Origin of the sequence: Xanthomonas sp. WCS2018Noco2-27 (assembly GCF_031843525.1) — a bacterium.
Lineage (GTDB): Bacteria > Pseudomonadota > Gammaproteobacteria > Xanthomonadales > Xanthomonadaceae > Xanthomonas.
In genome coordinates this window covers 1-922,746 of sequence record NZ_JAVTIK010000001.1, presented here as the reverse complement: position 1 = coordinate 922,746, position 922,746 = coordinate 1, and the positions used below count along the sequence as shown (strand labels likewise).

765 protein-coding genes, 17 tRNA genes, 23 other RNA genes and 15 pseudogenes (1 of these 820 only partly in view) are annotated in these 922,746 nt (G+C 63.9%); 372 read left to right on the top strand and 448 right to left on the bottom strand.

The window, feature by feature from the left end; all coding sequences use genetic code 11:
- The 10 genes from RQH86_RS04100 to RQH86_RS04055 all read right to left on the bottom strand — a co-directional run.
- On the bottom strand, window positions 1–805 hold the 5' portion of the coding sequence (locus tag RQH86_RS04100; protein ID WP_311238275.1) for a tyrosine-type recombinase/integrase. Its footprint begins 143 nt before the window's first position; the window shows 805 of its 948 coding nt (coding positions 1–805); it begins with the start codon at window positions 803–805; its stop codon lies beyond the left edge, outside the window.
- Window positions 798–1,421, bottom strand: coding sequence for a hypothetical protein (locus RQH86_RS04095; RefSeq protein WP_238151807.1), 624 nt, complete (start codon window positions 1,419–1,421; stop codon window positions 798–800). Before RQH86_RS04095 ends, RQH86_RS04100 begins: the two co-directional genes overlap by 8 nt.
- 60 nt (window positions 1,422–1,481) lie before the next feature.
- Window positions 1,482–2,456 (bottom strand): recombination-associated protein RdgC, encoded by a 975-nt coding sequence (locus RQH86_RS04090; RefSeq protein ID WP_311238274.1) that lies wholly within the window; start codon window positions 2,454–2,456, stop codon window positions 1,482–1,484.
- 3 nt (window positions 2,457–2,459) lie between these two features.
- Window positions 2,460–2,687, bottom strand: coding sequence for a hypothetical protein (locus RQH86_RS04085; RefSeq protein WP_115513021.1), 228 nt, complete (start codon window positions 2,685–2,687; stop codon window positions 2,460–2,462).
- A 3-nt stretch (window positions 2,688–2,690) separates the two neighbouring features.
- Window positions 2,691–2,957 carry a hypothetical protein gene (locus RQH86_RS04080; protein ID WP_311238273.1) on the bottom strand — a complete coding sequence of 89 codons (267 nt, stop codon included), beginning with the start codon at window positions 2,955–2,957 and terminating at the stop codon, window positions 2,691–2,693.
- Between the two features lie 128 nt (window positions 2,958–3,085).
- A complete protein-coding gene (locus RQH86_RS04075; protein WP_115513023.1) occupies window positions 3,086–3,304 on the bottom strand; it encodes a hypothetical protein in 219 nt (72 codons plus the stop codon).
- Complete coding sequence (locus tag RQH86_RS04070) at window positions 3,301–3,906, bottom strand: hypothetical protein (protein WP_311238272.1); 606 nt, start codon at window positions 3,904–3,906, stop codon at window positions 3,301–3,303. Before RQH86_RS04070 ends, RQH86_RS04075 begins: the two co-directional genes overlap by 4 nt.
- On the bottom strand, window positions 3,903–4,139 hold the full coding sequence (locus RQH86_RS04065) for a hypothetical protein (protein ID WP_311238271.1): 237 nt from the start codon (window positions 4,137–4,139) through the stop codon (window positions 3,903–3,905). The genes RQH86_RS04070 and RQH86_RS04065 overlap by 4 nt, the downstream gene beginning before the upstream one ends.
- Window positions 4,136–4,957 carry a recombinase family protein gene (locus tag RQH86_RS04060; protein WP_311238270.1) on the bottom strand — a complete coding sequence of 274 codons (822 nt, stop codon included), beginning with the start codon at window positions 4,955–4,957 and terminating at the stop codon, window positions 4,136–4,138. Before RQH86_RS04060 ends, RQH86_RS04065 begins: the two co-directional genes overlap by 4 nt.
- Entirely contained in the window at window positions 4,954–5,190 is a 237-nt protein-coding gene (locus tag RQH86_RS04055; RefSeq protein WP_115513028.1) for a helix-turn-helix transcriptional regulator, read from the bottom strand. The genes RQH86_RS04060 and RQH86_RS04055 overlap by 4 nt, the downstream gene beginning before the upstream one ends.
- Window positions 5,191–5,242: 52 nt before the next feature.
- Between RQH86_RS04055 and RQH86_RS04050 the strand changes: the two genes are divergently transcribed.
- The 3 genes from RQH86_RS04050 to RQH86_RS04040 are packed head-to-tail and all read left to right on the top strand — an operon-like array spanning window position 5,243 to window position 6,534.
- A complete protein-coding gene (locus RQH86_RS04050; protein ID WP_311238269.1) occupies window positions 5,243–5,590 on the top strand; it encodes a helix-turn-helix domain-containing protein in 348 nt (115 codons plus the stop codon).
- Window positions 5,591–5,617: 27 nt separating this feature from the next.
- Window positions 5,618–5,806 (top strand): hypothetical protein, encoded by a 189-nt coding sequence (locus tag RQH86_RS04045; RefSeq protein ID WP_311238268.1) that lies wholly within the window; start codon window positions 5,618–5,620, stop codon window positions 5,804–5,806.
- 38 nt (window positions 5,807–5,844) lie between these two features.
- Window positions 5,845–6,534 (top strand): DUF4145 domain-containing protein, encoded by a 690-nt coding sequence (locus tag RQH86_RS04040; protein WP_311238267.1) that lies wholly within the window; start codon window positions 5,845–5,847, stop codon window positions 6,532–6,534.
- Window positions 6,535–6,602: 68 nt separating this feature from the next.
- Here RQH86_RS04040 and RQH86_RS04035 read toward each other — a convergent pair whose 3' ends face one another.
- The 25 genes from RQH86_RS04035 to RQH86_RS03915 form a co-directional block, all read right to left on the bottom strand.
- Window positions 6,603–7,001 carry a hypothetical protein gene (locus RQH86_RS04035; RefSeq protein WP_311238266.1) on the bottom strand — a complete coding sequence of 133 codons (399 nt, stop codon included), beginning with the start codon at window positions 6,999–7,001 and terminating at the stop codon, window positions 6,603–6,605.
- Window positions 6,998–7,495, bottom strand: a complete 498-nt coding sequence (locus RQH86_RS04030; protein WP_115513032.1) for a hypothetical protein — start codon at window positions 7,493–7,495, stop codon at window positions 6,998–7,000. Before RQH86_RS04030 ends, RQH86_RS04035 begins: the two co-directional genes overlap by 4 nt.
- Entirely contained in the window at window positions 7,486–7,710 is a 225-nt protein-coding gene (locus RQH86_RS04025; RefSeq protein WP_153066035.1) for a hypothetical protein, read from the bottom strand. Before RQH86_RS04025 ends, RQH86_RS04030 begins: the two co-directional genes overlap by 10 nt.
- The gene (locus RQH86_RS04020; RefSeq protein WP_311238265.1) at window positions 7,707–8,126 is read right to left on the bottom strand and encodes a hypothetical protein; all 420 of its coding nucleotides are present in this window, start codon (window positions 8,124–8,126) and stop codon (window positions 7,707–7,709) included. Before RQH86_RS04020 ends, RQH86_RS04025 begins: the two co-directional genes overlap by 4 nt.
- Window positions 8,123–8,671, bottom strand: coding sequence for a hypothetical protein (locus RQH86_RS04015; protein WP_311238264.1), 549 nt, complete (start codon window positions 8,669–8,671; stop codon window positions 8,123–8,125). The genes RQH86_RS04020 and RQH86_RS04015 overlap by 4 nt, the downstream gene beginning before the upstream one ends.
- Before the next feature lie 689 nt (window positions 8,672–9,360).
- Window positions 9,361–9,900 (bottom strand): hypothetical protein, encoded by a 540-nt coding sequence (locus RQH86_RS04010; protein WP_311238263.1) that lies wholly within the window; start codon window positions 9,898–9,900, stop codon window positions 9,361–9,363.
- Between the two features lie 3 nt (window positions 9,901–9,903).
- On the bottom strand, window positions 9,904–10,500 hold the full coding sequence (locus tag RQH86_RS04005) for a type II toxin-antitoxin system MqsA family antitoxin (RefSeq protein ID WP_311238262.1): 597 nt from the start codon (window positions 10,498–10,500) through the stop codon (window positions 9,904–9,906).
- 666 nt (window positions 10,501–11,166) lie between these two features.
- A complete protein-coding gene (locus RQH86_RS04000; RefSeq protein WP_311238261.1) occupies window positions 11,167–11,820 on the bottom strand; it encodes a hypothetical protein in 654 nt (217 codons plus the stop codon).
- 13 nt (window positions 11,821–11,833) lie between these two features.
- Window positions 11,834–12,505 carry a hypothetical protein gene (locus RQH86_RS03995; protein ID WP_311238260.1) on the bottom strand — a complete coding sequence of 224 codons (672 nt, stop codon included), beginning with the start codon at window positions 12,503–12,505 and terminating at the stop codon, window positions 11,834–11,836.
- Window positions 12,505–12,792 (bottom strand): hypothetical protein, encoded by a 288-nt coding sequence (locus tag RQH86_RS03990; protein ID WP_311238259.1) that lies wholly within the window; start codon window positions 12,790–12,792, stop codon window positions 12,505–12,507. The genes RQH86_RS03995 and RQH86_RS03990 overlap by 1 nt, the downstream gene beginning before the upstream one ends.
- Window positions 12,789–17,255: a host specificity factor TipJ family phage tail protein gene (locus tag RQH86_RS03985; protein WP_311238258.1), complete on the bottom strand. Its 4,467-nt coding sequence runs from the start codon at window positions 17,253–17,255 to the stop codon at window positions 12,789–12,791. The genes RQH86_RS03990 and RQH86_RS03985 overlap by 4 nt, the downstream gene beginning before the upstream one ends.
- A complete protein-coding gene (locus RQH86_RS03980; protein WP_311238257.1) occupies window positions 17,246–17,638 on the bottom strand; it encodes a peptidoglycan endopeptidase in 393 nt (130 codons plus the stop codon). The genes RQH86_RS03985 and RQH86_RS03980 overlap by 10 nt, the downstream gene beginning before the upstream one ends.
- A complete protein-coding gene (locus RQH86_RS03975; RefSeq protein WP_311238256.1) occupies window positions 17,638–18,099 on the bottom strand; it encodes a DUF1833 family protein in 462 nt (153 codons plus the stop codon). Before RQH86_RS03975 ends, RQH86_RS03980 begins: the two co-directional genes overlap by 1 nt.
- Window positions 18,096–18,452, bottom strand: coding sequence for a hypothetical protein (locus RQH86_RS03970; RefSeq protein ID WP_311238255.1), 357 nt, complete (start codon window positions 18,450–18,452; stop codon window positions 18,096–18,098). Before RQH86_RS03970 ends, RQH86_RS03975 begins: the two co-directional genes overlap by 4 nt.
- On the bottom strand, window positions 18,452–20,905 hold the full coding sequence (locus RQH86_RS03965; RefSeq protein WP_311238254.1) for a phage tail length tape measure family protein: 2,454 nt from the start codon (window positions 20,903–20,905) through the stop codon (window positions 18,452–18,454). The genes RQH86_RS03970 and RQH86_RS03965 overlap by 1 nt, the downstream gene beginning before the upstream one ends.
- A 390-nt stretch (window positions 20,906–21,295) precedes the next feature.
- Window positions 21,296–21,718 (bottom strand): hypothetical protein, encoded by a 423-nt coding sequence (locus tag RQH86_RS03960; protein ID WP_311238253.1) that lies wholly within the window; start codon window positions 21,716–21,718, stop codon window positions 21,296–21,298.
- Window positions 21,719–21,734: 16 nt separating this feature from the next.
- Window positions 21,735–22,715, bottom strand: a complete 981-nt coding sequence (locus tag RQH86_RS03955) for a phage tail tube protein (protein WP_115513047.1) — start codon at window positions 22,713–22,715, stop codon at window positions 21,735–21,737.
- Between the two features lie 3 nt (window positions 22,716–22,718).
- On the bottom strand, window positions 22,719–23,021 hold the full coding sequence (locus RQH86_RS03950; protein ID WP_115513048.1) for a hypothetical protein: 303 nt from the start codon (window positions 23,019–23,021) through the stop codon (window positions 22,719–22,721).
- 1 nt (window position 23,022) lies between these two features.
- A complete protein-coding gene (locus RQH86_RS03945) occupies window positions 23,023–23,523 on the bottom strand; it encodes a hypothetical protein (protein WP_153066038.1) in 501 nt (166 codons plus the stop codon).
- Window positions 23,520–23,921 carry a hypothetical protein gene (locus RQH86_RS03940; protein ID WP_311238252.1) on the bottom strand — a complete coding sequence of 134 codons (402 nt, stop codon included), beginning with the start codon at window positions 23,919–23,921 and terminating at the stop codon, window positions 23,520–23,522. Before RQH86_RS03940 ends, RQH86_RS03945 begins: the two co-directional genes overlap by 4 nt.
- Window positions 23,912–24,379, bottom strand: coding sequence for a hypothetical protein (locus RQH86_RS03935; protein WP_115513051.1), 468 nt, complete (start codon window positions 24,377–24,379; stop codon window positions 23,912–23,914). Before RQH86_RS03935 ends, RQH86_RS03940 begins: the two co-directional genes overlap by 10 nt.
- A 35-nt stretch (window positions 24,380–24,414) precedes the next feature.
- Window positions 24,415–25,503 (bottom strand): hypothetical protein, encoded by a 1,089-nt coding sequence (locus RQH86_RS03930; protein WP_115558993.1) that lies wholly within the window; start codon window positions 25,501–25,503, stop codon window positions 24,415–24,417.
- A gap of 31 nt (window positions 25,504–25,534) precedes the next feature.
- A complete protein-coding gene (locus tag RQH86_RS03925) occupies window positions 25,535–25,888 on the bottom strand; it encodes a DUF2190 family protein (protein ID WP_115513053.1) in 354 nt (117 codons plus the stop codon).
- A 32-nt stretch (window positions 25,889–25,920) separates the two neighbouring features.
- Entirely contained in the window at window positions 25,921–27,000 is a 1,080-nt protein-coding gene (locus RQH86_RS03920; protein WP_115513054.1) for a hypothetical protein, read from the bottom strand.
- Window positions 26,997–27,464 carry a hypothetical protein gene (locus RQH86_RS03915; RefSeq protein ID WP_153066040.1) on the bottom strand — a complete coding sequence of 156 codons (468 nt, stop codon included), beginning with the start codon at window positions 27,462–27,464 and terminating at the stop codon, window positions 26,997–26,999. Before RQH86_RS03915 ends, RQH86_RS03920 begins: the two co-directional genes overlap by 4 nt.
- Window positions 27,465–27,590: 126 nt before the next feature.
- Between RQH86_RS03915 and RQH86_RS03910 the strand changes: the two genes are divergently transcribed.
- Window positions 27,591–27,953 carry a hypothetical protein gene (locus tag RQH86_RS03910; RefSeq protein ID WP_311238251.1) on the top strand — a complete coding sequence of 121 codons (363 nt, stop codon included), beginning with the start codon at window positions 27,591–27,593 and terminating at the stop codon, window positions 27,951–27,953.
- Here the strand turns inward: RQH86_RS03910 and RQH86_RS03905 are convergent.
- From RQH86_RS03905 to RQH86_RS03865, 9 genes are all read right to left on the bottom strand, one after another.
- Window positions 27,950–30,067, bottom strand: a complete 2,118-nt coding sequence (locus RQH86_RS03905; protein WP_311238250.1) for a hypothetical protein — start codon at window positions 30,065–30,067, stop codon at window positions 27,950–27,952. The genes RQH86_RS03910 and RQH86_RS03905 overlap by 4 nt on opposite strands.
- Window positions 30,064–31,944 carry a hypothetical protein gene (locus RQH86_RS03900; RefSeq protein WP_311238249.1) on the bottom strand — a complete coding sequence of 627 codons (1,881 nt, stop codon included), beginning with the start codon at window positions 31,942–31,944 and terminating at the stop codon, window positions 30,064–30,066. Before RQH86_RS03900 ends, RQH86_RS03905 begins: the two co-directional genes overlap by 4 nt.
- A complete protein-coding gene (locus RQH86_RS03895; protein ID WP_311238248.1) occupies window positions 31,941–32,657 on the bottom strand; it encodes a hypothetical protein in 717 nt (238 codons plus the stop codon). Before RQH86_RS03895 ends, RQH86_RS03900 begins: the two co-directional genes overlap by 4 nt.
- Window positions 32,654–33,052, bottom strand: a complete 399-nt coding sequence (locus RQH86_RS03890; protein WP_311238247.1) for an AsnC family protein — start codon at window positions 33,050–33,052, stop codon at window positions 32,654–32,656. The genes RQH86_RS03895 and RQH86_RS03890 overlap by 4 nt, the downstream gene beginning before the upstream one ends.
- Window positions 33,045–34,175, bottom strand: a complete 1,131-nt coding sequence (locus RQH86_RS03885; RefSeq protein ID WP_311238246.1) for a tyrosine-type recombinase/integrase — start codon at window positions 34,173–34,175, stop codon at window positions 33,045–33,047. The genes RQH86_RS03890 and RQH86_RS03885 overlap by 8 nt, the downstream gene beginning before the upstream one ends.
- A 349-nt stretch (window positions 34,176–34,524) precedes the next feature.
- Window positions 34,525–35,604, bottom strand: a complete 1,080-nt coding sequence (locus RQH86_RS03880; RefSeq protein ID WP_311238245.1) for a DUF1376 domain-containing protein — start codon at window positions 35,602–35,604, stop codon at window positions 34,525–34,527.
- 351 nt (window positions 35,605–35,955) lie between these two features.
- A complete protein-coding gene (locus tag RQH86_RS03875) occupies window positions 35,956–36,606 on the bottom strand; it encodes a TraX family protein (RefSeq protein WP_311238244.1) in 651 nt (216 codons plus the stop codon).
- A gap of 139 nt (window positions 36,607–36,745) precedes the next feature.
- Entirely contained in the window at window positions 36,746–38,590 is a 1,845-nt protein-coding gene (locus RQH86_RS03870) for a transmembrane repetitive protein (protein ID WP_311238243.1), read from the bottom strand.
- Window positions 38,591–38,603: 13 nt separating this feature from the next.
- The gene (locus tag RQH86_RS03865; RefSeq protein ID WP_055854241.1) at window positions 38,604–39,203 is read right to left on the bottom strand and encodes an NfuA family Fe-S biogenesis protein; all 600 of its coding nucleotides are present in this window, start codon (window positions 39,201–39,203) and stop codon (window positions 38,604–38,606) included.
- 87 nt (window positions 39,204–39,290) lie between these two features.
- Here RQH86_RS03865 and RQH86_RS03860 point away from each other — a divergent pair, with 87 nt between their 5' ends.
- From RQH86_RS03860 to RQH86_RS03845, 4 genes are all read left to right on the top strand, one after another.
- Complete coding sequence (locus tag RQH86_RS03860; RefSeq protein ID WP_055854238.1) at window positions 39,291–39,647, top strand: 4a-hydroxytetrahydrobiopterin dehydratase; 357 nt, start codon at window positions 39,291–39,293, stop codon at window positions 39,645–39,647.
- Window positions 39,644–40,066, top strand: coding sequence for an energy transducer TonB (locus RQH86_RS03855; protein WP_311238242.1), 423 nt, complete (start codon window positions 39,644–39,646; stop codon window positions 40,064–40,066). The genes RQH86_RS03860 and RQH86_RS03855 overlap by 4 nt, the downstream gene beginning before the upstream one ends.
- A 240-nt stretch (window positions 40,067–40,306) precedes the next feature.
- Window positions 40,307–41,125, top strand: a complete 819-nt coding sequence (zupT, locus tag RQH86_RS03850; RefSeq protein WP_311238241.1) for a zinc transporter ZupT — start codon at window positions 40,307–40,309, stop codon at window positions 41,123–41,125.
- A gap of 308 nt (window positions 41,126–41,433) precedes the next feature.
- The gene (locus tag RQH86_RS03845; RefSeq protein WP_311238240.1) at window positions 41,434–43,239 is read left to right on the top strand and encodes a DUF3300 domain-containing protein; all 1,806 of its coding nucleotides are present in this window, start codon (window positions 41,434–41,436) and stop codon (window positions 43,237–43,239) included.
- Window positions 43,240–43,404: 165 nt separating this feature from the next.
- On the opposite strand, the gene RQH86_RS03840 is transcribed toward RQH86_RS03845, so the two are convergent.
- Window positions 43,405–44,391: an RluA family pseudouridine synthase gene (locus RQH86_RS03840; RefSeq protein ID WP_115553841.1), complete on the bottom strand. Its 987-nt coding sequence runs from the start codon at window positions 44,389–44,391 to the stop codon at window positions 43,405–43,407.
- A 411-nt stretch (window positions 44,392–44,802) separates the two neighbouring features.
- On the opposite strand from RQH86_RS03840, the gene RQH86_RS03835 reads away from it, so the two are divergent.
- Window positions 44,803–48,576, top strand: coding sequence for an Rne/Rng family ribonuclease (locus RQH86_RS03835; protein WP_311238304.1), 3,774 nt, complete (start codon window positions 44,803–44,805; stop codon window positions 48,574–48,576).
- A 766-nt stretch (window positions 48,577–49,342) separates the two neighbouring features.
- Here the strand turns inward: RQH86_RS03835 and RQH86_RS03830 are convergent.
- The 3 genes from RQH86_RS03830 to RQH86_RS03820 all read right to left on the bottom strand — a co-directional run bounded on the left by RQH86_RS03830 (window position 49,343) and on the right by RQH86_RS03820 (window position 51,493).
- Entirely contained in the window at window positions 49,343–49,990 is a 648-nt protein-coding gene (locus RQH86_RS03830; protein ID WP_055854221.1) for a response regulator, read from the bottom strand.
- A 209-nt stretch (window positions 49,991–50,199) separates the two neighbouring features.
- Window positions 50,200–50,961 (bottom strand): sulfurtransferase, encoded by a 762-nt coding sequence (locus tag RQH86_RS03825; protein ID WP_311238239.1) that lies wholly within the window; start codon window positions 50,959–50,961, stop codon window positions 50,200–50,202.
- Between the two features lie 166 nt (window positions 50,962–51,127).
- Complete coding sequence (locus RQH86_RS03820) at window positions 51,128–51,493, bottom strand: DUF6164 family protein (RefSeq protein WP_311238238.1); 366 nt, start codon at window positions 51,491–51,493, stop codon at window positions 51,128–51,130.
- Window positions 51,494–51,552: 59 nt separating this feature from the next.
- Here RQH86_RS03820 and RQH86_RS03815 point away from each other — a divergent pair, with 59 nt between their 5' ends.
- Both RQH86_RS03815 and RQH86_RS03810 read left to right on the top strand, forming a co-directional pair.
- Window positions 51,553–51,984 (top strand): FKBP-type peptidyl-prolyl cis-trans isomerase, encoded by a 432-nt coding sequence (locus RQH86_RS03815; protein ID WP_161963053.1) that lies wholly within the window; start codon window positions 51,553–51,555, stop codon window positions 51,982–51,984.
- 11 nt (window positions 51,985–51,995) lie between these two features.
- Window positions 51,996–53,285: a TIGR03862 family flavoprotein gene (locus tag RQH86_RS03810; protein ID WP_311238237.1), complete on the top strand. Its 1,290-nt coding sequence runs from the start codon at window positions 51,996–51,998 to the stop codon at window positions 53,283–53,285.
- Here the strand turns inward: RQH86_RS03810 and RQH86_RS03805 are convergent.
- Window positions 53,242–54,534, bottom strand: a complete 1,293-nt coding sequence (locus tag RQH86_RS03805) for a nucleotide sugar dehydrogenase (RefSeq protein ID WP_311238236.1) — start codon at window positions 54,532–54,534, stop codon at window positions 53,242–53,244. The two genes, RQH86_RS03810 and RQH86_RS03805, sit on opposite strands and share 44 nt — an antisense overlap.
- A gap of 141 nt (window positions 54,535–54,675) precedes the next feature.
- On the opposite strand from RQH86_RS03805, the gene RQH86_RS03800 reads away from it, so the two are divergent.
- Window positions 54,676–54,759 (top strand) — tRNA-Leu (locus RQH86_RS03800).
- Window positions 54,760–55,434: 675 nt separating this feature from the next.
- Here the strand turns inward: RQH86_RS03800 and RQH86_RS03795 are convergent.
- From RQH86_RS03795 to kdsB, 8 genes are all read right to left on the bottom strand, one after another.
- Window positions 55,435–55,510, bottom strand: a tRNA-Gly gene (locus tag RQH86_RS03795).
- A gap of 80 nt (window positions 55,511–55,590) precedes the next feature.
- Window positions 55,591–55,664, bottom strand: a tRNA-Cys gene (locus RQH86_RS03790).
- Between the two features lie 68 nt (window positions 55,665–55,732).
- Window positions 55,733–55,808, bottom strand: a tRNA-Gly gene (locus RQH86_RS03785).
- Between the two features lie 36 nt (window positions 55,809–55,844).
- A complete protein-coding gene (gene pgsA, locus RQH86_RS03780) occupies window positions 55,845–56,477 on the bottom strand; it encodes a CDP-diacylglycerol--glycerol-3-phosphate 3-phosphatidyltransferase (protein WP_055854204.1) in 633 nt (210 codons plus the stop codon).
- Entirely contained in the window at window positions 56,477–58,333 is a 1,857-nt protein-coding gene (gene uvrC, locus RQH86_RS03775) for an excinuclease ABC subunit UvrC (RefSeq protein WP_311238235.1), read from the bottom strand. The genes pgsA and uvrC overlap by 1 nt, the downstream gene beginning before the upstream one ends.
- Window positions 58,330–59,748 (bottom strand): hypothetical protein, encoded by a 1,419-nt coding sequence (locus RQH86_RS03770; RefSeq protein WP_311238234.1) that lies wholly within the window; start codon window positions 59,746–59,748, stop codon window positions 58,330–58,332. Before RQH86_RS03770 ends, uvrC begins: the two co-directional genes overlap by 4 nt.
- A 23-nt stretch (window positions 59,749–59,771) precedes the next feature.
- Window positions 59,772–60,236 (bottom strand): low molecular weight protein-tyrosine-phosphatase, encoded by a 465-nt coding sequence (locus tag RQH86_RS03765; protein ID WP_311238233.1) that lies wholly within the window; start codon window positions 60,234–60,236, stop codon window positions 59,772–59,774.
- The gene (gene kdsB / locus RQH86_RS03760; protein WP_311238232.1) at window positions 60,233–61,012 is read right to left on the bottom strand and encodes a 3-deoxy-manno-octulosonate cytidylyltransferase; all 780 of its coding nucleotides are present in this window, start codon (window positions 61,010–61,012) and stop codon (window positions 60,233–60,235) included. The genes RQH86_RS03765 and kdsB overlap by 4 nt, the downstream gene beginning before the upstream one ends.
- Window positions 61,013–61,280: 268 nt before the next feature.
- On the opposite strand from kdsB, the gene RQH86_RS03755 reads away from it, so the two are divergent.
- Window positions 61,281–61,357, top strand: a non-coding RNA gene (locus tag RQH86_RS03755) — sX9 sRNA.
- A gap of 147 nt (window positions 61,358–61,504) precedes the next feature.
- Here the strand turns inward: RQH86_RS03755 and lpxK are convergent.
- From lpxK to RQH86_RS03730, 5 genes are read right to left on the bottom strand one after another with little or no spacing between them, the layout of a single operon-like run.
- Window positions 61,505–62,542 (bottom strand): tetraacyldisaccharide 4'-kinase, encoded by a 1,038-nt coding sequence (gene lpxK / locus RQH86_RS03750; protein ID WP_311238231.1) that lies wholly within the window; start codon window positions 62,540–62,542, stop codon window positions 61,505–61,507.
- Complete coding sequence (gene msbA, locus RQH86_RS03745) at window positions 62,539–64,308, bottom strand: lipid A export permease/ATP-binding protein MsbA (protein ID WP_115527847.1); 1,770 nt, start codon at window positions 64,306–64,308, stop codon at window positions 62,539–62,541. Before msbA ends, lpxK begins: the two co-directional genes overlap by 4 nt.
- Window positions 64,305–64,760 (bottom strand): biopolymer transporter ExbD, encoded by a 456-nt coding sequence (locus RQH86_RS03740; RefSeq protein WP_055854186.1) that lies wholly within the window; start codon window positions 64,758–64,760, stop codon window positions 64,305–64,307. The genes msbA and RQH86_RS03740 overlap by 4 nt, the downstream gene beginning before the upstream one ends.
- A gap of 3 nt (window positions 64,761–64,763) precedes the next feature.
- The gene (locus tag RQH86_RS03735; RefSeq protein WP_311238303.1) at window positions 64,764–65,393 is read right to left on the bottom strand and encodes a MotA/TolQ/ExbB proton channel family protein; all 630 of its coding nucleotides are present in this window, start codon (window positions 65,391–65,393) and stop codon (window positions 64,764–64,766) included.
- On the bottom strand, window positions 65,281–67,869 hold the full coding sequence (locus RQH86_RS03730; protein WP_311238230.1) for a DNA internalization-related competence protein ComEC/Rec2: 2,589 nt from the start codon (window positions 67,867–67,869) through the stop codon (window positions 65,281–65,283). The genes RQH86_RS03735 and RQH86_RS03730 overlap by 113 nt, the downstream gene beginning before the upstream one ends.
- A 386-nt stretch (window positions 67,870–68,255) precedes the next feature.
- On the opposite strand from RQH86_RS03730, the gene RQH86_RS03725 reads away from it, so the two are divergent.
- Together RQH86_RS03725 and RQH86_RS03720 are read left to right on the top strand one after the other, a co-directional pair.
- Window positions 68,256–69,320 carry an SDR family oxidoreductase gene (locus RQH86_RS03725; protein WP_115527850.1) on the top strand — a complete coding sequence of 355 codons (1,065 nt, stop codon included), beginning with the start codon at window positions 68,256–68,258 and terminating at the stop codon, window positions 69,318–69,320.
- Window positions 69,321–69,467: 147 nt separating this feature from the next.
- Window positions 69,468–69,542, top strand: a non-coding RNA gene (locus RQH86_RS03720) — sX9 sRNA.
- A gap of 147 nt (window positions 69,543–69,689) precedes the next feature.
- Here RQH86_RS03720 and lolD read toward each other — a convergent pair.
- From lolD to RQH86_RS03670, 10 genes are all read right to left on the bottom strand, one after another.
- On the bottom strand, window positions 69,690–70,424 hold the full coding sequence (gene lolD, locus RQH86_RS03715; protein ID WP_161961624.1) for a lipoprotein-releasing ABC transporter ATP-binding protein LolD: 735 nt from the start codon (window positions 70,422–70,424) through the stop codon (window positions 69,690–69,692).
- Window positions 70,417–71,658 (bottom strand): lipoprotein-releasing ABC transporter permease subunit, encoded by a 1,242-nt coding sequence (locus RQH86_RS03710; protein WP_055854177.1) that lies wholly within the window; start codon window positions 71,656–71,658, stop codon window positions 70,417–70,419. Before RQH86_RS03710 ends, lolD begins: the two co-directional genes overlap by 8 nt.
- A gap of 23 nt (window positions 71,659–71,681) precedes the next feature.
- Window positions 71,682–72,134: a hypothetical protein gene (locus tag RQH86_RS03705; RefSeq protein WP_311238229.1), complete on the bottom strand. Its 453-nt coding sequence runs from the start codon at window positions 72,132–72,134 to the stop codon at window positions 71,682–71,684.
- Window positions 72,085–72,333, bottom strand: coding sequence for a succinate dehydrogenase assembly factor 2 (locus RQH86_RS03700; RefSeq protein WP_055854170.1), 249 nt, complete (start codon window positions 72,331–72,333; stop codon window positions 72,085–72,087). Before RQH86_RS03700 ends, RQH86_RS03705 begins: the two co-directional genes overlap by 50 nt.
- A 113-nt stretch (window positions 72,334–72,446) precedes the next feature.
- The gene (locus RQH86_RS03695; protein WP_055854167.1) at window positions 72,447–73,229 is read right to left on the bottom strand and encodes a succinate dehydrogenase iron-sulfur subunit; all 783 of its coding nucleotides are present in this window, start codon (window positions 73,227–73,229) and stop codon (window positions 72,447–72,449) included.
- Window positions 73,230–73,245: 16 nt separating this feature from the next.
- Entirely contained in the window at window positions 73,246–73,449 is a 204-nt protein-coding gene (locus tag RQH86_RS03690) for a hypothetical protein (protein ID WP_311238228.1), read from the bottom strand.
- A gap of 9 nt (window positions 73,450–73,458) precedes the next feature.
- Window positions 73,459–75,249, bottom strand: coding sequence for a succinate dehydrogenase flavoprotein subunit (sdhA, locus tag RQH86_RS03685; RefSeq protein ID WP_055854164.1), 1,791 nt, complete (start codon window positions 75,247–75,249; stop codon window positions 73,459–73,461).
- A gap of 34 nt (window positions 75,250–75,283) precedes the next feature.
- Complete coding sequence (gene sdhD / locus RQH86_RS03680; protein ID WP_311238227.1) at window positions 75,284–75,670, bottom strand: succinate dehydrogenase, hydrophobic membrane anchor protein; 387 nt, start codon at window positions 75,668–75,670, stop codon at window positions 75,284–75,286.
- Window positions 75,667–76,059: a succinate dehydrogenase, cytochrome b556 subunit gene (sdhC, locus tag RQH86_RS03675; protein WP_055854159.1), complete on the bottom strand. Its 393-nt coding sequence runs from the start codon at window positions 76,057–76,059 to the stop codon at window positions 75,667–75,669. The genes sdhD and sdhC overlap by 4 nt, the downstream gene beginning before the upstream one ends.
- A 56-nt stretch (window positions 76,060–76,115) precedes the next feature.
- A complete protein-coding gene (locus RQH86_RS03670; RefSeq protein ID WP_311238226.1) occupies window positions 76,116–76,424 on the bottom strand; it encodes a DUF1674 domain-containing protein in 309 nt (102 codons plus the stop codon).
- On the opposite strand from RQH86_RS03670, the gene RQH86_RS03665 reads away from it, so the two are divergent.
- The gene (locus RQH86_RS03665; RefSeq protein ID WP_311238225.1) at window positions 76,326–77,198 is read left to right on the top strand and encodes a folate-binding protein; all 873 of its coding nucleotides are present in this window, start codon (window positions 76,326–76,328) and stop codon (window positions 77,196–77,198) included. The two genes, RQH86_RS03670 and RQH86_RS03665, sit on opposite strands and share 99 nt — an antisense overlap.
- Here the strand turns inward: RQH86_RS03665 and ugpC are convergent.
- Window positions 77,195–78,283, bottom strand: coding sequence for a sn-glycerol-3-phosphate ABC transporter ATP-binding protein UgpC (gene ugpC, locus RQH86_RS03660; protein WP_115527856.1), 1,089 nt, complete (start codon window positions 78,281–78,283; stop codon window positions 77,195–77,197). The two genes, RQH86_RS03665 and ugpC, sit on opposite strands and share 4 nt — an antisense overlap.
- A 421-nt stretch (window positions 78,284–78,704) precedes the next feature.
- On the opposite strand from ugpC, the gene zwf reads away from it, so the two are divergent.
- From zwf to RQH86_RS03635, 5 genes are all read left to right on the top strand, one after another.
- Entirely contained in the window at window positions 78,705–80,135 is a 1,431-nt protein-coding gene (gene zwf, locus RQH86_RS03655; RefSeq protein ID WP_115513087.1) for a glucose-6-phosphate dehydrogenase, read from the top strand.
- The gene (gene glk, locus RQH86_RS03650; protein WP_055854145.1) at window positions 80,132–81,139 is read left to right on the top strand and encodes a glucokinase; all 1,008 of its coding nucleotides are present in this window, start codon (window positions 80,132–80,134) and stop codon (window positions 81,137–81,139) included. The genes zwf and glk overlap by 4 nt, the downstream gene beginning before the upstream one ends.
- Window positions 81,136–81,855 carry a 6-phosphogluconolactonase gene (gene pgl / locus RQH86_RS03645; RefSeq protein WP_115513088.1) on the top strand — a complete coding sequence of 240 codons (720 nt, stop codon included), beginning with the start codon at window positions 81,136–81,138 and terminating at the stop codon, window positions 81,853–81,855. The genes glk and pgl overlap by 4 nt, the downstream gene beginning before the upstream one ends.
- Window positions 81,856–82,049: 194 nt before the next feature.
- A complete protein-coding gene (gene edd, locus RQH86_RS03640) occupies window positions 82,050–83,966 on the top strand; it encodes a phosphogluconate dehydratase (protein WP_311238224.1) in 1,917 nt (638 codons plus the stop codon).
- A gap of 52 nt (window positions 83,967–84,018) precedes the next feature.
- Window positions 84,019–84,678, top strand: a complete 660-nt coding sequence (locus RQH86_RS03635; RefSeq protein WP_039815810.1) for a bifunctional 4-hydroxy-2-oxoglutarate aldolase/2-dehydro-3-deoxy-phosphogluconate aldolase — start codon at window positions 84,019–84,021, stop codon at window positions 84,676–84,678.
- Between the two features lie 1,012 nt (window positions 84,679–85,690).
- Here the strand turns inward: RQH86_RS03635 and RQH86_RS03630 are convergent.
- The 3 genes from RQH86_RS03630 to RQH86_RS03620 are packed head-to-tail and all read right to left on the bottom strand — an operon-like array spanning window position 85,691 to window position 93,407.
- Entirely contained in the window at window positions 85,691–88,777 is a 3,087-nt protein-coding gene (locus RQH86_RS03630; RefSeq protein WP_311238223.1) for an efflux RND transporter permease subunit, read from the bottom strand.
- Window positions 88,774–92,280: an efflux RND transporter permease subunit gene (locus RQH86_RS03625; protein ID WP_311238222.1), complete on the bottom strand. Its 3,507-nt coding sequence runs from the start codon at window positions 92,278–92,280 to the stop codon at window positions 88,774–88,776. The genes RQH86_RS03630 and RQH86_RS03625 overlap by 4 nt, the downstream gene beginning before the upstream one ends.
- Entirely contained in the window at window positions 92,277–93,407 is a 1,131-nt protein-coding gene (locus RQH86_RS03620; protein WP_055854128.1) for an efflux RND transporter periplasmic adaptor subunit, read from the bottom strand. Before RQH86_RS03620 ends, RQH86_RS03625 begins: the two co-directional genes overlap by 4 nt.
- 205 nt (window positions 93,408–93,612) lie before the next feature.
- On the opposite strand from RQH86_RS03620, the gene RQH86_RS03615 reads away from it, so the two are divergent.
- From RQH86_RS03615 to RQH86_RS03585, 7 genes are all read left to right on the top strand, one after another.
- A complete protein-coding gene (locus tag RQH86_RS03615) occupies window positions 93,613–94,014 on the top strand; it encodes a c-type cytochrome (RefSeq protein WP_055854124.1) in 402 nt (133 codons plus the stop codon).
- An 8-nt stretch (window positions 94,015–94,022) separates the two neighbouring features.
- Window positions 94,023–94,484, top strand: a complete 462-nt coding sequence (locus RQH86_RS03610; protein WP_055854122.1) for a cytochrome c — start codon at window positions 94,023–94,025, stop codon at window positions 94,482–94,484.
- A gap of 101 nt (window positions 94,485–94,585) precedes the next feature.
- Window positions 94,586–94,661 (top strand) — tRNA-Ala (locus RQH86_RS03605).
- 47 nt (window positions 94,662–94,708) lie between these two features.
- Window positions 94,709–94,784: transfer RNA gene (locus RQH86_RS03600), tRNA-Glu, on the top strand.
- 148 nt (window positions 94,785–94,932) lie between these two features.
- A complete protein-coding gene (locus RQH86_RS03595; protein WP_311238221.1) occupies window positions 94,933–95,235 on the top strand; it encodes a hypothetical protein in 303 nt (100 codons plus the stop codon).
- Between the two features lie 246 nt (window positions 95,236–95,481).
- Window positions 95,482–95,557, top strand: a tRNA-Ala gene (locus tag RQH86_RS03590).
- 47 nt (window positions 95,558–95,604) lie between these two features.
- Window positions 95,605–95,680: transfer RNA gene (locus RQH86_RS03585), tRNA-Glu, on the top strand.
- A 225-nt stretch (window positions 95,681–95,905) separates the two neighbouring features.
- On the opposite strand, the gene RQH86_RS03580 is transcribed toward RQH86_RS03585, so the two are convergent.
- A complete protein-coding gene (locus RQH86_RS03580; protein ID WP_311238305.1) occupies window positions 95,906–96,112 on the bottom strand; it encodes a hypothetical protein in 207 nt (68 codons plus the stop codon).
- 302 nt (window positions 96,113–96,414) lie between these two features.
- A tRNA-Leu gene (locus RQH86_RS03575) sits at window positions 96,415–96,501 on the bottom strand.
- Window positions 96,502–96,640: 139 nt separating this feature from the next.
- On the opposite strand from RQH86_RS03575, the gene RQH86_RS03570 reads away from it, so the two are divergent.
- From RQH86_RS03570 to RQH86_RS03560, 3 genes and pseudogenes are all read left to right on the top strand, one after another.
- Window positions 96,641–97,021: a response regulator gene (locus RQH86_RS03570; RefSeq protein ID WP_161963056.1), complete on the top strand. Its 381-nt coding sequence runs from the start codon at window positions 96,641–96,643 to the stop codon at window positions 97,019–97,021.
- A 98-nt stretch (window positions 97,022–97,119) separates the two neighbouring features.
- Window positions 97,120–97,545 (top strand): annotated as a pseudogene (locus RQH86_RS03565) (histidine kinase); the annotation flags it as partial.
- Window positions 97,546–100,890, top strand: coding sequence for a PAS domain S-box protein (locus RQH86_RS03560; protein ID WP_311238302.1), 3,345 nt, complete (start codon window positions 97,546–97,548; stop codon window positions 100,888–100,890). It begins immediately after the preceding pseudogene.
- A gap of 578 nt (window positions 100,891–101,468) precedes the next feature.
- On the opposite strand, the gene RQH86_RS03555 is transcribed toward RQH86_RS03560, so the two are convergent.
- Window positions 101,469–103,832 carry a Tex family protein gene (locus RQH86_RS03555; RefSeq protein WP_311238220.1) on the bottom strand — a complete coding sequence of 788 codons (2,364 nt, stop codon included), beginning with the start codon at window positions 103,830–103,832 and terminating at the stop codon, window positions 101,469–101,471.
- A 104-nt stretch (window positions 103,833–103,936) separates the two neighbouring features.
- Complete coding sequence (locus RQH86_RS03550; RefSeq protein ID WP_055854106.1) at window positions 103,937–104,164, bottom strand: hypothetical protein; 228 nt, start codon at window positions 104,162–104,164, stop codon at window positions 103,937–103,939.
- A 190-nt stretch (window positions 104,165–104,354) separates the two neighbouring features.
- Between RQH86_RS03550 and RQH86_RS03545 the strand changes: the two genes are divergently transcribed.
- A complete protein-coding gene (locus tag RQH86_RS03545) occupies window positions 104,355–105,566 on the top strand; it encodes an FAD-dependent oxidoreductase (RefSeq protein WP_311238219.1) in 1,212 nt (403 codons plus the stop codon).
- Window positions 105,567–105,740: 174 nt separating this feature from the next.
- Here the strand turns inward: RQH86_RS03545 and RQH86_RS03540 are convergent, their stop codons facing one another.
- From RQH86_RS03540 to RQH86_RS03520, 5 genes are all read right to left on the bottom strand, one after another.
- On the bottom strand, window positions 105,741–106,196 hold the full coding sequence (locus tag RQH86_RS03540; protein WP_193552594.1) for a hypothetical protein: 456 nt from the start codon (window positions 106,194–106,196) through the stop codon (window positions 105,741–105,743).
- A 5-nt stretch (window positions 106,197–106,201) separates the two neighbouring features.
- Window positions 106,202–106,399 (bottom strand): PspC domain-containing protein, encoded by a 198-nt coding sequence (locus tag RQH86_RS03535; protein ID WP_055854095.1) that lies wholly within the window; start codon window positions 106,397–106,399, stop codon window positions 106,202–106,204.
- Between the two features lie 110 nt (window positions 106,400–106,509).
- Window positions 106,510–107,586 (bottom strand): class III poly(R)-hydroxyalkanoic acid synthase subunit PhaC, encoded by a 1,077-nt coding sequence (locus RQH86_RS03530; protein WP_055854090.1) that lies wholly within the window; start codon window positions 107,584–107,586, stop codon window positions 106,510–106,512.
- Window positions 107,583–108,788: a class III poly(R)-hydroxyalkanoic acid synthase subunit PhaE gene (gene phaE / locus RQH86_RS03525; RefSeq protein ID WP_311238218.1), complete on the bottom strand. Its 1,206-nt coding sequence runs from the start codon at window positions 108,786–108,788 to the stop codon at window positions 107,583–107,585. The genes RQH86_RS03530 and phaE overlap by 4 nt, the downstream gene beginning before the upstream one ends.
- Window positions 108,789–108,843: 55 nt before the next feature.
- Window positions 108,844–109,458: a CDP-alcohol phosphatidyltransferase family protein gene (locus RQH86_RS03520; RefSeq protein WP_161963057.1), complete on the bottom strand. Its 615-nt coding sequence runs from the start codon at window positions 109,456–109,458 to the stop codon at window positions 108,844–108,846.
- 131 nt (window positions 109,459–109,589) lie between these two features.
- Here RQH86_RS03520 and RQH86_RS03515 point away from each other — a divergent pair, with 131 nt between their 5' ends.
- The gene (locus RQH86_RS03515; protein ID WP_311238217.1) at window positions 109,590–110,348 is read left to right on the top strand and encodes a 3-hydroxybutyrate dehydrogenase; all 759 of its coding nucleotides are present in this window, start codon (window positions 109,590–109,592) and stop codon (window positions 110,346–110,348) included.
- A 232-nt stretch (window positions 110,349–110,580) separates the two neighbouring features.
- Here the strand turns inward: RQH86_RS03515 and RQH86_RS03510 are convergent, their stop codons facing one another.
- From RQH86_RS03510 to RQH86_RS03500, 3 genes are all read right to left on the bottom strand, one after another.
- Complete coding sequence (locus RQH86_RS03510) at window positions 110,581–111,069, bottom strand: 8-oxo-dGTP diphosphatase (protein ID WP_115513102.1); 489 nt, start codon at window positions 111,067–111,069, stop codon at window positions 110,581–110,583.
- Window positions 111,070–111,286: 217 nt separating this feature from the next.
- On the bottom strand, window positions 111,287–111,796 hold the full coding sequence (locus RQH86_RS03505; RefSeq protein ID WP_115513103.1) for a DUF1249 domain-containing protein: 510 nt from the start codon (window positions 111,794–111,796) through the stop codon (window positions 111,287–111,289).
- Window positions 111,797–111,999: 203 nt separating this feature from the next.
- Entirely contained in the window at window positions 112,000–112,821 is an 822-nt protein-coding gene (locus tag RQH86_RS03500; protein WP_055854069.1) for a pyruvate, water dikinase regulatory protein, read from the bottom strand.
- 142 nt (window positions 112,822–112,963) lie between these two features.
- On the opposite strand from RQH86_RS03500, the gene ppsA reads away from it, so the two are divergent.
- Complete coding sequence (gene ppsA, locus RQH86_RS03495; RefSeq protein WP_311238216.1) at window positions 112,964–115,342, top strand: phosphoenolpyruvate synthase; 2,379 nt, start codon at window positions 112,964–112,966, stop codon at window positions 115,340–115,342.
- Window positions 115,342–116,307 carry a mechanosensitive ion channel domain-containing protein gene (locus RQH86_RS03490; protein ID WP_104615617.1) on the top strand — a complete coding sequence of 322 codons (966 nt, stop codon included), beginning with the start codon at window positions 115,342–115,344 and terminating at the stop codon, window positions 116,305–116,307. The genes ppsA and RQH86_RS03490 overlap by 1 nt, the downstream gene beginning before the upstream one ends.
- Window positions 116,308–116,469: 162 nt before the next feature.
- Here the strand turns inward: RQH86_RS03490 and orn are convergent, their stop codons facing one another.
- The 3 genes from orn to mntR all read right to left on the bottom strand — a co-directional run bounded on the left by orn (window position 116,470) and on the right by mntR (window position 118,105).
- Window positions 116,470–117,054, bottom strand: coding sequence for an oligoribonuclease (orn, locus tag RQH86_RS03485; protein ID WP_311238215.1), 585 nt, complete (start codon window positions 117,052–117,054; stop codon window positions 116,470–116,472).
- Window positions 117,055–117,125: 71 nt separating this feature from the next.
- Window positions 117,126–117,623 (bottom strand): tRNA adenosine(34) deaminase TadA, encoded by a 498-nt coding sequence (gene tadA, locus RQH86_RS03480; RefSeq protein WP_115559319.1) that lies wholly within the window; start codon window positions 117,621–117,623, stop codon window positions 117,126–117,128.
- A gap of 14 nt (window positions 117,624–117,637) precedes the next feature.
- The gene (gene mntR, locus RQH86_RS03475) at window positions 117,638–118,105 is read right to left on the bottom strand and encodes a manganese-binding transcriptional regulator MntR (RefSeq protein WP_055854570.1); all 468 of its coding nucleotides are present in this window, start codon (window positions 118,103–118,105) and stop codon (window positions 117,638–117,640) included.
- A gap of 146 nt (window positions 118,106–118,251) precedes the next feature.
- On the opposite strand from mntR, the gene RQH86_RS03470 reads away from it, so the two are divergent.
- Window positions 118,252–119,586, top strand: a complete 1,335-nt coding sequence (locus RQH86_RS03470; protein ID WP_311238214.1) for an Nramp family divalent metal transporter — start codon at window positions 118,252–118,254, stop codon at window positions 119,584–119,586.
- 568 nt (window positions 119,587–120,154) lie between these two features.
- Complete coding sequence (locus RQH86_RS03465; protein ID WP_311238301.1) at window positions 120,155–120,979, top strand: alpha/beta hydrolase; 825 nt, start codon at window positions 120,155–120,157, stop codon at window positions 120,977–120,979.
- A gap of 688 nt (window positions 120,980–121,667) precedes the next feature.
- On the opposite strand, the gene RQH86_RS03460 is transcribed toward RQH86_RS03465, so the two are convergent.
- The 5 genes and pseudogenes from RQH86_RS03460 to RQH86_RS03440 all read right to left on the bottom strand — a co-directional run.
- A complete protein-coding gene (locus RQH86_RS03460; protein ID WP_311238213.1) occupies window positions 121,668–123,296 on the bottom strand; it encodes an MFS transporter in 1,629 nt (542 codons plus the stop codon).
- An 85-nt stretch (window positions 123,297–123,381) separates the two neighbouring features.
- Window positions 123,382–125,229 carry an amidohydrolase gene (locus RQH86_RS03455; RefSeq protein WP_311238212.1) on the bottom strand — a complete coding sequence of 616 codons (1,848 nt, stop codon included), beginning with the start codon at window positions 125,227–125,229 and terminating at the stop codon, window positions 123,382–123,384.
- A gap of 113 nt (window positions 125,230–125,342) precedes the next feature.
- Complete coding sequence (locus RQH86_RS03450; protein ID WP_115553875.1) at window positions 125,343–125,780, bottom strand: DoxX family protein; 438 nt, start codon at window positions 125,778–125,780, stop codon at window positions 125,343–125,345.
- Window positions 125,777–126,433: a hydrolase gene (locus RQH86_RS03445; RefSeq protein WP_055854039.1), complete on the bottom strand. Its 657-nt coding sequence runs from the start codon at window positions 126,431–126,433 to the stop codon at window positions 125,777–125,779. Before RQH86_RS03445 ends, RQH86_RS03450 begins: the two co-directional genes overlap by 4 nt.
- Window positions 126,434–126,516: 83 nt before the next feature.
- Window positions 126,517–126,903, bottom strand: a pseudogene (locus RQH86_RS03440) (AraC family transcriptional regulator); the annotation flags it as partial.
- A gap of 481 nt (window positions 126,904–127,384) precedes the next feature.
- Here RQH86_RS03440 and RQH86_RS03435 point away from each other — a divergent pair.
- From RQH86_RS03435 to RQH86_RS03420, 4 genes are all read left to right on the top strand, one after another.
- Window positions 127,385–130,477 (top strand): triple tyrosine motif-containing protein, encoded by a 3,093-nt coding sequence (locus tag RQH86_RS03435; protein ID WP_311238300.1) that lies wholly within the window; start codon window positions 127,385–127,387, stop codon window positions 130,475–130,477.
- On the top strand, window positions 130,470–131,111 hold the full coding sequence (locus RQH86_RS03430; protein ID WP_055854030.1) for a response regulator transcription factor: 642 nt from the start codon (window positions 130,470–130,472) through the stop codon (window positions 131,109–131,111). Before RQH86_RS03435 ends, RQH86_RS03430 begins: the two co-directional genes overlap by 8 nt.
- Window positions 131,112–131,521: 410 nt before the next feature.
- A complete protein-coding gene (locus RQH86_RS03425) occupies window positions 131,522–132,649 on the top strand; it encodes a Cache 3/Cache 2 fusion domain-containing protein (RefSeq protein WP_311238211.1) in 1,128 nt (375 codons plus the stop codon).
- A 44-nt stretch (window positions 132,650–132,693) separates the two neighbouring features.
- A complete protein-coding gene (locus RQH86_RS03420; protein ID WP_311238210.1) occupies window positions 132,694–133,320 on the top strand; it encodes a hypothetical protein in 627 nt (208 codons plus the stop codon).
- A gap of 364 nt (window positions 133,321–133,684) precedes the next feature.
- On the opposite strand, the gene RQH86_RS03415 is transcribed toward RQH86_RS03420, so the two are convergent.
- Together RQH86_RS03415 and RQH86_RS03410 are read right to left on the bottom strand one after the other, a co-directional pair.
- Complete coding sequence (locus RQH86_RS03415; protein ID WP_311238299.1) at window positions 133,685–134,248, bottom strand: thioesterase family protein; 564 nt, start codon at window positions 134,246–134,248, stop codon at window positions 133,685–133,687.
- Window positions 134,249–134,744: 496 nt separating this feature from the next.
- Window positions 134,745–135,554, bottom strand: a complete 810-nt coding sequence (locus RQH86_RS03410) for a glutathione S-transferase family protein (RefSeq protein WP_311238209.1) — start codon at window positions 135,552–135,554, stop codon at window positions 134,745–134,747.
- A 144-nt stretch (window positions 135,555–135,698) separates the two neighbouring features.
- Here RQH86_RS03410 and RQH86_RS03405 point away from each other — a divergent pair, with 144 nt between their 5' ends.
- Together RQH86_RS03405 and RQH86_RS03400 are read left to right on the top strand one after the other, a co-directional pair.
- Window positions 135,699–136,340, top strand: coding sequence for a TetR/AcrR family transcriptional regulator (locus RQH86_RS03405; protein WP_311238208.1), 642 nt, complete (start codon window positions 135,699–135,701; stop codon window positions 136,338–136,340).
- An 8-nt stretch (window positions 136,341–136,348) separates the two neighbouring features.
- A complete protein-coding gene (locus RQH86_RS03400; RefSeq protein WP_311238207.1) occupies window positions 136,349–137,314 on the top strand; it encodes a zinc-binding dehydrogenase in 966 nt (321 codons plus the stop codon).
- Window positions 137,315–137,539: 225 nt separating this feature from the next.
- On the opposite strand, the gene guaA is transcribed toward RQH86_RS03400, so the two are convergent.
- The 4 genes from guaA to folD form a co-directional block, all read right to left on the bottom strand.
- On the bottom strand, window positions 137,540–139,105 hold the full coding sequence (gene guaA / locus RQH86_RS03395; RefSeq protein ID WP_311238206.1) for a glutamine-hydrolyzing GMP synthase: 1,566 nt from the start codon (window positions 139,103–139,105) through the stop codon (window positions 137,540–137,542).
- The gene (locus RQH86_RS03390) at window positions 139,089–139,448 is read right to left on the bottom strand and encodes a hypothetical protein (protein WP_311238205.1); all 360 of its coding nucleotides are present in this window, start codon (window positions 139,446–139,448) and stop codon (window positions 139,089–139,091) included. Before RQH86_RS03390 ends, guaA begins: the two co-directional genes overlap by 17 nt.
- Window positions 139,449–139,453: 5 nt before the next feature.
- The gene (gene guaB / locus RQH86_RS03385) at window positions 139,454–140,911 is read right to left on the bottom strand and encodes an IMP dehydrogenase (RefSeq protein WP_311238204.1); all 1,458 of its coding nucleotides are present in this window, start codon (window positions 140,909–140,911) and stop codon (window positions 139,454–139,456) included.
- A gap of 92 nt (window positions 140,912–141,003) precedes the next feature.
- Window positions 141,004–141,888, bottom strand: a complete 885-nt coding sequence (gene folD, locus RQH86_RS03380) for a bifunctional methylenetetrahydrofolate dehydrogenase/methenyltetrahydrofolate cyclohydrolase FolD (protein ID WP_055852245.1) — start codon at window positions 141,886–141,888, stop codon at window positions 141,004–141,006.
- 49 nt (window positions 141,889–141,937) lie between these two features.
- On the opposite strand from folD, the gene RQH86_RS03375 reads away from it, so the two are divergent.
- Entirely contained in the window at window positions 141,938–142,258 is a 321-nt protein-coding gene (locus RQH86_RS03375) for a DUF1244 domain-containing protein (protein WP_115553879.1), read from the top strand.
- 452 nt (window positions 142,259–142,710) lie between these two features.
- A pseudogene (locus RQH86_RS03370) lies at window positions 142,711–142,827 on the top strand (gamma-glutamyltransferase); the annotation flags it as partial.
- 565 nt (window positions 142,828–143,392) lie between these two features.
- On the opposite strand, the gene RQH86_RS03365 reads toward RQH86_RS03370, so the two are convergent.
- The 10 genes from RQH86_RS03365 to cmk all read right to left on the bottom strand — a co-directional run bounded on the left by RQH86_RS03365 (window position 143,393) and on the right by cmk (window position 154,136).
- Window positions 143,393–145,249 carry a monovalent cation:proton antiporter-2 (CPA2) family protein gene (locus RQH86_RS03365; protein ID WP_311238203.1) on the bottom strand — a complete coding sequence of 619 codons (1,857 nt, stop codon included), beginning with the start codon at window positions 145,247–145,249 and terminating at the stop codon, window positions 143,393–143,395.
- A gap of 168 nt (window positions 145,250–145,417) precedes the next feature.
- Entirely contained in the window at window positions 145,418–146,311 is an 894-nt protein-coding gene (gene galU / locus RQH86_RS03360; RefSeq protein ID WP_115527879.1) for a UTP--glucose-1-phosphate uridylyltransferase GalU, read from the bottom strand.
- Complete coding sequence (locus tag RQH86_RS03355) at window positions 146,311–148,218, bottom strand: nucleoside-diphosphate sugar epimerase/dehydratase (protein WP_161963058.1); 1,908 nt, start codon at window positions 148,216–148,218, stop codon at window positions 146,311–146,313. Before RQH86_RS03355 ends, galU begins: the two co-directional genes overlap by 1 nt.
- Window positions 148,219–148,231: 13 nt before the next feature.
- Window positions 148,232–149,206 (bottom strand): glycosyltransferase family 4 protein, encoded by a 975-nt coding sequence (locus RQH86_RS03350; protein WP_311238201.1) that lies wholly within the window; start codon window positions 149,204–149,206, stop codon window positions 148,232–148,234.
- A 251-nt stretch (window positions 149,207–149,457) separates the two neighbouring features.
- Window positions 149,458–149,533, bottom strand: a non-coding RNA gene (locus RQH86_RS03345) — sX9 sRNA.
- A 95-nt stretch (window positions 149,534–149,628) separates the two neighbouring features.
- Complete coding sequence (gene lapB / locus RQH86_RS03340) at window positions 149,629–150,807, bottom strand: lipopolysaccharide assembly protein LapB (protein WP_055852219.1); 1,179 nt, start codon at window positions 150,805–150,807, stop codon at window positions 149,629–149,631.
- Between the two features lie 6 nt (window positions 150,808–150,813).
- Window positions 150,814–151,119: a LapA family protein gene (locus RQH86_RS03335; RefSeq protein ID WP_311238200.1), complete on the bottom strand. Its 306-nt coding sequence runs from the start codon at window positions 151,117–151,119 to the stop codon at window positions 150,814–150,816.
- A 66-nt stretch (window positions 151,120–151,185) separates the two neighbouring features.
- Window positions 151,186–151,497, bottom strand: coding sequence for an integration host factor subunit beta (locus RQH86_RS03330; RefSeq protein ID WP_055852212.1), 312 nt, complete (start codon window positions 151,495–151,497; stop codon window positions 151,186–151,188).
- 86 nt (window positions 151,498–151,583) lie between these two features.
- Window positions 151,584–153,269, bottom strand: coding sequence for a 30S ribosomal protein S1 (gene rpsA, locus RQH86_RS03325; protein WP_055852209.1), 1,686 nt, complete (start codon window positions 153,267–153,269; stop codon window positions 151,584–151,586).
- A 183-nt stretch (window positions 153,270–153,452) separates the two neighbouring features.
- A complete protein-coding gene (gene cmk / locus RQH86_RS03320) occupies window positions 153,453–154,136 on the bottom strand; it encodes a (d)CMP kinase (RefSeq protein ID WP_115513122.1) in 684 nt (227 codons plus the stop codon).
- A gap of 172 nt (window positions 154,137–154,308) precedes the next feature.
- Between cmk and ykgO the strand changes: the two genes are divergently transcribed.
- The 6 genes from ykgO to RQH86_RS03290 all read left to right on the top strand — a co-directional run bounded on the left by ykgO (window position 154,309) and on the right by RQH86_RS03290 (window position 159,009).
- On the top strand, window positions 154,309–154,434 hold the full coding sequence (gene ykgO / locus RQH86_RS03315; RefSeq protein ID WP_005913193.1) for a type B 50S ribosomal protein L36: 126 nt from the start codon (window positions 154,309–154,311) through the stop codon (window positions 154,432–154,434).
- Between the two features lie 212 nt (window positions 154,435–154,646).
- Window positions 154,647–154,988 (top strand): hypothetical protein, encoded by a 342-nt coding sequence (locus RQH86_RS03310; RefSeq protein ID WP_311238199.1) that lies wholly within the window; start codon window positions 154,647–154,649, stop codon window positions 154,986–154,988.
- 230 nt (window positions 154,989–155,218) lie between these two features.
- On the top strand, window positions 155,219–156,253 hold the full coding sequence (locus RQH86_RS03305) for an agmatine deiminase family protein (protein WP_311238198.1): 1,035 nt from the start codon (window positions 155,219–155,221) through the stop codon (window positions 156,251–156,253).
- 114 nt (window positions 156,254–156,367) lie between these two features.
- Complete coding sequence (locus RQH86_RS03300) at window positions 156,368–157,252, top strand: carbon-nitrogen hydrolase (protein ID WP_311238197.1); 885 nt, start codon at window positions 156,368–156,370, stop codon at window positions 157,250–157,252.
- Between the two features lie 4 nt (window positions 157,253–157,256).
- The gene (locus RQH86_RS03295; RefSeq protein WP_311238196.1) at window positions 157,257–157,784 is read left to right on the top strand and encodes an N-acetyltransferase family protein; all 528 of its coding nucleotides are present in this window, start codon (window positions 157,257–157,259) and stop codon (window positions 157,782–157,784) included.
- A gap of 4 nt (window positions 157,785–157,788) precedes the next feature.
- A complete protein-coding gene (locus RQH86_RS03290) occupies window positions 157,789–159,009 on the top strand; it encodes a TraB/GumN family protein (RefSeq protein ID WP_311238195.1) in 1,221 nt (406 codons plus the stop codon).
- Window positions 159,010–159,126: 117 nt separating this feature from the next.
- Here RQH86_RS03290 and RQH86_RS03285 read toward each other — a convergent pair whose 3' ends face one another.
- The 10 genes from RQH86_RS03285 to RQH86_RS03240 form a co-directional block, all read right to left on the bottom strand.
- Complete coding sequence (locus RQH86_RS03285) at window positions 159,127–160,098, bottom strand: endonuclease/exonuclease/phosphatase family protein (protein WP_311238298.1); 972 nt, start codon at window positions 160,096–160,098, stop codon at window positions 159,127–159,129.
- Between the two features lie 5 nt (window positions 160,099–160,103).
- The gene (locus RQH86_RS03280; protein WP_311238194.1) at window positions 160,104–163,241 is read right to left on the bottom strand and encodes a discoidin domain-containing protein; all 3,138 of its coding nucleotides are present in this window, start codon (window positions 163,239–163,241) and stop codon (window positions 160,104–160,106) included.
- A gap of 26 nt (window positions 163,242–163,267) precedes the next feature.
- Window positions 163,268–164,104, bottom strand: a complete 837-nt coding sequence (locus RQH86_RS03275; RefSeq protein ID WP_005992271.1) for a carbohydrate ABC transporter permease — start codon at window positions 164,102–164,104, stop codon at window positions 163,268–163,270.
- The gene (locus RQH86_RS03270) at window positions 164,101–164,985 is read right to left on the bottom strand and encodes a sugar ABC transporter permease (RefSeq protein WP_115513129.1); all 885 of its coding nucleotides are present in this window, start codon (window positions 164,983–164,985) and stop codon (window positions 164,101–164,103) included. The genes RQH86_RS03275 and RQH86_RS03270 overlap by 4 nt, the downstream gene beginning before the upstream one ends.
- The gene (locus RQH86_RS03265; RefSeq protein ID WP_311238193.1) at window positions 164,982–166,346 is read right to left on the bottom strand and encodes a sugar ABC transporter substrate-binding protein; all 1,365 of its coding nucleotides are present in this window, start codon (window positions 166,344–166,346) and stop codon (window positions 164,982–164,984) included. The genes RQH86_RS03270 and RQH86_RS03265 overlap by 4 nt, the downstream gene beginning before the upstream one ends.
- Before the next feature lie 3 nt (window positions 166,347–166,349).
- Window positions 166,350–167,969 carry a glucoamylase family protein gene (locus RQH86_RS03260; RefSeq protein WP_311238192.1) on the bottom strand — a complete coding sequence of 540 codons (1,620 nt, stop codon included), beginning with the start codon at window positions 167,967–167,969 and terminating at the stop codon, window positions 166,350–166,352.
- Window positions 167,970–168,071: 102 nt separating this feature from the next.
- The gene (locus RQH86_RS03255) at window positions 168,072–171,050 is read right to left on the bottom strand and encodes a TonB-dependent receptor (RefSeq protein WP_115553890.1); all 2,979 of its coding nucleotides are present in this window, start codon (window positions 171,048–171,050) and stop codon (window positions 168,072–168,074) included.
- Window positions 171,051–171,153: 103 nt separating this feature from the next.
- Window positions 171,154–172,176, bottom strand: coding sequence for a LacI family DNA-binding transcriptional regulator (locus tag RQH86_RS03250; RefSeq protein WP_311238191.1), 1,023 nt, complete (start codon window positions 172,174–172,176; stop codon window positions 171,154–171,156).
- 344 nt (window positions 172,177–172,520) lie between these two features.
- Entirely contained in the window at window positions 172,521–172,802 is a 282-nt protein-coding gene (locus tag RQH86_RS03245; RefSeq protein ID WP_115562201.1) for a BolA family protein, read from the bottom strand.
- Window positions 172,799–173,098, bottom strand: a complete 300-nt coding sequence (locus tag RQH86_RS03240) for a YciI family protein (RefSeq protein WP_055852159.1) — start codon at window positions 173,096–173,098, stop codon at window positions 172,799–172,801. Before RQH86_RS03240 ends, RQH86_RS03245 begins: the two co-directional genes overlap by 4 nt.
- 367 nt (window positions 173,099–173,465) lie before the next feature.
- Between RQH86_RS03240 and RQH86_RS03235 the strand changes: the two genes are divergently transcribed.
- The 3 genes from RQH86_RS03235 to RQH86_RS03225 are packed head-to-tail and all read left to right on the top strand — an operon-like array spanning window position 173,466 to window position 177,232.
- Complete coding sequence (locus RQH86_RS03235) at window positions 173,466–174,371, top strand: ScpA family protein (RefSeq protein ID WP_055852158.1); 906 nt, start codon at window positions 173,466–173,468, stop codon at window positions 174,369–174,371.
- Window positions 174,310–175,590, top strand: a complete 1,281-nt coding sequence (scpB, locus tag RQH86_RS03230; protein ID WP_311238190.1) for an SMC-Scp complex subunit ScpB — start codon at window positions 174,310–174,312, stop codon at window positions 175,588–175,590. The genes RQH86_RS03235 and scpB overlap by 62 nt, the downstream gene beginning before the upstream one ends.
- Window positions 175,583–177,232 (top strand): pseudouridine synthase, encoded by a 1,650-nt coding sequence (locus RQH86_RS03225; protein ID WP_311238189.1) that lies wholly within the window; start codon window positions 175,583–175,585, stop codon window positions 177,230–177,232. Before scpB ends, RQH86_RS03225 begins: the two co-directional genes overlap by 8 nt.
- 201 nt (window positions 177,233–177,433) lie before the next feature.
- Here the strand turns inward: RQH86_RS03225 and RQH86_RS03220 are convergent, their stop codons facing one another.
- Window positions 177,434–177,871, bottom strand: coding sequence for a hypothetical protein (locus RQH86_RS03220; protein ID WP_055852149.1), 438 nt, complete (start codon window positions 177,869–177,871; stop codon window positions 177,434–177,436).
- 163 nt (window positions 177,872–178,034) lie between these two features.
- Here RQH86_RS03220 and RQH86_RS03215 point away from each other — a divergent pair, with 163 nt between their 5' ends.
- Window positions 178,035–178,805, top strand: coding sequence for a glutaminyl-peptide cyclotransferase (locus tag RQH86_RS03215; RefSeq protein WP_311238188.1), 771 nt, complete (start codon window positions 178,035–178,037; stop codon window positions 178,803–178,805).
- A gap of 72 nt (window positions 178,806–178,877) precedes the next feature.
- On the opposite strand, the gene RQH86_RS03210 is transcribed toward RQH86_RS03215, so the two are convergent.
- Window positions 178,878–179,678 (bottom strand): amidohydrolase, encoded by an 801-nt coding sequence (locus RQH86_RS03210; RefSeq protein WP_311238187.1) that lies wholly within the window; start codon window positions 179,676–179,678, stop codon window positions 178,878–178,880.
- 199 nt (window positions 179,679–179,877) lie between these two features.
- On the bottom strand, window positions 179,878–181,026 hold the full coding sequence (locus RQH86_RS03205) for a pyridoxal phosphate-dependent aminotransferase (RefSeq protein WP_055852138.1): 1,149 nt from the start codon (window positions 181,024–181,026) through the stop codon (window positions 179,878–179,880).
- 199 nt (window positions 181,027–181,225) lie between these two features.
- Between RQH86_RS03205 and ccmA the strand changes: the two genes are divergently transcribed.
- The 18 genes from ccmA to RQH86_RS03115 all read left to right on the top strand — a co-directional run bounded on the left by ccmA (window position 181,226) and on the right by RQH86_RS03115 (window position 199,036).
- On the top strand, window positions 181,226–181,870 hold the full coding sequence (gene ccmA / locus RQH86_RS03200; protein ID WP_055852134.1) for a heme ABC exporter ATP-binding protein CcmA: 645 nt from the start codon (window positions 181,226–181,228) through the stop codon (window positions 181,868–181,870).
- Complete coding sequence (gene ccmB / locus RQH86_RS03195; RefSeq protein ID WP_039420296.1) at window positions 181,867–182,562, top strand: heme exporter protein CcmB; 696 nt, start codon at window positions 181,867–181,869, stop codon at window positions 182,560–182,562. The genes ccmA and ccmB overlap by 4 nt, the downstream gene beginning before the upstream one ends.
- A 112-nt stretch (window positions 182,563–182,674) precedes the next feature.
- Complete coding sequence (gene ccmC / locus RQH86_RS03190; RefSeq protein WP_311238186.1) at window positions 182,675–183,424, top strand: heme ABC transporter permease CcmC; 750 nt, start codon at window positions 182,675–182,677, stop codon at window positions 183,422–183,424.
- A complete protein-coding gene (locus RQH86_RS03185) occupies window positions 183,421–183,591 on the top strand; it encodes a heme exporter protein CcmD (protein WP_055852123.1) in 171 nt (56 codons plus the stop codon). Before ccmC (RQH86_RS03190) ends, RQH86_RS03185 begins: the two co-directional genes overlap by 4 nt.
- The gene (gene ccmE, locus RQH86_RS03180) at window positions 183,588–184,046 is read left to right on the top strand and encodes a cytochrome c maturation protein CcmE (protein ID WP_311238185.1); all 459 of its coding nucleotides are present in this window, start codon (window positions 183,588–183,590) and stop codon (window positions 184,044–184,046) included. Before RQH86_RS03185 ends, ccmE (RQH86_RS03180) begins: the two co-directional genes overlap by 4 nt.
- Window positions 184,047–184,370: 324 nt before the next feature.
- The gene (locus tag RQH86_RS03175; protein WP_311238184.1) at window positions 184,371–186,308 is read left to right on the top strand and encodes a heme lyase CcmF/NrfE family subunit; all 1,938 of its coding nucleotides are present in this window, start codon (window positions 184,371–184,373) and stop codon (window positions 186,306–186,308) included.
- Entirely contained in the window at window positions 186,301–186,903 is a 603-nt protein-coding gene (locus RQH86_RS03170; RefSeq protein ID WP_055852116.1) for a DsbE family thiol:disulfide interchange protein, read from the top strand. Before RQH86_RS03175 ends, RQH86_RS03170 begins: the two co-directional genes overlap by 8 nt.
- Window positions 186,900–187,334 carry a cytochrome c-type biogenesis protein gene (locus RQH86_RS03165; protein ID WP_055852113.1) on the top strand — a complete coding sequence of 145 codons (435 nt, stop codon included), beginning with the start codon at window positions 186,900–186,902 and terminating at the stop codon, window positions 187,332–187,334. The genes RQH86_RS03170 and RQH86_RS03165 overlap by 4 nt, the downstream gene beginning before the upstream one ends.
- On the top strand, window positions 187,334–188,341 hold the full coding sequence (locus RQH86_RS03160; protein ID WP_311238183.1) for a tetratricopeptide repeat protein: 1,008 nt from the start codon (window positions 187,334–187,336) through the stop codon (window positions 188,339–188,341). The genes RQH86_RS03165 and RQH86_RS03160 overlap by 1 nt, the downstream gene beginning before the upstream one ends.
- 890 nt (window positions 188,342–189,231) lie before the next feature.
- A complete protein-coding gene (locus RQH86_RS03155; RefSeq protein ID WP_055846540.1) occupies window positions 189,232–190,020 on the top strand; it encodes a flagellar brake protein in 789 nt (262 codons plus the stop codon).
- A 121-nt stretch (window positions 190,021–190,141) separates the two neighbouring features.
- The gene (locus tag RQH86_RS03150; protein WP_011037040.1) at window positions 190,142–190,627 is read left to right on the top strand and encodes a chemotaxis protein CheW; all 486 of its coding nucleotides are present in this window, start codon (window positions 190,142–190,144) and stop codon (window positions 190,625–190,627) included.
- A 313-nt stretch (window positions 190,628–190,940) separates the two neighbouring features.
- Window positions 190,941–191,324, top strand: a complete 384-nt coding sequence (locus tag RQH86_RS03145) for a hypothetical protein (RefSeq protein WP_005993867.1) — start codon at window positions 190,941–190,943, stop codon at window positions 191,322–191,324.
- An 82-nt stretch (window positions 191,325–191,406) separates the two neighbouring features.
- On the top strand, window positions 191,407–193,785 hold the full coding sequence (locus RQH86_RS03140) for a methyl-accepting chemotaxis protein (protein ID WP_311239797.1): 2,379 nt from the start codon (window positions 191,407–191,409) through the stop codon (window positions 193,783–193,785).
- Between the two features lie 53 nt (window positions 193,786–193,838).
- Window positions 193,839–193,914, top strand: a non-coding RNA gene (locus RQH86_RS03135) — sX9 sRNA.
- A gap of 219 nt (window positions 193,915–194,133) precedes the next feature.
- Window positions 194,134–195,000: a CheR family methyltransferase gene (locus RQH86_RS03130; RefSeq protein WP_055846534.1), complete on the top strand. Its 867-nt coding sequence runs from the start codon at window positions 194,134–194,136 to the stop codon at window positions 194,998–195,000.
- Window positions 194,997–195,593, top strand: coding sequence for a chemoreceptor glutamine deamidase CheD (cheD, locus tag RQH86_RS03125; protein ID WP_005993860.1), 597 nt, complete (start codon window positions 194,997–194,999; stop codon window positions 195,591–195,593). The genes RQH86_RS03130 and cheD overlap by 4 nt, the downstream gene beginning before the upstream one ends.
- Complete coding sequence (locus RQH86_RS03120; protein WP_115553662.1) at window positions 195,590–196,666, top strand: chemotaxis response regulator protein-glutamate methylesterase; 1,077 nt, start codon at window positions 195,590–195,592, stop codon at window positions 196,664–196,666. The genes cheD and RQH86_RS03120 overlap by 4 nt, the downstream gene beginning before the upstream one ends.
- A gap of 6 nt (window positions 196,667–196,672) precedes the next feature.
- Window positions 196,673–199,036, top strand: a complete 2,364-nt coding sequence (locus tag RQH86_RS03115; protein WP_311239798.1) for an EAL domain-containing protein — start codon at window positions 196,673–196,675, stop codon at window positions 199,034–199,036.
- Window positions 199,037–199,560: 524 nt separating this feature from the next.
- Here the strand turns inward: RQH86_RS03115 and RQH86_RS03110 are convergent.
- The 4 genes from RQH86_RS03110 to RQH86_RS03095 all read right to left on the bottom strand — a co-directional run bounded on the left by RQH86_RS03110 (window position 199,561) and on the right by RQH86_RS03095 (window position 203,882).
- Window positions 199,561–200,376 carry an alpha/beta fold hydrolase gene (locus tag RQH86_RS03110; protein WP_311239799.1) on the bottom strand — a complete coding sequence of 272 codons (816 nt, stop codon included), beginning with the start codon at window positions 200,374–200,376 and terminating at the stop codon, window positions 199,561–199,563.
- Window positions 200,377–200,569: 193 nt separating this feature from the next.
- A complete protein-coding gene (gene acnB / locus RQH86_RS03105) occupies window positions 200,570–203,161 on the bottom strand; it encodes a bifunctional aconitate hydratase 2/2-methylisocitrate dehydratase (RefSeq protein ID WP_311239800.1) in 2,592 nt (863 codons plus the stop codon).
- A 65-nt stretch (window positions 203,162–203,226) separates the two neighbouring features.
- Window positions 203,227–203,637, bottom strand: coding sequence for a type II toxin-antitoxin system VapC family toxin (locus tag RQH86_RS03100; protein WP_011259444.1), 411 nt, complete (start codon window positions 203,635–203,637; stop codon window positions 203,227–203,229).
- Window positions 203,634–203,882, bottom strand: coding sequence for an AbrB/MazE/SpoVT family DNA-binding domain-containing protein (locus tag RQH86_RS03095; protein WP_016903180.1), 249 nt, complete (start codon window positions 203,880–203,882; stop codon window positions 203,634–203,636). The genes RQH86_RS03100 and RQH86_RS03095 overlap by 4 nt, the downstream gene beginning before the upstream one ends.
- Window positions 203,883–204,029: 147 nt before the next feature.
- Here RQH86_RS03095 and acnA point away from each other — a divergent pair, with 147 nt between their 5' ends.
- A complete protein-coding gene (acnA, locus tag RQH86_RS03090) occupies window positions 204,030–206,798 on the top strand; it encodes an aconitate hydratase AcnA (protein WP_115558962.1) in 2,769 nt (922 codons plus the stop codon).
- A gap of 227 nt (window positions 206,799–207,025) precedes the next feature.
- Here acnA and RQH86_RS03085 read toward each other — a convergent pair whose 3' ends face one another.
- Window positions 207,026–207,475, bottom strand: a complete 450-nt coding sequence (locus RQH86_RS03085) for a nuclear transport factor 2 family protein (protein ID WP_311239801.1) — start codon at window positions 207,473–207,475, stop codon at window positions 207,026–207,028.
- Window positions 207,476–207,572: 97 nt separating this feature from the next.
- On the opposite strand from RQH86_RS03085, the gene RQH86_RS03080 reads away from it, so the two are divergent.
- The 3 genes from RQH86_RS03080 to RQH86_RS03070 all read left to right on the top strand — a co-directional run bounded on the left by RQH86_RS03080 (window position 207,573) and on the right by RQH86_RS03070 (window position 211,211).
- Window positions 207,573–209,255: a long-chain fatty acid--CoA ligase gene (locus RQH86_RS03080; RefSeq protein WP_311239802.1), complete on the top strand. Its 1,683-nt coding sequence runs from the start codon at window positions 207,573–207,575 to the stop codon at window positions 209,253–209,255.
- Between the two features lie 184 nt (window positions 209,256–209,439).
- A complete protein-coding gene (locus RQH86_RS03075) occupies window positions 209,440–209,718 on the top strand; it encodes a hypothetical protein (protein ID WP_311239803.1) in 279 nt (92 codons plus the stop codon).
- 623 nt (window positions 209,719–210,341) lie between these two features.
- Window positions 210,342–211,211, top strand: coding sequence for a crotonase/enoyl-CoA hydratase family protein (locus RQH86_RS03070; RefSeq protein WP_311239804.1), 870 nt, complete (start codon window positions 210,342–210,344; stop codon window positions 211,209–211,211).
- 50 nt (window positions 211,212–211,261) lie between these two features.
- Here RQH86_RS03070 and RQH86_RS03065 read toward each other — a convergent pair whose 3' ends face one another.
- The 5 genes from RQH86_RS03065 to RQH86_RS03045 form a co-directional block, all read right to left on the bottom strand.
- Window positions 211,262–213,448, bottom strand: coding sequence for an ATP-binding protein (locus RQH86_RS03065; protein WP_311239805.1), 2,187 nt, complete (start codon window positions 213,446–213,448; stop codon window positions 211,262–211,264).
- A 3-nt stretch (window positions 213,449–213,451) separates the two neighbouring features.
- On the bottom strand, window positions 213,452–214,588 hold the full coding sequence (locus tag RQH86_RS03060; RefSeq protein ID WP_055846510.1) for a two-component system response regulator: 1,137 nt from the start codon (window positions 214,586–214,588) through the stop codon (window positions 213,452–213,454).
- Between the two features lie 139 nt (window positions 214,589–214,727).
- Window positions 214,728–216,245 carry a lysine--tRNA ligase gene (lysS, locus tag RQH86_RS03055; RefSeq protein WP_311239806.1) on the bottom strand — a complete coding sequence of 506 codons (1,518 nt, stop codon included), beginning with the start codon at window positions 216,243–216,245 and terminating at the stop codon, window positions 214,728–214,730.
- A gap of 195 nt (window positions 216,246–216,440) precedes the next feature.
- Window positions 216,441–217,566, bottom strand: a protein-coding gene (prfB, locus tag RQH86_RS03050; RefSeq protein ID WP_311239807.1) for a peptide chain release factor 2 whose coding sequence is annotated in 2 segments (ribosomal slippage) — window positions 216,441–217,490 and window positions 217,492–217,566 — 1,125 coding nt in all. Because the reading frame shifts where the segments join, the coding sequence is not laid out codon by codon here.
- 264 nt (window positions 217,567–217,830) lie between these two features.
- Window positions 217,831–218,778 carry a LytTR family DNA-binding domain-containing protein gene (locus RQH86_RS03045; RefSeq protein ID WP_311239817.1) on the bottom strand — a complete coding sequence of 316 codons (948 nt, stop codon included), beginning with the start codon at window positions 218,776–218,778 and terminating at the stop codon, window positions 217,831–217,833.
- A gap of 160 nt (window positions 218,779–218,938) precedes the next feature.
- Between RQH86_RS03045 and RQH86_RS03040 the strand changes: the two genes are divergently transcribed.
- The 3 genes from RQH86_RS03040 to RQH86_RS03030 all read left to right on the top strand — a co-directional run bounded on the left by RQH86_RS03040 (window position 218,939) and on the right by RQH86_RS03030 (window position 222,782).
- Window positions 218,939–220,150 (top strand): acyltransferase family protein, encoded by a 1,212-nt coding sequence (locus RQH86_RS03040; protein ID WP_311239808.1) that lies wholly within the window; start codon window positions 218,939–218,941, stop codon window positions 220,148–220,150.
- Between the two features lie 264 nt (window positions 220,151–220,414).
- Window positions 220,415–221,452, top strand: a complete 1,038-nt coding sequence (locus RQH86_RS03035; RefSeq protein WP_311239809.1) for a DUF1176 domain-containing protein — start codon at window positions 220,415–220,417, stop codon at window positions 221,450–221,452.
- A 298-nt stretch (window positions 221,453–221,750) separates the two neighbouring features.
- Window positions 221,751–222,782 carry a DUF1176 domain-containing protein gene (locus tag RQH86_RS03030; protein WP_311239810.1) on the top strand — a complete coding sequence of 344 codons (1,032 nt, stop codon included), beginning with the start codon at window positions 221,751–221,753 and terminating at the stop codon, window positions 222,780–222,782.
- A gap of 99 nt (window positions 222,783–222,881) precedes the next feature.
- On the opposite strand, the gene recJ is transcribed toward RQH86_RS03030, so the two are convergent.
- The 15 genes from recJ to RQH86_RS02955 form a co-directional block, all read right to left on the bottom strand.
- Window positions 222,882–224,621, bottom strand: coding sequence for a single-stranded-DNA-specific exonuclease RecJ (recJ, locus tag RQH86_RS03025; RefSeq protein ID WP_311239811.1), 1,740 nt, complete (start codon window positions 224,619–224,621; stop codon window positions 222,882–222,884).
- Complete coding sequence (locus tag RQH86_RS03020; protein WP_311239812.1) at window positions 224,618–225,538, bottom strand: phosphoglycerate mutase; 921 nt, start codon at window positions 225,536–225,538, stop codon at window positions 224,618–224,620. Before RQH86_RS03020 ends, recJ begins: the two co-directional genes overlap by 4 nt.
- Before the next feature lie 18 nt (window positions 225,539–225,556).
- The gene (gene greA, locus RQH86_RS03015) at window positions 225,557–226,021 is read right to left on the bottom strand and encodes a transcription elongation factor GreA (RefSeq protein ID WP_193552439.1); all 465 of its coding nucleotides are present in this window, start codon (window positions 226,019–226,021) and stop codon (window positions 225,557–225,559) included.
- Window positions 226,022–226,029: 8 nt separating this feature from the next.
- Window positions 226,030–229,272, bottom strand: a complete 3,243-nt coding sequence (gene carB / locus RQH86_RS03010) for a carbamoyl-phosphate synthase large subunit (protein WP_115584436.1) — start codon at window positions 229,270–229,272, stop codon at window positions 226,030–226,032.
- A gap of 8 nt (window positions 229,273–229,280) precedes the next feature.
- Entirely contained in the window at window positions 229,281–229,724 is a 444-nt protein-coding gene (locus tag RQH86_RS03005) for a hypothetical protein (protein WP_311239813.1), read from the bottom strand.
- Window positions 229,724–230,899: a glutamine-hydrolyzing carbamoyl-phosphate synthase small subunit gene (gene carA / locus RQH86_RS03000; RefSeq protein WP_055846483.1), complete on the bottom strand. Its 1,176-nt coding sequence runs from the start codon at window positions 230,897–230,899 to the stop codon at window positions 229,724–229,726. Before carA ends, RQH86_RS03005 begins: the two co-directional genes overlap by 1 nt.
- Before the next feature lie 240 nt (window positions 230,900–231,139).
- Window positions 231,140–231,856: a 4-hydroxy-tetrahydrodipicolinate reductase gene (gene dapB, locus RQH86_RS02995; RefSeq protein ID WP_055846480.1), complete on the bottom strand. Its 717-nt coding sequence runs from the start codon at window positions 231,854–231,856 to the stop codon at window positions 231,140–231,142.
- A 325-nt stretch (window positions 231,857–232,181) separates the two neighbouring features.
- A non-coding RNA gene (locus tag RQH86_RS02990) (sX9 sRNA) lies at window positions 232,182–232,257 on the bottom strand.
- 65 nt (window positions 232,258–232,322) lie between these two features.
- Window positions 232,323–233,042 carry an MOSC domain-containing protein gene (locus RQH86_RS02985; protein WP_055846477.1) on the bottom strand — a complete coding sequence of 240 codons (720 nt, stop codon included), beginning with the start codon at window positions 233,040–233,042 and terminating at the stop codon, window positions 232,323–232,325.
- Complete coding sequence (locus RQH86_RS02980) at window positions 233,039–234,241, bottom strand: PLP-dependent aminotransferase family protein (protein WP_055846475.1); 1,203 nt, start codon at window positions 234,239–234,241, stop codon at window positions 233,039–233,041. Before RQH86_RS02980 ends, RQH86_RS02985 begins: the two co-directional genes overlap by 4 nt.
- Before the next feature lie 68 nt (window positions 234,242–234,309).
- A non-coding RNA gene (locus RQH86_RS02975) (sX9 sRNA) lies at window positions 234,310–234,387 on the bottom strand.
- Window positions 234,388–234,480: 93 nt separating this feature from the next.
- Complete coding sequence (locus RQH86_RS02970; protein ID WP_311239814.1) at window positions 234,481–234,981, bottom strand: nuclear transport factor 2 family protein; 501 nt, start codon at window positions 234,979–234,981, stop codon at window positions 234,481–234,483.
- A 60-nt stretch (window positions 234,982–235,041) separates the two neighbouring features.
- Window positions 235,042–235,296 carry a DUF6587 family protein gene (locus tag RQH86_RS02965; RefSeq protein ID WP_055846469.1) on the bottom strand — a complete coding sequence of 85 codons (255 nt, stop codon included), beginning with the start codon at window positions 235,294–235,296 and terminating at the stop codon, window positions 235,042–235,044.
- A 1-nt stretch (window position 235,297) separates the two neighbouring features.
- On the bottom strand, window positions 235,298–237,157 hold the full coding sequence (locus RQH86_RS02960; RefSeq protein ID WP_055846466.1) for a ferrous iron transporter B: 1,860 nt from the start codon (window positions 237,155–237,157) through the stop codon (window positions 235,298–235,300).
- Entirely contained in the window at window positions 237,154–237,402 is a 249-nt protein-coding gene (locus RQH86_RS02955; RefSeq protein WP_055846464.1) for a FeoA family protein, read from the bottom strand. The genes RQH86_RS02960 and RQH86_RS02955 overlap by 4 nt, the downstream gene beginning before the upstream one ends.
- 116 nt (window positions 237,403–237,518) lie before the next feature.
- Here RQH86_RS02955 and RQH86_RS02950 point away from each other — a divergent pair, with 116 nt between their 5' ends.
- The 6 genes from RQH86_RS02950 (at window position 237,519) to RQH86_RS02925 (ending at window position 241,663) form a co-directional block, all read left to right on the top strand.
- On the top strand, window positions 237,519–238,316 hold the full coding sequence (locus tag RQH86_RS02950) for an enoyl-CoA hydratase-related protein (RefSeq protein ID WP_055846461.1): 798 nt from the start codon (window positions 237,519–237,521) through the stop codon (window positions 238,314–238,316).
- The gene (locus tag RQH86_RS02945; RefSeq protein ID WP_311239815.1) at window positions 238,313–238,702 is read left to right on the top strand and encodes a VOC family protein; all 390 of its coding nucleotides are present in this window, start codon (window positions 238,313–238,315) and stop codon (window positions 238,700–238,702) included. Before RQH86_RS02950 ends, RQH86_RS02945 begins: the two co-directional genes overlap by 4 nt.
- 106 nt (window positions 238,703–238,808) lie before the next feature.
- The gene (locus RQH86_RS02940) at window positions 238,809–239,705 is read left to right on the top strand and encodes a hydroxymethylglutaryl-CoA lyase (protein ID WP_055846456.1); all 897 of its coding nucleotides are present in this window, start codon (window positions 238,809–238,811) and stop codon (window positions 239,703–239,705) included.
- Window positions 239,706–239,844: 139 nt separating this feature from the next.
- Window positions 239,845–240,615 (top strand): SDR family oxidoreductase, encoded by a 771-nt coding sequence (locus RQH86_RS02935; protein ID WP_115527678.1) that lies wholly within the window; start codon window positions 239,845–239,847, stop codon window positions 240,613–240,615.
- Window positions 240,616–240,716: 101 nt separating this feature from the next.
- Window positions 240,717–241,283 carry an elongation factor P-like protein YeiP gene (gene yeiP / locus RQH86_RS02930; protein WP_104615458.1) on the top strand — a complete coding sequence of 189 codons (567 nt, stop codon included), beginning with the start codon at window positions 240,717–240,719 and terminating at the stop codon, window positions 241,281–241,283.
- On the top strand, window positions 241,283–241,663 hold the full coding sequence (locus RQH86_RS02925) for a hypothetical protein (protein ID WP_311239816.1): 381 nt from the start codon (window positions 241,283–241,285) through the stop codon (window positions 241,661–241,663). The genes yeiP and RQH86_RS02925 overlap by 1 nt, the downstream gene beginning before the upstream one ends.
- Window positions 241,664–241,912: 249 nt before the next feature.
- Here RQH86_RS02925 and RQH86_RS02920 read toward each other — a convergent pair whose 3' ends face one another.
- From RQH86_RS02920 to RQH86_RS02910, 3 genes are read right to left on the bottom strand one after another with little or no spacing between them, the layout of a single operon-like run.
- The gene (locus tag RQH86_RS02920; protein WP_311260616.1) at window positions 241,913–243,799 is read right to left on the bottom strand and encodes a DUF4105 domain-containing protein; all 1,887 of its coding nucleotides are present in this window, start codon (window positions 243,797–243,799) and stop codon (window positions 241,913–241,915) included.
- Window positions 243,796–244,089, bottom strand: a complete 294-nt coding sequence (locus RQH86_RS02915) for a DUF2388 domain-containing protein (RefSeq protein WP_011036997.1) — start codon at window positions 244,087–244,089, stop codon at window positions 243,796–243,798. Before RQH86_RS02915 ends, RQH86_RS02920 begins: the two co-directional genes overlap by 4 nt.
- A gap of 34 nt (window positions 244,090–244,123) precedes the next feature.
- On the bottom strand, window positions 244,124–245,542 hold the full coding sequence (locus RQH86_RS02910) for an FAD-binding oxidoreductase (protein WP_311239557.1): 1,419 nt from the start codon (window positions 245,540–245,542) through the stop codon (window positions 244,124–244,126).
- A gap of 207 nt (window positions 245,543–245,749) precedes the next feature.
- Here RQH86_RS02910 and serA point away from each other — a divergent pair, with 207 nt between their 5' ends.
- Window positions 245,750–246,991, top strand: a complete 1,242-nt coding sequence (gene serA, locus RQH86_RS02905) for a phosphoglycerate dehydrogenase (protein WP_311239558.1) — start codon at window positions 245,750–245,752, stop codon at window positions 246,989–246,991.
- A gap of 186 nt (window positions 246,992–247,177) precedes the next feature.
- Here serA and RQH86_RS02900 read toward each other — a convergent pair whose 3' ends face one another.
- Complete coding sequence (locus tag RQH86_RS02900) at window positions 247,178–247,726, bottom strand: NUDIX hydrolase (protein WP_311239584.1); 549 nt, start codon at window positions 247,724–247,726, stop codon at window positions 247,178–247,180.
- A gap of 176 nt (window positions 247,727–247,902) precedes the next feature.
- Between RQH86_RS02900 and RQH86_RS02895 the strand changes: the two genes are divergently transcribed.
- From RQH86_RS02895 to RQH86_RS02870, 6 genes are all read left to right on the top strand, one after another.
- Window positions 247,903–249,375, top strand: coding sequence for an amino acid permease (locus RQH86_RS02895; protein WP_055846433.1), 1,473 nt, complete (start codon window positions 247,903–247,905; stop codon window positions 249,373–249,375).
- A 72-nt stretch (window positions 249,376–249,447) separates the two neighbouring features.
- Window positions 249,448–250,878 carry an amino acid permease gene (locus tag RQH86_RS02890; protein WP_055846430.1) on the top strand — a complete coding sequence of 477 codons (1,431 nt, stop codon included), beginning with the start codon at window positions 249,448–249,450 and terminating at the stop codon, window positions 250,876–250,878.
- 91 nt (window positions 250,879–250,969) lie between these two features.
- Window positions 250,970–251,623, top strand: a complete 654-nt coding sequence (locus RQH86_RS02885; RefSeq protein ID WP_055846428.1) for a methylthioribulose 1-phosphate dehydratase — start codon at window positions 250,970–250,972, stop codon at window positions 251,621–251,623.
- 35 nt (window positions 251,624–251,658) lie between these two features.
- Window positions 251,659–252,225, top strand: coding sequence for an acireductone dioxygenase (locus tag RQH86_RS02880; protein WP_115512852.1), 567 nt, complete (start codon window positions 251,659–251,661; stop codon window positions 252,223–252,225).
- Between the two features lie 2 nt (window positions 252,226–252,227).
- Window positions 252,228–252,926 (top strand): acireductone synthase, encoded by a 699-nt coding sequence (mtnC, locus tag RQH86_RS02875; protein ID WP_055846422.1) that lies wholly within the window; start codon window positions 252,228–252,230, stop codon window positions 252,924–252,926.
- A gap of 508 nt (window positions 252,927–253,434) precedes the next feature.
- Window positions 253,435–254,487: a C13 family peptidase gene (locus RQH86_RS02870; RefSeq protein WP_311239559.1), complete on the top strand. Its 1,053-nt coding sequence runs from the start codon at window positions 253,435–253,437 to the stop codon at window positions 254,485–254,487.
- Window positions 254,488–254,753: 266 nt separating this feature from the next.
- Here the strand turns inward: RQH86_RS02870 and RQH86_RS02865 are convergent, their stop codons facing one another.
- The 11 genes from RQH86_RS02865 to hisS all read right to left on the bottom strand — a co-directional run bounded on the left by RQH86_RS02865 (window position 254,754) and on the right by hisS (window position 265,743).
- Window positions 254,754–256,340, bottom strand: a complete 1,587-nt coding sequence (locus RQH86_RS02865) for a calcineurin-like phosphoesterase family protein (RefSeq protein WP_311239560.1) — start codon at window positions 256,338–256,340, stop codon at window positions 254,754–254,756.
- A 303-nt stretch (window positions 256,341–256,643) separates the two neighbouring features.
- On the bottom strand, window positions 256,644–257,264 hold the full coding sequence (hisIE, locus tag RQH86_RS02860) for a bifunctional phosphoribosyl-AMP cyclohydrolase/phosphoribosyl-ATP diphosphatase HisIE (protein ID WP_311239561.1): 621 nt from the start codon (window positions 257,262–257,264) through the stop codon (window positions 256,644–256,646).
- Window positions 257,254–258,030: an imidazole glycerol phosphate synthase subunit HisF gene (hisF, locus tag RQH86_RS02855; RefSeq protein WP_055846413.1), complete on the bottom strand. Its 777-nt coding sequence runs from the start codon at window positions 258,028–258,030 to the stop codon at window positions 257,254–257,256. Before hisF ends, hisIE begins: the two co-directional genes overlap by 11 nt.
- Window positions 258,024–258,758 carry a 1-(5-phosphoribosyl)-5-[(5-phosphoribosylamino)methylideneamino]imidazole-4-carboxamide isomerase gene (hisA, locus tag RQH86_RS02850; protein ID WP_311239562.1) on the bottom strand — a complete coding sequence of 245 codons (735 nt, stop codon included), beginning with the start codon at window positions 258,756–258,758 and terminating at the stop codon, window positions 258,024–258,026. The genes hisF and hisA overlap by 7 nt, the downstream gene beginning before the upstream one ends.
- On the bottom strand, window positions 258,755–259,357 hold the full coding sequence (gene hisH, locus RQH86_RS02845; protein WP_311239563.1) for an imidazole glycerol phosphate synthase subunit HisH: 603 nt from the start codon (window positions 259,355–259,357) through the stop codon (window positions 258,755–258,757). The genes hisA and hisH overlap by 4 nt, the downstream gene beginning before the upstream one ends.
- Window positions 259,354–260,481, bottom strand: coding sequence for a bifunctional histidinol-phosphatase/imidazoleglycerol-phosphate dehydratase HisB (gene hisB / locus RQH86_RS02840; RefSeq protein ID WP_311239564.1), 1,128 nt, complete (start codon window positions 260,479–260,481; stop codon window positions 259,354–259,356). The genes hisH and hisB overlap by 4 nt, the downstream gene beginning before the upstream one ends.
- Complete coding sequence (gene hisC, locus RQH86_RS02835) at window positions 260,478–261,566, bottom strand: histidinol-phosphate transaminase (RefSeq protein WP_311239565.1); 1,089 nt, start codon at window positions 261,564–261,566, stop codon at window positions 260,478–260,480. The genes hisB and hisC overlap by 4 nt, the downstream gene beginning before the upstream one ends.
- Window positions 261,563–262,858, bottom strand: coding sequence for a histidinol dehydrogenase (gene hisD, locus RQH86_RS02830; RefSeq protein ID WP_311239566.1), 1,296 nt, complete (start codon window positions 262,856–262,858; stop codon window positions 261,563–261,565). The genes hisC and hisD overlap by 4 nt, the downstream gene beginning before the upstream one ends.
- Window positions 262,855–263,769, bottom strand: coding sequence for an ATP phosphoribosyltransferase (gene hisG / locus RQH86_RS02825; protein WP_055846396.1), 915 nt, complete (start codon window positions 263,767–263,769; stop codon window positions 262,855–262,857). The genes hisD and hisG overlap by 4 nt, the downstream gene beginning before the upstream one ends.
- A 9-nt stretch (window positions 263,770–263,778) precedes the next feature.
- Window positions 263,779–264,105: a YerC/YecD family TrpR-related protein gene (locus tag RQH86_RS02820; RefSeq protein WP_055846394.1), complete on the bottom strand. Its 327-nt coding sequence runs from the start codon at window positions 264,103–264,105 to the stop codon at window positions 263,779–263,781.
- A 201-nt stretch (window positions 264,106–264,306) separates the two neighbouring features.
- The gene (hisS, locus tag RQH86_RS02815) at window positions 264,307–265,743 is read right to left on the bottom strand and encodes a histidine--tRNA ligase (RefSeq protein WP_311239567.1); all 1,437 of its coding nucleotides are present in this window, start codon (window positions 265,741–265,743) and stop codon (window positions 264,307–264,309) included.
- Between the two features lie 248 nt (window positions 265,744–265,991).
- On the opposite strand from hisS, the gene RQH86_RS02810 reads away from it, so the two are divergent.
- Window positions 265,992–266,615, top strand: a complete 624-nt coding sequence (locus tag RQH86_RS02810) for a helix-turn-helix domain-containing protein (RefSeq protein WP_311239585.1) — start codon at window positions 265,992–265,994, stop codon at window positions 266,613–266,615.
- A gap of 209 nt (window positions 266,616–266,824) precedes the next feature.
- Here the strand turns inward: RQH86_RS02810 and RQH86_RS02805 are convergent, their stop codons facing one another.
- Both RQH86_RS02805 and thrC read right to left on the bottom strand, forming a co-directional pair.
- Complete coding sequence (locus RQH86_RS02805) at window positions 266,825–267,565, bottom strand: murein L,D-transpeptidase catalytic domain family protein (protein ID WP_311239568.1); 741 nt, start codon at window positions 267,563–267,565, stop codon at window positions 266,825–266,827.
- A 103-nt stretch (window positions 267,566–267,668) separates the two neighbouring features.
- The gene (gene thrC, locus RQH86_RS02800) at window positions 267,669–268,973 is read right to left on the bottom strand and encodes a threonine synthase (protein WP_311239569.1); all 1,305 of its coding nucleotides are present in this window, start codon (window positions 268,971–268,973) and stop codon (window positions 267,669–267,671) included.
- Between the two features lie 158 nt (window positions 268,974–269,131).
- Here thrC and RQH86_RS02795 point away from each other — a divergent pair, with 158 nt between their 5' ends.
- Window positions 269,132–269,446, top strand: coding sequence for an EthD family reductase (locus tag RQH86_RS02795; RefSeq protein WP_311239570.1), 315 nt, complete (start codon window positions 269,132–269,134; stop codon window positions 269,444–269,446).
- 74 nt (window positions 269,447–269,520) lie between these two features.
- On the opposite strand, the gene RQH86_RS02790 is transcribed toward RQH86_RS02795, so the two are convergent.
- From RQH86_RS02790 to RQH86_RS02780, 3 genes are all read right to left on the bottom strand, one after another.
- Window positions 269,521–270,450: a homoserine kinase gene (locus tag RQH86_RS02790; protein ID WP_311239571.1), complete on the bottom strand. Its 930-nt coding sequence runs from the start codon at window positions 270,448–270,450 to the stop codon at window positions 269,521–269,523.
- 62 nt (window positions 270,451–270,512) lie between these two features.
- Window positions 270,513–273,020, bottom strand: a complete 2,508-nt coding sequence (gene thrA / locus RQH86_RS02785; protein ID WP_311239572.1) for a bifunctional aspartate kinase/homoserine dehydrogenase I — start codon at window positions 273,018–273,020, stop codon at window positions 270,513–270,515.
- A gap of 514 nt (window positions 273,021–273,534) precedes the next feature.
- A complete protein-coding gene (locus RQH86_RS02780) occupies window positions 273,535–274,020 on the bottom strand; it encodes a TspO/MBR family protein (RefSeq protein WP_115514497.1) in 486 nt (161 codons plus the stop codon).
- Between the two features lie 103 nt (window positions 274,021–274,123).
- Between RQH86_RS02780 and RQH86_RS02775 the strand changes: the two are divergent.
- Window positions 274,124–274,335 (top strand): annotated as a pseudogene (locus RQH86_RS02775) (integrase core domain-containing protein); the annotation flags it as partial.
- Between the two features lie 230 nt (window positions 274,336–274,565).
- Here RQH86_RS02775 and RQH86_RS02770 read toward each other — a convergent pair.
- The 3 genes from RQH86_RS02770 to RQH86_RS02760 form a co-directional block, all read right to left on the bottom strand.
- On the bottom strand, window positions 274,566–274,976 hold the full coding sequence (locus tag RQH86_RS02770) for a hypothetical protein (protein WP_311239573.1): 411 nt from the start codon (window positions 274,974–274,976) through the stop codon (window positions 274,566–274,568).
- Window positions 274,976–288,442, bottom strand: coding sequence for a hemagglutinin repeat-containing protein (locus tag RQH86_RS02765; RefSeq protein ID WP_311239574.1), 13,467 nt, complete (start codon window positions 288,440–288,442; stop codon window positions 274,976–274,978). The genes RQH86_RS02770 and RQH86_RS02765 overlap by 1 nt, the downstream gene beginning before the upstream one ends.
- Window positions 288,443–288,512: 70 nt before the next feature.
- Window positions 288,513–290,213, bottom strand: a complete 1,701-nt coding sequence (locus RQH86_RS02760) for a ShlB/FhaC/HecB family hemolysin secretion/activation protein (protein WP_311239575.1) — start codon at window positions 290,211–290,213, stop codon at window positions 288,513–288,515.
- An 816-nt stretch (window positions 290,214–291,029) separates the two neighbouring features.
- Between RQH86_RS02760 and pgaA the strand changes: the two genes are divergently transcribed.
- The 4 genes from pgaA to pgaD are packed head-to-tail and all read left to right on the top strand — an operon-like array spanning window position 291,030 to window position 296,568.
- On the top strand, window positions 291,030–292,988 hold the full coding sequence (pgaA, locus tag RQH86_RS02755; protein WP_311239586.1) for a poly-beta-1,6 N-acetyl-D-glucosamine export porin PgaA: 1,959 nt from the start codon (window positions 291,030–291,032) through the stop codon (window positions 292,986–292,988).
- Complete coding sequence (gene pgaB, locus RQH86_RS02750) at window positions 292,970–294,868, top strand: poly-beta-1,6-N-acetyl-D-glucosamine N-deacetylase PgaB (RefSeq protein WP_311239576.1); 1,899 nt, start codon at window positions 292,970–292,972, stop codon at window positions 294,866–294,868. Before pgaA ends, pgaB begins: the two co-directional genes overlap by 19 nt.
- 3 nt (window positions 294,869–294,871) lie before the next feature.
- Complete coding sequence (gene pgaC / locus RQH86_RS02745) at window positions 294,872–296,125, top strand: poly-beta-1,6-N-acetyl-D-glucosamine synthase (RefSeq protein WP_228325365.1); 1,254 nt, start codon at window positions 294,872–294,874, stop codon at window positions 296,123–296,125.
- Complete coding sequence (gene pgaD / locus RQH86_RS02740) at window positions 296,122–296,568, top strand: poly-beta-1,6-N-acetyl-D-glucosamine biosynthesis protein PgaD (RefSeq protein WP_115561893.1); 447 nt, start codon at window positions 296,122–296,124, stop codon at window positions 296,566–296,568. Before pgaC ends, pgaD begins: the two co-directional genes overlap by 4 nt.
- 1,289 nt (window positions 296,569–297,857) lie before the next feature.
- Here the strand turns inward: pgaD and RQH86_RS02735 are convergent.
- From RQH86_RS02735 to RQH86_RS02725, 3 genes are all read right to left on the bottom strand, one after another.
- Window positions 297,858–298,601, bottom strand: a complete 744-nt coding sequence (locus RQH86_RS02735) for a DUF4435 domain-containing protein (RefSeq protein WP_311239577.1) — start codon at window positions 298,599–298,601, stop codon at window positions 297,858–297,860.
- Window positions 298,594–299,451, bottom strand: coding sequence for an AAA family ATPase (locus tag RQH86_RS02730; RefSeq protein WP_311239578.1), 858 nt, complete (start codon window positions 299,449–299,451; stop codon window positions 298,594–298,596). Before RQH86_RS02730 ends, RQH86_RS02735 begins: the two co-directional genes overlap by 8 nt.
- A 395-nt stretch (window positions 299,452–299,846) precedes the next feature.
- A tRNA-Arg gene (locus RQH86_RS02725) sits at window positions 299,847–299,923 on the bottom strand.
- A gap of 135 nt (window positions 299,924–300,058) precedes the next feature.
- Between RQH86_RS02725 and RQH86_RS02720 the strand changes: the two genes are divergently transcribed.
- The 8 genes from RQH86_RS02720 to RQH86_RS02685 all read left to right on the top strand — a co-directional run bounded on the left by RQH86_RS02720 (window position 300,059) and on the right by RQH86_RS02685 (window position 308,349).
- The gene (locus RQH86_RS02720) at window positions 300,059–301,591 is read left to right on the top strand and encodes an aldehyde dehydrogenase family protein (RefSeq protein WP_311239579.1); all 1,533 of its coding nucleotides are present in this window, start codon (window positions 300,059–300,061) and stop codon (window positions 301,589–301,591) included.
- A 330-nt stretch (window positions 301,592–301,921) separates the two neighbouring features.
- Complete coding sequence (locus RQH86_RS02715) at window positions 301,922–302,206, top strand: DUF4190 domain-containing protein (RefSeq protein WP_055854845.1); 285 nt, start codon at window positions 301,922–301,924, stop codon at window positions 302,204–302,206.
- Window positions 302,207–302,208: 2 nt separating this feature from the next.
- Window positions 302,209–302,976, top strand: coding sequence for a class I SAM-dependent methyltransferase (locus RQH86_RS02710; RefSeq protein WP_055854842.1), 768 nt, complete (start codon window positions 302,209–302,211; stop codon window positions 302,974–302,976).
- 4 nt (window positions 302,977–302,980) lie between these two features.
- Window positions 302,981–304,036, top strand: a complete 1,056-nt coding sequence (locus RQH86_RS02705; protein ID WP_115527649.1) for a quinone-dependent dihydroorotate dehydrogenase — start codon at window positions 302,981–302,983, stop codon at window positions 304,034–304,036.
- Window positions 304,033–305,085, top strand: coding sequence for a UDP-N-acetylmuramate dehydrogenase (gene murB, locus RQH86_RS02700; protein WP_311239580.1), 1,053 nt, complete (start codon window positions 304,033–304,035; stop codon window positions 305,083–305,085). Before RQH86_RS02705 ends, murB begins: the two co-directional genes overlap by 4 nt.
- The gene (locus RQH86_RS02695; protein WP_055854833.1) at window positions 305,079–305,990 is read left to right on the top strand and encodes a DMT family transporter; all 912 of its coding nucleotides are present in this window, start codon (window positions 305,079–305,081) and stop codon (window positions 305,988–305,990) included. Before murB ends, RQH86_RS02695 begins: the two co-directional genes overlap by 7 nt.
- Before the next feature lie 149 nt (window positions 305,991–306,139).
- Window positions 306,140–306,868 carry an aspartate/glutamate racemase family protein gene (locus RQH86_RS02690; RefSeq protein WP_311239581.1) on the top strand — a complete coding sequence of 243 codons (729 nt, stop codon included), beginning with the start codon at window positions 306,140–306,142 and terminating at the stop codon, window positions 306,866–306,868.
- A 188-nt stretch (window positions 306,869–307,056) separates the two neighbouring features.
- On the top strand, window positions 307,057–308,349 hold the full coding sequence (locus tag RQH86_RS02685; RefSeq protein WP_311239587.1) for an MFS transporter: 1,293 nt from the start codon (window positions 307,057–307,059) through the stop codon (window positions 308,347–308,349).
- Between the two features lie 121 nt (window positions 308,350–308,470).
- On the opposite strand, the gene RQH86_RS02680 is transcribed toward RQH86_RS02685, so the two are convergent.
- The gene (locus tag RQH86_RS02680; protein WP_115527645.1) at window positions 308,471–309,169 is read right to left on the bottom strand and encodes a phosphatase PAP2 family protein; all 699 of its coding nucleotides are present in this window, start codon (window positions 309,167–309,169) and stop codon (window positions 308,471–308,473) included.
- The gene (ispG, locus tag RQH86_RS02675) at window positions 309,150–310,415 is read right to left on the bottom strand and encodes a flavodoxin-dependent (E)-4-hydroxy-3-methylbut-2-enyl-diphosphate synthase (RefSeq protein ID WP_311239582.1); all 1,266 of its coding nucleotides are present in this window, start codon (window positions 310,413–310,415) and stop codon (window positions 309,150–309,152) included. The genes RQH86_RS02680 and ispG overlap by 20 nt, the downstream gene beginning before the upstream one ends.
- A gap of 120 nt (window positions 310,416–310,535) precedes the next feature.
- On the opposite strand from ispG, the gene RQH86_RS02670 reads away from it, so the two are divergent.
- Window positions 310,536–311,762 (top strand): ATP-binding protein, encoded by a 1,227-nt coding sequence (locus RQH86_RS02670; protein ID WP_115511910.1) that lies wholly within the window; start codon window positions 310,536–310,538, stop codon window positions 311,760–311,762.
- Window positions 311,759–312,325, top strand: coding sequence for a response regulator transcription factor (locus RQH86_RS02665; protein WP_055854817.1), 567 nt, complete (start codon window positions 311,759–311,761; stop codon window positions 312,323–312,325). The genes RQH86_RS02670 and RQH86_RS02665 overlap by 4 nt, the downstream gene beginning before the upstream one ends.
- A 51-nt stretch (window positions 312,326–312,376) precedes the next feature.
- Here RQH86_RS02665 and RQH86_RS02660 read toward each other — a convergent pair whose 3' ends face one another.
- Window positions 312,377–313,369: a glycoside hydrolase family 5 protein gene (locus RQH86_RS02660; protein WP_055854873.1), complete on the bottom strand. Its 993-nt coding sequence runs from the start codon at window positions 313,367–313,369 to the stop codon at window positions 312,377–312,379.
- Between the two features lie 426 nt (window positions 313,370–313,795).
- On the opposite strand from RQH86_RS02660, the gene RQH86_RS02655 reads away from it, so the two are divergent.
- A complete protein-coding gene (locus RQH86_RS02655) occupies window positions 313,796–315,649 on the top strand; it encodes an EAL domain-containing protein (protein WP_311239583.1) in 1,854 nt (617 codons plus the stop codon).
- A 205-nt stretch (window positions 315,650–315,854) separates the two neighbouring features.
- Here RQH86_RS02655 and RQH86_RS02650 read toward each other — a convergent pair whose 3' ends face one another.
- On the bottom strand, window positions 315,855–317,417 hold the full coding sequence (locus RQH86_RS02650) for a sodium/sugar symporter (protein WP_055854870.1): 1,563 nt from the start codon (window positions 317,415–317,417) through the stop codon (window positions 315,855–315,857).
- A 259-nt stretch (window positions 317,418–317,676) separates the two neighbouring features.
- On the bottom strand, window positions 317,677–320,289 hold the full coding sequence (locus tag RQH86_RS02645) for an exo 1,3/1,4-beta-D-glucan glucohydrolase (RefSeq protein WP_311240484.1): 2,613 nt from the start codon (window positions 320,287–320,289) through the stop codon (window positions 317,677–317,679).
- Window positions 320,290–320,724: 435 nt separating this feature from the next.
- On the opposite strand from RQH86_RS02645, the gene RQH86_RS02640 reads away from it, so the two are divergent.
- Window positions 320,725–322,680, top strand: coding sequence for an alkaline phosphatase PhoX (locus tag RQH86_RS02640; RefSeq protein ID WP_311240483.1), 1,956 nt, complete (start codon window positions 320,725–320,727; stop codon window positions 322,678–322,680).
- Between the two features lie 893 nt (window positions 322,681–323,573).
- Here RQH86_RS02640 and RQH86_RS02635 read toward each other — a convergent pair.
- The 8 genes from RQH86_RS02635 to pcnB form a co-directional block, all read right to left on the bottom strand.
- Window positions 323,574–324,200, bottom strand: coding sequence for an AAA family ATPase (locus RQH86_RS02635; protein WP_311240482.1), 627 nt, complete (start codon window positions 324,198–324,200; stop codon window positions 323,574–323,576).
- 3 nt (window positions 324,201–324,203) lie between these two features.
- Window positions 324,204–324,548, bottom strand: a complete 345-nt coding sequence (locus RQH86_RS02630) for a type II toxin-antitoxin system prevent-host-death family antitoxin (protein ID WP_055854802.1) — start codon at window positions 324,546–324,548, stop codon at window positions 324,204–324,206.
- Between the two features lie 290 nt (window positions 324,549–324,838).
- Window positions 324,839–326,353 carry a glucose-6-phosphate isomerase gene (pgi, locus tag RQH86_RS02625; protein WP_311240481.1) on the bottom strand — a complete coding sequence of 505 codons (1,515 nt, stop codon included), beginning with the start codon at window positions 326,351–326,353 and terminating at the stop codon, window positions 324,839–324,841.
- Entirely contained in the window at window positions 326,350–326,730 is a 381-nt protein-coding gene (gene panD / locus RQH86_RS02620) for an aspartate 1-decarboxylase (protein ID WP_055854797.1), read from the bottom strand. The genes pgi and panD overlap by 4 nt, the downstream gene beginning before the upstream one ends.
- Before the next feature lie 190 nt (window positions 326,731–326,920).
- A complete protein-coding gene (gene panC, locus RQH86_RS02615; protein WP_311240480.1) occupies window positions 326,921–327,763 on the bottom strand; it encodes a pantoate--beta-alanine ligase in 843 nt (280 codons plus the stop codon).
- Entirely contained in the window at window positions 327,760–328,575 is an 816-nt protein-coding gene (gene panB / locus RQH86_RS02610) for a 3-methyl-2-oxobutanoate hydroxymethyltransferase (RefSeq protein ID WP_311240479.1), read from the bottom strand. Before panB ends, panC begins: the two co-directional genes overlap by 4 nt.
- Window positions 328,576–328,610: 35 nt before the next feature.
- Entirely contained in the window at window positions 328,611–329,096 is a 486-nt protein-coding gene (gene folK / locus RQH86_RS02605) for a 2-amino-4-hydroxy-6-hydroxymethyldihydropteridine diphosphokinase (protein WP_311240478.1), read from the bottom strand.
- Between the two features lie 3 nt (window positions 329,097–329,099).
- The gene (gene pcnB, locus RQH86_RS02600) at window positions 329,100–330,467 is read right to left on the bottom strand and encodes a polynucleotide adenylyltransferase PcnB (protein WP_115511921.1); all 1,368 of its coding nucleotides are present in this window, start codon (window positions 330,465–330,467) and stop codon (window positions 329,100–329,102) included.
- A gap of 49 nt (window positions 330,468–330,516) precedes the next feature.
- On the opposite strand from pcnB, the gene RQH86_RS02595 reads away from it, so the two are divergent.
- Window positions 330,517–330,591: transfer RNA gene (locus RQH86_RS02595), tRNA-Glu, on the top strand.
- Between the two features lie 441 nt (window positions 330,592–331,032).
- On the opposite strand, the gene folE2 is transcribed toward RQH86_RS02595, so the two are convergent.
- Together folE2 and RQH86_RS02585 are read right to left on the bottom strand one after the other, a co-directional pair.
- On the bottom strand, window positions 331,033–331,956 hold the full coding sequence (folE2, locus tag RQH86_RS02590; protein ID WP_311240477.1) for a GTP cyclohydrolase FolE2: 924 nt from the start codon (window positions 331,954–331,956) through the stop codon (window positions 331,033–331,035).
- 36 nt (window positions 331,957–331,992) lie between these two features.
- Window positions 331,993–333,144 (bottom strand): N-acetylmuramoyl-L-alanine amidase, encoded by a 1,152-nt coding sequence (locus RQH86_RS02585; protein WP_311240476.1) that lies wholly within the window; start codon window positions 333,142–333,144, stop codon window positions 331,993–331,995.
- 230 nt (window positions 333,145–333,374) lie between these two features.
- On the opposite strand from RQH86_RS02585, the gene RQH86_RS02580 reads away from it, so the two are divergent.
- On the top strand, window positions 333,375–333,596 hold the full coding sequence (locus tag RQH86_RS02580; RefSeq protein ID WP_311240475.1) for a hypothetical protein: 222 nt from the start codon (window positions 333,375–333,377) through the stop codon (window positions 333,594–333,596).
- 608 nt (window positions 333,597–334,204) lie between these two features.
- On the opposite strand, the gene RQH86_RS02575 is transcribed toward RQH86_RS02580, so the two are convergent.
- The 12 genes from RQH86_RS02575 to RQH86_RS02520 form a co-directional block, all read right to left on the bottom strand.
- Complete coding sequence (locus tag RQH86_RS02575; RefSeq protein WP_055854776.1) at window positions 334,205–335,755, bottom strand: MASE1 domain-containing protein; 1,551 nt, start codon at window positions 335,753–335,755, stop codon at window positions 334,205–334,207.
- A gap of 350 nt (window positions 335,756–336,105) precedes the next feature.
- Window positions 336,106–337,533: a sugar porter family MFS transporter gene (locus RQH86_RS02570; RefSeq protein WP_055854773.1), complete on the bottom strand. Its 1,428-nt coding sequence runs from the start codon at window positions 337,531–337,533 to the stop codon at window positions 336,106–336,108.
- A gap of 85 nt (window positions 337,534–337,618) precedes the next feature.
- Window positions 337,619–338,956, bottom strand: coding sequence for a xylose isomerase (xylA, locus tag RQH86_RS02565; RefSeq protein WP_311260724.1), 1,338 nt, complete (start codon window positions 338,954–338,956; stop codon window positions 337,619–337,621).
- A 36-nt stretch (window positions 338,957–338,992) separates the two neighbouring features.
- Window positions 338,993–340,486, bottom strand: a complete 1,494-nt coding sequence (xylB, locus tag RQH86_RS02560; RefSeq protein ID WP_311238417.1) for a xylulokinase — start codon at window positions 340,484–340,486, stop codon at window positions 338,993–338,995.
- The gene (locus RQH86_RS02555; protein WP_311238496.1) at window positions 340,483–342,813 is read right to left on the bottom strand and encodes a glycoside hydrolase family 95 protein; all 2,331 of its coding nucleotides are present in this window, start codon (window positions 342,811–342,813) and stop codon (window positions 340,483–340,485) included. The genes xylB and RQH86_RS02555 overlap by 4 nt, the downstream gene beginning before the upstream one ends.
- Window positions 342,814–342,946: 133 nt before the next feature.
- Window positions 342,947–345,850, bottom strand: a complete 2,904-nt coding sequence (locus tag RQH86_RS02550; RefSeq protein ID WP_311238418.1) for a TIM-barrel domain-containing protein — start codon at window positions 345,848–345,850, stop codon at window positions 342,947–342,949.
- A 59-nt stretch (window positions 345,851–345,909) separates the two neighbouring features.
- Entirely contained in the window at window positions 345,910–347,652 is a 1,743-nt protein-coding gene (galD, locus tag RQH86_RS02545; protein WP_311238419.1) for a GH35 family beta-galactosidase GalD, read from the bottom strand.
- An 11-nt stretch (window positions 347,653–347,663) separates the two neighbouring features.
- On the bottom strand, window positions 347,664–349,580 hold the full coding sequence (locus RQH86_RS02540; RefSeq protein WP_311238420.1) for a sialate O-acetylesterase: 1,917 nt from the start codon (window positions 349,578–349,580) through the stop codon (window positions 347,664–347,666).
- Between the two features lie 106 nt (window positions 349,581–349,686).
- On the bottom strand, window positions 349,687–351,945 hold the full coding sequence (locus RQH86_RS02535; RefSeq protein WP_311238421.1) for a sialidase family protein: 2,259 nt from the start codon (window positions 351,943–351,945) through the stop codon (window positions 349,687–349,689).
- A gap of 111 nt (window positions 351,946–352,056) precedes the next feature.
- Window positions 352,057–354,777, bottom strand: a complete 2,721-nt coding sequence (locus RQH86_RS02530; protein ID WP_115511932.1) for a TonB-dependent receptor — start codon at window positions 354,775–354,777, stop codon at window positions 352,057–352,059.
- Between the two features lie 333 nt (window positions 354,778–355,110).
- Entirely contained in the window at window positions 355,111–358,044 is a 2,934-nt protein-coding gene (locus tag RQH86_RS02525; RefSeq protein ID WP_311238422.1) for a TonB-dependent receptor, read from the bottom strand.
- A gap of 259 nt (window positions 358,045–358,303) precedes the next feature.
- Window positions 358,304–359,275 (bottom strand): LysR family transcriptional regulator, encoded by a 972-nt coding sequence (locus RQH86_RS02520; RefSeq protein WP_055844203.1) that lies wholly within the window; start codon window positions 359,273–359,275, stop codon window positions 358,304–358,306.
- A 414-nt stretch (window positions 359,276–359,689) separates the two neighbouring features.
- Between RQH86_RS02520 and RQH86_RS02515 the strand changes: the two genes are divergently transcribed.
- The 5 genes from RQH86_RS02515 to fdxA all read left to right on the top strand — a co-directional run bounded on the left by RQH86_RS02515 (window position 359,690) and on the right by fdxA (window position 363,857).
- Complete coding sequence (locus tag RQH86_RS02515) at window positions 359,690–360,322, top strand: 2-dehydro-3-deoxy-6-phosphogalactonate aldolase (protein ID WP_055844207.1); 633 nt, start codon at window positions 359,690–359,692, stop codon at window positions 360,320–360,322.
- Window positions 360,319–361,467, top strand: coding sequence for a galactonate dehydratase (gene dgoD / locus RQH86_RS02510; protein WP_055844210.1), 1,149 nt, complete (start codon window positions 360,319–360,321; stop codon window positions 361,465–361,467). Before RQH86_RS02515 ends, dgoD begins: the two co-directional genes overlap by 4 nt.
- Window positions 361,461–362,372 carry an SMP-30/gluconolactonase/LRE family protein gene (locus RQH86_RS02505; protein WP_311238423.1) on the top strand — a complete coding sequence of 304 codons (912 nt, stop codon included), beginning with the start codon at window positions 361,461–361,463 and terminating at the stop codon, window positions 362,370–362,372. The genes dgoD and RQH86_RS02505 overlap by 7 nt, the downstream gene beginning before the upstream one ends.
- Window positions 362,369–363,247 carry a 2-dehydro-3-deoxygalactonokinase gene (locus RQH86_RS02500; protein ID WP_311238424.1) on the top strand — a complete coding sequence of 293 codons (879 nt, stop codon included), beginning with the start codon at window positions 362,369–362,371 and terminating at the stop codon, window positions 363,245–363,247. Before RQH86_RS02505 ends, RQH86_RS02500 begins: the two co-directional genes overlap by 4 nt.
- Before the next feature lie 286 nt (window positions 363,248–363,533).
- A complete protein-coding gene (fdxA, locus tag RQH86_RS02495) occupies window positions 363,534–363,857 on the top strand; it encodes a ferredoxin FdxA (protein WP_005994928.1) in 324 nt (107 codons plus the stop codon).
- 107 nt (window positions 363,858–363,964) lie between these two features.
- Here the strand turns inward: fdxA and RQH86_RS02490 are convergent, their stop codons facing one another.
- Both RQH86_RS02490 and dapA read right to left on the bottom strand, forming a co-directional pair.
- Window positions 363,965–364,480, bottom strand: coding sequence for a hypothetical protein (locus RQH86_RS02490; RefSeq protein WP_055844218.1), 516 nt, complete (start codon window positions 364,478–364,480; stop codon window positions 363,965–363,967).
- Between the two features lie 16 nt (window positions 364,481–364,496).
- Entirely contained in the window at window positions 364,497–365,405 is a 909-nt protein-coding gene (gene dapA / locus RQH86_RS02485; protein WP_115553586.1) for a 4-hydroxy-tetrahydrodipicolinate synthase, read from the bottom strand.
- A gap of 93 nt (window positions 365,406–365,498) precedes the next feature.
- On the opposite strand from dapA, the gene RQH86_RS02480 reads away from it, so the two are divergent.
- The 9 genes from RQH86_RS02480 to RQH86_RS02440 all read left to right on the top strand — a co-directional run bounded on the left by RQH86_RS02480 (window position 365,499) and on the right by RQH86_RS02440 (window position 371,056).
- Window positions 365,499–366,125, top strand: a complete 627-nt coding sequence (locus RQH86_RS02480) for a glycine cleavage system protein R (protein WP_115511939.1) — start codon at window positions 365,499–365,501, stop codon at window positions 366,123–366,125.
- A 13-nt stretch (window positions 366,126–366,138) separates the two neighbouring features.
- Window positions 366,139–366,489, top strand: coding sequence for a ribonuclease E inhibitor RraB (locus RQH86_RS02475; protein ID WP_055844224.1), 351 nt, complete (start codon window positions 366,139–366,141; stop codon window positions 366,487–366,489).
- A 39-nt stretch (window positions 366,490–366,528) separates the two neighbouring features.
- Window positions 366,529–367,011 carry a peroxiredoxin gene (locus RQH86_RS02470; RefSeq protein WP_115511940.1) on the top strand — a complete coding sequence of 161 codons (483 nt, stop codon included), beginning with the start codon at window positions 366,529–366,531 and terminating at the stop codon, window positions 367,009–367,011.
- Window positions 367,012–367,093: 82 nt separating this feature from the next.
- The gene (locus RQH86_RS02465; RefSeq protein WP_055844239.1) at window positions 367,094–368,491 is read left to right on the top strand and encodes a PhoH family protein; all 1,398 of its coding nucleotides are present in this window, start codon (window positions 367,094–367,096) and stop codon (window positions 368,489–368,491) included.
- Window positions 368,491–368,973 carry a hypothetical protein gene (locus tag RQH86_RS02460; RefSeq protein ID WP_055844240.1) on the top strand — a complete coding sequence of 161 codons (483 nt, stop codon included), beginning with the start codon at window positions 368,491–368,493 and terminating at the stop codon, window positions 368,971–368,973. Before RQH86_RS02465 ends, RQH86_RS02460 begins: the two co-directional genes overlap by 1 nt.
- 69 nt (window positions 368,974–369,042) lie before the next feature.
- Entirely contained in the window at window positions 369,043–369,852 is an 810-nt protein-coding gene (thiD, locus tag RQH86_RS02455) for a bifunctional hydroxymethylpyrimidine kinase/phosphomethylpyrimidine kinase (RefSeq protein WP_311238425.1), read from the top strand.
- Entirely contained in the window at window positions 369,849–370,769 is a 921-nt protein-coding gene (locus RQH86_RS02450) for an alpha/beta fold hydrolase (RefSeq protein ID WP_311238426.1), read from the top strand. Before thiD ends, RQH86_RS02450 begins: the two co-directional genes overlap by 4 nt.
- Window positions 370,770–370,809: 40 nt before the next feature.
- Window positions 370,810–370,886: transfer RNA gene (locus RQH86_RS02445), tRNA-Arg, on the top strand.
- 93 nt (window positions 370,887–370,979) lie between these two features.
- Window positions 370,980–371,056: transfer RNA gene (locus RQH86_RS02440), tRNA-Arg, on the top strand.
- 290 nt (window positions 371,057–371,346) lie between these two features.
- On the opposite strand, the gene RQH86_RS02435 is transcribed toward RQH86_RS02440, so the two are convergent.
- Entirely contained in the window at window positions 371,347–372,339 is a 993-nt protein-coding gene (locus RQH86_RS02435) for a DedA family protein/thiosulfate sulfurtransferase GlpE (protein WP_115511944.1), read from the bottom strand.
- Window positions 372,340–372,383: 44 nt separating this feature from the next.
- Window positions 372,384–373,328 carry a LysR substrate-binding domain-containing protein gene (locus RQH86_RS02430; protein ID WP_115553580.1) on the bottom strand — a complete coding sequence of 315 codons (945 nt, stop codon included), beginning with the start codon at window positions 373,326–373,328 and terminating at the stop codon, window positions 372,384–372,386.
- Window positions 373,329–373,463: 135 nt separating this feature from the next.
- Between RQH86_RS02430 and RQH86_RS02425 the strand changes: the two genes are divergently transcribed.
- Window positions 373,464–374,165, top strand: coding sequence for a pirin family protein (locus tag RQH86_RS02425; RefSeq protein ID WP_055844255.1), 702 nt, complete (start codon window positions 373,464–373,466; stop codon window positions 374,163–374,165).
- Between the two features lie 270 nt (window positions 374,166–374,435).
- Here the strand turns inward: RQH86_RS02425 and RQH86_RS02420 are convergent, their stop codons facing one another.
- The 16 genes from RQH86_RS02420 to rlmE form a co-directional block, all read right to left on the bottom strand.
- On the bottom strand, window positions 374,436–376,367 hold the full coding sequence (locus RQH86_RS02420) for a PAS domain-containing methyl-accepting chemotaxis protein (protein WP_311238497.1): 1,932 nt from the start codon (window positions 376,365–376,367) through the stop codon (window positions 374,436–374,438).
- Between the two features lie 2,002 nt (window positions 376,368–378,369).
- Window positions 378,370–378,462, bottom strand: a tRNA-Ser gene (locus tag RQH86_RS02415).
- A gap of 83 nt (window positions 378,463–378,545) precedes the next feature.
- Window positions 378,546–378,758: a carbon storage regulator CsrA gene (csrA, locus tag RQH86_RS02410; RefSeq protein WP_003481884.1), complete on the bottom strand. Its 213-nt coding sequence runs from the start codon at window positions 378,756–378,758 to the stop codon at window positions 378,546–378,548.
- A 139-nt stretch (window positions 378,759–378,897) separates the two neighbouring features.
- Window positions 378,898–381,546 (bottom strand): alanine--tRNA ligase, encoded by a 2,649-nt coding sequence (gene alaS / locus RQH86_RS02405; RefSeq protein WP_311238427.1) that lies wholly within the window; start codon window positions 381,544–381,546, stop codon window positions 378,898–378,900.
- Between the two features lie 101 nt (window positions 381,547–381,647).
- On the bottom strand, window positions 381,648–382,136 hold the full coding sequence (gene recX / locus RQH86_RS02400; protein ID WP_055844260.1) for a recombination regulator RecX: 489 nt from the start codon (window positions 382,134–382,136) through the stop codon (window positions 381,648–381,650).
- Window positions 382,137–382,384: 248 nt separating this feature from the next.
- Window positions 382,385–383,419: a recombinase RecA gene (gene recA, locus RQH86_RS02395; RefSeq protein WP_055844262.1), complete on the bottom strand. Its 1,035-nt coding sequence runs from the start codon at window positions 383,417–383,419 to the stop codon at window positions 382,385–382,387.
- Between the two features lie 172 nt (window positions 383,420–383,591).
- Window positions 383,592–384,233, bottom strand: coding sequence for a transcriptional repressor LexA (lexA, locus tag RQH86_RS02390; RefSeq protein ID WP_055844265.1), 642 nt, complete (start codon window positions 384,231–384,233; stop codon window positions 383,592–383,594).
- A gap of 80 nt (window positions 384,234–384,313) precedes the next feature.
- The gene (ubiB, locus tag RQH86_RS02385) at window positions 384,314–385,990 is read right to left on the bottom strand and encodes a 2-polyprenylphenol 6-hydroxylase (protein ID WP_055844268.1); all 1,677 of its coding nucleotides are present in this window, start codon (window positions 385,988–385,990) and stop codon (window positions 384,314–384,316) included.
- Between the two features lie 437 nt (window positions 385,991–386,427).
- Window positions 386,428–388,962, bottom strand: a complete 2,535-nt coding sequence (locus tag RQH86_RS02380; RefSeq protein ID WP_311238428.1) for a TonB-dependent receptor — start codon at window positions 388,960–388,962, stop codon at window positions 386,428–386,430.
- Between the two features lie 244 nt (window positions 388,963–389,206).
- The gene (locus RQH86_RS02375; RefSeq protein ID WP_005992383.1) at window positions 389,207–389,701 is read right to left on the bottom strand and encodes a CinA family protein; all 495 of its coding nucleotides are present in this window, start codon (window positions 389,699–389,701) and stop codon (window positions 389,207–389,209) included.
- Window positions 389,702–390,074: 373 nt separating this feature from the next.
- Window positions 390,075–391,394 (bottom strand): ribosome rescue GTPase HflX, encoded by a 1,320-nt coding sequence (gene hflX / locus RQH86_RS02370; protein ID WP_115511951.1) that lies wholly within the window; start codon window positions 391,392–391,394, stop codon window positions 390,075–390,077.
- A gap of 11 nt (window positions 391,395–391,405) precedes the next feature.
- Window positions 391,406–391,684, bottom strand: coding sequence for an RNA chaperone Hfq (gene hfq, locus RQH86_RS02365; RefSeq protein WP_005915027.1), 279 nt, complete (start codon window positions 391,682–391,684; stop codon window positions 391,406–391,408).
- A gap of 77 nt (window positions 391,685–391,761) precedes the next feature.
- Window positions 391,762–392,745 (bottom strand): tRNA (adenosine(37)-N6)-dimethylallyltransferase MiaA, encoded by a 984-nt coding sequence (miaA, locus tag RQH86_RS02360; RefSeq protein WP_311238429.1) that lies wholly within the window; start codon window positions 392,743–392,745, stop codon window positions 391,762–391,764.
- Window positions 392,745–393,647, bottom strand: coding sequence for a dihydropteroate synthase (gene folP / locus RQH86_RS02355; protein WP_311238430.1), 903 nt, complete (start codon window positions 393,645–393,647; stop codon window positions 392,745–392,747). Before folP ends, miaA begins: the two co-directional genes overlap by 1 nt.
- 412 nt (window positions 393,648–394,059) lie before the next feature.
- Complete coding sequence (gene ftsH, locus RQH86_RS02350; RefSeq protein WP_055844285.1) at window positions 394,060–396,000, bottom strand: ATP-dependent zinc metalloprotease FtsH; 1,941 nt, start codon at window positions 395,998–396,000, stop codon at window positions 394,060–394,062.
- A 60-nt stretch (window positions 396,001–396,060) separates the two neighbouring features.
- Window positions 396,061–396,693: a 23S rRNA (uridine(2552)-2'-O)-methyltransferase RlmE gene (gene rlmE / locus RQH86_RS02345; protein WP_055844288.1), complete on the bottom strand. Its 633-nt coding sequence runs from the start codon at window positions 396,691–396,693 to the stop codon at window positions 396,061–396,063.
- A 66-nt stretch (window positions 396,694–396,759) separates the two neighbouring features.
- On the opposite strand from rlmE, the gene yhbY reads away from it, so the two are divergent.
- The gene (gene yhbY / locus RQH86_RS02340) at window positions 396,760–397,065 is read left to right on the top strand and encodes a ribosome assembly RNA-binding protein YhbY (RefSeq protein WP_055844291.1); all 306 of its coding nucleotides are present in this window, start codon (window positions 396,760–396,762) and stop codon (window positions 397,063–397,065) included.
- A 15-nt stretch (window positions 397,066–397,080) separates the two neighbouring features.
- Window positions 397,081–397,455: an Mth938-like domain-containing protein gene (locus tag RQH86_RS02335; protein WP_311238431.1), complete on the top strand. Its 375-nt coding sequence runs from the start codon at window positions 397,081–397,083 to the stop codon at window positions 397,453–397,455.
- Between the two features lie 188 nt (window positions 397,456–397,643).
- Here RQH86_RS02335 and RQH86_RS02330 read toward each other — a convergent pair whose 3' ends face one another.
- Genes RQH86_RS02330 through surE form a run of 4 tightly spaced genes read right to left on the bottom strand, consistent with a single transcriptional unit; the run spans window position 397,644 to window position 400,506 of the window.
- A complete protein-coding gene (locus RQH86_RS02330; RefSeq protein ID WP_161963036.1) occupies window positions 397,644–398,420 on the bottom strand; it encodes a peptidoglycan DD-metalloendopeptidase family protein in 777 nt (258 codons plus the stop codon).
- The gene (locus tag RQH86_RS02325) at window positions 398,417–399,031 is read right to left on the bottom strand and encodes a YqaA family protein (RefSeq protein ID WP_055844306.1); all 615 of its coding nucleotides are present in this window, start codon (window positions 399,029–399,031) and stop codon (window positions 398,417–398,419) included. The genes RQH86_RS02330 and RQH86_RS02325 overlap by 4 nt, the downstream gene beginning before the upstream one ends.
- An 18-nt stretch (window positions 399,032–399,049) precedes the next feature.
- Complete coding sequence (locus tag RQH86_RS02320; protein WP_055844310.1) at window positions 399,050–399,730, bottom strand: protein-L-isoaspartate(D-aspartate) O-methyltransferase; 681 nt, start codon at window positions 399,728–399,730, stop codon at window positions 399,050–399,052.
- Complete coding sequence (gene surE, locus RQH86_RS02315; RefSeq protein WP_055844314.1) at window positions 399,727–400,506, bottom strand: 5'/3'-nucleotidase SurE; 780 nt, start codon at window positions 400,504–400,506, stop codon at window positions 399,727–399,729. The genes RQH86_RS02320 and surE overlap by 4 nt, the downstream gene beginning before the upstream one ends.
- Window positions 400,507–400,605: 99 nt before the next feature.
- On the opposite strand from surE, the gene RQH86_RS02310 reads away from it, so the two are divergent.
- Window positions 400,606–401,145, top strand: a complete 540-nt coding sequence (locus RQH86_RS02310; protein ID WP_311238432.1) for a Smr/MutS family protein — start codon at window positions 400,606–400,608, stop codon at window positions 401,143–401,145.
- 665 nt (window positions 401,146–401,810) lie between these two features.
- Here the strand turns inward: RQH86_RS02310 and truD are convergent.
- Window positions 401,811–402,914, bottom strand: coding sequence for a tRNA pseudouridine(13) synthase TruD (gene truD / locus RQH86_RS02305; protein ID WP_311238433.1), 1,104 nt, complete (start codon window positions 402,912–402,914; stop codon window positions 401,811–401,813).
- Between the two features lie 166 nt (window positions 402,915–403,080).
- Here truD and RQH86_RS02300 point away from each other — a divergent pair.
- Window positions 403,081–403,156, top strand: a non-coding RNA gene (locus tag RQH86_RS02300) — sX9 sRNA.
- 4 nt (window positions 403,157–403,160) lie between these two features.
- Here RQH86_RS02300 and ispF read toward each other — a convergent pair.
- From ispF to RQH86_RS02260, 8 genes are all read right to left on the bottom strand, one after another.
- Window positions 403,161–403,652, bottom strand: coding sequence for a 2-C-methyl-D-erythritol 2,4-cyclodiphosphate synthase (ispF, locus tag RQH86_RS02295; protein WP_311238434.1), 492 nt, complete (start codon window positions 403,650–403,652; stop codon window positions 403,161–403,163).
- 16 nt (window positions 403,653–403,668) lie between these two features.
- A complete protein-coding gene (gene ispD, locus RQH86_RS02290; protein ID WP_311238435.1) occupies window positions 403,669–404,469 on the bottom strand; it encodes a 2-C-methyl-D-erythritol 4-phosphate cytidylyltransferase in 801 nt (266 codons plus the stop codon).
- Window positions 404,466–404,831, bottom strand: a complete 366-nt coding sequence (gene ftsB, locus RQH86_RS02285; RefSeq protein WP_115511963.1) for a cell division protein FtsB — start codon at window positions 404,829–404,831, stop codon at window positions 404,466–404,468. Before ftsB ends, ispD begins: the two co-directional genes overlap by 4 nt.
- 3 nt (window positions 404,832–404,834) lie before the next feature.
- Entirely contained in the window at window positions 404,835–406,127 is a 1,293-nt protein-coding gene (gene eno / locus RQH86_RS02280; RefSeq protein ID WP_311238436.1) for a phosphopyruvate hydratase, read from the bottom strand.
- Between the two features lie 124 nt (window positions 406,128–406,251).
- Window positions 406,252–406,614 (bottom strand): hypothetical protein, encoded by a 363-nt coding sequence (locus RQH86_RS02275; RefSeq protein ID WP_311238437.1) that lies wholly within the window; start codon window positions 406,612–406,614, stop codon window positions 406,252–406,254.
- A 13-nt stretch (window positions 406,615–406,627) separates the two neighbouring features.
- On the bottom strand, window positions 406,628–407,458 hold the full coding sequence (kdsA, locus tag RQH86_RS02270; RefSeq protein WP_005992423.1) for a 3-deoxy-8-phosphooctulonate synthase: 831 nt from the start codon (window positions 407,456–407,458) through the stop codon (window positions 406,628–406,630).
- Window positions 407,459–407,657: 199 nt separating this feature from the next.
- Window positions 407,658–409,322 carry a CTP synthase gene (locus RQH86_RS02265; protein ID WP_055844331.1) on the bottom strand — a complete coding sequence of 555 codons (1,665 nt, stop codon included), beginning with the start codon at window positions 409,320–409,322 and terminating at the stop codon, window positions 407,658–407,660.
- Window positions 409,323–409,493: 171 nt separating this feature from the next.
- Window positions 409,494–409,736, bottom strand: a complete 243-nt coding sequence (locus RQH86_RS02260) for a hypothetical protein (RefSeq protein WP_311238438.1) — start codon at window positions 409,734–409,736, stop codon at window positions 409,494–409,496.
- Window positions 409,737–409,900: 164 nt separating this feature from the next.
- On the opposite strand from RQH86_RS02260, the gene parE reads away from it, so the two are divergent.
- Window positions 409,901–411,790, top strand: a complete 1,890-nt coding sequence (gene parE / locus RQH86_RS02255; protein ID WP_055844337.1) for a DNA topoisomerase IV subunit B — start codon at window positions 409,901–409,903, stop codon at window positions 411,788–411,790.
- 307 nt (window positions 411,791–412,097) lie between these two features.
- On the opposite strand, the gene RQH86_RS02250 is transcribed toward parE, so the two are convergent.
- Entirely contained in the window at window positions 412,098–412,892 is a 795-nt protein-coding gene (locus RQH86_RS02250; protein WP_311238439.1) for a CDP-diacylglycerol diphosphatase, read from the bottom strand.
- Between the two features lie 139 nt (window positions 412,893–413,031).
- Here RQH86_RS02250 and RQH86_RS02245 point away from each other — a divergent pair, with 139 nt between their 5' ends.
- A complete protein-coding gene (locus RQH86_RS02245; RefSeq protein WP_311238440.1) occupies window positions 413,032–414,534 on the top strand; it encodes a S10 family peptidase in 1,503 nt (500 codons plus the stop codon).
- A 61-nt stretch (window positions 414,535–414,595) separates the two neighbouring features.
- On the opposite strand, the gene RQH86_RS02240 is transcribed toward RQH86_RS02245, so the two are convergent.
- The 3 genes from RQH86_RS02240 to RQH86_RS02230 form a co-directional block, all read right to left on the bottom strand.
- Window positions 414,596–415,357 (bottom strand): YdcF family protein, encoded by a 762-nt coding sequence (locus tag RQH86_RS02240; RefSeq protein WP_311238441.1) that lies wholly within the window; start codon window positions 415,355–415,357, stop codon window positions 414,596–414,598.
- 108 nt (window positions 415,358–415,465) lie between these two features.
- Window positions 415,466–416,593, bottom strand: a complete 1,128-nt coding sequence (locus tag RQH86_RS02235) for an inorganic phosphate transporter (RefSeq protein ID WP_055844347.1) — start codon at window positions 416,591–416,593, stop codon at window positions 415,466–415,468.
- A 9-nt stretch (window positions 416,594–416,602) separates the two neighbouring features.
- The gene (locus RQH86_RS02230) at window positions 416,603–417,229 is read right to left on the bottom strand and encodes a DUF47 family protein (RefSeq protein WP_055844350.1); all 627 of its coding nucleotides are present in this window, start codon (window positions 417,227–417,229) and stop codon (window positions 416,603–416,605) included.
- Between the two features lie 274 nt (window positions 417,230–417,503).
- Between RQH86_RS02230 and RQH86_RS02225 the strand changes: the two genes are divergently transcribed.
- Together RQH86_RS02225 and RQH86_RS02220 are read left to right on the top strand one after the other, a co-directional pair.
- Window positions 417,504–418,844, top strand: a complete 1,341-nt coding sequence (locus RQH86_RS02225) for a hemolysin family protein (protein WP_055844353.1) — start codon at window positions 417,504–417,506, stop codon at window positions 418,842–418,844.
- Window positions 418,828–419,499, top strand: coding sequence for an exopolysaccharide biosynthesis protein (locus tag RQH86_RS02220; protein ID WP_161963636.1), 672 nt, complete (start codon window positions 418,828–418,830; stop codon window positions 419,497–419,499). The genes RQH86_RS02225 and RQH86_RS02220 overlap by 17 nt, the downstream gene beginning before the upstream one ends.
- Window positions 419,500–419,922: 423 nt before the next feature.
- On the opposite strand, the gene RQH86_RS02215 is transcribed toward RQH86_RS02220, so the two are convergent.
- The 3 genes from RQH86_RS02215 to RQH86_RS02205 form a co-directional block, all read right to left on the bottom strand.
- Window positions 419,923–420,423, bottom strand: coding sequence for a pyridoxamine 5'-phosphate oxidase family protein (locus tag RQH86_RS02215; RefSeq protein ID WP_311238442.1), 501 nt, complete (start codon window positions 420,421–420,423; stop codon window positions 419,923–419,925).
- Window positions 420,424–420,483: 60 nt separating this feature from the next.
- Window positions 420,484–421,485 carry an LLM class flavin-dependent oxidoreductase gene (locus tag RQH86_RS02210; protein WP_115511972.1) on the bottom strand — a complete coding sequence of 334 codons (1,002 nt, stop codon included), beginning with the start codon at window positions 421,483–421,485 and terminating at the stop codon, window positions 420,484–420,486.
- A 142-nt stretch (window positions 421,486–421,627) separates the two neighbouring features.
- A non-coding RNA gene (locus tag RQH86_RS02205) (sX9 sRNA) lies at window positions 421,628–421,703 on the bottom strand.
- A 208-nt stretch (window positions 421,704–421,911) separates the two neighbouring features.
- Here RQH86_RS02205 and RQH86_RS02200 point away from each other — a divergent pair.
- Entirely contained in the window at window positions 421,912–423,309 is a 1,398-nt protein-coding gene (locus RQH86_RS02200) for an MFS transporter (RefSeq protein ID WP_311238443.1), read from the top strand.
- Window positions 423,310–423,354: 45 nt separating this feature from the next.
- On the opposite strand, the gene RQH86_RS02195 is transcribed toward RQH86_RS02200, so the two are convergent.
- Both RQH86_RS02195 and RQH86_RS02190 read right to left on the bottom strand, forming a co-directional pair.
- Window positions 423,355–425,082, bottom strand: a complete 1,728-nt coding sequence (locus RQH86_RS02195) for an ABC transporter ATP-binding protein (RefSeq protein ID WP_055846148.1) — start codon at window positions 425,080–425,082, stop codon at window positions 423,355–423,357.
- A 78-nt stretch (window positions 425,083–425,160) separates the two neighbouring features.
- Window positions 425,161–426,231 (bottom strand): hypothetical protein, encoded by a 1,071-nt coding sequence (locus RQH86_RS02190; protein WP_055844364.1) that lies wholly within the window; start codon window positions 426,229–426,231, stop codon window positions 425,161–425,163.
- A 156-nt stretch (window positions 426,232–426,387) separates the two neighbouring features.
- Here RQH86_RS02190 and RQH86_RS02185 point away from each other — a divergent pair.
- Window positions 426,388–427,942: pseudogene (locus RQH86_RS02185) on the top strand (radical SAM protein).
- A 161-nt stretch (window positions 427,943–428,103) separates the two neighbouring features.
- The gene (locus RQH86_RS02180) at window positions 428,104–429,318 is read left to right on the top strand and encodes a nucleotidyltransferase family protein (protein WP_311238444.1); all 1,215 of its coding nucleotides are present in this window, start codon (window positions 428,104–428,106) and stop codon (window positions 429,316–429,318) included.
- A gap of 365 nt (window positions 429,319–429,683) precedes the next feature.
- Here RQH86_RS02180 and RQH86_RS02175 read toward each other — a convergent pair whose 3' ends face one another.
- The 11 genes from RQH86_RS02175 to RQH86_RS02125 form a co-directional block, all read right to left on the bottom strand.
- Window positions 429,684–430,805 (bottom strand): glycosyltransferase family 4 protein, encoded by a 1,122-nt coding sequence (locus RQH86_RS02175; protein ID WP_311238445.1) that lies wholly within the window; start codon window positions 430,803–430,805, stop codon window positions 429,684–429,686.
- Window positions 430,802–431,932 carry a glycosyltransferase family 4 protein gene (locus RQH86_RS02170; RefSeq protein ID WP_055844372.1) on the bottom strand — a complete coding sequence of 377 codons (1,131 nt, stop codon included), beginning with the start codon at window positions 431,930–431,932 and terminating at the stop codon, window positions 430,802–430,804. The genes RQH86_RS02175 and RQH86_RS02170 overlap by 4 nt, the downstream gene beginning before the upstream one ends.
- Window positions 431,933–432,059: 127 nt before the next feature.
- Window positions 432,060–432,758, bottom strand: coding sequence for a methyltransferase domain-containing protein (locus RQH86_RS02165; protein WP_055844375.1), 699 nt, complete (start codon window positions 432,756–432,758; stop codon window positions 432,060–432,062).
- Window positions 432,755–433,972: an amidohydrolase family protein gene (locus RQH86_RS02160; protein WP_311238446.1), complete on the bottom strand. Its 1,218-nt coding sequence runs from the start codon at window positions 433,970–433,972 to the stop codon at window positions 432,755–432,757. The genes RQH86_RS02165 and RQH86_RS02160 overlap by 4 nt, the downstream gene beginning before the upstream one ends.
- A 12-nt stretch (window positions 433,973–433,984) precedes the next feature.
- On the bottom strand, window positions 433,985–434,827 hold the full coding sequence (locus RQH86_RS02155) for a class I SAM-dependent methyltransferase (protein ID WP_311238447.1): 843 nt from the start codon (window positions 434,825–434,827) through the stop codon (window positions 433,985–433,987).
- A gap of 432 nt (window positions 434,828–435,259) precedes the next feature.
- Window positions 435,260–436,102, bottom strand: coding sequence for a Wzz/FepE/Etk N-terminal domain-containing protein (locus RQH86_RS02150; protein WP_311238448.1), 843 nt, complete (start codon window positions 436,100–436,102; stop codon window positions 435,260–435,262).
- 39 nt (window positions 436,103–436,141) lie between these two features.
- Window positions 436,142–437,263, bottom strand: a complete 1,122-nt coding sequence (locus RQH86_RS02145; RefSeq protein WP_311238498.1) for a hypothetical protein — start codon at window positions 437,261–437,263, stop codon at window positions 436,142–436,144.
- 20 nt (window positions 437,264–437,283) lie between these two features.
- A complete protein-coding gene (locus tag RQH86_RS02140; RefSeq protein WP_311238449.1) occupies window positions 437,284–438,222 on the bottom strand; it encodes a glycosyltransferase in 939 nt (312 codons plus the stop codon).
- On the bottom strand, window positions 438,219–439,472 hold the full coding sequence (locus RQH86_RS02135; RefSeq protein WP_311238450.1) for an O-antigen translocase: 1,254 nt from the start codon (window positions 439,470–439,472) through the stop codon (window positions 438,219–438,221). Before RQH86_RS02135 ends, RQH86_RS02140 begins: the two co-directional genes overlap by 4 nt.
- Window positions 439,469–440,581: a DegT/DnrJ/EryC1/StrS family aminotransferase gene (locus RQH86_RS02130; RefSeq protein WP_311238499.1), complete on the bottom strand. Its 1,113-nt coding sequence runs from the start codon at window positions 440,579–440,581 to the stop codon at window positions 439,469–439,471. The genes RQH86_RS02135 and RQH86_RS02130 overlap by 4 nt, the downstream gene beginning before the upstream one ends.
- A 12-nt stretch (window positions 440,582–440,593) precedes the next feature.
- The gene (locus RQH86_RS02125; protein WP_115528259.1) at window positions 440,594–441,067 is read right to left on the bottom strand and encodes an FdtA/QdtA family cupin domain-containing protein; all 474 of its coding nucleotides are present in this window, start codon (window positions 441,065–441,067) and stop codon (window positions 440,594–440,596) included.
- A 300-nt stretch (window positions 441,068–441,367) separates the two neighbouring features.
- Between RQH86_RS02125 and RQH86_RS02120 the strand changes: the two genes are divergently transcribed.
- From RQH86_RS02120 to RQH86_RS02055, 14 genes are all read left to right on the top strand, one after another.
- Window positions 441,368–441,988: a cytochrome b/b6 domain-containing protein gene (locus tag RQH86_RS02120; RefSeq protein WP_115528260.1), complete on the top strand. Its 621-nt coding sequence runs from the start codon at window positions 441,368–441,370 to the stop codon at window positions 441,986–441,988.
- Between the two features lie 71 nt (window positions 441,989–442,059).
- Complete coding sequence (locus RQH86_RS02115; RefSeq protein WP_115527578.1) at window positions 442,060–443,406, top strand: cytochrome C; 1,347 nt, start codon at window positions 442,060–442,062, stop codon at window positions 443,404–443,406.
- Between the two features lie 23 nt (window positions 443,407–443,429).
- Window positions 443,430–443,819, top strand: a complete 390-nt coding sequence (locus tag RQH86_RS02110; RefSeq protein ID WP_055844416.1) for a c-type cytochrome — start codon at window positions 443,430–443,432, stop codon at window positions 443,817–443,819.
- 460 nt (window positions 443,820–444,279) lie between these two features.
- Entirely contained in the window at window positions 444,280–445,008 is a 729-nt protein-coding gene (locus RQH86_RS02105; RefSeq protein ID WP_311238451.1) for a hypothetical protein, read from the top strand.
- A 51-nt stretch (window positions 445,009–445,059) separates the two neighbouring features.
- Window positions 445,060–445,653, top strand: coding sequence for a sigma-70 family RNA polymerase sigma factor (locus RQH86_RS02100; RefSeq protein WP_193552531.1), 594 nt, complete (start codon window positions 445,060–445,062; stop codon window positions 445,651–445,653).
- On the top strand, window positions 445,650–446,300 hold the full coding sequence (locus RQH86_RS02095; RefSeq protein WP_311238452.1) for a zf-HC2 domain-containing protein: 651 nt from the start codon (window positions 445,650–445,652) through the stop codon (window positions 446,298–446,300). Before RQH86_RS02100 ends, RQH86_RS02095 begins: the two co-directional genes overlap by 4 nt.
- Window positions 446,297–447,616, top strand: a complete 1,320-nt coding sequence (locus tag RQH86_RS02090; RefSeq protein WP_311238453.1) for a S8 family serine peptidase — start codon at window positions 446,297–446,299, stop codon at window positions 447,614–447,616. The genes RQH86_RS02095 and RQH86_RS02090 overlap by 4 nt, the downstream gene beginning before the upstream one ends.
- 10 nt (window positions 447,617–447,626) lie before the next feature.
- Window positions 447,627–448,385 (top strand): heme ABC transporter permease CcmC, encoded by a 759-nt coding sequence (ccmC, locus tag RQH86_RS02085; RefSeq protein ID WP_311238454.1) that lies wholly within the window; start codon window positions 447,627–447,629, stop codon window positions 448,383–448,385.
- Window positions 448,382–448,588 (top strand): heme exporter protein CcmD, encoded by a 207-nt coding sequence (ccmD, locus tag RQH86_RS02080; protein WP_115527573.1) that lies wholly within the window; start codon window positions 448,382–448,384, stop codon window positions 448,586–448,588. The genes ccmC (RQH86_RS02085) and ccmD overlap by 4 nt, the downstream gene beginning before the upstream one ends.
- A complete protein-coding gene (gene ccmE, locus RQH86_RS02075) occupies window positions 448,585–449,055 on the top strand; it encodes a cytochrome c maturation protein CcmE (protein ID WP_115527572.1) in 471 nt (156 codons plus the stop codon). Before ccmD ends, ccmE (RQH86_RS02075) begins: the two co-directional genes overlap by 4 nt.
- Before the next feature lie 63 nt (window positions 449,056–449,118).
- A complete protein-coding gene (locus RQH86_RS02070; RefSeq protein WP_311238455.1) occupies window positions 449,119–451,107 on the top strand; it encodes a heme lyase CcmF/NrfE family subunit in 1,989 nt (662 codons plus the stop codon).
- Window positions 451,104–451,646: a DsbE family thiol:disulfide interchange protein gene (locus RQH86_RS02065; protein ID WP_115511991.1), complete on the top strand. Its 543-nt coding sequence runs from the start codon at window positions 451,104–451,106 to the stop codon at window positions 451,644–451,646. Before RQH86_RS02070 ends, RQH86_RS02065 begins: the two co-directional genes overlap by 4 nt.
- Window positions 451,646–452,128, top strand: coding sequence for a cytochrome c-type biogenesis protein (locus RQH86_RS02060; RefSeq protein WP_311238456.1), 483 nt, complete (start codon window positions 451,646–451,648; stop codon window positions 452,126–452,128). Before RQH86_RS02065 ends, RQH86_RS02060 begins: the two co-directional genes overlap by 1 nt.
- Window positions 452,128–452,829 carry a tetratricopeptide repeat protein gene (locus RQH86_RS02055; RefSeq protein WP_311238457.1) on the top strand — a complete coding sequence of 234 codons (702 nt, stop codon included), beginning with the start codon at window positions 452,128–452,130 and terminating at the stop codon, window positions 452,827–452,829. Before RQH86_RS02060 ends, RQH86_RS02055 begins: the two co-directional genes overlap by 1 nt.
- A gap of 228 nt (window positions 452,830–453,057) precedes the next feature.
- On the opposite strand, the gene RQH86_RS02050 is transcribed toward RQH86_RS02055, so the two are convergent.
- Both RQH86_RS02050 and RQH86_RS02045 read right to left on the bottom strand, forming a co-directional pair.
- The gene (locus tag RQH86_RS02050; RefSeq protein WP_311238458.1) at window positions 453,058–455,130 is read right to left on the bottom strand and encodes a PAS domain-containing protein; all 2,073 of its coding nucleotides are present in this window, start codon (window positions 455,128–455,130) and stop codon (window positions 453,058–453,060) included.
- Window positions 455,117–456,631: an ATPase domain-containing protein gene (locus RQH86_RS02045; RefSeq protein WP_311238459.1), complete on the bottom strand. Its 1,515-nt coding sequence runs from the start codon at window positions 456,629–456,631 to the stop codon at window positions 455,117–455,119. The genes RQH86_RS02050 and RQH86_RS02045 overlap by 14 nt, the downstream gene beginning before the upstream one ends.
- A gap of 303 nt (window positions 456,632–456,934) precedes the next feature.
- Here RQH86_RS02045 and RQH86_RS02040 point away from each other — a divergent pair, with 303 nt between their 5' ends.
- The gene (locus RQH86_RS02040) at window positions 456,935–457,279 is read left to right on the top strand and encodes a response regulator (protein WP_311238500.1); all 345 of its coding nucleotides are present in this window, start codon (window positions 456,935–456,937) and stop codon (window positions 457,277–457,279) included.
- A 165-nt stretch (window positions 457,280–457,444) separates the two neighbouring features.
- On the opposite strand, the gene RQH86_RS02035 is transcribed toward RQH86_RS02040, so the two are convergent.
- Both RQH86_RS02035 and RQH86_RS02030 read right to left on the bottom strand, forming a co-directional pair.
- Entirely contained in the window at window positions 457,445–460,300 is a 2,856-nt protein-coding gene (locus RQH86_RS02035; protein ID WP_311238460.1) for a PAS domain-containing protein, read from the bottom strand.
- An 885-nt stretch (window positions 460,301–461,185) separates the two neighbouring features.
- Window positions 461,186–461,959: an SDR family oxidoreductase gene (locus RQH86_RS02030; protein WP_104617689.1), complete on the bottom strand. Its 774-nt coding sequence runs from the start codon at window positions 461,957–461,959 to the stop codon at window positions 461,186–461,188.
- 199 nt (window positions 461,960–462,158) lie between these two features.
- Between RQH86_RS02030 and gcvA the strand changes: the two genes are divergently transcribed.
- The 7 genes from gcvA (at window position 462,159) to RQH86_RS01995 (ending at window position 471,744) form a co-directional block, all read left to right on the top strand.
- Window positions 462,159–463,088, top strand: coding sequence for a transcriptional regulator GcvA (gcvA, locus tag RQH86_RS02025; RefSeq protein WP_311238461.1), 930 nt, complete (start codon window positions 462,159–462,161; stop codon window positions 463,086–463,088).
- A 429-nt stretch (window positions 463,089–463,517) separates the two neighbouring features.
- Window positions 463,518–465,656, top strand: coding sequence for a methyl-accepting chemotaxis protein (locus RQH86_RS02020; RefSeq protein ID WP_311238462.1), 2,139 nt, complete (start codon window positions 463,518–463,520; stop codon window positions 465,654–465,656).
- Between the two features lie 424 nt (window positions 465,657–466,080).
- Window positions 466,081–467,181, top strand: coding sequence for a hypothetical protein (locus RQH86_RS02015; RefSeq protein WP_311238463.1), 1,101 nt, complete (start codon window positions 466,081–466,083; stop codon window positions 467,179–467,181).
- A 46-nt stretch (window positions 467,182–467,227) separates the two neighbouring features.
- Window positions 467,228–469,204 (top strand): choline BCCT transporter BetT, encoded by a 1,977-nt coding sequence (gene betT / locus RQH86_RS02010; RefSeq protein WP_311238464.1) that lies wholly within the window; start codon window positions 467,228–467,230, stop codon window positions 469,202–469,204.
- A gap of 518 nt (window positions 469,205–469,722) precedes the next feature.
- On the top strand, window positions 469,723–469,920 hold the full coding sequence (locus tag RQH86_RS02005; protein ID WP_311238465.1) for a hypothetical protein: 198 nt from the start codon (window positions 469,723–469,725) through the stop codon (window positions 469,918–469,920).
- A gap of 449 nt (window positions 469,921–470,369) precedes the next feature.
- Complete coding sequence (locus tag RQH86_RS02000) at window positions 470,370–471,167, top strand: NYN domain-containing protein (protein ID WP_074057915.1); 798 nt, start codon at window positions 470,370–470,372, stop codon at window positions 471,165–471,167.
- Between the two features lie 208 nt (window positions 471,168–471,375).
- A complete protein-coding gene (locus RQH86_RS01995; protein WP_055828819.1) occupies window positions 471,376–471,744 on the top strand; it encodes a hypothetical protein in 369 nt (122 codons plus the stop codon).
- A gap of 45 nt (window positions 471,745–471,789) precedes the next feature.
- Here the strand turns inward: RQH86_RS01995 and RQH86_RS01990 are convergent, their stop codons facing one another.
- Window positions 471,790–473,382 (bottom strand): MobA/MobL family protein, encoded by a 1,593-nt coding sequence (locus RQH86_RS01990; RefSeq protein WP_055828822.1) that lies wholly within the window; start codon window positions 473,380–473,382, stop codon window positions 471,790–471,792.
- A gap of 100 nt (window positions 473,383–473,482) precedes the next feature.
- Here RQH86_RS01990 and RQH86_RS01985 point away from each other — a divergent pair, with 100 nt between their 5' ends.
- Window positions 473,483–473,947 (top strand): hypothetical protein, encoded by a 465-nt coding sequence (locus RQH86_RS01985; protein WP_235452845.1) that lies wholly within the window; start codon window positions 473,483–473,485, stop codon window positions 473,945–473,947.
- Window positions 473,948–474,042: 95 nt separating this feature from the next.
- On the opposite strand, the gene RQH86_RS01980 is transcribed toward RQH86_RS01985, so the two are convergent.
- On the bottom strand, window positions 474,043–475,035 hold the full coding sequence (locus RQH86_RS01980; RefSeq protein ID WP_055828826.1) for a beta-propeller fold lactonase family protein: 993 nt from the start codon (window positions 475,033–475,035) through the stop codon (window positions 474,043–474,045).
- A 121-nt stretch (window positions 475,036–475,156) separates the two neighbouring features.
- The gene (locus RQH86_RS01975) at window positions 475,157–476,074 is read right to left on the bottom strand and encodes a LysR family transcriptional regulator (protein ID WP_055828830.1); all 918 of its coding nucleotides are present in this window, start codon (window positions 476,072–476,074) and stop codon (window positions 475,157–475,159) included.
- A 107-nt stretch (window positions 476,075–476,181) separates the two neighbouring features.
- Between RQH86_RS01975 and RQH86_RS01970 the strand changes: the two genes are divergently transcribed.
- Window positions 476,182–477,345, top strand: a complete 1,164-nt coding sequence (locus RQH86_RS01970) for a TDT family transporter (protein ID WP_075287973.1) — start codon at window positions 476,182–476,184, stop codon at window positions 477,343–477,345.
- Between the two features lies 1 nt (window position 477,346).
- Here the strand turns inward: RQH86_RS01970 and RQH86_RS01965 are convergent, their stop codons facing one another.
- The 3 genes from RQH86_RS01965 to RQH86_RS01955 form a co-directional block, all read right to left on the bottom strand.
- A complete protein-coding gene (locus RQH86_RS01965; protein ID WP_055828832.1) occupies window positions 477,347–477,949 on the bottom strand; it encodes a uracil-DNA glycosylase in 603 nt (200 codons plus the stop codon).
- 95 nt (window positions 477,950–478,044) lie between these two features.
- Entirely contained in the window at window positions 478,045–480,639 is a 2,595-nt protein-coding gene (locus RQH86_RS01960) for an XVIPCD domain-containing protein (protein ID WP_055828835.1), read from the bottom strand.
- A gap of 35 nt (window positions 480,640–480,674) precedes the next feature.
- Window positions 480,675–481,331, bottom strand: coding sequence for a DUF1629 domain-containing protein (locus tag RQH86_RS01955; RefSeq protein ID WP_055828839.1), 657 nt, complete (start codon window positions 481,329–481,331; stop codon window positions 480,675–480,677).
- 129 nt (window positions 481,332–481,460) lie between these two features.
- Between RQH86_RS01955 and RQH86_RS01950 the strand changes: the two genes are divergently transcribed.
- Entirely contained in the window at window positions 481,461–481,877 is a 417-nt protein-coding gene (locus RQH86_RS01950; RefSeq protein WP_311238466.1) for a hypothetical protein, read from the top strand.
- 101 nt (window positions 481,878–481,978) lie between these two features.
- Here RQH86_RS01950 and radC read toward each other — a convergent pair whose 3' ends face one another.
- Complete coding sequence (radC, locus tag RQH86_RS01945) at window positions 481,979–482,458, bottom strand: DNA repair protein RadC (protein WP_311238467.1); 480 nt, start codon at window positions 482,456–482,458, stop codon at window positions 481,979–481,981.
- A 421-nt stretch (window positions 482,459–482,879) separates the two neighbouring features.
- Here radC and RQH86_RS01940 point away from each other — a divergent pair, with 421 nt between their 5' ends.
- The 4 genes from RQH86_RS01940 (at window position 482,880) to RQH86_RS01925 (ending at window position 485,379) form a co-directional block, all read left to right on the top strand.
- Window positions 482,880–483,296: a GNAT family N-acetyltransferase gene (locus tag RQH86_RS01940; protein WP_311238468.1), complete on the top strand. Its 417-nt coding sequence runs from the start codon at window positions 482,880–482,882 to the stop codon at window positions 483,294–483,296.
- A 201-nt stretch (window positions 483,297–483,497) separates the two neighbouring features.
- Window positions 483,498–483,968: a hypothetical protein gene (locus RQH86_RS01935; protein WP_176342014.1), complete on the top strand. Its 471-nt coding sequence runs from the start codon at window positions 483,498–483,500 to the stop codon at window positions 483,966–483,968.
- Between the two features lie 35 nt (window positions 483,969–484,003).
- A complete protein-coding gene (locus RQH86_RS01930) occupies window positions 484,004–484,957 on the top strand; it encodes a hypothetical protein (RefSeq protein WP_311238469.1) in 954 nt (317 codons plus the stop codon).
- On the top strand, window positions 484,957–485,379 hold the full coding sequence (locus RQH86_RS01925) for a hypothetical protein (protein ID WP_311238470.1): 423 nt from the start codon (window positions 484,957–484,959) through the stop codon (window positions 485,377–485,379). Before RQH86_RS01930 ends, RQH86_RS01925 begins: the two co-directional genes overlap by 1 nt.
- Before the next feature lie 41 nt (window positions 485,380–485,420).
- Here RQH86_RS01925 and RQH86_RS01920 read toward each other — a convergent pair whose 3' ends face one another.
- Entirely contained in the window at window positions 485,421–485,645 is a 225-nt protein-coding gene (locus RQH86_RS01920) for a hypothetical protein (RefSeq protein ID WP_055844507.1), read from the bottom strand.
- 517 nt (window positions 485,646–486,162) lie between these two features.
- On the bottom strand, window positions 486,163–486,906 hold the full coding sequence (locus RQH86_RS01915; RefSeq protein ID WP_311238471.1) for a hypothetical protein: 744 nt from the start codon (window positions 486,904–486,906) through the stop codon (window positions 486,163–486,165).
- Between the two features lie 647 nt (window positions 486,907–487,553).
- On the opposite strand from RQH86_RS01915, the gene RQH86_RS01910 reads away from it, so the two are divergent.
- From RQH86_RS01910 to RQH86_RS01885, 6 genes are all read left to right on the top strand, one after another.
- Entirely contained in the window at window positions 487,554–488,951 is a 1,398-nt protein-coding gene (locus RQH86_RS01910) for a site-specific integrase (protein WP_311238472.1), read from the top strand.
- A 181-nt stretch (window positions 488,952–489,132) separates the two neighbouring features.
- A complete protein-coding gene (locus RQH86_RS01905) occupies window positions 489,133–489,972 on the top strand; it encodes a site-specific integrase (RefSeq protein ID WP_311238473.1) in 840 nt (279 codons plus the stop codon).
- Window positions 489,973–490,098: 126 nt separating this feature from the next.
- Entirely contained in the window at window positions 490,099–490,707 is a 609-nt protein-coding gene (locus RQH86_RS01900; RefSeq protein WP_311238474.1) for a hypothetical protein, read from the top strand.
- Window positions 490,708–490,830: 123 nt separating this feature from the next.
- The gene (gene tcmP / locus RQH86_RS01895; RefSeq protein WP_311238475.1) at window positions 490,831–491,661 is read left to right on the top strand and encodes a three-Cys-motif partner protein TcmP; all 831 of its coding nucleotides are present in this window, start codon (window positions 490,831–490,833) and stop codon (window positions 491,659–491,661) included.
- Between the two features lie 277 nt (window positions 491,662–491,938).
- Entirely contained in the window at window positions 491,939–492,682 is a 744-nt protein-coding gene (locus RQH86_RS01890) for a phage Gp37/Gp68 family protein (protein ID WP_311238476.1), read from the top strand.
- A gap of 13 nt (window positions 492,683–492,695) precedes the next feature.
- Window positions 492,696–493,964, top strand: a complete 1,269-nt coding sequence (locus tag RQH86_RS01885; protein WP_311238477.1) for a three-Cys-motif partner protein TcmP — start codon at window positions 492,696–492,698, stop codon at window positions 493,962–493,964.
- A 63-nt stretch (window positions 493,965–494,027) separates the two neighbouring features.
- On the opposite strand, the gene RQH86_RS01880 is transcribed toward RQH86_RS01885, so the two are convergent.
- The gene (locus RQH86_RS01880) at window positions 494,028–494,897 is read right to left on the bottom strand and encodes a DUF2971 domain-containing protein (protein ID WP_311238478.1); all 870 of its coding nucleotides are present in this window, start codon (window positions 494,895–494,897) and stop codon (window positions 494,028–494,030) included.
- A complete protein-coding gene (locus RQH86_RS01875) occupies window positions 494,894–495,241 on the bottom strand; it encodes a helix-turn-helix domain-containing protein (RefSeq protein ID WP_176341067.1) in 348 nt (115 codons plus the stop codon). The genes RQH86_RS01880 and RQH86_RS01875 overlap by 4 nt, the downstream gene beginning before the upstream one ends.
- A gap of 104 nt (window positions 495,242–495,345) precedes the next feature.
- On the opposite strand from RQH86_RS01875, the gene RQH86_RS01870 reads away from it, so the two are divergent.
- Genes RQH86_RS01870 through RQH86_RS01860 form a run of 3 tightly spaced genes read left to right on the top strand, consistent with a single transcriptional unit; the run spans window position 495,346 to window position 496,835 of the window.
- A complete protein-coding gene (locus tag RQH86_RS01870; RefSeq protein ID WP_311238479.1) occupies window positions 495,346–496,098 on the top strand; it encodes a hypothetical protein in 753 nt (250 codons plus the stop codon).
- A 45-nt stretch (window positions 496,099–496,143) separates the two neighbouring features.
- Window positions 496,144–496,458, top strand: coding sequence for a hypothetical protein (locus RQH86_RS01865; RefSeq protein ID WP_011036783.1), 315 nt, complete (start codon window positions 496,144–496,146; stop codon window positions 496,456–496,458).
- Window positions 496,455–496,835 (top strand): hypothetical protein, encoded by a 381-nt coding sequence (locus RQH86_RS01860; protein WP_311238480.1) that lies wholly within the window; start codon window positions 496,455–496,457, stop codon window positions 496,833–496,835. Before RQH86_RS01865 ends, RQH86_RS01860 begins: the two co-directional genes overlap by 4 nt.
- 682 nt (window positions 496,836–497,517) lie before the next feature.
- On the opposite strand, the gene RQH86_RS01855 is transcribed toward RQH86_RS01860, so the two are convergent.
- Window positions 497,518–501,411: an RHS repeat-associated core domain-containing protein gene (locus RQH86_RS01855; RefSeq protein ID WP_311238501.1), complete on the bottom strand. Its 3,894-nt coding sequence runs from the start codon at window positions 501,409–501,411 to the stop codon at window positions 497,518–497,520.
- Window positions 501,412–501,500: 89 nt separating this feature from the next.
- A complete protein-coding gene (locus tag RQH86_RS01850) occupies window positions 501,501–504,296 on the bottom strand; it encodes a type IV secretion protein Rhs (protein WP_311238481.1) in 2,796 nt (931 codons plus the stop codon).
- A gap of 697 nt (window positions 504,297–504,993) precedes the next feature.
- On the opposite strand from RQH86_RS01850, the gene RQH86_RS01845 reads away from it, so the two are divergent.
- Complete coding sequence (locus RQH86_RS01845) at window positions 504,994–505,731, top strand: DNA/RNA non-specific endonuclease (RefSeq protein WP_311238482.1); 738 nt, start codon at window positions 504,994–504,996, stop codon at window positions 505,729–505,731.
- Window positions 505,732–505,823: 92 nt separating this feature from the next.
- Here RQH86_RS01845 and RQH86_RS01840 read toward each other — a convergent pair whose 3' ends face one another.
- Entirely contained in the window at window positions 505,824–506,294 is a 471-nt protein-coding gene (locus RQH86_RS01840; RefSeq protein WP_311238483.1) for a hypothetical protein, read from the bottom strand.
- A gap of 394 nt (window positions 506,295–506,688) precedes the next feature.
- On the opposite strand from RQH86_RS01840, the gene RQH86_RS01835 reads away from it, so the two are divergent.
- The 3 genes and pseudogenes from RQH86_RS01835 to RQH86_RS01825 all read left to right on the top strand — a co-directional run bounded on the left by RQH86_RS01835 (window position 506,689) and on the right by RQH86_RS01825 (window position 508,142).
- Window positions 506,689–506,919 carry a hypothetical protein gene (locus RQH86_RS01835; RefSeq protein WP_311238484.1) on the top strand — a complete coding sequence of 77 codons (231 nt, stop codon included), beginning with the start codon at window positions 506,689–506,691 and terminating at the stop codon, window positions 506,917–506,919.
- A gap of 89 nt (window positions 506,920–507,008) precedes the next feature.
- Window positions 507,009–507,155: pseudogene (locus RQH86_RS01830) on the top strand (DUF4236 domain-containing protein); the annotation flags it as partial.
- 144 nt (window positions 507,156–507,299) lie between these two features.
- Window positions 507,300–508,142 carry a hypothetical protein gene (locus RQH86_RS01825; protein ID WP_311238502.1) on the top strand — a complete coding sequence of 281 codons (843 nt, stop codon included), beginning with the start codon at window positions 507,300–507,302 and terminating at the stop codon, window positions 508,140–508,142.
- Window positions 508,143–508,167: 25 nt separating this feature from the next.
- On the opposite strand, the gene RQH86_RS01820 is transcribed toward RQH86_RS01825, so the two are convergent.
- Genes RQH86_RS01820 through RQH86_RS01810 form a run of 3 tightly spaced genes read right to left on the bottom strand, consistent with a single transcriptional unit; the run spans window position 508,168 to window position 511,586 of the window.
- The gene (locus RQH86_RS01820) at window positions 508,168–510,048 is read right to left on the bottom strand and encodes a hypothetical protein (RefSeq protein ID WP_311238485.1); all 1,881 of its coding nucleotides are present in this window, start codon (window positions 510,046–510,048) and stop codon (window positions 508,168–508,170) included.
- Between the two features lie 54 nt (window positions 510,049–510,102).
- Window positions 510,103–510,912: a PP2C family serine/threonine-protein phosphatase gene (locus RQH86_RS01815; protein ID WP_311238486.1), complete on the bottom strand. Its 810-nt coding sequence runs from the start codon at window positions 510,910–510,912 to the stop codon at window positions 510,103–510,105.
- Window positions 510,912–511,586 (bottom strand): VWA domain-containing protein, encoded by a 675-nt coding sequence (locus RQH86_RS01810; RefSeq protein WP_311238487.1) that lies wholly within the window; start codon window positions 511,584–511,586, stop codon window positions 510,912–510,914. The genes RQH86_RS01815 and RQH86_RS01810 overlap by 1 nt, the downstream gene beginning before the upstream one ends.
- Window positions 511,587–511,744: 158 nt before the next feature.
- Between RQH86_RS01810 and RQH86_RS01805 the strand changes: the two genes are divergently transcribed.
- The 4 genes and pseudogenes from RQH86_RS01805 to RQH86_RS01790 all read left to right on the top strand — a co-directional run.
- Complete coding sequence (locus tag RQH86_RS01805; protein ID WP_311238488.1) at window positions 511,745–512,329, top strand: hypothetical protein; 585 nt, start codon at window positions 511,745–511,747, stop codon at window positions 512,327–512,329.
- Window positions 512,330–512,725: 396 nt separating this feature from the next.
- The gene (locus RQH86_RS01800) at window positions 512,726–513,214 is read left to right on the top strand and encodes a hypothetical protein (RefSeq protein WP_311238489.1); all 489 of its coding nucleotides are present in this window, start codon (window positions 512,726–512,728) and stop codon (window positions 513,212–513,214) included.
- A 271-nt stretch (window positions 513,215–513,485) separates the two neighbouring features.
- Window positions 513,486–514,976: a hypothetical protein gene (locus RQH86_RS01795; protein WP_311238490.1), complete on the top strand. Its 1,491-nt coding sequence runs from the start codon at window positions 513,486–513,488 to the stop codon at window positions 514,974–514,976.
- A gap of 185 nt (window positions 514,977–515,161) precedes the next feature.
- Window positions 515,162–515,368 (top strand): annotated as a pseudogene (locus RQH86_RS01790) (hypothetical protein); the annotation flags it as partial.
- 770 nt (window positions 515,369–516,138) lie between these two features.
- On the opposite strand, the gene RQH86_RS01785 reads toward RQH86_RS01790, so the two are convergent.
- From RQH86_RS01785 to RQH86_RS01770, 4 genes are all read right to left on the bottom strand, one after another.
- Window positions 516,139–516,834, bottom strand: a complete 696-nt coding sequence (locus RQH86_RS01785; protein WP_311238492.1) for a hypothetical protein — start codon at window positions 516,832–516,834, stop codon at window positions 516,139–516,141.
- Window positions 516,835–516,895: 61 nt separating this feature from the next.
- Window positions 516,896–518,368 (bottom strand): site-specific integrase, encoded by a 1,473-nt coding sequence (locus tag RQH86_RS01780; protein WP_311238493.1) that lies wholly within the window; start codon window positions 518,366–518,368, stop codon window positions 516,896–516,898.
- An 83-nt stretch (window positions 518,369–518,451) separates the two neighbouring features.
- A tRNA-Ser gene (locus RQH86_RS01775) sits at window positions 518,452–518,541 on the bottom strand.
- 285 nt (window positions 518,542–518,826) lie between these two features.
- Window positions 518,827–519,846 carry a LysR family transcriptional regulator gene (locus RQH86_RS01770; RefSeq protein ID WP_115512009.1) on the bottom strand — a complete coding sequence of 340 codons (1,020 nt, stop codon included), beginning with the start codon at window positions 519,844–519,846 and terminating at the stop codon, window positions 518,827–518,829.
- A gap of 100 nt (window positions 519,847–519,946) precedes the next feature.
- On the opposite strand from RQH86_RS01770, the gene RQH86_RS01765 reads away from it, so the two are divergent.
- Window positions 519,947–520,525 carry an NAD(P)H-dependent oxidoreductase gene (locus RQH86_RS01765; protein WP_311238494.1) on the top strand — a complete coding sequence of 193 codons (579 nt, stop codon included), beginning with the start codon at window positions 519,947–519,949 and terminating at the stop codon, window positions 520,523–520,525.
- Between the two features lie 443 nt (window positions 520,526–520,968).
- On the opposite strand, the gene serS is transcribed toward RQH86_RS01765, so the two are convergent.
- Window positions 520,969–522,249: a serine--tRNA ligase gene (serS, locus tag RQH86_RS01760; protein WP_311238495.1), complete on the bottom strand. Its 1,281-nt coding sequence runs from the start codon at window positions 522,247–522,249 to the stop codon at window positions 520,969–520,971.
- Between the two features lie 111 nt (window positions 522,250–522,360).
- Between serS and RQH86_RS01755 the strand changes: the two genes are divergently transcribed.
- The 3 genes from RQH86_RS01755 to RQH86_RS01745 all read left to right on the top strand — a co-directional run bounded on the left by RQH86_RS01755 (window position 522,361) and on the right by RQH86_RS01745 (window position 523,987).
- Window positions 522,361–523,026 (top strand): energy transducer TonB, encoded by a 666-nt coding sequence (locus tag RQH86_RS01755; RefSeq protein WP_055844576.1) that lies wholly within the window; start codon window positions 522,361–522,363, stop codon window positions 523,024–523,026.
- Between the two features lie 356 nt (window positions 523,027–523,382).
- The gene (locus RQH86_RS01750; protein WP_311238777.1) at window positions 523,383–523,850 is read left to right on the top strand and encodes an energy transducer TonB; all 468 of its coding nucleotides are present in this window, start codon (window positions 523,383–523,385) and stop codon (window positions 523,848–523,850) included.
- Between the two features lie 61 nt (window positions 523,851–523,911).
- Window positions 523,912–523,987: non-coding RNA, sX9 sRNA (locus tag RQH86_RS01745), on the top strand.
- 23 nt (window positions 523,988–524,010) lie between these two features.
- On the opposite strand, the pseudogene aroA reads toward RQH86_RS01745, so the two are convergent.
- The 3 genes and pseudogenes from aroA to serC form a co-directional block, all read right to left on the bottom strand.
- Window positions 524,011–525,294 (bottom strand): annotated as a pseudogene (gene aroA, locus RQH86_RS01740) (3-phosphoshikimate 1-carboxyvinyltransferase); the annotation flags it as partial.
- 113 nt (window positions 525,295–525,407) lie between these two features.
- The gene (gene pheA / locus RQH86_RS01735) at window positions 525,408–526,631 is read right to left on the bottom strand and encodes a prephenate dehydratase (RefSeq protein ID WP_311238772.1); all 1,224 of its coding nucleotides are present in this window, start codon (window positions 526,629–526,631) and stop codon (window positions 525,408–525,410) included.
- Window positions 526,632–526,697: 66 nt separating this feature from the next.
- Window positions 526,698–527,783 carry a 3-phosphoserine/phosphohydroxythreonine transaminase gene (gene serC, locus RQH86_RS01730; RefSeq protein WP_115553497.1) on the bottom strand — a complete coding sequence of 362 codons (1,086 nt, stop codon included), beginning with the start codon at window positions 527,781–527,783 and terminating at the stop codon, window positions 526,698–526,700.
- 176 nt (window positions 527,784–527,959) lie between these two features.
- Here serC and msrP point away from each other — a divergent pair, with 176 nt between their 5' ends.
- Together msrP and msrQ are read left to right on the top strand one after the other, a co-directional pair.
- Window positions 527,960–528,928, top strand: coding sequence for a protein-methionine-sulfoxide reductase catalytic subunit MsrP (gene msrP / locus RQH86_RS01725; protein ID WP_055844587.1), 969 nt, complete (start codon window positions 527,960–527,962; stop codon window positions 528,926–528,928).
- 131 nt (window positions 528,929–529,059) lie between these two features.
- Complete coding sequence (gene msrQ, locus RQH86_RS01720; RefSeq protein ID WP_311238770.1) at window positions 529,060–529,716, top strand: protein-methionine-sulfoxide reductase heme-binding subunit MsrQ; 657 nt, start codon at window positions 529,060–529,062, stop codon at window positions 529,714–529,716.
- On the opposite strand, the gene RQH86_RS01715 is transcribed toward msrQ, so the two are convergent.
- Window positions 529,658–530,467, bottom strand: coding sequence for an FHA domain-containing protein (locus tag RQH86_RS01715; RefSeq protein WP_115560481.1), 810 nt, complete (start codon window positions 530,465–530,467; stop codon window positions 529,658–529,660). The two genes, msrQ and RQH86_RS01715, sit on opposite strands and share 59 nt — an antisense overlap.
- A 263-nt stretch (window positions 530,468–530,730) precedes the next feature.
- Here RQH86_RS01715 and RQH86_RS01710 point away from each other — a divergent pair, with 263 nt between their 5' ends.
- The 3 genes from RQH86_RS01710 (at window position 530,731) to RQH86_RS01700 (ending at window position 533,239) form a co-directional block, all read left to right on the top strand.
- Complete coding sequence (locus tag RQH86_RS01710; protein ID WP_055844595.1) at window positions 530,731–531,006, top strand: polyhydroxyalkanoic acid system family protein; 276 nt, start codon at window positions 530,731–530,733, stop codon at window positions 531,004–531,006.
- Between the two features lie 161 nt (window positions 531,007–531,167).
- Window positions 531,168–531,728: a phasin family protein gene (locus tag RQH86_RS01705; RefSeq protein ID WP_311238769.1), complete on the top strand. Its 561-nt coding sequence runs from the start codon at window positions 531,168–531,170 to the stop codon at window positions 531,726–531,728.
- Between the two features lie 503 nt (window positions 531,729–532,231).
- Window positions 532,232–533,239 carry a restriction endonuclease gene (locus tag RQH86_RS01700; protein ID WP_311238768.1) on the top strand — a complete coding sequence of 336 codons (1,008 nt, stop codon included), beginning with the start codon at window positions 532,232–532,234 and terminating at the stop codon, window positions 533,237–533,239.
- Window positions 533,240–533,754: 515 nt separating this feature from the next.
- Here RQH86_RS01700 and hutC read toward each other — a convergent pair.
- Complete coding sequence (gene hutC, locus RQH86_RS01695) at window positions 533,755–534,492, bottom strand: histidine utilization repressor (protein WP_055844604.1); 738 nt, start codon at window positions 534,490–534,492, stop codon at window positions 533,755–533,757.
- Between the two features lie 42 nt (window positions 534,493–534,534).
- The gene (locus tag RQH86_RS01690) at window positions 534,535–535,905 is read right to left on the bottom strand and encodes a formimidoylglutamate deiminase (RefSeq protein ID WP_311238767.1); all 1,371 of its coding nucleotides are present in this window, start codon (window positions 535,903–535,905) and stop codon (window positions 534,535–534,537) included.
- Between the two features lie 60 nt (window positions 535,906–535,965).
- On the opposite strand from RQH86_RS01690, the gene hutI reads away from it, so the two are divergent.
- From hutI to hutU, 4 genes are all read left to right on the top strand, one after another.
- Window positions 535,966–537,171 carry an imidazolonepropionase gene (gene hutI / locus RQH86_RS01685; protein WP_311238766.1) on the top strand — a complete coding sequence of 402 codons (1,206 nt, stop codon included), beginning with the start codon at window positions 535,966–535,968 and terminating at the stop codon, window positions 537,169–537,171.
- 17 nt (window positions 537,172–537,188) lie between these two features.
- A complete protein-coding gene (gene hutH, locus RQH86_RS01680) occupies window positions 537,189–538,730 on the top strand; it encodes a histidine ammonia-lyase (RefSeq protein WP_055844614.1) in 1,542 nt (513 codons plus the stop codon).
- A gap of 166 nt (window positions 538,731–538,896) precedes the next feature.
- Window positions 538,897–539,754, top strand: coding sequence for an N-formylglutamate deformylase (gene hutG, locus RQH86_RS01675; protein ID WP_311238765.1), 858 nt, complete (start codon window positions 538,897–538,899; stop codon window positions 539,752–539,754).
- A gap of 16 nt (window positions 539,755–539,770) precedes the next feature.
- The gene (gene hutU, locus RQH86_RS01670; RefSeq protein WP_311238764.1) at window positions 539,771–541,438 is read left to right on the top strand and encodes a urocanate hydratase; all 1,668 of its coding nucleotides are present in this window, start codon (window positions 539,771–539,773) and stop codon (window positions 541,436–541,438) included.
- 183 nt (window positions 541,439–541,621) lie between these two features.
- Here the strand turns inward: hutU and RQH86_RS01665 are convergent, their stop codons facing one another.
- Entirely contained in the window at window positions 541,622–542,770 is a 1,149-nt protein-coding gene (locus RQH86_RS01665; protein ID WP_311238763.1) for a hypothetical protein, read from the bottom strand.
- 227 nt (window positions 542,771–542,997) lie between these two features.
- On the opposite strand from RQH86_RS01665, the gene RQH86_RS01660 reads away from it, so the two are divergent.
- Window positions 542,998–543,738 (top strand): hypothetical protein, encoded by a 741-nt coding sequence (locus RQH86_RS01660; protein WP_311238762.1) that lies wholly within the window; start codon window positions 542,998–543,000, stop codon window positions 543,736–543,738.
- A gap of 158 nt (window positions 543,739–543,896) precedes the next feature.
- Here RQH86_RS01660 and RQH86_RS01655 read toward each other — a convergent pair whose 3' ends face one another.
- From RQH86_RS01655 to ligA, 7 genes are all read right to left on the bottom strand, one after another.
- Complete coding sequence (locus RQH86_RS01655; protein ID WP_311238761.1) at window positions 543,897–546,368, bottom strand: membrane-bound PQQ-dependent dehydrogenase, glucose/quinate/shikimate family; 2,472 nt, start codon at window positions 546,366–546,368, stop codon at window positions 543,897–543,899.
- 223 nt (window positions 546,369–546,591) lie between these two features.
- A complete protein-coding gene (gene gyrA / locus RQH86_RS01650) occupies window positions 546,592–549,300 on the bottom strand; it encodes a DNA gyrase subunit A (protein WP_311238760.1) in 2,709 nt (902 codons plus the stop codon).
- A 210-nt stretch (window positions 549,301–549,510) separates the two neighbouring features.
- Window positions 549,511–550,575: an S-methyl-5-thioribose-1-phosphate isomerase gene (gene mtnA / locus RQH86_RS01645; RefSeq protein ID WP_311238759.1), complete on the bottom strand. Its 1,065-nt coding sequence runs from the start codon at window positions 550,573–550,575 to the stop codon at window positions 549,511–549,513.
- A 597-nt stretch (window positions 550,576–551,172) separates the two neighbouring features.
- Window positions 551,173–551,856, bottom strand: coding sequence for a DUF3011 domain-containing protein (locus tag RQH86_RS01640; RefSeq protein WP_311238758.1), 684 nt, complete (start codon window positions 551,854–551,856; stop codon window positions 551,173–551,175).
- Between the two features lie 263 nt (window positions 551,857–552,119).
- Window positions 552,120–552,196, bottom strand: a non-coding RNA gene (locus tag RQH86_RS01635) — sX9 sRNA.
- 100 nt (window positions 552,197–552,296) lie between these two features.
- Window positions 552,297–553,259 carry an EF-P lysine aminoacylase EpmA gene (epmA, locus tag RQH86_RS01630; protein WP_311238757.1) on the bottom strand — a complete coding sequence of 321 codons (963 nt, stop codon included), beginning with the start codon at window positions 553,257–553,259 and terminating at the stop codon, window positions 552,297–552,299.
- Entirely contained in the window at window positions 553,256–555,757 is a 2,502-nt protein-coding gene (gene ligA / locus RQH86_RS01625; RefSeq protein ID WP_311238756.1) for an NAD-dependent DNA ligase LigA, read from the bottom strand. The genes epmA and ligA overlap by 4 nt, the downstream gene beginning before the upstream one ends.
- Before the next feature lie 345 nt (window positions 555,758–556,102).
- Here ligA and RQH86_RS01620 point away from each other — a divergent pair, with 345 nt between their 5' ends.
- Window positions 556,103–557,227 (top strand): pyridoxal phosphate-dependent aminotransferase, encoded by a 1,125-nt coding sequence (locus RQH86_RS01620; protein ID WP_055844647.1) that lies wholly within the window; start codon window positions 556,103–556,105, stop codon window positions 557,225–557,227.
- Window positions 557,228–557,266: 39 nt separating this feature from the next.
- On the opposite strand, the gene RQH86_RS01615 is transcribed toward RQH86_RS01620, so the two are convergent.
- From RQH86_RS01615 to RQH86_RS01585, 7 genes are all read right to left on the bottom strand, one after another.
- Window positions 557,267–557,650 carry a hypothetical protein gene (locus RQH86_RS01615; protein ID WP_115512030.1) on the bottom strand — a complete coding sequence of 128 codons (384 nt, stop codon included), beginning with the start codon at window positions 557,648–557,650 and terminating at the stop codon, window positions 557,267–557,269.
- 8 nt (window positions 557,651–557,658) lie between these two features.
- Entirely contained in the window at window positions 557,659–558,393 is a 735-nt protein-coding gene (gene zipA / locus RQH86_RS01610) for a cell division protein ZipA (protein WP_311238755.1), read from the bottom strand.
- Window positions 558,394–558,449: 56 nt separating this feature from the next.
- Window positions 558,450–561,953: a chromosome segregation protein SMC gene (gene smc, locus RQH86_RS01605; protein ID WP_311238754.1), complete on the bottom strand. Its 3,504-nt coding sequence runs from the start codon at window positions 561,951–561,953 to the stop codon at window positions 558,450–558,452.
- Between the two features lie 210 nt (window positions 561,954–562,163).
- Window positions 562,164–562,613: a 50S ribosomal protein L9 gene (gene rplI / locus RQH86_RS01600; protein ID WP_055844660.1), complete on the bottom strand. Its 450-nt coding sequence runs from the start codon at window positions 562,611–562,613 to the stop codon at window positions 562,164–562,166.
- 188 nt (window positions 562,614–562,801) lie between these two features.
- Window positions 562,802–563,032 (bottom strand): 30S ribosomal protein S18, encoded by a 231-nt coding sequence (gene rpsR / locus RQH86_RS01595; protein WP_005991243.1) that lies wholly within the window; start codon window positions 563,030–563,032, stop codon window positions 562,802–562,804.
- A gap of 11 nt (window positions 563,033–563,043) precedes the next feature.
- Window positions 563,044–563,478 (bottom strand): 30S ribosomal protein S6, encoded by a 435-nt coding sequence (gene rpsF, locus RQH86_RS01590; RefSeq protein WP_055844662.1) that lies wholly within the window; start codon window positions 563,476–563,478, stop codon window positions 563,044–563,046.
- A 329-nt stretch (window positions 563,479–563,807) separates the two neighbouring features.
- Entirely contained in the window at window positions 563,808–564,146 is a 339-nt protein-coding gene (locus tag RQH86_RS01585; RefSeq protein WP_055844665.1) for an iron-sulfur cluster assembly accessory protein, read from the bottom strand.
- 187 nt (window positions 564,147–564,333) lie between these two features.
- Here RQH86_RS01585 and asnS point away from each other — a divergent pair, with 187 nt between their 5' ends.
- From asnS to RQH86_RS01510, 15 genes are all read left to right on the top strand, one after another.
- Entirely contained in the window at window positions 564,334–565,728 is a 1,395-nt protein-coding gene (gene asnS, locus RQH86_RS01580; RefSeq protein ID WP_055844668.1) for an asparagine--tRNA ligase, read from the top strand.
- A 27-nt stretch (window positions 565,729–565,755) separates the two neighbouring features.
- Window positions 565,756–566,106 (top strand): hypothetical protein, encoded by a 351-nt coding sequence (locus RQH86_RS01575; protein ID WP_115514387.1) that lies wholly within the window; start codon window positions 565,756–565,758, stop codon window positions 566,104–566,106.
- Window positions 566,103–566,408, top strand: a complete 306-nt coding sequence (locus RQH86_RS01570; RefSeq protein WP_115527530.1) for a hypothetical protein — start codon at window positions 566,103–566,105, stop codon at window positions 566,406–566,408. The genes RQH86_RS01575 and RQH86_RS01570 overlap by 4 nt, the downstream gene beginning before the upstream one ends.
- Window positions 566,405–566,740 carry a hypothetical protein gene (locus RQH86_RS01565; protein ID WP_115512033.1) on the top strand — a complete coding sequence of 112 codons (336 nt, stop codon included), beginning with the start codon at window positions 566,405–566,407 and terminating at the stop codon, window positions 566,738–566,740. The genes RQH86_RS01570 and RQH86_RS01565 overlap by 4 nt, the downstream gene beginning before the upstream one ends.
- Before the next feature lies 1 nt (window position 566,741).
- Complete coding sequence (locus RQH86_RS01560; protein WP_311238753.1) at window positions 566,742–567,374, top strand: FMN-binding negative transcriptional regulator; 633 nt, start codon at window positions 566,742–566,744, stop codon at window positions 567,372–567,374.
- Between the two features lie 93 nt (window positions 567,375–567,467).
- On the top strand, window positions 567,468–568,130 hold the full coding sequence (gene can, locus RQH86_RS01555; RefSeq protein WP_055844683.1) for a carbonate dehydratase: 663 nt from the start codon (window positions 567,468–567,470) through the stop codon (window positions 568,128–568,130).
- Window positions 568,131–568,215: 85 nt separating this feature from the next.
- Window positions 568,216–568,746, top strand: coding sequence for a 3-hydroxyanthranilate 3,4-dioxygenase (locus tag RQH86_RS01550; protein WP_115528254.1), 531 nt, complete (start codon window positions 568,216–568,218; stop codon window positions 568,744–568,746).
- A 60-nt stretch (window positions 568,747–568,806) separates the two neighbouring features.
- On the top strand, window positions 568,807–570,936 hold the full coding sequence (locus RQH86_RS01545; RefSeq protein ID WP_311238752.1) for an FUSC family protein: 2,130 nt from the start codon (window positions 568,807–568,809) through the stop codon (window positions 570,934–570,936).
- 32 nt (window positions 570,937–570,968) lie between these two features.
- Entirely contained in the window at window positions 570,969–572,243 is a 1,275-nt protein-coding gene (kynU, locus tag RQH86_RS01540) for a kynureninase (protein ID WP_311238751.1), read from the top strand.
- Window positions 572,244–572,412: 169 nt separating this feature from the next.
- Window positions 572,413–573,780: an NAD(P)/FAD-dependent oxidoreductase gene (locus RQH86_RS01535; protein WP_311238750.1), complete on the top strand. Its 1,368-nt coding sequence runs from the start codon at window positions 572,413–572,415 to the stop codon at window positions 573,778–573,780.
- Window positions 573,781–573,845: 65 nt separating this feature from the next.
- A non-coding RNA gene (locus tag RQH86_RS01530) (sX9 sRNA) lies at window positions 573,846–573,918 on the top strand.
- A 201-nt stretch (window positions 573,919–574,119) separates the two neighbouring features.
- Window positions 574,120–575,565, top strand: coding sequence for an exodeoxyribonuclease I (sbcB, locus tag RQH86_RS01525; protein WP_055844692.1), 1,446 nt, complete (start codon window positions 574,120–574,122; stop codon window positions 575,563–575,565).
- Window positions 575,562–576,248, top strand: coding sequence for a DUF2461 domain-containing protein (locus tag RQH86_RS01520; protein WP_055844695.1), 687 nt, complete (start codon window positions 575,562–575,564; stop codon window positions 576,246–576,248). The genes sbcB and RQH86_RS01520 overlap by 4 nt, the downstream gene beginning before the upstream one ends.
- A gap of 121 nt (window positions 576,249–576,369) precedes the next feature.
- Window positions 576,370–576,936 (top strand): DUF2939 domain-containing protein, encoded by a 567-nt coding sequence (locus tag RQH86_RS01515; RefSeq protein ID WP_311238749.1) that lies wholly within the window; start codon window positions 576,370–576,372, stop codon window positions 576,934–576,936.
- A gap of 110 nt (window positions 576,937–577,046) precedes the next feature.
- A non-coding RNA gene (locus RQH86_RS01510) (sX9 sRNA) lies at window positions 577,047–577,123 on the top strand.
- Between the two features lie 31 nt (window positions 577,124–577,154).
- Here RQH86_RS01510 and RQH86_RS01505 read toward each other — a convergent pair.
- The 10 genes from RQH86_RS01505 to RQH86_RS01460 form a co-directional block, all read right to left on the bottom strand.
- A complete protein-coding gene (locus tag RQH86_RS01505) occupies window positions 577,155–577,898 on the bottom strand; it encodes a transferase (RefSeq protein WP_311238748.1) in 744 nt (247 codons plus the stop codon).
- Complete coding sequence (locus RQH86_RS01500) at window positions 577,895–578,860, bottom strand: 5'-nucleotidase (RefSeq protein ID WP_311238747.1); 966 nt, start codon at window positions 578,858–578,860, stop codon at window positions 577,895–577,897. Before RQH86_RS01500 ends, RQH86_RS01505 begins: the two co-directional genes overlap by 4 nt.
- Before the next feature lie 156 nt (window positions 578,861–579,016).
- Entirely contained in the window at window positions 579,017–579,793 is a 777-nt protein-coding gene (locus RQH86_RS01495; RefSeq protein WP_115527524.1) for an NAD kinase, read from the bottom strand.
- A 159-nt stretch (window positions 579,794–579,952) separates the two neighbouring features.
- Window positions 579,953–582,088 (bottom strand): bifunctional 23S rRNA (guanine(2069)-N(7))-methyltransferase RlmK/23S rRNA (guanine(2445)-N(2))-methyltransferase RlmL, encoded by a 2,136-nt coding sequence (rlmKL, locus tag RQH86_RS01490; protein ID WP_104613844.1) that lies wholly within the window; start codon window positions 582,086–582,088, stop codon window positions 579,953–579,955.
- 165 nt (window positions 582,089–582,253) lie between these two features.
- Window positions 582,254–583,867, bottom strand: coding sequence for an ABC-F family ATP-binding cassette domain-containing protein (locus RQH86_RS01485; RefSeq protein WP_311238776.1), 1,614 nt, complete (start codon window positions 583,865–583,867; stop codon window positions 582,254–582,256).
- A gap of 255 nt (window positions 583,868–584,122) precedes the next feature.
- Window positions 584,123–584,199, bottom strand: a non-coding RNA gene (locus RQH86_RS01480) — sX9 sRNA.
- Window positions 584,200–584,380: 181 nt separating this feature from the next.
- Window positions 584,381–585,340 (bottom strand): class I SAM-dependent methyltransferase, encoded by a 960-nt coding sequence (locus tag RQH86_RS01475; protein ID WP_311238746.1) that lies wholly within the window; start codon window positions 585,338–585,340, stop codon window positions 584,381–584,383.
- Between the two features lie 167 nt (window positions 585,341–585,507).
- On the bottom strand, window positions 585,508–586,059 hold the full coding sequence (locus RQH86_RS01470) for an N-acetyltransferase (protein WP_311238745.1): 552 nt from the start codon (window positions 586,057–586,059) through the stop codon (window positions 585,508–585,510).
- Window positions 586,059–586,586, bottom strand: a complete 528-nt coding sequence (locus RQH86_RS01465; RefSeq protein ID WP_055844717.1) for an alpha/beta fold hydrolase — start codon at window positions 586,584–586,586, stop codon at window positions 586,059–586,061. The genes RQH86_RS01470 and RQH86_RS01465 overlap by 1 nt, the downstream gene beginning before the upstream one ends.
- Entirely contained in the window at window positions 586,583–587,074 is a 492-nt protein-coding gene (locus tag RQH86_RS01460; protein WP_055844720.1) for an MOSC domain-containing protein, read from the bottom strand. Before RQH86_RS01460 ends, RQH86_RS01465 begins: the two co-directional genes overlap by 4 nt.
- Window positions 587,075–587,097: 23 nt before the next feature.
- On the opposite strand from RQH86_RS01460, the gene RQH86_RS01455 reads away from it, so the two are divergent.
- Window positions 587,098–587,673, top strand: a complete 576-nt coding sequence (locus RQH86_RS01455; RefSeq protein ID WP_055844723.1) for an N-acetylmuramoyl-L-alanine amidase — start codon at window positions 587,098–587,100, stop codon at window positions 587,671–587,673.
- Between the two features lie 43 nt (window positions 587,674–587,716).
- Here the strand turns inward: RQH86_RS01455 and RQH86_RS01450 are convergent, their stop codons facing one another.
- The 4 genes from RQH86_RS01450 to RQH86_RS01435 all read right to left on the bottom strand — a co-directional run bounded on the left by RQH86_RS01450 (window position 587,717) and on the right by RQH86_RS01435 (window position 591,237).
- The gene (locus tag RQH86_RS01450; RefSeq protein WP_311238744.1) at window positions 587,717–588,667 is read right to left on the bottom strand and encodes a DUF1684 domain-containing protein; all 951 of its coding nucleotides are present in this window, start codon (window positions 588,665–588,667) and stop codon (window positions 587,717–587,719) included.
- A gap of 88 nt (window positions 588,668–588,755) precedes the next feature.
- The gene (locus RQH86_RS01445; protein WP_311238743.1) at window positions 588,756–589,628 is read right to left on the bottom strand and encodes a sulfurtransferase; all 873 of its coding nucleotides are present in this window, start codon (window positions 589,626–589,628) and stop codon (window positions 588,756–588,758) included.
- Window positions 589,625–590,422: a CoA pyrophosphatase gene (locus tag RQH86_RS01440; RefSeq protein ID WP_311238742.1), complete on the bottom strand. Its 798-nt coding sequence runs from the start codon at window positions 590,420–590,422 to the stop codon at window positions 589,625–589,627. The genes RQH86_RS01445 and RQH86_RS01440 overlap by 4 nt, the downstream gene beginning before the upstream one ends.
- 116 nt (window positions 590,423–590,538) lie before the next feature.
- Entirely contained in the window at window positions 590,539–591,237 is a 699-nt protein-coding gene (locus RQH86_RS01435) for an FKBP-type peptidyl-prolyl cis-trans isomerase (protein ID WP_311238741.1), read from the bottom strand.
- Window positions 591,238–591,401: 164 nt separating this feature from the next.
- On the opposite strand from RQH86_RS01435, the gene RQH86_RS01430 reads away from it, so the two are divergent.
- From RQH86_RS01430 to RQH86_RS01415, 4 genes are all read left to right on the top strand, one after another.
- On the top strand, window positions 591,402–592,184 hold the full coding sequence (locus tag RQH86_RS01430) for an enoyl-CoA hydratase-related protein (RefSeq protein ID WP_311238740.1): 783 nt from the start codon (window positions 591,402–591,404) through the stop codon (window positions 592,182–592,184).
- An 8-nt stretch (window positions 592,185–592,192) separates the two neighbouring features.
- Window positions 592,193–592,564, top strand: coding sequence for a hypothetical protein (locus tag RQH86_RS01425; protein ID WP_115527519.1), 372 nt, complete (start codon window positions 592,193–592,195; stop codon window positions 592,562–592,564).
- Between the two features lie 41 nt (window positions 592,565–592,605).
- The gene (gene nth, locus RQH86_RS01420) at window positions 592,606–593,271 is read left to right on the top strand and encodes an endonuclease III (RefSeq protein ID WP_311238739.1); all 666 of its coding nucleotides are present in this window, start codon (window positions 592,606–592,608) and stop codon (window positions 593,269–593,271) included.
- 71 nt (window positions 593,272–593,342) lie between these two features.
- Window positions 593,343–593,419, top strand: a non-coding RNA gene (locus tag RQH86_RS01415) — sX9 sRNA.
- A gap of 303 nt (window positions 593,420–593,722) precedes the next feature.
- On the opposite strand, the gene RQH86_RS01410 is transcribed toward RQH86_RS01415, so the two are convergent.
- The 3 genes from RQH86_RS01410 to RQH86_RS01400 all read right to left on the bottom strand — a co-directional run bounded on the left by RQH86_RS01410 (window position 593,723) and on the right by RQH86_RS01400 (window position 596,410).
- Window positions 593,723–595,282, bottom strand: coding sequence for a SulP family inorganic anion transporter (locus RQH86_RS01410; protein ID WP_055844740.1), 1,560 nt, complete (start codon window positions 595,280–595,282; stop codon window positions 593,723–593,725).
- A gap of 11 nt (window positions 595,283–595,293) precedes the next feature.
- Window positions 595,294–595,974: a carbonic anhydrase gene (locus RQH86_RS01405; protein ID WP_055844743.1), complete on the bottom strand. Its 681-nt coding sequence runs from the start codon at window positions 595,972–595,974 to the stop codon at window positions 595,294–595,296.
- Window positions 595,975–596,089: 115 nt separating this feature from the next.
- Window positions 596,090–596,410 (bottom strand): hypothetical protein, encoded by a 321-nt coding sequence (locus tag RQH86_RS01400; protein ID WP_193552544.1) that lies wholly within the window; start codon window positions 596,408–596,410, stop codon window positions 596,090–596,092.
- A gap of 337 nt (window positions 596,411–596,747) precedes the next feature.
- Here RQH86_RS01400 and RQH86_RS01395 point away from each other — a divergent pair, with 337 nt between their 5' ends.
- The 9 genes from RQH86_RS01395 (at window position 596,748) to rnt (ending at window position 606,004) form a co-directional block, all read left to right on the top strand.
- A complete protein-coding gene (locus RQH86_RS01395; protein ID WP_311238738.1) occupies window positions 596,748–597,998 on the top strand; it encodes an OprO/OprP family phosphate-selective porin in 1,251 nt (416 codons plus the stop codon).
- A gap of 203 nt (window positions 597,999–598,201) precedes the next feature.
- On the top strand, window positions 598,202–599,221 hold the full coding sequence (gene pstS / locus RQH86_RS01390; protein WP_311238737.1) for a phosphate ABC transporter substrate-binding protein PstS: 1,020 nt from the start codon (window positions 598,202–598,204) through the stop codon (window positions 599,219–599,221).
- A gap of 337 nt (window positions 599,222–599,558) precedes the next feature.
- Window positions 599,559–600,650 (top strand): phosphate ABC transporter substrate-binding protein PstS, encoded by a 1,092-nt coding sequence (gene pstS, locus RQH86_RS01385; protein WP_311238736.1) that lies wholly within the window; start codon window positions 599,559–599,561, stop codon window positions 600,648–600,650.
- Window positions 600,651–600,762: 112 nt separating this feature from the next.
- Window positions 600,763–601,737, top strand: coding sequence for a phosphate ABC transporter permease subunit PstC (gene pstC / locus RQH86_RS01380; protein WP_039420811.1), 975 nt, complete (start codon window positions 600,763–600,765; stop codon window positions 601,735–601,737).
- Entirely contained in the window at window positions 601,737–602,606 is an 870-nt protein-coding gene (gene pstA / locus RQH86_RS01375; RefSeq protein WP_115512051.1) for a phosphate ABC transporter permease PstA, read from the top strand. Before pstC ends, pstA begins: the two co-directional genes overlap by 1 nt.
- Window positions 602,607–602,628: 22 nt before the next feature.
- Complete coding sequence (pstB, locus tag RQH86_RS01370) at window positions 602,629–603,459, top strand: phosphate ABC transporter ATP-binding protein PstB (protein WP_039420807.1); 831 nt, start codon at window positions 602,629–602,631, stop codon at window positions 603,457–603,459.
- A gap of 110 nt (window positions 603,460–603,569) precedes the next feature.
- Window positions 603,570–604,280, top strand: coding sequence for a phosphate signaling complex protein PhoU (phoU, locus tag RQH86_RS01365; RefSeq protein WP_055844762.1), 711 nt, complete (start codon window positions 603,570–603,572; stop codon window positions 604,278–604,280).
- Between the two features lie 125 nt (window positions 604,281–604,405).
- A complete protein-coding gene (locus tag RQH86_RS01360; RefSeq protein ID WP_311238735.1) occupies window positions 604,406–604,795 on the top strand; it encodes an RcnB family protein in 390 nt (129 codons plus the stop codon).
- 567 nt (window positions 604,796–605,362) lie between these two features.
- Complete coding sequence (rnt, locus tag RQH86_RS01355) at window positions 605,363–606,004, top strand: ribonuclease T (RefSeq protein ID WP_115512053.1); 642 nt, start codon at window positions 605,363–605,365, stop codon at window positions 606,002–606,004.
- Between the two features lie 228 nt (window positions 606,005–606,232).
- Here the strand turns inward: rnt and RQH86_RS01350 are convergent, their stop codons facing one another.
- From RQH86_RS01350 to rnr, 4 genes are all read right to left on the bottom strand, one after another.
- On the bottom strand, window positions 606,233–609,265 hold the full coding sequence (locus tag RQH86_RS01350) for a diguanylate cyclase (RefSeq protein ID WP_311238775.1): 3,033 nt from the start codon (window positions 609,263–609,265) through the stop codon (window positions 606,233–606,235).
- 238 nt (window positions 609,266–609,503) lie between these two features.
- Window positions 609,504–610,253: a 23S rRNA (guanosine(2251)-2'-O)-methyltransferase RlmB gene (rlmB, locus tag RQH86_RS01345; protein ID WP_104613862.1), complete on the bottom strand. Its 750-nt coding sequence runs from the start codon at window positions 610,251–610,253 to the stop codon at window positions 609,504–609,506.
- A 315-nt stretch (window positions 610,254–610,568) separates the two neighbouring features.
- A complete protein-coding gene (locus RQH86_RS01340; protein ID WP_311238734.1) occupies window positions 610,569–611,042 on the bottom strand; it encodes a GFA family protein in 474 nt (157 codons plus the stop codon).
- A gap of 134 nt (window positions 611,043–611,176) precedes the next feature.
- Window positions 611,177–613,720 carry a ribonuclease R gene (gene rnr / locus RQH86_RS01335; protein ID WP_311238733.1) on the bottom strand — a complete coding sequence of 848 codons (2,544 nt, stop codon included), beginning with the start codon at window positions 613,718–613,720 and terminating at the stop codon, window positions 611,177–611,179.
- Between the two features lie 121 nt (window positions 613,721–613,841).
- Between rnr and RQH86_RS01330 the strand changes: the two genes are divergently transcribed.
- Window positions 613,842–613,928 (top strand) — tRNA-Leu (locus tag RQH86_RS01330).
- Window positions 613,929–614,392: 464 nt separating this feature from the next.
- Here the strand turns inward: RQH86_RS01330 and RQH86_RS01325 are convergent.
- Both RQH86_RS01325 and RQH86_RS01320 read right to left on the bottom strand, forming a co-directional pair.
- Window positions 614,393–615,847 (bottom strand): platelet-activating factor acetylhydrolase IB subunit, encoded by a 1,455-nt coding sequence (locus RQH86_RS01325; RefSeq protein WP_311238732.1) that lies wholly within the window; start codon window positions 615,845–615,847, stop codon window positions 614,393–614,395.
- Window positions 615,848–616,258: 411 nt separating this feature from the next.
- Window positions 616,259–617,377 (bottom strand): acyl-CoA dehydrogenase family protein, encoded by a 1,119-nt coding sequence (locus RQH86_RS01320; RefSeq protein ID WP_311238774.1) that lies wholly within the window; start codon window positions 617,375–617,377, stop codon window positions 616,259–616,261.
- Between the two features lie 153 nt (window positions 617,378–617,530).
- Between RQH86_RS01320 and RQH86_RS01315 the strand changes: the two genes are divergently transcribed.
- The 4 genes from RQH86_RS01315 to metH are packed head-to-tail and all read left to right on the top strand — an operon-like array spanning window position 617,531 to window position 622,810.
- Entirely contained in the window at window positions 617,531–618,523 is a 993-nt protein-coding gene (locus RQH86_RS01315) for a metalloregulator ArsR/SmtB family transcription factor (protein ID WP_311238731.1), read from the top strand.
- On the top strand, window positions 618,523–619,662 hold the full coding sequence (locus RQH86_RS01310) for a homocysteine S-methyltransferase family protein (RefSeq protein ID WP_055844791.1): 1,140 nt from the start codon (window positions 618,523–618,525) through the stop codon (window positions 619,660–619,662). The genes RQH86_RS01315 and RQH86_RS01310 overlap by 1 nt, the downstream gene beginning before the upstream one ends.
- Window positions 619,659–620,060 (top strand): hypothetical protein, encoded by a 402-nt coding sequence (locus RQH86_RS01305; RefSeq protein ID WP_311238730.1) that lies wholly within the window; start codon window positions 619,659–619,661, stop codon window positions 620,058–620,060. The genes RQH86_RS01310 and RQH86_RS01305 overlap by 4 nt, the downstream gene beginning before the upstream one ends.
- Window positions 620,057–622,810 carry a methionine synthase gene (gene metH, locus RQH86_RS01300; protein ID WP_115584413.1) on the top strand — a complete coding sequence of 918 codons (2,754 nt, stop codon included), beginning with the start codon at window positions 620,057–620,059 and terminating at the stop codon, window positions 622,808–622,810. The genes RQH86_RS01305 and metH overlap by 4 nt, the downstream gene beginning before the upstream one ends.
- Window positions 622,811–623,183: 373 nt before the next feature.
- Here the strand turns inward: metH and RQH86_RS01295 are convergent, their stop codons facing one another.
- From RQH86_RS01295 to RQH86_RS01245, 11 genes and pseudogenes are all read right to left on the bottom strand, one after another.
- The gene (locus tag RQH86_RS01295; protein WP_115584412.1) at window positions 623,184–624,389 is read right to left on the bottom strand and encodes an AGE family epimerase/isomerase; all 1,206 of its coding nucleotides are present in this window, start codon (window positions 624,387–624,389) and stop codon (window positions 623,184–623,186) included.
- Window positions 624,386–625,372 carry a carbohydrate kinase gene (locus tag RQH86_RS01290; RefSeq protein ID WP_161963032.1) on the bottom strand — a complete coding sequence of 329 codons (987 nt, stop codon included), beginning with the start codon at window positions 625,370–625,372 and terminating at the stop codon, window positions 624,386–624,388. Before RQH86_RS01290 ends, RQH86_RS01295 begins: the two co-directional genes overlap by 4 nt.
- Complete coding sequence (gene fucP, locus RQH86_RS01285; RefSeq protein ID WP_115527505.1) at window positions 625,369–626,679, bottom strand: L-fucose:H+ symporter permease; 1,311 nt, start codon at window positions 626,677–626,679, stop codon at window positions 625,369–625,371. Before fucP ends, RQH86_RS01290 begins: the two co-directional genes overlap by 4 nt.
- 13 nt (window positions 626,680–626,692) lie before the next feature.
- Window positions 626,693–627,778, bottom strand: a pseudogene (locus tag RQH86_RS01280) (LacI family DNA-binding transcriptional regulator); the annotation flags it as partial.
- Window positions 627,779–628,275: 497 nt separating this feature from the next.
- On the bottom strand, window positions 628,276–629,118 hold the full coding sequence (locus RQH86_RS01275; RefSeq protein WP_311238729.1) for a transporter: 843 nt from the start codon (window positions 629,116–629,118) through the stop codon (window positions 628,276–628,278).
- A 126-nt stretch (window positions 629,119–629,244) separates the two neighbouring features.
- Complete coding sequence (locus tag RQH86_RS01270; protein WP_193552849.1) at window positions 629,245–631,335, bottom strand: acyltransferase family protein; 2,091 nt, start codon at window positions 631,333–631,335, stop codon at window positions 629,245–629,247.
- 240 nt (window positions 631,336–631,575) lie between these two features.
- A complete protein-coding gene (locus RQH86_RS01265; protein WP_332798095.1) occupies window positions 631,576–632,313 on the bottom strand; it encodes a DUF2058 family protein in 738 nt (245 codons plus the stop codon).
- 18 nt (window positions 632,314–632,331) lie between these two features.
- A complete protein-coding gene (locus RQH86_RS01260; protein WP_024939344.1) occupies window positions 632,332–632,568 on the bottom strand; it encodes a SlyX family protein in 237 nt (78 codons plus the stop codon).
- Entirely contained in the window at window positions 632,561–633,907 is a 1,347-nt protein-coding gene (locus RQH86_RS01255) for a UDP-glucose/GDP-mannose dehydrogenase family protein (protein WP_115512067.1), read from the bottom strand. The genes RQH86_RS01260 and RQH86_RS01255 overlap by 8 nt, the downstream gene beginning before the upstream one ends.
- A gap of 24 nt (window positions 633,908–633,931) precedes the next feature.
- Window positions 633,932–634,903: an FKBP-type peptidyl-prolyl cis-trans isomerase gene (locus RQH86_RS01250; protein WP_311238727.1), complete on the bottom strand. Its 972-nt coding sequence runs from the start codon at window positions 634,901–634,903 to the stop codon at window positions 633,932–633,934.
- 90 nt (window positions 634,904–634,993) lie between these two features.
- On the bottom strand, window positions 634,994–635,551 hold the full coding sequence (locus RQH86_RS01245) for a glutathione peroxidase (protein WP_115512068.1): 558 nt from the start codon (window positions 635,549–635,551) through the stop codon (window positions 634,994–634,996).
- 134 nt (window positions 635,552–635,685) lie between these two features.
- Between RQH86_RS01245 and RQH86_RS01240 the strand changes: the two genes are divergently transcribed.
- The 7 genes from RQH86_RS01240 to RQH86_RS01210 all read left to right on the top strand — a co-directional run bounded on the left by RQH86_RS01240 (window position 635,686) and on the right by RQH86_RS01210 (window position 640,182).
- Window positions 635,686–635,934 carry a hypothetical protein gene (locus RQH86_RS01240; RefSeq protein WP_311238726.1) on the top strand — a complete coding sequence of 83 codons (249 nt, stop codon included), beginning with the start codon at window positions 635,686–635,688 and terminating at the stop codon, window positions 635,932–635,934.
- 2 nt (window positions 635,935–635,936) lie between these two features.
- Window positions 635,937–636,299, top strand: a complete 363-nt coding sequence (locus tag RQH86_RS01235; RefSeq protein WP_005988451.1) for a GntR family transcriptional regulator — start codon at window positions 635,937–635,939, stop codon at window positions 636,297–636,299.
- The gene (locus RQH86_RS01230; RefSeq protein WP_115527501.1) at window positions 636,296–637,171 is read left to right on the top strand and encodes an ABC transporter ATP-binding protein; all 876 of its coding nucleotides are present in this window, start codon (window positions 636,296–636,298) and stop codon (window positions 637,169–637,171) included. The genes RQH86_RS01235 and RQH86_RS01230 overlap by 4 nt, the downstream gene beginning before the upstream one ends.
- Window positions 637,168–638,154, top strand: a complete 987-nt coding sequence (locus tag RQH86_RS01225; protein WP_311238725.1) for an ABC transporter permease — start codon at window positions 637,168–637,170, stop codon at window positions 638,152–638,154. The genes RQH86_RS01230 and RQH86_RS01225 overlap by 4 nt, the downstream gene beginning before the upstream one ends.
- 9 nt (window positions 638,155–638,163) lie before the next feature.
- Window positions 638,164–638,988, top strand: coding sequence for a DUF4097 family beta strand repeat-containing protein (locus tag RQH86_RS01220; protein ID WP_311238724.1), 825 nt, complete (start codon window positions 638,164–638,166; stop codon window positions 638,986–638,988).
- Between the two features lie 32 nt (window positions 638,989–639,020).
- Window positions 639,021–639,554: a DUF2884 family protein gene (locus RQH86_RS01215; RefSeq protein WP_115553444.1), complete on the top strand. Its 534-nt coding sequence runs from the start codon at window positions 639,021–639,023 to the stop codon at window positions 639,552–639,554.
- Window positions 639,555–639,759: 205 nt separating this feature from the next.
- A complete protein-coding gene (locus RQH86_RS01210) occupies window positions 639,760–640,182 on the top strand; it encodes a hypothetical protein (protein WP_055844838.1) in 423 nt (140 codons plus the stop codon).
- Between the two features lie 148 nt (window positions 640,183–640,330).
- On the opposite strand, the gene RQH86_RS01205 is transcribed toward RQH86_RS01210, so the two are convergent.
- Window positions 640,331–641,737: a class II fumarate hydratase gene (locus RQH86_RS01205; protein ID WP_311238723.1), complete on the bottom strand. Its 1,407-nt coding sequence runs from the start codon at window positions 641,735–641,737 to the stop codon at window positions 640,331–640,333.
- A gap of 287 nt (window positions 641,738–642,024) precedes the next feature.
- Here RQH86_RS01205 and RQH86_RS01200 point away from each other — a divergent pair, with 287 nt between their 5' ends.
- From RQH86_RS01200 to RQH86_RS01125, 16 genes and pseudogenes are all read left to right on the top strand, one after another.
- The gene (locus RQH86_RS01200; protein ID WP_311238722.1) at window positions 642,025–643,347 is read left to right on the top strand and encodes a hemolysin family protein; all 1,323 of its coding nucleotides are present in this window, start codon (window positions 642,025–642,027) and stop codon (window positions 643,345–643,347) included.
- A 35-nt stretch (window positions 643,348–643,382) separates the two neighbouring features.
- Entirely contained in the window at window positions 643,383–644,750 is a 1,368-nt protein-coding gene (gene purB / locus RQH86_RS01195; RefSeq protein ID WP_115527496.1) for an adenylosuccinate lyase, read from the top strand.
- Window positions 644,751–645,121: 371 nt separating this feature from the next.
- Entirely contained in the window at window positions 645,122–645,622 is a 501-nt protein-coding gene (locus tag RQH86_RS01190; RefSeq protein ID WP_311238721.1) for a DUF3060 domain-containing protein, read from the top strand.
- A gap of 725 nt (window positions 645,623–646,347) precedes the next feature.
- Window positions 646,348–647,715 (top strand): annotated as a pseudogene (locus RQH86_RS01185) (cupin domain-containing protein); the annotation flags it as partial.
- A gap of 98 nt (window positions 647,716–647,813) precedes the next feature.
- Window positions 647,814–648,746: a GNAT family N-acetyltransferase gene (locus RQH86_RS01180; protein ID WP_311238720.1), complete on the top strand. Its 933-nt coding sequence runs from the start codon at window positions 647,814–647,816 to the stop codon at window positions 648,744–648,746.
- Window positions 648,747–648,851: 105 nt separating this feature from the next.
- Complete coding sequence (locus tag RQH86_RS01175; RefSeq protein ID WP_193552568.1) at window positions 648,852–651,755, top strand: 2-oxoglutarate dehydrogenase E1 component; 2,904 nt, start codon at window positions 648,852–648,854, stop codon at window positions 651,753–651,755.
- 42 nt (window positions 651,756–651,797) lie between these two features.
- Complete coding sequence (gene sucB / locus RQH86_RS01170) at window positions 651,798–653,009, top strand: dihydrolipoyllysine-residue succinyltransferase (RefSeq protein ID WP_055844863.1); 1,212 nt, start codon at window positions 651,798–651,800, stop codon at window positions 653,007–653,009.
- A gap of 146 nt (window positions 653,010–653,155) precedes the next feature.
- Window positions 653,156–654,592, top strand: a complete 1,437-nt coding sequence (gene lpdA / locus RQH86_RS01165) for a dihydrolipoyl dehydrogenase (RefSeq protein WP_115512077.1) — start codon at window positions 653,156–653,158, stop codon at window positions 654,590–654,592.
- A gap of 143 nt (window positions 654,593–654,735) precedes the next feature.
- Window positions 654,736–655,329 (top strand): TIGR00730 family Rossman fold protein, encoded by a 594-nt coding sequence (locus RQH86_RS01160; RefSeq protein WP_115559460.1) that lies wholly within the window; start codon window positions 654,736–654,738, stop codon window positions 655,327–655,329.
- A gap of 275 nt (window positions 655,330–655,604) precedes the next feature.
- Window positions 655,605–656,207, top strand: a complete 603-nt coding sequence (locus RQH86_RS01155; protein WP_311240071.1) for a YigZ family protein — start codon at window positions 655,605–655,607, stop codon at window positions 656,205–656,207.
- Window positions 656,204–657,973: an ABC transporter transmembrane domain-containing protein gene (locus tag RQH86_RS01150; RefSeq protein WP_311240072.1), complete on the top strand. Its 1,770-nt coding sequence runs from the start codon at window positions 656,204–656,206 to the stop codon at window positions 657,971–657,973. Before RQH86_RS01155 ends, RQH86_RS01150 begins: the two co-directional genes overlap by 4 nt.
- Window positions 657,974–658,063: 90 nt before the next feature.
- Window positions 658,064–658,963 carry a hydrogen peroxide-inducible genes activator gene (locus tag RQH86_RS01145; RefSeq protein WP_311240073.1) on the top strand — a complete coding sequence of 300 codons (900 nt, stop codon included), beginning with the start codon at window positions 658,064–658,066 and terminating at the stop codon, window positions 658,961–658,963.
- 88 nt (window positions 658,964–659,051) lie between these two features.
- Window positions 659,052–660,740: an ABC transporter ATP-binding protein gene (locus RQH86_RS01140; protein WP_115512079.1), complete on the top strand. Its 1,689-nt coding sequence runs from the start codon at window positions 659,052–659,054 to the stop codon at window positions 660,738–660,740.
- Window positions 660,724–661,809 carry an HlyD family efflux transporter periplasmic adaptor subunit gene (locus RQH86_RS01135; protein ID WP_311240074.1) on the top strand — a complete coding sequence of 362 codons (1,086 nt, stop codon included), beginning with the start codon at window positions 660,724–660,726 and terminating at the stop codon, window positions 661,807–661,809. Before RQH86_RS01140 ends, RQH86_RS01135 begins: the two co-directional genes overlap by 17 nt.
- Complete coding sequence (locus RQH86_RS01130) at window positions 661,806–663,209, top strand: TolC family protein (RefSeq protein ID WP_311240075.1); 1,404 nt, start codon at window positions 661,806–661,808, stop codon at window positions 663,207–663,209. Before RQH86_RS01135 ends, RQH86_RS01130 begins: the two co-directional genes overlap by 4 nt.
- A 459-nt stretch (window positions 663,210–663,668) precedes the next feature.
- The gene (locus RQH86_RS01125) at window positions 663,669–663,863 is read left to right on the top strand and encodes a hypothetical protein (RefSeq protein WP_055844888.1); all 195 of its coding nucleotides are present in this window, start codon (window positions 663,669–663,671) and stop codon (window positions 663,861–663,863) included.
- Window positions 663,864–664,120: 257 nt separating this feature from the next.
- On the opposite strand, the gene RQH86_RS01120 is transcribed toward RQH86_RS01125, so the two are convergent.
- The 6 genes from RQH86_RS01120 to hrcA all read right to left on the bottom strand — a co-directional run bounded on the left by RQH86_RS01120 (window position 664,121) and on the right by hrcA (window position 671,994).
- A complete protein-coding gene (locus RQH86_RS01120) occupies window positions 664,121–665,251 on the bottom strand; it encodes a prephenate dehydrogenase (protein ID WP_311240076.1) in 1,131 nt (376 codons plus the stop codon).
- Complete coding sequence (pdxY, locus tag RQH86_RS01115; protein ID WP_311240077.1) at window positions 665,248–666,156, bottom strand: pyridoxal kinase; 909 nt, start codon at window positions 666,154–666,156, stop codon at window positions 665,248–665,250. The genes RQH86_RS01120 and pdxY overlap by 4 nt, the downstream gene beginning before the upstream one ends.
- Window positions 666,157–666,973: 817 nt before the next feature.
- Window positions 666,974–668,107 carry a molecular chaperone DnaJ gene (dnaJ, locus tag RQH86_RS01110; protein ID WP_055844906.1) on the bottom strand — a complete coding sequence of 378 codons (1,134 nt, stop codon included), beginning with the start codon at window positions 668,105–668,107 and terminating at the stop codon, window positions 666,974–666,976.
- Between the two features lie 169 nt (window positions 668,108–668,276).
- The gene (dnaK, locus tag RQH86_RS01105; protein ID WP_055844909.1) at window positions 668,277–670,202 is read right to left on the bottom strand and encodes a molecular chaperone DnaK; all 1,926 of its coding nucleotides are present in this window, start codon (window positions 670,200–670,202) and stop codon (window positions 668,277–668,279) included.
- A 142-nt stretch (window positions 670,203–670,344) separates the two neighbouring features.
- Window positions 670,345–670,863 carry a nucleotide exchange factor GrpE gene (grpE, locus tag RQH86_RS01100; RefSeq protein WP_055844911.1) on the bottom strand — a complete coding sequence of 173 codons (519 nt, stop codon included), beginning with the start codon at window positions 670,861–670,863 and terminating at the stop codon, window positions 670,345–670,347.
- 99 nt (window positions 670,864–670,962) lie between these two features.
- Complete coding sequence (hrcA, locus tag RQH86_RS01095) at window positions 670,963–671,994, bottom strand: heat-inducible transcriptional repressor HrcA (RefSeq protein ID WP_161961808.1); 1,032 nt, start codon at window positions 671,992–671,994, stop codon at window positions 670,963–670,965.
- A 139-nt stretch (window positions 671,995–672,133) separates the two neighbouring features.
- On the opposite strand from hrcA, the gene recN reads away from it, so the two are divergent.
- Together recN and RQH86_RS01085 are read left to right on the top strand one after the other, a co-directional pair.
- A complete protein-coding gene (recN, locus tag RQH86_RS01090) occupies window positions 672,134–673,798 on the top strand; it encodes a DNA repair protein RecN (protein ID WP_311240078.1) in 1,665 nt (554 codons plus the stop codon).
- A 228-nt stretch (window positions 673,799–674,026) separates the two neighbouring features.
- Window positions 674,027–674,094, top strand: a non-coding RNA gene (locus RQH86_RS01085) — sX9 sRNA.
- 196 nt (window positions 674,095–674,290) lie between these two features.
- Here RQH86_RS01085 and fur read toward each other — a convergent pair.
- Window positions 674,291–674,701: a ferric iron uptake transcriptional regulator gene (fur, locus tag RQH86_RS01080; protein ID WP_055844918.1), complete on the bottom strand. Its 411-nt coding sequence runs from the start codon at window positions 674,699–674,701 to the stop codon at window positions 674,291–674,293.
- A 104-nt stretch (window positions 674,702–674,805) separates the two neighbouring features.
- Here fur and bamE point away from each other — a divergent pair, with 104 nt between their 5' ends.
- Window positions 674,806–675,201, top strand: a complete 396-nt coding sequence (gene bamE, locus RQH86_RS01075) for an outer membrane protein assembly factor BamE (RefSeq protein ID WP_055844921.1) — start codon at window positions 674,806–674,808, stop codon at window positions 675,199–675,201.
- A gap of 413 nt (window positions 675,202–675,614) precedes the next feature.
- On the opposite strand, the gene RQH86_RS01070 is transcribed toward bamE, so the two are convergent.
- Both RQH86_RS01070 and RQH86_RS01065 read right to left on the bottom strand, forming a co-directional pair.
- On the bottom strand, window positions 675,615–675,890 hold the full coding sequence (locus RQH86_RS01070; RefSeq protein WP_311240084.1) for an RnfH family protein: 276 nt from the start codon (window positions 675,888–675,890) through the stop codon (window positions 675,615–675,617).
- Window positions 675,891–675,892: 2 nt separating this feature from the next.
- A complete protein-coding gene (locus RQH86_RS01065; protein WP_311240079.1) occupies window positions 675,893–676,324 on the bottom strand; it encodes a type II toxin-antitoxin system RatA family toxin in 432 nt (143 codons plus the stop codon).
- A gap of 60 nt (window positions 676,325–676,384) precedes the next feature.
- Between RQH86_RS01065 and smpB the strand changes: the two genes are divergently transcribed.
- A complete protein-coding gene (gene smpB, locus RQH86_RS01060) occupies window positions 676,385–676,888 on the top strand; it encodes an SsrA-binding protein SmpB (RefSeq protein ID WP_055844930.1) in 504 nt (167 codons plus the stop codon).
- Window positions 676,889–677,037: 149 nt separating this feature from the next.
- Here the strand turns inward: smpB and RQH86_RS01055 are convergent, their stop codons facing one another.
- Window positions 677,038–679,485, bottom strand: a complete 2,448-nt coding sequence (locus RQH86_RS01055) for a S8 family serine peptidase (protein ID WP_311240080.1) — start codon at window positions 679,483–679,485, stop codon at window positions 677,038–677,040.
- 132 nt (window positions 679,486–679,617) lie between these two features.
- Here RQH86_RS01055 and ssrA point away from each other — a divergent pair.
- Window positions 679,618–680,014, top strand: a transfer-messenger RNA (tmRNA) gene (gene ssrA / locus RQH86_RS01050).
- A gap of 119 nt (window positions 680,015–680,133) precedes the next feature.
- Here ssrA and RQH86_RS01045 read toward each other — a convergent pair.
- Window positions 680,134–680,304 carry a hypothetical protein gene (locus RQH86_RS01045; RefSeq protein ID WP_162847462.1) on the bottom strand — a complete coding sequence of 57 codons (171 nt, stop codon included), beginning with the start codon at window positions 680,302–680,304 and terminating at the stop codon, window positions 680,134–680,136.
- Between the two features lie 657 nt (window positions 680,305–680,961).
- Here RQH86_RS01045 and RQH86_RS01040 point away from each other — a divergent pair.
- Window positions 680,962–682,677: a diguanylate cyclase gene (locus RQH86_RS01040; RefSeq protein ID WP_311240081.1), complete on the top strand. Its 1,716-nt coding sequence runs from the start codon at window positions 680,962–680,964 to the stop codon at window positions 682,675–682,677.
- A 299-nt stretch (window positions 682,678–682,976) separates the two neighbouring features.
- On the opposite strand, the pseudogene RQH86_RS01035 reads toward RQH86_RS01040, so the two are convergent.
- Window positions 682,977–683,280, bottom strand: a pseudogene (locus tag RQH86_RS01035) (hypothetical protein).
- 94 nt (window positions 683,281–683,374) lie between these two features.
- On the opposite strand from RQH86_RS01035, the gene RQH86_RS01030 reads away from it, so the two are divergent.
- Entirely contained in the window at window positions 683,375–684,349 is a 975-nt protein-coding gene (locus RQH86_RS01030; RefSeq protein WP_115562068.1) for a GGDEF domain-containing protein, read from the top strand.
- A 95-nt stretch (window positions 684,350–684,444) separates the two neighbouring features.
- Here RQH86_RS01030 and RQH86_RS01025 read toward each other — a convergent pair whose 3' ends face one another.
- From RQH86_RS01025 to RQH86_RS01000, 6 genes are all read right to left on the bottom strand, one after another.
- Window positions 684,445–685,869 carry an efflux transporter outer membrane subunit gene (locus RQH86_RS01025; RefSeq protein ID WP_055844938.1) on the bottom strand — a complete coding sequence of 475 codons (1,425 nt, stop codon included), beginning with the start codon at window positions 685,867–685,869 and terminating at the stop codon, window positions 684,445–684,447.
- Complete coding sequence (locus RQH86_RS01020; protein WP_311240082.1) at window positions 685,863–686,594, bottom strand: SDR family oxidoreductase; 732 nt, start codon at window positions 686,592–686,594, stop codon at window positions 685,863–685,865. Before RQH86_RS01020 ends, RQH86_RS01025 begins: the two co-directional genes overlap by 7 nt.
- A 36-nt stretch (window positions 686,595–686,630) precedes the next feature.
- Window positions 686,631–689,801, bottom strand: a complete 3,171-nt coding sequence (locus RQH86_RS01015) for an efflux RND transporter permease subunit (RefSeq protein WP_055844944.1) — start codon at window positions 689,799–689,801, stop codon at window positions 686,631–686,633.
- Window positions 689,802–689,905: 104 nt separating this feature from the next.
- Window positions 689,906–691,096 (bottom strand): efflux RND transporter periplasmic adaptor subunit, encoded by a 1,191-nt coding sequence (locus RQH86_RS01010; protein WP_055844946.1) that lies wholly within the window; start codon window positions 691,094–691,096, stop codon window positions 689,906–689,908.
- Window positions 691,093–691,866 (bottom strand): SDR family NAD(P)-dependent oxidoreductase, encoded by a 774-nt coding sequence (locus RQH86_RS01005; protein ID WP_311240455.1) that lies wholly within the window; start codon window positions 691,864–691,866, stop codon window positions 691,093–691,095. The genes RQH86_RS01010 and RQH86_RS01005 overlap by 4 nt, the downstream gene beginning before the upstream one ends.
- On the bottom strand, window positions 691,863–692,090 hold the full coding sequence (locus RQH86_RS01000) for a hypothetical protein (RefSeq protein ID WP_115512094.1): 228 nt from the start codon (window positions 692,088–692,090) through the stop codon (window positions 691,863–691,865). Before RQH86_RS01000 ends, RQH86_RS01005 begins: the two co-directional genes overlap by 4 nt.
- Window positions 692,091–692,219: 129 nt before the next feature.
- Here RQH86_RS01000 and RQH86_RS00995 point away from each other — a divergent pair, with 129 nt between their 5' ends.
- Window positions 692,220–693,251, top strand: coding sequence for a LysR family transcriptional regulator (locus tag RQH86_RS00995; RefSeq protein WP_055844956.1), 1,032 nt, complete (start codon window positions 692,220–692,222; stop codon window positions 693,249–693,251).
- Window positions 693,252–693,507: 256 nt separating this feature from the next.
- On the opposite strand, the gene RQH86_RS00990 is transcribed toward RQH86_RS00995, so the two are convergent.
- The 9 genes from RQH86_RS00990 to RQH86_RS00950 form a co-directional block, all read right to left on the bottom strand.
- Window positions 693,508–694,233 (bottom strand): OmpA family protein, encoded by a 726-nt coding sequence (locus RQH86_RS00990; protein WP_055844961.1) that lies wholly within the window; start codon window positions 694,231–694,233, stop codon window positions 693,508–693,510.
- Window positions 694,234–694,500: 267 nt separating this feature from the next.
- Complete coding sequence (locus RQH86_RS00985; protein ID WP_311240454.1) at window positions 694,501–695,919, bottom strand: deoxyribodipyrimidine photo-lyase; 1,419 nt, start codon at window positions 695,917–695,919, stop codon at window positions 694,501–694,503.
- Between the two features lie 246 nt (window positions 695,920–696,165).
- A complete protein-coding gene (locus RQH86_RS00980) occupies window positions 696,166–697,596 on the bottom strand; it encodes a replicative DNA helicase (protein WP_055844967.1) in 1,431 nt (476 codons plus the stop codon).
- 221 nt (window positions 697,597–697,817) lie between these two features.
- Window positions 697,818–698,372 (bottom strand): NADPH-dependent FMN reductase, encoded by a 555-nt coding sequence (locus RQH86_RS00975; RefSeq protein ID WP_311240453.1) that lies wholly within the window; start codon window positions 698,370–698,372, stop codon window positions 697,818–697,820.
- A 259-nt stretch (window positions 698,373–698,631) separates the two neighbouring features.
- A complete protein-coding gene (asnB, locus tag RQH86_RS00970) occupies window positions 698,632–700,572 on the bottom strand; it encodes an asparagine synthase (glutamine-hydrolyzing) (protein ID WP_311240452.1) in 1,941 nt (646 codons plus the stop codon).
- 19 nt (window positions 700,573–700,591) lie between these two features.
- On the bottom strand, window positions 700,592–701,230 hold the full coding sequence (locus tag RQH86_RS00965; RefSeq protein ID WP_311240451.1) for a glutathione S-transferase family protein: 639 nt from the start codon (window positions 701,228–701,230) through the stop codon (window positions 700,592–700,594).
- Window positions 701,231–701,379: 149 nt separating this feature from the next.
- Window positions 701,380–703,923 carry a DUF3857 domain-containing protein gene (locus RQH86_RS00960; RefSeq protein ID WP_311240456.1) on the bottom strand — a complete coding sequence of 848 codons (2,544 nt, stop codon included), beginning with the start codon at window positions 703,921–703,923 and terminating at the stop codon, window positions 701,380–701,382.
- A gap of 88 nt (window positions 703,924–704,011) precedes the next feature.
- Window positions 704,012–705,187 (bottom strand): acyl-CoA dehydrogenase family protein, encoded by a 1,176-nt coding sequence (locus RQH86_RS00955; protein WP_311240450.1) that lies wholly within the window; start codon window positions 705,185–705,187, stop codon window positions 704,012–704,014.
- A 132-nt stretch (window positions 705,188–705,319) separates the two neighbouring features.
- The gene (locus tag RQH86_RS00950; protein ID WP_115553418.1) at window positions 705,320–706,111 is read right to left on the bottom strand and encodes a glycine zipper 2TM domain-containing protein; all 792 of its coding nucleotides are present in this window, start codon (window positions 706,109–706,111) and stop codon (window positions 705,320–705,322) included.
- Window positions 706,112–706,255: 144 nt separating this feature from the next.
- On the opposite strand from RQH86_RS00950, the gene RQH86_RS00945 reads away from it, so the two are divergent.
- Window positions 706,256–706,471, top strand: a complete 216-nt coding sequence (locus RQH86_RS00945; protein ID WP_055844980.1) for a DUF6116 family protein — start codon at window positions 706,256–706,258, stop codon at window positions 706,469–706,471.
- The gene (locus RQH86_RS00940) at window positions 706,471–707,238 is read left to right on the top strand and encodes a TatD family hydrolase (protein WP_311240449.1); all 768 of its coding nucleotides are present in this window, start codon (window positions 706,471–706,473) and stop codon (window positions 707,236–707,238) included. The genes RQH86_RS00945 and RQH86_RS00940 overlap by 1 nt, the downstream gene beginning before the upstream one ends.
- A gap of 33 nt (window positions 707,239–707,271) precedes the next feature.
- Here the strand turns inward: RQH86_RS00940 and RQH86_RS00935 are convergent, their stop codons facing one another.
- Window positions 707,272–708,105 carry a tRNA threonylcarbamoyladenosine dehydratase gene (locus RQH86_RS00935; protein ID WP_104613948.1) on the bottom strand — a complete coding sequence of 278 codons (834 nt, stop codon included), beginning with the start codon at window positions 708,103–708,105 and terminating at the stop codon, window positions 707,272–707,274.
- Window positions 708,106–708,176: 71 nt separating this feature from the next.
- On the opposite strand from RQH86_RS00935, the gene RQH86_RS00930 reads away from it, so the two are divergent.
- Window positions 708,177–708,605, top strand: a complete 429-nt coding sequence (locus tag RQH86_RS00930) for a hypothetical protein (RefSeq protein WP_311240448.1) — start codon at window positions 708,177–708,179, stop codon at window positions 708,603–708,605.
- Window positions 708,606–708,735: 130 nt separating this feature from the next.
- Window positions 708,736–709,218 carry a glycine zipper 2TM domain-containing protein gene (locus tag RQH86_RS00925; RefSeq protein ID WP_055844992.1) on the top strand — a complete coding sequence of 161 codons (483 nt, stop codon included), beginning with the start codon at window positions 708,736–708,738 and terminating at the stop codon, window positions 709,216–709,218.
- A 92-nt stretch (window positions 709,219–709,310) separates the two neighbouring features.
- Here RQH86_RS00925 and RQH86_RS00920 read toward each other — a convergent pair whose 3' ends face one another.
- Entirely contained in the window at window positions 709,311–709,526 is a 216-nt protein-coding gene (locus RQH86_RS00920) for a cold-shock protein (protein WP_055844995.1), read from the bottom strand.
- Window positions 709,527–709,754: 228 nt separating this feature from the next.
- Between RQH86_RS00920 and RQH86_RS00915 the strand changes: the two genes are divergently transcribed.
- Window positions 709,755–710,240, top strand: a complete 486-nt coding sequence (locus RQH86_RS00915) for a DUF456 domain-containing protein (protein ID WP_115512103.1) — start codon at window positions 709,755–709,757, stop codon at window positions 710,238–710,240.
- A 211-nt stretch (window positions 710,241–710,451) separates the two neighbouring features.
- Window positions 710,452–711,582 (top strand): phospholipase A, encoded by a 1,131-nt coding sequence (locus tag RQH86_RS00910; protein ID WP_311240447.1) that lies wholly within the window; start codon window positions 710,452–710,454, stop codon window positions 711,580–711,582.
- 201 nt (window positions 711,583–711,783) lie between these two features.
- On the opposite strand, the gene RQH86_RS00905 is transcribed toward RQH86_RS00910, so the two are convergent.
- From RQH86_RS00905 to RQH86_RS00890, 4 genes are all read right to left on the bottom strand, one after another.
- A complete protein-coding gene (locus RQH86_RS00905) occupies window positions 711,784–712,422 on the bottom strand; it encodes a carbonic anhydrase (RefSeq protein WP_193552589.1) in 639 nt (212 codons plus the stop codon).
- Between the two features lie 189 nt (window positions 712,423–712,611).
- Entirely contained in the window at window positions 712,612–713,247 is a 636-nt protein-coding gene (locus RQH86_RS00900) for a glutathione S-transferase family protein (protein ID WP_311240446.1), read from the bottom strand.
- 775 nt (window positions 713,248–714,022) lie between these two features.
- Window positions 714,023–714,099, bottom strand: a non-coding RNA gene (locus RQH86_RS00895) — sX9 sRNA.
- Window positions 714,100–714,168: 69 nt separating this feature from the next.
- Window positions 714,169–715,686 (bottom strand): fumarate hydratase, encoded by a 1,518-nt coding sequence (locus tag RQH86_RS00890; RefSeq protein WP_055845008.1) that lies wholly within the window; start codon window positions 715,684–715,686, stop codon window positions 714,169–714,171.
- A 475-nt stretch (window positions 715,687–716,161) separates the two neighbouring features.
- On the opposite strand from RQH86_RS00890, the gene RQH86_RS00885 reads away from it, so the two are divergent.
- Together RQH86_RS00885 and RQH86_RS00880 are read left to right on the top strand one after the other, a co-directional pair.
- A complete protein-coding gene (locus tag RQH86_RS00885; protein ID WP_311240167.1) occupies window positions 716,162–718,042 on the top strand; it encodes an ABC transporter ATP-binding protein in 1,881 nt (626 codons plus the stop codon).
- A gap of 223 nt (window positions 718,043–718,265) precedes the next feature.
- Window positions 718,266–719,045 carry a ferredoxin--NADP reductase gene (locus tag RQH86_RS00880; protein WP_005988314.1) on the top strand — a complete coding sequence of 260 codons (780 nt, stop codon included), beginning with the start codon at window positions 718,266–718,268 and terminating at the stop codon, window positions 719,043–719,045.
- A 449-nt stretch (window positions 719,046–719,494) separates the two neighbouring features.
- On the opposite strand, the gene RQH86_RS00875 is transcribed toward RQH86_RS00880, so the two are convergent.
- Window positions 719,495–719,980: a glutathione peroxidase gene (locus RQH86_RS00875; protein ID WP_311240166.1), complete on the bottom strand. Its 486-nt coding sequence runs from the start codon at window positions 719,978–719,980 to the stop codon at window positions 719,495–719,497.
- A gap of 369 nt (window positions 719,981–720,349) precedes the next feature.
- Between RQH86_RS00875 and RQH86_RS00870 the strand changes: the two genes are divergently transcribed.
- Complete coding sequence (locus tag RQH86_RS00870) at window positions 720,350–722,548, top strand: M3 family metallopeptidase (RefSeq protein ID WP_311240165.1); 2,199 nt, start codon at window positions 720,350–720,352, stop codon at window positions 722,546–722,548.
- Window positions 722,549–722,638: 90 nt separating this feature from the next.
- Here RQH86_RS00870 and RQH86_RS00865 read toward each other — a convergent pair whose 3' ends face one another.
- The 3 genes from RQH86_RS00865 to RQH86_RS00855 all read right to left on the bottom strand — a co-directional run bounded on the left by RQH86_RS00865 (window position 722,639) and on the right by RQH86_RS00855 (window position 724,376).
- Window positions 722,639–723,139, bottom strand: a complete 501-nt coding sequence (locus RQH86_RS00865) for a MarR family transcriptional regulator (protein WP_055845019.1) — start codon at window positions 723,137–723,139, stop codon at window positions 722,639–722,641.
- Window positions 723,140–723,205: 66 nt separating this feature from the next.
- Complete coding sequence (locus RQH86_RS00860) at window positions 723,206–724,051, bottom strand: hypothetical protein (protein WP_311240164.1); 846 nt, start codon at window positions 724,049–724,051, stop codon at window positions 723,206–723,208.
- 40 nt (window positions 724,052–724,091) lie between these two features.
- A complete protein-coding gene (locus tag RQH86_RS00855; protein WP_311240163.1) occupies window positions 724,092–724,376 on the bottom strand; it encodes a GNAT family N-acetyltransferase in 285 nt (94 codons plus the stop codon).
- 212 nt (window positions 724,377–724,588) lie between these two features.
- Here RQH86_RS00855 and RQH86_RS00850 point away from each other — a divergent pair, with 212 nt between their 5' ends.
- A complete protein-coding gene (locus RQH86_RS00850; RefSeq protein ID WP_055845030.1) occupies window positions 724,589–724,789 on the top strand; it encodes a hypothetical protein in 201 nt (66 codons plus the stop codon).
- A 131-nt stretch (window positions 724,790–724,920) separates the two neighbouring features.
- Here the strand turns inward: RQH86_RS00850 and RQH86_RS00845 are convergent, their stop codons facing one another.
- Both RQH86_RS00845 and RQH86_RS00840 read right to left on the bottom strand, forming a co-directional pair.
- Window positions 724,921–725,529 (bottom strand): rhomboid family intramembrane serine protease, encoded by a 609-nt coding sequence (locus RQH86_RS00845; RefSeq protein ID WP_055845033.1) that lies wholly within the window; start codon window positions 725,527–725,529, stop codon window positions 724,921–724,923.
- Between the two features lie 7 nt (window positions 725,530–725,536).
- Window positions 725,537–727,102: an oligopeptide:H+ symporter gene (locus RQH86_RS00840; protein ID WP_311240162.1), complete on the bottom strand. Its 1,566-nt coding sequence runs from the start codon at window positions 727,100–727,102 to the stop codon at window positions 725,537–725,539.
- A gap of 284 nt (window positions 727,103–727,386) precedes the next feature.
- Between RQH86_RS00840 and RQH86_RS00835 the strand changes: the two genes are divergently transcribed.
- From RQH86_RS00835 to RQH86_RS00825, 3 genes are all read left to right on the top strand, one after another.
- Entirely contained in the window at window positions 727,387–729,156 is a 1,770-nt protein-coding gene (locus RQH86_RS00835) for a M14 family metallopeptidase (protein WP_311240161.1), read from the top strand.
- A gap of 123 nt (window positions 729,157–729,279) precedes the next feature.
- Window positions 729,280–731,526, top strand: coding sequence for a beta-glucosidase (locus tag RQH86_RS00830; RefSeq protein WP_311240160.1), 2,247 nt, complete (start codon window positions 729,280–729,282; stop codon window positions 731,524–731,526).
- A gap of 131 nt (window positions 731,527–731,657) precedes the next feature.
- Window positions 731,658–731,744, top strand: a tRNA-Leu gene (locus tag RQH86_RS00825).
- Window positions 731,745–732,307: 563 nt separating this feature from the next.
- On the opposite strand, the gene RQH86_RS00820 is transcribed toward RQH86_RS00825, so the two are convergent.
- The 5 genes from RQH86_RS00820 to RQH86_RS00800 form a co-directional block, all read right to left on the bottom strand.
- Window positions 732,308–733,642, bottom strand: coding sequence for a serine hydrolase domain-containing protein (locus RQH86_RS00820; RefSeq protein ID WP_311240159.1), 1,335 nt, complete (start codon window positions 733,640–733,642; stop codon window positions 732,308–732,310).
- 251 nt (window positions 733,643–733,893) lie between these two features.
- Window positions 733,894–735,474: a DHA2 family efflux MFS transporter permease subunit gene (locus RQH86_RS00815; RefSeq protein ID WP_115512116.1), complete on the bottom strand. Its 1,581-nt coding sequence runs from the start codon at window positions 735,472–735,474 to the stop codon at window positions 733,894–733,896.
- Window positions 735,475–735,480: 6 nt separating this feature from the next.
- On the bottom strand, window positions 735,481–736,674 hold the full coding sequence (locus RQH86_RS00810; RefSeq protein ID WP_055845048.1) for an efflux RND transporter periplasmic adaptor subunit: 1,194 nt from the start codon (window positions 736,672–736,674) through the stop codon (window positions 735,481–735,483).
- 10 nt (window positions 736,675–736,684) lie between these two features.
- On the bottom strand, window positions 736,685–738,199 hold the full coding sequence (locus RQH86_RS00805; protein ID WP_311240158.1) for an efflux transporter outer membrane subunit: 1,515 nt from the start codon (window positions 738,197–738,199) through the stop codon (window positions 736,685–736,687).
- Complete coding sequence (locus RQH86_RS00800) at window positions 738,196–738,636, bottom strand: MarR family transcriptional regulator (protein WP_055845053.1); 441 nt, start codon at window positions 738,634–738,636, stop codon at window positions 738,196–738,198. Before RQH86_RS00800 ends, RQH86_RS00805 begins: the two co-directional genes overlap by 4 nt.
- Window positions 738,637–738,758: 122 nt before the next feature.
- Between RQH86_RS00800 and RQH86_RS00795 the strand changes: the two genes are divergently transcribed.
- From RQH86_RS00795 to RQH86_RS00785, 3 genes are all read left to right on the top strand, one after another.
- Window positions 738,759–739,610 (top strand): helix-turn-helix transcriptional regulator, encoded by an 852-nt coding sequence (locus tag RQH86_RS00795; RefSeq protein ID WP_311240157.1) that lies wholly within the window; start codon window positions 738,759–738,761, stop codon window positions 739,608–739,610.
- A gap of 60 nt (window positions 739,611–739,670) precedes the next feature.
- Entirely contained in the window at window positions 739,671–741,914 is a 2,244-nt protein-coding gene (parC, locus tag RQH86_RS00790; RefSeq protein ID WP_055845059.1) for a DNA topoisomerase IV subunit A, read from the top strand.
- 781 nt (window positions 741,915–742,695) lie between these two features.
- Window positions 742,696–743,352 (top strand): thiopurine S-methyltransferase, encoded by a 657-nt coding sequence (locus RQH86_RS00785; protein ID WP_115553395.1) that lies wholly within the window; start codon window positions 742,696–742,698, stop codon window positions 743,350–743,352.
- Window positions 743,353–743,636: 284 nt separating this feature from the next.
- On the opposite strand, the gene bfr is transcribed toward RQH86_RS00785, so the two are convergent.
- Window positions 743,637–744,122, bottom strand: coding sequence for a bacterioferritin (gene bfr, locus RQH86_RS00780; RefSeq protein ID WP_074059611.1), 486 nt, complete (start codon window positions 744,120–744,122; stop codon window positions 743,637–743,639).
- Window positions 744,123–744,387: 265 nt separating this feature from the next.
- Between bfr and RQH86_RS00775 the strand changes: the two genes are divergently transcribed.
- The 4 genes from RQH86_RS00775 to hpaM all read left to right on the top strand — a co-directional run bounded on the left by RQH86_RS00775 (window position 744,388) and on the right by hpaM (window position 751,017).
- Window positions 744,388–746,793 (top strand): penicillin acylase family protein, encoded by a 2,406-nt coding sequence (locus RQH86_RS00775; RefSeq protein WP_311240156.1) that lies wholly within the window; start codon window positions 744,388–744,390, stop codon window positions 746,791–746,793.
- 470 nt (window positions 746,794–747,263) lie between these two features.
- Window positions 747,264–747,331: non-coding RNA, sX9 sRNA (locus RQH86_RS00770), on the top strand.
- A 192-nt stretch (window positions 747,332–747,523) separates the two neighbouring features.
- On the top strand, window positions 747,524–749,665 hold the full coding sequence (locus RQH86_RS00765) for a TonB-dependent receptor (protein WP_311240155.1): 2,142 nt from the start codon (window positions 747,524–747,526) through the stop codon (window positions 749,663–749,665).
- A gap of 299 nt (window positions 749,666–749,964) precedes the next feature.
- Complete coding sequence (hpaM, locus tag RQH86_RS00760) at window positions 749,965–751,017, top strand: type III secretion-associated outer membrane-bound protein HpaM (protein WP_055845076.1); 1,053 nt, start codon at window positions 749,965–749,967, stop codon at window positions 751,015–751,017.
- A 66-nt stretch (window positions 751,018–751,083) separates the two neighbouring features.
- Here the strand turns inward: hpaM and asnB (RQH86_RS00755) are convergent, their stop codons facing one another.
- From asnB (RQH86_RS00755) to map, 7 genes are all read right to left on the bottom strand, one after another.
- Entirely contained in the window at window positions 751,084–752,778 is a 1,695-nt protein-coding gene (gene asnB / locus RQH86_RS00755; protein WP_311260555.1) for an asparagine synthase B, read from the bottom strand.
- Window positions 752,779–753,073: 295 nt separating this feature from the next.
- On the bottom strand, window positions 753,074–754,204 hold the full coding sequence (dapE, locus tag RQH86_RS00750; protein ID WP_311240315.1) for a succinyl-diaminopimelate desuccinylase: 1,131 nt from the start codon (window positions 754,202–754,204) through the stop codon (window positions 753,074–753,076).
- Window positions 754,205–754,429: 225 nt separating this feature from the next.
- On the bottom strand, window positions 754,430–754,786 hold the full coding sequence (locus RQH86_RS00745) for an arsenate reductase (protein ID WP_311240314.1): 357 nt from the start codon (window positions 754,784–754,786) through the stop codon (window positions 754,430–754,432).
- Window positions 754,783–755,256, bottom strand: coding sequence for a hypothetical protein (locus RQH86_RS00740; protein ID WP_311240313.1), 474 nt, complete (start codon window positions 755,254–755,256; stop codon window positions 754,783–754,785). The genes RQH86_RS00745 and RQH86_RS00740 overlap by 4 nt, the downstream gene beginning before the upstream one ends.
- On the bottom strand, window positions 755,253–756,440 hold the full coding sequence (dapD, locus tag RQH86_RS00735) for a 2,3,4,5-tetrahydropyridine-2,6-dicarboxylate N-succinyltransferase (RefSeq protein ID WP_311240312.1): 1,188 nt from the start codon (window positions 756,438–756,440) through the stop codon (window positions 755,253–755,255). The genes RQH86_RS00740 and dapD overlap by 4 nt, the downstream gene beginning before the upstream one ends.
- A 17-nt stretch (window positions 756,441–756,457) precedes the next feature.
- Window positions 756,458–759,067 (bottom strand): [protein-PII] uridylyltransferase, encoded by a 2,610-nt coding sequence (locus RQH86_RS00730; RefSeq protein ID WP_311240311.1) that lies wholly within the window; start codon window positions 759,065–759,067, stop codon window positions 756,458–756,460.
- Window positions 759,064–759,840 (bottom strand): type I methionyl aminopeptidase, encoded by a 777-nt coding sequence (gene map / locus RQH86_RS00725; protein WP_055845099.1) that lies wholly within the window; start codon window positions 759,838–759,840, stop codon window positions 759,064–759,066. Before map ends, RQH86_RS00730 begins: the two co-directional genes overlap by 4 nt.
- A 318-nt stretch (window positions 759,841–760,158) precedes the next feature.
- Here map and RQH86_RS00720 point away from each other — a divergent pair, with 318 nt between their 5' ends.
- From RQH86_RS00720 to bamA, 16 genes are all read left to right on the top strand, one after another.
- A complete protein-coding gene (locus RQH86_RS00720; RefSeq protein WP_161556490.1) occupies window positions 760,159–760,683 on the top strand; it encodes a spore coat U domain-containing protein in 525 nt (174 codons plus the stop codon).
- An 8-nt stretch (window positions 760,684–760,691) separates the two neighbouring features.
- Entirely contained in the window at window positions 760,692–761,459 is a 768-nt protein-coding gene (locus RQH86_RS00715; protein ID WP_311240310.1) for a molecular chaperone, read from the top strand.
- A gap of 16 nt (window positions 761,460–761,475) precedes the next feature.
- Window positions 761,476–763,824, top strand: a complete 2,349-nt coding sequence (locus RQH86_RS00710) for a fimbria/pilus outer membrane usher protein (RefSeq protein WP_311240309.1) — start codon at window positions 761,476–761,478, stop codon at window positions 763,822–763,824.
- Window positions 763,821–764,855 carry a spore coat U domain-containing protein gene (locus tag RQH86_RS00705; RefSeq protein ID WP_311240308.1) on the top strand — a complete coding sequence of 345 codons (1,035 nt, stop codon included), beginning with the start codon at window positions 763,821–763,823 and terminating at the stop codon, window positions 764,853–764,855. Before RQH86_RS00710 ends, RQH86_RS00705 begins: the two co-directional genes overlap by 4 nt.
- Window positions 764,856–764,903: 48 nt before the next feature.
- Entirely contained in the window at window positions 764,904–765,230 is a 327-nt protein-coding gene (locus tag RQH86_RS00700) for a hypothetical protein (protein ID WP_055845111.1), read from the top strand.
- 2 nt (window positions 765,231–765,232) lie between these two features.
- On the top strand, window positions 765,233–765,940 hold the full coding sequence (locus RQH86_RS00695; protein ID WP_311240307.1) for a fimbria/pilus periplasmic chaperone: 708 nt from the start codon (window positions 765,233–765,235) through the stop codon (window positions 765,938–765,940).
- 314 nt (window positions 765,941–766,254) lie between these two features.
- The gene (gene rpsB / locus RQH86_RS00690) at window positions 766,255–767,106 is read left to right on the top strand and encodes a 30S ribosomal protein S2 (protein WP_115512133.1); all 852 of its coding nucleotides are present in this window, start codon (window positions 766,255–766,257) and stop codon (window positions 767,104–767,106) included.
- 170 nt (window positions 767,107–767,276) lie between these two features.
- The gene (tsf, locus tag RQH86_RS00685) at window positions 767,277–768,155 is read left to right on the top strand and encodes a translation elongation factor Ts (RefSeq protein ID WP_055845120.1); all 879 of its coding nucleotides are present in this window, start codon (window positions 767,277–767,279) and stop codon (window positions 768,153–768,155) included.
- A 280-nt stretch (window positions 768,156–768,435) separates the two neighbouring features.
- Window positions 768,436–769,959, top strand: a complete 1,524-nt coding sequence (locus tag RQH86_RS00680; RefSeq protein WP_115553379.1) for a GGDEF domain-containing protein — start codon at window positions 768,436–768,438, stop codon at window positions 769,957–769,959.
- A 106-nt stretch (window positions 769,960–770,065) separates the two neighbouring features.
- The gene (gene pyrH, locus RQH86_RS00675; RefSeq protein ID WP_046963035.1) at window positions 770,066–770,788 is read left to right on the top strand and encodes a UMP kinase; all 723 of its coding nucleotides are present in this window, start codon (window positions 770,066–770,068) and stop codon (window positions 770,786–770,788) included.
- A 199-nt stretch (window positions 770,789–770,987) separates the two neighbouring features.
- Window positions 770,988–771,545: a ribosome recycling factor gene (frr, locus tag RQH86_RS00670; protein WP_055845126.1), complete on the top strand. Its 558-nt coding sequence runs from the start codon at window positions 770,988–770,990 to the stop codon at window positions 771,543–771,545.
- 17 nt (window positions 771,546–771,562) lie between these two features.
- Window positions 771,563–772,324: a polyprenyl diphosphate synthase gene (gene uppS, locus RQH86_RS00665; protein WP_055845128.1), complete on the top strand. Its 762-nt coding sequence runs from the start codon at window positions 771,563–771,565 to the stop codon at window positions 772,322–772,324.
- Window positions 772,321–773,148 carry a phosphatidate cytidylyltransferase gene (locus tag RQH86_RS00660; RefSeq protein WP_311240306.1) on the top strand — a complete coding sequence of 276 codons (828 nt, stop codon included), beginning with the start codon at window positions 772,321–772,323 and terminating at the stop codon, window positions 773,146–773,148. The genes uppS and RQH86_RS00660 overlap by 4 nt, the downstream gene beginning before the upstream one ends.
- A gap of 2 nt (window positions 773,149–773,150) precedes the next feature.
- Window positions 773,151–774,341, top strand: a complete 1,191-nt coding sequence (locus RQH86_RS00655) for a 1-deoxy-D-xylulose-5-phosphate reductoisomerase (RefSeq protein ID WP_115527441.1) — start codon at window positions 773,151–773,153, stop codon at window positions 774,339–774,341.
- A gap of 26 nt (window positions 774,342–774,367) precedes the next feature.
- Window positions 774,368–775,714, top strand: coding sequence for an RIP metalloprotease RseP (gene rseP / locus RQH86_RS00650; protein ID WP_115512139.1), 1,347 nt, complete (start codon window positions 774,368–774,370; stop codon window positions 775,712–775,714).
- 83 nt (window positions 775,715–775,797) lie between these two features.
- Entirely contained in the window at window positions 775,798–778,164 is a 2,367-nt protein-coding gene (gene bamA, locus RQH86_RS00645) for an outer membrane protein assembly factor BamA (protein ID WP_055845140.1), read from the top strand.
- Window positions 778,165–778,239: 75 nt separating this feature from the next.
- On the opposite strand, the gene RQH86_RS00640 is transcribed toward bamA, so the two are convergent.
- Window positions 778,240–778,431 carry a hypothetical protein gene (locus RQH86_RS00640; RefSeq protein WP_115527438.1) on the bottom strand — a complete coding sequence of 64 codons (192 nt, stop codon included), beginning with the start codon at window positions 778,429–778,431 and terminating at the stop codon, window positions 778,240–778,242.
- 127 nt (window positions 778,432–778,558) lie between these two features.
- Between RQH86_RS00640 and lpxD the strand changes: the two genes are divergently transcribed.
- The 9 genes and pseudogenes from lpxD to RQH86_RS00595 all read left to right on the top strand — a co-directional run bounded on the left by lpxD (window position 778,559) and on the right by RQH86_RS00595 (window position 789,128).
- The gene (gene lpxD / locus RQH86_RS00635) at window positions 778,559–779,572 is read left to right on the top strand and encodes a UDP-3-O-(3-hydroxymyristoyl)glucosamine N-acyltransferase (protein WP_311240305.1); all 1,014 of its coding nucleotides are present in this window, start codon (window positions 778,559–778,561) and stop codon (window positions 779,570–779,572) included.
- Window positions 779,569–780,027, top strand: a complete 459-nt coding sequence (fabZ, locus tag RQH86_RS00630; RefSeq protein WP_115512143.1) for a 3-hydroxyacyl-ACP dehydratase FabZ — start codon at window positions 779,569–779,571, stop codon at window positions 780,025–780,027. Before lpxD ends, fabZ begins: the two co-directional genes overlap by 4 nt.
- Window positions 780,028–780,052: 25 nt before the next feature.
- Complete coding sequence (lpxA, locus tag RQH86_RS00625; RefSeq protein ID WP_055845151.1) at window positions 780,053–780,844, top strand: acyl-ACP--UDP-N-acetylglucosamine O-acyltransferase; 792 nt, start codon at window positions 780,053–780,055, stop codon at window positions 780,842–780,844.
- A 29-nt stretch (window positions 780,845–780,873) separates the two neighbouring features.
- Window positions 780,874–782,154: a lipid-A-disaccharide synthase gene (gene lpxB, locus RQH86_RS00620; protein ID WP_311260557.1), complete on the top strand. Its 1,281-nt coding sequence runs from the start codon at window positions 780,874–780,876 to the stop codon at window positions 782,152–782,154.
- Window positions 782,155–782,204: 50 nt separating this feature from the next.
- Window positions 782,205–782,858, top strand: a pseudogene (locus RQH86_RS00615) (ribonuclease HII); the annotation flags it as partial.
- A 283-nt stretch (window positions 782,859–783,141) separates the two neighbouring features.
- Window positions 783,142–786,732 carry a DNA polymerase III subunit alpha gene (dnaE, locus tag RQH86_RS00610; protein WP_115527433.1) on the top strand — a complete coding sequence of 1,197 codons (3,591 nt, stop codon included), beginning with the start codon at window positions 783,142–783,144 and terminating at the stop codon, window positions 786,730–786,732.
- A gap of 185 nt (window positions 786,733–786,917) precedes the next feature.
- Window positions 786,918–787,877, top strand: a complete 960-nt coding sequence (locus RQH86_RS00605) for an acetyl-CoA carboxylase carboxyltransferase subunit alpha (RefSeq protein WP_055845163.1) — start codon at window positions 786,918–786,920, stop codon at window positions 787,875–787,877.
- Between the two features lie 64 nt (window positions 787,878–787,941).
- Window positions 787,942–788,697 (top strand): tetratricopeptide repeat protein, encoded by a 756-nt coding sequence (locus tag RQH86_RS00600; protein WP_055845166.1) that lies wholly within the window; start codon window positions 787,942–787,944, stop codon window positions 788,695–788,697.
- 354 nt (window positions 788,698–789,051) lie between these two features.
- Window positions 789,052–789,128, top strand: a non-coding RNA gene (locus tag RQH86_RS00595) — sX9 sRNA.
- Window positions 789,129–789,157: 29 nt separating this feature from the next.
- Here RQH86_RS00595 and RQH86_RS00590 read toward each other — a convergent pair.
- Complete coding sequence (locus tag RQH86_RS00590) at window positions 789,158–789,604, bottom strand: CopD family protein (RefSeq protein ID WP_055845169.1); 447 nt, start codon at window positions 789,602–789,604, stop codon at window positions 789,158–789,160.
- Window positions 789,605–789,678: 74 nt separating this feature from the next.
- Between RQH86_RS00590 and RQH86_RS00585 the strand changes: the two genes are divergently transcribed.
- A complete protein-coding gene (locus tag RQH86_RS00585) occupies window positions 789,679–790,281 on the top strand; it encodes a class I SAM-dependent methyltransferase (RefSeq protein ID WP_082473401.1) in 603 nt (200 codons plus the stop codon).
- 421 nt (window positions 790,282–790,702) lie between these two features.
- Window positions 790,703–792,046 (top strand): polyhydroxyalkanoate depolymerase, encoded by a 1,344-nt coding sequence (locus RQH86_RS00580; RefSeq protein WP_005993627.1) that lies wholly within the window; start codon window positions 790,703–790,705, stop codon window positions 792,044–792,046.
- A gap of 133 nt (window positions 792,047–792,179) precedes the next feature.
- Here RQH86_RS00580 and RQH86_RS00575 read toward each other — a convergent pair whose 3' ends face one another.
- Complete coding sequence (locus tag RQH86_RS00575; protein WP_311239385.1) at window positions 792,180–793,094, bottom strand: sensor domain-containing protein; 915 nt, start codon at window positions 793,092–793,094, stop codon at window positions 792,180–792,182.
- Complete coding sequence (locus RQH86_RS00570) at window positions 793,094–793,456, bottom strand: PadR family transcriptional regulator (RefSeq protein WP_055845177.1); 363 nt, start codon at window positions 793,454–793,456, stop codon at window positions 793,094–793,096. Before RQH86_RS00570 ends, RQH86_RS00575 begins: the two co-directional genes overlap by 1 nt.
- 378 nt (window positions 793,457–793,834) lie before the next feature.
- Here RQH86_RS00570 and RQH86_RS00565 point away from each other — a divergent pair, with 378 nt between their 5' ends.
- Entirely contained in the window at window positions 793,835–795,385 is a 1,551-nt protein-coding gene (locus RQH86_RS00565) for an alginate export family protein (protein ID WP_311239381.1), read from the top strand.
- A 339-nt stretch (window positions 795,386–795,724) separates the two neighbouring features.
- Here RQH86_RS00565 and RQH86_RS00560 read toward each other — a convergent pair whose 3' ends face one another.
- The gene (locus RQH86_RS00560; RefSeq protein WP_311239380.1) at window positions 795,725–797,086 is read right to left on the bottom strand and encodes a hypothetical protein; all 1,362 of its coding nucleotides are present in this window, start codon (window positions 797,084–797,086) and stop codon (window positions 795,725–795,727) included.
- 447 nt (window positions 797,087–797,533) lie between these two features.
- Between RQH86_RS00560 and RQH86_RS00555 the strand changes: the two genes are divergently transcribed.
- The 4 genes from RQH86_RS00555 (at window position 797,534) to RQH86_RS00540 (ending at window position 801,295) form a co-directional block, all read left to right on the top strand.
- On the top strand, window positions 797,534–798,208 hold the full coding sequence (locus tag RQH86_RS00555; protein ID WP_055845184.1) for a DUF502 domain-containing protein: 675 nt from the start codon (window positions 797,534–797,536) through the stop codon (window positions 798,206–798,208).
- A gap of 4 nt (window positions 798,209–798,212) precedes the next feature.
- Window positions 798,213–798,989, top strand: coding sequence for a queuosine precursor transporter (locus RQH86_RS00550; RefSeq protein WP_115561693.1), 777 nt, complete (start codon window positions 798,213–798,215; stop codon window positions 798,987–798,989).
- A gap of 61 nt (window positions 798,990–799,050) precedes the next feature.
- Window positions 799,051–799,127: non-coding RNA, sX9 sRNA (locus RQH86_RS00545), on the top strand.
- A gap of 218 nt (window positions 799,128–799,345) precedes the next feature.
- Entirely contained in the window at window positions 799,346–801,295 is a 1,950-nt protein-coding gene (locus tag RQH86_RS00540) for a DUF885 family protein (RefSeq protein WP_115559471.1), read from the top strand.
- A gap of 54 nt (window positions 801,296–801,349) precedes the next feature.
- On the opposite strand, the gene RQH86_RS00535 is transcribed toward RQH86_RS00540, so the two are convergent.
- Genes RQH86_RS00535 through mmuP form a run of 3 tightly spaced genes read right to left on the bottom strand, consistent with a single transcriptional unit; the run spans window position 801,350 to window position 803,874 of the window.
- The gene (locus RQH86_RS00535; RefSeq protein ID WP_311239379.1) at window positions 801,350–801,487 is read right to left on the bottom strand and encodes a hypothetical protein; all 138 of its coding nucleotides are present in this window, start codon (window positions 801,485–801,487) and stop codon (window positions 801,350–801,352) included.
- Window positions 801,488–801,517: 30 nt separating this feature from the next.
- Window positions 801,518–802,480, bottom strand: a complete 963-nt coding sequence (mmuM, locus tag RQH86_RS00530; RefSeq protein WP_311239378.1) for a homocysteine S-methyltransferase — start codon at window positions 802,478–802,480, stop codon at window positions 801,518–801,520.
- A complete protein-coding gene (mmuP, locus tag RQH86_RS00525; protein ID WP_311239377.1) occupies window positions 802,477–803,874 on the bottom strand; it encodes an S-methylmethionine permease in 1,398 nt (465 codons plus the stop codon). Before mmuP ends, mmuM begins: the two co-directional genes overlap by 4 nt.
- 306 nt (window positions 803,875–804,180) lie before the next feature.
- Between mmuP and RQH86_RS00520 the strand changes: the two genes are divergently transcribed.
- The 18 genes from RQH86_RS00520 to RQH86_RS00435 all read left to right on the top strand — a co-directional run bounded on the left by RQH86_RS00520 (window position 804,181) and on the right by RQH86_RS00435 (window position 824,247).
- Window positions 804,181–804,570 carry a VOC family protein gene (locus RQH86_RS00520; RefSeq protein WP_311239376.1) on the top strand — a complete coding sequence of 130 codons (390 nt, stop codon included), beginning with the start codon at window positions 804,181–804,183 and terminating at the stop codon, window positions 804,568–804,570.
- 151 nt (window positions 804,571–804,721) lie between these two features.
- The gene (locus RQH86_RS00515; RefSeq protein ID WP_311239375.1) at window positions 804,722–805,615 is read left to right on the top strand and encodes an ABC transporter ATP-binding protein; all 894 of its coding nucleotides are present in this window, start codon (window positions 804,722–804,724) and stop codon (window positions 805,613–805,615) included.
- A gap of 12 nt (window positions 805,616–805,627) precedes the next feature.
- Window positions 805,628–809,212, top strand: a complete 3,585-nt coding sequence (locus tag RQH86_RS00510) for an ABC transporter permease subunit (protein ID WP_311239374.1) — start codon at window positions 805,628–805,630, stop codon at window positions 809,210–809,212.
- Between the two features lie 395 nt (window positions 809,213–809,607).
- The gene (locus tag RQH86_RS00505; RefSeq protein ID WP_311239373.1) at window positions 809,608–810,057 is read left to right on the top strand and encodes a DUF2147 domain-containing protein; all 450 of its coding nucleotides are present in this window, start codon (window positions 809,608–809,610) and stop codon (window positions 810,055–810,057) included.
- A 272-nt stretch (window positions 810,058–810,329) separates the two neighbouring features.
- Entirely contained in the window at window positions 810,330–812,420 is a 2,091-nt protein-coding gene (metG, locus tag RQH86_RS00500; protein WP_311239372.1) for a methionine--tRNA ligase, read from the top strand.
- Between the two features lie 616 nt (window positions 812,421–813,036).
- The gene (locus RQH86_RS00495; RefSeq protein WP_311239371.1) at window positions 813,037–813,621 is read left to right on the top strand and encodes an HAD family hydrolase; all 585 of its coding nucleotides are present in this window, start codon (window positions 813,037–813,039) and stop codon (window positions 813,619–813,621) included.
- Between the two features lie 6 nt (window positions 813,622–813,627).
- Entirely contained in the window at window positions 813,628–814,047 is a 420-nt protein-coding gene (gene rnfB / locus RQH86_RS00490; protein ID WP_115553356.1) for an Rnf electron transport complex subunit RnfB, read from the top strand.
- Between the two features lie 340 nt (window positions 814,048–814,387).
- Entirely contained in the window at window positions 814,388–815,176 is a 789-nt protein-coding gene (locus tag RQH86_RS00485; protein ID WP_311239370.1) for a hypothetical protein, read from the top strand.
- Window positions 815,177–815,261: 85 nt separating this feature from the next.
- Window positions 815,262–815,627: a hypothetical protein gene (locus RQH86_RS00480; RefSeq protein WP_055845219.1), complete on the top strand. Its 366-nt coding sequence runs from the start codon at window positions 815,262–815,264 to the stop codon at window positions 815,625–815,627.
- 58 nt (window positions 815,628–815,685) lie between these two features.
- Entirely contained in the window at window positions 815,686–816,249 is a 564-nt protein-coding gene (locus RQH86_RS00475; protein WP_055845222.1) for a sigma-70 family RNA polymerase sigma factor, read from the top strand.
- On the top strand, window positions 816,246–817,082 hold the full coding sequence (locus RQH86_RS00470; RefSeq protein WP_311239369.1) for an anti-sigma factor: 837 nt from the start codon (window positions 816,246–816,248) through the stop codon (window positions 817,080–817,082). The genes RQH86_RS00475 and RQH86_RS00470 overlap by 4 nt, the downstream gene beginning before the upstream one ends.
- A gap of 339 nt (window positions 817,083–817,421) precedes the next feature.
- Window positions 817,422–818,417: an acyl-CoA desaturase gene (locus RQH86_RS00465; RefSeq protein WP_082473372.1), complete on the top strand. Its 996-nt coding sequence runs from the start codon at window positions 817,422–817,424 to the stop codon at window positions 818,415–818,417.
- On the top strand, window positions 818,414–819,664 hold the full coding sequence (locus tag RQH86_RS00460; protein ID WP_115512162.1) for an FAD-dependent oxidoreductase: 1,251 nt from the start codon (window positions 818,414–818,416) through the stop codon (window positions 819,662–819,664). The genes RQH86_RS00465 and RQH86_RS00460 overlap by 4 nt, the downstream gene beginning before the upstream one ends.
- The gene (locus RQH86_RS00455) at window positions 819,664–820,548 is read left to right on the top strand and encodes a DUF1365 domain-containing protein (RefSeq protein ID WP_311239384.1); all 885 of its coding nucleotides are present in this window, start codon (window positions 819,664–819,666) and stop codon (window positions 820,546–820,548) included. The genes RQH86_RS00460 and RQH86_RS00455 overlap by 1 nt, the downstream gene beginning before the upstream one ends.
- Window positions 820,545–821,831, top strand: a complete 1,287-nt coding sequence (locus RQH86_RS00450; RefSeq protein ID WP_311239368.1) for a cyclopropane-fatty-acyl-phospholipid synthase family protein — start codon at window positions 820,545–820,547, stop codon at window positions 821,829–821,831. Before RQH86_RS00455 ends, RQH86_RS00450 begins: the two co-directional genes overlap by 4 nt.
- A gap of 3 nt (window positions 821,832–821,834) precedes the next feature.
- Complete coding sequence (locus RQH86_RS00445; protein ID WP_311239367.1) at window positions 821,835–822,380, top strand: DUF2878 domain-containing protein; 546 nt, start codon at window positions 821,835–821,837, stop codon at window positions 822,378–822,380.
- The gene (locus RQH86_RS00440; protein WP_055845235.1) at window positions 822,377–823,159 is read left to right on the top strand and encodes a DUF1295 domain-containing protein; all 783 of its coding nucleotides are present in this window, start codon (window positions 822,377–822,379) and stop codon (window positions 823,157–823,159) included. Before RQH86_RS00445 ends, RQH86_RS00440 begins: the two co-directional genes overlap by 4 nt.
- Before the next feature lie 17 nt (window positions 823,160–823,176).
- A complete protein-coding gene (locus RQH86_RS00435; RefSeq protein ID WP_115553347.1) occupies window positions 823,177–824,247 on the top strand; it encodes a cyclopropane-fatty-acyl-phospholipid synthase family protein in 1,071 nt (356 codons plus the stop codon).
- A 375-nt stretch (window positions 824,248–824,622) separates the two neighbouring features.
- Here the strand turns inward: RQH86_RS00435 and RQH86_RS00430 are convergent, their stop codons facing one another.
- Window positions 824,623–824,970, bottom strand: a complete 348-nt coding sequence (locus RQH86_RS00430; RefSeq protein ID WP_311239383.1) for a RidA family protein — start codon at window positions 824,968–824,970, stop codon at window positions 824,623–824,625.
- A 24-nt stretch (window positions 824,971–824,994) separates the two neighbouring features.
- A pseudogene (locus RQH86_RS00425) lies at window positions 824,995–825,687 on the bottom strand (DUF998 domain-containing protein); the annotation flags it as partial.
- Between the two features lie 261 nt (window positions 825,688–825,948).
- On the opposite strand from RQH86_RS00425, the gene mprF reads away from it, so the two are divergent.
- Window positions 825,949–828,513, top strand: coding sequence for a bifunctional lysylphosphatidylglycerol flippase/synthetase MprF (gene mprF, locus RQH86_RS00420; RefSeq protein ID WP_311239366.1), 2,565 nt, complete (start codon window positions 825,949–825,951; stop codon window positions 828,511–828,513).
- A 265-nt stretch (window positions 828,514–828,778) separates the two neighbouring features.
- On the opposite strand, the gene RQH86_RS00415 is transcribed toward mprF, so the two are convergent.
- The 7 genes from RQH86_RS00415 to RQH86_RS00385 form a co-directional block, all read right to left on the bottom strand.
- Window positions 828,779–830,152, bottom strand: coding sequence for an AcvB/VirJ family lysyl-phosphatidylglycerol hydrolase (locus RQH86_RS00415; RefSeq protein ID WP_115561676.1), 1,374 nt, complete (start codon window positions 830,150–830,152; stop codon window positions 828,779–828,781).
- A gap of 69 nt (window positions 830,153–830,221) precedes the next feature.
- A complete protein-coding gene (locus tag RQH86_RS00410) occupies window positions 830,222–830,404 on the bottom strand; it encodes an oxidoreductase-like domain-containing protein (protein ID WP_115512170.1) in 183 nt (60 codons plus the stop codon).
- Window positions 830,405–830,468: 64 nt separating this feature from the next.
- Window positions 830,469–831,074 carry a hypothetical protein gene (locus RQH86_RS00405; RefSeq protein WP_115553343.1) on the bottom strand — a complete coding sequence of 202 codons (606 nt, stop codon included), beginning with the start codon at window positions 831,072–831,074 and terminating at the stop codon, window positions 830,469–830,471.
- Between the two features lie 47 nt (window positions 831,075–831,121).
- Window positions 831,122–831,724, bottom strand: a complete 603-nt coding sequence (locus RQH86_RS00400) for a 2'-5' RNA ligase family protein (RefSeq protein ID WP_311239365.1) — start codon at window positions 831,722–831,724, stop codon at window positions 831,122–831,124.
- A 278-nt stretch (window positions 831,725–832,002) separates the two neighbouring features.
- Complete coding sequence (locus tag RQH86_RS00395) at window positions 832,003–832,458, bottom strand: PA2169 family four-helix-bundle protein (RefSeq protein ID WP_055845257.1); 456 nt, start codon at window positions 832,456–832,458, stop codon at window positions 832,003–832,005.
- A gap of 213 nt (window positions 832,459–832,671) precedes the next feature.
- Complete coding sequence (locus RQH86_RS00390) at window positions 832,672–832,848, bottom strand: hypothetical protein (protein WP_115514409.1); 177 nt, start codon at window positions 832,846–832,848, stop codon at window positions 832,672–832,674.
- Window positions 832,849–833,117: 269 nt separating this feature from the next.
- Window positions 833,118–834,326 carry an MFS transporter gene (locus RQH86_RS00385; protein WP_115553341.1) on the bottom strand — a complete coding sequence of 403 codons (1,209 nt, stop codon included), beginning with the start codon at window positions 834,324–834,326 and terminating at the stop codon, window positions 833,118–833,120.
- A 244-nt stretch (window positions 834,327–834,570) separates the two neighbouring features.
- Here RQH86_RS00385 and RQH86_RS00380 point away from each other — a divergent pair, with 244 nt between their 5' ends.
- The 3 genes from RQH86_RS00380 to RQH86_RS00370 all read left to right on the top strand — a co-directional run bounded on the left by RQH86_RS00380 (window position 834,571) and on the right by RQH86_RS00370 (window position 837,913).
- A complete protein-coding gene (locus tag RQH86_RS00380) occupies window positions 834,571–835,665 on the top strand; it encodes an alkene reductase (protein WP_311239364.1) in 1,095 nt (364 codons plus the stop codon).
- A gap of 223 nt (window positions 835,666–835,888) precedes the next feature.
- Complete coding sequence (locus tag RQH86_RS00375; protein WP_115527403.1) at window positions 835,889–836,938, top strand: L,D-transpeptidase; 1,050 nt, start codon at window positions 835,889–835,891, stop codon at window positions 836,936–836,938.
- A gap of 174 nt (window positions 836,939–837,112) precedes the next feature.
- On the top strand, window positions 837,113–837,913 hold the full coding sequence (locus RQH86_RS00370) for a hypothetical protein (RefSeq protein WP_311239363.1): 801 nt from the start codon (window positions 837,113–837,115) through the stop codon (window positions 837,911–837,913).
- Window positions 837,914–838,024: 111 nt separating this feature from the next.
- Here RQH86_RS00370 and RQH86_RS00365 read toward each other — a convergent pair whose 3' ends face one another.
- Window positions 838,025–838,360, bottom strand: coding sequence for a zinc ribbon domain-containing protein YjdM (locus RQH86_RS00365; protein WP_311239362.1), 336 nt, complete (start codon window positions 838,358–838,360; stop codon window positions 838,025–838,027).
- 114 nt (window positions 838,361–838,474) lie between these two features.
- On the opposite strand from RQH86_RS00365, the gene RQH86_RS00360 reads away from it, so the two are divergent.
- The 4 genes from RQH86_RS00360 (at window position 838,475) to RQH86_RS00345 (ending at window position 842,209) form a co-directional block, all read left to right on the top strand.
- Window positions 838,475–839,521 (top strand): cation diffusion facilitator family transporter, encoded by a 1,047-nt coding sequence (locus tag RQH86_RS00360; RefSeq protein ID WP_311239361.1) that lies wholly within the window; start codon window positions 838,475–838,477, stop codon window positions 839,519–839,521.
- A 340-nt stretch (window positions 839,522–839,861) separates the two neighbouring features.
- Window positions 839,862–840,335, top strand: a complete 474-nt coding sequence (locus RQH86_RS00355) for a peptidylprolyl isomerase (RefSeq protein WP_311239360.1) — start codon at window positions 839,862–839,864, stop codon at window positions 840,333–840,335.
- 123 nt (window positions 840,336–840,458) lie between these two features.
- The gene (locus RQH86_RS00350; protein WP_311239359.1) at window positions 840,459–841,835 is read left to right on the top strand and encodes an Hsp70 family protein; all 1,377 of its coding nucleotides are present in this window, start codon (window positions 840,459–840,461) and stop codon (window positions 841,833–841,835) included.
- 188 nt (window positions 841,836–842,023) lie between these two features.
- A complete protein-coding gene (locus RQH86_RS00345) occupies window positions 842,024–842,209 on the top strand; it encodes a hypothetical protein (protein WP_010366034.1) in 186 nt (61 codons plus the stop codon).
- 120 nt (window positions 842,210–842,329) lie between these two features.
- Here RQH86_RS00345 and RQH86_RS00340 read toward each other — a convergent pair whose 3' ends face one another.
- Genes RQH86_RS00340 through RQH86_RS00330 form a run of 3 tightly spaced genes read right to left on the bottom strand, consistent with a single transcriptional unit; the run spans window position 842,330 to window position 844,361 of the window.
- Entirely contained in the window at window positions 842,330–843,214 is an 885-nt protein-coding gene (locus tag RQH86_RS00340) for a DUF4097 family beta strand repeat-containing protein (protein ID WP_055846246.1), read from the bottom strand.
- A gap of 11 nt (window positions 843,215–843,225) precedes the next feature.
- Window positions 843,226–843,780 (bottom strand): hypothetical protein, encoded by a 555-nt coding sequence (locus RQH86_RS00335; RefSeq protein ID WP_311239358.1) that lies wholly within the window; start codon window positions 843,778–843,780, stop codon window positions 843,226–843,228.
- Window positions 843,777–844,361 carry a sigma-70 family RNA polymerase sigma factor gene (locus tag RQH86_RS00330; RefSeq protein ID WP_311239357.1) on the bottom strand — a complete coding sequence of 195 codons (585 nt, stop codon included), beginning with the start codon at window positions 844,359–844,361 and terminating at the stop codon, window positions 843,777–843,779. Before RQH86_RS00330 ends, RQH86_RS00335 begins: the two co-directional genes overlap by 4 nt.
- A gap of 1,077 nt (window positions 844,362–845,438) precedes the next feature.
- Here RQH86_RS00330 and RQH86_RS00325 point away from each other — a divergent pair.
- Window positions 845,439–846,032 carry a mechanosensitive ion channel family protein gene (locus RQH86_RS00325; RefSeq protein ID WP_311239356.1) on the top strand — a complete coding sequence of 198 codons (594 nt, stop codon included), beginning with the start codon at window positions 845,439–845,441 and terminating at the stop codon, window positions 846,030–846,032.
- A 148-nt stretch (window positions 846,033–846,180) separates the two neighbouring features.
- On the opposite strand, the gene RQH86_RS00320 is transcribed toward RQH86_RS00325, so the two are convergent.
- The gene (locus tag RQH86_RS00320; protein WP_055845280.1) at window positions 846,181–846,447 is read right to left on the bottom strand and encodes a DksA/TraR family C4-type zinc finger protein; all 267 of its coding nucleotides are present in this window, start codon (window positions 846,445–846,447) and stop codon (window positions 846,181–846,183) included.
- 131 nt (window positions 846,448–846,578) lie between these two features.
- Between RQH86_RS00320 and RQH86_RS00315 the strand changes: the two genes are divergently transcribed.
- Complete coding sequence (locus RQH86_RS00315) at window positions 846,579–846,833, top strand: DUF2789 domain-containing protein (protein WP_115512183.1); 255 nt, start codon at window positions 846,579–846,581, stop codon at window positions 846,831–846,833.
- Window positions 846,834–846,978: 145 nt separating this feature from the next.
- Here RQH86_RS00315 and RQH86_RS00310 read toward each other — a convergent pair whose 3' ends face one another.
- Window positions 846,979–847,152 carry a DUF1328 domain-containing protein gene (locus RQH86_RS00310; protein ID WP_003489471.1) on the bottom strand — a complete coding sequence of 58 codons (174 nt, stop codon included), beginning with the start codon at window positions 847,150–847,152 and terminating at the stop codon, window positions 846,979–846,981.
- Window positions 847,153–847,547: 395 nt separating this feature from the next.
- Between RQH86_RS00310 and RQH86_RS00305 the strand changes: the two genes are divergently transcribed.
- From RQH86_RS00305 to RQH86_RS00295, 3 genes are all read left to right on the top strand, one after another.
- Complete coding sequence (locus tag RQH86_RS00305; protein ID WP_311239355.1) at window positions 847,548–848,075, top strand: M48 family metallopeptidase; 528 nt, start codon at window positions 847,548–847,550, stop codon at window positions 848,073–848,075.
- Between the two features lie 35 nt (window positions 848,076–848,110).
- Complete coding sequence (locus tag RQH86_RS00300; protein ID WP_311239354.1) at window positions 848,111–849,367, top strand: 2OG-Fe(II) oxygenase; 1,257 nt, start codon at window positions 848,111–848,113, stop codon at window positions 849,365–849,367.
- 156 nt (window positions 849,368–849,523) lie between these two features.
- Window positions 849,524–850,624: a Glu/Leu/Phe/Val dehydrogenase dimerization domain-containing protein gene (locus tag RQH86_RS00295; RefSeq protein ID WP_055845291.1), complete on the top strand. Its 1,101-nt coding sequence runs from the start codon at window positions 849,524–849,526 to the stop codon at window positions 850,622–850,624.
- 101 nt (window positions 850,625–850,725) lie between these two features.
- Here RQH86_RS00295 and RQH86_RS00290 read toward each other — a convergent pair whose 3' ends face one another.
- Window positions 850,726–853,566, bottom strand: a complete 2,841-nt coding sequence (locus RQH86_RS00290) for a S8 family serine peptidase (protein WP_311239353.1) — start codon at window positions 853,564–853,566, stop codon at window positions 850,726–850,728.
- A gap of 159 nt (window positions 853,567–853,725) precedes the next feature.
- Between RQH86_RS00290 and RQH86_RS00285 the strand changes: the two genes are divergently transcribed.
- The 6 genes from RQH86_RS00285 to RQH86_RS00260 all read left to right on the top strand — a co-directional run bounded on the left by RQH86_RS00285 (window position 853,726) and on the right by RQH86_RS00260 (window position 858,893).
- A complete protein-coding gene (locus tag RQH86_RS00285; RefSeq protein ID WP_115527394.1) occupies window positions 853,726–854,901 on the top strand; it encodes a thiolase family protein in 1,176 nt (391 codons plus the stop codon).
- 123 nt (window positions 854,902–855,024) lie between these two features.
- Entirely contained in the window at window positions 855,025–855,366 is a 342-nt protein-coding gene (locus RQH86_RS00280) for a hypothetical protein (RefSeq protein WP_104614059.1), read from the top strand.
- A 231-nt stretch (window positions 855,367–855,597) separates the two neighbouring features.
- Window positions 855,598–855,924, top strand: a complete 327-nt coding sequence (locus RQH86_RS00275) for a hypothetical protein (protein ID WP_039406588.1) — start codon at window positions 855,598–855,600, stop codon at window positions 855,922–855,924.
- A gap of 227 nt (window positions 855,925–856,151) precedes the next feature.
- A complete protein-coding gene (locus RQH86_RS00270) occupies window positions 856,152–857,873 on the top strand; it encodes a diguanylate cyclase (protein ID WP_311239352.1) in 1,722 nt (573 codons plus the stop codon).
- Between the two features lie 97 nt (window positions 857,874–857,970).
- Window positions 857,971–858,531 (top strand): polymer-forming cytoskeletal protein, encoded by a 561-nt coding sequence (locus tag RQH86_RS00265; RefSeq protein ID WP_311239351.1) that lies wholly within the window; start codon window positions 857,971–857,973, stop codon window positions 858,529–858,531.
- Window positions 858,528–858,893, top strand: a complete 366-nt coding sequence (locus tag RQH86_RS00260; protein WP_055845308.1) for a hypothetical protein — start codon at window positions 858,528–858,530, stop codon at window positions 858,891–858,893. Before RQH86_RS00265 ends, RQH86_RS00260 begins: the two co-directional genes overlap by 4 nt.
- Window positions 858,894–859,064: 171 nt before the next feature.
- Here RQH86_RS00260 and RQH86_RS00255 read toward each other — a convergent pair.
- Window positions 859,065–859,141, bottom strand: a non-coding RNA gene (locus RQH86_RS00255) — sX9 sRNA.
- A gap of 96 nt (window positions 859,142–859,237) precedes the next feature.
- Here RQH86_RS00255 and RQH86_RS00250 point away from each other — a divergent pair.
- From RQH86_RS00250 to pdeM, 5 genes are read left to right on the top strand one after another with little or no spacing between them, the layout of a single operon-like run.
- The gene (locus tag RQH86_RS00250) at window positions 859,238–860,254 is read left to right on the top strand and encodes a ligase-associated DNA damage response exonuclease (protein ID WP_055845311.1); all 1,017 of its coding nucleotides are present in this window, start codon (window positions 859,238–859,240) and stop codon (window positions 860,252–860,254) included.
- On the top strand, window positions 860,251–860,484 hold the full coding sequence (locus tag RQH86_RS00245) for a hypothetical protein (protein WP_311239655.1): 234 nt from the start codon (window positions 860,251–860,253) through the stop codon (window positions 860,482–860,484). The genes RQH86_RS00250 and RQH86_RS00245 overlap by 4 nt, the downstream gene beginning before the upstream one ends.
- A complete protein-coding gene (locus RQH86_RS00240; protein WP_311239654.1) occupies window positions 860,481–862,085 on the top strand; it encodes an ATP-dependent DNA ligase in 1,605 nt (534 codons plus the stop codon). Before RQH86_RS00245 ends, RQH86_RS00240 begins: the two co-directional genes overlap by 4 nt.
- Complete coding sequence (locus RQH86_RS00235; RefSeq protein WP_311239653.1) at window positions 862,082–864,583, top strand: ligase-associated DNA damage response DEXH box helicase; 2,502 nt, start codon at window positions 862,082–862,084, stop codon at window positions 864,581–864,583. The genes RQH86_RS00240 and RQH86_RS00235 overlap by 4 nt, the downstream gene beginning before the upstream one ends.
- Window positions 864,573–865,217, top strand: a complete 645-nt coding sequence (gene pdeM / locus RQH86_RS00230; protein ID WP_115512194.1) for a ligase-associated DNA damage response endonuclease PdeM — start codon at window positions 864,573–864,575, stop codon at window positions 865,215–865,217. The genes RQH86_RS00235 and pdeM overlap by 11 nt, the downstream gene beginning before the upstream one ends.
- A gap of 342 nt (window positions 865,218–865,559) precedes the next feature.
- Here pdeM and RQH86_RS00225 read toward each other — a convergent pair whose 3' ends face one another.
- The 10 genes from RQH86_RS00225 to rlmD all read right to left on the bottom strand — a co-directional run bounded on the left by RQH86_RS00225 (window position 865,560) and on the right by rlmD (window position 875,673).
- Window positions 865,560–866,831: an NAD(P)/FAD-dependent oxidoreductase gene (locus RQH86_RS00225; protein ID WP_115561656.1), complete on the bottom strand. Its 1,272-nt coding sequence runs from the start codon at window positions 866,829–866,831 to the stop codon at window positions 865,560–865,562.
- Window positions 866,832–866,926: 95 nt separating this feature from the next.
- On the bottom strand, window positions 866,927–867,133 hold the full coding sequence (locus tag RQH86_RS00220; protein ID WP_003488188.1) for a cold-shock protein: 207 nt from the start codon (window positions 867,131–867,133) through the stop codon (window positions 866,927–866,929).
- Between the two features lie 87 nt (window positions 867,134–867,220).
- Window positions 867,221–867,973, bottom strand: coding sequence for an S-methyl-5'-thioinosine phosphorylase (locus tag RQH86_RS00215; protein ID WP_311239652.1), 753 nt, complete (start codon window positions 867,971–867,973; stop codon window positions 867,221–867,223).
- 230 nt (window positions 867,974–868,203) lie between these two features.
- Window positions 868,204–868,758 carry a hypoxanthine-guanine phosphoribosyltransferase gene (locus RQH86_RS00210; RefSeq protein ID WP_055845328.1) on the bottom strand — a complete coding sequence of 185 codons (555 nt, stop codon included), beginning with the start codon at window positions 868,756–868,758 and terminating at the stop codon, window positions 868,204–868,206.
- Window positions 868,758–869,759 (bottom strand): beta-N-acetylhexosaminidase, encoded by a 1,002-nt coding sequence (gene nagZ, locus RQH86_RS00205; RefSeq protein WP_115527386.1) that lies wholly within the window; start codon window positions 869,757–869,759, stop codon window positions 868,758–868,760. The genes RQH86_RS00210 and nagZ overlap by 1 nt, the downstream gene beginning before the upstream one ends.
- 374 nt (window positions 869,760–870,133) lie before the next feature.
- Entirely contained in the window at window positions 870,134–871,705 is a 1,572-nt protein-coding gene (locus RQH86_RS00200; protein WP_311239651.1) for a cryptochrome/photolyase family protein, read from the bottom strand.
- Window positions 871,706–871,874: 169 nt separating this feature from the next.
- Window positions 871,875–872,882, bottom strand: coding sequence for an FAD-dependent oxidoreductase (locus RQH86_RS00195; RefSeq protein WP_311239650.1), 1,008 nt, complete (start codon window positions 872,880–872,882; stop codon window positions 871,875–871,877).
- A 42-nt stretch (window positions 872,883–872,924) separates the two neighbouring features.
- Entirely contained in the window at window positions 872,925–873,608 is a 684-nt protein-coding gene (locus RQH86_RS00190) for a DsbA family oxidoreductase (protein WP_115512200.1), read from the bottom strand.
- A 125-nt stretch (window positions 873,609–873,733) separates the two neighbouring features.
- Window positions 873,734–874,258, bottom strand: a complete 525-nt coding sequence (locus tag RQH86_RS00185) for a CYTH domain-containing protein (protein WP_311239649.1) — start codon at window positions 874,256–874,258, stop codon at window positions 873,734–873,736.
- A gap of 80 nt (window positions 874,259–874,338) precedes the next feature.
- Window positions 874,339–875,673, bottom strand: coding sequence for a 23S rRNA (uracil(1939)-C(5))-methyltransferase RlmD (gene rlmD, locus RQH86_RS00180; protein WP_311239648.1), 1,335 nt, complete (start codon window positions 875,671–875,673; stop codon window positions 874,339–874,341).
- A gap of 158 nt (window positions 875,674–875,831) precedes the next feature.
- Here rlmD and RQH86_RS00175 point away from each other — a divergent pair, with 158 nt between their 5' ends.
- Window positions 875,832–876,554 (top strand): response regulator, encoded by a 723-nt coding sequence (locus RQH86_RS00175; RefSeq protein WP_115512204.1) that lies wholly within the window; start codon window positions 875,832–875,834, stop codon window positions 876,552–876,554.
- Window positions 876,555–876,671: 117 nt separating this feature from the next.
- Here RQH86_RS00175 and recO read toward each other — a convergent pair whose 3' ends face one another.
- From recO to rpoE, 9 genes are all read right to left on the bottom strand, one after another.
- Window positions 876,672–877,394 (bottom strand): DNA repair protein RecO, encoded by a 723-nt coding sequence (recO, locus tag RQH86_RS00170; RefSeq protein WP_311239647.1) that lies wholly within the window; start codon window positions 877,392–877,394, stop codon window positions 876,672–876,674.
- Between the two features lie 322 nt (window positions 877,395–877,716).
- Window positions 877,717–878,613, bottom strand: a complete 897-nt coding sequence (era, locus tag RQH86_RS00165; RefSeq protein ID WP_055845351.1) for a GTPase Era — start codon at window positions 878,611–878,613, stop codon at window positions 877,717–877,719.
- Window positions 878,610–879,290 (bottom strand): ribonuclease III, encoded by a 681-nt coding sequence (gene rnc, locus RQH86_RS00160; protein ID WP_055845353.1) that lies wholly within the window; start codon window positions 879,288–879,290, stop codon window positions 878,610–878,612. Before rnc ends, era begins: the two co-directional genes overlap by 4 nt.
- Window positions 879,280–879,687 (bottom strand): DUF4845 domain-containing protein, encoded by a 408-nt coding sequence (locus RQH86_RS00155; protein ID WP_115512207.1) that lies wholly within the window; start codon window positions 879,685–879,687, stop codon window positions 879,280–879,282. Before RQH86_RS00155 ends, rnc begins: the two co-directional genes overlap by 11 nt.
- Window positions 879,688–880,488: a signal peptidase I gene (lepB, locus tag RQH86_RS00150; protein ID WP_055845359.1), complete on the bottom strand. Its 801-nt coding sequence runs from the start codon at window positions 880,486–880,488 to the stop codon at window positions 879,688–879,690.
- Between the two features lie 104 nt (window positions 880,489–880,592).
- A complete protein-coding gene (gene lepA / locus RQH86_RS00145) occupies window positions 880,593–882,383 on the bottom strand; it encodes a translation elongation factor 4 (protein ID WP_055845361.1) in 1,791 nt (596 codons plus the stop codon).
- Between the two features lie 190 nt (window positions 882,384–882,573).
- Entirely contained in the window at window positions 882,574–884,175 is a 1,602-nt protein-coding gene (locus RQH86_RS00140) for a DegQ family serine endoprotease (protein WP_311239646.1), read from the bottom strand.
- A gap of 109 nt (window positions 884,176–884,284) precedes the next feature.
- A complete protein-coding gene (locus RQH86_RS00135) occupies window positions 884,285–885,163 on the bottom strand; it encodes a sigma-E factor negative regulatory protein (RefSeq protein ID WP_311239645.1) in 879 nt (292 codons plus the stop codon).
- On the bottom strand, window positions 885,160–885,780 hold the full coding sequence (gene rpoE / locus RQH86_RS00130; protein ID WP_005991949.1) for an RNA polymerase sigma factor RpoE: 621 nt from the start codon (window positions 885,778–885,780) through the stop codon (window positions 885,160–885,162). Before rpoE ends, RQH86_RS00135 begins: the two co-directional genes overlap by 4 nt.
- Before the next feature lie 235 nt (window positions 885,781–886,015).
- Here rpoE and RQH86_RS00125 point away from each other — a divergent pair, with 235 nt between their 5' ends.
- Complete coding sequence (locus tag RQH86_RS00125; protein WP_311239644.1) at window positions 886,016–888,097, top strand: 3-hydroxyacyl-CoA dehydrogenase NAD-binding domain-containing protein; 2,082 nt, start codon at window positions 886,016–886,018, stop codon at window positions 888,095–888,097.
- 165 nt (window positions 888,098–888,262) lie between these two features.
- Here RQH86_RS00125 and RQH86_RS00120 read toward each other — a convergent pair whose 3' ends face one another.
- The 3 genes from RQH86_RS00120 to RQH86_RS00110 form a co-directional block, all read right to left on the bottom strand.
- Complete coding sequence (locus RQH86_RS00120) at window positions 888,263–891,115, bottom strand: TonB-dependent receptor (protein WP_311239643.1); 2,853 nt, start codon at window positions 891,113–891,115, stop codon at window positions 888,263–888,265.
- Between the two features lie 316 nt (window positions 891,116–891,431).
- Window positions 891,432–893,012, bottom strand: a complete 1,581-nt coding sequence (locus RQH86_RS00115; RefSeq protein ID WP_311239642.1) for a sulfotransferase — start codon at window positions 893,010–893,012, stop codon at window positions 891,432–891,434.
- Between the two features lie 39 nt (window positions 893,013–893,051).
- The gene (locus tag RQH86_RS00110; protein ID WP_311239641.1) at window positions 893,052–893,504 is read right to left on the bottom strand and encodes a hypothetical protein; all 453 of its coding nucleotides are present in this window, start codon (window positions 893,502–893,504) and stop codon (window positions 893,052–893,054) included.
- A gap of 160 nt (window positions 893,505–893,664) precedes the next feature.
- Between RQH86_RS00110 and RQH86_RS00105 the strand changes: the two genes are divergently transcribed.
- Complete coding sequence (locus tag RQH86_RS00105) at window positions 893,665–895,167, top strand: sulfotransferase (protein ID WP_311239640.1); 1,503 nt, start codon at window positions 893,665–893,667, stop codon at window positions 895,165–895,167.
- Between the two features lie 18 nt (window positions 895,168–895,185).
- Here the strand turns inward: RQH86_RS00105 and RQH86_RS00100 are convergent, their stop codons facing one another.
- The 7 genes from RQH86_RS00100 to RQH86_RS00070 form a co-directional block, all read right to left on the bottom strand.
- Complete coding sequence (locus RQH86_RS00100) at window positions 895,186–896,469, bottom strand: aspartyl/asparaginyl beta-hydroxylase domain-containing protein (protein ID WP_311239639.1); 1,284 nt, start codon at window positions 896,467–896,469, stop codon at window positions 895,186–895,188.
- 153 nt (window positions 896,470–896,622) lie between these two features.
- Window positions 896,623–897,588: a cation diffusion facilitator family transporter gene (locus RQH86_RS00095; RefSeq protein WP_311239638.1), complete on the bottom strand. Its 966-nt coding sequence runs from the start codon at window positions 897,586–897,588 to the stop codon at window positions 896,623–896,625.
- Between the two features lie 603 nt (window positions 897,589–898,191).
- On the bottom strand, window positions 898,192–899,094 hold the full coding sequence (gene mmsB / locus RQH86_RS00090; protein ID WP_311239656.1) for a 3-hydroxyisobutyrate dehydrogenase: 903 nt from the start codon (window positions 899,092–899,094) through the stop codon (window positions 898,192–898,194).
- A 119-nt stretch (window positions 899,095–899,213) separates the two neighbouring features.
- Window positions 899,214–900,407, bottom strand: a complete 1,194-nt coding sequence (locus tag RQH86_RS00085) for an enoyl-CoA hydratase/isomerase family protein (RefSeq protein WP_311239637.1) — start codon at window positions 900,405–900,407, stop codon at window positions 899,214–899,216.
- Window positions 900,392–901,189 carry an enoyl-CoA hydratase gene (locus tag RQH86_RS00080; protein ID WP_311239636.1) on the bottom strand — a complete coding sequence of 266 codons (798 nt, stop codon included), beginning with the start codon at window positions 901,187–901,189 and terminating at the stop codon, window positions 900,392–900,394. Before RQH86_RS00080 ends, RQH86_RS00085 begins: the two co-directional genes overlap by 16 nt.
- Window positions 901,186–902,367 (bottom strand): acyl-CoA dehydrogenase family protein, encoded by a 1,182-nt coding sequence (locus tag RQH86_RS00075; protein WP_115512215.1) that lies wholly within the window; start codon window positions 902,365–902,367, stop codon window positions 901,186–901,188. The genes RQH86_RS00080 and RQH86_RS00075 overlap by 4 nt, the downstream gene beginning before the upstream one ends.
- A 10-nt stretch (window positions 902,368–902,377) precedes the next feature.
- A complete protein-coding gene (locus RQH86_RS00070) occupies window positions 902,378–903,883 on the bottom strand; it encodes a CoA-acylating methylmalonate-semialdehyde dehydrogenase (protein WP_311239635.1) in 1,506 nt (501 codons plus the stop codon).
- 134 nt (window positions 903,884–904,017) lie between these two features.
- Here RQH86_RS00070 and RQH86_RS00065 point away from each other — a divergent pair, with 134 nt between their 5' ends.
- The 5 genes from RQH86_RS00065 to galA all read left to right on the top strand — a co-directional run bounded on the left by RQH86_RS00065 (window position 904,018) and on the right by galA (window position 912,685).
- Complete coding sequence (locus RQH86_RS00065; RefSeq protein WP_311239634.1) at window positions 904,018–905,406, top strand: short-chain fatty acyl-CoA regulator family protein; 1,389 nt, start codon at window positions 904,018–904,020, stop codon at window positions 905,404–905,406.
- Window positions 905,407–905,774: 368 nt separating this feature from the next.
- Complete coding sequence (locus RQH86_RS00060) at window positions 905,775–908,468, top strand: TonB-dependent receptor (RefSeq protein WP_311239633.1); 2,694 nt, start codon at window positions 905,775–905,777, stop codon at window positions 908,466–908,468.
- Window positions 908,469–908,529: 61 nt separating this feature from the next.
- A non-coding RNA gene (locus RQH86_RS00055) (sX9 sRNA) lies at window positions 908,530–908,606 on the top strand.
- A gap of 312 nt (window positions 908,607–908,918) precedes the next feature.
- Complete coding sequence (locus RQH86_RS00050; protein WP_311239632.1) at window positions 908,919–910,121, top strand: arabinogalactan endo-1,4-beta-galactosidase; 1,203 nt, start codon at window positions 908,919–908,921, stop codon at window positions 910,119–910,121.
- Window positions 910,118–912,685: a beta-galactosidase GalA gene (gene galA / locus RQH86_RS00045; RefSeq protein WP_311239631.1), complete on the top strand. Its 2,568-nt coding sequence runs from the start codon at window positions 910,118–910,120 to the stop codon at window positions 912,683–912,685. Before RQH86_RS00050 ends, galA begins: the two co-directional genes overlap by 4 nt.
- Before the next feature lie 4 nt (window positions 912,686–912,689).
- Here galA and RQH86_RS00040 read toward each other — a convergent pair.
- A non-coding RNA gene (locus RQH86_RS00040) (sX9 sRNA) lies at window positions 912,690–912,765 on the bottom strand.
- 1,321 nt (window positions 912,766–914,086) lie between these two features.
- Between RQH86_RS00040 and RQH86_RS00035 the strand changes: the two genes are divergently transcribed.
- Window positions 914,087–915,109, top strand: a complete 1,023-nt coding sequence (locus RQH86_RS00035; protein WP_311239630.1) for a hypothetical protein — start codon at window positions 914,087–914,089, stop codon at window positions 915,107–915,109.
- A gap of 412 nt (window positions 915,110–915,521) precedes the next feature.
- The gene (locus tag RQH86_RS00030) at window positions 915,522–916,019 is read left to right on the top strand and encodes a hypothetical protein (protein WP_153066121.1); all 498 of its coding nucleotides are present in this window, start codon (window positions 915,522–915,524) and stop codon (window positions 916,017–916,019) included.
- Window positions 916,020–916,853: 834 nt separating this feature from the next.
- Here RQH86_RS00030 and RQH86_RS00025 read toward each other — a convergent pair.
- Window positions 916,854–917,113, bottom strand: a pseudogene (locus RQH86_RS00025) (hypothetical protein).
- Window positions 917,114–917,244: 131 nt separating this feature from the next.
- The gene (locus tag RQH86_RS00020; RefSeq protein WP_311239629.1) at window positions 917,245–919,173 is read right to left on the bottom strand and encodes an alpha-L-fucosidase; all 1,929 of its coding nucleotides are present in this window, start codon (window positions 919,171–919,173) and stop codon (window positions 917,245–917,247) included.
- A 391-nt stretch (window positions 919,174–919,564) separates the two neighbouring features.
- Here RQH86_RS00020 and RQH86_RS00015 point away from each other — a divergent pair.
- A pseudogene (locus RQH86_RS00015) lies at window positions 919,565–919,720 on the top strand (IS5/IS1182 family transposase); the annotation flags it as partial.
- Window positions 919,721–919,906: 186 nt separating this feature from the next.
- Here RQH86_RS00015 and RQH86_RS00010 read toward each other — a convergent pair.
- Entirely contained in the window at window positions 919,907–920,200 is a 294-nt protein-coding gene (locus RQH86_RS00010) for a hypothetical protein (RefSeq protein WP_055845404.1), read from the bottom strand.
- A gap of 296 nt (window positions 920,201–920,496) precedes the next feature.
- Here RQH86_RS00010 and RQH86_RS00005 point away from each other — a divergent pair.
- Window positions 920,497–922,746, top strand: a 2,250-nt coding sequence (locus RQH86_RS00005; RefSeq protein WP_311260723.1) for a methyl-accepting chemotaxis protein, incomplete at its 3' end; no start/stop codon positions are given.

Sequence of the window (922,746 nt, the reverse complement as noted above, 5' to 3'; positions counted from 1 at the left end):
CACGCTCCACCACTTCGCCCAGGCGGCGATGCCGCAGCATGTGCGGGTGCAACCCGGGCATGCCGGCTACCCTGCCCCGCTCACGCACCATCAGGTACACGGACTGCCGCGACAGGCGCCGGCCTGTGGCATTGACGAACAATGCAGCCTCACCGGGCAGTGCCATCTTGTCGCGTGTGCGTCGCCACGCCTGCACGGCGCGCACGGTGACGGGTTCGATACCGACCACTTCGAAGTCGTCATCCTCGCCACCCTTCGGGCGTACATACACGCGCTGGCTCTCTTCCAGCACGGTGAAGCCGTTGCGCGACACCGGGGCATCGTCCAGCAGCGCCACTTCGCTGGCGCGCAGTGCGCCGTCGAGCATCAGCAACAGCATGGCGCGGTCGCGGATATCTGCAGGTGCCCGCTCGCCGATGCCGGCAATCATTGCCTTGAGTGGTTCCAGCTCCGGCGCCACCACCGTGCGCTGGCGGAATTTGATGCGCACGTCGCGGGTGGCATCGTGCTGCATCAGGCCCTGCATGCGGCACCAGGACATAAAGGCGCGCACCGCAGCCAGCCGCCGCGCAGCAGTGCGGCGCGCCCACTTCATGTGGCGCATGCCCTCGTCGAGCCACAGGTTCACCAAGCGCTCGCTGACAAGCTGCACCAGCGTCACGTCGAAGCGGCCGAGAAAAGCCGTCAGCATGGTTAGATCGGCGCGGTACGCGGCGATGGTGTTGATGCTGGTGCCGCGCAGGCGACGGTGGTCAAGGAAGTCCGGGACGAGGGTGGCGAGGTCGCCGGGGATGGTGTCAGCCATGAGTCACCTCCGCGGTGGCGGCGGCGCGGTCGTAGATCTGCACGGCATAGGCAATGGCGTACAGACGCCACATGAAGTGAAATCTGAAATCCTCTAACGAAGAGCCGTACTCCCATGGATCGCTGAAGCCGAAGTGCTTATAGCTCTCTCCATCAGGCTTAAAGTTATCCATGTTCCCGATGGCGCGGCCAGTAGCTTCGACATCCTCGTCGTCAAACAAGACGGAGGTTTCCAGCTCGTCCCAAAGCTGATTGGCCCACTCGGGTACGGGACCGTCATCCTCGGTGTTTTCGGCTACGAACTCATCAAATTTTTCCTTTACGATCTGATGGAATAGCTCGCTACTGAACTCCTTCTTAGGGCCATCGTTTGCCACGCATTTCTCGGCCCAGTACTCCGGATTGATCGGTAGCCCGCCCGCCGTTGCTGCGATTCTCTCTTCGCTTTCGCGGAAGAACTCCAGCATGTCTTCCAAGCGGGTAAACAAGGCGTGACCCATGTCGCCGGAAATGGCCAGGTAGCCGGGCCAAGTCACGATGTCGAAGCCGTAGCAGGACGTGCCCGGCTTTCGGAATCGCAAGTGTCGGTAGGTGCCGTGATCGTGCAGCACGGTCATGGTGTGCGCAGCAGTGTCGCGGCAGAAACTTGTCAGAACATATTCTCGGGTACGCATGGATCAGCCCCCCGCCTTGCTGATGTGTAGCGCCTGCTCAAGCAAAAGAAACAGTCGGCGCACTTCGCAGGCCATGAGGTTGAAGCGCGCATCCAGCTCCGCGCTTACGCCCTCGGCATCGTTGCCGTCCAGCTTGTCGATGGCGCCATCGAGAAAACGCAGGCGGCGGATCACCAGGTCGTCGCCGAGAACAAAGGCGACGTGGTCGTCCAGCACAAGTTCCAGGCGCGTGACTTGCTTGCCGGCTTCAAGGTGCTTGCTCACCTCATCGCTGCGCAGCTCCTGGTGATTGCAACGCACGCGTGCGCCGCCTTCGATAGGGTCACGCAGCTCGCAGTCTTCACCCAGGCTCAAGCCTGCCGGCAGCTGCTCGCCGGCCAGCCAGGCGGTGAGCACAGAGCGCGGGGCTACTTCGGCATTGAGCGGCAGCGCCGGGAACGAGCCGAGGGCGCCGCGCAGTTCGCTACACACCGCATCGGAGGTCTTGCGGCTGCTGCTATCCACGGCGATGAAGCCGTGCTGCATGTCAAGGAACGCATCGGTGCGCTGCTCGCGCACGAAAGCCTTGGGGAGCAGCTCGTGGATGACGTCATCCTTGATGCGCTTACGCGCGCGGCCACCGGGGCGCTGACCTTCGCGTTTCTCGATCTCGGTTACCTTGGCCTCGACCGTGTTGTTTACCACTGATCCCGGCAGGAGCTTGTCTTGCCCGCCAACGGTGATCCAACCAAACTCACCGTGGATGATGGTAAGCGCGTCGGTCTGGTCGCTGTCGCGGCCATAAGGCGAGACGAAGCCGCGTGATGACATCTCAAGCGGGCCGACGGGCTTGAGGCGCTGAAGATCCAGCAACGTATTGAGCGCTTCATCGGCTGCCTTTTCGTCGCTCTGGTGGTTTGGCTCGCTTGCGAAGGCGCGGTAAAGCAGAGAGTCCGGGGCCCAGGGAAAACGGTAGAGCGTGAGATTGCGAAAGAACATGGCTCAGGCCTCCTCTTGGATGATCTTCTGGGCCTGCAGCAGCCGTGGCACGGTCTGGCCATCGTCATCTGCACGATTGATCGCCTCCGCCAGGGTGTAGCCCTTGGCTTTCAGCCAGCTGGGCTTGTTGAGGACAATGGCTGCGGCCAGGGATTCACCGGTGGACAGCGGTCCCGTTCCCCGTAGTCGCTTAGCGAAGCGCGCGACGCTCACGATGTGGTCAAGGTCCATTGCTCAGCCCCTCCCGCACTGCAGATCAACGGTGACGAACGCGGCGCGGCGTGCTGCGAAGCGGTTGCCCCGCGTGGCGAGATATTCGGCGTCGGCGGCATCCATGGCAGGTGCTGGATTGACGCCATGGCGACTGGCGTCATGCGCGGCATTGCGCCGCACGAGCAGCCGGTAGCTGACGATGGGGTATGCCGCAGCTTGCGGCGACGTTGCAGGTGTGGTGCACTTGTCCACGATCTTTCCTCCTACGGGTTTGATCACTGAAGCCATCGGCGTTCGTGCGCCGGTGGCTTCCTCGTTTGGGGCGGACCATGCCGCTGCCGAGTGCAGCAAGGTCCTGTGTTCGCCCGGTACGTCCTCGGCTCCGGGCTTCCTGGGGTGTTCTGAGTGCCGTCTGGTCACAGACCGTCGACCGCGTTGAGTTCGCGCGCGGCATAGATGGCGCGTTGCTCTGAGGGGAACCGTCGCGGATTCAAAGTGGGGGTGACGGCTTCGATGGGCTTGCCGACCGGCTTGCCTTCGGCGTCGACCGACTCGAAACGAATCAGGCGCCAGCCACTGCCGGCCGGCACCGCCGCAGGGAACCAACGCTTCCAATTGATGGCGGTGGTACTCATCCCTGCACCGCCTTCAGCACACGCGCCCGCTCGGTTTGCGGCATGGCGTTGGCGATCTGCGCAGTGAGCGTGATGCAGGCGCTCTGCACGTCGTTGATCGCGTGCAGCGCGTTGGCGAAGTGCTGCTGATCTTCCGGCCCGATACGGTGGTTGTCTTCGAGCATCGGCACGATGGCTTGCACAGCATCTGCGGCGCAGCGCATCAACTCGCACGGCGTGCCTACCTGCCCTACTACGTCCTCCGCATGCGGAGGACGGCGCGCGTACATCAACCCGATGCGCGCCAGCAGGTTTGCCAGCACATCCACACGCTGTTCCCGGGGAAGCGCCATCACCAGCGCTTCCTCGAGGTCCACCGGCATGCGGATCTCGCCCGAGAGCAGCCGGCGCACGGTCTGTGTGTTCAGACGCGCAGCCTTCTCGTGTTGGGCGGCGGTGCTGGCCACATGGAAATCGACCACACGGTCGGCAACATCGACGCTACGGTGGTAGTGCGCGACCACCGCGTCGGCGTACTCCTGCCACTGCATGCGCGAAGTCACCACGGCTTGCATGATGAGTGCGCTTAGTGCTTGGCTACGGGGGGCGTTGGAAGTGTTCATGCTCGCGCCTCATCTAATTGGCGGGTCTGTTGCAGGTGCTCGGCGAAGGCCGCGTACAACGCGGCTTGCGCGTTGAGCATCTGGTCGTGCACACGGGCATAGCTCGCAAGTACGTCACCGGTGATGGCGTCGCGCGCTTGGCGCGCGGCCGTGAAGCGGGCTTCGAGCACGCGTAGCTCGGGCGTTGGCATCACCAGCGGCTCGCTGATAGACACGTGATCTGCGTTGCTCATGGCTTTGCGGCCTCCGAAACCGCAGGTTCGTGTTCGGTTGGCAACGGCTGGATATGTTTCAACCCGCCATGCGTATTGATGACTCGGGAAACGGAATGCTTCTGCCAGCGACGGCCACCGGCAGGCGCAGGGATGCCGCGCGCTTCCAGCTCGGTAGAAATCCCTTGCAAGGAGAGTTGTTCCGCGCCGTCGTGCGGCCCGCGCAACTGCACGATCAACTCGCGGTGCGGCCAGGTCTTGGGGTCGCGATACAAGTGCTGGCCGACTACGCGGCCCAGGGACTCATCCCAACGACCGCCCACGGCCACGCAGCCGTACGGCGTGGTGCCGTACACCCTGCCCTGCTGCCGCAGGCCTTCCATCGTGGAGCGGGTGCGCTCGCGGATGGTGTCGCGTTCGTACTCGGCCACGGCCCAGAGCATGGTGAGCATCAGACGCCCCGTAGGCGTGGTGGTGTCCACCAGCTCGGTGATGCTGTGCAGGTTGATGCCACGGCCATCGAGCTCGTCGCGCACGAAGTTGAGGCCGTGCTGCGCATTGCGAAACAGGCGATCGAGCCGGAACACCACCACCACGTCTGCCTCGCCAGTGCGCAGGCGGTGCATCAGTTCCTTGCCGCCTGGACGCTTGTGCAGTTGGACGCCGGCGCTGATCCCTTCATCGAACACGATGTCGACCAGCTGCAGTTCGCGCAGTGCGCACCATTGCCGGATGCGCTCAGGTTGCAGCGCAAGGCTGTGGCCCTGCGCTGCCTGTTCGTCAGTGCTGACGCGCACGTAGCCGATTGCACGGCGCACGGTGACAGGCATGTCGATCATGCTGCCCTCCCCGGCCTACGGTAGAGGTCGTCCAAGGTGATCTCCTTCTGGAACAGATCCACCAGCTGCACCGCAAGGTCCGGCACCGGTCTGGTGGTGTCGGACTCCCATTGCGCGACTGCGGCTTTTCCGACGGGCGGATTGAGGCGGCTGCCCAGTTCCTGCTGCGACCACTTGCGGCGCTGCCGGGCAAGGCGGATCGGGTGAAGCTGAGGGGGATGGGTCGTTTTCATCTTGACGCGAAGTCTAGACCATCTATACCCAATGTCAAGACCACCTGAACCCATGAAAGTTCAGCCCGTCTATACTCCGCAGGTGAGCACCATCGGCGCCCGGATGCGCGCGGCCCGCGAAGCAGCGAAGCTTTCGCAGTTGGATGTAGCAGCGGAACTTGGCGTGACGAAGGGGTCGTTATCCGCCTGGGAGAACGACAAGAACTTCCCGCAGCTGCAGACCTTCATCCAGCTGTGTCAGCTCTATGGCACGTCGGCCGACGCGTTACTCTTCTCCGCAACCGCGGTGGCGGAGCCGCGCGCGCAATACAAGGTCGGCGAAGCCGCGGTGTTGCAGCGCCTGGTGGATGCGCTCAGCGACGAGCAGCAGCGCGCACTTGTGGTGCTGCTGGCGAAGTAAGGGATCTACAACTGACGGGGGGAATAGATGGGTAGCTATCTGACCGGCGGCTTCGGGCTGCTGATGATGTTCGTAATGGTTGTGCTGGTGCTGCTGTGGATCGCGTTGCCGATCGCGGTGTTTCGTATGAAGGACCGGATGGACAAGATGCAGACTCAGCTTGAGGAAGCGAATGGATACCTTGCTGCCATTGCGAAAAGTTTGGAGCGACAATGAGCGCTACGCATGTTTGCCCATGGTGTAATCACTCTAGCGTGATTACTGACAACAGCACCGGCGACCATTTCATTTTTTTTAACGGTAATAAGCATGGTCGAATGCGATTTATGACAATTGCCACAACTTGCCTAAATCAATCGTGTAAAGAATTTACGCTGCACGCCTATCTACACAGCCTGTCCCCCGGGACGCCTGGACGGTCAGAAAAGGTAACACTAGTTGAGGACTGGAGGCTGAGGCCAACAAGTGCAGAAAAACCAATGCCGGATTATATTCCGAGCCCAATCCTTGAGGACTATAGAGAAGCATGTGCGATTGTTTCCCTCAGTCCGAAAGCATCGGCCACACTGTCTAGGCGTTGCTTACAGGGGATGATCCGGGATTTTTGGAATATTTCTGGGCGCACGCTACACGAGGAAATAAATAAGCTAGAAGATAAAATCAATCCAGCTACTTTTGATGCAATTAATGCGATAAAGAAGATTGGGAACATCGGGGCACATATGGAGCGCGACATCAATGTCGTAGTTGATGTTGATCCGCAGGAAGCATCTCTATTGATTGATATGATCGAGATGCTGATCAAGGACTGGTATGTCGAGAGGCATGACCGTGAGCAGCGCATCGCTAGACTTCTAGAAATGTCCAAAATAAAGCAAGAGGCTCGAAAAACTACCGAAAGCCCAAGCTCTCCCGCCTTGCCGCCGCCCGACACGGCTGGCTAAACCTCCATTTATCCACCTCGTCCTCGTAAAGACCCAGCAGCGCCTGCACCCAGGCGCTGCGTTCTGGCTCAGTGCTCGGCTGGGGCGCGATCGATGCTGGTGGTTCCTGGTCGCAGACCGCCTCGGATCTTGGCGTTAACCCGGTCGACGGCCTCGCCAGCCTCCCGCAGGACGACAGGATCAACATCATGGCAAGGGCCAGGCACCACGACAGTGCGGATGCGTTCGATCGCGGCATGTGTGCTGCTCCGGTTTTCGTTGAGTGCGCCCGACACGGCGGCGCGCGTGCTTGCACCCGTGGCATCGATGGCGTTGTTGGCCTTGTTCTGGTCGGCAACCTGCTCAGCGAGCGCACTGCCGGCTTTCGCCTGCTGGCCCAGTCGCCCGTAGTGCTTGCCGAAAAAGAACGAGCCGACGTTGGTGACTACGAACAGCAGCACCGCTGCGAGGATGGCGTAGACCCTCACAGTAGCGGCCCGCGTGCGAGGTCCATGATGATCTGCATCACTGCACGGCGCTTCTCCGTGCTCTCGCCGTAATAGCGATCCCAGTGGCAGGTCATCAGCTCCACGCCCACCGCGTTCCAGTCGCCGCGACGCATGGCACTCCACAGGGGCGACCATTCGCGCATGCGCTCAGGCTCCAGGATATCGGCCAGGGCATAGATGTATGGCAGGCGCGGCACCGCTTCGGGGTGCACCACGATCAGCTCAAAGATCCGCGCACGCAGGCAGGCTTGCGCTGCTTGCACGTCATTGCTTAGCGCGAACTCGGCCACCTCTTCAGTCATGGCGCGCCGCTCGATTGGCCGGCCGTGGCCGTGCCGCACAATTCCCATTGAATCCTTCTTCGGGAATCTGTCGAACGTGAATAGCGATTTGAGCAGCACCATCGTGCGTGCCATCGCTTCCGTTTCAACCGCTGCCAGTCGCTCGTCATCCAGATCTGGCATCACCTGCATCCCCGCTCCATGGCAGCCATGCGTCGCTCAAGGCTGTCCACCTCGCGATTGCGCTGGCTGAGCATCTGGTCGCGATGACCCGCCGACTCCCGCAGGCTGCGCACCTCCCCGCTCTGGTTGACGTTCCACACGCCGAAGGCCACCAGCAGCCCGACCACGTACGTGTGATCAACGCGCATCGAGAAGAAACGACGCTCTTCTGCGGGCTGACTCACGGTGTGGATGCCTTTCGCAGGAACAACGCCCAGGCTGCGGCGGCTGCACGGTAGAAGAACGGCGCCGCGAAGCCGGCCAGTATGCCTAGCAACATGCCCGGCATGGTGCCGGTCAATGCCCACATCACTCCGAATCCCACCACAAGCGCCACAAGCTCCACCAGGAAGGTGCGCGCGTGCTTGGTGTGGTTGGCGCGGCTGTGCGGTAGCCAGCGGCGTAGCATCGGTTGGGAGATTGTGGCCATCGCTAGTGCCAGCAAGAATGAACCTGTTCCCAGTGGGACATCCTGCGTGATCTTGACCAAGAACAGCCAAAGCGCTTGCGCGCCTTCAGCGAACGCACTGCCGTGCAAGGCGATGAAAGTCGCAAGCCCGGCCAGCGAGATGCCCAATCCGCTTTTGATTTCCGCGTTCACTGCAGGGCCTGCACAGCGCTGAGTGCATAGCGGTAGTTATCCGGCCACGTGTCGGGCTTTGGTTTTCCCGGTCGCCAGGTGCGTTTGTACAGCGCCCAGGCTGCCTGCTGCTCGCCCAACGCCGGCAATCGCACCGGATCGGTAAACAGCAGCAGGCGCGCAAGAGCAGCCGCCAGGATGTCGCTGTGTTCCAGCGCGCTCCAAATGGCCTGCGGCTGGAACGGAATGCCCAGTGCCTCGCACACCTGCGCCAGCCAGTAGCGACTGGCGTCGTGCAGGTACACGCCCCACACCCCGCCGCGGCTGGCCTTGGTGCCCTGCTCGAACTGCGCCAGGCCGCGTGCAGGTCCCTTGCGTTCGGGACGCCTGACGTCGATCACCTGCCAGCGATGCGCCAATGCGCTCTCCTGCAGCATGATCGCAAGAATCATCACTAGCGCTTCCGGGCTGGTCATTCGCGGCGGCAACAGGTGCAGCGCCGGCACGATGATCTTGCGCAGGGCGTCAGCGGTCGAGATGGGCAATGGAAGCAATGGCGCGTTCATAACGCGATTGCAGCCGTTGCCTGCGTTGCCTGTCTGCTAGAACGGGAAACGTAGGCGTGCGCAAGGTGGCGGCCGTCGGTGCCTGAGACGGCAATACAGCGATGCCCAGACTTATCTCGACGACCCGATCGCGAACTTTGCTGCCACCTCGAAGGCCTGAGCGATCGGGTATGTCATCGGCTCAGGTACCAACGGGCTGCCTGGGGCTGGTAGGTACACATCGGCCTCTCCGGATTGGTTACGCCGAACCCTTGCGAGGACTTCCGCGCCACCCAAGCCTACACGCAACAACTCCCATTGGCCTCGATCAGTTGCGTTGCCGATTACAGGATTGTGCCAGCTCATACTGGCAGGCAAGTCCGGCAGCGTTACGCCGTTAGGTGCGATAACGTGCGGCTCTTTGGTTCGCTCCAGAGCAGTGCGGTGGGCAGATCGTGATGGCATCGCTCGCAAACCTTTGTGCGCTTGGGCACGTGTGAGATGCAGGCAATCCTACTGCCGGCTTTCTCAAGGGTTGCGACAATAGATGCCGGCCTGGCGCTGCTCAGGCGCCCCGCGGGTGAGCGGCCATCTTGGCACCGCGACCGGCAGATATAGGATGCTAGCGAGACCGACATTTACATATCAGTTTTAGCCCCTTTGAGCTGTCAGACTTTTACCCGCGAGCTCATCCAGGTTACAAGCGATAATCACCCTTCAGCTTGCGCTTCGACGCTCCGACGAACAGGCGTCGAAGATTGGATCTTTTTTTTCTTTACGGGCTTTTTACCCGGAAAAAAAGGAATCGGCAAAAGCGGCAACGACGCACTTCGCAACGTGTCATACACGTGCTGCCGCCAAAATGGCCAAGCATTATGTACGCAATTGTATTTAACGAACTGCGAGAACATTTCTTTCGTTGGCGTCCTAATCACAAAATATTCGACACTGAAAGTAGCTTCGATCGAATATAAAACTTCGATTTCAGACTCTGCCGTTTCCTGATAAACAGATCTAATGCCAAATTTAGCCAAAACCCGGAGAAGAAACTGATCTTCATCCTCACCCTCTATGGAGACCTTCATCATCTCTGGGTCGACCGACATAAACGTCTGAATTGAGCACTTTCCGTCGTGCTGCTCGGGCAAATAATCGCCTTCTCGGCTCAGAGAAGCCGTCCATAACGCAATATCCTGAATAGCGAAAAACTGCGTTACGTCATCGGCGCCGCTATCTTTCTTACGAGCCATAAATTAGGCGCTCTCTCGATAGCGAGGCTCATCGCTAGACCAGCTTTCGTTAGCTGGAGACCAACCATCTCTCCCCTCTCTAGCACTAACAAAATCAGCAAGATCAAATACCACACAAGCCGATACTGAGGAGCGATGAGGCCGTTCGGGTTCTAAAACTGCAATCGTCTCCCACTCATCCTTGAGTTTAATACCGGCCCTATCTGCCAAAAAGGTTCTTGCGCTGCCAACCTCATCAAATACACGCATTAGCAAATCCATAGACTTGCTATGAATTATCTCTCCGTGCTCGTATTTATAGAATGCATTTTTTCCACCTCCAAAGATAGCCGACGCCTCGTGTTGCGTCAGACTCCATTTTTCACGGAAAGAGCTAATGGCAGAGCAGGGAAGCAAATCATCAACACCCTTCTTAGCATCGGCATACAGCAGCGAGTTGTGCTTTTCATGAGCGGGCAGGACAACCTCCTCACCGCACTCAGGGCATTCAGCAAATTGAATGCCTTTGACAAGCAACAGGGACTCACCATACTGAATGGATTGATCTCCCGTGCGATTTTCCAACCTGCCTTTTTCACAAGCTGGACAAATGTGCGCCATGACGGACGTCCTATTAAGGATGAAAAGAAGTTACGTAGACCTGATCAACCACGCTGGGGCTAGGTATGCGAAACTTTATATATAGCTGCTTGTAAACAGCATGTCTGCCACTGATCCGATTGGCTGAATACGCATCGAACGGTTGTTGACCCTCGTATCTAAGCGACTTGCGGTATTCCCCCTCCGTGAGGGAGGCCACGCACTCAATCGCAGACTGCTTTGAGAAACCCTCTGCTTCGAAGCCGGCCTGGGCCCTCTTAGAGAACGTAACTTTGCCAGCGGCGCAGCGAGATCTGACATCGTCGAGCGTGTAAAGGGGTCCCGCAACTTGCTCACCATCACTGCCACCCTGATCACCATTGCGGCATGTTGGGGTCGACGGCGCCATTAATCAACCACCATGGTTGAATTTCGGCAGTTTTTCACAAATCTTGAGCACTTCCCTTGCGCCCGAGCCTTCATTCTCCAGGCCTGGTGAGAATCAAGTGACATGGCAGCCCTGCCTTTACAGTTAGAAGCGATTGTTACAAGTCCGCTGACATAGCGCCAGCGGTATGCCCCTACGCTTTTGTGAACAGCACCGCGAAAGGAACAGGGGAATAGCTGCAGACCACTTTCGGAGTACTAAACGCTAACCCTGCTGATGCAGAAGAGTGCTGCTTACCGTCAAGCTGTCGCCGGCTCGGCACTCGCCAAGTTGGCGACGATCGCACCATCAGTTGCCGCCTTGATCAGCGCCTGAAGCTTCCAGCCGGCAAGCTCCTGCGTCGCCTCCGCGTCGGGATATCGGATGGCGTAGGTCGGCGCGATGAGGTCGGCAATCGGCGCTGCTAGCACGCCGAGGGCGGCGCCGCGGTCCTCGACCTGGAACGTGACGGTGCCGGTGTCGTTGATCGGGTTCCAGATGATCGTGATCTGGCGGGCGAGCGGGTCCGCTTCCGGATCGGGCGCCACTATGTTTGCATCGTAGGCCACACGCGTTGCTGCCTTGATGCCGAGCAGCAGGTGCACGCCGGGTTCGGTGACCGTCTCCCCTGGCACCTGTGCCGCCTGGCCCGTTGCTGGGTCTACCTCATTGGTCGATGGCGCGGTGATGTCGTAGCTGCGGCCGATCAGGTCGCTGATCTGCACGGTGAGCACGCGCAGGAAGAAGCGCTCCAGCGTCTGCATCCAGCCGTCCGGGTGCGGCTTTGTTGTGATCTGCTCAAGATGGAACTCGACAGGCCCATCGTTTGTGGCCGGGTCCCATCGGATTTCGATGCGGGGCGACACGATCTTGGTCTGTGTGCCGAAGATAGGGTTCTCGCTGATGATGGTCATCTGGTTCTCTGTGTCAGTAGCCGGTGACGTCGCACACAAGCACATTCGAAGGGCGACGCTGTTCGAACGAAGTGCCGCTTTGGCCGACGATTTGAAAGGGGGAAATGGTCACTTGCTCGTTGGTGACCTTGGCGCCTGGCAAGCGCACCACATAACCAGCTTGGCCGCCGCCGCTGGTCAAGCTCGATACCCACACACCGCCCGAATGCGCGACGGCATACTTGCGTCCGCCGGGGTACCCGCGTGTGGTGCCCTGCTCTCCTGGAAGCGTGAAGCTATCCACGACACGCTGCGGCTTGCGCAACGCATCGAAGATCAGCTGGTTCTGCAGGTTTCGAATCTGTTGGCCATACGAGGAAGCGTCGCTATCGCGCAACGTGTCGAACGCATACCACTCGAACGACAAACCCGTAGCGCCTTGCAGCGTGAAGGTCGCGCGCCAAGTCGTTGCATCCACTTGTGCAAGCGCCCCAACGCACCCAACCCCATTGGGGCTATGGACGGCAACGATAGGCATCACGACACAATTGCTGATGATGAAGGCACCGGCCGACACACCGTACTGCGAAGACACGACGGTGTCAGTTTGCCCGACGCCTCGTTGACGGAGGAACAGCCCTCTGTAGTCGCCGTCGATCATCAACAAGTTGCTACCGTCCATGCTGCGGACACTGAAAAATCCCATCAGCGCACCCCGTAGGCCAGGCGGACATCGACTGCGCCGCCTGGATAAGTGTTGTTCGGCTGCCAAGAAATCGTGCCGTTCGGATCGACGGTGATAAACGGTGCGTAGCCACCGTAGGCCATCGGCTGCGGATACGCCCAGGGCTGGCCGTAGCTGGTGTCTACCCGGACTGAACCGGCTGCTCCTGCTGGGATGACGATAAATTCGGCCATGCGGCTCAAGCGGGAGGTGTACTCGACAACCACTTCCCCCGTGCTCGGATCGGAGATGCGTAGACCCTCGCTCATATGCTCCACCCCATCGCGATCACACGCACGCCGTTGGGCGCGTAGACGAAGTAGTTGCCGTTGATGAGCTCAGCACGTGCACCGCCTGCACTCGGGCTGATGAATCGCACCTTGTCGAACGCGAAATCCAGCGTTGCGCTCTGGCCGTTGTTCACCGAGCGCCAACCAGCCACGCGTCCATTAACGTCAAGCGCCAGAGTCGCCGCCGCCTCATAGCTGGCCACCCCGTTCTCAGTGCTAGTGATCCGCGTCGAAATCGACTGCGTTACCTGCGCGAACTTCGCCTCAATGCCACGACTAGCCGGGCTGTAGGCTGAAGGTGTGTTGCGCCCGGCCGGAACTTGTTCCAGCATAAGCTGCGAATACCAGGCGTACGGCCTTGCTGAGCCGTTGAAGAGCACATGCAATCCGACGCGCACGTAGGCAGCACTTGCTGGCATGTCGGCAACCACGAATTTGCGCGGCAACTCGGCCAAAGTTGGGTTCGTGACTGCTGGCGGCACAGTAGTTTCGACATAGCCTTGCGCAATGAAGTTTCGATTGCGGTCGTACCAGGCTAGAACGAACTGAGCGTTACAGCGAAACGCATTTAGCGTCGTGCTAGCAATGTATCGCTTGCCTGGTTCAACCGCGACGAATGTACCCAGCGTCTGACTAACTGTCCCCGAACTTGGCGTACCGGCGTATGTGACCATCATCCCTGACACTCCGACTGGGAGATAGCGACTCCCGTCACCGATGGTGCCGTCGTTGCCGGTTACCAAAATTGGCAGGCCTGTCGTGTTAATCGTAATGGTCCACCCTGTCGCGTCGTTGGCAGATTCAAAGGTCGCGTTCGGCAAGAGGTTGGCACCGCCGCCAGTCTGGCTCCGCACAGACGTCAGCGCCGTCCCCTGGCTGGTGACCTCATTACCAATCTGTGTAACTTGCGTCTGCAGGGCCTGCAGCGCCGTCGAATCGGCCTTGCCAGCGATCTGACTCCGCACCGTACTAAGCTGCTGCGACAGCGACGTCAGGCTGTTCTCGGCCTGTGTAAGACGCGTGTTCATTGCCTGCACCGCCGATGCATCAGCCTTTCCGCTCAGCGAGGACTGCACACCGCTGACGTCCTGGGCGATCACCAGCAACTCATCCTTGACCTGCTGCACATCGGTGGTGATCTGGTTGGTGGCCACACCGATTGCACCCACGGCCTCAGCCAGACTGTCGTACTGCCCGATGTAGGACCAGAACGCGGTATCGGTGATGGCCGTGCCAATCGGTACGTCCTGCTTGGCGACGTACAGGCCGCCGGCGTGCTTGACGATTGAACCAGACGGCCACGCCTGATCCACCCATTCCGGTGCCTCCACAAGCGCCTGCAGGTTGGCGAGGTCTTGCGCCTGCTCTAGCAGTTGCTGAGCAAGCTCCTGATCGCGCGCGACGGCTTCGAGGAAGCCCTGGCGGATCTCCTCGGTGGTCTGGTCGATGGCCTGCTGCATTTCCTCCTGCAGCTCGCCGAGGTTCTTGCCCAGCGTCTTTGTGACGTACTTGGCAGCCACCGACAGCGTGCCGTTGGTGTTGCGCGCGCGGATGGCGAACGTCCACTTGCCCGACGATGGAATGGGCGAGTCGAACGCACCGGTGTGATAGCCGCTGTCGCCGACGGGCGTCATTGCACCCCACAACGGCTGCGGGATCTCCGGGTCCGCCACCGTGTAGCGGATCTCGGCGCCGGCCAGGTTGGCCGACTGGATGGTGTCAGTCCAGAAGCCCCAGGTGTAGCGCCGGATGCCGCCAGAGACTTCCTCCACATCGAACAGGTCGTAGTTGACCGGCGGTGCGTCGGCGCCGATGGTCGTGTAGATCAGCGACGCGCCGACGCCCATCTGCCCTTCGGGGCCGAACGGACGCACGTTGATGGTGTAGGTGCCGGCGCGCGGGATGCGCCACCGTGCGGTGCGGGTGCGCGTCTGCGCCACTTCCTGCAGCTCGCCATTGCCATCGGATGCCGACGCGTACACCACTGCATGATCGAAAGGGCCGGAGATGTCGAAGGTGGCCACAAGATCGGTGGCCGTAACATCGCCGGTGGTGATCTGGTCCTCGCTGATCGCCAGGTTGCTGACGATCGGGCGCGTGGCCAGTGACGAGCCGCTTTCCGGCGGGATGTACCGGCCGGTCTTGACGAAGGTCCAGAACTCCGGCCCTTCCGGCACCACGCTGATGCTGGCGCCTTTCAAATCGCTCTCTGGCTCGATCGCCACCACGCGCACGCGCAGACCCGGCGTGGCTTTGAAGTCGTAGATCCACACGGTGTCGTGCGCTGGGTTGTCCTGCCAGCCGCCCTGCACCATCGAGTCTGCATAGCCCTCGCCCGGCAGCGGCGCGTCGTCCGGCCATCCCTCGACCAGCTGGATGGTGTCGGTCGGTTCCGTGAAGTTGCGCACGCGAAACGTGCGGTAGACCGCCTCGCCCGGGATGCGCAGGCCGATGAAGGCACTGCGCGCATCGGGCGGCGGTACCAGCTCGTCCAGGGTCAGGGTGATGGTGCCCAGCAGCGGGCTACGCTCTGCCGCGACGATGCGCCCGCCGAACCCCCACTGCGTGAGGTCGTGCGAGATCGACAACATCGACATACGTCGGTACGTCAGATACTGCAGGTCTTGGGCAAAGCCGATGTCCTTGTACTGGAACAGGCTTTGGGCCAGGTGGTAGCGCGCCATCTCGGCCGCATGCGCCTCGCGGCCGATACCTTCACCGGTGAGCCGCGCCGGGTTGAGCATCGTTTCCACGCCCGGCGCTGGCACGCGCAGGGTCTCGACCTTCTTTGTCGTGCTGTCGAAATAGCTGTACTCGATGCCATCGGCAGCGCTGGCCAGCGTGTAGTCCACGCTGAAGCTGCCCTTCTTCATCTCGGCCATGTTAACCACGCCCGACAGCGGCTGCTCGTCGGCCGCCCACACCACCGACAACCGGCCACCTGCCCACGTGGTCTGGCCCATGCCCGCCAACGCTATGGACTGCAGCACCTCATCGTGACTACGTTCTTCGGTCAGCCAGTAATCGTAGGTGTAGCCGTTCGCTTCGCAGTGGGCCATGAAGCCCTGCAGCGACTCGATGTCGATCTCCTCATCGCTCTTGCCCATGCCGGCGATGAGCTTGCCGCTCTTGTCGTAGTAGCCGCGGACGTACTTGAGGATGTGGGCGCCGTTGTTGCTGGTCTCCTCCGTCACCCAGCTGCCATTGCGCCACACTGGGATCGGCGCAGCGATGTGCTCGGCACGCAGCTCGTCGGGTTGGCCGTTGAGCTGACCGGTGGCCTTCATCAGGATGCCGGTGCGCGCCAGGCCGGCGTAGGTCGCGGTATCGGCCTGCACGCTGCCCATCGTCGACCACTGGAAGTCGTTGCGCTGGGTATTTGAGCCGTTGTAATTGCCTTGACCGAGGATGCGCACGCGCACGTCGTACTGGCCCTTGGCTACATCCGCAGACACCGTGGCGCGTTTGCTGACGTCGAGCTTGTCGCCGGTGAACGTCTGGGTGGCCAACGCGGCCCAGATGCCGGTGCCCGCCGGCGCGTATTGCACCTGCACCGTCTCGGACACGTTGTACTTCTTGCCGGAGGTGCCGACGCCTCCGAGCACGTATTCCAGGTTGATCTGGATGCGCACGGTGTCCGCGCTGGTGGTGCGCGTCACGAAGTCTGCGGTGTCCGGCAACTCGCCACCGTCGATCGTGTCGACGTTGCTGTAGAGCGGGATGGTCTGCTCCGCCATCTGGCTGTAGCCAGAGTGGTAGACGCTAACCCCCTCGTAGCTGGACAGCGGCGTGTCGCCGTTGCTGTATGCCTCCACGCGGCCGACGCCGATGCCCGGCGTGAGCACCATGGCGAGGTACTGATCGTCGCCCTCGTAAAAGGTGTACGGCTTACTGGCAATGTCTGCCGCGATGGGCGTGCGGCCGAACAGAAGGCCGAACGGCTCGTAGGGACGCATGCGGTTGCGCGGCGCACCCAAGCTGTAGACGGTGCCGGCCGTGCTCGGGCCGGCGGGGCTCTCGACCTTCGGACCAAGCGTTTTATTGATCAGGACCGAGCCGGCGACAAATGCTGCCGTGTATGCGACCGCCGCACCGGTGGTGCCCAGCCCTGCCGCCCACGTCGCGCCCGCGCCACCGGTGAAGTAGATCAGCGCGGCCATCGCGACGATGTACAGCGCACTCCTGCCGACGGCGCCGCGCACCTCAATGACCTGGCCATCCTTCGGATAGACGTAGGCCCACAGGTGGCGCGGCACGACGCGGCCGCCGATCGATACCGTCCAGTCGCCCTGATCCAGATCGAGGACATGGCGATGCAGAAACTCGCACAGGCGCTCGCCCGGCTGCAGGTCCATCGCGATGTGGCGCTGCCCTTCCAACGTAACGGGATGCGGCGTCAGCACGAGCTGGCCGTCGGTGGCAGGCGTGGTCATCAGACCCATGTGTAATACCCCTCAATCCGTGCGCCGTAGTCCGGCAGCTCACGCACCCGGTGCAGCCAGCTGCTGGCGAGCGCGCTGGTTGTGTGTAGCACCCAGCCCTCATGGGCCAAGTGGAAGAACATGCCGACGTGTCCGGGGCGGCTCTGGCCCTTGTCGAACATCAGCACCAGGTCGCCATCGACCGGCGCAGTGGTCGGCACTGCGTAGGCGCGCGACAGCTGACCCAGCGCCGCCTGGCCTGCTGCACCACGCGGCCGCCGCGCTGGCATCTGCACAGCGCGGCCGAACAACTCGCGCTGCACCTGCACGACCAGATCGGCGCAGTCGTATGTGTCGGCGTCGTACGGGATGTTGAGGAACCGCTCAACTTCGCTGGCCCGCATCAGAAGATCCCCGGCAGCGTGAACGGGTTCGCGCGCAACTTCACCGCCTGCTGGCGCATGAAAAAGTCCACGCCGATCTGTGCGGTGATCAGCGGGCCGGCCGCGTGCACCTGCGTCAACGGCAGGTAGAACCGTCGAGCGATCAAATCAGGCTGGGTACGATCGGTGATCAGGACACGGCACATCACCGTCTCGTTCGGCTGCATGCGCTCCAAATCATCAGTGACTCCGCGACCAACGTTATCTATCTCGAGCTGCGCGCGTGGCGTCTGCCCGGTCTGGTCGGCTGGCGGCGTGAAGCGAAACGGATACCCGATGTACGTGTTGCCGTTGCTTACCCAGTCCTGCGTATCGTTGGCGATGCGCAGGACGGCACCGAACGACGGCGCCGTCATCTCCAACAGCTCCAGCGGTCCGTCCACGTCGGTAACGCGCTGGCGGCGTTCCTGGAACGAGCTCACCGCAGGTACTCGATTACGGTCTGCCGGGTTGCAGACGTGAACATAGGGTTGCGCGGCTGCAATCGCCCGATCGCCCCACCCTTGATGCGCGCGGTGATCTGCGCGCCGGTGCGCGGGTGCTGCATCGCAAACTCCCCGATTTTCTTGATCTCATCGAAGTACCAAGCATCGAATGCGGCAATGTCGGCTTTCGACCGAAACAGCAGCGTGCACGACAGCTCCACCATGTCACGGGTATTCAAGAGGCGCTGCTTCGGAAGCCCGCGTTCCATCTCCGTGCGCGACACCGATGCCTGCGGTTCTTCCCCAAAGTCGTTGGCCATGATTCCTACATAGGCCGGGAACTCAGCCATCAGCGTCGATCCTTGACGTTCAAGCGAGACTTGGTCGCGGCAAACAGCGGGCCGGTGCCTGCCGCCATGTTGCCGGCCAAGCGTCCTTCCATCTGCTTGAACAACACTTCGACATCGGTACCGCCGACACCATTGCTCCGTGTGGTGACTTGCGGCTGGCTGGGTGCACCAATGATGTTCACGTTGACCTGCGAGCCACTGCCACTGCTACCGCCTGCAGCCGCCGCGCTGGCTGGGATGACGACGCCATCGGACCCGGGCATGAGGTAGGTGCGATTACCCTGACGCAGCAATTCAGGCCGTCCGCCTTCGGTCACTTCGTACATGCGATCGCGGCTGACGCCGCCACCAGCAGACCGCCCGCCGCCGAAACCAAAGAGATTACGACCGGTAAAGCTCTCCATGTTGTTGCCAAAACCACTGGTGCTTCCCGCACCGGTGCCGTTACCCGTGTAACCACCCTTGCCGCCACCGATCAGGCTCATACCAGCGCTGAACAACCATTGGATAGCACGGTCGGCAAGAAGGTCCGCAGCCATGCGCTTCATTCGATCAATCCACCGCTCTGCTGCGTCGCCAGCCTCACCGAAAGAGACGATGGCATCCGATGCAAAGTCATGCGTAGCAGACCGGATGTCACCCAGAACCGCCGCACTCTCACGTTGACGCTGTAGCTGCTCCGTGGCCTGGACAATCGATTGGCCGTACGCGCTGTTCGCATCCACTCCGGCTTGCTTGAGGCGGTTGTACACCTCAAGTTGCTGGCTGTTGAGCTGCAATGCCTGCTGTTCTTCGCCGATGTCCTGCAGCACCTGGATAGCACCGGCGTTCATCTGGTCACGCAGTGCCTGCTGCCGCGCCGCGTATTGGTCTGTGGAGATAACCCCAGCATCCAGCAGCTCCTGCACCTTGGTCAGCGCATTCGCGTATTCCAATGCAGCAGAAGCACCGCCACCACGCAGCTGCGCGGCCATCTCTGCGGTGTCCTCAGTGAACTCGCGCTGGAACTCGGCGATATCACGGTCGCGGATTTGCTGCGCCAACGCCCGCATGGATGCAGTGAACGCATCGATCTGAGCCGTTGGCACTTTGGCCTTTGCTGCCGTTTCACTGCGTTCGGCCACTTCAACCAGGCGCTTGTTGTATTCGTCGATGATGGGGCTACCGATCTGTTCGAGTTCGGTGTGCCAAGTCCGTAGAGAGTCCGACATCTCGGCGGTGGCGCGCTTGATCCGCTCGGCCTGACGGCTCGCTTCCTTCTCATCGATCAATGCCGGCACTGGGCGTCGCTGTTCGGTCTTGACGGGCGAGGATTCCGGCGCAGCTTGCTGTTTGTAGCGCGAGGTGAGCTCGCGCTGGATGGCGACACGCTCGGCCTCCAGGCTTGCTAGTTGCTGCTCGCGAAAATCCGACTGGTTGTCGGTCAGCGGTAGACCAAAGACGTTGGACTTCCAGCGCTGCAAGTCGCTACGTTCTGCCTGCACTTTTCCCATGCGGGCGTTCAACGCATCAGTACTGGACTGCTTTGGATCACTACCACCCGCAAGTCCCTGCGCCTCACGCACTTTGGTATACCAAGCAGTCAGTTGCGTGATGCTGCCGACCAGCTCGCTGGTCACTTGCGATACGAGGGTAATCACCTGGCCGAATGCAGCTTTTGTTTGCTCGCTCTGCAACTCGCCCGTCAGGCGGTTTACGGCGGAGGCTGCGCCATCGAGGCTGCCCCCCTCACCGGTCGTTAGGTCATCCAAACTGTTACGCAACGCTGCAAGCGAACCGCCAAAAGTATTACGGGCTGCCTGTGCAGCGCCTTCGTAAGACTCATTCAGGATGTCAAGAATGATTCCCTGCGCCTCTGCGGTGCGGCCGGACTGCTCCAGTGCCTTGATGCTGTCGCGCACGCTTTTGGTGAACGCGGCTCCGAAGCCTTGCTGCGCCAACGCACCGGCTGCCTTGGTGGGTGACTCAAGGGCACGGCCAACGATCTCGGCAGACGACTCCACGCTGATGCCCAGGCGTGCAGCCTGGTCGATAGCCACCTGCAGCGCAGGTACAAAGTTTCCTGTGACGACACCGCTGTAGGAAAGCAGGCGGGTTTGCGCGTTGGTGATGTCCCCGCCACTGAATGTGCTGGCTCGCGAGATACTGTCAGCCATCGCAGCCAATTGTTCGGCGCTGAAATTCGCATCCTGCCCCGTCGACTTGAGCACGGCATTGAGCTGAGCCAGCTCACGCTCGGCGTTCATGGTGTTCCTGATCACCAGCGCCATACCAGCAGCAACGATTCCGCTGGCGCCTGCCAGCGCACCGCCCATGATACTGAGTCGATCGCCCAGCGAACGCACAGCCGGCTCCGCATCCCGGGCTTGCTGTCTGATGCCGGCGATATGGGCGCTGACTTTTCCGTCGTCGCTCACCTCGAATCGCACGTTGAAGGTGTTACCGCCCGCCATGTTTATCGTGCTCCCTCTGCCAACGCTCCACATTCGCCTGCACGTACGCCTGCTCGGCTATCTGCAACTGCGCCAGCAGCCGCGGCAAGTCCGCGCGCGCAAGACCAAGCTCGCTCACACGAGCGCGCAACAGCACCATGCAGTCGGCGTAACGCAATCCAGTCGGCAGACCGCTGGGCGCGTATTGCCACTGCGATCGACACCAAAGAAAGGCCAGTGCTGCAGGTTCCGCAGCACGCAACAAGCGCGGCTGCGAGCAGTCCGAACACACCACAGGACAGCTCCGGCAGGCTTCGCTGGTGAAGCTGTCCCCATACTCGTTGCCGACATCCCATAGCCGTTCTTCCTCATACCCGGGCGCGGCGCCGGCGCGCCACCGCACCCAGGCGATCAGTTTTTTCTTACGCCCTCGCGACTCGTATCGAAGAGCGCACGGCGGATCGGCTGGAACAGATAGGCCATCGTCAGCAATGCTTCGAGACGCTCCTGCGAGAAGGGCAACGGCTCACCCTGTTCGTCCGCAAAGCCGCGCCAGTCGTGGGTGCGCCGGAGCAGGTCTGCACGGTCGTCAAGGCGCACGCGCTGCATGTCGTCGAAAGCGCCCTGCAGCTCGGTCGGGTCGGTGCTGGTAGCGGCCTTCTCCAGGAAGGACGCCGACGTACGCGTCATGACCTCGCGGTCGCGCGCAGCCAGCTCGTCATCGGTGTACAGGGTCATCAACAGGTGCACGCGCACCAGCTCCGGCGTCTCACCGTCACCGCCAGGCAGATCCACCGGTACCCACACGCGCCCCAGGTTTGCGAAACGAAACATCCGGCCCTGCTCCTTGTTAGATGGTGGCGCGCTGGTTCTTCAGCACAGCCGTTACAGCCAGCTCACCGGTCTCGCGGTGCGCGACAAAATTGAACGGCATCTTCAAGCCGCGCGGCCCGCTGATTTCCGGGGCGGTCTGGTCGATGGTGGACAGCGGGATCGTGAGCACCAGCGACTCGTTGCCTGCGGTACCTGCGCCGGTGCCGCGTGTCAGCGATACCTGGATAGATAGGTCCTGATCGGTAAGCGCTTTTGTCAGTAGCACCGGGGTGTCGAACTGCGCCACTCCATCACCGGTGACGATGGCGAAACCTTCCGGCAGCCCGTGCCGCTGCCCGCCGTTGTTGATGCACCACAGGTCTGCATCCAGGTCGTTGGACCACGTGACATTGAGCGACTCCAGGCACACCTCGGTGGCACCGCCATCCAGCACCAGTGCAAGGTTGCTCACACCCCACGCAGCGTGGCCGGGGTCGGTGGGCGTCGCGTCCAGAGGAGCGACCGCTGTTCCGTTCGAGCTGGAGCCTACGATGTCGATCGTGGCCGATGGCGTGCCCTGGGTCTGGAACTGGAACTGCGCCTGATTGATGCGGCAGCCGCTGTAGCGCATGTAGCGCCCCGGCGCGGGGATCGCTGCGCCGTAGTCCACCTCGAAGGTAATCCCTGGCGGAATCGGATTGGCCAGGCTAAACGTGTGCGTGTACGGCGACACGGCTCCGCTCGTGGCGGGGGCGCCGATCAGGTGTTTCAGCCAGAAGCCGATGCTGCCCGGCGCGAGGCTTACCGTAGCCTGCCCGCTGACTTCGCTGCGCCCGAGCGTGCCACGGGCCTGTCCACGAAACCCACTTAGCGTAGGGTCTTGCTCGCGTGCGGCGCTTGGCTTCAGGGTGAAGGTCTGGATGTAGATCAACTCCGCGTCAGGCGTCGCCGGCACTTCGTTGTAGGTGCTCTCGGTAACAGCGGTGACGCGGCTCTTTGCACCAGTGGCCTGTGCCATGGGTTACTCCTGCTCGGCGATGATGGCGGCGTTGCGCTGCCCGGGTGCGCCGGCAGCCGGCTCCGTGGAGCCAGCCAAGGCGTCGGCATTGATCTGCTCCAGATGCTCAGCCGCCGCGATGGCATCGGCCTCACTTGCGTACTGGAAGCGCTTGGCGCTCACCAGACGCACAGCCTCTGACGCGGATACCCGCGCAACTGCGCCAGGCTTGTAGGTGCCGATATGGCGAATGCCAGGGTGGCTTTCTGCGGTGAACAACACGCCGACCAGGCCGTCGGCGTTGGCGGGCACGGGCTTGGTGCTCATGTCAGGCATCCCGGTAGATGGTGTGGTGCACTCGGACGACGAACGCGATCCAGTGCGTGGGCGCGCGGAATGCGCGGTCATTGATCTCGTTCGCGACAAAGGCAAGCGAACACATGTCGTTGAGTGATGGGTGATGCAGCAGCAGCTGCACAAGCGCCGCCGTGATGCCATCGCGCTGATCCACTGCGCGGGAGAAGTCCTGCTGGTGCCAGACCAGCGAGATCTCGATATCGGTCAGCCAATCCTGCTGCGTGCTGTTGACGATCAACCCGGCAGGGTCGCCGCCTCCGTTGCTGCCATCGGCACCGCGGGCATCGCCTTTTTCGCTGATCCAACATGGAAAGTTCTCCTGCCCGATCTGCTCGAAGCGCCGATTCCCCTTGATGACTCTGGGCACCACCGCGCTGCCATTCGAGCCAAGCCCAAGCGCGGAAAGTGCCGCGCCGACATCGGCGTCTTCCAGCAGTAGACGATGCAACTCCTGTCGTGCGGCAGCGATCATGCAGTCACCGCCTGCCGCCACGCGTCCTGGGCACGCGCAAAGTCGATGGCCTTTGCCGCATCTTCAAAATAGGGGCGCGCAGGAATGGGCCGCGCGTCGTCGTTGCCGTACGGCTGGAAACCGTCATGCAATGCACGTGCGTACACGCGGTCATTGGCAATGGCCACACTGGTGTCGCCAATCTGCACCGTGAAGCCGCGCAGAAAAGCGCCGGTACGCGCCGGGATGGGATACGAACCAGCCGCTGCGCCCGCCGCCCCACGGGCACGGTCGGTGACCCCCGTCTCCATCTGGACCGCGATGTTCCGTAGCAAGGCCTGGCGCGCCGCATGCAGCGTAGAGGCAACGATGTTGGGGCTGGCGAAGCCACTCATGTCCAGCCGGAACATCACGGCCATGAAGAACCCCCGAACCAGGGGCCGCGCTCTGCGGCGGCGATACCGATGGCAATGCCAACCGGCTCCGTAGGGTCGATCACTTGCTGCATAAAACTCTCGGCGCAAGCCGCTGCGCGCTCGGCCTGTGCCTCATATTCGCGGCGGTTGAGGTAGGCCATGTTGTCCAGGCTCGTGGCGGCGTTGCTGTCAACGAAGCCGGCACGGCGATTCCACAGCTGCGCCTTTGCCCAGCACAGTTCTGCCGATCGCAACGCCTCGCCTTGCGGCGTGATCACTTCGATGGCGTCGTACTGCACACCAAGGCGACCACGCGCCCAGCGCTCGACACGCGTCAATAGACGATCGACATAGCCGTCCGCCTGGTTCCAGCTGGCAGCCTCGTCACCCAGCGGAGTGCCGAACTGCTCGGCACGGAAGCCGGCATCGATGATGTCCTGGATCGTGACCTTGGCCGTCATCGCAACGGGCGGCGCTTGCGCACCGCCCTACCCCGTCAGCCTGGGAACAACACGCGGCGCACCTGCGAGGTGTCCGCGATGATGGCGTTGTACTGCATGGTGCCCACCCAGTCCTCGGCACGCTTGTAGATGTCGCGGTTCTTCTCGATCTGTAGGTCCATCCACACACCGCGCGCGTTGCGGCGCTGCGGCAACACCAGGTAATAACCGGCGTCGTTGGCCGGGACATAGGTGGTGGCGATGACGCCGGCCACTGTCACCGCCAACGGGATGCCGTTCTGGTAGCCGATGATCAGGCTGCCCTGCGTGGCCTCGAGCATGCGCAAGATGTAGCCGCGTTTCTCGGGGCTGGTGACGATCCACAACGGCGTGCTGGCGCTGACCGCAGTACCCTTCAGCTGCTGCTGACGGTAGATGAAAGCCGCCGCAGCGTTGAGGGTTTCGGTACCGATGTCATCGCCTGCGATGTGGGCGAAGTTAATGCCTGCGCCCAACGCGGTGAACAGCCCATAGTGCTGCTCGGCTTGATTCATCCAGGCCTTGGCGCGGAACTCCGTGATGATGTTCTCGACCGCCCACCACTTGTTGTAGCGCAGCCAGTCATCCAACACACCGGCGCCAGCGCTGTAGGTGACGTACTTCACCGACATCTCGGTTTCGCTCGGCAGGCGCCAGATCTCGGTCTTTTCGCCAGGTGCGCGCTGCTTGAAGCTGATGCCGAACTCGCCGGTGGCAACCTCGAATGCGTCCTGGTTGCCGTTGCGCATATCGACCAGCCGATAGAGGTTGGTCCAGCCGGTGTCGATCTCCTGCATGCCGGTGTGGAACCACTGATCGATGCGCGCCGGCACATCGCTGCTGACCAGCGTATCGGCGGCGGTCGGGTATTTCACCCGCAGCGCCGCCTTCACTGCATCCAGCGAGAGCTTCGGGCCATCGGCGCGCTGCGCGCTCTTTCCCACCAGGGTCACGGTGGAGTCGTTGGCGGCTTTGCCGCCGATCAGATCCAGGCACAGACCGGGCAGCGACAGCTCCAGGTCAATGGCCTGCACCAACGCCATGCGCTGCTGCTCGCTCTGCGCTGGCAGGCGGGCCAGGTTGTTGAATTTCGCTACTGCGGTCATGTGTCTGTTCCTTGGATGGCTATGCCGCCGGTCAGGCGACGGTGTAGGCGTCGAACGCCACCAGGCCGCTCACCGCCACGGCTGCGGCCTTGGGCTGTAGGGCGTGGCCGAATAGCGTGTTGCCGGCGGCGGTCTTGGTCAGGCGCGCATTGGCGGCGTCCCAGTACAGGGCATCGTTCACCGCCCAGGCCGTGCCGGTGTCGGTCGGCGCGTTGTCCACCTCCGACTCGTACACGTAGGCGTTGCGCTCGTTGGCGGGCTTGGTATTGAGCGGGATCAGCGGCTTGCCGCCGATCACCAGCGGTACACGGGCCGTGGTAGCGGCGGTGTGCGCGAAGCCGACGTTCTTGACCAGCTCGCTGGGGCTGGCGATGTTCAGTGCCATGGGCGTTCTCCGAAAAAATGGCTGGCGCGCGCTTACGCGAACGCCGGGTTGATATCGCCGTTGCCCGGATTGGCCGGGTCAGGGGTGCCGCTGCGGCTGCTCGTTTCCGGCACCGGCATGCGGCCACCCTTGGCAACACGCTCGCCGTAGCGCTTGTGCAGCGATTCCAGGCGCTCGACGGAATCGCCGGCATACATGCCCTTGGCGAAGGTCACCGCCTCTTCGTCGTCACCGAGCAGGCCCAGTTGGCGCTCCGCAGCCACCACGTCGTCGATCAGTTGCTTGCGATAGGCGTCTGCCGCTTTCACCGCGGTACTCAGCAACTCGGGCTTGTCGATCAGGTGCGCGTGGTCACCGAGCGCTTTGCGCAGTGCCAGCACCAGATCGTGCGATGCCTTGCTGGTGGCGACGTCACGCTCCAACTCCTTGATGCGGCCATCGGCGGTTTCCAGCTTCTTGGTGATATCCACGTCGTCTTCCTCTGTTCGTTGTGCGCCCTTGATGGCGCGTGCGCCCGGCTGCGCGCCGAGCCAGACCAGCGACGCTTCCAGAGCCTCACCAGGCCCCACCAGACGCCACGCATTGAGTTCGTTGCCCTGCTCATCCAGCAGACGCTCGTAGTCCTTGACGGTGCACCCGATGGACACATCGCCCACCACGCCGCCGTCGATCTCTTCGAGCAGATCGGCATTGCCGGGCGTGCGGATCAGATAGGCGTCTGCCATGAGCAGCACGGCGGTTTCCACGCCTGGCGGAAACTTCAGCTCAGGCTCGCGCAGCAGCGTGCGCGCTTCGTCCAGCGACATGCGCTCAAGCTTCGCCGCAAACCAGCGCCCCTTGCCCGGGCCACTGTCGCCATCCCACCCGCTGGGGTGCTTGATGAAGAGGCCCTTGCCCGGCAGCGTGCGGGCGAAGTCAGCCAGCAGTGCTTCGTCGAAGCATTCGCGGTCCCGGTCGATAGCGTTGTGCGCGATGGCGAACGTGCGCACGTACAGTTTCTCGGCAGGCAAATCCGCAAGTGCGTACTGACGGATCGCGGTCAGCTGCTCGGCGCTGGCATCGCCGGCCGACTTGATCGCAAGGTGCAGCCGCTTGTGCTTCTGCGCGCTCACTTCTCGCGCACCGCCCGCACGGGCTTGATGTTGTGGCGGCGCCAATCGGCCTGCGGGATGTTCAGCGGGCCGGAGTAGGCTTCATGCTGCCAATCAGGGGTTTCGGTGGCGGGTAGCATGTCACGCGGCGCCATGCCGATGACACGCCCATTTTCGTCAAGAGCTAAAGTATTGCCGGCCTCGAACGAACTTGCTTCTGCGTGACCGGTCGTCGTGGCTGCCGGATTGCCGGCGGCGGGCTGAACCTCGCCGATAGCGGCTTGGTCCAACGCTGTTTTATCCGAGGCATCCTTGATGGCGCTATCGATATGGGCCAGAGCGCCTTTGCGACCGCCGTCCTTTTGAGCAACCTCAATCGCGCGCAGCGCAGTCAGCTCGTCGAGCGTAAGACCCTGCAGAAGATCGGCCAGCTCGGCTGCAGGAAGGTTTTGAATCTCGGACAGTTTGGTGTTCGGCTCGCTCACGGCATCCTCCATCGCGCCCCCAAGGGGACATGCGGCGCCAGGTCTTAGCGCTCAATGGGTGAAGGATTCCGTGCTGTCGCGTTGCCTGTCTGCTAGATTGGGCAACAACAATTCGGAGAACAGTGCATGGAATCTTTACGGCGTGCAGTCAACGCGGTCAACGGAATGATCAGTCCACCGACGGAGTATAGGAACGGCGCGTTCTTGGTGAGGCCGAACGATGGGGATCAGTCCATCGGGGCGGCGCCGCAGAGGTATATCTACGATGCGGCCTTTGCCTTGGCCAATGTCGGAGCGGACGCTTTGCTGGGCAAGCGCCCAGCGAAAACCGATTACCTTGATGAGGCGGCCGGAGATCGGCTCCATGATGAAATCGGTGGCACGGTCGAGGAACGCAATTGGTCAGAGCTGCTTGCCCACGCTCTAGTTATCCAGACCGCACTGCAGTCGCCAGAGGCTGCGCGCTACTGTGGCTGGCCCGAAGCTTAGCTCGAAGCTCTTATCGAACATCTGCAGTTTGGATGACTGCTACGCATCGGCAACGGAGCCTGCGGATCATCCAGTTGGTAAGGTCCGTTGGCGGCTAGCGTCTCGCATATGATGCAGCCGCCGGCGGTGATCCAGTCGTACTGCTGAAAGCCCGCCTGCAGATACATCTCGCGTTTGCCCTGCACCTGGGCGTCGGCAACCTCAGAGCGCGCCAGGCGCTCCCAGTTGCTATTGCCATCTTCGAACATGTCTTCCAGTGCTGCAGCAACTTGCACGGGATTCTCGCCATCGAACTGACCCGACGACAGCGCACCAACGATGCGAGTGGTGTACTCACGCGTCACGCCATCAGTGACGCGCGACAGGCCATCGCGGCGCACGCTGTCATTGATGCGCTCGCGCGAGGCCTGGATAGCCTGTTGCACGGCTGGCTCGGTCCAATCGAATTCGATCTCCGCGCGCGCATTGATCGTGCCGCGCTCGTAAGCATCCATTGCACCGGCCACCAGATCATCAATGATGCCGCTCGTCGATGACTGGCCCAGCGATACCATCTGCACCATAAGTGACAGGTCGAAGTTCCACACCGTTGCAGCCTTCATCGCGCTCAGACCAAGCAGCGCCATAGCGTCTGCTTGGAGGCGCTTCCACCGTGCCAGCAGTTGCGCGATGGTGCGTTGCTCGATATCGGGCAGCGCGTCGTCAGGTTCGGCCCACGGCTCCGCGTCTTCGCTACTGGCTTTGGTGTGCATGCAGCCGTGGCCATGCTTGTGCGGCTGGCGCCCGGCCGAGCGCAGTGTGTTGTCTAGCCCCTGCCCCGTACCTTGCGAGGTGTTTCCTAGCACCATGGCCGCCTGCGCTCGCAGGAACTCTGCCTGCGCACGCTTCAACTCGTCGGTGAGTGAAGGCAAATGCTGAACCAGCTTCCAGTCGCCCTTCTTCCAGGTGCGTCCACGCGCACGCAGCATTGCTTCGATCGGTTTGCGCAAGGATGCTTCGCGTCGCGCAAACCGGGTCTTGGCATCCTGCAGAACCAACTCGGATTGCGGCTCTGCGATACCGGCCGCCTGTGCCCAGGAAACGCCCAGCATCCACGCCGGAATGCCGAATGACGCCACGATCTGTTCGATCATGTGCCGCGCCGGCAATTCGATCTGCAGTGCCTCGTTTACCGCACCGATTACGTCGATGCTGATCTCGTCGTTCATGCCGACGCCGGTGGCCACATCGACACTATTGCCGCGCGCCTTGGCGGCAAGCGCTGTAGCCAGGCTGGATGCAATGGCTTCGGCACGCTTCTGCGCAGCAGCGCTGTCGATTTTGTTGCTCTTGGTAGAGAACGCCACGTGGAAACTTGGGTCGCCAAATCGACCCCACACCTGACGCGTGCTGTTCTGCATCTGCAACAGGATCTGCGACACAAACGGCACCGCACGCAGCATTGAGGTCCCGTAGGGGTTGTCCGCCTCCGGTCGGTTGATGGCGATGGAGAGCTGTGCAGGGTCGAGTTCGACATAGCCAACTTCCAACAGAAGGCCCGCAGTGAGCGTACCGCGCACGCGGCCTTGCAAGATGGCTTCCACATTGCCCAGGCCATCGGGCCGGCGGTCACTGTAAGCGTTGGGGTTGCGATAGAACACGCGCATGCGGTCGGTGTCTCGCACGAACGCCGTGCCTTTGCTGTCCGCCACCCGCAGGCCCACCACATCGCGACCGGTCGGCGAGTAAACGAACTCGGCAATACCATGCCCCTGCTCGAACATTTCCTCACCCTGGCTGGCATACATGGCCTGGTAACCGTTCTCCAGGTCGTTGACCGGCACGCTCGCCATCCACTCCTCGATCTCGGCGACCAGCGTGTCGTTGTCGCCCTGCACACCCAGCACGCCGTCCAGCGTGACCATGCGCCCTAGCCCACCGTCGAGCATCGGCACGGCCTCCTTCAGCGCCTCGTAAAGCCAGGGCGATACCGTACGCGGCTGCCAGCCCCCAATGCTCGCCTGCCACACACCTAGGTTCTGCGTATCACGGATGGATGCGGCGATGCCGCCACCCTGGTTGCGTGTCGGTTCCGTGCTCTTGCCACGGAACCAACTGGCTGGATTGAGATTCACGCGGCGGTCCTTTCGATGATGCTGCAGGAAAACACGTCGACGCCGTAGCCCTCGTCTTGCAGGCTGCGCAGACGACGCAACATCTGTTGGCGTCGCGCATCGGGGATGTGGTCGTCTTGCTTGCTGTAGATCGGCCACTTAGCACCCTCACGGGCGGTCTGAGTGGACATGGAGTTGAGCGCGTCCTGGTCGTAGGGCATGGCGTAGCCACCGGCCTGCAGGCGCGCAGTGATGCACTGCGTGGCCCAATGCTTGGCCGGCGCTGTGAGCGTGACCATTTCGCCGGTGCGCTTGTCCTCTTCCTGCAGCGGCTCGCCGTCTTCGCCCATGCATTCGACGGATTGCTGGAAATGGAACCCCACCAATCGATCCTCGAAATTGCATTGCACAAAACGGTCAACACTGATCAGGTCTTTCACCACTGTCGTGCCGGCGCTGCCAAGGTCGGCGCCCCAGAACGGCAGGTGTCGGAACAAGCTATCCAGCGCGGCAATCAGTTCTTCTTGTAGGTGGTACGGGAAGCCGATTGCACGGATGCGCACCAGGTCGCGCAGCTCGGTACCGACTTCTTCGCTCAACAGGATCTCCGTTGGGTCATTGCGCTCGCCAAGGTCGGCGCCGGCCCAGAACACGCCCTGTGATGCACCGGTGACATAGGGACGCAGGATGTTGAGCATGGCTGCGCGGCGGTCGGCGTCGCGCCCCTTGAGCAGCGGGCGCAGTGGGCACGCGTCGTCGTACAGGGTGACGTAACTGCCGATCTTGCGCCCCTGCTGCATGCTCAGCTCCACACGCGCGACCTCGACTGAAAGCATGTCGGCCTCGTGATCCGCATGCAGCTTGATGACCCGATAGTCCGGCCGGTCCACCACATTGGGCAGCAAGATTCCCCATGGCCACACGGGGTTCTCTGCTTGGCCGTGCTCACCAAGTACGTTGCGCTGGTAGCCAGGCGTATTGCGCCCATTGAAACGGCGGAGCATGTCTGCCTCGCGCTCTGGACCCCAAAACGGGTAGGGCTTCATCGTCTGCTGCCAACGGAACAGCCGATTGCCGGGCTTGCCCACCGGAAGATTCTCGACGGCTTGCTGCGTCAGGCGGAAATACTCGCTGCCGCGATCGCCGTCTGGCACGGAATACACGCGCGAGCGGCAGCCCGGTTTTAAGGCGCGCCAGAACTCACTGAAAATTGTCTTGTTCTTGACCTTGGCAGCTTCGTCGAACAACGCAAGCGCGCTGACATGCACGCCACGGAACGCTTCGCCGTCGTGACCGCCTGGACGGTAATACGTGCGGGCAATACTCGGGCGATCTGGTCGCACCGGGTTCGGCGCGTAGAAGCGATGCATGGTGTGCGGGGTCTTCTTCGGCTTCAGCCAAAAGTGCTGGATCAGCGTTTTTTGGCCGGCCCCATCTGCAACGCCGAATTGTTCCTCCAGCGCCAGGATGATTTCATCCAAATGCGTTTGTTGCGGCGCGGCGACCAGCGACGACGGGTTGGCGACGCGGCCACCCACAGCCGTGCAGCCCGCCCATGCCACCAACGCAATGATCTCGCGCGTCTTGCCGCACTCGGCACCGTCCTGGTGGACAACGTCCTGCATCCACGCTTGCACGCTGGGCCGCTGGTAATCCCAAAAGCGATACGGGTCCCCGCTGTCCGGCTCGAACAGAAATGTTTCGGCCCAGCGCAACGGGTCTTCGAACGTATAGAGCACAAGCGCCTCGTCAAGGGTGACGCCATAATCACCCCGCTCCAATTGGCGCCACGCCCATCCGCGATCGGCCAGCCACGCCTCGAACTCGTCGACGTTGTAAACGCCCCGATCGAGCATCTGCCCTTGCAGAATTCCGACGCTGGATTTTTGGCGCGTCACTCCCCGCTGGCCGGCAACGCCGGACGCTTGCCGGCAGTACCGCGCTGGAAGATGCCGCCAAGGATGGTCTGCATTGCGTCTGCTCGTTCGTCGTCGACCTTGGCCGCTGCCTTCGACTTCGGTGTCGCCAGCATCTCCGGCAGGCTGATGCCCATGCGCTCCAGCGACTTGAAGAACATTTCGTAGGCAGGGTTCGGGATCATCTTGCCGATCACCTCGCTGCCGTCGTCGCGCGTGATCACTCGGCCTTCGTCGTTGATCATCGGTACTTTCACCACCAAACCGTCCGCGCTGATGGTGGTGCGCAGCTCGTGCATCAACTGCAGAGCTGCAGATGCCTCAGCAGCCATGATGCCGTGCACACCCTCCATCGCGCCGCTCTGCATCGCATCGATCAGCGCGGTGAATGCCTGGACGTAAACCTGCTTGTCCATGCAGCTGCCGCCGGGGCTGGTGGTGCCGTCTTCCACCAATGGGCATGGGTACTTTGCGCAGGTGCTCAAGCACGGGCGACCAACGGCGCCGAGCAGCGACTGGATACCGCTGTCGAAACTCGCGATATGGATCTTGCTGGTCAGCCCATGTTTCCAACCGTTTCGGCTGCTACGGGCCTTGCCCTCCTGCGTGCGGGGGCCGGTGGATTTCTGCGCGGCCTCGCGGCGCTGCTTCAACTCCGCAGGGCTCAATTTGCGACGGGGACGGATGGCGGTCATGCCTGAGTCTTGCCCGCCGGGCCGTTGCCTGTCCCCTTAACCGGGAGACGCTTCATGCGCTTGTGCACCGCGGTGCGGTTCATTCCGAACACGCGCCCGATCTCGCTGCAGGAGTCACCATTGGCGGCCATCTGCGCGATCAGCTGATCGCGCTCTTGCCTCCAAAAACCGGCAAAAAAATGCTTGCGGCGGGCGACGTAGATGTATTCCGACCCAAGCTCATCCAGCACTGCCGCCATCGCCTGCGTGCCGTGGCGCGGCCCGAACTCAGCCAACAACCGCCGCGCCAATGCACCAAGCACACTTTGGTCCTGTGCCTGGTACTGCTGCAGCAGCGTAACTTCAAAGTCAGTCACCTGCTCGCCTTGCTCGCTGAAACTCACGCCCTCAATCACGCACCACCTCCCCTGTTGCGATACGCGCCCAGAGCGGCGTGCCCGTAGGTTTCGTCCCCAGCACGCGGTGCTGGCGGTCTGCGCTCAGCCGTGTTCGGCGAGCACGCTCGGATACAGCCAGATAGCGCCGCGTGGTTTCGATGCTCTCGTGGCCCATGAGCGCGCGGATGGTCTCGATGTCGGCACCCTCGTCGTACAGCTGGGTGGCAAACGTGACGCGAAACCGATGGATTCCCCACTCGCGCAACTTCGCCCGCTTGGCGTGATGCGCCACCATCGTTTCGAAGCTGCGCAGGGACAGTGCCTGACCGCGCGTGCCGGTGCTCAGCGAAACGAACAACGCGGTGCTATCAAGCTGGAACGGCAGCGCTTCACGCTGCTCCAGCCACGCATGCACAGAGGCGGCAACCGGTCCCTCAAAGGGGACATCGCGCTCCTTGGCCCCCTTGCCGGTGATGCGTACGACACCGGTACGCGCGGTCAATTCCAGCTGTTCAAGCCGGAGTGTGCAGAGCTCCTCGCGCCGCATGCCGGTGGCAAGCAGCAGCAACAGTGCACAACGGTCGCGCACCTGCCGCACCTGCGGCATCTGCTCGATCGAGCGGAACAAGGCGCGCAGGTGGTCATCGGTGTACTTGCGTGCAGGCTTCGGCTTCACGCGCGGGCCTGTGATGTCCGCTGCAAGGTTCGTGGCTGCAATCCCGCGCGAGCGACGCCAGTCGTAGAAGCCGCGCAGCGCATGCACCTGCCGGCGACGCCACACGGCGCCGTTGCGGCATTCGATCGCTAACCAACGCTGCCAGCGGTCGAACTCGGTCACGGTCACCACGGCATGGTCCACGCCGTTAGCCGCACACCACTGTAGCCATCGACCTACAGTGCGGGCATAGGATTCGCCGGTCGTCGATGCACGCGAGCCGCAATCGATCACCAGATGCGCCAGCCACAGCCACAGCTCGGCCATTGCTGTTGGCGCGATCACCTGCGCCTCGATGCGGCGCATCGCCTCAGCGAGCCGCTGCGAGTCGGCCATCAGCCATGCACGATGCGCTGGAAGTTGCAGTCCGTTCGGCAGCAACGCCAACGCCTCCAGCACCGGCGCCGGCAGTGGGATGCCCGTCATTGCGCACCCGCCCGGGCAAAACGGCCCCTGGACCCCATCCCATTTTTCGGGAGGGCAATAGTTGGACCGGGGGGGATGTTCCACGGCTGATCGGAAGGGGGGGTGCCCGTGGAACATTCACGCCGTACCGTCCCGATCCACACGACACGGCACAGACCCAATGGAATCAATGGTTTAGCGATGCCATGAGCACTGCCACGCCGGTTCGCTTTTTTGCCCCCGTGGAACCTTGGCAACGGCCGGGCCCAGCGGTTGCCCTTGCCCTGTAAGGCTTCGCGGGCGTGCTGAGGGCCAGGTGCGTGGAGCGGCACAACTGTGGTTGCGCGCAATTCAATGGGAGAACGGATCACTAGCGAGCCTCCTTCGCGGTGCCGGCCATGGTGTCCAGCGCTGCGATCGCTTCGCGTATGTCGGCTATGCGTTGGTCACGGGTCCTGTCGTCGATCAGCTCAAGGCGGTGATCGTTCTGCACCTGCAGGATCTTGTCGTCGAGTGCACGCCGCAGTTGCTTGGCCTCGTCGGCCTGCTGTTGCTCGGCTGTCTTGATGTGCACGACGTTGCCAGGCTGGCCGGCTGACTCGGCTGCATCGTCGCGCATTCCGCGCGCTCGATTGACCACGTACCGAATTGGCTTGCCAGCCTTGCCTGCGGCTGCAGCCCGAATGTCGTTGGCTGTAATGCCCTCGGCCTTGGCCTGCATCAGGTCTGGATGCCCGTCGGCGCATTCGTTCCAGCCCATATCACGCAGCACGCGCGCCAGCTCAGCCGCGTCCTCTAGTGGTTTCTCAGCGCTCGTATTGTTTGGAGAAGAGGCTTTTAAAGCTCCCTTCCCTCTCCCTTCCCTCTCCCTTTCACTTCCCTTTCCCTTATTAGCCGTGACATGTGCGTGCCCCGTCACAGTGACTTCCCCGTGACTGTCGGCAGGCGCTTCCAGATCTGCTAGGTGCTCTCGCAATTTGCCGGTCGGCGTGTTGTATGGAAGGACAACGCCATAAGCTCGGAGTTTGCCGAAGATATCTACACGGTCCTGCCGCTCGCGCTCCTTACGTAGACGGTCGTTTTCACGCATGCCTTGAAATTCAAGGCGCTCAGTCCACGCTTGCGCAGCCTTGTCGGCGATCAGTGGGTGGTAGTAGCGGCCATCTTTGCAGAGGACAAAGCCTCGCATTGCACCGACTTTCAAGCGCTTCCACGCCCGCAAATTGCGTGCATACCCGGCGTAGCTGGCCAAGATTTCGTCGTCGTCAGGCAGGCTCGCGGCCGGCACCTCATGCCAGCACGCACACCAAAGCAGGATCGCCGCTCGGAACTCATCGCCAGTTGCCTTGATCGCCATCCCGCTATCGCGCAGACGGTTCACATCCAGCGGCATGTACGGCATTCCGCGCAGATCGACGTCGGGCGGCACCATCGGTTCGCGGGCCGTCATGAACGCCTCCGCGAAACTCGCGTTTCGTGTACCGAGCCATGAGGGTCGATACGCTTCGGGTGCTCAACTGGGGATATCGTGCCCTGGCCGGGCAACGTGGCTTTTTCTCGGATCACCGTGCGTTCCTTGCCGGCGTCCAGACTTCAACTTTTCGAGCACGGGGTTATGGCCCCGCGTGATAGATCAAAGGCTTAGCGTGTAAGCCAATGTATATTATGTCAGAACACCTCGGTTTCAGGACTAACATTCCTTTACCGGGCTCGGCGCGCTGACAGCCTTGCCATCACTGTTGACGCCCCGCATGAACTTCGGCGCCCTCGTGCCCCACATGCTCCTGACCGACTTTCCACGTCACACGTTTGCGTAAAATAGCCCCATCAGAAAAACAAGATGTCCCACGTAATAGAAATAAAACGCACTGCGGGTGCGCGGAATGGGAATGTTTATGCGTGCAAGCAACAGCAGAGGCAACGCCAATAGCGCCCAGAACGTATCGCTAAAGAAGCAAACTAGCGACACCGGCAGTACAAGCAACACCAGCGCAGAGATTCCTTTCGATAATCTCCATTGCCAAGGATTGCGCCAGAACACCCAGCCGCCCAGCACGACGGCCACGCCAGCCCATCGATAATCGACCGCTGCCGGTACAAGCAATACGCACACTGCCAAAAACGTCCATTGACGTCGTTCGATTGCCAGAATGCACGCAGCCGCTAACGCAAACGACAACAGCACATTCAGCGGGAATACGTTTTGAAATGCGATCGCCACCACAGGCGTTGCGATGATGCCCCACAGAAACAAGCGCTTGACCGATTTTTCGATATCGGCGTTAGGTTGAGCAAGGTTGTAGGCCAAAACCAGCGCAAACAACGGAAAGGCCACGCGCCCCAATTCGGCGATGCCTGGGACGTAGCCCAGCCCCAGAATCTTCAGGGCGTGATCGCCCGTCATAAAGACGGCAGCCAGCCATTTCAAAAACTCACGGCCGCCGCTGGTCATTGAGACCTTTCGCCTTGGTCGCCGCAAACGCCGTGGCACCCACCCACCAGCTGGAGGCGCATTGACGCACGCCGCTGATGTAAGCGAGTGCCCCGCTTCGCTCCATCGAGCTGTGCTGGACGCTCATCGTGCAGCACCCTCATTCGCCCTCACGGCGCACCGCCTCCTTGTCCTCCTGCAGCTCCCGCTTGAACGGTATATCCGGCGGCGGTCGCGCGGTGGCGGGCTGATCGTTGAGGTTGGGGTCGCTCAGGCCGCAGCCACCGCCGAATTGCAGCAACGACACGACGCAGCTGATCTTGGTGGTGGTGCCCGGAATCGGGATCTCGATCTTCTTCAAGCCACGGCGCACCCATTCCTGCAGCAGCGACTGGTTGGGCATCCAGTACTTATCCAGCGAGGTCGGCGTGTAGCCGTACGGCGGGCGCTTGAGCCAGGTGCCGCCTTGGGCGATCTGGTCGCGGGTCCAGGTGTCGGTGTCGCTGCCGGGCGGTCCGCGGTCGCCGGCTCCCTTGCCGGCATCGCCTGCCCCCGCCACGCGCACGCTGCCGTCACTATTGAACATGCCATCGCGCTGGCCGTTGGCGCCGGTGGTTTCGCCACGGCGGTTGCGGTCGGATTTGCTCCAGTCGTCGGCATTGGCAGCGACGTCCCAGCCGCCGCTGCGGTCCGCCGCTGCTGGCCCGGCAGCGGTATTGGTCGCGGGCTTGGTTGACGAAGACGCTGCGGCAGCGCTGTTACTGGACTGCTCTGATTTGGCCGATGACGCTGTTGCCTGCGGTGCGGATGTAGCGGGTGCCGGCTGCGGAACGGAGGCGGTCGCTGTCGATGTAGGCGGTGCCGACGTCGGTGCGGCAGTTGCCGGTGCGGTTGGCGGCACAGGCGCCGGCATAAGTGCCGGCTCCGGCACGTTGGGCAGTTCCGTGGTGCGCACCGCCACCTCGGGCATGCGTACGGTTGGAGTGACTTCCCTGGGACGCATCGTCGGTGCTGCAACCTGCGGCCGGTCCGGCACTACGACTTCGCGTTCGCGCACGGCAGGTGCATCGGCAGATCGCACGGCCACGGCTGCGGCCGGGCGCTGCAATTCGCGCAGCTGCGGCCGGTCGGTCACGGTCTGGATCTCGCGCTGACGCACCTCCACTTGCGGCGCGGTCGGCGTCATCGCTCGCGGCGCCACGGCGATGCTGGGCGGTGGAGGAACCACAAACTCGTTGGTGGCGACCGCAGTTTCGGTCACCTGCAGCGGTGATTCGATCGTCACTTCCGGCACCTGCACCGTCACTTGCGGCACCTCCGGTGTCACCGGCTCGCTGGCAGCGGCGGCAACCGGCTCCGGCGCGCTTTCCTGCGCCTGCGCAGCGCTGGTTGCATCGACAGGCTCGGCGGCAGCCTGCGGCGGTACCGATGCGGGCGTCGTCGGTTGTGCAGACTCACCAGGGGCCGCACCCGCACTGGCCTGCTGCGCGGCGGCAGCGTCGGCAGCGTCGGCAGACGCCGCCTGTGCCGCCTGTGCCGCCGCCGAAGGTTCTGCTTGCCCTCCCCCCTGCTCCGCTGCACCGTCACCGATGAAGGTCATGCGCACACGCGACTCTTCGCCCGGTTTGGTTTCGTCCGGCGCCCAGCGCACGGTGACCACCCAGATCAGCAGCGCGATGAAGCCGATGTGGATCAACAGACTACCCAGCAGCGCGAGCCAGTGTTGCCGGCGCTGATCGGTCGGGCGTGGCTCCCAGTGCTGCCACCACAGGCTGCGAAATGCCTGGAACGGCGTCAGCGTCGCGGCAGTGCCTGCGCCATGCGCAACTGACGGACGTGCCAACAGCACATCCATCACCTGATCGTCGTTGAACGGCGCCGCCGCGTCGTCGCGGTTGCGCATCCAGATCGCCCAACCGTAGGGCAGGCCGGTGCGCCGATCCAGAATGAGCTTGGCCGGCATGCGCGCGCGCAGCGCATGCAGCAGATCGGCAGCCGTTGTCACCGGTGACGCGGAATCAGGCCGCGCTGTCGCGCGGAATGTACGGTGCGTCGCCGGTGGCGTGGTCGGTGGCATCGCGCACCGCAATCACGCCGGGTACGCGTCCCATCAAGGTCTTTTCGATGCCCTGCTTCAGCGTGACATCGGCCATGCCGCAGCCGTGGCAACCGCCGCCGAAGCGCAGCAGCACCACGCCGTCGGCCGAGACTTCCTGTACGGCCACACGTCCGCCGTGCGATGCCAGCTGCGGGTTGATCTCGTTTTCCACCACCCAGCGCACGCGCTCCACCATCGAGGCAGAATCCGCCGGTGCTTCGCCCTTGATCTTGGGCGCCTTGATGGTCAACTGCTGGTTGCCGGTGGACTGGGTGACGTAGTCGACCTCGGCACCATCCACCCACGGCACGCTGGCGGCGGCCACATATAACGTGAAGCCATCGCAGTCGATGGCCCACTCGTCGCCGCTCAGGTCCGCAGGCTCTGCGAACTCAAGCCTGGCATCTGCGCGAGGGGTGCCAGGGTCCACCGCGCTCAGGCGAACGCCCATGCCGGGCACGCCTTCGCGTTCGATGAGCTTGCGGAAATAGGTTTGGGCTTTGTCGGATATCTGGATCATGCGGGTTATTCTACCGCTCAAAGCGCCCTCGCTCATGGAACACCGTGATCCTGGTGGGTGCGCCGTCCGCCATCCTGCGAGACCGTCATGACCGATCTGATTCCCCTGGAGCAGGCCCATTGCCTTCCGCGCAAGGGTAGCGACCACAAGCTTGGCGAGGCCCGCCTGGCCGAGTTGCTGCCGCAGATACCCGGCTGGGAGCTGGCCGAGGCCGGCATGGCCATCACGCGCACCTTCCGCTTTGCGGACTATTACCGCACCCTCGCCTTCGTGAATGCGCTGGCCTGGATTGCCCATCGCGAAGACCACCACCCCGATCTGGGTGTGCATTACGACCGGGTGGTGGTGCGTTATTCCACCCACGATGTGGGCGGGCTGAGCGAAAACGACTTCATCTGCGCGGCCAAGACCGCGCAACTCTACGATCAGGGAGTCACTGCATGACCATTTCTCGCGCTGCCCTCGCCGGCCTGTGTCTGGCGGCCGGCCTCAGCGGCTGCGGCAAGTCACCGCAACAGGCTGCCGCGCCTGCGGTGGCCCCCACAGAGCTTGCTGCGCTGAAGACGCCGCCGCCTGAGTACGCACCGGAGCTGGCCTGCGCCGGGGTCGGTGGCACCACCGTGCTCAGGGTCGTCGTCGGTACCGAAGGCACACCGACCGAGGTGGCGGTGACCCAGAGCAGCGGCCAGCCGGTGCTGGATGACGCTGCACAAAAGCGTGTGCGCGAATGGAAGTTCAAGGCGGCCACCCGCAATGGCCAGGCCGTGCCGCAGACCATCCAGGTGCCGGTCGCCTTCAAGCCGCCGGTGCCGCGTCCGGACGAATGCTTCGCCATCGAAGAACGCGCGCGCCGCGGCGGTTGAGCGCAGCCGTCAGCGTGCTGCAACGGCTCTGACTCAGCGACGACGGGCAAGACGCTCTACGCCGCGATGCATCGCTCATCGACACCGCTCGCCTTGGCCGGTGGTTGCACATGAACGTGCGGCTGTCTTCGACACCACGCCTTCGTCATCCATGCCTGACCATCCTGCTGCCGCCAGTGGTCGCGTGATTGCGCTGAGCACACCAGGATCGCTTCCCACTCCACGAGGTCGTCGCGTCGCATGCTTGAGGTGTCATCACAAAACGTCTGGACCGCGCTGGCGGTCACCTTGGCCGCGGGACTTGCCACCGGCCTCGGCAGTCTCATGGTGGTGTTCGCCAAAAAGCCCAATCCGCGCCTGTTGGCGTTCGGGTTGGCATTTGCCGGTGGCGCGATGGTGTACGTGTCGTTGTCGGAGATCCTCAACAAGTCGATCGCTGCATTTTCCAACGCCTACAACGACAAGCTGGGCTTTACCTTCGGCACGCTGACCTTTCTGGGCGGCATGCTGCTGATCATGGTGATCGACCGCCTGGTGCCCAACCCGCACCAGAGCCTGTCCACCGACGACCCGCAATTTCGCGACGACAACCGCGCCTACATTCGTCGTGTCGGCCTGATGACCGCCATCGCGATCACCGCGCATAACTTTCCGGAAGGGCTGGCGACGTTCTTCGCCACGCTGGAAAGCCCGGCAGTGGGCATGCCGTTGGCATTCGCCATCGCCATCCACAATGTTCCCGAAGGCATCGCGATCGCGGTGCCGGTGTATTTCGCCACGCGCAACAAGTTCTATGCCTTCGGCGCCAGCCTGCTGAGCGGCCTGGCCGAACCGATCGGCGCCGGCATCGGCTATCTGGCGCTGTCCAACGTGTTATCCGAAGCGGTGTTCGGCACGGTGTTCGGGTTGATCTCCGGGGTGATGGTGTTCCTGGCGCTGGACGAACTGTTGCCGGCGGCAAAACGCTACGCACAAGGCCATGAAACGGTCTACGGCTTGGTATCGGGTATGGCCACGCTGGCGATCAGTCTGGTGTTGTTCCGCTTCGCAGCGCCGTGAGGCGTGGCGCGCCGGTCGCGAGCAACAACCTGTGCTGCTTGTTGTGAGAGCTGAGGTTTTCCGCATGCAAGCATGGTCCGGGCCGACGCCGCTGCTAGGCAACGTGCGCGCGTGCCACCAAATACTGCCCTGACGTTGTAACGCACAGGCGGCCTTGCGCACGCTCTGCGGCGCTGCGATTCGTCAACGCGCAGTCCTGCTGAACGCTGCCGTGCCAGGCCATTACCGGCACCACGTCAGCAAGCTTCCAGACATCGAATGCGGCGCATCGTACGCGCGTCATCAACGCGCACACAGCGAGGTGCCGTATGCAACCATGGTCACAGGGGCGCATTGGCTTGGCGCTGGCAATCGCATCCAGCGGCGCCTTGGCACTGGTCGGCTGCCAACGCACCGTACCTTCGGCAACCGCAGCGGTTCCAGTCGAACTACCCGCCTCCACAGCCCCCGCCTACACGCCGCCGACGGCCGATCAGCTGTATCGGTTGGTCGCTCCGATCGCCCTTTTTCCGGACAAGCTGTTGGCCCAGACCCTGGCGGCCTCGGTCTACCCGGATCAGGTGCTCACCGCGCAGGACTGGCTGCACAGCAATCGCAACTTGGCGGCCACTGACCGCGCGCAGGCCACGGTGTCGCAGCCGTGGGATCCCAGCGTCAAGGCATTGACCGCCTTCCCCGATGTGGTGGACCAGCTGGCCGGCAATCTCGATTGGACCCGCGCGCTCGGCGATGCGTACGCGCATGACCCCAACGATGTCCTCAACGCGGTGCAGATCATGCGCCAGCGCGCTCAAGCCAGCGGCCACCTGCGCAGCACGCCGCAACAGCAGGTCCAGGTGGCGCGGCATGTGGTGGTCACGCCGATCCTGGATGGCGAACGTGTTCCGCCGCCGTCGCAAGTCATCACCATCGAACCCGCGCAGCCAGAGGTGGTGTACGTGCCGCGCTACGACCCGGGTGTGGTCTACGGCACGCCGGTCGATGTCTATCGCGACTATCGCTATCGCCCGGTGCGCTGGTACGACCAGGGCGACGTGGTAACCACCGGGGTGGTGTCGTTTGGCATCGGTGTGTTGGTCGGCAGGGCGCTGGAACACCACCACGGCTGGTTCGGCTGGGCCGCACCGGCACCGGCGTGGCACCACTGGGGTTGGAACAGCTGGGGCGTGGACTGGAACGCACCGCCGGCCGCACCGCATTACGTGGTGTACCAGAACCACGTCTATGCACCGCGCACCACCATCATCAACAACCGCAGCACTTATATCGACGCGCGCTCGTACGTGCGGCAGAACCAGCGGTATGGGCCCAACAGCACTGCGGCATCTACGCCGGTTCCCGGACTGACGCCGACAGGGCTGCCGGTCAACCGCGCGGCCTTGCCGGTCGCCGCGGCAGCAGATGCGCAGTCGCTCAGAAACCTGCAGCGCCCCAATCGCATAGCGCCCTCGCCCGCCAACGCTCCACGTCCGCCCGACTATGCGCACTTGTCAGCGCCGCATTTTGACCGGCAGATGCTGCAGCCTGGCCGCCCAGTGGCAACGCGTGCTGCAGCGACGATGCCGGCAAATATGCCGTCGCAGGCGCAGACAACGTTACGCGCAACGAATATCCCCGCACCGATGCTCGCCTCTGGCGCGCATTCGGCGGTCCGCATATCCGCGGCACCGGTTGCACAACAGCGCATGGCGCAATTACAGCCGCTGCATCAGGCGAGCACTGCGGCCCGCCTGCCGGCGTTCGAGCAGCCCCGTTCGGCACCTCCAGCACTCACTGCGCACGCTGCGCTTGCCAACCGCGACCCACACGATGTCAATCATCGTGCGCCAACAGCGGCGCAATTCCAGTTTCCACAGATGCACGAGCAGCAGCGGACTGCGCCACCTCAGCAAGCTGCCTTGGCGCCACCGCAACGGGTGGAACGTGCGCAGTCACTGCCGCCGCGCCAGGAGCCGCGGCCGATCCCCCAGGCCCAGCCGCAACAGCACCCGCAGCGCATGGTTTCCTTCGCACCTCCGCGCCCTACTCCTGCCCACCCGGCAGAAATGCATGCGCAACGTCCGCCCGCTCGTGCACAGGCACCACAGCATCGCGACCATCATCACGACAGCTAAGCGTGGCTGACAGAGCTTCGACGCAGTGGCCGGCTGTGACGGCCGCTGCCCTGGAGCGGCTCACCAAGCCGAAACAGCAGCAGCACCGCCGATGTCCTGTTGAACGACGGTCATCACGTGCCAGGTACGCGAAACGAGAGGCGCGCGCAGCCTGAAATAGCTATGTCAGCGCCCCAGCCGATCCAGCGCCTCGGCCAGCTCCGGGGCCAGCGGCGCGCTCAGCACGTAAGGAGTCTTGCCCGCATCCAAGGCGAACTCCAGCGAGGCCGCATGCAGGAATAGCCGCTTCAGACCCAGCTGATCGCGCAGGCGCTTGTTGACCTCGGCCTCGCCATATTTATCGTCGCCGGCGACCGGGTGGCCAAGGTGCTGGGCATGTACGCGGATCTGATGAGTGCGGCCAGTTTCGATGCGCACTTCGCAATACGAGTGCCCGCCGCGCCGTTCCAGCAGCTTGAAGTGGCTCAGCGACGGCTTGCCGATCGCATTGACCTGCACATGCCGCTCGCCGCCCTGACGCAGGCCGATATGCAACGGTGCGTCGACGGTCATGACGCCGTCCGGCATCCGCCCCACCAGCAAGGTCAGGTAGCGCTTGGTGATGCCGCGCCCTTCGACGCGATCGTCCTCACGCATCAGCGCCTGCAATTCGGTCAGCGCGGAGCGTTTCTTGGCCACGATCAATAGGCCGGATGTATCGCGATCGAGCCGGTGCACCAGCTCCAGGGTCTGGTTCGGGCGGAGCGCGCGCAAGGTCTCGATCGCGCCAAAGCTGATGCCGCTACCGCCATGGCTGGCGACGCCGGTGGGCTTGTTGAGCGCCAGCAGGCGCGCGTCCTCGAACACGATCGACGCCTCCAGCCGCGCCATAAACGAAGACGGCGGCGCTGCCTTGTCGCCCTCCTCGTTGACGCGCACCGGTGGAATGCGCACTTCCTCGCCGCCTTCGAGCTTGCGCTCGGCCTTGGCACGCCCGCCATTCACCCGCACCTGGCCACTGCGGACCAGCTTGTAGATCAGGCTGCGCGGCGCACCCTTGAGCTGGCCGAGCAGAAAATTATCCAGCCGCTGCCCAGCGCGGTCTTCCGGAACTTTGAGAATACGCACGCCCACACGGTCGGCGGGCGGCTTGGGGGGCTGGGGGTCGGTCATCCGGCTCTTTATTCTGTTACACTCGGCGAGCGAGATAAGGGTTTGATTTCGTTGGAAGTTGATAGGCCAGAAGCCTGACTTCCGATGATTCCGGCACAGTGCGCGACCACCGCCCCAGGGGCGGCCATGTTAGCGGCTCACCGGCCTACCCGGCCATCGCCGGCGGTTTTTGACCGTTGCGCTGAACATGTCCCGTGCGCTGCCCCGGTCCATCCGGACGCGGCTGCCGGCCCTGAAACACCTATAAAACTTAAAGACAAGCGCTCCCGCGGCCTGCCGTGGTGTTGCAGCGCTGGAAACCCTGGTCAGGCCTGTCCGCGCGTTGCGCGAAGGGCCGACAAGCTGTTCCAGAGGCGAAACGTCACGGCGTTCCGCGCGGTAGAGCGCGTGAGGAACGCAACAATGAAGCGAATGCTGATCAACGCAACGCAGGCAGAAGAACTGCGCGTGGCGATTGTGGACGGCCAGACCCTGTACGACATCGACATCGAACAGCCGTCCAAGGAACAAAAAAAGTCCAACATCTACAAGGGCCGTATCACCCGGCTTGAGCCCTCTCTGGAGGCGGCGTTCGTGGACTATGGCGCCGAGCGCCATGGCTTCCTGCCGTTGAAGGAAATCTCCCGCGATTACTTCCAGGCCGGCGTCGACCACAACAAGTCGACCATTCGCGAGCTGTTGCGCGAAGGCCAGGAAATCGTGGTGCAGGTCGACAAGGAAGAGCGTGGCAACAAGGGCGCCGCCCTGACCACGTTCATTTCGCTGGCCGGCCGCTACATGGTGCTGATGCCCAATTCGCCGAGCGCCGGTGGCGTGTCGCGTCGGATCGAAGGCGAAGACCGTGCCGCGCTGAAGGAAGCGCTGGACAAGCTCGATATCCCCGACGACATGGGCGTGATCATCCGCACCGCCGGTGTCGGCCGTGACGCCGAAGAACTGCAGTGGGATCTGGATTACCTGCTGCAGACCTGGAAGGCGATCGCCGAGGCTGCGCTGAGCAAGCCGGCCGCGTTTCTGATCTACCAGGAATCGCGCCTGATCATCCGCGCACTGCGCGACTACCTGCGCGCCGACGTCGGCGAAATCCTGGTCGATACGCCGGAGCTGTATGCCGACGCCCAGGAATTCATGAAGCAGGTGATGCCGCAGAGCCTGCGCAAGCTCAAGCACTACACCGACGACATTCCGCTGTTCAACCGCTTCCAGATCGAATCGCAGATCGAAGGCGCCTACGAGCGCAACGTGCGGCTGCCGTCGGGCGGCTCGATCGTGGTCGACCAGACCGAAGCGCTCACCGCTGTCGACGTGAACTCCTCGCGCGCCACCAAGGGCAGCGATATCGAAGAGACCGCGTTCCAGACCAACCTGGAAGCGGCCGAAGAAGTCGCACGCCAGCTGCGCCTGCGCGACCTCGGCGGCCTGGTGGTGATCGACTTCATCGACATGGCGTCGACCAAGCACCAGCGCGAAGTCGAAAACAAGCTGCAGAACGCGCTCAAGTACGACCGTGCACGCGTGCAGCTGGGCCGCATCTCGCGCTTCGGCCTGATGGAAATGAGCCGTCAGCGCCTGCGTCCGAGCCTGGGCGAGTCCAGTCAGATCGTCTGCCCGCTATGCGATGGCCATGGCCGCATGCGTAGCGTGGAATCGCTGTCGCTGTCGATCATCCGCGTGGCCGAAGAACACGCCATGAAGGAAAACACTGGACAGGTGCTGGTCCAGGCCCCGGTGGAGATCGCCAATTACCTGCTCAACGAGAAGCGCAGCGCGCTGCGTGAGATCGAGCAGCGTCACGATTCGCCGATCATCATCGTCGCCGACGAGCAGTTGCGCACGCCGCACTACGAAGTCACACGCCTGCGCGAAAACGAGTTGGGCGAAGACAGCGGCAAGCCCAGCTACCAGCGCGGCACGCCGCGCAAGTTGCCGGTGCATGCGCTGACCAAGGCACAGCTGAACATTCCGGCAGCGCCTGCGGTGACCTCGATCAAGCCGAGCCAGCCGGCTCCGGTGCGTGAAGAGGCCCCTGCCCCGGTCGCACCGACTCCCGCACCGGCCCCGGTCGTGACTGTGCCGATTCCGGCACCGGTCACCGGTGTGGTTGGCTGGCTGAAGCGCATCTTCGGTGGTGTCGAGCCGGTTGCTCCTGCAGCCGAGTCGAACCAGCGTCCGCGCCAGAACGATGCAGGCCGCAATAATCGAAACGAGCGCGGCGAGCGTGGCGGTCAACGTCGCGACGGTCGCGATGCCCGCAACGGCAACGGTGGCAATCAGCAGCGCGGCAACGGCAACGGTGCCAACAAGGAGCGTCGCGACGAGCGCCGTCAGCCGGCCAATGGCCAGAACGGCCAGGCCGCACAAGCTGGCGCCCAGGCCCAGCAGCAGGTGCAGGTACCCAAGCCGCCGCGCAACGAAGCGCAGGCACCGAAGCAGCAGCAACAGCAACCACAGCAGCAGAAGCCCAAGCAGCAGAACCAGACGCCGCGTCCGCCACGTGCACCTGCACAGCAGGACGGCGTGCCGTCCGAACGGCAGCCGCGCCCGGCGCGTCAGGATGAGGAAGGCACAGCTTCGGCACAGACGCTGACGTCGACCGCAGCAACGGCAACCACCTCGACTGTCGTTGCGGCCATTGCCGACACCGCTGCACCTGCCAACACACAAACCACCGCGAACGAAGCCAATCAGGCCCATCCGGTCGACGTTGTGGTGAGCGAGTCCACCGCCGATCACGGCGTCGACGCGAGTGCGGATGGCCAGACCCAGGACGCGTCGGGCGACGATGCGGCCAATGGCGAAGGTGGAAGCCGTCGTCGTCGCGGCCGTCGTGGCGGTCGTCGTCGTCGTCGTGGCGCCGGTGCAAATGGTGAAGGCGGCAGCAACGCCGATGGTCTGGAAACGGACGATCTGGACGGTGATTCAGACGGCGATCTCGATGGTGACAACGAGGGCGACGAAGCCGGTACGCAGAACTCGGCATCCGCCGCTCCGCGTGCAGGCCAGCCGGAGTTCGACTTCGACGATGACGCACCGGCCCCGGCCGCCCGTACCAGGCCCGAGACCACTGCAGCGGCAGCGCCGAAACCGCGTCCGGTTCCCAAAGAACGTGCGGAAACGCAATCGGACAGCGACATGACGTCGACCACCGCGCCGGTCTCGAACGCTGCATCGTCGTTCGCACAGCAGGCATCGGCACCGGTTGCCGATGCAGCGGACCGAGCACGCGATGGAGCAACAGTGGCGGCTGCGCCGGCGGCACAGCCGACCGTTGCGGCTCCGGCAATTGCACCGTCCCCGGTTGTCCCGACAGCTGCGGCTTCGGCACCTGCCCCGGTCGTCACGCACGCTCAGGTTGCTGACGCGACCTCGGGTGACGCTCCGGCTGCGGTTGCATCGACCGCTGCCGCCCACACGGCAGCGGCTGCGATACCTGCAACTGCAACGCCCAACGCTGAGGCAGCCCACGCTGCACCGGTTGCGGTTACCAAGCCTGTCGAGCCCTCTGCCCCAACCGCGTCGGTGGTCGAAGCGACGGTGGTCACGCCGGCCAAGCCGGTGCCCAATGCATCGGCTGACACTGCGACTGCGGCACCGTCGGCCGATGCGCAGGCACGTGCTGTTCCAGCGGTCGCTGCAACGCCTGCGGTGCAATCGGAGTCCGTCACGCGTGCGGTGCAATCCGAGCCCGTGAAGTCGGCACCAGCAACGCCTGTTACCGAGCAACAGACGCCTGCAGCAACGGCAACATCTGCGGCACCGGCCGCCGTGGTCACAGCCGAGGCGCCGCATGCCGAGCCGACCAATGCGGTCAAGCCCTCGGTCGATGTCGCTGTGACATCCACCGCCACGGTCCCGCAGGCCGCCGCAGCATCGGACGATGCGCAGGCAGCTCCGGTGCGCAAGCCGTATGCCCCGGTGCAGACGACCATGCTGGACGCGCTGGCTCCCAAGGCCGACGCAACACCTGCGTCGTCGGCGGCTGCAACGTCGGTACCGCACAAGGCGCCAGTGCAGTCGACGCCAATAGCACCGCAGGCAGCTGTACAGGTGCAGGAACAGGCGGCCGACAAGCCGAAGCCGGCCGTGGTCGTCTCCGAAGCCGCAAAGCCTGCAGCGCCTTCAGCTGACGCCGGCACTGGGTCGGCACAGGAAGACGACACCAACAAGCCGCGCGACGATCACTGATCGTTGCAACGCCTGGTCGATCTGGCCCGAATTGCTCAGGCCAGGTCTGCGTCAAACACGGCGGCCTTCGGGCCGCTTTGTTTTTGTACGCAATTCGCCACGACAACACCGATGCAACGCGTCGAACTGGATGCATTCCCGGTTCAGGCAAATGTTCAACGCAGCGTCGATTGCCTGGTGCTCGCAAGGACATGTTGTCCCCTCGCCCTGAGGACTTGACCAGTCTGCCCCCTAATCAAGTGGGCAAAGACCGGGCCCAACGGGAACGGCCTCGGCTTTATCCAGCGGTTTCAACGCTGCCTCGCATCAACGCGATCAAGAAATCCGGCAACCGGCAGTGCAGATGACGACTGCACATGGAGCGTCAATACAGCACCTGCGCAGCAGCAAGACACGCGCGGTTCCTGGTCAGCATCGGACGTGCACTGCGCAGCGGACAGGTCGGTGCGCCGCATGTCGATCAAGCGACGCTTGCAACCGCGCAGTTCGGCTGGCTGCAGTAGAGCAGTCGGTCCAGTTAGTTTCAGTCGCCTACGCCGGCCACAGGCTCGTCACACTGGCCCGCGGTGAGGCGGCGCTCACCGTTCTCACGCTATCCGCCCAGTCGGGGTCCTGCCTCACTTACCTGACGATTGCTCGCTACGGCTCGTTAGTCACATGGACTGCCATGCATAAACAGCGAACAGGCGCATAGACACTCAGGTCCACCGAATCACTCAACTACGCTCAACCAACGCGCAGAGGCGACTGCAGAGGGTGAAAATCGCTACATCGTGCGAGCAGGATCGGTCAGGCCGTATTGATTCGCCAGGCGTGCGAGAGCGATGTTGTCCTGGATACCGACTTTTTCGAACAAGCGCGCCTTGTGCGTATTGATGGTCTTGGCGCTGAGATTCAGCCGCTTGGCGATGTCTTCCTGCCGCAGACCTTGCGTCAGCAATAAGGCGACTTCCAGCTCGCGCGGCGACAAGGCGTCGAATGGCGAACTGCCACCCTCCAGATTGGACAGCGCAAGATTCTGCGCAATCGTGTTGCCCAGATAACGACGCCCCAATGCGACTTCGCGTACCGCGCGTAACAACTCATGCGCGTCGCCGCCCTTACCCACATAGCCGGACGCGCCAGCTTCTAGCAGACGCTTCGGCAACGGGCCATCTTCCAGCACCGAGACGATGATCACACGCGTGCCGTAATCGCCCTTGACGATGCGCTCGGTGATTTCCAGGCCACTGACACCGGGCAAATGCAGATCACACAGCACGATATCCGGCTTGAGCTGACGAACCTGCGGCAATGCCGCCTCGCCGCTCTCTGCCTCACCCACGACATCGACGTCCACTTCCTTGGACAGGATCATCTTCATGCCGGTACGCACGAGTGCATGATCGTCGATCAGAAAAACTCTGATGGTCATCCTTGTTGTCCTCGCTGTGCGGCTGGCTGGTGCAGACTAGCTCCGTGAATAATTCAGGGCAAGCACGATGCGACGTATTACATTCAAGTTAGAGCGAAAAGTTCGCTCTTTTGCGTGTAACCACACGTGCCTGGTGTGACATTGCAATGTGTTCGCATGATGCAAGCGCCCGCAGGACCGGCTGCATCGGGCAATACAGCCGCGTCCGGTCAGACTTTTCCCGGTTCTGTGGTCCGCGCATCGTCCACCAGCGGGCGCAATGCGGGATCGAGTGCGACGCGCTCGTCGAACACGAAACAGCGGCCGTCATAGCCTTCGCCACCGACTTCTTCGAAATAGCCAAGAATTCCGCCTTCCAGCTGCAGCACGTTATCCATGCCGTCGGCCTGCATCCATAGCGCAGCCTTCTCGCAACGGATGCCGCCGGTGCAGAAGCTCACCACCGTCGCATCGGCCAATGCGGCACGATGCGACGCGAGTGCTGCGGGCAACTCGGTGAACTTGTCGATCGGCAAGGTCAACGCGCCCTGGAACGTGCCATAGGCCACTTCCTGCGCATTGCGCGTATCCAACAGCACCAACGGGCGCCCCCGGTCATCTCGTCCGTTGCGCATCCACTCGCGCAGCACAGCAGGCGTCACCGTCGGCGCACGGCCTTGCAGCGGCGATGCATCGTCGCGACGGAAGCTGATGATCTCCGGCTTGACCCTGACCTTGAGCCGCGCAAATGGCTGCTGCGTGCTCTGGCTGTACTTGATGCGCATCTGCGCAAACCGTAGGTCGGTCTGCAGCCAGCGATAAAACGCACCGATCCGCTCGGCGTCGCCCGCCAGAAACAGATTGATGCCCTCTTCGGCCACCAGCACAGAGCCCTTCAGCAGTTGCTGCTCGGCGTGTAGCAGCACGCTGTCTGCCAGCTGCTGGGGGTCCTGGACGGTGACGAATTGATACGCCGCGGTATTGGTGATCATCCGGGTATTTTAGGGTGCCCGATCCCGGGTAGCGAGCGCTTGTCGAACGATCCATCGCCCTGCAGGCAGCGAGCGCAGACCGCGCTGACTCAATGCGCGTCAGGACAACAGGTGTTCGGATGTGCCCCGCTCCCACCACCATAGCCGGTCACGGCGCTGAACGCCGTCAGCCGCGCAGCAACAGAAATGGCAGCAACACCAACGATGCGACGATCAGCATCCCCAACAGCGTGACGATCACGAAGACAGGGCGCTTGCGCAGCAATGCCCCGAACGTTTCTGCGGTGCCCGCAGCAATGGCTTCCTGGTGTTGTGCCCGCGCAAGCGCCCCACGCTGGGCTTGATACGCATCCAGTACCGCCTTGGCGCGCGGGTACTCGGCATCGTCGCTGAGCCAGAGACCGCCAGCGGAAATGCCCCAGTTGCTGGGCCGGGTCTCGTAGATCTGCACCAGGTGTTCGCGCAGCAATGCCCGCACCTCATCGGCCTCGTCGTCGGGAACATTGCGCAGATTGAGCAGCAGCTTGGCCATGGCGCGATGATAACGGGAGCCAGGTGCGATAATGGCGGCCTTCCTTCATGGACCACCCCATGCGCCTTCTGTTGACGCTTTGTGCCGCCTTGCTGCTCGCCAGCTGTGCACCTGCCCTGCCGCCGTCCGGTGGCACGATCGCCAGCTTCGAGCGGATCGACCGCACTGTCGGCACCGGCGCGGAAGCCACTCCGGGCGTGATGGTCACCGTGCACTACACCGGCTGGCTGTACGACGAAAAAGCTGCCGACAAGCATGGCAAGAAATTCGATAGCTCGCTCGATCGCGCAGAACCGTTCCAGTTCGTGCTGGGCGGTCGCCAGGTGATCCGCGGTTGGGACGAGGGCGTTGCCGGCATGCGCGTGGGCGGCAAGCGCAGCTTGATGATTCCGCCTGAGTACGGTTACGGCGACAACGGCGCGGGCGGTGTGATCCCGCCGGGCGCATCGCTGGTGTTCGATGTGGAGCTGCTCGGCGTACAGCCGCGCTGAGTGCCTGAGCAATGATGGACGCACACAAACCGCGGCTGGCGGTCATTGGTGGCGGGCCTGCGGGGCTGATGGCGGCAGAAGTCGCGTGCGCTGCCGGGATCGCGGTCGATCTCTACGAAGCCAAGGGTTCGGTAGGACGCAAGTTTCTGATTGCCGGCAAGGGCGGGCTGAATCTCACCCACTCCGACCCGATGCCGCTGTTTGCGCAGCGCTACCGCGAGCGCACGCAGGAAGTGGCATCGTGGCTGCAGGACTTCGATGCGGACGCCTTGCGTACCTGGGCGCGCGATCTGGGTGTGGAAACCTATGTCGGCAGCTCGGGGCGCGTGTTCCCGATCGATCGCAAAGCTGCGCCGCTGCTGCGTGGCTGGGTGCGCCGACTCAAGGACCAGGGCGTCAACTTCCACGTGCAACATCGCTGGCTGGGATGGAGCGACGACGGCGCGCTGCAGTTCGCAACAGCTGCAGGCGACATCGCATGTCATAGCGATGCAGTGGTGCTTGCACTGGGCGGCGGCAGTTGGCCGCAACTTGGCTCGGATGGGCGATGGCAGGCACCGCTGCAGCAGCGCGGCATCGACGTTGCGCCGCTGGTGCCCGCCAACTGCGGTTTCAATATCGATTGGAGCACGCACTTTGTGCAACGGCATGCTGGCGCGCCGCTCAAGCCGGTCGTCGCGCACTGGCGCGATGGCGCCGGCGTGCAGCACGCATTGCAGGGCGAATGCGTTGCGACCGAAAGCGGAATCGAAGGCAGTTTGATCTACGCAATCGCCGCAGAGTTACGCAACCAGATCAATGTACATGGCGAGGCCGAGCTCGGCCTGGATCTCGTGCCCGGACGGACGTTGGAACGGGTAAGCGCCGAGTTGGCTCTGCCGCGCAAAGGGCGCAGTTTCAGCGAGCATTTGCGTCGCCAGGTTGGCATCGAAGGCGTCAAGGCCGCACTACTGTACGAGCACCTGGGCAAACAGGCCGGCGACGATCTTGCGCGGGTTGCACGGACGCTCAAGCACCTGCCACTGCGGCTGCTGAGGACGCGCCCGCTGGCCGAGGCAATCAGTTCAGCCGGTGGCGTGCGATTGGAAGCGCTGGACGCGCAGCTGATGGCGCGCGCACAACCGGGCGTGTTCTGTGCCGGCGAAATGCTCGATTGGGAAGCCCCGACTGGCGGCTATCTGCTTACCGCATGTTTTGCCAGCGGACGACGCGCCGCGCTCGGCGCCGTCGACTGGTTGCAACAGCGGCACGAGCGCACTACAGGCGGTCGCTTACGGCCGTACGCGGCCACACCGACTTGACGTCGTACACCACCGCGCCTGGCTTGCCGAGCGCTGCGATGCGCTCAACGTCGTAGTCGCGATACTGCGCATGCGCGACTGCCAGCACGACGGCATCGTAGGTCCCCTCGTCCGGCGACTCGCAGAGCTGCACGCCACCATGCTGCAGGGCTTCGGCCGGGTCTGCCCACGGGTCGCAGGTATCGACGTGCACGCCGGCCGCCTGCAGCAACTGCACCAACTCCAGCGCACGGCTATTGCGCAAGTCCGGGCAGTTTTCCTTGAAGGTGGCGCCCAGCACCAACACCCGCGCTTGCGCCAGCGTTACGCCGCGCAGCGCCAACATGCCGCAGACGCGCTCGGCGACATGCCGGCCGACACGGTTATTGACCTGACGCGCGGTGTGGATCAGGTCTGGGTGGTACCCCACGCTTTCGGATTTGTGCATCAGGTAATACGGATCCACCCCGATGCAGTGGCCGCCGACCAGACCGGGCCGGAACGGCAGAAAATTCCACTTGGTTCCGGCCGCTTCGAGCACGTCGAGCGTGTCGATTCCGAGTTTGTCGAAGATCAGCGCCAGCTCGTTGACCAGCGCGATATTGACGTCGCGCTGGATGTTTTCCACCACCTTGGCCGCTTCTGCCACGCGCATCGACGACGCGCGCCAGGTGCCTGCGGTGATGATGCTGGCGTACAGCGCATCGACTGTGTCGGCAGCCTGCGGCGTTGAGCCGGAGGTGATCTTGCGAATATCGCGCAGACGCCGCTGACGGTCGCCCGGATTGACGCGCTCGGGGCTATAGCCGCAGAAAAAGTCTTGGTTGAAGCGCAAACCGGAGCTAGCTTCGAGCAGCGGTACGCAGACTTCTTCGGTGGTGCCCGGATATACGGTGGATTCGTAGATCACCAGATCGCCGGGCTTGAGCGCGGCGGCGATCAGTGCCGTGGCGCTGCGCAACGGCTCCAGGTCCGGCTGCTCGAAGCTGTCGATCGGGGTCGGCACAGTGACGATGAAGATGCTGCAGCTCGCCAGGTCAGTGGCGGTTGCGCTGTAGCGCAACTGCGTTGCCGCGGCCAACTCGGCGGCGTCCAACTCCAGCGTGGCATCGTGACCGTCGTGCAGTTGCGCGACCCGCTGCGTATCGATGTCGAAGCCCAGAGTGTCGCGGTGCTCGCCGAACGCAACGGCCAACGGCAAGCCCACATAGCCGAGCCCGATGACGGCAATGCGTGCCTGCTGCAGGGGGAGAAGCGTGTTGCCGGACATGCAGTTCCTTGGGATCGTGCGCGGTCGGTTGCCGCGCGGTATTGCGGCGGCAGCATAGCGCACGCGGCATGTCTCGGGCCGTCGGCAGGATTGTCGTTTGGAGATTCACAATCGCCGCGCAATCAGGCACGCTATCGCAATGCCCGGGTGGCGAAATTGGTAGACGCAAGGGACTTAAAATCCCTCAGCTGCAAGGCTATGCGGGTTCGACCCCCGCCCCGGGCACACTCTGACAAGTAAATCTGCGACCAGACGCGATGATATGTCGTCGTCCGATAGGCTCTGCCACGCCACGCCACGCCACGCCGCGATGAGCTGATTGCTGTGCAGTCAGCCTGTTCGGAGCAAGGTCAGCGTCCGCAAGCACAGCTCCGCGCACAGGTTTTTCGGGTGCGCGAGCATGCGGTGAGGTCTGCTTCATGCACTGAAACGTGTCCGCGGCTCCCATCGCGGCGCTTGCCCGCCAAACGCTCTTGCAGGCGCGTCGCACTGCCAGCAGTCGGCGTATACGCTCCGAACTTGGCCAGGCAGCTTTTCGCGCTTCCAGGGGTTCGCAGCCTGCGAGACGTTGGCTGTGTGGCGATCAGCTCCCGAGAAGTTGCCGCTGAATGAGACGGTGGCACATCTCCGATCATCTCGATTCGCCAGTTCTTGCCAGATAGCGATCGCACAAGCCTCAGCCTGGCACGGGCCTAAGTGTGTGTCTGATCGCCTGCCTACCGCCACCGAATGCCGCACCTACGCGTGCGCCCACCACGCAAACGCACAGGTGCTCTGCCGTCCTGCAGACATTTTCTTGTCCGCCAATTCACATGAATGGCAGTCTGATCATTCGAGAACGTTCTTGATGATGCGGCAAATAAAAACCCCGGATATCGTGAGATATCCGGGGTTTGAATTTGGAGCGGGAAACGAGACTCGAACTCGCGACCTCAACCTTGGCAAGGTTGCGCTCTACCAACTGAGCTATTCCCGCATGAAACTAAATTGTACAGCTTGTCACTTCGTTGCGCTAGCCCCATCAATGCCGCCGATAAGAAACATACGCATGCGATGTGGAGGCCTGGGCCGGAATTGAACCGGCGTACGCGGATTTGCAGTCCGCTGCATAACCACTCTACCACCAGGCCGAAACATCAAACTCAAGGCATCCTGCCTTGAAACAACTAGACCTCGGACATGGGGCCTTGTCTAAATCTGGAGCGGGAAACGAGACTCGAACTCGCGACCTCAACCTTGGCAAGGTTGCGCTCTACCAACTGAGCTATTCCCGCTTGGGAGGCGAAATTCTACAGCGAACAGGATAGCTGTCAACTGTTGCTTTCGATTTTTTTCGGCTTGTTGCTGATCGCCGCTTTTTCGTCGGCGCGCAGACTCGGCCATGCCGCCTGCAGATACTGAAAACCGGACCACAATGTCAGCAGTGCAGCGATCGCCAGTGTCCAATAGCCGGCACGGAAGATCAGATTGCCCAGCCAGATTTCATGCGTGGGCATCTGGCCGGGAGTGACCGAATACAGCAGGCAAAGCAGCGCCACCATCTGCGCCGTGGTCTTGACCTTGCCGATCATCGCCACACGCACCTTGGCGCGCTGGCCGATCTCGGCCATCCACTCACGCAATGCGGAGACTGCGATCTCGCGGCCCACGATGACAGCTGCCCAGAACGCCATCCACGGCGTCGGATGTCCCTGCACGATGAGGAACAATGCCACTGCAACCATCAACTTGTCGGCGACCGGATCGAGGAACGCGCCGAACGCGGAATATTGGTGATAGCGCCGCGCGACCCAGCCATCCAGCCAGTCGGTGATGGCGGCCAGCGCGAACACACCGGCGGAAGCGAAGTTTGTCCAGGTGTATGGCAGGTAGAACACCACGACCAACACCGGGATCATCAGGATCCTCAGCAGTGTCAGCCACGTGGGGATGGTCAACTTCATTACGGACTCGACTCGCCTGCCGCATCGGGAAGCGCCAGCCCGTGCAGGTTAGCGTAGATTCGCGCAGCAAGTGCGGCATTGACCCCGTCCACCCGCGCAATCTCGGCTTCGCCGGCCGCCTTGAGACCGACCAGGCCACCGAAATGCTTGAGCAGGCTCGCGCGGCGGCGTGGGCCGATGCCGGGGATATCCTCGAGCTTGCTGGTCATTCGCGCTTTCTGGCGGCGCCCGCGATGGCCGGTGATCGCAAAGCGGTGCGCTTCGTCACGGACCTGCTGGATAAATTGCAGTGCCGGCGATGCTGCGCCCGGTCGCAGTTCGCGGCCGTCGGCCATGATGAGCGCCTCGTGCCCTGCCCTGCGTTCCTCGCCCTTGGCCACGCCGACCAGCATGACGTTTTCCACGCCAAGGTCGGCCAAGGCGGCCTGCGCCTGCGCCAGCTGGCCGGCACCGCCGTCGATCAGCAGCACATCGGGGAGCACGCCATTTTCTTCCACTGCACGCCGAAACCGCCGTTCGATCGCCTGGCGCATCGCCGCGTAATCGTCGCCCGGCGTGATGCCGGAAATATTGAAGCGGCGATACTGGCCACGTACCGGGCCGCTGGCGTCGAACACCACGCACGAGGCCACCGTTGCTTCGCCCATGGTGTGACTGATATCGAAGCATTCCACGCGCTTGACCTGCTCCGGCAGCCCCAGCATCTCGCGCAAGGCTTCGCTGCGCGCGTGCTGCGCACTCTGGCTGGTGAGTTCGGTCACCAGGGTCAGCTGCGCGTTGCGGGTCGCCAGCAGCAGGTAGCCGGCACGCTCGCCGCGCACGTTCCACCGCAGCGCCACCTTGTGCTCGGCGGCAGTGCTGAGCGCGGCCTCGATCAGTTCGGCCTCGGGAATTTCGCGATCCAGCAATATCTCGCGCGGCGGCGAATGTTCGGCGTAGTACTGCGACACGAACGCCGCCAGGATTTCGTCGGCGCTGTCTTCGCCGTTGGTCTTGGGAAAGAACGAGCGCGTGCCCAGATTGCGGCCGTCGCGGAAGCTCAGTAGCAACACGCAGGCCTGACTGGACTGGGTGGCGCAGGCCAGCACATCCAGATCGGCGGCGCGGCCGTCGACGTACTGGCGGTTCTGCATACCGCGCAGCGACGACAGCAGGTCGCGCAGACGCGCGGCACGCTCAAATTCGAGCGCTTCGCTGGCTTGCTGCATCGACTGCATGATCTCTTCGCCGAGCTGATCGCTCTTGCCTTCGAGAAACATGGTGGCGCGGCGTACCGATTCGGCGTAATCGGGCGCGGCCACCAGATCCACACACGGGCCGCTGCAACGGCCGATCTGATACTGCAGGCACGGCCGCGAGCGGTTGCGAAACACGCTGTCTTCGCAACTGCGTAGCTTGAACAGCTTGTGCATCAGGCTCAGCGTTTCGCGCACGCCGGTTACGCCGGTGTAGGGGCCGAAATAGCGCCCCTGCACCGCACGCGGGCCGCGGTGCAACGCGATACGCGGCCAGTCTTCGCGCGTCAGCAGGACGTATGGATAACTCTTGTCGTCGCGCAACGACACGTTGTAGCGCGGCGACAAGGATTTGATCAGCTGGTTTTCCAGCAGCAGCGCTTCGGCCTCGCTGCGGGTCACGGTGACGTCCATCCGCGCGACCTGCGACAGCATCGAGGTCAGCCGCGCATTCTTTGGCGTGCCGTTGAAATAGCTGCCCACACGCTTACGCAACGCGCCGGCCTTGCCGACGTACAGCAAGGTGTCGTCGCTCGCATACATGCGGTAAACGCCGGGCGCGGTGCTCAGTTGCGCAGCAAACGCTTTTCCATCGAAGTCGGCTTGGGGCCTTGCGCTCATTCTTCTATCGCAACATCACTCAGTGCGCCGCTTGCAAGGTCGTAACGCAAAACGGCGTGGGCATCGGTTTCGGCAATCCAGACTGCGCCGGAGGCGACAGCCAGCCCGGCCGGGCCGTGCAGACGTCGCGGCAGCTCGACCGTGGTGAGTTCGCCGCCGCCCAGACGCAGGCTGCGCAGCCGTCCGTTACCGGTGTCGGCAATCCACAGCATCGGCGAATCGGCGCCCAGTGCGATGGCTTGCGGAAATTGCAGGCGCGCGGTGCCGCGGGGGCCGTCTTCATCACCGAACTGCCAGATGCCCTGCCCGCCCACCAAGGTCTGCACCAGATCGCCGCGCAGCTGCATGGTGCGGATCGAGGAGCCCAACCCATCGCACACGTAGGCAACCTGCTGCACCGCCGCCAGCCCTGCCGGTTGAGCGAAGGCCGCCAGATGACCGCTGCCGTCGCGAATTTCAAGGGAGCCGGTGCCGGCACGCGCGCTCAGTGCAGCGCGTCCCAGGTCGTAACTCCAGATGCGGTTGTCGCCGGCCATGGCGATCAACACCTGGTTGTCGGCAATCGCCAGACCTTGCGGATAGTTCAGCGCAGACGCACCGGCAAAGGCCAACGGCCCTTCCACCGGCTCGCCTGAGCGACCGGTGCCGCACAAGGTGTCCACCTGCCCGCTGCGCAGGTTGATGCGACGCAATGCGTGATTGCCGGTGTCGGCGACGTACAGCTGATCGCGCTCCAGCGCCAGACCCTGCGGCCGACGAAAGGCCGCTTCGCCGGTACCGCCATCGATAAGATCGGCATTGCCGTGGCCGAATTGCCGCAGCACCCGGCCGCCATGCGTGCATTCCAGCACGCGGTGGTGCCCGGTATCGGCGATATACAGACGGTCTTCGGTGGCAGCCAGGCCGGTCGGAAAGCGCAGCGCCAGCCGCTGTTCGGGGTCGCGTTCTGCAATGCCTTGCAGGTCCGCATCCGACGGAGGCTGCTGGCCTTCGCACAATGCGGCCAACGCCTTGTCCAGATCAGCGGTGACACCCACCAGGCGCTGGCGTTCGCGACCATAGGCATCCAGCAATACCAGCGTGGGCCAGGATTCGATACCGAAGCGGCGCCAGGTTTCCCAGTCCTTGTCGAGCAGGATCGGCGCGCTGACGCCGTGCCCGCGCAGTTGCTTGAGCGAGCGTTGTGGCAGGCGTTCGCTATCGAAGCGCGGCACCTGCACCACGATCACCTGCAGCCGCCCGGGGCTACGCGCCTGCCATTGCGCAAGCTCGGCAAGACGCTCGGCGCACCACACCGAGCTGGCGTTGACGAACGCCAGCACGAGCGCGCGGCCGCGATGCTCCTGCAAGGTGGATGGCCTGGCATTGAGCCAGGTGGGAAATTCCGGCAGTTCCTGGGTGAGCTGGGCAGTCATGCGGTAATTATGCCCAAGCGCGATTAGCCGCGGGTGAGTCTGGCGACCGTCTGTCGCGCCGCGGTATCGACCAGTTGCCAGACCTCCTCGAAATCCTTGCTGCCGCCGGTATACGGGTCCGGGATTTCGTCGCGCGCGTCCACGCCGGCCCACGGTAACCACAGCGCGACCTTGTCGCGTTGCGCGGAGGGCGCCAGACGCTGCAGATCGCGCAGATTGTTGCCGTCTGCGCACAGCAGCCAATCGAAGTGGTCGAAATCCTCGTCGCGCACCTGACGTGCGCGCAGACCGGAGATGTCCACGTCGTGTCCGCGTGCGCAACGGATGGCGCGCGGGTCGGGCGGATCGCCGGCATGCCAATCGCCGGTGCCGGCCGAGTCGACCTCGATGCGGCGCGACACGCGTGCCTCGTCCAGCCGCGCGCGCAAGGCGCCCTCGCCCATCGGCGAACGACAGATATTGCCCAGGCACACGATCAAGACCTTCATGCCGATGCCACCCGCGCTTGCGCACGTGCCAGATCGTCCGGCGTATCGATGCCCGGCGGAAATTGCTCGGGCGTCAGCGCAACGGCGATGCGATGACCGGCTTCCATCGCGCGCAGCTGTTCCAGCGATTCGATGCGTTCCAGCAGGCCGGGCGGCATCGCCGCGAACTGCTGCAGAAACCCGGCGCGATAGGCGTAGATGCCGATATGACGCAGCCATTGCCCATCCTCCGGCAAGCGGTCGCGCTGACTGGCGAAGCTGTCACGGTGCCAGGGAATCGGCGCACGGCTGAAATACAGTGCATCCCCGCTCGCGCTGCGCACCAGCTTGACCACATTGGGATCGAACAGATCGTGCGCGCTCTCCACCTGCGCGGCCAGCGTGGCCATCTCCGCGCCGGAACGCAACAGCAGCTCGGCGACCGCGCGAATGCCGGCAGCCGGCGCAAACGGTTCGTCGCCTTGCAGATTCACCACGCAGGTGTCCGCGTCCCAGCCGGCGATGCGCGCGCATTCGGCCAGGCGATCGGTGCCGGAGACATGGTCGCTGCCGGTCATCGCCACGTGCACGCCGGGCACGCCCTCGATCGCGTCTGAAATCCGCACGTCATCGGTCGCGACCCATACCTCGCGTGCGCCTGCCAACAATGCCCGCTCGGCCACGTGCTGAATCATTGGACGATCGCCGATCAACTGCAGCGGCTTGCCCGGCAGGCGTGTGGACGCGTAGCGCGCCGGAATGGCGACGACGAAATCGGCAGACAGGGTGTTGGTCATGTGGTTGCGCTCTCGGCAGCAAGGATTGTTGGAACGGCGGGACGGTCTAGCATGTATCGCACTCTTGCATCAGCAGCGCCGGCGAAAACTGCCGCGCTGCGACGGGTAGCTACCTACGGTTGCATTAGCACAGCATGGCGCCAGCAATCGTGTAGCCACTGTCGCTGGTGTGGCCACGCAAGGATGCAGCCCTCGTGCTGGAACAGGAGCCGCGAACACCACTCCCGCGCTCAGCGCCAGGCCGGCGCGTGCCGGTGCCCGGTGTGGCTTGTCCCACGCGTAGATTGCGGTTCTGAGCGCGCGGCCCACCCCCACCTGACAGCTGCTCGCTATGTATTGTCAGCCGCTCCACGCGCGGCGCATGCCTGCGTAGTGTCTCAGCAAGCCCATCGCTGCCCGGTCTGAAGCGGCATTGGCGATCGGGCGAACCCCAAGGGCGACGCGCAACCGCTCCTGCATCCGCAGCGCGCGCCGCACGACACACCGCCAAGATCAAACGCCCTGCCGGCTGGCCAACTTGTCCAGCCGATCCAGCAGACTCACCCAGAACGCAGCCGGCAACTCCGCCTTGAGCGGCACGCTATACAGCCACTCGTCGGCGAACGGCCGGCACTTCACCGCATCCTTTTCGGTCATCAACACTGGCAGGCGGCTACCGAAACTGAAATCTGCGGCGCGATACACATGATGATCGGGAAAGGCATGTGGGACGACGCCAATACCGCGGGCGCGCAACATGGCAAAAAAGCGCTCCGGGTGCGCGATACCGGCCACGGCGTGCACGCGCTGGCCGGCCAGCATGCTCAGCGGTTGCGCCCGTTTGCCGTCCATTGGCTGCACGCTATCGATGCTCAGACGCATCTGCCATTCGCCGAAACCGGCGTCGTCCATTGTCTGTGGCGCTGTGGTGGTGCTGGCCTGGCCCAGATTAACCACGCGGAAGTCGCAATCGTGTGCGCGCGCGGCCGGTTCGCGTAGCGGTCCGGCCGGTAGCAGGCGGCCATTGCCATAGCGGCGCTGTCCGTCGACCACTTCGATTTCCACGTCACGTGCCAGCCGGTAATGCTGTAACCCGTCATCGCAGACGATGATGTCGCACCCCGCCTCGACCAGTGCGCGCGCGGCGGCGACACGGTCGCTATCCACGCGCACGCGTGCGCCGGTCTTCCAGGCGATCAACACAGGCTCGTCGCCGCCAAGTGCGACTGCCGTGTCCGCATCAACCCACCGGGCAGTGCCGGAATCATCGCGGCCATAGCCGCGGCTGGCGACCCCGGGGGTCCAGCCGGCTTCTTGCAGCTTGGACACCAGCGCGATGGTCAGCGGGGTCTTGCCGGTGCCACCGGCAGTGACGTTGCCGACCACGATCACCGGCACCGGCACGCCATGCCGCTTGCGCCAGCCGCGGCGATACAGGCCGCGCCGCAATGCGATAGCGGCGCCGTAGATGGGTGCCAATAGACGCGCCGGTAGCGGTATCGGCGCATTGTCGTACCAATACCCCGGCGTGCGGGTGCCGCGCTTGCTCATGCCTGACGTTCGCGAAACTGCATGCCGTGCAGATGCGAATACAGCCCGCCCTGCGCCAGCAATTCGTTGTGTGTGCCGCGCTCGACGATGCGGCCCTGGTCCATCACCAGCACCTGATCGGCATGCTCGATGGTGGACAGCCGGTGCGCGATCACCAACGTGGTGCGGTCCGGCATCAACTTGTGCAAGGCATCCTGCACCAGTCGCTCGGACTCGTTGTCCAGCGCCGCAGTGGCTTCGTCCAGGATCAGGATCGGCGCATCCTTGAGCATCGCGCGTGCGATCGCCAGCCGCTGGCGCTGCCCTCCGGACAGCCGCCCGCCCTTGGTGCCGACATGCGACTGCAGGCCCTCGGGCAGTTGCGCCACGAACTCCATCGCATTGGCGCCAAGGATCGCGCGCTCCAGTTGGCCGGCATCTGCTGTGCGCATTTCGCCATAGGCCACGTTATCGGCGATGCTGCCGTCGAACAGCATGACCTGCTGGCCGACCAGCGCGATCTGGCGACGCAGGTCGGCCAACGAATACGCCTGCACCGGGTGCCCGTCGAGCAGGATCTGCCCGGCCTCGGCCTCGTAAAAACGCGGGATCAGTTTGATCAGGCTGGATTTGCCGCTCCCGGAGCGGCCGACGATCGCCGTCACCGTGCCGGGCTGCGCGACGAAGCTGACCTCGGCCAGTGCCGGATTCACCTGCCCCGGATAACGCGCGGTCACATCGCGAAATTCAATCAAGCCCTTCGCACGCGTCAGCGGCACCGCGCCCTGATCGGGCTCGTCCGGGCTGTCGAGCACCGAGAACAGCCGCTCGGCCGAGGCCAGGCCACGCTGCACCATGTTCTGCACATTGGTGAGCTGCTTGAGGCCCGGGATGATCGTCAGCATCGAGGTCATCAGCACCACGAAGTCGCCAGCGGTCAGACGCCCGGCCAAGGCCTGGGCACCGGCCACGAACAACAGCGCCGACAACCCGATCGCGCCGATCATCTGCACGGTGGCAGTGGAAATGCCGCGAGTGGATTCGACCTTCATCGCCAGACGCAAATTGCGATCGGCCAGCGCGCCATACCGCTCCATCTCGGTTTGCTGGGCGCCGTAAATCTTGACCTCCTGGTGGCTGGACAAGGTCTGGTCGGCGGCCTGCAACAGATGCGCGCCACTCTCCTGGATGCTGTGGCTGATGCGCCGATACCGACGCGCCACCTTGTCCATCACCCACGCCAGTACCGGTGCGAGCACCAGAATGGTCAGCGTGACCTGCCAGCTGTGCCACAGCATCAGCGCCAATGCGCCGATCACCTGCAGCGACTGCTGGATCATCACTTTGACCGCATCCACCGCAGCCTGTGCAACCTGATCCGAGTCCGAGCCCAGGCGGATCAGCATCGACGGGACCGGTTCGGAATCGAAACGCGAGCCTGGCAGGCGCAGATACTTGGCCATCACCTTGATGCGCAGATCGCGCGCAATGCTGCGTGCGGATTTACCCATCGCCATGTCGGTGATGTAGCCGGCAATGCCACGTACCACAAACAGCAGAATGATCTGCACCGGCAGCCAACGGCTGACGTCGGCGTTCTTGTAGATGAACGTTTCGTCGGTGATCGGCTTCATCAACGCCAGAAAGCCGGTGGTGCCGGCGGCTTCGACCAACGCGGCAATCAGCGCAGCGATCAGCAAAAGCCGGTACGGCTTGGCGAAGGCCAACAGGCGACGGTACGTGCGCCAGGACGACACTGGCGCCGGGCGGTCGTTGGAGGTGGTCACTGGCGGGTTCCGTTATTGCGTGTTTTGCCGGCAGTGCCGGTCTGAGGTGCAGTCGCAATGGCGATACGCCGGAAGCCGAGTTGTCCCAACGCATCCTGCGCAGTGACCACGGCCTGATACGGGGTACGCGCATCGGCGCGCATCAGCACCGTCTGCTCGCGGTCGTCGCCAGCGATCTGAGCGATGGTCTGCTTCAGCGAGTCCACATCCGAGCGCAACACTTCCTGGTCGTTGATGAAGTAATGCCCGTCGGCATTGACCAGCACGCTGAGCGAACGCGGCGGCGCGCTGGTGTTCTGGTCACTGGCGGTCGGTAGCTGCAGCTGCAGCGTCGAGCGTGCGTCGAAAGTCGTGGTCACCACGAAGAAGATGATGAGGACGAGAATGACGTCAATCAATGGCACCAGGTCGATCTGCGGCTCGTCCTGGCTTCGGTCGCTGCCGATGCGCATCCGTCAGCCCTTTGCCATAACAGGCTTGCTGCCCGCCGCTGCCGGTGCTGCGGACGCAGGCGCTCCGCGGCCTTCCATGGTATCCAGCAACAGCGTGGCTTCCTGCTCCATCTCGATGATGTAGCCGGCAATGCGCCCCTTGAAGAAACGATGCGCCATCAGCGCAGGCACCGCGATGATCATGCCGGTGGCGGTACACACCAGCGCTTTGCCGATACCACCGGCCAGCTGGTTCACATCGCCCACGCCGTGATCGAGGATGCCCAGGAACATCTGGATCATGCCGACCACCGTGCCGAGCAAACCCAATAGCGGGCCGGCCGACGCGATGGTGCCCAGCGCGTTCAGATAGCGCTCCATGCGATGCACCACGTGGCGACCGGTGTCTTCAATGCGTTCACGGACCAGATCGCGCGGACGGCCGCGGACATCCAGTGCAGCAGCCAGTAGCGCACCCAGTGGCGAATTGCGCCGTAGCGACTCGATATGGGTGGGATCCAGCTGGCCGCGCGCAGCCCAGTTACGGACCTCTTCGCCCAGCCCGGGCGGCGTCACCTCGTTGCGGCGCAACGTCCACAGACGCTCCAGCACGATTGCCAGGGCGATCACGCCCAGCAACAGCAACGGCACCATCGGCCAACCGCCCGCCTTGACCAGCTCCAACACGATTCGATTCCTCCGGCAACGCGGCCGCCTGTTCGCTGGCCGATAGGATAGCAGTCGACCGCCGCCGTTCCGCAGCATCCCACAGACGTGGTTGCCAACGCCGTCGCTCGCGCACCTGCAGGCCGTCCGTGCCCAGCCAGACCCTGATCGCACCGGAGTGGGCAGTGTCGAGCAATTCCGCGCCACTGCCCTGCCAGCGCCGAACCACTTGTGTGCGGGGATGGCCGAAACGGTTGCCATGCCCGGAGGACACCAGCGCCAGCCGCGCGCCCGTGGCGGCAATGAAGCCGGCATGCGAGCCATCTGCGCTGCCATGGTGCGGCACCACGACCATGTCGGCACGCAGCCCCGCAACCTGCTCGCGCATCAAGCGATGCTCGATGAGTTCGTCGATATCGCCCGGCAACAGCGCACTGGCATGCCGCGTCTCGACCCGCAGCACGCAGCTGGACTGATTGCGCAGGTACGGAAAATCCGCACCTGGATGCAGAAAGCGAAAACGCACGCCATCCCACTCCCACTGCTGGCCGGCTTGGCAGCGCGCACTGACGTCCAGCGGCGCGCCCGGCGGCGCAGACGTCATCGCGACCGGTAGCCCTGCACGCACTGCTGCGTAGCCACCGGCATGATCGGCATCGGCATGACTGAGCACGAGTGCGTCCAGTTGGCGTACCCCGAGCGCACGCAGGGCGGGCAGCACCACGCGCTCACCGGCGTCGAAACCATCGCGCACTGCGGGGCCGGTATCGAACAGCAGCGCGTGCCGTTGCGTGCGCACCAACACTGCAAGACCCTGCCCCACATCCAGCACCTGCAGATCGGCTTCGCCAGCACCGGGCAAGGCGCGATCCGGCCATAACAGCGGTAGCCACAGCAGCACCGCCATGGCCTTGCCCGGCGTGCCTCGCGGCAGCAATAGCCAGAACGCCCCCAATAGCGCTGCGATCAGCGCAATGGCATCGGATTCGGGCACCCACCACAACGCCAGCGTGGTCTGCCCAAGCCAGACAAACCCCGGCCAGGTGAGTTCAAAGCACCAGCCCGCCAAGTGCCACGCCCAAACGCCCGCACCGGCATGCAGTGCCTCGAGCGCCGTTCCCAGCAGACACAGCGGCACCACCACAAAGGTCCACCAGGGAATGGCGACAAGATTGGCCAACGGCCCCACCAGCGATGCCTGTCCAAACAAACTGACCGTCAGCGGCAGCAAGCCGACGGTGGCGACGGTCTGTGCGGACAGGAAGCCGCGCAGAATGCTCCGGTCATCTGCGGGCAGGCACCACACCAGCCAGGCGACGCCGGCGAAACTGAGCCAGAAGCCAGCTACCAGCACGCTCAGCGGGTCCCATACCAGCACTGCAAGCAAGGCCAGCGCGAGAATCTGCGCGGTTGTGGCGCGTCGCCGCGCGACCCGCGCCAGTGCGACGACGGCGATCATCAGCACGGTGCGGACCGTGGGCAGCGCCAGCCCTGCCAACACCGCGTACGCAGCCGCGCCGAGCAGTGCCGCGATAGCTGCGGCGTGGACGCGCGGCATCAGCAGGCTCAAACCCGGCCGCAATCGCCACACGCCGGCCACCGCCAATGCAAAGAACGCGGCAACCAGGCCGACATGAAATCCCGAGATGGCGATCAGATGGCTGAGCCCGGTCGCGCGCAGAGTCGCCCATGCCGCGTCGTCCAGACCGCGCGTGTCGCCCAACGCAAGTGCACGCAGGTAAGGCGCGGAAGGCCCGGAGACCTGTTCGGCAATTCGCAGCGACATCCGGTCGCGCCAGGCATCCACGCCACGCGGGGCGGCAACCTCGCGCGCAGCGCCGAGGTCGCGCACATACCCGGTGGCTGCAAGGCGCTGCGCCAACGCCTGACGCTCCGCATCGAACCCACCCGGATTACGCAGACCGCGCGGTGCGCGAAGCTTGAGCTGCAGTTGCCAGCCCGCCCCGGCACGCAAGGCAGCACGCGGCCCGATCTGTTCGGCGCCGAAGGGGTCGTACCAGGCCAGTTGCAAGAGTTTGCCGCGCAGGGCCGCCGGCTGCGTTCGATGGTGATCGACACGCAACTGGAAGCGCGTACGCCGCTGTTCGGCCACCGGCAGCCCGACAATGCGGCCACGCACGGTAATCTCGCGCGCTTCGTCACGCGGTAGCAGTTGCGACTGCACTACATCGGCGGCTTGCCAGCCGGTCAACCCGAAGCCCACCGCAGCCGTTGCAAGCACCAGCATCCACACAGGTCGCTGCGGGTGCAGCCACAGGGTCAGCGCGATGCCCAGCACACCCGCGAACAGGCTGGCGGCATACAGCGCCTGCGGCAGTAGCGCTGGCGACCATGCACAAATGACCACACCCAGCAGCAACGCGACTGCGACCGGCACTGCCGATGCAAGACGCGGCAGCGGCGCCGCATGTGCCGACACATCCACATCCATAGGGGCGCCCATGCTCCTGATCGTCCTGATCCAGGAAACAACGCTAAGCCAACCCATCGACTGACGGCAGCGGTGATGTGCGCGTAAGACCGTAGGAAGACACCGGATCTGCTGTAGCGCATTGCCGGCATGCCGTTGTTCGGCGCGAATGCCCACCGGTAATGTTCGTGTGTCGCCAATGCCGGGCACTGCTGCAGGATATGGATCGGATCGATCGAGTACGTACCGGGGCCTGGGCATCCGTTGGTCGAGGCGAACCTGTCGAACCGGGTAGATCGATCAGGTGCAGCTGACGCAGCCAACGTCCGATGAGACCCGCCGGCCACCTAGCGCTGCATTCGCCTCGATTTCATGACCGAAGCGCTATGTTCGACACTGTCTTTGAGGAGTTCCCCCACATGCGTAAAGGCATTGCATTGATTGTCGGCGTGACCGGCATCTCCGGCTATAACCTCGCCAACGTGCTGGTAGCCGACGGTTGGACCGTTTACGGCCTGGCGCGGCGCCCGCTGCCGCATGACGGCGTCATTCCTGTCGCCGCCGATCTACTGGACGCCGACAGCACCAACAACGCGCTACGCGGGCTGCCGATCACCCACGTCTTTTTCTGTACCTGGACACGTCGCGATACCGAACGCGAGAACGTCGAGGCCAACGGCGCAATGATGCGACACCTGTGCGATGCGTTGAGCGACGCGCCGCTGCAGCACATGGCGCTGGTCACCGGTACCAAGCACTATCTGGGCGCGTTCGAAAATTACGGCAGTGGCAAGGCCGAAACGCCGTTCCGCGAAAGCGAGCCGCGTCAGCCGGGCGAAAACTTCTACTACACGCTCGAAGACCTGCTGTTCGCGCATGCCGAGCGTCACGGTTTTGGATGGAGCGTGCATCGCTCGCACACCATGATCGGCATGGCCAATGGCAGCAATGCGATGAACATGGGCGTGACGTTGGCGGTCTACGCATCGCTGTGCAAGCACACCGGCCAGCCATTCGTGTTCCCAGGCTCGCAGGCGCAGTGGAACAGCCTCACCGATCTGACCGACGCCGGCCTGCTCGGCCGTCAGCTGGCCTGGGCAGGTCTCAGCCCGGCGGCACGCAACCAGGCCTTCAATACCGTCAATGGCGATGTGTTCCGCTGGCGCTGGATGTGGGGCGAGATCGCCGCGTTCTTCGACCTCGACGCCGCACCCTGCCCCGACACGCCGCAGCCGTTGGAAGCGCGCCTGACCGAAACCGCACCGGCGCTGTGGGCCGAATTGGCTGCGCAGCACAATCTGGTCGAGTCGGACGTCAATCGTCTAGCCTCGTGGTGGCATACCGATGCCGACCTGGGTCGCGAGATCGAGTGCGTCAACGATATGACCAAGAGCCGCGAACTGGGCTTTGTTGACTTCTACGACAGCCGCGCCTCGTTCTTCGAGCTATTCACCCGATTGCGGGCACTGCGCATCATTCCTTGAGTAATGCCACCGCATCGCTGCAGGTCGCAATGGCCTGCAGCGATGTGGATAGAGGTGGAGTTCAGGGGTTTGGAGTCCAGGGGTTTAGAGCAGCTGACAAAAAGACTGTGCAGCGGCGAGGCTGGCGTGGCCGCTGCTCCGTGCAACATGTGCACTCTTACATTCCGGTACCTGCGCGCCGTCCATAACCAACTAACGACTGCTCGCTAGGCTTTGTTAGCCGCTCCTAAAGCTGCGCTCTGGACATCACACCAAGTGAGCGACGCATCCAACGAAAGCACTGCGCATCCTGCACGCAGCGACATATCGTGAGAAGTACGCCCACTTTACTGCGCGACACGACCGGCAACCCGGTCGCATCGCAAGCACTCACACTGCCGAGGGTGCCAGCTCGCGCAGCTTGCCTTGATGCAGTTCCAGCACGCGATCCAGACGACGCGCCAGGCTGCGGTCGTGGGTGACCAACACCAGGCTGGTGCGCTGCGCGCGGTTGAGTTCCAACATCAGCTCGAACACGGTGCCGGCAGTCTTGTCGTCGAGGTTGCCGGTGGGCTCGTCGCCCAGCACGCATCCCGGCTTGTTCACCAGCGCACGCGCCACCGCACAGCGCTGCCGCTCGCCGCCGGACAGCTCGCTGGGCTTGTGCTCGATGCGATGGCCGAGCCCGACCGATTCCAGGAGCTGCAGAGCCTGCCCACGCGCCACCGCCACCTCCTTGCCTGACAGCAGCACCGGCATCATCACGTTTTCCAGCGCGGTGAATTCCGGCAGCAGATGATGGAACTGGTACACGAAGCCCAGCGCCTGGTTACGCAGCCTGCCGCGCTCACCATCGGACAGCGCCGACATGCGCCTGCCAGCGACATACACCTCGCCCGACGTCGGAATATCCAGCCCGCCGAGCAGATGCAGCAACGTACTCTTGCCCGCGCCGGACGCGCCGACGATCGCCACCGTCTCACCGGTCGCCACCGACAGGTCCAGACCATCGAACACCGGCGTGCGCATCTTGCCTTCGGCGTAGGTCTTGGCCAGCGCCTCGGCGCGGATCACCACATCTGCTGGAGTTGACTTCTGCACGCGCGATTCCAGGATCTCATTCATAACGCAACGCCTCCGCCGGCTGGGTACGCGAGGCGCGCCACGCCGGGTACAAGGTCGCCAGGAAACTCATCACCAAGGCCACCAAGGTGATCACCACCACATCCTGGGTTTGCATGTCGGTGGGCAGGCCGGTGATGTAGTACACATCTTCGGGCAGCAATTTGACGCTGAAGATCGCCTCGATCAGGCCGAGGATGCGCTCCAGATTGAGCGTCAGCACGATGCCGCCGATCACCCCCATGATCGTGCCCATAAAGCCGATCAACGAGCCCTGCACCATGAACACCTGCATTACTCCGCCAGGCGACAAGCCCAGCGTCCGCAGGATCGCGATGTCGGCCTGCTTGTCGGTGACCAGCATCACTTGCGACGACACCAGATTGAACGCGCCCATCGCCACGATCAGCGACAGCAGGATGCCCATCACGGTCTTTTCCATCTTCAACGAGTGATAGAGATTGGCGTTTTCCTGGGTCCAATCGCTCACCCGGTACGGGCCGTGCAACTTCAGCGCCAGATCGCGCGCGACGTTCCAGGCCTGATCCATGTCATGCAGGCGCAGCCGCACGCCGGTGACGCCATCCATGCGCAAGACCCGCCCCAGATCCTGCATGTTGACCACGGCAAGGCCGCGATCGATCTCGTTGTAGCCGGCTTCGAAAATCCCGCTGACGGTGAAGCGTTTGAGCCGCGGCATCGCGCCGAGCGGCGTGGCCTGCGTGTCGCTGAGCAAGACAACGATGCTGTCGCCCACATCCACGCCCAACCACAGCGCCAGCTCCTTGCCGATGACGATGTTGTAGGAACCCGGGGTCAGGCTATCGACCGAACCCTGCTGCATCTTCTTGGCCAGCACCGACACCTTGTTCTCTTCGGCCGGAACGATGCCACGCACGATGGCCGGCTGCTTGCGCGGGCCCTGCAGCAGCGATTCGGTTTCGATATACGGTGCGGCGCCAGCAACACGCGGGTCGGCCATGGCGACCTCGACCGCATGCTGCCAGTCGCGCATCGGCGCACCTTCGGCGCTGACGGTGGCATGCGCGGCCATCTGCAATAGGCGGTCGCGGATTTCCTTCTGAAAACCGCTCATCACTGCCAACGTGGTGATCAGCACGGTGACGCCCAGGGCGATGCCCAGGATCGATGCCATCGAGATAAACGAGATGAAGCCATTGCGCCGCTTGGCACGCAGGTAGCGCAAGCCGATGGCAACCGGGATAGGTTTGAACATGCGGTTCAACCAGAAAAGGGACGCTATGGTGACACTTGCGGACGCCCGGACGAAATCGCGTGTGCCTGGGCGGCCAGACGCAGTTCACGTCGTTGCGGCGCCGGCAAGGTATCCGGCCAGAAATGCAGGCGCTCGCGGCGCGCATCCAGCCGGGTCCATGACACCACCGCAATCGGCCCGCGCCAGGCAACCTGCAGGTTCTGCACCTGGGTGCCGTCAATGCTGGCGGGGCTCTCGCCCCACGGCACCACCAACTGCCGCAGTGGCGAACGCAACAGCAGCCACAGCGATCTTCCGACCGATACCGGTACAACGATGGACGAGATGACAGCCAACCAAGCCGGCACACCGCTACGCCAGACGGCGCACAGTGCCAGCACGGCGAGCAGGCTCAGTGCGCAAACAAGCCCGCGCGAGGGCCGCCATTCAAGCCGGCAAGGCGCGAATATCGGCGATGAGTGCGGCGTTGGCGACATCCGGGCAAGCCTCGTAACCCATGAACCAGCGCCACAACTTATCGTCTTCGCAATCCAGCAGCTGTAGGAAAACCGCGCGTTCCGACTCGGAAGCCTGCGCCCAGCGTTGATCCAGATAGCGCCCGAACAGCTGATCCAGCTCGCGCATGCCACGCCGGCAACGCCACCGCAGCTTTTTCAACAAGGTTTCTTCGTCCATCCCTCTCTCCTCCCTGCCCTGCGGCGGGGACGAAAACAACAGCGGCACCTGACCATCAGGCCGGTGCCGCTGAGAACCACATCCCGCAAACGCGAGACCTCTGTGCCTTGCGATCAGGCGCGACGCGCCATCATCAACTTCTTGATCTCGGCGATCGCCAGCGCAGGATTCAGGCCCTTCGGGCAGGTCCGTGCGCAGTTCATGATGGTATGGCAACGATACAACTTGAACGGGTCTTCCAGATCGTCCAGACGTGCGCCGGTGTCTTCATCGCGCGAGTCGACGATCCAGCGGTACGCCTGCAGCAAGATCGCCGGGCCCAGGTACCGCTCGCCATTCCACCAGTAGCTCGGGCAGCTGGTCGAGCAGCATGCGCACAGGATGCACTCGTACAAGCCGTCGAGCTTCTTGCGGTCTTCCGGCGATTGCAGGCGTTCGCGATCCGGCGGCGCTGGCGTCTGGGTGCGGATCCACGGCTTGATCGACGCGTACTGCGCGTAGAAATGTGTCAGGTCAGGGACCAGATCCTTGATCACATCCATGTGCGGCAGCGGGTAGATCGGCACTTCGGCCTTGCCGCAGGCATCGATCGCCTTGGTGCAGGCCAGCGTATTGGTGCCGTCGATATTCATCGCGCACGAGCCGCAGATGCCCTCGCGGCACGAACGACGGAAAGTGAGGGTCGGGTCGATCTCGTTCTTGATCTTGATCAGTGCGTCCAACACCATCGGGCCGCACTTGTCGAGATCGATCTCGTAGCTGTCGGTGCGCGGGTTGGCGTCGCCATCCGGATCCCAGCGGTAGACCTTGAAGGTGCGCGTGTTCTTGGCGCCCTGCGCAGGGTAATGCTTACCCTTGCCGATCTTTGAATTCTTGGGGAGGGTGAACTCTGCCATAGCTGCTCTCGTTGGCTCAGGCGATGCGCGGTGCGAGCGACAGCCGCACCGTGCGCATGAAGGTAAAAACGATGGATGCCGCCACCGAAGCGGCGGTGCAACGACCGGCGTATTGCCGGCGCTGCCCCTGCGTGATGAAACGCCCCGACCGCTGCAAGTAATTACCGCCACGCCAGGACAACCCGGCGGTTGGCTTCAATGCAGCGAAGGCGCGTTGCATGCGCATCGATCAGTAAACGCGCGGCTTCGGCGGGACGACATCCACGTCCTGACTCAGCGTGTACATGTGCACCGGGCGATATTCGAACTCGCACTTGCCCTTGTCGTCGACGGTGACCAGCGTGTGCTTCTGCCAGTTGACGTCGTCGCGGTCCGGGAAGTCTTCATGAGAATGCGCGCCGCGGCTTTCCTTGCGCTGCTCGGCCGAATTGATCGTCGCCACTGCATTGAGCAGCAGGTTGTTCAATTCGTAGGTCTCGATCAGATCCGAGTTCCACACCAGCGAACGGTCGGACACCTTGACGTCTTCGAAGGTGGCGAAAATCTCGGCCATCTTGTCCACGCCTTCTTTCAACGTTTTGCTGGTGCGGAACACCGCAGCGTCGGACTGCATGGTGCGCTGCATGTTGTCGCGGATCACCGAGGTCGGCGTGGAGCCGTTGGCATAGCGCAACTTGTCCAGCAGGCCCAGCGCCTTGTCGCAAGCATCGGACGGCAACGTCTTATGTGGCTGGTTGGGCTTGACCGTCTCGGCGCAGCGGTTTGCCACCGCACGGCCGAACACCACCAGATCCAGCAACGAGTTGGAACCCAGACGGTTGGCACCGTGCACCGACACGCAGGCGGCTTCGCCGATCGCGTACAGACCAGGCACCACCGCATCCGGGTCGTCGCCCTGCTTGCGCACGACTTCGCCGTAGAAATTGGTCGGAATGCCGCCCATGTTGTAGTGCACGGTCGGCAGCACCGGGATCGGCTGCTTGGTCACGTCCACACCGGCAAAGATGTGGGCGCTTTCGGCGATGCCGGGGAGCTTTTCGTTGATGACTTCCGGGCCGAGGTGGGTCAGGTCGAGCAGGATGTGATCTTTGTGCTCGCCGACGCCGCGGCCTTCGCGGATTTCCACGGTCATCGAGCGCGACACCACGTCGCGCGAGGCCAGATCCTTGTAATGCGGTGCGTAGCGCTCCATGAAGCGCTCGCCGTTGCTGTTGCGCAGAATGCCGCCTTCGCCGCGCACGCCTTCGGTGATCAGGCAGCCCGCACCGTAAATGCCGGTGGGATGGAACTGCACGAACTCCATGTCCTGCACCGGCAGGCCGGCACGCATCACCAGGCCGCCGCCGTCACCGGTACAGGTGTGAGCGGAGGTGGCACTGAAGTAGGCACGGCCATAGCCGCCGGTGGCCAGCACCACGCCGTGGGCGCGGAACAGATGCAACGAACCTTCGGCCATGTCGAGCGCCAGCACGCCGCGGCAGACACCCTCTTCGTCGAAGATCAGGTCAAGCGCGAAGTACTCGATCATGAAACGCGCGTTGTGGGCGAGCGACTGCTGATACAGGGTATGCAGCATGGCGTGGCCGGTACGGTCGGCTGCCGCGCAGGTGCGCTGCGCCGACGGGCCTTCACCGTACTTGGTAGTCATGCCACCGAACGGGCGCTGATAGATCTTGCCCTCTTCGGTACGCGAGAACGGCACGCCGTAGTGTTCCAGCTCGATGATGGCCGGAATCGCTTCGCGACACATGTACTCGATTGCGTCCTGGTCGCCCAGCCAATCGGAGCCCTTGATGGTGTCGTAGAAGTGGTAGCGCCAATCGTCTTCGCCCATGTTGCCGAGCGCGGCGGAAATACCGCCCTGCGCCGCCACGGTGTGCGACCGGGTCGGGAAGACCTTGGTCAGGCAGACCGTCTGCAGGCCTTTCTGGGCCAAGCCGAACGTGGCACGCAGGCCGGCGCCGCCGGCACCCACCACGACCATGTCGTACTTGTGTTCAGTGATCTTGTAAGCGGACATCTAATCTGGATTCCTGTTCTGTGTGCCCGATGACTCAGGCACCGCCCAGCGCGATGCGCGCCACTGCGAAAATGCTGACGATCGCGCCAAGCACGGCGATGAACTTCACCGTCGTCTGCAACGCCAGCGCCAGCAACGAGTTGTGGATGTAGTCCTCGAGCACGACCTGCAGGCCAAGCTGCGCGTGCCAGAACATCGCCACCAGGAACCCGACTAGCAACACCGCGTTCCACGGCTTGGACACCGCAGCGACTGCAGCCGTGTAGTCGGAACCGAGCAGGCTCAGCACGAATGCCACGAACCAGATCGCCAGCACGACCAGCGCTGTCGCGGTCAGACGCTGCATCACGAAATGTTCGGTACCGGTCTTGGCCGCGCCCAGACCACGCACATTTTTCAACGGGGTGCGATAGCGGCTCATGCGGAAGCTCCAGTCAGGACATACGCCCAGATCGCAGCGGTCAGCACCAGGCTAGCGATCACCGAGGTCCAGCTGCTGCGGATAAAGGCGGGAATGCTGAAGCCGCGGCCGAAGTCCTGGACGATGTGGCGGATACCGTTGGCCAGGTGATAGGTAAAAGCCCATGACCAGGCGAACAGGAACAACTGGCCATACCAGGCGCCCAGATGCTGGGTCAGGCAATTCCAGTGGTCCTCACCTAGCATCAGCAAGAGCAGCGAGACTGCGATGACCAGCGCGCCTCCGGAAAGGATGACGCCGGTAGCTCGATGCAGGATCGAGGTCGCCATCTGGATCTGCCAGCGGTAGACCTGCAGATGTGGAGAAGTGGGACGTTCGCGGATCGCCATTCGCTGGGCTCGTTTTCTCGGCTGGGCGGCACTAGGCCGCTGTGGCTAAAAGCTGCTCAAAAATCGATGCAGCGTCCATTTTTTTCCCAGTCGCCGTAGCGCGTTGGCTCGGGGCCGTCGCGTCCACCAATCTCCTTCGGCAGTGGCTTCTTCTCGGGAATCTGCTCCTGAGGGGAAGGCTGCGTCTCGGAATCCAGCGCTGGGGTGGGGGTTGGATGGCCTATCATAGTGGTCTCACAACGTTGCGATTTTAGTCCTCCCCCTCCATGGCTGACAACCTGAATCTTATTCCACAGGGTTTTGGCTCCCTGCACGACATGCAATACGTCCGACTGGTCGGGACGGATGCAGTGTCGTTCGCGCATGCCCAATTCGCCAATGACGTCCAGGCGCTGGCGATCGGGCAGTGGCAATGGAATGCGTGGTTGACGGCGAAGGGGCGCGTGATCGCCATCTTCGCACTTCTGCGTGAGGACGACGCGCAGTTGCTGATGGTGTTGCCGGACGGCAACGCGGCCGAAATCGCCGCGCAACTCGGCCGTTTCGTGTTCCGGCGCAAGCTGAAAATCAACGCGGCCGCGCTGCTTGCGTATGGCGGTTTCGCGGCGCCAGAGCATGCGCAAGGCGCACATGCCGAGATCGGAACGCTGCGTATCGCACTGGATATGGGCGTCGCTGCCCTGACACGCACGCTCTTGCTTTTCAGCGACGACGCATTGGCCGCGCCTATCGAATTGCCCAGCATCGACGCGCAATGGCGCCGCGCGGATCTGCAACTAGGTCTGGTTCGCCTGCCGGATGCGCAGCGCGAACAATGGACGCCGCAGCAACTGGCACTGGACCGCCTGCAGGCTTTCAGCGTCAAGAAGGGCTGCTACCCGGGTCAGGAGATCGTTGCGCGCACGCATTTTCTGGGCAAGGCCAAGCGTGCGTTGCAACTGTTGGAGACTGAAGGCGCTGCCCAGGCGGGCGATAGCGTCGAACTGGACGGTGCAGCCATCGGCACGGTGGTCAGCGTTGCCGGCGATCTGGCGCTGGCGGTGTTGCCACTGGAATTGACCGTGGACGCCAGCACCACCCTGCAAGCCGGCGCGCACCCGGCGCGCCCGCTTGCCATCTTGTCCGGGCTGGAGCGTTAAGCCGGCTCCAGCCGCTGCCCGGTTGCCGGGTCGAAGAAATGCAGGGCATCGCTGCGCAATGCCAGGCGGAGAGGCTGCCCGACCACTGGCAGCGCCTGCGGCGCGACGCGGATCACCAGCGGCTGCCCGCCGCGATCGAGGTTGAGGAAGATCTCGTTGCCGACCGGCTCGATGACCTCTACCTGCGCATCGAAGCCCAACTGCGCATCGCTGGACGGCTGCAGATGCTCGGGGCGCACGCCGACGATCACGTCCTGACCGAACCAGCGGCGATCGACCTGCGCGGCGCCCAGCGGCACCCGCCAGCCGTCGGCCATGACGAGATGCAGGCCATCCTGCTCATCCAGCCGTCCCTGCAGCATATTCATCGCCGGGCTGCCCAGGAAACCGGCAACAAACAGGTTGGCCGGACGGTCGTACAGCGCCATCGGGCTGTCGATCTGCTGAATCACGCCGTCCTTGAGCACCACGATGCGCTGACCGAGGGTCATCGCTTCGACCTGATCGTGGGTGACGTAGATCATGGTGGTGCCGAGCTTGCGATGCAGCTGCGCGATCTCGGTGCGCACGCTGTGGCGCAACTTGGCGTCCAGATTGGACAGCGGTTCGTCGAGCAGGAACACCGACGATTCGCGCACCATCGCCCGCCCGAGCGCCACACGCTGACGCTGGCCGCCGGACATCGCCTTGGGCAACTTGTCGAGCATCGGGGTCAGGCCCAGCAGTTCGGCGGCGTTATTGACGCGCTCGGCGATGACCTGTTTCGGGTGACCACGCAGCTTGAGCCCGAAGGCCAGATTTTCCGCCACGGTCATGTGCGGGTAGAGCGCATAGCTCTGGAACACCATGGCGATGTCGCGGTCCTTCGGCGCCACGTCGTTGACGACGCGTTCGCCGATCTTGAGCGTGCCCGCGCTGATGTCCTCGAGCCCGGCGATCATGCGCAACAGCGTCGACTTGCCGCAGCCGGACGGCCCGACCAGCACCATCAGCTCGCCGTCGGCCACCTCGAAGCTTGCGCCCTGCACCGCCACCTGGCCGTTCTCATAGACCTTGCGGACACCTTCCAACTGCACTTTCGCCATCGTTCGGCCTCAACGTTTGTATGCGCCCTGCCCTCGGCCCTCCCGATGGCAATGACGACCGACCCGTTTGCGAGGAAATCTCCTGCAAACGAATGCATTGGTTTATTCTGACATGTAATCGTTTTCACATGGCAACATCGATCTCGGGAGGGACCATGCCGCTACCGACCCACGCCGCCGTTTCCGGCGACGTTACCTGCATTGCGCGAGCGGGCATTCCGCCACGCAGGTGCAGGTATGCCGCCCAGGCGCTAACCGCTGGCCACCAGTTGCTGCAACAATCGGGGATTGGGCGTCGCCGTCCATCCCCCGCTGCGCGCACGCAAGTGTCGCTCAGGAACAGACGTACCGACCGCCGGCTGTCCGGCGCCTTTTCGCGAAACTGCTGATAACGATGTCTCCAGAATCTGAAACTCGGTCCATGCACAACACCCTGATCCTGTTCGGCGCTACCGGCGATCTCGCCCAGCGCTATCTCTTTCCGTCCCTGCTGCGCCTGTTCGTCGACGGCCTGCTGCCGGAGGACTTCCGTATCCGTGCGCTGGCATTGTCGCCGCACGATACCGAGGCTTTCCGTGAAGTGTTACGGCCACGCCTGACCGAAGCGCTGCCGATTGCCACCCCGGAGCAGATCCAGACGCTGCTGCAGCGCGTGGATTACCGCTCGGTGGACCTGCGCAATGCCGAATCGGTGGCCGATGCAGTCCGCGAGCTGGCCAGCCGCCAGATCGTGAGCTACCTGGCGATCCCGCCGGGGCTGTATATCAGCACCTGCCAGGGCCTGGCCCTGGGCGGTGCGCTGGCAGCGCCGCACCGGCTGATGCTGGAAAAGCCGATCGGCCATGACTCCGATAGCGCTCGCGAGATCCTGCAGTCGATCGGCGCGCTGATCGACGAAGATCGCGTGTTCCGCCTGGACCATTACCTGGGCAAGGCGGCGGTGCAGAACCTGATCGCGCTGCGCTTCGGCAATACGCTGCTCGAAGCAGTCTGGAACCGGACCTACATCGAGTCGGTACAGATCCTGGTCGCCGAAAGCGAGGGCGTGGACGGACGCGATGCGTATTACGCGCGCTCCGGCGCGCTGCGCGACATGGTGCAGAGCCATATCCTGCAGCTGCTGTGTCTGGTGGCGATGGAGCCGCCGGCGTCGCTGGAAGCCGACCGCATCCGCGACGAGAAGGTCAAGGTGCTGCGTGCGCTGCGCCCGATGACCGCCGAACACGCCGCGCACGACAGCGTGCGCGGTCGCTACACCGCCGGCACCATCAACGGCCAGCCGGCGCAGGCCTATCACCCGCCGGAAGGCAGCGACGTGGAAACCTTCGTCGCGGTGACCGCGCATATCGACAACTGGCGCTGGGCCGGCGTGCCGTTCCATCTGTGCACCGGCAAGCGGCTGGCCGAGCGTTCCACCCGCATCGTGGTCACGCTCAAGCCGGTGACGCATTGGTTGTTCGAGCGCCCGGATCGCCAGAACGCGGTGCCCAACCGCCTGACCTTCCAGCTGCAGCCGCAGGAAAACATCGAGCTCGGCCTGATGAGCAGCCTGGCCGGCCCGGAATGGGGCGCGATCGAACTGCAACCGCTGGAACTGGAATTGTCGGTGCCGACCGGCCTGCACCGTCGCATCGCTTACGAGCGGCTGTTCGTGGATGCCTTCAACGGCAACCCGGCACTGTTCGTGCGCGACGACGAGGTCAAGGCTGCCTGGTCCTGGATCGACAGCGTCAGCGATGCCTGGAAAGACGCAGCCTTGCCGCTGCAGCCCTACCCCGCCGGTAGCTGGGGCCCGGACACTGCCGCACCGTTCCTGCCTCCTGCCACCGACGCACAGGGAAACACCGCATGACCGCTCCTTCCAAACCGGTGCTGGTTGCCGATATCGGCGGAACCAACGCGCGGTTCGCGCTGGCCGATGTCGATGCATCGGTCCCTTTGCTGGATGACACCTCGCGCGAGTTCGCGGTGGTGGAGTTCGCTTCGCTCGGCGAAGCCGCGCGGTACTACCTCGACCAGATCGGCGTGCAGGCCACCCAGGGCGTGTTCGCCGTGGCCGGCCGCGTCGATGGCGACGAAGCGCGCATCACCAATCATCCGTGGGTGATCTCGCGGTCGCGCACCGCTGCCATGCTGGGCTTCAGCACCCTGCACCTGATCAACGACTTTGCAGCGCAAGCCATGGCAATCAGCCTGCTGCGTCCGCAGGATGTGGTGCAGGTGGGCGGTGCCAGCTGGCGGCCGGCGCCGATCGATCAACCGCGCAACTACGGCGTGATCGGTCCCGGCACCGGCCTCGGCGTGGGTGGGCTGATCATCCGCAACGGGCGCTGTTTTCCACTGGAAACCGAAGGCGGCCACGTCAGCTTTCCGCCCGGCACGCCGGAAGAAATCCGTGTGCTGGAAATCCTCTCCGAGCAGTTCGGCCGGGTCTCCAATGAGCGGCTGATCTGCGGCCCCGGCCTGGTCAACATCCATCGCGCATTGAGCGAGATTGCCGGCATCGACCCGGGCCCGCTGGAACCCAAGGACATCACCGCACGTGCGGCGGCCGGCGACCCGCGCTCTGCGCGCACCATCGACCTGTTCTGCGCCATCTTCGGTGCGATCGCTGGCGACATGGTGCTGATGCAGGGTGCATGGGATGGCGTGTTCCTCACCGGCGGGCTGGTGCCCAAGGTGCTGGAGTCGCTGCAGCACTCCGGCTTCCGCCAGCGCTTCGAACACAAGGGCCGGTTCTCCGCGATCATGTCGCGCGTGCCTTCGCTGGCAGTCATGCATCCGCATGCCGGCCTCTTGGGCGCCGCAGCGTATGCGGTGGATGCACAGCGTCAGCATCCGGGGGAGCAGCGATGAACCTGCAGGACAACCCGCGCATCACCCTGGTGCGCTACGAAGATCCCGCCGAGTGGACCGAAGCGGTCGCCGGCGAAATGGCCGATCTGCTGGAACAGGAGATTTCGCGCCGCGGGCAGGCGCGCATGCTGCTCTCCGGCGGCACCACACCGGCGCCGGTCTACGAATCGCTGGCGCACCGTCCGCTGGACTGGTCGCGGGTGGAGGTGGGCCTGGTCGATGAGCGTTGGCTCTCGCCGCAGGATCAGGACAGCAACGCGTGGCTGGTCAATCACAGCTTCCTGACCCATGCGCCGGCTGCGACCTTCATCCCGTTGGTGCGTCCCGGCAAGCAATTGCCCGAGTGCGTGCACACCGCCAACCTGCAGGCCACCCATGCCGAACCGGCTTGTCTGGCGGTGCTGGGAATGGGCGGCGACGGACATACCGCATCGTTGTTCCCCGGTTCGACCGATCTGCCCAAGGCGCTGGCCAGCCCGCAGCCGTACGCATCGCTGGACGCGACCGGTTGCCCGGGCGCGAACCAGTGGCCGCTGCGGATCACGCTGACGCCGACCGGCCTCGCCGCGATTCCCACCCGCCTGCTGCTGTTGCGCGGCAAGCAAAAGCTCGATGTGCTGCAAGCCGCACTGGCTGGCGAGGACATCAGCGAGTACCCGATTCGTGTCGCGCTCCAGCAGCCCGGTCCGCGTTTGCGGGTGCATTGGTGCGGTTGAGTGCGGGCGGATGCCGCGAGCCCTTCGCGAAAGCGGATGCGCTGTGAGTACTTCGCAACAGCCAATGCAACATGCGTCGCTCGCAACCGCCGCTTCAATGCGAGTGCCTCGCACCAGCCCGCACATCCAGGTGCGGGTATTTAAACTACACAACAGCGTGCTTTCTTCCCCCCGTTTCTCATAGCCGGTAGCCAATGAGCCTGCATCCGAACATCCAAGCTGTCACCGACCGTATCCGCAAGCGCAGCGCGCCGTCGCGCGCGGCGTATCTGGCCGGCCTCGATGCCGCCCTGCGTGAGGGGCCGTTCCGTAGCCGTCTGAGCTGCGGCAATCTTGCGCACGGCTTTGCGGCGTCCGAACCGACCGACAAATCGCGTCTGCGCGGTGCGGCCACGCCTAACCTGGGCATCATCACCGCCTATAACGACATGCTGTCGGCGCACCAGCCGTTCGAGCATTACCCGCAGCTGATTCGCGATGCCGCGCGTGCGCTCGGCGCCACCGCGCAGGTGGCCGGTGGCGTGCCGGCGATGTGCGACGGCGTGACCCAGGGCCGCGCCGGCATGGAGCTGTCGCTGTTTTCGCGCGACAACATCGCGCAAGCCGCAGCGATCGGCCTCAGCCACGACATGTTCGACAGCGTGGTGTACCTGGGTGTGTGCGACAAGATCGTGCCGGGTCTGTTGATCGGCGCGCTGGCCTTCGGCCATCTGCCTGCGCTATTCATGCCGGCCGGCCCGATGACGCCGGGCATCCCGAACAAGCAAAAAGCCGAAGTGCGCGAGCGCTATGCCGCCGGCGAAGCCAACCGCGCCGAGCTGCTGGAAGCCGAGGCGTCGTCGTATCACTCGCCCGGCACCTGCACCTTTTACGGCACCGCCAATTCCAACCAGGTGCTGCTCGAAGCGATGGGCGTGCAATTGCCCGGCGCCTCGTTCGTCAATCCGGAACTGCCGCTGCGCGATGCACTGACCCGTGAGGGCACCGCACGCGCCTTGGCGATCTCCGCACTGGGCGATGACTTCCGTCCGTTCGGTCGCTTGATCGACGAACGCGCCATCGTCAATGCGGTGGTTACGTTGATGGCCACCGGCGGCTCGACCAACCACACCATCCACTGGATCGCCGTGGCGCGTGCGGCCGGCATCGTGTTGACCTGGGACGACATGGACCTGATTTCGCAGACCGTGCCGTTGCTGACACGCATCTATCCAAACGGCGAAGCCGACGTAAATCGCTTCCAGGCCGCAGGCGGCACCGCGTTCGTCTTTCGCGAGCTGATGGACGCCGGCTACATGCACGACGATCTGCCTACCGTGGTCGAAGGCGGTATGCGTGCCTACGCCAACGAGCCGCGGTTGCAGGACGGCAAGGTCACCTATGTGCCCGGCACCGCGACCACCGCCGATGACAGCGTGGCGCGCCCGGTCAGCGATGCGTTCGAAGCGCAGGGCGGCCTGCGCCTGCTGCGCGGCAACCTGGGCCGCTCGCTGATCAAGCTGTCGGCGGTCAAGCCGCAGCACCGCAAGATCGAAGCGCCTGCGGTGGTGATCGACACGCCGCAGGTGCTGAACAAGCTGCATGCCGCCGGCGTGCTGCCGCACGACTTCGTGGTGGTGCTGCGTTACCAGGGCCCGCGTGCCAACGGCATGCCGGAACTGCATTCGATGGCACCGCTGCTCGGCCTGCTGCAGAACCAGGGCCGCCGCGTGGCGTTGGTCACTGACGGCCGTTTGTCGGGTGCCTCGGGCAAGTTCCCCGCCGCGATCCACATGACGCCGGAAGCCGCGCGTGGCGGCCCGATCGGGCGCGTCCGCGAAGGCGACATGGTGCGTCTGGACGGCGAAGCCGGCACGCTGGAAGTGCTGGTCTCGGCCGAAGAATGGGCATCGCGCGAAGTGGCGCCCAATACCGCCGTGGCCGGCAACGACCTGGGCCGCAACCTGTTTGCGATCAACCGCCAGGTCGTCGGCCCGGCCGACCAGGGCGCGATCTCGATTTCCTGCGGCCCGACGCATCCGGACGGTGCACTGTGGAGCTACGACGCCGAGTACGAACTCGGCGCAGATGCTGCCGCAGCCGCCGCGCCGCACGAGTCCAAGGACGCCTGATCCCCTTCCCTCTCAGCGACCGCCCCGGCGGTCGCCGTCTAATGGAGTTGCAATGACGATTGCCCAGACCCAGAACACCGCCGAACAACTGCTGCGCGACGCCGGCATCCTGCCGGTGGTCACTGTCGATACGCTGGACCAGGCGCGCCGCGTGGCCGACGCGCTGCTCGAAGGCGGGTTGCCCGCGATCGAGCTTACTCTGCGCACACCGATCGCGATCGAAGCGCTGGCCATGCTCAAGCGCGAACTGCCCAATATCGTGATCGGCGCTGGCACCGTGCTGAGCGAACTGCAGTTGCGTCAGTCGGTGGATGCCGGTGCGGATTTCCTGGTGACGCCCGGCACGCCTGCCCCGCTCGCGCGCTTGCTGGCCGATGCGCCGATCCCGGCCGTTCCCGGCGCAGCCACCCCGACCGAATTGCTGACCCTGATGGGCCTGGGCTTTCGCGTGTGCAAGCTGTTCCCGGCCACTGCCGTCGGCGGCCTGCAAATGCTCAAGGGCCTCGCCGGCCCGCTGTCCGAGCTCAAGCTCTGTCCCACCGGCGGCATCAGCGAAGCTAACGCAGCAGAGTTTCTGTCGCAGCCGAACGTGCTGTGCATCGGCGGCTCGTGGATGGTGCCCAAGGACTGGTTGGCTCAGGGCCAATGGGACAAGGTCAAGGAAAGCTCGGCCAAGGCCGCGGCGATCGTTCGGCAGGTGCGTGCGGGTTAATTTCTGGGCGCCGCATCCAGAGCGTTGAAAAGCCGGGCTGCGGTGGAAAGCTGATTGGCTGACAAAAACTGGTTGGCTGAGGAAAGCCTGGTTGGCTAGCGCTTTCAAATGATTGAGGAAAGCGCAGTTTGTTGACGCTTTAGGTTTGGCTGAGGAAAGCCTGATTCGCTCGCGCATTTCTCTTGTGCGTGGAGCGGCCCGCGGGCACCGGGGCAGGACACGCCGTGAACCCATCCATGGGGGCTCTTACACGACATTCTTGTCGTGTAAGGTCCTGCCCCGGCGCCCGCAGACCACTCATCGAATGTTCCTGTGTTGGCGGAACGTGGAGCAGCGATTACTGTCGGGCACGCTCCCCCGCCAAGCTTTGAAGAATTGCTTTACCTGATCAAGATCGTGATGGCGACTCGCCGAGGCGGCAGCGTGGCCTGGGATGGCGGAGAGCGGCACAGGGATGTGCCGCGGCGGAGAGTCAGACAGGATGTCTGACCGAGCCGAGTAGCCGATTCCCGGACGCGCTGCTGCCGCTTACCGAAGCCATCGACTCGCAGGCGAGGGTTAGGTCGTACTTTGAGAAACCGTACCCTCACCCCCAACCCCTCTCCCGACGGGAGAGGGGCTTCAGGCGGCTCATGACGTTCAAGGCTATAGCGCTACGTAGCGGTGGCGTTTTCCGCGCACCACGACACCCCAGCAGATCCCTGATCTGCTGCTGTCATCGAAAATCGCGCAGGTCATGGAAAACGGGAAGGAGAATTCGCTTGGCGATGCAGTGACTCGCCGAGGCGGCAGCGTGGCCGGGGATTGGCGGAGAGCGGCATAAGGATGTGTCGCGGCGGCGAGTCAGACAGGATGTCTGACCGAGCCGAAGAGCCGATCCCCGGCCGCGCTGACGCCGCTTACCGAAGCCATAGACTCGCAGGCGAGGGCCTGGTTGCACTCTGAGAAACCGTGCCCTCACCCCAACCCCTCTCCCGGCGGGAGAGGGGCTTTGAGACGGATCGTTGGTCGTTCAAGTCTCCAGCGAGGCTCTCGCCTGCGTCGTCTTCGTTACGCCACGCGCACGTCGTACCAGCGCTGCTGCGCCGTTGCTCATGTCGTCGAGAATCGCGTAAATCGTCGGCAGGAACAGCAGGCTCACCACGGTGGAAAACGCCAGGCCGCCGGCGATGGCGCGGGCCATCGGGAAGTACGGCGGGCCGTCGCTGAACATCGTGGTGCTGGTCAGCGAGATCGGCACCATCGCCAGGATCGCAGTGCCCATCGTCATCATGATCGGCCGCAACCGCTCGCGTGAGCCCTCGACCAGCGCCTGCGTCCGGCCCATGCCGCGCCGGCGCAAATTGTTGATGTGCTCGATCATCACGATGCCGTTGTTCACCACCACACCCATCAGCACCAGGATGCCGATGAAGGACATGATGCCGAACGAGGTGCCGGTGATCCAGAACAGCCAGAACACACCGAAGATCGAAAACAGCACGCCGCTCATGATCGCCGCCGGGAACAGCAGCGATTCGAACACTGCCGCCATCACCACATAAATCATCACCAACGCGATCACCAGGTTGAACAGCATCTGGCCCATCGCTTCGCCGTCGTTCTGATAGTTGCCGCCATCGAAGGTGTAGCTGTAACCGGCAGGAAAATTCATTGCCTTGAGCGGCTTTTCCATCGCCGCGCGTGCTTCCGGCACGGTGATTTTTTCGGCCAGATTGGCCCTGATGGTCAACGTGGTCTGGCGATTGGTGCGCCCGATCTGGGTGGCCGCCGGGCGGATCTGCACATCGACCAGACTCAGCAGCGGCACGCTGCGGCCATCCTTGGTGCGTACGCTGAAGCCGGCCAGATCTTCCGGCTTGCTTTGCTCGGCGCCAGCAAAACGCACCCACACCGGCACTTCATTGTCGCCACGACGGAACTCGCGCAGCGGCGTACCGCGCAGTGCCAACCCCACGAAACTGGCCACCTGCTCCGCACTGAAACCGAACGCGGCAGCACGCTCGCGATCGACGCGGATCGCCAGCTCGCTGGTGCGATCGCCGGTATCCACATGCACGTCGCGCAACTCCTTGCGTTGCGCCAGCAGCGGGACCACCTCATCGGCCAGCGACTTGAGCGCCTCGGTGGAGTCGCCAACCAATTGCACCTGCACGCCCTGGTTGCCGCTATCACCATCGCCCTGATTGCCGATGCTGTAGTCGGCACGCGCAGAACGCGGCAACGCCTTACGGATCTGCTCCAGCAATGGCGGCAGGTCTTTGACCTTGCTCGCATCGAAGGTCACCGTCGTGCTGCTGCCTTCCACCTCGCTGAACCACGAATAGACCTGGGTGATGTGGTACTTCTCGCGATTGGCTTCCAGGTAATTCTCGACTCGCCCAACCTCTTCGCCCAGCTGCTCATGCGTGTACGAGCCCTTCCACTGATATTGGATGAAGGCCTCGTTGCCGCCATCGCCGCCGAACATGTCGACCTTGGTCAGTTTCATCGGCACCAGGCTGATGGCGCTCACCAGGATGATCCCTGCCACGCTCCAGCCGCGATGGGCCAGCGTCCATGCAAGCACCCGCGCGTAGCGCTGTTGCAGCCTGGCGATCACGCCATGATCGGAGGTCACCATCGGCGGCGTCTTCATGCGCGCCGACAGCATCGGGATCAGGCTGATCGCCACCAGCCACGACGCCAACAACGACACCGAAATGGTGATCGCGATCTGTGCCATGAAGATGGAGATGTTGTTGGTTTCGCCGAACAGATTCGGTACGAACACGATGCAATGGCACAACGTACCTGCGCTCAGCGCAATCGCCACGCTGCGGGTGCCCAGCAATGCCGCCAGCTGCGGTTGCCCGGGCATGCGCTCGCGCTCCTGGTAGATGCTTTCCACCACCACCACGGCGTTGTCCACCAGCATGCCCACCGCGAGCAGCAAGCCCATCATCGTCAGGATGTTGAGCGTGACGCCGACGAAGTACATGAAGCCCAACGTGATCGCAAAGCAGATCGGGATCGCCAGCGTCACCATCAAGGTCGATGGCCAATGCCGCAGAAAAAAGAACAGCACGGTGATCGACAACAACAGGCCCACCGCCCCGGCTTCGGCGAGTTCGGCCAGCGACGAGGTCACGGCCTTGCCCTGGTTGTCGATGACCTTGATCTGCACATCGCGCATCGCGGGCTCGGCGCGAATGTCTTCCACCTCTTTCAGCGCGGCCTTGGACACTTCCACCAGATTGGCGCTGCGCTCCTTGAAGACATCCAGACCGATCGCCGGGCGCCCATCCAGCCGCCGCCCGTAGTTCATGCGCGTGGGCTTGAGGCGTACCTCGGCGATATCGCCCAGACGCAACCCCTTGGCATTGAGGACCAGATCACGCAGTTCCTGCAGGTCGCGCAACTCGCCGATGGGCTGCACCCGAATGCGCTGCCCGTTGTCGTCGATCTGCCCGGCAGAGACCGAGAAATTGAGCTTGCCCAGCCGCTCGCTCAGGTCGTTGAGGCTGAGGTCGTGCGCGGTGAGGCGATCCGGCGCGATGGCGATCTCCACCTCGTTGGGTGGGGCGCCGGAAATTTCGACCTTCGCCACGCCGGGAATGCGTTCGATGCGCCGCTTGAACTCGCGGTCGAGCATGTCGTACGCGCCGGTCAGATCGGTCTGGCTGGCCAGGCGCACCTTGAGCACCGGCTCGTCGCTGCTGGACCATTTGAAGATATGGAAGCGCTGCAGATCATCGGGAAATTCGTCGCGAATCGCATCCAGCCGCTCGCGCGCATCGGATGCCGCGATGGCGATATCGCGGTCCCAATCGGAGAACTCGATAAAGATGTTGGCGCCATCGGCAGTGGCGGTGGAGCGCATGCGCTTGATGCCGGTCATCGTGGCCAAGGCTTCTTCGGCCGGCCGCACCAGATTGCGCTCCACCTCGTCGGGCGTGGAGCCGGTGTACGGCAATTGCACGAACAAAAACGGCGCCGAGATGTCCGGCAATGCCTCCAACGGCAATCGGAAGGCGGCGATCAAGCCCACCACCACCAACGACACAAAGCACATGATGGTGGTGACGGGGCGACGAATGCTGAAGGCCGCAACGCTCATAGCGCCTCCAGTCCGTCGGTGTTTTCACGCGTCTGCGCCTGCTGCCGCGCCATGCGCCGGCCGCGCTCCAGGTAGTACGCGTCTGCACGGCGATCCAGCAAGTCGTACACCACCGGAATCACCAGCAGGGTCAACAGCGTGGACACCAGCAAACCGCCAATCACGGTAATCGCCATCGGTGCGCGCACTTCCGCGCCCTCGCCCATCGCCACCGCCAGCGGCAAGAAGCCGAACAAGGTGCACAGCGTGGTCATGACGATCGGCCGCAGACGCGAGCGTGCGCCTTCGATCAAGGCCTCACGCTTGGGCACGCCTTCTTCGCGCAACTGATTGACCTTGTCGATCAGGATGATCGCGTTCTTGGTCACCAGGCCCACCAGCAGGATCAAGCCGATGAACACCACCACCGAGACGGGCTTGCCGGTCATCAGCAGCGCCAGCACCGCGCCCACCATCGCCAGCGGGATGGTGAACAGGATGACGAACGGGTGCAGCAGCGATTCGAACTGCGACGCCATCACCAGATAGACCAGAAAGATCGCCAGCCCGAACGCAAACAACAACGACTTGACCGACTGCGCCAGCTCCTCGCCCTGCCCGCCGATATGCATGCCGACGCCGGCAGCCAACGGATCCTTGCGCACCAGCGTTTCCACTTCGCGCACCGCACCGCCCAGATCGATGTCCTTCAGGCTGGCCGACACGATCGCCACGCGGGTCTGATCGGCGCGATGGATCTCGCTCGGGCCGGTCGTCGCCAGCACCTCGGCCACGGCGGCCAGGCGCACGGGGCGACTGCTGCCCGGATTGACGATCAGCTGGCGGATCGCATCCACGCTGGCACGGTCGCTGTGTTGCGCACGCACCAGCACATCGATCTTGCGGTCGCGAAAGCTGTAGCGCGTGGCCACATCGCCACGCACCTTCTTGACGATGACGTCGGCGATCTGCCGCGTGGTCAAGCCCAGTGCACCGGCACGCTCTTGATCGAAGCGGATCTGGATCTCCGGAAAGCCCTCTTCCACCGTCGATTTGACGTCGGCATAGTGGCCGTTGGCGCGCAGCATCGCGGCCAGTTTTTGCCCGGCCCGCTCCAGCTCGCCCAGATCCTGACCGCGCAATTCCACTTCCAGCGGAGTCGAGAAACTAAACAGCGCCGGCCGCGCGAAATCCACCTGCGCACCGGGGTGCCCGACCATGCTGCTGCGCAGACGCTGCGTCGCCGCCGCTTCCACTTCGGGGCTGCCGCCGCCGGCCATTACCACGGTGAGCTTGCCGATGTTCTCCCCGCTTTCGGTGGGGTTGGCATCAAGCCGCGTGCCGCTGCCGCTCACGCCATACAACGATGCAATGCCGGGGTCTTTGTCGTGCGCGAGTTGCAGCTCGCGCACCAGTGCATCGGTCTGCGCAAGCGGCGTGCCGGACGGCAGTTTCACGGTCATCTCGAAGCGATCCTGCGCCAGCTGCGGAATCAGGTCCGCCCCCAGCATTGGCACCAACAACACGGTGCCGACAAACGCGGCCGCGGCCAATCCCAGTACCAGACCGGGCCGACGCAACGCTGCCGGCAACATCGCCAGATAGCCACGCTCGGCACGGCCGTACGGCGCCATCGCAATGTCGCTGGCCTTGCGCATCACCGGCGACACCACCCGTGCGATGCCGCGCCACAATTTGACCACCGCCCACGCCCCGCCGAAGAACGCATAGCGCACGCTGGCCCCCGCCCCGCGACGGCCGGCAGCCACTGGCTTGAGCCAACGCTGTTCGGGCGTCCAATCCGGGTGGTCCGGCTCATCCGGAAACGCCATCGGTGGCGCACCCTTCAGTGAGCTCAGCATCGGAATCAGCGTCATCGAGACGACCAACGAGATCGCAATGGCGATCGCCACCGTCAGCGCCTGATCGCGAAACAACTGCCCGGCAATGCCTTCCACGAACACCAGCGGCAGGAACACCGCAATGGTGGTCAACGTGGACGCCATCACCGCCATGCTCACTTCGCGGGTACCGGCGATGGCCGCATCCAGCACGCTCAAGCCACGTTCGCGCGCCTTGGCGATGCTCTCCAGCACCACGATCGAATCGTCCACCACCAGGCCGGTGGCCAGTGCCAGGCCGCCCAGCGACATCACGTTGAGGCTCAAGCCAAGCTGGCCCATGAAGAAGAACGTGGTGATGATCGACACCGGCAACGACAGGCTGATCACGAACGTGCTCCAGCCGTCGCGCAGGAACAGGAAGATGATCAGGATCGCCAGCACACCGCCGATCACCGCATCTTTTTTGACATCGCTGATCGCGTGTTCGATGAAGTGCGACTGGTCTTCGATGGTGGTGATCTGCACATCGCCCGGCACGGTTGCCTTGAGCTGCTCCAGTCGCGCGCGCAGCGCGGCCGCCGTGGACACGGTGTTGGCATCGCCTTCCTTGTAGATCGCCAGCTCCACCGCTTCCTTGCCGCCCAGACGGATGATCGCCTCGCGCTCCTTGTAGCCTTGGCGCACGTCGGCCACATCTTTCAGCCGCACCGGCATGCCGCCGGCGATGCTGCTGCTGGACGCCGACGACGTGCTCTGCACTTCCGCCGCTGCCGCCAGCGCCGCCTGCGAGCCGGTGGACGCGGCAATCGCATACATCTGCTGCATCGCTGCATCAGCGGCGCTGCTACTGCTGCTCTGCGTGGTGACCAGCATGTTGCGGATCTCGTCCAGATCCACAAACTGGTTCACCGTGCGCACCAGATACCGCTGCGAGCCTTCTTCCAGCCGGCCGCCGGAGATGTTGACGTTCTCCTCCTTGAGCCGGGTGATCACGTTGTCGATGGGCAGATTGAGCTGCGCCAGTTTCTGCTGATCGATATCGACCTGGATCTCGTCTTCCAGCCCGCCGCCGACCTTGACCGCAGCCACACCGGCCACCGGTTCGAGTTTCTTTTTCAGGTCTTCGTCGGCATACCGGCGAAGACCGGTGAGCTGACGAATCGCATCTGCGTCCGACGCCGGGGCCTGCTTGGGCGACAACGCCAGCCGCATGATCGGTTCGGTGGATGGATTGAAGCGCAGCAGCACCGGCGGCTTGGTTTCCAGAGGCAGCGACAGCGCTTCCATCTTGTCGCGCACTTCAAGGCCGGCCTGGTCCATGTTGGTGCCCCAGGCGAATTCCAGCACCACATCGCTCTGCCCGGTGCGCGAGATCGACTTGAGCTTGCGCAGGTTCTTGACCACGCCGACGGCTTCTTCCACCGGTTCGGTCACCAGCGTCTCGATTTCCGCCGGCGCCGCGCCGGTGTATTCGGTGCGCACGGTGAGCGTGGGGTAGCTCAGGTCGGGCAGCAGATTGACCTTGAGGCTACGCAGCGCGATCAGGCCGAACAACAGCATGGTCACGGTGATCATGGCGATGGTCACGCGCCGCCGTGTTGCGAAGGCCACCAGCCCGCCGCCAGGCGTTGGCAGCTGCGGATCGTGCAAGGAGCCGTGCACGTTGCCGTGGTCGCTCATGAGTGCGTCTCATCGCGTGCAGCAGCCGGAGCTACCGCGACCGGCTTGCGATCGGGCTGACCAATCACCTGCACGGCAGTGCCATCGCGCAGTGCCACCTTGCCGGCGGTCACCACCTGATCGCCTTCCTTCAAACCCTGCCGCACTTCCAGCCACGGGCCTTCGGCGTAACCAAGTTTCACCGGGACGCGGCTGGCCTTGCCGTTGCGCACCACGAACACCGCAGGTTCACCATCATCGAGCAGCGCCAGGCGCGGAATCACCAATGCATCCTTGCGCTGGTCGTAATCGATACGGATGCGCCCGAACATGCCCGGCTGCAGCGACTCGGCGCCCTTGCCGAAGGCGCACACCACACGGAACGTGCCGCTGCCCGAATCCACCACCGGCGCGATCCGATCTACCTTGCCCACGAACTGCTGGCCCGGCAGCGCATCGGCCAGCAAGGTCACCGGCTGGCCCGACTTCAACGTCGCCAGTTCGCGCTCGGGCACGTTGAGCGTGGCTTCCAGCTGCGAGTCGTCGACGATGCGGAAGATCGGCGTGTTGATCTGCACGAAGTTGCCGGTCTTGATCGAACGCGAGGCGATCACGCCGGAAATCGGCGCCTGCACCGTGGTGTAGGACAGCTCCAGCGATGCCAGCCGGTGCTGCGCGCGGCTGTTTTCCACATCGAACTTGAGCTGATCCACATCGGCTGCGCTCACCAGCTGCTGACCGACCAATTGCGTGGCGCGGCGGTAGCTGTTTTCCAGCTTGCGTAGTTGCGCTTCGCTTTGCGCAACGGCCAGATGCGCGCGATCCGGATCCAGTCGCACCAGCGCTTGGCCGGCCGACACTTTCTGACCCTCTTCCACCATCACCGCCAATGCCACGCCGGAGGTCTTGGCGACCACCTGCGCTTCCGCACGCGGCTCCAGTGCTGCGGTACCGGTATAGCTGGCAGCCACCGCGCGACGCGCCGCCTTGGCGATTTCCACCGGCACGGTATCAACGGCCTTTTTTTCTTCAGTGGCCTTGGCTTCCCCATCGCCGGTCTTGCAGCCGCCCAACAACAGACTGGTGGAGATCAATACTGCGGCGGCGCAAATTCCGCTGCGGCCGGGCAAGAAGGAGAGTGGCGACATCGTCGTGTCCTAGTGGATGCGTGAACAGGTGTTGTAGGCAAGTAAACCACCCGAACATGCATGTCGCCAATGCGCCAAAGGTCATGGTCTGTTCAACTTCGCGTATTCACCCCGTTTGCTCCACGCCAATTCGCAGGCATACTCGGTCCGGTTCCGTCACGCCCCCACCGTGCGGACGCTCAATCAGTCTTCCGGATACGAAACCATGCGCCCGCAGCCGCTCGCCGCTTGTCTCGCTCTGGTCGTCTTCCTGCCGTTTGGGGGCGCATCAGCGACACCGTCAGTCACGCCAGCAGTACCGGCCACGCCGGCGCCTGCCGCCGCAGCACCTGCTGCCGCCGCGCCCGCAGCGCCGACCGGCAATCCCTCCAATGGCCGCCTGCTGGCGTATACCTGCCAGGGCTGCCACGGCTTGACCGGCTACAAGAACGCCTACCCCAGTTACCGCGTGCCCAAGATCGGCGGCCAGTCCAGTCAGTATCTGACTCAGGCGCTGACCGAATACCGCCAGGGCAAGCGCAAACACCCGACCATGCAGGCGCAGGCGCAGAGTTTCTCCGAGCAGGACATCGCCGACATCTCCGCCTTCCTGTCCACCCTCAAATAAGCGCCCACATGCCGAACGCCCTGCACGCTCCGCGTCTAGCCATCGTCCTGGTCGCTGCCCTGATGATGGCGGCCTGCTCTCAATCCCAGGTCGAATCCACCGATCACTCCGCCGGCGACGCCGGCCATGCCAGCGGCGAGCACGGCTCTGGCTCCTCTGCCGGCTTGCCCACCGGTCGCGCCGAGGCTGGCGACAAACTTGCGCATACCAAAGGCAAGGCCACCGGCCAGAGCTGCGTGGATTGCCACGGTGCCGATGGCAATGCGCCGATCGACCCCAGCTATCCCAAGCTCGGCGGCCAGTACGGCGACTATCTTGCGCACGCGCTGCAGGCCTATCGCAGTGGCGACCGCCAGCACCCGCTGATGACCGCGCAAGCCACTGCATTGAGCGATCAGGACATCGCCGACCTCGCCGCATATTTCGGTGCCCGGCCGACGCAGCTGCGCGATCTGCACGGCGTCAAGTGAGTTTCAGGCAGCGCTGCCGAGCGCACGCGCTGTCTCAATCGGAATGAAAAAGCGCTTGCGCGAACATTAACGGGTCGCTATCATTTCGTTCTCAGTTTCGTGGGGCCATAGCTCAGCTGGGAGAGCGCCTGCATGGCATGCAGGAGGTCGGCGGTTCGATCCCGCCTGGCTCCACCATCTCAGACATTAGGCCGTCTGAAATGACAACTCAGGTTTTGATCTGCGTCCCCATCGTCTAGAGGCCTAGGACACCACCCTTTCACGGTGGACACCGGGGTTCGAATCCCCGTGGGGACGCCAATCATCCAAAAGCCCTGGCTCTGCCGGGGCTTTTTTTTGCCTGTTTTTTTGCAGTGATGGGCGCTCGCGCTGCGTCTCGGTAGCAGCCTCGCTGCCGCCCTGGATGTGTCAAAAAATTCGAGCGTCTCTGCGTTGCGCACGATCTCGAATGTGCATCGACACCATCGGCGACCTGCCGAACGAGGGCTCACTGGAACCGGCCTGCGCGAGCGTGGTGCAGACGTCATGCGCAAGCAGTCGCGTCGATCACGCGCTCGCATCGTCAGCGTCGACCCAAACGCAGATCGAGTGCCACGTGCGGTCGCGCAATGAATGCCTCGCACAACATGGACGTGGAGCATTGGTCGCTAACGTCGGCTGCACCGTCGGTTGCGAATGCGGGCGCTCGATGCTGCTGATCACGATGTTGATGATTGAAGGCAGCGCGTCGATGCTGCGGTCCATGCGCTAATGCGAGACGACGTCCGCAACACTTACGCACTCTCCGCACCACCACCGCCACCGACGACGAACCATCCAGTCCATCGGATTGATCGCAAGAACCCTCGCAAGAAGAGACGTACTGATTGGCTGCATGCGCACCTTCGTGCTGATCACGCAATCCAGATCGACGCGCCGAAGCACCGGAGATCTTTTTTGCACAGACCGCTTCCCAAAGCCGTCTTCAGTCGCTATGATTGCCGGCTCGCAGCAACGCGGGGCCATAGCTCAGCTGGGAGAGCGCCTGCATGGCATGCAGGAGGTCGGCGGTTCGATCCCGCCTGGCTCCACCACTTCAGACATTAGGCCGTCTGAAATGGACAACGAGGTTTTGATACGCGTCCCCATCGTCTAGAGGCCTAGGACACCACCCTTTCACGGTGGACACCGGGGTTCGAATCCCCGTGGGGACGCCAATCATCCAAAAGCCCCGGCTCTGCCGGGGCTTTTTTTATGCATGTTTGCAGTGCTCAGCAGTGATGCCGAAGACCGCCCGGTTGAAGCGAAGTATTCGATCTCTGCAAGCGTTGGATTACCACGCAAATGCAACCCGCGTGTGGCGCGCCCGGCCATCAGGTTGCGATGTCGATCGAGCTGTCACAGTCACACACGCATCGCCACACAACACTTGCATGACAAGATCAGACCTGCCCGTCGTCCAGCGCCTTGCGACCCTCGTGGGTCAGATCGATATCGCCGTCTTCGGCTTGCGCGGCATAGCCCGCACGCACCGCCCAATTTGCTTCTTCGTCGGACACCGGCTTGGTGTCGCGGATGTCGCGAAGAATGCGCAACTGCTGCGAAGCATCGAAATCCATGGTGGCTACCTGTTTGAAGGAGATCTCCACGGTACCGACCGGGCGTGATGGTTGCGTGCCTGCAACGCTACCGGAGACCGCAGCTGCATAGCGAACAAACGCATCTTTTAGCCACGCATGGCCACGGCGAATCCCACGATGCGCCTAAACCGACGACATGCAGTGCGATGACCTGCGAACAAGCGCACGCCTGCTGCGCGCAGACGCCTCGCGATCACGCGCATCGGGCTTCGTGCTGGCGCCAATCCGCAGCACTGCCGTGGCACAACAGCACATAGCAAAAAGCCCCACCGGATTGCGCCGGAAGGGCTTTCGCTGTTACTGCAACATCTTGGTGCCGAAGGTGGGACTCGAACCCACACGCTTTTAAGGGCGGCGGATTTTGAGTCCGCTGCGTCTACCGATTCCGCCACTTCGGCGTGGCCGCGTAGTATAGCGGCTTGCGAATGAAACGAACAGTGTCAGGATGCTCCTGACGAATTCAGCTGCAAGCGGTGTCGGCAACACCGTGGTCGACCAGCCTCGATATACTGGCCGACTTAAGTGAAGGAGTAAGCAATGTCGGTGCTGCGTGGAGTTCGGGTACTCGTGGTCGAAAACGATGACATGAATGCCATGCTGCTCGAGTTGCAGCTCGTCCACGCGGGTGCGGCTGTGGTCGGCCCTGTCGGCGAGGTGCAGGATGCCCTGCAGTTGATCCAGGCCGATGCGCCGGATATCGCCGTGCTGGACTATCGCCTGGGCAATGGTCAGACCAGCGAGCCGGTTGCCCGTCTGCTCTCGCAGCGCGGCATTCCCTTTGTGCTGGCCACCGGCGTTGCCAGCGGCAGCATTCCCACCGGCTTCGAACGCGGCGTCATTCTGACCAAGCCTTATCTCTCCGAAGAACTGGTCGGCGCCTTGTCGCGTGCCCGGCAGATGAGCGGTGCCAGCAGCTGATGCCATGGCTCGCCACCTGACCGGTTGTCGGCGGTTTGGTTGCCACCTGAGCGCTTGTCACTAGAATCAAGCATCCAAGATCTGCAGGTGGTTGCTGGATGGAAAGTGCCGTGTCGCCGTTTGCCGGCCTGTTGCCGGAGACGAGCGAAACTGCAGCATTGGTACTGGCGTCCGCATGCGTCGCCGACCCGCTGCTCTGCGCCAGTCAGGCGCTGCGTACCGCGCTGTCGGTGTGCCTGCACGCACAACACCCGATGCTAGTGGTTTGGGGCGAGCACGCATGCTGCATCTACAACGACGCCTGCATCGCGTCATTGGGTGAAAGACACCCTGCTGCGTTCGGCCAGCCGCTTGCCGAGCTGACGCGCACCGACCTGGCTGGCGATCTGCCGGGCGATGCGAACACTGCAATCGATCTGGCGACCTGGTCGTGCAGTCCGATCCTGGACGCCGGCAGGCAGGTGGGCGCGTTGTATGTGGCTGCTGCGCCCGCACGTGGTGCGCGCGAACAGCGTAGCGATGCCATGTCGCTTGCGGCGCCGCCCGCGCTTGACCAGTCGCCGGCCTTCATGGCCGTGCTGCGTGGGCCCGACTACATCATCGAGAGCGTCAACCAACGCTTCCACGATCTTGTCGGCGAGCGTCCCTTGCTGGGCCGTCCCTTGCTGGAGGCGATGCCGGAGATCGCCGATCAAGGCTATCTCGGCCTGCTCGACGAGGTCCGTCGTAGCGGCCAGCCGTTCATCGGCGAATCGATGACGGCTTATCTGCAGCGCACACCCGGCAGCACGCTGGACGAAACCTTCGTCGACTTTCTGTACCAGCCGATGCGCGACAGCGATGGTCGCGTCGATGCGATTCTGGTGCACGGGTTCGATGTCACTGCGCAGCGACGCGTCGAGACTCGCGACAGTTTTCTGCTGATGCTCGAAGACGCCTTGCAGCATGTCTCCGATCCACGGCACGTCATCGACACCAGCGTGCGCTTGCTCGGCGAACACCTGCAGGCCAATCGCTGTGCGTTCGGACTCGCGGCCGAAGATGGCAGCATCATGCATGTGATCAGCGACCATGTGCAGGACATGCCGAGCCTGCAAGGCGACTTCCCGATGGAAGTGGCCCAAGGCCTGCGCGATGCACTGCTGGCCAACCGGCCCTGGTTCACCACCGATGCGATGGCGCCGGGTGCGCCGGACTATGTGGCCGAGCAGTATCGCCACTCCGGCCTGCGTGCGTCGTTGGCGATACCGCTGCATAAACATGGCCGGCTGGTCGCGGCAATCGGCGTGCACCAACGTGCACCGCGACGCTGGTTGTCGACCGAGATCGAGCTGGTGCGGCTGGTGGCGGCGCGCTGCTGGGAGTCGATGCAGCGGGCCAAGGCGCAGCAACAACTCGCCGCCAGCGAAGCGCGTCTGCGCCGGCTTGCCGACACCTTGCCGCAGATCATCTTCATCGCCGGTCCCGATGGCCAGCTGCACTATTTCAATCAACGCTGGTACGAATACACCGGGCTGGATCCGGGCAACAACGAAGGCGCCGCGTGGCATCGGGCCCATACCGCCGATGGCCTGCAGCTGTCCGTGCAGGCATGGCAGGACGCATTGCTCGACGAGCGCGCTTACGAGATCGAATGCGAATTGCTGCGCCACGACGGCCAGGCGCGTTGGCATCTGGCACGCGCCCTGCCCGTCCGCGGTGACGACGGCTGCATCAGCGAGTGGATCGGCACATATACCGACATCCATGATCGCCGCACCTTCGAGCACCGCTTGCGTGAGAGCGAAATCCGTTTCCGTGCGCTGTGCGAGACGGTCCCTGCGATGATCTGGATGTCCGACGCGCAAGGCGATTGCGTGTACTGGAACCCGCGCTGGTACGACTTCACCGGACAAGCCGAAGATCAGGCGCTGGATCAGGGCTGGTGGGATGTGATGCATCCGGACGATGCCGGCCGCGTGCGGTTGGCCTTCGAACAGGCGCTGGAACGGCGCGGCGAATTTTTAGCCGAATACCGGGTGCGTCGCCATGACGGCCAGTACCGTTGGTGTATCGATAACGCCTCGCCGCATTTCGCCAGCGATGGTCGTTTTCTCGGGCATATCGGCTCGCTCACCGATATCTCCGAACGCAAGCACATCGAAGATGCCACCGCGTCCGACCGCGCGATCCTGAGCCTGATCACCACCGGCGCACCGTTGCCGGTGGTGCTGGATGCGATCGCATTGAGCGTGGAGGCGCGCGGTGAGATTGGGCTGTATTGCTCGGTGATGGTGCTGGACGAGGTGCGGCATACCCTGAGCTTCGGCTCGGCGCCGCACTTCCCGCTTGCGTATCACGGCAACTTCGAGCCGGCCCCGATCGGTCCGGATGGGCCGCCTTGTTCGCGCGCCGCACATCTTGGCCGGCAAGTCATCTGTGCCGATCTCCAGGCCGATCCAAGCTTCGGCCCTCATCATGCCGTTTCGGCGCTGCTCGGAATCGCGGCGTGCTGTGTAACGCCGATCTTGTCCAGCGACGGCCAGGTGCTGGGCACGCTCAACATCTACTACGACCGCCCATATCTACCCTCGCTGCGCGAACAAGCGATGGCGCGCTCTGCATCCCACCTGGCCGGTATCGTGATCGAGCGGACGCGCGTGGATGCCAAGCTCACGTTGTCGCTGCAGGCAGAAACCACTGCGCGCGGTCAGGCCGAACACGCCAGCCGGGTCAAGGACGAATTTTTGGCCACGCTCAGCCACGAATTGCGCACGCCGCTCAACGCGATCCTGGGCTGGTCGCGACTGATGCAAGCGCAGACCTTCGCGCCGGAGAATCTGGGTAAAGGCCTGGTCATCATCGAGCGCAGTGCGCGTGCGCAGACGCAGATCATCGACGACCTGCTGGATATGAGCGCGATCCTGTCCGGCAAGATCCGTCTGCAGGCCGAACATTTCGACATTGCCGGGCTGGCGCGCAGCACGCTGGAGCTGATGCAGCCGGCCGCGCTGGCGCGCGAGATCATTCTGGAACTGGACGCGCCGGCCGGCAGCGAATTGTGGTTTTTCGGCGATGCCGGGCGCTTGCAGCAAGTGCTCACCAACCTGCTCAGCAACGCGCTCAAGTTCAGCGCACCGGGCGGCAGCGTACGGGTGGGATTGGACGTTGAGGAAGGACGTCTGCGGCTGTGCGTGCAGGACAGCGGGATCGGCATCGCGCCGGAGTTTCTGCCGCACGTCTTCGATCGGTTTCGGCAGGCAGATGCCGGCACCACGCGGCGTGTTGGCGGGCTGGGGCTGGGCTTGTCGATCTCGCGTCAGCTGGTGGATCTGCATGGCGGCAGCCTTGGGGCCTCCAGCGCCGGCGAAGGCCAGGGTGCGGTGTTTACCATCGTGCTGCCGTTCCAGCACGGGGTCAGTGGTCTGCGCCCGTCATCGGAGGATTCGAGCCAACCTGTGCGACTTCCGGCCGATTGCAATGGGCGGCTGGACGGCGTGCGTGTGCTGTTGGTCGACGACGATCAGGATTCGCGCGAAGCGGTGATGCAGTTCCTGATGCTTGCCGGCGCGCAGGTGCAGGCGGCCGGTTCGGTGGATGCAGCCGAACACTATCTGGCGGCTTCGGCATTCGATGTACTGGTCAGCGATATCGCGATGCCGCTGCGCGATGGCTACGATCTGATCCGCACCGTGCGCACCGGTCGCGTCGATCTGCCACGGCATATCCCGGCAATCGCGCTCACTGCCTACGTACACGAAGAGGACCGCGATCGTGCCGTGGCGGCCGGCTTCGATGCGTATATGGGCAAGCCGGTGGAGCCGCCCGGACTGGTGGATCTGATCGAACGCTTGGTGGTGCCGATGCGCGCGGTGCCGGGAGCGGCGTGAGATCGCCCGACAGCGGCCGATAAAAGCAATGCAGGCGAGGAGCAGGAAGAATGCCAACGCCCCGATCGCGAATGCAGACTTCTTGCAGGCGCGCACCGTCTGACACCCCGGCACGTTTCAATTGCCGCCCGACTGCATTCCAGACTGCATCCGCACAACGGGATTCGAGTCGTCGCGTCGCTTGTGAGATGCAGTCAAAAGCTCAGGTCGTCGAGGGCGCGGTGCCCTCGCCGATTGCGGGACACGCGGTGAATCCATCCACGGAGGCCCTGTGGCGGCATCCATGCCGCCGCAGGGTCCAGCAATCGGCCAGGACACCACACCAACCTGTGAGTCGGATGCGTTGTTGAAAACATGCACACCGACCATTTCGACTGGTCATTGCACGCCCACAGTCGCGGGCTCTTATGCGGCATGGATGCCGCATAAGGGCCTACAAAGGACGTACCTGCGGCGTGTCCCGCGGTGGCGGGCGGGCAACGGCCGTGCTGTAACGTTGCAAAGCAGTCGCTCTACAACTGATCTGCAACGTTGCTGCCGAATCACTCAAAGTCAGTCGCCGCGCCAGGCAGCATGACTCAGCTGCGCTTGGCGCGCGCGAACGCCGCGGCCAGTGCGTTATCGGCCGGTGGCGCAGTGGTCCGCGGCTTGCTGTTGCCGGGTGCCGGCCCGCGTCCGCCGCCGTCGCGACGGCCCTGCCCCGGCCCGCCACTGCCGCGTGCATCGCGCGACTGCGCCGTGCCATCTGCCGCCGGCGGCGTGTCGGACAGGCGGCAGGTCAGTGCGATGCGCTTACGCGGCACGTCCACTTCCAGCACCTTGACCTTGACGATATCGCCAGCCTTGACCACATCGCGCGGATCCTTGACGAAGGTGTCCGACAACGCAGAGATGTGCACCAACCCATCCTGATGCACGCCGATATCGACGAAGGCGCCGAACGCGGCCACATTGCTGACCACGCCTTCCAGCACCATGCCCGGCTTGAGGTGCTTGATGTCCTCGATGCCGTCGGCAAATTGCGCAGCCTTGAACTCCGGACGCGGGTCGCGGCCGGGTTTTTCCATTTCTTTCAGGATGTCGCGCACGGTCGGCACACCGAACTGCGCATCGGTGAACAGCTCCGGCTTCAAGCCGCGCAGGAAACTGCCATCGCCCAGCAACGCCTTGATCGGCTTGCCGGTGTTGGCGACGATGCGCTCGACCACCGGATAGGCTTCCGGATGCACGGCCGACACATCCAGCGGCTCGTCGCCATCGGCAATGCGCAAAAACCCGGCGCATTGTTCGAAGGTCTTGTCGCCCAGGCGCGGCACCTTGAGCAGATCCTTGCGGCGCTTGAACGGGCCGTTGTCGTCGCGATGGCGCACGATGTTTTCCGCCACCGTGCCGGACAGGCCGGATACGCGCGACAGCAGCGCGGCCGAGGCGGTGTTGACGTAGACGCCAACGGCGTTAACGCAGTCCTCCACGCGCGCCTCCAGCGCTTTGGCCAGGCGGTACTGGTCGACGTCGTGCTGGTACTGGCCCACGCCGATTGCCTTGGGCTCGATCTTGACCAACTCGGCCAGCGGGTCCTGCAACCGCCGTGCGATCGACACTGCGCCGCGTAGCGAGACATCCAGCTCCGGGAATTCCTTGGCGGCAAACTCGGACGCCGAATACACCGACGCCCCCGCTTCGCTGACCACGACCTTCTGCAACTTGGTCGCCCCGCACAGCGCGATCGCCTCACCGGCCAGCTTGTCGGTTTCGCGGCTGGCGGTGCCGTTGCCGATCGCGATCAGCTCCACGTTGTGCTGCATGCACAATTTTTTGATCGTCTGCAGCGACTGGTCCCATTGCCGCTTGGGTTCGTGCGGGTAAATGGTCTCGGTCGCCACCAGCTTGCCGGTGGCATCGACCACGGCGATCTTGCAACCGGTGCGGATGCCCGGGTCCAGCCCCAGCACCACGCGCGGGCCGGCTGGCGCGGCCAGCATCAGGTCTTTGAGATTGTCGCCGAACACCGCAATCGCTTCGGCCTCGGCCTTCTCGCGAGCCTGGTTGAACAGGTCCAGCAGCAGGTGCATGTGCAACTTGGCGCGCCAGGTCAGCCGGCACGCGTCCAGCAACCAGCGGTCGGCCGGGCGGCCCTGGTTGGAAATACCGGCACTGCGCGCCACGCGGCCTTCGGCGTACTGATGCCCGGCTTCGGCATCGCTGCCAGGGTCCAGGTCCAGATACAGAAATTCTTCACGGCGCGCGCGGAACAGCGCCAGCAAGCGGTGCGACGGAATTTTCGCCAGCGCTTCGGCATGGTCGAAGTAATCGCGGTATTTGGCACCGGCCTCTTCCTTGCCCTCGGCGACGCGTGCGCGGATCACGCCGTTATCGTTGAGCCAGCTACGCAATTCGCCCACCAGCGCGGCATCTTCGCCCCAGCGCTCCATCAGGATGGCGCGGGCGCCTTCCAGCGCGGCCTTGATGTCGGCAACACCCTTCTCGGCGTCGATGAAGGCGGCGGCAGCCACCTCCGGCGCCTGCGTCGGGTCGGCCAGCAAGCCCTCGGCCAATGGCTCCAGCCCGGCTTCGCGTGCGATCTGCGCACGCGTGCGGCGCTTGGGCTTGTAAGGCAGATACAGATCTTCGAGCCGCGACTTGGTGTCGGCAGCGGCAATCTCGTTGCGCAGTTCGTCGCTGAGTTTGCCCTGCTCGCCAATGCTGGACAGGATCGCCGCGCGGCGGTCTTCCAACTCGCGCAGATAGGTCAGACGCGTTTCAAGGTTACGCAGCTGCGTATCGTCCAGGCCGCCGGTCACCTCTTTTCGGTAGCGGGCGATGAACGGCACGCTGGCGCCTTCGTCGAGAAGCGCGATGGCGGCGCGCGCCTGGGCGGGTTGGGCACCGATCTCGTCGGCGATGGTGCGAGCGATCTGCTGGGCAAGCTGGCTATCGTGCATGGCGGCGCGGAATAAACCGCTTCACTGAAAAAAAATCATTTTCGCAGTGTGGGCCCGCGACGGAAACCCGTTGACAGCGCAGTCGTAAACCTATGCCGCCGCGCTCAGCTGGCGCGGTGCGCGTAATGGGTGGCGGCGCGCTCGACCAGAATGCTTTCGTGCATGGATTCCAGGGCCATGACACGGATCTTGCCGACGTTCTTCAGCGGCACCATGCGTTCCACATAGATCTCCGGGCCGGCGTCAGTCATTGCCCGCGACTTGCTGAACCCGTAAGGCACAACACCCTTGTCGCCATCTTTGCTGCCACCGACGTACAGGACAATCGACATGCCACACCCTTTTGCTGCTGTTGTTGCGTTGGAGGCGCGAGCATAACGAGCGCGTCGTGAGGAGCTTTCCACGCACGTTAACGCCGGCTGTTTGCGGTTTGGTGACGGCCTCAAGACCTGACGCACCTCACGAGTGCTTCACCCTGCTTGGTCGTCCAATCTCGGTCCACCCGCTTTCTCACGACATCGCATGGACCTCAAAAGTGGCTACCCGTTCTGGTCGATCCGTAATGGATTGATGCGCGCCTATCCACGCCTGGAGCAAGACACCCAGGCCGAGGTCGTCATCGTGGGCGGCGGCGTGACTGCCGCGCTGATCGCGCACGAATTGCTGCGCAATGGCCATGAGGTGGTGGTGGTCGAACAACGCGAGATCGGCTGGGGCAGTACCTCGGCCAGCACTGCACTGCTGCAATACGAAATCGATACGCCAATGGTCGATCTGGCCAAACAACACGGCATGCCGGCAGCCGCGCTCGCTTACGGCGCCTGTGCGCAGGCCATCGTCGACCTGCAGGACCTGTGCGACAGCCTGGGTGGCTGCGACTTCACCCGCCAGGACAGCCTCTACTACGCCAGCCGTGCGCGCGATCTGAAAGACCTGCGGCGCGAGCTCGAGGCACGCCAAACGCATCAGCTGCCGGTGGAATGGATCGACCGCGAGCCGCTCTGGCACGACTACGGCGTGCGCTCCGACGGCGCCATCCTCAGCCGCCTGGCCGCCAGCGTCGACCCGTATCGGCTGTGCTATCGCCTATTCGCCGAATGCGAGCAGTACGGCGGACGCATCTTCGATCGCACTACGATCGCGACCATTGTCCCGCACGATCAGCACGTGGAATTACGTACTCACGAAGGCGTCGTCGCGCGCGCCAAGCACGTGATCATGGCCGCAGGCTATGGCAACCAGCAATGGCTGTCGCAGCGCGTGGCACGTAACCGCAGCAGCTATGCGTTCGTGACCGACCCGCTGCACGACAGCGAGATCGGTGCGCTCAAGCACACCATGATGTGGGAGACCGCACGCCCGTATCTGTACCTACGCAGCACACCCGATGGCCGTGTGGTGGCAGGCGGTGAGGACGACAACGTGGACATCCCGGCGCGCCGCGATGCGCGCGTGGAAAGCAAATTGAAGACGCTGCTGAAGAAGATCGGCAAGACCATGCCGGACGTACATCTGCGCCCGGTGTTTTCGTGGGGCGGCACGTTTGCCGAAACCGCCGACGGCCTGCCGTTCTTCGGCACGCATGCCGAGCAAGGCCCGCGCGTCTTGTTTGCCATGGCCTACGGCGGCAACGGCATCACCTATAGCGCGATCGGTGCCGGGCTGCTGCGTGCGCAACTGGAAGGTAAGCCGCACCCGCTGTCGGACCTGTTCGGGTTCTCGCGCCTGGATTGAGGGCGATTGCGTCTTGCGATGCAGCCGCCGAGCCGGCGCTGCTGCCACGAAGCGCGGCTGACAAAGCTACAAAGAGCGGTCTTCAGGCCGGCGTGGACTGCGCCATCACAAACGGGGTGTACGCGTACACCGAGCACCGGATGCGTCAGCCCCGCAGTGAGCGCAGGAACGTGGTTAGCCGCTCCAGGTCGATGGCCACCACGGCCACCAGCCATGGCCATGCATCGCATACGCATCGGCCGCCCGCTCCAGCGGGTTGCGCACATGGATGCCGCCGCACATCAGATACACCGGCAGGAACAGCGGCCCGAGCAACATGTATTGATACACATGTGCGCGCTCGTGATCGCCCAGACGCACCGGCGGATGCTCGCAACGGCCGGCCGCGTGTGCATAGGTGCTGCATTGCAGATCCAGCGATGCGCCCTTGAGCAGGATCACATTACCCAAGGTCATCGCCCCGCCCGGCCCCCAGGGCCAGGCATGAAAGACAAACGCGAGCTCATGACGGGACCAGCGCGGGCGGGCGCCAAAACAACTGCCAATGGCGCCGATCAACAGGCCAAGCGCGGTGTTGGGCAGCGTCCACAACGCGCCAAGCGCCAACACAGCCGATGGCGCGCGCCGCAACGGCCTCAATCGGCCTGCGCGGGGATCAGCAGCCACAGGATCAGATAGACCAGGATGCCGGGAAACGCGGCCGAGGCGATCGAGACGATCACGAACAGAACGCGCAGCAAGGTGGAGCTCCATCCGAAGCGGCGCGCAATCCCGCCGACAACACCGGCGATCATGCGGTCATTGAGAGAACGGGACAGTGCAGTGGTGGCCATGAAAACGCTCCTTCAAACGTAGCAAGCAGTCTAAAAAGCCGGGCAGCAGCGGGCCGTGATGGGTGGCGGCATGCGGTCGCACGCAGGCCTGCGCGGTTGCATGCGGCGCATCAGGCGATGCGGTCGCGCTCCTGCAGCCAGCGATGGATCGCCACCGGCACCTCGCGCTGGGCACGTCCGGACACGTAGATCCCGATATGTCCGCCGCGAAAACTCAGTTCGCTGTAATCCTTGCTGCCCACCAGCCCACGCAAGGCGCGCGAGGCATCCGGTGGCACCAGATGATCGTGTTCGGCATAGATATTGAGCACCGGCATATCGACGTCCTGCAGATCCACCGCCTGCCCGCCGATGCTCACTTGGCCGGTGACCAGCCCATTGCGTTGGTAGAACAAGGTCACGAACTCGCGGAACGCCTCGCCCGCCAGATCCGGCGAATCAAAGATCCACTTTTCCATGCGCAAGAAGTCTTCCAGCGCCTGCTTGTCGTCGAGGATGTCCAGCAAGCCGACGTACTTCTGCAAATTAAGCCGGAACGGCTTGAGCATCAGGTAACTGGCGTTCATCAGATCCGCCGGCACGTTGCCCATGGTGTCCACGAACAGATCCACATCGACCATGCGCGCCCAGTTGGACAGCATGTTGTCGGGAGTGTGGAAATCCACCGGCGTGACCATGGTGATGAGGTTGCGCACCTTGTGCCGTTGCAGCGCGGCGTAGCACAACGAAAAGGTGCCGCCCTGGCAGATGCCGAGCACGTCCACCGCCTCCAGCCCCGATTGCGCACGCAGGTGATCCACCGCGCCATCGATGTAGCGCAGCAGATAGTCTTCGAGCGTGAGATAGCGTTCGGAGCGGTCCGGGTAGCCCCAGTCCAGCACGTAGACATCCTGGCCGTGACTCAACAGGCCCTTGACCAGTGATCGATCGGCCTGCAGGTCCACCATGTACGGACGATTGACCAACGCATACACGATCAGCAGCGGCGTCTTGGCCACCGGCGCCTGCTCGCCGACAAAGCGATACAGCACCACCTTGCCGTCGCGCCAGATTTCTTCGCGTTCGGTGACGCCATAGTCGACGTCTTCCACACCTGGCAGCAGTTTCAGGCCTTCGCGCAGCTTGCGTTGCAGCGACAGGGTTTCCTGCATCAGGTCTTCGGCACTGAATCCCAACGGCCCTTTCATGCCTTGGCTCCACGTGGGGTGCGTGCGACCGGCTTACTGCCGGACGCCTTGCCGGACGACGGTTTCGATGCGGCTTTCGCTGTGGCGGTCTTTTTCACCGCAGGTGTTGCAGGTGCGGTCTTCTTGGGCGCAGATTTTTTGGCCGCGGTCTTTTTTACTGCACCGGTGGCCGCGGCCGGCTTGCGCGCAGCGGCGGCGTTGGGCGGCGCTGCACGTTTGGGCGGAGACGAGGCCTGCGGATCAGCGGTGGTGTCTTCGGCCGGCTTGCCAGACGCCTTGGTGCTGGTGCCGGCAGCGGTGCGCAGCATCCGGCGCACCGCGCGCTCCAGTTCTGCGATACGGCGATGCGCGGCATCCATCTCCGAACGCGTCGGCATCCCGAAACGTTCGCTGAGCTGTTCGACCTCCTCCTGCAACGCCGCGCGCAAGCGCATGTGCGCGTTGGCGAACCCGCCGCACACGTCGCGAAACCGATCCGACAACGCCACATCGGCATAGGACTCTTCGGCCGCCTCGATCCACAGATCGAACAAGGCGCGCGCGCTGGTCAGCTGGCTGCCGCTGCTTTCGTGCTCGCTCAGCTTGGTGGTGAAACGGGTGAAGGCCTGCTCGATCGCTGCCTTGAGTTGCTCGCCGTAGGCCTGCGATTGCGCCTGATAATCCTGTTGCGCGCGCGCCAGTTTCTGCAGGCGCGCCTGATGATTGCGGTTCAATCCGAAGGCCGGCATGTCCAACCACGGCGCGTTTTCTTCGCGCCATTTGCCCAGCGCCTGCGCCGCCTGCTGCAGCCACGGGTCGAAGCCGCCGGGGCTGCCGCCGCGCAGCGAGCCGAGCGTCCACTGCATCAGTTGCTCGCCCTGCCCCTGCACGGCGCGGCGCCAGGCATCGGAGACTTCGTTGGCGGAGGTGTCGCGGCCGGCGAACTGCCCGGCCACCTGCTGCATGGTGCCGAACCAGCCGCCAGCCTGGGTGCGGAAGCGGTCGATGGCTTCCTGCGCCTGCGGCGCGGCCTGGGTAGGCAGCAGCTGCGACCACCAGTCCACTGCCTTTCTCCAGTCCTGCGGGGCATCGCCGCCGGACGCCGGCGGTGGCTGCGCGGCGGAGCCAGACTGGCCGTGGCGCATGGCGTCTCCCCAGGCAGCCCAATACTGGCGTGCCTTGTCCTCGACGTTGCCGTTGTCCGAACCGCTGCTTGCCATCATTCCCTCCTGTGACGATCCACCGAGCCATCCTACCGCGTGTAACCAGGCGTGCCGCTCAGGGCTTGGGGATCCGCAACGTCTTGCTGATCATCAGCGAGCCGGAGACGGCAAACAGCAGCACCAGCGGGTGGAACTGCCACGGCCCGAGCTGCCACTGGCCCCACCACAGGGTGTCGCCGATATGCCCGCTGCTGGCGGCGACCGCGAGCAGGATCACCAGCACCAGGCTGGTCGGAATCGGGGTGCCTTCGAAGTACGGCACCTTGTCGGCCTCGCCGGCGATCTCTTCGGCCGTCACGTTGTACCGCGCCAGCCGGCTCACGCCGCAGCAGACGAAATAGCTCAGCACCAGCCAGTCCCAGCCGCCACGCATGCCGCAGGCATAACCCAACGCCGCCGGCGCCACGCCGAACGAGATTACGTCGGCCAGCGAATCCAGCTCGCGGCCCAGGGTGGAAGACGCCTTGCGCCAACGCGCGACGTGCCCGTCCAGCGCATCGAACACGAACGCCAACGGGATCAGCGCCATACCCAGCAACAGGTCGCCACTGTGGCCTTCCTGCAGGAACCGCATCGCTGCGAATACTGCCCCGGTGCCGCAGAAGGCATTGGCCAGCGTGAACCAGTCCGCAAGTTGGAAATCGCGCAGCATCGAAAAATGGCGTTTCATGCGGAACCTGATCAGAGCGAGGCGCAAAGGGTAACGCGCGCGCGCGATGCAGGCGACCGTTTGCCCGTCCTCCGCTAGGCTGGCGATCAGCGTGGCCGCTCCCGGCCGCGCAGCACAGTGAAGGACACCCGATGCGCAGCATCCTGATCACCGGCGCGGGCAGCGGCATTGGCGCCGGCATCGCCACCCATCTGGCAACCGACGGCCACCATCTGCTGGTCAGCGACATGGACCAGGCCGCCGCCGAGCACACGGCCCAGCGCGTGCGCGACGCTGGCGGCTCGGCCGAAGCACTGGTGCTGGATGTCACCGACGACGACAGCATTGCGCACGCGCTAGCCGGGGCCTCACAGCCGCCGCAGGTGCTGGTGAACAATGCCGGCCTGCAGCAGGTCGCCGCGCTGGAAGATTTCCCGATGCAGCGCTGGGCCCTGCTGGTCGACGTCATGCTGACCGGCGCAGCACGGCTCAGCCGTGCCGTGCTGCCGGGCATGCGCGCGGCAGGCTATGGACGCATCGTCAATATCGGCAGTATCCATTCGTTGGTCGCCAGCCCCTACAAGAGCGCGTATGTGGCCGCCAAACATGGCCTGGTCGGCCTGGCCAAGGTGATCGCACTGGAAACTGCCGACTGCGACATCACCGTCAACACGCTGTGCCCCAGCTATGTGCGCACGCCATTGGTAGAGCGCCAGATCGCCGACCAGGCGCGCACGCGCGGCATTGCCGAAGAAGCGGTGGTCCGCGATGTGATGCTCAAGCCGATGCCCAAGGGTGCCTTCATTGAGTACGACGAGCTGGCCGGCACGGTGGCGTTCCTGATGTCGCATGCGGCACGCAACATCACCGGGCAATCCATCGCCATCGATGGTGGCTGGACCGCCCAATAATTGCACTGGCGAAATTTTAACCAGCCTGCGTGAGCGCGTTGCGCCGCAGGCGGCTTGCGGACTTGTCCACAGACTTGCGCAGCGTCCATCCACAGGGGATGGGGAAAACTGTGCGGGCAATCTCGCTTGACTGATTGCGGAGATGGCCGACGGCACGAGTGAGCCGGATAAGTGCAACTTGGCATGCCAGCGGCCCGGAGCGCGGAGCCGGCGCGACCCGCACGCCAGCCGATCAGACCCGCGAATAGCTCCACGATTGCATGCGCCCGTCGCGATACGGCATCACCCCATGGAAGGGGCGCGGGTCGCCATCGAACACCAACGGCAGGAAGTTGCGGTCGCCCTCCCACATCGGCACCTGGTCCATCTGCGCGAGAGGCACCCATTCCAGCGTGCCTTCGGGGTTGGAGGTGTGCGGTGTGCCATCGAAGCTGCGGATCAGGAACACGAAGCCCAACCAGTCCTCGCCCTGCTTGCCGAACCCGGGCCAGCTGATGGTGCCGCGCAATTGCATGTCGCCGCACGCGACGCCGGCTTCTTCGCGAATCTCGCGGCGCATGCAGGCCAGCACGTCTTCGTCCGGCTCCACCTTGCCACCGAGCCCGTTGTACTTGCCCAGGTGTTGATCGCCGGGACGGGCATTGCGGTGGATCATCAGCACCTGGGTGCCGTCGGGCGACAACAGATAGCCTAGCGTGGCGACAATCGGGGTATAGGGCATGGCGCGCGATCTGCAACGAAGCGCATCAGTATGACCGATGACATGCGTCTAGCGTGGTGGCGAGCGGTGATTGGGCGCTATGCGGTCGTGCCTTGAACGACTCCGGTGAACGGTGCGCCAAGCCATCGGCAAGTTTCACCTGCATGCCGGTCACTGACCATTTCCGGCCAACAGTAGCGCTCGCTAACGATACGCACGCGCCATCTACCTACTGCTCTTAACCGACAACCACCTGCGAGCTGGGCCGCGGCGGCGCAACGTAGTCGGTGTCCAGCCGCAAGGTGGCAACCCCATGGCCGCGTTCGGCCAGGTACTCCAGCCACTTGCCCAGGAAGGTGTTCATGCGCATGCGGTGACTGATCAGCTCGGCCGGCGGCGGGAACATCCCCATCACGTCCTGCCAGCGACGGCCCACATAGCAATGCGTGGTCTCGGCCTGGCGCGCATCGCGGTACAGACGCACATACGCAGACGGATCCGGCTCACCGGTCACCGGGTCGCACAGGTCGTAGGTCAGGCGCAGTTCGACGGTGTAGCGATGGCATTCGATCACATCCAGCCGCAGGTTCAGCCCATCGCCGATCGACGACACATACGAGCCAGGCGCCAGATCGGCCGGCGCGAACAACCGGGTGAGATGCTGGAAGTTTTCTGCGTACAACCCCATCAGCCAACCGAACCGGCTCAGACGGGGGATGATCTCGAGTTTGCTCAATGCTTGGGCCATGCACCGATCCTACACGCTGCGCTGCCGCACGGGCAGCATTGACGAGGGCCCAATGGCAGGCCTACCTTGGCGGAGCCCTGCCCCGCCCGCTTGATTTTTCTTGGGCTGCTGGCACGTCGCCAGCCGCGTCGCGGCAGCCCCCGAATTGTGGAGGCGCCGCTTGCTTGCCCGATCCCGCATCTCGCGCCCCACCAATCCCGGCCTCAAAACATCTCGCGCTGCAGTCCCAGGGTCGACAACACCTTGCTGGAGATTTCTTCGATCGAGGTGTTGGTGGTGCTCAGCGTGGGAATGCGCTCCAACTGGAACATGCGCTCGGCGGTTGCGACTTCGCGTCGGCAGGTTTCTGCCGCGCTGTAGCGCGAGTTGGCGCGACGCTCCTGACGGATCTGCTGCAACCGTTCCGGGTCGATGGTCAGGCCGAACAACTTGTTGCGGTAGTTGCGCAACCGCGGCGGCAGTCGTTCGCTTTCCAGATCTTCTTCGGTCAACGGATAGTTGGCGGCGCGGATGCCGTAATGCAAGGCCAGGTAGATGCAGGTAGGCGTCTTGCCCGCGCGCGATACCGCCACCAGGATCACGTCGGCCTCGTCATAGTTGAGCGCAATGCCGTCGTCGTGACTCAGCGCGAAGTTCATCGCATTGATGCGGCGGTGATAGGTCTCGAAATCGACCATGCCGTGCGCGCGGCCCACGCGCGAGTGGCGCGGCGCATTGAGCTCGCGCTCCAGCGGTTCAATGAAGGGCGCGAACACATCCAGCATCAAGGCACCGCTTTCGGCCAGGATCATGCTCAGCTGTGGATCGACGCACGAATTGACCACCACCGGGCGCACCTGGTAACGCTCGCCGGCAGCGCGCACCCGCATCGCGGCATCGCGCGCTTTTTCTGCATCATCAATGAACGACATGCGGTCGGTGACGAAGTTGAACCCGCTGAACTGGGTGAGCAGGCTATGCCCAATCGTTTCAGCGGTGATACCGGTTCCATCGGAGACGTAAAACACCGGCCGGATTGTTGACATCAAGACCACCTCTTTGAACTGGTGTCCAAAACTTACGGGTTCATGCTTGTGCAGGTTCCGCTGTGCACTGCATCATAGCGGCTTCTTCCTACGGTCGCGGCCATTCAGCCCGCTCGGGCGATGGCCTTACGGAGCATCGCGCTTGAAAGAGAATATCCTGTGGTTGCATGAGCTACGCCTGGTCGATCTGGCCCGCGTAGGCGGTAAAAATTCCTCGCTCGGCGAGATGATCGGCAACTTGGCCGGGTTGGGCGTTTCGGTTCCGGGTGGATATGCGACCACTTCAGAAGCGTTCAAGGACTTCATCGCACACAACGATCTGTCCAAGCGGATTTTTGACAAGCTTGCAACGCTGGACGTCGAAGACGTTACCGCGCTCACTGTGGCCGGCAAGGAAATTCGCGGCTGGGTGATCGATGCGCCGCTGCAGCCGGAACTGGACCGCGACATCCGCACCGCCTACGAACAGCTGTGCGCAGAAAACGGCGGCGGCGAAGTGGCCGTGGCGGTGCGTTCTTCTGCGACTGCGGAAGACCTGCCGGACGCCTCCTTCGCAGGCCAGCAGGAAACCTTCCTCAACGTGACCGGCGCCGACGATGTCGTGCACAAGGTCAAGGAAGTGTTCGCCAGCCTCTACAACGACCGCGCGATTGCGTATCGCGTGCACCATGGCTTCAAGCACGAAGACGTGTTCCTGTCGGCTGGCGTGCAGCTGATGGTGCGCTCGGGCGTCGGCGCGGCCGGCGTGTTGTTCACGCTGGACACCGAGTCCGGCTTCCGCGATGTGGTGTTCGTCACTTCCAGCTTCGGCCTGGGCGAAATGGTCGTGCAGGGCGCGGTCAATCCCGACGAGTTCTACGTCTACAAGCCCACGCTCACGGCAGGCAAGCCGGCGATCCTGCGTCGCTCGCTCGGCAGCAAGGCGATCCGCATGGTGTATTCGGATGTGCCCGGCGAGCGCGTGCGCACCGAAGACACCCCGGTGGAACTGCGCAACACCTTCTCGATCAGCGACGAAGATGTGCAGGAGCTTTCCAAGCAGGCGCTGGTGATCGAAAAGCATTACGGCCGCCCGATGGACATCGAGTGGGCGAAGGACGGCGTAAGCGGCAAGCTGTTCATCGTGCAGGCGCGCCCGGAAACGGTGAAATCGCGCAGCCACGCCACCCAGATCGAGCGGTTCTCGCTGGACGCCAAGGGCGCCAAGATCCTGGTCGAAGGTCGCGCGGTCGGCGCCAAGATCGGTAGCGGCGTCGCGCGCGTGGTGCGCTCGCTGGAGGACATGAACCGCGTGCAGGCGGGCGACGTGTTGATCGCTGACATGACCGACCCCGATTGGGAGCCGGTGATGAAGCGTGCATCGGCGATCGTCACCAACCGTGGCGGACGTACCTGCCACGCAGCGATCATCGCGCGCGAACTCGGCGTGCCGGCCGTGGTCGGCTCGGGCAACGCCACCGATATGATCAGCGACGGTCAGGAAGTGACGGTCAGCTGCGCCGAAGGCGATACCGGCTTCATCTACGACGGCCTGCTGCCGTTCGAGCGCACCACCACCGACCTGGGCAACATGCCGCCTGCCCCGCTCAAGATCATGATGAACGTGGCCAACCCGGAGCGTGCCTTCGACTTCGGCCAGCTGCCCAATGCCGGTATCGGCCTGGCGCGCCTGGAGATGATCATCGCCGCGCACATCGGCATCCATCCGAACGCGCTACTGGAATACGACAAGCAGGACGCCGACGTCCGCAAGAAGATCGACGCCAAGATTGCCGGCTACGGCGACCCGGTGAGCTTCTACATCAACCGTCTGGCCGAAGGCATCGCCACCTTGACTGCCTCGGTGGCGCCGCACACGGTGATCGTGCGGTTGTCGGACTTCAAGTCCAACGAGTACGCCAACCTGATCGGCGGCTCGCGTTACGAGCCGCACGAAGAGAACCCGATGATCGGCTTCCGCGGCGCCAGCCGATATGTCGACCCGTCCTTCACCAAGGCGTTCTCGCTGGAGTGCAAGGCGGTGTTGAAGGTGCGCAACGAGATGGGCCTGGACAATCTCTGGGTGATGATCCCGTTCGTGCGGACGCTGGAAGAAGGCCGCAAGGTGATCGAAGTGCTGGAGCAGAACGGACTCAAGCAGGGCGAGAACGGGCTGAAGATCATCATGATGTGCGAGCTGCCGTCCAACGCGCTGCTGGCGGATGAATTCCTGGAGATCTTCGACGGCTTCTCGATCGGCTCCAACGACCTGACCCAGCTGACCTTGGGCCTGGACCGCGATTCGTCGATCGTGGCGCATCTGTTCGACGAGCGGAACCCGGCGGTCAAGAAGCTGCTGTCGATGGCGATCAAGTCGGCGCGCGCCAAGGGCAAGTACGTGGGCATCTGCGGCCAGGGGCCGTCGGATCACCCGGAACTGGCCGAGTGGTTGATGCAGGAAGGCATCGAGTCGGTGTCGTTGAATCCTGACACCGTGGTCGATACCTGGCTGCGTCTGGCCAAGCTCAAGAGCGAGAGCTGATGGGACTGTTGGGTGCAGTGATGGCGGCAGCTGCGGGAGCAGCTGCTGCCAAACCGGCGGCGACGGCAACTGCAGAGCCGGCGTTCAACTGGGCAAAGATCCCGTGGGCACAATACGCGTTGAACTGGGGGGTGGCGCTGCTGATCGTGGTGGTCGGCATGTGGCTGGCCAAGCAACTCAGCCAGTGGCTGCATCGCGCATTGACCCGTGCGCGTATCGAAATCACGTTGACCAACTTCCTGCGCAATGTGATGTATGCATTGCTGTTGGTGTTGGTGTTCGTCAGCGCGTTGAGCCAGATCGGCGTACCGCCGACCTCGTTGATTGCGGTGCTCGGTGCCGCGGGCCTGGCAGTCGGTCTGGCGTTGAAGGACTCGCTGTCCAACATCGCCGCCGGCGTCATGCTGATCGTGCTGCGGCCGATGCGCGATGGCGACCATGTGGCGATCGCGGGCCAGGAAGGCATTGTCGATGAGATCCGGATCTTTCAGACCCGTCTGCGGACCTTCGACGAGCGCATGATCACCCTGCCCAACAGCACCATCACCACGGCGCCCATCATCAACTACAGCACCCTGCCCAACCGGCGCCTGGAAGTGACAGTGGGCGTGGGTTACCAGGATGATTTGAAAAAAGCGCAGCAGTTGTTGCTGCAGATCGCCAAGGACAATCCGAACGTCCTGGATTCACCCGCACCGTTCGTGCAGGTGACCAACCTGGGCGAAAGCACGGTCGATCTGATGCTGTTCGCTTACGCCACCAATGGAAATTTTGGTGCGGCCAAGAGCAGCACGCTGGAGCAGATCCGCAACCAGCTGCTGGAAAACGGGCTCAACATTCCGTACCCGCAGCGCGACCTGCATGTGTATCACCACGATGCCGATGGCAAGCCGATCTCGGATCTGTTGCGCAAAGGCATTGCCGACGATGGCGACCTGACCAAGGGGCCGCCGTTGGCGCGCTGAACATCTGCGTCATCTTTCAAAAGCAAAAGGCCGCATCGAAAGATGCGGCCTTTTATATTTTGTCACTGCCTGCTGCGATTTTACTGCGATTGCGACCGGTTGCCCTGACGTTGGCGCGCTCGACGCGCAGCGCGCCAAAACGCATGCCGCCCATCGGCCAGATCAGCCCTGCGTGCCAGCCTCGGTATCACCGCCGAGCGCCCCCATGAACCGGCGATAGTGGCGCAGTTCGTCGATGGAATCGCGCACATCGCTCAGCGCGGTGTGTGCCGAGTTCTTGGCAAATCCGTTGGCCACCGTCGGTGCCCAGCGGCGCGCCAGTTCCTTGATGGTGGACACGTCGAGATTGCGGTAGTGGAAATAGCGCTCCAGGCGCGACATCTGGCGGTGCAGGAAGCGGCGATCCTGGCAGATCGAGTTGCCGCACATCGGCGAGGCGCCGGCACGGATCCATTCGCCCAAAAACGCTACCGTCTGCGCTTCGGCCTGTGCATGGGTGACCTGGCTGTCGAGCACACGCTGCCACAGGCCCGAACGACGGTGCTGGTTGCGGTTCCACTCGTCCATCGCTTCCAGCGTTGCCAGCGGATGGGCGATGGCCAGTTCCGGTCCTTCGGCCAGCACGTTCAACTGCGCATCGGTCACGATGGTGGCGATCTCGATGATCGAATCGCGATCGGTATCCAGGCCGGTCATTTCCAGATCGATCCAGATCAGTCGGTCGTTGCCCGCAACGTTGTCTGCCATATCACCGTCCTGTGGAGGCCGTTGCCGGCCGGGGTACTGAAAGGGCGCGCATCATACCGCGGCCATGCCGCTCAGGGTACGAGCGGCGGCTTGCCACGCTTGGCGCGAAAGTAATTGGTCAGCCGCAGGCTTGACTCTGCCGCCAGCACGCCGCCTGCCACCTGCACGCGATGGTTGTGACGCGGGTCGGCCAACAGGTCGAAGACACTGCCACAGGCGCCAGTCTTGGGGTCGCTGGCGGCGAACACCACGCGTGCGATGCGCGCGTGGATCATGGCCATGGCGCACATCGCGCACGGCTCCAGGGTGACGTACAAGGTGCAACCAATCAGGCGGTGATTGGCCAGACGGCGTCCGCCTTCGCGCATGGCCATGATCTCGGCATGCGCGCTGGGATCGTGACTGGCGATGTTGTAGTTCCAGCCCTCGCCCAGCACGTTGCCGTCGGCATCGATCAACACCGCACCAACCGGAATTTCGTCATAGTCGCGCTCGGCACGCTCGGCCAGACGCAGCGCATGCTGCATCCACTGCGTATCGATGACCGCCTGCGGTGAATCGATCGACATCGCGGCCGGCACACTCACTTCGCCTTGCCGCCCTGGCGGTCGAGAAACGCGGCGAATGCGGCAACGGTCGCCTCGCTGACATGGTGTTCGATGCCTTCCGCATCGCGACGCGCGGTGGCTTCGTCGATGCCGAGTGCGAGCAGGAAGCGCTCGACAATCTGATGCCGCTGCCGGCTGGAAGCCGCCAACGCCTCCCCGGCCGGGGTCAGGAACACACCGCGGTACGGGCGCTGCACGACCCAGCCGTCGCGGACCAGGCGCTTGAGCATCTTGGCCACGGTGGGCTGAGCCACGCCCAGGCGCGCGGCGATATCGACCTGCCGCGCTTCGCCGCCGTCGACCAATAGATCGGAGATCAGCTCCACATAGTCCTCGACCAGCTCGGCACGGCGCGCTTCGCGCACCTGGCGGAAGCTCTCCATATGCACCTGCGCATCGATCAGGGACGGCGTGGCCGCCTCCAGCTTTTCGCTCTTGCCCACCCGCATCCTCTTCGTCGCATCCGGCATAGGTGCCGGGATGCGTAGTGTGAAGCACGCAGCCGATCAATACGATTGAGTTTGCCAATGCTCAATAGCATAGCACTTGCTATATCATCCATCCGACGCCCCCCAACCCGCCGCCCTGCATGTCCGTCGACACCGTTGCCTCCGCGCGATCGCCCGCCTCCACCAATGGTGGGCTGGGCGATCATCACGCCAGCGTTGCCGTGCCCAAGAACGGCCATTGGTGGTTCCGGCTGCTGGCCTTTCTGGGCCCGGGCTACATGGTGTCGGTGGGCTACATGGACCCGGGCAACTGGGCCACCGATCTGGCCGGCGGCTCGCAGTTCGGCTACCTGCTGCTGTCGGTGATCCTGCTGTCCAACGTCATGGCGATCGTGTTGCAGAGCCTGTCGGCGCGTCTGGGTATCGCCACCGGGCTGGATCTGGCACAGGCCTGCCGTGCACGCTACCCACGTGGCGTGAACCTGGCGCTGTGGGGACTGTGCGAGCTGGCGATCATCGCCTGCGATCTTGCCGAAGTGATCGGCACCGCGATCGCATTGAAGTTGTTGTTCGGCATTCCGCTGACCGTGGGCGCGATCATTACCGCGATCGACGTGGTGCTGGTGCTGTTGCTGATGAATCGCGGCTTCCGTGCGCTGGAAGCATTTGTGATGGCGTTGCTGCTGATCATCTTCGCGTGCTTCGGTATCCAGATCGCCTTGGCGGCACCGCCGATCGCCGCAGTGCTGGGCGGGTTCATTCCGCGTGCGCAAGTGGTCACCGACCCGCAGGCGCTGTACCTGGCCATCGGCATCATCGGCGCCACCGTGATGCCGCATAACCTGTATCTGCATTCCTCGATTGTGCAGACGCGCGCCTACCCGCGCGATGACGCGGGACGCCGCTCGGCGTTGCGCTGGGCCGTCACCGACAGCACGGTGGCGCTGATGTTCGCGTTGTTTATCAACGCCTCGATCCTGATCCTGGCTGCTGCGGTGTTTCATGCGCAGGGCCGCACCGATGTACAGGAAATCGAACAGGCGCATGCCTTACTCGCGCCGATGCTGGGCGTGGGGTTAGCCTCGACCTTGTTTGCGGTCGCCCTGCTTGCTTCGGGCGTCAACTCGACGGTCACCGCGACGTTGGCCGGGCAGATCGTGATGGAAGGCTTTCTGCAATTGCGCTTGCCACCGTGGCTGCGCCGCTTGCTCACCCGCGGCATCGCCATCGTTCCGGTGGTCGTGGTGACCTGGTTGTACGGCGAGGCCGGCACCGCGCGGCTGTTGGTGCTGAGCCAGGTGGTGCTGTCAATGCAATTGCCGTTTGCGGTGATCCCGTTGGTGCGCTTTGTCTCGGACCGAACATTGATGGGCGCGCTGGTGGCACCGGCCTGGCTGGTGCGCACGGCCTGGGTGCTTGCGGCGGTGATCGTTGTATTGAACGGCAAGCTGCTGTGGGACACCGCGCTGCATTGAGCGTAGGGCGCAGCATGCCCGCTCGATGGGATGCCGGCCTGTCGCACGTTGCAGAGCCGGGCGTCGATGCATTGCCGCGTCATCGCGCGTTGCAGAGCCCGATATCGATGCACGCGGACGCGTCGCGCAGCGCCGCGATTCGCCAAAATTGCGCTTGTAGTGCGGGCAGATCCACAACGTTGGATCGGCTACAACAAACAACCTGATCCGCAGCGTTGCCGATAACTTTTATAGAGCGCACGCAGATGCAATCTGCACTGCGACGCAGGCGGTCTACTGCTCGCATGCACCGGCACGCCCGTGGCCTGCCTCGCGCTGCGCGGCGCGGTCGCGCGCCAGCATGATGCGCACCGCATCGTGCGACCGCCGGGCTGCATGCCCCTCGCCCACAGGAGGTTCCATGGATCCGTTCGAGGCGCATCCGGCCGACGCCGGACGCCGCAGCTTTCTCATCACCGGCACGGTCGCCGTGGCAGCGTTGTCGTTGCCCGCGTTCGCCACCGCCGCAGCTCCCGCACGCGCCCCCGCTGCCACCCCGCCCCACTCGTCCACTCACGGAGTCAACTCGATGTCCAATTTCGTCAAACGCCCCGACGGCGCCAACATTTTCTACAAGGATTGGGGCAAGGGCCAGCCGGTCGTCTTCGCACATGGCTGGCCGCTCAGCGCCGATGCGTGGGACCCGCAGATGCTGTTCATGGGTCAGCACGGGTATCGCGTGATCGCGCACGACCGCCGCAGCCATGGCCGCTCTTCGCAGACCTGGGACGGTAACGATATGGACACCTACGCCGACGATCTGGCCGCCGTGATCGACGCGCTGGATCTGAAAGACGCGATCCTGGTTGGCCATTCCACCGGCGGTGGCGAAGTGGCGCATTACGTTGGCCGCCATGGCAGCAAGCGCGTGGCCAAGGTGGTGTTGGTGGGCGCGGTGCCGCCGCAGATGGTCAATAGCCCGACCAATCCCGGTGGCCTGCCGATGAGCGTGTTCGACGGTATCCGCGACGGCGTAGCCAAGGACCGCTCGCAGTTCTATCAGGACCTGACCACGCCGTTCTTCGGTGCCAACCGTGATGGCAACAAGGTCACCCAAGGTATGCGCGATTCGTTCTGGCTGCAGGGCATGCTGGGCGGCCACAAGGGCCAGTACGACTGCATCAAGGAATTCTCCGAGGTCGATTACACCGCCGACCTGAAGAAGATCGATGTGCCGGCGCTGGTGGTGCATGGCGACGACGACCAGATCGTGCCGATCGATGCGTCGGGCAAATTGTCGGCCAAGATCATCAAGAATGCCGAGCTGAAGATCTACGCTGGCGCGCCGCACGGGTTGACCATCACCCACGCCGATCAGTTCAACAAGGATCTGCTGGCCTTCGCCAAGAGCTGATTCTCGCTTCAATACTTAAGACAAAGGCCGGCTCGTGAGAGTCGGCCTTTTGTTTTGGTACGCATGGATGCGTGGTGATGAGGGTAGCAGCGTTTGTGTCGATAGGCCTGTTGCCATTCGCGCGGAAGTGCATGGCATCACCGCGCGTCGTGGATGGATCGCAGGCGAGCCGAGGACCTGTGCTGCGCTCGAAAAGATACCGAGCCAGCAAGCGAGGTGGCAACGCGTCACCTTCCCAGCGTGAGCACAACAAAGGTCAACCGACCACGCTCATGCGTGGACGCGCAAGTCACGATCTGGCGCAACACCCAGCTGGGCAGAATGAAACCGCCAATCATCGCAACCACCAGCACCGCGCCGGTCGGCGTTGCAGTGCCGGCAGCTCCGGGTCAAGCAATCTGCATCCAATGCTGATCAGCAACGCAAACGATACGTCGACCAATGCAAGACTTTTGCATCGCTCTGCCCTACCCGACCTTGCTGCAAATCTGGCCGTTGCAAGGAATGAGATTGCGCGCAGCCCGCTTAGCCAGAAAATGCTCCAGCAATGCGTAATCCCGGTTCATTGCCAGCACCAGCAATGCACCCACAAACGCGATGGCTGCGGGCGACGGAATTCCCGCCGCTCGCAGCCCAAATCACTGGCCATGTCAGTGCCAGGCCGATTATGCGTGTCGCGTGGAAGTACTCAGATATCCGAATGCGCATGCGGCGGTAACGCGACACCGCCGCCGCCGACGAAGTGACGGACCACGGGTGCGCGTTCGCCTTGATGCAGTGCGCGGATCTGCTCCTGCAACTGGCGGTCGTCGCCGGTGACGCGCTCGTGCTGGCGCAGATGTTCCAGCCACGAGGCGACGATGAAGTATTCCAGTTGCACGCCGGGCGTGGCGGCGTCTTCGGCAATGCCCCAGACCACCGCGCCATCACGACGCCGTGCGTTGCCCAGCTGCGTCATCAACTGCAAAAAGGTGACGCGTGCTTCGGCAGCGATGCGGTATTCGACCGTCACCAGCACCGGACCGCGATCGTGCTCGACCGCATCCGATTGCGCCGGTGCAGGCCAATGCCCGCCGGGGGCAAGGTCCAGCTGCTCGGTGCCAGCAATGCGCGCACGCTTGACCAGCACCGCAGCGATCACCGCACCAACGGCAGCGATCTGCAAGGCGGTCGCGATTGAGGTGCGCTGCGCCAGCGCGCCCCAGACCAGCGAACCCGACGCCATGCCCGCGGAAAACACCACGATGTACAGCGACAACGCACGTGCGCGTACCCAGGCAGGCACCGCCGTTTGCGCGGCGATCTGCAAGGACGACAGCACCGTGATCCACGCCAGGCCGTTGACCACCATCACCACGCACAGCACACCGATCTGACGCGACAACGCCAGCCCCAGTAACGACGCCGCACACACGAGGGTGGCCACAAACACCAGCAGGTCACGGTCGTAGCGCGCACGCAGGCGTGGCAGCAGCAAGGCGCCACTGATCGCACCGATGCCGATGCAGCCCAACAACACGCCATAACTGCCGGCACCCAGCTGCATGTCGCGACGGACCACTAACGGCAGCAATGCGGTCAACGCGCTGGCGAACAGGAAGAACCCGGCGGCCTTGATCAGTACCGCCTGCAGGCGCCCGGCGCGCGCGGCATAGCGCAGGCCGGCACGCAGGCCTGCGCCGAAGCTCTCTGGCGGCAATGCAGACGCATGCGCATCGCGGCGCCAACGCCACAACACCACCAGCATCAATCCGAAGGTCACGCCATTGAGCAGAAATGCCCACGGCGGCCCGAATTGCGCCACGATCAGGCCGCCCACCGCCGGGCCGATCGAGCGGGCGATGTTCATGCCGATCGAATTGAGCGCCACCGCCGAGGCCAGCATCGGCCGCGGCACCAGCTCCGACACGATCGCCGCCTGCGCGGGCATTGCCATCGCTGCGCCCATGCCCATCGCAAAGGTCAATGCCACTAACACCCACGGGGTGAGCAACTGCAGATGCGACAGCAAGGCCAAAACGCCGGCCACCAGCAACATCCAGCCCTGGGTGAACATCAGGTAGCGACGGCGGTCGACGATGTCGGCCAACGTGCCGGCCACCAGCGCGAACAACACCACCGGCAGAGTGGTGGCCGATTGCACGGCCGCCACCATCAATGGCGAGCCGGTCTGTTCGGCCATCACCCAGGACGCGGCGACATCATTGATCCAGGTGCCGATGTTGCTGCCTAAAATGGCCAGCCATAACGCACGAAAGATCGGCTCGCGCAGCGGCGCCCAGGCACCGCCATCGGCGGGTGCGGCAGAAGAAGTCATCGCGGCAAAGCTCCAGTTGACGGGGTGAAACAAACAAGGTGACGGTATGAGATGCGCCGGCAGGCGCATCGAGACAGTGCCGATCTCAGAACGCGAAACACGCGCAACCCAATGCGCCCCAGAAGCCGCGCAAATCATCGCTGGGCGCAGCATGCTGCGCTGCATGTCCATGCGGCCCGTGCGCGCGACACCCGTGGCCGTGCGTGTGCACATGCGCGGCACTGGCAAGGCCGCTGACCGCACCGCCCACGTGATAGCCGCCGAACCGATTGACCGGCGACCAGTCCGGCATGGCCGGCGGCAAGGTCGGTGCCAGCGCGGCAAAGTCGCCATCGCCATGCACCACGCGCCCACCCAACACGGTCAGTACGCTGGTGATGTCGGCAATGGCGGCATCATCGACACGGAAGTAGTCGTCCGATAGCACGATGAAATCGGCCAGTTGCCCCGCCGCCAGCGTGCCCTTGTTGCTCTCGTCGCCAGAGAACCATGCGCTGCCCTGCGTCCACAGCCGCAACGCTTGCTCACGGTCGAGCAGATTCTCTTCGCCGTACAGGGCCAGGCCGCCCACCGTGCGTCCGGTGACCAGCCACGACAACGCCACCCACGGGTTGTAACTGGCAACACGCGTCGCATCGGTGCCGGCGCCCACCGGCACGCCGGCGGCCAGCATGCGACGTACCGGCGGTGTGTGCCGCGCAGCCTGCACGCCGTAGCGTTCGACAAACGCTTCGCCCTGATACGCCATGCGATGTTGCACGGCGATGCCGCCGTTCAATGCACGAATGCGATCGATATTGCGTGGTGTGATGGTTTCGGCGTGGTCGATAAACCAATGCAGGCCATCGAACGGAATGTCGGCGTTGACCTTTTCGTAGACATCGAGAATGCGTTCGATGCTTTCGTCATAGGTGGCATGGATACGGAACGGCCAGCGTTTTTCGACCAGCAGCCGCACCACCTGCTCCAGTTCGGGCTCCAGCTCCGGCGGCAGCTCCGGGCGCGGCTCGCTGAACTGCTCGAAATCCGCCGCGGAAAACACCAGCATTTCGCCGGCGCCGTTGTGCCGCAGCAGATCGTCACCCTTGCGCACCGGCAGCATCTCGGTCCAGCCGCGGAAGTCGTCGACTTCCTTGCCCTTGTTCTGAGTGAACAGGTTATAGGCAATACGTACGCTCAATTGGTCGGCCGCATGTAGCTGCTCGATGACCTGGTAGTCCTCCGGATAATTCTGGAAACCACCGCCGGCATCGATCACCGAAGTGATGCCCAGCCGGTTGAGTTCGCGCATGAAATGACGCGTGGAATTGGCCTGGTACTCCAGCGGCAGGCGCGGGCCCTTGGCCAGGCTGGCGTAGAGAATCAGGGCATTGGGTTTGGCCAGCAACAAGCCGGTGGGATTGCCTAACTTGTCGCGCTCGATGCGCCCGCCGGGCGGATCTGGAGTGGCCTTGTCGTAGCCACAGGCGCGCAAGGCCGCGCGGTTGAGCAAGGCGCGGTCGTAGAGATGCAGCAGAAATACCGGCGTATCCGGTGCGATGGCGTTGATTTCGTCCAGGGTGGGCAGGCGCTTTTCGACAAACTGATGCGCGCTGAAGCCACCGACCACGCGCACCCATTGCGGCGCTGGCGTGCGGTCGACCTGCGCCTTCAACATCGCCATGGCATCGGCAAGCGAACGGACGCCATCCCAGCGCAGTTCCAGGTTGTAGTTGAGTCCGCCGCGGATCAGATGGGTGTGGCTGTCATTGAGTCCGGGCAGCAGGCGTCGGCCTTGTGCATCGATGCTGCGGGCACCGTTTGCCAGCGCCATGATCTGCGCGTCGTCGCCCACCGCCACGATGCGCCCATCGGCCATTGCAATGGCAGTGGCGCTGGGCTGACGAGGATCCAGCGTGGTGATGCGCGCATTGCGAACGACAAGATCGACCATCGGAGATTTCCTTGAAGCAGACGAAGTGCCGGGCAAGGCGCCCAACGCAAGACCGGCCGCAGCGCCCTGCATCCACAGGCGCCGCCCGGCATCGTGATCATTTGGTGCGCCGCTCATGCGGCACCACGCTTGCGCAGCCCATCCAGCGACCACGCGCCACCGCCGGCAGCGACCAGGGCCAGCAACACCAGCAACCACATCAGCGGGTACTCCATGCCACCGTGCATCCAGAACCAGCCCTTCGGCACGGCCACCACCACAGTGGTAGCGATGAACACCGCTGCCAGCGCGGCACTGGCACGCGTCCATAGACCCAGCAATACCGCCAGCCCGGAGAGCGTCTGCACCAAGGCCAGCAGCAACGGCAACGGTGCTGCAGACGGAAAGCCGAATTGCTGCAATTCAGCAGCGAATCCAGGCAGCCCCGGACCACCGAACCATCCCAGCAACTTGCCCAGGCCATGCGGCAGCAGGAAGCCGCCGCCGGCAATGCGCAGCATCAACAACGCCGACGCAAGGCCGGCGTTGCCGCGTGGTGCCGATGCGTTCAATGCCCGCCTTCCTGCGCGCCGAACATGGTCTTGGCGTATTGAATGCCGATGCCGTAGCCGCCTGCATGCGCACGTGCGATGCCGGTGGTGAGGTCGTAGGTGTCGCTACGCGCCCAATCGCGCTGCAATTCCAGCAGGTACTGCACGCTGGTGATGGGCGCAGCGCCGGCCTGCACCATGCGCGTCACTGCACGCTCATGCGCTTCGTCGCTGACATCGCCGCAGGCGTCGGTGATGACGTACACCTCAAACCCCTGCTCGATCGCCGACAGCGTCGGGCCGACGATGCACACGCTGGTCCACAGCCCGGCAATCACCAGCCGCTGCTTGCCGATGGCGTTGACGCGATCGATCACGCCCTGGTCTTCCCAGGCATTCATGCTGGTGCGGTCGAACACCGGCTCGCCGGCAAAGATCTCCGGCAACTCGGGAAACAGCGGACCGGAGAACGACTTTTCTGCAACCGTGGTCAAAATCACCGGCACTTTGAAGCCTTTGGCGCCCTTGGCAATCAACGACACGTTGTTGCGCAGCGCCGAGATGTCGATGGTGTGCGTGGCGAAGGCCATCTGCGATTGATGGTCGATCAGGATCAGCGCGTGATCGGCGGGCGACAACAGGGATTTACCGGGGACGGCAGTGGCAGTGGTCATGCGTGATGCTCCATGGGTGTTGAGAAGGAATGAGCGTTGTGCCGATGTGCACGCGGTGCGGGTGTCGCGGTGCAGGTAACGTTCGCCACTTGCGCGGCAAAGCGTGCCGGCGTGCACCCTGTGGCGTTGCGGAAGCTGCGCACGAAATGGCTTTGATCGAAGAAGCACAGATCGGTGGCAATCTGGCTGATGGTGTGGCGGCCTTCGCGCAGCATCGCCTGTGCGCGTTCGAGCCGACGCCGCCGCAGATACTCCATCGGGCTGGCGCCAATCGCGTCGCGAAACACGCGTGCGAAATGGAAACGGCTCATGCAGGCGGCGCCGGCCAGTTGGGTCACGCCGATGGGCTCGTACAGATGTGTGTCGATGTACTGCAGTGCTCTTGCAACAGCACGTACGCGTGGGGCATGCAGTGCGCGCACGTTGCCTGCCTGCAGATCGGGGCGACCAGCGGCAATCAGACTTGCCATGTGGCGTCTCCGGCGGGGAATGTCGCCATGGTGCGGCGAACATCCGTATCGCCCCACCCCTGATGGTGAGGCGGATCGCTCACTCTTTAGGGTGAGTCACATGCCGCTGCGACAACCTGGCACCGGACCTCACGCCTGCATCGATGCGACATGCACCACGCGTGCATGCCGGCACACCGGCGATAGCGCGCATCCCTGATGCTGTATGCGTTGCAGCGTCCAGGTCGGCATCGACACACCGCAGGGGGCCAAGCGAACCCCACCGCACAACACCACGCCGTACACAAGCAACGTTCCTGCGCCGATCGAATGCTGCCACCAACATTAGGGACGCCACGCAGCGCACACTGCGTCGCGACGGCGCGCGCCCGACGCGATGCGCCAGTCCTTGCGTACTCCAGCCTTACCCGATTTGCTGTCCCACGTCCCTCCCCCGAAAGAGGTGGTGGTGCTTCCCCCGATCTCGCCCGACAATGCTGCGATGCCGCATGAGCCCGTCATCCGATCCCCCCTGCTGTTTCGCCTGTGCGCGGCGGTGATCGTTGTGATGTGCAGTTGCTGGTGGGCATGCCCGCCCGTGCGCGCCGAAGGCATCGCCGCCACCCGTGCGGGACTGCTGCAATTCCACCACACCGCCTGGAGCACCGAACGCGGCGCACCGGCCGACATCTGGGATATCCAGCAAGCCGACGCCGGGCCGTTGTGGTTGGCAACCGGCTTCGGTCTGTTTCAGTTCGATGGCGACCACTTCGCGCGGCAGGCGCCGCCGGATGGCGAGGCCTACGCGTCGCACAACATGACCGTGCTGGCGCTGGCGCCGGACGACACCGCCTGGATCGGCTACTTCAACGCCGGCATCGATCGCCTCGCGGACGGCCACCTCACGCACTTCCGCCCGGGCAAGGACGTGCCCGACGGCATGGTGTTCCGCATCGAGCACGATGGCAGTGGACGCTGGTGGGCGGCCATCGATGGCGGTTTGTGCTGGTTCGATGGCCAGCGCTGGCAGCGTGCCGGTGCCGACTGGGGGTACACCGCCGAACGCGCGCATTGGTTGCTGCGCGATGTGCGCGGCACGCTATGGGTCAGCGACGGTACGCAGATTCTGTCGTTGCGGTCTGGCGCCAAGCGGTTCGAACCCAGCGGTCAGCAGGTGGGTGTATACGTCACCATGGCCGAGAGCCCGGACGGTGCGATCTGGGTCGCAGACCCGTACCGCGGCGTGTTTGCGTTGACCGATGCGCAAGGCAACGTGCTGCCCGCAGCGGCGCGTGCCCGGCCGCAATTTCCCGGGTTATTCGCGCGGCGCATCCGCTTCATGCGCGACGGCGCGCTGTGGGGCAGCGACTACGCGGCGCATGGCCTGTTCCGGATTGCCTTGCCCACTTCGCCCACGCCGGTGCTGGAGCGCTTCGGACCGGTGCAGGGGCTGACCTCGGCCACCGCCGGCCCGTTGCTCGAAGACCGCGAAGGCAATTTGTGGGCCGGCACCAATCTGGGCCTCAACCGGTTCCGGCATCGCGCGTTGCTGCCGCTGGCGCCGTTGCTGCCGGGCCAGGCAATGGCCGTGGCGACTTTCAATCCCGCACCTGGCACGTCTGCACGCCCGCTCCTGACCAGCCTGCGCGATGGCCGGCTGCTGGCGTTGAGCCGCGATCGCGTCGCAGGCCTGCAGCATGGTGCGTCCACCCACATCCTGGATGTGCCAGCGACCACCAACGGCTGGGTACTTGGCGAGCACGCCCTGCTGCGCCTGCAGGCCGGCCGCGCGCAGCCCGTGACGCTGCCGCTCGGCCTGACGACCGGCGCCATCCGCGCCTTCGTGGTGGACAGCCGCAACCATCCCTGGGTCTGCCCGGATGCGAGCGGCCCCTACGCATTCGATGGCAGCGCCTGGCAGCCACTGGCCAATCTGCAGGACACCCCGTGCACGGTGCTCGCCAATACGCAGAATGGCGGCATGTGGGTGGGCACCATCAAAGGCGATGTGCGCTTGCTGCGGAGCAGGCAGTTGACGCACTACAGCGCCGAAGATGGCCTGTCGGTGGGGCCGATCACCGCCATCTGGCAACGCCCGTCGCTCACCCTGGTCGCCGGCGAAACCGGGCTGGCAGCGCTGGGCACCGATGGCCGTTTCCGACAGGTGCCCGATCAAACCAATCCGCTCCTGCAAGGCATCACCGGCGTCGTGCAGGACCGCCACGGCACCTTGTGGTTGAACGGCAACCGCGGCGTGGTGCAGATCAGTCAACGCGCGCTGCTGAGCAGCGTGCAATCGGGCGTGGCCAGCCCGGTCCTGCGCCTGTACGACATCATGGACGGGCTACCCGGTGTCGCCCAGCAGGCCACGCCGGTCCCCACGGCCATCGCTGCCGACGACGGCCTGCTGTGGTTCACCACCAACCAGGGCCTGGCCTGGCTGGATCCCGAACAGACCTACCGCAACCCCACCGCGCCGGAGGTCTTCATCACCGAAGTGGTTGCCAACGACCGCCCCTACCCGCGCACGGCTGGACTGCGCCTGCCTCAATGGACCCACCGCCTGCGCATCGGCTACGACGCGGTCAGCCTCACCCGCCCCGAGCGCGTGCGCTTTCGCTACCGGCTGGAAGGCGTGGACGCGCAATGGCAGGACGCCGGCAATCGTAACGAGGCGTTCTATACCAACCTCACGCCCGGCCGTTACCGCTTCCGCATTGCCGCCGCCAACAACGATGGCGTGTGGAACGAGCGCGGCGACACGCTGGACTTCGTGATCGAGGCGGCCTTCGTGCAGACCTGGCAATTCAAGGTGTGCGTCGCGCTGGCCTTGCTGCTGACGCTTGCGATCAGCTGGCGCATGCGCACCCGGCACGTTGCCGGACGCCTGCGCGCGCGGCTGGAAGAGCGTTACCGCGAACGCGAACGCATCGCCCGCGAGTTGCACGACACCTTGTTACAGGGCACCCAGGGGCTGATCCTGCGGCTGCATGCCGCCAGTCGCTCGTTGCCCGGCAACGACCCGCGCCGGCTGGAACTGGAGCAGGCGGTCGATCTGGCCGAAAACGCACTGGTCGAAGGCCGCGACCGCGTCAACGGCCTGCGCGACAGTTACTCGCTGCGCCAGGATCTGGCCGCCGCATTGCAGCGCTCGCGCGATGCCACCATGCCCCCGCCTGCGGCCGAGCTGCAGGTCTCGGTGGAGGGTCGCCCGGTGGCGCTGCGCCCGATGGTGGCCGACGAACTGTTCCAGCTTGGCCGCGAAGCGTTGGCCAATGCCGATCGCCACGCCGACGCCGCGCAGATCACGCTGGAACTGCGTTACGGTTCACGTGACTTCGTGCTGCGCATCCGCGACGATGGCTGCGGCCTGGACCCGGACGTGCTGCATGGCCAAGCGCGCACCGGGCACTGGGGGCTGACCGGCATGCAGGAACGCGCGCAACGCATCGGCGCCAAGATGCAGTTGTGGTCGCGTCCGGGCAGCGGCACCGAAATCCAGATCATGCTTCCCGCCCGTACCGCCTATGCAACGCCACCGCGCTGGTGGTGGCCATTTCGACCTGCACAATCCACGGAGAGCTCCAATGGCTGAGATGGTCAAACCGACCGACGTACTGGTGGTAGACGATCATCCGCTGCTGCGCGACGGTCTCAGCGCCATGCTGACCGCCGAACACGACATGCGCGTGGTCGGCGAAGCCGAAGATGGCGAACAGGCAGTGGCTTGCTACGCCAGCCTGCGCCCGGATGTGGTGCTGATGGATCTGCAGATGCCGCGCGTGGATGGCGTCGAAGCCATCCAGCGTATCCGCCGCGTCGATCCCACCGCCAAGGTCATCGTGCTGACCACCTATACCGGCGATGTGCGTGCGGTGCGCGCACTGCAGGCCGGCGCCTGCGGCTACCTTCTCAAGAGCGCATTGCGCCGCGAGCTGGTCGACACCATCCGCGACGTGCGGCGTGGCCAGCGCCGGCATGTTCCGGCATCGGTGGCCGAAAACATCGCCGCCCACGTGCTCGACGACGCGCTGTCCGCCCGCGAGACCGAAGTGCTGAGTCTGGTCGCGACCGGGTGTTCCAACAAACAGATCGGCAACGCCTTGAGCATTTCCGAAGAGACGGTCAAGGCACACATGAAGAACATCCTGGCCAAGCTCGGCGTGCGCGATCGCACCCATGCGGTCACCGTTGCCTTGCGCCGCGGGATCCTGTCGCTGGAAACCTGAGTGGCTGGCCGCTGACCGCTGGCCATGCCCATGGCCAGGCGGATGGCGCATCCGGGTGGTCGCCCCCCAAACTGCGCGTCCTCCGGCTGCCGCGGCTCGGTAACAGCGGCCACCGGGCCCTGCAAAGACGCGTCGGTGTTCGATTGCCCCAAGGACAGCCACCTCAAACCGCCCACCGCACCCACCATCAGCCACATTGCAACCCAGTCCACCATTCTTGAACGCAAGGCGCACGACGCGATCGACACGCACTCTCAAATCGATCGGCTTGAGCTATCTTATGCACCGCCAAGCGGCATGGGGGCCGCTTCAGCATCTTGTCTGGCAGCCGATAACGGCTAGGTCCGACCGCTGCACTGCGCTGCGGCGGCACTCGATTCAATCATTTAAACGCGTTCAGGGGAATTGCGATGCTTCGTCACTCTTTGCGGGTGCGCCTGCTGTTGCCGGTGCTGGCCTTGGTGCTGGTTGTGGTGGTGGCACTCACGGTCATTCTGGCCATTACCGAAGCGAACCGGGTCAAGTTCGAAACCGGCGACGCGATCGAGCGCCAGTCGGTGTCCTTGCAGACCTTGTTCGCGGTCACCCGCTCGATGATGCTCGACCGCGTCAATTCCTCGATGCGCCAGCTGCGCAAGGAAGCCAATGCACAGGGCGCCCCGAGCATGGGCAGCGACATCCGCGTCGCCGACCGCAGCGCCAGCGACCTGCTGCTGGGCCAGCGCCCGCAGGCGAATTCCTTCACCATGCTGGACGACGTCACCGCGATCCACGAAGGCACCGCGACGCTGTTCTCGCGCACCGGCGATGAGTTCGTGCGTATCTCCACCAACGTCAAGAAGGAAGACGGCAGCCGCGCCATCGGCACCGTGCTCGATCCCAACGGCCAGGCCGCGGCCAAGCTGCGTAACGGCGAAAGCTTCTACGGCGTGGTCGACATCCTCGGCAACCCGTACGTCACCGGCTACGAGCCGATCTTTGCCGGCAACGACAAGCGCGTCATCGGCGCCTGGTACGTCGGCTACAAGGCCGACACCCAGGCCCTGGAAAACGTGGTCAGCAGCCGTCGCGTGCTCGATTCCGGCTTCATCGCCGTGTTCGACAGCAAGAACAAACTGCGCTTTCAGTCCACCACCGGTGCCACCACCGACACCGCCACCATCGAGCGCATCGTCAAGGAAAGCCCGGACGACTGGGTCGTGACCAAGCAGGAAGTGCCGGATTGGGGCTTCACCCTGGTCTCGGCGTATCCCAAGAGCGACGTCAATGGCGTGATCGTGCGTCAGTCGCTGTGGATCGCCGGCATCGGCCTGTTGGTTTGCGCACTGTTGCTTGGCCTGCAGTGGGCGCTGATCTGGAGCCGCGTGTTGCGCCCCATCCAGCATCTGACCACCGTGGCCGAAGAACTGAGCCTGGGCAAGTGGAACCACACCATCGAAGAGGTCAACCTCAAGGATGAAATTGGTACCCTGGCGCGCGCCATCTCCCGCCTGTCCAACAGTGTCCGGTTGGCCATGGAGCGCCTCAGCAAACGCTGAGCCGCTTCACCCGATTTCGTACCAGATGATGCAAGGAAGACGCCATGTCCAATGAATTCCGTCCGCTGATCGATGTCCTGCGCGAGCTCAGGGCGTTGGCATTGAAGAAGGCGTCCGGCTTTCTGTTTGTCGTCACCGAAGAAAACCATTCCTGCATCGTCCGCCTCAACGCCGGACAGATCGAAGAAGTGGTCTTTCGCATGCTGCGCAATGATGAGGCGGTGCAACGCCTCACCATGGTCGGTGCCGCGAAGGCCCGCTTCCAGGTGGACCCCGGTGCCGGCATGGGCAAGCCGTCGTTGCTGAGCGAAGACTCGCGCCAGTGGTTGATGGGCGGCTTCGAACAGGATCTGGGCGGCGCCCCTGCCCCGGCGCGCGCACCCGTGGCACCCGCGCCGGTGGCGGCTTCACCGGTCGCAGCCGCCGCGCCAGCACCCGCGCCGTCAGGCAACGCCAGTGCCGGCGCGCCGGACGATCGCGTACGCGATGCATTGGAAAAAGTCGCGCTGAACTATCTCGGCCCCATCGCCGGCATGCTCTGCGACGAAGCCTGGGACGCGTCCAGCGATATCGAGCAGGTGCTCAGCCAGCTCGGCGCCAACCTGGCCACACCGCAGGAAGCGCAGAAGTTCATGGCCGACGCACGTACGGCGTTAGCCAGGGTGCGTTGAGCAGGATCGATGGCGAGCTGATCGTTTCAGCTCGCTGTTGCTGCATGCGACGCCACGGGCTGCGCATGCTTCATCTCATTTAAGCGGCCTTCGACGCATTGCCCCAAATGATTCCGATCGACACCGACGAGCGCCTGGCGCTCTTTTTTTTGTGTGCTCGCGACGCTGGCGAACAGCAACGCTGCAGGCGCAGTCTGCGTTTATTGACTCTCGATGCAACTGGGCTGTGCGCCGTGGCCTACCATCGGCTGCGCTACGCGCAATGGCGGTGGAATTCCAGCTGGTCTAAGCCCATTGTCATGCGATGCCTCGCGATTGCGTTGTCTCGCCCGCACCGCGTCTTTGTTCTCCCCATCAAGCTCGGTCAGCGTCGCTCTGTCCAGTCGTCGATCTCCGATTTGAGGGCAGCGTCGGCGGCTAGCAATGCATTGGCCGCATCGCCCAGCGGCGGTGATGTTGTATCCACCACGCCGATCGACTGCAGCACGGTTTCTGCCTTCACGAATGCTCGGTTACCGCGGTCATAGAAACCGATCAGCAGCAGCCCTCTGGCAGCCAGGGTTCTGTCCGATCCGGTAAGTATCCGCTGCTCGACGATCAGGCGGGTTCCGCTCCAGCCGATGAGCCGTGTTTCAAGATCGAATGCGTGGAAGGGCTTGAGTTCCCTTCGAAACTGGATGGCTCCCGAACCAACAATCGGCGCCCACTTCGCTCGCACCGCTACCTTGGCTAGGCCGGTACGCAGCACCATGTCCAACCGCCCGAGATCGAAGATCGTCCAGTAGCGCCCATTGGTCATATGCAGGTTGGCATCGATGTCGTTCGGGAGCACGCGCAATCTGAGACGCGACACGTCTGAGCGCACCTGCATCCGCGGCCGGAACAGACTTGTCACGAACAAGACCATCAGGCGAAACCAAAGATTCATTCCAATGCCTGCGATGGGTAAAGAGTGATGAAATTTGATGATCGAGCCCGGCGCTTGTTGATAGGGGTCGCCAAACCCATGCTCGACCATCATGGGGGCCGCACCCGCTGCCGAAGAAAACGCCGTCAGACTCGATGCAGCACTGCAGCAGCAACGTATTCGCGATCATCCGCGCACAGTCGACGATACAGGTGACGGGAGCCGTGGCGACATCGGCCTGCCCTACTCCTCTGCAGACGGCACTGGGTGATCGGACTAGCCACTGCAGGTGCCAACAGCATGCGCGTCATCCAACACGGCGCATGCCCGCTTGCCACACCACATCAACGCGCCTCAAAAGCGATTGCTCATGGCGCAGCTCCTGATTCAAGATGGGAGTGTGTCATCGGTAGCGTAATGGGCGGGGATGCCGCCCATCGATGCGACTGCGCGACTGCGCGCCATCGTCTTCCTGATGGACGCAGAGCATGCTGCGCCCACGAGGCAAGCGATGTGGTTAGCTGGGCTGGAAGGCCAGCTTCAGCTCTGGGTACCACTGCGCCGTGACGGTGGCGATGAAGCGCCCCAGGTTCGGAAGCGTGCGGGCGTAATCGGTGATCTCAGGGTGCAGACCGTGCGCCTGGAAGAACGCTTGGGTGAAACCAAAGACCACCGCGTCATAGGAACTGGCGCGATCGCTGCCGAGCAGGAAGCGCTTGTCGCCGATCAGCACGTCGATCGCACTCAGGTCCTTCTTTGCCTTGTCGATGATCTCCGCTTCGGTGAAGCGCGCAATGCCTTGATCGAAGCAGCGCTTGCGGAAGTCTTCGCGACGCGTCTTGAGCGCTTCCTGGATCTCTTCCGGCAGTGCCGTCGGATCGCCAACCATGGTCTTCAGCAAGAAGTCCCAGCCGCCTTGGTCGAAGAACTCGTAATAGATGATGATCCAGTAGAGATGGTCTTCGAGCGTGCCCTGCACTACTTGGCCGAGCGCTTTCTGCTCTGCGCTCAGGTGTGCATCGGGGTCGCCGAGCGTGCCCTTGAGATAGTCGATGATGAGGCTGCTGTCGGCGATCCGGGTGTCGCCGACGCTGATGAAGGGCACTTTGCCGCGTGGGCCAACGTCCGGGACCGGCACCGAAACGAGCTCATGCTTGATACCGAACATCCGAAAATACGCCTGCAACTTGGCGGCATAGGGGGAAAGACTTGCAACGTAAGCCGACAGACTGTTCTCGCCGAGCGTGACCGCATGCAGGTTCAGGACTATCTCGGCATCGATATGGAGGGCGTCGTACGGGTTCTCATAAACAGGGTATTGCTGCATTTCAATTCCTTGAGCACTGGGTCGGTGGATGCGGATTGCCGGGGAACCGGCAGCTGGATACGACGGGCCGGATGGCGATGACAGCGCGTCCGTGTTTTTGTACTATATCGAACATAAATCGTGCCGACAAGGATTTTTTGCGAAATGGTACATAAAAAAACCGAAGGTCCCGTGCGGCCCCGCGGGCGCCCACGGAAATTCGACGAGGCCACCGTGCTGGAACGTGCGCGCGATGTGTTCTGGAACCATGGCTACGCCGCGACTTCGCTAGACGAGCTCGCTGCCGCAACGGGGCTCAACCGCCCTAGCCTCTACGCGACGTTTGGCGACAAGCACGCGCTCTACCTGCGCGCACTTGAGGAAAACAAAGCGTGGTCCGTAGACGGGGTTCGCCAGCACATGGGCAGCGATGGCCCACTGCACGAGGTGCTGCGCAGCTTTTTTCTTGCTGCGGCAGAGAGCACGCTAGCCGGCGAGATGGGAGCGCGCGGTTGCTTCGTCGTCTGCACGGCGGTCACCGAGTCGCTTCGCGACCCCGAGACGCGCACCGTGGCGGCAAGCTATGTCGAAGGTGTCGATCTCGCCTTCCGTGAGCGCTTCGAACGCTCGCAAGAGGAGTTGAACAGAGGCGTCGATCCCGCATCTGCCGCCGCCGTCGCATCCGCCATGCTGCAGACCTTGGCGGTGCGGGCGCGTACCGGCAGTGGGCGCGAGGAATTGACCGGCATCGTGCATGCTGCGGTCATCGCGATTTGCGGTCGCCCGCCTGCGGGAGTTGAGGCATGAGAGCCGCGGTGTTCGATGCGGGCGGCGCACCCGAATCCTTTCGCATTGCCGAACTGCCGGACCCACGTCCGGGCGATGCGGACGTGCTGATCCGCGTGGCGGCGATCAGCATCGAAGGCGGCGATCTTGCGGATCGGCGGACGGGCCGAACGCGGTATCCCGGCATTCCCGGCTACGCAGCCGCTGGAGTGATTGTTGCCCTGGGCCGCGCCGTCAGCGGGTTACGTGTCGGGCAGCGGGTGACTAGCTTTGCCTTCGACGGCTCGCACGCCGAACTGCGCGTTGCGCCAGCCGCAACCACCTTTGCGATTCCCGACGGCCTCGACATGGGAGTTGCCGCGGCGATTCCCTGTGGGCCAGGCACGGCGGCGCTGGCGCTTCAACTAGGCAACGTGAGTTCCGGCGACACCGTCCTGATCACCGGTGCGACAGGCGGCGTCGGCAACGCCGCAGTGCAGATTGCAGCAGCCAAGGGCGCGCGCGTGATCGGCACCTCACGCAGCCGCGAACGTCTGGAAAAGCTCAGGCCGATGGGCCTATCCGATGCCATCGTCATCGGCGATCGACCAACCAGCCAGCAGCTGCGTGAAATGACCGATGGGCGTGGCGCAGATTTGCTGATCGACACGATCGGAGGCGATGCGCTGACGGACGGGCTGCTGGCACTGGCAGACGGAGGCCGCGCCGTGATGGTCGGGGTGATTGGTGGCTTCAATACGCCGATCGATGCCGGCGTTCTTCTCGTGCATCGGCTGACGCTCACCGGCTGCTTCTTGGGCCCGGTCATGGGTGAGCCGGCCACACGCGCATTGATCGAAGATCTGCTCTTCGCGAGCGCGCAAGGACGCTTCACCGTGCCGGTCGATGCCAGATTCGCATTCGCCGACATCGCTGCCGCGCACCGCCACGCGGAGACGGCTGGCAGAGTGGGACGCGTGATTGTTTCCGTGCTGCCGGAGGACTTCCGAGCCTGACTGCGGCAGCACGTGTGCTGGCGGCTGCGCTTGTCCGATAAGGCGGGTAATGACCTACACGCGCTTGCACGACCGGATGCAGTTCCACGATCCGGCCGCCGGTTTTTATCGGCGCCTTCTCCACCAATCTGTCAGCGCCCGTCAACCAGAGCTGCCGCGACGCATGGTGTTGCAATCAATACGTCGCGCAATGCATTGCTAGCCAAAAGTCCCGAAGGACCTCACTCACTCCCACTCGATCGTCGCCGGCGGCTTGCCGGAGATGTCGTAGACCACCCGCGAGACGCCGCGCAGTTCGTTGATGATGCGGTTGCTCACCGTACCGAGGAAGTCGTACGGCAGGTGCGCCCAATGCGCGGTCATGAAGTCGATGGTCTCCACCGCACGCAGTGCGATCACCCATTCGTACGCACGCGCATCGCCGACCACGCCGACGGATTTCACCGGCAAAAACACTGCAAATGCCTGGCTGGTCTTGTCGTACAGATCGGCCTTGCGCAGCTCGTCGATGAAGATCGCATCGGCCTTGGCCAACAGTTCGGCGTATTCGCGCTTCACTTCGCCCAGGATGCGCACGCCCAGGCCCGGGCCCGGGAACGGATGGCGATAGACCATGGTGCGCGGCAGGCCGAGTTCGACGCCGAGGCGACGCACTTCGTCCTTGAACAGTTCGCGCAGCGGCTCGACCAGGCCAAGCTTCATGTGTTCCGGCAGGCCGCCCACATTGTGGTGGCTCTTGATCACGTGCGCCTTGCCGGTCTTGCTGCCGGCCGACTCGATCACGTCCGGATAGATCGTGCCCTGCGCCAGCCACTTGGCATTGGCCAGCTTGTTGGATTCTTCGTCGAAGATATCCACGAACAGGTTGCCGATGATCTTGCGCTTGGCTTCCGGATCGCTCACGCCTTCGAGCTTGGCGAAATAGCGGTCCGCCGCATTGACGCGGATCACCTTCACGCCCATGTGCTCGGCGAACATCGCCATCACCTGGTCGCCTTCCTGCCAGCGCAGCAGGCCGGTGTCGACGAACACGCAGGTCAGCTTGTCGCCGATCGCCTTATGCAACAGCGCCGCGACCACCGACGAATCCACACCGCCGGACAATCCGAGAATCACTTCGTCATCGCCCACCTGTTCGCGCACGCGCGCGATCTGGTCGTCGATGATGTTGGCCGCCGTCCACAGGGTCTGGCAGCCGCAGACATCGACCACAAAGCGGCGCAGCAAGGTCTGGCCCTGCAGCGTGTGCGTCACTTCCGGATGGAACTGCACGCCGTACCAGCGCTTGTCCTCGTTGGACATCGCCGCCACCGGAATGCGGTCGGTCACGGCAGTAATCGTGAAGCCGGGCGGCACCTGCGACACGTGATCGCCGTGGCTCATCCACACGTTCAAACGCGAGGCGCCGGCATGGTCGGTCAAGCCGGAAAACAGTGCATCGGCCGCGACGACATCCACCTCGGCATGGCCGAATTCGCGTTGGTCGGCCGCTTCGGTGGCGCCGCCCAGCTGCGCAGCTAACGTCTGCATGCCGTAGCAGATACCGAAGACCGGCAAGCCGCTGTCGAACACTTGCTGCGGCGCGACCGGCGCCCCCGGCAAGGTGGTCGATTCCGGGCCACCGGACAGAATGATGCCCTTGGCCCCGAACCCGGCAATCTCGGACGGATCATGATCCCAGGCCCAGATCTCGCAGTACACGCCGATTTCGCGGATGCGCCGCGCGATCAACTGCGTGTACTGCGCGCCGAAATCGAGGATGAGGATCTTGTCGTTATGCAGGCTGGACATCGTTACTCGCAGGGCGAAGGCGGCGCGCTCGGCGCCACTCCAGGAAAAGAACAAGCAGCGGAGCGCAGAGCACTCCCGGCCACAACAAAAGCGTTCCCATCATCAGGTAGAGCAAGCCGTAGAGCGCACTGGCCAGCAGTGTTGCCGACGCGACGCGCACCACCACGCGCTGCAGGTGTACGGTGGCGCCAAATGCCAACAGCACCGGGGCCGATGCCACCAACAGATACATCAACGCGAAGAACGTCCAGCGATACAACACTGAAGACACCGCCAGCAATCCCAGCGCCACCACGGTCATTGCCGAGATGACCGCAAGATAGGCGAGCGATGCCTTCCACATTCGAATTACCCCGCCCGATAGTTCGGCGGTTCCTTGGTGATCTGCACGTCGTGGACGTGGCTCTCACGCTGGCCGGCGCCGGTGATCTTGACGAACTTCGGCTTGGTGCGCATCTCTTCGATAGTAGCGCAGCCCACATAGCCCATGGTGGCGCGCAGGCCACCGATGAGCTGATGAATGATGCCGCCGACCGAGCCGCGATACGGCACACGGCCTTCGATACCTTCCGGCACCAGCTTGTCGGCGTCGCTGGAATCCTGGAAATAGCGGTCCTTGGACCCCTTCTCCATCGCGCCCAGGCTGCCCATGCCGCGGTAGCTCTTGTAGCTGCGGCCCTGGAACAACTCGACTTCGCCAGGCGCTTCTTCGGTGCCGGCCAGCAGACCGCCGACCATCACCGTGGACGCACCCGCCACCAGCGCCTTGCCGATGTCGCCGGAGTAGCGGATGCCGCCGTCGGCGATCAACGGAATGCGGTCCTGCAGCGCTTCGGCCACCATGTCTACCGCGGTGATCTGCGGCACGCCCACACCTGCAACCACGCGCGTGGTGCAGATCGAACCCGGACCTACGCCAACCTTGACCGCATCGGCGCCGGCATCCATCAACGCCAGCGCTGCATCGCCGGTGACGATGTTGCCGCCGATCACCTGCAGGTGCGGATAAGTCTTCTTGACCCAAGCCACACGGTCGATCACGCCCTGCGAATGGCCATGCGCGGTATCGACGATGACCACGTCAACGCCGGCAGCAGCGAGCAGTTCGATACGCTGTTCGGTATCGCCGCCCACACCGACTGCCGCACCGACCAACAGACGCGTGGACGAATCCTTGGCGGCGTTGGGGTTGTCGGTCTTCTTCTGGATGTCCTTGACCGTGATCAGGCCGCGCAGCTCGAAGCTGTCGTTGACCACCAGGATCTTTTCGATACGATTGCGATGCAGTAGCTCAAGCACTTCCTCATCGCTGGCGCCTTCGCGCACGGTGATCAGGCGATCCTTCTTGGTCATGATGTGGCGGACCGGATCGTCGAGCTTCTTTTCGAAACGCATGTCGCGACTGGTGACGATGCCGACCAGTTCGCTGCCGTCCACCACCGGCACGCCGGAGATGTTGCGTGCACGCGTCAGCGCAATCACTTCGCCGATCGTGGTGTCCGGGCTCACCGTAAACGGCTCGGTGATCACGCCGGACTCGAACTTCTTGACCTTGGCCACTTCGGCCGCCTGCTGGGCAGGGGTCAGGTTCTTGTGGATGATGCCGATGCCGCCCAGCTGTGCCATGGCCACCGCCAGGCGGTGCTCGGTCACCGTGTCCATCGCGGCCGACAGGATCGGCAGCTTCAGACGCAGATCGCGGGTCAGCCGGGTTTCCAGGCTGACATCCTTGGGCAGGACGATCGAATGAGCGGGGACGAGCGAGACGTCGTCGTAGGTGAGAGCTTCAGCCTGGATGCGGAGCATCGGCGGACCCGAGTTTGGGGAAGCGCGGCATTTTACCCTGAAAGCCTTCACGAAGACACCACGCAGCCGCAATGCTGCGTTACACCGATCGCTCAACCAGCGGCATCTGCCGCTTCCAGGGTGTTCTGCATCAGCGTGGCCACGGTCATCGGCCCCACCCCGCCCGGCACCGGCGTGATCCAGGCTGCCCGCTGTACGGCCGCGTCGAAGCCGACATCGCCCACCAGGCGCCCGTCTTCCAGCCGGTTGATGCCCACATCGATCACCACTGCGCCTGGCTTGACCCATTCGCCGGGAATCAGCCCGGGGCGGCCCACCGCCACCACCAGGATGTCGGCATTGCGCACGCTGGCCTCCAGCACATCGGCGGGGGTGAACTTGTGGCAGCTGGTGACCGTGCAACCGGCGATCAACAGTTCCAACCCCATCGGCCGGCCGACGTGATTGCTCACACCCACAATCGTGGCGTTGCGCCCGCGCACCGGTTGATCGGTATGCCCGAGCAAGGTCACGATGCCGCGCGGCGTGCACGGGCGCAGGCCGAATTCGCGCAGTGCCAGATGCCCCACATTTTGCGGATGGAAGCCATCCACATCCTTGCGCGGATCGATGCGCTGGATCAGCCGGTTGGCATCGGGAATCCCCGGCAGCGGCAGCTGGATCAGGATGCCGTGGATCTTGGGATCGGTGTTGAGCTCATCGATCAACGCCGCCAACTCGGCCTCGCTGGTGCCGTGCGGCAGGTCGTAATCGAACGCTTCGATGCCCACTTTTTCCGCCGCGCGTCGCTTGTTGCGCACATACACCGAGGATGCCGGGTCGCCACCGACCAGCACCACCGCCAACCCGGGCCGCGCCTTGCCCGCAGCCACGCGCGCATCCACGCGCAACTTCAGCCCGTCGAGCAGGTCCTCGGCAATGCGGCGACCATCGAGAAGGCGGGCCGGAGCGGAGGCAGCTGGCGCGGAAGCGGTCATGGGGCGTCAGGTGTAGAGTCGAAGGCCGTCTATTGTCCCCGATTCCGTCATGACCGACACCACCCCGCCCACCGATTCGACCACCACCGCCATCGAAGCGGCCGCATTCCGCCGCCTGCTGCAGCATCTCAATCAGGAGCGCACCGATGTGCAGAACATCGACCTGATGATCCTGGCCGGCTTCTGCCGCAACTGTCTGGGCGACTGGTACCGCGAAGCGGCCGAGGCGCAGGGGCAGCCGATGAGCAAGGACCAGGCACGCGAAGCGGTCTACGGCATGCCGTTCGCGCAGTGGAAGCAGCAACATCAGAAAGACGCGACTCCCGAACAACTCGAAGCATTCGCTGTGGCCCAGCGCAAACATGGCTGATCGTTGGTCAGGACGCGCGGCTGTTGCGATTGCTGTGCGTCCACTTTGCCTAGCTGACACCTGCGTGGCCATTCGGCGGGCAATCGCTGCTCCTCGATGTGGTGCGCGGCTGTGGCAGGAGTCCACGCTGGTGTTGCGTGCATCGCTTCCACCTAGGTGCTTATTGCTAGCGATGTCTTGTTGATGGCCTCAAGACTCGAGAAGTTTGGGTGCTTGGGAGGGTTGAACGCAGTGGATAGATCTAATGCAGAGCACATGATCTGCGCTCTGGCTGCAGGGCTCTTGCCCGCCTACCGCCGCGGGACACGCCGTGAATCCGTCCATGGAAGCTCTTATGCGGCATCCATGCTGCATAAGGTCCCGCGCCGCCAGGCGAACAAGGGCCAGTCGAGATGGTCGGTGTGCATGGTTGCAAGCAAGGCACCAGTCCCGCCGTTTAGTTGCTGACCTTTTATCAGCGGCGCGGGCTGAAAGACATTCCGCCGACCGGGCCGCTGCCGGTGTCGGTACCGGGCGCAGTGGATGGCTGGTTCGCGCTGCATGAGCGCTTCGGGCGCAAGCCGATGGCGTAGAACCTGGCGCTGGCGATCCGCTACGCGCGCGAAGGCCACCGCGTCCGCCACGCAAACCGCGGCGTCGCAATACCGAGCGACTTCGCAACGAAAGTGAAGTGCAGTACGGCCAGCTGTTTACCTGGCCACCGACCAACGTTCTGGCTATGCGGCATCCAGGCCGCATAAGGTCCCGCGCCGGCAGGCAGACAAGGACCAGTCGAGATGGTCGGTGTGCACGGTTGCAAGCAATGCACGAGCTCCGCCGTTCAGTTGCTGGCCTTTTATCGCCAAGTGGAAGTGCAGTAAGGCCAGCTGTTTACCTGCTCACCGACCAACGTTCTGGCGCGGTGCCCTCGCCGCTTGCGGACCCTGTGGCGGCATGGATGCCGCCACGGAGCGTCCATGGATGGATTCACAGCGTGTCCCGCAAGCGGTGAGGGCATCGCGCGCTCGACGACGCGCCCTGACCAGCCAGCTGACGGCAACAGGCACCAAAAGACTGCACCGCCGCCAGGTGCACGCACCCGCACATTGGGTTCTTGCGCAGCCCCCTCGCCCAACTGACGATCATGGCGTGTTGTCAGCCGTTCTTGGCCTCTGCCGCAGCCTCTTCACCGGCTTGCGCCAACGCAGTACGGTTGAGCGACCGGCTCTCCCGTCGCGGCGGTGTAAACGGCGTGGGCTTGGGCACCGTCGGCGTGATGTTGCCGAACATCAACCCCGCCCCGGCACGCACATTCCCCGCAGTGATTTCCAGCTCCAGCCGCTCCGCATCGCGGCGGCGGATCTCGCGGCCAATCATGCCGGCCTCATCCTCGTCCACACCCAGCTCGACCAGCGCCATCTGGCCGAAGATCACTGCCGACTCGAAGGTTTCGCGAATCTGGTAATCCACACCGGCGGCGATCAGCTGCAGCGAATGCTCGCGATCGAACGAGCGCACCAGCAGGCGCGCATGCGGGAACTCACGCGTCGCCAGCTCGACGATGCGGTTGGCTGCCTCGCGATTATCGATGCACACCGCGATCGCCTGCGCAGTATGCGCACCGGAAGCATGCAACACGTCCAGCCGGGTCCCGTCGCCGTAATAGATCTTGAAACCGAACTCTTCCGCGCTCTGGATCATCTCGATGTCGTTATCGATGATGGTCACGTCCACGTCGCGCGCCAGCAGCGATTGGCTGGCCACCTGACCGAAGCGTCCGAAGCCGATCACCAGCACGCTGCCGGTCTGACCGTTGGCGGCTTCAACACCGTCCAGCGATACAGCTGCCGGCGGGGTCAATCGTCGCTGCACCAGCACGAACAACGGCGTCAGCGCCATCGACAGCACCACGATGGCGGTGAGGGTGGCATTGACCTGCGCATCGATCACGCCCGATGCCGCGGCCGCCGCAAACAGCACGAAGGCGAATTCGCCGCCCTGCGCCATCAGCACACCGCGGTCCAGTGCCTGACGATGATCGCTGCGCATCAGCCGCGCCACCGCATAGATACACACCGCTTTGCCCACCATCAGCGCCAACACGCCGACAAGGATAAGCCGCCAGTCGGCCGCAACCACGCGCAGGTCCAGGCTCATGCCCACGCCCAGGAAGAACAAGCCCAGCAAGATGCCGCGGAACGGCTCGATATCGGCTTCGATCTGATGCCGGAAGGTGGATTCGGACAACAGCACCCCGGCCAGGAACGCCCCCATCGCCATCGATAGCCCGCCCACCTGCATCAGCAGTGCTGCGCCCAACACCACCAACAGCGCTGCCGCCGTCATCACTTCGCGCGCCTTGGACGCGGCAAGAATCCGGAAAAGAGGATTGAGCAACCAGCGCCCGGCCACCAGCAGGCCGACGATGCAGGCCAGGCCGATCCCGACGTCATGCCAGCGCTGCGACGCGGCCTGCGGATCGCCACTGGAACCCATCCAGGCCACGATCGCCAGCAACGGGACGATCAGCAGATCCTCGAACAACAGGATCGCGACGATCTTCTGCCCCGAGGGCAAGGCCACATCGCCACGCTCGGCCAGCAATTGCATCACCACCGCGGTCGAGGTCAGCACGAAACCGGACGCGGCCACGAAGGCCACCGGTGGCGCAAAGCCCAGCAATATGCCGATCCCGGTCAGCACTAGTGCGCACACGCAGATCTGCACGGTGCCCAGGCCAAAGATTTCCTTGCGCAGGCTCCACAGATGCGAAGGCCGCATCTCCAGGCCGATCACGAACAGGAACATCACCACGCCCAATTCGGCGACATGCAGGATTGCCTGCGGGTCGTCGAACAGGCCCAGTCCGAATGGCCCGATCGCCAGCCCTGCTGCCAGGTAGCCGAGCACCGAGCCTAGGCCCAACCGTCGAAACAATGGGATCGCAACCACCGCAGCGCCCAGCAGAGCCACCACGTTGATCAGTTCACTGGAATGCGCAGGCTGGCTCATACCCGGATTCTAACGACACGCGCGCAGCGACGCCTTGCATCTGCTTGCTTGTTGCGCCGACCAGCTTAGGCGCCATCGTTTCCACCGAACCCTCGCACTTTGATCGAGACGCCAAAACGACAAACGACGCCGGATGGCGTCGTTTGCGATGAAACAGTGGCTAAGCGATCAGTCGCGCGCGTCGGCCTGGGCCAATGCGTTACGCAGAATTTCCTTCGCCGGTTCACCGTGCTTCTCGTGCTGGAGCGCAAAGTGCACGGTCGCTTCGATCAAGCCGATGTGCGCGCCGCAATCGAAACGACGGCCCTCGAAACGGAATGCATCGACCTGCTCTTTCTTCAACAGCTCGGCAATCGCATCGGTCAGCTGGATCTCGCCGCCGGCGCCTGCACCGGTCGCTTCCAGCAACTCAAAAATCTTCGGGCTGAGCACATAACGGCCGACCACGGCCAGATTGCTCGGCGCCACTTCCGGCTTGGGCTTTTCGACGATCGCATTGATGCGGCCCTTGCGGCCGTCGAATGTATCGGTGGAGACAATGCCGTAGCTGGCGGTCTTGTCGTGCGGCACATCTTCCACGGCGATGACGCTGCCGCCAGATGCTTCGGCCACATCGGCCATCTGGGTCAGCGCGGCATCGCCGCGGTTCCACATCAGATCGTCTGCCAGCAACACGGCGAACGGCTCATCGCCGACCACTGCCTTCGCACACAACACCGCGTGGCCCAAACCCAGCGCCTCGGCCTGCGTCACAAAAATGGCGCGAACACCTTCCGGCAACGCATGACGCACCAGTTCCAGCTGCTCCAGCTTGCCTGCACGCTCGAGCTTCTGCTCTAGCTCGTAGGCCTTGTCGAAGTAGTCGGCAATCGAATGCTTGTACCGATTGGTGACGAAGATCAACGTATCGCAGCCGGCCTGGATGGCCTCGTCGACAGCGTACTGGATCAATGGTTTGTCGATGATTGGCAGCATTTCCTTCGGCACCGTCTTGGTGGCCGGAAGAAAGCGGGTCCCAAGACCTGCGACGGGGAATACGGCCTTGCGAATACGCTGGCTCATTACAGTCTTCTGACCTCACGTGCGGGGAATGGAACGACCGTATCAGATCGCGCGTCGACTTTCCGTCGAGCAGCCGCAAAATCCGGCATCAGGCTGCCCAGCACAGTCTCCATTGCCTTGATGTCATAGCGATTAACCGCCTCGCGCAAACGCGTCACCAGCTGCAACACCTGCTCGTGCGAGAACTCGCGCACGCCGGCTTCCAGAATTTTGGGATGCGCGGTCGGGCGATAGTCTTCGTCGGAATAGAACAGCGTTTCATGCAGCTTTTCGCCAGGACGCAATCCGGTGTAGAGAATCGCCACATCCTTGCCCGGCTGCTTGCCGGCAAGACGGATCATCTGCTCGGCAAGCAGACGGATCGGCACCGGTTCGCCCATGTCCAGCGTATAGATCGCGCCATGCGACGCCGAGGCAGCTGCCTGGATCACCAATTGGCACGCCTCGGGAATGGTCATGAAGTAGCGCGTCACGTCCGGGTGCGTCACCGTGACCGGGCCACCCTGGCGAATCTGCTCGCGGAACAACGGCACCACGCTGCCGGCCGAATCCAGCACGTTGCCGAAGCGCACGGTGATGAAGCGCGTTGGCGCATCGCGCGCGTCAAGACTCTGGCAGATCATCTCCGCGTAGCGCTTGCTTGCGCCGAGTACGTTGACCGGCTCGACCGCCTTGTCGGTGGAAATAAACACGAAGGTTTCGATGCGTGCGCGCTGACAGGCGCGCGCCACGTTCTCGGTCGCCAGCACATTGTTGCGTACGGCCTCGCGCAGCTGCTCTTCCAGCAACGGCACCTGCTTGTACGCGGCGGCATGGAACACCGCATCCGGGGCGGCGGTGTTCAATGCATGCGCCACCACGGCCGGGTCGCCGCAATCGCCAAGCACCCGCACCACTTCGATATCCGGGAACAAGCGACGCAGATCCGAATCGATGGTCAGCAACGCCAACTCATCGATTTCCAGCAGCACGATGCGACGCGCACCGTGACGCGCACACTGGCGGCAGACTTCCGAACCGATCGAACCGCCGGCACCGGTCACCATCACGGTCTTGTTGGTCAGCCAGTCGCGAATCAATCGCCAGTCCGGCGTCACTGGCTTGCGATTGAGCAGGTCCTCGATGGCGACCTCCTTCAATTCGCCCGGCAGCGAACGGCCTTCCAGCACATTGATCAGCTTGGGCACCATCCGGAACGGCAGGCCGGTGCTCTCGCAGATCGCCACCACGCGCTGCATGCCGGAGGCATCGAGCGAGGGAATCGCGATCACCAGCAGCTTGGCGGCGGTTTCCTTGGCAATCGAAGCGGCTTGATCCAGATTACCCAGCACGTTGAGGCCCTGGATCTTGGCGCCGTGCAGGTTGTTGGCATCGTCCAGAAAGCCGACCGGCACGAAGGTACCGGTGCGGCGAAGATCGCGCACCAGACCTTCAGCAGCGCGTCCGGCGCCCAGGATCAGCACGCGTTGCGCCGCATCCCCGGAATGCGCGATCTGGTAATCCTTCCAGGCGCGATACAGCAGACGCGGCGTCCCGAGCAGTGCCGACAGTGCGAACGGATAGACCACCAGTACCGAGAGCGGTACGCCGTCCAGGCGGTCGTACGACAACGCCAGCACGATCGCCACCAAGCCGAGGAAGCTCGACTTGAAGATGTTCCAGAGGTCAGGCACCGATGCAAAGCGCCAAAGCCCGCGGTACAAACCCATCTTCCAGAACACCAGCCCCTGTGCCACCAGGACCACGGCGGTGCGCCAATCCCAAAGGGGAAGGTCCGGTGCTTCGCGCAGCATCGAGTAACGACCCGCATGCAACAGTAGCCAGCACACCCAGACCATCAGAAGGTCGTGGACTACCACTGCAACTTGCGGCAGCGCCTTGGTCAAACGGTCACGCCAGGAAATCATAAGAATCCATTACTCAGGAATTGCGCAGTCCATCGCGCAGAAAATACCAACTGGCACTAGCGCCCAGGCCCCACACCACGGCTGCCCAGGCTTGCTGACCAAACACATCATGACGAAGTAACACATACAAGCAGACGGCAGCGACGCTGAAAGCGAAATAAACAGCGGTTACCGGAACATGCGTTCCAAGCCGGCGCGCCAGGCGTTGATACACGTGTTGCGCGTGCGGCTCCCACCAGCGCTGCCCGGCGAGCATGCGAGACAGTAGCGTGAAGCCGGCGTCCACAAGGAAGGCAGTCAGCGGCAACCAGCCGATCCACCAGCTGACCTGCCCGCCTGCGACGTTCAGCGCAAGCAACGCGGCCAGAACATACCCCAGCGCACCGCTGCCACCGTCGCCGAGGAAGATGCGCGCACGCGGGAAGTTGAACGGCAGAAACCCCAGACATGCTGCCGCTACCGCCAGACCAGCCAGCGACCAGGCTGCCGGAGCCACCGCCGCAAATGCCAGTGCGGCCAGCGCGGCCTGGCTAGCGGCTAGTCCGTTGATGCCGTCCATGAAGTTCCACACATTGATCAGCACCAACGACGCGACGGCGCTGAGCACGCCATCCCACGCATTGCCCGTGCAATACGTGACCAACAATCCAAGCGATACGGATGCGGCCAGATGGATCGCAAACCGCAGCCTGGCCGACAACGGCCGATGGTCGTCCCACCAACCGACACCTGCCACCAGGATCAACCCGACCGCAAACCAGCCGACCACCATGCGTGCCGCTGGCCACAGCAGGCTGGCCGCAACGCAACCCAGCAAGATCGCGGCAACGATCGCCATGCCGCCACCACGCGGTGTGGCAACCACGTGGCTGCGCCGCTCGCCGGGTTCATCGAGCAGGCGACGATGCAACGCATACCGTCGCAGCAGCCACGTTCCAAGTGCCGCAACGATTACGTGCAAGGCGCACCAGAGCCAGATCTGAGGCATCAGCGCGTATCACCGCTTTCAGGACCACGGGCATATGACGTGCGCTTTTTTGAATCACGCATAAGAGAACCGCGCAGAAGAAATGGCCAAAGCTGCAAGCGGACCCGACCCAGATCGGAGGCATCGGGTAGCACACGGCGTAGCGGTGCAGGTGACATCTGCGCAGCTGCCAGCCAGCGGATTGCCACGGGCATGATTGACGCCGACGCAAGCTGCGACGGCGCGACCCGCGAGTCGATCAAACCAACAGCGGCTAAGAAAACGTCGCAAGCGGCTGGCAGACGAATGTGGACGGCGCGCAGGAACCAGAGTGCACGAGTGGTACATGTTGATTCCGGGCACCGGCCGCGCCCGCCTGGCGACTGCGTCGTCGTTTTGGCAGTCGCTCTAAACGCAGTGTGCCGAACAGACAGAAACACGCCTTACACCACCGCGTAGTTCAACAGCGGCTTGACGGTGCCCCACTCCTTGCAGCTCGGGCATTGCCAATGGTGGGTTTTTGCGCCGAACCCACAACGGGTGCAACGGTAGCTGGGGTTACGCACCAAGAGCTGGTCGGTGATGTGCTTGAGATCGTTCAAGGTGCCAACCGGGTCGCTGCCTTCGGCAAGCGTCAGGTCGATCAACGCCGACTCGCCGCGCACCGATGGCCGGTCCTTGAGCTGACGACCGAGATAGGCCAGCGCGGGCGCAACCCCATCCTGCGCCTCCATCAATTGGGTCAGCGCCAGCACCGGTGCGATACCGCGGTAGTGCTCGGTCATCTCCGACAGGAAATTACGTGCGCCGGCAATGTCGCCGACGCTCCGATAGGCGGCCATCAGGGCAGGAATGATTTCCGGCAGATACTCCGGGTCGTGCCGTGCGGCGCGCTCGAAGGCACGCACGGCGGCCTCGTTATGGCCGCGCTCGGCTTCGATGCGCCCCTCCAGAATGCCGGCGCGGACCGACGTGCCGTCGGCCTGATACGCACGCGCGATCGCCTGCAAGGCTTCATCGACCTTGCCCAGTCCGCGGTATCGATCGGCCAGCTCGCATTCGAACTGCGAGATCAGCTTGCCCATCGGCTCGCCGGTGACTTCTTCGTAACGGGTGGCGTTGTCGATCGCCTTTTCCCAATCACGCTCGGCCTGATAGATGCCGATCAGGTGACGCAGCGCCTGCGGCGCGCGTTGATCCAGCTGCGCAAGTTCGGTAAAGACCGTTTCGGCGCGATCCAGCAGACCGGACTTCATGTAGTCCTCGCCCAGCGCCAGCAAGGCCTGGACCCGCTGTTGATCGGTCAGGTCGGCGCGCTGCACCAGGCCCTGATGTAGGCGGATGGCGCGATCGACCTCCCCGCGGCGGCGAAACAGATGACCCAGCGCGACCTGCGTCTCGAAGGTTTCCTTATCCAGCTCGGCAATATGCAAAAACAGCTCGATCGCCTTGTCCGGCTGCTCGTTGAGCAGATAGTTCAGACCACGAAAGTAGGTACTGGACAGTCGGCTGACCTGAGTGTCGCCATGACGCTGCCCACCACGGCGGCCGACGATCCAGCCACTGAGCGCCGCCAGCGGTAAAAACAGGAAAAACCAGAACCACTCGGTCAGGAAGTCCATACGTGCTTAGAGTCCATCGAGAGGGCGCGGCTCGACTGCGGCAGGCGGGATGGGCCTGGCGTCGGCGCGGCTGACCGCAACAGCCTTGTTGGCCTGGCGCAGCTTGGAATAGAGAGGAATGACCACACTGACCAGCACCATGCCGGCACCGATCAACACACCGACCAGCAGCGCGACGATGATCGCCACCCCGGAACTCGTGTGCACACTAGAAAACAGGAAATCGAGAGTGATGTCCTGGGAATTGACCGCACCGATAATCAGGCCGACCAACAAAAAAGCCAGCATCACCAGCAAGCGAAACACCTTCATCGCGCGACTCCGTCGGGAAGGCGCCTAGCTTAACCGAGCCGACATAAACGCAGCGGTAGAGCCGCCTCAGTCTGCGGAATCGGCCAGATCGACCGGGACCACGGAGCTGACACGCTCACGCAATTCCTTGCCCGGCTTGAAATGCGGAACATGCTTGCCCGGCAGCGCAACCGATTCGCCGGTCTTGGGATTGCGCCCCAGACGTGGCGGACGGTAATGCAGCGAAAAACTGCCAAACCCGCGGATTTCGATCCGATCACCATCGGAGAGCGCCTGCCCCATCATTTCCAGCAGTGACTTCACCGCCAGATCCACGTCGTCCGACTTCAGATGCGCTTGGCGTCGCGCCAGGATTTCAATCAATTCGGACTTGGTCATGGGAACTTGCTTTTTTCGACTGACACATCGGAATCGGCCCGGGCAAGCCCGGGCCGATCCATCACGCTCGCGAGAGCGCTACGCGCTTACTCGGACTTGTTGCTGTTCAACTGTGCACGCAGCAGCGCGCCCAGCTGAGTCATGCCGCCCGACGCAGCGGAGGACTGATATTCCTCCAGCGTCTCGCGCATTTCGGCATCGTCCTTTGCCTTGATCGACAGCTGCAGGGTGCGGCCCTTACGGTCCATGCCCACAAACTTGGCTTCGATCTTGTCGCCGACCTTCAGGTGCTGAGTCGCATCGTCGACGCGCTCGTTGGCGATGTCGCGTGCAGCGACGTAGCCTTCGATACCGTCGGCGAGGTCGATCGTGGCGCCCTTGGCATCCACTTCACGCACAACGCCTTCGACCTTCGTACCCTTCGGGTTGGACGCCATGTACTGACCGAACGGGTCCTGCTCCAGCTGCTTGACGCCCAGGCTGATGCGCTCGCGCTCCGGGTCCACTGCCAGCACGACGGCTTCCAGCGTGTCGCCCTTCTTGTAGTTGCGCACGACATCTTCGCCGGTGGTGTTCCAGCTGATGTCGGACAGGTGCACCAGACCGTCGATGCCGCCGTCCAGACCGATGAAGATGCCGAAGTCGGTGATCGACTTGATCTGACCGGACACCTTGTCGTTCTTCTTGTGGGTCGCAGCGAAGGTTTCCCACGGATTGGCGGCAACCTGCTTCATGCCCAACGAGATGCGGCGACGCTCCTCGTCCACATCCAGCACCATCACTTCGACTTCGTCACCAACCTGCACAACCTTGGACGGGTTGACGTTCTTGTTGGTCCAATCCATCTCGGAGACGTGCACCAGACCTTCGACGCCCGGCTCGATTTCGACAAATGCGCCGTAATCGGTGACGTTGGAGACCTTGCCGAACACGCGGCTGTTGGCCGGGTAACGACGCGCGATGTTGTCCCACGGATCTTCGCCCAGCTGCTTCAGGCCGAGGCTGACGCGGTTACGCTCGCGATCGAACTTCAGCACGCGCACGTCGAGCTCGTCGCCGACGTTCACGACTTCGGACGGATGGCGCACGCGCTTCCAGGCCATGTCGGTGATGTGCAGCAGGCCGTCGATACCGCCCAGGTCCACGAATGCGCCGTAATCGGTCAGGTTCTTGACGACACCCTTCAGGATCGCGCCTTCCTGCAGCTTGTCCATCAGCTGCTCGCGCTCTTCCGAATGCTCGCTCTCGACCACTGCACGACGCGACACCACGACGTTGTTGCGCTTGCGATCCAGTTTGATCAGCTTGAACTCAAGCTCCTTGCCTTCCAGGTAGGCCGGGTCGCGCACCGGGCGCACATCCACCAGCGAACCAGGCAGGAACGCGCGAACATCCTTGATGTCCACGGTGAAACCACCCTTGACCTTGCCGCTGATGCGGCCGGTGATGGTTTCGTTCTTTTCCAACGCTTCTTCCAGCTCGTCCCACACCATCGCGCGCTTGGCTTTCTCGCGCGACAACACGGTCTCGCCGAAGCCGTTTTCGATGGAGTCCAGCGCAACCTTGACCTGGTCGCCCACGCCCACATCGATCTCGCCAGCGTCGTTACGGAACTGCTCGATCGGCACGATGCCTTCGGACTTCAGGCCTGCGTTGATCACCACCACGTCGCCGCGCACTTCCACGACGGTACCGGTGACGATCGAGCCCGGCTTCAGCTTGGCCAGATTGGCTTGACTGGCTTCGAACAGTTCAGCAAAAGATTCTGTCATTTGGATTTTACTCAGTTGAACACACGGGCGTTGATCGTCGGGTTGCGACAGATACGGACCGCCCAGCCTGTTGGTCGACCCCAAAAACGAGTCGGTTTAGAAGTAGTAGAACCGCCACGCAGGATGCGCGACGGAGCTGTGGAACGCCTTACGGTCGGCGGGACATGCCCGCTTGCGGAACGCTTACGACGACGTGTGGACAGCTAACATCCCGACCACACGCTGGACGACATCCTCGATCCCTATTCCGCTGGTATCGATGAGCACGGCGTCTTCGGCCGGCCGTAATGGCGCCACCACCCGCTGGGCATCCCTGGCATCTCGGGCCATGATCTCGCGCAGCAGGTCGTCAAAGATAACCGAAACACCCTTTTCCATCAACTGTTTATGACGACGGCCCGCACGTTCTTCGGCACTGGCGGTCAGGAAAACCTTAAATGCGGCATCCGGGAAGATCACCGTGCCCATGTCGCGCCCATCGGCGACCAGGCCGGGTGCGCGCCTGAATGCGCGCTGGCGTTCCTTGAGGGCACCGCGCACCTCGGGAATCGCCGCAATTGCCGAGGCCAGAGCGCCAGTGGTCTCCAGACGCAATTCGCCGGTCGCATCCACGCCGTTGACCAGGACCCGCAAGCCCGCTTCGCCAGCGTCGTCGAACTCGACCTTGGTATCGAAGGTGCAGCGCACCAGCGCAGCCGGGTCGGACACGTCCAGATCGGCCCAGCTCGCCGCCACCCCCACCGCGCGATACAGTGCGCCCGAATCGAGGTAGTGCCAGCCCAGCCGGGCAGCCACGATGCGGCTCACTGTGCCCTTGCCAGCGCCGGAGGGGCCATCGATGGTGAGGACGGGCGAAAGGTCGGTCATTCAGGTTTCCGGTAGGTCATCAGGCGCTAGTGTAGCGCCGCTCACAGCGATTCGGATGCAACCACTTGAAAGCACGACGAAAAGCCGGTTAGAATTGCCGGCTTAATTGCGGGTGCAGCCTCGATCGCGCGCACTCTTCCATCGAATCCAACCGTTTACGCCGAGGTGTGCCATGAAAGTCCTGTCCTCCCTGAAGTCTGCGAAGACCCGTCACCGCGACTGCAAGGTGGTCCGCCGCCGCGGCAAGGTCTTCGTGATCTGCAAGTCGAACCCGCGTTTCAAGGCGCGTCAGCGCTGAGCCTTCGCGGCGCGTGCAAGACCCGAGAAAGCCGCCTTCGGGCGGTTTTTTCTTGGCCGACGCTTGATGCGGCTCCATCTGTGGCGTGCTGAGCAAGGCATCTGCTGCCACGCGTCGACGTCACCGCCCGAGTGGCACGCATCGCGCCAACGTTTGTCCTGGTTTTTTGCTGTAATCACCATCCAAATCTTGTCCACTGGGGAGTAGATGACATGCGCAACCGTTTGTTTGTGATGCCGCCGATCGTGCTGATAATCGCGCTGATGGGGATCAGTGCCGCCGCATCGGCCGAAACGCTGTTGGTCGATCGTGCGCAGCAAAAACCCGCCGCCGCCATGCCCTTGCGTGGCGACAGCATGAGTCAGGTCGAAGGCCGCTACGGTGCGCCGCAGGAGAAGCTCGACCCGCGTGGTGGCCAGAAGCGCCAGTGGCCGACCATCCACCGCTGGGTGTATCCGGCATTCACCGTGTACTTCGAAAAGAGCAAGGTGATCGACGTGGTGGCCAATCAGGCCGATGCCAACGAGATCGGGCCGAAACCGCCGATCCAGTAAGACGCGACATCACTCCGGCCAGCGCGTGCAGACATCGTCGCTGCACGTCTGGCCCAACGCATCGCAGCACCCTGTATCTGGTCCGTCAGCACTCGGACATGCGTTGCTGCGAATCTGCATCAAGCCTGGCGCGGCAACGTGCGCCAGGATCGCAAGAGCCTGCACTCGGGTGCGGGGTATCGATGAACGTCCGGGCCACTGTCCGGACACCAAGATGAGTATTGCCTCGCATGACCGACCGTCTTCGTTTTCCCGCCGAATGGGAACCTCAATCCGCCGTGTTGCTTGCGTGGCCGCATGCCGGCACCGATTGGGCCGAGCGCCTGGCCGATGTGGAAGAGACCTACATCGCGCTGATTACCGCGATCTCCTGCTTCGAGCCGGTGGTCGTCTGCGTCGCCGATGACGATCTGCAGATCTATGCCGAAGCGCGGCTGCGTTCGGCGCGCGTGGACATGACGCGGGTGCGCTTTGTGATCGCCGCCTACAACGACACCTGGTTGCGCGATTCCGGCCCGATCACGCTGCGCCAGGATGACGGTTTCCGCCTGATGGATTTCCGCTTCACCGGGTGGGGCGGCAAGTTCGAGGCCAGCCTGGACGACCAATTGGTGAGTTCGCTGGATGCGGCGCAGATCTTCGTGCCCGCCCCGGTGCAGACGGTGGATTTTGCGCTGGAAGGCGGTGCGATCGAAACCGATGGTGCCGGCACACTGCTGACCACCTGGACCTGCCTGCACGAACGTCACCCGCAGCGCACGCGCGAGTCGCTGAGCAGCGATCTTGCTGCATGGCTGTCGCAGGATCGCGTGCTGTGGCTGGACCATGGCTACCTCGAAGGCGACGACACCGACGCGCATATCGATACGCTGGCGCGCTTTGCCGGCCCGCACGCGATCGTCTACCAGGGCTGCGATGTGCCCGGGGATTCGCATTACGCCGAACTGCAGGCGATGGGCAACGAGCTGGCCGCGCTGCGCACCGCCGACGGGCAGCCGTACCGTTTGTTCGTGCTGCCGTGGGCCGAGCCGATTCTGGATCAGGGCCGTCGCCTGGCTGCGTCGTATGCCAACTTCCTGATCGTCAACGGCGCGGTGCTGATGCCGGCGTATGGCGATCCGGCCGATGCGACCGCGCAGGCGGTGCTGGCCGAAGCGTTTCCGCAGCACGAAATCGTGCCGGTGCCCTGCCGTGCGCTGATCTGGCAGAACGGCAGCCTGCATTGCCTAACCATGCAGTTGCCGGCCGGCCTGCTCGCCGCCTGACCAGTGCGTTCGACGCGACTACGTACGTGGCGCGTCGTTTCTTGTTCCGGCCGGCAGGCCGGTGTTATGCCATGGCGCGCTACCTTAGTGCGCACCTTTGCAGGATGAGATGCTATGTCCCGTCACCTTCTTTCCGTCGCGCTGATTCAAGAGCGCAACCACGGCGACGCCGAGGCCAATCTGGCCATCATCGAATCGCGCGTGGCCGAGGCTGCCGCACAGGGCGCCAAGTTGGTGCTGCTGCAGGAGCTGCATAACGGCGCGTATTTCTGTCAGCACGAGTCGGTGAACGAATTCAATCTGGCCGAGCCGATCCCCGGCCCGAGCACCGAGCGCCTGAGTGCGCTGGCCAAGCAACATGGCGTGGTGCTGGTTGCCTCGTTGTTCGAGCGCCGCGCCGCCGGCCTGTATCACAACACTGCGGTGGTGTTCGAAAAGGACGGCCGCCTGCTCGGCAAGTACCGCAAGATGCACATCCCCGACGATCCGGGCTTCTACGAGAAGTTCTATTTCACGCCGGGCGATCTGGGCTTTACGCCGATCGATACCTCGGTGGGCCGGCTTGGCGTGTTGGTGTGCTGGGATCAGTGGTACCCGGAAGCGGCACGCTTGATGGCCTTGGCCGGTGCGGAACTGCTGCTCTACCCCACCGCGATCGGCTGGGACCCGGACGATCAGCAGCCCGAGCAGGAGCGTCAGCGCGATGCGTGGGTACTTAGCCATCGTGGGCATGCGGTCGCCAATGGCGTGCCGGTGCTGTCGTGCAACCGCGTCGGGCATGAACCCTCGCCGCTGGACGCGTCCGGCATCCAGTTCTGGGGCAACAGCCATGTGCTGGGGCCGCAGGGCGAGTTCATCGCCGAAGCCGGCCAGGAGCCGACCGTGCTGATCTGCGATGTCGACCTGCAGCGCAGCGAACATGTGCGGCGCATCTGGCCGTTCCTGCGCGACCGTCGCATCGATGCGTACGGCGACCTGCTCAAGCGTTACATCGACTGATCGCATGGCCGTCGAGCTGCGTGCAGTCCGCGATACGGACATCCCGGCGATCACCGCGATTTATGCGGAGCAGATCGCCGGGTTCAATACCTACGAATACAGCGCGCCGTCGAGCGCGGACATGCACGCCCGCATGCGCGCGATCGTGGATGCCGGCTACCCGTATCTGGTTGCAGAACATGCCGGCGCTGTCGCCGGCTATGCCTATGCCAGTGCCTATCGCGCACGTGCGGGCTACCGCTGGACGGTGGAGAATTCAATCTATCTTGCCGCCGACATGCAGGGCCGCGGGATCGGCAAGGCCCTGTTGGGCGAGCTGATCGTGCGCTGCGAGCAGCGCGGTGATCGGCAAATGATTGCGGTGATCGGCGATGCCAGCAACCAGGCATCGCTGCGGCTGCATGAACGTTTTGGATTTCGCACGGTCGGAGTGTTCACCGGTATCGGCCGCAAGCAGGGTCGCTGGTTGGACGGCGTGCAGATGCAGCGCCAACTCGGCTCCGGTAACACCGCCCCTCCTTCTGATGAATGACCCCATGACTGAGCAGACCACCCACGTTCTGGACGATGCGCTGTCCGGCCAGCCGCACCGCATCGTCGAACGCGATGGCGTGCGCTACACCTTGCTGGGAACTGCCCATGTCTCGCTAGCCAGCGTCGCCGCGGTGCAGCGTGCGATCGGCAGCGGCCGCTACGACGCGGTGGCGGTAGAACTGGACGCGCAGCGGCTGCAGGCGCTCAGCGACCCCGATGCCCTCGCCCGCCTGGATCTGGTGCAGGTGATCCGCAAGGGGCGCGTGGCCTTGTTCGCCGCCAATCTGGCACTGGCAGCCTACCAGCGCCGCCTGGCCAAGCAGTTGGGCATCGAGCCGGGCGCGGAGTTGAAAGAAGCGGTGAATCTGGCGCGTGCGCAGGGGCTACCGGTCTATCTGATCGACCGCGAAGTCGGGCTGACCTTCAAGCGTGCGTCCGGGCGGTTGGGATTCTTCGGCAAGATGAAACTTGCCGGCGGTCTGCTCAGCGGCCTGTTCGCCGCCGACGAGGTGGGCGAAGAGGAGATCGAAAAGCTCAAGCAAGGCGACATGCTGGAGGCGAGCTTCGGCGATTTCGCCAGCGAGAGCCCCGAGCTCTACGACACGGTGATAGCCGAGCGCGATCGCTACATGGCCACGCGCCTGCGCGAAGAAGCCGGTGCCGGGCAGCAGGAAGTGCTGGCGGTGGTCGGCGCCGGACATCTGGCCGGGCTTGCGCGGCACCTCGAACAGGACACCGATGCGCCCGGCCCGCTGCGCGAGTCGCTGGAATACGTGCAGCAGCGCAAGCGCGTTCCCTGGATCACGCTGGGCATTTTGGCAGTGATCATTACCGGGATCGGCATCGGGTTCTGGCGCGGCGGCCTGAGCATGGGCGCCGACCTGTTGCTGCAGTGGGCGATGTACACCGGCGGGCTGGCCGCGCTGGGCTGTCTATTGGCCGGCAGCCACCCGTTGAGCATCCTGACCGCTGCAGTGGTCGCACCGTTCAAGCCGTTTCGTCTGAGCGTACCAACCGGTGCCTTCGCCGCGCTGGTCGAAGTGCATATGCGCAAGCCGGCCTATGGCGATTTCCTGTCGCTGCGCGACGATGCGCAGACCCTGCGCGGCTGGTATCGCAATCGCGTATCGCGCGTGGTGCTGACGTTTCTGTTGACCAACGTCGGCAGCATGGCCGGAGTGTGGCTGGCAGGCATCCAGATCTTCAATCGCCTGCATGGGTGATTGAGAAGGCAGTCGACAAAGTGCGGGATACCGACGCCTTGTAGGAGCGCACCTGGGCGCGATTGGATGTTATCGGTAAAGCCCGTCGCGCCCGGGTGCGTTGCTACGTGGTTGGCGTTACGGAGCGGCTGATTGATCCGGTGCAAGCTGCAAACGCACCCACACGCCATAGTGATCCGATGCCCAGCGGCCTTCGGCATATGGGGTGTCGAACAGAATGCGGGCTTCGCGGGCAAGCAGGCGGTTCTGCTGGAAGAACACGTGGTCGATGCGCGCCGGCGTGTCGAAGACATGCAGATTCAAGGTACTGACCGCGGCATCGCTGTTGCGGTGCACGCTGCCATAGCTGTCGCCATAACCTTTACGTAGCGCCTCCAGATCCAGCGCGTCGGCCGCGATATTGAAATCGCCGGCGATCACCACCGGTGCCTGCGCGTTGGTGGAGGCAATGAATTCCAGCAGGTCGCCGACCTGGCGCGTGCGCGTTGCGGTGCCGCGCGCATCGGCGCGTTCGTTGAGATGGGTCACGTAGACATTGACCGGCTGGCCATCGATATCCACCTGCAGATGCGCCGCAACGCGGTAGTCGTCCAGCGGTTGCAGCAGGCGCTCATGGCGCGCCAGCACCTTGCGCCGGCTCAGTAACGCGTTGCCATAGCGCTTGGCGGCACCGGGGGGATCCACCGAGGCGAAGATCACCTCGTAGCCCAGCTTGCGCGCCAACCAGGCGGACTGGTTTTCTACGCTACCGCGGCGCTCGATGACCTCCTGCAACGCAATGACATCCGGTGCCAGTTGCTTGAGCTCCTTGGCGATATAGGCGCGACGGGCCGGCCAGTCTTCGCGGTCATGATGCAGGTTGAGCGTGACCAGGGTCAGGCCGCGGACAGATGGAGCTGGGGTTGCCTGCCCTGCGGGGTCACTGACCGCTGCAGAGCCGTCCTGCCTGGACTGCGCTGCAGCACGTAACGGCCCAGCCTGACCAGGCTGGCCTGCGTGCGCGTGCGCGTAGCACAGCGCCAGTGCGACAACGGCCGCACACCGGCCAGCGCGGCGCCAGTGTTGCCCTGCGCGTACCGGCCAAGGCATCGCCGTCATTGCGTAGCGCGCTCGGCCCGCCGCACCGCGCTGGGCACATCGATCTGCACGGTGGCCGGTATCTGCTGGATCCGCAGCTCACCGTTCTGCCACTCCACGGTTTCGCCGTTGACGCTCGCCTTGCCGGGTTCGCCCTGATACGGCCAGACAAACACCACGCCGCCCTGCGGCAGCAACAGGCCGGGTTGCAGTTGCAGCGATAGCTGCTTTTCGGTGCGCTGCAGCGTGTAGTTGAGGCGGCCGTACGGCGTGCGCAATTCGGCAATGCCGATGCCCTTGCCTTCGAACCAGCGAGTCGGCGTGCCAGCGGCGATCACGATGCTTTGGTCGGACTCACGCGTGTAGGCGAACATGTCCAGCACCGAACGCACGAAGTCCGATGCGACCCAGGCGTGCGGCAGATCGCCGACGAAGAACGGTGTACGCGGCGTGCGCGAGACCACCTCGGCCCACTGATTCCAGGGCTGCGGCGCGCGATCCTTGAAGAAGAATGCGGTGGCATCCCAAGCACGCTCGCGCCAGCCCAGCCGCACGAACGCGGCGACGTTGCGCCATTCGTACGGGGTGTAGTCCTTCCACTCGCGTTTGCCGTCGCGGCGATCGGAGAATTCTTTCCAATAGCGTTCGAAGGTATTGGTCAGCAGCTCCTGCGGCAGGCGCTGCTGCTCGCCGCCCGGTGTCAACGCGATGGTGGTGGAGGTCGCGTCGAAATCGCCGAGTTCGGCCGAACCGGGCAGGAAATCGAGCTTGTGCTCGCGCACCGCCGCACCCAGCGAGGCGATCAGGTCGCCGCTGAATTCGTCGCGTGCAGCGCTGAAACGGGTGACGTCCTCCGGCTTGTCGAGCACGCCGGCCAGCATCGTGGCGTCCTTGTAACCGCGCAGCGCCCAGAAGTTGTCCCAGTACGAATGCACCGGTTTGGCCGAATAGCCTTCGTGGCTGATCGACACCGGCATCATTCCGTAGAACGCCGGGTTACGCATGAAGTTGTCTTCGGTGCGCTCGCTGGCGCGCAGTTTTTCCATGTAGTCGAAGGCGCCGGTGACATGCGGCCACATCTTCTCCAGGAACGGCCTGTCGCCGGTGTAGCGGTAGTACTCGGCGACGTTGTAGATCAGTTCGCCATGACTGTCGTTTTCGGGCACCGGGTCGCTGCCACGGTCGTCCACGCAGCACGGCACCATACCGTCGGCAAATTGATACGGCGCAAACCAATCCACGTAGTCGCGCACCACGTCTTCGCGGCCGAGCCGCAGCAGGCCTTCGGAAATCATCGCGCCATCGCGGATCCAGCTGCGCGAATACGAGCGCGTTCCCGGTTGCAGGCGTGGGCCGATGCGCGAAATCAGCATGTGCGCCAGCGCCGTGCGCAACGTATCGACCACCGGCTTGCCTTCGGCCGGCACGCTGATGCGCACGCGATCGAGCTTGCCGCGCCACTGCTGGGCCACCTGCTGCTGCGCGGCGTCGGCATCGAAGCCGGCGGGCAGTTGCGCCGCACCGGTCTGCGGGATCACCAGCGCCACTTCGCGCTTCTGGCCGGGTTCGAGCTTCCAGCGATACAGCAGCACACCCGACGCCAGGCCGGTTTCGTCCTTGACCTGGGTGATCGTAGGCGGCGTGGCGGCGGTGAGATGGCTGACATCCATGCCGCTGTCGAAGGCACTGGCGAAGCTGGCATCGGGACGTTGCGCGGCGAAGACGCGCGGCTTGCCATTGACGCTGACCTGCGCGCCATCCACCGCCAGTTGCTCGATCCGGCTGACGCCGCCCAGGGTGTTGAGGAACTGCGACGGCGGGTTGACCTGAAACGGACGCACCGCCAGGGCCAGGGTGAACTCACGTGCCTCCTTGCCGGTGTTGTGCAGCTGATAGCGCGCGACCAGTTGCGCCTGATCCGGTGTGCCCTGCACAAACGCGGTGACACGCAGATTCATCAGGTCGTGGTGCCAGTCGACGCTGGGAATCGGCAGGTAATCGTCCTGCAGGCTCTGCTCACTGCTGACGTCCGACCAGTGCAGCACCTTGCCACCGGTGACCACGAACGGCTCGATGCTGAAACCGCCCTTGCCCACTTCCACCGCACCGTCTTCGCCGATCAGGCCCTGCTCGGTGCCGCCGTCCAGACCGAGGATGGTCCAGTACGGCTGCTCGCCGGAAAACCCGCGCGGATAACTGCCACGCGGCAACTGGCCGGCCAGCGATTTGATGAAGTCGTTGGGCGTTGCCGCAAACGCCAGCGGCTGCAACTGCACCTCTTTGATGCCGTAGCGCCAGTTCGGACCGTCCTTCAGATCGAAACGCAGATAGCGTGCTTCGGTATCGGGCAACGCCAACCAGTCGGTGCCGCCGGCACCGGCGGTGACGGTGCGCAGATCGCGCCAGCTGCGGCCATCGGCCGATGCACGCACCGCGTATTGCGAAGCCTGCAGGCCGGGCACCCACTGCACCACCGCGCCACCGAATTCGCGCACCTTGCCCAGATCCAGCGTGACGGTCTGTTGCTTGACCGCACCGCTGAGCCAGAAGGTGTCGGGCTTGCCATCGGCCAGGCGTTGCTCCAACGCCGGCGCAGTGTCGGTGATGGCCTCGGCCTTGAGCGGCGAGGTGTCTTCCGGCGGCAATGGGGTGAGCGTCAGGCGGTCGAAGCACACCGAACCCTTGCCACCGACCTTGTTGTAGATGGTGAACTCGACATCCGCGCTGCTGCGCAGCTGCTTGTCCGCACCCGGACCCCAGGCTTTTTCGATGTTGCGCTTGCGGTAGTTGAAGGTGGTCCAGTTCTTCGGGAAATTGAAGCCCGGCCGGTTGACCCACCATACGTTGTCGCCGCTGGCATCGATCAGCTTGAGCTGCAGATCGTTGGACGGCGATTCGCCGCGCAGCGAAAACCCGATGCGGTAGTTTTCGGGGTATTCGAGCGGCAGCGCGCGGCGGATGCCCACGTAGCCGGAGACGCCATTGAAGTTGTAATCCAGGCACAGCGCATGCCCACCGGAGGGCGTCGCCACCGGGCGCAGCGAACCGCTGACCTGGTTGGACACCACCAGGCGCCAGGCGCCGATGTCGTTGAAGCCGTCGAGCACGCGCTCCTGCGCCTGCGCCACACCCGCACCACTGGCAACAGCGGCCATGGCAAGCACTGCCCGAATCATCGGCTTCACCCCTTCACACTCCCCAGCAGAAGACCTTGAATGTAGTAACGCTGCAGCGCCAGGAACAATAGCAGCACCGGAATCACCGTCACCACTGCGCCGGCCATCATCAGTTCCACGTCCATGATGTGCTCGCGCGACAGCGCCGCCAGCGCCACCGGCAAGGTGTATTGCTCCTGATCGGTGAGCACGATCAGCGGCCACATGAAGTCGTTCCATGAACCCATGAAGGTGAAGATGGTCAAGGTGACCAGCACCGGCTTGAGCATCGGCAGCACGATCTGGAAGAAGATCCGCATCTCGCTGGCGCCATCGATGCGTGCGGCTTCGATCAACTCATCGGGAATGCTGCGCGCGTACTGGCGCACCAGAAAAATACCGAACACCGTGGCCAGCGCCGGCACCACCACCCCGCCGATGTTGTTGACCAGATGCAGCTGCTTCATCAACAGAAATAGCGGCAGCATCGCCACCTGCGCCGGGATCACCAGCGCGGCCATCAGGATCTTGAAGATGCGCTCGCGGCCCACGAACTGCAGCTTGGCGAAGGCATAGCCGGCCATGGTGTTGATTAGCAACGAGCCCAGCGTGATCAGCCCGGACACCAACAGGCTGTTGGCGAAGTTGCGCGCCATGCCGGTGCGCGCGAACAGCTCGTGGTAGTTGGCCAGGGTGAACGCCGACGGCAGCATCGGCGGTGGGAACCGGCTGGCCTCGCCGGTGGGCATGAACGACACCGACAGCATCCACAGCAACGGCGCCAGGCTGATCAAGGCCAGCACCAGCAAGCCGCCATTGATCAGGACGGCGTTCCAGCGCGACTCGCCGACATCACGACTCATATCAGGTCCCTCTTGCGGCCGAAGCGCAGCATCACGGTGGTCACCGCCAGGATGATCAGGAACAACAGGAACGCCACTGCCGACGCGCGGCCGAGGTTCCACCATTTGAAGCCTTCTTCGAACATGAAATACAGCACGCTGACGGTGCTCTGCAGTGGGTCGCCGCGGGTCATCACGTACGGTTCGGCAAACAGCTGGAAGTAGCCGGAGATAGTGATCACCCCGACCACCATCAGCACCGGGCCGAGCATCGGCAAAGTGATGTGCAGGAACTGCTTCCAGCGCGAGGCGCCATCGATGCGCGCGGCCTCATACAGGTCCTGCGGAATCGCCTGCAAGCCAGCCAGGAAGATCACCATGTTGTAGCCGAAGTTCTTCCACACCGCGAACAGCATGATGGTGGGCATCGCCCAACGCGGATCGCCCAGCCAGTCGATCGGGGCGATGCCCAGATGGCTCAACCCGAAGTTCACCAGGCCATACTTGATATGGAACAGGTAGCGCCAGATCACCGCCACCGCCACCAGCGTAGTCACCACCGGGGCGAACAGTGCGGTGCGGAACACCGCCTTGAAGCGCGAGGCCTTGGCGTTGAGCAGCAGCGCTGCGCCGAGCGACACGCCGATCGACATCGGCACGCCCAGCAGCACGAAGTAGGTGGTGTTCCACAACGACTTCCAGAACAGCGGCGTCTGCAGCAGCTCGATGTAATTGCCCAAGCCGACGAAGCGCAGGTGGCTGCTGTCGGCTAGCGCGTACAGGTCGAAGTCGGTGACGCTGAGCACCAGCGCGGCGAACACCGGCACGCCGAAGAACATGCCCAGCACCATGATCGACGGCGCGGCGAACACCCAGCCGGCGACGGAATTGCGCTTCATCATCGTGCCGCTCCCTTGCCGCTGGCTGCAGCCGCTGCTGCGTCCGGCGTGGGCATGGTGGCGGGCGCACCCGACGTGCCGGCCGGCCCGACATGCCCGCCTTCCTGTTCAAAGATCCAGCGGCGCTTGGCCAGGATGTCGTCCACGCGTTTATCCAGTTCCTGCACGGCCGCTTCGTGCGATTGACCGCCACGCACCACGCGCTCGGTCACCAAGCGCATTTCCTGCACGATGCGCTCCCACTCCAGCACCTTGGGCGTGGCCTTGACCCGTTCCAGCTGGTCGCCGAAGGCATGCGCCAGTTCGTCGTTGGCCAGCGACGGCAGCTTCCAGGTACTGCGCCGCGGCGGCAGGTCGCCGATGATGGCGTGGAAGCGCGCCTGCACCGTGGGCTGGGACAGATATTCGATCAGCTTCCAGGCCGCGTCCTTGTGCTGCGACGATTTGAAGATCACCAGGCTGGAACCGCCGGCGATGCCCGCGCCTAAACCATTGGGCCCGGGTAGTGCGGCGGTACCCCACTTGCCTTCCATGCCCGGCGGCTGGCGCAGCTTGAACTCGCGCACGTTCCAGGGTCCGGACAGATAGAACGCGTAGTAGCCGTTGAAGAATTCGTACCAGACGTTGGAGACCTGGGTTTCCGACACCTTCGGCGCCCAGCCTTTCTGGTACATGCCGTCGTAGAACGCCAGCGCCTTGCGGAACCCTTCGCCGCGAAAGTTGCCGTAATTGTCGTGGTCGCGCAGCAGACGGTCGTCCTGCTGCAGCGCGAACGAGAGCTGCTGCTCGAACTCGTTGAGCGGCATCAGGATGGCGTAACGGTCGGGGCCGACCTTGCGCTTGATCGCGGCCATCACCTGTTCCATCTCGGCCCAGGTCTTGGGCATTTCGCTATAGCCGGCCTCGCGCAGCAGATCCTTGCGGTAGAACAGCAGCCGCGTGTCCACGTACCACGGCACCCCGTACAAGGTGTTATCGACCACGTTGGTGTCCCACACGCCGGGGAAGTAGTCCGCCGGGTCGACGATCTTCGAGCGCGCCACGTAGGGCTGCATCGGTTCCAGCGTGTCCAGCAACGCAAACTCCGGCAGCCAGGTGTTGCCAAGCTGGCACACGTCCGGCAAGCCGTCGGCGGCGAAGGCGGTGAGCAGTTTTTCGTGCGCCGCGGTCATCGGGATGTTCTGCACATCGACCTGGATGTCCGGGTTCTGCTTCTCGAAGTCGGCCACCAGCTCGGCCACCACTTCGGCCTCCTTGCCCATGGCCCAGAAGCGCACGGTGGTCTTGGCGGGATCGGAGCGGTCGCATCCCGCCGCACCTGCACACAGGGCGGCGGCCAGCATCAACAGTTTCAAAAGGCGCACGGATTACTCGGGTTTTTGGCGTTGCGAGGGGTCTTGCTGGGCCTGGGCGGCAGCGGCACGCGACTCGGCCATGCCCAGCGAGCGTGCAGCGGCCTTTTGCTCATCCTTTTGCGGCAGCGGCTGCGGCTCACCCTCGGGCGTGAGCCAGCCACCGGTGAATCCGGCGCGTTCCAGACCGGCGCGGATGTAGGCGTTCTTTTTCATCACCGTCCAGACGAATTCGTTCTGGTAGTTGGAGATCATCGCCAGGATCGGGCCCTGATCGATGGCGATGTAATCGCTGGCCACCCAGCCCCGGTCCGGCACCATGCGCCCGGTCTTGAGTGGGATGTCGTAGTTGAAGCTGGGGTTGAACGAATCCAGAAAACCGTAGCTGGAATACAGGAAGTCGCCGTAGCGCTTGTGCATCTCTTCGGTAGCCGGGATCACCACTTCCGGGGCGAACACGATCGAGGAGATAGCCGCGGTCGGTGCGATGGTGCCGTCGTCGAAGTTCTCGCGCAGGCCGGCGCCGCGCGAGGAGTAGTGGCGGAACTGGCGCTGCTCGCCGCGGTATTCCTGGCTGGTGTTCTGCGGGCCGTCGCCGGCGGTCAGGCCCCAGACGTTTTCGCCGTAGTCCTTCCACTTCATCGGGTTGTCGATGGCGTAGTCGCGCTGCGCCAGGGTGGCGCGGCGGCTATTGAGGAAGTAGTCGATGCCGCGTTCGCGCATGTACTGGTCCTGGATATCGCGGAAGTCGATCCAGACATGGCTGTATTGGTGGCCGAACAGCGGGCCGAAGGACAGGTATTCCTGGCCCTGGTAGACGCCCCAATCGTTGTTGTAGGTGCGTGTCCAGCTGGTCCACGCCTCCGGGTCGACGCCGTGGGTGGGCGAGCCGAGCGCGAGGATGTACAGCATCATCGCCTCGTTGTAGCCCATCCAGTCGTGATCGATGAAGCCGCTCTCCGGGAACCAGCCCATCGAGATCAGCGGCGCACGCTGCTGCAGCCAGCGCCAATCCACGCGCTTGTACAGCGTGTCGGCGATCTGGCGGATTTCTTTTTCGCGCGGGTCGTCGCCGTCGTAATACGACTGGGTAAACAACACGCCCATCATCAGCAGCGCGGTGTCCACGCTCGACAGCTCGACCCAGCTGTCGTAACGGTTGCCCTGCTGCATATCCAGAAAGTGATAGTAGAAGCCCTTGTAGCCGGCCCTACCGGTCCGTTGCGGCCCCATCGGCGCATCGCGGAAGAATTTCAGTGTGGTCAGGGTGCGATCGATCGCCTGATTGCGGCTGACCCAGCCGTTCTCGATGCCGATCGGATACGCGGTCAGCGCAAACCCGACCGAGGCGATGCTGGCAAACGGACGCGACGGAAACCGGTCCGGAGACAATCCGTTGAGTTCATTGGTGGTGTCCCAGAAAAACTGGAAGGTGCGGCGTTCGATGTCCGAAAACAGCGGCGGCAGCGGTGGCTTGACCGGCTTGGGAGGCAACTGTGCCTCGATCAATATCACTTTCACCGGTGCCTTCTGTTCGGCCACCTTCGGCTCCTCGGCCTGTTTGCAGGACGCCAGCACCAGCGCGCCCAGCAAGAGTGGAATCGTCAACCAACGCGACGTGTTGCCCCTGTCCATCCGCCCCCCACTTGTGTAATCGATTACATCTCGCACGCCAACCTACCCTATCCAAGCGCCGAGTTCGACCGCCCTGGCCTCATGCCAGGGCGGTCGAGCACCTCACCAGTTCAGGCCGAAGGCCAGACGGAAGGTACGCATCGGCGACGCCAGCACACCGGTCGGTGTGCCGTAAGCCGTATTCAAGTCCGACAGTGTCCCGGTATCGCCGTTAAAGTTGGCGTAGTTCACCCAATTGAACACGTTGAGGATATCCGCACGCACGTTGAATTTGACACCTGCACCGGTATCCCATTCTTTGTTGGCGGCAATGCTGAACTCCTTGTAGCCCAACGTGCCATCCGGCTTGAACTGGATGATGTCGCACTGGTCGTTGCCGGCAAGGCAATTCTGGCCGTAGCGCGCGGTCTGGCTGGCCAGCGACAGCTTGCCGGACAGCTTGACCTCATAGGGCAACTCGTAGATGCCGGTGACCACCAGGCGGTTCTTCGCAATACCGCCGGCTTCACGCCAGCCATAGTCTTCGACGCGCTCGCGGTCCAGCGCATAGTGCTCGCCGAACTGACGGTTTTCCTTGGCGTCGGAATAGGTGTAGGCCACAGTCAGGCCCCAACCGGATTCTTCGTCGAAGGGCTTTTCGATCTGCAACGCGAGTTGGTTGTTGCGGGTTTCCACACCATTGGTGCCGAGCACGATGGCGCTGTAGCCATCCGGTCCGTCGGTGGGCGCGCCCGAGGTGGTGCCCGGCTGGAAGAACGACCCATCAGGCAGGCGGTTGCCGCGCACGAACGCAAAACCGTCGTGGCTCTCGATGCGGCTCAGGGTCACATCGGTGAACCAGTCCTGGCCCCATAGCGGCACCATGTTGCGCATGCCGATGCTGAATTGGTCGGAGTACGGGGTCTTGATGTTGTTGTCGATCAGATAGATTTCACGCCCACCGCCGCCAGCGCTGGTCGCCGCCAGTGCATCGAGCCCTTCCTGAGTCGCAAAGGACGGATTCCATGCCGTGCACGGGTCGCCCAGGCAGGCCGGGTTGTTGGCGCTGGTGAAGTAGTAGCTGTACGACTTGAAGGAGTTGTTGAGCTGCTCCAGTGCCAGGTAATCGAAGATGTTGCGGTCGTAGGCACGGCCGGCACCGCCGTAGATCACGTGGGCCTGGTCGCCAAACAGGTCGTAGGATGCACCCAGACGCGGCTGCCATGCATTCTTGAACGCCTTGCGGTTGTTGCCGGTGCTGATGAAGTTGTTGATGTTGTAGTTGGCGTTCTGCAGGTTCGGCCAGTTCTGCAACGCGCCGACCACATCGGACGGCGTGACGAAGTCCAGGAATGCCGGGGTTTCTTCGTAGTCGTAGCGCACGCCCAGGTTGAGGGTCCAGTGCTCGTTGACCTCCCAGTCGTCCTGCAGGTAGATGCCGTACTGCTTGTTCTTGGACACCACCGAGCCGCCACCTTCGGTCAACGGCGCGCCGAAGCGCACGCGGTATGGCGTTTCGACATCGGTGAGGATGTTGTAGTAGTACTGCGGATTGGCCGGGTTGAACTGGGTCGAATCCAGATCGATGCTCTTGAACTTCACGCCCATCTTGACGGTGTGCGCGCCATGCCATTCCAGGCTGTTCAAGGTCAGATCGTCCTGGAAGGTCCAGCCTTTCTGGCCTTTGCGCTGGAAGCTACCGCCGGCACCGGCTGACAGCACTTCGTCTTCGATGCCGCGTACCGGCGCATAACTCAGCACGTAGCCGCTGCCATTGTTGAGCGGCGCCTGGTTCCAGAACGCGCTCTCGTAGCTCAGATTGGCTTCGTTGAGGAAGTTGGCGCCGCTGTACTGCCAGCGCAGGTTTGCGCGCTTTTCTTCCTGGCCATTGATGCTGCCGTGCTCGTAGGTCGAGGTGCGGCCGACGTCGTTGAGCTCGTCTTCCTTGCGGTACTTGCCGGTCAACTCGAACAGGTTGTTGTCGCCGATGGTCCAGTCGATCTTGCCGAAGTACAGGTCTTCCTTGAACGGGGTGCTGTAGGTGGCCACCAGCGGCTGCAGCTGCGCCGGCAACTGGTCGATGCGGTCTGAGTAGATCGAGCCGGGGATCACCACGTTGGGGGTGGTGTATTCCTTGGCTTCATAGGCGATGAAGAAATGCGCCTTGTCCTTGAGGATCGGGCCGCTGAAGGTGGCGCCGTACTGGGTTTCTTCAAAGTCGTCGCGCACGCCGGCCTTCTTCTCCAGCGGGCTTTCTTCGCGCCAGCCGTCATTGCTGGTGTCCCAGAAGAAGCTGCCGTGGAAATCGTTGGTGCCGGACTTGGACGAGGCCACGATGGCCGCGCCGCTGACCTGATCGAACTCGGCCTTGTAGTTGGAGGTGATGACCTTGTACTCGCCGATCGCCGACTGCGGAAACGGGTTGCCGCGGCTGGAATCCTGGCCGCTGACGCCACCGGTCAGCACGTAGTTCTTCTGGCTGACGCCGTCGATGTAGACGTTGGTGCCTTCGGCCGAGGTGGCGCCCGAGCGCACCTTGGTGGTGCCGTTGGCGTCGCGGGTGAACTGCACGTTCGGCACGGTGTCGGCCAGTTCCAGGAAGTTGCGCGTGGCACGCGGCAGGTTCTGGATCTGGACGTTGGAAATGTAGGTGGCGTTTTCGGAGGTGCGCGTCTCCACCAGCACCGGCGGTGCCTTGACCTGCACCGCGTCCAGCGTGGTGGCGTTACCACCTTCGGCCGTGGCCTGCTCGCCGCCAACGCCCAGGTTCAAGGTGGCCGTCTGGCCGACCTGCACGGTCACGTTCTGCGAGCTGGTCTGGCCATTGGCGGTGACGTCGATGCGGTACGAGCCCGGCGGCAGACCACCGACCGAGTAACCGCCATTGTTGACCTGCACGCTACGGGTCAGGCCGGTCGCGAGATTGGTCGCGGTCACCTGGGCCTGCGCCGCAGGCGCCGAGTCGACGGTGACCTGGCCGCGGATGGTCGCGGCAGTGCTCTGCGCAAATGCAGGCGCGGCGCCCAGGAGCAGGCAGCTGGCCAGGGCACAGCTGAGCAGCTTGCGCGCCGGGCGTGCGGAATGGGGGTGGTGGTGGCGCATTGGTCCCTCCAGGGATCGGTACAAATTGTTGTTGTGGTGTTGCAAACCAGCAGGAACGACCGCTGCGGGGGAGCAGCGGGAGCGGACAGAACGTCCGCGAAAGTCAGGGGCCGGGCTCGCCGGCACCGCAGGAAGCGCGTATCACCAGCTCGGGCGTGAGCAGTTGGCGAATACCGTCGTCATGGCCGGGCAGTTCCACCAGCCGCATCAATCGGGTCATCGCCTGCTCGCCCAGGCGCGCGATGCTGACCCGCATGGTGGTCAGCGCCGGATGGACGAAGCGTGCCAGCGGGATGTCGTCGAATCCGGCTAATGCCACATCGCCGGGTACCGACACATCGGCCTGCGCAAACGCGTACAGGCAACCGAGCGCGGTCATGTCGTTGGCGGCAAACACCGCATCGGGCAAGGTGCCGGCGGCCAGCATCGCCAGCCCGGCGCGATGGCCGGAGGCTTCATCGAAGTCGCCGGCATATTCCATTCCCTGCGCCTGGTCGCCGAACCCGGCAATCGCGTCGCGGAAACCGCGCAGGCGTTCGCGCGCATCGAAATTGAGCGCCGGCCCGCCGATGAAGGCGATGCGCCGGTGGCCGGCACGCAGCAGATGCTCGGTCATGGCCATGGCGCCGGCATGGTCATCGATGCTCAGTACCGGATAACCGGCGCCGGGCAGATGCGCATTGATCAGCACCGTCGGCAGCGACTGCGGCAGGTTATCGGTGAGAAAGCCCGGCTGCTCGGCGTAGGGAGAGAGCACCAGCAAGCCATCGACGCGTCCACGCATCGACCGCAGCGCCCTGCCCTGGGCTTCCGGGTCGCCGTGGTAGCTGGACACCAGCAAGTGCTGGCCGGCGGCGCGTGCCGCGCCATCGATGCCGCGGATCAACTCGGAAAAGAATTCGCCATACAGGTCGGGCAGCACCACGCCCAGGGTCTGGGACCGCCGGCTACTCAGGCTGCGGGCTGCCGCATGCGGGCTGTAACGCAGCCGCTCGGCCACTTCCATGACCTGCCGGCGCACCGGCCCGGCAACGTTGTCGTGCCCGTTGAGCGCACGCGACACGGTAGCGACAGAGACCTGTGCTTCCCGAGCGACATCTTTGATGGTGACCGCACCCTTGGCCATTCGTGTCGCCCTCCGCGACCGACTTCCCAAAACTGGCGCGGACTGTAAGCGTTTTCATAAGCGGGCGTAAACCCCTATCTTCACATCTGTGAAAACGCTTACAGATCAAGCGTCTGCAAGTGATGGAGGTGTGAATAAATGTGCTGCGACGCAACAAATCGGCACCCACGTGTCCACAAACGAAGCAGAACTTCGATCACGTTTGGACTGGTTGGGCTGCTGCATCGATGGGCGCGCAGGCCCTACCGACGTAGGAGCGCACCCGGGCGCGACGGGCGTTATCGACAATGCCCATCGCGCCCAACCGCGCTCCTGCGACGGTGGTTTGGTCCTGTGGGTTCGCTTTACCCCGCCTCGCCCGGCGCGATCGCCTCGATCGACAAGGCATGGATGTCGGTCTGCATCATCTCTCCCACCGCCGCGTAGACCGCACGGTGACGGGCCAGTGGCGGCTTGCCGGCGAACACCGCGCTGACCACGCGCACATTGAAATGTCCGCGCCCATCGCGCGCGCCAGCGTGTCCAGCATGCCGGTGGCTGTCGTCCACCACCTCCAGTTCGGTGGGCGCCAACGCCGATTGCAGCGCCTGGCGAATCCGCTCGACCCGGCTCGTGGCAGTACTCATGGCAGCACCCGGCGGAACGGCCGGACCTCCGTGCGCACGTAGACGCCCGCAGCCACATAGGGATCGGCATCGGCCCAGGCGCGCGCGTCTTCCAACGCATCGAACTCGGCGATCACCACGCTGCCGCTGAATCCGGCCGGACCCGGATCTTCTGCATCGATGGCCGGGCACGGGCCCGCTACCAGCAACCGCCCCGCCGCGGCCAGCGCCTGCAGACGCGCCAGATGCGCCGGTCGCGCCTGCTGCCGCGCGGCCAGCGCGTCGACCCCGTCATACCCTTCGATTACGTACCACACATGCCACCTCACCCAGAACTTGAAGATCGTCGCAGGGATTCTAGCCGCGTCAGCGCTGGACACCGCCCCCGCGCACGCATTACCCTTGACGCTTACTGCACACGCAACCGGACGCAGCGGCCCGTCGGCCCAGGCCCCACGCCTCATTCGACGACCGATTCGCTGCCCACCGCCGGCTCGCGTAGACGACCTCCTCGCTGTTCCGTCGCCGCATGCCACGCGGCGCCTGATGATATGTGGATCGGCGTATGTGAATTTGTGGGATCGTGCCGAAACAGGCACGACATTGATCGCAATAACTCAAGGCAAAGCCCTGCAGGCGCGGCTCAGACCGCGGCCGGCGACCGTAAGACCCGATGTCGACCTGATGAATTCCGAACTCGCGCACGCCGCGACTCCGCCAGCCGCAAGCGCTCACCCACAGCAGCAGGAAATGCCGCTGGCGGTCGTGCATGGGCAACCGGTACTGCAGATCCCGCAGGATCTGTATATCCCGCCGGATGCGCTTGAAGTGATTCTGGATGCGTTCGAAGGTCCGCTGGATTTGCTGCTCTACCTGATCCGCCGTCAGAACCTGGACATCCTGGATATCCCGGTCGCCGAGATCACCCGGCAATACGTGGACTACATCAACGTGATGCAGGAACTGCGTTTCGAACTGGCGGCCGAATATCTGGTGATGGCCGCGATCCTGGCCGAGATCAAGTCGCGCATGCTGCTGCCGCGCCCACCCAGCCAGGAAGGCGAAGAGGACGACCCGCGCGCAGAGCTGGTGCGCCGTCTGCAGGAATACGAGCGCTTCAAGCAGGCCGCCGAAGACCTGGACACCCTGCCCCGCATGGGCCGTGACAGCGCGCCGGTGCAGGCGCATCTGCCCGAGCGTGCAGCGGTCAAGCTGCCGCCGCCGGTGGAGCTGAAAGAAATGCTGATGGCGCTGTACGACGTGCTCAAGCGCGCCGAGCTGTTCACCGGCCATGCGATCAAGCGCGAGGCGCTGAGTGTGCGCCAGCGCATGGGCGATGTGCTGAGCCGCCTGGACGACGGCAAGTTCTACCGCTTCGAATCGCTGTTCACTGCCGAAGAAGGCAAGCTCGGCGTGCTGGTCACCTTCCTGGCGCTGCTCGAATTGGCCAAGGAGCAGTTGCTGGACATCGTGCAGGAAGCGCCGCTGGCGCCGATCTACGTGAAGTCGCTGGCGTTGGGCAACACCAATGCGCCGTTGCAATTCTCCAGCGAATTCGATGACAGCGACGCTGCCAACGAACCTATCTGAAGCCGATCACCGAATGGATCAAGCGCTGATCACCCGCATTATCGAAGCCGCCCTGTTGGCAAGCAGCCAGCCGCTGACGCTGGCGCAGCTGCAGGGCCTGTTTCCGGAAGAAGAGCCGGCGCCGCCCGGCAGCGTCGAGCGCGCGCTGGAACTGCTGCGCGAGGGCTGCGCCGAGCGCGGCGTGGAGCTGGTCGAGGTGGCCTCGGGCTTCCGTTTCCAGGTCAAGGCCGATGTGCACGGCTGGGTCGCCCGTCTATGGACCGAGCGCCGCACCAAGTACACCCGCGCCACCCTGGAAACCCTGGCGCTGATCGCCTACCGCCAGCCGATCACGCGTGGCGAGATCGAACAGGTGCGCGGGGTGGCGGTCAGCAGCAACATCATCCAGGCCCTGGAAGAACGCGAGTGGATCCGCGTGGTCGGCCACCGCGACGTGCCCGGCAAGCCGGCCCTGTTCGGCACCACCAAGGGCTTTCTGGATTACTTCGGGCTCAAGCGATTGGACGAGCTGCCGCCATTGTCTGAGTTGAAGGACATTGCCGAACTGGAACCGCAGCTGCCGCTGGACCGCGATGGTCAGCTGGATGGCGTGGTGCCAGCCTCGGCAGCGATGGATGCGGCGCAAGGCCAGGCCGATGCAGGGGCGTCCGACGCGGATGGTGGCAACGCCGATGCCGATGCTGCTGAGCATGCATCGGATGCATCGGATGCGTCGGAGACGGCGCCTGCCGCTGCGTCCGATGCAGATGCCGAAACTGCCGTTGACGCAAGCGGTAGTGCGCCGAGCGAAAGCGACTCGGACGTTGCAGCGGATTCGCATCGTTCGATCGAAACAGATAACGACATCGATACCGGCACCGATGTTGATGGCGATGTCGGCAGCGACAGCGACAGCAACGACGACGACCAGACATCCAGCGCCGACGACGACGCCGATACAGAAGCAGCCGACGCCGGCACGGCAGACGACACCGCCGACGCGCCGAGCGACGACACACCGCACCACCCCGAGGCCTCCTCGGCGCAGCACACGCAACACACGCCAGACCCAGACAGCGCCCGCGAGGGCGACCCCGACACCGCGCCGGGCACGCGCGCGGATGCAGTGAACGAAGACGAAGACAACGCCGTCGCGACGACGACCGTGGCTGTTGACGAAGCCGATTCCGACCCAGAGGCCGACCCACAACGCGTCGGCCGGAGCCAGACACATGAGTGACACCCCCCGCAAGCTGTCGTTGAACAAGCTTTCCCTCAAGCGCGACAGCGCGCCCGAAGCGCCGAAGCTGGAAGAGCGCCTGCACAAGGTGCTGGCCCAGGCCGGCCTGGGCTCGCGCCGCGCGCTCGAGCAGCGCATTGCCGATGGCCTGATCAAGGTCAATGGCGCCGTCGCGCAGACCGGCATGTCGGTGCGCAGCGGCGACAAGATCGAGCTGGACGGCCGCAGCTTCGTGGCCAGCGCGCTGACCGAACCCTCGCGCGTGCTGATCTATAACAAGCCCGAAGGCGAAGTGACCACGCGCGAAGATCCCGAAGGCCGCCCGACCGTATTCGAGTCGCTGCCGGCATTGAAGGGTTCGCGCTGGATCGCCATCGGCCGCCTGGACATCAACACCACCGGCCTGCTGCTGCTGACCACCGACGGTGAGTTGGCCAACGCCATGATGCACCCCTCCTACGAGGTCGAACGCGAATACGTGGTCCGCGTGCGTGCTCCGGAAGGCGAAGAAAACGTCTCCGACGCCATCATCGAGCGCCTGTCGCGCGGTGTGCTGCTGGAAGACGGCGGCGCCAAGTTCGACGAAATCGACCGTATCGGCGGCACCGATTCGCACGACTGGTTCCGCGTGGTGGTCAAGGAAGGCCGCAACCGTGAAGTGCGCCGTCTGTGGGAATCGCAGGGCTGCCAGGTCAGTCGCCTCAAGCGCAGCCGCTACGGCAAGATCTCGCTGCCGCGCGAACTGCTGCGTGGGCAGTCGGTGGAAGTGGTGCAGGAAAAGGTCGACGCCCTGCGCGCCGAGCTCAAGCTGGAAGAAGGCGCGCCGTCGGCACTGACCCTGCAGCCGGTGATCGGCCAGCGTCGCGCTGCCAAGTCGACCGTGCACGTCTCGCGCGATGGCCGCAGCAATGCCTACGTCAATGGGCAGACCTCCGGCGCCGATGAAGGCCGCGAGCTGCGTCGCTTCGACAACCCGCGTGACGATCGCGGCGGTCGCGGTCGCGGCAAGCCCGGCGGTTTCAAGGGTGGTCTCACCGTCAGCGGCGAAGCAGCCGCGCGGCAGTCGCAGCAGCGCCCGTTCAAGCCGCGCGCACCCGGCAAGGGCGACCGCGCACTGCCGGATGGCAACCCGGCCGCGTTCCGTAGCTGGTATGTGCCCGATGGCGTGAGCACCGGCCCGAGCGGCCACCGCAACGCCGGCCCCAGCGGTCCTGGCACCGGCCAGGCCCGCCCCTACGCCAAGAAGGGTCCGGGCGGCGCGCGTCCTGGTGCCGGCGGTCAAGGTCAAGGCCGTGGCGCTGCTGGCGGCGGCGGTGGACAAGGTCAGTCGCAGGGTCAAGGCCAGGGGCAGCGCAAGCATCCCTATGGTCACCCGGGCAATGCGCCGAGCTTCCCGTCCGATCATGCCAATCCGGGTTCCAGCCCGTATGGCGCCGCGCGTCCTGCCAGCCGCCCGAGCGGCGGCCGTCCGGCGGGCCCGGGCGGTAACCGCGGACCTGCGGCCGGCAATCGCGGCCCCGGCGGTCCTGGTGGCGGCGCGCGCGGACCGGGTGGTCCCGGTGGCACACCGCGTGGCCCGGGCGGTCGTCCGCCCGGTGGCGGCAACCGTCGTCCGCCTGGCGGCGGCAATCGCGGTCGCTGATCCACGCTGCATGCACTAAAAAAAAACGGCCCCGCGAGGGGCCGTTTTTTATTGGGGTCGACGTGGTTGCCGCTTCGATCGATGGGTCGGTGCGACCTGGTCGATCTCATTGGCCAACCGCTGCCCGCAACTGACATCGGCGGCAACGCAACCATGCAAACCGCATGCGGCGTCGCTACCTGCTGCCAGAACTCCAGCGCATTACTTGCGGCGTTCGATCACGAAGTTGCCGACCGCAACGCCCAGGTCGACGCCTTCGCCAGTACCGGCCAGCGCGAGCGAGATATCGCCCTTGGTGACCACCTGCGCGGTGCTGGACTTGACCACGCCCGCATGCGCTTCGGCAGAGGCATAGGTGCCGAACAGGTCATTCAGACTGTAGGCACCGGAGAACGAGCCGCGGCCACCGGTAATCTTGGACTTGCCAACCGTCAGACCGCCGCCCTTGCTGGAAATCTTGACCGGAATGACCGCCCCGTTATCGCAGGTAATGGTGCCGGTACCGCTGGCGGTCTTGTAGAACACCGACCAGCCGGACAGGTTGAACTTCAGCTGGCAATCGATGTTGCCGGCGGCTTGTGCCTGCGGCGCCAGCGTTGCCGCGCCAAGCAGTGCAAAAAGAGACAGTGACTTGATCATGTGTGCGTTGCCGGTGGTGGACGTGGCCGGAGACTAGCAGCGCCGATGTGGCAGCCGCGACAAGGTGGCGGCACCTCTCCAACGCGCGTTCAGCGAATCATTATCTCGGGGCCTCGCAAGGGATGGCGCTGCAGAAGCGGCCGCGCCGTGGGATCATCCGCGCATGTCACGCATCGCCCACAGACTGCTCTTCGCCGCCCTGTTGCTGCCGTCGCTCGCACATTGCGGCGAGACGATTCCGACCCAGGGGTATACCGTCGTCAATCGTTATCCGCACGACACCGCCGCCTTTACCGAAGGCCTGTTCTATCTCGACGGGCATCTGTACGAGAGCACCGGCGAGCTGGGCCACTCCAGCGTGCGCAAGGTCGAGCTGGAAACCGGCCGCGTGCTGCAGCAGGCCAATACGCCAGCGCCCTACTACGGCGAAGGCATCGTGGCCTGGGGCGACCGGCTGATTCAGTTGACCTGGCGTAACCAGCGTGGCTTCGTCTACGACCTGGCCACGCTGACACCGCGCTCGCACTTCGCCTACGCCGGCGAAGGCTGGGCGCTGACCAGCGACAACCGCAGCCTGTACATGAGCGATGGCACTGCCCGCATCCGCCGGCTGGACCCGCAAACGCTGCAGCAGACCGGCACCATCAAGGTCACCGCCGGTGGCAAGCCGTTGGACAACCTCAACGAACTGGAATGGGTCAAGGGCGAGTTGTGGGCCAATGTCTGGCTCACCACCCGCATCGCACGGATCGACCCGGCCAGCGGCAAGGTGATCGGCTGGATCGACTTGAAGGCGCTGGTTCCGGATGCCGACACCTTGACCGACCCCAGCAACGATGTGCTCAACGGCATCGCCTACGACGCCGAGCACGATCGGCTATTCGTCACCGGCAAGCGTTGGCCGCAGCTTTACGAAATCCGGCTGGCTGAGTAGTCGGGATTGGGGATTGGCAACGGCAGGCGAGCGGACGGCTGTTCCTTGGCTGCTCGCATCAATCCCTAATCTCTAATCCCCGATCACAAACGTATCCGCATCCAGCATTGCCGGGAAGCGTGCACGGTGCTCGGCGAGTGCGGCGGCACTGAGGGTGGTGGTGACCACCTGCGGCTGCTCGCGGATTTCCACCTGCGGCTGGCCGAGGAAATCGATCACTGCGCTGTCGCCGGCGTAATGCAGCTGATTGCCATCCACACCGACGCGGTTGACCGCTGCCACAAAGCACAGGTTTTCGATCGCCCGTGCGCGCAACAGCGTCTTCCATGCATACGCGCGCGCAGACGGCCAGTTGGCGACGAACAATTGCAGATCGAAATCCAGCTGGCCCGGACGCTCGACATCGAAGCGGTTGCGGCAGAACACCGGAAAGCGTAAGTCGTAGCACACCTGCGGATTGATCCGCCAACCCTTCCAGTCCACGCACAAGCGATCGCGCCCGGCCGCGTAGCGCAGATGCTCGTTGCCGAAGCGGAACAGATGACGCTTGTCGTAATACTGCAGCGCCCCGTCCGGCGTGGCCCACAGCAGCCGGTTAAACACGCCTTCGGGCGTGCGTAATTGCACGCTACCGGTAACTGCAGCGCCCAGCCGCGCCGACTGAGCACGCACCCACTCCACGGTCGGCCCATCCATGCCTTCGGCCTTGTCGATGGCCTCGTTGGAGAACCCGCTGGTGAAGGTCTCCGGCAGGATTACCAGATCGGTCTGCCCGGCCAGTGGCTGCAGCAATGCAGCGTAATACTCGCGATTGCCGGCCGGATCATGCCAACGGGTATCGCCTTGGATCAGGGAGATGCGCAGGTCGTGCATAGGAGGCTCGGGAATGGGGAGTCGGGAATGGGTAGAGCGGGTGTGGTGGTGTCTGTGCGCTATGTGGGTGACAACGTCGGAGGGGCGAGAAGGACACAAGCAACGCGCTCACGATTCCCTGTTCCGGGCCGGCAGGAATCAAGAAGGAGTCCAGTAACGCTCTTACGATTCCCCAATCCCGATTCCCGATTCCCGGCCCTCAGAGCTTCTGCAAACGTTCGATCGCCGCATCCAATGTCGCGTCGTTCTTGGCAAAGCACAGCCGTGCCAGTCGCTGACCGGCTGGTGCCTGTTCGTAGAACGGCGACAACGGAATCGCGGCCACGCCCTTTTCGATCGTCAGCCACTTCACGAATTCGGTGTCGGGCAGATCGCTGATGGCCGAATAGTCCACCAGCTGGAAATAGCCGCCGGGCACCGGCAGCGGTATTAGGCGCGTGGTCAGCAGCTGTTCGCGGAAGCGGTCGCGCTTGGCTTGATAGAACGCGCCGAGCTGCTCGTCGTGCTCGGGCTCGTCGCGGATCATCGCGGCGAACGCGTGCTGCGCCGGGCCGAAGCTGGTGAAGGTGTTGTACTGATGCACCTTGCGGAATTCGGCGGTGAGCGCCGGCGGTGCGATGGCATAGCCGATCTTCCAGCCGGTGCAGTGGTAGGTCTTGCCGAAACTGGAAATCACGAACGCGCGCTCGCGCAGTTCCGGCCAGCGCAATACCGATTCGTGGCGGCGACCGTCGAACACGATGTGCTCGTAGACTTCGTCGGACAGCAAGAAGATTTCGGTGCCGCGCAGCAGTTCGGTCAGCGTCTGCATGTCCTCGGCCGAGAGCATCGCGCCGGACGGGTTGTGCGGCGAGTTGATCATCAGCAGTCGCGTCTTCGGCGTGATCGCCGCGCGCAGCGCCTGCCAATCGACCGCAAAGGTCTGCGGGTGCAGCGCCACATGCACCGCGCGCGCGCCGGCCAGATCGATCGCCGGCTCATAGCAGTCGTAGGCCGGGTCCAGCACGATGACTTCTTCGCCGGCCCGTACCACGGCGTGAATGGCATTGAAGATCGCTTCGGTGGCGCCGCTGGTGACAGTGATTTCGGTGTCGGCGTCGACCTGTGCGCCGTAGCAGCGCTGGGCCTTGCCGGCGATGGCCTGCCGCAGCGACGCAACACCGGTCATCGGCGGGTACTGGTTGTGGCCGGCGCGCATGGCCGCTTCCAACTCATCAACCAGGCGCTGCGGCACCGGGAAATCGGGAAAGCCCTGTCCCAGGTTGACCGCGCCGTGTTCGGCCGCCAGCTGCGACATGACGGTGAAGATGGTGGTGCCCACCTTGGGCAGCTTGGTCGTGAGGGGCATCGTGCCTGTCCGGAACAAGAAACGGGGGACCGCGAGTGTACGCAAAGCGGCCGTGCGGTTGCGCCAGGCTCACCGCAAAACAGCGTTCCCGGACACATCGCGCCGCTGCGGTGCGCCCGTGCTGCGGCCATCGTCGCTACAATGCGCGCCCTGTCCCGCCCTTCCCCATGCCGTCCTGCGACGGGAGCCCGCTGCGCCGATGATCGAACCGCTGCACACTGCGCCCCCGCTGCTGGCGGCGCGCGCGCTGGCCTTCAGCCGCAATGAGGAGCCGGTCTTCGGCCCGCTGGATTTCCATGTCGATGCCGGCGAAGCCTTGCTGGTGCAGGGCGACAACGGCGCCGGCAAGACTACCTTGCTGCGGGTGCTGGCCGGCCTGCTGCATGTGGAGCACGGCGAAATCCAGATCGACGGCAAGACCGCCCGGCGCAGCGACCGCAGTCGCTTCATGGCCTACCTGGGGCACCTGCCCGGCCTGAAGGCCGATCTGAGCACCCTGGAAAACCTGCACTTTCTGTGTGGCCTGCATGGCCGGCGGGCCAAGCAGATGCCCGGCAGCGCGTTGGCCATCGTGGGACTGGCCGGCTACGAAGATGCCCTGGTGCGGCAGTTGTCGGCCGGGCAACGCAAACGGCTGGCACTGGCGCGGCTATGGTTGTCGCCTGCGCCGTTGTGGCTGCTGGACGAGCCCTACGCCAACCTCGATCTGGACGGCATCACCCTGGTCAACCGGATGATCTCCGCGCATCTGCGCGGTGGCGGCGCGGCGCTGGTCACCACGCATGGCGCCTACGCGGCCCCGCCGGTGCGCACCCGCATGCTCACCCTGGAGGCCGCAGCATGAGCACGCCGTCGCCACAACCGTCGTTGCTGCAGGCCGCGCGCGCACTGCTGCGTCGCGATCTGCAATTGCTGTGGCGCCGTCGCAGCGACGCGCTGCAGCCGGCCTTGTTCGCGCTGCTGATCGTGGTGTTGTTTGCGCTGGGCCTGGGTGGCCGCCCGGACCTGCTGGCGCAGGCGGCGCCGGCGGTGCTGTGGCTGTCGGTGCTGCTGGCCGGCCTGCTGTCGCTGGACGCGCTGTTCCGCAGCGACGTAGAAGACGGCTCGATGGAGCAATGGTTGCTGGCACCGGTGCCGTTAGCGTGGTTGATCGCCGTGCGCGTGCTGCTGCATTGGGCGACCAGCGCCTTGCCGCTGATCGCAGTGACGCCGTTGCTGGGCGAATTGCTGCACCTGCCACATGACCAATTGCCGGTGCTGCTGGCATCGTTGGCATTGGGTACACCGTTACTGAGTCTGCTCGGCGCAGTGGTTGCGGCACTGACGGTGACGATGAAACGCTCTGGTATTCTCGTGGCGTTGCTGGCATTGCCGCTGTATGTGCCGGTGCTGGTGTTCGGTGCCGGCAGCGTTGCGGCCAGCGGGCAAGGACAGGATGCGGTGGGTGCGTTGTTGTTGTTGGGCGCCGGATTGGTGATCGGCATTGTGCTGGCACCGTTGGCGGCAGCGGCGGCGATCCGGATTTCGCTCAGCTGATCGATGTTGCAGATGCGCCATTGATGGGACACCGTAAGTCGTTCGGCGGTGTCGTACCGAGAGCTGTCTCCATGCAAAAAGCCATCGCCACGCCAAGAGCCATCGCCATCGCATGAACGTCGTCGTCCGCTGGTTCCACCAAGTCGCCTCACCTCCGATCTTCGACCGATTTACCGCGCGCTGGGCGCCGTGGTGCTACGCGCTGGCGACATTGCTGCTGGGCGCAGGCATGTGGCAGGCGCTGTTTGCGGTGCCGGCCGACTACCAGCAAGGCGACAGCTTCCGCATTCTCTACATCCATGTGCCGAGCGCGTGGATGAGCTTGTTCGTGTTCGGGCTGATGGCGGTGTATGCGGCGATCGCGCTGATCTGGCGCATCAAGGTGTGCGAGATCCTGGCGATGGCATGTGCACCGATCGGCGCGGCATTCACCGTGATCACGTTGCTCACCGGCAGCATCTGGGGCAAGCCGATGTGGGGCGCCTGGTGGGACTGGGACCCGCGCCTGACCACCGAACTGATTCTGCTGTTCTTGTATCTGGGCGTGATCGGCCTGTATCACGCCATCGACGACCGTCGTCAGGCGGCACGCGCGGCCGCGTTACTGGCGATCGTCGGCGTGGCGCTGCTGCCGGTGATCCGCTATTCAGTGGTGTGGTGGAACTCGCTGCATCAGGGTCAGAGCATTCGGCTGCTCGGCCCGTCCACCATCGATGCCAGCATGCTGCTGCCGCTGTGGTTGATGGTGATCGGCACCAAGTTCTGGTTCGCCGGGTCGCTGCTCACCCGCGCGCGCGCCGACAACCTGCGCCGCGAGGCCGGCAAGGCCTGGATCGTGCGCGATGCCGAGGGCGCGGCATGAGCTATCTGCCTTACGTGATCGCCGCCTACGCGGTGTTTGTGCTGGTGCTGCTGTGGGACCTGATCGCCGGCCGCTGGCAAGTGCGTCGTGCGCTGAAGATCGCGCAAGCGCGCCGCCTGCGCGAGCGCAAGCGCACGGTGCCCAGCGATGCGGAGCTGACCCGATGAACCCGCAACGTCGCCGCCGGCTGTGGCTGGTGCTGGCGCTGGTGCTGGCCGCTGGTCTTGCGACCACGCTGGTGGCGATGGCCTTGCAGCGCAACGTGGCGTATCTGTACACGCCGTCGGAGGTATTGCGCGGCGATGCCGGCGACCACGCCAGGTTCCGGCTCGGCGGCATGGTCGAAAAAGGCTCGTTCAAACGCGCCTCCGGTTCGCTGGAAGCGCAGTTCCGCGTCACCGACGGCGATGCGCAGCTGGCGGTGCGTTATGACCGCATCCTGCCGGACCTGTTCCGCGAGGGTCAGGCCGTGGTCGCCACCGGTCGTATGCAGCAAGGCGTGTTCGTGGCCGAAGACGTGCTGGCCAAACACGATGAAACCTATATGCCGAAGGAAGTCGCCGACAAGATGGGTAGCGCGCATCGCAAGCACCAGGTGGCCCCAGCCAAGGTGACGCAGTGACGGTCGGAATCAGTGGCGGCAGACCGGATCACCGGCAAGCGCAGGCAAGTGAGAGCCCTGACCTCGGCGCGGATCGTGCCGCGTTGACGGCTTACCCGTCTTTGATCCTGTCGCTCCAGTTCCGCCAGGCAGCACGCCGCCGCGCGGCCGCGCACACCAAGCAACCTGGCACCGCGAGATTGGCGCTGCGTGTTCCGACAAAGCGTCTCAGCACGACTGGAAACACGTGTTCCGGTAACGCCCCTGTGTCCGGCCTGCTCCGGTTTTTGATTGCCGGTTCGCGGCAGCGGTCTACGAATCTTTGCTCCCAATCCCGAGTTCCCCATGCTTCCTGAGCTCGGCACCTTTCTGTTGGTCCTCGCCCTGCTGGTCGCGCTGGTGCAGGCCGCATTGCCGCTGGCTGGCGCGCAGCGCGGGCGCCGCAGCTGGATGGCGGTGGCGCGCCCGGCAGCATTGATGCAGCTGGGCCTGATCGCCGCGGCCTTCGCGCTGTTGACGCATGCGTTCTTGGTGCAGGACTTTTCGGTGCGCTATGTCGCCGAAAATTCCAACAGCCTGTTGCCGGTGATCTACCGCTACTCGGCGGTGTGGGGTGCGCACGAAGGCTCGCTGCTGCTGTGGACGCTGGTGCTGGCGCTGTGGACCGGCGCGGTGGCAGTGTGGTCGCGGCAGTTGCCGGCGCAGGTGATCGCGCGCGTGCTGGGGGTGATGGCACTGATCAGCATCGGCTTCCTGGCGTTTTTGTTGTTTACCTCCAATCCGTTCGCGCGGCTGCTGCCGGTGCCGCTGGAAGGCGCCGACCTCAATCCGCTGCTGCAGGACCCGGGGCTGATCATCCATCCGCCGATGCTGTATTGCGGCTACGTCGGCTTTGCGGTGCCGTTCGCCTTTGCCATCGCCGCGCTGCTGGAAGGCCGCATGGATGCGCGCTGGCTGCGCTGGACGCGGCCGTGGACGAATGTGGCGTGGTCGATGCTCACCGTGGGCATCGCACTGGGCAGCTGGTGGGCGTATTACGAACTGGGCTGGGGCGGTTGGTGGTTCTGGGACCCGGTGGAAAACGCCAGTTTCATGCCGTGGCTAGTCGGCACCGCGTTGCTGCATTCGCAGGCGGTCACCGAAAAACGCGGCAGCTTCGCCAGCTGGACCTTGTTGCTGGCGATTGCGGCGTTTGCGTTGTCGTTGCTGGGGACTTTTCTGGTGCGCTCGGGCGTGCTGACCAGCGTGCATTCGTTCGCTGCCGACCCGTCGCGCGGGCTGTTCATCCTGGTGTTTCTGCTGATCGTGGTCGGTGGCGCATTGCTGCTGTACGTTCTGCGCGCGCCTGGCATGTCCGCCGGCAACGACCCCCGCCGCGCGTTTGCCGGCAGCTCGCGCGAAACCTTGCTGCTGTTGAACAACCTGCTGCTCACCTGCGCCTGCGCGATGGTGCTGCTGGGCACGCTGTATCCATTGCTGGCCGATGCGCTGGGCCTGGGCAAGCTGTCGGTCGGCCCGCCCTACTTCGGCACCTTGTTTGTGGTGTTGATGGCCCCCCTGGTGGCGTTGCTGCCGTTCGGCCCGCTCACCCGCTGGCAGCGTGAGCAGGCGTCGCGGCCGCTGGCGATGCTGGCACCGTGGGCAGGCCTGGCGCTTGCCGCAGGCGTGCTGGCCTGGTTTATGGCGCCGCAAGGCCAGCTCAAAGCCGCCATCGGCGTGGCCGGCGCGGCGTGGGTGATGCTTGGCACGGCGCGCTTTCTGTGGACCCGCCGCGCAGCCAAGGGGCGCAAGTTCACTGCCGAAATGCTGGGCATGGTGCTGGCGCATCTTGGCGTTGCGGTGTTTTTGGCCGGTGCCTTGCTGGTGGAGTCGCTAAGCCTGCAACGCGAAGTCGCGCTGGCACCGGGCCAGCAGGTGCAGATCGGCCGCTACGCACTGCACTTCGACACCGTGGAAGAACTGCGCGGGCCCAACTACGTCTCCGACCGCGCCAACCTGCAGGTGTTCAAGGACGATGCGCCGGTGGGCGTGCTGCATGCAGAAAAACGGCGCTATGCCAGCGGCGGGCAGACCTTGACCGAGGCGGCGATCCGCCCCGGCCCGTTCGGCGACCTGTATGTCGCGCTTGGCGAACCGCTGGGCAATCAGGCCTGGGCGGTGCGCGTCCACCTCAAACCGTTTGTCCGCTGGATCTGGCTGGGGGCGTTGCTGATGGCGCTCGGTGGCCTGGTCACCGCGGCCGACCGGCGTTTTCGTCGTTCTCCGGAGATCCAAGATGGTTGAGTCACGTTCGCCCCGTTTGCCCACTGCCGTACTCGTGGGGGCCATCGTGTTGCTGCTCGCACTTGCAGCGCTGCTGGTCTACGCGGTGGTGCGCTCCGGTCAGGGCGATCGCGATGCCCTGCCCTCGGCCCTGATCGGCAAACCGGCGCCGGAGTTCGCGCTGCCGCTGCTGCACGACCCCAGCATCGTGGTGCATGCGCGCGAGCTACGCGGGGCCCCGTACATCATCAACGTGTGGGGCAGCTGGTGCCCGGCCTGCCGCGAAGAACACCCGGTATTGAGTCGCTTTGCGCTGACCAAGCGCGTGCGCGTGATCGGCTACAACTGGAAGGACGAGCGCGCCGATGCCTTGCGCTGGCTTGAGCAGCTGGGCAACCCGTATCTGCTGGTGGTCGCAGACAAGGACGGGCGCACCGCCATCGACTTCGGCATCGCTGCCGCGCCGGAAACCTTTCTGGTCGACGGGCGCGGCGTGGTGCGCTGGAAATACAGCGGCATGCTCACCCAGTCCATCATCGACACCCAGTTGATTCCGATGCTGAGCAAGATCGAGCGCTCGCCCACCGCCGCACCGGACCTGCACGCCCCCCAATGATGCGCGCCTGGCTGCTCACGCTGCTGCTATTGCCCTGGCTGGCCCTGGCCCAGCCGGTCGGCGATCCGTCACCGCTGCAATACCGCTCGGCGGCCGAAGAAGCGCGCTTCCATGCGCTGACCGCCGAGCTGCGTTGCGTGCAGTGCCAGAACCAGTCGCTGGCCGATTCCAACGCGCAGATTGCGCAGGACCTGCGCCGCGAGGTACTGGCCTTGATGCACGAAGGCCGCAGCGATGCGCAGATCCGGCAGTTTCTGGTCGCCCGCTATGGCGAGTTCGTGCTGTATCGCCCGCAGGTGGAATCGCGCACCTGGCTGCTGTGGTTCGGCCCGTTGCTGGTGTTGCTGCTGGGCGGGGTGGTGGTGATGGTTGTGGTGCGTCGACGCAGCGCTGCGGCGCCCGCGTTGCCCGCCGATGAGCAGGAGTGGTGATGGTCGGCTTTGTCCTTGCGGTTGCGGTAGTCGCGCTGCTCGCCTTCGGCGTGGCGCTGCGCCCGCTGTGGCGCGAAACCCGCGCCCTGACGGCCAGCGTTGCTTTGCTGTTGCTGGCTGCAAGCGCGGCGCTGTACTGGCTGGTCGGCACACCGTCGGCGATCGAACAGGTGGCCGACCGCCCGGCCACGCCACGCACCCTGGACGAAGCCATCGTGCAGCTGCGCAGCGCCCTGGCGCGCAACCCCGATCAGGCCGAAGGCTGGGTGTTGCTGGGGCGCTCATTGTCCAGCCAGCAGAAATTCGCCGAGGCCAGCGACGCGTTTGCGCGCGCGGTGGCGCTGCGCCCGGACGAGCCGGACGTGCTGGTGGCGGCCGCGCAGTCGCGCATGCTCTCCGACGACAGCGGCCGCCCGGACCCGGAGGCGATGCGTCTGCTCGAACACGCGCTGGTGGTGCAACCGGACCATCAACGCGCCCGCTGGTTTCTCGGCGTGGTGCAGCGTCAGGCAGGTCAACCAGCCAAGGCCAGCGCAACCTGGGAGCCGTTACTGAGCGTGGTCGACGCCGCCACCCGGCCCGGCCTGCTCGAACAAATCAACGCTGCGCGGCAAGAAGCCAAACTTGCGCCGCTGACACCCTCGCCCACCGCCGACACATCTGCCGGCAAACGCATCAGCGTGCGCGTGTCGCTGGATGCGGCGTTCGCGCAACGTGCCGGCCTGCCTGGCGACACCAGCGTATTCGTGATCGCACGCGCAGCTGGCACGCCGATGCCGGTTGCGGTGGAAAAGCACACGCTCAGCGAGCTGCCGTTGACCATCACCCTGGACGATGGCGACAGCCCGATGCCGACCCGTGCCCTGTCGTCGCTGGACACCGTGCAAGTGCTGGCGCGCTTGTCGCGCAGCGGCAATGCTATGCGCCAGGCCGACGATGTGGAGAGCGCGCCGGTGACGGTGGAGTTACCCGCCAAGGCGGACGTGGAGTTGGTGATCGGGCGCTGATTGCTCGCCACGTACAGCATTCCATGCCAGCGCCTGCGCACGACCATCTCGACTGGTCCTTGCCCGCTCACGGTCGCGGGACCTTACTCGGCATGGCTGCTGCGTAAAGCTCGCAGAGACTTACTTGCAGCGTGTCTTGCGATGGTGGGCAAGCAAGGCCCTGAAACGAAGCCGCAGCATCGAGGGCGCGGTGCCCTCGCCGCTCGCGGGACACGCCGTAAACCCATCCCTGGGGGCTCGATGGCGGCATCCATGCCGCCAACGGTCCCGCAATCGGCAAGGACACCGCACCAGATAGTTGGTCGGCAGTCGCGTGAAAAGCTGCTTGTCGCTCGGCATGCGTCGAAGGTCGGGCCGTTGCATCATGAGTCAACAAGCCTCATCACGCATGGCTCTTGACCAAGCACACCGACCGTCTGGACTGGTCCTTGTCCGCTCACCGTTGCAGGACCCTTGGCGGCATGGATGCCGCCACGGAGCTTACATGGACGTACTTGCAGCGTGTCCTGCGATGGTGAGCGGGCAAGGGCCCTGCAGCAAACGCAAAAACCTCGAGCGCGCGTTGCCCTCGCCGCTCGCGGGACACGTCGTGAACCCGTCCCCGGGGGACCATTGGCGGCATCCATGCCGCCAATGGTCCCGCAAGCGGCGAGGACACCGCACCAGGCAGGCGGCTGGCGGCCTTGCCGAAGAACGAAGACATCGCGCCCCAGAACCTCGATGGTTGCTGCGTTAAAAGTTCTGCACACCGCCCATCGCGACAGGTCATGAGCAGCGTCAGGCGTACGAGTTTTATCAGCGGCACTTAAAGATTTCGCTTTGCCGCCGATATCAAGGCGACGCCGGGACAACCCTCCGGGCTTCTTCCCGCTACCACTGTGCTTGTGCCCATGTCCCAAGGCGATACCTCAGAGTCAGAGCTGGACCACGACGATCACCTTGCAGAAGGTGACGAACGCTATCTGCTGCGCAACAAGCGGCAGATCCGTGGCTTGCTGCGCCAGCTGCTCGATCAACGCGCCGTGGTGACCATGCATGTGGCCGGCCGCGACATGGCCGTGCCTACCGCCGTGCTCGAAATCGATGAAGACGACGATTGCGTGATTCTGGACGGCAGCCACAACGACACCTCCAACCGTGCCATCGAAGATGCCAAGTACCTGCTCTGCTATGCGCAACTGGAGCGGGTCAACGTGCGTTTCCGGCTGGAAAAGGCCGAGCGCATCGAGCGCGACATCCACGTCGCCTTCCGCGCCGAGCTGCCGGACGCGATGTACCACATGCAACGCCGCGAATCGTACCGGCTGGAAACGCCGATCACCGACTCGCCCATGTGCATCATCCGCCAGGACGAATCCGAGGGCGGCAACCTCAATCTGCAGCTGCGCGTGATCGACATCAGCAGCGGCGGCCTGGCGGTGTCGCTCACCGCCGGAATGCCCTTGCTGGAGCCGCAACGCACCTATCGCGACTGCACGCTGCACCTGCCCGACGTCGCACCGATCGCCCTGCCGCTCACGGTGTGCAGCCAATACAAGCAGACTCTACCCAATGGCAGCGAAGGCTTCCGCGTCGGCCTGCAGTTCAGCGATCTGCCGCGTGGCGCTGACGAAACCATCCAGCGCTACATCTTTCGGGTCGACCGCCAGCGCAACGCGCGCAAGAGCGGCGTGTTCTGAACCCGCACGTACCACTTGGTCCACGCACCTAAAGTTGCCGAGCGCTGCGCCGATGTTGCTATGGCAGCCTTTTCAACCTAGTGCCGCAACCTGACACTCAGCCGCAACGCCCGGAGTTTTCATGAACGACAAAAGCACTGCCACCGGCACCGGTGGTGAATTCCTCAGCTTCGCTTTGGGCGAAGAACACTACGGCGTGGACATCCTGAAAGTGCAGGAAATCCGTGGCTACGATTCGGTCACCCGTCTGCCTGACGCGCCCGACTACATCAAGGGTGTGATCAACCTGCGCGGCACCATCGTGCCGGTGATCGACCTGCGCCTGAAGCTGCGCCTCAAGGAAGCGCGCTACGACGCGTTCACCGTGATGATCGTGCTCAACGTCGAAGACCGCGTGGTCGGCATCGTGGTGGACAGCGTCTCCGACGTCATCCCGCTCAATGACGACCAGATCCGCCCGACGCCCGAGTTCGGCGCCGCAGTGGATACCCGCTTCATCTCCGGCATCGGCACCCAGGACGATCGCATGCTGATCCTGCTGGATATCGAAACCCTGCTGGACAGCACCGAGCTGGGTCAGCAGCAGCTGGCTGAAGAAGCTGCCTGATTCACGGTGGTTGAGTGCGGCGACCTGCGGTCGTCAGAGGGATGCAGTGGTTGGCAAGCGTAGCGATGCAGCAGGTATGCATCGCCGCGTTTGAGCACCCGGCAGCCCTCTGACGGCCGCAGTGGTTTATGCCTAATGCGCATACCACCATCAGGTGTCGGGAGCGTCCTGACACGAGACGCACTGCTAGATAGAAGTGCGATGTGACTCACATTTTTTTACTTCAAGTTGAATCCCAGTTAGCCGATAGCTGAATAGAAGCCCGCGTTCATAAGCGGGTCACCGTTCGACTTTCGATTCTGGAGAATCCCCAATGAAGTTCCTGCTCTCGCTCCTCCCCGTTGCTGCTCTCGTGATCGTTGCCCCCACGCTGTCGGCTCAGTCGCAGGAAATGATTCCGCCGGAGATGGCCACCCGCTTCGTCGGCAAGGACGGCATGGTGTGCGGCAAGGTCGAAAAGGCCAAGTACGCACAGAGCTCGGAAGGCGAACCCACCTTCCTGTACATGGGCGGCATGTTCCCGCGTCACACCTTCTCGGCCCGCATCGACGGCGCCAACCGCGGCAAGTTCAGCTTTGCCCCGGAATCGTTGGAAGGCAAGGACGTCTGCGTCCTCGGCAAGATCCAGCGCGACAGCTCGCGCGCCGAAATCGAAGTCAGCTCCCCGGCCAGCCTGAAGCTCGCCACCATCAAGTAATCGTATCGCAGATCGCCACGCCCATGCGTGGCGATCTGCTATCTGGATTATGCGGACTGACTTCTACGGGGGAATCGTGTCAATGCAATGGATTAATAATCTGAAATTGATGCCGCGGCTGATGCTGGCGTTCGGCATCGTGCTGCTGATCATGCTGGTGCAGGGAATCATCGCGTATTCGGGCCTGGCATCGCTCAACAACGTGACGCGCGATCTGGCCGGCAACACCATGTCCAGCGTGCGCGAAGCCGGCGATCTGCGCGGCATGCTCGGCGAATACCGGAATGCGTCTTATCAAAATCTGGTGCGCGCCAGCGATGCGGTCAAGCAGGAAGCCAGGGTCCGCGCCAAGAAGCTCAACGGCGAAATCGAGGCAACGATCAAGGGCTATCCCCGCCTGATCGAAAGCCCGCAACAGAAAAAACTCTTCAACGTGTTCGTGGCCGACTGGAAGAAGGCCTCGGCCTCGTACGCCAGCGTCGATGAAATGATCGAGCTCAATCTCCCCGACGATGCCATCGACACCTTTGTCGGCGAGACCCGCACCCTGCACAACAAGGCCAAGGATTCGCTGGCAGCGTTGATCGCCGAGGACAATCTGCTGGCACAGGCGGCCAAGACCAAGGCCGAAAAGGTCCACGCAACCTCGGTCTCGCTGACCCTGGTGGTGTTGCTGATCGGCATTGCCGGTGGCCTGGGCTTGGCATTCCTGTTTGCCCGTTCCATCGTGCGCAGCATGCGCGGCGCGGTGAGCACCGCTACCGAAATCGCTGGCGGCAAGCTGGATGGCCAGATCAATGCGCACGGCAAGGACGAAGTGGGCGAACTGATGCGCTCCATGCAGCGCATGCAGCGCGATCTGAAAGAGCGCATCGAACGCGATCAGAAAGTCGCCGACGAGAACCTGCGCATCCGCACCGCGCTGGACAAGTCGTCCACCGGCACCTTCATCACCGATCCCGACCGCGTCATGATCTACGCCAACGATGCCTTCAAGAAGATCGTGACGCAGTACGAAAGCAGCATCCGTCTGGCATCGCCCGAGTTCGATGCGAGCAAGGTCATCGGTCAGCACATCAGCTACCTGGGCCTGTCGGACGCGACCGTGCGCAAGGCCGTTGCTGCGCTCGAACGCGATGGTGTCACCAGCTTCGAAGAGCGCTTCGGCGAAGTCGTGCTGGCGCAGACCGTCACCGGTATCAAGAACGAGCAAGGCGAAACCACCGGCGAAGTCTGCGAATGGCGCGACCGCACCATCGAAGTCCAGGTTGAAGAAGAAGTCGCCCGCATCGTGCGTGCCGCTGCCAGCGGCGACATGAGCGGCCGCGTCGAAACCGACGGCAAGCAGGGCTTCTTCCTGCAGTTGGCGCAGCAGCTCAACGGCTTGCTGGATGCCAATGCCGGCAGCCTGGAGCAGATCTCTGCGCTGTTGTCTGCGCTGTCGCGCGGCGACCTGACCGTGCGCATGCAAGGGCAGTTCAGCGGCGTGTTCGCGCAGATGCGTGACGATGCCAATGCCACCGCCGAGCAACTGGCCGATATCGTCGGTCGCATCAAGCTCTCCTCCAGTGCGATCAACTCGGCAGCCGGCGAAATCGCCTCGGGCAACAGCGATCTGTCGCACCGCACCGAACAGCAAGCCGCGAACCTGGAAGAGACCGCTGCCTCGATGGAAGAGCTCACTTCCACCGTCAAGCAGAATGCCGAAAGCGCACGTCAGGCCAATCAGCTGGCCATCGGCGCCACCGGTGTGGCCTCGCAGGGCGGCGACGTGGTGTCGCAGGTGGTCACCACCATGTCCGGCATCGAAGCCTCGTCCAAGAAGATCGCCGACATCATCTCGGTCATCGACGGCATCGCCTTCCAGACCAATATTTTGGCCTTGAATGCAGCGGTGGAAGCGGCACGTGCCGGTGAGCAAGGCCGCGGGTTTGCGGTGGTCGCCTCGGAAGTGCGCACGCTGGCACAGCGTTCGGCCGGCGCCGCCAAGGAGATCAAGGGCTTGATCGACGACTCCGTGCACAAGGTCGCCGAAGGCTCTGCGCTGGTGCGCAAGGCCGGTGCGACGATGGCTGAGATCGTTGCCAGCGTGCAGCGCGTCACCGACATCATGGGCGAAATTTCTGCCGCCTCGCAGGAACAGTCGGCCGGCATCGAGCAGGTCAACCAGACCATCACCCAGATGGACGAAACCACCCAGCAAAACGCAGCCCTGGTGGAAGAAGCCACTGCCGCCGCCCGCTCGATGGAAGAGCAGGCCGGTCATCTGGCCGAAGCGGTGTCGGTGTTCAAGCTGGACGAATCGGCAGCGGTTGCACAAGCGCGTGTGCGCCCGGTGGCCTCGCGTCCGGTTGCGGTCAAGACCGCGGCCAAGCCAGCCGTGCGGACAGCCGCAGCACCGTCGGCGCGATCTGCCAAGCCGCAGGCCGCACTGGCCGACGGTAACTGGCAAGAGTTCTAAGAGCAGCCAACAGAAGGGCTATGCAGGCGCCCGCTGGGCGCGGCCGATGCGGCAGGTACCACGCGGACACTCCGCTTCCTCCGCGCCGTCCGCAGCCACCGGACGACTGCTCGCTACGTTCTGGTAACCGCTCCAAGTCACCGCTGTCACCCACAACGCCCCGGCACTGCCGGGGCGTTGTGTTTCTGCCTCTCGCAACGACAGGCAGCCTCCACCCCGCCGCGTCGTCGCTGCACGCCGCCGCACCGCAGCATTGCTGTGACACCGAGCCCAACCGCAGTCATCGATGGATTGGTGCTTCAGTTGCACGGCTACATGGCCGATACCACGTTATAGCTCCCGACGTGTATGGATATGACGACTACGACTCCCGCTTCAGACACGCGCGAATTCGATTTTGGCGACCGCGACTTCAAGCGCGTTTGCGACCTGATTTACCAACGCGTCGGTATCTCGCTGGCACCGGCCAAGCGCGACATGGTGTATGGCCGCCTGTCGCGCCGCCTGCGCGTGCTCGGGCTGCGCTCGTTTCGCGAGTACATCGACCAGCTGGAAGCCGGCAACGACGAAGAAGAATGGCAGGCGTTCACCAACGCCCTGACCACCAATCTGACCTCGTTCTTCCGCGAGCCGCATCACTTCGACAAATTGCGCGAAGAACTGCAGAAACGCGCCTCGCAGGCGCCGCTGAAGATCTGGTCGTGCGCCGCATCCACCGGTGAGGAGCCCTACTCCATCGCCATCACCGCCTGCGAGGCGTTCGGCACACTGACCCCGCCGGTGAGCATCGTTGCCACCGACGTCGACACCCAGGTGCTGGAAACCGCCTCGCGCGGCGTCTACGCCATCGACCGCGTCGCCTCGCTGGATGCGGCGATCAAGCGCAAGTATTTCCAGCGCGGCAGCGGCCCCAACGAAGGCAAGTGCCGGGTGATTCCTGCGCTGCGCCAACTCATCGAATACCGCCAGTTGAATCTGCTGTCGCCGCGTTACGACGTCGGCGGCCCGTATGCGGCGCTGTTTTGCCGCAACGTGATGATCTATTTCGACAAACCGACCCAGCGCGGCATCCTGTCGCGTCTGGTCAGCCACATGGGCGACGACGGTCTGCTCTACACCGGGCACTCGGAGAATTACCTGCACGCAGCCGATCTGATCCAGCCGTGCGGGCGCACGCTGTATCGGCGCGCTCCGCGTTCGGGAGCCTCTGCATGAGTACCGCCGTGCAAGTCGACGACGTGATGCGCTACCGCGATTCGCGGTTCCAGACCATTACCGCCAAGCTGCTGCCCACTCAATATCTGGTGGTGGACGACGACACCGCGTTGACGACCACCTTGGGATCGTGCGTTGCGGCCTGCTTGCGCGACCCGGTGCTCAAGATCGGCGGCATGAATCACTTTCTGCTGCCCGAGGGACAGGTCGGCGACGGTGCACCGGCGCGCTACGGCAGTTATGCGATGGAGTTGCTGATCAACGACATGCTCAAGCGCGGCGCGCATCGCAAACGCATCGAAGCCAAGGTCTTCGGCGGCGCCAACGTGCTCAAGGGCTTCACCAGCAACCCGGTCGGCACCCGCAACGCCGAGTTCGTGCGCCAGTACCTGCAAGCCGAACACATCCCCATCATTGCCGAAGATCTGTGCGGCATCCATCCGCGCAAGGTGTGGTTCTTTCCGACGACCGGCCGGGTAGTCGTGCAGCGTTTGCCGCATGCGCACGAAGCCGAAGTCGCCGCCACAGAATCGGCCGTGCGCGCCCGTCTGTCCAAAGCACCGGTCACCGGTGGAGTGGAGTTGTTCGAATGACGCTGGAAACTCCCGTACGTGTACTCATCGTCGACGACTCGGCGGTGGTCCGTCAGATGCTCACCGAAATCCTCTCGCGCGATCCGGGCATCGAAGTCATCGGCTCGGCCGCCGACCCGATCCTGGCGCGCGAAAAGATCAAACGCCTCAATCCGGACGTGATCACGCTGGACGTGGAAATGCCGCGCATGGACGGCCTGGTGTTTCTGGAAAACCTGATGCGCCTGCGCCCGACGCCGGTGGTGATGATTTCCTCGCTCACCGAGCGCGGTGCCGACACCACCTTGCAGGCCTTGTCGCTGGGTGCGGTGGACTTCGTGTCCAAGCCCAAGATCGACGTCGTGCGTGGACTGGAAGGCTATGCCGAAGAAATCGTCAGCAAGGTCAAGATGGCCGCCAAGGCCAAGGTCAGTGCACTGCATCGCCCCAGCACGCCCAAGCTCACCCTGGACATGCAATCGGCACCGGTTCCGGGCAGTGCGCTGCGCTTCCGCACCACCGACCGCCTGATCGCCATCGGCGCTTCTGCCGGCGGCACCGAAGCGCTGCGCGTGGTGCTCGAACACATGCCTGCCGATGCACCGGCGGTGGTGATGACCCAGCATCTGCCGGCCAGCTTCAGCACCGCATTCGCCGAGCGCCTCAATCGCCACTCGGCGATGTCGGTGCGCGAAGCCAGCGACGGCGAAGCCATTCTGCCCGGCCACGCTTATCTGCCGCCGGGCGGCCAGCACCTGCGCATCATTCGCGACGGTGCGCGTTGGCGCTGCCGTATCGACGACGGCCCGCCGGTCAATCGCCACAAGCCCGCGGTGGACGTGCTGTTCCGCTCGGTCGCCGCCAACGCCGGGCCGAATGCGGTCGGCGCCATCCTCACCGGCATGGGCGACGACGGTGCGCGCGGCCTGCTGGAAATGCTGCAGGCCGGCGCCCCCACACTGGTACAGGACGAAGCCAGCAGCGTGGTGTGGGGCATGCCCGGCGCCGCCTACAAGCTGGGCGCCGCGCAGGAAGTGGTTCCGCTGGACCGTGTTGCCGAACGCCTGATCGCATTGTCGGCACAAGCGCGCTGATCGCCCATGCGCGCCCTGCCCCCGCATCCGACCGATCTGCCGCCGCACGACGGCGCACCGGACACCGACGCCAACACGGCGACGGATGCGTGGGCGACAGCGGAACTGGTCGGCGATACGTCGTCGGTTACCGCATTCGACCATGCGCGCACGCCGATCAAGCACGGCCCGCTCACGGCCGGCATGGCCAAGCCCGGCGAAGCGCCGGATGACCGTCGTTCGCGCTTGCTGGCCGAAGCGCTGGATGGCAGCAGTAGTGCCATCCTCATCTGCGATCTGCAATCGCGCCTGCTCTACGCCAACGATGGCTTCCAGCGCATGTTCGGCTACACCGAAGCCGAGCTGGTCGGCCAGCGCCCGTCGGATGTGTTGACCCGTGCGCAGAGCGACCAAGGCGAGGTTGCGCGCATCCGCGATCGCGCCGATGCCCTGCAGCAAACCCGTGCCGACTTGCTGGTCTATCGCAAGGACGGCTCGCCGTTGTGGATCTCGCTCAACTTCAATCCGATCTACGACGCCAAACACAATCCGTCGCATTACGTGGCGGTGCTGACCGACATTACCGACACCAAGATGCACGAAGTGCTGCAGCACCGCGTGCTGGAAGCGCTGGTGCAGGAGCGCCCGCTGATCGAGGTGATGACGCTGATCTGCACCGAGGTCGAACGCATCGCACCGGAAGTGTTGGCGACTGTCATGAGCGCCGACAACCAGGGCTGCCTGCATTCGCTGGCCGCGCCGAGTCTGCCGCCCGAGTATGCCGACGCCGTCAGCGGCCTGAAGATCGGCCCCGGTGCAGGTGCCTGCGGCACCGCTGCCTGGCGCGGCCGTGCGGTGATGGTGGAAGACATCGCCACCGACCCGTTGTTTACCGCCTACCGCGACCAGTTGATGCCGATGGGTCTGCGCGCCTGCTGGAGCACCCCGATCCGCGCCAATAGCTCGCGCGTGCTCGGCACCTTTGCGCTGTACTACCGCAAGCCGCAACGTGCCGATGCCTGGCACGTACGGCTGACCGAACTGTGCCAACAGCTGTGCACGCTGGCACTGGAGCGCGAGCAGATCCGTCAACGCGTGCATCAGCTCGCGTTCTACGACGCGCTGACCGGCCTGCCCAACCGCATCATGTTCAGCGCACGCGCCGAGCAGGCGCTGACCCAGGCCGAATACGCTGCCGAACCGGTCGCGTTGATGTTCATCAACATCGACCGTTTCAAGCTGATCAACGACAGTCAGGGCCATTCTGCCGGCGATGGTCTGTTGCGCGACATCGCGCTGCGCGTCGGCGACCAACTTGCCGCCACCGCCATGCTGGCACGCGTGGCCGGCGACGAATTCGCACTGGCCCTGCCGCAATGCAGCGCCGAGCAGGCCAGCGCCGCGGCCGAACGCGTGCTGGGCACCATCGCCGGCCCGCTGTCGGTAGGCCACATGACCGTGCACCCATCGGCCAGCATCGGCGTGGCGATGTTTCCCGAAGACGGGCGCGACATCAACATCCTGCTGCGGCATGCCGACCTGGCGATGAATCGCGCCAAGAAGGAAGGCGGCGGACGCTTCCGTTTCTTCAGCTCCGACATGAATCGCATGGCGCAAGAGCGCGTGGCGCTGGAAGCGGAACTGCGCCAGGCCATCGGTCGCGATCAACTGCAGCTGCATTACCAGCCGCAACTGCATAGCGCCGCCCCGCACGCGCTGTACGGCGTGGAAGCGTTGCTGCGTTGGAATCATCCGCAACTCGGCGCCATTTCGCCGGCACGGTTTCTGCCGGTCGCCGAAGAGCAAGGCATGATGCCCCAGCTCAACGCCTGGGTCCTGCGGCGCGCCTGCGAACAAGTGGCCGACTGGCGCAGTCGCGGCATTCCGGTCACGCGCGTGTCGGTTAATCTGTCGGCCAGCGGCTTCGAAAGCCCGCGCATGCTCCCCGACCTGCTTGGGCTGATCGCCGACACCGGCGTGCAAGCCTCCGACCTCACCCTGGAATTGACCGAAAGCGTGATGCTGTCCGGGCAACCGGGCGTGTTGGAGAACCTGCATGCCATCCGCGAAGCCGGCATCTCGTTATCGCTGGACGACTTCGGCACCGGCTATTCCAGCCTGAGCCATCTGCACCGCCTACCGATCGACGAACTCAAACTGGACATGAGCTTCGTACGCGATATCGAACACAGCGAAGACGCACGCGCGCTCACCACCTCGGTGCTGCGCATCGGCGAGCATCTGCGCAAGCACGTCGTCGCCGAAGGCGTCGAAAACGAAGCACAGCGCCTGTTCCTGGCCGACCTGGGCTGCGAAGTTCTGCAGGGCTACCTGTTCTCGCGGCCCCTCCCGGCCCCGGCACTGGAAGCCTGGCTAGGCGCGCAACCGTAACCACACAACATCCAGACGACTGCAGGCCTTGGACGAACGCAGCGCATAGACGGCTGCAGCGCTTACAAGCCCCTCTCCCTACGGGAGAGGGGTTGGGGTGAGGGTACGGCCACCCACAAATCCCGCCGAAACCCTACCCTCATCCGCCCTACGGGCACCTTCTCCCGACGGGAGAAGGAAAGCAGCTGCCGGCACTGGAAGCCTGGCTAGGCGCGCAACCATAACAACGCAACGTCAAGACGACTGCAGGCCTTAGACGACCGCAGCGCGTAGACAACTGCAGCGCTTACAAGCCCCTCTCCCCCCGGGAGAGGGGTTGGGTTGAGGGTACGGCCACCCACGAATCCCGCCGAAACTCTCCCCTCATCCACCCTATCGGCACCTTCTCCCGACGGGAGAAGGAAACACATCTGAAGCTCCCGACGGGAGAAGCCAAGCAGCGATAAGCCATCTCACCCTATCGAAGAGGCCTTGGGGGTAAGGGCACACGCGTCATTCCACGCACACCCTCCCCCGCTCCGACCTCACAACAAGGTGCGTTTGAACCACCCGAGCAACTGCGCATTGACGAACGCCGGATTCTCCAGCGATGCGATATGCCCGGCATCGGGCACCAGTTCGTAATCGCAGCAGATCGCTTCGGCCATCATCCACAGCTCTTCCGGCGGCCGCGCAATATCCGCGTCGCCACCAAGCAGGAAGGTGTTGGCAGGATCCAGCGCAGACATGGCATCCAGTCGATCGGCACGTCCGAAGATCAGGCGGCCAAGCGGCACGATCGATGCGCGCAGCTGCTCGGCCGTCATCGCCGCCAGGCGCTGCGCGAACGCGGCCGGCAATGCCGAGGTCAGGTCGATGCCGGGGCGGAAGAAGATCGGCACGATCGCCTCGATCAGCGCAGGCGTCACCTGCCCGGCCGCTTCGATCGCATCCAGCATGCCGAAGTAGCGCGCACGCGTGGCCGGCGGCTCGGCGCCCAGGAAGGTGTCCATCAACACCAGGCTGCGCACGCGCTCCGGCGCCATCAAAGCAAGCTCGGCGCCCCACATGCCGCCCACCGACAGGCCCACCACCGCGCACTGCGACAGCTCCAACGCGTCCAGCAGGCCAAGCATCTGCCGGGCAAGATCGTCGATTCCCTGCGTGCCTTGCGGCAGTTCGCCCGACTGCCCATGGCCCCACAGCTCGGGAACGATCACCTGGTAGTGCTGCGAAAGGGCCTGGATCTGCGGCTCCCACATCGCCGCGTCCCACAGGTAGCTGTGGCCGAGCAGGATCGGAAAACCTTGACCGTGCTGGGTGTAATGGAGTGTTTGACCTGCGATCGTGCAAGAAGGCATCGGCATCGACATAAATGGGAGGGCGGCGGAACTCTAGACCTCTTCACATCAGAAATTTGTTGCAGTGCGGCAAGCGGTTTAACTGCGATTTGTTTTGACGCACGTCACGCTCTACGCGAAGCGAAGTCATTGCCCGATAAACGAAAAACGCCCGGCATTGCCGGGCGTTTTAAGGTCCATCCAATCCGCTGGATCAGGCCGCGACGGTATCCGCAACGTCCTGATATTCCTGGATCTGATCGAAGTTCATGTAGCGGTAGATCTGGTCGCCACTGGTCTTGATCACGCCCACATCGGCCATGTACTCCTCCTTGGTCGGAATCCGGCCCAGGCGCGAGCAGATCGCCGCCAGTTCCGCCGAGCCCAGGTACACATTGGTGTTGCGGCCCAGACGGTTGGGGAAGTTACGCGTAGAGGTGGAGAACACCGTGGCGCCCTCGCGAGCCTGCGCCTGGTTGCCCATGCACAGCGAGCAGCCCGGCATCTCCATGCGCGCGCCGGCTGCGCCGAAGGTGCCGTAATGGCCTTCCTTGGTCAGCTCGGAGGCATCCATCTTGGTCGGCGGTGCCACCCACAGGCGGGTCGGGATGTCGCGCTTGCCTTCCAGCAGCTTGGCCGCGGCACGGAAGTGACCGATGTTGGTCATGCACGAACCGATGAACACTTCGTCGATCGCCGCACCGGCTACGTCGGACAGCGTCTTGACGTCGTCCGGGTCGTTCGGGCACGCCACGATCGGCTCGTGGATGTCGGCCAGGTCGATCTCGATGACCGCGGCATATTCGGCATCGGCATCGGGCTGCAGCAGCTGCGGGTCGGCCAGCCACTCTTCCATCTTCTTGATGCGGCGGCCCAGGGTGCGCGCGTCGGCATAGCCTTCGGCGATCATCCAGCGCAGCAGGGTGATGTTGCTGGTCAGGTATTCGATGATCGGGGCCTTGTCCAGGTGCACGCTGCAACCGGCCGCCGAACGCTCGGCCGAGGCATCGGACAGTTCGAACGCCTGCTCCACCTTCAGATTCGGCAAGCCTTCGATTTCCAGGATGCGGCCGGAGAAGATGTTCTTCTTGCCCTGCTTGGCCACGGTCAGCAGACCGTCCTTGATCGCATACAGCGGGATCGCGTTGACCAGATCGCGCAGGGTCACGCCCGGCTGCATCTCACCCTTGAAACGCACCAGCACGCTCTCGGGCATGTCCAGCGGCATCACCCCGGTGGCGGCGGCGAACGCCACCAGGCCGGAGCCGGCCGGGAACGAGATACCGATCGGGAAACGCGTGTGCGAGTCGCCGCCGGTGCCCACGGTGTCGGGCAGCAGCATGCGATTGAGCCAGCTGTGGATCACGCCATCTCCCGGACGCAGCGACACGCCGCCACGGGTGGAGATGAATTCCGGCAGCGTGTGGTGGGTCTTGACGTCCACCGGCTTGGGGTAAGCGGCAGTGTGGCAGAACGACTGCATCACCAGGTCGGCGGAGAAGCCCAGGCAGGCCAGGTCCTTCAGCTCGTCGCGGGTCATCGGGCCGGTGGTGTCCTGCGAACCCACCGAGGTCATCTTCGGCTCGCAATAGGTGCCCGGGCGCATGCCCTGGCCTTCCGGCAAGCCACAGGCGCGGCCGACCATCTTCTGTGCCAGCGAGAAGCCCTTGCCGGTGTCCGGCGGGTCCATCGGCAGGCGGAACAGATCCGAGGTCGGCAGGCCCAGGAATTCGCGCGCCTTGGCGGTGAGGCCGCGGCCCACGATCAGCGGAATGCGGCCACCGGCGCGCACTTCGTCGAACAGCACGTCCGACTTCATCGCGAACTCGGCAATCACCTGCCCGTTCTTCAGCGCCTTGCCGTCATACGGACGCAGCTCGACCACGTCGCCGTGCTCCATCTGCGACACGTCCAGCTCGATCGGCAGCGCACCGGCGTCTTCCATGGTGTTGTAGAAGATCGGGGCGATCTTGCTACCCAGGCACACGCCGCCGAAGCGCTTGTTGGGGATGTACGGAATGTCCTCGCCGGTCCACCACAGCACCGAGTTGGTCGCCGACTTGCGCGAAGAACCGGTGCCGACCACGTCGCCCACATAGGCCACCAGATGGCCCTTGTCCTTGAGGTCGGCAATGGCCTGGATCGGGCCACGCTTGCCGTCTTCTTCCGGCACGAACGCCGCGCCTTCGCGGGTGTTCTTCAGCATCGCCAGCGCGTGCAGCGGGATGTCCGGGCGGGTGGTCGCATCCGGCGCCGGCGACAGGTCGTCGGTGTTGGTTTCGCCCGGCACCTTGAACACGGTGACGGTCATGCTTTGCGGCACTTCCGGCTTGCTGGTGAACCACTCGGCATCGGCCCAGCTCTGCAGCACGGACTTGGCGTGCGCGTTGCCGGCGTCGGCCTTTTCCTGCACGTCATGGAACGCATCGAATACCAGCAAGGTGTGCTTGAGCGCTTCGGCGGCGGTGGCACCCAGCTCGGCGTTGTCCAGCAGGTCGATCAGCGGCTGGATGTTGTAGCCGCCCAGCATGGTGCCCAGCAGCTCGGTCGCACGCGTGGGGCTGATCAGTGCGGTTTTCTCGGTACCGAAGGCCACGGCGGCCAGGTACGAGGCCTTGACCTTGGCGGCGTCGTCGACGCCGGCCGGCACGCGCTGGCTGAGCAGCTCGACCAAAAAGGCTTCTTCGCCGGCAGGCGGAGCCTTCAACAGTTCGATGACCTCGGCGGTCTGCTGCGCGGTCAGCGGCAGCGGCGGGATACCGAGCGCGGCGCGCTCTGCAACGTGGTGGCGATAGGCTTCCAACATGCGGGTTCTCCAAAAGGACAGCAGTGAATGTGTAAAAACGTCAGACGTGGATCAGAAGGCGTGGATCAGGCAACGGGCTTGGGGACGGTGATCTTCAAACCCTTGAAGTAGTCGCGGAAGAAGCCCTCGTCGCGGGTAATCAACCCATCGCACTGGAGCATCGCGTGGGCGCCGATCAGAAAATCCGCCACCACCCGCTCGCGCTTGCCGCCGCGTGCACGGAAGCGCTTGTTCATATGGCCGGCGCGCACCGCCGCCGCTTCCTGGGTGGCTTCGTAACGCACCCCGATCGAGGCCAGGGTTTCCATCAGGTCGACCTGGGTGTCCAGCATGGCCAGCACTTCGGCCACCACCGCGTCGCAGACCACGACCTCGTCGCGCGCCAGTGCATCGCCGATGCAGATTTCCGACACCTCGCCGTACACCGGGTCGCCGATGAGGATGTCCAGCAGCACCGAGGAATCCAGGGCGATCATGGGTCGAACGGGTCCCCGGGCGCACGGCCACGGATGGCGCGCATGGCTTCGTCGGTGCTGGTCAGGCCATCGACCAGCTTGAACTTGCCGCGCACCTTGCGCAGCGCTTCGCTGACATCTTTACGCAAGATGATGCGCCCACCATCGAGTTCGATCTTAAGGGTGGTGCCCTTGGTCAGGCCCAGGGCATCGCGCACGGCCTTGGGCAACGTGATCTGTCCACGTTCGGCAACGGTGGCTTCCATGAGCATGCTCCAGAAAGTATGCGCATATGATACGTACTTGGGCGGTCGTACTCAAGCGAGCAGATCGACTCGGACACACCGTGCGTACACACTGAACTGCTCAGAATAGGCCCCTACCTAAAGCCTTCGACGCCATAGGAGTGATGCATGAGCGATTCCTTTTCCACCCGCGCCTCATTTGAGGTCCACGGCAAGCGCTACGACTATTACAGCCTGCCCAAACTGGGCGAGCGATTCGATATCGCCCACCTGCCCTACTCGATGAAGATCCTGCTGGAGAATCTGCTCCGGCACGAGGACGGCGGTGTGACCGTCGGCAAGGACCATATTGAGGCAGTCGCCAAATGGGACCCCAAGGCCGAGCCTGAGATCGAAATCGCCTTCATGCCCGCGCGCGTGGTGCTGCAGGATTTCACCGGCGTGCCGTGCGTGGTCGACCTGGCCGCGATGCGCGATGCGGTGGTCAAGCTGGGCGGCGACGCCGACCAGATCAACCCGCAGATTCCCTCCGAACTGGTCATCGACCACTCGGTGCAGGTGGACGTGTTCGGCAAGCCCGACGCGCTCGACCTCAATGGCAAGATCGAATTCCAGCGTAACCAGGAACGCTACGGCTTCCTGCGCTGGGGCCAGAAAGCGTTCGAAAACTTCAAGGTGGTGCCGCCCAATACCGGCATCGTCCACCAGGTCAACCTGGAAAATCTCGCCCGCGTGGTGATGAGCGCGGACAAGGACGGCACCCTGGTCGCTTATCCCGACACCGTATTCGGCACCGACAGCCACACCACCATGATCAATGGCATCGGCGTGCTGGGCTGGGGCGTGGGTGGCATCGAAGCCGAGGCCGCGATGCTGGGCCAGCCGTCGTCGATGCTGATTCCGCAGGTGGTGGGCTTCAGGCTCACCGGCAAACTGCCCGAAGGCGCCACCGCCACCGATCTGGTGCTCACCGTCACCCAGATGCTGCGCAAGGCCGGTGTGGTGGGCAAGTTCGTCGAGTTCTTCGGCGAGGGCCTACAGCACCTGCCACTGGCCGACCGCGCCACCATCGGCAACATGGCACCGGAATACGGCGCCACCTGCGGCATCTTCCCGGTCGACGAAGAATCACTGACCTACCTGCGCCTGTCCGGCCGCAGCGAGGAGCAGATTGCGCTGGTGGAAGCCTACGCAAAGGCGCAGGGCTTGTGGCACGACGCCACCACCCCGCCTGCGCAGTACAGCGCCACGCTGGAACTGGACATGGGTGAGGTCAAGCCGTCGCTGGCCGGCCCCAAGCGTCCGCAGGACCGCGTGTTGCTGGAAGACATGCAGGCCAATTACCGCGAAAGCCTCAAGCCGTTCGCCGAGGCGCGCAGCAAGCGGCTGGGCGACATCAAACAGGAAGATCGCCTGAAGAACGAAGGCGGCGGAGGCACCGCAGTCGGCGCCAAGGCGGCCCATGCCGAAGGCGCGGCCGACAGCGGCGCAGGCTGGCAGCTGCGCGACGGCTCGGTGGTGATCGCTGCCATCACCTCGTGCACCAACACCTCCAACCCGGCAGTGATGCTCGGTGCCGGCCTGCTGGCACGCAACGCGGCCGCCAAGGGCTTGAAGGCGCAGCCGTGGGTCAAGACCTCGCTCGGGCCGGGCTCGCGCGTGGTCACCGATTATCTGAGCAAGGCCGGCGTGCTGGCCGACCTGGAAACGCTCGGCTTTTACGTGGTCGGCTACGGCTGCACCACCTGCATCGGCAACTCCGGCCCGCTGCCGGAAGACGTGTCCGCCGCGATTGCCAAAGACGATCTGGTCGTGGCCTCGGTGTTGTCGGGCAACCGCAACTTCGAAGGCCGCGTGCATCCCGAAGTCAAAATGAATTACTTGGCCTCGCCGCCGCTGGTCGTCGCCTATGCGATTGCCGGCACCACCGATATCGACCTCACCACCGAGCCGCTGGGCACCGGTAGCGACGGTCAGCCGGTGTACCTGCGCGACATCTGGCCGAGCAACAAGGAAATCGGCGACACAATCGCCGCGACCGTTGGCCCGGAGATGTTCAAGCAGAACTACGCCGATGTGTTCAAGGGCGATTCGCGCTGGAACACCATCGCCTCGCCCGATGGCGCGTTGTACGAATGGGATGCCGCATCCACCTATATCAAGAACCCGCCCTACTTCGATGGCATGACCATGCAGGTCGGTCATGTGGAGGACGTGCACGGCGCGCGCATCATGGGCCTGTTCGGCGACTCGATCACCACCGACCACATCTCCCCGGCCGGCAACATCAAGAAGGATTCGCCAGCTGGACGCTTCCTGCAGGAACGCGGCGTACAACCGGCCGACTTCAACAGCTACGGCAGCCGCCGCGGCAACGACGATGTGATGGTGCGCGGCACCTTCGCCAACATCCGCATCAAGAACCTGATGTTCGGTGGCGAAGAAGGCGGCAACACGCTGTATTACCCAGCAGCTGGCGGTCAGCCGGAAAAGCTGGCGATCTACGACGCGGCGGTGAAGTACAAGGCCGATGGCGTGCCGCTGGTGGTGCTGGCCGGCAAGGAATACGGCACCGGCTCCTCGCGCGACTGGGCGGCCAAGGGCACCAACCTGCTGGGCGTCAAGGCGGTGATCGCCGAAAGCTTCGAGCGCATCCATCGCTCCAACCTGGTCGGCATGGGCGTGCTGCCGCTGCAGTTCCTGGAAAACGAAAACGCTCAGACGCTGGGTCTGGATGGCTCCGAAGTCTTGGACATCACCGGCCTGCAGGACGGTGCCAGCCGTCGCGCCACCGTCGATGCCAAGAAGTCCGATGGCAGCGTCAAGCAGTTCCAGGTCAAGGTGCTGCTGCTGACGCCGAAGGAAGTGGAGTACTTCAAGCACGGCGGCTTGCTGCAGTACGTTCTGCGCCAGCTGGCTGCACGCAAGGCGGCGTGATCCTTAGCCGCTGACGCTGGACCGACATTCCCGCCGCTTGGCGGGAATGTCGTTTCTGGGTCCGGTGCGTTTGTAGCGGAGTGCGACGCATGCTGCGGGCAGTCGATGCAGTGCACGCGCTTGCCAGGTGGCAACGCATTCGTCTGCCGCGTCATCGTCTTACCCTGCGGCTCGCCCGTCATGGCGGTGGCGTCAGGGCCGGCATACGCGGCACCCGACCGCCCTCCTCACTGCCCTGCCGGTTCCCATTGCGCGTGATACAGCCTCCAATCGCCGTCCTGCAGCCGCCAGCCAGTGATCACCTGATAGGTTTGCGCCTGCTCGGGCACCCAGCCACCACTGCCGCCGGTGAGCAAGGCCGTGAAGCGCACGGTCGCCGTCTGCCCGCGCAGCTCTACCTCCAACGGGCCCACGGTGACGCCGATCTGTCGATTCCCCAGCATCTGCAGCTGCATCAACCGCCGCAGCCCGGCCGCGTCCAGACCGTTTTCGCCTACGAAATCGGCGGACACCGGCGCCATCGCGTCGCCGATATCGCGCGCTTCGATCGCCTCATGCATGTGCTGCAAGGTCGCGCGCAGGCGTTGCTCCGGCGCATCGCGCGCGCAAGCGGCCAGGAGCACTGCACAAATCACCAGCCACCACAGCCGCTTCCACTGCCGAATGCTGCCGTGCATCACGCTTCGCCTTTTCCATCCATGACGGTATGCTGCCAGGAGTTGTAGTGCCGTGGAACACACCGCGTCACGTACTAAACACCCTGGAGGGGGGCAGATGAATCAGGCACGTCCTTGGTTGCAAAGTTATCCGGCCGGCGTCGCCGCCGAGATCGATCTCGAGCAGTTCCGCACCATTGCCGAAGTGTTCGCGACATCCGTCGCGCGCTTTGCCGATCGTCCTGCGTATCACAGCTTCGGCAAGACCATTACCTATCGGGAAGCGGATCAGCTGGTCGAGCAATTCGCGGCCTATCTGCTCGGCGAGCTGCAGTTGAAGAAAGGCGACCGCGTCGCCTTGATGATGCCCAACTGCCTGCAGTATCCCATCGCCACCTTCGGCGTCCTGCGTGCTGGCCTGACCGTGGTCAACGTCAACCCGCTCTACACCCCGCGTGAGTTGAAGCACCAGCTGATCGATTCCGGCGCCAGCGTGCTGGTGGTCATCGACAACTTCGGCACCACCGTGCAGCAGGTCATCGCCGACACCCCGGTAAAGCAGGTGATCACCACCGGCCTGGGCGACATGCTCGGCTTTCCAAAAGCAGCGCTGGTCAATTTCGTCGTCAAATACGTCAAGAAGCTGGTGCCGGAATACCGCATCAACGGTGCCATCCGCTTCCGCGATGCATTGGCGTTGGGCCGCAAGCACAGCGTGCCGACGCTGCAGATCGAATCGGACGACATTGCGTTTTTGCAGTACACCGGCGGCACCACCGGCGTGGCCAAGGGCGCGATGCTGACCCACCGCAACCTGGTCGCCAACATGCAGCAGGCGCACCAGTGGCTGTCCGGCACCGGCAAGCTGGAAGAAGGCAACGAAGTGGTGATCACCGCGCTGCCGCTGTATCACATCTTCGCGCTGACGGCGAACGGCCTGGTCTTCATGAAGATCGGCGGCTGCAATCACCTGATCAGCAATCCGCGCGACATGCCCGGCTTCGTCAAGGAACTGAAGAAGACCCGCTTTACTGCGTTTACCGGCGTCAACACGCTGTTCAACGGCCTGCTCAACACGCCCGGTTTCGACCAGATCGACTTTTCCTCGCTCAAGATGACGCTGGGCGGCGGCATGGCCGTGCAGCGTTCGGTCGCCGAGCGGTGGAAGAAAGTCACCGGCCAAACCCTGGTGGAGGCCTACGGCCTGACCGAGACGTCGCCGGCCGCCTGCATCAACCCGATGGACCTGAAGGACTACAACGCCTCGATCGGCCTGCCGATTCCCTCCACCGATGCCTGCATCAAGGACGACGCCGGTGCGGAACTGGCGATCGGCGAGATTGGCGAGTTGTGCATCAAGGGCCCGCAGGTGATGAAGGGCTACTGGAAGCAGCCCGGCGAAACCGCCAAGGTGATGGACGCGGACGGCTGGCTGCACACCGGCGATATCGCGCGGATGGACGAGCTAGGCTTCGTCTACATCGTCGACCGCAAGAAGGACATGATTCTGGTGTCCGGTTTCAACGTCTACCCGAACGAGATCGAAGACGTCATCGCCACCATGCCCGGCGTGCTGGAAGTCGCGGCGGTCGGCGTACCGGACGAAAAATCAGGCGAAATCGTCAAAGTCGTGATCGTCAAGAAAGACCCTGCCCTGACCGCTGACGATGTGAAGGCGCATTGCCGGACCAATCTGACCGGCTACAAGCAGCCCCGCGTGATCGAATTCCGCAAAGAATTGCCCAAAACCAATGTCGGCAAGATCCTGCGGCGCGAACTGCGGGATGCGCCGAAGGCGTAGTCCACCGTGCGACCGCAGAGTTGAAGACGTTCAGTCGTCATGACGCCCGCAACGCCGCAAGGCCTTGCGGGCGTCTACATTTCAGCCCAGGAATCATCAGAAAACGAATACATGCTCTACCTGTCGTACTTCACTGCATGCTTCATGCTAGACGGCCGCAGAGGGATCCAAGACGTCAAGAAGCATGAACGCGAAAGAAGAGATCGCGATGAAGGCTGGAAACAAGCAAGGGAACACCACGCTGCATATACTCATCCTCACGTTCGCAGCGATGAGGGGAATTAGGAAGTTTGATAACGGAAAGACCGTGCGTTCCCATTTGATCAAAGCGAAGCATCGAAGCGCGATCGCCACGACTCGGGTGATGGCCGAGAACAATCAGACGAACCGCTGGTTAGAGCGCCTTTGCACCGAGCGTACACCACCCGCCGGCTCGCTCACCAAGGACTCGACTAACCACTAAAATTGCAGCGCTAGCGAGAGCCATATCACCAGCCCACTGATGCGAACGCTTGGCGACATCGTCATGAAAATACTGGATTGCGACAGAGCACCATCTACCGCAATGAAAGAACCGCCGACAAGAATTCAGAATAAGCCACAGACGGCTACGCGCAACATTGCGACACCTATTTTTAATAGCACAATGTACTCGGGGCGCCAATCATCGACATGAAAAACGCTTCCTTACTTTGACTCTTAGCTTAGCGATAAAGGCTCGCCTCTGAAGCAACCGCAACCAGCACGCGCCCGATCTTCTACGACGCAACTCGCAATTCGGAAGAGTTCGCTCCCCTAGCCGCATCGCAATAAACCTCACTCAGTGAGAAACATATCGACCATCAAAACATAGCTAACGCCACTAGATAATTATGACAACCGGGCTCATTTTCGAAAGAATTGAGCTCACAACGCCACACGCCCTATAACGAAGGCTCACCGACAGATTCGGTTCGTTGATCCTTCACACTTGGAAGAAACCCCTTGCCATTATGGAGATAGTGCCGGTGTAGCATCGATTTCGAGTGGATCGTGCGCGCCCGCCGACATCCACTCTCCCGAAGCGGGCACTTCCAGGATCAGCCCATGAACACGATTGAAAAGATTTCCCTCGGCCGCCCCCACTCCACCATTCGTGTCGACTGCTCAGCAGCTGATGGCACCCATTGGTTATACATGCATGCAAACGCGCACCTCGGTGTACGCCCTTGCTGCAACCCCGAGTTATTGGACGAGATATGGGATGTCATGGGTTCAATCACGCGTGCTCCGCACGAAAGGCGTAATGGCGAGTTGCGTCATTTCGTTCTTGCGTCTGACTCAAGCGCTTTCAATCTAGGCGGAGATCTGGATCTGTTTGCACGCCTGATCCGCGAGCAAAATCGCGATCACTTGTTGCGCTATGCAAAACGGTGCGTGGAAGGTGTGCACCATCTGCACGTGGGCTTTGGTGGCGACGTCCGCAGCATCGCGCTACTGCAGGGCGATGCACTGGGCGGCGGACTGGAGATGGCCCTTGCCTGTCACACCATCGTCGCCGAGGAAGGCATCGGCATGGGACTTCCCGAGGTCTTGTTCGATCTATTCCCTGGAATGGGCGCATATTCCTTCCTATGCCGCCGCGTCGCGCCTCATTTGGCAGAAAAAATCATTCTTGACGGACGCATCTACAGCAGCGAAGAAATGCACGCGATGGGGATCGTGGACGTACTGGTCCCGAAGGGGCAAGGCGTGATGGCGACTGAAAATCTCATTCGTCAGCAAAAACGTATCCCCAACTCCTACCTTGCGATGAATGCGGCGCGCAACGTGGCACAGTCGGTTCCGTATGAAGAATTGCTGCGCATCACCGAAATATGGGTGGATGCAGCACTGGGATTGAGCAACAAATCGTTGCGTACGATGGACCGGCTGGTCAAGGCACAGAATCGACGAATGGGCGTAGGTCCCGCCTGATTTTGGTAGATCCAATGCAGGGGGATCAGGCCCGGCCTATTGCCGGGCTTTCATCCAAGATCGCCATTTCCACTGGCGCCTTCCTGGGACTTCCGTCGTGCACGTTGAGCGAGCGCATCGCGTCCTTGCTGCAATCCATCCTTGAGTTGCTCCAGCCGCTGACGCCACTCGGCCCGCAGCTGCGCCTCTGACAGTCGCATCAACTCTCCGCCCTGTTCGGCCAAGATCACCAGTCCAAGATTGCTGGAGACACCCTTGACGGCGTGTGCATGCTCACGCAACCGTGCCCAATCTTCATCGGCAGCGGATTTACCCAGTTGAACGACACACGCGCTGACATCGCTGAGACATTGTTGAATGAACTCGCGCTCGAATTCATTGCCCATCCCCAGCTCCGCCAGTTCGTCCAGCACGGCAGGATCCAGCACGGTGCCGGTCACAACCGGTCCGCGGATGCCAATCGTCAAATCCGTCTGGCGCAGTTTTTGATTGACGGCGATCTCGGTCAGCGTATCCAGCAGCTTGATTGCCGCCACCGGCTTTGCCAGGAAGGCGTAAGCCCCGGCCTGTTCACAACTACGTATTGACTCTGGGGTTACGTCAGCGCTCAGCACCACCACCGGAGTACCCGGTTGGCCTCCGGCCTGCATGACACGGAGTTGCTTCAGCATGTCCAGACCGCTGACGCCAGGCATGTGCAGATCCACGATCGCGAGGTCGAAATCCGTCGCAGCAAGCGCGTCGAGCACTGCTTCGCCACCGTCGACGCAGGTGACGCGATGCCCCGCCTTTTGCAGCAAACGTTGCAGCACAAGACGATTTGCCAGATGGTCGTCTGCCACCAGGATGTGCATGCTGCGCACGCGGGCACGGTGACGCAGAAATGGATCGGCAAACGCGATGACATTGCCCGGAATCGTTGTCGCGTCTGCATCCTGCAACACGGGCAGTGGCGCTAGCGCCGTTGCGGGTTTTTCTGCCACCAGACCAAATGGGAGCTCAAACCAGAACAGACTGCCGCCGGTCGGATTTTCCGCAAAACCAATCGCGCCGCCCATCGACTGCACCAGCCCCTTCGCAATCGTGGTCCCCAGACCGCTGCCTTCGAACCGACGCGCCAGCCCGGTATCCGCTTGCTCAAACGCATCGAACAGACGTGGCCGCATGTCGACCGGCACACCGATACCTGTATCGAGCACTTCAAAGCGCAGCAACACCCCGGCATGGCCGCTAGGCAAGCTTGTCGACACCTTCAACTGCACACTGCCTTGATCGGTGAACTTGACTGCGTTACCGACCAGGTTGAGCAAGATTTGCTGCAAGTGACCGGCATCGCCTTGAATCTGCGGGGGCACGTCCGCGGCGACGGTCATCTCGTAGCTCAAGCCCTTTGCCTTGGCTTGCGGTTTGAGGATGAGGCCAATCGCCTGCAATGTAGAGTGCAGCGCAAAATCCGAAATAGTGATCCGGAGCTTGCCGGCCTCGATGGCCGAGATGTCTAACACCTCTTCCACCAGCGCAAGCAGGCTACGTGTGGAGGCTTGAATCGTTTTAAGACATTCGCGCTGCTCGCTATCCAGACGCGTAGTCGCCAACACCTCGGTCATTCCGGACAACCCGTTGAGTGGCGTACGGAATTCGTGACTCATGTTCGCGAGAAAGCGGCTCTTGGCCTCACTGGCACGACGTGCCTCCGTCGTGGCGCGGGTCAGCTGCCGTAAAAGGCTAGAGAAATACAGCGGAACAGCAGCCAGGCCAATTGTCAGCCCGACCCCAAGGCGTTGGTTGAGACGCCAGTAGTCGGTCATTGCAACTGTCGTGGCAAAACTCGCAACAGCCATCACCACTGCAAGGTAAAGATAGCGGTTGCCGTATCGCAGGCCGTTGCCGACGGTGACCCACATGACCACCACATAGACCCAGGCCAAGGGTTCCCCCATCTGGATCATGCCGGCTGCCATCAAGCCGTAATCGGCCAGCATCCCCAGAATGCGACGCGCATCCGAGTGGCCGGGCCGCCATAGCAACCAGCCGAACAACGCAAGCCCGAGGCTTAAGCCTGTAAGGATAATGCCCAACACGCTGGCGTGCTGGGTCGGGGGCAAGCTGTGATGGACGCTTGGCAGCAGGACGTAACACAGGATCAAGGTGATCAAAACGATGCGAACAATCGCTTGACCATGTTCGCTGTCAGGTCGATTCGTCAGCCGCTGCCGGATCCATCCGAACGAGTTCATGGCCTATACCCCGGGCCGCGCCGATGCGGTGGAGAACTCGCCGCAGATCTGGTCCAGCTGCGCGCGACCGCGCAGTAGTGCATCCACGCAGCGCGGGTCGAACAGGCGGCCGCGTTGCGCATACAGATAGGCCAGCGCGGCGTCCATCGTCCACGCTTCCTTGTACGGACGCGGCGACAGCAGGGCGTCGAACACGTCGGCCACCGCCACGATGCGCGCTTCCAGCGGAATCGCCTCGCCCACCAGGCCGTCCGGATAGCCGGTGCCGTCGTAGCGCTCGTGGTGGCGCAGCGCGATCAAGGCGCCGACCTGGATGAAGCGGTTCTGGCTGCCGCTGAGCAACTCGTAGCCGATCCGAGGGTGGCGCTTCATCACGCTCATCTCGTCATCGGTAAGCTTGCCCGGCTTGAGCAGCACCGAATCGGGAATGGCGATCTTGCCCATGTCGTGCAGCGGTGCGGCCATCTCGATGATGCGCACTTCTTCTTCCGACAGGCCCAGCTGTTCGGCGATCAGGCCGGCCACATGCGACATGCGCTCCAGGAACGCGCTGGTGCCCGAATCGCGGTATTCGATGGCGCGCGCCAGCCGCGACAAGGTTTCGCGCTCGCGCTCTTCGACCTCGTTCATGCTGGCCAGCAGGCGTTGTTCCAGCGACAGCGCGCGTTGCTTGACGCTCTCGCTCTGCTGACGCAACTGCAACAGATTGGAGCAGCGTGCTCGCAACTCGCGCGGGCGGATCGGCTTGACCAGGAAATCGATCACCCCGGCTTCCAGCGCCGCCTGGCGGATCGGCTCGTCGCCGACGATGGTGATCAGGATGATCGGAATATCGCGATGGCTCGGCAGCCGGCGTAGGCGCCGCGCGAACTCCAGGCCATCCATCCCGGGCATGCGGTAGTCGAGCAGCAACAGATCCACGCGCCCGGCTTCGCACCAGGCCAACGCGTCGAGCGGGTCGCCGAAGTCGTAGACCTTCAGCTCCGGCGCGATGTCCTCGATGACATGGCGCAGCATCGTCCGCGCGGACATCTGATCATCGACAATGACGATGTTCAATCCCAGATCCGCCTTTTCCGCCCAGCTTCCCCATGTATCCGCCGACACCATGCCGTCCGGATTCCCTAAAACATCCTGCATAGCCGTTGCTCCTCTATCCCGAGAACGGAAAAGCGTGACGCCGCCCCCTGTGTCGACTCCCCCGGACCTGACGCTGTCCGGAGCTGTGCCCTAGCATATGCAGTATCTGTGCCGTGAGCACGCGTTCGCACAAAAAAAATCAGGCTTCCGGGCGCATGTAAGGAAACAGCAGGACATCACGGATCGAGGTGCTCCCGGTCAGCAGCATCACCAGACGGTCGATGCCGATGCCCAGGCCGCCGGTCGGCGCCATTCCGTACTCCAACGCACGGATGTAATCGGCGTCGTAGTGCATCGCTTCGTCGTCTCCGCCGTCCTTTGCCTGCACCTGCGCCTGGAAGCGCGCGGCCTGGTCTTCGGGGTCGTTGAGCTCGGAGAAGCCATTGGCCAGCTCCTTGCCGTTGATGAACAGCTCGAAGCGGTCGGTGTACCCCGGCTCGGTGTCGCTGGAGCGCGCCAGCGGCGACACTTCCACCGGATGGTCGGTGATGAAGGTCGGTTGCACCAAGGTGTGCTCGACGGTGGCTTCGAAGATTTCCAGCAGCAGCTTGCCCCAGCCGTAAGACGGCTTGGTGCGGATCTTCAGCCGCTCGCAATGGCGCATCAGCGCGGCGCGATCGGTGCAATCGGCCGCACTGATTTCCGGATTGTGGTGACGAACGGCCTCATCCATGCGCCAGCGACGGAAAGCCGGCGCCAGATCGATGTCGGCGCCATCCCAGCTCACCTGGGTGGTGCCCAGCACCGACTGCGCGGTGTCGCGGATGACCTGCTCGGTCAGATCCATGATCTCGTGGTACGTGGCGTAGGCCTCGTAGAGCTCGAGCATGGTGAACTCGGGGTTGTGCCGGGTCGACACGCCTTCGTTGCGGAAGTTGCGGTTGATCTCGTAGACGCGCTCCAGGCCACCGACCACCAGCCGCTTGAGATACAGCTCCGGCGCCACGCGCAGGTACAGATCCAGATCCAGCGCATTGTGGTGGGTGGTGAACGGCTTGGCGGTGGCGCCACCGGGGATGTAATGCATCATCGGCGTTTCCACTTCCAGAAAACGCCGCGCATCCAGCCACGCGCGCATCGCACGGATGATCTTGGAGCGCTTGATGAAGACCTCGCGCGCCTCCGGAGTGACGATCAGGTCGACGTAGCGCTGGCGGTAGCGCTGCTCCACGTCCGACAGGCCGTGCCACTTGTCCGGCAACGGGCGCAGCGACTTGGTCAGCAGCCGCAGCGTGCTGGCCTTGACCGACAACTCGCCGGTCTTGGTCCGGGTCAGGCCGCCCTCCACCGCCACGATGTCGCCGACATCCCAGCCCTTGAACGCGGTATAGGCATCGCCGAGCACATTGCCCTGCAGGAACAACTGCACGCGCCCGGATTCGTCCTGGATCTGCGCGAAGCTGGCCTTGCCCATCACCCGCTTGGCCATCAGCCGGCCGGCCATTTTGACGGTGCGACCGCTGGCTTCCAGCGCTTCGGGGGTCCAGCTGTCGGCATCGGCGAATTCGGCTTGCAGATCGCCGGCGAAGTGTTCGCGCACGAAGTCGTTGGGATACGCGATGCCCTGGCCGCGCAACGCGCCCAGTTTCGCGCGACGCTCGGCGATGAGGCTGTTCTCGTCGACGGGAAGATGTGGCGCGGGGGTCTGTTCGGTCATGGCGGGGTCGGTCTGCTAGAGGTCGGGCGCGTGCCCGGTGGGGAGTGAGCGCCCGGCAGCGCCGGGCTCTCTTACATTGACGGTGTCGCGCGTCGGTGGCCTGACGTCTGGCTGCCGCAACGCAGCGTGGCGCTGCGCTGCATGCAGCCTAGCGTCGTGCAAGGTCGTCGCATCCGCTGCGACCTCGCGCGGTGGTCAGGCGTCCAGGCGTTTGGAGCCTGCCGCCAGACCGGCCTTCAGGCTGGCCTCGACGAATTCGTCCAGGTCGCCGTCCAGCACTTTTTGCGTGTCGCTGCGTTCGATGCCGGTGCGCAGATCCTTGATGCGGCTCTGATCGAGCACGTAGTTGCGGATCTGGCTGCCCCAACCGATGTCGGACTTGGTGGCTTCCAGCGCGTCGCGTTCGACGTTGCGTTTTTGCACTTCCAGCTCGTACAACTTGGCGGCCAGCATCTTCATCGCGTTGTCGCGGTTCTGATGCTGGCTGCGGCCGGTCTGGCAGGCAACCACCGTATTGGTCGGGATATGCGTGATACGCACCGCCGATTCGGTCTTGTTGACGTGCTGACCACCGGCGCCGGACGAGCGGTACACGTCGGTACGCAGGTCGGCCGGGTTGATGTCGATCTCGATGTTGTCGTCCACTTCCGGCGACACGAACACCGAAGTGAAGCTGGTGTGCCGGCGGTTGTCGGAGTCGAACGGCGACTTGCGCACCAGCCGGTGCACGCCGATCTCGGTCTTCAACCAGCCGTAAGCGTATTCGCCCTCGATGCGGATCGTGGCCGATTTGATGCCTGCCACTTCGCCGCCGGACACTTCCATCAGCTCGGTCTTCCAGCCACGCGACTCGGCCCAGCGCAGATACATGCGCAACAGGATTTCCGCCCAGTCCTGCGCCTCGGTACCACCAGCGCCAGCCTGGATATCGACGAACGCGTTGGAGCCGTCCATCTCGCCGGAGAACATGCGCTGGAATTCCAGCTTCTCGACATGGATCTGGTACTTGTCCAGATCGGCGATCACCGCCACCGCGGTGTCCTCGTCCTGCTCGCTGTCGGCCAGTTCCAGCAGATCGCCGGCATCGGTGAGGCCGGCCAGCACATCGGCGATGCCGATGACGGTCTTTTCCAGCATGGAACGCTCACGTCCCAAAGCCTGGGCACGCTCGGCGTCGTTCCACACGTCCGGGCTTTCGAGCTCCCGGCTGACTTCCTCTAGACGCTCTTTCTTGGCGTCGTAGTCAAAGATACCCCCTGAGCGAGAGCACGCGATCGTTGAGATCGGTGATGCGCTGGCGGATCGGATTGGTTTCGATCATGACGGACTTCCGGCAAACAAGCGGGCTAGTTTAGCAAGCGGGCGCCGGTGGCGGAACGCGGTTGCGCCGGGGCTGCACACGCTTCAGAACCGGCAGTCTCGATGCCCGCCTTGCGGTTGCGCGCGACCGCAAGGGCTTGCGGGTCCCCCTCCCCCCAGCGCGCTGATGTCGCAGCGGCGGCGACATGGGAGCAGTGGCTGCGACGACTATGCAAGGCGCCGTGGGCAGCTGTGCCGCCCCGCAGGCTCCAGCGGCCTCAGACCGTCACTGCATCTGTGCGGCGCGCAACGGCACCCTGCCCTGCCCTGCCCGCGCGCGTACATCGGCCAGATGACTGCGACTGCACGGCAACACCGTGGCGTCGCGCAAATGCACGCGCGCATCGCCGGAATCGACCGGTTCGATCGCCTGCACCTGACCCAGATTCACCAGATAGCTGCGATGGATCCGCACGAACACTGCGGGGTCCAATTTGGCTTCGATCGCCGCCATCGTGCTGCGTAACGGATAGTCGTGGCCGCGCACGCGCAGGTTGACGTAGTTGCCGGAGGCCTGGACCCATTCGATATCGGCGGTAGCGACCAAAAAGTCGCGGCCGAGTTTGCGCACCAGAAAGCGCTCCGGGCGGTCCAACGGCTCCTCGGGCGCGCCTTCGTCCGGCGCCGCAAGCAGATGCGCCTCGCCCTGGCGCCGCCGCGCGTACCAGCCCAATGCGTGCTGCAACGCCACCAGCATCGCAAAGGTACGCAGATCCTTGGACAACTCATAAAACCACTGCAGCGGCCAGCCACCGAAGTCGTAATGGCTACCGGCCAGCGCGTAAACCAGCTTGCGCAACAGCACCATGCCGGCAACGTGCGCCAGCCACCAACCCAATGCAGCCGCCAGATAGACCGGCACACGGCGACGCCAGACATCGGCATGCAGCGGCCAACGTGCGCAGAGCCAGAACACTGCGGGTAGCAACAACAGCGATGCCGTGGCGCTGGTCAGCTCCCAGCTCAGCACCTGCCACAGCACGATCGCCTCGCCATCGCGACGCCCCGCCAACCATACGGTCAACGTGTTGCCCAACGCACTGAGGTAGAACACCAGCAACCAGATCGTCACTGCCCAGCGCGTGGCGAAGTGACGCGCACCGTCCTGAGGTGTCGGCGGGCGCGGCCCGATGGTTTCCATTGCAGAGGTCCGCAGTTGGCAGTTGCCAATGATAGAGGCCCGCGCAACGGGGCGGCACCGTCATCCCCGCCGCTCCCGTTCGTCCCTGGGAGGACGCAACTGGTCACTGCACGTGGGCGTTTCCACCCCTGGCCCCTTTCTTCATGCGGGGCGGCGGGCAGGATGCGTGCACTTCCTCGACCACCCCCCCCCCATGACCGAGCGCCGCCACGATATCGATGCCTTGCGCGTCTTCGCCTTTGCCCTGCTGATCCTCTATCACGTGGGTATGGCCTACGTGGCCGGCTGGGACTTCCATTTAAAGAGTGCGTACACCACCGACTGGCTGCAGGCGCCCATGATCGCGCTCAACCGCTGGCGGATGCCGTTGCTGTTCATGATCTCCGGCATCGCGATCGGTCTGGCGCGGGCAGAACGTGCGCCGTGGCAGTTCGCCTGGCGACGCTGCGGCCGGTTATTGCCACCCCTGCTGTTCGGCATGTTCGTGGTGGTGGCGGTGCAGGCGTACTGCCAGGGCGTCAGCAACGGCAAGGTCGTGCCCGGCTTCGGCAACTTCCTGCTGCGCTATTGGCAGGTCCGGCCGTGGCCGGCCGGCAGCTTCGATGGCTGGGAACACGGCATCACCTGGAACCATCTGTGGTACCTGGCCTATCTGCTGCCTTACACCGTGTTACTGATGGCCATGGTTGCGCTGGGCCGCATGCTGCCCGTGTCGCTGCGAGCCTTGCCGGCGCCCATCGCGCTGCCGGCCCTGCTGCTGGCGCCGATCCTGTGGGAGGCCTTCTGCCTGCTGTGGGTGATGCCGCGCCACCCACCGACCCACGCCCTGGTTGGCGACTGGTTTGTGCATGCCGAGTCGTTTCCGTTGTTCGTGCTGGGATATGTGCTGGCCCATCACGCACGCTTCTGGACGTGGTCAGTGCAGCTGCGTTGGCCAACCCTGATCGCCGCGCTGCTGGCGATCGCCACCGAGCTGAGCATCCGCCATCTGGGCCGCTCGCTCGATCCGGTGCAGCTGTCCGCCCTGCTGGCGACAGTCCGCTGGGACGTGGTCGAACGGCTGGCGCGCGCCGCCTACACCTGGTTGGCATTGCTGACCCTGTTCGGCTGGGCAAAGCATGGCTTGAACCGCCCATTCGCGTGGCTGCCGTACTGCACCCAGGCCGTGTTCCCCTGGTACATCCTGCATCAGAGCCTGATCATCCTGGCGCTGTACTGGTTGGCGCCGTTGCACCTGGGCCCGTGGCTGGAACCGTCGCTGGTGTTGGCCTCCACCGTTGCCGGCTGCCTGCTATTGCACGAATACCTTATCCGCCGCGTGCGCTGGCTGCGTCCGCTGTTCGGGATGCCGATGCGGGAATCGCCGACCAGGGTGCGCGCCACGGCAACGCTGACGCAGGTGTGATCGCTGAAAGCGACAGGCCGGCAGACAAGACCGCACAGACAATGCCGTTAGCGCATCGTCGCCAGAACAACCCGGGCACCGCGCGAAGATCGCAGTCCATCTGCAGCGCGCAGTGTGGTCGATCGCGGGGACGCGCAGATGCACTGCAGCGACCGGACACACTCGCCGTCATGAATTGTGTTCACTGCCTGCGGACGATTCGCCTGGACGCCCTGCGGCAGGCATCGCAAGATGCCGGCCCGGACCTACGATGAAGGAACTTCGATGCGTTACGACCTGCTTGCCGCGGCCTTGCTGTGCAGCCCCGCACTCGCGCTTGCCGCGCCTGCCACCAGTGTCGATTTCAGTCATGACGACTGGACCATCGCCTGCGACAACACCCGCACCTGCCGCGCCGCAGGATATCAGCCGGACGAAGGCGAGCACCTGCCGGTATCGGTGCTGCTGACGCGCAAGGCCGGTGCCGGCCAGGCGGTGACGGCTGAGCTGATGCTGGGCCAGTACGACGAGATCAAGCTGCCTGCGTCGCTGAGCCTGCAGATCGATCAGCGCGATGTGGGCAAGCTGGCGCTGGATGGCAAGAGCGGCACCGCAGTCTTGAGCAGCACGCAGGTCGCCGCACTGCTGGTGGCACTGACCCGCAGCAGCAAGATCGTGGCGCTCGGCAACGATGGCCGCCACTGGCAGCTATCCGATCGCGGCGCGGCGGCAACGCTGCTGAAGATGGACGAATTTCAGGGCCGGCTGGGCACGCGCGGCGCGCTGGTGCGCAAGGGCGATCGCGACGAGGCCACCGTGCTGCCGGCGTTGCCGGTACCGCAGGTCCGCGCGGCCAAGCTGGCCGCAGCGGAGGCCGGCGACGCACGTCTGGGCAGCTTGCCGGCGCTATACCAGGCGCTACGCGCCACGCTTCCGGCCGATGAAGAATGCAAGGGCCTGGAAGCCAGTGATGCTGCTGAACCGCTGACCATCGCCCGCCTGAGCAGCGACAAGCTGCTGGTGTCGACCGATTGCTGGATGGGCGCCTACAACATCGGCACCGGCTTCTGGGTGGTCAACGCGCGTGCGCCGTTTGCACCGACGTTGATCACCACGCATGCCAGTGATCTGGATGGCTCCACCATCCTGTCCTCGCAAAAGGGCCGCGGCCTGGGCGATTGCTACAGCGAGGAGCGCTGGACCTGGGACGGCCGTCGCTTCGTGCAGACCTCCAAATCCACCTCGGGCCTGTGCCGACTGGTGGCCGCCGGCGGCGCCTGGGAACTGCCAACGGTGGTGGCCGAGGTCAAGCAGTCACCTTGATCCAGTCAAGGGACAGTACGGCCGCTCGTAGCCATGCGGCCGCGACCGCCGCAGAGAACAGCCGCAGCCGGATTTCTGCTCAGCGATGTCGTTCGACCGAGCCGGCTCCAGCCTGAATCTCTGCACTGCGGATCGCATGAACGGACAAGATTTCGCAAGGCCGCAGCGGTAGCGCTGCCGGCCACGCGCGTCGAACTGAACGGCTCCACGGATCTACTAGGTAGCAGCGCGAGACCGTATAGACGGCGTTGGAAACGAGCGCTCAAGATGCCGGCTCGATCCACCCTGAAAGAAAGACATGCGCATCAACCTGATCGCCGCCGCACTGATACTCTCGCCTGGCGCAGCACTTGCCGCCGCCTCCGCAACCGGTATCGACTTCAGTCACAAGGACTGGACGATCGCCTGCGATAACACGCGGACCTGCCGTGCCGCCGGCTACCAGCCGGAGGACACCGAACCGGCGGTCTCTGTGCTGCTGACCCGCAAGGCCGGAGCTGCACAACCGGTGACCGCGCAGCTCAAGATCGGTCAGCTCAAGCAGGCTACCGCCCCTTCCACACTGACACTGTCCATCGGCAAGCGCGATCTCGGCCCCCTGAATCTGCAAGGCGCGACAGGCAGCGCCACGTTGAGCGCCGCCCAGACCAGCGCACTGCTGACGGCACTGACCGGTGAGAGCGCAGCCATTGTGGCGGTGGGTAACGATGGCCGCCGTTGGCAGCTCTCCGATCAGGGCGCCAGCGCCGTGCTGCTCAAGATGGATGAGTTCCAGGGCCGCCTAGGCACCCGCGGCGCCCTGGTCCGCAAGGGCAAGGGCAATGAATCGGCGGTCTTGCCGGCACTGCCGGCTCCACAGGTGCAAGTGGCCAAGCTCGCTGCCGCGCAACCCGGCGATGCCAAGCTGGCGCGTCTGCCGGCGCTGTATGCCGCGCTGAAAACCGCCCTGCCTGCCAACGAGCAATGCCAGGCACTGGAGCCGGGCGGCGCGCAGGAGCCGCTGAACATCGCGCGCCTGAGCAACGACAAGCTGCTGGTGTCGGCTGCCTGCACGCTGGGTGCCTACAACCTCGGCATGGGGTATTGGGTGGTCAACGCGCGCGCGCCGTTCGCACCTGTGCTGGTGACCCTGCAGGGCACCGATCTGAGCGGGTCGACCATTCGCTCGTCGCAGAAGGGACGTGGGCTAGGCGATTGCTCGGTCGATGCAAGCTGGGGCTGGACTGGACAGCGCTTTGTGCAGACCGCCAAGTCCAATTCCGGTCTGTGCCGCGGAATCGCCGGCGGTGCCTGGCAGCTCCCCACACTGGTGACCGCAGTCAAGAAGTAACAGCGTTGTTGTCTGACAGCTGCGGGCGCAATTGGGCGCCCGCCGTTATTTGCACTCATACCAAGCCAGAGCCAGCAGGCAAGTCGCCACGCGTTCGACTCAGGCCGTGACCACGACCGGTTCGCAATGCTCGACGATCAACTGCACCGCAGTGCCGCCGCGGTAATCGTCGCTGACCAACCGATACGCCAGCCGCACCTTGCGTGCCGGTTCGCTGCCGCGCCAACCGTTGAAATGGATGGCATTGAGCGGCTCGGCACGACCGGCGCACCGCAAGGTCAGCTTGAGATGGCGTTCCTTGAGCAGACGCCATTGCAATATCTCGAACTCGCCGTCGAACAGCGGCTCCGGAAAGCCCTGCCCCCACGGTCCGGCCACACGCAGCGCTTCGGCATGCACGTGATCGAGTTCGTGCGCGGCCAGCTCGCCATCGCTGTGCAACTCGGCATGCAGCAGCGACGCATCCACCATCGCGTGCACCTGCGCCTGAAACGCCTGCTCAAAGGTGGCCAGCGCGGCATGATCCATGCTCAAGCCCGCCGCCATCGCATGGCCGCCGAACTTCTGCAGTAAGCCTGGATGACGCGCATCCACCGCCGCCAGCACGTCGCGGATATGCAGGCCGGGAATGGACCGCGCCGAACCGCGCAACTGGCTGCTGCCCGGCTCTGCCGGGGCCAGCGCGATCACCGGACGGTGCAACCGGTCTTTCAATTTGGAGGCGACCAAGCCGATCACGCCGGGGTGCCATTCCGCATCGAACAGGCAGGCGGCGATCGGCAAGGCGCCATCGGCGTCCAGCACCACCTTGGTCACCGCCTGCTCGGCATCGTCGGTCATCAACTGCTGCACCGCGCGGCGCTCGGCATTGATCTCTTCGAGCGTGGCGGCGATCTCGCGCGCCCGGTTCCAGTCTTCGCTGAGCAACAGCTCGATGCCCAATGCCATGTCTTCCAGCCGGCCGGCCGCATTCAAGCGCGGCCCGAGCGCGAAGCCGATATCGCTGGCGCTCAGACGCGCGACATCGCGGCCGCTGGCATCGATCAGCGCGCGCAATCCGATACAGCCCTTGCCCTCGCGCAGCCGACGCAACCCGGCCGACACCAGCGCGCGGTTATTGGTGTCCAGCGGCACCAGATCGGCCACCGTGCCGACGGCGACCAGATCCAGCAACACCGACAGATCCGGCTCGGCGCGGTCGGCAAACGCGCCGCGCGCGCGCAGCGCACTGCGCAGCGCCAGCAACACGTAAAAGATCACGCCGACGCCGGCCAGCGATTTGCTGGGAAAACTGTCGACCGCCAGGTTCGGGTCGACGATCGCATCGGCCGGCGGCAGCACCTCGCCCGGCAAATGGTGGTCGGTGACCAGCACCGTCCAGCCGCGCGCTTTGGCGGCGGCCACGCCGGCATGGCAGGCGATGCCGTGATCGACGGTGACCAGCACCTCCGGTTGCAGCGCAGCCAGCTCGTCCACCAAGGCAGGCGACAGGCCATAGCCGTGCACCATGCGATTGGGCACGGCGTGGTGCACATCCAGCGCGCCGAGCATGCGCAAACCGCGCACGCCAACCGCGCAGGCGGTGGCGCCATCGCAGTCGAAATCGCCTACCACCAGGATGCGCCGTTGCTGGGCGATCGCATCGGCCAGCAAGTTGGCGGCCACGTCGCTGTTGTGCAGCAGCTCCGGCGAGAGCAACTGGCCCAGCCGCGGCTGCGCGCCCTGCGCATCGCTGACACCGCGCGCGGCGTAGATGCGGCGCAGCAGCGGCAACATGGCATCGGGCCAGCTTCCGGCCTGCCCTGGCGGGCGCCGGACGATCCGGGGAGTGGAGGTCATTGCGCCAGTTGCTGCCGTGGCGTGCGCCAGAACCGCCAGCGTTGCGTGCGTGCCAACGTCAGCGTTTCGCCGTCCTGGAAATCCAGCACCAGCCGATCCAGTTCGCTACGTGCCATCGCCGCCAGCAGCGGTGCCACTGCGTCGTCGCCGAACTGCTGCAGCGAGCGCAGATGGCGCAGGTCCACCAACGCATCCACGCGTTGATCGCCCTGCGCATCGGCACCGGCCGCCAGCGCAAGCGCGCGCAACAACGACTCGCGGCTGCGCACCTGCCGATGCGGCGATGTCACCGCATGCGGCAGTGCGCCGCCGCCCCAGAACCACAACGAATTGATCGCCGGCTTGCCGCTGGCCACGCGGCCTTCGTTCCACGGATGCTGATGCAGCAACACCTGCGCTTCGGTCAGCAAGGCACGCCAGCGCCGGCCAGAATCGCCGGCCGGCAGATGCTCGAACAGGTCGTCGCCGATCGCCACATCCGGCGGCGCGAAGTCCGGCAGCTTGGCATCCGGCGACAGACGCAGGTACCAGCGCGATGGGGTCGGCGCATCGAGCACAAATCCGGCATCGCCGAACATCGGCTTGAGGATCGGCAGCAGCACCGCCAGGTCCTCAGCGGTAGCACCGAGCGCCTCGCCGTAGCCCATCAGGCGTGCGCCCTGCATGTCCGGCACCACATAGGCCGGGTCGGCACGCACCCAGGTGGCGCCTGCGGCGTCGCCGGCATCCAGTTGCCGGGTCAACGCCGCCACCGGCCACTGCGCTGGCGTCAGCGTGAAATGCCGCTGCAACTGCGCCACTTCGCCGGCATCGGCGGTGTGCAGATCGGCGCGCGCCAGGGCACTGGCCACCACCGCGTTGTCCAGCGTTCCGGGCAGACGGCGTTTTTCGGGCAGCAGCAGCGTTGCGGTCGTCATCGCTCAGGCGTCAGTGCGTCAATCCAGATACGCGACGGTGACCACTTCGTACTCGCGTTGGCCGGCCGGCGCGTCGATGGTGACCGAATCGCCTTCCAGCTTGCCGATCAGGGCACGCGCCAATGGCGAGGAAATCGCGATCATGCCCATCTTGATGTCCGCCTCCAGATCGCCAACGATCTGGTAGCGCTTCTCTTCGTCGGTCTCGGTATCGGCCAGGGTCACGGTGGCGCCGAACACGATCTTGCTGCCGGCCGACAACTTGGTGATGTCGATGATCTCGGCATGCGAGAGCTCGCCTTCCAGCTGCTTGATGCGGCCTTCGATGAAGCTCTGCTGCTCGCGCGCGGCATGGTACTCGGCGTTTTCCTTCAGGTCGCCGTGCGCGCGCGCCTCGGCGATCGCACTGATCACCGCCGGACGCTTGACCGACTTCAACTGATCGAGTTCTTCGCGCAGGCGCAGCGCGCCCTTCGCGGTCATGGGTGCTCTCATGCTTCCAGCTCCTTGTGCAGTTCCTGCAGCGACCAGACAGGGCCGGTGCCGCGGAATTCCAGCGAATGCACCAGCGCCTTGGCGCCGGCGACAGTGGTCGAATAGGTCACGCGATGCTGCAGCGCTTCACGACGGATCGAGAACGAATCCGAGATGGCGGCGCGACCTTCGGTGGTGTTGACGATATAGACGATCTCGCCGTTCTTGATCGAGTCGACGATATGCGGGCGGCCTTCGGCCACCTTGTTAACGATCTCGCAGTTCAGCCCGTTCTGTTGCAGCCAGGCACCGGTGCCGCGCGTGGCCACCAGGGTGAAGCCGCGTTCCACCAACGCCTGCGCCACCGGCAGCACGCGCTTTTTGTCCGGGTCGCGCACCGAGACGAAGGCCTTGCCCACCGGCGGCGCCTTGATGCCGCCGGCCTCCTGCGCGCGCGCAAACGCGGCGCTGAAGCTGCGGCCCACGCCCATCACCTCACCGGTGGAACGCATCTCCGGCCCGAGGATCGGGTCCACGCCCTGGAACTTGGCGAACGGGAAGATCGCCTCCTTCACCGAGTAATAGTCCGGCACGATTTCCTTGGTGGCGCCCTGCTCGGCCAGCGTCTTGCCGGCCATGCAGCGTGCGGCGATCTTGGCCAGCGGGATGCCGATGGCCTTGGACACAAACGGCACGGTGCGCGAAGCACGCGGGTTCACTTCCAGCAGGAACACCACATCGTCGCCAGCCTCATCCACCTGCACCGCAAACTGGGTGTTCATCAGGCCAACCACGTTCAAACCTTCGGCCAGCATTACCACCTGACGACGCAGCTCGGCCTGGGTCTTGGGCGAGAGCGAATACGGCGGCAGCGAGCACGACGAGTCACCCGAGTGCACGCCGGCTTCTTCGATGTGCTCCATCAAGCCGCCGATCAGCACGTTGCCGTCCTTGTCGGCAATGATGTCCACGTCCACTTCCACCGCATTGTCGAGGAAGCGGTCCAGCAGCACCGGCGAATCGTTGGACACCTTCACCGCATCGCGCACATAGCGCGCCAGATCGGATTCGCCGTACACGATTTCCATGGCGCGGCCGCCCAGCACATAGCTCGGGCGCACCACCAGCGGGTAGCCGATCTCGCGCGCCAGCACCAGCGCTTCTTCCGGGTTGCGGGCAATACGGTTCGGCGGCTGCTTCAGGCCCAGCTTGTCGACCAGCTGCTGGAAACGCTCGCGGTCTTCGGCCAGATCGATCGAGTCCGGCGAGGTGCCGATCACCGGCACACCATTGGCTTCCAGCGCGCGCGCCAGCTTCAGCGGGGTCTGGCCGCCGTATTGCACGATCACGCCCTTGGGCTGTTCCAGCTCGACGATTTCCAGCACGTCTTCCAGCGTCAGCGGCTCGAAGTACAGACGGTCGGAGGTGTCGTAATCGGTGGAGACGGTTTCCGGATTGCAGTTGACCATGATGGTCTCGTACCCGTCGTCGCGCAGCGCCAGTGCCGCATGCACGCAGCAGTAATCGAACTCGATACCCTGGCCGATGCGGTTAGGGCCACCGCCCAGGATCATGATCTTGTCGCGATTGGTCGGCAGCGCTTCGCATTCGTCCTCGTAGGTCGAATACAGGTACGCGGTGCTGGTGGCGAATTCGGCCGCGCACGAGTCGACGCGCTTGTAGACCGGGCGAACCTTCAGCGCGCGACGCAGCGTGCGCACCGATTCTTCGTTGCTGCCGATCAGCTCGGCCAGGCGCGCATCGGAGAAACCGGCGCGCTTGAGCTTGCGCAGACGCGGCGCGTCCAGCGCGGCCATTCCATCGTCGGCCAGCTGCTGCTCGTGGCTGACGAGTTCTTCGATCTGATCCAGGAACCAGGGGTCGATGAACGACAGCGCATACACCTCGTCCACGCTCATGCCGGCGCGGAACGCATCGGCCACATAGAACAGACGCTCCGGGCCGGGGGCCTTGAGCTCGCGCTTGAGCGCAGCGATATCGTCTTCGCTGCCCAGATCCAGGCCGGTCGGGTCCAGCCCGATCTTGCCGGTTTCCAGGCCGCGCAGCGCCTTCTGCAGCGATTCCTGGAAGGTGCGGCCCATCGCCATCACCTCGCCCACCGACTTCATCTGCGTGGTCAGGCGCGCATCGGCCTGCGGGAATTTTTCGAACGCAAAGCGCGGAATCTTGGTGACTACATAATCGATCGACGGCTCGAACGAAGCCGGGGTCAACCCACCGGTGATCTCGTTGCGCAATTCGTCCAGCGTGTAGCCCACCGCCAGCTTGGCGGCGACCTTGGCGATCGGGAAACCGGTGGCCTTGGACGCCAGCGCCGACGAACGCGACACCCGCGGATTCATTTCGATCACCACCACCCGGCCATTGGTCGGGCTGATGCCGAACTGCACGTTGGAGCCGCCGGTATCCACGCCGATCTTGCGCAGCACTGCAATGGACGCATCGCGCAGGCGCTGATATTCCTTGTCGGTGAGCGTTTGTGCCGGCGCCACGGTGATCGAGTCGCCGGTGTGCACGCCCATCGGGTCGAGGTTTTCGATCGCGCAGACGATGATGCAGTTGTCCGCGGTATCGCGCACAACCTCCATCTCGAATTCCTTCCAGCCCAGCACCGATTCTTCCACCAGCACTTCGGTGGTCGGCGACAGTTCCAGGCCGCGGCCGACGATATCGATCAGTTCTTCGCGGTTGTAGGCGATGCCGCCACCGCTACCGCCCAGGGTGAAGCTGGGGCGGATGATGGTCGGGTAGCCGACGCGGGTCTGGATATCCAGCGCTTCTTCCAGCGTATGCGCCACTTCGGCCTTGGGGCAATCCAGGCCGATTTCGCCCATCGCCACGCGGAACAACTCGCGGTCTTCGGCCATGCGAATCGCTTCGCGCTTGGCGCCGATCAGCTCGACGTTGTACTTCTCCAGCACACCGTGGTCGGCCAGGTCCAGCGCGCAGTTCAGCGCGGTCTGCCCGCCCATGGTCGGCAGCAGCGCATCGGGCTTTTCCTTGGCGATGATCTTTTCGACCGTCTGCCAGTTGATCGGCTCGATATACACCGCATCGGCCATGTCCGGGTCGGTCATGATCGTGGCCGGGTTGCTGTTGACCAGCACCACGCGGTAGCCCTCGTCGCGCAGCGCCTTGCACGCCTGCGCGCCGGAGTAATCGAACTCGCAGGCCTGGCCGATGACGATCGGGCCGGCGCCGATGATCAGAATGGTTTTTAGGTCGGTGCGCTTTGGCATGGGGGTCCTCAGTAAAGTCGGTCCTGCCACGCCGCAGGGGCGCGCCAGGTAATCTGGTTGGGCGATCGGGCATCGATCGCACCATGGTCGACCGCGGCGCGAACCTCTCGCTGCATCGCGGCCCAGCTCGGAGCGGCCGCGCCAATGCGCGCGCCGATCGTGTTGTTGTGGGCATCCATCGCCCGACTGGCGTTGCCCTGCCCGCCGCGCTCCATCACCGCCGTCACCAAATCCACGCAACGCGGGGACAAGGTGTAGGCGACGATGGCGCTTGCAAGGCTGTGCCGATACGCATCGGCCGGGCCGTTGCGTCCACCTGCCAGCCCAGCGCCGAGCCACTGCGAATACACCGCAACCAGCACGAACGCCGGATAGGCCGCCAGCGCCAGCGCCGCCAACACGTACACACGCCAACGGCGCGGTCGCGACGGCAGAGCCAGCGACGCCATCATCAGGCCCTGGCCGCCATCAACGCGGTAAACCGGTCGAACAACGGCCCCACATCGCGCGGGCCCGGCGAAGCTTCCGGGTGGCCCTGGAACGAGAACGCCGGTGCGTCGGTCAGGGCGATGCCCTGGTTGGTGCCATCGAACAGCGAGCGATGGGTGACCCGCACATTGGCCGGCAGTGTGGTTTCGTCCACCGCAAAGCCATGATTCTGCGAAGTGATCATCACCCGCCCGCCATCCAGATCCTGCACCGGGTGATTGGCGCCGTGGTGGCCGGTGGTCATCTTCACCGTCTTCGCGCCGGCGGCCAACGCCAGCAGCTGATGGCCCAGGCAGATGCCGAAGGTGGGCATCTTCTGCGCGATCAGTTCCTTGATCGCGGCAATCGCGTAATCGCAGGGTTCCGGGTCGCCCGGGCCGTTGGACAGGAACACGCCATCGGGCTGCATCGCCAGCACCTCGGCCACCGGGGTCTGCGCCGGCACTACGGTGACGTCGCACCCGCGCTCGGCCAGCATGCGCAGGATGTTGAGCTTCACGCCGTAGTCGTAGGCCACGACCTTGAACGTGCGTCCTTCGACAGAGTTCGCACCTGCATCTGCGGACTTGCCACTATTCAACGCACCGAGGCCGAGAAAGGCGTCGGAGTTCAGATCGAGCGAGCCTTCCTGCCAGGTGTAACGCGTCTCGGTGGAGACCACCTTGGCCAGATCCATGCCCTTCAGGCCGGGGAACTTGCGCGCGGCTTCCAGCGCCTTTTCGACGTCGATCTCGCCGGCCATCAGCGCGCCGTTCTGGGCGCCCTTCTCGCGCAACAGGCGGGTCAGCTTGCGGGTGTCGATGCCGGAGATGGCGACTACGCCGCGGGCCTGTAGCCACTCCGGCAAGGCCACCTGGCTGCGCCAGTTGCTGGGGCGGCGCGGCACATCGCGCACGATCAGGCCGGCGGCCCAGATCTTGCGGGCTTCGTCATCCTGGTCGGTAAAGCCGGTATTGCCGATGTGCGGATAGGTCAGCGTGATCATCTGGCGGGCGTAGGAGGGATCGGTCAGGACTTCCTGATAGCCGGTCATGGCGGTGTTGAACACCACTTCACCGACAGAAAGCCCGGTGGCGCCTACGGATTCGCCCTCGAACACGGTGCCGTCTTCGAGGACAAGGATTGCGGGTTGGGTCACGTGGGGGTCTCGCTCTGGCTGCCTGGGACTCCGATGCGCTTCCGGCCAAATTCCGGTTGCAGCAAAGCGCGGACGCGGTGCTGGGGACCGGTCCGACGCTGGTTCGGGCAAGCGAGAATTGTAAAGGCAAGTGCCCCGGCTTGCCAGCCTGCAGCGCAGTCAATGCGCCGGGCGCATCGCAACGGCGGCATGAATACGCCGCGCAACCGTGCAATTGTTCATACGCGGTTGCGCGATGTCTTACAGCACCAGGTCGCGTACCCGGTAGCTGCCGGCCGGCCGGCCAATCAGGCGTTTGGCCGCGTGCAGGGCGCCGCGCGCGAAGATGTCGCGATTGGTGGCGCGGTGCACCAGCTCGACGCGCTCGCCCAGCCCGGTGAACTGCACCGTGTGCTCGCCGACGATATCGCCGGCCCGTAGGCTGGCAAACCGCGGCTGCGCCCCGCTGCCGGTGGCAGCTTCGCCCAGCGTCAATGCGGTACCGGATGGCGCGTCCTGTTTGTGGACGTGATGCGCTTCGATGATGTCGCAATCCCACCCTGGCAAGGTGCCGGCGGCACGCTCGACCAATTCGGTGAGCACCGCGACACCCAGGCTGAAGTTGGAGGCCCACACCAACGGAATCTGTTGCGCAGCATCGCGCAGCGCGGCGCGTTGCGCCTCGTCCAACCCGGTGGTGCCGGACACCAGCGGCTTACCGCGTTGCGCGCACAGCGCCAGGATCGGCGCAAAGCCTTGCGGCAGGCTGAAGTCGATGGCCACATCGAAGGCTGGTGCACCGCCCAGTTCGCTGGCGGCAAAGAACGGCACGCCGTCCACCACGCGCTGCGATGGCGAGCGCCCTACCACCGCGCCGACGACATGCAACGCGTCGTCTTCAGCCGCCAGGCGCAGCAATGCCTTGCCCATCCGCCCGGAGGCGCCGTGGATCAACACTTTTACAGGGGACGTTGTCATGCCCGCAGGCTAGCGAGGCGGTGGAGGTTGCACAAGGTGCGGGAATCGGGAATCGGGATTGGGGAATCGTCAGAGCGGTGTGTGCGGTCTGAGCGATTGTTGGGGATGTCGTGGTTTGGTGGATGTGGAGCCGCTTGTGGCTTGTCGTGTTGACGTTTGCAGTGGCGCCGCGGCTGGCTGCGCGCATCTGTGGAGACTGCGCGTGCTCGGCGATGCGCTTGGGCCTTCAGCGCCGCCGCAGCGCGTGACGTTAGCTTTGCGCTGATTTTTGCGCGGTTGGCTAGCGGCCAATCACTGACCGCAGAGCGCGACGACTGCCCGGAGCGGCTAACAAAACGTAGCGAGCAGTGCACAGCTGGGTGTGCACGGCGCGCAGCAACCGACGCGTGCGAGTCGTACAAGAGAATTCCGAGCACCGGCCGCGCCCGCCTGGAGGTGAGCACGGTGGTTTTTTGTTAGCTGCTCTTTATTCGTCGACGCCGGTCAGGCGCCTGCTCCAGCTCTCCACTTCGCTGCGCTGCAGGCGGCGCTCGAACAAGGCCTGCCACGACGGCACCAACGGAAGACGTAGCAGCTCGGTGATGGCCGCGACATCGACTTCGCGTGCATACAGCACCTGCTGTACCCGCGACAGGCTCCACTTCGGATGCGGCCGCTCCTGCAGTGTCAGCGTGTCGCCGGAGGCCACGGCACCGGGCTGCAGTACGCGGTAATACCAGCCGGTGCGGCCGGTTTCCTGCACCCGGCGCGCCATGTCGCGCACACCGAAGCGGTCCGACAGCTTCCAGCACGGTTGACGCAGCTGCGAGACCTCCACCACGGCCGTGCCCAACCTAAAGCGATCGCCAAGGCAGACCGTGGCCTCGGTCAGGCCGGTGCTGCTCAGGTTCTCGCCGAACGCGCCGGCCGCTTCCAGCAGTGCATGCGCGCCAATCTCGTTGCGCCAGGCAGCGTAGTGGTCGCGCGGATAATGATGAATCGCCTTGTCCGGCCCGCCATGCACGCGCCGGTCGCCCTGCTCGTCGCCTTGCAAGCCTTCGACACCGACTTGCAGCGACCCGTGCACGACGCGCTTGTCGATCGCGCTGCGGCTACCGGGGCGGGTGAAGTCGCGCGCAACACCAATTGCGACGCTATCGATGTGCGTGGCAACCGGCGCTTGCGACACCAACGCAGGCGATGTCATGCGCCCTGCCCTGGCAGTTCGGCCAGCGCCTCGCGTAGCACCTCACCCAGCACCTGGATGCCGGCATCGATCTTCTCGCCCGGCACGGTGACGAACGACAGCCGCAGCGTGTTGACTTGCGGCAAGGTCGCAAAGAACGGCGCACCCGGCACGAAGGCGACATTGCGTGCGATCGCACGCGCCAGCAGCACGGTGCCATCCAGACCCGGCGGCAGCGTCACCCAGAGGAACATGCCGCCTTCGGGGCGGTTCCACTGCACCTGCGCCGGGAAGTGGCGGTCCAACGCGTCCAGCATGAGACTGCACTGCCGCGCGTACAGCGCGCGGATCTGCGGGATATGCGTGTCGAGAAAGTCGTCCTGCAGCGTCTGATACACCATGCGCTGGGTGAACGAAGGCGTATGCAGATCGGCCGCCTGCTTGGCCTGGATTAGCTTGCCCAGCACCGCCTCCGGCGCGACGACATACCCCAACCGCAACCCGGGCGCCAACACCTTGGAGAACGAGCCCATGTAGATGACGCCTTCCGGGTTCATCGACAGCAGGCTCGGCAGGGGTTCGCCGCTGTAGTACAGCTCGCCGTACGGGTCGTCTTCGACGATCGGCACACCGGCCTCGGCCGCACGCGCGACCAGCGCCTGACGTCGCGCCAATGGCAGGCGACGACCAGTGGGATTCTGAAAATTGGGCAGGCAATACAGAAAGCGCGCATCGGCCAGCAGCGCCGGATCCAGCGCATCCACCACCACGCCATCGTCGTCCGATGGCATGCCGACAAACGCTGGTTGGAACAGCGAAAACGCCTGCAATGCGCCCAGATAGCTCGGCGTCTCCACCAGCACCTTGCTGCCTTCGTCGATGAACACCTTGCCGAGCAGATCCAGGCCTTGCTGCGAGCCGGTGGTGATCAGCACCTGGCTGGGCCGGATCGTGGCGCCATCGCGACTCAAGCGCGCGGCCACCCATTCGCGCAATGGCGCATAGCCTTCGGTGGGGCCGTATTGCAACGCTGCCTGCGGCGCATCGCGCAACACCTGATCGCTGGCCGCGCGCATGCGCTCGACCGGAAAGGTCGCCGGCGATGGCAGACCGCCGGCGAAGGACGTCACCTCCGGCCGCTCGGTCACCTTGAGGATTTCGCGAATCGCCGAACTGGTCAGCGCCTGCGCACGTCGGGAGATCTGGAAGGAGGTCGTCATACCGCAAGCATACCCAACGCCCGTAATGCAGGCGCTGTGCACTGCAGCGTGCGTGCTGCGATGTAGAGCGCTGACAGAACGTGGCGAGCCGTCGTCAGGTGGGTGTGGACGGCCGCGCCTAGAACCGGAGCGGACGAGTGGACACTGCCGCACCGAGCATCGGCCGCGCCCAACTGGCGGTGCGCGCAGTCGCGTCGTTAGACGGTCTTGGCGGCAGTAGAAGGCACCGTGGTTACCGGCTACCGATACGCCGGACCAACCCAGGCGGTGCCTTCGCTACGCGTGATCAAGGTCTTCCAGCGCTTGCGCACCACCTTGTCGCGCGAACGGAAAGTCATGCGCAGACCCGGCAGGCCGAGCGTTGCGCGTGTTTCGACCATCGCCGATTGCTCATCGGGCGCGATCTCGATCTTGGTAATCGAATGCTTGTAGTCCATCAGTTCTTCCGGCTCCGCCACAGAGCGCATCTGCTGCAGCACCTGTGCCCACTCGCCGTTGGACTTGCAGTACTTGGCGCGATTGACGGTCTCGCGTTTCTGATGGGAGTCCATGCGGTACAGCACCACCATTTCGAATTCCGGCGCGGTCATGGCGCAGAGCGCCTCACCATCCTGACTCACCATCGCCTTGTCGTGCGCCGCGTAGAAATCGCGCACCTGCGTCTCGTCGAGCGCGTCGCCGCCATAGTTGTACAACCCCGCAACCGCGGCCAAAACCGCCAACAACACCAGCAAACGCATGTACTGCCCCCTGTCACGCCGCGTCCTGCGGCCGTGCAAGTTTAACCGAGGCGAACGGGATCAGTGCTTGCGTGTTGGCACTGGGCCGCAACTGTCGCAACCACCGCAGGCCGCACTGCTTTGCGTGGCCGGCGGCGCCACGCGTCTCCCCAGGGTCTGCATCCAGGCCGGTCGCCCATCGCGCAGCAACGCGAGTGCCAGCGCGCCGCGCATGCGTCGCAAGGCGCTCGGGAATTGCTTCTTCATCACCACCCAAAGACTGACCAGCACTGCGATAGCGATGACCACGTATTGCAGGGTGAGCGAAAGATCCATGTCAGCCGGCGCCAAACAACACGGCCAGCTGGTAGGTCACCAGCGAGGCCAGATACGCCAGTGCGAACAGGTAGACCGCACTGATGGTCATCTGCTTCCACGAGTTGGTTTCGCGCTTGATCGTGGCCAGGGTGGAGATGCACATCGGCGCGTAGATGTACCAGACCAGCAGCGACAGCGCGGTGGCCAGCGACCAGCCGTCGCTGATCAGCGGCGACAAGGCCTGCGCCGCTGCGTCGTCATCGGCAGCCGACAACGCATAGACGGTGGCCAGCGACGCCACCGCCACTTCGCGCGCGGCCAGGCCGGGAATCAACGCGATGCAGATCTGCCAGTTGAAGCCCAGCGGCGCGAAGAACACCGCCATCGCGTGGCCGATGCGGCCGGCAAAGCTGTAGTCGATCGGCGGCAAGGTCGCATTGGCCGGCGCGGCCGGGAACGACAGCAGGAACCACAGCAGAATGGTCAGCGCCAGGATGATGCCGCCGACGCGCTTGAGAAAGATCACCGCGCGTTCCCACAAGCCCAAGGCCAGGTCGCGCAGCTGCGGCACTCGGTACGACGGCAGCTCCAGCATCAAGGGATGCTCGCTTTTGTCGCGACGCCACTTCTTCATGGTCCACGACACCAGCAACGCGCTGACGATGGCGGCGGCATACAGGGCGAACAGGATCAGCCCCTGCTGATTGAAGATGCCCCACACGGTTTTCTGCGGAATGAACGCACCGATCAACAGCGCGTACACCGGCAGGCGCGCCGAGCACGTCATCAATGGCGCGACCATAATGGTGGCAAGGCGATCGCGCGGGTCCTGGATGCTGCGCGTGGACATGATGCCCGGCACCGCGCACGCAAAGCTCGACAGCAACGGAATGAACGAGCGCCCGGACAAGCCGGCTGCCGCCATCATGCGATCAAGCAGGAATGCCGCACGCGGCAGATAACCGGATTCTTCCAGTGCCAGGATGAAGGCGAACAGGATCAGGATCTGCGGCAGGAACACGATCACCCCGCCCAGACCGGCAATGATGCCGTCCTTGAGCAGACTGTTGAGCGGGCCCTCCGGCAGCGTGGTGCCCACCCATTCGCCCAGCAATGCGGTGCCGGCATCGATCAGGTCCATCAGCGGCGTGGCCCAGGCGTACACCGCCTGGAAGATCAGGAACATCACCACCGCCAGCGTCACCAGCCCCCAGATCGGGTGCAGCAGCCAGCGGTCCAGCGCATCGTCCACGCGCGAGGTCCGCGTCGGCATGGTCACCGCCGCGCTCAGGATCTGCCGCACCTGCGAATGGTAGTTGCCGTCGGCAGGCGGCGTGGCGGTCGGTGCCGCCAGGCTGGCGGCCTGCGCATCGATGCGCTCGACCAGAGCCTTGGCGCCACCGCGCCGCACCGCAACGGTCTCCACCACCGGCACGCCGAGCGCCTGCTCCAGCGCCGGCAGATCGATCACGATGCCACGCCGTTGCGCGGCGTCGACCATGTTCAGTGCCACGATCATCGGCCGCCCCAACTCGCGCAGCTCCAGCGCAAAGCGCAGATGCAGGCGCAGGTTGGTGGCATCCATCACGCACACCAGCACGTCCGGCGCCGGCTCGCCGGGGTAGAAACCACGGCACAGGTCGCGGGTGATCGCTTCGTCCAGGCTGGCCGGTTGCAGGCTGTAGGCGCCTGGCAGATCGAGCACCGCAAAGTCGCGACCGGACGGCGCACGGAAATGCCCTTCCTTACGCTCGACGGTGACGCCGGTGTAGTTGGCTACCTTCTGGCGACTGCCGGTCAGCTGGTTGAACAGCGCGGTCTTGCCGCTGTTGGGGTTGCCCACCAGCGCCAAACGCAGCGGCACGGCCGCCGCATTCATGCCGATGCTCCGTCTGTCCGCACCTGCACGCGCGCGGCCTCGCTGCGGCGCAGGGCAAAACGCGTGTAGCCCACCTGCACCAGCAACGGTTCGCGGCCGACCGGCCCGGTGGCCAGCACGGTCACTTCCTCGCCTGCGACAAACCCCAGCTCGCGCAGGCGCCGGGCGATCGTGTCGTTGGGGAGACGATCCTCCACGGAGTCCACGATGGCGGCGCGATGCAAAGGCATGTCGGACAGCGTCACAAAGACGGCCTGATTGTTAGGAATGGTTCTCAATTCTAGCATCGACGCACCGCGTCATGGCTCCGGCGACCCGTGCCGCTATCATGGTTCGCATCCCATTCATGGACGTATGCGCAATGCAGGACACCGGCTTGATCGTTGAGGACCAGGGACCGGTCCGCAGCTTGCGACTGCACCGCCCGACCGTCCACAACGCCTTCGATGCGACATTGATTGCCGCGTTGACCGACGCACTGCAGCAGGCCGGCACGGCGGCGCACATTCGCGTGGTGATCCTGACCGGTGACGGCGGCGCCTTCTCTGCCGGCGCGGACCTGCACTGGATGCGCGGCATGGCCACCGCCAGCGAGGCCGAGAATGCCGCCGATGCACTGGCGCTGGCGCGCCTGATGCGCACGCTCGACGAACTGCCCAAACCCACCATCGCGCGCGTCAATGGCGCAGCCTTCGGCGGCGGCGTGGGGCTGGTGGCGTGCTGCGATATCGCCATCGGCTGCACCGAGGCGCGCTTCGGCCTGACCGAGAGCAAGCTCGGGCTCTTGCCCGCGGTGATTTCGCCGTATGTCATCGCCGCCATCGGCGCACGCCAGGCGCGCCGCTGGTTCGCCACCGGCGAGATCTTCGACGCCGGCACCGCGCAGTTGTTGGGGCTGCTGCATCAACTGGTGGCAGCCGATCAACTGGATATCGCGGTGGAGCGGCAGGTGCGCCTGCTGCTGGCGGCCGCGCCGCTGGCCGCCAGCACGGCCAAGTCGCTGGTCCGCTCGGTGCTGCCGGCCGCCGACCGCGATGCCATCGATGCCGCCAATGCCGCGTGGATCGCCCGCTTGCGCGTCTCGCCCGAAGGCCAGGAGGGCCTGGGCGCATTCCTGGAAAAACGCTCGCCGGCCTGGATGCCGGAGAACGCGGCATGAGCGTGATCGATCATGTGGGACTTGCATGCAGCGACCTGGGCGCCAGCGTGGCGTTCTATCAGGCCGCATTGGCTCCTTTGAACATTGCATTGATCACGGAGCTGAGTGCAGAACAAACAGGCACCCGCGCCCACGCCGGCTTCGGTATCGAGCGGCCATTTCTCTGGCTGGGCGCCGCCCCACAGGCGCCGGGCAATACGCATCTGGCGTTGGCCACCACCCACCGCGCCGAGGTCGATGCGTTTCATCGGGCTGCGCTCGCTGCAGGCGGCCGCAACCATGGTGCACCTGGCCTGCGCACGCAGTATCACCCTGACTATTACAGCGCTTTCGTACTCGACCCCGATGGCAACAACATCGAAGTGGTCTGTCACCGCGCCGCATGAGCACGTTAACGATGTCTTTCACTGATGATTGTCGACGCACCGCAGCGACCGTGCGCGGTGTGGTGTTGGTCGCTGTTCGTACTACTGCAGGCAGCGGGGCTCGCGCATGAGCGACTTCGTGCGCATTGTCGAGGTCGGCCCGCGCGATGGGCTGCAGAACGAGGCGCAACCGATCGCCACTGCCGACAAGATCGCGTTGATCGATCGGTTGTCGGCCACCGGCCTGCGCACCATCGAGGCGACCAGCTTCGTCAGCCCGCGCTGGGTGCCGCAGCTGGCCGACGCAGCCGAGGTCTTCGCCGGCATCGCCCAGGCGCCAGGCATCGCCTATCCGGTGCTGGTGCCGAACCTGCAGGGTTACACCCGTGCGCAGGCAGCCGGCGCGCAGGAAGTGGCGGTCTTCACCGCAGCGTCGGAGGCCTTCAACCGCACCAATACCAATGCCGGTATCGACGAATCGATCGAGCGGTTCCGGCCGATCCTTGCACAGGCTGCCAGCGACGGCGTGCGCGTGCGCGGCTACGTCTCCACGGTGCTGGGTTGCCCGTATCAAGGCGAGGTGCCAGTGGCCGACGTGGTGGACGTCGCGCAGCGGCTGTACGCGCTGGGCTGCTACGAAATTTCGCTGGGCGACACCATCGGCGTCGGCACCCCGCGCAAGGCGCGCCAGATGCTGGCCGCGGTGGCTGAGGTGGTGCCGATGCACGCACTAGCTGTGCATTTCCACGACACCTATGGGCAGGCGCTGGCCAATATCGCGGCCTGCCTGGAACAAGGCGTGCGCGTGGTCGATGCCGCGGTGTCCGGCGCCGGTGGTTGCCCGTACGCCAAGGGCGCCAGCGGCAATGTCGCCAGCGAAGACGTGGTGTATCTGCTGCACGGCTTGGGCATCTCGACCGGGATCGACCTACCTGCCCTCGCCCACACGGGCCGCTGGCTGGCGCAGCTACTGGGCCGCGACACCGGCAGCAAGGTCGGCAAGGCGCTGGCGGCCGCCGGCTGACACCGCGCTGCTGCCGTTGCAGCGCCAGCGTCCACCGGCACGATCGCGCAAAGGCTTCGGCTAGAATTGCCGGCCGCCTCGTCCACCGTTCGCGTGCCGGCATCCGCCGCCATGCTTGTCTCTACCAGGGAACCACCGCATGCAGCCATCTTCTGTTCTTGCCGTCATCACCGGTGGCGTGTCCGGCCTGGGCCTGGCAGTGGCGCAGCGCATCGTGGCCGACGGCGGCAAGGTTGCGTTGTTCGACGTCAATGCCGACAAGGCCGATGCGGCGCTGGCCTTGCTGGGTGCCGGCAACGCGCATTACTTCGCCACCGATGTCACGGATGAGGCGCAGGTTGCCGCCAATATCGCGCAGGCCGCGCAAGCGCTGGGCGGGCTGAATCTTGCGGTGAATTGCGCCGGCATCCTCGGCGCCGGCCGTGTGCTGGGCAAGGAGGCGCCGATGCCGCTGGCGACCTTCCGCACCACCGTGCTGGTCAACCTGGTCGGCAGCTTCAATGTCGCCAAGGCCGCGGCCGATGTGATGCAGCACAACGCTGCCGGCGACGATGGTGAGCGCGGGGTGATCATCAACACCGCCTCGGTGGCCGCCTATGAAGGCCAGATCGGCCAGGCGGCCTATGCCGCCAGCAAGGGCGGCGTGGTCAGCATGACCCTACCGATGGCGCGCGAACTGGCGCGCTTCGGCATCCGCGTGATGACGATTGCACCGGGCGTGTTCTGGACCCCGATGGTCGACGGCATGCCCGAGGCCGTGCAGCAATCGCTGTCCGCCTCCATCCCGTTCCCCTCGCGCCTGGGTCAACCCGACGAATACGCCGACACCGTCGCCTTCATCCTGCGCAACCGCTACCTCAACGGCGAAACGATTCGCCTGGATGGCGGCGTGCGGTTGGCGCCCAAGTAGGCCGGGAATGGGGAATCGAGAATGGGGAATCGCAATGGCGCCCTACTCTCAGCACCCCGCTACCGGCTTTTCCAATTCCCCATTCCCTACTCACGATTCCCATGAAAGCTAACGACATCAAGAAAGGCAACGTCGTCGAATACAACGGCGGCATTTACCAGATTCGCGACATCGAGCGCAGCTCGCCGCAGGGACGCGGAGGCAACGTGCGCTTCCGCTTCATCATGTACAGCGTGCCGGGCGGCGTAAAAACCGATGCCAGCTTCGATGCCGACGACAATCTGCCCGAAGTGGAACTGCTGCGTCGCCTGTCCACGTTTTCGTACAAGGATGGCGAAGCGTTCGTGTTCATGGACGACGAAGATTTCACGCCTTACACCCTGGACGCCGATGTGATCGGCACCGATGCCGGCTACATCACCGATGGTCTGACCGGCATCTATGTGCAGGTGATCGACGACCAGCCGGTGGCGGTGCAGTTGCCGCAGACGGTGACGCTGGAAGTGATCGAGACGCCACCGGAGCTCAAGGGCGGCACCGCCACCAAGCGTCCCAAACCGGCCAAGCTCAACACCGGCATGGAAATCATGGTGCCCGAGTACATCACCAACGGTGAGCGCGTGCTGGTCAACACCACCACCGGCGAATTTGCCGGCCGCGCCGACTGATGCGTCGCCTGGCCGTTGCCCTGACGTTGGGGCTGCTGGCTGCCTGCACCACGGAACCGGCCCCTGCGCCGGCCTCCGCTGCGGTCGCCTGCACCGATCCCAAGGTGGAAGACGAATGGCTGCAACATCCGGCAGGCCTGTGCGGCATGCCGAAGGATGTGCGCAAGCTGGTGGAGGACTACGACACCTGCGAACACTTCGCCGGCGAAGAGCCCTACGACGCCGACCGTCGCCACGAAATCGAAGTAGCGATTGCGCAGTTCTGCACACCCGCACCGGCACGCCTTGCCAAGCTGATGCAGCGGTACCGCAACGATGCGCAGGTGAGCCAGTGGTTGCGGCAATACGCCACCCAGGCGGAGTTGCAGCCGGCAACTTGAGCAGTGCGTGCGAGAGATGTACCGGTTTGCTGCGCACTCGATGGCAGCAAGCCGCTCCTCCACGGCGAAACATGCTGAAGAGCGCGTATTTTTCGTTGTTTTTTGTGCGGGAACGCTACGTGTGCGCGGTCGCCGGCAACGAATCGCTCGCTCTGTCTAGAAGCGCCACTTAGTCGCACGCCCGTCCGGTTCTCGGCTGCACTTGCACAATGCCTGCAGCGCCATCACCAACCGACGCAGACGCCAACCTTATTGCTCGCCAAGCGCCTGCTGCGCCGGCACGGCCGCAGCTGCCTGCACCGGCTGTGCAAGCACCCGCAGTCGTGCACGCAGTCTTTCCACGTTCGCCTCGCCCTGCTCCAGACCGGTACGCAACTCGGCTGGCAACTGTTGTCGGCCCAAGGCCTGCAATTGCTTCCAGCCATCGGCCAGACCGCCGCTTGCCTGGGCGACCTGCGCGCTCAGGCGCTGTTGCTCGTCGGCCTGCGGCAGTCCGTAGCCGGGGCCATCGAAACCGGAGCCATCGAGAAGCGCCGCCGGGTGACTGAGCTGCGCCTGCCGGGCGAACAGACTCTGCAGCTGCTCCTGCACTGCTGCACGCTCGGCAATGCCGGGCCGCAACAGGTGCTTGAGCGCATCGCGCGCCACCAGCTCCTGTCGCCGTAACGCGGCTTGTTCCAGCAGCAATGCGGCTGCGGTTTCGCGCAAGCCACCGCGCTCGAACCACTGCGCGCGTGCATCAGGCGCGGCATCCAGCCATTGCGCCACACTCGTCTGCGGCACCGGGATACCGCGTCGAAGCACATCGAACATGGCCTGATAGTGCGCGGCAGCCGATTCGAAGTAATAGCCCTGACGCGTGGCCTGCGCGCGGTCGTCCAGCACGCGCAGATCGGCAAGGCCAGCGTGCTGCAGGCGCTGGCGCACGCCACGCGGAGTGATCGACGACAGGCCGGCTGCGGCCAGACGCGGCACCCCGTCGTGCAACAACTTGTAGGTTTCCACCGCGCAGTTGTTGCTGATGAAGTAATAGCGCCCGTCGTAGCTCCAGTGCACCTGCGCGGCGCGCGTCAGCAAAGCGGCGATCTCATCCGGGCTCAGCGCCAGCGGCACCGACGACAGGGCACGCAGTTCTACCTTGGTGTATTCGTCGATGACCTGGTTCAACGGCAGCACGAACAGCCGCGACGGATACGAGCCGGTCAGCCCACGCCAGCTGGAGATCTGCACATCACCGACGAACGCACGAAACGACAGCACGCGGTGATACTGCAGATCCAGCCGGCACGCCGGCCCTGGCACGCGACCTGGCGCGCAGATCACCAGCCGCAACATGCTGTGGCCCCAGCGACTCATCGGCTGCTCGTTGCCTTCGGCAAGCAGATAGTCCACCGCATAGACCCGCGATGGGTCCAGCGTCAGCAACGACATCGCACCGGCATCGTTGTCGGCCTGCAGATACGGCAAGGTCGGCGCGCATGTTGCCGCCTCCTGCGGCGGCCCTAGCCGCTCGGAAAACCACGCCGCCAGCGCGGGACGGCGGCAGGCATAGTCCGCATCCAGCACGTAATGCTCGAGATTGACCGCAACGAATTCGGCCGGGCTATGTCGCTCGTACGCATCGGGACTACGGTCGCTGAAGCGGTTTGCGCCGCGTCCGATCCGCCAGGGACGCACCTGCCAGCCGGCAAGGTCGCGCAGGCGTGGGTCGCGCGACAAGCTGCTGCCGGTGCCACGGTCGCGCACATGCGCCAGTTCGTGCACCACCGCTGCCATCGCCGCCCGCGTGGCTGGCGCGCCGATGTCTGAGCGTGCGCTGGCGGACTGCACGCTCCAGGCTTGCAACAACGCATGATCGAGCAGAATGCGATTGCCAATCGCGCGGCCGTGCACCTGCGCCGGCAGATCGCGGCGCCACTGCAATTGAATGGGCGCCGCGTCGCGCCCTACCCAGCCCGGCGGCAAGCGCTGTAAGACTTGCTGCACCAGCGCCTGGCTGGCAGCGCGCTCTAACGGAGTCAACTCCGATGCGACAACCGTCACCTGCAGCTTAGGCGAAAGCTGCGGTTGGGCTTGCGCCGCCGGTGCGATCGCTGCGGCCAGCCACAGCCATGCGCACCGGCGGCGACGATTCACTGCGCCAGGATGGACTGAGCCAGTTCCAGATCGCTGGACACACGCGCCGCATCGCTGCGACTGCGCAATTGCAGCAACGCCGCTTCCAGACGCGCGCCGCGAATGGCGCCATCGCTGGCGACAAAGCCGGCCGCATCTTCGCGTGCGTCGGCAACCACCTTGTCGTCGCCGGAACTGCTGCTGTTGGACGAACCGGCGGACGATGCACCGGCCGAAGTACCCGCAAGACTGGATGCGGCGGCTGCCAGCGGCAGCAGGGTCAAAGCACAAAACACCAGAGAGCGCATCATCGGCATGTCGATTCCATGTGAGGTGATGAAGAGACTACCCGGCAGGCGTCGCGCCGGGCACGTTGTCCATGTCGAACAGCTTGCCGGGATTCAGCAAAAGCTGAGGATCCAGCACATGTTTGACGCCACGCATCAGCGCGATTTCTGCGGCAGAGCGGGTGCTCCCCAGGTACGGCTTCTTGACCAGGCCAATGCCGTGTTCGGCGGAAATGCTGCCGCCAAAGCGCTGCAACGCGTGCGCCAGCACCTTGGTGACCTGATCGCAGGCCGTCACAAAATCAGCCTGACTGGTGTCGTCGGGCTTGAGCACATTGATATGCAGGTTGCCGTCGCCGATATGACCAAACCACACCACATCGAAGTGCGGATACGCCTCGCCAAGCAATGTCTGGGTTTCGGCCAGAAACGCCGGCATTGCCGAGATGCGCACCGACACGTCGTTCTTGTACGGCGTATATCGCGCCACCGCTTCGGTGATGCCCTCGCGCAGCCGCCACAGTTGTGCGGCCTGCGCATCGCTCTGGCTGATCACCCCGTCGCTGACCCAGCCCTGCTCCATGCAGGTTTCAAACGCAGCCATCGCGGCAGCTTCCTGCGCTGCATCGCCGGCCGCGAACTCGGTGACCACGTAATACGGGTGGACCTCGGCAAACGGTGCCTGCGCGCCGTGCGCGAGCACGTGCTCCAGCGCGCGGTCGGTGAAGAACTCGAACGCTTCCAGCCGCAGCTGCGCGCGAAACGCGGCAAACACCTGCATCAAGACCTCGAACGAGGGCAGTGCCAGCAGCATCACATTGCTCGGCGGCGGTGGGTCGGTCAGCCGCAGCGTCGCTTCGACCACGATGCCGAGCGTGCCTTCGGAACCGATCATCAGATGACGGAAATCGTAGCCACTGGAATTTTTCACCAACGCATTGTTGAGCTCGAGCAACTCGCCGCCGCCGGTGACCACTTTCAAACCGGCCACCCATTCGCGCGTGTTGCCATAGCGGATCACGCGAATGCCACCGGCATTGGTGGCGATGTTGCCGCCGATCGAGCAGGACCCGCGTGCGGCGAAATCCACCGGATACACCAGCCCGCGGTCGCGCGCGGCGTTGTGCACTGCTTCCAGCGGCATGCCGGCCTGCACGGTGAGCGTGCGATCCACTGCGTTGAAGTCCAGCGGCTTGTTCAAGCGTTCCAGGCTGAGCACCAGCTCGCCGTTGGCGGCCACCGCGCCACCGGACAAACCGGTACGGCCGCCCGATGGCACCACCGCCACGCCTTGCGCATTCGCCCATTGCACCACGGCCTGCACTTCTTCGACCGAGCCTGGCAGTGCAATGGCCAGCGGGTTGGGCGTCCAGCGCCGGGTCCAGTCGCGGCCGTAATGCTCCAGGTCGGCCGGCTCGGTCTTCAAACGCAATGCCGGCACGGCCTGTTGCAACGAAAGAATGCGGGGATCGGTCATGGGGCACGGCGCGGCAGTAGGAACCGCACAGCGTGCCAGTGCGCGCCGGCCTCGTCCAGTTGCGCCGTGGTGCGCTTGCGCTGCGTTGGATTCAGCTGAAACCGTTGCAGCGCAAGGGATTGCCGCGTGCAACCCATGCATGGCGAGCGCCCAATCCGGCACCTCATCTGGCATAGTTGCCGACCCGATTGCTGCAATGCGCTCCCCATGTCGCCGAAGAGAACCTCGTTTCCCAAGCAGGACATCCGCGTCCTGTTGCTGGAAGGCAGCAGCCCGACCGCCGTGGATGTATTCCGCGCCGCCGGTTATTCGCAGATCGAATTGCACGCCAAGTCGTTGCCCGAAGACGAGCTCATCGCGCGCATCGCCGACGCGCATATCGTGGGCATCCGCTCGCGTACGCAGTTGAGCGCCGAGGTGCTGGCGCATGCCAAGCGGCTGATGGCGGTGGGTTGCTTCTGCATCGGCACCAATCAGGTCGACCTGGATGCGGCCGAGCTGGCCGGCATTCCGGTGTTCAACGCGCCCTACTCCAACACCCGCAGCGTGGCCGAGCTGGTGATCGCCGAGGCGATCCTGCTGCTGCGCGGCATCCCGCAGAAAAATGCCGAATGCCATCGCGGCGGCTGGTCCAAATCGGCTGCTGGCAGCCACGAAACGCGCGGCAAGGTGCTGGGCATCGTCGGCTACGGGCACATCGGCACCCAGGTTGGCGTGCTGGCCGAGTCCTTAGGGATGCAGGTGATCTTCCACGACATCGAAACCAAGCTGTCACTGGGTAACGCCCGTGCGGCGATCGATCTGGACGACCTGCTGGCGCGCTCGGACGTGGTGACGCTGCACGTGCCGGAGACGCCATCCACCAAGGACATGATCGGCGCGGCAGAAATCGCCCGCATGAAGCCTGGCGCGCACCTGATCAACGCCTCGCGCGGCACCGTGATCGACATCGACGCGCTGGATGCGGCACTTACCTCGGGCCAGATCGGCGGCGCGGCGGTGGACGTGTTCCCGGTCGAGCCCAAGGGCAACGGCGATGCATTCGAATCGCCGTTGATCGCGCACGACAACGTGATCCTGACCCCGCACGTGGGTGGCAGCACGCTGGAAGCGCAGGACAATATCGGCATCGAAGTGGCCGCCAAGCTGGTGCGCTACAGCGATAACGGCAGCACCTTGTCGGCGGTGAATTTCCCGGAAGTGACGCTGCCCGAGCACCCCGACAGCCTGCGACTGCTGCATATCCACCGCAACGTGCCGGGTGTGCTGTCCAAGATCAACGAGCTGTTCTCGCGCCACAACGTCAACATCGACGGCCAGTTCCTGCGTACCGATGCCAAGGTCGGCTATGTGGTGATCGACGTCAGCGCCAGCGAGGCGCAGGCCACCGCGCTGAAGGAAGGCTTGGCCTTGATCGAAGGGACATTGCGGACGCGGATTTTGTATTGATCGGTTGGTACAGGAGCGGCCCTCATCCGGCGCTTTGCGCCACCTTCTCCCGCCAGCGGGAGAAGGGAGTGCAGGTCATCCTTCTCCACCTGCCCGCTTCTCCCGCTTGCTGCCGCCTGCTCCCTTCTCCCGCCTGCGGGAGAAGGTGCCCGCAGGGCGGATGAGGGCGCACTCCCTGAGCACCCGTCACACGCCTCGGGCCACCCACTTCTCGGCCATACGCCGCATCGACGGATCCAGCTCTGGCTCGGCGAGCAGCTCGGTAATCGGGCGCCACGCCAGGGCCAGCGATTCTTCGCTGACTTCGAACGCTTCGTCCGTGCCTGCGACCACCACGTAACGCGCGTCGAAATGCCAGTGCCCCGCCACCTCGCCGCGTGCGGAGATCCAGTGGCGGTCCAGGTCGAACAGCTCGGTATCTGCCAGCCGCAAACCGGTCAGACCGGACTCTTCTTCGGCTTCGCGCAACGCCACCTGCGCCAGATCGCGGTCGCCGTCGGCGTGGCCGCCCAGCTGCAACCAGCGCTGCAACTTGCGGTGGTGGGTCAGCAGCGTGCGGCTGCCGTCGGCGCTGACCACCCAGGCCGAGCCGGTGAAATGACCTTCGACACGCTCGCGCACGAACGGATCGTTGGCATCGTCCAGCAGCTGCACGAACTGGTCGGTCACCTCGGCCTCGTCCGGCCAACGTGCGCGGTAGGCAGCCAGTCGCTGCCGCAGGGTTGCATCCACCATCGGTCGTTCTCGGTTGCGCATGGATCAGCGACCATTATCGCCATTCATGCTGCGTACGCGCTTGTCGTGAGCGTGTAGCTTTGGCAAGGTAGGCCGCTTGCCTGTCCCATTGGGATGCGGCGCACACCTTCGCCCAGGCGCGCGCGCCTTCGTTCTGCCACTTAGGGATGTACCGAATGCTGAAGTCTCTGTTGAGGGTCAAACCGATCGAGCCCGCTGGACATGTGGATGCGGGCGAACCGGTCGAAGGCGGCCTGCAGGGCGAAGCGACGCTACAACGGACCCTCACCGCCAAGCACCTGATCATGCTCGGCATCGGCGCAGTGATCGGCGCCGGTATCTTTGTGATGACCGGCCAGGCGGCTGCCAGCCATGCTGGGCCAGCGGTGATGCTGTCGTTCGTCTTCGCGGGCATCGCCTGTACGTTTGCTGGCCTGTGCTACGCCGAATTCGCGGCGATGATGCCGGTCTCCGGCAGCGCGTACTCCTACTCGTACGCCACGCTTGGCGAAGGCGTCGCCTGGTTCATTGGCTGGTGCCTGGTATTGGAGTATCTGTTTGCAGGGTCAAGCGTCGCGGTGGCATGGTCTGCCTATCTGATCAGCTTCATCACCGGGACGCTGGGTCTTCCATTCCCGACAGAGCTGACCAACGCCCCGCTTGCCTGGATCAATGGCAAGTTCGTGGCCTCTGGCAACATCCTCAATCTGCCTGCCGTGCTCATCGTGGCTGCTGTGAGTGGGTTGTGCTACGTCGGCATTACCCAGTCAGCCTTCATCAACGCGATTGTCGTTGCGATCAAGATCGCAGTGATCTGCCTGTTTGTCGGCTTCGGCGCGGCATATGTCGACCCGGCTAACTGGCATCCCTTCATTCCCGAAAATACTGCGCCCGGCGTATTTGGCTGGAGCGGCGTGTTCCGCGCTGCCTCGATCGTGTTCTTTGCCTACATTGGCTTCGATGCGGTATCGACCTCAGCCGGTGAAACCAAGGATCCGCAACGCAACATGCCGATCGGTATCTTAGGCTCGCTGGCGGTGTGCACCATCATCTACATCATCGTCTGCGCAGTGCTGACAGGTTTGATGCCCTATACCCAGCTCGGCACCGCCAAGCCGGTGGCCACCGCGCTGGAAGCGCACCCGCAATTGAGCTGGCTCAAGACCGCGGTGGAGATCGGCGCGATCGCCGGCCTGTCCTCGGTGGTGCTGGTGATGCTGATGGCGCAGCCGCGCATCTTCTACACCATGGCCAAAGATGGATTGATGCCCAAGCTGTTCGGCAAGGTGCATCCGAAGTTCCATACGCCGTATGTCGGCACCGTGATCGTCGGCGTGGTCGCCGCATCACTAGCCGGGTTGATCCCGCTCAGCGTGCTGGGCGAACTGGTGTCGATGGGCACCCTGCTTGCCTTCGCCACCGTATGCGCCGGCGTGATGGTGCTGCGCTTCACCAAGCCCGAGCTGGAGCGTCCGTTCCGGGTACCGCTGGCGATGATAATTTGCCCGTTGGGTACGCTTGCGTGCCTGGCCCTGTTCTTCCAGGCCTTCCAGGAGCACTGGAAGGTGTTTGTGGGCTGGACCGTGATCGGCCTGTTCATCTATTTCGGCTATGGCATCCACCATAGCCGTCTGGCCCGCAAGGCCTGACCCTCTCAAGACCGGCGTCGCGCCGGTCTTCTCGTTCAACGATCGCGCGCAGCGCCAAGCCGGAACCGCTCCATGTTCAAACAACTTTGGGCCACCAAACACCCGCACGCCAGCCATGAGGCGGCCGACGGGCTGGGCCTTCAACGCGCGCTCGGTCCCTGGGGGCTGACCGCCCTGGGCATCGGCGCGGTGATCGGCGGCGGCATCTTCGTGATCACTGGCCAGGCCGCTGCCGACCATGCCGGCCCGGCGATCGTGCTGTCGTTCGTGCTCGCAGCGATCTGCTGCGCGTTCTGCGCCATGGCCTACGCCGAATTTGCGGCCATGGTGCCGGTGTCCGGCAGCGCCTACACCTATACCTACGCCACCTTCGGCGAGCTGGCGGCCTGGTTCATCGGCTGGATGCTGGTGCTGGAATACGGCGTCTCCGCCTCGGCGGTGGCGGTCAGCTGGACCGGCTACTTCCTCAGCCTGCTGGAACACTTCGGCATCCATTTACCCGCCTCCCTGGTCAGCGCACCGCTGGACGGCAAGCTGCAACGCACCGGCGCGATCGCCAATCTGCCGGCTGCCGGCATCGTCTTGTTGCTGACCTGGCTGTGCTATGTCGGCATCCGCAAGTCGTCGGCGATGAACATGGCGATGGTGATCCTCAAGACCGGGCTGATCATCCTGGTCATCGCGGCGGGCTGGAAGTACGTGGACCCGGCCAACTGGCATCCCTTCATTCCCGCCAACGAAGCACCGGGCAAGTACGGCATGGAAGGCGTGCTGCGCGGCGCCGCGATGGTGTTCTTCGCCTATATCGGCTTCGAGGCGGTATCGGTGGCGGCGCAGGAATCGCACCGGCCGCAGCGCGACCTGCCGATCGGCATGATGCTGTCGCTGGTGATCTGCACCGTGCTCTACATCGCCATGGCCGCGGTGATGACTGGCCTGGTGCCGTTCACCCAGCTGGGCACCGACGAGCCGGTAGTGACAGCGGTGGCCGCGCATCCGCAGCTGGCCTGGTTGCGGGTGGTGGTGGAAGTGGGCGCGCTGATCGGGTTGTCGTCGGTGGTGCTGGTGATGATCATCGGGCAGCCGCGCATCTTCATGATCATCGCGCGCGATGGCCTGCTGCCGGCGATCTTCACCCGCATCCACCCCAAGTACCGCACGCCGCACATCAATACCGTCATCACCGGTGTGGGTATCGCACTACTGGCTGCCATCTTCCCGCTGGATGTACTGGGCGAGCTGACCTCGATGGGCACGCTGATCGCCTTCGCTGCCGTGTGCGCCGGTGTCTTGATCCTGCGCCGCACGCATCCGGAACTACCGCGTCCGTTCCGCATGCCGGCCGCGTGGCTGATCTGCAGCGCCGGTGTGCTGAGCTGCCTGGCCTTGCTGTCGGCAATGACCTTGCACAACTGGATGCTGATGGGTCTATGGACCTTGGTGGGGCTGGTGGTCTATTTCGGCTACGGCTATCGCCACAGCCGTCTGCGCGACAGCCGCTGACCCTGCGCATGTGCGGAGTCCGGGCGTGGCAGGTCGAACACCCTGCTGCGCTGCACCTGACCGTAATCTGGTGGGGCAGTAGAATAGCCGCATGAATGCGACCACTGCCCCCCTGCCCTATAGCGCCGCCCGTTTGCACGAGCTGGCGCAGTTGCTGATCGGTAACATCCGCGAGCTGGCCCAGGCCGGCTGGACGCCCGCCACCAGCAGCAATTTTTCTCATCGTCTGGACGAACAGCACGCCGCGATCACCGTCTCCGGCCGCGACAAAGGCCGCCTGGTCGAAGAAGACATCATGGTGGTGGACTTCGATGGCCAGGCCGTTGGCCGCCCGCTGCGTCCATCCGCCGAAACCTTGCTGCATACCCAGCTGTATCGCCGCTTCCCGGAGATCGGCTGCGTGCTGCATACGCATTCGCCGGTGCAGACAATTGCGTCCCGCCTGTATGCCGGCAGCGGCGCGATCCGCCTGGAAGGCTACGAATTGCTCAAGGCGTTCGAAGGCAATACCACCCACGACACCGCGATGGACGTGCCGGTGTTCGCCAACACCCAGGACATGCAGGTGCTGGCCGCGCAGGTCGAGGCCTTGCTGGACAAACAGAGCATGTGGGGGTATCTCATCGAAGGACACGGCCTGTATGCCTGGGGCCGCAACATGGCCGAGGCACGCCGCCATCTGGAAGCGTTCGAATTCCTGCTGCATTGCGAACTCGAACTGCTGAAACTGCGCGGCCCGCGCTGAGTGTTGTCCGTCCCCCATTCGTGAGCCAGACCGCCATGAGCCGACTGCGTATCTTTGCCGACACCAACCCGACCACACCGGAATTCGACAGCCGCGATGGCGATGCGATCGCCGCCGAGCTGGTCAAGATCGGCGTCACCTTCGAGCGATGGGCTGCCAGCCAGCCGGTCGAACCCGGCGCCACGCCCGAACAGGTGATGGCCGCCTATCGCGCCGATATCGACCGCATCAGTAGCGAGCGCGGCTTCAAGACCGTGGACGTGGTGAGCATCGCGCCGGATAACCCCAAGCGCGAAGAAATGCGCGCCAAGTTCCTGGACGAACACTTCCACAAGGAAGACGAGGTGCGTTTCTTCGTCGCCGGCTCGGGCTTGTTCACGCTGCACGTGGATGCCAAGGTCTACGAGATCGAGTGCGTCAAGGACGACCTGATCGCGGTGCCCGATGGCACCTTGCACTGGTTCGACATGGGGCCGGAGCCGCATTTTGTGGCGATCCGCTTCTTCACCGAGCCGGACGGCTGGGTCGGACATTTCACCGGCACCGAAATCGCCAAACAATTCCCCCGCTACGCCCCCGAGACACCTCACAAGGCCAGCTGACGATGACACGACCGCAAGCGATCCTCACCGATATCGAAGGTACGACCAGCAGCATTTCGTTCGTCAAGGACGTGCTGTTTCCGTATGCACGCCGTGCCATGCCCGCCTACGTGCGCGAGCACGGCAATCACCCGCAGGTGCGTCACTGGCTCAACCAGGTGGCCGACGAGATCGGCGAAGACGTGCCGGACGAGGTGTTGATCACCACGCTGCAGACCTGGATCGACGAGGACCGCAAGCACACCGCGCTCAAGGCCTTGCAAGGCCTGATCTGGGGCGACGGCTACAAGACCGCCGACTTCACCGCGCACATCTATGCCGATGCGGCGATCCAGCTGCAAGCCTGGCACGCGCAGGGCATTCCGCTGTACGTGTATTCGTCCGGCTCGGTACCGGCGCAGAAGCTGTTCTTCGCGCATAGCGATGCCGGCGACCTGAGTGGTTTGATCACCGACTGGTTCGATACCGAGCTTGGCCCCAAGCGCGAGAGCGCCAGCTATCGCCGCATTATTGAGCGCATCGGCAAGCCTGCAACGGAGATCCTGTTCTTGTCGGACGTGATCGAAGAACTCGACGCCGCCAAGCGCACCGGCATGCGCACCGCGCTGCTGGACCGCCGCGAAGACTACCCAACGCCACGCTCGGCCGAGGACGTGGGCAGCCACCTGCGCGTGGAAAGTTTCTCGCAGCTGGTGTTCTGAGCCGGCAGGTTTGCTGAGACATCGGCTGTCGCGGTGCGGCGGCCGGTGAGGTTGCAAGAACGCCGTGTGTGATGCGTTGGACGTAGGACCTACAGGCACTTGGACCGAAGCGTCATGTGATGGATTGGCCCTTGTACGACGACTGATTGCGGTCGCAGGAGGGCACATCTTGCAAGCGGCACAGTCGTGTTGAAGCCACATAAGCAGGCTGGCTTGGCGCAACCGCTTGCAGCTCGTGCATGCGTCAGTGGAGTAACTGGTTCGCCAGCTGATGCATGCGCCAACAACGGGTTGGAAGACGATGCGCAGCGGCTTGCAAGGCTGGACGATGCGTTCTGGCCTGCGCCGCGCTCCTGCCGGCTTGAGCAGTCTCCGCATCTGTCTGAGGGCAGTCGCAGTCGCCAGATGCAACGTTCGATCGACCGCCCCACACATTCCCATTCCACGCATCATCGAGGCATCGGCGTTGTCCCCATCGCTCCAATCACGCTTGGCGTCGCACGCGTTGATGCGCCGGATGCTGGTGCTGCTCGCCGTGGTCTTGCTGGTTGCCGGCTGTCATCCCGATGCGGGCGCGGCGTTGCCGGCACAGACAGCGGACGACGCGGCGCAGGTGGACCCGGTCGACCAGGCCGCGCTGAAAAAAGCGCTGGCCGCCGTGCAGCCGCAACGCAGCGGCGTCACCGATCTATATGTCGTCGGCTTTGCCGGCGACGCGAGCGACGACGTGTTTCGCAACGAAACGCTGTACCTCAAGCAATTGTTCGAACAACGCTTCGACGCGCGCGGCCGCGTGGTCACGCTGGTCAACAATCCGGACAATCTGGGCGAGCAGCCGTACGCACCGCTAGCGACCTACGACAATCTCTACGACACGCTCGCTGCGATCGGCAAGCGCATGGATCGCAAGGAAGATGCGCTGCTGCTGTTCGTCACCACCCACGGTACCGAAGACCACACGCTGTATGTGCAGGTGGATCAGAACGAAGAAGACTTCATCAGCCCGCAGGATCTGCGCAAGGCGCTGGACGATGCCGGTATCGATAATCGCATCATCGTGCTGTCGGCCTGCTATTCGGGCGGCTTCATTCCGGCGCTGCGCTCGCCGGACACGCTAGTCCTGACCGCGGCACGTGCCGATCGGCCATCGTTCGGCTGTGGCAACACGTCCAATGCCACCTACTTCGGCCAAGCCTGGCTGATCGATGCGATGAACCGCAGCGACGATCCGCTGGCCGCCTTCGACATGGCCAAGACGGCGATCACCGCGCGCGAGAAACAGGACGGCGAGCTGCCGTCGTTGCCGCAACAATCGCTGGGCCGGCGCATTGCGCCGGTACTGGCGCGCTGGCGCGCCGGGCTGCACCTCGGCCCGGCAGTTGCCTATCCGTATCCACCGCTGGAGGACGAGCCCAACGCCGATATGGACGCCGAAGCGCAGAGCGAGGCTGACGCCGAACCGGCAGCCGATACGGCGGGAGCGGCGACGCCAGCATCGCCTGCGTCGACTGCGTCGCGACGCAAAGCGCCGACTCGCCCGACGCCCGCATCATCGCGATAAAGCCGACGCGCTGAGACTAATTCTCATTTCGCCAGCAATGTCTGCGCATCGCTACACTCGCGCAGCCAGCCAGCACCTCGCCAGCCAGCACCGATCTTCGCCAGCGCGCTTTCGCCTGCCAGCCCGGATCTCAAGACGCCTCCTTCGTGGAGGCGTTTGCGTTTGTGGGGCTCGATACCGAGCCCCCCAGCGATGCCGCAGGAGCGGACTTGGGCGCGGCGGGCGTTACCGCACCGCCTCTTGCCGCCTTGCACGCGCGCATCTGCTCAAGGGTCGGCGCGCTGCAAGCGATACACCGTGCGTGCGCTGTATTGCCCGGTCGGCAAGGTGGCGCGCACCTCGACGACATGTTCGCCAACGCCGAGCGTGGTGGGCAACGCGCTGCGCCACAGATGCGTCGATGGTGTGGCTTCGGGCGAGCGGTCGTAACCACGCAGTTCCGGCGCTGCATCGTCGCGCGCATTCTCCGCAAGCAGCGCCGGGTCCGCACGCTCGACGCGCTTCATCGCCTGCCACGGCCCACCGTCGATACGCGACTCCACCACGGTGCTGTCCTGCCCCATGAACACATTGGCGTACACGCCCCAGGCCGCATACGCACCCTGCCGCAGCACCTTGGGCGCAGACAGCGATAGCTGCGCATCGTCGGCCGCGCGCGCGGCGTGATAGGCCAGGGTGTAGTCGCCGCTGTGAGCGACCTTCAGCACTGCATAACCGTTGGGCGTGCCGTCGCTCATCGTCGCAGCGGGAATGCCGTCGGCATCCTTGACGCCGGACCAGAACGCACCGCAGGCCGCGCCAACGTTGTATTCGTGCAACGGGCGCGCGCCCTGCCAGCCTTCGTCCGCGCCATGCTCCACCTGCCGCTGCGTGTGGCTATGCCCGCTGAGCACCAGCACATGCGGGAAATCCTTCAGTAGCGCGAACAGGCGGCTACGGTCAGCATGCCGGAAGGTCTCCTGCCCCGGGGCTGCATCGAACAATGGGATATGCATGCCCAGCACCAGCAGGCGCTCACGCGGCAGCTGCGCCAGATAGTTCTGCAGAAACACGAACTGGTCTTCGCGCAGACCGCCCACATACGCCGGCTTGCCGCCGGGCGTATAGATCACATCGTCCAGAAACACGAAGCTGGCGTTGGCTTCTTCCACCGCGTAGGTGTCTGGCCCGTACGCCGCACGCCAGCTGTCGAGCGACTGCAGATCGTCGCCGGCATCAAAATTCAGATCGTGATTGCCGGGCACATGAAACCACGGCACGCCAAGCTGCGTGGTGACCTTGTTCAAGGTCGGATACAGGCTCAGATCGTCGCTGACGATGTCGCCCAATGTGGTGCCGAGCCGGGCGGCGGTCTTGCCGACCAGCGGCGCCACGATATCGCGCTGGTAATAGCCCACATCGGTGAGGCTGGCGGTCTGGGTGTCGGCAAACACCAGCATGTCGAATCCGCTGCCTGCCGCCTGCGTGCGCGGCGTCAGCGCGAAATTCCAGTCATGCATCTTGCGACCGGTCGCGGCGATGCCGCGATACTTGCGCTTGATCGAACCGCGCGGCGCGTAGTGCCGCCAGAACCCGGGCAAGCCATCAGCGGCGGGCACAAAACTGCGATCGCCCGGTTTGATCACGAACACCGTCTGCCCCTCGCGCACCGGCAGACGATAGCGACCTTGCGCATCGGTACGCACGATCTGCGTGCCGTTGGACACCGCCACATCGGCAAGACCGGACTCATCGGCACTGCGGCCGGCATGCCCGTCGCGCTCTTCGTACACGATGCCATCGACCACCGCATCGCGTGCGTACGCGCTGCCGGCGAGCACACCCAGGGCTAGAAGAGCGAAGCGAAGCTGCATGCGTGTTCCCGCGATAAGACCAGCGGAAATTGTACCCGCCGAGGCAATGTGCACGGCGTAGGCGTGCAAACCACATCACACCGCATCGCATCGTAGGAGCGCACCTGGGCGCGACGGGGCTTTACCGGTAACACCCCAATCGCGCCCTGGTGCGTTCCTACGCAAAGACCGACGGGACGTGTACCTGCTCTGCGGCAACGTGAACGAGACGGGCACACCACACCACGTCGTAGGAGCGCACCCGGGCGCGACGTGGGCCTTGTCGGTAACGCGTCGCGCCCGGGTACGCTCCTACCAATCGCTTTATTTGTGCCGCGACTCCAACAATGCCACTGCATCGCCCAGGCCCAGGCCGCGTGCGCGCAGCAGCACGATCAGGTGGTACAGCAGGTCGGCCGATTCGCCGAGCAACTCCGCATCGCCCTGCACCACGCCGGCCAGGGCGGTTTCCACGCCCTCCTCGCCCACCTTCTGCGCGATGCGGCGGATGCCTTGCTCGAACAGCTGGGTGGTGTAACTGCCATGCGGCCGCTCGCGCTCGCGCGTGGCGATCAATGCATCCAGGCTACCGAGGAATTGACCGGGCGCGCTCGGAAAACAACTGGTGCGACCCAGATGGCAGGTGGGACCATGCGGACGCGCCAACACCAATAGCGTATCGGCGTCGCAATCAGCTTCGATCGACACCACACGCAACACGTTGCCCGAGCTTTCGCCCTTGGTCCACAAGCGTTGCTTGCTGCGGCTGAAGAAGGTGACTTCGCCGCGCTGCTGCGTCACTGCCAACGCCTCGGCGGTCATGTAGCCCAGCATCAGCACGCGCAGATTGTCGGCATCCTGCACGACGACCGGCAACAAGCCATCGCCCTTGCTCCAGTCCAGCGCCTGCAGCGCGTCGTCGGTTGCCACGGTGTCACTGCCCATCACGTACCTCGATCTGTTGCGCGCGCAAAAATTGCTTGAGTTCCGGAATCGGAATCGCGCCGCTATGAAACACACTGGCGGCTAGGGCGCCGTCCACATCGGCCTGGTCGAACACGTCGGCAAAGTGCTGCAGTTCGCCGGCACCACCGGACGCGATCAACGGCACCCGACACAGCGCACGCACCTGGCGCAACTGCGCAATATCGTAGCCGCGCCGCACGCCGTCGTTGTCCATGCAATTGAGCACGATCTCACCGGCGCCCAAACGCTGCGCTTCGGCCACCCAATCCAGCGTGCGCATCGGTAGCGCCTGGGTCTTGCTGGGGTCGCCGGTGTAGCGACGTACCCGCCACTGGCCGTCTTCTTCGCGAATGGAATCGATACCGACCACCACGCATTGCACGCCAAAGGCATCGGCCAGTTCGGAAATCAGCTGCGGGCGTCCGAGTGCAGGCGAGTTGATCGAAATCTTGTCGGCACCGGCGTGCAACACCGCACGCGCCGTCTCGACATCGCGGATGCCGCCGGCAACGCAAAACGGAATGTCGATCAGCCGCGCCACGCGCTCGACCCAGGTGTAATCGACCGAGCGCCCTTCCGGGCTGGCGCCGATGTCGTAGAACACCAGCTCATCGGCGCCCTGCGCGCGATAACGCAATGCGAGTTCGACGATATCGCCCATGTCGATGTGGTCGCGGAACTTGACGCCTTTGACCACACGCCCATCGCGCACGTCCAGGCAGGGAATGATGCGACGGCTCAACATGCCAGTGCGTCCTTGAGATCCAGGTGACCTTCGAGCAAGGCCTTGCCCAGCACGATGCCGGCGCAGCCCGAGGCCTTGGCCGCGGCGACGTCGGCAAGATTGCGCGCGCCGCCGGAGACCTGCACCTGCAGCTGCGGCGTGAGCACACGCAGATGCGCGTACAGGTCCATGTTCGGCCCGGACAACATGCCATCACGTGCGATGTCGGTGCACAGCAGGTGCTGCAGGCCGGCCTGCGCGTAGCGCACCGCCAATTGGTCCAACGTGGCCTCGGCCGCTTCGGTCCAGCCATGCACCGGCAGCTGCCACACACCCGCCGCATCCTGCCGCGTGTCCAGCGCAATGGTCAGGCGATCCGCGCCGAATTCCTGCAACCATGCAATCACGGTGTCGCTCTCGCGCACCGCCAGCGAGCCGATCACCACGCGCGCCGCACCGGCGTCGAGGATGTGCGCCACATCGTCGCGCGAACGCACGCCGCCGCCGGTCTGCACCTGCAAGCCGGTGGCGCGCGCAATCTCGCCCAGCGTGCCGGCCAAGGTATAGCCACCGGCCTTGGCCGCATCCAGATCCACCAGATGCATCCACTGTGCGCCGGCATCGGCAAACGCCTGCGCACGCGGCAGCACATCGTCGCCATACTGGGTTTCGCGCGCGTAATCGCCCTGCAACAAGCGCACCACGCGGCCGTTGCGGATATCCAGCGCCGGGTAAACGGTAAAACTCATGGGAAGCTCATCTCAAGAAAATTGCGCAGGATGCGGGCACCGGTCTCGGCTGAGCGCTCCGGGTGAAACTGCGCGCCGCAACGCAGGCCTTGCTGCACCACTGCAGTGAACAAGCCGCCGTGATCGCAAGCAGCCACCGTATCCGGGGTGACTGGCGCGGCGTACCCATGCACGAAATAGGCGCTGGCGCGTTCGGGCAGGCCGGCCAGCAAGGCCGATTCGCGCATCGGCACCAATTGGTTCCATCCCATATGCGGCACGCGGATGCCAAGCGCCGGCGTCATGTGGCGCACCACACCCGGCAACAGGCCCAGACATTCCACATCGCCCTCTTCGGAACGCTCGAACAGCAGCTGCATGCCCAGGCAGATGCCGATCAATGGCACCTGCAACTGGCGCAGCGGCTCGATCAATCCTTGTGAACGCAGCCGTTTCATCGCTTCCGGTGCCGCGCCGACGCCGGGCAGGATCACCCGATCGGCACCCTGCAAACCAGCCGCATCGCGCACCAGTCGGGCTTCCACGCCGAGCCGCTCCAATGCGTAGCGCACCGAGCCCAGATTGGCGCCACCGGCGTCGATCAGCGCAAGGTCAGTCATAGCGCGCCCTTGGTCGAGGGCAGCGCCGTGCCTTCGCGACGGATCGCCTGGCGCAAGGCGCGTGCAAGCGCCTTGAAGCACGCCTCGACCTTGTGGTGATCGTTCTCGCCCCGCACGCTCAGATGCAGGTTCAAGCCGGACGCATCGCAGATGGAACGGAAGAAATGCGGGACCAGCTCGGTGGGCATATCGCCCACGCGTTCGCGCTTGAACTCACCATCGAACACGAAGTACGGCCGGCCACTGAAATCCAGCGCAGCGCTGGCGATGGTTTCATCCATCGGCAAGGTGAACCCGTGTTGCGCGCCCTCGCCCGCCGCAAGCCAAGGGCTTTCGGCCGGATCGAACCCATAGCGGCCAATTCCGCGCTTGTTGCCCAGGGCTTCGCGCAGTGCCTGGCCCAGCGCCAGGCCGGTGTCTTCGATGGTGTGGTGCTCATCGATATGCAGGTCGCCGTCGGCGCGGATATCCAGCGCAAAGCCGCCGTGCTTGCCGATCTGCTCCAGCATGTGATCGAAGAACGGCAGGCCGGTGGCGGTATGCGGTTCGGCCACGCGATCCAGGTCCAGCTCGACACGGATCTTGGTTTCTTTGGTATTACGCTGAACCACCGCACGCCGTGGCGCATCGGCCAGTTCGTGCGCGATGCCCGGCCAATCCCAGTCGCCGCCGAATTCGTCGGTGCGTAGTTGGAAGCCGCGGATGTTGAGGTTCTGCGCAAACTGGATATCGGTGAGGCGGTCGCCCACCATCGCCGAGCGCGCCCAGTCGATGTTGCGGTCTTGCAGATAAGGCACCATCAGCCCAACGCCAGGCTTGCGCGTGGGCGCGTTATCGGCCGGCCAGCTGCAGTCGATCAGCACTTCGCGGAACTCGATGCCTTGGCTGGCGAAGATCTGCAGCATCAAGTTGTTGGGGCCATCGAATGCGGCGCGCGGATAGCTCTCGCTGCCCAGACCGTCCTGATTGGTGACGATGACGAACTGATAGCCGGCATCGCGCAGCTTGAGCATGGCCGGAATCACGTTATCGACAAAGCGCAGCTTCTCGTAGGCGTCGATCTGGTAGTCGGCCGGCTCGGTGATCAGCGTGCCATCGCGGTCGACAAAAAGTATCGGGGTCATGCGGCCTCCTGCTTGCGCTGCAGCGCGCCAAGCACGCGTTGGTTCTGCTCGACCGTGCCCAGCGTGATGCGCAATGCATCGGACAGGCGCGGCACCGCGCGTTGATCGCGTACCACCACGCCGGCTTCCAACAGCGCCTGGAAGGCAGCCTCTGCGTCGTCGAACCGCACCAGCAAAAAGTTACCTTGCGACGCATACACCTGGCGGACGCCGGCAAGCTGCGTCAATGCCACACGCACGCGCTCACGCTCGCTGCGCACCTCGGCAATCCGCCGGCGTGTGACCTCCAGTGCCGGCGCAGACAACGCTTGCTCGGCCATCACCGCGCACGGCGTGGGGACCGGATACGGGGCCTGGCAGCGTCGCAACAACGCGATCAATTCGGCATTGGCGATCAGGCAGCCAATGCGTGCAGCGGCAAGCGCATGCGCCTTGGACAAGGTGCGCAGCACGGCAAGATTGTCGTAGCGGCTCAGCAGCGTCACCGCAGATGGCACGTCCGAAAATTCGCCGTAGGCTTCGTCCACAACCACCAGCGCCTTGCCCTGCAGCGCCTGCACTGCAACTTCGATGTCCTGCAACGCAATCGCCGACCCCGCCGGGTTGGAGGGCGAGCACAAAAACACCAGCTTCGCCTTCGAGGCCAGTGCCGCCTCGACGATGGCGGCGATGTCTGCATGGAATCCATCGCTGCCATCGACCAATGGCACCTCCACCAGCGGCGCATTCTGCAAGCGCGCGCAGACCGCATACATGCCAAACACCGGTGGCGTCACCACCACTGCATCGCGCTCGGGCACGCACAGGCCGCGTACCAGCAGGTCGATCGCTTCGTCACTGCCGCGGCCAATCAGCAGTTGCTCGGGGGCGCAGCCATACAACTCTGCCAGCGCCACGCGTAGGCCCTTGGGTTGCGGGTCGGGATAGCGTCGCGTGCTGCCGTGGGGATCGGCCGGGTTGCCCCAGGCCGATTCGTTGGCGTTGAGCCAGACATCGCCCTGCAACGCGCTGGTGCGCGCCGACGAATAGCCGGCAAATGCACGCAGGTCTTCGCGCACCAACTCAAGAATCGATGGCGTGCTCATGCCGCCACTCCCATGCGCAGCGCCACCGCATTGGCATGCGCATCCAGGCCTTCGGCGCGCGCAAGAATCAACGCGCACTCGCCGATGCCATCGATGCCGGCCTTGCTCGCCGCCTGCACGCTGACCATGTTCTGGAAGCTGGCCACGCTCACGCCGCTATACGCGCGCGCCGCGCCGCTGGTCGGCAACACATGGTTGGTGCCGCTGCAGTAATCGCCCAAGGCTTCGGGTGTGTAGTCGCCGAGAAATACCGAGCCGGCCGCTTCCACCTGGTTCAACCATGCGCGCGGTTCGCGCAGCGCCAGAATCAAGTGCTCGGGCGCATAGCGGTTGCTGATCACAAATGCCTCGTCCAGCGATTGCACCTTGACCAGCCGCGACTGCGCCAGCGCCTGACGGGCGATAGCGGCACGCGACAGCTGCGCCAGTTGCACATCCAACTCCACTTGCACGGCGGCAATCAACGCATCGCTGTCGGACAACAACAAGACCTGCGAGTCTGGGCCATGTTCGGCCTGCGATAGCAGGTCGGCAGCCACAAAGGCGGGCTGCGCGCCGGCATCGGCAATCACCAGCACTTCCGACGGACCGGCCGGCATGTCGATCGCTGCCGCGCCGGATTGCGCCACCTGCTGCTTGGCTTCGGTGACGTAGCTATTGCCAGGCCCGAACAACTTGTCGCAGCTCGGCACCGACTCGGTGCCATAGGCCATCGCCGCAATCGCCTGCGCGCCGCCGAGCTTGAACACGCGACGCACGCCGGTGAGCTGCGCGGCCACCAGCACTGCCGGATCCACGCTGCCATCCTTGCGCGGCGGCGTGCACAGCACGACCTCGCGACAGCCGGCAAGACGCGCGGGAACGCCGAGCATCAACGCGGTCGACGGCAACGGCGCGCTGCCAGCCGGCACGTACAACCCCACCCGCCCGATCGGCCGCACGATCTTTTCGCAGACCACGCCTGGTGCGGTTTCCACTGCATACCCCTCGCTCATGCCGGCGCGGTGGAAGGTGTCGATGCGTGCCACGGCATCCTGCATGGCCTGGCGCAGCTCCGGTGCCACGGCGGCCTCGGCGGCGGCGAATTCGGCCGCGCTCACTGCAAAACTGTCCAGCGACACGCCGTCGAAACGCGCGGTGATTTCGCGCAACGCCGCATCGCCACGGGCACGCACATCGCTGATCAAGCTGGCGACAGCGTCACGCGTTTGTGTGGCCACGGTCTGCACCGGGCGCGTCAAGGCGTCGGTACGCGACGCGCTGTCGAGTTGGGACCAATCGAGAATGTTCATGCCAGCGAGCGCTCCACTGTCAACACCATCAAGCCTTGCGCACCTGCGCGTTCGAGTTCTTCCAACCGTTGCCAGGTCACCGCGCCGTGGCACATGGTCTGCAGCCGCAGTGCGCCGTTGCCATCGTCTGGCAGCTGTACCAGCGGGTCGGCATCGGGCAGCAGGCGACGCAGGGCATCCACGTTGCCGTGTTCGGCACGGAACATCAGCAGTTTGCTGTCGCGCAACTTGAGCACGCCGTCCATGCGTCGCAGCAGCATCGCCAGCAACGCGGCGCGCGCATCGGCCGGCTCGCGTACGGCGCCGGCCAGCACGGCCTCGCTTTCCATCACCAGCTCCACCGGCTTGAGCTGGTTGGCCGCCAACGTCGCGCCGCTGGACACCAGGTCGCAGATCAGGTCGGCAGTGCCCAGGCGCGGTGCGATCTCCACCGAACCCGACAATTCCACCACCGCCGCATCAATGCCCTGCCGCTCCAGCCAGTCGGCCAGGATCGCCGGGTAGCTGGTGGCGATGCGCTTGCCTGCAAGTTGCTGGATGCCCTGCCAGTCCCATTCTTCCGGCACTGCCAGCATCAGCCGGCACTGGCCGAAACCGACCCCGCGAACAGCGTGGTACGCAGCCGGCAAGCCAGCGCGACGACGCGACGACGCCTGCTCGTCCAGCTCGTTCTGGCCCACGATGCCCAGGTCGCAGACGCCATCGGCAATCAGGCCCGGGATGTCGTCATCGCGTACCAGCAGCAAGTCCACCGGCAACGATTCGCCATAGCAGAACAATTTGTCGCGGCTCTGCCGCCAGCTCAGCCCGCAGGCGGCCAGCAGGCTGCGCGCCGGCTCGGCCAGACGGCCGTTTTTCTGGATGGCAATACGCAACCGGTCACGTGCCGGCGCTGCCGTGGAAGCACTCATCTTGTTCTCTCAGTGGGAATCGACAGGGCGCGACGACTGCTCGCGCAAGGCCTCGGCATAGCCGCCGGCGCCATGATCCAGGGTGCGCGCAACGCGCCCGATGGTGGTCACGCTGACCTGGGTCAGCTCGTGGATTTCTCGGTACGGCACGCCCTTGATCAGCAGCGGCACCACCCGCCAGCGGTCGGCCATGGCCTCCAGCTCGGCGGGCGTGCACAGATCGCGCAGAAATGCCTCGACCGAACCGGGCTCGGTCAGGCATGCCAGTGCATCGGCCAGCATCTTGAGGGAGGCGGCGACGTCGGTGGTTTCGCGGGGAGCGGGTCGTTGTTTCATTGCGTTAATGTAATAGCGTGTTAGTACATTAACGCAAATCGTGCACTAGCGACAAGGCCTGGGACGCGAACTGTTCAGGCCGAAATCCGAATCAGCTACATGCAGGCAATGAAAAACCCACTGATGCCAGGCATCAGTGGGTTCGTCTTCGCAGCGATCAGTCGGTTGGGCCTAGCCAAGCGCGTTGGCCGAACCATCCGCTTAACCGGCCTTGTCGCCCCCAGCCACCAACATTGCCTTGGCCTGTTCCAACTCCACCTGCAGCGTGCTCGCCAACTCTTCGCGCGCCACATCGAACTGCTGCTCGCGGACCAGATCCTTGACCGCTACCACGCCGCGCGCGAGTTCGTCGTCGCCGGCCAGCACCACAAAGCGGATGCCGGCGCGGGCGGCGTACTGGAATTGCTTGCCGACCTTCTTCGGCTCCATCTGCACTTCGGTGTTGATGCCACCGATGCGCAGCCGGCGCGCAATATCCAGCGCGTCGTCCAGGCGGGTTTCGTCCATCAGCGCCACCATGGCCTGCACGCTGCTTTCGGCGATGCCCTGGATCAGGCCGGCCTCGCGCAGCTGCCAGAACAGGCGGGTCAGGCCGATCGAGATGCCCACGCCCGGCAACTTGGACTTGGTGTAGTGGCTGGCCAGGCTTTCGTAGCGGCCGCCGGAGCAGATCGAGCCGATCTGCGGGTGGTCGGTGAGCGTGGTTTCGTAGACGGTGCCGGTGTAGTAGTCCAGCCCGCGCGCGATCGAGAAGTTCAGGCAGTACGCGCTTTCCGGCACGCCCAGCGCCTTGACCAGCTCCAGCACCTCGCGCAATTCGGCAATGCCCTCGCCCAGCGTCGCGCTGGCGCCGACCGAGGCTTCCAGCGCCTGCAACTGCACCAGCGCATCGGCATGGCCGCTTGAGCGCACCGCCACGAAGGCCAGGATCTTGGCGACCTGCTCGGCAGCAATGCCGAAGCCCTCGCCCACCAGCGTGTCGCGCACATAATCGGCGCCGCGCTTGTCGATTTTGTCGACCTCGCGCAACACCGCCAGCTGCAACTCGCCTTCGGCCACACCCAGACTTTCGAAGAACCCACGCAGCAACTTGCGGTTGTTCAACTGCACCTTGAAATCGCCGATGCCCAGCTCGGCAAACACCGCGTGGATGACCGCCAGCACTTCGGCGTCGTAGCGGATGCTCAGCGCATCCTTGCCGATCACATCGATATCGCACTGGTAAAACTCGCGGAAACGCCCGCGCTGCGCACGCTCGCCGCGGTACACGCGCTGCATCTGATAACGACGGAACGGGAAGCTGAGATCGTGCTCGTGTTCGGCGACATAGCGCGCTAGCGGCACGGTGAGGTCGAAGCGCAGCGCCAGCTCCGGCAAGCCGCCGTTTTCGGCACCTTCGTCAGCTGCGGCAGCCGCATTGGCCAGCGCGCCGGTGGACTGCACGAAATAGACCTGACGCTCGGTTTCGCCGCCGGATTTGGTCAGCAGCACGTCGGACAGCTCGAACACCGGGGTCTCGACCGGCAGGAACCCGAACCGCTCGTAGTTGCGGCGGATGACGTCCAGCATGCGCTGGAACGCGATCTGCTCGCGTGGCAGCAATTCCATGATGCCGGGCGGCGTACGGGGCTTGATCACGAGCGAAACTCCTGCAGAACGACTGGGGCGAGCCGGCAATTCTACCGGCTGGGCGGCCGCGCTGAGCGCATGGCGTATCATCGATCTGCGTCCCAGGCAGTGCGTGACCCATGTATCGGCAGCTTTCAGACCCCAGCGTGACCTGCCCGGCGCCCGGCGCGGCATCCGGCAGCGACGCGCGCAGCTCCGATTGCGCGCTATGCACGGTCCGCGGCCGTGCGATCTGCGCGGCGTTGTCGCCGCAGGAAATGGACGCACTCGATGAGGCCACCACAGCGTCCAGCTATGCACCCGGCAGCACGCTGGTGCGTGCCGGCGATGCCCGCCAGCACGTCTACACCGTCACCTCCGGTGCCTTGCGCCTGGTGCGCACGCTGGCCGATGGCCGCCGCCAGATCACCGGTTTCGTGCTGCCAGGCGACTATGTAGGGCTGACCGAAACCGCGCAGCACCGCCACGATATCGAAGCCATGGTCGACAGCCGCGTGTGTCGTACGCCGATGGCGCAGATGCGCCAGTTGCGCGATCGCTACCCGCATCTGGAGCGCAAGCTGCTGCAGCGCGCCAGCATGGAACTGGCCGCCGCGCAGGACACCGGCCTGCTGCTGGCGCGGCTGCAACCCAGCGAGCGGCTGGCGCACTTTCTGCTGCGCCTGGCCGCCCGCTCCACCCAGCCCGGTGCCAGCGGCGACACCGTGGCACTGCCGATGAGCCGCGGCGACATCGCAGACCATCTCGGACTGACCATTGAAACGGTGAGCCGCACCTTCACCAAACTCAGGCAACAGCAGCTGATCGCGCTACCGCAACTGCAGCTGGTGCAGATCCTGGACTACGCCGCCCTTCGCAGCCTGGCGGGCGACACGGTCTGAGCGCTATCTGGTCGATGGTGGTTGAACACCTGGTTTGATTGCATCGCCGCGCCACTGCGTATTGGCGTCGATGCAGTGCCAGCAGTGACGACGAAGGCAGCTGTGTGCTGGCCGGATGGCGGCACGCAATGCGACAGCGCAGATGCGCTCAACTCACGCCGGCTGTGTTCTCAACTGAGTTCTCGAATCAGCACGCAGCGCACGACACTTCAACGCCCACCCGCACTCGCCACCGATGCACCGCAGCCGCTGCTGAGGAGTTGCGACTGCCGCAACCAGGCACGATCCGGGTAATAGGCGAACACGAACGCGCCCTCGCGCAAGGTGTCGATCAGCTGCCTGGCCACTGCCGGCCGCACTGCCGGGCAGCCAAGGCTGCGGCCCAGCCGCCCCTGGCTGCGGATGATGGCCTCGCTGACGTAGGGCGCACCGTGGATCACGATGGCGCGGTCGCGCGCGTGATCGTTGAAACCCGGCTCCAGGCCTTTGAGCCGTAACGAATAGCCGTTGTGGCCGGTGTAGGACTCCTGCGCGGTAAACGCCCCCAGGCTGGACTGGAAGCTGCCATCGGCGTTGGAGAACTTCGCGGCCAGGTTCTCGCCGGTATTGCGCCCGTGCGCCACCCATTCCTGGAACAACAACCGCTGCCGCGCCAGATCGAACACCCATAGCCGGCGTTCGGTCGACGGCCGGCTGTAGTCGATGACGCTGAGCACACGCTCATCGCCCACCTGCTGGCGTTGACGCGCGCATTGCAACGCTTCGGTAGCCAGCGCCAGAACCTGGCGGTCCAACGATGGCGCCTGACGCGCCAAGGCATCGATCAGCCCCGCACGCGGCGCGCCCAATGGCGATACCGGGGACGCAGCCATGGTATCGGCCGCCACGGCCGTCCCCGCCGCTGCCCATCCGCACAACGCGGCGGCAACGGCAATCACTCGATAAGACATGCAGCAACCCACATCGAACGCGGCGCCACGCCGGGGCCGCACCCCGATAGAGATAGCCCCATGCACGGCACTTTCCAACCCCGGCTGGCTGAACGCGTTTGGCTCAGGCCGCATCCGCAAGCAGACGCTGCCGGAACACGGCGTAATCCGGCGCCAGTGCTTCGGCGTGTGCCGGACGTTGCAGCAGCGCCGCCAATGCTGGCGGCACATCGACCGCGCGGCCGATCAACGGCTCCACCACCCCTTCGAACTTGGCCGGATGCGCGGTGGCAGCCACGGCCCAGTCGCCGGTCACGCCCTCGGCACCTTCGGCACGAAGCTGCTCCAGCACATGCACTGCGGTGGCGGTGTGCGGGCAATGCACTTCGCCGTAGCGCGCATAGCGCTGCTGGATGGTGTGGCTGATGGCCGCATCGTCTACCGACAGGGCGCGAAAAGCCTCGCGCAGCGCCGCATCGTCACCTTGGTACAACCAGCGCAGCCTCTCGAAATTGCTTGGTGCACCCACGTCCATCGCATTGGCCAGGGTCGCCACGCTGGGCTGCGGGGCGTAGTCGTCGCCGGCAAAGTAATCCGGCAACACGTGGTTGGCGTTGGACGCCAGCGCGATCGTGCCCAACGGCACCCCGAGCGCGCGCGCCAGGATCGCGGCCAGCCCGTTGCCCAGATTGCCGGTGGGCACCACCAGATTCAGCACACTGCCCGCCGTCGCCTGGTGCTGCAGGGCGGCATGCGCGTAGTAGCTCATCTGCGGCAGCAAGCGGCCCAGGCTGATGCTGTTGGCCGAGCTCAGCGGCACCTGCGTCTGCAGCGCTGTGTCGCTCAAGGCCTGCTTGACCATCGCCTGGCAATCGTCGAACGAGCCGGCCACCCGTAACGCCTGGATGTTGTCGCCAAAGCAGCCCAGCTGATGCGCCTGACGCGGCGACACCCGCCCGTCCGGATACAGCACCACCACGCGCAAGCCCGGCTGGCGATGGAATGCCGCCGCCACCGCAGCGCCGGTATCACCGGACGTGGCCACCAGGATGGTGAGCGGACGGTCTTCGGCACGACGCAAACGGGTCAGGCAGGCAGCCAGGAAGCGCGCACCGAAATCCTTGAATGCAGCGGTCGGGCCATGAAACAGCTCCAGCGCGTAGTCGCCGGGCGTGGCCAGCGCCACCAGCGGCGCGGGGAAATCGAACGCCTCGGTGCAGATGGCGGGCAACTCGGGCGCCAACGCATCGCCTTCGAAAAACGGCTGCAGCAAGGTGGTGGCTGTCGCGGCCAGGTCGGCACCGGCGGCCAGTGTGCGCGCCGGCGGCAAGGTCTGCGGCACATACAGTCCGCCATCGGGGGCCAGGCCGGCGGCAATCGCCTGGCTCAGGCTTGCGGCGGGTGCGCCGCCACGGGTGGAGATGAACATCAGCGTGACTCCAGGCAAAAACAGGACCGGGCGTGACCCGGCAATGAAATGATCGAGGCAATGGGCATGGCTGGCGCGGTTGCTGCGTTCCGCCGAATGGTCGCCTGCGCGCGCCGGCACGGCGCTATGCTGCGCGCACCTTTCCGTGGAGTCGGCAGATGATCAAGGTCAGTGTGATGTACCCCTACCGCGAAGGCGCCCGTTTCGACCACACCTACTACCGCGACCAGCACATGCCGCTGGTGGCCGCGCGCATGGGTGCGGCCTGCCTGCGTTACACGGTGGACAAGGGACTCAGTGGCGGCGAACCCGGCAGCGCGCCGGCCTTCATCGGCATGTGCCATATCTTTTGCGACTCGGTGGAAGCCTTCAACGCCAGCTTCGGCCCGCACGCGACGGAGATCCTGGGTGACATCGCCAACTACACCGACCTCAGCCCGGTGATGCAGATCAGCGAGGTCGTGGTGGAATGAGCTGCTTGCAGCGTGTTGCGTGGTCCACACGCCGCACGCTGCATCCTGCCGAGCCGGGACATGCAGATGCCGGCTCATTCGATCAGCCGTGCGGCCGGGCTGGCGATCGGCGACACCCAGGACTGACTATCGAACCCGGCAGCGGCGAAGGCAGCCTGCACCGCAGGCGCAGCGGCTTGCGCGGCGGCGCGCGTTTCGAACCATGCAAACACGCTGGGGCCGGCACCGGAAATGCTCGCGCCCATTGCGTCATGCTCCAGCGCAGCCTGCTTGGCGGCGGCAAAGCCGGTGATCAATGGCGCACGGCGTGGCTCGACCAGCACATCGCGCAAGCCCGCGCGCACCAACCCTGCATCGCCGGCATGGCAACCCGCCAGCACTAACGCAAGATTGGTGCTCTGCGCGACAAACTCGCGCAATTGATAATCGCCGGCCAGGGCCTCGCGCGCGCGACGGGTTTCCAGCACTGCGTCCGGGTGCACCAACAGGCTATGCCACGCCGCTGGCACCGCGATCGGCACCAGCCGCTCCAGCGTGCACAACACCAAGCCCCCTAAAAACAGCGGCCCCAGATTGTCGCCATGCCGGCTACCGCTGGCGACGGCTTCGCCATCGAGCGCATGCTGATACAACTGCGTATTGCTCAACGGCGTGTCCAGCAGCGCGTTTGCCGCCACCAACGCGGCCACGCACGAGGCTGCCGAGCCACCCATGCCCGAGCTCAGCGCAATGCCCTTGTCGATCTCCACTTCAAAGCCGTAAGGCAGCTCCAATGCAGCGCGCAGCGACATCAAGGCGGCGCCGGCGGTGTTGCGCTCGGCATCCAGCGGCAACGCGACGGTGGTGCCGCGAATGGCGGCGATGCGTACCACAGGCGTATCGATGAGACGTACCGTCACCGTATCGCCCACGCCATCGACCGGATACCCCAACAGGTCGAAGCCCACGGCGACATTGGCAACCGATGCGGGTGCGAAGGCGCGCGCTTCGTGCAGAGCGCCCATGCCGAACGAAACACCGCTTGCTTGCGCATGCGCGACTGCGGATTGACCGCTCACCGCCTGATTCACAACCGCGCCCCCTCGCCCGCCGCCACGCGCAGCAGATCGGCAAAGACACCGGCCGCGGTGACTTCCGGCCCGGCGCCCGGGCCCTGTACCACCAGCGGGTTTTCGCAGTAACGCCGCGTGGTGAACTGCACCACGTTGTCGGTCAGACGCAGATTGGCGAACGCATGATCGGCCGGCAGTTCCACCAGGCCCACGCTGGGCGCGCGATCGGGCGGCAGCTGCGCGACATAGCGCAACACATTGCCGCGTGCGCGCGCATCGGCCAGCCGTTGCGCAAACCCCGCGTCCACGTCCTGCAGATGCGCCATGAAGTCATCCACACTGGCCTGGCGCAAGGTTTCGGGCACCAGGCTTTCCACGTTGACGTCTTCCAGGCTGATCGCGCGCCCCGCTTCGCGCGCCAAAATCACCAGTTTGCGGGCCACATCCACGCCCGACAGATCATCGCGCGGGTCCGGCTCGGTGTAGCCCATGCCCCGCGCCTGGGTGACCAGCTCGGAGAACGCCACGCTGCCGTCGTATTTGTTGAACAGCCACGCCAACGTGCCGGAGAAGATGCCTTCGATCGAGGTCACCGCATCGCCGGTATCGACCAGATCGCGCAACGTGGTGATCACCGGCAGGCCTGCACCCACGGTGGCCTCGTAACGGAAACGCGCGCCACTGGCATCGGCTGCTGCACGGATCGCCTCGTAGCGCGCCAATGGGCCGGAGCCGGCTTGCTTGTTCGGCGTCACCACGTGGATACCGGCCGCCAACCAACCCGCATAGCGGTCGGCCACTTCGGCACTGCCGCTGCAATCGATGATCACCGTATGCGGCAGATGCGCAGACAGCAGATGCGTGGTGAAACGCTCCAGATCGGTCGCGGTGGCTGCGGACGCGAAGGCATCGCGCCAGTTGCCCACCAGACCGCGCTCGTCGAGCAACATGCGGCCACGCGACACCACCGCGCGCAAGCGCAGGTCGATATTGGCCTTGCCCAGCAATTGCGGCTGCGCGATGCGCAACTGATCCAGCAACGCCGCGCCCACATTGCCCGGCCCGATCACGCCCACCGAGAACGTCTGCGGCGACAGCCAGAAGCCGGCATGCGCCGCGCGCAAGGCCTTGGTCGCATGCGCCGCATCGATGGCCACCGAGATATTGCGCTCCGACGAACCCTGCGCGATGGCAAGAATATTGACCTGTGCGCGCCCCAGCGATTCGAACAAGCGCGCAGCAACACCCGGCTGGCCGGCCATGCCATCGCCCACCGCCGCCAACACGCTGATGCCGGTGGTCAACTGCACACGCTGCACCTGGCCGACGGTGAGTTCGTGCGCAAACGCCTGCAACAACGCATTGCGTGCACGCTCGGATTCGTGTTGTTTGACCACGCAGCAGATCGAATGCTCGGACGATCCCTGCGAGATCATCACTACCGACACCTGCGCCGTCCGCAGCGCCGCGAACACGCGCTCGGCAGTGCCTGGCACGCCGATCAAGCCGGTGCCTTCCAGATTCAGCACGGCCAGGTCGGGGCTAAGCGTCAACCCCTTGATCGGCCCGCTCACCGCGCTGCTGGCGGTGATGCGCGTGCCCGGATGTTCCGGCTGGAAGGTGTTGCGGATGATGATCGGCAGGCCGCGCTCGATCGCCGGCGACATGGTCTGCGGGTGCACCACCTTCGCACCGAAATAGGCCAGCTCGCAGGCCTCGTCGTAGCTCAAGGTTTCCAGCTGCACCGCCTCCGGCACCACGCGCGGATCGGCCGACAGCACGCCATCCACGTCGGTCCAGATATGCAACTCCTCGGCATCGAACAAGGCCGCGAAGATCGCGCCGGAATAATCGCTGCCGTTGCGCCCCAGCGTGGTGATCCGGTCGGCGCGGTCGCGCGCCACAAATCCGGTCACCACGACCCGCGCCTGCGGATGCGCCTGGCGCCAGGTCGCAAGCCGCTGCGCGCTGACATCCCAGTCCACATCCACGCCGAGCTCACCACGGTTGACCACCAGCACATCGCGCGCATCCAGTACCGCGCAGTCTTCGCCGATCGCGCGGAAGTGATCGCCCAGCAGTTGCGCCGAATACACCTCGCCCAGGCCCTGCACGCGGTCGAGCACCTCGCGCGGCAACTCGCCGATCACCGCCAAGGCACCCAGGATCTGCGCCAGATGCTCGAAGCGTTCGTCCAGCCATTCCACCGTGGGACCCGAATGTTCGCCGAGCAAGGCCACCGCTGCACCGCGATGGCGTGCGCGCGTGTCATGCCAGCGCTCGCGCCACTCCGGGCGGTCCTGCGAAGCCAGCTCGGCCAGCTCGATCAAGGCATCGGTGACACCTTTCATCGCCGAGACCACGGTGACCTGCACGGTCTCCTCTCGCGCCAGCAACAGGCGCGCAACATGCCGATAGCGCTCGGCATCGGCCACCGACGTGCCGCCGAATTTGTGCACAACGGTGCGTGCGGAAGAGGCGGCAACAGCAGCGGGTTCGAGCGAAACAACAGGCGATGACATCGACAGACCTCGTTAGGGAGGCCCCGTCCGCATCAGATGAGGGAGGAAAGCCCCCGCATCCTGATCCGGGTGCGGGGCCGTTGTTTTCGGAAGTTACGCGAAGACGACGGGCCGCACCGGGCGAATGGTGACGGTGGTAATGGTGGTGGTAATGCCGGCCACGCCCGCACCCGGCCGCAGCAGCGGCTGACAGATAAGCGAAGCGGTGGCGCAGGCGTTAGGCATGTACGCAAAAGACATCACCGGGCCGAGGCCTGTCAAGCATTGCGTGAATGCGCGCTTGCGCCGCGATGATCGCGTGATCAGAAAACCTTGCTGGACAGTGCTTTAAGCAATCCTTCGGCAAGCGATTGATTGCTATGGAAACTTTCTAGGCAGTGGCAAGACCGTTGCTTGCGCAGCCCACGTACTCGCGGCAAGGGCGTCGCAGCAAGCAAATCGTCGCGCGCGGCTCTGTTCGTGCGCTTAGCCCATCCCGCCTGGAACTCGGCCAAAGCGCCTTGAGCAAGCTTGCTCACAGAGCGCCAGGGTTGAGCTGCCACACCGCGTAATTCAATGCTGCTGCAAAGCTGACCCATAACAGGTACGGCACCAACAGCCACCCGGCCAACCGTTGCCGCTTGCCGAAGGCGGCAATCGTGCAGGCCAATGACAGCCACAGCGCCACGATGTCCGCGAATGCCCACGCCCCCTGATGCCACGCAAAGAACAACCAGCTCCACAGCCCGTTCAAGCCCAACTGCAGAACAAATAGACCCAGCGCTCCCCGGCACGCACGCCATCCCCCGCGTCGCCACACCAGCCAGGCCGCCACCGCCATCATCCCGTACAACGCCGTCCACACCGGACCGAACAACCAACCGGGGGGCGCCCACGCCGGCCGCGCCAGCTCCGCATAGAAGGTGGCCGCCTGGATGGACGCCATCGCCCCGAGCCCGGCAACGGCGTAGCACAGTGCCAGCCACCCGATCAGCCCGAACCACTGCCCTTTCTTCGACATCATCACGGTATATCCCAGAGTGAAAAACGAGGCGCTAATGCCGCACTCGCAGAAGCCGCTAAGCTGCCATAACGGCTGTCCAGACGCTGCAAATGCTGCGTTCGAGAGTTTCAACGGAGGCTACCGGCACGGCATGCTGGACATGCACATCTTCCGCACACCGAACGAGTTGAGCGAGCAGACCACGCATTGGCTGAACGCCTAGAACGAACAGACACCGCACGACAGCATGGGCGGACTACGCCCGCCGAGTTTCGTGGTCAACATCCATCGCGGACCTCTAAGTTTCATGTGGTACAGAGTTGCGGCGGCTGAAACTATGACCTTCTCTTCGGTAAAACGCCTCTTACCGTCCAACCTCCATGGGTAGGGAATTGGATTCCAAACTGGGGCTCCACTAAAAAACGGGAGGACCCCGGTGCGCAGCAAAAATTCTTTGCATAAGCGACAACACCTATCAGTCCAGCAGTCCAGGATTAACCCTATGTATCAACTCTAAAAAATTAAAAAATTAGACACACATCAAGACAGGCAAGTAATAGATATCAAGATACGCAGGCAATAGATTTCGGATAACTCTTACAATACCCACTATTCAGCCTTACACTAACACTCGGCTTACGAACTTTAAAGCCATCCCGACAGGGAAGTAGATTTTTTCTAAATCCATCACACACAGGCGAAACCTTTCCATCCACGCTTTTAACATAACCCATGCTTTGAATACAAAGCATAGAATCCGTAACTTCCTCTTCTGTCCGATAGCCACCAGAAAATTTCTCACGGGGCCTAAAGGGACTAGCATAACCACACTCAAGCATCACCTTCCAAATATCTAAACTATTAGATCCAGCCTTCTTCCAGGTTTCATAATCGTCAGAAGGAGGGGAATCAACGACCACGGGAATGCAACCAGACAAAACAAAAGCCAATTGAATTGATATAAAAAATCTCATCACTTTAACCCCCCCCTAAAAATTTCTACATTTCGAATAAATCTATCAATAACAGTCATTGGAACCTTATCAATAGGAACAGGGGTCGAACGATTTCCTGGTGAGCCAAGCCAGAGCGGCGCACATTCAGCCGGAGCTGCGCCATAACAATTATGAGGAGTATTCTTACCACCCATGACTCTGAGTAACTCCCAAAGAGATGATCCACCATCAGGAGTTACGCCTCCGGTAACAGGATTTAGACCACTAAATATTCCCACGAAGTCATTAGCATGATTTTGCAGCGTAAGGACACCATCCTGGGGATTCGACCACGAGCCACGATCCTGCAAGTACGCTAAAATATGATCAGCCGCACCCGCATTATAAGCAGGGCCCATAAAGTTAACTCTTGTCTCACTAAGTAATCCGACAGAATTAGATAAATTTTCTAGAGACTCCATTGCATTCCCCACTGTCAGTGAGCCACGACTATGTGCATCAAGAACCAAGCCTTCTTGACCATACTGCAACATGTATCCGCGCGTCACTTCAGTAGCATTCGCCAATCCCAAAAGATCGCTTTCCAGATACTTCTGATAGCCGGCAATTAATAGCTCAGAGAAAGCATCACCCGCCTTTGGAAAATGCACAAAATACTGAGGGCCATCTACTGAAGAGTGTTGATTGGCATATTTATTAGCTCCACTAAGAACATTATTTATCCCATTGCTCGCTATATGTACCATCCCATCAGCAGAAGGCTCCAATTTTGACTTTTCATCAAAACTCAATTCCCGTGGATCAAGCAACCCTCCATTCTCGTCTTTTTCAACCACATATACTTTTGCCTCCTTTAAAAACATTGTTTTGTAAGCTTCGTCCGTAAATTTGACTGCTTGATCATAAACGAGATTTTTGGCTTGCTGCTCAAATTCAACTCTTTCTTGCAGATCTGTGGCATCCACCTTCCTCAGGCCATCGCCACTTAAAATTGAATGATCTCCAGCTAAATCAGGTAAAGCCGAGTAGTCGCCATTTCGCACTTCAATAAAACCCATAGCTACACCACTGTGAGTAGCGCTTGCATGACTCTCCTTTGCATTTCCGTCACCTAGCATATTGCCAACAATCCCTTTGGCTGCGGCATACTTGCTACCACTTAACATCTCAGAATCTACAGACAATGCTAACCCCGAGGCATTACCGCTAGAATTATTCTCAAGACTCTCGACGATCAGACCATTGGTTGACAATCGATTAAGTGTCGCATCCGCCGTACTTGCAATGGCACCGCCAACAAGGTGCGTATTGCCACCAACAGTGATGTCAAATCCACCAGTGCCAGCCTGAATTCCGCTTTGTTCATTAACACTGGTGTAAGTGCTGTTGACCTTCTGCTGGCTGTAGTTCGCACTACTGCCACTAAAGCCCCACACCAACGTCATACCGGCCTGTTGCTGCTTGCTCTTGTAGTCGCTCGTATCTTGCTCACTTTGAATCAGCAAGTCACCGCCTACGTCGGCCAGCACTCTGTCGCCGATCGCTTGTGCACCCTTGATTGTGGTGTCGTTGCCACTGATCAAAGTCAACCTGTCATTAGCGGTCACAACGCTCTCAGCGTGCACATCGCTATTGCCCTTGGCACTGCCCTTACCCGCATAAGCAGTGAGATACACACCCGTCGTGGTACCAACGCTTACACCAATCTCGCCGCCTGCGTTCTTGTTCTCCGACTTGTTGGTGTTTGTCTCCAGGCTACTCAGCAGATTCAGGTCGTTCGCCGCCGACAGCGCGACATTTTCACCATTGATCTTGCTGCCAATGACATTCAGGTCGCCGCCGGTCGCTGCGATGGTGACGTTGCCGTCGCTTAGAATGCGGCTACCGCCAGTGGTTTCCTCATGTGTAGTCGTCTTGCTCGACGCACTGCTAGCGCCAATGCCGATGCGTAGACTCACGCCCCCCATATTGCTGCCAGCAGCCGCGGCTGCCTGATACTCGGCCACGCCGTCGCTGACCGCGTAACCCGCCTTGGCGGCATAGAGGGCTTTTAGACGGTCGTCTTCCACCTCCGAGCCACGTTTAGTCGCGCTATAGGCCGCTTCCGCAGCAGCCACCACTCCACCCGTCAATCCCAACGTAATGCCCGCACTCTGCTGCTTGGACGTCTGCACCGTATCCACGGTGTTTTCCGCCGCGGCAATCGTGACTTCCTTACCCACGATCGTGGTGCTGGTGGCACTCAGCACATCGCTGCCGGTGATGGCCACTTTGTTACCGGCAGTCATTGTCACCGAGCCATCGGTGCTGCCGACCAGGCTGCCGCTGTTGGTCACCTCGGTAACATCCAGGCCGTCGGTCTTCTTGCTGACGCCTATCGCAACGCTGAATCCGCCGCCGCCATACAGGCCGGACTTCTTGACGGTCTTTTCGTGTTCCTCGCTGTGCGTGTTCTGCACCGTGTCCAGCGTGAGGTTGTTACCTGCGGCCAACACCACATCGCCGGTGCTGGCGACCTGCGCGCCCTGCGACAACAGGTCGTTACCTGCCGCAATCTGCACGGTGTCGCCGCTGAGCGTGGTGGTGACCGCCACGTTGTCGTGCCACTCATCATGCGTAGTCGTGGTCTTGCTTGAGAACGTGCCCTTCTTCTTCTTGGTCATGTCCTGCACGGCATCGTGCTGCTCGCTGGCGGCGAGCAGGTTGACGTCGTCGCCGGCAGCCAGAGTGATGCCACCTTCCTTGGCGGCCGCAGATGCGGCGGTCAGGGTGATGTCGTTACCGGCCTGCATGGCGAGATTGCCGCCGGCACTGAACTCGGTGCCGTAGACGGTTTCGTCGCTCGTCGCGGTGGTCTGCTTGAAGCGCTTGCGCGTTTCCAGGGTGTTGCTGGTGTCCACCGTCGTCAGCGTGCTGGCATTGATGTCGTTGCCGGCGCTGATGCCTAGGCCTTTGCCGGCGTCCAGCTTGGCCGCGACCAGATTGACGTCATTGCTGGCGCTGAGGATGAGGTTGCCGCCGGCCGTCAGTGCTTGCTGATCGATGGTTTGAGTCGTGGTTGTCGTGGTGACACGGGTTTTGCCGTTGCGTGTCTTGTAGCTGTTGGTTTCGCTGTCGTTGAGCACCGACTCGACGTTGAGATTGTTGCCTGCTGCCGCGATCAGATCGCCGCCGGCGTTGACGTTGGCCTGACGGATGGTCAGGTCGTTGCCTGCGGTGAGTTGCAGGCTGTCGCCGGTGCTGATGGTGGTACGCGTGGCGACCTTGCCGTCCAGACCGGTAGTCGGGGTCAGCGAGAGGTCGTTAGCCGCCTGCAGCGCGGCGCTGCCGCCGGCCTTGATGGTGACGCCGTGCAGTTGCAGGTCGTTGCCTGCCGAAACGATCAGATCCTTGCCGGTGATGACCGACACGGCATCGCCGCCGCGCAGCAGGCCGTTATCGTCGCGCAACGCGCTTGGGGTAAGGCTGAGGTTGTTGCCTGCGATCAAGGCCGCGCTGCCATCGGCCTGCACGCGGGTACCAGTCAGCGTCATGTCGTTGCCGGCAAACAATTGCAAGGTGTTGCTGGCAGTAATGCCCGACAGGATGCCGACGCCGTTGATGGCCTTGGTTGCTTCGCTAATCAGATTGTTGCCAGCGACCAGCGCCACATCGCGGCCCTGAATCTGGCCCTGATTGAACAGGTCGTTACGTGCTTCCAGCGAGACAGCGCCGGTGCCGCTGATGCGGCCCTGGTTGAGCAGGTTGCCTGCGGTGATGCTGACGTCGGCACCGGCGATCACGCCCTGGTTGCTCATGGCATTGGTGGCGTTGAGCTCGACGTTGCCGCCGGCAATCAAGGCGCCATTACCGCGCAACTGCAGCGAGTTGGAGGCCAGATACACCACCGGTACCAGCACCTTCTGGCCCTGGTAGTCCTGCTCCACCATCCACACGATGTCTTGCGTCAACGCTGCCGCCTGGGCGGCGGTCAAGCCCACACCCATGCTCAGCTGCAGCTGACCAGCGGCCGCGACACCCGACTCCAGCAAGGCGCGGTACTGCGCCACGCCATCGGCGTAGTTGCCCAGATAACGACGACCGGTGAGCTGGGTGATCTGGTCCAGCACCAGGCGCTGCTCGTAGAAGCCATCGCCCAGGCGGGTCTGGGTCCACTCGGGGTCTACGCCCAACTTGTCCAGCAGGAAATCGCTGCTGATGAAGTTGTCGTAGTTGACGAAGCGCGGATCGGTCTCGATCAGGTAACGACGGCCCGGCCCATTGCTGCGCCAAGCGTTGATGCCGCCAAGGCCAACTGCCGCGCGCCCCATGGCAGTGCGATCGGTCGCGTTGCCATTGGACAAGCGATACAACCCGCCGATGGGCAGATCGATCTGCGTCAGCGAGGTCTGGCCGCCGCCAACGATGTTGGTCACCGGAATGGTGGCCGGATCGATGCGGGTGCGGCTTTCGCCAGCGCCTGCAACGACGCCGGTACCGGTAGCGGTGGCTTGCACGTTGGCCTGATCAACGGTGCTGCGCACCAAGCCACTGTCATTGGACATGACCGGTGCGACCGACATGGCGACGATGCCGCCGGATGCCGCAAGCGACGCATCCTGGGTATTCGCACCAACCTGCGCACCCGCGTTGCCGGCGGTGTTGCTCGCCACGCTGATGCTGGCTGCGCCGCCATTGGCCCGGCCGATGACGGCCTGACCACCGACATTTGCCGCGGTCTGCCGCGTGCGGCCGCTCAATCCGCCTTGTGCGCTGACGCCATTGAGCGAGGCACCGCTGATGTTACGGCCATCGCTGCCGACCGCGCCATTGCTGATACTGGCACCGTTGATGCTGACACCTTGGCCGCCGGTCATGCTGGCGCCTAGGGCGAGGTAGCTACTATCTACGCTGCCAGAACCTACGACACGCTCATCTGTTTCCCAATAGCAGACCACGTTCTGACCAGGCCGCTGCATGCAGTCGTTATAGACTGCCCTAGCCGTATATTCGGTGTCTGTGTAATTGGCGACCTGCTTAAGCGCCAAGGCCTGATTGAGCACATCATCACTACTGGCCAGCATTCCGTCTGACAAACCACCGACACCACGCTGGTTCACCAGCAGAGAACCCGCAGCAGCTATTGTCGACGTATTGTTTGTTACGTAACCCGACAAGCCGATATTACCACCGGCAATAATCCGGCCTTCGGCGCTAGCCGAAATCAATTGCTCGCGCTCACGCACATCGTAAGAACGGTATACACCAGGATCGTGTCCTGCGTAGCGAACACCACCGGCACCGGAACTCCCCGGCCTTGGATCTCTTCGGATAACGTCTTCGGGCATAGCAGCATTAGCAGCAACACGCTCCGCCTCTGTCAGAGGTCCAGTTCTGGCATTAACAACACGCCGCCGATTATTCAGCTGACTAGCCGCAATCAAAATGCTTCCATCGGCCTCAATACTGCCCGACAGGTTATTCACCACACCGGTGCGCGACACCAAGGTGCCACCACCATCCTGCGCACCACCAATGGCGATATTGCGCAGGCTGAAAATGCGCGCGTCGCGGTTGAGCAGTTGATCGCGCACGATCAGGTTCATGTTGCCGGTGGAACCCAGCAGGGCCGAACTATAGGCAGCGTTGTTGGTCACACCGCCAAAGTCCGCGCCGTTGACCAACGTGCCGGTATTCACCGAAACATTGCCGCCGACGATACTGCCGGTGTTGTAGACACTGTTTGCCACCAGCGATAGCGCAGCGTTTCCGGAAATACTGCCAGCGTTGTCGATGACATTGCCGCCGTTGAGGCGGGTATCGTTGGACAGGATGTTGGCGCCGGCACGGTTGGCGATGCTGCTGGCGGTGATGTCCAGGCGGCGCGCCGCCTTGAGCGTGGCCTCGTTGACCAGGTTGCCGCCCACACGCAGGTTGAAATCGCCATTACTGGTGAGATCTGCGCCGGCGCGATGCGTGTAGTCGCTGCGCAAGGTCAGATCCAGCAGGTTCTGCGCCAGGATGCTGCCACCACCGTCGAACCCGACGGTATCGATCACCACATCGCCGACGCCGCCGGTGATGCTGCCCGCGCCAATCTGGCCACCGGCATTGCTCAGGCTCTGCAGGTTCAGGCGAACTGCCTGCTCGGCTTTGATCCTGCCGTTCTGATTGTCCAGCGTGGCGCCTGCGCGCTGCAGCAGGAAGCTTGCGCCGGCATAGATGTTGCCGCCCTGATTGTTCAAGGTGTTGGTATTGGCGATCAAGTCGCCGCCTGCCACAAGCTGCCCGCTGTTATTGGCAATACTGGCGGCATCGATCACCACGCTGCCGCGGCCACCGAGATTGCCACTGGTATTGGTCAGCGCACCGCCGGTGCTGACACGCGTCAGACCGCCGCCATTGTTGACGATGCTGCCCTGCGTATTGTCGATCCGTCCGCCCGATACGGTGAGCGTGTTACCGGCGTCGAGCTGGCCGCCGCTGTTGAGCAGCGCGCCTGTCACCGCAATATTGAGATCGCGGCCCGCACTGAGTTTGCCGCTCTGGTGATTGTCCAGCTGGCCGCGTGCGGTGACGCTGAGGTCGCGCCCGGCTTGCAGGCTGCCACCGGAGCTTGCGATGTTTTCCGCAGTGATCACTGCATCGGTACTGGCACCGATGATGCCGGTGCCGTTATCCAACCCACGAGTGAGCTCGACGCGCAGACTGCCGCCCGCACCACCGCTGCTCACCGCCTGCAGCGTGCCACCGCTATTGCTGAGGCTATCGGCACGCAACGTCATCGCGCCACCGCTGGCCTGCAATAGGCCGCTACGGTTGTCGACAGCACCACCGCTTTGCACAGTCAAACCGCGTGCAGCGACCGAACCACCGAGATTGTTGAGGCTGGACGCAGTAAGCGTTGCATCACCAGCGGCAGCCACCGTGCCGCCCTGATTGTTCATGCCGCTGCTGGCGCCGATGGTCAACGTCCCCTGCGAGACGATGCGACCGTTGGCATTGCCCAATGCGCCACGGCTGGTGACCGACGCAGTGCCGGTACCGGCGTGCTCGATCCGTCCCTGCGCATTCTCAAGGCTTGCGGCAGTGATGGTCAGATCCTGCCCATTGCTGGCCAAGGTTCCCGACGTGTTGTCGATTGCGCCACCAATGCTGACGCGCGTCGCGCCGGTACCACTTTGTACGAGACGGCCGCCGGCATTATTCAAACTGCCGCCATCGATGCTGAGCTGACTGGCCTGGAGTTGGCCGCCAGTCGTCGTGAGACGGCCGTTATCGATGGTGCCGCCTGCCTGCACTGTCAGCGTGCCGCCGGCGAGCAGGTCGCCGCCACGATGGTCGAGGCTACCGCCGGTTGTCAGCGCGACATTGCCGGTGGCGCGCGTGCTGGCGCCAGCCAGCTGCAACTGGGCCCCCTGCGCCAGCAGATTGCCGCCCGCCAACAACTTGCCCGAAGCACTCAGCTGGCGATCGGCGACCAGACTCAACGTACTGCCGGTTCCCAGGTTGCCATCACCCGCAATGCCTGCACCAACCGTACCGGCGATGCTGATTTCGCCCGCACGCAGGCTCAGATTTCCGGCGGCGGTGGTCTGCCCGGCGTTTTCGATACGCGCGCCTTGCAGTCCCACCGTCGCACCACTGACGACGCCCTGTTGACGCACCACGGCGTCGCTGGCGAGCGTGATCTGCTGGCCGCGCAGCTGACCTGCAACGGTCAGATCGCTTTTCGAGCGCAGGTCGAGCGTGCTGCCTGCACTCAGGGTGCCGCTTTGCGCCAACGCGCCGTCGGCTTGCGCAGAGAATGCGCCCGCCGCTGCCAGGCTGCCGTCGAGCTGCAGGTTGCCACGGCTGATCAAGGCGACGTCGCCGCGCTCGCTACCGAGCTGACCAGTGCTGGCGAGCTGCGCGGCCTCCACACGCAGGCCGTTGCCGCCAATCAAATCACCGCGATTGTCCACCGCACCTGCGGCGGTCAGACCCAAGCGCTGCAAGCCGTACGCCTGACCGGTCTGACGCAGCGAACCGACACCAAGCGTCAATTGATTGCCTGCGCGCATCGCGCCGGCATTGTCGAGCAAGCCGGCGATGGACAGCGTGGTATCGCCTTGCGCCAGCAGCACGCCCGTGGCGGTGTTGCTTGCACTGGCTGCGGTGACGGACAGATTCTGGCCGGCAACAACCTGCGCCGCGTTGGTCAATGCGCCGGCCGCGCTCAGCACGACTGCGCGATCAGCCTGTGCCACCCCGGCCACTGCCAGGTTGCCCGTGCTGCGCAGGCTCAAATCAGTGCCCGCATCCAACGCGCCGCGGCTGTCGATCGCCGCGCCATCAAGACTGATCGCACCGCCGCCTTGCAGGACAGCAGTTTGTCCGGTGGTGACCGTCGCGCCGCGCAGGGTTGCGTCGCCGCCAGTGGCGGCCTGCCCGTTCAACGCCAGCGTGCGCTGCGCCTGCAGGTCGAGGGACGAAGCCGACTGCAACGTACCTGCTGCAACCAGATCGCGCCCTGCCTGCAATGCGACCGACTGCGCCTTGAGCGATCCGCCTTGCTGCAGGTCACCAGCAGCGGTTGCCTGTAACGTGGTTGCGGCAGCCACAACACCTTGCAACGCGATGTCGCCGCGGCTGACCAGCGTGACGTTGGCTGTTTCACTGCCAAGCTGCCCGCTGCTGCGCAGGCTGCCTGCGTCCACGGTCAACGCGTCCCTGGCGATCAGGTTGCCGCGGTTATCGACCAGCCCGGTCGCAGTGACAGTCAACGCCTTGCCAGCAATGGCGGCACCGCTCTGGTCGATGCTGGTGGCCGTCATGCGTAAATCGCCACCGCTCTGCACGCTGCCTGCGTTCTGCAATGTGCCAGTGGTGAGTGTGACGCCACCCTGTGCAGCCAGCGTGCCCGTGGCAGCATTGCTGACAGTGGCTGCCTGCACCGATAGGTCACGGCCTGCGATGACCTGACTGGCGTTGCTCAACGCGCCGTCGGCACTGAGTACGACGTCGCGATTGGCTTGCGCCACGCCTGCCAATGCCAGTGCGCCGGTACTGCGCAGACGCAAGTCGCTGCCGGCGTCGAGCGTGCCGCGGCTGTCGATGGCCGCGCCCTCCAGGGTGATCGAACCAGCGCTTTTCAGCACAGCAGTAGTGCCGGTGGCGATGCTGTTGCCACGCAACGCGGCATCGCTGCCTGCCTGTGCCTGACCATTCAGGACCAGCGCACGCTGCGCCTGCAAGTCCAGTGTGGAGGCTGACTGCAGCGTACCGCCGGCAGTGAGATCGCGACCCGCCTGCAGGCCAACGGTCTGCGCGGTGAGCGAACCGGATTGCACCAGGTCACTAACTGCAGTGGCCTGCAGCGTGGTGGCGGCAGAGACGAGGCCTTGCAGATCGATCGCATTCTGGCTGATCAGCGTCAGCGCGCCATTCACCGAGCCAAGCTGGCCGGTGCTGGTAATGCTGCCGGCGGCGATGCTCAGATCCTTGCCGGAAACCAGCTGACCACGATTGTCGAATGCGCCAGTCGATGCGATCGAGATCGCATCGCCGCTATAGAGTCGGCCGCGCTGCAACAGCGACCCTGTCGACAGCGCCAGCCCACGCTCGCCGTGCAAGGTACCGCTATTGTCCAGTGCGCCAGCGACGTCGACACGCAGATCGCGCATCGCACCCAGCGTCGCATTCGTCAGGTTTTCGGCGCTGGCCGCCTGCATACTGAGGTCGCGTGCGGCGACAACTTGCGCGCCATTACGCAATGCACCAGTAGCAGTCAGCGCGACGTCGCGTCCGGCCTGGGCAATACCGGCCAATGTCAGATCGCCTGCGCTACGCACGCTCAGGTCGGTTGCTGCATCGAGCGAGCCACGGCTATCGATCGCTGCGCCATCCAGGGTGATGTTGGCACCGCTCTGCAGGACAGCCGTGCTGCCAGTGGCGATGGTTGCGCCCTTGAGGACGGCGCTGCCCGTGCTCTCTGCCTGCCCATTCAAGGCCAGCGTGCGCTGGGCCTGCAGATCCAGGGTGGATGCAGAATTCAGGGTGCCGCCGAGAGTGAGATCGCGGCCAGCCTGCAGTGCAATGGACTGCCCGTTGAGCGCGCCGGCTTGCTCAAGATCACTGCCGGCGGTAGCGCGCAGCGCGGTTGCCGCGGCGACCACGCCACCCAGCTGCATGACGTCCTGGCTCGCCAACGTCACATCCGCACGTTCGCTGCCCAACTGCCCGGCGCTGCGCAGCGTGCCTGCATCGATCTGCATCGCATCCTTGGCAACCAGCGTGCCGCGATTGTCCAGCGTGCCCGCTACCGCAACCGTCATTGCCTTGCCTGCAGATACGCTGCCACTCTGGTCCAGCGCTGCCGCGGTGAGCTGCATATCGCCACCGGCCTGAAGGCGGCCGGCGGTGTTGAGCTGCGCCGTGGTCGTCAGGGACACATTGCCCTCGCCTGCCAATACGCCAGCGGCGGTGTTGTCCAGACGTTGCGCCTGCACTGTCAGATTGCGGCATGCGACGACCTGCGCGGCATTGCTGACGGCGTTGGCCGCGCTCAGACGCACATCACGTCCGCTCTGTGCAATGCCAGCCAGGGACAGATCGCCATCGCTGCGCATTTGCAGATCGCTGCCTGCGTCGAGTGTGCCGCGGCTATCGATTGCGGCGCCGTCCAACGCGATCGCACCGCCAGCCTGCAACACCGCACCCTGGCTGTTAATCACGGTGGCTGCACGCAATGCAGCATCGCCACCCACCTGGCCTTGTGCGGCAAACATCAGTGTGCGCTGCGCCTGCATATCCAGCGTGGATGCAGCACGCAAGGTGCCGGCCGCAGTGAGATCGCGACCGGCAGCGAGGACCATGGTTTGCGCGGTCGCGGAACCTGCTTGTTGCAGATCGCCACCGGCCGTGGCCTGCAGCGACGTCCCCGCAGCGACCACACCCTGCAATGCGATGTCGCCATCGGTGGTCAGGCGCACCTCTGCCGCTTCGCTGCCGAGTTGACCGGTGCTGCGCAAGCTACCGGCCTCGATCTGCAAGGCGTTCTTGGCCACGATGTTGCCAGTGTTGTCGAGCGCACCTGCCACCGACGCCGACAGCGTATTGCCCGAACCGACCCGGCCACTCTGGGTCAGCGTGTCAGCGGCGAGCTGGAGTGCATTGCCGGCATAGAGGCTGCCGGCGTTATCGAAGCTACCCGTGCTGCGCAGACGCGCATTGGCATCGGACGAAAATGCCGCACCCTGAGCATTACGCAGCGACGCAGCATCCACCTGCAGTGCACCTGCTGCAACCACGTTGGCGCGATTGTCCAGCAGCCCACCTGCCTGCAAGGTAGCAGCGCCTGCACTCTGCACCGTGCCGCTCAGGGCCAGACCATTAGTGCTTGCAATCCGCAGATCACCGCCTGCATCGATCACGCCATCATGATCAACGGTGGAGCCACGCAATTGCAGCGCGCCGCCACTGCGCAGCTGCCCACGTTGACGCAATGCACCGTTCGCCTGCAGGTCGAGCACACCAGCCGACTGCACGATGGCATCACTGCTCAGCGCGCCGCCAGTGGCGATGTTCAGTGCACCACGCGTGCTCTGCAACGTGCCGGACACCGCCGCATCGCCGCCGCTGCGCAGGTTCACGCTGGCGGCATTCACCGCACCGGCAATCCGTGCATCCGTGCCGGCATCCAGTGCCAGCGTGCCGCCTGCCACCGTGTTGCCGCTCAAGCTCAAGCCAGCGCGGCTGCGCAGCGTGGCGTCGCCGCGTTGGCTACCAATGTCGCCGCGGCTTTCCAGCTGTGCGGCGTCCACGGTCAATGCATTGCCGGCAACAACGGTCCCGGCGTTGACCAGCCCGCCAACCACGGTTGCCTGCACGTCACGCGCGGCAGACACGCTGCCGGTGGTGGTCAGACTGTTGGCCTGAATACGCAAGTCGCGCCCCGCATAGCCGCTGCCGGCATTGCTCAACGCGCCGGTGCTACGCAGATCCAGATCCGTGCCAGCCGAGACGGCGCCGCGTTGCGCAATATCGATCGCAGCGGCGTTGAGCACGAGCGTATCGGCAGCGATCAGCCGACCCTGCACATCCAGGCGGCCACCGGCCTGTACCTCTGCACCCTGCCCGGCCTGGGCCAACCCGCCCATGCGCACATCACCGCTGCCGACCACACGCAGTGCGGACGCTGCATCCAGCGTCCCCAGCGCCTCGATGCTGGCTGCGCTCAATGCAATGGCGCTACCGCTCTGCAAGGTGCCGGACAATGCAATGCGATTCGCGCGCAGCGTTGCACCCGTGCCGCCATAGGCCACACCGCCGCTGCGCAACACGCCGTCAGCGCCCAGCTCCAGCGCGCCGGTGGTATGCAGGCTGCCATCGGCGGTCAATTCGGAGCCGAACAGACGGATCTCCCCCGCGCTGCTACGCCCGGTATGGCTCAACGCACCGTCGGCCTGCGCAGTCAACGCGCCAGCGGCCACCAGGTCGCCGGCTAGGCGGATGCCTGCGCCGCGCAAGCTGACATCGCCCTGCTGCGAGCCAAGCACGCCGCGCTGGTCCAGATCACCGCTTGCTCGCACGTTCAAGCTATCGCGTGCCACGGCGGTGCCGCTCAGACTCACCTGCCCAGCGCTGTCGATCTGCAGATCACCGCTCTGCGCGGCCAGGGTGCCGCGGCTGACCACGCCCACGCCGGCTTCGGTAGCGATCAGGCGGATGCGGTCGGCATACATGCCGCCCAGTTGCGCGACATCGATGCCGATCGACGGCGCAGCACCATCGGTACCAGGCAGCACGTCGAGCAACATGCCGTCGTAGTTGACGCGCCCTGCGCCCGCGCTCGCGACCAATTCCCTGGTCCAGATCGACCCATTGACGCTGAGCTGACGCGACAGCAGATCCAGACGATCCACATTGAAGGCGTCAAGACCATTGCTGCCAATGCTGAGCGCACCGCCGGTGATGGTGAAACCAGTCAATGCGCCATCGCCGCCCAGGTTGGGCGTGCCGGTGGTCAGCGTGACGCGCGAGGTATTGAGAAATCCGCAGCCATCGCAGGAAATGCCATTGGGATTGGCAATGACCAATTGCGCCTTGGCGCCGGCGATTTCGGTGTAGCCCTGCAGGCGGCTGCTGGCGGAGGTGACCTCGTTGAGGATCAACGATGCCGCACCACTGCGCTGCAGATTGTTGTTGCCGGCCACATAGCCGCCCAGCTCGGTCTTGGAGATCTGCGCGCTGTTGTTGAGGATCAACCCGTTCGGGCCGACGTTGAAATTGCTGTAGCGATTGTGCGAAATGCCGCGCGCATTGGGGGCGACGATATCCACCACCGGCACACCGTTGGCTGCTACCTGCTGGCCGGGTGTCTGACCACCGGGGTTGGCCGTCGGCGCAACCTGCGCCCACGCCGGAAACGATGTCCAGGTCACGGTGAAGCACAGCAGCAGCGCCAACGCGCGCTTGCTTTGTTCGGCTACGTAACCACGCACGCTCATCGCTTCGGTGTCCATCGTTTCTCTCTCGCCGCCCGCAGGCGTCATCAATCAACAAGCGCGCCGCCGGCTGGCAGCGCGATCCATGTCAAAACTGGTAGATCACACGCGCGCCGTAGGCCGGCTGCGCACTTCCAAATCCATCGGGCCGGTGGATCGCCCAACCGGCAAATGCATCGATGCTGGCGCCGAACCAGCCGCCGCGCAGCCCCACCGCGCCACCCACCAGACTGCGACTGCGCAGCCCGCTGGCGCTGGTGCCATCGATGCGTCCCGCGTCCAAACCGAGGTAAGGCGTGAGCCCGATCTGCTGCACCGGAAAACTCAAGGTATTGCGCCAATACGCGCCTTTTTCGGCACCCAGGGTCGCTTCGCCATCGAAGCCGCGCACGCTGTACCGGCCGCCGATCGTGAAGAATTCCGAGCCAAGCAACAGTTCGCCTGCGGTCTGCGCGCGCAGGCTGCTTTCCCAGGCCATGGGCACCGCACCCCACTTGAACGGCAGCGCAGTGCTCACATCCAGCGTGGTCACGCCATACCGAAAGCTGGGGAAACCGATTTGCGGGTCATAGCCGGTCCATTGGCTGTTGAACCACGGCGTGCCGCGTCGGTGTGCGATGCGCACGTCCAGCTGCATCGCGCCCAGGTAACGCCGATGCGTGAAATAGAACTCGGCACTACTGGTATCGCGCCGCTGGATGCCGATCTCCACGCCGTCCAGATAGCTGCGCGCACGCCGCCGCCCCACTGTCACCCCGGCAGAAGTCTTGCTGGTGCCATCGCGATGCAAGACGCGCTGGATGTCCAGCTGGGCATTACTGGATTCGCCGCTGGACTGGAAGGTCTGCAAAAATCCGTCTACGCGCTGGTGATAGCGGTACGACGACGCCGACAGCGCAACCGTCCACCAGCCCCAAGGCAGGCTGTAGCTCAGACTGTTGCCGCGGGTGCCGCGCTCTTCATCGCGTGTTGCCAGATCGTGGCTGTAGCCGACACTGAGCAGGTCGTTGAGTCCCAACGGATTGTCTAGCGACACATCCAGCCCGCCCTGCACGCGACCGGTGGCTTCCACACCCGAATCCTCGGCGTTGACCACACCGCGCCAACGCCGCCCATGCTGCAAGGTGATGACCAGATCCGATTCGCCTGGCGCTTCGCCCGGTGCAATATCGATCTTGGCGTCCTGCGATGGCAGGCGCTTGAACTGCTCCACGGCTTGTTCGATCGCGCGCAGATCCAGCAGATCGCCAGTGCGCAATGGCAAGGCGGTCTTCCAGTGGGCACCGCCGGTATCAGACACCACACGTACCGCACGCAAACGGCCCGGCATCAGTTCGAAGCGCAACTCTCCGCGCGATAAATCCTGCTCGGGCACGCCGATGCGCGTTGTAACAAAACCGCGCGCGACCAGCCGATCCAGTGCGCGACGGCGAATGACATCAATGCCGATGCGGCCGATGCAGCGCCCCTCGTAACGGCGCAGCGATTTCCACAGCCAAGCGAACCGCGCAGCATCCTGGCCCGCGCCCGACAGGCGCACACGCGTGATCGAAAAACACAGCGCTTCTTCGGGAAGCACAGTGCTGCGTACGTCCACGCGCTCGGCATCCTCGCGCGGGCCGGCGAAAGGCGCCTGGCGCTCCTGCTCCTGCCGACGCTGAATCTCTTCGGCCTGGCGCAGTTGCTCCTGCCGGTCCAGGCTGGTCGGTGCCGATTGTTGTGCAGCCGCCAGCCCGGCGACCGCCCATAGGCAAGCCGCCAGCGCCAACGGCGCCGATCGCATCCACATCTGTCATGCCCCCTGTGCACCGGTCAGACCTGGGCCTGCCGTTGCTCACATCGCCGCACCTGGCTGCCAAAACGGCAGCACAACCCTTGGACACGGCGAATGCGGCGCCACTGTGCTGCAGCGTTAAGAGCAGGTCAACGCAGCGTGTAGGGGCCACCCTGTAAGAAAATGCGGACAAATGCATTTATGTGACAGAAATCACTTAAATACCGGACGCCACCGTAAGACGGCCGGCACGCCATCGTGCAGTCAATGCCGCCCAGGGGCGACAAGTTCCGCCAACGCGCATCTATTTGTGCAATCACAGGGATGCCTTGATATGCATATGAATGCGCGATTGGCAGTTTGCTGGTCTCCGGGCTTGCCAGCCCGCTTGCTCCAACGCGGCAATTGCGTCGGACTCAGCGTGAGGCTCCACCTTGTACTTTAACCATGCGCTCAGCGCCGGATGTCCTTTCAACAGGCGAATCCGAGCGTTGCGTCGGCTCCGTGCTGCACGCGTGCACCCGCAACCTCCGTTTGTGCCGAACTGCGCATTTATGCCAACCGATCTCAAGTAATGAACATCTCATCAACATAGTGATGACACTCGCTTTACACGGGCATACGCAGTATCGCCGCACTTCATAGCTGGATCGCTTGTGAACTTCTCTTCCCCCCTGTTTGCACATGCACGTGCAGCGCGGTCGTCCTGACCGTACAGGCGCACTCACTCCCCTGATCAGCCTTGCCTTGTTTGCCGCATGTGTGCCCCTGGCGCACAGCGGCGAAGTGCGGTCGACAGATGTGACTGGCGCCTCCATCGCCCTTACGCCCATGCAGCAAGCCGAGCAATTGCGCGGCCAGCAGCGCTATGCGGAGGCGCTCGCCATCTACGAACGCGTGTTGCGTGCAGACCCGCGCGACAAAGGCGCGTACACGCTGCGTGCGCTCACGCTCAGCGATCTAGGCAGCGCGCAGCTTGCCGCAGAAGCGATGTGGCGCCATCCGGACTGGTTTTCGCAGCAGGAGCGCGAGCGCATCGACAACGATCGCGTCGCGCGCATGATCGGCTGGGCCAGCGCCGAGCCGGTCGATGCCGCGCACCGCTATGCCGAGACCGATCAGGCGTTGGTTAATGTGGCGCGCATCGAGCGCGACGCACCACCACAGGTGGTCTGGGAAGCGACGCGGTTGCGCATCGACAGCCTGGTTGCCCTCAATCAGCGTCAGCGCCATCGCGACGTGGTTGCCAACTATCAAGCATTGCGTGCGGAAGGCATTGAGGTGCCCAGCTACGTGCTGCCGACGGTTGGCGATTCGCTGATGGGGCTGCGTCGCCCTGCCGAAGCCGAAGCCGTGCTGCGACAAGCGCTACAACACAGCCCGGACGACTTCAACACGCAACTACTGCTCGGCTACGCATTGCTGGAGCAAGAACGCTTCGATCAGGCGATGCCGTTGTTCGAGCAGCTGGCCGCGACGCAAGCGCCTTGGCCACGTCGTGCCGGCGCAACCAGCGGCTACGAAAACTGGGACCGCTTCAGCGCCGATGTCGCACTCGCCACCGCACGCTCTGCAGCCAACGACAACCGCGGTGCAGATCAGGTATTGCGCGAGCACATCGCGATTGGCCCCGACAATGCCGAGCTGCAAGCGGCACTGGCATCGATCGAATCGCGCCGCGGACACACCACGCAAGCCCTGCAACGCAATCAGATCGCGCTGACGCTGGACCCGCATCAAAAACAGGCACGCAGCGGCGTGGTCGAAAACCAGCGCGATCTCGATCGCCTGGATCTGGCCGATGCGCAGTTCAAGACCTTGCGCACCGAGTACCCCGATGATGTCGGCCTGCAACGGCTGGGTGCGTCGCTGGAGCGCCAACGCGGCTGGCAGGTACATCTGAGCCATGCCTGGGGACGCAGCGACAACGACAACAGCGCCACCGCAACCTCGCCGCTCGGCAATCATTTCGGCAGCTCGCTGCTGGAAGCCGAATCGCCGCTGCTGGGCGAGCGCTGGCGCGTGGGCTTGCGCGCGCGCGACGACTGGGCGGATTTTCAGGACACCCGCGTGCGCTATCGCAGCTTCTGGCTGGGCACGCACTACCGCTACGACCGGCTGGATCTGAGCGCCTACGGTGGCCGCGCACTTGATGATTTCGATCGCGATGGCACCGCCTGGGCACTGGATGCGGGCTGGCGATTCTCCGATGCGTGGTACGGCAGCGTTGCCTGGCGCACACGCGACCCGGAGGCATCGTTGCAAGCGCGTCGGTTGGGCATCACCGGCGACAGCATCGGCGCGACGCTGCGCTGGACACCCAGCGATGAAACGCGCTGGGACCTGCAGGCACGCCAGCTGCGTTACAGCGATGGCAATCGGCGTAACCAGCTCGATCTCTCGGGCAGTCAACGGCTGTGGGCACGGCCGCATGTGCTGATCGATGGGCTGATTTCTGCATCTGCCGGGCGTGCCGAAGACGACCGTGTGGTCGATTACTTCAACCCACGCCGCAGCGCAGGCGTGGCTGCGGGTGTGCGGATCGAACAGATTGGCTGGCGGCGTTACGACTACGCGTTTCGGCAGCGTCTGGAAGTCACCGCCGGCCCGACCTACCAATCCGGCTTTGGCAGCCAATGGGTGCCGGCGCTGGCGTATCGGCATTTGTGGTCGCTGGGCGATGGCAGCGCGTTGACGTATGGCGTGAGCTGGTCGCGCCCGGTCTACGACGGCCGGCGCGAACAACAACTTGGATTGGACCTGGATTTCCGATGGGGAGGTACGCCTTGATCCGCCTGCCGCTGATGCTGCTCGCACTGCTGCTGATGACCTTCGCGTCGTCGGCGCATGCGGGTCTGCTGGTGCTCAGCTACCACGATATTCGCGACGACGTCGCCGCCAAAGGCGACCCGGATCGCTACGCAGTGTCCACCAGCAACTTCGCCGCGCATCTGGATTGGCTGCGCTCGCACGCGTATCACCCGGTGAGCGTGCAGCAGGTGCTGGATGCACGCGCCGGCCGGCGTGCCCTGCCCTCGCGGCCGGTGTTACTCACCTTCGATGACGGCTTGCGCAGCGTCTATACGCGGGTATTTCCGCTGTTGCAGGCCTACGGCTACCCCGCCCTGGTCGCGCCGGTAACCAGCTGGGTCGAACTGCCTGCGGGCAAGGTGGTGCCGTACGGCCCGCGCGACTTCACCCGCGACGACTTCGTCACCTGGGCACAATTGCGCGAGATGCAGGACAGCGGCCTGGTCGAGATCGGCTCGCATAGCGACGACCTGCATAAGGGCATTGCCGGCAATCCGTTCGGTAACCAGACCCCTGCGGCAGTCACACGGCTGTGGGATGCGAGCAGCGGCTACGAAAACGAAGCCGACTATCGCCAGCGCATCGAAACCGATCTGCGGCATAGCCGCGATGCCATCGTGGCGCATCTGGGCAAGCCGCCGCGCACGATGGTGTGGCCGTATGCCGCCTACAACCGCGCCAGCAACGCCATTGCCGCGCAACTGGGCATGACGCTCAGTTTCGATCTGGAAGGCCGCTCGCACGAAGCCGATATCGGCCAGCAAGGCCGCGACCGCGTGGATGGGCAATCGCTGGCCAGCCTCGGGCGCTTGTTGTTGTTCAACAACCCCGACGTGCGCGACCTGGCCGGCGAATTACGCCGCGATCTGTCGCGCGATGGGCTGCGCGCCATCCAGATCGACCTGGATTACGTCTACGACCCAGACCCCGCACAGCTGGCGCGCAATCTCGACATCCTGGTTCAGCGCGTCAAGGACATCGGGCCCAGCCACGTCTTCCTGCAGGCCTTTGCCGACCCGGATGGCGATGGCGCGGCCGATGCGCTGTATTTCCCCAACCGCCATCTGCCGATGCGCGCCGATCTGTTCGGACGCGTGGCATGGCAGCTGCGTACCCGCGCCGGTGTGCGCGTATTCGCCTGGTTGCCGGTGCTCGGCTTCCATCTGCCCGACGCGCAGCAACAGGCCGCATTGCAGATCCATGCGAACGACCCGAAGGATGTGCCGCGTCTGGACCCGGGCAACCCGCGCACCCGCCAATTGGTCGCCGACGTCTACGAAGACCTCGCTGCGAATGCCTACTTCGAAGGCCTGCTGTTCCATGACGATGCCTACCTGCGCGATGACGAAGTGCCGGCCTACGGCGGCGGCGATCCGGCCAGGCGCACGCAGGCGCTGATCGGCTTCACTCAGCAGCTCAAGGTCGCCGCAGAGCGCTGGCGCCCCAAGCTGGTCACGGTGCGCAATTTGTTCGCGCAGCCGGTGCTGGAGCCGCACAGCGAAGCGTGGTTTGCGCAGCGTCTGGACGCTTTTTCTGCCGCCTACGACTACACCGCGCTGATGGCGATGCCCTACATGGAAAAGGCCGACGACCCGCAGCAGTGGCTCACGCAACTGGCCACGCGCGTCGGTCAGCAGCCACATGGTTTCGACAAGACCATCTTCGAACTGCAGACCGTGGACTGGCGCACCGGCAAGCCGCTACCTGAGGGCGTGCTACTGGCACATTCCAAGTTGCTGCTGGCGGCCGGCGTGCGTCATCTGGCGTATTACCCCGACGATTTCATTGGCGGCCATCCGTCCCTGCCCGAAGCGCGCGAAGCCATCTCGGCCCGCCAATTCCCCTATATCGAGCGATGACCGATGACGACCAGCCTCTTACTGGCCGCCCTGTTCAACTTCGCGTTTTACTACCCGATCATCATGGCGTTTTTCTGGATGATCGGCGGCATCTACTACTACCTGCGGCGCGAACGCGGCACGCCAGGGCCGTCCAAGCCGCCGCCGATGGCCAGCGAGCCGTTCGTGTCGTTGCTGATGCCTTGCTACAACGAGGCCAAGCATGTCGCCGAAACCATCGCAGCGATGAGTGCGCAGCACTACGCGGACTTCGAGATCATTGCCATCAACGACGGCAGTACCGACCGCACCGCCGAAGTCCTCGACGACCTCACGCATCACCATCCGCGCTTGCGCGTGGTGCATCTTGAGCAAAACCACGGCAAGGCCAACGCCTTGCGGGTCGGCACGCTTGCGGCGCGGTCCGATTATCTTGTGTGCGTGGATGCCGACGCGATTCTCGATCCACATGCAACGCGCTGGATGGTAGGCCACCTGATTTCCGGCCCGCGCGTCGGCGGCGTTACCGGCAACCCGCGCGTGCGCAATCGCACCACGCTGATGGGCCGCATGCAGGTCGGCGAGTTCTCCGCGATCGTGGGCCTGATCAAGCGCGCCCAACGCGTGTACGGCCGCCTGTTCACCGTGTCCGGTGTGATCTGCGCGTTTCGTCGCTCGGCCCTGCACCACGTCGGCTTTTGGTCCGACAACATGGTCACCGAAGACATCGACATCTCCTGGCGCCTGCAGCTCGATGGCTGGGATATCCGTTACGAGCCCAACGCGCTGTGCTGGATCCTGATGCCCGAAACCTTTGGCGGCCTGTGGATGCAGCGCCTGCGCTGGGCGCGCGGTGGCGTCGAGGTACTGCTGAGCCATGGCCGCCGCGCACTGGCCTGGCGCAGCCGGCGCATGTGGGCAGTGTTGCTGGAATACACGCTGAGCCTGATCTGGGCCTACGTGATGTTGTTCATCATCGTGCTGTGGGTGCTCGGCAAGTTCATCGCGATGCCGCCTGCGTTGTATATCGACACCATCCTGCCGCGCTGGCATGGCCTAGTGCTGGCAGTGGTCTGCCTGCTGCAGTTCGGCACCAGCCTGATCATCGAACGTCGCTACGAAAAAGGCCTGGCACGCCAGTTTTTCTGGGTGATCTGGTACCCCGCTGCCTTCTGGATGATCGGCATGCTCACTGCCGTCATCGCCTTCCCCCGCGCTCTCATCGCACGCCGCAATAAACGCGCGCGATGGAAGAGCCCCGACCGAGGAATCCAATGACCCCGCCCATCATCAACCTGCCGCAACGCCTCGGCCGCTCGCGCCGTCTCGCCTACGGCGCCGCCACTGCCGGCGCCTGGATGGTCTATTTCTATCTCTGGGCACCGCTGGCCACGCTGATCGCCTGGTTCTTCGGCCTGCGCAGCGCGTACACCGAGCTCTATCTACAGCACAACGCCATCGACCCGTTCGCCCTCGGCGCGCTGCCGGTTATCGCCCTGATGGCGGCCATCACCACGGTCGGCTGGGCCGAATACAACCGCCTACGCTTCGCCAATGCCGACAAGCGCAAACGCCCCCGCACCGTGGCCGAACTGGAAGTGGACCAACGCCTGGGCGCCACCGAACAACTCGGCACCCTGCTCCGCCACACCCGCATCTCATCGGTATCGATGGATAAGTCTGCACGGCCGGTGGGAGTGCGGGTGGTGCGGCATCGGTAACAAAGCCACGGCGTGCCGCAGACGCTATTGCGCTATGCGATGCATTTGTCGCGCGATAGGATCGTATCAGGCGATTCTTGCATCCTCATTTTTTAGGACTGGTACGCCTATAGCTGCATGGATTTTTGCTGCTGGCTCACCTACCAGTATGCACAAGCTAGGCGCGAAGCCGGTACGTAAAAGCGTATCGCGGAATGAGGTCAACAATGAGCGATTGCTCAAAGGACCTGTTAACCCATGATTTGAATTTGGCTATTTCCTGACCTAGTCAATGACCGACTTTTTGCAGATGCATGTGCAAGCTCCGTCGCGCTTCTGCTTCAACCGATTATCTTTAAGGACATCGATCGTTGTGTAAAAGGTCATAGCGATCGAAAACACCGTGCCTGCAAAAACGAAGATTGCTCTTGCCTTTTTCGGTTTTTTTTTCCAAGTACGGACTTTGAAAATAGGTCTCAAAAAAACATTTGCAGCGGCAACCATAACAACTACCCCGCCCCTGAAACCGGAAAATATTTCAAAAGAACGATAGGGCTTGGGCAGTTCCGAGTCCCAAATGGCTGCACCAGCGGCTACGAGAGTGGCTCCCCAGAACCATGCATTTCACAAGTTCAATTAAAGCGCTTTAGCCCTTCATTTCACGCAGGCTCTTTGACCTTATGAATCCTCTTGCCCCTCCTTTTTTCCATTTGCTTTTAGACCAAGCTGTCACCCGCTGCGGATTTCCAGAGATCATTTTCTTCCTTACCCTAGACAAACGTGCGAATTCTAACTCTTCTCGTCCCACTGGTCATATCGCTCGTGTAACCAAATCCACGCCCCTCGCTTACGGGCCCGCGCGCAAGTGATCCATTGGCAAACACCACGAAAAGTTCAAGCTCTACGCGGAGATCCAGGGCGCATATAAATGGCAACGGCATAGTCTATTGGCGAGGCGCAAGAGCTTATCTCCTCTGACACCAGAGTGGCATCCGTCAACGCATCTCCCTCGGCCGACTCGGCCTCATGAGATTGAAGAAATCTGAGCACGGAAGAAACTGAGCCGAAGTATGGCATGCGGATCCTTGCAAGCCAGCCAGTGGTGAGCGCATATTCTGGAATGGTACCTGGACTGGTACGCCGCCGAGTATCTACTACAGCCGGCAAAGCGCGCAGCGAATTAAAGCGCTTCATCGCCAAGTTCGGCCATCCCCGATAGATACACTTGGCCCCATAGAGATGGAAGGCTGCAAACGCGACCGCCGTCTCATTGACAAGGCCGCGCAGGAGGCTATGCAACGACTGCGATTTTAAATCATTTGATCCTGCAGCTGCTGACTAAGCTTCAGTTGAATTCTCCTGAAATTACCCCCCTTTCGAGCTGCACCAATTGCCATCAACTGCTTATCACTGAATTTTACTTTTCGGCCATTTGCGCAAAGGCGCCTAAGCAATAGGGCAAAAAGAGACTTACCGCGGAGCTTTGCTCTGTAAGAAGTCAGAAGTTCTTCTTTCAGATCAACTGGGTACTCATCCTCTCCAAATCCTTCAAACAATTCAGGATCCATTGGCGCATCCAAAACTTTGCTCGGATGAGCCCTAAATTGACCACCTTTATTCTGCAACGAACGACTTACTGCAAAAGCGTACCAATCAATAAACGCATTCAACTCTTGTAGAAAGATCACTCTTTCCCCCGCAGTTAGTAAACTCTCCAATTCACCATCTACAAACAAGTCGTTTTCAATCGAGTATCCATCGGTAGTGATTACACCATCATAATCCTCCTCAGGAGTTATGTGTACCCAAAGATCTTTGTCCACAACAAAAAAGACCTTACATTTAACGGGACTTTCGAGCAGCATCGATCTCAATTTCAGCACTGAGTGCTTGTTCCCAGCAGGGAGAATATCAACACCAAATTGCTCTAGCTCATCCTCGATTGCGCGATAGCATATAATATCATTCTTCCCCTCCACCAGTACCGTTGGAAGGCTAGTATTCTTTAATAAATGATATAGCTCCTCAACCGTTGGCCTTGCACTCTCAGCCATTCTGGTCGCCCCTATCAACACCAATTGAGACTTCTTTATCAGGGTACTTGGCGTATATAAATGGCGAATGAGTAGCGAAGATAAATTGATTTCCTGAACTTTGAGAATTCAAAATCGAATAAAGCTGCCGCTGCCAGTCCACATGTAAACTCAACTCAGGCTCATCAATGAAAATTATTGCATCTTTGTAAAATGCATTATAGCAGATGAAACTTAACATCTGCTTCTCTCCAGCTGACAGAGCTTCGCTATTAACTGCAACTGCAGCATCACCGAAGTTCAATCGAGGACCGAATGATATACCAGAATGCTTAAAGAGCCTTTCTACCAAGATCCGCACCGCATCAAGTGGAAGCATAGCCGCGGATCTAAATTTTTCTATTTTCTCAATTTCCGCCTTGGTTTCTGACAGAAGTTCACCGGCCGCCATCCCGCCGCCTCTTGTATTTTCATACTGAGTAATTTTTTCAATTACCTTTCGGGAAATCTCACCTTGATAAGTATTTATCTCCTCGGAAATCGCCGTATATCTTCTTAGAAGCAAACTGACGATATCTTGAGTCGAGATAGCTGAGACAAAAATGTGATCCATTTCACTAAGCTTGCGCGATAGCGCTGTAAGAGGATCGTCAATCTCAGGTTCCGATCTAAAAAACGAGTTTGATCGTGTTCGCGGAGGCGGCGGCGTCATAGTGAACCCACCTTCAATTCTGCGGAATGTCGGGAAGAAAATTGAGCTTCCTACAGGCGCTAGGTATGGAGCAGCCTTATTTTCTGCCGACTCAGCTAACTCTGGATAGTCATCTTCCTCGTCATCTTCAAAAATTAGAGCTTTACCACCTACATTCATTTCAATTCGGCAATGCATAGTTCCAGTGCGCACAACCGTGCAAGTGTACTCACTTGTTATGATCGTGCAGCTGTTAAAAGGAACTTCCTTCAAAGCCAATAATATATTCCCACTAATAATCGACCAGACCAACTTTAGTATGGTAGTTTTACCAGATCCATTCCTTCCAGTTAACAGATTAAGGTCATCATTAAATCTGTACGTGATTACGGAGTTGTTGCCGAGCAAACCAACCACAGTTACGGAATGAATCCTCATAAAGTCCCTTGTTATCTATCAAGCTTCAATAGCTGAAGTACGGATCAGCTGTGGCAGGTGTGGCAGTAGCCTGTTGGCAAATGCTGAAATCTGTAGAGGCGTCAAGCGTAAGTGGAAACGGCTAAACCGTTACTTCCTGGTGACCCCGGCCCGATTCGAACGGGCGACCTTCCCCTTAGGAGGGGGACGCTCTATCCAGCTGAGCTACGGGGCCAAGGACGACATTGTCGCATGTTCAGCCAGCTTGCCAAGCCGGCCGGGGGTGGGTGGAGCCTGCTAAAATCGTCGGCTACCCGTGTCGCTGCCGGCCTTGGCTGCCGCGCGACCGCCACTGTTTCCAGGAGATTCCATGTCCGCTGACCTGCTCAAGGCGCTCTACCTCGCTGCGTCCAATTCCGGCACTTACCTCGGCGAGGCGACCTGGTCGCAGGCCACCGGCGCCGGCGTGCTGCAGCCGCTCAATCCGACCACCAATGCGGTCATCGCAGATGTGCAGGCGACCACGCCGGACGACTACGAACTGATCGTGGCGCGCGCGCAGGCGGCCTTCAAGGTGTGGCGCACCACGCCGGCGCCGCGCCGTGGCGAAGCCGTTCGCCTGTGTGGCGAGGCGCTGCGCAAGCACAAGGATGCACTCGGTTCGCTGGTGGCCTTGGAAATGGGCAAGAGCAAACCCGAAGGCGATGGCGAAGTGCAGGAGATGATCGACATCGCCGACTTCGCCGTGGGCCAGAGCCGCATGCTGTACGGCTACACCATGCACTCGGAGCGTCCCGGTCACCGCATGTATGAGCAGTACCAGCCGCTGGGGCTGGTGGGCATCATCAGCGCGTTCAACTTCCCGGTGGCGGTGTGGGCGTGGAATGCGTTTTTGGCGGCGATTTGCGGCGATATCTGCATCTGGAAGCCGTCCAACAAGACGCCGCTGACCGCGATCGCGACGATGAAGATCTGCAACGCAGCGCTGAAGGATGCCGGCTTCCCGGACATCTTCTTCCTGATCAACGATGCCGGCACTTCCTTGTCTGAAAAGCTGGTCGAAGACACCCGCATCCCGCTGATCAGCTTCACCGGCTCGACCCAGATCGGCCGCGCGGTGGCCGAGAAGGTTGCGCACCGCCTGGGCCGTTGCCTGCTGGAGCTGGGCGGCAACAACGCCATCATCCTGGACGACACCGCCGACCTGAAGCTGGCGATCCCCGGCATCGTATTCGGCGCGGTCGGCACCGCCGGGCAGCGCTGCACCACCACGCGCCGCCTGATCGTGCATGCGTCCATCTACGACAACGTGCTGGCGACGCTGGTCAAGGCGTACAAGCAGCTCGACAGCAAGATCGGCGACCCCACCGACCCGGCAAACCTGATGGGCCCGCTCAACAGCCGCGGCGCGGTGGAGCAGTTCCTGGCCTCGATCGCCAAGGCCAAGGCCGCCGGCGGCACGGTGGAAGTAGGCGGCACCGCGATCGATCGCCCGGGCAACTTCGTGTTGCCGGCGATTGTCACCGGGCTGCAGAACAGCGACGCGGTGGTGCAGCACGAGACCTTCGCACCCATCCTGTACGTGATGAAGTACAGCACGCTGGATGAGGCGATCGACCTGCAGAACGGCGTGCCGCAGGGCCTGTCGTCGTCAATCTTTACCCAGGACCTGAAAGCGGCCGAGAAGTTTCTGTCTGCTGCGGGCAGCGATTGCGGCATTGCCAACGTCAACATCGGCACCTCCGGTGCGGAGATCGGCGGCGCGTTCGGTGGCGAGAAGGAAACCGGCGGCGGTCGCGAGTCCGGCTCGGATGCGTGGAAGGTCTACATGCGTCGCCAGACCAACACCATCAATTACTCCGACTCGCTGCCGCTGGCGCAGGGCATCAAGTTCGATCTGTAATCGATGGCATCGCAGCGCGCCCGGCCACGGCCGGCGCGCTGCAGCTGTCGCATGGCCACCACCCTGCTACGGGCGGCCCGCAATCGCGATAAAGAGAACGGCACGCGCCACGCAGCGGTTTGCCGAGAGCCGATGACGTCTCGGCCGGGACCGGAGCCCATCGGTAACGGCTCCCTGCCCCACGCAATCAGACAGTTCTGGCCCCTCTCACCGGCCACTGATGGCCCGACGATCGCGTTTCCGCCGCAGACGGCACGCCATTCGGGCGGCCGCTCTGGGATAATCGGCCCACGCCAGCCCTCTGCTGCCGCCAATCTCTAGGAGTTCATGATGAACGTTGTCGTTCGACAGACCAGTGCCATGGCGATCGTCAGCCTGGTCGCAGGCATTCTCGGCTGGACGCTGATCCCGTTCCTCGGCAGCGTGTGCGCCATCATCACCGGCCACCTGGCGCGCGCAGAAATCCGCCGCAACCCGCAGGGGCTGGAAGGCGACGGCTTGGCGATCGGCGGGCTGATCCTCGGCTGGCTGGCAGCGGCCATGTGGCTAATCGGCATTGCAATCTTCGTGCTGTTCTTTGGCGGCATGGCCTGGCTTGCGGCCGCAAACAGTTGAGCATGGCCGCGCCCTCCTCGGCCCAGCGTTTCAACGACCGCGTGGCGGCCTATGTGCGCTACCGGCCCAGTTATCCGCCGCAGTTGCTGCGCTGGTTGCATGACGAACTTGGCATCACCCCAGCGACCGCGGTGGCCGATATCGGCGCCGGCACCGGCATTTCCAGCCGGCTGTTTCTGGAAGCCGGCTATGCGGTCACGGCAGTGGAGCCGAATCCGGCCATGCGTGAGGCCGCGCAGCAATGGCTGGCGGGTTTCCCCAAGTTTCAGGCCATCGATGGCACGGCCGAAGCCACCGGGCTGGCCGATGCCAGTATGGGTTTGGTGTCTGCCGCGCAGGCCTTCCACTGGTTCGACACCCAGGCCATCCGTGCCGAATGGGCGCGCGTGCTGCGGCCCGACGGGCTGGCGGTGATCTACTGGAACTCGCGCGAACTGGACACCACCGCCTTCTTGCGCGGCTACGAGCAACTATTACTGGACTACGGCACCGACTACTCGGCGGTGGCAGAGCGCTACCAGGACGATGCGACCATGCAGGCGTGGTTCGGTGATGGGTTCCGTGCGATGGCGCGCTTTCCCAATGTGCAGCGACTGGATTTCGACGCACTGCGCGGCCGCCTGTTGTCGTCTTCGTACGCGCCGCTCGCACACGACCCACGCCATGCGCCGATGCTCGCCGCGCTGCGCACGCTGTTCGACGCGCACGCACAGGACGGGCAGATCGACTTCCAATACCAGACCCGCGTGTTCGCAGGAAAATTGAACTGACCCCATGTATTCGCTTGCCCGCCCCCTGCTGTTCACCCTCGACGCCGAGCGCGCGCATGCGCTGGCGCTGCGCTCCATCGACATCGCCTACCGCACCGGCACCACGTCGCTGCTGGCCAAGCAACCGGTCCCGCTGCCGACGCCGGCATTCGGGCTGATGTTTCCCAACCCGGTCGGCCTTGGCGCCGGCCTGGACAAGAACGGCGAACACATCGATGCGCTGCTGGCGTTGGGCTTCGGCTTCATCGAGATCGGCACGGTGACACCGCGCGCGCAAGAGGGAAACCCGAAGCCGCGCATGTTCCGATTGCCGGAGTACCAGGCGGTGATCAACCGCATGGGCTTCAACAATCTGGGCGTGGATGCGCTGGTGGCCAATGTGCAGCGTGCGCGCCGACGCGGCGGGCTGCTCGGCATCAACATCGGCAAGAACAAGGACACGCCCAACGAAGAAGCGACCAGCGATTATCGCTACTGCATGGAGCGCGTGTATCCGCTGGCCGACTACATCACCGTCAACATTTCCTCGCCCAATACCGCCGGCTTGCGCGAGCTGCAGGAAGAACAGGCGCTGCGTCGGCTGATTTCCGATCTGCGCGAAACCCAGGAAGCGTTGGCTGCGCAACATGGCAAGCGCGTGCCGATGCTGGTGAAGGTGGCGCCGGATCTCAACGACCGCGACATCGATGCCGCCGCACGCGTGTTGGCCGACCTGGCCGTAGATGGCGTGATCGCTACCAACACCACGGTGACGCGCACCTTGATCGCCAATCACCCGCTGGCTGGTGAGGCCGGCGGCTTGTCCGGCGCGCCGTTGCTGGGGCAATCCACCCTGGTGCTACGACGCTTGCGCGCACGCCTGCCCGAGTCGATTCCGTTGATCGGCGTGGGCGGCATCAATTCTGGCGCCGATGCATTAGCCAAAATGGCGGCCGGTGCGAGCCTGGTGCAGTGCTATAGCGGCCTGGTGTATCGCGGGCCGCCGTTGATCGGCGAGTGCGTCGATGCCATCCGTCGTCGCCGCGAAGCGCCCAGCGGTGGCGCGGTCTCGCCGCTATGAGCGATGCAGTGCAGACCGGCTGGAGCTTGAGCGCGCATGCGCCGCTGCGTGCGCTCAACACGTTTCATGTCGAGGCAACGGCGCGCTGGTTGCTGAGCATCCACACGCCCGAGGCACTGCCGCAGGCGCTGGCCGCGCCGGAGATCGCCGAGCTTCCATTGCTGGTGCTGGGCAGCGGCAGCAATGTGCTGTTGGCCGGCGACCCGCAAGGTTATGTGCTGTGTTTCGAAAACCGCGACATCGCCATCATCGCGCACCATGCCGACCACGCCATCGTGCGCGCCGGGGCCGGTGTGAACTGGCATGCGTTGGTGCTGTATTCGTTGCAGCAAGGCTTGTCGGGCCTGGAAAATCTGGCATTGATCCCCGGCACTGTCGGCGCCAGCCCGATCCAGAACATCGGTGCCTATGGCGCGCAGGTGGGCGACTTCATCCACGTGGTGGAGGCGTTCGATCGGCTTAGCCAGCAGTTTGTGCGGATGACCGCGCCCGAGTGTGCATTCGCCTACCGCGACAGCGTGTTCAAGCAGCAGCCAGAGCGTTATCTGATTGTGGCGGTGGAATTCAATCTGCCGTTTCTGCATGAGCTACGCCTGGATTACGCAGGCATTCGCGAAGAATTGGCCAGCATGGGCGCCGAACTGGCGGGCGCCGCCGACGTGGCGCAGGCGGTGATCAACATCCGTCGACGCAAGCTGCCGGACCCCGATGTGCTCGGCAATGCCGGCAGTTTTTTCAAGAACCCATTGTTGCCCAGCGAACAGATCGCCGCGTTGCAGGCCACCTTCGCCGACATGCCGGTGTATCCCGGCGAGCAGCCAGGCCAGGGCAAGTTATCGGCCGCGTGGTTGATCGAGCAATGCGGCTGGAAGGGCCAGCGCGAAGGCGATGCCGGCGTGTCCCCCGACCACGCGTTGGTGCTGGTCAACTACGGCACTGCCAGCGGCGCGCAGTTGCTCGACTTTGCGCGGCGCATCGCCGAATCGGTACGCGAGCGCTACTCGGTGATCCTGGAACCGGAGCCGCGCATCATCGGAGCGCATTGGTGACTGCTGCATCGGCGCCCGTGCGCGCCGCCGTCTGGATGCTGATCAGCACACTCGCGTTCGGCCTGATGGCCATCACCATCCGGCTGGCATCAAAGAATATCGCCACTACCGAGATTGCATTCTTCCGCAATGCATTCGGGTTGCTGGCATTGCTGCCGTTGCTCATCGGGCCCGGCAAAACGCTGCCGCGCACACGCCAGCTGCCGCAGTATCTGGCACGCACGTTGATTGGCCTGGCCTCGATGCTGTGCGGGTTCTGGGCCATCGGGCATCTACCACTATCGCAGGCGATTTCGCTGTCCTATTCCACGCCCTTGTTCGTCACCGTGCTGGCGGTGGTGTGGCTACACGAGCAGGTGCGCATGCGGCGCTGGCTGGCGGTGGCGGCCGGGTTCATCGGTGTGCTGGTGATTTTGCGCCCGGGCTCATCCACTTTCAGTCCGGGGCTGTTGATTGCATTGCTGGCGGCAGTGATTAGCGCCATCGTCGCGATCCAGATCAAGCAACTGTCGCGTAGCGACGACTCGGATACGGTGGTGTTCTACACCTATGTGTTCTGGGTGCCGATGTCGCTGATTCCGGCGCTATTCCAGTGGACCTTGCCGCACGGCATCGACTGGTTGTGGCTGGTGGCGACCGGCATCTTCGGCACTGTCGGGCAGTTGTTCTGGACGCGTGCGCTGAAGATGGGCGAAGTGTCCGCGCTGCAGCCGATCAGCTTTATGCAGCTACCGCTGGTGGCCTTGCTGGGCTGGTGGTTGTTTGGCGAGGCCATCGAGCGTCACACCTTGATTGGCGCGGCCATCATCATCGGTGCCAACGTCTACATCGCCCATCGCGAAGCGGTGCTGGCACGTCGTGCTGCCACGCATGCCCCGGTGGAGGGCGCAAAGCCGGGCGAGTGACGCGACAGCGATGGGGCTATAGGCGCGCAGTGCGCTTGGTCTCACGCGTCATCATGCGCACTACACCCAAGGCAGTGGCGTCGCGGCGCACGAGCAGGTCCCGGCGGCCATCTGGCACTGCTGTCACGCGACTGAGGTCGTATGCGACCATGCAGGCGAACCCGGTTGCACCCAGGAGACCGCTCGTGAAAACCATCGGGATGATCGGCGGCATGAGCTGGGAGTCCACCCTGCCCTACTACCGACATATCAACCAGGCCATTCGCCGCGAACGTGGCGGGCTGCATTCGGCCCGATTGTTGCTGTACAGCGTCGACTTCCACGACATCGAACGCTTGCAGCACGCCGGCGACTGGGAAGGCGCCGGACGCGAGATGGCGGCCGCCGCGCGTGCGCTGCACGCTGGCGGCGCGGACTTCATCGTGCTGTGCACCAACACCATGCACTGCGTCGCCGATGCGATCACCGCCGCAACGCCACTGCCATTGCTGCACATCGCCGATGCCACCGCCGATGCCTTGCTCGCGGCAGGCATCACCCAGGTCGGCCTGCTCGGCACGCGCTTCACCATGGAGCAGCCGTTCTATCGTCAGGGTCTGGAAGCACGTGGACTGACAGTCGTCATACCGCCTGCCGATGCACGCGCGGAACTGCATCGGGTGATTTACGAGGAGCTGTGCCAGGGCGTGATCGATGCCGGGTCGCGCACGTATTTTCGTCAGGTCATGGCCGACCTCGACCGGCAAGGCGCGCAAGCGATCGTGCTTGGCTGCACCGAGATTTCATTGCTGGTGGATGCCGACGATGCAGCGCGACCGCTGTTCGATACCACCGTGCTGCATGCCGAAGCAGCGGCGTTGGCAAGCCTGCGCGCTTGATGCGTTACCACGGGCGCAGGCACCGCGCGTTTACCGAAACCCGCATACGTGCCATCCACTACAAGCATGCAAGCTGGACTCTCTTGGCGCGCTAGCATTGCCGCCTGCACTTGTACTGCTGCCCACGCGCATGCGCGCCATCACCCGCTACAGGATGTCACGCCTTGAAGACCCAGCCATCCACAGGCATTGCACCGAAGCCGCACCTGAAACGCGGCGACTACAAGACGCTGGCCTTGTCTGCGCTGGGCGGCGCGCTGGAACTGTACGACTTCATCATCTTCATCTTTTTTGCCGCTGTGCTGGGCGAATTGTTCTTCCCTCCCGGCATCCCGGAGTGGATGCGGCAGCTGCAGACCTTCGGCATCTTTGCCGCCGGTTACCTGGTGCGTCCGCTCGGCGGCATGGTGATGGCCCATTTCGGCGACCTGCTCGGTCGCAAACGGATGTTCGGCCTGAGCTTGCTGCTGATGGCGCTGCCAACGCTGTGCATCGGCCTGTTGCCGACCTACGCGCAGATCGGCATCGCTGCGCCGCTGCTGCTGTTGGGCGCGCGCCTGTTGCAGGGCGCCGCGATCGGCGGTGAAGTGCCCAGCGCCTGGGTGTTCGTCGCCGAGCATGTCCCCGCGCACCGCACCGGACTCGCCTGCGGCACCCTGACCGCCGGCCTGGCCGGTGGCGTGTTGCTCGGCTCACTGGGCGCCGGCGCACTCAACCGCCACTTCAGCCCTGCCGAGATCGCCGACTATGCCTGGCGGCTGCCGTTCCTGGCGGGCGGCGTGTTCGGGCTGGTATCGGTCTACTTGCGGCGCTGGCTGCATGAGACGCCGGTGTTCGCAGAACTGGTCGCCATGCGTGCGCTGGCGTGCGAAACCCCGCTCAAGCTGGTGCTGCGCGATCATCGGCCTGGTGTGCTGCTGTCGTTGGCACTGACCTGGATGGTGGCCGGCGGCGTGCTGGTGGTGTCGTTGATGACACCCGGCCTGTTGCAGAGCAGTTACCACTACACGGCGGCAGTAGCGCTGCAGGCAAATAGTCTGGCGATCGTGCTGCAGGCTGCGGGGTCGGTGGTGGCCGGTACGTTGGCCGACCGTTACGGCAATGGGCGCGTCCTGCTCATCGGCAGCGTCCTGCTGGGCGTTTCGGCATGGTTGTTCTACCGCCTGGCCGGCGATCCACAGCTGGTGTTTCCGTTGTATGCGCTGCTGGGTGCCGCACTGGGTGTGCTTGGGGTAATCCCGCGCATCATGGTCGGGGTGTTCCCGCCGGAAGTGCGCCTGTCCGGCGTGTCGTTCGCCTACAACCTGGGCTATGCCGTGTTTGGTGGGCTGACACCGCTGCTGGTGGTGATGCTGGCCAAGCAACATCCCATGGGACCGGGCTATTACATGGTGTTACTGGCAGTGATCGGCACGACGGTTGGATTGCAGCTATCGCGCCGGGACCATGCCGGCCATCCCTCTGCGCAGAGCGGCATCTGACAGAACGAGCAATCGTTGACCGGGGCGCCCAGCGCGGAGCAACCGAATGCAACGTGCACATGCCGCACCGAACATCAGCCGCGCGTGCCTGCCCATTGCGCAGTCGCCCGGTTACCCTCGCTTAGCCCGACACGACCGGACGACGCCAATGCGGTCGCCGTGCGCCGCGGAACATCACCAGATACAGCCCCACCACCCATACCAACGCCGCCGACCAACCGCCGAGGATGTCGGAGGGGTAATGCACGCCCAGATAGATGCGCGAAACGCCCACCAACGCTGCGAACAGACTGGCGGCGATGGTCACCGGCCAACGCCAGCGCGTGCGCCATGCCAGCGCGATGACCACGGCGGCGAGCGTCATCGAGCCCATCGCGTGGCCACTGGGAAAACTGAACGTGCTTTCCGGCGCGATCGACTCCCACAAACTGGGCCGATCGCGTTGGAAGAACTGCTTGGCGCCCATGTTCAACAACGCCGAACCAGCAAACCCCAGTGCCGCAAAGGTGCCCTCGCGCCAGCGCCGCAGCGCCAACAACACCACCACGATCGCGATATCGATCGGGATCACGCCGTACTGGTAGCCCACCTTGGAAATCACGCCGAAAAACGCATCCAGCCCGGGCGTGGCGATGCTGCGCATGCTCCACAGCAAAGGTTCGTCGAAGTAGAAGTTTTCCAGCTCATGCACTTCATCGGCCAGGTCTACGAACAAACCCAGCGGCAGCAGGACCCCGGCAAACAACAGCGCCATGCGCCATGCATTGTTGCGCAGCCAGACGCTGAAACCGGCCGGCGATTCAGCCGGCGCGGCGGACATACGTGCGTTCGACGTACTGATCGATCAGATCGATGAATTCATACGCAATATTTTCACCACGCAAGGTGACGCTTTTTTCGCCATCGATGAACACCGGTGCCGACGGCGCTTCGCCCGTGCCCGGCAACGAGATGCCGATATTGGCGTGGCGCGATTCGCCCGGGCCATTGACCACGCAGCCCATCACCGCCAGGGTCATGTTCTCGGCGCCGGGGTTGGAAATCTTCCACTCCGGCATCTTGGCGCGTACATGGTTCTGCACCACGCCGGCCAGCTCCTGGAAGAACTCGGAGGTGGTACGGCCGCAGCCCGGGCATGCAGTGACCATCGGAGTGAAGGCGCGTTGGCCGGTGGTCTGCAGCAGCTCCTGTGCGACTACCACTTCCTGGGTGCGCGACTGGCCCGGCTCTGGCGTCAACGAAATGCGGATGGTGTCGCCGATGCCTTCCTGCAGCAGCACGCTCAACGCCGCGGCCGAGGCCACGATGCCCTTGCTGCCGATGCCGGCCTCGGTCAGGCCCAGGTGCAACGCGAAATCGCAGCGCGTCGCCATGTCGCGATACACCGCAATCAGCTCTTGCACGCCGGACACCTTGGCCGACAAGATAATGCGCTCGCGCGACAAACCCAGCTCCACCGCACGCTCGGCCGAATCCACCGCAGACCGGATCAGCGCCTCACGCAATACGCGGCTGGCGTCCCACGGCGTCTCACGCTTGGAATTTTCGTCCATCAGCTGCGCGGCCAGCGACTGGTCTAGCGAGCCCCAGTTGGCGCCGATGCGCACTGGCTTGTCGTATTTGATTGCGAATTCGATCAGCTGCGCGAATTGCAGATCCTTCTTCTTGCCGAACCCAACGTTGCCCGGATTGATGCGGTACTTGGCCAACGCTTCGGCACAGGCCGGCTCGGCAGTGAGCAGCTGGTGGCCGTTGTAATGGAAGTCGCCGATCAGCGGCACTTCGATCCCCATCATGCGCAGCTTGTCGACGATGCGCGGGATGGCGGCGGCGGACTCGGCGTTGTTGACGGTCAGACGTACCATCTCCGAGCCGGCGCGCCATAGTTCGGACACCTGTTTGACGCTACCGGCGATGTCGGCGGTATCGGTGTTGGTCATCGACTGGACGACCACAGGGTGGCCGCCGCCCACGATCACGCTGCCGATCTTGACGGCCTGGGTGATGCGGCGCGGCCAGGCGGTGGCGTCGGCGGGAGGGGTTGGGCGGGTCACGGCGTCATACATGGCGCTATTTTAGCCTGTCCGTCGTCCGCTCACAGCTGAAGCGTCGTGCGGGCCGCCATCCCGGCCGATGCGACGGTTTGTCGCAGGCCATCACGTCCCTGAGCGCATAGCATTGCCCAGATGAACAGCTCCGACGCTTCCTTCCTGCGGACACTGTGCAGCCTGCGCTGGCTCGCCACCGCCGGCCAGGCCGCCACCATCCTGGTCGCCTCCGGCCTGATGGGCTTGCACCTGCCGCAACAACCGCTGTGGGCCGGCGTTGCCGCGCTGGCGGTGTTCAACCTGTATGCGCAGCTGCGCGTAGCGCATCGCGGCGCGGTGAGCCCGGCCACCGAGTTCGGCCACATCCTGGTCGATGTGACGGTGCTGACCTGGATGGTGGGCTGGAGCGGCGGCATCGCCAACCCGTTCGGCTCATTGTTCCTGGTGCTGATCGCGCTGGCGGCGCTGGCCTTGCCGCTGAGCTGGGCGATGGCCGTGGCGGCGTCGTGCGTGGCCGGCTATGTGATCAGCGCCGCGTTCGGCCTGCCGCTGCCGTACGGCAGCTTCGACCCGCTCAGCTTGCACATGTGGGGCATGGCGGCCAACTTCCTGCTGTCCACGGTGGTGGTGCTGGCCTTCGCCACCCGGCTGGCGTTGTCGATGCGCGAACGCGAGCGCGAAATCTCCACCCTGCGCGAGCGCTTTGCCCGTAATGAGGGCATCGTCGCGCTGGCCACGCATGCGGCGTCGGTCGCGCACGAACTCAACACGCCGCTGGCCACGATGACCCTGCTGGTCGACGACATTGCCGACCAGTGCGATCAGAACGAACTGCGCGAAGATCTGGACACCTTGCGCGAGCTGTTGGTGCAATGCCACGAGCGCGTATTGGCGCTGGCCGCGCCGGCCGACAACGGCCACCTGAGTCGCGAAGTGGCAGTCAAGGATGTGCTGGAGCAATGGCGGCTGGTGCGCCCCACCATCGAACTGCGGCGCAACGACGACGCACCGATGCGGCTGATGCTGCAGCCCGGCGTCAGCCATCTGCTGATGGTGCTGCTCAACAACGCTGCCGATGCCGGCGAACGCGCCGGGCGCCCGCAGATCGATCTCACCTTGCGGGTGGAACATGACCATCTCAGTGGCGAAGTCCGCGATTACGGGCCCGGCTTCGACACCGCGCAAGCCATGTTGCCGGGTACCTTGTTCAACAGCGGCAAGCACGATGGCATGGGCGTCGGTCTGGCGCTGTCGCACGCCACCGTCGAGCGTTTGCAGGGCGAGTTGTGGATGCTGCCCGCCGAAGGCAGCGGCGCCCGCGTCGGTTTCCGCCTGCCGCTTTCCGAACACGAGGCTTTGGCATGACAAGCACTCCGATCCGCACCGGTCTGTTGATCGACGACGACACCTTGTACCTGCGCACCTTGCAACGCAGCCTGGCGCGACGCGGCGTGGAAACCCTGACCGCCACCGATGCGGCAAGCGCGCTATCGATCGCGCGCAGCGCGTTGCCGGATTTCGCGCTGGTCGATCTCAAGCTCGGCCACGATTCCGGCCTGAGCCTGATCCAGCCGCTGCGCGAGATCCGCGCCGACATGCGCATCCTGCTGGTGACCGGCTACGCCAGCATCGCCACTGCAGTGGAAGCGATCAAACTCGGCGCCGACGACTACCTGCCCAAGCCGGCCAATATTCCCACCATCATGCGGGCGCTGGGCGAAGAAGACGACGACCTGCCCGAACCGAACGAAGAAGAAACCGCGCAGGAAATGATGACCCCGCTCAGCCGCCTGCAGTGGGAACACATCCAGCAGGCGCTGCACGAAACCGGCGGCAACGTCTCCGCTGCCGCACGCTTGCTGGGCATGCATCGGCGCTCGCTGCAGCGCAAGCTGACCAAGCGGCCCAGCCCTGGACCATTACGCTGACCGGGCGCTGATGCCGCCGGGAAAGCGCATACGGTCGCCGCAACCATTGAGTCAGCGCTGCCTCGCGCCGAACACGCTGGCCCTGCGCGACGTTGCACGGATGCCGTCGGGGCCTTGAATCAGCGTGCGACCCCAGCTGCTGAGCCGCGTCGGGTCCCAGCCCAGAACGATATCCAGCGATTGCGTGCTGCTGTCGTTGCCCGACCACGACCAGCCCATGTAGCCGACGTTGTACTCGCGCGCACGGCGCATGATCGACGCTTCATCGACCTGCGCGCCACGATGGTCGGCGCCGAATTCGCCGACCACCAAGGCCAGCCCATTGCTGCGAAACGCACGCAGATAGCTGTCCACGGTCGCATCGTTAGCGAACACTTCGTACATGTGCACGCTGAAGACCAGATTGCGGCGGCTGTCGAGCGCCAGCAACGCCGCAGCGTTGTCGCGCATGTAGAACTGCCAGTCCTGGCCCCAGTTGGGGGCATCCACCATCAACGCGTGGGTGAGGCCGGCATTGCGCAGCGTGGCGATCGCACGCGCATGGCCGGTGACCCATTCGCTGGCACTGAGGCGGTTGCCGAACGGTTCGTTGCCGATATTGAGGATGACGTAGTTCTCCTGCCCCACCAGCGCGCCACGCACGCTGGTCCAGTAGTTGGCGGCATCGGCCAGGGTGCCTGCCGCGCCGTCTTCGCCGTAGCCGGTGGTGTCGTGCACTTCCAGGACGGCGATCAGGCCCAGTGCCTTGCAGCGCGCGATGATGCGCGCCACCTCCGCCTCCGGCGTGCGGTTCCAGCGGTGGCCGCTGCTGAGCACCACGCGCACGCTGTTGGCACCGGTGGCGGCAATTTGCGCCAGCGCAGCATCGGTGCGATCGGCAAACCAGGCATGCGGCAGGTTGATGCCACGCAGGACCAGCGTGTTGCCGTTGGTCTCTCGCAACTGTGTACCGGACACGGACAGGCCGGCGTGCGCGGCCGAGGCCAGCGCAAGACCGGCGACCAGCAGCACCAGGCGCTGCGCCAGACGATTGAAGATCTTCATGATCGGCTCCAGGAGTGGGTAGCGCGGGCGCGTCGACACGCACTCGCATGTCCGGCCCACGTGCGCCCAACCGTGCAGGTGGCCGGCGGGCGCGATCTGCGGCTGGTTCACAGATCCGAAAAAATTGCGGGATGCAGACCGAGCGCGCAGACCAGGCACCAGCCCGCTGGTAACGTTAACTTCCGTGTGTTCAAGCGCTTTGCGGTGTCGGCATGACGACGCGCCCAGCCTGACAGCGCAACGCACTGGTGACACGCGGCAGTGCGCACTCGCGTGCTGCAGCGCGAAAACCGGATCTGCCGCGTGAGCAGCAACAACAGCGCGCGCGCTCCATACGCCGCGCTGCAACATGCCATTGCGCTGCTGGCAGCTGAATAAGCCAGCACGGTCACGTCAAGTGGATACGGCCGAGGCCGATAGAGCCACATGCAATCCGTGCCCACCTCCGATACTGAAGCGACCTCCATGTCCGACGAAGCCACCCGTCTGGCCGTTCTACGCGGCCTGTGCCTGCTGGATTCGCCGCCGGACCCGATGTTCGAAACCATTGCCGCGATGGCAGCGCGCAGCCTGGGCGCGGAGATCGCGCTGGTGTCGCTGGTGGACGAACATCGCCAGTGGTTCAAGGCGCGTGTCGGTCTGGATGCACCGGAAACTCCGCGCGACCAGGCGTTTTGCGCGCATGCGATCCGCTCCGACGAGGTGATGGTGGTTCCGGATGCGCAGCTGGATCCGCGCTTCTGCGACAACCCGCTGGTGCTGGGCCCGCCCTTCATCCGCTTCTACGCAGGCGCGCCGTTGCGGCTGCGCGATGGTCACCGCATCGGCACCCTGTGCGTGATCGGCACCAGCCCGCGCGAAGGTCTGGATGCGGACGCCTTGACGCATCTGCAGGACTTGCGCGATCTGGCCGTGTTGCGGGTGGAAAACCTACGCAGCACCACCTATCGCGACGGGTCGACCGGGCTGCCGAATCGTTCGCGCTTTGGCGAAGATCTGGATGCCTGGCTGTTGCAGCGCGATACCGCATCGACCACCACTGCGGTGGCGGTGGACATCTGCGGCAGCGACTATTTCCGCGACATGGTCAAGGCGCTGGGCTGGGACTACGCCGACGGGTATGTCGCGCTGGCGCAGCGCCGCCTGGCCGCCTACCTGCCTGCCACCACGGTGCTGTACCGGCTGGACCCGACCACCTTCGGCTTCCTCACCCAGGCCGAAACCCAACGCCTGTCCAGCCTGTGCAACAAGGTGTCCAAGGCGTTTGCCGAGCCGCTGGATCACCAGGGTATCCCGCATACCGCGGTAGCCTCGATCGGCGCGGTGTCGCTGCAGACCAGCTACGGCGCGGCCGACACCATCCGCTCGCTGACCACTGCGGTGGACGTGTCGCGCGAGCGCTGCTTGGCGTGGAGCATGTACGAGCGCAAGCACGACGTGGCACAGCGCAACACCTTTCGCCTGCTTGCCGCCCTGCCCGCCGCGCTGGACAGCGCCAGCCAGCTGCGCCTGCATTACCAGCCGCGCGTGGACTTGAACGATCACCGCTGTGTGGCGGTGGAAGCGCTGCTGCGCTGGCAGCACCCGATGATCGGCCCGGTGATGCCATCGGACTTCATACCGATGGCCGAAAAGACCGCGCTGATCAACCGCATTACCGCCTGGGTCATCGATAACGGCATCGCCCAGGCCGCGCGCTGGCAGCAGCAGGGCCTGGACTTCAACCTGGCCTTGAATGTGTCGGCGGCCGATCTGGACCGTCCCGGCTTTGCCGGCATGCTGCGACGCGGACTGGAACGTCACAAGCTCGACCCGCGCCGGCTGGAGATCGAATTCACCGAAAGCGCGATGATCCGCCACCCCGATCATCTGGCCGAACAGCTGGCCGATGTGGCCGCGTTGGGCGTGCACATCGCCATCGACGATTTCGGCACCGGCTACAGCAATTTCAGCTATCTCAAGCAGCTGCCGGCCAGCTCGCTGAAGATCGATCAATCCTTCATCCGCTCGCTGCCGGACAACCGCACCGACCGCACCTTGGTGCCTGCGATGATCCAGCTAGGCCACAGCCTGGGCCAGCGCGTGGTGGCCGAAGGCATCGAGTCGGCCGAGGCGTATGCGCAGTTGCGCGCGTGGGGCTGCGACGAAGGCCAGGGTTACTGGATCGCCAAGCCAATGCCGGCCGCCGCCCTGGAAACCTGGCTGCAGACGCCGTGGCACGCGCAATTCACTGCGCCGGCAACGTTGCTTGCAGCAAGCCTGGCTGCGGCGCGGGTGTAAGCAAGCGCGCCCGATGCCTGCGCCATCGCGCGCTGCCGCTACGCAGCCGCTCGCCCTGCAAGCAACGTGACTGTCATTGGTTGCTACCCCGGCGACGAACGCTATAACGCAACGCGGCGCGACACCGAAGTGTCGCGCCGCGTTGTTTTTCAGTCCTGGAGCAGCCGACAGACGATGCGTCGGCAACTCCAAACAACTCTCTGACTTACCAGAACACCGTGTACAGCACGATCAGGATCGCGATCACGCCAGCTGCGCCGATCTTGAAGCCCAGCGTGGTTCCGTAGGCCACATCGTCGGTACGGATCAGGTCGCGCGCCTGCGTGGGTGCGGTCATCAGCGACACCACCACCGCCAGCACCAGTGCGGCCAGGAACACCACGCCGATGCGGTCCATGAACGGCAGTTCCGGCCAGGCGAATTTCAGCGCGAACGACAGCACCACCGAGCCGATCGCTGCGGTCAACGCGCCGGCTTCGTTGGCGCGCTTCCAGAACAGGCCGAGCATGAAGATCACCACCACGCCGGGCGTAAAGAAGCCGGTGAATTCCTGGATGAACTGAAAGCCCTGATCGAAGTTGCCCAGCAATGGACGCGCGGTGAGGATGCCGATCAGCACCGACACTGCGGCCACGATCCGGCCCACGCGTACCAGCTGCTTCTGCTCGGTCTGCGGGCGGAACTTGGCGTAGAAATCCAGGGTGAAGATGGTTGCCACCGAATTGATCTTCGATGCCAGCGACGCCACGATCGCCGCGACCAACGCCGCAAACACCAGACCCAGGATGCCGGTCGGCAGCAACTGCATCATGGTCGGATAGGCCTGATCGGGCTTGGCCAGATCCGGCGCCAGCACCACCGCGGCAATGCCCGGCACCACGATCACCAACGGCATTAGCAGCTTCAAAAACGCCGCAAACACCATGCCCTTCTGCGCTTCGCCGATGTTCTTGGCGGCCAGCGCGCGCTGGATGATGTACTGGTTGAAGCCCCAGTAGCTGATGTTCATCACCCACAGCCCGCCGAGCAGCACGCTCAGGCCCGGCAGATCCTTGTAGAACGGGTTGTCCTTGGTCAGGATCATGTGGAAGTGCTCGGGGTGCGCGGCCCACAACTGCTTGAAGCCAGCCAGCACGCCGGCGCCATCGCCGATCCGCGCCAGCGTCAGCCCGGCCACCAGCAGCCCGCCCAGCACCAGCAGGGTGACCTGCACGATATCGGTCAGCGCCACCGCCTTCAGCCCGCCATACAGCTGGTAGACCAGCGCAAACACGCCGATCAGCGTCAGCGCCAGGGTCTGGTCCATGCCGGTGACCTGGCTGACGGCGATCGACCCCAGCCACAGGATCGAGGTGAGATTGACGAACACGTACAGCAGCAGCCAGAACACCGCCATCAGCGTGCGTATCCACTTGCCGTAACGCTGCTCCAGGAACTGCGGCATGGTGTAGATGCCGTTGCGCAGGAAGATCGGCAGGAAGAACTTGCCGACGATCAGCAGCGTCAACGCCGCCATCCATTCGTAGGACGCAATCGCCAAGCCGATCGCATAGCCGGAGCCGGCCATGCCGATGATCTGTTCGGCAGAAATATTTGCGGCAATCAGCGAAGCGCCGATCGCCCACCACGGCAATGACTTGCTGGCCAGGAAGTAATCCTCGGCGCTCTTGCTGTGGCCTGCCTTCTCGCGCGACACCCACTGCGCGAGCACGAAGATGCCGGTCAGGTAGACCAGCACAATCACGATATCCAACGTCGCCAAACCCACTGCACTCTCCTGTCTGGCTCTGGGGTATGCGCCGACGATCAGGCAGGGCTGCAGAATGCCGCCGCAGCGCACCAGGTGCGCAATGGCAGCGCGGCGAACCGCGTCTGCAGGCCATCCCGGCCGATCGACAACACCGCCCCCGCGGCGGCTGATGGCACCACCGCGATCGGTGGCCGCTTTGAGACGTCGCCGGAAACGGCGACGCACCTGTTTCGCTTGACCTGCACCGTGCCCGGAAGCGTGCCTCCGGGCATGGGGATTACTTGACCGCGCAGTCCACCGCGACGTCGGCTTCGTTGAGCGCGCCCAGCGCGATCTTCGACACCGCCAGATCCAGTGCCGCACCGCTTTCGATGCTGGCGACCTGGGTCAGTTTGGTGACGTCGGCACCTGCCTTGGCAAAGCACTTGAGCGGGATTCCGACCACCTTCCACTGGCCTTGCGGCAGTGCGGCCAGGGTCTTCTGCGCATCGACGCGACCGCCGCACTTGTCGCCGCAGCCCACGCCCAGCCACACCGGCGCGGTCACTGCGCTGTCGCGGCGCATGGTCAGCTGCAGCTGCACATCGCCGTTGCTCTCACGCGAGACATCCACCGGCTTGCCGGACACCAGCAGCACGCTGGCAGTCTTGGCACCGGACCACACCAAACGCCGCGCGTCTTCCTGCGCCTTGTGGTCGACCGCGCTCATCTTCAGGCTGCCGTCGGACAGGCCCACCGGCAGCGTGGTCGCCGGCATGTTGGCCTGGCCCGCGTTGGACAGCTGCATCGCAATGCCGAGCGCCGGCTTGCCGCGCACGAAGTACACCCCGCCCACCGACTGCTCGCCGGACACGCCGGAGTCTTCCGGCAGTGCGGCCAGGTCGCCCTTGTCGGCGTAGGTCAGGCCGAAACCGAACTTGAACTGCGGGTCGTAATCCTTCTGGCCCACGTTGTTGGCGAACTGCACTGCGGTCTTGGGCCAGGAGAAGCTCAGCTTGCCCTTGAAGTCGTTCTGCACCGTGCCATCGGCCTTTCGCAGCAGCACGTCAGCCAGGCCTTCGCCTTCCGAACCCGGCAGCCACGCAGCGACGAACGCATCGGCCACGTTGATGTACTGGTTCATCCACAGCGGACGGCCGCTCAGGAACACCGCCACCACCGGAATGCCGTCGGCCTTGAACTTCTTCAGCAAGGCCAGCTCGCTGTCGTCGCCCGGCTTGTACAGCAACGTGGCGATGTCGCCCTGGAATTCGGCGTATGGGTTTTCGCCGAACACCACCACCGCCACATCCGGCTTGGTCTTGTAGGCGCCATCCACGGCCAGCTCGGCAGTGCCGCCGGCGGCCTTGATCTGCTTGTCCAGACCTTCCCAGATGGTGTTGCCGTTGGGGTAGTCGCTGCGCTTGGTGCCGGTGCCCTGCCAGTTCAGCGTCCAACCACCGGACTGCTTGCCCATGTCGTTGGCGCCATCGCCGACCACCAGCACGCGCTTCTTCGGATCCAGCGGCAGGATGCCGGCCTGGTTCTTCAGCAGCACCAGCGACTCGCGCACCGCCTGACGGGCGATGGCGCGATGTTCCGGCGCGCCCAGCAATTCGTACTTGCCGCCGAGCGGGCGCTTGGACGGCTTGCCGGCTTCGAACAGGCCCAGGCGCAGTTTGACGCGCAGGATGCGGCGCACCGCATCGTCCAGGCGCTCGGCCGAAATCTGGCCGGACTTCACTGCCGCCAGTTCGGTGTCGTAGATGCCCTTCCAGCTGTCGGCAGCCATCGCCATGTCGACACCGGCAATGAACGAGGCCGGGCAGTTGTCGTTGGTGCAGCCCTTGACCTGGCCCTGGCCGTTCCAGTCGCCAACCACGAAGCCACCGAAGTTCATGCGGCCCTTCAGCACGTCGGTCAGCATGACCTTGTTGCCGTGCATCTTTTCGCCGTTGAAGCTGTTGAACGAGGCCATCACCGTCTGCGCGCCGGCCGCAATCGCCGGCGGATAACCGGCGGCGTGGATGTCGCGCATGGTGGCTTCGGACACCTTGGTGTCGCCCTGATCCTTGCCGTCGGTGGTGCCGCCGTCGCCGACGAAGTGCTTCACCGACGAAATCACGTGGCTGCCGTCCAGAAACTGCGGAGTGCCCGGAATGCCCTGCACGCCTTCGACCATCTTGCCGGCGAAGCTGGCCACCACATCCGGCGACTCAGAATAGCCTTCGTAACTGCGGCCCCAGCGGTCGTCCTGCGGTACCGCGACGGTGGGCGCGAAGGTCCACTCCATGCCGGTGACGCGGGTTTCGGCAGCGGTGACTTCGCCGATCTTCTTGATCAGTTCCGGATTGCGCGTTGCCCCTAAGCCGATGTTGTGCGGGAACAGCGTGGCGCCGACGATGTTGCTCTGGCCGTGCACCGCATCGATCCCGAAGATGATCGGAATCGCGTTGCCGCCCTTGGAGGTGTCCATCGACGCCTCATAAAAGGCGTCGGCCAGCTTCAGCCACTCGGCCGGGCTGGCGTTGTACTTGCCGCCGGGATCGGAGTTGCCGCCGGCCAGCACCGAGCCGAGGCGATACTTGCGCACATCGTCCGGGGTCAGGCTGGCGATGTCGCCCTGGATGGTCTGGGCGACCTTCTCTTCCACGCTCATCTTGGCCATCACGTCGGTGACGCGCTGCTCCAGCGCCGCATCCTGCGCAAACGGCCACTTCGGCGACGGCCACTGGTCCGGATGGATGGTGGTAGACGCTTCGGCAGGCACTGCGGCCGGCGCGGTCTTGCTGGCCTCGGCGGTGGAGTCCTTGCCTTGGCAGGCAGCCAGCATCAGCACCGCCGCAACGGTAGCCAGAGAGAGGGCGCGGCGCGCGACGGGCGCGGTGGTACGGCGAAGCAGCATGTCCAAGATCCGGGTCTCCAGGGTGGTTCTCCCACGGCGATGCGTTGCGCCGCAGGCCATTAGGCGGCGTACGCTTGCGTGATTCCCCTACCCTGTCAACCACGCTCGCCCGTATGCCGAATGACGGCCAACTTATTGGCCGGGGCTATAGCCTTGGAATACCGACAGCACCTGTCAAACCACGGAAAATCGCCAAATCCGGCGCGCCGCTTGGCCTTGGCCCATCTCGTACTTTGCTGCATCGCACCACCGGGCGCGGGCCGCACTGCGCAGGCGCCGCACCTCGCAGCGGACTGGCCGCACCCGCTTTGCGCGCGGCATCCGAACCGACGCCAACGGGTGAGCTCGCCGTCAAACAACTGTCATATCCCGGGCCTAGCGTGACCCGCTTGCCGATGCGCCACCGGCCATCGTTGATCGTTGTCTTTGCCTGGAGTTCCGATGTCTGCCTCCCCTGACCCCTCCCGTCGCCGCCTCATGCAACTGCTGGCGGCCGTTCCCCTGTTGCCGCTCGGCAGCGCCAGCGCCGCCGCGCTCCAGCAACTTGGCGGTGCCGCCATGGCCGCGCGTGGGTTGCGGCCATCGGAAAACCCCACCCGTCTGGTCTCGGCCACCTTCCATGGCATGCCTGCGCCCAGCCTGGCCAACCCGGCCGCGATGGCCACCACCACGGTGGGTTCGGCGCTGACCGTGGCCCGCAGCGACGGCAGCACCCAGCGCTACGCATTGGCCTACCACCCGTTCTTCGTCACCGGCGATCAAGTGCCCGACGGCAAGGGCGGCACCGTGCTGGCCGGCGGCTATTACGACATCCAGCATCGCCCCATCATCGACCGTTCCAAACCCGGCGCCGAGCGCCCGTTCTTTTCCGACTGCCCGGACGGCTCGTCGCTGCTGACCCTGCCCAATGCCAAGGTGACCGGAGTCAAGGGCAATCACGTGTTTGCGGTGGTGCAGTTCGAATACACCACCCGCGACCAGGCCGGCAACGACACCAATCGCCATCTACCCGCGCCGATCGCGGTGCTGACGCTGGACCAGGACCCAGCCACCGGCAAGCTGTCGCTGGTGAAGTACCACAACGTCGACACCGCCCCGGTGCACGGGCTATGGACCACCTGCGGCGCCAGCCTGTCGCCGTGGAATACCCACCTGTCCAGCGAAGAGTACGAACCCGACGCCACCGCGCTGGCCAGCAATACCCAGTTCCGCAGCTACAGCACGCATCTCTACGGCGACCCGACCAAGGCCAACCCGTATCACTACGGCCACCTGCCGGAGATCACCGTGCACCCGGATGGCACCGGGAGCGTGCGCAAGCACTACTGCCTGGGCCGCATCTCGCACGAACTGGTGCAGGTAATGCCAGACCAACGCACCGTGCTGATGGGCGACGACGCCACCAATGGCGGGCTTTTCATGTTCATCGCCGACCGCAAGGCCGACCTGTCGGCTGGCACCTTGTATGTCGGCAAGTGGCACCAGACCTCGGGCATCGGCCCGGGTGCGGCCACGCTGAGCTGGATCAAGTTGGGCCACGCCACCAGCGCCGAGATCCAGGCGATGGCCGACCGCCTTACCGCCGACGACATTCTCGACGTGCATCTGAGCGACCCGGGCGATGCCAGCTTCACCAAGATCCCGTTCAACGGCACCTTCAACTGGATCCGCATCAAGCCCGGCATGGAAAAGGCAGCCACGTATCTGGAAACCCACCGCTACGCGGCATTGGCCGGCGGCAGTCTGGGCTTTACCAAGCTCGAAGGCACCACCGTCAATGCAAAGGACAAGGTCGCCTACATGGCGATGTCCTACATCGTCACCAGCATGCTCAACGGCTCGGGCGACGTGAAAGTGCAAGGCCCGGAATCCGGCGCGGTGTACGCATTGAATCTACGCGGCGGCCAGCGCGACAGCCACGGTGCGACGATCCACAGCGACTGGGTGCCGATCGACATGGCCGCCCCGGCCGCGCTCACCGGCCATGACCTGGCCAGCGCCGACGCGCTGGGCAATCTCGCCGACTCGGAACGCCTGGCCAACCCGGACAATCTCAAGTTCTCCGAAGCGCTGCGCACCTTGTTCATCGGCGAAGACAGCAGCCTGCACGTCAACAACTTCCTGTGGGCCTACAACGTGGACAGCGGCGCACTGACACGCGTGCTGTCGGTGCCGGCAGGCGCCGAATCCACCGGGCTGCATGCGGTCGACCAGATCCACGGTTGGACCTACGTGATGAGCAACTTCCAGCACCCCGGCGATTGGGAAACCCCGCTGCACGACACCGTGAAGGCCACCCTGGACCCGCTGGTGCGCGCCAATTACAAGAACCGCTTTGGCGCTGCGGTGGGGTATCTCACCGGCGACCCGGTGGCGGTGCAATTGAGCAAGGCGTAAGCGCAGGTTGTCGTCGCTCGCAGTGCTGGCAAAGCGCTGCGAGCGGCACCGTCTTTCTGTCGTTTCAACTGGGCGATGGGCGACGGACGCTTGCACGAAGGGGCGCTGGTGTACGGCTATCTCATGCGGACAACGCAATGCGTTGAATCCAATCCATCTGCATTTTTGCAATTCGGCAACGCGTTTGTTCTGCAACACCGATGCCTGTCGAGGCTCGGAGATCGGCGCCCGTCTGTGCAATCGCGGTCTGCCTGCGGCACAGATGTTGAGCGACTGACACAACGTAGCGAGCACTCGCCTAGTAATGAATGCAGTGGTGTTGCACGCTGCAGATCATTCGCTCTGTTTTTTGATCCATCCGACTGTCTCATTCCATCCAGACACAAGATGAAAAAGCAGCCACGGATCTAAGTGGTAGAGGCGTCTAGATACAGTCAAAAGCTGAGTGAGTCGAGGGCACGGTGCCCTCACCAGAAAGTTAGTCGGTTGCTTTTTTGAAAGCTTATTGGTGGCTCGGCTTGCGTTGGAAAGCTAACCGAAACCACGGTGATCCAAACAACATACATCACGCATTGCTTGCACCATGCGGACCGACATTCCCGACTGGTCCTTGCCCGCCCACCGTCGCGGGACCTTACGCGGCATGGATGCCGCGTAAGAGCCTCCAGGGGCGGATTCACGGCGTGTCCCGCGAGGGTGGGCGGGCAAGGGCCCTGCAGCCAGGCTGTAAATCATTCGCTCTGCATCTGATCTATCCGAAATATCTAATTCCATCCAGACACAAGATGCAAAAGCAGCAAAGGATTTGAGTCGTAGAGGCGTTTGGATACGGTCAGAAGCTGAGTGAGTCGGGCGCGCGGCGCCCTCACCGCTCGCAGGACCGGATGCACGCTTCAAGACACGCGGCGCGTTTCCAGTGCTGCCATCACGATGGGCTTGGCCCATTCCGGTACCTGCACCAGCTCTGCAGGCGTCTGCGGGTAATGCAGACCGGCCCGATCCAGTTCCAGTACCAGCAGCGGCTCGGCCTGCCCCGATGCATCGGCAGCGGCGCTGTTGTCGTAGACGTGCAGCACCGCCAGATGCGGCAGCAAGGCGATCAGATTGGCGCGCGAGGCATCGAAGCGCTCGCGGATCTTGTGCTCGGCGATCGCATGGCCGCCGCCGGCAACCCGTGCTGCAACGCGTTCGATATGCAACTCCACCGTCGACAAGCCACAGAACCAGACTGCCACCGTGTGCCGTTCGCAAGCCTCGCGCAGCAAGCGCGGGATGGTGGTCGCGCCCAACGTGGTTTCGAAGGCGTAATCGCTGCCGTCCGCCATTGCCTGGCGCAGCCGTCGCACACCTTCCTGCCAAGCCTGGGCATTGGCCTCTTCCAACGTCCAGCCCTGCTCCACCAGTTGCCGGGTGAAGGCATCCGGGTTGAACCAGGTGGCGCCGTCTTCCTGCAGCAAGGTGCCCAGCAGCGAACTCTTGCCGGCGCCGTTGACGCCGGCCAGTACCAGAATATGTCCCATCGATCAGAGCGACGGACCCAAGGGGATCTTGCGGCCACGGCGTGCGGGCTTGGCGATCACCTGTCCCAGCACCGCGCCATCGGTGACCGCGGCAAGATGCGCGTCGAATCTGACCTGCAAGGCCTGCAGCGACTGCGCGCGCGTGGCCGCATCGGCAAGCGCGCTGGCCTGCCGCACCAGATGCCGGTATTCCTCCGCATCCACCACCACCGCTTCGGGGTGATTGTGATTGGTGATAACCACCGCGCCGTGGGTGCGCACCTTGCGCATCAGGCTGGGCCAGCCCTTGATCTTGATGTCGGCCGCTGGCGCTTTTTCGAGCTCGGGCAAGTCCTGATGACGGGACATGGGGCGGTCCTGCGATGTGAGTGACCCCAAGCTACGCCAAAATACCCATTTTGGGAAATTTGTCCATTTTGGACTATTCCACGTCGAACCCAACACGAGAGCGGCTAAAAACCGTAGTGGACAGTCATCAGGTGGGTGCAAACGGCGCACTCAGCACTAAGACATACGAGTAAATACGCTGCACCCAGCAGCGGCCGCACCCACCTAGCGGCGAGCGCCGTCGTCTTGTTAGCCGCCCAAACTGAAACGGGGCCCGCAGGCCCCGTCGCTTGACGCTACAGCTGTGCGGCTCAGCCGCGCAACTTGCTCAGCAGCTCGCGTGTCACCGGGTCGGCGACGTCGGCCGACTCACCCTTCAGTGCCGGCAACAGCTGGCTGGCCAGCTGCTTGCCCAGCTCCACACCGAACTGGTCGAACGCGTTGATGCCCCACATCACCGATTGCACGTAGACGCTGTGCTCGTACATCGAGATCAATGCGCCCAGCGCCTGCGGAGTGAGCGCATCGAGCAGGATCACCGTGCTCGGACGGCCTCCCGGATAGCTACGGTGCGGGTCGCTGCTGTCCTGACCATTGGCCAACGCCTCGGTCTGCGCCAACACATTGGCCATCAGCGCCACGTGGTTCTCGGCATACGGGTCGTCGTTGTGCACGGTGCCGATGAAATCGGCCGGCACCACACTGGTGCCCTGGTGCAGCGCCTGGAAAAAGCTGTGCTGCACATCGGTGCCCGCACCGCCCCACCACACCGCCACGGTGTCGCTGTCGACCGCCGAGCCATCGAGCTTGACCCGCTTGCCCAGGCTCTCCATCACCAGCTGCTGCAGATACGCCGGCAGCAAGGCCAGACGCTGATCGTAGGTCATCACCGCATGCGTGGCGCTGCCGAGCAGGTTGCGGTTCCACACCGCGGTCAGGCCGTGCAGCACCGCGACGTTTTCTTCCAGCGGCGTGTTGAGCGCATGCGCATCGAACTGCGCGGCGCCTTCGAGCAGCTGTTCGAAACGTTCGAAGCCGATTGCCAACGCAATCGGGAAACCGACCGCCGACCACAGCGAATAGCGCCCGCCGACCCAATCCCACATCGGCAGCACGCGGCTCGGTGCGATGTCGAAGGCCTTGGCCGCGCGCTCGGGGTTGGCGCTCACTGCAAACAGGCGCTCGCTGCCACCCAACCAGGCATGCAGGATGCCGCCGTTGAGCAGCGTTTCCTGAGTGCCGAAGGTCTTGGAAATCAGGATGCCGGCGGTGCGTGCCGGGTCCAGCGTGGCCAGCGTGCGCTGCATGGCGGCGCCATCGACGTTGGACACGAAATGCACGCGGAAGCGTGCACCGGTCACCGGGCGCAATGCATCGGCGACCAGACGCGGGCCCAGGTCCGACCCACCAATGCCGACACTGACGATATCGGTGACATCGGTGGCTTCGAGTTGCTCGATCAACGCACCCATGCGCTGGCGCACTTCTGCAGCGGTGGCATAAGCCTCAGAGGCCACCGGCGCGTCGGTCAGATCGCCACGCAACGCGGTGTGCAATGCAGCGCGCTGTTCGGTGACATTGACCTGCTCGCCACGAAACAGGCGCTGGAATGCACCGGCCAGATCGCGCTGACGCGCGATGGCGAACAGAGCGTCGAGCGCGGCGCGGTCGTACTTCTGGCGCGCGAAATTGAAATACAACGGACCGACTTGCCTGGCGTACTGCGTCGGCCGTTCCGGCTCGGCGGCAAGCAATGCGGGGATGGCAGCGCCGCGCAGGCGCTGGGCGTGGGCGTGAAGCGCGTCGAATCCGTTGGTCTGTGTCATGCGGCCTGCGTGGGGATGCTGTGGTTGGTGTGGGAGATTGCGTTGTGCGCGTCCACATATACCAGATTGGGCTTGAAGGTCTTGGCTTCGTCTTCGCTCATGCTGGCGAACGCAGCCACGATGATCAGATCGCCCACTTGCACGTGACGCGCAGCGCCGCCGTTGAGCGACAGGATGCCGCTACCTTCTTCGGCACGGATGGCGTAGGTGCTGAAGCGCGCACCGTTGGTGACGTCCCAGATGTGGACCTGTTCGAATTCGCGGATGCCGGTCGCTTCCAGCAGCAGGCCGTCGATGGCGATCGAGCCTTCGTAATTGAGCTCGGAATGAGTGACGGTGGCGCGGTGGATCTTGGCTTTGAGCAAGGACAGGTGCATGGACGCAGGCAACAACGAAAGGAAAGACGGCATTTTAGCGGAAAGCGCCCGCGCTCACCCGGGTGCCGCGCGGCCGCTGGTGAGGGCTTCAGGCGGCGGTGAGGCAAGACTTTTGGCCCTGACCTTTGGCCATGGATCGCGCGCGTGCCGCCAGCGCTCAGCGCGGCAGCACACGGCGATCCGGGCAGTCTCAGAATTCCAGGTTGTCGATCAGCCGCGTCGCGCCCAGACGTGCGGCGACCAAGGCCACACGCGCACCGGCATTGCTGTCGCCCGGCTCGTTCAGATCGGGTAGGCGTACCACCGCGTAATCGACCCGGAAACCGGCCTGTTCCAGCGCCTGCACGGCGCTTTCTTCAACCTGCGCGCGTGGCGTGCCGGCGGTGTAACTGTCGCGCATCTGCAGCAGCACCTTGCGGATCTGTGCCGACACGGGCCGATCCTCGGCCGACAGATACTGGTTACGCGAGCTCATCGCCAGGCCGTCGGCTTCACGCACGATGCTGCCGCCCAGGATCTCGATCGGAAATGCCAGGTCAGCCGCCATCTGCCGGATCACCGCCAGCTGTTGGTAGTCCTTCTTGCCGAATGCGGCTACATCCGGCTGCACCTGGTTGAACAGACGCGCCACCACCGTGCAGACGCCATCGAAATGCCCCGGCCGGCACACGCCTTCCAGCACATCGCTGACGCCCGGTGCGTGGACCGGTGTGGCCAACGCGGTGCCGAGCGGATACATGGTGTCCACGTCAGGCAGCCACAGCGCATCGCAACCGGCGTCTTCCAACCCACGCAGGTCGGCCTCGGGCGTGCGCGGGTAGCGGGCGAAGTCTTCATTGGGCCCGAACTGGGTCGGGTTGACGAACACGCTCGACACCACGCGGTCGGCATACTGGCGCGCCAGCATCACCAGCGAATAATGCCCGGCGTGCAGGTTACCCATGGTCGGCACCAGCGCCACGCGCAGGCCTTCGCGCTTCCAGCCGGTGACCAGGGCGCGCAAGGTGGAAAGATCGGTAATGGTCTGGATCATGCGGCGTACGCGTGCTCTGCATCAGGGAAGCTGCCATCGCGCACGGCCTGCGCATAGGCACGCACCGCGCCTGCCACCGAGCCGCCTTCGGCCAGGAAATCCTTGACGAACTTGGGTCGGCGATGGCCGCTGTCCAGACCCAGCATGTCGTGCATCACCAGCACCTGGCCATCGCAGCCCGGGCCGGCACCGATGCCGATGGTGGGCGCGCTGAGGTCGGCGCTGATCTGCGCGGCGATCGGCGTGGGAACGCATTCCAGCACCACCAGGCTGGCTCCTGCATCGACCACGGCCTGCGCATCGCGGCGCAATTGCTCGCCGGCTTCGCCGCGGCCCTGCACCTTGTAGCCGCCAAAACGCAGTACCGATTGCGGGGTGAGCCCCAGGTGCGAACACACCGGAATCTCGCGCTCCACCAGGTAACGGATGACATCGAGCTTGTGCCCGGCGCCTTCGATCTTGACCATCTCCGCACCGGCCTGCAGCAGCTGGGTGGCGGCATCGAGCGCACGCTCGGGCGTGGCATCGGCCTGGAACGACAGATCGGCCACCAGCAAGGCCCGCTCCAGCACGCGCGCGACCGCGGCGGTGTGGTAGACCATGTCGGCAGTGGTGACCGGCAAGGTGGAATCGTGCCCCTGCACCACCATGCCGAGCGAATCGCCGACCAGGATCAGGTCCACGCCATTGGCGTCGAAGCTGCGCGCAAACCCGGCGTCGTAGGCGGTCAACATCACCAGTTTTCGACCCTCGCGCTTGGCCTGCGCCAAGGCGGGCACGGTCCAGGGCTTGCTGTCAGCGTGGCTGCTCATGAAGTCATTACGTGGGGTGATAAGCCGGCCATTATCTACCCAATCGGCTCCAGCCCGCAGACATCGATCGCCTGCAATGCGTGCCGCACTGTTCCATGGCCTGGAATGATCGCCTCCGGCGCCAGCTCGGCAAGCGGCAGCAGCGCGAAGCCGCGCGCGTGCAGATGCGGGTGCGGCACCTGTAGCTGCGGCAGATCGATCACTTGATCAGCGTACAGCAGCAGGTCCAGATCCAGCGTGCGCGGGCCCCAGCGCTCGCCGGCGCAGCGCTCACGGCCGAACGACTGCTCAATGCCGAGCAAGCCCTCCAGCAGCGGCAGCGGCGCCAGCTCGGTGCGCAGCTGCGCCACGGCATTGATGAAATCGGGCTGGTCTTCGTGGCCCCAGGCCGGCGTGCGGTACAGGCGCGAAGCCGCAATCAGCGTGGACTGCGGCAGCGCGCCGAGCGCAGCGATGGCTGCACGCACGCTGGCCTCGGCCGGGCCCAGGTTGGCACCCAGGCCGACAAAGGCGACATGCATGCCCTACTCGCCTGCCGACGCGCCAGTGCGACGACGACGGCGGCGACGTTTGCGCGGTGCACCCTCGTCGCCATCGTGATCGGCCTGCGCCGATTCGATCGCATCGACCAGCTCCTGGCCGGACGACTTTTGCGCCTCGCGCCAGAACTCCACATCGGCCGCATGATCGGCCGACGCGAACTGACGCAACACCAGAAAATCGAACGCCGCGCGGAAGCGCGGATGCGACAAGGTACGGAACACGCGCTTGCGTTGACGCGACGAGAAGCGCGTCTGCAGCAACCAGATTTCCTGCATCGGCAGCGAGAAGCGGCGCGGCAACGCCACCCGCTCAAGCTGGTGCAAGGTGACCCGGTCGGCGGCGCGCCGCTGCGCATCTTCCGGCTGCACGCCCTGCGCCTGCAGCCCCATCAAGGTGCGGCAGAACGCCGGCCACAGCAGCAACGCGAACAGGAAGGCCGGCGACACCGGCTCGTCGTTGGCCACGCGCGCATCGGTATTGCGCAAACCTTCCAGCACCATCGCGCGCAACGCGCCGCTACGGTTGGATTTGAGCGCCGCCGCACTCTCGGGGAACAACGCGCCGAGCAGGCCGTAACGCTCCAGGCCTTCGAAACTGGCCACGCCGTGCCCGGACAGGAACAGCTTGAGAATTTCTTCGAACAGGCGTGCCGGCGCAGCTTCGGACAACAGCCCGGCCAGGCGCGGGATCGGTTCGGCACTGCCGGCTTCGATCTCGAAGTTCAACTTGGCCGCCAGGCGCACTGCACGCAGCATGCGCACCGGATCTTCCTGGTAACGCAGCTCCGGGTCGCCGATCAACTTCATCAGGCGTGCCTGCACGTCTTCGAAGCCGCCGCAGTAATCGCGCACCGAAAAATCTTCGATCGCGTAGTACAAGGCGTTGCAGGTGAAGTCGCGGCGGATCGCATCGTCTTCGATGCTGCCGTAGACGTTGTCGCGTACCAGGCGGCCGTTATCCAGCTCGCGGTCGCCGCTGCCATCGTCGATGTTGGCGCGGAACGTGGCCACTTCGATGATCTCGCGGCCGAACACCACGTGCGCCAGACGAAAGCGGCGGCCGATCAACCGGCAATTACGGAACAGCGCCTTGACCTCTTCCGGCGTGGCGCTGGTCGCAACGTCGAAATCCTTGGGGTGGCCACCGACCAGCAGGTCGCGGACTGCGCCACCGACCAGATAGGCGCCAAAGCCGGATTCGCGCAGGCGATACAGCACGCGCAGCGCGTTGGGGCTGATGTCCTTACGCGAAATGGTGTGCTGATCGCGTGGGATGACGCGCAGCGTGAACGGGGATGTAACTGAGGGTTCGATGATGGCGCTTCCGTCTTGTGTTGCAGGATTGCCCAACGGCTATTACCTCACTATACTAGCGCGCTGCACAAGACGCGACAAAAACGCTCCCTTCGTCTAATGGTTAGGACGTGGCCCTCTCAAGGCTAAAACAGGGGTTCGAGTCCCCTAGGGAGCACCACGTTCGTCCTGCTGCAGACCACGCCAAAGCCCCGCATTGCGGGGTTTTTGCATTGTGGCGCAGGTATTTTTAATGGGCGGTGCCGCTGCAGCGGCGGGCAGCGAGACCGCACAGGCCGTGACGTTCGGCAGTCCCCGTCACAGCACTCTTAGGCCAATCGAGTCATCTGGCCGAGTCCGGTTGAGCGCCACACCATTGGCCAACCTGGAAGCAATCGAGATCGCACCCTGCCGAGCGATCTGCTGCACTGCTCCGCGTGCGCGGCGTGATCCGCAACCTTGTCGATCACAGCAACACGATGAGTGCCAGCAGCACAGACAGATCGATCCCTGGCGCGCAGCGTATGTTGTATCGCCCCTGCCCCATCGCGATAGCCGACATGCCGTACTTGCGCGCCATCCGCGCGACACGCCTTGGATATTTGCAGTGCATGGCCTCTCCTCAACTGGCAAACGGGGATGTGCGATCTTCATCGCTGCCGGTTTCGGCAACGGCGTCATGGGCATGCAAACTTTCCAGGTGGCGCACTGCCACGTCGAAGGACGTGTAGCGCTCGGCCAACGCCATGCGCAAACGCCGCGCGGCATCTTCCACATACATCAGGTTGGCGCCGTTCAAACGTGCGAATGCCTGCTCGTCGATCCGCCGCACCGCCGCCTGCACCGGCGTCGCCAATGCCTGTTCGCAGATGCCGATCAATGCGCGGATATCCAGCCGCTGCAGGCAGGCCAACAGATCCACGCGCACCTGTGCCAGGCTGCGCTGACTGTGCGGTGTGGCGTACGAACCGTGCACCTGCAGCCACTGCGCAATGTCGTCCAAGGGCACCGCAGCGCGACCGGCATGCTGCTGCACAAATGCCTCGCTCAACAACTGCCGCGACAATGCCGCCGAACACGGGCAAGTCGAGGCATACAGCACGTCGATCTGCAGCTGGACCTGGCTGCGCCCTGCCCTGCACTGCGCATCGATGCGCACCGGGTATGCGCGCCAGCCGGCCAGACCTTCGCTGAGCAAAGCCGGCGTGCGCAGCATCACCTCGAACGACAGCGTCACCCGCGCCGCCCGGCTGCCGCAGTCGGCATGGCTGTCGATCAAGGCCTGCAACAACTGCGACAACATCGCTGGCGAGACCGGCTGTTCCAGATGCCGGTCCAAGAGGCGATACAGCCGCGACATATGGATGCCCTTGATCTCGGGGCGCGGCAGATCGACCTGCACGCTGGCGCGGGCCGCGACGGTGCCGCTGGGCTCGGCCTCATCCAGGCGTACGGGGATGGCAATATCGTGCATGCCCACCCAGCGCAGCGGTGCGCTCAACGCGGGCGGTTCGGTAACGGCAACATCGGGAAGCGTGGCGGACATCGGGAACTCGTTGATGATGAAGATGACAGCCGCGTATCAGGCGCGGCCAGGAAATGCCTGGAAGTAATCGTCGATGCCCGCATGCAGGGTCTGCGCGAGCTCGTCCTGATGCGCATCGCCGCATAAGCGATAGCAATCGTCGCGGTTGCTCATGAAGCCGGTTTCCACCAGCAGCGAGGGAATGTCGGGCGACTTCAGCACCGCAAAACCGGCCTGCCCCACCTGAGGCTGATGCAGCCGGGTCACGTGCTGCAGGCGGCCCAGCATCAAGTTACCGAACGCAACGCTGCTGGCGATGGTTCCGCTCAGCGACAGATCGGCCAGTACCTGCGACAGCACCGGATTGCTCGGCACGCGTAGCCGGCGTGCGTTGTCGCCCATGTCGTCTGCGGCGTTCTCGCTGTCGGCAATCCAACGCGCCAACGCCGAGCTGGCACCATTTTCGGACAAGGCAAACACCGACGCGCCGCTGGCCTGCGTGTTGGGCGCGGCGTCGGCATGGATGGACACGAACAGATCGGCATTGTGGCGATGGGCGATCAACACCCGTTCGTGCAACGGCACGAAACGGTCGTCGCTGCGGATCATGGTCGGTCGATAGCGCGTGTCGGCAACGAGCCGCTGATGCAGACGCCCGGCCACCGCCATGGCGACATACTTCTCGTAACGCGCATCGGCACTGACCGCACCGGGATCCTTGCCGCCGTGGCCGGCATCGATGGCGATCACGTACGGATGCAGGCGCGAGCGCGTCGCAATGATCGGCGCCTGCGCAGCCACGACTGTCGACAGCGGCACAGTGCCGGATGCGGCAGCCAGATCCAGGAACAAAACATTGCCGTCCCAGCGCGTAGTGACTACGACCGGCTGGGCCAGATCGAGCACCACACGCATCCCATCGGCGTGTGGCCCGCTGCGGATGGCGATGACCGCCGTGCCAGGGGGCAGAGGCGCAATGCGCGGCGACTGGCTCGAAACGCCCGACAAATCAATCACCAGTCGCTCAGGATCGGACAACCCGAAACTGTTGTAGACGGCCTGCGCACTCAACTCCAGCCGCAGGCGCAGCACATCGCCTTGCTGCTGCACGCTGCACTCGAGCAGGGAGGGAAGACCTTGCGTATAGCCGACGACGGGCGACAGCAGCAACGCTGCGCTCGCGCCTTGCAATAGGTGTCGCCGGTTCATCGTTGGCACCCGCGCCTGCCCGAGCCATCAGCTCGCCACGACAGGGGAATCCGCGGAGGGCGACGCACGATCGAACAGCATTTAGACAGAGGTAGGGGGTAAGACACGAGAGGCAGGAAGCGCGCGAAGGCCCGTAATTGTTATAATGTAACACAACGTTGCCACAGCACTACTGAACGTCCAACCCTGTGCCTCGACGTTCATCTACAACCCGTCCTGGAGCCCGCCCGATGCCTGCCCACCTTCCTGATAGCTACTCTGCCTGGCGTCACTGCATCGAGATCGCTTGTGCCCAGCCGCTGACGCCGGTCTTCATTGCGCAGCGCCTTATCGAACTGCGCGACACCGCCAACCACCACACCCAACAATTTCTGCGTCTTTGGGGCCTGGCACACTATCGGCAAGTGATTGAATGGTTCGAGCGTGCCGGCAGCGAGTGCTCGGCTAAGTAAGCACCTCTCAAAGCCGCGACGCTTGTTGAAGAAGATGGGTCCGGGATGCGTACCGTGGTTGACTACGCTTATTTACGACCTGTGATATGTCGTCGCGTTTTTATGCGACAAACAATCAACAAAACGCTCCCCTCAACACGTAACGTATAAGCGCCTGAATTGCAGGCGGAGTTGCCCCATACAGGGGGAAGGCAAAGACATTATGGACGCGAAAAATAATGCACTGAAAGCAATTCTTGTGCTAACGGGATTTCTGGTTATGGGTCATGCGATCGCTCAAACATGTTGTCCTTCCGGAGGCGTAGGAGTGAGAGCAACCGGACTCGGCGAAAACCATCCGAGTGCCACTAACCTCGCATTGGATGCCGCTTGGTCCATTTACGAATTTCAACGTGATGGCGTCACCTACCTGCAGATCAACGACACCGCAGGCACAGTACGGGCCGTGGTCGCGCGTGTCGACAATGCGCTTTGGGTAGTCCCAATGGGCAAGGATGTCGACCGCGTTTCAGTACCGACCACTAACTCTATTTCGGAAAACGCGATTTCTTTCAACGTGAATAGTGCAATCAGCAACACGTCTCGCATGGTCTATCGGAATGCAAATTTCACTGTGCACGTCGAGTCGCAAGCCAACGGGGAACACTGGAGAGTCTCTCCTTCGAAGTAACAGCAGACGCCTCCGCGACAAGGAAGGTGAGTACTAACGCATGGCGGCGACGGAACATGCCGCCATGCGATTTCAATCGGGCGCGAAACTCGGCTTCCGCTTCGGGCGAGTCGCGCCGCACGGAGTCCACCAAAGATGTATCCGCGAACACACGTATTACAACACCTTGCCCACCCCGGCCCCGCCATGCGCGGGCTTGGATAAAATGCTTGTTTGCATGGGGCAGCAACTCGATTGCACTAAGCGTGCAGCGATAGGCAGCCAACTGAAGACCGAGTGAGAGCTGACGGCAATCCCCTCGCAAAAGATACTCGAACCCTGTGGATTTGAATCGCGCCAAAGCTGGCGAACGCAGCGATTGAAACAAGCCGTGCGTTTCAATCTCCAGAGGGTATAAATTGGCGACATACTCTTGAAGAAGCCGAGATTCAATCACAGCGACACGAGTGATTTCCATCGCAGCCGCGTGGTGCCCCCTCGAACGCAAATCCGCCACAATATCTTTGCGCATTCGATTGATCTGAGCATTGACATCCGAATACTCCAACACTTGATTGCGCAAGGTACGTTCGGCACCTAAATAACTATCTTTTACGGCCTGTTGCGAGTCCGCCCTGATTCGGCGAATCGTATCGAATCGCTCAAAAGGAATGGTCAGACGAGCACCAAAAATGAAAAGCGCGGCACTTACCAGGACATGGAACAACTGAATCAAAAAAAGATTCGGATCATAGAATCCAATTTGATAGACCTTTGGAATACTGATAGCAAGCGCCACCATCGCCAACAAGGTACCTAGAGCAGTCCCCGTAATGCCGTGACGTCGAGTCAATAAAACTGCGGGCCCTATCAATGCGATCATCAAGATGTTGCGGGGAAGCGCATCGTGCGTGTAATTGAGCATATAAAACAACGCAACGATGGCGACTACCGAAGCACCAAGATCACGTGGCAATTCAGCCCTGATCGGCTGCGACTGCTTGGGCGACCAAAGCATCACTGGAAGCAGGAACATCAAGATGCCGAGATAGCTACCTACCCAATAACGGAGTAGGAACTCCAAAAAGTTAACTGTCGCCGGGCCATCCAGCAGTGCATTGATCACAATGCTCCACAATGAATTACAAAAAGCGACAGCGATGGCAAACGGGATCAACCAACGAACTTGGTAGACCTGCCCGCGCGAATGATGCCTTGCTAGCCATATAACGTACGCAATCATTGGCGCGTGCAAAAACGGACTGAGATAGGCCCATATCAAGCTGTAATCCTGGCGCAGTGCCAGTGGGACGCGCAGCCAGAGCATGGCAGCAGCGTCACCCGCCAACAAAAACGGCCACTCTCGGTACGGCCGAAACAGCAAGGTGATGACGCGCAAGCCGACAGGCAGGTACCACTGGTCTATCGAGCAGAACCAAAGCATCACAAACGTAAGTCCGTAGCACACGCCGATCAGCGTGCCCCTGAGGACTTCCCTGGCTGAAGCCATACCACCACTCCTTGGTTCCACGATTCACCCTAGTCTGGAGGGAACTGCGGATTGGAGTATAGCGGTGGCGCACAATTCGCTAGAAGAGGCAGTTGCTCTTCACTCGGCAAATGCATTCGAGGACACGCTTTGCACTTTACTGGTGCGTCACCCAACTCAAGGAAGTGCGCTAGCCGGCATCGCGTCGCCTGACCGGATCAGGTGCAGGAACACTCAAGCCATCAACACTCATCTTGATGCGCTTATGCAGCAGTCGTCTTCGACGCCGCATGCGCTAGGACATAAAAGAAAGCCGCGCTGTTGCGCGGCTTTCTTCTTTTTTCATGCCGAAAGTTGCATAGCAGGCTAAATCAGCCCTCCATCTGCTCCAACTCCTTGCCCTTGGTCTCGTAGACGTACTTGAGCACGAAGAACACCGAGATGAAGGCGGCAACCGTATAGATGCCGTAGGCGCCGGCAAGACCGATACTGCCGAGCAGGATCGGGAAGCTGACGGTGATGGCGAAGTTGGAGGTCCACTGCGCGGCACCGGCGATCGCCAGGCCCGAGCCGCGGATCTGGTTGGGGAACATCTCGCCCAGCATCACCCACATCACCGGGCCCCACGAGGCGTTGAAGAACACCACGTAGACGTTGGCGGCCACCAGCGCCAGCATGCCCATGGCATCGGACATCGCCAGCTTGCCTGTGGCGTCCAGCGACGCGGTGGCGAACGCATAAGTCACCAAGGCCAGCGACACCGCCATGCCGACCGAGCCGATCCACAGCAGCGGCTTGCGGCCGATCTTGTCGACCAGCATCACCGTGACCAGGCAGGCGCCGATGCTCAGGCCGCCGGAGAGCACGTTGATCAGCAGTGCGTCCTGTTCGGAGAAGCCCACCGCCTGCCACAACACTGCGCCGTAATAGAACACCACGTTGATGCCGACCAATTGCTGGAACACCGCCAGGCCGACGCCGATCCAGACGATGGGGCGAACCTTGCCGGTGGCCTTGCTGATCAGGTCGGAGAACTTGGGCTTGTGCTGGTCGGCCGACATGGACGCGGAGATCTCGGTCAGCTTGGTCTGCGCGGCAGCGTTGCCGTACAGCCGCTTGAGCACCACCAGCGCCTGCTCGCGACGACCCTTGACCACCAGGTAGCGCGGGCTTTCGGGGATGACCAGCAGCAACAGCAGGAACGCCAGCGACGGAATCGCCTGCATCCAGAACATCCAGCGCCAGGCGGCCTGCCCGGCCCACAACGGCTCGGTGGAGGCACCCGCCGCGTTGGCGAGCAGATAGTTGCTCAGGAAGGCGCAAAACAGCCCGCTGATGATGGCGATCTGCTGCATGGTGGCCAGCCGGCCGCGATAGCGCGCGGAGGCGACCTCGGCGATGTAGGCCGGTGAAATGACGCTCGCCGCACCGACGGCAAAGCCGCCCATGACGCGCGCGAAGATGAAAAAGCCGGAGCTGTGCGAGGCACCGGCACCGATGGCCGAGAGCAGGAACAGCGCCGCAGAAATGATCAGGACCGCGCGGCGGCCCCAACGGTCGGCCAGGCGGCCGGCGAAGAAGGCGCCGATGGCGCAACCCAGCAGCATCGAGGCGACTTCGAACCCGGTCTCGGCGGCACTGGAATGGAAGGTCTGCTTCAGGCCATCGACAGTGCCGTTGATCACGCCGCTATCGAAACCGAACAAAAAACCGCCGATCGTTGCAACGCAACTGATCAGGACGATGAAACGGGTGTTCTCACCGGCATCGGGGGCGCCGTTTACGGAGACACTGGACATGGGTTCACCTGGAAACATGCAAGGGAGCGGTCACTGGTGTGGCCGCCGTCGGCCGGCGACGCGATGCGCCGCCGGCCACGGGACATCAACGCGTCAGGTACTGATTGATCAGGTTTTCGTAGGCTTCCTGGCGGCCGCTGATCTGGGTCGGCACATTGCCGGCCGCATGCTTGGCCACGTCCACCAGCGTGCTGGACCCATTGGCAAACGCCGCGCCGGCGCCGCTGTCGAAGCTGGCGTAACGCTCGGCGCGCCAGGTTTCCAGCGGCGAGGACGTCAGCAGCGCGTTGGCCACTTCCAGACCGCGCGCAAACGCGTCCATGCCGCCGATATGCGCCATGAACAGGTCCTGCGGGTCGGACGATTCGCGACGCACCTTGGCATCGAAGTTCAAGCCGCCCGGTGCCAGCCCGCCCTGCCGCAGCACTACCAGCATCGCGCCGACGGTGTCGTACAGATCGGTCGGGAACTGGTCGGTATCCCAGCCGTTCTGCGGGTTGCCGCGGTTGGCATCGATGCTGCCCAGCAGGCCGGCATCGGATGCCACCTGCAGGTCATGCTCGAAGCTGTGGCCCGACAACGTCGCATGGTTGGCTTCGATATTGAGCTTGAAATCCTGATCCAGGCCATGCTGACGCAGGAAGCCGATCACCGTGGCGCTGTCGAAGTCGTACTGGTGCTTCATCGGCTCCATGGGCTTGGGCTCGATCAGGAAATTGCCTTTGAAGCCGATCGCACGGCCATAGTCGCGTGCCAGGGTGAGGAAGCGCGCCATGTTGTCCTGCTCGCGCTTCATCTGCGTGTTGTGCAGGCAGGCATAGCCTTCGCGGCCGCCCCAGAACACGTAGTTTTCGCCGCCCAGTTCCACGGTGGCATCGATCGCAGCCTTGACCTGCACCGCCGCGCGCGCCACCACATTGAAGTCCGGGTTGGTGGATGCGCCATTCATGTAGCGCGGGTGCGAGAACAGGTTGGCGGTGCCCCACAGCAACTTGATGCCGGTGTCGGCCTGGCGCTGCTTGGCGATGCCGACCATGTGGGCGAGGTTGCTTTCGTATTCGCCGATGTCGTCGGCATCCGGCGACAGGTCGATGTCGTGGAAGCAGTAATACGGCACGCCGAGCTTGGTGAAGAATTCAAACGCGGCGTCAGCCTTGGCTTCGGCGCGCCCCAGTGCGGTATTGCCCGCATCCCACGGATACGCGCGCGTACCGGGGCCGAACGGATCGGCGCCGTTGCCGCAGAAGCTATGCCAGTAGGCCACGGCAAAGCGCAGATGCTCGGCCATGGTCTTGTCGCCGATTTTCTTGTTGGCGTCGTAGACCTTGAACGCGAGCGGGTTATCGGAGTCGCGGCCTTCGAAGCTGATCTTGCCGATGCCGGGGAAATATTCCTTCGCGCCGATGAAAACGGTGTTGCTCATGGGGTGTGATGTCCTTGGTTCTGGGGGAGTGGTGAATCAGTCAGCGTAGAGCGGGCTGACGACGTGCAGGTGCTTGAGGAAGGCTTGGTAGTGCTGCTGATACTGGGCTACGCGCTGCGGGTCGGGCTTTGCGGCGAGTGCGTCGTCTACCTGCAGGTGCTCCAGCACCACCTCCGACAACGCGGCATCGCCACCATCGTCGCGGTCGCAGGCCCACAACGCCTGCAGCGCGGCACCGAAGGCGGCGCCTTCGGGTTGGGTTGGCACCACGACCTGCAGATTGAAAACGTCGGCCACCATCTGCCGCCACTGCGCGCTCTTGCTGCCGCCGCCGGTGAGCAGGATGGTATCGAACTGCAGGCCGGCCGCGACGAAAGCATCGAAGCCATTGCGCAGGCTATAGGTCGCCCCTTCCATCGCGGCGCGATAGAAATGCGCGGCAGTGGCGTTGTGCAGATCCATACCGAACAGGCAGCCGCGTGCATCGGGCAAATTGGGTGTGCGCTCGCCGTTGAAGAACGGCAGCAACACCAGCCCGTCGGCACCGGGTGCGGTGTTGGCAATCATCGCCTCGGTCTGCTCGCGGGTGATGGAGAACATGCGCATCACCGCTTCGGTGGCGACGGTGCAGTTCATGGTGCAGATCAGCGGCAACCAGCCGCCGCTGGACGAGCAGAACGCGGCCCAACGTGCGTCGTCGTCCACCACCGGATGATCTGCGTAGGCGAACAAGGTGCCGCTGGTGCCCAGGCTCATCGTCAGGCGGCCCGGAACCACATTGCCGGTGCCGATGGCCGCCATCATGTTGTCGCCACCGCCGGTGGTGACGCGCACGCCAGCCGGCAACTTCAATGCATCGGCGGCCGCATCGGACAAGGCATAGACCGCGCCGGTTTCCACCAGCGGCGGCAACGCCGCGCGCAGGTCGCGCTGCGCATCGACGGCGCCGAGCATGCGCTCGGACCACTGACGCGTACGTACATCCAGCCAGCCGGTGCCGGAGGCATCGCCCACTTCGGCAAAGCGTTCGCCGGTGAGCCAGAAATTGATGTAATCGTGCGGCAGCATCACCGTGGTCATCGCCGCATACGCCTCAGGGCGATGCTTGCGCGTCCACGGCAGTTTGGATGCGGTGTAGCCGGCCAGGATCGGGTTGCCTGCGGCAGCCACGCTGCCCGCTGCGCCGCCCACCGCGTCCATGATTTCGTCGCATTCCAGCGCCGTGCTGGTATCGCACCACAGCTTGACCGGTGCGGTGACGCTGCCATCGGCGGCCACCGGCACGAAGCCGTGCTGTTGGCCCGACACCGAGATGCCGCGCACGCGCGCGCGCTGTTCGCCATCGAGCTGCGCGAAGCAATGCACGATGCCGTCAACCCACCACTGCGCCTGCTGCTCGCGGGTGCCGTCATCGCGGCTGATCAGCTCCATCGGTGCGGCAATCGTGGCAATCACGGCGCGCTCCTGCGCGTCGTAGGCCACCAGCTTGACGCTCTGCGTGCCCACGTCCAGTCCTACGTACAAGCTCATTGCTTCACCAATCGGTTGTTGTTGAGTCCCACCTGCTGGGTGCGGCCCGCGCCCAGTTCCAGGTCCAGGGTCTGCCCTGCATAGGACAGTTGATAGCGCCCGCCACGATCGCTGTGCAGGCGTGCCTGCTGCAAGCGACCGCCATCCCATTCCAGATCGATGCTGGCGCCGCCACGCACGCGCAGGCCGCGCACGCTGCCGCGCGGCCAGGCAGCGGGCAAGGCGGGGAGCAGGAATACACTGCCGCCCCAGCTTTGCAACAGCATTTCGGTGATGCCGGCGGTGCCGCCGAAGTTGCCGTCGATCTGGAACGGCGGATGTGCGTCGAACAGGTTCGGGTAGGTGCGATCGGGCGAAATCAGCAGTTGCAGGATGCGATACGCATGCTCGCCATCGGCCAGCCGTGCCCACAGATTCAGCCGCCAGCCGATCCCCCAGCCGGTGGCGTTGTCGCCACGGATTTCCAGCGAACGCCTGGCGGCAGCGGCCAGCTCCGGCGTATCGCGCAGATTGATCTGGCTCGACGGATGCAGCGCGTAGAGATGCGAGACGTGACGGTGGTGGATCTCCGGCGCGTCCATATCCCAATCCTGCTGCCACTCCTGCAACTGCCCCGCCTTGCCGATGCGGTTGGGCGGCAGTTGCTCGCGCAGCGTGGCCAGCTGTTGCGCCAGCGCTGCATCGACATCAAGCAACTTGCTCATCGCGATGCACTGCGCAAACAGGTCGCGCAACAGCTGCGCATCCATGGTCGGCCCGGCGCACACGGCAGCGCCGAACGGATGCTGATTTTCCGGCGACATCGATGGATTGGTCACCATCGCGCCCGTTTGCGGGTCGCGCATCAAGGTGGCAACGAAGAACTCCGCCGCACCCTTGAACAACGGGTAGATCTTGCTCAGATACGCACGGTCGCGCCCGTAATCCCAGCGGTCCCACAGCTGCTGCAACAGCCACACCCCGCCCATCGGCCACAGGCTCCACTTGGCGCCATCGATGGGCCCGGCCTGACGCCAGAGATCGGTGTTGTTGTGCACCACCCAGCCGGGCGCGTCGTAGAGCGTGCGTGCGGTATGCGCGCCGGTGGTGGCCAGGTCGAACAGCATGGATTCCAGCGGTTCCACGCACTCGTGCAATGCGTTGGCCTCGCTGGGCCAGTAGTTCATCTCGGTGTTGATGTTGATGGTGTACTTGCTTTCCCACGGCGGCTGCATCAGGTCGTTCCAGATGCCCTGCAGGTTGGCCGGCTGGGAGCCGGGCCGCGAGCTGCAGATCAGCAGATAGCGACCGTACTGATGGTAGAGCGCGGCCAGTGCCGGATCGTTGCCGCCGGCAAACCGCTGCACGCGTTGGTCGGTGGGTAGCGCTGCCGCGTCGCTGGTGCCCAAGTCGATCGCCACACGCCGGAACAGGCGTTGGTGATCGGCCAGATGCGCGCGCAGCAATGCGGCATAGTCCAGCGTTCCGGCCTTGCGCAGGCTCGCTGCGGTGCGTGCGAGCGGGTCGCCATCCACCGCGTCGAAGCGTTGGTAACTGGTAGCTGCGGTGAGCAGCAAGACCACTTCATCGGCGCCTTCGATACGCAAGCGATCGCGCAACGCGGTCACCTTGCCGCCTTTCACCTGCGGCAGCACGCGCAACGCAAACCGCAACTTGCCGTCGATGCCGGCAAAGCTGCCGTTGCGGCCGGTGAACAGCAAACTGCCCTGCTCGGCCGTGACCTCGCCGTGTTGCGGGCTGTCGATGCCAACGCGCAAGGAAATCGCGCGCGGCCGCTCGCACGACAGACGCACCACGATGCACTGCGACTGCGCAGAGACGAACACCTCGCGCCGATGCAGCACGCCGCCGGAGCGGAAGCTGGTGGTGGCCACTGCGGTGTCCAGATCCAGCTGACGGCGATACTCACTGATGCCGTCGACACGATCGAAATCCAGCAACAGATCGCCCAGCGGTTGATACGGCATCTGCTTGAGCGGACGCGAGAGCAGCTTGGCATCGGCCAGTTGTTCGGCCTCGGCATAACGGCCGGCAAAGATCAGCGCCCGTACCTGCGGCAACGCGGCCAATCCGTCCGGGCTGGTGGAATCGTAGGGCCCGCCAGCGTAGAGCGTGTCTTCGTTGAGTTGCAGGCGCTCGTGGGCAATACCGCCCCACACCATCGCGCCGAGTCGGCCATTGCCGACCGGCAAGGCCTCCACCCATTCGTTGGCCGGTTCGCGATACCACAGCTGCAATGCGTCAGCGGGCGCCACGGGAGGCAACGCGGCGTGTTTGGAAGACGCTGCGGCCTGTGCGGCAACCGGTGCGGCACCCAGGACCGCCATCGCGGCCCCGGTTGCCTTGCACAGTTCCCGACGGGTCAGCACGGCCACCGCCGTGCTGCATCACCGGAACCGCCCGCGACTGCCTTGCGGCGTTCCGGCATCTGCTTGCTCATCGACTGAAGACAGCCTGCGATCATCGACGACGCGCTTTGCCGGACGCAATCTTGCGCTGCAACACGCTGACCGCCTTGCCGTCGTACTGGAGGCTGGTGTCGGTCTTGGGCTCGAGCGCACCGGCATCGTCGCGTGGGCCATCGACGAAGCGCACATTGATGGTGCGTTTGGCCTGCATGCCGGTCCAGCTGCCTTCGCGCTTGCCGATGCTCAGCTCGCCCTTGGCCTGGTTCCACACCAGCGGAATGCGGCTGAACTCGCCCTTCTCGTAGCCATAGCCCTTGCCATCGTCTTCGTACAGCGAGAACTGGCCATCGGCGCCGGTGTAGACCACCACAGTGAGCGGCGCATCCGGCTTCTGGTCCACGTATTCCTGCACCGGGCCGGTCGGCACGATGGAGCCGGCACGCACGAACAACGGCATGCGTTCGATCGGCGCGGCCGCTTCGATGGTCTGGCCGCCGTCGTAACGCTTGCCGGTGGCGAAATCGAGCCAGCTGGTGCCGGCCGGCAGATACACCTGACGCGAGGTGGCGCCGAAGCGGGTCACCGGTGCGACCAGGAACGCCGGTCCGAACAGGTACTGGTCGTTGATGTCGCGCGCCTTCGCATCATTCGGGAAGTCCATCATCATGCCGCGCATGATCACGCCATCGCGCTGATAGGTATCGCCGGCCAGGCTGTAGATGTACGGCAGCAACGCGTAACGCAGGCGATTGTAGTAGGCCATGCTGTCGTAGGACGGCGTGCCTTCCGGGGCGATGTTCCAGATTTCGCGGTACGGGAACTGGCCGTGCGAGCGGAAGATCGGCACGAACGCACCGAATTGGAACCAGCGCGTGTTGAGCTCGCGCCATTCCGGCAGATGCGCCGGGTCCTGGTTCTCGTAGCGCTTCTCCACCGCAAACCCGCCGATGTCGAAGGTCCAGTTGGGCAGGCCCGACAGCGCCATGTTGACGCCGGCGGAAATCTGGTCGTGCATGTCGTCCCAACGCGACACGATGTCGCCGCTCCACACCGCCACCGCATTGCGCTGGGTGCCGGCATAGCCCTTGCGCGAGAGGATGAACACGCGCTTGTCGTCAGCCGCGCGGTCGCCTTCGTAGACGCCATGAGTGTGCGGCAGCGGGTAGGAATTGAAGTATTCGGTGGACGAGCCAAGCGCGGTCGGCGTGGTGCGTGCCTTGCGCTCGCCAATGTCCAGGTTGGAGTGCACGTCCGGCTCGTCGGCGTCCATCCACCACGCATCGAAGCCCTTGCTGTTGAGCTTCTCGTTGACCTGGCGCCAATAGATCGCCTGCGCCTTCTCCGAGTACGGGTCGTAGAACGAGTTCTTGTAGCCCTTGGCGATCCAGTCCAGCTCACCCACTTCCACGTTGCGCTTGTACATGAAACCGGCGGCATCCAGTTCCTTGTAGTTGGCGGTGGTGGGATAGAACTTGGGCCAGATCGAAATCATGATCTGCGCGTGCATGTCGTGCACGGACTTGACCATGCCATCCGGATCCGGGAAGTGCTTCGGGTCGAAATCATGCGAACCCCAGGCGTTTTCCGGCCAGTACGACCAGTCGAGCACGATGTTGTCCAGCGACAGCTTGCGCTTGCGGTACTCGGCCAGCACGCCGACCAACTCATCCTGGCTTTTGTAACGCTCGCGGCTCTGCCAGAAACCATAGGCCCACTTGGGCAGCATCACCGACTTGCCGGTGAGTTCGCGGTAGCCGGCCACGGCTTGATCGTAGGAATCGGCCGAGACGAAGTAGTAGTCGATCATCTGCCCGGCTTCGGACCACAGCGAGAGATCTTTCGCTTCCGCTGCCGGCAGCGGGTCGCGATGCAGCAGCGCGATATAGCTGGGGTCGATCAGATCCCATTCGACCTTGACGGTGTGGCGCTTGCCCGGCTCCAGGTCCAGCTTGAACTCGTGATTCCACGGGTTCCAGTTCTGGCGCCAGCGATCGATCACCAGCTTGCCGTCCACGTACAACTTGGCGTATTCGCTCGAATACAGCGAGAAGGTGTGCTCGCCACCGGTGAGCGCTTCGATCTCGCCCTCCCAGGTGACCTGCATGCGGCTGTCCTTGTCCTTGGTGATGGCCTTCTTGGGGAACTTGGTCAGGTCGCTGAGGTACTGGTAGTTCACCTCGTTCTCGCGACGCTCCAGCACCTGCTTGCCGTTGATGGCATAGCGTGCGGTCAGTGCGCCGGCCTTGCCCTTGGCGTCGTACAACTTGAGCGTCTTGGGCAGCGGCTGCAGACCGCGCGGGTCGCCCAGGCGGCTGATCGAGTTATTGTCCCACAGCAGGCCGTAGTTGCGGCTGGACACCAGGTACGGCACCGCCATGTCGATGTTGTTCTGCTGCAATTCGACGTTGCGGCCCTTCTGATTCATCCAGCCCTGCTGGTGCTGGCCGAAGCCGTACAACGCTTCGTCATCGGGCGACTGGAAGCGCTGGCGCACGCTCAGGTACTGCTTGCCTTCGACCTTGAGCGGGGCAAAGCTGCGTCCGCCGGCCACTTCCGACAGCACCGGCTTGCCATTGGCATCGGCGAAGCTGACATGGCCGTCGACGGTGGACACCGTGGCGGTGACCTTGCCGGTCTTCAGCTGCACGCTGTCGGCCTGCTCGGCCACCTGGAAGGCGCTATCGCCCTGCACCGGCACGCGCATCAGGCTGGGGCTGCGTGCGAAGTCGCCGTCCGGATCGGCACTGACGCGGATGATGCCGGCATCGACCACCTGCAGGCGCACCGGTGCGGCGCCCTTGGCGCTCGGCACAACGGTGACGCCATCGGCGGTCTTGCGCACTTCCTGCGCATGCGCGGCATTGGCCAGCAGGGCCAGCGACAACGCCAGGCAATGGGCAAGCGGTGTACGTCGGTTGGCAGGCACGGTGCCGGCGGAACGGATGGTGGTTTGCATGGTCACTCCCTTTGAATTTCGAAACGCTGCCGCGGGGGCGGCAGCGCATGGGTTGCTGATTATTTGTAGGTGGCGAGCTTGATCTTGAGCAGCTGTGGCACGCTGGAAAAATTGACGCCGTAATCGGTCTGGTCGCCGTTCCAGTTGCGCTGGAACTTCCACTGGGTGTCTTCGTACACGCCTTCCTCGACACGGTCGTAGAACATGTTCGCGGTGGCGTCGCTGGCCGGGTGCAAGGTCACGCGCACGTGGTAACCGGTGACCAGAAATTCATCCGGGCCCAGCTCGGCGATCAACGCCGCGCCGATCGGTTCCGGGTTGCCCGGCGGCTCGCCCTTGAACCAGAACTGTGGCACGCCGTAGGTGATGGTGGCGCTCCAGCGGTCGTTGAGCTTGAGCTCCTGCACGGCCTGGCCGGGCTCTTCGGCGGTGCCGTGCAGCTTGCCTTCGGAGGCGGCCTTGGCGAACGGGCGCATGCCCATGCTGACCGCCTGGAAGCCGAGCGCGAACGGCGCCAGCGTTTCTTCGTTGACGTGCTTGGCGCCCAGCGGATAGTTGGAATAGCGCGTGTAGTCCATACCGAACGCCGACCAGCCGATGCCGTTGTGGCCCAGCGTGGGATACAGGTAACGCGCGTATTCCTGTCGGTTGCCGGTTTCGGCCACGAACAAGGCATTGTCCGGGCGCGCGTAACGCTCCAGCACGGTGGTGTACATGCGGTATTCGGGCATGTAGATATCCGGCGCCAGCAGATCGATATGCGGGCCGGCCGCCTTCCAGACATCGAGCACGTTGTCGGTGGGGCCACCGCTGGCGTACTGGCCGGGCTGTCCCGGATTGAACGGGCCACGCAGCGCGGCATTGACGTACATCGGCAACGGATACTCGGCCTTGCCGGCTTCGGCGACCTGATCGATGTAACGGCCGATCGACCACGCATGGAAAATTTCATCGGCATCGGCGCCGAACACCTGCGCCCAGCTGCCCGGCTGCTTGTTCAAGCGCTTGAGCAGTGCCTCCGGTACCGGGCCGTCGAAGAGTTTTTGCGCCATCGGCGAAAAGTCGCGCACGCTGCCGTAGGTGCCCGGCTCGTTTTCCGGCTGGATCATGATCACGGTGTGTTGCGGGTCGACTTTTTTCAGGTGCTGCATGAAGGCGACGAACGCCTTGCGATCGGCATCCAGCGTGGCCTGCGCATGCGGCGACAGCGACCCGATCGCCTTGCCCTCGCGAGTGATCACACGCGGGAAGCGCTGGTTGTCGGCCTTGACCCACAACGGCGCGTAGGCCGGGCCATTGTTCTTCCAGGTCGCAAACCACAGCAGCACCAGCCGCACCTTGTGCTCGCGCGCCTGGTTGAGCAGCGTGTCGACGAAGGAGAAATCGAACTTGCCTTCTTCCGGCTCTACCTGTTCCCAGGCGATCGGCACCTGCACGGTGTTGGGGCCCAGCACCTGCATGGCCGGCCACACCTTGTCCATCACGCCGGGATAGTTGCTGGAGTTGTTGACCTGCGCGCCCAGGATCAGGAACGGCGCGCCATCGACCATCAAGGCATGCTTGCCGTCCTTGCTGACGAACTGCGGCATCGCTGTCTGCGCGGCCGGCGTCTGTGCGCTGACCGGCGTTGCCGCTGCGGTGCTTTGAGCCGGCGTGGAGGCGGCAGGCTTAGCTGCATCGCCCTGCTCGCCGGACTGGCACGCGGCCAAGGCCAGCGTCAGCGCGGACAGCAGCAGCGGACGCAGGCAACGCCGCGCGTTGGAATACGTGATGGCATGTGCAACGGGGGAATACATGGACATAAGGCTCCGTGTCACCAGGTATCGGTGCGGAAGGGGGAAACAGGAAGGGCGTCGCGATTGATCAGGTTGGCGTCGTCGGGGTTCTCGCTCCAGCCGTAGCGCAATGCCACCGGTGCAGGCACCGCATCGCTGCGCACGCTCACCCGATCGCCGTCGATGCGCGCGGTGGCCGGATGGAACTGCTTGTCGGCACCAGCGACACGGAAGCCCTGCACTGCACCGCCGCCACGTACCTGCAGCGCACTGCCCTGCAGGTCGAATGTCAGCACCGCCTTGCCACCTTCAAACGTTGCCCGCTTGAACACCGGCGCGCTGTACACCAGCGTTTCGCCGTACGCCACGTGCCGCGCCGCCAGCGCCAGACGATGGCCGACATCGCGCTTGTTGGTGGGATGGATGTCGGTGGGGTTGCCGATATCGATGATCACCGCCTGCCCGGTCGCCGGCAGCGCCAGCGTCTTGGACTGCGACTCACGCAACAGCGCCCACGGGCTCAGCTCGCCCTTGTCGCCGCCCGCTTTGAAGTTGGCCAATTGCACCCACAAAAATGGCAGCGCCTTGGCGCCGCGCTCGGCACGCCATTGCTGGATCATCGCGGCGAACTGCTCGCGATACGCCACGGCTCCGCTGTCGGTGGCGTTGGTTTCACCCTGGTACCAGATCACGCCCTTGACCGGGAACGGCTGCAGCGGGTGGATCATCTGGTTGTAGAGCAGCGTGGGCAGTTGGTTCTTGTTGTCGACCAACGACACGCGCACTGCGGCGGGGCGGAATTTCCAGCCGCTCAGCGCGCGCTTGGCGCCATCGTTGGTCTGCACGAAGCGCTGCTCGTCCGGGCCGTGCATGCCGCCACCGCCGCTGAGGTCTTCCACCCGCACGGCGATGTGATTGACGCCGGCATGCAGTGCCGCCGCCGGCACGCTGTAGACGCGCGGCAGATTCCATTGCTTCTCGGTGCTGCCTACCTGCTGGCCGTTGACGTAGGTGATGTCCGAATCGTCGATCTGGCCCACGCCCAGGGTGATGCCGGCCTTGGCCTCGGCAGCGCTCAAGGTCACCGTAGTGCGGTACCAGGCAATGCCGTCCATGCCGTCGTAACCGCTGGACTCCCATTGCTGAGTGGTGGGGATGCTGTCCCAATCGCTGTCGTTGAACTCGGCGTCGCGCCACTGCGGCATGTCGCCGTCGACCTTGGGCCAGCGCGCGATGCGCTTGCCGGTGGCGGCCTGTACGGCAGCGTCGCGTTGCTTGATCGCCTCGATCGCGCCCTGGTTCTGCTCGGCATTCAAGCCCAGCGACGCGGCATCCATCCACGCCTCGATCGCACTGCCGCCCCAGGTGCTGTTGACGATGCCGATCGGCACGCCAGTGCTGGCGCGCAGCTCTTTGGCGAAGAAATACCCCACCGCGGTGAACTCGCCGGCAGTGGCCGGCGTGGCGGCCTTCCACTCGCCACCGGTCAGGCGCGCTTCCGGCTGCACCGACCACGACTTGGGCACCTTGAAGTGGCGTAACTGCGGGTCGTTGGCGGCAGCGACCGCCTGCGGGCCGTCGCTGGCCTGCGCCAGCGGCCATTCCATATTCGATTGCCCGCTGGCCAGCCATACATCGCCGACCAGTACGTCGCGCACCTGCAGCTGCCCACCATCGCCCTGCACGCTCAACACGTACGGGCCGCCCGCCTTGTGCGCGGGCAGGCTCACCTTCCAGGCGCCCTGTGCGTCGGCTTTGGCGGTGGCGCGCTTGCCATCGAAGCTGACCGTGATCGCGGCATTCGGCGATGCCCACCCCCACACCGGCATGGGCTGGTCGCGCTGCAACACCGCGCCATCGGCAAACAACAGCGGAAGGGTCGGCTGGGCCAGCGCGAGCGGGCTGGCCAGCACCAGACCCAGCAGGCAGGCGCGGCGAACGAGAGGTGCGGTCATGCGGTGATCTCCAGGAACAGCGCGGCCGGTCGGCGCGCAACGAGGCGATAGGGAATGCAGCGGGTCAAGGTACGGCAGCGCGATGCCGCGCGCAGGCACGCAGCGCTCATCGTGGATCACCGTAAAAAATGCCACGGCCACCGGTGGCGAAGTAGACGCGACCAGGCCGTCGTGGGTCGCCGGTGACGCTGTAAGGCTTGCCGAAACGGTGCGCATCGTCGTTGATACGCAGCCACTGCGCGCCGTCGTCGTCGGAGCGGAATACGCCATCTACACCGGCCACGCGCCCGGCCAGATACAGCGCTGGCGGTGCGCCATCGCGCAGTGGCTTGCCGATGCCCAGCGAGCGCGCTTCGTCCGGCTTGGACAGGGTCTGCAAGCGTCCGTTTTGCCAACGCATCACGCCCAGCGAAGGGCTGGCCAGATACACCACGCCGGCACGCCAGGGGTCGGGCCGCAGCTGCGGACGCACACGCTCATCGCGCGCAGGGTTGCCGACCTGGTGCCCGGTATCGCGGAAGCTGGCCGCGCCATCGGTACTTTCGTAAAAGCGTCCGCTGACGGTGTCGGCGGCATACCAGCGCTGCGCATCGACGCGGTCGGCCACCACCACCGCCGTGTCGGGCAGCCCTTGCAAGCGCTGCCAGTGCTTGCCGAAATCGGCAGTACGCCAATTACCGCCGTTGTTGGGCGTCCAGACCACCCGCGATGCATCGGCTGCAATGGCAATGGTGCCCGCACCCTGCCCGGCCGGTGGTTCACTGGCAAACGCGCTCCAGTGCGCACCACCGTCGCGCGACAGCAGCGCGCGGATCTCGTTGTTGCGACGGTCGCGCACGGTGCCGCTGCGTACCAGCGTCAGCGGCGCCTGTCCTGCAGCATCGATGCTCTCGCCGTTGGTCAGACGCGGGCCGACATACTGCAGCTGCGCGGTATCCAGAGTATCGTGGCGAAACCCATCGATATCGCCCAGCGCGCTGAGCAAATGCGCGCCGGCCATCGGGCTGAGCAAGTCCAACGGCACGGTCTCTTCCAGCCCCCGGTCCTGGAACCACCACTGCAACGGCTGCCGCGTATCGGCGAAATCGCGCAGATTGCGCGAGGCCCAGATGCCGTAGCCGGTGACGAACAGCGCGTGGTTGCTGTCGAACGGATCGATCGCCAGCGCGCCGATCCAGTGCGGTGTCGCCTGCGCGGTCCACGGCGCGGCGCTGTGATCGAACACCGCATCGGCCAACAACGGCGTCCAGTGCTTGCCGCCGTCGACGCTGCGAAACAGCTCATCGCGCGGCGTCCGCCGACGGAAGGTACTGGCCAGCAGCACCTGTGGATCGTGCGGGTCCACCGCCACCGCGCCCCAGCCAAAACCATCGCCAGTGGCCGGCTGCGGAATCGGGCTGATCTCGCTCCAGCGCCCCTGCGCCGGGCTGTACTTCCACAGCGCACCACCGGCCATCAAGTCCGGGCCGGGCTGATCGCCGTAGCTGAGATACCACTGCCCATCGCGGCCGCCGTCCATATGGCTGGGACGCAAGCCGTGCGGCTGCCCGGCCACCGCCGACCACGTGCGACCGGCATCGTCGGACACATACAGGCTGGTGTGTGCGGTGGAGACGCCAACGTAGATCCGTGGCGTGGGACTGCCAGCGCGGCCGCTGGCGGCGTCGAACACGACAAAGGCAATCCCCACCGACTGGTCGCGTCCGACATGGTTGCGCGCGGTGGCACCGGCCAATACCTCGGCAGGAAATCCGTCCACCCGCGCCCAGTGCGCGCCGCGATCGTCGCTGCGCCACAGGCCTGCATCGCGTGCGCCCAGCAACAGCACACGGCCATCGTGCGGGTCCACCGCCAGCCGCTCGCCGTTGGCGCGGCCCAGTTGATTGCCGCCCAGTTTGAACGGCAGATCGGCGCGCTCGAAGCTGCGCCCTCGATCAAACGAACGCAGCACCGCCGCATTGCCGGCGCGCGCGTGCATATAGGTCCCGGCCGCCAGATAGATGGCGGCGGGATTGGCAGGATCGATGGCGAATGCATCGATGCCCATCAAATTCCAGTCGTCGGCGCCCAACCAATCGGTCAGTGCCACCCACTGTTGCGCACGCGCATCCCAGCGATACGCGCCACCGACATCGGTGCGCGCGTAGGCAAGATCGCGTTCGGCGGGATGAAACAGCACACCGGTGACAAAGCCGCCACCGCCAATGGCCACGCTGCGCCACTGGTACGGCCCCTGCGTGACGGGCTCGGCCGCGTGCACGTGAGACGTCATGAAGAGCAACACCAGCGTCAGGCAAACAGCTGTCAGCCACGCATGTGCTGCGAAAAGGCGGCGCTTAGTAGGCGGATCGATCATGGCGATCATTCCTCCGGCTCCCTTCGCGATCGACGGCAGCGCCATCGATAGGAAAAACACCGGTCCAACGAGCTGCCTGCACAGCTCGCCGGACCGGAGACGCACTTCCTACGGCGCGTTCTACAGGCTGGCCCGCAATGTCAGGCCATACCGACGATCGTTGATCACAAAGTCGCGGTAGCGCGACTCGTTACCCAGGTAGCTTTCGCGACGGGTATCGAGCAGATTCACGCCGTCCAGCGAAATCGACCACACAGCATTGATGTTGAAACGCAGCGAAGCATCCAGCTGGCCGAAGCCCTTGTTGTAGACCGGCAGATTGCCGGTGCCGTTGCCTGCGGTGGTCACCAGCCAGTCGCTGCGCCAGTTGTAGGCCACACGGCCCTGGAAGCGCGACGTTTCGTAGCTGAGGATCGCGTTGTAGCTGTTCTTGGACAAGCCTTCCAGCGGCACCGTCAACGACTGGCCGTTGGTGTCGGTGGCAGTCGGGCTCGGCGCCTCGCTGTCGACGTAGGTGTAGTTGGTCTGCACGCCGAAGCCGCTCAACCAGCCCGGCAGGAAGTCGAAGAACTGCGTGTAGCCCAGTTCCGCGCCGCGGATCTTGCCCGAGTCGCCATTGACCGGACGGGTGATTTGCCACACCTGGCCGTCGTACACCTCGTTGAAGACGGCGTTGGCGATGAAGCCTTCCACCTTCTTGTAGAACAAGGTGCCGTACATCATCGAGCCCTGGCCGAAGTACCACTCCAGCGCGGTGTCGAACTGGTCGGCCTTGACCGCTTCCAGACTCGGATTACCTGCGGCACCGGTGAAGGTCGACGCACCGTTGGAGGTACCGGTGCTCAGGCTCAGGTTCGGATTGAGGCGATCGAAGGTCGGGCGCGAAATACCGCGCGAGGCCGCAAAACGCCACTGCAGCTGATCGCTCAGCATCCAACGCAGGTTCAAGCTCGGCAGCACGTCGGTGTAGGTCTGCTGTGCATCGACCGGAATCAGACCGCCGCCTTCAGCGTCGGTGCCGGTCCGCACGCCCTGCGAGCCGACTTCGGTCCGCACCACGCGCACACCGATGTTGCCGTCGAACGGGATGTCGCCATCCACGCCGAAGCGCAGCACGCCGTAGGCGGCGTAGGTCTTCTCGTTCTGCGTGTTGATGTTGTTGGGCGCAAATTCCAGCGGGGTGCCGCCAAAGGTCGCAAGCGTCTGCTCGTAGTTACCCACGGCCACATCGGATGCGGTCAAGGTAGGGCCGAAGGTGCTGCTCTTGCCACGGAAGAAGTCGGTGATCGGGTTGGTCACGACGCCCACGGTGGGGAACTGCGAGAACGGTGTGCCGGCGCATCCGTTGATGCACATGAAACGGAACACGTTGCCCTTGGTCTCGGCATCGCGGTCGGTGTAACGCACGCCGGCCTTGAAGCTGCGCACGAAATCGCTGTCGAACGCCAGATCCATATCCGAACGCCAGGCGAATTCGGTGCCCTTGTTGTCGTCTTTGTTATCCAGGTGCCAGCGCCAGCCGTTGTAGTTGTCCTGGTTGGCCAGGAAACCTTCGGCACCGCTTGCATCGGTCACCGACAACTTGGGCAGGTCGCCGCGGAAATCGATATTGAAGAACGGCGTGTTGTTCAAGCCGGTCGCCACGATGTAACGCGTGCCGGTGGTGGTGGCATCGACATACTGGAAGTCGGTGCTCAGGGTCAGCTTTTCGTTGACCGTCCACTTGGCGCCCAGCGAGTAATCGGTGGTCACCGAATGCCGCTCGGTCAGGCTGGTGTTGGAGTCGGCCGGCACGTTCTGGAAGGTGCCGTTGACGAACTCGTTGCGGTCGTTGATCTGGATGCCCGGCGTGCCCTGCATCGGGTTGGCACCGGTCAAGGCAAAGAACGAATAGTCGTGCCAGCTGAAGTCGTATTCCGAACGCAGCACCTGCGTATAGACCTCGACCGCATCGTTGGGACGCCACTGCATCGCAAACGCGCCGGTCTTGCGCTCGCGCTCGCCGACGGTGGTGTTGATACCGGCGCCGTGCGGCACCGAGATCTGCTGGCCTTCATAGCCCGGCAGATCGGTCTGGGTGTACCACGGCTCGATCGAAATGGTGTCCTGGCGGAACGGGCTCTTCTGCTGTGAGTAGTTCACCAGGATGCCGATCTCGCCGATCCCGGTCTGCCAGCGATCGCTGAACAGGCCAGAGAACGCCGGCTTGCCGTCGTCGGCCAGGTCGTAATGGTTGTACTGCACGCTACCGGCGATCTTGCGGCCGTCGTAATCGAACGGCAGACGCGTGCGCAGGTCGACGGTGCCGCCCAGGCCACCTTCGATCATGTCGGCAGACGGGTTCTTGTAAACATTAACGCCGCCAAGCAGCTCGGCCGACACGTCTTCGAAGCTCAGGCCGCGACCATCGTTGGCGGTGAAGATGTCACGGCCATTGAGTTCGGTGCGCACCTGGGTCAGACCACGGATGGCGATCGAGCTGCCTTCGCCGTAGTTGCGCGAAATCTGGATACCGGAGATGCGCTGCAACGCCTCGGCGACGTTGTTGTCGGGCAGCTTGCCGATGTCTTCGGCGACGATCGAATCGACGATCTGCTCGGCGTTCTGCTTGACCAGCTGCGCCTTGGTGACGCTGCTGCGCGTGCCGGTGACCTGCACGGTGTCCAGCTGCTGGGTGGTGGCGTCCGATGCGGGCGCGGCAGTGGTGGTCGCATCCTGCGCGTAGGCCTGCGCGCTCAGCAGCGTGGCCACACTGATGGCCATCACGGAGCGGCGGAAATCACGGATCGAACGCTGGCCCACAGTCCGGCCTGCCGGAATGTGGCGATATTGCACTGACATGGTGCTCCCTCCCAGGACGCATGTACTACTCGTTTTAGCGGGCCGGTGCGCGAACGCCCTGCCCGTCGTTGTTGCTGGCCCGCATCTGCCACCCGGCAAGACCGGAGGCGCGGATGCGTGGTCGCCCTGGCGGGCAGACCTGCGGCTGCGGCGGGAGCATAGGGCGCGGCCGTCATGCCACACCAATGAAATATTCCTGGAAAGGTATTCGTTAAAGCTATAGCAAGCCTGGCAAACCCGATTGCTCCGGCATCGGCAGGCAGGGCAAGTGGCCCGGCAGAAGCGGACTCGACTCTGCGAGTCCGCTCACAGTGGATCCGTGATCGACGTCGCTTACCAGTTCATGCGCAGCACCAGCGAGTAGCGCCGGTCGTTGACGAAGGACGAGCGCGTGTACAGGCGCGGGTCCACTTCGCCGTCCGCATACGAGGTCGGGCCCATCAGCACCTTGGTCACGGTGTTGGTCAGGTTGTTGGCCTGCACGCCCAGCTGCAGATGGTCGTTGAAGCGATAGAAGAACGAGCCGTCGAGCTGGCCGTAGTCGTCGGCCCAGGTCGGCAGGCGCGTGGCTGCATCGCTGGTGGTCAACAGATAACGCGAGCGCCAGTTGTAGGCCAGGCGCAGCGACAGCGGGCCCTTCTCGTAGATGCCGGCCAGGTTGTAGCTGCGCCGCGACAAGCCTTCCAGCGGCAGCTCGACACCGGTCACCGTGGTGCGGGTGTACGGGTCGATGGCGGTATTGGCGCCGCCCTTGCTGTCGACGAAGGTGAAGTTGGCATTGATGCCGAACCCGCTCATCCAGCCCGGCAGTTCGTCGAAGAACTGCGTGTAGCCCACTTCGGCGCCACGGATGGTGCCTTCGTCGGTGTTGTACGGCCGGGTCACCAGCCACTCGCGGTTGTCGTAGGTCTCGCTGCGGGTCTGGGTGGAGAAGTAGTCCTTGACCTTCTTGTAGAACAGCGTGGTGTACAGCATGTCGCTGCTGTCGAAGTACCACTCCAGCGCGGTGTCGAACTGGTTGGCGGTCATCGGCTTGAGGGTCGGATTGCCCGCAGTGCCGACGAAATTGGTCGCATTGCCGGCGTCGTCGGTTTCCACGTTGAGCAATACGTACGGCTGCAACTGGGTGTAATCCGGGCGCGCCATCGCCTTGGACGCAGCGATACGCCACTGCAAGGTGTCGGTGAAGCGGAAGCGCATGTTCAAGCTCGGCAACACATTGGTGTAGCTGCCCTGCGCGTTGTTGTCGAAGTACTGGCCGGTGTAACGGGCCTGCAGCTCCGGCGACACGTTCAACCCGGACAGGTCCTGAAACTGACCGAAGCCTTCGGCCTGGGTCTTGGTCTGCACGATGCGCACGCCGATATTGCCGTCCACCGGCACGCCCCATGCTTCGTCGTTGCCGAAGTACAGCGCCGCATACGCGGCCTGGGTGCGCTCGAACTGGCGATTGGTGTCCTGCGGCTGATAGGTATCCGGCGCCCAGCCGTAGCCACGCAATGCCACGATCTGCTGTTGCAGCAGGTCCGACGCGCGCCGGTAGTTCTTGACCAGCCCACCGTTGGGTACCACAAGGGTGGTGGGCACGTTCACACCGCCACGGAAGAAATCGGAGAAGGTGAACCGCGACGACTCGTCGGGCAGGTATTGCGACATGTCCGCCAGGCCCGTCGCGCTGCCGGGGATCGCCGCCCAGTTGTCCGACAACACGCCCCAGTTGTACCCGGAGTTCTTGTTGGTCTGGTTACGGTCGGTGGCGCGCATGCCAAAGCGCATGAAGCGCAGCCAGCTGCTGTCCTGGAAGGTGTATTCCAGGTCCACGCGGGTGGACAGCTGCCGGCCGCGATTCTTGCCCAGGTGATCCATCGCCGCCGCCCAGAAATAATTGGACGGGTCCTGGGTGAAGCCCTGGTTGGCGATCTGCACGGTCGGATACTTGCCCGAAACGTCATAGGTCAAGCCAGGCAGATAGGTCGCGCTGAACACGGTGAAGTCCAGCTGGTCGTTCTCCGACTGCACCAGCTGCACATCGCCCTTGATCTGCAGGTTGTCGTTGAAATAGTGGCTGAAGCCCACCGACAGGTCCGAGGTGGTGGTGCGCTGTTCGGAATAGCGGTTGTCGGTATTGAAGCGCACGCCGTCGCCGGTCAGCACGCCGCGCCAGGAGTTGGACACCGGCGAGCCGCGCTGGAAGACGCCGTCCTGGTCGTACTCGAAGGTGGTGCCGGGCGCCGGGCTGATGCTGTTGTTGCTGTCGTTGAAGAACGCCGCGCGCTCCTGCCAGTTCATGTCGTAACGCGAACGCAGGTATTGCGCGTAGATCTCGGTCTGGTCGCTGGGCTTCCACTGGAACGCTGCGGCAATCCCGTCGCGCTTGCGTTCGAAATCCAGCTGACGCCAATTGACGCCACCGGGCACGTACACCTCGCTGCGCCCGCTGCCGGCCAGCACCGCGTCGTCGGTGCGCCGCACATACGGCTCCACCTGGATGCCGTCCGAGCGCGTCGCCAGTTCCGAATGGGCGATATCGATCATGAAGCCCATTTCGCCGACACCGGTATCCCAGCGATCGCTGAACAGGAACGACGCCGACGGCTTGTACTTCTTGCTCATGTCGCCGTAGTTGACGTCGATATTGCCGCCGACGATGCGCCCTGGGTTGTCGAACGGCATGCGCGTGCGCAGATTGACCGTGCCGCCCAGACCGCCTTCGATGATTTCTGCGGACGGGTTCTTGTACACGTCCACGCCGGCCATCAACTCGGCCGGGACGTCTTCAAAGCTCAGCCCGCGGCCGCTGGCGGCGCTGAAGATGTCGCGGCCATTGAGTTCGCCGCGCACCTGGGTCAGGCCGCGGATCATCACGCCACTGCCTTCGGCCGAAAAGTGGTCCGGGTCGCTGCGCGCGGCAAAGTGGTCGATGGTCACGCCACTGACACGCTGCAGGGTTTCGGTGACGCTGCGGTCGGGCAGCGCACCGATGTCTTCGGCGCTGACCGAATCCACGATCTGGGTGGAGTCGCGCTTGATCACCTGCGACTTGATCAGGCTGGCGCGCACACCGCGCACCTCCACCGTATCCAGGTCCACCGCGCTGGCGCCGGCCTTGTTCGAGGCAGCGCCCGGCGACGATTGCGCCTGTTGCGCATACACCGGTGCAGCAAGCAACACGCCGATGCTGACGGCCATGGCCGAGTGACGCAGATGTTGCAGACGACGGGCGCGCACGCCCGTACCTGCCGAGGCATGGCTTGAAAACTTGAACATCTGAATCCCTCCCAGGACGCAAGACGACTGAAGACTGGTTGTCGCGGCGCAAGACGCCCCGCGTGATCGGGTGGAAACAGGCACTGATGCCGATCTCCACCGTTGCTTAACTTGGCGGCTTGGCCGCCGATCACCTGCCCGACTTCACGTGCGCTTCAGCGTGCGATCTGGCGCACAGATATAGGCGCACGGTCTAGCGCCAGCCAATGAAAAATTCACGGACTGGTATTACTTCACGGAATAGAAATGGAAGAGCCCGCTAGGTAAGGGATTCCGGCCCGCGCAGACCGGGGTACAAGCGGCGCGCGGTAGTCCGCAGCGCTTGCAGGATGCGCTCGGCACCCGGCGGCAGGATGTAATCGCGCCGACGGATGATGCCGAACGACTCCATCCGCACCCCCAGCTCGATCGGCAGCACCGTCAGCAACTTGGCCTGGATCAGCGGCGCCACCGATTCCACCGGCAATGCGGTCAGCATGTCGGTGCCGCGCAACAGCGTGGAAGTCACCGGCAACGACGAGGTTTCGATGGCGTTGGTCGGCGTCTGCACGCCGTGCTCCATGAACATCGAGTCCAGCCGCGCGCGTAGCACGCTGTCGGCCGGCGGCAGGATCCAGCCATACCGCACCAGGTCCGCATGCTGCAGGCCGACGCGGCTGGCCAGCGGATGGCCGGCACGGGCGATCACCGAATGCGGCTCATCGGCCAGCGGCTCGAATTCCAGTTCGCCCACGCCTTCCGGGCCGAGGATGCGGCCGATCACGATGTCCAGCTGGCCATCCAGCAACTTGGCAACGAGCGGGCGGCTGTAGTCCATCTCCACCCGCACCAGGATGTCCGGAAACTCGCGTTTGACCTCGGCAATGGCCTGCGGCACCAGATTGGTTCCTGGATTGACCACGGTCCCGATCGAAGCCTGGCCCATGCGGCCGGCCCGCAACGCAGCGATTTCTTCCTGCGCGCGGCCGATCTCCGACATCGCCGCACGGGCACGCCGGATCAGCACATGGCCGTACCAGGTGGGCTCCACGCCGCGGGCATGCCGCTCGAACAATTTGACCCCCAGCATGTCTTCCATCTCGGCCAGCAGCTTGGATGCGGCCGGCTGGGTCATGCTGGCGGCCTCGGCCGCACGCAATACCGAGCGCTGTTCGTGCAGATGCAGCAATAGCAGCAGTTGACGCGTCTTGAGGCGGGCTGCGTTGAACCAGGGAGTACCGGAATTTGCCATGGGGTGCGGTTGCGGCTGTGTATTCGTCGGAGGAATAGAATATGCCGAAAATTTCATTTGCAGCACATATCTCCCCAGGCGAGGCTAGCGCTCGCCGCAGCAGGAGCCCCTACCTCCCGGGCGCGGCCAGAACAGACGTGACCGCCTTTGATCAGGTGGCAGCACGCACGCCATGACCGCGGAGGTGGACGACGATGACGGCATCTTGCCGGCCACTTGCAGGCCGTAGCGGTAGACATGTCGCGCATCACGCACGCATCGCCCACCCGGGCACCCGCCCACCCGCGCTTCGTTTTCTTCTCCGGATTGCGCATCGGCAGCACCTGCTTGCCGCGCGCAGTCGCGCAAGCTCCCACGACGTTGCCGGCCATCTGGCCGCCAACGGCCGCTTTCCGCTCTATCGCGAGTAACACCATGACCTCAGACACCACCGCCAGCCTGTTCGCCTTGCCACTGATCGCCATCCTGCGTGGCATCACGCCGGAAGAAACGCTGGACCATGTCGGCGCACTGATCGACGCCGGCTTCGATGCGATCGAGATCCCGCTCAATTCGCCGCGTTGGCAGCAGAGCATCGCCCTCGCCCAGCAGACCTATGGCGAGCGCGCCTGGATCGGTGCCGGCACCGTGCTGCGCAACGAAGACGTCGACACCCTGGCCGACATCGGTGCGCGCTTCATCGTCACCCCCAACACGCGCCCCAGCCTGATCCGCCATGCGGTGTCGCGCGGGCTGACCGTGGTGGCCGGCTTCGCCACCGCCAGCGAGGCGTTCGACGCCATCGATGCCGGCGCAACGATCCTGAAACTGTTCCCGGCCGCGACCTATGGCGCTGCGCATGTGCGCGCGCTGCGCTCGGTGCTGCCCACCCATATCCCGGTCTACGTGGTCGGCGGCGTCAGCCCGCAGACCCTGGCCGGCTTCATCGCCCAGGGCGCTGCCGGCGCCGGCATCGGTGGCGAACTGTACAAACCCGCGCAATCACTCGAAACGACCCAGACGCATGCACGCAACTTCGTGCAGGCCTACCAGGAACTGCAAGGATGAAGATCACCCGCCTCACCACCTACCACGCCGCACCGCGCTGGTTGTTCCTCAAGGTCGAGACCGACGAGGGCATCACCGGCTGGGGCGAGCCGGTCATCGAAGGCCGCGCGCGTAGCGTGGAAGCGGCCGTGCACGAACTGGCCGGCTATGTCGTCGGCAAGGACCCGGCGCGCATCAACGACCTGTGGCAGACCATGTACCGCGCCGGGTTCTACCGCGGCGGCGCCATCCTGATGAGCGCCATCGCCGGTATCGACCAGGCGCTGTGGGACATCAAGGGCAAGGCGCTGGGCGTGCCGGTGTACGAGCTGCTGGGCGGGCTGGTGCGCGATCGCATGAAGACCTACCGCTGGGTCGGCGGCGACCGCCCCGGCGCCATCATCCAGCAGATCACCGACTACCGCGCGCTGGGCTTTGACACCTTCAAGTTCAACGGCACCGAAGAAATGAAGCTGATCGACAGCGCGCGCGCTGTCGATGCCGCCGTGGTCAAGGTCGCCGAAATCCGCGAAGCCTTCGGCAACACCATCGACTTCGGCATCGACTTCCACGGTCGCGTTGGCGCGCCGATGGCCAAGGCGTTGCTGCGCGAACTCGAACCGTTCAAGCCCCTGTTCGTCGAAGAACCGGTGCTGGCCGAACAGGCCGAGTACTACCCGCGCCTGGCCGCCAGCACCTCGATTCCGCTGGCTGCCGGCGAGCGCATGTTCTCGCGCTTCGAATTCAAGAACGTGCTGTGCGCCGGTGGTATCGGCATGGTGCAGCCGGACCTGTCGCATGCCGGCGGCATCACCGAGTGCGTCAAGATCGCCGCGATGGCCGAAGCCTACGACGTCGGCTTCGCCCCGCACTGCCCGCTCGGCCCGATCGCGCTGGCGGCGTGTCTGCACGTGGACTTCGTCTCGCACAACGCGGTGCTGCAGGAACAGAGCATCGGCATCCATTACAACGAAGGCGCCGACCTGCTCGATTACGTCATCAATAAAGACGATTTTCAGTGCGTGGATGGCAGTATCGCCGCACTGCCCAAGCCCGGGCTCGGTGTGGAGATCGACGAAGAGATGCTCAAGCGCGCAAACGAAAATCCGCCCGACTGGCGGAACCCGGTGTGGCGCCACGCCGACGGCAGCATCGCCGAATGGTGAGCATGCCCGAACACACCGCCGTACTGGCGGTCGACAGCCGCTGCACACATGGCGAAGGCGTGCTGTGGTGCGAACAGCGCGAGGCGTTGTACTGGGTCGACATCAGCGAAAAACGCCTGTGGCGGCATCATCCGGCCAGCGCGCAGACACGCTACTGGACGCTGCCCGATCGCCCCGGCTGCCTCGGCCTGATGGACGATGGCCGCCTGCTGATCGCACTGGCCAAGGCCATCGGTATCGCCGACCCGGACAGCACCGAAGACGACGTGTTGCCCTTCGAAAAACTGGCCGATATCGAGGCCGACAACCCGCTGACGCGCAGCAACGATGGCCGTGCCGATCGGCACGGCAATCTGGTGTTCGGCACCATGGACGAACACGACAACAAGGCCGCGCGCGGCGCGATGTATCAGTTCTCGCTGGCACATGGCTTGCGCGCGTTGCCACTGCCGGGCGTATCGATCCCCAACTCGATCTGCTTCAGCCTCGACGGCCGCACGCTGTATTACTGCGACTCGGTGCGCCCGCAGATCCTGTGCTGCGATTACGACCCGGAGACTGCGCAAACCAGCAACACGCGCGTGTTCACCACCCTGGACCGCGACGACGCCGAGCCGGACGGCTCGATCATCGACAGCCAAGGCCATCTGTGGAATGCGCAATGGCGCGCCTCGCGCGTGGTGCGCTATCGCCCCGACGGCAGTGTCGAGCGCATCGTGCACCTGCCGGTCAAACACCCCACCTGCAGCGCCTTCGGTGGCGCGACGCTGGATCGCCTGCACGTGATCTCCTCGCGCCTGGACCATAGCGCCGAAGAACTCGCACGCATGCCAGAAGCCGGCGGCCTGTTCGTCTGCGACGTCGCCATCGCCGGCCTGCCCGAAAGCCGGGTGGCCAGCGCATGATCGCGGTCGATTGGGGTACCAGCAGCCTGCGCGCCTACCTGCTCGACGCCACCGGCGCCGTGCTCGATCAACGCCGCGGCAGCGACGGCATCCTCGCCTGCCAGGGCCGCTTCGGCGAGGTCCTGCACGCATTGATCGATGGCTGGGACGGCCCGGTCGTGCTGTCGGGCATGATCGGCAGCCGCAACGGCTGGGTCGAACAGGCCTACCTGCCCTGCCCGGCCGACACCGCCGCACTGGCTGCGGCCATGCGCCGCTACGACGATCTGCTGCCCGGCCGCACGCTGTGGTTCGTGCCCGGCGTCAGCACCGGCACGCAGCATGGCGTGCCGGATGTCATGCGCGGCGAAGAAACCCAACTGGTCGGCCTGATCGCCGCACTTGGCGACGGCGACCACATCGCCTGCCTGCCCGGCACGCACAGCAAATGGGCGACGATCGCCAACGGCCAGCTGACCGACTTCGCCACCGTGATGACCGGCGAGCTGTACGCGGTGCTGCGCCAGCACAGCATCCTCGGCAAGCTGATGCCCGACGAGCATGCCGATCTCGATGAGGCCGCATTCCTGTCAGGCGTGGATCGCAGCGCCGAACCCGGCGGCCTTAGTCACCACCTGTTCGGCACCCGCACGCTGGGCCTGTTCGACCGCCTCAGCGCACAGGCCCTGCCCTCGTACCTCTCGGGCCTGCTGATCGGCCACGAGCTACGCGAGCATCGCGGCAGCCACGCCACTGTGCATCTGGTCGGCAGCCCCGCCCTGGCGCAGCGTTACGCCCTGGCGTTGACGCACCTGGGCGTCGCCACCCAACAACACCCGGAAGACCTGGCCGCCACCGGCCTGTTCGCGCTGGCCCGGCAACACGGCCTGACCTGAGTTCCCTGAGGGGAGACAGGATGCAAAGCCCCTCTCCCCCCGTGGGGCGAGAAGGCATGGCGCGCGCGCCTTGGAGCACCCGCGCCGCAAGCGCGGGCCGGGACGCGGAGCGGAGGTTGGGGTGAGGGTACGGCGGAAGACAGCCAACCCACCCAGCGAGATCCAGGCATCACGACACCCGCAGACCACGACCAATCCATCATCTGCGCGGCAAACAATCTCCGTCCCACCTCACACCCACCACCCGACTGCTTTAGAATTGCCAGGCTAAACGCCGGATTCCGCCATGCCTTTTGTTGTCACCGAAAACTGCATCAAGTGCAAATACACCGACTGCGTCGAGGTCTGCCCGGTGGATTGCTTCCACGTCGGCCCGAATTTCCTGGTCATCGACCCGGACGAGTGCATCGACTGCACCCTGTGCGAGCCCGAGTGCCCGGCTAACGCAATCTATCCGGAAGATGACGTGCCCGCAGGCCAGGAAGGCTTCGTCGCGCTCAATGCCGAACTGGCCAAGGCCTGGCCAGTGCTGACCGTGCGCCAGGAGCCCCTGCCCGATGCGGCAGACTGGGACGGCAAGCCGAACAAGCTACCGCTGCTGCAGCGCTAAGGCGCTCTCCCGGCGCGCGACAGCATCGCTGCCCGCTAACCACAGCGCAACAACGCAAAACGGGCGCCCTGAGCGCCCGTTTTGCTGTCCGGCAATGGCCAAACCACTCAGCCGCCGAGCTTGCCCTTCAGCGCGCTGATCACCGCCACCGGTGCGGCAGCCGTGGCCGGCATGCCGCGCGGATCCACTGCCGACACGTAGCTGCCCGCCTCGACCTTGACCACGCGCACCAGGAAGCTGGAACCCTCGTAGCTCACGTCGTAGGAGCCCAGCATCTGCGCCTTGCTGGCGACGGTCAGACCGGGAATCTCGGCCAGCGCCGTGCCGACCTTGGCAAACACTTCATCGCGCTCGCCCGGCACGGTGAAACCGCTGTTGGCGCTCGCCGACGGCGGCGTGTTGGTCTGCTGGGTGGTCGATGCCAGGGTCGGCACCTTCATCGCACCGGAGGTGTCGGGCAGGTTCAGATCCGGCGGCACTTCCAGCGGACGGGCTTCCGGGGCCAACGCATAGTCGCCGCGCGCGCCCTTGTGAAACCAGCTGCAACCACTCGTGGCGGCGACGGTGGCGGTCGCCAGCAACGCGAGCGACAGCACGCGGACGGGGGAAACGGAATGACGCATCGATAGATCTCCTGGGTCAGGCCGCGAGCATTTCGCGGCTGGAAAGTGCTTCCAACGCAACGGCGTCGGCGGCAAGGCGGTCGGCGGCAGGCTGGTGCGCCGCAGAAAGTGGCAGCAGCGGCAAGCGCAGGCCGTGCCCGATCCCGGCGCGCTGCAGCAGCGCCTTGACCGGGATGGGATTGGATTCGATCCCGCAGAAGCTATGGTATTCGCTCAGGCGCGCATCCCATGCGAGGGCGGCATCGCGCTGGCCATCGCGGGCCAGATCGCACAAGCGACGGTACGCCGACGGCAATGCGTTGGACGCCACCGAGATCAGCCCCTGGGCGCCGGACAGCATCGATTGCGCGGCACTGCCGTCATCGCCACTGAGCACCACGAAGGAGTCGCTGCGCAACGCCACCAGCGCGGCGACGCGCTCGGGCTCGCTACGCGCTTCCTTGATGCCGACGATGTTGGGGTGATCGACCAGCTCGGCCACCGTCTCCGGCAGCAGATCACAGCCGGTACGGCCGGGCACGTTGTACAACACCACCGGCAACCCGCCGCTGTCGGCCACGGCCACAAAATGCGCTTTCAACCCTGCCTGGGTCGGGCGCACGTACGGCGGCGTCACCACCAGCGCGTATTGCGCGCCCAGCGCGGCGGCGCGGCGCGTCTGCGCAATGGTTTTTGCGGTGCCGGACAGCCCGGTACCGGCCAGCACCGGCACCCGGCCGGCGACCTGGGCCACCGCGGCGCGCAGCAATGTGTCGTATTCGTCGTCGCTCAGCGCGGCGGCTTCGCCGGTGGAGCCGGCAACCACGATTCCCTGGACGCCACCGTGCAGCTGCTGCTCAAGCAGCCGCCGCCAGGCATCCAGGTCGAGTGCGCCGTCCGGCCCGAAGGGGGTCGCCAGCGCGGTGATGATGCCGGAAAGGGACAAGATTCTGCTGCTCTTACGTGACAAGGGGAGGCCCGCGCGCACGCGGGTTGCGACCGCCTGCATGTTACTTGCGGCGCGAAACCACGGGCAAGTATGCTGGTCACCGCCAGGGCGCCTGTCCGGGCGGCCATTCAGCCTGATGCAATGCCGGAAGCCCCTTTGACTGACTCTACACCCCGGCCCTCGCCGACCGAAAATCACCTCCTGATCAACGCCTACACGACGCATCCGGAGTCCCCCCTGTTGCCTGTCACCCGCCGCATCGCCGACAGCGGCTGCAATCTCGTGGACGCTCGCCTGGCCACGGTGGGGCGCGATGTCTCGGTCACCGCACTGGCCACCGGCTCCTGGGATTCGGTCGCCAAGCTCGAAGCGATGCTGACACGGCTCGAACGCGAGGAAGGCCTCAAGCTGGTCTGGTACCGCACCGGCCCCAAGCAGACCCAGTCCAACCTGTTGCCGTACATCGTCGAAGTGATCGCCGCCGACAAGCCGGGCATCCTGTTCCAGCTGGCCGATTTCTTCGACCGCCAGGGCATCACCATCGAAAACCTGCAGAGCACCCGCTACCGCGCCATGCAGACCGGTGCGGAGATGTTCTCGGCGCAGGTGACCATCGGGGTACCGGCCAACATGCACATCGCCGCGTTGCGCGATGATTTCCTGGAATTCTGTGATCACCTCAATCTCGACGCGATCATGGACCCGATGAAGTTCTAAGGCAGACGCACCGATGGCCATCGCCAAATCCGCGCTGAAACAGATGTTCGATCACATCCGCTCCGAGACCGACTGGAATCTCGACGGCCCGTTGCGCTGGGAATACTTTTTCGCCGACCCGGCGCAGCAGCCGCTGCAACAGCTTTCCGAGCAGCTGACCCAGGACGGTTACCGCGTCATCGACATCTTTCTCGGCGAACGCGACGAAGACGACGGCGACGATGAGGAGTCGTATTTCCTGCATGTGGACAAGCGCGAACACCACACCATTGAATCGCTGAATCAGCGCAATGCAGAGTTCGATGCACTCGCCAAACGTTTCCATGTAGCTGCTTATGATGGGATGGACGTCGGGCCGGCCTGATCGGCCGCCGACCGCCTCTCCCCTTCAGGCTGAGCAACGATGACCGACGCTGTACTGGAACTGCCCGCTACCACCCTCGACCTGCCGCTGGCGCTGTCCGGCGGCACCCAGACCACCCTGCGCGGCTATGCCGGCACGTGGGTGGTGCTGTACTTCTACCCGAAGGACAGCACGCCCGGCTGCACCACCGAAGGCCTGGACTTCAATGCCTTGCTGCCGGACTTCAAGAAAGCCGGCGCTGCCATCCTGGGTGTCTCGCGCGACTCGGTGAAGTCGCACGACAACTTCTGCGCCAAGCAAGGCTTCAACTTTCCCTTGATCAGCGATGGCGACGAAGCCTTGTGCCGCGCTTTCGACGTGATCAAGGAAAAGAACATGTACGGCAAGCAGGTGCTCGGCATCGAGCGCAGCACCTTCCTGCTGTCGCCCGAGGGGCGCATCGTGCAGGCCTGGCGCAAGGTCAAGGTTGCCGGCCATGCCGAGGCCGTGCTGGCTGCCGTGAAGGCGCACGCCAAACAGTGACGCCCCTCGTTTCCCCTGTCCTCCATCACCCTGCACACGCAGGCGTGATGGCTCGCCCCTGCTCCATCACTTGGAAGACCCAATGACCCGAGGCAAGCGCATCTACGTGCTGGACACCAACGTGCTGATGCACGATCCCACCTCGCTGTTCAAGTTCGAAGAACACGATGTGTTCCTTCCGATGCAGGTGATCGAAGAACTCGACAACGCCAAGAAGGGCACCTCCGAAGTCAGCCGCAACGCGCGCCAGGTCAGCCGCTTCCTGGACGAACTGCTGGAAAACACCAACGCCGAGCAGATTCAGGCCGGCATTCTGCTCAGTCACCCGCAGGGCATCCAGCTCAAGGGCCAGGCCGCGATTGGCCGGCTGTATTTCCAGATTCACCCGATCGACCCGGGCCGCACCTTCGGCGCGATGCTGCCGGACAACAAGATCCTGGCCTCGGTGCTGGCGCTGCGCGAAGAAAACCCGGATGTGCCGGTCATCCTGGTGTCCAAGGACATCAACCTGCGCATCAAGGCCTACATCAGCGGCCTGGTGGCAGAGGACTACCAGAACGACCGCGCGCTGGACGATTTCAGCCTGCTGTTCACCGGCGCCATCGAGTTGCCGGAAGACTTCTGGCAGAAGCACAACGAGGACCTGCGCAGCTGGAACGAGCGCGGCCGCACCCATTACGAGATCGTGCTGGCCGACGACGAAGACTGGTACCCGAACCAGTACCTGTATCTGCCGGGCGAAGACGACGTCGAACTGCGTGTGGCCAAGGTCGGCGGCGGCAAGGCCACGCTGTGCCTGGTCGATGATTTCCGCCACACCCAGCACGCGGTCTGGGGCATCGCCGCGCGCAACCGCGAGCAGAACTTTGCGCTCAACGCACTGATGGACCCGGAGATCGATTTCGTCACGTTGCTCGGCACCGCCGGCACCGGCAAGACCTTGCTCGCGCTGGCCGCGGGCCTGGCGCAGACGATGGATCAGCAGCGCTACCGCGAAATCATCATGACCCGCGCCACCGTCAGCGTCGGCGAAGACATCGGCTTTCTGCCCGGCACCGAAGAAGAAAAGATGACGCCGTGGATGGGCGCGCTCACCGACAACCTGGAAGTGCTCACCCACAACCAGGACGGCGGCTCATGGGGCCGCGCAGCCACCAACGACCTGCTCGCCAGCCGCATCAAGATCCGCTCGATGAACTTCATGCGCGGCCGCACCTTCCTGTCGCGGTATCTGATTCTGGACGAAGCGCAGAACCTCACGCCGAAACAGATGAAGACGCTGATCACCCGCGCCGGCCCCGGCACCAAGATCGTCTGTCTGGGCAACGTCGAGCAGATCGATACGCCCTACCTGACCGAGACCACGTCCGGCCTGACCTACGCGGTGGATCGCTTCAAGGCCTGGCCGCACAGTGCGCATATCACGCTACGCCGTGGCGAACGTTCGCGTCTGGCCGACTTCGCCTCGGAGGTGCTGTGATGCGAACGCTTCGCAGCGCTACAGCCCTTGCAGTGCTCGCGCTGGCCGGCTGTGCGACCACGCAAGCGCCCTCTACCGTACCGACCAATCTCAAAAGCGGGCAGTCGTGGATCATCACCCGCCAGAGCGTCGCCGAGCAGGTGCTGGACACCTGCTCGCGCGACAGTCCGGCGCGTCACCCAGGCCAGATCACCGGCTATTGGGAACCGAGCCATCAACAGATCGAGCAGCTCGAATCCCGGCAGGATGCGTTGACGCCAAGCATCGCCGAGCCGCGCGAGTTCGACCGGCAATATGTGGGCGTGGTGATCGAGGGCCAGCAACTGATCTACATCAACGCCTTCAAGCTGCCCAACGACCCGCCAGTGAAACCGGCCAGGGAAGCGATCAAGGTCTGCGACGGCGGTAGCGCCTTCTGGGGGGCGCTGTACGACCCGCAGACCGGCGCGTTCTCGCAGATCGCGGTCAACGGCACCCCGTAACACCGCCCACACGTCAGCATCGCTGCACCATCCCTGCACAGCCGCCAGCCGGCAGTGCAGAATCGGCGCATGACCACGCCCAGCACGCTGTCCGCATTGACCATCGCCGGCTCCGATTCCGGCGGTGGTGCCGGCATCCAGGCCGATCTCAAAACCTTCGCTGCGCATCGCGTGCATGGCTTGTCGGCGATTGCCGCATTGACCGCGCAGCACACGCGCGCCGTCACCGCCGTGCACATCCCGCCGATCGCATTTCTGCGCGCGCAAGTGGATGCCTGCTTCGCCGATTTCCAGATCCAGGCCGTCAAACTCGGCATGTTGGCCAATGCCGACGTCATCCACTGCGTGGCCGATCTGCTCGAAGCCCATCGCCCACCCTTCATCGTGCTGGACCCGGTCATGGTCGCCACAAGCGGCGTGCGCCTGCTCGAGGACGCGGCATTGGATGCGCTGCGCACCCGCCTGCTGCCGCTGGCAACCTTGATCACACCCAATACGCCGGAAGCCGAGCTGTTGACCGGCCGCCGCATCGACACGGCCGACGCCGCCGAACATGCGACTGCCGCGCTGCTGGAGCTGGGCGCGAACGCTGTGCTGCTCAAGGGCGGCCATCTGCATGAGGGCGCGCGCGTGATCGATCGCTTCGATGACGGCGTCACCCAGGACGTGTTCATGCATCCGCGTATCGACGTCGATGCGCACGGCACCGGCTGCAGTCTGTCGGCAGCGATTACCGCGCAATTGTGCCAGGGCCTGTCGCTGCTCAATGCCTGCGAGGCAGCGATTGATTACGTGGCGCGCGCCATCCGCCTGGGGCAGCGCCCAGGGCACAGCGAGGTCCTGGTGCTCGACCACTTCGGCGCCGCCCCAGCGGTATGAGCGTGCACAGCGAAGGCGTGCATAGCGACACGCTGCCCGCCAGCGCAGCCGATGGACATCGCTGGCAGGTGATTCGCAGTGCACCAGCGCAACCGATCGCCAGCTTGCTGTGGCTGCCGGCATTGGGCGTGGCAGCGCGGCATTACCAAGCGTTTGCCGATGCATTGGCCGCTACCGGGATCGCGGTCTACCTGCACGAATGGCGCGGCAATGGCAGCAGCACGCTGCGCCCATCGCGCCAACACGATTGGGGCTATCGCGCCTTGCTTGCCGACGACCTCCCGGCCAGCCAGGCGCTGATGGATCGGCATGACCCGCAGCACCCACGCATCATCGGCGGGCACAGCCTGGGCGGGCAGCTGGCCTGCTGTCATGCCGCGTTGCAGGCGTCGCGAGTTCCTTCGCAACGCGACTCACCGCTGACGCAGCTGTGGCTGGTTGCCAGCGGCTCGCCATACTGGCGCAACTTTCCGCGCCCGATGCGCTACGGGCTGCCGCTGGCGTATCGCGCCCTGCCCTGGCTTGCGCGCGTACAAGGCGTGCTGCACGGGCGATCGCTCGGCTTTGGTGGCACTGAGGCACGCAGCCTGATCGCCGACTGGGCACAGGTCGGCCGCAGCAATCGCTATCGTGCTGCAGGCAGCGGCTGGGATCTGGAGCGCGCCTTGGGCGCGTTGACGGTACCGATCAAGGCGCTGACCTTCGACCACGATCACTTCGGCCCGTCTGCGGCGTTGCATGCACTGCTGCAGAAGATGCCGCAGGCGCATGCCGAGGTGCAGCAGTTGGACGATGCGCAACTGGGCGTGCGCAGCGATCACTTTGCATGGATGAAGGCACCCGCCGCCGTCGCGGCTGCGCTGCAACGCACGCGTGCCGATGCGGCCGGCGACAATCGAATTTCACAAAGGGATTGACGAGTACGTCGGGCATCCGCATAATTCCGCTCCTGACGAGGCGCCCGTAGCTCAGTTGGATAGAGTACCTGGCTACGAACCAGGCGGTCGGGAGTTCGAATCTCTCCGGGCGCACCATCTTCAGGAACAAAAAAAGACAGCACTGAACCGCTGTTTTTTTAGTTAAAACGTCCGACTGCACTGCATCGGATGGCAAGTCAAACAAGATATGCGCCCGTAGCTCAGTTGGATAGAGTACCTGGCTACGAACCAGGCGGTCGGGAGTTCGAATCTCTCCGGGCGCACCAATCTTGAAGAAAACGGCCAGCTTGCTGGTCTTTTTTTTGCCTGTCGTTTTTGTCCTGCATCGCTCGCGAATGCAGCTTGTGCAGCGTGTCGATACGAATGCGCTGCGATGCGCGTTAAAGCGCCCATCAAGATGTAGCGCGCATTGCCGGATGGGTATGGAAGGCGCGCTCAGAACCACACTGTAAGCGACGCGGCAGCGAGCACCGGCCGCGCCCGCCCGCCCGCCAGGCAGGCAGGCAACTGCACAGTCGTTTGGTGAGCTGTTCTTATCGAACAGGACGCAGAACGCTCACGCGGTAGCGCCCACAGCATCCGACTGGCCGACCACCACCACCGGCACCAACGAGGTCACCGGATGCCCGGCATCGCGCCACGCATCCAGCCCGCCCAGCAACGGACGCACATCGCGATAACCACGCTCGCGCATCCGACCTGCCAGCCACGCCGCAGACACTTCATCGGGACACGCGCAATAAATCACCACGCTGCGATCGCGCGGCACGCTGGCCAAAATCTGCGCAAGCTGGCGTTCGTCGGCAAACACCGCACCAGGAATCGTGTACGGCTGCAGGTCGCGGTATCCCGGCGCACGGATATCCAGCACCGTCGGCCGCAGGCTCTCGTCACCGTCGAGCAGCGGCACCAACTCGTCCACTGCAATGCGCGCCTGTTCCAGCGAGCGCAGCAGCGTGTGACGCCGCCACCAGCGCCACCCGACGTAGCAGGCCAGCAGCGCGGCCAACACCACCACCGCACCGGAACCGAGTTCGGACAAGAACACGAGCACGTCCTGCACCTGATGGGCGAACACCGCCCCAAGACCCAGCCCAACCAATGCCCACAGCGAAGCACCGAACGCGTCGTAACGCAGGAACGCGCCCGGCCGCACCCGCATCGCACCAGCCATCGGAACCGACACCATCGACAGGCCCGGCACGAACTTGGCCACCGCCAGCACGCGCACGCCCCAGCGCGAGAAAAAGCGCTCGGTCTGCTTCATGCAGGTATCGCGCGAAAGCGACAACCGGCACAGCGACTGCAAGGTGCGATTGCCAAAACGACGGCCTGCCAGATACCACACCAGGTCGCCAAGCAGACTCGCCAGCACCGACACGCCCCACGCGGCAAGACCCGCCAGCCACGCCTCGCTACCACCGCGCAGCGCGTAACCGGCGCCGACCAGCACCAGCGTCGGTAGCGCTGGCACCGGCAGCCCGAGCGACAACGCCAGCACGTTGGCAAACACCAGCGCCAATCCGTACTGTTCGATCAAGCCTTGCATGCGACGACCCTGCGCGACGGCGAACGGCCATTATCCGCTCTTGATCACGTTTGCGACTGCCCGGCGGCAGCGAAACGATACGTTTCGGCAAGCGCTTGCAACCATCGCTCGAACAGACCGTCGGCCCGCAACGCGCGCCGCCACCAGCCAAGCGCCTCACCCTCTTCGCCCGGCCGCCACGCCAGGAAGAAGGTCTCGTCGGCCTTGTGCGTTTCCACCGGCACCTGGCGCAAACGGCCCTCCAGCAGCGCGCCCTGCGCATACGGCTCAGGCAGAAACCCGTAGCCTGCCCCGGCCAATTGCAGCAGCAACTTGGTGTGCATGTCCGGCACGGTCAGCACATCGCGGCCGGACAACAGGCCGACCGTGCGCGGCAGCAGACGCCGCGCCGAATCCGCCACGGCAATCGCGCGATGGTCGGCCAGCTCGGTCGCACCGAGCAACTGCGCGCCGGCCAGCGGATGCGTCGCGGCCACTGCGAACACGAAGCGCACGGTGCCGATCTGTTCGGCGACATAACCACCGCCGCTTGGCCCCTCGCCCGCCGCCACAATCAGATCCACGCGCCGGTCCAGTAGCGCCTCCCAGCTGCCGGACAGCGACTCGCTGAGCACCCGCAGCCGGGTGCTATCGGCCACGGCGTAGAAGTCCAGGATCTGCGCCTGCAGCAGCGCAGCCGGCAACATCGCATCCAGCCCGATCGCAAAATCCGACTCCCAGCCAGAGGCGACGCGCCGCACGCGCACCTCCAACTCCTGCGCGGCACGCAGCAGGTTGCGTCCTTCGCGCAGCAGTTCGCGCCCGGCCTGGGTCGGCGTTGCCTTCGGCCCCACCCGTTCGAACAGCTGCACGCCCAGATCGTCTTCCAGCTTGGAAACCGTGTACGAGATCGTCGAGGGCACCTTGAACAACACCTTGGCCGCCGCGGTGAACGAGCCGCGGCGGTCGATCGCATCCAGGATCTGTAGCGCTTCCAGGCTGATTTTCATTGTTCGAATTTTTCGATGGTAGCAGCCAAATCTACTCGCTTTTTCTCTGGCCGACAGAGGCGGAGACTACGCATCAAGCCGCAGGGACACCGATTCACCCCCGGCGCCAATTCGAATCTTTCAAGGAGAAGCAACATGTTGAATGTCCGCAAGAGCGAAACCCGTGGCCGTGCCGAGCATGGCTGGCTGTCTTCGCGCCACACCTTCTCCTTCGCCAGCTACCACGACCCGCGCCACATGGGCATCGGCCCGCTGCGGGTGATCAACGAAGACAAGGTGACCCCGGGCGAAGGCTTCGGCACCCACGCCCACCGCGACATGGAGATCATTTCCTACGTCCTGGACGGCGCGTTGGAGCACAAGGACAGCATGGGTACCGGTTCGGTGCTGCACTACGGCGATGTGCAGCGCATGAGCGCCGGCAGCGGCGTGACCCATAGCGAGTTCAATCATTCGTCCAGCGAGCCGGTGCACTTCCTGCAGATCTGGGTGATGCCCGAGCGCAACGGTATCGAGCCCAGCTACGAAGAAAAGCATTTCGATGCCGACAGCAAGCGCAACCAGCTGCGCCTGATCGCCTCGCCGGCCGGTGACGACGGCTCGCTGCGCCTGCACCAGGACGCACGGCTGTATGCATCGATCCTCGATGGCGACGTACGCCTGCAGCAGCCGCTGGCTGAAGGCCGCATCGGCTACGTGCAAGTGGCCCGCGGCAGCCTGAGCGTCAATGGACAGGCGTTGTCGGCCGGCGATGCGGTGCAGGTCATCGGCGAGCCGGAGATCGTGCTGGCCGATGCACGCGATGCGGAAGTGCTGGTGTTCGATCTGCCGAAGTAAGCCGGTCACGGCCCTTGCAGCGCAAACGACCTGCATGTGCTGCAAGCGGCGTTGACCCCAACGCACAAGGCCCGCGCTAGCGGGCTTTGTGCTGCGCGCGAAAATCTGGACGCGACGCTGTGCGTGTGGTTGGTGCGCTTGCCTTACCTTGCTGCGACAACACGTGGCTTACACGCACCGCGACACGACATGACATGACGTCCGTCGTCAGCGCCGAAGACGAAGGCTTGGACACCCGGCCACCGCGGTCGCAGTCTCAGCGATTGGCCGTTATGCGGCCTGCGATTTGAACGGCGTGTCGGACTGCGCAGCTCCGTCGGCATCGCCGTTGACCAGCGCGAACAACGCGTCCGCATCGGCTTCCAGCACGCGTGCCGACCGCGCCAGATCGTCGACCATCTGCGCCTGGTCGCGCGCCTGCACGCCAATGGAGTGCAGCGCCGTGTTCGCAGTCGAAATATCCAGCGCCTGCTCGTGACTGGCGGCGGCGATCTGCTCCACCGTCGCGGTGACACGCAGTACCGAGGCCACTACGTCCTGCATCACGACGCCGGCCTGTTCGGCCAGGCGCGAGCCATCGCCGACCTGGTTGGTCGCATTGTCGATCAGGGAACGAATCTCCCTGGCCGACACGCCACAGCGCTGCGCCAGGCTGCGCACCTCGGTGGCGACCACCGCAAACCCGCGTCCCTGCTCGCCGGCGCGCGCCGCTTCCACCGCCGCGTTGAGCGCCAGAATGTTGGTCTGAAACGCGATGCCGTCGATCACTTCGATGATTTGACCGATGCGGTCGGTTGCCGATCGAATGCCGGCGGTGGTCTTGACCACGTCGGCGATGACGTCCGCGCCGCGCCGCGCCACCGCAGCCGAGTCCTCGGCCATGCGTCGGGCCGAGCCGGCGTTTTCGGAATTGGTGCGCACGGTAGCAGCCAGTTGATCGATCGTGCTCGAGGTCTGCGCCACGGCGCTGGACTGCGTGGACACCCGGCTGACCAGCTCCTGGTTACTGGCAGAAATATGATGCGACTCGCGCTGCACGTTCTGCGCGATGCTCATTGTCTGCCGCATCAGGTCGCGCATGCGCTCGGCAGAGCGCACTTGATCGGTCACGTCGGTGGCGTACTTGACCACCTTGTACGGGCGCCCGGAGACATCCAGGATCGGGTTGTAGGACGCCTGGATCCACACCGCGCTGCCGTCCCTGCGCAACCGCCGATACCGCCCCGCGTCGAACTGGCCGCGCGCCAGCTTTGCCCAGAAATGCCGGTATTCGTCGGAGGCGCGGTAGGCCGCATCGACGAACACCCCGTGATGCTGGCCAATGGCCTCGTTCGACGAGTAACCAAGAATCGCCAGGAAATTCTCGTTGGCACTCAGCACTCGGCCGTGCAGATCGAACTCGATCACGCCCATCACCTTGTCGATGGCCTGTATGCGCCCATCCGCATCGGCCGAATCGATGACCTGACGGGTGACGTCGGTGGCGTACTTGACCACCTTGTAAGGGCGACCGAGTTCGTCGAGAACCGGGTTGTAGGACGCCTGGATCCACACTTCCCTGCCATCCTTGCCGATGCGCTTGTAGCGACCAGCATCGAATGCACCGCGTCCAAGCGAATCCCAGAACGCGCGATAGGACGCCGATTGACGCGTCTGCGCCTCCACGAACATGCCGTGGTGCTTGCCGCGTATCTCATCGAGCCGATAGCCCATGACCTGCAGGAAGTTCTGGTTGGCATCGAGCACCGTGCCATCCAGCGAAAATTCGATCACCGCCATCACCTTGTCGATCGCATCGATGCGCCCTTCGAAATCGGCGGTCTGACGGACCTGCTCGGTGATGTCGGTGGCGTACTTCACCACGCGGTAGGCCTTGCCTGCACGATCCAGCAGCGGGTTGTAGGAGGCATTGATCCAGACCTCGCGGCCCTGCTTGTCCAGCCGGCAAAAGCGCCCGGCATTGAAGTCGCCACGCCGTAACGCATCCCAGAACTGGCGATAGCTCTCGCTGTCGCGATCGCTCGTCGTCACGAACATGCGGTGATGCTGGCCAACCACCTCGTCACGCCGGTATCCCATGAGCGTGAGGAAGTTCTGATTGGCGTCCAGAATGCGGCCGTCCAGATCGAATTCGATCACCGCCATCACCCGATCCACTGCATTGGCCTTGTGCTGCAGCCCACGGCTCCAGGAAGAGAACAGGCGTCCAAGCAACGGTAGGCGCATCACGTCGAAATCCGAGATATGGGTCACGTCTTTAGCGACACGTACGCGCCGTACTTGACCCCCTTCGCTTGCCATAGAGTCGAGTGGTTCAGATGTCAGACGGTCTCTCTCTGATCGTCCTCTTCATGCTCCGGCATTGCCGAAGTCGAAGCCCTGTTCCTGGGTGTGCAAGGAAGACCAGACCCTTCTTCTCCGATCTGTAAGACAAGGGCGGATGCAGTGCGTTGGCCGCCAAGGCACGCGCATCGCCAGCGTAAAGTCGAGGCCTTGTTTCCTGGCGTGCAAGGACGACCAGACTTTCTTCTCCGATCTGCAACACAGTGGCTGATGCAGTACGTTGGCCGCCAAGGCGCGCGCGCAGCGCCAGCGTATCGGCGATCGCTCGCGATGGACCCTCCTCCGTCTTGCATCGTTGGAAAAAAGCACCCGTAAACGCCGCTCACACCGGCGGATGCGACCGACTCTCCGGACTGCTGGCTTCTGCATTTTCGAGCGACCGACGCCTTACCCGTTGCATAGCGACTCCATCCACAGCGCCACACGCCCCATTGCATCTCTCGCCATGCAGAGATCACTGCCGACATCACTGGCGGCGTCACTGGCGGCGTCACTGGCGCGGCAGCATGCGCTGGATCATCGGCAGAACGAGGCTCAGATAAAGATCGGCCACGTCCTCTGGCAGCATCGTCGTGCATCGGCGAGGAACGCGTACTGGAACACGCGTGCGGCAAAAAAGTTGCCGCTTTGATCAAAGAACCGGCAGCTAGCAGGAACAAGGGGACGCAGGGCAAAACACGCCAGTAAGAAGGCAAGCCCAGCAGCTTGGGGAAGGCCTGAGCGACTCGCTGCGGGACGAGTGATCCGGGATATCGCTCAAACGCGGCGGCCTTCCATGCTGAACATCAAGCAATTGCGCGTAGTAAGGATTGCCAGGAGTGTTGATCGAAAACACAGGGACGAATTGTTCAGAGCTTCCTTAGGTCTTAGGTCTTAGGTCTTAGGTCTGCAGTTAGCACAGTAGGTGGTCTGCGAAGTTGAACGCAGGAGATTGACCCTACTGTTTGCTGTCTGCATTTTGCATGTCGGGAAATAGCGGCAAGCGGCAAGCGGCAAGCGGCAAGCGAAGATGGTTTCGCAGCCCGCTAACCGCTCCCTCCAAGCGCGCCTATTTTTCGAACATCAAAAAGCATGAGGGCACGCAACAGGGCAACAAGCCAAGAACAACGCGCCGACCGAGCCAGGTGGCAGGCGACCCGATACATATCGCTTCAACAGCGACACTCGGTGCCGAAATGGTCGACGACGCGACCGATACAGATAGCGGATGGCGGATGGCGCCCATCAGACCCGGCCACTGCATGTCGGTTGCGATCTATGGTGGTTGCGGCCTCACGCAGGGCGTAATGCCAGCACACCAGACCGATCATCCCGCGGCAATCCAGCATCGCTCAAGCCACCAACCCGCGACGCACACTCGCGAACGCGCGTCTGGCGCAGTAGCTGTCAGTTATCGGAAGCGATGGCGATAAGCCTTGACCAAGAAGTCAGCGCTGCCACGTGCAGCGGCAACGCCGCCGCGCATGCTTCGCAAGGTGTCTGAGCCTCCCGCAACACAGCTGCCGATCGCCTGTGCCACGCATCACCGACTCACACACCCGCCTGTTGCAGGCATCGCGGATTCACGCCTTCGATCCGACACAGCTCGCACCGCAGCGCCCTCAACCATCAGCGATGCAAAGATCCCCAGCGGCGGCCACGAAGGACGCAGCGATCGAGGAACAACAGCACGGGAAGGCATGAACGCCGAGCAGGCACCCGAGCAAGAGCGAGCGCACGGCTCGCAATCCGTCAAAGGCAGTGGCGATGGCGATGGCGATGGCGATGGAATTTGACGTTACAGCTGGCGATCGCCGCTAGCTACACTCATCAACGCAAAAAAAACGCCCGCAAATCAAGGATTTGCGGGCGTTTAGAACACTGGCGGAGCGAGAGGGATTCGAACCCTCGATAGAGCTTTTGACCCTATACTCCCTTAGCAGGGGAGCCCCTTCAGCCGCTCGGGCATCGCTCCAGTTTTTGCGTCCTGCCGCGATGTCCGTGGCAGGCCGCGAAGAATACCGGGTAACAGGGGCTAACGTAAACCCTTTATGACGATCAATTCGAAGAATCGTCGCCGTGATGTGCGCCAGAGGCCACCGGCTCGTCCCCACGTTGGATGCGCTGATAAATCTCTTCGCGATGCACAGCCACATCTTTCGGTGCGGTAATGCCAATACGCACCTGATTACCCTTGACGCCGAGCACGGTAACAGTGACCGAGTCGCCGATCATCAAGGTTTCGCCTACCCGGCGAGTGAGGATCAACATTTTGCAAATCTCCTGGAACCGGTGGATTTCCCACCAGCATCGACGGCCTCGTGAGTGAGACGCGCCCTAGGTAAAGGGAATAGACCAGAAATGGTAGCGGGACATCCTGCTAGCCAGCAAGGCATAGCAGGACAAGTGTTCAGCCCAAGTGTTGCTTGACCCAGGAGGGCACACCGTCGAGTGCGGTCGCAAGGGCGGGCCCGTCCTCGCCACCACCCTGGGCGAGATCCGGACGGCCACCGCCCTTGCCTCCGGTCTGACTGGCGATATGGCCGAGGAGTTCCCCCGCCTTCACCTTGCCAGTTGGGCTGCCATTCACGCCGGCGACAAGCGCAACCTTGCCCGCCGATGCACCGGCCAGCACGATCACCGAATCGCCGAGTTGCTGCTTCAAGCGGTCCATCGCCTCGCGTAGCGCCTTTGCATCGAATCCTTCCAGACGTACGGCAACCACCTTGACCCCGTCCACGTCGACAGCGCTCGCGCCAAGATCTGCGGTCGCGCCGGAGGCCAGCTTGGCCTTCAGCGATTCCAGCTCGCGCTCAAGACGCTTCTGACGCTCGGTCAGTGCGCGCACCTTGTCGACTACCTCGGTGGTGTTGCCGCCAAGCAGGCTTGCCGCCTCGAACAGCCGGCGTTCTTCATCGGCAACGTAATCCAGCGCGCCCTGCCCGGTCACCGCCTCGATACGGCGCACGCCCGACGACACGCCGCCTTCGGAGGTGATCTTGAACAGACCGATGTCGCCGGTGCGGCTGACATGGGTACCGCCACATAGCTCAGTGGAATAACCGCCCATCTTCAGCACGCGCACATGCTCGCCATACTTCTCGCCGAACAAGGCCATCGCGCCGAAATCCAGCGCTTCCTGCATGGCCATGTTGTGCACTTCGACACTGTGGTTGGTGCGCACCTCGGCATTGACCTTGCGCTCGACCACTGCCAGTTCTTCCGCAGTGATGGGCTGGAAATGCGAGAAGTCGAAACGCAAGCGGTCGGGCGCCACAAGCGAGCCCTTCTGCTGCACATGCGTGCCCAGCACTTCGCGCAATGCGGCATGCAGCAAGTGCGTTGCCGAATGGTTGAGGATGGTCTTGCCGCGGCGCTGCACGTCGATGCCGCCTGCCAGCACATCGCCCAGCGCCAGCGCGCCTTCGGTGATGCGTCCGACATGCCCATGGAACTGGCCGGCGAACTTCTGCGTGTCTGCGACGTCGATGGAAACATCGGCCGCACTCAACTGCCCGCTATCGCCGACCTGACCGCCGGATTCGGCGTAGAACGGCGTGCGATCGGTGAACACGATGACCTCATCGCCGGCTTCGGCACGCTCCACCGGGCGGCCCTGCTTGAGCAGCGCGACAACCTTCAGCGCGTCGGCGTCATATGCCTCGTAGCCCAGAAACACCGTCGGCAACATGGTCGCAACCAGATCGGCCGGCAATGCGACGCCGCCGCCGAACTTGCCTGCCGCACGCGCGGTCTCGCGCTGACGCTCCATGGCGAAATCGAAGCCCTCCATGTCCACGCGCATACCGCGCTCGCGTGCAATGTCGGCGGTCAGATCGACTGGGAAGCCATAGGTGTCGTACAGACGGAATGCGTCTGCACCGGGAATCACGTCCTGCGAGCGCGACGCGACGTCGTCGAAGATCTTCATGCCGGCGTCCAGCGTCTCGGCAAAACGCTCCTCTTCTGCCAGCAGGGCGCGCGCCACTGTTTCCTGCGCCACCACCAGTTCCGGATAGGCCTCGCCCATCAGCTCGACCAGGGTGGGCACCATCTTGCTGAAGAACGGCTGGCGCACACCCAGCATCCAGCCATGCCGCAGCGCACGCCGAATGATCCGGCGCAGCACATAGCCACGGCCTTCATTGGAAGGCAGCACGCCATCGACGATCAGGAAAGAACAGGCGCGGATGTGATCGGCGATCACCCGCAGCGACTTGTTTTCCAGGTCGGCGATGCCGGTCAGCGCACTGGCCTTGCCGATCAAGGCCTGGAACAGATCGATCTCGTAGTTGGTGTGGACGTGCTGCAGGATCGCCGCCAGACGCTCTAACCCCATGCCGGTATCCACGCACGGCGCCGGCAGCGGCACCAAGGTGCCGTCGGGCTGACGGTCGAACTGCATGAAGACCAGATTCCAGATCTCGATGAAGCGATCGCCATCTTCGTCCGGCGAACCGGGCGGACCGCCAGCGATGTGATCGCCATGGTCGAAGAAGATTTCGGTACACGGGCCGCACGGGCCGGTGTCGGCCATCTGCCAGAAATTATCGGACGCGTATGGCGCACCCTTGTTGTCGCCGATACGCACGATGCGGCTTTCGGGAATGCCAATCATGTCGCGCCACAAGGCGACGGCTTCTTCGTCGGTGTGGTAGACGGTCACCAGCAGACGGTCGGCCGGCAGCTTCCAGACCTGGGTCAGCAGCTCCCATGCCCAGGCGATGGCGTCTTTCTTGAAGTAGTCGCCGAACGACCAGTTGCCCAGCATTTCGAAGAAGGTGTGGTGGCGTGCGGTGTAGCCCACAGAGTCCAGGTCGTTGTGCTTGCCGCCGGCACGCAGGCAGCGCTGCACGTCCGCAGCACGCACGTAACTGCGTTTTTCCGCGCCAAGGAAGACGTCCTTGAACTGGACCATGCCGGAATTGGTGAACAGCAAGGTTGGGTCGTTGCCCGGCACCAGCGGCGCGGACGGCACGATGGTGTGGCCCTTCCCCTCGAAAAACGCGAGGAAGTCACTACGAATCTGGGAGGTGCTGAATTTGGCAGGTGCGTTCATGAGCTGGCATTGGGCGGGCGGCAGTCCCGGTCACCCAATGAGATGTGGGCGCAGATGAGGGGAACAACCTGAAACCACGAAGGGTAGCAGGCCTGACGCCCTCAGTCCTCAAGGTCGAAGCGCGTGGCGCTACGAATACTGTTGCCGTCGAAACCGCGCCGGGCCAGCAGATCGGCGGCCTTGCGTCGCTGCGGCAGATCTACCGGGCCTTGCTCGCCGAACCGGCGCCGGATCAGATCACGTGCGTTCTCGGTCCAGTCACCTTCAAACGTCGCCATGGCGGCACTGATTGCCTCGCTATCCAGGCCATGGGTTCCGAGTTCGGCACGAATATGCAGAGGGCCGTAGCCGGAGCCAGCACGATTGCGCACCACCGCAGCAGCAAACCGGGTGTCGTCCTGCCAGCCCTCGCCAGCCAGCCGCTCCACCGCCGCCTGTGCGGCATCTGGCTCGATACCGCGCGCCAGCAGCTTACGGTTCAATTCTTTGCGCGAGTGCTCGCGCCGCACCAGCAGACCAAGTGCGCGCTGGACCGGCGTCTGCTCTTTGAACCGCCGCCCCCGCTTTGGTGCGGGCTCTTGCTCGTCCATCGTGACGTGTCCCCGATCGCTGAATCAATGCGCCTTCCATGGCGCCTGCCCTCCTGGCCTTCGATAGATCTACCGCGAGAAGCAACGGCACTGACTCCGCCGTCCTCGCGATAGAAAAACTCCGCCTTACCGGTCGCTCTGCAGTGAGCTGTTGCTAGGCGCTTGAGTCCGTCATGTCCTGCGGGAACATGACGGGCTGTGCGCCATGCCGCCCCACTCGGACCGCAATCGCTTGCTGCCGGTAGCGCTTATTCCTTCTCGGCGTCGTCGCCCGCTTCGCGCGGCGCTTCCGCGGGCTGGAACTTCTCACGCAACTCGGCTTCGAGCTTGGCCGCCACCTGCGGGTTGTCGCGCAAATAGCCGCGTGCATTGTCCTTACCCTGACCGATGCGCTCGTCGCCATAGCTGTACCAGGCGCCTGCCTTGTCCACCAGCTTGGCTTCCACGCCCATGTCGATCAGTTCGCCCTCGCGGCTGATGCCTTCGCCGTAAAGGATTTCGGTCACGACCTGCTTGAACGGAGGCGCCAACTTGTTCTTGACCACCTTGATCTTAGTCTGGTTGCCGATGATCTCGTCACCTTTCTTGATCGCGCCGATACGACGGATGTCCAGACGCACCGAGGCGTAGAATTTCAACGCGTTACCGCCGGTGGTCACTTCCGGGCTCTGACCCGGCATCATGACGCCGATCTTGTGGCGCAACTGGTTGATGAAGACCACCAAGGTGTTGGAACGCTTGATGTTACCGGTCAGCTTGCGCAGCGCTTGGCTCATCAGACGTGCCTGCAGACCTGGCAGCTGGTCGCCCATCTCGCCTTCGATTTCCGCCTTTGGCGTCAGTGCAGCCACCGAGTCGATCACCACGATATCGACCGAGCTCGAGCGCACCAGCATGTCGGCGATTTCCAGCGCCTGCTCACCGGTGTCCGGCTGCGATAGCAGCAGATCGTCGACATTGACGCCCAGCTTGCCCGCGTAGATCGGGTCGAGCGCATGCTCGGCGTCGATGAACGCAGCGGTGCCACCCAATTTCTGGCACTGCGCAATGGCCTGCAGGGTCAAGGTGGTCTTGCCCGAGGATTCCGGCCCGTAGATTTCCACGACGCGGCCCTTCGGCAGGCCGCCGATCCCCAGTGCGATGTCCAACATCAGCGAACCGGTCGGAATGATTTCGACCGCCTCGATCACGCGATCGCCCATGCGCATCACGGAGCCCTTGCCGAATTGCTTTTCGATCTGGCTCAGTGCGGCGGAAAGGGCGCGCTTCTTGTTCTCATCCATCTGGGTGATCCTTGTCAGTGATTTCGGTGTGGAGCAAATGTAACGGCGGTGTATCGCACGGGCTGAGACTGGTGGCGACACACTCAGAGTAATGTTGCGAATCCTGTGCGGGCAGCGGCGAATCCTGCAATGCCGGCTGGGGAAAACGCCAGCACAGACATCGGTGCAGCCCTCAGCGATTGGGCCTCAGCAGCCCGCAGTACAGGCCTTCGATGGCGAAATCCTGATCTGGCAACACTTCGATCGGGGCGTAGTCCGGGTTGCGCGGCAGCAGCCGGATCCGGTCCTTGCCGATCTTGAGCAACTTGACGGTGATTTCTTCATCGATCCGGGCCACGACGATCTGCCCCGAGCGCGCGTCGCGGGTGCGGTGGACACCGATCAGGTCGCCGTTGAAGATGCCTTCGTCGCGCATCGAATCGCCCTGCACCTTGAGCAGATAGTCCGGCGACGGCGAGAAGAACACCCGATCGAGCACGACGAAGTCGTCGGACCCGATATCGGCGCCGATCGGCAGGCCCGCTGCAACACGCCCTAGCACCGGCAGGCGCAGCACGTCGTCGCGCAGTGGCTCGGCGACCGGCGGCGTCCGCGAGTGCGCGCCCTGCCCGGCCAGCCGGATGCCGCGTGCCTGACCCGGCACGCGACGGATCGCGCCAGCCTGCTCCAATGCCTCCAGGTGGTACTGCGCGGCGCGCACGCCCTTGAAGCCGAAGGCGCGGGCGATCTCGGTCTGCGAAGGCGGGACACCGTCGGCGTCGATGCGCTCGGCGATCAAGGCCAGGATTGCTTGCTGGGTATCGGTCAGGTCCATGGTTAGTAGTATTACTACTAACAAGGCCATGCGCAATAGCTAGTTTCCCCTGTCGAGAAGGCCGGCAGCCCTGACGATCGCTAGCGCCGGCTGCGCCAGATCGAAAACAGGATCCAGATGCCGCACAAGCCGGCGCCGATGAATCCGCCAACGCCCAGCGCCAGTAACCATCGACTGGCGCTCCCGCCGACGCTGTTCATAACGATCGACGAACCGATCACCAAGGCAGCGGTCACGATGCCCATGGTGAGCCGATTGGCGGCGCGGTCGACCTGCTCGCCGAACTCGCGCAAGGCCCGCGTTTCAACGTGCAGCTGCAACTTGCCGCGCCGTGCGGCCTGGATCAGACGCTTGAGATCGCGTGGCAGATCGCCGATCAGATCGATCGCGCCGGTCACGGTGCGTCGACTGCGGCGCAACATGGCGCTGGGTGCGTACCGCTGCAACACCACGCGCTCCAGATACGGCCGCGCTTCGGTGGCCATGTCGAAATCCGGATCCAGCTGGCGCCCCATCCCTTCGAGGGTGAGAAAGGCCTTGATCATCAGCGCCAGATCCGACGGCAGCGTCAGTCCGTGATCGCGCAGGATGGCGGTGACGTCGCCGAGCATCGCGCCGATGCGTAGCTCTTTCAACGGCACGCCACGGTATTCGTCGACGAATGCACCGATGTCCTGTTGCAGCCGCGCCTCGTCGATATCCAGGCTGGTGCCGGCCCACTCCAGCAGCACATCGATGACCGCCTCGGCGTCGTAGCTGACCATGCCGTGCAGCAGCTGCGCGACCTGGAAACGGCGCTGTTCGGACACACGCCCCACCATGCCGAAATCGATGACGGCGATACGACCGTCGCGCAGATAGAAAATATTTCCCGGATGCGGGTCGGCGTGGAAGCAGCCGTCCTGCAGCACCATCTTGAGCACGATGCCGGCACCCGTGCGCGCAAGCGCCTTGCGATCCAGCCCCGCCGCATCGACCGACACCATGTCGCGCCCGGGGATGCCATCGATGAACTCCTGCACATTGAGCGACTCGCAGGTCCACTGCCAATACACCGCGGGCACCACCACCTGCGGGTCGTGCGCGAAGTTGGCGGCGATGCGCTCGGCATTGCGACACTCGGCGGCGAAGTCCAGCTCGCGCCGCAGCGAGACAGTGAATTGCTGCACCACTTCAGCCGGGCGATAGCGCTTGAGATCGGGTGCGCGCGTTTCGACGATGTCAGCCAGCCGTGCAAGCAGACGTAGATCCGCATCGATGGTGTCGCCGATGCCGGGACGACGGATCTTCAAGACCACCGGCGTGCCGTCGGCCAGCCAGGCGCGATGCGTTTGCGCCAGCGATGCAGCGGCCAGGGGTTGTTCGTCCAAGCGTGCGAACACGCTTTCCGGCTCTGCGCCCAATGCGGCGACCAATTGCGGCCGGATCTGTTCGAACGGCAATGCAGGAACCGCATTTTGCAGTTCGCTCAGTTCTTCGATCCATTCCGGCGACAGCAAGTCGACACGCGTCGCCAGCACTTGCCCCAGCTTGACGAAGGTTGGCCCGAGTTCCTCCAGCGCACGACGCACACGCATGGCGGCGGACATCCGCAAGCGGCCCTCGGCGTTGTTCCAGTGCAGCAACCTGCCGGCACGTTCGAGCACATCAGCCAGCCCGATGCGGCGCACCACATCGCCAAAGCCGTATCGAATCAGGACCGAGGCGATTTCCTGCAGACGCCCGAGGTCACGTACGGTGCCAAGCGCTTCCCACATCAGTGCACCGCCTGCGTAGGTTCGAAACGGGTGGCTGGCTCGCTACACGGCTGCGCGCAGGCCCCAGCGTGAGCGATCTCTCGGTGCGATAGCGATGCCTCGCGAACCGACCGATCCACGAGCACAGGCCCACCAGCATCACGTGCCGGCAAGACAGCCACGTGACTCCCTGCCTCACGTCGCGCAAGCCGGCGCACCTGCGCAGCAATAACCGGCGACGCACCAGGCGGACTAGGCCGGATGAAGATGGATGGCAACGTATCGAACACAGCAGCGGAAAACCCGAACATCGGCACAGAGGTTGGCGAAGAGACTCTAGTTTGTAGCCGATCTCTCCGCCGCTGTCGCGCCTCTGTCCGCTGCGGGCTTAGCGCACAGTGTGGTGCGCGTGCGAGTTGACGCGTCGATCGCGCAACACGCAGTGCGGTCCAGCGGCTTCAATACCGAAGGCGCAAGGTCAACCCAAAGGTCCGCGGCGCGCCGAGAAATGCGTTCCAGGAACCGGCCTGCAGCGGCGCGTCGATGACGACCTGGCGATAGGTTTCGTTGCCCAGATTCTCTGCCCAGGCTTCCACCATCCAGCGCTTGTCGTCTGCGCCGATACCGGCCCTGGCATTGACGATGGTGTAGGCCGGCTGCACCTTTTGTGGGTCCAGGTCGGTGCCGGCGTTGAAATCGGATGAGTACTTGGCGCCCAGATTGAAACGCGCCGTCAGCTGATTGCCCAACGGGCGTTCGTAGGTAGCCGACAGATTGCCCGACCAACGCGGTGCGAAGCTCATGCGGCTACCCGGCAACAGCGCAAGATCGGCGTCGGGCAAACGGTCATCACCATACGTGGTATCCGTGTAGCTGAGCCCACCTTGCAGCATCAAGCCACGCACGCCGGTTTGCCAGAGCAATTCGGTGTCGATTCCCCGCGAAATCACGGTGGGCACGGAGCGAACCACGAAGCTGGTGCCGAGAAAATTGTTGAGCTGGAAATCGCTGACGTTCTGGTAGAACAGCGCCGCATTCAACAGCAGATTGCCGTCCATCCAGGTGGTCTTGGCACCCAATTCGAAACTGTTGACGAACTCGCCGGGAAACGCGGTGTCGTCTACCGGCACGATTCCTTGCGCGCCGCTGGACAGGCCATCGGCCGACTGCACCCGGTCCAGATTGAAGCCGCCCGCCTTGTAGCCACGGGCGGCCGAGGCATACGTCATCACCTCGTCGCTCCAGCGATAAGCCAGTTTGACGGTCCCGGACCATTCGCGCTCGGTCAGTTCCTGGTGGGTCCTGCGGCCGTTGTGTGCCACGTTACTCCACGGCAGGCAGGTGAATCCGATCACCTGCGGCGCGATCAGCGGTACCGCCGTGGCAGGCACGCCACGTGCACCCAGGGCGGCGCCGATACGGCGCAATGCCGCAGGATTCAACTGCCCGTTGGCAGCGAAGTAACTGGCGCACGCCGGGCTGCCGTCTGGATTGTCGTAGGTCGAGGCCAGCACCTTGTTTTCGTGCGTGTAGCGCAAACCCATCACCACATCCAATGCATCGGTCGCATGCCAGGTGTTGTTGGTGAACAGCGCCACGCTCTTGCCATCCTGACGATAACGATCCTGGCTACCAAGTCCGCGGAACAGCGAACCGGCCGGCACGCCGGTGGCATCGGCGAGAAAACGCGGTGCATCTGCACGCGTGGCCAAGGCCGGGTTGATCCGTGCCAGCAGCGCTGTCGAAAGATAGGGTTCGTAGGCGCTTCCGAAGCGATACGACTCGTTGCGTCGCAGCCTTTCGTCGGCATAGAAGAAGCCAATCATCCAGTCCACGCGTTCGGTGGAGCCGGCCAGGCGCAACTCCTGACTGAAGGTTCTGAAGCCGGTGAACGTCTCGTCCTTGCGCGGCTCGCGGTACAGCACATCGGCGGCGCTGTAGTCGAAGTCCAAGCCGTTGACCGCCGTCCAGTCGCGCAGTGCGGTGATGGATGTCAGCGTCGCCTCGTTTAGCCAGGGCGTGGTCCAGTCGACCTGCGCGGATACGCCGCGATCGCGAATGTTCTGAACGGTGCCGCGATTGCTGTAGGCCAGCCGGCGCGACGGGTCGGCAATGGGAATACCGGCCTGACCTCCAGGAGCGACTGCATCCATGACCGCCGCCAGCGGCCCCCGTTCGGTGGTGACGGTGACGCAGCAATTCTCCGCGCGGTTGGTGGCATCGGCAGAGAAGTTGATCGCCAGATCGTGAGACGGCTCCCAGAGCAGCTGGACGCGTCCGGTCTCAAGATTCTGATCGCCGTCGCGTGTATCGGTACGCGGGCCGTTACCGGTGACCACGTCTTCAAACCCATCGCGGCGACGCTTTGCCGCGTAGACGCGTAGCGCGGCGGTTTCACCCACCGCGTCATTGAACGCAGCGGCCAGCCCGAATGCGCCAAAATTACCGGCGGTGATTTCTGCATCGGCACTGCGCGTGAAGCTGGGCCGCCGGGTCACCACGTTGACGACGCCAGCGGAGGTGTTCTTGCCAAATACCGTGCCCTGCGGGCCCTTGAGCACCTCGATGCGTTCCAGTTCGCCCAGATCGGAGAACGCCACACCATTGCGCGCACGCGCCACACCGTCGATGACCACGCCGACCGAGGCTTCCAGGCCCGCATTGTCGCCCACGGTACCGATGCCGCGAATGCGGATGCTGGTCTGTGCCGCACTCTGCGTACTGGTGACGATCAAGCCCGGCACCAGCACCTGCAAATCCTTGATGTCGTTCACGCCCGTGTCCAGCAGAAGCTGCTCGGACAGCACCGACACGATCACAGGCACATCCTGCAGTTCTTCTTCGCGTTTTTGCGCGGTGACTTTCATCGCGGCCAGCGTTGCCGGCTCGGTGTGCTCGGCAGTTGCCTGCGTTTGTGCATGCAACACCGGGGTCTGAATTGCGGCGATAACGGCAAGCGCAAGTGCAGTGCAATAGCAGCGTTCGATGCTCATCAACTTCCCCGGATGAAGAGACGCGTACATGCGCAAGCGCAGCAGATGGTACGAGCCGTGTGAGAAAGACGTTAACGCCGATATGCAGTGAGCACGGACCTCAATCCGAACACGGCGCTCCCCTAGCGAACTCTAGCGCTACACCGTGGAACTTGAGCGACCCGGCGTGGGCACGCACATCGACCGCTGCCGGGTGGATGTCAGTGGTGGAACATCGGTGAGTGCAGCAGCTGCCGCACATCCGCTATAGCAGCGCGCTCAAGCCACGCAGTGCCGCGACTACGGTTTGACGACGGACTGCGTCGCGGTCGCCGTCGAACTGGAACAACTGTGCCGTGGCGTAACCGCCGCGTCGTTTCCAGCCGATCCACACCGTGCCGACCGGTTTGTCTTCGCTGCCACCGCCCGGCCCGGCGATGCCGGTCACGGCGACCGCAATGCTGCCACCGGAGGTCACCAATGCACCGGATACCATTTCGATCACGGTTTCCCGGCTGACCGCGCCATGTACCTCCAGCGTCTGCGGCCTGACCCGCAGCAACGCCTGCTTGGCCTCGTAGCTGTAAGCGACCATGCCGCAATCGAACCAGTCCGAGGAACCGGCAATGTCGGTCATTGCCTTGGCAATCCAGCCGCCAGTACAGCTCTCGGCAGTCACCAGCCGCTCGCGCGCCGCGCGTAACTGGGCGCTCAGCGACTCGGCGAGCTGCAGAAGGTCGTGATCAGTGGGAGACGTCATTGCGGGGGTCAGGATTGAACAGCGGTCACTTTTATCCGAATTTGCCCGCGCTGTCTTCCGCCAGCTGCCTGGTCAGCGATCGGTTTTTGGACCGCCCGCCTGTTTCGGCAAGTGCCCACGCAGTGCCGGACGCCGCTGATGGAGCTGCAGCCTGACATCGCATCTAAGTGACTGTTTCCCGATGATCTGCGCAGCAACAGATAGTCGATCCAGGGAGCGCACACGACACTGAAGTCACGGCGGACCTGACGGTCCGCACCGACATGCTCGGGACGCGGCAGCCTGTGCGTGGTGACGCCTGCGATGGGTGAACGGGGCCTGCAATCTGCAGCTGGCGCGCAGCTGACTGCGGCCAGCCCCGTCGAATGCCGCGTCAGGTTTCCCAGTCTTCCCGACGGTCCGGCAGCATCGCACGCAACGGCGCGCCGTCATCTCCGGCGGCAAGCCGTTCGGCTTCGACCATCGGCAGATCGACTTCCAGCAACCAACCGTCCTCGTCGGACTGCTCGTTGCGCACCACTTCCAGCTGATGCAGCTTGGAGCGCAGGCGGCCGGCCGACGACGGCAAGCGCAGCTGTCCGGTCAGATGACGCAGATCCAGGCGTTGACCGAGTGCGTGCTGCAGTTCCTGCAAGCCACGCCCGTCGCGCGCCGACACCCACACGCGTTCGCGCCGCGCCTGATCCGGAATACCGTCCTGCGCATCGTGACGAACTTCGGCACCGTCGATCTTGTCGATCTTGTTGAACACCAGCAGCTGCGGCAGATCGCCAGCGCCCACCGCCTGCAACACTTCATCGACTTGCAGGATGCGTTCTTCGCGCAGCGGGTCGGCGGCATCGACGATGTGCAACAACAAATCGGCGTCGCGCGCTTCGGACAACGTCGAACGGAAGGCAGCAACCAATTGGTGCGGCAAATCGCGGACGAAGCCCACCGTATCGGCAAGAATCGCACTGCCGCCTGGCAATGCGATGCGGCGCACGGTGGGGTCCAGCGTGGCGAACAATTGATCGGCCACATAGGCTTGCGCACCGGTCAACGCATTGAACAGCGTCGACTTGCCGGCATTGGTGTAGCCGACCAATGCAATGCGCGGCAATTCGCTGCGCATCCGCGCACGGCGCATCTGGGTGCGCTGCACCTCGACTTTTTCCAAGCGCTGCTGCAACTGCTCCACACGCTTCTGCAGCAGGCGGCGGTCGGTTTCCAGCTGGGTTTCGCCGGGGCCGCGCAGACCAATTGCACCGCCGCGCTGACGCTCCAGGTGGGTCCAGCCGCGTACCAGCCGTGTGGCCATATGCCGCAGCTGGGCAAGTTCCACCTGCAACTTGCCTTCGTGGCTACGCGCGCGTTGCGCAAAGATGTCCAGGATCAGGCCGGTACGGTCGATCACGCGCCGCTCCAGGTAGCGCTCCAGATTGCGCTCCTGACCCGGCGACAAGGTGTGGTTGACCAACACCAGATCCGCGCCAGTTGCCTCGGCGGCGGCCTTGATCTCTTCCAGCTTGCCGCTGCCGATCAAGGTCGACGGGCTGGGTTTGTCGATGCGCGCGGTGAGCGTTGCCGCCACCGTGGCGCCCGCCGACCTCGCAAGGTCGGCGAACTCCTCCAGCACATCGTCTTCGGCAGGCCCACCTGCATGGGTCTGAATCAACAGCGCGTGCTCACCCTTGCGGGAACGATCAAACACGCGTTACTCCATTACTGCTCGACGTCGTCATCTTCCGCTTGATTACCTTCATTGGATTGCACATACCCACCACCCGGCCCCACGCGCACGTTGCGCGCCGGCACGACCGTGGAGATGGCGTGCTTGTAAACCATCTGACTCACGGTGTTGCGCAGCAGGACCACAAATTGGTCGAACGACTCGATGGTGCCCTGCAGCTTGATGCCGTTGACCAGATACACAGAGACCGGCACCCGCTCGCGCCGTAGCGCATTCAGGAATGGGTCCTGCAACGATTGCCCCTTAGCCATCGAAAAATCCTCTTCATTATTGTTCTTATTGTCCCGGTCGACACCTGCTATCCCCAGCCGGCCCCGGAAACGGGATGTTACACGCCTGAAGCCTGCTGCACAGTGGAACGATGAGCGAGGAAGCCGACAAGTGCATCGTCCAATTGATGTCGATCACGCTCCGGGTCGAACCAGCGTGCGTCGAGCTCGCCACGCAGCCAGGTGAGCTGCCGTTTGGCCAGTTGCCGGGTCGCCTGAATCGCCTTGTCGCGGAACTCGGCCAAGCTGCCGGCGCCGTCCAGATAGTCCCAGGCCTGGCGATATCCGACCGCGCGCACTGCCGGTAAATCCAGCGGCGCGGCCACGGCGCGCATCTGCGGCAACTCCCGCAATCGCTCCACTTCGGCCAGGAAATCCTGCGCCAGCATCGCGTCCAGGCGCTGCGCGATGCGTGTGTGCAGCACCGCTCTATCTTGCGGCGCCAGCACGATTTTCAAGACCCGCAGCGGCAGGCGCGGCCCTGACGGGAGCGCCTGCCAATAGCTGATCGGCCGCCCGCTGAGGCGGTACACCTCCAGCGCACGCTGGATGCGCTGCGGGTCGGTGGCATGGATGCGCGCCGCAGCGATCGGGTCGACCTGCGCCAGTTGCGCATGCAAGCCGGCCCAGCCTATCTGTTCGGCCTCGGCGGCGATTGCGGCGCGCACGGTCGGGTCGGCTTCGGGCAATTGCGACAGCCCTTCGAGCACGGCACGGAAATACAGCCCGGTGCCGCCGGCCAAGATCGGCAACTTGCCGCGCGCAACGATGTTGTCGATCGCCTTGCGTGCATCGGCGGCGAACTCAGCCGCCGAATAAATCTGCCAGGGGTCGCGCAGGTCGAGCAGATGGTGCGGTACTGCGGCGCGCATCGCGGCATCGGGCTTGGCCGCACCGATCTCCAGGCCGCGGTAGACCAGAGCCGAATCGACGCTGACGATCTCCCCGTTCCAGCGTTCCGCCGCCTCCAGGGCCAACGCAGTCTTGCCGCTGGCGGTAGGGCCCATCAAGGCGATCGCCAGCGGGCGTCGGTCGGCCGGCATCAGTCCTCGTCCGGCCAGCGAATGGTCGGCGCGGCCGGCGCACTGATCCGCGGGGTCGGAATCGCCGCCACCGCGTTCCAGACCTTCAAGGCATCCACGGTCGCCGCCACATCGTGCACGCGCAGCAACAAGGCACCGTGTTGCGCGGCGATCAGATGCGCCGCGACCGAGCCATGCACCCGCTCGGCCGCAACCTCGCGACCGGTCAATTCGCCGATGCTGCGTTTACGCGACAGCCCCGCCAGCACCGGCAAGCCGAACTCCTGCAGGCGCTGCAACTGCGCAAGCACAGTCAAGTTATGCGCGGTGGTCTTGTCGAAGCCGAAGCCCGGGTCGAGGATCAACCGGCGCTTGTCGATGCCGGCCATCTCGGCGGCAAAAATGCGCTCGGCCAGGAAACGATGCACCTCGGCCACCACGTCGTCGTACTGCGGCGCGTCCTGCATCGCATGCGGTGCGCTGCGTGCGTGCATCAGCACCACCGGCACGCCCAGTTCCGATGCTGCGTCCAGCGCGCCCGGCGAACGCAACGCATAGACATCGTTGATCATGCCGGCACCGGCAGCGACCGCCGCGCGCATCACCTCCGGCTTGAAGGTGTCCACGCTGATCGGCACGCTGGTCTGCTGCACCAATGCCTCGATCACCGGGATCACACGCTGCAATTCGTCTTCCAGCGATACCGCCGTGGCACCGGGACGGGTGGATTCGCCGCCGATGTCGAGCACTGCAGCGCCCTGCTCCACCAGCCGCAGCCCGTGCGCGATCGCCGCCTCGCAGGTCGCGTGCTGGCCGCCATCGGAAAACGAGTCCGGCGTGACGTTTACGATCCCCATCACCTGCGGCGCATCCAGTCGCAAGCTGCGACCAGCGCAATCCAGCTTGAGGGCGGTATCGAACATCAGTGGTTTCTCCTGAAGCGAGTGAGAGAGAGGGGGATCTGAGCCGGTGCGGCGTGAGCGGACAGCTGCCCGCCGATTTGGCTATCGGCAGACAATCGCTACCGACTGCAGCGACTGCGCGCACCCGGTTAACGGCTGAGGCTAGCGGATGCGGCTTGATGCAGGGTCGTCCGCGTGTTGCAGGGAGCGTTTGCCATTGTCGCGCAGCCCGCACCGCGTCGCACCCTGTGCGTGGAGAACTCAGGCCTGCGCCCACACTGGAATGCAGCTTCGATTGCATCGGAGAACAGAACGCAATGCGCTTCATCGCTCGCCGTCGGCCGATCGCTCACCGTCTCCAGACAGCACAACGCAACGGGGCCAGGAATCGCTTCCTGGCCCCGCTGGATATCTGCAACTGCAAACGCCTGACTTAGATCTGCTCGGCGGGTCCTGCAATCGGCGGCAACGGACGCGGGCTGCCTTTATCGTTGTTGTTGCCACCGTCCTTGTCGGACTTGGCCCAACCGGCTGGCGGCGGCGGCTCGCGGCCTTCCATGATGGCGTCGATCTGCGGCACGTCGATGGTTTCGTACTGCAGCAGCAATTGCGACATCGCGTGCAGCTTGTCCAGGTTCTCGGTGAGGATGGCTTTGGTCTTGCCGTAGGCCTTGTCCAGGATCGAACGCACGACTTCGTCGATCTTGCGCGCGGTTTCGTCCGAGACATTCTTGTGCTGAGTCACGGAGCGACCCAGGAACACCTCATCCTCTTCCTCGCCATAGGCGACCGGGCCAAGCTCGTCGGACAAACCCCACTTGGTGACCATGTTGCGCGCCATCTTGGTCGCACGCTCGATATCGTTGGACGCACCGGTGGTGACCTTGTCGCCACCGAAGATCAGCTCTTCGGCAACACGGCCGCCATACAGCGAGCACAGCTGCGATTCGATCGCGACACGGTTCATCGAATAGCGATCGCCTTCCGGCAGATACATGGTCACACCAAGTGCCCGACCGCGCGGAATGATGGTGACCTTGTAGACCGGGTCGTGCTCCGGCACCAGCCGCCCGACGATGGCATGGCCAGCTTCGTGGTACGCGGTCAGCGTCTTTTCGTCTTCGCTCATGGCCATCGAACGGCGTTCGGCACCCATCAGGATCTTGTCGCGGGCACGGTCGAAGTGGTCCATGCGGACTTCCTTCTCGCTGCCACGCGCCGCAAACAACGCGGCCTCATTACACAGGTTGGCCAAGTCGGCACCGGAGAAGCCCGGGGTACCGCGTGCGATGACCATCGGCACCACGTCGTCGGCCAGCGGCAGCTTGCGCATGTGCACGCGCAGGATCTGCTCGCGACCCTTGACGTCCGGCAGCCCGACCACGACCTGGCGGTCGAAACGGCCCGGACGCAGCAGCGCCGGATCCAGCACGTCGGGACGGTTGGTAGCTGCGATCACGATCACGCCTTCGCCGCCTTCAAAGCCGTCCATTTCGACCAGCAACTGGTTCAAGGTCTGCTCGCGCTCGTCATGCCCGCCGCCGAGACCGGCGCCGCGATGACGACCCACTGCATCGATTTCGTCGATGAAGATGATGCACGGCGCGTGCTTCTTGGCCTGCTCGAACATGTCACGCACGCGGCTCGCACCGACGCCGACGAACATTTCGACGAAATCCGAACCGGAGATGCTGAAGAACGGCACCTTGGCTTCGCCCGCAATCGCCTTGGCAAGCAGGGTCTTACCGGTACCCGGCGGGCCAACCATCAACACGCCGCGCGGAATCTTGCCGCCCAGCTTGGTGAACTTGGTCGGGTCGCGCAGGAAGTCGACCAGCTCGCCGACTTCTTCCTTGGCCTCGTCGCAACCGGCAACGTCGGCAAAGGTGATCTTGACCTGATCCTCGCCCTGCAGCTTGGCCCGCGATTTACCGAAGCTCATCGCACCCTTGGCACCGCCACCACCGCCCTGCATCTGGCGCATGATGAACAGCCAGAAGCCGATGATCAGGATGACCGGCAGGAAGTTGAGCACCAGCGACCAGAAACCCGGTCCGGTGGACGGCTTCTGGCGGGTCATTTCGATGTTCTTGCTGTACAGCACGTCGACCAGCTTGTCGTCGCGCGGACCGTACACGGTGGCCTCGCTGCCGTCGGTACGCTTGAAGCGGATCGCGTTGACCGCGAGGTTGGTCTCATCGGTGTAATCCACCGATTTGACGCGCCCGGAGTCCACTTCTTTCAGAAACTGGGTATAGGTGATCGAGTCGGGGCCGACGCCGCCCGCCATCCGCGGCGAGAAGCTCTGGAAGACGACCATCAGCACAACCGCGACGACCACCCACAGCAGCAGATTCTTGGTCAAGTCGTTCATCCTCATTGGCTCCGGTGCCCTCTACTCTTCTATTCTTGAAATTCAGCGATCATTGGCAGCTTACTTGATCTGGGCACGCTTGCCCTGACCGAGCGCATAAACTTCCGGGGATCGCTTGCGCGAGGCCGCCGGTTTGCGAATCGTCACCTTGTCATAGCGGCGGCGAAGCTCGCGAATGTAGTCGTCGGACCCAACACCCTGGAACAGCTTGATCAAAAACGCCCCACCCGGCTTGAGGTGGGTGTCGGCAAATTCCATCGCCAGTTCCGCCAGGTGCATCATCCGCGGTTGGTCGACCGCATCCATGCCACTCTTATTGGGGGCCATATCGGACAGAACAAGGTCCACCGGCACATCGCCCAACATCGCTTCGAATTCCGATAGGACGGCTTGTTCCCTGAAGTCGCCATGAAGGAACTCCACCCCGGCCAGCGGGGGCATCTCCAGGATATCCAGCGCCAGCACCCGGCCGGTGTCGCCGAGCGACCTGCGCACCTGCTGGCACCAGCCACCGGGCGCGGCGCCCAGATCGACCACCACCATGTCCGGCTTCAGCAGGCGATCGCGCTGGAGCAATTCCTCCAGCTTGTAGGCGGCACGCGAGCGCATGCCTTCGGCCTGAGCCTTCTTCACGTAAGGGTCGGCGAAGTGTTCCTTGAGCCAGCGCTGGCTGCTTTTACTACGGGAAGGCATTGGCAACGGGGGTCCGAACGGGCCGCCATGATACCCTGAACACCCTTTGCTGCCTTTCGATCCTGCATGTCCATTGTTCTCACCTCCGCCCAGAACCGTTTCCTGCGCGGCCAGGCCCACGATCTCAAGGCGCTGCTGCAAACCGGCGGCAAAGGGGTCACGCCAGCATTTCTGGCCGAACTCGAGGAAGTGCTCGAGCGCCACGAACTGATCAAGGTGAAGGTGGCCTCCGAGGATCGTGAGACGCGCGACGCGCTGATCGCCGAACTGGTCGGGCAAACCGGTAGCGCCCTGGTGCAGCGGATCGGCCACGTCGCCATCCTGTACCGCCCCAGTAAGGAAAAGCGTCAGATCGTGCTGCCGCGCGGCTGATCAACCGAGTCTGTTATGCCTTTAAGCCAAGAACACCCCGATTACGCCTACGCGCTGCGCGCGGCCGACGGCCGCCATGCCAAGGTCAACGAGCAGATCCTGCAGCAGAGTTTCATCCTGATGCCGGATGAGTTGGTGGAACGCTGGCCGGTGCAGGATCTGGAACACCTGCAGGCGAGCGACATGGATGCGGTGCTGGCGCTGACGCCGGCGGTCATCCTGCTGGGCACCGGCGAGCGCCAGCGCTTTCCGAACGCACAGGTGCTTGCCGCCTGCCTGACCCGCGGCATCGGGCTGGAAGCGATGACCAATGCCGCTGCGGCACGCACCTACAACGTGCTGGCCAGCGAAGGCCGCCGGGTGGCGCTGGCGATGGTCTTGCCTGGCTGATTGGCTGGGACGGGAATCGGGAATCGGGAATCGGGAAAGCGTGTTTCCGAAGGTTTCGCTGTCAAGCGAAAATTCTCCAACTCCACAATCAGCCGGCCTTAGAGCGGCGACCCAGCCCATCCCGCAGCGCCAACAGCCCCAGGCTGTTACGAATCCCCAATCCCTACTCCCCAATCCCTACTCCCCACTCACTTCTTCGGCAAATACAGCAACGGATCGACCGGTTTGCCGTTGTAGCGAATCTCGAAGTGCAGCATGTCGCGGGCGGCGCCGCTGCGGCCCATTTCGGCGATCTGCTGGCCGGCCTTGACGCTCTGGCCTTCGTTGAGCAGACGCTTGCGGTTGTGGCCGTATGCCGACAACCACTGGTCGTTGTGCTTGATGATGATCAGCTCGCCATAGCCGACCAGGCCGGCGCCCGAGTACACCACCACGCCATCGGCCGCAGCGCGCACGGCCTGACCGCTGGCGCCGGCGATGTCCACGCCCTGCTTGGTGGTTTCGCCGGTCACGAAGGTACCCACCACCACGCCGTCGGCGGGCCAACGCCAGGAAAAGCCGCTGCTGACAGGCGCGGCGACCGGCGTGGCCGGACGCGGCGGCACCACCGTGCCAGCTACCGGCGCGCTTGCTCCCGGCTTGCTGGCACCGGGCGGATACAGCTTCAAGGTCTGGCCGGGATAGATGGTGTTGGGCGAGGACAGGCCGTTCCACGCGGCCAGATCCGGCGCCGTGATATTGGTGCGGCGAGAAATCGCATACAGGGTGTCGCCGCGCTGCACGGTCACCGTCGCACCGGGGCGCGGCACCGACGGCCGTGGCGCTGCAGACGGACGCGAGGATGACGAACCGCCACCGGCGCCAGGGGAACGCACCACTGTCGCGCTGCTGCAGGCGGTCAGCCCGATTGCCACTACGAGCACGACTGCTGTCTTGCGTACCGAATTCATCTGCGTCTTGCTCATCCGTTCGTTGTCTTCCACACCAGCCAAGCTGCGCCTGCCGCAAGCACCGCCATCGCCATCCAGCCCAGCGGCTCGATCCAGCGATGCAGCGCCGCTTCGGCCCGTGCGCCGCCGAGGCGGATCGCCCCGGCGACCAGATAGACGCGTTTGCCGCGCCCGACCAGCATGCTGGCGATGAAGGGCAGGATCGGCACGCCGACCACGCCCGAGGCCCAGGTAAAGATCTTCAGCGGGATCGGCGTGAAACCCACCAGCACCAGTGCCCAGAACGCCTTCCACGGCGACTCCGCCACCAGCGCGCGCAAGGTTTCGATCTGGGCCTGGATCTTCACGCTCCAGCCCAGCCATTCGATCAGCGGCTGCAGCGCGGCGAAGGCGAAATGCCCCAGCAGATAGCCGACCATTGCGCCGCACACCGAGCCCACCAGGCTCAAGGTGGCGAACCATAACGAGCGCTTGGGCTCGGCAAGCGACATCGGCGCCAGCATCACTTCCGGCGGCACCGGAAAGATGAAGCCCTCCACGAAGCTGAGGCCGGTCAGCAGCGCTGGCGCGCGGCGGTGGCGCGACCAACGGATGGCCACGTCGTACAACGGCCCGAAAATCTTCATCGAGTCACTCTCATCAGATCAATCCAGCATGCCCGACAACAGCGGGACGAACGTGACCGGCGCCAGAACCTGTTGTTCGATCTCGCCGTCGGCAGCGCGGGTGAGCTGCACCAGCGACTGCGAGGACGCGCCGCCAACCGGGGCCACCAGGCGCCCACCGACCGCGAGCTGATCGACCAGCGCATCCACCAGAGCCGGCGCTGCAGCAGTGACCACAATGGCGTCGTACGGGCCGTGCTCGGGCCAGCCGATGCGGCCGTCGTCGTGCTTACTGCGCACGTTCATGCCCAGATGGCGGAAGCGTTTGCGCGCCTGCCTCAGCAGGTCGCCGATGCGCTCGACGGTGTAGACCTCCAGACCCAGCGCGGCGAGGATCGCGCCCTGATAGCCGGAGCCGGTGCCGACTTCCAGCACCTTGGTCGGTGCCACCTGCAGCACGGCCTCGGTCATGCGCGCGACCACCCAGGGCTGCGAGATGGTCTGGCCGTGGCCGATCGGCAGCGCGGTGTCTTCGTAGGCACGCGAGGCCAGCGCTTCGTCGATGAACAGATGCCGCGGGACGGTGCGCATGGCGTTGAGCGTGGCTTCGTCCTGGATGCCGGCCTCGCGCAGACGCTCGACCAGACGGTCGCGCACGCGCTGCGAGGTCATGCCGATGCCGACCGATTCCGGTTGCAGCATGCGCAGCCTCGGCGTCATGCCGGGCCGTCCAGTGCAGCGGTCAGACCGCCGACCCAGCCGGCCACCGTCTCCAGCGCCTGGTAGCGGGTGAGATCGACATGGATCGGCGTGATCGAGATATGCCCGGTGCGCACGGCATGGAAATCGGTGCCGGCGCCGGCGTCCTGCTCCGGACCGGCCGGGCCGATCCAGTACACGGTGCGGCCCCGCGGGTCTTGCTGCGGCACGCAGGGCTCGGAGCGATGCCGGTTGCCGAGCCGGGTGACTTCGAAACCGAGCACATCCGACCAGGCCAGATCCGGCACGTTGACGTTGAGGATGGTATCGGCCGGCAATGGGTCGGCCTTCAGCCGCGCGACGATTTCCACTGCGGCGCGCGCGGCGGTGTCGTAGTGATGGGCTTCGTGGTTATGCGTCACCAGCGACACTGCCACCGCTGGCAGGCCCAGGAAGCGGCCTTCCATCGCGGCAGAGACAGTGCCGGAATAGATCACGTCGTCGCCGAGATTGGCCGAGTTGTTGATGCCGGAGACCACGATGTCCGGGTCGTAATCCAGCATGCCGGTGAGCGCCAGATGCACGCAGTCGGTGGGCGTGCCGGCCACCGCGCAGGTTTGCGCGTCGATGCGGCGGGTGCGGATCGGCACATCCAGCGTCAGCGAATTGCTGGCGCCGGAGCGGTCGCGATCGGGCGCGACTACCATCACTTCATGACCGGCATGCCGCAGCGCCTCGGCCAGGATCTGGATGCCGGGGGCGTCGACACCGTCGTCGTTGCTAACCAGTACGCGCATGAGACTCCTCGGAAAACCTGGCCATGATACCGGATGCGTCCATGCGCTTGCCGCTTGATCTTCGCGTGTGTCTGAGGTTGGACCGGTTACGCTGTACAGATGTCACATCCTGAAGACGAAGACGACAGCGCGCTGTTCCGCGCGGCGATCGGCGCGGTGAAGCCGATCCGCGAAGTGGCGCCGCCGGCCAATGCCAAACCGCGCCCAAAACCCCGCGCGCGCATGGCCGAGCGCGACGAGGCGCAAGCGCACACCGAATTCGCCAGATTGCTGCGCGACAGCGCACCGCTGGAAGCCGGCGACACGGCTAGTTATCGTCGCGACAATCTTCCCACTCGTTTGTTTCAACGCCTCAAGCGCGGGCAATTTTCGGTGCAGGACGAGCTGGATCTGCATGGCGCCACCGCAGCCCAGGCCGAGGTGTTGCTGCGGCAGTTCCTGCTGGATGCGCATGCGCACGAACATGGCTGCGTGCGCATCATCCACGGCAAGGGCCTGCAATCGGACAACGGCGCGCCAGTCCTGAAGAACCTGATGGACCGCCTGCTGCGCCAGCGCAACGATGTGCTGGCATTTCATTCGGCGCCGCCGACGCAGGGCGGCACCGGTGCGTTATTGGTGTTGTTGGCGCGGCGATAGTGGGGTGATGCGTGGGTAGGTGCGGGTGTGTTTGCTGCCTGGCAGGCAGGCGCCGTGTTGAGACGAGTTGTGGTCTATGCGCGTGCAGCCTGACGCTTGCGTGGCGCCACCCATAGTCAGTCCCGAGCATTCGTCTTCACTTCTGAGCATTCGCTGCGCCGGATAGGCTGCTTCGCTTGCAACCGCGCTTGCGTGCGGCTGACAAGCGATCGGTCGTGCAGGTCGCGGCCGGAGCCGCTCCTACGAGAGCGGGACTCGCTGTTGTGCGTGCGGCAGCAGACGGCTTGCTTGATCCGCTCAGTCGCCTTCATTCCCGAGTATTCGCTGGGCCGGATAGCAGCTTCGCTTGTAGCCGCGCTTGCGTGCGGCTGACAAGCGATCGGTGGTGCGGGTCGCGGCCGGGGCCGCTCCTACGAGAACGGGACTCGCTGTTGTGCGTGCGTCAGCGGACGGCTTGCTTGATCCGCTCAGTCGCCTTCATTCCCGAGTATTCGCTGCGCCGGATAGCTGCTTCGCTTGTAGCCGCGCTTGCGTGCGGCTGACAAGCGGTCGGTCGTGCGGGTCGCGGCCGGGGCCGCTCCTACGAAACCGATGGCTGCGTGGCGTCTGGCGTCTGGCGTCTGGCGTCTGGCGTCTGCAGCATAGGGTGCTCTGATTGAGCACGCTCAGTCGTCGGAACGACTGGTTGCCGCTGCACGCCCCGCATCGCTGACATCGCCCAGCTCCCACAGCACTGCAGTGGCGTAGCAGCCCGGTGGCAGCGCGAATTCCACCTGCAAGGTCTGCTCGTCCAGCCAGCGATACTGCAGCTCTTGTGGACGCAGGCGCAGCGCGCGGCGCTCCTGTTTCAATTCGGCAGCTTCCAGTCCCTGGCGCAACGCCTCCGATTGCGGATCCGCTAACGCGCCCTGCTCCACCGCGGCGGCCTGAGCGGTGGAACGCAGTTCGCCCACGCCCCACAACGGACCGCTCGGATGGATGTCGAAGCGTGCCAGCCGCTCGGCCAACACCTCGCTCCACGGCTCGGGGCCGAATACGCTACGAGAGCCATCCAGCATCCACGCTTCGCCATCCAGCGCCGCATCCCAGCTGCCCTGCTCCACGCGTGCGCTCAGCACGCGATTGAACAGCGACGAGCGCGCCGCAGATAGCAGGATCGAGCGTTGATCGTTACGCAGACGGCGCTTGGGGGCCGGCACCAGCGTGCCGTCGGCCTCCTGCAGGTAACCGAACATCGCCAGCGCAGACGCCACATTGCCGCCATCGCGACCGAAGCGCTGTTCGCCAAACCAGTTGGGGATGCCGCGCGCGGCGATTGCCTGCAAGCGTTGCTCGATGGCGTCGCGCTCGCCCTGCACCTGACGCAACGTCAGCACGAAGCGATTGCCCAGCAGCGCGCCGCGTTGCAGCTTGCGGTTATGCCAGGTGCTGTGGACCACCTGCATCTGCGCATCGTCGAGCGTGGCAAGGTCCGGCGCGATGCGCTTGGGCAGGTGCACACTGAAACGTTGCGTGGTCACCGCATGGCGATCCTTCAGCCCTGCATAGCTGACGCCCATCTCCGCGATGCCCGCCCATTTCGCAAGGTGTTTAGCGATGTAAGCCGTGTTCTGCCCACGCTTGCGAATGGTGAGCAACAGATGCTCGCCTTCGCCAGAGGGCTCGAACGACGGCAACTCATCGACCTGGAAATCTTCCGGCGTGCTGCGCATTGCCGCGCTGAGGACCGCTGCGCCATGCGCGCGCGGAAGGGAGGAGGTCTCGCTCATGCTGTGGTTCGCCTTCGCGCCGACGGATCGTGCGCTGTTTGCCGAGCTCTCGGCGCGGAATGTCGTGGTGCATGCCAAAAACCCGGCATGCAGGAGTGCGTTGTCGAGCAGCTAACAAAACCGCGGCGCTCACCGCCAGCCGGATGCGGCCGGTACTCGGTACGGCATGTACGACTCGTACACTGCAGTTGCGAGCGCGCCGCCCACATCCACCTGACGACCGCTCGCTATGTGTGTTAGCCGCGCTTAGAGCGCGATCTTGCCCAGCAGCACCGCAGCCTGCGCGGCGATACCTTCGCCACGACCGGTAAAGCCGAGCTTCTCGCTGGTTGTTGCCTTGACGCTGACCGCATCAAGCTCGATGCCCAGCAGCCCGGCAATGCGTTCGCGCATGGCCAGCGCATGCGGGCCAACCTTGGGCCGCTCGCAGATCACGGTGATATCGGCATTGCCGACACGCCAGCCACGCTCGCGCAGCAATTGATCGCAGTGCTGCAGAAACTGTGCGCTGTCGGCATCCTTCCAGCGCTCATCCGAGGGCGGGAAATGCCGACCGATATCGCCCAGCGCCAAGGCGCCCAGCATGGCATCGCAGAGCGCGTGCAACACCACATCGCCGTCGCTGTGCGCAAGCACGCCGTGGCTATGTGCGACACGCACGCCGCCAAGCATCACATGGTCGCCATCGCCAAACGCATGTACGTCGTAGCCCTGGCCGATTCGGAAATTGAAGGACATGGAAAACCCGTGGTGATTAAGAGGCGTCGCTGCCGTCGCTGGCAACGACACCCAGCCCGGCATCGCTGCGCGCGGGTGGCGCAACCTCGTAGGACGCAGCGGCCGGATCGGCGTCTACCGCAACGCCGCGGCGTACAAGTTCGAACTCGAAGCGTGCCATATCCGCCGGCGTGGTGACCTTGAAATTGTCCTCGGCGCCTTCCACCAGCAACGGGCGCAACCCAAGTCGCTCCATCGCCATGGCCTCGTCGGTGACGTCGACGCCGGCAGCCGACGCGTCGGTGAGACCACGGATCAGCTGATGCCGCCGAAACAGCTGCGGTGTCAGCGCGCGCCACAGGCGCTCGCGTGGTTCGGTGCCATCGATACCGCCGTCGTCGCCGGCACGTTTAAGCGTGTCGCGCACCGGTGCGGCCAGGATCGCGCCGACCGGGTCGCCACGGCCGATTTCCAACAGCCGGTCCAGATCTGCCAATGCCAGATTCGGACGCGCGGCGTCGTGCACCAGCACGAAGTCGTCCGCACGCACGCTCTCCGGCAGGGCCAGCAAGCCGGCCAGCACCGAGGCTGCGCGTGTGGCACCGCCAACGCAGGTCAACACCGGCTTGGACTGCACCGCCGTCCAGCCCGGCCAGTCGGCATCGCCCGGCGCAATCGCCACCAGGATGCCGGCGACCGCCGGATGCGCGGCCAGCGCTGCCAGGGTGTAGGCCATCAGCGGTTGGCCCGCTGCTGGCAGGTATTGTTTGGGAAGCGCACCGCCAAACCGCGTGCCGCGCCCTGCGGCCGGCACGATGGCCCAGATCGAGCCGGTCATGGATGCTGTTCCGTCGCAGATGCGGGCTCGGACGTGGCCGGCGCGGGCGCAGGTTCAGTCGTTGCGGCAGGCAGCAGCGGCGCATCTTCGACCACGCGATAGAACGTCTCGCCCGGTTTGATCATGCCCAGCTCGCTGCGTGCGCGCTCTTCGATTGCCGCCTCGCCGTCCTTCAAATCCTTCACCTCTGCTGCCAACGCCTGGTTGCGTTGGCGCAGACCTTCGTTGTCCTGTGTCTGATGCGCGACCTGGGCTTCCAGCATCATGACTTCACCGGAATTCCCAGGCCCGAACCAGAAGCGGTACTGCAGCCAAGCCAGCAGCACCGCCAGCACCAGCAGTAGCCAGCGCCAGTTGCGCACGGCTTATCGCTTGATCGAAACGAACGCGTCGCGGCCGGCGTAACGCGCGCCGGAGCCCAACGCCTGCTCGATGCGCAGCAGTTGGTTGTACTTGGCCACACGGTCGCTGCGGCACAGCGAGCCGGTCTTGATCTGGGTGGCGGTGGTGGCCACGGCGATGTCGGCGATGGTGGTGTCTTCGGTTTCGCCGGAACGGTGCGAGACGATGGACGCGTAGTTGGCTGCGTGCGCCATGGCGATCGCTTCCAGCGTTTCGGTCAGCGTGCCGATCTGGTTGACCTTGATCAGGATCGCGTTGGCGGTGCCCGAGTCGATGCCCTGCTTGAAGATCTTCGGGTTGGTGACGAACAGATCGTCGCCCACCAGCTGCACCTTCTTGCCGACGCGGTCGGTCAGCAACTTCCAGCCGGCCCAGTCGTCTTCGGCCAGGCCGTCTTCGATGCTAATGATCGGGTACTGCGCCACCCAGTCGGCCAGGAAGTCGACGAACTGCTCGCTGCTCAGGCGCTTGTTCTCGCCGACCAGGTTGTACTTGCCGTTGTCGTAGAACTCGCTGGAGGCCACGTCCAGGCCCAGCAGCACGTCTTCGCCGGCGGTGTAACCAGCCTTGCCGATCGCTTCGAGAATGGTGTCCAGCGCTTCGACGTTGCTGCGGAAGTCCGGCGCAAAGCCGCCTTCATCGCCCACCGCCGTGCTCAGGCCGTGGCCCTTGAGCACCGACTTGAGCGAATGGAAGATTTCGGTGCCGGCGCGCAGCGCTTCGGAGAACGAGCTGCAACCGACCGGCAGCACCATGAACTCCTGGAAGTCGACATTATTGTCGGCATGCGCGCCGCCGTTGATGATGTTCATCATCGGTACCGGCAATTGCACATCGGATTCGGTGATGGTGGACAGGTACTGCCACAGCGGCTGCTTGCGCGAGGCGGCAACCGCATGCGCGGCGGCCAGCGACACACCCAGCAGCGCGTTCGCGCCCAGGCGGCCCTTGTTCTCGGTGCCATCCAGGTCGATCAGGCGACGGTCCAGACCCTGCTGGTCGGCCGCGTCGAAATCCTTGAGCGTCTCGGCGATGGTGCCGTTGACGTTGTCCACCGCGTGGCGCACGCCCTTGCCCATGTAACGGGTCTTGTCGCCGTCGCGCAGCTCCACCGCTTCCTTGGTGCCGGTCGAGGCGCCCGAGGGCACGGCCGCGCGGCCGAACGAGCCGTCTGCCAGCGTGACTTCGGCCTCCAGCGTGGGATTGCCGCGGGAATCGAGGATTTCGCGGGCGAGGATCTTGGCGATAGTGGTCATAGGTCGATCGGTTACCAGTAAGGGGGAAGTACACCGGAAACAAGCTGCCGGATTATCGCCGCACACCGGTCCATTGCCAAATCGCATGGGGCCGGATGCGTGCCAGACCGGCAAGACTGCGCGACTAGGCCTTCAGGGCCAGCAGCGACAAACAAAACAGCAGTAGCAAGAGCAGCAGCAACGCCAGGCCCATGGCTGCAGCGCCCGGCTGGCGACGCTGCGAGAACGCGACCGCGCTGGCGACAAGACCGCCCAGCGTGACCAGCGTGCCTACCAACAGCGTGACAAACATTGGAATGCGTGTGGCCTGCATCGCATGGCTGCCGTCGCCCGGCATGCCGATGCTGGCGGTCACCAGGAAGGCCATCACGGCCAGGCAGGCCCATGCCGCGAGCGACAACCCCAATGCCATCCAGCCCCAGGGCCAGTGCCGCCAGTGCCGGCGTTGGCGACGCGCTGCCGCCAACGCCCATGGATCGGAACTCATGCGACGTCGGAACTCATGCGAAGCGCGCGAACCCGTGCTTCTTGGTCACCGCATCCAGCTCCATCAACGTTTCGAGCAGTTCTTCCATGCGGTCCAGCGGCCAGGCATTGGGGCCATCGGACAGCGCCTTGGACGGGTCCGGATGGGTTTCGGCGAACAGGCCGGAAATGCCCACGGCCACCGCAGCGCGCGCCAGCACCGGCACGAACTCGCGCTGACCACCGGAGCTGCTGCCCTGCCCGCCCGGCAACTGCACCGAATGCGTGGCGTCGAACACCACCGGGCAGCCGGTGTCGCGCATGACGCTGAGCGAGCGCATGTCGCTGACCAGATTGTTGTAGCCGAACGAGGCGCCACGCTCGCAGACCATGATCTGCTCGTTGCCGGTCGACTTGGCTTTTTCGACCACCGGCTTCATGTCCCACGGCGCCAGGAACTGACCCTTCTTGATGTTGACCGGCTTGCCGGCGGCGCAGACGTTCTTGATGAAGTCGGTCTGGCGCACCAGAAACGCCGGGGTCTGCAACACGTCGACGACGGCGGCGACTTCGTTCATCGGGGTGTATTCGTGCACGTCGGTGAGCACCGGCACGCCGATCTGCTTTTTCACCGCGTCCAGCACCTTCAAGCCTTCTTCCAGGCCGGGGCCGCGGAAGCTGGTGCCCGAGGTGCGGTTGGCCTTGTCGAAGCTCGACTTGAAGATGAAGTTGACCCCGAGCTTGCCGGTGATCTCCTTGAGCTTGCCGGCGACGTCGAGCTGCAACTGCATCGACTCGATCACGCACGGGCCTGCAATCAGGAACAGCGGCTGGTCGAGGCCGACTTCAAAGTCACACAGTTTCATCAGGTCACCTTAGTTCGATTGAAGCCTCTCTCCGGTCGGGAGAGAGGCTGGGGTGCGGGTAAGGTTGCGAAGCGCTTGCGAAGCCCGATGGTTGGCCCTGGCTGCGTGTGGCGACGCGTTCATCAGGACCGCCATCTTCCGGTGTGTTGCGGCGCTCCGGCGCTTGGCGCCACCTTCTCCCGAGGGGAGAAGGCACTGCTCACGCACGCGCTTCCTTCAGCAGCTTGCCGCCGGCCTTCTTCTCGCGCGCGGCGCGCACGAAGCCGATGAACAACGGGTGGCCATCGCGCGGGGTAGACAGGAACTCCGGATGCGCCTGGCAGGCCAGGAACCAGGGGTGTGCATCGCGCGACAGCTCGACCACTTCCACCAGCGTGTCGTCCATCGACTTGCCGGAGATCACTAGGCCGGCATCTTCCAGCTGGGTACGGTAGCGGTTGTTGAACTCGTAGCGATGGCGATGACGCTCGGCCACCACGTCCTTGCCATACACCTCGCGCGCCAGCGTGCCCGGCTTGAGCCGTTGCTCCTGCAAGCCCAGCCGCATGGTGCCGCCCAGATCGGATTTTTCGTCGCGCTTTTCGACTTCACCGGTGGCGGTGCGCCATTCGGTGATCAGGCCGATCACCGGATGCGGCGACTGGCGATCGTTTTCGGTGCTGTTGGCCGCATCCAGATCGGCGACATGGCGTGCATAGTCCACCACCGCTGCCTGCATGCCGTAGCAGATGCCGAAATACGGCACCTTGTGCTCACGCGCGAACTTGGAGGTCTGCACCTTGCCTTCGAACCCGCGATCGCCGAAGCCGCCCGGCACCAGAATGCCGTCGATGTCCTGCAAGGCCGCCATGTCGCTGCCTTCCAGATCCTGCGCTTCCAGCCACTTCAAGTTGACCTTGGTGCGCTGGCGCAGACCGCCGTGACGCAGCGCTTCGGCTACCGACTTGTAGGCGTCCTGGTGATCGACGTACTTGCCGACCACCGCAATGGTGACTTCGTCGAGCGGATGCTTGACCGCATCCACCACCGCCGCCCATTCGGACAGATCGGCTGCGGCGACCTTGTCGCGCAGCTTGAACTGGTCGATGACCAGCTCGTCCAGGCCCTGGCGCAGCAATTCCAACGGCATGCCGTAGAGCACGTCGATGTCCGGGCAGCTGATCACCGCGCGCTCGGAGACGTTGGTGAACAAGGCGATCTTGCGACGCTCCGAATCCGGCACCGCCTGCTCGGAGCGGCACAGCAGCACGTCCGGCTGGATGCCGATCGAGCGCAGTTCCTTGACCGAGTGCTGGGTCGGCTTGGTCTTCAATTCACCGGCCGCGGCGATGTACGGCACCAGGGTGAGGTGCATGAACATGGCTTTTTCCGCGCCGCGCTCGGTGCGGACCTGGCGAATGGCTTCCAGGAACGGCAGCGATTCGATATCGCCGACGGTGCCACCGATCTCGATCAGCGCCACATCGAAGCCGGCCGTGGCCTCGTCGATGCAACGGCGGATTTCGTCGGTGATGTGCGGGATCACCTGCACGGTGGCGCCCAGGTAATCGCCGCGGCGCTCCTTGCGGATCACGTTCTCGTAGATCCGGCCGGTGGTGACCGAATTCTTGCGCGACAGCCGGGTGCGCACGTAGCGCTCGTAGTGGCCCAGGTCCAGGTCGGTTTCGGCACCGTCGTCGGTGACGTAGACCTCGCCATGCTGGAACGGGCTCATCGTGCCCGGGTCCACATTGATGTACGGATCCAGCTTCATCATCGTGACCTTGAGGCCACGCGCTTCCAGAATGGAGGCAAGCGAAGCGGCGGCAATGCCCTTGCCTAACGAGGACACTACGCCGCCGGTAACAAAAATCAGGGGGGTCATGGGGCTTGAAGCCTCCCGGAAAGCCATAGTTTAGCGGGTGACGGGCGAATGCCCAAGGGTTGTGTGACGCCCGGGGCGTCGCACGCGGCAAATGCGCGCCACGGCGCGCAAATGCAGACGCCCCGGCCGAAGCCAGGGCGTCCGTGGAACACGTCGCGCTGCGCAGATGCGTCAGCGTGCGGGCTTCTCTTCTTCCTCTTCCTCACGCGGCGCGTTGTCGGCCTTGGGCTTCTGCGCGGCAGCGGCGGCGCGGCGCTCGGCCTTGCGCTCAGCTTCGGTCTTGGCCTTGGCATCGTCGGCCTTTTGTGCGGTGGCGCCCTGCCCGGTCTGCTGCGGAGCCGCCTGGGCCAGGGCAGGAAGTGCTGCGACCGCGGCCGCACCGAGGGTGAGCATCAGGATGTGCTTGAACTTCATGGCGTCCTCTTTGGCGTCGGTGACATCCTCAGGTGGGGACGTTTGGTTCCGAAACCAACGCCAGGGTAGCCAGTGGTACCCGGCCGCGCACTGAATGCCGGTCGCGTGCAAAAAAACGCCCCAGCCGCCACACTTGTGCGTCGTTTCACGTGCCAGCGAGATGCATGAACACCCGTTATAACGCCGCCGATATTGAAGTGCTGTCGGGCCTGGACCCGGTCAAACGCCGCCCGGGCATGTATACCGACACCGCGCGCCCGAACCATCTGGCGCAGGAGGTGATCGACAACTCCGTCGATGAAGCGCTGGCCGGCCACGCCCGGCAGGTCGAAGTCACCTTGTATAAGGACGGCAGCTGCGAAGTGTCCGATGACGGGCGCGGCATGCCGGTGGACATGCATCCGGAAGAGAAGATTCCCGGTGTCGAACTGATCCTGACCCGCCTGCACGCTGGCGGCAAGTTCAATAACCGCAACTACACCTTCTCTGGCGGCCTGCACGGCGTTGGCGTGAGCGTGGTCAATGCGCTCTCGACCAAGGTCGAGCTGTTCATCAAGCGCGAAGGCAGCGAGCACCGCATGGAGTTCCACGACGGCATCGCCGCCTCCAAGCTGGAGGTCGTCGGCACGGTCGGCAAGAAGAACACAGGCACGCGGCTGCGCTTCTGGGCCGACCCGAAGTACTTCGACACCCCCAAATTCAATGTGCGTGCGCTGCGCCATCTGCTGCGCGCCAAGGCGGTGCTGTGCCCTGGCCTGACCGTCAAGCTACATGACGAGGCCACCGGCGAGCAGGACAGCTGGTACTTCGAAAACGGCCTGCGCGATTATTTGAAGGGCGAGATGGCCGAGCACGAGATGCTGCCGGCCGACCTGTTCGCAGGCAGCCTGAAGAAAGACACCGAGATCGTCGACTGGGCCGCCGCCTGGGTACCCGAAGGCGAACTGGTGCAGGAAAGCTACGTCAACCTGATCCCGACCGCGCAGCACGGCACCCACGTCAACGGCCTGCGTTCGGGCCTGACCGATGCGCTGCGCGAGTTCTGCGACTTCCGCAATCTGCTGCCGCGCGGCGTCAAGCTGGCGCCGGAAGACGTGTGGGACCGGGTCACCTTTGTGCTCAGCCTGAAGATGACCGACCCGCAGTTCTCCGGGCAGACCAAGGAGCGGCTGTCCTCACGCCAGGCGGCCGGCTTTATCGAAGGCGCCGCGCACGATGCCTTCAGCCTGTATCTCAATCAGAACGTGGACATCGGCGAGAAGATCGCGCAGATCGCCATCGACCGCGCCAGTGCGCGGCTGAAGACCGAAAAGCAGATCGTCCGCAAGAAGGTCACCCAGGGCCCCGCCCTGCCCGGCAAGCTGGCCGACTGCATCAGCCAGGACCTGTCGCGCACCGAACTGTTCCTGGTCGAAGGCGACTCGGCCGGCGGCTCGGCCAAGCAGGCGCGCGACAAGGATTTCCAGGCGATCCTGCCGCTGCGCGGCAAGATCCTCAACACCTGGGAAGTGGCATCGGGCAGCGTGCTGGCGTCCGAAGAAGTGCACAACCTGGCTATTGCGATTGGCTGCGACCCGGGCAAGGACGACATCACTGGGCTGCGCTACGGCAAGGTGGTGATCCTGGCCGATGCGGACTCCGACGGCCTGCATATCGCCACGTTGTTGACGGCACTGTTCCTGCAGCATTTCCCCGCGCTCGTGGCCGCCGGACATGTGTTCGTGGCGATGCCGCCGCTGTTCCGCGTGGACGTGGGCAAGCAGGTGTTCTACGCACTGGACGAAGAAGAAAAGACCACGCTGCTGGACAAGATCGCGCGCGAGAAAATGAAGGGCCAGATCAGCGTCACCCGCTTCAAGGGCCTGGGCGAGATGAACCCGCAGCAGCTGCGCGAATCCACCATCCATCCGGACACGCGCCGGCTGGTGCAGTTGACCATCGACGACGGCGAACAGACCCGCTCGTTGATGGACATGCTGCTGGCGAAAAAACGCGCGGGCGACCGCAAGCAGTGGCTGGAAACCAAGGGCGACCTGGCGTCGCTGGAAGTCTAAAGCCCTGCAAAAAACGCCCTCTCTCAACACAGAGAGGGCAACGTACACGCGTGCGCTTCTTGCACGCGTGTACGTGGTTAAGCGCCCTCTCTCAGCGTAGAGAGGACGCAGCACACGCCCTTACTAGTGGCGCGCGTGCGCGGCGCCAAGCGCCTTGCCGCATGCATGGTTGCGCAGGCACAGCAGATACAGCGATGATCGTGTGCGGTACTGACTTTCGCCACCTACCGGCAGCGATCCGTCTGTTTGAACTGCAACGTATCGCGTTGAAAGACCAGTGCGTGCTGACGAGCTGGTCAACACAACCTCAACGCACGCCCGGCAACACCTGCGTTGCACCGGTCACCAGACCGCAGGCGTGGTCCTGCACCTCTTCGCCACTTGCACGGTTACCGCTGCGTGCATCCTGCCGCGTCGCCAGTAGAACGAATCCCGGTCGCCCGTCCTGCAGTTGCACGCCGGCGACCACCAGCGAGTAATCGCGCAAGCTGGCATCGGCGGGAAGCGCGTCTGCGAGCAGGCGAATCGGATCTTGCTCCAGCGCATCGCCTTCCAGCGTCCTGGCCAGATACACATGACCCAGCAGCGGCTCGGCCAGAGCACGCCATTCCGGGACGATCTCAGTGCGCTGACGCTGCAGCGCTGCGTATACGTCCGGACGCAGGCAATCGATGTGGATATGCAGTTGCTCCTGCGAGCGCCCGTGCGGCGAGTTCAACGCGAGGCTTACGTATTTCCTTGGCAGCGGACGTTGCAGCGCCTGCGCCACGAAGCTGCGCGCATCCCAGGCAGTGGCGAAATAATTCGGCGCGTCGGCGCGCAGCAACGCGGGGTCTTCGATTCCGCTGACTCGCACGCTGGGCACCAACAAATACTGGAAGCTGCCGTGACGGTCTTTCAACAGCACCGCCCGGCGCGCCGGATCCGACCACACCGCGACGCAGTCGGGCGGCCGCGGCGCCTCTGCCAGGCATCGGGTCGAGACGATGCGCCACAACGCATCCGGGTCGCTGGTATGGCGTACCGGTGCAGGTGGCGCTGCCGCACAGCCAGCCAACAGCAGCAACACGGCACACGCATGTCGAAGGGCGCCAGGCCTCATCTGCAGCTCGATCACCAGGGCGCGCCATGATAGCGACCCGCTCGGAATCGGTCAGCGCGACAGGCATGCCTTTTTGCACATCCACCGCGCGGTGCCGCAGCCTAGCATCGGCGCTCTTCCGTTCGACTGCCGATTGCCCATGCCCTCCTTGTTCCGTACAGGCCTGCTGGCCTGCCTGCTGTTCGGCGTCCCGGCATTCGCCGCCGCGCAGGACAGCAAGACCGATTCCAAGCCCGACGCCAAGGCCGATACCGCTGCGAGCAAACCCGCACCGCTGCCGGCCGATGTCAGCGTGCGCCAAAGTACGCGCCTTGCCGGGCGAACGCTGAGTTACACCGCCACCGTCGGCACGCTGCCGGTGCGCGATGCGCAGGGCAAGACTACCGGCGAGGTGGTGTTCACCGCCTACACCGTGGACGGCAAGGACCGCCCGGTGACCTTTGCCTTGAACGGCGGACCAGGCGCGGCGTCGGTGTATCTGAACATGGGTGCGATCGGGCCGAAGGTGGTCGGGTTCGGCGCCGAGGGCGACAGCGCATCTGCGCCGGCGACCTTGCGCGACAATCCGGGCACCTGGCTGGACTTCACCGACCTGGTGTTCATCGACCCGGTCGGCACCGGCTTCAGCCGCGCACTGATCGGCGATGAGGAAGCCAAGAAGCAGTTCTACAACCCGCAGGCCGACGTCGAATATCTCTCGCGCGTGATCTACGACTGGCTGCTGAAGAATCGCCGCCTGCAGACGCGCAAGTATCTGGTCGGCGAAAGCTATGGCGGTTTCCGCGGCCCGCGCATCACCCAGTATCTGCAGACCCGCCTTGGCGTAGCGATGAGCGGCGTGGTGCTGGTCTCGCCGTTCCTCAACCCGACCCTGGACGACAACAGCGACGTCTCGCCGCTGGCGTGGATGCTGACACTGCCCTCGATCGCCGCTGCACATCTGGAACGCCAGGGCCAACTCAGCGACAGCGCGATGCGCCAGGTAATCGACTACACCCGCAGCGACTACGCGGTGGCGCTGATGAAGGGCCGCACCGATCCGCAGGCCACCGAGGCGATGCTGCAACAGGTCACCCGCATGACCGGGCTAGACCCGGCCTATGTGCGCCGCTCCGGTGGACGCCTGGAAACCCAGGCGTATCTACGCGAAGTGTTTCGCGACAAGGGCGAGCTGGGCAGCCGCTACGACGCCAACGTGACCGCCTTCGACCCGTTCCCCAACGACCCCACGCAGCGCGCCAGCGACCCGCTGCTGGACAGCATCATCGCCCCGACCACCACCGCGATGGTGGACTTCGTCACCCGGATCGTCGGCTGGAAAGTCGATGCCCGCTATCAGGCGATCAATTACGAGGTGAATACGGCGTGGGAATGGGGCGATGAGCTGCGCAAGGGCGCGGTGACGCAGCTGCGTCAGTCCGTGGCAATCGACCCCAAGCTGCGGGTGCTGATCGCACATGGCTGGAACGATCTCTCCTGCCCGTTCATGGGCTCGGTGCTCACCGTGGATCAGATGCCGGCGATGGGCGACCCCAACCGCGTGCAGGTACACGAATATCCGGGCGGCCACATGTTCTACAACCGCGCCGATAGCCAGGCCGCGTTCCGTCGTGACGTCAAGGCGATGTACGAAACGCGCTGAGCGCATGCAGTGCCGGGCGTGCGACTTACGCCCGGCGATGGAGCAACCGCGTCGTGACGCTTTAGACCGCGCCAGGCGAGGTCGCTTTCACGTTCCAGCCCATCCATTGGTAAAGCCGATACCGCGCGATGCCCAGGTATTCATGCAAGGCGACATCGGCCAGGGTGAAGTTGTAGCTCTGCGGCAGGATCGACCAGGACGCGGTCAGCCAGTCGGCGCGCACCGGGATGGCATCGATCCCGAAGTGGCGGAAGTACAGCTCGGCGCGGCGCAGATGCGTGGCAGAGGACACCAGCACGACGCGATCGGGCCGGTGCGCGCGCAGCAACGGCTGACTGAATTGCGCGTTCTGCCAGGTATTCATGCTGGACGGCTCCATGATCAGGTCCGCCCGATCGATCCCCAGCCCGATCAACACGCGCTGATACACCACCGCCTCCGACAGGCCCAGGCCGCGTGCGTCGCCGCCGCTGATCTCGATCTTGCAATCGCCGCCGCTGTGCCGGCATTGCCGATACAGCCGCGCCGATTCGACGATGCGGCCATAGGCGAACATATTGGCCTCGGCCACCGCATCGCGGCCTTGCGGACGCACGGTGCCGGCGCCCAGCAGCACGATGACGTTGCGCGCGCCCCATGCATTGAAATCGTTGAGGCCGGTGTGTTGCAGGTTCTGCAGCATCCACGATGGCAGCGGCCCGCAACCGACCGCGAATACCAGCGCCAGGCTGGCCCCGGCCAGCACGCGCGACAACCGCCGCGATCCGCGACGGTCGATCAACCAGGCCAAGCCGAACAACACGCACACCAGGGCAAGCATCATCGCGGAAGGTTCTCACTCAGGACGCGCAGGCACCCCCGGTCACGGCAGATCCCTTGCGCAATAACGGCGCAGCGTGACGGCGGTGCGTGACCGCACCGCGACATCACATCAGGTCCAGCCAAACAGCTCGAACAGCGTCAGGATCAGATACGCCACACCGCCCGCGGCGGGAATGGTGAGGATCCACGCCCAGACGATGCGCTCGATCACGCCCAGCCGCAGCGAACGCGGGTTCTTGGCAAACCCCACGCCCATGATCGCGGTCGAAATGCTGTGCGTGGTCGACACCGGCATGCCGAAATGCGCAGCCACGGTGAGCACGGTGGCCGAGCTGGTTTCGGCGGCAAAACCGTGGATGGGATGCAGCTTGACCATCTTGTGGCCGAGCGTCTTGATGATCTTCCAGCCACCGGACGCGGTGCCGGCCGCCATCACCACCGCGCAGGTCAGCACGATCCACATCGGGATGCCGTCACCGGCGGCCAGGCCGGTACCCGGATGCAGAAATGCCAGCCAGCTCGGCAGATTGTCCAGCGCACCGGCCGACTGCGCACCGATCAGGGTCATCGCAATGATGCCCATGGTCTTCTGCGCATCGTTATGGCCGTGGGCGTAGCCCATGTACGCGGCCGAGGCGATCTGCGCCTTGCCGAAGAACGCATTGACCCAGCGCGGCCGCGCCAGCCGCCCGATTCGCCCACCGAGCCGCGACATGCCGGCGATGATGGCCCACAGCAGCAGCATCACCACGATACCGAGCAGGAAGCCGGCGATCGGCGAGGTGATCATCGGCACAAACACCTTCCACAACAGGCCCTTGTTCTTGGCCCAGTTGCCGACGCTTTCCGACCAGATCAACGCGTCCCAATTGTTGTGCGCGGCGGCCAGACCGGCGCCGCACAGGCCACCGATCAGCGCATGCGAGGACGACGACGGCAGGCCCTTCCACCAGGTGATCAGGTTCCAGATGATGCCGCCCAGCAGCGCGCACAAAATCACCTGCGGGGTGACTTCGACCACGTTGGTGTTGAGCAGGCCAGACGCAATCGTCAAGGCCACCGCAGTGCCGGTCAGGGCGCCGATCAAATTCATGCCGGCGGCCAGCATCACCGCCCAACCCGGCGACAACACCTTGGTGGCGACAACAGTGGCGATGGAATTGGCGGTGTCGTGGAAGCCGTTGATGAACTCGAACACCAACGCGGCCAGGATCACCACCAGAACAAGGGTAAGCACGCGGCGACCTCAGCTGTTCTTCAATACGATCTGGTACACCACCACCCCTGCCTCGCGGCAACGGTCGATGGCTTTCTCCAGGATCTCGAAGAACTCCTTGAGCAGGAACATCTGCAGCGTGTCCAGGCGGCCGGAATAGATGTCGCGGTACAACTCGAGCATCAGGCGGTCGGCCTCGTTTTCCAGCGTGCGCAGCTTGTCGTTGAGCGCAGTCATGCGATCGATGTTCATCTGCGGCAGGTCGGTGACCATCTCCACCACAACTGCGGCGGCCTGCTCCAGCATCGCCGCGCGCGGAGCGAAGTCGATGTGTTCCAGGTGCTTGGTGGCCAGCGAATAGCGGTCGGCGAATTTTTCGACCTGCTTGGGAATCTTGTACAGCGCCGAGCCCAGCGCTTCGATGTCTTCGCGCTCGATCGGGGTCATGAAGCTGTCGACCAGCGCCTGGCCGATCTTGTCGGAGGCGGCGCGTTCGCGCAGGCGGGCCAGCTTGAAGGCGTCCAGCGCGGGCTGCCGGTCGGACGTGCGCATCATGGCGTGCAACGCCTTGGTGCTGTCGTAGGCGGCCTGCGCCGCTTCGTTCAGAAGCGAATAGAACTGCTTGCCGGAACCGAAGATGGTCTGCAACGAGAACATGGGTGGAGAACTTCCTGCCGTCGAGGGAGAGACGGGCGCCAGGGACGAATTATGACCGTTCCATGACCTGTCTGGGTACATCGGCGCCGCGCACGGCCTTCACATCCGCATTTCCCGGCTCGAATCACCCTGTAATTTGCTAACATGCCTCCGCGCTTTCGGGCGCACCCTATGGAAGACGACCCTATATTTCCCCGTTGCCGCCCCGCCCCTGCGCGCGCCGGCCAACCCCGCGCTTGCCCGCCCTCCCCTTCACTGACCGGGGAAGATGCCCGTGGTTGAGTTTCTGATCGTCATCGCGCTGATCGTGTTGAACGGCTTCTTCGCCATGTCGGAGATGTCGTTGATGACCTCGCGCAAGAGTCGCCTGAAGCAGATGGCCGGCTCCAGCAAGCGCGCCGCGCGGGCACTGGCCTTGGCCGAGAGCCCCGAGAACTTCCTGTCCACGGTCCAGATCGGTATCACCTCGATCGGCATCCTGACCGGCCTGTTCGGCGGCGAAGCCATCGGCGAGGCCATCGGCGAGCGGCTGCAGCTGGCCTTCCCTGCGCTGTCGGCCACCTTCTCGCTGGTCGGCGACCCCAAACCGTATTCGGTGGTGATCGGCAGCACTCTGGCGGTGGCGCTGATCACCTTTCTGACGCTGATCTTCGGCGAGCTGGTGCCCAAGCGGCTGGCATTGCGCAATTCCGAAGATATTGCCGGCTTTGTCGCGGTGCCGATGACCTGGCTGGCCAAGATCGCCGCGCCCGGGGTGTGGGTGCTGGCGCGCTCCACGCGGTTGGTGCTGCGCATGCTGGGCATGGGCAAGGACGAATCGGCATCGATCACCGAAGAAGAGATCCGCATGCTGGTGGCCGAAAGCCACGAAGCCGGCGTGATCGACGCGCACGAGCGCGACATGATGAACCGGGTGATGCGCCTGGGCGACCGCACCGCCGACAGCCTGATGACGCCGCGCAACCGCATCGCCTGGCTGGATGCCAATGCCGAACCGGAACGCAACCTGCAGATGATGCGCGAGCACGAGTTCTCGCGTTACCCGGTGTATCGCGGCAGCGACCAGGACATTGCCGGCGTGCTGGAGGTCAAATCGCTGGTCACGCGCCTGGGCGGGCATGGCGAGCACCTGTTCCAGGCACTGCGCGATACCTTGTTCGTGTCCGAGTCCACGCATGCGATGAAGCTGCTGGAGATCTTTCGCGAAGAACAGCAATCGATGGCGCTGGTGGTCGACGAATACGGCGAAATCCGCGGGCTGGTGACCATCAGCGACCTGATGGGCGCGGTGGTGGGCCGCCTGCAGGCGGTGGAAAACACCGACGAAGACGCCCTGGTGATCACCCGTGCGGATGGCTCGCTGCTGATCGACGGCTCGCTGCCGGTGGAAGAATTGCGCGAAGTACTGGGCGCCGAGCTCCCGGAAGCCGACGAAGGCGATTACCACACGTTGGCCGGGCTGTGCATTTACTACTTCGGGCGCATTCCGCAGGCCGGCGAATTCTTCGATTGGGCCGGCTGGCGCATCGAGATCGTGGATCTGGATGGTGCGCGCGTGGACAAGCTGTTGCTGAGCCGCGTCGGCGACGAGGACAGCGATGACATCGTCGGATAACGGCGCGCCGCCATCCGACGACTCCGGCGGCGAGCAGATGCGCTACCGCAATGAAGGCATCCGCAGTTTGTTGGCGGCCTTCAGCGACGGCGACCCGGAGCAGGTGCTGCGGGTGCGCGAGATTCTGGCCGACCTGCAGCAGAGCGCGTTCGGGGTATTTTTATTTCTGGCGATCCTGCCGTCGTTCATCCCGATTCCGGGCGTGGCCGGTGGCATCAGCGGGCCGCTGACGGTGCTGATCGGAGTGCAGATGATGTGCTGCCTGCGCAAGCCGTGGGTGCCGGCCTTTATCGGCAACCGTGGGCCACGGCGACGCACCAGCCAGCGTTTCGTGGCGAAACTGGCGCCGACGCTGCAGCGGTTGGACCGCCTGCTCAAGCCGCGTTTGCACGGGGTGCTCGATCGGATACCGGCGCAGGTGTTCACCGGGTTGCTGCTGGTGCTGGTCGGCATTTTACTGACGCTGCCGATCCCGTTTACCAACTATCTGTTCGGCTTGATCCTGCTGCTGTTTGCGCTGGCCTTGCTGGAGCGCGACGGCGTGTTGATGCTGGTCGGCTGGGCGGCGGCGCTGGTGTCAATCGCGGTGTTCGGCATCACTTCGGATCAGTTGCTGGATCTGATTCGTGGCTGGTGGCCGGTGGCGTGGCGTTGAGTTCTACCGTCGAGTGCGCGCCGGATTGGGCTTGTTGGCGCTGACGGATCACCTCTGATGCTGGAATGGGTGACACTCTTTCGCTGGCGAACGTTGGTTGGGATGTTCGTTGAACGTCGACGTTACTGGCGGACGTACCCTCACCCCAACCCCTCTCCCGCAGGAGAGGGGCTAAAGCGCTTGGGTTGCGGTGGTGTCGCGTACGCACCATACGGATAACGTTACGTTGTAAGCGAAGCCTTGCGCCATATGGAACCCAGGCGGCCCGTGCGGCGATTGGTTTTCGCCGCCTTTAGAAGGGCCGATCGTCTGGAACGCCCGATCGTCGTACTAAAGCCAAACCTTGGTCATTAGATCGGGACTTGTCGGTTACGTCAGGTCCTGGTGCTCCGATCAGGGCTTGGCGCTTACCTCAGGTCTTGCTTACTTCAGATCGACCACGCGGTTGTCCGAGAGGCTGGCGGTATCGTCGGTGACGGCGGCCATGACGAAATACAGCGCCTTGCCCAGCAGGCCGCTCGGGCCGTCCCAATACTCTGCCGACTCGGCACGTACATGGATCAAGCGCAGGTTGGGGTCGTCCTTGCCGCCGGGGAAAAACACTTTCATTGCCGGCGACCACAACACATCGATCTTGGCGCGGTCGTGCACCACGCGCGCAGTGCCGGCGACCGACACGTAGGTATTCTTGGATGCCGAGGCGTAAGCCACGTTGACGCGTGGGTCGGCAGCGATTTCCGCCACTTTCGGGCTGTCGGCGGCGGTGGCGAACCACAGGTCGCCGTCGAATTCGACTTCCTGCGTGCCCAGCGGGCGGCTCACCAGCTTGCCGTCCGCCGAGACGGTCGTGAACATCGCAATGTCCACGCCGCGAATCAATTCCGCCAACTGCTTGATGCTCTCGCTACGTTCCTGAAGTTGCATGCGTGTGTTCCCAATGGAGATGCATGCATCTGAGCGGATCGACGCGCAAAGCGACGTGAATCACGCAGTGGTCACGTCCAACTCGCGGACCGCTTCTGCCGCGATCTCGAACGAACGCAGTCGCGCGGCGTGATCGTAGATGTTGGCGGTGAACAACAACTCGTCCGGGCCGTGGCGATCGATAAAGGCGGCCACGCCCTGCGCAACCTGGTCGGCATCGCCGAGCACGGTGCATGCCAGGGCACGCTCCACACCGACACGCTCATGCGGCTGCCAGAAACTGTCGATATCGTCGATGGGCGGCGGGATCTTGCTGAGCTTGCCGCGACGCAGATTGACGAAACTCTGCTGCTGGGTAGTGAACAATCGACGCGCCTGCGCTTCGGTCTCGGCAGCCACCACGTTCAGGGCGAGCATGACGTGCGGCTTGGCCAACTGCGCGGACGGGCGGAATTCGCGGCGGTAGATCGCCACCGCCTCGTCCATCGCATCGGGCGCGAAGTGCGAGGCGAACGCGAACGACAACCCCATCGCGGCAGCCAGCCGCGCACTGAACAGGCTGGATCCCAGCAGCCACACCGGCACATCGATCCCGGCGCCGGGGACGGCCTGCACCAACTGCCCCGGCACTGCGGGGGCGAAGTAACGCAGCAACTCCGCCACGTCCTGCGGGAACTGGTCGGCACCGTCGAAATAGCGGCGCAAGGCGCGTGCGGTGGGTTGATCGGTTCCGGGGGCGCGGCCCAGGCCCAGATCGATGCGTTGCGGGTACAGCGACGCCAGCGTGCCGAACTGTTCGGCCACCTGCAGGGGGGCATGGTTGGGCAGCATGATGCCGCCGGAACCGACGCGGATGGTCTTGGTGCCGCCGGCGACGTGGCCGATCAACACTGCGGTGGCGGCGCTGGCAATGCCCGGCATGTTGTGGTGCTCGGCCAGCCAATACCGGTGATAGCCCCAGCGCTCGGCGTGTTGCGCCAGATCGAGCATGTTGGCGAAGGCGTGGGTGGTGTCGCTGCCTTCGCAGACGGGCGCCAGGTCGAGCACGGAAATGGGCGTCATCGGACGGCTCCGGAACTAAGTGATGTCCAAGAGATGGGGCTGCCCGGGCAGCATTGCCAGTCGCTTGTCCGGCACTGAGGGGATTACAGCATTCCAGCAGCCGAACACCGGATGCGGGTGCGCGGCCTGCGTCATCAACAGTGGCTGACACCCCATCGTCGGCAGTCGTCAGGTAGGTGAGGACGGCGCGCAAGAACGGGAGTGCACGAGCGGTACATGCCCCGCCGGACACCGGGCACCGGCCTCGCCCGCCTGGCAGCTGCACAGTCGCTGTATCGACTGCTCTATGGACAGATGGCCGCGTCGCTGCAGCAGATGCCGCGACCTAGGCGCGAACCCATCGACCGCGCGACGAAGGGCCGGCGCTGCCGGATCAGGCCGCTGGCTATGATGCGGTTTGCCTTGCAATGCGACACCACGATGACCATGACCGCCCCGCCTGCCCATGACTCCGGTGCCGCTCAGATTTCCGCGCGCATCGACCGACTGCCGGCCAGCGCCACGCTGTGGCGGCTGGTCGGCCTGCTGGCGTTGGGCGGGTTCTTCGAACTGTACGACCTGTTCCAGACCGCCTACATCAGCCCGGGGCTGATTGCCGACGGCATTTTTGCCAAGGGTGCCGATGGCGTCTTCGGGATGTCGGACCAGGCCGCATTCGCCGCAGCGACGTTTCTTGGGCTGTTCGTCGGCGCCGCGCTGTTGAGCCCGTTCGCCGACCGCTTCGGCCGCCGTATGGTGTTCACCTTCGCGCTGGTCTGGTACACCGCCGCCACCGTAGCGATGGGTCTGCAGAGCACGGCCACCGGGGTCATCGTGCTGCGCTTTGTGGTGGGGATCGGGCTGGGCATCGAACTGGTGACCATCGATACCTATCTGTCCGAGCTGGTCCCGCGGCACATGCGCAGCGCGGCGTTCGCGTTTGCCTTCTTCGTGCAGTTCCTGGCGGTGCCCGCAGTGGCGCTGGCCGCGTGGCTGCTGGTGCCGCATGCGCCACTGGGAGTGAGCGGCTGGCGTTGGGTGGTGCTGCTGAGCGGTGTGTTTGCGCTGGCGATCTGGTGGTTGCGCAGCCGCTTGCCGGAATCGGCGCGCTGGCTGGCCGCGCAGGGCCGCCATGCCGAAGCGGACGCGGTGCTGAATCAACTGGAAGCGCGCTGCGTGCGCGATATCGGCGCGCCGTTGCCCGAGCCGCAACTGGCCGCCGCAGCGCCCTCCAGCCAGGCGCGGGTGTCGGCCTTGTGGCGGGCGCCGTATCGCGGGCGCATCGGCATGTTGGTGGTGTTCCACATTTTTCAGGCCATCGGTTTCTTCGGCTTCGGCAACTGGTTGCCGGCCTTGATTGCAGCGCAAGGCACCGGTGTCACCAAGAGCCTGGGCTATTCGTTTGCGATTTCGCTGGCCTACCCGCTTGCGCCGCTGCTGTTGCTGCGCTTTGCGCAGCGCTGGGAAAACAAGTGGCAGATCACCGCGTCGGCGCTGGGCGCGGTGCTGTTTGGCGTGCTGTTTTTGCTGCAGCATGACGCCATCGGCATGGTGCTGTGCGGGGCGATGATCGCGTTCTGCAATGCCTGGATGAGCTTTGCCTACCACGGTTATCAGGCCGAACTGTTCCCCACCGGATTGCGTGCGCGGGCGGTCGGGTTTTGCTACTCGTTCAGCCGTCTGTCGACGGCGGTGAGCAGCGTATTGATCGGCTGGCTGCTTGCCCAGGTCGGCAGCCATGGCGTGCTGACGTTTATCGTGATCAGCATGTCGATCGTTGCAAGCGTGATCGCCGTGTTCGGGCCGCGCACGCGTAATCGTGCGCTGGAAGAGATTGCGGGCTAGCGCCTGCGCAGTGGTGTGACAGCTCGGCGATGCACGCGGCTCACGTCATGCGCCGTGGCGTTTCACCAAGGCCGCGCTCTTGCCCTGCGGCTGCAAGACCGGTGTCTGTCCAAGTGCAACGGTGCGATCGGCCACCGAGGCCAGGCTGGTGCGATGCGAAACCACCACCAGCACGGTGTGCGGCAGGCGCTGTCGCAACGTGCACAGCAGCTGATGTTCGGCCTGCGCGTCGAGTGCGCTGGTCGCCTCGTCCAGCACCGCCAGGGTCGGCGCGCGCAGCAACACCTGCGCCAACAGCAGACGTTGCAACTCGCCACCGGAGAGGCGGCTTTCCGGGCCATTGATCGCGGTGAGCAAGCCGTGGCCGTCACGCTGCAACCGCGCGTGCAAACCGACCTCGGCCAGGACCTGCCACATGCGGGTCTCGGTGGTGCCCGGCAACGCCCACTCCAGGCAATCGCGCACGCTGCGCTGCCAGGGCCGCACGCCCTGGCCGATGTAGGCGCTGTGCCGGATCAGTTGCCGGTAAGCAGTGAAATCCAGCCGACGCCCGCCCATATGCGCATCGAACGCTGCCGGCGGCGCCTGCCCGGAGAGCACGTCCATCAAGCTGCTCTTGCCGACGCCGGAAGGCCCGACGATCAGGGTCATCTCGCCGGGCACCAGCAACAGCGGGCCGATATCCAGCGCGGGCAGCGGCGCCGCCAATTCGATGCGCTCGACATGTAACGCGGCCGGCAATGGCTGCGCTGCGTCGGCCGATGCCTGCATGCGCGGTGCACCCAGATCCACATGGCGCCGCCACAACTGCAGCGCCGGCCACGCAGAACGTAATTGCTGCACGCTCTGCCGCGTCGTCACCAGATACGGCAGCAAGCGACCAAGCAGCAGACTGACGGTGATCAGCGCGGCGCGGTCGGCGCCTTGCCATAGATTGGCCAGCACCAGGATGCCGGCAATTGCGGCTACAGCGGTGAGTTCCAGGACCAACCGACTGCTGGCCACCAGTTCCTGTTGCTGCGCGTAGCCCTGCCCCAACCGCGTTGAAATGCGTTCGTAGTGCTTTGCTTCGACCTCTTCGCGCTGAAACGAGCGCACATGGCGCAGGCGACGCGGAAAATCCTCGCTCAACCAGAACAGCTGCGTCATGTCGGCCACATAGTCGCGACTGATGCGTGCCTGCGCATCGCTGCTGGACAGCCGCACACCCAGCCAGGCCAGCACCAACAACAACGGCGTGGCAAACAGCAGCGCAGGTGCGATCAACACCGCGATGCACACGCTGACCACTGCAGTGATGCCTGCCACCAGCAACTGCAGCACCGCGCTGAAGCCTTGCGTTGCGATCTCGATGTTGTAGGTGAGCACGTTGGCGATTTCGGCCGAGCTGGCGCCAGCCAGTGCCGGCAACGGCGCATCGATCAAGGCGGCATGCACGCGCCGACGCAGGCCCACTGCATAGCGGCTGGTCAGGCGTGCGGCCAGGCGCGCCCCGCACCAGCGCAGCGCGGCGAACAACAGGCTCACCACCACGAACAGGCTCGCCTGCGTCGGCAGGCCACCCGGCAATGCGAGTTGGTAGCCGGCCAACTGCACGCTGTGACCGGGTTGCACTAGCGGCACCAGGCACACTGCAACGATACTGCCGACGCACGCGGCCGCCAGCGATAGCGCGACGTACAACCCGACAGCCGGCAGGTCGGCGGGCACCAGCGTGTCGATGAAGCTGCGTAGCGCTGCCTGATTCCGGCCGCTGTGTGCGGGCTTATGCATCGGCGCCGCCGTGCGCATGCCGTGCCGTTCGGCGCTTGCCATCCAGCGCATTGCACGCGCTTTCGATCGTGCAGGCCGTCATCGCAACACCCGCAGCACTGCCTCGACCGAGGCGTGCGGATGCGCGCCGCGACGCAGGGTAAACATCCCGACCCGCTGCACCTGCGCGACAAACCGCTGCCAGCCGGGCTGACCAGCAGCGTATGGCTGGTCGCGCGCCAGGGATTCGGCAATCTGCGTGACCGGCACCGGCACCAGGCCCGGTGCGGAGGCATCGGCAGACTGGCTGGACAGCATCAATACCGCGCTTAGCTGCAACGGCGTGGGCGCAAGGGTGGCATGACCGTGGCGAATATCGACCTCGTACTTTTCCACACCGCTGCGGCGACGAATGGTGGGCGCTGCGCCGATCCATGCGCGCGTGTGCGCATCGAGCAGGCCGAGCGATTCCGGCCGGAGATGCAGAAAGTTTGCAACCCCGGTGGTCAGCAGACTCTCCGGCGCCACGAACACGCCGTCTTCGGCGATGAACTCCAGGCCATGCAGCAGACTGTGCAGCGCTAGCGTGGATTTGCCCGCACCGCTGGCGCCAAGCAACAGCACACAGCGACCGTGCCGGCCCACGCAGGCACCATGCAAGGGCACCAGCCCGATGCCACGCGCGGCAAGCAGGAACACCGCAAATTCGATGAGTTCATAGCGCACGTGATAGGCATGCGCCAGCATGTCTTCGGACACCACCAGCATCGCGCGGCGCTCTGGTACCGAGAGCATCAGGTAATTGCAGGCATCCATGACGCCACACACCAGCCCGCCAACCGCATGCGTGCGCACCGGCGGCGGCGTATCGACCATGGCGCCCGGCGCGCGTGGCACCAGATCCAGGGTGAGATGAAACTGCGGCGCGGCAGGCAGGCAGTGCGCCGGCAGGCCCGCGTAGGCGGCATCGACCAACGCCAGCAAGGCTTCGCTATCGCTGTGAAAGTGGAAGAGCGCGCCGAGAATCTGCCGCTGTACGCTGAAACGACGCGCACGCTGCTCACCGAACGGGTCTGCCGCGAGAGTGTCCGGTGCAAAAGTGTTCGGCGGAACCACGCATGCGCGTTCGCTCACCGGCGTGTGTTGCGCCAACGCAGCCGACTGCGGCATGCCTGTCATCCATTGCATCGATCAGCCGGTGTGTGCTGATTCGCCTAAGAAAGGTTGCATCGCCGAATGCGATGTACCGCCGCCTTCCATCGACGCTGCGACGCATCGCAACAGCGCAACCAAAGGCGCCTGCGTGCGCACCTACTGCCGAGCCGAATGCCGGTGTCTGCGCACGCCACCGCTGCGCGTCATCTGGCGACAGAACGAGAGCCTTGTGCAGATGCTAAAGATCCAGGTCAGTCATTCGTATTTCTTGCGTTACGACCCAAAACAATGGGAGCGCGGCAAGCCGTATCCGCCGTTGGCCACCCTGCAGATTGCCGCATTGCTGCGCGAGCGTGGGCATGCGCTGAGCCTGTTCGACGCCATGCTGGCCGACGACGTGGAGGACTATGCCGGCGCGCTACATGAGGCGCAGCCGGACCTGGTGGTGTTCTACGAAGACAACTTCAATTTTCTCACCAAGATGTGCCTGAGCCGGATGCGCGAGGCCGCCTGCCACATGATCGGGCAGGCGCGCGCCGCCGGTTGCCGGGTGCTGGTAGCGGGCTCGGATGCCTCCGACAACCCAGACGTGTTTCTGGCCGCCGGTGCACATGCGACCTTGATCGGTGAAGGCATCGCGCCGTTAATCGAACTGATCGAACGCGTCGAGGCCAATCCGCAGATCGATGACCAGGCCTGGCTGGCGGGCGTTGCACGCATTGCTACCAGCGACCCTGCAGCAGTCCGCACACATCCCGGTGCGCAGCCACCGGATGCGCGTTTGAGCGGGCTGCCTGCCTGGGACCTGGTCGACATGCCGCGCTATCGGCAGTTCTGGCAGCAACGGCATGGCTATTTCAGCTTGAACATGGCGGCCTCGCGCGGCTGCCCGTTCCGCTGCAACTGGTGCGCCAAACCGATCTGGGGCAACCATTACAAACGCCGCGGCGCCGAAGATGTGGCCGCAGAGATGATCCATCTCAAACGCAACTTCCAGCCCGACCACCTGTGGATGGCCGACGATATCTTCGGCTTCCATATCGATTGGGTCGAGACGTTTGCGCAGCGTTTGAGCGAGGATGACGGCGCGATTCCCTTCACCATCCAGACCCGTGCCGATCTGGCCAGCGAACGCATGGCTGCCGCCCTGGCGCGTGCCGGTTGCGCGGAGGCCTGGATCGGCGCGGAAAGCGGCAGCCAGCGCATCCTCGACAAGATGACCAAAGGCACGCAGGTGGCCGAAGTAATCGCAGCACGCGAACGGCTGGGCGCACATGGCATCCGCGTGGGCTTCTTCATCCAATTGGGGTATCTGGGCGAAGAGCTCGAAGACATTTTGGCCACGCGCGCACTGGTGACACAGGCCAACCCCGACATCATCGGCGTCAGCGTGTCGTATCCCCTGCCCGGCACCAAGTTCTATGAAGAAGTGAAGAACCAGTTGGGCGGCAAGACGCATTGGCAGGACAGCGACGACCTGGCCATGATGTTCCATGGTGCCTACGACTCGGAGTTCTACCGCAGCGTGCGCAACCTGCTGCATACCCAGGTCGACCTGCAACAGGCACGCGCAACGATGACGGCCGACGCCCTTTCGCAAGCGTCAGAGCAACTGGAAGCGCGTTGGGCCGCACTGATCGCATCGGAACATCTCCACCGCACCGAGCCGCTTGCCACCCTGGCGACGCGGCAGCCACGGCAGCTGGAAACGCTGCTGGTGGGCTGATCAAACACGGCAGCAAGCGGCCGCCAGATCACCATCATGTGGTATGCGCGGAAACCCCATTGCAGCACTGCTGCAATGGGGTCACGCCCTGTCAGCAACGCCACTCACAATCAGCATCGCTATCCCGTTCGCCAACCTGTTCGACTTTCCGGATCACCTGCATGCAGCCTTCGCTTCGCACCATCAGACATGGCCTGCACACTGCCACCGAGCAGCTGGCGCACGAGCTGGCGCAGCCTGGCGACAACGCGCCGCAGTGGGACCGGCTGCAGTGGCAGCTGGCCGCGGCGGCTGCGGCGGCGCATGGCGTGTCGCCGTTGCTGCAGCGGCGCTCGTTGTGGCAGAACGCCGAATGGACGGCCTTCCTGAGCGAGCAGCGCAGCCATGTCGAAGACCGGCACCGACGTATCGCGCTGCTGCTGACGCAGATCGACGCGGCTGCACGCAGCGCCGGCATTGCGCTGGTGGGACTGAAGGGCAGCGCCTTGCATCGGCTTGGCGTGTATCTGCCCGGCGATCGTCCGATGGCCGACATCGACTTGCTGGTGCAGCCAGAGGACGCGGCTGCGGCGGCAGCGCTGCTGTGCGAACTTGGCTATGTGGCGTCGTTCGAACAATGGAAGCACCAGGTGTTCAAACCGCTGCAGGGCGATGCCGTTGCGGGCCTGGGCGAGCACCGCGACTCACCGATCAACATTGAGCTGCATACGCGCATCCAGGAACGCCTGCCGGTGCGTAGCGTGGACATCACTGCGCTGGTCTGGCCGGAGCGCGCGCAGCCGGGACTGAACCCGTATCCCTCCATCGGCGCCTTGATGCGTCACCTGCTGCTGCATGCCGCTGGCGGCATCTGCCATCGCAGCATCCGGCTGATGCATCTGCACGATCTGGCATTGTTGGCCACGCGCATGGGGCCACGCGATTGGCAGGAGCTGTGGGAAGACCCGGCGATCTCGCCATGGTGGGCACTGCCGCCGTTGTTGTTGTTGCAGCGCTACTACCGCGCAGTGGTGCCAGCGACGGTGATGGCGCGCCTGCATGCGCAGTGTCCGCGACTGCTGCGCATGCGCGCCGCGCGGCAAACGCTCACCACCGCCTCGTGCTCGAACTTGTGGTTGTCTGCACTACCCGGCATCGAGTGGTCGGGTTCGCTGCGTGAAGCGCGCCAGTATCTGCGACAACGCGTAGTGCCGTCGGAAGAGAGCCGCAAAGAGCGGGCCGACATGTTGCAGACGCAGTTGTGGCTGCAGGGCCAGCCGTGGGTGCGCCAGACCCAGGCACGTCGTCTGATGACTAGGCTGACCCGGCCTGTCCCGCGCACCGACATGCTGTATGTGGTGCGTGCCGCGCTCGATGGATATCTGCAGCCTGCATAAGGCTGCATTGGTGTCCTGTGGAATGCCGTGCTTGCGTCTGATGTCTGCGTTGGCGCGGAACATGCGCCGACACCCCGGCCTTGCATGCTGCGTTGATCGCCGCGTTCAAATTGGCTGACCAAAGCAGCGATCAGTGGATGCTTCGTGCTTAGCCACGCTACATTGCCTCTGGACTACATCGTGCGTACTGGCTGCGCCCGATGTGTCGTTGAATCGCGCCCTCGAGCGCGATCAAAGCAACGTGGCGAGCAGTCGCCAGGTGGATATGGGCGGCGCGCGCAGCACCGCCGTGCACGCGTGCCATATGCCGAACCGAGTACCAGCTTTACCCGCCTGGTAGCTGCGCAGTAGGTTTGGGGGTCGCTCTACTTTGTTGGGCCCAGCGGCCGGCGCTCGCATAACTGACGGTAGATCTGCTCGAACAGACGCGTGGTCATGGCCGCGTCTTCGCGCACCGCGCGGCACTGCGCCGCCCATGCCAGACGCAAACGCAACTCGTCGTCGCCGAGCACTTGCCGGATCGCCTCGGCCATGCCCGCCCAATCGCCTGGCGGCACCGCCAGCGCTGCGATCGGCGCCCATTCCACTAAATGCCCGACGGCCGTACCGACGGTCGGAACACCGGCCACGGCCGCTTCCAGCAGCACCATCGGCCCGGCTTCGTGCAGGGACGACATCACCAGCAGATCGGCCGCCAGCATGATCGGGCGCAACTCGCGCTGGGTTTTGAAACCCAGAAAACGCACCTGCTCCTGCAGGCCCAGCTGCTGCACTAGGTGCTGCATGGCACCGTCCAGCGTGTCGACACCGACCATGTCCAGCGTAAAAGCCACACCGGCCCGTTTGAGTGCGGCCATCGCGCGCAGCAAGGTGCTCTGGTCCTTGACCAGATTGAGGCTGGCCACGTGCAGCAAACGTGCAACCGCGCCTTCGCGCGGGCGCGGTGGGACGGGCTGCCAGGCACGCAAATCCACCCCTAACGGCACGCGCTGCGCACCGATACCGAGCGCTTGCAACGAATCAATGATCGGCGCGCTGGCAGCGGTAACACGATCGGCCAAGCGCAGGATCACCGCTTCGCGCAGGCGTCCGCGCCACCGCCGCCGGCCGCCATAACCGATGGCATCCAGCGCGACCAGCTCACCGCCGGCGATATGCACCACGCTGGGACGTCGCAGCAGCCTTGCCGCACTCACCGCGATCAGGCTGCAATAGCCGGAAAAGATTGCCTGGATCACCGCAAACGGCGCACGCCGATGTTCTTCGACAATGGCGCCGATGGCACGCAGGCGCGTGCGTCGCGCGCCGATGTTGTGCACCTTGGCACCGCGCAGCATCCAGCTATCGGGCAAGGGTTCCTGATGCAGCACGAACACGTGCACTTCGTGGCTGCGTGCCAGCCATTCGATTAAAGTCAGAAACACCGGAATCACTCGCACATCGCCGCTGCGATCCACCCCGCCCGGTACCACCAGCGCCAACTTCATCGCGTGTGCGCTCGCAGTGGTTTCAGCAGGCTCGCATACGCCTGCGCCCAGCGCTGCCCCACTGCCGCGAACGACAGCCGCGCATCGAAGTGCGCCCGCACCTGCGCACGGCTGGGCCGCTGCCGCGCTGCGCGCAACAACAATTCCGACAATGCGCTGGCATCACCCACCGGCCAGAGTTCACCGACCGCGCCGTCATCACTGAGTGCACGGAAGGCCGGAATATCGGTCAATAACGGCAGGGCGCCGCAGGCATAGGCTTCCAGCGCGGCATAGCCGCAACTTTCGGCATGGCTGGCGGACACGAAGACATCGCTCGCCTGCAACAGCGTCTGCACGCGCGCATGCTCGACCTTGCCCAACAGCTGCACGCACCCCGCCAGACGCGCATCGTCGCGCAGCCGCTGCTGCACCTGTTCCAGCAAGGGCGCCTGGTCGAACACGCACCACAGCCGCAGACCGGGCAACAGGCGCGCCGCCCTGGCAACCGCATCGAGCACGCACAGCGGGTCCTTGGCTGCGCTCAGATGGCCCACCCATAGCACACATGGGTCGCCATGCAGCTGCGTGTGCTCGCGTGCCAGCAGGCGATCGCCCGGCACAAAGCGGCTGCTGGATTCGGGAATCGCAAACAGCTGCGTGCGGCGTTGAAACAGACGCGCGCGCAGAAACGGCTGCGCCATGTCCAACGAGGTAAACGCGATGCCGGCAGCGGCGCGATAGCGAGCCCGCCACACCGCCCTACTCCACCACCGCGGCGAGCGATTGGCATGATCCTGCAGCAGGATCGGCACATTCGGCAGAAGGCGCGCAAGCCTGCGCGCATCACCGGCGAATTCCAGGCCATGCACATGGATCACGTCGGCGTCGATCTCGCGCAAGAGCACCGACAACGTGGTTGCACGCGCGGCGCTTCCGCGCAAGCCAAGATCGACAAAGCGATAGTCCACGCCCTGCCGTGCGATACGCGCGTTCAACGCAGAGGCCTGGATCACCGAAACGCGTACATCTACGCTGGCCACCGCCTCAGCAATGTCGGCAAGCGAAGGCCATTGCACAAACACCTGGTCGGCGCTCAGGCCGGCCGGCGTCGGCACCAGATTGAGCTGTGCGACATGTCGTGTCACGGTGCGATCGCCGCTGGGCTGGCGCGCTGTGCGGAGTGAACGTCGCCGCCCTCCACGCAGCACCACAGCAGATCCTGCTGAGGTCCTATGCCACGCGTATTGCGGAGGGACAGCCCCGGCGCGACGCTCACGCGAGACGCCGCAGCCGCAGCACCAGCGCCACAGGTACCTGCAGCGCCGCCTGGTCGAAGCGCGCGCCAGCGGGGATATCGGCCGGGTCCAGCATCGGCTCGGCGACCGCTTCGATCGCGAAGCCCAAGGCCACGCATGCCGAATGCCAATGGCTGTACAGATGCTGGGTGTGGCGCACCGCATAGTGCTGGCCATCGGCCTTGAAATCGCGGCGCCAACCCAATGCATGGCCGATGGGATGCACGTCGCTGCACAACACGATGCCGCCGATGCGGGTGATGCGATGCAATTCTTCCAGCGCCGGCCACAGCCGCTGCAGGTGCCCGACCACTAGGCCGCACACACTGAGGTCGGCAACCGCATCGGCAAGCGGCAACTGGTCCAGACTGCCCTGCTGCAGCTGCACCCGCGCAGCTGGCCAATGCTGCGACAGTTCGGTTTGGGCGCGCGCGAGCATCTGCGGCGACAGATCGACACCAGTGACATGGCGTGCGCCACGGCGTAACGCATGCAGCATGTAGCGGCCACTGCCGCAGCCGGCATCCACGACATGCTGGTTTTGCAAGGTAGCGGGCATCAAGCCAAGCATCGCGCGCTCTTCGGCCTGCATCACCGGGTTGTGCGCGTGCGGCGGATACGCCTGGGCCCACAACGCATACGCTGCGTCAGGTTCGAGTACCGGAACCGCGCTCACGACGCGACGCCCATCGCTGCCATTGCGCTCGACGCTTGCTGGAGGTCCTGCACCCGTTGCAGGCCGGGTTCGAGCGCTAGTACTGCCGGGTCGGCCAATGTGGCGTCCAGCAATTTGGGGCGTCCATCCAGCACCACCGGAACGGTCTGGATGCCGGCGGCGTCGAACCACGACGCAAAATCCGGATCGGCGATGCGTGGTTTGCCATCGCGAATCACCGCACGCAACTCGCTGCGTTCGCAGCCAATCACGCTGCTGGCAGGCTCGCCCCCGCGGTCGCGCACGATCACCAGATCCGCAGCAGCGCCAGGCGCGATGCGTCCACGTGTTGGCATGCGCAGAATGCGTGCCGATTGCTCGGTCGCCAGGCCCAACAGCAGGTCCGGCGCCAGCCCGCTGCGGGCGGCGATCCGCAGTTCTTCGAGCAGATCGCGCGCGCCACTGACGCGCGAATCGTTGCCCAGCGCCAGCCGCCCGGCCATGCACAACCGCCATGGATCGAGCGTGCGCCCCAGCAGCGCCAGATTGCTCGACGGGCACCACACCACCGCCGCGCCACGCGCGATCACCCGCTCGATATCCTGCTCGCCCATGCCCACACCGTGGATCAGCACCGTGTTGGACGCCAGGCAACCGAGCCGATCCAGATCGTCGAGCTCGGCACGCGCCACTGCGTCGGTGCCTTCGGCCAGATGGATCATCCACGGGTGCGCCGCCGGCGTTGCCGCAAAGCTGCCCTGCACCGGCGGACCGTAGCCGGTCCAACCCAATGCATAACTCCAACCGAATTCGTGCAGCACGCTGACCGGAAAATCGACCTCATCCAGCGTGGCATGCCAGGGGTCGTGCTGCGCCACGCAGGTCACGCCGGCGAGCAGATTCTTCAGGCCGCCATGGCGCAAGCGCACCGCTTTGGGCACGCGCAATGCCGCAGCCACTTCCGGATGTTGAAAGTGCGCCTGAAATGCTTCGATCCATGCGTAGCTGTTGGCGAACGGCGCACCCTGCGGCAGCGGCGGCACACAGTTCACCTGCAAGTGCTCGTGCGCGTTGATCAGGCCCGGCGCCAGCACATGCCCCTGCAGATCCAGACGCAAGGTCCCGGTGCCCAGCGTGCCACCGAAGCGGCCCGCGCGCAGGTTCACCGCTGCGCGCGACGGCCCCGCGAGCGTGATCGATCGCGCACCCTGCAGACAGACATCGGCCATGGACATGGGCATCTCCACTCAGCGCTTGCGCATCACGATCAGGAAGTGATCGCCCATGTCGCGCAACAGCGGCAACCCACCGAAACGGTCGTCCAGCCGGCCAAGGCGCTCGGAGACGCGCGGATGGCGCTCGCAAAACTCCACCAGATACGGCGGCGGAAGGAACAGGCTCAGGGCACGGTAGCTGTCCAGCACGAAGTGCTTTTCGAACGCGCGATAGAACTCGCGCGGCAGGTGGTACCAGGTCCAGATGGTGTGGCCGTTCATGCCCACCGCGGTTGCGCCCTTGGCCGCACGCACCGCCGCGCGCTTGAAGCGCCCACGTAATGCGTAATGGCCGATTTCCCACGGGCAGATGCGCCCGATCACCGAAAACACCAGGCAACCGTCGGCACGCAGCAGACGCGCGCATTCGGCGGCCACCGCCGGCAGATCCGGCGCGCAATTGAGCGGGCCGAAGTTGGAATACATGCCGTCGAAGGTGCCCTCGAGCTGGTCGAGCTGTTGGATGCCCACATGCGCAGCCGCCAGACGCTCCTCCAGACCCTGCGTCACCGCGCGGTGGCGGGTGCGCTCGATCATGGCCGGCGACCAATCGGTGGCCAGCACGTTGTAGCCGCGGCGCGCGAACTCGCCCGCATCCAGACCAGTACCGCAGCCCAGATCCACCAAGCGCGAGCCGACCGGCAACTCGGCAGCCACCGTGTCCCACAGCGTGGTGCGCATGCGCTGGATCAGCGCGTTGTTGCCGCGCGGACCGTCGTAATCGGGGGCGACGCTGTCGAACGCGCGCTGCGTCTCCAGCAACTGCTCCGGCGCGACCGTCCCGCCGCGCGCGGCATGCTCACTGACCACTGACATGCATCGCCTCCCCAACCCGTCCTGCTGATTTCACGACACTCTCCAGACGCGGTACCGCCAACGCGGTATCGCTTGATAGACCCGTGAGTGCCAGCACTAGTCGGTTTGGTTGCAGTCCGACCGCGCGCGAGCAATGCCTGGATGGACTAGCGACAGATCCAGCGTTGACAAGAGGCCGCTGGCAGCGCTGCGCGTATCAATCACGACATGCCACGCCTACACGTGCCAACGGCGGGCGCTATCAAGGATCGGCCCGCCACTTCTGACGCACGCGCAGTGGACGGCGACGAGCGCTCATCATGGAGCGGCTGCCAGAACGTTGGGAGTAGTTTGCACGGCGCACCCAACGCCGGAGCGGATGCATGGTCCATGCCGCACCGCCATGCTGCTTCGCGCCCGCATGGCGGTGCGCGCAGTCGTGTTTGTTAGCTCTTAAGCGATGGCACGAGCGCCTTCAGCACGACGGCGACGCCAGGCATTGCGCACCACTGCCACCAGCACGCCCAAGCCCGCTCCACCGAGCAGACCGACCGCCCAGACCATCACCGCATTCGGAAACGCCCGCTGCTCGGGCACATACAACGGCCACGCCAGCGAGGTTTGATAGGTGTAACGCGCGGTCAGCCGCGCGATCAGATCATCGCGCTCGCTCTTGATCGCGCGGATGGTGGCGGTGTTGTCGGTCAGCAACACTCCGGCCAGCACCTGCGCCGGACTTGCTGCGGTGCCGGCCTGCAGTTGCTGTTGCAGCTGCTCACGATTGAGCATGGCAACGCGCAGATCCTCGTCAAGCCCCTGCAGGCGAGTACGCGCCAGCGCGAGCGCAGCGGTATTGGTGTCGCCATGCAAGCTCTGCAATGCAGTAACGGTGGCCATCGCCAACGTGCGCGCCTGCTGCACCGACTCGGCACGAATAGTCACACCGATGAGATTGGCATATGGGTCCGGATCCGGCTTCAGGCTACCGCGATACAGCTGCGCGGCACGGCTCTTGAGCGGCACCCCGGCCTGGTGCAAGACAGCGTCCTGAAACAGCCGCGTCTTCATGCGATCGATCACCCGCTGGAACGGCTCGACCTTGGGGTCGCGGCCGGCAGGCGTGGGGCCGATCTCGCCCACCTGGATCCATGCGGTGGCATCCCATTGCGGCTTTGCCACGCGCAGGAAGACGAACGTCATGCCTAGCACCAGCACCAACGCAGCCAGCGCCCAACGCCATTCGCGCCGCAGGATGCGCCACAGATCGATCAGATATATTTCGTCGTGTTGATTCATGGTACGCAGGCTCTGATACGTGACAGTGGGTTGCCGCGCTTACGCGACAGATGGGGGTACTGCATGGCGGGTGGGCAACAACACGGTGCAGGCGTGCAGCACCAAACACAGCGCAATGAAACCAAAGTTGGTCCAGGTGAACGCCTGAGGCGCGAATGGCGACATCAGGCAGGCGTAAGCAATACGCAAGAAGATCAGCACGTGGAAAATCGATAGCGAGCCATTGAGGCGACGGACGCTCCACACCAGGCCGGCATACAACGCCAACAGCGCCAGCAACGCCCCCGGCGCGCCCCAGGCCATCAGAAACGGAAAGAACTCCGTGCCCACATTGATGTTGGGCGCATCCAGTGGAATGCTGGTATCGGCGGTGGCAATCGAACCACTGAACGGCACCAGCTGGTTGATCAGAAAACTGGCGTTTTCGTAGCCCTTGGCCAGGATGGCGCCAAAGTTGTACGGCCCGGCACTGATGTACAGCAGCAGCCACTGCACGCCCTGCGGCATGGCACGGTAGAACGCGCTGAACGGCAATGCCACGGTCGCCAGCGAGCCGGAGCGCAAGGCACCGAGCACCGAGAACACGCCGCCACCTGCCAGCACCAGCACACCGATGGTCTTCCACGGCAACGTGCGCGCCGGGTCCCGCCGCAACACCATCACCAGCACGAACGAGAACAGGCCGGCAAAGATCCGATTGCGGTCGATCACCACAATCGGGAACACAAATCCAAACGTCACCATTGCCGCGCGCAGGCCGCGATGGCGTACGCAGAGCAACGCAATCGGCGGCAGGATCCAGCACATGTTGGAGATATGCCGCACGTGCGAACGCAACGGGCTCAAGGTGGCATAGGACGATGGATCGCTGAATAAGGGAATCGGAAACACCACCACATCGACAATGCAAAACACCGTGACCACGGCTGCCAGCGTCATCGCCAGAAACGCATCGCGGGTTCCGGCATAGCGATGGCGACGTAAACGTTCGAAGCTCGGTAACTTGGTTCCAACCACCAAGTCCAGAACGAACACGCCAATCGCCGCCGCAAGCAGCCAGACGAGTCCTTGCGAGTATCCAGGTGGAAGTTCGTAAGTGACAGCTGTGATGAAACAGCTGATGACGATGGGGATAGCCAAGTACGTGTAAGGCCTCCGCATCAACGATCCAACCGTGATGGTCACCCCAACACCCCTGTCTTCGAACTGCACAGAGCAATGAAGTTCCTGACCGAATGTGCCGCGAGGTGCCAAAGGACGGAGGGGTATCTTCTTCGCAAAAAAGAGATCTTTGCGTGTATCAAACTCAACTTGGCACGCAGCATCCACGACTCGACACCCGTGAATAGATCACAGCTGCGCGCTGCAACCCTTGCGAACTCACTCAGATTTTCCAATCGCCTCTCGACATCTCGCGTCTTACTCACATTGGTCTCATGCAACCGATATGCACACACGGCGACGTCAATGAACCCTAGATGATCGCCGGCAACCAATCGAAGAAAGAAATCCCAATCCTCGATCCTGAGCGTCTCATCCCACGTCATCCCTTTATCGAAGGCGCTACGCCTGAGCATCATGACGGCGCCACTCACCGCCCATTCGCTGATAACAGCTCGACGGATCCCTGCATCGGATCCGTACAATTTCTTGTTAGCCAAGTGAAGGTCGCGCATCGCACTTTGGTGCAATTGCCTGCCCTCCGCATCGACAACGATCGCATCGCCAATGACAGCGGATTTACGGAAATTGCCCTCAAGATAAGCGACCTGCCTGCCGAGACCGTCTCGAATCAGATAGTCGTCACTTGCAACGATGCGCAGATAGTCACCCCGCGCACATCGCGCAGCCTCATTCAGCGTCGCTGTCACACCGCGATTCGCGCGCTGCACGAACTGCACCGGCAGCCGATGCCCGTGAGCGGCGATCCACTGGGCGATCTTTTCGCCGGTGGCATCGCTGGAGCCATCGTCGATGATGACGATCTCCTTGCACGGGTACGGGTCCTCCAACACGCTGTCCAGGCAACGCTGCACGAAACGCTCATGGTTGAACGCGGGGATCAGCACCGACACCAACGGCCCGCGCGCGCGCCCTGCCGGCTGCGTGCAGTCGTTCATGCCGGCTGCACCAGATAGCGCCGTACCACCACGATATTGAACAGCAGATACAGCACGTAGTTGGCGACAAAGGCGTACATCGCACCGATCAGCCCGAAGTACCCGGTAAACAGGTACACCAACCCCAGATAGCTGGCGGCGAACACGCATTCGGACACCACGAACAAGCGCGTCATGGCCTTGGCCAACATCACATACGACAACACGAAGGCGGCGATCTTGACCACATCGCCCACCAGCTGCGGGCCGTACAGCGCTCTGGCCGCAGCAAACTGCGGGTCGAACAACAGCCAGGTCACCCAATCGCGGCAGACATACACACCCAACGCCATCACGATCACCGCCGGCATCACGTAACGATACGCAGCGCGCAGCTCGCGCCCCAATGCGGCACGCGCATGCAGCGAGGCCAGCTTGGGCAGGTAATACACATTGATGGCGGTAGTGAAAAACAGCAGGTAGGCATCCGACACCCGGCTCACTGCCTGCCAGTAGCCCACCTGCTCCCACCCGAACCGGGCAACAAGATGGTTGCGCACCAGAATGATCACCAGCTGCGGCACCAAGGTGGACGTGAGCGTCATCACCGAAAAGGCCGCCAGCCTGCGTGTCATGACGGCATCGAAGCGCGGGCGCAACATCTCGCGCCGAAAATATGGGCTGCGCCGCAGCGCCGGCACCCCCGCCAACAGCCACACCACCTGCCCCAGCACCAGTGCGAGCAATGCACCCTGGAGCTGCGCCATGCTGGACAGCCATGTAACCAGCGTAACGCTGATTACCGCGCCGCTCACCTGCACGATGGCCAGGCGGCGCACATCCATGAAACCGTTGATCACCGCAAGAATGTAATTGACCAGCGCGATGCCCAACTGCGCGACTGCCAGCACGCAAATCAGCGGTTGGTAGCTGGCATCGCCCAACAACCGCTCGGCAAGCAACCCGCTGAACGCCACCGCCAGCACCGCCAGCACGCAAGACGCACAGAACGCGTACCACAACGCCGCGCTGAGCAAGCGCGCCTGGGCCGGCGGGTCGTCGCGGTACTCGGCGACGTATTTGACGATACCGGCGCTGATGCCACCGCCCGCCAACACCGCCAGCACCGACATCACATTGAGGAACTGGCCGAGTCGCCCCACGCCCTGCGGCCCGGCGTAGACGGCCACCAACTTGACCACCACCAGCGCAGCGAGCAACTTCGCCAGCGTCGCGACGCCGGTGTAGGCGCTGCTGCGCACCAGATTCATGCACCTGCACCGAACGATTGGCAGGCGGCGATCACGCGTTCAACCGACGCTGTATCCAGCGCGGGGCCCATCGGCAGACTCAGAACTTCGGCGTGCAGGCGCTCACTCACCGGCAAACAGGCATCGCCGAGCGTTGCGTAGGCCGGCTGCCGATGCGGCGGCACCGGGTAATGAATCTGGGTATGGATGCCATGGCGCAACAGATGCGCCTGCAAGGCATCGCGCTGCGGGCTGCGCACCACGAACAGATGCCAGACATGCTGTTCGTCGGAGACCACTGTCGGCAGGACGATCAAGGGGTTGTCGATGCCTTGCAGGTAACGCCGCGCCACCGCGCGCCGCAGCGCGATCTCTTCGTCCAGATAGCCCAGTTTGACGCGCAGCAAGGCGGCCTGCAGCTCGTCCAGGCGCGAGTTCACACCCTGGTAGAGATGGTGGTACTTCACCTCCGAGCCGTAGTTGCGTAGCGCGCGGATGCGCTCGGCCAATCGCGTATCGGAAGTTACGACTGCGCCGCCATCGCCCAACGCACCAAGATTTTTCGTCGGAAAGAAACTGAACGCGGCGGCATCGCCGAAAGCACCTGCGCGCTTGCCCTGCACCGTTGCACCATGCGCTTGCGCTGCATCTTCGATCAGCAGTAACCCGTAGCGATGCGTCAGCGTCTGCAGCGCCGCCATGTCAGCCAGCTGACCGTACAAGTGCACCGCCATGATGGCGCGGGTGCGTGGCCCGATCGCCTTTTCCACACTCGCCGTGTCCATATTGAAGGTGACCGGGTCCGGCTCCACCGGCACCAGCACCAGATGGTTCTGGCTGATCGCCAGAAAGGTCGCGATGAAGGTATTGGCCGGCACGATGATCTCATCGCCCTCGCGTAGTACGCCCAGCTCGCGGTAGCCGCGCAGGATCAGCGACAACGCGTCCAGCCCATTGCCCACCCCGACCGCATGCGCCGCGCCGCAGTAACTGGCGAACTCCTCTTCGAATGCAGCCAGCTCCTGGCCGAGCACATACCAGCCAGCATCGATCACCCGCGCGGCAGCGGCTTTGAGTTCATCCGCGTAACGTGCGTTGACCGCGCGTAAATCCAGGAACGGCACATCCATCAAGCCGACCATTTACGACTGCGCTCCCAGCAGTGCGATCCTGCCCGCGACAATGCTGGCGTGTGCACTCAGCTGTTCCTGTTCCCCACGCGCTTCGCCCAGAAACTCATCGTAATCCAGGATGTAATCGCCCGGGTCGTAGAGCTGGTCGGCCAGCACCATCAGCACGCAGTCGGGGCTGAAATGGTGCAGGTCGCGCCATACCATGCGGCCCAGCAGCAGGCCTTGCGAGGGGTCGTTCAAGGTCACCTCGGTCGGGCCATCGCCCTTGCCTTCGTCCAGCAGGATCGTCACCGAGCCATGCAGGGCCACCGCCAGCTGATTGAGCTGGCGATGCGCGTGCTGGCCGCGGTGGACGCCGCTGCGAGTACCGAACAGGTAATACACGCGGCGTATCTCGAACGGGACATTGCGCTGCTGCTCCAACGAAATGAGCAGGCCACGATCGTCGCCGTGGGTATGCAACTGGATGGGTTCGAAGGCCATGATCCGGGGCGTAAGCGCTGACTGCACGTAGTGCGACATGCCTGAGTGCGCCGGGATGCGTGAAAGGTTGCGCGACGTCACGACCCTGCGAAGCCACGTGCGTGCAAGCGCAGCTTCGCCTTCGAGCGCATTCCGGAACGATAAAAATTCGTTGTGGCGACGCAACCTTTCATCGGTAGCTCCGCACATATCGGTGCACGTTCACCTGGCCGCAGTTCCGGCCGGCGTGGGGAGCCAGGCCTGGCAGCGCAGCACGCACTGCCGGAACCAACGACCACCACCGGTGAGGACACCAACCAGATGCACCCATCCCCCCAGGCGCCCGACACGGCAGCCACCGGCAGCGCCACAGCGCTGCCCTCCTCGACACAGGCCGCGCCTGCGGCGGGTGTGACGCCTTTGCCCAAACCGATGCGGGTGCTGCACTGGCTCACCGTGCTGTGCCTGGTGATGGCGGCCAGCCTGATTCTGCTGCGCGCCGAGCTCGATGGACGCGCATTGCGTCAATGGCTGCTCGAAGGACATCGCCATTTCGGCCTGATGGTGCTGCTGTTGTTCGTGCTGCGCGTCGGCCTGCGGCTGCGTTTGCGCACGCTGCCACCCGGCCCGCCCGCATCTTTGATCACGCGCCTAGCCGCAGGCGGCACCCATCTGGCGATGTACGGGTTGATGCTCGCGCTGCCGTTGATCGGCTGGTCGCTGAGCAACGCGTTCGGCAAGACCGTCTATCTGTTCGGACTGGCGCTGCCGAATCTCATCGAGGCAGACCCGGATCTGGGCGACACCCTGGGCGTGTGGCATTTGAATGCCGCCTGGGCGTTGCTGGCATTAGTGACCCTGCATATCGGCGCTGCGCTCTGGCATCACCTGGTGCTGCGCGATGGCCTGCTGTACCGCGTGCTGCCGGGCAAGCGCGCATGAGTCGCCGCACCTCCCTCGCCCTCGTCCGCTCTCTCTCCGTTGAACCCCGCACCGTCGAACAAGGACTTTCCATGCCTATCTCCCAGCCTGCTCCGCGCCGCGCCAGCGCATCGCGCACCGCTTCTCTGACGTCCTTGTTATGCGTGTCCGGCCCGTTGTTGCTGCTGGCCAGCACGCAGGCACAGGCGATTCCCTCGTTCGCCCGGCAGACCGGTTCTTCGTGCGCGGATTGCCATATCGGCTCCTATGGTCCGTCGCTGACGCCCTACGGCATGCGCTTCAAGCTGGGTGGCTTCACCGATACCAATGGCGAAGGCACCAAGATTCCGGTGTCCGGTCAGCTCACCTGGGCGCGCAGCAATCCCAGCCGCGGCGACAGCACCGCACGCCTGACCCAGGCCGATCTGTATCTGGCCGGCCGCGTCAACGACAACATCGGCGGCTACTCCAAGATCCGCTCCAACAACAGCGGCAACGCCACCTTCGATACGCGCCTGGACGATGTGGATCTGCGCTTTGTCAGCAAGCCGTTCCAGATGGCCGGCAAGGACACCATGATCGGTGTCAGCGTCAACAACAATCCGGGCATCTCCGACCCGATCCATGTGTTGCCCAATGCTTCCACCCTGACGCCGGCCTCCAACGGCGGCGCGTCCACCATGCTCAGCTCCTCGTCGCTGTCCAACCGCGTCATCGGTGCCAGCGTGTACGGGTTGTACGACCGCAACTGGTACGGCGAAGTGGGCAGCTACAGCGCGTTGTCGCCGTCTGCACAGGATCGCCTCGGCTGGCCGATCAACGGCGACCCGGGCAAGCTCAGCGATACCAGCTATGCCCGCCTTGCCTATATGAAGGACATGAAGCGGCAGTTCTTCTCGGTCGGCCTGACTGCGCTCAACACGCGCCGCCAGCGTCCGCGCAACGGGCCCAGCGACGACCTCACCGACTTCGGCTACGACCTGACCTATCAGTTCCTGGGCACCCGCGAGCACGTGATGTCGCTGGCCTACGTCAACATCTACGAGCGCCGCAAATACGGCACCCCGCTGATGTCGGCCGACCCGACCATGCCCGCGCTGGAGCGCGGCAACGTGCGCGATCAGACCATCAGCATGAACTACGCGTTCAAGCAGACCTACGGCGTGCTGGCCGCGCACATGATCAACACCGGCTCGTTCGATGCGGCGCGTTATTCGCCGGTGGGCATTCCGGATACCACCAGCAACCTGATCCTTCTGTACTGGACCCCGTTCGGCAAGGAAGGCACCTACACCACGATCGCCAACCTGCGTCTGTCGGCGGGCTGGTTCCGGTTCGACAAGTTCAACGGCAGCACTTCCAACGTGTTCCGCGGCCCGCCGATCACCAACCCGCGTGATCTGGACAGCTTCACCATGTCGGTCAATCTGACGTTCTGATCCCCCCACACGTAAGGACCCCCATGAAGTCATTCCACCCAACCCTGTTTTGCGCGTCGCTGGCCGGCCTGTTGCTGGCCGGCGCACTGCTGCCTGGCTCGGCACGCGCCGCCGATGGCAAGAGTGTGTTCATTAGCGAATGCGCCGAGTGCCACAGCGCGACGCAGGGCAAGAACAAGAAAGGCCCGTCGCTGTTCGGCATCGTCAACCGTCCCGCAGCCACCGTGGCGGACTTCAGCGGCTACTCGGCCGATCTCAAGGCAAGCAAGCGCACCTGGGATACCGCCAGCCTCAAGGACTTCCTCAAAAAAGATTCCAAGGCCACGCTGCCGAATACGAAGATGAAGTACGAAGGGCTTGAAGACGACAAGGAACTCGACGCCCTGGTCACCTACCTCAGCACCCTGCGTTGAGGGTGTGCCGGCCCGCCTTGGCACCACTGGCCGGGCCGGCACGCATGGCGCAAGCGTAATCGGCGCGGTCCGAAGGGATGTGCCGGTGTGCGGTATCGCCCGCGCAGGCCTGAACGCGGCGCGTGCCATTGTGAGGATCGCTTCAAGCCCGGTACAGCGTGCCGGCCGCAGTGTCCGCGGCCTGCATGCGGGTCACCGCTGCACCTGCAAAGGTGCACGGCCCGCGTTGCCTGACACGAACCCTTCGCGTATACGGACGGAACCGCCACAGACACGGCGGTCTCGCCCCGCGTGATGGGTCACCATCGCGCACCGCTACGGTCCACGTCCCACGCCCTTGCCGAACGTTTCGCCCGCCAAGCCGTCCCCTTGCCGACCGCGACGCCACACCGTCTGCGACGGGCAGCCATTGCCCGCGAGTGGCTCGGCACGACAGCCGCGCCTTCCCATCCTGCCGAGGATGCCTTGCCAGTTACAGCGGTGCCGGCAGCTGGGGTTGCGTCGCGCGTTGCTGCTTGCGCTGGTCATGGGCCCCTGCGGCACTGCAATGGCAGACAACGTCGGCGGCGCAGTGGCGGTGGCGTCCACCTTGATCGACCGCGGCATCTCCATCGCACCTAACCGCGTCACCTTGCAGGCAGCCGGCTATTGGCTGCCCTCGCCCGGCTGGTCGATATCGGCCTCCGCGGCGCTGCAGTCGCCCTCCTTTAGCGACCCGGTGGCGCTCACGTTCCAGGGCGCGCGTGGCTGGATGCTGGGCGATCGCTGGCAGATGCAGGCCAGCCTGCTGTATTACGCCTATCCGGCCGACCGCCAGTCGCGCAGCTTCGACCGCCAGGAAGCCAGTCTGGCCTGGTCCTACCGCGACACGCTCACCTTCTCGCTCTCCAGCTTCAATTTCCCGCGCGCGCAACGCTCGCCCTGGAACATGGTGGTCGACGTCACCGCCAACGTGCCGCTGACGGGGGATTTCAGCCTCTCGGCCGGTGCCGGCATCTCGGACTTTCCGGCGATGTCCTACGGCGCCCAGAGTTCCGGCCGCTATCGGTATGGGCAAGTGGGCCTGAAGTGGAGCCGCGCGGCATGGACAGTGAAGCTGGACCGGGTCGTCACCAGCAACAACACCCCGCGCGCGCAAGGCGGGCCCGGCGAAACGCCGTGGGTGGGCATGGTGTCCCGCAGTTTCTGATTCAACCGCAACCTTTCGCCCGCCTGCGGGCACCTAGAGGTGTCCTACCCCATGCCTGCTTCGATGAATGAGTCCGACACCCTTGGCGATGCCACCGACCGCATGCTGTTGCGCCGCATGGCTGCGGGCGATCGTGACGCCCTGGCGAGCATGTACCACAGCTACCACGGCCGCTTGTGCCGGTTTTTGTCGCGCCTGACGCGCCGCCCGGACATCATCGAAGAGGCCATCAACGACTGCTTCTGGATTGCCTGGCAAAAAGCGGGCGATTTCCGTGGCGACTCGCAAGTGTCGACTTGGATCATGGGCATCGCTTACCGCTGCGGGCTCAAATGCCTGCGCCAGCACGACGGCGAGTCCATCGACGATACCGTCTTGGTGGAAGACCACGCCCCCAGCACCGACGACAACGACGACCGCGAGCTACGCGACTGGCTGGACAAGGGCATGGAACGGCTGTCGCCGGATCAGCGCCTGGTGATCGAACTGGTCTACGGCGTCGGCCACAAGCTGGAAGAAGTCGCCGAAATCATGCAGTGCCCGGTGGGCACGATCAAAGCCCGGCTGTTTCATGCGCGGGTCAAATTACGCAATGTGCTGCCCGGCCTGGCCGGCAACACCCCTTACACGGAGACCCTGCAATGAAGACGTTTTTCATCGCGCCTGGCAAGGAATGCTCGCACGCCTGGGAACTGATGCCGGCCGTCCTGCTGGATAGCGCGACCGAGGAAGAAAACGCCTGGCTGATCGCGCACGTGGCCAAATGCACCTCGTGCAGCGCCGAGTTCGCCCAGCAAAATCGCCTGCGTCAGGCGCTGGCGCTACCGCCGGCGGTCAAACTGGACGCCAACGCCGGCCTGCAACGCCTGCTCGGTCGTCTGGATGCACCCGAGGTACGCATCGCACCGGCACCGGCCGTGCGTCGCTCCGGCAGCTGGACCGTGCGTGCGCTGGCCGCCGCCGCGCTGGTACAGGCCATCGGCCTGGGTGTCATGGGCGTCAAGCTAGCCTCGCCGGCACCGTCGCACGACTACCGCACACTCAGTAGCGCCACTGCGCTGCCGGTGCCGCAAGGCGCCATCCGCGTGGTGCCGGACGCCAGCATGACCGTGGCCGACTGGGACCGACTGCTGCATGCGCAGCAGCTGCAGGTCATCGGTGGGCCCAACGACATGGGTGCCTACACCGTGGTGCCTGCTGCGCCGCAGCCGCCGGCCCAGCCGCAACGGACCGTGCAGCAACTGCGCGCCAATCCGGGCATCCGGCTGGCCGAGATCGTCTCCGCCCCATGAGCCGTTTCTTCGCCATCGGCCTGGTCGCCGCGCTGCTCAGCATGGGCGTGCATGGCAATGCGCCTGCCGCGGCGTTGCAGAACACTGCTGAGGATGCAGCCAGCGCCAACGCGACGTCCGCCGATGCGCATACGCCCGACAGCAGCCGGGACATCCTGCTGGCGGTGGCCAATCCGCTCAGCGCGCCGCCGGCCCGCGCCGGCTCCAGCCTGATCGGCTACGCCTCCAGCTATTACGGCGCCGGCCAGAAGGCCGCCGTGCGCATGGAAGCCATCAAGCAGCGTTACAAGCTGCGCGAAGTGTCCGGCTGGCCGATCACCTCGCTGGGCCTGTATTGCGCGGTGCTGCAGCCGCCACCGGGCGTGTCGCGCGATGAGCTGGTCACCGCGCTGGCTGACGACGAGGGCGTGGAGCTGGTGCAGCCGGTGCAGGATTTCTCGGTGTTTTCTACCGATGCGGCGGAAAAGACCACGCCGTTGTCCGGCTACAACGACCCATACGTGGACATGCAGCGCGGCTTCATCGATACCGATGCCGCCAGCGCGCAGGCTGTCACCCAGGGGCGCGGTGTGCTGGTGGCAGTGGTCGATACCGGCGTGGACACCAACCACCCCGATCTGAAATCGCGCATCCGCGACGTGCACGACCTGGTCGACGACAAGCCGGGCATGACCAGCAGCGATTCGCACGGCACCGAAGTGGCCGGAATCATTGCGGCCGGCAGCAACAACCACCAAGGCATCGTCGGCATGGCGCCCAAGGCCATGCTGAGCGTCTACAAGGCGTGCTGGTATGCGCCCACGGTGGGCGCCACCGCACGCTGCAATACTTTCACCCTGGCCAAGGCGCTGGCGGCGATCAACAACAGCTCCGCACGCGTGGTCAACCTGAGCCTGGGCGGCCCGGCCGACCCGCTGCTGAGCAAGATGCTGCTGCATCTGGTGCAGCAAGGCCGCATCGTGGTCGCGGCAATGCCGCCGAACGGGCGGCTGGATGGCTTTCCCAATGATGTGCCCGGCGTGCTGGTGGTTCGCAGCAGCAGCGCCACCACCGCCATGCCCGGCGTGCTCAGCGCACCCGGCAAGGACATTCTGACCACCCAGCCGAACGGCCGTTACGACTTCACCTCCGGCTCGTCGATGGCCACCGCACATGTCAGCGGCATGGCCGCACTGCTGTTGTCGCTGTCGCCGTCGATGGATGCCACTGCGCTGCGCGACCTGTTGCAACGCACCAGCAAGGTCTCCGACGGCCAGTTGCAGGTCAATGCAGGCGCCGCCGTCGATGCGCTGTCGCCTTCCAAACATTCCAACTGACGACACCGGCATGGCCAAGTGGATTCCCTTGTGGCTGCATAAACTCAGCTCGCCGCCGACGTTCTACCGCTTCGCCGGACGCGTGCGCCCGTGGGTGCTGGGCCTGGCCTTGCTGCTCGGCGCGGTGGCCGCTTACGGCGGGCTGGTGCTGGCGCCGCCGGATTATCAGCAGCACGATGCCTACCGCATCATCTTCATCCACGTGCCCAGTGCCTGGATGAGTCTTTTCATCTACGCAGCGATGGGCGTGTCGGCGTTTATCGCGCTGGTGTGGCGGATCAAGCTGGCCGAAGTGGTGACCATGGCATCGGCACCGATCGGTGCGGCGTTCACCTTCATCACCTTGTGCACCGGCTCGCTGTGGGGCAAGCCGATGTGGGGCACCTGGTGGACCTGGGACGCGCGACTGACCTCGGAGTTGCTGCTGCTGTTTCTGTATCTGGGCGTGCTTGGCCTGTACCACGCGGTGGAAGACCGTCGTCAGGCCATGCGTGCCGCCGGCTTGCTTGCCCTGGTCGGCCTGGTGAATCTGCCCATCGTGCATTACTCGGTGGTGTGGTGGAACACGCTGCATCAAGGCTCCACCGTGCGTCTGCTCGGCCCCTCAAAGATGGGCGCGGACATGCTGTGGCCGTTGCTGACGATGATGCTGGCCACCAAGTGCTACTACGTCGCCAGCCTGTTCGGCCGCGTGCGCGTGGACCTGCTGGCGCTGGAAAGCGGCAAGGACTGGGCACGCCGCATCGTATTGACGGAGCGCACCGCATGAATACGTTTTTGGCGATGGGCGGCTACGGCCAATACGTGTGGACGTCCTACGCGTTGTTCGTGCTGGTGCTGTTGGCCGACCTGGCAGCGCCATGGTTGCGACGCCGACGCCTGCCGCGCGAACTGCGTGGCCAGTTGCAACGGCAAACCCCGCGTCGTGCGCGCGATCAACCGGCGCCAACGCTGGAGCGCGACGCGCCATGAATGCCACGCGCAAACAACGTCTGTGGCTGGTGCTTGGCGTCATCGCCGCCGCCGCGCTCGCGGTGACGCTGATCGTGTTCGCGCTGCAGCGGAACATGAGCTACCTGTTCACGCCCAGCCAGGTGCACGCCGGCGAAGCGGCCAGCTATCAACAGTTCCGTCTCGGCGGCATGGTCAAGGCCGGCTCGATCCAGCGCGCCAGCGACTCGCTGAAAGTCAGCTTCACCGTCATCGATAAACATGCGGCCACCCAGGTCGAGTACACCGGCATCCTGCCGGACCTGTTTCGCGACAACCAATCGGTGATCGCCAACGGGCGCATGCAGGGCGAACGCTTTGTCGCCAACGAAGTGCTGGCCAAGCACGACGAAACCTACATGCCGAAAGAACTCAAGGACGCGATGGCCGAAGGCCATGTCGGCAAGCCGATCCCCGCGACCGCCGTGCCGCTGGCCGCGCCGCGTTGAGGCGGCATTGGCTGCGCGCCGCTCACTCGCCAATCTCTTTTTGCCGCACGCTGCGACCCACTCATGACGCCTGAACTCGGCCAGATCGCACTGATCCTGGCGCTGCTGCTTTCGCTTGCCCAGGGCGTGTTGCCGCTGATCGGTGCCTGGCGTGGCAATACCGCCTTGATGGGCGTCGCGCGGCCGGCAGCGGTGGGCCAGGCCGTGTTCGTGTGGATGGCGTTCGGCCTGCTCGCCTGGTCGCTGCTGTCGCTGGATTTTTCGGTCGGCTATGTCGCGGCCAACGCCAACATCGCCCTGCCCTGGTACTACCGCTTCGCCGCGGTGTGGGGCGCGCACGAAGGCTCGTTGCTGCTCTGGATCGCCATCCTTGCCACCTGGACGGTGTTGCTGGCCGCTTTCAGCCGGCATCTGCCGCAGTATTTCGCTGCGCGCGTGTTGGCGGTGCTGGGCCTGGTGTCGGTGGGCTTTCTGGCCTTCATCCTGCTGACCTCCAATCCGTTCGGGCGGCTGTCGCCGATTCCGCTGGACGGCAACGAGCTCAATCCGGTGTTGCAGGATCCGGGCATGACCTTCCACCCGCCGGTGCTCTACACCGGCTATGTCGGTTTCTCGGTGGCCTTTGCGTTCGCGGTGGCGGCCCTGCTGGGCGGCGAACTGGAACAGGCCTGGGTGCGCTGGGCGCGGCCATGGACCAATGTGGCCTGGGCCTGCCTCACCGCCGGCATCGTGGCCGGTAGCTGGTGGGCGTATGCAGAACTGGGCTGGGGCGGCTGGTGGTTCTGGGACCCGGTGGAAAACGCCAGTTTCATGCCGTGGCTGGTGGGCACCGCGTTGATTCACACCCAGGCGGTGACCGAAAAACGCGGCAGCCTGCGTGCGTGGACCATCCTGCTGTCGATCCTGGCATTCTCGCTGTCGCTGCTGGGTACGTTCCTGGTGCGCTCGGGCGTGCTGACCTCGGTACATGCGTTCGCCGCCGACCCGCGCCGCGGGCTGTACATCCTGATCTTCCTGGTCGCAGTGGTCGGTGGTTCGTTACTGCTCTACGCCTTGCGCGCACCCAGAATCGCCAGCGGTAAACCGTTTGCCGCCGCCTCGCGCGAAACTGGGATTCTGATCGGCAATCTATTGCTCACCGTCGCCGCAGCGATGGTGTTGCTGGGCACCTTGTTCCCGCTGATTGCCGATGCCTTCGGTCTGGGCAAGGTGTCAGTGGGGCCGCCGTACTTCGGCCTGCTGTTCCCGTTGCTGATGTTGCCGGTAGTGCTGTTGCTGCCGTTCGGCCCCTACCTGCGTTGGGGCCAGGCCGACGCCGCACCGTTAAAGGCGCTGGGTGCCCGCGCCGGCATCGCTGCAATCGCCTGCGCGCTGGTCGGCAGCTTGTTTGCCGAGGGCCAGGCCAAGGCCATCGCCGGCATTGGCGTGGCGGCCTGGGTGGCCACCGGCACCGCGCTATACGTCTATAAACGGTGGCGCGAGATGCCGCGTGGGCGACGCTTTCCGGCGGAGATGGCCGGCATGTTGATCGCGCATGCGGGGGTGGCGGTGTTCGTCGCCGGCGTGCTGATCTCCGACAGCCTGTCGGTCGAACGCGATGTACGGCTGTCGCCCGGCCAGAGCGCGGATATTGCCGGCCACGCGTTCCGCTTCGACGGTGTGCAGCTGGTCGACGGGCCAAACTGGAAGGCCGAACAAGGCAGCGTGCAGGTCAGCCGCGATGGCAAGGTCATTGCGCAATTGCATCCGCAAAAACGCCTGTACAGCAGCGAACGCATCCAGACCGAATCGGCGATCGATCCCGGCATCACCCGCGATCTCTATGTCGCGCTCGGCGAGCCACTGGACGACCAGCACATCGAACACGATTGGACCTTGCGGCTGTACTACAAGCCCTTCATCCGCTGGATCTGGGCCGGCGGCCTGTTGATGATGCTGGGCGGCTTCGTCAGCGCCTGCGCACGACGCTTCCGCGCGCCGGTCTCCGCAGGCAAGGCGGCTGCATCGCCGGCATACCAAGCGCCCATCATCGCGCAGGAGTCGCACCCGTGAAGCGCATGCTGCCCCTGCTGGGGTTCTTGTTGGTCGCCGCCCTGTTCGGCTTCGGCATCTACTGGACCATGCAGCACAACCCGCGCGATGTGCCCTCCCCATTGATCGGCAAACCGGCACCGGCCTTCTCGCTGCCGCGACTGGATGCGCCCGACCAGCAGGTCACCCGTGCGCAGCTGCTGGGCAAGCCGTATGTGCTCAACGTGTTCGGCAGTTGGTGCGCCGAATGCGTGCACGAGCATCCGGTACTGATGGCGCAGGCCAGCCGGCTCGGTGTGCCGTTGATCGGCTACAACTACAAGGACGCGCCGGCCGATGCGACTGCCTGGCTGGCACGCTTGGGCAATCCGTACGCGGTGGTCATCGCCGATGAAGCCGGGCAGACCGCCATCGATTTCGGCGTCTACGGCGCGCCGGAAAGCTTCCTGATCGATGCGCAGGGCATGATCCGCTACAAGCACATCGGCGTGCTCACCCCCGATGTCATCAACGATGAGCTGCTGCCCGCCATCGCCGCACTGCCCAAGGGCGCACCGTGATGCTGGGATATGGCGTCTTTCAGGCGCATCGGCGTGACCAGGCGCGCAAGCTGCGCCTGTTGCTGGTGCTGCTGTTGGGAATAGTGCTCGCGCCCTGCGTGCAGGCGCAGGCGGTGGACCCGTTGCCGTTCAAGAACCGCAGCGAAGAAGCGCGGTATCAACAACTGACCGCGCAACTGCGTTGCCTGGTGTGCCAGAACGAGAACCTGGCCGATTCCAATGCCACCCTGGCGCGCGATCTGCGTCATCAGGTGTTCGCGCAATTGCAGGCCGGCAAGAGCGATGCGCAGATCAAGCAGTACATGGTCGACCGCTATTCGGATTTTGTGTTGTACGACCCGCCGATCAAGCGCGGCACCTGGCTGTTGTGGTTCGGGCCGCTGCTGATGTTGGGCGCCGGCGCTGCGGTAGTGATTCACACCGTGCGTAAACGCGCACGTGTCGGCACTGCGGTGGCACCGCAGGCAGAGGAAGAATGGTGATGACGGGTTTTTATTTTTTGAGCGCTGCGCTGGTGGTGGTTGCGCTACTGCTGTTACTGCTGCCGCTGATGCGCACACCCACGCGCAATGGCAATGCACGTTACACGCTGCCGATTCTGCTGGTACTGGGCCTGCCCATCGCCACCGCCGGCCTGTATCGGCTGGTTGGCGCACCCGATGCGATCGCACATCCGGTCTACGTGACGGCAACCCAGACGGCGCCCATCGCAACGGCTGCTGCAGCCGATGCGGTACCACCACAACCTAGCGCTGCCGAACAGGCGCAACTGGCAGCGCTCACTTCGTGGATGGAACAGGCCAAAGCGCATGAGCAGAACAACCGCTCCGCCGAGGCGCGCGATGCATACGCGCAGGCACTGAAGATCGCACCCGACACCAGCGCGGCCATCGTCGGCTGGATCGCCGCCGACATGGCAACACACAGCGATTTCGCCATCGATGCGGCCTCGCGGACGCGGTTGCAGCAGCTGATCGCGCGCGAGCCGGACAATCAGCGTGGGCTGTGGCTGATGGGCATCAGTGATTTCCAGCAGCACGACTACGCCGCAGCCACCACCCATTGGCGTCATCTGCATGGCTTGCTAGAAACCGGCTCGCCGATGCAGAACGCGGTGGCGGACAAGATTGCCGTGGCCGAATCGATGGCAAGCGCGCGGCAATCCGGGCGTGCTGCACGCTGAAAAAAGCAGCGCAAAACATGTGCAGGCGCGCCTGAGGCGGCGACGTCAGCCCGCTAGGCGCGTTGCCAGTCGTCATGGTGCGCAGCGGCGGTAGGTAGCGCAAAAAATGCTGAAGCGAAGCCCGCGAGGTTACCTACTTAGCCCGCACTTGTTCCTGGATGAAGGCAGTCGACGCAGCTGCCAAGAGGCATTAAGCAAGCAATGCGGCAGATCCCACATCTGCCTCGCTCAGGACGACGGCCCCAGTACCTCGTGCAACTTCCCGCTGAACTCGCCCAGCGTAAAGGGCTTGGCGATCATGCTCATGCCCTCGGCAAGAAATTCGCCGCGGTCGCGTGCGGTCTCGGCGTAGCCGGTCATGAAGATCACCGGCAGATCGCGGCGCGACTGTCGCGCAATCTCTGCCAACTGGCGTCCGTTGAGCCCGGGCAACCCGACATCGGTCACCAGCAGATCGATCCGTCGCTGCGAGGCCAGGATCGGCAGCGCGGCGTCGGCATCGGCCACCACCTCGGCCTCGTAGCCCAACTCGCCAAGCAGTTCGGTCACCAGCAGACGCACTTGTTCGTCGTCTTCCACCACCAGCACCTGCTGTCCCTGCCCGGCCACCACCGCTCCGCCTTGCGGCCCCATCGCCACGCTCTGCACGGCGACACCGGCGGGCAGATACAGGCTCACCGTGGTGCCCACGCCCACTTCCGACTCCACCCAGACCTGCCCGTTGGACTGCTGCATGAAGCCATAGATCATCGACATGCCCAGGCCGGTGCCCTGCCCGATCGGCTTGGTGGTGTAAAACGGCTCGAACACGCGCTCCAGCACATCGGCCGGCATGCCGGTGCCGGTGTCGGCCACCGACACCACGGCGTAGTCGCCCGGCGCCAGGCTGATGCCACGGCCAAGTTCAAGACGGCGTTCGTCGACATGCAGATGCCGGGTCGAAATGCGCAACTGGCCGCCGTCCGGCATGGCGTCGCGGGCGTTGATGGCCAGGTTGATCAACGCACTTTCCAGCTGGTTTTCGTCGACATACGCATGCGGTAGCGCATCGCAAAGATCGGCTTCCATGCGTACCGACTCGCCCAGCGTTCGCGCCAGCAATTCCTGCAGCGACACCACCAGATCGTTCAACTGCAGATGCCGCGCCTGCAGCGATTGCCTGCGCGAAAATGCCAGCAGGCGCTGGGTCAATGCGGCCGCGCGCAAGGCCGAGGCCGACGCCACATCCAGAAACCGCCCCAGTCCCTCGGTCCGTCCCTGGTCGATGCGCAGACGCGCCAGATCCAACGCCGACAGGATGCCGGTCAGCATGTTGTTGAAGTCGTGCGCAATGCCGCCGGTCAACTGGCCCACCGCTTCCATCTTTTGCGCTTGACGCAGCGCGGCCTCACTGGATTCGCGCGCCAGCATCTGTTGCTGCAACTCGGCCGTGCGTTCGGCCACCTTGGCCTCCAGCAAGTTGGCCTGCTCCTGGATCGACTCCAGCGCCAGCGCACGTGCGGTGATGTCGGTCGCAAACACGTGGAAGCCATCCACCTTGCCATCTGCATCGAAGCGCGGCATGTAGCGGATCTCGGCATCGCGGCGGCGCCCATCGGCATGCGGCCAGCTCGCTTCCACCGTCAGCGCCTGACCGGACAGCGCGGCCTCTATCCAGGCGCGCCGCTCGGCCACCACCGCAGGCCCCACCACATCCACCAGCGGACGTCCGATGACCTCTTGCGGCGGAATACCGATCCAGTCTTCGTACGAGCGATTGGCGAAGCGATACACCAGGTGTTTGTCGATGAAGGCGATCAACACCGGCAAGGCATCGGTGACGCGGCGCAACTCGGCTTCGCTCAATGCCAGTGCAGCACGGCCTTCGGCCAATTCGGCCAACTGGTCGCGAATCACGAACTGTTTCTGTCGCGACCGCAACGCGTTGGAAATCGCGCTCAACAGCGACGAGGAGCTCAACGGCCGCTCCAGCTCGATGACGTTGGTCATCTCGGCAGGCAGGCTCGCGTGGCGACCGTGCTGGCTGCCACGCGGGGCGCGCAGCAGCACGAATGGAATATCCGACCACGCCGCCTGACCCTGCAGGATCTGCTGCAACTGCTGCAAATCGCCGCCGACGGCCTCTTCGGTCAGCACCACCACGCCGGAACTGTCGAGCAGGTCGCCGGACAATGCCGCCAACGCACCGTAGACCCGGCGCGTCAGTCCACGCTCACCGACAATGCTTGCAATGCTCTCCGCATCGCGGCCGAACGGCGCGATGATGTGGACTACAGACCCATCTGCTTCACAGTTGGTCAAGTGCACGATCCAGCAAGGGCGTGCTGTCCCCGACAAACTGTGGAGTGCCGGTCAGCACACCATGGAACTTTTCCAGCGGTTCGCTCAAATGCAGACCGCCGCTGCTGATGCGCATCTCGCGAATCGAATCTTCATGCGCGCCACTGCGGTTCTTGATGACCGACAAGGCCTTGCGGATCCGTCCCTGCGCTTCAAAGAAGCGAAACAAAATCACGGTGTCGGCCATGTAGGAGATATTGAGATTGCCGGTCGACATCGTCCCCACCAGACCATGCTGCGGGTTGATCAGGAACGTGGTCACGCCGCTCTGGTTGAGATAGGACAGCAGCTCGTGCATCTGCAGCATCAGCTGCTTTTCTTGCGGCATCGACGACAGATAGCCGTTGAGGCTGTCGATCACCAGGATGCGGCAGTTCCGCGACTCCACGCTTTCGCGCACCGCCCAGGAGAACTCGCCGGGCGTCAGTTCTGCAGGGTCCATCTGGTGCAGTTCCAACATGCCCGAGGCCAGGTGCTTGCGTAAATCCATGCCCAGGTTTTCGGCACGCGTCAGCAAGGTGCCGGTGCGCTCGTCGAACTGCAGCACGCAGCAATGCTCACCACGTTCACAGGCCGCACTGACATATTGCAAAGTGACATTGGTCTTGCCAGACCCAGCCGGCCCGGTCAGCAAGGTGCTGGTGCCGCGCAGCGGGCCACCGTGCAACAGCGCATCGATGCGCTCCACCCCGCTAGACACCGCATCGCCGACAAACGGCACGTGATGATTGGAGGCGATCAGGCGCGGATAGATCCGCATGCCGCCCGTCACGATGGTGATGTCGTGGTAGCCGGCGGTAAAGTTGACCCCGCGCAATTTCTGCACCTGCATGCGTCGCCGCGCTGCGCCGAAGTCCAGCGTCATACGCTCCAGCGAAATCACGCCATGACACAGGCTGTGCAGATGCGCATCGCGCTGGCCATTCTCATCGGTGAGGTCATCGACCAGAAACACGGTGATGTTGCGCGGCGCGAAGAACTGCTTCAGCGCCAACACCTGCCGTCGGTAACGCAGCGAGTCCTGCGCCAACAGACGCAGTTCGGACAACGAATCGAAGACCACGCGTGTCGGCTTGACCCGATCGACTTCGGCCTGGATCAACTTGATCGTGCCATCCAGTTCCATTTCCCAAGGATGCAGAATGGACTGCTGGCGCCCGTCGCCCAGAAACGCTTCGGCCGAGGCCAGCTCGAAGATGTGCAAAGGTTCCAGCGACCATTCGTGCGACGCGGCAACTTCGTTGAGCTCGTCGATGGTTTCCGACAGCGTGACGTACAGGCAGCTCTCGCCCCTGGCTGCGCCATCGAGCAAGAATTGCAGGGACAACGTGGTCTTGCCGGAGCCGGGCTGGCCTTCGAGCAGATAGAGCCGATTGGCCGGCAGTCCTCCGCGGAGGATGGTGTCAAGCCCCGTCGTCCCGGTCGTGATGCGGTTTGCGATCATCGGCTTTACATTTTTCATGCCATTCACGTTAACACGCGCGCGTGATTGTCCGTTGCCACAGACTGAATTGATCAGCTTGCCTGGCTTGACGCGCTGCGCGTTCTGCCCATCTTTTGCCGTGACCGCAGTGGCGGATTTTCGCTGCTTTGAGGTGTCGCAGGATTGTCAATCTGCGGCATGCCCCGTGCTTTTGTGATGCGCTGCGTGACAGCTCCGACACATTCGTCACGGGCGCGCGCATAGCCTTGGCAGTGAAGCAGGTCGCGTTGTTGCGATCGCTTGAGGATCGCGGTGAACGACGCATCATGTAATGCACGCATTCTGTTGGTGGAAGACGACGACGCCATTCGCGCAATGACCGCGGATATCCTGTGCGAAGAGGGCTATCAGGTCGTCGTGTCTGCCGATGCAGAACAGGCACTGGAGCAGCTCGTCACGGCCTGTCCGTTCGACCTGCTGCTGTCGGATATCTGCCTGCCGGGCATGAACGGACGCGACCTGGCCGACAATGCGCGGCGGTTGTACCCCGCACTCCCGATCATCTTCATGACCGGATACGCAGGCGCCAGCGCCCAACGGGTGGACTTTCTGGACACCGGCATGCGCTTGCTCACCAAGCCATTCTCGTTACGTGACTTGCTGGGTATCGTGCAGACAACGCTGTAACCGGGCGCAACCAAGGCACTCTCATGCCTCGCAGGCCAGGCGTACAAAGCGCTTTGCACACGTGACTGCAGCCGACGTGTTGCGTTCTCAAGCTGCAGCGTGAACGCGCGCAACGCCGACGACTCGAGCCCGACGATGGCTCCGCTACCCGCGCTGCAGCCACGGTCATTGCAAACGCCGCTCCAGCAACTGCATCACGCGCAGCTTCAGGTCGGCCGCCAGAAACGGCTTGGTCAACACTTCCATGCCATCGTCCAGCTGTCCGGCGCCGACGGCCGCGGTTGCCGCGTATCCGGTCACGAACAGCACCGGTAGCGTGGGTCGGTATTGCCGGCCCGCATCGGCCACCTGGCGCCCGTTCAAGCCACCGGTCAGGCCGACATCGGTCACCAACACATCGATTGGCTCTAACGAGCGCAAGCGCTCCACCGCAGCGCTGCCTTCGGCCGCTTCGATAACGCGGTAACCGGCCTCGGTGAGCACTTCCGAGATCAAGATGCGGATTGCGGTTTCATCCTCTACCAGCAAGATGGTGCAGCTCTGCGCTGCTGCGCGCTGCGGCTGTTGCGGTGCGGCGACTGCCTCGTCCTGCGCATCTATCCCGCTGAAACGTGGCAAATACAGGGCCATGGTGGTGCCCAGGCCCACTTCCGAATCGATGCGCACGTGCCCGCCGGACTGCCGGGTAAACCCGTAGATCATCGATAGGCCCAGACCGGTGCCCTGCCCGATCGGCTTGGTGGTGAAAAACGGCTCGAACACCTTGGACATGACCTCGTCCGTCATGCCGGTACCGGTGTCCTGCACGCTCAGGCACACATAATCGCCAGGCGGCAGATCCAACTGCTGGGCCGCCACCGGACCCAGCGAGCGGTTGTGCAGCCGGATGGTGAGTACACCGCCATCGGGCATGGCATCGCGCGCATTGAGGCACAGATTGAGCAGCGCGTTTTCCAACTGCGGCGCGTCTACCAGCACCTTCCACGGCTGCGGCGCCGGCGTCACCTGCAACGTGATCGATGGTCCCAAGGTCCCCGAGATGATTTCGCGCATGCCGTGCACCAGCGCGTCCACTTCCAACGCACTGGGGGCCAGCGTCTGCCGGCGCGAGAATGCCAGCAGGCGTTGCGTCAACGCAGCGGCGCGCGCGGCGCTGGTCTGCGCCATTTCCACATAGCGCTCCAAGCGGTCGTACTTGCCTTGCTCCACGCGCGCCTGCAGCAACTCCAGGCCCACCGTGATGGAGGTCAGCAGATTGTTGAAGTCGTGCGCCAGGCCGCCGGTGAGCTGCCCGACCGCCTCCATCTTTTGACTCTGGCGCAGTTTTTCTTCGGCCAGCAGCAATGCCGCGCTCCGTTCCCGGACGCGTTGTTCCAGGGTTTCGGTCAGCACGCGCAATTGCTCTTCGGCCTCGCGTCTGTCGCTGACGTCCGAGGCCGTACCGAACCACTCCTCGATCTGGCCCTCTGCATCGAGCAAGGGCACTGCACGCAGCAGCGTCCAGCGCACCTGCTGTCTGTCCAGTACGCGAAGCTCAAGCTCCAGTGCCGCCTTGTCGCCGATCGCAGCATGAATGGCCGCCAGCAACGGCGCACGATCATCCGGATAAATCCATTCCTGCTGCCAGCGCGCATTGGCCGCACGACCATCGTCCAACAAGCCATCGCCGGCATGCAGGCGCAACGCACTCCAGTTGGCAGTGGCAGAAAAGATCGCTTGCGACGACGCGCGCACCAAGGCGTCCAGCCGGCGCTCGCTTTTGATCAACGCTTGGCCGGCCAAGCGCTCGGCGGTGCGATCGCGCAGCACTTTGACAAAGCCAATCGCTACGCCAGTTTCTTCGCGCAGCACCATCAACGATCCATTGGCCCAGAACCGCTCGCCGGATTTACGCATATGCCAGCGCTCATCCATGCCGCTACCGCTTTCCAACGCTGCGGCGGCTTCAATGAGAAGCTGTCGATTCGCCACATCTTCTGGAGTAAACATGCGCTCCAGCGATTGCCCGAGCATCTCGGCCTCGCTCCAGCCCAGAATGCGGCGCGCGCCTTCGTTCCATGAGGTCACCTGGCCGCGCATGTCGGTCGCGATGATCGCGTAGTCCATGACGCTATCGAGGATCTGCCGGTTGCGCACTTCTGCCTCGCGCACCGCGCGTTCCAGGCTGATGCGATCGGTGATATCCAACCCTTGCACGAAGATGCCGGAGACCGTGCCGTCGGCGCCGGCAATCGGTTGATACACCAGGTCCAGCAGATGTCGCTCGGTCGGCCCGCCTGGCACTGCCTGTACGTCGTACACCAGCGCATTGGCCGTATAGGCGCGCCCGGAGCGATACACCTCATCCAGATGGCGCAGATGTCCTTGCTCAAGCGCGTCCGGCAGCGCTTCGGCGAGCGGCCGCCCAATCACGTCGCGGTGGCCGACCAAGCGCGAGTAGCACGGGTTGGCGAACTCGACACGATGCTGCGGCCCGCTCAAAAACGCCATGAACATTGGCGCCTGCTCGAACAAGCGGATCAAGCGCTCGTGCTCGTCGGCCAACCGCGCCTGAGCCAGCTTGCGCGCGGTCACCTCGTTGGTCACGCAGAACGCGCCACCGATGCTGCCATCGTCCAGATAGATCGGTGAAAACGAAAACGTCCACCAGGTCTCTTCCGGCGTGCCGTAGCGGTTCATACCAATCGGCACTTCTTCAAAGCGCGAGGCGCTCCCGGCAAACGCTGCCTCAATCGGCGCACGTACCGCCTCCCACGCATCGGCCCACAGCTCGCGCAGCGGTGCGCCCAGTGCCTGCGGCCGACGCGGCCCCAGAATCGGCGCGTACGCATCGTTATAGAAAAACGTCAGCGCCTCGCCCCACACCACGTACATGCTCTCCGGCGAGGTGAGCATCAAGCTGACCGCATTGCGCAATGGCGACGGCCACTGCGGGCTCGGCCCCAACGGCGTAGCAGCCCAGTGGTATGCGCGCACCGCCTGCGCCATGGCGCTGTCGCCATGCGGAAATGCAGTGGTCATGCCGCGCGTATCCGCACGATCACCCCATGCCGCAGATCGCCTGCACGACACCACCGCATCGCTTCACCGCCTGCGCCCTGATGACTGTTCACCCATCCGTGCATCTGTGCCAAACCATTAGAAGAGAGCCCAAGACCGCGCGACGCATCGCCAACAGGCACGATCGACCGCTCACACCACCGTCATCACCCAACCTGCGGCAGGCAATGTATATCCAGCCGTTGGTGCTGCCGCTGCGCCACGGTACTGCGCCGCGTGTGAGGACGTGTGCTAGCCAACAGCGATATGGCGCGTCACTGCCGGTTGGGCCGTGCGATGTGCATGTTCGCGGTGTAGATCGCGCACATGGCGCTATCGCGTTCTCAGTTCATCTTTATCGGCCCATGGCTCGCGACTTTTTCGGCATCTTCAAGAACGGAAGCTCACGGTTGCCTTGGGCGTAACTGGCTGCTCTGCATGCGTTAGTGGGGAGCCGCTGATCTGCGCGCCGGCTGCATGACCCTTACCCGCCTAACGCTGCGGGACACGCATTGAATCCTTCCATGGATGCTCTCATTCGGTTGCTTTCGGTGTGTTTGGCTGCTTTGCATTTGCTAGTGGAGAGCCGCAGATCTGCGCGGCGGTAGGCGGGCAAGGACCAGTCGTGATGGTCGGTGGGCGCGGTTTTCAAGCAAGCCGCTTACAAACCCATGTGGTGCGGTGGACTGGCCACGCGGCATACCGACGTTCTCAGCTCAACGCGCACAAGGAAAATCGCTCTCACGCGTTTGGAGCCATCGAGCAAGACAGCCGATCCACGGTGCCAAGATTGGCAGACAGCTGACGCCACGCATGGCCGCGATGCAGCAGCGTGCGGGCGACGCCGATTGCAACGCGTTGTCGATGTCAGTTGCGGCCAGCCATCACACCGCCATCGACGTCCCACACGGCACCGGTGACCCAAGCGGCCTTGTCCGATAGCAGGAACGCGATCACCTCGGCTACGTCCTGCGCAGTGCCGACACGGCCGATGGGGTGGAACCCATTGAAGCCTTGCAGTGCTGCATGCACGTCCGCTTTTGGAATGAATCCCTCGTAGATCGGCGTGTCCACCACCGCCGGGGAGACGGCATTGACGCGGATGCCCTTTGGCGCCAATTCCATCGCCAGATGCTGGGTCAACGCATGCAGGCCGGCCTTGGCCATCGAGTAGGCCGATGACGGCGTGGCCGCAATCGCCTGCTTGCCCCACATCGAGCCGATATTGACGATCGCACCGCTGCGGCCGTGCGCGACCAGATTGGCGGCGACCTTCTGCGTGATGAAGAAAAACGCCTTGTTGAGCGCCATGTAGCGGTCGTAGTCGTCCTGCTGGTGCTCCAGAAACGGCTTGGGGAAAAACACGCCCGCTGCATTGACCAGCAGATCGATCTGCTGATGCGAGCGGTCGATCGCCGCCAGCAACTCGGCAATACCTTGCTGGCTGGTCAGATCGGCATTCAATGCCTCGACCGATCCGAGTGCCGCCAGCGCCTGGCGGGCTGCTTCGGTCTTCTCGGCGCGCTGGCCAACGATCACCGCATGTCCGCCACCAAGCAGGATGTGCCGGGCCACTGCATACCCCATGCCGCTGGTGCCACCGACGACCAATAGCTTCTTACCGTTGAATTGCGTGTCCATGATCAAACCTCGACGTGCCTGCCGTCAGGCAGGTCAGAAAGACAGCCGGCGAACTGGTCGCCGGGATGACCCAACACCACCCACCTGCATCGCCAACGAAGGCGCGGCGGGCAGGCCGTGGGGTGGCGGCCATTGTTCGGCTGGGGCGGCATGGCCACAAACCAGTTAATGTGTCCCGACCTGAAAGAAAATCTTTATCGTGAAAAAATCGCCCGTCCACCTCAATGCACTGCGGGCTTTCGAAGCCAGCGCTCGCCATCAGAGTTTTTCGGCGGCTGCGGCCGAGCTGCATGTCACACCGGCGGCGGTCGGCCAGCTGGTACGAACACTGGAAGACTGGGTAGGCACCCCCTTGTTTCATCGCAGCCAGGCCGGCCGTGCCCGTTTGCTGCCCACGCCCGCCGCCGAGCAGGCGCTGCCCGATGTGCGTGCTGGGCTGGATCGCCTGACCCTTGGGCTGGAACGGCTGAAGGAACAGTCCGGCGGCACCATGCTGACCATGACCGTCAGCCCGGCCTTTGCAGCCAAGTGGCTGCTCCCGCGCATCGATCGCTTCCAGACCGCGCACCCCGACATCGACATCCGGCTTGAGACCAGCCTCAAACCTGTGGATTTCCTAACGCAACGGATCGACATCGGCGTGCGCTATGGCGCTGGCCAGTGGCCGGGCCTGGTGGCCCTCAAGCTGATGGACGAGGAGGTCTATCCGGTCTGCTCGCCAGCGTTGATCGGCCGGCTACGCGCACCGGCGCAGCTGACAGGCGAGACGCTGATCCACGATCTCTCGATGGAGACGCATCCCAACTTCCCTTCATGGACCGCGTGGCTCGATAAGGCTGGCGTCGTCGGCGCGGATGCGATCCGGGGCTTGAAGATCAACAATGCAGCTGCCGTGCTGCAGGCCGCCATCGAGGGACACGGCATCGCGCTGGCGCGCAGCGTGATGGCGCATGACGACATCGCCACCGGCCGGCTGATCCGTTTGTTCCCGGAGCTGCAGTTCCTCTCGCCCCTGGCCTATTACCTCGTCAACCGCCAAGAGAGCTCATACCTGCCGCGGATTGCCGCTTTCCGGCAGTGGATCTGCGAAGAAGCCAGCGCAAACAGCGCACTCGCGGCTGCGCGCTAGACCCGCGACGGACCGCGCGGCCGTATCGGTGCGTGCCGACCAACGCACACCACGTCGCTGCATCGGAAAATCAAAGTACGCATATCAAATATGCGCGCACTGCATGCAGCAGCCACTCGCGCAAGCAATGCCTGCGTCGCTGACCACACCGCATCGGCACTCTGCCGCAAGCCCATCGCCATCTCGCGGCTGCGCAGAATCCAACATCGCCGGTTCGATCGTCCGCATTGCCGATGCAGCGCGATCCAACCGCGCCTGAATATCGGATGCCCGATGCGTACAGTTCCAATAGTTGAGGTCGCTAACGAACGAGGCGAGACACGATCGGGGTAGCAACGCCGCCCTCTCGACGATCTGCTCCTGCCCCCGCATCCCTGCCCATGCCGGGATTCCCCAGCGCTCCGTTTCTCCGGATCACCGATCTCCCCTATGCACACCCTCTCCGATCTCCGCATTGGTCAACGCCTGTCCCTCGGCTTTCTCGCGATCATCGTCCTGATGGTGATCCTCACCGTGGTCGGCATCCAGCGCGTACGCAGCATCGATCGGCAATTGACTGCGATCAATGAAGTCAACAGCGTCAAGCAACGGTATGCGATCAACTTCCGCGGCAGTGTGCATGACCGCGCAATCGCCTTGCGCGATGTCGTGCTGATGGACGCGCCGGCCGACCGCCACGCTGCGGAGCAATTGATCGACAAACTCACCGCCGACTATGCGCGCTCCGCGCAGCCGCTCGACACCATGATCGCCGCCTCGACCGACGCGCGGGAAAAAACGATTCTGCAGCAGATCAAATCCATCGAGCAGCGCACCCTGCCATTGATCGCACAGGTGCGCGCGTTCCGTGACGCATCGGACCGGCCGCATGCCGAGCAACGCCTGCTGCAGGAAGCACGCCCGGCCTTCATCGATTGGCTGGCCAGCATCAATGCCTTCATCGATCTGCAAGAGCAGAAGAATCGCCAAGCCGCCAAGCAGGCCGTCGCCACCGCACGTGGCTTTGCCATGCTGATGGTGATCTCCACCGTGATCGCGCTACTGCTGGGCGCAACGATTGCCTTGCTGCTCACTCGCAGCGTCGTGCTGCCCCTGCGCCTGTCGCTGCAACTGGCCGAGCGCATCAGCGCAGGCGACCTCGGCACTCCTGATACCGCGGCAAGCAAGGACGAATCCGGCCAGCTCCTGCGAGCCATGCAGCAGATGCAACGCCGCCTGCGCGATGTCATCTCGGCACAGCGCACCATGGCAGCGCGTCACGACGCCGGCCAGATCAGCTATCGCACCGACGCGCAGCAGTTTCCTGGCGAATACGCGCACATGGTGCAAGACACCAATGCGCTGGTGCACGCACACGTACAGACCCAGCTGCGCATGACCGAGGTCATGGGCCGCTATGCAATCGGCGACCTCGCCCCGGAAATCGAGCACTACCCAGGCGAAAAAGCCGCCATCACCACCACCATGCAGCAGGTCAAGCAAAACCTGCGCGCCATCAACGCACAGATCCACGCACTGACCCAGGCCGCCTGCGCGGGCGACTTCGCGCTGCGCGGCCAACCGGAAAAGTTCGAGCATGACTTCCGCCTGATGGTGGAAAACCTCAACACCATGATGGCCACGGCAGACAGCAACCTGGCCAAGTTCTCGCAGCTGCTACGCGCCATCGCCGACGGCGACCTGACCGTGCGCATGTCGGGCAACTTCCACGGTGTATTCGCTGCCATGCGCGACGATGCCAACAGCACCGTGCATCGCCTCACCGACATCGTCAGCCAGATACAAACAACCTCCAACAGTATTGGTTTTGCCGCCGAAGACATCGCCAGCGGTAATCAGGAACTGGCACGCCGCAGCGAACAACAGGCCGCCAATCTCGAAGAAACCGCAGCCTCGATGGAAGAGCTGACCTCCACCGTCAAGCAGAACGCCGAGCACGCCGGCCGCGCCAACCAGCTCGCACGCGGTGCCGCCACTATCGCCTCGGAAGGACGCGATGTGGTCGGCCAGGTGATCGACACCATGTCCGGCATCGAAGCGTCATCAAGGCGCATCGCCGACATCATCTCGGTCATCGACGGCATCGCCTTCCAGACCAATATTCTTGCGCTCAATGCTGCCGTCGAAGCCGCACGCGCAGGCGAGCAAGGCCGCGGCTTTGCCGTCGTCGCCTCGGAGGTACGTACCCTCTCGCACCGCTCATCCGATGCCGCAAAGGAAATCAAACGCCTGATCGACGACTCGGTACAGCGCGTGGCCGATGGCTCGGCCTTGGTGCACAAGGCCGGCACCACCATGGGTGAAGTCGTTACCAGCGTGCAGCACGTCACCGACATCATGGGCCACATCTCCGCCGCCTCGCAGGAACAGGCCGGCGGCATCGAACAGGTCAATCACACCATCGCCCAGATGGACGAAACCACCCAGCAAAACGTCCGCCTGGTCGAAGCCGCCAGCACCGCCGCGCGTGCGCTGGAGGACCATTCCGTGCAGCTAATCCGTGCTGTGGAAGTGTTTAAGGTCAAAGAGCGCAACACGCCGGCGTTATTCAATCCTGACCGCACCTAGAAGTTGAGCCAGGATGTTTAAAAGTAATGTGGAGCTGAGATTGGACTGATTGCTACGAACGGAAATAGGCAGATCAATCCTTGTCACTGCACTCACCAGCGACGGGATCTCTGTCTCGAGATCCAACCACCTCAGGCAACCGTATTCAATTTTCCGTCGCGGTCGTAAAACCGCGCTCGATTAGGCACATTATTCTCATTCAATTGGCCGCACAGGCAACGTCTCACTGCTTCCGACAGTCGCACGCCGCGCCCTTCCGTCGTTTGCACGGACATCATGGGTCTATACCGCCCCAATGCGTCCCAGCTGCGGCTTAATCACGCCCCGCAGACCTTGCGGAAGGTTCCCCTCGCTTGGGTGGCCCATGCTAACGCGCTAGACTTGGACGCTTTCATTCGCAATATGGAGGCCACGAGACACTATCGTGAAGGTATTCCCCCTGATTCTCTTCTGTGGTGCCGCAACGGCCACAGACACAATCCATGCTCAAGAAGCACCTAACACCCAGGTTGAACCGTTTGTCGATGTGGGTGGCGCTGTCCGGTTCAACTATGGCTGGCTGGACTACGGCTCCACAAGCCGCTTGCAACTTGAACTGCTTCGCGCAGACGTCAAAGCCGGAGCTGGACCCCTGTTCTTCTCGGCCCAGTATCGTTGGTATGACGGTTTCGATGCCGTCCACCATGCCTATGCCGGATGGAATTTCAACGACGCAACGCAGCTCAAAGCAGGCATCCAGCAGGTCCCTTTCGGACTCTTGCCTACCGTCTCTCAGAGCTTTTGGTTTGGCTCAGGCTACTACCTCGGCATTGAAGACGATTACGATCCGGGTGTGACGTTTAGCCATAAAAGTGGCGACCATCACTGGATAGCCGGCTGGTTCTCAGGGGATGAATACGGAAGCGGATCTCGCTCCGACCGCTACTCCTTTGATGTGGCACAGACCGCTGATTTGCCCTACAAGGAACGGGAGCGTGTTCATTTCCGATACGAACATACGGGCTTCTTCAATGCCGGTGAGCTGCTGCTCGGGGCCTCTGCATTCAGCGGTCAGGTTCAGAACACCACCACCCGCCGTCACTATGGTCACCAGGGTGCGGCGCTGCATGCCCAGTGGAAACGGGATGGCTGGACGACTCAGCTGCAATGGGCTCGCTACCGTTACAGCGTGCCGGGCGACCGAATTGCGATGTCGGCGTTCCTTGCCCGGTTCGAGATTGCGTCAGAGGCCGATGTGCCCAGTGTCAACGTGGCTTACTCCTTCGGCGAAAAGCATTGGCTTGATGACATCACCTGCTACAACAACCTCAGCATGACCCTCCCAGCCGGGCGCAGTCAGGGCGTGAGGGAGTCATGGCAAAACGTCACCGGATGCAGCCTACAAAAGGGGATCATGTTGACCTACGTGGACTGGATTGCCGGCAAGAACATGTGGTTTGCAGGCGGCGACGGCATCGGAATCAACGACGGTGGTCCATCCCGCTGGCATAGCCGGCTGAACCTCAACATCGGGTTCTATTTCTAAGCGCAAGCCGCATTTTCGCTTCAACGATCATCAACCGGAGGAACTTATGCAGAGCTCAGCTCCGCCATCCACTCCTGTTCGCCAGCGCATCCTGCCGCAGGTGTTCATTCCTACTGCGGCCATCGTGCTTCTACTGTTGGCGCTATCCATCTTCGTTCCAGAAAAAGCAACGACTTGGTTCACAGCAGCCAAAAACTGGACCGCCAATGACGCAGGCTGGTTCACCATTCTATCGGTCGCGGGCTTCCTGGTCTTTGTAGTCGGTGTCGCAATCAGTGGTTACGGGCGGATCAAGCTCGGCCCAGACCACAGCCGCCCGGATTACAGCTATGCCTCGTGGTTTGCCATGCTCTTTGCCGCAGGCATGGGCATTGGCCTGATGTTCTTTGGCGTGGCTGAGCCGATCATGCACTACGCCACTCCGCCGACAGGCACGCCCGAGTCTGCAGAGGCGGCTCGTCAGGCGATGCGTATCACCTTCTTCCATTGGGGCGTGCACGCCTGGGCCATCTACGCGGTTGTTGCATTGGCGCTGGCCTACTTTGCCTATCGCCACAACCTGCCCCTGCGGGTGCGATCGGCTCTCTATCCGCTCATTGGAGAACGCATCCACGGACCTATCGGTCACGCGGTCGATACGTTTGCTGCCCTTGGCACCATCTTTGGCCTAGCCACCTCGCTTGGCCTCGGGGTCATGCAGATCAACTCCGGACTGAATTACCTGTTCGGCCTGGAAGTAAGCACCCTCGTGCAGGTGTCGTTGATCGGCATCATCATCCTGGTGGCGACAGGGTCTGTGGTCGCGGGGCTCGACAGCGGTGTCCGTCGCCTGTCTGAGATCAACATGATTATGGCCGTCGCACTGCTTGCATTCGTACTTGTCTGCGGCCCCACCGTCCACTTGATGCAGGCATTTGTGCAGAACACCGGCATGTATGCCTCTCAGCTTTTCTCAATGACATTCAACCTGTATGCCTATGAGCCAAGCGGCTGGCTTGGCGGCTGGACCTTGTTCTATTGGGGCTGGTGGATTGCGTGGTCGCCCTTCGTTGGCATGTTCATCGCCCGTATTTCGCGAGGCCGCACGGTGCGTGAATTTGTGGTTGGCGTCTTGCTCGTGCCGATCGGATTTACGTTTCTTTGGATGACGATCTATGGCAACTCCGCCTTGTTCATGGTTCGCTCCGAAGGTGTTCAAGAGCTCGTGAAGGCGGTTTCGGATGACAGCTCGATGGCGTTGTTTGAGTTCCTGCGCCACCTCCCGCTGACGATGTTCACCTCCTCGCTTGCCGTTGTGCTCGTCGCGCTGTTCTTTGTCACATCCGCTGACTCCGGCGCGTTGGTGATCGACATGCTGACTTCCAAGGGTGAGGAGGAATCGCCGGTCTGGCAACGCATTTTCTGGGCGCTTCTGGTCGGCGGCATTGCCGTTGCCCTGCTCATTGCAGGCGGCCTTGAATCACTCCAAGCTGCGACCATCGCTAGCGCCCTTCCCTTCACGATCGTCATGATCTTGATGTGTTGGGGGCTACTCAAAGCCATGCATCTGGACGCAACGAAGCGCTCAATCTCTCGTGATGCAAGATTGCTTCCAGGCACCAGCGAAGACTGGCGCGCCAGGCTCAAGCTGCTCGCGCACAACCCCGTCAAGATAGAGGTGGTTGCCTTTATCAAAGATCAGGTGCTGCCCGCACTCCAAGAGGTTGCGATGGAGCTGCGCAAGCAGGATCTTCCGGTTGAAGTCACCGAGGGAGAAGATGGGCGCGCTTGGCTTCGCGTAGGCCATGGCGAAGAAATGGACTTCTTCTACTCCGTGCGTCCTCAGCCTTACGAACCGCCCACCTTCGCCTTGCAGGATCCACGCCGCCCAGTGAGCGAGGGCACCCGTCACTATCGGGCTGAGGTCTACCTGCGCGAAGGCGGACAGGACTACGACGTCATGGGGTGGCCCAAAGTGCAAGTGATCCATGATGTGCTCGACCAATACGAGCGCCACCGCCAATTCCTGGATCACGTTCGCTGATCAATGTCCCGGCCAACCGAAACCGGTTGGTCGGGACTTCGGCCAAGATGCCTTGCACCCAGCCAAGCAGCCTGCTTTAGGTTCTGGACGCCAACCTCAATACGACCGCTTCCAGCAACGCAGAAAGCAGCGATCGCAACAAGATGCTTGTGGCCGCAGGTTTCGTGTCGGAGGACAAGGCCAACGAGGTACTGCGAATCGCGCACGGTTTTGGTAGCGAGCTGGGACAGGCCGCGCTTACTGCTGTGCCGGTAGACGAGGCAACAATCCGGTATCCGGCGCAGGAGTGCTATCGCGATAGCGATAGCGATAGCCGTGTGGTTACTGGACCGACCACCCCACCGATTGCGAGTTCGTCCAAGGGCTTAAAGTTGGCGATGTCTACGAATTGACGGTTCCCACTATGGGGTAACGCGCCAGTACCTTGTCACCAAAGCACCTGATGAGCGTAGCGACGATTACGAAGTCGAGCCGGTAGCCACTTTCCCGCAGCCGGAAGCGGCGCAGGATGGTGATGCATGAGCAACAAGCTCAACTTGCCGATCGCCATCATTGCCGCGTGCTGGTGGGGACTGGAGACCAGCTACTTCGGGTGGAACACGACTCCCAGCAGTACGGCAGAGCTCTTCGCCGATGGAATGGCGCTTGATCTGCTCGCTGCAGCATTCGCTTTGCCAAAGGGGACGCCGGTCCGGATCGAGGTGCGCAATGGCTGATACTGAAATCGACTTGCGGCTCCTACCCATCAATGACTTGCGCGCCAAAGTGGGTCACAGCCCGGCGACCATCTAACGGCAGATGCAGGCCGGGAAGTTTCCGAAGCCGCACGAGGTCTACTCCCGCTCGCTCTGGCTATCCACGCAACTGGATGCATGGATCATCGAACAGACCGCGGCGCCGAGTATGGGACAGGAGATGGGATGAATCGGCGGGAATTAAGAAATGCCGCTGAATCATTACTTTGCAGCTACATGTGGCGGAGAGAGTGGGATCGGATCACCTCCGAATTAACCCATTCAATCCGTTGCAGAAAGCGTGCTCGGCAGGTTTCCTGTCAATGTTTCCTCGATCATAACGCCGGGCTTGACTCGATTGCTAGCGCCCGCTTGCCATCGGCAAGTTGCTGACGCCATTGTCTGTCTGCATAAACTCGGACCTCACAGGCATGAGCAACTCAAACAGCCCGCTTGAAGCACGTGTCGCCGTGTTGGTCGATTGCGACAACGTGCCGACCGACATCGTGGAGCACGCGTTGCTCATGGTGGCCCAGTTCGGCCGGGTCGTGCTGCGCCGTGGGTATGGCAACCACAACACCCTCGCCAACAAGTGGCAGGAAGTCCTGGTCCGCCAGGCGTTCACCCCGTGCCTTCAATACCAATACGCCTCCGGCAAGAACACCGCAGACATCGCTTTGGCCCTCGACGCCTTGGAGGCGTTGTTCGATCACCGAGCCGACACCTTCTGCCTGGTCACCAGCGACTCGGACTTTTCTTACCTTTGCCGCAAGCTCCGGGAGCGTGGAGCGACGGTCTTCATCGTGGGCGAGCCCAAGACCCCGGATGCTCTGCGCAACGCCTGCGACCAGTTCTTCGAATGGGACCGGAAGGCCAAGGAAGCGGCAGCACCCGAAGTCCAGGGCAATGAACTTCCTGTCCTGAAATCGGAGGCGGCGAAAGAAGAAGCGCCCCGCGCTGAAGCCAAGCCGCTACCCAAGCGCCGCCCTCGGTTCTTGGTTGAAGCCGTCACCCTGCTGACGGGAGACACCTCTGAAGGCAAGGTTGGATTGGGAGCACTGGGCCAATACCTCAAACGCACTGACCCGTCCTTCTCACCCAACCTCTATGGCCATTCGGGGTTGCTCAATATGGTCAAAACCTACGACCTGCTGACCACGCAACGGGAGGAGACCGGCGGCTGGTCGGTCAGCATCGCGCACAAGCCAGAACCCGCCGATACGGCGTGATTGCTCCCGTTGCCTCAGCGGACCATGTGCTTCTACAAACGACAAATCGGCGACGCCGACCCAGTTGAAATCTTTCCTATTCGTCAATTGGCATAACTGCCATCGAATTTCTTCGCGTATTCAAATTTGTGAAATGCAGCCACAAGCGAGCTCTTGCGTAAGCACCGTTTCTTGGTTGGATGAGGGCTTACCCAACACAGGAGCACCCATGCACCACCAAACGCAAATCCAAGTCGCCAGCCGCCTGCTCGGCCACCTCCTCCAGCAACACACCACACGCTTACCCCCTAACCAAGTGGAGGACATCCAATACTCACTGGATTTGGCTGCAGAGTTGCTACGGCTCGGCGCGCCAGGGCCGGCAAGTCAAACCCAGGCGTCAGCCATGGCACCTTCTCAACCCATCCTCGTCAAACGAGCGGCCGTGGATCGCAGCGTCGTGCCGAGCATGCCGACCTCCATTGAGGAGTGGCGAGAGGCGCGCAAGAAGAAGGACAAGGACAATGTCCCCCGCCCCAAGGAGCCCATTGGGATTGAACGCGCAGACTTGCGCCCTCGCCCTCGCGCCTGCCGCTAGGGCCCAAGGAAGAAAGCCCCGCATCTGCGGGGCTTTCGATATCCATCAGGGCCGCGGCCGTCGGCGTGTTGGTTGCGGCGCTGGCGCTGGCACTGGCGAAGGCTTGGGCATGGCTGGAGTAGCGTCGATAGATGCAACAGAGCCATGGACGATTTCAGGCTCTGGACTTGCGAGCATCGCTTCGCTCCACTGTTCCACTTGAGCCGCGCGGATCTCAATCTCGTTCTCGTCGTCGTTCCACCGCTGCTCGGAGACCGCTGACCGGGCTGTCGCCAGTTCGGCTGTGCGTTTTTCCAGCAGGGCCAACCGCCGTCCTCGTCGCTTTTCCCATTCTTGAGAGGACCACTCGCCATCGGGACGGGGATGGTCGCCGTTGAACTGCTCCCATGCCTGCTCAGCTAGGTGGAAGAGCTTCTTCGCACGCCCCAAGGCGCTGGTTCGTTGGGCGAACTTCACCATGCTGCGCTTGAGGCGGCCCAGTCGTTCGACCAGCCCATCAAGTCCTCGGCGAAGGTCGGCGTTGTCGACAAACGTCGCCGTTTGCGCCGTCCAGTTCCGCAACAGTCGCTGGGTTGCCACCAACACCAGGTCGGACCGAGTCGAGAGGATCTCTGCAAGGTCACGAGCCGCTTCGATGACCAACTCACCGATGGAGCGCATTGGTCGAGGTTCCATCTCTTCTGCAGACCAACCAAGCGCTTCGGACAGGCGCATGCCACGAAGCCCATGGATCTCCAACCCCGGCACAGAGGACGGAAGGTCTTTTGTGGAGCCAACCCTGCGTCGACGATCACGCTGTGCCTGGTCGTGGCTATGACCAGCGGAGCCCAGAGTTGCCCTGCCCTCCTGCTCGGCTTGAGCGAGCAACTGTTCAAAGGCTTCCTCGTTCTCTTGAACGATGCGCTCGTTTTCAGCCGCACGGTCGGTCATCACGCCTTTGCGGGCCAGTGCTGTGGCCGTCTTGCCCACGTGCTTTGTGGGCTGCCGGGACAGCACCATGGCTTCGGCCCAGTCCCCGCGAGCCAGAGCCTCCTCTGCTTGGACCTCCAGGCGGCGGTGGTCCACCCGAGCATCGATGCCGGCAGCGGCCAAGTGCTCGTTGATCGTGGAAGCCATGGTGTGGCGAACCCATTCGATCTCGATCTTCCCAGACGCGCCGCCATCCAACTCCCGCGTCTTCTCGGCAAAGCCGTCGCTGGTCAACCGCCGCGTGGTGGCGAGGAGGTGGACGTGATGGTTCAGGCCGTCACGGGAGCCCGGCGAGTGGATGCTGGCTTGCACAGCAAACCCGTAGCGGGCGACCAGCGCTTGGCCAATGGCCGTGGCGAGCACGGACCGCTGCTCGTCGTTGAGCTCGTGGGGCAAGGCGACCTCGAACTCGCGGGCCACCACCGAGTTCTTGCGGTTCTCCGCCGCCTCGGCTTTCGGCCAGAGCTCCCCAGGGATCAACGCCCAGTCGGGCGCGTCCTGGGGGACCAGGCAGATGGTCTCCACGACACCGCCGCGACGGCGGTAATCGTGACGCTGACCGGTGAGGTGATCGATGAGAAGTAGACCAGCCCGGTAGGCAGCGGCTGCGACAGCGGAATCGCCTCGGGAACGACTAAAAACTTTGACGCGAGAGTGGTAGATGGCCATGCAGAGCTCCAGATAAGGTTGCTCTCTTTATGCCGTGGCTTTTGATTTGCGCAAGCGCGGAGCGCTTGGGGGTCCGGGGGCGTAGCACCTGGCGCGCGCTATGTCGAAGACATTGCATCAGTGCGCTCTTGCTTCTTTCTTTTACGCACTGTTTTTCAGCATCGAACAACTTTTGAGTGCTGGAAATTTTCGAACCCGCATAAACTTGACTAGGTGCTTTTCCGTGATTGACTCAAAGACGGGATCATTGGAGAAACGCATGACTGCCACAAGCCACTACCACGACCGCATTGCCCGAGCCACAAAGCAGTTAGCCCAACTGCAAGCGAAGGAGCTTTTAGCCAACCAGCGCATTGAGTTGAAGGCCAGGCAAACCGCGAGGCGAGAAAAAGCGAAGCGGCGGCAGAATGTGGCCGACTTGGTCTTCTCAGTTGACGCCCATGTGCTGGACGACGACGAGTTAGCAGGAGCGTTGCTTCAACACTTGGACGCCCGCAAAGAACTCAGCGTCAGGCAAGCCGCTCGTTTGCGAGGCGCCGCGCGAGCCGCATTACCAAGCACTTAAAGGGCTCACGATCTGGCAATTCAAGAAGCGGGAGACGACGTTTGGAAAAAGGAGGACGGCACAGCGCCGCCCTCTTCCCGCAAACGCTGTGCTCCTCAATCGGCTATCAGTGTTTTGCTCACCTTGTTCGTTGCCAAGTCGACGGCCGAAAGGCTCAGATCCTCGTTAAGGACATACGCCTTCTTGAGGTCCTTGCTGAAGACAATGGCCTGCCTTGGGGCTTTGAAGCCCGAAATCGTTCCAGTCACTTTCAGCGTCTGCGTGTCGATGACCGACAAGGTATTGTCCGCCATGTTCCCCGAATACACGTGCTTGCCATCGGGCGTGAGCGCTGCGCCGTAAGGGTCCTTCCCCACGGCAATAGTGGTGGTGATCGAACGCTTGGCCGTGTCGACCACAGCCACGGTGTTGCTGCCGCTGTTGGCGGCATACAGCGTTTTGCCGTCCGACGAGATGGAAATCGCCCGCAGTTTGTTGAAGCCGGTGATTTCGCCTTGAATCGTATTGGTCTTTGTGTCCAGCAAGCTGATCTTGTCGCCCTTGAAATTGGTGACGTAAGCCGTCGCACCATCTGGGCTGATACGGATGCCCTGGCGAGGCTGCGAGAAGCCAGTCACTACCGCCACCGGGCGATCGCTGTTCAAGTCGAACACCGAGACCGTGCTGGCCGCTTCGTTGTTGACATACAAAAAGCGTCCGTCCTTGCTGAGCGTAGTGCCGAAGGCCCCGGCACCCAACGGAAGGTCGGCAACCGTTTTGAGCGTCTGACTATCGATTTTGCGCACCACGCCCAAGCTGCTATCGGAGACGTAAAAGAACGCGCCGTTCGGTGAGAACACGATATTTCGGGGCGTGACGTAACCCGATAAAACCCGCTTGGACTTGCCCGCCTTGAGGTCATAGACCACGATTTCCGGGCGCCGACTGTCGGACACCACGGCCGTCGCCTCATCCGGGCTGACAGCAAGCGAGTTGTTGCGGATATCGCCGTCAAAGGTCCACCGTTCCTCGGCCGCTTGAGTGCCCAGCGATACAGCCATCGCGCCGCCGAAAACCAAGCCGGCAATCGTTTTTTGTAACAGGTTCATCGCATCCTCCGGTTCTGCGCGACTGCGCGGGTGATCGTTCTCATCGCAGCAATCTGCTGGACCTCACTACTCTGGCCCATGGCAACGAAGAAGGAAAACAAATTATCCCTGTTTCACCGACCTATTTTTTAGGTATCTTCTTTTTGGGGTCTCGCCCCATTTCCAGGCACTGTTCCCAAGCCCCGGCCAACCCCTGAGAGATGAACTTGTCGCGGTGCTTGACCAAGTAGAACTGACGGGCCAACGGGGGAAGCACGCGCTCAAGGGCCACCAGTCGCCCGGAAGACAGCAAGTCGCTCACCACCCAACGGGAGAGGCAACTGACGCCGATTCCCTGGACTAGCGTGTTTTTGATGGCCTCGGAACTGCCGATCTGCTGCGTGTTGGCTAGGTCGCTTAGATGGCGCAACAGAAGCGCCTCGACTTCTTCCCGGGTGCCAGACCCTTGCTCTCGGAGCAGCCAGTCGGCCCGGCGCAGGTCCGCCTTGGTGACTTTCGAGGCCTTGGCCAGCGGATGTTGGCCCCCCACGACGATCAGCAGTTCGTCCGTCAACCAGGGCTCGGCATGAAGTTCCGGAAGATGAGAAGGGCCTTCCAGGAGCCCCATGTCGAGTTGGAAGTCAGCGACCTTTCGCGCAATCGCGGCGTTGTTGGCCACGTCGGCGTCCACGTGAATGTGGGGGGACGACTTGCGCAAGTCGGCAAGCAAACGGGGCAAGACGTAGTTGCCGATGGTCGTGCTGCAGCCGATCCGCAGGCGAACCGGACGATCGGAAGCGCCGGGGCGGTAGCTGGTTTCAATCTGGCGTGCGCCGTCGAGCAGTTGCCGTGCCTGCGGCAGCAGGCGTTCGCCTTCGGCGTTGAGCAGCAACCGCTTGCCGACTCGGTCGAACAACCGCGTTTCCAGCACGCTCTCCAACTCGTTGAGCGCAGCGCTCGTGGCCGATTGCGAAAGCGCCACCGCGGCGCCGCCGCCAGTGGTGCTGCCATGCTCGGCCACGGCGCAAAAGATTTGGAGCTGACGGAGGCTGACCTTCATTTCAATCCACCAAACAGGTAACTCTTACCAAGATTACCCGTTTTACAGATATTAGAAGCCGCCCTAGACTCTGCTCGTTCCCAACGCCCCGCTGCGAGGCTGCTGCAATGAGCGAAAGCAAACTGATGGCCATCATGGGCGGGCACCGGCCCCTGGCCGCTCTTTCCAACCCTCGCGAGGCCATTCGGCAGTTCACGCCGAACTGGTTTGCCGCGACCATGGGCACCGGCATCCTGGCGCTGGCCTTGGGCCAACTTCCCTTCCCGTCCCCGTGGGCCAAGGCCCTTGGCGAAGCATTGTGGTGCTTCAACATCGGGCTCTTCATTTTGTTCAGCACGCTCTACGCCAGCCGTTGGCTGCTGTTTTTCAACGAGGCCAAGCAGATCTTTGGCCATTCCACCGTTTCCATGTTCTTTGGGACCATTCCCATGGGGCTGGCCACCATCATCAATGGCTTGCTTCTTTACGGCCTGCCTAGGTGGGGAGCGGATGTGCTTCCGTTGGCGGAGACGCTCTGGTGGGTCGATGTGGCCATGTCGTTGGCCTGCGGGGTGCTGATCCCCTTCATGATGTTCACGCGCCAACAGCACAGCATCGACCAGATGACCGCCGTTTGGCTGTTGCCGGTGGTGGCGGCCGAGGTCGCGGCCGCAAGTGGTGGGCTGCTGGCTCCCCACCTCACGGACGCCGCAAGCCAATACCATGTGCTGATCACCAGCTACGTGCTGTGGGCATATTCGGTGCCGGTGGCCTTGAGCATCTTGGTCATCTTGCTGCTGCGCATGGCGTTGCATAAGTTGCCGCACGAAAGCATGGCGGCGTCCAGTTGGTTGTCGCTGGGCCCCATCGGAACCGGCGCGCTGGGGATGCTGGTGCTGGGCACGGATGCCCCTGCCATCCTGGCTGCCCAAGGCCTCGAGTCGGCAGGAAGCATGGCGGCGGGATTTGGCCTCATCAGCGGGTTGTTGTTTTGGGGATTGGGATTGTGGTGGATGGTGCTGGCCATGCTCATCACCGTGCGCTACCTCCGAAACGGCATCCCGTTCAACCTCGGCTGGTGGGGGTTCACCTTCCCGCTGGGCGTGTATGCGGTGACGACATTGCGCCTCGGGGCCACGCTTCACCTGAGCTTCTTCGAAGTTCTGGGCACGGCGCTGGTCGTGTTGTTGGCCGTCATGTGGGCCATCGTCTTTGCCAAGACACTGGCCGGCGCTTACCGGGGAAACCTGTTCGTTTCTCCCTGCATCGCTTCGCTCAATAAGGGGAGTTGATTCACCCTTCGCGTGGGGCAGCGGGAGCGGTCTGAAGCGAGCGCTTGGCTTCGCTCAGGACGGACAAGATGCGCTTGGTAACCTCGGGGCTGGTGCAGACCGACAGCGGGCTTGGGTGAGGCATGCCGAAGAGGGCCAACAGAGGGAAGCTCTCCCTGACACTGGGCATGCACTGCTGGGCGATTCGCCCCGCAAAAACAATGGTGTGAAGCCTGGGAAGGCGGGAAAGCACGTCCAGGAGCATCACCACCCCTTCCTGTAGATCTGCCTTCCTAAGTGGTTTCTTGGTCTCACCTGCCGATGGCAGCCATGGCACCGCGTTCCAAAGGATGGTCTCGTTGCGCGGCAATGCCACCTGTTCGAGGAAGTGTTTCAAGTTTTTCTGCGCAGGAACCGGGTTGTCTCGCGACACAAAGCGCGGCGTGGCGGCATGGCGAGCGGGGCTTTCCAGCAACACCATCACCCGAGCCCTTTCACCCCCATCCAGCGGGTCGAAAAACGGCAGCGCTAGACCACGCTGGCATTGGCCTCGGACCCACTGGTTGAGGCTTCGGACGTGAGCACTGTCGACCAGCGTGGCACGGTATGAGGTGGAATCAGGCATACAAAAGTGGAGTGACCGATTTCATAGCGCCGTTTTGGTATCGCTCAAATGCACTTCTACATTTTCCATCGGACATGCCATGCCGAAAAATGACATCAAGGCCCACCCATGGTCATTCGTGGCCCCTGTTCCTGCTGAGCCGTCTGTTGCTGCGTTTGTTCCATCTGCTGCTGACGCACTTGGTCCTGCTTGATAACCTCTGCTTGCTGGAGGTTTTGCTGGGCCGGCTCCTGGGACGCATCGCGTCCATCGACATGGGCATGAAACACGGGCGCGACTCCCATCCCATGCGGCGCGTAGACCGCAAAGACATTGTGTGCCCCATCTCGGCCTAGCCCCCCGGTGACCTGGTCCACTCGCTTAAGCAACGGGTCTTCGGTCTGCTGCTTGTAGAGCGAAGCTGTGACGTTCTTGCTTTCTTCTTCGTTCCAGTTGCCCGTGCCCCGCACCCAGGAATGGATCTGCTGGTAAGTGGAGTGGTCTGGGTGCGCGGGGTTGTCCGCCAATAGCGGACCAGCCGCCGCCTTCTCCAGCGCCGGTTCGGCCTCTTGCTCCTTGCTGCGCCCTGGCCCGGTCACCGACACCGCGCCCAGCGTCGGCACGTGCGCCATGGCCGGCTGGCCCAGCTCGGCCTTGGCCTGGCGTAGCTCCTCAGCGGTCGTCAACGCGACCTGGTGGGCAACCCCGTCTTGGCCAACTTGGTAATGGGCAATGGGACTGTCGTAGCCGTATTGCCCGTGCTCGTTCGGCTTCAGCTGCTGCATCGTCGGGCCAGCAAGGCCTTCGGTCTGCTTGGTGCGCTGGGTGGCCAGCTCCACCGCTTGAAGATTGTTCTCTTGGGCGTTGAGGTCGACGCCGGCGGCCCGGTAGCGATGCAGGAGCTCGTTGTGCTCCATCTGCGCGGGCGTGGGCGCTGGCCGCGATTGGATGGCCGCCAAGTGCTCCTGAGCACGCTCCAGGGACGGCTGGCGCATCTGGTTGGTGAGCTCCAGTTCCACTGCCAGGTTGCCGGTGGCAACCCCGTCCCTGCTGGTCCACTGCCCAGCCTCATTGCGCTGGTAGGTCTGACCATCGTGGCCTTGCACCCGGCCCTGCTGGGCACGAGCACTTTCCACTGCCGCCGGCACCACCACCCCGTAATCCTGTGACCGCTGAGCGGCATGGTTTTCAAGGTAGGCCTGGGCGATGGCCTCACGACCATTAGCGATGTTGCTCTCGATCCGCGACAGGGCTTCTTGGTTCAAGCGCTGCGCCTGCGCCGGGGTAGCGGCCTGAGGCTCGTAAACACCCTGGTCGCTTGCACCCGTCACGCCGGTCTTGACCTGGCGCTCCCAGGACTCGGTGGCCGGATTGCGCTGCCAATTCTGGTTGTCCAGACCCGTCCGATCGCCAGGCTGGGCCGGGAGGTTGAATGGGTCCTGCGGCGGCGGTGCTTTGCCCAGCGCGAACTCGGCAGCTCTGGCATTCGCCACCGCACCCAGTTCCTGGGACTTGGCGTAGCTGGCCCCCACTGGGGCCTGACTAGGAGTGTCTCGTCCATCGGCCCCGCGCTCGAAAGCGCCTTGGCGCTGCCAATCCCGGCCGTTGAATTGCCAATCCACACCGGCTTTGTCGGTCTGGTGGTAGATGGCGCGGTTGTCCAGCAAATCGGCGCCTTTGTCGAAGGCCTTGCTCATCAGGACCGCGTCGCCAACCACCAAGGCCGCAGGCACAAAGCCTCCGCTGCTGCCCAGCGCCGCTGCCGTGGACGCACCACCAGCCCAGCCGCCCGCGTTGCGGGCAATGGCGTGCTGCACCTCTGACTGTGCCGCCGTGGTGTTTCCCTGCTCCATCAGCGCGGACGCCGTGCGCGCGGTCATGACCGCATCCGTGCCCGTGGTCAAAAGTCCGCCAGCACGGGTCAGGCCCCGAGCAGAGGCCTCGCCCATCAACAGCTGCATGGCGACATCACCGCGCTGCCCGCGCGGCACACGGATGTTTTGTGCAGCTTCCTCACCCAAGGTTTGCTCAACCTTGAGGATGCCCTGCTCTGACAGCACCACACGTCCGTCGTGATGGGCATTGGCGATGGCAACCGAGAGCCCACTTCGTTGCAGCGTTGGATTCCCTCCACGCGCAATGGCCGTGCTGCTGACCTGGATCTGATCGAGCGCGGTGACAATGCGGGACTCAGAGTTCGCCACGCCTCCCCAGCCGTGATCCACTCTGGTGAAGCCTTTCAGGGCATCGATTTGTGTAGCGTGGGCTTCGTGATAGCCCGGGGTGTCACGGAAAAAGTTCTGGACTTTCGCGCTCGCCTGTGAGGGCGAAAGTCCCACTGGCGTGTTGGTGTTCAAGTCGCCATTGATCAAGCCGACCTTGATGGTGTCGCGCAATTGCTCCACACGCTGGGCAACGCGGTCCAATGCCTCAGGGTCGCCACGCAAGGCGGCGCGACCATCCCGCGTCGCCTGGAGATCGTCCAAGCGCTCAATCACGCCATCTTGGTAAGCACCAAGAGGACCGCCGCTGTGCGGCGTAATGTCCAACGCCTGAGCGAACTGCGGATCGGACGGCAAGAACAGGCGATTCTCTGGGGCGTGAATGTCGAACCGGCCCGTCTCTTGAAGCTTCGCCAGCAACTCGCTGTTCTTGAGCGTCTGCTGTTCGATGTTGTGGTGATCTTGAAAAAGCGTCCGATAGTTCGGCATGACTCAGGTTCCTTCCTGTTGGCTTGCGGCTCGCGTCAACGGTTCACTACGTCGTAGAACCAGAGGCCATCCGACTGGCCTTCGGTGCCAATCCCCGCTGCCTCAACAGCGTCCTTGAACACCCGATCGCAAAAAACACCGCCATGGAAAGGAAGCCTGAAAACGTGGGCCTCTCCAAGCACGTCATGCTTGAAAGCCAAACGACTCCCGCCTGCCAAGCTGTAATACTTCCCGTCCTCATAGTCATCGCTGATCTTGATGTCGAGTTCGGACGCGTCCTCGTCCAAGGCATCCAACGTGCGAACGACATCGCAGAGGAAGAACGTCGGCCCCTTGGAGCCATCGGCCAGGCGATAGTCGGCGTCAGCGAAAACGAAGGCATCTGCGTCCACAGACTCCATCACTTGGCGGAGCCGTTCGGAGACCAACCAATAGCCACTGAAGCCGCCCTCCAGGTCCTGCGGCAACTCCCCTTCGCTGGGGTTGTAGACCAAGCGCGGAGTCTCGTGCAGTGGCGGAAACCCACCCTCGTCCGGCTTCAAGATGAGCCGCGGCGGCGACAGCAATGCCTTCTCGTTCTCGAAGACCACGCCGTGGCCTTTTCCGCCTCTGCGGGCATCGGGACGTAACTGGAAGAACTCACCGACCTTGGGTTCGTTGATCGTCTTCGTTTCCATGCGTTCGGTCTCCATATGGGTGTCAACCCATTGCTCTGCCCAAGAGTCTACCGCCCTACCCTTCGCCATGGACAGCTGAGCGCGGCCGTTTCCAGCTGTATGGATAGCCATACAATGCAGCAACCTCAGAAAAGCATAGGACGCATGCGGAAATACGAACTTGTATCGCAGGATGACGAATGGGGTTGTGCGGCTGCCTGCGTGGCATCGATCTTGGACATCCCATACCAGCGGGCAAAGCGCTTGCTAGAGAAAGAAAAGTCGGCAGGCATAAACGATAAGCCAAAAGGCTTTGAGATCGATGAAATCGCCAATGCTCTCTACAAGAAAGATGTAAAGGTTGTTGCCGACTGGAATCCTCCCGCGAAGCTGCCCAGCGGCACCATCGTGTGTATCCACAGCCGGGTCAGATACGCGAGCTATCACTACCTGCTCAAGGTTCCAGGCGGCTACATGGACCCTTGGTTCGACTTGAAAGATGGAGTCATGGAAGCGCAACTGCGCGCGGAACTACCCAAAGGGACCAAGCTTGTTGTGGCCCTTATTCCGAGCAAGAAATAAGGCTCTTAAGAGGAGCCGTGGCTTGGTGGATGTGAACCTTGAGGGCGGCAGCACGGGACTGCCGCTGTCGTCTGCTTCTAGGGACAGGTATGAGGGGCGGGCTATGCCCACCCCCTTGCCGCCAGGCTGACGCTCTTCTGGCCACCGATGACCAAGTGGTCCAGCACTCGGATGTCCAGGAGGCCCAAGGCTTCCTGCAGGCGCTGGGTGACCTTGCGGTCCGCTTCGCTCGGCTCTGGATTGCCGCTCGGATGGTTGTGGAAGAGGATGACAGCCACCGCGTTGAGCTCAAGAGCGCGCTGTGCGACGACTCGGGGATGAATCTCGCAGCCGTCGACCGTGCCAAAGAAGAGATGTTCGGTTGCCAGGATGTGATGCTTGGTGTCGAGGAAGACGACGCCGAAAATTTCGTGACTCAGATGTGCGCAGCGGGCAACCAAGTAATCACCGGCTTGGTCGGGGCTGTGGATGCGGCCTTGGCGTTGAAGGCGCTGCTCCAGGATGGTCGCGGCGGCGAGCAGAATCCCCTCTTCGTCCATCTGGAGTTGGTATTGAGCCTTCAGGTCTTGGGTGCGCTTCATCGGTTCTTCTCCACCAGCGCGTTGTGCGCCTCGTGGGAACCGACAGGCGAAGCGTCCGGTCCTACCGCACCCGAGAGCGAGCACCGCGCAAGCGGCGCACAGCGAAGGGCCGCAACAAAGCGCCAGCGCCGAGAAGGAGGCCTGCCTTGCGGTCGGGACAGCGAAGCTAAGGTCCCTTTCAGAGGCCCAGCGCTGGTGGAGATGAAGAACGTTGAGACCCATCCCAGCTGGCGAATGCCTACCTGAGTGGAGAGGACGGCAGCAGTGTTATCGGACATTAGATTGGTGGATCAAAGCATCGTGCGCTTGGCCCGGACTTTGCCTTCCACGCATTGGCTCTTGCAGTGCGCTTACGTCTCTGAGGCAAACTGAGCGCATGGATACGATTCGACCCTACCGCCCTTACGATTTCGACGCATGCATGGCTGTCTTCGATGGTAACGTTCCGGCGTTTTTTAGCGCTGAGGAACGACCCGAGTTCGTGCGATTTCTAACGCAACACGCTGCTGCCTGGCACTATTGCGTCATTGAGCGTGCAGGTGAGGTGGTTGCCTGCGCGGGCTACTCCATCAGCACGGATGGCACGACAGCAAGCCTTTGCTGGGGCATGGTCCATCCGAGCTTGCATCGCCAAGGCCTGGGAACGGAGTTGCTCTTGGCTCGGCTCGAAGCCGTGCGCCTGACGCCGAACATCCAGCGAGTCGTGTTGGACACCAGCCAACACACTCAGGCGTTTTATGCCCGCTTCGGGTTTGTCGCGCAGCACGTTGTGCGAGATGGCTATGGTGCAGGCTTGGACCGGTGGGACATGGTCATCGATCTGAGCAGTCCTGCGTGATCATGTATTTTGAAGTTCGGGCATTGCTGATGCCCAGGCTTTCACGAATGTAAAAAAGACCCGGTGTCGTGGCCACCTTGGCAATCAGAATGAATGCCAAGGACAGGGCGCTGCACGTGCCTCCTGACTTGCCAAGGGAACCCTACCCGCAATGAATTGACATCCTTTGATTCCGCACTATTGTCAGCGCAGGAGAATCCCATGCGCCCGCCTTCCAAGCCTTACACACTCAAATACTTTTCATCATTAGGCTACGTCGTGGAGCAATCCCCAAAAGGGCACAAAGGAAATGTGTGGAAGATATCTGGTGACGGATTGCCATTAGATGGCCGCACGTTTCCAACAATGCTTCTGCTATGGGCTGAGTGGATGGACTACGCAGCGGAGCGAATCCGTGAAGATTATATAGCGAACCATTTCAAGGAGAAAATTAACAAAGCCGATGAAGCAGGAAAGCTAGTCATAGCATCCGAACTCAAACAATGGCTTCAAGGAAATGCTTCGGAAGACATAGTCAAAGTGCTCCGCAAATCTCCTGGCGGCAGCACTGACAGGCTACCCAACGATTGGAAGAAGCGTATTGCGCTTCTGATCATGGAAGAGGATCAGCTGCTACCGCTATGGTTAGCGATCAATCAACTGATCTCATCTGATAGCATCAAAGCAGCGTAAGTCGCATACTCAGTTCTTCCTTTGTGGAGAACGCAATGCCTGGAATCCTTGATGCTTCTTTACAGTTGACGACAGCGCTCATTTCGACCATGAGCGCATCCGAAGAAGAATACGAAGAGACGCTCACAGGCACCCTGCTGGGCTCTTTATTGGCTTCGAATACGTTGCTGGCACTTTTCACTGCTCATTTGGATATCCCCCATACCCAGTGTTGGTGGGGCTCATATGGCAAGTATCGATCTAAGGTGAGCAAAACGACCGAAGCAGGGAGTGGAGCCGATTTCGCCCTGCTTACGCTTCTGGAAAATGGTGGTGCCCGACTCGCAATCTTTCAAGCAAAGCGGGGCGAGCTGCAGGGCGACAAATGGATTTTTGACGCGAATCGGATCCCACAAAAGCCGACGGACGAGGGTTCCACTCCCCGCCGTGCTCAGATGGTAGTCTTGGCTGAAACTGCCAAGCGCTTAGAGAAACTGGCGGATCCCTCGAGCCAGTGTATAAGAAAGCTGAAGCCAATCGTAGCAAGCTCTTTGAAAGAGCAGGAATTGATCGATAGTGCCGATCTCAATGAACTTGATTGGGTTCACTATTTGATCTATACGGGAACCGGGGTTAGATGCATCTCGTTGCGTCACCTTAGCCAAGCCTATTTGAAAGAGCTTCTCTGCATTCGAAGCAAAACCAAGGTTTTTCTTGACAAAAACTGCGTTTCACTGGAAGAAATCGTCATCAAGGGTTCTGGAGCGGACGGCCAGCACTGGTTAGAGTTCGCCGCTGCGCAGACCGTGATCGACGAGCTGCCTAACTTACTTCCACTTGTTCCAGTGTTGGTTGGCGACGCAACAGGCAAGCATGGTCCCAGACTAGAAAAAGACTTATCACTTGAGCCGCTGAAGCTTGACCTAAGAGGCGGGCCAATATCAGAGATAGTCGATTCATTGTCTGCGGAACCTGACTCACCAGCCTGGACGCCTCCACGACCAAACTGATGCAGCAGACCTCAGCCATGGAACATATGCGCCCCTTCCGCACTCTCGTGTTTGCAACGCTCCTGGTCATCTCGCTTGCAGGGTGCACGGCTGCTGCTACCGTCACTAGTCCGCCCATCGAAGGCCCCGTGCGTCTGGGCGAGATTGCGGCGGTCGACGGGCCAAAGGTGCGTCCCGACCAAGTGATTGAGGACAGCCGTTGCCCGGCCGACGTTCAATGCGTCGTGGCAGGCCGGTTGATCGTCAGGACGACCGTGATGGGCGGCGGCTGGTCCAAGCAGGTCGATCTAACGCTGGGTATCCCGGTTCCCGTGGCCGATGGCATGTTGACGCTGGTGGACGCCACACCCGTGCCCCGCAGTGGGGAGGCCGTCCCAGCATCTGCCGCTCGTTTCACGTTCAAGTTTCAGGGCGGGCGGTAGCCAAGCGTGTTCAGCTTGCAGCGCCTTGGCCATTTGCGCTTCTAGCTTGGTTCGTCAGTGCTGGTGAGCCCGTGCCAGGACAAAATTTCCTCGGCCCGACGGCCAACGAATTGGGCGTCCTCGCTCGTCGCTGCTTTGCTCTCGATGGCGGCGGCCATGACTGTAAAAGCTCGCCGAAAGTGGCGGCGATCAGGACTCGACGCCCGCAATGTCGGCACGGCTGCATCCAGGCGTTCGAGGTGAAGGCGTAGCTCGGCTCGGTCCATGAGCTAAGTATCGGCAGTGCGGTCGCATCACCTGAGACGCGCCCTCACCCTGATACGGCAGAAGCGCCACGATCGTGCGCTGACAGCGTGCGGGCTAACTAGATGCCTCGCACCTACCGGCGCCTGGCTTTAATCGGAGGTAGCACGTAGGGCGGCTATGCCTCCAACCTACTTGGGCGCAGCCAACGATCGAACTCCTTGTGGGTTGCCGGCACGACGCTGCTCAAGCGTCGCGCGGGGTGAGCGACCATCGGTCCCGCGTCCGGCAGCATCAGATTGCTCCTGTGGCATTGCTGAAACCATAGGTCTCACACCCCTTAGGCTGTCAGGAAGTTCTGAGCCGCGCGTCACTTGTCACCTACGCAATTGAAACCCGGCTTGGCCGAGGCCGAGCGACTCATTGTTCGGCCGGGTCTTCGTAGGCACTCCGATTCAAAGCCCGGTAGCGCCAGGGCACAGCATCCTCAAGGAACGTGATTGCTGGCGCGGTAGTGTGCGTAGCGATACCTAGCGCGCATCAAGGCACACGTTCAAAAAGCAGCGTGTCGCGTTGACCCTTGACGAACATCGAAAGCGCCGCGCTGCCATCCGGACGAATCTGCATGGCGGCTTGGCCGTCGCTGAGCTGACGGCAATATCCGCGGTCATTAGCGCCGATCCATGTGGTCAACGCACCATCGACGCGGCCGGCGTATCGCAACTCGACTTGACAATCCCTGGGAGCGCCATAGCGCAGGCGACCAAGCACATCCCCAGGCCGGACGCTGGTCGCAACAATCTCTAACTGTGCGGCGATAAGGCCCGCACCTCGCCAGCGACCGGCTTCAGCCACCCCTTCCCTTTTCTGGTCAAGGGTGACGACCAAAGGCTGCTCATGTCCCAGCAGTGTGAGCTCTATGCTCTCTGCTGTCTCATCCATCACCCGAAGCTGAGCCTGTCTACCAGTCTGCGCATCACAGAACTTGCCACCATTGCGCGACAGCATTGCGTAACCATCGTTCTGCGCCCGCAACTCCAGAGAGCAGTTGAAGGGAGGCCCAAACCGCAAGTCCGCGGTCTGCGGGCCACCAGCACCTGTACCGCGCTCACTCAAGCGGACATAAACCGGGCCCGCAGCCCCGTTAGCGGGCAGAATTCCGCGCCAATCACCGGCTGGAATGCCATCAGCCGGAGCTGCCTGAGCGATAGGCGGCGTTATACAACTCGCTAGGACTAAAGCGACGCGAAAGATGTGGTTCAGACGTTTACCTTCATTAGACATTGGCGCCTCTTACCGAATTAAACAGCATGGAATGACCAATTACGCCGTTTCTCACACGCTGCCATTGGCAGCCATGGCGCACGTATATGATGACCATGAATCGCCTTTGGGACCGAGACCTTTAGCAGAAATTTCAAAGCCAGTTCCCCGCACGGCATGCCGTTACCTAGCAATAGCAGTGCGGACCGCTCGTGTCCGGGTTGGCACCTTCGTTGAGCTGGATGCAGCACTGGCTGTTGACGAACAGCGCGCGGTCCGCTCGGAGGTAGTCCAATGCCACGCCTACGAAGCGACCCATGTTAGTCAATTTCCTTAATCACACTCAGTATCTCAAAATAATACTAACAAATATTTCCGGGAATTTAAGAATGGTACATATTATAAGCTAACAAACAAGCCCCTCTGGCTCGCCCATAAAAATTAAACAGTATGCTTATGACTAATAAGTCGCGAGCACTTGACCCTTGAAAACCCTTGCTGCGCATAGTTTTCTTCAAACGAAATAGATCGGATCTTCCGGCCTAGGAAGGACTTTACTTAGTCGCCCCCGGAGTTTGCATGAGGAAATAAAAAGCCGTTCAATTTTGATTGACGTTTGGGCGGATCGTTGTATCCGTACTTCCATTGTAAACAATGGAAGCAACGCAATGAATCATCCGCTTAACGACATCATCAGTGGTTACATCGACACACCCAACGGCGGCCTTGTCTTGGAAGGGATCAAGATTGGCCGAGTAAAGTTTGAAAAGATCACAATCACCAACCGTGAGGGCGCGTTCAATGCCCAGGACCTTATCAATACGGTTTTAAGCAAGACTGCTCGCATCCGGAGTGGCAAGCACGGCACGCGATACGCCGAGCTGCTGCCGCCCGGCAGCCCTGGTCGCCTCCTGTCTATCGAGATCGAAGACTTCTCATTGCACCAGCGCCGCCGTTACTTGAAATCCGCCACCGTCAAGGACTATGCCCGGACCTTAAACCTGCTGCTGCTGACGTGCGGTGACATCCCCGTTTCCCGTATTGACCACACCCACGTTGAGCGCCTGTGGGACCTCTTGCGATGGGCACCCTCCGCTTTGCTGCAGGATCCCAAACTGCGCGCGATGACGGTCGACCAAGTGATTGCGCTGGGCCAAGCCAACGGGGTTCAAGGCGTGTCCCACGCCACTCTCAAGAAGCACAACCTTTGCCTGACCAACTTCTTCCGACGCTTGGTGGCTACCCGCGCTATTCCTGGAAACCCCATGACGGCGATGGGGAAGATCAAGAAGAACTTGGTGACCGACCCAAACCGTGGCAAGAAAGCTGAGCGATTCCTGGAGGAAGCAGAACTTCAGAAGATCTTCGACCCCGACGCGTTCGTCGCTTGGGCAAAGAAATGGCCCCATCGCTGGTGGTGTCCCATCTTGGCCCTTTACAGCGGCGCTCGCGTCAACGAAATCGCGCAACTCAAGGTCCACGACATCGTGAACGAGAACGGGACCTGGTGTATCGCTATCCAGCTCACGGTCGACGATGACTTGGCAGGCAACGAACACTTCCAGACACGCCAGACAGTGAAAGGAGCCTCCGCCCTCCGGCGGATTCCCATCCATCAGGCGGTGCTCGATGCCGGCTTTCTCGACTTCATCAAGGACATCAAAGCATGTGGCCATCCGCGGCTGTTTCCCCATCTCTCTGCGGGTGTCTGCGAGGCGTCGGGGGAAACCAATGCCCGCTACAGTCAAGGCTTGGTCATCCAGTTCAGCGCCTACCTCAAGAAGCTAGGCTTTGGAAAAGGGCTTGGTTTCCATGCCTTCCGCCACACACTTTCCACCAAGCTCAAGCATGCCCGGGTTCCGCAGGAGGACGTGGCTACGATTACGGGGCACTCCGAGAACAACCGCTTCCCTGTGTTGAACCTCTATCAAACCACAGAGAACCCCGAAGAGCGGGCCCGCCAAGTGGCGGCGCTGCAACGGTTCAACCCGCCGGTGGTGCTTCCGAAATACGAGCGAGGGCAGTTCAAGGAGCGGTTGCGGGACAAGCAAAAGTTTTACCCCTGACCGTGCCCTGCCCTGATGTCCGGTTTTGCAACCTTGTTGCGGTGCTGTCGCCACCGCTATGTCGCCTGCTTCGACCCCCGTTGTTGGGCAACTGAAGACGTAGGCCAAACGACTGACGCAGCCGGCTCAAACCTCAACGCCCTTCTCCACCCTTCCTTCCCCACCCTTTCGGAATTCAATCATGAGCATCACCAGCACGCCTACTGCCGAACATCTGTCCTCTCTCCTCAATCAACGCCGACCTGGCAAAGTAAACTTTCGAACACTTCGCAGCACCGCAAGCACCGCATTTGTTATGAATGCCGAATCTCACCGCCAACGCCCGCAGCGTCTTGCTGAGAGCGACCTAGCGACGATTTTCGCATCTCCGGCCTACGATCAATGGGCAGCCAACGAACCGCTGCTTTTTTGGGCCCCCTTGCTCGGACTCTACATGGGTGTCCGGGCATCGGAGGCGGCTGAGCTGTCTATCGACGACATCATCGAACCCGCCGGGCTGATGTGCATCGTGCTCAAGAATCGAGCTGCGCCGGAATCGGAAAGCGCCACTGCCTCCAAATACCGAACTCGACAGAGGCATAGCACAGGGTCAATTCCGGTGCCGAAAGTGTTGCTTGATGCCGGGTTTCCGGACTACGTCGCAGCCATCAAAAGCAAGGACAGGCGGGAACTCTTTCCCACCAGCCAGAGGGAGCGAACAGCCGACACAGCCGCATGGCTTAGGAGCAAGTTCGCTCGATACTTGCGCTCTCATGGCATCAAAAAAAGCGGATTCTCAGCGCTACGCCAGACCTTCGGGGAGCGCTTGATGGATGCTGACATCAGCTGGGCTGATAAAAGGGAGTTGGCCCGAGCGTCAGAGCGCCACTTCCCGGCTTTTACGTGGTTCTTTTACCCAAGTTGTCGGATGAGGAGCCTAGAAAAATCGCTGAATAAGATCTCCTGTGGTGGGCTGACCTTGCCACGCTTTATGGGCGACCAGGTGCTTGTGCGCACGCATGGGGCTGCCGGTTACAGGTGACTCTTCCAGCCTCAGAAAAAGCGAAGCAGGTCGCAAAAGAGCGGAACCCTAGCTTGTGCTACCCAATTCGTTTTGCACTAATGGTCACCATAGGATTTCTCCCTGCGACCAAAAGGAGTTTGATGCATGTCGAAAATCACACTGATCAACCAGACCAACGAGACCGTTCGCCTCGCGCTGTTTCAGAAGCCCATCAGGAACCCCACTCTGGCAACCATTGCTTGGCAAGTCGTTGCACCGCCACCGGGCGGCAGCTCGATAGTAGACATCCCGCCTGACTTCAGCGTGCAGGCCCGCTACTCCAACGATCCCACGAACCCGAGCAATCTGGACACGTCGACCAGGCCGGTGAGCTTTTCGGAGAACTCGGCTTCGTTTTCGATCGACGGCGAGGTGTCACAGGACCGCCGCGCGAATGGCGCTGTGATCAACCATAGCCCCGACGATCTAGTCCTCAACGAAGTTCGTGTCATCAATAACTTCAGCATTGGCGCTGAAACCACGATCTACCGTGGTGGCGATGCGATCTATGAGGCGCAGGTCATCTGGCCAGGGGGCCTATTCCTGGAAGATCTCCGCACCAGCATGTATGTGGCAGTGATTTCGCAGTTCACATACAAGGGCCAGCGATTGGTGCAAGAAGAGCTGAGCATGACCGAAACCGAGGTCCCGGAAGGCGGCTCGCTCATCGTGACCGGCTCGATGTGGACCGGCTACTCGCTCAATGCTGCATAAGCTGCGGCCGCTTGAATTTTGTCTTGACCCAGCCTGGTCTGCAAGACGCTTCTAGCACTAGACAAGCAGCAGCGTTAGGATTTCAAAAGTAAGGCTTCATGCTCAGGGCCACAAGGGGGAAAAATGCCGACAAAGCGCACGGAAGAGCGTTACGAAATTGACCCGCACGACGGATTAAAGGCTGAAGTTGTTGGAGCCTGGGCACAAGAAAAGCATGCACGCTTGCGTCACTACGTCGATATCAGTCGCGCCGCACGCAGAAAATTCGACAAGAATTCCACCTACATTGATTTGTATTGCGGGCCTGGTCGCGCGAAGATCAAGGACACCACAACCTTTATTCCTGGCGGGGCGCTGGCTGCCGTTGATGCAGCACGCAGCGTGCCCTTTGGATCCATCCATATCGCCGACCTTGACGAGGCCAATGTCCAGGCATGCAGGCATCGTATGGAAGTCAGTGGATTCGGCCCAGTGAATCACCTAGTCGGGCGAGCGGAAGACACTGCGAAATCTGTCGTGTCCAAGCTCTCACGCACAGGGTTGCACTTCGCGTTTCTCGACCCTTACAACGTGCAATCACTTCCCTTCGAAGTTCTAAAAACTCTGGCTCAGATGAACCGCATGGATTTGCTGATCCATCTGAGTGCTATGGATCTCACTAGAAATGTAAAGCAGTTGATGTCTAGCGGTGCCCTTGAACTGTTCGCACCTGGATGGCGCGAACACGTCAACCCCGCAGAGAGAAACGACTTGGTAGTGCGGGCCGTGGTTCGCCATTGGTGCAACCTGATTCGTCAACTCGGCTACGAGGATGTAAGCGACCGGCTGGAACTCGTATCGGGCAAAAAGAACCAACCACTGTATTGGCTAGTCTTGGCCTCAAAGAACGAGCTGGGTCGTCGGTTCTGGGGCGAGGTGAGCAATGTGACACCACAGCATCGCCTGCCCTTCTAACACGCCCCACGGGGACGCATGCAGCGGCTACCCGCAAGAGCTCGGCAGACAGGTGGCAGGGAACGGACACTCGTGTGGGCAGCTGCCGCTCTGCTTAGCGTCCGTGCGCTGTGTTTGGCAGGGCTGGCCAGTCGTCGCTGCACTTTCGTCCACAGGCTGGGTGGACGCGCACCTGTGCTTGTATCTTTTAGCCTACAGGTAAGCCGGCTACACTTCTCAGCGAAAAGGCGATTCCACTTGGGCCGCCCGCATCACCTGAAGTCCTGAGAGCACTGCTATGACGACGTCTTCCCGAATTGAGTGGACCGAGCAGACGTGGAACCCCATAGTCGGGTGCACGAAGATTTCTGCTGGCTGCAAGCATTGCTATGCCGAAGTCATGGCACGGCGGCTTCAGGCCATGGGAACGCCTGGTTACGAAAACGGGTTTGCCTTGCGCTTGATCGAAGAGCGCCTGAGCGACCCCATGAAGCGCAAAAAAGCCACGATCTACTTCGTGAACTCCATGTCCGATCTGTTCCACGAGAAAGTGCCGTCCGAATACATTGATCGGGTGATGGACGTGATTTCTCAGACTCCGCAGCACAGCTACCAAATTCTGACCAAGCGAGCCGCGCGGATGGCGCGCTACTTCAAGACTCGCGCTGTCCCCAGCAACGCTTGGCTTGGTGTGTCAGTTGAAAACCGGCGCCACGGTGTGCCGCGCATTGACCACCTCCGTAAGGTGGATGCCAAGATTCGCTTCTTATCCGTCGAGCCACTCCTTGAGGATGTTGGCGACCTAGATCTGTCGAACATCCACTGGGTTATTGTGGGAGGAGAGTCCGGAGCCAAGGCGCGGCCGATGAAACCAGAATGGGCGGACGCAGTGCGTATCCAGTGCGCAGAGCAAGACGTGGCTTTCTTCTTCAAACAATGGGGTGGCTGGGGCGCAGACGGGAAGCGACGTGCCAAGGCTAAAAATGGACGGCTTTTGAATGGACGCACATGGGATGAAATGCCCATGCACGCAATGATGTAGGAAGACCACACCGATGACGCTCACTCCTTACACTTGGGATGATGGAGTTCCGGCAACGATCCAGCAGCACAGTATCGCCAAGCATGAAGTGCTGCGAGAGTATCTGGTCGCTTATCTGCAGACCTTGGTAACCACCCCGGCTCAAGACGCATTGAGTGTCACCTTGATTGACGGCTTTGCCGGGGGAGGCGTCTACAAGCACCAGGATACAAAAGAGCTTTTTTTAGGATCTCCCTTCATCTTTCTAGAGGCATCGAGAGAAGCCGAGGCATTGATAGCCATCGGCCGCCAAAAGCCTTTGCGGTGGAACTTGGATTACTTCTTCGTCGAGAAAGACAAGAAGGCACACAGGCATTTGAAATACGCGCTTGAGGAGCGCGGCTATGGGTTCAGGATCGACAAGGACATCCACCTCATCAATGGCTCTTTCGACAAGCATGCCAACAACCTAATTCAGTTCGTCAAGAAAAAAAGCCCGATCAAGGGACGCTCAATTTTCCTTCTCGACCAGTATGGCTACTCACACGTCCCTGCTTCTCAAATTAGGAACATATTTCACACTCTTCCGACTGCGGAAGTCATCCTGACTTTTGCTGTCGATGCTTTTATCAACTTCGCAGCGGACAACGAAGCCACGCGCCGCATCCTGAGGCGGATCGACCTACCAGACGTGCTGAAGGGGCGAACACTAGAAGACATTAAGCGCGTTGAGAAGGACTTCCGGCTGTATATTCAGAGCTGCTTTTACAAGGAGCTGGTGAAGCAGTGCGGCGCCGAGTTCTTCACCGTCTTCTTCATCAGGACTACCGGCCATGGTGACTATTGGCTAGTTCACCTCTCGCAGCACCCTAAAGCGCGAGATGTCATGACAACAGTCCACTGGAGCAAGAATAACCACTTCATCCACTATGGGGATGCTGGCTTGGACATGTTCCGCACCCTTGGGTATAGGGCCAGCGCTGACTCGCGTTTTACGGGACAGAACGAGCTTGGCTTTTGCTTCGATGAGAACGCTGGCAAAGCCAGCGTCGACGCTCTGGTAAATCAGCTCTCGCCTCTAATCCATGCTCAGCCGGGGGGAATCACGTTCGGCGAACTCTTCGCTGCGCACTGCAACAGTTCACCAGCAGACGCTCAGAAGTATCGCCTTGCACTCGAAAAACTCATCGACTACAAAGAAGTGACTGCAATCTCAAAGGACGGTGCACGCAGGTTACGTGCAACAACCATCACTGGTAGCGACCTTCTCAAAGTATCGAACCAAAGCTTTTTTTCGTTCTAACCATTTTCTGCGGACTAGGATCAGTAACCACCACTAGTTTGAGAAGGCCTAATTGGCGGCGTCTCACTCAGCGACATCGAACGGAAGCGCATATCGGCCGTGAGCTCCGAATACCATCGCGCCCGAGGGACGAATGTGTGCCACCTCATTAGGATCAACAAGATTACGGCTCATCTCGAAGGATCCAGGCTTGAAGCTTGCTTCATAAAAATTTGGCTTAACCTTGTGGCCACTGAATACAAGCATGAGCGCTGTCATTACGTGCCTGGGACAACGCATACCAAACGTGATTCCACATATGTCAAATGGTGCACATCCTGCACCAAATCCACGAGAAACGTCCCGCCATTCTTCCTCATACGCCCAATCTGGCGACTTGCGAAAGTAAGCTGACTCAACAACTGCCCTTAGCGCCCGCTCATCGTTCTGCAGCTTCCATCCAGCGATATCCGATAATTTAACCCCTCGATCGCTCGCGTAGTCAACGGGCGCAAGGTGTTGGCATCGATGGTTCGTTGCGTCGTATTCAATGCAGAATCCGCGATGGCTATCAGCGTAATGACTCCACATCAACGGACTGTCCCAGCGAGAAGACAACGTGAGCATGCCGCGGCTCCCTAAAATCTCGCGAACCCTGCCATCTATCTCCCTCTTTGCTGCACCAACATACTCCTCGACAGACGCTTGAACGTCGTTGTAATCCTCGTCATAAGTCCATTGGTTGCGCCGAAGCCGTTGAACAGAGTCCTCGGGAAAAAGCCTCTGATGAAGTGCCTCGATCGTCAGGCGATCAATGTCGTTAATTGTCTCGGTAAGCTCTTCAACCGGGTCATTGAACGCAGCTGTCCGAGAATACCAAGACTCACTTTCGCAGATAAGTTTCAGTGAGAAAGAATCAAACGCTCGATACTTGAATAATCGTTCTGGAATCATCGCCGAAAGTCTTCTTCTGTATCGCCGATATGTGCTTCAAGTTGTGCCAGCGCTTTACGTCGCTCCCGAGCTGACATCTTGGCGAGTGCCATGATGGCTCGAGCCGTCTCCTCATCCTCCGCCACCAAGTAGGCCATTGGCACCCCTAAGGTGTCAGCCAGCTTCCCCAGCCCATCCAAATCGATGCCACTGGTCTCGTTCTCGTAGCGATTGACCCGGCTACTGGCCAACTTCTTATCGAGCCCCATCAGCACCCCCAAAGCCCGCTGGCTTGGGATGCCTTGCAGTTCCCGAGCCTGTTTCAGGCGGGCAGCAAAAAGGGCACGGGGGGAAGCCTTCGGCACGTGAACGAATGTTGAAAAGTTGGCCGGACAGCATGACTTGCTCCTCCACTGCATGGCAGACTCTTCATGAAATGTAGCACCCTCCAACAACACACGGGGATTTCATGGACATCGCAAGGATCGCAGGCGCAGCCCTGCTCGCATTGACCGTGGCCGGCGTCGCCCAGGCCCAGGACGCACAAGAACAGAAGCCGGGCTTCTTCAGCCAGCTCGGAAAGAGCCTGGCCGACTCGGGCAAGCAGATGGTCGGCATCAAGCCGAACTCAGGCACCAAGGCCGGCAGCCAGGGAACTGGCTCGATTTACACGCCCATCAGTGGCGCCGGAAAACTGCCCAACCTCTTCAAGGGCGATAACCACCAGCAGGCCCAGGCAGGCCGCCTGGACTGGCCCCGAGTCGCGTTGACCTTCACCGAGTGGGGGGCTTCGCTGCCCTGCTGGACCGCAGAGGCACGGGTTTGGACCGGCCCCTCCGCGTCGAGCGTCGAGACCTTCCGCACCTGCTTCGATGCTGCAGTGACGGAAACGGACGACCTGGGCGAGACGGCGGAGCTCAACAGCGCAGCCCTGTGGAAAGGCCGGGACTCGCTCAGCGGCATCCGTGTGCCGCCCAGCAAGCCCAACACGGGGGCTCAGCGGTCCACGGGTCCCAACCCGCCGGCTCAGCCGTTCGTGGTCAATGTGAGCCGGCCTGGCGTCGCTGACCGGGCCGTGGACGTGTCGCTGCGCATCGCTTGGGTAGCCGGCTTTATCCAGACCGCCGACCTGCACCCAGGACCCAGCGGCTTGCTGACGCCCTTCAAGGACACACGGATGTGGATAGCGGGGTTCAAGCCCGACGGGAACCGCGACAAGTAACCCGGCCTCCTACTTCCCAATCCCTCTCGCTCTCAAAGGACAGACATGAAACACGCAAGGATCGGCCTGGTCGCGTTGACCATGGCCCTGGGCCTGACCGCCTGCGGCGGCAAGCCTTCGTCTGACAATGCCAAAGAGGCCTTTGTCCGGTTGCTGCAAGACAGCGGCGCCGGCCAAGTCACCGACGTTCAGAATTTCGAGCTCACCGGCTGCGTTGAGGCGGAGGGCGTCGACGGCTATCGCTGCGACACGAGGGGCAAGGTGGCGATCGACATCGGAGGCCGGCAAGTGCCCATCCCCGTGAGCAAGAACCTGCGCTACGCCAAGAGCGACGGCACCTGGAGGGCCTACGCCAAATGAAGACCCAACCCGATTCGATGGTGGGAACTTCAGCCGGCGCTGTGGGCGGCTTCCGCGAAGACGTCGTCATGCGCGCTGCCCCCAAGAAGGTGACTACTCCGCACAACCGGTTCTTCTGGTGGTATTCGCTGTCCCTGCTCTTCCTGGGCCCGTTCGGCTTCATCGTTGGGCCACTCATGGCTCGACGGGGCCTGCGGAAAGCCGAGCGGCTCTACCCCCAGGAGGTCTACGCGGCTCGGCGCCTCGACCAAGGGTTTACCGCTGCCCAGTGGTGGGTCATGACGCCACTGACCGTGATGGGAGCTTTTTGGGTCTACTCGGTAATGAGTGGCCTTCCCATGGTGCTACTTGTGTTGTGGCTGCAGTTGACCAGCTGAAGGTCTCGCTCCTGCCTGACAGCACAGAACTCAAAACATGGAGGAGTCGTTTAATACGCCAGTCACCGAGAGGAATTAGCTCTGGAAACTGCGAGGCCCGCATCACTGCGGGCCTCTTAGTATTGGGTCGAGAAAACCGCCATGAAATCTTACGATCGCGGCCGCTCGCGATATCTCTTTTCAAATTGAGACCTTAGCTCCCCAACACCCGCACCAACGCACTTTTCGTCCTTGCAAGGCCTAATCAGAGGCAAACCACTGGAAAATGCCCATTCCAGGGGGTCTCCATCATAAGGAGGCAGCAAAATTGTCAGATTGCAGGACCCATCAGACTTGAGCTTGACTTGAATTCGATCCCAAGAACCATTTTGCCACGGCACCCCTTGTTCAAATTCCAACAACTCCAGCGCATCTGAAGGCCCACTTTTGCATCCATTGGGCTCGAGAACAATCACCTTAGATGCAGGCTTGGATCTCCCTCGCATAGACCAGACCCTGTCATGAACGGAGTCGTTAGCCAACTGTCGGTTTATTTCGTAAGCCCCTTCGGCAATACACCATGCCGACAAACGAATCTCGCAATGTGAGGCAGGCGCAGCTGGCGCCTGGGTTGTAGGCGAAGCGATTGCAAAACCGCTTCCAAGAAGTCCAACCATGCTTGCGATAAGTGACAATTTGTTCACTAACAACCTCCGTTCGCTGCGCTTACGCCTTTATCACAGGAGTTTACATTGGTCTTGGCATTGATGATCTCTCCGAGGCTCTGAGAATTTGCCGGCTGACCAGAGAGATCCTTCATCACATTAGCGGGACCTGCGACATTGGCCGGAAGCTTATTTCCGTTAGCGTCAACCCCGCCCGCATATTGATCTCCTGCGCCGCCGGCATGACCAAGTTCGTGCGACATCGTTAAAGTTGTTGCCGCATCTGCTCCACCGGCACCAACGGTTACTTTCTTTCCGCCAATAGCGTTAGTTTCGGAACGTCCACTTTTAGTGACGTTAGCCGTATCAGGCACGACATTAACGACGTTGACGCCTCTGCCCCCTTTTGTTTGATAGACACCTTGCGCTGTCATCGTGACCTTGACGCCATTTACCATGGTCGTTCCAGAGAAATCTTGAGCGATCTGCGCATTGACAGAAGCAGCCGTAAAATTCGATGTTGGCACACCAGTCATCGTCCACGGAACTGTAAAGGTCACTTGATCGGGAGCTGACCAGAAAAGCCTACCGTCTCGCCCATCCGGGTCAGTGAACCGATACGGATTGTTGTTCGCATACCAGTAGCGGTTGAAGTTAGCCGCCAACACCGAGTCTGCGGCCACCGGATCCACGCTCAGGAACCGCCCAAGGCCCTGGTCATAGTAGCGCTGCTGCATGTAGGTCAAACCGGTCAGGCCGTCCATAGCGTGTCCGGTGTAGCCGATGCCATCAACCGTCTTGCCAATGGGACTGCCGTAGGGCTGGTAATCGGTCCGATCAACCACTTGACCAGCGGTATCCGTGACTGCGATAGGGCTCCTCAGAGCGTCGGTATGCTGGAACTTGATGGCCCCAGCGTTACGGGTGGCGAGCAAGCTCCCGTTAAGGTAGACGTATTCGGTGTTGCCATTGCCACGCACTTCTGCATAAAGCAGCTGTCCCGCTTGGCTATACGCTTGAACGTTCAAGGTAGACAAGCCACCGGACAACACCCGGCGCCCATAAGCGTCGTAGCGGTAAGCCTCCTTACCCGTTACGTCTCTGAGGCGATTGCCATAGTCGAAAACAAAAGCCTGGCCGTTTTTGTTCTTCAGATTGCCCTGTGCGTCGTAGCCCAAGCCGATGATGGTGGCGCCCGCGTTGTTCTGGACATTGGTCAGACGATTTTTCGAGTCATACCAATAGTTGTTCTCGCTGACGCCCGGCAGCTTTACCGTCAGGATGTTATCCAGCACGTCGTAGGTGTAGCGGTTCCAATGATCGCCACCGAAACGAGCGGAGCCGGCTTCCATGAGGCGATCCAGGCCGTCGTAGCCCATGTAACGATTGAGGCTCTCTCCACGCTGCTGATCAAAGATCCCAGTAACGTTGCCATTGGCGTCGTATTGATACTCAAAGGAGGCAACGTTGTAGTCCCGCACCTGCTGCGGCATCTGGCGCGCATTAAGCACCAAAGAGTGGTTTACGCCGTTGCCATAAGTGAACTGGCTGGCCGCACCATTTGGGTAATAAGCAATCCCAGTGGCATAGCTGTTGCCGGCCTGGTCACGAACAGCCGTGGGCTGACCCAACGCGTTCGGCGCGTAGCTTACGGTTGTGCCAGTGGGATAGCTCTGGCTGGCCAAGGCTCCATTGGCGTCGTAGCCATAGCCAAATGACCAGCTGACTCCTGGCTGCTCAATCACCTCGGACAACAACTGCCGGCGTTTGTTGTAGTTGTAGACGTTAACGACTGTCGTGTTGCCCGTGTCGTTGACCGTGCTCACGCGAGACGGAAGACTGTCCGGCGTGTAGTCCCAATCTTGATCGCCATTGCGATCTGGGAATCGCAGCGTCTTGAGCCGGTTGCGCGGATCGTAGGTGCGGGCCACACGCCTCCCACTGTTCGCTGCCGCATCCAGGTCGCAGCTTGTCGTGCTCGGAAGGTCTAGGCCGCTGGCAGACCAGGCCAGGTTGCCGGCAGCATCGTAGGCCAAGACTGTCGACCCGCTCTCGGGCTCAATCACTTTGCACAGCTGTTGGTTCGCGTCGTAGACGTAGCTTCGGGCAGCAAGGCCCACGCCATGTTCAACCGGTGGTGGTGCTACCACTTGCACGACTTGGTTGCTGGACTCGTTTCCGATGTCCCCGGCAGAGTCTCGCATCCGCCAGCGCAGGTTGTAGCCTCCTGCAGCCAGGGGCGCCCGCAGGTTGAAGGTGAAATCCACGCTTGCGCCAGGCGCCACGTCTGAGGGAAGGCTAACTTCGCCGGGAGACCAGCCACGGGTGTCACCGACCAACACTGCGCGGTAGCCCTGACCTTGGCGCCAAGTGACGTTGCCCGTGTTTGTGAAGCGAACCGACCCGTTGAACGAACGACCCGTCGAAAGTTGCGCAGGCATGTTCTGGGAAGTGAACGCGGCACCGCGCTGAAGCGCCGGAATTGCTAAAACTCCTGATCCGTCAATAGTCGTATTGGCGCCACCGACCGGTGACAGACCGTGTATATAAAATGGCTTGCCTCCATAGTTACGGATCAGATCGTCGGTAATCGGAATAGAAAAACGATAGTTGCTTCCTGTCGAAGAACATGCGCTGGCAACACCTGGCTCGCTGGCAAGATTCGAGCCCGCACTAGCGACCATGGCGCCGCTTCCGGCGGGACCACCGGCATACATATGAACTTCAATGGACTGCCTCAGTCGCGTTGAGCAGGCCCACCCGACTATGTTTCGATTCTGAAAGCCTTCAATGTTCCCTTTGATGACTGAGGCGGGCACAGATACGGCGCCCGACCCTGCGATGACGTTGTTCGCACCACCGATGGGTGAAAGGCCATGGATGTAGACGGACCTTCCTCCGTGGCTTCGAATCAAATCCTCGGTTATGGGGATGGAGAAACGATAGTTGCTGCCCGACGCAGAACAAGCGCCGGCTACGCTTGGCTCACTCGCGATGTTCGCGCTAGCAATGGCGGCAATCGTTCCACTGCCAGCAGCCCCCCCTGTATACATGTGGATATCGACCGATCTAGCCAAGCCAGTCGAGCATGCCCATCCAACTATTGCGCTGCCATTCTGAATTCCTTCGATGTTGCCTTTGATAATCGACGCAGGCACCGCCACTGCGCCCGACCCAGAAATGGTGTCGTTCGATGCGCCTACCGGAGACAGCCCATGGATATAGATGGGTTTACCGCCGTTCTGGATGATGAAGTTCTCATCAATGGGGAACGAGAAGCGGTAGTTGCTGCCAGAAGCACTACAGGCGTTTGCAATACCGGCGTCACTTGGCAACGTCGCTGCCGTAGCCCCAGCAAAGGTTCCCAAGCCCGCAGGGCCGCCGAGATACATATGCACATCAACGGAGCGGTTCAAATTAGTTGAACAGGCCCAGCCAGCGATTGAGCCGTAGGTGACGCTGTCGATGTTACCTTTGATCAGCGATGGGATGACCTGGACCGTCTGAGAGCCAAAGCCACCAAACCATTCCTTGCCCTCCTGCACCATCCCCCAGACAAACTGATATTGCCCAGGCGTTGTAGGTGCAGTGACGTTGAAGTTGAAGGTGACCGTGCTATCAATTGAGACTGCGCCCGGCAACTCAACCCTGGAAATTCCCCAAGGACTCACTGGAACCGAACTACCGCCGTAACCAAGCTTGTGCCCGATGCCCGAGCCCCACTGCTGGTCGCCGACATTCTTGTAAGTTGCGCTGGTAGCATAGGTTTGGCCAACCACCATCTGACCCGGCACGCTGTAGCCGACCCACCTCGCGTCATTGAGCGGGATATCAGGACAAAGGTTACCTCGACCTGCCGGCGATCCATCTGGGCATTGCTTAGCTGCTTCTGCAAAGCCAGGAATCACTAAAAGCAGCAGCAAAGCAATCATCCCCCACAACAGCTGAAAGATCTTCGATGTTTCAGCAGAACTCATCTGACAGTTCTCCATTACGTGCTCAACCGCTTCCATGCACTGGTTCATTGCGCTCCCCGCTCAATCTTGATGGCTTTTCCGAAGACATCGCGAGCAATGTTGGTCCTGCTGGACTCTGGTAGCTGCACCCAGACAGGTGCGTCATAGACCGGTTGATCGAATACTTGGTAGCCGGTGCGCGTCTGAGCACCACGCGGGTTGGTGACCAGAGTTTGCGCGCCAGGCAGATACTGCGTGATCGTGGTCAGAAGCCCCTGCTCGCTGTCCTGCGACACGGCCGTCGGCCGACCCACCACGTCGAATTCTGTCCAGACGCCGATGCTGGCGGTTTCATTTCCGCTTGGATAGGACGCAAAGACAGCTCGACCCTCGTGGTCGTAGACGAAGCGCTTGACGCGCAACGTTCCTGACCCATTTGCCGCGTCGTATTCCCGCGTCAACAACGGCTGCCACAGCGCATCAAAGTAGGTAATTTTCTGGGCATTGCCAGTGGTGACGATTTGGCGCCAGTGGCCGGCACCGATGCCGTATTCGTCGCTACCCACTCTTTCAAACGTCTGTGCCGTTGAGTGCCAGGCTGTACTGTCACCCGATGGGTAGTTTGTGGCATTGAGTCGCCCCATCGCGTCGTAACCATACGTGGTCGCAAATCCATTCTCATCGTTGGTCTGACGGATCCAACCGTTGTCGTCCACAGAAGCGGACTTGGCTGTGCCATCGGGATTCGCAACCGTCTGGGGAATGCCGCGCTTCCAACCAGACAGGGTCGTTGCATTTCCTAAGCCATCCTTGACTTGGGCTAGGGTCCCATCGGGATTGTAGGTATAGGTTGCAACCAGCTTCCCATTGCGCCGCTCCGTCTGGGGCAACGCGTTGCTGCCGTAGTCGACCTGAGAGGTGGCGATGCCCGTGTTGATGTTGCGAGCAACGGCGGTTTGCCCCAAGACCCAAGCACCACGCTCGTCGTAATACGTGGTTTCGTCGGTTCGGCTGTGCCAGGGACTGAAACGCTCAATGCGGGTTGGTCTTGCGAACTCGTCAAAACACGGCTGGCCGCTGCAGTCGGCGACGCGCCAAACAAACTGGTCGCCTTTGTCGATCGTGATCACCTGACGCATGGGCCGCTGCCTGGCCGCCACCGTGTTATCGCCATAGTTGCCGCCCGGATACATCGTTCGCGCCGCATAGGGAGCCGCATCAAATGCAGCGTAATCGGTCATCCGCGTGCGAACGGCTGTAGAACCATTCCAACCGAAGTCCTGCTGGAGTAATAAGCCTTCGTTGGACCAATAACGATTTCCAAACCGATAACGTGTGCTCTGTCCCGCAGGGTCTTTAACTGTGATGTCTCGAGTGATGGGGGAGCCGGCATTGCACTCGACGTATTTGGCAGGGTCGCTGGGGCTTGGGTTGGGGCTTGGCTGCCAGCAGTTGTTTGGTGTGCCGTAGTCATACGTCCAGGTGAGGCCCTGCGACGGCAACCCGGGGCCGGAGATACGCCGACTGGTAACTGCCATGACATAGAACTGGTAGGGGATGTCAGAGTAGGCTTCTTCTCTCCTGCAAACCCTGGGCACCCACGACCGTCCCATCAGCATGGAATTGATCGTGTAATCGCTGCGAGCACCGGTGGGAGCAGTAATGCTTCCCACTCTAGTGCCACCCGACCAAGGGCGTATGTTGTCGCAGCCAGGCGGCTGGCCGTAAGTTACGCGCGCACGAGACAATTCGAGCAAATTAAGCGTCCAACTGCTTCCGTCTGGCAAGGTCACCGTATCTACCGTCGCACCGTATCCATATGACCACGAGCGTCCACCGGTGGTTATCGAGGTAATAACGGTGCCATCTCCCCCGGCATATGAAAGGTCTATGCGGCGTCCATCGCTAGCGACAATGCTCAACAGTTGCCAGGGTGCCCCTGGATTCCAGTTGTAAGTCACCGTGTTACCAAAACGATCTGTCACCCGCGTGGGATAGATCAGAACTTCCCTGCGAACCAGTATGTAGTCATTGGCAACCATCGGAACGATGTTGCCAACGCTGGCAGTGCTCATTGCAGCACCTGCAGAAATGGACTGTGGGCCAGGGGAAGACTTTGCCAGCGCTGGATAGGAGCGCGTGACCATGTGATTGAATGCATACACACTGCCTTGTGTGTCAACCAACTCAAATCCTTCACCACGAACGCCCGATTCGCTGGCCCCGTCCAATGCTGCTAGACAACGGACAGCAGAGCCATCCTTCAAAACAATGGGGTAACGGCGCCCGTCGTTTGGAAGAAGTGCTTGAGCAGAAGCTCGCAGTAGTTCCTGATCGCCGCTTCCAGGGCGATAGAGAAAGTTGCCGCGCCAGAACTCGGACGACTCAAAGATCCCACCTTGGTTTTGGGCAGCCGGGGGCACGCTGTAGCTGCTGCACCGGTTGTAAGCGGTGTCTCTGGTCCCGTTTATTGCCCAGCCGTCGGGCGCGGTGTTGCCGCCTGGAAAGGCGAAGACTCCGTGCATGTTGGGAATATCCAAGTCCCAGAGGTTGAAGTGCCCCCTGCTCGGACTACCCACCGCGAACCGACGCCCTACCCGGACTTGTAGAGCATTGTTCCCCTTTAAGTCGACGTCGGTCTGGGTGATTTCCATCGAGCCCGTATAGAGGTTGATGTTGTCTCCGAAGAGCTTGTCACCTGGACTTGCGACCACAGCCCCGGACTGAATCAGCTTGCCGTAGTCGTCGTAGACGTTCTCGGCCAATCCTGCTGCGGGCAAGATCCCTGCCAGCGCAGCCAGCCCCAGTCCAATCGCGCGCGTCCGGCGCGAGGTCGTGCCCGATTCCATAGCATTTTCCAAGTTGATGACTGATCGAGATCTGGGTAGACCTCCTCGCTCCCACGAACTCGCGCTCATGCAAAGGCGAGGCATGACAACGCATGCCCAGCCAAACCATTGGCAGGTTTTCGTGTTCAAAGAATGCGGAGGGTGCGCGAAGCGCGACCGCGAGGTCATTCCCCAATACCCCCACGCCATCTAAGGTTGCGCGACGCCAATTCGATGTCAACCACCCGCCATTGCTTGCTTGCGTCTGCAGGAGCCGGGAGACAGCAATACAAGCTCTTGACGTTATGAGGAATAGCTCACGAAAGATGGCGCTAAGAGCAGTATCCCTACGCTGGATTCAGAAAATTCTGACGCTGTTTTCAGCGGTTATCTGACACGGAATGACGATGCTTATAGACATGTTTACGACACGCCGCACGTGCCGCTTTTCTTGTTGCGCAGTTCGGCCCGCAAACCTCGGCTCAGGGCGTTTGGTCACACCTTCAGAAATAAGGGATTGACGCTAGAGCTCGTTTGTTAGATACAAATGATGACCGCGCGCCACATCGTGGCTACAGGGGCGCGGCGTAACCCCACAACTCGCCCAGCTGGGCTGCCTTCGGCTGTCTGTTTCACCTCCGTCAATTCGCGCGTCCTTCAACAGGCAACGGCCTTGTCCGGTGTTTGGTGGGTTCGTGCGTCCCCCAGAAACATAAGGAGATGTGCTGCTATGCGATTCCGATTCTTCCTCACCGCCTTGCTGCTCACCACGTTCAGTGCGGGTGCCCAAGCCCAGGTGGTCACGCTCAACAAGGGTGGCTACACCTTGAGCTACGACTGCACGAACCGCACCGCGCTACGTTACGAATATGTGCTGCAGGCGGACAACGGCTCGGCGGCTCGCCCGTCGAGCTTCAACCTGGATACAGAGCTGCCCAGCGGCTGCGCCGGCCAGACGTCCAGCGCCTCCTACGCCAGCGTGCGTTCGGGATACGACCGGGGACATCTGGTTACGTCCAATCACATGGACTACAACGCCACCTACATTCGCCGGGCAAACTTGATGTCCAACATCGTGCCGCAGGTGGCCAGCTTCAACCAGGGCATCTGGGTGCGGGCGGAAGAAGTCGCCGAGTGTTACCGCGATATCGCCAGCGTCCAGGTCTATGGCGGCGTCATCTACAGCGACACCACCAACGATTACTTCCTGACAAGCCATGGCATCCGCACCCCAGATTTCTTCTGGAAGACCATCATCACTGCCAATCCCAGCGGTGGCTCGCGGGCCATCAGCTGGCTGATTCCGAACAGTGCCACGCTCGGGTCGCTGGACAGCTACATCGTCAGCATCAACGAGCTAGAAGACACGTTTGGCGCCAGCACGATTGGCATCTCAGCACCGGCAAACGTCAAGGCGATGTTGCCAGCTACTACCTGGCCGCAGCCCAGCGGTTGTGACTTGAGCTAAGTCTTGCGAAACGCAAAGAAGAGGCCCCGGCTGCGGAGCCTCTTCTAACTTTTTGCCGAGCTAATGCTGGTAGCTGCCGAACAGACAACCCATCAATCCCTAACTTTTTCTTTCCCAACTTGCGTTCGCCCAAGCTTTTCCTCAACCGCCGCAATCCTGGCTTCTTGCCGCTGCACATACGCCGGACCTTTACGCAGTCGAACGAGTATGCCGATCGCATAGATTGCAAAGCCATAAATCGACAGGCTAAGGAAAGCCAAACCTGGAACAACCCACTTCATTCCCCCGTCGAAGAACGCGAGAGCAGCATAGGCCGCCCCGATACCTATGATTGCAAGGCAGAAAAGCACCTGTTCCAAAAGAAAAACCGCCGTCTTCGCAGGATTCCCTTGCAGTTCCACTACTTTTCTTAGCTCTGCACGCAGAATCTTCAAATTCATTCGGTCACTTAAAAGACCAAGCCGCCCCCAGGCCCACCCCAGTGTCCAACTTCCCCCTGTCGCCAACACCACGACCAAAATACCGTTGAAGATGCTGTTCGCATCCAAGTGCAGTTCACCCATGCTCTCTCTCCTGAAGGTGTCGATGTGTTTTGGCTAGTGCGGCTCTTCGCCTTAAAAGGCGTGTGCCGGGGTCAAGTGGATCAGCCTGCTGTCGCACCAGAAGAGACGCAACAGCGCAAAAAATGTGCGCCAGTTTGCAGGGTTGGATCTTTCATGCTCAACATTACTGACGATCGGTCGATAACACGCTTTCATCCCTGGCGTTGATCAATTCGCCCCTCAAAGACAAAGCAAGTCAACGACGGTCTCAACGCGAAAAGCCAAGCCCCGCTACTCACTTTGAGGGTCGGTTACATTGACCGCTATGACGGTCCTGGCAACATCCGCGCCGGAGGGAGTTACCTCACTGCCAATGGCGTCGGCGGCGCGGATCTCCCAGTATGAATCCGGAGCCATGTCTATCAGCCTTGAGGCATTTTTTGAGATGGCCGGAACGCTCGAAGTGCCGCCGGCTTTCTTATTGGCCAGCAGCCACGGTATGGCCGACGCAATCTTGGCGTTGGGAGAGCAAAGCGATCGACAACAGGACCAACTGGCAAAGGTCTTGGTGGCGCTATCTAAGCTGGAGCCCAAGGTGCGTGCTGCGCGCGTCCAAAAGTTATTGATGCCGAACGCTGACGAATAGCGGAACCATCGAGGCGCCCCGAACCCGCTACTGAAGTGGAGTCACATGCTATACAAGCATCTGGCACGGAGGCCTAGGGGGGCCTGAACATGGGACTTTATCTGCGCAAAAGCGTAAGGGTTGGACCTCTGCGGTTCAACTTGTCGAAGGGCGGGATTGGCGTCTCGGCCGGAATCAAGGGGCTCCGGGTCGGAACTGGTCCGCGGGGTAATTACGTGCATATGGGCGCACGCGGCATTTACTACCGCGCAACCATCCCTCCGGGAGCCACACGTCCTCGCCCGGTGACACCACGCGGCTCCGTTCGCCCCGTCTCTGGCGCCCAGCCCTCCCCGCCTTCAAACCCACAATCGCCTGAGATTTCGCGCACCCATGGCCCGATGGTCGACATAGATTCGGCCGACGCGACCACGATTGTGGACTCGTCCTCGCAGGCATTGCTGGAAGAGCTCAATGCAAAGAAAAAGAGATGGCGCATGTGGCCAGGCGTCGCTATGGTTTCGGCGCTGGTGCTTTTGATTGCGACTGGCAACGAAGCCCCGGACTGGGCGCTGGTTATGCTGGCTCTCTTGAGCGTGGGAGGCATTATCGCAGCGCATTTGAAGGACCAACTCCGGAAGACGGTAGTTCTGATGTATGAGCTGGACGAGCCGATGGAGAAGGCATTGGAAGCACTCCACGCAGGAGCCCAAACCATGGCCTCCGCTTATGCCACGTGGCACGTGTCCTCCCACGCCAAGGTCTTCGACCGGAAATACCACGCTGGGGCTGGAACCCTTGTTAAGCGCAAGCCGACGCGCTTTGCCTCAGCACCGCCCCCATTTGTCAAAACGAACATCAAGACCATCGCCGTCAATGTCGGAACCCAGGCACTCCATTTTTTCCCGGACCGTGTTCTGATCTACGACGCGAATGGCGTTGGCGCGGTGGGCTACAAAGAGCTACAGGTGCTGGTGTCATCCACTCGCTTTATTGAGGATGGCAGCGTTCCGCGTGATGCAATGGTTGTGGATCGGACATGGCGTTACGTCAATAAGAAAGGAGGCCCTGACCGCCGCTTCAAGGACAATCGGGAGCTGCCGGTATGCCAATACGAAGAGGTCGCCCTGCGCAGCGACACCGGCCTCAACGAGCTACTACAGATTTCTCGTCTGGGATCAGCCGCTGGGTTCGCCTCAGCCATTGAGGGCCTATCCCGAGTCATGCCTAGAGAGCTGCCCTAGCGATCGCCTCTGTCAGCAATGACTTTTAAAGAACCCCGGCAGCCCTAGCGTCTGCTGTCCTCTGTGAGAAATCTTCCACCGCGGCACTCATGGCTTCCTCTAAAGACCTGCGACGAGCCATCGCGGCCTGTCGCATCTGGAGAATGGCACTGCGGCCGGCCACCAGGTCTGCCTCGATTTGGGCCCTTCTTGCTTGAATGGTTCGATCTAGATCCGCGACCTGCCTGGGATCGATTGCTGAGTTCGGGTTGAAGTGGAATCGTGCTTCTTTTTCCTGCCGCCACTTCATAAGGCGGTCGGTCAGCGCGGGCCCAAACCCCGGAACGTTTAGAACCGCATTGCGATTCACATCTGCTGCCGTCTCGATGCCAAACGATTCCAGCATGACTTTCTTCGCCGCCCCGATGCCCGGAATAGTGGCTCGCTCAATCTCGAACTGATCCAAGAACTGTTTGCGTGCGATCTGTTCGCGATTGTTGGACAGCGCTCGATAACGCCTTTCTCGTTCCGCCTGCAGACCGGCATGCTCATCCCGCAGCGGACGAAGCTGATTCTGCTTCGCTTGAAGCTGAGTGTCCGCTTGCTCTTGCTTCCATCGAGCGACGAGCCCGTCGTATTGGGCTTTCGCTTGCTTATAGCCGGACGCCAGTGGTGCGAAGTCCGAACGGCCACGGCTGTTGACCCACGCGCCCATCGCCCACCCCAGACACGCCCACACGGGGGCTAGCACCGCAGAAAGCGCGATGCCAAGCACCACAATAAGCAGCCCCACCAGCCACCCGGTCGTTTTCCAGAAGGTGTGCCTGCGGCCCAATGCTTGAATCTGGGGATTGGCAGGCACTGCCTTCACCTGAGGCAGCGCATGCATGGGTGGCAACACTGCTGTCGTGATATCTCGCCAAATCGCATCCAGGTTGAAGGGACCGGAGGCCAGCTTGGGGATGACGACCGCTGCACCGCCAAAGAGCGAAATCCCGGCGCGTTCAATTGGACACCATGGGCACTCAGCCAGCCCATTGAAATAGGAATGGGACGGCCTGGAAGAACACCGTTTGAAGTGCTGCTCCAGCTTCGTCAGGGCCTGGACCCAGTCTTCTGCCTTGGGCCGCCCGCCCGGCTTGGCCCCCTCGATGCCAAAGGCCTTTTCCCAGAGGTCTGCAACCCAAGGCGATGCCGCGGCCGGCGAGGCACTCAATGGCGGGGGCTTCATGCGGGTGCGCGCAGTGTCTTTGCCGTAGGCGTAGCGGAACTCAGGGATCGCCTTCTCGATTGGCATGTCGCCCGGCCCGCTGTATCGGCCAGCAAAGGGATGCCGACCGTTCATGAGCATCTGAAAAATCAGGACGGCCAAGCCGAAGTTGTCATGGTTGGCGGTTCGTGTGACTTGTTTGAAGGCCTTTCCGTGGAGCTCGGGCGGCGTAAAGTCTTGAACGCCGACCTCACAGAGGAAGGTGCGCCCTTGGTGCGAAATCTGGAAGCTGTCCGTGTCGATCAGCTTCACGGTCGCATCGGGTGACACCCGCACGCCTCCGTGATTGACATCCCCAACCAAGTGACCCGCCTGGTGAATAACCGAGAAAGCTCGGGCCGTGTTCAAAGCGGCGCGAACGACCAGTCTCCAGTCGGCCTGGGGAAATTCCGCTAGACGGCTTTTCGGACTGTAGAGCTTATGAATGTCCTTCGACGCACGAAGGTTGGCCATGACGAAGCCACAGACCTTGCCATCGGATTGCCGCAAGACGTCAGTGGGCCAGGCGGTGAGCTGATCCAGCGCCGTGGTCCGAAGGGCAGCCATGGCCACCAGCTTGTCAGCTCTCTCACTGCTGATCGCCGCCAAATAGATCTTGGCAGCTGAGTCCGGCCTTCCTTCGATCTCGAAGACCGTTCCCTCTCCCCCCTTGCCCAACTGCTTTCCTAGCCGGACCGGTCCTGATTTACCAACCAGAGCAGCTGAGACCACTTAGGCGTCCTCTACTGACGCCGGTGCGTCTGGTAGCTTCGCCAGCCGACTGGCAAGCAGGAGCGTCTTGTCGTCGTCCGTCCGCTCGCAGATCACCGGCGAGGCAAGATAAGCTTCCAGCTTGGAGGACAATTCTTCGCTGTAGCCCGGGCTTTCCAACGCGCGAACGGGAGCAAATATTTTGTCGAAGAAAGGCGAATGAACGCTTTGCGTGGCCTGGTGGAGCACCAATGCTTCGATGCCATCGGTGAACACCGCGACCTCATCCACCGCGCCCACATTGCAGGAGAACTCCGCGTTCAAAACGGCAGCCGGATCGGTGACGAAGACGGTCGTGTTGATGTATTCCCCGTGCTGGGGCCAAAACACATAGGCCCAATCATCGCCGCGAGGGCGAATAACAATGGCCCCGTCGCCCACCTGGAAGAAGCATGCATGCGTCGGGGAGACGATGGCCGCCACCAACGTGCAGGCATACTCTCTGACCTCCAACCCGTCGGCCACAGCCCTGTGCGCAATACGGGTCGTAACGCCGGCGAGCCAGTTCAAGACCACGTTCCGCGTTATCTCTTCAACGCCATGGCCGTCTTCAAAGTGGTGGCGCACACAGTCCCGAACCTCCGCCGTCGCCAGCTTCGCACCGGTTTCTGATTGAGATGCACTTCCCGCGCCATCGGACGCCACCAAGAGCACAGTGCCGCTCTCTGGAAAGAACTCCTGTTCATAGGCGTCCTGGCAGTCCGTTCCAAACTTGATGTGGGATGTGCCAATGGATGAGGCTGCAACGACGCGCCAATCCTGGAGATCCATTACACGCTGGCCCAGCCGTCCGGGGCAGCGGGGTTGACCAGAGGCACATTATCTCCAGGGGTCGAACGGGACACCGCGCTCATAGAGTTGGACAGCCACTTGAAGAGTTCCTTGAACTGGAGCCCCTTCAGATGCAGCGGTGCGCGCGTCGAGATTTGGCCGAGGATGTCCATGTCTGCCCCCTGCACGCCAACCGCGAAAAACTGGAAGTTCTTCGTTGCTTCCCCTTCCCGAACCAAAGCTGCAGCGCGTTGCCATGCGTCGGTCGGCGAACCATCGGTGAGGAGAAACACCCAAGGTCGGTAGTAGGAAACGCCATTGGCTTTGTAGATCTCCTTGCGTTGCCGAACCATCTCCAAGCCTTGCTCGATCGCTGCGCCCATCGGGGTGTCCCCAGTGCACGACAGCACGGGAGGATAAAAGCTGTCTGCCGTGACAAAGTCCGTCACGGTCTGGACCGGACCGAAGGTGACAATGGCGACCTCCACCCGCTTGGCGGCGAGCGAGTCCGAGTTCAGTTCTTCCTGGAACTGCAGCAGGCCCGCGTTGAGCTGCTCGATGGGCTTGCCGCCCATGGAACCTGAGGTGTCCAGCAGCAGCAGGCAGGCGCACCGGTTCTCTGGGTTCTCCGCAAAATCGCTGGCGCCAAAAGGCACCTGTTCAAAATCGTTCATTACGCTGGATCTCCCTGTCCATTGGCTTGAAGCGCCATCATAGCTCCGCCAATCAACCCAATCTATGATGGGCCATGGTGACTCGCCCTACCCCTACCTCATTGCCAGCTTGGGCACCGCAACAAACTGCGGATTGGACTCCCTTAGCTGTTTCTGCAGTGATTATCCTCACCATGGCGGCAGCGCTAGCGCTTCGCACTGCTGATGTAGAGAGCGCGCCAGATAAGACGACAGTAGAAACCGCAGCGAACTCATCAGTGACACCTCCGTTGAATGCAGGAACCCCTGCTTTTTCGACCGAGCGCGTCGGTTCCCTGAGGCTGGTGCCCACCACTCAGCTGCCGCCGGTAAAGCACCCCCTGCAGGCCGACGAGCGATGCCCTCTGTCGTCGCTGCCCAACCCGTCCCCTGAGGCCAAGGCGGCTATCAACGCGGGATGGCACGTCAGTGCGGACATGACGTTCAAAGGATTTCGCTTCGTCATGGTGGACGCCGGTGCGAAGAAGGCTTCCGCTGGCTGCATGGCTATTGGAGCCAGCGCTTTGGTATTCAATGCCCACGGCCTCATTGCCATTGCTTACGACCGAAACGCCAAGCAGTCGTCCAGGTTGAGCTCGTTAACCATCGGGGAATCTGGTGCCTTACAGCTCGGAGCCTTGAAAGGACCACTTGCTGAGGTCAGGGTCAGTGACCAGCAGATTGCTCTCAAGCGTTTGCCCAAGAGCAAGCTAAAGGGCTTCTGAGGACACGCCCTCGATATGACTCAAGAGTCGCCAAATAACTCTGCTCATCCTGCTCGGCGCGTTCACCCTGCTGAGTGAAGCGAAGCACCAACACACCGTCACCAGCCGCTTCGAGAAGGCCTAGAGCTCCGGAACTTTCCAAGTCAGCTACTCCGCAGCTGGCCGAGTCACCGGTGGCAGCACTGTCTGAGCATACGGTAAGCGCGCAGCAAACAGACAGCCAACATCTCTGCAGTACGGATGACCTTTCACAGTTCCAGCGGGATGTATTGCTTGTTGCTGTGCCTCGCTAGCCTACTACTGACAGGAACTAGCCCCCCTCTATGCAGGAGCTTCCCACAAAGTGCTAGGATTTACATAGGCCCTGGACTGGCCGGGGTTGCCAAGGAGATGGTAATGAGCTTTCCCGCAGATGTCTTTTATCCCGCTCAAGCTGAACTTTTGCCCGAAGGGACGTTGCTCTACGCTCGCGATGCGTGGTGGCTGCGATGCAGCCTGGTAGGAACGGCGGAAAATGTGGTGCCGAAGGTGCTGGCCCTGACGGGGGATAGAACTGGTGTTATGACCATGCTCGCGAATTCGGAAGTGCTGGCTGTGAACTCGAAATACGGCTGGGAAATTCGCGTTCCTCACCCACTGGATTTAAACTCGGAATCTAAAGTCATCGGATCAATCAGTGTTGGCGAAGGTAGCCTGATCGGAATCTGGGGGCACATTTACGGGGACACGGACGCACTGTATTGCATTGCTCCGGATGGCACTGCAGTCGCCAATGACCTAGTCCCTTGGTCCGCGAAAGTAAGGTATCCTGTCTACCACGTCTGGCTGCAAGAACGTCGGACCGGCAAGCTGATTGGCGACGCCCCGCTGTTTAGCAAAGAATAGTAGTTAATCGGTACCTGCTGCCTTGGCGGCAGGTTCTACTAGAATCCCATGAGCAGAATTTTCGCATCGGCCCTTATACTGACTGCGCCATAAGCCTGCAACAAAGAAGCCGAGACTCGGAAAATCACTCGCTGCAGAGGAATCACAGAAAGCCCATCTTTGTCAGTTATTAGACGTTCGAGGACTGCCAATCCGCAGCCATTAATTTGTTGCGCCAGCCTCATTTCGAACAGGTAGAGAGACAATATGAGCCTACCGAAGGAGGCCAGATGTGACCTACAACCAGCTTGCCAAGATTGCCTCTTCCTATGGGCTGCGAGATTCCATCATTCATATCTGGGCATACAGCTTACATGTCGGTTATGGATACAACCTCCCCTTTGAGTATGCGCACTCGCGGCAAGGTTTTCAAAATCAAATGAAGCCGAGCGTCCAGGAGTTCTACCTGGACCTCTACCTCAGAGAGGTGCTTCTTCACGCAGGTGCTTCGAAAGGCGCGCGCCGCTCGCTACGGGACTGGAATGACCTTGGCACACTCCATAACGCTATTCGCAGCTACAGCGATTTCAAAGCAAAGTGTGACTTAGACATCTGGACCACAATGCACCGTATCGGGCATCAACAGCTGCCTCACTTCGATCGCTTCGGATCCTCATATCTTGGGCGCTACTGGTCTCTCTACAAGCGTGGTCGCCTCTCCGACGTCGTTTACAACGCGTTGGGCCTAACATCTGAAGATTACTTTCTCTTCGCCGGAGCCACGCAAGCGCTCTTCATGAGCAACTATGAAGTCCCGTTGCTGTCACAGCTGACCGCACTCGACTTGGACGTCGCGGCAGTGACAGCAAGGGTAGCTGCGATAAGCGCCACGCCCAAGCTGTTGCGTAACCGCTGCCTCCTGGATGCACGTCATGACTCGTCCTGGGACTACACCCCTAATCCTGTAGCGGTGAAACCCTTAATTCTGCTGCGATCCGACGCCCCGACTAGGCTTTCCTGTCCACGCCCGTCACTTCTGGGCAAGCGACTACTCGCAGGACTCTTTTATGACCTTGCGAACGCGGAGGGCTTTGCCCAAGCCTACGGAGATGCATTCGAGGATTTGGTGGGCGACTGCTTTGATCACCTCACTGGCACGACGACCGCCGAGCGCCCTGCCCCCTACACCGTGGCCGGTTCCCAGCGACACGGTAGCGACTGGATTCTCAAAGACGCGACCACCACCGTCTTCGTGGAATGCAAGACCATGAGGATGCCCATCTCGGCACAGCTTGCGGCTAGCCCTGGCGATTTGGAGCATGGCCTGAAGCGCCTAGCGCAAGCCGTAGTCCAGAACTACCGAAATATCATCGACGTAACGTCAGGCGGCGCAGGAATCAATCTGCCTGATGGGCCTATCTATTCCCTTATTGTCACCCTTGAAGACTGGATCCTATTTGGCCAGAAGGCAGTAGATACCCTTACCAGCCTCGTGGAGCAAGAGCTATGCGAGCGCGGGATGGATGCCAGCATCTCGCAACGTTACCCATTTGCCATTGTCGGATGCGCGGCATTGCCACGGGTAGTCGACTCCGTCAGCCAGCATGGGTTGCATATCTTCACGAACAAAGCCTCTCAGCGCTTTAATGGCTACCTTTTTCCACAGTTTTTGAACGAAGCCAACTTATCCAGCGAGGGGCCGGCGGCCGCGATGTTTGAGGGCGAATGGAAAAATTTGAGGGAACGCCTCAGGATTCGATTCCCGATGACATCGGGTCAGTAATTCCCATTAATCTCTCCGGAAAGCAGCATTCACAGTTCTAAAACAAGTGAGAGTAGAGGGCTGCGCCAAACTAGCTCGCGCCTCTCTCACTCGCCATGCGCATCTTGCGTTCCGGGCGCGAATGGCGCCACGCGCTCGAACCAGAACAATTTGTCGTTGCTCAGATAGCTCGGATTCTTCGCTGGCCGCTCGTGGCAAAACGCGCAAGCAGGAAAGCGGTTTTTGCTATGCACGCAGATGCGGACGTTGCTCAGACTAGGGACACCGGGTTCTCTTGGTGGCAATGGTGGGTCATGACGCTGATGACGCTGCTCGGCGCGTTCGGGGCCTTCGCACTGCTGACTGGGCTGCCGATGTTCCTATTTGTCAGGTATGCGCAGTTGACTCAGTAAAACGCTGTCACTAGTCCAATACCCGCATCCGTTAGCCATCGGACTCGCTACCGTTCAATTGCCCTGACGATATTCATCAAGGGCCAAGATACGGCTTCTCAAGCCAAAGCCAACAGCGTTCATACACTCTTGACCAATCACGTCCACCCCGATCCGGATACCCCACGTCCACGGTCAGGACCAACTCGCGCCCCGACGCCTGGGCGCTGCACGCAGGCCGCAAGAAGGCGATGAGACCCCGCAACCGGCTCTCAGAATGCTTTCACCACTCAGAAAAGCGCTAAGAGTCTAAAATAATTTCTAAATCTTTCGCTTCCGCTTTTCAACTTGTGGCTTGCCATCCAATATTTCCTTCAACTCCTAAAGGAGATGATCCCGACAGCATAGAGACGCACTCCTCTCCGCTGCCGCCAGCCTTCGATAGAGGCGAGCTATCTGAGCCCTTTCCCAGTTCGATTGAGTAGATTTTTTCTCAATAGAGCAAATCTCTTCTTTGATTCGCCTTGCAGACGCCATCGCTTTCCTGCAGCGAGACTCCTTTATTCTAGAATCGATCGACATTCATCCTCCAAAAGATCAGATTTGACAAAGCACAGACATGTGACAGGATGCAAAAACCTCCCAGCAGCGCAACGAAATGAAAACAACTCAAAGGATGCGGTCATTTCTCACAAAATTTCTTGGATCACCCGAATTTGTGGTGCTATCTATTCTGACAATCCCTATTGCAGGCTTGATTAAGCTTTTGACACTCCGGTAACTGAACCGCTCTAGGGCGAGCGACTCGAACCATCTGGGACCAGGCCAAATGCATCAGCTATCCATCCTATCCAGTAGAAGCTAGTAACGGCCAGGGTAATTGTCAAAAAAATCCAAAACCAAAATGCAAATCGCGACTTACTCTTGCTGCCAACTTGAACCCATAGACCAGTCCCCGCATGAATAAGCGCAAGTGGAACCACCACTGCCATTCCCGCCACAGCCAGCCTCTCTTTATAAATCAAGAAGCAACAAACTCCGACAATCAAAAAAAGAACAGAAAGCGCATAGCAAATCGCGTCATATTTCAACGGGACCTTAAATCCCATCCAGACTGCAACTCGCTCAACACGTGTGAAGTATAGACCCGCGCCCCCAATAAGGGCGGCCAACACCGGCATTACATAAGAGAAGTACTCCGCCAAGTCCTTGGTATCTCTGAGTAAAAACACGCCTGTCAGCAGCAAAACCAGAAACATGGACACAAAGAAGTTAAAAAGTGAGGGAACAGTGGCCAGTCGGGGGGCATCCGCCACCTCAAGCCTCTGCTCGACCGAAATCAGTTGATCTTCAACTCTCTTGAGGCGTTTCTCAAGATCATTACGTGCAAGACACGTATTTGCCGCACTCGTTGGAGTTGCGATGTATTGCCCAGAGAGCACTTTTATTGCCGCGGATAGGCGGCGCATTGCCACTTTGACCACCATAGATTCGCACTTCCATTTTTAATGACCACTACATGTATTAGACAAAATGCCCAGGACGAAATCATTGCAATCCCCAGGCAAGGGAAGTTAAACCCGGCGAATGCGCACCGAGTCCGCTGAGCTTCTCCACGGCTGTGAAATCACGACTATAGGTCGAATGATGCTCGTCATCGAGCTCATGACCAACGATCTGCGCGCGAAGTTCCGACACGACCCCGGCGCCCTGGAGCTCTTGAATAAATGTTTTCCGGAGCGAGTGGAAGCCACGCTTTGCCGGCGCCCAGCCCTTGCCAACTTCAGCAAGATGCCGGCTGAAGGCCTTGGTGATCCAGTTGCCTTGCCCGTTCACCGCCGTGGCCTTGGCCGCCGGGAACAGCCTCGTCTCACCTGCCTTGCGCTTCCCCTCGACCCACCTCAGAAATCCTATCCTCAGCAGTTCGGGGTGGAGGGGCACGGTGCGGATGCTGACCTCCGTTTTCACTTTCTGATGCTCTCCCTCGTCCGAAATCCGGATGCATGGGATGCCGTCTTCCTCGAACACGTCCTTGATGAGGAGTTGACCAACCTCCGACGCCCGGGCTCCCGTGTAAAGCCCGATCATTGATGCCCAGCGGGCCGACTCGGACAGCTTAGCAAGCGCCTCTGGCGCGAACAGGGCCTGGATCTGTGCACGGTCATACGCTTTGAAACCCAACTTCTTCCGGGCCCGCTTCTCGCGCTGTGAGTAGCTCACGTGGCCACTGGCGGGGTTGTCGCCTCGCGGGTAATGGCCTGACGCCATGGCCCATTCGAAGAACCCGCCCTTGCCGCCGATATAGGATTGCTTATTCGTGAGCGTCGGCGTAGATGCACCTTTTTCCCGCATGTCCTGATACCAACGCGCCAAGTCTGACCGGGTGATGGCATGGACCTTCATCATCGGCCCCAGGAACGCCACCAACGCCTCGATGGCCGTCTTCTTGATCGTGTAGGTCTTGGGCAACGTCGAGCCCTTGAGCGTCGCCAGGAATGCGTCACGGGCTTTGCCCAGCGTCATTGTTTCGATGGCCGGTGTAGAAGCCTGCTTTACTGAGCTGGGGTGCGGGGCGGAGCCGAACATGGTCGGCACGGCACCCGGGCGGGCCCGAGCCTGCAAGGCAGCGCCGGCCATCGCTTCCAACTCCATCAGCTGCCGATACAGCTTCAGGTCCTTCGGACTGTCGATCTGCCACTGCTCCGTCACCGTCCCATCCGGCTGGCGGGTGCGGTTGAGCGTCAGGTCCTGAAGATTTTCTGCGCTCGTCAGACGCGCAATGAGCAGATCCGCGTCCGACTTGCTGAGCTTGGTCACGCGTTGATCCTTCAACTGTGCGAAGAGCCGAGCATAGCCCGCTCCCAGCACGACCGCACGCACGTGAGCCTGCGGCAAGTCCTTAGTTTGCAAGGTGCGTTTGATAAGCCGGCAGCCCATCACGGTTTGCAAATCGACGGGCACACGTTGGACGAACGACCAGCGGCCGGTGGACGACCGGCTCAAATGATGAGGGATGCGCATGCGAGTTTTTCCTCTGCATGCTTCCTGCCTCCAATCAATTCGCCTAAAAAATTAGTGATTAAAATCAATAACTTAGACGTGACTGGCGGAGAGAGTGGGATTCGAACCCACGGAAGGTTTGACCCTTCGCCGGTTTTCAAGACCGGTGCCTTAAACCGCTCGGCCATCTCTCCGATGCTGCTGCGCGTGATCGCCGAAAGTCTCGGTTGTCACGTGGGCGATCCGCATTGCGCGGGTGGCGCCCGACAGGGCCGCACGGTCATCGAGTGCGGTTCTGCCAATCCCAGGATCGCTCCCGGGCGCGCATTCTCGCATGCCCGGGCGTGCTTTGCTAAGCGCCATCGCTAGCCTTACGCGCCCGGCTTGCCGGGCGGCGCGTCAACCTGTGAGCTCCCCCTACGCAGCGAAAGGTACCGACTCGCCAGTGAGGGGCACCGACGCAATCAGCAGTGCGTCGCTCAGCCTGCTTCAGCCACCAGGCGCGGTGCGCTGGCAGTGCCTGCTGCACGCTTGAGCTTTTCCGCCAGTTCGGCGCAATTGCCGCCGCAATCCAGGCGCGAGCGTTCGATTTCCTGCGGCAGGTGTTCGGCCAGGAAGTCGATGAACACGCGCACCGCCGGCAGCAGGCCGCGGCGCGAGGCGAACACGGCATGGCAGATGCCCTGTGGCAGCGACCAGTGCGGCAGCACCACTTCCAGTTCGCCGCTGCGCACTGCTTCGGCGCAGACGGTTTCCGGCAGCATGGTGATGCCGAAGCCGTCGCGCGCCATCGATTGCAGCAGCGGGAAATCGAAACCGGCCAGCCGCGGCTGCAGGTCCACGCGGCGCATTTCGCCGTTGGGGCCGTGCAGCTCCCAGCGCTGGTGCGCTTCGTCTTCGCTGGTGCTCATGGTGGTGTGGTTGGCCAGCTCGCTCGGGTCTTTCGGGCGGCCGGCGCGGTCCAGATACTTGGGACTGGCGACCAGCAATTCCTGCACCTGGCCGAAGCTGCGCATCACCAGGCTGCCGTCGTCATCCAGGCGCGAACGCACGCGTAGCGCGATGTCGTAACCCTCGTTGATGACGTCGACGCGGCGGTTGCTGATGTTGAGCTGCAACCGCACCTTGGGGTACTTGGCCAGAAATTCAGGTAGCAGCTTGGGCAATTGAATTTGCGCGAGCGAGACAGGAACGCTCACACGTACAAGACCGCGTGGCTCCGCACTGAGACGATCCACCACCTCGCGCGCGGCCTGGGCCTCGGCCAGCATGGTCTGGGCGTGCCGGTGCACGCTGGTACCGACGTCAGTGACGGCGAAGCGTCGCGTAGAGCGTTGCAGCAAGCGCACGCCCAGGTCGGTTTCGAGTTGGCTGATACGGCGGCTCAGGCGCGACTTGGGAATCCCCAGCGCACGCTCGGCAGCAGCGAAGCCGCCGTGGTCCACCACCATCGCAAAGTAGTACAGGTCATTCAGGTCGTGCATGGCGCAGGTATCCATGGATAGAACGATAAGTGATATTTAACCACCTTTATCCCAACAGAGCAACGACCTAATCTGCGCCCCTCCGCGGCGTTGCCGCTTGCCATAGGTCTTCGCCATGAAGCTGCTCCATCTCGATTCCAGCGCCCTGGGCGCCAACTCCATCAGCCGCGAACTCAGTGCCGCCGCCGTCGCCCAGCAGCGCCTGCTGCACCCGCAGCTGCAGGTGACCTATCGCGATCTGGACCTGGAGCCGCTTCCGCACCTGACCGGGCAGTCGCTGGCACAGGCCGACCCAGCCGAGGCTGCGGCAGCCGAACAGGCGATGCAGCAGTTTCTGGAGGCCGACGTCATCGTGATCGGCGCACCGATGTACAACTTCGCGATCCCCTCCACGCTCAAGGCGTGGATCGACCGCATTGCGGTTGCCGGGCGCACCTTCCGCTACACCGCAACGGGGCCGGAAGGACTGGCTGGCGGCAAGCGCATCATCATCGCCAGCGCACGCGGCGGCATCTATGCCGACCCGACCAACGATTTTCAGGAGCCGTATCTGCGCCAGTTGTTCGGTTTTCTGGGCATCGACGACATCACCTTCGTCCGCGCCGAAGGCGTGGCGTATTCGCCAGAGCATCGCAGCAATGCGCTTGCGCAGGCGCTGGCCGAGTTGCAGCAACCGGCAGAAGCTGCAGCCTGAGCGCCCAGCCCTTGTGCGGCTAAGATTAGGTAGTTGGAAGTGGGGATTGGTAATAGCCGATTCCCGATAAAACATCGGATCTGTTGTGACACATCTTCCAGCACCGCACGTCACGCTGAGTGTCATCCTGCTAATGGGCGGTGATGGCGTGCGTGGCGCGCACCGTGCTGGCATTGCTCCCGTGCACGCGGCGCGCGCTGTGCGCCTTAGCCGGTGCGGGCTGCTTGTGGGAATAGTGCCGCCTGCATAAAAAAACGGGACCATCGCTGGTCCCGTTTTTTGTGCTTATGAATTGCCTGTGGCGGCGACATGACGTGCTACCCGCGCGGCAGGGTCAAGAAACCAGACTCCGCCTGAGAGCGCAGCGCTGGTGCCCAACACCATGCGACACCGACGTATATTTTTCGATCGACGCCGACCGCTACAAGCCCAATGCAGGCGTTTCAGCCGATGCGTTCCAGCCCGCCCATGTACGGGCGTAGCACCTGCGGCACGTCGATCGAGCCATCGGCGTTCTGGTAGTTCTCCATCACCGCGATCATCGCGCGGCCAACCGCGGTGCCGGATCCGTTGAGCGTGTGCAGCAGCTCCGGCTTGCCGCTGGTCGGGTTGCGCCAGCGCGCCTGCATGCGGCGGGCCTGGAAATCGCCGCAATTGGAGCAGGACGAAATTTCACGATAGGTGTCCTGCGACGGCAGCCAGACTTCCAGATCGTAGGTCTTGATCGCAGAAAAACCCATATCTCCGGTGCACAACAGCACCTTGCGGTACGGCAGGCCGAGTTGTTCCAGCACCACCTCAGCGCAGCGCGTCATGCGCTGATGCTCGGCATCGCTGTCTTCCGGCGCGCAGGCAGTGACCAGTTCCACTTTTTCGAACTGATGCTGGCGGATCATGCCGCGTGTATCGCGCCCGCCGCTGCCGGCTTCGGCACGGAAGCACATCGAATGGGCAGTCATGCGCAGCGGCAGTCGCTCGGCATCGACGATTTCGTCGCGCACGATATTGGTGAGCGGCACTTCGGAGGTCGGGATCAGATAGCGGCGCGATTCGCCCACTTCGGTCTGGAACAAATCGTCTTCGAACTTCGGCAACTGCCCAGTGCCGCGCATCGACTCGGCATTGACCAGCAGCGGCACATTGGTTTCTTCGTAGCCGTGCACGCCAACATGCAGGTCGAGCATGAACTGCGCCAGCGCGCGATGCAGGCGCGCGATCGGCCCGCGTAGCACGGTGAAACGGGCGCCCGACAACTTGGCGGCAGTTTCGCCATCCAGCCAGCCGTGCGGCGCACCGAGTTCCACATGGTCCTTGACCGCAAAATCGAAACTGCGCGGCGTGCCCCATCGCGACTGCTCGACATTTTCACTCTCGTCCTTGCCCAGCGGCACATCGTCGGCCGGCAGATTGGGCAGCCCGAGCGCGATGGTTTCGAGCTTGCCGCGGATCACGTCCAGCGCCTCTTCCGAGGCCTTGAGCTCATCGCCGAAACCGGCCACTTCAGCCATCAGCACGGCGACATCTTCACCCTTGGCCTTGGCCTGCCCGATCGCCTTGGACTTGGAATTGCGCATGCTCTGCAATTCCTGCGTGCGCACCTGAATCCGCTTACGCTCGCTCTCCAGCGACTCCAGTTCCGCAGTGTCCAGGGAGAAACTGCGCGTGCTGCGCAGGCGCTCGGCAAGGTCGGCGGGATGTTGGCGAAGCAGGGCCGGATCTAGCATCGGAAGTCTGTGTGTCGGTAGGAAGCACAAGATTATCGCCTGTTCCGCCATCTGCTGCGATCGATTCACCGGGGCTATGCCAGAATTACCGTGATCCTTCAGGTGAGCCCTATGCCCGCGCCCCGCCCTGCGTCCGATCGCCAGATCGTCCTGCGTCTGCCCCGCCACACCCTGAAAATTGCCGGTATCGCCTTCGGCGCCGGTCTGCTGCTGTTCCTGCTGGTGTGGGCAACTGGCCGCAAGGACGACTTTTACAAAGCCTCCCCGGCACAGCCGACGGCCGGCACGCCGGCCGCAGACGACACCATTCAACCGCTGCCAGCGCCGCTGCCCGCCCAGGACGGCGCCAGCGACATGCCGCAGGCCAAGCCGCCGGAAGAAACGCCAACCCTGGTGGAGACCGCACCACCGGCCCCACCCGCGCCGGCTCCGTTGCCGGAAAACGCCGCGCCCGGTGCGCCCGGTACTGCAGCGCCCTCCAACGCGCCTGTGGCGGGCGGCAACCGCCCGGTCCCCATGCAGGGCCAGATGCCGCCACCGCGCTATCCGTCGGCAGCACTGCGCCGTGGCGATGCCGGCGATGTAGTGGTGCGTGTGGATGTGGACGCGGCCGGCAATCCCGGCGGTGTGACCCTGGTCCAGCGCAGCGGCTCGCGCGATCTGGACCGCGCAGCAATGGAGGCGGTACGCCATTGGCGCTTTCACCCGGCGCAGCAAAACGGCCAGCCGGTGGCCGGCAACCTGGATATCCCCTTCGAGTTCAAGCCCGCGCAGTAAGCGCGGCTAACGCGCTGGATGACGACCCAGGCGCACGCAACCGCAGGCACGTGCAATTGATTGCGATGTAAGGGAATGCATGGCACTGCTTGCGCAACCGGCGGCAGCGCAACAGCGCTGTCGTCGTCGCAAAGCTGAACACCTGCAGCGCGATGACCGCCTGGCAGACTCCCGCCTTAGCTGCGCCTCAGGCAGCGCCGACCAGACTGATCGCGTCATCCCAAAGATGCGCCAGGAGGCCGGCCATGTCCTTCATCTCGAATCCCTCTTCACACCACACGCCGTCGCTGTCTCGCCGCACCGCTGCAGCGTCCGGACGCGGGCAGGACGTGGAGCATGACGGCGCCTCGCCTTGGCTGTGGGCGACGCTGATTGCCTTGTTGGTGGTCGTCCCTACGTGGTGGTGGGCCCGCCATGCCGACGAATCGTTCGCCACCGATACTCGCCCCGCGCCTGTCACCAGCCGGCAAATTCTGCCCAGCACCGATGGCCCACGCGCGATGACCATGATTCCGCATCAGCCGGTGCGCGCGGCGGTCAGCAGCGTGGATGCGAAGCCGCTGCCGGGCAACGCGATGCCCAGCTACCCGGCAGCGATTGCACGCGCCGGCATTCAGGGCAGCCGCACTGCCCGCCTGCAGCTCGACATGCAGGGTGAGGTGCGCCAGGTAACCATCGTCGACCGCAGTGGCAGCAACGACCCGCGTCTGGACGCAGCGGTGACCGACAGCCTGCGCCAGTGGCGCTTCGAACCGGCCACGCGCGACGGCCACGCGGTGGTCAGCAGCGTGCAGGTGCCGGTCGAGTTCAGCCCAGAGCGCTAAGAGCAGCGAACAAAACGACGGTGCTCACCGCCAGACGGGCGCGGCCGGTGCTCGGTGCGGCATGCGCCGTTCGTCCACTGCGGTTCCTCCGCGCCGTCCACACCAAGCTGACAACTGCTTACTACGTTTTGTTTGCCGCGCTAAGCGCAAAACCGGCGCCCTGCGCCAGGGTGTCGAAATCCGGGAACGACGTGGCGACGTTGGCGATGTCGTTCACCTGCACGGTGCCGGTCGAACGCTGGCCGGCAATGGCGAACGCCATCGCAATGCGGTGATCGCCATGGCTTTCGATCACGCCACTGCCAATCGCGCCGCCATGAATCGTGGCGCCATCCGGGGTTTCATCGACCTGCACGCCGAGCGTGCGCAGGCCGGTGGCCATGGCGGCCAGGCGATCCGACTCTTTGACCCGCAGTTCGGCCGCGCCGGTAACGACGGTCTTGCCGTTTGCAGCCGCGGCGGCAACGAACAAGGCCGGGAACTCGTCGATCATGTCCGGCACCAGCGTTTCGGGGATCTGCGCACCGTGTAACGGCGCATAGCGCACGCGCAGATCGGCCACCGGTTCACCGCCGTGTTCGGCATGGTTTTCCTCGGTGATGTCCGCGCCCATCAAGCGCAGCGCAGCCAGCAGCCCGGTACGACGTGGGTTCAAGCCCACCGCGCGCAGCACGACCTCCGAGTCGGGAACGATGCTGGCAGCCACGATGAAAAACGCTGCCGACGAAAAATCCGCAGGCACTGCAATGTCGGTCGCACGCAGCCGCTGGCCGCCGCGCAAGCGCGCCTTGCCCGGCGAGAACGCGATCTCCACGCCAAACGCAGACAACATGCGCTCGGTGTAGTCGCGCGTGGGATGCGGCTCGATCACCGAGGTCTCGCCTTGCGCATACAGGCCTGCCAGCAGCACCGCCGACTTGACCTGCGCACTGGCGACCGGCGACACAAAGTCGATGCCGTGCAATGCCTGACCGCCGTGCACGTGCAAGGGCGGCGTGCCATCGTCCTGCGTCTCGATCTTCGCGCCCATCTGCGCCAACGGGCCGGTCACGCGCCGCATCGGCCGCTTGGACAACGACGCATCGCCGACCAGCACACTGTCGAAGCGCTGCGCGGCCAGCAGGCCGGCGAGCAGGCGCATCCCGGTGCCGGCGTTGCCGCAATCCAGCGCCTCGGTGGGCGGCTGCAAGCCGTCCACGCCGACGCCATGCACGATGCGCTGCGATGCCGACGGCGTTTCGATCCGCACGCCCAGCGTGGCGAAAATGGCTGCGGTGGAGCGCGTGTCTTCGCCTTCGAGAAACCCGTCGATCTGCGAGATGCCATCGGCCAGTGCGGCAAACATCACCGCACGATGCGACACCGACTTGTCGCCGGGAATGGCCAACGTACCGCGCAATGCGCTGCCCTGCTGCGCGATCCAGTATTGCGTGCTGCTGCTCATGCGAATGATCCGATTGCTGCGCCGCCGCCATGCAGGCGATGCGCTTGGTATAGAGATGGCAGCGCCGTCATCGCCAGAGCGGCGGCGCGCCAGTTGGGCAGGTGATCGAGCGCTTAGGGAATCGCGACCGGATACGAGCCCAGCACCTTGATCTGCGCCGAATGCGCTTCCAGCTCGGCCAGTGCCTGCTTCATCGCCTCGTCTTCCACATGGCCGACCAGATCGATGAAGAATCCGTATTCCCACTTGGCCTGGTGCGAGGGTCGCGACTCGATGCGATTCATGCTGATGCCGTGCCGCGCGAACGGGCTGAGCACATAGAATAGCGCGCCCGGTTTGTCGTGGATGAACACCAGCACCGACGTGCGGTCGTGCCCGGACGACGGGAAGATCTGCCGGCCAATCACCAAAAAGCGCGTGGTGTTGTCGTCGTCGTCTTCGATCGACTTCATGATGACTTTCTTCAAGCCATACACATGCGCCGCACTCTCGCCACCGATCGCTGCAGCATCTTCGGCATTGCGTGCGCGCCGCGCGCCTTCGGCATTGCTGGACACCGCAAGCTTCTCGACCTTGGGCAGGTGCGAGCGCAGCCAACCGGCGGTCTGTGCGAAGGATTGCGAATGCGCATAGATGCGCTCGATGTCTTCCAGCCGCCCGTTGCGCGAGAGCAGATACTGATGCACGCGCAGCTCGACTTCGCCGCAGATTTTCAGGTTGGAAGTCAGAAACATATCCAGCGTGACCTGGATGGTGCCCTGCCCCGAATTCTCTACCGGCACCACGCCGAAATCGGCGTTGCCTGCTTCCACTTCCTGGAACACTTCTTCGATGGTCGCCATCGGCAAGCCCACTGCCGAGCGACCGAAATGCTTGAGCACGGCTTGCTGGCTGAAAGTGCCTTCCGGGCCGAGGTAACCGATCTTCAACGGCTCCTGCTGGGCCAGACACGCCGACATGATTTCGCGATACACGTGCACCAGCACTTCATCGCTGAGCGGGCCTTCGTTGCGGTCCACCACCATGCGCAGCACCTGTGCTTCGCGCTCGGGGCGGTAGTAATCCACCGCTGCGGCGAGCTTGCCCTTGGCCTTGCCGACCTGATGGGCAAAGTTGGCGCGCTCGGCGATCAATTCCTGGATGTTGCGGTCGATCGCGTCGATCTTGGCGCGCACATCGGCCAGCACCGGTGCGGCAGCGGCCGGCTTGCCGATGGCTTTGTCCGGTTTGGTCGCGGGCTTGGCGACCGGTTTGGTGGCCGATGTTTCCGCAGACGTGCTCGCTGCTTTGGTCTTGCTGCCCTTGGCAGCAGTGGGTTTATTGGACTTGGGAGCCATCGCTGGGCATTCCTTGAGAAACGGCGCAAGCGCCTGCGCGGCCTACGCCGCGGTCGAAGTTGGAACTCAGCCGTGACGCTGCTGAAAATCGTGCATGAAAGCCACCAGCGCTTGCGCGCCGGCCACCGGCATGGCGTTGTAAAGCGAGGCGCGGATGCCGCCCACGGCTTTGTGCCCCTTCAGTGCCAACAGACCGGCGGCCTTGGATTCGCTAACGAACAACGCGTCCAGCTGCTCATTCGGCAGAAAGAACGGGATGTTCATCCGCGAGCGCACCGCCGGCTTGATCAGGTTGCGATAGAAGCCGCCCGAACCATCGATGACGCCGTACACCAACGCAGCTTTCTCGGCATTGCGACGTGCGAACTCTTCCACGCCGCCCTGCTCCAGCATCCACTTCACGGTGAGCCCGAGCAGGTACCAGTTCCAGGTCGGCGGGGTGTTGAGCATCGAATCGCGCGCGGCATGCGAGGCGTAGTTGAAGATGTCCGCACGCGATTGGCCGGCGCGCTCCAGCAGATCGCGGCGCACGATCAGCACCGAAATGCCGACCGGGCCCAGATTCTTTTGCGCACCGGCGTAGATCAGCCCGTAGCGCGAAATGTCCAGCGGCTCGGACGCAATCGACGAGCTGAAATCGGCGAACAGCGGCAAGGTACCGACATCCGGCGTGTCGCGAAACTCCACGCCGTGGATAGTCTCGTTGGCGGTGATGTGCACGTAGGCCGAGTGCGGCGACAAGGTCCAGCTGGCCACCGGCGGGATGTCGACAAACCCATCTGCCTGCGCGTCTGCAGCAATGCGCGCATCCACGTACGGCGCCGCCTGCTTGATCGCGGTCTTGCCCCAGTGCCCGGTGATCACATAATCGGCGGCCTGCCCGGGCGCGGCGAAATTCAACGGCAACAGTGCCTGGATGGTGGTGGCGCCACCGGCGGTAAACAGCACCGCGTAGTCGTCGGGAATCGACAACAAACTGCGCAGATCAGCTTCGGCCGCGGCCGCTACCGCCATGAAATCAGCGCTGCGGTGGCTGATTTCCACGATCGAGGCGCCAACGCCGTTCCACTCGACCATCTCCGCCTGCGCCTGCCGCAGGACCGATTCCGGCAATGTCGCAGGGCCGGCACTGAAATTGAACGCGCGTGTCATGGCACACCTTGTCGAGCTAGCCTTCTAGTATGCCGCAGCGCATCGGGCTTGGCAGCGGGCAAAGAAGTTGCAGCTGCATCCTTTTGGCTGAGCATCACGTAACGTGGTAACTGCCACGGGACGAACTTCCGCCCCGGTGGGCTACTCTCACGCTGCAGCAACTGCCGGAGCCTGCCATGTCGTTTCGCGATGCTTTCAAACTGCCGTCCAGCGAGATCACCGATGAGTCCGTCTACCGCGACCGACGCCGGCTGCTGCAGCTGTTTGCGCTGACCCCGGCACTGGGCATTGCCGGGTGCGCCGAGGCCGACCCGCCGCCACCGCCCAAGACGGTGGTGACGCCGGCGCAGGCGCGTAGCGGCTTCCGCACCACCGAGGAATTGACCAAGCTGGAAGACGTCACCAGCTACAACAATTTCTATGAGTTCGGCACCGACAAGACCGATCCATCGAAGGCCGCCAAGACGCTCAAGCTGTCGCCGTGGTCGGTGAAGGTGAGCGGCGAATGCGAAAAACCCGGCAGCCTGTCGCTGGACGAAGTGCTCAAGGGCATCACGCCGGAAGAGCGCATTTACCGGCTGCGCTGCGTGGAAGGCTGGTCGATGGTGATCCCGTGGACTGGCGTGCCATTGGGCGAGGTACTCAAGCGTTTTGCGCCGACCTCCAAAGCCAAGTACGTGTCCTTCACCACCCTGGCCGACCCGCAGCAGATGCCAGGCGTGCGCTATCGCTCGATCGACTGGCCTTATCGCGAAGGCTTGCGCATTGATGAAGCGATGCATCCGCTGACCTTGCTGGCCACCGGCCTGTACGGCAAGCCGTTGCCGCAACAGAACGGCGCGCCGTTGCGCCTGGTGGTGCCGTGGAAGTACGGCTTCAAGAGCATCAAGTCGATTGTGGAAATTCGCTTCGTCGAGAAGATGCCCGAGACCGCCTGGCACGATCTGCAGCCGTCGGAATACGGCTTCTTTTCCAACGTCAACCCGGCGGTGGACCACCCGCGCTGGAGCCAGAAGACCGAGCGCCGCATCGCCGGTACTGCAAGCAAGTTGTTTGCGGAACGTATTGCGACCAAGCCATTCAACGGCTATGCCGATCAGGTGGCATCGCTGTATGCGGGCATGGACCTGAAGAAGTGGTTCTAAGGTAGTGATGTCCCCCGCGTAGGAGCGCACCCGGGCGCGACGGGCATGACCAGCAAAGCCCATCGCGCCCGGGTGCGCTCCTACGATGCATGTTAATGCCCGCGCGGCATCGCTTCCCTCTTTGAGATCGCATGGCCAAGACCTCTGCTTCCCTGATTGCCGCCAAGGTGGCGGTGCATGCCGCCGCACTGACGCCGATCGCCTTGCTGGCCTGGCAGTTCTGGCAGGTGTGGCAGACCGGCAGCGATGCGCTGGGCGCCGACCCGGTGGCCGAGATCGAGCACCGCACAGGGTTGTGGGCGCTGCGCTTTCTGTTGATTACGCTGGCGATCACGCCGCTACGCCAGCTCACCGGCCAGGCCGTGCTGATCCGCTTCCGCCGCATGCTGGGGCTGTACGCCTTTTTCTACGCCAGCGTGCACCTGACGGTGTACCTGAGCCTGGACCTGCGCGGCTTCTGGACGCAAATCTTCGAAGAGATTCTCAAGCGCCCCTACATCACCGTGGGCTTTGCGGCGTGGCTGCTGTTGCTGCCGCTGGCGATCACCTCGACCCAGGGCTGGATGCGTCGGCTCAAGCGCAACTGGGGCCGCCTGCATCAGCTGATCTATCCAATCGGCGTGCTGGCCGTGCTGCACTTCTGGTGGCTGGTGAAGTCCGATATCCGCGAGCCGGCGCTGTATGCCGGCATCCTCGCAGTCCTGCTGGGCTGGCGGATCTGGAAGAAACTCAGCGCGCGCCAAACCACAGCAACGCGCTCAGCGCCGCCGCCAGCAACACCGCGCTGAGCAGCAACCACGGCCAACGCGCCACCTTCATTGGCGCGCGTACCGGCTCGCTGATGGCACGCGGTGGCAGCGGCGGTTCGGAATCGGGAATGTCCCAGGTGGTGCCGTGATGGATGCGCGGCACTTCCACTACGAAGCGGTGGCGGGCATCGAACACGACCTGGTCGCCGGCCTGCAGCCAGCCATCGCGCACTTGCACGCCGTTGATCCAGCTGCCCTCTTCCGAACCCAGATCGCGAATCAGCACACGGTCGCCGTGACGCTCCAGGCGCGCGTGCTGCGCGGCAAAGGCAGGGTCGTCGATGACGATGTCCGACGCCGGGTCGCTGCCGACCAGGCGCGAGCGGTCAAGGGTGAAGCTGCGCCCGTGGTGGCGGCCGCCCAGCCCACGCAATAGCAAGCAGACTTCGCTCAGGCCGGCATCGTCTTCCGGCACATCGTTGGCCGGTGCGCTGGAGGGCGCACTGCGCAACAGCATCTCCACGCCGTCGGCATAGATCGCATCGCCGGGGCGCAGCAACGCCATGCGACGCACCGGGCGCCCGTTGACGTGGATACCGCGGATGCCGTTGGCCACCTGCAACCACAGCCCGCGCTGATCCAGGCAGAACTGCGCCAACAGCAGCGCCCCCTGGGCGTCAGCCACCACCCGCACGCTGCCGGAGGCATGACGGACGATCCGGTGGACGCCGGGCTTGAGGGAATGGTCCGGCTGCTGCCGGTGAGTGAAATGAACTTGCAGGTCGCGCACCCGCCGCAGCCTAACAGGTTTGCTCGCGCCAGCGGCCAACAACCGCGGCCTCATGCGTTGGATGCCAGCACGCTGCGCAGTCGATGCCGTGGTTGTAGAGCGCCCATGCCCAAGCGTTCGAGGTGCAGGCATCGCCGCTCACCGCGCCTCGCCGTGCAGTCGCTCTGGTCGCCAGTGCGGCTTCGTTGCGCACCGCCGCACTTGGAGCCAGGCGCGCGCATGCGCACAATGCGCGACTCCTTATCGTCTTACCCAGGCAGCTCATGTCCAGCATCGATATCCGCCACGACCATTCCCTGCCGCCGGCACAGGCCCGCGCGGCGATCGACGAGGCGGCGCGCAAGCTGACCGATCGCTACGGAGTTGCCTCGCACTGGGAAGGCGACACCTTGCGCATCTCCCGCGCCGGCGTGGATGGCGCAATCGCGCTGCTGCCGCAGCAGGTGCATGTGACGGCCGAGCTTGGCTTCCTGCTGTCGGCCGTGCAGCCGATGGTGGAATCGGAAATCCGTCGCCTGCTCTCCGAAAAGCTCGCCTGAGCGAGCGCGGTTGCGGTTGCTGCTTCAGCGCCAAGTCACCCGCCCCGCACGCGATGGGCGGATGCTTGGGCCAGGCCGGTCGGGCAACGCTTCACCTGCCCGATGCAGGGCCGGCACTAGGGTGAACGCAACGTCACTTTGGCAATCGACAGGAGCATCGCATGACGACCGGATACGATCAGAACGGTAACCGCGACACCAGCGCGTCGGGCTTCCAGGCCCAGGCAGAGCAGATTTCGCGGCGGCTTGGCGAGTCGGCGCAGACCGTGTGGCTAGCCGGACTCGGCGCATTGGGCCGTGTGCAGAGCGAAGGCGGCAAGTTGTTCGACTCGCTGGTGCGCGAAGGCGCCGCCTATGAGCGCACCGGGCAGCGCAAGGCCGCCGACAGCGTGGACGAGCTGCGCGAGGAAGTGGAAACCCAGTTCGAGCAGGCCCGCGATACCGCCGTGCGCGGCTGGGACAAGCTGGGCAAGGCGTTCGACGACCGCGTCAAAGGCGTGCTGCGCACGCTCAACATTCCCGAGCAGGACGAACTGGAAAACCTGCGTCGCGAAGTCGAATCGTTGAAGGCGCAGGTACGGGCCAACACCGCCGCCACCAAGCGGGCCAACCGCACCGCCAACCAGGCAGCGCAAGCCGCCAGCAGCGACGCGGGCGGTCCAGGCGCATCGACAGGTCACACGTCAGCGACCGGCAATCCTGCTGCGTTCGACGGGGAATAAGCCCCACCGCCGCAGGTGGTAGCGAAATCTGACGCGTTCCAGCGGCGGATGTATCCCGGTCGCAATCGGGTCTGCACGTGGGTTGCCCGTGCAGACCTTCAGATGTGGACCGTCTGTGGGCCGTTAGCACCACTGAGACGTCTTCACGCATTCTTGGGGCGGACGTTGATGGGCTCCAAAACGGGCTGCCCCATTGCACACGATGTTGTGCAAGCAGTGTCAGTTCGACGACGTTAGACACGCTTGCACGCGATTGGTTGGTCAATCGCCACACCCAGGCCCCATGTTGCAAAGCAACATTATTTTTCAGACAATCGGGATGGACCCGCCAGTCCTGTACCACGAAGTCCGTTTGCTCCCCTCCCCTCACGGCTTCGGACTGGCGGGTCTTTCGTTGTCTGGGTCACGCCTCGCGACATCCCCGCCTGCGATCCATTGACGAAACCTGCGCGAAGGATTCTTCTAGGCGTACCGATTCGTTATACGCGCCATACCTTCGCTTGATGCTTATGCCTTCCTGGATCTTGGCGCTCCTGGCTGCACTGCTGCTCTGGCTTGCGGTGTCCGCTTACTTCTGGCTGGTGCGACGCCGCGCCAACGAAACCGACGCTGGCATACGCGCCCTCGCGGCCATGCATTGGCGCGATTTTTCCGCCGTGGTGCTGCGGGTTCTGCAGGACCAGCGCGGCTGGCAACCGACCCAGCTGCCGCAGGACGGCCTGCCCACCGCCGACTTCATGATGCAGACCGATCAAGGCACCCGCCTGGTGGCCTGCAAGCATGGCCGTGGCTATCGCATCGGCGTGGCGGCGGTCAACGAGTTGGGGGCGATGGCGCGGCTGGCCGGTGCGGGCGGCGGCATGATGGTGACCGAGGGCCGCATGGAGCGCGAAGGCTTGGCGGCCGCAGAAAAACAGTCCATCGAAGTCCTGGATGGCACGCGGCTATGGCCCTTGCTCAAGCCGTATCTGCCCGGCGATGTGGAAACCGGCGTGGTCAACACGGCACGGCGACGGGCGATCCGCCACAGCATCATTGCCGGCGCGGCACTGGCCACACTGGCGCTGCTAGCGGTGCTGGCGTTGCGCCCGCCCGAGCCGGCACCGGCACCGGCGCAGACCGTTGCTGCTCCGCGTGCACGTGCTGCTGCGGAACCGAGCACGCCAGCGGTGGCCACCTCGCCAGGGAGCGCGTCGCAGCGGGCGCCAGCTGCAGCGCCGACTGCCGCCACAACACCGTCGGCAAATACGGCAGAGCCGGACGACGCAACGCTGCAAGGCTATCGACGCGAGGTGTCCAAAACCTTGGCGCAAACACCGGGCTTGGTGCGTGGCATCTGGATCACCCAGGCAACGCTGGCGGTGGATCGCACTGTGGAAGACAACGCGGCGTGGCCATTGATCTGCAACGAGCTTGAGCGCTACCCCTACCTGCGCACAGTCCGCGTGCAGCTCAATCCCCGCCCGGGTGTGGACGAGCCGGTGCGCTGGCGGCAATGCACCACGATCTGATGCGTTGCGCCTGATAGTGGGTGACGACGAGCGGATTGCGTCGCGCGATTGAACACGGCGGTTTGCTGTGGGCTCGACTGGGTCGAGACGACACTCGTGTTCACGACCAACTGCAAACTCGCGCAGTCGTAAGCACGATCAGCTACTAGCTCGCGATGTCGTGCCGTAGATGTGCCGGCTGACTACCTGCAGCCTTTGAAGTCACGATCCGCTACAAGCCGATCAAGCCAAAACAGCAGTCGTACGCACGATGAACCGCAAGTCTGCGGTGTCCTGAAACAGATGTAGCGGCCGACTGTGTGCAGCCATCGCAGTCACGATCTTGCAGAAGCCCGATGGTGCGATACACGGATCCCCCGGCAGAGGACGCGCAGTATTTCGCGTCCGATCTGCGGTGTGGGTACAGCCGCTGACCAGCGCTGATAACCATGCCTGCTACACGTCGCTATCGATCTCGCCACCATCAGCAACAGCACCGTTACCAACGTCCAACTCAAGCGTTCCAGCGCCAGCGCTCAACGCATTCCAGGCGCGAACCGCGCCACCAGATCGTACGAGCCGCCTAGAAACAACTGGCGAACGTAGGTCACTGGTTGATCTCCACGCCAGGTGTGGCGGTCGATCACCAAGCACGCCGCACCTTCGTTGACCTGCAGGCACTTGGCTTGCGCTGCGTCGACGCTGACCGCGCTGATGCGGTGCTCGGCGCGCGTCCACGGCACGTTGCGCAATAGCCAGCTTCCGGGCGCCACATCGGTGAACGTCTGCGCCAACGCATCGGGCACGGTGGTCACATCGATCACGCGCTGCTCCAACGCGAACGGACTGCCGTCGGCCAGGTGCACGCTATCGAGCGCGAGCAGCTTGCCGGTGCTGCCCAACGCGCGCTCCTGCGGCACGCGCTGGCGCACGTTGCGCAGCCTGCGTGATAACAGCGAAAACGTGTAGAGATGACCGCGCGTGGTCATTTCCACTTCGATATCCGGGATCGAGAGCGCCACCTGCTCCAGATGCGGATGCGGCCGGGCGACGAACGAGCCAGTGCGGCGGCGGCGCTCGATCATGCCGGCATCGGCGAGCAGGCCGAGCACTTTGTTGACGGTCATACGCGAGCAGCCGTACTGCGTCATCAACTCGTGTTCGGGCGGGATGCGATGGCCTGGCGGCCAGTCGCCGCTATGAATCCGTTGCTCGATATCCTGCCGGATGCGGTGATGCAAGGTACCGGGCGCGGCGATGGGGGTAGCGGTCAAAGCTGCGGTCTCCGGTCAGACCTGCATTGTGCGCGCATCGGCTCAATTGCCGAGCACTGTTCGCAAGACTCCGGCAAAACGCGAGGCAATCCGGGCGCGATCGACATGCTGCCCATCGCGCACCACATGGCGCCCGCCACGCCAGACGTGCCGCACCGCAGTGGCGCGTGCGGCAAACAGCCAGCTGTCGAGCACTGCGTTGTCGCTGCGTGCGAGCAAGGCCGGATGACTGGTGTCCAGTTCCACCAGATCGGCTGCGGCGCCGACCCGGATTCCGTGCTGCGCGACACCCAGCGCCTGCGCCGCACCGTCGCCCGCCCTTTCGTACAACCAGCGCCCGCTCGAAACGTCGGCAGGCGCCAGCACATTGCGCGCCTGCAGGCGCAGCCGCTGGCCGTATTCGAGCAGGCGCAGTTCTTCGGCCGCATCGATCAGCACGTTCGAATCCGAACCCACGCCAAAGCGCCCGCCAGCCGCAGCGAATGCCTGCATCGGGAACAGCCCGTCGCCCAGATTGGCCTCGGTGATCGGGCACAACCCGACCACCGCACCACTGTCGGCAATCGCCCGCAGCTCGCTGGCATCCACATGCGTGGCGTGCACCAGACACCAGCGCGCCGCCACCGGCGCGTTTGCCAGCAACCATTGCACCGGACGCTGGCCCGACCAGGCCAGGCAGGCGTCGACTTCGCGCTGCTGCTCGGCGATATGGATGTGGATCGGGCCATCGGTGAGCGGCACCAGCGCCGCCAGTTGCTGCGGCGTGACTGCGCGCAAACTGTGCGGTGCCAGCCCGAGCACGGCATCCGGCAACGTCTTGAGACTGTGCCTGCAGTCCTCGAGCAGGCGCGCAAACCCGTCGATGTCGTGGATCAGGCGCTTTTGCGCGGCGCTCGGTGCAGCCCCGCCGAAATCCGAGTGCGCGTAGAACACCGGCAGCAAGGTCAACCCGATGCCGGTACTGGCGGCCGCAGCGGCGATGCGCTCGGACATCTCACCGGCATGCGCGTACGGCGCACCGCTGACGGTGTGGTGCAGATAATGAAATTCGCCAACGCGGGTGAAGCCGCTCTCCAGCATTTCCACATACGCCTGCTCGGCGATTGCCTGCAGGCTGTCCGGGTCCAGCCGGTCGACAAAGCGGTACATCAGCTCGCGCCAGCTCCAGAAACTGTCGCCGCTGCGTCCGCCCACTTCGGTCAGGCCGGCCATACCGCGCTGAAACGCATGGCTGTGCAGGTTGCCCAGTCCAGGCACCAGCACCTCGGCACGCGTATCGGTGGCGGCCGCGGCCGCATCGGTCTGCACCGTGGCGATACGCCCCTGCTCCAGCGTGATCCGCACACCGCCCGCCCAGCCACTCGGCAACAGGGCCCGCGCTGCCCACAACGCTTGTACCGGTTGATCTGCCACTGGACACCCTCGATTGACGAATCTATTGTATATACATATCAGACACCATGAGCCTGCGCCATGCATTGCGACGTTCTCTGGCACAACGCGCAGCTGATGACCCTGGACGCTGCCGACGGCGGGCTGGGCATCGTGACCGATGGCATGATCGCCTGTCGGGACGGCCGTATCGTGTATGCCGGCCCGGCAGCGCAGGCACCGACGTTCGAAGCCGACACTACATACGATTGCCAGCGGCGCTGGGTCAGCCCGGGCCTGATCGATTGCCACACCCATCTGGTGTATGCGGGCAATCGCGCCAACGAATTCGAGCAACGCCTGCGCGGCGCCAGCTACGCGCAGATCGCCGCGGCCGGTGGTGGCATCGTGGCGACCGTGCGCGCCACCCGCGCCGCAGACGATGCCGCGTTGCTCGCCGCCAGCCTGCCGCGCCTGGATGCCATGCTCGCCGAGGGCGTGACCACGCTGGAAATCAAATCCGGCTACGGGCTCACCCTGGAGGACGAAACCAAGCAACTGCGCGTGGCGCGCCAGCTCGCAACCCTGCGGCAGGTGGAAGTGGTGCCGACATTTCTCGGCGCGCACGCGGTGCCGCCCGGGAGCGATGCGCAGCAGTACATCGATGCGGTCTGCACGCAGATGATTCCGGCAATTGCATCGCAAGGGCTTGCCGAAGCGGTGGACGTCTTCTGCGAACACCTGGCGTTTTCGCCGGCGCAGGCCGAACAGGTGTTCGTCGCCGCACAGGCACAGGGCTTGCGCCTCAAGATCCATGCCGAGCAATTGAGCAACCAGCACGGCGCGGCACTGGCGGCGCGCCATGGTGCGTTGTCGGCCGACCATATCGAATACCTGGACCAGGCCGGCGTCGATGCGATGGCCAGCGCCGGCACCGTGGCGGTGTTGCTGCCCGGCGCGTTCTATTTCACCCGCGATACCCAACTGCCGCCGATCGATGCGCTGCGCGCGGCCGGTGTGCCGCTGGCGCTGGCCACCGATTGCAATCCGGGCACTTCACCGCTGACCAGCCCGTTGCTGGCGATGAACATGGCAGCCACGTTGTTCCGCATGACGGTGGACGAATGCATCGCCGGGTTCACCCGCGAAGCGGCGCGTGCGCTGGGCCGCAGTGCGCGACTTGGCCGGCTGCGCGCCGGCATGGACTGCGACCTGGCGATCTGGAACATCGACGCGCCGGCCGACCTGGTCTATCGCATGGGCTTCAACCCTCTTCATGCCCGCATCTGGCGCGGGCATTCGACCTGATCGACTCTGGAGTTGTCATGAGTGCTTCTGTTGTCTTGCAACCCGGCCAGGTAACGCTGGCGCAATGGCGTGCGCTGTATCGCGGCGCCGATGTGGCGCTGGACGCCGCCTGTGCGGCCGCAGTGCTGCGCAGCGCGCAGACGGTGGAGGCGATCGTCGCACGCGGCGAGCCGGTCTATGGGGTCAACACCGGCTTCGGCAAGCTGGCCAGCGTGCGCATCGAGCGCGAAGACCTGCAGACCTTGCAGCGCAATATCGTGTTGTCGCATGCGGCCGGCGTCGGCGAGCCCACGCCGGTGCCGGTGGTGCGGCTGATGATGGCGCTCAAACTCACCAGCCTTGCCCAGGGCGCTTCCGGCGTGCAACCGGGCACGCTGGCGTTGCTGGAAGCGATGCTGCGTGCGGGCATCACGCCGGTGGTGCCGTGCCAGGGATCGGTCGGCGCCTCCGGCGATCTGGCACCGCTGTCGCATCTGGCCGCGGTGATGATCGGCGTTGGCGAAGCCTTCGTCGGCGACAAGCGCCTGCCAGCCGCCGACGCACTTGCACATGCGCAGTTGCAGCCACGCGTGCTCGGCGCAAAAGAAGGGTTGGCGCTGCTCAATGGCACGCAATTTTCCACTGCCTGCGCGCTGGCCGGCTTGTTCGAGATTGAAACCGTATTGCAGGCCGCCCTGGTGACCGGCGCGCTGTCGGTGGAAGCGGCAAAAGGCTCGGATACGCCGTTCGATGCGCGCATCCATGCGCTGCGCGGGCAACCGGGGCAGATTGCAACCGCTGCGGCGCTGCGGGCGTTGATGGCCAACTCGGCGATCCGCGAATCGCATCGCCTCGGCGATGTGCGCATACAGGATCCGTATTGCCTGCGTTGCCAACCGCAGGTGATGGGTGCGGCGCTGGACATCATGCGGCAGGCCGCGCGCACGCTGGACATCGAAGCCAATGGCGTCACCGATAATCCGTTGGTGTTCAGCGATACCGGCGAGGCCTTGTCTGGCGGCAATTTCCACGCTGAGCCGGTAGCGTTTGCTGCCGACATGCTGGCGATGGCGGTGTGCGAAATCGGCTCGATCAGCGAACGCCGCACCGCGATGCTGGTCGACCCGGCACTGTCGGGTCTGCCAGCGTTTCTCACCCCTCGCCCGGGCCTCAATTCCGGCTTCATGATTCCGCAGGTCACCGCTGCGGCGTTGGTATCGGAAAACAAGCAGCGCGCGTATCCGGCCAGCGTCGATTCGATTCCGACCTCGGCCAATCAGGAAGATCATGTGTCGATGGCGGCGCACGGCGCGCGACGTCTGCTGGCCATGGCAGAAAATGCCGCGCACGTGATCGGCATCGAGTTGTTGGCAGCGGTGCAAGGCTGCGATTTCCATGCACCGCTGCGCTCCAGCACAGCGCTGGAAGCGGCACGCGCGCTGCTGCGTGCACAGGTCGCAACGCTACAGGACGACCGCTACTTCCATCCCGACATGCTCGCTGCAAGCGCACTGGTACGCTCGGGCGCCTTGGCCAACGCAGTGGCGATCGCACTGCCGGGTGTGGAGCAGGACGCATGATGCGGCGGGTTGCACATCACTTGCGCAGCGTCCTGGCACCACGCTGTGCATTGCGTGGTATCGCCGCACCAGCAACGGCTGCATGCTGCGCCCAGCACGATGATGGCGGTCATGCGTATTACCAACACGACTTGCTCGCGACCGTGCACGTAACCGGAGCGCAGCGATGAACACCCTACCCGATTGGTTGGAGGTGCATCGCGGCGACGCACCGTTGCTTGTCAGCTTTCCGCACACTGGCACCGAGCTGCCCGACACGGTGGCCGACCAGTTCGTGTCGCCGTGGCTGGCGCGCCGCGACGCCGATTGGTGGGTGCACCAGGTCTACGACTTCGCACAGTCGCTGGGTGCCACCACGGTGCGCACCGCCATCTCGCGCTCGGTCATCGACGTCAACCGCGACCCAAGCGGCGTTTCGCTGTATCCCGGCCAGAACACCACCGGCCTGTGCCCGTTGACCACCTTCGACAATCAGCCGCTGTATGCCGATGGGCAGGCGCCGGATCAGGCACAGATCGATCTGCGTCGTACGCACTGGTTCGACCCGTATCACGCCGCACTCGCCGACGAGATTGCGCGCCTGCGTCAGCAACACGCAACCATCGTGGTGTACGACGCGCATTCAATCCGCTCCTTCATCCCGCACCTGTTCGACGGTGAGTTGCCGCAGTTCAACATCGGCAGCAACGATGATCGCAGCTGCGATCCGGCCCTGGCCGACGCCATCGAGCAGCTGTGCCGCAGCAGTGGCTCCAGCACCGTGCGTAACGGGCGCTTCAAGGGCGGCTGGATCACCCGCCACTACGCGCAACCCGACCAGGGCGTACACACCCTGCAGATGGAACTGGCCTGCCGCGGCTACATGCGCGAGCCGGACACCATCACCCCCGACAACTGGCCTACGCCATGGCAGCCGGTGCACGCCGCCGCGTTACGCGCAGTGCTGCGGCATGTGCTGCTGGCCTGCCTGCAGTTCGCCACTGCGCCCTTATCCGACACCGCGCCGCACGCGGCCAACCGTTGATTGCAAGGAACCCGGCATGACCCGTCACGATGCAACCCGCGTTATCCGCGCCGCCACCGGCACCACGCTCACCGCCAAGAGCTGGCTCACCGAAGCACCGCTGCGCATGTTGATGAACAACCTGGACTCGGATGTAGCCGAGCGCCCGCAGGAACTGGTGGTGTATGGCGGCATCGGCCGCGCCGCGCGCGACTGGGAATCCTTCGATGCGATCGTCGCTGCACTCACTCGGCTGGACGATGACCAAACCTTGCTGGTGCAATCGGGCAAGCCGGTCGGCGTGTTCCGCACCCATGTCGACGCACCGCGCGTACTGATCGCCAATTCCAATCTGGTGCCGCGCTGGGCCACCTGGGACCACTTCAACGAACTCGATAAAAAGGGTCTGGCGATGTATGGCCAGATGACCGCCGGCAGCTGGATCTACATCGGCGCGCAAGGCATCGTGCAAGGCACCTACGAAACCTTCGTAGAGATGGGCCGCCAGCATTACGGCGGCAGCCTGGCCGGCAAGTGGCTGTTCACCGGCGGCCTTGGCGGCATGGGTGGCGCGCAGCCGCTGGCCGCGGTGATGGCCGGCGCCTCGTGTCTGGCGGTGGAGTGCCGCCGTTCCAGCATCGACATGCGCCTGCGCACCGGCTATCTGGACACCTGGACCGACTCGCTGGACGACGCGCTGCGCCTGATCGAGGAATCGTGCACGGCGAAGAAGCCGCTGTCGGTCGGCCTGCTCGGCAATGTCGCCGACGTGCTGGACGAACTGCTGCTACGCGGGATCAAGCCGGACCTGCTGACCGACCAGACCTCCGCGCACGACCCCGTCAACGGTTACCTGCCGCAAGGCTGGAGCGTGGACGAGTGGGACGCAAAACGCGTAAGCGCGCCCAAGGAAGTGGAAGCCGCCGCACGCGAGGCAATGGCCAACCACATCCGCGCCATGCTCACCTTCCACGCGCTCGGCGTGCCCACCGTGGACTACGGCAATAACCTGCGCCAGATGGCGCTGGAGCAAGGCGTGTCCGACGCGTTCGACTTCCCCGGCTTCGTGCCCGCTTACATCCGCCCGCTATTCTGCCGCGGCATCGGCCCGTTCCGCTGGGTCGCGCTCAGCGGCGACCCGGAAGACATCGCCAAGACCGATGCCAAGGTCAAGGAATTGATTCCCGACGATGCGCATCTGCATCGCTGGCTGGACATGGCCGCCGAAAAAATCGCCTTCCAGGGCTTGCCCGCGCGCATCTGTTGGGTCGGCCTGGGCGACCGCCATCGGCTCGGCCTGGCCTTCAACGCGATGGTGCGTAGCGGCGAGTTGAAAGCGCCGGTGGTGATCGGCCGCGACCATCTGGATTCGGGCAGCGTCGCCTCGCCGAACCGCGAAACCGAAGCCATGGCCGACGGCTCCGATGCGGTGTCCGACTGGCCGTTGCTCAATGCCCTGCTCAATACCGCCAGCGGCGCAACCTGGGTCTCGCTGCACCACGGCGGCGGCGTCGGCATGGGCTTCTCGCAACACGCCGGCATGGTCATCGTCTGCGACGGCAGCGAAGCGGCCGACAAGCGCATCGAACGCGTGCTCTGGAACGACCCCGCCACCGGCGTGATGCGCCACGCCGATGCCGGGTATGCGATCGCAACCGAGTGCGCGAAGGAAAAAGGGCTGGATTTACCGGGGATTCTTGGCTGAGTTCGCTCGCCGACAGCGCGCGGTAGACCACGGGACTTTATGCGGCATGGATGCCCCAGAGGAGGCTACAGAGACGTACTTGCGGCGTGTCCTGCGATGGTGGGCGGGCAAGGACACCACAGCCAAGCCACAGATCAATCGCTCTACACCAGTGTTGTTAGCCGCTCTAGGTGGACTCGACGCCTACAAGCCACTCTCCAGATGAGCGAGCCAGATACTCTGCGGGAGATGCATCGCCTCAGTCGGCTTTGGTTTCCATCTCGGTCTGCTTGCAGACCGATGCAGCAGCAGCCAGCAGTGCGCTGTCATCGAGCAGCGGCGCGGCCTCACTTGTGCAGGGTATGCGGCTGCGATCGCCTTTGCTGCGCGATCTGCATCCGCCTGGATATACCACTGCAATGAGCGCGGCAACGCACGTCCACGCACCGCGTGTTCGAATCGATACTGTCCCCAGTAAATCGCCAATGGCTCTTCCAGCGCGTTGAGCGGGTTGCGCAAATTGGCTGCACTCGGGCACAGCCGCAAGAAGTTCGCAGCAAGCATGCGTTTACGCGCGGCTGGCTGCCCCGCAGACAAGGAGTGACTCAACTCGTGCAACAGGATTGGCGTCCAGTCCATCGATGCCGTGCCGGTGGGCGCATCGTGTTGGGAATAGAGCAGCATGGTGCGCCCACGTACTTTGGCTTGAGTGGTATGCATCTCTGGCCACCACACGAATCGTGCCTCGAATACCGGAGGGTCCGGCACCGCAAAGAAATCACGCATCTGCGATGCCAAGCGGGAAACGGCAGGGTTGGACAGCTCCTCTCTCAGTACGCGCATCTGTTGCTCGAAACGTGGTGCAACTGCGATCAAACGGCTGGCACGCGGAACGAACCGCGCAAAATACGCGCGCAACAGTTTCTGGTCATCCGCTGACTGCTCTGCAATTGCGGCATTCGCTGACGCCTCAAAGCCTGCATCCCCCAGGAAATGCCGTGAGAACGGATCCGCCTCACGGGTGGCGTCTGGCGCGAAAACACGGTCGACCACCTCCAGGGCGTCGTCTTTTGCCAGCCCCGAGGTGCGGCGGCGGAATTCCGCATAGGCGGTCAGCGCGGCAAGATCCGCCTGATCCAACCCTCCATGGGCTTCCATGTAGCTGCGGTAGACAGGCACCGTAAAACCCGGCAACCAGTCCGACAGGTTATCCAGCAGGTTGAAAAGATCCGTCGCTTGGCTATAGCCCACCTGGACTTGCGTCGATGGCGGTGTGGGTGGGGCGGCATGCGCAGTGGCGCACAGCAACATCCAGATCAGTGCGACTGCGCGGATGGTGCGCAGCCTGGTCATCCAGCAATCACTCCATCTGCGCATGCGGGACTCTGGGCTAACGAGTGAGTTGATTCGAGCATGCAGGGATGCAGCTCGCAACGTGTCTTTCGTCAGGGTCCGCAAGACCTGCCCGCTGCGGCCTGCTTGGACGGCAAAAATCATCTTGGCCCGTCACATTCTCGACAATTGCCCTCAAGACTGCCGGGATCGGGCCGACAAGGTATGCATCGTTCCGAGGAGCCTCCATGGGCATCCTGATCTACCTGGTGCCTGCCTTCGCACTCTGGGCGCTCATCGCCACGGGTCTGGCGTTCGTGCGTGGGCGCCAGCTCAATGCCGAGTACGGGCAGCACGCCAGTACCCAGGACAGTCTTGCGCGCTATCAGGCGGCGCTGTCGCAGCTCAAGGCACGCGCCGCGGCCACCACGCTGGAGCTGGAATCGCTGCAGCGCAGCTACACCGTGCTCAAGCAGTCGCTGGAGCAGCATGAACAAAACGCCGTAGAACAGCAGCGCCCAGAGGTACCCGAGCAAGTGATTCCGATGGTCATGGTGCAGCGCCTGGATATCGCCAACGAGATCGGCACGCTGTTTGCCCATGTCGCCCGTGTGGCACGCAGCCTGCGCCGCTACAGCGCCTATAGCCGCGGGCACAATGCGCCCGAGCCCAGCACGGCACGCTACGACCTGCATTGGCTGGCCGACTGCCTGCACAGCTTCGACCAGGTGGGTCACGCGTTGGTGCGCGGCAATATCGCGGCATTGATCACCGCCTGCCAGGATCTGCTGTCGATGTACGAGCACTATCTGAAGGACGGCTCCGGCTATAACAGCCGCGACACCTTCCAGCGCCTGAGCAGCGATGTGCCACTGTCGGAGGCCACCGACGCCATCCGCTCGATCATCGTCAAGGCGACGCTGGCGCAGGATGTGCAGGACGCGGTGCAGGACGATGCGGCGGCCGTGGCGGTGGTAGCGGAGCAGTGATTCGGGAATCGGGAATCGGGAATCGGGAATCGCAAAAGCGTGTGATCGGGGAACTGTTGGGTCAACTCGCCTGCATGCATTCAAAGCATTGAAACTGCGCTTCGCTAGCGCAAAAAAAACGCGCCGTTATCGGCGCGTTTTTGTTTCCACTTTCCGTACTAATGCTGCGGTAATGCGTAGGCGATCAACGCATCGCCGGCCGGGGTTTCCATGAAGTGGTGGCCGCCGGCCATAATCACCAGATACTCGCGGCCGCCGTAGGAATACACCATCGGGTTGGCCTGCCCGCCGGCCGGCAGCTTGGCGTGCCAGAGCTCCTTGCCGGTGGCCAGGTCGATGGCGCGGATCAGGTCGTCGGTGGCTGCCGCGATGAAGATCAAACCACCGGCCGTCACCACCGAACCACCGTTGTTGGGTGTGCCGATCTCGATCGGCAGGCCGGAGCGGATGCCGAACGGGCCATTGCCGCGCGCACTGCCGAACGGCCGGTCCCACAGCGTCTTGCCGCTGGCCAGATCGATGGCGCGGATGCCGCCATACGGCGGTTCCTTGCACAACAGCTTGGTAAACGGCAGCCGCCAGCCGGCATTGACGTTGATCGCATACGGCGTGCCGGCCTGCGGGTCGCCCGCGCCTTCTGCGCCGCCTGCATCGCCGCGCACTTGATCGCGCGGCGCCCAGCCCAGCTTGTCGGCCTTGGCACGCGGTACCAGCAGGTTGTAGTTCGGCATGTCGTTGTAATTGGCCACGATCACGCCGTGCTGCGGATCCACCGCCACGCTGCCCCAATCCGAGCCGCCGTTGTAACCGGGATACTCGATCGAATGCCGATCCGCTTCCGGTGGCGTGTAGATGCCCTTGTAGCTGGCCTTGCGGAACTGGAGACGACACACCAATTGGTCGATCGGGGTCATGCCCCACATATCGCGCTCGGTCAGATCCGGCTTGCGCAGCGTGTGATACAGCGAAAACGGCTGGGTCTTGGCGCGCATCTGCGGCTCCACGCCACCACCGGGCACCGCACGTTCTTCCACGCCAACCAGCGGCTTGCCGGTGCGCCGATCCAGCACATACAACTCGCCCTGCTTGCTCGGCAGCAACACCGCCGGCACGTTGACGCCGTCCTTGGGGAAGTCGATCAGGCTCGGCTGTGAACCCAGGTCGTAATCCCACGCGTCGATATGCGTGGTCTGGAAATTCCACACCGGCTTGCCGGTGCTGACGTCCAGCGCCACCAGCGAGGTGGCGTAGCGATTCTCCTGTGGCGTGCGCGAGCTACTCCAGTAATCGGCAGTGGAATTACCCATCGGCAGGTACACATAGCCTAACTGCTCGTCCGCAGCGGCGGTGGTCCACATATTGGGCGTGCCAGGCGTCCAGTTCTGGCCCGGTGGCGGTGCTCCATTCCAGTCCGGGTGCGTCATGTCCCAGGCCCAGCGCAATTTACCGGTCACCGCATCGAAGCCTTCGATCACACCGGACGGCTCGTACCGCTTCTGACCATCCAGCACCTGATGCCCAGTAACGACCACCCCACGCACGATCGCCGGCGGTGAATTGATCGACACATAGCCGGGCGGCGTCTCGCCCATGCCGGCCGTGATATCGACCTGCCCATTGCTGCCGAAGTCCGGGCACAGCTGACCGCTGCGTGCGTCCAGCGCAATCAGGCGCCCATCCAGCGTGCCCTCAATCACCCGCGTGCGGCACAGCGCAGAGCCATTGGATGCCACTTCGGCAGCGCCAGCGTTGGCTGCCGCTGGCACTTCGTAATACGACACGCCACGGCACGCGGCGGTATACGGAATCGCCTCGTCCTTGACCTTGGGATCGTAGCGCCAACGCTGCTTGCCGCTGGACGCATCCAGCGCAATCACCTGGTTGCGCGCAGTGCACAGGTACAGGCTGTCGCCCACCTTCAGCGGTGTGGTTTCCGCGCCCCAGCGCTTGCTCGGCAGATCGCCGGTATGGAAAACCCATGCCTGCTGCAGCTGTGCGACGTTGTCGCGGTTGATCTGTTGCAGCGGCGAATAGCGCTGACCTGCCTGGCTACGCCCGTACGCCGCCCAATCGCCATCGGCCGGCGCGTTGGCCGGTTGCACATCGGTCGTTGCAGATGCTGCCGGTGCACTGCGATTGACCAGACCACCGGCCATCCCGGCGGCATGCGCCAGCGCGCCATCGGCCTCGGTCACGCCTTGAGGAATGAACGCCAGCACGAACGCGACCACAAACACTGCCGCCAATACACCCGCCACGCTGCGCGACAGCGCGCGCGATACCGGGCGTTGCAGTTTTGGCAACAGCAGCGCAAGCACGAACGCCAGGCCCACGATCAGGCCCAGGCGCGGCACCCAACGCCAGTAATCGCTGCCCGACTCCCACCACGTCCACAGCACCGAGCCGGCCACCACGGCTGCAAACCACCACGCACCCGCGTTGCGGCCACGGAACAGCAACACGCCAGCAATCAGCATCGCCGCACCGGCTGGTGCGTAATACCAGGAGCCATCCAGCGCGGCCAACCACACGCCACCGGCCAGCAACACCGCACCCAGCACGGCAATCACGCCTCCCAAGATCGCAAGCGCCCAATGGCCGCGACCGGAAGGACGATCCACATTCGTCATCAGTTGTTCCTCTTCGACTCAGCGGCGACGCAACGCCGCCGCACCGCCAATCACCTTCGACCTGCGCCGGTGAAAGCACCGCGTTTTTCGCAGTGGGGGCGCTTAAACACTGCGTTGCACATGTCATCGCCTGCAATAAAACGAGCGCGCAATAAACAAAATGCAATAAAAAACGCCGGCATTGCCGGCGTTTTCGTTCAACTGCAGCGATGACGCTAGCCGATCATTCTTCGGTTGCCGGCGGCAGCGCGACGGACTCGACGGTTGCGCTCGCTTCTTCCACCACGTCGTCCACTTCATCCAGCGATGCGTCCAGGCGTTCGACCGCCTGCAACTTCTCGCCCTTGGACAGACGGATCAACGTCACACCCTGCGTGTTGCGGCCCACGCGCGAAATTTCCGAACCGCGTGTGCGCACCAGGGTGCCGCCATCGGAGATCAACAGCACTTCGTCGGTGGCGCCCAGCAGTACCGCACGCACCAGCTTGCCGTTGCGCTCGCTGGTCTGGATACCGATCACGCCCTGCGTGCCGCGTCCCTTGCGTGGGTATTCGGACAGCGGAGTGCGCTTGCCGTAGCCCTTCTCGGTGGCGGTGAGGATGTAGGCCATATCGTCGCTCTCGGCGACGTCAATCACCGCCGCCTCGGCGCCGTCTGCGCTATCGACGACGTCATCAGCACCTTCTTCATCGGACTCGATCTCGATCCCCCCCGCCGGGTCGGACACGATCAGGCTGACCACTTCCTCGCCCTTGGGCATGCGGATACCACGCACGCCGGTGGCGGTACGGCCCATCGAACGCACGGTGGATTCGCCAAAGCGCACGGTCTTGCCGTTGGAGGCGAACAACAATACGTCGCGATCGCCATCGGTCAGCGCAACGCCGACCAGCGCGTCGCCATCGTCCAGATTGATCGCGATCTTGCCGCGCGCCAGACGGAAGGCGAATTCGCTGAGCGGGGTCTTCTTGACGGTACCGTTGCGGGTGGCGAAGAACACATAGCGGTTGTCGGCGTATTCGCGCACCGGCAACACCGCTTGCACCCGCTCGCCGGATTCCAGCGGAATCCAGTTGATGATCGGGCGGCCACGCGCATTGGAGCCGGCTTCCGGCAACTGATGTACCGGCAGCCAGAACACCTTGCCGCTGCTGGTGAAGGTCAGCAACGTGTCGTGCGTGTTGACCAGCCACAGCTGATCGATGAAATCTTCTTCCTTGGTCGCTGCGGCAGAACGGCCACGCCCGCCACGCCGCTGCGCGCGATACGCGCTCACCGGCTGACGCTTGGCATAACCGGCGTGCGACAAGGTCACCACCACGTCTTCCGGCGCGATCAGATCGAGAATATCCAGATCTTCTTCGCTGTGACGGATCTCGGTGCGGCGCTCGTCGCCGTACTCTTCGCGGATGTTGATCAGCTCGTCGCGGATCACCTGCAGCAGCACATCGGGGTTTTCCAGGATGCGGATCAGGCCCTGGATGACCTCGAGCAACTGCTTGTACTCGTCGGTCAGCTTTTCCTGTTCCAACCCGGTCAGGCGATGCAGACGCATTTCCAGGATCTGCGAGGCCTGCACTTCGCTGAGCTGATAGAAGCCATTGGCCAGGCCAACGCCCGGCGCCAGGTCTTCCGGCTTGGACGCTTCGGCACCGGCGGCACCCAGCAGCGCACCGACCAGACCCGGTTCCCAGGTCTTGGCCAGCATGCGCTCGCGCGCTTCCTGCGGGTTGGCCGAGGTCTTGATCAACTCGATCATTTCATCGATGTTGGCCAACGCAACGGTCAGGCCTTCCAACACGTGCGCACGCGCACGCGCCTTGCGCAGTTCGTAGATGGTGCGGCGGGTAACCACTTCGCGGCGGTGGCGGATGAACGCCTGCAGCATCTGCTTGAGGTTCATCAACTGCGGGCGGCCGTCGATCAGCGCCACCATGTTGATGCCGAACACCGACTCCATCTGGGTCTGCTGGTACAGGTTGTTGAGCACAACCTCGGCCGACTCGCCGCGCTTGATTTCGATGTAGATGCGCATGCCGTCCTTGTCGGACTCATCGCGCAGCTCGCTGATGCCTTCGAGCTTCTTTTCCTTGACCAGCTCGGCGATCTTTTCGATCAACCGCGCCTTGTTGACTTGGTACGGGATCTCGGTGACGACAATCGCCTCGCGGCCGTTGTCGGCCACTTCCACATCGGCCTTGGCGCGGATGCGCACGCGGCCACGGCCGGTGCGGTAGCCCGCGGCAATGCCGGCGGTGCCGTTGATGATGCCGGCAGTGGGGAAATCCGGGCCCGGGATGTACTCCATCAAGCCCTCGACATCCAGCTCGGGCGTATCGATCAACGCGATGCAGGCGTTGATCGCCTCGGTCAGATTGTGCGGCGGGATGTTGGTGGCCATGCCCACCGCGATACCGGCAGAACCGTTGACCAACAGGCTCGGGAACCGGGTCGGCATGACCGTCGGTTCCAGTTCCTTTTCATCGTAATTGGGCTGGAAATCGACGGTTTCCTTGTCGATATCGGCCATCAGCTCATGCGCCAGCCGCGACATGCGCGACTCGGTGTAACGCATCGCCGCGGCGGAGTCGCCGTCGACCGAACCGAAGTTACCCTGGCCGTCCACCATCATGTAGCGCAACGAGAACGGCTGCGCCATGCGCACCAGCGTGTCGTACACCGACTGGTCGCCGTGCGGATGGTATTTACCGATGACGTCGCCGACGATACGCGCCGACTTGAAATAGGCCTTGTTGCTGTGGGCGCCCAGCTCGTGCATCGCGAACAGCACGCGGCGGTGCACAGGCTTGAGGCCGTCACGGGCATCGGGGAGTGCGCGGCCAACGATCACGCTCATGGCGTAATCGAGATAGCTCTTGCGCATCTCGTCTTCCAGGTTGACCTGGATGATTTCCTTGGCGGTTTCTGCCATTCGGGTTCCGTAAGTGAGGTGGCGGGCGAGCCGGAAAGCCGCGTCGGGGGCGCCTCAGTCACAGGCTGCCGACCCCACGCTCCCGCCGATCGATTCAAGCCCCAGATTGTACCACGAAGGGGCTTCCCGATACCGTCGCTTTACGGCCAGAAACAAGCACTTGCAGGGATTTTGGCGGGACGTTGGCGGCAATCTTGCCGCCGGTCCGGCTCAGGCGCCGAAGGCGGCCTGCATTCGCGCCGAATCGGGCTGCTCGATCACCCCACGTTCGGTGACGATGGCATCGATCAGCGCGCCGGGGGTGACGTCGAACACCGGGTTCCAGGCATGGATGCCCTCGGCCACCGTCCGCACCCCGCCCACGCCGAACAACTCGCCCGGATCGCGCTGTTCGATCTCGATCTGATCGCCATCGCTGGTGGCCATGTCCACCGTCGACGACGGCGCCACCACCATGAACTTGACCCCGTGGTGACGCGCGGCAATGGCCAGCTGGTAGGTGCCGATCTTGTTGGCGGTGTCGCCGTTGGCGCAGATGCGGTCCGCGCCGACGATCACCCACTGCACCAGGCCGGATTTCATCAGATGCGCCGCGGCCGAGTCTGCGATCAGGGTGGCATCGATGCCGTCCTGCTGCAGCTCCCACACGGTCAGGCGGGCGCCCTGCAGCCACGGCCGGGTTTCGCCGGCGAACACCTTGGCGATGCGTTGCTGCGCCATGCCGGCGCGGATCACGCCCAGCGCGGTGCCGAAGCCGGCGGTAGCCAGCGAGCCGGTATTGCAGTGGGTGAGCACGCCGCTGCCCGGGGCGATCAGCCCGGCACCCAGCGCGCCCATGTGACGATTGGCGGCCAGATCCTCATCGGCGATGGCCTGCGCCTCGCGCGCAATCACCTCGCGCCAGTCTGCACCTGCCGCGCCCAGCACCCGGCGCATGCGCATCAACGCCCAGGCCAGGTTGACCGCAGTCGGGCGCGCGGCATTGAGCCGCAATAGCGCCGGTTCGAGTTTCTGCAAGGCCGCACTGCCATCGTCGGCAGCGATATCGCGCGCAGCCAACACCACGCCCCAGCCGGCCGCGATACCGATCGCCGGCGCACCACGCACCGCCAGCGAATAGATGGCCTCGGCCACTGCATCGCTGCTCTCGCAGCGTACATGCTCCACCACGAAAGGCAGCTTGCGTTGGTCGAGCAATTCCAGGGCATCGCCGGTCCACAGCAGGGGGCGGATGTGGTCGTAGCGGGCGTAATCGATATGGGCACTGTCGTTCATTGCCCTATTGTAAGGCGCGCGCGCAGCCCAGTCAGTGAGCGGCGATGCTCAGCCTGCAGGGTGCGAGCAGCAGTGCATCAAGCGCAAAAGCGTGGTTGGTCGAGGGCGCGGTGCCCTCGCCGCTCGCGGGACACGGCGCAAGTACGTCCCTGTAGGCTCGGTAGCGGCATCCATGCCGCCACATGGTCCCGCAATCGGCGAGGACACCGCACCAGACGGTTTGCTGATTGCTTTGGAAGGAAGTTTGCCGATTGCGTTGTTGAAGCCTGCCAGTCGATCGCGCTGCGCTGCGAAGCTGATCCGACCCGGCGTTATCCGGACAACACACCACGCCTTGCTTGCAACCGTGCACACCGACCATCGCGACTGGTCCTTGCCCGCCCACCCTCGCGAGACCTTACGCGGCATGGATGCCGCGTAAGAGCTTACAGGGACGTACTTGCAGCGTGTCCCGCGAGGGTGGGCGGGCAAGGACCCTGCAGCCAAACCGCAGATTTAGCCGCGCTGTGCAGCGAAAGCACGTGCGCAGCAGCTGGCGATGTACGTGGCCAAGATTCTTCGCCCAGCAATAGACCACGCGGCAGGTTCGTCAGCCGCTCAGTCGACGATGAATTCCGCGCGGCAACCGTCGTTGACCCACACCCCGTCGCGACTCCAGCCCCAGGTCTGGCCTTCTACGCACGCCGTCCTGGACAGTTGCCGGCCCATGCGCACCTTGCGCTCCACCGACACCCCGCATGTGCGGCGCGCGCTTTTTTTCGATTCGCACGTGACCATGCGCGGCACTGCCACGAAACCGGACCCATCTTCGGCGCCGACTTCGAACTCGCCATCGCAACCACGCGACACCCAGATTTCGTTACGCCGCGTTCCCCAGGTACGGTTTTCCTTGCACGGCCACATCGAGCGTTGCCGCAACAGGCGTACCGGCGCACCGCGCAAGACCACTGGGCACACCACCTTGCCGCCGTTGGAATCGCAACGCACTACACGCCGCATCAGCGGTGTGGCCGGCACGGTGGTGGCGAATTCGGCACGACAGCCTTGCTCGACCCAGACACCGTCGCGGTCGACATCCCATTCGCTACCGCGGATACAGCTGGTTTCGGAGAGCTGGCGTACCAGTTGCACGCCGCTGGCGACATCCATCGCGCAATGCACGCGCGCCATGTCCTTGGATTCGCAACGCACCACGCCGGAGCCGCGCTCAGCGGCGCGCGCATCGGCGAGCATCAGCAGCGGCAGGCACCACAAACCGCATAAGCTGATCAGCCACTTCATGCCAGCAATCCTCACCCCGAAACGATAAACGTCGCGCCCCCGTGGACGTGAAGATGAGAGCATCATCGATGTGAAGATAGCAATACGGCGGCGATGACAACGGCATGGCAGCGCAACCCACGCTTGCTTGCCGCACGACCAAATGCGTGCGGAATCGCCTACAGGCAGTGGGCTGCGCGGGTCCGGATCTGCGCTGTGATCAACTCCAGCCCGCCACGGCCAATCGCAACTCGGGGACCGCATTCGGGTATCGCGTCGAGCGCAGCTGAGAAAACCAAGCGCGCAGTGGTCATGTGAGTGCGGATGGCGCGCTGAGAACCGACGTGCACACGCAGTCCATGGCGCACCGCGCACCAGCGACGCAGGCACGGCGATGAGCGCAGCAGGGTTGTTGGCCGCTGCCAGTGCCTGGCGCATCGCCCGATCCCGCTGGTCGCAACTCAGGCGCGGGCGAAGTCGAACGCCAGCACGTCGGCAATCTGCGCGGTGCCGCGCAAGGCCATCAATAGCCGATCCACACCCACCGCCACGCCTGCGCAATCGGGCAGCTGCGACAGCACCGCCAGCAGGTGCTCATCCAGCGGCAGCTGCGGCAATCCGTGCGCCGCACGCACGGCGTTGTCGCGGGTGAAGCGTGCCCGTTGCTCCTGCGCATCGTTCAATTCGTGGTAGCCGTTGGCCACCTCATAGCCGCCCAGATACAGCTCGAAGCGCTCGGCGACCGGTGGGCTGTCATGACGGATCCGCGCCAGCGCGCATTGGCTGGCAGGCCAGTCGTGCACCACGGTCAGCGTCTCGCTGGCAAAGCCGGGCTGGATGCGATGGGTCATCAGCAGGTCCAGCCAATCGTCGCGTGTCAGTCCCTGCGGATCGATGGCAACGTCATGCAGTGCTGCACGCAGCGTGTCGACCGGGTCCAGCAACGGGTCGATGCCCAGGCGTTGCACGAACAGCTCGCGATACGTGAGCACCTGCACGCTCGCCGCGCGCTGCACCAGGGCAAGCGCGCGCTGCACCAGTGCGACGGTTTCCTGCGCCAACTTACGGTCGTCCCAACCCACCCGATACCACTCGAGCATGCTGAATTCCGGATTGTGCCGGCCGCCAGCTTCGCCGTTGCGGAACACGCGCCCCAGTTCGTAGCAATCGCCCAGTCCGGCGGCGAGCAGGCGTTTGAGCGGATATTCCGGCGAGGTGCGCAGCCAGCGCAGCGGCGCACCAGCATCCACATGTCCGCTGAAGCGGGTGCTGAAACTTTCGATATTCGGCTCGGTGTTGCCGGCCTGCGACAGCACCGGCGTTTCCACTTCCAGCACGCTACGCTCGGCAAAAAAGGCGCGAATCGCGGCATTGAGCTGGGCGCGCAACCGCAGCCCGGCCAGATCGAGTTGCGCTGCCGTCATGGCTGTTGGCCGTGCTCGCCGAGGAAGGCCAGCAGCCGCGCTTCGTCCCAGATGTCCACACCCAGCGATTGCGCCTTGTCGAGCTTGGAGCCGGCCTCCTCGCCGGCCACCAGGAACGCGGTTTTCTTCGAGACACTGCCGGCCACCTTGGCGCCTAATGCTTCGAGCCGCTGTTTGGCGGCATCGCGCGTCAAGGCGGCCAAGGTACCGGTGATCACGACCGTCTGGCCGTCCAAGGGGCCGGCCTGCACGGCCTCGACGTCCGGCAGGCGCGCCAGCACCGTTTCCATCGCCTGTTGTGCCGATGTGGCGAGTGCCGCATTTTCCGGGCGATCCAGCCATTGCAGCAGCGCGGCGACCACCGGCGCGGGCACGCCGGCCTGCAATAACGCGTCGCTGCCGGCAGTGCGCAGCGCATCGAACGACGGCACCGCCGCCGCCAGTTGCTGCGCGCGCACCGGCGTCACCTTGGGAATGTCCATGTCTTCCAGCACGCTGGCAAAACTCAAGGCATCGCGCAGCTTGGGCGATGGCGGATGTGCATCGCCGATGCGCACGCCACGTTGCAGCAAATCGTCGATGGCCTGCTGATTGCCCGGCTGATCGAGGAAATGCCCGAGCGAACGTGCGACTTCGGCACCGATATCGGGCACGCGCTTGAACAGCGGCCACGGCAGATGGCGGATCAGCTCCAGATCGCCGAACCACGCCGCCAAGGCCTTGGCCGTACTCTCGCCCACATGCTCGATGCCCAGCGCGAACAGAAAGCGCTCCAGCGTGGTGTCGCGCGATGTTTCGATCGCCTCGATCAGGTTCTCGGCCCATTTGGTGGCGATCTTGCGGCGGTTCCAATCGAAGCTCGGCAGCCCTGCACGCAGCAGATCGGCCTGCCAGGTCTGCGGCGCCTCATGTTCGCCGGCCAGATCCACACCGATGCTCGCCACGGTGGTTTCGAGCTGCGCATACGCACCGGTTGCCAGGTGCTCGCGCGCCTCGCGCAAGAACGCATGCGGGCTGTCGGCGGTGCTGATCAGGCGCAGTTGCAGCAGTTGATCGACGGTGAGCAGATACAGATCGGCCACACCTTGCACCAGTCCGCTATCGACCAGCACTTCGATGAATTTCTCGCCCAGACCGTCGACATCCATCGCACGCCGCGACACGAAATGCCGAAACGCCTCCTTGCGCTGCGCCGGGCAGGTCAACTCGCCCGAGCACCGCCACACCGCCTGACCTTCTTCGCGCACGATCTCCGACCCGCACACCGGGCACTGGGTAGGCATACGCCATTCCTGCGTGCCCGGCGGGCGCTGGTCGGCGACCACGCCGGCGACTTCCGGAATCACATCGCCGGCACGGCGCACGATCACCGTGTCGCCAACGCGCACATCCAGCCGCGCAATCTGGTCGGCGTTATGCAACGTGGCATTGGTGACGATCACGCCGGCCACATGTACCGGCTTCAGTCGCGCCACTGGCGTCGCCGCACCGGTACGGCCAATCTGGATCTCGATCGCCTCCACCGTGGTGGATTGCTCCTGCGCCGGGAATTTGTGCGCAATCGCCCAGCGCGGCGCGCGTGAAACAAACCCCATCTCCCGCTGGCCGGCCAGATCGTCGAGCTTGTACACCACGCCATCGATATCGAAGGCCAGCCCGTCACGCGCCGCGCCAATGCGTTGGTAGTACGCCAGCAGGCCCTCGCTGCCCTGCACCACTTCGACCAACTGGCTGACCGGAAATCCCCAGTCGCGCAATTGCGCCAGGATGGCCGAATGCGTCTGCGGCAAGGCGCCGTCGCGTACTTCGCCCACACCGTACGCAAAAAAACTGAGTGGGCGCTGCGCGGTGATGCGCGCGTCCAGCTGCCGCAGCGAGCCGGCCGCACCATTGCGCGGATTGGCCAGCACCTTGCCGCCCTGCGCGCGCATCTGCGCGTTGTACACCTCGAACGCGGCGCGCGGCATGTAGACCTCGCCGCGCACTTCCAGCACCTTCGGCCAACCCTGCCCACGCAAACGCAGCGGAATCGCCTTGACCGTGCGCAGATTGGCGCTGACATCCTCGCCCGCGGCGCCATCGCCACGGGTCGCACCTTGCACGAACTCGCCATCTTCGTAGCGCAGACTGATCGCCAGGCCATCGAGCTTGGGTTCGGCTGAGAACACTGGTTGTTTGAGCTCCAGCCGCTCGCTGATGCGGCGGACGAACTCGCTCACTTCCTCATCGCTGAAGGCATTGCCCAGCGACAACATCGGCAGCGCATGCCGCACTTCGGCAAAGCGCGACGCGGCCAGATACCCCACCCGCTGCGTCGGCGAATCGGCAGTGGCCAGTGCCGGGTGCTCGGCTTCCAGCGCCTCCAGCTCACGCATCAGGCGGTCGTAATCGACGTCGGCCATCTGCGGCTCGTCGAGCACGTGATAGCGGTAGTTCGCGTCTTCGATTCGGCGACGCAGGGCATCGATGCGCTGAGCGGGATCCGGGCTGACAGTCATACGATCGCTGGGCTGGCACTGGGCCGCCCATTCTAACGGGCCATGCCGATGCGCAAGCGATGACGCGCCTGACGTCGATCCCTAATCCGCTGTCGCTGACCGCATCGACAGCGGCAGGCAAGCGCGCAAGACCAAACGTAATGATGCCGGCAGCGCCTCGCTCGCACCCCGGCAGCAAGCCCGGCAGGATTTACCGTCACGCGGACAGGCGCGACTGGCTTCCTGGACCGCCGGATCTGCCCGCTGACGGCCAACAGCTTGCCGCCCGGGGATTTCCCGATAGGCAGACCGGCACAAACCCGCTAGCGTGGCGACCTCTTTGTCCTGCTCGTCTGGAGCTCACCCGTGTCGTTGCCCGTTTCGCGCCGTTCTTTTCTCAGCCTTGCCACCACTGGCGTGGCAGTTTCCGCATTGGGGCTGGCACCCGCGGCTGAGGCGGCCCGCAAGCGCGCAGCCGCGGCCGCAGCGCCTGGCGTCGCACCGGCAGCAGGCACGGTGCTGCTCAACCTCAACGAACATCCGCTTGGGCCTGCTCCGGCAGCGCTGGATGCCGCAACGCGGTCGCTGGCGCGCTCGGGCCGTTATCTGCAGGAGATGGAGCAGGACCTGCGCAATCTGATGACCGGCGAGTTGCAGCTGCCCAACGACCATCTGGCGTTGTTTCCCGGGTCCAGGGACGCACTGAATCGCGCCAGCAACCTGTTCACCTCGGCGCGTGCCGGCCTGGTGGTGGCAGACCCGAGCTTCGACCCGGTCATCGACAGCGCCACTGCCCGCGGCGTGCAGGTGCGCAAGGTGCCGCTGCGTGCCGATGGCGCGCACGACGTCAAGGCGATGGCCAAGGCCGACCCAACCGCCGGACTGATCTATCTGTGCAATCCCGGCAATGCCACTGGCAGCATCACCCCGCGCAGCGACATCGAATGGCTGCTGGCCAACAAGCCGGCCAGCGCGGTGCTGGTGGTCGACGAGGCGTACATCCACTACAGCAACGAGCCGTCGATGGTCGACCTGGTGCGTCAGCGCCAGGACCTGATCGTGCTGCGCAGTTTTTCCAAACTCTACGGCATGGCCGGCCTGCGCCTGGGCGCGGCGCTTGCCCCGCCGGGCCTGCAGACCAAGCTCGCCAGCTTCGGCAGCAACCCGTTGCCGGTCCCAGCCATGGCAGCCGGCATTGCCAGCCTGCGCGACCCGCAACTGGTGCAGACCCGGCGCGCGGACAACGCACGCGTGCGCGATGAGACCGTCGCCTGGCTCAAGAGCAAGGGTTACACCTGCCTGCCCACGCAAGCGAACTGCTTCATGCTGGACGTCAAGCGCGAGGCCGGCGTGTTTGCCGATTCAATGCAAAAGCAGGGCGTGATCGTTGGCCGCAGCTGGCCGATCTGGCCCAAGCGCGTGCGCGTGACCGTTGGCACCGAGGCAGAGATGATGCGGTTCCGCGAGGCGTTTACCAAAGCCAAGCGCTGAGGGCCGACGCCTGCCACGCGCCCTGCCCAACCAGAGGATCTAGGGGTCCAGTTCCGCTGTGGCGGGTGTGCGCAAGCTGCGCCGGATCCACAGATAGCTGATGACAAAGGTCAGCAGCATCGAGCCTGCATTCCACAGCAGCAGCTCGCGCAACATCGGCGGGCCTTGCAGGATGTGCGCGTAGTAACGGCGATCGAACAACGCGATCGCATGCGGCAGGAACACGCTGATGAAGGGCGTCGGCACCGGCGCCACCAGCAGAGTGATGGCAGCGGCGAAACTACCCACCACCCACGGCGAATTGCGCGGGCGTTTGCGCAGGCGCGCGGTGATCAACGAAAAGATCCACAACAGCGGCATTGCCAGAATCGCCCACAGCACCAGCAGCAAGGCCACCGCCAACACGCCCTGCAGACTCAACATCGCTCAACTCACCAGCGCGGGGATTTGGTCAGCGGCGGTGCCTGGTGCTGACGATCGTAGGCGCGTAGTTCGTCGCGGATATGCGCCACGCGCTGGCGGCCCAGCGCATTGCGGCTGTCGTCCAGCACCACGCCGTCCAGCAACTCGGCCATGCGTTGCACGGTCGGCAGCATCTTTTCCCAGGCATCCAGCGCGGTCATCGGCGCCGGCAAGGTCAGGAAGAACGCAATCGCCGGGGTCTGCATCTCGCGGATGTTGGCCATGTCGAAACTGCCCGGCTTGAGGATGCTGGCCATGCTGAAGATCGGCCCGCGCTCCGGATGCCCTTCCACCAGGCGGTGGAACACATTCATATGGCCGAACACCAGGCCGGTCTTTTCTGCGGCAACCACCACATCTTCGCCACGCAGGATCTGGCCGGCCTTGGCCGCCACGAACAACGACACGATCTTGTCGAAATCCTGGTTGGGGCGCTTGCCGACGTCGTTACCGCCGGCCCCATCCTGGTCGTCCAGGTTGAGTTCGCTCTGTTCGGCACTGCCTTCGCTGCGCTCGGACGTTTCGCCATCGGCACCCGCATCGCCGGAAATCACCGGCTCGCGCCGTTCGCGCGGTTGACCGTCGTCCTTGTCGACGCGACGCCCCTGCGGCGATTTCTTCGGGCGGCCGAACAGAAAAATTGCAGCGACCAGCAGCAGTCCCGCGATCAGGATCCCGATCCGGATCATGGCCATGTCGGACATTCAGCGTGCCTCCGCATAAGAGTGACAGGTGTCATCATTCCAGCAAGCATGGCACGTCATGCCGCACCCGCCAAACGTGCCGCCTCTTCCAGGTCCACGCTGACCAGGCGGCTGACGCCCGGCTCGCGCATGGTCACACCGGACAACTGGCGCGCCGCTTCCATGGTCGCCTTGTTATGGCTGACGAACAGGAACTGCACCTTCTCGCTCATCTCGCGCACCATGTTGGCCAGGCGGCCGACATTGGCTTCGTCCAGCGGTGCGTCCACCTCGTCCAGCAGGCAGAACGGCGCAGGATTGAGCTGGAAGATCGCAAACACCAGCGCCACCGCGGTCATCGCCTTTTCGCCACCGGACAGCAGCGAAATGCTGGACACACGCTTGCCCGGCGGGCGCGCCATGATGGTCACGCCGGTGTCGAGCAGGTCTTCGCCGGTAAGTTCCAGATACGCGTGCCCACCGCCGAACAGGCGCGGATATAGCGCCTGCACGCCGGAGTTGACGCGATCGAAGGTGTCCTTGAAACGGCCGCGGGTTTCGCGGTCGATCTTGCGGATGGCTTCTTCCAGCGTTTCCAGCGCGGTATTGAGGTCTAGGTTCTGCGCTTCCAGATATTCCGAGCGCTGCGCAGCCTCGCCGTATTCCTGGATCGCAGCCAGATTCACCGGCTCCAGGCGCCGCATGCGCCCGTCGATCTGGCTCACCGCCGCTTCCCATTCGGGCGCATTGGCAGACTCGGACAGGCCGTTGACCACGTCTTCGAGCACGAAGCCGGCTTTGACCACCGCGGCAGACAACTGCTCGGCGTTGAGCACCAGCGCCTGTTGATCGAGCTTGCGCTGGCTGATGCGCTCGCGCTGCGCCAGCGCCTGTTCGTCGCGCTGCTGACGGGTCTGCTCGAAGCTGCGCAGCTCACCGTCGATGCTGTCGAGCAACGTCCGCGTTTCGCTGAGCACGCGCTCGGTGCGGACACGCTCGCTCAGTGCGGCCTGATGTTCGTGCTCCAGCGTTTCCACCGGCGAATCGCCGTCGCTGAGCTGGGAGACAAGATCTTCCAGGCGCGTATCGAGCTGGCCGCGCTGGCTGTCCATGCGCTCCAGGGTCTGGTTGAGCGAGGTGATCTGGGTGCGCTGCGATTCCAGCGTCAGCGCCAGGGCATGCATTGCATCGCGCACGCCACGCGCGGCATCGCGCGCCTGGTCGCGCGCATCGGTGAGCTGGCGGCGTTCGTTTTCCAGCGCCTGCCGCGTGCCTTGCAGATCGCCCATCAGGGTGACCGCGTCTTCGAGTTTCGCGCGGGCCTCGCGGGCTTGTTCGCGGCTGGTATCCAGCGTTTCCAGCAACTGCGACAACTCGTTTTCGATGCGCTCGATGCGCGTACGCGCTGCATCGACCTTGCCCTGCTGGCTCTGCAACTGGCCAGCCAGTTCGGACACGCTGCGGTGCGCCATGTATAGCTGACGCTGCGCATCTTCGCGCTGCTGTTCGGCGGCCAGCGATTGCTCGCGGAAGCTGGTGAGCCGCTGTTCGAGCTCGGCTTCGCGCTCCTGCAGAGTGTCGATCTGCGTGCGCAGTTCCTGGATGTCGCGCTCGCGCAGCAAGGCGCCCTGCTTGGCCGCGCCAGAGCGCGATACGCGCACCCAACCCTCGCCCAAGCGCTCGCCATTGCGGGTGATGACCGAGTCGCCTTCCGGCAACGCGGCTTGCAACGCGCGGGCGGCCTGCAGATCGTCGGCCGCATGTAGTCGCGCCAACAGACGACGAATCGCGATCGGCCCCTGCACTTTCGCTGCCAATGAGGTCGGTGCAAACGTGGCGGCATCGGTAGCGTTGGACACCAGCGCAATGCGGCCTTCGCCCAACTCGCCCAGCGCGTCGACCAGCTGCTCGGGCGCCTCCACCAGCACGCCTTCGATCAACTGCCCCAGCGCGCTTTCGACGGTGTTTTCCCAGCCGCTTTCCACTGTGATGCGCTCGCCTACGCGCGCTGCCGAATCCAGCCCGCGCGACTTCAGCCACGCCACCGCCGCGCCCTGCTCCTGGCCGAGGGCGGCCTGCTGCAGGGTTTCCAACGACGACAGCCGGCCGCGCGCGGCCTGCGCGTGCTTGCGCACCTCGGCCAGCTCGCCCTGGCTGGCCCGCTGCTGTTCCTGCAGACCGCCCAAGGCGTGCTTGCGCGCTTCGACTTGCTCGGTCAGCCCGTCCAGCGACGCCTTTTGGGTTTCATGGCGCAGCTCGACCTGCTCGAACGCCTCGGCCAGCGCATCCAGATCCAGCCCGGCCCGTTCGTTGACCAGCGCTTCGCGGCGGCGGTCGGCCTCTAGCGATTGGCGATCCAGATAATCGACACGCGTGCGCTCCACTTCGCCGGCGCGCGAGGCTTCGCCGGTGTCGCGGTTATGGGTTTCCCAGCGCTGCTGCCAGTCGGCCAGCCGCGCCTCGGCTTCGCGCAGCGATTCCTGGCGGAACTCATGGTCCTCGCGCAGCTGTTCCAGCTGCGGTTCGGCCGCATCCACCGCTTCGCGCAGCACGGCCAGTTTTGAGGAGTCGCCACTGATGTGCTGGGTCAATTCCTGCAGCTGGCTCTGCGCCTCATCGCGCGCCTTGTGCAAGCGATGCGAGAGTTCGCGCTGATGCTGGATCTGCTGTTCGATGCGCGCCAGCGCGCTGCCTACCTGGTAGACGTCGGCCTGCGCCTTGGCCACCGCTTCGGCCGCCTCTTCGCGGCGCACGCGCCCGGTTTCGATCCGCGCCTCGGCATCGCGCTGATCCGCGATCAGCTGCTGCAGGCGGGTTTCTTCCTGATTCAACTTTTCGCGCAGGCCCTGCAATTGCCCATCCAGGCCCCGGTACTCCAGCGCCTTCCACTCGGCATCCTTGATCCGGCGCTCTTCCTGCAAGGCCTGGTATTGCTCGGCCTGACGCGCCTGGCGCTGCAGATGCGCCAGCTGCTTGGTGATCTCTTCGCGCAGGTCGCCCAGGCGGTCGAGGTTTTCGCGGGTGTGGCGAATGCGGGTTTCGGTTTCCTTGCGGCGTTCCTTGTACTTGGAGATGCCGGCGGCCTCTTCCAGATACACGCGCAGGTCTTCCGGGCGCGCCTCGATGATCTGGCTGATCATGCCCTGCTCGATGATCGAGTAGCTGCGCGGCCCCAGGCCGGTGCCCAGGAACAGGTCGGTGATGTCGCGACGCCGGCACTTGGTGCCGTTGAGGTAATAGGCGCTGTTGCCGTCGCGGCTGACCAGGCGCTTGACCGAGATCTCGTTGAACGAAGCGAACTCACCGGTGATGGTGTGATCGGAGTTGTCGAAGATCAGTTCCACCGTCGCCTGCGACACCGGCTTGCGCGCCGAGGAGCCGGAAAAAATCACGTCGGTCAGCGAGTCGCCACGCAGCCGGCTGGCCGAGCTTTCGCCCATCACCCAGCGCACCGCATCGATGATGTTGGACTTGCCGCAGCCATTGGGGCCGACGATGCCGGTCATGTTGGTGGGCAGGTGCAACGTGGTCGGGTCGACGAACGACTTAAAACCGGACAGCTTGATCGTGGACAGGCGCATGGGACGGACGGGTTCCGGGCACCGCGCGGACACAGCCGGCAGGCGCTTTTCCTGTGGAGCCGGCACCTAAGCCCTTGATCGGCAAGATCTGCAGGCCGTGGAACCGACAATGGGGCATGAGTATAACGGTGCCGTCGCTACGCTGCGGCTGGCCGTAAAAGACGAAGGGCGCCTAACAAGGCGCCCTTCGGTTCACACATGCAGCAAGGATCAGGCGTCGGATTCGACGATGACCTTGACCGAGGTTTCCACATCGGCGTGCAGGTGCAGCACAACGTCGTACTCGCCGACATTGCGGAATGCGCCTTCGCCCAGGATCACCTCGCTCTTTTCCAGCGGCAGGCCGGCGGCGGTGAACGCCTCGGCGATGTCGCGCGGGCCAACCGAGCCGTACAGCTTGCCTTCGGTGGACGCGTGCGCGCCGATGGTGACGCTGGCGCCTTCGAACTTGGTGGCACGGGTCTGCGCATCGGCCAGGATGGTGTTGGCCTTGGCTTCGTAATCGGCTCGCTTGGTTTCGAACGCTTCGACGTTGGCAGCGGTGGCCGGAACGGCCTTACCCTGCGGCACGAGGAAGTTACGGCCGTAGCCCGGCTTGACGCTGACCTTGTCGCCCAGGTTGCCCAGGTTGGTCACTTTCTGCAGAAGAATCAGATCCATGGTGGTGCTCCGTTATTCGTTAGCGCTGGCACTTTGGCCGAGGCAACGGGTGCTGTCCGAAAAGACGGGATTCGGGAATCGGGATTTGGGAATCGCAAGAGCACGATCAACACCGCATCTCGAATGACCGGTCTCTATATTTTGAATAACCCGCACATGGATGTGCGGGCTCTTCCGAGGGACTCGGATTAGACGTCGTGGTTGTCCGTGTACGGGATCAGCGCCAGGAAACGCGAGCGCTTGACGGCCGTCGCCAGCTGACGCTGGTACTTGGACTTGGTACCGGTCACGCGGCTCGGCACGATCTTGCCGTTCTCGGTGAGGTACTGACGCAGGGTGTTGAGATCCTTGTAATCGATCTCTTTGACGCCCTCGGCGGTGAACTTGCAGAACTTGCGGCGACGGAAGAACTTGGACATGACAGCGCTCCTTAAGCGGCTTCGGCGTTGTCGCCGTCGGTATCGGTGGCGGCAGGTGCAGCATCGCCTTCCTCGTCGTCACGACGACGACGCTCGCTACGCTCGGGCTTGTCGCCCTTCTCGTCCTTGCTCTTCATGATCAGCGACTGCTCGGTGTCCGGGCCATCGCGCTTGACGACCAGGTGACGCAGCACCGCATCGTTGAAGCGGAAGCTTTCCACCAGCTCGCTCAGCACGGCCTGGTCGACTTCGATGTTGAGCAGCACGTAGTGCGCCTTCACAAGGTTCTGGATCGGGTAGGCCAGCTGACGACGGCCCCAGTCTTCCAGACGGTGAATGGTGCCGTTACCGCCCTCGATCAGCGACTTGTAGCGCTCGATCATGGCCGGGACCTGCTCGCTCTGGTCCGGATGGACCAGGAACACGACTTCGTAATGACGACTCATGTTGTTTTACCTTTCGGATGTGGCCACGTGGGCCGGACAGCTCCCCGGTGGTCCGCGCAAGGCGGCCGGTGGAGCAAGGGTTCCCGCCCAGAACCGGGCAGGAAGCCGGAAAGTATTGCAGTTCAAGCGCTTACCCGCAACCGGGCACACTGCTGTGAAGGATTTAACGCCCCTCTCCCATCGGGAGAGGGGTTGGGGTGAGGGTGCGGAGGCGAAGCCCTAGCGACTTTCAACCGCGCTTGGCTTCGCCCCGTACCCTCGCCCCTTCGGGGCACCTTCTCCCGACGGGAGAAGGAAACACTCCGACGCTGCTTGGCTCACTCTTTAGATCAGCGGTGCTCGGCTTCGGTGGTAAAGCTTTCACCGCAACCGCACTCGGCGGTGGCGTTGGGGTTGCTGAAGGTAAACGTCTCGCTCAGCCCGTGCTTGCCGAAGTCGATGCAGGTGCCATCCACCAGCGGCAGGCTGGTCGGGTCGACAAAGATGCACACCCCGCCCTGCTCGAACACCGCATCGTCGTCGCGCTTCTCGCGCGCCAGGTCAGTGATGTGGCCCCAACCGGAGCAACCGGTCTTGGTCACGCCAAAGCGCAGGCCCAATGCACCCGGGGTCTGCTGCACGAAACGCTGCACGCGCTCCAGCGCGGCGGGGGTGAGGCTGATGGTCATGCGAGCACTCCAACACAATGGCGTCAAGTATAGGGGCCGACCGGTGGATCGGCATGCAGTCCAGATGGGGCCGGCCACACGGGCACGCAAGCCGTTGCGCCGCCACGCCTGTTCAGGTGCTCGCGCCAGCGCGGTCGCAGCCAGTAAACTCGCAGGCCATTCAAGGTCGCTACGGCGAGGAACAGTCATGACGGTGGTCAGCGTTGAACATGCGCTTGCGGGCAAGCTCCCCGACGGCGGCGAAGTCACGGTACGGGGGTGGGTGCGCACGCTGCGCGGATCTGCCGGACTGGCCTTCATCAACGTGACCGATGGCTCGTGCTTCGCTCCGATCCAGGTGGTAGCCAACGACACGCTGCCCAATTTCGACGAGATCAAGCGTCTGACCAGCGGCTGCTCGCTGATCGCCAAGGGTGTGCTGGTGAAGTCGCAGGGCAAGGGCCAGTCGTTCGAGATCCAGGCTAGCGCTGTCGAAATCGTGGGTTGGGTCGAAGACCCGCTCACCTACCCGATCCAGCCCAAGCCGATGACGCCGGAATTCCTGCGTGAAGTGGCGCACCTGCGCCCGCGCACCAATCTGTTCGGCGCGGTGACACGCATCCGCAACTGCCTGGCGCAAGCGGTGCATCGCTTCTTCCACCAGAACGGCTTCAACTGGATCAGCACGCCGATCATCACCACCTCCGACGCCGAAGGCGCCGGGCAGATGTTCCGCGTCTCCACGCTGGACATGGTCAACCTGCCGCGCGATGCCACGGGCAACGTGGATTTCAGCCGCGACTTCTTCGGCAAGGAAACCTTCCTCACCGTGTCCGGACAGCTCAATGTGGAAGCGTATTGCCTGGCGCTGAGCAAGGTCTACACCTTCGGGCCGACGTTCCGCGCAGAAAACAGCCACACCACGCGCCACCTGGCCGAGTTCTGGATGATCGAGCCGGAAATCGCCTTTGCCGACCTGGCCGAAGATGCGCGTCTGGCCGAGCAGTTCTTGAAGTACCTGTTCCGCGCGGTGCTGGACGAGCGCGGCGACGATCTGGCCTTCCTGGCCGAGCGCGTGGACAAGAACGCGATCAGCAAGCTGGAAGCCTTCATCAATGCGCCGTTCGAGCAGATCGATTACACCGAGGCGGTGAAGCTGCTGCAGAACTCCGGCAAGAAGTTCGACTTCCCAGTCGAATGGGGCCTGGACCTACAGACCGAACACGAGCGCTGGCTCACCGAAGAACACATCGGCCGCCCAGTGGTGGTGACCAATTATCCCGAGCACATCAAGGCGTTCTACATGCGCCTGAACGACGACGGCAAGACCGTGGCGGCAATGGATGTGCTGGCGCCGGGCATCGGCGAAATCATTGGCGGCAGCCAGCGCGAAGAACGCCTGGATGTGCTGGATGCGCGCATGGCGCAGTTCGGCCTGGATAAGGACCACTACAGCTGGTATCGCGATTTCCGTCGCTACGGTTCGGTGCCGCATGCCGGTTTCGGCCTGGGGTTCGAGCGCCTGGTGGTATACGTGTGCGGGCTGAGCAACATCCGTGACGCCATCCCCTACCCGCGCGCGCCGGGCAGCGCGGAGTTCTGAGTGAGCACGGAGGCGGCCACCGTCACGATGTATCGCCCGTTGGGGCCGGAGGAATACGCCCTGGTGCGTGACTCCGGCTTCCGCCGCTGGCCGCCACGATTGCCGGAGCAGCCGATCTTCTATCCGGTCACCAATCAGCGCTATGCCGAAGAAATCGCATCACGCTGGAACGTCAAGGACAGCGGCGTCGGCTATGTGGCGCAGTTCGATGTGCTCGCCGCGGTCGTCGACCAATACGCCATTCAAAAAGTCGGCGGCGCCCATCACACCGAGTGGTGGATTCCGGCCGAAGACCTGGACACATTCAACGAGGCGATCGTCGGCCTCATCACGATCATTGCCCGCTTCGATGCTCCGCCTGCCGAGTCCCGCACATGACCCTGTTCTTCGCGCTGTGTTTTGTCGGTGTCGCCGTTGCCGGGCTGACCGCGTTGCTGATCTTCTGGCCGCTGACCCTGGTGCACCTGCGCGACCGGCACTCTGATGTGTTGGCCAGCTTCGGCGACCCGGCCTTCATCAGCCCGACCGCGTGGCGCTGGTTATTGGCGCGCCGCTACCGCAGCTACCGCGACAGTGCGCTGTCCGGTCTGGCCACACCCGCCTGGCTGTCGCTGCTGACCATTTTTTTCGGCCTGGGCATGGCGGCCCTGCTCGGGCTGCTTTCCAAGGTACTGGCATGAATATCATCGACATCGACGCAGCACACAGCTCCGACGGCCGCGATCAGTGGTGGCTGGCCACCATCGGCCGTACGCTGATCTGGGCGCGCCTGCGCATCAAGGAAGCCGGCACTGCCGAAGTGCTGGACAGCGATGGCAAGACGTTGGCCTACGACAGCGAAGACACCGCACGTGCGGCCTTGTTCGATGCAGAATTCGTGGCATTGGACGGGCTGGACGAAGAAGATGCGCTGATCCGCGGGTTTTCGTTGCATGAGGTGTCGCCACCGCGCGGCGATAACGATGCCGACCTGCGCGAGCGCATGGTGGTGACCATGGGCGGCCGCGCCTGAGATGTACGCACCGCGCGCGTTCGCACAGACTGATCTGGCGCTGCTGGACTGGCTGCTGGCGCGTGACCCGTTCGTCACCCTGATCAGTCAGAGCGACGACGGACAACCAGCCATCTCGCACCTACCGGTGCTGTATCGGCGCGACGACCAGCAGGTCCTCATCGAGGGCCACTGGGCACGCCCCAATCCGCAAGCGCACCATGTGGGCGATGCAGTGATTGTCGTGCAGGGGCCGCACGCCTATGTGTCGCCGGGCTGGTATCTGGACAAGGAAGCGGCCGCGCGCGTGCCGACCTGGAATTACGCCATCGCGCATCTGCATGGGCAATGCACCGAGCTTGCCGATGAAGACGCGGTGGGCGAGTTGATCGGCCGAATGAGCACCCACTTCGAGCAACGCGTCGGCAGCGACTGGCAATTCGAGATGGAGCGCGACAGCCATCGTCGGCAATTGCGTGGGCTGATCGGCTTCCGCTTCGTGCCAAGCCGCATCGAACTCACCTTCAAGCTCAGCCAGAATCACCCGGCCGCTAATGTTGCGGCGGTAGCCGATGCGCTGGAGCAGCAACGCTCAAGCGATGCGCAGGACGTGGCCGCACTGATGCGCAATGCGTTGCGTGCGCGCCAGAGCTGATCGCCTTGTCATTGCGTTCGCGTTGCTGCATCACCGCTTTATGACCCGCCTCTGGCTTGTTTCCTCCCCGTCGTCATCTGGAATACTGCGCGCATGAACGAGCTCAACCATTTACTTGAAAACAACCGTGCCTGGTCCGAGCGTATCCGTCGCGAAGACCCGGAATTCTTCTCCAAACTATCGACGCAGCAGACTCCGGAGTATCTGTGGATCGGCTGCTCCGACTCGCGCGTGCCGGCCAATCAGATCATCGACATGGCACCGGGCGAAGTGTTCGTGCATCGCAATATCGCCAATGTGGTGGTGCATAGCGATTTGAACTGCCTGTCGGTGATCCAGTTCGCCGTCGATGTGCTCAAGGTCAAGCACATTCTGGTGGTGGGCCATTACGGGTGCGGCGGCGTGTTCGCCAGCCTGACCCAGAAGCGCATGGGCCTGGTCGACAATTGGATCCGCCACGTCACCGATGTGGCCGACAAGCACGAAGCCTGCCTGCACGATGCCGGCGATCTGCCGGTGCAGCATGCGCGCCTGTGCGAGCTCAACGTGCTGGAACAGGTGGTCAACGTCTGCCGCACCACCATCGTGCGCGATGCGTGGGAGCGTGGGCAGGAGTTGTGCGTGCATGGGTGGGTCTACAGCCTGCGCGACGGCCATGCGCACGACCTGGGCATGTCCATCGACCGCGCCGACCTGCTCCAGGAGCGTTACGACGCGGCACTGACGAAAATTCAGGCCGATCACGCCGAACGCTGAGTCGGCGCTGCATGTTTGACCGACCGCGGCGCCCATCGGCGTCGCGGTTGGCTATGCTGGAGGCCTTCTTCGCCGAGGAATGTCGATGCTGGTCCCGCCGATCAACCTGCATGCCTGGATCGAGCAATACCGCCACCTGCTCAAACCGCCGGTCGGCAACAAGTGCATCCAGCAGGATGGCTTCATCATCATGATTGTCGGCGGGCCCAACGCGCGCACCGACTATCACTACGACGAAGGCCCGGAGTGGTTTTTCCAGCTCGAAGGCGAGATGGTGCTGAAGGTGCAGGATGCGGGCGTGCAACGCGACATCCCGATCCGCGCCGGCGAGATCTTTCTGCTGCCGCCGAAGGTGCCGCATTCGCCGCAGCGCGCCGCCGGTTCGATCGGCCTGGTCATCGAGCGCGAACGCTTGCCGCACGAACAGGACGGGCTGCAGTGGTACTGCCCGCAGTGCAATCACAAGCTGTATGAGGCGATGTTTCCGCTAGGCAATATCGAAACCGACTTCCCGCCGGTGTTCGATCACTTCTATCGCTCGCTGGCACTGCGGACCTGCACGCAGTGCGGGCATCTGCATCCTGCGCCGGAGCGCTATGTTGCAGTCGATGCCTGAGTTGCGCTGGCGCCAGCGCATGCAATGCACACGCCGGTCGCACCCACACAAGCACGCAGCATGCTGCGCGCACTGATCGACCTCAAGCCGCGCGATGTGCCGCTGCGCGTGGCCTTGCGCAACACCGCAGCGGTCGTACTGCCGCTGGCAATTGGCGTGGCCACCGGGCATGTCGCCGCAGGCTTGGCGGTCTGCAGCGGCGCGCTCAACACGATGTTTTCCGATCAACCCGGGCCCTACCGTGCGCGCTTGCAACGCATGCTGATGGCGGCCCTGGCCGCTGGCCTGGCGGCCTTGTTGGGCGTGTGGGTGGGCCACAACACGCCTGCCCTGGTGATCGCCGGGCTGCTGCTCGGCCTGGGTGGTGGCTTGCTGGTGGCGCTGGGCCCGGTTGCGGCGCGGGTTGGCCTGACCAGCATGATCCTGCTGGTGGTAAGTGCCGACATGCGGCTGCCGGTGGAACAGGCGCCCGGCGTGGCCACCCTCATCTTTGCCGGTGGCCTGCTGCAGGTGTTGCTGGCCCTGGCGGCCTGGCCCTTGCAACGGTATCGCCCGGAACGCTTTGCGCTCGCCGACCTGATGCGCCAGCTGGCAGCAATCGCACGGCAACGCCCGGAAGCCAGCGCAGCACCGCCCGCAACCCAGGAAGTGCTGGATGCCATGGTGATGCTGCACGGCGAACACCGCTCGCGCGCGATCGCGGTGCAGAGCTTTCGCATCATTGCCGAGCTCTGCGACCGCGTGCGGCTGGAGCTGCTGTCGTTGGCCGATGCGGACACCCGCCTGACCGACTCGCAGGCACGCCCGGCGATCGAGCGCGTGCTCGAACGCAGCGCCATCGTGCTGGAGCAGCTGGCCCACACCATGACGGTCGGCGAGGATCCGGTGGCGGCCAACGCGTCGATGACCGGCTTCGACGATCTGGTCGGCGCGCTGGCACAGTTTCAGCACGACAACGCCGATACTCGCGAGCGCCGGCTGGTGCGGGTGGCGGTGGCCCGCGCGCAGGGATTGGGCGGGCAGTTGCGCGCGTTGATCCGCAACGCGCACTGGGCCAGCAGCCGCGGCGAAATCCAGGCGCAATTGGCCGAAGCACGGCTACCGGCGGCGCTGCGCCCGGCCGCGACCTGGGCGACGTTGCGGGCAAACCTGGATCTGTCGTCGGTGGCATTCCGGCATGCGCTGCGTTGCGGCGTGTGTCTGGCACTGGCCATCGCCTTCCAACGCTGGCAACAGATTCCGCACGGCTTCTGGATCCCGATGACCACCGCCATCGTGCTCAAACCGGATTTCGGCGGCACGTTCAGCTTCGGCGCCTTGCGCGTGGCCGGCACCTTCATCGGTTTGTTGGTGGCCACACTGCTGGCCCATTTTGCGATGGATGGCGCCGGTATCCGCATGGCCTTGCTGGCGCTGTTCTGCCTGGGCTTTCGCTTGCTGACTCAAGTGAACTACGGCATCGGCGTGGCGTTTCTCACCGGCATGCTGGTGCTGCTGCTGTCCTTCGAAGGCATGACGCCCGGTGAGGCGGTCGGTGCGCGGCTGCAGGCCACCGTGGCCGGCAGCGCACTGGCACTGATCGCCTACGCGCTATGGCCGACGCGCGAGCGCCGGCATATCCGCGCCTCGTTGGCGCAGTTGCTCACGGCCTATCGCGAGCATCTGCACAACCTGTTGCTGGGCCAGATGGATCGGCTGAGCGACAGCCGCGCCGCCGCACGCGTGGCGCGCACCAATGCGCAGGCATCGATCGAACGCCTGCGCGGCGAGCCACGCAGCCGCCGCAATCTGCACGAGCTCAAGCTGGCCGAATCGCTGCTGGCCAATGGCAACCGGCTGATCCGCGCCACGCTGCTGTTGGAGGCGGTGCTGCGCGATGGTCACCCGTTGCCATCGCTAGACGCACTGCCAGCCTTCGCCGATGACGCCGACCAGGCGTTGGCCGAGCTGATCGCGTGCCTGAGCAACGGCGGCACGCCGGCTGCGGCCACGCTACGCAGCGCCGAGCGCAAACTCTCCGACGCGTTGGCCACGCTGACGGATGGTTCGCCGACCACCGCCGCGCTTGCCGACACCATCGACCGCGTCACCGACAGCATCGGCACGCTCACCCATCTGCTGCGCCCTGCCCGACCGACCTCGACCGAGACGCCCGCGGTGCATGACGGCGCGCAAGGTGCCGGAAGGTAAACTGCGGCATCGATCCAAAGCACGCGAGCCCGATGACCACCGACCCGCTGTCCCGTTCCCACGCCGTGGCGCTGGATGCCGCCGACCCGCTGCGCAGCCTGCGCGACGCCTTTGTGTTCCCGCAGCACGATGGCCGGGACCAGACCTATTTCGTCGGCAATTCGCTGGGCCTGCAACCGCGTCAGGCACGCGCGATGGTGAGCGAAGTGCTCGATCACTGGGGCGCGCTTGCGGTGGAAGGCCACTTCACCGGCCCCACCCAATGGCTGACCTATCACCAACTGGTGCGCGACGGCCTGGCGCGTGTGGTCGGCGCGCAACCGGGCGAAGTGGTGGCGATGAACACCCTCAGCGTCAATCTGCATCTAATGATGGCGAGCTTTTATCGCCCCACGCCCGAGCGCGGCGCGATCCTGATCGAAGCCGGCGCATTTCCGTCCGACCGCCATGCGGTGGAATCGCAGTTGCACCTGCACGGGCTGGATCCGGCCACGCAGTTGATCGAAGTGGACGCCGATGAGCCCAACGGCACGTTGTCGATGGCCGCCATTGCCGATGCCATCGCCACGCACGGTTCGCGTCTGGCATTGGTGCTTTGGCCCGGCATCCAGTACCGCACCGGCCAGGCCTTCGATCTAGGCGAAATTGCGCGACTGGCACGCGCGCAAGGCGCTGCGGTGGGCTTCGATCTGGCGCATGCGGTGGGCAACATCCCGCTGACCCTGCACGACGATGGCGTCGACTTCGCAGTGTGGTGCCATTACAAATATCTCAATGCCGGACCCGGCGCGGTGGGCGGCTGTTTCGTGCACGCACGCCATGCCACCAGCGATCTGCCGCGCATGGCTGGCTGGTGGGGGCACGAGCAGCAGACCCGCTTCCGCATGGACCCGCAGTTCGTGCCCTCGCCCGGCGCCGAAGGCTGGCAGCTGAGCAACCCACCGGTGCTGGCGCTGGCACCGCTGCGTGCATCGCTGGAGCTGTTCGACCAAGCCGGCATGACTGCGCTGCGCGCCAAGTCCGAACAGCTCACCGGACATCTGGAACAGCTGATCCACGCACGCGTGCCACAGGTGCTGCAGATCGTCACCCCGGCCGAGCCGACGCAGCGCGGCTGTCAGCTGTCGTTGCGGGTGGCCGGCGGACGCGCGCAAGGGCGCGCGCTGTTCGAGCATCTGCATGCGGCCGGCGTACTTGGCGACTGGCGCGAACCGGACGTGATCCGCATCGCGCCGGTGCCGCTGTACAACCGTTTCAGCGATCTGCACACCTTTGTGGAACAGGTGGAAGCCTGGGCCGCCGGTTGAACGCCGCACGCTGACTGCATCGCTACCGGCCACGTGGCAGGCACACGCGAAACCCGCAGACGCCCACGTACACTCCGAGCGCGCCTTCGGCAACGCAGGCGCGCTATAGCCAACTGCTTCTTTCCTCACTTTTGCCGGCTCCCGCGTCCGGCCGCTGCCGGACATTGCATTGAGCCCCGTCTCCCCTCGCTCCCTGACCCTGATCGGCGCCGGCCTGGCCGGTTGTCTGCTGGCCATCCTGCTGTCGCGTCGCGGCTGGCAGGTCACCGTGTACGAACGGCGTGGCGACCCGCGCATCAAGGGCTATGAGTCCGGCCGCTCGATCAACCTGGCGCTGGCCGAACGCGGACGCTACGCGTTGCGTCAGGCCGGTGCCGAAGAAGCGGTGATGGCCAAGGCGGTAATGATGCGCGGCCGCATGGTGCACCCGATCGAGGGCGAACCGCAGCTGCAGCGTTACGGCCGCGACGACAGCGAAGTGATCTGGTCGATCCACCGTGCCGCGTTGAATATCGCCTTGCTGGATCTGGCCGAACAGGCCGGCGCATCGGTGCATTTTTATCGCCGGCTGCACACGGTCGATTTCGACGCCGGCTACGCGCGCTTTATCGATGACCGCGACGATCAGCCGCACGAGATCCACTTCCAGAGCCTGATCGGCAGCGACGGTGCCGGCTCGGCGCTGCGCGCGGCCATGCAGCGCAAATCGCCGTTGGGCGAGCGCACCGAATTCCTGGATCATTCGTACAAGGAACTGGAAATCCCACCATTGCCCGGCGGTGGCTTCCGCATCGAGCGCAATGCGCTGCACATCTGGCCGCGTGGGCGCTACATGTGCATCGCGCTGCCCAACGATGGCGGCACCTTCACCGTCACCCTGTTCCTGCCCAACGCAGGCAACCCGAGCTTTGCCACCACCCGCACCGGCGAAGAAGCGCATGCCTTGTTCGCACGCGATTTTCCGGATGCGCTGCCGCTGATTCCGCAGCTCGAAGAACACTGGGAAGAACATCCGCCCGGCCTGCTCGGCACCCTCACCCTGGAGCGCTGGCACCTGGATAACCGCGCCTTGCTGATCGGCGATGCCGCACACGCGATGGTGCCGTTCCACGGCCAGGGCATGAATTGCGCCTTCGAAGATTGCGTGGCATTGGCCGAGCAGATGGACGCGCACGACGATATCGGCAGCGCGTTCGCCGCGTTCGAAGCTGCACGCCGCGACGATGCCGCCGCGATCCAGCAGATGGCGCTGGAAAACTATCTGGAAATGCGCGACCGCGTCGGCGATGCCGACTTCCTGCTGCAGCGCGAACTCGAGCAGCAATTGCAGGCGCGCTGGCCCACCCGCTTCGTGCCGCACTACACAATGGTGACCTTTCTGCGCACGCGCTATTCGATTGCGTTGGCGCGCAGCGACATCCAGCGCGAAATCCTGGTCGAGGCCACGCGCGGGCACAGCGATCTGTCGCGTATCGATTGGGCAGCGCTGGAAGCGGTGGTGCACGCACGTCTGGAGCCGCTGGAAGGCGCGCACTGAGAGCGGCCAAGACAACGGCTGCGCTCACCACCAGGCGGGCGCGGCCAGTGCTCGGTGCGTTATCGACCATTCGTATCCGTTGGTCCTGAGCGCGCCGCCCACATCCACCTGACGACTGCTCGCCCTGTGGTGTTGGCCGCGCCAAGATCATGCTCAGGTTTGCGCACTGTGCGCAGACGCTCACGCCGCGCTCGCAACACACGCCAAACGCGGGCCCCGCATAGCAGCGCCTCCCCCAGCGCACAGCAGCGCCTCAGCGCGCCGGCGCTGCGATGAGAGATACTAGCGGCCACTGGCGGCGCATACGCCGTGCGCCGCGGATCTGGATCTCGCACCCGCATGCCTGACAGCTTTCTCTTCTACGACCTGGAAACCTTCGGCCAGGACCCGCGCCGCACCCGCATCGCGCAGTTCGCCGCCGTGCGCACCGACGCGCAACTGCGCGTGATCGACGAGCCGATCAGTTTCTTCGTGCAACCGGCCGACGACCTGCTGCCCTCGCCGTACGCCACCATGGTCACCGGCATCACCCCGCAGCACGCGCTGCGCGAAGGCGTGACCGAAGCCGAAGCATTTGCGCGCATCGCCGAGCAGATGAGCCGCCCGCAGACCTGCACGCTGGGCTACAACTCGATCCGCTTCGACGACGAGTTCGTGCGCTGCGGGCTGTTCCGTAACTTCTACGATCCTTACGAGCGTGAGTGGCGCGGCGGCAATTCGCGCTGGGATCTGCTCGATGTGCTGCGGCTGGTGCACGCATTGCGCCCGGACGGCATCACCTGGCCGCAGCGCGAAGACGGTGCCACCTCGTTCAAGCTCGAACATCTGGCCGATGCCAACGCAGTGCGCGAAGGCGATGCGCACGAAGCCTTGTCCGACGTGTACGCCACCATCGGCATGGCGCGCAAATTTCAACAGCATCAACCCAAGCTGTGGGAGTACGCGTTGCGCCTGCGCGACAAACGCTTTGCCGCCACCTTGCTCGATGTGATTGCGATGGAACCGGTGCTGCACATTTCGCAGCGCTACCCTGCCTCGCGCATGTGCGCCGCGGCCGTACTGCCGCTGACGCGGCATCCGCGCATCGACAGCCGCGTGATCGTGTTCGATCTGGACGGCGACCCGGAGGTGCTGTTGCGGCTGAGCCCGGACGAGATCGCCGACCGGCTGTATATCCGCGCCGCCGATCTACCCGAAGGTGAGCAGCGCATCCCGCTCAAGGAAGTACATCTAAATAAATCGCCGGCGCTGGTGGCCTGGCAGCATCTGCGCGCGCCGGATTTCCAGCGCCTGGGCGTGGACCCCGATGCGGTGCTGGCCAAGGCCGCACGGCTGCGCGAACTGGGCCCGCAGCTGGCGGAGAAGGTGCGCCAGGTCTACGGCAACGAACGTGCCGCGGCCGCCGCGGTCAACGATGCCGATGCCTCGCTCTATGACGGTTTTCTGGCCGAAGGCGACAAGCGCCTGCTTGCACAGGTGCGCGCCAGCGCGCCGGACGAACTGGGCGCGCTGGAAACGCGGTTTCGCGACCCACGCCTGATCGAGCTGCTGTTTCGCTATCGCGCACGCAACTGGCCGCAGACGCTGTCGTTCGACGAGCAGGAACGCTGGAACCAGTACCGCCGCAAGCGCCTGCTCGAAGACCATGGGTTGGGCGAAGTCACCCTGGACCAGTACAACGCGCAGATTGCGGATTTACGGCTCGCTCACCCCGACGATGCTACCAAGCAAGACCTGCTCGACCAGCTCGCCGCCTGGGGTTCGGACCTCCAACGCACGCTATGACCACCTATTTTTCAGACGCCAGCTTCAAGTTCCTGCGCGCCCTGGCCCGCCACAACGACAAGACCTGGTTCGCCGATCATCGCCACCAGTACGAGGCGCATGTGCGTCAGCCGTTTCTGCAGCTGATCACCGATCTGCAGCCGGCGCTTGCCGAGGTCAGCGAACACTATCGTGCCGACCCTAAGACCCAGGGCGGCTCGCTGTTTCGGATCTATCGCGATGCGCGCTTTTCCAACGACAAATCGCCCTACAAGAACTGGCAGGGTGCGCGCCTGTTCCATGAGCGCCGCCGGCAGATGCCGGCACCGTCGTTCTACATTCATCTGCAGCCGGGCGAGAGCTTTGTCGGTGCAGGCCTGTGGCACCCGGAGCCGGACACGCAACGCAAGCTGCGGCAGTTCATCTTCGAAAATCCGGGCAGCTGGAAGACGGCCGCATACGATCCCAAATTGCGGCGCAAGTTCGCCCTGGACGACAGCGAAAAACTGGTGCGCGCACCACGCGGGTTTCCCAACGATTTCGAGTTCATCGACGATCTCAAGCACCGCAACTGGGCGTACCTGCGTCATCTGGACGACGCCATCATGACCGGGCCGCGCCTACGCCAGACCATCGAGGCAGACCTGGTGACGCTGGCGCCGTTTGTGGATTATCTATGCGCCGCCCTGGACCTGGAATTTTGAGGCGAGCTGCGGCGCAGGTATATCGCGCCACGGCGTTGCCGCACCATCGGCGGCCTGGTGCTACCGTCTGGATGCAGTCGAGCACCCTCCCCTCACCGCGCATGGCGACGGAGTTCGAACGATGAAAAAGCGCTGGTGGATCGTGCCGCTGCTGGCCGTGGTGCTGCTGGTGAGTTATGTGGTGGCGGGGCCGTATCTGGCCATCCGCGGCATCAGTCAGGCCGTTGCCGATCGCGATGCCGCGCAGCTGGAAAGCTACGTGGATTTCCCCAGCCTGCGCGTCAACCTCAAGGCGCAACTGGACGATTATCTGATCCGTCAGGCCGGCAGCAGCATGCAATCGAGCCTGCTCGGCGGCTTTGCGTTGCAACTGGCCAGCGGCATCAGCGGCGCCGGCGTGGATACCTTGGTCACCCCGCTGGGCATCGGTGCCCTGCTGCAAGGCCACAGCGTATGGAACCGCGTCATCGGCGACACCGTCAGCGCCGATACCTATGCGGCACCGGCACCGGCGCGCCCGCTGCAAAGCGCGACGCAGCGCTTCGAATCCACCCGCCGCTTCACCGCCACCACGCAGACCGCCAACGGTATACCGGTGACCTTCGTGCTGACCCGCCAGGGCCTGCGCTGGCGACTGACCGATATCCAGCTGCCGTTGCCGACCGCACCGAGCGAGCAAACGCCGTAATCGCGTAGCGTGAAGGTCCAGATGCGGCGATGCACACCTGCGCATCCCTGACGCGGCCAATCAAACGCCTGCGTCGCCGCAGGCGGACGCGGCCGGTGGACGACATTGGTATACCGCACGCGTGCAATCCGGTTCTGACCGCGCCGTCCACACCCCGCTGACGGCTGCTCGCGACGTTGCGTTAGCCGCTGTTGGCCGGACCTGCAGGACGCAATGCCTCAGGAAAACCGCCAGGCCCGTTCCTGCCACGCCGTCTGTAAACGTAGCATCGACGGCCGCAATTGCCGGCGTGCCGACCATGCCAACCCGGCCAGCGCGGCGTCCGGCGTCCCCGGTGTGCGTCGGTTGTTCCAGGCGAACACCACCTGGTTGCGCAGATCCGGTTCGGGCAGCAGCAGCACCAACCCATCGAACAGCTCTCGCAGCTGCGCCAGATGCTCGGCCATCGGCACCTGAAAGAGATTCAGCGCCAGCACCCCGCCCTCGCGCAAGGCCGCGCGACAATCGGCGTAGAACTGAGGCGTGCACAAAGCCGGCGGAATGCCATGGGCGTCGTAGGCATCCAGCAACAACAGGTCGTAGCGTCCGGCGCGGTTGCCGATCCAGTCGGCGCCATCCCCCAGCGTGATCTCCAGCCGCGCGTCGTCGCGCGGAATTGCGAATGCATCGCGCAACGCCAGCACCTGCGGGTCGGCTTCCACCGCTTCCAGACGCGTGCTGCGCAGGTAGCGATGGCAGAACTTCACCTGCGCACCACCGCCCACGCCGATCAGCCCAATGCACTCCGGGCGCGGTTGCAGCCACAGCGCAGCCAGCATGCTGCGCGTATACGGCAGCATCAGCCGATGCGGTGCCCAGCGCGACATGCGGGTCTGCACCGTGTCGTCGGTGAAGGTCAGCTCCAGCGTGCGCCAGGTCCGCAGTAACCCAGCACGCGCTGGCGACTGCGGCGACTCGCTCATCGGCTCGGCGGATCGTTGGCCACGCCGTGCGGCACGTGGCCGGCCGCCACATGCTGATGCTGGCGTGCGCTGTCGATGTTGTGCTGCGAGTCGTCGAAGAAGATATCTGCGCCAAACGCTTCCAGAAACGGCCCCTTGTGCCGGCCGCCGAGAAACAGCGCTTCGTCCAGGCGCACGCCCCACTCGCGCAAGGTCCGGATCACCCGCTCATGCGCAGGCGCCGAACGCGCGGTGACCAGCGCCGTGCGGATCGGCGACGCTTCGCCCGGCGGAAACGCCGCCTGCAGCGCATGCAACGCCGACAGGAAATTGCGGAACGGCCCAACCGACAGCGGTTCGCGTGCGCGCTCGCGCTCATGCCGCCCGAACGCTTCCACACCTTGCTCGCGCGAGATGCGTTCGCTCTCGTCGCCGAAGATCACCGCGTCCCCGTCGAAGGCGATGCGCAGCTGCGTGGGCAGGCGGCTCTCATCGTTGTCCACGATCGCTGCAGCCGCTTCGGCACGCTCGCCCGGCGCGCGCGGCATGATGGTGGCCGCGGCAATGCCGTGAGTGAGCGCACGCCGTACCGATTCCGGATTGGCCGACAGAAACAAATCGGTACCAAACGGTTTCACGTACGGCCAGGTCGGCTGACCAGACGTGAAAGTCGCGCGCACGATGCCCAGGTTGTAGTGCTGGATCGAATTGAAGATGCGCAACCCGGTATCGGCAGAATTGCGCGACAGCAGAATCACCTCCACGCGCGGGGTTTCTTCGGGCACATCGTGGTTGAGCGCCAACAGCTTGCGCACCACCGGAAACGCGACGCCCGGCTGCAGGATGTCGTCTTCGTGCTCGCGCTGGAACGCCGAATACACCTCCACCCCGTTCGCTTCGAACAGCGCATGGCCTTCTTCAAGATCGAACAGCGCGCGGGAGGTCACCGCGATGGTCAATAACCTGGGGGAGTTGTCAGCCATTTGGGTGCCGGGAATGGGGAATGGAGAATGGGGAATCGGTAGAAGCAGGAACGGGCGAGCGGAATTGCATCGGGCATCCGTGCAGCATCGTAGCGTGTGCGGACACGTTTAAAGCGCTCTTGCGGCGCCCTTGCCGTTGCCAATCCCGAATGCCCCTCACACCGCAAACTGTTCGCTGAAGATGCGTTCTTCCAGATTGTGTTCCGGATCGAACAGCAACGTGACGCGGCGCTCGGTGGATTCGCGGATGGTGACTTCCACCACGTCACGAATTTCGTGCGAGTCAGCGGTGACGCTGACCGGGCGCTTGTACGGGTCGAGCACGCGGAAGCGCACTTCGGTATCGGCCTTGAGGATGGCACCACGCCAGCGGCGCGGACGATACGGCGCAATCGGCGTCAGTGCCAGCGTATGCGAGCCCAGCGGCAGAATCGGCCCGTGCGCCGAATAGTTGTAAGCGGTGCTACCTGCCGGCGTTGCGACCATCACGCCATCGCCGATCAGTTCGGCGATGCGGGTCTGGCCATTGAGATCCACGCTCAGATGCGCGGCCTGGCGGGTCTGCCGCAACAGCGAGACTTCGTTGTATGCCAACGAGCCGGCACTGGTGCCCGATTCGGTCTGCACCAGCATTTCCAGCGGCCGCAGATGCGCAGGTTCGGCACGTTGCAGACGCACCAGCAGGTCGTCTTCATCGTCGCGGTACTGGTTCATCAAAAACCCGACCGAGCCCAGCTTCATCCCGAACACCGGCTTGTCGGCGGCACCGTGGCGATGCAGGGTCTGCAGCATGAAGCCATCCCCACCCAGGGCGCAGACGATCTCGGCGGTCTCCAGCGGATGATCGCCGTAACGCTGCACCAGACGCGCCCGCGCGTTCACGGCGGGCTCGGTGTGACTGGCCACAAAGGCAATGCGGGGTGATGCGGTCATCGTTGACTCCAAAGCATGCGAATCAGCATACCGCAGCGCTGTGGTGGGCTTGTTGGCGGCGCGCCCGGCCCTCGCACGCGCGGCCGCCGCTGCGCTCTGGCCACCGCGACGCACGCAGCGGGCGCCACGCGGCACACCGCCACATCGGCCGGCCTCGGCTCAGGCCGTCAACCGCCAGGCGCGATGGATGCGCGCATGGCGTTCGAAATCCGGGTCGATGGTGCGCGGGCTGATTTCCTCGCATTGCGCGAACTCGGCCACCGCTTCTTCATCCAGCTTGAAACGGCGGAAGTTGTTGGAGAAATACAGCACGCCACCCGGCGCCAGGCGCGCCACCGCCGCGCGCAGCAAGCGCACATGCTCGCGCTGGATATCGAAATCCTCGGCGCGCGCGGAGTTGGAGAAGGTCGGCGGGTCGCAGAAGATCACGTCGAAGTGCGCGCGCTCGGCCTCCAGCCAGGCCAGCGCATCGGCCTGCACCAGCTTGTGCTTGCTGCCGGCCTGGCCGTTCAAGGCCAGGTTGTCGGCGCACCACTGCAGATAGGTGCCGGACAGATCCACGCTGGTCGTGGCGCTGGCGCCGGCCACCGCCGCCTGCACACTGGCCACGCCGGTGTAGCAGAACAGGTTGAGGAAGCGCCGCCCCTTGGACTGCTGTGCCATGGTGCCGCGCAACGGGCGGTGATCCAGGAACAGGCCGGTGTCCAGATAATCGAACAGGTTCACCCGCAACAGCGCGCCGTGCTCGCGCACGTTGACGATTTCGTTGCGCTGCTCGAAGCGGCCGTACTTGCTGCCACCCTTGCCACGCTCGCGCGACTTCAGTGCAACGCGCTCGGCCGGCACCTCGAACACCTCGCGCGCAGCCGCCAACAGCTCGCCCAGACGCCGGCGCACATCCGCCTCGGGAATGGTCGCCGGCGCGGCGTATTCCTGCACATGCAGGAAGCTGCGTCGGTCGCCATCGGCTTGCTGATACACGTCGATGGCAGCGGAATATTCCGGCAGGTCGGCATCGTAGACGCGGAAGCACTCGATGCCTTCGCGGGCGCGCCACTTCTTGAATTTCTGCAGGTTCTTGCGCAGGCGGTTGGCCACCATCTGCGCGCCTTCGCTGAGCGCCGTGGGCGCTGCCAACGGGGTACGCCGCGGCACCGCGATCGGGTCGCAGACGATCAACGCGCACTCGATCGCGCCATTGAACAACTGGTATTTCTTGCCCGCGCGCAGGCCGGTGGCGTAGGCCAGCTCGGCATTGCCGCACAGCAGGCTCGCGCGCCACTGCGGCACCACGCGCTGCAAGGTATCGCCAAGCTTGCGATACAAGGCCGCATCGGCAGCCAGGCGCTCGTCGTACGGCGGATTGCAGACCACCACGCCGGTGGCCTGCGGCGGGGTCTGCAGGTCGCCGACCTCGCGCACGCCGAACCAGATCGCCTCGGCCACACCGGCCACCTGCGCGTTCTCCTTGGCGGCGCGGATCGCATGCGGGTCCATGTCGCTGCCGTGGATCACCTGTTTCAGCGCGGCACGGCCTGCGCTGTCGCGTTCGCGTGCTTCGTCGACCAGCTGCTGCCAGAGCGCACGGTCGAACCCGCGCCAACGGCTGGGCACATCGCTGCCGTAGCGCTGCAGGCCGGGCGCGACGTCGGCGGCCATCAAGGCGCCTTCGATCAACAGCGTGCCGCTGCCGCACATCGGGTCCAGCAAGCCGCCGCCGTCGGCATATGCGCGCGGCCAGCCGGCGCGCAGCAGGACGGCGGCAGCCAGGTTTTCCTTCAGCGGCGCTTCGTTCTGCGCCATGCGCCAACCGCGCCGGTGCAACGGGCCGCCGCCCAGGTCGATCGAGATGGTGGCACGGCCCTTGCGCAGCGACAGGTTCAACCGCAGGTCGGGGCTTTCCACATCCACCGACGGGCGTTCCAGCCCCTGCCGGCGCATGGTGTCGACCACCGCATCCTTGATCCGCTGTGCGGCATAGCGCGCGTGCGTGATCGCGGTGCCGGAGACGTGCGCGTCCACCGACAAGGTGTGGCCCACCGACAGGTGCTCGTCCCACGGCAGCTCGGACACACCGGCATACAGCGCGTCCTCGTCCGGGCAGTCGAACTCGGTGAGCGGCCACAGCACCCGGCTGGCCAGGCGCGACCACATGACGGCGCGCAGCGCGTCGCGCGGTTCACCCTCGACATTGACGCCGGAGATGGTAGCGGTGGCCTTGCTGGCACCGAGCGCAAGCAGCTCGTCGGCAAGCAGGTATTCCAGGCCTTTGGCACAGGATGCGAAGAATTTCACGTAGGCAGGTATCGATAAGACGCTGGCGCGGCGGCGAGCGTGGGAGCAGGACAGCGGGCCGGCGCCCGGGTGGGCAGTGCCGTGGACGCCGTGGATTGGCCGCAAATGGTCGGCCATCGCGGCCGGCATTACCACCCCCGCCGGCTGCAGGGCCCGCCGCACGGTTCACCAGGGCGCCAGCCGCCACTGCGCCTGCCCGGTATCCAGCCGCTGCTGCAGGCCCAAGCGGTCCAGGAAGGCGGCATCGTGCGAGGCCACCAGCAGCGCGCCGGTGTAGCTGCGCAGCAGCGTCTCGACCGCCTCGACGGAGGCCAGATCCAGATGATTGGTGGGTTCGTCCAGCAACAGCAGCTGCGCCGGCTGGGCCCGATACAGCGCGCAGGCCAGCGCTGCCTTGAGCCGCTGGCCGCCGCTGAGCTGGCCGGTGGGCAGGTCGGCACGCTGCCGGTCCAGCCCCAGCAACGCCAGGCGCAGCCGCTGGGCGTGCTCGGCGGCGGCGGGGTCGGCATCGCGCAGCTGCGCAGCGGCCGAGCGCGCCGGGTCGAGCATGCCCAGATCCTGATCCAGATAGGCCACCGGCACATGCACCTCGCACTTGCCCGCTTGTGCCGCCAGGCGCCCGCCCAACAGCTGCAGCAGCGAGGATTTACCGCTGCCGTTCGGGCCGACCAGCCCGATGCGGGGCTGGCCGTGCAGCAGCAGATCTACACGTCGCCCACCCAGCCGCCCATCCGCCAGCTCCACCTGCTGCAGGGTCGCCAGGCGTTGCGACGCGCCTGCCGCCGTCGCTGGTGCCAGCAACGCAATGGCCGGTGGGGCCTCCACCTGGGCTGCGGCCTGCGTCACCGCCTCCGACAAGCGCGTTTGTTCGGCCTGACGGTGCTGCTGCAGCCGGCCGGCGCTGACCTCGCTGCGCTGCCGCTGCCCGCCGAGCAGGATCGGCGCCTGATTGGCCTGCGCCGCCGCACGCGCGCCACGCGCCTGGCGTTGCTGCTGGCGCATGTGCTGCTCGCGCAGTGCCTGTTCGCCGTGCGCACGCGCCTGTTTGCGCTGCGCAAGCAGCTCGCCGGCCGCCTGCTGCTCGCGTGCGTGCTGCTGCGCGTAGTGGGTGTAGTTGCCGCCATAACTGCGCACCCCGTGCGCGGATAACGCCAGGATGCGCTGCATGCCATCCAGCAGCAGCCGGTCATGGCTGATGATCAGCAATCCACCCTTCCAAGCCTGCAACTGCGCCAGCAGCCGCTGTCGCTGCGGGCCGTCCAGATGGTTGCTGGGCTCATCCAGGATCAGCAGGTCCGGTTGCGTCAGCCAGGCGCCAGCGAGTGCCACCCGCATGGCTTCGCCGCCACTCAGATGCGCGGCAGGAGCAGACGGATCGCGGCCCCCCAGTCCTTGCTGCTCGAGCGCTGCAGCGAACTCGGCGTGGGCATTCCAGCGCTCGCCCACCCGCTCGAAATCGGCGGGCGCCACGCTCCCGGCGGCAATCCGTTCCAGCGCGTCCAGCAACGGCGCCACACCTGCCAGATCGGCGATGCGCTGCCCCGCCATCGCGCTCACGCGCTGCGGCAGGTAATGCACGCTGCCATGGCGTACGCAGCGGCCGCTGCTGGGGGCCAGCTGGCCGGCCAGCAGACGGCCGAGCACACTCTTGCCCACGCCATTACGACCGACCAGGCCGGTGCGGCGCTGATCGATGTGCAGGGTGAGATCGGAAAACAGCGTGCTGCCATCGGGCAGCACGAACGCGACGCTTTCCAGCGTCAACGACGGACAGGTCATCAGTACCTCCATTGCATGCCAGGACACGTCGCGTTCCAGACGGAACGGCAACGGGTATGGCCGTCATCACGACGGCGGCATCAATGGCGCATTGGACCAATCCTCGAACAGTGGGTGCAGCACAAGTGTAGGCCGGTCTGCGGCTGCACCGAAACCCCTGAACATCACTGCGCCGAACAATCCGCTCAACGACAACGAGATATCCGCAGGAAAACGCACGCCTGCACGCTTGTAGTGCGCCCTGCCCCTTGGAGCGGCTAACAAGACATAGCGTGCAGTCGTCAGGTGGGTGCAGACGGCGCGCTCAGAACCGCAGTGCACGCGTGGCACATGCCGCACCGAGCACCGGCCGTGTCCGCCTGGCGGTGAGTGCAGTCGTCTTGTTAGCTGCTCTTCGCCGACGCGCGCGCCTGGCGTTATCGGTATCCGCAATCGCGCGCCAACGCAGCGGACACTCGCCGGCAACGCACCAACACTCCATGCCGCGAGAGAGTCGCTGCGTCGTCGTTACCCTCAGGCATGCATCGGCTTTTGCGCGATCACAGTGGGAAAAATGCTGGCGCGATCGTCGATGAAACGCACGCTTGCAAAGCCGGCACTCTCCAGCTGTGCGCGCGTTTGCGCATGGGTGCGGAACGATGCCCAGCGCGCCTGGACGATATCGATGAAGACCTGGCTCTGCAGCACCAGAGATGCCTGGTCGATCAGCGCCAGTTTCCACGTGGATTCCGCGCACAGGCTGGGCGGAGGCGTCAGGAAACTCGCCACCAACGTACCGCCCGGCCGCAGCCTGTTGAAGAACGCGCGATAGAGCGCGACCACCCGCGCATCGTCCGGCTCATAGAGATTGAGGCCATTGCTGGTCACCACGTCCGCACTGTCTGCATCGCCCTGCGCCCAGGCATCTTCCAGCCGCAGCGACAGCTGCTGCTCCAGCCAGTAGCGACGTGCCAGCTGCAGCGCACCGTCCAGCGCTTGCGGGTCCAGATCGATCCCGATCAAGCGCACATCCGGGCACTGCCGGTAATCCAGGCTCAACACATCGCCCATCCATCCGCACGGCACCGACGCGATCGTCATGCCGGGCCGCAACAAGGCCTGCAATTGCGCACGGAAGATGCCGAACCGCTCGCGGGTTGCGAGCACGGCCGGCGTCTTCTCGAAAATTTCGTACTCCAGTGCCGGCGTGGTGTCCTGCGGCAGGGTTCCTGCCTCATAGGTGACCAATCGATGCGTCCACTCCGCATTGAGCCCACGATTGCGCAGCAGGAACCGCCCCAGCTCCATTGCCCACAGCGCATCGACTAGCTGCAGCAAACGCTCCACTTCGGCAGCAGAACGGCTGGCGTCCTGCCGCAGTCGCGACCGGATCGATGCCAGCAAGGTCACATCATCCTGCAAGGTATCGCCCGCATGCGAAATCAGGCCGGCACGCGGTTCACTGGGCGGCATCGGTCGCACGTCACATTGCATCTTTTTTCACCTTGGCAAGCGTCAATCGCTGTTGCCGACCATGGTGACGAACGCGGTAATGCGCTGCGGCCGAAAGCGCGATGCAGGGTGCCGGTGAACGAACGGGCGCCACCTGTGCGCAGGATCACGACTGCATCCGTTCACGCATGTGCAGCGCTGCGCGCGACTCAGCCCAGACCGAATGCCGGGTGATAGGCCACATCGGCCAGTGGCAACAGCCGGTCGCCGAACGCCAGCGCCTGCAATTCCGACACCGGTGCATCGGGCACGCTCAGCCCCGGCTCGACGGCGAACCCAAACCGTCGGAAAAAACCGGGTTCGCCAAAGGCAATACACCCCGCCGCGCCGCGCTCGCGCAAGGTGGCCAGGGCTGCGTGCACCAGACGGCTACCCAGGCCCTGGCGTTGGTGGCCCGGGCCCACCGCCAACGGTCCCAGCGCAAACCAGCCGGACGACCCGTCGGACAAGCTCACCGGCGACACTGCCAGATGGCCGACCACGTAACCGTCGTGGTCGGCGACCAATGACAGTGCCAGCGCATCGTCATGACGCAGCGCGGCGATCACATGCTGTTCGTCATGACGGCTGTGCTCGGCGCGCATGAACGCCACCATGGTCAATATCTCGATGGCGGCGGCGTCGCCATCGCTGGCCTCGCGAATCAGCACCGCCGTCGCCGGCTCGGCCGGTGTGGGCGATAGGTCATCAGCCTCGTGCATCACAGGCGCTGCAACAGTTCGGCGAACGCGTTCGCTGCCGTGTCCACATGCGCGGCGAGATCGTGCTCATCGTCGACCAGCAACAGCCGCGCCCGACGCGCCTGCGCCCAGGCGATCACATCGGCGGCAGGGATCAGCGCATCGCGCCAGGCATGCACCACCGAGATCGGCACCGGCGCAGCATCCAGCGCCGGCAGCGGACCCATCGTGGTTGGCGGCACCATCAAAAACAGCCCGCGTGTCGGAACCTGCAGCGACACTTGCGCCGCGATATAGGCGCCCAGACTGGAACCCACCAGCACCAGCGGCCCCTTGCCTGCGGCGTCGCGTGCGATCTGCAGCAATCGCTGCAGGCGTCCGCGCACGTCACCGAGCGGGCTGACATCGCGCTGCGCATCAAGATCGGTGAAATCCGGGCGTTCATGGGTCCACCCCAGGCGGTCGGCAACCTCGGCCAATGCGCTGACCTTGCGCGCCGCAGGGCCGCTTTCGAACCCGTGCGCCAGAATGCAATGGCCGCGACTCATAGCGCCTGCACCGTATCGCCAATACGCAGCACGCCGCCGCGCAGGACACGCGCGCACAGCCCACCGTGTCCACGCATCGCGTTGTAGCCGCCCGCGCCAAGCGCGTCTTCCATGCGCGAACACGGGTCGCACGGGTCGGTGCCTTCCAGCTCGACATCGCCAATGCGGAAGCGCCGCCCTTTCAACGCGATCAGCGGAATGCCGGCGATCACCAGATTGCGGCGCAGCGTGGCAGGCGCGATCGTCGCATGCCCTGCCAGCGCCGCGATCACCGGCAGATGTTCGGCCTGGATCAAGGTGATCCCACGCTTGCCGCTGCCGCCTTTGTAGCGATCGCCCACCAGCCCGATGCCGGTGGTGGCCTGCGCGGCGTCCACCTCCAGCATCTCCACATCACGCGCCGGACGCACGCCGATCCAGGTCACCTGACCGGTCTGCGGCAGCGTCGCCATCAATTTGCCCAAAGGGCTGTCGGGATTCAAAGCCATCGGCGAATGCTAGCATTCGCTTCATGTCCGATGCCGTCCTGCCGTCGCCACCGATCACCTACGCGCCGTTGTCCTACGAATCGCGACTGGCACGCCGCCGGCTCGAGCACATCGACATGGTGGTCATCCACTGCACCGAATTGCCGGACATGGCCATGGCGCGCGACTACGGCGAGCGCGTGCTCTACGACAGCGGCACCGGCAACAGCGGGCATTACTACATCGATCGCAACGGCAGCATCCAGCAGTACGTGGCGCTGGACCGCGTCGCGCATCACGTGCGTGGCCACAATCCGCATACCTTGGGCATCGAGCTGGTCAACAGCGGCCGCTATCCGCACTGGCTCGACTCGCGCCATCAAGCGATGCGCGAAGCGTATCCGGACGTGCAGATCGCCACGCTAATCACCTTGCTGCAATGGCTGCAGCAGCAACTGCCATCGGTGCGCCGCATCGCCGGTCATCAGGAACTGGACACCACCCAGGAAGCGGCCAGCGACGATCCGGCTCGCAAGATCCAGCGCAAGCTCGATCCCGGCCCGTTGTTTCCATGGCCCCGTATCGAAGCGGCGGTCGGCTGGGCCCACGCATTGCGTTGAGCGCACGGGACACGCGCAGGCAACGCACGCAGAACCCGCGCGATCAAGGATCCACGGCGCGATAGGTTTTTTCGCCCGCATTCACCGCCACCGTCAGCCGATTTTCCGGCGGCGCGATCGGGCAGACCACATGCGGGGTGAACGCGCAGGGCGGATTTTCGGCGAGATTGAAATCGAGCAGCACACGGCCATCGCGCGGCATCGCGGTGAATAGATAGCGCGCGCCGCCATAACTTTCCTTGCCACTGGTGCGATCGGTGAACAGAAAAAACAGACCGCTGCCATCGTCCTGCGCGAGCGGCTGCAGATGGTATTCCTGCCCGCCGCGCGTAAACACCGCCTCGCCCGGAACCTCCGCCGTCAATGGCGTGCCGATCGAGGTCAGCAAGGTCACCGACCGTGGCGTGGCATACGGCTGCCAGCGTGCATTGACCCGCCACTGCGGGTCGATCGGGAAATACTCGAAGCCCTGAAATGCGGTCAACGCCGGCGCTGCCGGGTCGCGAAAACGCCAGCCAAACAACGTGCCGGTCTGCACCAGATAGAACTGCCGGTTGTCCACATCGAGCCGGTCGCCACGCCGCTCAGCCCGCTCCGGCTCCAGGCTGACGTCATCGACAGCCTGTCCGTTCAAGCTCACCGCCGCACCGGCAGCCGCCTTGAAGCGCACGTGGCCCTCGGCATCCAGGCTGAGCTGGCCCAGCTGTGCAGGGCCGGCAGGCAACACAACATCGCTGTGCGGATCGCTGCCGACCTGATACCGACCTGCACGCACGCGACCGGAGCCGGTATAGCTCAGCCAGCCATCGGGCGCGCGCACGTGTGCCAGCCTTTGCGCGCGAACACGTTCCAGCGCGACCTGATACACCTGCTGCTCATCGGCATTCGAACGATTAGCCGCGCGCGCAGCGCCGGCACCGCCAGACTCAGCCGAACACGCAACCATCGCCCCCACCGCGACGCACAAGGCGCCCACCTGCAACTGCAACCGCATGCATCCACCCACCACTGCAAGAAACTGCGCTCCGCGCAGTGAGCCTGCGTCCCCACAGACCACCCTTCCTGCGGCTATTGTGCATGCATCAGGCAGCAGTCGTGACCGGACGCGACGGATCCTGCAACCAGCCGCTCCAGGAACCGGCATAAACGCGCGCACCGGACAGACCGGCCACTTCCAACGCCAACAGCAGATGGCAGGCGGTCACGCCCGATCCGCACATCACCACGGCCTGCTCGGGCCGGTACGTGCCCAGCAATGCAGATAGCTCGGCACGCAATTCATCGGCCGGTTTAAAGCGGCCATCGCGGAGGCTCAGACCCAGCGGACGACTCACCGCACCCGGCACATGCCCGGCGATCGGATCGATCGGCTCCACCTCACCGCGAAACCGCTCGCCTGCGCGCGCATCCAGCAGCCAGCCCGGGGCCTGCTCCAGCCGCGCCAGAATCTGTTCGGCGTCCACCACGGCATCGGTGTCGAAACTGCCGGGATACGCAGCGCCATCGCGCACTGCCGGCAGCTCGGTGGTCTCGGCCAAGCCGGCGCCGCGCCACGCGGCCAGCCCGCCATCCAGCACCGCCACGCGGCGATGCCCCATCAGCCGCAGCATCCACCACGCGCGTGCGGCGGCCATGCTGCCATCGCCCGCGTCGTAGACCACCACCTGGCTGTGCGGATCTATGCCCCACGCGCCCAGGCGCCTGGCAAAGTCGGCGCTCTGCGGCAACGGATGCCGCCCTTGATCGGCACGCGACAGGTCGGCCAGGTCATGATCAAGATCGACGTCATACGCGCCGGGCAGATGTCCCTGCGCATATGCTTTGCGTGCCGCCTGCGGATCAGGTGCGGTTGGTGGCGTGGTACGCGCATCCAGCAGCCGCAGCTGTGGGTGCGGCAATGCCGCCGCCAGGGTGGCGCTATCGACCAGCGTGGTCCAGTTTGGATTGGCACTCATGCAACCTGCTCCAGGCGACGACGAAGATTGAGGAGAATGGCCGCAGTGGCGCCCCAGATGCGCTGCCCTGGCCAATCGTATTCGAGCACGCGACGCTGGCGGCCGCGAAATTCCAGCTCCACGCTGCGCAGATTGTCCGGGTCCATCAGATAGGCCAGCGGCACTTCGAAGACCTCGGCCACCTCCTCCGGCTGCGGCACCGCCACGAACGCGGGGTCGATCACCGCCACCACCGGCGTGACCCGAAACCCGCTCACGGTCAAAAACGGATCCAGATATCCCAGCGCGTGCACCTGCTGCGCACCCAGCGCGATCTCCTCGCAGCTCTCGCGCAAGGCCGCCGCTGCCGCATCAGCATCGGCAGGTTCCATCCGCCCGCCCGGGAAACTGACCTGCCCGGCATGGTGGCGCAGGCTGTCGGTGCGCCGGGTCAGCAGCACCATCGTGCCCTGCTCGCGCGGCACCAGGCCGCATAGCACCGCCGCTTCGGCGGACGCACCGCCCTCGCTCAGATCGATCAGTTCGGCATGGTTCCAGCCCGGCCCGTCGGGTGCGGTGTCCAGCGAATACAGCGCACGGCGCAACTGCGCGTACTCGGGCAGCGCGGCCATGAGCCCACGTGCAGGCAACACGGTGTGCAACAACTCCTGGCGTTCGGCGTCACTCATGCTCATCCAGCGTGCAATTTCATCCAGGCTGCGCAGGCAGCCGACACAGTGCGACTGCGCGTCCAACGAACATACACCGATACACGGGCTGGGCAGATCCCCGCAATTGGCATCGGTGTCGCTCATCGCGCGTTTCCGCAGCCGCGGCGTGGGTGTTTCATCGCTCTCTTCAGCAAGGTTGGGACGCCAAAACGACAACGCCGGCCTGGTGGCCGGCGTTGTCAGTACAACAGCACAAGCAATTACTTGACGCTGACCAGCTTGATCTCGAACTGCACGGCCACGTTCGGCGGAAACGGCGTACGCGGGTCGGCGCCATAGGCCTGATCCGACGGCAACGTCACTTCCCACTTGGAGCCGGCCGGCATCTGCAGCAGGGTCTCGCGCATGGCCTTCATTTCGACTTCGCTGACCTTGATGGCCGGGATCTGCTGCGCCGGACGCGCCTTCTCACGGTCGCCGAAGGGGAACGGACCGGCCACTTCCAGCTGCACGGTGCTGGCCTGGGTCGGCTTGGCACCCTTGCCCGCTTCGATCACGCGGTACTGCACGCCGCTCGGCAGAGTCTGCACGCCAGCGGTGCCCTTGTTCTTGGCCAGGAACTGCTCGCTCTTGGTCTTGTTGGCAGCAGCGGCCTTGTCGTACTCGGCCTTGGCCTGCTGGGCACGGCCCTGCTCACGCTTCTGGAACGCTTCGACCGCCGGCTTCAGCTGGTCGGCAGTGATCGCCGGCTGCTTCTTGGCATAGGCGTCCTGCAGACCCTTTACCACCGCGTTGATGTCGAGCTGCTCGCCGCGACCGGTGAGTTCGGCAAGGTTATTGCCGTAGTCGTAACCGAAGTAATAGCTCAACTTGCCCTTTTCGGACGTCGTGTCCTGGGCCAGTGCATTGCCCGTCAGGGCCAGGGCCGCCAAAGCGACCGCGATAGAACGCAACTTCATCAAACAATTCTCCAGGGTGGTGGCACAGGACGGGTCTGCCGCCTGAGATGACGCGCTAGGATAGCGGCCGCGATACCGAACCGCTACTTATCACGAAAGCTATGACCAGCAAGGCTTTCGGAAGTTCCGTATTTACTATTTTTTTACGTTCGCAAGGGTTTGCCATGTCCAATGACGTCATTCTGATCGCCGATCACGCCAGTGTCCGGACCATTACGGTCAATCGGCCGGACAAACTGAACGCATTGAACCGCGACACCATGCTGGCGCTGGACCAGGCGTTCGTGGACGCGGCAAGCGCCGACGACGTGCGCGTGGTGGTCCTCACTGGCGCCGGGCCCAAATCCTTCGTGGCCGGCGCGGACATCGCCGAAATGAGCGCGTTGTCGGCGATGGACGGCCGCGAATTTTCGCTGGTCGGGCAGCGCTTGATGCGCCGGATCGAACGCATGCCCAAACCGGTGATCGGCATGATCAACGGGTTTGCGCTCGGCGGCGGGCTGGAGCTGGCAATGGCCTGCCATCTGCGCATCGCCGCATCCACCGCACGTCTGGGGCAGCCAGAAATCAATCTCGGCCTGATACCCGGCTTCGGCGGCACTCAGCGCCTGTTGCGCCTGACCGGCCGTGCCGCAGCACTGGAACTGTGCCTGCTCGGCACGCCGATCGATGCAGCGCGCGCACTGCAACTGGGCCTGGTCAATCGTGTGGTCGAGCCCGACGCCTTGCAGGAAGAAACCCAGACCCTGGCCCAACGCCTGGCGAGCGCCGCGCCGCTGGCATTGCGCGGCATTCTGGATGCGGTCGTGTTCGGCGGCGAATGCGGCATCGAAGAAGGCCTGCAGCTGGAAACCGCACAATTTGCGTTGCTGTTCGCCAGCGAGGACATGCGCGAAGGCACCCGCGCGTTCCTCGACAAGCGCCCCGCACAGTTCCACAACCGCTGAGCACCGTGATGCCGCACGCCACCCTACCGGCACCGCGCGCACTGGCCATGCGCTTGTTCGACTGCGTGCAAGCGGACGATCTCGATCGTGCGCTGCAACTGGGCCTGATGGACTACCAGCCCGACCCGCACCTCGATGCAGCGGATGCACCGGTCGTGGCGGCCCTGCTCGCCGCACAACAGCGCCTGCGCGCTGCGTGGGCCGCGCGCGAACGCTATCGCGCACGTGCCGCTAGGCTGCAACGCCGCGCCGCCGAACGTGACGCGCGGCGTACGCCCGCACCGGCACCCAGCCAGCCGGCCGCGGCCGCGTTGCCGCCGTTGGCCGCGGCGATCCTGGCGCGTGCCAAAGCCAAGGCAGCGGGAGGAACGCCGTCTTGAACGCTGCACGCCCTGCACCGCCAGCGCGCCGCAGCAGCGGCATGCGCAAGCCTGAAATACAGGAAATGTTCGAGCGTCTGCGCGAACTCAATCCACACCCGACCACCGAGCTGGAATACACCACGCCATTCGAGCTGTTGATCGCAGTGTTGCTGTCCGCGCAGGCCACCGATGTCGGCGTCAACAAGGCCACCCGCAAGTTGTATCCGGTCGCCAATACCCCGCGCGACATTCTCGATCTTGGCGAAGAAGGACTGAAGCGCTACATCGCCACCATCGGCCTGTTCAACGCCAAGGCCAAGAACGTCATCGCCACCTGCCGCATTCTGCTCGAGCAATACGGCGGCGAGGTGCCGCACGATCGCGCAGCGCTGGAAGCCCTACCCGGCGTCGGCCGCAAGACCGCCAATGTGGTGCTCAACACCGCATTCGGCGAACCGACGATGGCCGTGGACACGCATATCTTTCGCGTCTCCAACCGCACCGGCCTTGCTCCGGGCAAGGACGTGCGCGCGGTCGAAGACAAACTGGTCAAGGTCATCCCTGCAGAATTCCTGCACGACGCACACCACTGGCTGATCCTGCACGGGCGCTACGTCTGCAAGGCCCGCAAACCCGATTGCCCGGGCTGCGTGATTCATGACCTGTGCCGCTACCGCGACAAGACCCCGGCGGCAGCCGAACGGCCGGCAGCGCCGAAGCGTTGACCGGGCCTAGGGGCAGCTAAAGAAACAACTGCGCTCACCGCCCGGCGGGCGCGGCCGCTGCTCGGTGCGGCATGGACCACGCATACACGCCGGTTCTAAGCGTGCCGTCCACACCTACCTGACGACTGCTCGCTGCGTTTTGTGAGCCGCTCCAAGGCGATATGGCTGACACGCACTAGCCATCAGACCCGGACCGGGCCAGCTGCATGCCGCCACCGCTGCTCAACGCAATCGCGTTGCCGGCAATCGCACCGCTGGTGGAGAGATGGCCGCCATCAGTAGGTTGGCGTTAGGCGCCTCGTCTCATCAGCCTACACACACACCGTCACGCATCCCAAATCCCAATCCCGGCGCAAAAAAATCGCGACCGGATGATGCGTCTTTCGGCGCCATGCATCATCCGGTCACGACAGATGTCACCCGGCGCGAGCGCCGGGCGTTTGTCACTGACTTATGCCGCTTTGCGCGGTTCGCCCACCAACGTTCTTTCCACGGTCGGCTGACCTTCGACGCGGCGGTCCAGCTCCTTCCAATCCACCACCAGCTCGCATCCACGCGAGGCCGCATTCCGGCTCCAATCACGCAGCAACTCGATGCAGGCATGGTCGACGTGATGCAGCTTGGCCACGTCCAGATGCAGCGCGGTGTTCGGCGGCACGCTTTCCAGCGTCCGCGCCATTGCCGGCACTTTCAGGAACGTTGCCGACCCCTGCAGGGTCAGATGCATTTCGTCCTTCTTGTCGGCGTGCTCGCGCACCTCGACCTTCAGACGCGACGAATGCAGGGCCAGACGGAACAGCGACAGGCCGAAGCCGATCAACACGCCAGTCAGCAGGTCGGTCGCCACGATCGCGAAGGTGGTCGCCAGGTAGATGGCCGCAGTTCCACGACCGTAGGTCGCCAACTCCTTGACCTGCCCGATCTTGATCATCTTCACGCCCGTATAGACCAGGATGCCGGCCAGACATGCCACCGGCGTCATCCGCAACAACCACGGCAGCAGCATTGCGAAGACCAGCAACCAACCGCCATGCAGGATGGTCGAGGTCCGCGTGGCTGCACCTGCCTGGACATTGGCCGCACTACGCACGATCACGCCAGTCATCGGCAATGCGCCCAGGAAGCCGCACAGCATATTGCCAACGCCCTGCGCCGCCAGCTCACGGTCGTACTGCGTCCGTGCGCCTTGGTGCATGCGATCTACCGCCGCCGCCGACAGCAACGTTTCGGCGCTGGCGATAAAGGCAAAGGTCACCGCCGATACCAGCAAGGTGTGGTTGAACACGCCAAAGATGTCGGAGAAGCTGGGGATGGTGATCGCCGAGAACAGGTTGGTCGGAACGTCGACACGATTGACGTCCAGCCCCTGCAGCTGCGCCGTCGCGGTCACCGCCACCACCGCGATCAACGCACCCGGCAGGAAGCGCAGACGCGTCGGACGCAGCTTGTCCCAGGCCAGGATGATGCCGATCGTCGCCAGACCCACGAACAATGCGGTGCGGCCGGTGCCTGCGCTGATCGCCTGCCACAACACGGCAGGCAATGCAGCGAAGTTTTCCAGACCACGCGCCTTGGGCGCGGCATCCATCAGCACATGCGCCTGCGATGCCACGATCAGGATGCCGATGCCCGACAACATGCCGGCCACCACGGCCGGCGATGTCATGCGGAACCACACACCCGCGCGGCACAGACCGGCAACCAGCTGAATCGCACCGGCCACCAGGATCACCGGACCAAGCGCGGCAACGCCGTGCTCACGCACCAGTTCGAACACCAACACAGCCAGGCCGGCGGCCGGACCGCTCACCTGCAAAGGAGAGCCTGCCAGAAAGCCAACGACCAGCCCGCCGATGATGCCGGTGATCAGACCTGTGGCCGGAGGCATTCCGGACGCGATCGCAATACCCATGCACAACGGCAGCGCAACAAGAAAGACCACGACAGACGACAACAAATCACGCCCGAACAGTCCCTGACGGAAATATCCGCCGATACCTGATGTGTTCATGATCGACTCCGTCAGACGAGTTCAGCGCGGACGACTTGCTGGAGTCGCGGACGCGGAGTGGCTTCTGGAGTGCTTTCGGCCAGCAACGGGCGGAAGCCGCCCTTCTCGGCATCGAAGGCGCGGATCTCCCCGTGGGCGATATCGTAGATCCAGCCATGGATCCGCAAGGTGCCAGCCGCCAGACGGGCTGCAACCACCGGCTGCGTGCGCAGGTGATCGAGCTGCGAGACCACGTTCTCTTCGGTCATGCAGGTCAACGCGTCCTGGCTGTGCGGATCGTGGCCGTGATGCGCGGTGACATGACGCGCCGCATCGGTGTGCTTGAGCCACGCCGCCACGGACGGAACATCTTCCAGCGATTCCGGCTTGAGCACTGCCTTCATCGCGCCGCAGTCGGTATGACCGCAGATCACGATGTGACGCACGCCCAGAACGGCGATGGCGTACTCGATCGCCGCAACCACGCCGCTGACGTGCTGGGAGTAAGGCGGCACCACGTTGCCGATGTTGCGATAGACGAACAATTCACCGGGCTGCGCGGAGAAGATCAGTTCAGGCATAACGCGCGAGTCGGCGCAGGTGATGAACAGCGTATGCGGGCTTTGGCCGCCTGCCAGTTCCTGAAAGCGCGCACTCTGGCGCGGATACACTTCTTTACGGAAATGACGAAAACCTTCTAGCAAACTTTCCATGGGAGATTCCTCTAGGCAACGAATAGCCGTCCGCGGCGCAAACCGCGAATTGCAAAGACAAACAAATCAATAAGAAATCCGGCGCGCAGTGCACCGGGTACAGCGACAGCGGGGATCAGCCAAGCAGCGCGTTTGGAGGACGCAGTTGCGGGATCAGGTCGCGTTTTTGATTTGCCGGCGCATGATGCGCGTGCCAAGAAGGGGAATACCGCGCCAGCATCGGCCAAGCTTGGGAGAGCAAGGGGATATCGTCTGCAGGCTGTGTGTCGACTTGGCTTTGTGTATCGCCATCGTCCTGCGGATCTTCTGCTGCATCGCGTTCTTCGCCAGCTTCCACCATCACCGCAACGCCGTCGCCAACCAACGCATCGTAGATGCGCGTGTGTGCATTGGCTGCCGACCACGCGGTGAGCGCGAGCAGGCAGACCAACAGCAGTTGGAGGAATCGAGGAAACATGGCCTCGAAACTAACAATTTAGAACCTGCCTGCGCAAGTGGTGCGTTGCACAACCTGACATATATGTTCAGTTGGTAAGGGTTCCGGTTCAGGTCGCCTGATCAGGCAGCCTCTAGTGCTGCCGGCCCAGCGTGATGCAGTGCACTGTCACATGGCGAGTACGTTCAGATTTTTGACACACGATGACACAGTACAAACCAGCGTAAATCCTTGTCTTTATTGGCAAAAATCATTTATTACGTTTCAGTGCTTTTGTCACATTAACGCAACTTTCACGCCATAGCCTGCGCCCACTTTCTCAGGTCGCAAGGCATCTATGAAACTCGCTCCCACCCTGCTTGGCGCAGCACTACTCCTGGCACTTGCCGCACCGGCCGCGCATGCCGAAATCGCCATCGATGTGATCGGCGGTTCCGAAGTCTCGCTGGAAGGCCTGGTCCAGGCCGACGGCAACTGGTTCCACAACGATGTGCAGGACCTCAATGGTCCGATCGGTGCCAATGGCGACAATTCCGAATTCAGCATCCGTCGCGCCGAGCTGGTGCTCAAGGGCAAGGGCCCGGGCAACTTCGAATGGGTAGCCGGCTACGACCCGAGCGTGCTGAAGGAAGTGACCATCCGCGGTACCACCATCCGCAGCACCGGGCGTTTTCTGGACAACAACGTCAAGTACAAGTTTGGCGGCAACGCCAGTAACTACCTGCAGATCGGTCAGTTCAAGCAGCCCAACAGCCTGGAAGAACTGTCCAGCACCAAGAACAACGACTTCGTCTCCAAGGCGTCGGTGACCAATACCTACGGCATCTCGCGCCGGCTGGGCGTGGCGTACGGCATGGGCGACAACAACTGGAGCGTCACCGCCAGTGCATTCGGCCGCGAGCTGACCCGTAACCAGGCCCATGGCAGCGGCTACGGCGCGCGCGGCACCTGGGCGCCGATCAACGAAAGCGGCAATGTGCTGCACTTCGGTCTGAGCTATCTGGGTTACGACACCGACGACGACACCCTGCGTCTGCGCGCACGTCCGGACGCCGACCTCACCACCATCCGTCTGATCGACAGCGGCGCCATCACCAATGTGGATCGCGTAGGTGTGGCCGGCGCCGAAGCGATGTGGGTCACCGGGCCGTTCAAGCTGCAGAGCGAATATTTCCAGGAGACCGCCAAGCGCATCGGCAACAACGCGCAGGATTACAAGAGCGACGGTTGGTACGTCAGCGGCGTGTGGAACATCACTGGCGAAACCTGGGGCTACAAGGCCGGCGTGCCGACCACCCCGCTGCCGAACGAGCCGGCATCGGGCCTGTGGCAGCTGGCCGCGCGCTACGACACGCTGGACCTCAACGATGGCCACCTGATCGCCAACGGCAACACTCCGTTCGTGGACGGCGTGCTGGGCGGCAAAATGAACGTGTGGACGATCGGTGCCAACTGGTATTGGCGCTCCAACTTCAAGTTCGCACTCGACTACGCGAAGGTGGAAAGCACCCGTTACAGCAGCGCCACGCGTGGTCTGGTCGACGACAACCCGTCGATCATCGAAGCACGCGCGCAGTTCTATTGGTAAGTGTCCGCACCGTTGGTCACCGTGCACGCGCTTGAGCGGATGCGGTGGCCAAGTGCACCTCAACGCGACCCGGCATTCCCCGGCGTGCGTTGGATAACGCCATCTTCTTTCTGTCATCTCCTCGACACCTCACGGTCATGCCGCTGCCCTGCAATGGCGCGACTGCGGGACGTCGTGATCCCTACCCTCTCTGGAGCTGTTCCGTGACCCACTCCTTCAAGACCCGTCTGGCCGTCGGCGTGCTCGCCGCCTCGCTGGCACTGTGCGCCCAGGCTGCCGATGTCACCGGCGCCGGTGCGTCCTTTATTTACCCGGTGATGTCCAAGTGGTCTGCCGACTACAACGCCACCACCAAGAAGCAGGTCAACTATCAATCGATCGGCTCGGGTGGCGGCATTGCCCAGATCAAGGCGGCCAGCGTGGACTTCGGTTCCTCCGACGCCCCGCTGAAGCCGGAAGAACTGGCCGCTGCCGGCCTGGCGCAGTTTCCGTCGGTGATCGGCGGCGTGGTGCCGGTGATCAACGTGGCCGGTATCGCACCGGGCGCGCTCAAGCTCGACGGCAAGACCCTGGGCGACATCTTCCTGGGCAAGATCAGCACCTGGAACGATCCGGCCATTGCCGCGCTCAACCCGGGCGTGAAGCTCCCCGACGGCAAGATCACCGTGGTGCATCGCTCCGATGGCTCGGGCACCAGCTTCAACTTCACCAACTACCTGTCCAAGGTCAATCCGGACTGGAAGAGCAAGGTGGGCGAAGGCACCGCCGTGCAGTGGCCGAGCGGCATCGGCGGCAAGGGCAACGAAGGCGTGGCTGCCTATGTGAAGCAGATCAAGGGCGGCATCGGCTACGTCGAGCTGTCGTATGCGCTGCAGAACAAGATGTCCTACACCGCGATGAAGAACGCTGCCGGCAAGTTCGTGCAGCCGTCCGATGAAACCTTTGCCGCCGCGGCCAACAGCGCCGACTGGGGCAATAGCAAGGACTTCTACCTGGTGATGACCAATGCCGCGGGCGACAACGCCTGGCCGATCACTGCCACCAACTTCATCCTGGTGCAGAAGAAGCCCAAGAACGCCGCTGGCCTCAAGAACACGCTGGAGTTCTTCCGCTGGGTCTACAGCAAGGGCGATGCCCAGGCCAAGCAGCTGGACTATGTGCCGCTGCCGGACAGCCTGGTGACGCAGATCGAAGCGTATTGGGCCAAGAACCTGCCGCGCTAAACGTCTGCATCGACGCAGTTGCGCACACTGTCAGGTGTGCGCAACTGCCGTTGACGACAGCGGTGACGCGCGAGCACGGGCTTGGCGCGCACTGGCCGGGCCTGCCTGACACCTGTATGTCACGTTGACTGGTCACTCTCAACAGAACAGGAACGACGCCGTCTCTCTCCCCGGCGTCGGGACCGGGACGCGGATCCCGGGGGGTGCGATGCCCTCCGCGATCCGCGTCTTTTTTTTGTGATGCCTCTCCCGAAGGCACTGTCATGAGCGTGTAACAAAAACATCATTTCATAGCGTGGTCTGCCGGACACCCGGCCAATCCAGCCTCGGAGCTTCCATGAAATTGCAGTCGGCCAGTCTGACCGCCCTGTCCCTCACCATCGCCCTTGCCCTGGCTGCGTGTTCGCCCGGCAAGGACGCGCAGTCCGGCGATGCCGCCAAGGGCGCTCCCAGCGCAGGCGCCACCGCAAGCGACAGCAAGGTTGCGGAAATCTCCGGCGCCGGTGCGTCCTTCATCTATCCGCTGGTGTCCAAGTGGTCGGCCGACTACAACGCCGCCACTGGCAACAAGGTCAACTACCAGTCGATCGGTTCCGGCGGCGGCATTGCGCAGATCAAGGCCGGCACGGTGGATTTCGGCTCTACCGACAAGCCGCTCGATAGCGCCGAGCTGCAACAAGCCGGCCTGGGCCAGTTCCCGTCCGCCATCGGCGGCGTGGTGCCGGTGGTCAATCTGGAAGGCATCGCCCCGGGCAAGCTGCGCCTGACCGGCGCGCTGCTGGGCGATATCTTCCTGGGCAAGATCAGCATGTGGAACGACGCGGCGATTGTCGCGGCCAATCCCGGCGTGACCCTGCCGGCGACCAAGATCAATCTGGTGCACCGCTCCGATGGGTCGGGTACCACCTTCAACTTCTCCAACTACCTGTCCAAGGTCAGCCCGGAGTGGAAGAGCAAGGTCGGCGAAGGCACCTCGGTGCAGTGGCCCGGTGGCGTCGGCGGCAAGGGTAACGAAGGCGTGGCCTCGTACGTGCAGCAGATCAAGGGGTCGATCGGCTACGTCGAACTGGCCTACGCCCTGCAGAACAAGATGCCGTACACCTCGCTGCAGAACGCCGCCGGCCAGTGGGTCGAGCCGAATGCAGACAGCTTTGCCGCCGCTGCCGCCAGCGCCGACTGGGCCAATGCCAAGGACTTCAACCTGGTGATCACCAATGCGCCGGGCGAGAAGGCCTGGCCGATCACGGCCACCAACTTCATGCTGATGCACAAGCAGGCCAAGGATGCCGAGCGCAGCAAGGCGACGCTGGACTTCTTCAAGTGGGCATTGGAAAACGGCCAGGCCCAGGCCAGCGAGCTGCATTACGTGCCGCTGCCGCCGGAGCTGGTGAAGCAGATCCAAGCCTATTGGGGCAGCGAGTTCAAGTAATGCCTGCATCCCGCCTGCATGGCGGGCTGCGCGGCGGTGAGGTGCCTGCGGGCGCCTCACCGTTCCTGATGTCTCACGCTCCCGCCAATGTGCGGGTGACGAGTTCAATCGAATGAATGCCACCGCCCTTCCCGAAGCGATGACCGCCCCCCGCGGCCGCGACCTGCGCGATGCGCGCGCCGACCGCCTGTTCAAACTTGCGCTCGCCGCCACCGTGGTGTTTGTGCTGTTGGCGCTCGGCAGCGCAGCGCTGTCGATGTTGTGGGGCGGACGCCACGCACTGCAGATGCAGGGCCTGAGCTTTTTCTATTCCGCCGACTGGAATCCGGTCGAAAACAAGTACGGTGCACTGGCGCCGATCTACGGCACCTTGGTCACCGCCTTGATCGCGATGGTGATTGCGGTACCGGTGAGTTTTGGCATCGCGTTCTTTCTCACCGAAGTGGCGCCGCGCTGGTTGCGCGGGCCGGTAGGCACCGCAATCGAATTGCTGGCCGGCATTCCGTCGATCATCTACGGCATGTGGGGCCTGTTCGTGCTGGTGCCGGTGATGACCGAACACGTGACGCCGTGGCTCAACGATCACCTGGGCACATTGCCGGTGATCGGCCCGTTGTTTCAGGGCCCGCCGCTGGGCATCGGCTTGCTCACCGCAGGATTCGTGTTGGCGATCATGGTGATCCCGTTTATCTCCTCGGTGATGCGCGAAGTGTTTCTGACCGTGCCAACGCGCCTGAAGGAGTCGGCGTATGCGTTGGGCTCGACCAAGTGGGAAGTCAGCTGGGACATCGTGCTGCCGTACACGCGCTCTGCGGTGATCGGCGGCGTGTTTCTGGGGCTGGGACGCGCGTTGGGCGAAACCATGGCGGTGGCCTTTGTGGTCGGCAACACGGTGCGCCTGTCGCCGTCACTGCTTGAGCCCGGCACCACCATTGCTGCATTGATCGCCAATGACTTCGGCGAGGCCACCGAAACCTATCGCTCGGCCTTGCTGCTGCTGGGCTTTGTATTGTTTATCGTGACCTTCATCGTGCTGGCGATCGCGCGCTTCATGCTGATGCAGCTGTCGCGTCGGGAGGGCAACTGATGTCCGCTTCCTCTGTCTCGCAATCGCTGTACAACCGGCGCCGCGTCACCAATGTGGTGGCACTGTTGTTGTCGTGCGTCACTGCATTGTTCGGGTTGTTCTTCCTGGCCTGGATTCTGTGGACGCTGCTGTCCAAGGGCGTGCCCGGCATCGACCTCAATCTGTTTACCAAGATGACACCGCCGCCGATGCAGGAAGGCGGCCTGCTCAACGCCTTCTTCGGCAGTGCGGTGATGTGCGGGCTGGCGCTGGCGATCGGCACGCCGTTGGGCGTGGCGGCCGGCACCTGGCTGGCCGAGTATGGCAATGCGCGCAAGGCCGGCATCGTGGTGCGCTTCGTCAACGACATCCTGTTGTCTGCGCCGTCGATCGTGCTCGGCCTGTTCGTCTACACCTTGTATGTGATGCAGACCGGCGGGCGGTTCTCTGCGTTTGCCGGCGCACTGTCGCTGGCCTTCATCGTGCTGCCGGTGGTGGTGCGTACCACCGACGAGATGCTGCGGCTGGTGCCGGCGCAGATGCGCGAAGCGGCCTTGTCGCTGGGCATTCCGCAGTGGAAGGTCACCGTGCAGGTGCTGTACCGCGCGGCATCGGCCGGCATTCTCACCGGCGTGCTGCTGGCGCTGGCACGCATCAGCGGCGAAACCGCACCGCTGCTGTTCACTGCATTCGGCAATCAATACTGGAACAGCAACATTTTCCAACCGATGGCCAGCGTGCCGGTGATCATGAACCAGTTTGCAGGCAGCCCGTACGAATCCTGGCAGACCCTGGCTTGGTCCGGCGCACTGGTGCTGACCGTGTTCGTGTTGTTGGTGAGCCTGGGCGCACGTGCGCTGCTGTTGCGTAACAAGATTTCCAATGACTGACCTTACTTTCCGGACACCCGACATGAACGATCTCCAAAACGCCAAGCCGATGCATCGCATCGCTGTTCCGGCCGCCAAGGGGGCGCCGACGGCGCAGGCGCCGGTGAAGGTGGCCGCACGCAATCTGGATTTCTATTACGACAAGTACCACGCGCTCAAAAGCATCGACATCGAGATCCCGGAAAAGCGCGTCACCGCGCTGATCGGCCCCTCCGGCTGCGGCAAATCGACCCTGCTGCGCATCTTCAACCGCATCTACGCGCTATACCCGAAGATGGAAGCGCGCGGCGAAGTGCTGCTGGATGGCGAAAACATCCTGTCGCCGAAGTACCCGATGAATCGCCTGCGCAGCAAGGTGGGCATGGTGTTTCAGAAGCCGGTGCCGTTTCCGATGACCATCTTCGAAAACGTTGCCTACGGCATCCGCCACCACGAAAAACTGTCCAAGCCCGACATGCAGAACCGCGTGGAACAGGCCTTGCGCCAGGGTGCGTTGTGGGACGAGGTCAAGGACAAGCTGGGGCAAAGCGCGCTGGGCCTGTCTGGCGGTCAGCAGCAACGCCTGTGCATTGCGCGTGCAGTGGCGCTGCGGCCGGACGTATTGCTGCTGGACGAACCCACCTCGGCGCTGGATCCGATTTCCACCAGCCGTATCGAACAGTTGGTGGAAGAACTCAAGCGCGACTACACCATCGTGATCGTGACCCACAACATGCAGCAGGCCGCGCGCGTCTCCGATTACACCGCCTTCATGTATCTGGGCGATCTGATCGAGCACGACCGCACCGAAACGATTTTTTCCCAGCCGTCCAAGCAGCAGACCGAGGACTACATCACCGGCCGTTTCGGTTGATGTAAGGCGACGCACCGCAACGCCCGCACTGAAGCAGCTCCGTCGCCCTGCCCTGCACGTCATTCGGCGCGGCTGCCGGACATCCACCACTGCCACGAATCGAGATCACGATGAACCAGCACCTCAACGACCATATCGTCAAAAGCTACGACGAGGAGCAGCACCGTCTTGTCGCCGAGATCGTGCGCATGGGCGACACGGCAGTGGCGCAGCTGGAAGCGGCGCTGGATGTGGTGGAGCGTCGCGACGACAACGCCGCGCATCGCATCGTGGTCAACGACGAAGCGATCGACGCACTGGAACACGCAATCAGCCACGACGTGATGCGTCTGGCCTTGCGCGGCCCGATGGCGCGCGATCTGCGCGAGATTCTGGCCGGCCTGCGGATTCCTGCGGATATCGAACGCATCGGCGATTACGCGGCGAACGTGGCCAAGCGCTCGATCGCACTCAATTCCGCGCCGCCGCTGCCGCAGACCGTGGGCCTGCGTGCACTGGGTCAGATGGCCGCCGATGCGGTCCGCGAGGCGGTGCAGGCGTACCGCGACAAGGATGCCGATGCGGCGATCCGCGTGCGCGACGAAGATGCGCGCCTGGATGCGCAGTACACCGCGCTGTTCCGCGAGCTGCTGACCTACATGATGGAAGACCCGCGCAACATCACGCCGTGCACGCACTTGCTGTTCATGGCCAAGAACCTGGAACGCATCGGCGACCATGCGACCAACATCGCCGAGAACGTGTGGTTCCTGGTGCATGGCGAACAGCCGCTGCCGCCGCGCCTGAAGCGCGACGACACCAGCACCACCGGCGTGATCTGATCGCCGTTGGGTACCGGCACGCGTTGTCGATAAATAGCCAGAAGCCTTATTTCATTACGTATTCAGCTAAAAATCCCTACGGTGGGATTGCACACAGGCCGTTCCTGTGACGCAGGAGTACGCAGATGAAACGTCTCATCGGATCTTTCATGGTTGTGTCGCTGCTGACCTCGGGAGGCGCGTTCGCCGCGCCCCAGCAGCACGACGATCGCGATCGCATCGCACAGCAGCGTCACGACGATCACGGCCCGGACCGGCATGACGAGCATCGCAACGACAAGCACGATGATCGGCGCAGCGCACATCACGACGATCACCGCAACGATCGCCATGGCCCGCCCTTCCGTCGCGGCGAGCGCCTGGCACCAGACCATCGCGGTAACCGTGTCGCCGATTACCGCAAGCATCACTTGAAGCAACCGCCGCGCGGACATGAGTGGCGTCGCGTGGATAACCAATACGTGCTGATTGCCATCGCGACCGGCCTGATCGCCAGCGTCGTCGGCGGGGGTTGATCCCGAGACATCCGTGTCACTAGGCAGGCCCGATCCGTGGCAACGCGGATCGGGCTTTTTGTTTCGTGAGGTTGTGACTGAGGATGGCGGAGTGAAACAGGAGTGGCCTGTGGCGCATGCAACGAAAGCCCTGCAGTGCGGTTGATCGATGCCGGTTTATCTGCGGGAACGCATGCGTACGGGGTTGTGACAGGCGAACGACTAATAAGGACGCGGCTTCTTCTTAAAGCAACTCACAACACTCCTGCGCGCTCCGCCAGGTAAGCGCGGTTCGCGCTCGGTGAGGCGTGTACCACGCGTGCACTCCGGATCTGTGCAGCCCCCCCCCCTCCTGCTGACGACTGCTCACCCGGTCTTGTTCGCCGTTCTGAGCTGCACCGCTAGCCGTCATCGGCCCGCTATTTTGCGGTCCATTCGCCTGGTCATTCGCACACCCCAGCCCGCCGTCTAGGCAGCGCCGTGGCGATGACCGGCAACGCTTTGCCTGCCGACCAGATGCTCCAGACCAAAGGCGTATACCCCGAGGGCGGGTGCACCGGTCGGGCCCAGGGTGCGACCTGCTAGGCTATGCAGATGAACGAACCGGTCGACCCGCAGCCTGCCCCCTCCTTTCTGCCCATGTCGCGGCGTTTCCGCGGCTATCTGCCCGTCGTGGTGGATGTAGAAACCGGAGGGTTCGACTGGAACAAACACGCATTGCTGGAAATCGCCTGCGTGCCGATCGAAATGGATGCCGACGGGCGCTTTTTTCCCGGCGAAACCGCCAGCGCGCATCTGGTCCCGGCCCCAGGACTGGAGATCGACCCCAAGTCGCTGGAGATTACCGGCATCGTGCTCGATCACCCGTTCCGTTTTGCCAAACAGGAAAAGGACGCGCTGGACCATGTGTTCGCACCGGTGCGCGCCGCGGTGAAGAAATATGGGTGCCAGCGCGCCATCCTGGTTGGCCACAACGCGCATTTCGATTTGAACTTCCTCAACGCCGCGGTTGCGCGCGTGGAGCACAAGCGCAATCCGTTTCATCCCTTCAGCGTGTTCGACACGGTGACCCTGGCTGGCGTGGCGTACGGGCAGACCGTGTTGGCGCGTGCCGCGCAGGCGGCCGGTCTGGACTGGAACACCGCCGATGCGCACAGCGCGGTCTACGACACCGAACAGACCGCACGGCTGTTCTGCACCATCCTCAATGCCTGGCCCGGGCCTGTTTAGGGCTGGGATTGGGCATTTGGGATTCGGGATTGGCAAAAGCGGGGCGTTTGCGCGGCTGAAAGATCAGCCGGGTGCGGCAGCAACAGAGCAACTACTGCTCACCGCATGACCGCATACAGCAGTGTCGGGGCGTACGGTTAGGGCCTTCGTACTTCCCAGCCGCCCTGCAGAAGCAGAAAAGCGCCAGCCACCGCGCTTTTCCGATTCCCGATTCCCGACTCCCAGCCTCTAACCCACACAGATCCGGTCGCGCCCTGCGCTCTTGGCTTCGTACAACGCGTGATCGGCGCGCTGCATCAACGATGAGCCGGTGTCGTCGTCGCCTAACTCGGCCAGGCCGGCGCTGAAGGTCACCTGCAACCCTTCCACATCGCCCCAGTCGGCGCGCGCATGGAACAGCATGCGAATGCGCTCGCAGAGCGCCTGTGCATCGTCCAGTGTGGTGTCGGCCAACAGCAGGGCGAACTCTTCGCCGCCCAGACGCGCGGGCAGATCCGAGGCACGTGCGGCTGCGGTCAGCAGCTCGCCGACATCGTGCAGCACCGCGTCGCCAATGGCGTGCGAGTAACGGTCGTTGATGCGCTTGAAATGATCGATATCCAGGATCGCCAGCACCAACGGCCGCCCACTGCGACGTGCGCGGCTGATGTCGCGCGCCAGCGCTTCGTCGAAGTGGCGACGGTTGGGCAAGCCGGTCAGTGCGTCCTCGTGCGCCTGGCGCTCGAACACGTCGGACTTGATGCGCAGCCGCGTCAACAACTCGCTCTTTTCCTGATTGGCCTGCAGCAGGCGCTGCGCCTGCAGCTGCAGATCCTGCGTACGCTTGCGCACCAGTTCGGCCAGGCGGGCGCTGTGGGTCCTGTAGCGATGCAGCAGCGCCCGATACAGCAAGGCCAAGGCAAGAATCGCGCCCAGCACCGCAGCAAACCGCACATCGTGGCGTTGCCACCACAGCGGCAGCACGTCGAAGGTCCAGCGCGCCTCCTGCGGGCTCCAGGCACCGCCCGGATGACGGGCCGCCACCCGCAGGGTGTAATGCCCCGGCGGCAGGCCGATGAACTCCACGCTGCGCTGTCGCCCACGCGCAATCCACACGTTGTCCAGGCCGTCCAGACGGGTGCGGTATTCGATACGTTCGGACAGCAGAAAACTCATGCCCACATACGAGACATTGAGCCGGCCGCCGCCGGGTAGTTGCGCTTGTTGGCGCCAGGCCAGCGGGCGGCCGTCCTGTTGCACGCTTTCGATCAGCGGCGGCGGTGGGCGTCGCTCGCGAAATCGCTGCAAGCGTGCCGGGTCCACCGTGCTCACACCGCCGGCGGTGACTACCCAAAGCGTGCCATCGGCACGCGCGATCATGCTGGGGCCGGAGCTGCCGTTGGCCTGCGCGTTGCCCATGCCGTCGATCTCGCCGTAGCGCTCGATGTCCAGCGTTCCGCGTCCATCGGCCACCGCATCGAGCGCAGCGAACGCGGTGCGCAGCACGCCGCGATTGCTGCTGATCCATGCGTTGCCCCGCCGATCGTCAACGAGCTGGAACACCGTATCCACCGGCATGCCCTGCTCCAGACCCACGCGTCCAAGCGTGCCGCCGCGCACGCGATACAGACCGCGATCGGTGGAGATCCACACCGCATCGCCAATCGACTGGAAGCCGAATACGCTGCGTGCGCCACCCAGGCGTTCCAGGTCCAGTTGCTGCACCGTGCCGTCGCGCAACACCGCCGCGCCATCGACCGAGCCGATCCACAGCGCGCCGTCGATGCTGGCCAAGGCAGTCACCACGCCACCGGGCAGGCCATCGATCGCCACCGGCACGCGCTTGCCGTCCACCAGCTGCACCACGCCGCGCTGAGTGGCCAGCCACACCGCAGCGTGCGCATCGATCACGATGGCGCGGATATGGCCACTGGGGATGCCATCCGCCTCGCCGTAGTGCTGCAGCACGCGGCCATCGCGCAGCACGAACACACCGTCGGCATAGGTGCCCACCCACAGGTCGCCCTGCCGATCCAGCGCCAGACTGAGCACCGACAGCCGACGTCCCGACGGGGTCGCCACAGGAACCGGCATGATCCGGCCGTCCGGCAGCATGCGGTCCAGACCGGCGGTGCTGGCGATCCACAGACTGCCGTCGCGATCTTCGAGTACTGCGCGGGCATAGTCGCCGCTCAACCCGTCGCGCTGGCTGTAGCTGCTGAACAAGGTCTCGCGCAATCGGAACAGGCCACCATTGGCGCCGACCCAGATGCTGCCTTCTGCATCCTCGCGCAGGCTGACGATGCGCCCGGTGGGCAGGCTGCGGCCTGCCGGCAAATGCTCTACCCCGTGGCTGCCGATCCGTAACAGGCCCTGGTTTTCGCTACCCAGCCACAGATCACCATTGCGATCCTGCAGCATCGCAGTGAAGTGGCCCTGCCCCGGCAGCCGATGCACCAGCTCGGCGCGCTCGTCGTGCAAGCGATACAGCTGCTCGCCTGCGACCACCCACACAGTGCCGTCGGGGGCGCGATACGGCCACGCCAGGCCCGGCGGCAGGCCGAATGACGCTGGCGCACGATGCATGCGCCCGTCCGGTTCGCGATAGATCAGCCCGTCCAGCGTACCGATCAGCAAGCGGCCCTGTCCGTCGAACAACATGCGCGGGAAGCTGCTCTGCAGCGGCACGCCATCGCGCGGCGGAAAATAGTCGAAACGTCCATCCGGCCACAGGCACCCCAGCCCGTGGCCTTCGAACAGCAGCCACATCCGGCCGTTCGCATCCATGGTCATCGCGTGGATCAACGCCTGCGGCCACTGGCCCTTGCGTTGCCACTGCCGCCACTGCCCATCGGCGCCGTGACGCACCAGATTGCCGCGCGCGTCGCTCAGCCATAGCGCGCCATTGCGATCCACGTACAAGGCACCGACGCCGTTATCGGGCAGACCCGGTCGCGTGCTGCGATCGATGACGTTGAATTCCAGGCCGTTGTAGCGCACCAGCCCTTCCCAGGTGGCGAACCACAGGTAGCCGTCGCGGGTCTGGGCGATATCGCGCAGCGAGTTGTGCGGCAGGCCGCTGCGCGAACTCCAGCTGTCGATGGCGTAGTCGCGTAATCGCGCGGTCCCGATAGGTGCGGCGATCGCCGTCAGCGAACACAACGCCAACAGCATGCAGACGCCAGCGCCGAGCCAGCGCCGCCACTGTCCATGCCATCGTGCCGACGCCTTGCCGGCGTCTCTGTTCTCGCCCGTACCGCAGGCGCCCACCCCAAGTTTCATCAGACACGACACGCCGTTTGCTGACGATATGGTAGGCAAAAAGTGACACGGGCGCTGAGCGTTCGCGCTGGCTGACGCCGAAAGCCTTGCAGCTGCGGCGTCGTACGCGCCATCGGCAGCACCTCGTTGCCAAGCGCAGCGCCGCAATCTGCGCAGATTGCGCTATGCCTGCATGTGCGCAACGTGCCTATTGCATGCTGGAGGCAGCGCGTGATCGCGCGCCTCCGTACCGCATCGCTCAGGCACCCAGGCGCTGGCGCACGGCCTCGAACAGGGTCACGCCGGTTGCGACCGACACGTTGAGGCTTTCGATATCGCCCGGCATCGGAATCTTGACCAGACCATCGCAATGCTCGCGGGTCAGACGGCGCAGACCGTCGGCCTCACCGCCCAGCACCAGCCCGACATTGCCGCGAAGGTCCACGCTGTACAACGACGCCTCGGCCTCGCCGGCCAGGCCGTACAGCCACACACCCTGCTTCTGCAGGTCCCGCAGGCAGCGTGCCAGATTGGTCACCGCCACCACCGGGATGCGGTCGGCGGCGCCGGCCGAGGTCTTGCGCACGGTCGCATTCACCGTGGCCGACTTGTCCTTGGGGATGACCACCGCAGTGGCGCCTGCGGCCGCGGCGCTGCGCAGACACGCACCGAGGTTGTGCGGGTCCTGCACGCCGTCGAGCACCAGCACCAGCGCGCGGCCTTGCGCAGCCTCGACCAGGCCTTCCAGTTCGTTCTCCGCCCACAACCGTGCGGCGGCGTAGCGTGCGGCAACACCTTGGTGGCGTACCTGCCCGCCCACACCGTCCAGTGCCTGGGTGTTGACCCGGCGCACGTCGATCCCCTTGCGGCGCGCCTGTTCTTCGATCTCGGTCAGACGCGGGTTCTTGCTACCGGCCTCGATCAAGACCTCGCGCACGTTGTCGGCGTCGTTCTCGACGGACGAGGCGACAGCGTTGACGCCGACGATCCACTGGTTTTGCTTGCTCATTGCGCGGGCATACGAAGAAATGAGAGGGAATGGTAGGGCCTGCGGCCTGCTACGTCACGGCCGGGGCAAGGATCGCCTGAGAAAGCGGGCCAAGGTCATGCCCCAATGCCACGGGCAGCTGGCGGAGTCATGCGCCGCTGGCTGCAGCGGACATTCCGCAAATGTATCGGCACACCGGATGTCTTCGCGCCCCGTGAACCGCTATGGATGGCTGCCTGAACGCTTAGCGCGCCGACGTCGGCAACACGCCGCAACGCACCGACATCAACATGATTGAAGACAGCAATGACCTGCATTGCGAGGCCACATCACGGCTTACACCGGCCAACGCTCGGTGTCGTGGTCCGGATGCTGATGCGAGACGAGCGCGGCCTGAAACGCCAATGCAGCAGCGTCATTCTCGCTCGGACGTGTCGGCAGCTGCGCCAGGGTATCGGCGAACGGCAACTTGCGCTCCACCGCGTACTGAATGTGTGGAGGCAACCGCTCCGGCGTATCGAATGCACCTGCCGCAATTGCCACGCCGTCGGGCGCTTCATAGGTCAATGGCGTCCCGCACTCGGCGCAAAAGCCGCGCTGTACCACTGACGAGGAGGCAAAGCGCTTGGGCTCGCCACGGGTCCAGCGGAACTCGGTGCCACGCACCGACACCAGCGGCGCGTAATACGCCCCGAAGGCTTTCTGACACATGCGGCAATGACAGATCGATGCGTCATCCAGCACGCCGCGCACATGAAAGCGCACGGCGCCGCATTGGCAGCCACCGCTGTATTCGGAAGATGCGTGCATCGTTTGCCTCGCAGATCAGCGTGTTATGCAAGCCACCGCATCATCACGGTGTGCGGCGGCACTCACGACGCACTTGCCGACGCAATGTACTGCGGGCAGCCATTCCGGCCGCCCGCAACAACATGCATCCAGTATCAATACGACTTTTTCTTGCGCTTGGTCGGCTTCTCGCGCGGCGGCAGCGGTGCTTCGGCAGGCGCACCATCCTCTGCCAAACGGAAGTCGATCTTGCGTTCTTCCATGCTCGCCTTGAGCACCAGTACGCGTACCGGGTCGCCCAGACGGAACTCGCGACCACGGCGCTCGCCGCTGAGCGTTTTGCGGATCGGATCGAACTGGTAATAGTCCTGCGGCAACTGGGTGACATGCACCAGGCCATTGACCTTGGACTGGGTCAGCTCCACGAACAGGCCGAAGCCGGTCACGCCACTGATCACGCCATCGAACTGGCCGCCGACATGCTTTTCCATCCAGGCGGCGCGATAACGCTCGTCCACTTCGCGCTCGGCTTCATCGGCACGGCGTCCACGCTCGGAGCATTGCAGCGACAAGGCCGACATCTGCCGCGGCGTGTAGATGAATTTCTCCGGGCTGGCGCCGGTCAGGGCGTGCTTGATCGCGCGATGCACCAGCAGATCCGGATAGCGGCGGATCGGCGAGGTGAAGTGCGCATATGCCTCCAACGCCAGTCCGAAGTGACCGTTGTTGTCGGGCGAATACACCGCCAGGCTCTGGCTGCGCAGCAGCACCGATTCCAGCAGCGCGGCATCCGGGCGCGCACGCACCTTCTTCAGCAGCTTGGTGTAATCGCCCGGGCGCACCTTGCTCCACGCCGGCAGGCTGAGCTGGAATTCCTTGAGGAACTCCAGCAGGTCTTCGTACTTGCTCTCCGGCGGCCGCTCGTGCACGCGATACGGCGCAGGCACATGCACGCCCAGCAGATAGCGCGCGGCTTCCACGTTGGCGGCGATCATGCATTCTTCGATCAGCTTGTGCGCGTCGTTCCGCACCAGCATGCCGGCCTGGGTGACCTCACCGGTGTTGTCGAGCACAAAGCGTACTTCGGAGGTTTCGAACTCGATCGCACCGCGATGCGTCCGCGCCTTCGACAACACGTTGTACAGCTGATGCAGACGCTGCACCTGCGGCAACAACGGGCCGATGAACGCCTTGGTATCGGCATCGTCTTCGCCAACCGCCTTCCAGACCTGGTTGTAGGTCAGGCGCGCATGCGAGTTCATCACCGCTTCGTAAAAACGCGAGCCGGTCACTTCGCCATCGCGGCCCACCTGCATGTCGCAGACAAAGCACATGCGGTCGACCTTGGGCATCAACGAGCAAATGCCGTTGGACAGGGTTTCCGGCAGCATCGGCACCACAAATCCGGGGAAATACACCGAGGTGGCGCGCTTTTGCGCTTCGTCGTCCAGCGGCGTGCCGGGACGCACATAGTTGGACACGTCGGCGATCGCCACCACCAGACGGAAACCGTCGGCATTGGGTTCGCAATACACCGCGTCGTCGAAATCCTTGGCGTCTTCGCCATCGATGGTGACCAGCGGCATCTGCCGCAGATCCACACGCCCACCGATCATCTGCGGCTCGACCACCAACGGCACGGCGGCCGCTTGGTCCAGCACTTCCTGCGGGAATTCGTGCGGCAGTTCATGGCCATGGATAGCCATTTCCACCACCAACGACGGCGTCAGCTTGTCGCCCAGCACCGCGATGATCTTGCCGATGGCCGGGCGGCGCGCGTCCGGTGGTGCGATCAGTTCGCACACCACCAACTGCCCCTCGCGTGCCTCACCAATGCCGTCCGGCGCAATCTGCACGTTGCGTTGCACGCGCTTGTCGTCCGGGTCGACGTAGGCCACGCCGTGCTCGTAGAAGAAGCGTCCGATCATGCGCGACATGCGCCGTTCCAGCACGCGTGCGATGGCGCCTTCGCGGCGGCCACGGCGGTCGATGCCGGTGACGTTGGCCAATGCACGGTCGCCGTGCATCACCTTGCGCATTTCGAACGGCGGCAGGAACAGGTCGTCACCGCCCTCATCCGGCTTGAGGAAACCGAAGCCTTCCGGGTTGGCGATCACCACGCCGGCGATCAGGCTGGTCTGCTGCACCGGCGCATAGCCGCCGCGGCGGTTCTGAACCAACTGCGCTTCGCGCACCATTGCCGCCAGGCGCTTGCCCAGCGCGTCGATGCGGTCGCTCAGGCCGAGCTGCTCGGCGATCTCTTCGGCGGTCTGCGGGCCGTCGCAGGCTTCCAGCAGCTGCAGGATGGCCTCGCGGCTGGCGATCGGCTCGGCGTAGCGCAATGCCTCGCGGTCGGCATGCGGATCCTTGAATCCGGTGTCGGCGACGGCGATGGTGTTGGCGATAGCCTGGACGGTGTCTTTCTGGAAACGTTCCGGCGGCGGCGCGGGCGGCCCGCTCTTGCGTGGATGCGGCGCGCGGGGCGCAGCAGGCTCGACCGGAGGTGCCGGCTGATCGGACGACGCCTTTGCCGCAGCGCGCTTGTTGGCGGATTTGGTGGACGCACCTGCCGCAGCGCGGACCAGGAAGTCCGGCATCCAGCCCGGCAGTTTCTGTTGCTCGGCGGTGGTGGACTCGCCCGGGCTGGCGGATTTGCGGCGGCTGGGCCGGTCGGAATCGGGGGTGTTTTTCTTTGTCATTACCCTAATGGTAACCCCTGCGGTCCTGACATGGGCGGCAAGGCCAGCCAGGCCGTTGGCGATTGCTACACATCACCCGTTGACAACCTCGCCAGGAGTCTGCAAAATTCGCGGCTCACCTGCCCAGGTGGCGGAATTGGTAGACGCACTAGCTTCAGGTGCTAGCGGGGGCAACTTCGTGGAGGTTCGAGTCCTCTTCTGGGCACCAGTTTAAAAAGACCTCCGAGCAATCGGGGGTCTTCTGGTTTCTGGGGTTTGAAAATGCGGGCGCTGCGGTTGAGCGCCGATGCCGATCAGCGCCTGAGGGCCGATGAGGTGATTCAGAGCCGCTAAGAAAACTTAGCGAGCAGTCGTCGGCCGGATGGGGACGGCGCGCTCAAAATCGCAATGGACGATTGCTAAGTGCCAGCTCCGGACACCGGCCGCGCCCGCCGGGTGGTGAGCGCAGTCGTTTGATTAGCTGTGCTCCGCCGATTGATCCATCGACGTGATCGGATGATCGCGACGCCTACGAGGCCTTGCGCTCCACTCCATCACGACCGCCGATCAGCGCGACGACCAACTCGTCGCTGCCCAGACCTACGGCGCACGCTGCACCACGGTCGAATACCAAGACTTCGAAACGACACGACAGCGCCCACCTGCCTGGCGGGCGCCGCCGTGGTGGCCGACCTACGGAGCGGCCGTTATTCCAGCATCGCGCAGTGCCTGCGCCCAGATCCGGTAACCGGCTTCGCTGGGATGCGTACCGTCGGGCATCAGCGCCTCCGGCAGGCTGCCATCGGGCTGCAGCAGCTGCTTGCCGATATCGACCAGACGCACCGACGGGTCGGCCGCATAGCGTGCGCGCAGCAGGCGGTTGGTTTCGGCAATCGGGCCGCGTTGCGGATCGCTAGCAGTGCGGCCGCGCGGCATGATCGCCATCAAAATCAACTTGCTATTGGGCATGCGTGTGCGTACTTCGCGCACGATGGCATCGACGCCCTGCGCGGTTTCGGCCGGCGTGCTCGCACGCGATTGCGCGGTGCCGGTGAGATTGTTGGTGCCGATATGCAGCACCACCCAACGCGGCTCCAGGCCGTCGAGCTCGCCCTGGCGGATGCGCCACAACACGTTCTGTGTGCGGTCCCAACCAAAGCCCAGATTCAACACCGGCCGCTTGCCGTACAGCCACTGCCAGGACTGCGGCCCGCTGACGCGCGTGGCATGCGGCGGGCCCGACCAGAAGTGGGTGATCGAATCGCCAATCATCACCACCTCCGGCTTCAAACTGCGCGCGGCAGCAAGCGCGGCATGATGGCGCGCGTACCAATCGTAGGAATCCTGCTCCAGCCAATCCACCGGCATCAACGCGGTGGTCACGTCGCGGCCGAGTTCGGCCACTGGCTTGACCGGCGCTTCACCCAGCAGCCGCGCCAGGGTCGGCTCGATCGCCTCGGCCAGCATGCGCTGGCCCTGCGTATCCGGGTGCAATGCAGCGGCCGCCGGACGAAAGCGCGTGTCGTAGAACAACTCGGTGCGCAGCTTGCCGTCGCGCTGGAACACCGAGCTCACATCCAGATAGGTCACGCGCGGGTTGTCGCCGTAGCGCACTGCCAGACCCTGGTTGATCTGCGCATCGCGACGCGATTTTTCGCCGGAAATCGCGCTGGGCAGCACACTCAACAGCAGGATGTGCGTGCGCGGCAGCTTTTGTTCGATCGCCGCGACTACCGCGTCGATGCCGAGCTGGGTCTGCTCCGCGGTCTGGCCGAGGTGGCCGGTGTTATTGGTGCCAATCAGCACCAGCGCAACCTTGGGCTGCAGGCCATCCACTTCGCCATTGGCCAGCCGCCACAGCACGTTTTCGGTGCCATCGCCACTGAAGCCCAAATTGAGCGCGCCGCGGCTACCGTAGAAGGTCTGCCAGGTAGGCTGAAAGTCTTCGTCGGGCGCCTTGGCTTTTTCATAGTTCTGCGTGATGGAATCGCCGATCAACAGCAGCCTCGTCTCAGGATGCTGTTTGACCTGCTCCAGCACCTGCGCGTGACGCTGGGCCCACCAGGGCTCCTGCAGGCGGTCGGTCGGCACGATCGAGGGAGATGGCGTTTGCGCAAGCGCAGGCAGCATCAGCAGGCACCACGACATACCAAGGCCGATCGCGGCAAGCGGCCGGATAAGACCGCGAAACAGGGAGGGAAACGTGAGCATACGTGACAGGAAGGATCGGAGGAATTCCGATTGTGGGCTGCGCCGTTGGCACCTCACAAGCTAATCCGATAAGCGCGCGGCCTTTCCTCCCCACTGTCGAGGCAGGACCAACGATGCAACGACTAGACGATGCAACGATGCACCGACGCGACACTCCCTTCTCCCGCCTGCGGGAGAAGGTGGCGCGCAGCGCCGGATGAGGGCCCTATGCGGGCCCATCCGCCTACGAGGCATGTCTCCCCGCAAGCAAGTGAAGGCAGATGGATCTGCCTGTCGCCTGGATAGATCTTGCTGCTCTCGATAGCGCAGAGCCGCATCGCGCACTAGCCGCACGCGTCCGCACCGACTTCAGCGCAGCCCGGTTTCCCCGCGCGCGATCACCAGGCGCTGAATTTCAGACGTTCCTTCGTAGATTTCCGTGATCTTGGCATCGCGAAAGTAGCGCTCTAGCGGCATCTCTTTCGAGTAACCCATGCCGCCGTGGATCTGCACCGCCTGGTGGGTGATCCACATTGCCGCTTCCGAGGCGGTGAGCTTGGCGACCGCCGCTTCGGTGCCGAACTTTTTACCTTGCCCCTTGAGCCAGGCCGCGCGCAGCGTCAACAACAACGCCGCATCCAACTTGCACTTCATGTCGGCGATCTTGGCCTGGGTCATCTGGAAGGTGCCGATGGCCGCGCCGAAGGCCTTGCGCTCCTTGACGTACGCAAGCGTGGCTTCATACGCGGCGCGCGCAATGCCGACCGCTTGCGAGGCAATCCCGATGCGCCCGGCATCGAGCACGCTCATCGCGGTCTTGAAGCCCTCGCCTTCCACGCCCAGCACGTCGTCGGCCTGTGCAACGTAATCGGCGAACTCGATCTCGCAGGTGGCCGAGGCGCGAATGCCCAGCTTGGGCTCGGTCTTGCCGCGATGAAAGCCCGGTTTGTCGGTGTCGACCATAAAGGCAGTAATGCCGCGCGAGCCCTTGTCAGGCTCGGTCACCGCAAACAACACGATGTACTTGGCCACCGGGCCGGAGGTGATCCAGCTCTTCTTGCCGTTGATGACAAAGCTGCCATCGTCCTGCTTGACCGCGCGGCAGCGCATCGCCGATGCATCCGAGCCGGACTGCGGTTCGGTCAGCGCAAATGCGCCGATATGCGTACCTTCGGCAATCGCGCGCACGTACAGCTGCTTCTGCGCCTCGCTGCCGTTCTTCAGGATGCCGGTGCAGAACAGCGAGTTGTTGACCGACATGATGGTGGAGTGCGCGCCGTCGCCGGCCGCGATCTCGATCATCGCCAGCGCGTAGCTGATCGGGTCCATGCCGGCACCGCCGTACTCGACCGGCACTTCGATGCCCATCAGGCCGTTTTCGCCCAGCAGCCGGATGTTTTCCAGCGGGAACTCGCCACTGCGATCGAACTGTTCGGCGCTGGGGGCGATCTTTTCCTGGGCGATCCGGCGGGCCACGTCCTGGATCATCAGTTGCTCTTCGGTAAAGCTGAAATCCACGTTCGACCCCTTCCGGTTATTGACTGAGCGGCCATTGTAGCCACAACCATTCGCATGCGTATGTAGTTGACCCCACACCCCGCCGGGCCGAAAATATCTCCATATCGCGATATAGAGATATTCATGGATCTGGAAGACTGGTCGGCGCGCCTAAAAGTGTTTGCCGACGCCACCCGGGTACGCCTGCTGGCGCTGCTGGAACAGGAAGAACTCACCGTGGCCGAGCTGTCGGCCATCACCCGTCTGGCCCAGCCGCGCGTGTCCACCCATCTGGCCAAGCTCAAGGAAGCCGGGCTGGTGCGCGACCGACGCGCCGGCGTGTCGGCGTATTACCGCTTCGACGAAGTGTCGCTGGACCCGGCCCAGCGTGCGCTGTGGCTGGCGCTGAGCACGGGCAGCGACGACCCGCTGCTGCGCCAGGATGCCGAGCGCGTGGCGGCCGTGTTGGCCAACCGCGCCGCCGACCAGAACTGGGCCGATTCGGTGGCCGGCGACATGGAGCGGCACTACTCGCCCGGTCGCACCTGGGAAGCGCTGGCGCGTACCGCCCTGCCCTTGCTGGAAACCGGCGACGTGCTCGACATCGCCTCCGGCGACGGCGTGCTGGCTGAACTGGTCGCCCCGCACGCCACCCGCTACATCTGTATCGACACCAGCGCACGCGTGGTCGCCGCTGCCAGCGAGCGCCTGCGCAAACTGCGCAACGTGGAAGTGCGCGAAGGCGACATGCATGCGCTGCCCTTCCCCGATGCCAGCTTCGACCTGGTGGTTCTGATGCACGCGCTGACCTATGCCGCAAAACCGGCGCAGGCGGTGGCCGAGTCCGCACGCGTGTTGCGCCCCGGCGGGCGCTTGCTGCTGTGCAGCCTGGCCAAACACGAACACCGCGCGGCCGTGCACGCCTATGGCCACGTCAATCTCGGGTTTGCCGCCAAGGAACTGCGCAAGTTCGTCGAAAAAGCCGGGCTGGATGTGTCCAGCCTGGAGACGGTGACGCGCGAAAAACGCCCGCCCCATTTCGAAGTGATCTCGTTGATTGCGATGAAGCCGGGAGTCGGAAGTCGGGAATCGGGATTGGTTGAAAACAACAACACGAGTGCGCGGAGAACTGGCTGATGACATCCCTGCCAATCGCAAATTCCGAACCGCTAATCCCGTTCTCGTTGCCGTGGCTGCGCCCGGACCGTGCAGCCAAGCTCACTGCCGCGCTGCGCGAACGCATCCTCATCATCGATGGCGCGATGGGCACCATGATCCAGCGCCACGATCTGCAGGAAACCGATTATCGCGGCACACGGTTTGCCGAGGGCTACGACAGCGCGCATGTGCATGGCCCGGGCTGCGATCACGCCCACACGCAGGAAGGTCACGATCTGAAAGGCAACAACGATCTGCTGTTGCTGACCCGCCCCGAGATCATCGCCGGCATCCACCGCGCCTATCTGGATGCCGGTGCCGACCTGCTGGAAACCAACACGTTCAACGCCACCTCGGTCAGCCAGGCCGACTATCACCTGGAACACGTGGTGTACGAATTGAACAAGGCCGGCGCGCAAGTGGCGCGCGAATGCTGCGATGCCGTCGAAGCGCTCACGCCGCACAAACCGCGCTTTGTGATCGGCGTGCTCGGCCCCACCAGCCGCACGGCGTCGATCAGCCCGGACGTCAACGATCCCGGCTACCGCAACACCAGTTTCGATGCATTGCGCGAGACCTACCGCGAGGCTGTCGAAGGCTTGATCGACGGCGGCGCCGACACGCTGATGGTGGAGACCATCTTCGACACGCTCAATGCCAAGGCCGCGCTGTACGCGATCGAAGAAGTCTTCGAAGCACGCGGCGGGCGCTTGCCGGTGATGGTCTCCGGCACCATTACCGATGCGTCCGGTCGCACGCTGTCCGGGCAGACTGCCGAAGCGTTCTACGCCTCGGTTGCGCACGGGCGGCCGCTGTCGGTGGGCCTGAATTGCGCGCTGGGCGCCAAGGATCTGCGCCCACATGTGGAAACGCTGGCGCAGATCGCCGACGCCTATGTCAGCGCGCATCCGAACGCCGGGTTGCCGAATGCATTCGGCGAATACGACGAAACGCCCGAGGAAATGGCCGAGACGCTGCGCGAATTTGCCCAGTCCGGCTTGCTGAATCTGGTTGGCGGTTGCTGCGGTACATCGCCGGACCACATCCGCGCAATTGCCGAAGCGGTAGCGGATCTGCCGCCGCGGCAGTTGCCGGGTGCGCAGGAGCTGGCAGCGTGATGCAGCACGTGGGCCCTCATCCGGCGCTGCGCGCCACCTTCTCCCGCACGCGGGAGAAGGACAGCACATCGCTCCGCACGTGGACGAAAGCTCCCTTCTCCCGCACGCGGGAGAAGCACGGCACATTGCTCTGCACATGGACGAAAGCTCCCTTCTCCCGCACGCCGGAGAAGCACGACGCATTGCTCCGCACGTGGACGAAAGATCCCTTCTCCCGCACGCGAGAGAAGCACGGCACATTGCTCGGCACGTGGACGAAAGCTCCCTTCTCCCGCACGCGGGAGAAGGTGCCCGAAGGGCGGATGAGGGCCATCTCGGTCCGCGCCCTGCCGACCGCCAACCATCATCGCCTCGCCTGGACATTCGCCACGTCCGACGCCCGCCAGAGCATCGCATGAGCACTCCCCGCTACACCCGCCTGTCGGGCCTGGAACCGCTGGTCATCACGCCGGACCTGTTGTTCGTCAACGTCGGCGAGCGCACCAACGTCACCGGCAGCGCGCAATTCCGCAAGCTGATCAAGGAAGAGCGTTACGAAGAAGCCGTGGACGTGGCGCGCCAGCAGGTTGCCAATGGCGCGCAGATCCTCGACGTCAACATGGACGAGGGGCTGATCGATTCCGAAAAAGCGATGACGCGCTTTCTCAACCTGATCATGTCCGAGCCGGATATCGCGCGTATTCCGGTGATGGTGGATTCGTCCAAATGGACGGTGATCGAAGCCGGCTTGAAGTGCCTGCAAGGCAAGAGCGTGGTCAACTCGATTTCGCTGAAAGAAGGCGAAGCGCTCTTTATCGAACAGGCACGCAAGGTGTTGCGTTATGGCGCCGCCGCCGTGGTCATGGCCTTCGATGAAGTGGGCCAGGCCGACACCTGCGCACGCAAGGTGGAAATCTGCACGCGCGCCTACAAGGTGCTGACCGAGCAAGTGGGTTTTCCGCCGGAAGACATCATCTTCGACCCGAATATCTTTGCCGTGGCTACAGGCATCGAAGAGCACGATAACTACGCAGTGGACTTCATCGAGGCCACGCGCGAAATCAAGCGCACGCTGCCGCATTGCCATATCTCCGGCGGCGTGTCGAATGTGTCGTTCTCCTTCCGTGGCAACGAGATGGTGCGTCAGGCGATTCACTCGGTGTTTCTGTTCCATGCGATCAAGGCCGGCATGGACATGGGCATCGTCAATGCCGGTGGCATGCCGATCTACGACGAGCTGGACCCGGACCTGCGCGAGCGCGTGGAAGACGTCATCCTCAATCGCCGCAAGGACGGCACCGAGCGGCTGCTGGAAATCGCCGAACGCTACAAAGGCAGCAAGGGTGCGGCCAAGGTCGAAGACCTGGCCTGGCGCGAAAAACCGGTGCGTGCACGCCTGGCGCATGCGCTGGTGCACGGCATCGATGCCTATGTGGAAACAGACACCGAAGAAGCGCGCCAGCAATCCACACGCCCGCTGGATGTGATCGAAGGCCCGCTGATGGACGGCATGAACGTGGTCGGCGACCTGTTCGGCGCCGGCAAGATGTTCCTGCCGCAGGTGGTCAAATCCGCGCGCGTGATGAAAAAGGCCGTGGCCTATCTGCTGCCGTACATCGAAGCGGAAAAACTGCGCACCGGCGACGTTGGCAAATCCAACGGCAAGATCATCATGGCCACCGTGAAAGGCGATGTGCACGACATCGGCAAGAACATCGTTGGCGTGGTGTTGGCGTGCAATAACTTCGACGTGGTGGACCTGGGCGTGATGGTGTCTGCGCAGGTGATCCTGGACCGTGCGCGCGAAGAAAATGCGGATCTAATCGGGTTGTCCGGATTGATTACGCCCTCGCTGGAAGAAATGTCGCATGTGGCGCGCGAAATGCAGCGACAGGGTTTTGAGATTCCGTTGTTGATCGGTGGCGCCACCACCTCGCGCGCGCACACCGCGCTGAAGATCGACCCGCATTACGCCGCACCCACGGTCTGGGTGAAGGATGCCTCGCGTGCGGTAGGCGTTGCGCAATCGCTGATTTCGCGCGACCTGCGTCAGGCCTTCGTCGCTGCCAACGAGGCCGACTACGCCGAGATCCGCGCACGCCACCGCAACCGTGGCGATGCAAAACGGCTGGTGTCGTTGGAAAAGGCACGCGCCCAGCGTTTCGATGGCGATTGGGCTAACTACACACCGCCCACTCCGCGTCAGCCTGGCCTGCACGTATTCGACGATTACCCGCTGCAAGAGTTGATCGAGCTGATCGACTGGACGCCGTTCTTCCAGGCGTGGGAGCTGGCCGGCAAATTCCCCGCCATCCTCAGCGACGAGATCGTCGGCACCCAGGCCAGCGAGCTGTATCGCGACGCGCGACGTATGCTCAAGCAGATCGTCGACGAAAAATGGCTCACGGCCAAGGCGGTGTTTGGGCTGTGGCCGGCCAATGCAGTAGGCGACGATGTTGTTGTACTGACCGAGCCGGCAGAATCGGGAATCGGGAATCGGGAATCGCAAGGCGATGCATCGGCGCCCGACCATTCCCGATTCTCCATTCCCCATTCCCTGCATTTTTTGCGCCAGCAAGTCGACAAACCCGTCGACCGTCCCGACTTCTGCCTGGCCGATTTCATCGCACCCAAGAGCAGCGGCAAGCAGGACTGGATCGGCGGATTTGCGGTCACTGCCGGCATCGGCATCGACCCGCATGTTGCACGTTTTGAATCGGCGCACGACGACTACAACTCAATCCTGCTCAAGGCATTGGCCGATCGCCTCGCCGAAGCCCTGGCCGAACGCCTGCATCAGCGTGTGCGCACCGAGTTCTGGGGATACATCGACAACGAAGAGCTCGACAACGAAGCCTTGATTGCCGAACGCTATCGCGGCATTCGCCCGGCACCCGGTTACCCCGCATGCCCGGAACACAGCGAAAAACGCACGCTGTTCGATCTACTCAATGCCGAACGCAACACGGACATGTCGCTCACCGAGAGCTTTGCGATGCTGCCCACTGCGGCGGTGTCCGGGTATTACTTCAGCCATCCCAAAAGCCAGTATTTCGTGGTCGGGCGGCTGGGCAAGGAACAGGTCGCCGACTACGCCAAGCGCAAGGGCATCACGCTGGCATTGGCCGAACGCTGGCTGGCATCGAATCTAGATTACGACCCGGAGTAACACCGGGCCGGCATCGCCATAAGCAGCCAACCCAACAACGTAGGAGCGCACCCGGGCGCGACGGGGCCTTACCGATAAAGCCCCATCGCGCCCAGGTGCGCTCCTACATCACGGCGCAGCCGCACATAGACGGCCGCGCCCTGTCACACCGGCATCAAACTGCTGGGCGCAACACATACAACACGTTGTAGGACGCACGCATGGTGCGGCACCCGAATGACACCGGGCCAGCATCACCGCAAGCAGCGACCAACCAACGTAGGAGCGCACCCAGGCGCGACGGGGCCTTACCGATAAAGCCCCATCGCGCCCGGGTGCGCTCCTACATCACGGCGCGGCCGCACATAGACGGCCGCGCCCTGTCACACCCGCATCAAGCTGCTGGACGCAACACGTTCAACACTTCGTAGCACGCGCCCATGGTGTGGTAATCGGTCTTGCCGGCCGGGCTCTTCTCGTCGCTGTACTTGCGGTTATCCGCATCCAGAATGCGATACCACGCGCCGTAGCGGTGGTCGACCATGTGGGTCCAGGAGTACTCCCACAGCTTGTCGTACCACTGCCAGTAGCGCGCATCGCCACTGCGCTGCGCCAACAAGGCAGCTGCAGCCAACGACTCGGCCTGCACCCAGAAATACTTGTCGTCATCGCACACCTGCCCGTCAGGTGCGAAGCCGTAATACAGCCCGCCGCGCTGCGCATCCCAGGAGCGATCCACCGCAACATCGAACAGATGCTGCGCAGTCGGCAACAACCAGTCTGTCGGCGCGTAACGATCCAGCAGCATCAGCAGCTTGGCCCACTCGGTCTGGTGGCCCGGCTGGAAGCCCCAGGGGCGGAACAAATGCTTGGGGTTATCGCGGTTGTAGTCCCAGTCGATGTTCCACTGCGGGTCGTAGTGCTCCCACACCAACCCATCGGCCTTGGCCGCCTGGCGCCGGGTCATGGTGTCGGCCAGCTGCAACGCACGATCGAGATAGCGCTGCTCGCCGCTGGCCTCGTAGGCGGCGATCATCGCCTCGCACATGTGCATGTTGGCGTTCTGGCCGCGATAGCGGGTGAAGTTGAACTGCGCATCGGCCTCATCGCGATACAGGCCGAATTCCGCTTCCCAGAAATACTTTTCCAGCAGCTGCCAGGTTTCGTCCATCCATTCGCGCGCTTCGGCAATACCGGCTTTCAGGCCGCACGAATACGCCAGCAGCACGAACGCCACGCCGTAGCAGTGGTTCATGTCGTCTTCGACCACGCCATCGCGCAGCGTCCACGCATACCCGCCAGTGGCCGCATTGCGGTGCACGTTGCGCAGATACTCCAGGCCGTGACGCACCGCTTGCAGGTACTCGGCATTGCCGAATTCGCGATACGCCATCGCATAGTTGAAGACGAAGCGCGTGCTGCTCACCAGATGCCGGTGGCCGGCATCGTAGATGCTGCCGTCATCCTTGAAATACTGGAAGAAGCCACCGGCCGGGTCGATCGCGCGCGGGTGATAGAACGCCATGGTGTCGGCAATATGCTGGCGCAACACATCGGCCGAGCGGAAATCGGGAGCGGGAGATGCGGGCAACGGGCTCATGCTTGTTCCTGGATCAGAGAATGGACTTCATCGATGCTGGGCATCGCGGCGAACGCGCCTTTGCGCGTCACTGCAAGTGCACCGACAGCTGCGGCGAAACGAATCACCTGCGTCATCGCCGCAGCATCGCCGCACAGGTGTTCAAGCGTGCTCGCACGTGCGGCCAGCTGATACAGCAGACCACCGACGAACGCATCGCCAGCCGCGGTGCTGTCGCGCACCTGCACAGTGAACGCCGGCACCTGGCCGGAATCCACCCGTGTCTGCCAATGCACCGGGCCACCGCCGTCGGTAATCAGCAGCCAGCGCGCGTTGCCCTGCCACAGCTTCTGCGTCACCGCGCTGGCGTCGCTATGCAAGGTGCCGGCCAGATACTCCAGTTCTTCGCGCGAGAGCTTGACCACATCGGCCAGCGCCAACGCTTCCCACAGCAACGCAGCCGGGTCCACATCCTGCGGCCACAGCATCGGGCGCAGATTGAGGTCCAGGCTGACGATGGCGCCGTCGGCGCGCGCGCGGCGCATGCCGTCCAGCGTGCATTGCGCGATCGCATCCTCGGTCATGCTGTTGGAGCACACGTGCAGCACCGCTGCCTGTGCAAACCCATCGGCGGCAAAGTGCTCCGGACGGAACAGCAGGTCCGCTGCCGGTGGCCGGTAGAAGCTGAAACTGCGCTCGCCGGCGTCGTCCAGCGCCACAAACGCCAGCGCGGTCTTGGCTTCATCGGTGCGCACGATGCCATCGGTGGCAACGCCGGCCTGCTGCAGACTCTGCAACAGGAAAGCGCCGAACATGTCGCGCCCGAGCATGCCCACAAAATGCGCAGCGCCGCCGAGCTTTGCCACCGCAACCGCCACGTTGGCCGGCGCACCGCCGGCATATTGCGCGAAGGTGCGCGCGTCATCGGTGCTGGCCTGCGGCAAGGCCAGCATGTCGATCAAGGCTTCACCGAAACAGACCACCTGGTTCTTGGCAGCACTCATGCGCGCGCCTCCGCCAGTGCGCCGCGCAAACGCGAACCCCAGATGCCGTAAAACACGATGTACAGGTAGCACACCAGCGGCAGCACGAACGACTCATGCAGGCCGATGCGATCCGCCAGCAAGCCCTGCAGATACGGCACGATCGCGCCACCCACAATGGCCATGATCAACAGGCTGGATGCGCGCCCGGTCAGCGGACCGAGCCGCTCGATGCCCAGGGTAAAGATGGTCGGGAACATGATCGAGTTGAACAGCCCGATCGCCACCAGCGCATACACCGCCAGCATGCCACCACTGGCCATGGTCAAGCCCAGCAGCAAGGCGTTGATCCCTGCAAATACCGACAGCAGCACGCGTGGCGACAACTTGGCCAACAACGCCGAACCGATGAAGCGGCCGATCATCGCCAAGGTCCAGTACGCCGACACATAGGTGGTCGCCTCGCGCTCGGTGAACCCGCCGATCTCAGGCAACGAGAAGTAATTGACCATCAGGCTGCCGATCGCCACTTCTGCGCCGACATAGAAGAAGATCGCCAGCACACCGAAGCGCACATGCGGGTGACGCAGCGCATCCAGTAGCGAATGCTTGCTCTCTTCCTTCTGCGCGCCGGCATCAGTCAACGTGGGCAGACGGAACAGAAACACAAAGATCGCCAGCAAAAACAGCACCACGCCCAGCCCGATGTAGGGGCCTTGCACGGCCTGCGCTTCCTGCACGCGATAGGCCAGCTGCTCGGCCTCCGGCAACGCCTTGAGCTGGTCGCCGCTCATCACCGTGTTGGAGAGGATCAACCAGCCGCCCAGCAGCGGCGCAATCGCGGTACCCAGCGAATTGAGCGCCTGCGCCAGGGTCAGCCGGCTGGAGGCACTGCGCTCCGGACCCAGCAACGCAACATACGGATTTGCCGCCACCTGCAGGATGGTGATGCCGGTGGCAAGCACGAACAACGCCCCCAGAAATGCGCCATACACGCGCAGTTCCGCCGCAGGCCAGAAACCCAGCGCACCGATCGCCGCCACCGCAAGCCCAGCAACGATGCCCTGCTTGTAGCCCAGGCGATTCACCAGCCAACCGGCCGGCAACGACATCAGGAAGTACGCACCGAAGAAGGTGAACTGCACCAGCATCGCCTGCGCAAAGTTCAGCTCGAACACCGCCTTCAGATGCGGAATCAGGATGTCGTTGAGGCAGGTGAGAAAGCCCCACATGAAAAAGATCGTGGTGACCACCGACAACGCGACGCCGTTGTTGACGGGCGCCTTGTTGCCGCTTGGCACAGTGGATTGCGTGGAAAGGGAAACCATAGGAGTTGCCTGGTCAGCGGCCTGAGGCCTTGGTGGGGGAATGGGCGGGAGAATCGCTTACGGGATGTTGCGAAGACACAGAGAGGAGTGAGGGCGCGCAGGCGCTACTCGCGCGGACCTTCAGCGCCACTGCAGCGGTCAGCCGCTGCGACGCCAGGTCCGGGCTGCCGATGCGCTGCAGCACCAGCTGCGCAGCTTGCCGGCCGCGCGCACGCGGATCGGCCGCCAGCGTGGTCAACGCCGGGGTAAACAAGGCGGCTTCGGCAATATCGTCGAAGCCAGTCACCGCGAAGTCGCGGCCCGGAACGATCCCATGCATCGCCAGCGCGGCCATCAGGCCAAGCGCAACGCTGTCGTTGTAGCAAACCGCCGCGGTCACGGCCTGGTCGGCGTTGTCGAGCATGCGCGTGCCACACAGTGCGGCGTCCTGACGATTGGGTGCCGACTCGACGTACTGCACCGCCAGACCTGCGCCGGACATCGCGCGCGTATAACCGGCGCGGCGCTGCCGGCACGAGCTGGATTCGGCATGACCGCCGAAAAAAACGATGTGCCGATGACCTTGTTCAATCAGATGTGTGCAGGCCAGAAACGCGCCCTGTTCGTTGTCCAGCGCCAACAGGTCCCAGCCGGCGCCTTCCACCTCGCGATTGAACAGCACCACGTTGCGCTGGCGGCCCAGCACCTGCGCCAAGTCCTGCGCCTGGCTGCCCTCGGCCGGCGACAGGATGATCCCGGCCGGCGTGTGCTCCATCAACGAAGTCAACACCGCCTGCTGCCGCTGCGTGGACTCGCCGGTACTACCCAGCAGCGTCACATAGCCGGCCGCGCCCAACGCTTCGTCGACCCCTGCTGCAAACTCCGCGAAAAACGGGTTGGACAGATCATTGATGACCAGCGCGATGCTGGACGAGGTGCGCTGGCGTAGATTGGCAGCGGCCCTGTTGTAGACGTAGTGTTGCCGATCCAGCTCGGCTTCCACCCGCGCGCGCGTGCTGGCATGCACCAGCGGGCTACCGCGCAGCACCAGCGACACGGTTGCGCGCGAGACGCCGATTGCGCCTGCGATGTCGCGCAGCGTCACCGCGCCACGCCGCGCCAGACGCACTTCGCCAGCCTCCGGCGCAGCCGAGGCCTGCTTGGGACGCGTCAAGCGCTGGGACCCGCTGAGTGAAAAACGCGCATGTAATGGACTGGAATTGGATCGATCCAATTAAGCCTTTTCCCGCCATTCAATGCATGCGGCAGTGCAGCATGAGCGGAACAAAATCCAGCGGCGCAACTGTGGCGGTCATTGGCACAGAGCCGCATCGGTCGAGATAAACAGCTTACTGCAGCTTCTGGCAACCGCGGCGTGCCGTTGCGATGTGTGGATGGAACGCGCGTCGCGCCGTGCGCCCCGCCCCACGCGCGTCGATTGATCACCCACACGTCTGACAGACCGCCGTGACGCGCAGCCGAGCGATCTGCTGCGGTCACGCAAGCGTCTGAAATCCAAGCGACCGCGCCGTTGCCCCAGCAAGAAGCGTAGGGGGCGCCACAACGCCAGGGCTCGCGCCTCGCTGTCGCACGCGTGCCTAGGCTGCTATTGACCCGTTACTGAAACGCGATCGACAAGCCGATCCCACCCTGCCAATCCGGGCTTTCCGATGTCAGCCCACGCAGCACCGAGACATCCAGCTGCATCGCATGCGGTAGCTGCCAGGCGCCGCCGGCGCCCGCCACACGCGAATGCTCGCTGCCGGCATCCAGGCCAGCTTCCACATAACTGCTGAAATGCTCGCCCGAAAAGAACGTGTAGTTGGGCGAAAACGTCCAGGTGTGCCCGTCGTTATCGCGTGCGTAATTGACGTACAACGCCAGCGCGCGCTGCTGCGACAGATCCCACGATGCAGTCACCCCGAGCTCGCGCGAATAGCCATCGCTGAAGGCAGGGCTGCCGGTCGGCACGCGATAGGTGCCCAGTGCCGCCCAATGGAAACTCTCCGAACGCGACGGCAAGGCGACCTTCAACCCAACCTGGCTGTCGCCACCGCCGTGCGTGCGCGCACCACCACCGTGCTGCCAGTTGTAACTGTCGCTGCCCAGTTGCAGCTCCACATGCTCGGACACCCCAAGACGCAGCACCGTGTCGGCGGTGTACAGCGTCGTGCGCTGACCATCGGCACGATCGGTACTGGCATCCGGCAAGCCCTGCTCCCAGGCGAACGCGCCAGGCTGCAGCACCTCGGCAGCGAACGGGATACCGGGACGGTCGAACGCCGGGGCGTCTTCCGATTGCGCAAATGCCTGCGGACTGGCCAGGCATAGCGCCAACACCGCTCCGGCCAATGCCAGGTGTAGACCTGCCTGAAGCCGCAGAACGTTGAACGCAGCAGCGGGCATCAACGACGCCTGCACAATGGCACGAGCTTGCGTGGAGTTTGAAGACATGGACATATGCGGCACCATCGGCAGGAAGTGAGCGACAACGCAGCTGACCTTATGCCCGACTGCGTCGACAGGCAACGGCGTGCATGGTGCCGTGCCTGCCGTGACCGGCCTGTCTATCGCTGCCTGATCCGGTTAGTGCGTTGGCGCCTGCGCCGGTAAGCCACGCAGATGCGCAGCGAAGCTGGGCAGCAGCACACGATTGCCGTAGCCGCTCAGGTGGTCGGCATCGAAGAACAGCGGTCGGCCATGCCGGGTCGGCGCGCACGTCTGCGCATCGCACAGCAGTGGCAGCGGGTCCCAGACACTGGCGCCGCCCAGCGCTGCGGCAATGCGATGCACACCGTCCAGTGCCGGCGCGCGGTACCGCTCCATGACGGCTCGCTCGATCTGCATGCCGTTGGCGCATACCGCGTTGTGGCGATTGAACCAGTCCGAGCATCGGTACGGCGGTGCCCTGAGCACAGGCTTGGGCGCCTCGAACACGATCCGCACGCCCCGCGCCTGCACCGGCGCCAGCAGAGCGATGGTTGCGGCAACACTCGCATCACGCTCGCGTTGCGCCTGTTCGCTCTGCAACGTAGCGACATTGGCATCCAGATCGAACAGGGCGTCCTGCTCGGCCAGACGCGGCACACGCAACCCTGGCAGAAACAGCACATCGCCAGGATGTACGTTGGCGATCACATCTTCCAGCGCGGCGTGCACGAACTCCTCGCACCCGGGCACTTTCACGCCAGGTTGCATCGAAGCGACCGAACAACCGGCGACCCCGTATATGCGGACGCTGCCACCTTCGACCACTGGAAAGCGTCGCAGCATTTCGTTGTAGGCCAGCGCATGCGAATCGCCTATCACAAAGACCTGCCGTCCCGTCTTAGCCGGTCGCGTGCACTGCCCGCGCGCGAAAATCCGCACCGGCTGCCCGTTGACCGATGCATTGCTCGCCAGCAGGCGGCAGTCCGGAAATTCCTTGCGCAGGCCACGGGCATAGGCATACCAATCCTGCGGATGCCTGCTGACCACACTCCAAGAGGCGTACGGCGCGGACTTGATCAGCAGCGATTGCACGCCAGCGGCCAGCACCAGCGCGCCGATGCCGATCGCCACAACGCGCATGTTCGAGCGACCGCTCAGACGACGTGTGCGCCACGGCAACTCCACCCAACGATACGACGCCACCGCACATGCGAACGTCAAGGCTAGCGCCGCAAGTTTGGCGCTCGCCGATTCCAATCCGACGGTCCACCGCAACAGCACCAGAACCGGCCAGTGCCACAGATACAGCGAATACGAGATGCGGCCGATCGCCACCATTGGCCTGGCGGACAGGACGCGCCCCGCCCAGCCGTCGGCGTGTCGATGCAACAACGCCAGCAAGGCCAGCGTGCCCAGCACCGGCCAAAGCCCGTCGCTCCACGGCGAATGGCCGGGGCGCGCATTCCACAAGCCATTTCCGATGCTGGCCAACGCCAGCACCAACAGCAGCGTGCGCAGTGCAGCCGGCATCGCGATGCCGGTGGCAAACAGATGGCGTCCTTCGCGGCGCCCGAGCAGTGTCATGCCTTGATACAACAGCACGCCCGCACCCAGTTGCCAGAAACGCGCAGTCGTCAGATAAAACGATGTGACTTCATGCCCCGGCACATGCGTGCGCTGCCACGCGTACCCGAGCGAGGCCGCACTGGCGAGCGCGAACACGCCCAGCGACCAGAAGCGCCCTGCACCGCCGCGCATCCACGCCAGAAACATCCACGGAAACAGCAGATAGAACTGCTCTTCGACGCCGAGCGACCATGTTTGCGTGTACGGATTGAACTCTGCGCGCGGCGAAAAATAATCCTGCCCCACGCTGGCAAGCACCCAGTTGCTCAAACCGAACAGCGCCATGATCCCGGTCTTGGTGCTGGATTCGCTTAGCCACGACTCGGGGATGAACACCATCGAGAACAGCGCAGTGGCCACCAGACATGCCAGCAGCGCGGGCGCGATACGCCGCAAGCGACGCGCATAGAAGCGGACAAGTTCTGCCGCAACCGACACGCGAGGCAGCCGATCGACCGAGGCGCTGACCACAAACCCGGAGATAACGAAGAAGATGTCGACACCGGTGAAGCCACCGGGCAACCAGCTTGCGTCTAGGTGGTAGGCGATGACCGACAGCACGGCCAGCGCACGTAAGCCGTCGATATGTGCGAAATAACCGTTCCCTATCTGCGCGCGCATCATCCTGATTCCTGAAAAGCGGTGCCAGGCCATATTGCCGGGCAAATTTATGAGCGACCGCTCAGTGGGAACGCAGCCGCAGGCAGATCGGTGACCGCGCCATGCGTCGCGACGACGATGTCGTGCATGCGATCAGATATCAGCTGTGCTCATTTCGTCACACTGCAGCAACTTGGTCGCACTCAATACAGGGGCACCCGAAAGGTGTCCGATTTTTCAAATCACCAGTGGATTGCGGTGTTACCAGACCAGATCGTCGGGCACCTGATATTGGGGATCGGCGTACGGGTCGTCGCCTGCCGGCGCATTCGGGTCCACCTTCAGGGCCACCGACGGTGCGAACACGGATTCGGCCTCGGCGAGTACCTCGGCCGTCACCAGCAGATAGCGCCCATTGAGTTGCAGCACGCCCAGCTCGCCGGCATTGAGTGCCTTGAGCTGATCGGCGGTGACGTAGATGCGCTTGATCTTGCCGCCATACGGGAAATGCCGCGCGATGTCGGCATCGGCATGGTTCAAGCCCTTGTCCTTGAGCAGCTCCTCGAGCTTGGCCTTAGCTTCGCGACGCAGGCGTGCTTCTTCCTGCTTTAGGCGCTCGGCTTCGATGCGCTCGTCTTTTTCGCGCTGCGCACGGATCGCATAAGCCTTGGCCAGGTCGATGTCCTCGCGCGTACGCGCCGGCCTGGGGCTACGTCGGTCGGCATTGGAATGTTGGGGGCGTGGCGACGCTGCCGGCTTGCCATCGTGGCGCCGGTCGGGCCTGCCATCGCTTTTGCGTTCATTGGTTGCATCGGTCGCCGCAGCGGCGTGTGGCCGCTGCGGTCCCCTGCCCTGGCCACCCGGCCTGTTGCCGCCGGGTGCGGGCTTGCCACCGTTGCCATGGTGACGCGCGGCAGGCCGTGCGTCGGGTTTGCGTTCGGGCTTGGGCGCGGACTTGAAGCCCAGGCCAAGCAACTGGTCACGTAAGGTATCGCTCATGGCGGTGGCAATCTGCAATCAATAGTGCGGAGGCGGCGGTTCGTCCGCTGCATCGGCAAACAACGTGGAGCGCACCTTGCCCAGATCCTCGAGCAGGTGGCGGATCAGCTCGGCGTTGCGGGCACCCGTCAAACGGGCGTCCGCAAGTGCTTCACTCAGTTCATTGAGCGCCTGCTCCTGGAAGGAGAGGCGCGTTTCCAGTTCCACCAACCGCGCGTCCAGTTCCTGGTCGCGCGGCGAGAGTTGCTCATGCATGCAACGAACGGCCTCGTCCGATGGCGTAGTAAGCAAGACCGGCGGCTTCGATTTCCTGCGGGTCATACAGGTTGCGGCCGTCGAACACGACGTCGTCCTTCAATGCCTGCTTGATCTTGCCGAAATCCGGGCTACGGAACTGCTTCCACTCGGTGACAACAACCAGTGCGTCGGCGCCTTCCAGTGCAGCAAAGGCTTCGTCGCAGAAGGTCAGGTCGTCGCGCTCGCCGAAGATGCGCTTGGCCTCGTGCGTGGCTTCCGGGTCGTAGGCACGCACGGTGGCACCGGCTTCCCACAACTGCGCCATCAGACGACGGCTGGAGGCCGCACGCATGTCGTCGGTATTGGGTTTGAACGCCAGGCCCCACACCGCGAAGGTCTTGCCGGCGATGCTGCCGCTTTCGCCACCGTAATGACGCTGCACCAGTTCGAACAGATGACCCTTCTGCGCGTTGTTGACGCTTTCCACCGCGTTGAGCAGGGTCGGCTGCATGCCGTACTGCTCTGCCGTCTTGGCAAGCGCCTGCACGTCCTTGGGGAAGCACGAGCCGCCGTAACCGGCACCTGGATAGATGAAGTGCCAGCCGATGCGCGGATCGGAGCCGATCCCGTTACGCACATGCTCGACGTCCGCACCGACACGCTCGGCAATATTGGCGATCTCGTTCATGAAACTGATCTTGGTCGCCAGCATCGCGTTGGCCGCGTACTTGGTGAGCTCGGCCGAGCGCACGTCCATTTCCACGATGCGATCGCGGTTGCGATTGAACGGGGCATACAGACGACGCATGCGTGCGATCGCAGCCGGCTTCTTGGCGCCGATCACGATCCGGTCCGGACGCATGCAGTCGGCCACCGCATCGCCTTCCTTCAAGAACTCGGGGTTGGAGACGACATCGAATTCGTGGTCCACGCCACGTGCGTCCAGCTCTTCCTGGATCGCCGCGCGCACCTTGTCGGCGGTCCCGACCGGCACCGTTGACTTGTTGACCACGACCGAAGGGCCGTCGATATGGCGACCGACAGTGCGTGCAACCGCCAGCACGTACTGCAGGTCGGCACTACCATCTTCGTCCGGCGGCGTGCCCACAGCGATAAAGGTGATTTCGCCGTGCGCAATCGCCTCGGCGGCGTCGCTGGTGAAGCGCAACCGGCCAGAGGCATGGTTGGCTTTCACCATCGGCTCCAAGCCGGGTTCGTAGATGGGAATCACCCCACGATTGAGACCATCAACTTTCGCCTGGTCGATATCCACGCAGATAACGTGATGACCTACTTCCGCCAGACAGGTACCGGTGACAAGACCAACATAGCCGGTACCAAAGATCGCAACTCGCATGGGTGGGGGTACTCCTGTGGGGGATCAGGGAAGGATACCCATCAGTTCGACATCGAACGTCAACGTTGCGTCCGGTCCGATCGGCCCCCCTTGCGTGCCGTTCGGGCCATAGGCCAAGTTGGATGGAATCCAGAAACGATATTTCGAACCGACCGGCATCAATGCGACGCCCTCGGTCCAACCGGGAATAACTTGATCCAGACCAAACTCGGCCGGCTGGCCGCGCTGGTACGAACTGTCGAAGACCTGCCCGTCGAGCAGCTTGCCTTCGTAGTTCACACGGACCTTGTTGGTCCGCATCGGGCGCTCGCCGCTGCCCTGGCGCAGCACCATGTACTGCAGGCCGGACGCGGTGGTGATCACGCCTTTCTCGGTTTTATTCTTGGCGAGGAAGGCATTGCCGTCTTCGCGATTCTTGGCGCCGGCAGCGCCCTGCTTGGCAGAGGCGAAGGCCTGCATGGTGGCGGCCGCTTCCTGCTGGGTCAGACGCGTGGTGCCCTTGGCGAACACGGTACGCACCGCTTCCATCAGGGTCGACAGATCGATCTCGTCCTTGATGCCGGCCAGCGACGGACCAACCGCACGGTCGCCCAGCATCAAGCCGACATTTTCCTTGGACGGGGTGGCCGGCGCGGAGCCTGGCGCCATGCCCGGCACCTGCTGACCATTGCGGGCAGCCAGCGCGGTGCGCAATGCGGTATCGGTGGCCTGAGTCTGCTCATCGGACAACAGCGGCTTACCACCCTTGAATGCATTTTCGATGGCGCGTTGCATCGCGCTCAGATCGATGTCCTGGGCAATCGGCTCGAACGAGCGCGCTACATCCATACCGATGGCGTAGCTGACGTTGTCGCGCGTGCTTTTCTCAGACGATGCATTCAAAACTGGCTTCTCCTTGGTGGCCGCTGCGGCCGGTTGCTGCGACATCGCCGGCATCGAAGCCGTCATTGCCACTATCAGTAGCGACGCCGCCGCGCCGCGCTTTCCCATCTTCATTCGATGCACTTCCCGAAAGTGAAAAGACACGCCACCGACGGCGCTGAACACGCATTGTCGCATGCGCACGCGGCGTTGCGAGAGCCGCGCTCAGCGCGACGGCGCAGTGAGCTCGCGTTCGATCGCCGCCAGCACGCTCGGATCGTCCGGTTTGATCTTGCTGGGGAACTGCGCTACCACGCGCCCGTCGCGTGCAATCAAATACTTGTGGAAGTTCCAACCCGGCGCCACGCCCGTTGCCTGCGTCAAGCGCTGATACAGCGGCGTCGCTTCTTTGCCCAGCACGTGCACCTTCTCAAACATCGGGAACTTAACGCCATAGGTCAGCGTGCAGAATTCCTGGATCTGCTTCTCAGATCCGGGTTCCTGTCCCTGGAAATCGTTGGATGGAAAGCCCAGCACCGCGAACCCGCGGCTGGCGAAGCGCTGGTTGAGTGCTTCCAGACCTTCGTACTGCGGTGTGTAGCCGCATTTGCTGGCGGTATTGACCACCATTACTACCTTGCCGCCGTAACTCCGGTTCAGGTTGATTGGCGCTTTGCCGGCCAACGGGCGGTAGTCCAGATCCAGCAGCGGCGCCCCGGCGGCCATGGCCGAGCTTGCAAAAAAGCCAGCGAATACAACGACCAATAGACGTTTCAGCAGCATTGGAAGTTCCTCGAAGGTGATCGGCACCCCGGTCTGCGTGGGGTGCCATCAGTTGGGTATGACAGACAGTTGACTGCCTGCGTGTCGGTGTTATAGTTGAATACAACACCAGTCATCCAACGCAGGGGGAAAGCATGAACAGCACACGTGTCACGCGACCAGTTCCGCTGTTGCTGTTCGGCAGCACCCTGTTTGCCATTGGTTGGCTGGGAGCCGCTTCCAGTCAGGTCACGGAGTCCGGCGCCGATTATGGCGTGTCGGAGGTGGTTACGGAAAACGCGACAACTCCCCCCGAGGAGCGCACCCGGCCTGGCCGGCACCTGCGCGCTTCGCTGTCGATGCCCTATTTCTCCTTCGCGCAGGTTCTGCGCCCACGGAGCTGATCATGAACGACATCCAATGGAGCGACGGCGCTCCCATCTACCGCCAACTCAAGGAACGGGTCATTGCCATGATGCTCGATGGAATCCTCAAACCTGGCGACGCACTGCCTTCGGTGCGCCAGGTCGCGGCGGACTATCAACTCAATCCCATCACCGTCTCGCGCGCCTACCAGGAGTTGGCCGACGAGAACCTGGTGGAAAAACGCCGCGGCCTGGGCATGTTCATGACCCCGGAAGCTGCACAGAAGCTGCGCGGAAGCGAACGCGACCGCTTCTTGAATGAAGAATGGCCGGCGGTGCTGGAACGCATCCAGCGCCTGGGCCTGTCCATCGACGATCTGTTGCCACAGGGGAAAACACCATGACCGCCGTCTCCACCGACCATGTCGTCGACGCACGTGGGCTACGCAAGACCTACAAACATCGGCTGGCGCTGGACAACACCAGCTTCACCATCGCCGCCGGCCGCATCGTCGGATTGATCGGCCCCAACGGCGCCGGCAAGACCACCGCGCTCAAGGCCGTGCTGGGGCTGACCGACTTCGACGGCGACTTGAAGGTGCTGGGCATGGACCCGCGCACCGAGCGCAATGCGCTGATGAACGAAGTCTGCTTTATCGCCGACGTGGCGGTGTTGCCGCGCTGGCTGCGGGTGGGCGAAGCGATCGACTTCGTGGCGGGGGTGCATCCGCGCTTCGATCGCGCCAAGTGCGAGCGTTTTTTGGCCAATACCCAGCTCAATCGCAAATCGCGGGTCCGCGAATTGTCCAAGGGCATGATCGTGCAGCTGCATCTGGCGCTGGTGATGGCCATCGACGCGCGCATTCTGGTGCTGGACGAGCCCACGCTGGGCCTGGACATCCTGTATCGCAAGCAGTTCTACCAGCGTTTGCTGGAGGATTACTTCGACGAGCAGAAGACCATCATCGTCACTACCCACCAGGTCGAAGAGATCGAACACATCCTCACCGATGTGATGTTCATCCGCGACGGCCGCATCGTGCTCACCGCCGACATGGAAGACGTGGCGCAGCGCTACACCGAAGTGCTGGTCGGTGCCGAACACCTGGAGACTGCGCGCGCCCTGACCCCGATCGACGAACGCGCCCTGCCCTTCGGCAAGACCGTGATGCTGTTCGATGGCGTGCCCAAGGATCAGCTCGCACGCTTCGGCGAAACCCGCAATCCCGGCCTGGCCGACCTGTTTGTTGCCGTCATGAAGGGGACCTACGCATGAATGCCATGACCAACCACGCATCGCCTGCCCGGACCTTCGGCTGGCTACTCAAACGCGAATACTGGGAACACCGTGGCGGCTTCGTCTGGGCGCAGGTGATCACCGGCGGCATCGCGGTGTTCTTTGCGCTGCTGGGCGCGGTGATCGGCGCGATCAGCGCGCGTCGCAACATGACCGGCGACAGCATCCGGATGGACGATCTGGCCGAATACACGCGCACCCTGGGCCAGGTCGGCGACGGGCTGCTGCTCGGCGGCGTCGGCATCGCCTCGGTGGTACTGGCCTTTGTCGTGTTCTTCTATGCGCTTGGCAGCCTCTACGACGATCGCCGCGACCGCAGCGTGCTGTTCTGGAAATCGTTGCCGGTCTCCGACGTACAGACCGTATTGTCCAAGGCCGCCTGGGCCTTGCTGCTGGCGCCGCTGATTTCCATCGTGATCGGTACGGTGGTCGGCCTGGCGTTATGGTTGATCGCCATCGTTGGCGCCTCGATAGCAGGCGTGCCCAGCCCCTGGGCGTTGGCTACTCACTCGCACCCGTTCGCATTGTTGTGGCTGCTGTTGAAGACCGTGCCGATGAGCCTGCTGTGGTCGCTGCCGACCGTCGGCTGGCTGATGTTCTGCTCGGCGTGGGCCGGCAGCAAGCCGTTCCTGTGGGCGGTGCTGTTCCCACTGCTGGCCTGCGTGATGTTGAGCATCCTGTCGGCGATGCCTGGCGTGTCGCTGCCGATCGGCGGGGTCTGGTACGTGGTCGGCTATCGCGGCCTGCTCAGCGCCTTGCCTGGTACGTGGTCGCCGCTTGCCGTCAGCGGCAACCTGGACAGCAGTGCGCTGCAAAATCCCAGCGACCTGGTGCAGTGGGCCTTGCAGCACACCGACAGTTCGCGTGTCTACGGCGACCCGGACATCTGGATCGGTGCCGCCATCGGCATCGCGCTGATCGCCGCTTCCATCTATCTGCGCCGTCGGCGCTCCGAAGCCTGAGGACACCCCATGCGCCTGCCTTTGACCCTGGCCATCCTGTTCGCATTGCCCGGCGCCGCAGTGGCCGAGGAGCAGTGCAAATTCTCCGAGCCACGCAGCCTGGAACTGCAGCTGGCGGGAGTGAAATCGGTGTTGTTCGAGGTCGGTTCCAGCGACCTGCATCTGGAAGCATCGCCCGGCAATGGCGGTCGTCTGCACGGCCGCGCCTGTGCAGCCAAGGCCGACGTGCTCAAGGGCCTGACGGTCACCCAGAAGCGGGTGGGCGACCGGCTGGTGGTGACGCTGACGGACGACCGCCTGCTGCGTATGTCCGTCGGCGAAAACTATTCGTATCTGGACCTGCGCGGCAGCGTGCCGAGTAACCTGCTGGTGCAGTTGGATGTGGGCTCCGGCGATGCCGACATCACCGGCGCCGCTGCGGTGAGTGCCGATGTCGGCTCCGGCGATGTTGCCATTCGCCATAGCAAGGGGCGTGTCACCGTCAAGGTGGGCTCCGGCGATGTCGAACTGGAAGACATCGGTGCGCTCCGCGTGCTGGCCGTGGGCTCGGGCGATCTGAAGGCCAAGCAGATCCATGGCGCGGCGGAGATCGGCAAAGTGGGCTCGGGCGATGTCACGCTGCGCGACGTGGCCGGCAGCATCAAGGTCGGCACGATCGGGTCTGGCGATATGGAGCTCAACGACGTGCGGGGAAACATCACCGTCGAGGCGATCAATTCCGGCGCGCTCAACGTGCGCAAGGTGAGCGGCGATGTGAGCGTTGCGCGCAAGGGCAGCGGAGATATCAATGTCAAGGACGTCGCCGGCACCACGCGCGTGCCGGCCGAGCGCTGATCACTTCATCCACGATTCGAAGGGGACTGCTGATGAAATCATTTCTCTCTGCGGTGTTGGTCGGTGCGCTGCTGGTTGGCTGCGGCAAGCCAGAGGTCGCCGTCGACGGCTCCGCGCACATCCAGGGCAGCGGCGTGACGTTCGATGGCAAGAGCCTGACGCTCAAGCGCGACACCTTACCTGCTGCCACCATCGGCATGGATGGCACGCTCAGCATCGGGGGCAAGCCGGTGGCCCTGAACGATGCACAGCGCCAGGCAATGCGCGGTTATTACGCGCAGGTGCAGGCGGTGGCCAACAAGGGTATCGATATCGGCACCCAAGGCGCGGCATTCGGCGCCCATGCGGCCGGCGAAGCGCTCAAGGGTGTGCTCAGTGGCAACGTGGAGAAGATGGGCGACAAGATCCAGGCCGACGGCGAAGCCTTCAAGCAAAACGCCCTGCGCATCTGCGACCAGTTGGGCAAGCTACGCACCGCCCAGGACGCCGCCGTGCAGCTGGTGCCGGCGTTTGCGCCTTACTCCACCCTCACCCAGCACGACGTCGACGATTGCCGTAAGGAATGACGGGGCCACAGCCGCTGCGTCGCCGCCGACAAGTGCAGCGGCTGTCAGCAACCCAAAGGCGCGCGGGACCATGCGGTTTTTGGGCGCACGCCATGGCGCGGAGGCGGGACCTGCGACATTTTGTCAGCCGGTCCGGCTGGCCGCCGCGCTGATCGACAGCGTGGGCGCGGATTACACTAGACGCTTCCCACGACAGATTGACCCCATGAACAAGTTCGTGATGCTCTGCATGGCGCTGCTGCTGTGCACCCTTGCCGCCTGTGGCGACCAGTCGTCCCGTCGCGCCGAACGCGGCAAGCCGCGCGTTGCCATCACCACCCAATCGGTGATGATCCGTCGCCCACCGGCTGCCAATGCGGAAATCACGCCCGATGGCACGCTCAAGATCGATGACATCGCGCTACCGCAGAAGGAGCCGACCCGCGCCAAGTTGCAGTTGCTGTTTGGGCATCTGCAGATGCTGCGCCAGCAGGCCGTCAACGCCGCTGGCGCGGACGCGGAGTACAAGTCGATCAAGCTGACCGCCACGCCGGAGATCCAAACGCTCAGCGGCGAATTGCTGGATGAAATCCCGTCGCTGCAGCCGTATCGCGAGAGCTTCGGCAACGTGCAGGCCGAGCGGCACTGAGTATTAGCGAAGCCGCGCGAAAACGCTGATTCGCGAGAACAGAAGGCTAGAACCCAGGATAGGAGCGCGCCCGAGCGCGACGGGGCTTTATCGACAACGCCCCATCGCGCCCAAGTGCGCTCCTACGCACACACGCACATTGCGGTGATCAGCCACCGCCGCCACTGCTGCCGGCCTGGATGCCACCACGCGTCAGTGCAGCAGGATCCAGCAAACGGCGCAGGTCCGCTTCGCTGAGCCCACTGTCTTCCAGGGCTACCTCCAGCACCGGGCGCTGCTCCTTGTAGGCGCGCTTGGCGATCGCTGCGGCTTTTTCGTAACCGATGATCGGGTTGAGTGCGGTGACCAGGATCGGATTGCGGTCCAGCGCCTCGCGCACGCGGTCCTGACGCACCTTCAATCCGGCAATGGCGGTATCGGCCAACAGACGCGACACATTGCCCAGCAAGGTGATCGAATCCAGCAGGTTGTAGGCGATCAACGGCAGCGTCACGTTCAATTGGAAGTTGCCGGTCTGCCCCGCCACGGTGATCGCAGTGTGGTGGCCGATGACCTGCGCGCAGGCCATCACGGTCGCCTCGGGAATCACCGGGTTGACCTTGCCCGGCATGATCGAGCTGCCCGGTTGCAGCGCCGGCAATTCGATCTCGCCCAGGCCCGCCAACGGGCCGGCATTCATCCAGCGCAGATCATTGGCGATCTTGATCAGCGCCACCGCCAGCGCGTTGAGCTGGCCGGACAACTCCACCGCATCGTCCTGCGCAGCCAGGCCTTCGAACTTGTTTTCCGCGCTCTCGAACTTGGCGCCACTCAGGCTCGACAAAGCCTTGGCCACCTTGCCGCCGAAGCGTGGGTCGGCGTTGATGCCGGTCCCGATCGCGGTACCGCCCAGCGGCAAACGGCGCAGCCGCTTGAGCGCATCGTCGAGCCGGTCTTGCGCCGAACTCAATTGCGCAGACCAAGCCCCGAATTCCTGCCCGAACGTCAGCGGCATCGCATCCATCAAATGCGTGCGACCGGTCTTGACGATCTTGTCCAGCGACCTGGCGCGCTTGTCGATGGTCTTGCGCAGATGCTTGAGCGCCGGCTGCAGGTGTTCCTGCACCGCAAGCAACGCCGACACACGGATCGCGGTGGGCACCACATCGTTGGAACTCTGGCCAAGATTGACGTGATCGTTGGGATGCACCGCGTCCTTGCCGGCGCGCGTGGCCAGCGTGGCAATCACCTCGTTGGCATTCATGTTGGACGAGGTGCCCGAGCCGGTCTGGTACACATCGATCGGAAACTGCGCGTCATGGGTGCCGTCGGCCACCTGCAATGCCGCAGCCTGCACGGTCTTGCTGATCGACTTCGGCAGCAGCCCGAGCTCGGCATTGACACCGGCGGCAGCGGCCTTGATCAAGCCCAGCGCGCGGATGAGGCCGCGTGGCATCGGCTGGCCGGATACCGGAAAATTCTGCACGGCACGCTGGGTCTGCGCGCCCCACAATGCATCGGCGGGCACCTGCAATTCGCCCATGCTGTCGTGTTCGGTCCTGAAACGTTCGCTCATCTGCCTTCTCCGCACAGTGTTGGATTGTGGTGACGCAATGGCTGGCAGCGGGCGCACCCACGCTGGCGAGGGTCATAACGATACTCGCTGGCAGCGTTGCAACGATGTCATCGCAGTGCGTGGACTAGACTCAGCATCGATCCATACGAGGTACCACGCCGCCATGGGCGACGACCCTGACTGTAGAAACGCACTGCCCGCGTTCTGCTTCGCTGCACCCCGCACCACCATGCACACGCCTGCGTTGATGCATCCATCTGCCGCCCCTGCACCGCGCGGAGGCGAACATGCTCGGTAATGTGCTGCTGTTGATCGTCGCGCTGCTGCTGGTGCTGTTGAACGGCTTCTTCGTTGCCGCCGAGTTCGCCCTGGTCAAACTGCGGCACACGCAGGCGGTGGGGCTGGCCCAGACCCATGGCTGGCGCGGGCGTCTGTTGCTGGGGGTGCACGCGCATCTGGATGCGTATCTGTCGGCATGCCAGCTCGGCATCACCCTGGCATCGCTGGGATTGGGCTGGGTCGGCGAACCTGCATTCGCGCATCTGCTGCAGCCGTTGTTCGATGTGCTGGGCATGTCCGAGGACGCCGCGCAGTTCACCGCCTTGGCAATTGCCTTCAGCCTGATTTCGTTCCTGCACATCGTGCTGGGCGAATTGGCCCCCAAAACCATGGCGATCCGGCGCCCGGAGCGCATGTCGTTGTGGACCGCCGCGCCGTTGTACGTTTTTTACTGGGCCATGTACCCGGCAATCTGGGTGCTCAATACCAGCGCCAACCGGCTGCTGCGCCTGCTGGGCTGGGGCGATGTGGAGCACCAGTCGCACCGCTATTCGCGCGAAGAACTCAAACTGATCGTCGGCCGCCAGGACCCCAACGCGCCTACCGCCGATCATGGGCTGGCGCTGATGAGCCATGCGCTGGAACTGCCGGATCTGGTGGCCGGCGACCTGATGCGCCCCCGCGAGCATATGCGCAGCCTGCGCGAGGACATGAACCTGGAAGCGGTGCTGGCCGAATTCAGCGAGTCGCGCTACAGCCGCTACCCCTGGTTCGACACCGATGGCGAGCAGGTGCTGGGCATCCTGCATACCAAGGATCTGCTGGTGGCGATGGCGCGCGGCCAGGACCTGGACGACCTGCGTCCGTTGCTGCGACCACCCACCCGGCTGTCTCTGGAAACCCCCATTCCCAGCGCGCTGGAGCAGTTCCGCAGCGGCACCACCCATCTGGCGCTGTGCGTGGAGGACGAAGGCCGCATTCTGGGCTTCTTCACCCTGGAGGACCTGCTGGAAGTGGTGGTCGGCGAGATCGAGGACGAGCACCGTCACGTGGTGCGCGACGCCCCGGTACGCAGCCAGGACGGCTCGCTGCTGGTGGCCGGCAGTACCTCGATCTTCCGCCTGGAACGCTTGCTGGGCCAGGATCTGAGCGCCCCGGACCATGTCAATTCGGTCGGCGGGCTGATCGTGCATCAGCTGCAGCGGCTGCCCGAAGAAGGCGAAACCCTGGAACTGGACGGCCACGCGCTGACCGTTCGGCGCATGGCCGGCCACCGCATCCAGGCGGTGACAGTGCGGCCGGTGGGCGAAGCGGGCGTCGGGGCGGCGTAGAATACCGGCCCCGCCAGCTTCCCAGTGCCCTCCCCATGTCGGATTCCGCCCTGCTCGCCCTGTCCCCGCTCGACGGCCGCTACGCCTCCAAGGTGGATGCGCTGCGCCCGATCTTTTCCGAATACGGCCTGATCCGGGCACGGGTCAAGGTCGAGATCGAATGGCTGCTGGCCCTGGCCGCCGAGCCGGGCATCGCCGAACTGGCGCCGTTTTCGGCCGCCGCCAGCCAGCGTCTGCGTGCGCTGGCCGACGACTTCAGCGTGACCCATGCCGGGCGGGTGAAGGAGATCGAACGCACCACCAACCATGACGTCAAGGCGGTGGAGTACTTCATCAAGGAACAGCTCAAGGACGATGCCGAGCTGGGCCCGGCACTGGAGTTCGTGCACTTCGCCTGCACCAGCGAAGACATCAACAACCTCAGCTACGGCTTGATGCTGGAGCAGGCGCGCCGCGACGTGCTTCTGCCCACGCTGGACGGCATCACCGCCTCGCTGCGCACACTGGCGCATGCGCAGGCCGCGCAACCGATGCTGTCACGCACGCATGGCCAGACCGCCTCGCCCACCACGCTGGGCAAGGAAATCGCCAACGTGGTCGCGCGCCTGGAGCGCCAGCGCAAGCAGATCGCCGCGGTGGAACTCACCGGCAAGATCAACGGCGCGGTGGGCAACTACAACGCGCATCTGGTGTCGTACCCGCAGCTGGACTGGGCCGCGTTTGCGCAGCGGTTTGTGGAGAGCCTGGGCCTGGTGTTCAACCCCTACACCACCCAGATCGAGCCGCACGACAACGTGGCCGAAATCGGCGACGCCACGCGTCGCGCCAACACCATCCTGATCGACCTGTCGCGCGATATCTGGGGCTACATCTCGCTGGGGTATTTCAAGCAAAAGTTGAAAGAAGGCGAAGTCGGCTCGTCCACGATGCCGCACAAGGTCAACCCGATCGACTTTGAAAATGCCGAAGGCAATTTCGGCGTGGCCAATGCGTTGTTCGAGCACTTTTCCGCCAAGCTGCCGATCAGCCGCTGGCAGCGCGACCTCACCGATTCCACCGTCCTGCGTGCGCTGGGCACCGCGTTCGGTCACACCCAAGTGGCGCTGGATTCGCTGGCCAAGGGTCTGGGCAAGCTGACCGTCAATCCGCAGCGCCTGGATGCCGATCTGGACGCCGCCTGGGAAGTACTGGCCGAAGCCGTGCAGACGGTGATGCGTCGCCACGGCCTGCCCAACCCGTACGAACAACTGAAGGCGCTGACGCGCGGCCACGGCATCACCGCCGCCTCGATGCAGGCCTTCGTGGAAAGCCTGGAGCTGCCCGAAGAAGACAAGCAGCGCCTGCGTACGCTCACCCCGGGCGGCTACACCGGCCTGGCCGAGCAGTTGGCGCGCGCGATTTAAGAAAGCTCTCAACAACGCGAGGCGTGACGAGTGAGCCCCGGATTTCGCCCACATGCGGCGGCCTCCCATGCTGAAGATCAAGCACGTGCGCGTAGTGAAGAGTGCTTCGCTTGTTGATCGACAGCACGTGGAAAAGGTGGTCAACGCTTGCCTAAGCGGGAACACCACCGGCCGCGCCACGCCAAGCGGGCGCGGCCATTGCCGGGATGCGGTAGGTCCTGGGGATGCGGTAGGTCCTGGCATTTCTACCGATGTGACAGTACGGCTGCTTCGCCGGGTGTGTCGGCAACGCCCAAGCGTCGAGCCGGCGTCAACGGCGCTCCCCGATGCGGCTGCTATGGTGCCGGCCTCATCCAAGCGAGGGATCACCCATGCATGCAGCCCGGACTATCGCGTCGCTGTTCGCCCTGTCCAGCATCGCCGCACTGAGCGGATGTGGCGCCGACGGCCCTGCGGCCCAAGCGCTATCGGCCGTCTCGTCCACAGTGACCGACCCGGCCAGCGGCGCCGATTGCGACGGCAAGGATGTGCGCCTGACCCGCGACGACAGCGAGTGGATCCTGCATGGCAACTGCGGCGCGGTGACCATCACCGCCTCACGCGGCGCGATGAATCTGGACAACGCACGCAGCATCCGCGTGGAAGGCAGCAACTTCACCGTGCTCAACAAACAGCTGGGCCAGCTCAGCGTCTCTGGCCACGACAACACGCTCAATCTGACCAATGTCGACAGCGTGGACATCCAGGGCAACAAGAATCTGGTGCTGGCGCGCGAGGTCAAGCAGGTCCGTTTTTCCGGCAACGACAACACGGTCAACCCATCGAGCAAGCCCACGCTGGACGACCGCGGGAGCGGCAACAAGGTGATGTAAGTCGGTGGCCGCGACGGCGCGCTAGCGCAGCCTTCGCCCAGCAAGGCAGCAAGATTGCAAATGACGTACGCATGCTGCGCCGTGCGTGCCGAGCACTCGGCTTTCTTGCCAGCCAGCGCGGGCCGCGAATGCTCCCACCCCGGATGCCATTCGCGGCCCGATGCCATTCGCGGCCCTGGATTGCAGCACTTACGGCCGCCACGCCGCCACTAGCACTACGTCGCGTGGCTTGACGGTGCCAAGTACGATCACAAAATGCAGCGCGTCGCCCGCGCAAACGTGATCTGTGCCGCACAGCGCGAGCGCACGTCGATGACAGTATCGCCAGCAACAGCGGCCTGCCGGGCCGCGCACAGCAAGCAGCTGTGAACGTGGCGAGACCCGCAATGTGTGGCTTTCACCACCAATGGCTCAGCGCGCCCTGCTCTTGTCAGCGCGCCCTGCTTTTGTAGGAGCGGCCTTGGCCGCGAAGCCGTCCACGCACCCCATCAGGCTTCACGGCAAGCGCGCTGTGCCGCCCGAACACCGCTGCAGCACGTCTTGACGTGATCGCCAGCCAGGCGCAGTCGCCGGCAGCGCGCAGACCGAACCACCACGTCCCTGAAGCATTGCCTGTTGCCAGCCCAGCGCGCAGGTGCAGATCCGGCGCAGGCATCGGACAATGGGACATCTGCGCCGGCCCTGCCCGCGCCCCAGTATTCCATCGACACCTGCAAGGACTCCCCATGGCTGCACGCAAGGCAAACCCTCCCGTCATCGAAGTCCAGGCCCGTCCAGGCCAGCCCTTGGGCATGCCGGTGGAGCGCTTTCTGCGCACTTACTGGCACAAGCACCCGCTGCTGATCCGCAATGCCTTCGCAGATTTTGCCTCGCCGCTGCAGCCGGAAGATCTGGCTGGCCTGGCCTGCGAAGACGGCGTGCTGGCACGCCTGATCAGCCACGACCGCGCCACCGACGGCTGGAGCGTGCGTACCGGCCCGTTCCAGGAAACCGACTTCCCCGGCCTGCCCGATCACGATTGGACGCTGCTGGTGCAGGACGTGGACAAATGGGACGCCGATGTGCGCGCACTGCTGGAGCAGTTCCGCTTTCTGCCGCGCTGGCGCATCGACGACATCATGATCAGCTTCGCCGCCACCGGCGGCTCGGTCGGCGCGCATGTCGACCATTACGATGTGTTCCTGCTGCAGGGTCAGGGCCATCGCCGCTGGCAGATCGACGCACGCACCTCGCAAGGCCGCAAGCCCACGCCGCTGGCGTTCCGTGACGACGTCGACATCAAGCTGCTGCGCGAGTTCAAGCCGACCCACGACTGGGTGCTGGGTCCGGGCGACATGCTGTATCTGCCGCCGCTGGTGCCGCATCACGGCGTGGCCGAAGACGCCTGCCTGACCTTCTCGATCGGCACCCGCGCACCGTCCTCGGCCGAATTGATCGGCGATTACCTGGACACCCTGATCGCCGATGCCGACGAGTCGGTGCGCTATCACGACGAAGACCTCAAGGTGCCGGCCGACCCGTACGAGATCGACGTCACCGCAATGAACCGCGTGGTCGAAGCGCTCAATGCGCTGCGCATGAACGACCCGGATCGCCTGGGCGACTGGTTCGGCCGTTTCATGACCACCTATCGCGCCTCCGGCGACGTGGTGCCGGCGCCCGAGCCGATCCCGCGCGAAGCGGTCGAACAGGCGCTGGAAGAAGGCGTGGTGCTGTATCGCCACCCCTGGTCGCGGCTGGCCTGGCGGCGTGCCAAGCGCGGCGCCACGCTGTTCTGCAGCGGCCTGGAATTTGCGTTGTCGGCCAAGGACGCGGCGCGTCTGGCGGCGGCCGAAGAAATCGATGGCGGGCTTTACACGCAGCTGAGCGCACGCGGCCGCGAGGTGGTGTTGGAGCTGCTGGCGCAAGGCCATTACCAACGCGCCCATGACGACGCGCACGAAGACATCGACGACGATCAGGCGCATGTGCTCACCGTGTCGGCCGACCACGACGACACTCAGGACGACGCCGACAGCGCGGATGCAGACGACGCCATCGATACCGATGCCGATGTCGAAGCGGTGGCGGACGACGCAGACAGCCCGGCAGATATCGCCGACATCGCCGACACCGCGCAGAACGGAGATGGCAGCACAGACGCTTCGGACATCGGCGAAGACGGCAACAACGACGAGACCCCGGAGCGCGCATGAGCCCGCACGGCAGGCCGCAAATCGTGTCGCTGGACCCGGCATCCGATGCCGCGGCCCTGCGTGCGCTGCGGCAGGCCTGCACGACCGGCATCGCGGGCAACGCCCACGATGCCGAGTGGGATGCGCTGGACCCGCTCAGCCTGCACTTGGCCGCGCGCACCGATGACGGCCAACTGGTCGCCTCGGTGCGTGTGACGCCGGATCGCCGCATCGACCGGCTCGGCCTGGTGCAGGACTGGCGGCGTCGCGGGCTGTCAGACCAGCTGCTCGCCGCAGCGGTGGATGCCGCAGCCCAGCGTGGCTGGCCCAGCCTGCACTCCCGCGTCACCGCAAACGCCGAGGCCGTGTTCGCACGGCTCGGCTTTTTACCCGAACTCCCCCCGCATTCTCCTCACGAGCGCACCACCGATGCCGGTGCTGCGCCCGGCACGCCCCTGCATCGCCGGCTCGACGGCCCGATGGCAGTGGACGACCTCGCCGCGGCCCTGGCCGCCACCACCGGCCTGCTGTGCAGCGCACGGCGGCAGGTGCTGATCTACACCCGCGCGCTGGATCCGCAATTGTTCGACAACGCTGCCGTGCTCGATGCACTGCGCCGCTTCGCCACCGCACGCCACGACAAACGCGTGCAGGTGCTGGTGCAGGACACTGCCAGCGCCGCCGCCAGCAGCAGTGCGATGTTGCGCCTGGCCCAGCGCCTGCCCAGTGTGTTCCGGTTCCGCGCGGTCAGCGATCCGGTCGATACAAGCTATGCGTCGGCCTATGTGATCGGCGACGACGCCTACTACTTTCGTCCAACAGGTCACCGCTTCGACGATGGCGAAACCTGGCTGTCCGGCGCGGCGCGCAGCCGCCAGCTATCGCGCGAATTCGCGCAGATATGGGAGCGCAGCGCGCTCTGGAACGAACCGCGCGCGCTTGGCATCTGACACCGCAGCGCCCCTCGCACGTAGGCGCCCGACCAATTGGTCTACCCCGCCGGTCAGCTCGCAGACGCCCCCTCACAAGCGCAAGGGGGTATAATTTTTCGAGATTTGAGACCGACCGATAGGGCAACTCGCCCTGCCGCTTCCGCACAATCATCCCCACAGCAGACCCGACTTACCATCGTGGATAATCTCCTAAAGCAGTTCGCGCAGTCATCGCAGCTCGCCGGCGGCAACGCCGCCTATATCGAGGATCTGTACGAGCAGTACCTCGTCGCCCCGGACAGTGTCGATCCGAAGTGGAAGAGTTATTTCGACGGCTTCCAAGGTCGCGATGCCGGTGATGTACCGCATTCGGCGGCCATTGCCCACATTCTCAGCGCATCCAAACAGGCCGCCAATGCCGGTACCGGCGCGGGCGCCAGCGACGAGCGCGAGCGCAATGTCGGCCGTCTGATCACCGCCTACCGTGCACGCGGCCACCTCGGTGCGCAGCTCGACCCGCTGGGGCTTACCCCGCCGGTCAACCCGCCCGATCTGGACCTGCCCTTCCACAGCCTGTCGCAGGCTGACATGGACAGCGAGTTCAGCACCGGCGGTGTCGGCGGCCAGCCGCGGATGAAGCTGAAAGATCTGCTGGCCCGCCTGAAGGCGACCTACGCCAGCAGCATCGGCGCAGAATTCATGCACATCCAGGAATTCGACCAGCGCCAGTGGATCTACAAGCGCCTGGAAGATGCCGGCGGCAAGATCGCAGGCGATGCGGCCAGCCGTAAGCGCACGCTGGAGCGGCTCACCGCCGCCGAAGGCCTGGAGCGCTACCTGCACACCAAGTACGTCGGCCAGAAGCGCTTCTCGCTGGAAGGCGGCGATGCGTTGATTCCGATGATGGACGCGATCATCCACCAGTCCGGCAAGGACCAGGTCAAGGACATCGTGATCGGCATGGCCCACCGCGGCCGCCTCAACGTGTTGGTCAATACGTTGGGCAAGAACCCGCGCAAGCTGTTCGACGAATTCGAAGGCAAGTTCGAGCATGCCCACGACGACCGCGCGCACACCGGCGACGTCAAGTACCACATGGGCTTCTCGGCCGATATCGCGGTGGGCGACAGCAACCAGGTGCATCTGGCGCTGGCGTTCAACCCCTCGCACCTGGAAATCGTCGACCCGGTCGTGGTCGGCAGCGTGCGTTCGCGTCAGGAACGCTTCGGCGATGCCGAACGCAAGACCGTGCTGCCGATCCTGATCCACGGCGATGCCGCATTCGCCGGCCAGGGCGTGGTGATGGAGCTGTTCCAGATGTCGCAGGCGCGCGGTTTCGCGGTCGGCGGCACGGTGCACATCGTCATCAACAACCAGATCGGCTTCACCACCAGTACGCGTGACGATGCCCGCTCCACGCTGTACTGCACCGACGTGGCCAAGATGATCGGCGCGCCGGTCTTCCACGTGAATGGCGACGACCCGGACGCGGTGATGTTCGTGTCCAAGCTGGCCTACGAATTCCGTCAGCAGTTCAAGAAAGACGTGGTCATCGACCTGGTCTGCTACCGCCGTTGGGGCCATAACGAAGCCGACGAACCGGCAGCGACCCAGCCGGTGATGTACCAGACCATCCGCAAGCACAAGACCACCCGCGAGCTGTATGCGACCAAGCTGGAAAGCGACGGTGTGCTGAGCGCCGACGAGGCCAAGGCGCTGGTGGACGGTTACCGCAACAAGCTGGATTCGGGCGAATACACCACCGAACTGGCCACGCGCAAGCCGGACGAATTCGCCATCGATTGGTCCAAGTATCTGGTCGGCACTGCTGCCGATCCGGTGGATACGCGCGTCAAGCGCGACCAGCTGGATCGTCTGGCCAAGTTGATCACCACCATTCCCGAAGGCGTGGAGCTGCATGCCCGCGTCGCCAAGATCTACGACGACCGCGTCAAGATGGCCGCCGGCAATCAGTTGGGCGACTGGGGCTTTGCCGAGAATCTGGCGTACGCCACGCTGCTGGCCGAAGGCCACAAGCTGCGTCTGGTCGGCCAGGACGCCGGTCGCGGTACGTTCTTCCACCGTCACGCGATCCTGCATGACCAGAAGAACGACAACTACTACCTGCCGCTGCGTCAGCTGGTCGAGAACCCGGAAGACGCCACCATCATCGATTCGCTGCTCAGCGAAGAAGCGGTGATGGGCTTCGAATACGGCTACTCCACCACCGACCCGAACGCGCTGTGCGTGTGGGAAGCGCAGTTCGGCGACTTCGCCAATGGCGCGCAGGTGGTGATCGACCAGTTCATCGCTGCCGGTGAAGCCAAGTGGGGCCGCATCGCGGGCCTGTCGCTGTTCCTGCCGCATGGTTACGAAGGCCAGGGCCCGGAGCACAGCTCCGCGCGTCTGGAGCGCTTCCTGCAGCTGTGCGCGCTGGAGAACATGTTGGTGTGCGTGCCGACCACGCCGGCGCAGTGCTTCCACATGATCCGTCGTCAGATGCGCATGACCACCCGCAAGCCGCTGGTGGTGATGACGCCCAAGTCGCTGCTGCGCCACAAGCTGGCGGTGTCGAGCCTGGAAGAACTGGCCGATGGCGAGTTCCAGCATCTGATTCCCGATGCCAAGGCCGATGCCGGCAAGGTCAAGCGCGTGGTGCTGTGCTCGGGCAAGGTCTATTACGACCTGCTCGAAGACCAGACCAAGCGCGGCCAGGACGATGTCGCGATCCTGCGCGTGGAGCAGCTGTATCCGTTCCCGCGTGCGCAGTTGGCCGCCGAACTCAAGGCCTATGCCAACGCCACCGACGTGGTGTGGTGTCAGGAAGAGCCGCAGAACCAGGGTGCGTGGTACCAGATCCGCCATCACCTCAATTTCTGCCTGGCCGGCGGTCAAAGCCTGCATTACGCCGGCCGTGTCCGTTCGCCCTCGCCTGCCGCCGGCCACATGGCCGACCACATCGTCGAACAGCAAACGCTGGTTGCCGATGCGCTCCTCAATCCGTTCAACGACCAAGTCGCTGAATAACTCCTCTTCCCCAAAGAACGAAAACCCTAGGACGCTCCCCGAATGGCCACCGAAGTCAAAGTTCCGGTACTGCCCGAATCCGTTTCCGACGCCACCATCGCCAGCTGGCACAAGAAGGCCGGTGAAGCGGTCAAGCGCGACGAGAATCTGGTCGACCTGGAAACCGACAAGGTCGTGTTGGAAGTTCCTTCGCCTGTCGACGGCGTGTTGAAGGAAATCAAGTTCGAAGCCGGCAGCACGGTCACCAGCAACCAGCTTCTGGCGATCATCGAAGAAGGCGCCGTTGCTGCCGCGGCTCCGGCCGAAGAGAAGAAGGCCGACGCACCGGCCGCCGCAGCAGCAGCTCCCGCTGCCGCCCCGGCACCGGCTGCTGCCGCTGCACCGAGCGCGTCGAAGTCCGCTGCCGATTCGCTGCCGCCGGGTGCGCGTTTTTCCGCGATCACCCAGGGCGTGGATCCGTCGCAGGTCGACGGTACCGGCCGCCGCGGCGCGGTGACCAAGGAAGACATCGTCAACTTCGCCAAAGCCGGTGGCGTGGGCAAGGCCTCTGGCGCCCGTCCGGAAGAGCGCGTGGCGATGACCCGCGTGCGCAAGACCATCGCCAAGCGTCTGATGGAGTCCAAGAACTCCACCGCGATGCTGACCACCTTCAACGAAGTGAACCTGGCCAAGGTGTCGGCCGCGCGCAAGGAACTGCAGGACGAATTCCAGAAGGCGCACGGCATCAAGCTCGGTTTCATGAGCTTCTTCGTCAAGGCCGCCGCCAACGCGCTGCAGCGCTTCCCGCTGGTCAACGCATCGATCGACGGCGACGACATCATCTATCACGGCTACAGCGATATCTCGATCGCCGTCTCCACCGAAAAGGGCCTGGTCACGCCGGTGCTGCGTAACGTCGAGCGCCAGTCGTTCGCTGAAGTCGAACAGGGCATCGCCGACTACGCCGCCAAGGCGCGCGCCGGCAAGCTGGGCCTGGACGATCTACAAGGCGGTACGTTCACCATCACCAACGGCGGCACCTTCGGCTCGCTGCTGTCCACCCCGATCATCAACCCGCCGCAGAGCGCCATCCTGGGCATGCACGCGATCAAGGAACGTCCGATCGCCGAGAACGGCCAGGTCGTGATCGCGCCGATGATGTACCTGGCGCTGTCTTACGACCACCGCATCATCGACGGCAAGGATTCGGTGCAGTTCCTGGTCGACATCAAGAATCAGCTGGAAAACCCGGGCCGGATGCTGTTCGGCCTTTAAGAGCCGGGAATCGGGAATGGAGATTCGGGAATGGGACAAGCGCCCATCGACCGCTCCATTCCCGCCTGGACCTGGATGGGACGCAGCAGGCGCATGCGCTTTTGCCATTCCCCATTCCCTATTCCCCATTCCCGTGAGCAAATGAAATGAGCGAACAATTCGACGTCGTCGTCATCGGTGCCGGCCCGGCCGGCTATCACGCGGCGATTCGCGCGGCCCAGCTGGGCATGAAGGTCGCCTGCATCGACGCGGCACTCGGCAAGGACGGCAAGCCCGCCCTGGGCGGTACCTGCCTGCGCGTGGGCTGCATTCCGTCCAAGGCGCTGCTGGATTCCTCGCGCCAGTTCTGGAACATGGGTCACCTGTTCGGCGACCACGGCATCAGCTTCAACGATGCCAAGATGGACGTGCCCACCATGATCGGTCGCAAAGACAAGATCGTGAAGCAGTTCACTGGCGGCATCGCGATGCTGTTCAAGGCCAACAAGATCACCCCGTACTACGGCTTCGGCCAATTGCTGCCGGGCAATATCGTCAAGGTCGCCCAGCACGAAGGCGGCGAGATCGAGCTCAAGGGCACCAACGTGATCCTGGCGGCCGGTTCGGAATCGATCGAACTGCCGTTCGCCAAGTTCGACGGCGACACCATCGTCGACAACGTCGGCGGCCTGGATTTCACCGCTGTGCCCAAGCGCATGGCAGTGATCGGTGCCGGCGTGATCGGCCTGGAACTGGGCAGCGTGTGGAAGCGTCTGGGCGCCGAGGTCACCATCCTCGAAGCGCTGCCGGACTTCCTGGCACTGGCCGATGCCGAAGTGGCCAAGACCGCGCTGAAGGAATTCAAGAAGCAGGGCCTGGACATCAAGCTGGGTGCCAAGGTCGGCAAGACCGAGATCACCGGTAGCGGCGATGCCAAGCAGGTGGTGCTCAGCTACACCGACGCCGCAGGCGAGCAGACCCTCACCGTGGACAAGTTGCTGGTGGCCGTGGGCCGTAAGGCCGCGACCAAGAACCTGCTGGCCGACGGCACCGGCGTCAAGATGACCGACCGCGGCCAGATCGAGGTCGATGGTCATTGCCATACCGGCGTCGACGGCGTGTGGGCCATCGGCGACTGCGTGCGCGGGCCGATGCTGGCGCACAAGGGCTTCGAAGAAGGCATCGCGGTGGCTGAACTGATCGCCGGCCTGCCGGGTCACGTCAACTTCGACACCATTCCGTGGGTGATCTACACCGAGCCGGAGATTGCCTGGGTCGGCAAGACCGAGCAGCAGCTCAAGGCCGAGGGCGTGGCCTACAAGGCCGGTAGCTTCCCGTTCGCGGCGATCGGCCGTGCGGTGGCCATGGGCGAGCCGGCCGGCTTCGTCAAGGTGATCGCCGATGCCGAAACCGACCGCGTGCTGGGCATGCATCTGGTGGGCGTGGGCGTCTCCGAGCTGGTGCACGAAGGTGTGCTGACGATGGAATTCAACGGCTCGGCCGATGACCTGGCGCGTATCTGCCACGCGCATCCGACCCTGTCCGAAGCGATCCACGACGCCGCGATGGCGGTGAGCAAGCGCGCGATCCATAAGGCCAATTAAATCGGGAGTGGGGAATCGGGAATCGTAAAAGCGGCCCCATCACCTCACTCCTCATGCTGACGCCGGACCTAGGTCCGGCGTCATGCGTTCTGGCTTCTATATTTGCTTTGACCTATTCCCAACTCCCGACGCCCGAATCCCCGATGAAATCAATCTGCGTCTACTGCGGCTCCAATGCCGGCAACAAGCCTGTCTATGTCGAGCGCGCCATGGCGCTGGGCGATCGCATCGCCAAACAGGGCCTGCGTCTGGTCTATGGCGGCGGCAACGTCGGCTTGATGGGCACGGTGGCCAACGCGGTGCTCGCCGCCGGCGGCGAAGTCACCGGCGTGATTCCGCAGCAGCTGGCCGATTGGGAAGTGGCGCATCGCGGGCTGACCACGCTGGAAGTGGTCGGCTCGATGCATGAGCGCAAGATGCGCATGTTCGAGCTGTCCGATGCCTTCGTCGCCCTGCCCGGAGGCTTCGGCACCATGGAAGAGATTTTCGAGATGCTCACCTGGCGCCAGCTCGGCATCGGCAACAAGCCGTGCGCGTTTCTGGATAGCGCGGGCTTCTATGCACCGCTGATCGGCATGATCGATCGCATGGTGGAAGAACGTTTCCTGCATCCGGATCAGCGCGCCGACCTGTGGTACGGCGACGACATGGAGCAGATGCTGGAGTGGATGCAGCACTACACCCCGGCGCAGGCGTCCAAGTGGATCGACGAGAAGCGCCGCTCCACGCTGGTGTAATCGAAGATACCCCTGTCCCACGCGGCCGCAACGCGCGTCGCTTTCTGCAAGCGCGCGCGGCAGTAACGCGCATCGACTCAGCGAACGCATGCTCACGCTAATACCGGGCAAACGCGTGCGCCCGAACATCTGCCAGGCGCGACGGCGGTCGCCAACGTCCGACGCACAGCAGCGGTGCATCGCTACAGCACCACCACGCCCCAGTCGCCCCGATCTGCCAGCTTGCAACGGCAGTCACGCTGACTGCAGCAACCGACATCGCCGCCTCGCATAGAATGGCGACGATGCTCGATACCCTCGCCGCTGACGCGCTCCACAGCCTGGACATCAAGCACAGTCGCTTTCTGGCCCATGCTGCTGCACTCGATTCTTCCGCGCAGGCGTTGGAGATCGTGCAGCGCGTGTCGGTGCCGGATGCCACGCACAACTGCTGGGCCTACCGGTTCGGGCAGGAGTACCGTTCCGGCGACGATGGCGAGCCCAGCGGCACGGCGGGGCGGCCGATTCTTGCGGCCATCGATGGCCAAGGCTTCGATCGCGTGGTGGTGGTGGTGACGCGCTGGTATGGCGGGATCAAGCTCGGTGCCGGTGGGCTGGTACGTGCTTACGGCGGCACCGCAGCCGAATGCCTGCGCCTGGCCACGCGGCGGCCGCTGGTTGCGCTGACCCTGCTCGACCTGCAATGCCAGTTCGACGATCTGGGGCTGGTGCACGCGGCGCTTGTCGCGTTCCATGTCGACAAGCTGGATGAACACTTCGACGCCCAAGGCGCAGCGTTACGCGTGCAGCTGCCTGCAGATCAGCTGGCTGGCTTGAAAACCCGCCTGTGCGACGCCACTCGCAATCGTGTCCATCTCTCAACACCGGAAGCCGCATGACTCAGCCAGCCGCCGCCAGGCCCAACCCATTGCGGAAGCTTGGCAGCCTGCGCACCTTGTGGCCGTTCGTGCAACGCCAGCGCGGCCTGTTCGCCGCCTGGCTGATCGCACTCGCGGTGTCCTCCGCGGCCACGTTGAGCCTGCCGGCAGCGGTCAAGCGCATGATCGACCACGGCTTCTCCGGCGGCACGCAGATCAACCAGGCCTTCGCATTGTTGTTTGTGGTGGCCGTGGTGCTGGCCCTGGCGACCGCAGCGCGTTTTTACTTCGTGGCGTTGCTGGGCGAGAAAGTCGTCGCCGATCTGCGCGGCCGTCTGTATGCGCACCTGATCAGCCTGGACGCCGGTTTTCATGATCGCAGCCGCAGCGGCGAGCTGGTGTCGCGGCTGTCGGCCGACAGCGAGCTGTTGCGCGGGCTGATCGCCAACACCATGTCGGTGGCGTTGCGCAGCTCGGTGACGGTGATCGGCAGCATGGTGATGTTGTTCGTCACCAGCCCGCGCCTGGCCGGATTCACGCTGATCGGCATTCCGTTGGCGGTGCTGCCGATCGTGCTGGGCGCGCGCCGGCTGCAAAAGATTTCGCGCGCCAGCCAGGATCGCGTGGCCGACGCCAATACGCTGGCGGCCGAAACGCTCGGCGCGGTCCGCACCGTGCAGGCGCATGCGCGCGAGCGCTACGAGAGTCAGCGTTTCAGCCAGGCGTTGTTTGCGGCGATCGATACTGCGCGGCTGCGCATCCGCACCCAGGCCGGCGTCACCGCCATTGCGATCATGCTGATCTTCGGTGCCATTGTCGGCGTACTGTGGTTGGGCGCGCACGACGTGGTGTCCGGGCGCATGACGCCCGGCACGCTGGGCCAGTTTGTGTTGTATGCGTTGATCGGCGGCGGTTCGGTCGGCGCGCTGGCCGAGGTGTGGAACGAGTTGCAGCGTGCCGCCGGCGGCATGGGCCGGGTTGGAGAACTGCTCGACGAACAGTCGGCGATCGTGGCGCCGGCCACGCCCATGCACTTGCCGCAGCCGCTACGCGGGGCGATTCATTTCGACCAGGTGATGTTTCATTATCCGCAGCGCCCCGACGCACCGGCGCTGGATGGATTCGACTTACATGTCAGCCCCGGCGAAACCGTTGCCCTGGTCGGCCCGTCCGGCGCCGGCAAGAGCACGGTGCTGGCGATGCTGCTGCGCTTCCACGACCCCGCCAGCGGCAGCGTGCGCATCGACGAGGTGGACCTGCGCCAGACCGACCCGGTGCGCCTGCGCGAGCACATCGCACTGGTCCCGCAACAACCGACCCTGTTCGCCGCCAGTGCCGCCGACAACATCCGCTATGGCCGCCTGGAGGCCAGCGATGCCGAGGTGGAAGCGGCGGCAGCGGCGGCAGAAGCCGATGTCTTTATCCGCGCCCTGCCCCAAGGCTATGCCAGCGAGCTGGGCGAGCGTGGTACGCGTCTGTCCGGCGGCCAGCAGCAACGTGTGGCAATCGCACGTGCGTTGCTCAAGGACGCGCCCATCCTGCTGCTGGACGAAGCCACCAGCGCACTGGATGCACAGAGCGAGCGCGCCGTGCAGCAGGCACTGGACCGACTGATGCAGGGCCGCACCACTTTGGTCATCGCGCACCGCCTGGCAACCGTGCTCAAAGCCGACCGCATCGTGGTCATGGATGCCGGCCGTATCGTGGCGCAGGGCACGCATGCGCAGTTGATCGCCGAAGGTGGCCTGTACGCCGAGCTGGCGCGGCTGCAATTCATCGATCAATGACGCCCGGTTGATGCCCACTGCGGGCCACACGCTCGCTCACCGGCCTCGCCGGCAGTGCGACTCCGAGCGACCCGACGTACCGATGCGACCATGCCCCGCCCCAAGACCACTCTTCGCCAACTCAGTTACTTCATCGCGCTGGCCGATACCGGCAGCTTCACCCGTGCCGCCGAACAGATGGGCGTGTCGCAGCCCTCGCTGTCGCAACAGATCCGCGCACTGGAAACCATCATCGGTGCGCCGTTGTTCGAGCGCGGCGTCCCGGCCATCCTGACCCCGCTCGGGCGCGACTTGCTCGACCGCGCGCGCAGCATCCTGCTCGATGTGACCGATCTGGAAGAAGTACGCACGACCTCGACCGACACGCTGATCGGCACCATCCGGCTCGGTGTCTCGCCCACGCTGGGCGCCTACCTGATGCCCAGCCTGGTTGCACGGCTGCACCGCGAGCACCCGGCGCTGCGCGTGCACGTGCGCGAGGGCCTGCCGACCGTTCTCGCCCGCGACCTGGCCAACGGCGTGCACGATCTGATCCTGGCGCAATTGCCGGTGGCCGGGAGCAGCCTGCACAGCGAGCGGCTGTTTCGCGAACCGCTGCACGTGACCATGGCCGCCGATCACCCGCTGCGCAGCAAACGCTACATCACCCCTGCCGATCTGCGCGGCGCCAACCTGCTGACCTTGATGCCGGAATACCGATTGGCCGAACAGGTGGCCGCAATCGCGATGGAAGTCGGCGCACATGTGTTGCGCGACTACGAAGGAACGAGTCTGGATGCGATCCGACAGATGGCCGGCATGGGTATGGGTCTGGCCCTGCTGCCGGAGCTTTACGTGCGTCAGGAAATCCGCGAAGGCGACGATGTAGTGGTGCGCCCGATCAAGGGCGGCCGCTATTACCGCGAGATCGGGCTGCTGTGGCGGCAAGGTGCAGGACGCGCGCCAGCGTTCGGTTTGATCGCAGATCTGCTGCGCGCGGCAGCCGCATAGGAAAATCCTATACAACGGATAAGCGCTCCGGCCTTGTCCTATAGCGGCAACTCGTCAATGCTTCACTGAACTCATCAATGGAAGTTCAATGGCGGCAAAGCGGATCGGATGGCGGGAAGCGGTGGGCTGGCTGGCGGAAATCGTCGGGCCGGACATGCCGTATGTGCGTTTGGCCCTGGTGTACGGCGTGGCGATCAGCCTGCTGTCGCTGGCCACGCCCATCTCGGTGCAGCTGCTGATCAACAGCGTCGCCAATACCGCGCTGCCTGCGCCGCTGTGGACGTTGTCGGGCCTGCTGCTGGGGCTACTGCTGCTGGTGGCGTGCCTGAGCGCAATGCGGGTGTGGGTGATGGCGCTGTTCGAGCGCCGCCTGTTCGCGCGCGTGGTGGCCGAGATCACGGTGCGCGCGGTGCATGCGCAGAACCCCTTCTTCGCCGACCAGAACCGTGGCGATGTGTTCAATCGCTACTTCGATCTGGTGGTGGTGCAAAAAGCGGTGCCCAGCCTGGCGATTGGCGCCTTCACCATCGTGCTGCAATCGGCGGTCGGCTTGATCCTCACCAGCTTCTACCACCCGTTTTTCCTGGCCTTCAACGCCTTGCTGCTGTTGATCATCTTTGCGATCTGGATGATCTGGTCGCGCGGCTCGATCCGCACCGCGGTCGAACTCAGCCACGCCAAGCACAATGCCGCGCACTGGCTTGAAAGCGTCGGCGGTTCCAACGGCTTCTACAAATCCAGCCGCCATCTCAACTTTGCGATGGATCGGTCAGAGGCGGTGACTGCCGCCTACGTCGACCGGCACCGGCGCCATTTCCGCTATAGCTTCACCCAGACCGTGGCCTTCCTGCTGGTATACGCGGTCGCCAGCGCGGCGCTGTTGGCCCTGGGCGGCAGCCTGATCCTGCGCGGCGAGTTGTCGATTGGCCAATTGGTGGCCGCCGAGCTGATCCTAAGCGCGGTGTTCTATGGCATCGCGCAGCTCGGCGCCTATCTGGACACCTTCTACGATCTGGTTGCCAGCGCGGAAGAATTGTCGCTGCTGTACGCCATTCCGCAGGAACGCGCCGTGGTGGCGGCCGGCAAGATCCCCGGCAACAGCGCGGTGCGGCTGGATGGAGTGATGATCGAAGGGGCGCGTTTCGATTTCGCGCTGGAAGCCGGCGAGCAGCTGGTGACGCTGGCCGATGGCGGCGCCGAGCGGCTGCTGGCGATGGTGCTCAAGCGCCACGTGGTGCCGGATCGCGGCCTGGTAATGGTGGGTGGCGCGGACCTGGCCACCTTCGACATGTACCTGTTGCGCTCGGAAGTCACCGTGCTCGACCGACCGACGATTGTCGAAGTCACCATCCGCGAGTATCTGTCCATGGCCTCGGCCGACGTGAGCTCCGAAGCGATGCTGGAAGCCATCGACACGGTGGGGCTGCGCGCGCGCATCGCCGCGCTGCCGCAGGGCCTGGACACGCGACTTGCCGCATCCGGCTACCCGCTGTGGATCGGCGACGTGATGGCCTTGAAGCTGGCTAACGCCTTACTGGTGCGCCCCCGCGTGCTGATGTTGTCGCAGCTTTACGATCTGCTGCCCGCAGAACGCCTGACCCGCGTGCTGGGGCGCTTGAAGGAGGCCGGCACCACGGTGCTGCTGTGCACCGGCAGGCCCGAAGACATCGCCCTGGATGGCTGGTTCCGTCTAGAGCCCGAGCGCCAGCAACGCTACGCCACGCGCGCCGAACTCATCGCATCCACCCAGGAGGCAACCAATGCAGCACGCCCCTGATCGGATCGCGCACTTCCCCACTTTGGCCTCGATGCGGCCACCGAGCATCGCCAAGGTACTGGCGTGGATGCTGTTGCTCGGCGTCACCATCGCAGGCGCCATCCTGGCGTTCGCGCCGTGGGTGCAGACTGCCAGCGGCAAGGGCCAGGTGGTCTCGCTCGACCCAGGCGATCGCCAGCAGCAGGTCACCGCCTTCGTGCCCGGCCGCGTCGAGCGCTGGTATGTGCACGACGGCCAGCACGTGTCCAAGGGCGACCCGATCGCACGTGTCGGTGACCTCGACCCGGATCTGCTGACCCGACTGGCCAGCGAGCGCGCGCAGGTCGCGGCGGAAATTACCGCCATCCAGCAATCGCGCGCGGTCGCCAGCATCGATGTCGAACGCAGCCGGCAATTGCTTGCCGAAGGGCTGGCCGGCCGCCGTGATTACGAGCTGACCCAGATCAAGGTAGCCGAAGCAGATGCCAAGTTGGCCGAATCGCGCGCCAAGTTGACCCGCATCGACATCCAGTTGAACCGTCAGTCCGCGCAGCTGGTACGCGCGCCGCGCGATGGGCGCGTGCAGCAGCTCAACGCCGCCAGCGGCAGCGCCATGGTCTCGCCGGGCACGGTGCTGGCAGTGATCGCGCCGGAACGCGTGGAGCGTGCCGTGGAGCTGTACATCGATGGCCGCGACGTGCCGTTGATTCGTCCCGGCCGCCCGGTGCGGCTGGAGTTCGAAGGCTGGCCGGCGATCCAGTTCAGCGGCTGGCCGTCGGTGGCGCACGGCATGTTCGATGGCCGCGTGCGCGCGATCGACCCCAACGCCGCGCCGGATGGGCTGTTCCGCATTCTGGTCGAACCTGCGCCAGGCAAACCGGCGTGGCCGGCACAGGAATTCGCCCGCCAGGGCGGCAAGGTGCGCGGCTGGGTGCTGGGCGAGACGGTGCGGGTGGGCTACGAACTGTGGCGCCAGCTCAACAACTTCCCGCTGGAATTCGGCCGGCGGCCCGCCGCGACCACGCAGGGCGATGGCAAGCCCAAGCCCGCCGGCGACAAGTCCGAAGACGACGCGACGGGCAAGAAATGATGCGCGGTCTGATTGTCCTGCTGATCGCACTGTGCCCCGGTGCGGCCTTCGCCCAAGCCGCGCCACTGAGCCTGGACGAAGTGCTGCAGTCCTCGGCCCGCTCTGCGCCGCAGATCGTCGAAGCGCTGGCGAAAGTCCGCCAGGCCGAAGGCAAGGGAATCTCGGCCGACGGCGCGTTCGACACCGTGTTCGATATCGAAGGCCGCTCGCGCGAGGCCGGCTACTACGACGGCAGCAGCATCGAAAGTGGTGTCAAGCGGCCGTTCGAGAACAACGGCGGCTATTACTACGGCGGCTACCGGTCCTCGCGAGGGTCGTTCCCGGTCTACGAAGACAAGTCGTATACCGACCGCGGCGGCGAAGTGAAGGTCGGCGCGCTGTACGCGCTGTTGCGCGACCGCGTGGTCGACGAGCGCCGTACCCGTCGCAACGTTGCCAGCGCCGACATCAACGTGGCGCAGTACGAAGCGGAGATGGTAGCGATCGGCGTGCAGCGGCGCGCCGTGGACGCCTATCAAAACTGGGTGGCGGCCGGTTTGAAGCTGCGTGCATACAACGACCTGCTGGCGTTGGCAGAGCAGCGCCGCAACGCGATTTCGCGGCAGGTGACGCTTGGTGCGCGCCCGACCATTCTGCTGACCGAAAACGACCAGAACCTGGTGCGCCGGCGCGCGCTGGTGGTGCGTTCCGAGCAGGACTTCGCCAACGCCGCCAATGCCTTGTCGCTGTATCTGCGCGACGACGCCGGCATGCCGCTGATTGTCTCCACCGAACGTTTGCCGCCCGATACTTCGGCGCTGGAAGGACTGGCCGGTGCCAACAAGATCACTGCGCCGGTGGAGCGGCCCGATTACCGCGCCGTGCTGACCCGCATCGATCAAGCCACTGCGCGGCTGATGCTGGCGCAGAACGACCTGAAGCCGCGGCTGGATGTGAGTTTCGAAGTCAGCAAGGACCTGGGCGACCCCGGCGTGGGCGGGCCGAACCGCTCGCCGACCGATGCAATCATCGGCTTTCGTTTCAGCGTGCCGCTGGAGAACCGTTCCGCCAAAGGCCGCGTTGCCGAGGCGCGCGCGGAGATCGAAGCACTGGATCAGCGCAGCCGCTTCCTGCGCGACCAGATTTCGGTGGAGGTGGAGTCCATCGTGATCTCGCTCAACGCTGCCGAGCGGCTGGCCAAGATGGCCGACGAAGAACGCGGCCTCGCCGACCGCCTGGCCGTCGCCGAACGGCGACGCTTCGAGCTGGGATCGGGTGATTTCTTCCTGGTCAACCAGCGCGAAGAAACCGCCAACGATGCACGCGTACGTTTGATCGATGCGCAGGCGCGGATTGCGTCGGCGCGCGCAGAGTTGGCAGCGGCTACCGCTGACCGGGATGCGTTGCAGTTAAGTCGTTAAATCGTTGACGCGTTACGTCTGCGCTGGTCCACCCCAGCACATGTCGGATCCTGCGCCGCAGCGAGTACGTCGCGTGCAGGCCGAGGAGGTTTCACCCCGCATCCTTGGCGATGCCACAAGCTGTGCCGGGGCCGTTGCTGACTACTTGTGCGGGTATTCAGACCGACATCGGCAGAAGCGTGCACGACTTTCAGCGTGCTGCTGGGCTGCCGAATGTGATGCTGCGTCGCTTGCGGGCGTCGAGCGGCCATGACGTTGAGAACGGCTGCGCTGCATTGCGAGCGGCCACTAAAGTCGGAGGGTAGACGACGCATGGCGAACTCGACCTGCGGCTGGTCCCCTCATCGCACAATGACGCCTGAGTAACATATGCGTGCGCATGCTCGGCATGTCAGCCAACCGCTGGCGGTGCGGGCATGATGACCCGCAAGGCAACCTTGGAATCCTTCGGAGGTGCATATGTCTTTTCGGCAATTTCCCGCGATCGGCGCAGATGGCGAGCCATACGTCGTCATCGAATTCCGCGACGAGCAGTCAACTGGCCCGGGCACGCATCCTGCGCCGCGTTATGAACTCCCGGATGGCCGTCACCTGCAACGACAGGGCCAGCGCTTCGTCACCGAAGGCGGCGATCTGCGACTTTCCACGCCCTGAGCCGCACCTGGTCATTTTTTGACCACCCAGACACGAGCCCTTGCCGTGCAAGGGCTGCGCCCGGTTATCCACATGCTTGTGCAACTTTCATCCACACCCCGTGTGGATGAAATTCTGATCCCGTTACGACGCTGGGCTTCGAGTGCGCCACGCTGGCGGCTCACATCACAAAGCGCGGCGGTGCGCCATTGCTGCTCTGCAGAGCAACACGCAGACCACGCCGTTTTGTTGGCGCAGCTTGCAGGTCAACCGGTGCATCAGCCTACGACGCGATCCGACCGCTCCAGCACCCGCCCGATCCCGCTGAGGTCGATCTCGCTTGCCGCACGCGCCAATGCTGCACGATCACTATAGGGTTCGAACCCGATCCGGAAATGCAGCTCGCCTACCGGTGTGCGCGAGGAATGGATCGAGGACAGATTTACCCCGTGCCGTTCGAAGACATGCAGCAGCGCGCGTAGCGAACCGGGCTGATCTTCGGGCAGATACACGCTCAAAGTCAGCGGTTCGGTGAGATCGGCCAGCAAATAGCCAACGCGCTCGTAGGTGTAGTTGCCCGCGGCCAATGCGGTGTGTTGCAGGGCCTGCACGTTAGCGTCCAGGAACTGACTGCGGAACTGCGCGCGCGCCGCGTCGTCGCCTTGCGCCACCAGCGCGCGTAATTGCTGCAGCTGCGACAGCAGGCGGTCGAGCATTTCGCCGACGTACGGGTTACCGAACTGGATGTCTTCATAGATCGATGGATTGAGCGAGAGGATGCGCGCGATCACTGCCGTGTCGAGTTCGAACGACGCGGAGCGATACGGCATCAATGCCTGCAATTCGCCTAATAGCGGTGCGTAGTCGCGCAAGGTGCCGGCCTGAGCCAGATGGGTGGCGTGCACCAGCGCCTGCACCAAGGCCATCACCCGGTCGTGGTGCTCGGGCGTGGCGTAAACGCACTCTGCCTGGAGTGCCGCGTACAAGGTCTGCACCCACGCCGACCAATGCTGCAGGCGCGCTTCGCAGACCACCATCACCCGCCCCTTCAAGGTTGGCGATTTCGGCGGCGCGGTCATCGGATGCAGGCCGACCACGTCTGCCTGCGACGCCAGCATCGCAGCGACCGGCACCTGCTTGATCGAGGTGACATCCATCCACAGCTGCGATGCAGCGCGTGCGCCGGCCAGTTCCACATAGCGTTGGATCAACGCGGCGGTGTGGCGAATCGGTGCAGAAAAAATCAGCACATCCGCACGTTGCGCCAGGGTGGCTTCGTCGATGTCGCCGCTCCCTGCAGGATCGAAGCCGATCACCTCCAGCTGCATGCGGGTGCGCAAAAACTGCGCCAGCCAGCGCCCGTAGGCGCCGGCAATGCCGACGATACCGACGACCGGCTGCGCACTCATACCAGGCGCTCAGCAGCAAAGCGCGGCAGTGCCGCAAGCGCGGCCGGAGCGGCGGCGAGCACATCGAACTCTTCGTAACCTGCCGCCAGCGTGGCCTCCAGCGCGCTGTGCACACCGGTGAGCGCGTGTCCCACCGCCTGCTCAAACGGCACATCGCGCAGCAGAAAGCCGATCAACAGCGCCATCAACACATCGCCGGTGCCGGCCACGTCGACCGGCAGATGCGGGCTGGCCCAGCGATACACCGCATCAGTGCTGACCGCCAAGGTCACCAATTCGCCTGCTGCACCGGCCACGCTGTGCGCAAGCACCCATTGCGGGCCGCGTGCGAGCAGGACGCGTGCCGCAGCGATGGCGTCGTCCTGCTCCAGGCTGGGCATACCGGTCAAGCGTCCCAGCTCGAACGCATTGGGCGTGACCAGCCAGGCATGCGGTAGCAAGCGTTCGGCGAACACCCGCTCCAGGCCCGGCTCGACGTAGGGGCCGGTGTGCGTGTCGCCGATCACCGGATCCAGGCAATAGCGCAGCTGCGGCGCCTGCGCCAGTGTCTGCTCCAGCCAATCGGCGAATGCTTCGCCGTTGGCCAGGCTGCCGAAATAGCCGGAGACCAGCATGCGCGCCCGCTGCGGCAGGCCGCGTTCGGAGGCGCCGAGCAACAGATCGGCCAGCCAGTCGGCCGGCAAGATACGGCCGCGCAAGGTTGCATAGAACGGCGCGTTACTGAGCAAGGTGGTCGGCACTTCGGCCACACGTAATCCGAGCGCGCGCAGCGGCGGCACGGCAGCGCTGTTGCCGGCATGGCCGTAGACCAGCTGCGACTGCACCGAGATCACATCGATCGGCGAAGGACCATCCGGGCGCTGGCGGCGACCGTGGACGAGATGACTGTCGGTTGCATCGCTCATGGGAGGCGCCGTCGTGAGAGGAGAGCCCCATTATCTGCCGCAATGCGTTAGCGCGTGGCGTGTTTGGAGCCGCGCGATGTTCAGTGCGACGCGCGTTGACTGGCTGCGATCTGGATGGCGCTGACATTCACGCCGTTTGGTGACGCAGACGTCGGAGCCGAACGCTTCAGTGCTGCACAGTCTCTGCATGTTTTGCAGACGTTGCGATCTGACGAGGCGCGACAGCGCTGAGTGAGCGGGTATCGGCTCAGCGTCGGGATGGTGTCAGTGGCTCAGATGCAGTTTGCGGCATCGCGCAGCGATTCGATCAAGAATGCTGGCCACTGCGCGCGTGAGGTGAGTGAAGCGCCGGCCTGCATGGAGGGCGACACGACGTGTTGTCAGGTGGGTATCTCTGCTGATGCACGACTGCACCGGAGCAAGAGGCCAAGTTGCCGATTGCAGGTGGGCGTTGGCGATCGGTACGCCGAACCCTCATCCGCCCTTCGGGCACCTTCTCCCGAGGGAAGAAGGATGTTGTTCTTCTGGCACTTTCTTGCGAGGGAGAGTCTGGCACTTTCCTGCGAGCAAGCTTCTGACAGTTTGTTTCGTTCTGGCAGTTTGTTTCGAACGCTCTTGTGGCAGTTCTTCCGAGCGAGAAGGATGTCGTTTGTGTAGCGCTTCTCGCCACAGGAAAAAGATATCGCTGCAGGAGCGCTTTCGATCGTGCGAAGGAAAGCTGTCTTTTCCTCATTCGCCTCGCTCAACGTCCACGCCTGCTCCATGCAGGCGTAGGCGTAGTTTTGTTCGGCAGCTTCCCCACCGCCCATGACGTCGCTTACGACGTCATGCGATCCCAGAAGCCCTTGACGCCATCGATGAAGGTGGCCGACTTGGGCGAATGCTTGCGCGCATCCTCACCGGTGAAGGTTGCTTCGAACTGCTGCAGCAACTCACGCTGATCGGCCGTGAGGTTGACCGGCGTTTCGACCACGACGCGGCAATACAGATCGCCTTCGCTGCGGCTGCGCACCGAACGCACGCCCTTGCCGCGCAAACGGAACAACTTGCCCGTCTGCGTCTCGGCCGGAATACGGATTTCCGCCTCACCGCCCAGGGTTGCAACGCGCACGGTGTCGCCCAGCGCCGCCTGCGAAATCCGGATCGGCACTTCGCAATGCAGGTCGTCGCCGTCGCGCTGGAAAATCGCATGCTCGCGCACACGCACTTCAACATACAGATCGCCCGGCGGTGTACCGGCAGGGCCGGCCTCGCCTTCGCCTGCCAACCGGATGCGGTCGCCGGTATCCACGCCGGCCGGCACCTTGATCGACAGCACTTTGTCTTCTTCCACGCGACCGGCGCCGTGGCAGGTCTTGCACGGGTTCTGGATCAGCGTGCCGCGGCCATCGCAGTGCGGGCAACTCTGCTGCATGGCAAAGATGCCGCGCTGGATACGTACCTGGCCGCGCCCATGACAGGTGGCGCAGGTCTCGACCTTGCCGTCTTCCGAGCCGCTGCCGTGGCAGGGTTCGCATTCGATCAGGGTCGGAATCTCGATGCGTCGCTCGATGCCGGCGACGGCTTCTTCCAGATCCAGTTCCAGTACGTAACCGACGTCGGCGCCACGTCGCGCAGCGCGCGGACCGGCGGCGCCACCGCCAAAAATATTGCCGAAGATATCGCCAAAGATATCTCCCATGTCCGGGCCGCCCGGCCCGCCACCGCCACCGCCGCCCATGCCGTGCTCGAATGCCGCGTGGCCATGCGCATCGTAGGCGCGGCGCTTGTTGCCGTCCGACAACACTTCATAGGCTTCCTTGCACTCCTTGAACAGCGCCTCGGACGCGGCGTCGCCCGGATTACGATCCGGGTGGTGCTTCATGGCGCAACGGCGATAGGCCTTCTTCAGCTCTTCGTCGCTGGCACCGCGGGCAACGCCCAGCACTTCGTAGTAATCGCGTTTGCTCATAAGCGGGGATTCGTGGTTCGTGATTCGTGATTCGTGATTCGTTTGAAACGCGAAGGCGGACAGCATGCTGCTGGTCCGCCTTGGCGACGCGACGCGTAGAGGATATCGGGCGGAAGAGGCATGCGCTTTAGCGCCTGCCCCTCCCCACGCCCGACTCCCAAATCACGGCTTACTTCTTGTCGTCCTTGACCTCGGTGAACTCGGCGTCCACCACGTCATCGGCAGCCTTGGAGGCCTGCGCATTGCCGCTGGCCGCATCGGCGTTGCCGCCCTGCTCTGCAGCGGCGGCCGCTGCGTACAGCGACTGGCCGGCTTCTTCCAGCGTCTTGCTGCGCGCGTCGATCTGCGCCTTGTCGTCGCCCTTCATGGCGGTCTCAAGATCCGAGAGCGCCGCTTCCACCTTGCCGATCACATCGCCACCGACCTTGCTGCCATGCTCGGTGATCGCGGTGCGGGTAGCGTGGATCAGGCCATCGGCCTGGTTGCGGGTCTGCACCAGTTCCTGGAACTTCTTGTCTTCTTCGCGGTTGGCTTCCGCGTCGGCGACCATGCGCTGGATCTCTTCGTCCGACAAGCCCGAACCGGCCTTGATCTCGACCTTCTGTTCCTTGTTGGTCTTCTTGTCCTTGGCCGACACGTGCAGGATGCCGTTGGCGTCGATGTCGAAAGACACCTCCACCTGCGGCATGCCGCGCGGCGACGGCTCGATGCCGGACAGGTCGAACTTGGCCAGCGACTTGTTGAAGCGGGCCTGCTCGCGCTCACCCTGCAACACGTGCACGGTCACAGCCGACTGGTTGTCTTCGGCGGTGGAGAAGGTCTGCGAGGCCTTGGTCGGGATGGTGGTGTTCTTTTCGATGATCTTGGTGAACACGCCGCCCATGGTTTCGATACCCAGCGACAGCGGGGTCACGTCCAGCAGCAGCACGTCCTTGACGTCGCCAGCCAGCACGCCGCCCTGGATCGCAGCGCCCACGGCCACGGCTTCGTCCGGGTTGACGTCCTTGCGCGGTTCCTTGCCGAAGAAATCGGCCACCGCCTGCTGCACCTTCGGCATGCGGGTCTGACCGCCGACCAGGATCACTTCATTGATGTCGCTGGCGCGCAGGCCGGCGTCGTTCAACGCGGTGCGGCACGGCTCGATCGACTTCTTGACCAGGTCTTCCACCAGCGCTTCGAGCTTGGCACGGGTCAACTTGATATTGAGGTGCTTCGGGCCCGACGCATCGGCGGTGACGTACGGCAGATTCACTTCGGTCTGCTGGCTGGTCGACAGCTCGATCTTGGCGCGCTCTGCGGCATCTTTCAGGCGCTGCAGCGCCAACGGGTCCTTGCGCAGATCGATGCCCTGATCCTTGTTGAACTCGTCCACCAGGTATTCGATGACGCGGTTGTCGAAGTCTTCGCCGCCCAGGAAGGTGTCGCCGTTGGTGGCCAGCACTTCGAACTGCTTTTCGCCATCGACTTCGGCGATTTCGATGATCGACACGTCGAAGGTGCCGCCGCCCAGGTCGTACACCGCAATCTTGCGATCGCCGCCGTTCTTGTCCAGGCCATAGGCCAGGGCCGCAGCGGTCGGCTCGTTGATGATGCGCTTGACGTCCAGACCGGCGATGCGGCCGGCGTCCTTGGTGGCCTGACGCTGGCTGTCGTTGAAGTACGCCGGCACGGTGATCACCGCTTCGGTGACTTTCTCGCCGAGGAAGTCTTCGGCGGTCTTCTTCATCTTTTCCAGCACGCGCGCGGAGATTTCCTGCGGCGCCATGCGCTTGGAATCGCTGGTCTGCACCCAGGCATCGCCGTTGTCGTGCGCCAGGATGCCGTACGGCACGTGCGAGATGTCCTTCTGCACTTCGGCGTCGGTGAACTTGCGGCCGATCAGGCGCTTCACCGCGTAGAAGGTGTTCTTCGGGTTGGTCACCGCCTGGCGCTTGGCCGAGGCACCGACTAGCACTTCGCCGTCCTTGGTGTAGGCGACGATCGAGGGCGTGGTGCGATCGCCCTCGGAATTTTCGATGACGCGGGCCTTGCCGCCGTCCATGATCGCCACGCACGAGTTCGTGGTGCCGAGGTCAATACCAATGATCTTGCCCATGGATACGCTCCTGATGATTCTGTAGCTGTGTCCGGCGACGCCGGGTCTGGCTGAGATGTGGGGGTGGCGCGCAGGTGTTCAAGCCATCTGTGCGCATCTGTGTTCTAACGGCGCGCCCGGCAGTTAAGCCGGGCGCTGCCGATCAGTCGTGCTTGGCCACGACCACCAGGGCCGGGCGCAGCAGGCGATCGTTGAGCAGGTAGCCCTTCTGGAACACCTGCACGATGTGGCCCGGCGCAATGCCTTCGGCCTCGCCCTGGCTGATCGCCTGGTGCTGGTCTGGGTTGAACGGCTGGCCAACCGGGTCCAGCAGGGTCAGGCCGTTGTCGGCAGCGACCTTGAGTAACTGCTTGTAGGTCATGTCCAGGCCATCGCGCAGCGGGCTGGGCTGGGTACCGGCGGCGGTGAGCCCGGCGTCCAGGCTGTCGAACACCGGCAGCAGCTCGCCCAGCAGCTTCTCGTTGGCGAACTTGCGCGCGTTCTCGACGTCGCGCGCGATGCGCTTACGCTGGTTTTCCAGGTCGGCGCGCTCGCGCAGGGCGTCGGCCTTGACCAGCGCGATCTCGCTGCGCAGCGACTCGATCTCGGCCTTGAGCGGATCGGTCTCGGGTGGATTCTGGGACAGGTCTTCGGAGTCGAATTCGGGGTGGTCTTGGTTCATATGCAGTTCCCGGGCAAGCGGAACGCCCGCCCCAACGTCACCCCGTATGTGGGCGCTCGGCCGCGTTTCAAGCAAAACGATGGCTTCGATTGTCGCTGGTTATCGCGTGCCGGGCGGCTCCATGGCCGCGCCCAGCACCTGGGCGGCGGTCTGCACCAGCGGAATCAGGCGGTCATAGGCCATGCGTTTGGGACCGATTACCCCCAGCACGCCCAGCACCTGGCCATTGGCGGCATACGGTGCGGTGACCAGCGAGACGTCTTCCAGCGACACCATGCCGGTCTCCTCGCCGATGAAGATCCGTACGCCCGGTGCCTGGATGGTGCGTTCGAGCAGCTGCAGGATCTCGCGCTTGCTGGCGAAGGCTTCGAACAGCTCGCGCAGCCGGTCCAGGTCCGACAGGTCCTGCACGCCCATCAGCCGGGTCTGCCCGGCCATCACCATATCGTCCGCCTCGGCCGGCACCAGCGCCTCGCTGGCCAGATCCACGCTGTGTGCCAGCAACTGTTCCATTTCGTTCTTGGCCACGCGCAGTTCGCGCAGCAGCGAGGCGCGGATATCCGACAGCGCGCGCCCGGCGAACTGTGCATTGAGGTAATTGGCCACCCGCTCCAGCTCGGCCGGCTCGTAGGCCCGGCGCGGCTCGATCACCCGGTTCTGCACTTCGTTGTCGGCAAACACCAGGATCGCCAGCACCCGCCGCGCATCCAGGGGCACGAAATCGATATGCCGGAACGCGAACTGCTCCCGGCGCGGGGCGCTGACCACCCCCACGAAGTGACTCATCGCCGACAGCATCTGCGAAGCGCTGCCCAGCAGCGACTGGGTGCCATTGCCGCTGGCCAGCTCCGCGCGCAGGCGCCGCACCTCTTCTTCGCCGGGCGGCTGCATCTGCACCAGGCTGTCGACGAACACCCGGTAGCCGTGCGCGGTGGGAATGCGCCCGGCAGAGGTGTGCGGAGAGCTGAGCAGCCCCACGTCCTCCAGATCGGCCAGAATATTGCGAATGGTCGCCGGGCTCACATCCAGCCCGGCATGCTGGGCAAGGGTTTTCGAGCCCACCGGCTCGCCATCGCGGATGTAGCGTGCGATCAAGGTGCGCAGCAACTGGCGGGCGCGGGGGTCGAGCATTGGGGACTGGGACGCGCGCATGGGATCATCCGGTGAGACTGGGCATAGATAATGTCTGGCCCCGGGGATGGCAAGCGTCCGACTCCCCGACCGCACCTTCCTGCCCTAAGCTTCCCCAACGCATTCACACTCGGCCCTCATGCTCAGACACCTCTCGATCAAGGATTTCGCCGTTGTCCGCGCCACCGAACTGGAGTTCGGGCCGGGCATGACCGTGGTGTCGGGCGAAACCGGCGCCGGCAAGTCGCTGATGGTGGACGCGCTGGGCTTCCTGTCCGGCCTGCGCGCCGACAGCGGCGTCGTGCGCCATGGCGCCGACCGCGCCGAGCTGTCGGCGGAGTTCCAGCTGCCGGCCGCGCACCCGGGCCTGACTTGGCTGGCCGACAACGAGCTGGACGACGAGGCCCAATGCCAGCTGCGTCGCATCATTCGCGCAGACGGCGGCTCGCGCGCCTGGATCAACGGCCGCCCGGTGACCTCTTCGCAATTGTCCGAACTGGCGTCACGGCTGGTGGAAATCCACGGCCAGCACGAGCACCAGGCCCTGATGGCCCGCCACAGCCAGCTCGCCCTGCTCGACGCCTACGCCCGCAACAGCGCCCAGCGCGAGCAGGTGCGCCAGGCCAGCCAGCGCTGGCTGGCGCTGCTGGACGAGCGCGATGCGCTGTCTGCGCAGGGCGATGTCTCCGACCGCATCGGCTTTCTCGAGCATCAACTCGGCGAACTGGAACGCGAGGACCTGGACCCGGCCGCGATCGCGGCCCTGGACGTCAATCACCGCCGTCAGGCGCATGCCACCGCACTGATCGGCGCCTGCGACAGCGTAGCCCAGCAGCTCAACGGCGATGACGGCGCGTCGGCACTGGGCTTGTTGCAGGACAGCCGCCACGACCTGGCCCGCGTCGCCGAACACGAGCCGCGCCTGGGCGAGGTGGACGCGCTGCTGGACAGCGCCGTGATCCAGATCGAAGAAGCACTGGCCCTGCTCGACCGCGTGCGCGACGACCTGGACGCCGACCCGGCCCAGTTCGAAGCGATGGAACGCAGTCTCGGCCGCCTGCACGACCTGGCGCGCAAACACCGTGTCGCCCCGGACGAGCTGGCCGCCCACCGCGAGCGCATGAGCCTGGAAGTGGAAAGCCTGCGTGGTGCCGACGAGCGTCTGCAGCAGCTGGACAAGCACATCGAGTCCGCCACCGGCGTCTGGCGCAGCGCGGCAGGCGTGCTCAGCGACAGTCGCAAGACCGCTGCCGAGGCCTTGTCCGCGGCCACCACCACGCTGATCGGCGAATTGGGCATGGGCGGCGGGCAATTCCTGATTCAGCTGCAGCCGCAGGAGACCCAGCGCCCGGATCCCAACGGCGCCGAGCGGGTGGAATTTCTGGTCGCCGCCAATGCCGGCCAGCCGCCGCGCGCGCTGCGCAAGGTGGCCTCGGGCGGTGAGCTGTCGCGGATTTCGTTGGCGATCGAAGTCGCCGCACTCGGCCTGGACAGCGTGCCGACCATGGTCTTCGACGAAGTCGACTCCGGCATTGGCGGCGCGGTGGCCGATATCGTCGGCCAGAAACTGCGTGCCTTGGGCGAAGAGCGCCAGGTGCTGTGCGTCACTCACTTGCCGCAGGTGGCAGCCAAGGGCCACGCGCATTACCGGGTCAGCAAGGCGCCGGTGGACGGCATGACCCAGAGCGCGGTCGAGCTGCTCGGCCCGCAGGCGCGTCAGGAAGAGCTGGCCCGCATGCTCGGGGGTGTGGAAGTGAGCAAGGAAGCACGCGCGGCAGCCCGCAAGCTGTTGCAGAGCGCCTGATAGAATCAGACTGCGGAGCCGGCAGGGGCAACGCGGTCTCGCAGCCTCCGCTGGCGGTTCCGGGCGTTGCAGCAATCAACCGGCGCAGCGTCCGCCCATCCTCGGGCTTGGAGCGGCTGGCAACCTTGACTGCGCCCACCGCCAGGCGGGCGCTGCCGGTGCTTGGTGTTGGTGCTCGGTGCTCGGTGCTCGGTGCTCGGTGCTCGGTGCTCGGTGTGGCATTACCACATGCCCACTCCGGTTCTGAGCGCGCCGCCCACACCCGCCTGATCACTGCTCGCTCCCTTTTGTCACCGGCTCCCAGGCGCGGACTTTGCTCTGCAGGACTGGCAGCGAGTCCGCCCAGGAAAGCGTTCCGCCAACGCGCTTCCCCGCATGTGCCCGAAGGGCGGATGGGAGCACATAGACGCCAGCGAATCATCACGAACTGCACCTCAAAACGCACAAAGCGGCCGAAGCCGCCTTGTCGTTGCCGTACGCGATGACGCGCGCTTAGCGCGGCCGCTTTTTACGCACGTACAACACCAGCGAATGCTCTTCCAGCTCATAGCCGTGCTTGGCGGCAATCTGACGCTGCAGTGCCTCGATCTCTTCGCTTTCGAATTCGATGACGTGGCCGGTGTCCACATCGACCATATGGTCGTGGTGGCCGCCGCGATCCAGCTCGTACACGGCCTGGCCGCCTTCGAAATTGTGCTTGAGCACCAGGCCGGCGGCCTCGAACTGGGTCAGCACGCGATACACCGTTGCCAGCCCGATCTCGTCGCCGTGATCGAGCAGCTGCCGATAAATGTCTTCTGCGCTGAGGTGATGGTGACTGCTCTTCTGCTCGAGCAATTCCAGGATCCGCATGCGCGGATGGGTCACCTTGAGCCCAACTTTGCGCAGGTCGTGGGTTTCCATATGTTCTCCGTTCATTGGCGATTTAGCGCCAGCTGCCATCAAACGGGTCGCGGCGACCGGCGGGAGTGTATCATCGGCGTGATTTCCTCAGCACTTATTCCCCGATGCGCAATCTCCTGCTGGTCGCCGCCGTTGCTCTTTCCACCGCTGGCTGCGGCATCATTTACAAGCAGCCGATCTACCAGGGCAATCTGATCAAACAGAATGCCGTGGAGCAACTGCAGGTCGGCCAGAGCAAGCAGCAGGTCAGCGCGTTGCTGGGCACTCCGTCGATCCCGGACCCGTTCCATGCGCAGCGTTGGGACTACACGTCCACCCAGCGCGTCGATCGCCTGGCGCGTACCGACGTCAAGAATTTCACCGTGTTCTTCGAGAACGATCAGGTGGCGCGCTGGGAAGGCGACTACTTCCCGTCGCAGGACGAGCAGTTGGCTAAATCGGCACCCAAGCAGTTCGGCCGCAACCTGGCGCGCGACAAGAAGAAGCAGCGCGGCCGTTGATGCGTTCGGTCAGCGATCACGTGATCGTCTGACCACCCGCAACGCCTGAAAGCCGGCCATCGATGCCGGCTTTTTGCTTTTCACCTTATCCGCTCGGATTGTCCGCTTGGACCATCGCACTCGGCCTGCCAACTGCAGCGCGCTTGCCTGCGCTGGCAAAGTGCATGCTTGGCGCAGTGCGCAGATGGCAGCGCTCGATACTGTATGGCCTCAGGCGGGCGCCACATCCGTCTGGCGACGCGCAGAGCGAAATTCGCTCGAAGCCCGTTTCTGTGCGCTCACTTCTGTATCGAAGCCGATTGCAGCCAGCACAACACGACGTCGAACACCGCAACGCAGCTACTGCGATGGCGCCCTTGCCGGAAGAGTTCGCTCAATGGCAGCTGCCCGGCTGATGCGGCCAGATCCGGTCATTAGCTAGCGGGATTGGCCTTCGCAGCAGACGCTGCCCGGCGGCGACGCGCTTCTTTCGGGTCCAGCAGCAGCGGCCTGAGCAGCTCGACCCGGTCGCCCGCGCGCAACACCTGATCCGGGCGCGCCACGACACCGTGGATGGCGATCGCTGCGGATGCGTTCTGTTGCATGAGGCCAGATGCCGACGCTGCCTCGGCGACCGTTGCGCCCTCCGGCAGATCCAGCAATACCGCGCTGTAGCGATCCGGCCAGGCCAGGACGACTTCAACCTGCACGGTCACACGTCGCCGCGATCGGCGACCCGCACGAAATCGTTGACCATGCGATCGGCCAGACCCTGAAATCCCAGCGCCAGTGCCGGCCCCAGCAAGCGCGAGCTGGTTTCCACTTCCAGGGTCAGACTCACCTTGCACGCGTTGTCGCCCAGCGATTGAAACTCCCACAGGCCTTCCAGGCGCTTGAACGGCCCATCGCGCAGATGCATCACGATGCGTTCGGGCCGCTCGAGCATGTTCTCGGTGGTGAACCAGGTGCGGAACGAGCCCAGCCCCAGATCCAGGCGCGCCACGATATGCGCATCGTCCTGCTCCAGCACATGGGCAGCGTCGCACCAGCCGAAGCGGCGCGGATAGGCGGCGACATCATTGACCAGATCGAACATGCGGGAGGGGCTGTGTTCGACCAGTGCGCTGCGACGGATGGTAGGCATTCGCTAACTTGTGAAAGACGGAAGATCGTTTGACGACGCCGAATCGGCGACAATGGCGTTATGAGCAAGCAACCATCCAAGGATAAAGCAAACGGCGCGAAGGCCACGAAAACCATCGCGCTGAACAAGCGTGCGCGCCACGAATACCACCTGGAGGAGCGCTACGAAGCCGGTCTGGCGCTGCAGGGCTGGGAGATCAAGGCGATCCGCGCCGGCCGCGCCAACATCGTCGACGGTTACGCGTATGTGCGCTCCGGCGAGATTTACCTGATCGGCGCGCAAATCACCCCGCTGATCCAGGCCTCCACCCACACCGTGCCGGTGGAACGTCGCGACCGCAAACTACTGCTGCACCGGAGCGAAATCGACAAGGTACTCACCCGCGTGGAGCGCGAAGGCTACACCCTGGTGCCGACCGCTCTGTACTGGAGCAGCAACAAGGTCAAGCTGGAAATCGCGCTCGCCAAGGGCAAGCAGAATCACGACAAGCGCGACGCCGCCAAGGACCGCGACTGGCAGCGCGACAAGCAGCGCGTGATGCGGCGGCATAACCGAGATGCGTGAGTAGCCGGGAGTGGGGATTTGGCATTGGGGATTGGTAACGGCAAAGCCGGTCGCAGCCGGTGCTTGCATGGTTCCTGGCCCTAGCGATCAACGCTGCGCGTACAGCCCATGCGTTTGCGAATCCCGAATCCCTAATTCCCAATCCCAAATCACGTCGCGCCAAGCATCCGCATCAAATTCGGCACTCCCCTGCCCTGCACGTAGCGATCGCGTTCCAGATCGGTGCAGGTGTCGAGCATCAATTGCTTGACCCGGTCCGGAAAGCCGATGAACTCGCGGCGTGCCGACAGAAAGCCGGCCAGCACGCCGGAGACATGCGGCGCGGCCATGCTGGTGCCGCTCATTTCTACCATCAGGCTGGCCGGATCTTTGGGGTCGAAGTCGTAATACGCCGAGACGATTTTTTCGCCCGGCGCCACCACGTCGGGCTTGCCGCGGCCGTCGGCGGTGGGCCCGCGCGAAGAAAAATACGACACGCCGTAATTGTGCGGGCTGCTCTTGTGCACCGAGCCGACCACGATGGCCTCTTCCAGATTGCCCGGGTCGCTGATCGACAGATCCATGTTGGCCGGATAGGCATCGCCATCCTTGCCCATCAACCAGGCCAGCCCTTCGTTGCCGGCAGCCACCACCACCAGCACACCCTGCCGCCATAGACGCCGCAACTCGTTGCAGAGCGGCGTAAAACCGCAGCCATAGCTTTCCGGGTCGAAATAGCCGCCCAGGCTCAGATTCACCCCATGAATGACCAGCTCGCCTGCGCGCTCGTTGATGGCAGCCACCTGCTGTACGGCCTTGATCATCCACGAATCGCGCCCATCGCCGGCGTCGTCCAGCACCTTGAAGCCATACAGCTGCGCGTCCGGCGCCATGCCGGCAAATTCCAGCGGCGGACCCGGCTTGCCCTGCGCATCCGGCAGCGTCGCCTGGCAGTGGCCGGCAATGATCCCGGCGATGTGGGTGCCGTGGCCGTGCCGATCGAGCCGGGCAAACGCATCGCCGTCGGCGCGCGTCAATCGCTTGGGCGCACCGCGCCGGGTGCAATCCCATTGCGCCACCACATTGTCGCGCTGGCCTTTGACGAAAAAATGCGGATGGCTGGCGGCAATACCGGTATCCAGTACCGCCCAGCCAATCTGCTGCCCGCGCGCACGATAGGCATTGCGTGCTGCATCGGCATGCAGCACGTTGCCGGAGATGTGAATCAGCGCGCGCTTGCCGGCATCGCGCCACACCCGGCGAAACCCCAGCGCGCGGTAGCGATTCTGCAGCGATTCGATTTCGAAGCGGGTCAGGCGCGCGGACACGAAGCGCTGCAACCCGTCTTCCAACTCGATCGCCTCATCCAATGCGTCGCCCTCCAGGCCGGTGCTGCGCGCAGCGACTTCGCGCAGATGGCGCACCAGTAACGCCCGCACACCGGCCGGATCGTTGCCGGCGAGCCGCCGGTCCAGTTCGATCAGGACTTCATGCCGATGCTCTGGGCCGTGCGCTTCGAGCTGCTCGCTGAGGTCCTTGATCAACACCGCATTGGACACCGGCTGATCGAAGCCCATACCCACCGCCTGACGCACCGCTGCGCGTACCTGCGGGATCGACAGATAGCCCGAGCCCGAATGCGGGTTGTGCTGCCAGTCGGGATTGATCCGCGCGCCAGCAATGTTTTCGAAACGCCCCTTCGCGTTGGCGATGTCGTCGGTGAGATCCGGGTCCAGCGCGATCGGGTCGCGCGTCTCGGCGACGTTGATCCACTGCTGCACGCACGCCGGGAATGGCAGCTTGCGGGTGCCGGTCCAGCGTTTGAACATGCTGCGCACCTGCGGTAACCCGAGCGGCGACCCCATGCTCAGGAACAGCGTCACCTCGCAGTCGGCCGCCTCAAGCTGCCGCAGCACGTCGTAGGCAATCATCGAGCCCTGACTATGCGCGACCACCACGAACGGCCCGCCGCCTGCACGCAGCCGCTGGGTCAGGCTGTCGCGCATCGATGCCGCGCGCTCGGGCACGAAGAACAGGTCGTGCACGTCCTGCAGCAACGCCGCAGAAATCAGCCGCAGCAGCACGCGGTTGATCGCATCGATCGGGCCCTTTGCCTGCACGCTGCCGGGTGCGCTCGCAGTCTCCAGTTCGTCGAGCAAACGATGCAGGTCGGCCCGCTCCTGATCACTCTGTGCCAACGCATCGGCGAGCACGTGCAGATCCTGCCCGCCCGGCACCAGGCCGAGCGTACTCAATGCACGCTGCACGCTCTGGTTGAGCGCCGGCCCCACATCGCGTCCATCGCAGTTGCCGGGCTCTGCCACCGGATAGCGCTCGCGATTGACCCAGTACGCCAGCCGGGTGCGCTCGCCCATCGGACGCCCGAACAACGCCTTGTCCCACTGACAACGCAACACTTCGGCGGGCGGCTTGTTGCCGATGCCGTGGATGTAGATCACGGTGCGCGCCTTTCCCTGCACGCGAGCTGCCGCGGCGGCTTGTGCGCCTGACTTAGGCGCGCGCTTCTGTTGCTGCCGTGCCGGCTGTTTGGCAGTTGCAGTGGCCGGGCGCGGTACTGCGCGTGTCGAACGTGGACGTGGGGGCTTACCTGTCGCCATCGCTTCGCTCCTTCGTTTACAGACTGTTCGGTCCGGTAGGACTGAAGCCACTGTAAGCGCTGTCCATCTCACCACTTGTGACAGGGCGCGCCGATCCCTACACTGACCACGTCAGCGTTTGATGCTTTCCCCGGGGGTGCACTGGTTTCGACGGGGGTCGCGAAGTCGCTTGGCGCATGCCGAGGGGGCAGCTTTCCTCGTTAATCCAGCAGCAAACTTTTAGTTGCCAACGACGACAACTACGGTTCGGACTTCGCTATCGCCGCTTAATTGGCTTTAGTTGTAGTTCTACAGCCGCCTAAGGCGAACCCCCGAAACTACTTGTGCCCGTGCTCGTAGATGTAGGGTCATTATCACGGAACCGCCGGTGGTGGCTGCCTGTCAGCTACCGGCTAAATCAAGCAGGCTGGTTTCCAGGTGCGCTTTGCCCGCCGTGCTGCCTGGGAATGAGATCTAACGGAGGGATAAGCATGTAGTGCCGGGGATGGAGTGCTTCCGGACGGCGGTTCGATTCCGCCCACCTCCACCACACAGCGGTCCTAAGAAGACCGACTAAGGCCGGGAATCCTCGAAAGAGGTTCCCGGCCTTTTTCATGGGCGATGCGGCAGCGACGCCGCTAGCGCCAGCGCTCGCCACTGCCCGCCGCGTCAATTAGTGACGCGGGCTGTCGGTTCGGATGTGGTGGCGATCGCCCCTGCGAGAGGGCGATCACACGCGTGGGCTAACGCAACGTCGCCGCGGAGTTGGTCGAACAGTGCGAGCAGCTCGGTCGCTTCCTGCTGCAGCAGGACCAGTGCGCTCTTGTTGGGCTCATCCATTGCATCTACTCCGACGGCGCTCGCCAGCGCTCCTGATGTACTGGAAGCAAACCGCATGCCAGCGTGACGGTGCTGATTGCTGCTCCGGCACTGGCTGAACCAACTAGCGCGAATCAGTGCCTGCAGTGCGTGGCGCTTTCAAGCTCGGCTATGGCAGTGGCCAGATTGACGCCCTCCTCCTGGCTACACGTCGGCTCTGCACCGCTGGCGAACAAGGCGTTCAGCTCAGGCGGAGTCGAGTTGCCGTTGCGCTTCGGCATGCATGGCCTCCATGGCATGGGACACCCTGCCGGCACTTCGCTCAGCCAACACGGCGCTGCGTTGATCGGGAACGTAGGCGCGAGCGCGGCGCCTGCGAGCTTGCGCTTCTCTGCCCGTGCCGCTGTTCCGATGTACCCAACCGCGCCCCAAGACTCGCCGATGCCACGGCTTGGGGCGGCGCGACAGATCAGCCGACCGTTTCGAAGAAAAATACCCAAGGCGCGCTCGGTTCTGCAGTGCGGTATGAACGTAATGGCGCCAGGGCATGGCACCGAGTCCTGCCTGCCCGCCTGCCCGCCTGCCAGATGGCTGATTGGCTGACTGATCGGCTGACTAACTGATTGAGGCACGGGGCTTGCATCGGCCTCAACCAGACAATCGGTGTTGGGGAACACGGTGTTGACCAAGAAAGCAAAACGCCATGCCGCTGGGGCTTTATTGCTCGGGGGCGCCATCTTCGTCCTGATCGGTATCGGCGGCTACTTCACCACGCAGCGCTCGCTGGCCGATGCGGGCTGGGTGACGCATACGCAGGAAGTCCTTGCGGGCATCGACGAAATCCAGGCTGGGCTGCTGTCGGCGGAGTCGTCGGTGCGTGGCTACGTACTGACCGACAACGAGGCGTTCTTGGGCGTGTATGCCGATGCGATCGGGCGCCTGCCCGAGCGCATCGTACGGCTGGAGGCGCTGGTGCAGGACAACCCGGTACAGGGACGCAATGTACGTGTGCTCAGCCGATTGGTGGACACGCGACTGGTGCAGATCAACGATCTGCTGCATAGCTATCGCACCCATGGCCTGGATGGCGCGCGCGGGTCGATTGCGCGCGGCGTGTTCCAGACCTCCTCGGCGTTGCGGCGCCAGGTGCAAACCATGACCGAGCTGGAACGTCAGCAGCTGGTGAAGCGGACGCAGACCAATGCACTCAGTGCGCAGTGGGTGCTGCGGATGACCGTGACCGGCATCGTCAGCGGGCTGCTGGTGATGCTGCTGGCTTACCGTTTGTTGGCGCGCGAGCTGCAACGCCGCGTGCGTGCCGAGGACGAGGCCAGCCATACCAGCGAGCAGTTGGTCGAGTCGTTTGCGACGCTGGAGCGCACCTCTGCGGGACTGGAAGCCTTGTCACGCTACTCGGGATTGCTGCAAAACTGCCGCGATGCCGAAGAAGCGCTGGAAATTACCGCACGCACGATTGCGCCGCTGATTCCCGGCGCGGCCGGTGCGGTGTATTTGCTGCGCGCATCGCGCGATCGCGCCGAGCAGGTAGTGGCCTGGGGCGCGATGGCCGACGACGACAGCGCAAGCATCGCGCCGGAGACATGCTGGGCGCTGCGCCGCGATCGCACGCACGTGGTGGAAGATGCCAGCCAGGGCATGCTGTGTCGCCATACCGGCGCCAATCTTCCGACGCACGCCAGCACGGTGTGCATTCCATTGTCGGCACAAGGCACGCAGCTGGGCATGCTGGCGCTGCGCAGCGACCTACCGGGCGGTCTGAGTTCACTGACCGTGGCCGAAGCGGCGGCGGAACAACTCTCGCTGGTACTGCATAGCCTGCGTCTGCGCGAAACACTGCGTCAGCAATCGATCCGTGACCCGCTCACCGGCCTGTACAACCGCCGCTATCTGGAAGAAGCGCTCAATCACGAACTGGCGCGCTGCACGCGCCGGGTGCAGCCGTTGTCGGTGCTGATGCTGGACGTCGACCACTTCAAGCGGTTCAACGATCTGCATGGGCACAGCGGCGGCGACCGGGTGCTGGCGGCAATCGGCGAACTGCTGCTGGCGCAGACCCGTGGCGAAGATATCTGCTGCCGCTACGGTGGCGAAGAATTGACGATCATCCTGCCCGAGGTGGATCTGGCCACTGCGCGCAGGATGGCGGAAAAGTTGCGCGCCGGGATCGAGGGGTTGCAGGTGATGGCCGATGGCGTGTCGCTGCCGAAGATCACCGCATCGTTTGGCGCGGCGAGCTTTCCCGAACACGCCGGCAATGCGGCGCAACTGCTGCGGCGCGCCGACGAAGCGCTGTACCGTGCCAAGCAAGCCGGGCGCAATCAGGTCATCAGCGCGCCGGAAGCGGCCAGCACAGAGTTGGCGCAGGAGTCCTGACAGCCGACAGGCCGATCCCAGCGATCCCAGCGGTCCCAGCGATCGCAGCGATCCCAGCGATCCCAGCGCGATGATTGGATATGCGATATCTGATCGTCAGCCGGTCGCCAGGCGTCGGTCCGGCGCCAGGCCACCCCAGCGCGACTATGCATAGACGCTTATATCCGCAAGCCACAGATCATGAGAGGCCGTTCGCTGGGTAAGACGGCGTCGCCGAAGCTGCGGCCTGACGCACCATGCCGACACAAGCACTCGCCGCGCCTGCCATACGTGTCGGCCGATTCTTCAGTAGCGCTGCATCACTGACCGGCACGCTCATCCGCGTCGGTGGGAATCATCCCTGTTCCAGCCAGCATTCCTTCGACGCGGGCACGCACGTAGGTCGCATCGTCGGGCTCGGCGCTGCGCAGTACCGCTTCGGTGCGCGCCTGGAAATCCGATAGTCGAAATCCGCATCTTCATCTGCAGGCAGCTGCGGCAGTCCGTTCTGCAACGCATCGAGGCGCGTCGCCAGCTCTTCGCGTTTAGGCATAACAGGCTCCGACTCACAGCCGATACGGTTGCCACAAGGCCGTCAACAACGCACCAAGCCTTGCCATGCAACGCTTCATTTTCCTACCCGCTACAGCGGCAATTGCATGCTCAACTTTCGCGCAACCCGGCCGATAATGATGCCGACTCCGACAGAACCTTGCCTGTGATCCTTCACCTGCGGCGGGATTTCCGCCTCGGCATCGTCAAGATGCTTGGGCCAATCACCGCGCTGTTGCTTTGCCTCTATGCGGTGTACCTGGCCATGACCGGCCAGGCGATTGCGTGCCTCATCACTGCAGCGCTGGGTCTGCTGGCGATCTGGCGCGGCTGGCAAATGCGCGCGGCAGAACGCACGGGCGCTGGCGGTGTCTGGTTGGCATCGATCAATGTCGCCGGCTGCCTGGTGGCCTGCTGGACCGGGGGCGACGGCGCCCTACCCTGGCTGTTTCCGGTGCTGGCGACCAATTATTTTCTGTGCGGGCCGCAACGCGCGGTGTTGCTGAGCCTGCCGTTGATGGTGGCATTGTTGTTCTTGCCCGGCTTGATCGTCAGCCCCGGCCAGGGCGTGTCGACCGTGGTGGTGACGCTGGTGACGTTGGCGGTGGGGTATTCGTTCTCACTGCGCATGCAGGACGACCGCGTGCACCTGGAAGAGCTGGCGTCGCTGGATGCGCTGACCGGCTTGCCCAACCGACGCATGCTCGAACGCGCACTGACCCATCAGATCGATCAGCGCCAACCGCAGGAGCGGCTCAACAGCCTGATCATTCTGGACCTGGACCATTTCAAAGAGGTCAACGATCTGTACGGGCATGCCGCAGGCGATGCCGCGCTGTCGGATCTGGCGACCATTTTGCGCTACGAAGTGCGCGAGCCGCATCAGGTGTTCCGTTTCGGCGGCGAAGAATTCGTGGTGTTGCTGCGCGCCGGCTCATCGGCGGAACTGGAAGCGGCCACCGAGCGCTTGCGCAAGGTGATCCGTAATGGGTTGCGTGGCCCGGGAGGGCGCATCACGGTCTCGCTGGGAGCTGCGCGCCACGATGGCGAAACGCACTGGCAAGACTGGTTTTCGCGTGCAGATGCGGCACTGTATCTGGCCAAAAACAGCGGCCGCGACAGCGTACGGGTTGCCGACTGAGCACCGCGCCGCTGGCTGGCTAGATCGCGACATCGAACACGACGATTACGATCTTCTGCTAGACGGGGCGACCCAACGGCCGCCCCGTCCATCGTTCAACGATCGACCACCGCCACCGGTGCGGCGGGCGCTTCACCCTGCTTCCAGCCGCCCAGCGCCTTGTACACACCGACCACGCCGACATTGACTGCCGCCTCGGCCTGCGCCAACGCATCATCTGCCGCCAGCTGGGTGCGCTGTGCATCCAGCAAGGTCAGGAAGTCTTCCGACCCCTCGCGGTAACGGATCTGCGCGAGCTGCTCGGCACGTCGCGCGGCATTGGCCTGGTCCACCACGATCGCCAGACGCGCCTGCTGCCGGCCGTAGCCGATCAAGGCGTTTTCAGTGTCTTCCAACGCCAGCAACACCGTTTGCTGGTACTGCGCCAATGCACCGTCGGCCTGGGCCTTGCTGGCACGCAGGCGTGCACGCACGGTACCGAAGTCGAACGCAGCCCAGCTGATCGACGGGGTGATCGACCAGGCCTTTGCATTGCCCTGGGTCAACCTGGCCGCATCGCCGGACAGAAAGCCGACAAAGCCGCTCACGCTGATGCGCGGGAACAGATCGGCGGTGGCCACGCCGACCTGCGCGGTGGCTGCGGCCAGACGGCGCTCGGCGCTACGCACGTCCGGGCGCTGACGCAGCAATCCGGCCGTATCGCCCAGCGGCAACGGGCGCGCAAACGCCGGCATGCTGCGTGCGACCAGGGTGGCGTCCAGCGCATTCGGCTGCTGGCCGAGCAACACGGCAAGACGGTGCCGGTATTGCGCCTCGGCGGTTTCCAGCAACGGAATATCCGCTTCGATGGCCTTCAAACGCGCCAGGCTGCTCTGCACATCCAGCTCGCTGCCGGCGCCCAGGTCCCAACGCGTCTGCGTCAGCTTCTGGGTATCACGCAGATTGGTCAGGGTGCGCTTGGAGACATCGAGCTGCTTCTGAGTGCCGCGCAATTCAAAGTAATTGCGCGCCACTTCGGCTGCAACCGTGACCTGCACGTCCAGCAGGTTGGCCTGCTCGGCGTCGAGATCGGCGCGCGCCGCTTCCGAGGCACGGCGCTGACGGCCGAACAGATCCAGCTCCCAGGCCGCATCCAGGCCCAGGGTGGTCTGTTCGGTGAGAAAGCGCTGATTGCCGGCGATCACCTGCTGCTGCTCGCGTCGATCGAAGCTGCTCTGCGCAGTGATATGCGGGGCCTGATCGAGACGACGCTCCACAAACACCGCACGTGCCTGCTTCACCCGCGACACCGCGATGCGCAGATCGTGATTGGCGAACAACGCATCGCGCACCAGTTGCTCCAGCACCGGGTCGTCGAACTGCGACCACCAGTTGCCGACAGGGGATTCAGCGCTGAAAGACGCATCCTGCGCGCCCTGCAGCGTGACCGAGGCGGGCGGGTCGGGCCGGTAATCCGGCCCCACCGCGCAACCGCTGAGCACCAGCGCAGCCAGCGCCGCGCCGAGCAATGTCCTTACCATGGCAAGGTGTCTCCCAGGTGGGTGTAGCTGCCGGTGGGGCCGTGCGCATCGATCAATGCCATCTGCACGCTGCTGTGTGCGCCCTGCTCGATGTCGATCTCGCCCTCACCACCGTTCATGTCGGTTTTGACGTAGCCCGGATGGATGGCGTTGACCTTGATCGAGGTGTCGCGCAGCTCGTAGGCCAGATGCACGGTCCAGCTGTTCAAGGCGCTCTTGGAGGCGTTGTAGGCAGGCACCTTGAAGGTGTAGATCGGCGAGCTGGGGTCGCTATGCAGCGTCAGCGAGCCGAGAACGCTGGACACGTTGACGATACGGCCGGCCAGCGAACGCTGCAGCAGCGGCAGGAACGCCTTGGTCACGCCGACCACCGCAAACAGATTGGTGTCGAAGGTGCGCTTCCAGGTGTCCAGGCTTTGCTCGGACGGCTTGCGCTGGATGTCGTCGATCATGATGCCGGCGTTGTTGACCAGGATGTCCAGATGGCCGTGACGCTCCTTCACCGTGCCGACTGCCGCAGCGATGCTGATGTCGTCATTGACGTCCAGTTGAATCGCTTCCACCGGCAGGCCTTCGGCCTGCAGATTGAGTGCAGCGGCCACTGCGTCGTCGCGCTTGCGACCGGCCAGCAGCGTGTGCACGCCGGCCTGTGCGAGTTGACGAACGGTTTCCAGGCCGATGCCGCGGGTGGCGCCGGTGACCAGTGCGATCTTGGTGTTGCTCATGTGGTGAATCCTCTTCAATTGGGGGAAGTGATTGGCTTACGCCTTGACCGTGTCATGCGAAACGGCGGCCGGTGCAGCGGGCCCGCGACGGGTCACCCACTTGCGCAGCGCCACGTAGAACACGGGGGTCAGGAACAGGCCGAACAAGGTCACGCCCAGCATGCCGGCGAACACGGTGATACCGGTGACCGAGCGCACTTCGGCGCCGGCGCCATGGCCGAACACCAGCGGCACGGTGCCGGCGATGAAGGCGATGGAGGTCATCACGATCGGGCGCAGACGCAGGCGGCAGGCTTCCAGCGCGGCCTCGACAATGCCCTTGCCGTGCATCTCCAGCTCGCGGGCGAATTCCACGATCAGGATCGCGTTCTTGCACGCCAGGCCCATCAACACCACCAGGCCTACCTGCACGAACACGTTGTTGTCGCCGCCGGTGAGCCACACACCGAACAACGCAGACAGCAAGGTCATCGGCACGATCAGGATCACCGCCAGCGGCAGGGTCCAGCTTTCGTACAACGCGGCCAGCACCAGGAACGCCAGCAACACCGCCATCGGGAACACGATCAATGCCGAGTTGCCCTGCGTGGACTGCTGATAACTCAGGTCGGTCCATTCGATGTTCATGCCGTTGGGCAATACCTTCGGTGCCATGCCGGCCAGCGTGTGCATCGCCTCGGTGGACGACAGCACGCGCGGGTCCGCTTCACCGATCAGATCGGCAGCCGGGTAGCCGTTGTAGCGGATCACCGGATCCGGGCCGTAGGTCTGGCCCAGCGTGACCATGCTGCCGATCGGCACCATTTGGCCGTTGGCATTGCGGGTGCGCAGGTTGGCAATGTCTTCGACGCTGTCGCGGAACTGTCCATCGGCCTGGGCGATCACCTGATAGGTGCGACCGAAGCGATTGAAGTCGTTGATGTACGACGAGCCCAGGTAGGTCTGCAGCGTGTCGAACAGATTGGTCAGCGGCACGCCCTGCGCTTTGGCCTTGTCGCGGTCGACCTTGGCATCGAGCTGCGGCACGTTGGCCTGGTAGGTACCGATCGGGAACTGCATGCCCGGCGTTTGTGCGATCGCACCGGACATCGCATTCACCGCACTCTGCAACTGGCCATAGCCCAGACCTGCACGGTCCTGGATATACAGCGAGTAGCCCGAGCCCTGGCCCAGACCCAGAATCGGCGGCGGCATGAAGGCGAACGCAAAGCCCTGCTGGATCTGGCTGATACGTGCGTTGATTTCCGCATTGATCTGCGCGGCGGTACGGGTGCGCTGACTGAACGGCTTGAGCGTCAGAAACACTGTGCCGGTATTGGGCGTGTTGGTGAACTGCAGCGGATTCAAACCCGGGAACGCAATCGCGTGGTCCACGCCTTCGGTCTGCAGCGCGATCTGGGTGATCTGACGGATCACCTCATTGGTGCGCTCCAGCGAAGCGCCTTCCGGCAGCTTGGTACCGGCGATCAGGTACAGCTTGTCCTGGGTCGGAATGAAGCCGCCCGGCACGATCTTGAACATGAAACCGGTGCCGACCAGCAGCAGCAGATACACCATGAACACCGCGCCACGCTTGCCCAGCGCACGCGACACCGCGCCCTGATACTTGTGCGAACTGCTGTTGAAGAAGCGGTTGAACGGACGGAACAGCCAACCGAACAAGCGATCGATCAACCGCGACGGGCCGTCCTTCGGCGCGTCGTGCGCCTTGAGTAGCATGGCTGCCAGCGCCGGCGACAAGGTCAGCGAGTTGATCGCCGAAATCACCGTGGAAATGGCGATGGTCACCGCGAACTGCTTGTAGAACTGGCCGGTCACGCCCGACAGGAACGCCATCGGCACGAACACTGCGCACAGCACCAGCGCGATGGCGATGATGGGCCCGGACACTTCGCGCATCGCCTGATGCGCCGCTGCCAGCGGGGTAAGTCCTTCTTCGATATTGCGCTCGACGTTTTCCACCACCACGATCGCATCGTCGACCACAATGCCGATCGCCAACACCAGGCCGAACAGGCTCAAGGTATTGATCGAGAACCCCAGCAGATACAGCGCCGCGAACGTGCCCACCACCGACACCGGCACCGCCAGCAACGGAATGATCGAAGCGCGCCAGGTCTGCAGGAACAGGATCACCACCAGCACCACCAGCAGCACCGCTTCCAGCAGCGTGTGCACCACCGCGCTGATCGAGTCGCGCACGAACACGGTGGGGTCATACGCTGCCGACCAGGCCATGTCCTGCGGGAACTGCTTTTCCAGCTCGGCCATCTTGGCGCGCACGGCGTCCGACAATTCGATCGCATTGGCACCGGGCGACTGGAACACGCCCATGCCCACCGCGTTCTGGTTGTCCAGCTGAGAACGCAAGGTGTAGTTGCCGGCGCCCAGCTCCAGACGCGCCACGTCGCTCAAGCGCACGATCTCGCCGCTGTTGCCGCTGCGGATCACGATGTTGCCGAACTCTTCTTCGGTGGTCAGGCGGCCCTGCGCATTGATCGAGAGCAGGAAGTCGCTCTTGTTCGGCATCGGCTCGGCGCCGAGCTGGCCGGCGGAGACCTGCACGTTCTGCTCGCGGATCGCAGCGACCACGTCGCTGGCGGTAAGCCCGCGCGCGGCCACCTTGTCCGGATTCAGCCAGATACGCATGGCGTAGTCACCCGAACCGAAGATCTGGATCTGGCCCACGCCAGGCAGACGCGACAGCTCGTCCTTGACCTTCAAGGTGGCGTAATTGCTCAGGTACAGCGAGTTGTACTTGCCCTTGGGCGAGGTGAGATGCACCACCATGGTCAGCGTCGGCGACTGCTTCTGGGTGGTCACACCCTGCCGGCGCACGTCTTCGGGCAGACGCGCCTGCGCCTGGCTGACACGGTTCTGCACCTGCACCTGTGCCTGGTCCGGATCGGTGCCGGGCTTGAAGGTCACGGTGACCACCAGCACGCCGTCCGAGCCAGCCACCGACTTCATGTACATCATGTTTTCGACGCCGTTGATCGCTTCTTCAAGCGGCGTGGCGACGGTCTCGGCAATGACCTTGGGGTTGGCGCCCGGATACACCGCACGCACCTGCACGCTCGGCGGTACCACTTCGGGGTATTCGCTGATGGGCAGCAGCGGCATGGCGATCAGGCCGGCCGCGAAGATGATGATCGACAGCACCGCGGCAAAGATCGGCCGGTCGATGAAAAAACGGGAAAAGTCCATTGGGGTGGTCCTGAAAGAGGTTGCCGCCGGGTGGCGGCGCGGCACAGCGGCCCCGATCCGGTCTGGGTGTCAGGCCGGTGGTCGAAGCGCGATGCAGCGATGAATCAGTTCGACGCGGTGCGTTTGTCCGATGCGGCGGCCATGGCCACGGCCTTGGCATCGACCGGCATGCCGGGCATGAAGATCTTCTGCACGCCATCGACCACGACGCGGTCGCCCGCGGCCAGACCCTTGCGCACGATGCGCAGCCCATCGGCGCTGCGACCGAGTTCCACGTCGCGGCGCTGCGCCTTGCCATCCTTGTCGACCACGTACACGTACTTGCGGTCCTGGTCGGTCAACACGGCTTTTTCGTCGACCAGCATGGCCTTGAACTGGCCGCTGCCCAGCAACTGCACGTGCGCATACAGGCCCGGCGTGAACTGCCGCTGCGCGTTGTCGAGCACGGCACGCACCCGAATGGTGCCGGTGCTGCGGGTCACCTGGTTATCCAGGAAATCCACGCGCCCGGCGTGCGGGAAGCCCTGCTCGCCAACCAGGCCGATGCGCACCGGCAACTCGCCGCCGCGTTCGTCCGGACGCTCGCCGTTGCGGGCCATCTGCGAGTAGCGCAGGAAGGTGCCTTCGTCGGCATCGAAGTAGACGAACACCTTGTCCAGCGACACCAGCGTGGTCAGCACGCTGGCGCTGTCGCCGGCGGTGACCAGGTTGCCGGCGGTGACCATCGCACGCCCGGCACGGCCGTCGATCGGCGCACGCACACGGCTCCAGTCCAGATTGAGCTTGGCGGTGTCCACTGCCGCTTGTGCGGCCAGCAGATCGGCATCGGCCTGATCGGCGGCGGCGCGACGCTGCTCCCAGATTTCGGTGGAAATGGCCTGCTGGTCGGAGAGTTTGCGCGCACGTGCCGCTTCGCTGCGCGCCAGCGTGGCCTGGGTGCGGGCCCGCACCATCGCTGCGTTGGCGCGGGCGAAATCGGCGCGGTAGCTACGGTCGTCGATGCTGAAGAGCACATCGCCCTTCTTCACTTCGGCGCCTTCGGTGTAATTCACCTTGTCGATGTAGCCGGACACGCGCGGGCGCAATTCGACGCTTTGCACCGCCTCGATGCGGCCGCTGAATTCGTCCCACTGGCTGATCTCTTTCATCAGCACCGGCGCGACGCTGACGCTGGGCGGCGGCGGCGCGCCGGTCTGCGCGGCACCGCCGCCGCAGGCGGCAAGCACGACCGCGAGCACGGCGCCCGTCAGAACAGTACGCATTGGAAAACGGAACGGGGTGGCGTTCGGGGTCATGGAGAGATCTCTCGAGTGGGGATGGGCAAATGCAGACCGGCCAGCCGGTCCACCGACGGCGCGGTAGAAAGACGACGACTGACGGTCACGATGGGTTGTCCGGGCTGGCCAGGCCCGGCGATGAGCGAGACGGCGGCGCGGCCGACATCCACGGCGCGAATCCATTCCGGGCACGCATCCTTGGCACGGCCCGGCGTGCACACCGGTTGTTCGACCGAGAGCAGATGCACACGCACGCCCAGCGGTTTGGCTTCTTCATGCAGCACCTGGGCGAGCATGCGGATGGCGGCGGCGGCCACCGAACTGTCGCCGTGCGCCGCCCAGGCGCGCAGCGCGCACGGGCTGCCCAGCAATAGATAGCGGCCGCCGCCGTCGGCTTCGGCCAGCAGCGGCAGCAGGTGACGTGCCGCCGCCAGATGCGGCAGCACGTCGCGCTCCAGGCGCCGACGCAGCGCCGTCACCGGCCGATCCAGCAAGCGCCCGGCCTTCCGCGGGCTGCCCAGGCTGGCGATCACTGCGCCCAACGGGCGCGGCCGCTGCGCCAGCTCGGTGGCCAGCGCCTGTGCCGAGGCGTCATCGGCCACCGAGCCTTGCAGGGTCTCCAGCAGCGGGGCATTGCCATGCTGCGCGCGTAGCGCGTCGAGCTTGGCGGCATCGCGTCCAATCACCAGCACCGGCATGCCGGCGTCGAGCAACGCGGTGACGATCCCGCTACCAACGTTGCCCGCACCGCCGATTACGACGGTTTCGGATTGGACCATCCCGATCATGGGACTTTCACTCCCGACATCGGGACAATTCCGCGCTGTGCCCAGCGCGCCTGCAGTCCAGTCCGCTGCATGGGCGCACCGCCAGCCTGCCGCTTGGGCGAAGCGGAAAAGCCACGTGAAACGCTGGCACGCGGGCTTCTTGCCGAGGAAACCACCGGATCGAAAGCGCTTTCAATAGCGCTGCGGGCGTTAGAGGACAAGCCGAAGACATCGCACAACCACATGGCCGTGCTCCTGCATGGAGGGGATGCCGCATAAGCTAGGCCTGAAAGTAGCACTTGATTAGTCCGGATTTAGGGGAATAATCGTCCCGCAAGCGGTCCAATCCCTCCTGACCCCCGGAAGGCAGTCCCATGACACACGATCTCAACGACACCCTGATCTTCGTCAAGGTGGTCGAACAAGGCAGTTTCATTGCTGCCGCCAACGCGCTTGGCCTGCCCAAGACCACCGTCAGCCGCAAGGTGCAGGAACTGGAAACGCGCCTGGGTGCGCGCCTGCTGCACCGGACCACGCGGCGCATCGGCCTGACCGAAGCCGGCTCGGTGTATCACGAACATTGCCAGCGCATCGCCCGCGAACTGGAAGAAGCCGAAAGCGCAGTGGGGCAATTGCAGTCCGGCCCGCGCGGCTGGCTGCGGTTTACCGTGCCGTATTCGCTGGGCATTACCTGGATCGCGCCATTGCTGGGCGAATTCCATGCGCAATACCCGGAAATCCAGCTGGATATGCATCTGGGCAACGAGAAGCTGGACCTGATCGGCGGCGAAGCCGATCTGGCATTGCGCGTCGGTGCCCTGCCCGATTCGAACCTGGTCGCACGCAAGCTTGGCAGCCTGCGCACGCAGGTGTTTGCCAGCCCGTCGTATATCGAACGCTATGGCGAGCCGCTGCATCCGGACGAGCTGCAATTCCATCGCACGCTGGCATTGCGCAAGAACCGCAACGTGCACAACAACCGCTTTTTCTGGTCGCTTAGCGATGGCAGCGATGTGCGCGATTTTCCGGTCAATCCATTGATGGTGGCCAATGACCCGGCCGCGCTCAACGGTGCGGTGTTATGCGGCGAAGGGTTGCTGCTGACCGGCGATGTGATGGCCAAACCGTTCGTGCAATCGGGCCTGGTGCGTCGCGTACTCGCTGGCTGGACCGGGCCGGAAGTGGATTTCAACGCAGTGTTTGCCGGCGGCCGCCTGGTGTCGCCAAAAGTGCGCGCGTTCGTGGATTTTCTGGTGACGCGGATGAACTTCGACGCGGATTACATGATGGCCCAGTGCCCGGCACGGTTGGCTGCGCAAAAGGCCAACAGCGAGGCGGAAGTGGAAGTGGAAGTTGAAGCCGAACGTGCGGAAGGCAAGCGCATTCTGGAACACGTGACTGCGTGATTGCGTGCTTGAGTCGCGCGCGTTAGTCGAGTGGGCTTAGTTACTCGAGTGCGCTTAGATGGATCCTGCTCCCGTCGGGAGAAGCTGCGCGACGGGCGGATGCGGGTACGTGCGCAGGTAGAACTGGCAACATCACGCCGCGCTTTCGCTTGAAATTTCTGGTTCGACATAAAAAAGCAGGCCGCTCTCGCGGCCTGCTTCAGGACTTCTGCGCTGGCGAGGAATCACCAGCGCACACTTCACAGGTACAACGTACTCAACGCATGCCGGTGTTGCTGGCAGCGCCTTCCGCACGCAGCGGAATCAAGCGGATTTCCACGCGGCGGTTCTGCGCGCGACCGGCGTCGGTGCTGTTGTCGGCGATCGGGTAGCGCTTGCCGGCACCCATGGTTTCCATGCGTTCGCGCTGCACGCCCTGAGCGGTCAGATACTGCGCCACGGCGCCGGCACGCTCTTCGGACAGACGCTGATTCACCGCATCGCTGCCGACGCTGTCGGTATGACCCACCACTTCCACCATGGTCTGGTTGTACTCGCGCAGCGTGGAGGCAACGCCATTGAGCGCGCTGTAGAACTGCGGCTTCAACGCAGACTTGCCGAAGTCGAAGGTGATGCCGTCTGGCAGATTCAAGGTGATGTTGTCGCCCTGGCGCTGCACGTCGATACCGGTGTTGGCGGTGCGCTCACGCAGCGCGCGTTCCTGCCGATCCTGGTACTGGCCAACCGCCGCGCCGCTCAGTGCACCGATACCAGCACCGACCATGGCGTGCTGACGACGCTCGGTAGCACTGTCGCCGGTGAGCAGGCCCGCAGCCACACCGATCGCGGTGCCGATCAGCGCATTGCGGCCGGTGCGGTTCTGCTGTTGGGTCTGGTCGCCATATTGATCGCGCTGCACATACGAGCCGCCGGTAGCGCAGGCGGACAGCGCGATGGCGCTGACCAGGGCAACGGCGAGACTCTTGGTGGCTGCTGGGGACATGGTGTTCTCCTGTGGCCGGAACATCCGGCACTCAATCGTGGTGGCGAGGATAAACAGGCCAACGCGACTGGCGCATGATGAAAATGGCCATGGATGACGTGCGGATAGCCGTCCATTCAGGAAAACGTTTTCGGTGGCCATATGCGAAAACAAGACGAAAACTGCAGCTGCCTGCGTTGCTAGGCGACCGCATCGAAGACGCGTTGGGCGTTGCGACGTGCCTGCACTGCAGGCGCACACGCACATGCCGCAGCACACGCGCCGCAGTCAGCCCCGCGTCTTTGCATAGGCGGCCAACGCCGCATCGCGCCCTTCTGCAAGACCAATGATCGGTGTGCGCGGATACTCCGGTGCGAAGCGTGCGAGCGACAACGGATGCAGCCAAGGGGCGAAGCGTTCCTTCACCGCGAGCTTGCCGAGTTCGGGCACCCAGCGCGTGATGTAGGTGGCCTGCGGATCGAATTTTTCTGCCTGCGTGACCGGGTTGAACACGCGGAAGTACGGCGCGGCATCGGCACCGGTGCCGGCCACCCATTGCCAGCCCATGGTGTTGTTGGCCAGGTCCGCATCCACCAACGTGTCCCAGAACCAGCGCGCGCCTTCGATCCAGTGCACGCGCAAGTGCTTGCACAGCAGACTGGCCACGATCATGCGCACACGGTTGTGCATCCAGCCGGTGTGCCAGAGCTGACGCATGCCTGCATCGACGATTGGAATGCCGGTGCGACCGCGTTGCCAGGCCTGCAATGCGACCGGATCGACCTTGGCCCAGTCGAACCCTTCGAAGCGCGGATTGAGATTCTGGTTGGTGGTGTCCGGGAAGTGATGCAGCAGGTGATAGGCAAAATCGCGCCAACCCAGCTGGCGGATGTAGCCATCGATCTCGGCACCATTGCGTGCATTGCGATGCGCTTCCAGCGTGCTGGCAATCCGCCACGGGGCGATCTCGCCGAAATGCAGATGCGGCGACAGTTGCGAAGTACCGACGCGATCGGGACGGTCGCGGTTTTCGCGATACCCGTTGAGCGCACCATCGATGAAGATCTCCAGCATTTCATGCGCACCGGCCTCGCCGGGCTGCCAGTGCTCCCAGAATCCTTGGTCCCAGTTCAAGCGCGGCAGCAACTCCAGCGACTCCAGCGCAACGGTTTTCAACTTCGCCGGCAACGGCGGCAAACTGCGCGGCGCCGGCACCGCAGTGGGCAGCTGCAACTGGGTCAGCGCGTTGCGCCAGAACGGGGTAAAAACCTTGTACGGGCCGCCCTGTTGCGTCGACAACTGCCAGGGCTCCAACAGCAACGCGGAATTGCAGCTTTGCACCTCAATGCCGCGCTCACGCAGGCTGCGCTTGATCTGCGCATCGCGCGGCTGGGTGGCCGGTTCGTATTTGCGGTTCCAATACACCGCCACTGCGCCGCTCTGCGCGATCACCTCGTCCAGCACCTGCGCACTGTTACCGGCACGGATGACCAAGCCGCTCCCCAACGCACGCAGCGCGTTGTCCAGCGCCGCAAGCGAGCGATGTCGCCAGCTGCGCGAAGCCGCGCCAGGCAACCACTCGCCTTCTTCGTGCGGTGCGTCGATGTAGAGCGGAATCGGGTCATGCCCGGCATCCAGCGCGGCACGCAGGGCCGGGTTGTCCTGCAGACGCAGATCGCGACGGAACCAGACGATGGCGTATGACATGCGAACTCGGCAGCGGCGGTGAGGCTGCGCAGCATAAGCCAGCGCACGCAACGATGGCGCGATGCCCGGCCCACTCCGACATGCGGGTCGTCCGCCGGCAGCACACGTTGCGCGGCAGTGGATCGCTCACGCGTGACCGCAGCGACATCGATATCGCCGCGCGCGCTCATGGATGGAGGCGCAAGCGTTGCCGCGCCAGTGCCGTTCAACCGCCGCCCACGACCGCAGGCAGCGCTGGCAAGGCACTTACTCGAAGCTGCCCACCGAGTCGTGCGACAGATTGTCGAAGCGGGTGTATTCGCCGAAGAACTTGAGCTTGCACGAGCCGGTCGGTCCGCCACGGTGCTTGCCGATGATGATCTCGGCCAGGCCCTTATCCGGCGAATTTTCCTTGTTGTAGTAATCGTCGCGGTAGATGAAGACGATCATGTCGGCGTCCTGCTCGATTGCGCCGGATTCGCGCAAGTCGGCCATCACCGGGCGCTTGTCGGTACGGGTTTCCAGCGAGCGGTTGAGCTGCGACAGCGCAATCACCGGCACATTGAGTTCCTTGGCCAGGCCCTTGAGACCACGCGAGATTTCCGAAATTTCGGTCGCGCGGTTTTCACTGTTGCCCGGCACCGACATCAGCTGCAGGTAGTCGATGACGATCAGGCCAAGATCGTGTTCGCGCTTGAGCCGGCGGCACTTGGAACGCAGCACTTCCGGCGACACGCCTGGCGTATCGTCGATGAAGATCTTGGTTTCTTTCAGCATCTTGATCGCGCCGGTCACGCGCGCCCAATCCTCGTCTTCCAGCGCGCCGGTACGCAGACGCTGCGCATTGATGCGACCGTTGGAGGAGATCAGACGCATCGCCAACTGCGAGGCCGACATTTCCATCGAAAATACCGCCACGCCCTTCTTGGACTTGATCGCAGCGTATTCGGCGATGTTCAGCGCCAGCGTGGTCTTGCCCATCGCCGGACGCGCGGCCAGGATGATCAGATCGGTCGGCTGCAGGCCGGCGGTCATCGCATCGAAGTCGGTGTAGCCGGTCGGCAGGCCGGTGATGTTGCCGCCGTTTTCGAACCGGTTGCGCAGCTCTTCGAACGCGTCCTTCAATGCGCCCGGCATCGCCACGAAATCGGTGCGCCCGCGCGCGCCTGCTTCGGCGATCTTGAACACCGCTTTTTCCGCCGATGCCAGCAGCTCCACGCTCTCGCGTCCTTCCGGCTGAAAGCCATCGTTGACGATGGTGGTGCCCACTTCGATGAGCTGCCGCAGCACGGCCTTGTCGCGCACGATTTCCGCGTACGCGGCGATATTGGCGGCCGACGGCGTGGTGCTGGCCAGCTCGATCAGATACGCGCCATCGCCCACCTGCTCCAGCTTGCCCTGCGACTCGAACCACTCGCCCAGCGTCACCGCGTCGAACGGACGGTCTTTCTCGTTCAACTCGCGAATCGCGCGGTAGATCAGCCGGTGATCGCGCCGGTAAAAATCGTTGTCGGTGAGCTGGTCGTTGACCCGATCGAACGCTTCCGGTGCCAGCATCAGCCCGCCAAGCACAGCCTGTTCGGCTTCGACCGAATGCGGCGGCACGCGCAACTGGTCCAGACGCGGCTCGGGACGATCGTAATCGTCGTCGTCGCGATCACGATTGCGCTTGGAACGGAAACCAGGACGAGCGGACATGGACGAACAAACCTGACGCGGGGAGACGAGGGCAGGAAGCATAGTCATCGACGGCGCCGACGACCATGCACAACTCTGTGGATAACTGGTGGACAGCCAGTGCATCACCCTTGTACGCGAGCGCTGTCGCAGCAGCCGCGACCCTTGCCCTGCCTGGCTTTCAGCACCCTGGCTAGGCTGCCCGGCGAGCTCACACCCGCCGCGACAACGCTGTGATCAACTCAATACTTGAGGTGCGCGACCAGGCCCAGAAACGCATCGACAAAGCTCTGCAGGAATTTGCGGCTGTCGGCATTGGCGATCTGATCGTCGGGGCCGAACAGGCCGTCCTTGTACTGCAGGAAGACCTCCGGCTGGCCCAGCACATGCATGTTCAGATAGGCCAGCACATTGCGCAGATGCTGCTGTGCAGTCGCAGTACCGATCGCGCCGACCGAGATACCGACCACCGCTGCCGGCTTGCCGCTAAACGCGCTGTCGCCGTAAGGACGCGAGCCGGTGTCGATGGCGTTCTTGAGCACGCCGGGAATCGAACGGTTGTACTCGGGCGTGACGAACAACACCGCATCGGCCGCGCGGATCTGCTGCTTTAGCCGCGTGCCCTCGGCCGGGTAGTCGCCGTCGTGGTCCTGGTTGTACAGCGGGATATCGCCGATTTCCACATACTCGAACACGGCCTTGTCGCCGGCCAGATGCTCCAGTGCGCGCGCCAGCTGACGGTTGTACGACTCTGCGCGCAGGCTGCCGACCAGGACGGCAATAGTGATCTTGCTCATGGGGGATGCTCCGTGGAATCAGGGCCCCACCCTACCCAGCCCCATGCTCAGAGCTGGTGAAACGCCGCCCGGCACCGGCAGCTCAACCGTCGGCGCACGCATCGACGGCGCGCGGATCACGAGGATTTCGCCTGCAAGGCGCTGACGCACCGCTCCTACCCGGCCGGATGTTCGAGCCGCGGCGCCCAGCGTCACACTCCACGCGGGCGCAGCAACGCCATTTCCCGCACCTAGGGACGGTTGATCGCCACGATCACGATCAGCGCGCCATCGCCGCGCGTTGCTCGCGCCAGTGCGCCTGCCAGGCCTGGAACATCAACACCGTCCACAGGTGCGTATGCCATTTGCGTTCGCCACCGTTGAAGTCGCGCCATAGCCCGGCCACGGTGTCGGCGGCAAACACGCCCTCGCGCTCCAACGTGCCGTGCGCCAGCAGATCGTCCGCCCAGCCATTCAAATCGCCGCGCAGCCAGGCACTGACCGGCGCGCCGAAGCCGCGCTTGCCGCGGTAGACCATCGGGTCGGGCAGATAGCGGCACAGCACGCGCTTAAGCAGGTATTTGCTGACGCCGTCGCGGTACTTGAGCGAGAGCGGCAGCGACCAGGCGAATTCAGCCACGCGCCAGTCCAGCAGTGGTGCGCGCGCTTCCAGCCCCACCGCCATGGTGGTGCGGTCGACCTTGCACAACAGGTCGTCGGGCAGATACGCGGCGAAATCGGCCAGCATCATCGCGTCGGCCGGCGTGCCGGAGCCGTGCAGCGGGTCGGCAAGGCTGTAGAAACTGTCTGGCTCGGTGGCGCCCAGCACCACTGCGGCCGGGTCGCGCCAGCGCGAAATGCGATTGCGATAGATGTCGCCGATGCCGCGCGCGCCGGCCTCGGCCACCAGCGCGGCCAGCCCGCCGGTACGCGAGGATTCGCCATTGCTGCGCGCCGCCACCGCCATCAGGCGGCGCAACGGGCCAGGCACCAGGCCGTGCATGCGCCAGTTGCGCAGCGCACGCTGATAGCGGCCATAGCCGAAGAACAATTCATCGCCGCCATCGCCGGACAGCGCCACGGTCACGCCGCCGCGTGCCAGGCGTGCCACCAGCGCGGTCGGCACCTGCGACGCATCGGCGAAGGGCTCGTCGAACATGTCCGGCAAGGTCGGCACCACCGCCAGTGCATCGGCGCCGCTGACGTACAGCTCGGTGTGGTCGGTATGCAGATGCGTGGCCACTTCGCGCGCCAGCGGCGCTTCATCGTGATGCGAACCTTCAAAGCCGATGCTGAAGGTGTGCACCGGCTGGCTGCTTTGCGCCTGCATCATCGCGGTGACGATGGACGAGTCGGTGCCGCCGGACAAAAACACGCCCACGGGCACGTCGGCCACCATGCGTAGCGCCACCGCATCGCGCAGCACGCCATCGAGTTGTTCCTCGGCCTGCGCATCGGTGCCGGTAAATGGCGCTGCCAGAGCGCGCTGCATCGCTTCGCGCGCATTCCAGAACGGCTGTTGCGCCTGATCGGGACGGTGCGCGGCCGCACCTGCCGCCACGGTCTGCGCATCCATCCGCAACACGCGGCCGGGCATCAGCTTGAAGGTGCGCTCGTGGATGCAGGCAGGCGCCGGGATGTAGCCCAGCCGCAGCAGCAAGGTCAGCGCGTCGCGATCGACCCCGTTGTCGAAATCCGGGTGCTGCCATAGCGCCTTGAGTTCGGAACCGAACACCAGCGTGTCGCCGGCCCAGCCGTAGTACAGCGGCTTCTTGCCGACGCGGTCGCGCGCCAGGAACAGGCAGTTGTCGCGCTCGTCCCACAGTGCGATGGCGAACATGCCATTGCAGCGGGTCAAGGTGTCGTCCAGCCCCCATTCCACCACCGCTGCCAGCAACACTTCGGTATCGGAATGCCCGCGGAAGCGATGCCCGAGCGCAGCCAGTGCGGCACGCAGTTGCGCAAAGTTGTAGACCTCGCCGTTGTAGGCCAGCACATAGCGGCCGTCGGCCGAACGCATCGGCTGATGGCCCAGCGGCGACAGATCCAGAATGCTCAGCCGCTGGTGCGCCAGTGCCACCCCGGCCTGCGCATCGCACCAGGTACCTGCATCGTCCGGGCCGCGATGACGCAAGGCCGCACCCATCGGTCGCACCAGCGCGTCGAGCTGCTCGCCATGCAGACGCGGCGACGCCAGCAGCATTCCTGCCAATCCGCACATGCTCAGCGCTCCTGCCGACTCATGCCGCCACCGCCGCAGGTGCGGGCATCGGCACGAAGCCCGACAGCGCCCGCACGCGTTGCAGCCAGGCACCGATCGCCGGCCAGCGCTCCAGATCGAAGCCGCCGTCCTCGGCGCAATGCGTGTACGCAAATAGCGCGATGTCGGCGATGCCGTAGTCGCTCCCGGTAAACCAGGCGTGCTGCTGCAGATGCTGCTCCATCACCGCCAGCGCCTGGTCGCCGCGCACGCGCAGCTGCGGCAATTCGGCGCGGCGCGCGGCATCGCGCGGGGTCCACAGGCTGATGAAGCGCGCCACCGCCAGATACGGTTCGTGGCTGTATTGCTCGAAGAACATCCAGCTCAGCGCCTGCGCACGTTGCCACGCATCGGTGGGCAGGTACGGCGTGCCTTCAGCCAGCCAGAACAGGATCGCGTTGGATTCGGTCAGCACGCGGCCGTCGTCGCGCTCCACCATCGGCACCTTGCCGTTGGGATTCTTGGCCAGGTACTCGGGCGTGCGGGTCTGCCCCGCCACGCTGTCTACTTCGACCCAGTGATAACGGCTACCCAGCTGCTCCAGCAGCAGACGCACCTTGTAGCAGTTGCCGGAACTGGACATGCCATGCACGGTCAACGGGGGACGCACGGTCGACATCAAGCTGGCTCCGCGACAACGACGAGGGGGCTGGCAGTGTCACAGCCCCGTGCGCCTTTGCAAAGCCCTTTGCACGCATCGGCAGCGGCCTGCTGCCACCGGTGCGTGCACTGCAATCGCCAGTCGGACTGCAACAGCGATGGCCCATCTCACCCCGTCGCCACGATCGCCACCGGTACGCCCAGCACAGCGATCACCACACCCAGCAGCGACAGCGTCAACGCCCAGGCACCGAAGGCGCGCGCGCGTCCGCACCCGGTGGCACCGGCAACGGCCTGCACCGAGCACACCGACCACCACAGGCCGCCGAGCATCAACAGCAGCACGCACATCGACAACTGCGCCATGCCGGCCGGATCGCTGGCACCGCTCTGCAGCAGGGCCGGCTTGCCCTTGAGCGCAACCAGCCCGGCGAGCACGCACACCAGCCATGGCAGGACGCTGCCCGCCATTGCCGGCAGCAGCCACGCGACCTGCGCCGCGCTACCCATCCAGCGCAACAACTGTTTGAGCAGCACGCAGCCCAGCACCAGCACCGCGCCCACGGCCAGAGCACCGGCCAGCTGCATCCACCATGGCAGCGCATGCAGCCACATCCACGCCGATACCAGCGTGGTCACGGCAAACACCGCCCAGGCACTGCGGCGCAGCCCGACCTGCTGCGGCATGCGCTGCGCCGTGCCGTGCGGGTCGAACAACAGGCCGCCCAACCCACCGCCACGCCACCAGGCCAGGCAACCCAGCACCAGCACGATCAAGGCCAGCAACCCGACCAGCGGATAGCTCAGCGCCCGCCAATCGGTCGGTTGCTTGCGCCGCTGCGGCTTGAGGTCGTGATTGAAGTACAGCAGGTCGCGCGCACGCTCCATATCGGCCGCCGCACGCGCCACCCCGTTAGCGGGAATGCGGTCGGCGAAGCGCTGCCATTCGCCGACAATTTCAATGCGCCCATCGCGCATCGCAATCGTGCGCGAGAAGCGGAACCAGGGGTTGCTCACGCTCTGCGTGTCTGCATCCACTTTCGTCACCGGGTCGCTCTGCACGCGCACGGTCTGCCGCGCCAGCTGCGGCCCGCGTAGCACCAACGGGCTCTTGCGCGCCTCCTTGGGCAAGCTATCCATCCAGTCGCCGAGCTGAAACAGCGGAAAACCCACTTCATCGCCTTCTGCCACCGGCCATTCCAGCCGATAGGTTTCGTGCGTGCGCACATTCAATGCATCGCTATCGTCGATGGTCGGCGCATCGACCTGTGTCAGCGCGGTGTAGTACTGCTGCATGAACTCCAGATAGCGCTCGCCCATCGCTTGCGCGCCATCGTTTTCGAAACTCGATGTCACCCGCTCACCGCGTCCCTGCCGATACGTGGTGTCCACGCTGAAAGTGGCGACGCGCTGCGGTTTGCGCAGCGAAATCGCGATGTCTTCGATGACCTCCACCTGCGGCAAGGTCGGCATCGGTGCCGGCACGTCGACCAGGGCGTCCTGCCCGGCCAGGACCGGCAATCCACGTACGAACGGCAGCGGCCGACGCTGCGCAAGCGGGCCGTCCTCGCGGTCGCGCGTGGCGTCCACCCACACATCGCCCTGCGGCAGATGTGCGCGCACCACCACATGGTCGAAGGCGTAGGGGCTGGGCAGGCGCTTGTCCAGTGCGGCGCCCTTGTCGCTGCTGACCAGCACCGGTTCGGCGCGGATGCCGGCCAGCTGCAACAACGCAATCAGCAAGGTCGCCTTGTCCTTGCAGTCGCCGTAGCGGTTGCGCAACGTCACTTCCGGTGCATGCGGCGCGTGCGAGTTTTCGCCCATGTCCAGGCCGACGTAGCGGATCTCGCCCTGCACGAAGGCCACCGCGCGCAACAACGCGCCCTGCGCATCGTCGCTGTGCAGCCGCAGGCTCTGCCTCATGCTGGCGGCCACCTGCGCATCCTTGAACGCATCCGGATACAACTGCGCGGCCCATGCGGCCACATTCGCCCAGTTGCCGGCAGTGGACACTTCGATCACACCATACGGGTCCACATCGTCGGGAGCGCCTTTTTCCTCCTGCACCGCGGCGATATTGCTTGCCCCGATGTTCAACAGCGTGACCCCATCGGCACTGCTGACATTGCGGCTGAAGCCTGGCGCGCTGATGCGCCACTGCAAGGCCATGTCGGCGGGATAACGCACACGAATCCGGCGTTCGCCCAGCGGCACGCCGTAGCGCGCATCGAAGATGTCGTAATAGCCCTTGCCGAACACCGGGTTGCTGCCGGTGATGGTCACCCCGTAATCCACCCGGTCGCCGACGCGCAGGTCCGGCAAGGTGATCGACAGCGTCAGTGCGCCATCGATCAAGCCTTCTTCCAGGCCGCTTTCGCGGCGCAGCTTGGCGTAATGCGCGCGGCTACGCATGTCGATGCGCTGGCCCGCGCGCCAGACATCCAGGCTGTTGAGCTGCAACGTCTGATACTGCGGCTGGTAGTCGATGGAGATCTGCCCGGCCTCGTCCAGACTCTTGGCCCGCTGCACCGTATAACTCAGACGCCGATACGCGCGTGCCGCAGGTCCGGTCAGATCGACCTGATCGGAGACCAGTTCATAGCGCAATCCGCTCGCGCCCGGCACGCTGTCGGGCACCGCATCGGCGACCACCCATGCCGGTGCCGGCGCCATGCTCGGCGCCTCGTTTGCCTGCGCCGGTGCGATCGCGATTGCGGCAATCGCGCAGATCCCGCACACCGTCCAGAAGACGCCGCGTAGGCGCCGCATCACATCCTTGCCGATCAACACCTACTCCTCGTTAAAACGCGTTGAGTCCCGTCAGCGCACGTCCCACCACCAGCTGATGCACGGTTTCGGTGCCCTCGTAAGTAATCACCGATTCCAGGTTGAGCGCATGCCGGATCGCCACATGTTCGGTGGTGATGCCGGCCGCCCCCAGCAGATCGCGGCATTCGCGTGCCACGTCCAGCGCCATGCGGCAATTATTCCACTTTGCCAGCGAGATCTGTTCCGGCCGCAACGTCCCGGCCTCCTTCAAACGGCCAAGCTGCAGCGCCAGCAGCTGTGCGGTGGAGATCCGTCGCGCCATGTCGGCCAGCTTGATCTGCGCGCTCTGGGTGGCCGCCAGCGGCCGGCCGAACAGGATGCGCTCGCCCGCGTAGGCCAGCGCCTCGCGCAGGCAGGCCACCGCTGCGCCGATGGCGCCCCAGGCAATGCCGTAACGCGCCTGGTTGAGGCAGCTCAACGGCGCCTTCAACCCGGCCGCGTTCGGCAGGCGCATCTGCTCGGGCACGAACACGTTGTCCAGGAACAGCGCCGAAGTGACCGATGCGCGCAGGCTCATCTTGTGGGTGATGTCCTGCGCACTGAACCCGGGGCTGTCGGTGTCGACCAGAAAGCCGCACACGCCATCGTCGGTATGCGCCCAGATGATGGCCAGGCTGGCGATGCTGCCGTTGGTGATCCACATCTTGGCGCCGTTCAAGCGCCAGCCGTCGCCATCGCGCACCGCACGGGTGGTCATCGCCGCCGGGTCCGAGCCGCCCTGCGCCTCGCTCAGGCCGAAGCAGCCGATCACCCGGCCGGCGGCCATCTCCGGCAACCAGCGTTGGCGTTGCGCGTCGCTGCCATAGGCATGGATGGGATACATGCACAGCGAGGACTGCACGCTGACGAAACTGCGCAAACCGCTGTCGCCACGCTCCAGTTCCTGGCAAATCAACCCGTAGGACACCGCCCCCAGACCCGCACCGCCATCGCCGACCGGCAGGCTGGCGCCGAGCAATCCCAACTGCGCCAGTTCCGGCACCCACTCGCGTGGGAACCGCCCCGCATCGAAGGCATCGCCGATCGCCGGCAGTACCCGGGCATCGGTAAAACGCGCGACGGCATCCTGCACCGCCCGCTCCTCGTCGGTCAGCAGCGCTCGTACATCGAACAGATCATCGGGACGCACCGGCATGCTGGTTTCCACCACAGGAGAGGCGGCGATTATCTGCCAGTTCCCGGCTCAGCATCGTGGTGTGCGTGCGGTAGCTCGTTGGGCTGAAACGAAAAGAGCCGGCAATGCCGGCTCTCTCGTTGCAGTGATGTCGATCCCTGCGGATTACTGACGGGTGCTCACCGCGTCCTGACGGACGCCGGGATCGCCCGCCGTCGAGGCGGTCTGGGTCACCAGCTGACCATCGACCACGGCCAGTCGATCGCTCGCCGGCTTGTCGTTCATCCGCACGGTCTTTTCGAAACCGTCGTAGCGGTAGGTCACGTCGTAGGCCACCACGTTGTCGGCATCGCCCAGCGAAATGCGCTCGCCCGGCTTGCTGTCCATACGCATGGTGCCGGTGGTGCCGTCGGCATTGCGGTAGGTCACGTCGTAGCCCACCACACGCGACGAGCTCGAATTGGCGTTTTCAGTGTGGCACTGGCGCTCGGTGCGATCCACCACGCGGCCGCCGACATGGTTGCGGTCCACACGATTGCCGACCATGCCACCACCGACAGCGCCGGCAACGGTCGCCAGCTTGCGGCCATTACCGCCACCCACCTGGTTGCCCAGCAGGCCACCGATCACTGCGCCTGCGACGGTGCCGCCGACGTTGCCATCGCGCTCGGGCAGACGTTCCTGCACCACCACGTCGCGGCATACTTCGCGCGGCGAGGAACTGGTGGTGGTTTCGCGGATTGCGGCGCTGTTGACGACCTGCGCGTACTGCGGCTCGCGCTGGGTGATCGGTGCGACCTTGACCACATCGGCGTATTCCAGACCGCGCGGCGCCGGCTGGCCGTTGGCGACGAAGTCGCCCGACGACGGACGGTTATTCATGAAGGCGGCAGTGGCCACGCCTCCTACCAGCAAGGCACCGGCAGCGACCAGTATAGTTGTCGTGTTGCTCTTCATGACCAGCTCCCTGCGGACGTGCCGCGTTGTTGACGGCGTGATTCCAGCACGTGAACCCTGAACGAAAACGCCCTCGCTCATGAACGCCGCGGTTAAGTTCAGCTAGCGGTTACTTCATGCACTTCTAACAGCCGGAGCTCTCGCATGCGAAATCCCCTGACCGCACGTGCCCTGGACTGGGCGGCCAAGCTGCGCTATCCCACCTTGTTCAAGCTGGCAGCCACGCTGTTCGTGGTGGATGTACTGGTGCCGGATCTGGTGCCATTCGTGGACGAACTGCTGTTCGGCCTGACCACGCTGCTGCTGGCGAACTGGAAAACCCGCAAGGCGCCGCTGCCGGCACCGGTGCGCCGCGACTGATGCAGTTGATCGACAGCCATTGCCATCTGGACGCAAGCGAATTCGACCACGACCGCGCTGCGGTGGTTGCCCGCGCGCGCGCGGCCGGCGTCGTACAACAAGTAGTGCCGGCGATCACCGCGGCCAGCTGGCCGAACCTGCGCGCAGTGTGCACGCAGGCTCCAGGGCTGCATCCGGCCTATGGCCTGCATCCGATCTTTCTCGATCAGCACCGCCCCGAACATCTGGAACTGCTGGCCGAGTGGATCGAACGCGAGCGCCCCTGCGCGATCGGCGAATGCGGGCTGGATTTCTATCTGGAGGGCCTGGACGCGCAGGCCCAGCGCGACTACTTCGATGGGCAATTGCACCTGGCCAAACGCTTCGACCTGCCGCTGATCGTGCACGCGCGCCGCGCCACCGAAGAAGTCATCGCGCGCATCAAGGCCATTGGCGGCCTGCGCGGCGTGGTGCACAGCTTTGCCGGCAGCCCCGAGCAGGCGCAGCAGTTGTGGAAGCTGGATTTCATGATCGGCCTGGGCGGCCCGGTCACCTACCCGCGCGCCAATCGCCTGCGCGGCCTGGCCGCAACCATGCCCCTGCAGCACCTGCTGCTGGAAACCGACGCACCCGATCAACCCGATGCCAGCATCCGCGGTGCGCGCAACGAGCCGGCCGCTCTGCGCACGGTGTTGGCGTGCATCGCGCAGCTGCGCGGCGAAGACGCCGACCACATCGCCACGCAAACCACGGCCAATGCACGCGCCTTGTTCGGCTTGCCGGGCTGATAGGCCAGCTGCCGCCGCAGCGCGCGCGTGCAGTTATGGCGACGCGGCAGCAACCTCGGCCGCCGGCTTGGACGCAGCGGCCTTGGGCTTGAGCAACATCTCCAGCGCCTTGCCCACCGCCACAAACGCGAACGTGCCGGTGATATGCGTGGCCGCGCCCAGCCCGGCACCGCAATCCAGCTTGAGCGTGGCATCGGCATCCAGCTGCGGGCGAATGCCGCACACGCTGCCATCGGCCTGCGGGTATTTGACGTTTTCCAGCGAGTACACCGCCGGCACGCCGAAATAGCGCTGCGCATTCTTGGGGAAATTGAAATCGCTACGCAGCTTCTTGCGGATCAGCGCCAGCATCGCATCGTGTTCGGTGCGCGAGACATCGCGCACGCGCACCAGAGTGGGATCGGTGCGCCCGCCGGCGGCGCCCACGGTCAGCAGCGGCAGCTTGCGACGGCGGCACCAGGCGATGGTTTCCACCTTGACCCGGAAACTGTCGCAAGCATCGATCACCAGATCCAGGCCATCGCCCAGCAGCGTTTCGATATTGCCGGTGGTGAGAAACGCCTCCACCGCATCGACCTCGATCTCCGGGTTGATCGCGACGCAGCGCTCGGCCATGGCCCGCGCCTTGTTGCGCCCGTACTGCCCGGCCAGCGCCGGCAATTGCCGATTGGTGTTGGACACGCACAGGTCGTCGGCATCGATCAGGCGCAGATGCCCGACGCCGGTCCGTGCCAGCGCCTCCACCACCCACGAGCCCACCCCGCCCATGCCGACCACTGCCACGCGGCAGGCGGACAGCCGCTCCACCGTGCCGACTCCATACAGCCGGTCGATACCGGCAAAGCGTTCACGCCATTGTGCTTTCATCGGCCTATTTTACGCGCGCCACCTCCCGCGCGTCCGCCCCATCGCACGCCGTCCTGCCGGAGCAGCTCGCCATGTCCGCCACACCTCCCAACCAATCCCGCGCTGCCCGTTACGCCTTCATGCTGGTGCTGGGTGTGTTGATCGGGCTGATCACAACCGTGATGGTGGCGCGCGTGCTGCAGGCGCGGCGCGACCCGGTACCCGACAGCCTGATGCACGTGCTGGACTACCAATTGCGCGCGTTGCAGCCGCCGCCGGGCGCCGTCTGCACACCCGCGCAGCAACTGGCGCGGCTGCAATCGCTGCGCTTGCTGGCCGACGAACTGGAACCGGCATTTCCACAGATCGGCGAGGACCGCCGCTTCGGCGAACATGCCCAGGCACTGCGTGCCGCACTGGAGCAGGCGCAGCGCAGCGCGCCGTCCAGCTGCGCCGCGTTCGTACCGATCAAACGGCAGATTTCAGAGGCCTGCGAGGCGTGTCACCGCGACTTTCGATGAGGTTGGATGAAGGCGGCGCTCGGGTTTCGTTAAGCCTGGAGTGATCCAGTTGGCAGACCGTTCACCTGGACCAACACAGGATGACGTCGCCGCGGCCCTGACCGCCTTCAGAACCATCCGGAGATATCTCATGAAGACCCGACTGCTTGTTATTGGCCTGGCTGCAACCGCGACCCTGGTCGGCTGCGCCACGTCCCAGCCCCAGTACGGCAGCTATCGCGGCGACCGCGGCTACGACCAGGGCTATTCCCAGCCGGCGCCGCGTTGCGTGGATTGCGGCATCGTGACCCGTATCGATGAAGTCGGCCCCACCCGCTCCGCCCCCACCGGCACCGGCGCAGTGCTCGGCGGTATCGTCGGCGCAGTGGCCGGCCGCCAGATCTCCAAGGAAACCGGCGGCAGCAAGGGCAACAAGAATGTGTCGGCCGTGGCCGGTGCCGCTGCCGGCGCACTGGCGGGTAACGCCATCCAGAACAACGTCACCAGCGACAGCTTCGACGTGCAGGTACGCATGGACGATGGCCGCGTGGTCGTGGTGAACCAGCGCGACCTGGCCGGCGTGCGCGAAAACGCCTACGTGCGCGTGGTCAACGGCAAGGTGGTGCTGCGCTAAGCAGCGGCTGCCGCCAACGTGCAGCCAACAAAAAGGCCCGGTAACGGGCCTTTTTGTTGGGCGCGTGATGTATTACCCCCCGGTGCCGTGGCTCAGACCAGCTGCACCGCATCGGCCTGCAGGCCTTTTTGACCTTGCACGACGGTAAAACTGACCTTCTGCCCTTCCTTGAGACTCTTGAAGCCCTGGATCTGGATGGCGCGGAAATGGACGAAGACGTCTTCGCCGTTTTCGCGACTGATGAATCCAAAGCCCTTGGCATCGTTGAACCACTTCACGACACCATTCTCGCGTTCGATATTGGACATCTCGACTGACTCCCTACGACACTGTGATGGACTGGCGGTGGCGGCTGTGATTGCAAGGAGGAAGCGAGGTACAAGGATGTAGCGGATCGGGCGATCTACCGCATCAGGCCACGATTCACGGTGACCTTTGCAAACAGCAGCGGCTGCAACTTAACCCGCACAAAACCAATTTTCAAGCATCCCTTGCGTATTCTTGTAAAGCCTGAAATAGGACATTTCTAAACCATCATGGACACGACTGTCGTTTATTACGTGCTGGCTGGCGTGCTGGTGCTGGTGGGCCTTGCCGGCGTCATCCTGCCCGCGCTGCCGGGCTTGCCGCTGGTCTTTGCCGGGCTGCTGGTGGCCGCCTGGGCCGACGGGTTCACCCATGTCGGTTGGGTCGCGCTGGTGATCCTCGGGTTGATCACCGCGCTGTCTTTTGTCATCGATTTCCTGGCCACCCTGTACGGCGCGCAGCGCGTGGGGGCCAGCAAGATGGCGATGTGGGGCTCGGTGATCGGCGCCATTGCCGGTATTTTCTTTATGCCGATCGGCTTGTTCGTCGGCCCGTTTGCCGGCGCGTGGCTGGGCGAGTACTACCAGACCCGCAAGACCGGCCAGGCCACCAAGGTCGGCTTCGGCACCTGGGTTGGGATCATGCTGGGCACGGCCACCAAGCTGGCACTGGGCCTGTGCATGCTGGGCGTGTTTGCGATCGCCTGGTTCTTCTGACGCAGCAGTTAAAGGCCCCAAGCCGGCGCGGCCGCCTTCGCTCCAAGCATGCAGAACCCGCAGCAGCAGCGACCTGGTGAGCGTCGCGACACCCGTTTAGTCGACCCGCCGCAGATGTTATGCCACCGTGTACACATCGCGTATGCAGACGCGACCGTTAAGCTACGCGCCTGACGCGCCTGCCTGGCGCCTACACTCGGCCAGACTGCCCATGTCCAAGCACCGCACCCGTCCCCTGATGCTGATCGCCCTGGCCGCCGCGCCGCTGGCGCATGGGCAGGAAATCGCTCCGCAACCCGCATCGCCGCAGGCCTGCACGTCCGTGACCTCGGATGCCGCGCGCCTGGCGTGTTACGACCAGGCGCTGGGCTACACCGCGCAGGCCGTGCAGGAGGCAGATGCCGCAGCGCAATTGGCCAAGCAGGCTGCCAAGGCGGAAGACAGCCCCAAGAGCAGCCGTATGGGCGATTTCTTTCGCGCCGACGTCCAGCAGCAGCCGAAGGAAGAAGCGGTCGCCAATGCCGGCCGCGGCTCGCTGCTGGATCGCCGCTGGGAACTGGCCAAGGACTCCAAGCTGGGCACGTTTCAGCTGCGTGGCTACAAGCCGGTCTATCTGCTGCCGGCGTTCTGGACCAGCGACACCAACCGTACCCCGCAATCGCCGAATCCGGCCAACTCGGTCAGCACGCCCCAGCAGCTGGACAGCGCCGAGCTGAAGTTCCAGCTGAGCTTCAAGACCAAGGTGGTCGAAGACCTGTTCGGCGACAACGGCGACATTTGGATGGGCTACACCCAGAGCTCGCGGTGGCAGGCCTACAACTCCGATGCATCGCGCCCGTTCCGCGAGACCAATTACGAGCCGGAAGCGATGCTGGTGTTTCGCAACAACTACAGCTTGTTCGGCTGGAAGGGCCGCATGAGCGGCATCAGCCTCAACCACATGTCCAACGGCCGCGAAGATCCGCTGTCGCGCTCCTGGAACCGGGTGATCCTCAACATCGGTCTGGATCGCGAAAACTGGGCGCTGACGTTGCGCCCGTGGTTCCGCATCAAGGAAGACCGTGCCGACGACAATAATCCCGACATCGAGGATTACATGGGTCGCGGCGATGCCACCCTGGTCTACAACAAGGATGGGCATGAATTTGCGTTGATCGCGCGGCATTCGCTGCGTGGCGGCGACCGCTCGCATGGCTCGGTGCAGCTGGATTACGGCTTCCCCATCACCAACCTGCTGCGCGGCCATGTGCAGGTGTTCGACGGCTACGGCGAAAGCTTGATCGACTACAACCACAAGGCCACCTATATCGGCCTGGGCGTGTCGTTGCTGGAGTGGTTCTGACGCGCCGATGTCGGGCGGCACGGGTGTAGACACGCACCCGTCGCCTCCTGCGAACATTGCCGCGCCGGTACTGCATCGGCGCCGCGTCCACAGGAGATCGCCACAAAAAAGCCGGCATTGCTGCCGGCTTTTTTTATGGCGATGACGATGGCGGTCGGCAGGCGTGTGGAGGATCGCTACTGCCGCTTTTCATGCGCCGACTCAGACGTCGAAGAAATCCACCTTGCCGTCCTTGAGGGTGTAGTAAGCCCCCACGACGCGGCATGCGCCTGCGCTCAGCGGTTCGAGCAAGGCGGGTTCGGAAGCACCGCGCAGGCGGTCGACCGTGCGCTTGACGTTGGCCTTGACCGACGCTGCGAGCAGGTCGTCGCCACCATTCTTCTTGGCGGTCAGCACGGCCGGGACGATCGGTTCGATCATGGCGCCGATCGCGCCGGGGAAGAACGCGCCCTGCTCCACCACCGACACCGCGGCGGCAACCGCGCCGCAGCTCTCGTGGCCCATCACCACCACCAGCGGCACGCCGAGCTGGCTCACCGCATATTCGATCGAACCCAATGCCGTGGTATCGACGGTGTTGCCGGCGTTGCGAACGATGAACATCTCGCCCAGGCCGCGACCGAACAGCAGCTCCGGCGGCACGCGCGAATCCGAGCACGACACCAGGATGACGAACGGGGTCTGGCCCAGCGCCAGTTCCAAGCGGCGCTTGCCGTCGGAGATCACCTTCTTGGGACGGTTCTCGACAAACGCAGCGTTGCCGTCACGCAGGGTCTGCAGCGCCTGCTCGGCATTCAAATCGGTTTTCTTGCTGGGCGCGGCGCGCAACGAAAATGGCAACGACGCGGCGGCCGCGGCCACCGGTGCGCAACATGCGCATTGCAACAGCTTGCGACGGGATACGGACTGCAACATGGTAGAGCCCCTGTTCTCTGGTGTGTCGCGCGATCGTACACCCCAGCGGGCATAACCAAACGGACTCTACCGGCGCTATCGACGCACTACTTCGCTTTAGCGTGCGCGCCGCGGTCACGTCCAGTCAGTCAGGCCTTCGCGCCGGTAGGTTTCCTGGAACGCCGGCCGGGCCTTCATCCGCTGCGCATGCTTCTTCAGTGCCGGCCAGGTATCGGTCGCACGCGGCATGTTGCGCGACCAACGCATCAACATGGTCAGCATGAAATCGGCGGCCGACAGCGTTTGGCCGAGCAGATAGGGCCCGTGTTCCTGCAGATGCGCATCGACCTGGGTCCAGGCCGCTTCCAGTCTGTTGCGTGCCTGGGCCTGCGCCGCATCGGCGTGCGCAGCGCCGGCCGGCTCGTGCGGGTAGAACCAGGCGCGATAGGCCGGCTGCAAGGTATTGGCGCAGAAAAACATCCACTTGTAGTACGCCGCACGCTCGGGCGTGCCGACCGGCGGCGCCAGCCCGGCTTGCGGGTAGAGATCGGCCAGGTGCATGGCGATCGCGGCCGCTTCGGTCAACACCTGACCGTCCAGCACCAGCGTCGGCACCACGCCGGCCGGGTTGAGCGCCAGATAGTCCGGCGCCTTTTGCTCGCCGCGCTCGAAATCCAGCGGATGCAGCACGTGGGCAACGTCCAGTTCGATCAGCAGCCAGTGGACGACCAGGGCGGCGGTACTGGGGGTGTGATAAAGCGTAGCGGCCATGCGGGCTCTCGGGTCAGTTGGTACAGGCGCGCAGGCAGGCGAGCTTGTGCGGTTCGCAGCGATTGTCGTCGCTCTGCTGGGTGCAGTCGAAGACTTGCGCCATGCAGCTAGCCCGTTGCGCCGGATTCTGTACGTCGTCGCAGCGCTTTCCACGCGGTGCTGCCCTGCTGCTGCAACTGGACTCGCTGGGTCGGTCGGCGCGGCATTGTCGGGCGCTGCTGTTGCACTGCGCGATGCAGCGATCCGCAGCCAAGGGTCCGTTGAACCGAGTCGCGGTGTCGTTTGTCCTGAGCGGCTTGCGCTGTGCGAACGGCCCCGGGTCGGCAGGCGGCGGCGAGTAGTTGCGCGAGGGAAACAACACCGTGGGTGCCTTTTGCTGCTGCGCCGCCGAACTCACGCTAAGGCACAACAACAACGCGATACAGACGAGTCGGAGCATTCCTGTTCTCCTTGGGGTACCGGCCAGTGCAGCGAGCATAGCCGGTTCGCGCGGGGCAACACCGGTCTTCCTCTGTCGAGAGGTCGCAGATGCTCCACCTCCCGACAGCACCAGACCCGCTGCCGACAACCGCCTCCATCTACCCGGTTATCTGCGGCAAACAGCAAGACGTGTCATCGCCTCGCCATTCCACATCAAGCCTGACGACAGCACTGGCGTGCACGGTCGTCAGCCGGGTGCAGACAGTGCGAAGAAAACACACCCGCGTGTCCGCGTACGTCTTGCACCAACTGGCAGCCCGCCTTGCTGACGGGCTGCGCAGTCGGCGCCAAGAGTGGCTAACAAAACGTAGCGAGCAGTCGTCAGGTGGGTGTGGACGGCGCGCTCAGAACCGGAGTGTACGAGTGGTACATGCCGATTCCGAGCACCGGCCGCGCCCGCCTGGCGGCTGCACAGTAGTTTTATTAGCTGCTCTAACGCGGTTACTCCACCACCACCGGAATCTTGCCGATACGCGACTGCCACAACCGCGGGCCGGTCTTGTGCACCGATTCGCCGGTGGAATCCACCGCCACGGTGACCGGCATGTCCTTGACCTCGAACTCGTAGATCGCTTCCATGCCGAGGTCTTCGAACGCCAGCACGCGGGCGGCCTTGATCGCCTTGGACACCAGGTACGCCGAGCCGCCGACCGCCATCAGGTACACGGCCTTGTTGTCACGGATCGCATCGATGGCTGCATCGCCGCGCTCGGACTTGCCGACCATGCCGAGCAGGCCGGTCTGTTCCAGCATCTGGCGGGTGAACTTGTCCATGCGGGTGGCGGTGGTCGGGCCGGCCGGACCGACCACTTCATCGCGCACCGGGTCGACCGGGCCGACGTAATAGATAAAGCGGTTGGTAAAGTCGACCGGCAGCGTTTCGCCGCGATTGAGCATGTCGATCATGCGCTTGTGCGCAGCATCGCGGCCTGTCAGCAGCTTGCCGTTGAGCAGGACCACTTCGCCCGGCTTGAAGCTGGCGACTTCTTCGCGGGTGATGGTGTCCAGGTTCACCCGCCGCGCGTTGGTCGGGTTGTAGGTGAGCTTGGGCCAGTCTTCCAGCGACGGCGGGTCCAGCATCACCGGGCCGCTGCCGTCCAGGGTGAAATGCGCGTGGCGAGTGGCGGCGCAGTTGGGAATCAGCGCTACCGGCAAGTTGGCGGCGTGGGTGGGATAGTCCTTGACCTTGATGTCGAGCACCGTGGTCAGGCCGCCCAGGCCCTGCGCGCCGATCCCGAGCGCGTTGACCTTTTCGTACAGCTCCAGACGCAGCTCTTCGGCACGATTGGACGCGCCACGCGCCTGCAGGTCGACGATGTCGATCGGCTCCATCAGCGCTTCTTTCGCCAGCAGCATCGCCTTTTCGGCAGTGCCGCCGATGCCGATGCCGAGCATGCCCGGCGGGCACCAGCCGGCGCCCATGGTCGGCACGGTCTTGAGCACCCAATCGACGATGGAATCGGACGGGTTGAGCATGGCGAACTTGCTCTTGGCCTCCGAGCCGCCGCCCTTGGCCGCGACGATCACGTCCAGATGGTCGCCCGGAACGATCTTGGTGTTGACCACTGCCGGCGTGTTGTCTTTGGTGTTGGCACGCTTGCCGGCCGGATCGGCCAACACGCTGGCGCGCAGCTTGTTGTCCGGATGGTTGTAGGCGCGGCGTACGCCTTCGTTGACCATGTCTTCCACGCCCATGGTCGCGTCGTCCCAGCGCACGTTCATGCCGATTTCCAGGAACACGGTGACGATGCCGGTGTCCTGGCAGATCGGGCGGTGGCCTTCGGCGCACATGCGCGAATTGATCAGGATCTGCGCGATGGCGTCCTTGGCGGCCGGCGATTCTTCGCGCTCGTAGGCGGCGGACAGGTTCTTGATGTAGTCGACCGGGTGGTAGTAGCTGATGTACTGCAGCGCATCGGCGACGGACTGGATGAGGTCTTCCTGCTTGATCGAGGTCACGGCTGGCTCTACGGCTGGCGGGGGCAATCCGCACATTTTAGAGCAAACCGCGGCCGCGGCCGGATGTGGCGTCTATACAAGCGATTGACTGGGGCCTGCGCCGCGCGCCGCCCAGGCGCGGCGGGATGAGAGCGCCACGCTCGCCGGCAACGATGGCGGCTGACGTGCGAGGGCGCAGGGAACGCTGCGACATCGCACGCATGCCGCACCCGGAACACGGGCAAGTGCAGAAGACCGAATGGACCTCCAACGGCCGTGCCGCCTGGATAAGCCTCCGGTATTGCCACCACGGCAGAAGCGCGCCTGCAGGCCGCCGCGGCCCCTCTCGACCCGCACAGGCGGTGGCGCTGCTGTCGCGGCTGGCCGAGGCATTGCGTCGAGCGGCAGATATCTCCGGCCACTGCGATGCGTGCACGTCCTCCCCGGCGAGCGGCCCAACACTCCGCACCGACGCCGCGCGCGGCACACTAGTGAGATGTCAGCTTCCCGTTCCAGCGCTACTGCGCCTGCCGCCCCTCGTACCGGCCCTACCCTGCGCGAGCGCCTGGATGCGCTGCGTAATCTGCCCCCGTTCCTGCGCCAGATCTGGCAGACCAGCCGCTGGTTGAGCGCCAGCAGCATCGGCCTGCGTGTACTGCGCGCGTTGATGCCGGTGGCCACGCTCTACATCGGCAAATTGATCATCGACGAGGCGATTCACCTGGTCGGCCAGCCGCCGGCATTCGAGTCCTTTACGCAGGCGCTCAGCAGCGGGCGCTTGAACCGCTTGCTGGAATTGCTGGCGCTGGAATTGGCGCTGGCGATCGGCTCGGACCTGCTCGGGCGCATGGTCGGTTATGCCGATGCGCTGTTGTCGGAGCTGTTCAATAACGCGGCCAGCGTGCGACTGATGGAACATGCCGCACAACTGGATCTGGAAGATTTCGAAGACCCCGACCGCCAGGACAAGCTGGATCGCGCGCGGCGTCAGACCATGAACCGCATGAACCTGATGAGCCAGTTGTTCGGCCAGGTGCAGGATGCGATCACGGTAATCAGCCTGGCGGTGGGGCTGGTGGTGTATGCGCCGTGGTTGATCGTGCTGCTGGCGGTGGCGCTGATCCCGGCCTTCATCGGCGAGGCGCACTTCAATGCGCTGGGCTATTCGCTCAACTTCCAGTGGACGCCGGAGCGCCGCCAGCTCGATTACCTGCGCCAGGTCGGCGCCAGCGTGGAGACTGCAAAAGAAGTCAAAATCCTCAACCTGCACCGCTTCTTGATCGCGCGTTACCGGCGCCTGGCCGACAAGTTCTTCCAGGCCAATCGCGCACTGGCGCGCAAGCGTGCGTCGTGGGGTGCGTTGCTGGCGGCGCTGGGTACGCTGGGCTACTACATGGCCTATGGCTACATCGCCTGGCGCACGGTGCGCGGGGATTTCAGCATCGGCGACCTGACCTTTCTGGCCGGCAGTTTCCTGCGTCTGCGTCAGTTGCTGGAAGGCCTGTTGATCGGGTTTTCGCAGGTCGCCGGCCAGGCCTTGTATCTGGACGATCTGTATTCGTTCTTCAACATCGTGCCGGAAATCCGCTCGCGCCCCAACGCCTTGCCGGTGCCGCGCCCGATCCGCCAGGGTTTCGTGTTCGAGGATGTGGGCTTCCGTTATCCGGACGCCGAGACGTGGACGGTGCGGCATCTGGATTTCGAACTGCGCGCCGGCGAAGTGCTGGCCCTTGTTGGCGAAAACGGCGCCGGCAAGACCACCTTGGTCAAGCTGCTGGCGCGGCTGTACGACCCCGACGAAGGCCACATCCTGCTCGATGGGCAGGACCTGCGCGACTACGATCTGGACGATCTGCGCGCCAACTTGGGCGTGATCTTTCAGGACTTTGTGCGCTACCACCTGAGCGTGGGCGAGAACATCGGCGTGGGCCAGGTCGATGCGATGGACGATGCGCCGCGCATCCAGGCCGCTGCGCAGCGCGCGATGGCTGGCGAGCTCATCGACAGCCTGCCCGATGGCTACGATCAATTGATCGGCCGCCGCTTCAAGAACAGCGTGGATCTGTCCGGCGGGCAATGGCAGAAGATCGCCATCGCACGCGCCTACATGCGCGATGCGCAGCTGATGATCCTGGACGAACCCACCGCCGCGCTGGATGCGCGCAGCGAGTTCGAGGTGTTCCAGCGCTTCAAGGAGCTCTCCGACAACCGCACTGCGGTGCTGATCTCGCACCGCTTCTCCAGCGTGCGCATGGCCGACCGCATTCTGGTGCTGGCCGACGGGCGCATCGAAGCCAACGGCACCCATGCGGAACTGATGGCGCAGGGCGGGCGCTATGCGGAGCTGTTCGAGTTGCAGGCGGCGGGGTATCGGTGAGGCCGGAATCGGGAATCGGGAATCGGGAATGGGGAATCGTTAGAAGCGGCGTTGCGGTGGCTGACAGGTACTGAGCCTCCCGCTCCTGAAGAGGCCTCAGATCTTGCGGCCCTGCACCTCATTCCCGATTCTCGATTCTCCATTCCCGCCAAATGAGAGTTCATCTCATTTGGCCAGCTTGAGGTAGAATTGCCGGGTATTCCTCCCACGACACTAAACCGGTATGTCTTCCGCTTTCGGCGCCGAAACGGTGCTTGAGGTCCGTCATTGGACCGATGCCTACTTCAGCTTCACCACGACCCGCGATGCCGGTTTCCGCTTCGAAAACGGCCAGTTCGTGATGATCGGGCTGGAAACCGAAACCCGGCCGTTGCTGCGCGCGTATTCGATCGCCAGCGCCAACTGGGAAGAGCATCTGGAGTTCTTCAGCATCAAGGTGCCGGACGGCCCGCTAACCTCGCGGCTGCAGCACATCCAACCGGGAGACAAGGTGCTGGTCGGCAAGAAACCCACCGGGACGCTACTGATCAGCGACCTGCATCCAGGTCGCAATCTGTATCTGCTGGGCACCGGCACCGGCCTGGCGCCGTGGCTGTCGATCATCAAGGACCCGGAAACCTACGAGCGCTTCGACAAGGTGATCCTCACCCAGGGCGTGCGCTTCGTGCAGGATCTGGCCTATCGCGACTACTTCGAGCGCGAGCTGCCGCAGCACGAATTCCTCGGCGATCTGCTGCGCGAAAAACTGCTGTATTACCCGGCAGTCACCCGTGAAGCGTTTGCCAATCAGGGCCGCCTGACCGAGCTGATGGCCGATGGCCGCATGCAGCAGACGCTGGGCCTGCCGACCCTGGACCCGGCCAACGACCGCTTCATGATCTGCGGCAGCCCGCAGATGCTGGCCGATCTGCGCACGTTGCTGGACGCACGCGGTTTCCAGACCTCGCCACGCATCGGCACCCCGGGGCATTACGTGTTCGAGCGCGCCTTCGTCGAGAAGTGAGGCAACGCGCGGGCATGCCGCTACTACAGCGCCGTAGGAGCGCACCTGGGCGCGACGAAGCGTTCCGGGTACAGCCTCATCCCCGGTAACGCCTCGCATTTTCGGTAACGCCGCATCGCGCCCGGGTGCGCTCCTACGAGCCCGCGGTGTTTAAAGGTTGGGCATGCGCCCGCGATATCACGCGTCTAGCGCACGCTCGATATCGGCGGCCAAGGCCTCCGGCTTGGTGGTGCTGCGTAAGGTGTTCGAGCGCGCCTTCGTCGAGAAGTGAAGCAACGCGCGGGCATATCGCTACTGCACCGTCGTAGGAGCGCACCTGGGCGCGACGAAGCGCTCCCGGTACAGCCTCATCCCCAGTAACGCCTCGCATTTTCGGTAACGCCTCGTCGCGCCTGGGTGCGCTCCTACGATCCTGCGGCGTTTAAAAGGTTGGGCATGCGCCTGCGATGTCACGCGCCCAGCGCACGCTCGATATCGGCGGCCAGGGCCTCCGGCTTGGTGGTCGGTGCGTAGCGCTCCAACACGGTGCCGTCGCGGCCGATCAGGAACTTGGTGAAGTTCCATTTGATCGCCTCCGATCCAAGCAGGCCGCGCTGTTCGTGCTTGAGCCATTGCCACAGCGGATGCGCGCTGCTGCCGTTGACCTCGACTTTGGACGCCAGCGGAAAATCCACCGCATAGTCGAGCGAGCAGAACTGCCGGATCTGTGCAGCATCGCCGGGCTCCTGGTGACCGAACTGATCGCACGGGAAACCGATCACTACCAGGCCACGCTCGCGATAGCGCTGCCATAAGGCCTGCAACCCTGCGTACTGCGGGGTAAAGCCGCATTTCGAAGCCACATTCACCACCAGCACCACACTGCCGGCGTAGTCGCGCATCGATTGCGTGCGACCGTCCAGGTCGGTGAACTCAAAGGTGGATAGCGTGGTCATCGACAACTCTCGATAGGGAAAGCGCTAGCCTAACCCAGCCCTCTCGGCCCGCCACACCCTCTCCGCACAGCGCTGTTTCTCGCCCATGTGACATCCGCGCACCACGATCCAGCCGCGTATCGTTGGCTGTTCGCAGGTCTGTATGCAGGACGTCCGGCAGCGCATTCGCTGGAGCAGGCCTTGCAGCATGTCCCGATGTGTCGCCGAGCCGCTGGCGGCTGTCCTGGCGAAGTCCCGGTGTGTTGGCAGCCTTGGGGCCTGGCGTGACCCGGCGCATGGTCGCGTCCGCCAGCCAGCCATGCCTTTTGTCACACGCCTGTCCCGGCGGGCTGGGTTAGCCTCGGCGGTTCGCACTTTGGAGCCATCCTCTTGACCACCCGTCTCGCTTTTGCCCTGGCCGCCTCCCTGGGACTTGCCATGCCGTCCTACAGCATCGCCGCACCCGCCACCACGCAGGCTGCCACCCAAGCCAACCCCTTCTTTGCCGACAGCACGCTGCCGCTGCATTACCCGCAGTTTGACAAGATCAAAGACAGCGACTTCGCACCCGCCTTCGACGCTGGCATGGCCGAGCAATTGAAGGAAGTGGACAAGATCGCCACCCAGAAAGCCAAACCAAGCTTCGACAACACCATCGTCGCACTGGAAAAGAGCGGCGCCACGCTCGATCGCGCCACCACGGTGTTCTTCAACCTGGTGGGTGCCGACACCAACGATGCACGCAAGAAACTGCAGGCCGACTACTCGGCCAAGTTCGCTGCGCATCGCGATGCGATTTCGCTCAACGGCAAGCTGTTCGCGCGCATCCAGAGCTTGTACGACCAACGCGCCAAGCTGGGCCTGGATGCACAAGGCCTGCGTCTGGTCGAGAAGTATTACAGCGACTTCGTCCGCGATGGCGCCAAGCTCTCCGATGCCGACAAGACCACGCTCAAGGCGATGAATGCCGAACTGGCCAACCTGGGCACCACCTTCAGCCAGAACGTGCTGGCCGAGGTCAATGCTGCGGCAGTCGTAGTGGATGACGTCAAGCAGCTCGATGGCCTGTCCGAGGAGCAGATCGCTTCTGCTGCCGAAGCAGCCAAGGCGCGCAAGCTCGATGGCAAGTACGTGATTGCGCTGCTCAACACCACCGGCCAGCCGCCGCTGACCCAGCTGAAGAATCGCGACCTGCGCAAGAAAATCTATGACGCGTCGGTCTCGCGCGGCAGCCATGGTGGTCAGTACGACAACACCGCGCTGGTGTCGCGCATCATGAAGCTGCGCGCCGACAAGGCCAAGCTGCTCGGCTTCCCGACCTACGCCGCGTATTCGCTGGAAAACCAGACCGCCAAGACCCCGGAAGCGGTCAACGCCATGCTCGGCAAGCTGGCACCGGCAGCGGTGGCTAACGCCAAGCGCGAGGCTGCCGATCTGCAGGCGATGATCGACAAGGAACAAAAAGCCGCACGCAAACCGACCTTCAAACTCGAAGCCTGGGATTGGGCCTACTACAGCGAGAAGGTGCGCCAGGCCAAGTACAACTTCGACGAGTCGCAGCTCAAGCCGTACTTCGAGCTCAAGAACGTGCTGGAAAACGGCGTGTTTTATGCAGCCAACCAGGAATACGGCCTGACCTTCAAGCAGCGCACCGACCTGCCGACCTACCGCGACGACATCACCGTCTATGACGTATTCGACGCCGACGGCAAGCAGCTGGCGATCTTCATCGCCGACATGTATGCACGCGAATCCAAGCGCGGTGGCGCATGGATGAACTCGTACGTGTCGCAGTCGGACCTGACCGGTTTCAAGCCGGTGGTGGCCAATCACCTCAACATTCCCAAGCCGCCTGCCGGCCAGCCCACGCTGCTGACCTGGGACGAAGTGACCACCATGTTCCATGAGTTCGGGCATGCGCTGCACGGCATGTTCTCCGACGTCAAGTACCCGTATTTCTCCGGCACCAGCGTGCCGCGCGACTTTGTGGAGTTCCCCTCGCAGGTCAACGAGATGTGGGCCGACGAGCCGTCCATCCTGAAGAATTACGCCAAGCATTATCAGAACGGCACCCCGATGCCGCAGGCCTTGCTGGACAAGGTGATTGCCGCGTCCAAGTTCAACCAGGGCTTTGCCACCACCGAATATCTGGGTGCGGCGATGCTGGATCAGAACTGGCATCAGATCAGCGCCAACCAGGTGCCCGATGCGGCCGGCGTCATGGCGTTCGAAGCCAAGGCCTTGCAGCAGGACGGCATTGCCTACGCGCCGGTACCGCCGCGCTACAAGACCCCATATTTCAGCCACATCATGGGTGGCTATGCGGCGGGCTATTACGCCTACATCTGGTCCGAAGTGCTGGATGCCAACACCCAGCAATGGTTCAAGCAGAATGGTGGATTGAGCCGCGCCAATGGCGATCGGTTCCGCAAGACGCTGCTGTCGCGCGGTGGCAGCGTGGATGCGATGGAGCTGTTCCAGAACTTCGCCGGGCATGCGCCGCAGATCGAGCCCTTGCTTGAAAAGCGCGGTCTGAGCGCGCAGGGCGGCGATGGCGCCACACCAGAAGCGCCGCAGTCCAAGCCGTGATCGGAGCTGCGTAACGACAACGCCGCCCGGAGCGATCCGGGCGGCGTTGTCGTTTTGGCGATGGCGTGCATGGCAGCCATCGCGTATCGCTCAGGACTCTACGGCGTCCACGCCATTGAGCAATTTCTTGAGCAGTTTTTCCAGACGCGCCTGTTCGGCCTCGCTGATGTCGCCCGCCTGCTCGTGCAACAGCGTGCATGCTTCCGGCAACAGGCTTTCGATCAACGCCAGCCCGGCCGGTTGCAGGGACAGCACGATCTTGCGCCGGTCGTCGGGACTGCTGCCCCGTGCGATCAAGCCCTTCTCGCACAACTGATCGGTGAGCCGGGTGATGTTGGCCGGCTTCTCGCTGGCCGCCTCTGCCGCCTCGGTCGGCGTAATGGCCTGCTCGGGCGTGCCGTACAACATCATCAGGATCTCGTATTCCGGCGGACTGATCCCGTACGGCCTGAGTCGCACACAACTGATGGTGTGCAGCCGCTTGTAGAGATGCTTGATCAACCTCACCAGGACAGCCGGCTCCCGCGGAAAGGCTGGATAGCGCGCGCAGGTGTGGTCTACGCGATTTGCGGTTGGATCGAAACTGCTCATATCACCCGTTTGGTTACATTACTGAATGGCCTGAGCATTCAATCACATCACTTGCGGGGCGACATCTCAGCGAGCGAAAAGATGTACATATTCCGGCGCGACCCACGGCATCAACGTGGATGCAGCGACCTCGGCCGTTTGCGTGCCATCCGAATAAGGCCCGACCTGATAAGGCGGAAACACGAAGCGCACTGCGGTGATCTGTCCGGCCGCATTCAACACCGGCACGAACTGCGCGAAGTTGTCCACCTGCGCTGCGGTTCCTTCGGCAATCATGCGGTCGGCCGATGCGATTTGTTCGGCCTGTTCTTCCACCGGCACACGATCGGCTTCCACGCGCTGGGTGGCAGCGGCATGCAATTGCGCCGCGACATCGCGGCCGATCTTTTCCCAGCCGGCCGGATCGGGAATCATCGCTTGCGCAGTCAGTTGCTTGCGCTCCTTGATCAGCCAGACGAAGCGCGCCACCAGCGGATCGCCATGCGCGCCACCGGTATAGCGGCTGCCATCGGCGGAGACGACGATCAGGTCGGCGGTCTGCAATAGTTTTTCGAATGCCAGCGACAACTCGTAGGGCGCTGCCGGTTTGTCGTTGCCCAGACCGGTTACCGCTTCCATCAGTTCGCTGCGGGCATCCTGCGCATACGTGCGAATCAACGCGGCCAGTCCCGGATACGCATCCAGCCCAGGCGGATAGCTGATCCCGACCATATAGGCCGGCGCGTGTTCGATCACATCTTCCAGCGGGCCACTCTGCACCATCAGCGGTTCCGGAGGCGGCGTTGTCGCTGCGGCCGCATCGGCTGCCGGCTCGGTCGGCTCGACTACTGCCGGTTCGCGCTGCGTACAGCCCGCCAACAGGGCCAGCATCAGCAGACCCCGCACACTCTTGAATCCAAGCAACCGCACCATTCCCACCTGCTCCCCTGATCGAACCACCTACTGCTGTCCGTCAGGCCAGCAGATCCTGAAACTGTTGATGCCGGCGCACGTAGGCGGCGGCGTAGCTGCACGCTGGCACGACCTTCAGGCCGGCCTCGCGCGCATGCTGCAAAGCAGACTCGACCAGCACGGCGGCAATACCGCGCCCTGCAATCGCATCCGGCACCAGCGTGTGCGTGATGGTCATGCGCGCACCCTCGAGCAGATACACCAGCTCGGCGCGATGTCCCTCGGTGTCAATAACGAATCGCTGCTGTGTCGGGTCGTGTTCGGCGTGCACTGTCGCTGCCTCCATCGTGGTGTGCGCCCGGCAGTGAATGTGCGGCAAGTGTGACCAGCGCGACGCCGCGCCTGCGTGAAAATGAATCTACGCTGTGACCGTTATCCCGGCTCGGCAACGACATCCTTAAGTTCGCGCAGGCAGCGCCGATAGCTGATTCGAAGGCGCTGCCTGCAACCGGTCTCCGGCCAGGCCAACGCCCTCGCCTTACCAACGAGGAGTCACGCATGCAAAACGATTCGGCAGGAAACGGCACAGACAGCGACAGCTCGCTGCTGGAAGGCTTGTTCCAGTTCGCCATCAACGGCGACACCCACAATCCTGACTTCGCGCAACTCAACGATACCGTCTACGAGCGTCTGCAGCAGGCCTACGGCGCGGTGTCGGGCTCGGCACTTAGCACCGACCGGGAACGCAGCGCAGCCTGATGTCTGCGTCGCTCCACCTGCCAGGACCTGTGACGCCGTGGCGTCGGTCCTGGCCCGGTTGCCGCACGCAACCGCTGCACTGACGCAGTACCGCAACCCCGGTACCCGAGCGGCCGGATCAGCCAGCGCCCTCAGCCGAAGCGCGGATTGGACAGCTGCTCCAGAAAAATCTGCCACACCCGCGGCTCCATGATCAGCATGAACATCACCCCGAATGCCGCGCCGGCCAGGTGTGCGCTGTGGTTGATGCGATCGCCGCCGCGGCGGTCCATCCATAGGCTGTAGCCGACGTAGAACACCGCATAGATGATCGCCGGTGCCGGAATGAACAGCACCAGGATGATGGTCCACGGCTGCAGCAGGATGAAGGCGAACAGCACCGCCGACACCGCACCGGAGGCACCCAGGCTCAGATAATTGGGGTTCTTCTGGTTCTTCAGATAGCTGGGCAGGATCGACACCACCAGCGCGGCCAGATAGAACAACGGATAGGTCAGCACGCTGCCGGTCAGCTGCGTCATCACCTTTTCGATCACCCGTCCGAAAAAGAACAGCGTGATCATGTTGAAGACCAGGTGCCCCAGGTCGGCATGGATGAAGCCGTAGGTCACCAGGCGGTCGTACTGCCGGTTCTTGTCCAGCGCCGGCGGCCACAGGATGAGCCGGTCGGCCAGCTTGCGGTTATTGAACGCCAGCCACGAGACGATGCCGGTGATGGCGATCAGGATCAGGGTAATCATGCGGACCTCAGGCAGAACGGTAATTGTCGACCATGCGATAACGGCGCGCGTACAAGCCAAAGGCCAGTGCTGCCAGGAATGCGAAGGCCGCGAAGAAGAACATCAAAAATGCCGCTTCGCTGAGCCCAGTATCGGCGATATGCGAGGTCACCGTCGCATTGCGCACCGCCACGTTCGATAGCAGCACCCACAGATTGCCGACCGTGGTGGTCAGATACCAGAAGCTCATCACCACGCCCTTCATCGACGGCGGCGCCTGGCTATAAGCGAACTCGATGCCGGTGGCCGACACCAGCACCTCGCCGAAGGTAAGCAAGGCGTAGGGCAGCATCTGCCAGGCGATGTGCATCGGCTCGCCGCCGTCCATGACGACCTGGATCGCGCCGACCGCAATCCACGCCACGCCACTGAAGGCGATACCGCTGGTCATACGACGCAACGGCGTCGGCTCCCAGCCACCACGGCGCAACAGCGGATACAGCACCAGGTTGTTGAAGGGGATCAGCAACATCACCAGCAGCGGATTGAGCGCCTGCATCTGCGAGGCGGTGAACCACGCCGGCATGGTCATCTCGCGTCCCTGCAGCACCCAGGTCGAGGCCTTCTGATCGAACAACGAAAAGAACGGCGTCACCAGCGCGAAGATCACCAGCACCCGCAGCAAGGCGCGCACGCCTTCGACCGCGGCATCCGGATGCGTACCGCGCGCGCGCTCCAGCTGCCACCAGGTGCCACCGCCGATCCCGGCCAGCAGCAGCACCAGCGCCATGCACAGGCAGATGACGATGCCCAGCGGCTCGATCAACGCCATGCAGGCCAGTGCGGCGACCACCGCGATGACTGCCAGCGCCAGACCAGGCCGCCCCTGCCCTGGCGCGCGTGCCAGCAATGCCGTGCGCAGCACCGCGCCGAACCCATGCGGGTCTTTCGGCGGCAACGGCACCAGCACGTAGCGCTTGCGGCCCAGCCAGAACACCAGCGTGGCCACGAACATCAAGATGCCGGGAATGCCGAACGCCCACGACGGGCCCAGATTCTTCAGTGCGAGCGGGATCAGCAACGAGGCGAACAACGAGCCGAAGTTGATGATCCAGTAAAAGGCATCGAACACCACCTTGGCCATGTGCTTGTTGGACTGGTCGAACTGGTCGCCCATGAACGAGGCCACCAGTGGCTTGATGCCGCCCGCGCCCAGCGCGATCAGGCCCAGCCCCACGAAGAAGCCTTGACGGCTGCCCTCGAACATCGCCAGACACGCGTGGCCGGCGCAATAGATGAGGCTGAACCACAGAATCGTGTTGTATTTGCCGAACAAGCGATCAGCCAGCCAGCCGCCCAGCAGCGGGAAGAAAAACACCCCGATCATGAAGCTGTGCAGGATGTGCTTGGCTTCGGCCTCGCGGCCCGGCCCGCCAACCTCCTGCAGCAGCAGCGAGGTGATCAGAAACTGCACCAGGATGTTGCGCATCCCGTAGAAGCTGAAACGCTCGCAGGCTTCGTTGCCGATGATGAAAGGAATCTGGCGCGGCAGGCGCGCGCCGGCCGTGGGGCCCGGCAAGGTCGAGGTGGTCAAAGGCGGTCCGACGAGCTGAAAACAGGCCCTATCGTACCGGCGCCGAGCTGCCGGCCGCCATGCGCGCGCAGGTCGGCTGCTGGCGTTGCAGTCCGAGGACATCGCGCTGCGCGCAGTCGACGCCGAGTGCATGCGTGCGTAGACCGCGTCGATAACCCGCAAAAACCGGCGTTTTCGATTCGCTCGCGTCCGCTTGAAGCCGGCGGCCATGCCGCAGTGCAGATTGGCCTGCCAGCTCGGCTCGGCTACATTGCAAACGTTTTCCTGGAACACTGGACCGCTGGATGCCCCGCTTCACCCGCCTGGCCCTGAGCCTGTTGTTGTTGACCTGCGCCCCTGTCGCGCTGGCCGCCGAACCGCTGACCACCCAGGCCGAGCGCAGCGGCTTTGTGCAGACCGGCCGCTATGACGAAGTCATCGCGCTGTGCGATGCGTTTGCGCAGCGTTACCCGCAGGCGGTGCGCTGCGTGGAGTTCGGCACCACGCCGGAAGGCCGGCCGATGAAGGCCTTGATCGCCTCCACCAGCGGCGCGTTGGATGCGGCCAGCGCCGCGCAGCGCAAGCTGCCGGTGGTCTTGATCCAGGGCGGCATCCACGCTGGCGAGATCGATGGCAAGGACGCGGGCTTTCTGGCCTTGCGCCAGCTGCTCGAGGGTAAGGCCGGCAAGGGCGTGCTCGACACGTTGGTATGGGTATTCGTGCCGGTGTTCAACGTGGATGGACACGAGCGCTTCGGTGCCTGGAACCGCCCCAACCAGCGCGGCCCCGAGCAGATGGGCTGGCGTGTCACCGCGCAGAACCTCAATCTCAACCGCGACTACGTCAAGGCCGACGCGCCGGAGATGCAGGCCATGCTGCGGCTGGTACAGCAGTGGGACCCGCTGATGTACGTGGACCTGCATGTCACCGACGGCGCCAAGTTCGAGCACGACGTCTCGGTGCAGGTGGAGCCGGTGCATGCCGGCGACACCACGCTGCAGCGCGACGGCACGCGTTGGCGCGATGCGGTGCTGGGCGATCTGGCCAAGCAGGGTTCGCTGCCGCTGCCGTATTACCCCTCTTTCGTGCACGAAGACGACCCCAGCTCCGGCTTCGCCGACGACGTGTCGCCGCCGCGGTTTTCGCATGGCTATTTCCTGCTGCGCAACCGCTTCGGCATGTTGGTGGAAACCCATTCGTGGAAGGACTACCCGACGCGCGTGCGGGTCACCCGCAATGCCATCGTGTCGGTGCTGCAGCAGGCCGCAAAACATGGCAGCACTTGGCGCGCCGATGCGCTGGCGGCCGATCAGCGCGCCAGCCAGCTGGCCGGCATGCCCGAGCCGCTGCGCTTTGCCGCCGGCCCGGCTGCGCGCACCGTGGCGTTTCGCGGCTACGCGTATACGCGCACGCCGTCGCCGATTTCCGGCGCGTTGATGACGCGCTACGACGAGAGCAAACCGCAGATCTGGAAGGTACCGCTGCGCGATCAGATCAAACCCGATCTGGTGGTCGACGCACCGCGTGGCGGCTATCTGGTGCCGGCAGCGCAAGCGGCCTTTGTCGCCGAGAAACTACGCCTGCATGGCATCGATTTCCGCATCGTCGCCAGTGCGGCAGAACATCCGGTGCAAACCTTTCGTGCCGACACCGCCAACTTTGCCGCGCGCTCGAACGAAGGTCACCAGACCTTGGAGGTCGGTGGGCAATGGCACGATGAAACCCGCAGCGTGCCGGCCGGTGCGTTGTTCGTGCCGATTGCGCAACCCAAGGCGCGCCTGTTGATGGCGATGCTGGAGCCGCAGGCACCGGACTCGCTGCTGCAGTGGGGCTTTTTCAACACGGCCTTCGAGCGCAAGGAATACATGGAGGCCTACGTGGCCGAAGACGTGGCGCGCGACATGCTGGCCAACGACGCCGCGTTGAAGGCCCAGTTCGAACAGCGCATCGCCAGCGACCCGGAGTTTGCCAACAGCCCGCAAGCGCGTCTGGAGTTCTTCGCCAAGCGTCACTCTTCGTGGGACGAGCGCTACCAGCTCTATCCGGTGCTGCGTACCGCGCAGACCGACTTCTAACCGCGCCGCCTCTTCAGGCGAGCGACCGAACCGCGCCTGTGCGCGGCTCCCATCCGGGCATCTCGCTGCCCCCAATTTCGTAATGACTCAGCACCACAAGGACACCCCGTGCCACATCCCGCTATGAAACCGTTTACAACGACTACTCTTCGCCCTCGCCCGCTCGTCTTGGCGGTGGTCATGGGCCTGGGCATTGCGCTGACTGCGCCGTTGGCACTCGCACAATCCGCAGCGGCAGCGCAGCCATGGATGGACACCGCGTTGACCGCCGACCAACGTGCGGACCGGCTGCTGGCGCAGATGACCAACGACGAAAAATTCCAGATGCTGCGCAGCTATTTCGGCCTGGGCACCGACAAGATTCCCAAGCCGGAAGGCGCGCTGGGGTCGGCAGGCTATGTGCCCGGCATTCCACGCTTGGGTATCCCCGCGCAGCAGCTGGCCGATGCCGGCGTGGGCGTGACCAATCCAGGTGGCATCCGCAAGGGCGACTTCGCCACCGCGATGCCGTCCGGCCCGTCCACGGCATCCAGCTGGAACCCGCAGCTGGCCTTTGCCGGCGGCAAGACCATGGGCCGCGAATCCTGGCAGCAGGGCTTCAACGTGCTGCTGGCCGGCAGCGTCAACCTGCAGCGCGATCCGCGCAACGGGCGCAACTTCGAATACGCCGGCGAAGACCCGTTGCTGGCCGGCACCATGGTCGGCGAATCGATCCGCGGCGTGCAGAGCGAACACGTGCTGTCGACGATGAAGCACTTCGCGCTCAACGACATGGAAACCCGGCGCAACTTCCATAGCGCCGACATTGGCGAGCAGGCGATGCACGAGTCGGACCTGCTGGCCTTCGAGATTGCGCTGAAGATCGGCGACCCGGCGTCGGTGATGTGTTCGTACAACAAGATCAACGGCATCTACGGCTGCGAGCACGATTACCTGCTCAATCAGGTGCTCAAGCAGGAATGGAAATACCCCGGCTATGTGATGTCCGATTGGGGCGGCGTGCACAGCGGCTCCAAGGCCGCGCTGGCTGGACTGGATCAGCAATCGGCCGGCGAAGTGTTCGATGCGGCGGTGTTCTTCGATGCGCCGTTGCGCATGGCGGTGGGCGCCGGCGTGGTGCCGCGCGCGCGCTTCGACGACATGGTCAAGCGCGTGCTGCGCAGCCTGTTTGCGCATGGCGCGTTCGATCACCCGACCCAGCACCAACCCATCGATGGCAAGGCCGGGCAATTGGCCGCGCAGCATGTGGCCGAAGAAGGCAGCGTGCTGCTGCGTAATGAGCAGGCCCTGTTGCCGCTCTCCAGGGACGTGCGCCGCATCGCGGTGATTGGCGGCTACGCCGACAAGGGCGTGATGTCCGGCGGCGGCTCCTCGCGGGTGGACTACACCATCAATGGCGGCAACGCGGTGCCCGGGCTCACCCCGACCACCTGGCCCGGCCCGGTCATCATCCATCCGTCCTCGCCGTTGCAGGCACTGCGCGCGGCATTGCCGAACGTGCAGATCGAGTACGTCGACGGCAAGGACCGCAATGCGGCCGCACGTGCGGCCAAAGCAGCCGATGTCGCCATCGTGTTCGCCACCCAATGGGCCGCCGAATCGGTGGACCTGCCGGACATGCAGTTGCCCGACAACCAGGATGCGTTGATCGACGCAGTGGCCAAGGCCAACCCCAAGACCACCGTGGTGCTGGAAACCAACGGTCCCGTGCGCATGCCCTGGGCCGAGCGCGTACCGGCGGTGCTGCAGGTGTGGTATCCGGGTATCGGCGGCGGCGAAGCGATCGCCAATCTGCTGACCGGCGCGGTGAACCCCTCCGGCCATCTGCCGGTGACCTGGCCGGTGGACGAATCGCAGTTGCCGCGCCCGTCGATTCCGGGCCTGGGCTTCAAGCCGGCCAAGCCGGGCGAAGACAGCATCGATTACGCCATCGAAGGCGCCAACGTCGGCTACAAGTGGTTTGCCGCGCGCAAGCTCACCCCGCGTTATCCGTTCGGGCACGGTCTGTCGTACACGCAATTTCGCATGGGCGGGCTGCAGGTGGACGCGCAAGGCAGCACCCTCACCGCACGCTTCGAGGTGGAGAACACCGGCCAGCGCGAAGGCGCTGCGGTGCCGCAGCTCTACGTCACCTTGCCCGATGGCCATGCCACACCGCTACGCCTGATCGGCTGGCAGAAGCTCACCCTCAAGCCCGGCGAAAAGCGCAGCGTGCAGGTGATTGCAGAACCGAAGACGCTGGCCGATTTCGATGCCAAGGCACGTCATTGGAAGATCGCTGCCGGCACCTACCGCGTGCAACTGGCACGCTCGGCGAATGAGCCGGTGCAGAGTGCGGAGGTCCGCTTGCAGGCGACGCAACTGCCGTAACCAGCGGCGCGGCGCGCGCGATCCATTCGCCCGCCGCGTCCAGCTGCCGAGCGCTGCATGCCGCACACAAAAAATGTAGGAAAGTGCGTTGACAGCCGCACGCGCAGCTTGCACAATTCGCCCCCTGAGTCGCCCAGGTGGCGGAATTGGTAGACGCACTAGCTTCAGGTGCTAGCGGGGGCAACTTCGTGGAGGTTCGAGTCCTCTCCTGGGCACCACGACTCACGGTAGATCGTAAAAAACCTCGCTCCGGCGGGGTTTTTTGCGTTTGGGTGTTTGCTTTAGCGCACTACTGGCCGCTGAGCCGTGGTCTGTTGCAGGCAGTCTCCGGCGGCAGGTCCGGCGATTGATTGATGCATCGCGTGGCAAGGTCACTGAGCACCAGCCAAGCTCACGCCGCGCAGCACGCGCAGCCGCAGTAATCCAAAGCCATGTGCTGCCAACAAACACCACATGGCTGCACGCCGCCGCGGTGTTTTACAGACACCCAAGCGCCGTAGCGCGCGAGGCAGTGACTTTCGACACTCGCCGCACGCGATCCACACGCATGAGGATGCCGCGTCACCATCACGGCAATCTCTATGCGTAGCTCGCTGCCACGTGCCTTGTTGCTGATCGCCACGCTCAGCCCGCCCGCGCGGGCACAGCAGGCGCACTGGCCCGTCGCAGATGCATCGGGCGCAGATGTGATCGCACCAATGCGGCCTTGGTACAGCGTTCAATGTGCTCGCCGACAGCGGCGGCATCTGGCTTTACCGCGACCGTGGAGTTTTAGCTGCGCTTAGTCAGGACTGCTGGACTTGTCCTTGATCGCTTGCCTGATGCGCTTGGCGCGTGCAAGGTCTCCGGCCGCCTCATACGCCTCCGCCAGGCTGTCCCGCGCATTGCTCGATGCCGGGAACAAGTCCACGTTGAGTGCAAACACACTGATCGCGGCGGTGGCGCCCAGGTTGGATAGCACGGTGTAGCCGGTGGTGTTGATCGCCCGTTCGAGCGCCGCGTCGGACAGACCGGGCCGTGCCCGGAGTGCCTGCGCAAAGGTGCGGGTCTCCTGCTCGTCGGGAGCGCGCAGTGCGAATGCGATCAGCATTTCAGCCAGCGATTTGCTGGGAAACCGTTGCACTGAGAGCGTGGCAAGGACGCTGTCCAGCAGGACCCTGCTCCACACACCGCGCGCACTGCCATTAATGAGATAGACCACGCTGTAGCTGTCGCCATCAAGCGTCGTATCGAACAGGATCCGCACCCGCACTCGCGCGCCGCCATCGTGGCCGACCGATTGATACGCGTCGTCTTGCCCGACCTCCCAGCCACTGGCGAACCAGCCGCGCTGCCCATTGGGAAGCGTCTGCGGTTGCCAGAGCTTGCGCAGGGTCTCCTTGCCCACCAGGCGCCCGGTCCGTACCGCCTCCAGAAACGTGCTCAGATCGTCGACGTTTGTGTACAACTGCCCATGCGCCAGCGCGTACTCCGGCAAGGCGACAGTGGGCTCCGGCTCCAGCTTGCCGTCGGTGCCGAGATACGCGCTGGCTACGCGATGCGCAGGCAACAGTGGGAGTCCAATTGATGTGTGCGTCAGATGCAGTTTGGTGATGATCCGCTCCGATGCAATCTGCGGATACGGCTTGCGGTAGTGCGCCTGCAGTAGCTGCGCAAGCACCACGTAATTGGTGTTGGTGTAGCGCGTTTCGCTACCGGGAACGGCAACCAAGGGCTGTGTGGCCAGTCGCTCGAACATCGTCTGCGCGCTGGACGCAAAGCGCGTATTGGCCTCGTCCGCGCCACGCATCTGCGACGGCTCGAAGTACTCCGGCAGACCGGAGGTGTGATCGAGCAGCTGCCGAACGGTGATGTGCTTCCAGGGTTCGGGTAACGCAGGCAGATACTGCCTGGCCGGCTGATCCAGGTCGATCTCACCTGCTTCCACTAATTGCATGATCAAGGTGCTGACAAACAGCTTGGCGACCGAAAACGCCGGAAAGATCTGCTCGGGCGTGACCGGCTGCTGCGTCTGCAGATCGGCAACGCCGTCGACTCCGCGAAACACCTGCTTGCCGTTGTGCACGACAACCACCGCCTGGCCGACGATGCCGTAGCGTTGCCGATTGAGCTGCATCTGCCGGGTCAGACGGTCGGCCAGAGGCTCAGGCGTGGCAGCAACGGGAAAGCAACAGCACACTGCAAGACACAGCAGCAACCATGCAAACCACTGCGGCAGGTGTAGTCGCCGCGCTGGCAGACGCGATGATCGCGTCGTGGCTGGCGACGCTCCATCCGTGGGTGCCCTACCTGCCCAACACCTGACCATCAGCGCTGCTCCTGAGTGAACAGCGCCAGTCTAGCCGAGCGGCACAAGCTGCCGTGCGCTCAGTGCCCCCCAGCCGCCGCCGCACCACCGGCACCTGCACCGAACGGCGGCTTCGCCAGCCACAGGAAGAAGATGATCGCCAGGAAGGTCCAGCCAAGCAGATAGAAGATGTCGTTGAAGCCCATCTGCGAGGCCTGGTGGTTGATCATGTTGTTGAGCGAGGCCGCGCCGCGTTGCAGGTCGCCCTGCCCCATCGCAGTGACCTGCTCCTGCATGCCGGGCGTGTAGACCGAGATGTGTTCGGTGATGTGCGCGTGGTGCACTTGCGTGCGGCGCGCCCATAGATACGTGGTCAGCGATGCAGCAAAACTGCCGCCCAACGTCCGCAGGAACGTGGCCAGGCCGGAGCCGGCCGCGATCTCGCGCCCGTCCAGATCCGATAGCAGAATCTGCAGTACCGGCATGAAGAACAACGCCACGCCGACACCCATCACCAATTGCACGGTGGCCACGTGGCTGAAGTCCACCTGCAGGTTGAAGTTGGAGCGCAGGAAGCTGGTGAACGACAAAAAGATAAAGGCGACTGTGGCGAGCATGCGCAGATCGAACCGCAATGCGTACTTGCCCACGAACGGCGTCATCAACACCGGCAGGATGCCGATTGGCGCGGTGGCCAGGCCCGCCCAGATCGCGGTATAGCCCATGTCGCGTTGCAGCCACTGCGGGATCAGCAGGCTCACGCTGAAGAACGCCGCATACGCCACCACCATCGCCAAGGTACCGGCGCGGAAGTTGCGGTGCCGAAACAGTTTGAGATCGACGATGGGGTCCTTGTCGGTGAGTTCCCAGATCACGAACACCACCAGCGCCACGGCGGCGACACAGGCCAGCACCACGATCTTGTCGGACGAGAACCAGTCTTCGTCATTGCCCAGGTCCAGCACCAGCTGCAGCGCGCCCACGCCGACCACCAGCAGGATCAGGCCGATGTAATCCATGCGTGGTTTTTCGAGCTGTTCGGGGCGATGCCGCAGCTGTGACCCCACAATGCTGCTGGCGATGATGCCCAGCGGCACGTTGATCAGAAAGATCCATTCCCAGCTGTAGTTGTCGGTAATCCAGCCGCCCAGGATCGGCCCGGCAATCGGCGCGACCACGGTGATCATTGCGAGCAACGCCAGCGCCTGCCCACGTTTTTCGCGCGGGTAGATCGACACCAGCAAGCTCTGGGTGATGGGATACATCGGCCCGGCGACAAACCCCTGCAGCGCGCGTGCGACCACCAGCATGCCCATGCTCTGCGCCAAGCCGCACAACAGCGATGCCACGGTGAACGCCAGCGTCGACCACACGAACAACTTGGTCTCGCCAAAGCGCCGGCTCAACCAGCCGGTCAGCGGCAACGCGATCGCCGTGCTCACCGCGAACGAGGTGATGACCCAGGTAGCCTGCTGCGAACTTGCGCCGAGATTACCGGCGATGGTCGGCAGCGAGACGTTGGCGATGGTGGTGTCCAGCACCTGCATGAACGAGGCCATGGCCAGGCCCATGGTGCACAACGCCACGCTGGCCGGACGAAAGCCGGCAGCGGGCGCCGGCGCCGCCGGGCCGCCGGACGCGGTGGGAGCTTGCGAAGACATGGTGGCTTAGCCCGCCTTGCTGGCAGCCTGCGACGGCAGGTTGTCCTGGATGATGCGATGGATGTCGGCGTCGGCAGCCTGCAACTGCTGCGCATACACATCGGTGGAGAACACCGAGCCGGTCGCCAGCTTGGTCGGCAGCACGCTGCCCTGCTGGTCATGCAGATTGACGTCGACCTTCATCGACAAGCCAATGCGCAGCGGGTTGTCGGCCAGTTGCTTGCTGTCCACCGCAATGCGCACCGGCACGCGTTGCACGATCTTGATCCAGTTGCCGCTGGCGTTTTGCGCCGGCAACAGCGAGAACGCGCTGCCGGTGCCCAGGCCCAGGCTCTCGATGCGACCGGTGTAGTCGACGCCACCGCCGTACAGATCCGAATGCAGTTCCACTTCCTGGCCCAGGCGCATGTGCTTGAGCTGGGTTTCCTTGAAGTTGGCTTCCACCCACACCTGCTCCAGCGGCACCACCGCCATCAGCACGCTACCCGGCTGCACGCGCTGGCCAACCTGCGCCGAACGGCGTGCGACATAGCCGGACACCGGTGCCACCACACCGGTACGTGCGTGGTTGAGATAGGCCTGACGCACCTGCGCTGCAGCCGTCTGTACATCCGGCTGATTGGACAACGCGCTGTCGTCGATCAGCGCACGGTTGCGCTCGAAGCTCTCGCGCGAGCCGCTCACTGCCGCTTCGGCGGCAGCCAGTTCTTCGCGGACATGCGCCAGTTCTTCATTGGAAATGGCGCCACTGGCAGCCAGATTCTTGCGTCGCGCAAAGTCGGCACGGGCACTGCGCAAGGTGACTTCGCGTGCCGACAATTCGGCCTGCGCGCCTTCCACGCTGCGGTACAGACCACGCACCTGGCGCACGGTCTTGGCCAGGTTGGCTTCGGCCTGCTGCAACGCCACTGCGGTATCGGCCGGGTCCAGTTGCACCAGCAGCTGGCCGCGTTCGACGCGCATGCCGTCTTCGGCGCCAATGCTGACCACCGTGCCGCCCACCATCGGGGTGATCTGCACCTGGTTACCCTGCACGTAGGCGTCGTCGGTGTCCTCATACCAGCGGCCGACCAGGACGTACCAGGTCACGATGCCGATGATCGCCAGGATCACCACAATGGCCACGATGCGCAGCGCCGCACGGCGCTTGCTCGGTGCGGCGGGCGCGGGTTGGGAAGAAGTTGGAGTCGTCTGGCTCATCGTCGATGTCTCAGGAATTCGGTTGTGCGGAAGTGGGCGCGGTGTGTGCGGTGTCGCGTGCGGGCTCCGGCGTGAATCCGCCGCCCAGCGCACGCTGCAACATCACCGAGGCCAAAAGTTGTTGCGACTGCAGCCCGGCCATGCGCTGGCGTGCGACGAGCAATTGCTCCTGCACGCTGAGCACGTCCAGATAGCCGCCGATACCGGCACGGTAGCGCTGCTGCGCCAGATCGAATGCCGCAGCAGCGGTCTGCACGGCGTCGTCCTGCGCACGTGCGCGTTGCTCCAGCGAACGTACTGCGTTGGCCTGGTCGGCCACTTCGCGCAGTGCCGCGATCACTTTCTGGTTGTAGTCGGCCACCGCCAGGTCGTATTGGGCGTCGCTGCCGGCCAGACTGGCGCGCAGCTTGCCGCCGTCGAAAATCGGCAGGCTCAATGCCGGCGCAACCACGCCGAAGACCGACGCGCTTTCCAGCAACTGGCCGACATCGCGGTTCACCACGCCGCCCAGGGCGATGATGTTGAAGCTGGGATAGAAGCGCGTCTTGGCCGTAGTGATGTCCTTGTCGGCCGCCTCCACGCGCCAGCGCGCAGCCACCACGTCCGGGCGACGGCCGAGCAGATCGGCCGGCAGGTTGCTCGGCAGCTGCGCGGCAATGGTCGCGCCCAGCACCGGGCGTGCGATGTCCAGCCCGCGGTCCGGGCCCTGGCCAAGCAACGCCGCCAGCGCGTTACGCGCCTCGTCGATCTGTTGCTGCGCCGACTGCACCTGCTGCTGCGCGGCCGGCACCCGGGCCTGCGCCTGACGCAGTTGCAGATCGCTGTCGATGCCGGCACTGCGGCGCTGCTGGGTGAGTTCCACGGTCTTGCGCGAGCGCGCCAGTTCTTCGTCGGCCACATCGTGCAGACGCCAGGCGTAGTCGAGCTGCGCATAGGCTTCGGCGATCGCCGCCGACAGGTTCAGGCGCGCTGCCTGCGCATCCACCTCGGCCGCGTGCGCGGTGTCCACCGCCGCTTCCCAGGCGGCGCGCTTGCCGCCCCACAGGTCCACGCCGTAGCGGAAATCCACCACAAGCTGACCGTTACCACCAAAGCGTCCGCCGCGTTCCGCGCCGGCCACCGATTCCGGCAACTGCACGCCTGCATAGCCGCCGGAGACCGACAGGCTGGGGCCGCGATCGGCCTGCGCGGTGCCGATACGGGCCTGTGCCTGGCGCAGGCGCGCGTCGGCGGCGTCAAGGCTGGGGCTGTGCTGCAGGCCTTCGCCGATCAGCGCATTCAATTGCGCATCGCCCAGCGCGCGCCACCAATCGCTAGCCGGCCATGCGGCCGGGCTAAGCCCGGCTTGCGCCAGGGTGCGCTCGGCACGCAGCTGGCTGGCGTCGAGCACGGTGCCCTGCGGCGCCAGGCCACGGCTGCTGGCGCAGGCCGCCAGCGCCAGCGTCAACGCGGTGAGAACAAGCGGCCGCGCCAGGCGCATCGAGCGCGGGCGCAGCGTCTGGATGAAGGAACTAGCAGCGTTCATGAGTTGAGTGCATCGCGGACACGGATAAGAAGGGAGGTGAGTTGCTCGCGCTCAGGGGCATCCAGGTCGCGCAGGCCATGCTCGATCGCACGTTCACCGCGCAAGCGCAGCCGTTCCCACAGCGCCACGCCCTGCTCGGTCATGACGATCTGCAGCGCGCGCCGGTCCTGGGCATGCGGCTCGCGCCGCACTGCGCCCAAGGCCTCGAGCTTGTCGAGCAGGCGGGTCACCGCGCTCGGCGTCTGGTCCAGCGCCTGCGCCAGTTCGTTGGCCGTGCAGGGCGAACGCACTGCCAGGATCTTCAGACCGACGTAGTGACTGAAACCGAAGTCGGGCAGCTCGCCCTTCATCTCGGCCTCGAGCTGACGCATCAGTGCGTCGCGCACCTGGCGCAACAGCAACCCGAACGACGGCGGAGCGGTGGGGGTTAAATTCATGCAGCACATTTTGTTCCGAAAAATATATTTGTCAACGCAAATATCTCAACCGGGATTAAACCGTCAGCAAGGATCGTCACCTTACGCGCCACTCCGTCTGGCCCGGTAATACAATCAGGCCAATGACTATCGAAAACTCGCCAACGACCGTGGACGCCCTTCCCCCTGGCGTACGTGCCAGCTTCGAATGGGCCGACGGGCCGGTGCTGATCGCGTTCCTGGCCGACCTACGCGCGGTGTGGGCGCCGGAGACCGCCTGGCATACGCATGTGCGCGGGCAATTGATGTTTGTCGAGCAAGGCGTGCTGACCGTGCACACCGAGCAAGGCGCGCTGTCGCTGCCACCGGGTTGCGCCGGCTGGATGCCGCCCGGCCAGCAGCACACCGTAGAGCTGGCCGGTCCGATGCGCGGCTGGGGCGTGGTGGTGCGGCCGGATGCCTGCGCCGCCCTGCCTGCGCAAGGCGGCGTGATCCGGCTGACCGGGTTGGCGCGCGAAGCGATCATGCGCGCCGCCAGCTGGCCGCTGGATCAGCCGCTGGATACCGCCCAGCAACGGCTGGCCGCGGTGCTGCTGGACGAGCTATGCCAGGTCCAGATCGACCACCTGCACCTGCCGATGCCGGCCGACCGCCGCCTGCTGCGGATTGCCCGGCAATTGCTCGCCACCCCCGCCGACCCGCGCCCGCTCGATGCCTGGGCCGATTGGGGCGGGCTGTCGCCGCGCAGCCTGAGCCGGCATTTTCGCGACGAGACCGGGTTGAGTTTTGCGCAGTGGCGCCAGCAAGCCCGGCTGGCCGAAGGTCTGCGCCGGCTCAGCCAGGGCAGCGCCGTGGCGCAGGTGGCCGACCAGCTCGGCTACAGCAGCCCCAGTGCCTTCGTCAGTGTGTTTCACCGCCATTTCGGCGCCCCGCCCACCCGTTATCTGGCTGCCGGCCACGCGCGCGGCTTGGCATCCCCCGCCGCATCCGGATAATCGGCGCTCTTCGAGTCCGCGCTCTGGTGCGGGTTCTTCTTTCGCAGGACCTGGCTTTACATGACCGATCTGACCCGCCCCACCTTCCACGGCTTCGAACAGCTGCCGCTGCGCGAGTACGCCGAACGCGCCTATCTCGATTATTCGATGTACGTGGTGCTCGACCGCGCCCTGCCGTTCCTGGGCGACGGCCTGAAGCCGGTGCAGCGCCGCATCATCTTCGCGATGAGCGAGCTCGGCCTGAACGCGGCCGCCAAGCCGAAGAAGTCCGCGCGCACCGTGGGCGATGTCATCGGTAAGTACCATCCGCACGGCGACAGCGCGTGCTACGAAGCGCTGGTGCTGATGGCGCAGCCGTTCTCGTACCGCTACCCGCTGATCGAAGGCCAGGGCAACTTCGGTTCTACCGACGATCCCAAGTCGTTTGCGGCGATGCGTTACACCGAATCCAAGCTCACCCCGATCGCCGAAGTGCTGCTGGGCGAGATCAGCCAGGGCACCACCGACTGGGCGGCCAACTTCGACGGCACCCTGGAAGAGCCGACCTGGTTGCCGGCGCGCCTGCCGCACCTGCTGCTCAACGGCACCACCGGCATTGCCGTCGGCATGGCCACCGACGTGCCACCGCACAACCTCAACGAGATCGTCAGCGCGCTGCTGCGCCTGCTCGACGACCCCGATGCCACGGTCGCCGACCTGTGCGAACACGTGCTGGGCCCGGACTACCCGACCACCGCGGAGATCATTACCCCGGCCGCCGACCTGCGCGCCATCTACGAGACCGGCCATGGCAGCGTGCGCGCACGTTCCACCTATAAACGAGAACACGCCAACATCGTCATCGATGCCCTGCCGTATCAGGTGTCGCCGTCCAAGGTGATCGAACAGATCGCCCAACAGATGCGCGCCAAGAAGCTGCCGTGGCTGGAAGATATCCGCGACGAATCCGACCACACCAGCCCGGTGCGTGTCGTCCTGGTGCCGCGCTCCAATCGCGTGGATGCCGAGCAGTTGATGGGCCACTTGTTCGTCACCACCGATCTGGAACGCAGCTACCGCGTCAATCTCAATGTGATCGGCCTGGATGGCCGCCCGAAGGTCAAGAATCTGCGCCAGCTGCTGACCGAGTGGCTGACCTTCCGCAGCGACACCGTCACCCGCCGCCTCAACCATCGCCTGCAGAAGGTCGAGCGTCGCCTGCACTTGTTGGAAGGCTTGTTGATCGCTTTCCTCAATCTGGACGAAGTGATCCGCATCGTCCGCAGCGAAGACGAACCCAAGCCGGTGTTGATCGCCCGTTTCGCGCTCAGCGAGGAACAGGCCGAATACATCCTGGAAACCAAGCTGCGTCAGTTGGCGCGCCTGGAGGAAATGAAGATCCGTGGCGAGCAGGAAGCGCTGGCCAAGGAACGCGCGCAGTTGATGGCCATCCTGGAAAGCAAGACCAAGCTGAAGAAGCTGATCAAGGACGAGCTCACCGCCGACGCCAAGAAGTTCGGCGACGCGCGTCGCTCGCCGCTGGTGCAGCGCGGCGCGGCGCAAGCGATCGACGAAACCGAGATGGTCGCCAGCGAACCGATGACGGTAGTGCTGTCGGAAAAGGGCTGGGTGCGCGCAGCCAAGGGCCACGAGGTCGATCCGGCCGGCATGTCGTACCGCGATGGCGACAGCCTGCTGACCGCGGTGCGTAGCCGCAGCACGCATCAGGTGGCGTTTCTGGATTCGGACGGCCGCGCCTATTCCACTGCCGTGCATACCCTGCCCTCTGCACGTGGTAACGGCGAACCGCTGACCGGGCGTTTTTCGCCGGCCTCCGGCGCCTCGTTCCAGGTCATGGCCAGTGCCGACAACGCCACCCGCTTCGTGCTGGCGTCCTCGCACGGCTACGGCTTCGTGACCCGTTTCGAAAACCTCACCGGCCGCAACAAGGCCGGCAAGGCGATGCTCAACCTGACCGCCGGCTCGCATGTGCTGAGCCCCGCGCAGGTGAGCAACCCGCAGACTGACCGCATCGTCGCCGTCACCAGCGCCGGCAACCTGCTGGCCGTGCCGGCCACCGACGTGCCTGAGCTGGACAAGGGCAAAGGCAACAAGATCATCGAGATCCCCAAGGCCAAACTCGGCACCGAGCGCGTGGTGGCGGTGGTCGCGGTGGCACCGGGCAACACCCTGCTGGTCCGCAGCGGCGCGCGCACCATGAGCCTGTCGTTCAAGGATCTGGACACGTATGTGGGCACACGTGCGAGTCGTGGCTCGTTGTTGCCGCGAGGGTGGCAAAAGGTGGATGGACTGGAAGTGCAGTAACGGCCTGTCATCCAATCGGCGCGCGGCGGCGCGGCTGGCATTACCGCCGCCGCTTTTCACTGAGATGCGGCAAAAGGTCGATGGACTGGAAGTGCAGTAACGGTCTGTCATCGCGGTGATGCACGGCGGCGCGGTTGGCACTGACGCTGAGCCCTGATTCACTGAGGCGCAACAAAAGGTGGACAGGCTGGAAGCTCAGTAACGGTGGTTCGCTGACGCGCCGCGCGACTGCACGTTGTCCGGGCGTTTTGAGTGGCTAATAAAATCACCGCCAGATAGGCGCGGCCGGCGTTGTGGTTCCTATCAGCACACGGCCAAATTGCAGGTGCGATGTCCTCAGCGCTCGCGGGACCCTGTGGCGACATGGATGTCGCCACGGAGTCTCCATGGATGGATATACGACGTGTCCCGCGAGCGCTGAGGGCATCGCGCCCTCGATCAGCTCGGCTTGGAACAACGAGACGACGCTGAAGCTCAAGCTCTGCCTCGCACGGTGCAGATGCGTCGGTTGTAGCGTGGTTGATCTGCGGATTTACTGCAGGGCCCTTGCCCGCCCACCATCGCAGGACACGCTGCAAGTACGTCCATGTAGCTCTTATGCGGCATCCATGCCGCATAAGGTCCCGCGACGGCGGGCGGGCAAGGACCAGTCAAGATGGTCGGTGTGCATGTCGCGCGGATGCCCGGCGCTGTGCGGTCTGATCGGCTCCTTTAGATCTGAGATGTCACTGCTATTCCCGCCACTACGTCACTCGTCAACGCAAACCAACAAGGCAACAGCATGGACACAGACTTCTGGCTACAGCGCTGGCAGGACGGGCAGACCGGCTTTCATCAGGATGAGGTGATGCCGCTGCTGCAAAAGCACTGGCCCGCACTGCAGTTGCCACTCGCTGCACGCGTATTGGTGCCGCTCTGCGGCAAGACGCTGGATCTGCATTGGCTGGCTGCGCAAGGCCATCGTGTCCTGGGCGTGGAGCTCTCGCCGCTGGCCGTGACGCAGTTCTTCGATGAGGCCAACCTGCAACCGCAGCGCCACACCAGCAGCGCTGGCGAACATTTCGTCGCCGGCCCCATCGAGATCATCTGCGGCGACGCCTTTGCGCTGGACGCAAGCATATTGGCCGATTGCACAGCGGTCTACGACCGCGCCGCGCTGGTGGCCTTGCCAGCGGAACTGCGCCGGCGGTACTTGGAAACCACCTACGCGCGCTTGCCTGCAATGTGTCGCGGGCTACTGATTACGCTGGATTATCCGCAAGCCGAAAAGGCCGGCCCACCCTTCGCGGTGGATGCGGCCGAGGTGCAGACGCTGTTTCAGGCGCAATGGCAGGCGCAGCAGTTGGAACAGCGCGACATCCTGGAGCAGGAACCGCGCTTCCGTGCCGATGGCGTCACCGCACTATCCACCGCGGTGTATCGCCTGCAACGCAGCTGAGACCCGGCCTCACCGCCAGTGTCGGCTACATCGCGACTGACCGCAGGCAACGTCGAGACAAGGTCTGCAACGCCACTTTCGACGTCTGGACGGCCTTGACGAAAAACGCCGGCACCAGGCCGGCGATCTATCTCAGCTCGACCAGCGGTAGAGCGATGGGATCAGCACATCCGATCGGGGCGCAATCGATGCGTGGGCCGTCAATCGCGATGGCCCATATGCCTCCGCCACCTCCGCCACCGCCGCGCGGCTGCACCGCACAGCGGTCAACAGCGATCCCGCAATCAACCGGCCACGTGGCCCTTGTCGATCTTCGAGGTCTGGTACAGCTCCAGGCCAATCCGCTTGATCAGGCCGAGCTGCTGCTCCAGCCACCAGGCATGATCTTCTTCGGTGTCCTGCAGCTGCTTGAGCAGCATGTCGCGGCTGACGTAATCGCCGTGCTCTTCGCACAGCTTCATGCCGGCAGCGAGCGCCGCGCGTACTTCGTATTCCACCACCAAATCGCGCTCGAGCATCTCGACCACGGTCTTGCCTGGCGCAAACTCCGCCGGACGCATATCCGGGTCGCCTTCCAGGAACAGGATGCGACGTAGCAACGCGTCGGCGTGCTCGGTCTCTTCCTGCATCTCATGGTTGATGCGCTCGTACAGCGCCATCAGGCCCTGATCCTCGTAGCGGCGCGAATGTAGAAAATACTGGTCGCGTGCCGCCAGTTCGCCGCGTAGCAGCTGCTTGAGGTAATCGACGACTTCGGGATGGCCTTTCATGGTGTGCTCCAGCAACGCAATGCGCGCATGGTGCACTAAGCCGGCGGGCAATGATCTAATCGGAATCACTTTCAGTTGCGCTTGCGGCAAGACCCGTCGCGGTCATGATCCGCAGCCACACTGAGACGCCCCACACCACCACGGCGCAGCGGCAAACGGGCGGTATCGGCCGGCGCTGCATTTGATGCGCCTGTGCGGCCGCTCCCGCCCTACTGCCCGCCAAGGTCTGTCGGCTACCCACGAACCACGCTCCAAGGAATAGACGATGCGCAAATGGCTGACCCGGCTGATGTTGGCAACTGTGGTACTGGTGCTCGCCGCCGGCCTGACGCTGTATCTGCTGCTGCGCGGCAGCCTGGCGCAGTTGGACGGCGAGACGCCCTTGACCGGCCTGACCGCCCCAGTCGGCGTGCAGCGCGACCACAACGGCGTGGTCACCATCGACGCGGCCAGCCAGGCCGATGCGATGCGCGCACTCGGCTACGTGCATGCGCAGGAGCGCTATTTCGAGATGGATCTGATGCGCCGCGCGCCTGCCGGTGAATTGTCCGAACTGTTCGGCCCCAAAGCGGTGGATCTGGACAAGCGCAACCGCGTGCATCGGCTGCGCGCGCGCGTGCATGCCAACCTGGACATAGCCGCCGGCAGCCAGCGCGCGGCTCTGCAGGCCTACACCGACGGCGTGAATGCAGGTCTGGCCGCGCTGCCGGTGCGGCCGTGGCCATATCTGCTGCTGCGCCAGACCCCGCGCGCCTGGACGTTGGAGGACTCCATCCTCACCGGCCTGGCGATGTATGCCGACCTGCAGGACAGCGACAATCAGACCGAACTGGCTGCCGCGCGCATCCGCGCCGTGGTGCCGCCCGCCCTGGCGGCGCTACTCGATCATCAAGGCTCCAGCTGGGACGCACCGCTGTTCGGCGCGGCGCACGGCGATGCCGTGTTGCCCGATGCGGCTGCGCTGGATCTGCGTCGCTTGCCGCATCCGCCCGCTACACCGCCTGCCGAGCAACCCACCCCGGGCAGCAATAATTTTGCAGTGGATGGCAGCCTCACGGCCGACGGCCGCGCCATCGTCGCCGACGACATGCATCTGGGCCTGCGCGCGCCCAACATCTGGTTCCGCGCGCGGCTGCGCTATCCCGACACCGCGGCGCCAGACGGCAAGGTGGACGTCACCGGCTTCACCCTGCCAGGCCTGCCCGCGGTGGTGGTCGGCAGCAATGGCCATGTGGCCTGGGCGTTCACCAACAGCTATATCGATACCGCCGACTTTGCGCGGATTCCCGCCGCCACGCCCGAGCATCCGCAAGCGCTGACCACGCATGTGGAAACGATTCGTGTGGCGGGCGCTGCGCCGGTGCGCCTGGACGTACGCGAAGCGGCGTGGGGGCCGATCCTGCATGAAAACCCCGATGGCAGCCTGCTGGCGCTGCGCTGGGCCGCGCAGCTACCCGGCGCAATCCGTCTGGACTTCGCACAGATGAGCAGCGCACGCGACCTGCAGAGCGCATTTGAAGTGGCCGACCGCTCGGGCATTCCGGCACAGAACCTGTTGCTGGCCGACCGCAGCGGGCGCATCGCCTGGCGCCTGATCGGCGCACGTCCTGCGCGCAACGCCGGATGCAGCCCGACCGGCATTGCCGAGCTTGCGACCTCTGCAGCGCAGCCGACCTTGCCCACACCTCCTGCGCAGACCGGCACACCACCGGCCACCTGCATGCCATGGCCGGTGCGCAGCGATGTGGCGCCGGCATTGGTCGACCCGCCCTCGCATCGGCTATGGACGGCCAATAGCCGCGTGGTCGATACGCAACAACTGGCCACGCTTGGCAATGCCGGCTACGACCTCGGCGCGCGTGCGCAGCAGATCCGCGACGATCTGTTCGCAAAGCAGCGCTTTAGCGAGCGCGATCTGCTGGCGATCCAGCTGGACGACCGTGCGCTGTTGCTGACGCGTTGGTGGCAGCTGTTGCGCAGCGTGGTCGAGCACAGCAAGGACCCGGCGTTGCAGCAGATCGAACAAGCAACGCAGCAGTGGGACGGCCATGCATCCACCACGTCGGCCAGCTACCGCATCGTGCGCGATTTCCGCAGCAAGACCATCGATGCGGTAGAAGCCGGTCTGCTGGCGCCCGCCCAATCCGCATTGGGCGAGCAGTTCCTGACGCCGCGTCGCGCACAGCTGGAAGGCATCGTCTGGCCGATCTTGCAGCAGCGCCCCGCCAACCTGCTGCCGCCTGCCTTTGCAAGCTGGGACCAATTGCTGAGCGATGCTGCACGCAATGCGCAAGCGGAGTTGGTGGCGCAGGCCGACCCAGGCCAGCCACTCGACAAACGCACCTGGGGCGAGCGCAACACCGCCGCCATCTGCCACCCGATCGCACGCGCGCTGCCGGCGTTGGCCGCGCGCTGGCTGTGCATGCCGGCCGACCAACTCCCAGGCGACCGCGACATGCCGCGCGTCCAGGGCCCGGCCTTTGGCGCCTCCGAACGCATGGTGGTGTCGCCCGGCCACGAGCAGGACGGCATCGTGCACATGCCCGGCGGCCAGAGCGGCCACCCACTGTCGCCGTTCTGGGGCGCCGGCCACGACGACTGGGTCCACGGCCGTCCGACTCCGTTCCTGCCGACCACCACAACGCACACGCTGCGTTTGCAGCCGCAGTAAGCGCGCTGGCGTTGTCCGATCTGTCGGATACCGGTCTCGATGCAAGCGAAGAAATGATTGAGCCGCAGTAGCCCCTCTCCTGCGGGAGACCTGCCGACCACCACAACGCACACGCTGCGTTTGCAGCCGCAGTAGGCGCGCTGGCGTTGTCCGATTTGTCGGATACCGGTCTCGACGCAAGCGAAGAAATGGTCGAGCCGCAGTAGCCCCTCTCCTGCGGGAGAGGGGTTGGGGTGAGGGTACGTGCGCACGCATGCGACCGATGGCATGCGATGCGACGCAGCCTCGGCTTGTTTCAAGCGGCTTGTGCATGACAAACACCACGAGGCTTCGTGTGTCCCCTCATCCGCCCTTCGGGCACCTTCTCCCATCGGAAGAGGGAGAGCGCTGCACTTCTGACGTCTGCATTTAGAGCAGCTAAAAAAAGACTGTGCAGCCATCAGGCGGGCGCGGCCATTGCTCGGTGGGGTATGTACCACGCATACGCTCCGGTTACTCCGCGCCCCGCCTGACGACTGTTCGCTACGTTTCGTTAGCCACGCTTATGGGTTGCGTTTGGCGTTTGGCGTTCGGCGTTCGGCGTTCGGCGTTTGGCGTTTGGCGTTTTGGATGCCGCACATCGCAGATCTTCAGGTTCCAGCGTCCAGACATCCGCACGGCTGGCAGGGCATGTGATCAAGCGAGCACAGCATGATAAGATGCATTTGATAACCATTATCATTAACGACCAATGCGCCCCACGCTTCTTGTCACCGCGCTGACCGCTGCGCTCGCCCTGCCCTCGCCATCCGCTTTCGCTCAGCACACCAGCACCTCGGCTGCGGTCACCGAACTCGATGGCGTCAATGTGGTCGGCCGTGCGCAGACGCTGTACAAATCCGACGATGCAGCGGTCGCCACGCGCACCGACACGCCGCTGGCGCTGGTGCCGCAATCGGTGCAGGTGCTGCCGCGCGAGTTGATCGACGACCAGGCCGCGCGCCAGATCACCGATCTGTATCGCAGCATCAGCGGCATCAGTTTCTTCAGCTACGCGGGCGTCACCTTGCGCGGGTTCCGACAGGAAAACGTGCTCTACGACGGTCTGCGTGGCGATCCGTATGCCGGTTTTTCGGTGCCGCAGCTGTTCAACATCGAGCGCGTGGAAGTGCTCAAGGGTCCGGCCGGTGCGCTGTACGGCGGCGGCGAACCCGGCGGCGTCATCAACTACGTCACCCGCAAGCCTGCACAGCAGACGCAGCGGCGGGTGGAGCTGCAGCTGGGCAATCAATCGTTCGGCGCAGCGTCGTTCGAAGCCACCGGCCCGGCGCGCGAAGACGGCCGCATCCGCTATCGCATCGGTGCCTATGCCGATGGCGAGGATGGCTTTCGCCGGAACACCGATAGCCAAAGCCAGATCGGCGATGCCTCGGTGGCCTTCGATATCGGCGACACCGGCGAGCTCACCCTGCAATACACCGATATCACCCAGAACCTGGGCGGCAATCGCCTGCGCGGCGTGCCGGTCGATGACGACGGCAACTTCCTCACCGACCGTCGCTGGAACCACAACGAGCCCACCGATTTTCTCGACATGCGCGCCAAGGTCGCCTTCGCGCAGTATCGGTTTGCGCCCTCCAGTGCGTGGGATGTGGACATGGCGCTGCGCTGGTTCAAAAACGATGAGCATCAGATCTATCACGAGCCGATGGGCTTGATCGACCGCGATCGCGACGGCACCGCCGAGTGGATGACGCGGCAGTTACGCAACCAGTACCGCGACAACGATGCCATTTCCAGCAACGTCAATGCGGTGTTCCGTACCAGCACCGGTGCCATCGCACACAAGCTGCTGATGGGCGCCGATTACTATCGCCTGGATGCCGATTTCCGCGCGCAAACGGCAAACACCGCAGATAGCGGACGCGTGCGCGGGACGGTGCCGGGCATCGACCTGTTCAACCCGGTCTACGGGCGTAGCGGCTTTTACGATTACGGCCTGGACACGCTGCCCTGGCGTGCCACCAGCACGCGTAGCCTGCGCTACGGCGCGTATCTGCAGGACGAACTGACGTTGACCCCACGCTGGTATGCGATGGCCGGACTGCGCTGGGATGGCTTCAAGGACGACAACCTGCTGGATGGCTCGCGCATCACCGGCAACGACCTCAGCTGGCGCGTGGGCAGCACCTTTGTACTGCGCGATGGCGTCAATGCTTATGCGAGTTACGCCAGCGGGTTTGTGCCGCAGGACGCGGCAAATCAGGATGCGAGCGTCGGCGGGCCATTCGACCCGGAGCGCAGCAAACAATGGGAGCTTGGCCTGAAGACCGCGCTCAACGATGGCGGCTTGACGCTCAACACCGCGCTGTATCGCATCGAGCGCAGCAACATCGTGCAGGCCAATGGCAGCGTCGTCGATGGCGTCAACCAACTATCTGCGCTGGGCCTGGTGCGCAGCGAAGGGCTGGAAGTCGACCTGCTGGCCGACCTGACCCAGCGCTGGGTGCTCAACCTGACATACGCCTACAACGATGCGCGCGTGCTCGATGCCGGTAGCGACGGCATCACCAATGCATCGGGCGATCGCTTCGCCAATGCACCGCGCAACACGCTCGGGCTGTGGACCCGCTACGACCTGCCGGCCTGGCGCTCGGCGGTGGCCTTCGGCGCCGACTACGTGGGCGAGCGCGTCAGCCTGGACGGCCAGCGCGTGAAGCCGTACGCCATCTACGACATCAGCTGGCAGACGCAATGGGACGCATGGAAGCTGCAGATCAACGTCAAGAATCTATTCGACAAGGTGTACGCGATGAGCGGCTTCAACGCGCGTGGCGGACACTTTCCAGGCGAGCCGCGACGCCTCTATGCGCAGTTGGCGTATACCTTCTGAGCACGGCGACTCGTCGCTCAAGTAGCTGCAGCACGGACGCTTGCAATGCCGGCGCCGCCCTCCGGCAAGCATCGCCATCACGATCACGCCTGCGTCCATGCAACACGCACTCACCACCACCGCAACTGCACGTTGAAGCACAGTTGCACTGCGCACAATTGCCACGCAATGAACCTGCGCCGAATCGCGCAGGCCGTCATGGGCTGGAACTTAACGTTCGGTGGGACACACTAGAGGCCGTCGCGATCTGGAGATCTCTCCACACCGATCGCCCCCTCCCCTCACTGACCGGAATCCGCATGCCTCAGCTTGCCCGCTCCGTTTCCGCCCTGTTGCCCCTGGTGTTTGCAGCCGCCTGCTCGGCCGCACCACCGGCCAAATCCGGCCCACCCGACGCGCCTGTCGCCAGCTGCACCGCCAAGGTGAAGCCGGGGCAGGATCTGCAAAAGGCCATCGATAAACTGCCGCAAGGCGATACGCCGTCGGTGTTGTGCCTGGAAAAAGGCGAATTTCCGCTGCGTGGGCTGGTCTCGATCCACCGCGGCAACCTGACCTTGCGCGGCAAAGGCCCAAGCACGGTCTTGCGTATGGCCGATGGCGTGCAGCAACCAGCACTGGTGGTGGGCGACTACGAAAATCAGCAGCCGACCGGCGTGATCCGCAATGTCAGCATCGAAGACATGCAGATCGTTGCCAGCACCGGCGACAAGGAATTCATGCCCGAGCGCCCGTACCTGAGCAACAGCGCGGTGGTGGTGCGCTCCGGCCAAGGCATTCGCCTGGCGGGGTTGCAGGTCAACAAGTGCCGTAGCGCCTGTCTGTTGAGCGAATACGACACGCGCGAGATCACCATCGAAAACAACGATGTGTCCGGCGCGATCTGGGACGGCGTGTCGTTCAACCGCACCGCCAAGGTGACCATGGTCAACAACTACATCCACGACAACGTGGCGGCCGGGTTGACCACCGAACATCTGGAAGACAGCGAGATCCGCAACAACCGCTTCGAACGTAACGGCAGCCAGGGCATCTATCTGTCCGATGCGCGGCGCAACCGCTTCAGCAACAACGTGTTCGATGGCAACAAGGTGGCCGGCGTGTTCCTGGCCTGCGCCATCCGCTATCGCACGCCGGAAATCCTGTGCTGGGACAACAGCATGAGTCAGGACAACGTGTTCGAGAACAACCGCTTCTCCAATACGCCGTTCACCTACACCATCGGTGTGGACCGTGCCGCCAACTGCACCGCGGCCGACTTCAAGCCCAACCTGTGGCGCAACAACCAGGCCGATGTGGCCGGTGTGGATATCGAGCCGCAGCGCTACGGCTATTGCGTGCGCCACGAGCAGTAAACACGTGCACTACAGAGCGGCCGGCAGCGCGTTAGCGCATGCCGGCCGCTGCAGTTGCAACGCGCGTTACGAGGCCAGTGCCTGCTCGTGCACGCCGGCGATCGCACGGCCCGACGGGTCGGCCATTGCCGCAAAACTCGCATCCCAGGCAATCGCGGTCGGTGACGAGCACGCAATCGACTTGCCGCCCGGCACTGTTTCTGCCGCCGCCTGGCTCGGGAAAAACTGCTCGAACAGGCTGCGATAGAAATACGCTTCCTTGGTCTGCGGCGAGTTGACCGGAAAACGCCGGTCGGCCGCAGCCAGCTCGCGGTCGCTCACATGCGCGGCGGCATGCGCCTTGAGCCCATCGATCCAGCCGTAGCCCACGCCATCGCTGAACTGCTCTTTCTGCCGCCACAGGATCGATTCGGGCAGGTAGCCGGCGAACGCTTCGCGCAACACGCCCTTTTCCATGCGCGTGGCGCCGGTGCTGGTCTTGTCGATCATCTTGAAGCTGGCATCCATGCGCATGGCCACATCCAGGAACTCGCGGTCCAGGAACGGCACGCGTGGCTCAACACCCCAGGCCATCATCGACTTGTTGGCGCGCAGGCAATCGAAGTTGTTGAGTGCATCCAGCTTGCGTACCAATTCTTCATGGAATTCGCGCGCGTTCGGTGCTTTGTGGAAATACAGATAGCCACCAAAGATTTCGTCGCTGCCTTCGCCCGACAGCACCATCTTGACGCCCATCGCCTTGATGCGCCGCGCCAGCAGAAACATCGGCGTGGACGCGCGAATGGTGGTGACGTCGTAGGTTTCGATGTGACGGATCACTTCCGGCAACGCGTCCAGGCCCTCTTCGAAGGTGTATTCGAACCCGTGGTGCACGGTGCCCAGTGCTGCGGCGGCGACTTCTGCAGCGGCAAGATCGGGCGAGCCTTTCAGGCCGATCGCGAACGAATGCAGCCGCGGCCACCAGGCTTCGGTGGTGTCGTTTTCTTCGATGCGATGCCGTGCATAACGCGCGGCGACGGCTGCGACCAAGGACGAATCCAGACCGCCCGAGAGCAACACGCCGTACGGCACGTCGGTCATCAACTGACGATGCACCGCACGCTCAAAGGCTTCGCGCAATTCCTGCAATTGCACCTGCACGCCTTCCACTTCGCCGTATTCGCGCCAGGCGCGCTCGTAGTAGCGGCTCAATGCGCCGGTGGCGCTGTCGTACCAATGGCCCGGCGGAAACTGTGCGGCATCGGCGCAATCGTCCACCAGCGATTTCAGCTCGGAAGCCACGCGCAGGCGGCCTTCACGATCGTGACCCCAGTACAGCGGCACCACGCCGATCGGGTCGCGCGCAATGATCACGCGCCCGGCCGCCTTGTCCCACAGCGCGAACGCAAAGATGCCGTTGAGGCGGTTGAGATACGAGGCCGGTGCATCTTCGCGATACAGCGCGTTGATCACCTCGCAATCGGAGCCGGTCTGGAAGACGTACGGCTGCTGCAGCTCCTGCTTGAGTTCGCGATGGTTATAGATTTCGCCATTCACCGCCAAGGCCAGCTGCCCATCTTCCGAGAGCAAGGGCTGCGAGCCGCCGGCCGGGTCGACGATGGCCAGCCGCTCGTGCACCAGGATCGCGCCGGTGTCGACATACACGCCGCTCCAGTCCGGACCGCGATGCCGCTGCCGCTGCGAACATTCCAGCGCCTGCCGGCGCAGGGCCTGCAGATCGTCGCCGGGTTGCAGGCCGAAAATGCCGAAGATGGAACACATGGAAACACTCCTGATGAAACTGCGGGGATGGATGGCCGGTGGACGAGCATGCTGCTTGGAAGTGACGCCCAAAAAAAAACCCGCATCGGCCGATGCGGGTTTTCTGATTCCTGGGCGTTTGTGTGTACTTCGCCTAGTCGCAGACCCGCATCGGCCGCGCACGATTATTCGCGCGCAGCGTGTTGCGGTTGGCGTTATTAAGCTTGGCGAGGTGGATGACCATGTAGCCGACGCTAACCGTTCGTTTTCGCTGGCGCAACTGTTTCAGCGGCAACGACGGCGGCGCAGCGCTTGCTCAACCGATCAACAAGCGTTCGACAAGCGTGCGGTACAGCGACGGCAACGCCTCCAGATCGGCTACGCGCACATGCTCGTCCACTTGGTGGATCGACGCGTTGACCGGGCCGACCTCGATGCATTGCGCGCCCAGCGGCGCGATGAAGCGCGCATCGGAAGTGCCACCGCCAGTGCTCTCCTCCGGCGGCGCGCCGGCGAACTGGCCCAACACCTCGCGCGCGACGCTGCGCAGTCGGCCCTCCGGGGTGTAGAACGGCTCGCCGCTGCGGTGCCAGCGCACGCTGTAATCCAGCGCATGGCGATCCAGCACTGCAGTGATTTCTGCCTCCAGCCGCGGCGCATCCCACTGCGGGGTGTAACGCAGATTGAAGGCGACCTGCAGTTCGCCGGGGATCACGTTGTTGGCACCGGTGCCGGCATGGATATTGGAAATCTGCAGACTGGTGGGCGGGAAACTTTCGAACCCGTCGTCCCAGCGCCGTGCGACCAATTCGGCCAACGCGGGCGCTGCCAGATGGATCGGGTTGCGCGCCTTGTGCGGATACGCCACATGGCCCTGCACGCCGTTGACGGTCAGCGCGCCGGACAGGCTACCGCGGCGTCCAACCCGCAGCAGGTCGCCCAGTCGCTCGGTGGACGATGGCTCGCCGGTGATGCACCAATCGATCGCTTGCCCACGTTCGCGAAACAGATCGGCCACACGCCGCACGCCATCGATGGCATCGCCTTCCTCGTCGGAGGTCAACAACACCGCCAATGTACCGGGGTGCTCCGCATGGGCCGCAACAAACTGCTCGGCGGCAATCACGAAGGCAGCCACGCTGCCTTTCATATCGGCGGCACCACGCCCGTACAGCACGCCATCGCGGATCTGCGGATCGAACGGATCGCTGGTCCACGCCTCGCGCGGGCCAGGCGGCACCACATCGGTATGCCCGAGCAGCACCAGCACCGGCGCGCCGCTACCGTGCGTGGCCCACAGATTGTCGACTTCGCCCAAGCGCAGGTGCTCGCAGGCGAATCCGGCAGCGGCCAGGCGCTGCGCGATCACGGCCTGGCAGCCGGCATCCACCGGGGTCACCGAGGCGCGTGCAATCAAATCACAGGTCAGATCCAGCACATCACTCATCGAAACATCACCATAGCGAGGCCGCACCAGCGGCGTGGATGGATCATGGACAGCGTCGAGCAAGCGCACTGACCAGGTCCGCGCCGCGCGCGTTGATCACCGCTCGCGGCGCGTCGCGGTACTGCGGTCTACGCTGCAGCAAGCTGCACCCGGCACGGGCGTCTTTCGCCACCGCGCCAGCCACCGCTGCGGCGGTATTGCCGGCACCGTTGCGACTGCAGCTGCTCAGCCCACACCAAACGCTTTCTTGAAGCCGTTATCGGAAAAGCCCTGGGTCAATGCACAATCATCGGTGACGACCACCGGCCGGCGGATCAACTGCGGGTACTCGCGCAATAACAGCTTCCACTCCGCCTCCGAGCCGGGCGCCTTCTTGTTGTCGGGCAACTGCCGCCAGGTGGTGGACGACTTGTTGATCAAGGCATCGAATCCACCCGCTTTGCCGGCCCACTCCAACAGTGTCTCCGGCGACGGCTTGTTGTCGCGGTAATCCACAAACGTGTAAGCGACACCGAAGCGGTCCAGCCACTTGGTGGCCTTTTTGCAGGTGTCGCAGTTCTTCAATCCATACAACGTGGTCATGTCGTGCTCTCTTCAACTGCCTGGTGCGCGCCTGCACGCGCCAGCAGGGTGGTGGCCAACGCGGTGGGGTCTTGCCCGTGCGCAGGCAGGAACACCACCCGTGCGCGCTCACCTTGGAATTTCAACGCCAGCCGCACCGGTGGAAACAGCCAGGCCGGATCGACCGCACGCAGCTGCGCCAGGTCCACACGCTGCGACCGCCCCTGCTGCACGATCTCCAGCGCATCGCCAGCATCGCGCACCTGCGCCCATCGCCTGCACAACACGATATGCCGCACGGTCAGCCCAAGCATGGCGACAGGCGCCAGCCAGCGCAGCACGTCCAGCTGCTGCGGCACGCCGTCGCGCGCCAGCGAGCCCGCCACGTAGACCGCAGCCCATCCCAGCCACAGGGCCGGGATGCCCCGTCGGATCCAGCCACTGCCCGGACGCGACAGCAGGGTGCCGGCGGATGCGGGTGCGGTACTCAATCGGCCAGACCGCGCAGCAGCTCGTTAACGCTGGTCTTGCTGCGTGTCCTGGCATCCACCTGCTTGACGATTACTGCGCAATACAGCGAATGCGAACCGTCCTTGGACGGCAGCTGGCCAGACACCACCACGCTATAGGGCGGCACATAGCCGTAGGAAATCTCGCCGGTAGCGCGGTTGTAAATACGCGTGCTCTGCGAAATGAACACGCCCATGCCGATCACGCTGTGATGGCCGATGACCACACCTTCGACCACTTCCGACCGCGCGCCAATGAAGCAATGGTCTTCGATGATGGTCGGGCTGGCCTGCAGTGGTTCGAGCACGCCACCGATGCCGGCACCGCCGGACAGATGGCAGTGCTTGCCGATCTGCGCGCACGAGCCCACCGTCGCCCAAGTGTCGACCATGGTGCCTTCGCCGACATAGGCGCCGATATTGGTGAAGCTCGGCATCAGCACCACGTCCTTGCCGAAATAGGTGCCGCGACGCGCGACCGCACCGGGCACCACGCGCACGCCGGCCTTGCGGAAGTCGGCTTCATGGAAGCCGGCAAAGCGCGATTCCACCTTGTCCCAGAACGGCGCCGGCTGCGCATCGATCACCGCCATCTCGTTGACGCGGAAATACAGCAACACGGCTTTTTTCAACCACTCGTTGACGGTCCAGCCGCCCTGCCCGTCCGGCTCGGCCACGCGGAATTCGCCGCTTTCCAGGCCATCGATCACGCGGGTAACGATCGCACGGGTGGAGCCGTCGATCTCATCCATCGTCAAGGTGGCGCGGCGCTCGAAGGCGCTTTCGATGCCGAACTTCAGTTCATCGCTGCCCACATGGGTTGCCGCGCTCTGCACGGCAATCGGCAGTTTCTTCGCAGCGGCCGCTTTCTTTGCAGCTGGCGCCGACACCACGCCGGTCGCCTGCCCGGCCACGCGCGGTGCGCTGGCGGCCTTCTTTTCAGCAGGCTTCTTTACAGCAGCCTTGTTTACAGCGGTGCTCTTGACCGGCGCGACCTTGACCGCCGCCGTCTTGACGGCGCCCTTCTTGCCGACGCTCGCGACCGGTTTGGTCGTGTCTGCTGCGGGCGTCTTGCCGGCCTTGGCGGTGGAGGTGGCTGCGCGCTTGGGTGCGGCGCTGGCGGTGGTCGCGCCGGGCTTGCGCGCGGTCTTTTTGGGGGTGGCCATGGGGGTCTCCGGACGTACTAGGCGGGGTCGAGACAGGCGCACAACGCATCGCGCAGGGCCTGCCGGGCGGATTCGGACAACGGGCGATCGTGCTCGTCGGTGATCTGGAACTGATCTTCCGCACGCTCGCCAAAGGTGGCGATGCGCGCGTCGTGCACGCGCAGCTGTTGCATGCGCAGGACATACGCCACATCGGCCAGCAGGCCGGGGCGATCGGGGGCGACCAGACTGATGCGGGTGCGGCGGCCGCCGGCGCTTTCGCTGAATTCCACGCGCGGCGCAAAGCGGAAATGCCGCAACTGGCGCGGCACGGCACGCCGCGATGGCCGTACTTTTTGCAGGTCGCCGGCCAGCACCTGGCGTAGCGCGGCGGCAAGACGCTGCGGATCGCCATCGGCATAGCCTTCCTGCGGCAGCACTTCGAACACGTCGAAGATCGCATCGTGCGGCGCGTCCAGCACGCGCGCGCGGTGGATGCCGTAGCCCTTGCGATCCAGCGTGGCGACGATCGCCGAAAACAGGCCATCGCGGTCTGGCGAATACACGAACAGTTCCAACGCATCGTTGTCCGGCACCGCACGACGCGCTTTGACCAGGGTCTGGCCGATCTGCACTTCGATCAGCGAGACGGCCTGCCAGGCGAGCTGCTCGGGACGGAAGCGCAGGAAGTTTTCATCCGGCATGCCGGCGAACTGGCGATCGATGGTGGCATCGTCATGGCCTTGCGCCTGCATCAGCGCGCGTGCGGAGTCGCGCGCTTCGCGCAAGCGTTCCTCGCGCGGCGGCGGATGTTCCAGGCCTTCGCGCAGCGCGCGACGCGCGGCGAAATACAGATCCGCCAGCAACCGGTCCTTCCACGCATTCCACAACTTGGGGCTGGTGCCGGCGATGTCGGCGCAGGTCAACAGATACAGATAATCCAGACGCTCGCGAGTGCCGACCAGGGTGGCGAAGCGATGGATCACCTCCGGATCGGAGATGTCCTGCTTTTGCGCGGTCACCGACATGCGCAAGTGCTGCTCCACCAGCCAGGTCACCAGTTCGGTATCGCCTTCGCTGAGCCGATGCGCAAGACAGAACGCGCGCGCATCGACTGCGCCTAGTTCGGAGTGATCTCCACCGCGGCCTTTGGCGATGTCGTGAAACAACCCGGCCAGCAGCAGCAATTCCGGCTTGCGCAGACGCGGCCAGACTTCGTGGGTGATCGAAAAACGCTCGTCGGCGCGACCGGCGGCGAACAGCGCGATGTTCCGCAGCACCATCAATGTGTGCTGGTCCACCGTGTAGACGTGAAACAGGTCGAACTGCATGCGCCCGGACACACTGGCAAACGCCGGAATCCACTGCCCCAGCACACCCAGCCGCGCCATGCGGTTGAGCGTTTCCACCGCACGCGGGCCGCGTAGCAGCGCCATGAAACGGTCGCGCGTGGCGGCATCGGCCACGTCGTAAGCCGGCAGTTGCTGCAGCACTTCGGCCAGCGCGCGTGCGGTCAACGAATGCAACCCGCGCACATCGCGATGCGCGGCCCACTGCGCAAACAGCGCGAATACCCGCAGCACATCGCCATCCGGCCAGCTGTCGGCATCGGCGGCCAGGTAACCACGACGCAGGCTGAAGCCGTCGTCCAACGGCTCCGGTACCGCCTCGCCATCGAACTGTTCTTCGAAGCGCTGCAGCAGCCGGTCGCTGATCCGGCGGATCAACGCAGCGCTGCGGTAAAAGCGCTGCATCATTTTTTCGACGCCCAGGCTTTCCGGGTCGTCGGCAAAGCCCAAGCGCTGCGCAAGGGTCTTTTGATAATCGAAACGCAGGCGTTCTTCCGGCCGGTTGGCCACGATGTGCAGCCCGAAGCGCAGCCGCGCCAATTCTTCGCGCTCGCGCCGCAACGCAGCCGCTTCGTCGAAGCCGACATGGCCCAGCCCGACCAATGCTTCCAGATCCTTGACCCCGAACGCGCGCAACGCCATCCAGCCCAGGGTCTGCAAATCGCGCAGGCCACCCGGGCCGTCCTTGATGTCGGGTTCGAGATTGTCGGCGGTGTCGCCAAACCGCTGATGCCGTGCCAGCAATTCTTCGCGCTTGGCCTGGAAGAAATCGCGCGGCGGCCATACCCATTGCGGCGCGATGGCCGCAGCCAGCGCCGCACGCGCGTCGCCATCGGCCACCAACGGCCGCGACTCGATCAACGCGGTGAGCACGGTCTGATCGATCGCCGCGGCGGTGCATTGCGCCGGCGAGCGCACTGCGTGACTGATCGGCAGGCCCACATCCCACAACAACGCGAACAACCGCGCCAGCGCCTGCTCGTGGCGCTGCTGCACGGCGGTGTCACCCAACACCAGCACGTCCACGTCCGAACGCGGAAACAGCTCGCCGCGGCCATACCCACCGACCGCATGCAGCGACAGGCCGCTATCGGCCGGAATACAGCGGGTCCAGGCGTTGCGCATCAACTGGTCGACCGCGCGTGCGCGTAGCGCAACCAACCGTTCAATCGGTTCGCCCTGATCGAAGCGTTTGCACAGCCGCATGTCCGCGTGCACCAGCAGCGGACGGGCCTGCGCGGCCCATTCCGCATCGCCGGCGACGCCCGGGTCGGGTCGATCCGCCGGCGTGGCCGTCATACCGGCGCGGGCGAATTGGCAGACAGCGTCAGCACATCCACGCCGTCTTCGGTCACTGCGACCATGTGCTCCCACTGCGCGGACAACTTGCGGTCCTTGGTGACCACGGTCCAGCCGTCGGGCAGTGTCTTATGGTGATAGGTGCCTTCATTGATCATCGGCTCGATGGTGAAGGTCATGCCCGGCTTGAGCACCAGGCCTTCGCCCGGACGGCCGTAATGCATCACCTGCGGTTCGTCGTGATAGACCTTGCCGATGCCGTGGCCGCAGTAGTCGCGCACCACGCTGAAACGTTCGGCCTCGGCAAACTTCTGGATCGCATGGCCCACATCGCCCAGCGTGGCGCCCGGCTTGACCGCGCGGATGCCGCGCCACATCGCTTCATACGTGGTGTCCACCAGGCGTTTGGCCATCACCGACGGCGTACCCACGTAATACATGCGGCTGGTGTCGCCGTGCCAGCCGTCCTTGATCACGGTGACATCGATATTGACGATGTCGCCTTCCTTCAACACCTTGGCCGCGCTCGGAATGCCGTGACAGATCACGTTGTTGACCGAGGTGCACACGCTCTTGGGAAAGCCGCGATAGCCGACGTTTGCAGGAATGGTGCCCTGCACGTTGACGATGTGGTCGTGGCAGATGCGGTCGAGCTCGGCAGTGGTCACGCCCGGCTTGACGTGCGGGCCAACGATGTCGAGCACCTCGGCGGCCAGACGGCCGGCGATGCGCATCAGTTCGATTTCTTCTTTGGTTTTTAGATTGACGCTCATGCCCCCGATTATCGCCGATCCGGGCTGAATCTGAACGACCCGCGACAGCGTTTTTTGCAGGACACAGTGTCGACAGCACAAGCGGACCGGGCAACAGCAAACCGTCGCGAGCGCCTATTCATGTGTGACGCAGTTCCTCTCGCGTCAAGAATCCTGCGAGCGAAGTCATCAATAGGACATCGCAAATTTCGCAAAAGATGCAAGCGAAACAGCTAGATACAAGATGAATTCGCAGTTATGTTTGGCACAGTTGATGCATTGCATGGAGGGCGACAGCTTGTCGCGTCATCAAAGACCTGACCGGTCAAGGAAATGTCCATGCGCACTGTCCGCCCTGTCCTGCTCTCCATCGGCCTGCTCTCGACCATCGGCATGGCGACGGCAGCAGATACAACCACCTTCAACGTCAAGATCGCCGTCACCAAGGCCTGCACCATCACCGCCGCCTCCGCCACGGACGTCGACTTCGGTTCGGTGCTCTCCACCTCGACCGCCAACGCCGATGCCAACGGCAGCGTGACCGCCCAATGCACCGCATTGACGCCCTACAACATCGCGCTGAGCGCGGGCAGCAACGCGGGCACCTCCAACGATGTGACCACCCGCCGCATGAAGAACGCCGACCCACTGGTCACCACCAACAACTTCATCGCCTATCAGCTCTATCAGGATCTGGGCCGCAGCACGGTCTGGGGCAGCACCACCGGCACCAACACCCTGAGCCGCACCGCCACCGGCATCAACCAGGTCTACCCGGTCTACGGTCGTGTGACCAATCCGTCGGTCAACAACGCCGCGACCGGTAGCTACCAGGACACGATCACCGCGACCATCGTCTATTGAGCTCACGCATGCCATCGCAACAGCTGCCGTCGCGCCTCCGTGCGTGGCTGGTCCCGGTTGGACTCGCCCTGAGCCTGTCGCTGAGCTGCGCCTGGCTGTTGCCGCCTGCGCAGGCGGCCAGCCTGCAGCTGGCGCCGACCTCGCTGACCCTGAGCGCAGAACAGACCGCCGACGGCCTATGGCTGAGCAACAGTGGCGGCGCGCCGGTGCAGGTGCAGACCCGCGCCTATCGCTGGACCCAGCGCGATGGGCAGGACCAGCTCGATCCGACCCAGGAAATCCTGATCAGCCCACCGATGCGCACCTTGGCTGCGGGCGAGCGCCAACTGATTCGCGTGATCCGCGCCGGGCCTGCGCCCACTCGCCAGGAGCTCTGCTACCGCATCATCGTCGACGAACTGCCCAGCGCCGATGCCGATCGTAAGGGCATGCAGTTCGTGCTGCGCTACTCGGTGCCGATCTTCGTCCTGCCACCCGGCAAGGCCGAGCCCACGCCCACCCTGAGCGCGCAGGTGATCGCCGGCACCGACGGCAATGCGCAGATCCAGATCAGCAACAGCGGCTCCGGGCATGCGCAGGTCGCCGATCTGCAGCACCGGGTCGATGGCGCAACCAAGACCACCTTGAACGGCTTGGTCGGCTACGTGTTACCGGGCCAGACCATGCGCTGGTCGCTGGGCGCACCGCTGGCGCAGTTCGGCCGCGGCTCCATCGTCGCAAGGATCAATGGTGAGGCTGACGAACGCACCTTGTTGGCCGCGCCCACGGCGCCGTGATGCGGCCCGGCTGGCGATGACGCTGCTTGCGACCGCCACCGGGTTTGCGAACGCCATGGCCGGCGATCTCGCCGATGTCGCATCGTTGCCCGACCAGATTGCGCAAAGCGCCGCCACTCAACCGCAGTCGCTGTATCTGGACGTCACCTTGAATCAGGCCGATCGCGGCCTGGCGCCATTTGAGCTGGTCGACGGCCATCTGCGTGGCTCGGTGGAAACGCTGCGCAAACTCGGCTTCATCCTGGCCGATCGACTGCCCGGTGAATTGGTCGATCTGGATCGGCTACCCGATGTGGAAGTGCGCTACGACGCCGCGCTGCAGCGGCTCGCGCTGCAGGTACCGCTGGCGCAGCTGTCGCTGTCCACCACCGTGCTCAAGGCCGAAGAAGCCGCCCCGCCCAGCGCCACCGCATCGCCGGGCATGCTGCTCAATTACGACTTCTATGCCACGCGCAATGCCGGTTCCAGCAGCATGTCGCTGGCCACCGAACTGCGCGGCTTCGGCCTGGGTCGCGGCATGGTCGATACCACCGCCATTTTTCTGGCCTACGACCGCCCGCAGGACCAACGCTGGCGCAGCGAGGCGGTGCGCCTGGACAGCGCTTGGCAGATGGATTTCCCCGACAGCGCCACCAGCCTGCGGGTGGGCGATTTCTACAGCGGGTTCGTCGACTGGAGCCGTTCGCTGCGGCTGGGCGGCGTGCAGATCGGCCGCAATTACGCGCTGCAGCCCTATCGCGTGCTGACCCCGACGCCCAGCTTTCTGGGCGAAGCGGCGGTGCCCTCCACGGTGGAGCTGTATGTCGATGGCCTGCGTCAATACAGCGGCCAGGTACCGGCCGGGCCGTTTCAACTGGCCGCGCAACCGGGCATCAGCGGCACCGGGCAGGCGCAGATCGTGGTGACCGATGCCTTCGGCCGGGTGCGTCGGCTGGACTTCGCGTTTTACGGCACGCCGCAACTGCTGGCGCGCGGCATTTCCGAGTGGTCGGCAGGCATCGGCCATCTGCGCCGCGACTATGGCGTGCGTTCGTTTTCCTATGCCTCGCAGCCGGTCGCCAGCGCCAGCTTTCGCAAGGGATTGCGCGATGACTTCACCATCGAGGCGCACACCGAAGCCGGCGGCGGCGTGGTCAATGCCGGCGCAGGCGGGGTGTGGTTGCTCGGCGCTGGCGGCGTGTTCAATGCGGCCTACGCACACAGCAAGATGCATGCACTGCATGGCGGCCAGTCTGTACTGGGCTACGCCTGGAACAACCGGCGTTTCAACGTGAATCTAGGCACCCAGCGCACCCATGGCGATTACCGCGATCTGGGCGCATTGCAGGGCAGCCTGCCGGCGCGTGTCAGCGACCGCGCCGCATTCGGCGTCAATGCCGACCCGATCGGCTCGCTGGGCACCAGCTATGTGCGCCTGAGCTACCCGCAAGGCGACACCTCGCGTTATGCCAGCGTGTTCTGGTCGCGCAGCTTCGGGCGCAACTGGGCCGCCAATCTGTCGGGCAATCAGAACCTGGATATCCGCAGCGACCGCAGCCTGTATCTGTCGCTGTCCACCACCTTCGGCGAATTACGCCAGGCCAGCGCGTCGATGCAGCGCAACGGCAATCGCACCGGGTTTGTGGCCGATGTCAGCCAGCCGCTGCCCGGCGACGGCGATCTGGGCGGCATCGGCTGGCGCGTGCAGGCACGCGCGGGCGACGATGCCAGCGGCGGGCTGGCCGAGCTGGGCTGGTTGAACCGCGTCGGTCGCTACAACTTCGGCGCGGCCACCCAGGACGGCGACCATTTCGGCTATGCCAGCGCCAGCGGCAGCCTGGTGTGGATGGACGGCCGCAGCTTTGCGGCGCGCGACGTCCAGGACGCGTTTGCGGTGGTGTCCACCGACGGCCAGGCCGGCATTCCGGTACGGCTGGAGAACCGCTTGATCGGGGTCACCGATGCACGCGGCACCTTGTTGGTGACGCCGCTGCAATCATGGCAACGCAATCAGCTATCGATCGACACGCTGAGCCTGCCGGCGGACCTGCGCGTGGATCGGGTCGACACCACGGTGACGCCGCGCCAGCAATCCGGGGTGGCGGTGCGCTTCGGCATCACCCGCGTGCGAGCTGCAGTGATCGTCTTGCACGACGCAAACGGCGCGCCGGTGCCGGTGGGCAGCGTGGCGCAACGCGAAGGCGATGCCGAACGCGTGGTGGTCGGCTACGACGGCGAAACCTATCTGGACAATCTGCAGAACGACAACCGCATCCTGGTGGAGTTGCCGGAGGGCCGCTGCATCGCGCAGTTCGCGTATCCGGCCGACGCTGGCCGCATTCCGCGGGTCGGCCCGTTGCGCTGCATCGCGGAGCCGACGCCATGAGCGTGCAGGCGCTCTGGCGGGTCTTGCTTGCACTGAGCCTTGCAGTGCTGTGGCTGACGCCCAGCCAATCGGCGCATGCCGATACCACCTGCACGGTGACGTTGGGGACGCCCTTGGCCTTCGGCAACGTGGCCGCCAATGGCGCCACCGATGCGGTCGCGAGCTTCAACGTGTCCTGCGCCACCACCGCGCTCAGCGTGCTGGGCCAGGCGCGGGTGACGCTGTGCCTGGACCTGGGGCCCGGCAGTGCCAGCGCAGGCGTGTATACGCCGCGCCGCATGCTCAACGCCACCAGCGATGCGTTGAGTTACCAGATCTACAGCGATGCGGCGCGCACGCAGGTCTGGGGCGCCACCGGATCGAGCACGCCATCGCCGCTGATACTGAGTTTCGCCTATTCGGTACCGATCCTGGTCGGCGGCTCGCAGACCACCACGGTCACCTTCTACGGACGCATTCCCGGCAGCCAGACGCTGTCGGTGGGCAACCACACCAGCAGCTTCGGCGGCGCCGATACGGTGATGCGCTACGCCTACAACGAAAGCATCATCGGCGGCATCCAGCCGCCGGCCAACTGCAACACGGGCGGCAGCGGCGCCAAGACCGCCAGCAACGCGTTCCCGTTCACCGCCTCGGCCGATGTGCCGGCGCGTTGCAATACCTATGTCACCACCGATCTGGATTTCGGCAGCATCGCCGGCAGCATCGACACCCAGATCGACCGCAGCTCAACCATCAGCCTGGCCTGCACCAACCGCACCGCCTGGAACATCGGCCTGGACGTCGGCGTCAACGCCAGCGGCGGCATCCGACGGATGCGCCACGCCAGCAGCGCCAACTTCATCACCTACGAGCTCTACAAGGACTCGGGGCGCAGCAACCGCTGGGGCACCACGGTCGGGGTCGATACCCTGGCCGGCACCGGCAACGGGGTCGCACAAATGGTCACCGTCTATGGCCGCGCGCCGGCGCCGCAGCTACCCATCGCCGGGGCCTATACCGACACGGTGACTGTCTCGATCACTTACTGACCGTTAATTAAGTTCGCTTCGGGGGCGTCGCTATTTGTAACGACTCCAATGCAAACGATTGCCTTCATGACGCCGGTCACCTTCCTGAAGTGCTTCACGCTGGTCGCCCTCGCTTGCAGCGCCGCTGCCGCAACTGCGTCCACTAACCGCGGCCCGGACAACTCCAGCCTGCACATCGGCCTGCGCCTGCTCAGCGGTTGCGAGCTGCGCACGACCCCGCCGCGCGCCAGCTGCTCGCGTGGCACGCCAGTCGCGGTTGCGCAGCCGTCGCGCAACGTCAACACCCCATCGACCACCAGCACTGGCCAGGACGCCAGCGCACTTGCAGGGCCTGCGCCCAGCGGTGCGACGCGCATCACCACCATCGCGTTCTGAGCATGGCCGCCACCCGCCCGCGCTGCAGTTGGCTGATCCTGGGCCTGCTATGCATGGCCGCTAGCGGCAGCGCTGTCGCTGCCGAGATCGCCATCGCCCCGACCACCGCGCACATCCCGGCCGATAGCGACCAGGCGGCGGTCTGGCTGTACAACCAGGCGGCGCAACCGTGGCGCGCCGATGCCAAGCTTTACCGCTGGAGCCAGGACGGCGGGCGCGAAGTATTGGAACCGGCCGTCGGCGCCACCGTCAGCCCCAGCCAGTTCGAAATCCCGGCGCAAGGCCGCCAGCTGTTACGGGTCATCCGCCTCGGCCCTAGCCCGGCCCGGACCGAAGACAGCTATCGGTTGGTGGTGACCCAACATGCCGTGGGCGATGAAACCGAGCTGTTGCGGTATTCCACTCCGGTGTTTGCGATGCCCAGCGAGCCGGGCGAGTTGCACCCGCAGCTGCAGACGACGCTGTCCGGCCAGGGCAGCGGCCGCAGCTTGCGCATCCACAATGCCGGCGTGCACCACGCCCGCCTGGCCGACCTGGCCTTTATCGATGCCGGCGGTACCCGGCACAGCATCGGCAACGATCTGGCCGGCTATGTGCTGCCCGGCCAGACCCGGCAATGGGCGCTGCCAGCAACCCTGTCCGCCGATCTGGGACGCTTCGTGGCCCGCGTCAACAGCGATACCGAAACCACGCTCGCACTGCAGCCCTGAGTCCCCTCGCCCGCCAGTCCTGGCGATGCCGGCAGTGCACATTGCATACGACCGGCCCGGCCGGCTATACTCCGCCGGCTGTTTTGCGTCTTTGCCGCATCGCGCCGTCCACGTCGGACGTCACCGACGAATCCACACCTGCTGCCGCCATCCGTGCCGGGGTGCCCTCACAAGGGTTCGTCGCGGAGGCAACAGGGAAGCCCAACCCCGGAATCTTGTGCGTTTGATGCGAGTGTTCTCGCAGCGCCCGCACTCCCTGCGCTGACTTCAAACAACAGCTGCGCACGGCGATTCCGCTACCAGGAGTTTTTTCAATGCCTCAGGTCACCATGCGTCAGATGCTGGAAGCCGGCGTCCATTTCGGCCACCAGACCCGCTACTGGAACCCCAAGATGGCGCCGTACATCTTCGGCGCGCGCGGCAAGATCCACATCATCAACCTTGAGAAGACCGTCCCGCTCTTCAACGACGCGATGAACTTCCTCTCCTCAATCGCGCAGAAGCGCGGCACCGTGCTGTTCCTGGGCACCAAGCGCAGCGCGCGCGAGTCGATCAAGGAAGAAGCCGAGCGTTGCAACATGCCGTTCATGACCCAGCGCTGGTTGGGCGGCACGCTGACCAACTTCCGCACCGTCAAGCAGTCGGTTGCCCGCCTGAAGGAACTGGAAGCCGCTGAAACCGACGGCACCTTCGAAAAGCTGGTCAAGCACGAAGTGCTGGGCCTGCGTCGCGAGCGCGAAAAGCTGGACGCGTCGCTGGGCGGCATCAAGGAAATGAACCGTCTGCCCGACGCGATCTTCGTGATCGACATCGGCCATGAAGACATCGCCATCAAGGAAGCCAAGAAGCTCGGCATCCCGGTGATCGCCGTGGTCGACACCAACTACGATCCGGCCCTGGTCGACTACGCCATCCCGGGTAACGACGACGCCATCCGCGCCGTGCAGCTGTACGCACGTGCCGCTGCCGATGCCGTGCTGGAAGGCAAGGCTGCTGCGCCGAACTCGGCGTCGGTGCGCGAAGAAGAGTTCTCGGCTGACGCTGGCGACGAAGGCAAGGGCCGTCGCGCCCCGGCCAAGAAGAGCGCCGAGAAGAAGGCCGACGCACCGGCCGCTGCTGCGGCACCGGCAGCAGCTGAAGCACCTGCAGCACCGGCTGCCGAGTAATCGGCATGCAATGCGGCCGCTCCATGCTGGGCGGCCGCAGCCCCGACGGGTCCATCGCGACCCGTCGCTGAGGCCACCAAAGATTTTTACGGGGGCGGCCCGCACGCTGCACCGTCTCCTCACTGGCGGAACACTTCCGCCGTACGCATTCGTCCATACGAGGTAATTCCATGGAAATCACTGCTTCCCTGGTCAAGGAACTGCGCGAGCGCACCGGCGCCGGCATGATGGAGTGCAAGAAAGCACTCGTCGAAAACGCTGGCGACATCGATGCCGCTGCCGAGTGGCTGCGCAAGTCGGGTCTGGCCAAGGCCGACAAGAAGGCCGACCGCGTTGCTGCCGAAGGCCGCATCGCCACCGCACAGGCCGGCGGCAAGGCCGTGCTGGTCGAAGTCAATTCCGAGACCGACTTCGTCGCCAAGGATGAGAACTTCCTGGCCTTCACCGAGGTTGTGGCCAACGCCGCACTGAACTCCGACGTCGCCGATGCCGAAGCGCTGAAGAGCGTCAAGCTGGACAGCGGCGAGACCATCGAAGAGCGTCGCGCTGCGGTCATCGCCAAGGTTGGCGAGAACCTGCAGGTGCGTCGCCTGGCCCGTATCGACAGCGCCAACAACGTCGCGGCCTATGTGCACGGCGGCCGTATCGGCGTGCTGGTCGAGCTGAAGGGTGGCGACATCGAGCTGGCACGCGGCATTGCCATGCACATCGCCGCAATGAACCCGCCGCACATCAAGGCATCCGACGTCCCGGCCGAGTTTGTCGCCAAGGAAAAGGAAATCGAACTGGCCAAGATGTCCGAAAAGGACAAGTCCAAGCCGGCCGAGATCCTGGAAAAGATCATCAGCGGCAAGATCAGCAAGATCGTCAACGAAGTCACGCTGTACGGCCAGCCATATGTGCTGAACACCGATCAGACCGTCGAGCAAGCCGTCAAGGCCGCTGGTGCCGACGTGATCGGCTTCCAGCGCCTGGCCGTTGGCGAGGGCATCGAGAAGGTGGTGGAAGACTACGCCGCCGAAGTGATGAAGCAGGCCGGTCTGGCCTGATCTTCGCCACAGAGTGAAAAAAGCCGCGGCCATGCCGCGGCTTTTTTTTGCCTGCCAATCCGCGCTGCATCGAAGCGCGCGAAACTGAAACGCACACATCCGTGGTGCCCGCAACCGGCCTCGACGCTATAGATGTCGTCGGCCGTGCCGCTAAACCTAGATGCCAACCAGACTCTCAGCACCCCTCACGCATGCGTTCCAGCGCAGCGACTGCGAGCCGTGGCGTGCTCAAACTCACCGAACGCAGCTGTATGCTTGCGTTCACTGTTGGCGATGAATCATGCAACCAGATCTCCAGGCCGCCCTGCACTACTGCCGTAACCTGCCATCGCCGCCCGGCGTCGCGCTGCGCATCATCGAGCTGGCGCAGGACCCGGATGTGGACATGACCACCACCGCGAAAGTCATCGGCATGGACATCGCCCTGAGCGCACGCATGCTGCGCGTGGCCAACTCACCGCTCTACGCCAGCCGCCGCCGTGTCGACAACCTCGGCCAGGCGCTCACCATGCTCGGCCTCAACGCGACCCTGAGCCTGGCGCTGGGATTTTCGATGGTGCACGGCGTGCGCAGTACCTTCGTCGCGCACCCGTTGCATGAACGCATCTGGCGTCGTGCCGGGCTATGCGCGCTGGCCAGTCGCATCCTGGGTCAGGCCTATGGCATCCGTAAACCCGAAGAATTGATGCTGGCCGGCCTGCTGCAGGACATCGGCAAGCTGGCACTGCTGCAAGGCGCGCCCGAGCTTTATGCGCCGCTGCTGGAACAGGCGCCCGACAATGCATCGCTGCTGGATGCCGAACGCGAACACCTGGGTGCCACCCACGCCGAAATCGGCGCCTGGCTTGCGCACCAGTGGCAATTACCGCACTACCTGCAGAACGCGATCGCGAAAAGCGAAGAAGAACCGTCAGGTCTGGAGCCCTTCATGGCCTGCGTCGCGCTGTCCGGACGTCTGGCCGACATCTGGCTCTCCGCCAGCGCGGCCACCGCCACCGAGCATGCGCAGCGCCAGGCCCAGGACGTGCTGGAACTTGATGCCGAACGCTTCGAAAAAGTGATCGAACGCATTGCCGAATCCTTGCCCGAGCTCGAAGCCTTATTCGACATCCGCGTGCCGCAACCCGAGCACATCCAGCTGATCTTCGAGCAGGCGCGCGAGCTGGCCCTGCTGCGCAGCCTGCGCGAATTGCAGGATGTGGCCGAAGCGCGCCGCCATGCCGACGAATCGGAAAACCGCATGCGTCATCTGGCCGAGCAGGCCAGCCGCGATGCGCTGACCGGCGTGTTCAATCGGCATCAGCTCGGCACCGCACTGGCGCATGAGTTCGAACTGGCATCACGGCAGGCCTGGCCGCTGTCGATCGCCTTCATCGATCTGGACGATTTCAAGCGCGTCAACGATGCGCACGGCCATCTGGTCGGCGACGAGGTGTTGCGCAACTTTGCGCAGACGCTGCAACGCATGGTGCGCACCAGCGACCTGGTGGCACGCTATGGCGGCGAAGAATTTCTGGTGATCCTGCCCAACACGCCTGCCGATGCGGCGTTGATGGTGATCGAGCGCATCCTTGCCGAAACCGCGCGCACGCCGATGGCGCAACTGCAGGGCGGCCCACTGCACATCACCTTCTCCGCGGGCCTGGCCACGCATGGCGGCATCGAGCGCCAGTTCGAAAGTATCGAACACCTGTTGCAGGCCGCAGACAGCACGCTGTACCGCTCCAAGCATCGCGGCCGCAACCGCGTCACCGCCTACGATGCGACCGATGTTCCGACGCCACCAAACCCGCGGGCGCACTGAGCGGCAAGCCACCTCGATGACGACAAAGGAATTTTTACCACGCCCGGTGGCACGCTTCCGCTAGAATTGCCGGCGTTTGTCGTCCCCCACCCCCGAGGTCTCCCCCATGTCCGAACTTTCCTATCGCCGCATTCTTCTCAAACTTTCCGGGGAGGCGCTGATGGGAGACGGGGATTACGGCATCGATCCCAAGGTGATCAACCGCCTCGCCCATGAAGTGATCGAAGCGCAGCAGGCTGGCGCACAGGTCGCACTGGTGATCGGCGGCGGCAACATCTTCCGCGGCGCCGGCCTGGCCGCCAGCGGCATGGACCGCGTCACCGGCGACCACATGGGCATGCTCGCCACCGTGATCAACGCGCTGGCCATGCAGGACGCGCTGGAAAAGCTCGGCGCCAAGGTGCGCGTGATGAGCGCGATCAAGATCAACGACGTCTGCGAAGATTTCATCCGTCGCCGCGCCATGCGTCACCTGGAAAAGGGCCGTATCGCGATTTTCGCCGCCGGCACCGGCAACCCGTTCTTCACCACCGATTCGGGCGCGGCGCTGCGTGCGATCGAAATCGGTGCCGACCTGCTGCTCAAGGCAACCAAGGTCGACGGCGTGTACGACAAGGACCCGAAGAAGCACACCGACGCGGTGCGCTACGACAGCCTGACCTACGACGAAGTCATCATGCAGGGCCTGGAAGTGATGGACACCGCCGCCTTCGCGCTGGCACGCGACAGCGATCTGCCGCTGCGCATCTTCGGCATGAGCGAGCCCGGCGTACTGCTGCGCATCCTGCGCGGCGAGCAGATCGGCACCTTGGTGCAGGGCCGTAGCTGAGTTTTTCGGATTATAGAATCGGGATTTGTGATTCGTCATAGCGTGGATCGGACGCTCCGCTCGTGTCCGATCCACCGCAGCGCCTGGCGTGAACGCGCCAGGCAGGTGAACCGGCTGCGCCGGCTCACGCAGGCCGGCGAGTCGTGAAACCCCAGTCCCGGCTATAATCCCCGGATTCAGCTCCACACGGATTCCGGCGATGCTCAACCAGATCAAACAAGACGCGCAGGCGCGCATGACCAAGAGCATCGATGCTCTGCGCCATTCACTGACCACCGTGCGTACCGGCCGCGCTTCGCCGGCGCTGCTGGACGGCATCAAGGTCAAGGCCTACGGCACCGACACCCCTCTCAATCAGGTTGCCAGCATCAGCGTGTCCGAAGGCCGCTCGCTGGTGATCAGCCTGTTCGACAAGGGCATGATCAAGGACGTGGAAAAAGCCCTGTACGCCTCGGATCTGGGCCTGACCCCGACCGTGGTGGGCACCGTGATCCGTCTCAACCTGCCGCCGCTGACCGAGGAGCGCCGCAAGGAGCTCAGCAAGTCCGTGCATGGCGAAGGCGAAGACAGCAAGGTCGCCATTCGCAACATCCGTCGCGATGCCAATCAGCAGGTCAAGGATCTGCTGAAAGACAAGAAGGTCACCGAAGACGAAGCCCGTGCCGCCGAAGACGATATCCAGAAGTTGACCGACAAGGCCATCAAGGATGTGGATGAGGTCGTCAAGGGCAAGGAACAGGAATTGATGACGGTCTGATCATGGCATCGCCTGCCATGCATCCAGTCCCTTCTACCGACGCAGTCCCGCGCCACATTGCCATCATCATGGATGGCAACGGGCGTTGGGCGCAGCGTCGGCGACGTCCGCGCATGATCGGCCATCGCGCCGGTGCGCGGGCGGTCAATCGCACCATCGATTTCTGCCTGGAAAAGGGCGTGTCGGCGCTGACCCTGTTCGCGTTCTCCAGTGAAAACTGGGGCCGCCCGCAGGAGGAAGTTGATTCGCTGATGAAGCTGTTCCTGCATGCGCTCGACCGCGAGGTCGAAGAACTGCAACGGCGTGGCGTGCAGGTGCGTTTCATCGGCGAGCGCAATCGCTTCGCTGCGCCGTTGCGCGACCGCATGGCCGCTGCCGAACGCAGCACCGCGGGCAATGCGCGCCTGGTGCTCAGCATCGCGGCCAGTTACGGCGGCCGCCAGGACATCGCGCTGGCGGCACGTGCGCTGGCCGAAGAGGTGGCGGCCGGCCGCCTGCAACCGCATCAGATCGACGAGGCCCTGCTGTCCAGCCGCGTCGCACTGTCCGACCTGCCGGCGCCGGATCTGTTCATCCGTACCGGTGGCGATACCCGCATCAGCAATTTCCTGCTCTGGCAGCTGGCCTACACCGAGCTCTGGTTCACCGAAACCCTGTGGCCGGAGTTCGATGCCGGCGTGCTGCAGCAGGCGCTGGACGACTATGCCGGGCGCGAACGCCGCTTTGGCCTGACCAGTGCCCAGATCGCCGACAAGGCGACGGAGATCTCCTCCGCATGACCAAGACCCGCGTGATTGCTGCGCTGATCATGGCGCCGCTCGCCATCTGCGCGATCGTGCTGCTGCCCACCCAATGGCTGGCGGCGCTGGCGGCGGTCCTGTTTCTGACCGGCCTGTGGGAGTGGCTCAAGCTCTCCGGCATCGACGACAGCCTGCCGCGCACTGTGCTGCTGATGCTCAATCTGCTGCTGATGGTGCTGATGGTGTGGGCGTCGGCCGGCTCGATGGTGCTGTTCCAGATCGCCGCCCTGGTGGGTGTGGCCTGGTGGGGGCTGGCGCTGCTGTGGCTGCGCTTTTTCACCTTCGGCGCCGATCATGGCAACGGCCAGGCACGCGCGCTCAAGCTGGCGGCCGGCACCCTGGCGGTGCTTCCCGCCTGGGCCGCGCTGGTGCTGCTGCACGCCAATCCGGACAAGGGCAACCTGTGGCTGCTGACCGCCCTGACCATGGTCTGGGCGGCCGACTCGGGTGCGTATTTCGCCGGACGCGCCTTCGGCAAGCACAAGCTGGCGCCGCGCATCAGTCCGAACAAGACCATCGAAGGCCTGCTCGGCGGGATGGTTGCCGGCATCGCGGTGGCCTGCGCCTTCGGCTGGCTGGCCGGGCTGACCCTGGCGCATGTGCCGCAGTTGGTCCTGGTCGCGGCGGTGGCGGTGCTGGCGTCGGTGCTCGGCGATCTGTTCGAGAGCCTGCTCAAGCGCCACGCCGGCGCCAAGGACTCGGGCACGGTGATTCCCGGCCACGGCGGCGTACTGGATCGCATCGATGGCGTGCTCGCCGCCCTGCCGGTGTTCGCACTCGGCAAGGAAATTCTCGGATTCTAAGCATGGCTGGCTCTTCTCCCCGCCAGGTCGCCATCTTCGGCGCGACCGGCTCGATCGGTACGTCGGCACTGGACGTGATCGCCCGCCATCCGCAGCGGCTGCGCGCCAGCGTGCTGTCTGCGGGCCGCCAGGTCGACGCCTTGCTGGCGCTGTGCGCGACGCATCGGCCTGCGCATGCGGTGATTGCCGACGAGGCGCTGTACCCGGCCCTGCGTGACGGTTTGCGTGCCGCCGGCCTCGCCACCCAGGCGCACGCCGGCACCGCGGCGCTGGATGCGCTGGCCGGCAGCGATGCTTGCGACACCGTGGTGGCTGCCATCGTGGGCGCCGCCGGCCTGCCGTCGACCCTGGCCGCCGCCCGCGCCGGCAAGCGCCTGCTGCTGGCCAACAAGGAATCGCTGGTGCTGGCCGGCGAGTTGCTGACCCGCACCGCTGCCGCTGCGGGCGCCGAGATCATTCCGATCGACAGCGAACACAGCGCCATTTTTCAATGCCTGCGCTCGTGCGACGCCAGCCGCGGCGTGCGTCGGGTGGTCCTGACCGCGTCCGGTGGCCCGTTCCGTGGCTGGGATCGCACCGCGCTGGCGGCAGTGACGCCCGCGCAGGCGGTTGCGCACCCGAAGTGGTCGATGGGCCCGAAGATTTCGGTGGACTCGGCCACCCTGATGAACAAGGGCCTGGAAGTCATCGAGGCGCATCATCTGTTTGGCCTGCCCGGCGAACAGATCGATGTACTGGTACACCCGCAAAGCCTGGTGCATTCGCTGGTGGAATTCGTCGACGGCTCCACCCTGGCCCAGCTGGGTCTGCCGGACATGCGCACCACGCTGGCGGTCGGTCTGGCATGGCCGGAACGGGTGGAATCGGGCGTGGCGGGACTGGATCTGCTGCAACAGGGCCGACTGGATTTCGAGGCGCCCGACACCGATGCATTCCCTTGCCTGCACCTGGCCTGGGAAGCTTTACGCGCCGGCGGAACCGCGCCGGCGATCCTGAACGCTGCCAACGAAGTGGCTGTTTCAGCGTTTCTTCAGGGCCAAATAGGTTTCCTAGCGATCCCTGCGTTGGTCGAACACACGCTGACAACGCTCTCACGGCACAATGCCGACTCCCTCGACACCCTGCTTTTTGCCGATGCGCAAGCCCGGCAAATCACTGAACGCGCCCTCGCCAACTACGCCCATCATGCTTGATCGATCCACGCAGCCGAGTTGCATCCATGGGTGATTTCATCGGTTCGGTCTGGTGGATGATCGTCAGCCTGGGTCTATTGGTGACGTTCCACGAATTCGGACACTTCTGGGTCGCGCGCCGCTGTGGCGTCAAGGTACTGCGGTTTTCGGTGGGCTTTGGCAAGCCGCTGTGGATGCGCCGCGACCGCCACGGCACCGAATTCGTGGTGGCGGCGATCCCGCTGGGTGGCTACGTCAAGATGCTCGACGAGCGCGAAGGCGACGTACACCCGGCCGAACTGGACCAGGCGTTCAATCGCAAGACGGTGTGGCAGCGTATTGCGATTGTTGCTGCCGGCCCCATCGCAAATCTGCTGCTGTGCATGGCGATGCTGTGGGCAATGTTCGTGGTCGGCAAGCAGGATTATTCGGCTACCGTCGGCCGCGCCGATGGTCTGGCCGCCGAAGCGGGGCTGACACCGGGCGAGCGCATCGTGCGCATCGACGGACGCAGCGTGAGCAGCTGGAGCGATGCCAGCATGCAGCTCACCACTGCGGCCATGGATCGGCGCGATATCCAGCTGCGCACCGCCGTCGAGGGTGGCGGCAACAGTGAGCACACCTTGCGTCTTTCGCAGTTGCCGGTCGGTTTCGACGAGCGCCGGGTGGCATCGCTGGCCGGCATCGGCTGGCAGTTCATGTTGCAGCCGCCGGTGATTGCCGAAGTGGTGCCAGGTTCGGTGGCCGACGGCCTGCTCAAGCCGGGCGATCGCATCGTGGCCATCGATGGCCAGCCGATCCGCTCGGCCCAGGACATCATTCCGCAGGTGCAGGCGCTGGGCGCGCATGGCGGGCCGGGCATGATCGAAGTGGCGCGCGGCGAAGACCGCCTTGCGCTGGAAATCGCACCGCGCAAATCGCCGCAAGGCCAGTGGATGATCGGGGTCCGCCCCGCCGCCGCACCGGCGCCGGAATACGATAGTCGCCAGCAGTACGGCATCTTCGCTGCGGTGCCGGCAGCCATCCGCGAAACCGGCAAGATGACCGCCGATTCGCTGGGCATGATGAAGCGCATGCTGACCGGCCAGGCCTCGGTCAAGAACATTTCCGGCCCGGTCACGATTGCGCGCGCGGCCAACGCCTCGGCCGAACGCGGGCTCGACTGGTTCCTGTATTTTCTGGGCTTGCTGTCGCTCAGCCTGGCGATCATCAACCTGATGCCCATCCCGATCTTGGACGGTGGGCATCTGCTGTATTACCTTATTGAGTTGGTCAAGGGCAGCCCGATCAGCGAACGGGCCATGATTGCCGGGCAATATGTCGGCCTGGCGGTCCTGGCCGGGTTGATGGGACTGGCGTTCTACAACGACATCCTCGGCCTGGTTCCACGATGAAATTGCTCCACTCTTTCCGCCTGTTGTCGTCGTCATACGTCGGCATCCAGCAACACCCGAAATCGACTCCAACCGGATGTGACATGACGCGTCTTCCCACTCGCCGCCTGCTTGCCCTCGCTCTTGCCGCCGGCCTCAGCCTGCCAGCCGTTGCCCTGGCCGCAGAGCCGTTCGTTGCCAGCGACATCCGCGTCGACGGCCTGCAGCGCATCGCTTCCGGCACCGTGTTCACCTATCTGCCGGTGAACCGCGGCGACACCGTGGACGATACCAAGGTGGCCGATTCGATCCGGGCGCTGTACCGCACCGGCTTCTTCGAAGACGTGCAGCTGGACCGCCAGGGCAACATCCTGGTGATCACGGTCAAGGAGCGCCCGGCGATCAACAAGCTCACCGTGACCGGCAACAAGGACATCAAGTCCGAAGAGCTGCTCAAGGGCTTGGGCGATATCGGCCTGACCGAAGGCGGCACCTTCGATCGCCTGAGCCTGGACCGCGTGACCCAGGAACTGACCCGTCAGTACAACAACCGCGGCAAATACAACGTCGAGATCACTCCGACCGTCAGCCCGCTGGACCGCAATCGCGTCGATGTGGCCATCGCGATCAAGGAAGGCAAGGCGGCGAAGATTCGTCACGTCAACCTGATCGGCACCGAAAAGTTCGCCAACGAAGACATCCTGGAGAACTGGGAATCCAAGGAGCACAACTGGGCCTCGTGGTATCGCCGCGACGACCAGTACTCCAAGGAAAAGATGTCCGGCGACCTGGAGAAGCTCAACTCCTGGTACCTGGACCGTGGCTACGTCGACTTCAGCATCGACTCCACCCAGGTGGCGATCAGCCCCGACAAGCGCGACATGTTCGTCAGCGCCGGCGTCACCGAGGGTGAGCAGTACAAGATTTCCGACATCAAGGTCACCGGCGACACCGTGCTGCCGCAGGCCGATATCGAGCGCCTGGTGATTCCCAAGGCCGGCGATATCTTCTCGCGCGCGCTGCTGGAATACACCTCCGATGCGATCACCAACACGCTGAGCAACGTCGGTTACGCGTTCGCCAAGGTCAACCCGCTTCCGACGCCGAACCGCGAGGACCGCACCGTTGCGGTAAACCTGCAGGTGGTGCCGGGCCCGCGCGTGACCGTGCGCCGCATCCTGTACAAGGGCAACAGCCGCACCTCCGACGAAGTGTTGCGCCGCGAAATGCGCCAGTTCGAGAACACCTGGTACTCGCAGGCTGCGATCGACCGTTCCAAAATCCGTCTGCAGCGCCTGGGCTACTTCGAGTCGGTGAACGTGGAGACCCCTGCGGTGCCTGGCAGCAACGACCAGGTGGACGTGATCTACGACGTCAAGGAAACCACTTCCGGCAGCTTCGTGTTCGGCCTGGGTTACTCGCAAAGCTTCGGTGTGACCACCTCGGTGCAGTTGTCGCAGAACAACTTCCTGGGCGGCGGTAACCGGGTGGCGGTGGAAGCCTCGCGCAGCACCTTCCAGCAGCGTTACGCGTTCTCCTATACCAACCCGTTCTTTACCGACGATGGCGTGTCGCTGGGCTACAACCTGTCGTGGCGCTCGCTGGATTACTCGGACTTCAACACCGCGCAGTTCAACAGCAAGAACGGCTCGGCGCAGGTGGTGTTCGGCGTGCCGATCACCGAGAACGATACCGTCTCGGCAATGATCGGCATCGACAGCAACCAGATCACCACGTTCCCGGGCACCACGCCGCAGGCGATCGTCGATTACATCGATGCGATCGGCACGCGCACCTTCCATGCCTGGCGCAGCGAGCTGGGCTGGGCGCGCGACACCCGCAACGACTTCTTCATGCCGACCCGCGGCATGTACCAGCGCGTCGGTCTGGAAACCACCCTGCCCGGCTCCACGGTCGAGTACTACAAGCTCAACTACCAGATCTCCAACTATTGGCCGATCATCCCGGCGCTGGTGTTGAACACGCGCTTCGAGCTGGGTTACGGCGATAGCTATGGCAACGACAGCACACGCGTAGTGGCCGGCCCCAATGGCACCTCGCGCACCATCACTGCGACCGGCCTGCCGTTCTACGAGAACTTCTACGCCGGCGGTACCAACTCGGTGCGCGGCTTCGAAGACAACACCCTGGGTCCGCGCTCGGAGCCGATCAACGGCTTCAACCGCGGTCAGCCGCTGGGTGGGTCGTTCAAGACCGTCGGCTCGGTGGAAATGTACTTCCCGAAGCTGTTCGACAGCCCGTCGGCGCGCATCTCGGCGTTCTTCGACTTCGGTAACGTGTACGACGGCGTGGACAACTTCAAGGCCAACGAGTTGCGCGCCTCCACCGGTGTGGCGTTGTTGTGGCGCGCCCCGGTCGGCCCCATCTCGATCAGCTACGCGTTCCCGCTGAAGAAGGAAGACAACGACGAGATCGAGCGCCTGCAGTTCACCTTCGGCGGCCAGTTCTAAGACGCACGCAAAACAATGGCGGCCCGAATGGTCGGGCCGCCATTGTTTGTCTGTCATGCCTGAGGTGTTACAGGCTCAGAAGTAGCTCTGGAACAGCGTGCTCAGGCAGGTCGCCGTCCCGCTCCAATCGGATGTATCCACACACTGGACCTGCTGGTCCCAGAAGCTATGAGCGTCGGCACGCTCCTGCGCGAAATCATCGGCCGAGGCGCTGCTGACTGCGCCCAACAGGACCACGCCTGCGAACATGGAGAGGAGAGTTTTCATATGCTTCTTCCTGGGTTAGCCGCTCGGTTGCGGCCAGGCAACAGATACGCCTGACTGTTTAGCGAATTTTTGGCGATGTTTTTTTTCCGTAAAAACAGCCACTTACTGTTTACGCGAGGTTCACCTGATGCCCCTGACTGCCAGTGCGATTGCCGAACAATTTGGTCTGACCGTCGTGGGCGACGGCGCGACCGAGGTCACCGGGGTGGCGACGCTGGCGCACGCCGGAGCGGGCCAGCTGAGCTTCCTGTCCAACCCGCGCTATCGGCCGCAGTTGGCTGACACGCAGGCTGCCGTAGTGGTGGTGAGCGCCGAGGACGCCGAGGCGGCGCACAGCACCGTGCTGGTTGCCAAGGACCCGTACACCGCATTCGCCAAGATCGCCGCGTTGTTCGATGTGGCACCGGTGCGCGAGCCCGGCATTCATGCCTTGGCGGTGATCGACCCCAGCGCACAGGTGTCGCCTGGCGCGCATGTTGGCCCGTTCGTCAGCATCGGTGCGCGCAGCCGCGTGGGCGATGGCTGCATCATCGGCACCGGCAGCATCATCGGCGAAGACTGCGTGGTGGACGATGGCAGCGAGCTGATCGCCCGCGTCACCCTGGTCACCCGGGTGCGGCTGGGCAAGCGCGTGCGGATTCATCCCGGCGCGGTGATCGGCGCCGATGGCTTCGGCCTGGCGATGGATGCCGGCCACTGGATCAAGGTGCCGCAGCTGGGCGGCGTGGTGATCGGCGACGACTGCGAGATTGGCGCCAACACCTGCATCGACCGCGGCGCGCTGGAAGACACCGTGCTGGAAGAAGACGTGCGCGTGGATAACTTGGTGCAGATCGCCCACAACTGCCGGATCGGCGCGCACAGCGCGATCGCCGGCTGCACCGGCATCGCCGGCAGCGCCAAGATCGGCCGCTATTGCCTGCTCGGCGGGCATGTCGGCGTGGTCGGCCACCTGGAGATCTGCGACAAGGTCGTGATCACCGGCAAGTCGGTGGTGCGCAATTCCATCCATGAGCCGGGCGAATATTCGTCTGGCACCCCTCTCACCGACAATCGCACGTGGCGCAAGAATGCCGCGCGTTTCAAACAACTCGATGCGCTGGCAAGGCGCATCCTGGCTGTGGGCAAGGAGAACGCATGAGTTACCCCGTTTACGAGCTGCCGATCGACGTCAATCAGATCCAGACGCTGATCCCGCACCGCTACCCGTTTCTGCTGGTCGACCGGGTCATCGAACTGGACCTGGAAGCCAAGCGCATCGTCGGGCAGAAGAACGTCAGCATCAACGAGCCGTTCTTCCAGGGCCACTTCCCGAACCGTCCGGTGATGCCGGGCGTGTTGATCATCGAAGCGCTGGCGCAGGTGGGTGGCGTGATGACCCAGCTCGGCCTGGGCCGCGATGCGTTGTCCCAGCTGTTCTACATGGTCAAGGTGGACAATGCGCGCTTCAACAAGCAGGTGATCCCCGGCGATGTGCTGATCATGGAGGTGCAGATGAAGCGCCTGATCCGCAATGTGGGATGCTTCTATGGCGAGGCCAAGGTCAACGGCGAAATTGTGGCCAGTGCCGAGGTGATGTGCGCCGGCGCCAGGTAATGACCCGCTCCCGGAGTGAGACACGATGCGTGATTCGACACCTTTGATTCATCCCACCGCCGTCATCGACCCGTCGGCGCAACTGGCCGACGACGTGCGCGTTGGCGCGTTCTGCCTGATCGGCGCCGATGTCCACATCGGTGCCGGGACCGAGGTGGGGCCGCATTGCTCGATCCACGGCCCGACCCGGATCGGCCGCAACAACCGCTTCATCGGGCATGCGGCGATCGGCGGCGAACCGCAGGACAAGAAGTACGCCGGCGAGCGCACCGAGCTTACGATCGGCGACGGCAACGTGATCCGCGAATTCGTCACCATCAATCGCGGCACCGGCGGCGGCGGCGGCATCACCGTAGTCGGCAACGACAACTGGATGCTGGCCTACACGCATGTGGCGCACGACTGCCATGTCGGCAACCACTGCGTGTTCTCCAACAACACCACGCTGGCCGGCCACGTCACCGTGGGCGATTACGTGATCATCAGCGGCTTTGCCGGTGCGCATCAGTTCTGCCGTATCGGCGCACACGCCTTCCTGGGCATGGGCGCGCTGACCAATGGCGACGTGCCGCCGTTCACCATGGTCGGCAGCGAGTCGCTGGGCCGCCCGCGCGGCATCAACAGCGAAGGCCTCAAGCGCCGCGGCTTCGATGCCGAGCGCATCACCGCCATCAAGCGCGCCTACCGCACGCTGTACGTCGCCGGCCTGCCGCTGGCCGACGCCAAGCTGCAACTGGCCGAACAAGCCAAGGACAGCGAAGACGTCCGCGGCATGCTCGAGTTCATCGAAGCGGCAGAAAGGCCGTTGCTGCGATGACGGGAATGGGGAATCGGGAATCGGGAATCGTGGACGGCCAGCGCAACGGCCCGTCGGTCGGCAGCGTTCCGACTGCACGACCGATTCCCCATTCCCCACTCCCGATTCCCAGCGCGCGCAAGCGCGCGCCCCGCATTGCCCTGATCGCCGGCGAAGCCTCCGGCGACATCCTGGGCGCCGGGCTGATTGCGCAGTTGCGGCTGCGGTATCCCGATGCGGAATTCGTGGGTATCGGTGGCGATGCGATGCGCGGTGCCGGTTGCCAGACCTGGTTCGATGCCAGCGAGCTGGCGGTGATGGGGCTGACCGAAGTACTGCGCCATCTGCCGCGCCTGCTCAAGCTGCGCCGCGCCTTCCGCGAGCGCGTGCTGGCGTGGAAGCCGGACGTGTTCATCGGCATCGATGCGCCGGATTTCAATCTACCGGTCGAACGCTGGCTCAAGCAGCGCGGCATTCGCACCGTGCACTACGTCAGCCCGTCGGTGTGGGCATGGCGCGAGAAACGTGCCGAGAAGATCGGCGCCAGCGCCGACCTGGTGCTGTGCCTGTTCCCGATGGAGCCGCCGATCTACGCCAAGCACGGCGTGGATGCGCGCTTTGTCGGCCACCCGATGGCCGACGACATCGCCTACAAGGCCGACCGCGAGGCGGCCCGCGCCACATTGGGAATTTCCGCCTCCAGCACCGTGCTGGCGGTGCTGCCGGGCAGCCGGCATGGCGAGATCAGCAAGCTGGGCGACACCTTCTTCCAGGCCGCCTGGCTGGTCTCCGAGCACCTGCCCAACCTGCATGTGCTGGTCCCCGCCGCCAACCCGGGCTGCAAGCAGTTGCTGGCCGAACAGCTGTCGCGCAGTTCGTTGCCGGTGATGCGCTCGCACCTGCTCGACGGCCAGGCGCGCACCGCGATGCTGGCCGCCGATGTGGTGCTGCTGGCCTCGGGCACCGCCACGCTGGAGGCGATGCTGGTCAAGCGGCCGATGGTGGTCGGCTACAAGGTCGCGCCGCTGACCTATCGCATCGTCAAGACGCTGGGCTTGCTCAAGGTCAACCGCTACGCGCTGCCCAACATCCTGGCCAACGCCGACCTCGCCCCCGAGCTGATGCAGGACGACTGCACCCCGGAACGGTTGTGCGTGGCGCTGCTGGACTGGTTCAAGCACCCCGACAAGGTCGCCGCCCTGCAACCGCGTTATCTGGCCCTGCACGCCGAACTCCGCCGCGACGCCTCCGCACGCGCAGCCGATGCGGTGGCAGAGCTGGTCGGGACCGGGGACCGGGGACCGGGGACCGGGGCGAGCGACTCTGGATGAAAGCTTCCCGCACCGAACTGTCGCTGTTTCCCGGGTCCCGGGTCCCGATTCCCGATTCCCGGCTCATCGCCGGCGTCGACGAAGCCGGCCGAGGGCCGCTCGCCGGGCCGGTGGCGGTGGCGGCGGTGGTGTTCGACCCGAGCAAGCCGCGCATCAACGGGCTGGACGATTCCAAGCAGCTCAGCGCCGAGCGCCGCGAGCAGTTGTATGCGCGCATCGTCGACCGGGCGCTGGCGTGGTCGGTGGTGTTGATCGACAGCGAAGAAATCGACCGCATCAACATCTACCAGGCCACCATGCTGGGCATGCGGCGGGCGGTGGAAGGCGTGGCGCACGTGGCCGGGTTTGCGCGCATCGACGGCAACCGTGTGCCCAAAGGACTGCCCTGCCCGGCCGAGGCGCTGATCGGCGGCGACGCGCTGGACCGCGCCATCATGGCTGCATCGATCGTGGCCAAGGTCACCCGCGATCGGCTGATGCACGAACTGCACGCGCAGCATCCCGAATACCGCTTCGACCAGCACAAGGGCTATGCCACGCCGGTGCATCTGACCGCGCTGCGCACCCATGGGCCGTGTCCGCAACATCGCCGCAGCTTTGCGCCGGTACGGCTGGCGCTGGAAGGCCGTGAAAGTCGGGACCCGGGACCGGGGACCGGGGACCCGCAACAGCTGCAGGTCGTGGAGCTGGTTGTCCGGCCATAGGCGGCGGGCGTTCTGGCACCGTTGGTTTGGTTTTTCCTCGGGACCTGTGATCGGAACATCTGCACATTGTGCAATCCGTCGATGGGGTTGCAGGCATGGATCGTTCTACCCGCACATAACCTGAATTCCTCATCAGCCAAATGCCTCCCCAAGGCCCCGGCAGCTGGCGATTCAGCGCTTTTCCGGGTCCCTGCTGCCCGATCCCGCGTCCCGCACCCACCTGTCAAGCCTTGTTCGTCCCCGCCCCCGCCGGTACCCTGACCGCGCATTATTCCGGTCTCGCATGTCCACTTCCCGTTTCGTCCATCTGCACGTCCACACCGAGTTCTCGTTGGCGGATTCCACTATCCGCGTGCCCGAGAAACCGGATCAGGCTGACCCGAAAAAGGCCAAGCAGGCCAACCTGCTGAGCCGCGCGGTCGAGCTCGACATGCCGTCCCTGGCGGTCACCGACCTCAATAACCTGTTCGCGCTGGTCAAGTTCTACAAGGCCGCCGAAGGCGTCGGCATCAAGCCGATTGCCGGCGCCGACGTGATGATCGCCACCCCGGACATGACGCCCTGGCGTATGACCCTGCTGTGCCGCGACCGCGAGGGCTACCTGAGCCTGTCGCGGCTGCTGACGCGCGCCTGGATGGAAGGCCACCGCCCCGAAGGCGGCGTGGCGATCCACCCGGAATGGCTGCAGGCCGGGCACGCCAACCTGTTCGCCCTGGCCGGCCGCGACAGCCTGGCCGGCCGCCTGTTTTCCGAGGGCCGCGCCGATCTGGCCGAGCAACAGCTCGCCGACTGGCAACGCGTGTTCGGCGATGGCCTGCACCTGGAGCTGACCCGCACCGGGCGCGAGGGCGAAGAACGCTTCAACCAGTTCGCCCTGCATGCCGCCGGCGTGCGCGGGCTGCCGGTGGTGGCCAGCAACGATGTGCGCTTTCTGTATGCCAGCGACTTCAATGCGCACGAGGCGCGCGTGTGCATTTCCTCCGGCCGCGTGCTGGACGACCCCAAGCGCCCGCGCGACTACAGCGACCAGCAGTACCTGAAGTCCGGCGATGAAATGGCCGCGCTGTTCGCCGATGTGCCCGATGCGATCGACAACACGCATGCGCTGGCGCAGCGCTGCAACATCGAGATGCGCCTGGGCACCTACTTCCTGCCGGCCTATCCGGTGCCCGAAGACGAGACACTGGACAGCTGGATCCGCAGCCAGTCGCGCGACGGTCTGGCCGCGCGACTGGAAAAGAGCCCGATCGCGCCCGGCAAGACCCGCCAGGACTATGTCGACCGGCTCGAATTCGAGCTGGACACCATCATCAAGATGGGCTTCCCCGGCTATTTTCTGATCGTTGCCGACTTCATTCAGTGGGGCAAAAATCAGGGCATCCCGATCGGCCCGGGCCGCGGTTCCGGTGCCGGTTCGCTGGTGGCCTGGGCACTGCAGATCACCGATCTGGACCCGCTGCCGTACAACCTGCTGTTCGAGCGCTTCTTGAATCCAGAGCGCGTGTCGATGCCCGACTTCGACATCGACTTCTGCATGGATCGCCGCGATGAAGTCATCGACTACGTGGCGCGCAAGTACGGCCGCGAGCGGGTCAGCCAGATCATCACCTACGGCACCATGGCCGCCAAGGCGGTGGTGCGCGACGCCGGGCGCGTGCTTGGCTTCACCTATGGTCTGGTCGACAGCGTCGCCAAGCTGATCCCCAACATCCTGGGCATCACGCTCAAGGATGCGATGGGCGAAGGCAAGGATTCGGAGATGGCCTCGCCGGATCTGATCCAGCGTTATCAGGTCGAAGACGACGTACGCGACCTGATGGACCTGGCGCGCCAGCTCGAAGATCTCACCCGCAACGCCGGCAAGCACGCCGGCGGCGTGGTGATCGCACCCGAACCGCTGAGCGAGTTCTGCCCGCTGTTCGCCGAACACGACGAAGACGGCCGCGGCAAAAATCCGGTCACCCAGTTCGACAAGGACGACGTCGAAGCAGTGGGCCTGGTGAAGTTCGACTTCCTCGGCCTGCGCACGCTGACCATCATCGACTGGGCGGTCAAGGCGATCAACGTGCGCCACGCGCGCGCCGGCATCGACCCGGTCGACATCACCACCATTCCGCTCGACGACGTGCCCACCTACAAGGGCGTGTTCGCCTCGGGCAATACCGGTGCGGTATTCCAGTTCGAATCCTCGGGCATGCGCCGCCTGCTCAAGGACGCGCGCCCGGACCGTTTCGAAGACCTGATCGCGCTGGTGTCGCTGTACCGCCCCGGCCCGATGGACCTGATCCCGGACTTCAACGCGCGTAAGCACGGCCAGCAGGAGATCATCTACCCGGATCCGCGCACCGAAGCGATCCTGAAAGACACCTACGGCATCATGGTGTATCAGGAGCAGGTGATGCAGATGGCGCAGATCGTCGGCGATTATTCGCTGGGCGGCGCCGACCTGCTGCGTCGTGCGATGGGCAAGAAAGTGCCGGCCGAAATGGCCAAGCACCGCGAAATCTTCCGCGAAGGTGCAGCCAAGGGCGGCGTGAGTGCGGCCAAGGCCGACGAAATCTTCGACCTGATGGAGAAGTTCGCCGGCTACGGCTTCAACAAGTCGCACGCCGCCGCCTACGCGCTGGTCAGCTACCAGACCGCGTGGCTGAAACGCCATTACCCGGCCGAATTCATGGCCGCGACGCTGTCCTCGGACATGGACAACACCGACAAGGTGGTCGGCTTTCTCGATGAGGTGCGCAACCTCGGCCTCACCGTCAAGCCGCCGCGCGTCAACGAATCGGCCTATATGTTCGAGGCCGCCACCCCGGACACCATTCAATATGGTCTGGGCGCGATCAAGGGCGTGGGCCACGGCGCATGCGAGGCGATTGTCGAAGAGCGCCAACGCGGCGGCGCGTACACCACGTTGCTGGATTTCTGCACGCGCGTAGGCACCGCAAAGCTCAACCGCCGCACGCTGGAAGCGATGATCAATGCCGGCGCGATGGATGGCCTGGGCAGCAACCGCGCCTCGCTGATGCTGCAATTGCCGGAAGTGATGAAGGCGACCGAGCAGATGGCGCGCGAACGCGCCTCCGGCCAGAACTCACTGTTCGGCGGCGCAGATACGAGTGCGCCGGCGCTGCGTCTGGACCTGCCCGAAAGCAAGGAATGGCCGCTGGGCCAATTGCTCACCGGCGAGCGCGAAACGCTGGGTTTTTACCTCAGTGGTCACCCGTTCGACCCGCACCGCGACGAAGTCCGCGAGCTGGTCGGCTGCGATCTTGGGTCGCTGGAAAAGATCCTGGCCTCGCAGCAACGCGGCGGCGGCGGGGGTGGCGGCGATGGCGAAAAACGCGCCTGGCGCCCGGAAGTCAGCGCCATTCTGGCCGGCCAGGTGATCGGCGTGCGCCGCAAGGGCGACAGCCAGGTCTTCGTGCAGCTGGAAGATGGCCGCGGGCGGGTGGAATGCAGCGCGTTCTCCGATGCGATGGCCGAATTCGGCCACCTGCTCACCCGCGACCGCATCCTGATCGTCAAGGGCGGCCTGCGCGAGGACGAATTCAACGGCGGCTACAGCCTGCGCATCCGCCAATGCTGGGACTACGAGCAGATCTGCGCCGAGCATGCGCAACGACTGTCGCTGCGCCTGGATCTGCGTGAAAAACAGGCCTTCAAGCGCATCGATGCCCTGCTGGCCAAGCACCGCCCCGGCAAGACGCCGCTACGTCTGGACCTGCTGCTGCGCGCCCCCGGCGGCGGCGTCGCCGGCATGCTCGATCTCAATGGCAGCAACTCGGTGCGCATCGACCAGCACCTGATGGACAGCCTGCGCGCCGATCCGGCGGTGCGTACGTTGAAGATCAAGTACAGCCCACCGTGGGCGTGAGGGGCTGGGATTGGGAATTCGGGATTGGAGATTCGCAGGAGCAGTCCCACGGCTTCGGTACGGCCGTAGACCGCCGTTGCAAATCCCGAATCCCCAATGCCCAATCCCTGCAACCGAACGGCTCCGTACGGGCCGCAGACATCGCTTCCGCTACACTCCCCGCCTTACGTTGACGACGCCATTGCATGAATCCTAACTACCTCGACTTCGAGCAACCCATCGCCGATCTGGAAGCCAAGATCCAGGAACTGCGCAACGCCAGTACCGGGCCTGCAGTCAATGTGGAGACCGAGGTGCGGGCGCTGCGCGACAAGGCTCGCGTGCGCACCGCACAGATCTTCCGCGACCTGTCGTCGTGGCAGATCTCGCAGCTGGCGCGCCACCCGCAGCGCCCCTACACGCTGGACTACATCAACACCATTTGCGACGAATTCCAGGAGCTGGCCGGCGACCGCGCCTATGCCGACGACAAGGCCATTGTCGGTGGCCTGGGCCGCATCGACGGCCGCCCGGTGGTCATCATCGGGCACCAGAAAGGCCGCGATACCAAGACCAAGGTGGCGCGCAATTTCGGCATGCCGCGTCCGGAGGGTTACCGCAAGGCGCTGCGCCTGATGAAGCTGGCCGAGCGCTTCCGTCTGCCGTTGCTGACCTTCATCGACACCCCCGGCGCCTATCCCGGCATCGGTGCCGAAGAACGCGGCCAGTCCGAAGCGATTGCGCGCAACCTGCTGGAAATGGCCGAGCTGAAAGTCCCGGTGATCTGCACCGTAATCGGCGAAGGCGGCTCCGGTGGCGCGCTGGCCATCGGTGTCGGCGACCGCACCCTGATGCTGGAATACGGCACCTACTCGGTGATTTCGCCCGAAGGCTGCGCCTCGATCCTGTGGAAGGATGCGGGCAAGGCCAAGGACGCCGCCGAACAGCTCGGCCTCACCGCCAAGCGCCTCAAGGGCCTGGGTCTGGTCGACAAGGTGATCCGCGAGCCTACTGGCGGCGCACACCGCAATCCCGAGCAGATGGGCAAGCGCCTGAAGGCCGTGCTGCTCAACGAGATGGACGCGCTGGAGAAAATCCCGGTCGAAGCACTGCTGCAACAACGCTACGAGCGTCTGCGCAGCTACGGCGCCTACGAAGGAAACTGAATCCTGCGGCTCCGCGTGGCGGAGCCTTAAGGAACTTGCACCAAGGACAAGGACTCCTACCGGCATGAGCCCACTCATTCTGCTGTCGATCGTGTTGCAAATCGCCTGCTGCGTGCATGTCGTACGCAGCGGCCGGCCGCTGTACTGGATCTTGATCCTGCTGACGTTTTCGTATCTGGCCGTGTTGATCTATGCGTTTGTCGCGGTCATCCCGGACATGCGTAACGACCCGACCGCACGGCGTGGTTTGCAGCGCGTGCGCCGGAAGCTGGACCCGCAGCGCGACCAGCGCGATGCCGCACGCAAACTGGATGTCTCCGACACCCCGGAAAACCGCCGCCAGCTGGCACGCACGCTGCTCGAACAGGGCAACTATGCGCAGGCCGCCGAGGTGTACGAAGGCGCCTTGCGTGGCCTGTATCGCGACGACCCGGACCTGATGCTGGGGCTGGCGCAGGCGCAGTTCGGTCTTGGCAATGCCGCGCAGGCACGCCAGACCCTGGATGCCTTGATCGCCGCGAACCCCAACTTCCGCTCGCATGACGGGCATCTGCTGTACGCACGCGCGGTGGAAAGCAGCGGCACCATCGAAGAAGCGCTGCACGAGTACGAGACGCTGGTGCAGGGCTACCCAGGCGAAGAAGCACGCGTGCGCTATGCGCAGTTACTAAAACGCGCCGCGCGCCCGGAAGAAGCCAAGGCCGTGTTCGACCAGGTGGTGCGTCGCGCTGCGGCCTCGCCCAAACATTACCAGCGCGAGCAGCGCAGCTGGATCGATCAGGCACGCAAGGGTCTGAGCGAGTTGAGTTCGATCGCCTGAGTCAGGCCTGCGTTTTGCGTGCGCCTATCCGTCGCGATGCTGGCGCACTGGCTGCGTAGATGGAGTGCAAGCCAATCGCACTCCGCTGCGGGATATCGCAAATGACGAGCATCGTGTTGCTTGTCCGGAAGTGCTGCGCGATCGCTGCAGAGCATGCAGCGCACGGCTGCACAGCAGGCCGTGCTCCGCCAGCCCGCAGTGTTTTTTCCAGCGAACGCATCGGCATCCGTCGATGTGCCTGCGTCGCGGCGACTTCAGCATCTGGCGCATGCCGACACCGCGGCGCCAAGAGCAGCTAGCAACCCTACTGCGCTCCAAGCCAGGCAGGCAGGCGCGGCTGCTGCGCGGTGCGGCCTGTGCTACACGGATAATCCTGCTCATGGCGCGCCGTCCACGCCTACCGGACCACTGCTCGCCATGTTTTGGTAGCCGCTCCACGCCGCCTAGCGCGCATCACCGCTTAAAAAGGCTTCGCCAGCACCAGCCAGATCACGCCGACCAGCAGAATCACCGGCACCTCGTTGAACAAGCGCAACGCCCGACCGCTCGGGACCGCACGGCCCTGATCCACGCCCTTCAGCCAGCGTCCGGCCACGATGTAGTGCGCCAGGATCAACGCCACCGCGAACAGCTTGGCGTGCAGCCAGCCGCCGGTCACCATCGTGGGGAAATTTGGAATCACCCGGTAGCCTTGCCACAGCACCGCGCCCAGCAGCAGCGCCAGACCGAGCATGCTGTGTCCGAACCTGTAGAGGCGGCGGCCCATCAGCACCAGCCGCGCACGCACGGAGGGTTCGCTGCCGGCTTCAGCGATGTTGACCAGAATGCGCGGCAGGTAGAACACCGCTGCCATCCAGGCGATCACGAACAACAGATGGAAGGTCTTGATCCACAAATACAGGGTCATGCGCTGGCTCCGCTGGCTCGCGTAGGATGACCCGCATTTTCACCTATCCGCGCACGCGAAAGCAGCTGAGCCCCATGCAGCAGTCAGACGAAAAACAGTACGACGCCCAGTATTTCCGCCGCTGGTACCGCGATGCCGGGCTGGCCGACCCGGCCCGGCTGCGACGCAAGGTCGCACTCGCCGTCACACAGGCCGAGTACTACCTGGAGCGGCCGATCCGCAGCGTGCTGGATATCGGCTGCGGCGAAGCTGCCTGGCGCGCCCCCTTGCTGGCGCTGCGGCCCAAGCTCAGCTACCTGGGCTTCGACAGCAGCGCATACGCCTTGCAGCGCTACGGACGCAGCCGTCAGATCCACCCTGCCCGCTTTGGCGATTTCGCCTGGCTACGTCCCTGCGCACCGGTGGACCTGCTGATCTGCTCGGACGTGCTGCATTACGTGCCCACGCGCGAATTCAACCAGGGCCTGCCGGGGCTGGCCGACATGTGCGCAGGCGTGGCGTTTCTCGAGACGTTTGCGCAGGAAGACGCATTCGAAGGCGACCACGACGGCTTTCAGCCACGACCGGCGCGCTGGTATCGCAAACGCTTTGCCAGCGTCGGCTTCGCCGCGCTGGGTTCGCATTGCTGGTTGTCGCCGCAGTTGGCAGGTGAGGCGTCGGCGCTGGAGCATGGTTGACGCGGCGTTGGCTGTTTGAGGCAGTTATCGTGTGTAGCGTCGCTCCGTACCCTCACCAATCTCCCGCAGGGAGAAGGGCTTACTCCTGTCAGACCCGCCGTTACCCTGCGGGCGAGCGCGATCTTCCAGCCCAGCGAGCTGTTCCTTCTCCCACCGGGAGAAGGTGCCCCGCAGAGGCGGATGAGGGTACGGACGAAGCCACAGCAAGTTGGATGCACATGTGGCTTCGCCCGTACCCTCACCCCCCTCTCCGGCAGGGAGACAGAGGCTTACCCCGCCGGCGAACGCGATCTTCAAGCCGTGCGAAGCCGCTCGAAAGACCACGACCAGCGGCAGCTAAAGCTGCTTACGCCTGCCCTAGCTTTTGTGACAGCCTCTACCGTCCGGAGCCCCATTAAGGTGCAAATGCGCCAAACCCGGTATGCTGCGCGGCAGCAAAACCGCACGGATGGGTGGAATGCTTTATCAACTGCATGAGCTGACCCGCAATCTGCTAGCCCCCTGGGTGCATCAGGCCCAGGCGAACGCCAAGATGTTTTCCGACCCCGACAGTCTGTGGGCCTCGCTTCCCGGCGCCGAACGCATGGCGGCCAGCAATGAGCTGTTCCATCGGCTGGGCAAGGAATACGAAAAGCCTGCCTGGGCGCTGGACGATGTCGAGGTCGACGGCCACTCGCTGCCGATCATCGAACGTGAGGTCCTGAGCAAGCCGTTCTGTCGCCTGCTGCGCTTCAAGCGTTTCAGCGACCACGTCGAGCTGATCGGCAAGATGAAGGAGCAACCGGCCGTGCTGGTGGTGGCGCCGTTGTCCGGCCATCACGCCACGCTGCTGCGCGACACCGTGCGGACCCTGCTGCGCAACCACAAGGTCTATGTGACCGATTGGGTGGACGCGCGCATGGTGCCGCTGGAAGCCGGTGCATTCCGGCTCGAGGACTACATCACCTATATCCAGGACTTCATCCGCCATATCGGCGCCGAACGCCTGCATGTGGTGAGCGTGTGTCAGCCCACCGTGCCGGTGTTGGCGGCGGTGTCGTTGATGGCGACCAACGATGAGCCCACGCCGCGCTCGTTGGTGATGATGGGCGGTCCGATCGATGCACGCCGCAGCCCCACCCAGGTCAATAACCTGGCGACGGAAAACGGCATCGAGTGGTTCCAGAACAACCTGATCCACACCGTGCCGTTCCCGTATCCGGGACATGGCCGCCAGGTGTATCCGGGCTTTTTGCAGCACGCCGGTTTCCTGTCGATGAACCCCAATCGGCACGTGATGTCGCACTGGGATTTCTACACCGATCTGGTCAAGGGCGATTTGCAGGATGCGCAGGCGCATCGGCAGTTCTACGACGAGTACAACGCCGTGCTTGACATGCCGGCCGAATACTATTTGGACACGATTCGCGTGGTGTTTCAGGACTTCCTGCTGCCGCAGGGCAAGTGGAAAGTGGACGGCCAGCTGGTCAAGCCGTCGGCGATCCGCAACACCGCCTTGTTGAGCATCGAGGGCGAACTGGACGACATCGCCGGCCTCGGCCAGACCGAAGCGGTGCACGATCTGTGCACCGGTATCGATGCGGCGCACCGCCGCCATCTGGTGGTGGAAGGTGCCGGCCATTACGGCATCTTCAGCGGCCGTCGTTGGCGCGAAGTGGTCTACCCGCAGGTGCGGGAGTTCATTGCGCGCTATGACGCAGACCCGGTCGGCAGCCGCGACCCGGCCACCGTCACGCCGATCCGCAAACGCGGCAAGCGCGCCTGATCTGCACAACAAAAAATCCCCGGCATGTCCGGGAATTTTTTTTTATGCTGAAAAATCGAGAGGCAATTTAAAACGTGTCATGCAAAGTGCGCTGCGCTAAGGCCACGCGCGTGTTGCACGCCACCCTCGATCATCACGCCTCCGCATCACCGCTTTTGACCAGCAGATGCTTGGCCAGCATGCCGTGCAACGTGCCTATCCCGCGTGCCGCATGCAGGGTGACGAACAGCAACAACACCCCCAGTAGAGACAACGGCACCACCATCAGCGGCATCACGATCACCTGTCCGTCCCAGGTGATGGACGCTCCTTGATCGAAGAACAGCGCCAGCGGCGCAGCAGTGAGCGTCAACGACACGCTTAGCAGAGTAGTAAACAGCGTGAAGTAGACACTGCCCAACGGCAGCATCAACACGAAGTACAGCAACGTGCTCCAGGTCCGCAGGTCGGTAAACATCGCAGCGATGCGCTGTAGCCAGCCGCCTTGCACGCCCGGATGTTGCGGGCGACGCGGCATGCGCACCCCGAGCAGGGTTTCCACCATGCGTCCTTCCACCAGCGACAACACGCGCACCGAGCCGAAGAACAGCACCAGCAGCGGCACGCCGATGATCAGGATCAACAGGCCCAGCGACAGGCTGACCCCGGTGACCACCCAGGTGAAATAGAACACGCCGGTGAGTAGCGACAGCAACATGTAGAACAGTGCGCCATAGGTGCGCGGGTCGGCGGCCACGCCAAAGAACTTGCCGATCAATGAAGGACGCTTGGGCGGCAGTGGCGGGCGCAACGCGCGGCTGACCGTGACCTCGGTTTCGCGATAGATCTCGGCCACTTCATCGGGCGCACCGTAGCTGGCGGCAACCCCTGCAATGACGTCGGCTTCGCTCTTGCCGCTCTGTTCGGCAAGCTCGGCGCGCAAATATTCTTCGGCGTCGTAAAGCGCATCCTGGATCATCGCCGGGTCGGCACCAACCAGCGCCTGCCGCAGCTGCAGCAGGTAGTCGGCAATGGTGGTCGGCAACGGACGTGTCGGTAAGGTCGTCATCATGGGTGTGTCCCCTGCAGCACTGAATCAACGGAATCACGGGTGGCGCGCCAGGCGGCGGTCCATTGGCGCAGGCAGTCACGCCCGCTGTCGGTAATGCGGTAGTAGCGGCGTGGCGGCCCCGATGCGGACGGCTCGATATGGCTGTGCAACAGTCCCGCCCCTTCCAGATTGCGCAACACCGGATACAAGGCACTCTGCTTGCCGCTCAGCACGCCTTCCAGATGCTCGAGCCGCTTGGCAATCAGATAGCCGTACAGCGGTTCGTCGGCCTGGGCCAGCACCGCCAGCAAAGCCAGCGACACGGTGCCGGCACTCAGCTCCTTCTGGAATTTGCGTAGGTGGACATCCGGCTCGGTCATCGGTCATCTCCGCTAGGTCGAAGGTGATGCTATGTAGAACCTAGCTATAGCGAATGTGCCGGTAGTCATGGGCGGGGAGTGGGGAGTCGGCAGTGGGGATTCGCAAAGGCCAAGGCCGAGGCTTGGTCGGCCGGCCACGCTTGAGCAATTGTTGGTATCGCAATGAAGTCACCGCATCCCGCATCGCCGCCATTGCGAATCCCCACTGCCCAATCTCCAATCCCCGCTCCACTAGCGCTCGCCTGCGCAAACCCTAGTGCGTTCATGAGCTTAGAACCTTTGGGTTACTGCCTTTCTGGCGCGGCTTTACTACAGTCGACGTCCCCCGTGCCGATAAGTTTCGCTCAGGGGTTTTTCACTTTTCGATGGGGCAACACGATGCAATTGACACGCTTGGCGCAGCCGGCCATGGCTGAAACTTCTTTTGGAGCCACCCGGCGCCTGTGCCTTGCGATCGGGTTGGCGCTGCCGGTACTGGGCTTTGCGCAGACACAACCGGCGCCGGCCAATGCCGAACAGACCCAGCCGGAACCCGCCAAGCCGCCGGTCACCGCCGCGCCCGCCAAGGGCTATCCGCTCGAAGCGCAGGGCTGGGGCGCCAAACAGGGCGGCAACATGTGGCAGGTGCGCTGGGCCGAAGACTGGTCGTATCTGAAGGATCCGTCCAAGCGCAAGAGCCCGTTCGACCCGCTCAAGTACATCCCGCTCAATGCATCGGGCGATGTCTACGTCTCGCTCAGCAACGAGCTGCGCGTGCGCAGCAATACCATCACCAATCCCGGTCTGATTCCCGGCAGCCATTCGCAGCAGCAGTATCTGTTCCGCGCGTTCTTCGGTGCGGACCTGCATGTGGGCGAGCACTTCCGTCTGTATACGGAACTGGCGCACGGCAGCCTGGATGGACGCAACGAAGGCGCCAAGACCGGCACCCAGGAAAACAACGCGATCCTGCAACAGGTGTTCTTCGACGTGAAGGGCAACATCGGCGGCGGCGCCGACACCGGCCTGCGTGTCGGCCGTCAGGTGTTCGTCGACGGCCCGACCACATTGATGGCGCTGCGCGACAACACCGATATCTTCGTGACCTTCAACGGTGTGCGCGCCTGGGCCATCGGCGAAAAGACCCGCGTGGATGTGTTCGATTTCAACTTCAACCTGGATGGCACCGAAGGATTGGGCGACGACCGCATCGACCGCTCGCGGCATTTCCGCGGCGTGGTGGGTGGCTATCGGTTGCCGACCGCCAAGCCGATGTATCTGGAGCCGTTCTTCTACCAGTTCCGCAACGACAATCAGCTCTGGGGCCGCCAGACCGCCGAAGAAAATCGCAACTATTACGGCCTGCGGTTGTGGGGCAACGTGGGCAAGCTGCGCACCGATTCGTTCGTGACCGTGCAGCGCGGCAGCTTCGGCGGACGCGACCTGCGCGCCTATATGGCCAGCACTTCCAATGCGTGGACGCTGAGCGACAGCGGCTGGAAACCGCGCCTGGGCTTCCATAGCGAAATCGCCTCCGGCGGCGGCGGCACGTCCGGCACCGGCACGCTGCGCAATAACAATTTCCTCTATGGCAACACGATCTACTTCAGCTGGGCCACGTTCTTCGGCCCGGTGAACCTGGTCACTGCTGCGCCGACATTCACGTTCTCGCCCACCTCCAAGCTCACCGTGAATTTGGAATGGGAAACCCTGTGGCGTCAGACCACCAGCGATGCGATCTACAACAACCAGGCACGCGCCTACGCACGCACCCAGAGCACCGGCGAGCGTCGCATCGGCACCATGCCGCGTATCAACGCCACCTGGAACATCGATCCGAACTGGTCGGTGACCTTCCGCGCCGAGCACCTGATGGCCGGTCCAGCGCTGGAAAAAGCCGGCTACGGCGATTCGACCTTTGTGATGGGGTGGTTGAACTTCCGCTTCTAAACGCGGTGTTTGGTCAGCGCGCTGCACTGCGCTGACTCGAGGTGCAGGCGTTTTGTTTTAAAAAGTCGTTGCTCGATCACATGCCGCGTCCCGCAAGGACGCGGCATGTTGGTTTTCAGCGCTGGTGTGTCTGATGGCCACGCACTTTTCGCAGGCTGCACGCTGCACGCTGCACGCTGCACGCAACAGACAAACGCTGCGTTCGGTCACGTGTGGCGACTGATTGTCGCGCGGCTCCAACGGTCGACCGATGCCGTAACTAGCTGCTTTGCACATGCAACCGCGGTACACATCCACAATCGGCCTGCCCATGCCAGCGCCATCGAAAAAGCGCGTTTCTTACTGAATCGACGTCGCCCGGCGCTCTGCCGCAAGCGCACTGCCCGCCAACGGCCAGCGGTCGTCAGCCGCGTTTCCTTCTGGCCGTGCGTACTGCCGCAGCAGCAGGCTATTGCCGTCAGGGCCCGGCTGCAGCGCACGTGCCTGCCCGCGTAGCGCAGGTGGCAGGTCGGCAATCCGCTGCGCGAGCGGCCTTTCATCGGCGGGGTGATCGCGCAGCCACTGCAGCGCCGACAGCGCGCGCAGTGCAGCGGCGGTGTCCTGCATCTTGTGCTGGTAATTGGCGTAGTCCGGCTGCCCTGCACTTGCCAGCAAACAGCCCATCGCATTGGCGACGCAAGCCACCGATGCCGTTTGAGGGGCAGGAATCCATGCCTGCGGCACCGGCTGATCCTGCGCCAGCAAGGTGCGCACCGGTGCGCTGCAGGCCCAGGTATAGGTGGGTGCGAGCAACGCCTGGGTGCGTTCCTGATCGAACATGCGCAGCGACATGCGCTCTTCCCAGGACAGGTTTTCACCTTGCGTGAGCACCTTTTCCTGCAGAAGCGAAAACGCCATGCGCGACTCACCGTGCAAGGCGTTGCACAGCGCAATGTCCTCCACCGCCAGCGGCGCAAAGGCAGTGGCGCACTGCGCCGGCAACGGGTGCTGCGCAGGCAGTTCGGCCAGCATGTCGGCGAACAGATGCGCATTGCCGCGCAACATCGCCGCGCCGATCAACGGCATCACCAGATTGTCGCCACTGCGCAGCAACACTCGCGCAGTCTGCGCATCGGCGCAGACACCCGCTAACGCCTGCAAGGTATGTCCCTGCACGAAATCCACTGCGTTGCCGGTCATCGATAACGGCAACCGTGGTGGCTCCGGCAGCGGTGCGTTGATGTCTGCGCGGAACGGGCTGCGGTAGTCGGCGTACTCGGCCAGCGCACGCAGTCTGGCCAACAACGGCGCCTGGGCGGCCAGCGCATCGGCATAGGCCTGCGGGTGCTGACGCACGCGCTCCAGACAGCCTCCGGCGCTGGCACTGCACAGCGCGGGCGCAGACGATGGCCAGCGCGGCGAGCCTGGAAGAAGCGGCGCAGCGCTCTGAAAGGGGCTACCTGCCGGCAACCGGTTGAACCGTTCCACATCCTCGGCCAGCAAGTGCTCCCGCTGCGCCTCGGGCATGGCGTACGACAGCGACCAGAGTGCGACAAACATATTGGTTCCGCGCAACGGCGGCGGCGGTTGACGCAGCTGCGCCAGCGCCTGGCGTTGCGCCTCAGGAATCGGCCAGCGTTTGGAGACCGCATACAGCGCCACCAATGCTGCCAGCAGGATGCAAACACCCAGCAACGCCGACTTGAGAAACCTGACAAGCATGCGTGTTCAACCTTCCCTGGAGAGGGAGCCATCTTAGTAGCGATAGCGCGCGCAGGCGACAACTGAGCGAAGGCACATCGACACAACGAGAGCGAGGTATTTCAGGATGCAAAAACATCGACAGCCGTTCGACCGACAAACGCGACGGGCTAGGCCAAGACACCGCATTCCTGACCACCCGCCGAAAGCCCGTGTTTCACTTGAGCAAAGCGGCACCAGCGCCGGTCACCCAGGCAGTCGCGGCTGTCATACGCGCATCCAGCGACGCGCGTCCCTTCTCCTGGCGGGAGTAAGAGGTGACCTACTGCAGCCGTGGCCACTCGACGTCTCACTGCTCGATGGCAACGTTGCACCACGCAGCAATGCATCTTTTACCAATCCCCACTGCCCAATCCCGAATCCCGGCCTCCCCTGCACCGGACGCGGCCGAATGCCTACACTACGCAGATGTCTGAATCCCCCACTCCGCACACCCGCCCTTCCCTGCAACGCGTGTTTCTGACCGGGTTGCTCACCTTGCTGCCGGTCTGGCTGACCTGGGTGGTGGTGAAGTTCGTCTTTTCGCTGCTCTCTGGCATCAGCAGCCCGTGGGTGGTACCGCTGTCCGGGCGTATCGCTGCCTCGTTTCCTGATTACCTGGGCTGGATCAAGGCGCTGTGGGTGCAGAACACCATCGCCTTGGTCGCCACGGTGGCGGCGATCCTGTTCGTCGGCATCCTGAGCCGGCGGGTGATCGGCCAGCGTCTGCTGCGCTGGTTCGAGGCGATCATGCGGCGCATCCCGCTGGCCAGCGTGGTCTACGACAGCGCGCGCAAATTGCTCGACATTCTGCAGACCCAGCCCGGCAGCACGCAGCGCGTGGTGCTGATCGACTTCCCGCATCGCGACATGAAGTCGGTCGGCCTGGTCACGCGCGTGATCAAGGAGCAAGGCACCGGCCGCGAGCTGGCGGCGGTGTATGTGCCGACCACGCCCAACCCCACCTCCGGCTATCTGGAAATCGTGCCGGTGGAGCTGCTCACGCCCACCGACTGGACTGTGGATCAGGCAATGAGTTTCATCATCTCCGGCGGCGCGGTTTCGCCGGAGTCGGTTCCCTTTACCCGTACTGCGGATCGCTGACGCCATGACACACACGCGTACCCTCGACGATCGTGCGGTCCGCCTGTTCATTGCCTTGGCGGCGTTCTTCTGCGTCAACGCGGCGCTGGCCGAGTTCATCGGCGTCAAGATCTTCGCGCTGGAAGACACGCTCGGCATCGCACCGCTGAACTGGAATCTGTTCGGGCAGACCGGCTCGCTCAGCTTCACCGCCGGCACCTTGTTATGGCCGGTGGTGTTCATCATGACCGACACCATCAACGAGTTCTTCGGCAGCCGCGGGGTGCGTTTCATCTCGTGGGTGGCGGTGGCGCTGATCGGCTACGGCTTCGTGTTTGCGTTCGCGGCGATTGCCCTGGCACCGGCCGGCTGGTGGGTGACCGCAGCACAGAGCCAGGGTGTGCCGGACTATCAGGCCGCATTCGCCGCGGTGTTCGGGCAGGGCTTGTGGACGATCGGCGGCTCGCTGGTGGCGTTTCTGTTCGGCCAGTTGATCGACGTGTCGGTGTTCCATCGCATCCGCAAGGTCACCGGCGAAAAACACGTGTGGCTGCGTGCCACCGGCTCTACCGCGGTGTCGCAGTTGGTGGACAGCTTCGTGGTGATCTACATCGCCTTCGTGCTTGGCCCGCAACATTGGTCTATCGACCAGTTTCTGGCGGTGAGCACGCTCAACTACATCTACAAGATGGGCTTTGCGATCGCCCTGATTCCGCTGCTGTACCTCGCGCGTCGCGCCATCAGCGCGTATCTGGGCGCCGATCGCGCCGAGCAGCTGCGCGAAGAAGCCGCTGCCGACTAAGAGCAGCTCGCAAAACGACCGTACTCACCACCAGGCGGGCGCGGCCGGTGTTCGGTGCGGCATGGACCGCGCGTACATGCTGACTCTGAGTGTGCCGTCCACACCCACCTGACGACTGCTCGCTAGGTTTCGTTAGCCGCTCTGAAGGCGGCACCTCGCCCACCCACTGCCTGCCGGTGACCGGCAGTGCCCGTGGCAGCACGCTGCGCGGTGCGTTATCGCAGCGCACCATTCCAGCGATGCACTGTGCCTGCCCGTGCCGCATCTGAATTGCATGTGCGCCGCATGCCCCGGATAGCTGGCCGTAACGGTGCGGATCGGGCAAGCTCCCCGCTCGCTTGTTTCCGGAGCCGGTAATGCCCCTCAGCTTTTCCCGCCTGCTGTCGCTGGTCCTCGCCGCTGTGTTGAGCCTGTCAGTGGCAGCGCCCGCCGATGCGGCCAAGAAAAAGACCGCCAAGGCACAGACCTCGCAAACGCGCGCGAAGGCGAGCAAAGGCAAGAAGACCACCAAGCCGGCGGCCAAGGCCTCGAAGACGGCCAAGGGCAGCAAGGCCGCCAAGGCCAGGCCACGCGCAGTCGCAGCGCCAGTGGTGCTGACCAAGGCCCAGCAGCTCAACCTGCTCTACGACCAGTACTGGGACGCCTCGCTCAAGCTCAATCCGCTGCAGGCCACCTTCCAGGGCGAGAGCCGCTACAACGACCAGCTGCCCAACTTCCTCTCGCCAGCGTTCCGCCAGCAATCGCATGATTTCACCGTGCTGTGGCTGGGCAAGGCCGAAGCGCTGGGGCCGGACGGCCTGAGCGGTCAGGACCTGCTCAGCTACCAGATCTTCGTGCGCGATGCGCGCAGTGCGCTGGCCGCCGAGCAGTTCCCCAGCTGGATGCTGCCGATCAACCAGTTCTACAACATCGCCAGCATTGCGGTGGTGCTCGGTTCCGGCACCGGCGCGCAGCCGTTCAAGACGGTCAAGGATTACGACAACTGGTCGCGGCGTGCGCTCGGCATTCCCGACCTGTTCGACCAGGCCATCACCAACATGCGCGCCGGCATGCAGGCCGGCGTGGTGCAGCCCAAGGTGCTGATGCAGAAAGTGCTGCCGCAACTGGATGCGATCATTGCGCGCAGCGCCGAAGACAGCCTGTTCTGGGGGCCGATCCGCAACCTGCCGGCCGATATGCCCGAGGCCGACAAGCAACGCCTCACCGCCGAGTACAAGCGGATGATCGAGGTGCGCATCCTGCCGGCGTATCGCGCGCTGCGCGGCTTTATCGCCACCGAATACCTGCCCGCCTGCCGCGACACCGATGGCTTGGCGGCGCTACCCAACGGCGCGGCGTGGTACGCCTACGACGTGCGTCAGAGCACCACCTCCGACCTGAGCCCGGAGCAGATCCATCAGATCGGGCTGGACGAGGTCGCGCGCCTGCAGGGCGAGATCGCCGCGCTGGCCAAGCAGGTCAAGTTCCGCGGCAACCTGCCCAAGTTCTACAAGTTCATGCAGACCGACAAACGCTTCAGTTTCCGCAGCGACACCGAGCTGCTGGGGTATTACCGTGGCCTGCAGGGGCGCGTGCAAGGCGCGGTGCCGCGCCTGTTCGCCAGCCAGGACATGCCGCCGCTGGAAGTGCGCGCGGTGGAACCGCAGCGCGCACAAGCGGCGGCCAGCGGCTCGTACATGCGTCCCAGCGTCGGTGGCAGCACTGGCGCCACGCCGGGCATCTTCTACGTCAATACCTCCGACCTGCCCTCGCGCAAGACCTGGGAAGCGGAGAGCCTGTACCTGCACGAGGCGATTCCCGGCCACCATTACCAGCTCGGGCTGCAGCAGCAGTTGACCGACCTGCCCAAGTTCCGTCGGCTCGGGGGCGAGACCGCCTACATCGAAGGATGGGGCTTGTATGCCGAATCGCTGGGCCGGGAGTTAGGGCTGTATCAGGACCCGTACAACACCTACGGCTATCTGCAGAATGCGCTGTGGCGCTCGATCCGGCTGGTCGCCGATACCGGCCTGCACAGCAAGGGATGGACCCGCACCCAGGCCATCGACTACATGCTGGACAACTCGGCGATGAGCCGCATCGACGCCGAAGCCGAAGTCGACCGCTACATGGCCATCCCAGGTCAAGCACTGGCCTACAAGGTCGGCGAGATGAAGATCGCGCAGCTCCGCGAGCAGGCGCAGCGCGAGCTGGGGCCGCGCTTCGACATCCGCGCCTTCCACACCGAAGTGCTCAAGGATGGCTCGGTGCCGCTGGAGATCCTGCAGGACAAGATCCAGCGCTGGATCGCAGCGCAGAAAGGCTGAGGGCAACGCTTGCGGCCGATGCAAGGGTTATCGGCGGTCGCGGTCAGGCCGGTGTTAGGCCTGGGTGCGGATCTGCGCTTGGCATGCGTCGCGCAATACCGGCATGACGTGCCGGTTGCGGTTGCCGGTGCCGGTGCCGGTGCCGGTGCCGGTGCCGCAGCGGCCACGCTCGCCGATTGTGAGGCGCGTCATCAAGACGCGCCATCGATAACGGTGGCGCCCTCAATCCACCGCCCGCGCCGCGGCCAATGCGGCGATATCGCGCGGCGTGGTGCGGCAACAGCCACCGATCAACCGCGCGCCTGCGGCCAGCCACTGCGTGTGCTGGTCCGCCAGGCTGCACGCGGGCGCATCGCCGGCATGCCAGCGTTTGTCGCCAGCGTCGTAGTGCTCGCCCGAGTTGGGATACACCACCAGCGGCAAGGCGGTCAGCGCCGATAGGCGCTGCAATGCGGCGGTGACCTGATCCAGCGCAATACAGTTGATCCCCACCGCGATCACCTGTGCGCAGGCATCCAGCGCCGGCATCACCTGCGCCAGCGGCGTGCCATCGCTCAGATGGTCGGCATCGCGCAAGGTGAAAGAGAACCACGCATGCAGCTGCGGAAACTCTTCCAGCAGCAGGCGTAACGCCACGATCTCGTTCGACGAGGGCAGCGTCTCGCAGGCCAATACATCCACACCCGCGGCAGCCAGCGCGGCAATGCGTGGGCGATGGAACTCCATCAGCTGCGCCAGCGGCAATGCGTAGTCGCCACGGTATTCCGAGCCATCGGCCAGATACGCGCCATATGGCCCGACTGAGCCTGCCACCCACAACGGCGCAGCGTCCGGCTGCGCCTGCAGATGGTCAGCGCGCGCCTGTGCGGCAAGGGCCACGCTACGGGCGATCAAGGCTTGCGATTGCGCCAGATCCAGCCCGCGCGCCGCAAAGCCCAGCGGCGTGGCCTGGTAACTGGCAGTGATCGCGCATTGCGCGCCGGCAGCGAAGTAGTCGCGGTGCACCTGATAGATCAGCTCAGGTTGCTCCATCAGCACGCGCGCCGACCACAACGCGTCGTTGAGATCGCAGCCGCGTTGTTCCAGTTCGGTGGCAAGCGCGCCATCCAGCAGCACATAGCCATCGTGCTGGAGCGCCGCACTGAACGGCGCAGTTGCGCGCGGCTGGCGGGGAAGAATCGTCATGTGTGCAGTCTCCTGGCCGCGAGCCATTGGGTCAGTGCATAGGCGCCGTAACACAGCGCCACAAATGGAATGCCGCACCACAGCGCGATGCGCTGTTGCGGATCGAATGCCAACCCGATGCAGGCCAGCAAACACAGCGAGAATCCAAGGATCGGCGTCCACGGATACCACGGCGCGCGATAGGCCAGCGTCTCCAAGGCAATCCCGTCGCGGACCAGCTGCTGACGAAAGCGGTAATGCGATGCGCAGATGCTTAGCCACACCACCACCACCGCAAAGCCGGACACTGCGGAAATCGCAACGAATACCGTCTCGGCCGCGTACACGCCGGTGAGCAGGGCCAGCAGACCGCCCAGCATGCTCAGCAGCAAGGCCGGCAACGGAATGCCGCGACGGGTCAGCCGCGCAAGGCGTGCCGGCAGCGTGCCTTCGTTGGCCAACGACCACAGCATGCGCGCCGCCGCATACAGGCCGGAATTGGCCGCCGACAGGATCGCGGTCAGGATCACCGCATTCAAGATATCCGCCGCGTACGGAATGCCCAGCAACTCGAACGCGCGCACGAACGGGCTGGTCTCGACGGCCGCCTGGCTGGCGGGCAGCAAGGCAGCAAGCACCAGCACGGTACCCACGAACAGCACTACCAGCCGCACCAGCGTCGTGCGGATCGCCAGCGGAATGGCGCGTGCAGGCTGCGCGGTTTCGCCCGCAGCCACGCCGATCAATTCGGTACCGGAAAACGCGAAGTTCACCGCCACCATCGTCATCAAAATCGGCAAGGTACCGTGCGCAAACCAGCCATCGGCGCGCAGATGACGCAATCCGGGCGCAGGCGCGCCATCGGCCAACGGCAGCAGGCCGATCACCGCCGCGCCGCCCAGCACGATGAACACCAAAATCGTGATCACCTTGATCAATGAAAACCAGAATTCGCCCTCGGCAAACCAACGCGCCGACACCGTGTTCAAGCCGAAGATCAGCGCGCAGAACAACAGACACCATGGCCATGCCGGGCTATGCGGAAACCAGTACTGCATGCAGAACGCAGCGGCAGTCAGGCTCGACCCCAGCGCCACCGTCCAGGTCAGCCAATACAACCACGCCACCACATACCCGGTGGCCGGCCCCAGATAGCGCGCCGCATACACATGAAACGCCCCGGTCTGCGGCATCGCCACCGCCAGTTCGCCCAGGCATTGCATCACCAGATACACCACCAGCGCACCGATCAGATACGCGATCACCGTGCCCAGCGCACCGGTGCTGGCGATGATGTAGCCGGTGTTGAAGAACAGCCCGGTGCCGATCACCCCGCCCAGCGACAACATCACCAGATGGCGCACCTGCATGCTGCGCTGGAACTGCGGTGCGGCGCTGGAAGAAGGGTCTGGCATGCGTCGGTCTGATGGGCGGCGCACCATCCTGCCATGCGCATGCAGGCGAGCACAGCCATGCGGTGGCGAGCTGTGACGCTGTACAAGCACTTCAGGCAGACGCGGGTATGCTCGCGTGCCGATCCTGCGGACTACCGTCATGTCTGACACACGTTACCCGCGCCTGCCTGCAGCGTTGCCGCCCCGCGCACGCTGCTTGCTACCTGCGCAGGCGCCACACCGCCGCGCGCTGGATCTGCGCGAAGCGGTGACGGGGGTTGATCGCAGCCAGCAATACGATCTGTCGGTATGGCAGCGGAGCGCAGCATGAAATTGGCCGGCATCCACCATGTGGCGATCATCGCGGGCGACTACGCGCTTTCGAAACAGTTTTATTGCCAGATCCTGGGCTTGCGCGTGCTCGACGAGCATTACCGCCAGGCACGCGATTCTTGGAAGCTGGATCTCGCGCTGCCCGACGGCGGCCAGATCGAGCTGTTCTCGTTCCCCAACGCACCGCTGCGCCCCAGCCGCCCGGAAGCACGCGGCCTGCGTCACCTGGCCTTTCGCGTAGAAGACCTGGATAGCGCGGTGGCGCATCTCAACGCCCATGGCGTCATCACCGAAGACATCCGCATCGACGAATACACCGGCCGGCGTTTCACCTTCTTCGCCGATCCGGACGATCTGCCGCTGGAGCTGTACGAGATCGGCTGAGGAACCACCACGCCGGGCATCGGCTCGACGGGCACCGGTTCGACATCCACTCAGCGGCGCTTCGCTAATCGATCCTCCACATGACTTCCGGCCGATGCGGCGCCGCAGCAACGCAATGAAGATCTAAGCATCCCGGGACACAGGAACGTCCATGCTGCAGATTCGTGCGTTGTCCAAGACCTACGCCAACGGCGTGCATGCATTGCAAGGCGTCACGCTGGATATTCCTCGCGGTATGTTCGGATTGCTTGGCCCCAACGGGGCCGGCAAGTCGTCCTTGATGCGCACGCTGGCCACGTTGCAGGAACCCGATGCCGGCAGCGTCAGCCTCGGCTGCGCCGACGGCAGCAGCATCGACGTGCTCAGGGACAAGGACGCGTTGCGCCGCCGACTGGGCTATCTGCCGCAGGATTTCGGCGTGTATCCGAAAGTCAGTGCGCTGGACATGCTCGATCACTTTGCGGTGCTCAAAGGGCTGACCAACCGTGCACAGCGCAAGGAGGTGGTCGAACGTTTGCTGCAACAGGTCAATCTGTGGGACGCGCGCAAGCGCAAGCTCGGCACCTACTCCGGCGGCATGCGCCAGCGCTTCGGTATCGCGCAGGCGCTGCTGGGCAACCCGCAACTGGTGATCGTCGACGAGCCCACTGCCGGGCTGGACCCGGAAGAGCGCAACCGTTTTTTGAACCTGCTGGCCGAAATCGGTGAGAACGTGGTGGTGATCCTGTCCACCCACATCGTCGAAGACGTCACCGACCTGTGTCCGACGATGGCCATCATGAACAAGGGGCAGGTGTTGCTGACCGGGAAGCCGGCCGATGCGATCAACATGCTCAACCAGCAGGTCTGGCGCAAACAGGTCAGCAAGAACGCCTTGCCCGATTACGAAGCGCGCTTCACCGTGTTGTCCACGCGCCTGATTGCCGGCCATCCGGTGATCCATGTGTTCAGCGCCGACTGCCCGGAGCCGGGTTTCGAACAGGTCGCACCCGATCTTGAGGATGTCTATTTCCAGCGCCTGCGCAAGCAAGCGCTGGCTGCCTGACGGAGCGCCGCGATGATCCTGGCGTTCCTGCGCTTCGAGCTGCGCGAACAACTGCGCTCGCCCTTTTTGTGGTTGCTGGCCGCGCTATACGCATTGCTGGCCTTCGCCGCACTCTCCAGCGATGCCGTGCAGATTGGTGGTGGCATCGGCAATGTGCTGCGCAACGCGCCGACCGTCATTGCCAGCGTACTGGCGATCTTCAGTCTGCTCGGTCTGCTGGTGGCTGCCTTGTTCGTCAGCAACGCGTTGCTGCGCGATTTCGAGCTGGGCACTGCGGAGCTGGTGTTTTCCACACCGGTGCGCCGCCGCGATTACCTGGCCGGCCGCATCGGTGCGGCACTGATCGCCGGCACGGTGATGTATCTGGTGATCGCGCTGGGCATGTTCGTGGCGCAGTTCATGCCGTGGATCGACCAGGCGCGGCTGGGGCCAGTCGCGCTGCTGCCATACCTGTGGTCGCTGCTGGTGGTGGTACTGCCCAACCTGCTCTTCACCACCGCGCTGCTGTCGGTGCTGGCGGTGACCACACGCAGCATCCTGTGGGTCTACATCGGCGTCATCGTGTTTTTTGTGTTGTATGGCGTGAGCCGTGCGCTGCTGGCCGATCTGGACAACGTCTGGATCGGCACCCTGGCCGACCCCCTCGGCATCCGCGCACTGTCGCAGACGTTGCGCTATTGGTCGGCCGAACAACGCAACCTGCAGCTCCCTCCGTTGACCGGTTACCTGCTCGCCAATCGCGCCCTGTGGCTGGGTATGAGCGGGCTGTTGTTCACTGCGACCTTCGCACTGTTCCGCACCGAACGCAGCGGCACGCGTCGTCGACGCGGCGCGGCGCCTGCTGCATCCACCAGCGCACAGGCAGCCAGCGTGCGCATCACCACCACCCGCCTCGCCGTGACACCCGCCTTCGCGGCTACCACCGCTTTTCAGCAACTGCTGCGCCAGATCCGTTTCGATACGCTCCGCGTGCTGCGCAGCGCGCCGTTCGTGGTGCTGCTGATCCTGGGCCTGGCCAACTTCATCCCGACCGCCCTGTTCAATGCGCGCATTTACGGTACCGCCGTGCTACCGGTCACCTCGTTGATGCTGCAAGCACTGCAGAACAGCTACAGCTTTCTGCTGATCATCGTGGTGCTGTTCTATGCCGGCGAACTGGTGTGGAAAGAACGCAGCAACCGCATCGACGGCATCACTGATGCCATGCCGGTGCCGGACTGGGTTCCCCTGCTTGGCAAGTTTGTGGCCTTGCTGGCAGTGATCGCCAGCTTCCAGCTCGCCGGCGCGTTGACCTCGATCGCGCTGCAATTTGGCCGCGGCTACACCACGATCGAGCCACTGCTGTATCTCAAGACCCTGGCGCTTGGCTCGGTGCTGTATGTGCTGATGGGCGGCATGGCCCTGGTGCTGCAGGTACTGAGCAACAACAAGTTCGTCGGCTACGCATTGCTGATGCTGGTATTGATCGGGCAATCGGCGTTGTCGCTGCTCGATTACACCCAGAATCTATACAACTTCGGAGGCTGGCCCAACGCTCCGTATTCGGACATGAATGGCTTCGGCCATTTCCTGCCCGGGCAGTTGTGGTTTCAAGGCTATTGGGGCGTGTTCCTGCTGGCCTTGTTGCTTCTGTCCTCGGCGTTGTGGCCACGCGGCGTCGGCCATGGACTGCGTCAGCGGGTGCGCCTGGCACTGCAGCGCTTGCGCGGCGCGACCGGCGTGGCATTGGCGGTCAGCCTGCTTGGCTTTGCGGCGATCGGCGGCTGGCTGTACTGGAACACCAACGTCTACAACAGTTTCCTGTCGCCGGAGCAGCAGCTAGACCTGCAAGCGCGCTACGAGCGTGATTACAGCAAGTACAGGGACCTGCTGCAGCCGCGCATCATTGCCGTGGATAACCACGTCGACCTGCATCCGGAAACGCAATCGGTGGTGATTGATGCCACCTGGACCGTGCGCAATTCCCATCGCGCGCCAATCAGCGAAGTGCATATCGGCATGCAGGGACGCGCTGGCGACCGAAGCCTGGTCAACGTGGATCTGGGCGGGCAGACGCTGATCACCCACGATCGTGCGGCCGGCTACCGCATCTACCGGTTGCAGCGCCCGCTGCAACCAGGCCAAGAGCGCGTGTTCCGCTTCCGCGTGGACCAGCACCCGCATGGCATTACCGCCGGGCAGGCACAGACCGATCTGGTCGCCAACGGCAGCTTCTTCAATAGTCAGTTATTGCCCTGGTTCGGCTACAACAGCCAAAACGAGATCACCGACCGCAACGATCGCCGCAAGCGTGGTCTGGGTGAGCCCACGCGCATGCCTAAATTGGAAGACCAGGCCGCACGCGCCAACACCTATGTCAGCAACGATGCCGACTGGCTCAGCTTTGCCAGCACCATCTGCACCGCACCGGACCAGATTGCGCTGGCACCGGGCTATCTGCAGAAAGAGTTCCAGCAGGCTGGCAGGCGCTGCTTCCGCTATGTAATGGATCGCCCGATGCTGAACTTCTATGCCTACCTGTCGGCGCGCTGGCAGGTGCGCAAGGCCTACTACAAACAGATTCCGATCGAGATCTATTACGACCCCAAGCACCCGTACAACGTGCAACGCATGATCGAGAGCGTGCAGAAATCGCTGGCCTATGACGAGGCCAATTTCACCCCGTACCAGCATCACCAGGTGCGCATCATCGAGTTTCCGGGCTATGCGGGGTTTGCGCAGTCGTTCGCCAATACCATTCCTTATTCCGAATCGGTCGGTTTCATCGCCGACCTGCGCGACAAGGACGACATCGACTACGTGTTCTACGTCACCGCGCATGAAGTGGCGCACCAGTGGTGGGCGCATCAGGTGATCGGTGCGAATGTGCAGGGCGCCACGATGTTGTCCGAATCGCTGGCGCAGTACTCGGCGCTGATGGTGATGGAGCGCGAGTACGGGCGTGCGCACATGCGCCGGTTCCTCAAGTACGAACTGGACCGTTATCTGGAGGGCCGCGGCGGCGAGATCGTCGAAGAACTTCCGTTGTACCGGGTGGAGAACCAGCAATACATCCACTACCGCAAGGGGTCGCTGGCGTTCTACCGCCTGCGCGAAGAACTCGGCGAGCAGGCGCTCAATCGCGCGTTGCAACGTTTCCTGCAGGCCAAGGCGTTTCAGCAACCGCCGTACACCACCTCGGCCGAGCTGCTGCAGGCGATTCGTGCCGAGGCCCGCCCGGACCAGCAGGGAATGATCACCGACTTGTTCGAAAAGATCACCTTCTACGACAACCGTGTGGTTAGCGCACAGGCCCGCAAGCGCCCGGATGGACGCTTCGACGTGACCGTGCAGGCGCAGGCGGCCAAGTTGCAGGCCGATGGCCGCGGCAAGGAGCATGCGGTGCCGATGGACGACTGGATCGAAGTCGGGATCTACGGTCTGCCCACAGGCAAGAACGCGCCGGTACTGGCGCTGCAGCGGCAGCACGTCACCAGCGCCACGCCCAGCTTCACCCTGACCGTCGACGCCCTACCCATCGAAGCCGGCTTCGATCCCGACAACAAGCTGATCGACCGGGTGCCGGACGACAATCGCAAGCGGGTGTCGCTGCAATAGCGGCAATCGCGGTCACTGGCCGCTGCTCGCTGCTCGGCCAGGACCGGCGACGAGTACAGCCAACGACTGCAAGCGAGCCGAATGATTCCGCGACAGCCGACCTGACGACGCGCCCTGCGCGCATCGTCGACTCAGTCGTATCGAGCAGACTGCGTTCGCCCGTGCTCCCGGATGTCGGACCACGCGCGCCGCACGACGGGGTTTGCCGACTCGGCGCCGGCGCGCAAGCGGTCAGCCTGTGCAGCCGGCGTTCTCAGTGGAGCGGCTCGGCGACGACACCGCAGCCGCGCGGCATGAACGCATCCCGCAGTGCGGCTTTCCGCCACCATACCCCACGGTATACATTCGCCATCAGGCCGCCGACGGCGGCCACAGCAATCCCTGGGAGGGGAATCATGCGCAAGACCTTCAAGACCCTGATGGTGGCCCTGCCGCTGGCGGCCGCTTCGCTGCTGGCCCAGGCGTCCGATTCGCCGGTGGGTCGCTGGAAGACCATCGACGACGAGACCGGCAAGCCCAAGTCGGTGGTGCAGATCGAACAGGCCTCCAACGGCACGTTGAGCGGCAAGGTGGTCGAGATCCTGCAGTCCAACAATGGCCCCAATCCGATGTGCGACAAGTGCGACGGTGCGCTGAAAGGCAAGCCGATCAAGGGCATGACCATCCTGTGGGGCCTCAAGGCCGACGGCACCGCCGTGTGGGGTGGCGGCTCGGTGCTGGACCCGGCCAAGGGCAAGACCTACAAGGCCAAGATCACCCTGACCGAAGGCGGCAAGAAGCTGCAGATGCGCGGCTACGTCGGCATCGAAGCGCTGGGCCGTACGCAGACCTGGGTGCGTGAGTAGCCGGGAATAGGGAATAGGGAATAGGGAATCGGGAATCGCAAGAGCGGGCGTCCTTCGGGGCGCCTTTTTTGCGGACCCGGAGTACCGGCAGGCGAGAAGACCTGACACGCAAAGGTGACCGTCATTGCGCCCCCACAGCCGGCGACTAGCCTGCGCACATCAACAGCGCGACAAACCTGGCCTGCTTCAACCGATTCCCCATTCCCAATTCCCCATTCCCGCCCCTTTCCCGACTAATGCGATAATCGCGTGTCCCCCGCATCACGCCTGCCATGACCCGCACCGCACTTGTCACCACCGCTCTCCCGTATGCCAACGGTCCGCTGCATCTTGGCCACCTGGTCGGTTATATCCAGGCCGATATCTGGGTGCGCGCGCGCCGGTTGCGCGGCGACAAGACCTGGTTTGTCTGCGCCGACGACACCCACGGCACACCGATCATGCTCGCGGCCGAGAAGGCCGGCGTCACCCCGGAAGCCTTCATCGCCAATATCCAGGCCAGCCATGAGCGCGATTTCGCCGCGTTCGGGGTGACCTTCGATCATTACGATTCGACCAATTCGCCGGTCAATCGCGAGCTCACCGAAGCCTTCTACAACAAGCTGGAAGCAGCCGGCCATATCAGCCGGCGCTCGGTGGCGCAGTTCTACGACCCGGCCAAGGGCATGTTCCTGCCGGACCGCTACATCAAGGGGATCTGCCCCAACTGCGGCAGCGCCGATCAGTACGGCGACAACTGCGAAGTGTGCGGTGCCACCTACGCGCCAACCGAGCTGAAGGAGCCCAAATCGGTGATCTCCGGCGCCACGCCGGAGCTGCGCGATTCGGAGCATTTCTTCTTCGAGGTGGGCCATTTCGATGGCTTCCTGCGTGAGTGGCTGGCCGGCGATGTCGCGCTGCCGGGCGTCAAGGCCAAGCTCAAGGAATGGCTGGATGCCGAAGGCGGCCTGCGCGCGTGGGACATTTCGCGCGATGCGCCGTATTTCGGCTTCCAGATTCCCGGCCAGCCGGGCAAGTATTTCTACGTGTGGCTGGATGCGCCGATCGGCTACCTGTGCAGCTTCAAGACGCTGTGCGCGCAGATGGGCGAAGACTTCGACGCGCATCTGGTGGCCGGCACGCAGACCGAGCTGCATCATTTCATCGGCAAGGACATCGTCAATTTCCACGGCCTGTTCTGGCCGGCGGTGCTGCACGGCACCGGCCATCGCGCGCCCACGCGCCTGCACGTCAACGGCTATCTGACCGTGGACGGCGCCAAGATGTCCAAGTCACGCGGCACTTTCGTGATGGCGCGGACCTTCCTGGATGTCGGCCTGGAGCCGGAGGCGCTGCGTTATTACTTCGCGGCCAAATCCTCCGGTGGCGTGGACGATCTGGACCTCAACCTGGGCGATTTCATCGCACGGGTGAATGCCGATCTGGTCGGCAAATTCGTCAACCTGGCCAGCCGCTGTGCCGGCTTCATCGGTAAGCGCTTCGACGGCAAGCTGGCCGACGCGCTGCCCGATCCGGCGCAGTACGACCGCTTCGTCGCCGCGTTGGCGCCGATCCGCGAGGCGTATGAGCGCAACGATGCAGCCAGCGCGATCCGCCAGACCATGGCGCTGGCCGACGAGGCCAACAAGTACATCGACGACACCAAGCCGTGGGTGATCGCCAAGCAGGACGGCGCCGATGCGCAGCTGCAATCGGTCTGCACCCAGGGCCTGAACCTGTTCCGCATCCTGGTCGCTGGCCTTAAGCCGATCCTGCCGCGCACCTGCGCCGAAGCCGAGGCCTTTTTGTCGGCGCCCATGACCAGTTGGGACGATGTGCAGCGCCCGCTCACGGCGCACACGATCCAGCCCTACACCGCCCTGTTCACCCGTATCGACCCCAAACAGATCGACGCCATGACCGACGCTTCAAAAGACACCATGGCCGCACCTGCGGCTCCGGCTGCGACCAACGCCAGCAATGCAACGGTGGCCAAGACCGATGCAAAAGCAACTACGCCGGCCAATCCCCCCGCCTCCGTCTCGAATCCAGGGCTTATTGGCATCGACGATTTCGCCAAGCTCGATCTGCGCATCGGCAAGGTGCTGGTGTGCGAGTTCGTGGAAGGCTCGGACAAGCTGCTGCGCTTCGAACTGGATGCCGGCGAGTTGGGCAAGCGGCAGATCTTTTCGGGCATTCGCGGCAGCTACGGCGAACCGGAAACACTCGTCGGCCGCAGCGTGGTGTTCATCGCCAACCTGGCCCCGCGGAAGATGCGTTTCGGCATCAGCGAAGGCATGATCCTGTCGGCCGGCTTCGACGGCGGCGCGCTGGCGCTGCTGGATGCCGATAGCGGCGCCCAGCCGGGTATGCCTGTCAGGTGAAGCGGGAGTGGGAAGTCTGGCTTGGGATTCGGGATTCGGGATTCGGGATCAGTAGAAGCCAGAGCTGATTGTTGAGGGAGACCTGACACGAGTGCTTGGCGCGTCCCCTCATCCGCCCCTGCGGGGCACCTTCTCCCGCGCGCGGAAGAAGGAGTTAGATCAACGCTGGAGCAGCCCCTCTCCCGCCGGGAGAGGGGTTGGGGTGAGGGTACGTGGCGAAGCCTTGGTACCGTTGCACTTGCACGTGGCTCCATCTGTCCCCTCATCCGCCCCTGCGGGGCACCTTCTCCCGCGCGCGGGAGAAGGAGTTAGATCAACGCTGGAGCAGCCCCTCTCCCGCCGGGAGAGGGGTCGGGGTGAGGGTACGTGACGAAGCCCTGGTACCGTTGCACTTGCACGTGGCTCCGTCCGTTCCCTCATCCGCCCCTGCGGGGCACCTTCTCCCGCGCGCGGGAGAAGGAGTTAGATCAGAGATGGAGCAGCCCCTTTCCTGCATGCGGGAGAAGGGAGATAGATCAACGCTGAGTAGCACCTCCCCCGCATGCGGGGGAGGAGAACAACCAGTCACCGCGCCCTCACCCCATCCCGAATCCCAACTCCCCAATCCCAGCACCCCATGCACCTGGCCCTGTTCGACTTCGACCACACCGTCACCACCTGCGATACCTATGCGCGCTTTCTGCGCAAGGTCGCGACGCCCGCGCAGTTGGCGTCGGCAAAGTGGCAGGTCGGTCCGTGGGTGCTGGGTTATCGGCTGGGCCTGGTGTCCGCTGCGGCGTTGCGTGCACGTGTGACCCGCATTGTCTTCAGCGGGCGCACGCTGGATGAAATGACCGCACACGGCGTGGACTACGCGCGCAGCGCACTGCCGGGCGTCCTGCGTGCAGAGATGATGCAGCGCATCGACTGGCATCAGGCGCAAGGGCACGAGGTGGTATTGGCGTCGGTGGATCTGTATCTGCAGCCGTGGTGCACCCAGCACGGGCTATCGCTGATCTGCAATCGGCTGGAGCACAGCGACGGCCGCCTGAGCGGGCGCTATGCCGACGGCGATTGCGGCCCGCACAAGGCCGCGCAGATTCGCGCACGCTACGATCTGTCGCAGTACGCATGCGTGCATGCCTACGGCGACAGCCGCGAAGACACGCCGATGCTGGCACTGGCGCACCAGCGCTGGTATCGCGGCAATCCGGTGCACTGAGCGCGCATGCCCGACACCGCGCCCACGTTGGTCGAACGGCTCGACCGCCTGCTGCCGCAGACCCAATGCGGTCAATGCGGCTACGACGGCTGCCGCCCCTATGCGCAGGCCATGGCCGACGGGCTCGCCGGTGTCGACCACTGCCCGCCCGGCGGCGATGCGGGCGCGCGGGCCCTGGCGCAGGTGTTGGAGGTACCGGCGCGCCCGTTCGATCGCAGCCGCGGCGCGCACAAACCACAACAAGTCGCCTGGATCGTGGAGGCCGATTGCATCGGCTGCACCAAATGCATCCAGGCCTGTCCGGTGGATGCGATCGTCGGCGGGGCCAAACACATGCATACGGTGATCGCGCCGTTGTGCACCGGCTGCGAGTTGTGCCTGCCGGCGTGCCCGGTGGATTGCATCGAGTTGCACGTCATCGGCTAGGCGCCGCAAGCCAAAGCCGCTGCACCGCCAGCCCAGCACGGCCGGCGCTGGATGCCACAACTGTCGCAGGTGGCTCTGCAGCTGCCGCGCGCAAGCGCTCAACCGATGACACGCGTGCCGCGATGTGCCAGGCACCCGAATGCACGCCGCAAGAATGGCGCGGTCTTGCGGCGTGATCGCAGGCAGGTTCCACGCGCAACGCCCGGCATCGCGGCACCGCCCAAACCACCAGCCCGCCCGACCGGGTCCTACATTCCGTCAGGAACGTCCTGACGCCGCCGGCGCATCCATGCTGCGGCGGCGCCCGTATGAGTAGGCACTCCCATCGAGGAATCGGCCGATGCGCCCATTTGCTGCTGTCGTTGCTGCGCTGGCACTCCGCTGCCGGCCGATTCCGCCATTGTTGCTGCTGGTGCTGGGCAGCGTGCCGCTCAACGCGGTGGCGGTCACGCGGGTGGATGGCGACGTCTTCGATGCCGACAAGGGCGCCCTGCGCTACCGCGAATCGCACTGGCTGCTCGACGGTGGCGGGCGGCTGGTGCTGTACCGCTGCCCGAATGGGCAACCGTTCGCACGCAAACAGGTCGATGGCGGCAGCAGCTCGCCCGACTTCAGCCTGATCGATGGGCGCGATGGCTACCGCGAAGGCGTGCGCACGCGCAACGGCGTGCGCGAGATGTTCCAGCAACAGCCCGGTAAACCCGAACGCAGCACGGCATTACCGGGCGGCAAGGACGAGCGTGTGATCGATGCCGGTTTCGATGCCTATCTGCGCAGCCACTGGGAGGCACTGGCCAGCGCATCGCAACGGGTGGACTTTGTGCTGCCCAGCCTGCAACGGCAGTTGGCGTTCCGGGTCGAACGTCTCGACGACAGCGCCGGCCAACGTCGCTTCCGCATTTCGCTCGATGCCTGGTATGGCGCAGCAGTGCCATCGCTGGAGGTGCGTTACTCCATCGCCAACAAACGCCTGCTCGAGTTCCGCGGCGTGGGCAATCTGCGCGATGCGCAAGGGCGCTACCCGCGCGTGCGCATCGTGTTTGCGGACACCGCTGCGCGTGCTGCCAGCGCGGACGACCTGCGCCAGGCACGCGAGCAGCCGCTGACCAAGAGCTGCAACGCGTCGTGAGCCAGGCCCGCGCCATTTTCACGTTCGACCACGCGCCGTTGCGTACAACGGCCCGGGCATCCATTCCCCGTACAGGAGCACCTCCATGGCAAAAGCTTATCTCTGGCTCAACGCAGTGCTCTACGTCGTCCTGGCGATCTGGTGCACGCTGTCGCCGGCCAAGACCGCAAACGCGGTTGGCTATACCCAGCTGTCGCCGGCCGGGCAATCGGAGTATCTGGTCATCTATGGCGGCCTGCAGTTGGGCATGGCGTTCCTGTTCGGTTACTTCGCCTGGATCAATCAACCGCGCACCGGGCTGCTGGTCGCGCTGGCGTTCTACGTCCCCATCGTGCTGTTCCGCAGCGTCTCGCTGTCGCGCTTGTGGCCGGTTTCCGCACCAACCGTCGCGCTTGCCGGTGTCGAGATCCTGTTGCTGCTCGCCGCCGTGCTGTTGTGGCTGCGCAAGTGACAGACAGCGCCTGCACAGTCCGGTAGCATCGCCCCCACCTTACCCAACGCCCGATCGCATGAGTGCCATTCCTGGCCAGGACGACGATGAAACCGGACGCCTGCTGACCGCAACTGCGGGCGGCGACCGGCATGCCTTCGAAGCGCTGTACCGGCAGACCTCGCCCAAGCTGTTCGGGGTCTGCCTGCGCATGATTCCGCAACGTGCCGAGGCCGAAGAGGTGCTGCAGGACGTGTTCACGCTGATCTGGCACAAGGCCGGTCAGTTCGATCCCAGCCGTGCCCGCGGGCTGACCTGGCTGGCGATGATCGCGCGCAACAAGGCGATCGATCATCTGCGTGCCAACGCGCCACAGCGCCGCAACGTGGCGCTGGACGATGCCGGCGAACTGCGCGATGGCGATGCGTCTCCGCTGGAACGCACCGAGCGCGCCAGCACGCGTCGTCGCATCGACCACTGCCTGGCCGAACTCGAACCGCCGCGCAGCGAACTGATTCGCACCGCGTTCTTCGAAGGCATCACCTACGAAGAGCTCGCCGCGCGCACCGACACACCGATCGGCACGATTAAAAGCTGGATCCGTCGCGGCCTGGCCAAACTCAAGGCATGTCTGGAACGATGAGCACGCCCTTTCCCATCGACCAGGAACCGCCGCGCGACGTGTTGGCCGGCGAATACGTGCTCGGCCTGCTGAGCGCAGAAGAACGTCTGGCGGCAGAACAACGCATCGCGACCGACGGCCAGTTCGCCCAGGCGGTGCTGCAGTGGCAGGATCTTCTGGCCCCGTTGCTGGAAGAAATCGCTGCCGTGACCCCGCCTGATCAAGTGTGGGCGCAGGTGCGCCAGACGCTTGGCTTCGACACACCGCTCCGTGCGGTGACATCGGCCGCGCCTGCAGCCACCACCGACAAGCCGGCCGCGCCATTGTGGAACAACGTCCGCGTGTGGCGTTGGGCCAGCGCTGGCGGCCTGGCGACCGCTGCGGTGTGCGTGCTCGCGTTGTTGAACCTGCGCACGCCGCCTGCACCGGTACCGCCTGTTGGCGATACGCCGGTGTTACAGACCCCGGTCACCCCGCCTGCGGCCACCACACCGCCGGCCACCGGCATTGCAATGACCTCCACGCTGGCCACCGAAGACGGGCGTCCGGGCTATGTGGCGCTGATGGATGCCGACAAGCACACCATCACGGTGACGCCGCTGGATCGCACCGCCACGGCCGACAAGGTACCCGAGCTGTGGCTGATCACGCCGGACGGCAAGGCGCATTCGATGGGCATCTTCGACGATCAGCGTGCGCGTCGCGCGCAGATCCCGGATCAGCTGATGCCCATGCTCAGCAACGAGGCGATTCTGGCGGTGACGCTGGAACCGCCGGGTGGTGCACCGGGTGGCGTGGCCACCGGCACGGTGGTTGCCAAGGGCGGCATCAGCACGCTGGCAATGGCGCCCTGATCGGGCGCATGAGCACCTGCTGCGCGGCCGCAAGACGCGGCACAGCAGGTGCTTGAGAGGGCCACCTCTCCTCACTGGCAATGCGTGCCATCCGTCCGGGATGAGCACGGCTGCGTAGCGCTGCTCCTGCACGCTCGCCTGCGACACCCACGCAGGCAACTTCACAAGCCACCTCATCAGCGTCAGTGATACTGAGCGCACACATCCGGGTGCGCGGTTGCGTCATTGCGCTGCGCAAACGCGCCAATCCTGTCCTTGCATGCGACGATCAAGCGACCTGGTGCATCTGTTTGCCGGCAGCTTGCGTAAAGGGTGTCGATAACCTACGGAGAACCACGCGTGCCGAGCACTGGACTCGACCCCCGCGCCGCAACGCCTCAACCCTCGCCCACACGTCGTGGCTGGGTTGCATCGCGCATCGGTAGCCTGCGTCGCTGGGTAGATTCGCAAACCGATGAGCCATTGGACGAGGCGCGCGCCGATCGTATCGACTGGCTGCGCGCCCTGCCCTTCATCGCGCTGCATGTGGCCTGCCTGTCGGTGATCTGGGTGGGCGCATCGTGGTTTGCGGTCGCCCTCGCACTGGCGCTGTACGCGCTGCGCATGTTCGCGCTCACCGGCTTCTATCACCGCTATTTTTCTCATCGCGCGTTCAAGACCTCGCGCGTGTTGCAGTTCGTGTTTGCCGCCATCGGTGCGACCTGCGTGCAGCGCGGGCCGCTGTGGTGGGCGGCGCATCACCGCAACCACCACCGGCATACCGACACCGGCCGCGACCCGCATTCGCCGGCCCAGCACGGGTTCTGGTGGAGCCACACCGGTTGGTTCCTGACCCCGCGTAACTTCCGCACCGATTGGGAGGTGATCCCTGACCTGCGCCGTTTCGGCGAGCTGCGTTTTATCGACCGCTTCGACATCGTGATGCCGGTACTGCTTGCGCTTGGCCTGTATCTGCTTGGCGACTGGCTGGCCGACGCTGCGCCCGCGTTGCACACCAACGGCCCGCAGCTGCTGGTATGGGGATTCGTGCTGTCCACCGTGGCGCTGTTCCATGCCACCTTCACCATCAATTCGCTGGCGCACCGCTTCGGTAGCCGGCGGTTCGAGACGCGCGACGACAGCCGCAACAACTGGCTGCTGGCGCTGATCACCTTCGGCGAAGGCTGGCACAACAACCATCATTTCTTCCCCGGTTCGGCGCGGCAAGGCATGCGCTGGTGGGAGTACGACGTTACCTGGTACGGCCTCAAGGCGATGTCGTGGGTGGGGCTGGTCTGGGATCTCAAGCCGATGCCGGCAATGCTCACCCGCCGCGCGCAACGGGTGGCGCGATGAGCGAGGGCAGGATTGCCGTGGTCGGCAGTGGAATCGCCGGCCTGGGCGCAGCGTGGCTGTTGTCGCGTCGCTATGAGGTTTCCCTGTTCGAGGCGGCCGATTATCTCGGCGGCCACACCCACACGCACGACATCCAGCTGGACGGCCAGCGCTATGCGGTGGACAGCGGCTTCATCGTGTTCAACCCGCAGCACTATCCGTTGCTGACCCGCATGTTTGCCGAGCTGGACGTGGCATCGCAGCCGACCACGATGAGTTTTTCGGTGCACGATGCAGGCAGCGGGCTGGAATACAACGCCGGCAGTCTGGATGGATTGTTTTGCCAGCGGCGCAATCTGCTCAGCCCGCGCTTTTGGCGCATGCTGGCGGACCTGCGGCGTTTTTATCGGCAGGCGCCAGCCGTGCTGCACAGCGACGAGCGTTTCAGCACGCTGGGCGCGTATCTGCAACGGCATGGTTACTCGGCAGCGTTTCGCGACCAGCACCTGGTGCCGATGGCGTCGGCGCTGTGGTCCTCGCCGTCGCAGACCATTCTTGAATTTCCGATGGGCCAGCTGATCGGCTTCATGGCCAACCACCACATGCTGCAGATCAGCGGCCGGCCGCAGTGGCAGGTGGTACGCGGCGGGTCCAACAGCTATATCCGTGCATTGCGTCGGCGCTGGCAGGTGCTGGAGCGCCTGTCCACGCCGGTGCATGCGATCCGGCGCACGCCCGACGGCGTCATGCTCGCCTCGCTGCGCGGCGAAGAGTACTTCGACGAGGTCGTGCTGGCCTGCCATGCCGACGATGCGCTGGGATTACTGAGCGATGCCACCCCGGCCGAGCGAGAGATCCTGGGCGGCATCACCTACCAGGACAACGACACCGTGCTGCACACCGATGCCCGCGTGTTGCCGCGCGACAAGCGCGCCTGGGCAGCGTGGAATGCACATGTGCCGGCCGACCCGCAGGCGCCCTGCACGGTGAGTTACTGGATGAACGCGCTGCAGTCGATCGATGCGCCGCAACCCTTCATCGTCAGCCTCAATCGCGACCATGACATCGACCCGGCCAAAGTGCTGCGGCGCATGCGCTATCGCCACCCGGTGCAGAATGCTGCCGCGCTGGCGGCGCAGGAGCGCAAGGCGGAGATCCAGGGCCGCCACCACACCTGGTTTGCCGGTGCCGCGTGGGGCTTCGGCTTCCACGAAGACGGTCTGCGCAGCGGTGTGGACGTGGCCCACGGCCTGGGAGTGAATTGGTGATGCAGCTGCTGCGCGAAGCCAGCACCGACGCCGTGCCGCTGCCTCCCGGTGAGGACAGCGGCACCGGCAGCGTGGCGGGCGGCTTGCGCAGCGCGATCTACACCGGATGGGTGCGGCATCGCCGCTTCGCGCCCAAACCGCTGGATTTCCGTTACCGCCTGTTTTTGATGTACCTGGACCTGTCCGAACTGGATCAGGTGTTCGCCCATCGCTGGCTGTGGTCGGTAGGTCGCGCCAATCTGGCGCAGTTCCGCCGCAGCGATTATCTGGGCGACCCCAGTGTTCCGCTGGATCAGGCAGTGCGCGATTGCGTGCAGGCGCAGACCGGCGAGCGCCCGGACGGCGCCATCCGGCTGCTGACGCATCTGCGCTACTTCGGCCATGTGTTCAATCCGGTGAGCTTTTATTACTGCTTTGATCGGTATGACGGTTTGCGCTGGATCGTGGCGGAAATCACCAATACACCCTGGCAGCAACGGCACACCTATGTGCTGCCGGTTGCGCAGGCACGCACCCATCGCGATGTACATGCATGGCGGTTCGACAAACGCTTCCACGTGTCGCCGTTCATGGGCATGCAGCACCGCTATGACTGGCGCTTCAGCGTGCCGGATGCGCAGCTGCGCGTGCATATGGACGTGCTGGACGCCAATGACGACGACGCTGCCGGCGCAATCGACAACAGCGGCAGGCGCCGCTTCGATGCCACGTTGGTGTTGCAACGTCAGCCGCTGACCGCGCGCACGTTGGCGCGCACCTTGCTCGCCTATCCCTTGATGACCGTGCAGGTGGTGCTCGCCATCCACTGGCAGGCCTTGCGCCTGTGGCTGCGCGGCAACCCTGTCCACGATCACCCCCATCCGCCTGTGCGAGATCCCCGATGAACGCCACGTCCCTGCCCGATACTGCTGCGCCACGCGCGGCTTCCTGGACGGACCGCCTGCTGCGCAAGCGCCTGCTGGCCACCCTGGGCGAACTGCGCGACGGGCAGCTGCAGCTGCACGAAGGCGACGTGGTGACTACGCTGGGCAATGCCAGCGGTGCGCACGCGCTGCAGATGCAGTTGCGCGTCATCGACCCGGATTTTTATCGGCAGGCCGCACTCAACGGCAGCGTCGGTGCGGGCGAGTCGTACATGGATGGGCAGTGGCAGTGCGACGATCTGGTCGGGCTGATGCGCCTGCTGCTGCGCAATCGCGACCGACTGGATGCGATGGAAACCGGCACCGCGCGCCTGGGTGGCTGGGCGATGCGCAGCCTGCATGCATTCGCCCGCAATACCCGCAATGGCAGCCGGCGCAACATCGCCGCGCATTACGACCTGGGCAACCCGCTGTTCAAGCTGTTTCTGGATGACAACCTGATGTACTCCTCGGCGATCTTCGTCGATGGCGAGGAAGCGCAGGGCGAGGCGGCGCTGGAACGTGCGGCCACGCGCAAGCTCGAACGCATCTGTCAGAAATTGCGTCTGGGGCCGCAACACCACGTGGTCGAAATCGGTACCGGCTGGGGCGGTTTTGCACTGCATGCGGCGCGCGAACACGGTTGCCGGGTCACCACCACTACCATCTCGCGCGAGCAGTTCGATCTGGCAACGCAGCGTATCGCCGATGCCGGCTTGAGCGACCGGGTCACCGTGTTGCTGAGCGACTACCGCGATCTACAAGGCCGCTTCGATCGCGTGGTCTCGATCGAGATGATCGAGGCGATCGGCCACCAGTATCTGGACACCTACTTCGCCAAGGTCGGCAGCCTGCTTGCCGACGATGGCGAGGCGCTGATCCAGGCCATCACCATCGAAGATCACCGTTACAAGCAGGCGCTGCATTCGGTGGATTTCATCAAGCGGCATATCTTTCCCGGCAGTTTCATTCCGTCGGTCGCGGCGATGACCGGCGCGGTGGCGCGGGCAAGCGATCTGCGCCTGTTCCATCTGGAAGATATCGGCCCTAGCTATGCGTTGACGCTGCGCGCCTGGCGGCAGCGCTTCATGGCGCAGCTGCCGCAGGTGCGCGCACTGGGCTACGACGAACGCTTTATCCGCATGTGGGAATTTTATCTGGCGTATTGCGAAGCCGGCTTTCTGGAGCGTTCGATCGGCGACGTGCACCTGTGGCTGAGCAAGCCCGGTGCGCGCCCGCCGCAGTTCGTGCCCGGTCTTGCGTGACGCATGAAGCAGCTCGGCAACTATCTCGGCTTGCAGGTGCTCTGGGTGGTGGCAGTGGCCGCCGCCGCGCATGCGCGCGTGTGGCCGACGCTGCTGGTACTGGCGCTGTTTGCGCTGTACCAACTGTGGCCTTCGCGACGCGCGGTGGGCGATGTGCCATTACTGATCGCGGCATTGGCGCTGGGCTTGCTGCTGGACACCACGTTGGCGGCCGGGGGCTGGGTGCGTTATGCCGCGCCCTGGCCTGGCAGCGTGCTCGCCCCGCCGTGGATTCTGGCGCTGTGGCTGGGCTTTGCGCTCACGCTCAATCATTCGCTGCGCAACGTGATGCAATGCCCCTGGCTGGCGGTGTTGCTGGGCGCCATCTTCGGCCCGTTCTCGTACTGGCTGGCGCAACGCAGCTGGCATGCGGTGGAACTGGCGCCACCGTTGCTGCATGCGGTCCTCGCGGTCGGCATCGGCTGGGGCGTGGCCTGCGGCGTGTTGTCGCTGTATGCACGGCGTCTGGCGCGACCATTGCCGCACCATAAGACCGGAGAACTGCAATGACTGTGTGGCCGCTGCTGCATGTGGGCGTATTCGCAAGTGGGGTGATGGTGCTGGGCTGGCTCTGGCAGCGCCGCAGTGGCAATGCCGGCCCGGTCGACGTGTTGTGGGCCGCCTGCCTGGCGGTAGCTGCGCCGTATTGCGCGTGGATGTCCGACGGTGCGCTGCTACCACGCGTGTTGGTGGCAGTGCTTGGCGGTCTATGGGGCGCGCGTCTGGCTTGGCATCTGGGCGTGCGCGTGTTCGGCGACCCGCACGAAGACGGCCGTTATCGCGCGCTGCGTGAGCATTGGAACGGCGACCAGCGCAAGTTCCTCGGCTTCTTCCTCGCCCAGGCTGTGGTGGTGGTGCTGTTTGCGGTGCCGTTCCTGGCTGCGGCCAGCAACCCGAACCCGGCATGGAGCGTGTGGAGCACGCTGGCCATCGTGGTGTGGTTGATTGCGGTCGGCGGCGAGGCACTGGCCGACCGGCAGTTGTCTGCACACAAGGCCGACCCGGCCAATCGCGGCAAGACCTGTCGCACCGGGCTGTGGCGGTATTCGCGCCACCCCAATTATTTCTTCGAGTTCGTGCACTGGTTCGCCTATCTGGCCCTGGCGGTCGGCGCAGGGCCCTGGCCGGTGGCGCTTTGCGCGCTCGGGCCGGTGGTGATGTTCGTGTTTTTGTATCGCTTCACCGGTATTCCCTACACCGAGCAGCAGGCCCTGCGCTCGCGTGGTGAGGATTACGCGCAGTACCAGCGCACCACCAGTGCGTTTTTCCCGCTTCCCCCTTCGTCTTGAGTTGCCTGGAGAGTTGCATGTCCACCGTCACCGCCCCGCCCTCCGCGCTGCCCGAAGAAGCTTTCGCCACCCGTCTGGCCGAATCCGGCGTGCTGCCCGACGCCGCGTTGCGTCACGGCATCCGGCGTTTGTGCGCGCAGCGCCTGCGCGATGAGCGCGGCGGCGATGCCGATGCCAACGGCGAGCGGCAGCGCGCTTTCATCGACAGCCTGCGCGCCAGCGCGATCGCGATCGAAACCGATGCCGCCAATCGCCAGCATTACGAATTGCCGCCGCAGTTCTTCACCCTGTGCCTGGGCAAGCGGCTGAAATACAGCAGCTGCTATTGGGACGCGAGCACGCCGAACCTGGACGCGGCCGAAGAACGCATGCTGGGGCTATACGGCGAACGCGCCGAGCTGGCCGACGGCCAGCGCATTCTGGAGCTGGGCTGCGGCTGGGGCTCGCTGACCTTGTGGATGGCCGAGCGCTACCCCAACGCCACCATCACTGCGGTGTCCAACTCGCGCCCGCAGCGCGCGCATATCCTGGAGCAGTGCCGCGTGCGCGGCCTGGGCAACGTGCAGGTCATCACCGCCGACGTCAACGCGCTGGCACTGCCGCCGGGCAATTTCGACCGTGTTGTGTCGGTGGAAATGTTCGAGCACATGCGTAACTACCGCGATCTGCTTGCACGCGTGGGCAGCTGGCTGGCGCCCGGCGGCAAGTTGTTCGTGCACATCTTCTGTCATCGCGATCTGGCCTATCCGTTCGAGGTGGCCGGCGAGGACAACTGGATGGGTCGGCATTTCTTCACCGGCGGGCTGATGCCGGCGGCCGATACGCTGCTGCACTTCCAGCAGGACGTGGTGATCGAACAACGCTGGGTCTTGTCGGGCGAGCATTATGAAAAAACCGCCAATGCCTGGTTGGAAAACCAGGACCGCCACCGCGCGCAGATCATGCCGCTGTTGAAGCAGACCTACGGCGACGACGCCCAGCGCTGGTGGCAGCGTTGGCGCATGTTCTGGCTGGCCTGCGCAGAACTGTTCGGCTACGACCACGGCCGCGAATGGGGTGTGGCGCACTATCGCTTCGTCAAACGCTGAGCGCACGACGCGTTCAAACGCCTGCGTGGCGATGACTGGCAGGCAGGGGCGCACCTCGATAGGCATCCGCATATACGCATCACGCGAGCCGTCGCACGGTTTGGCAATGCAGCGTAGGCGCAACCCGCGAGGCACACCGATCGCGCGACGGGCGCAACGCCTCGCAAGCCAAGTCAGCGGTCAACGCGCTTCAACCGCCGACGGTGAAGCGCGCCCTGCACACCGCGGCTGAGGCGACGCCATGCAGCGTCATCGGTGCCAGGCGCGTACGGCGTTTACGAAAACCCAGTGCGCGGGGATGACAAACCAATGCTGGACACCGCCGCACACCCTGGCGGATGCGCGGCCGTGTTGGTTACCGCATGGAGTACGCGATCAGCCCGCTGCTGCGGTTATCACGATTTCCACCTTCCATTCCGGCCGCGCCAGTTTGGCTTCGACCGTGGCGCGTGCGGGCGTGAAGCCGTGCGGCACCCATTCGTCCCAGGCGGCATTCATGCCGTCGAAGTCGGCGATATCGGCCAGGTAGATTTCGGCGCGCAGGATCTTGGTCTTGTCGCTGGCCGCCAGCGACAGCAGTTTGTCGATCTCGCCCAGCACCTGGCGGGTCTGCCCGGTGATGTCTTCGCTGGTGTCATCGGCAATCTGGCCGGCCAGGTAGCACACGCCGCCATGGACGGTCATCTCGGACATACGCGGACCCGCATCGAATCGCTGCAGCATTTCAGACTTCCTACGGTTGATTGACCCGCCATTGTCACGCGAATGCGCGATGCGTGCAGCCCCGCCCCGTACGGTGCGCGTCAGCCACAGCCCCACCCGCACCATCCAGACCACGATCAGCACGATGGCGATCTTCTGGCTGATCCCCAGCGGTGCGCCGGTAACCATGACGTGGAACAGCAAGGCGGCAAATGCCGCCCAACCGAGCACGCATGCGCTCAAAGCATGCGCGCGCCACGCGCGATCGCGGCGGAAGTACCACGACTGCAGCAACACCGCTGCGATCACGCACAGAAACGTGGCATCGGCCGACAGCACATGCACCAGCTTTGCCGCGTTCGGCGCCAGTACCGGCATCCAGCTGTCGCCGATAGAGACCGCGCACAAGCCCAGCGCTGCCAACCAGAACAATCCCAGCACCGTGCGGCTGCGTGCCGTCGGTGCCAGTGCCGCATACAGACCAGCGGCCAGCCATGCCATCGCCGCAGCCAACAGGCAGTAGGCGGTGCGCAGCAGCAGACCGTAGGCGCCATGCAGATAGGCGCTGAGTTGCGCATCGATCCACCACAGATCACCACGCAGCCATTGCAGCGCGAGCACCAGGCCGATGAACGCCATGCCGGCGACTGCCGCCACCCCACCAGCATGCCCGCTCCAGCGTGGCGCGCGTCCCGGCAGGGTCTGCGCAACATGCGCGCGAAAGTCGGTCGTGCGCATCAGCAGCCTGTCTGCCTTGCAACGGTGACGCCGTTCATCGGGTTCGCCTGCGGCACGCATATGCGTCTTTGCCCTATGATGCGCGCGGCCGTCCCGGACCGACAGGTGTCGGCTCTTACGAGCCTGCGTTCACCCCCGTTTCGGCACATCGCGATCACGCTGCATGCTTCTTCAACCCGCCTGGCACATGCAGATCTTTGCGCACGCGGCACGTATCGTGCATGCGTCCTTCTTCCCTCTTATGCAGATCCCGTTGCCCTCATGACGGATACCCCCGTGTCTTCCGAAGCGTCTGCCAGCGGTTGGCGTCGCGCCCTGCCGGTCATCATCAGCCTGGCGATCCTGGCGATGGCGCTGCACGCGCTGTCCTCGCAGTTCACCGACCATGGGTACCGCCAGATCCGCCAGGCGTTCCGGGCGTTGGGTGCGGGGCAGATCGCACTGACCTTGCTGCTCGGGTTAAGCAGCTACGCCTGTTTGGTGGGCTTTGACTGGGTGGGGCTCAAGCGCACCGGCAAGCGGCTGCATCCGGCGCGAGTGGGCATCACCGCCTTCATGGCGCATGCGGTTGGCCAGACCCTGGGCTTTGCCGCGCTGACCGGGGGCGCGGTGCGCTTGCGCGGCTATGGCAGCGTCGGGCTGACCCTGGCCGAGATCGGCCAGGTGGTGCTGATGAGCACGCTGGGCTTCATCTTCGGTGCCTGGGTGCTGCTCGGGCTTGCCCTTATGCTGGAACCGGAAGCGGCCGCACGTGCCCTGCCGATTGCTGCCGAAGGCATCCGTATTGCCGGCATCGCCTTACTGGTCGGCTATGTGGCGATGCTGGTATTGGTCGGCAAACAGGGCCGCGAATTCGGCATCCGCAGCCATCGTTTCTGGCTGCCCGACCGCACCACCGTGCTCGGCGTCACCGCCCTCAGCCTGGTCGAGCTGGGCCTGGCCGCGGCGGCGTTCTACGTGCTGCTGCCGCCGGACCCGGGCACCGGGTATTTCGGTTTTATCGGCATCTGGCTGGTGGCAGTGGTGGCCGGTCTGATCTCCACCGTACCGGCCGGGCTGGGCGTGTTCGAGTGGAGTCTGCTCAAGCTGCTGCCGCATGTAACACCTGCCGCCGTGCTTGCCGCGGCGCTGGCGTATCGCGTCACCTATTACATCGTGCCGTTGCTGATTTCAGTGGCGATGGCGGCCGCCTCCGGGCTGGGGGCACCGGTCCGCGCCAGCGCCAGCACCGCACGCACGGTGTGGAAGGCGCTGCGCCCGTGGCTGCCGCAGATCCTGGCGTTGGCGGTGTTTGCGGTGGGCGCGGCGCTGGTCATCGACGGCACCCTGCCAACGCCCCGCGCGCGGCAGCAGGTCGCGCCGCTGCCACTGATCGAAACCTCGCATCTGCTGGTCAGCCTGGGCGGCATGCTGCTGCTGTTGATCGGCCAGGGCCTGCAGCGCCGCAGCCATGCGGCCTGGATGCTGGCGCTGGGCGTGTGCGTGCTGCTGCCGCCACTGTCGCTGCTGCGTGGCAGCCATATCTCGGTGTCGTTGTCGGCGGCCCTGGCAGCGGTGGCGCTGTGGGCCGCGCGGCGCGAGTTCTACCGCCAGGGTGCGCTGCTGGACGAAGCCTGGTCATGGCGCTGGCTGAGCAACCTCGGCCTGGTGCTGGTGGCTACCTTCTGGCTGCTGTTCTTCGTCTACAGCCATGTCGAATACAGCAACGACCTGTGGTGGCAATTCGCCACCTCGGCCAACGCACCGCGTGCGCTGCGCGCGGCGTTGATTCTATGCGTGGGCGTGATCGTGTTCGGCATGGCGCGGCTGCTGCGTGGCGGGCGCCGACCGATGCCGGCTGCCGATGCGCAAACCCTGCAGACGCTGGCCCCGATTCTGGAGATCAGTACCGACACCCAGGCCTGCCTGGCGTTGACCGGCGACAAGGCGTTTCTGTTCGATGCGCAGGGCCGTGGCTTTGTGATGATGCAGCGCTACGGCGGCTCGCTGATTTCCATGGGCGACCCGGTCGGCCCGCCGGAGGTGGCGCGCGCGCTGATCTGGCGCTTCCGCGAGGAGGCCGACCACATGGGCCTGCGCCCGGTGTTCTACCAGGTCGGCGAAAAATACTGGCAGACCTATCTGGACATGGGCCTGACCCTGGTCAAGCTTGGCGAAGAAGCGATCGTGCCGCTGGAGGGCTTCACCCTGGAAGGCCGCGACCGCGCCGATCTGCGCCAGGCCTGGAACCGCGGCAAGCGTGGCGGCCTGACCTTTCGCATGCTGCAACTCGAGCAGGTGGACGCGGTATTGCCGCGCCTGGCCGAGGTGTCCGAACAGTGGCTGGAAGAAAAATCCGGCGAAGAAAAAGGCTTCTCGCTCGGCAGCTTCGATGCGGAGTATCTGCGCCGTTTCCCGGTGGCAGTGGCCGAGGCAGAAGGGCAGATCGTGGCCTTCGCCAATGTGTGGTGGGCACCGGCCGGCGGCGAGCTGTCGGTGGACCTGATGCGGCATAGCGCCGAGGCGCCCAAGGGCACGATGGATTTCTTGTTCATCGAGCTGTTCCTGTGGGGCCAGGCCAATGGCTATACGCGGTTCTCGCTGGGCATGGCGCCGTTGTCGGGGCTGACCGAGCACCGCCTGGCTGGCCGCTGGAACCGCTTCGCCAGCCTGGTCGCACGCCATGGCGAGCGCTTTTACGGCTTCAGCGGGCTGCGTCGGTTCAAGTCGAAGTTCGCCCCGACCTGGCGCCCACGCTATCTGGTTGCACCCGGCGGCATGCATCTGCCGGCCGCGCTGCTGGACGTGACCCGGCTGATCTCGGTGGACCCCGGCCGGCAGGAGTAAGGGCGCTGACGCACCTGTGCCCTCTTCGGCGCAGGTGGGTTCATCGCTCGCACAATGTGGTTGCACGGCTTGAAGCGGCTGGCAGCACGTAGCGAGCCGTCGTCGGGTTGGCGCACGCAGAACCAGCGCGTGCGGCTGGCACCTGTCATACCGAAGACCGGCCCCGCCCGCCTGGCGGTGAGCGCAGGCGTGTTGTCAGCCGCTCTTGATTGCGTGCTTGCCGCAGCGACGGATCGGCAGGGCATCAACGCGATGCCCTGCACTTTCAGGGTTTGGACAGGCCGTGCATCTGCTCCATGATCACCTTGGCCAGGGTGGCGTAGTCGCCCTTGAAGTGGTGATCGCCCGGCAGCGCCACGCGCTTGGCGGCCTGGGCAGGCAGGCTCGGGCACAACGCATCGTCGTCGTCCTGGCCGTAGATGCACACCGTGGTGCCGGCCGGCAGACGCTGTACTTCCGGCGCGATCGGCAGGCCTTCGTCGTCCGAGCCCAGCCAGTTGCTGACATGGAATTCGTAGTCGGCCAGCTTGCCCACCGACAACAGCGCGGTCATGCGGATGTTCTGCTTGGTCTCAGTCGGCAGCTTGTTGATCGCCGCCGGCAACACATCCGCGCCTTGCGAGAAGCCGATCAGTACCACGCGCTTGCGCTGCCAGCGCTGCGCATAGACGCGCGCGATGCGGTCCAGGTCGGTGGCGAAGCCTTGCGGCGTGCGCTCGGTCCAGAAGTAGCGCAGCGAATCCAGACCGACCACCGGGATGCCCTGCGCGGCAAGCGCGTCGGCCACTTCTTCGTCCAGCCCGGCCCAACCGCCATCGCCGGACACGAAAATCACGAAGGTATCGTCGTCGCTGTCGCCGTCCGGCTTGGCCGGCAATTCGACCACCGGCAGGTCGGTCAGACCGCCCGGTGGCGGCGGCAGGGCCACCCCCTTCTGTTCGCCCAGCGAACGGGCGGCGGCGCGCAAGCCAGGCACGATGTCGCCCTGCGCAGACCGCTTGAAGGTGCGGGCCTGCGGAATCTGTTTTAGGAAGGCGTCTTCAGCTGCCGCAGGGCAGCGCTTGTCCTGGCTGCCGGCCAGCACCCAGGGAATCTGCAACGTCACCGGAACCAGGCTATTGCTGCCCGGGCGCACACCTGGCTGACAAATCGCCTGATCGGACACCGTGGCCGGGCACAGGCCGTCGGTGAGCACGCCAGCCAGCACATGCGGCTTGGCCTGCGCACCGATGGCGTACGCCAGCGCCGCACCTTCGCCATCGCCCACCAGCAACGGCAGCCGATACGTGGGGATGTGATAGAAGGCCTGCAGATAGCGCGAGAAGTTCTCCACATCGCCTACCGAAAACGTGCACGTGCCGCCGGCCTTGCGCAGGACCGCGTACAGATGCGCGGTATCCACCACCGCCACCATCGCGCCATCGTCGCGCAGGGCTTGCGCCTGAGCCTGACGCGTGCCGGCATTGCCCGCGCCCGCCAGCCAGATCACCACCCGCTGCGGCTCGCCCTTGGGCATCAACACCGGGATCTGTTCAAAACGCCCGTGGCTGACCGGTTCCGGAGCCTGTGCGGCGGCCACTCCCGACAGCGTCAACACCGCCGCGCCGCAGAGCGCGCTCCATCGTTCAAGTCGTCGCATGTCGCACCATCGGGAAAAGTGATCCAAAGATAATCGTTCCGGCAGTCGCCGCGAAGCGCGACGTTTCGCTCATCGCGCCTGTGCCGCCTGACGTTCCTCCCAGGCGGCCAGGGCCTGGCGGTAACGTGTCAGTTCCTCGGCATACAGGTCGTGTACGCACAACGGGCAGCCGCTCTCGCAACACTCGTTGGGCGCGGGTGCCTGCGGCGCTTGCGGACGTGGATCGGAGGCGGAACTGGCGCTGTCGTGCATGCGGCCATTGTAGCGTGCGCATCCGCTGCTTCTGGTTGACGCGGCGCGCGGCAGAAGCGCCGGCTCAGCGGCCCAGCCGGCGACGCAGGTTGTCGCGCGCTGCCGAATCGATGCGCGCGTGAAAATACGCGCTGAGAAAGATGCGCGGCCGCTTGAGCAGCCCGGCCAGGAAGCGGCGGCGATTGAGCCGGAACAGCAACGCGGGGACATGGCCGCGGTATTCCTCGGCGATCGCACGGTCGTAGGCATCGAAAATAGCGGCAGGCGCGGCCAGAATTGCCATGTCGCAATCCAGGAACAGTGCCGCCTCCTCGTCCACATCCTGTGGTTGCAGTTGCCCATGGCGCGCGGTGAGCAGGATCAGCGCCTGCACGCGTTGCAGATCCACCTCGGCCTGCGGCCACCAGCGTGGGATGCAGTCCAGGGCCCACTGCGCAGATTCGGCTTCGTTATCGCTGCGCCCGGGCTGATAGATCGCATCGTGGAACAGTACCGCCAGCCAGACCTCCACCGGCTGCTGCCACCCCGGCCCGGCAGCTACCTCGGCATAGTGCTGCAGCAGTGCGCGCACATGGCCGAAGTGATGGTAAGCGCGCGGCGGCGTGGCATAGGCCTGCTCCAACGCGGCCAGATGGTCGGCATGCAACGGCAGGGGTGTGGTGGCATCCATGCGCGCAGGCTACCGCGTGCGCGCGCGTCTGCACACACCGCTGCGGCTCAACGGAGCGGCCAGCGGCCTTCGATCTGGTAACGCGACTGGCCCAAAAAGCTGCGTACCAAGGCAAAGTCGCGCACCGTCCAGGCAAGCGCATCGCAGCGCCGTTGCGGCAAGGTCTGGTTGCAATACAGCAGCGTCATATGCGGCGTGTACTGCGCATCGCCGGCGATGCCCACATGCGCGAGCTGACGACCAAGCGCCCCTTGCAACGCATACAGCCCGCGCACGCGCTCTTCGCCACGCAGCACGCACGGCAGTTGCGAGCGTCGCCCGCCGAAGGTGCCGACGCGATCGAACTCGACCTCGAAGGCCTCCATTGCCACACGCTCGGCCGCTTGACTGGCGCGGCTCACCAACGAAGGCGGCAGCCCACCGGCGTAATCGCCCAGATGGTGCAAGGTCACATGCAGCCGCTCGCGCCCCAGCGGTTTGCCATCCACCTGCCCGCTCTGCAGCAGCCCCTCGGCGATGCCGGCCGCAAGTCCGGCAGTGGCCGCATCGGCCATCACCGCAAAAAACAGCCGCTCGGTGGTCTTCTCTTCCCCCAGGCCCAGCGACAACTGCGCCTCGGCCGATGACAGATATAGAAACTGCTGCTTCATGAGTAATTCCACGACCGCCTGCGCGGGCCTGGCTGAAGAAGGGCGGCGGATACTAGCAGACCTGATGCGTGTGCGAATACGCCGCGCAATCCCGCGCTCACGTGGAACACTTCGTCAGCGTGGAACGGGACTGACGCCGTGGTGATTTGTTCGCCAGCTGGCGTGCGGCATGCCGCACGCACAAAAAGAAACGGGCAGCTTGCGCTACCCGTTTCCCGCCTGTATCGATTTATTCCGAGAGCTGCATCAGTGCAGATGCACTTCGGTCTTGCGACGCCTTACGCGGCGTTCTTCATCGCATGCTTGCGGTTGCGCATCACGTCGTGACATGCACGCACTTCCGGCAACAAACGCAGTGCAGCGTCGCGTGCGGCAGCCGGCGTGTCGGCATCGGCGATGGTTTCATCGAACGCCTTCAGCAGGCGATCTTCGGATTCTTCCAGCTCGGCCACGTAGCCGTACTTGGTGTCGCCCAACGTTGCGCGCACCTTGCCGTAGAACTGCTGCATGCTGCCGACCATGGTGCCGTGTTTTTCCGGCGTGCCGCCGGCCGATGCGACCACGCTGCTCAGGCTGCTGACGATGTCGGTCTTGACACCGGCAATGCGGCGGAACAACGTCGCCAGCTCTACATCGCCCACCTTGGCAGCCGCTTCGTCGTAGAAGTCCTTGCCGTCGCGGGAAATAGCGATGAGGTCGTTGAGGCTATGCTCGGTCTTGCTCTGAATGCTCATGTGTCGCTCCTTGTTGGATGCACCAGCGTTGCGAGGGATGCAATGCGCTGGCTTTCGGGGAGAAGCGCAATCGATGGTTTGATTGCGATGCCGTGACCTTGTGTACGGCTGCATCCTGGCGGCGCGACCATAATCGGCATGTGAGCGATACGGGTATCGTCCTCACGCCATCGTGCGGCCGATGAATTGCGATTCATCGTTGGCAACGACGCATCAAGATCCCTTCGGCTGGCGACTCGCCCACATGTTGTCGACCAGATTCGGATAGGGGCGCCCGGCCTCTTCTGCACGCTGCTTCGCGGCGGCCTTCTGTGCGTCGGTCAACGGTGTGGAGGCGGCCTTTCGCTTGGGATTGGGACGCTTCCACGGCGGTGGAGTGAAGTCGGTCATGGCGCTGTTCGGTCCGGTTGCAATGCGGGCAGTCTCGACGCGCGGCCGTGAGTTGTTTGTGGATGCGATGCCCGCACGCAATCGCCACTTCCATCTGCAGCGAACGCGAGCGCAATGGAGCGCTGCTCAATCAATCGTGCTGTCAGCGAGCACGCGCCGTGCACGCCACAGATGGAGGGATGGCACGTAGATCACCAGGGTCTACAAAGCGCCGCGATCAGCGGCGCAGCGCACGCCCATCAGCGCACGCAGCTACGACGGTCAGCCACTCAGTCGTTGATCGCCACACTACGCTGACGTTGCTCCTGCCACACCGCCAGCGCGTAGACCAGCAACCCGCCGAGTGCGGTGGCTGCACCCACATACCCGGTAGAGGTCCAGCCCCAGCCGGCGGTGATCGCCATGCCGCCCAGCCAGGGGCCCAAGGCATTTGCGGTATTGAAGGCAGCGTGGTTGGACGCTGCGGCCAGCGTCTGCGCTTCGGCTGCCACGTCCATCAGGCGGGTCTGCAACGCCGGCGCCAGAGCGCCCATCGTGCCGACCGCCACAATGGAAACGAAGACCCACAGGCCCGAATGCGCAGCCAGAGGGAAGGTCAGCATCACCACGATCGACCACACCAACAGCACCGGCACCGCGCGGAATTGCATGCGGTCGAACAACCAACCGCCCAGGATGCTGCCGAGCACGCCACCGACGCCGAATGCGGCCATCGCCAACGGAATGCGCGCAGGCGCTACGCCAGTGACCGCGGTCAGGGTCGGCGCCAGATAACTGAAAACGCAGAACATCCCGGAAAACCCCACCGCGCCGATCGCCAACGCCAACCACACCTGCGGCTGGTTGAACGCACGCAACTCGCGCAATGGCTGCTGGCGTGGCTCGTCCGGCGCAGGCGGCAACAACGCAGCCACCGCCGCGACCGTGCCAAGCGCAATCACCGACACCGACGCATACGCCCAGCGCCAGCTCACGATCTGCCCCAGCCAGGTCGCCAGCGGGTTGCCCACCAGCAAGGCAACGCTCAAGCCCAGCAGCACGCGCCCCACCGCAGTGGCGCGTTGATTGGGCGGGCTGATCGAGGCGGCAACCAACGAAGCGACGCCGAAATACGCGCCATGCGGCAGCCCGGCGATGAAGCGACACAACAACATCGTGTGGTAGCTCGGCGCCAACGCACTGGCAAGGTTGCCCAGCGCGTAGAACACCATCAGCAGCAACAACAAGGTGCGACGCGGCCAGCGCGCGCCCAGGATCGCCAGCAACGGCGCGCCGACCACCACACCCAGCGCATACGCACTGATGACATGGCCCACCTGCGGCTCGCTGATCTGCAGGCCCTGCGCGATCTGCGTCATCAGGCCCATTGTGGAAAACTCGCTGATGCCGATCGCAAAACCGCCCATCGCCAGCGCAAGCAGGATCAGCACGTAATCGCGCCGTGGCACGCGCGGCGTTGAGAGATCGATATCGGACATGCCCGACTCCAGGATGACGGGGCGGCTTATTATTGTGCAATGCAGCAATCAGCGAAAGGCTTCTGCTCGCAGCGATTCAGCGCCAACCAGCAGCACATCACAGTTCACCGCGCGTTGGCGTGCTGGAGACGCAGTGTCCTACTGGCATCGCTCGAATCTGCTTGGGTCCGCCACCATCGCTGTAGGGCACCGCGATCGGCGTGGTGCCGCGCCTGGCGCGCGATCCAACTCGAACTGGTTGCTGATGTCCAAATCCACTGAATCTCCGTTGTTCTCCCCGGTGCGCCTGGGCGCATTGGATCTTGCCAACCGCGTGATCATGGCGCCGCTGACGCGCAACCGCGCCGGCGCCGGCCAGGTGCCCTCGCCGCTCGCCGCCGAGTATTACGGCCAGCGCGCCACCGCCGGCCTGATCGTTGCAGAAGGCACGCAGATCAGTCCGCTCGGCCAGGGGTATCTGGACACCCCCGGCATCTACACCAAGGCGCAGGTCGAAGGCTGGCGCGTAGTCACCGACGAAGTGCATCGCCGTGGCGGCAAGATCGTGCTGCAGCTATGGCATGTCGGCCGCGTCTCGCACACCAGCGTCTTGCCCCCTGGCGAAGTGCCGGTTGCGCCCAGCGCCATTCGCGCCGAAGGCAAGACCTACACCAAGAGCGGCTTTGAAGATGTATCCGAGCCGCGCGCCCTGGCACTGGATGAAATTCCCGCACTGATCGAGGATTACCGTCTCGCTGCGCGCAACGCGATCGATGCCGGTTTCGATGGCGTGGAAGTGCGTGCCGCCAACGGCTATCTGCTCGATCAGTTCCTGCGCGATGGCTCCAACAAGCGCACCGATGCCTACGGCGGCGACATCGAAAACCGCACACGCCTGCTGAGCGAAGTGGTGCAGGCCATCGCCGACGAGATCGGTGCCGAGCGTACCGGGGTGCGGTTGTCGCCGGTGACCCCGGTGTACGGCGCACACGACTCCGATCCGCAGCCGTTGTTCGAACGTGCGGTCGAGCGTCTCAACCTGATCGGCGGGCTGGCCTTCGTGCACGTGATCGAAGGCGCCACCGGTGGCGCGCGCGACAACATCGCCTTCGACTACGCTGCATTGCGTACCAAGTTCGATGGTGCATGGATTGCCAACAACGGCTACGACCGTGGCATGTCCGAACACGCCATCAGCAGCGGCTACGCCGATGCGATCGCTTACGGCCGTCCCTTCATTGCCAACCCGGATCTGGTGCGTCGCCTACACGAGAAAGCACCGCTGGCAGCCGTCGACCAGGCCACCCTGTACGGTGGCGGTGCCAAGGGCTATACGGATTACCCCGCTCTGGCGGACTGATCAGAACGCCGGCAAACCCGATCTCCGCCGCAACGATGCGGCGGAGATCGGGCAGCGGGTCGGTCGCGCGACGCGGTGCAGCGCGGCGACCGCAGACCAGCCCAGTTGATCGGCCTGCGTGCAAGACCACCCTTCGCGTGACGCGCCGACACCACAGCGTCGCTACATGACGCGCCCGTTGCATCCGGATAGCATCCAGGCGGCCCTTGCTGCTGGAATTCCAATGCGCCGCTTTTTCTCGTTTGCCCTGTGCTGCACGCTGCTGATCGGCGGGCAAGCGCTTGCCGTGCCGTTCTGGGGCGCGCGCCAGTCCAGCCCTGCCGATACCCTGCCCACGCAGCTCAAGCCGGGCGAATGGATCTGGGGTGGCGTCAGCAAAGGCTGGGGGCCGATGGCGGTGATCGTCAGCCTGACCGAACAACGCGCCTATGCATATCGCAACGGCATCCTGATCGGGGTGTCCACCATCAGCTCCGGCAAGCCCGGGCACGAAACGCCGACCGGTGTGTTCACCATCCTGCAGAAGGACAAGGACCACCGTTCCAACATCTACAACGCCGCCCCCATGCCCTATCAGCAGCGGCTGACCTGGGACGGCGTCGCCCTGCACGCCGGCGGCCTGCCCGGCTATCCGGAATCGCACGGTTGCGTGCATCTGCCGTCCGAGTTTGCGCGATTGCTGTTCGACAATTCCAACATGGGCATGGTGGTGGTGGTTGCGCAGGCCGGCATCAGTGCCGACGATGTGGTGCATCCGCGCGCGCTCAGCCCGATCGATCCCACCACCGGCGCCGAACGCGCCTTGCTGCCGCTACCCAACGGCCAGGCATTTGCCTGGCAGCCGGACCTGGCGCCGGCCGGCCCGATCTCGATGCTGATCAGCAGTACCGACCAGCAACTGGTGGTCTACCGCAACGGTGTGGAAATCGGGCGCGCGCAGGTCGCCTTGCACGCAGAGCCCGGCGCCGCGCCGCTGGGCACGCAGGCTTTCATCGTCGGCCAGGGCTTTCTGCCGGGCGACCTCCCCGGGCTGCCCGGTCAGCGCATGCCCAACTGGATGCGGATCGGCATTCCCGGCAGTACCGCCACGGCAGGACAGGCGCTGGATGCCGCCACCGTCGCGCGCCTGCAGGTACCGCCCGCATTTCTGGCCGGGCTGTTGCCGCTGCTGACCCCCGGCGTGGTGTTGGTCGCAACCGACCAGCGCATCCTGCCCGAGACCACCGGCGCCAAGCTGCAGGTGCTGGATTCGGACCCGCCTGAAACGCCATGAGCGCGCTATCAGCGCGCTGCGTGGACAGGCCGGCAACTGCGGCGTTCGCTGCGTACTGCATGCCGCCATCCCCAGCGCGCGGCGTGTTGTTTCGACCGGGTGCTCCTTCGCTGCGGATGCGCGATTGTCAGCACAGCGCTGCTGGCACATGATGCGGTTACCTCATTGCCAAGGATGTGCGTGATGCGCCTGCTCGCTGCGGTTCTGTTCGGCATCAACGTTGTGGCATGCACCATGGCCGATGCATCGGCACAACCCACGCGTCCTGCGCCGCCAAGCGCGGACTGCCTGGATGCGCGCCAGGTGACGGAATTGCATCAGGCCGATGCGCGCACGCTCGCTGTAGCACAACACGACGGACGCCTGTTCCGCCTGCAGTTGGCGCAGGACTGCCCACAGCTCGCCGCGCAGGCAGATGCCAATCTGCTCGCGCCGCACGGTTGGGTCTGCAATGGCGCGCAGGCGTATGTCAGCGCCGGGCAGCAACGGTGCGCGATTAGCCAGGTCACCACGCTCAGCGCGCGCGACTACGCCGGCATTGCCCGGCAGCGCGACCGCGACGGTGTGCCCACGCTGGAAGGCGTCAGTGTGCGCGAAGCACGTCGTCGCAACTTCGCCGGCTCGTCCAGCTACTGCTTCAATCCAAGCATGCTGCGCGCATGGTCGGAAGACGCGCAGGGCCTGGTGGTGGAAGTGTCGCCACGCCACCCCGGCGAGCATCGCCATTATCGCGTCGAGTTGATGGACAGCTGCCGCGAACTCAGCGGCGCACCGCCGATCCGCTTCGTGTCCGGCATGGGCTTGAATGCGATCTGCGGCAATCCCGGCGACAAGGTCGATGTCCTCGACGAAATCGGCCTTGCCGGCGCAGACGTCGGGACGGGCCAGCAAGGCGACCTGAGCACCATGCGCGGCGGGCAGTTTGCGCGGATGCGCCAGAGCTGCATGGTGGCGGCGGTGTATCCGCGCGATTGATGGCGCCTGCAAGACAGACGCTGCACTGCGCTGCGGGAGCGAGATGAAGTTCCACTACAGCCATCGCGCACAAGCGCATTCCTGCGCGAGCGACTTACCCGCGAGTGACGCTCACGCTTTGCGCAAGAAGCAGGTCTTCAGCACCAGCCCCTTGATCTTTTCCGAGTTGCCTTCGATATGTTCGGCATCGTCTTCGACCAGGCGGATATTGCGGATCACCGTGCCCTGCTTGAGCGGAATCGACGCGCCCTTGACCTTGAGATCCTTGATCACCGTCACCGTGTCGCCGGCCTGCAACACGTTGCCGTTGCTGTCGCGCACGACCGTCGCGCTCGCGGTGGCCTCGCCTGCAGTCCATTCGAAACCGCACTCCGCGCAGATCGACAACGCGCCGTCGGCATAGGTGTTGTCCTGGCCGCATTGCGGGCAGGCGGGAACGGTAGACATGCAATTCCTTGATCGAAACGGGCGTGGATTGTAGCTCCCCGGCGCTGCGATCACGCACCCGGCACAGCGGCGGCGCGATAGTGCAGCGCTTATCGAATACCCCGCAGGTCGCACGTGTCCAACCCGCCAGTGTCCCCCACATCGAGCGCCGCACACGCTGGCAACGCCGGCAGCGGACCCAGGGATGCCGGATCCGGCGGCCCTGCAAAACCCAAGGGCTCGCACCTGGTGGTTTACGTCGCGCTGGCCGGCAATCTGGCCATCGCAGTGGCCAAATTCATTGCTGCAGGCATTTCCGGCAGCTCGGCCATGCTCAGCGAAGGTGTGCATTCGCTGGTGGACACCGTTAACGAGGTACTGCTGCTGTACGGCTTGCGTCGTGCCGCGCAAGCACCCACGCCGACACACCCATTCGGCTACGGGCGCGAGCTGTACTTCTGGAGTTTCATCGTCGCGCTGTTGGTGTTTGCGATGGGCGCCGGCGTCTCGCTATACGAAGGCATCGTGCATCTGCGTCATCCCGAGCCGGCCAAGAGCCATCTTGTCGCCTATTGCGTGCTCGGTGTCTCGATCGTGTTCGAAGGCATCTCCTGGGTGGTGGCACTGCGCGAATTTCGTGCCAAAAAGGGCCGCATGGGCTATTTCGAGGCGTTTCGCCAGAGCAAGGACCCCAGCACCTTTACTGTCTTGCTGGAAGACAGCGCGGCGTTGATCGGCCTGTTCATGGCACTGCTTGGCCTGGCCGGCGCACAGCTGTTCGACATGCCCGAGCTCGACGGCATCGCATCGATCGGCATTGCCGGTGTGCTCGCTTTCACCGCGTTCCTGCTGGCGCGCGAAACCAAGGGCTTGCTGATCGGCGAACCCGCGCATGCGCATGTCACCGAGTCGCTGTTGCGCATTGCCGCCAGCGACCCGGATGTGCGCGCCGCCAACGGCGTGCTGACCATGCAGATGGGCCCGAACCAGGTGGTTGCCGCGCTCAGCGCCGAGTTCGAAGACAGCCGCACCACGCCGCAGATCGAAGCCTGCGTCGGGCGCATCGAAGCAGCAGCCAAGCGTCAGCATCCCGAGCTCACCGCGCTGTTCATCAAACCGCAGACACCGGAAACCTGGCGCGCGCGCCGCGCACAGATCGAACGTGGGGAGCAGACCGATTGAGCGCGCACATAGGTATCTGATGCGCACGCAATCCGCGCACAAAGTGCGGCGTTTCTAGTGATAGTGGCGCAGCACCTCGAACCAGCACGTGTGCCGCCAATGTATCGGCGCGGACAAGATAGCGAGCCGAACTGCACGCACATCACATGTGCCCGCGCGGCAAGGCACTGCGTCGCAGCGTGGCCATGCCACGCTCTGCACCAAGCTGATCCTCGCCCCAACCGCAGCTGCAGCCACGGTTGCATCACCGGCGTTGATTGCCTACGGTGTGCGGGCAACATCTCTTGGCATCGTGAATCAGCCGATGCACTCCCCTCATCACCCGTCATGGAGGTTTCCAATGGAAATCAGCCAGGGTCGCGTTGCGACCATTCACTACACCCTTTCCGACGACAGCGGCCAGGTACTGGACCGCTCCACGCCGGACACCCCGCTGAGCTATCTGCACGGTGCCGGCAACATCGTTCCCGGCCTCGAGCAGGCACTGGACGGCAGGCGCATCGGCGACACGCTCACTGCCGATGTTGCGCCCGAAAAAGGCTATGGGCCGCGTCATGAGCAGCTGATCCAGCACGTGCCGCGCGATGCCTTCCCCACCGATGTCGACGTCGTGCCCGGCGTGCAGTTCGAAGCCCGCACCCAACAAGGCCCGGTCCTGGTGACCGTGACCGACGTCGGCCCGGAGCAGATAACCGTGGACGGCAATCACCCGCTGGCCGGGCAGACCCTGCACTTCGCAGTCGAAGTGGTTGAAGTGCGCGAAGCCACTACCGATGAATTGAACCAGGGCCACGTCGACGACATCGCGGCCTGATGCAAGATGCCGCGTGCCGCCCGGCACGCGGCACATCGGCCCGGGCGCAATGCCTGCGCGCCGGTCTGGACGGAGGACGCGGCAGCCGTAGTAAAGTGCGCGGCCCGCTCTCAGGCACTCTGCATGAAACTCGGCATCGACTTCGGTACTAGCAACTCCGCCGCCGCGGCGATCGTCGACGGGCAGGTGCAAGCGGTGCGCTTCGGTGAGGCCTTGCAGTTCCGCACCACGGTGTATTTCCCCGACACCATGCGCGATCCGGAGAATTTCAGCCTCACGCCCGCGCTGGAATACGAGATGGAGCGCCTGATCGACTCCGCCCGCCGCGATGCGACTGCCGCCGGCCGCACCCCCAATCAGGACAGCCTGCGCCGCGAGGCGTTGCGCATCGTGCGCCGGCAATGGATGGAAGAGCAGGTGCGCGAGCCGCGCAGCTCGGCGGCGCTGCTGCAGAACGCGGTGTACGGCGACGACGCGCTGGATGCCTACTTCCTCGAAGGCGAAGGCAATCTGGTGCAAAGCCCCAAGTCGATGCTGGGCTACAACCTGCACCCGCGCGCGCGCCAGACCATCACCGGCATCGCCACACACGTGCTGGAGCATATCCGTCTCACCGCCTCGCGCCAGTTCGATCTCAACATCCGCAACGCCGTGCTCGGCCGCCCGGTGCAATTTCGCAGTTCGATCGGCGAAGCCGGCAATGCACAGGCGCTGGAGATTTTGCAGACCGCCGCCATCGCCGCCGGTTTCGACAGCGTGGAGTTTCTCGAAGAACCCGCAGCGGCAGCGATGCACTATCACGTCAGCCACGACACCCGGCACGACACGGTGGTGGTGGACATCGGCGGCGGCACCACCGACATCGCGCATGCCAGCGTCGGCGGCAGTGCCCCGCCGCAGGTGCACCGCGCCTGGGGCATTCCGCGCGGCGGTACCGATATCGATCTGGCGCTCAGTCTCGCCGCCTACATGCCGCTGTTCGGCCGCGGCATCACCCGCGTGCCGGCGCACCACTATGTGGAAGCGGCGATGGTGCAGGACATGACCCGTCAACGCGAATTCCGCCTGCACAAATACCAGGACGTGCCTGCCCCGTTCGACAAGCGCCTGCAGGCATTGCAGGACACCGGCAATACCGCGCGCCTGTATCGCGGTGTGGAAGCCTGCAAGATCGCGCTCAGCGAGCTCGACCAGCACCAGGCATCGCTGGAATTCATCGAACGCGGGCTGGGCGTGGACGTGCAGGCCAGCGCACTGGTGGCGTCCGCTTCCAGCTATCTGCGCGAGCTGGAAGGTTTGCTTGCGCAGGTGCGGGCCGACATGGCCGCACCGCCGGCCACCCTGTTCCTGACGGGCGGCATGTCGCGCGCCGGCTATATCCGCGACACCGTGGCGGCGGCCTTTCCGGAATCGCGCATGGTGCATGGCGATCCCTCGTTCGGCGTGGTGCAGGGCCTGGCTTGGGCGGCGGCCCAGGGCGCCCGCCCGTCGGACGGTTAACACAAATCGGCGCTCAGCGCCTATAATGCACGGTTGCTGCCTGACGCTCAGCCGTCTCGCCTGCAAGGCACGCCCGTCGTGCCGCCGCGATTGCGCACCGAACGCGATCGCACTTCTCGACACCGCTTTCGCGCGCACCACCCTCGCCGCACGCGGTGTCATTGCACTTCCCCGCTACAGGAGGCCACATGGCACGTCCCGCGACCAAGCAGAAATCCCAGCCCAGCATCGCTCGCAGCGAAGGCAAGTCGCAGCCGCTCAGTCGTGAGCGTATTGCTGCCGACATCGCCGCGTTCCGCAAGACCGGCGGCCGGATCGAAGTGCTCACCACCAACTTCGGTCCCGCCCGCAACGACGGCGACAAGATCGCGTAAGCAGCGAGCACGCTGTCACTTGCGCCCGCATCGCAGCGCACGCTCGCGACAGTTGCCGCCAAGGGTTGCGTTGAAGTGTTACCGACGTGCCACCGCAAGGTGGCACGTCTGTTTTCGGCGTCAGTTGCTGTAGTCGATACGCACCGAACCCGAGTGCGACTCCAGTTTGATATCGCCGTTGCCGGCCCCCAACGTCGCGCGCAGGCTCTTGCCAGGGCCGTACTCAGGCCGTTCCACACGCCCGGCCACCGAGTGGATGTCGCCACTGAAGACCTCCACATTCAGCGCCGCCGAGACGTTGCGCGGCACGCCCAGCGTGATCGTGCCGCTGACACTCTCTGCAGAGATGCTGCCGCCCGGCGCCAGCCCGGCCACCGTGACCGAGGCTGAGCCAGACACGCTTTGCGAACGCAACTGCGAGACCTGTCCCGCGCCGATCCGGATATCACCGGAAACGGACTCGGCCGACACCACGCCGCTGGCACCGGCTTGCGCGTCGATTTGCCCACTGACCGTGCCCAGCGTCACCCGCCCGCTGCTCACCGTGCTGCGCAACGTCCCGCTGACCGTCTCCAGCTGCGCCTCCTTGGCGCGGCCGCGCGCCACTACGTCGCCACTGACGGATTTGAGCCGCAGCTGCGCAAGATCGACCTGGTCCACATCGACCGACGCGCTGACCGCAGCCACCTGCAGCATGGCGCCGCGCGGCACGCGCAACTCCAGCTGCGCTCCCTTGCTACTGCGGCTGGTATGCGGATAGATCACCTCCAATTGCAGCCGATTCGAACTCGCATCGACCTCCAGCCGCTGGCCCTCGCCCAAAGTGCCGGTCAGCGCCACCTCGTCGCGGTCCCACCCACGCACACGGATCTGCCCGGCGATGTTTTCCAGCTCCACGCGCCCGCCACGTGCCAGCGGATGACTCTGATTGACCGCAGTTTGGGCCGCCGCCGGCGCAGCGCAAACCGCAGCCAACAGCAACAGGGAAAGATGTGCGTAGCGCATGAACATGCTCCTCAACTTGGGAAGGATGTCTCGCCCTGAGAGGCAAGACGGGTCAATCGCAGCCGTTTGGCGTAGGTGCGCTGCAGTTGCGACAACAAAAAGGCGGACTGCGGGCTCTGCGCGATGGCCGCGTGGATGGCCCGCGCGCTTTGATCCAGCTCGTCCAGCGCAGGCCGCAGATCGGCCGGCACCTGCTGCAGCGGAACCTCGGCGATGGCCTGCTGGTATTGCCCGGCCATCGCCTGCGCCTGCGCCACGAGCGCCGGCTGCGCAGCACGCGGCGGCGATGTGTGCTGCCTGATGCCGGGCACGACAGCGACCAAGGCCACGACCGCTGCCAACGCAACCCCAAGCACCGGCAGCGCCCAGCGACGACGACGCGGCCGGCGTGCCACCACAGTGGCATGCGGCACCAGCGCCGGCGCGATGCGCTCCCACAGCTGCGCAGGCGGCAAGCGCTGCTGCGGCAATGCCTGCAAGCGCGCGACCAGCGCAGCGTCTTCGGCCCGGGACTCGGCTTCGATGCGATCAGGGTGGTCGGGGTGGTCGGGGTGGTCGGGGGTCATGCGTGTTCTCCAAGCCGCGCGCGCAGCAGACCGCGCGCGCGATGCAGTTGTGCCTTCGAACTGCCGACTGCCATCTGCAGTTGATCGGCAATTTCCTGGTGTTTCCAGCCTTCGATATCGTGCAGCACCAACACCGCCCTGGCGCGCGGCGGCAACGTTTCCAAGGCGCGCTCCAGATCCATCCGGATCGAGTGACAACCCGCTGCGTCGGGAACTGCCGTAAGCATCGCATCGGTGTCGTCACTGGCGTGATCGCCAAACGCCGCACGCGCGCGCATCTCCATCAACGCGGTATTGACGGCAAGCCGATGCAACCATGTGCCCAACGCACTCTGGAAGCGAAACTGCGGCAATGCTTTCCACGCGGCGATGAAGGTGTCCTGCAATACGTCATCGGCGCGCGCGGCATTGCCGCCACACAAGCGCCAGACCAGCGCATACAGCCGCGGCGAGTGACGGCGATAGATCGCCTCATACGCAGCGCGTTCGCCAGCCGCAGCTGCACGCGCCAACGCCGCATCGTCGCGGTCGGCGGGGGTGGCGCATGGCAGGGCATCGATGGGCACGGAGGTGTCGAGCATAGCCAGTTGGATGCACCGAACAGCACAATGGTTTAAACCCGCGCAAACTTTTTTGAAAGCCCGCAGAACGACGCGAGACCTGGCCAGTGTTGGCGGTGCCGCATGGCTGGATCCGTGGCGAACAGCCGTCTCACCACTGCAATCGCTGCAGTGCTCGCTAATACTCAGCGCAGCAGCCGATCACCACTGCGAGAGCGGCCGATAAAGCGTAGCGAGCAGTCGTCAGGTGGTGCGCGGATAACGCACTCAGAACCGGGCTTACGGGTAGTCCCTGCCGATTCCCAGCCACGGCCGCCTGCCGGTAAGCGCAGTACGCATGTTCGCAGCTCTAAACCTTTTGGCCGGCCGCCGCATCCAAGTCTGCAATGGCGCACTCCCGCGCCGCATCGCCGCCCGCCGACACCACCGCGGCGTAGCGCCTGGTTTACGTTGGAGATCGTCATGCCACACCTACTTGGACTGGCTCTGGCCTTGTGCACGCCCCACTGCCCCCAAGTGCAGCGACTGGACACAGTGCAGCTCAGGGTGACGCCTGCCCGAATCGATGTCTGCCTACTGCATGCCCCCTTGGAGCAGGCCTCCTGCATCGGTGCCAGTAGGCCGTATCAGTGGGCACCGGTCCACGCGATCGCGCAGACCTGGCGGCGCTTGGCGGTCTTGGTCGCGCATGACGTGCGTATCGGCACTGAATGGCAGCGATCGGATACAGCGAAGACGAGTTGGCTCCCAGCCAGCGCGCCTCCGCCATCGGCAGGACGCGACTGCCTCAAGGTCCGATCACCAGCGCATCTATAGAGCCGCTCGGCAAGCGTTGTACGGCGCTGTAATGCCAGGCACTTGGTTAGGCGCATCTAGCGTCGCCGCGGCCGTGAGCAGCGCTGCGTCGCAGGAATACTGTCGGTTTCGCCAGTCCGCATCCACCTCACTCACCTCAAAAGAACAGGACAAGCACGAGGTGTAGCAACACCGCCTGCTGCAGCCGGACGACTCAGAACCGCACGCACGTTCATCCCCTGCACCTGTCGCGTGCAGGTTGCGCCGTTACAATGGCGGTCCACCCCGCTTTTGTCTGATCTGATGTCCGCGTCCGACCCCTTGCCCGCCATGATCCGCAGCCTGTTGCCTCACTGGAACCCGGAGTGGCTGGCAGTCGCAGTGCCAACGATCAAGATCGTGCTGATACTTGCCTTGGCGGGCTTGCTACGCCTGTTGTTGCGGCAATTGCTGCGGCGCGTATGCACGCGCTACAACGTGCCCGCCGAGATGATGATCGGTATTCGCCGCGCTGGCAGTTTCATCATTTCGACCAGCGCGTTGCTGATGGTCTTGCACGTTGCCGGTGTCTCTAGCGAAACGCTGTGGACGGCATTCACCGGCTTTGCAGCGGTTGGCGCGGTGGCGTTTTTCGCCGCATGGAGCGTGCTGTCCAATATCTTCTGCACCTTCCTGATCATCACCACACGTCCGTTCCGCCTGCACGATCACATCGAGCTGCTCGAAGGTGGCGACAAGCCCGGCCTGAAGGGACGGGTGATCGATATCAACGTGATCTACACGACATTGGAAGAAACCGGCGACCATGCGGGCAGTGTGCTGCAGGTCCCCAACAGCCTGTTCTTCCAGCGCACCACGCGTCGGTGGCGCGAAAGCAGCGGCTTCAACGCGAACTGAGCACGCAGTGACGTGGAGGGCATGCAGCCACCGTTCTTGCCGACCGCAAAGCTCCCGAACGTCCGTACCGCTGCCGGAACAATGTGCTCTCGGCAACGCATGTTTGAGGTCAACAAGACACCCGCCGTTCGCTAGCGCACCAACACACTCAACGCAGTTGACTGTCTTTGCTGCCGCGACGGTTGAATCCGCCTTGCGCGCCCTGCTCCAGGTCGTGCGCCTCCTGACAGTTCACGCATAACTGCACGCCAGGCACGGCCTTGCGTCGCGCTTCGGGAATCGGCGCATCGCAAGCTTCGCAATGGGTCAGGCTCGGCCCCTGGTGCAGCTGACTGCGCGCACGCTTGATCGCGTCTTCGACGGTGGCATCGATCTGGTCCTGCACTGCCCCATCACCCGCCCATCCGGTCGCCATGATCGTCTCACCCTTATCTGGTCAGGCTGGATAGATGGTCATTGGCGCAGGCAAATCCAAGCCGGCCGTGCACAGTGCCCTCAAACTGGGTGCTCTAACATTCAGTCATCCGCACCCACGAGGGATTTGCAATGGAACACCCTGTCCACCCGTTCTCCGAATTGTTCGCCCAACTTGGCTTGGCCTCCGATGAGGCCAGCATTCGCAGCTTCATCGCCGAACATTCGCCTCTGCCGGGCGATATGCGCCTGGAAGAAGCGCCGTTCTGGACGCCCGCACAAGCGCAGTTGCTGCGTGAAGAACGTCTCGACGATGCCGACTGGATCGTGACCATCGACCAGCTCAATATCGCCCTGCATACGACCGCTGACGATACCGGCGTCTGACGCAGGCCCGCTCGATGCTTACGGTCGAGATCGCCTTCAGCGATCGCGCTGTACAACGCGCTGATAGAAAAAGAGCGGCCAATGGCCGCTCTTTTTTGCAGCAGTGCAGCTGACAGCGCAACACTGTCCAGCTGCATACTGCGCGTCAGGTCACCTTCTTGGCGATCGTCATGCCCAGCACAAACAGCACGATGGCGATGATGATGCCGGCCCAGAACAGGAACTTGGCAATTCCCATCGCAGCGCCTGCCATCCCGCCGAATCCGAGCGCACCGGCAATCAATCCGATGATGGCGAAGATAATGGCCCACTTGATCATGTTGTTGTCTCCTAATCCGGCACGCTGCCGTTGTTCGATCGTGTGCTTGCGACACATCGCCGCAAAACATGCGCTGCACGCTACCCATCCACATGTGCCGCATTCGTGAATACACCTGACACACGCTGCCACACGCAGACGGCGTTCAGCGCTAACGGCGCGCAGGTTTCCTGCAAAGACCCTGCGCGTTGACGGTTCGTCGACGTCACCAGGCAACTCGCGATCGATGCTTTTTTTAACACTGTTCGAGTCGATAGCGACCACGCAGTAGGCGAGCTGATTGCGCTTGCCTGCATGAAACTGATGTCATTGACCGCAATCGTCGGGACCCATTCGAACGCTCTGCAGCGCGCCCGTTCTTCTCGGATAAGACAGATTCGCCAGCATCGGCGATCATGCAGCTCTTGCAGCAGTCGATCGCCATGGACACTCTTCGCTATCTCACCGGTTATCCGCCCGCCGTCCTGGATCAGGTGCGCGAGCTGATCGCACAGGACAAGCTCGCCGCGGTCCTGGCGCGGCGCTATCCGGAGCGGCACAGCATTCGTACCGATCGCCATCTGTACGATTACGTCAAGGCGATGAAGGAGCGCTACATGCGCTCCTCGCCCACTTTGCACAAGGCGATCTACGACAACCACCTGCAGGTGGTGAAGCATGCGCTGGGCACGCACACGGCCATCTCGCGCGTGCACGGCGGCCGGCTCAAGGCCAGTCGCGAAATTCGGATTGCCTCGGTGTTTCGCGATGCGCCGGAGCCCTTCCTGCAGATGATCGTCGCCCACGAGCTGGCGCACTTGAAAGAAGCCGATCACAACAAGGCCTTCTATCAGTTGTGCAACCACATGACCCCGGACTACCACCAGCTCGAATTCGACCTGCGCCTGTATCTGACCCACCTGGCACTCGAAGCAGACAGCTGATCGCGTTGTGCCGGGTCACCGATTAGGATGCAGCCATGCACGCCTCGTCCCTCGCGCAACTCACCCTCGCCGCACAAGGCCAACAGCCCGCGGCCATCAATGCGTTGGCGCAGGCGCTGGTGCGCGCCGGTGAGACGGAGCAAGCTCTCCTCTGGTACACCCGTGGCGCAGCCGCAGGCGATGCCACCGCCCAGATCGAAGCCGGCCGCATGCTCGCCTACGGCATCGGCGGTCCAGTGGATGTCGCTCAGGCCATCGCGCACTGGCAACACGCCGAACACAACGGCGTGGCTGCAGCGTCTTATCTGCTGGCGACGCTGGCTGTGGGCGAGAACCCTGGGCAGTTGGGAACACAAGCGCATGCGCGGTTGCACGCTGCGGCAGACGCACACTACCCGCCGGCGCTGCGTGCGCTAGCCATTCAATACGGTCGAATCGATCACCCGCATCAGCAACAACACTGTGTGCGCCTGCTGGAGCAGGCTGCATCGGCTGGCGACGTGCCAGCCGCGGTGCTGCTCGCCGAGCGCCTGCTGCGCGGCGAAGGCATTGCCGCCCAGCCCGACGCAGCAGAGCACCTGCTGCGGCAACTGCAGCCGCTGGGAGTCACGTCCCTCCCCGAGGTCCAGATCGCGCCCCCCGATCCGGTCGATGACAGCGCGCGCGAGCACATGCACTTCCCCCCGCGCAGCGCGCCAACGCGGCTCCACCAGTGTCCAACGATCGAAAGCCACTCCGCGGTGCTGTCCGCCGACGAGTGCCGGCTATTGATCCTGCTGGCACGCCCACATCTGCGCGCCTCCCAGGTAGTCGATCCGAATGATGCAAGCAGCCAGCGCACGCCGATCCGCACCAGCCGCGGCGCGACGCTGGACCCGATTCTGGAAGACTTCGCAGCCCGCGCTGCGCAGGCGAGGCTAGCGGCATGTGCGCGGCTACCGCTGACGCATGCCGAGCCATTGTCGGTGCTGTGCTACGCACCAGGGGAGCACTATCGCGCGCATCGCGACTACCTGCCGGCCAGCAGAATTGCCGCTGATCGTCCCGCTGCCGGTAATCGCCTGCGCACGGTCTGTGTGTATCTCAATGCGGTCGAGGCAGGTGGCCAGACCGATTTCCCGGTTGCAGGTGTCTGCGTGCCGCCCTGCGCAGGGTCGGTGGTGTGTTTCGACAACCTGCACGCCGATGGCCGGCCCGATCCTGATTCGCTGCATGCCGGCTTGCCGGTCGCGGCCGGGAACAAGTGGCTGGCGACGCTGTGGTTCCGGCAGCGACGCTATCGGGATTGGTGAACAGGTTCATACACTGCGCCCCACTGACGTGGTTTAAAATGTTGCAGCGCGACGTGATCGGACAGGGTCTGCAGACGTCGTTTTTTTGTTTCCCCAGTGCACGGGTGCATGACCGGTGTCAGGGGAGGCACATCACGCAGCCCCGCGGAGCCTTCGATGCTTTTCGAAACCCTCGATACCACCGGTCACGAGCAGGTGATCTTCTGCCACAACCGCGACGCCGGCCTCAAAGCCATCATCGCCCTACATAGCACGCGGCTCGGGCCGGCCCTGGGCGGCGTGCGCATGCGCCCCTACCCCGATAGCGAAGCGGCGCTTACGGATGCGCTGCGGCTCAGCCGCACCATGACCTACAAGAACGCGTTGGCGGGACTGAATGTCGGCGGCGGCAAAGCGGTGATCATCGGCGACCCCAAAACCGACAAGAGCGAGGTGCTGTTCCGCGCGTTCGGCCGTTTTGTCGACACCCTGGGCGGGCGCTACATCACCTCCGAAGATGTCGGCACCGACGTCAACGACATGGAACAGATCTACCTGGAGAGCGAGTACGTCACCGGCGTGCATCAGGTGCATCGCGGCTCCGGCGACCCGGCGCCCTTCACCGCCTACGGTGCGTTGCAGGCGCTGATGGCCTCGCTCAATCGCAAGCTCGGCCACGAAGAGGTGGGCAAGGCGAGCATCGCGATCCAGGGCCTGGGCCATATCGGCATGGAACTGGTGAAATTGCTCAAGGAACGCGGCGCAAAGCTCTATGTGGCCGATCTGAATCAGGCGCTGGTGGATCGCGCAGTGGCCGAGTACGGCGCCGAAGCCGTGCGCCCGGACGAAATCCATCAGGTGCCGGCCGACGTGTTCGCACCGTGCGCGCTGGAAGGTGCGATCAACGAAAACACACTGCCGCAGCTCAAGGCCAAGATCATCTGCGGCACCGCCAACAATCAGCTCGCCAGCGCTGCGATCGGTGACGAGCTGCACAAGCGCGGCATTTTGTATGCGCCCGATTACGTGGTGAATGCCGGCGGGGTGATGAATGTGTCGCTGGAGATCGACGGCTACAACCGCGAACGCGCCATGCGCCTGATCCGCAGCATTTATCACAATCTGGAAAAGGTCTTCGACCTGTCCACGCAGTTGAACGTGTCGCCGCAGCAGGCAGCCGATCAAATTGCCGAAACGCGCATCGAGGCCATCAGCAAACTCAAACTGCCGCTGGGCCGCACTGCACCGCGTTTTTTGCATAAATTGCGCGGCGAATAAACACGCCAGCAGGCGGGCCGCGTTTAACGACACGTGCGATGACGCAACCGCGGCCGCACATACGACGCCCGAGCATTGCGCCCGGGCGTCATGCACACCGATCAGAAATCGGCGCTGTACTTCAGGCTCACCGCACGGTCGTCGCCGCGCTCGCCCACCCGCTGGTCGTAACCGAAGCGTAGCTGGCTCTGCTGGCCCAACGGCGCCGAGGCCGCAATGCCGAACACGCCGCCCGAGCGCGCCGGCTGCATGCCGCGCAGCGGTGCCCATGCCTCCACACCGATGAAGCTGGCATCCAGCATCAATCCCTGGCTGCTCAACGCCTGCTGCCATTCGGCATAACCGCCCAACTGCAGGCTGCGCCAGCGATAGGCCGAACGCATGCCGGCCAGCACTTGCGTGCGCGAGGACGTGCTTGCATCGGCACGCAGACCGAAACCATCGCCACCGCTTTCGCGGAACCCTTCGCTACGCAGACGCACGTAATCCAGGCCCATGTACGGCGTCAGCGACGCAGCTGCATGGCCCCAGCGATACCCGGTTTCCAGGTTGCCGCTGAGATAGCTGCCGCTGTAATCGCTGAAGGCACTGCTGCGGTCTTCGCCCAATTGCAGAGTGCGCTCGATCTGCCGGTTGACGTTACCGAAGCCCAGCTGGCCCAGCGTATACGCCGAGCCCAACGTGGTGCCCCAGTACAACTGCGCCTGCACCTGCCGATCGCGGCCGCGTGCGCCATCCAGATCGCCCAGGCTGTTGGAACGCGTTTCGCCGAAAGCAAAGCCGGTGACTGCACCAGACGCCAAGCGCAGATCGTTGCCCATCATCCAGCCGGAGGTAGCGAATCCTGCAGTGGTTACCCCACCCTCGCCCGGCCCGCCCAGTGCACGCTGCCAGGTGCCCAGCAGGCGCGGCTGTTGCGACAGACCATCGAAATGCGCGGCTAACGCGCGCCGGCCCAGATCGATGGTGTCGAAGGTCATCGCCGCAGACGCCGCGTGCGCACGTCCGGACAGACTGCGCAGCGAATCCGCTGCGGTCTTGGCATCGGGTGATTGCTGCAACGCCGCCGCGGCACGAATGAAGTCGCCACTGATGCCGCCGTTGCCCTGCAGCTGCTGCGCGTCCACCTTTTGGAACGCCTGTTCGACGCGAATTGCCGACTCCATCGATGCCGTGCCGATTGCGCCCAGCGATGCGGCGACGGCCGTGACATCCATGCGCTGTAGCGACACGTACGCGTTGTTGGCGTCGTAGCTCAACGTGGCATTGAGAAAAGTGACTGCAGGCCCGCTACTGAGACTGGCAAACGTTCCCTGCAGACCGTTGGTTGCTTGCAGCACAGGATAGGTAGTGTTGTTGACCACATAATCCCGCCGCCCGAGCAACTGCAGGTCACCGTCGATCGTCGCTGTACCGCTTACGTTCAAGCGGTCGCCCACGTTTAATGCCAAGCGCCCGAAGTCATCTTGAGTGTAGTTACCTCCGATTGCCAAAACCGCGCCACCAACCTGCAGCGTACTCCCGCGATTGGAGACCGTGCCGGCAATGCGTCCTGCTCCGATCAACGTTGCACCATTGAGGACGTCAACCCGCGCGCTCTGCAGACTGGCCGTTTGCAACGTGCCATCCAGCACCTGGGTATCGCCGGCAAACGTATTGTTGCTACTGCTGAGGATCAGCGTGCCGGAACCGCGCTTGGTTAATCCGCCGCTGCCAGTGATGTCGTTGGCCCAGGTCGAACGCAAGGTCGTGATCTCGACATCCACCGTCCCCCAATCGAACCGCGCCGGCCCCAGCACCGCCTTGCCCACGTTGAGCAGGCCGTAACCGAACGTCGGATCGACGCCAGCCGCGCCCAGATCGGTGGCTGTTCCCAGCAACGTCTGACGCACTAGATCGTTGTTGAAATACGGAAACGCCTGCCACACCAATGCCGCAGCACCCGATACCAGCGGCGCAGCGTAGGAGGTACCGCTGCCATAGAAATAGCGGATGTTGCTGGCGGTTGCATCGGGATCGATAAACAGCGCCGTGCCCGGTGCCACCAGGCAATAACGCATTGCCACGCCGCATGCATTGGAGTACGACGCCAGCTGCGTGGGATTGGCGGTATCCAGCGCGCCAACCACTAGCCAGCCACGCTCCAGGTCTGCGGCCGGAAGCGTACCGTTCGGACCCAACTGACTGGGAAGCGCCGCCGTGTCGGACGGCTGCGCACGCGACTCATTGCCCGAGGCAAATACCACCAGCCCATCGTTGCCGATGATGAAGGATCGATATTCCTGCGCGATCTGATTGGTGACCGTCGGGTCGTTCCAATACAGGCCGCCCCATGAGTTATTCATGATGCGCACGCCGGCGCTGATCAGATCGGCATGCACTGGGCCCAGACCGAGCGGCCCGTCGACTTCATTGCCTTGGCCACTGCCATCGTCCACCGGCGCGCGGTCGCTGATGATCCGCGCAGACACCAGGCCTGCACCCGGCGCAATGCCGCCCGGCCATTGCCCCACCGCACGCCCGGCCGCCAGTTCGGCGACAGCCGTGCCATGCCCGAGCACATCGCCCACTGCGACATTGCTGGTGCGCGGGTCGACATAGAGGAAGCTGTCGCTCACCCGCCCCTGCAGGGCCGGATGATTGGTATTGATACCGCTATCGATGATGCCGATGCGATAGCCCGCGCCAGTGAACCCCAGCGCCTGCGCTGCATGTGCATTGGTCAACGCCAGATGTGCGTCGATTGCCGGTTGCGGTGCAGTGACCGGCGGTGGAGGCGGCGGCGGTGAGGTGGGCGGCGGCGGAGGTGGTGGCGAGGTCGGTGGCGGTGCAGTCGGCGTGGTCGGACGAATACCGCCTCCACCACCGCCTCCACCACACGCGGTCAACGCCACAGCCAGCGCCGAGGCCAGGACAGTCCTGGCGACGTTTCTCTTCTTCATTCAAGTGTTCTCCCCGAACCCATTCCATGGATTGGGCCCCATCCCGGGCCCTAGTCTCATCATATACGGCATCGCTTCGGGTCTGCAGCCGCACATCAGCTTGCTGGCGCGAATCGGCCATGAGGCAGATAATCGTTTCACTTTAAACGGTATCCACTTATGTCCGACATCGTCATCGTTGCTGCCAAACGCACTGCCATCGGCTCGTTTCTCGGTCAATTCAACGGGGTGCCAGCGCCGACGCTCGCCGCTGCCGCCATTGAAGGCGCGCTGGCGCAATCGGGAATCGCACCGGCGGACGTGTCCGAGGTCATCGTTGGCTGCGTGTTGCCGGCCAACCTCGGCCAGGCCCCGGCGCGTCAGGCGGCCATCGCTGCAGGCATCCCGACATCCACCGGCGCCACCACTATCAACAAGGTGTGCGGCTCGGGCATGAAGGCAATCATGTTCGGACACGATTTGATCAAGGCCGGTTCGGCCAGCATCGTGGTGGCTGGCGGCATGGAGTCGATGAGCAATGCCCCGCACCTGCTGCCGAACTCGCGCACCGGCAATCGTTATGGCAATTTCCAGGCGGTGGATCACATGGCATGGGATGGCTTGACCAATCCCTACGATGGCCAGGCGATGGGCGTGTTCGGCGAAGCGACCGCAGAAAAGTTCGGTTTCAGCCGCGCCGATCAAGATGCTTTCGCCATCGCCTCGGTCGAGCGCGCGCAGGCCGCGCAGCGCAGTGGCGCGTTCGCCGATGAAATCGTTCCGGTGACCGTGGCCACGCGCAAGGGCGAGATTGTTGTCGACAGCGATGAGCAGCCGGGCAAATCCGACGTTGCCAAGATCCCGACCCTGAAGCCGGCCTTCAAGAAAGACGGCACCGTGACGGCGGCCAGTTCGTCGAGCATTTCCGACGGTGCGGCAATCACGGTACTCATGAGCGCCGACGATGCGCAGCGCCGTGGCGTGACGCCGCTGGCGCGCATCGTCGGCCACGTCACCCATTCGCAGGACCCGGAATGGTTCACCACCGCGCCGGTGGCGGCGATCCAGTCGCTGGTCGACAAGATCGGCTGGACGCTGGACGCGGTAGACCTGTTCGAAATCAACGAAGCCTTCGCCGTCGTGGCGATGACACCGATCAAGGAACTGGGCATCGCGCATGCCAAGGTCAACGTGCATGGCGGTGCCTGCGCGTTGGGTCATCCGATCGGCGCGTCTGGCGCAAGGCTGGTAGTGACATTGGTGAATGCGTTGCGCACGCGCGGCGGCAAGCGCGGAATCGCAACGCTGTGCATCGGCGGCGGCGAAGCGACCGCCATTGCTATCGAATTGATTTAATTGCCATTAACAGCGATTTTGCAAAGCTGAATGGGCGCGCGCTTGACACTCGTCTTCGGGCCGTCATCATGTCTGGGGCGCGCAATAGCGCGTTGCCTAATCTAATCGACGAGGATTGAAACAATGACCATCAACAAGCTGCTGATCGCAATGGCTCTGGGCCTGGCCCTGACCGCTTGCTCGAAGCCGGAACAGGCTCAGGACGCTGCTGCTTCGGCTAACGAAGCTGCAACCGACGCTCAGACCGCTGCTGACCAGGCTGCTGCCTCGGGCTCGCAGTCGGCTGACGCCGCTCAGGCTGCTGCCAACACCGCCGCTGCTTCGGCCGACACCGCTGCTGACGCTGCCCAGGCTGCTTCCGGCGCCGCGACCGACGCTGCTGCCGACCAGGCTGCTGACGCTGCCAAGACGGCTGAAAACACCGCCGAAGCTGCTAAGGACACCGCAGAAGAAGCCAAGAAGTAATCACTTCTTAGCTCCAAGCGAGTTCGGAAAAAGCCGCTGGTCTCCAGCGGCTTTTTCTTTGCCTGCACGGCGGGCGCGACCGCCGATTTGCAAGGTGGCGCGGCGGCTCCGTTGGCCACTCCAGTCCATATGCTGCCCGTGAGCTGAATGCGCAAACGCGTATTGACGCGGACTGCATCGGCCCCTGCATAAGCTCCGCGTTCCAACACCGGAACAGGAGCAGGACCACCCATGAAGACGATCCGCATGCTGTCGTTGAGTGCCATCGCTGCACTCACTCTCGCCGCCTGCCAGGGCCCTGATGCCGAGCAGGCGCGTCGCGATGCCGCGTCCGCTGCCAAACATGCTGCCGCCGCCACCGAGCAGGCCGCCGACCGCGCTGCGGTACAGGCCAAGGCCGCCACGGCCGATGCGCGCGTGGCCGCACGCGACCTGGCTGCAGACGCCAGCCGTGCGACCGCAAACGCTGCCGACGCCACCGCCGACAAGACCCGCGAGATGGCCAACAAGGCCGAGCAGAACGCCGACAAGCACGACGCCGAGCATCCGCAGCACTAAGCACACCGAAAACCACGCTGCGCTCACCGACAGGTGGGCGCAGCCTGCCTCTTCATGCACACGAGTGCCAGCGCAGCCCCAGCCAGCCGACTGCAGCCTGCAAGCTGTGTCAGCTGCTATGAACCGCTCACACTGCTGCGTCTGCTCGCAGACAATTTCGTGCCGATGCACACGTCTTGCGTTGAGATTGATCTCGTGTTGTCGAGCTTGGCAGGCTAGCATTCGGCATGCCCACTTCTTTTACATCGCGGCGCCGCAATCAGCTGGCGCTGGCCTTCTCTGCGCTGATCTTTATCGTCATCGGCATCGGCATCTTTGTCGGCGCGCGCCGCTCGCTGGCCGATGCGGCGTTGGTCTCGCATACGCATGAAGTAATCGGGCGGGTCGACGAGATCCAGGCGCGCTTGCTGGATGCCGAATCGGCGCAACGTGGCTTCCTGCTCACTGGCAACGAGGCCTACTTACTGGATTACCAGACCAGTGTGGAACGCCTGCCGATTTTGCTGGCCAATCTGCGCAGGTTGATTGTCGACAACCCTGCGCAAGAGCAGCATCTGGATCAACTGCAAACCCTGGTGGAGACGCGGCTGCGGCAAATCCAGCACACGCTGGATGTGTATGCACAGGGCGGCCTGGAACCGGCACGCGCCGGCATCCGGCAGAGCGCGTTCCGCACCACCAGTGCCATCCGCGAGCAGGCGCTGACGATGGTGCAACGCGAGCAGGAGCTGCTGGCACAGCGCGCGGAAAGCAGCCGGCAAAGCGCCACCTTGTTGCTGACGCTGGCCCTGGCCGGCATTCCGTTCGGGCTGCTGGTGGTTGGTGGTGTCTACGCGCTGCTGATGCGCGAGCTGCGGCATCGCGCGCAGGCCGAACGCCGTGCCGCAAATGCCAATCGCGAGCTGGGCGATAGCGTCGGTGCATTGCAGCGCAGTACCGCCGATCTCAATCTGCTCAGCCGCTACACCGGCCTGCTGCAAAGCTGTATCAGTGCCGAAGAAGCATTGGTGGTGACCAGCCGCACCCTGGCCAGCCTGCTGCCGGGCATTGCCGGAAGCGTGTACCTGCTGCGCGCTTCGCAGGATCGCGCCGAAGCGATCAGCCACTGGGGCGAGCCACTGGTACAGAGCGCGCCGCATCTCTTGCCGGAAGAATGCTGGGCATTACGCCGCGGCCAGCCGCACATCATTGAGGACCTCGCGCGCGATGCGCTGTGCGCGCATATCGACGTGCCGGACACTCAGACACCGATCACCACCGCATGCCTGCCGATGTCGGCGCAGGGCACACAGCTCGGCTTTCTGTTCTTGTCGTCGCCCGGTCCCGGGCCGATGCCGCGCCTGGAAATCGCCGAGGCGGCCGCCGAGCAGTTGTCGCTGGCGTTGAGCAATCTGCGCCTGCGCGAGTCGCTGCGCCGCCAATCGATCCGCGACGCGCTGACCGGGCTGTACAACCGCCGCTATCTGGAGGAATCGCTGAGTCACGAACTGGCACGCTGCGCGCGGCGCGGCCTGCCGTTGTCGGTGCTGATGCTGGACGTGGACCACTTCAAGCAATTCAACGATAGCCAGGGGCATGCCGGCGGCGATCTGCTGCTGGCAGCGGTCGGCGAGCTGTTGCTGACCCGGTTGCGTGCCGAAGACGTGGCCTGCCGCTATGGCGGCGAAGAATTCACCGTGATCCTGCCCGAGGCCGATAGCGAGGAAGCCATGCGCGTGGCCGAGCAGATCCGCGGCCATATCGCGGCGCTGGCGGTCAGCGATGGCCAGCGTGCGTTGCCGCGCGTGACCGCCTCGATCGGCGTGGCCAGCTTTCCGGTCGATGGCGAACTCGGCGCAGGTCTGATCCAGAAAGCCGACGCAGCGCTGTACGCAGCCAAGCATCGCGGGCGCAATCGGGTCGAGCGTCATGGTGCCGCACAACCGCGCGGGACTGACGCAGAGGCGTGAGCAGGCACGGCGTCGATGTCGGATTGCGCGCTCTGTCACACAAAAGATCGATTGACGCAGCGATAGTCGGCCTTGACCCCCGAAGCGAGGCAATCCGATGTCGATGTGGCGCGATCAAGGTCCCAACAAGAAAGACGGCGTTCCCGCAGCGCCGGATGCTCCTGCCGCCGATGGGCGGCTGTTCAACGCCGACGCCAGCCCTGCCCCGCCGGTGCCTGCCGCCGCCGTTGCGCCCAGCGTCGTCCCCACCGCCGCGCCGCCGCAACGCCAGAGCGAGGCCAAGGAATCGCTGATCGCCGCCGACATCAGCATCGAAGGCAAGATCGAAGGCGCCGGCCATGTGCGCCTGGCCGGCCGCTTCAAGGGCGACGTCAACGTCAAGGGCGATCTGACCATCGAACGCGGCGCCAAGCTCAATGGCGGCGTGCGCGCCAACAAGGTCATCATCGCCGGCGAGCTGGAAGGCAATATCGAATCGGCGGCGCAGGTGGAGCTGCAGACCTCCGGCGTGCTGGTCGGCGACGTCAAGGCCGGCAGCCTCACCGTGGCTTCGGGCGCCCGCATGCGCGGCCAGGCCGACTTCGGCTGGGGCGAGGACACCGGCAAACCGACCGCCACGCCCAAGCCGGTGGTGAGCGGAGACAGCGACGCCACATGAGTGCACCCCGCCCGGGCACGCCCGGAGCCACGCGCAGCTGCCCGCATTGCAAGGCGACGATTCTGGAAAGCGCCATCATTTGCCCTGCCTGCAAGCATCATCTGCGCTTCGACTCGGCGGCTGCGCAACACGCGCAGCCGGCGCCGATCGTGCCGTTGAAGGTCGACGGCACCATCCGTCATCCCGCCGATGGCGATCCGTGGGAATACACCGTGGTCGTGGTGGTGCGTAACGGCAAGGGTGAGGAGATCCGCCGCCATGTGGTCGATGTGGGCGCGATGCACGGCGGCGAAGAACGCGGATTTACCCTGGCGGTGGAAGCTAGCGCGGTGCGTGGATCGGGGCGGCGAACGCGCCATTAGCGCGCTGGATGCGGCATCGCCGCTGTGGAATCAGACTGGCGCCGTGGCGGCGCAGCTTGCGCAACAGCAGTGGCGCTGAGCACAACGGCGTCCATCGCAAAACCGCGTATCGCTTTGCCGCTGCGCGCCGACGCAGGCCGGCGATCGGCATCGCGCTCCAAAGCTTGGAGCGGGTAACAACACCTAGCGAGCAGTCGTCAGTTGGGTGTGGACGGCACGCTCAGCACCGGAGCGTACGCGCGCTACATGGTGACTCGGCGCAGCCGCCGCGCCCACATGCTCGCACCGGTACGCGCCATTCCCATTCTCAGGATCTGCACACCGGCTTGGCCAGAGTTGCGGGCATGCGCAACGGCAACGACACGAACACACGCGGCGATCTGGTGGTGCTTGGCCCCGAGGGGCTGTATTGCCCGCAGGGCGACTTTCATATCGATCCCTGGCGGCCGGTGCCGCGTGCGGTGATCACGCATGGCCACGGCGATCACGCACGTGGCGGCATGGGCGAATACCACTGCACGCGCGACAGTCTGCCGATCCTGCAATGGCGGCTGGGCGAGCAGGTCTATCACACGCATGCCGATGGCGAAGCGTTTACGTTGGGACGCGCGCGCGTCTCGCTGCATCCGGCTGGCCATGTACTGGGCTCGGCGCAGGTGCGTATCGAAGTGGATGGCGAGGTCTGGGTGGCATCCGGCGATTACAAGCGCCAGCACGACCCCACCTGCACGCCGTTCGAAGTGGTGCCGTGCGACACCTTCATCACCGAAGCGACCTTTGGGCTGCCGGTGTATCGCTGGCCGGAAACATCTGAGGTAGCGGCCGATATCGTCGCCTGGCGGCGCGAATGCGCCGAGCGCGGCGAGGCCGCCATCTTGTATTGCTACGCATTAGGCAAGGCGCAGCGTGTACTGGCCGAATTGCGTGCCTGGGACACCCAGCCTGCGCTGTTGCACGGTGCGATCGCTGCCGGGGTAGAGGTGTATCGCCAGGCCGGCATCGCGATGCTGGACACCCAACCGGTGAGCGAGCATGCGCGCGGCGCCGACTATGCCGGCCAACTGGTGCTGGCACCGCCGTCGGCGGCGGGCAGCCCCTGGATCCGCCGCTTCCGACATGCGCAACAGGGATTCGCATCGGGCTGGATGCGCATTCGCGGCAATCGACGTCGGCGCAATTACGACCGCGGCTTTGTAGTGTCCGATCATGCCGACTGGCCGGATCTACTGCGCACCATCGAAGACACCGGTGCGCGCCGGGTGATCGCCACCCACGGCAATACCGATGCGTTGATCCAGCACCTGCGCGAGCGCGGCGTTGCGGCGGAAGCCTTCCGCACCGATTTTGGAGCCGAGGAATGAACCCGCTCCCCGCCTGCAGTGATGCACGCGCGCATGCGCGTCTGCGCTTGAGTGGCGCACTGGCGTTTGGCCGGCATGCACTGGCTTGTCGCGTGCATCGCAGCGCACCGACCACGTCAATCGGCCCACTCCGCCTGCAGCGCCGCGTGCGCATGTCAGGCGCATGTACGCGCCGTGCGCTGGAGCTATGCGCTGCAGCTCCCGACACAACGCCACAGGCGCTGCCGTGAAGCGTTTTGCCGCGTTGTACCGCACCCTCGACCGCAGCACCGGCACGCTCGACAAGCGCGCTGCGCTGGTGGCGTATTTTCGCCAAGCGCCAGCGCTGGATGCGGCCTGGGCGCTGTATCTGCTGGCCGGCGGCAAGGTCGCCGGCGCACGCATGCGCATCGCCAGCAGCGGCGAGCTGCGCGAGTGGATCACCGACACCGCCGGCATTGCCGATTGGTTGGTCGCCGACAGCTACGACCATGTCGGCGATCTGGCCGAAACGCTGGCGTTGTTGCTGGACGACCCGATCACCGAAGCGGCCGATCTGCCGCTGGCGGAATGGATCGAACAGCGCTTGCTGCCGGTCGCCAACCAGGACGTTGCGGTGCGCAAGGCATGCATCGTGCAGGCCTGGCGCAGCCTGGCCTTCGATGAGCGGCTGGTGTTCAACAAACTACTGACCGGCGCATTGCGCGTGGGCGTTTCGCAGCGGCTGGTGCAACAAGCGCTGGCCGAACTATCGGGCGTGGACATCGCACGCATCGCCCAGCGCATGCTCGGCAATTGGCGACCGCATCCGACCTATCTTGCCGATCTGCTGACCAGCGAAGAAATGCCGGGCGATCGTCAGCAGCCCTACCCGTTCTTTCTCGCCTCCCCGCTCGAAGCCGAGGTCGACACACTGGGCGCCATCGACGACTGGCTGCTGGAATGGAAATGGGACGGCATCCGCCTGCAGTTGATTCGGCGCGCCGGCGAAGCGGCGCTGTGGTCGCGCGGCGAAGAACGCCTGGATGGCCGCTTCCCGGAAATCGAACACGCCGCGCTGCAGCTGCCCGACGGCACCGTCATCGACGGCGAGCTGCTGGCCTGGCAACCGGAGCAACCGGTGCCGATGCCGTTCACCGCCTTGCAAACGCGCATCCAGCGGCTCAAGCCGGGCCCCAAGACATTGGCGGCCGCGCCCGCGCGCGTGGTGGCCTACGACTTGCTCGAACTGGACGGCGTGGATCTGCGCGAGCGCCCCCTGCACGAGCGGCGTGCGCTGCTGGAGGGCGTGCTCACCGCGCTCGACGATCCGCGCATCGTCGCCTCGCCACGGGTGCAAGCCGGCGATTGGCACGCCGCCGCACAGCTGCGCGTACAAGCACGCGAACGCGGCGTGGAAGGGCTGATGCTCAAGCGCGCCAACTCGGTGTATCAGGCCGGCCGCCGACGGGGCGATTGGTGGAAATGGAAGATCGACCCGCTCACCATCGATGCGGTGCTGCTGTATGCGCAAGCCGGCCATGGCCGCCGCAGCACGCTGTATACCGACTACACCTTCGGGCTGTGGCACGAGGGGCAACTGGTGCCGATCGCCAAGGCGTATTCGGGGCTGGACGACAAGGAGATTTTGCAACTGGACCGCTGGATTCGCGCCAACACCACCGAGCGTTTCGGTCCGGTGCGCGCGGTCAGCCCGCAGCATGTGTTCGAGCTGGGCTTTGAAGCGGTCAACCGCAGCGCGCGGCACAAATCCGGCATTGCGGTGCGGTTTCCGCGCATCCTGCGCTGGCGGCACGACAAGCCGTTTGCCGAGGCCGATCACCTGAGCAGTTTGCAGGCATTGGCGCGGTGACGGCGACGCAGCAGGCACGCGGCACGCCATTGCAGCAGTGGCGCGACTGGTTCGCACAGCACGGCTGGGCGCCGTTGCCGTTTCAACGCGATGTATGGAAGCGCTATCTCGCTGGCGAATCCGGGTTGCTGCATACGCCGACCGGGAGCGGCAAGACGCTGGCAGCATTCGGCGGCCCATTACTGGATGCCCTGGCCGCGCGTGGCCGCACGCTGCCGGTCACATCGGCCAAGCCTGCGGCTGCCGCACGCCGACAGCAACAACGCAACTTGCAGGTGCTGTGGATCACGCCCTTGCGTGCGCTGGCCGCCGACACCGCACGCGCACTGCGCGAACCGGTGGACGCGCTGGGACTGGATTGGCAGGTGGGTTTGCGCACCGGCGATGCCAGCGCGCGCGACAAGCGGCTGGCACGCAGCGGCAAGCTCGATGTGCTGGTCACCACCCCCGAATCGCTGGCCTTGTTGCTGTCGTATCCGGACACTGCACCGCAGCTATCCGCGCTGCGCTGCGTGATCGTCGACGAGTGGCACGAACTGCTCGGCAACAAGCGGGGTGTGCTGCTGCAGCTGTGTCTGGCGCGGCTGCGCGGCTGGGCGCCTGCGCTGCGCATCTGGGGCCTGTCAGCCACGCTGGGCAATCTGGCGCAGGCACGCGATGTGCTGCTGCCGCATCGCCCCGATGCGGCGCTGGTGTCGGGGGTCAAACCGCGCGCTATGACGCTGGAGACACTGTTACCCGACAGCGGCGAACGCTTTCCGTGGGCCGGCCATCTGGGTCTGGCGCAGTTGGCGCGCGTGCTGCAAAAAGTCATGCAGCAGCGCACCAGCCTGGTCTTCACCAATACGCGCGCACAGGCCGAGTTGTGGCACCAAGCGTTGAGCGCGGTATGGCCGGACGATCTCGCCACGCTTGCGCTGCATCATGGCTCGCTGGACCCCAGCCTGCGTGCCGCCGCCGAACAGGGGCTACGCGACGGCAGCCTGCGTTGCGTGGTCGCCACCTCCAGCCTGGATCTGGGCGTAGATTTCCCGGCAGTGGATCAGGTGCTGCAAGTCGGCAGCCCCAAGGGCATCGCGCGCCTGCTGCAACGCGCCGGCCGTGCGCGGCACCGCCCCGGCGAATCCGGGCATGTGGTGTGCGTGCCCTCGCACGCCTTGGAACTGGTCGAATACGCCGCGGCACGTCGCGCGATCGCGCACGGCCATATCGAAGCACGGCCGCCACCGCGTTTGTCGCTGGATGTGCTGGCCCAGCACTGCGTCACCCTCGCCCTGGGCGGCGGCTTCGATGCCGCTGCATTGTTCGAGGAAGTGCGCGGCACCGATGCCTTCGCTGCGCTGGACACACCCACCTGGAACGCGGTGCTCGACTTCATCGTGCAGGGCGGCAGCGCATTGGCGCATTACCCGGATTTCCACAAAGTGGTGCGCGACGAGAACGGCGTGTATCGCGTCACCGACCGCCGCGTTGCGCTGCGCCATCGCCTGTCCATCGGCACCATCACCAGCGATGGCAGCGTGCGCGTACAGTTCCTGCGCGGCGGCCGACTCGGTGCGGTGGAAGAACAATTCGTCGGCCGCCTGCGCCGCGGCGATCGCTTTCAATTTGCCGGACGATTGCTGGAACTGGTGCGTCTGGAAGACATGACCGCCTACGTGCGCGTGGCCAAGGGTGGCAGCGGTGTGGTGCCCAAATGGATGGGTGGGCGCATGCCGTTGTCGTCGGCATTGGGCCGCGAAGTGGAAGCGCTGTTCGCCGCGCCCGGCGATGCGCCTGAAATGCAGGCGCTGGCCCCGCTGCTGCACTTGCAGGCATCGCTCTCGGCGCTGCCCGGCCCGGACCATCTGCTGGTGGAAAGCATCAAGGCGCGCGATGGCCGGCACGTGTTTGTGTATCCATTCGCTGGACGGCAGGTCAACGAAGGGCTGGCCGCGCTGCTGGCGGCGCGCTGGGGCCGACGTCAGCGCAATACCTTCAGCTTCGCTGCCAACGACTACGGCTTTGTGCTCTCGCCCGCGCAGGATGTGGAGATCGACGCCGACGTGCTACGCGCCTTGCTGTCGCCGGCCGGGTTGTTGGACGATCTGCGCGACAGTCTCAACCTGGGCGAGCTGGCACGCCGGCAGTTCCGCGAAATCGCGCGCGTGGCCGGGTTGCTGTCGCCGTCCCTGCCCGGCCGTGCGCCACGCAGCCTGCGCCAGCTGCAGGCCTCCAGCGGACTGCTCTACGACGTGTTGCAGCGCTTCGATCCGGAGCATCTGTTGCTGGCCCAGGCCGAGCGCGAAGTGTTCGAAGGCCAACTCGAACTGGCACGCCTGGCGCATGCGTTGGAGGACTGCGCACGCCGCGACCTGCGCCTGTGCACGCCACGCAGCCTCACGCCGTTGTCGTTCCCGCTGTGGGCCGAACGCATGCGTGGTCAATTGAGTACCGAGGACTGGAAGGCGCGCGTGTTGCGCGCCGCCGAGCAACTGGAGCGCAAGCATGGGCGATAGCGTGCAGCTGCAGTTGGCCGGCGAAACGGTGGAACTGCTCGGCGAACGTGCGTTGTATCGACCCGCGCAGCGCGCCCTGCTGATCGCCGACCTGCATCTGGGCAAGGCCGATGTGTTCCGACGCGCCGGCATCGGCCTGCCCGCAGGCGGCACCGCGCACGATCTTGAGCGCCTAGATGCTCTGCTTGCGCAGCGCCAGGTCGAGGCACTGTGGATACTCGGCGACCTGTTGCATGGTCCTGCGCCGCGCGCAGCCTGGCATCGTCGTTGGAGCGCGTGGCGCGAGCAGCACTGCGACCTGCGCGTGATTGCCATCCGCGGCAACCACGACCGCGCCGTGGCCGGTGCCGATCTGCAGATCGAAGCGGCCGGCGAACAGGTCGAAGACGGGCCGTTCGTACTGCGCCACGACCCGTTGCCACATCCCACCGGCCACGTGCTGTGCGGGCATCTGCATCCATTGGCGGCACTGCCGGGCCTGTCGCGGCGTTGGCCGGCGTTCTGGTTGCGCGACCGCGTCACCATCCTGCCGGCGTTCTCGCATTTCACCGCGGGCGTGGTGCCGACACTGCTCGAAGGTGAGCGCCTGGTAGCCTGCGTGGAAGGCGATGCGGTGGCCTTGCCAGTGCGTTAGCCACTGCGCCGCTGAGAGCCGCCAGCAAAAGGACTGCGCACTGCCAGGCGGGCGCAGCCGGCGCTCTGTGCGGTATGGATTCCTCGCGCACTCCTATCTTGCGCACTCCGGTTCTGAGTGCGCCGTCTACACCCGACGCCTGCTCGCCAGGCTTTTTAGCTGCTCCTGGCAACCGTGCGTACACCCGCTACGTCAGCGTTGCTACGACGCGTAATGGCATCACGTACACACACCGCCCCGAAGCATCGTCGAGCGGTGTGGCCGATACGCTCGACACCGAAGCATCCAACGATACCTGCCGCTTCCAACTACCCGCCACGCGCGGCGAGCACCTGCGTCCGCTCAGCCGCTGTTGGCAACGCTCTGCGGCCGTGGCAGCGCTTGCGGTAATGGTTGCGACAACGCGTCCACGAACTCAGGCGCCAGCGCCAACTTGCCGAACCAGCCATGCTGGGTGCCGCTGAGCACGCGCAGCATGTGACCACGACCGCCCGGTACGCGCCCCATCGGCTGCAGCAACAGATCGCGCCCGCGTGCCCACACATCGCGTTCGGATTGAAACAGCGGCGTGAGCCAGCGGCTCCAGCGGTGATAGATCGCCACATGCGCCTGGCGCTCGCGCTGATAGCGCTGCAAGGCGTCATCGATATCCTCGCCCGCGCGCAAGGCATCGCGCATGGCCAATGCATCCAGCAATGCCATGTTGACGCCCTGGCCCAGCTGCGGGCTCATCGCATGAGCGGCGTCGCCGGCCAGGACAAAACGGCCACGATGCCAGCGCGTCATCACCGCATCGCGGTAGCTGGCGCGTGCCAGCGCGGTGTGCACCTGCACGCTGTCCAGACGCAGATGCGCGTCCGGCCACATCTGCGCCACCTCATCGCGCCACGCGCCGATGCCGCGCTGCTCCCAGGCAGCGAAATCGCTGCATGGCAGGCTCCAGAAAAAACTCAGGCGCGGGGTGTCGTCGCCAGGCCGCGTGCCTACCGGCAGCAGCCCGATCATCTTGCGCGCACCGATATAACGCTGGCGCAGTTCGTCGATAAATGGCCAATCTTCGCGCGGCAACAGACACCACAGCGCGCCCCATGGATACACCCGATCCAGCCGGGTGCCCTGCACCTGCGCGCGCAGCGTGGAAGCCGAGCCATCGGCGGCGATGATCAGATCGTACGGACCATGCCATTGCCCGCGCTGGTCCTGCACGCGCCTGCCCTCGTGATCGATGGCGGTGATCTGGGTATCGGTCTGCAGCTGCGCGTACTCGGGCCAGGCATCGCACAACAGCGAGAACAACGCACCGCGCTGCATGCCCAGACCCATCAGGCGGGCATCCAGATCGCGGTACTGCATATCCATCACCGCGCGCCCGCATGGCGTTTCGCCGTACAGGCGGCGCACCGGCGCGCCATGCATCAGGGCCTGCGACAACAGGCCCATCTTCCACAACACCTGCAGGCCGCTGGGCTGCAGCAGGAAGCCGGCACCGACCGGCCCCGGCCTGGCGGCGCGCTCGAAGACGTCCAGTCGATGGCCATCGGCGCCCAGCAAGACCGCCAGCGCCTGCCCTGCGGTTCCATAGCCCACTACCGCAATCCGTAATGCTTGTTGCATCGTCCCTGCTCTGGTTCGCGAACACCGTCCTGCGTGGACCGGTGCAAAAAAAACCCCGCCGTGGCGGGGTTCTTCAACCGCACAGTCGAGTTAGATTACTCGACCGGCGTGATGTTCGAAGCCTGGGCACCCTTGGGACCCTGGGTCACGTCATAACTGACGCGCTGGCCTTCCTGCAGGCTGCGGAAGCCCTTGGAATTGATCGCGGAGAAGTGCGCGAAGACATCGGCGCTGCCGTCCTCCGGTGAGATGAAGCCAAATCCCTTGGCGTCGTTGAACCACTTGACGGTACCGTTCGGCATGGTGATGCGAGACCTTTGCAATAATTAATGGGTGGTGTACGGCGGTGCGTACGCGCCGAGTATGCAAAGCTTATTCCCCAATGACAATCACCCGCGTGCAAGTTCGCCAATCAGTTCGGGCAACCCGGACGAGGCGGCATCCACGTTGGCCAACACCTCGGCCATGGTGATTTCCTGCGCGTCGCCGCAACCGGCCGCCCAGTTCGCCACGATCGCCAAACACGCATATTCCAGGCCTTTTTCGCGCGCAAGCCCGGCTTCGGGCATGCCGGTCATGCCGACCAGATCGCAGCCGTCGCGACGCATGCGGGCGATCTCTGCAATCGTTTCCAAACGCGGCCCTTGCGTCGCGCCGTAGCACCCGCCGGCCACCATCGTGACCCCGGTCACCTTGGCCGCAGCGATGACCTTGCTGCGAAACATCGGCGAATACGGATGACCGAAATCCACGTGCTGCACCTCGCTGCCCGGCTCCTCGCAGAAGGTGGACACGCGCCCCCAGGTGTAATCGATCAGCTGATCGGGGCATGCCAGCACGCGCGGGCCGAACTGGTCGGTGATGCCGCCGACCGTATTGAGGGCAAGCACACGCGAGGCGCCGATTTGCTGCAACGCAGCGATGTTTGCGCGGTAATTGACCTTGTGCGGCGGCAGCGAATGGCCTTCGCCATGCCGGGCCAGGAACGCCACCCGATGACCGAGCAGCATGCCGACGCGGATCGGCCCCGACGGCGCGCCGTAGGGCGTGTCCAGTTCGTGGGCCTGCACATCATCGAGCTGCGCGAGCTTGTAGACACCAGTGCCGCCGATGACGGCCAATGCGATGGAATGGGAAGACACAACCGACCTCTGCAACGTAACGGACGTAGAAGCGCGCAAGCGCGCACGAGTGCCCGCGCAGTGGCGGGCCAGTGATTCAGAAGCGACCAGTAAAGCGTAGCGAGCGATCGTCCGGCGGCGATGGGCGCCAAGGCAACACCGGGAGACATAAACCCGTGCACGCCGATTGCGCGCAGCGGCCGCGTCCGCCTGACGACTACGCCGCCGCGTTGCTGATCACCGCGCGCGCTTTACTGCTTCATCGCATAGATGGCGGGAATACCGCGCAGCTGTTCGTTGACGTCCATGCCGAAGCCGAACACATAGCGGTCGGCCACTTCGACGCCCACGTAATCGGCGGTGACGCCCGGCACGCAGCGGTCGTGGCGCTTGACGGTCAACACTGCCACGCGCACGTCGGTGGCGCCCTGCTCCAGGCACCACTGGCGCACGCCCTGCAGCGTGTAGCCCTCATCCAGAATGTCGTCGACCAGAATCACCCGGCGGCCGAACAGCGCGGTGGCCGGGCGGTGCTTCCAGACCAGCTCGCCGCCGACGGTTTCGCCACGGTAGCGGGTGGCATGCAGGTAATCGAACTGCAGATCCTGCCCACGTGCGCCCAACTCCAGCGCCAACTGGCCGGAGAACGGCAGCGCGCCGTGCATGATGGTGAGATACACCGGCACTTCGCCGGCGTAGTCGCGCGCGATGGCATCGGCAATAGTGCCGACGGCGGCATCGATGGCCGGGCGGTCGACCAGCAGATCGGCTTGGGCCAGGGCCTGGGAAATGGTGAGCGTGGACATCAGGCAATTGATCCGAAAGGGGCGGAAGGAGTGTTGAAAGAGGCATCGGTGCCGGCAAGCAGGCCGTCCCAGCCGAGCGCGCCGCGACCGATCAAGCCGATCAGCGCTGCGGTATTGAGGCTGCGGCCTTGCACGGCCTGCAGCGATTCGTCGACCAGTTCCGGATGGCAGACCAGCACCACGTCGCAGCCGGCATCCAGGTGCGCATGCACCCGGCCCGCCACGCCGCCGGCGCTGAACGAGGCGGCCATGCCGATGTCGTCGGAAAACACCACGCCGCGGAAGCCCATCTGGCCGCGCAGGATCTGTTCGATCCAGCGCTGCGAATAACCAGCCGGTTCCGGCGCGACCTGCGGGTAAACCACGTGCGCCATCATCACTGCGTCGGCACCGGCCTCGATGCCGGCCACGAATGGCAGCAGATCGTCGGCCTGCAATTGCTCCAGCGAACGCGGATCGCTGGCGTGATCCACATGGGTGTCTTCGAGCACCGTGCCGTGGCCGGGGAAATGCTTGAGCGTGGCGGCCATGCCGGCGCCGTGCAGCGCCTGCACATAGGCGCGGGTGAAGGTGGCCACGATCTGCGGGTCGTCGCTGAAGGCGCGATCGCCGATGGCGCGGTTGCCGCGGCCCAGGTCCACCACCGGCGCAAAGCTCAGGTCCACGCCGCTGGCGCGCACTTCAGTGGCCATCAGCTGCGCGTGCGCGCGGGCGGCGGCGAGCGCGCCTTGCGGATCCTGCAGATACTGCGTACCGAAGCTCTGCAACGGCGCCAACGCGCTGAAGCCCTCGCGAAACCGTTGCACGCGCCCGCCTTCCTGATCCACGCACAGCAGCACCGGGCGCGGCGCGGCAGCGCGGATGGATGCCGACAGCTCGGCCACCTGGGTGCGCGAGGCGAAGTTGCGCTTGAACAGCACCACGCCGGCAACGGCATCGTGCTGCAGCCAGTCGCGTTCCTGTGCGCTGAGTTCGGTACCGGCAACGCCGATCAGAAGCATGTTGGGGGACTCCCGGGCCAGGCGCCAAGAGGGCGCAGCGCGGCATTGTCGCAGATGCGCGTTGCAGCGTCAGATCGCGCATTCAGGCGGAGGCTGACGTCCACTGACCGAAGCGCCTTGCGGCCAGGCGTTGCGGCGCCCGCGCATCGATACCGACAACCACGTGATCGCCTTTGAGCTCGGGTCCCTGCGCTGGCAGCACCGGTGCCGTCATTCGCACCGCGAACGCAACAGCCTGCTTCCCCGGGCAGACACCATGGCTGTGCTGCCCGGCTCGCCACCGGCGTGCGGCGTGCGGCGGTCTGCAGTAGGACGCATGCGGCCGGTTCACGACCTCGCTGGCCGTCCAGCAGACGACTTCGGTCTTCGCCGCCTCAGAGACGGTCCAGATTTGCCCGCCAGTGTGCGGCCTGGATCTGGATGCCTTCCAGCACCTCGGGCGCCATGCCATCGAGCTGCCGATACGGCATCGCCAGGCGTTCGTTCGTGCCTAGCAGCGGACGCTGCCGCGCGAGGAAATCCCAGTACAGCGCGTTGTACGGGCAGGCCCGCGCACCGATGCGCGCCTTGCGCTGATAGCGGCAGCCGCTGCAGTAATCGCTCATGCGATCGATATAGGCCGCACCACTGATATACGGCTTGCTGCCGAGCAGGCCACCGTCGGCAAACTGACTCATGCCCACTGTGTTGGGCAACTCCACCCACTCGAACGCATCGATGTAGACACCCAGATACCAGCGATGCAGCGCCTGCGGGTCCAGCCCCGCCAGCAGCGCAAAATTGCCGATCACCATCAGCCGCTGGATATGGTGCGCATGCGCATTGGCCAGCGAATTGCCGACGGCATCGGCCAGGCACCGCATGCCGATCTGCCCGTCCCAGAACCACTGCGGCAGCGGCGCATGCTGATCGAGCTGATTGGACTGCGCATAGCCGGGCATCTGCGACCAGTACACGCCGCGCACGTATTCGCGCCAGCCCAGGATCTGCCGGATAAAACCTTCCACCGAGGCCAGCGGTGCGTGTCCTTGCCGCCACGCCGTTTCGGCACGCGCAATCACTTCGGTCGGGTGCAGCATCTTGACGTTGAGCGCGAACGACAGCAGCGAATGGAACAGCCGCGGGCTGCGCGTGCTCATCGCATCTTCGTAGCGGCCAAAATTCGGCAACGCAGTGGCGATGAAGGCATCCAGATGCTGCAAGGCTTCATCGCGGTCTAGCGGCCATGGCAGCGCCTGCGCATTCGGCATACCGAAACTGCGCACGCCGGCAGCTTCGATGCATTGCCACAACGCGCCATGGTCGTGCGCGGCACGCCACTCCTGCGGCGCTGGCGGATCGCCGGGCCACGGCGCGCGATTGTCGTGATCGAAGTTCCAACGCCCACCTTCCGGTTGGCCGGAGGCATCGAGCAGGATGCGATGGCGCGTGCGCATCCGTCGATAAAAGACCTCCATGCGCCACTGACTTCCGGCGCGGAAACACGCCGCCACCTCATCGCGTTCGGTCAGGAAATGCTCGCTATCGACCATGTGCGTGGCAAACGCGCAGCCCGCGCTCCAGTGGCGCAGCGCCTCATCCAGGCGCCATTCGTCCGGCGCCTGATACTGCAAATGCTCGGCGCGGTAATGCGCCATCAACGCTTCAAGATTGGCCGGAATGGATTGCCGATTACTGGGGGCATCGATGGCGACATAGCGCACGCGATGCCCGTGCTGCCGCAAGCGCGCGGCAAACGCGCGCATTGCCGCAAAGATCGCCAGGATCTTCTGCGCGTGATGCAGCACGTAATCGGTTTCCTCGCGCACCTCCATCAGCACGTAGACCACGCCGGGGTCGTGCGTCGCAAACCAGCTGTGCTGCGGGTTGAGCTGATCGCCCAGGATCAGGCGCAGCGTGTGCGCTGGCGTTTGCGAGCCGCTGGTGGTCGTATCGGAGTCACGCATTGGTGCTGAGCTCACGCATGCAGACAGGGCGCGCTTGCATCAGTCAGGCGCTCGGGCAGGCATTCGGCAGCGCTGCGCACGACATCTGTGCATCTGTGCAGTCTGCAACGCAAAAGCCACTCTGCCATTGTGCGACATTGAGGCTCAACACCACGGACGCGCCACCGGCTTATGCATCCGCATGGTGCGTGACACCATCGGCACACACCCGCTGCGCCAAGGCGGTTCCGCTTTGCCACGCGCCCTCGACCTTGCCGCCCGCCAGCCAATCGCCGCACAGGCCAAGGCCAAGCGGCGCATCCCAGACACAGCCGATCTGCAACGGTGGGTCGGTGCTGGCCACCTCCCACCGATAGGCGTCGCAGGCCTGCGGCGGCGGCAGGCCGAGCGCGGCCAATTCTGGCAGTAGCGTGGCGATGACATCCTCTGGCCTGGCATCGAAATGCAGCTGGCTCCAGTCGGCGGTGGCATGCAGCAGCCAGGTCTCGGCGCCGTGCCGTGCCGGTTTGCTGGCGTCGCGCGCCACCCAGCGCACTGGTCCTGCATTGACGAACAACGCGTCATAGCCAGGATCGATGCGCGCATCGAACCGCAACACCACCGCCCAGGCGGGCTGCATGCTTGCATCGCGCGCGATGGTCGCAAGCGCAGGCGCGTTCTCTGCCAACAGCGCGGCCGCATCCGGCGCAGCCAGCGCGAGCAACACCGTATCGACCATATGCAGCGCGGGCACGCCGTGCACGCCCAACGCCCAGCCCTGGCCACTGCGTTGCAAGCTGCGGACAGACGCCTGCAACCGAACATCCAGCCCTGCCGCCAGCGCACGCGCGGGAGCGGCCATCTCCGGCACTCCGACAAAACGCGTCAGCGCGGTGTGCGAAGCGCGCAGTGCACGTCCATCCCAGCTTGCGATGCGTGCAGGCCAACGCGCCGCGACGCCGGCGGCGACCCAGCTGTTCACCACTGCTGCAAAATCCGGATCGCGCGCGGTGAAATACTGCGCGCCCACATCGCACTGCCAGCCGGCACCCATGCGAGCACGCATGCGCCCACCCATTGCATCGCCCTGCTCGTACACCGTCACTACCGCGCCGGCCGCCTGCAGCGTTTTGGCACACGCGAGCCCGGCAAGGCCGGCGCCGATCACCGCAACCGTTCGCGGGCGGCGTGGCTGCATCGCCCGGTCAGTCGCCGGCACGGGCATGACGCAGGCGATCTGTCACACCGCACATCCATCGGGTCCGCATGCATCGGCGCCGCCAATCGGCACCGATTCGGCCGCCAATTGCAGCAGCGCCTGCGCAAACGTCTCCGGCGGCTGCGCGCCCTGGATCAGGCTACGCCCGTCGATCACGAAGCTGGGCACTGCACGGATGCCTAGCGCGCTGGCCTGTGCCAACTGTGCCTGTACCTCCACAATGCCTTCGTCGGAGTCGAGCATCGCCTGCACGCGCGAGGCTGCAAGCCCGCCGGCCTCACCCGCACGCAGCAGCGTGTCGGTGGCAGCCACGTTCTGGCCTTGCGCAAAATGCGCATGGAACAAGGCTTCCATCACCGCACCGACATCACCCTCGTGCGTGGCCAGCCACAGCAAGCGATGCGCCCGCAACGTGCTGACCTGTACCTGGCCACGCCCGAAGTCGAATGGCAGGCCTTCCGCGCGTGCGGTGTCCTGGGTCTGCGCAAGCATTTGATCCACGCGTGCGGCACCGCCGAACTTGCGCGCCAACGCATCGCGCAATGGCACCGGCTCGGCACCGGCATCCGGGTCGAGCTCAAACGCGTGGTAATGGATGTCCAATGCCGGCAGCTGCGCCCCAAGCGCAGCGACCGCCTGTTCAAAACGGCGCTTGCCGATCCAGCACCAGGGGCAGACCACGTCGGACCAGATGTCGATGCGCATGAGCGGGGATTCGTCGGTGGGGATTTAGGATTCGCAAAGCATAAGCCCAATACCGAGACAGGGATGGGAATCGTGACTGGTGATGCGCAAGGCATCGCCCAGGGCCGACGCATGCGCCTTGGCTTTTACGAATCCCGAATGCCCAATCCCGACTCCCGGCTCTCCACCCATTGCGAGAACGGATGGGAGGCCAGTGCCAGGTTGTAATAGCGCACGTCGTCGGTGACTTCCGCGCCGATCCATTCCGGCTTGGCGAACGCCTCGTCAGCACTGCCAAGCTCGATCTCGGCCACCACCAACCCTGCGTTATCGCCCAGGAATTCATCTACTTCCCACACATGTCCCTGGTACTCGACCAGATGCCGGCGCTTGTCGATCAAGCCGCCCACGCACAACGCCAGCAACGCGCGCGCATCGGCAAGGGGGACCGGGTACTCGAATTCCTGACGGGTATGCCCGACCTCGCGCGACTTCAGATTGAGAAACGCACTTTCGCCCTGGATGCGCACGCGCACCGACGCGTTCTGCGCGCCACTGCGCAACGACGCCTGATCGTTGATGTATCCCTGCGCCATCGGGATCACCGCATGCGCAGCGCTACGCCAGTCGTCGCCGGTGACAAGAAACTTGCGTTCGATTTCTAGAGGCATGGGAATCGGGAATCGGGAATCGGGAATCGCAACAGCATACGGCGAACCGCCTTCACCATTCCCGATTCCCTATTCACCATTCACCGCCGTTCAAACACCGCAATGCTTTCCACATGCGCGGTGTGCGGGAACATATCCATCGCACCGGCCGACACCAGCGTAAAGCGCTGCTCGTTCACCAGATAGCCGGCGTCGCGCGCCAGCGAGCCCGGGTGGCAACTGACATACACGATGCGCTCGAATTTCTTCAGCGGTAGTTGCTGCAGCACTTCCAATGCGCCCGAACGCGGCGGATCCAGCAGCAGCTTGTCGAAGCCCTGACGCATCCAGGGCGTATTGCGCTGATCCTGGGTCAGATCGGCCGCATAAAACTGCGCGTTGTCCAGACCATTGCGTTGCGCGTTTTCCTTGGCGCGCGCCACCAAGCCGGCATCGCCTTCCACGCCGACCACCTCGCGCACCGTTCTTGCCAGCGGCAGGGTGAAATTGCCCAACCCGCAAAACAGATCCAGCACGCGGTCATCGGGTTTGGCATCGAGCAGCGTCAGCGCGTGCGCAATCATCTTCTGGTTGAGCGAGGCATTGACCTGGATGAAGTCCAGCGGCCGGAACGCCAGCTCGACGTCCCATTGCGGCAGGCGGAACGACAGCGGCACGTCCTGTGGCCATAACGGATGCACGCTGTCCACGCCGCCGGGCTGCAAGAAGATCGCAAACCCGTGGGTCTGCGCAAATTCCACCCAGGCCTGCCGATCGCGCTCGCTGAGCGGCTGCATGTGGCGGATGGTCAACGCCACCGCATCGTCGCCGGCGATGAACTCGATCTGCGGGATGTCGCGCTTGCCATCCATGTTTTCGATCAGAGCCGCCAGCAGCGGGATCTTTTCGCCGATTTCCGGGATCACCGTGTAGCAAACCGACAGGTCGGCCACGAAGCGCGGGTCGAGTTCGCGAAAACCGACCAGGGTCTTGTCCTTCTTCTCCACCCGCCGCACCGAGAAGCGACCTTTACGCCGATAGCCCCAGGTGTCGCCGACCAGCGCCGGCAGCATCGTCTGCGGGCTGACGTGGCCGATGCGCTCCAGGTTGTCCATCAGCACGCGCTGCTTGGCCACGATCTGCTGCGATTCCTCCAGATGCTGCAACACGCACCCGGCGCACACGCCGAAATGCGGGCAGCGCGGGGTGACCCGCTGCGGCGAGGCCTCCAGCACGTCCACCGTCTTGGCTTCATCAAAATGGCGGCTGCGCGCGGTGGGCTCGGCACGCACCAGTTCACCGGGCAAGGCGCCACTGATGAAGGTGACCTTGCCGCCCTCGCCATCGCGGCGCGCCACTCCGCGGCCGTCATGGCTCAGGTCGGTGATCGCGGTCTGGAAGGGGGTACGGTCGAAACGGTTTCGGGTTCTGGCCACGTGGCGACAAGCTGCGGGCAAAAAGGGTGCGTATTGTCGCAGATGCGATCGACCGAGGCCGCCCTGCGTGGCGTGGCAATTGTCGTGCCCCGCAAACACAGGCAAACTTCGCCTGCGCGCGGCAGCTCAGGACGCGGCATCGCTGACAAGGAGGCAGCATGAACATGGCGACACGTCAGGAACCCCATCCACGACTCTTGTTGGTGGAAGACGACCCGATCAGCCGCGGCTTTCTGCAGGCTGCCCTGGAAAGCCTTCCGGCCCAGGTGGATTGCGCAGATTCGTTGTCGTCGGCGCTGGACCGCGCGCGCGAACGTCGCCACGACCTGTGGCTGATCGACGTCAATCTCCCCGATGGCACCGGCAGCGGCCTGCTGCGTGCGTTACGTCTGCTGCACCCGGACGTGCCTGCGCTGGCGCATACCGCCGATGGCGACATGGCGATGCAGCGTGGTCTGCAGTCCGATGGCTTTCTGGAAATGCTGGTCAAGCCGCTGACCACCGAACGCCTGCTGCAGGCGGTGCGTCGCGGTCTGGCGCGTGGCCGCTACAGCGTGGCGCCGGTCGGTGTGGTCGACATCGCCGCCAGCGATTGGGACGAGGCGGCAGCGCTGAGCGCGCTCAACGGTCAGCAGCACCACCTCAACGCACTGCGCGAACTGTTCCTGGCAGAGCTGCCGGGCACACGCGACGCGGTCACCTCGGCACTGAACATCAGCGATGAGCAGGCGCTGCGCAATCATCTGCATCGCTTGCAGGCCAGTTGCGGTTTCGTCGGCGCCGCCCGGCTGGCCGGCGCGGTCCGCCTGCTGCGTGGCGACCCGCAATCGCACACCGCACAGACCCAGTTTCATGCGGCGGTGGCGGCGTTATTGCACTGAACTGAGGTTGTATTCGTCAGCGCCACCCGCGGGTCAGGCGCTGACTGAATGTCGACAGGATCGGATACGCGATTCGTCAAATGACACGCGGCACTGCACTTGGCCGCGTCGTGCAGATCAACGACGACGCGCCAGATCCTCCAGCATTTCCCAGGATTTCAGGCTGCGTCCGTTCAGATGATGCAACAGCACGCTACGCATGCTGCGGCGCAAGCCGGGCATGTCATCGGTAGCCGGCATTGTGTCCTCCCCCAGCGCCAGCAACGCCGCACCGGTGACAGTCTCACGCCGATCCTGCGCCAGACGTTCGCTCAGTACCCGCATGGCACCTTCCTGCGGATCGAGTCGATAACGCGCCGCCGGGTCGATCGGCTGCCCGTCGCTGTCGTGCTGCAGATCGAAGGCAAACCCCAGCCCCTCCAGCACATCGCGCTCGAACTGGCGCAACCCCCACGCCAGCGACAACTCCGAGGCCAGATGCGCACGTGCCTGCGCGTAGCACGCATAAAGCTCGGGGACCGCATCATTGCGTGGAGCCAGACGCAGCAACAGCTCGCTGATATAGAAGCCGGCGAGCATGCGTTCGCCGACCAATCGCGGCGCGGTATCCAGCGCTTCGGCCTGGCGCAGTTGCGCAAGTTCTCCGCGCTGCACGGCCGTGAACTGAATCAGTTGCAGCGGCTGCAGCGCCGCCCGCAGCGCCTGCTTGCGCGGGCCTTGCACGCCACGCGCCAGCAACCCCACCCGCCCGTGCTGCTCGGTCAGCACTTCCACCAGCAAGCTGGTCTCGCGCCAGGCGCGCACATGCAGGACGAAGCCGTGTTCGTGCTCGATCAGCATGGAAGCAGTTGCCGGGACTGGGGACCCGGGACCCGGGACACGTAGACAGCAAGGGCAGCGCCCCCAGAATGGCGACGGTGCGCAGCAGCGCTGCCCGAGCTACATGCGCGGTCCACAGACACGCGCACCATTTGCACAACGCTTATCCCGGCATTGTTCCGCAAAGCTGAAAGCTCCGCCGCGGATGGAGCGAGCACCGCTCGCTCAACACGGGGCGCAGCATGCCGAGACATCGCCCTGCGCCATGTCCGTAGCATTGCCGGCGCACTGGCGGACAGCGTCCGCTTTCCGGGTCCCGGGTCCCGGGTCCCCGGCCCCGCTTTCATTCGTAACCGAACGCCTTCAATGCCGCTTCGTCATCCGACCAGCCTTCGCGCACGCGCACCCAGGTTTCCAGGAACACTTTTGCACCGAACAGTCGCTCCATCTGCAGGCGCGCCTTGCCGCCGATTTCCTTCAGACGGGTGCCGCCCTTGCCGATCACGATCGCCTTCTGGCCCTCGCGCTCGACCCAGATCACCGCACCGATCCGCAACAGCGCGCCGTCTTCGGCAAAGCGCTCGATTTCTACGGTGGTGGCATACGGCAGTTCTTCGCCCAATTGGCGCATCAGCTGCTCGCGCACCAGCTCGCCTGCCAGAAAGCGTTGGCTGCGGTCGGTGATTTCGTCTTCGCCATACATCGCCTCGGCTTCGGGCACCAGCTTGAGCAGATCGCTCACCAACGCTTCCAGCCCCTTGCGCTTGAGCGCGGACACCGGATGCACGGCGGCGAACGTACGGCCCTCGCTGACCTGCGCCAGAAACGGGAACAACGCAGTCTTGTCCTTGAGCCGGTCGACCTTGTTGACGACCAGCACCACCGGCACCCCCGCGTCGCTGAGCACGCGAAACGCCAGGGTGTCTTCTTCGTCCCAACGGCCGGCCTCGATCACCAGCACCGCGGCGTCCACGCCTTCGAGCGAACCGCGCGCGGCGCGATTCATCACCCGGTTCATCGCGCGCTTTTGCTCGCGGTGCAGCCCGGGCGTGTCGACCAGCGCCAGCTGCCCTTCCGGGAAGGTAGCGATGCCCAGCAGCCGATGCCGCGTGGTCTGCGGGCGATTGGACACGATGCTGACCTTGGCGCCTACCAGGGCATTGGTCAGAGTGGATTTGCCGACATTCGGCCGGCCGATGATGGCAACGCTGCCGCTACGATGGGGAGTGGTTTCGCTCACGTGTTTACATCCAGTTGTGCGATGACGGTAGCCGCCGCCTGTTGCTCGGCAAGACGGCGCGACGTGCCCTGACCCTCGGCGCGGGCGATGGGCTGCTCCAGAATGCAGGCGACGTGGAACTGCTTGGCATGTTCGTCGCCGCTCTCGCTGATCAGAGCGTAATTGGGCAGCGGCAGCTGCCGTGCCTGCAGCCATTCCTGCAGCCGCGTCTTGGGATCTTTTTCGGCCTTGCCGACCGGTAACGCCGCAAGCGATGACTCGAACCACGGAAGCACCACCGCGCGACAGCGTTCGAATCCGCAGTCCAGATAGATGGCCGCAACGATCGCCTCGACCGCATCGGCCAGGATCGAATCGCGCCGATGACCACCGGACTTGAGTTCGCCCGGGCCCAGCGTCAACCGCTCGCCCAGATTGAGCGTGCGTCCAATCACCGCCAGTGCGCCTTCGCGCACCAGCTCGGCGCGCGCGCGTGTCAATGCGCCTTCGTCGGCCTTGGGCCAGCGCTGATACAACGCCTCGGCAATCAGCAGATTGACGATGCCGTCACCGAGAAACTCCAGCCGCTCGTTATGCGGCGTCCCGGCGCTGCGATGCCGCAGCGCCTGGGCGAGCAGACCCGGATCAGCGAATGCATGGCCGATCGGATCGCCACGTTGGAAGGTTCTATTCGACACCGCGTTTCGTCATGTCCTGCGAGGTATCGAACTTGCCGACAATATCCAGATTGCCGATCAGCTCGCGACGCACTTCGTAGTTGACCTTCATCCGCCAGCCGCCTTCAACACGCTCGAACTTGACGTCTTCTTTTTTGACGTTCTCCGAGTAATTGATGTACAGCCGACGAAAGAACAGATCCTGCAGCTTTGAAGGATCCATGTCGGCACTGCCGGGCTCATTGGCCAGGCCCTTCATTGCGGTGCGGACGGAGTAATACTCCTGATACATCGGAAACAGCTTCATCCCGATGTACAGGCCAAATCCGACCACCGCCAGCACCACCACGAACGACGTCAACGTCATACCGCTTTGCTTGCGCTTCATTGTGCTATCCCCGGCACGCCGTGCGTGCATTTACTGGATTCCAGTCCCGATCCGCGACGGATCGAAACTCCCCTTACAGAACCACCCTTCGCAATTGAGCCAGATCAGAAACGCCTTGCCGCGCAGATTGGCTTCCGGCAAGAAATGCGTCTGGGTCCAGAACCGACTGTCTTCACTATTGTCGCGATTGTCCCCCATCACGAAATAGCTGTCTGCCGGCACCGTCCAGTCGCCCTGGCCGGCCGGCATGTTGCGGTCCACCCACTCCAGCACGGTATGCGTACGGCCCGGCAGGTCCTCGACCAGCAAGGTGGTGCCGGTCATCTCGGCGCCCTTGCCCTTGCCGATGTACTCGCCCTTGACGGTATAGCGCATCGGCTTGTCGTTGATATACAGCGTGTCGCCGTGGAAGCCGATCTTGTCGCCCGGCAGGCCGACCACGCGCTTGATCCAGTTCTGATCCGGCGCATGCGGCGGCTTGAATACCACCACGTCGCCGCGCTTGGGCTCGCTGGTCGGAATGAATTTGGTATTGGTGATCGGCAGACGGAAACCGTAGGCGAACTTGTTGACCAGGATGAAATCGCCGATCAGCAGGTTGGGCATCATCGAACTGGATGGAATCTTGTACGGCTCGGCCACGAAGCTGCGCAGGATCAGCACCACCGCCAGCACCGGGAAGAACGCGCGCGAGTAATCGATGATCGCCGGCTCGCTGTCCAGCAGCCCGGCACGCGCGGCACGGCGCTTGGCCAGGAACAGCTTGTCCAGCAGCCAGATAAAGCCGGTGCCCAGCGTCAGCACAACCAGGATGATTTCAAACCATTTCATTGATGTTCCTTTCGGAAAGGGAATCGAGAATCGAGAATGGGGAATTGGAACAGCGGGAGCACGTGCGCCCTTACGATTCCCGATTCCCGATTTACCATTCCCTGCTACTTATCCATCTGCAGCACGGCCAGGAAGGCCTCCTGCGGAATCTCCACGCGGCCGACCTGCTTCATGCGCTTCTTGCCTTCTTTCTGCTTTTCCAGCAGCTTTTTCTTGCGCGAAACGTCGCCACCATAGCACTTGGCCAACACGTTCTTGCGCATCGCCTTGACCGTGGAACGCGAGATGATCTGCGAGCCGACGGCGGCCTGAATTGCAACGTCGAACATCTGCCGCGGGATCAGTTCCTTCATCTTTTCGCACAGCTCGCGGCCGCGCCGGTCGGCATGGCTGCGGTGCACGATCAGCGACAACGCATCGACCTTGTCGCCATTGATAAGCACGTCCACTCGCACGAACGGGCCGGCATCGAAACGCACAAAGTGATAATCCAGCGAGGCATAGCCACGGCTCACCGACTTGAGCTTGTCGAAGAAGTCCAGCACCACTTCGGCCATCGGCAGCTCATAGCTGATCTGCACCTGGCTGCCCAGATAATTGATGCTGATCTGGGTGCCGCGCTTTTCTTCGCACAACTTGATGATGTTGCCGATGTATTCCTCGGGCGTCAGCACGTTGGCGCGAATGATCGGCTCGCGAATCTCCTCCACCAGGTTCAACTGCGGCAGCTTGGCCGGGTTGTCCATGTTGATGATGGAGCCGTCGGTCTTGAGGACTTCGTACACCACGGTCGGCGCAGTGCTGATCAGGTCCAGGTTGTACTCGCGCTCCAGACGCTCCTGCACGATTTCCATGTGCAGCATGCCCAGGAAGCCGCAACGGAAACCAAAGCCCATCGCTTCGGAGCTTTCCGGCTCGAAACGCAGCGCGGCATCGTTCAGGCGCAACTTGTCCAAGGCTTCGCGCAGATCCGGATAATCCTCGGCATCGACCGGGAACAGGCCGGCGAACACGCGCGGCTGCATTTCCTGAAAACCCGGCAACGCATACGGCGCGGGATCGGCAGCCAGGGTCAAGGTGTCGCCGACCGGCGCGCCATGCACGTCCTTGATCGAAGCGTTGATCCAGCCCACTTCGCCAGCACCCAGCGAAGGCAGATCCTTGCGCTTGGGGGTGAACACGCCGACCTTGTCGACCAGGTGCGTGCGCCCGGTCGACATCACCAGAATCTTGCTGCCCGGCTTGATCTGGCCCTGCATCACGCGCACCAGCGACACTACGCCCAGGTAATTGTCGAACCAGGAATCGATGATCAGCGCTTGCAGCTTGTCGGTATCGCGCGGCTTGGGCGGCGGGATGCGATGCACGATCGCTTCCAGCACCAGGTCGATGTTGAGACCGGTCTTGGCACTGACCGCGACCGCGTCTTCGGCATCGATGCCGATCACCGCTTCGATCTCGGCCTTGGCACGGGCGATGTCGGCAGTCGGCAGGTCGATCTTGTTGAGCACCGGCACCACTTCCAGCCCCTGCTCCACCGCGGTGTAGCAGTTGGCTACCGATTGCGCTTCCACGCCCTGGGCGGCATCGACCACCAGCAGCGCGCCTTCGCAAGCGGCCAGCGAGCGGCTGACTTCATAGGAGAAGTCGACATGCCCGGGGGTGTCGATGAAGTTCAGCTGATAGACCTGCCCGTCCTTGGCCGTATACGGCAAGGACACCGACTGTGCCTTGATCGTGATGCCGCGTTCGCGTTCGATCGGGTTGGAGTCGAGAACCTGGGCCTCCATCTCGCGCGCCTGAAGGCCGCCGCATAGCTGGATGATCCGGTCGGCCAGGGTGGATTTCCCGTGATCGACGTGGGCAATGATGGAGAAGTTGCGGATGTACCGCATTGAATCAGAGGACATTGAGGTGGGCGCCGGCGGGGCCGTCGTCAGGGTAACGCAGCATTATCGCACGCTTTGGAGCGGGGATTAGGGAGTCGGGATTGGGGATTCGAAAGTCAGAGGCAAGAACAGGTACCCGCGAGCGGGGGCCTGCTCTTGCCAATCCCGAATCACCAATGACCAATCCCGGCCGTCCTCACCCGCCGGCCTTCAGCGCCACATAGCTGGTGGCCTTGCCGTCGGTGACCAGCAGCATGACCACGTCGCCCTTCTTGTAGCTGGACAGCGCGCGGTTGAGTTCGGCGACGCTGCCGACCTTGGTCCGGCCGACGCGGGCGATGAGCAGGCCCGGCGACAGCGGCGGTTGGGTGCTACGCGCTGCTACGCCAGTGACCGCGGCAATCCGCACGCCCTCGCCCGCTTCCAGGCCCAGCCGACTGCGCTCGGCGGCGGTCAGGTCTGCCACCTGCAAGCCGAGCAAGGCCACACTGGCCGGAGCCTCCGGCTTGGCGTCGGCTGCTGCGGTGCGTGGCGCGGCGTCTTCGCTGCCATCCTGCAATGGCGCCAGCACGACCGACACCTGACGCGGCTTGCCATCGCGCAGAATGTCCAGATTGACCTTGGCGCCCGGCGGCATCAGGCCGATCATCGGCGGCAGGTCGCTGGCCACCTCGATCGGCTTGCCATTGACCGCACGGATCACATCGCCCACCTCGACACCGGCCTTTGCGGCCGGGCTGCCAGCGGGAATGTCGTTGACCAGCGCGCCGCGGCTATCCGGCAGGCCCAGCCCTTGCGCCTTGAGCGAGTCGATCGCGCCAACCTGCACGCCCAGCATGCCGCGGCTGACCCGGCCGGTGGCCTTGATCTGCTCGGCCGCACTGAAGGCCAGGTCGATCGGGATCGCAAAACTGATCCCCATGTAGCCGCCCGACGCGGAGAAGATCTGCGAATTGATGCCGACCACTTCGCCGCGGGTGTTGAGCAGCGGACCACCGGAGTTGCCCTGGTTGATCGCCACGTCGGTCTGGATGAAGGGCACATAGCGTTGGTCGGCGTACGGATTGCTGCGGCCGGTGGCGCTGACGATGCCGGCGGTGACCGAGTGATCCAGCCCGAAGGGCGAGCCGATCGCCACCACCCACTGGCCCGGCTTGAGCGTATTGGAATCGCCCAGACGCACGGTCGGCAGCCCCTTGGCCTCGATCTTCAGCAGCGCCACGTCGAACTGTTCGTCGCTACCCACCACCTTGGCCTTGAACTCGCGGCGGTCGGTGAGCTTGACGGTGACTTCGCTGGCGCCATCGACCACGTGGTGATTGGTCAGCACATAGCCGTCGGCGGAAATGATGAAGCCCGAGCCCATCGACTTGCCGGCAATGCCGCCATCGTCATCGCCACCACCCTGGCCCGGCCCCTGCCGCGGGCCGCCCGGCATCTGAAAATCCGGGCCGAAGAAGCGCTTGAAGAACTCCGGCATCTGCTCGTCGTCCGGCATGCCGCCCTGACCGGGCATCCCACCTTGCCCGCCGCGCCCGCCACGCGCCGAACGCGCCATCGCATCCTTGCGGGTGATGGTGGTTTCGATATTGACCACACCCGGGCCGACCTGTTCGACCAGATTGGTGAAGTCCGGCAGGCCGGCGACCAACTGCGGCGCAGGGGTGGTGCTGCGGTTGGCGGCAATCGGCGCACTGGCCTTGGCGGCCGGCGCTGGCGCCGTTTGCTGAGCACAGGCTGCCAGCGGCAACGTCATGGCGATCAGGCCAAACATCTGGGTACGCATGCGGTGATTCATCGAGTTGCCTCCGATGGCAGGGCGACAGGGGCCGGAACCCGCGAGATGACACGGGCCCGGCAAGTTAACGGGAGGAAGCGCGCCGACTGGATGAAGATCGGCGGCCGGATCAGTTCTGCGGGACCTGCACCGGCAGCGGCCGGCTCTGCGCAGGGTTGCCGGTCGCCTGGGGCGCAGGCTCGAACGGATAGAACGCCGGACCCTGGCGGCTCTGGCTGAAACTGGCGTTGAGCGGGCTATCGCCTGCGCCGGACAACGCCGCGCGTGGCCACGGGCGCGCCTGCAGTGTCGTGTCCGGATGGGTAAATGGATTGGAGGTTGCTGCCGGGCTCACCGCTGCCGCAGGAGCCGGGGTAGCCGACGCCACCATCCGGGCAGGCGCCTGTTGCTGCCGTGCCGCTGCACTGCGCGCCACCTGCTGATTGCGGGTAGCGGCACCGCGGCGCGTGGACGCCAGCGCAGCGGCCGGCACCGCCGCGACGAGCGCGCCGCCGTCGCCGGGGTTGGCCGGGTCGGGCATTACCGGTGCTTTCGGTGCAACCGGCGGCGAGGCGGCGGGCGGCAGCTGCGCCGCAGTCGCATACACCGGCACAGCGGAGGCTGGCGGTGCCGTCTCCGGCAAGCGCTCGCGCGCCATGAACAAGGCGATTGCGGCAACCGACGCAGCAATCGCTGCACCGCCACCCCAACGCCAGCGTGCGGCCGAGCGCGGTGCCGGCTGGGCCTGCGGCGCTGGCTCATCGGCAATAGCGCTGCGCACACGCGCGGCAAAATCCAGTGGCGCCGGCGCGCTGGCTGCACCGCGCAGCACATCGCCGCACAGCTGCCAGCGCTCGTGGCAGCCGGCCAGCTCCTCATCGTGCGCCAGACGGCGCAGCAAGAAGCGCGACTCGTCGGCGTTCAACTCTCCGTCGACCAGCGCAGACAACTGCTGCCGGTAGTGACGTTCGAATTTGTCGGTGGTGGACATGGCAGGGTTATCGCTCATACACGGTGTCGCTCACGGGTAGCGCTTTCGGTCTCCAGCAGAGGCCGTAGCTCGATGTCGATGGCCTCGCGCGCCCGGAAGATGCGCGAGCGCACCGTTCCGATCGGGCAATCCATCTTTCGCGCGATGTCCTCGTAACTCAGCCCCTCCACCTCGCGCAGGGTGATGGCCGACCGAAGTTCTTCCGGCAGTGCTTGGACCGCACGCATCACCGTTTGTTCCAGCTCCTGTCGCATCAATTCGCGCTCCGGGGTGTCGTTGTCGCGCAACCGGGTCGCTCCATCGAACTGCTCGGCATCGCTGATCTCGATGTCGTCGGTGGGCGGGCGGCGGTTGTGCGCAACCAGATGGTTCTTGGCAGTGTTGACGGCAATACGGTGCAGCCACGTATAGAACTGGGAGTCGCCGCGGAAACTGTTGATCGCGCGGTACGCGCGCACAAACGTATCCTGGGCCACGTCCTGACATTCGCTCCAGTCGGCGATGTAGCGCCCGATCAACGCAACGATCCGGTGCTGGTATTTGCGCACCAGCACGTCGAACGCTGCGCTCTCGCCGCGCTGCACACGCCGGACCAGTTCCAGGTCCAGCTCCTGAGGTGTATCGACTTCGGCCATGTTGGGCCGCACTCCTGTCAGCCCAACGAAGTCGGGCAATGAGACCGCCGTTGAAGAGGAAAGTTCATACCGATCGGTTCGATCGTCACGTAGCAGGGTAGCGGCTCCACTGCGCCGCTGGCGACGCCTCCCGCGAAGCGCATGCCGTCCTGTCGACTGGTATGGGTATTTGACGTGATGGAAACAACCTCTGGATGATAACGGCCTTTCCTTATATCGCCGGACGGCCAGACGCATGCTTCCAGGTTTCGACGGGCTCCGATTCAGCCATTGGCAGGCAGACCTGCGCGAGGACGGCGTGGTCGTCCTCAGCCTTGATCGACAAGGCGCACCGGTCAACGCGTTTTCGCAGGAGGTGCTGCTCGAACTGGGCGCGCTGGTCGAGCGGCTGGCCCTGGACCCGCCCAAGGGCGTGGTGCTGCGCTCGGCCAAGGCCAACGGCTTCATTGCCGGCGCCGACCTGAAGGAGTTCCAGGACTTCGACCGCAAGGGCACGGTCAACGATGCGATCCATCGCGGCCAACAGGTGTTCCAGAAACTGGCCGAACTGCCCTGCCCTACGGTAGCGGCGATCCACGGCTTCTGCATGGGCGGCGGCACCGAAATCGCGCTGGCATGCCGGTATCGGGTGGCATCGGACGATGCCAGCACACGCATCGGCCTGCCGGAAACCAAGCTCGGCATCTTTCCCGGCTGGGGCGGCAGCGCCCGCTTGCCGCGTCTGATCGGCGCACCGGCGGCGATGGATCTGATGCTGACCGGTCGCACCGTCTCGGCCAAGGCCGCGCGGACGATAGGGCTGATCGACAAGGTCGCCGCGCCTGCAGTGCTGGTGGATGCCGCCGCCGCATTGGCCTTGAACGGCACCACGCGTCCGTTCAAGCAACGCGCGACCGCCTGGGCCACCAACACGTTGCTGGCACGCAAGCTGCTCGCGCCGCAGATGCGCAAGCAGGTCGCACGCAAGGCGCGCAAAGAGCATTACCCGGCGCCGTATGCCTTGATCAACGTGTGGGAGCGCGCGGGCGGCAGCGGTATCCAGGCGCGGCTTGCGGCCGAGCGCAAGGCGGTAGTCAAGCTCGCCAGCACGCCGACTGCGCGCAACCTGATCCGCATCTTCTTCCTGACCGAACGTTTGAAGGCGCTGGGCGGCAAGGATGCAGGCGCGGCCGCGTTGCCGCCGATTCGCCATGTGCATGTGATCGGTGCCGGCGTGATGGGCGGCGATATCGCCGCGTGGGCCGCCTACAAGGGCTTTGAGGTCACCCTGCAGGACCGTGAGCAGCGCTTTATCGATACGGCACTGACGCGCGGCGGCGAGCTGTTCGCCAAGCGAGTGAAGGACGACGCCAAGCGGCCGGCGGTGGCAGCGCGCCTGCGTGGTGATTTGGCTGGCGCGGGCGTAGCGCAGGCGGATCTGGTGATCGAGGCGATCATCGAAAATCCGCAGGCCAAGCGCGACCTGTATCAGTCCATCGAGCCGCAACTCAAGCCCGATGCAGTGCTGACCACCAATACTTCGTCGATTCCGCTGACCGAGCTGCGTGGTCACATCCAGCGCCCGGCGCAATTTGCCGGCCTGCACTATTTCAACCCGGTGGCGATGATGCCGCTGGTGGAAATCGTGCAGCACGATGGCCTGGATCCGACCAACGTGGCGCGCCTGGCGGCGTTCTGCAAGGCGCTGGACAAGTTCCCGGTGCCGGTGGCGGGCACGCCCGGATTTCTGGTCAATCGCGTGCTGTTCCCGTATCTGCTCGAAGCGGCCACCGCGTATGCCGAGGGCATTCCGGGACCGGTGCTGGACAAGACTGCGGTGAAGTTCGGCATGCCGATGGGGCCGATCGAATTGATCGACACGGTGGGGCTGGACGTCGCTGCCGGCGTCGGCGCCGAGCTGGCGCCGTTCCTGCACCTGCCGATTCCTGCCGCGCTTGCCACGGTGGACGCCGGCAAGCGCGGCAAGAAGGACGGCCAGGGCCTGTACAAATGGGAGAACGGCCGCGCGGTCAAACCCGAAGTGGCCAGCGGCTATGCCGTGCCCGCAGATCTGGAAGACCGCCTGATCCTGCCGCTGCTCAACGAAGCGGTCGCCTGCCTGCACGACGGCGTGGTGGCCGATGCGGACCTGCTCGATGCCGGCGTGATCTTCGGTACCGGCTTCGCCCCGTTCCGCGGTGGCCCGATCCAGCACATCCGCAGCGTCGGCGCGGATGCGCTGCTCGAACGTTTGCAGGCACTGCACGCGCGTTATGGCGAGCGCTTCGCCCCGCGCCCGGGTTGGGATTCGCCGGTGTTGCGGGAAGCGGTGGCATGAGTCTCCGGTAACGGGATTTTGTCTGCGAAAGCACGCGCGCCGATTGATCGTCGGCTGATTCGAATCAAGGTGCGGCGACACAACGATCGAACGGGTCGTCACCGCCCAACAACAGAACGGCGAGCCAAGGCTCGCCGTTCTTTTTTACCGGTGCCGCAACGCAACTTAGAAGCGCAGACCCACACTGGTGAAGATGTAACGCCCCGCTTGGTCGTAACCCCCCAGGGAGTTACCGTTGAAGGTGAGGCTCCCACCCACCAGCGGCGGTTCCTTGTCGGCGATGTTGTTGACGCCCAGCGTCCAGGTGACGTAATCGCCCAACTGCATCGAACCGGACAGGTCGAAGTAGTTGTACGCCGACACCTTGTTGTCCTGGTTCACTAGGCGCACGTCGGTTGTGCCACGGGTTCCGTCGGTGTTCTGGTAGTCCAGCTCACCGATGTAACGCCAACGCAGACTTACTGTGTAGCGATCGAAGTTGTAGCGCGTGCTCAGCACATGCCGCCACTCGGCACTATTGCATGCCACGTTGACCACGCCAGCGCAGTCGTAGGTCACTTCCTGCACGCCCGGAACCGGCTCGTATTCCTGCTTGAGGGCATAGCTGCCCATCATCGAGGCGGTCAGGCGGCCCGGGCCGACACTCCATGCATACGACGCGGTCAGATCGATCCCCTGGAAGTGCAACGAGCCGAAATTGTCCTGGGAATTGAAGATCAGGCCAGAGACATCGGGGTCGCTGCCGCGGAACAGATCGCCGGTGGTGGCGTTGCGGCGGACGCGGCTGCAGATGTCCGCATTGCCGGTGACACCGCATGCGGTCAGGATGTTGGAAGAACCGATGGCGCGGATGGCGTCGTCGATCTTGATGTCGTAGTAGTCCACGCTCAGATCGAGCCCCTTGATCGGGCTGGCCGCAAAGCCGACCGTCCAGGTGTTGGCCGTTTCCGGTTGCAGCGCGGTATTACCACCAGCAATTTCGTTGTACTGCCCCGCTGGATTTGCTGCCACACGCCCGTATTGCACGGCCGTCACACCGGTGTTGGCGCACTGGGCCTGGGTAAAGGTCGGATTGGCGCCAGCGCAGGGGTCGCTACCGCTCCATAGCCCGATCGTATTTTCGTTGTACAGCTCGGTGACGTTCGGAGCGCGGATCGCACGGTTCCAGCCTGCGCGCAAATGATATTTGCCATCGACAAATGTCGCACCCAGACCGGCCTTGTAGGTGCTGACGCCACCGGAGATGTCGTAGTCCGAGTAGCGATAGCCAAGCTGCATATCCAGATGATCCAGGCTACCTGCGTTAGCCAGAAGCGGCACGGCGCCTTCCAGGAACAATTCCTTGACGCTGATATCGCCGGATACATTGGAGGTCGGGCCACCGAGACCGGTGAAGTTGCCGGTCTGCATATTGCTGTCGGCGACGCGCCTGAAGGTTTCAGTACGGGTTTCCACGCCACCGACCACGCTAATCGGATTCTCGCCGGCCCATGGCAGGCTGTAACCGAAGTTGCCGGTCACATATGCATTGAACACGCGCATCGAGGTTTCGTAATTGACGATACCTACGCCCTGTAGCGCCTGCGCTTCTGCTGCGGTCACGCTGTCATTCCAGACGCTGTACGGCACGCAGCCGTCGAATGCGCCAGGCTGACAACCCAATAGCGCATCGCGCACCCGGGTCGTGACAAAGTCGTTGATATTTTCCGACTTGGTGGTACTGCGGTTATAGGTAAAGGAGGCGTCGTACGACCAGTTGTCGTTGATATCGCCCTGCGCACCAGTGGTGATGCTGAAGCTGTTTGTGTCTGAATCGGTAATGCGCGGACCACCTTCGACGTTGCGCTTGGCAACGTAGACCGTGAACTCGTCGTCTGTGATACCGACATCGTTACACAAGCTGCCGATCACCGATGTTGCGCAGTTGACATTGAGGTCGGTAAAGAATGCACCGGATGGAGCGATCTGGGTGGAACTCTTGCGGTTGACGAAGAGTGTTTCGAGGTAGGGCTTGAAGTGCTCATTGACCTCGTACTTGATGCTGCTGCCAGCCGTGTAACGCGTGTCAGGCCGTTGGTAGTAATTTAACGGCGCAAAATTGTAGAGATTGGGCGAAGCGACCTGCGACCAGGTCCCGCCCGCGGACGGCTGCACATAGAACGCCCCGGCAGACGGAGCGACAACGTAGAAATTTGCAGGGTCCGCAGTCGCCGAACCGCCGCATGCAGTGCCCGCATTGCTCAATGCACAGGCAGAGTAATCGCGCTGCCCCTGCAGCAAGGGATCATTCTCGCGCCAGGTTGCCCAGGCGGTCGCATGACCGGATTCGCCGAAACTGCCGCCGATCGCCAGATCCACATTGCGGGAAATACCATCGAAACCGGAATTGCCGGTTGGATAATCGTACCCCGCATCATCCATCAGGCCGCGCATCAGCTTATTGCCGTTGTCGTGCTGAAAGGCGTTGTAGCCCATATCGACACTGACACCTTCAAACTCGTCGTCCAGTACGAAGTTGACCACGCCGGCGACTGCGTCCGACCCGTACACCGCAGAAGCACCGCCAGTGAGAACATCCACCCGGCGCACCAGTGCGGCAGGAATGATGCTGATATCCGGGCTTTCGCCGATGCCCTTGGGGATACGCCTGCCGTTGACCAAGGTCAGGGTCCGCTGCGCACCCAAGCCACGCAGATCGACGGTTGCATATCCATCCGAACCGTTGTTGGCAAAGTTGTCGAAGCTCGCGGCAAGCTGGGGATACTGATTGATCAGATCTTCGACCTTGGTCGCGCCGGTGTATTGAAATTCTTCCTTGTTGATTTCTGCCACGGGGCTGGAGGCAGTCATCGTCTGGCTTTTGATGCGCGTGCCGGTGACGTTGACCGTGTCCAGGCTTTTGGCATCCATCGATGGCTGCTCCTGCGCCATCACGGACCCTGTGAACGCCAGTGCAGCGGCGCCAACCGCGAGCGATACCCTGATGGCATCGCGCAACTTGCTGGTCTTCAATCTCATCTCTCTCTCCGACAGTGCGAACGGGTGGCGCAGGGCAAGACACGCCACCGGAGAGCGGCAGGTGCGCAACCACTGCGACGACGCAGGCGAGCGCAGTAAACGGCGCTGACCACATTGGCTAGCGGGGGGCGAAATAAGCGCCCGAAAAACGCTGCCAAGCCGATGCTAAGGCGATGTCAAAGAAAATTAAAGCCCTGTTCAGCAATGCTCTGAAAGGGTGCGCAAAAGCCCCAAAACGGTGCGTGGATCACACAGTCATTGGCTTGCAGGGCTCATCGCACCATCGGCCAACGGTCTATGTAGGCCGATGCACCGATCACCTTGAAGTGGGCACTTCAACACCGGCTATCTGCAGCCGCTTCACCAGTGCGCCAAGTCCAGACAAATGCCGACGTGAGCCATGCACCGAGCGCTGATGTACCTCTCCGCGTACTTGAGCCGCACTCGCAGTGACAAAGGCCACTTCCGTCATCTCGGGCACAGCCTGGCGCGAGGCAAGCCCGCACCACTGCAATACCTGGGCGATCTGATGACCGGTATCGCGCACCAACTCCTCGTAGTGCACGTCCAAGATCTTCCCCGGCAGCAGCGCATGCCAATGACGCATCGTCTGCTGATAGGCAAGGTAATACTCGCCAATTTCGTCGAGCGCGTAGGAGAACGGATAAGCGTTGTAGAACAGGGTTTTGTACATGGCGTAGCAGGTATCGAGCGGGTCCCGTACCAGGTGGATGATGCGCGCCTTCGGCAAGGCCGTTGCGATCATGCCGCAGTAGAGATAGTTGATCGGCATCTTGTCGATCAACAGCGGATGCCCATGAACAACCTCACGCGCGCCGCGAAGGTAATCCTCACCGAGCGCGGCAAAATCGATCTGCAGCGATGCCTGCGCCGCCGTCAGCACCGGGTTGCTTGACACGATTGGTGACGCTGCAGTGCCCAGCAGTGCACCGAAGTCCATCAGTTCCCCCGCCGAACGAGCGTCGGCGTGCTGTACGAGCAGCCGTTCAAGCAACGTGGTGCCCGAGCGCGGCAAGCCAACGATGAAGATGACACCCTCGCCACCCTGGCCGGAGCGCAGCGTCTGTACTGCCGCCGGACCGTAAGCGTCGCGTATCTGCGCGATACGCGCGCACTCGGCAGCGACGTCGTATTGCAAGGTCGCGCGCTTGCTGGCAGCCGCGACTGTCAGTGTTTGAAACGACCGCTCGTGCCGACCAAGATCCTCCAGCTCCTTGGACAGCGCAAACAGGGCCGCCGCCCTTGCCTGCGCATCGAACGAGGTCGATGCCAACCTGCGGCGCAGATCGTCCAGGTGGTTCTGCTGCGCGGTCTGTCGTCGCAAGCTGGCACGCAGGTACAGCGCATCGCCGGCGTTGGGCACCAACTGCAACAGCCGATCCAGAATACGCTCTGCTGCGTCGAACTCACCGCTGAAAAATTGCATCGTCGCAAGGTCGTACATCAGCCGCGGCTGCTCTCCGAGCAATGTCATTGCCTGCCGGTACGCATCGCGTGCGGCAACAACATCCTGACAGCCGCTATGCAGAGTACCAATCTGCCAAAGCGCAGCTCCATCTGCCGCCGACAGTGCCTGTGCTTGACGAGCCACGCGCCGGGCCTGGTGGCGGCGACGCAGCTGCACCAGCAAGCTGCCGTACTTGATCAGGAGAGGAACCGGCGACACCGAAACCGCCGCGGCACGCGCGATGCGCTCGGCCGCAGTGTCTGGATCGCCGTTCGCCAGCCAGGCTTCGCTTGCCAACTCAAGCAGATGCGCATCATCGGGATGGTGTGCGCAAGCATCCTCGGCCAGTGCAACCGCATCGCGGTAGCGGCCCTGGCGCAACAACTGATATCCGTCTCGCAGAATGCTGTTGGGCTCAATCTCGGTCAATCAGGTCTCTCCCGGTCACGGACGCTGGTATCGGCGATGTCAATCTATGCGGCGAGCACGCAGTGCGACGCCGCCGGGTGTGACCAACATATAGCTCCCCAGCGCAGCAGCGCGAATCGTCACTGCATCGCCCTCGGCCAGATGACCGCGACTGCTGGATTCTGTCAGCGCCCAGCGCTGCTGGCTGTCCAACACAACGACGCGGGTACCGTCGGTCTGATAGGCCACCGCGCGGACGGTGGCGCTCACCTGTGCTGGCGACTGCCCAGTCGACGTCACCGATGCGTGCACCGGGTCGTGACCGAATTCCCGTAGCCCCCTGCTGGCTTCAGCGGCGCGCACTGCAGGCGATGGCGGGAAGCTCGCGTCGTAACAGGCCAGCCGTGGCAACGGATCGAGCACCGACGCACAGTCATGCGTGACAACCTCATGCGCCGCCGCACTCGTTGCGCATACCATCAGCAGGATTCCGAGGGATTTCCACGTTGGCATTGCGTGTCTTCGCTGTCGACTATGACCGAGCATACAAGGCAACCGTGTGGCCGGGTACGGGAACGGCCGCGTTTGCGTCGGCAAGCCGATTGACACACCGCGCATGCATGCTCAAGCATGCGGCAATACCACTTCTCCAGCTACGTTCCGGGAGCATGTATTGAACGCCTTGCTGCAGCAGGCCGCAAAACTCCTGCAGCAGGGACATCTGCAGCAGGCAGCCGAGGCCTATCGACACGTGCTGCAAGCCCAGCCCCGCTGCGCCGATGCCTGGTACAACCTGGGTTACCTGCTTCGCCGTCATGGCGATGCACTCGGGGCACTCGATGCTTACGGGCAGGCCCTGTCCTGCGGCGCTACGGAGCCGGAGCAAATTCACCTCAATCGTGCCGCACTGCTGAGCGAACATCTGCACCGGGACGCGCTGGCGCTTGAAGAACTCGAGCTTGCCCTGCAGTGCCATCCGGATTATCCGCCGGCGCTGCTCAACCTCGGCAATTTGCACGAGGAAATGGGCGCGCGCGATCGAGCGATCGCAGCCTATGCTCGACTTTTGGTCCTCGTTAGCGCCGACACATCCACCCACGCGCTGCAACTGCAGGCGACCGCCCGCTTGCTGCACCTGGACCCACCCACGCATGCGCAGGATCCGCGCCTGAGCAGGCTTGCCCAAGCTGTCGCGTTGCCGGGCCAGTATGCAGCGTTATCGGCCACTGTCTCGCATGCGCTGGCGCAGGCTTACGATCGCCTGGGGCTGCACCAGCGCGCATTCGAGACGGCAAGCGCCGCCAACCGTGATGGCTACGCACAGTCGCGCCGCTACGACCCAAAAAGGACACAACAGCGCTTCAACCATCTCAGCGCAGTGTTTGCCGACGGCGGCACCTTGAGCGAGCAATCCGACCGGCTCATTGAGCAAAACGTGGCGGCTCCGTTATTCATCTGCGGCATGTTCCGCTCCGGCTCCACCTTGCTCGAACAGGTGCTGTCGCGTCATCCCTGCATTGCTGCAGGGGGCGAGCTGGACGCGCTGCCCCGTCTGGTTGCACAGGCGTTGTCACCGTTTCCGCAAGCCGCGCAAGACCTGTCTGCACAGACCAGGGCACGCTTAGCGGCAAGCTATCAACAACGCGTCGCGCTGGCGGTTCCGCAACACACGCAGTTGCGCTACATCACGGACAAGCGGCTGGACAACTTTGAACTGGTCGGCTTGATCAAGCAGCTCTTTCCCTCCGCAAGGATCGTGCACACGCGTCGTCATCCGCTGGACAACGGGCTGTCGATCTTCATGCAGCAACTCAATCCGCGTCGATTCGCTTACGCCGGCAGACTGGAAGACATCGGGCATTTCTATGGCGCGTCTGCGCAGTTGATGCAGCACTGGCTGTCGCTGTATCCGGACAGCATCCACACATTCGACTACGACGCCTTCGTTACCGCGCCAGAATCTACATTGCGGGCGCTGCTCGATTTCCTGCAGCTGCCATGGGAACCGCAGTGCCTGGAGTTCCACCGCGCGCAGAACGCGGTCAGAACCGCCAGCTACTGGCAGGTGCGCCGCCCGCTGCATGCCGAGGCATCGGGCCGTTGGCGAGCGTATGACGCGCAGCTTGGGCCACTACGTCAGGCACTGGCAGCAACCGGCGTCGCGATCAAAGACTGATCGCCGGCTGGCGCGCACTCATCCAGCGCGATGGCGTGCGATGGTCGCTTCCATGGCATTGACCATGGCGCGCTCTTCCTCGCTCAACTGGGGATTCCACACGTCGAAGATCAGCACCACGCGCGCATGCGCACTCTCGTTGCGCGCTTCGTGCTCGATCGAGTCATCGAACACTAGCACCTTTCCGATCTCCCAATGCCGCCAGTCGTAACCCACCCGAAAGCTGCAACCCTCCGGCACGATCAACGGCAGGTGCGCCACCAAGCGCGCATTGGTCTCGCCATGGTGCGGAGGAATCACCGTCTGCGGTGCCAATACCGAAAACATCGCATTGGGGCAGACTCCCGCAATCTGCGCGGCATCCACCGATGCCAGCGCGGCAGCGGTTGCTGGACACCGCTGTAGATGGGACTCCACAGGCTGGCCATGTTGCCACAGCGGGTACGAGCTCCAGGCGGGCGAGTGGTTGAGCGCTTTCCACTGATTCACCGGCTGATCGGCCGCGTAGGCGATATAGGGAGCAAAGCCACTGCTATCGGCCGCCATGACGGCATGCAGCTCCTGTGCGATGGCATCGGTGCGTTCCTGCAATGCATCGACCCAGGGAAACGCCGCCGTGTCATGGAAGGGCAAGGCAGGCAATCGCGGAATGAGCAGACGGTTGGACTGCGAATGGAATGGGCGGGATCGGCCACTTGCGATCGCCGCCGCCTCATCCCAGCGCCCCTGGAGCGCCGCATTCACCGACTGACGTGGCACCTGTAGCGCAGTGCGCAACTGTGCTTCCAGTTCCAACGTGTGCTGCTCGACAGCCTGACTGGCGCGCGCCAGTTTGCGGCGCAGAACGGACGGCCATTGCGGCTGGGGCGGTGCAACCTTCAAGGCATCGCGGTAGACACCGGCAGCCGCGCGCGGCCTGCCACGCGCTTCCAGAAACTCGGCTTTCGCCAGCAGGCCAGGTAAAAAGTACGGATCCAGCGCCAGCGCCGCGGCAATGGCCTGCCATTCGCCGTCCACGTCTCCCTGCGCCTGCTTCACCACGGCGATGGTCAGCACGATCATCGGATCGGCCGGGCTGGTTGCCCGCGCACCGTCCAGGTACGCGATTGCGGCCTGCGTGTCGCCGCGTTGGTAGGCGTGGACCCCCAGGCTATACAGCGCCTGCGGGTGCGCCGGCGCCAGTTGCCGCACGCGCTGCCATAACGCCTCGGCTTGCTGCCAGTCCCCTGCCGATGCTGCGGCACCTGCCTCTTGCACGAGTGCGGCAACCCGCTCGTTCACCTGCTCGACCTTTACCGCCATGACACCCGCCATGTGCAGAGCTCATCCCGGGCCGATCATACGATGGAGGCGGCAACACGCCAGCTGGCCGTGAGGCCGGAAGCGTAGGCGCCTGCCTCGCGTGCTGCCTCACGCACACTGGCAACACGTTCAAGCTACAACGCCACCCACCGCTCAGTGCGAGTGGCCACCATGTCCATGCGCGTGCCCGTGGTGATCGTCATGCGCGGCGTCCGAGGCGATCTTTGGCGTACCGCAGGGTTCGGTACCGCAATCGCCGCTCTCTACTTGCAAGGTGACGTGGGCGATGTCGAAGCGGTCGTGCAGCAAGGTGCCGAGGGCGTCGCGCAGGCGATCGCGGTCGATGGTGTCGCCGACCACGACGTGCGCGGTGAGTGCGGGCGTGCTGGAGGCCAGGGCCCAGACGTGCAGGTCGTGCACGTCGTCGACGCCGGGGTAGCTGGTCAAGGCCTGACGCACCTGCGCCAGGTCGATGCCTTTGGGGACGCCTTCGAGCAGGACGTTGATCGCTTCGCGCAGCAGCACCCAGGTGCGTGGCAATACCCACAGGCCGATCAGCACCGCCAGCACCGGGTCGATCCATTGCCAGCCGGTCCAGCGAATCAGCAAGGCGCCGATGATGACTGCCACCGAGCCGAGCATGTCGCTCCAGACTTCCAGATAGGCGCCCTTGACGTTGAGACTTTCGCCGCTGCCGGCATGCAGCAGTTTCATTGCGATCAGGTTGATCACCAAGCCGAAACCGGCAATCAGCAGCATGCCGTTGGAGGAAATGTCCTGCGGTGCGCGGAAGCGTTGTGCGGCTTCCCAGAGGATGTAGCCGCCGACACCGAATAGCAGCGCGCCATTGACCAATGCCCCCAACGCTTCGAGACGGACATAGCCGTAGGTGCGGCGCGCGTCCGCCGGGCGTCGGCTCAAACGTACCGCAAGCAGGGCGATCATCAGACCGAGCGTGTCGGTCGCCATGTGCGCCGCATCCGACAACAGCGCCAGGCTGTTGGACACGAACGCGCCGATGACTTCGGCCACTAGAAAGGTGGCAGTGAGGCCAAGCGCCCACCACAACGGTGTTTCGTGGCGGATTTCGCTGGGTGCGTGGTTGTGATCGTGTCCCATGGGGTGCGGTGGCCTTGTGCGATGCGCGCACCTTAGGCGCGTGCGATGGCGGAGACTATTACACCTGCGCGTGATGACATCACATCACGTGAGCGCGGCGCGGCACCTGATTGTCCAGGCCGTGCAGCCACTCGGAGCGGCTGACAAACACTCTCGAACACCGCAGCAATAGCGGCAATGTGCCGACCCCACTGCCTTCGTTGGCGGATGGAGTGATGTCGTCTTGGTAGTGACGTTGCTCAGATTGAAAGAAGCCGACCAGACCGCACCTCATCAGACGGCCGCACTGCATGCACTGCTTGCCATGCATGCATTGCTTGCCCTGCTTGCCCTGCTTGCAATCATGCGTACCGACCCTGCCGACTGGTCCTTGCCCGCCCAGCGTCGCGGGACCTTACGCGGCATGGATGCCGCGTAAGGTCCCACACGGACGTACTTGCGGCGTGTCCCGTGATGGTGGGCGGGCAAGGGCCTCGCAGCCAAGCCGCAGATCATCCGCTCTACAGCCGACGCCCCCAGTTCGATCAACTCTCCAGACGGATGCCAACTGCCACTCCGGCTACGCCTACTTGACGGTGGACGTAGACGCTTTGTTAGCGGCTCTCAAACCTTGGCCACCAGCTTGACCACACTCGAAAAATCCAGCGCTCCATTGCCGGCCATGCTGTTCATCGCGTAGAGGTTGCGTGCCAGTGCGCCCAGCGGGATCGACACGCCGGCCTGCACCGCAGATTCGGCCACCAGGCCCAGGTCCTTGAGCATCAGATCGTTGCCGAAGCCGCCGCTGTAGCCGCGGGAGGCCGGTGCATTTGGCAGCACGCCGGGCCATGGATTGCAGACTTCGGTGGCCCAGCTACGTCCGGTGCTGACCGCCATCATTTGCGACAGCACCGCCGGGTCCAATCCCTGCGCGACGCCGAGTGCCAGCGCTTCACCGGTGGCAGCCATGATCACGCCCAGCGCCATGTTGTTGCATAACTTGGCGACCTGGCCGGCGCCGTTGTCGCCGACATGGAAAATGTTCTTGCCCATGGCTTCCAGCACCGGACGCGCGCGTTCCAGCACATTGGCGTCACCACCGACGATAAAGGTCAGCGTGCCGGCGGCGGCACCCGCGGTGCCACCGGACACCGGCGCGTCCAGCATCGCCAGCCCGCGCGCGCGCGCGGCATCGGCCACCTTGCGTGCGGACACCGGCGCAATGGTGCTGCAGTCGATCACCAGCGCGCCGTCGGGAATCTGCGTCAGGATGCCGTCATCGCCCAGATACAGCCCTTCCACATGTCGGCTGGCCGGCAGCATCGAGATGACGATCTCGGCATCAGCCAGGGTGTCGTGCGCCGAGGTTGCTGCGTGCGCGCCGGCGGCCGATGCCGCATCCAGTGCGCCCTGCACCAGATCGAAAACGCGTAGCTGGTGCCCGGCCTTGATCAGGTTGGCGGCCATCGGGCCGCCCATGTTGCCCAGGCCGATAAAAGCGATCTTGCTCATCGTGTCGATCTCCAGAGTGGAGCAGGTATCAAAAGGGTCGGGAGGCGCTCAGCGCGCAATGCCGCAAACAGCGTTACGCACGCAAGGTGCGCGGTGCTTGCATGGTTGCGCCAGACCTGCGGAGCACGCGGCTGTCATGCCTGATGCGCGCCGAGATCTGCCAACGGATGTTGCGCTGCCGGCCATGGCGCGTTGAAAAAGTCAGCCGCCCATTGCGTATTGGCGTTGCTCAGCGATGCCGGCTGCCACTGCGGCTGGCGATCCTTGTCGATCAGCAACGCACGGATGCCTTCGGCAAAATCGCCGTGGGCGGCGGCGTGCAGTACCGCCACATATTCGGTGCGGAAGGTATCGGCCAGCGTCGCAGTGCCGGGATGACGTTGCAGCTCCCATGCCAGCCGTGCCGAGCCGGGCGCGCCAGCGGCCAGGGTCGTGCGCGCGGCTTGCAGCCAGCTGTCCTCGCTTTGCAGGGCCTCGATCGCCTCGACCACCTGCTCCAGCGTGTCGCCGGACACCAGTTGCTCGATCAAGGCCGCATGCAGCTGCAGCGGGCCCGGTTCCAGCGGCTGCGCGATTCCATGCAAAAACGCACCGAGTTGCTCACGATCGTTGCCGGCATCGCCGGTCCATACGTGCGCGCTCAAGGCATCAAGCACGGCGCTGTATTGCGCGTGCTCCAACCGCACATCGGCCAGACCGGCGTAGATGGCATCGCTGGCATTGAGCGGTGCGCCGGTCAAGGCGAGAAACACACCAGCGCCGTGCGGCACGCGACGCAGCAACCAGCTGCCGCCCACATCGGGAAACAAGCCGACGCTGATCTCGGGCATCGCCAGGCGCGAACGCTCGGTGACCACGCGATGGCTGGCGCCGGACATCAGGCCGATTCCGCCCCCCATCACGATGCCATGGCCCCAGCACAGCAGCGGCTTGGCATAGGTATGGATGCGGTAATCCAGCCGATATTCTTCTTCGAAAAATGCGGCGGCATGCGGATTGTCTTGCGGCCTTGCACGGCGCTGGGCCGCGTCGGGTACCGCATCGCGATGTGCGCGCATGCTCTGGTACAGCCCATGCAGATCGCCGCCAGCGCACAAGGCTTTATCGCCGGCACCACGCAGCACTACGCAGGCAATCTGCGTATCGTCGGCCCATGCACTTAGCTGCGCATCCAGCAGCCGGGTCATCTGCAGTGACAGGCCATTGAGCGTCTTGGGCGCATTCAAGGTTGCAATGCCGATGCGATGTCCGTCGGCACAATCGCGCTGCTCGAACAGCACCGGCGCCTCGTCGGTTGCGCTGACGTCCGTCATCAGCGGTTGCTCCACTGCGGCGCGCGCTTTTCCACAAATGCGGCAACCCCTTCGGCCTGGTCGGCCTGCTCGAACAGATCGACGAAGGCTTCGCGCTCGGCAACCAAGGCTGCGGCGTGCGTGCCATGGCGGGTGGCTTGCACCAGCCGCTTGCAGGCGGCCACGCTCACCGGACTCTGCTTGCCGGCACGCTGCGCCCACGCAATTGCCAGCGCGCGCGACTCGCCCTTGCCGACCACCTCTTCGACCAGACCGATACGGTGTGCGGTGGCGGCATCGATACGCTCGCCCAGCAAGATCATGCGTTTGGCCCAGCCTTCGCCGACCAGGCGCGGCAGGTTCTGCGTGCCGCCCGCGCACGGCAACAACCCGACGCTGGCTTCCGGCAGCGCCAGATGCGCCTGCTGCTCGGCAATGCGCAGGTCGCAGGCCAACGCGCATTCCAGACCGCCGCCCATGGCATAGCCATTGATCGCGGCGATCGACACGCCACGGAAAGCGCTCAATGCCTCGAACGCTTCGCCGAAACGACGCGCGGCCTCGCGTGCAGCGGCCTTGTCGCCGTCGGCAAACTGCTTGAGGTCGGCGCCGGCGTTGAAGAACTTTTCGCCTTCGCCGGTGATCACCAGCGCATACACGCTGCGGTCGGTGTCCAATGCATGCACCAGGTCGCGCAAGGCGGCCAGGCTCTGCACGGTCCAGGTATTGGCCGGCGGGTTGCTCAAGGTGACGATGGCGACATGCCCATCGCGCTCGACCTGCAAGCCGGTATGCACACGTCCTTCCCACGCGCTCATCGCAGTTCCTCCTCGCCGTTGAGCAGATGCCGCGCAATGATCATGCGCATCACTTCGTTGGTGCCCTCCAGGATGCGATGCACGCGGCTATCGCGCAGCAGACGTTCGATCGGATACTCGCGGATATAGCCGTAACCGCCGTGGATCTGCAGTGCGTCGTCGCAGATGGCAAACCCGGCATCGGTTGCAAAGCGTTTGGCCATTGCGCACCACACGGTGGCGTCGTGGCTGCCGGCATCGAGCTTGCGGGCGGCGGTGTGCACCATCTGCCGCGCGGCCACCAGCTGGGTCGCCATATCGGCCAGCTTGAATTGCAGCGCCTGGAAATCGGCCAATTTTTTGCCGAACTGGCGGCGCTCGCCCATGTAGCGACGTGCGGCATCCAGGGCGCCCTGCGCGGCACCCAGCGAGCAGGCGGCGATATTGATGCGGCCGCCATCCAGCGCTTTCATCGCCATCTTGAAGCCCTCGCCTTCCTTACCGAGCAGATTGCCGGCCGGGATGCGCACATCGGTGAATGTCACCCCGCGCGTGGGCTGGCTGTTCCAGCCCATCTTTTCTTCCTTGCGGCCGTAGCTGATGCCGGGCGCGTCGGCCGGCACCGCAAAGGCGCTGATGCCGCGCGCGCCATCGTCGCCGGTGCGTGCCATCACCACCAGCACATCGGTGGCGCCGGCGCCCGAAATAAAGGCCTTGCTGCCGTTGAGCACGTAGCTATCGCCATCGCGCTGGGCGCGGGTTTTCAACGATGCCGCATCCGAGCCGGCACCCGGCTCGGTCAGACAATACGAGCCCAGCTTGGCGCCGCTGGTCATCGCCTCGCCCCATTGCGCACGCACGCCGTCGTTGCCGTAGCTGGCAATCAACCATGTCGCCATGTTGTGGATGCTGATGAAAGCCGAGGTGGACGGATCGACGGTCGCCAATTCTTCGAACACCACCGCCGCATCGAGCCGACGCATGCCCAGGCCGCCCACGCCTTCGTCGGTGTACAGGCCGCAGAAACCTAGTTCGGCGGCCTTGGCAATCGCCTCGCGCGGGAAGTGGCTTTCTGCGTCCCACTGCGCGGCATACGGTGCGAGTTCCTTGTCGGCGAAGTCGCGCGCGGCGGCGCGGAACGCTTCCTGCTCGTCGTTCAGATCGGCCGCGTTGGCGTGTAGCTGGATGGCTGCATTCATGGCGTTGGGGTCACTTGAGAGAGATGGTGGTGTTGACGCCATGGCCCAGCGTCTGGTCGTCGAACCAGCGCGCGGTAACGGTCTTGGTCTGGGTGTAGAACATCACCACCTGCTTGCCGTACGGGCCCAGGTCGCCGAGCTTGGAGGCGCGCGAGCCGGTGAACGAAAACAGCGGTACCGGCACCGGGATCGGCACGTTGATGCCGACCTGGCCCACGTCGATGTCTTCCTGAAAACGCCGCGCGGCGGCGCCGGACTGGGTGAACAACGCGGTGCCGTTACCGTTGGGATTGGCGTTGACCAGTGCGATCGCATCGTCCAGCGTGTCTGCGCCCAGGATCACCAGCACCGGCCCGAAGATTTCTTCGTCGTAGATGCGCATGCCCGGCGTGACGCCGGAAAAGATCGTCGGGCCGACGAAGTTGCCGTGTTCGAACCCCGGCACGGTGGGGCTGCGACCATCCAATTCCAGCGTGGCGCCCTGCTCCACGCCGGAGGCGATTAGGCTCTCCACACGTTCGCGCGCCGCACAGGAAATCAGCGGACCGACGTCGGTGCCCTGGGCGTTGCCTGCACCCAGTTTCAAGGTCTTGGCCTTGGCGACCAGGGCGGGAATCCACTGCCGCGCGTCGCCCACCAACACCAGCGTGGAGGCAGCCATGCAGCGCTGGCCGGCCGCACCGAATGCGGCACCGACCATCGCATTGAGGGTCTGTTCCTGATTGGCGTCCGGCAGCACCACGGCGTGATTCTTGGCGCCCATCATGCATTGCACGCGCTTGCCGGCCAGCGATGCGCGGCGATACACGTGCGTACCCACCTTGGTGGAGCCGACGAATGACAGCGCCTTGATGTCCGGGTGATCGCACAGTGCGTTGACCACGTCTTCGCCGCCGTGCACCACGTTGAGCACACCCTTGGGAATGCCCGCTTCCAGGGCAAGTTCGACCAGCCGCATGGTGACCATCGGGTCCTGCTCGGACGGCTTGAGCACGAAGGTGTTGCCAGTGGCAATCGCCATCGGAAACATCCACAACGGAATCATTGCCGGGAAGTTGAACGGCGTAATACCCGCGCACACGCCTAGCGGTTGCAGCAGGCTGTAGGTGTCCACGCCGTTGGCGACGTTGTTGGCCAGCTCGCCCAACTGCAGATTGCCGATCGCCGCGGCGTGCTCCACCACTTCCAGCCCGCGGAACACATCGCCTTCGGCATCGGCCAGGGTCTTGCCCTGCTCGGCGCTGAGCAGCGCGGCCAGCTCGGGCATGTGCTCGCGGATCAGCTGCTGGTACTTGAGGAAGACGCGCGCACGGGTGCCGATAGGCGTCTTGCGCCAGCTGACGAAGGCACGGCTGGCGGCAGCCACTGCAGCGTCGACTTCGGCCGTGGTGGCGAACGGCACCTGGGCCAGCACCGACTGGTCGGCCGGGTTGACCACGTCCTGCCACTGGTCGCTGGCGGAGACCAGCATTTCGCCATCGATCAACAGGGACACGCGGGGGACGGATTCGCTCATCACAGGGTTCGCTCGCAGAAGACATCGGGCCGGCTGGCCCAGTACTTCGCATTGTTCGCAGCCCAACCTGCCATTCCCAGCCCACATCTGCTTAATCGCGCTAAGCTGGCCGCACAATTTTGCGAATCTTGCGAATGCCCCAGTCCTCGCCGCCCGTCCTCCGCCATCAGCTCGGCCTGCGCCTGCAGCGGCTGCGGCAGCGCCACGGCCTGACCCAGGCCGAGCTGGCGCGCCGGCTGGCGTTATCGCCGAGCTATCTCAACCAGATCGAGCGCAACCAGCGCCCGCTGACGCTGGCGATCCAGCAACGCCTCAAGGCCACGCTGGGCGATCTGGACGGCCTGCTGGATCTGGACGACCCAGCCGCCCTGGCCGACCCGCTGGACGAATCGCTGCGCAGCCTGGGCCACACGCTGTCGCCGGCCGAGCTGCGCGCGCTCACCGGCAACCTGCCGCAGGTGGCGCAGGCGCTGCTGGATCTGCACCGCGCCCATCAGCATCTGCTGGAGCGCAATGCCGCGCTGCAAATGCAGATCGGTATTGAGCATGCGGCGATGCCGTCGCTGTCGCCGGGCGAGCAGGTGCGCGATTACTTCAACCGCGCGCACAACTACCTGCCCGAACTGGATGAGCGCGCCGAGGCGTTGTATGCCGAACTCGGCCTGACCCCGGAAAACCTGCCGCTGCGGCTACGCCAGCGCCTGGCCGATCGTCACGGCCTGCTGGTGCAGGAGGCGCCCGATCTGCACAGCGACAAACGCAGCGTGGATGCGCAGGCGCGCGTGTTGTGGCTGCCCGCCCATCTGCGGCCCGGCCAGCAGGCGTTCCAGATGGCCGCGCACCTGGCCTTGCTGGAATGCGCACCGTTGCTGGACGCGCGCATCGCCGATGCCGGGTTCGAAGATGCCGAGCGCATCGCGCTGTCGCGGATCGGGCTGTCGAATTACTTCGCCGGCGCGCTGGTGATGCCGTACAGCGATTTCCTGCACAGCGCGCAGCGCTCGCGCTACGACATCGAATGGCTTGCGGACCGCTTCGGGGTGGGCTTCGAGGCGGTCTGCCATCGTTTGAGTACCTTGCAGCGACGCGGCTCAGCCGGGTTACCGATTTTCTTCATGCGGGTGGATCGCGCCGGCAATGTCTCCAAACGCCACTCGTCCACCGACTTCCACTTTTCGCACGTGGGCGGCGCCTGCCCGCTATGGATCGTGTACGAGGCGTTCAACCAGCCCGACCGCATCCTGACCCAGATCGCGCGCATGCCCGATGGCCGCCGCTATTTCTGGCTGGCCCGCCAGGTCAGCAGCGGCGCTCCCGGCTACGGCCGCCCGCGCAAGACCTTTGCGCTGGCGATGGGCTGCGACCTGCGTCATGCCGACCAGCTGGTCTATGCGCGCGGCTGGGATCTGGGCGCGGTGGACGATGCCGTGCCGATCGGGCCGGGCTGCCTGACCTGCGAGCGCAGCGACTGCGTGCAGCGCGCATTCCCCGCCCTGCCCCGGTTGCCGGTCAGCACGCGCTAGCGAGACCACGCCTCTCAATTGCGACCTGGGCAACGTTTGATCGCCCGGCACGCACCCACGCCAGACTGTGACGAAGCAAACGCTAGCGCTGCACTGCAGCATTCCAAGCCGAGATAGCTCACGCAAAATGCTTCATTGGAATGGAATGACTCGCGCTTCTACCCTGAAGCGGACACATGCAGGACAGGGGGACGCCAGCGCGATTGTCGATTGTCGATCGTGACAGCGCCGCAGCAACGCACTTACCGCAACCGCACCACCGCACCACGCCATGTCCGCTCGATCGCGCCAGACCTACATCGGCGCCGGCGGGCCGCACCAGCCGCCATCACCTTATTCGGTCACTTAGTCCTGGGAGGGATCAACCGATGCCTGTTCACCACACCGGTCACTCGGCCAGCCGGCGCCTGCGCCGCACGCCGGTCCGCGACGTCCTCTGCACCACCATCGCTTTCGTGCTGACCACCGCGTTCAGTGCGCAGGCACAGGACACCGCGCCCGCCGCGCCGCCGGCCAACGCCACCAGCAGCAGCGCCGCCAACGCGCAGGCACCGGTGACGCTGGACAACATCACCGTGATCGGCCAGCGCGCCAGCCTGAATCAGGCCGTGCAGGCCAAGCAGATGTCCGATCACGTCATGGAAGTGATCTCCGCAGACAACATGGGCCAGATGCCCAACGTCACCGTGGCCGAAGCGCTGGTGCGCCTGCCCGGCGTCAACGGCACCCGCGACCGCGGCAACGAGAGCCTGGCCACCGTGCGCGGCCTGGGCCCGCGCATGACCATGGGCACCGTCAACGGGCGCGAGATCGCCTCGTCCGAACCCAATCGCGCAGTGCGCTGGGAAGTGTTTCCCACCGAGATCGTCTCCACCGTCAAGGTCTACAAGACCCAGTCGGCCGACCTGGTCGCCGGCGGCCTGGCGGCGACCGTGGACATCTCCACCATCAGCCCGCTGGACTACACCGGCCCCGGCTTTGTCGGCACCGCAGGGCCGGTGTTCTACGACCACGCCAAGGACGTGGACGGCTACACCCCGTGGGGCAGCCGCTTCGGCGCCAGCTGGGTGCACAAGTTCAACGACAATCTGGCGGTGGCCTTCGGCGCCACCTATCAGAAGCAGAAGAACGCCAGCTCGTCGATCGGCAGCTGGGGCTATACCGATGCCACCACCTCGCGCGACGTCGATGGCGATGGCACCGTCGATCCCACCCCGTTCGGCGCGGCCGACCAGCTCAAGCTGATCGAGCAGACCCGCACCGGCGCGATGGGCACCGTGCAGTGGCGCTCGGGCAATTTCGAGCTGAAGTTCGACGGTCTGTATTCGCGCATCGAGATCGACGAAGACCAATTGCAGAACTGGTTCAACGGCCTGGCCTTCAGCACCTTTTCCGGCGCGACCAACCCATACACCACGCCGGGCTCGTCCTACACCATCGTCGATGGCGATGTGGTGGCCGGCACCTTGGCCAATTCCAACCTGCAGGTCGACCATGTGGTCAGCCACTACAACGAGGTCAAGACGCTCACCGCCGGTGGTTTGAACGCCAAGTGGAACGGCGATGTGTGGACCTTGGGCAGCGATCTGTCGTTCTCGCAGGCCAAGCGCGACAACGTTTGGCAGGCAGTGCGATTCGGCAGTAACCCGGACACGGTGTCGTTCGATTTCCGCCGCAGCGTCACGCCCACCATCAGCACCAGCTCGGACACGCCCGAATACGGCATCGCCGGGCAGACTCAACCGCAGGCACTGCGCGACAAGATCGCCGCGCTGGCGCTCAATGCCAGCCGTGCGGTAGACGCAGGCCCGTTCACCTCGCTGGAATTCGGCGCACGCGCCGCACGCCGCGAAAAGCAGAACCGGAATTTCATCGGCAACCAGTCCGGCTACGACCAGCCGATTTCGGCATATCAGGGCTTGATCTACCCGGTCACCATGCCGGACTTGAATGTGCCCACGCTCACCGGCGGCAACATGGCCGAGATCGCACGCATTGGCTTTGGCGGCTTCGATCCGGCCGCGCTCAATGAGCAGATGCTCGACCACTGGAACGTCAAGGAAGACGTGCGCGAAGCCTTCGCCAAGGCGGTCTTCAGCTCGCAGCTGTTCGGCACCGATGTCACCGGCAATATCGGCGTGCGCCTGGTCAACACCAAGACCACCAGCGACGGCTTCGATTCGGTCGGCGGCACCGTGCAGGCCAGCAGCGACAGCAAGGAGTACACCGACATGCTGCCCAGCGCGACGCTCAACTTCCTGATCGACGATCAACGCATCCTGCGCTTTGCAGTGGCCAAGGTCATCGCACGCCCGCCGCTGGACGAGCTGCGCACCGGCCGTCGCCTGGACGACCCCACCGTGACCGTCGGCCAGCTGACCGGCAGCGGCGGCAACCCGCAGCTGGACCCGTTCAAGGCGACCCAGGTCGATGTGTCGTACGAGTGGTACTTCCACAAGGAAGCGCTGGCGGCATTGGCGGTGTATCGCAAGGAAGTGGATTCCAGCATCGGCTACCGCACCGACCGCGAAGTGATCAACGGCCTGGATTACCTGGTCAGCGCGCCGTTCAATGGCGGCGGCGGCTACATCAATGGTGTGGAACTCACCTTCCAGACGCCGTTCTTCTTTATTCCGCACATGGAAAACTTCGGCGTCTATTCCAACTATTCGTTGGTGGATTCCAACCTCAAGGAATTCTCGCCGGAAAACAACCCGCTGCCGCTGAGCGGACTGGCACGCAAGACCGGCACCTTCGACCTGTGGTACAGCAACGGAACTTTCGAAGCGCGCGTGGGCTACAAGTACCACAGCCCCTACACGGTGGTGTACGGCTGGAATGCCGCGCGTCTGGCACGCCTGCAGAGCGAAGGCACCGTGGATCTGAGCTTGAACTGGCAGTACAGCAAGCAGCTGGGCTTCCGCTTCCAGGCCGGCAACCTCACCAACGAGCCGCTGCGCGCCTACACCGACAACAAGCCCAACCGTCTGGCCAATCAGGACGATGGCGGCTACCAGCTGTTCGGCCGTCGCTACCAGCTGGAGGCGACGTACCGCTTCTAAGAGCAGCGAACAAACCTACTGTGCTCACCGCCAGGTGGGCGCGGCCGGCGCTCGATGCGGCATGTACCACTCGTACACTCCGCTTCTGAGCGCGCCGTCCATACCCACCTGACGACTGCCCGCTACGTTTTTTTAGCCGCTCCAAGCATGGTGGCGAACGCATGACGCGCAGTCGCCGGCACTGCATGGACGGAACGCAGGAACCGGCAGATACGCGTTGTAGCTGCCGGTTCCGTGCAGACCGCTATGCGCCTGGCGCCTGCACCGTCGTGTTCGATCGCCACCCCACAGACACATCCGGCGCCTGCTGCGCCGGGCAGCAGGCGAGTGACGTCGATACGCGGGAACGCACTGCGACTCTGGTTGCGATTCCGCACACCGCCTGCGCTGCACGATGGCCACATGCAGCATGCTGTTGGCCGCTCCATGGTTGATTTGTCGAGGAATTACATGCGCTCTACACGCCGCTTCTGGACGCCGACGCTGCTGGCGTTGGCATTATCCGTTTCCGCACACGCCGCCCAGCCTCCCGCCACGTTGTATCTCGGCGCGGACCTGTCATACGTCAACGAGATGGAGGAATGCGGTGTGCAATATCGCGAGAACGGTGTGGTCACCGATCCGTTCGAACTGTTCCATGCGCATGGCGCCAATCTGGTGCGTGTGCGGCTGTGGAACGATGCACGCTGGACCAAGTACAGCGACCTGACCGACATCAAAAAGACCATTGCGCGCGCACGTGCACAAGGCATGCAGGTGCTGCTGGACCTGCACTATTCCGACGATTGGGCCGACGGCGAAAAACAGCTGATTCCCAAGGCCTGGGCCAGCATCACCGATACCGATGAACTGGCACGCACGCTCTACGGCTTCACCTACGACACGCTCAGTGCACTCGACCGCGCCGGGTTGATGCCGGAGCTGGTGCAGGTGGGCAACGAAAGCAATTCCGACCTGATGGACAGCCAGCCCTGGGACAAGAAGCGCCCCATCGACTGGCAGCGCAACGCCAAGCTGTTCAACGCCGGCATCAAGGCAGTGCGCGACATGAGCGCGCGCTCCACGATCAAACCGCGGGTGATGCTGCATATCGCCCAGCCGGAGAATGTGGAGCCGTGGTTCGCCGCCGCCACCAAGGCCGGCGTCACCGACTTCGACCTGATCGGCATCAGCTACTACCGCAAGTGGTCCACCCAGTCGATGGCACAGTTGGGCAAGACCATCCAGCGCTTGCGTGGCCGCTTTGATGCCGACGTGGTGGTGGTGGAAACCGCCTACCCGTGGACCTTGGAGTCCGGCGACACTTCGCAGAACCTGCTCGGCGAAGACTCGCTGATTGCCGGCTACCCGGCCACGCCGCAAGGCCAGTCCAAGTACATGATCGACCTCACCCAGCTGGTGATCGATACCGGCGGTGCCGGCGTCGTGTACTGGGAACCGGCATGGACCAGCAGCAGCTGCAAGACGCGCTGGGGTACCGGCTCGTCGTGGGAAAACGCCAGCTTCTTCGATTTCAAGCATGGCAATGACGTGCTGCCGGCGATCGATTTCATGCACCATCCATACACCGGCGCGCCGCCCTCGTACACGCCCGCAGCGCATACGCCTGCATCGTCACACCCAGCAGGCGCCAGCACGAGGACACAGCCATGACCGGCATCAATCGTCGCGAGTTGCTGCGCGGCATGCTTGCAAGCAGTGTGAGCGCCGCACTTCCTGTCGGCGCGGGTGCCGCCCTGGTGCCAGGCATTGCCGGCGCCGCATCGGCGACTGCCAAAAACACACCACCGGCTGGCCCATTAGGTGACGCAACGCTGGCGCCACGCGAGCGGCTGCTGTTCGACTTCGGCTGGCGCTTTCATCTGGGCCATGCCAGCGACCCGTCGCGCGATTTCGAATTCGGCACCTTCCAGCGCACCTTCGCCAAGGCCGGCAAGGACACCGCCACCGCTGCGCAACTGAGCTTCGACGACAGCAGCTGGCAACAGGTAGATCTGCCGCACGATTGGGCCGTGACCCTGCCCTTTCGCCCGGAGCCGATCTCCGCTTCGATGACCGAGGAAGACCCGGCGGCCGCACACGGCTATAAGGCGTTGGGAACGAGCTTTCCCGAAAACAGCGTGGGCTGGTATCGGCGGACGCTGCAGATTCCAGCCAGCGATCTAGGCAAGCGCATCTGCCTGGTGTTCGACGGCGTGTTCCGCGATTGCGTGGTGTTCTGCAATGGTCACATCGTCGGGCGCAATGCCAGCGGCTATTGCGGCTTCGAGGTCGACCTGAGCGAAGTGCTGGACTACGGCAAGTCCAACCTGATTACCGTCCGCGTGGATGCCACGCTGGGCGAAGGCTGGTTTTACGAAGGCGCCGGCATCTATCGCCATCTGTGGCTGCAGAAGACCGACCCCTTGCATCTGCCGCAGCACGGCGTGTTCGTGCGCAGCACCCTGCAGGGCGACAGCGCCACTGCGCAGGTCTCTGCCGAAGTGCGCAACGACGGCACCGCCCCGCGCCAATGCAGCGTGCAGGCCCGCATCACCGCGCCGGATGGACGCGTGGTTGCGCAGGCGGTGAGTGCTTCCATCACGGTGGCGCCAGGCCAGGTGCAACAGCTCGAACACACCCTCCCGCTGGGTCAGGCGGCCTTGTGGTCGATCGACACCCCACAGCTGTACACCCTGACCACCAGCGTGCACAGCGACGGCAAGGCCACCGACGCCGTGGTCACCGCCTTCGGCGTGCGCAGCATCGCCTTCGACGCGCAGCGCGGTTTTTTGTTGAACGGCGCGCCACTCAAGCTGCATGGCACCAACAACCATCAGGACCATGCCGGCGTCGGCACCGCCATCCCGGACGCCCTGCACGAGTGGCGCCTGCGCCAGCTCAAATCGATGGGCTGCAATGCCTATCGCAGCTCGCACAATCCGGCCACCCCCGAATTGCTCGCCCTGTGCGACCGGCTCGGCATGTTCGTGATCGAAGAAACCCGCCGTATGTCCACCGATCCCGAAGCGATGGGCGAACTGGAGACGATGGTGCGGCGCGGGCGCAATCATCCCAGCGTGATCCTGTGGTCGCTCGGCAACGAAGAACCGCAGCAGGTCACCGAGCGCGGTGCGCGCATCGTGTCGCGCATGCAACAACGCGTACGTCAGCTCGATCCCACCCGCCCCACCACCTTTGCGATGGATAAAGGCTTCGGCGACGGCGTTGGCCAGGTGGTGGACGTGGTCGGCTTCAATTACCGCACCAGCCAGATGGACAGCTTCCACGCGCAATACCCCGACATTCCCATCTACGGCAGCGAAACCGGCAGCACCGTGTCGGTGCGCGGCAATTACCAACGCGACGACGCACGCGGCTATACCCGCGCCTACGATCTAGACCACCCCTGGTGGGCGAGCACCGCCGAAGCGTGGTGGAGCTACGTCGCCCAACGCCCCTATATCGCCGGCGGTTTCATCTGGACCGGCTTCGACTACCGCGGCGAACCAACCCCGTACAACCGTTGGCCCAATGTGGCCTCGCAATTCGGCGTACTCGATAGCTGCGGCTTCCCCAAGGACAACTACTGGTACTACCGCGCGCAATGGACCAGCGAACCGGTGCTGCATCTGTTCCCGCACTGGAACTGGGACGGTCTGCTGCAACCCGAAGACAACGGCCACCTCGCCGTCTGGTGCCATAGCAATCTCGACGCGGTGGAGTTGCTGGTCAACGGCGTCAGCCAGGGCTTGCAGCAGGTGCCGGCCTACGGCCATGTCGAATGGCGGGTGAAATACGCCCCCGGCGTCATCGAAGCGCGCGGCTATCGTGGGGGCGCATTGGTGCTCAGCGAACGCCATGAGACCGTTGGTAAGCCAGCCGCGATCCGACTGAGTTGCGACCGCAACGCACTACGTGCCGATGCAGAAGATGTGTCAGTAGTGAAAGTGGAGATCGTCGATGCGCAAGGCCGCTTGGTACCCAACGCCGACAACCAGGTGCACTTCGCGCTGCGCGGCCCTGCGCGTCTGATCGGCGTCGGCAACGGCGACCCCAGCAGTCACGAAGACGACAAGGCGCCGCAGCGCAAGGCCTTCAACGGACTGTGTGCTGCGCTGTTGCAGACCACCCGAAGCAGCGGCGATATCGTGCTGCAGGCCAGCACGCCCGGATTGCGCCCGGCTACGCTGCGCCTGCAGGCTGCCAAATCGCCCTTACGGCCGTCGGTGGGCTAAGCGCGGCTACCAAAACGTCGCGAGCAGTCGTCAGGTGGGCGTGGACGGCGCGGAGGAACCGGAGTGTACGCGTGGTACATGCCGCACCGAGCACCGGCCGCGCCCGCCTGGCGGTGAGCATAGTCCTGTTATTAGCTGCTCTAAACCCCGGCCATCAAGTGCAGTTCGCCGCTGCACAGGCCCGCGCCTCGAATCGGAGCGGGCACTGGAGAGCTAGCTCGCCACGGAAACGATAGGGCACTGCAGTACAGCGTTGCACGGCTTATGTATGGCTCTCCTGCAAACCGAATGGACTTCCGTGCCGCACGGAAATTCGCTCGCCCGACATCCAGAAACCGCGCCTGACCACCGCGCATGAAACTTTCTGCCTGAGTCGCCTGCAATCCTCTCCAGGGACACCACCGGTCATCGCTCCATGCTGGCAGCAGCCCATGCCCGACGGCCAGTCTCGAAGCAATACCGCTGACGGACATACCTGCCGAGAGACAGCCCCGCCGCAAAGCGGTATCAGGCCGTTCTTGCTCGTCTCTTCGCTCTGACAACCAATCGAGCAGACGACCGCCGGGTTTCTCGTGCTGAGTTCGCCCAAGGCCACGTTTCGCGTTCTGGACGTCAGCGCACATGGCGTTGGCCAGCTCGCGCGTAACGCCGCCAAACCAGCCAAGTCACCTGGTCATTCGAGAACGCGGCGATCCAGTCGTCATTGCGTCTGTCTCCCGGCGTACGGTGGCACTGACGTTACGGAGAGAGGCCGGGCAGAGAGGTGGCCTAGCTTGGCCGAAAGCAAGACGAGAAAAATTTATTTTCTTGACTGCTGCAACTTGCTTGACGCGCCGCCCTATCAACGCCGGATCATCCGCCGCTATTCCACAGCCATACAAAACCCATCCATTTTCATCATGGCAGAGAGAAAACTTGCATCAACCATCAGCTACTGCATCGTTTAAATAAAACCAGCTTCGCAATTTTGCATTATTTTTCAATGCAAAGATTTGGTTATCTTTTGAGATTAACGAACACCTTTCAACACCTGTGAATCCCATGCTTTTCGCTTGAAGTAAATTACCCAAAGATAGTAACCAACTTTATCGCAGCAACTGACGATTCGTGGCAATAACTGACATAGATAACGCTACTTGAACATGTACGTTTATCGAAAGCAGCAATAGTTCGAACCTGATTCGGGAAGTCATAAAGACCCATCCGAATTAGATAAAGTCTCGAAACCGCACTGCTGAGATCACGACTTAGAAACAAAAAAAGACCTAGTCACAGACCCCGCGCCGGCAAATGCATACCCCATTAGCCAGAGCAACTGGCATTCACGCATACCGCAATGTTATGCCCCGTCAATTTCAAATTTACTGAATATCCAGCTAATTATACGCCCGAGAAAAATCAATGACTGACAACATTAGATATACCCATCCGGGAAAGCCGGCCGCGCCATTCGTCATCGGAGGACTCGTGGCAGTCATTGGAGTGTGCTCATTGGCTTATCTTGGAGTTCAATCAAGCAGCGACAACAACGTTGACGCAAGCCGCGTACCCCAGACGCTCAACCCTGCCGGAGGTCGCCACGCTCCGCAGACGGAGCATGCAAAGATGAGCGGGAGCGAATTCAGCGATTTCATAGATGCTGACAGCGAAAAGCCCTTTGGCCCGAGCGAAGTCCAGCACCGCTTACAGGATTTTTTTGATCGTTGGGATCAAGGTCATGCCATGTCCCAGGCGCAACAAAAAATCTTCATGGCCCGCTTACTCAACACAATCGATTCCAGCCCGGAAGCACGCAAGGCGGTGGCTGATTATTATGCAAAAATACCCGCAAAAGACGCTGCCAATCGCGAAATTATTCAAAACATGATTGTTCGCAGCGAGTCCGGCAGAAAAATGATGGTAGACGAGGCGAGTCGCATCTGGAAAAGCAAGGACTCCAGCCTCTACACTGCGATGTACAAAACGTATTCAAACTTTCCTGGCACAGCTTCCAGGGAAACGCTGTCCGAAGCGATGTCCACTCTCAATAGCCACGCCAGCGACGTACCTACATCGGTCGCTGCGTTGAACTTTATTGGCACGATCGAAGAAGACACATCCAAGGATGCGATGTCCCTCAGAAGAAACGCGATTTCCCAGCTGAATTCGGTTGCCACTGGAAACGGCGACGATGTGGTGAAGGCATTGGCGGCCCAGAAGGTTTACCGACTCTCCGCCCCCGATGCCGCAGCAGATGCTGCGGTCGACTACCTGAGAGGCGGTGCAACCGAACCGCTGGTGAGACAGACGCTCAATGCGATCGCAAGTGGAGAGGTTGAACTCACTCCTCCACTAAAGTCGACCCTGCTGACCGCAGTAGCACGCCCCTCTGCGTCGCCTCAAGAACGGAAAATGCTGGAATCTTTGCTGCAGGGTCACAGCTGAGAGCACTCGTCCAACTCCAACCAGCACGCACATGCATGACCTAGCCAGCTGTGCTGCGGGCCATGCAATAAATAATCTTAAACACCAAGAAATTACCCGCCGTTTTTTTAAAGCACATTGATCCGGACCAACCGGATCAATTGATAGAGCAGCAATGCACGTAACGCTTGAAAAAACCCACATATAAAAAAATAAAAAACACCCATCACCTATTGCGCACCTGCAGATTATTGATATCCAGCGAAATTTAACCCGCATTGGGCCAAGCCACAACAGAAATACCCCCCCTAAAAATTTAAACAACCGCACAGAGATGATCATGATCAAAAAAATAAGTAAGTACCTAGTCCCCGTTCTATTGGCATTGACTTTGGTGGGAACCACCCAGGCGGCATCACCACCGGACAAACACATGTTCACCACCTTCGGAGGATGGCTAGGAAAAAATCAAAAGTCTTTCTACGAAGATCACGGAACCCTTTCGGTATGCTACGGGGACGAAGCACATTGCCCGACCTCCACGGAGTCCACAACGCGCGGCGCATGCCGAGACCAAAGCTTCGACATGGGCGGAAGCTGGGAACTGCCGCTCAAGATTCCCGGATTATCCCTTTCGGGGAACTTCAGTAATAGCTGGACAGAATGCAATGAAAAGGCTGAAGAGAACTCCTGCCCTCCGAAAGCGCACTCGGCATACGCTCCAGCGATCTTGGTCGGCGAACGGTGGGGCCGCACCCATGTCACACATGTCAATACCGGATGGTTCCAGAATGGCAGTTGCGAAGCTGGCTATAAGAAGACCTGGATGGGTGGCGCTAACTTTCGCTGCGAATATAACGGCGCTCCGTACGACAAGGATGGCTACCTCCCTGAATTTCGCTACAAAAGTTGCGAATACATCCCGACCTGACAGAAAATATTGAGCAGCAATCAGCTCGTTCACTCAAAGTAACGGTCGCGTCCGTGTCTGCTCTGTTGAGCAGGCACGGACGTCATAGGAAGCGTGGCAGAAGGCAAACGCCAATGCTTCGCGCCGAGCTGGTGACGGAGCAATTTAACCACTGACTGACTGCAGCGCCGAGGATGGCGAATGATTGCACAGCAAATGCGTCGTTGGCATCTTGCCGCAGAATCATTGCGATGGTCATGCAGGATGCACGCAGATGTGTCATGCAATGATGTCTGCGATCTCGCGAAGATGGTGTAGCCCCCCAGCTGCCCACTATTGACGCATCAGGATCGCGCTAAAAATAGCGGAGAAATCCATATCCCCCCCTGAAATCGCTCCAGCGTGCAGCCATCAAGATGGTCTTCGTTATCGAAATGAAGGCACTACCGCTTCCGGGCTGATTTGGGAAGCCTGCACCTGCCGGCGATGCGAGTTGGCTAACCCGCCAGGCTATCTTCGGGCAACACTCAGCTCGTCAGTACTGTGTTGATTGCTATTGGTCGCGATGCGGCGCTCGATACCACTGACAAACACTGCTCTATTCCGCCGAGTCTGATCCAGCTAGCAACGACGGTACACAATGGCATTGCCGCTGAAAGCCTGGCGCATGCATCCCAGCCACCGACAGTGAATGACAATCGGTGCCTTGCGACGATGCCAGCTCGAATGAGACCCGCAACCGACGTCCTGTACCAGTTGCACACCGTGCTCAGGTCAGGCGATTCAATCTTGCTTATCGCCCATGTCCAGACACCGGGGGAAACAACGATTGAGCGTCTCATCCCATGCCAGGAACTACGCAAGCGTGTGATGTACCCCTCCATGGGACGTGGATCGTCGGCCACCGTTTTTTGCTTGGCCACGTAAGCGATGCGTTGCGACGACAGCTCGTCCCACGCTTTGCGGCGCATGACCGGATCCGGATGCGACACCGGCATCACTTCGAACAACGGTCGTGGCCACGCGCGCGTCCAGCAGATCGCCAGGCGCTTCGGTCGCGGCCTGCATCCGCTCATGCTGTTTCTGTTCCATACCCACCAGGTTGCCTGCGTAATGCGCCACGCACCATCGCGCGTCGTCCGGGAGGCACAGCTTCACCGCCGCTCGCGCATTCTCACGCCTGTGAAACTGCCTCGCTCCAGCGATGCACTCCCTCGCAGCGCTTGGCCGCGAGGGAGGCAAGCGCTTAGCGCAAGCGCGAAAACGCACCGATACCCGCGATCGCCAGCCGCTCTGCGGGCACCGCCGTTTCAGCGAACGACAGCCGTAGGTAGCGGATCTGGCGGACCTCGGGGAAATTCAGGCGCTGGGTCGAGAGCGCGTAGGCGATATTGGATAGCTCGCCGGCGCCGGCCGGCTGCCAGCGTTGACCATCTTCGCTGGTTTCGGCGCGATAGCCCTTCGGTGGCGCCGCACCGTTCATCACCGTGCGCGAGGGCGTGAGGCTGAAACCGGCCACCTGATGCAGCGCGCCGAGGTCCATGGTCACCTGCGCGGGATGGCCCGGCGTGGGAGCGGGCGTGATCCAGATCGTGCTGGCATTGTCGTCCAGCAACGTGTCCGCCCCTGGCGCGCTCGCCTCGACGATGCGCCAACCGGCGGTGGACAGCACGTCCGGCGCGTTTGCCGTGGGGCGTGCCACCGGCACCGGCGCCACGGCGCGGAACAGCGCGAATTCGCTGATCGCCGGGCACACCGGCGCCTCAAGCACGACCAGGCGCACCCGGCGCGCGGCAACCGGGCGCTCCAGCCGCACGATCCGCTGTGCACCGATGCACTGCGCTTCGGCCAGCCGCTGCCATTGCCCATCGACCTCGGCTTCGACCGCAAAGCGGGTGACGCGCACGCCCAGCGGCAGGTACTCGCGCAACCGGATCAAATCGAAGCTGTGCACCGCCGACAGGTCCAGCGTCAGCGTCGGCGTGGTGACGTCATCCGGTGTGGACCAGTAGCTGTCCGGCTGCCGATCAAGCACGCGCGCCGGCTCGAACCCGGCACCACGCGACGCGCTGGCGCTGGCCTTGGCGCCCTTGGCCAGATCGATGGCGAAGCTGGCGCGGATTGCGTCGCCGAAACTCTGCAGCACCGCCACATCGTGGTCGGCGATGCGGCCGCGTCGGTCGGGCGGGAGATTGAGGTTCATGTTGGTGCCGCGCGCCACCGAGGTGTCGAAATAGCGCACCAGATTCTCCGGGCTGCGCACCTTGCCGTCTTCATCGGCATGGTAGAACCAGCCCGGGCGGATCGAGGTGTTGGTTTCGGCCGGCCACCACAGTGCCCCTCCGCGCACCCCGGAATTGCCGTTTTCCTGTGTGTAGGGCGCATTGGGCATGGTGGGCCAGGACGGATCGCCGGCGACCCCATCCTCGTTGCCGCCCCACCGGATATCGGCGCCGAGCGGGTCGAAGGTGCAGGCCATCGGCTGGTGCCGATGCACCAGCTCGATCATGCGTGGCCAGTTGTAGTAAGCGGGCGCATCGATCTTGCGCGCTTCGCGCGCTCCACCGTAATAGCCGTCGCCACCATTGGCGCCATCGAACCAGAACTCGAACAGGTCGCCATAGCCCGTGCATAGCTCGACGATCTGCTTGCGGAAATAGTCGAGATAGCCGGGCCGCCCATACTCGGCGTGGTTGCGATCCCAGGGCGAGAGATAGAGGCCGAACGCCAGGCCAGCGCGTCGACACGCCGCGGCCATCTCACCGACGATGTCGCCTTTGCCGTTCTTGTACGGCGAGTTCCGGATGCAATGCTCGGTCAAACGCGTCGGCCAGAGACAGAACCCATCGTGGTGCTTGGCCGTAAAAATGAGCCCTTTCAGATTGCCAGCCTTGGCAGCAGCGACGATCTGATCGGCTGAAAAATCGCTGGGATCGAATTTGCGCGGATCCTCGTCGCCGTAGCCCCATTCCTTGTCGGTAAAAGTATTCATCGCAAAATGCACGAAGGCGTATTGCTCCCACCGATGCCACCGTAGCTGTCGCTTGCTGGGCAGCGCACCCCACGGTGCCGGCCCGTTTGCGCGCGGCGTCTGTGTGATCCGCGCCGCCGGGGAACTGAAGCTGGCGGCAGCGGCCACCACACCCGTGGCAAGAAAAGTACGACGATCGATCATTGGCACCTCCGACTTTGCACAAGTTTCGATCTTAGCTTTTCCAAAGGCGAAAGAGTCCTACCCCCGAAGCAACAGGCGGTGATGCAAGGCACCGCGCACAGGCCGCTGCGCGGCTGGCCTTGAATCGCGTGCGACGCACGCTGCGCGGAAGTGTGGTTTGACGGCCGATTGTCTTTCTACGCTGCGCTGTTGGCGCTTGCATGGCGACTCATCTTCCGCACGCGAAGCGAGCTGCGTGAACAGAGACAACAATGGCAAACTGATGACACCCAACAAAGACCGTACGACAACCCGGGCGAGCCAACATCTGCCATTTTTTGTCATCACGATTGACCGCAGGCGCCCTATTTTGGCTGCACTGAAGTGCGCGGACCACAGAGACGTTGCGTCACAGCAGTTGCTTGGGCTGCTTGTGCATCCCCCTTCGATGCCAGGACGCCCTGGTCGTCAGCCGTACGCACTAACGAAGATGCTGCGGATTGATCTGCTGCAGCATTTGGACGCCAGCGATCCGGCAATGGATAAAACGCTGCACGAGTCCCCATCTCGCGACATTTGCCAAGCTCAAGCCCACGACGCGCGTCATCTCGGCCGTGGCATTTGAACTTCAAGCATCCCGCAGGTTGTGCGGAGCTTTCTGCATCGGGGCAATTAAGCAGGCGTCACGGACATACACCGCTCTCCGTCTGTTGCTTTGCGTTTTCTACGGAGGCGAGAACGCTCGACCGCGGATCTATTGCCTATCCACATCGCGCGGAAAATAGCGACGAAACTTTTCTTCCCAGGCCTGGAATTGTTCCAGCGTGTACTCATCCATTGGCCGTTCCACCGAGGCGACTGCCTTGTTCTGTGCAACGATCGCGATCCGCTGAGACGACAGTTCGTCCCAGGCCTTCCGCAAGGCCGCCGGATCGGGATGCGACACCAGCATGGCTTCCAGCAGCGTGGCCTGCGCAACACGCGCGGCCAGCAGGTCGCTGAGCGCATCGGTCACTGCGCGCATCCATTCCTCGTTACGAGTGTCCATTCCAAGCGTACCGCGAGCATTGAGAGTGCCGCAGCGTAGCGCCTGTACGTCAACGGCAATGTGCAGTGCGCCTGATCGGTCACCGGCCGCGCAATGGCCTGGGCGATGAACACCAGAAACCCAGCGCATTGTCAGTCGGTTTTTCCCTGACAGCGGGGGAAATACCGGCTAAACGCGAGCTCGGCCGCAGGATTTCAGTTCTGTGGTGGTTGGTCGCTATCCCGTTGCCGAGCCATCACGCGTACTTCACGCGCCCGCGGGTCGGTGCCTTCTTTATGGACACCAGGACCACCTACATGACTGCTTACTTGCAACGCTATAACGTCGGCCGCCGCCTAGGCGCTGCATTTGGAATCCTGATCTTGCTGTCGAGCCTGCTCGTGGCGATCGGCCTGGTCACCATGGCCAACGCCAAGCAGCAATTGGACTTTATCGTTCTGGATCGCATGGCCAAGATCCAGATCGGCAACGGCATGCTGGACGCGAACTCCACGATCATGATCGCGCTGGGCACCTACTCTATGGCAACCAGCCCCGAGCTCGACGCCGAAGCGCTGGCGACCATCAAGGAGCAACGCCAGCGCTACAGCGACCTGCGCGCCAAGCTCGACACGCTGCCCAGCTCGGAGGAAGGCCGCAAGATTCGTACAGTGCTGGACGAGCGGCGCACGATCTCGGCCAAGATCAACGACGAGGTCATGAAACTGGCGGCCGCAGACGACAATGCACCGGCGCAGGCGCTGCTGAGTGCGAAGGCACGCCCGGCCACCATGGCGTGGCAGGACAAGATCCGCGAGCTGGTCACCCGCCAGGAAGATCAGAGCCATCAGGCCTATACCGAAGCGGTTGCGTCGATGAAACGCGGCAAGCTGCTGATCAGTCTGGGCGGTATCGCTGTTGTGGCAATCAGCAGCCTGCTGGCCTGGCTCATCACCCGCAGCCTGACCCAGCCGCTCGCGCGTGCGACCAAGGCAGCCGAGGCCATCGCCAACGGTCAGTTGGATAACAACGTCCAGACCGATGCAAAAGACGAAACCGGCCGCCTGCTGCGCGCCATGAGCGGCATGCAGACACAGCTGCAAGCCTTGCTCAGCGCACAGGGCGACATGGCCAAGCGCCACAACGATGGGCAGATCAGCTTCCGCATCGATGCCAACGCATTCCCCGGCGACTACGGCCGCATGGCGCAGGACACCAACACCCTGGTCGCCTCGCATCTGGCCGTGCAGACCACGCTCGCGCGCATCATGGGCCGCTATGCCATTGGCGACCTGAGCGAGAGCATGGACGCGCTGCCCGGCGAAAAAGCCGTGCTCACCCAGACCATGAACGAGGTCAAGGCCAACCTGTCGGCGATGAATACCGAGATCAAGCAGCTGGCGCAGTCGGCGGCCAACGGCGATTTCAGCGCGCGCGGCGATGCCGACCGCTTCCAGTACGACTTCCACATCATGGTCGACAGCCTCAACCAGCTGATGGCTACCGCCGATGGCAATCTGCAATCGCTGTCGTCGCTGCTGCAATCCATCGCCGCAGGCGACCTGACCGCACGCATGAGCGGCGACTTCAAGGGGGTGTTCGCACAGATGCGCGACGACGCCAATGCCACCGCCACACAGCTGGCCGAAATTGTCGGGCGCATCCAGCACTCGGCGGTGTCGATCAATTCGGCCGCCAGCGAAATTGCCGCCGGCAATCAGGATCTGTCGCAACGTACCGAGCAGCAGGCCGCCAACCTGGAAGAAACCGCCGCATCGATGGAGGAACTCACCTCCACCGTTCGCCAGAACGCCGAACATGCGCGCCAGGCCAATCAGCTGGCGATCGGTGCTGCTAGCGTCGCTTCGCAGGGCGGCGACATCGTCAGCAAGGTCGTGGGCACCATGACCGGCATCGAAGCCTCGTCCAAGAAGATCGCCGACATCATCAGCGTCATCGACGGCATCTCCTTCCAGACCAACATCCTGGCACTCAACGCAGCGGTCGAAGCCGCACGCGCCGGCGAACAAGGCCGCGGTTTTGCGGTGGTCGCCAGCGAAGTGCGCACCCTCGCCCAGCGCTCCACCGCTGCGGCCAAGGAGATCAAGAGCCTGATCGACGATTCGGTCGAGCGTGTGGCCGAAGGCTCGGCACTGGTGCACAGCGCCGGCACCACGATGGCCGAGATCGTGGCCAGCGTGCAGCGCGTCACCGACATCATGGGCGAGATTTCCGCCGCCTCGCAGGAGCAGTCGGCCGGTATCGAACAGGTCAACCTCACCGTCACCCAGATGGACGAAACCACCCAGCAGAATGCCGCGCTGGTGGAAGAGGCCACCGCCGCCGCTCGCTCGATGGAAGAGCAGGCCGTGCAGCTCAGGCAGGCGGTGTCGATCTTCAAGATCGAAGCCGAACGCCCGTCAGGTGTGCGCGCAGCTGCACCGACCGTGCTGCATCCCAAGAAGCCGGCCGGCGTTGCCGCAGCGAAGCCACGCGTTGCCGCGACATCGATCAAGCGTCCAGCCAGACCGGCGGTGGTCGCCAGCGCGTCCAGCAATGGTGCGGAT

Coding starts and splice junctions, on each gene's coding strand:
- RQH86_RS00765 (WP_311240155.1), top strand. CDS start 747,524: ATGCGCCCCACGCTTCTTGTCACCGCGCTGACCGCTGCGCTCGCCCTG.
- RQH86_RS00855 (WP_311240163.1), bottom strand. CDS start 724,376: ATGGAGGCAGCGACAGTGCACGCCGAACACGACCCGACACAGCAGCGA.
- RQH86_RS03210 (WP_311238187.1), bottom strand. CDS start 179,678: ATGCACGACCTGCGCATCTCCCTGATCCAAGGCGATACCCGTTGGCAT.
- fur (WP_055844918.1), bottom strand. CDS start 674,701: ATGGAAACCCACGACCTGCGCAAAGTTGGGCTCAAGGTGACCCATCCG.
- folP (WP_311238430.1), bottom strand. CDS start 393,647: ATGTTCGATACCGCCCTCAAGCTGGATTGCGCTGGTCGCAGCTTGCGA.
- RQH86_RS00655 (WP_115527441.1), top strand. CDS start 773,151: ATGGCTGGCTCTTCTCCCCGCCAGGTCGCCATCTTCGGCGCGACCGGC.
- RQH86_RS01515 (WP_311238749.1), top strand. CDS start 576,370: ATGAAAAAGCGCTGGTGGATCGTGCCGCTGCTGGCCGTGGTGCTGCTG.
- RQH86_RS02890 (WP_055846430.1), top strand. CDS start 249,448: ATGTTCAAACAACTTTGGGCCACCAAACACCCGCACGCCAGCCATGAG.
- RQH86_RS02090 (WP_311238453.1), top strand. CDS start 446,297: ATGAGCCGTTTCTTCGCCATCGGCCTGGTCGCCGCGCTGCTCAGCATG.
- RQH86_RS01815 (WP_311238486.1), bottom strand. CDS start 510,912: ATGGATCTCCAGGATTGGCGCGTCGTTGCAGCCTCATCCATTGGCACA.
- RQH86_RS00405 (WP_115553343.1), bottom strand. CDS start 831,074: ATGGATGCCACCACACCCCTGCCGTTGCATGCCGACCATCTGGCCGCG.
- RQH86_RS02520 (WP_055844203.1), bottom strand. CDS start 359,275: ATGGCAAATTCCGGTACTCCCTGGTTCAACGCAGCCCGCCTCAAGACG.
- RQH86_RS00325 (WP_311239356.1), top strand. CDS start 845,439: ATGTCCGCGTCCGACCCCTTGCCCGCCATGATCCGCAGCCTGTTGCCT.
- RQH86_RS00225 (WP_115561656.1), bottom strand. CDS start 866,831: ATGCAACAAGCATTACGGATTGCGGTAGTGGGCTATGGAACCGCAGGG.
- RQH86_RS03950 (WP_115513048.1), bottom strand. CDS start 23,021: ATGAGCACCAAGCCCGTGCCCGCCAACGCCGACGGCCTGGTCGGCGTG.
- RQH86_RS00745 (WP_311240314.1), bottom strand. CDS start 754,786: ATGACCACGTTGTATGGATTGAAGAACTGCGACACCTGCAAAAAGGCC.
- RQH86_RS01965 (WP_055828832.1), bottom strand. CDS start 477,949: ATGCCTGATTCCACCTCATACCGTGCCACGCTGGTCGACAGTGCTCAC.
- RQH86_RS02765 (WP_311239574.1), bottom strand. CDS start 288,442: ATGGACACCGAAGCGATGAGCGTGCGTGGTTACGTAGCCGAACAAAGC.
- dnaE (WP_115527433.1), top strand. CDS start 783,142: ATGTCCACTTCCCGTTTCGTCCATCTGCACGTCCACACCGAGTTCTCG.
- RQH86_RS00220 (WP_003488188.1), bottom strand. CDS start 867,133: ATGCCGAACGGTACCGTCAAGTGGTTCAACGACGCCAAGGGATTTGGC.
- RQH86_RS03275 (WP_005992271.1), bottom strand. CDS start 164,104: ATGAGTCGTGATGTCGGCGAGTCGCGCTGGAACGCCGTCCTGATCAAT.
- RQH86_RS02060 (WP_311238456.1), top strand. CDS start 451,646: ATGCTGGGATATGGCGTCTTTCAGGCGCATCGGCGTGACCAGGCGCGC.
- RQH86_RS03310 (WP_311238199.1), top strand. CDS start 154,647: ATGCGCAACCGTTTGTTTGTGATGCCGCCGATCGTGCTGATAATCGCG.
- RQH86_RS02130 (WP_311238499.1), bottom strand. CDS start 440,581: ATGGATGTGCCGTTCCTGGATTTACGCGCGGTCAACGCACGTTACGCG.
- RQH86_RS02035 (WP_311238460.1), bottom strand. CDS start 460,300: ATGACCACTGCATTTCCGCATGGCGACAGCGCCATGGCGCAGGCGGTG.
- folE2 (WP_311240477.1), bottom strand. CDS start 331,956: ATGTCCGCCACGCTTCCCGATGTTGCCGTTACCGAACCGCCCGCGTTG.
- RQH86_RS01130 (WP_311240075.1), top strand. CDS start 661,806: ATGATGCGCGGTCTGATTGTCCTGCTGATCGCACTGTGCCCCGGTGCG.
- RQH86_RS03100 (WP_011259444.1), bottom strand. CDS start 203,637: ATGATCGCCCTGGATTCCTCGGTGCTGCTGGACATCCTCATCGGCGAC.
- mprF (WP_311239366.1), top strand. CDS start 825,949: ATGACGGATACCCCCGTGTCTTCCGAAGCGTCTGCCAGCGGTTGGCGT.
- RQH86_RS02325 (WP_055844306.1), bottom strand. CDS start 399,031: ATGAAGATTTTCGGGCCGTTGTACGACGTGGCCATCCGTTGGTCGCGC.
- RQH86_RS03980 (WP_311238257.1), bottom strand. CDS start 17,638: ATGCGGGCCAGCGAAGTTGAGCGGTTCCTCAACATCCCGTACGACGCC.
- hisF (WP_055846413.1), bottom strand. CDS start 258,030: ATGTTGAGCCGTCGCATCATTCCCTGCCTGGACGTGCGCGATGGGCGT.
- recA (WP_055844262.1), bottom strand. CDS start 383,419: ATGGATGAGAACAAGAAGCGCGCCCTTTCCGCCGCACTGAGCCAGATC.
- RQH86_RS01360 (WP_311238735.1), top strand. CDS start 604,406: ATGAAACGTCTCATCGGATCTTTCATGGTTGTGTCGCTGCTGACCTCG.
- pgaA (WP_311239586.1), top strand. CDS start 291,030: ATGCAGCAAGCCGAGCAATTGCGCGGCCAGCAGCGCTATGCGGAGGCG.
- hisG (WP_055846396.1), bottom strand. CDS start 263,769: ATGAGTGCTTCCACGGCAGCGCCGGCACGTGACCGGTTGCGTATTGCC.
- RQH86_RS00720 (WP_161556490.1), top strand. CDS start 760,159: ATGCGCACTGTCCGCCCTGTCCTGCTCTCCATCGGCCTGCTCTCGACC.
- RQH86_RS00310 (WP_003489471.1), bottom strand. CDS start 847,152: ATGATCAAGTGGGCCATTATCTTCGCCATCATCGGATTGATTGCCGGT.
- pstA (WP_115512051.1), top strand. CDS start 601,737: ATGTCCGCTTCCTCTGTCTCGCAATCGCTGTACAACCGGCGCCGCGTC.
- panC (WP_311240480.1), bottom strand. CDS start 327,763: ATGATCCAGACCATTACCGATCTTTCCACCTTGCGCGCCCTGGTCACC.
- RQH86_RS01855 (WP_311238501.1), bottom strand. CDS start 501,411: ATGATTGCTTTGCTGCTGCTTTTAGTGATTCCTGGCTTTGCAGAAGCA.
- ligA (WP_311238756.1), bottom strand. CDS start 555,757: ATGACTGTCAGCCCGGATCCCGCTCAGCGCATCGATGCCCTGCGTCGC.
- RQH86_RS02515 (WP_055844207.1), top strand. CDS start 359,690: ATGACCTCAGACACCACCGCCAGCCTGTTCGCCTTGCCACTGATCGCC.
- hrcA (WP_161961808.1), bottom strand. CDS start 671,994: ATGCTCGACCCCCGCGCCCGCCAGTTGCTGCGCACCTTGATCGCACGC.
- RQH86_RS02820 (WP_055846394.1), bottom strand. CDS start 264,105: ATGAAACAACGACCCGCTCCCCGCGAAACCACCGACGTCGCCGCCTCC.
- RQH86_RS02965 (WP_055846469.1), bottom strand. CDS start 235,296: ATGGATCTTTCGCTCACCCTGCAATACGTGGTCATCGCTATCGCAGTG.
- miaA (WP_311238429.1), bottom strand. CDS start 392,745: ATGCCGGCCGACCGACGCCCGCTGGCGATCGCCTTGATGGGCCCTACC.
- zupT (WP_311238241.1), top strand. CDS start 40,307: ATGCTTGAGGTGTCATCACAAAACGTCTGGACCGCGCTGGCGGTCACC.
- dgoD (WP_055844210.1), top strand. CDS start 360,319: ATGAAGATCACCCGCCTCACCACCTACCACGCCGCACCGCGCTGGTTG.
- ispG (WP_311239582.1), bottom strand. CDS start 310,415: ATGTATGACGCCGTGACCCGCCCAACCCCTCCCGCCGACGCCACCGCC.
- RQH86_RS00245 (WP_311239655.1), top strand. CDS start 860,251: ATGAACCCGCTCCCCGCCTGCAGTGATGCACGCGCGCATGCGCGTCTG.
- RQH86_RS01975 (WP_055828830.1), bottom strand. CDS start 476,074: ATGAAGGTCAGCCTCCGTCAGCTCCAAATCTTTTGCGCCGTGGCCGAG.
- RQH86_RS00370 (WP_311239363.1), top strand. CDS start 837,113: ATGTGCGTGATGCGCCTGCTCGCTGCGGTTCTGTTCGGCATCAACGTT.
- RQH86_RS00990 (WP_055844961.1), bottom strand. CDS start 694,233: ATGTCCCCAGCAGCCACCAAGAGTCTCGCCGTTGCCCTGGTCAGCGCC.
- RQH86_RS00965 (WP_311240451.1), bottom strand. CDS start 701,230: ATGTCGACCGTGCGTCCCCCGTTGACCGTGCATGGCATGTCCAGTTCC.
- RQH86_RS02680 (WP_115527645.1), bottom strand. CDS start 309,169: ATGTCCGCCGCGCCGGCTGAATCGCCGGCCGGTTTCAGCGTCTGGCTG.
- RQH86_RS01955 (WP_055828839.1), bottom strand. CDS start 481,331: ATGGAGACCGAACGCATGGAAACGAAGACGATCAACGAACCCAAGGTC.
- panB (WP_311240479.1), bottom strand. CDS start 328,575: ATGAGCAGCCACGCTGACAGCAAGCCCTGGACCGTGCCCGCCTTGGCG.
- RQH86_RS03845 (WP_311238240.1), top strand. CDS start 41,434: ATGCAACCATGGTCACAGGGGCGCATTGGCTTGGCGCTGGCAATCGCA.
- RQH86_RS03665 (WP_311238225.1), top strand. CDS start 76,326: ATGGCTGACAACCTGAATCTTATTCCACAGGGTTTTGGCTCCCTGCAC.
- RQH86_RS01230 (WP_115527501.1), top strand. CDS start 636,296: ATGACCGCCGTCTCCACCGACCATGTCGTCGACGCACGTGGGCTACGC.
- RQH86_RS03995 (WP_311238260.1), bottom strand. CDS start 12,505: ATGGGATTTTTCAGTGTCCGCAGCATGGACGGTAGCAACTTGTTGATG.
- RQH86_RS00540 (WP_115559471.1), top strand. CDS start 799,346: ATGCCCCTCAGCTTTTCCCGCCTGCTGTCGCTGGTCCTCGCCGCTGTG.
- RQH86_RS01935 (WP_176342014.1), top strand. CDS start 483,498: ATGCGCCCGCCTTCCAAGCCTTACACACTCAAATACTTTTCATCATTA.
- RQH86_RS01440 (WP_311238742.1), bottom strand. CDS start 590,422: ATGAGCGACACCGATGCCAATTGCGGGGATCTGCCCAGCCCGTGTATC.
- RQH86_RS01710 (WP_055844595.1), top strand. CDS start 530,731: ATGTCCAGCATCGATATCCGCCACGACCATTCCCTGCCGCCGGCACAG.
- RQH86_RS02045 (WP_311238459.1), bottom strand. CDS start 456,631: ATGAAAAATGTAAAGCCGATGATCGCAAACCGCATCACGACCGGGACG.
- uvrC (WP_311238235.1), bottom strand. CDS start 58,333: ATGAGCGCAAGGCCCCAAGCCGACTTCGATGGAAAAGCGTTTGCTGCG.
- RQH86_RS03810 (WP_311238237.1), top strand. CDS start 51,996: ATGATGGACGCACACAAACCGCGGCTGGCGGTCATTGGTGGCGGGCCT.
- RQH86_RS03500 (WP_055854069.1), bottom strand. CDS start 112,821: ATGTCAACAATCCGGCCGGTGTTTTACGTCTCCGATGGAACCGGTATC.
- RQH86_RS00730 (WP_311240311.1), bottom strand. CDS start 759,067: ATGACGGCCACGCCGGCGGATCGACCCGACCCGGGCGTCGCCGGCGAT.
- RQH86_RS03140 (WP_311239797.1), top strand. CDS start 191,407: ATGCAATGGATTAATAATCTGAAATTGATGCCGCGGCTGATGCTGGCG.
- RQH86_RS02770 (WP_311239573.1), bottom strand. CDS start 274,976: ATGAGATTTTTTATATCAATTCAATTGGCTTTTGTTTTGTCTGGTTGC.
- RQH86_RS03880 (WP_311238245.1), bottom strand. CDS start 35,604: ATGACGGCCCGCGAACCGATGGTGCCGCCCGACGTCGATCTGCGCGGA.
- RQH86_RS02125 (WP_115528259.1), bottom strand. CDS start 441,067: ATGGCCTTCGAACCCATCCAGTTGCATACCCACGGCGACGATCGTGGC.
- RQH86_RS02950 (WP_055846461.1), top strand. CDS start 237,519: ATGCAGGACACCGGCTTGATCGTTGAGGACCAGGGACCGGTCCGCAGC.
- RQH86_RS00365 (WP_311239362.1), bottom strand. CDS start 838,360: ATGTCTACCGTTCCCGCCTGCCCGCAATGCGGCCAGGACAACACCTAT.
- metH (WP_115584413.1), top strand. CDS start 620,057: ATGAGCACTCCCCGCTACACCCGCCTGTCGGGCCTGGAACCGCTGGTC.
- RQH86_RS01240 (WP_311238726.1), top strand. CDS start 635,686: ATGAACAGCACACGTGTCACGCGACCAGTTCCGCTGTTGCTGTTCGGC.
- lpdA (WP_115512077.1), top strand. CDS start 653,156: ATGAGCGAACAATTCGACGTCGTCGTCATCGGTGCCGGCCCGGCCGGC.
- RQH86_RS03520 (WP_161963057.1), bottom strand. CDS start 109,458: ATGAAACGCCATTTTTCGATGCTGCGCGATTTCCAACTTGCGGACTGG.
- scpB (WP_311238190.1), top strand. CDS start 174,310: ATGCGCCGTTGCAATTCTCCAGCGAATTCGATGACAGCGACGCTGCCA.
- RQH86_RS00925 (WP_055844992.1), top strand. CDS start 708,736: ATGAAGACCCGACTGCTTGTTATTGGCCTGGCTGCAACCGCGACCCTG.
- rpsR (WP_005991243.1), bottom strand. CDS start 563,032: ATGTCCAAGTTCTTCCGTCGCCGCAAGTTCTGCAAGTTCACCGCCGAG.
- bamE (WP_055844921.1), top strand. CDS start 674,806: ATGCGCAATCTCCTGCTGGTCGCCGCCGTTGCTCTTTCCACCGCTGGC.
- RQH86_RS03170 (WP_055852116.1), top strand. CDS start 186,301: ATGGTTGAGTCACGTTCGCCCCGTTTGCCCACTGCCGTACTCGTGGGG.
- RQH86_RS01640 (WP_311238758.1), bottom strand. CDS start 551,856: ATGAAGTGGCTGATCAGCTTATGCGGTTTGTGGTGCCTGCCGCTGCTG.
- RQH86_RS00350 (WP_311239359.1), top strand. CDS start 840,459: ATGAAACTCGGCATCGACTTCGGTACTAGCAACTCCGCCGCCGCGGCG.
- RQH86_RS03245 (WP_115562201.1), bottom strand. CDS start 172,802: ATGAGTACTGCCACGAGCCGGGTCGAGCGGATTCGCCAGGCGCTGCAA.
- RQH86_RS03020 (WP_311239812.1), bottom strand. CDS start 225,538: ATGACGACCGCAACGCTGCTGCTGCCCGAAAAACGCCGTCTGCCCGGA.
- edd (WP_311238224.1), top strand. CDS start 82,050: ATGAGCCTGCATCCGAACATCCAAGCTGTCACCGACCGTATCCGCAAG.
- RQH86_RS04060 (WP_311238270.1), bottom strand. CDS start 4,957: ATGATCGACATGCCTGTCACCGTGCGCCGTGCAATCGGCTACGTGCGC.
- RQH86_RS00260 (WP_055845308.1), top strand. CDS start 858,528: ATGAGTGCACCCCGCCCGGGCACGCCCGGAGCCACGCGCAGCTGCCCG.
- hisD (WP_311239566.1), bottom strand. CDS start 262,858: ATGAACATTCTCGATTGGTCCCAACTCGACAGCGCGTCGCGTACCGAC.
- RQH86_RS00270 (WP_311239352.1), top strand. CDS start 856,152: ATGCCCACTTCTTTTACATCGCGGCGCCGCAATCAGCTGGCGCTGGCC.
- RQH86_RS02070 (WP_311238455.1), top strand. CDS start 449,119: ATGACGCCTGAACTCGGCCAGATCGCACTGATCCTGGCGCTGCTGCTT.
- uppS (WP_055845128.1), top strand. CDS start 771,563: ATGCATCCAGTCCCTTCTACCGACGCAGTCCCGCGCCACATTGCCATC.
- RQH86_RS03690 (WP_311238228.1), bottom strand. CDS start 73,449: ATGCAACGCGCCTTCGCTGCATTGAAGCCAACCGCCGGGTTGTCCTGG.
- dapB (WP_055846480.1), bottom strand. CDS start 231,856: ATGACAACGTCCCCTGTAAAAGTGTTGATCCACGGCGCCTCCGGGCGG.
- RQH86_RS03695 (WP_055854167.1), bottom strand. CDS start 73,229: ATGGCAGAGTTCACCCTCCCCAAGAATTCAAAGATCGGCAAGGGTAAG.
- RQH86_RS02475 (WP_055844224.1), top strand. CDS start 366,139: ATGGCCATCGCCAAATCCGCGCTGAAACAGATGTTCGATCACATCCGC.
- RQH86_RS01340 (WP_311238734.1), bottom strand. CDS start 611,042: ATGCACGCATCTTCCGAATACAGCGGTGGCTGCCAATGCGGCGCCGTG.
- RQH86_RS01930 (WP_311238469.1), top strand. CDS start 484,004: ATGCCTGGAATCCTTGATGCTTCTTTACAGTTGACGACAGCGCTCATT.
- RQH86_RS03545 (WP_311238219.1), top strand. CDS start 104,355: ATGGACCTCAAAAGTGGCTACCCGTTCTGGTCGATCCGTAATGGATTG.
- RQH86_RS01585 (WP_055844665.1), bottom strand. CDS start 564,146: ATGACCATCAGCCTCACCCCCGCCGCGCTGGAGCGCGTGCAGCGTTTC.
- RQH86_RS00590 (WP_055845169.1), bottom strand. CDS start 789,604: ATGACCCTGTATTTGTGGATCAAGACCTTCCATCTGTTGTTCGTGATC.
- RQH86_RS00410 (WP_115512170.1), bottom strand. CDS start 830,404: ATGCACGACAGCGCCAGTTCCGCCTCCGATCCACGTCCGCAAGCGCCG.
- ugpC (WP_115527856.1), bottom strand. CDS start 78,283: ATGGCGAAAGTGCAGTTGGAAGGTGTCCGCAAGGTCTATGAGAACGGC.
- rplI (WP_055844660.1), bottom strand. CDS start 562,613: ATGGATCTGATTCTTCTGCAGAAAGTGACCAACCTGGGCAACCTGGGC.
- RQH86_RS02195 (WP_055846148.1), bottom strand. CDS start 425,082: ATGCATAAGCCCGCACACAGCGGCCGGAATCAGGCAGCGCTACGCAGC.
- RQH86_RS03855 (WP_311238242.1), top strand. CDS start 39,644: ATGACCATTTCTCGCGCTGCCCTCGCCGGCCTGTGTCTGGCGGCCGGC.
- RQH86_RS02925 (WP_311239816.1), top strand. CDS start 241,283: ATGCGTCGCCTGGCCGTTGCCCTGACGTTGGGGCTGCTGGCTGCCTGC.
- galA (WP_311239631.1), top strand. CDS start 910,118: ATGACCGGCATCAATCGTCGCGAGTTGCTGCGCGGCATGCTTGCAAGC.
- RQH86_RS03990 (WP_311238259.1), bottom strand. CDS start 12,792: ATGAGCGAGGGTCTACGCATCTCCGATCCGAGCACGGGGGAAGTGGTT.
- RQH86_RS02120 (WP_115528260.1), top strand. CDS start 441,368: ATGCACCCATCCCCCCAGGCGCCCGACACGGCAGCCACCGGCAGCGCC.
- RQH86_RS01475 (WP_311238746.1), bottom strand. CDS start 585,340: ATGCAATGTGACGTGCGACCGATGCCGCCCAGTGAACCGCGTGCCGGC.
- RQH86_RS01470 (WP_311238745.1), bottom strand. CDS start 586,059: ATGCACGAGGCTGATGACCTATCGCCCACACCGGCCGAGCCGGCGACG.
- tsf (WP_055845120.1), top strand. CDS start 767,277: ATGGAAATCACTGCTTCCCTGGTCAAGGAACTGCGCGAGCGCACCGGC.
- grpE (WP_055844911.1), bottom strand. CDS start 670,863: ATGAACCAAGACCACCCCGAATTCGACTCCGAAGACCTGTCCCAGAAT.
- pgl (WP_115513088.1), top strand. CDS start 81,136: ATGAACCTGCAGGACAACCCGCGCATCACCCTGGTGCGCTACGAAGAT.
- can (WP_055844683.1), top strand. CDS start 567,468: ATGAACGAGCTCAACCATTTACTTGAAAACAACCGTGCCTGGTCCGAG.
- RQH86_RS00575 (WP_311239385.1), bottom strand. CDS start 793,094: ATGACGACCTTACCGACACGTCCGTTGCCGACCACCATTGCCGACTAC.
- tadA (WP_115559319.1), bottom strand. CDS start 117,623: ATGTCGATCGATTCACCGCAGGCGGTCATCGATACGCAGTGGATGCAG.
- RQH86_RS00850 (WP_055845030.1), top strand. CDS start 724,589: ATGCAAAACGATTCGGCAGGAAACGGCACAGACAGCGACAGCTCGCTG.
- RQH86_RS01755 (WP_055844576.1), top strand. CDS start 522,361: ATGCCCGCGCCCCGCCCTGCGTCCGATCGCCAGATCGTCCTGCGTCTG.
- RQH86_RS02480 (WP_115511939.1), top strand. CDS start 365,499: ATGCTGGTCACCGCCAGGGCGCCTGTCCGGGCGGCCATTCAGCCTGAT.
- RQH86_RS01915 (WP_311238471.1), bottom strand. CDS start 486,906: ATGTCTAATGAAGGTAAACGTCTGAACCACATCTTTCGCGTCGCTTTA.
- RQH86_RS00080 (WP_311239636.1), bottom strand. CDS start 901,189: ATGAGCGCGTGGGAAGGACGTGTGCATACCGGCTTGCAGGTCGAGCGC.
- RQH86_RS01995 (WP_055828819.1), top strand. CDS start 471,376: ATGCACCACCAAACGCAAATCCAAGTCGCCAGCCGCCTGCTCGGCCAC.
- RQH86_RS03415 (WP_311238299.1), bottom strand. CDS start 134,248: ATGAATCTTTGGTTTCGCCTGATGGTCTTGTTCGTGACAAGTCTGTTC.
- pdxY (WP_311240077.1), bottom strand. CDS start 666,156: ATGAGCGATGCAACCGACAGTCATCTCGTCCACGGTCGCCGCCAGCGC.
- RQH86_RS01245 (WP_115512068.1), bottom strand. CDS start 635,551: ATGCTGCTGAAACGTCTATTGGTCGTTGTATTCGCTGGCTTTTTTGCA.
- RQH86_RS00320 (WP_055845280.1), bottom strand. CDS start 846,447: ATGGCGACCGGATGGGCGGGTGATGGGGCAGTGCAGGACCAGATCGAT.
- ccmA (WP_055852134.1), top strand. CDS start 181,226: ATGATCGAACCGCTGCACACTGCGCCCCCGCTGCTGGCGGCGCGCGCG.
- carB (WP_115584436.1), bottom strand. CDS start 229,272: ATGCCAAAGCGCACCGACCTAAAAACCATTCTGATCATCGGCGCCGGC.
- RQH86_RS04070 (WP_311238272.1), bottom strand. CDS start 3,906: ATGAACACTTCCAACGCCCCCCGTAGCCAAGCACTAAGCGCACTCATC.
- RQH86_RS00835 (WP_311240161.1), top strand. CDS start 727,387: ATGCCCCGCTTCACCCGCCTGGCCCTGAGCCTGTTGTTGTTGACCTGC.
- surE (WP_055844314.1), bottom strand. CDS start 400,506: ATGCGCGTACTGGTTAGCAACGACGACGGTGTCGACGCCCCCGGCATC.
- sdhD (WP_311238227.1), bottom strand. CDS start 75,670: ATGAGCCGCTATCGCACCCCGTTGAAAAATGTGCGTGGTCTGGGCGCG.
- RQH86_RS02135 (WP_311238450.1), bottom strand. CDS start 439,472: ATGAATCTGGTGCGCAGCAGCGCCTACACCGGCGTCGCGACGCTGGCG.
- RQH86_RS01260 (WP_024939344.1), bottom strand. CDS start 632,568: ATGCATGAGCAACTCTCGCCGCGCGACCAGGAACTGGACGCGCGGTTG.
- RQH86_RS01435 (WP_311238741.1), bottom strand. CDS start 591,237: ATGAAGTTGCGTTCTATCGCGGTCGCTTTGGCGGCCCTGGCCCTGACG.
- RQH86_RS03895 (WP_311238248.1), bottom strand. CDS start 32,657: ATGACCGCCATCCGTCCCCGTCGCAAATTGAGCCCTGCGGAGTTGAAG.
- RQH86_RS03295 (WP_311238196.1), top strand. CDS start 157,257: ATGGCCGTCGAGCTGCGTGCAGTCCGCGATACGGACATCCCGGCGATC.
- RQH86_RS02575 (WP_055854776.1), bottom strand. CDS start 335,755: ATGGCTTCAGCCAGGGAAGTCCTCAGGGGCACGCTGATCGGCGTGTGC.
- RQH86_RS00285 (WP_115527394.1), top strand. CDS start 853,726: ATGTCCGACATCGTCATCGTTGCTGCCAAACGCACTGCCATCGGCTCG.
- RQH86_RS03430 (WP_055854030.1), top strand. CDS start 130,470: ATGGCTGAGATGGTCAAACCGACCGACGTACTGGTGGTAGACGATCAT.
- xylA (WP_311260724.1), bottom strand. CDS start 338,956: ATGAGCAACACCGTTTTCATCGGCGCGAAGGAATATTTCCCCGGCATC.
- lexA (WP_055844265.1), bottom strand. CDS start 384,233: ATGGACCTGACCGATACCCAGCAAGCAATCCTGGCCTTGATCGCCGAG.
- RQH86_RS00930 (WP_311240448.1), top strand. CDS start 708,177: ATGTCCGCCACACCTCCCAACCAATCCCGCGCTGCCCGTTACGCCTTC.
- RQH86_RS03550 (WP_055854106.1), bottom strand. CDS start 104,164: ATGTCGATTGTCCTGTACGTCGGTGGCAGCAAAGATGGCGACAAGGGT.
- RQH86_RS02275 (WP_311238437.1), bottom strand. CDS start 406,614: ATGAGTTCCGATCCATGGGCGTTGGCGGCAGCGCGTCGCCAACGCCGG.
- RQH86_RS01770 (WP_115512009.1), bottom strand. CDS start 519,846: ATGGATACCTGCGCCATGCACGACCTGAATGACCTGTACTACTTTGCG.
- RQH86_RS02780 (WP_115514497.1), bottom strand. CDS start 274,020: ATGTCGAAGAAAGGGCAGTGGTTCGGGCTGATCGGGTGGCTGGCACTG.
- RQH86_RS00120 (WP_311239643.1), bottom strand. CDS start 891,115: ATGAGATTGAAGACCAGCAAGTTGCGCGATGCCATCAGGGTATCGCTC.
- hfq (WP_005915027.1), bottom strand. CDS start 391,684: ATGGCTAAGGGGCAATCGTTGCAGGACCCATTCCTGAATGCGCTACGG.
- RQH86_RS03700 (WP_055854170.1), bottom strand. CDS start 72,333: ATGGACGAAGAAACCTTGTTGAAAAAGCTGCGGTGGCGTTGCCGGCGT.
- RQH86_RS03085 (WP_311239801.1), bottom strand. CDS start 207,475: ATGCACGGCAGCATTCGGCAGTGGAAGCGGCTGTGGTGGCTGGTGATT.
- RQH86_RS01220 (WP_311238724.1), top strand. CDS start 638,164: ATGCGCCTGCCTTTGACCCTGGCCATCCTGTTCGCATTGCCCGGCGCC.
- RQH86_RS02180 (WP_311238444.1), top strand. CDS start 428,104: ATGCAGCCTTCGCTTCGCACCATCAGACATGGCCTGCACACTGCCACC.
- pheA (WP_311238772.1), bottom strand. CDS start 526,631: ATGGCTCCCAAGTCCAATAAACCCACTGCTGCCAAGGGCAGCAAGACC.
- RQH86_RS00985 (WP_311240454.1), bottom strand. CDS start 695,919: ATGTCATACGCCATCGTCTGGTTCCGTCGCGATCTGCGTCTGCAGGAC.
- RQH86_RS03620 (WP_055854128.1), bottom strand. CDS start 93,407: ATGTCGCCACTCTCCTTCTTGCCCGGCCGCAGCGGAATTTGCGCCGCC.
- RQH86_RS00395 (WP_055845257.1), bottom strand. CDS start 832,458: ATGAGCATTCAGAGCAAGACCGAGCATAGCCTCAACGACCTCATCGCT.
- smpB (WP_055844930.1), top strand. CDS start 676,385: ATGAGCAAGCAACCATCCAAGGATAAAGCAAACGGCGCGAAGGCCACG.
- alaS (WP_311238427.1), bottom strand. CDS start 381,546: ATGAACGCACCTGCCAAATTCAGCACCTCCCAGATTCGTAGTGACTTC.
- RQH86_RS01160 (WP_115559460.1), top strand. CDS start 654,736: ATGAAATCAATCTGCGTCTACTGCGGCTCCAATGCCGGCAACAAGCCT.
- RQH86_RS03150 (WP_011037040.1), top strand. CDS start 190,142: ATGAACGACAAAAGCACTGCCACCGGCACCGGTGGTGAATTCCTCAGC.
- csrA (WP_003481884.1), bottom strand. CDS start 378,758: ATGTTGATCCTCACTCGCCGGGTAGGCGAAACCTTGATGATCGGCGAC.
- RQH86_RS01350 (WP_311238775.1), bottom strand. CDS start 609,265: ATGAAACTTGGGGTGGGCGCCTGCGGTACGGGCGAGAACAGAGACGCC.
- RQH86_RS00570 (WP_055845177.1), bottom strand. CDS start 793,456: ATGACCGAGCCGGATGTCCACCTACGCAAATTCCAGAAGGAGCTGAGT.
- RQH86_RS02870 (WP_311239559.1), top strand. CDS start 253,435: ATGCGCCGGATGCTGGTGCTGCTCGCCGTGGTCTTGCTGGTTGCCGGC.
- RQH86_RS03570 (WP_161963056.1), top strand. CDS start 96,641: ATGTCGGTGCTGCGTGGAGTTCGGGTACTCGTGGTCGAAAACGATGAC.
- RQH86_RS03860 (WP_055854238.1), top strand. CDS start 39,291: ATGACCGATCTGATTCCCCTGGAGCAGGCCCATTGCCTTCCGCGCAAG.
- RQH86_RS00330 (WP_311239357.1), bottom strand. CDS start 844,361: ATGCTCGACACCTCCGTGCCCATCGATGCCCTGCCATGCGCCACCCCC.
- RQH86_RS02030 (WP_104617689.1), bottom strand. CDS start 461,959: ATGGACACGCAATTCAACGGTAAGAAGCTATTGGTCGTCGGTGGCACC.
- guaA (WP_311238206.1), bottom strand. CDS start 139,105: ATGTCCAGCCTGCATAACGACAAGATCCTCATCCTCGATTTCGGCGCG.
- RQH86_RS02435 (WP_115511944.1), bottom strand. CDS start 372,339: ATGCAAGGCTTGATCGAACAGTACGGATTGGCGCTGGTGTTTGCCAAC.
- RQH86_RS03730 (WP_311238230.1), bottom strand. CDS start 67,869: ATGGGCGCCCCTATGGATGTGGATGTGTCGGCACATGCGGCGCCGCTG.
- RQH86_RS01845 (WP_311238482.1), top strand. CDS start 504,994: ATGCGATTCCGATTCTTCCTCACCGCCTTGCTGCTCACCACGTTCAGT.
- RQH86_RS02885 (WP_055846428.1), top strand. CDS start 250,970: ATGAATGCGACCACTGCCCCCCTGCCCTATAGCGCCGCCCGTTTGCAC.
- lpxK (WP_311238231.1), bottom strand. CDS start 62,542: ATGAGCAAGCGCGGCACCCGCACGCCGGGGTATTGGTACGACAATGCG.
- RQH86_RS01825 (WP_311238502.1), top strand. CDS start 507,300: ATGGTCGACATAGATTCGGCCGACGCGACCACGATTGTGGACTCGTCC.
- RQH86_RS00660 (WP_311240306.1), top strand. CDS start 772,321: ATGACCAAGACCCGCGTGATTGCTGCGCTGATCATGGCGCCGCTCGCC.
- RQH86_RS03420 (WP_311238210.1), top strand. CDS start 132,694: ATGTCCAATGAATTCCGTCCGCTGATCGATGTCCTGCGCGAGCTCAGG.
- RQH86_RS02790 (WP_311239571.1), bottom strand. CDS start 270,450: ATGGGCGCTCTGCACGAAGCGCGCGCCTTCGCACCCGCATCGGTTGCC.
- RQH86_RS02245 (WP_311238440.1), top strand. CDS start 413,032: ATGCCCTCCTTGTTCCGTACAGGCCTGCTGGCCTGCCTGCTGTTCGGC.
- RQH86_RS04090 (WP_311238274.1), bottom strand. CDS start 2,456: ATGTTCTTTCGCAATCTCACGCTCTACCGTTTTCCCTGGGCCCCGGAC.
- dapD (WP_311240312.1), bottom strand. CDS start 756,440: ATGGCCACCCCCAAAAAGACCGCGCGCAAGCCCGGCGCGACCACCGCC.
- RQH86_RS01785 (WP_311238492.1), bottom strand. CDS start 516,834: ATGGTGGTCAAAGTGGCAATGCGCCGCCTATCCGCGGCAATAAAAGTG.
- RQH86_RS01925 (WP_311238470.1), top strand. CDS start 484,957: ATGCAGCAGACCTCAGCCATGGAACATATGCGCCCCTTCCGCACTCTC.
- RQH86_RS03970 (WP_311238255.1), bottom strand. CDS start 18,452: ATGGCTGAGTTCCCGGCCTATGTAGGAATCATGGCCAACGACTTTGGG.
- ccmC (WP_311238186.1), top strand. CDS start 182,675: ATGAACGTCGTCGTCCGCTGGTTCCACCAAGTCGCCTCACCTCCGATC.
- rlmB (WP_104613862.1), bottom strand. CDS start 610,253: ATGAGCAAGCAAAACCAGTGGATCGTCGGCGTCAACGCTGTCGCCTCG.
- RQH86_RS03160 (WP_311238183.1), top strand. CDS start 187,334: ATGGTCGGCTTTGTCCTTGCGGTTGCGGTAGTCGCGCTGCTCGCCTTC.
- RQH86_RS03270 (WP_115513129.1), bottom strand. CDS start 164,985: ATGATGAAGCGCAATTCCGTCGCCGGCTGGGTGTTCGCCGCGCCGTCG.
- RQH86_RS00140 (WP_311239646.1), bottom strand. CDS start 884,175: ATGAATCACCGCATGCGTACCCAGATGTTTGGCCTGATCGCCATGACG.
- RQH86_RS03825 (WP_311238239.1), bottom strand. CDS start 50,961: ATGATCACCAATACCGCGGCGTATCAATTCGTCACCGTCCAGGACCCC.
- RQH86_RS00585 (WP_082473401.1), top strand. CDS start 789,679: ATGCAGCAGTCAGACGAAAAACAGTACGACGCCCAGTATTTCCGCCGC.
- RQH86_RS00390 (WP_115514409.1), bottom strand. CDS start 832,848: ATGACCGACTTCACTCCACCGCCGTGGAAGCGTCCCAATCCCAAGCGA.
- RQH86_RS03530 (WP_055854090.1), bottom strand. CDS start 107,586: ATGAAAGGGCCGTTGGGATTCAGTGCCGAAGACCTGATGCAGGAAACC.
- RQH86_RS02570 (WP_055854773.1), bottom strand. CDS start 337,533: ATGTCCAGTGTCTCCGTAAACGGCGCCCCCGATGCCGGTGAGAACACC.
- RQH86_RS01810 (WP_311238487.1), bottom strand. CDS start 511,586: ATGAACGATTTTGAACAGGTGCCTTTTGGCGCCAGCGATTTTGCGGAG.
- RQH86_RS03820 (WP_311238238.1), bottom strand. CDS start 51,493: ATGGCCAAGCTGCTGCTCAATCTGCGCAATGTTCCCGACGACGAGGCC.
- RQH86_RS03235 (WP_055852158.1), top strand. CDS start 173,466: ATGAATTCCGAACTCGCGCACGCCGCGACTCCGCCAGCCGCAAGCGCT.
- RQH86_RS00700 (WP_055845111.1), top strand. CDS start 764,904: ATGCAAACGATTGCCTTCATGACGCCGGTCACCTTCCTGAAGTGCTTC.
- RQH86_RS00200 (WP_311239651.1), bottom strand. CDS start 871,705: ATGCGTGACTCCGATACGACCACCAGCGGCTCGCAAACGCCAGCGCAC.
- recO (WP_311239647.1), bottom strand. CDS start 877,394: ATGCTGATCGAGCACGAACACGGCTTCGTCCTGCATGTGCGCGCCTGG.
- RQH86_RS00705 (WP_311240308.1), top strand. CDS start 763,821: ATGAGCGTGCAGGCGCTCTGGCGGGTCTTGCTTGCACTGAGCCTTGCA.
- RQH86_RS03705 (WP_311238229.1), bottom strand. CDS start 72,134: ATGTCGCCAACGCCGCACTCATCGCCGATATTCGCGCCTTGCCGGCTT.
- hutG (WP_311238765.1), top strand. CDS start 538,897: ATGAACACCCTACCCGATTGGTTGGAGGTGCATCGCGGCGACGCACCG.
- RQH86_RS03515 (WP_311238217.1), top strand. CDS start 109,590: ATGCGCAGCATCCTGATCACCGGCGCGGGCAGCGGCATTGGCGCCGGC.
- RQH86_RS01055 (WP_311240080.1), bottom strand. CDS start 679,485: ATGGCGACAGGTAAGCCCCCACGTCCACGTTCGACACGCGCAGTACCG.
- RQH86_RS03260 (WP_311238192.1), bottom strand. CDS start 167,969: ATGGACAGGGGCAACACGTCGCGTTGGTTGACGATTCCACTCTTGCTG.
- sdhC (WP_055854159.1), bottom strand. CDS start 76,059: ATGGCGATCCGCGAACGTCCCACTTCTCCACATCTGCAGGTCTACCGC.
- RQH86_RS00640 (WP_115527438.1), bottom strand. CDS start 778,431: ATGAAAACTCTCCTCTCCATGTTCGCAGGCGTGGTCCTGTTGGGCGCA.
- RQH86_RS03490 (WP_104615617.1), top strand. CDS start 115,342: ATGGGACTGTTGGGTGCAGTGATGGCGGCAGCTGCGGGAGCAGCTGCT.
- RQH86_RS01550 (WP_115528254.1), top strand. CDS start 568,216: ATGCTGGTCCCGCCGATCAACCTGCATGCCTGGATCGAGCAATACCGC.
- RQH86_RS00470 (WP_311239369.1), top strand. CDS start 816,246: ATGAGCACGCCCTTTCCCATCGACCAGGAACCGCCGCGCGACGTGTTG.
- RQH86_RS02375 (WP_005992383.1), bottom strand. CDS start 389,701: ATGACGTCTCCCACTGATCACGACCTTCTGCAGCTCGCCGAGTCGCTG.
- RQH86_RS03835 (WP_311238304.1), top strand. CDS start 44,803: ATGCTGATCAACGCAACGCAGGCAGAAGAACTGCGCGTGGCGATTGTG.
- RQH86_RS02105 (WP_311238451.1), top strand. CDS start 444,280: ATGCCTTGCCAGTTACAGCGGTGCCGGCAGCTGGGGTTGCGTCGCGCG.
- RQH86_RS01145 (WP_311240073.1), top strand. CDS start 658,064: ATGCCCCGCCCCAAGACCACTCTTCGCCAACTCAGTTACTTCATCGCG.
- pgaB (WP_311239576.1), top strand. CDS start 292,970: ATGGGGAGGTACGCCTTGATCCGCCTGCCGCTGATGCTGCTCGCACTG.
- RQH86_RS00480 (WP_055845219.1), top strand. CDS start 815,262: ATGGCAAAAGCTTATCTCTGGCTCAACGCAGTGCTCTACGTCGTCCTG.
- RQH86_RS00495 (WP_311239371.1), top strand. CDS start 813,037: ATGCACCTGGCCCTGTTCGACTTCGACCACACCGTCACCACCTGCGAT.
- RQH86_RS02200 (WP_311238443.1), top strand. CDS start 421,912: ATGACCGCCCCGCCTGCCCATGACTCCGGTGCCGCTCAGATTTCCGCG.
- RQH86_RS00460 (WP_115512162.1), top strand. CDS start 818,414: ATGAGCGAGGGCAGGATTGCCGTGGTCGGCAGTGGAATCGCCGGCCTG.
- RQH86_RS00450 (WP_311239368.1), top strand. CDS start 820,545: ATGAACGCCACGTCCCTGCCCGATACTGCTGCGCCACGCGCGGCTTCC.
- ispD (WP_311238435.1), bottom strand. CDS start 404,469: ATGACCGGCTCGATCTGGGCCATCGTGCCGGCCGCAGGGCGCGGCACG.
- RQH86_RS02705 (WP_115527649.1), top strand. CDS start 302,981: ATGTATTCGCTTGCCCGCCCCCTGCTGTTCACCCTCGACGCCGAGCGC.
- RQH86_RS00050 (WP_311239632.1), top strand. CDS start 908,919: ATGCGCTCTACACGCCGCTTCTGGACGCCGACGCTGCTGGCGTTGGCA.
- RQH86_RS03535 (WP_055854095.1), bottom strand. CDS start 106,399: ATGGCCACCACTGCACTGTCCCGTTCTCTCAATGACCGCATGATCGCC.
- dapE (WP_311240315.1), bottom strand. CDS start 754,204: ATGAGTGATGTGCTGGATCTGACCTGTGATTTGATTGCACGCGCCTCG.
- RQH86_RS00910 (WP_311240447.1), top strand. CDS start 710,452: ATGTCCAAGCACCGCACCCGTCCCCTGATGCTGATCGCCCTGGCCGCC.
- hisH (WP_311239563.1), bottom strand. CDS start 259,357: ATGACTGACCTTGCGCTGATCGACGCCGGTGGCGCCAATCTGGGCTCG.
- RQH86_RS03305 (WP_311238198.1), top strand. CDS start 155,219: ATGACCGACCGTCTTCGTTTTCCCGCCGAATGGGAACCTCAATCCGCC.
- phaE (WP_311238218.1), bottom strand. CDS start 108,788: ATGATGGCAAGCAGCGGTTCGGACAACGGCAACGTCGAGGACAAGGCA.
- acnA (WP_115558962.1), top strand. CDS start 204,030: ATGAGCGATTCCTTTTCCACCCGCGCCTCATTTGAGGTCCACGGCAAG.
- RQH86_RS04000 (WP_311238261.1), bottom strand. CDS start 11,820: ATGACCATCATCAGCGAGAACCCTATCTTCGGCACACAGACCAAGATC.
- RQH86_RS02535 (WP_311238421.1), bottom strand. CDS start 351,945: ATGATCGCCATGATCGATCCGCCTACTAAGCGCCGCCTTTTCGCAGCA.
- RQH86_RS03285 (WP_311238298.1), bottom strand. CDS start 160,098: ATGCCTTGGCCGGTACGCGCAGGGCAACACTGGCGCCGCGCTGGCCGG.
- RQH86_RS02935 (WP_115527678.1), top strand. CDS start 239,845: ATGCAGCCATCTTCTGTTCTTGCCGTCATCACCGGTGGCGTGTCCGGC.
- RQH86_RS00375 (WP_115527403.1), top strand. CDS start 835,889: ATGCGCCGCTTTTTCTCGTTTGCCCTGTGCTGCACGCTGCTGATCGGC.
- recX (WP_055844260.1), bottom strand. CDS start 382,136: ATGGACGAGCAAGAGCCCGCACCAAAGCGGGGGCGGCGGTTCAAAGAG.
- RQH86_RS01025 (WP_055844938.1), bottom strand. CDS start 685,869: ATGGTAAGGACATTGCTCGGCGCGGCGCTGGCTGCGCTGGTGCTCAGC.
- RQH86_RS03080 (WP_311239802.1), top strand. CDS start 207,573: ATGAATCAGGCACGTCCTTGGTTGCAAAGTTATCCGGCCGGCGTCGCC.
- RQH86_RS02810 (WP_311239585.1), top strand. CDS start 265,992: ATGGACGCACTCGATGAGGCCACCACAGCGTCCAGCTATGCACCCGGC.
- RQH86_RS00535 (WP_311239379.1), bottom strand. CDS start 801,487: ATGACGCGCCTCACAATCGGCGAGCGTGGCCGCTGCGGCACCGGCACC.
- RQH86_RS00805 (WP_311240158.1), bottom strand. CDS start 738,199: ATGAACGCTGCTAGTTCCTTCATCCAGACGCTGCGCCCGCGCTCGATG.
- RQH86_RS00135 (WP_311239645.1), bottom strand. CDS start 885,163: ATGAGCGATAACCCTGCCATGTCCACCACCGACAAATTCGAACGTCAC.
- RQH86_RS02655 (WP_311239583.1), top strand. CDS start 313,796: ATGCAATCCGTGCCCACCTCCGATACTGAAGCGACCTCCATGTCCGAC.
- betT (WP_311238464.1), top strand. CDS start 467,228: ATGCAGAGCTCAGCTCCGCCATCCACTCCTGTTCGCCAGCGCATCCTG.
- RQH86_RS00345 (WP_010366034.1), top strand. CDS start 842,024: ATGGCACGTCCCGCGACCAAGCAGAAATCCCAGCCCAGCATCGCTCGC.
- pstC (WP_039420811.1), top strand. CDS start 600,763: ATGAATGCCACCGCCCTTCCCGAAGCGATGACCGCCCCCCGCGGCCGC.
- RQH86_RS03005 (WP_311239813.1), bottom strand. CDS start 229,724: ATGATGGCGTCGCTGGCTCTGCCGTCGCGACCGCGCCGTTGGCGTGTG.
- RQH86_RS00110 (WP_311239641.1), bottom strand. CDS start 893,504: ATGCCAACGTGGAAATCCCTCGGAATCCTGCTGATGGTATGCGCAACG.
- RQH86_RS01460 (WP_055844720.1), bottom strand. CDS start 587,074: ATGGCTTTGAATCCCGACAGCCCTTTGGGCAAATTGATGGCGACGCTG.
- guaB (WP_311238204.1), bottom strand. CDS start 140,911: ATGCTCCGCATCCAGGCTGAAGCTCTCACCTACGACGACGTCTCGCTC.
- yeiP (WP_104615458.1), top strand. CDS start 240,717: ATGAAAGCTAACGACATCAAGAAAGGCAACGTCGTCGAATACAACGGC.
- RQH86_RS02470 (WP_115511940.1), top strand. CDS start 366,529: ATGACCGACGCTGTACTGGAACTGCCCGCTACCACCCTCGACCTGCCG.
- RQH86_RS01290 (WP_161963032.1), bottom strand. CDS start 625,372: ATGAGTGCTGCCAAGAACCAGGTGGTCTGTTTCGGTGAAGCCTTGATC.
- RQH86_RS00935 (WP_104613948.1), bottom strand. CDS start 708,105: ATGAAAGCACAATGGCGTGAACGCTTTGCCGGTATCGACCGGCTGTAT.
- RQH86_RS03290 (WP_311238195.1), top strand. CDS start 157,789: ATGACTGAGCAGACCACCCACGTTCTGGACGATGCGCTGTCCGGCCAG.
- mmuP (WP_311239377.1), bottom strand. CDS start 803,874: ATGCCAGACCCTTCTTCCAGCGCCGCACCGCAGTTCCAGCGCAGCATG.
- RQH86_RS00315 (WP_115512183.1), top strand. CDS start 846,579: ATGGAACACCCTGTCCACCCGTTCTCCGAATTGTTCGCCCAACTTGGC.
- RQH86_RS03595 (WP_311238221.1), top strand. CDS start 94,933: ATGTGCATCGACACCATCGGCGACCTGCCGAACGAGGGCTCACTGGAA.
- RQH86_RS01395 (WP_311238738.1), top strand. CDS start 596,748: ATGAAACTCGCTCCCACCCTGCTTGGCGCAGCACTACTCCTGGCACTT.
- RQH86_RS02500 (WP_311238424.1), top strand. CDS start 362,369: ATGATCGCGGTCGATTGGGGTACCAGCAGCCTGCGCGCCTACCTGCTC.
- pgi (WP_311240481.1), bottom strand. CDS start 326,353: ATGACACAGACCAACGGATTCGACGCGCTTCACGCCCACGCCCAGCGC.
- bfr (WP_074059611.1), bottom strand. CDS start 744,122: ATGAAAGGCCATCCCGAAGTCGTCGATTACCTCAAGCAGCTGCTACGC.
- RQH86_RS00475 (WP_055845222.1), top strand. CDS start 815,686: ATGAGTGCCATTCCTGGCCAGGACGACGATGAAACCGGACGCCTGCTG.
- RQH86_RS01835 (WP_311238484.1), top strand. CDS start 506,689: ATGTCTATCAGCCTTGAGGCATTTTTTGAGATGGCCGGAACGCTCGAA.
- RQH86_RS00335 (WP_311239358.1), bottom strand. CDS start 843,780: ATGACCCCCGACCACCCCGACCACCCCGACCACCCTGATCGCATCGAA.
- RQH86_RS04080 (WP_311238273.1), bottom strand. CDS start 2,957: ATGGCTTCAGTGATCAAACCCGTAGGAGGAAAGATCGTGGACAAGTGC.
- RQH86_RS00880 (WP_005988314.1), top strand. CDS start 718,266: ATGTCTTCCGCTTTCGGCGCCGAAACGGTGCTTGAGGTCCGTCATTGG.
- ccmE (WP_115527572.1), top strand. CDS start 448,585: ATGAATGCCACGCGCAAACAACGTCTGTGGCTGGTGCTTGGCGTCATC.
- RQH86_RS00065 (WP_311239634.1), top strand. CDS start 904,018: ATGCCCCAGTCCTCGCCGCCCGTCCTCCGCCATCAGCTCGGCCTGCGC.
- RQH86_RS00830 (WP_311240160.1), top strand. CDS start 729,280: ATGAAACCGTTTACAACGACTACTCTTCGCCCTCGCCCGCTCGTCTTG.
- RQH86_RS01880 (WP_311238478.1), bottom strand. CDS start 494,897: ATGATTCCAGAACGATTATTCAAGTATCGAGCGTTTGATTCTTTCTCA.
- RQH86_RS03205 (WP_055852138.1), bottom strand. CDS start 181,026: ATGCCCCTCACGACCAAGCTGCCCAAGGTGGGCACCACCATCTTCACC.
- RQH86_RS02580 (WP_311240475.1), top strand. CDS start 333,375: ATGCCTGCCCACCTTCCTGATAGCTACTCTGCCTGGCGTCACTGCATC.
- RQH86_RS00280 (WP_104614059.1), top strand. CDS start 855,025: ATGACCATCAACAAGCTGCTGATCGCAATGGCTCTGGGCCTGGCCCTG.
- RQH86_RS01780 (WP_311238493.1), bottom strand. CDS start 518,368: ATGCGCATCCCTCATCATTTGAGCCGGTCGTCCACCGGCCGCTGGTCG.
- RQH86_RS02215 (WP_311238442.1), bottom strand. CDS start 420,423: ATGCAACTTCAGGAACGTAGCGAGAGCATCAAGCAGTTGGCGGAATTG.
- RQH86_RS01495 (WP_115527524.1), bottom strand. CDS start 579,793: ATGACCGCATCACCCCGCATTGCCTTTGTGGCCAGTCACACCGAGCCC.
- RQH86_RS02900 (WP_311239584.1), bottom strand. CDS start 247,726: ATGGTGGATGCAACCCTGCGGCAGCGACTGGCTGCCTACCGCGCACGT.
- cmk (WP_115513122.1), bottom strand. CDS start 154,136: ATGACCGACCTTTCGCCCGTCCTCACCATCGATGGCCCCTCCGGCGCT.
- RQH86_RS02805 (WP_311239568.1), bottom strand. CDS start 267,565: ATGTCTTATCGAGTGATTGCCGTTGCCGCCGCGTTGTGCGGATGGGCA.
- RQH86_RS03615 (WP_055854124.1), top strand. CDS start 93,613: ATGCGCCCGCAGCCGCTCGCCGCTTGTCTCGCTCTGGTCGTCTTCCTG.
- RQH86_RS03910 (WP_311238251.1), top strand. CDS start 27,591: ATGGAATCTTTACGGCGTGCAGTCAACGCGGTCAACGGAATGATCAGT.
- RQH86_RS00485 (WP_311239370.1), top strand. CDS start 814,388: ATGCGCCCATTTGCTGCTGTCGTTGCTGCGCTGGCACTCCGCTGCCGG.
- msrQ (WP_311238770.1), top strand. CDS start 529,060: ATGGCCAAGACCTCTGCTTCCCTGATTGCCGCCAAGGTGGCGGTGCAT.
- RQH86_RS00795 (WP_311240157.1), top strand. CDS start 738,759: ATGACTATCGAAAACTCGCCAACGACCGTGGACGCCCTTCCCCCTGGC.
- RQH86_RS02380 (WP_311238428.1), bottom strand. CDS start 388,962: ATGAGCATCGAACGCTGCTATTGCACTGCACTTGCGCTTGCCGTTATC.
- RQH86_RS03455 (WP_311238212.1), bottom strand. CDS start 125,229: ATGGTCGATCTTGTCGTTCGCAATGCGCGCATCACCACGCTGGATCCT.
- zipA (WP_311238755.1), bottom strand. CDS start 558,393: ATGTCCGACATGGCCATGATCCGGATCGGGATCCTGATCGCGGGACTG.
- RQH86_RS01410 (WP_055844740.1), bottom strand. CDS start 595,282: ATGAACACATCAGGTATCGGCGGATATTTCCGTCAGGGACTGTTCGGG.
- RQH86_RS02335 (WP_311238431.1), top strand. CDS start 397,081: ATGCCTTTAAGCCAAGAACACCCCGATTACGCCTACGCGCTGCGCGCG.
- parC (WP_055845059.1), top strand. CDS start 739,671: ATGACCGATCTGACCCGCCCCACCTTCCACGGCTTCGAACAGCTGCCG.
- ubiB (WP_055844268.1), bottom strand. CDS start 385,990: ATGTGGGAAGCGCTTGGCACCGTACGTGACCTCGGGCGTCTGCAGGAA.
- RQH86_RS01215 (WP_115553444.1), top strand. CDS start 639,021: ATGAAATCATTTCTCTCTGCGGTGTTGGTCGGTGCGCTGCTGGTTGGC.
- RQH86_RS00980 (WP_055844967.1), bottom strand. CDS start 697,596: ATGTCCGCTCGTCCTGGTTTCCGTTCCAAGCGCAATCGTGATCGCGAC.
- RQH86_RS00295 (WP_055845291.1), top strand. CDS start 849,524: ATGCTTTTCGAAACCCTCGATACCACCGGTCACGAGCAGGTGATCTTC.
- RQH86_RS00275 (WP_039406588.1), top strand. CDS start 855,598: ATGAAGACGATCCGCATGCTGTCGTTGAGTGCCATCGCTGCACTCACT.
- RQH86_RS02020 (WP_311238462.1), top strand. CDS start 463,518: ATGCACACCCTCTCCGATCTCCGCATTGGTCAACGCCTGTCCCTCGGC.
- RQH86_RS02460 (WP_055844240.1), top strand. CDS start 368,491: ATGCGAACGCTTCGCAGCGCTACAGCCCTTGCAGTGCTCGCGCTGGCC.
- RQH86_RS03225 (WP_311238189.1), top strand. CDS start 175,583: ATGAGTGACACCCCCCGCAAGCTGTCGTTGAACAAGCTTTCCCTCAAG.
- RQH86_RS00865 (WP_055845019.1), bottom strand. CDS start 723,139: ATGAGCAGTTTCGATCCAACCGCAAATCGCGTAGACCACACCTGCGCG.
- RQH86_RS01320 (WP_311238774.1), bottom strand. CDS start 617,377: ATGATCCAGGACGTGGCCCGCCGGATCGCCCAGGAAAAGATCGCCCCC.
- RQH86_RS01210 (WP_055844838.1), top strand. CDS start 639,760: ATGAACAAGTTCGTGATGCTCTGCATGGCGCTGCTGCTGTGCACCCTT.
- RQH86_RS03035 (WP_311239809.1), top strand. CDS start 220,415: ATGCGTTACGACCTGCTTGCCGCGGCCTTGCTGTGCAGCCCCGCACTC.
- pgaD (WP_115561893.1), top strand. CDS start 296,122: ATGACCCCGCCCATCATCAACCTGCCGCAACGCCTCGGCCGCTCGCGC.
- serC (WP_115553497.1), bottom strand. CDS start 527,783: ATGACACGCGCGTTCAATTTCAGTGCCGGCCCTGCGACATTGCCGGAA.
- RQH86_RS03815 (WP_161963053.1), top strand. CDS start 51,553: ATGCGCCTTCTGTTGACGCTTTGTGCCGCCTTGCTGCTCGCCAGCTGT.
- RQH86_RS03095 (WP_016903180.1), bottom strand. CDS start 203,882: ATGGAAGCCACCGTTGCCGAACGTGGACAGATCACGTTGCCCAAGGCC.
- RQH86_RS00075 (WP_115512215.1), bottom strand. CDS start 902,367: ATGAATGCAGCCATCCAGCTACACGCCAACGCGGCCGATCTGAACGAC.
- RQH86_RS00340 (WP_055846246.1), bottom strand. CDS start 843,214: ATGCGCTACGCACATCTTTCCCTGTTGCTGTTGGCTGCGGTTTGCGCT.
- RQH86_RS01445 (WP_311238743.1), bottom strand. CDS start 589,628: ATGAGTGCCAATCCAAACTGGACCACGCTGGTCGATAGCGCCACCCTG.
- RQH86_RS02140 (WP_311238449.1), bottom strand. CDS start 438,222: ATGAACGACTGCACGCAGCCGGCAGGGCGCGCGCGCGGGCCGTTGGTG.
- RQH86_RS02330 (WP_161963036.1), bottom strand. CDS start 398,420: ATGAGCAAGACGCAGATGAATTCGGTACGCAAGACAGCAGTCGTGCTC.
- RQH86_RS01140 (WP_115512079.1), top strand. CDS start 659,052: ATGGCGGCAAAGCGGATCGGATGGCGGGAAGCGGTGGGCTGGCTGGCG.
- RQH86_RS03255 (WP_115553890.1), bottom strand. CDS start 171,050: ATGCGCCACCACCACCCCCATTCCGCACGCCCGGCGCGCAAGCTGCTC.
- RQH86_RS00560 (WP_311239380.1), bottom strand. CDS start 797,086: ATGCTTGTCAGGTTTCTCAAGTCGGCGTTGCTGGGTGTTTGCATCCTG.
- RQH86_RS00785 (WP_115553395.1), top strand. CDS start 742,696: ATGGACACAGACTTCTGGCTACAGCGCTGGCAGGACGGGCAGACCGGC.
- RQH86_RS00580 (WP_005993627.1), top strand. CDS start 790,703: ATGCTGCGCGGCAGCAAAACCGCACGGATGGGTGGAATGCTTTATCAA.
- kdsB (WP_311238232.1), bottom strand. CDS start 61,012: ATGACCAACACCCTGTCTGCCGATTTCGTCGTCGCCATTCCGGCGCGC.
- sbcB (WP_055844692.1), top strand. CDS start 574,120: ATGCCTGACAGCTTTCTCTTCTACGACCTGGAAACCTTCGGCCAGGAC.
- hisA (WP_311239562.1), bottom strand. CDS start 258,758: ATGAGTTTTACCGTTTACCCGGCGCTGGATATCCGCAACGGCCGCGTG.
- RQH86_RS02175 (WP_311238445.1), bottom strand. CDS start 430,805: ATGAAGTTGGCGCTGGTGGTACCGGGCGGGGTGGATCGCAGCGGCGAT.
- pstS (WP_311238736.1), top strand. CDS start 599,559: ATGAAATTGCAGTCGGCCAGTCTGACCGCCCTGTCCCTCACCATCGCC.
- RQH86_RS00095 (WP_311239638.1), bottom strand. CDS start 897,588: ATGGGACACGATCACAACCACGCACCCAGCGAAATCCGCCACGAAACA.
- mmuM (WP_311239378.1), bottom strand. CDS start 802,480: ATGACGATTCTTCCCCGCCAGCCGCGCGCAACTGCGCCGTTCAGTGCG.
- RQH86_RS04015 (WP_311238264.1), bottom strand. CDS start 8,671: ATGAACGCGCCATTGCTTCCATTGCCCATCTCGACCGCTGACGCCCTG.
- RQH86_RS00355 (WP_311239360.1), top strand. CDS start 839,862: ATGGAAATCAGCCAGGGTCGCGTTGCGACCATTCACTACACCCTTTCC.
- hisC (WP_311239565.1), bottom strand. CDS start 261,566: ATGAGCACGCCATCGATTCTTGAGTTGGTGCGCGAAGACCTGCGTGCA.
- RQH86_RS01655 (WP_311238761.1), bottom strand. CDS start 546,368: ATGACGAATGTGGATCGTCCTTCCGGTCGCGGCCATTGGGCGCTTGCG.
- RQH86_RS00945 (WP_055844980.1), top strand. CDS start 706,256: ATGCGAAATCCCCTGACCGCACGTGCCCTGGACTGGGCGGCCAAGCTG.
- RQH86_RS00565 (WP_311239381.1), top strand. CDS start 793,835: ATGCAATTGACACGCTTGGCGCAGCCGGCCATGGCTGAAACTTCTTTT.
- RQH86_RS04045 (WP_311238268.1), top strand. CDS start 5,618: ATGGGTAGCTATCTGACCGGCGGCTTCGGGCTGCTGATGATGTTCGTA.
- RQH86_RS03350 (WP_311238201.1), bottom strand. CDS start 149,206: ATGCCTCAGATCTGGCTCTGGTGCGCCTTGCACGTAATCGTTGCGGCA.
- RQH86_RS00100 (WP_311239639.1), bottom strand. CDS start 896,469: ATGGCGGTAAAGGTCGAGCAGGTGAACGAGCGGGTTGCCGCACTCGTG.
- hutI (WP_311238766.1), top strand. CDS start 535,966: ATGCATTGCGACGTTCTCTGGCACAACGCGCAGCTGATGACCCTGGAC.
- RQH86_RS03965 (WP_311238254.1), bottom strand. CDS start 20,905: ATGGCGGGCGGTAACACCTTCAACGTGCGATTCGAGGTGAGCGACGAC.
- RQH86_RS01180 (WP_311238720.1), top strand. CDS start 647,814: ATGAGCCCGCACGGCAGGCCGCAAATCGTGTCGCTGGACCCGGCATCC.
- RQH86_RS00510 (WP_311239374.1), top strand. CDS start 805,628: ATGATCCTGGCGTTCCTGCGCTTCGAGCTGCGCGAACAACTGCGCTCG.
- RQH86_RS03830 (WP_055854221.1), bottom strand. CDS start 49,990: ATGACCATCAGAGTTTTTCTGATCGACGATCATGCACTCGTGCGTACC.
- RQH86_RS02190 (WP_055844364.1), bottom strand. CDS start 426,231: ATGCCGCAGTCGGCTGCGTTGGCGCAACACACGCCGGTGAGCGAACGC.
- RQH86_RS01615 (WP_115512030.1), bottom strand. CDS start 557,650: ATGTTGAGTCTGCAGGGCGTGTTGGCGGTGGCCTTGCTGCTGGTGCTG.
- RQH86_RS00070 (WP_311239635.1), bottom strand. CDS start 903,883: ATGAGCGAATCCGTCCCCCGCGTGTCCCTGTTGATCGATGGCGAAATG.
- RQH86_RS00210 (WP_055845328.1), bottom strand. CDS start 868,758: ATGTCCACGCTCACCATTTCCCAGGCCCTGGCCCAAGCCGATCTGCTG.
- tcmP (WP_311238475.1), top strand. CDS start 490,831: ATGCCGACAAAGCGCACGGAAGAGCGTTACGAAATTGACCCGCACGAC.
- RQH86_RS01010 (WP_055844946.1), bottom strand. CDS start 691,096: ATGACCCCGAACGCCACCCCGTTCCGTTTTCCAATGCGTACTGTTCTG.
- RQH86_RS00900 (WP_311240446.1), bottom strand. CDS start 713,247: ATGGCCGCTACGCTTTATCACACCCCCAGTACCGCCGCCCTGGTCGTC.
- dnaK (WP_055844909.1), bottom strand. CDS start 670,202: ATGGGCAAGATCATTGGTATTGACCTCGGCACCACGAACTCGTGCGTG.
- rnt (WP_115512053.1), top strand. CDS start 605,363: ATGCAGATGAACGAACCGGTCGACCCGCAGCCTGCCCCCTCCTTTCTG.
- RQH86_RS00975 (WP_311240453.1), bottom strand. CDS start 698,372: ATGAGCAAGATCACTATTGCCGTCCTGGTCGGCAGCCTGCGCGCAGAG.
- murB (WP_311239580.1), top strand. CDS start 304,033: ATGAGCGATGCAGTGCAGACCGGCTGGAGCTTGAGCGCGCATGCGCCG.
- RQH86_RS02000 (WP_074057915.1), top strand. CDS start 470,370: ATGAGCAACTCAAACAGCCCGCTTGAAGCACGTGTCGCCGTGTTGGTC.
- RQH86_RS01950 (WP_311238466.1), top strand. CDS start 481,461: ATGCGGAAATACGAACTTGTATCGCAGGATGACGAATGGGGTTGTGCG.
- RQH86_RS03560 (WP_311238302.1), top strand. CDS start 97,546: ATGTCGCTTGCGGCGCCGCCCGCGCTTGACCAGTCGCCGGCCTTCATG.
- RQH86_RS01270 (WP_193552849.1), bottom strand. CDS start 631,335: ATGCGCGCGCAGATAGGGAACGGTTATTTCGCACATATCGACGGCTTA.
- RQH86_RS01520 (WP_055844695.1), top strand. CDS start 575,562: ATGACCACCTATTTTTCAGACGCCAGCTTCAAGTTCCTGCGCGCCCTG.
- RQH86_RS00010 (WP_055845404.1), bottom strand. CDS start 920,200: ATGGACACTCGTAACGAGGAATGGATGCGCGCAGTGACCGATGCGCTC.
- RQH86_RS00430 (WP_311239383.1), bottom strand. CDS start 824,970: ATGCTGCAGCGATTCGATGCGGGTCCGCGTATGTCCGAGATGACCGTC.
- radC (WP_311238467.1), bottom strand. CDS start 482,458: ATGAAGCGCACCCAAGACCTGAAGGCTCAATACCAACTCCAGATGGAC.
- panD (WP_055854797.1), bottom strand. CDS start 326,730: ATGCACCTGTCCTTGCTCAAAGCCAAGATCCACCGCGCCACCGTCACT.
- bamA (WP_055845140.1), top strand. CDS start 775,798: ATGACGCGTCTTCCCACTCGCCGCCTGCTTGCCCTCGCTCTTGCCGCC.
- serA (WP_311239558.1), top strand. CDS start 245,750: ATGTCGCCGAAGAGAACCTCGTTTCCCAAGCAGGACATCCGCGTCCTG.
- hutU (WP_311238764.1), top strand. CDS start 539,771: ATGACCCGTCACGATGCAACCCGCGTTATCCGCGCCGCCACCGGCACC.
- RQH86_RS01500 (WP_311238747.1), bottom strand. CDS start 578,860: ATGGCTGACAACTCCCCCAGGTTATTGACCATCGCGGTGACCTCCCGC.
- thrC (WP_311239569.1), bottom strand. CDS start 268,973: ATGTTCATCTCCACCCGTGGCGGCGCACCCGCCGCAAGCCTGAGCCAG.
- RQH86_RS01405 (WP_055844743.1), bottom strand. CDS start 595,974: ATGGAAAGTTTGCTAGAAGGTTTTCGTCATTTCCGTAAAGAAGTGTAT.
- RQH86_RS02160 (WP_311238446.1), bottom strand. CDS start 433,972: ATGTCCATGGCCGATGTCTGTCTGCAGGGTGCGCGATCGATCACGCTC.
- RQH86_RS02985 (WP_055846477.1), bottom strand. CDS start 233,042: ATGACATCGCCTGCGTTGGTGTCGCAAGCGCCGGTTGCCACGCACATC.
- RQH86_RS01960 (WP_055828835.1), bottom strand. CDS start 480,639: ATGCCGAACTATCGGACGCTTTTTCAAGATCACCACAACATCGAACAG.
- RQH86_RS01020 (WP_311240082.1), bottom strand. CDS start 686,594: ATGAGCAACACCAAGATCGCACTGGTCACCGGCGCCACCCGCGGCATC.
- RQH86_RS00125 (WP_311239644.1), top strand. CDS start 886,016: ATGCTTCCAGGTTTCGACGGGCTCCGATTCAGCCATTGGCAGGCAGAC.
- RQH86_RS00680 (WP_115553379.1), top strand. CDS start 768,436: ATGCAACCAGATCTCCAGGCCGCCCTGCACTACTGCCGTAACCTGCCA.
- RQH86_RS01870 (WP_311238479.1), top strand. CDS start 495,346: ATGGACATCGCAAGGATCGCAGGCGCAGCCCTGCTCGCATTGACCGTG.
- RQH86_RS03460 (WP_311238213.1), bottom strand. CDS start 123,296: ATGACTTCTTCTGCCGCACCCGCCGATGGCGGTGCCTGGGCGCCGCTG.
- dnaJ (WP_055844906.1), bottom strand. CDS start 668,107: ATGAGCAAACGCGATTACTACGAAGTGCTGGGCGTTGCCCGCGGTGCC.
- RQH86_RS00845 (WP_055845033.1), bottom strand. CDS start 725,529: ATGATTACCCTGATCCTGATCGCCATCACCGGCATCGTCTCGTGGCTG.
- RQH86_RS02250 (WP_311238439.1), bottom strand. CDS start 412,892: ATGAGGCCTGGCGCCCTTCGACATGCGTGTGCCGTGTTGCTGCTGTTG.
- thrA (WP_311239572.1), bottom strand. CDS start 273,020: ATGTCATCGCCTGTTGTTTCGCTCGAACCCGCTGCTGTTGCCGCCTCT.
- RQH86_RS04075 (WP_115513023.1), bottom strand. CDS start 3,304: ATGAGTACCACCGCCATCAATTGGAAGCGTTGGTTCCCTGCGGCGGTG.
- RQH86_RS02980 (WP_055846475.1), bottom strand. CDS start 234,241: ATGACGACCTCCTTCCAGATCTCCCGACGTGCGCAGGCGCTGACCAGT.
- RQH86_RS00435 (WP_115553347.1), top strand. CDS start 823,177: ATGTCCACCGTCACCGCCCCGCCCTCCGCGCTGCCCGAAGAAGCTTTC.
- fabZ (WP_115512143.1), top strand. CDS start 779,569: ATGAGTTACCCCGTTTACGAGCTGCCGATCGACGTCAATCAGATCCAG.
- RQH86_RS01125 (WP_055844888.1), top strand. CDS start 663,669: ATGTCTTTTCGGCAATTTCCCGCGATCGGCGCAGATGGCGAGCCATAC.
- rnfB (WP_115553356.1), top strand. CDS start 813,628: ATGCCCGACACCGCGCCCACGTTGGTCGAACGGCTCGACCGCCTGCTG.
- RQH86_RS00440 (WP_055845235.1), top strand. CDS start 822,377: ATGACTGTGTGGCCGCTGCTGCATGTGGGCGTATTCGCAAGTGGGGTG.
- RQH86_RS02310 (WP_311238432.1), top strand. CDS start 400,606: ATGTCACATCCTGAAGACGAAGACGACAGCGCGCTGTTCCGCGCGGCG.
- RQH86_RS02505 (WP_311238423.1), top strand. CDS start 361,461: ATGGTGAGCATGCCCGAACACACCGCCGTACTGGCGGTCGACAGCCGC.
- RQH86_RS01660 (WP_311238762.1), top strand. CDS start 542,998: ATGGGCATCCTGATCTACCTGGTGCCTGCCTTCGCACTCTGGGCGCTC.
- RQH86_RS01560 (WP_311238753.1), top strand. CDS start 566,742: ATGTACGCACCGCGCGCGTTCGCACAGACTGATCTGGCGCTGCTGGAC.
- RQH86_RS00695 (WP_311240307.1), top strand. CDS start 765,233: ATGGCCGCCACCCGCCCGCGCTGCAGTTGGCTGATCCTGGGCCTGCTA.
- frr (WP_055845126.1), top strand. CDS start 770,988: ATGCTCAACCAGATCAAACAAGACGCGCAGGCGCGCATGACCAAGAGC.
- pdeM (WP_115512194.1), top strand. CDS start 864,573: ATGGGCGATAGCGTGCAGCTGCAGTTGGCCGGCGAAACGGTGGAACTG.
- RQH86_RS00020 (WP_311239629.1), bottom strand. CDS start 919,173: ATGATCGATCGTCGTACTTTTCTTGCCACGGGTGTGGTGGCCGCTGCC.
- pyrH (WP_046963035.1), top strand. CDS start 770,066: ATGTCCGAACTTTCCTATCGCCGCATTCTTCTCAAACTTTCCGGGGAG.
- RQH86_RS00800 (WP_055845053.1), bottom strand. CDS start 738,636: ATGAATTTAACCCCCACCGCTCCGCCGTCGTTCGGGTTGCTGTTGCGC.
- ccmD (WP_115527573.1), top strand. CDS start 448,382: ATGAATACGTTTTTGGCGATGGGCGGCTACGGCCAATACGTGTGGACG.
- RQH86_RS03510 (WP_115513102.1), bottom strand. CDS start 111,069: ATGCCCTATACCCCGATTGTCGCCACGCTAGGCTATCTGTTGTCGCCC.
- RQH86_RS00415 (WP_115561676.1), bottom strand. CDS start 830,152: ATGCGACGACTTGAACGATGGAGCGCGCTCTGCGGCGCGGCGGTGTTG.
- RQH86_RS00195 (WP_311239650.1), bottom strand. CDS start 872,882: ATGCAGCCACGCCGCCCGCGAACGGTTGCGGTGATCGGCGCCGGCCTT.
- RQH86_RS02230 (WP_055844350.1), bottom strand. CDS start 417,229: ATGTTCTCGTTGCAGACCATCTTCGGTTCCGGCAAGCAGTTCTATTCG.
- RQH86_RS03940 (WP_311238252.1), bottom strand. CDS start 23,921: ATGGCCGTGATGTTCCGGCTGGACATGAGTGGCTTCGCCAGCCCCAAC.
- RQH86_RS02465 (WP_055844239.1), top strand. CDS start 367,094: ATGACCCGAGGCAAGCGCATCTACGTGCTGGACACCAACGTGCTGATG.
- cheD (WP_005993860.1), top strand. CDS start 194,997: ATGAGTACCGCCGTGCAAGTCGACGACGTGATGCGCTACCGCGATTCG.
- RQH86_RS01225 (WP_311238725.1), top strand. CDS start 637,168: ATGAATGCCATGACCAACCACGCATCGCCTGCCCGGACCTTCGGCTGG.
- RQH86_RS01295 (WP_115584412.1), bottom strand. CDS start 624,389: ATGAGCCCGTTGCCCGCATCTCCCGCTCCCGATTTCCGCTCGGCCGAT.
- RQH86_RS03505 (WP_115513103.1), bottom strand. CDS start 111,796: ATGGCCCAAGCATTGAGCAAACTCGAGATCATCCCCCGTCTGAGCCGG.
- RQH86_RS02735 (WP_311239577.1), bottom strand. CDS start 298,601: ATGGCTGAGAGTGCAAGGCCAACGGTTGAGGAGCTATATCATTTATTA.
- RQH86_RS01205 (WP_311238723.1), bottom strand. CDS start 641,737: ATGAGCGAACGTTTCAGGACCGAACACGACAGCATGGGCGAATTGCAG.
- RQH86_RS01275 (WP_311238729.1), bottom strand. CDS start 629,118: ATGTCCATGTCTTCAAACTCCACGCAAGCTCGTGCCATTGTGCAGGCG.
- RQH86_RS01155 (WP_311240071.1), top strand. CDS start 655,605: ATGGCGACGATGCTCGATACCCTCGCCGCTGACGCGCTCCACAGCCTG.
- RQH86_RS01575 (WP_115514387.1), top strand. CDS start 565,756: ATGTATCGCCCGTTGGGGCCGGAGGAATACGCCCTGGTGCGTGACTCC.
- RQH86_RS00380 (WP_311239364.1), top strand. CDS start 834,571: ATGTCCAAATCCACTGAATCTCCGTTGTTCTCCCCGGTGCGCCTGGGC.
- RQH86_RS03445 (WP_055854039.1), bottom strand. CDS start 126,433: ATGACCACTGCCACTGCCGTCCCCGGTAAATCCCTGTTGTCGCCCGCC.
- RQH86_RS03065 (WP_311239805.1), bottom strand. CDS start 213,448: ATGAACTCGTTCGGATGGATCCGGCAGCGGCTGACGAATCGACCTGAC.
- hutH (WP_055844614.1), top strand. CDS start 537,189: ATGAGTGCTTCTGTTGTCTTGCAACCCGGCCAGGTAACGCTGGCGCAA.
- RQH86_RS00305 (WP_311239355.1), top strand. CDS start 847,548: ATGCAGCTCTTGCAGCAGTCGATCGCCATGGACACTCTTCGCTATCTC.
- RQH86_RS02660 (WP_055854873.1), bottom strand. CDS start 313,369: ATGAAGATCTTCAATCGTCTGGCGCAGCGCCTGGTGCTGCTGGTCGCC.
- RQH86_RS01980 (WP_055828826.1), bottom strand. CDS start 475,035: ATGAACCTGTTACAAAAAACGATTGCCGGCTTGGTTTTCGGCGGCGCG.
- RQH86_RS01860 (WP_311238480.1), top strand. CDS start 496,455: ATGAAGACCCAACCCGATTCGATGGTGGGAACTTCAGCCGGCGCTGTG.
- ccmC (WP_311238454.1), top strand. CDS start 447,627: ATGGCCAAGTGGATTCCCTTGTGGCTGCATAAACTCAGCTCGCCGCCG.
- RQH86_RS01235 (WP_005988451.1), top strand. CDS start 635,937: ATGAACGACATCCAATGGAGCGACGGCGCTCCCATCTACCGCCAACTC.
- RQH86_RS00060 (WP_311239633.1), top strand. CDS start 905,775: ATGCCTGTTCACCACACCGGTCACTCGGCCAGCCGGCGCCTGCGCCGC.
- RQH86_RS02265 (WP_055844331.1), bottom strand. CDS start 409,322: ATGACCCCCCTGATTTTTGTTACCGGCGGCGTAGTGTCCTCGTTAGGC.
- kdsA (WP_005992423.1), bottom strand. CDS start 407,458: ATGAAACTGTGTGACTTTGAAGTCGGCCTCGACCAGCCGCTGTTCCTG.
- RQH86_RS02155 (WP_311238447.1), bottom strand. CDS start 434,827: ATGTCAGTGGTCAGTGAGCATGCCGCGCGCGGCGGGACGGTCGCGCCG.
- RQH86_RS00300 (WP_311239354.1), top strand. CDS start 848,111: ATGCACGCCTCGTCCCTCGCGCAACTCACCCTCGCCGCACAAGGCCAA.
- RQH86_RS03555 (WP_311238220.1), bottom strand. CDS start 103,832: ATGCACGATAGCCAGCTTGCCCAGCAGATCGCTCGCACCATCGCCGAC.
- acnB (WP_311239800.1), bottom strand. CDS start 203,161: ATGTTGGAAGCCTATCGCCACCACGTTGCAGAGCGCGCCGCGCTCGGT.
- greA (WP_193552439.1), bottom strand. CDS start 226,021: ATGACCGCGAAGGGCGCGCTGCGCCTGCGCGAAGAACTCGATCAGTTG.
- RQH86_RS01885 (WP_311238477.1), top strand. CDS start 492,696: ATGACGCTCACTCCTTACACTTGGGATGATGGAGTTCCGGCAACGATC.
- RQH86_RS02240 (WP_311238441.1), bottom strand. CDS start 415,357: ATGATGCTTGCCCTGGTGTGCGTGTTGTTCGGCTTGGCCTGGTTGATC.
- RQH86_RS03435 (WP_311238300.1), top strand. CDS start 127,385: ATGCCGCATGAGCCCGTCATCCGATCCCCCCTGCTGTTTCGCCTGTGC.
- hisIE (WP_311239561.1), bottom strand. CDS start 257,264: ATGGGCAGTGACACCGTGGCAACCGACGACGCGCTGCAGGCGCTGGAC.
- asnB (WP_311260555.1), bottom strand. CDS start 752,778: ATGTGTTCCATCTTCGGCATTTTCGGCCTGCAACCCGGCGACGATCTG.
- ccmB (WP_039420296.1), top strand. CDS start 181,867: ATGAGCACGCCGTCGCCACAACCGTCGTTGCTGCAGGCCGCGCGCGCA.
- RQH86_RS02210 (WP_115511972.1), bottom strand. CDS start 421,485: ATGACGCCCATTTCCGTGCTCGACCTGGCGCCCGTCTGCGAAGGCAGC.
- RQH86_RS02795 (WP_311239570.1), top strand. CDS start 269,132: ATGATCAAGGTCAGTGTGATGTACCCCTACCGCGAAGGCGCCCGTTTC.
- RQH86_RS02970 (WP_311239814.1), bottom strand. CDS start 234,981: ATGCGTTTGCTGGTGTTGTTGGCGGTTTTGGCCGCGGTTGCGGGGTTG.
- RQH86_RS03165 (WP_055852113.1), top strand. CDS start 186,900: ATGATGCGCGCCTGGCTGCTCACGCTGCTGCTATTGCCCTGGCTGGCC.
- RQH86_RS03725 (WP_115527850.1), top strand. CDS start 68,256: ATGCGTAAAGGCATTGCATTGATTGTCGGCGTGACCGGCATCTCCGGC.
- RQH86_RS01065 (WP_311240079.1), bottom strand. CDS start 676,324: ATGCCTACCATCCGTCGCAGCGCACTGGTCGAACACAGCCCCTCCCGC.
- RQH86_RS02260 (WP_311238438.1), bottom strand. CDS start 409,736: ATGAAGTTCAAGCACATCCTGATGCTCACCCTCGGTGCGGCCGCGGTC.
- lolD (WP_161961624.1), bottom strand. CDS start 70,424: ATGAATGAGATCCTGGAATCGCGCGTGCAGAAGTCAACTCCAGCAGAT.
- RQH86_RS02880 (WP_115512852.1), top strand. CDS start 251,659: ATGAGCCGACTGCGTATCTTTGCCGACACCAACCCGACCACACCGGAA.
- RQH86_RS01570 (WP_115527530.1), top strand. CDS start 566,103: ATGACCCTGTTCTTCGCGCTGTGTTTTGTCGGTGTCGCCGTTGCCGGG.
- RQH86_RS00175 (WP_115512204.1), top strand. CDS start 875,832: ATGAACATGGCGACACGTCAGGAACCCCATCCACGACTCTTGTTGGTG.
- RQH86_RS01325 (WP_311238732.1), bottom strand. CDS start 615,847: ATGTCGTGGTGCCTGCTGATGCTGCCTGCGCTTGCGCAAACGCCATCT.
- RQH86_RS00520 (WP_311239376.1), top strand. CDS start 804,181: ATGAAATTGGCCGGCATCCACCATGTGGCGATCATCGCGGGCGACTAC.
- RQH86_RS02635 (WP_311240482.1), bottom strand. CDS start 324,200: ATGGGACATATTCTGGTACTGGCCGGCGTCAACGGCGCCGGCAAGAGT.
- RQH86_RS01250 (WP_311238727.1), bottom strand. CDS start 634,903: ATGAAGATGGGAAAGCGCGGCGCGGCGGCGTCGCTACTGATAGTGGCA.
- galU (WP_115527879.1), bottom strand. CDS start 146,311: ATGAGCCAGCGTATTCGCAAGGCCGTATTCCCCGTCGCAGGTCTTGGG.
- parE (WP_055844337.1), top strand. CDS start 409,901: ATGAACACCCGTTATAACGCCGCCGATATTGAAGTGCTGTCGGGCCTG.
- ccmE (WP_311238185.1), top strand. CDS start 183,588: ATGAACCCGCAACGTCGCCGCCGGCTGTGGCTGGTGCTGGCGCTGGTG.
- RQH86_RS00920 (WP_055844995.1), bottom strand. CDS start 709,526: ATGTCCAATATCGAACGCGAGAATGGTGTCGTGAAGTGGTTCAACGAT.
- folD (WP_055852245.1), bottom strand. CDS start 141,888: ATGACCGCTTCCGCGCCAGCTGCCTCCGCTCCGGCCCGCCTTCTCGAT.
- RQH86_RS04055 (WP_115513028.1), bottom strand. CDS start 5,190: ATGAAAACGACCCATCCCCCTCAGCTTCACCCGATCCGCCTTGCCCGG.
- RQH86_RS03130 (WP_055846534.1), top strand. CDS start 194,134: ATGGATATGACGACTACGACTCCCGCTTCAGACACGCGCGAATTCGAT.
- eno (WP_311238436.1), bottom strand. CDS start 406,127: ATGACCACTATCGCCAAGATCCTCGCCCGCGAAATCCTCGATTCCCGC.
- purB (WP_115527496.1), top strand. CDS start 643,383: ATGTCGGATTCCGCCCTGCTCGCCCTGTCCCCGCTCGACGGCCGCTAC.
- RQH86_RS01430 (WP_311238740.1), top strand. CDS start 591,402: ATGTCCAATGACGTCATTCTGATCGCCGATCACGCCAGTGTCCGGACC.
- RQH86_RS03115 (WP_311239798.1), top strand. CDS start 196,673: ATGCGCGCCCTGCCCCCGCATCCGACCGATCTGCCGCCGCACGACGGC.
- lapB (WP_055852219.1), bottom strand. CDS start 150,807: ATGGACTTCCTGACCGAGTGGTTCTGGTTTTTCCTGTTTTTACCGCTG.
- RQH86_RS00810 (WP_055845048.1), bottom strand. CDS start 736,674: ATGAGCCAGACGACTCCAACTTCTTCCCAACCCGCGCCCGCCGCACCG.
- RQH86_RS02690 (WP_311239581.1), top strand. CDS start 306,140: ATGCAGGCGAACCCGGTTGCACCCAGGAGACCGCTCGTGAAAACCATC.
- RQH86_RS01135 (WP_311240074.1), top strand. CDS start 660,724: ATGCAGCACGCCCCTGATCGGATCGCGCACTTCCCCACTTTGGCCTCG.
- hpaM (WP_055845076.1), top strand. CDS start 749,965: ATGCCTCAGCTTGCCCGCTCCGTTTCCGCCCTGTTGCCCCTGGTGTTT.
- asnB (WP_311240452.1), bottom strand. CDS start 700,572: ATGTGCGGATTGGCAGGAATGCTGCTGGCGTCGCCGCGTCTGCATGGC.
- RQH86_RS00185 (WP_311239649.1), bottom strand. CDS start 874,258: ATGCCTCTAGAAATCGAACGCAAGTTTCTTGTCACCGGCGACGACTGG.
- RQH86_RS01800 (WP_311238489.1), top strand. CDS start 512,726: ATGAGCTTTCCCGCAGATGTCTTTTATCCCGCTCAAGCTGAACTTTTG.
- RQH86_RS00940 (WP_311240449.1), top strand. CDS start 706,471: ATGCAGTTGATCGACAGCCATTGCCATCTGGACGCAAGCGAATTCGAC.
- RQH86_RS01840 (WP_311238483.1), bottom strand. CDS start 506,294: ATGGGTGAACTGCACTTGGATGCGAACAGCATCTTCAACGGTATTTTG.
- RQH86_RS03375 (WP_115553879.1), top strand. CDS start 141,938: ATGACCGACACCACCCCGCCCACCGATTCGACCACCACCGCCATCGAA.
- RQH86_RS01015 (WP_055844944.1), bottom strand. CDS start 689,801: ATGGACTTTTCCCGTTTTTTCATCGACCGGCCGATCTTTGCCGCGGTG.
- RQH86_RS01005 (WP_311240455.1), bottom strand. CDS start 691,866: ATGATCGGGATGGTCCAATCCGAAACCGTCGTAATCGGCGGTGCGGGC.
- RQH86_RS03120 (WP_115553662.1), top strand. CDS start 195,590: ATGACGCTGGAAACTCCCGTACGTGTACTCATCGTCGACGACTCGGCG.
- RQH86_RS03405 (WP_311238208.1), top strand. CDS start 135,699: ATGGTACATAAAAAAACCGAAGGTCCCGTGCGGCCCCGCGGGCGCCCA.
- RQH86_RS01905 (WP_311238473.1), top strand. CDS start 489,133: ATGAGCATCACCAGCACGCCTACTGCCGAACATCTGTCCTCTCTCCTC.
- RQH86_RS03865 (WP_055854241.1), bottom strand. CDS start 39,203: ATGATCCAGATATCCGACAAAGCCCAAACCTATTTCCGCAAGCTCATC.
- phoU (WP_055844762.1), top strand. CDS start 603,570: ATGAACCAGCACCTCAACGACCATATCGTCAAAAGCTACGACGAGGAG.
- RQH86_RS00505 (WP_311239373.1), top strand. CDS start 809,608: ATGCGCAAGACCTTCAAGACCCTGATGGTGGCCCTGCCGCTGGCGGCC.
- RQH86_RS02720 (WP_311239579.1), top strand. CDS start 300,059: ATGTCCGCTGACCTGCTCAAGGCGCTCTACCTCGCTGCGTCCAATTCC.
- RQH86_RS01910 (WP_311238472.1), top strand. CDS start 487,554: ATGAATCATCCGCTTAACGACATCATCAGTGGTTACATCGACACACCC.
- RQH86_RS02110 (WP_055844416.1), top strand. CDS start 443,430: ATGAAGTCATTCCACCCAACCCTGTTTTGCGCGTCGCTGGCCGGCCTG.
- RQH86_RS01150 (WP_311240072.1), top strand. CDS start 656,204: ATGACTCAGCCAGCCGCCGCCAGGCCCAACCCATTGCGGAAGCTTGGC.
- RQH86_RS03040 (WP_311239808.1), top strand. CDS start 218,939: ATGACCGAGCGCCGCCACGATATCGATGCCTTGCGCGTCTTCGCCTTT.
- RQH86_RS00605 (WP_055845163.1), top strand. CDS start 786,918: ATGAATCCTAACTACCTCGACTTCGAGCAACCCATCGCCGATCTGGAA.
- RQH86_RS02150 (WP_311238448.1), bottom strand. CDS start 436,102: ATGAATCAACACGACGAAATATATCTGATCGATCTGTGGCGCATCCTG.
- RQH86_RS04005 (WP_311238262.1), bottom strand. CDS start 10,500: ATGGCGCACATTTGTCCAGCTTGTGAAAAAGGCAGGTTGGAAAATCGC.
- map (WP_055845099.1), bottom strand. CDS start 759,840: ATGAGCGTCAATCTAAAAACCAAAGAAGAAATCGAACTGATGCGCATC.
- RQH86_RS00995 (WP_055844956.1), top strand. CDS start 692,220: ATGACACACGATCTCAACGACACCCTGATCTTCGTCAAGGTGGTCGAA.
- RQH86_RS02540 (WP_311238420.1), bottom strand. CDS start 349,580: ATGACCGCACCTCTCGTTCGCCGCGCCTGCCTGCTGGGTCTGGTGCTG.
- lysS (WP_311239806.1), bottom strand. CDS start 216,245: ATGACCGAACAGACCCCCGCGCCACATCTTCCCGTCGACGAGAACAGC.
- glk (WP_055854145.1), top strand. CDS start 80,132: ATGACCGCTCCTTCCAAACCGGTGCTGGTTGCCGATATCGGCGGAACC.
- ykgO (WP_005913193.1), top strand. CDS start 154,309: ATGAAAGTCCTGTCCTCCCTGAAGTCTGCGAAGACCCGTCACCGCGAC.
- RQH86_RS03280 (WP_311238194.1), bottom strand. CDS start 163,241: ATGGCCGCTGTTGCCAGTGGTGCGGGTGTGGCGCAGGCGCAGGAGCGC.
- asnS (WP_055844668.1), top strand. CDS start 564,334: ATGACGGTGGTCAGCGTTGAACATGCGCTTGCGGGCAAGCTCCCCGAC.
- RQH86_RS03335 (WP_311238200.1), bottom strand. CDS start 151,119: ATGAAGGTGTTTCGCTTGCTGGTGATGCTGGCTTTTTTGTTGGTCGGC.
- hisB (WP_311239564.1), bottom strand. CDS start 260,481: ATGACCCCGATACTTTTTGTCGACCGCGATGGCACGCTGATCACCGAG.
- ftsH (WP_055844285.1), bottom strand. CDS start 396,000: ATGAACGACTTGACCAAGAATCTGCTGCTGTGGGTGGTCGTCGCGGTT.
- RQH86_RS03465 (WP_311238301.1), top strand. CDS start 120,155: ATGTCCAATTTCGTCAAACGCCCCGACGGCGCCAACATTTTCTACAAG.
- RQH86_RS03060 (WP_055846510.1), bottom strand. CDS start 214,588: ATGCAGGATGTTTTAGGGAATCCGGACGGCATGGTGTCGGCGGATACA.
- fucP (WP_115527505.1), bottom strand. CDS start 626,679: ATGGTTTCCCTTTCCACGCAATCCACTGTGCCAAGCGGCAACAAGGCG.
- RQH86_RS03070 (WP_311239804.1), top strand. CDS start 210,342: ATGAACACGATTGAAAAGATTTCCCTCGGCCGCCCCCACTCCACCATT.
- sucB (WP_055844863.1), top strand. CDS start 651,798: ATGGCCACCGAAGTCAAAGTTCCGGTACTGCCCGAATCCGTTTCCGAC.
- RQH86_RS03185 (WP_055852123.1), top strand. CDS start 183,421: ATGAGCTATCTGCCTTACGTGATCGCCGCCTACGCGGTGTTTGTGCTG.
- RQH86_RS03365 (WP_311238203.1), bottom strand. CDS start 145,249: ATGAGCCAGCCTGCGCATTCCAGTGAACTGATCAACGTGGTGGCTCTG.
- RQH86_RS02710 (WP_055854842.1), top strand. CDS start 302,209: ATGGCCGCGCCCTCCTCGGCCCAGCGTTTCAACGACCGCGTGGCGGCC.
- RQH86_RS03215 (WP_311238188.1), top strand. CDS start 178,035: ATGTCACGCATCGCCCACAGACTGCTCTTCGCCGCCCTGTTGCTGCCG.
- RQH86_RS01255 (WP_115512067.1), bottom strand. CDS start 633,907: ATGCGAGTTGCGATCTTTGGTACCGGCTATGTTGGTCTTGTCACCGGT.
- RQH86_RS01190 (WP_311238721.1), top strand. CDS start 645,122: ATGCATGCAGCCCGGACTATCGCGTCGCTGTTCGCCCTGTCCAGCATC.
- folK (WP_311240478.1), bottom strand. CDS start 329,096: ATGCATGTCGCCTTTGTCGGCCTGGGTGCCAACCTGGGCCCGGCCGAG.
- RQH86_RS02220 (WP_161963636.1), top strand. CDS start 418,828: ATGACATCGTCGGATAACGGCGCGCCGCCATCCGACGACTCCGGCGGC.
- pstB (WP_039420807.1), top strand. CDS start 602,629: ATGAACGATCTCCAAAACGCCAAGCCGATGCATCGCATCGCTGTTCCG.
- RQH86_RS02630 (WP_055854802.1), bottom strand. CDS start 324,548: ATGTCCCGTCATCAGGACTTGCCCGAGCTCGAAAAAGCGCCAGCGGCC.
- fdxA (WP_005994928.1), top strand. CDS start 363,534: ATGCCTTTTGTTGTCACCGAAAACTGCATCAAGTGCAAATACACCGAC.
- RQH86_RS02730 (WP_311239578.1), bottom strand. CDS start 299,451: ATGAATGTAGGTGGTAAAGCTCTAATTTTTGAAGATGACGAGGAAGAT.
- RQH86_RS02145 (WP_311238498.1), bottom strand. CDS start 437,263: ATGCGGAGGCCTTACACGTACTTGGCTATCCCCATCGTCATCAGCTGT.
- RQH86_RS03220 (WP_055852149.1), bottom strand. CDS start 177,871: ATGATCAAGTCACTGTCTCTTTTTGCACTGCTTGGCGCGGCAACGCTG.
- RQH86_RS04050 (WP_311238269.1), top strand. CDS start 5,243: ATGAAAGTTCAGCCCGTCTATACTCCGCAGGTGAGCACCATCGGCGCC.
- RQH86_RS02100 (WP_193552531.1), top strand. CDS start 445,060: ATGCCTGCTTCGATGAATGAGTCCGACACCCTTGGCGATGCCACCGAC.
- RQH86_RS02530 (WP_115511932.1), bottom strand. CDS start 354,777: ATGTCAGTGCAATATCGCCACATTCCGGCAGGCCGGACTGTGGGCCAG.
- orn (WP_311238215.1), bottom strand. CDS start 117,054: ATGGCAGACAACGTTGCGGGCAACGACCGACTGATCTGGATCGATCTG.
- recN (WP_311240078.1), top strand. CDS start 672,134: ATGCTCAGACACCTCTCGATCAAGGATTTCGCCGTTGTCCGCGCCACC.
- msrP (WP_055844587.1), top strand. CDS start 527,960: ATGTCGTTTCGCGATGCTTTCAAACTGCCGTCCAGCGAGATCACCGAT.
- RQH86_RS03740 (WP_055854186.1), bottom strand. CDS start 64,760: ATGCGCATCGGCAGCGACCGAAGCCAGGACGAGCCGCAGATCGACCTG.
- RQH86_RS02665 (WP_055854817.1), top strand. CDS start 311,759: ATGACAAGCACTCCGATCCGCACCGGTCTGTTGATCGACGACGACACC.
- rseP (WP_115512139.1), top strand. CDS start 774,368: ATGGGTGATTTCATCGGTTCGGTCTGGTGGATGATCGTCAGCCTGGGT.
- RQH86_RS03355 (WP_161963058.1), bottom strand. CDS start 148,218: ATGATTTCCTGGCGTGACCGTTTGACCAAGGCGCTGCCGCAAGTTGCA.
- sdhA (WP_055854164.1), bottom strand. CDS start 75,249: ATGTCCGCTTACAAGATCACTGAACACAAGTACGACATGGTCGTGGTG.
- RQH86_RS00815 (WP_115512116.1), bottom strand. CDS start 735,474: ATGTCTTCGCAAGCTCCCACCGCGTCCGGCGGCCCGGCGGCGCCGGCG.
- RQH86_RS02760 (WP_311239575.1), bottom strand. CDS start 290,213: ATGTGGATGCGATCGGCGCCGTTGGCGCTGGCGGCTTGCCTATGGGCG.
- RQH86_RS02945 (WP_311239815.1), top strand. CDS start 238,313: ATGAGCGTGATCGATCATGTGGGACTTGCATGCAGCGACCTGGGCGCC.
- RQH86_RS00400 (WP_311239365.1), bottom strand. CDS start 831,724: ATGAAGCAGCAGTTTCTATATCTGTCATCGGCCGAGGCGCAGTTGTCG.
- RQH86_RS03110 (WP_311239799.1), bottom strand. CDS start 200,376: ATGCCTTCTTGCACGATCGCAGGTCAAACACTCCATTACACCCAGCAC.
- RQH86_RS01000 (WP_115512094.1), bottom strand. CDS start 692,090: ATGTGGTTGTGCGATGTCTTCGGCTTGTCCTCTAACGCCCGCAGCGCT.
- ispF (WP_311238434.1), bottom strand. CDS start 403,652: ATGTCCTTCAATTTCCGAATCGGCCAGGGCTACGACGTACATGCGTTT.
- xylB (WP_311238417.1), bottom strand. CDS start 340,486: ATGAGCTTGTACGTAGGACTGGACGTGGGCACGCAGAGCGTCAAGCTG.
- RQH86_RS02585 (WP_311240476.1), bottom strand. CDS start 333,144: ATGAACCGGCGACACCTATTGCAAGGCGCGAGCGCAGCGTTGCTGCTG.
- RQH86_RS02430 (WP_115553580.1), bottom strand. CDS start 373,328: ATGAAAATCAGCCTGGAAGCGCTACAGATCCTGGATGCGATCGACCGC.
- rpoE (WP_005991949.1), bottom strand. CDS start 885,780: ATGGCCGAAGTCGATACACCTCAGGAGCTGGACCTGGAACTGGTCCGG.
- RQH86_RS02115 (WP_115527578.1), top strand. CDS start 442,060: ATGCCTATCTCCCAGCCTGCTCCGCGCCGCGCCAGCGCATCGCGCACC.
- RQH86_RS02320 (WP_055844310.1), bottom strand. CDS start 399,730: ATGACGCCGAGGCTGCGCATGCTGCAACCGGAATCGGTCGGCATCGGC.
- RQH86_RS00820 (WP_311240159.1), bottom strand. CDS start 733,642: ATGCAGCTCAATCGGCAACGCTACGGCATCGTCGGCCAGGCGGTGGTT.
- RQH86_RS03410 (WP_311238209.1), bottom strand. CDS start 135,554: ATGCAGCAATACCCTGTTTATGAGAACCCGTACGACGCCCTCCATATC.
- gyrA (WP_311238760.1), bottom strand. CDS start 549,300: ATGGCAGAAACCGCCAAGGAAATCATCCAGGTCAACCTGGAAGACGAG.
- RQH86_RS04085 (WP_115513021.1), bottom strand. CDS start 2,687: ATGGACCTTGACCACATCGTGAGCGTCGCGCGCTTCGCTAAGCGACTA.
- mtnA (WP_311238759.1), bottom strand. CDS start 550,575: ATGAACGACAGTGCCCATATCGATTACGCCCGCTACGACCACATCCGC.
- RQH86_RS03175 (WP_311238184.1), top strand. CDS start 184,371: ATGCTTCCTGAGCTCGGCACCTTTCTGTTGGTCCTCGCCCTGCTGGTC.
- RQH86_RS03960 (WP_311238253.1), bottom strand. CDS start 21,718: ATGTTTCGTTTCGCAAACCTGGGGCGCGTGTGGGTACCGGTGGATCTG.
- RQH86_RS03875 (WP_311238244.1), bottom strand. CDS start 36,606: ATGACCAGCGGCGGCCGTGAGTTTTTGAAATGGCTGGCTGCCGTCTTT.
- RQH86_RS04065 (WP_311238271.1), bottom strand. CDS start 4,139: ATGAGCAACGCAGATCACGTGTCTATCAGCGAGCCGCTGGTGATGCCA.
- RQH86_RS01990 (WP_055828822.1), bottom strand. CDS start 473,382: ATGGCCATCTACCACTCTCGCGTCAAAGTTTTTAGTCGTTCCCGAGGC.
- RQH86_RS00190 (WP_115512200.1), bottom strand. CDS start 873,608: ATGCGCATCGACATCTGGTCCGACGTGGTCTGCCCCTGGTGCTGGATC.
- RQH86_RS01200 (WP_311238722.1), top strand. CDS start 642,025: ATGCTCGGTAATGTGCTGCTGTTGATCGTCGCGCTGCTGCTGGTGCTG.
- RQH86_RS03770 (WP_311238234.1), bottom strand. CDS start 59,748: ATGACTGCCCAGCTCACCCAGGAACTGCCGGAATTTCCCACCTGGCTC.
- RQH86_RS00555 (WP_055845184.1), top strand. CDS start 797,534: ATGTCTGAATCCCCCACTCCGCACACCCGCCCTTCCCTGCAACGCGTG.
- RQH86_RS04030 (WP_115513032.1), bottom strand. CDS start 7,495: ATGCAGGTGATGCCAGATCTGGATGACGAGCGACTGGCAGCGGTTGAA.
- yhbY (WP_055844291.1), top strand. CDS start 396,760: ATGTCCATTGTTCTCACCTCCGCCCAGAACCGTTTCCTGCGCGGCCAG.
- RQH86_RS03945 (WP_153066038.1), bottom strand. CDS start 23,523: ATGATCGCTGCCGCACGACAGGAGTTGCATCGTCTACTGCTGGAAGAC.
- RQH86_RS02095 (WP_311238452.1), top strand. CDS start 445,650: ATGAAGACGTTTTTCATCGCGCCTGGCAAGGAATGCTCGCACGCCTGG.
- RQH86_RS00445 (WP_311239367.1), top strand. CDS start 821,835: ATGAAGCAGCTCGGCAACTATCTCGGCTTGCAGGTGCTCTGGGTGGTG.
- galD (WP_311238419.1), bottom strand. CDS start 347,652: ATGTCCATGTATTCCCCCGTTGCACATGCCATCACGTATTCCAACGCG.
- RQH86_RS03765 (WP_311238233.1), bottom strand. CDS start 60,236: ATGAAGGTCTTGATCGTGTGCCTGGGCAATATCTGTCGTTCGCCGATG.
- rlmE (WP_055844288.1), bottom strand. CDS start 396,693: ATGCCTTCCCGTAGTAAAAGCAGCCAGCGCTGGCTCAAGGAACACTTC.
- RQH86_RS02055 (WP_311238457.1), top strand. CDS start 452,128: ATGACGGGTTTTTATTTTTTGAGCGCTGCGCTGGTGGTGGTTGCGCTA.
- RQH86_RS00885 (WP_311240167.1), top strand. CDS start 716,162: ATGTCAGCTTCCCGTTCCAGCGCTACTGCGCCTGCCGCCCCTCGTACC.
- metG (WP_311239372.1), top strand. CDS start 810,330: ATGACCCGCACCGCACTTGTCACCACCGCTCTCCCGTATGCCAACGGT.
- RQH86_RS01940 (WP_311238468.1), top strand. CDS start 482,880: ATGGCTGTCTTCGATGGTAACGTTCCGGCGTTTTTTAGCGCTGAGGAA.
- RQH86_RS02550 (WP_311238418.1), bottom strand. CDS start 345,850: ATGCAAACCACCATCCGTTCCGCCGGCACCGTGCCTGCCAACCGACGT.
- RQH86_RS02525 (WP_311238422.1), bottom strand. CDS start 358,044: ATGTTCAAGTTTTCAAGCCATGCCTCGGCAGGTACGGGCGTGCGCGCC.
- RQH86_RS02895 (WP_055846433.1), top strand. CDS start 247,903: ATGCTGAAGTCTCTGTTGAGGGTCAAACCGATCGAGCCCGCTGGACAT.
- RQH86_RS01310 (WP_055844791.1), top strand. CDS start 618,523: ATGACATCCCTGCCAATCGCAAATTCCGAACCGCTAATCCCGTTCTCG.
- RQH86_RS03145 (WP_005993867.1), top strand. CDS start 190,941: ATGAAGTTCCTGCTCTCGCTCCTCCCCGTTGCTGCTCTCGTGATCGTT.
- RQH86_RS00875 (WP_311240166.1), bottom strand. CDS start 719,980: ATGACCACGCTATCCACCTTTGAGTTCACCGACCTGGACGGTCGCACG.
- RQH86_RS02425 (WP_055844255.1), top strand. CDS start 373,464: ATGTTGAATGTCCGCAAGAGCGAAACCCGTGGCCGTGCCGAGCATGGC.
- RQH86_RS03625 (WP_311238222.1), bottom strand. CDS start 92,280: ATGAGCGACCACGGCAACGTGCACGGCTCCTTGCACGATCCGCAGCTG.
- RQH86_RS00290 (WP_311239353.1), bottom strand. CDS start 853,566: ATGAAGAAGAGAAACGTCGCCAGGACTGTCCTGGCCTCGGCGCTGGCT.
- RQH86_RS00515 (WP_311239375.1), top strand. CDS start 804,722: ATGCTGCAGATTCGTGCGTTGTCCAAGACCTACGCCAACGGCGTGCAT.
- RQH86_RS01765 (WP_311238494.1), top strand. CDS start 519,947: ATGAAGCTGCTCCATCTCGATTCCAGCGCCCTGGGCGCCAACTCCATC.
- smc (WP_311238754.1), bottom strand. CDS start 561,953: ATGCGCCTGTCCACGATCAAGCTGTCCGGTTTTAAGTCGTTCGTCGAC.
- epmA (WP_311238757.1), bottom strand. CDS start 553,259: ATGACGGCAGCGCAACTCGATCTGGCCGGGCTGCGGTTGCGCGCCCAG.
- truD (WP_311238433.1), bottom strand. CDS start 402,914: ATGAGCGAGACCTCCTCCCTTCCGCGCGCGCATGGCGCAGCGGTCCTC.
- pgaC (WP_228325365.1), top strand. CDS start 294,872: ATGACGACCAGCCTCTTACTGGCCGCCCTGTTCAACTTCGCGTTTTAC.
- RQH86_RS01465 (WP_055844717.1), bottom strand. CDS start 586,586: ATGAGTCGCGGCCATTGCATTCTGGCGCACGGGTTCGAAAGCGGCCCT.
- RQH86_RS01705 (WP_311238769.1), top strand. CDS start 531,168: ATGACGACCGGATACGATCAGAACGGTAACCGCGACACCAGCGCGTCG.
- RQH86_RS02555 (WP_311238496.1), bottom strand. CDS start 342,813: ATGGCGGTCCTGGGTGCCGCACCGGTTGCCGCACAGGCCGCAGCGTCT.
- RQH86_RS00715 (WP_311240310.1), top strand. CDS start 760,692: ATGCCATCGCAACAGCTGCCGTCGCGCCTCCGTGCGTGGCTGGTCCCG.
- RQH86_RS01450 (WP_311238744.1), bottom strand. CDS start 588,667: ATGCGGTTGCAGTTGCAGGTGGGCGCCTTGTGCGTCGCGGTGGGGGCG.
- serS (WP_311238495.1), bottom strand. CDS start 522,249: ATGCTAGATCCGGCCCTGCTTCGCCAACATCCCGCCGACCTTGCCGAG.
- RQH86_RS03955 (WP_115513047.1), bottom strand. CDS start 22,715: ATGGCACAGGCCACTGGTGCAAAGAGCCGCGTCACCGCTGTTACCGAG.
- RQH86_RS00950 (WP_115553418.1), bottom strand. CDS start 706,111: ATGAAGAGCAACACGACAACTATACTGGTCGCTGCCGGTGCCTTGCTG.
- RQH86_RS01265 (WP_332798095.1), bottom strand. CDS start 632,313: ATGAGCGATACCTTACGTGACCAGTTGCTTGGCCTGGGCTTCAAGTCC.
- RQH86_RS00265 (WP_311239351.1), top strand. CDS start 857,971: ATGTCGATGTGGCGCGATCAAGGTCCCAACAAGAAAGACGGCGTTCCC.
- RQH86_RS02005 (WP_311238465.1), top strand. CDS start 469,723: ATGAGCAACAAGCTCAACTTGCCGATCGCCATCATTGCCGCGTGCTGG.
- RQH86_RS02450 (WP_311238426.1), top strand. CDS start 369,849: ATGAGCGTGCACAGCGAAGGCGTGCATAGCGACACGCTGCCCGCCAGC.
- RQH86_RS03885 (WP_311238246.1), bottom strand. CDS start 34,175: ATGACGGGCATCCCACTGCCGGCGCCGGTGCTGGAGGCGTTGGCGTTG.
- RQH86_RS02715 (WP_055854845.1), top strand. CDS start 301,922: ATGAACGTTGTCGTTCGACAGACCAGTGCCATGGCGATCGTCAGCCTG.
- RQH86_RS00550 (WP_115561693.1), top strand. CDS start 798,213: ATGACACACACGCGTACCCTCGACGATCGTGCGGTCCGCCTGTTCATT.
- RQH86_RS02960 (WP_055846466.1), bottom strand. CDS start 237,157: ATGAATGCGGCGGCCGTGCCGCTGCGTTTGGCGCTGGTGGGCAACCCC.
- RQH86_RS01665 (WP_311238763.1), bottom strand. CDS start 542,770: ATGACCAGGCTGCGCACCATCCGCGCAGTCGCACTGATCTGGATGTTG.
- RQH86_RS01485 (WP_311238776.1), bottom strand. CDS start 583,867: ATGACCTGTCCGTCGTTGACGCTGGAAAGCGTCGCGTTCGTGCTGCCC.
- RQH86_RS00035 (WP_311239630.1), top strand. CDS start 914,087: ATGACTGACAACATTAGATATACCCATCCGGGAAAGCCGGCCGCGCCA.
- RQH86_RS03075 (WP_311239803.1), top strand. CDS start 209,440: ATGAACGCGAAAGAAGAGATCGCGATGAAGGCTGGAAACAAGCAAGGG.
- RQH86_RS00455 (WP_311239384.1), top strand. CDS start 819,664: ATGCAGCTGCTGCGCGAAGCCAGCACCGACGCCGTGCCGCTGCCTCCC.
- thiD (WP_311238425.1), top strand. CDS start 369,043: ATGACCACGCCCAGCACGCTGTCCGCATTGACCATCGCCGGCTCCGAT.
- RQH86_RS00385 (WP_115553341.1), bottom strand. CDS start 834,326: ATGTCCGATATCGATCTCTCAACGCCGCGCGTGCCACGGCGCGATTAC.
- RQH86_RS03330 (WP_055852212.1), bottom strand. CDS start 151,497: ATGACCAAGTCCGAATTGATTGAAATCCTGGCGCGACGCCAAGCGCAT.
- RQH86_RS00155 (WP_115512207.1), bottom strand. CDS start 879,687: ATGCACGCACGGCGTGCCGGGGATAGCACAATGAAGCGCAAGCAAAGC.
- RQH86_RS00915 (WP_115512103.1), top strand. CDS start 709,755: ATGGACACGACTGTCGTTTATTACGTGCTGGCTGGCGTGCTGGTGCTG.
- nagZ (WP_115527386.1), bottom strand. CDS start 869,759: ATGCTTCTGATCGGCGTTGCCGGTACCGAACTCAGCGCACAGGAACGC.
- rpsF (WP_055844662.1), bottom strand. CDS start 563,478: ATGAGTCGTCATTACGAAGTCGTGTTCCTGGTCCATCCGGACCAGAGC.
- RQH86_RS01970 (WP_075287973.1), top strand. CDS start 476,182: ATGAGCGAAAGCAAACTGATGGCCATCATGGGCGGGCACCGGCCCCTG.
- RQH86_RS01545 (WP_311238752.1), top strand. CDS start 568,807: ATGCTGCGCGCACTGATCGACCTCAAGCCGCGCGATGTGCCGCTGCGC.
- RQH86_RS02915 (WP_011036997.1), bottom strand. CDS start 244,089: ATGATGCGCTCTCTGGTGTTTTGTGCTTTGACCCTGCTGCCGCTGGCA.
- RQH86_RS01700 (WP_311238768.1), top strand. CDS start 532,232: ATGCTTATGCCTTCCTGGATCTTGGCGCTCCTGGCTGCACTGCTGCTC.
- RQH86_RS01985 (WP_235452845.1), top strand. CDS start 473,483: ATGTCGAAGACATTGCATCAGTGCGCTCTTGCTTCTTTCTTTTACGCA.
- rnr (WP_311238733.1), bottom strand. CDS start 613,720: ATGACAAAGAAAAACACCCCCGATTCCGACCGGCCCAGCCGCCGCAAA.
- RQH86_RS03710 (WP_055854177.1), bottom strand. CDS start 71,658: ATGTTCAAACCTATCCCGGTTGCCATCGGCTTGCGCTACCTGCGTGCC.
- RQH86_RS01920 (WP_055844507.1), bottom strand. CDS start 485,645: ATGGACCGAGCCGAGCTACGCCTTCACCTCGAACGCCTGGATGCAGCC.
- RQH86_RS03155 (WP_055846540.1), top strand. CDS start 189,232: ATGTCCCAAGGCGATACCTCAGAGTCAGAGCTGGACCACGACGATCAC.
- RQH86_RS03985 (WP_311238258.1), bottom strand. CDS start 17,255: ATGGGTCTGATGACCACGCCTGCCACCGACGGCCAGCTCGTGCTGACG.
- RQH86_RS01890 (WP_311238476.1), top strand. CDS start 491,939: ATGACGACGTCTTCCCGAATTGAGTGGACCGAGCAGACGTGGAACCCC.
- RQH86_RS00710 (WP_311240309.1), top strand. CDS start 761,476: ATGACGCTGCTTGCGACCGCCACCGGGTTTGCGAACGCCATGGCCGGC.
- RQH86_RS02640 (WP_311240483.1), top strand. CDS start 320,725: ATGTCTGCCTCCCCTGACCCCTCCCGTCGCCGCCTCATGCAACTGCTG.
- RQH86_RS01120 (WP_311240076.1), bottom strand. CDS start 665,251: ATGAGTGCGCAGCCGGTCGTCGGTATCGTCGGCATTGCCGGCGCCTAC.
- RQH86_RS03300 (WP_311238197.1), top strand. CDS start 156,368: ATGTCCCGTCACCTTCTTTCCGTCGCGCTGATTCAAGAGCGCAACCAC.
- lepA (WP_055845361.1), bottom strand. CDS start 882,383: ATGCGGTACATCCGCAACTTCTCCATCATTGCCCACGTCGATCACGGG.
- RQH86_RS02940 (WP_055846456.1), top strand. CDS start 238,809: ATGAGCGACTTCGTGCGCATTGTCGAGGTCGGCCCGCGCGATGGGCTG.
- RQH86_RS03425 (WP_311238211.1), top strand. CDS start 131,522: ATGCTTCGTCACTCTTTGCGGGTGCGCCTGCTGTTGCCGGTGCTGGCC.
- RQH86_RS01505 (WP_311238748.1), bottom strand. CDS start 577,898: ATGAGCGAGTCGCCGCAGTCGCCAGCGCGTGCTGGGTTACTGCGGACC.
- rpsA (WP_055852209.1), bottom strand. CDS start 153,269: ATGACAGAATCTTTTGCTGAACTGTTCGAAGCCAGTCAAGCCAATCTG.
- RQH86_RS00030 (WP_153066121.1), top strand. CDS start 915,522: ATGTTCACCACCTTCGGAGGATGGCTAGGAAAAAATCAAAAGTCTTTC.
- lpxD (WP_311240305.1), top strand. CDS start 778,559: ATGCCCCTGACTGCCAGTGCGATTGCCGAACAATTTGGTCTGACCGTC.
- RQH86_RS03735 (WP_311238303.1), bottom strand. CDS start 65,393: ATGGTGCCGTTGCTGTTGCTGGGCGTGATCGCCCTGGCAATCGTGCTG.
- RQH86_RS02670 (WP_115511910.1), top strand. CDS start 310,536: ATGAACAGCTCCGACGCTTCCTTCCTGCGGACACTGTGCAGCCTGCGC.
- RQH86_RS03805 (WP_311238236.1), bottom strand. CDS start 54,534: ATGTCCGGCAACACGCTTCTCCCCCTGCAGCAGGCACGCATTGCCGTC.
- RQH86_RS03610 (WP_055854122.1), top strand. CDS start 94,023: ATGCCGAACGCCCTGCACGCTCCGCGTCTAGCCATCGTCCTGGTCGCT.
- RQH86_RS04095 (WP_238151807.1), bottom strand. CDS start 1,421: ATGACCGTGCTGCACGATCACGGCACCTACCGACACTTGCGATTCCGA.
- RQH86_RS03840 (WP_115553841.1), bottom strand. CDS start 44,391: ATGACCGACCCCCAGCCCCCCAAGCCGCCCGCCGACCGTGTGGGCGTG.
- RQH86_RS03630 (WP_311238223.1), bottom strand. CDS start 88,777: ATGAGCGTTGCGGCCTTCAGCATTCGTCGCCCCGTCACCACCATCATG.
- RQH86_RS01425 (WP_115527519.1), top strand. CDS start 592,193: ATGCCGCACGCCACCCTACCGGCACCGCGCGCACTGGCCATGCGCTTG.
- lepB (WP_055845359.1), bottom strand. CDS start 880,488: ATGAAATGGTTTGAAATCATCCTGGTTGTGCTGACGCTGGGCACCGGC.
- RQH86_RS01455 (WP_055844723.1), top strand. CDS start 587,098: ATGTCCGATGCCGTCCTGCCGTCGCCACCGATCACCTACGCGCCGTTG.
- RQH86_RS03925 (WP_115513053.1), bottom strand. CDS start 25,888: ATGGCACTGAACATCGCCAGCCCCAGCGAGCTGGTCAAGAACGTCGGC.
- RQH86_RS03470 (WP_311238214.1), top strand. CDS start 118,252: ATGTCCGTCGACACCGTTGCCTCCGCGCGATCGCCCGCCTCCACCAAT.
- pgsA (WP_055854204.1), bottom strand. CDS start 56,477: ATGAAGTTGACCATCCCCACGTGGCTGACACTGCTGAGGATCCTGATG.
- RQH86_RS02910 (WP_311239557.1), bottom strand. CDS start 245,542: ATGACCGATCCCCGCATTCTTTCGTTGCAACAGGCCGTGCCGGCATTG.
- RQH86_RS01045 (WP_162847462.1), bottom strand. CDS start 680,304: ATGGATGAGCCCAACAAGAGCGCACTGGTCCTGCTGCAGCAGGAAGCG.
- RQH86_RS03250 (WP_311238191.1), bottom strand. CDS start 172,176: ATGGCCAAGGGTGCGGTCACCATCAAAGATGTCGCTCGGGAAGCACAG.
- RQH86_RS00250 (WP_055845311.1), top strand. CDS start 859,238: ATGCGCAACGGCAACGACACGAACACACGCGGCGATCTGGTGGTGCTT.
- RQH86_RS02490 (WP_055844218.1), bottom strand. CDS start 364,480: ATGCGTCATTCCGTTTCCCCCGTCCGCGTGCTGTCGCTCGCGTTGCTG.
- RQH86_RS03930 (WP_115558993.1), bottom strand. CDS start 25,503: ATGACCGCAGTAGCGAAATTCAACAACCTGGCCCGCCTGCCAGCGCAG.
- RQH86_RS00600 (WP_055845166.1), top strand. CDS start 787,942: ATGAGCCCACTCATTCTGCTGTCGATCGTGTTGCAAATCGCCTGCTGC.
- recJ (WP_311239811.1), bottom strand. CDS start 224,621: ATGACCTCCACTCCCCGGATCGTCCGGCGCCCGCCAGGGCAGGCCGGA.
- RQH86_RS01865 (WP_011036783.1), top strand. CDS start 496,144: ATGAAACACGCAAGGATCGGCCTGGTCGCGTTGACCATGGCCCTGGGC.
- zwf (WP_115513087.1), top strand. CDS start 78,705: ATGCACAACACCCTGATCCTGTTCGGCGCTACCGGCGATCTCGCCCAG.
- RQH86_RS00860 (WP_311240164.1), bottom strand. CDS start 724,051: ATGGTGCGGTTGCTTGGATTCAAGAGTGTGCGGGGTCTGCTGATGCTG.
- RQH86_RS04010 (WP_311238263.1), bottom strand. CDS start 9,900: ATGGCTCGTAAGAAAGATAGCGGCGCCGATGACGTAACGCAGTTTTTC.
- RQH86_RS02865 (WP_311239560.1), bottom strand. CDS start 256,340: ATGCAGCTTCGCTTCGCTCTTCTAGCCCTGGGTGTGCTCGCCGGCAGC.
- RQH86_RS01900 (WP_311238474.1), top strand. CDS start 490,099: ATGTCGAAAATCACACTGATCAACCAGACCAACGAGACCGTTCGCCTC.
- kynU (WP_311238751.1), top strand. CDS start 570,969: ATGACCACCGACCCGCTGTCCCGTTCCCACGCCGTGGCGCTGGATGCC.
- RQH86_RS03635 (WP_039815810.1), top strand. CDS start 84,019: ATGACGATTGCCCAGACCCAGAACACCGCCGAACAACTGCTGCGCGAC.
- RQH86_RS01565 (WP_115512033.1), top strand. CDS start 566,405: ATGAATATCATCGACATCGACGCAGCACACAGCTCCGACGGCCGCGAT.
- RQH86_RS03030 (WP_311239810.1), top strand. CDS start 221,751: ATGCGCATCAACCTGATCGCCGCCGCACTGATACTCTCGCCTGGCGCA.
- RQH86_RS01315 (WP_311238731.1), top strand. CDS start 617,531: ATGGATCTGGAAGACTGGTCGGCGCGCCTAAAAGTGTTTGCCGACGCC.
- RQH86_RS00775 (WP_311240156.1), top strand. CDS start 744,388: ATGCGCAAATGGCTGACCCGGCTGATGTTGGCAACTGTGGTACTGGTG.
- RQH86_RS03670 (WP_311238226.1), bottom strand. CDS start 76,424: ATGCGCGAACGACACTGCATCCGTCCCGACCAGTCGGACGTATTGCAT.
- mtnC (WP_055846422.1), top strand. CDS start 252,228: ATGACACGACCGCAAGCGATCCTCACCGATATCGAAGGTACGACCAGC.
- nth (WP_311238739.1), top strand. CDS start 592,606: ATGCGCAAGCCTGAAATACAGGAAATGTTCGAGCGTCTGCGCGAACTC.
- lpxA (WP_055845151.1), top strand. CDS start 780,053: ATGCGTGATTCGACACCTTTGATTCATCCCACCGCCGTCATCGACCCG.
- rpsB (WP_115512133.1), top strand. CDS start 766,255: ATGCCTCAGGTCACCATGCGTCAGATGCTGGAAGCCGGCGTCCATTTC.
- RQH86_RS03935 (WP_115513051.1), bottom strand. CDS start 24,379: ATGACGGCCAAGGTCACGATCCAGGACATCATCGATGCCGGCTTCCGT.
- RQH86_RS03390 (WP_311238205.1), bottom strand. CDS start 139,448: ATGTGGAAGGCATCGCTCGCCTATCTTGCGGTCATCTCGGCAATGACC.